This is a genomic window from Pandoraea pulmonicola (assembly GCF_000815105.2).
Classification (GTDB): domain Bacteria; phylum Pseudomonadota; class Gammaproteobacteria; order Burkholderiales; family Burkholderiaceae; genus Pandoraea; species Pandoraea pulmonicola.
Genome location: NZ_CP010310.2, coordinates 742,251 through 1,664,996 on the forward strand (window position 1 = coordinate 742,251; position 922,746 = coordinate 1,664,996).

Below are 922,746 nucleotides of genomic sequence, written 5' to 3' on the forward strand. Positions count from 1 at the left end.
TCGGCAACATGCCGACGTGTGCAGCCGAGATGCACTGACCGAGGACTATTTGTCCTACCTTGCGACGATCGAAGCCAAGCTCTGCTGGTACCGGGGTATTCCAGCCGAGATCGATCATCCGCTGGTGCCAATGGATTTGATGCCGATCCGTCCGCTAGCGCACTACGACGATGTATACGATTTCCTCTATCCCGACTGGGTGCCGCCAACGCAGGGGCTCATGTGGAAGCTATCGAGGCTGCTTGGCAAGCGGACCTAAACGCGCATCGCTTTTGGCTAGGGAAAATAAGTTCCATTGGCGCTGTGATGTCCATTAATGCTGCGGTAGCAGTGGGTCGAAATTATTTGAAAGGCGATAATAGTTTAAACCTGCCTGGCACTATCGTGGGAATATTGGAAATTTATCCGATGGCTTGTTAATTCGGTAAAAAGAGCCCAGTAGTCGGCGCATTTGTTGGCAGTTTCATTCAAGAGGCTGTGAGCTGGGCTGCCGAGGAAATCTCCCTGTCATCTCAATCGTGGAAATGAAGAATTTTATAAACTTCATTCGAGATGAAAAAAGAAATTTATGCATATATGTCATTCGCATAATGATTGTTGCGCCAATTCTTGTGTTGGCTATTATGATTTTCTCGTTATGGTTTATGTTGAAATTAAAGGGGGGTGATTTGCCTGTTGATAAATTGATGGAGTTAATTCCGACAATGGTCGAGTTGGCGTGTGTTGGGGTGGCGGGAATTTTGATCCATATGGTAATAAATCAATGGCAGAAATACATCGGCGATAAAGATGATTGTTAGAAAGGACTGTTTAATCGGTGGTTGTGCTCTGCCGAAAGGTCAATCGCAAGAAAACTGCTGGCAATGAGTGAGGGCAGGTTTGCGGGTGAGGCGATTAACTAGTTCAAAAAACAATTGAACTACATTAACGAGGATGTGAGAGTGGGACCAATCGCAAAAATGGTTTTCTGTGTTGCCATCGCGGGCCCTCTATTCGGGTGTGCTGCAGTGCAATCGGACAGCTTGGGCGAATCGCTGAGCTGCGAGCAACATGCGACTGCTGCGAAGTACCTGAATACATGGGCGACGAGAAATTTCGAAGAAAGTTACGGCAAGAAGGGGGACGTGACCGGTGCTCAGATCCAGCTTCTCATTATCGAACAGAAAGCCCCATCGCCCTATGCTTCGGCATTCAACCGCTATCAGGCTAAGGCGGCCGAAAATCTCTTGCTTGCGAAAAAGAAGAACTGCGATACGTCGGGTTATCCGCTGCCCCCAGTCGATGAATTCAGAGCACAACTGGATGCACTGAAGAAGAATTGATCTGCCGGCACGGAAGAACTGTGCTCCCATTCAATACGAACCAACTCTGACTCATGACCATGCAATCCTTGCGCTTTCTGCGCACTATCACGGCCGCAACCCTGAGTACGCTTGCCATCACCGCATACGCCGTCGAACCTAAATGTGCTTCTCAATCACTTGACGGACACACGAGCGAACTCTGCGTGACCAGAGTGCCTTTTCAGCACGACTACTACACGCTAAAGGTAGATCGCGCGCTGATTTTCACTTTGCCAGATGACTACATTGAGGACGTAACACTAGTACACAGAATTCCGAAGGATGCGGCAATTGAATTTCCTCTTTCAATGCAGGGAACACCAACCGTGAAAATTGCCGGTGGATGTTTGCCAATCAGCGCCGAACAGCCAGACAACGGGGGGACGGTTGGAGTTGAGACGGGCCGCCGCTGTTCATTCAAGTGGGGGCGGAAAGATGTTCTGAAGGACCTGGTTATCAGCTTCTGATAGCTTGCGGAAGCAATAACTTCATCGGCTCTCGTTGTGGCACCACCAACAGAAAATAGGTTGACCTGAAAAATGCGCATCTCGATCTTTCACCTTCTCGCTATATGCACTGGCCTCGCGGTTCAAGCAACGGCCTTCGCGTACGACTGTAATGATTCGGCTGCCTATCAGAGCGGACAACGCGAACTTGCACTTGTTCGGTCGGCCGTCACCGCGCAAATGGGCTGGGCGGTGGAGTTCGTGCAGAAGGAGAAGGGTGTTAGTTTCGATGCCGCATTGCGAGAGGTGATGCAAGCTGGCGGGCTTGACCAAACGCGCCTCTACGACGATCAACTCGATGAGCTTGGAGCCAAGATAAAGAATGCGAAACACGACTCACCGCAGGCGTGCGAAGCACTACTCCTACTGCAGCGCCAATATGCCTACATAGGCCAACAGAAAATGGATTTCGTTGCGAAGCTCGTCACGGGTGAAGACGCTGCGACTCGCTGATCGCTCAATCGACAGTTGCTCCCGGATGAGAAGGCCCGATTAATGCGACGGCGAACGGGCGACGCGACCCCGAAAGGCGCCTAATCGCTGCTGCGTGCCACAGAGTGGAGTCCTGAGCCAGCGCTGCGATTGTCGATGATAGCTCGCGGGGAAGTCGTTTCAGCCGACGGGCAGGCCTGGGCGCCCAATTGTGCGGATAGCACGGGTGAGTGCGATGCACCAGTCCCATTTACTGGGCCATTGAAACTCAAGTTTTTGAGCAACTACTCTTTTGGGGGAGTTTGGAAGTGAAATATGTCAGAACCACATTGCTGTCGGCATGCCTGCTATCGTCTCTTGCTGGCTGTGTTGTCTCCGTTGCTCCAGGCGAAGGTGTGCAAAAGATTGCGGACGCCACCCAGGAATCGCTGCAAAAGCAGTTTGTCACAGGTGTCGCCACTCGGGACGACGTTGCCGCGCAACTGGGTGCGCCGTCGACCAAGACAGTGGCAGGCAATTATGAAATATGGAACTACCAATACGTCAAGCGCGCTGCTGTTGGGATCGTTTTGTCGGAGTCTCGGTCGGGACGACGAAGAACGTGACCTTCTATTTTGACAACGCAAGCGGCATCCTGCGGAAGCTTGAATTCGAAACCCATCAGGGCTGACCTTACCTACGTCCCCTCACCCCTCCCCATGAAACCGAGCCAACAACTCCAGAAACAGATCAAGCGCTCGAGTTCTCGGCCGTGACGCCTCGGTAATCGCACTGATCGCATTCTCATATTCCGGGCCGGACGGCACTCTGACCAGTGCATGACGTTTCGCGAACGACGCCGCGTAGTACTGCGGCAGCAACCCGACGTAGTGTCCCGACAGCACCAGCATCGCAACCGCTTCCAATCCCGATGCCGCTGGCCCTCGCGTCAGACCCAGCGAATTCAGCGCCTCATGCACGAACGGTTGCGTCCGGTACACGAGTGGTAATTCCGCCGCATCCTTCAACCGATGCCGCGCCACATACAGTTGATGACGTTCGATGAACAACGGCTGATAGCGAAACCCGGCCTCTCGTCGGTACATCCCGCGAATGGCGATCTCCACCCGTCGCTCGCGCAGCGCGAGATCCAGTTCGTTGAACGTCATCACCGTGAGCTCGACCTTCACGTCCGGCGCCTGCACCTTCAATTCCGCCAGCGCCTCCGGGATGTGACATCCCACGTCCGACACGATGTGCTCCACCATGCCGATGGAGAGCATTCCCGAGAGCACGCCGCGCACTGCATCGATCTCCGGCCGTATCCGCTCCAGCGACTTCAACGCATCGCGCGCCAACTCCAACGCGACCTTGCCCGCATGCGTCAGCACAAACCCTGACGGTCCGCGCTCGCACAACCTCGCGCCCAACGTTTCCTCGACCTCCCGGATGTGTCGGCTGATCGAGGCCTTCGACATGTTCAACTGCTTCTCGGCCGCCGCAAACCCACTGGCCTGCGCCACCGCACAGAAGATCCGCAACGAGCGCAGATCGCGCTCACTGAAATCACGATTCGCCACCATCCGCCCCTCCCCGCAAGCGCCGGAGTCACCACGGACGGCGCGTCCCAAAAGGTTTCGTTTTTTGAAACCATACCAATAAAAAAATCATTTTTCATGCTCTTTTTGCCCGCATACATTGGGCTACAGAGGCACATCGAGCCGATGCGCCCGACAGACCCAAAACCCACATGACGCGAGGCAAGCGATGAAGACCTGCTCCAGACGAACCTTTGTGAAGGCGACGCTCGCATCCGGCGCCGCCCTGGCACTCCCGGCGTTGCCCACGCTCGCCCACGCCGAAGGCGGCACGCTGGCCGATATCAGGAAGCGCGGCAAGCTGACTGTGGGCACCGAGGCCGCCTACGAGCCGTTCGAATTCGTGGAAAACGGTCAGGTAGTCGGGTATGGACACGATGTGCTCGAACTCATGGCCGCCAAACTCGGCGTCAAGCTCGAACAGATGAATCTCCCCTTCCAGGGTCTGCTGCCCGGCCTGATGTCGCACAAGTTCGACTTCGTCGCCACGAGCGTGGGCATCACCCCGGAGCGCGCCAAGCGCTTCGCCTTCAGTCAGCCGGTCGGCGTGGTGCGCTCGGTGCTGATGGTTCGTGCAGACGACGTCGCCATCAAACGCGACATGGATATCGCCGGCAAGACCATCGGCACGCAAATGGGCTCGTCGTCGCAACCGGTCGCCGATGAATTCGAGAAGGAACTGAAGGAGAAGACGGGCAAGGGCTACGCCGGCACACGCCTTTTCCAGGCCTACCCGGACGTATCGAACGCACTCGCCAACAAGACCATCGACGTTGCGCTCATGCCGTCGAACATCGCCGCCGTGCAAATGCGCAAGCAACCCAATGTCTTTCGCATCGCCGGATCGATCGGCCAGCCGAAACTGCTGGCCTGGGTCGCCAATCCGAATGACCTGGAGATCCGCAAGTTCATCAACGACTCGCTCGATGAATTCCGCGCGAACGGCAAGCTCGCTGCACTGCAGAAGAAATGGTTCGGTGCGCCGATGGAGACGCCGCGCGAGAACTATCTGCCGCAAGGCGCCATTTGACGCCCGCCGCCATGTTCGACTCGCTTGGCCTGGGCGGCGTGATCGCGCCGTTTCTCGAAGGCGTAGTGTCGGGAACGGCGATCACGCTCGCGGCATCCGTGGTGGCCTTCGTGATCGGTCTTGCGCTGGGCGTCGCGCTGCTGCTCGCTCGCATCTCGCCGTTCGCACCGCTGCGCTCGCTCGTCGTGTTGTGGGTAAGCCTGATTCGCGGCACGCCGGCGCTGATTCACATGCTGATCGCCTACTACATGGTGCCCGCGCTCTTCGACATCTCGATCTCGCCGATCACGGCTGGCATCGGTGCGCTCGCCTGCAATACCAGCGCGTACATCGTCGAGATCCTGCGCGGCGCGCTCGGCACGATCTCCTTCGGGCAACGGGCCGCCGCCTACGCGATGGGCATGCGCGCCACGCAAGTCTGGCGGCACGTGCTGCTGCCGCAGGTGATCTACCGCGCGATTCCGCCACTCACGAGCGAATTCACGATTCTGCTCAAGGCGTCGTCGCTGATGTCGATCATCGCGGTGCCGGAACTGGCCACCGTGGCGCGCAACGCCACACTCCAGACCGACTTGCCGCTGCAGGTCTTCGCGATCACGGCCGCCGTGTACTTCGTCCTCTTGTTCTGTATTTCGGCCGCCTCGCGCGTATGCGAGCGCCGGGTCTCCAGGATGCTGCCCCATGGCCATTGATTTCTCCATCGTCAGGGAAGCGATTCCCGTCCTGCTCGAAGGACTGCGCATCACAGCGCTGGTGAGCGTCATCGGCATTCCGCTCGGCGTGGCGATCGGCATCGTCGCCGCCTACGCGGCGCAGTCGCACACGTTTCTGCGTCCCGTCGCACTGGGCTACGTCGAGCTGGTGCGCAACATCCCGTACCTGATCCTCGTCTACCTGTCGTTCTTCGGATTGCCGAAACTGGGCGTGAGCGCGATGGCCATGACGGTCGCCGTGGGCTGCACGGCGTTCTACACCGGCGGCTATTTCTGCGAGATCCTGCGCGCCGCCCTGCGCAGCGTGGCACGCGGTCAGACGCACGCCGCGCTCTCGCTTGGCATGACGTACTGGCAGACGCAGCGCCACATCATCGCGCCGCAACTGTTCGGCTTTCTCATCCCGCCAACGACAAGCCTCGTGATCATGATGTTCAAGGACTCGGCCATCTTTTCGGTGATGAGCCTGCCGGAGATGACCTATCAGAGCAACCTGCTCACGGCGAACACCTTCGCCTACGTCGAAGTGCTCGGCACGACGGCGTTGATCTACTGGGTCAGCAGCGTCTTGCTGGCCGGTGTGGGACGGCGTCTGGAAACCGTTGTCGGGCGACGCACCCGGCACGCCTGACGCCTTCCGAATCTCTCTACCGAAGGACACTCTCATGACGACCTATACCGTTGCCCCCCGTACCGGCCATCCGACCCTGCTGTACTCGGAACTCGATCTCGACATCGACAACCTCAAGGCGGATATCGCCGTGCTCGGCATGCCCTACGGCGCCCCCTACGCCGCATCGGACTTCAGCAACGATCAGACGAACGCGCCCTCGGCCATCCGCCAGGCAACCGATCGCGTGGTGCGCCGCCCGGGGCACTACGACTTCGACATCGACGGCCCGCTGCTGCAAGGGCGTACCGACATCCGCTTCGTCGACTGCGGCGACATCATTCCCGATCTGACGAAGCCGGGCGAGCACTACGCGCGCGCCGAAGCGGTGGTGCGCCGCATCGTGGCCGGCGGCGCCATGCCGATCGTGCTGGGCGGCGATCACGGCATCACCACCCCCGTGCTGCGCGGCCTCGACCAGAAGGGACCGATTACGCTCGTGCACATCGACGCGCATCTCGACTGGCGCGACGAGGTGAACGGCGTTCGTGAAGGGCTGTCGAGCCCGATCCGCCGTGCATCGGAGATGGCGCACGTGGATCGCATCATTCAGATCGGGCTGCGGGCACAAGGCAGCGGACGCCCGGAAGAACTCGTCGCCGCACGCGCCTATGGCGCCGACATCGTCACCGCGTACGAGCTGCACGACATCGGCATGGACGCCGTCCTCGCCCGCATTCCGGACGACGGCAACTATTACCTCACCATCGATGCGGACGGACTCGATCCGTCGACGATGCCCGCCGTCGCTGGCCCGGCCCCGGGCGGTGTGACCTTCGTGCAGGCGCGCAAGCTGATCCACGGTCTGGTGCGCAAGGGGCGCGTGGTCGGTATGGACATCGTGGAGATCCAGCCGAAAAAGGACGACGCCAATCAGATTTCGTGCATCACGGCCGGCCGTCTGATCCTCAACCTCATCGGCGCGTCGATCCGCGCGGGGCACTTCGACAAATGAGCACGGCACAACCCATCATCGAGATCCGCGACGTCGAAAAGTGGTACGGCGCGCACCACGTGCTCAAGCAGTGCTCGACGCATGTCGCCAAGGGAGAGATCGTCGTGGTGTGCGGGCCGTCCGGCTCGGGGAAGTCGACGCTGATCAAGACCGTCAACGCGCTCGAGCCGTTTCAGAAGGGCGACGTCCTGGTCGACGGTACGTCGCTCACGGCGAGGTCCACGAATCTGCCGAAGCTGCGCAGCCGCGTCGGCATGGTCTTTCAGCACTTCGAGCTGTTTCCCCATCTGGATATCACGCGCAACCTCACGCTCGCCCAGCAGATCGTGCTCGGGCGGGACGCCGGCGCCGCACGTGCCAAGGCGAGTGCACTGCTCGATCGCGTTGGCCTGTCGGCGCACGCGCACAAGTATCCAGGGCAGCTATCCGGCGGCCAGCAGCAACGCGTGGCGATCGCTCGCGCGTTGTCCATGGACCCCATGGCGATGCTGTTCGATGAGCCGACGTCCGCGCTGGATCCGGAGATGGTCAACGAGGTGCTCGACGTCATGGTGGAGCTCGCGCGCGAAGGCATGACGATGATGGTCGTCACGCACGAGATGGGTTTCGCCCGGCGCGTGGCCCATCGCGTGGTCTTCATGGAGGACGGCGCGATCGTCGAGGACAGCCCGACCGACGTGTTTTTCAACGATGCGGCGAGCCCGGCCGCCAAACGTTTTCTTTCGAAGATTCTCGCGCACTGAGACACCTCGCCGCGCGCCCCTATTCGACTTTTCACTACGAGACATCATGACGCATACCCGTATCCGCAAATTCAACACGCGCGACACCTACCCGGAGCAAAAGCTCGACAACGATCTATGCCAGGCCGTCGTTGCCGGCAACACGATCTACCTGCGCGGGCAGATCGGTCAGGATCTCGATACGCGCGAGTCGGTCGGCATCGGCGACGTGAGCGCGCAGACAGAGAAGGCCATGGCCAATGTCGCCATGCTCCTCGACGAATGCGGCAGCGAGCTTGCCGACATCTGCAAGGTCACGGTGTACATCGTCGACCCGCGCTATCGCGAAGCCGTCTACAACGTCATGGGCCGATGGCTGAAGGGCGTCTTCCCGGTGTCGACGGGCATCGTGGTGCAGGCGCTGGCGCGACCGGAATGGCTGGTCGAGATCGACGTGACAGCGGTGAAGCCGGCCACATGAGCCACGGTGACGCGCAGACGACGTCAGGCCGGTGGACATCACCGTCCTGATGCCGTACTCGATGCCTCGGGCTATAGGCTATAGGCCGCGCCGCCGATGCTCAGAACCGCCGCTTCACATACACCGACGCTCCGATGTCATGCTGTCCCAGCACCGGAATCTTGGCGCTGGCGGAAACCGTCCAGTCATCGGTCTTCAGCGACAGGCCGCGCTTGGGATCGGAGCCGAGCTTGTCGTCGGCGTTGTCCCATTGCACGAGCGAGAGCTTTGGTGTCGAGGCCGGGACGATGCTCAGGTAGCGCGACGGCGTTCTGGTCACGGGCTCGGCCGACGGCACGGCGGCCCAGCGGGCGTGCCCGTGATCGTCGGGCGGCGCGCCCGCGTTGATGGCTTCGATGTGTGTATAGAGGAGGGCGTTGTCGTCTGTCCGTGCGGCGATGTCCGGACCCGGACGGCCAAACGGGTACAGTGTGACGGGGGCGGCCGGGACCGCGGCGACAGACACCGGTGCGGGCGGCGGCGGCACATTGACTGGGAGCGGTGCCGGGCCAACGTTGGCCAACATCATCTTTTCGGATGATCCCAGTTTGACGTCATCCGCAACCGCCACGCCGGAGAGCGTGGCGATACAGGCGCCAATCATCCATTTGTTCAGGCACGTCATGGACATGCCTCCCGTGAAGGAATGAAACCCCTACATCACGAGCCCAATTTCTACCTTCGCACAACGAATCGTCTTGCGCGATCTTTGTGCAACTTCCGTACTTAGGAAGTGTAGTCAGTGATTGGCGGTGTGCCACCCCAATTTGTACCGATCCGCCCCACCTCGGCAGTCCCCGGAGCCCCAAGGCCCCGCCCGACACGCTGCTCCGGGCGAGGTGCACGGTGACGCTCCGGGTTTATCTCGGGTGGCGCGTGAGCGTGTCGCGCAGCGCCAGAACACGCCGTCGATCTTCTCGGTGCGGATGCTCAGTACCGGCACGGGGGCGGGGGCGGAAGATGGCGCCGGCAGCGGCGAAACGCCGCAGATCACTCGTTGCGATCGTAAGAGAATTGAATGCCCGGCGTGCCGCCCGTTTCGATGAACAGGTTGAGGAACGCAGGCACGGTCTCGCTGCGCTTCCAGTCACGCTGCAGTTCGCAGAACAGTTGCACGGTCGAGATCAACTTGCCGCCCGCCTGTTCGATGCGCCGCAGCGCGGCGTCGTGCGCTGCCACCGACGTGCCGCCTACCGCGTCTACCGGTACGTAGACTTCATAGCCTTCAGCAAGCGCATCGAGCGCGGGGAAGGTCAGGCACGCTTCCGTCCACAGCGCCGTCATGATGAGTTTCTTGCGGCCGGTTTCCTGCACCGCCTTGCGAAACTCCACGTCCTCCCAGCTGTTGATGCTGGTACGGTCGTAGGTCGGATAGCCGTCGAGCACCTTCCGAATGTGCGGCACCGGCGGTTTGTTCAGACCCGTTTTGACGTTGACGGTCGAATGCACGATCGGTAGCCCGTAGGCGACGGCCGCTTTGGCGCAGCCGACGATGTTGTTGAGCATCAGTTGCCGATCCATCGAAGCAATCGAATTCACCTGCACCGGCTGATAGTCGATGAGGACGAAGGTCGAGTTCTGTGGAGTCAGCAGGTGATCCGCCTTGGGATCGCGAATGGGTTCACTAGCCATGGTTGCATTCTTCATTTGCTGGCGCCCGCCATCATTCCGACGCAAGGGGAGTTGCAGCGGGTCAAGGGCGGTGCGGGCGCGATGACCGTCCTCATGTTGAAAAGCCCGACCTCGCAAGGGCAAGGTCGGGCCAATGTCAGGCGGCCAGGAAGCGGCCGCTGTTGAAGTCGTCGAACGCCTGACGGAGTTCGGCCTCGGTGTTCATCACGAACGGGCCGTAGCCCGCGATCGGCTCGTCGATCGGTTCGCCCGTCAGCACGAGAAGCATGGCGTTGCCATCGGCACGGATCGTCACGTCGCTGCCGTCGCGGCTTAGCAGGATCATCTGTGCTTCGCCGGCGTCCTGGGTGCCGTTGATGGTGACGCGCCCGGTCAGCACGACCAGCATGGCCGTGTGTCCCTCAGGGAGATCGAGCGTGACATCGGCGTTCGGTGTCAGTCGGAGGTCCCACATGTTGACCGGTGTGAACGTCTTCGCCGGACCCTTGGCGCCGAGCAGTTCGCCGGCGATCACGCGGGCCTTGCCGGCGCCATTCGGCAGATCGACGACCGGAATGTCCGCTGCGACGATGCCCTGATAGCCGCCGGGAGTCATCTTGTCCTTGGCGGGAAGGTTCACCCACAGCTGCACCATCCGGAACGGGCCGCCTGTCCTGGCGAAATCCGGGGCGTGGTATTCCTCGTGCAGAATGCCGCCGCCAGCCGTCATCCATTGCACGTCGCCCGGGCCGATGACGCCGCCGTTGCCCGCCGAATCCTTGTGCTCGACCTGGCCGTCGTACACGACCGTTACCGTTTCGAAGCCACGGTGCGGGTGCTGGCCGACGCCGCGACGCGCCGTGGTCGGTTCGAAGTCGTATGGGCCGGCGTAGTCGAGCAGCAGGAACGGGCTCACGTGCTGGCCGAGATTGTTGTAGGAAAACAGCGAGCGCACCGGGAAGCCATCGCCCACCCAGTGGCTGCGGTTGTTGCCATAAAGGCCGAGAATCGTCTTGCTCATGTTCCTCTCCAGTGGCGGTACCAAGTGCGCCGCGTGTTGTTATTCAATTTATATCTGGAACGATCGAAGAGAAAGATTGCATTTGCCGACGCACAGTCCTATAAATGGGACGATGCAAGACCTCAATGATCTCTATTACTTCGTCCAGGTCGTCGACCATGGCGGCTTTGCGGCGGCCGCGCGTGCGACCGGCCTGCAGAAGTCCAAACTCAGCCGGCGGATGCTCCAGCTGGAAGATCGGCTGGGCGTGCGTCTACTCCACCGATCGTCACGGCGGTTCTCGGTGACGGAGTTGGGGCGCGAATACTACGAGCGCTGCGTTGCGATGCTGGTAGAGGCCGAAGCCGCCGATCAGGTCATCGCAAAGGTGCGGGCCGAGCCGCGCGGCATCATTCGGGTGAGTTGCCCGGTCGCGCTCATCAACTTTCAGTTCGGGGCATTGTTCGCGCGCTTTCTTGCGACGTATCCGGAGGTCGAACTTCATCTGGAGAGTTCGAATCGACGTGTCGACGTGATTGCCGAAGGCTTCGACGTGGCGATTCGCGTGCGCTTTCCGCCGCTGGAGCCGTCCGATCTGGTCATGCGCAGGCTCGACACCAGCACGCAGTGCCTGGTGGCGAGTCCGTCGCTGATTGCCGGACGAACGATTCGTTTTCCCGCGGATCTGCATGATCTGCCGAGCGTGACGCTCGGGCCGCCGCGGCGCGACTATCAATGGCAGCTTCACCACGAGGACGGCCAGATCGCCAATGTGTCCCATGTGCCGCGGCTGGTCACGGACGACATGCAGGCGTTGTGCGATGCGGCCATCGCCGGCGTGGGCGTGGTGGCGTTGCCGACGATGATGGTGTGGCGACAGATCGACGCGGGGCAACTGGTGCATGTATTGCCCGACTGGCGCCCTCGCGCGGGGATCGTTCACGCGGTATTCGCATCGCGGCGAGGCTTGTTGCCCGCCGTTCGCACGCTGATCGAATTCCTGGCGACGGAGTGCGACGCGGCACGCAAGGAAGCCGAGGTGTAGGCGTACCCGGCGGCCGCACGGTTCCCGCTTGGCCGCAGGGCGTTCCGTGGCGTTTTTTTGCGTGATTTGCATGATTGTGGGCCACCCCGACATAGATGTTCACAGACGGTCACAAATCTCCAACACGGCGGCGCATCGGCCTGTCGCACAATACGATCGACCGCTTTCGGGTGCCCGGATGCTGCCCCGGGGACCACTGCGTCCGAAGTGCCGCGTCTGAACCTCTTTTTCGATAAGGTGTGACCCATGTCTACATTCCGCCGGTTGCCGCTCGTCGTCGCCGTCACGTTGTTGAGCTTTTCCGCGTTCGCGAGTGCCGAGCCCGCAGCGGCCAATGCCTCGGCCGATGCCGAGCACGGGCTGGCTCGCGAAGCAGCGCCTGCCCACGAAAGTTCGACGCAGCCGCTCCGGGTGGGTCTTTCCGACCCGGATACCCGACTGGTGCTGCCCTGGTTCGTTACGGAGCTGGTCGACGCCGTCAACGAGCGTCGGTCTTTGAGGGATGTCGCGGAAGGCCTCGCGCAAGGCGTCTGACCGCCGCCGGCCGGCCCTGCTCGGCCCGTGCCGGCGCGTCGATCGCGCCGACTTCATGACGGCGAGCCGTTTCCCGGCAAACTCGTTCCCCCGCCTCCCCAATCAGCACTTTTGCGTGCCGAAACGGCACGAAGCCTCATTTTCTCCCGCCTACACTCCGCTTCCTGAGACTGGCCGGTGGCCTGCGCGCCTCATGCGCCTCGTGCACTTCCAGCGCGGCCGCCACACACTTATCTTCAATGCCAGCCACCCCAGAGGAGCAGGGTATGACCAGCAGCAACGCCAAACCGGCACAACACAATCCGTGGCGCGAAATCTGCGCCGCGAGCATCGGCAACGCACTCGAGTTCTATGACCTGCTGATCTATGGCTACTTCGCCATCGTGATCGGCCAGTTGTTCTTCCCCGCGCACGACGCGACGACCTCGCTGCTGCTCTCTGTCGGCACCTTCGGCATCTCGTTCGTTACCCGCCCGCTCGGTTCGATCATCCTCGGCAGCTATGCCGACCGCGCCGGCCGCAAGGCGTCGCTCACGGTCTCCATCGGTCTGATGATGCTCGGCACCGCCATGATCGCGTTTGCACCGACCTATGAGCAGCTCGGCATTGTCTCGCCGCTCATCATCATCGTCGCGCGCATGCTGCAAGGCTTCTCCACCGGCGGCGAGTTCGGCGCGGCCACGGCCTTTATGGTCGAGCATGCCGACGCCAAGCGTCGCGGCTTCTTCGCGAGCTGGCAGATGTCCACCCAAGGCCTCGCCACGGTGCTCGCCGCCGGCGTTTCCGCGCTTCTCAGCCTGCTGCTCACGGCCGATCAACTGAGCGCCTGGGGCTGGCGCATCGCGTTTGCCGTCGGCCTGCTCATCGGGCCGGTCGGCCTGTACATTCGCCGCAACATCGACGAGACCGCCGACTTCAAGAAGCTCGGGGAGAAGCAACGTGAGAAGTCGCCGCTGCGCGAAGTCTTCGGCCGCGACCGCGCCAACATGCTGCTCGGCGCCGGTGTCGTTGCTGCCGCGACCGCGTTCAACTACGTCCACAAGCTCTACATGCCGACGTATGCCGTCAAGCAACTGCATATCCCCGCGACGTCCTCGTTCATTGGTGCGGTCGTGACGGGTGTGATGCTGATGATCGCCGCGCCCGTCGTGGGCCATCTCTCCGACAAGTTCGGCCGCATCCGCGTGATGCTCTGGGCGCTGATTCTCGTTGGCGTGACGACTTATCCGCTGTTCGTCCTGCTCAATCGCTATCCGACGTTCCAGACGCTGCTGATGGTGCAGGCGCTCGTCGGTCTGCTCATCGCCGTGAGTCTCGCGCCGCTGCCGGCGCTGCTCGCCGACATCTTCCCGACGAGCACGCGCGGCACGGGCCTGGCGCTGTCGTACAACTTCTCGGTGACGGTCTTCGGCGGTTTCGCCCCGCTGATCGTGACCTGGCTCATCGACGCTTCGCACAACAAGCTCGCCCCGAGCTTCTACGTGATGGCCACGGCCGTACTGAGCATCTGTGCCGTGATTTCGCTGGGCCGTCGTGTGCGCGCGGGCAAGATCTTCGGCGTCGCGCACGGCTCGGCACGCACGTCGAAGGCCTGACGGGCCGGTCCGCCCTCCACTCAATGAACTGATTTCCGCCGCAACGACGACGTCCGCCGCCTCCCCTGCGGCGACGTCGTCTTCTTTTTCGGCATCCCCTTGCGGAGCATTTCCCCATGACCACGCTCGAAGCGATCCGCGCCGCCTTGCCGGCGTACCCCATCGAAGTCTCGTTTCCCGATATCGCCCGCTGGCGCGAAGGCAACACCGGCATCGATTATCTGCACACATTCGACAGCGGCAAACCGGGCAAGCACGTGATGATTCTCGCGCTCACCCACGGCAACGAAGTGAGCGGCGCCATCGCCGTCGACGCGCTGCTCGCCGCGGGGATACGCCCGTCGGCCGGCCGTCTGTCGCTCGGTTTCGGCAACGTCGGGGCGTACGCGGAGTTCAACGCGGAGAACGCCGACGCCACGCGCTTTCTGGACGAGGACATGAACCGCGTCTGGTCGCCCGCCGCCCTCGAGGGCGAACGTCAAAGCCGTGAGCTAGCGCGTGCGCGGGCCATGCGTCCGTTCATCGATACGGTCGATCTGCTGCTCGACATCCACTCGATGCACGAAGCGTCCGCGCCGCTGATGATGACCGGCCCGCTGGAGAAGGCCGTCGCGCTGGCCGCCGAGATCGGCGCGCCGGAACACGTGATCATCGACAAGGGACACGCCAACGGCACGCGCATGCGCGACTACGGCGGCTTCGGCGATCCGGCCAGCCCGAAGAACGCGCTGCTCATCGAGACCGGCCAGCACTTCGCTGCCAGCGCACGCGACGTGGCGCTCGATGCTGCCGCGCGATTCCTGCTGCACGCGGGCGTAGTGTCGGAGGCCGAAGTGGCATCGTGGCTTACGCAGCCGAAGCCCGCGCGCCAGAAGTTCGTCGAAATCACGCAACCCGTGGTGGCGCGCTCGATGGACTTTCGCTTCTCGCAGCCGTTCAAGGGACTGGAAGTGATCGAGAAGGCCGGCACCGAGATCGCGCGCGACGGCGACGAAGTCATCGTCACGCCGTATGACAACTGCGTGATCGTGCAGCCGTCGATGCGCCACCTCGGCGTAAACGTCACGATGATGCGCCTGGGACGCCTGCTCGATCGCTGAGCGTCTGTCGCAACAATGCGGCGGGCCGGTGATTCACCGGCCCGTTTGTTTTTACGAGATGCCGCGGGCGCAGTTGGAACGTGCCGACGACATGATCGAGCCCACGACGCTCACCGCGACGAGCGCGATCAACGCGCTCACGAATCGGCAACTGTGGAGGAGGGCGCCGGTTTGCCGCGACGCAAGCTCAATTGGGCGAGCACGTCCGCATGCTGATTGCCCCATCGGTAGAGCATCTCGATCGGCTCGATGAACAGCTCGCCCAGCGGCGTGAGCGTGTATTCCACCTTGGGCGGCACCACCGCGTACACCTCGCGGTGAATCAGACCGTCGCGCTCCAGTTCGCGCAGGGTCTGCGTCAACATCTTCTTGGAAATGCCGGGCAGGCGGCGCTGCAATTCGCCGGTGCGCGTGGTGCCGCACTGCAAGGCGTAGAGCACCATGCTCGTCCACTTCACGCTGAAGAGCTCCAGCACGCGACGCGGCACGCAGGTTTCTTCGAAAACGAACGGCTCGGGTTTGCTCATGGTAACCAAATGGTGACTATTCAACTAAAGGGTGCCTACTGGGGATTTGGCGCCTTCGTCACTATACTTTGTGCCGATAGTGCGCGTCATCCCGTGAGCGCCGTGATCGCTTTGCCACCCAAGAGTGGAGGCGGGACGGTGACTGGTGCGAGCGCGCGCACATAAACGGAGAGTCCCATGAGCAGTTTGTCGAAGACGGCCATCTCGATGCTGGACCTGGTGCCTGTGCGCACCGGCGGCACCGTGGCCGAAGCCCTGAAACAGTCCACCGAACTAGCCCAGCACGTCGAGCGCCTCGGCTTCACGCGGTTCTGGCTGGCCGAGCATCACAACATGGACGGCATCGCCAGTTCGGCGACGGCACTGTTGATCGGTCATGTCGCGGGCAAGACATCGCGCATTCGCGTGGGCTCGGGCGGCGTGATGCTGCCGAACCATCCGCCGCTGGTCGTCGCGGAGAACTTCGGGACGCTGGCCGCGCTGTATCCGGGGCGAATCGACCTGGGGTTGGGGCGCGCACCGGGCGCCGACCAGGCGACGATGCGCGCGCTGCGTCGCGACCGGTTGTCCGACGGCGACGATTTCCCGGAGCAGGTCGCGGAACTGCGGGCGCTACTGGCGCCGGCACAGCCGGGACAGCGTCTGGTCGCCACGCCTGGCGCGGGCAGCGACATTCCGGTCTGGTTGCTGGGCTCGTCGCTGTTCTCGGCGCAACTGGCAGCGCAGCTGGGGCTGCCGTATGCGTTCGCGTCCCATTTCGCACCGCGATTCCTGTTCGATGCGTTACGTCTCTATCGCGATCTCTTCCGTCCGTCGGCGGTGCTGGACAAGCCGTACGTCATGGTCGGCGTACCCGTTGTCGCGGCGCCGAGCGACGAAGAGGCGGCGTTCCTCGCCACGTCGTCACAGCAGAAGATCCTGGCGCTCATGCGCGGCCAGAGTCTGAAGCTGCAACCGCCGGTGCACGACATGGACGAGCGCTGGGATCCGATGGAGCAGCATTCGGTGGAAGCATTCCTTGGCGTGGCGGTCGTGGGTGGCCCCGAGCGCGTGAAGTCCGGGTTGTCGCATCTGGTCGAGCGCACGCAGGCCGACGAACTGATGCTCGTCGCCGACGTCTACGACCCCGCGCTGCGCTTGCGTTCGTGCGACATCGTGGCGGATGTGTGGAAGTCCTGATGATTCACGGGCGGTGACGCGGTGATGGGGCGGCGGCGGTGTGCGCCCCTTTACATGGCGTCACACCTGCGCGCAGCCCTCGCAGCTCAGCGGAATCGACCGATGGAGAACGGCGCCAGGTCGATGGCCGGACGCTCCCCGCTCACCAGCGCCGCAATCGTGCGGCCCGTCGACGCCGCGGCGGTGAGGCCCACGTGCCCGTGCCCGAACGCGTAGAAGGCGTTCGGCACCTTCGACGCCGCGCCCAGCACCGGCAACGAGTCGGGCGTACTCGGGCGGAAGCCCTGCCAGCGTGCGCCATCCACGGACGTCGTTGATTTCACCCCTGGCGCCGCGCCGGGGAACATCTTGTGCAACTGGCTTAGCAGCAAGTCCGCTCGACGCCAGTTCGGCGGCGCTTGCAGGCCTGCGAGTTCGACCGTGCCGGCGCCGCGAAGGCGTCCGTTCATCGGTGTGGCGAACAGCTTGCCTTCGGCCCACATCACCGGCCGCGACGGCATTTCGGCCGGCGTCGGAATCTCGACGTGATAGCCGCGTTCGGTGTCGAAGACGATCCGGTCGCCCAGTTGACGCGCGAACGGGGCCGACCACGCACCGGCCGCCACGACCACTGTGCTGGCGGCTTCGCGTCCCCGGTCGGTATGTACCGCAACGGCATGCGCGTCGTTGGTCTCGATCGCCACGGCGGCGGCATCGACGACGCGCCCGCCGCGCGCCACCACGTGAGCGGTCAGCCGTGCGAGCAATGCGCCGGGATCCAGCGTGTGCCCCGTCTCGCCGATGTAGCGCGCTCCGACGAAGTCGTGCGACAGCGTCGGCTCCAATTCGCGCAGCGCAGTGGCATCCAGCGTCTCGATCTGCACCCCGTTCTCGCGCCGCAACGCCATACCGCCTTCATCGCCCCGCATACCGCTCTGCGTGGAGTACGCGATGAGGTAACCACGCCGCGTGACGAGATCGTTCGCCTCGGCTTCATCGAGCAGGGGTTGATAGGCGTCGAGCGCCGGGCCGAGCAGGGCGCGCAACGCCCGTGCCTGCGCCGCCACGCGCTCGGGCTGACTTGCGGCAATGAAGCGCAGCAGCCATGGCACCATGCGCGGCAGATATCGCCAGCGCAGCACCAGCGGGCCGTCCGGCTGCATCAGCCAGCCCGGCACTTGCCATAGCACCCCCGGCATGGCAATGGGGACGACCGAAGAGCCGTTGATGCACCCGGCGTTACCGAGCGACGCGGCCTGACGGGCGGACCGCCGATCGACGATGACGACGGCGTGCCCGGCACGCTGTAGATATGCGGCGGTACACACGCCGACCAAACCGCCCCCGATGATGACGACGGGACGCGAATCGTTCATGAAGCCGTCCTGCAAAAAACGAAAACGCCAAGTGTACTGCGTCGGTCGCTTTGACCGGGGCAAGGTCAAAATTGGCAGGCATCTCGGCGATGCGTCGTCATCGTCCCGGCACCGCGATGACAACCGCGGCGCGCGCTCATATCATCTCCAGCGGTCGCTTGCGCGAAGGCGCCTCGAAGTGGTGGTCGAGCATGGCGAGTTCGTCGGCGGTGAGGGCGATGTCGAGCGCCGCACGATTGGCCCGCACATGTTCGTCGGTGCCTGCCTTCGGTATCGCGATGACGCCCGGCCGGTTCAGCACCCATGCGAGCGCGATCTGCAATGGCGTGACGTTTCGCGCCCGGGCGATGTCGCCGAGGACGCCCTTTGTCGGCAGTCGCCCCTGCTCGATGGGCGAGTAGGCCATCATCGGCAGTCCGTGCTCCGCCAGCCACGGGATGAGATCGTATTCCGGGCCGCGCCGCGAAAGGTTGTAGAGCACCTGGTTCGTGAGGCACGCGTCACCTCCCGCGGCGTCGAACAGTTCGTCCATGTCATCCGTATCGAAGTTGCTCACGCCCCAATAGCGAATCTTGCCCGCGTCGCGCAGTGCTTCGAACCCAGCGATCGTTTCCTCGAGCGGTATTGCGCCGCGCCAGTGCAGGAGATAGAGGTCGAGCCGGTCCGTGCGAAGGCGAGACAGACTGCGCTCGCAGGCCTCGATCACGCCGCGTCGCGAGGCGTTATGCGGGTAGACCTTGCTCACGAGAAATACCTCGTCGCGAAGGCCGTCGAGCGCTTCGCCGACCAGCGTCTCCGTCGCGCCTTCACCGTACATTTCGGCCGTGTCGACGAGCGTCATGCCGAGCGAGACGCCAAGCCGCAGCGCCGCGATTTCGCCACGGCGGCGCTCGGGCCTCTCGCCCATCATCCATGTGCCCTGCCCGAGCACCGGTACCGATTCGCCACCCGGTAGAGAGATGCTTCGCATCATGTGTCCTCCTTGATCCTAACGCCCATTATCGGCCTGCACGTGGAGCCATGACCAGTCCAGTGAGGGCTTGGCGCAACACTTCGCGGGTCGTCCTATCGTTTTGGTCGGAGCCGTCCTAATCACGATACGGACGGCTCCGCTATTGCCTTCGGCCGTCGATTCTCTCGGATAGTTCACAACCCTTTTCTCCCTTTCCGGCGATACGCTTGTCTCACCGATGCGCACAGCGAATGTTGCTCCGCAGCGAGACGGCTCGGTGATGGCTCCGGCTGTGTGCGTCGGGTCTTTACGAGTGGGGGGCGGAAAAAAAGAAAGCCCCGCGAGCGGGGCTTAAAGGCCGATCCGAGTGGGCATCGGCCAAGGAGGTTGTTTGTCGGGAAGCGCGAGCGGATATCGTGTTCGCGGGCGTTCGAGACGTATTGTCGGCATTGGCTGGCGCCCTATGTGAAGGAGGAATCCGAATATCGGACAGAAATGTGAAGTAACAACCGTGACGTTTTGTGACCTTTTCGTGTGACGGGAGCGGAGCGATAATGCGCGAATCCCTGATAAAAAGAGGAGTTCCCACGAAATGGACAGTGCGATCAAGTTTCGTTCGCCCGGCTCGCCGTTATCCCCCATCGGGCGCTACGCCCCGGCGGCGATCTTCTTTCACTGGGCGGTCGCGCTGTTGATCGTGATCGCCTATGCGGCCGTCATCACGAAAGGCTATCTGCCGAAAGGGAGTGCTCCGCGTGCGTTGTCCATGACGATCCATGAATGGGCGGGGACATTGGCGCTGTTGCTGGCGGTGCCGCGCTTGCTGTGGCGACTGATCAAGGGGGCGCCGGCGTCATTGCCCGGTCAAGGCTGGCTGGTGCGCGCGAGTTCGACGGTGGTGCATCTGCTGCTGTATCTGTTCATGTTCGCGCAACCGATCCTCGGTTATCTGACGCTCAATGCCGGTGGCCATGTGCTCACGGTTCCGGGACTCGATATCGCCTTGCCGCAGTTCATCGTCCAGGATGACGCCACGCGCCGGTCTATCAAGGACATTCACGAGACGCTGGGTAACGCGTTCTATTGGGTCATCGGCTTGCACGCGCTTGCTGCGCTCTGGCATCACTACTTCCGCCGCGACGACACGTTGCGGCGGATGCTCTGAGCGTCGGCGCCGGAATGGCGCGACGCCCAGGAGTGCGTCGCGCCGCAAATCAGAACGCCAATCGCAAGCCTGCGAACACGCTTCGGCCGTCGCCTGGATAGAACACGGCGGTGTTGGCGGTGCGCGCATCCGTCACGGTGCTGAAGTCGGTGACGTAGCGCTTGTCGGTCAGATTGCGCGCGTCGACATAGAACGTCACGCCGCGCTGGATCAGGTACGACGCCTGCACGCCAAGCAGCGTGTAACCCGGCACCCGCATCGTATTGGCGTAGTCGACATAGGCGCCGGTCGGCACCCAATCGAGCGATGCCGCGATCTGGAAGCGATTCGACAACGCGTAGCCGAGCGTCGTGCGCAGGACGTTCGTCGGCACGCCAGCGATCCGGTTGTTGCCGTACTGCGGATCGTCGCGGAAACGGAAGTCGCTGTAGTTCCATATCTGCGCCAGCGTCACGCGATCCCCGGTGGCCGCCACGTTCTTGAACAGATCGACGGACGCACCGATTTCCAGCCCCTGCAGCACGGTCTTGTTCGCATTGAACGTTGCCGCCGGGACGTCGGGCCTTGTCGTGTACTGGAGCAGTTGGTCGCGCACGAGCGAGCGGTAGGCGGTGACGTCCCACGCGAAGCGGTCGAGCTTGCCGCGCGTGCCGGCCTCGATCGTCCACGCGTGCTGCGACGCGAGCGGTACGAAGCGCGACGTCGCACCGAAGGTTTGCGAGAGGTCGGTGAAATCGGGGACGTCGGCGCTGCGCGTGACGTCGATGAACGCCTGCACGTCCTTGCGCGGCTCCCACAGCAGACCGATCTTCGGATTGACGCCGGAGTAGGCGGCGCTCGTCGAGCGGTAGTTGGCGTCGCCCGGCATGCCACCGTAGTCGATGTACTGGCGCACGTCGCGATAGGCCTTTGCGCCGATCATCAGGCCGACTGTCGGCAGGAAGAACAGGCGGTTCTCGAAATATGCCTCGTAGTTGTAGGCGCTCTGGCGGGACGCCAGCGTCTGGGCGCCGCGATTGCCGTTCACGTTGACGTACTGATCGGCGCGCGTGTTGCCACCGAAGAACCGTGCGCCGACGATCAGGTCGTTGCGCATGCCGGCAAGCGTCAGGTTGGCCGTGTAGCGCGGGGCCACGCCGTACGTCCAGCCGTCCTGGTCGATGACCTGGAAGATCGGGTGGTACAGGCTCTTGTGAATGACCCACGAGGCGATGTCGAGCTGCCCGATATCGAAGCGGACGGTCGTCAGGTTACCGAGCCGTTCGGTGCGCGTGTTGCGCGCCTGGTCGCCGGAGACCGCCGATGCGGCGGCTTTGGTCGGATTGTTGAGCGCGTCGAACAGCGATAGCGTACCTGGCAGTTTCTGATCGACGATGTATGCGCCGAAGAAGAAGCGGGTCTCCACACGCGGCGAGAACCTGTAACCGACGTTGGCGTTGATCTGCGCGTAGTTGCCCTTGGCGTGGTCGCGATAGCCGTTCGAGCGATTGACCGTGACGGTCGCAAGCGCGTCGAGCGGCCCGAAGATGCGGGACATTTGCCCACTCGCGCGCACCGTGCCGAAACTGCCGCCATCGATACGGAACTGGTTGGGAGCGTCCGCGGTGTAAGCCGTCGGCGTGACGAAGTTCAGCGCGCCGCCGAGCGTGGTCGAACCGTAGGCAAGGCCGTTGCCGCCCTTGTAGACCTCGGTCGAGCGCAGGCCGAGCGGATCGATCTGGTAGTAGTCACCGCTGCCGTCGGCCGAGTTGGTGGGAATGCCGTCCTGAAGCAGCTCCAGGCCGCGGACGTGGTAGCCGCGAGCAATGCCGGAGCCGCGAATCGACACGCGCATTTCCTGCCCGTAGCGGTTTTGTACATAGACGCCAGGACTGTCCTTGAGCACGTCGCGCAAGTTGAAGGCGTAGGTGTTTTGATAGCTGTCGGCATCGATGAATCCGACGGAGCCCGCCGTCTGAAACAGGTTGGCCTTCTGGTCTTCGACGCTGGGTGAGGTGAGCGACTCCGGCGCCGCCGTCACGTTCGTGGCGGGGAGCGTCGTGGCGGCGCCGGCGTGGGACGCCTCGTTGGACACGCGCATGCCCGTGGTCTCGGGATCGTTCGTGAGTGCGTGCGCGGTGCAGCCCAGCGAAGCGAGGGCGAGCGCGATGGCCGTTTGCAACGGCTTCTTTGGTAGGGAACGTGACATGAATGTCTCTCTCGCGACCGCGCGGCGGCCGCCTGGTGATCCGGGGTGTTGAACGTGTGTCCTGCTGCAACGCGTCGTCTCGCGCTTTCGAGGTGAGTCGAAAGAAGTGGGCGAGTCGGTCGAGGCGGTGCTCGGGCGGACGTCTGCCGTGTCGGGTTGCTCGCGCGAAGGCCACGCCCGCGTCGACGTTCGTTTGCTTGAGGCGACGCGAATCCATCCAACGCGATGTGTGAAATGCCCACGACGGGCGGCACGGACGACAGAATTTGCCGCCATGGCGCGGCACGTTCGGCAAAGGTCTCCGGTCATCGACCGGAAACCGATGTGTGATCAGACGGCGAGCGAGGGCGGTGCGCGTGCGAGTGCGGCGGAGAAGCGGGCGCGCGGATAGTACGGCACCAGCACGCGAGGGGCGGCAGCGATGCCGGCCGGTGTGGCCGGCGGGAGAGACAGAAGGTCGGTGGTGACGAGCGGTTGATGGGACCAGAGCGTGCAATAGCCGCACTTTTCCCAGTGATCCGCGGAGGCGAGCGTGTGATCGCCTCCGCCGTGACTGCTGTGAAGCCCCTTGGCTTCGACCTTGGCGGGCGGTGCCTGGGCGTCGTCGTGCCCCGTATGGCCATCGTGCGCCGGTTCGCGCTGCGCGTCGGCGCGCGGGGTGGCGGACACGCCGAGAGCGGCTTGGGTGCCTTGCACCGTGCAGTAGACCGCAAACGGATCCTGCTGCATGGCGGCTCGCCACTGCGCAATCGCCGGCATGAGCGCTGCCAGCAGGATCGCCATCAAGGCGATCCCGAGCGCGACGCGATGCTGACGGAGCTTGCGCATGCCGGGGCCGGGTTAGGAGAGTGAAGAATTCCGGGAACCAAGCATTGTAGGGGCTGTCGTCACACGGCGTAAATGACTTGCGTTCTCATGTAGGGATGGCGCGACAATTTGCCGCATCTTCTGGCGCGGCAACGCCAACGAAGCCGATGGAGGCGAGCACGTCCCAAAAAAAGAGGGCGCCACAACCCCCCAGGCTTGTGTGGCGCCCCGCCCGGATCGCCGGAACGTCGGAACCCGGCGATCAGAACTTGCCGATGCGCATGTGTCGATCCGACCGCGTCGATCAGAATTTCACCCCGATACCCACGCCAACGATCAGCGGATCGATATGGAGCGTGCCGAGATCGGCGCCGGCGAGCGACGTATCGGTCTTCATCCAGATTTTCTTGATGTCGAAGTTGAAGAACATCGTCTTGGTCATCTGGATGTCGACGCCCGCCTGCAGGGCGGGACCGACGCTGTGGTTCTTGATGGAGATCGGCGTGCCGCCGGCGTTCAGGCTGCTGTTCCAGAAGCGCGTGTAATTGATGCCGGCGCCGACATACGGACGCACCTTGCCCGCGTGGTTGAAGTGGTACTGCAGCAACAGCGTCGGCGGCAGCACGTTCACGCCGCCGAGGTGGCCCAGGCTGGACGTGAGTTGATGGCGCGACATGCCGAGAATCAGTTCGACGCCGACGTTGTCGAGAATCATGTACGTGAAGTCGAGCTCCGGCACGATCGCGTTGTTCACCTTGACGCCGAGCGTCGGCAATACGCTTCCGCTTGCATGCGAGTCCGGCATGATGCCGATGGCACGCACACGCGCGAGAATGTCGCCGGCGTAGATGCCTTGCGAGCTGTCCTTGATGAAGCCGAAGGTCTTCGGTGATTCGATGTTGTTGCCGGTGGACTGTGCCGATGCGCCAGCGCTGAAAAGCGCGGCGCCGGCAACGAGCGCGGCTGCGATGGCCGTGGCGCCGAGAGAGTGCTTCATGATGATTTCCAAAGTCGTGAGTGAGCACGACCGATGGTAGAAGCAGCCCTCATCGCGCGACTTGATGCGCGTCAAGCGCGGGGAAACCCCGGCGTGGGATGCGACAAACTGTCGCGCCCACCGATGCAGTTCAACCGCGCGGCAACAGCACGACCGTCAGAGAACGCACGCCTTGTGCGCCTTGAATGAGCACCCCTTCGATGTCGGCTGTCGCGGACGGGCCGGTCACGAGCACTGCGTAACGCGCGTGGGCGAAGTCGGGTTGGCGGTAGATGTCCTGCAAGCCGTCGACAATGTCGCGAGGATCGAGCAACACGACGAGATGCTGCACCAGATAGCCGAGCGCATTCACGCCGTACTCCCGTTCCGAGAGCCACACTGAGCCGGTTTCCGCCACGCCGTAGCGGGCGCGCACGACACCCACGTCCACGTCGTGCAACGACGCTGGCGCACGCAGCACGTCGAGCGGCTCCGCGAGAGCCGCTTCGTGCGTCGCGCTGACGGGCGTCACGTCAGGGAACTGCCGTGCGAGCCACGCGGGCAGCGCCTGGACGCTGTCGAGGGCGACGAGCTTGCCGCCCATCGCAACGAGGCTCGCGCCGAAGCGCTCGGTTCGGTCGCCGACCGGTGTGTCGAAGACCGGGAGCACCGGCAGCGGAAATGGATCACGAGCGCCGTCCGCGGGGCGGTCGTCTTCGCGCAGTGCCACGCGCTGTGCGGCGCGTACGCGCACCAGAAATTCCTCACGCGATGTGTTCATTGGTCCTCCTCGTTGCAGGCAGTCGTCGACCTGCTATCGCCTGCGCGGCGGTTTGCGTCATACCAGTCGCGGAACGTTTGCGCTGGCGCTTGCGGCAGATCGCGGCCCTTGCCCCACGTGTTGAGCGGGTTGTAGAGCACGAGATTGGGCAGCCGGTGCAGCGCGGCATTCATCGACTTGACCGACGCCCGATAGAGCGCCGGATTGGCCAGCAGCTTGCCCGCGACCTTGATCAGATTGCGCTTGACGCGCGGCAGCTCGCCTTCTTCGGCCACGATCTGACGCCACCTGTACAACTGTTCGTGGATGTTGATGCGCACCGGGCAGACGTTGCTGCAACTGCCGTTCATCGTCGACGCGAACGGCAGTGCGCTGTAGCGCTTGAGGTCGTACGCCGGATTGAGAATCGCCCCGATGGGCCCCGCATAAGTGCTGCCGTACGACAGGCCGCCGCTGCGACGGTAGACGGGGCAGGTGTTCATGCAGGCGCCACAGCGAATGCACTTGAGCGAATACCAGAAGTCGTCCATCGCCAGACGCGCCGAGCGGCCATTGTCGACGATGACGAAGTGCATCTCGGTGCCAGGACGCGGCGCGCGAAAGTGCGACGTGTACTGTGTAATCGGAGAACCCAGCGCACTGCGCGAGAGCAGCCGCACGAACACACCGAGATCGGCCATGCGAGGAATCAGCTTCTCGATGCCGATGGAGACGATGTGCACCGGCGGCACATTGGCCGACAGGTCGGCGTTGCCTTCGTTCGTGCAGACGACGACCGTTCCCGTCTCGGCTACCGCGAAGTTGCACCCGGTCATGCCGGCGCCCGCTTCGAGAAAGGCGGGGCGGGTGGTCCGGCGCTGGCTCTCGGCGAGGTAGTGCACGTCGTCGTTTGCTGGATCGGTGCCGAGCGTGCGTCCGAAGAGTTGGGCGACGTCGCCGCGCAGCTTGTGCACCGCGGGCACCACCACGTGCGATGGTGGTTGTTTGTCCAATTGCTGGATGCGCTCGCCGAGATCGGTTTCCATGACCTCGATGCCGCGTGGCTCGAGATACTCGCGCAGCGCGCATTCGTCGGTCAGCATGGACTTGCTCTTGACGAGGGTGCGCACGTCGTGGGCGGCCAGAATCCCGTGCACGATGATGTTGTGGGCTGCCGCATCGAGCGCCCAGTGAACCTTCACGCCGTTGGCCTCGGCCTTTGTCGCGAACTGTTCCAGGTAGTCGCCCAGCCGTGAGAGCGTATGTTCCTTGATCTGCGACGCGAGCGTGCGCAGTGTTTCCCATTCATCGATGGACGCCGCCTGCGCATCGCGTTTCATGCGCAATTCCCAGAGGCGCCTGTCGTGAAACGCGACGTGCTCGGTCTTGGCGAGGAAGGCTTCGGCGTGCTTCGCGTGATCGACGCGCTTGCTTCCGCTCATGCGTTCACTCCGACAATCGTTCCCGCCGTGGCGGCGTTCATTACGTCGCCGGACGCGTCGACGCGCACGCCGTTGAGCACTTGCGCGATGTGCAGGAAGCGCATGGGCGTCGCGGTGCGTGCGGCGCAACCCTTCTGGTGCATCAGGCACGATATGTCGGCCGAGACGATGAACCGCGCACCGGCGTCGAAGTGGTCGCGCACCTTGTCTTGCCCCATTCTGACGGACACGGCCTGCTCGGACACGGAGAAGGTGCCGCCGAATCCGCAGCATTCGTCGGGACGACGCGGCGCGGCGAAGCGAATGCCGCGCACGCCTTCGAGCAGCGTGCGAGCTTTCGACCACGGCTCGCCGGGGATCTCGCTCGCCGACGCCGCATGCAGGTGACGGATGGCGCTGCAACTGTCGTGCAGCCCGACGGTGTGGGGGAAGTCCGTCCATGGAAATTCGCGGACTTTCAGCACGTCGTGCAGAAATTCCGTGAGCTCGTACGCATTCGCCCGCACGGCGGCCACCCGCTCGGACTCGCCGGCCGCCGTCAGGTGCCTGCGAACGTGATGCACGCAACTCGACGACGGCGCGACAATGTAGTCGTACCCGGCAAAGTTCTCGGCGAAGAGCGCCTCGGCGCCGGCGGCATCGGCTTCGCAGCCGTTGTTCGCGAGCGGCTGGCCGCAGCACGTCTGGCGGCGAGGGTACTCGACCGTCACACCGAGTTTCTCGAGCAATTCCAGTGTGGCGACGCCGACCTCGGGAAAGAGGGCATCGATGAAACAGGGAACGAACAGGGCCGCCTTCATGGGATTCTCCTGCGAGAGCCGTGCACGCGGTCATGCGTTTCGCGAGGGGCACGGCGGTTGGCGCGGACGTGGCGTCCAGCTGCCGCGATGATCGACACTTCCGAACCGTTCGGGCAAACTGGTCGTACCAGTTGCGATGAAATTCGGCGCAGCGGGCAAAATCGCATGATTCCCGGCACATGTGCGAATGGCGCGCGTTCGCAAGCCGCAACGCTTGTGCGCCGCCATCGTGCGCATATGACGCACCCCCGCGCATGGCGCCATTCGCAGGAGACATCACCGTGAGCGGTCTCAATCTGACCGAGCGCATCACGCGCGAGCTCGAGACCCGTTTGATCGAGGGTGCGTGGTCGCCGGGCGATCGCATTCCGTCCGAGCGCGCGCTTGCCGAATCGCTCGGCGTGGCCCGCTCGACCGTGCGCACGGCGCTGCAGCGGCTCGTCGCGCGTGGTCTGCTCAAGACGCGCGCGGCCTCTGGCGTGTTCGTGTCGGATCGTCTGCAGACGGGATTGATTTCGCCGTGGCGACAATTGGTGAGCGATCATCCGGAACTGCGCCCGGACATGCTCGAGTTTCGTCTGATGCTGGAGGGCACGACCGCCTATCTCGCCGCGGTGCGCGCCACCGACGAGGATCTCGCGCGAATGGGAGAACTGGTCGACGGTCTGGTCGACGCCCATCGGCGCGGCGATACCGTGCTCGAATCGCGTCTCGACGCAGACTTCCACACGGCGCTGGCCAACGCATCGCACAACGCGATGCTGCGACACCTGCAGGGCAGCGTGGTCAAGATGCTCCACGAGCACATCTCGCTCAACAACGCCGGGCTCATGGAGCTGCGCGAGCATGCGTCCGAACACATCCTTGCGCAGCATCTCGCGCTGTGGGAAGCGATTCGCGCGCGTCAGCCGGATGAGGCCCGTCGCATCATGCGCGAGCACATCGTTTTCCTATGGCGCAAGCTGGAACCGGATTCCCCGGTGGCGCTCATTCCCTGAGACGGCCGGCGAGGCCGTCGGTTTTGGTAGGATGCGGACTTTGCCACGCGTTCCCGCATCGTGAAGCGCCCGATTTCGTCGCTGTTTGCGTCACTGCTGCATGCCGTCGCCCAGGCGGGCCGGCATGCGGTTCGACTTACTCAACCCCTGCGACCCCATGCGGCTCGCGCCTGGTATCGCCTGCGCCACCCGACGCGTCGCGGCGTGCTCATCGCCATTGCCGCCGGGCCTTGCCTGCTGGTCGCCTACACACTGATCCTGATTCCGTTCACGCCGGGCATTCGCGACATCCGGCGCGCGAAAGTCGACCGTCCCGCGCAGGTGCTGTCGGCCGATGGCAAGCTGCTCGCCGAGTTCCGCCCGTCGAACCGCGAGTGGGTCCCGCTCGCGGAAGTGTCGCCCAACGTCGTCAAGGCGCTGGTCGCGACCGAAGACCACCGCTTTTATGAGCACCACGGCCTCGATCTGAAGCGCACGGCATCGGCGGCGCTGCACACGTTCTCCGGCGACCGGCAGGGCGGCTCCACGCTCACTCAACAGCTCGCGCGAAACCTGTATCCGGACGAGATCGGCCGGGCCCCCACGCTCACGCGCAAGCTCAAGGAAGCGATCACCGCGTTCAAGATCGAAGCGCTCTACACCAAGCCGGAGATCCTGGAGACGTACCTGAACACGGTACCGTTCCTGTACAACGCGTACGGCATCGAAATGGCCGCTCGCACGTACTTCGACAAATCGGCCGATCAGCTCGACGTGGTCGAGGCGGCAACGCTCGTCGGCATGCTCAAGGGCAACAGCTATTACAACCCGGTGATCAATCCCGAGCGGGCGTTGCAGCGTCGCAATACGGTGCTCGCGCAGATGGTCAAGTTCGGCGATCTCGATGCATCGAAGCTTGCCGCGTTGCAGAAACGTCCGCTGCGCATCGACTTCGAGCGTCAGACGGAGGAGCCGGGGCCGGCGCCGCACTTCGCGCAGCAGCTGCGCAAATGGCTTATCGGCTGGGCGGATCGCAACGACTACAACATTTATTCCGATGGTCTTGTCGTGCACACGACCATCGATTCGCGCTTGCAAACGATGGCAACGCAGGCGCTCACGCATCAGGCCAACCAGCTGCAGGGCATCGCCGACGCCAACTGGTCGGCGCGCGGTGGTTGGCGCGACAGCACGGCGCTGGTGCAGTCGTTCGTGCGCGAGTCGGCGGAGTATCGCAACGCGGTGGCCGGCGGCGAAGCGCCCGAGGCCGCGATGAAACGCCTCGTCGCCGACAGGACGTTCATGCAGACCCTGCGCGCGACGAAGACGCGCGTGCAAGCGGGTTTCCTCGCCGTCGATCCGCGCACCGGCGAGATTCGCGCGTGGGTCGGCAGCCGAGACTTCACCACCGATCCGTTCGATCACGTGCAACAGGCGCGTCGCCAGCCGGGCTCCACATTCAAGCCGTTCGTGTACGGCGCGGCGTTCGCGAAGGGCCGCAAGCCGGAGGACACCATCGTCGATCAGGCGGTGGAGATTCCGCTCGCGGGCGGCGAGGTCTGGCGGCCGAGCGACGACAGCGCGCCGACAAACAAACCGATGACGTTGCGCGATGCGCTCGCACAGTCGCGCAACACGGTCACGGCGCAACTGATGCAGGACGTCGGCCCGTCGCGTGTCGTTGGACTGGCGCGTGCAATGGGCGTGCGCGAGAGCAAGCTCGATCCGGTGCCGTCGCTGGCGCTGGGTACGAGCCCGGTGTCGCTCAAGGAGATGGTGTCCGCCTACGGCACGATTGCCGATGGCGGCGAGTACCGCGAACCGACCATGGTCACGGAGATCACGAACGCCGAAGGGGAGGTGCTGGCCACGTTCTCCCCGGCTCGCCCGGAACGCGCGCTCTCGGCCGACGACGACTACACGCTGCTCGACACCCTGCGCGCTGTCATCAATCGCGGTACCGGCAACGCGATCCGCACGCGCTTCGGCATTCGCGCCGACGTCGCCGGCAAGACCGGCACGACGCAGGAAAATGCCGATGGCTGGTTCATTCTCATGCAGCCGCAGCTCGTGGCTGGCGCATGGGTCGGCTTCAACGACAGCCGCGTCACGCTGCGCAGCGACTACTGGGGGCAGGGCGCGCACAGCGCGTTGCCGATCGTTGGCGATGTCTTCTCGCGTGCGTTGCGCGCCAGGATCATCGACGCCAACGCGAAGTTCGAAGCGCCGGACCACCGTCACTGGTACAGCGACTGGTGGGCGCGCGCGTCGGCGTGGGTCAAGCAGCTTTTCGCGAAGGCGCCTGAGCCGGAACCCAAACCGAAGCCGGTGAAGCGCCAGGCATCGCCACCGCCGGCGGCTCCGGCGGCGGGAGCATCGCTGCCCGACGCCGCAAGCGACGGCGGCCCGTTGCCGGTGCCGGTCGCGTCCGCGGTGCTCGCGCAGCCCGAATATGCGCAACCCGCGAGCGCGCCGCGCGGCACCACGATCCCCGGGGTGCCGGGCGAATGGAATGGCCCGGGAGGATCATCGACGCCGTCGCAGCACCCGCCGAGCGGGATGAGCGGGCCGAATGGAGCGAACGGGACCGGCAGTGGTGCGTGAAGGGCGGCAAAAAAACTTGACCTGAAGTCGACTTGAGTTGGCAGACTGCGTGATGTAGCCATGCCGACGGCAGGACACGACATCATGGGGATCGAGTGGGCGCCGTCGGCACGTGCGCGACAAGCAATGAGGTTTGCAAATGAAACACTCGGAGACTTATCCGGTGACACATCCGACGACACCCTCGGCCAATCAGGACCAATTCGCGCTATGGAACGGTCCTTCGGGCAACGCCTGGGTCGACAACCGCGCCGCGCTCGACCAGATGTTCGTGCCGCTGGCGCGCTTTCTCATCGACCGTGTGCATGAAGCGGCGCGGCGCCTGCCATCGGGCCGTCTGCTCGATGTCGGATGCGGCACCGGCGGCGCGACGCTCGCCATCGCCAGTTCGCTTGGCGAGCGCTGGCAATGTACGGGGGCCGACATTTCGGCACCGATGATCGCCGTCGCGCGTTCGCGCGCCGCACACGCGCGCACCCCGGTCGAGTTCCTGTCTGGCGACGTGCAGACCCACGATTTTCCCGCCCGGCAGTTCGATCTCGTCGTTTCACGACTCGGCGTGATGTTCTTCGACGATCCCGTCGCGGCGTTCGTCAACCTGCGCAAAGCGGCGAAGCCTCGGGCGCGGTTGCATGCGCTCGCGTGGCGCAGTGTCGCCGAAAATCCGTTCATGACGGCCGCCGAGCGTGCCGTTATGCACTTGTTGCCGTCCTTGCCGCCGCGTCAGACCGGCGCACCGGGCCAGTTCGCCTTTGCACAGCGCGAGCGTGTCGAGTCGGTCCTTGCGGCAAGCGGATGGGAGGACGTCGCGCTTACGCCCGTTCATTTCGAATGCACATTCGCGGTGGCGGATCTTCGTGAGTACGTGTCGCGCCTGGGGCCTGTCGGGCTGGCGCTCGCAACGCTGCAGCCGTCCGAGCGGGAGCGTGTTGTCGACGCCGCCGTGCAGGCCTTTGCGCCATTCACCGACGGCCATGAGATGCGCTTCACCGCCGCATGCTGGCACCTTGCGGCGCGAGCCCCGGCATAATCGAGGCTCATTGACGCTGCAGAACCCCGATGAGCCACGTCCGCATTTTTTGTCTGAACGGTCCGATCAATTCGGGCAAGTCGACCGTTGGCCGGCATCTCGCGGCATTGCTGCCGGGGGCGACGTTCGTCGAAGGCGACGACCACGACGCGCAGGACGCGCCTGATCTCCCCACTCGCGTTACGGCGGCACTGCTACGCATAGAAACGCTGATCGCCCGGGCGGGCGGCGATCTCGTCATCGCCTATCCCTTGCGCGACATCGACCATGCGCGCGTGCTCGCCGCCGCAAAAAAGCGTGGGGCGACACTGTTCGTCGTCACCCTCGCGCCGCCGATCGCCGTCACACTCGGCAATCGCGGGGCGCGAGAACTCACCGCCGGGGAGCGCACTCGCATTCACGAGATGTTCGACGAAGGATACGCGGCACGCAACTTCTCGGATCTCGTCATCGACAATTCGGGCACCTCTGCCGAGCAATGCGCGCAAACGATCGCGCGGCACTTTCATCTGATTTGATGGGACTGGCCGAGTTTGTGTGCATCCCCGACGGGGCGCCGGCCTTACGCGGGGCGCTTTGGGATATCGAGCCCGCGAATCACCGCCGGACGCGCGACGAAGGCATCGAGTGCGCGCTGCACGTTCCTGAACTGGCTGAAGCCGACCAGTTCACCCGCTTCGTAGAAGCCGACGAGATTGCGAATCCATGGGAACGTGGCGATGTCGGCGATGGTGTATTCGTCGCCCATGATCCATTGCCGGTTCGCGAGATGCGCGTCGAGCACGGCCAGCAGACGCTTCGCTTCGTTCACGTAGCGGTCGCGCGGACGCTTGTCTTCGAAGTCCTTGCCGGCGAACTTGTTGAAGAAGCCGACTTGACCGAACATCGGCCCGATGCCACCCATCTGAAACATTACCCACTGCAGCGTCTCGTAGCGCACGGCGGGGTCGGCGGGCAGCAGCTTGCCTGTCTTCTCGGCCAGGTACCAGAGAATCGCGCCCGACTCGAATAGCGGCAGCGGCTTGCCGCCGGGGCCGTTCGGATCGAGGATCGCGGGAATCTTGTTGTTCGGATTGAGCGAGAGGAATTCCGGCGAGAGCTGATCGTCGGTCTGGAAACTCACCAGATGCGGCTCGTAGGGCAGCCCGATTTCCTCGAGCATGATCGACACCTTCACGCCGTTGGGCGTGGGCAGCGAATACAGTTGCAGGCGGTCGGGGTGCGCAGCGGGCCACTTACGTGTGATCGGAAACTGGGAAAGTTCGGTCATGGGGATCGACGTATTCGGTTTGAGCGGCTCGGAACGCCGCGGGACAGCCAATATAACGCCAAGCGCGGGGGGGGCGCCGAACCCGGCATCGGGCGACATTGGTGGCGCACACCCTCAACCCACGCGGCCTATGCGCACCGCGGAGATGCATGGCAAACGGGCACTACCGCATCCGTACCGCGCATATGACAACGGCATGGACTCACGTGTGAATCTTCCTCACGGGGACATCAAGCATTCTCACCTTGAACGCGCGACCGGCACCGCGTTAAATAAAAGTCTTCACGCCCGCCGGGCCCCTCGGGGTGCACGTCGACGCGTGAAGCTCAGTCTTTGGCCGGTGGAGCCCACCGCGCCGTCTGCTGTGTCGGGCCGAGGCATCGATTCCGCGCCTTTGCGGTGCCGGGTCCGACGTTCTTCGTTGCCGTTTTGATTCGCGCATCGCGCAAGGATCCCATCATGAGCATCTTCAAGACGAAAGATGGCACCTCGATTTTCTACAAGGACTGGGGCAAGGGCCGCCCGGTCGTGTTCTCCCACGGATGGCCACTCTCGGCCGATGCCTGGGATGCGCAAATGCTGTTCCTCGTGCAGCACGGCTACCGCGTGATCGCGCACGATCGCCGTGGGCATGGCCGCTCGGAGCAACCGGGCACCGGCAACGATATGGACACCTATGCCGATGATCTGTCGGAACTGGTCGAATGGCTCGATCTGAAGGAAGCGACGTTCGTCGGCCACTCGACCGGTGGGGGCGAAGTCGCGCACTATCTCGGCCGCCACGGCACACGTCGCGCGGCGCAGGCGGTGCTCATCGGCGCAGTGCCGCCCATCATGGTCAAGACGGACAAGAATCCCGGCGGGCTGCCCATCGGCGTGTTCGACGAGATTCGCGCGAACGTGACGAACAATCGCTCGCAGTTCTACCGGGATCTCGCCGTGCCGTTCTATGGCTACAATCGACCGAACGCGAAACCCTCGCAAGGCGTGATCGACGCGTTCTGGCTGCAGGGCATGTGGGGCTCGCACCTTGGCCAATACCTGTGCATCAAGGAGTTCTCCGAGGTCGACTACACCGAGGATCTGAAGAAGATCGACGTGCCCGCGCTCGTGCTGCACGGCGACGACGACCAGATCGTGCCGATCGACGACTCGGGCATGCTGAGCGCGAAGATCATCCCGAACGCGACGCTCAAGGTCTACCCTGGCGGCTCGCACGGTATGTGCGTGGTGGAAGCCGACAAGGTCAACGCGGATCTGCTTGCGTTCCTGCGCGGGTAAGGAAACTTGACGCACGGACACGGACACGGACACGAGCCGGCGTCGAGCGTTCAGCGTCCCATGCAAGCGCCGAGCATGCGTAAGCCAAGCGTGCATGAAAAAGGGACGGCGTTGGCCGTCCCTTTTCCCGTCCTGCAAGTAAAGCGGTGTCTCAGGCGTTGCTCAACACCTTGGCGATGCTGTCGGCCACGACGGCAACGTTCTTCTCGTTCAGCCCGGCCACGCACATGCGGCCCGAGCGAATCAGGTACACGCCTTCCTGCTCACGCAGCACGTCGACCTGCGCCGCCGACAGACCCGTGTAGGTGAACATGCCGCGCTGCTCGAGATAGCGCGAGAGCATCGTGTCCGGCACGCGGCCGCGCAGACCGTCGTGGATCGCACCGCGCATGCGCGTGATGCGCTGGCACATCTGCGAGAGCTCGTCCTCCCACGACTTGCGCAGCGCCGGCGTGCTCAGCACCTTGGCGACGATCTTCGCACCGTGCGTCGGCGGGTTGCTGTAGTTCGAGCGCACCGCGCTCGTCAGTTGGCCCAGCACGCGATCGGCCGCCTCCGCCGATTCGCAGATGACCGACAGGCCGCCGCAGCGCTCGCCGTACAGCGAGAAATTTTTCGAGAACGAGTTCGCGACGAATGCAGGCAGGCCCTGACGCGCCAGCTCGCGAATCACGAATGCGTCGGCGTCGATACCGGAGCCGAAGCCCTGATAGGCCATGTCGATGAACGGCAGCAGCTCGCGCTTCTTGAGCACGTCGATCAGTTGCACCCATTGTGCATCGTTCAGATCGACACCCGTCGGGTTGTGGCAGCACGCATGCAGCAGCACCACGCTGCGCACCGGCAGCTTGTCGATGGCATCGACCATCGCTTCGAATTGCAGACCGCCGGTGGTTTCGTCGTAATACGGGTACGTATTCACAGCGAAACCGGCACGCTCGAAGATGAAGCGGTGGTTGTCCCACGTCGGATCGCTCACCCACACCTGCGAACCCGGGAAGTAGCGCTTGATGAAGTCGGCGCCGACCTTGAGGGCGCCCGAGCCGCCGAGCGTCTGCACCGTGGCGATGCGGCCGTCGGCGCGCGCGGCGCAATCCTCGCCGAAGACGAGACCCTGCACGGCGTCGCGATAGTTGGCGAAGCCCGCCATCGGCAGATAGGGCTTCGGACCGACTTCGGCAAGCAGCAGCGCTTCGGCCTCACGCACGGCCTGCATGACCGGAAGACGGCCGTCGTCGTCGTAATAGATGCCGATACTCAGGTTGACCTTGTTGGCACGCGGATCCTTGGCGAAGTTCTCGTTGAGCGAGAGGATCGGATCACCGGGGTAGGCATCGATATGTTCGAACATGGCAGTTCCTGGAATAACGGGAGAAAGTCGGTGAGGCGGGCTCGTGGAGCCCCGGCCGCCCGGCGCAAAGCCGCGACGCCAAACGACTGATGATACCGCTAGTGCGGCATCGCCGGGCACGCCGGACGTCGGACGCCCGGCACATCGACCTTGTTGCATGGGGGCGTCCCAGGCGCGGCCGCCCGGGACGGCGGCATCAGTGCGTGGCGCCAGCCGGCACCGGCGCGGCAGCGTTTTTCATGCGCAGGCGGTAGCCCACGCCCAGCACGACGAGCCACACCGGGATCAGGTACACGGAGATGCGCAGATCCGGGATCAGATACATCACGACCAGGATGCCGCCGAGAAACGCCAGGCACAGGTAGTTCGTGAGCGGATAGCCGAGGCTTCTGAACGAGGTCGTCTCGCCGGCACGCGCCTTGGCGCGGCGGAACGCGAGGTGGATCACGCTGATCATCGCCCAGTTGATGATGAGGGCCGAGACGACGAGACCCATCAGCAGCTCGAACGCCTTGCCCGGCATGAAGTAGTTGATCACCACGCACACGGCCGTGGCCGCGGCCGAGACGCCGAGCGCCACGAGCGGAATACCGCGGGCGTTGACCTTGAGCAGCGCGCGCGGCGCATTGCCCTGACCGGCCAGACCGTACAGCATGCGGCTGTTGCAATACACGCCGCTGTTGTAGACCGACAGCGCGGCGGTGAGCACCACGGCGTTGAGCACGTTCGCGACGAAGTTGCTGTTCAGCTCGTGGAAGATCAGCACGAACGGGCTGCCGCCGGTCACGACCTTCTCCCACGGATACAGCGAGAGCAGCACGCCGAGCGCGCCCACGTAGAAAATCAGGATTCGGTAGATCACCTGGTTGGTCGCGCGCGGAATGGTGCGCGACGGATCGTCCGCTTCCGCAGCGGTGATGCCGACCAGTTCCAGGCCACCGAACGAGAACATGATGACGGCCATCGCCATGACGAGGCCGGACATGCCGTTCGGGAAGAAGCCGCCGTGCTGCCAGAGGTTGGCCACGCTTGCCTCGGGTCCGGCGTTGCCGGAGAACAGCAGGTAGCCGCCGAAGCCGATCATGCCGACGATGGCCGCGACCTTGATGATGGCGAACCAGAACTCCATCTCGCCGTACGACTTCACGCTCGAGAGGTTGATGGCGTTGATGATGCCGAAGCACACGAGTGCCGAGACCCATGTGGGAATCGCGGGCCACCAGTACTGCACGTAGATGCCGACAGCCGAGAGCTCGGCCATGGACACGAGCACGTAGAGCACCCAGTAGTTCCAGCCCGATACGAAGCCGGCGAACTGGCCGCAGTATTTATTGGCGAAGTAGCTGAACGAACCCGCGACCGGTTCGTCGACCACCATCTCGCCGAGCTGGCGCATGATGAAGAACGCGACGACGCCCGCGATGGCATAGCCCAGCAGCACGGAGGGGCCGGCGGTCTTGATGGTTTGGGCGATGCCGAGAAAGAGGCCGGTGCCGATCGCGCCACCGAGCGCGATCAATTGGATGTGACGATTTTTCAGGCCGCGGTGGAGCGACCCTTCTTGTGTTGCGTTGCCGGACATGTCTGTTCCTTACCCGAGGGTCCGCGAACAGACCCTCCTTTCTTGCCAAACGGCGCGTTTCTCTGTTTTCGTCCTGTACGAACGAACCGGAACCGTTGAGCCGCCACGGCGCGGTGCTTGTGACACCGCCACCGTCTCCTTTGGGACCCTCGCCCATCGGGCGAGGATCATGTGACCGGCGGACATGCCGCCGGTTGTCTCCCCTGGACTCAGACCTTGAGCGTGCCGCGCTCGATCTGGTCGCGCTCGAGCGATTCGAACAGCGCCTTGAAGTTGCCTTCGCCGAAGCCGTCGTCGCCTTCGCGCTGAATGTACTCAAAGAACACCGGGCCGAGCACGGTTTTCGAGAAGATCTGCAGCAGCAGGCGCGGCTTGCCGCCTTCGGTCGTGCCGTCGAGCAGGATGCCGCGCGACTTGAGTTCGCCGACGGGCTGGCCGTGACCCGGCAGGCGGGTTTCCAGCGCGTCGTAGTAGAAGTCGTTTGGCGCGGTCATGAGTTCGACACCGGCCATTTGCAGGTTGTCGATGACCTCGATCAGGTTGTCCGTGAGGAATGCGATGTGCTGAATCCCTTCGCCGTTGAAGGCCATCAGGAATTCCTCGATCTGGCCGCTGCCCTTGGCCGATTCCTCGTTCAGGGGAATGCGGATCTTACCATCCGGTGCGGTCATGGCCTTCGACGTGAGGCCCGTGTATTCGCCCGTGATGTCGAAGTAGCGGATCTCGCGGAAGTTGAACAGCTTCTCGTAGAAGTTGGCCCAGTAAGCCATGCGACCACGATAGACGTTGTGCGTCAGGTGATCGATCAGACGCAGGCCGTGACCGACCGGATGACGGTCCACGCCTTCGATGTACTCGAAGTCGATGTCATAGATCGATTTGCCTTCCTCGAAACGGTCGATGAGGTACAGCGGCGCGCCGCCGATGCCCTTGATCGCGGGCAGGCGCAGCTCCATCGGACCGGTCTTGATCTCGACGGGCTGGGCGCCCAGTTCCAGCGCGCGGGCGTAGGCCTTGTGCGAGTCCTTCACGCGAAACGCCATGCCGCAGGCGCTCGGGCCATGCTCGGCCGCGAAGTAAGCGGCTTCGCTGTTCGGCTCGCGATTGACGATGAAATTGACGTCGCCCTGACGGTAGAGCAGCACATCCTTCGAACGGTGACGGGCAACGAGCGAAAAGCCCATTTTCTCGAACAGCGGTTCGAGCACGTTCGGGGTGGGCGAGGCGAATTCCACGAATTCGAAGCCCATCAGTTGCATCGGATTGTCAAAGAGGTCGGCCATGATCGTCTCGGCTTAATGAGTTTGTGAGGTGGCGAATTCGTTGGACGCATGCACCGCTCGACGGTTTTGCGCCGAAGCACCGTCATCGCATCGGAGCGGCTGCCGGATGGTGCAACAAAATTGTGATTTGCTGACCGATGGGTCGGGAAATGGTTTTCCCGCCGTTCCATGCGCCGAAACCCGCGTGATTTCGAATTCCTCGGGGGCGTCCGCGTGCGTTTGCGTCCTTTTACGGCGCCCAGTGTAAGTGGAGCGCTACAAAATAGGATTTCGTTACTGGCACAGGCAAACCCTAGGTTATGCATTAATATTTCTTCATATGCGTACAAGGAGAAATTAAGGTGCACAACATCGAGATCGATCGGATCGACGTCCGGCTGCTGGGCATTTTGCAATCCAACGGGCGGATTTCCAACCTCGAACTGGCCGAAGCCATCAAGCTTTCACCTGCGCAGACGTTGCGCCGCCACCGGCGGCTCGAGGAGATGGGCGTGATCAAGGGCTACGACACGCGGCTCGACGCGCAGCGCCTCGGCTTCAGTGTCGTGGCCTTCGTCCATGTGACGATGGAGCGCGGCCATATCCGCGACCTGTCCAACTTCAAGGGACTGGTCGCGGAACTGGCGCAGATTCAGGAGTGCTTTTCGGTGACGGGCGACATCGATTACGTGCTCAAGGTGGTGGCGCGCGATCTCAAGGCGCTGTCCGAATTCCTGCTCGACACGCTCATGCGCATTCCCGGCGTGAGCGCCGTGAAGTCGAGCGTCTGCCTGGACGAGATCAAATGCACGTCCGCCGTGCCGCTCACGGTTTGATCGCCAACGCGGCTCCGCCGGCACGGCTCACGAGCGTCCGCGTGTTGCCATCCACGCGCATCCACGCGATATCGGAGACGGCGTCCCGCTGCGACCCGGACGGCTGCCTTGCCCATCGCGGGAACCCGGAGGCGACACATCATGGTTGACAGATCCCGAAAATCTGTGATCTCATGTGTCGCATGATCACCGCGCAATTCACCCTCTCGCTACGACTACTAGCCCGCTCCACCGGGCTTGGTCCGTTGCTGCGCGCGTGCATCGTCTGAATTCCTCACTGAAGCACCGCTGATTTTTCCCAGTTACGCCGACCTGAGCCCCGGTTCATCCAACCGGAGGTCGTAGCTGTTTTGCGCTCATGCGTCGTCCGGTTGCCACTTTTTCCGTCAATCGAGACAACGCCATGCTGAAGCACCCTGCCACGAAATACCGCCCGTTCACCCCGGTCAACATTCCGGACCGACAATGGCCGAGCCGCACCATCACGCGTGCGCCCATCTGGATGAGTACCGATCTGCGCGATGGCAACCAGGCGCTCTTCGAGCCGATGGACGCCCAGCGCAAGATGCGCATGTTCAAGACGCTCGTGGCGATCGGTTTCAAGGAAATCGAAGTGGCGTTCCCGTCGGCGTCCGACACTGACTTCAACTTCGTTCGCGAACTGATCGAAGGCGGCCACATTCCCGACGACGTCACCATCGAAGTCCTTACCCAGGCGCGCGACGACCTCATCGAGCGCACCTTCGCCGCCCTGAAAGGCGCCCCGCGCGCCATCGTTCACCTGTACAACGCCACCGCGCCGGAATTCCGTCGCATCGTCTTCAATCTCGACCAGCCGGGCGTGAAGGCCCTCGCCGTGGCCGCGGCCACGACCATCAAGCGTTGCGCCGACGCCGCGCCCGAGACGCAATGGACGCTGCAATACAGCCCGGAGACATTCACCGCCACTGAGCTCGAATTCGCCAAGGAAGTGTGCGACGCCGTGTTCGACGTCTGGCAGCCCACGCCCGAGCGCAAGTGCATCGTCAACCTGCCGGCGACGGTGGAAATTGGCACGCCGAACTATTACGCCGACCAGATCGAGTGGATGCACCGCAATCTGGCGCGTCGCGATTCGCTGATCCTGTCCGTGCACCCGCACAACGATCGCGGTACCGCCGTGGCGGCCGCCGAGCTGGCCGTGATGGCCGGCGCCGACCGCATCGAGGGGTGCCTCTTCGGCAACGGCGAGCGCACCGGCAACGTCGACCTCGTCACGCTCGCCCTGAACCTGTACACGCAAGGCGTGGATCCGGGTCTCGACTTCTCGAACGTCAACGAAATCGCACGCACCTCCGAGGAGTGCACGCAGTTGCCCGTGCATCCGCGTCATCCGTACGTGGGCGACCTGGTCTTCACCGCGTTCTCGGGCTCGCACCAGGACGCCATCAAGAAGGGCTTCGCCGTGCAGAAGCCGGATGCGATCTGGGAGGTGCCGTACCTGCCGATCGACCCGAGCGATCTGGGCCGCACCTACGACTCGATCATTCGCGTGAACAGCCAGTCGGGCAAGGGCGGTATCGCCTATTTGCTGGAGCAGTCGTACGGCGTGCAGATGCCGCGTCGCCTGCAGGTCGATTTCAGCTCGGCCGTGCAGCGCCACACCGACGAGACGGGCGCCGAAGTCACGGCGTCGCAGATCTGGCAACTGTTCCAGAACGAATACGTGGCCTCGCATGAGCCGGTCGCATACGTCGGTCACACGCTCTCGGAGCGAGACGGCCGTCAGCAGATCGCGGTGACCGTCGACATTCACGGACAGCGCACGACGGTCTCCGGCACCGGCAACGGCCCGCTGGACGCCCTGATGAATGCGATACGCACGCCGGTGCGCGTGCAGCACTACGAGGAGCGCGCGCTCACGCAGGGCGCCGACGCCCGCGCCATCGCCATCGCCGAAATGGCGGGCGAGGCGATCGTGGGCAGCGCCTTCGGCGTGGGGATCGATGCGAACCTGACGACGGCATCGATCCGTGCGGTCATCAGCGGCATCAACCGTGCGTATGCGCGCAGCGAAGCCGACGCCCAGGCCAAGTTCTTCGACGCCGTGATGCGCGACGTCGCCAAGGCCGTCTAAACAGGGCGAACGCCCGAGCGAACACTTCAGGCGGGAAAGGAAGGAGACATGGGGCAGACGCGGCCCGCGGCACTGATCGTGCCGGCGGGCACCCGGAGCGGCGTGGCGGCACTTACCCAGTGCCGCGCGTTCCGCCCCGGCCCTGAAACACAAGCGGTGGGATGGGCGGCGCTGCCGCCGGTCACACCGCTTCGATGGCGATAGCGATGCCCTGGCCGACCCCAATGCACATCGTACACAGCGCGAAGCGGCCACCCGAGCGCTTCAGCTGATACATCGCCGTCGTCACCAGACGTGCGCCGCTCATGCCGAGCGGATGGCCCAGCGCAATGGCGCCGCCATTCGGATTGACGCGCAAGTCGTCGTCGGCCACACCGAGCTGACGCAGCACGGCCAGGCCCTGGCTCGCAAACGCTTCGTTGAGTTCGATGACATCGAACTGATCGAGCGACATACCGAGCCGCGCGAGCAGTTTCGTCGTTGCGGGAGCCGGACCGATGCCCATGATGCGCGGTGCCACCCCTGCCGTCGCCATGCCCAGGATCCGGGCACGCGGCGTCAGGCCAAAGCGCGCCGCACTCGCCTCGTCTGCCAACAGCAGCGCGCAGGCGCCGTCGTTGACGCCAGAAGCGTTACCGGCGGTCACGGTCCCATCAGGGCGCACCACGCCCTTGAGTCTGGCAAGCGCTTCCATGCTCGTCGCACGCGGGTGTTCGTCGCGATCCACGACGATCGCCTCGCCCTTCTTCTGGGCGATGGACACCGGCGTGATCTCTTCGGCTAGCGTACCGTTCGCTTGCGCCCGCGCCGCCTTCTCCTGCGAGCGCACCGCGAAGCGATCCTGATCTTCGCGGCTGATGCCGAACTCGGTCGCCACGTTCTCGCCCGTCTCGGGCATCGAATCCACACCGTACTGCGCCTTCATCAGCGGATTGACGAAACGCCAGCCGATGGTCGTATCGAAAATCTCCGCCTGACGCGAGAACGCGCTCGCGGCCTTGCCCATCACGAATGGCGCGCGGCTCATGCTCTCCACGCCGCCGGCGATCATCAGACCCGCTTCGCCGGCCTTGATGGCGCGTGCGGCGGAGCCGATGGCGTCCATGCCCGAGCCGCACAGGCGGTTGATCGTCGCGCCCGGCACGTCCTGCGGCAGGCCGGCCAGCAGCGACGACATGCGCGCCACGTTGCGGTTGTCCTCGCCGGCCTGGTTGGCGCAGCCGAAGATCACGTCGTCGACCTGCGTCCAGTCGACGCCCGGATTGCGCGCGAGCAGCGCCTTGAGAGGGATGGCGCCGAGATCGTCGGCGCGCACGGACGACAGCGCGCCGCCATAGCGGCCGATCGGGGTGCGAATCGCGTCGCAGATGAAGACTTCACTCATGTTCTCTACCTCGATGAAAATCGCCGGGTCACGTGAGGTTCCGGCGATGGTGTCGTTCAGTGGCAACTCAGGCAATGGCCGGTGAGGGCAGCAGCGCGACACCGGTGAGTCGTTGCAGTTCGTCGAACGTGAGGCCGTCGACCATGTCGATGACGCGCAGCCCTTCGGGCGTCACGTCGAGCACGGCGAGATCGGTGTAGATGCGCGTGACGCAACCCACACCGGTGAGCGGATACGTGCAGGTCTGCACGATCTTGCTCTCGCCCTGCTTGGTCTGGTGCTCCATCATCACGAACACCTGCTTCGCACCGCTGGCGAGGTCCATGGCGCCGCCCACGGCGGGGATCGCGTCGGGGGCTCCCGTGTGCCAGTTGGCGAGATCGCCGGTGACGGAGACCTGGAACGCGCCCAGCACGCAGAAGTCGAGATGGCCGCCGCGCATCATCGCGAACGAGTCGGCATGGTGGAAGAACGCGCCGCCCGGCTTGAGCGTGACGGGTTGCTTGCCGGCATTGATGAGGTCTTCGTCCTCTTCGCCCTTGGCGGGCGCGGGGCCCATGCCGATCACACCGTTCTCGCTCTGCAGAATGATCTCGCGGTCGGCGGGCAGATGGTTGGCCACGGCCGTGGGCAGGCCGATGCCGAGGTTCACGTAGGCGCCGTCGGGAATGTCCTGGGCGACGCGGGCGGCCATCTGGTCGCGGGTCAGTCGGTTCACATTGCTCATGGAGTGCTCCGGTTCGGATGGGGCTCAGGCGCGCACGGCGCCAGACACCGCGACGATGCGTTGGACGAAGATGCCGGGCGTGACCACGGCTTCCGGATCGAGGTCGCCCAGCTCGACGACCTCGCTCACCTGCGCGATGGCGCACTTCGCCGCGGTGGCCATGATCGGGCCGAAGTTGCGGGCGGTCTTGCGGTACACGAGGTTGCCCCAGCGATCCCCCTTGAGCGCCTTGATCAACGCGAAGTCGGCGTGAATCGGTGACTCGAGCACGTACGGCTTGCCGTCGATCACGCGCGTTTCCTTGCCTTCGGCGAGCAGCGTGCCGTAGCCGGTCGGCGTGAAGAAACCGCCGATGCCGGCGCCCGCGGCGCGGATGCGCTCGGCGAGATTGCCCTGCGGCACCAGTTCCAGCTCGATCTTGCCCGCGCGGTAGAGCGCGTCGAACACCTGCGAATCGGTCTGGCGCGGGAACGAGCAGATGATCTTGCGCACGCGACCGGCCTTGAGCAGCGCGGCCAGCCCGGTCTCGCCGTTGCCGGCATTGTTGTTGACGATGGTCAGCTCGCGCGCGCCCTGATCGATCAGCGCGTCGATGAGCGCCGAGGGCATGCCGGCGTTGCCGAAGCCGCCAATCATGATCGTCGCGCCGTCGTGAACATCGGCGACCGCGTTGGCGAGCGAATCGTAAATCTTGTTGATCACACGTGCCTCCTGGGCAGTTCCATCGGGCGAAAGGCTCGCGCCCCGGCGCCCCCTGTTGGGTGTCTCCCGGCGATGGCGCCTTGTCCAGCGGCATCGTCTGGTTCACAATGTTCTTAATGCGAACAAATATTCGCTATAAGAACAACTGTGAGGAAGCGTAACCCTCCGTATGTCGGCCGTCAAGCGACGAGGACGGCAGCGTTCGCCTGTCCAGGCATTTGTCGTGGCGGCGTCGCGCGGGCGTCCGCCATGTGTCGCGCGGTGGAACCGGCGGCGCAAATCCATTACGCTTGCGTTCACGCTGACGTTGCCGTCGCGTGCGCGGGTTGCCGCAGCGGAACGGGGACGTTGTCCGGCGTCCCGTTCAACGAAGTTTTCGATGACAGCCACACATGACTCCAGTGCCGAACGACGCCAGCGAACCGACTGACAAGAAACCGGGCGACTCCTATGTCCAGTCGTTTGCGCGCGGACTGGCGGTGGTCAAGGCGTTCAATGCCGAGCGTCCGGCGCAGACGCTCTCCGAAGTCGCGCAGGCTTCAGGGCTGACCCGGGCCGGGGCGCGTCGCATCCTGCTCACGCTCGAATCGCTCGGTTACGTGCGCAGCGAGGGGCGATTGTTTCGTCTCACGCCGCGCATTCTCGATCTCGGTTTTTCCTATCTGACGTCGATGCCGCTGTGGAACCTCGCCGAACCGTTCATGGAGGCGTTGGTGCAGCAGGTGCAGGAGAGCAGTTCCGCCTCGGTGCTCGACGGCGACGACATCGTCTACGTTCTGCGTGTGCCCGTGCGCAAGGTAATGTCGATCAACCTTTCGATCGGCAGCCGGTTGCCCGCCTGGTGCACGTCGATGGGCCGGGTCATGCTCTCCGCGCTGCCCGACGATGAACTCGACGCCGCCCTTCGCCGCGCCGACATTCGTCAGCACACCGGCCGCACGGTGACGGACATCGACTTGCTGCGCGAGCGCATCGTGCGCGTGCGTGCGCAGGGCTGGGCGGTTGTCGATCAGGAACTGGAAGAGGGGCTGATTTCGATCGCCGCGCCGATCCGCAACCGCGCGGGACAGGTCATTGCCGCGATGAATGTGAGCGGGCAGGCGAATCGGACGTCCGCCGCCGAGATGGAGGCGAAGTTCCTGGGGCCGCTGCAGCAGGCCGCCCAGAAGATTTCGCAGATGGTGGTTGTATAGCGGCGGCACAGATGCCGCATCCGAATACAACGCGGGGCGTTCTTCGAATGAAATGCCCTGGTTATTTCGGTGTCTGCAAAACCAAGACGCGCGCTTGATTTTCGATATCGAGCCCACGGTGATAGCCGATGCATCGCCGAATCCCTTTCAGCGGCAAGCTCAAAATCAGATCAAAATCAGAGTGTTCTGATGTTTGGGCGCCATTGAGTCATGTTGAATATGCACTGACGCCAGCCCGGCAGTCTTGGGGGCGGAAATGAGCGAGAGATCGCGATACCCCCCATCTCATATTTTCAAGGACGTCAGATGTGCGATTCAAAAAAATGCACGGCAGAAATCCCGACACCGGCTCGCCGGAAGTTCCTGCGTATGACAGGCTCATCGGCCTTGGTTGCCAGTATCGGCGGGTTGTCAACCAGCGGTCTTGCGATAGCCGCGACTGACAAGGCGCCGCCCAAGCCGCAGAACATCTTGTCACCTGATGACGCATTAACGCGCTTGAGCGAGGGAAACGCGAGGTATGTAGCGGGGCTGACCAAGCGTCACGATTTCGCCCATGAGCGGGAGGCACTTAGCGCGGGACAGAACCCCTATGCAGCGGTGCTGAGTTGCGCCGATTCAAGAATCGCGCCCGAATACGCGTTCGATAGCGCACGGGGGGACCTGTTCGTTGTGCGCGTCGCAGGCAACTTCGTCAACGACGACGTGCTGGGTAGCCTCGAATATGCTGTTGCGGTATTAAAAGTGCCGGTAATCGTCGTACTCGGACACGACAGGTGCGGAGCGGTGGACGCGGCAGTCAAAGTTGCGACGAAGGGCGCGAAATATCCGGGAAGAATTCAATCGCTCGCTGACGCAATCCTGCCGTCGGTCGACAAGATCAAAGGCGAAGCAACGAACCTGCTTGACGCCTCGATTACGCAAAACGTCCGCGATAGCGTGTTTAATCTGCAGGCGCAGTCGGCAATTATCAGGGACGCTGAAAAGGCGGGAAAACTCAAAATCGTTGGCGGGGTTTATCGCCTTCACACCGGAAAGGTCGAGATCTTCGGGTGACAAAGGTCTTGAGGCGACTTGCGCCTCTGACGCAACATGGGTCCGCGAGACGCGCATTCAGCAAGTTGCAGGACGCGATAGCTCAGTGTGCCGGGGTATCCAGTGCGCCGGCACGCGCCAGGCGAATCGCCGAGAGCAGCGTGTCGTGATCGCCGATCTGGTTGGCGAGCAGCAGAATCAGTTGCGCGTTGGCGGCCTGGCTCTGCGCGTCGTTCAGATCGCGGTGCATGTCGATCAGCGCTTCGTAGAAATCGTCGGGACGCGTCAGACGCGGTTGCGTATCGAGTGCCATCAAGTGTCTCCTGCCTGGTCAATTCAATGAACGGTAAGTTGCGCCGCGCGGTCTCATGCGGCGCATTGCAGCGGGGCGACTTCCGGGGCGGTGCGGCCGAGGGCGCGCTCGCGTGCGGCGGCGATGGCCGCGCCGTCGACCGTACGCCAGCGCGCGCACACGTGCTGATCGGGGCGGATCAGGTACACGGTGCCCGGCGTGGCGTCGTAGCGTTGTGCGGCCAATCCTTGAACGTCATGCCAGACGCTGTACGTGCCATGCGTGCCATGCGACGTCTGTGCGGCTTGCGCATCGGATGTCACGAACACCGGCATGACGGGCACGTCGTCGTTGGTCAGTGCATCGAGCGCCGCAAGCGCGTTCGCGTCAAGCGAAGCGGGAGCGCCGAAGACCAGTGCCACGAAGCGGCCGCCCAGGCGCGGCAGCAGCCAGCCGTCCTGGCCGTCGCGCGAGAGCGGTGCATCGACGCACGCGGCGCCGGGCGCCATGCGAGCGGCGAATGCATCGCGCTCCGGGGTGTTGAGCGTGGACGTGTGCAGCACGGCCGGCACGGACAGCCGTCCGCTGTTCACGAGCTGCCGTGCGAAGGCGTGCTCGCGGGCCAATGTCAGCACGGCGTCGCGGAACACGCGCGAGACCGGACTTTTCGGCGTGATGAAATCGGTCGAGCGGGTCGAGTTGCGGATGTTCTCGTCGGCGGCGAATTCCCGCTCGCGTGCGTAGGTGTCGAGCAAGGCATCGGGGGCGCGGCCGGCGAGCACCAGCGCGAGCTTCCACGCCAGGTTTTCGGCATCCTGTACGCCGCTGTTCGCGCCGCGCGCGCCGAACGGCGACACGCCATGCGCGGAATCTCCGGCGAAGAGCACGTGCCCGTGGCGGAAGTCGTCCATGCGCAGGCACGAGAATGTATAGACGCTGACCCATTCCAGCGTGAATTTCGCATCGGGACCGAGCAACGCCTGCACGCGCGGAATCACGCGCTCGGGCGCCTTCTCGGCGACCGGGTCGGCATCCCAACCCAACTGGAAGTCGATACGCCAGACATCGTCCGGCTGACGGTGCAGCAGCACCGACTGATTCGGATGGAATGGCGGATCGAACCAGAACCAGCGCTCGGCCGGGAAGTCCGCCGTCATCTTCACGTCGGCGATCAGAAACCGGTCCTTGAACGTGCGGCCATGGCTGTCCACGCCGATGAGCTTGCGCACGGGGCTGCGCGAGCCATCGGCCGCGACCACGTAGCGCGCACTCGTCCGATATTCGCCGTCGGGCGTCTCCACCGTGAGCGTCACGCTCGCGTCGGCCGAACCCGGCGTGCCCTGCTGCACGAGGCCGACCACCTTGTGCTTCCAGCGGATCTCGATATTGGGCAGTTGCTGCGCACGCTCGAACAGATAGCCTTCGACGTAATACTGCTGGAGGTTGATGAACGCCGGGCGGTGGTGGCCCGCCTCGGGCAGCAGATCGAAGTTGTAGACCTCCTGGTCGCGCAGGAAGACACGACCCACGTTCCAGCACACGCCCTTTTGCACCATGCGATCGCCGCAGCCGAGCCGGTCGAAGATGTCGAGCGTTCGCTTGGCGAAGCAGATCGCGCGCGAGCCGGCCGAGAGCGTGCAGTCGTCGTCGAGCACGATCACGGGCACGCCTTGCTGCGCGAGATCGATGGCCGTGGCGAGACCCACCGGGCCGGCGCCGACCACGACGACCGGATGCGTCGCGCGTGCGCCGCCGTCAGCCTGCTCGGCGCACGGCTGGTAATCGAACGTCAGACGCTGGTAATCGATGCTGCTCATGCAATGTCTCCATTGTCGGCACCTCGCCTTCGCATGCTCGCGCGAGCGGGTTCCGTTTTCTATTCGTTTTCTACTATTTGCCGGCTTGCCAACCTGCCGACGGCGAGCGGTTTTTTCCGCACGCCGTCGTTTCCCACCCGGTGCCGCTGACGGCGAGGACGGTCAGTCCTGCAGCGCGGCCCACATTTCCTTGTCGCGCTGCGCCGTCCAGATGCGCGGATGCGTGATGCCGCTCGCTTCGTCGAACGCGCGCGTCACGTCGAACGGCAGGCAGTGCTCGTAGATGAACACGTGGCCGAACTTCGGATCCATCTTGCTGCGCGTGAGCGCCATCGCGCCCTTCAGATCGAGCTTCTGCTCGACGGCTTGTTTGCCGGCTTCGAACAGCGTCGTCACGAAATCCTTCGTGTAGGCGAGACCCTTGGCGACTTCCGTTGGTGTGGTCAGCGCGGGGCCGCGGCCCGGCACGAGCTTGTCGGCGCCGAGGGCTGCGAGTGCGTCGAGCGTGGCCGGCCATTCGGCGAGTTGGGCGTCGCCGGTGTAGCAGGCGGCGTCGTACTCGACGAGGTCGCCCGAGAACAGCACCTTCTGCGACGGCAGCCACACCACCGTGTCGCCCTTCGTGTGGCCCGAGCCGAGGTGCGCGATCTTCACTTCGAGCTTGCCGAGGAACAGCGTGATCTCTTTCTCGAACACGAGCGTCGGCCAGGTCAGGCCCGGCACCGTCTCGACACCGGCGAACAGACGCGGGAAGCGCTCGATCTCCGACTTCATGTCGGCTTCGCCGCGCTCGACGATCATCTCGTACGTGCCGCGGCTCGCAATGATCTGCTGCGCACCTTCGGCGAAATAGGCCGAGGCGCCCAGCACGCGCACGGCGTGATAGTGCGAGAGCACCACGTACTTGATGGGCTTGTCGGTGATGGTGCGGATCTTGGCGATCAAGTCTTGCGCCATGGCGGGCGTGGCGGTCGTGTCGACGATCATCACGCCGTCGTCGCCGATGATGACGCCCGAGTTCGGATCGCCCTCGGCGGTGTACGCCCAGGCGTTTTCCGACAGTTGGGTGAACGTGACCTTCTTGGCTTCCAGGTCGGCTTGCGAGGCGAATGCTTTGGCCATGCTTGTCTCTCTCTTGTCTCGTCTGCGGGGAGGGTGCTGCTTGATGAGGGCATCTTACGAAAGCCATCAAATATTTGTCAATGACAAATCTTATTGTTATTTGTTAATGTGACGACGTATGCGATGTGGGCGGTGTTTGGATACGGGTTAACCCTTTGGCATGTCGCCCTCGAGGGCGAGGTTGCCGACTTGTTTAGAATCTAGGCCATTTTCTTTTTGGGGCTCGTCTCCCATGACTGCATGAACCGAATTCCGATGGACGGCACCGCCCACGCGAGCACTCAGCCCGGGCGCGCTTCGCGCGGCGTGCAGAGCGTGGACGTCGCCGCGCGCGTGCTGCAGGCGCTCGCACAGGCACGTCGCCCGCTCGGGCCGGGTGATCTCGCCGCGCTCGCCGGATTGCCGGCGGCGCAAGCCCATCCCTATCTGGTGAGTCTCGCGCGGCTTGGCCTGCTCAAGCGCGACCCGATGTCGGGCGACTACGCGCCCGGGCCCATGACATTGCGCCTCGCGCTGCTGCATCTCGAAAACGATCCCGCCTACCGTGCGGCGGTGCCGCGCGTGGTCGCGTTCGCGCGCGAGACGGGCTTCTGTGTGGCGATCAGCACGTTCGCGCCGCAGGGGCCGCTCGTCGTGCATTTCGAGCGCGCGGCATTCCCCTTGCACGTGAACCTGCACGTGGGCTCCGTCATGTCGCTCACGACGACCTCGACCGGGCGTACGTTCTGCGCCTTCACGCCGGCCGTGCAATGGCCGCAGGCATGGCACGAGCAGATGCCTGCCGGCGCACAGGCCCGCGAGTCGTTCGACGCGTCGCTCGACGAAACGCGTGCTCACGGCATGTCGCGCAGCGTGAACACGCCGAGCCCGTCGGTCAGCAGTCTGTGTGCGCCGGTGTTCGACGCGAGCGGGCGTCTGCGCCTCGCGTTGACGGCCATCGGACCGACGGCCGCGCTCGATGTGGCATGGGATGGCGTCGCGGCGAACGCGTTGCGCGCGACGGCCGCCGCCATCGCCGCGCAGGTCGACGCCGGCCTGGAAATTGGTGAGGTGAGCGCATGAACGCCACGCGCACGGGTGCCGACATGGTGGATTCGACGATGGACCGGGCGACGGACGAGACGACGCAGGCGGCGAGCCACGCAGCGAAGCCGCAACGCGGCATTCAGGCGTTGGAGAGCACGGGGGCGTTGCTGGAGGCGCTGGTGGCGGCAGGGCGCCCGCTGCCGTTGAATGCGCTGGCGCGCGACGCCGGCATGCCGCCGGCCAAGGCGCATCCGCATCTGGTGAGCTTGCAGCGCGCAGGACTTCTCACGCGAGATGCGAACGGTAATTTCGAAGCGGGTGCATTGAGCCTGGAACTCGGGTTGATGGCATTGCAACGGCTTTCGCCGACCGGCGAAGCCGAGCCGGAGATTCTCGCGCTCGCGCAGGCCACGGGACTGTCGGCGGCGATGGCCGTGCTCGGGCCGGTCGGCCCGACAGTGGTGCGTTTGGAGGAGGCGATGCGTCCGCAGCACGTGAGCTTGCGCATCGGCACGGTGCTCTCGCTCGTGAACACCGCCATCGGACGTACGTTCGCCGCCTTCCTTCCCGACGCGGTGCTCGAAGGTCTGCTTGCGCAGGAGTCGGTAAGAATGGCGGGACTGGGGGCGGATGGCCGCGCCGCCCGGCTGCCGACGGACTACGCCGGGCGGCTCGCGTCGATTCGTGCACAGCAGTTCGATACGGCGCTCAGCAACCCCGTGCCGGGCATCGACACGCTCGCCGTGCCGGTGTTCGACCACACGGGAGAAGTGACGTTGGTGCTGGCGCTCATGGGTTCGGCGGGCAGCTTCGAGACGGCGCGCGAGGCCGCCCCGGCACAGGCGCTGCTCGCGGCGGCGCACCGGCTGTCGTGGCGGTTCGGCGCTGTCGGTCGAGTGGCGGGCGTCCCAGGGTAAGCGCCGTCGCACTTGCCGCGGGCGATGCGCTTGGCACACGGTGCCAGATCCGTTTGGGGATGTCGGGAACGCGCGGTAAGATGGGCGGCATCGACGTCGCCCCCGTCGCCTCCGTCGCCCCGTCACTCTGTCTCCCCCGACCTGCCGCCATGACGCCTGCCATGACCCGCATGATGACGTGTGAACCCGTTTGCCTCATTCCCGACGCCGTGCCTCCCGCCGCCCACATGCACCCAGCGCAGCCTCGGCGCAGGCGCAGTAACGGTGCGCGGTGGCAGACGAGTCTGGCGATGCTCGCCGCCGTGGGCGCGTTGAGCGTGTTGAGCGCGTGCACGACCGCGCCGGCCCCGGCACCGGGTCCGGCGAAGCCGCCCGAATCCGCTGCGCGCGTCGACGGCATGCCGGTGGACTGGACGCTGGTTTCCACGGTGATCGTCAGCCGTCACGGCGTGAGATCCCCGACACACGCTCATCCTCCGTTGGACAAACTGAGTCCCGACGCGTGGCCCGGTTGGCCTGTGCCTGCCGGCTATCTGACCGCGCGCGGCGGGTCGCTGGCGGAGCGCATGGGACGGTACTATGGCGACTGGCTGCGCGCCCGGCGTGTGCTGCCCGATAACGCATGTCCCGCTCCCGGGACGGTCTACGGATGGGCCGACATCGACCAACGCACGCGCGAGACGGGTAACGCCTTGCTGCAGGGCATGGCGCCGGGCTGCGATATGCGCACGTCGCACCAGTCGGATCTCGCGACTTACGACGCGGTGTTTCAGCCGGTCGAGGCAGGCGATTGCCCGCTCGACCCCGGTGCGGCGCGTGGCGCGATCGAGGCGCGCCTTGCCCCCGGCGGCGTTGCCGGCCTTAACAAGCGCTATGCCGCCACCATCGCCCGCGTGGGTGAAGTGCTCGATTACGGGCGCAGCCCCGCGTGCGGCGCTTCCGGTGGATGCAAGCTCGAAGACGTGCCGACGCGGTTGCGTGTGGAAGGCGACGGCAGCGGCGTCGCGTTGCGCGGTGCGCTGGGCAGCGCGGCGAAAGCGTCGGAAGTCTTCCTGCTGCAATACGCAGAAGGTCTGCCCGAGAACGACGTCGCATGGGGACGCATTCGCGACGAAAAGGACTGGGCGCGCTTGCTGGAAGCGCACAACGCACAACGCGACCTGCTCAACCGTACGCCTTATCTTGCCGCGGCCAACGGCACCCCGTTGCTCGCCATCGTGCTCGACGCCCTCACGCGCGCGGAGATGCCAACGGGGGCGCCGTCGCCCGCGCCGGTGCGAGGGCCGGTGCTTCCCGTCGGCAATCGGGTCTATGTTCTGACCGGTCACGACACCAATGTCGCCAATCTCGCGGGCATGCTCAAACTCGACTGGCAACTGCCCGATCAGCCCGACAACACGCCGCCCGACGGCGCGCTGGTGTTCTCGCTGTGGCACGATGCCGCGGGCGGGGCGTTCGTGCGCGTCGAGTTCGTGTATCAGTCGATGCATCAGTTGCGGCATCTCACAGCGCTGTCGCTCGACGAACCGGCCAAACGCGTGGCGCTGACCGTTCCGGAGTGCAACGCCGGTCCGGACGGCAAGAGCTGCCGTTGGCAGGACTTCTCGCAGCGCGTCAAGGCAGCGCTTTCGCCGACTTGCCTCGACGGGGTGCGTTGACACGGCATCGCCGGTCGCGGTGAATCCGAAAGACGTGCCGTGTCGCACGGCGCCGACGGCATCTCATCCATTTCGCCCAGAAATTTCGCCAGACCGTCTCTGGTGATTTTCTTCTAATTTATTTCGTTAGCGAAATAAATTCGTGAATATACTTCGTATGCGAAATACATTTCAAATGAAATCACCTTGTTGACGGACGCCGCGCGATGCTCTGGGCGCGCTGGTGCCGGGGAGTCGTGCCATGTCATCGCTTGCCGTCGAAATTCCAGCCCGGGACGGGTATCCGCTGGGCGCACATGCCTGGTATCCCGAATCATTGCCTGCGAAGGGCGTCGTGCTCGTGCATCCGGCGACGGCCGTGCCCGAGCGTCTTTACTTTGCGTTTGCGCAATATGTCGCGCAGCGCGGTCTGATCGCGCTCACGTACAGCTATCGCGGGATCGACGGGTCTCGGCCGCCCAGGTTGCGAGGCTTTCGCGCCAGCATGCGCGACTGGGCCGATCTCGACGTCGAGGGCGTGACGCGATGGGCGCGCGATCGATATCCATTGCTGCCGCTCTACGCGGTCGGTCACAGCTTTGGCGGCCACGCGCTCGGTCTGTGCGAGAGCACGAACCTCCTGTGCGCAGCGGTGCAAGTCGCCTCGCATGCCGGGGCGATGCGTGTGATTTCGGACCGTCGGGAGAGGCGTCGCGTCACCGTGCTGATGCATTGGATCGCACCGCCGCTCGCGCATCTTTGCGGCTTCATGCCGGGCAGTCGTCTTGGCATCGGCGAGGACCTGCCGGCAGGCGTGCTGCTGGAATGGAGCCGTTGGATCCGCCTGCCAAACTACTTCTTCGACGACCCGACGCTGGACGCCGAGACGCGTTTCGCTCGCGTGCGGACGCCCATCCTGTCGCTGGGATTCGACGACGATCCGTGGGCCACGCGCATGGGGATCGACATGCTCGTCTCCCGGTTTCGCAACGCGCCGCTGACGCGTCGCGAAATCGCGGGAATTCGTTCGGATACCGGATCGATCGGGCATATGGGATACTTCCGCCAACGTTCCGGCGGGTTCCTGTGGCCGGAGACGGTCGACTGGCTGCTTTCGGCGAATTCGGCCGATGCCACCACGGGATCGGACCGTTCACGGACGGCGGAATTCAGGCGGCCCGACGCCTCGCCGCATGCGCCCGGCTCGCCTTGCACCACAACGATCAGATAACGACGAATCGACCACACCGCATGTCAAAACGCCAATCGACCGCCGCCGGCGCTGCGAAGACCACGAAAACGGGAGGGAAGGGCGAAGCCGTCGACCGCAGGCTGTACTTCCTGCTCAACGTCGGTCAGCGGCGTGTTCAGCGATGGGTGGATGCCCGCACTGGCGACAGCGTGAGCGCGGCGCAGGCGGGCGTGTTGTTCTATCTGCTGCACCACGAGGACGCGCTCGTGGGCGAAGTGGGCGCGGCGTTGCAACTCTCGCCCTCGTCCATGACCGGACTCGCGAACCGGATGGTCGCCGCGGGCCTGCTGAGCCGCCTCGCCGATGCCGACGACGGGCGCGTCACGCGCTTGCGCATCACCGCCGCGGGGCACAAGGCCATCGCGCGCGCCCGCGACATTCTCGGCGACCTCAACGTACTGCTGCACGACGGCTTCACCGAAGCCGAACTGAACGTCGTCGCACGCTGGCTCGGCAAACTCCAGGACCGGTTCCCGGCGGACAACTGAGCGGCGCGCGACTGCGCGGCAGCGTCGGTGAAGTCAGTGAATCGCCAGGGCGTTCGCTTGCGCGTTGGCGACGCCGGCCACCACGTTCACGCCGATATTGCCCGATGCGCCCATCAATGCGCGCTCGCCGAGCGACGCGCTGGTCGTGCCGGCGATGGTCGCCGCATTGCGAACCATCTGACGTGTGTCGATACCGACGTGCGAAGCGGTCGCCTGCACGATCTGGTTCGACTGCACGTTGAGCGCGCCAGCGGCGACGTTCACGCCGAGGTTGCCGTGTGCGTTGCGCAGCGCGTCGGCGCCGAGCGTGGCGACCGGGCTGCCGCGAAACACGGCGTCACCGGTGACGGCCTGGCGGGTGGAGAGCTGAACGACGGAGGCGTCGTCGGAGGGAGCGGCGAAGGCCGTTGCGCTGACCGCGGCCAGCACGAGAGAACTCAGCAGAGCAAGTCGCGACATGTTCCTCTTTCCCAGGGTGTCCGTCACCGAAAAGCAGCGGGGACGATTCCCATGCGCTGCGGCGCGAATTCTCGCATGGCGGCGCGCGCTTGACACCGCTATGCATGACGTTCGATTCCGCGCCGTCCCGCGCCGTTTGCCTCTCTTGACGCGCGAGCTTACGCCGGTTCTCCCGCACGGCCCGCCAATCCCGCCGCGTTCTCGTGCGAGCGTGCCGCCGCCTGCTGCTGCACCGTGGCCGATTTCCTGTGGTCGATCAGCAACACGGCGACGACTGCGATGACCGCGGGAATGGCGATCGCCATGAAGTTCTGCTGGAGCGGGAGCTGCAGGCTTACGAGCACACCGATGACGATAGGCGCGAGAATCGCACCGCTGCGACCCACGCCGGAAGCCCAGCCGATACCGGTGCCGCGTGCGGCCATCGGATAGAACTGACCGGCGTACGCGTAGGTCACGATCTGCGTGCCGATGGTCGAGGCGCCCGCGAGGCCGACCAGAACGAAGAGCACCGGCGTGGGCACCTTCACGCCAAGCAGCGTGATCGAGACGGCGGCGAGCGCGTACATGCCCACGAGCACGTACTTGATGTTGAAGCGATCGGCGAGCCAGCCGCCGCCGATGGCGCCGAGCATCGCGCCGAAGTTCAGCACCAGCACGAAAGTGAGGGCCGAGCCGAGGCTATAACCGGCGCTGGCCATGAGCTTCGCTAGCCACGAGCTGAGCGCATAGACCATGAAGAGGCACATGAAGAAGGCCACCCACAGCATGACCGTGGAGAAGCCCCGGCCGTCCTGGAACAGACGCGAGAGCGGCGCGGCCTGCTTGCGCTCGCCCGCCGCCCGCGCGAACTGATCGTCCGGCTGCGCCACGTAGGCAGACGTGAGACGCGCGAGCACCTGCTTGAGCGTGTCCACGCGGCCGGTGCGGATGAGGAACGGCATCGACTCGGGCAGCGCCTTCATCGCAAACGGCACGAGCAGCGCGGGCAACCCGGCGGCAAAGAAGACGGATTGCCAGCCGTACGTTTCGATCAATCCCTTGCCGAGCAGCGCGGCGAGCATGCCGCCGACCGAGTAGCCCGAGAACATCAGCGTGACCAGCGTGCCGCGCAGACGGCGCGGCGAGTATTCGGTCATCTGCGCGACCACGATCGGCATCACGCCGCCGATGCCCACGCCCGCGAAAAAGCGCGTGACCGAGAAGCTCACGGGCTCATGCGTCAAACCGGCTGCGGCGGTGAACAACGAGAACATCAGCACGCAGATCGCAATGGCTTTGCGGCGGCCGACGCTGTCGGCCACCATGCCCATCACGATGGCGCCGAACATCATGCCGAAAAGCGCCGAACTGACCATGAAGCCGGCGCTCGTGGCGTCCACGTTCATCGCCTTCATGATCGAGGGCAGGGCGATGCCCGCTACCGCCAGGTCGTAGCCGTCGAAGATGATGATGAGCGCGCACCAGAGCAGAATGCGGCCGTGATAGCCGTTCAAGCGCGCTTCGTCGGCCAGATGATGCACATCGATGTGTCGCATGCGTTGTCTCCATAACGAGTCGCCCTCCGTCGAAACGCGGAGAGTCTGTGTCTTGACCGACGCAAGCGGCACCTGGCCGAGCCTCAGTGGCGAGACCCGAGGCCGACGCCAATGAAGCAAACCACCGGTTCGGAGATTGAATGGCGGTTATTTATGAAATATTGTGCATGCAGTAAACGCGAAATGCCTCCCGACTGCAAGGGTAATTTGACCGTCTAAGGGTTTTACATGACACAACAACGCACGTAAGTAATTGTTTAACTGGGGTGCGATGCAGTGGGCGGTAGGGAGGGTGTGCGGCGGCAGAACGCCGCCGCACGGGCATGAAAGGTGCAACTTATTGCTTGGCGACCGAGAACGGCGGGAGTTGATAGCTCCAGGTTTCGCTCACGGCCTTGCCGCCCGAGACGAGCGCGGCGCGCATTTCCACGACCTTGGACGGGTCCTTCACCATGACGCGCAGGTTCAGGCGCATGCCGCGCGTGACCGGGTTCGGTTGCAGCGTCTGCTCGATGATGGTGGCGTTGTCGCTCACGCTCACCTGCGGCGTGACGGCGCCGGCCGGCAGCGAGGCGAGCGGGCCGCCGTCGAAGTCGACCACGAGTCCGGTACTGCCGTCGAAGTGACGAATCAGGTTGGCTTGCGTGATCTCGCCGGCGGTGCGCAGCGTCTGCTTCACCCAGGCGAGATTGCGCTCGATGATGCCGCGCTCGTTCATCGTCCATCGGATCGTGTAGTCGGCCTTGAGCGGCTGCCCCTTGGGCGGCAGTTGATCCGGGGTCCAGAACGCGCCGATGTTGTCGTTGGTCTCGTCGGGCGACGGGATCTCGACCAGTTCGATATGTCCCTTGCCCCAATCCCCCTGCGGCTCCACCCAGGCGCTCGGGCGCAGATCGTAGCGGTCCTTGAGGTCTTCGTACTGCGCGAAATCGCGGCCGCGCTGGAGCAGACCGAAGCCGCGCGGATTCGTCACCTGGAACTGGCTGATGGCGAGGTTGCGCGGGTTGTTCAACGGACGCCAGATCCATTCGCCATTACCGGCGTGAATGGCCAGACCGTTCGAATCGTGCAATGCGGGACGGAAGTTGTACGGATCGCGCTGCTGGTTCGGGCCGAACAGGAACATGCTCGTGAGCGGCGCAATGCCGAGCTTCGCCACCTTGTCGCGCAGGAATACGCGCGCTTCGACCTTGAGCAGCGAGTCTTCGCCGGGCGTGAGGTCGAAACGATAGGCGCCGGTGGCGCGCTTCGAATCGAGCAGGGCATAGAACACGAGATGCTTGTCGCCGGCAGCGGGGCGCTCGATCCAGAACTCGCGGAACGCCGGGAATTCCTCGGCGATCGGCAGTCCCGTGTCGATGGCCAGCCCTCGCGCGGACAGGCCGTAGACCTGCCCCTTGCCGATCACGCGGAAGTAGCTCGCACCGAGCACGCTCATGATCTCGTCGAGCTTGCCCGGCTCGTTGATCGGGTAGAGCACGCGAAAGCCCGCATAGCCGAGGTTATGCGTGGCACTGCGATCGAGCTTGAGATCGCCGAAGTCGAAACGGCGCGTGTCGTACTTGATCTCGTCGATCTTCGCGTTGGGGCCGTTGCCGACGATTTCGTTGATCTTCACCGGCGAGCTGAACTGCATGCCCTGATGATAGAAGCCGAGACGGAACGCCGTGGGCTGGTCGTTCCATTCGAAGGCTTCCCGGCGCGGCTGGATCTTGATGTAGTCGCCGAACTGCATCCTGGCGAACTCGGGAGTGAGGTTGCTCGCCGGGGCGGTGTAGGGCTTGTCGGCCAGCGTTTTCGCGCGGGTCGTGACGTCATCGAGGGAGAAGGCATGCGCTTGCGCGGCACCCAGCACAGCGGTGCATGCCACGATCATGGGGGCGAACGCTCGAACGCGTTCGCGCCAGGACATCGCAGAGGAAAACAGAACCAAGAATCTCTCCAAAAAACGGTGGCTCGACACCGGAGGGTTCGCCGTGGCCGGACAAAAACGTGGCAGCGTGAAACTCGCATTGTGGCAAAGTATCGCATTTCGCGTCGTCCACGGAGCCATGGCTCCCATGGACGGCACCAATCGTCAAGCCGACGCATGTGTGTGCTGCGGCGTGCCCCTGGACCTTGCCGGGTGGTGGGCCAGCGCGTAGCAGTGACCGTCCGTCGCGCCTCATTGGATCGCTTTGTCATGAGAATGTTCTCCGCGCTGGCGTTTGCCGCCAGTCTCGTCGTGGCGCCGGCCTTCGCCGACGCCCCCGTAGCCGGGAATACCCCCGTCGCCATGCCGTCCGCGGCGGCGAAACAGGCGTTCATCGATGAACTCGTCGCCCGCATGACGCTCGACGAGAAGATCGGCCAGTTGCGCCTCATCAGCATCGGCGCGGACATGCCGCAGGCCCGGCTCATCGAGGAAATCGCCGCCGGGCGCGTCGGCGGCACGTTCAACTCGGTCACGCCGGCGGACAATCGTCCGCTGCAGGACGCCGCCGTCAAGCAAAGCCGTCTGAAGATCCCCATCTTTTTCGCATACGACGTTGTGCATGGCCACCGCACGGTGTTCCCGATCAGCCTCGGTCTGGCGTCGAGCTGGGACATGTCGGTCGTGAAGAACGCCGCGCGCGTGGCGGCGGTCGAGGCCAGCGCCGACGGGCTCGACGCCACCTTCGCGCCGATGGTCGACATCTCGCGCGACCCGCGCTGGGGCCGGACTTCCGAAGGTTTCGGCGAAGACCCGTATCTCGTGTCCCAATGCGCGCGTGCGAGCGTGCAGGGCTTCCAGGGCACGTCGCCCGCGAACCCGGACAGCCTGATGGCGTTCGTGAAGCACTTCGCGCTGTACGGCGCGGTCGAGGGCGGACGCGACTACAACGTCGTGGACATGAGCCCGATGCGCATGTATCAGGACTATCTGCCGCCGTATCGCGCCGGACTCGATGCGGGCGCGGGCGGTGTGATGATCGCCCTCAATTCGATCAACGGCACGCCAGCCACGTCGAACAAGTGGCTGTTGCGCGATCTGCTGCGCGACGAGTGGGGCTTCAAGGGCGTGACGGTGAGCGATCATGGCGCCATCGAGGAACTGATGCGCCATGGCGTGGCGAAGGACGGTCGCGAGGCGGCGAAGCTCGCGATCGAGGCGGGGGTGGACATGAGCATGGCCGACGTCCAGTACCTCAAGCAGTTGCCGGATCTCGTGAAGTCGGGCGAGGTCCCCATGCGCGACATCGACAGCGCCGTGCGCGAGGTGCTGGGCGCGAAGTACGACATGGGCCTCTTTGCCGATCCATATCGCCGTATTGGCCGTATTGGGGGTGACGCGGCCCACGATCCGAAGGACGTGAACGCCGAGAGCCGTCTGCATCGCGAGGCGGCACGCGACGCCGCACGCAAGTCCATCGTCCTGCTGGAGAACCGCCACGACACGCTGCCGCTCAGGAAGGCCGGCAAGGTGGCCGTGATCGGCCCGCTCGCCGACGCGAAGATCGACATCATGGGCAGCTGGTCGGCGGCCGGCAAGTCGGCGCAGGCCGTCACGCTGCTGCAGGGCGTGCGCGACGCGCTGGGCGCGCAGGCTCGGGTGACATACGCGCGCGGCGCGAACGTCACCGACGATCCGCGCGTCGTCGAATACCTGAACTTCCTCGACTGGGACAATCCGGAGGTCGTGCAGGACAAGCGCACGCCGCAGCAGATGATCGACGAGGCGGTGCAGGTCGCGCGCGACGCCGACACATTGATCGTGGCCGTGGGCGAGTCGCGCGGCATGTCGCATGAAGCGTCGAGCCGCACGAGCCTGTCGCTGCCGGGCAGCCAGCTCGCGTTGCTGCAGGCGCTCAAGGCCACCGGCAAGCCGCTGGTGGTCGTGCTGATGAACGGCCGTCCGCTCGATCTGAACTGGCCGCAGGCGAATGCCGACGCCATGCTCGAGACGTGGTACACGGGCACCGAAGGCGGTCACGCGATTGCCGACGTGCTGTTCGGCGATTACAACCCGTCGGGCAAGCTGCCGATGTCGTTCCCGCGCTCCATCGGCCAGATTCCGACCTACTACAACCAGTTGCGCATCGGCCGTCCGTTCACGCCGGGCAAGCCCGCGAACTACACCTCGCAGTATTTCGAAGAGGACTCGGGGCCGCTGTACGCCTTCGGCTACGGGCTGAGCTACACGTCGTTCGAGGTCTCGAAGGTGAAGCTCTCGGCGAAGACATTGGCGCGCGGCGGCAAGCTCGATGCGAGCGTGACAGTGCGCAACACCGGCAAGCGCGAGGGCGAGACCGTCGTGCAGCTTTATTTGCAGGATGTGGCCGCTTCCATCGTGCGTCCGAACAAGGAGTTGAAGGGCTTCCAGAAGGTGAGTCTGAAGCCTGGCGAATCGCGCACGGTGCACTTCACCATCGAGGAAGGCCTGCTCAAGTTCTACAACGCAAAGCTGCAATACGTGGCCGAGCCCGGGGACTTCAACGTGCAGATCGGGCTGGATTCACAGCACGTCGAGCAGGCGACCTTCACGCTTCAATAAGTCGTCCGCGTCGATCGCTCATGGCTCGCTTCGGCGAGCGACAGCCTCACACCGCCTGCCTCTGGAATTCCCCTGCCAGGAATTCCACGCAGGCGCGCACTTTCGCCGACGACGCCACACGGGACGGGTACACGGCCCACACATTGGCCGGCTGCGTGACCTCGGGCAGCACCTGCACCAGATCCCCTCGTGCGATGAGCGCTCCCACATCCCACATCGAGCGCAGCACGATGCCCTGTCCGTCGAGCGCCCACTGCACCGCGACTTCGCCGTGATTGGTCGAGAGCGGTCCGGTGACCTTCAGCGACACCGCCTCGCCGCGAAGCTGCAGCCGCCACATACCGAACGGGTGATCGCGCTCCTTGATCACGATGCACGCGTGCCCGGCCAGATCGCTCAACTGGCGCGGCGTGCCGTGGGCGTCGAGATACGTCGGCGAGGCGCACAGCACGCGATGATTGTCGGCGAGTTTGCGCGCGATCAGATGCGGCGCGATGTCGTCGCCGATGCGCACGTCCAGATCGTAGCCTTCGGCCGCCACGTCGACGAGGCGATCGAACAGATCGAGCCGCACGTTCAATTGCGGATGCAGCGCGCGCAGACGCGACATCGCCGGGGCGACGACGTGGCGTCCGAATCCGAAACTGCTCGATACCCGCAGCGTGCCGCGCGGCACCTGCCGCGTGCTCGAGACATCCTCGACGAGACGATTCACGTCGTCGAGAATCTTCTCCGCCCACGCGTAGACCCGCTCGCCGGCATCGGTGATCGCCACGCGCCGGGTCGAGCGGTGCAGCAGGCGCGTACCCAGATCCGCTTCGAGCATGCCGACGCGCTTGCTCACGTAGGCCGGCGAGACGCCCAGCGCCTCGGCCGCGGCGGAAAAACTGGCGCGGCGCGCGACCTGACAGAACACGCGCAGATCGTCGAGATTCGGGTTGACGGGCAGGGGTTTATTCACGATTCGTGGATAGTGGATTAACCGATTGTGGGATTTTATCCGCGATGGAATGGAATAACCTAACGCCATCAAGTAAGTCAACGTAATCCACTCATCCGCCCCCATCAGGAGACAGACATGACCGCCACGTCCACTTCGTCCGCGCAACGCCCGTTCAGGATCGCCGTGATTCCCGGCGACGGCATCGGCAAGGAAGTGATGCCCGAGGGCCTGCGCGTGCTGGACGCGGCGGCCCGCCGCTTCGGCATCGCGCTCGATTACCGGCACATCGAATGGGCGAGCTGCGATTACTACGCCAGGCATGGCCAGATGATGCCGGACGACTGGAAGCAGCAGCTCGACGGCGTCGACGCGATCCTGTTCGGTGCGGTGGGCTGGCCCGAGACCGTGCCCGATCACATCTCGCTGTGGGGTTCGCTGCTCAAGTTCCGTCGCGAATTCGACCAGTACATCAACCTGCGCCCGGCGCGGCTCTTCGACGGCGTGCCGTCGCCGCTCGCGGGTCGCGAAGCGGGCGACATCGACTTCCTGATCGTGCGCGAGAACACCGAGGGCGAGTATTCGTCGGTCGGCGGCGTGATGTTCGAGGGCACGGAGCGCGAATTCGTCGTGCAGGAGTCGGTCTTCACGCGCCACGGGACGGAGCGCGTGCTCAAGTTCGCGTTCGATCTCGCGCAGCAGCGCGCGCGCAAGCATGTGACGGTCGCCACGAAGAGCAACGGCATTTCGATCTCGATGCCGTGGTGGGACAAGCGTGCGGCCGAGACGGCGGCGAAGTATCCGGACGTGACGTGGGACAAGCAGCACATCGATATTCTGTGTGCGCGCTTCGTGCTCAACCCGGATCGCTTCGACGTGGTGGTCGCGTCGAACCTGTTCGGCGACATCCTCTCGGACCTGGGGCCTGCCTGCACCGGCACGATTGGCATTGCGCCGTCGGGCAACCTGAACCCCGAGCGCAGGTTCCCGTCGCTGTTCGAGCCGGTGCACGGTTCGGCGCCGGACATCGCCGGCAAGAACATCGCCAACCCGATCGGCATGATCTGGACCGCGGCGATGATGCTCGACTTCCTCGGTCACGGCGAAGGTCGTGCGCGCGAGGCGCACGACGCCATCGTTGCCGCGATCACCAAGGTCATCAAGGCAGGGCCGCGCACCGGCGACATGGGCGGGCGTGCGAACACGACCGAAGTGGGTCAGGCGATCGCCGCCGTCGTGAGCGCGGGTTGAGCCTGCGGGGACTGTCGATCCTCCGGTTGCGACGGTGCGGCGGGCGGCGATCCCGATGACGCGGGGCGAGCGGCGAAGTGCCGGTTGGGGATCGCCGGCACGCCGAGGTTCTCGCGGAACGTGCGGCCTTCGTAGTGCGTGCGGAACAGGCCGCGCCGCTGCAGTTCCGGCACGACCAGATCCACGAACGACGTAATGCCCACGGGCGCGCTGGGGAACATGATGTTGAAACCGTCGGCCGCGCCTGTCTCGAACCAGTGCTGGAAGTCGTCCGCGATCGATTCGGGCGTGCCGACCAGCACGCGGTGCCCGCCGCCGGTAAAGCGCGTGTAGAGCTCGCGCACGGTCGGCTGCTCGCGGCGAATCCAGTCCACCAGCAATTTCTGACGACTCTTGTGCGAGTTCGTCTCGGGCACGTGCTCCGGCAATGGCACCTTCGCGTCGAGCGGCAGGCTGCCGAGGTCGATGCCCAGGCTCGCGTAGTTCGTCAGCGCGTGCAGCACGACCGCCGGATCGCGATGCGCGAGCAGCGAGTCGTAGATCGCTTGCGCTTCGGCCTGTGTGCGTCCCACGATGGGCGAGACGCCGGGCAGGATGAAAATGTGCTCGGGGCGTCGTCCGTACTTGAGCGCGCGCGTCTTCACGTCGGCATAAAAGGCTCGGGCGTCTTCGATGTCCTGCGCGGCGGTGTAGAGCAGCTCGCCCGCCCGCGCGGCCAGTTCCCGGCCCGCTTCGCTCGAACCCGCCTGCGCGATCACCGGCCAGCCCTGCACCGGACGCGGTGCGCTCAGCGGCCCGCGCACGCGGAAGTGCTTGCCGCGATGATCGAGCGTGCGAATCCGCGCCGGATCGGCCCATTGGCCCGTCGCCTTGTCGCGAATAAAGGCATCCTCGGCGTGGCTGTCCCACAGCCCCGTCACCACGTCGTAGAACTCGTTGGCGCGTTCGTAGCGCAATGCATGATCGACGTGATCATCGCGATTGAAATTCTCGCCGCCGCCCGTCGAAGTGACGAGGTTCCAGCCTGCGCGTCCGCCGGAGAGATGGTCGAGCGACGCGAACGCGCGCGCCACGTTGTAGGGCTCGCTGTAGGTCGTGCTCACAGAGGCGACCAGGCCGATGTGCTTCGTCGCGCCGGCAAGCCCTGCGAGCAGCACGACGGGATCCCAGCGCGGCGCGCCCGGGCTGTGCGCGAGTGCCACCGGATCGGTCGACATGAACAGATTGTCGAAGAAGAACAGCGCGTCGAAGCAGCCGCGTTCCAGTTCCTGTGCGTAATGGCGATAGCGCGCGAATTGCGAATCCGCGTCCGTGTCGGTGTCGGGGTGACGCCAGCTGTCGCCTTGCACGGCGGAGCCCGACATATAGGCGCCTAGCCGAAGCTTGCGGGTGGGTTGACTCATGAGGTCGCTCTCTCGCGCATTTGCGCGTCAACGATTCAATAACGGATTCAATAACGGATTCGATAACGGCATCGCGCGGCAATGCGGCAATGCCTCGGCAGACCTGCACGATAAGGGCGCACGCGGCCCGTGCACAAACAACGAAATTCGATAAGCACGACAGCGAATCCGGCATAAGCAAACCTGCCGCGCGAGCGCTATGGATCGCAATAATCGATGGTTGGGTGCTGTGTGGCGCATCCCTACACTGACACGTCCGCTCACTCCTGTTGCCGCGCTAGCACGTGGCGTTACAACATGACGAATCCCGCTTCCCGTGCCGTACCCGAAATCAGCCCTGTGATCGATGCGTTCATCGCGGCGTCCGCCATCGCCTTCGGGCTGTACGTGTCGGCGCCCTCGCGCGCCGCGCTGATCCGCACGACGCTGGCGCGTTCCGCAAAGCGCGATCTGCGCGCGCGGCTGAACGAACGATGGCGTGAGCGTTGGCCGCAGCTGCGCGCCGGCTTGCGCCGCGGCGTCTCGGTGGCGTTGAGCGTTGCCGCGATACTCCCTTTCGCCAGCAAGGCGGCCGACAAGCCGGTGCTCGTCGTGGGCGATCAGGCCTATAACGCGCAGAGTTTGTTCGAAGCGTCGGGGGCGTTGCGCGACGCGCCGTACACCGTCGCGTGGAAGCAATTCCCGGCCGGCACGCCAGTGATCGAAGCGGTCAATGCCGGCGCGCTCGACATCGGTCTGCAGGGCGACGGGCCGGTGCTCTTTCTCGCGGCGCAGGGCGCGCAGGTGAAGGTCATCGGCATCTATCGCGACAGTCCCGACAGTGTGGTGCTGCTCGCCGGCCCGCACACACAGATCAAGTCCGTGGAGGATCTGCAGGGCAAGACCGTGGCGGTCACGCGCGGCGGCTGGTCGCAGCAACTCGTGCTGGCGGCGCTCGCGTCGAAGGGGCTGCCGCTCGATTCGGTGAAGTACTCGTACCTCGCGTCGGTCGATTCGGCGGCGGCGCTGCAGGCGGGCAAGGTCGACGCGACGGCGACCTGGGAGCCGTACGTCACACGGCTGCGCCAGGCGGGCGCGCGCACCGTCGTCACGGCGCGCGGGCTGATCGCGGCGCAGAGCTATCTGTCGACGACGCAGAAGGTCATCGACACCAAGCGGGATTTGCTGGGGGACTTCGTGCAGCGCTACCAGCGCGCGCGTGAATGGTCGCTTGCCGATCCGCGCCATATCGAACGTTACGCGGACGCATGGGCCACGAAGTCCCGCGTCGATCCGAAGCTGGCGCATCAGTGGTTCAGCACGTCGCGCATTCGCTACGAACCGCTCACGGAGGCGGCCATCGCCGAAGCGCAGAAGAGTGTGGACGACTTCGTGAAAACCGGCACGCTGGCCAAGCGTTTCGACGTGCGCAGCCTGTTCGATACATCGTTCAACAAGTTCACGCAGGCGGCGCGATAGGCCGTCGGAGAGACGGGCCGGTGCGATGCCGCGCGCTCAGGCGCTCGCCCGCTGCGGCACACGCTCCCCCCCGAATGCGCGCGGACGCGGCGCGTCGACTCGCTCGCGCAGCAGCGCCACGGCGCGTTGGGCGCGGGCCGACAGGGGCCATTCGGCGCGGTGGATCAGCCACAGCGTGTCGACGACGGGCGGGCCGCAGTCCACCACGCGAATGGCGTCCTGCGCGGCAAACGCCTGACGTGCGTACTGCGGAATGATCGTGAAGCCGAGGCCGCGCGCGACATATTCGAGGATGAGGCCGATCTGGTTCGTGCAACCCCTGCACGGCAGGCTTCGCACCCCGGGATTGCCAGGGAAGCGGCGGCTCAGCAACCGTGTCGACATCGCCTCGCCGTCGGGATGGTCGATGTAGCCGATGCGTCGCAGGTCCTCCCATTTGTGGACGTCGGCGCCGGCGGGCACCACCAGCTCGAGCGGTTCCTGCGTGAAGGGCGTCGCGGCCAGTCGCGGATCTTCGGGACGCAACGTCACCAGACCCAGCTCGAAGTGATTCTGCAAGACGCCTTCGAGCACTTCACGGTCCGGCGCAAACCGGTGCCGCACCGCCATGGCCGGATTGGCCTTCTGCATGTCGAGCAGGATCGGGCACAGATACAGCCCGATGCTGCCCGGCGTGATCAGCGCGATCTCGCCGCATTCGTCGTCCGCGTCGGCCAGCCGGGAGTGCAGGTGCCGCGCCGCGCATTCCACTTCCACGCTGTAGCTGAGCAGTGCCTGCCCCGCCGGGGTGAGCTCGATCGCACGCGGACGCCGCACGAGCAGCGGCCCGAATTCCGCTTCGAGATGCTTCACGTGCTGGCTCACGGCAGCCTGCGTGAGGCCCAGCCGATGGGCGGTGCGTGTGAAGTTGCCCAGCTCGGCGAGCGTGGAGAACGACTTGAGCCACTGGGGATTGACCATAATGAAATGTTATCGATTCGATAATCCGTAGGTGGTTTCCATTATAGCGACTTGCGACTACCATCGTTTCTGTCGACCGATTGCCGGTCGAGGTGCCGCCGGAGGGTCTGTCATCCGGACTCCAGACGCGGGTTGAGCGTCGCGCGGCCCCGCCTCCCCGACTCCAAGAGAACTCTCATGTCCGCCCTGTTTTCCCCGTTCGAACTGAAGCGCGTCAAGCTGCGCAACCGCGTGGCGATCCCGCCGATGTGCCAGTACAGCGCCGTCGACGGCGTCACCAACGACTGGCATCTCGCCCACTACGCGAGCCTCGCCCGCGGCGGCGCCGGCCTGGTGATCGTCGAAGCGACCGCCGTCTCGCCCGAAGGGCGCATCACGCCGGGATGCACCGGGCTGTGGAACGACGAGCAGGCGCAGGGCATGGCGCGCATCGCGTCGGCCATCAAGGCGCACGGCGCCGTGCCCGGCCTCCAGATTGCTCACGCCGGACGCAAGGCCAGCGCCAACCGTCCGTGGGAAGGCGACGACCACATCGCCGAGGACGATCCGCGCGGCTGGTCGACGATTTCGCCGTCCGCCGTGGCCTATGGCAAGCATCTGGGCAAGGTGCCGAGCGAAATGACGCTCGACGACATCGCGCGCGTGAAGGCCGACTTCGTGGCCGCCGCGCGCCGTGCGCTGGCCGCCGGTTTCGAATGGCTCGAGCTACACTTTGCCCACGGCTACCTCGCGCAGAGCTTCTTCTCGGTGCACGCCAACCACCGCGACGACGCCTATGGCGGCGACCTCGCCGGACGCGGCCGCTTCCTGCTCGAAACGCTTGCCGCCGTGCGCGAGGTGTGGCCCGAGCATCTGCCGCTCACGGCGCGCTTCGGGGTGCTCGAATACGATGGCCGCGACGAAGAGACGCTCGCGGAGTCCATCGAACTCACGCGCCGGATGCGCGAAGGCGGTCTCGATCTGCTCAACGTGAGCGTCGGTTTCTCGACGCCCGACGCGAAGATTCCCTGGGGTTCGGCGTTTCTGGCGCCGATCGCGGAGCGTGTGAAGACGGAAGCGGGGATTGCGGTGGCGTCGTCGTGGGGTATCGACGATCCGCGTGCGGCCGACCGCGTGGTGGCCGATGGTCAGATGGATCTCGTGATGATCGGTCGCGCGCTGCTGGCCAATCCGCACTGGCCGTATTACGCCGCGCGCGAGCTCGGCGTGGAGCGCCCGTCGTGGGTGCTGCCCGCACCGTACGCTCATTGGCTCGAACGCTATTCGGTGCAACGCGCCGCGTGATGGACCCGCATGCGCCGCATGACGTTGCGGCGCTGAAATCGGAACGCCTCCGCCGTTGTGAAACGCGCGGAGGCGTTGTCGTTTGCGTCGCGGCGCATGCCGCAGGTGCGGCGGGCACTACCGATGGCGTTACCAGTTGATGTCGACGCAAAGCACGTGCAGGCCCTGCTTCGCCGGCGTGGCGATGGAGGCCGTCACGCACAGGTGCGCTTCGTTGATCGAGAGATAGGGCGACGTGAAGTGCACTTCGCCCGGTGCGCGCATGGCGTCGATGAAGTAGGGGCGACGGGCCCAGTTCGCGCCCTCCGAGTGCAGCAGCGGACGGAAGCGCTTGGCGCGTTGCGACGAGTGGCTGTCCGGCAGCACGTTGTCGCCGATCTGGCGCCCGGCCGCGTCGAGCAGGAAGCAGCGCGCCGCATCGGGCAATGCCAGCAGTTCGTGCGTGGCTTGCTTTAGGCTTTGTCCTCGCGCGATGCGCGCCGCTGCCGATTCGATGCCGGCGATGTACGGCGCGAGCCTGGCGTGCTCGGCTCGCTCGCGCTCCACGAGCTGCGTGCGCAGGGCGAAGGACAGCGCGTCCATGCGCTCGGCCGCGATCTTCGGCGGGACGGGATCGACGTCGGGGGCGGCGAAGTACTGCCCCTGGACGAAGTCGACGTTGCATTCCAGCGCGATGAGCGCTTCGACGTCGGTCGTCAGCCCGCCCATCATCACCAGTTGCCCCGACTCGTGCAGCAACGACACCAGGCCAGGCAGCACGCGCGCCAGATGCGTCTGCTCGGTGGCCTGCGCAAGGATGCCCCGGTCGAGCACCACGATGTCGGGGCGCAGGTCCCACACGCGGTCGATGTTCGAGTGCTTCGCCCCGAAACCGCCCAGCGCGATCAGGAAGCCCGCCTTGCGCAGGCTGCCCACGATGGCGCCGAAGCGGGGCGTGTCGCCGCCGGCCTGTTCCGGCACTTCGAGCACCACGCGCTGCGGCGAGAGTCCGCTGGCTTTGAGCGTGGCGATGAGCGCGTCGCCGTAGACGGTGTCCATCAGCGCGGCCGGGTGCAGGTTCAGGAAGAGCCAGGCGTCGCGGCTGTCGAATTCGCGGAAGTTGCCCAGGTGCAGCGATTCGGCGAGACGGCCGAGCTCGAGCATGTCTCCATGACGCGCCGCCATCGTGAAGACCTCGTGCGACGGCACGTGACGGCCTTCGGCGTCGTGCGCCCGCAGCGAGGCGTGATAGCCGATGGCACGCCGGTGCGAGACGGAAAACACTGGCTGGAAGACGCTGCAGATCGTGAAGTCGCCGTAAAGGACGATGCGCCGGCCGTCTTCGGCCGCCGTGAGTCGGGGCGGCAGCAAACCGGGGGCGTCGAGATCGATCATGGTCATGACAGGGAAGTGCGTGGGCTCGGGGCGGCGGCGATAGGTAAAGGATAGGCGAGCAAGAAGCGTGCTCAAAGGCGCCCGGCGGCGCCGGCGCTATTGTCGGCGATTTTTCGTGCGCGTTGTGCCGCATTGCACCAGGCTGCCACCCCAAATGCACCGAAATGGGGCCCAAATAGGGCTTAAATAGGGCCGCAAGGAGCGGATGAGGCACCGAAGGGCGGTGGACGGGGCGCCGAGCGATCCTCGCCGAGGGGGCGCCGTCCGCAGCGTCAGGGCGCGAGCCGCTGGGCGCGCAGGGCAACCCGGGCCAGCGTAAGGGCGCAGACAACGTTGAAGACGTGCAAGCCGCCCGGTCCGAGCAGGGTGACGGCGCCCGAGGCGATCATCGGCCCCAGCATGCCGCCGACCGAGAAGAGGATGAGCAGGGTGGCGCTCACCACCACGCGCTGTTCGGGCGCGGTGCGGTCGTTGACGTGCGAGACGATCAGCCCGTACTGCGTGAAATTGACGGCCGAGAACAGCACCAGCAGCACGACCACGAGCCAATGCGCCTGAAAGAAGACGAGTGGCGCGCAGAACGCCGCGGACGCGAACGCCAGACGGCGCGAGACCGTGCGACGGTCCATGCGATCCGACAGCCGGCCGACGGGCCACTGCATGAGCAGGGCACCGAACAGCGCGACGCCCATGAGCGCGGACAGTGCGCCGATGGAAAAACCGATGCGCGTGAGGTAGATCGGCACCATGGCGTAGAACGCGCTGTAGAGAAAACCCGCGAGGATACAGCCGGGGATCGCGATGGGCGTGGCGCGCGACATCTCGGCGATGCCGTCGAAGAGGCTGATCGCGGGCTGTTTTGCCAGCCGTTCGTCGGCCACGCGCGTGGGCCATCCCTGCATGAGCGTGATGGGCAGGATGGCGGCCACGAACAGCGCCGCGACGAGCAGCAGCTGCCCTTCGCTGCCCGGCTCGCCAATGTTGAGCAGGAACTGGCCGGTGCCCACCGCGAGATAGTTGATCGTGAGATACGAGCCGAATACGCGTCCGCGCATGGTGTTCGGCACCGAGCCGTTGAGCCAGCTCTCGACCGTCGTGTACATCCCCATCAACGCGAAGCCCGTCCCCAGTCGCATGAGACACATCAGGAGCATGGCCTCGCTGACCGCGAAGCCCATCACGAACAGCGCGGCCAGCGCGGTGAAGGCGACGAACGCGCGATGCTGGCCGACGCGCTCGATGAGCGAGCGGTTGTAGAACGCGCCGAGCAGGAAGCCGCCGTAGTAGCACGACTGGATGACGCCGACGGTAAACGTCGACGCACCGTACTGAAGCGCATGAAACGGGATGGCCGTGGCGAACAACCCGTTGCCGACCACCAGCACGCCGTAGCCCAGCAGAATGCCCATGAGCGCCGGGTAGACGCTGATGGGCAGCGGCACCGCATCCGCCGGGGTGGGCCCAGGCGCAGGCGACGGCGCACCCAGCAGGGCGCCTTCGGAGAGCGGCCCGGGACGATCGAGGTCGTCATCGGGCGCGGCGGCATCAAGCGACGGATCTCGCTGCATCGTGTCTCGCGGCCAGAGGAGATGGGCAACAGGTTCGTTATCGCGCCCGGCGCCCGGCGAGTCGATGCTTTGCACTGCAAACGGAATGCAGCCGCAGGCGTGTGCCGGGCAACGCGAGCGATACCCCGAATCATCGCACGAGACGGCGACGCCCGGCCCGATCGGGAATGTGCCCGCAACCCGGAAAGACAAGGGCGCGTCCTGCGACGGACGCGCCCTTGCCGATGACTGCCGGCGTTGCGGCCGTCAGTGTTCCGTCACGCTCGCACCGTGCCAGACCTGCTGGCGGCGCTTGCGGCTGCCGATCCACGCGGCGGACAGGGCGCTCACGAGACCGGCGCACAGCACGTAGATGCAGATCATCCACGGCTCGCCGCCGTTCTTCTGCAGCAGATAGGTCGCGATGATCGGGCTCAGGCCGCTCGCGAAGATGCCGGAGAACTGGTAGACGAACGAGATGCCGGTGTAGCGCACCCTGGCGTCGAAGAGCTCGGAGAAGAGCGCGGCTTCCGGCCCGTACACCGACGCATAGATCACGCCGAGCGGGATCACGATCGACAGCCAGACGATCATCATGTTGCCGCCGCTCGCCTTCATCAGCCAGAACCCGGCGAACGACGACAGACCGGTCGCGAGCGAGCCCCAGAAGTAGATGCGCGTGCGCCCGATGCGATCGGAGAGCTTGCCGAAGCACGGAATCGTGAAGATCATCACGAAGGCGGCGGCCATCACGCCGGTGAGCGCCTCGGTCTGCGAGAGCTTGAGCGTCTGCGTCAGATAGGCGATGGAGAACACGCCGAAGATGTTGAAGAACACGCCGTCGATGAAGCGCGCCCCCATGCCGGCGAGCACGTTGCCCGGGCTGCGCGTGAGCACTTCCGCGATGGGAATCTTGATCTCGGCGCCGGCCTTCTTGATCTTCGAGAACTCCGGCGTTTCCATGACGTTCAGGCGAATGTACATGCCGATGGCCACGAGACCGACCGACAGGAAGAATGCCAGACGCCAGCCCCAGGCGAGGAATTGCGCGCTGGTGAGCGTGTACGACAGCAGCGCCACCACGCCGGAGGCAAGGCACAGGCCGAGCGCCAGGCCCACCTGCGGAATGCTGGCGTAGTAGCCGCGCTTCTCCTTCGGGGCGTACTCGAACGCCATGAGCACGGCGCCACCCCATTCGCCGCCCAGCCCGATGCCTTGCAGCACGCGCAGCGCAAGCAGGAGCACGGGTGCCCACAGACCGATCTGCGCATAGGTGGGCACCATGCCGATGAGCATGGTCGCCACGCCCATGATGGTGAGCGTCATCACGAGCATGCTCTTGCGCCCGAGCTTGTCGCCGAAGTGGCCGAAGATCACGCCGCCGAGCGGCCGGCTCAGGAAGCCCACGGCGAAGGTGCCGTAGGCGAGCATCGTCGAGACGAGCGGATCGCCGCCCGGAAAATACAGCTTGTTGAACACGATGCCCGCGACGACACCGTACAGGAAAAAGTCGTACCACTCGATGGTGGCGCCGATGAGGCTGGCGACGACGACGCGGCGCATCTGCCGGCCGTCGGATTGCGTCGATGCATTCATGGTTGTCTCCGAATCTTGTCGTGATGGGGGCTGACGTCTCTGGCTAGATCCCTACGGCGATTTGCGCTGCTGGCGCTGCTTCCTCTGCTTCCTCTGTTTCCTCTGTTTCCTCCCCGCCGCCTCGGACCTCCGCGGTGCCCGGGCGCTGCTTCCTGTCCTCGAGAATCATGTCCGCCGCCTTCTCCGCGATCATGATGGTCGGTGCATTGGTGTTGCCCGAGACGAGCTCCGGCATGATCGAGGCGTCCACCACGCGCAGTGCGGCGAGCCCGTGCACGCGCAGGCGGTCGTCGACGACGGCCATGGCGTCGTGACCCATCTTGCAGGTGCCTGCCGGGTGGTAGATCGATTGGCTGAACTCGCGCGCAGCCTGCAGCAGCTCGTCGTCGCTCCGATAGTCCCCGCCGGGGATGAATTCGCTGACGATGTGTGGCGCGAGCGACGGGGCGGCCGCAATGCGGCGCGCGACCTTGATGCCGTCGACGACCACGCGGTGATCGCGCTCGTCGGACAGGTAGTTCGCATGCAGCGCGGGATATTGCAGCGGATCGTTCGACCGGATCTCGACGCTGCCGCGGCTGAACGGCCGCAACTGGCAGACGGACGAGGTGAAGGCCGAGAAGCGATGCGCGCCCTTGCCCGGCTTGTCGGCGGAGAGCGGCTGCATGTGGAACTGGATGTCGGGGCGAGCGACGTCCGGGCGCGAGCGCGTGAAGATCGCCACCTGACTCGCGGCGAGCGTGAGCGGCCCGGTGCGCAACAGGGCGTACTGCAAGCCGATGAGCGCCTTGCGTAGCGGGTTGTTGACCTCGTCGTTCAGGGTCCGCTCACGCGTCTTGAAGACCAGCCGCACCTGCAGATGGTCCTGCAGATTCCGGCCGACGCCCGGCAACGCATGGCGCAACGCGACACCGGCCTTCGCCAGCACCGTGGTCGGCCCGACGCCGGAGTTCTGCAACAACTGCGGCGAGCCGATGGCGCCCGCCGCCAGGATCACTTCGACGCGCGCCCGCGCCTTCTTGCGCTCGCCGTTCTGGAGATATTCGACGCCCACGGCGCGCTTGCCTTCGAACAGCACGCGACAGGTCTGCGCGCGCGTCTCCACGATCAGGTTGCGGCGCTCGCGGGCGGGCTTGAGGAAGCCCTTGGCTGTGCTCCAGCGAAAGCCCTTGAAGGCCGTCTGCTGAAAATAGCCGACGCCTTCCTGCGTTGCGCCGTTGTAGTCGGGATTGAACGGGATGCCGATGTCCTGGGCGGCGGCGATGAAGTGCTCGGCGATGGGGCGGCGCAGTCGCAGATCGGACACTTTCAGCGGGCCGCCCACGCCGTGATATTCGTTCGCGCCGTGTTCCTGGTCTTCGGACTTGCGGAAGTACGGCAGCACGTCGTCGTAGCGCCAGCCGCGGTTGCCCAGGGCGGCCCAGTGGTCGTAGTCCTCGCGCTGTCCACGCACATAGAGCAGGCCGTTGAGCGAGCTGGAGCCGCCGAGCACCTTGCCGCGCGGCCAGTCGATCCGACGGTTCGCGACGTTCGCGTCCGCCTCGGTGCGATAGCACCAGTCCAGCTCGGGGTCGTGCATCGTCTTGAAGTAGCCGACCGGCACGTGAATCCACGGATTGCTGTCGGGGCCGCCGGCCTCGAGCAGCAGCACCCGGTTCGCCGGGTCCGTGCTCAGCCGGTTGGCGAGCACGCATCCGGCTGAGCCCGCGCCCACGATCAGATAGTCGACCTCATGTTCCATGCCACCCGTCTCCTGCTTTGCATTCGCTTCCATCGGTTGAAACGATTCGTTTCGGAATATTTCGATTCAATGTCGGTCAGCCTTGCGCAAATGCCAAGGAAAAACGCACGTCTCGCGGAAAACTGAAACGGAATTCGCGCTTGCCGTCTCAGAAAGAAACAATTGCTGCAGCGCATCTCCGGGGTTTCACTAGGGGAGTGACGGGAGCGCGTCAACGCCTTTGGCCGGCGTTCGTCGGCGGGAATGAAGACATCCCGGGGGTTATCCCGAGGCTGATGGGGAGTGAATAATTGGTATATTTTGTTTCTTTTATTTCTCGTGGGCGACGGTCGAGGAGGCGCGATGCGCGAGACGGGCACGCTGGACGAACGGGATCTGCGCGCGAGCGAGGACGCGCGAAACTTGCGGGCGCTGGCTGTGATCGAGCGTCTGGCGATGGCCGGCCAGCCCTATACGCTCTCGCAGCTAGCCACACGCCTGTCGATTCCGAAGGCCACGCTCATGCGCCTGGTCGAAGCGCTGGAGCTGTGCGGGTATGTGTCGCACGTGCCCGATTCGCGTGGCTCGGAGCGTGGTCTGTCGTTGGGGCCGCGCGCGGCGCGCCTCGCGCTCGTCACGCTCGCGAACAACAACTTCACGCGTGCGGCGCGCTCGTTGCTGCGTGCGCTGGTGGATCGCGTGGGCGAGACCGTCAACCTGACGGCGCTCGATGGCGACGAGGTGCTCTATATCGAGCGGGTGGAGACGAACGAGCCGCTGCGCATGCAGATGCATCCGGGCATGCGCGTGCCATTGCACTGCACGGCCAGCGGCAAGCTGTTCCTGTCGCAGATGCCGGTGGCGGAGCGTCGCGCGGTGCTCTCGCGTCTGGCGCTCAAACGCATGACGCCGCGTACGATCACCGACGTGAGCCTGCTCGAAGCGGAGCTCGATCGGCTCGCTGCGCGCGGTATCGGCATTGACAACGAAGAGTTCGTGCGAGGCATGGTCGCGGTGGGTGTGCCGGTGCGCTCGCTCGACGACGGCCACGTGCGCGCGGTGCTCGCGGTGCACGGCCCGACGGCGCGCGTGACGCTGGAGCAGTTGCTGGGATGGGTGGCGACGCTGCGCGAGACCGCGACGGCGCTCGCGCCGCTGCTCGACTGGCAGCGGGCAAGCAAGCTTGAAGCGCTGGCGAAGAAGGCGCAAGCGGAGCGGGCGTAGGGGCGCCCGCCCGATGAATCAGAACGTCCCGGCGAGTTCCTTGGCCGCTTCCTGCAGGCGCGGCACGAATTCCATCGCCTTCGACAGTGACGTCCGCGACACCGGCGCGTGCACGGCCACGGCGGCGATGCACTGACCGTCCTCCTTGAGCACGGGCGCCGCCACGCAGGCGATGCCCAGCACGAATTCCTCGTTGTCGACGGCAATCCCCTTGTGCGCGATGCGATCGAGCTCGCTCTCGAGCAGTTCGGGGTCGGTCAGCGTATTCGGCGTGAAGCGCTGGAGCTTCATCGCGCGCAACAGGGCGGCGCGTTGCTCGCGCGGCATCATCGCCAGCAGCAGCTTGCCGCTCGCGCTGCTGTGCGCGGGCACGTGCGAGCCGGGCTTCAGGTCCAGACGCAGCGGCCAGGGCGCTTCCATCCGGTCGAGATAGAGCACCTCGGTTTCATGCAGCATCGTCAGGTTGCACGTCTCGCCGAGATCGGCGACGAGCCGGCCGAGAATCGCATGGCGCATGCGGCGCGCGCCGGCCTGCATCATCACGCCCAGGCTCAGTTGCGCCAGGCGTGGACCGATCACGTAAGCGTTCTTCTGGCCGGGTTCGCGAATCACCAGCCCACCGGCTTCGAGCGAGCCCAGCATGCGATGCAGCGACGCTTTCGGCATCTGGATGTCGTGCGCCATGTCGGCGAGCGAGACCGGCGCGTCGGCGGCGACGAGATATTCGAGCAGCGCGAAGGCGCGCAGGGTCGGGGTATCGGCCTTGCTCTCTGTGGAGGCGTCGTGCTGGTTCGCTGCGTCGGTCATATGCGCCGTTCCGGAAAATGGATCAGCGGTATTGTACCCAAACGGGTTTTCGAACGACATTGGCAAGGTTCCGATGCGTTTCGGTTCGTCCGAATGTAGACGAGCGGGCCGACGGCCGTCAATCAGTGTTTTAATTATTCGGAACGAATTGTTTCTAAAAATGGTTAACGTTATGATGCCCTGACCGACACCACGCCGGGGGAGCACGGGTCCATTCGCGTCCCAAAGGCGGCCTGTCGCGACAGCATGGCAGCACAGCCGCACATCGAGAGGAGAAACACGTGATGGAGACCGCAACTCAACAACCGGATCGCCTGGTCGACGCCCGTACCGTGTTCGGCGTCGATACCGATCTGCAGGTACCGGCGTTCGGCGAGCGCGACGATCACGTGCCAGAGATCGACACGGCGTATCGTTTCAATCCCGACGTGACGCTGGCCATTCTGGCCGGCTTCATGCGCAACCGCCGCGTGATGGTGCAGGGCATGCACGGTACCGGCAAATCCACCCATATCGAGCAGGTCGCGGCGCGACTGAACTGGCCGTGCGTGCGCGTGAATCTGGACGGACACATCAGCCGGCTCGATCTCGTGGGCAAGGACGCCATCGTCGTGCGCGACGGTCACCAGATCACCGAGTTTCAGGAAGGCATCGTGCCGTGGGCGCTGCAGCGGCCGGTGGCGCTCATTTTCGACGAATACGACGCGGGGCGTCCCGACGTCATGTTCGTGATTCAGCGCATTCTGGAGCGCGACGGCAAGTTCACTTTGCTCGACCAGAACCGCGTGATCCATCCGCACCCGGGCTTCCGCATGTTCGCGACGACGAACACCGTCGGCCTGGGCAATCTGAACGGTCTCTATCACGGCACGCAGGTACTCAATCACGCGCAGATCGACCGGTGGAACGTGGTCGCCACGCTCAACTACCTCTCGCGCGAAGACGAGGCCGCTATCGTGCTCGCGCGCGTGCCCGAACTCGATAACGAAGCGGGGCGCGCGCTCGTCGACTCGATGGTCAGCGTGGCGGCGCTCACCCGCAAGGGATTCGCTACAGGCGACCTGTCGACGCTGATGTCGCCGCGCACGGTGATCAACTGGGCCGAGAACGTGGGCATTTTCCACGACGCGGGGCTGGCTTTCCGCCTCACGTTCCTGAACAAGTGCGACGAAGCCGAGCGGCCGGTCGTCGGCGAGTACTTCCAACGCGCCTTCGGCCGCGAGTTGCCGCCCACCGACGGCGGCCGCGCGCTGCTGGCCGATGCGTCATGACGATCACCGAGCGCGAGGCCGCGCAACGCGCCGCCCGGCGCGAGGCACTGTGCGGCGCGAGCGTACGCGCGATGACCGGCGACGCCACGCTGCACTACAGCGGCGCAAGGCTGTGCCGGAACATGCGCCCGTTGCCCCTGCACGCGCCGCATCTGCAGACGTTGCCGGGTCCGGCCGATGTCTCGGCTGCGCTCGCCACGCTGCGCGGTGCGGCCGACGGCGCGGCGTTGCGGCTGTGTCACAGCGATGCGGCGCTGCATCGCAGCCTGCAGCCGGAAGCGCCGCTCGAGCGTCTGCTGTTCGAATTGCTGGAACAACTGCGCTGCGAGACGTTCGTGCCCGCGGGCATGCCGGGCGTCGCACGGAACTTGCGCGACCGCTTCGAAGCGTGGTCGCGCGCCATGCATGCCACGGGCGTCGCCGACAGCCATGTCGGTCTGTTGCTCTATACCGTGGCGCAGATGAGCTGGTCGCGGCTTACCGGTTATCCCGTCATCGAGGACACGGAAGGGCTCATCGAAGCCACACGCATGGCGATCGCGCCACGCATCGGCGGCGCTCTCGCGGGCATGCGACGCTCCCGCGCGGACCAGCGGGCCTTCGCGGCGTACGCACGCGAGCTGGCCGCCGACATCGCCGGGCTGATTCGTGCTGCCGGCGGTGAGCGCGCCGAAGATGCGGACAAGGACGACGAGGATCGCAAGGGCGTGCGCAACGCGTTCTCGCTGTTTCTCGACTTCGACGAGCACGAGGAGGACGGCATTACGCTCGCCCATTCGGGTGACAGCCGCGTGCTCAAGGCTTCCGAGCAGGGGTATCGCGTCTTCACGAATCGCTACGATCGCGAGCTGTATGCGGGCACGCTCGTGCGCCGCGCGTTGCTGAGCGAATTTCGCGAAAGACTGGACGAGCGGATCGTCTCGCGGGCCATCAACGTGCCGCGGCTGGCGCGCGCGCTCAAGGCGGCGCTGGCCGTCCCGCAGCGCGACGGCTGGTCGTTCGGCGAAGAGCAGGGGCGTATCGACGGTCGGCGTCTTGCCCAGTTGGTCAGCTCGCCCGCCGAGCGGCGGCTCTTCCGGCTGGAGAAACACACGCTGATTGCCGAGTCGATGGTGAGCTTCCTCATCGACTGCTCCGGATCGATGAAGGCGCAGATCGAATCGGTCGCCATGATCGTCGACGTCCTCGCCCGCGCGCTCGACGCCGCCGGCGTGACCAACGAGATTCTCGGTTTCACGACCGGCGCATGGAATGGCGGACGCGCGCGCACCGACTGGCTCGCACGCGGCAAGCCGGTTTTCCCCGGCCGTCTGAACGAAGTCTCGCATCTCGTCTTCAAGGACGCCGTGACGAGCTGGCGGCGTGCGCGCACCGACATCGCGTCGTTGTTCAAGGCCGATCTGTTTCGGGAGGGCGTCGACGGCGAGGCGGTCGAGTGGGCGTGCGAGCGTCTGCGCTCGCGTACCGCCAACCGGCGTCTGCTGATCGTGATTTCGGACGGCAGTCCGATGGACGCCGCCACGAACCAGGTCAACGACGAGCACTATCTCGACCACCATCTGCGCGAAGTCGTGGCACGGCAGCAGGCGCGCGGCGACGTGGAGGTGCTGGGGCTGGGCGTCGGGCTCGATCTGAGTCCCTACTATCGGAAGTCGCTCGCACTGGATCTGACGTCCGCCCCCGACATGACGATGTTTGCCCGGCTCGTCGAGTGGATCGGCAGCGGCGGCCGCCGCGGTCGGTAGCTGCGCCGGGCGATGCTTGCCACCGGCGCGAGGTCGAAACTGCTCGCACCGCCGAGCCCGAAGCCGATAACTGTCTGGAAGTTCGGGGCAAAGCCCAGCCGCGCCATCAATGGCAGCGAGGCCAGGACTGCGTGCCACGTCATGGCCGGACCGCGAGCGGCGACGTTCCGGTGAGTTTGGCACGCGCCGCCTGCGCCTGCACGCAGGTCACGCCGATCACGTAGTAGATGTCGTCGGCACTGCAACCGCGCGACAGATCGTTGGCGGGACGATTCAGTCCTTGCAGCAGCGGCCCGATCGCCTTCGCGCCGCCGATGCGCTCCGCCAGCTTGTAGCCGATGTTGCCGGCGTCAAGGCTTGGGAAGATGAGCGTGTTGGCGTGGCCTTCCACCTGAGAATGGACGACCTTGCGCTGCGCGATCTCGGAGACGATGGCGGCGTCGAGCTGCACGTCGCCGTCGATGGCCAGTTGCGGGCGGGCGGCTTTCACCCGTCGTGTGGCTTCGACCACCTTGTCGACCGCCGCATGCCTGGCGCTGCCGCTCGTCGAGAACGACAGCATGGCCACGCGCGGCGGCTCCATGAGCAGGGCGCCGGCGCTGTCGGCGGCGGCCAGGGCGATCTGCGCGAGTTGGGCGGCGTCGGGATCGACGACGAGCGCACAGTCGGAGAAGATCAGCCCGCCCTTCATCGTATGAAACGGCTCGCAGAGCATCATCAGGAAGAAGCTCGAGACGAGTTGAAACGAGGGTTGCACCCCGATGATCTGAATGGCCATGCGCACGACATCCGCCGTCGTGTTGACGGCGCCGGCGACGGAGCCGTCCGCGTGCCCCAGGCGCACCATCATGTTGGCGAAGCCGAGCGGCGCACGCATTTCTTCCACGGCCTGTGCGCGCGTCATGCCCTTCTTCGAGCGCATGCCGAACCACGTCTCCGCGAACGCTTCGGTCATGGTCGACGTGGCCGGATCGATCAGCTCCATGCCGCCCAGATCGATGCGCGCGGCGTCGGCGGCGCGCTGCGTGCGGGCGATATCGCCCACGAGCACGATGCGGGCGATGCCTTCTCGCGAGGCGCGCGCGGCGGCCGAGAGTACCCGTTCGTCTTCCGACTCGCACAACACGATGCGCATCGGTGCGCGGCGCGCGGTATCGATGATGCGATTGATGGCTTTCATGATGTCGAAAAAATAAAAAAGCGCCCCCGGTACCCACGGAGCCGGGAGCGCTGTAACACGGCTTACCTCGATCGCGTCAGACGTAGTCCTTGTACTTGTCGAGCAGGCGGACCGGCTTCGACAGCGCGTCGCGGCGGAACGGATCGCCGAGCTCGCGGGTGCACATGATCTCGATGATCGTCGTCTTGCCGTGATTCATCTGCAGATCGATGGCTTTCCTGAGCGCCGGACCGACATCTTCCAGACGATCGACCACGATGCCTTCGGCGCCCATGGCCTTGGCGATACCGGCGAAGCTCGGGCTGTCGAGCTCGCCCGCCACGAAGCGGCGGTTGTAGAAGTCCACCTGGTTCTTCTTCTCGGCGCCCCACTGACGGTTGTGGAAGACCACGGCCGTGACCGGAATGTTGTGACGCACGCAGGTGAGCGTCTCCATCAGGCTCATGCCCCAGGCGCCGTCGCCCGCATACGAGATGGCCGGGCGGTGCGGTGCGGCCACCTTGGCGCCGATGATCGTCGGGAACGCATAACCGCAGTTGCCCCAGCTCATCGCCGCGAAGAAGCTGCGCGGCTTGTTGAAGCGCAGATAGCTGTTGGCCACCGAGTTGATGTTGCCGATGTCGGTCGAGACCATCACGTCTTCCGGCATGGCCTTCTCCAATTCGCGCAGTACCTGACGCGGATGCAGGTAGTGGCCGCCGTTGAACGTCTTCTCGTGCTTCTGCTCCTCGATCATGTCGAGGCTGTACGGATCACGCTCGTGGGTCCACTCGTCGAGTTCCTTCTCCCACGCGGCCTTCTCCGTCGCGATCTGGTCGGCGCGCGCCGCACGCGTGGCATCGCACGTCAGCGTGCGCTCGGCCAGGCGTTGCGTGAGGGCCACGGCGGCGGCCTTCGCGTCGCCGCAGATGCCGACCGAGATCTTCTTCACGAGGCCGAGCATCTTGTGGTCCGCGTCGATCTGGATGATCTTGGCGTTCTTCGGCCAGTAGTCCATGCCGTGCTGCGGCAGCGTGCCGAACGGCCCGAGACGCGAGCCGAGGGCGACGACCACGTCGGCCTGGGCGAGCAGCTTCATCGCCGCCTTCGAGCCCTGGTAACCGAGCGGCCCGCACCACAGCGGATGGTTGGCCGGGAACGAGTCGTTGTGCAGGTAGCTGTTGACGACCGGTGCGCCGAGGCGTTCGGCAAGTGCCTTGCACTCCTCGACGGCGTCGGCCATGACCACGCCGCCGCCCGAGATGATGACCGGGAACCTGGCTTGCGCAAGCAGCTCCGCCGCTTCATTAAGACGCTCGTCGCCGCCGGCGCCACGGTCCAGACGTTGCGGGCGCGGAATCTCCGCCTTGATCTGGCCGTAGAAATAATCGCGCGGGATGTTGAGCTGCGTCGGACCCATTTCGGACATGGCGCGGTCGAAGCAGCGGCCCGTGAATTCGGCCATGCGCGCCGGGTGCGTGACGTGCCCCTGGTACTTCGTGAATTCCTGGAACATCGGAAGCTGTTTCGCTTCCTGGAAGCCGCCCAGACCGATCCCCATCGTGCCCGCTTCCGGCGTCACGATCACGACCGGGCTGTGCGCCCAGTACGCGGCGGCAATGGCCGTCACGCAGTTCGAGATGCCGGGGCCGTTCTGGCCGATTACGACACCGTGGCGGCCCGACACGCGAGCGTAACCGTCGGCCATGTGGCCGGCGCCTTGTTCGTGCACGACCGGAATCAGACGAATGCCCGCCGGCGCGAAGATGTCCATCGCATCCATGAAGGCCGAGCCCATGATGCCGAACATCTCGCTCACGCCGTTGGCGACCATCGTTTCGACGAACGCTTCGGACGGCGTCATGGCTTGCGGGCCGGCGTCGGAGGCGGTCAGTTGCTGGGTGGCCGTAGCCGGATCTTTGGCGTTCATGGGGTGTCTCCAGTGAAAAATAAACGGAACAAATAATTCCGATTTCGTGTTCGTTGGTGGAAATCTAGGCGATTCGTTTGCCTTGGTCAATCGGTATTTTTATTATTTGGTACGTTTTGTATTGAAAAATACAAATTTCTGATGCTGAGCCGATAGGCAAGGACTTTCGTTCGCCGCTTCCAACAAAAAATGCCCCGGCAGGCGGGGCAGAAGCCCGACGTCCGGTCCTTCCGTCTCCGGCATGCAACCGGTGACTGGCAGCAAGGGCTGCCGCGCGAGAAGGCAGGGACGACGCCGGGAGGGTGACGTGCTCATGGTGTTGCCATGGCGTTCGCTCAGAACGCCGGGCGATCCTTGCGGAAGGCGTTCTTCACTTCGATCCTGCCGTCGCGCAGGGTGAAGACGTCGACCATGCGCGCTTCCACGCGGCTGCCGTCGGGCTTCGTGCCTCGGAAGGTCGACTCCGACACGGCGCGGTTGCCGCTGACGAAGTGCACGCCTTCCGTCCACGACGCATCGGGGAAGTTCTCCCACGCCGACTGAAACGCGGCGCGCACGGCCTCGCGTCCTTCGAACGTGCGGCCCATCGCATCGGGGCCGGCGACCGCGTGGAACACGCACGTGTCCGTCATGCACGCCATGAGCGCGTCGATGTCGTGCCGGTTCCATGCGTCGTTGAAGGTTTCGAGCAAGCGGATGTCGGCGGAGTCGTTCTGAGTCGTCATTGCAGATTCCTGAAAACAGATGAGGCAAATGGGGCAATCGGTGCGGCCGGGGCCGCGGCACTCGCGCATGAGGAGAGTCAGTTGGCTTCGTCCTGCGCGTGGTACTTCTGATAGAGAAAGCGCTGGCCGATGCGGCGGAACGGCGCGAAGCCGCGCCACTGGACGGTGCCGAACACGTTCGGATATTGCAGCGCCGAGTCGTAGATCGGCAGATCCCACGACGGGTCGCGCTGTCCGGCGATGCGCTGTGCGAGACGGCGTCCGGCGTGCGCCGAGAACGACACGCCGTTGCCGCCATATCCCACGGCGTAGAACAGGCTCTGGCGCGGGTCGGGCTGCGTCACGCGCGGCATCATGTCGTGGCTCACGTCGACCCAGCCCCACCACGAGTAATCGACGCGAATGCCCTTGAGCGCCGGGAATTTGCGATGCAGTCCTTCGACGAGCACGGCCATGTGCTTCGGGTTCTGTGCGTCGGCGCCGGTAATCGAGCTGCGGCTGCCGATCTGCACGCGATTGTCGGGCAGGAGCCGGTAGTAGTAGCGCAGCGTGCGCGTGTCGGTAATGACTTCGTGCGTGCGGAAGTTCGTTGCCGCGAGTTCGTCGGGCGTGAGCACGCGCGTGACGAGCGAGTTCGACAGAATCGGCATGATCTTCGCGCGCAACGCCTTCGTGACGTCGTCGCGCGTGTAGCCGCCCGTCGCGAACGCCACGGCCTTGGCGCGCACCACGCCGCGCGGCGTGCGCACGTGATGCACGCCGTTGATCGTCTCCACACCCAGCACCGGCGTGGATGGGTGCACGCGAGCGCCGAGCGCGCGCGCCATGCGCAGATAGCCGAAGGCCAGCTTGAGCGGATGCACGCCGATGCCGTCCGGTTCGTGCAGCGCGCCGCAGTTCTCCTGGTCGTCGACGTATTGCTCGCTCACTTCGGCGCGCGACAGGATGCGAGTGTCGTAGCCGAACACGTCGCGCATGACCTTCGCTTCGTTGCGCAGGAATTCCATCTTGCGATCGCGGTGGGCGATGTAGAGGTGGCCGCCAGATTGCGGTTCGCACGCGGGCACTTCGGCAACGAGCGACTTGAACGTCTCGAAGCCTTCGCGGATTTCGGCGTCCAGGCGCAGGGCGGTTGCCTTGCCCCAGCGGTCGATCCACTGCGAGCGATAGAGGCGTCCGCTGGCGTTCTGGCCCTGACCGCCGTTGCGGCTGGTGCAGCCCCAGCACGTGCGGTTGGCTTCGAGCACCATCGCCTTGATGCCGTGCTCGCGAGCGAGGAAGAGCGCGGTGGACAGTCCCGTGAAACCGGCGCCGACGATGACCACGTCGGCATCGGCGTCGCCGGGCAGCGGGCCGTCGTCCTCGGGTGGTTCGCCCGCGGTGGCGACCCAGTAGGTGGGCGCGTATTGCATGCCCAGTCCGGGGCCGGACGAGACCAGCGGATCGTAAAGCGGATCGTAGGGTGCAGCTTCGGAGCGACGATCCAGCGCGAAGGATTCAATCGTACCCACGTTAGGCTCCTGACAAAGTTGCATTCATACTGCCAAGAACATTTCTCCGGGATTAGTACCACCGCCGCTTTGTGATGGTGCCAGTGGAAACCGGCGTCGCCTCGGCGTTTGCGGGCGGCCCGTCGTGCGTCTCTGGCACCAGAATTTCCTACCGTGTTTCCTGCCGTGTGGCGCCAGGTCTCGCGAGTGCGGACGGCGCATGTTGGGCCACACGGAGCCGCGTGCAGGCGGCTCCGACGCTGACTCAGAGATCGAACTCCGGATCGGGCGATCGCAGCTTGCGCCAGATGGAGCGAACCGTGAACGCGACGAGCAGTACCGTCAGACTGACGATGCCGAGCGCCAGTGGCGTGCGTTGATCCGGAATGAACGCCATCGCGGCGACGATGGACAGCATGCCGACGATCGCGACCCACGTCAGGTACGGAAAGCCCCACATGCGCACCCTGAGCTTGCCCGGGGCTTCACGCTCCAGCCGCTTGCGCAGCTTCAACTGCGAGAACGCGATGAGCACGTATACGAAGATCGCCACGGTGCCATACGAGTTGACGAGGAACGCGAACACGGTGTCTGGCGAGACGTAGGACATCACCACCGCGACATAGCCGAACAGCGTGCCGACCAGGATCGCGCGCACCGGTACGCCGCGCGAGTTGAGCTTCGCCAGGGAGCGTGGTGCGTCGCCCCGGCGCGTGAGCGCGAACAGCATTCGCGACGACGCATACAGGCCAGAGTTCAGCGCCGAGAGCACGGCGGTCAGCACGACGGCGTTCATGATGTGCGCCGCGGCCGGAATACGCATCGCTTCGAGCGCGCTCACGTACGGCGTGGCCATCCCGGCGGAATTCCAGGGCACGAGCATCACCACCAGCAGGATCGAGCCGATGTAGAAGAACAGCACGCGCCCGATCACCGAGTTCGTCGCACGGGCCACCGCCTGCTGCGGCTCGGACGCTTCGGCCGCCGCGATCGTCACGATTTCGGCGCCGAAGTAGAAGCCTGTCGCCGCAACCGCGCCGGCCATCACGGGGCCGATGCCGTTGGGCATGAAGCCGCCGTGCGAGAGCAGGTGCCCGGTGCTCGCGACCGCGCCGGGCCACATGCCGAACACGAACAGCGCACCGAGGAACAGGAACACGACGATGGCGGCCACCTTGATCGAGGCGAACCAGAACTCGAACTCGCCGTACGACTCCACCGACACGAGATTGGTCAGCGTGAGCACGACCAGCAGTGCGAGACTGATGGCCCAGGCGGGAATGTCGGGCAGCCAGAACTGGATCAGGTTGGCGCCCGCGACGGCTTCGACGGCCACCACGATCACCCAGAAATACCAGTACATCCAACCCGTCAGGAAGCCGGCCAGTTCGCCGCCGACCGGCTTGTCGTTCCAGGCGAGGCGGGCATATTCGTAGAACGATCCCACGGCGGGCAGCGCGCAGGCCATCTCGCCGAGCATGCGCATGACCAGCACGACGAGCGCGCCCGTGATCAGGAACGACAGCACGGCCGCCGGGCCCGCGGCGTGCACCACGACGCCGCTGCCGACGAACAGACCCGCGCCGATCACGCCACCGAGTGCGATCATGCTCATGTGGCGCTGCTTCAGGCTCGATTGCAGATGCGTGTTGTCACGATTGGCCATGGCGGCCTCCCGTGACGTGGTGCGCAGCGCGAGCAAGCGGGGCGGGGGATGGGGAGATACGGAAGAAATCGAAGAACTGGAAGAATTGGAAGAATTGGAAGAAAGGGGGGGAACGGAAAAAAAGAGCGACATGAAGCCGCTCGTGCAATGTCTCGACTGCCACACAACCTCCTGAATGCCTTGTTTGACGCGGGTGCGGCCGGGGGAACCGCCCTGCGTCTCTTGTGATGACCAACGGACCGCTTACGTCTTGTCGTACCTCGTCAAACCTTGCCCTTCCACGGCACCAGCACGCGCTCGAGATAGCGCATGATCAGATCGAAGCCGAAGGCGAAGAAGCCGATCACGATGATCCCCATGATCACGATGTCCGACGCGAGGAATTCCGCCGCGTTGAGCACCATGAAACCGAGACCGCTCGATGCCGCCACCATTTCGGCGGCCACCAGCGTGGTCCAGCCCACACCGATCCCGATGCGCATGCCCGTGAAGATCTCCGGCAGCGCCGATTTCACGATCACGTGCATGACGATCTGACGCGGCGACGCTCCCATCGAATACGCCGCGTGAATCTGCTCCATCGACACCGAGCGCACGCCGGCCCGTGCCGCGATGGCCAGCGGCGCGAAGATGGCCAGATAGATCAGGAACACTTTCGAGAATTCGCCGATGCCGAACCAGATGATCACGAGCGGCAGGTAAGCCAGCGGCGGCAGCGGGCGATAGAACTCGATGGGGGGATCGAACACGCCGCGCCCAATGCGCGACACGCCCATCAGAATGCCCACCGGAATCGCCGTGACGCAGGCCAGCGCGAACGCGCCGAACACGCGGTAGAGGCTCGCGAGCGTGTGCTGCCACAACGTGGAACCGGCGAAGCCCTCGGTCGAGACCTGGACGAACTTCTCGACGATGGCGCGCGGGCCCGGCAGGAACAGCGGCTTGATCATCCCGGAGGAGGTAATCGCGACCCATAGCAGCAACAGCACGATGACGGTGACGATGCTGATGGCCAGGCTCGGCCCTTGGCCCGGGGCCCCGAACGACTCGCCCGCCTTGACCGGGCGCGGCGCGAACATGCGCGCGAAGAGGCCGCGCTGACGCGCCGGGCGCGGGCGTGAACCGGTAGGCATGGGAGGCTGTCCGGCGGCGGCGCCGGACGGCGACGCATGCGTGGTGGCGACAGGTTTGGTCAACATGATGGCTACGTCTCCTGCTTGAGAGTCAGGCAGCGACCGCACTGGCTGCCGGCGTCGCCGCCTGACCAGCTCGCTCGTCGCCGTAGATGATGCTGAGCACGGTTTCGCGCATCGCGATGAAGTCGGGGCTCGACTTGATGGTGCGCGCGTCGCGGCACTCGAGATAGCGTTTGTTGAAATCGAGTTCGTAGGTATGCGTGATGCGTCCGGGACGCGGCGACATCACGATCAGACGGCTCGCCAGGAAGAGCGCTTCTTCCACGCTGTGCGTGATGAAGAAGATCATCTTGCCGGTCTCTCGCCACACGTCGAGCAGCAGTTCCTGAATGGTCTCGCGCGTCAGGGCGTCGAGCGCGGCCATCGGCTCGTCCATGAGCAGCATCGACGGATTGCAGGTGAGCGCCCGGGCGATGCCCACGCGCTGCTGCATGCCGCCCGAGAGCTGGTAGATCATGTGGTTGTGGAAGTCCTTCAACCCGACAAGCGCGAGGTTGCGCGCGGCGCGGGTGCGTCGCTCGGTCTTCGGCACGCCCTGCAGCTTGAGACCGAATTCGGTGTTCTCCATCACGTTGAGCCAGGGCAGCAGCGCGTGCTTCTGGAACACCACGCCCCGGTCGGCGCCGGGGCCCTCGACAGGGGCGTCGCCGAGCAGCAGTTGGCCGGACGTGGGGGCGATGAAGCCGGCCATCAGACTGAGCAACGTGGTCTTGCCGCAGCCCGAGGCGCCGAGCGCCACCACGAAGTCGCCGGGCGCGATGGTCAGATCGACGTGAGCGAGCGCCTGCACCTGCTCGCCGGGACGCCGGCCGGGATATACGACGCTGACGTCGTTGACGATGAGTTGTTCCATGAAGCCCTTCTCCTGTCGATCCTGCGATCGGGAGGGCCGCCGCGCCGGTGAGCGATGCCCCGGCGTAGCGGCCCCGGTGCGGCTTACTTCAGCTTGAGCGCAGCGTCGACGTAGCGCGACGTCACGTACGGCGTGTAGTCGGTCTTGACGGCGTTGATCTTCTGCTGGCCCTTGAGGAATTCGGCCGTGTCCTTGAGCGCCTTGACGGCACGGCTGTCCTTGCCGCCGCCGAGCCATTCGGCCGACGCCTGTTGCTGCGCCGACGGATAGGCGTACAGCGAGAGCGCGCCAGGGACGTCTTCCGGCTTGCCGCCGATCATCTTCACGATGGCCTTGACCTGCGGCGACGTTGCCGTCCAGGCGGCCTGGTTCTGGCGGTAGGCGGCATCGGCGTCGGCAATCACCTTGACGAACTTCGCCATGAACTCGGCGTTGGCCTCGCCCCATTTGCGATCGACCGCGATGCCGTCGAACGTCGGCTTGCCTTGCTGGGACAGTTCGCCCGAGGTGATCAGTACGTGACCGCTCTGCTTGATCTGGGCGAGCGCCGGGTCCCACACGTAGGCCGCGTCGATGTCGCCGCGCTCCCATGCCGCCACGATCTGGTTCGGCTGCATGTTGAGCACCGTGACTTCGTTCGGCTTGATGCCCCACTGCTGGAGCGCGAACATCGTGTGGTAGTGGGTGGTGGAGACGAACGGCACGCCGATCTTCTTGCCCTTCAGATCCGCTGGCGTCTTGATGTTCGACGCGTTGCGCACGACCATCGCCTCGGCCTTGTTGATGTCGTCGAGGATCCAGAACAACTGCAGGTCCAGCCCTTGCGAGACGGCCGCGGCCATCGGGCTGGAGCCCAGCACGCCGATCTTGATGTCGCCCGACGCGAGCGCCGTGGCCACCTTCGCCCCCGACTCGAACTGGCGCCAATGGATCTTGTACCCGGTCGCCTTTTCGAACGCTCCGCTCGCAATGGACACCAGCCACGGATCGACGATCTGCTGGTACGCGATCGTCACCTCCTTTTCTTCCGCCTGCGCCGGGGCAGGGAGCATCAAGGCTGACGCGAGGGCCACGGGCAGCGCGGCTGCCGCCAGCGCCGTGGCGGCGAACACCCGTCGCAGCCGGTTCGGAATTCCATTCATGGTTCACCTCTAAGCGGAAAGTTGTCGGTGGAACGCGAGGGTTTGACGCACCAGGGGTTACGAATCGGCGCCAAGTGACTGCATCATTGCCGCGCGTCTTTTTGTTCGTTAGAGCCAGTTGGCCGCATTTGATGATGCCAACTGGTCCAGTTCCCGCGGAATCGCCTCGCAGGCCGCATGGATGCTCGATTTCGCCTCAATTCCGCATGACTGCGGACAAACCCGAATTCGGAATTAACGTCACCGTCTGATGAGTAATAATTGACGTTCTGGAAGTAACAAGACGAGAGGACGCGATGTCGAGCCGGATTTCCGCGGCGATGTGGAACCAGTTGTTTCTGATGTCGGCGCGCGCGGGCATGGGGTTGCAGAGCCAGATTCGCCAGATGCTTGTCTCGGCGATCCTGGACGAGCGTCTCATGCGCGGCGCGGCGGTGCCGTCGTCGCGCGAGCTCGCCGAGGGGCTGGGTGTGGCGCGCAACACGGTGGTGCTGGCCTACCAGCAACTGGTCGACGAGGGTTATCTGATCGCGCGCGAGCGGCGCGGGTATTTCGTGAACGGCGACATTCTGGCGCCTCGCGTGGGAGCGCAGCACTCGCCTGCGCCGGAGGCGGCAACGACGGCGACTGGCACCATGCCGCCGCTCGATCCGCTCACGCCGGACTGGGAGGGGCGCTACGTCGTGCGGCCTTCCGCGCAGCGCAACATCGTCAAGCCGATCGATTGGCAGCAGTATCAGTACCCGTTCATCTACGGGCAGTTCGATCCGACCATGTTCCCGACGGCGGACTGGCGCGAGTGCTGCCACAAGGCGCTCACCGTCATGGAGATCCGCGACTGGGCGCCGGACATGATCGCGCGCGACGACGAGACGCTGATCCAGCAGATCCGCACCCGCGTGCTGCCGCGCCGGGGCGTGTGGGCCGACGCCGACGAAATCGTGCTTACCAACGGTGCACAGCAGGCGCTCTATCTGCTCGCCGATCTGCTCGTCGGCGCGCGCACGACCGTCGGTATCGAGGACCCCGGTTATCCGGACGCCCGCAATATTTTCGCGATGCGCACGCCCAAGCTGATCGGGTTGCCGGTGGACGAGCACGGTCTGCCGGTCGACGAGCGCCTGTCGCAGTGCGACTACGTGTACGTCACGCCGTCGCATCAATGTCCGACCACGACGACGATGCCGCTCACGCATCGCGAGGCGTTGCTGCGTCGTGCCGAGACGGACGACTTCGTGCTGATCGAAGACGATTACGAGAGCGAGAACAGCTATTCGGACATTCCGATTCCCGCGCTCAAGAGCCTGGACCGCAGCGATCGCGTGATCTACATCGGCAGTTTGTCGAAGTCGTTTGCGCCGGGCTTGCGGTTGGGCTACATCGTGGCGCCGGCGGCGCTCGTGGCGGAACTGCGCGCGCTGCGCCGACTGATGATCCGGCATCCGTCGGCGTTCATTCAGCGCTCGTTCTCGATGTTCCTGGCGCTCGGGCATCACGACGCGCTGCTGCGTCGTCTGGCGGACACCTACGCCAAGCGCGCGGAGGTGTTGAGTGCGGCGCTCGCCACCCATCTGCCCGAAGTGTCGTTCGTGCACGTGAAGGGCGGCGCGTCATGCTGGGTGCGCGGACCGCAGGCGCTCAACGCCAACGTGCTGGCCTCGCGCGCGAAGTCGCGCGGCATCCTGATCGAGCCGGGCGACGTGTTCTTCATGGGCGACGCCCCGCCGCGCAACATGTTCCGGCTCGGCTTCTCCTCGATACGGCTCGAGCATATCGAGGCGGGCGTCGTTGCGCTGGCTGAGGTGCTTCGGGAGACGCTGGCCGACGCCGGGCGGTCGGCGACCTGACTGTTACCGGTGCCCGGGAAGGTCGACTGTCAGGGCGTGCCGTTGCGCCCGAACAGACGGAAACCGTCGCGTGTGGAAAGGCGCTCGTAGTAGGTGGACACGCCCTCCATCCACGGGTGGTCGATCGGCGTGCTGAACCAGCGGTGCACGGACAGACCGATGACGATGTCCGCCAACGTGAATGTGTCGCCGCACACGAATGCCTGGGTCGCTTGCAGCTGCGCGTCGAGGACGCGCATGAATTCCGTCCAGCCGTGGACCTCGGCGGCAAGCTTGTCGGCGTCGTCGTAGCCGGGGGTATGCCGCACCAGCGACTTGAACGGATAGCGCCACGCAGCGTTCAGATCGGACGCCTGCCAGTCGATCCACTGGTCGATTCGTGCGCGTTCGCGCGGCGCGACCGGATAGAGATCCGTGCGTTCGCGCGACGTGACGAGGTAGCGCAGAATGCTGTTGGATTCCCACATGACGAAGCCGTCGTCGTCGATGACCGGCACCATTCTGTTGGGGTTCAGCGCGGCGAAAGCGGGGTCGTCGAGCTTGCGCGACGCATCGCCATCCCCCCACGGCTCGTTGCGAAACGGGATGCCGAGTTCGTGACTGAGCCACAACACCTTGCGAACGTTGATGGAGCCGGGTCGACCGAGAATGCGGAGCATGGGAACCTCGAAGGGTAGGGGGTGGGCTCGATTCTAGGGACATGGAGGGCCCGAAAACAGATACAGATCCGGGGTGCCGGACCGGAACAGAGGACGGGCGGCGCAGAGCATGGCGGCACTTCCCGACTTGGCCGCACGTGCTGCGTTCGATCGGCCGCCGGGGGGGCGAGCGCGGCGGCGGCCCGATGCCGTTGCGCCGCGCGTGACCGTCGAGCCCGAGTCAGAACGTGTGGCGCAGCCCGAGCGAGACGCCCACCTTGCTGCCATAGGTTCCTTGCGAGGCAATCAGCGTGTAGCGCCCGCTGATGTTGTTGCGGTCAATCTCGAGATAGACGTCCGTACGTTTGCTCAACTGGTAGTCGGCCATGCCGTAGACCGCCGTGCGTTTGCCGCCGGGTTGCGCCTGCCAGTCCACGAAGCCGCCCACGCCGAGCGTCAGCGCCGGCAGCGGGTTGTAGCTCAGGCCGAGCAGCATGACGTTGTTGCGCGTCTCGACTTCGGTCAGCTGACTGTGCAGATAGCCTGCCGTGGCCTTCCACGCGCCGAAGGCGGCGCCGGTGGAGAAGCCGAACGTGTTGCGCGATTGCGTGCCGTCGGCAGACGTCAGGCGCTGGTACAGTAACGTGCCGTTCACGCCGCCGGCGGTGTAGCCCGCCGTGATCCCGACACCGGAGTTCGCGTGCGCATTGCCTGCCGTGTTGCCGAACGTATAGGCGGTGCCGAGCGAGAAGCCACCCGCGTCGAGCGTGTATTTCACGGTGTTGTCGAGCCGGCTCCCCACGTAGTTGCTTGCGACGATCAACGTGTCCAGGTTCGGGTTGTTGAAGATCTGAGCCGCGCCCATCGCCGTGTAGCCCACGCTGTATTGGCGCCCGAACGACAGCGCGCCGTAGCTGCCGCGCACGCCGACGAAGGCCTGCCGGCCGAAGAGCCGTCCCGCGCCATTCGACGAATCCTGCCCGAAGCCCGGGCCCTTGGTCGATTGCAGCGACGTACCGTCGTCGAGATTGAAGCCGCTCTCCAGCACGAAGAACGTTTCGAGATCGGGCGCGAGCTGCTCGGTGCCCTTGATGCCCCAACGCGACCCGGTAAACGAGCCTTGCGATGCGCTGAACAGGCGCGCATCGCTCGCGTTGGCGTTGGTTTCATAGCGAATCGCCGTGTCGATCAGGCCGTAGAGCGTGACTTCGGCGCGGGCGCTCGCCGGGGCGAGCATCAAGGGCGTGAGGCAGGCCGCCGCGTACGCGAGGCGGCGTCGGGTTGCAAAAGGCATGAAACGTGTCTCCGTTGTGGTGTTGTGATGTTGTGGTGTTGTTGCGTTGTGATGTTGTCGGGGTTTGTCGCGGTTTCGAAGGGAGGGCGCTCCGCCGAAGACGGCGACGCCCGACGTCAGGGCGGACCCGGCAGGCTGCTCGCATCGCCGGTGTGGGCTGCCACGGCAAAGACGGCGCTTGCCGTGGCGAGCGGACGACCCTGCATGTCGCGAACTTCCGCCTCGCAGAAGGCGAGCGAGCGGCCGCTGCGGCGCACGTGGGCGTGCGCGGTGATTCGTCCGCTGGCCGGGCGCAGGTAGTTGATCGTCAGGTTGACGGTGCCGAGGTTCTCCACCGCACCGCTCGCCCGCGTGGCCATGCCCATCGCCGTGTCGAGCAGTGTGGCGACGAGGCCCCCGTGGGCATTGCCGTGGCGGTTGGTGTGGCGCGGGAGCACTTCGCATGCGAGCACGACCGAGTTGTGATCGTGCGCCACGAGCGTGATGCCCTGATCGCGACAGAACTGAGATTCGACCCGCAAGGCCGGCGCGGAATGTGTCACTTCCCGTGTGCCGCGAGCATGGGGTTCAGGCCGGTGCGCGCCACGCGGCTCGCCAACGGCCGCCCGAGCGCGCTCTCGCACGCCTGCGAGGCCGCCATCATCGCTCCGAGGTCGATGCCGGTATCCAGCCCCATGGTTTCGAGGACGTTCACGAAATCTTCCGTGCAGACGTTCCCGGTCACACCGCCGCCGTACTGGACTTTCGCGGGATGGCCGCCTACGCCGCCGAACGCCACGTCGAAGTGATGCACGCCAGCGTCGAGCGCGCTGAGGTAATTGACGATGCCGGTGCCGCGCGTGTCGTGGAAGTGGGCGATCGCGTGCACGTCAGGAAACGCCGAACGCATCTGCGCGAACAGGGCTCGCGTGGAGGCCTGGGTGGCGACGCCGATCGTGTCGCCAAGCGTGACGTGCCGAACGCCGAGCGACGCGAACCGCTCCACATCGCGCAGGACGACCGCCGGATCGATGGCGCCTTCGAACGGACACCCGAAGGCCACCGAGATCGTGCCGATGAGCCGGAAGCGGCCCTGTGCGGCGTCGACCATCGCCTCGATGCGCAACCACTGATTCGCGCGCGACTGCTTGAGGTTGCGCGCCGAATGCGACTCGCTCGCGGAGACGAGCAGACTGATTTCATTCGCGCCGATGCCCGCGTCGAGATCGACCAGGGCGCGCTCGACGGCGCGCGTATTGGCGCAGGTCGCCTTGTAGTACACCCCTTCGACGCGAGGCAATCCGGCGAGCAGTTCGCTGGCGTCGGCGAACTGTGGCACCACGGCCGGGTTGGAGTAGGAGGTCGCCTCCACGCGGCGAAAGCCCGCGCGCGCGAACCGGTCGATCAGGTCGCGCTTGACGTCGGTGGCAAGGAAAGCGGTTTCGTGCTGCAAGCCATCACGGGCAAAGCACTCGCACAGGGTGATGTCGGACATGATGGGACGGCGCAGCGCGCCAAGGAGAGTTCGATTGGCCGCATGAAATCACTTAATGTGATGCAATGTCAAATAAATTATTAATTGTGTAGCCGATGCTATCTGCATGAACTGTATAAATTCGATGTTTTTTATGGATGGGTTATTTGTCAGATAATTATTTTGTTTGACTAAGTCACGTTTATTGAATTAGGCTAGCCGACATACCCGTCTTACCTCATGCCGAAGAATCCGATGTCCCGAACCATGACGCTTCCCGATTCCCTGTTGATCTCCGATCGCGGCGCAGTGCGCGTGATCACCATGAACCGCCCCGATAAGCGTAACGCGCTGAACAACGAACTGACGCGCGGCTTGCTCGACGCGCTGCGCGATGCCGATGAGGATCCGGGCGTTCACGCCATCGTGTTGGCCGGCGCCGGGCAGAGTTTCTGTGCGGGTGCCGATGTCAAGGAATTCGGCGGCTTCGTTGCGGGGAGTGGCGATGCCGATGCCGATGCCGCGCAGGCCGCGCTCAGGCGCGCGCACCTGACGACGTCGCTGCATCGCGCGTTCGCCGCGATCGGCACGCCGGTCGTCGGCGCGGCGCAGGGGCACGCGATGGGCGGTGGCGCCGGGTTGGCGCTGGCGTGCGACCTGCTGGTCGTGGGCGAGAGTCTCAGGCTCGGCTATCCGGAGCTCAAGCACGGCATCGTGGCGGCCATCGTGATGGCCAACCTGGTGCGCCAGGTCGGACGCAAGACGGCATTCGAGCTCGTCTCCACGGGCGACACCATGGATGCATCCCGCGCGCTCGCGCTGGGCATCGCCAATCGAGCGAGTCCCGACGACACGCTCGTCGACGAGGCGGTGGCGCTTGCGCAGCGACTGGCCGACTACGATCCGGTGGCGATGGCGGCCACCAAGCGGCTGTTCCATCGCGTGGCCGATCTGCCGCTCGCGCAGGCCTTCGACGTCTCGCTCGACACCAACCTGATGATGCGCAGCTTCCCCAAGCGTGAGGCGAAGGCATGAACGGGGCGATGAAGCCGCTGGCCGGCGTCACGATCCTGGAGCTGGCGCGCGTGCTTGCCTGCCCGTTCGCCGACATGATCCTCGCTGAACTGGGCGCGACCGTCATCAAGATCGAGCAGCCGGGCAGTGGAGACGAGACGCGCTCGTTCGAGCCGAAGGTGGGCGACGAGTCCGCATACTACTTCGCCTGCAATCGCAGCAAGCAGTCCGTGACGGCCAACATGAAGACGGAAGCCGGTCGCGCGATCATCCACGACCTTGCCATGCGCGCCGATGTCGTGCTGGAGAATTTCCCCGTCGGCACGCTCGCGCGCCATGGGCTCGATCAGGCCACCCTGCGCGCCGCCCATCCGGCGCTCGTCTATGTCTCGTGCACGGGCTTCGGCCAAACGGGGCCGTACGCGAAACGCAAGGGCTACGACACGGTTTTCCAGGCGATGGGCGGGCTCATGAGTCTGACGGGCGAGCGCGGCAGCGGGCCGGTCAAGCCGGGGCTGCCCATTGCCGATCTGTCCTCGGGCCTGTGGATCGCGATCGCGATTCTGAGTGCCTTGCAGGGGCGAACGCGCACCGGCACGGGTTGCCACGTCGACTTCTCGATGCTCGATGGTCAGGTCAGTCTGCTCACGCTCGCGGCCGGGCGCTACTTTGCGCTGGGAGAAGTGCCGCCCCGTCTGGGCACCGAACACCCGGGTCGCGTGCCGTCGGCGACCTTCGTCTGTCGCGACGGCGCCTACGTCCACATCACTTGCAGCGATCAGCACTGGCGCCCGCTGTGCGAACTGCTCGGTCTCGACGCGTTGGCCGCCGATGCGTCCCTCGCGACCAACGCCGGGCGCGTCGAGCATCGCGAACGCGTCATGGCGGCGCTCACCGACGCGATCGCCGGCCGGACCCGCCGCGAGTTGTGCGATGCGTGCGACGCCGTCGGCGTGCCCGCCGGTCCCATCCAGCACGTTGACGAAGTGCTGGCCGATCCGCACGTCCTGGCGCGCGGCATGGTGAGCGAGTTTTCGCACCCGTCGGTGGGCAGGTTCGGCGCGCTGCCGGTGCCGTTCAAGTTCGACGGGTTTGCCGATCCGGAAGTCGGCCGGCCGCCGCTGCTGGGGGAGCACACCGACGCGGTGCTGGCATCGCTCGGCTACGCGCCGGAGCGCATCGCCGACCTGCGGCGCGAGGGCGCCATCTGAATTCGATTTGACCTTTGAGACGCGCGATGCGCGAACAGGGAACCAACCAATATGAAAGACTGGGAGACATTGGCGCTCGTGCGGCATGACGGGTTCGCCGAAATCGTGCTCGACCGGCCGCGGCAGCGCAACGCGCTCAACGCCGCGATGTGCGACGAGTTGCGTGCGTTGGTGCAGGCATTGCGCGACGACGCGTCGGTGCGCTGCGTGATCGTGCGCGCCAACGGGCCGGTGTTTTGCGCCGGCGCCGATCTGAAGGAGCGCCAGGGCATGAGCCTCGACGACGTGCGTGCGCGCCGCATCAAGGCATTCGCCGCTTACGACGCCATCGAACAGATCGGCAAGCCATGCATTGCGCTCGTCGAAGGCCCCGCGATCGGTTCCGGCGGGGAGATTGCCATGGCGTGCGATTTCATCGTGGCCACCGAGGCGGCAGCCTTCCGCACTCCCGAAGCGCTCTGGGGGACGGTCGGCGCCACGCAACGCATGCCGCGCGCCGTGGGCAAGCGGCTTGCCAAGGACATGGCCTTTACCGGGCGCACGTTATCGGCGCAGGAGGCGCTCGTCGCCGGTCTGGTGTCGCGCATCGTGCCGGCGAGTGAAGCCCTCGACACCGTGCGTGCCATGGCCCGGGACATCGCTGCCGCACCGCCACTCGCCATGCATCTCACGAAGCACTGCATCGACAAGGGCGTGGAGACGGATGCCGCCGGGGCGCTTGCCATCGAAATGCTGGCCATCGAGACGTTGCTGCAAAGCCCCGACTGGGGCAGCCGGATCGCCGGGTTCGGGAGCGATACTGCGAACGGTCAGACGAGCGCGGGCTTGCCGCAAGGAGGTCGCCATGGCTGAGGCTGAGTATGAAATCCATGCGCGTCAGTTCGGCTTGACGGGGCCGGTGACGTTGCCCGCGATTCTCGCGGAACGCGCGCGCTGCACGCCGAGTGCGCAAGCGCTGGTGATCGACGGTGAGCGCATCGACTACGGGACGCTGGCACAGCGCGTGGCGCAGGCTGCGGCCCGCATGATCTCGCTAGGCGTCGCGCATGGCGAGCACGTCGGCATTCTGATGGGCAACTCGGTGAACTGGGTCGTCCTGTTTTACGCGGCGGCGTCGATCGGCGCGGTGGCCGTGCCGATCAACACGCGCTTCAAGTCCGACGAGCTGAACTACTGTCTGAGCCAGGGCGATGTGCGAGTGCTGTTCTATGTCGACACGTTCCTGAACATCGATTACACGCAGTTGCTGCGGGGTGTGGAGCCGGCACTCGACCAGAGCCTGCCCGGCGAGGTGCTGCCGCTGCTGCGTCACGTGGTGATGGTCGGCGAGCGCGCGCGCGACCTGCCGCGCGGCGTCGAGCATTTCGATGCGCTGCCCGATACGGCGGAGCTGCATGCCGAAGCGGCCCGCCGCGCGTCGGCGGTCTTGCCGGACGACATTCTTCTCATCCAGTACACCTCGGGTACCACGTCGTTCCCGAAAGGCGTGCTGCTGCGTCATCGCAGCATGCTCATGAATGCCGCGGCGTCGGCGCTGCGCATCGGCGTGCGCGCCGATGATCGCTACTTCAGCGTGCGTCCGTTCTTCCATGTGGCCGGCACCACGATGTCGTTGCTCGTCTCGCTGGTCACGGGAGCGTGCCTGCTCTCGGTGCCGTCGTTCGACGTCGCGCGCGTGCTCACCATTCTCGATGAGGAGCGCTGCACGCTCACGTCGGGCAACGACACGATCTTCCTGATGATGATGGGGCACCCGGAGTTCCGACGCGAGCGTATTCACTTGCGAGGCGGCTGGGCGGCGGCCGGCCCGGAGATCATGCAGAAGATCCACGATGTGATGGGCGTGCCGTACATGGTCGGCGCCTATGGTCAGTCGGAAGCGTCGCCGAACGTCGTGCTCAACGACTGGCGCGACCCGCTCGCGCTGCGCGTGGGCGGATGGGCCAGTCCGCATCCCGGCCTCGAGATCCGCACCGTTTCGACCGCGACGGGCGAGGTGCTGGGGCCCGACGAGCCGGGCGAGATCCAGGTGCGTGGCTGGAGCGTGATGAAGGGGTACTACAACAAGCCGAAGGAGACGGCGCAGGCATTCAGCGACGACGGCTGGCTGCGCACGGGCGACCTTGGCGTGATCGACGCCGAAGGCCGCATGCGGATGCTCGGGCGGCTCAAGGACGTGTTCCGGGTCGGGGGCGAGAACGTGGCGCCGGCCGAAGTGGAAGAGACGTTGTTCACGCATCCGGACGTTCAGCTCGCGCAGGTGGTCGGCGTGCCCGACGCGCGGCTCGGCGAAGTGCCTGCCGCGTTCGTGGTGCTGCGTCCCGGTGCCCAGGTGAGTGCCGAGGCGCTGATCGACTGGTGCCGTGCCCGCTGCGCGAATTTCAAGGTGCCGCGCTATCTGCGGTTCGTCGAGTCGTTCGACGGCATCGGCATGACCGGCAGCTCGAAGGTGCAGAAGAACAAGCTGCGCGACTACGCGATACGGGAGTTCGGCCTGTCCTGACGCGACGCGCCGGACCCCATCCAAAAAAATACCGGAGGAGACATGACTTCACATACGACGACGGCATCGCAGCCGTTCGACGGCCTCGCGACGCCTGCGGCCGCGCCAGCGGTCGAGGAGGCGACCTATCGCAGGATCGCGTGGCGCATTCTGCCACTGCTGTTCGTTTGCTACATCATCAACTACATCGATCGCGCCAACATCGGCATCGCGCAGATCCAGTTCAAGGCGGATCTGCACTTCAGCGACCTGGTGTACGGAATCGGCGCAGGCCTGTTCTTCGTGGGCTTCCTGCTTTTCGAGGTGCCGAGCAACCTGATGCTCGCGCGCATGGGCGCTCGCAAGACGCTCCTGCGGATCATGACGCTCTGGGGCGCCGTGTCCTGCGCCATGATGTTCGTCCGTACGCCGATGGAATTCTACGTCGCGCGCATGCTCCTCGGTGCGGCTGAAGCGGGGTTCTTCCCCGGCCTGATTCTCTACCTGAGCTATTGGTTTCCGGCCGAGCGCCGTGCGCGGGTGACGGCGCTGTCGTTCGTGGCCATTCCGATCGCCACGATGATCGGTGCGCCCACGTCGGGCTGGATCATGCGGCAGTTCCACGAGGTGCATGGACTGGCCGGCTGGCAGTGGATGTTCCTGCTCGAAGGGCTGCCGGCGATCGTGCTTGGGGTGATCGTCTTCTTCAGTCTGGAAGATCGCCCCGAATCGGCGAAGTGGTTGAGTGCCGACGAGAAGGCGAGACTCACGAGCGTATTGGGCGAGGAGCGCAGGCAGAAGGCAGGCAAGGGGCGCCATGGAGGCACGCTGGCGGCGCTCGGCGACTGGCGCGTGTACGTCGCGGGGCTGGTGTCGTTCTGCGCCTATGTCCTGGCGAGCACCATCGCATTCTTCGCGCCGGTGGTGATTCAGTCGACCGGGGTGCGCGATACGTTCCATGTGGGGCTGCTCTCCGCCATTCCCCCCGTGGTCGGCATCGTGGCAATGCTGATCGTAAGCCGCCACTCGGATCGCCACCGCGAGCGTCGCTGGCATGCCGCGGTGCCCCTCATGTGCGCGGCTCTCAGCCTGATGGTCATGCCCTATCTGTCGCACAACCTCGAGCTGGCCGTGCTGCTGCTGGCGATTGCCACTGCCGGGCATCTGTCGAGCCTGTCGGTGTTCTGGACGATTCCTTCGACTTACCTGGCGCCCGCAAGCGCGGCGGCGGGCATTGCGGTAGTGAGCAGCATCGGCGCGATGGGCGGCCTCGTCGGACCGAGCGTGATCGGCTACGTGAAGTCGACCACGGGCAGCCTTGCGCTCGGATTGCAGGTCGCGGGCTGCTTCGTGTTGTTCGGGAGCATTCTGCTGCTGGTCGGCATTCCGGCGCGTTTGCTGCCCAAAGGCGTCTCGCATTCCTGAGTCGGTATTCGCGAGCGTTTGCGGGCGTCGGCGTTTGACCGTGCCATGGCCAGGCGATAGCATGACGCCATTCCATCACGGTCAACTCGACACATGCCCAAGCAGACTTCCTCGCGCTCGCCGGAACCGGCGCCCGGCACGCCTTCCGACTTGCGGCAACTCACCTCGTTTCAACTGCGCCAACTGACGAACATCTACACCAAGGGTTCGTCGAGCGTTTACGAGCGTAACTTTGGTTTGACGCTCAACGAATGGCGCTCGATTGCACTGCTTCACGGCAGCGCCGGCATGTCGCTCAATCGATTGGCCGAGCAGGCGCAGTTCGATCGCGGCCTGATGAGCCGCACCGTGAGCGCGCTGGAGGCGCGTGGCATTCTTCGGCGCGGCACCGATAGTGCCGATGCGCGTGGCGTGGTGATCTCGCTCACGCCGCACGGACGCGATCTCGTCAAACAGGTCTTCCCCGTTGCGGAGGAGCTCAACGAGCGCCTGCTTTCCGTACTGACGCGCGCGGAGCGCGATGCCTTGCCGAAGATACTTGACAAGCTCACGTATCAGGCGAGGATCATGCTTGACCAGGAGCGGGAAGAAGCTGGTAGTGACGTGTGAGTTCAACGGACTGCGTTGTAAATTGTTTGACTTTGGTGCATATATCCCTTAGATTGACGGGCGTGGTCAATGCGCGTTCGCGCGGTAATCTCAGGGATTTTTCATGCTTCAGACCCGTCTCACCCGGCTGTTGAATATCAAATATCCCATCCTCCAGGCCGGGATGAGTTGGGCGTCCTCGAATGCGGCGTTGCCTATCGCGGTATCGAATGCCGGCGGGCTGGGAGTCATTGCCGCCGGCCCGATGTATCTCGATGCCTTTCGCGCCACCGTGCGCGAAGTGAAGGCCGCCACGAACGGTGCGTTCGCCGTCAATCTTCCGTTGTACCGGCCCCAGGCGGAGCAATTTCTCGACGTCATCGAAGAGGAGGGCGTGCCCGTCGTGATCGCCTCGCAAGGCGGGCCGAAGGCGCATCTTGCGCGCTTTCATGCGCGTGGCGTGCGATGGATTCATGTCGTCTCGACCATGGCGCACGCACGCAAGGCCGCCGATGCCGGTGTCGATGCGCTTGTCGTCGTGGGCGCGGAAGCGGGCGGGCACCCGCCTGCGAACGGCGTGAGCACGCTGGTGGCGGTGCGTCGCGCTGTCGTCGAATTCGATCTGCCCATCGTGGCCGGCGGCGGGGTGGCGGACGGCTACGGGGTGGCTGCCCTGCTGGCGCTCGGCGCCGATGCCGTGCAACTCGGCACGCGATTTCTGGCAACGCGCGAGGCTGGCGTCCACGAGAACTACAAGCACGCGGTGCTCGATACCGACATCGACGATACCGTGCTCGTCGGCGTGCGCGGGTTGCCGGTACGCATGACCCGCAATCGTTTCGCCGAACGTGTGCTGCAGGCCGATCGGGACGAGTCCGATGACGCCGCTTACGACACCTTGTTCAAATCCAGCTCCCTCAAGCAGGCGGCGCTCGACGGCGATGTTGACTGGGGGAAGGTCGAGCTCGGCCAATCGGCGGGGCTGATCGCCGATCTGCCCGCGGCGGCCGATGTCATGGCCCGGCTGGTCGAGGAGTGCGAGCGTGCCGTACGCCGCGTTGCCGCCTGACCGAAGCCGTTGTCGTCGATGTCCAACACCATCCCGTTGGCGTTCAGTGCGGCGAAAGCGGGGAGGTGCCTAGCTTGCGCGACCGAGAATGCGGAGCGTGGGGATAAGCCCTGCCGGACCAACTGCCTGCCGATCAAGCGGCCGCCCACGGCGGGGCTTCGCCAAGGCGCGACTTGAGCCATTCCACGAATGCCGCCACGTGCGGCAACGGCTCGCGCCGCTTGGGCACGAGCGCCTTCAACCAGGTGGCGTGCAGTGGAAACTCGTCGAGCACCGTCTGGAGGGTATGCCCCTGCGGGTGCCCGGCGACGAGATATGCGGGAAGTACGCCAAGACCATTGCCCGCACAGACGGACGTGAAGAGCAGCACGTTGTCGTTGGTCACGAGCTTTTGCGTCACGTCCACGCTGATGGGCCCCCTGCTACTCTCGAACTGCCACGTCGCGCCCTGCGGCTTGAACACGAGACAGTCGTGATCGGCCAGTTCGCGTGGGTGCGCTGGGGCCGGCTTGCGGGCGAGATAGCGTGGCGCGCCGTACACGGCGCGAGCGAGCGGACATAGCGGGATGTCGACAACGCCTTCGTAACTCTCCTCCAGCCCCGTGACAGCGATGTCGTAGTTCTCGTCCACCGGATTGATCGAGCGATCCACGAGCACGACCTCCATGGTGATGCGTTCGTGCTCGCTTTGGAATTGGCTCACCAACTCGGCCAGATACATCACGGCGAGCGTGGTGGGCAGCTTGACTCGCAGATGGCCTTCGAGCGCGCCCTCCGCGCGCTTCATACTGCCGACGACCGCGTCGAATTCGGCCACGAGCGCGCTCGCGTGCGAATGGAATTTCCGGCCGGCTTCGGTCAGTTCCAGACTTCGCGTGGTGCGCAGGAATAGCCGCGTCTGTGTCAGATGCTCGAGTTCGGACACGCGCTTGGCGATCACCGACGGTACGACATGGACTTGCCGCGCCGCCGCCGAAAAGCTGCCGTATCGCACCGACGCCAGAAAGGCCCGAAGGTTGAGAAGCGTGTCCATATCTTTCGCAAAACGCAAAAAGTGAAAGGCCAATATAGCGCAACTGATCACGAATGAGACCAGATAGCATGCGTCTCAATCATCTGGAGGAGGGATCAAGGTGGCGAAGTATCGATACGACGTCGTCGTCGTGGGCGGCGGATCTGCGGGTGTGGCCGCCGCCGTCGGCGCGGCGAAAATGGGCGCAAAGGTGGCGCTCGTGGAAGCGGCGGGGTGCCTTGGCGGCGCTTCAACGACACGCAGCGTGCTTACCTATTGCGGCATCTACACGCTTGGTGACACGCCGAAGGTAGCGGTGAGGGGTATCGCCGGTACGGTCATTTCCATGCTCGATGCGATGGGCGCGATTACCGGACCTCAGCGCCATCGCGGCGTATTCCTGATTTTCGATCCCGAAGCGGTGAAGCTGGTGCTCGATCGCGTGTGTCGCGACGCGGGCGTCGATGTATTTCTGCACGCCTTCGTGACCGGAGCCGAACGCGACGGCGACAGCATTTCGACGGTTCGTTTTGCCGACCACTCGGGCGAACATTCGATCGAGGCCAGTGCGTTCGTCGATGCCAGCGGCGACTGCGATCTGGCCGCCTTTGCTGGCGCGTCCACGCGATACGGCAACGGCGGCGCCGTGAATCTCGGTACGCTGGGCACGCGCTTCGGTGGGATCGCCAGCCACGCGGACGTGTCCGCCGAGAGCGTTCACAAAGCCATCGTCGGCGCCCTGCAGGCCGCGGGCGACGAGCATGTGCCGACGCTGACCAAAAGCAAGAGCGTGGTCGCGCGCCTGCCCATTTCGGGCGATGTGGTTGCGTACCTGGCGTCGGCAGATTACGACCCGCGCGACGTCGTGAGCCTGTCGCGCGCCGAGGCGAACGGACGCGAACAGGCCTGGCGATATCTCGAGGTGCTCAAGCGCCTGCCGGGCTGGGAGCACGCGTACCTTGCCTGCACGGGGCCGGAGTTCGGCACGCGCGAGAGCCGCCACATCAACAGCGTGGGCCAGCTCACGTGGGACGATGTGCTGCGCGATCGCCGCGCGCCCGACACCATTGCGCTGGGCACCTGGGGCGTGGAGTGGCACGACCGGCAGACGTACGAGAGCACGTTCGAGCTCCCTCCGTCGGGCACCTACGACATCCCGCTGTCCTGCCTGTTGTCGGTGGATACGCCGAACCTCTTTGCTGCCGGCCGGACCGCCGACGGCGACCGGAAGGCCGGCGCCAGCCTGCGCGTCATGGGCACGGCCTTTGCGACGGGGCAGGCCGCCGGTGTCGCGGCGGCGTACTACACAAAGGGCGGGACGTTGGCCGCTGGCGACGTTCAGCGGAGCCTGATCGAACAGGGCGCCGTCATTTCGGCTGACGACGTCTGATTCAGCGGCGGCAGCGGTATCGCAAGCAGCACAAGAAGATCAAAAAACAAATCACGATTTTCAGGAGACAGGGTTGTGGCGGAACTCAATGCAAAGGGGCACACGGGCGGCGCAGCCGTCGCGCCTCGCGCTCATTACCGATGGGTCGTGCTCACGCTCGCATGGCTGGCGCTGCTGTTCGCGTTCGTCGACCGGCTGGCGTGGGCCAGTCTGTCGGTGAAGGTTGGCGGCTCGCTCGGCATGTCCGTGGCAGGACTGGGCACGTTCGTCACCGCGTTCTATGTGGGCTACGTCATCTCGAACGCGCTGGGTGGTCTGGGGACGGACAAGTACGGGCCGAGCCGCATGCTGGCGGTAGCGCTGCTTCCGTTGGGCGCGACGACCTTTGCGTTCGGCTATACGACCAGCACCTGGATGGGGCTGGGCATTCAGTGCCTGATGGGCGTCGCCGCCGGTGCGGACTATTCTGCCTGCGTGAAGCTCGTCGCGACGTGGTTCGATTTCAAAACGCGCGGACGGGCGATGGGGATTCTCACCACGGCGTCTTCCGTTGGCGTGGTAGCGACGAATGCCGCCGTGCCCTATCTGTCGGGTGTCATCGGATGGGAGGGGGTGTACCGCACGCTGGGCGTATTGACGATCATCGTCGGCGTGCTGTGCATCGCCTTCCTGCGAGATGCGCCCCTGCCAGGCGAATCGAACCGGACGCAAAAGCCCGGACTGGCGGTGCTGCTACGAAACAGGGATCTGATCCTGCTGGCCATTGTCGGCTTCGGGGCGCTGTGGGGAACCTGGGGCTTTGCCTTCTGGGTCAATGCGCTGATCATCAAGGGCCATGGCCTGTCGGCACGCGCGGCTGGCGAGATCGCAGCCATGTTCGGGGTCGGCGCCATCGTATCGAAGCCCCTGGTCGGACTCGTGTCCGATTGGCTGGGCGGCAAGCGCAAGGCCATCCTCATTGTCTGTTTCGCGGGATTCGCCGCCTCTCTGATGGTCTTCGGGCTGCTGACGTCGGAGACCGCCTTCCTGATCTTCGCACCCGTGCTGGGTGTGGCCGCGTTCATCTACACGCCGCTCATCGTGGCGATGGTGGCGGAGATCGCCGGTCCCGTGCTCGTGGGCACGGCATACGGTTTCGCGAACGCCTTCTGGCAACTCGGGAGTGTGCTGGTGCCGCTGGTGGTCGGCGTGGTGTTCCAGTGGACCGGCTCGTTTCCCATGGCCTTTTTCGCCTTGGCGCTCGGGCCGTTGGTTGCCACGCTCTGCATGTTCGCGGTAAGGGAGCGAAAAACCTTCTGACAGCGCCGATTTCCATAGAAAAATCAGGCGTCTTGCGTTGTTGGGTCGACGACGGAACGGTTTCGGAAAACTGGTAATCTCTTCGTTTTCTCAGCCCCCCGCAGTCGATGATTCGTCACCACGGCATGGGCAGGTCGGTGCTCGTCTCCGCCTGTCTGTCGGCAAGCCTGATTGCCGCCGTCCTTACCTCCGGCGCAGCGTATGCCGGCGCCTGCCGCCCCGCCAGCGGCGACGCGAAGCGTCCGTCCATCGGTCTCGTGCTGTCCGGCGGCGGGGCGCGCGGGTATGCTCATCTCGGCGTGCTGGAGGTGCTGGAGCAAAACCGCATCCCGGTCGATTGCATCGCCGCGGCGAGCATGGGCGCCATCGTCGGCGGGCTGTACGCGAGCGGCATGAGCGCCGACGACATGCGCAAGCGGCTCGAGAACATCAACCTGGCCGATATCGCGTTCGATGTCGTCGAGCGCAGCGATCTGCCGCAGTCCGAGCGCGAAGACCAGCGCTACTACGTCAATAGTTTTTCCCTGGGCTTCGGCAGCAATGGTTTCCAACTGCCCGCGGGCCTCGTGCAAGGCAACCGTCTGCAGGCGCTGCTGCAGGATTGGACGGCCAGATTTGCCGGCAAGGTGAAGTTCGACAGCCTGCCGATTCCGTTCCGTGCCATCGCGACCGACCTGCGCACCGGAGAGATGGTCGTGCTCGATCACGGCTCGCTCTCGCAGGCGATTCGCGCGAGCATGGCGTTACCCGGGCTCTTTTCGCCGGCCGAGGTCGACGGCCGCACGCTCGTGGACGGCGGCATCGTCAGCAATCTGCCCGTGGAGACGGCGCGCGAAATGGGCGCGGATGTCGTCATTGCCGTCGATATCGGCTCGCGCTTGCGCCCGCTCAACGCGCTCGCCTCGCCGGCGGACGTGATGCAGCAGATGATCGGCATTCTGATTCGCCAGAACGTGGCGCGGCAGCGCGACAAGTTGAATGCGGGCGATGTGTTGATCCAGCCCGATCTCGGCAACCTGACGTTCGCCGACTTCCAGGATGCGGCGCGCGCCATCGATGCGGGCGCCGCCGCCACGCGCGCCGCGCTGCCGCAGCTGAAACACCTGGCAATGTCGCCCGCCGACTACGCCGCCTGGCGCGAGACGCACGAATCGCTGCCCACGCCCACGATCCGCATCGCGAAGGTCGAGATCCGTTCGCGCGGCGTGGTCTCGCCGGCGAAGATCCGACGGGCGGTGCACGTGAAGGAGGGCGACGTCTACGATCCTGCGCAGATCAACAAGGATTTGATGACGTTGTCCAACCAGGGCGATTTCGAGAGCGTCACGCAACAGCTCGTCGACGAGAACGGACAGAACACGCTCGTCATCGACGCTCAGGAGAAGCGCTGGGGGCCGAACTTCCTGCTCTTCGGACTCGGATTGTCGGCAACGAGCAAGGAGGAGGGGAGCTTCCGGATGCATATCGGCTATCGTCGTCCATGGCTCACGCAGAACGGTCTCGAAGCACGCGTCGACAGCACCATCGGGAGCGATCTGCTCAATCTGCACATGGAGCTGCGTCAGCCGATTGTCAATGCCTGGGGCGTGTACGTCGCTCCCTATGTGGAAGTGCAGCGTCGGCATGCCAACGTCTACGACGATTCGAGCGATGTGAGGATCACGCGGTATCGGCTCACGTCCGAGCGGGCCGGTGTCGACTTTGGTGTCCCGCTCTCGCACTATGGCGAATTCCGCTTCGGTGTTGCCTACTCGCACGCATACGCCACACCGCAGTTCAATCTGCCGATCACCGACGACAACAACGTGCCGCGCGGCTTGCTGTTTCCGGATCTCTACGGCCATCAGCTCAGCGCCCGTGCACGCTTGCTCATCGACCAGCTGGACGACCCGCAATTCCCGCGTCGCGGCTATTTCCTGGAGTTGCGCGGCGAACAGTCGCTGGTCTCCGCCGATCGGAAGACGACGGAGCTGTACGGCAAGGCGCTCGGTGCGGCAAGCTTCGGGCGCCACACCGTCAATGCGAGCATCGAGGCCGGCAACACCTTCGGAGGGCCGAACCTCGCCAACCCGCTCGGCTTCACGCTGGGCGGCTTCCAGCATCTGTCCGCCTATGCGGCGGATCAACTCTCCGGCGCGTCGATGCTGTATGGACAGGTGACTTACATGAACCAGATCGCCACGTTCACCGCCTCGCCGATTCGGCGGCTTTTTGTCGGGATGAGCCTGGAAGCCGGCAACGTGTGGGATCTCGATCGAGGTTTCGGGCGGGGTTCGCTCAAACGCAGCGCGACACTGTTCACCGCGCTCACCACGGCCTTCGGTCCGATCTATCTGGGGGTGGCTGTCGCGCCTGGCGGCCGCAAAAATCTCTACTTCCAGTTGGGCCGGACGTATTGATGCCTGGCGGCGTGAGCCGCGCCCCGGCGCTCAGGCGCTGTCGGCCGGCCAGCTCATCTCGAAGCGTGCACCGCCGAGCGTGAGCGGGTCGGTCGCCACGATGCGCCCGTTGTGCGCCTGCAGGACCTGTTGGGAGATGGCGAGCCCGAGACCGTGTCCGCCCACGCGGCGATCGAGCCGGACGAACGCATCGAAGATCCGCTGACGCTCGCTTTCGGGAACGCCGGGGCCGTCGTCTTCGACGTACACCTCGACGTTGCCGTGCCGCAGGCGCATGCCGACGTGGATGCGCGAGCGCGAATGCCTCGCCGCATTGCGGACCAGGTTGCGCATGGCGAACGACATCAGCCGTTTGTCCATCGCGACGAGCACCGACGGCTCCAGTGTTTCCACGAGCGTGATTTCCCGCTCCGCATACAGCAGCGCGGCGTCGAGCACCTGCTGCGAGAGCCAGTTCGCCACCGACGTCTTCTCGAGGTTCGATTGAAGCGAGCTGTATTCGAGGCGCGCGTACGTCAGGCTCATGTCGATCAGTTCGTCGAGTTCGGTGACGTCCTGGTCGATTCCTGCGAGCGCCTGTTGGCGCGCTTCGGCCGACGACGTGGGGTCGCGCAGGATTTCCAGCGCGAAGCGCAGCCGGGCGAGCGGCGTGCGCAGTTCGTGCGAAATGCCGTTGGTCAGGTCGCGCTGCGTGGCGATGAGCTTTTCCATGCGCATCGCCAGTGCGTTGAGCGTACGCGCCAGCGGGCCGATGATGACGCTGTACGACTCGCGGGCGCGTGTGTGGAAACGTCCCCCACTGAAGTCGATGGCGCGCTCGCGCACCATGACGAGATCGACCCACACGGGCCGCATCCAGCGATAGGCCACGATGGCGGGCAGGATCAGCGTTGCGGCGATGCTCGGCAGCAGGAACTGCACGGATAGCAGGAAGTCGCGCGACGCCGCGCCGGCGGGCGCCGCGATCAGCATCGCGGCGGGCACGATCCAGATGGACAGGCAGAGCAACAGCATGCCGGTGTAGGTGCGCACGTACAAACGCGACCAGCTCGGGCGCCGGTCGGCGCGCGTATCCGTCCAGGAGCGCCGGAAGCGCAGCCAGCGCAATCGATAGTGACGATAGGGCTGAAACTTGGTGGATGGCATGCGTTGTCTCGATCCTGGCGCTCAGTCCCAGCCCGACTTGTTCAACTGATAGCCCTTGCCGCGCACGGTGAGGATACGGTGCGGCGCCGCCGTGTCGTCGTTGAGTTTGCGGCGCAGCTTGTAGATGCCGGCGTCGATCGAGCGGTCCAGCCCGTCGAATTCGAAGCCGCGCAGTTCCTTGAGCAGTTCGTCGCGCGTGACGACTTTGCCTGCCGAGCGGGCCAGCGCCCACAGCAAGTCGAATTCGGCCGATGTCAGCTCGGGCGTGCGGCCGTTGGGCAGCGTCACGGTACGACTTTCCCGGTCGATGGTGAATCTGCCGAGCGTGATGGCGTCGGGCTGCACCACGGGCGATTGCCGCTGCACCGTGCGGCGCAGTTGCGCCTTGATGTGGGCGAGCAGCACGCGCGGCTGCACGGGCTTGTGCACGTAGTCGTCCGCGCCCAGCTCCAGGCCCAGCACTTCGTCGAATTCCTCGTCGCGCGCGGTCACCATGATGACGATGCCGTCGTAATGCTGGCGGGCTTCGCGGCAGATCTGGAAGCCGTCCTTGCCGGGCAGGTTGACGTCGAGGATGACGAGGTCGGGACGTCGGCTGACGATCGTTTGGACGGCGAGAGCGCCGTCGAGCACCGTGTCGACGTCGTACTCGTGCTTACGCAGGTACTCGGCAACCAGCGCAGAGAGCCGGACATCGTCTTCGACAAGCAGGATCCGTGTAGACATGGTGGTGTTTTCTATTGGGCGGAAACGATGGCGATGCGTCCGTGCGCGCCATGGCGGGCGCGGCGCCGGAGCCGGCATACGCGGTGCAGCCGTTTCCCGTGCTTTTCTGGATTCTAATGGCTTCCGTCTTTCCCTGAAGACATGTGGCCGATGTGCGACACCTTCCAGCCCACCCGCCCGATCGATAGCGCTACCGGCCGATGGAGGGTTCAATGTTCCTCGGGTGGCGCGGCGGGTGCGACCAGGGCGACGCAGAGATGCTTCTGCTTTTGCTTGGCATCCCGATGGAAGGAGAATAATACGTCTTCGGTGGTGTCGATCTTCAGCGTCGGCCACTGTGCGAGCACCGCGCTGAAGTCCGCGTCGTCGCAGCGCACGTCCGGTGTTCCCAAGAGCAATGCGCCGTCGCGCCGCACGTTGGCCTCGTCGATGTCATACGTGTAGATATTGGGTCGCGCTGCGTTCGACCAGGCCGAGAGCAGATACGGATTGCCCGGCACATAGAACGTCAGCCAATGCGAGACAGGATGGCCGCCGACATAACGCAGCGGGGCGCCGTACCGGTCTCGCCAGCGCTGATCGAGGACGACGCTCAAGGTCTTCAATCCAGAGAATTTCTGTCCGGCGTTCTTCACGTTCGCGCAGAGGAAGAAGGCGTAGACCACGACGACGATGGCAGCGGCGCCGGCGAATCCCACGATGGCGCGGCGCACGGACACTTCCTGTCCGCTCCCGGAACGGGCACCCGCGACACACGCAACCAGCAACGCCGGCGCAGGCACGGCGAACGGTTGCAGCCATTCCGTCACACGCCCGCCGTCGAACACCGTGAAGTACGCCACGATCGGCACGAGCGGCAGCAGGAGCACGCGCGTGAGCAGAAGCAGCGGCGCCCGCACCTCCGGCGAGGTGGGCCGGCGCAGTCGCGCCCCGCACAGCAGGATGGCGATGGCGAGCACGGCGATGGGATAGAACGCGGACACGGTGGCTTTCAGGCCACGCAGGTTCAGCCGCTCCCGGACCTGGTCGCCGACCCATCGAAATGCGGCGAAGTCGTGATGGGCGAGCCACCAGATGTTGGGCAGCACCATGAGCAGGAAGATCGCCACGGCGAGCGCGAACCACGGGCTTCGGTAGTTGCGCCGCAGCTCGGGCGAGAGCAGCGTGAGCAGGAACACCATGCCGATGAGCGCGAACGTCGAATACTTGGTCATGGCGGCGAGACCGGCCACGACGGCGAACAACGGCCATGCCGTCGGCGTGTCGAAGGCGGCGCGCACGAGCAGGTACAGCATCCACGGCCAGAGCATGACCAGCAGAAAGTTGTCGTTGTACGGCAGGATGTCGACGTTCAGCACGCCGGACACGTTGAGGCTCAGCATGGCGAGCCACGCCAGCTCGCGTCGGCGCGTGAGACGCAGCGCGAGTTGCCAGACGCCGAGCAGGCCGACGGCCACGGCGGCAAAATGCGATGCGTACCAGTAGACGGCCTGCGCTGGGCCGCGCAGCCCAAGCGCCGGCCAGAACGCGAGACCGGTCAGCCAGGGGTTCTTGGGCGTACCCCATTCGGCGTTGCGCGCCCAGTTCAGCGCTTCGACGGCGTCGTACGGGACGGTCGGGTCGAGCGCGCCGCTCACCAGTGTCCAGATCAGGCCGAAGAATGCGACGTAGGTCAGCGGAGCACGGTACTGCGCCCACAGGCGTTCCCACGCACTGGCGCGAAGCCCTGCGACGGGCGTCGGTCCGAAGGGCAGCGGGGTGGAATCGGGACCGGCTTCGGCGGACCTGATCGGGGAAATTGGCAACGCCATGACTGTTCAGCTATCGCAGTGCTCGCGGGTGTTGGGGGGCTGACGCGGGGCACAGGGCCTTCTCTCAGAACCGCTGCATGGTAGCGATGCTATATGACTTGTCGTGTGGCGTTGTATGTCGAATTTGTCGAGTTTTGTGACCACGGGAAGTCGCCGCCACGATGCGCGTGCGTTGTGCGTTCGTGGAAAGCCCCGCCGGTCGGGGCGCTACGGCCGGGCGGAGCGTCGGCACATGCGCCGGTCGCCGGAAAACAAAACGTCACAAACGTGGTAAGTATTTGACAGATCAGGAGAAAGAGGGCGGCTAGCATCGCAGGCTTATACAACGACAGGTGTAGTGATGCTTCCTCGTGTTTCCCCGAAATCCCGTCACGCAGTGCTCATGATTCATGGGCTCGGGGGCACGCGTCATGATTTTGGCGCGCTCGATCGCAAATTCGAACAGATCGGCTGTGACGTGCATTTGCCGCTGCTGCCGGGGCACGGCTCCACGCCCGACGCGTTGTGCCATGTCACGTTGACCGACTACCTGCGCGCGCTGCGCCGCACGTATCGCGAACTCGCCACGCGTTACGAGCGCGTGGACATCGCGGGGATTTCGATGGGCGCGTTGCTCGCGCTGGTGCTTTGCGCCAGCGCGAGCGGCATGAAAGGGCGGCTGATCCTGCTGTCGCCGCCGGTGTTTCTCGACGGGTGGGCCGGACATTTCCTGCGTCCGCTGCGATTCCTGTTCTACCGTCTGCCGGGGCTGCGTCGCCTGATCCGCGTGCCGGAAGGTGAACCGTTCGGCATCAAGAACGAGCGCATTCGCAGCCTGATTCGCCGCCATCTGCAAAAGGGCAGCAGCATTCACTATCCCTACGTACCGCTCGCCGCGGTGGAGCAGGTCGATCGCATGCGTGCGCTGGCCAAGCGTGCGCTCGGTCGCATCCGGTGCGATACGCTTGTCGTCCATTCGGAGCAGGACGAAGTGACGAGCATGCGCTCGGCCGAATTCGTCTGCGAGCATCTCGGCAGCCGCTCCGTCACGCTGGTACGGCTGACGGACAGCTACCACATGATCACGCTGGACAACGAGCGCGACATCGTCGCGCAACGCACGTTGGCGTTCGTGCAGCAGGCCTGAGGATTGTCGTGCAATCCTGCTGCGGACTGCAAACCGGCGGTGCCGCCAGCGTTCATCGTCGACGTTGTGCAATCTCCAGCCGCAACGGCTGAGCCGGTCTGAGGGTGACGTTCAGCCGCGGCTGAGGCGGTTGCGCGCCGGCAGGCACCGACAGCTCGAATCGCTGCAGGATCATGGCGGCAATCAATAGCGCTTTCGTGAGTGCGAGATGCTGGCCGAGACAGACACGCGGACCGGCGCCGAACGGCATGTGCGCCCCGCGCGGGATCTGTGCAGCGCCGGCCGCGAAGCGCTCCGGACGGAACTCGCCGGGGGCTTCGAACCAGCGTGCATCGTGCTGCATCAGTTGCACCGGCAGCATGAAGAGCGTGCGCGCCGGGAATGTCCAGTCACCCAGCGTCACCGGTGCGATGGCCCGCCGGCTGATGAGCGTCGGCGCCGTGGGGTACAACCGCAGCGTCTCGTCCAGCGTCTGCGCCAGATACGGCAGCGATTGACGGGATGCCGAAATGGGCAGACCGCCGCTCAGCACGCGTGTGACTTCTTCGCGTGCGGCAGCCTGCATCGTCGGATTCGATGCCATGCACCAGGCCCACCAGGTCAGCGTGGCAGCTGTGGTCTCGTGACCGGCAAGGAACGTCGTCATGCATTCGTCACGGGCCGCTTCGAGCGGCCACGCCTGTGCGTTCCCGCGATGCAGGCGTAGCAGGCGCGTCAGCAGATCGTCCGGCCAGGCATCGTCGGGCGTCGCCAGGCGCATCTGAACGTGCCTGTCCACCAGCCCCTTCAGTATGCGCAGGGCGCGGCGCTTTTTCCTCTTCCAGGGCGCCCAGTCGGGCCAACTGACCGGCCAGTAGAATTCCGCGTTTGCGGCTTCGCTGGCGATGCGCATCGCGTCTTCGGCTACGCGTATGTCGTCGTCGGTTTCCTCGGAGAAGACCTGTCGAATGATGACATCCATCGTGAGCGATGTGAGCGCTCGCTCGATGGGCCACCGGGCGTCATGCTCCGGCCACGCGGCGAGCGCCTGCGCCGTGGCGCCGACGATGTTGGGCGCGAACGCCTGCACGGCTTTCGGAAGGAAGTCCGGCTGCAGGGCCTGACGCTTCTGGTGCCACGCGCCTCCTTCCGCGATCAGCACGCTGTGGCCATGGAGCTGGGACATCACACGGACGCCTCGTTCCCAGCGAATCAGCGCGTTGTGATGCGTAATCAGCAATTCCCGAACCAGGCTGGGATCGGTGACGACGACCGTGTGCTCGGGCCAGATCCGAAGGTGGACGACGTCGCCATATTCGCGCTGCCAGGCCGCGAGCGCGCCCAGCAAGTCGTCCGACATCAGGCGCAGCAGGCGCCAACCAGTGAGACCGGCGGGCGGGCCGGGTGGCCAGGTTCCGGGCAATTTGGGCGGTGCGGGCAGTTGGGGCGATGGCGGCGATTCGTGCGATTTGTGCGCGAAATCGGCGGCCTGTTCCTGTGGTTCGCCGTCGTGGAACGGGCAGGTGCTCGCAGCGGCCGAAGCCGATGACGGCGCAACGGGAGGCGGGGATGGGTGCGTTTTCATGAACGACATTCCATCGCGTCACGAGACGCGCGTCTTGAACGGAACCGACATGGACAAGCCAGTCGGCCGCTCCCTATACTGCGACGTCATGACCTCCTGCCCGACATCGTCTTCGATGGATTTCACGCCTTGTCCGGACCGGTTTGCCCGCGCACCGAGAGTGCCGGAACACGGTCCGCTGCTGTCGACGCATCTCCATCCGCCAAGCGCGGCATTGCATGGGGCATTGGCCGCCGTAGTCACTCGCGACACCCGCAGCGCCGGGCTGAGCGACACGCAGCGACTCTCGCACTTTCCCGCGTCGCCGCTGGTGTGCCTGACGATCTATCAAGGCTTCGATGTCGGGCTCGTGCGGACATCGGACGGCGTCTCGCGCTGGTCGGCCTTCGGCACACGTGCAACGCTTTCGGGCAGCCAATCGTTGCCCACGACGAGTTGGGCGCCGCGAGACGGCCGGGGCGTGCTGATCTGCTTGCCCGTGAGTGTCGTGAAGCCCCTGTTGGGTGTGGATCCGCTCGCGCTGCAGGATCGTTTCGTCTGCGCTTATGACGCGATGGGCGACGACTGGCGACCGTTCCTCGACGCGCTCGTCGCGGCGCAGGACGACACCACATCGCTCGCCGTACTGGACACTTTCCTGGGCCCTCGCTGGACGAGCGTCCGGCCCGAGCGCACGCCACTGGGCGCGCTGCGCCTTGCCGGACAACGTTGGGTCGAGGGGCTTGCGTTTCAGGCGCTGGAGTGGCGCCGGACGCACAGCCCGCGGCAGGTCGAGCGACGCATCAAGGCGCACACTGGCCGCTCGTTGCGCGAATGGCAGGCGCTCGTGAAAACGGAAAGCGCGTTCTTCAGCGCACGCGACAGTTTCGAGTCGGGGCAACCGTTCGACTGGGCGGCGCTGGCGCATGACGAGGGTTTCGCCGATCAAGCGCACATGAGCCGCATGTCCAAACGCGTTACCGGCTTTTCCCCTGGTGAATTTGCCAGACGCTACCTCGAGGACGAATCGTTTTGGCTATACCGCCTGTGGGTGTAGCCGACGCTCTCATGCCCCGATTGCGCCTAAGCGCCGGCTCAGCGCGGCGAGCAGTGCATTGCCCGCCAGGGCGAAGAGCATCAGGAAGAGGGCAACGGCCATGATCGTGTCGATGTTGCCCAGGTTCATCGCATTGGCGAGCTGATGGCCGAGCCCCTTCTGCGAGGCGAACATCTCGCCGATCAATACGCCGAGCAACGTCAGCGAGAAACCCAGCCGCACGCCGGAGAACACTTCGGGCAGCACCGCCGGCAACACGATGCGCAGTGCGATCTGGCGCTGCGACAGATGCATCGCGTGCGCGGCGCGGAAGTAGACGGGCTTGATCTGCCGGATGCCGTTCATCGTGAAGATCAGGATCGGAATCAATCCGTGCATTACCCCGAAGGCCACTTTCGCGGCCAATCCCAGACCGAAGATCAGCAACACCAGCGGGTAGAGGGTGACCTTCGGCAGTGAATACAGATTGACGAGAATCGGCTCGGCCACGTTGGCCGCGAGCCGATTCGCGCCGAGTACCAGCCCGAGCGCAATGCCGCCCGCGATGGCGATCACCAGCGAGAAGACGAGCGCCTTGCCGGTCTGCGCGGCGTCGCTCCAGAACGATGCCGTGCCCATCATCCCCCAAAGGCCCTGCACGGTCGCGGCGGGGGAACCGAGGGCGGCACCGTTGAGCCAGTGCGCCGTTTGCCACAGGCCGACCAGTACCAGTACCACGGCAAGCGTGCCAAGCGGGTTGGGCTTCCTGACATCCATATGACGAGCCCGTTCAGCGACGACTGCGCGCCTGGAAGCGCGCGTCGATATGGTTGAGCACACCGTTGACCACGGTCACGGTGACGAGCACGGTGAGCATCAGCGCGTACATGTCGGCGTTCTCGAAGTTGTTGTAGGCGTAGCTGATCGCGTAGCCTATGCCCGAGCCCGACAGGATGAATTCCGAGGCGATGACGCCGATGAACGCGTGCGATACCGCGAGCCGTACACCGCTGAAAAGATGCGGCAAGGCCGCCGGCAGTTTGACGTGCCATACCGACTGCCAGCGGGTGAGTCGCATGACGCGGGCCGTCTTCGAATACGAGCGGGGGATGCGATCGAGTCCCGTCATCGTCGCCGTCATCATCGACACGATGGCGAGCAGCGTGGCAATGGCGATGATCGGCAGCGGACCCACGCCGAACAGCACGATGAAGACGGGATAGAACGCGAACGTCGGCACCGCGTAGTAACTCGCGATCAGCGGTTCCAGCGCACGGCGCACGCCAGGCAACGCATGAATGGCGAGGCCGGCGGCAAAGCCGGACACCACCGCGCAGATCGATGCGACGGCAATGCAGGCAAAGCTCGTGGCGATGTCGTGCGTGAAGCGTCCCTCGCGCAGGAGGTCGGCCGCATGCAGGGCCATCGCGCTCGGGGCGATCATTACCGAGGCCGGGATCGTGCCGGTGCGGCACAGCCACTCGACCAGCAGTACGAGCGCTGCGACAACGGCCGTGCGAATGAGGCGTTCGAGGCGAATCATGGCAATGGCTTCAGCGGCTCAGTGGCGTCGAAAACCCGGTGGTGGAGTGTCGTCTCCGGCACTGGCCCCTTCGCCGCCGTGCATCGCCTTGAGCGATTCGGCGCGCAGCGTGTCCCACAGGCGCGCGGTGATTTCGCCAAATCGCGGTGCGGCCACGATGCGGCTGTCGCGGTTGCGCTCCCAGCCCGTTTCGATGACGTCGATGAAGCGGCCCGGCCGCGACGACATGACGCCCACGCGATCCGACAGGACGGCCGCTTCGTCGAGCGCGTGGGTGATCAGCAGCACCGTCGCGGACGTCTCCCGCCACAGGCGCAGCAGTTCGTCGCCCATGAGCATGCGCGTTTGCTGGTCGAGCGCGCCGAAGGGCTCGTCGAGCAGAATCAGACGAGGCGCGATGACCAGCGTGCGCGCAATGCACATGCGCTGGCGCATGCCGCCCGAGAGCTGCGCCGGACGCGCATTGGCGAAGTCGCGCAGTCCCATGAAGCCGAGCGCGTAGCCGACGCGGCGGTCGATCTCGGCGCTGTCGACGCCCGCCATGCGAAGGCCGAAGCCGATGTTCTCGCGCACGGTGAGCCAGGGGAACGAGGCATCTTCCTGGAACACGACGCCGACGCCGTCGGGCACGCCCGTGACCGGTCGCCCTTCGAACTGGATGAGGCCGTCGCTCGGCACGGCAAGCCCCGCGATCAGTTCGAGCAACGTCGATTTGCCGCACCCTGACGGGCCGACCACCGAGAAGAACTCACCCTTGCGCAACGTCAGATCGACCGGCCCGAGCGCCTGCATGAGCGTCTTTCGCGACGTCTTCGGGTCCGGCGTCCTGAAGTTCTTCGTGACACCCGTGAGCACGACGTGCGGTGCGTGACTGGCCTGCGGTGCCCTGCCGTCGTCGACAAGATGCAATTGCGCGCCGTGAAATTGCGACGTCATCTCTGGCCTTTCGCCCGGAGGTCGGTCGGCAGGAAGCGCGAATCGATCAGCTTCGCCCAGTCCACGTCCTCCTTGACTTCGCCGATGAGCTTGAGCCCGCTGGCAACGCGATCGAGCTCGGCGCGATCGAACTGACCCTGACTCCACATGTGCGAACGCACCATGTTGTCGACGGCTTCCTTCGCGACCTCCGGCGGGAGCTTGAATTGCGCGGCGAGCAGCTTCGCGGCGCCGGCCGGATCGGCATACGTGGCGTCGACGCCGGCGCGGCGGCCGGCAATGATGGCACGCAGCGTGTCGGGGTGCGACTGCGCGAACGCGCGCGTGGTGATGCCGACCGAGGTGGTCATCGGCTTGAGCACGTCGCCTGCGCGATAGAGCGTGCGGTACTGCGACTTGCGCACGATCGAGAGCGGTTCGATGGCGACCGCACCGACGACCGCCCCCTGTTCGAGCATCGTCATGCCGCTGACGTAGCCGCCCGAGGCGAGGCGCGTGATCTTGGAGGCGTCGATGCCTTGTTCGCGCAGCACCATCAGGAAGAGCATTTCCGACACGCTCTTGGGAGCGGTGATGGCGACCTTCTTGCCGACGAGATCGGCCAGCGTATGCACGGGGCTGTCCGGCAGGGTGACCATCGACGCCTCGGCGACGCTGCGCGTGCCGACGTTCACGATGACGATGTCCAGCCCTTGCCGGGCGGCGGCCAGCGCGGCCGAGACGGCAACTTCCCCGTACGGCGTCTTGCTGGCGAGGATGTTGCGTACCGTGGTGCCGCCACCGCCCGAGCTGAGGATGCCCGTGATGTCGACGCCCGCCTTCTTGAACAGACCGCGCTCCATGGCCACGGCGTAGGGCAGGCCGTACAGGCTGCTGCCCCACTGGGTGACGGAAATCTCTTCCGCATGGGCCACGCGCGAGGCCGGCAGGACAAGGGCGCCGGCCAGTGCGAACAGGCACAGCAAGGCAAGGCGGGCCGGGCGGGCAAGAGGGAACAGCCGTTTCATCAGGAACTCCGGATCAGGCCAATGGGCGCATTACTGTGCGCCAGGAAAAAAATCGAAGACGAGCACACCGTTGGGCGCGAGCATCGGGCCGATCGCTGCCTTGAAGGCGTGGTGGACCGGGTCGAAACAGGTCGCGTCGCGCACGATCGGCTCGCCGGTGTAGTAGTTGCGATCGCCCTCGGAGTCGAATGTCACGACGAACGCATGTTCGAATCCGTACGCGTTGCCTTCGCCACTTTCCTGCCGGCCGTACTCGATGCTGCGGATGTAGGGACGTCCATCGCGTCGGCAATCATCCTTCAAACGGAGAAAGCGCTCAATCATTTGATCGCGTTTTTCGGTGGGGACGCCGTCGGCGAAGCGCAGCAACACGATGTGCCGGATCGGCGCCGATCCGTATTCTCTCGCGGTAAACGCCCGGTCGCCCATATGGGCGCAGCGCCGCGCGAGGCGCTCCGCGACCGTTGGTTCCGCTGAATCGGCAGGCTCCGCCGCGTGGGCGGCATCGGCGAGGGGTGTGGTATTCATCGCTGAACTCCATTCAGTGCAGTGCTCAAACGGGCCGACGGTGTGGGGGCCAAATGGCTTGCGTCGGCGCGAAACGAAGTGTCACGGGAGCTGGCGATGCTTCGCCGGGAAGGCGTCGCCATCGCGTTGGAGGCTCACATAATGAAGCATTTTGGATTTTCCCGTCTGTCCGGGCAGACGGGGCGCTGCGGTGGGCGGTCGGGAAGTGCCTCGTGCGATAAGGAACGGGGCGCGTTCGTTGCCTCATCGGCAGTGCATTACTTACGTGCGGACGCTTCCCCCAGTCGGTGCTCCGCCCCCGATACGAAAAGACGCACGTGATCGTCAAAGGCCCGATCCGGGTCTTGCGCGTCGACGGCTGTCCAGCCGGCGCTGAGCAAGGGGTAAGCCTTGGCGTCGATGTCCTCGCCGCGTGTGGCATTCGCGGGGCCGGCGGCGCACGCCTGCTCTTCCAGCACCCAGCCCACGACGAAACGACTCACCGCGATCATCAGGCCGATCGCCTGCGCCGGCGTGAAGCCCGCGTCGCACAGCATGCGCGTCTTCGCTTCGATGTCGCCGAGCTGGGCCGGTCGAGGGCGCGTGCCCGCATGCAACCGAGCGCCGTCGCGATATGCCAGCAGCGCGCGACGAAAGCTGTGCGCGTTCTCCACGAACCAATCCTGCCAACGCTCGCCCGGTTGCGGCGGCGTCTGCGCGTGCCGCTCCAGCATGATGGCTTCGGCCATCGCTTCGAGAAGCTCCGCCTTGTTCTTGAAGTGCCAGTACAGCGTGGGCGATTGCACGCCCAGACGCTCGGCCAGTCGACGCGTGCTCAGGGCGTCGATGCCGGCTTCGTTGAGGAGCTCGAGCGCCGCTTGCATGACGACGTCGCGACTCAGTCTCGGTGGAGTAACGTCTTTCAAGGCTTTATCACTGATAGGGATTGTGGAATAATACACGTCCCTATCGGTGATAGGGATTCAAACTCCACCTGCAATACTGAATTATCGAATGACCGAATGAGAAAACCCTTATACGTCCTGCTGGCCATCCTGCTGATCGACGCGGCCGGCATCGGTCTGATCATGCCCATTCTGCCGAGTCTACTGAAGGCGCTCAACGGCGGCGGCGCGGCCAACAGCTTTCACTATGGTGCGCTGGTGGCCGTGTATGCGCTGATGCAGTTTCTCTGCGCGCCGGTGCTGGGCGCGCTGAGCGACCGCTTCGGACGACGCCTGGTGTTGCTGATCTCGCTTGCCGGCGCCGCGGGCGACTACCTGATGCTGGCTTTTGCGCCGGATCTCGGCTGGCTTTACGTGGGGCGGGTGCTCGCCGGCGTCACGGGCGCCAACATGGCGGTGGCTTCGGCCTATCTGACCGACATTACGCCCGATGGCGAACGGGCTGCACGTTTCGGTCAGATGGGCGCCGCGATCGGCATCGGCTTCATTGCCGGTCCCGTGATCGGGGGCGTTCTTGGTGACGTGTGGCTCCGGGCGCCATTTCTGCTGGCGGCGGCGCTCAACGGCCTGAACCTGCTCATGGCGGGGCTCGTGCTGCCGGAGTCGCGCAAGCCGGTCGCCGAGCATTCCGCCAAGGTCAATCTCAATGCCTTCTCGGCGCTGCACAAGCTTCGGGGCAACGCGGCGGTGCTGCCGCTTGCCGGGATATTCGGCGTGGTTGCGCTGGTGTCCCAATGGCCGATGACGCTGTGGATCCTCTACGGACAGGATCGCTTCGGCTGGAGCAACTGGGTGGCGGGGCTGTCGCTGGCGAGCTACGGCGTGTGCCATTCGCTGGCACAGGCGCTCATCATCGGCCCGCTGGTCTCGCGCATGGGCGAGGCTCGTGCGCTGATGCTCGCCGTGATTTGCGATGCGCTCGGACTGGTGCTGCTCTCGATGGCCACCGTGGGTTGGGCGCCGTTTGCTTTGTTGCCCTTGTTTGCGCTCGGCGGCATCGCAATGCCGGCCCTTCAGGCGATGCTAACACGTCAAGTCGACGAGGCGCGTCAGGGCGAGCTGCAGGGCACGCTGGCCAGTATGACGAGCCTCATCGGCGTGGCGGGACCGTTGATCGTCACGGGCGTGTATGCCGTCAGTCGTGGCATTCACCCCGGGTTCGTCTGGGCGGTCGGCGCGGTGGCGTACCTGCTGGTGCCGCCGCTGCTGCTCGGGTATCGGAAGGCCAGCGATGGCGTGGCGCGCGGCGATGCAGCGGCGACGGGTAGCGACGCATAGCGATGCAAAACACCGCCACGGCGCCGCGCGGATGTGCCACGCATCGCTGCGGTATCGTGCGACGCGTGCCGACTCAGGGCGTTAGCGCGTCCACCGTCAAGTCGTAGGTGACCCAGGCGGTTTCTTGCGCGATGCCATCGTAGAGGCGTCGTGCCGTCGCGTTGTCGTTTGCCGTCACCCAGCGAACGAAGGGCCAGCCCCGGCTTCTGGCGATCGTCGTCACGGCCGCGATCAGCGCGCGTCCGGTGCCGGTGCCGCGTTGGCTGGGTGGCACGTAGAGGTCGTCGAGAAAGCCGGAATCCCTGCCGATGAGTGTTTCGGGCACCGGTCGGAAATGAGCAAGGCCGACCAGCTCGCCGTTTTCCGACTCCGCCACGAGTCCCTCCACCGGGTGTTCCGGATCCATCAGCCATGACCATGTGCGTTGCACGATCGTGTCGTCGACGACAACACGATAGAAGTCGGCGTACTGCCGGTACAGCGGTTCCCAGGCGTGCCGGTCTTGCGGTCGGACATGCCGGATCGTGATGTGATTTGCGTCGCGGTTCAACGCGTCGTGGTTCATGCAGCTTCCTTGATCAGATAACGAATCGGGTAACGTTCGTGACGTTGATGGGCGGAATCACCACGGCACTGGGTGCGGCGCCGGCCCATCGTGCGAGGGGAAATGGGGGAGCACTTCCTCGGCAAGCTCCTGGATGATGTCCGCCGCGGGACGCTCCGAAAACTGGATACCCAGCGCCGCGTGGTTGACGCCCGCCGCCCGCCACTCCTCGAGCAGCGACATCAGCCCCTTGCGTCCGGTGCGCAACACGAATCCGCCGCGCATCGGCGTGCGAGGATGATCGGGATCGTCCACGAGGTCAAGCCATTCGTTGGTCATGTGTGGACGGAAGCCGCCATCCGGCAACCGGGTTCGCCATGCACGGATTTTCTCTGCGAGATGTTGCACGCCGGTGGCGTCTGCCCGGCCGGGGTAACTGAGCCAGCCGTCGCCATGTTCGGCGATCCAGTCGAGCGATTGGCCGGAAGCGCTGGTCACGATCAGGGGAACCGACTGTGCGATCGGCTTCGGTAGGAGATGCGCGCCATCGATGCTGCCCAGCGGCGAAGCTACCGAAAGCGGGCCGGGACGCATGAGTTGGCGGAAGTACGTCACGGCATGCGCGAAGCGCTCGGCGCGCTCGCCGTGCTCGAGCCCATAGGCGGGGAACTCGACTGGTCGGTCGCCCGAGGCGATGCCAAGCACGAGGCGTCCGCCGGACAACTGGTCAATCGTCGCGGCGGCCTTTGCCAGATCGATAGGATGCCGTAGCGTAACGATCGCGCTGCCCGTCGCCAGCGCCACCCGAGAAGTCCGTGCGGCGAGGAAGGCGAGATAAGTAAAGGGACCGAACACTTGGCCCGCGTCGCCGAACGATGGATCGAACAGTGGGATATCGCGGACCCACACGGCCGCAAAGCCGCGCCGGTCGATCTCCGTCACCAGATCGCTTTGTCCCGCGAGCACGCGCATGTCGCCCTGATAGAAACGCAGCGGCAGGAAGATGCCCAGGGTGAGCTTGTCCGGCGCGAACATCCGGCGATAGCCGGGGTGGTTATAGAACGCTGCGTAAGGGGCTCCCTTCAGAGGCGGCGGATCTTTGGGGCGGGAATCGAACATCAATACACTCCGGTAGTCATTTTTCTTCACCTGGAAAGATGAAGAGCAGCTAAATTTAATGCGTTGCCGATGTGTCGATTCTCCTATTCAATCAGCCATAATCGAAGCGATTTGATCTTCCGAGTAAATTTAGAAAAGCTAAATCATGAATCGCGTATTTCCGTTGTTGGCTTTGCGGGCATTCGTCGAGGTCGGTCGCTACGGCAGCATCAAGCACGCTGCCGAGGCGATGGGCGTGACGTCGGGCGCCGTCAGTCAGCAGATCCGCCTCTTGGAGGCGCGTGTCGGGGCTCCGCTATTCACGCGCACTCAGCGCAGGATGGCGCTCACCGCGGCGGGCGCTCGCGTGTATCCGACGTTGCTGGTGGCGTTCGATCAGATCGAGCACGCGTTGCGGACGCTGGAGGATTCGTCGACCCGCAAATCGGTCATCCTCAGTACGGTTCCCTCGTTCGCGGCATCCTGGCTGGTGCCGCGTCTGGGGCGATTCACGAGTCGACACCCCGACATCGAGGTGCGTGTCGAGGCGTCGTCCAGATTGGTGGATTTGCAGCGCGACCGCGTTGATATTGCGATTCGCCACGGCTTGGGACGGTACCCGGGGCTGTTGACCGAACGCCTGATTGCGCCGGTGCTGCTGCCCGTCGGGAGCCCGGCGTTGCTGGCGTCGGGCAAGCCGATTCGAAAGCCGTCCGATTGCCTGTCCTATCCGCTGTTGCAGGACGCGGATCGTGCCGACTGGAAGTTGTGGCTCGTCGCGCACGGCGTGGCGAACGATCCGCGCGCCGAACGCGGCACCGCATTCGAGGACGACTATCTGCTCATTCGCGCAGTGGAGGCAGGGCAGGGCCTGGGGCTTGTGCCGCAGGAATACGCTCAGTCGGAAATTGCGGCCGGCCGTCTCGCCTTGGCCCTGAACAAGTCATGGCCGGCACGCTTTGCGTATTACCTCGTCATGCTCCCGGATACCGGCAAGCGTCCGGAGGTGGCGGCGTTTGTCGAGTGGATTACGGCGGAGGCGTTGCTGCCGGTGGGTTCCTCTGACTTGATGTGAACGCTGCGCCGCCACTACCCATCGTGAGGGGCGCTCGTTGGCGGGCTGGGCGAGGGCTAACCGCGGCGCGGCGCTTCCATGGGGGGCGTGCCGTCATGAAAGAGCGTTTTCAACTGTGAGCGCAACTCCTGGGAATCGGCGTGTTTGTGAACGCTGATCGCATGCTGCACGGCAGCTTCCAGTAGCTCGCTTTCGGAATCTGCGCATAGCGCGACGGAGCAGTTCATCTCGCTCGGGAATTCCCGGCAGTCGATGTATTTGCGAACCATGATGTTCTCCTCGCGAGAAAAGAACAGGCGTGAATGGATAACCGCGTGGAGGCCACGCGGGCGGGTGAGCATATTGCGCCTCCTTCTCGCGGATGAAGTCGTTCAGAAAGTATAGGTCGCGGGGGGGCCATTGATTCCTGTTCGTCGCGAATAAATCCGCGTTGCTATGGGAGAGCCGGCGACCGGGATTCAGGCCTGTTTCGCTGGCGCGCGGCGACCTATTCGGCCGTATCGACCGCTGCGGCGTTTCCTGGCCGGACGCGCTTCGTTCGTGTTGCGATCCAGCACAGGATCGAACCGCCGCACACCATTGCCGCGCCTTGCCAGAATTCGAACGAGAGTGGGGCGTGCAGCAGCACGGCGGACAGCGCCGCGGAAAATACGGGAATGAAGTACGAGGCGCCGGCGAGGACGGTCACGTTGCCGCCGAGGATGCCGACGTTCCACGCCGCATAGCCGAAACCCATCGCGCCGGCCGCCAGCAGCAGAAAGACGATGCCGGAGGTGCTCATGTGCATCTCGCTACCGTCACCAGTCAGCCAATACTTGACCCACAGCACGATGGCCACCAGCATGAAGAAAAACGTCACGCCGTTCTTGCCCTGAGCATGGCGCGTCGTCACGGTGCAATACGCCGCCCATATCACCGCACCTGAAAAGGCCAGACTGTAGCTCAGCGGGTTGTCGAGCACGTTGGCCGCCATCCCGGCGAGATCGAGCCCGCGCTCGCCGCCCAGCACCCAGCAGATACCGAGCATTGACAGGAAGAAGCCGGGCACCACCCAAAGATTGGCGCGCTGCTTGTTGAAGACGATGGCCGCGATCAAGGTAAAAGTCGGCCAGAGGTAATTCACCATGCTGACTTCGATCGCCTGTCGGGCGGTGTTCGCGTACCCGATCGAGAGCGACAGGCAAAGCTCGTACGCCACGAACAGCGTACTGCCGAGGTAAAGATATCGTTTCGGAAAAGTACCAAGACGAGGAAAGCCGACGGAGAACAGCAGGAATATCGACGCCACCGTGTACATCAGCGCCGCGCCGCCGGTCGCGCCGAAACTCTCGCTCACTCCGCGAATCAGTCCGACGATCGAACTCCATAGCGCCACGGCCACCAGTCCGATGAGCGTTGCGCGGTTCCTGTGCTTGCTGTCCATACTTCACTGCCTGTTTCGGGTTCGGGAATGGCCTTCGAGATTCAAGGCTACCGTAAGCGTGTAATGCCTGGGATCACTGGTCGTGCGTCACTGGCGGGTAGGTCGCCTGACAGACGGCAAGCACCTCCGCACGGAGCCAGGCATGCGCAGGATATTTATCCAGTCGGGGATGCCAGATGGCCGACACGTGAAGCGCCGGCACGGGCAATGGCAATTCGAAGGTTTGCAATTCATTGGTTTTTGCGTAGTCAGGCGTGAACGAATTGCCCAGGCAAGAATGCGGAATCACCGCAAGCAGATCCGTATGCCGGACGATTTGCATGGCATTGGTGTAGGCCGGCACGACGACCGGCATTCGGCGCTTCAAAGGGTGAGCACCAGCTCGCGACCGGCCTGTAGCAACAACGGGTCGCCGGTTGTGTTGCGCAGACGTGTGAGGGTACGGCTCATCGTGGACACGCTCAGGCCCAGGCGTTGTGCCGCACGCGTCACGCTACGCTCGGCGAGCAGCACGTCCAGCGCGAGGAGCAAATTCAGGTCGATGTTTTGCATCGCTCAATTGTAGGTGCAAGTCGCGCCAAGTACGGCGTTTGATGCAATCGACGATTGATGGTGGCGCGTCTGGTGCAAATGAAGGTCGGTATCTAGTATTCGTGGGGTAACGACGCTTTCGAGGAGAACACCATGACATCGGCCGCGGGCCGCACGTCCACCATTTTGCTGATCGGCGCTTCGCGGGGGCTTGGTCACGCCATGGCAGACGATTTTCTGAGGAGAGGGTGGAATGTCGTCGGCACGGTGCGCAGCCATGCGCCGACGACACCGCTGCATGCGCTGGCCGATGCACACCCGGGGCGCGTCGAGATCGAAATGCTCGACATCACGCGTCCCGAACAACTGGAGGCGTTGGCCGGCCGACTGCCGGGGCGCGTTTTCGACATCCTGTTCGTGAACGCGGGAACGACCAATCCCGACCCGACGCAGACGATCGGCAAAGGCTACGTGGTTTCACGTAGTCATTTCTTCATGGATTTATCGCATTCCGCAATGAATTCGGTCGCATTGAGGTGCGTTCGGATCGACAAATGTCGAAATGCCGATTTTCGCTGCCGTCGCCCCCTGTCAAAAACAATAGCACTGCAAATAATTTGAAAAAAACTGCGTCGCTACCCTAAAGAAAGTCGAATGCCGTTCCGTAATGCTCTGTCTGGGCTGGTTCTCATCAGCTAGGAATTCGGAGGGCGCGGGATTTTGCGCGAAGCTGGCACACCACGATAGCCGGCGCGCAAGTTGTCGTGCGGGGAACGTCACGCCACGGGCATTGCGCCGCGGCTGGGCGGCTTCCGAATAGTGCGACGCAGTACTAAAAGTAAAACGAAAGATCAGATGCCTTGGCGATCAACACACGAAGTTTCGTTGTTGGCAGGCGAGACTCGTGGGCAAACACAGCGTAGTTCGGGGATTCAGCGGTACCAACGAATTCGATGGCGGGTGAAGTTCGGCTTGGCGACAACGCTCGCCACGGCCGCGTATTGCCATGCCGCGGGCATTGTGCCGGACGGTGGGACTGCGACGTCGGTCACCATTGGCGCCGACGGTCGCCAGAACGTGGCTATCGCTGCGCCCGTCCACGGCGTTTCGCACAACACCTATACGAGCTTCAACGTCGACCGGGCGGGCGCCACGTTGAACAACGCGGGTGTGAACGCCCGCACGATCGTCAATGAAGTGACGGGAACGGCGCCGAGCTTGATTCAAGGACAGATTGCGGTGGCTGGCCCGCGCGCAAACGTCGTTCTCGCGAACCCCAACGGCATCACTGTCAACGGCGGATCGTTCGTCAACACCGGCCACGTTGCGCTCAGCACCGGGCAGGTCTCGTTCAGCGATGTGCTCATAGCGCCTGGCCTGTATCAGCGCAATGTGGTGCTAAATACAGGCAGGGGCACCATCGAGGTCGCTGGAGGCGGCCTGGCCGGAACGCTTATCGGCCTCGAACTCATCGCCAAAACCGTCAAGGTCGGTGCACCGATCACGAACGACTTCTCGTCCCCCACCGCATACGTGCGTGTGATCGCCGGCAGCAGCAAGGTATCGCTGAACACGAGCTTTTCGCCGGACGACAACAACAACGACTGGGTGACGCTAGCCAATGCGCAACAGGCGAATCCCAATGCCATCGCCCTGGATATCGAGCCGGCCGGCAGCATCACGTCCGGACGCATACAACTGCTGACGACGGACCTCGGCGCGGGCGTACGGCATGCGGGCACGCTGATGGCCAATGCCGGCGATTTCTCGCTGTCGTCCGCAGGCGACGTGATGCTCGCTCCGTCGAGCAAGATCAATGTCGCCAACAATTTGTCCTGGCAGGCGTCCGGCCAGACCACCGTAAGCGGCGCTTCGATCCTGACGGGCGGTTCCATCAATCTGTCGAGTCATGGCGTGCTGGTTCAGAACGTCGGCGCACTCCAGTCTACGGTGGTGTCGTCACGCAGCAGCGTCTCGATTCGCAGCCAGGGCGACATCACGAACGTCAGCAGCCTGATTCAAGGCGTCGTCCGCGATCGCGCGTTGGCGTCCTCCACAGGGGCAATCACGCTTGACGCAACTGGCACCGTCACCAACACGTCGGATGCGAGCAACCCTGGCGGCGCTTTTGGCGTGATCTTCGGCGTGAACGACGATGTGGTCGTGCGCGCCGGGCGCGATATCGTCAATCTCAACGCGCGTGTCGAGTCCAATCAGTCTGTGACGCTTCAGGCACAGGGTGACGTCAGCAACATCATTTCTCACATCGAGGGAGCGAACGGTGGTGTTTCCACCGCGTATGCCAATAGCGGCCGCCGCTGGCTCCTCTTTTCGACGCGAGACGAAGGCTTCTCCGTCGACTATGGCGCTATTCCTGCACCCACGCAGCTCTCGTACATCATTGCGGACGCAGGGAACGTCACGATTTCCGGACGCAACGTCTACAACGTCGGTGGCACCGTCCTGACCAATGGTGGTGACATTCGCGTGGCCGCGGCACGCGACCTCGTCAATCAGGCCGTGATGACCGGGCAGGCATCGTATCGGCGCACATGCTTCATCTTCTGCAGGGCAACCGCTTCAAGCACTACCGCCTCCCATGGGGGCCAGATGCAGGCGGCCGGCGGCATTTCATTAAGCGCCGGACAGAGTGCCAGCAACGTCGGGGGCAATGTCATCGCATGGGGCGGCGATCTGAGCATCGTTGCGCCGCTCGTCACTGCGCAGGGGCTGATGGGTTACACGGCGTTTAACGGCACGCGAGGCCTCAAGGCATGGTTCGGCAATCACTGGGCGGCGATCTATGCACAGAACGATGGCGGGCTCTTCTCTGCCGCTTCCGGCGAAGTGGCACTCACCGGACGAGGCGTGATAAAGGGAGGCGTGATCTCCGGGGCGAAGGGAGTGAGGGCCACGCAGGGCATCGAAACGGCGTACGTGCCGTATCGCGAGCCGGTACGTATTGGCACGCACCTGGGACTGACCACATGGTTCGGGCTATGAGGCGTTCCCGTTTCCTCGTGACCGGCGTCATGGCCATGGCATGCGTGTGCATGACGTCGTGGACGCCACGCGATGCGCATGCACAGAGCGTTCCAGGTCTGCCGGCCGCAACCGCGTTCCCCGCGAGCGTCGTGCCGCAGCAGGATCCTGCACAGCGCTTGCTCGACGAACAACGCAATCGCGAATTGCAGCGCGAACTGGATCGGCAGCCTGCGCCAATCGAAGTCGCACCCTCCGCAGCCTCACAAGTCCCCGATCTGCCAGCCGACGCCGACATCGAGACTCTCTCCGACCCGGAGCCGACCTTCCGTATCGACCATATCGTCTACAAGGGCGATACCGTTCTGAGTCAATCGCAGCTCGATCGAATCTCCGCGCCGTTCCTGCACAAGTCGCTCGGTCGGCGCCGTATCGATCTGTTGTTGAGGCGACTGACGGAGGCCTTCGTTGCCAACGGTCTCATCACGACGCGCGCCTATCTCGCGACCCCGCAGAATCTCTCGTCGGGCACGCTTGCAATCACGATCGTCGCGGGACGCATCGGTGGCTTCACACTCAATGGTGGCGCGTTGCGTCCATCGGGAGACAGACCCAAGGGCGACGGCGGAGGTTTGCTGACGGATGCCGGCACCGCGTGGGCCTTCCCGGCGTCCGTGGGCGACGTGCTCAACTTACCTGCCCTCGAGCAGGGCGTCGACCAGATCAACCGGTTGCGACGCAATCAAGCTCAGATCCAGATACTGCCCGGACAAGGGGCGGGCGAGTCCATCGTCGCTATCCAGAACCCGTTCGGCAGCCGGTTGAACTACAACCTTGGCTTCGACAACTACGGCAGCACCACAACGGGCAGATGGCGCACGCGTGCTTCGATCGATGCGGGCAACGTGCTCGGGTTTCAGGAGTCGCTGAGCCTGTCATACACAGGAACGCGCGACAGCAATGCGCTCGTGCTCTCAGCTGCCGTTCCATATGGCTATCACACGTTCAGCTATACGGCCGCGCTTTCGGAATACCAGCAAATCATCGGCGGGACGGCACTGCTTTACGGGCGTACGCTCAGCCAGATTTTCGGATGGAACCGTGTGCTCACACGCTCATCGACGGGGCGAGTGAGCCTGGATGCCACGCTCACACGCCTGAGTACCGAGCGTGACGTCAACGACATTCCCCTGACTCCACAGGACCTGACGATCCTGCGCGTTGGCGTTTCCGGCCTTTGGCGTTTCACGCGCGGCGGCCAGCCAGGGGCGTTCACCGCTTCGTTGGGCATTTCGCAAGGGTTGCCGTGGTTCGATGCGTCGCGGGACTTCGACGGCATTCAGAAGCAGGACGCCCACGCCCAGTTCACCAAGCTCGACGCCAGTGCCACGGTGCAGATGCTGCTCGCGCAGATCGGCCCGACGTACTGGACGTGGCGCACGACCGTCACGGGGCAGTACAGCGCCGTGGCGCTCTTCGGCAACGCGCAGATTTTCCTGGGCGGCACCGATTCGGTGCGCGGCTTCATGCAAGGCGGCATTGCCGGCGACAGCGGCTTCTATGTTCGCAACGAAGCGGTGTGGGCGAATGCGCCGGTGTGGCAAGGCTTGCGCTGGGAGCCCTACGTGTTCGTCGACGGCGGCAAGGCGCATCTGGTTGCCGAAGCCGGCTGGCCCACGCTGATCGGTGCGGGCGCCGGCGTGCGGGCGCAATGGCAGTTCCGGGGACAGACATTCTCAGGCGAATTGATGGCGGGCCGCGCGTTGGTGCAGCCGGCGTCCATGGGCCCCAAGGGCAGTGTCGTTCTCATCACGCTCAACTGGGCGGGATGAATTCTGAAAATGCGGGCGCGCGAGCGTACGCCTCGCGTTGTCCGCCAACGTTGCGGGAGAGATATCGATGAAAGTGAAGTTCAGTCATGTATGGATGGCCGCGGGCATTTGCGCGGCATTGGGCACCGCGGTGACATCGGCGACGGCGGCGAAGTCCGCGACATCGGCCAGGACCGACGCCAAGACCGAAATGAAGGCGGATGCCAAGGCGTCGCAGAAACCTCTGCCTGCGGATGCCGTGGCCAGCGTCAACGGCGTGCCGATCCTGAAGGCGTCGGTCGACGCCATGATCAAGGCCAGCGGCCAGCCGGACAACCCGCAACTGCGCGAGATGTTCAAGGGCCAGCTGATCGCCAACGAGGTGCTCAAGCAGGCGGCCCTCAAGCAGCACTACGAGACGCGCCCTGAAGTGCAGGCGGCTCTCGACGCCGCGAAGAACGTGATCGTGACGCGCACCTACATGAGCGAGCACCTCAAGGCTGCGCCGGTCACGGAAGCCGAGATCCGGGCGAAGTACGACGCCGTTGTGGCCTCGCTGGGAGAGAACGAGTACCGCTCGAGCGCCATCGTGGTACGTGATTCCGCCACCGCACAGACTGTGCTCGATCAACTCAAGAAGGGCGGGGAATTCGCTGCGCTGGCGCGTCAGTACAGCGTCGGACCGAACGCGGCGCAGGGCGGCCAGTTGAACTGGGTGTCGTTCAGGACGCCGATCACGGCCGGCAGCACGCAGAACTGGCCTCAGCCGATTGCAGAAGCGCTCGTGAAGTTGCCGAAGGGCGGTATATCCAGCGAGCCGGTGCAACTCGGCGATCAGTACTGGATTCTGCGCATCGACGACAAGCGCGCCACGCAGATTCCGAAGTTCGAAGAGAGCGAGCCGCTGCTGCGCAAGCAACTCGAACAGATCTCCATGGAGAAGGCGACCGCGCAGCTGATCGGCGACCTCGTGAAGAACGCTCGAATCCAGCAGTAATACACAGGGGCGCCGTCGCATGACGGCTTGGTACGGACGACACAAACATACACAGGGCAGGACATGAAGACACCTTCGCGGGGTTTCGTCGCAACCGGAGATAGCGCGCGTCGATCGATGGAGACCGGCGCCGCAGGTGACGCATGCATTGCGCATACCCCTTCGATCCAATGGTGGCAGCGCGCGATCGCCGCGGGTGTGGCATTGACGCTGCTCGTCAGTCCTGTCTCGGTGACGTTTGAACTGAGCCGCTCAGCGGCGCGCGAATTGGCTGCGAATCCGTCGGGCTTCGACGAAACGGCGTTGGCGGTCATGCGCTCGCTGGCCACGCTTCGCGTTCACGTGGGGATGCAGACGGCCTCGGCCGCGCCGATTACGGACCCGACGGCCCCCGTCGTCTTTGCGCCGAAGATCACGACCAGCGGCAACGGCATTCCGGTCGTCAACATCACGGCGCCCAACGCTGCCGGCATCTCGCTCAACCAATACCAGAGCTTCAACGTCGACGCCGCCGGGCTGATTCTCAACAACAGTCTGCTCAACGGGACCTCGCTCAACGGCGGGGCGATTGCCGCCAACCCCAATCTTTCGGGGCGCACGGCAAGCACCATCGTCAACCAGGTGACGTCGTCGGGCAGCGCGTACGCCAGTGCGCTCATTGGCCCGCTCGAAGTGTTCGGCGCGCCCGCCACGGTAATCGTTGCGAACCCGAACGGGATTTCGGTGCGCGGCGCCGGATTCACCAACACGATAGGTGTGACGCTCACCACCGGCACGCCGCAATTCCTGACGGGACCGGGCGGCACGCTGACCGACTTCGCGCACGGTGCCGCGCTCGGGTACAACGTTGTCGGCGGGCACATTCAACTGGAAGGCAATCCCGGCGTGACCGGCCCGGGCAGTGGCATTGAGGGCACGGTCGGTGCCATTGACCTGATCGGTCAGACGGTTGGGGTGAACGCGCCCCTCTACGCCGGCACGCGCATCAACGTGGTCACCGGCAATCAGCAAGTGCTGACCGGCTCGGTGGACGGCACGGGCACGCGCTACGTGACGGCGGCAAACGGCGTCGCAAACACGGCGCAGGCGGTACAGGGCGTCGCGGGCAGTCCGCAGGCGATTGCCATCGACGCCACGCGTTTCGGCGCCATGACCGCCGGCCAGATCCAGGTCATCGGCACGACGGCCGGGCTTGGCGTGCGCATGGCTGGCGATCTTGCATCGACGACGGGCGACCTCACGATCACGTCCGGAGGCGATCTCACCGTTGCCAATCACGCGGCGCAACAGCGGGTCCAGATGACCAGCGCGGGCAATGCCGCACTTTCCGGCACGGGGCTGGGCGAAACGGGCTATCAATTGACCGCGACGGGTGACATTGCGTCGACCGGCGTTGTGCAATCGGGCAAGGCGCTCGACATTCGCTCGGGCGGCAGCCTCAAGCTCGCCAACGCCCAGGCCAACGAGAGCGCGACACTGACGTCGGGCAAGGCGCTGGTGCTCAAGGACGCGCAGATTGGCGGCGACCTGTCGCTATCGACGCAGGATGTCCTGCAAGGCGACATTCGGCTGACCGGCCCGACGACGGTCGGCGGTGCGCTGGTGGCGAATGCCGCGCGCGGCCTCTTCGTGACCAACAGTACTGGCGCGTCCGGCAATGTGTCGATCACGACGGGCGGTGACTTCCAGATTGCGCAGGGCGCACGTATGACCGGGCATGGTGACGTCGCCACGCGAACGGCCGGGGAAGCGCGCGTCGACGGAACGTTGGCGTCGGGCGGGCAACTGACGATGGCGTCGGACCGCGGTCTCGACGTGCAGGGCGACGTGGCTTCCACCGGTACCGCGCGCCTTGCAGCCGGTGGCGTCTTGAACGTCGATGGCACACTGCTGGGGCAAAGCGATGCCGACCTGCGCGCGGGGACCGACGTTACAGGCAAGGGAAAGCTCGCGTTCGGCACGAACGCATCCCTGCGCGCGGGGCGGGACATTTCGCTGAGCGGCGCACTGCTCGCCGGAGGATTGGACGTCGAAGCCGCCAACGGCATTTCGCTCAATGATGTGCAAAGTACCGGCAACGCATCGCTGCGTGCGCTCGGGAACACGGGTGGTGGCGATATCGCTCTGCTCGGCAAGGACTCCTTCTACGGGGCGGCCGCGCTCTCCGCCGCGCGTGACATCCTCGTCCGCGGCACTACCGCCGGGGCCGACGCGCTAACGCTCGATGCTGCGCGCAACGTCGGCGTCACGGGCACCTTGCAAACTGCCGGTACAGCGAAGGCGCTGTCGGTGACCGCAGGCAACACGCTGACGGTGCCCGGCACGATCGAAGCGAGTGCGGACCTCACAGCCAATGCCGGCAGTGCGCTCGTTGTCGCTGGAAGCGCCACGGCGGCGGGCGCCGTCACGATGCAGTCGGGCGGCGATCTGCGCGTGTCGGGCAACGTCTCGGGGCAGCGCGAAGGGACGCTCGATGCCACCGGGGATCTCAATATCGACGGCGGTGCCCACTTCCTCGGCAACGCTCGGCTCACATCCGGCGGCAATGCCGTGCTCGTCGGCAAGCTGCAAACGGCGAATCTCGTGGTGGTCGGCGCCAACGATGTCACGCTCGGCGACATTCAGACCAGCGGCACGCTTGACGTGGTGGCGAAGGGCCTCGCCGGCAGCGGCGATATTCGTGTGTCGGGACCGATAGCGTCTTTCGGCGCCGCGACCTTAGACGCGACGCGCGACGTTGCCATCGCCGGCACGGGAAAAATCGCAGCCAACGACAAGCTTACCGTCTCCGGGCAGCGCAACGTGACGATAGACGGTGGTGTCACCGCGGTGAGCGACGTCGCCGTTACCGCGACCACGGGCAATCTGAGCACCACGGCCGATCTGAGCACCAACAGCCAGTTGGCGCTCATCGCCGGACAAACGGTGACATTGGGCGGGCCGCAGACGAGTGCCATCGGCAACGCTTCGGTCGCCGCGGGGCAGGACATTGCGCTCAACGGCGCACTCGTGGGTTTGGCGGGAAGCCTGCGGGCAGGGCGGGACATCACCGGAGCGGGAGCCTCGGCGTTTGCCGATAGGGCTACGCTCAACGCGGGTCGCGACGTCGCGCTGTCCGGCGTGCTGCAGGGCAATGGCGTGCGGGTGAGTGCGGGGAACAGCGCCACGGTGTCGAACGTGACTTCCAACGGCCGACTCGATATCGCTGCGACGGGCAATGCCGGCGGTGGCGACGTCACACTCAACGGGACATCGAAGGTGGTGGGAGGCGTCGACGTGGCGGCAGCCCGCGATGTAAGCGTTGCGGGCACGCTCGCGAGCGGCGACAACGCGACGCTAAGCGCTGCGCGCAACGTCAACATCACCGGCACCGTGCAAGGCGCCAAGGACGTCACCCTGGCCGCGACCGAGGGGAATGTGACCCAGGTGGGCACGCTCGGTGTCGGCAACCGTTTGGGCGCCTCGGCGGGCAACGATGTGACGATGGCCGGGCAGAGCGCGGTAGCCGGCGATACGGCGCTGACGGCGGGACGCGATGTGATTCTCTCGGGGACGCTGAGTGGGCAAGGCGCAGGTCGCGTCGATGCTGGCCGTGACGTGGCGGGCGCAGGCACCGCGTCGTTCACGGGGCTGTTGGACGCGACGGCCGGACGCGACGTGAACCACAGCGGATTGCTGCAAGGCGGCGGTCTGACGATCACGGCCGGCAACACGTTGAACGTCAAGAACGCCGAGTCGACGGCGGCCATGGCGCTGGCGGCCAGGGGACTCGCCGGCGGGGGGGACGTCAACATCAACGGGAACGTGGGCGCGCCGGGCTCGGTGTCTGTGCAGGCGGCGCGCGATATTGCCGTCGCGGGGACGTTGGGGGGCGGCGCTTCGACGACGCTCGTCGCACAGCGGAACGTCGTTGTCGATGGGGCCATTCAGTCGGTTGGCGACGCGCGCCTCACGGCCCAGACCGGGAGCGTGCGCGCGAGCGGCGGCATCAGCGGAGGCGCGAATCTGTTCGTCGACGCCGAGCAGGACGTCGTGTTTGGCGCGTCGACGAGCGCGCTTGGCGACATCAGGGCGAACGCCGGGCGCGATCTGCAACTTGGAGCGGTGCTCGTCGGCGTGAACGCACATCTGACGGCCGGTCGCACGCTGCTGGACTCCGGCGACAGCACCGGCAAGGCAGTCTTCACGGGGGCGGCAACGCTAAGCTCGGCTGGCGATACCAGGCTCACGGGCAGTGTGCAGGCGAACGGCATCGATGTCGCCGCGGGCGGCAACGCAACACTCGGCGCACTCAATTCGGCAGCGGGCGTCAGTGTCGCGACGACCGGTACCGCCGGGGCCTTGGGCGGTGCGGGCGATATCGTGTTCAACGGTGCGGTGTCGTCACCCAACGCCTTTGCGGCCACGGCCGCACGGGACATGACGGTGGCCGGCAGCCTGGCTTGCGGCGTTGCGTGCGACCTTGTGGCGCAGCGCAACCTGTCGCTCACCGGTTCTGCGATTGCGCTGAAAGACCTGTCCTTGTTCACGCGTACAGGCGATCTCGCCATTGCGGGCGAAGTGACGACCGCGGGTGCGTTGCTCGCGACAAGCGCGGCGAACGCGATCCTTGGCGGCAAGATGAGTATTCAGGGGGACTTGCAGGCGTCCGCGGCCAAGGATATCTCGCTGGCTGGGCTCATCGGCGTGCAAGGCGTCGGCACGGTGCAAGCCGGCAACGACATCAACGGTTCCGGCACAGCGAGCTTCGGTGGCGACGTTACGCTGAGCGCGGGGCGCAACACTGCGCTGACCGGTGCACTGAGCGGTCAGAACGTATCGGTGCACGCGGCGAACGACGCCGGGCTCAACAACGTTCAGGCGACGAAGTCGCTGAGCATCACCGCGGATGGCCAAATGAGTGGTGGCGACGTTGTCGTAGGCGGTGATGCTGTTGCACTCGGCACATTGGCCCTGACGGGCGCGCGCGACGTTGCGGTGACCGGCAAGACCGTCGGGGGCGGTGACGTCACGATTTCAGCGGGAAGCGGGGACATCCGTCTCAAAGGAGACACGGCGTCGGAGCGCAATCTCACGCTTACCGCCGACAACGGCGCGATCTCGACGGGCAACGCAGGCGCGCAAGGCGATCTGAGCGCCAACGCTGGAAAGGCCTTGACGATGCAAGGCGACACCACGGCCAATGGAGCTTTGCGATTGACTGCCGGCGGCGATATGGCCCTGGGCAATGTCCGCAGCGTACTGGCTGATGCGTCCGCTGGTGTGTTGAAGGCCGGCGGCAATCTGGGCGCGACGTCGCTGACGTTCGGCAACGGCGGTCTCTCGACCACATCCGGCGGTGCGACCGCGATCACGGGAATGGTCGCGGCGGGCAAGACGGTGACCATGTCCGCCACAGGCGACTTGCTCGCCGGCTCCGTTCAGGCTGGCGAATCCGCGACGCTGACGGCAAGCGGTGCGGGGGATGTCCGCGTCGTGGGCGACGTGAATACGGGCAAGGGGCTGACGATTACGGCGGGTCGCGATGCGAATGTCGGCGGTGCCGTCACGGCGGGCGACGGTGTCACCGTCGATGCAATGCGCAACCTGAGCGTCGGCGGGGCACTGTCGGCGAATCAGAACATCGTGCTCAATGCGGCGCAAGGCAATCTCTCGCTGTCGGGGCCGATCACGGCCATCCAGAATTTCACGGCGACGGCGGGTTCCGCGCTGGCCATCGCCGGAGGGCAGATCAACGGCGACACGGCGCTGACCTCCGGTGAGGGCATGACGCTTACCGGTCATTTGCTCGGCAAGGGCGCGGCGACGCTGCGCTCAGGGGGCGACGTTACCGGCGGTACCAGCGATACTGGCGCGCTGACGTTTGGCAAGGATATCAGCGTGACGTCGGCCGGAAAGTTGTCGTTGGCCAGCATCGACACGGCGGGTGCGCTGACGGTCCAGTCGCAGAACGATGCCGTGCTGGGGGCGTTGACGTCGATCGGCAAGGCCTCGGTGACGAGCGCGGCGGGCAGCCTGACGCTGGGCAAGGTACTTGTCGGCGGCCCGCTCGATCTCACGGCTGCCAGGAATCTGACGGCATTGCAGAGCGTTTCCAGCATGGGCGCGATGACGCTCACCGCGCAGACCGGCAGTCTGACCGTCGCCGGGATTTCCGGCAACGACGCCGTTGCGCTGCGCGCTGGACAGACGCTGACGATGGGCGGTACCAACACCGTGGTTGGCGACATGACGCTCAACGGCGGCAATGTCGTCATCGCGGGCGTCACCACCGCGTCGAAGTCCTTCACCGCGCGCGCAACCAATGCACTCGACGCAAGCCTCGGCCAACTGTATTTGACGAAAGACGCGCATTTGAGCGCCGCGCGCGTGTACACGGGCGGTATGGTCGTCGGCGGCGGGCTGGATGTTACCGCATCGGAATCGATCTCGACCTATGGTCTGGCGATGATCAACGGCGCGAGCACGTTCAACGCCGGCAACGGCGTGTATGTCAACACGGCGGGTTCGTCGGTGCTGAGCGGCGGTCCGTTGTCGATCGGAGCTGGCAGCATCACCAATCTGGCGGGCGGGCAGATCGCCACGACTGGCGCGCTGACGTTATCGGCGACGGGCAACGTCTCGAACGCCGGTTTGATGAACGGCAGTACGACTTCGGTCACGGCCGGCGGGGTATTGACCAACGCAGGGACGGTGCTCGGCGCGAACGGCGTGACCCTCAACGTCGGCGGTTTGAACAACAACGGCGGCATGGTTCTGGCAGGCGACGTGACGAAGGCCACACCGTCGAGCGCTGACCTTTCGCTGACGGTGAACGGTAGCGGCACGGTCACGAACGCAGGCGGCGAATTGGCGGCGACGCGCGATCTGTCGGCGTTGATGCGCTCGGCTGTGTTCGACGCGACCGGTGGTGCGTTGCAGGCGGGCAGCACGTTGTCGATTACGGCCAATGCCATCACCAACTCGGGTACGTTGCAGATCGGTTCGCTCAACACGGTGCTCACCGGTCTGACATCGTTTACCAACAGCGGAACGTTGCAGAGCAACGGGGCGCTCACGCTCGCGAGCAATGGCTGGTTCACGAACACCGGCAACATCGTGGGGGCAAGCGATGTGACGGTGAACGCGGCGCTTGTCAACGGCGCTGGAGCGTCGATCCACGCCGGACGCGATCTCTCGATGACGGGCGACGTCGTCAACAGCGGTCTGCTCGAAGCCGAGCGCAATCTGTCGGCGACCGGCGGCAACTTCACCAACGTAGGCGCGAAAACGCAGGCGGCAGGCAACATCACGTTCACGCTGCCGGGACAATTGAACAACATCGGCGGCACGATCATCGCGGGGAACAACCTGACGGTGAACGCCGGGTCGGTGATTAACGATCAGGCGGCGGGGGCGGGGTTGGTCAGCACCACGACGACGGTCGTCGATCCAAGTTTGATCTGGAGTGCTGTCATTGGGACCCGGAACTCCAGCGTCATCGACTGGGCAGCCGGGATGGGCGGGGAAGGCGACGCCACCTGGAAATGGATGCGTGTATCGAATACGGCGACGATCGGCGATCTTCTCTCGCCCACTGGCGTCACGATGGAGGGCAAGCCGGCAGACATCGATCCATGGACGGGCGACCGCTGCGGCATTCTGCTCGGGACGCGGGGGTGCAGCGTAGGGGTCGGGGCGCCTGTAACGGGTTCCGGAACGTTCTACATGAACAAGTTCCGGGGCGCCCGAATGGTGGGAGACAACCCCGTCGATTATGACTATTGGCGGATGAGCGCTGCGCCGATGCCGGGGGCGTTGGCGTCCGTCGCCATCGCTTTGCCGACGGTGAATCAGACTTCCACCGTGGCGCAGATGGGAGCCGCAGGCGTGATGATTGCTGGCGGCGACGTATCGATCACTGCTTCGAGTTTGTCGAATAAGGGCGGTCAGATTGCGGCAGGCCGCAACATGACGCTCAACGTGGGTTCGCTGGCTAATGGCGCCCTGTCGCCAACGACAACCAGTACCGTAATCAATGCGGTGGACCAAGGGCAATACTCGGCGTTTCTTGCGCAGCTCGCGTCGCTCGGCGCGATTGAAGTGCCGGCGTATCAGAACGAGTCGTGGGCCGATCAGCAACAAGCACACCAACTGGTTTCATTCAATATCGCGACAGGCGGGGCTGCGCCGACTTCCACCTCGACGATTTCCTGGTCGACGTCTCTCGGCCTGATCACCGCCGCCAACACACTCAACCTGTACGGCGGCAATCTGGTGAACGAGGGCATGATCTATGCCCAGAACAACGTCAACATCTTTGCCGCGAGTGTGACGAACCAGGGCGGCAACACGCAGCAGTTCACGTCGCAGGCAGGGTGTGCCCCCGGCACGAGCAATGCGGCCTGCTACCGAGGCAATGATGTCCGGGGACAGAACCCCGACACGACGAGCTTTACTTACGCGCAGAACAACGCCGCGATCATCGCGGGGAACAATCTCACGATTGCGGCGGGCACGATCACCAACAAGTACGGCGACCTCATTGCCGGGCACGATCTGGTGATCGGTGGCGTGGGGTCGTCGGCCACGGGAGCGACGGCTGCCGAGTCGCTCACCAACACGTCGGGCAACATCCTGGCCGGCAACAACCTGACGCTGAACGTTGCCGGCGGCATCACCAACACGTTGCCGCCACCGGTGAAGGTGCACGAGAACTACGGCAAGTTGGAGAAGTACTCGGGCTGCATGACGGCGGGCGGCTACAAGGAGAGCTACTGCGAGGCGTACGTCGATCAACAATCGGGCAATTCGTCGATCATTGGCGCGGGGAACAATCTCACCATCAATGCCGGGTCGCTGACCAACGTCGGCAGTCTGATCACGGCGGGTTTGAACGCGACGATCAATGTCAGCGGTCCGGTCGTCAACACGGCGCAGACGCTCAACGCCTATTGGCATTCGCACTGGGTCCAAGAGACGGGGATGTTCTCGGACGACAAGCGCCACGACGTGTGGAGCTGCGGCAGCGCGGCGGAGTGTACGTCGTTGTATGGCGACGCATACACCAGCGTGGGCGGAGTCATCAACCCGCCGACGCCCGTGGGCAATATCGCCGCGACGATTCAGGCGCCGAACCTGACGGTCACCTCCGGGGGGCAGATCGTCAACGTGGGCAACGTGATCGGGCAGTCGGTGTCGCTCACCGGTACGAGTTTGATCAACGGCATCACGACGGCGAACACGTACACGCCACAAGTGGGCAATCCACCGCAGGTGATCAGCCTGGCGCCCGCCAACGGCGGTCTGAATCTGACGATTCCCGTTGGGCTGGGTGGTGCGACGTCTTCGATTCTTACGGGTACGACGGGCACTCAAGGTGGCCCGAGTTACGTCGTGGGCGGGTTGAGCGCGACGCTTGATCCGGTTTCGCCGCAAGTCCTGCTCAAAAACCTACCAGCGTCGTTGCAACCGAGCACGACGACGTTCTATTTCTCGCCGCAGCAAGAGGCGATTCAACTCCAGCAAGCGGCCCTGATGCAGACGGGCAAGGCGAGCTTCATCAACGGCTTGTCGACGGACAGCACGTCGCAACTGACGGTGCTCGACCAGCAAAAGCTCGTGCTGTACGGCAATGCGGTGGAGTACGCGAAGGCAAACAACATTCAGTTGGGGCAAGCGCTGACACAGGCGCAGATCAGCGGTCTGTCGCAGCCGATGCTTTGGTACGTGGAGCAAACCGTGTCGGAGCCGGGGTGCAAGGCGACGGGTAACGCGAAATGCCCGACGGTGACGGCGCTCATGCCGCAGGTGTACTTGCCGGAGAACTTCACGGCGCTGTCGGCGGGTGGTCAGATTCTGGCGAGCAACGACCTGTCGCTGAACTTCGGCAGCACGGCGACGGGTGGCAGCGTACTGAACACGGGTTCGATCACGTCGGGCGGCACGCTGACGGTGAATACGGGGACGCTGACGAATCGCGCCAACGTGGTCGACGTGGGCGAGCTGTGGAGCTACATCAAGGACACGGGGTATCTGAAGACGACCGGCACGGTGGTGCAGCCGGGGGGCTTCATGAGCGCGGCGGCGGGCGGGCTGACGCTGAACGTCGACCAGTTCAACCAGATCGGCGGGATGCTGGCCTTGCTGGACCCGAACGGCCAGATCGACCATGCGGCGACGCAGGCGTTCATTGCCGGTGTCTCGGCGCAACTGGGAGAGAACTTCCTGCAGCAGACGCTGCAAAACGATCTGCATACGGAGTTCGTCAAGCAGGGTGGGAGCTTCGGGATTCAGCAGATTGGGATGATCATGGTCTCGGCCATGTTCGCCATGGCGGCGGCCCCGATGTTCTCGGCGATGGTGGGCAATCTCGCGAGCGCATCAGCGGGAACGTTTTTCGCGGCAGCGGCGGGCACGGGGGCGAGTGCGACGGCTGCCGGGCTGGGTAACGTCATGGTGACTGCGGCGCTCGCGAGCATGACGAGTTCCACGTTCACGCAGCTTGTGACGACTGGCACGGTGAACTTCGGCTCGGTAATGACGACAGGCTTGTCGTCGGCGCTCACTGCCGGACTGCTCAACGGGATCACCTACTCGAATGCAGATGGACTCGGGTTCACGACCGCGGGAGGTTCGGCGAACAGCCTGAGCAGCCTCGCCGGTGTGAAGCCGACGTTTGTCGATGGCGCGGTGAGTCAGGCGGCTGCGACGACGGCTGAGAAGCTGGCGACGCAAGGCTTGGCAATTCTGGGCCAGTCGGTGATTCAAGCAGGAGTGCAGTCGACGATTCAGGGCGGGAGTTTCCTGGATGCGTTGAAGGCGAGCGGAATCAGCAATCTGGGCGCGGCGCTGGCGTTCCAGATTGGCGACGCGAAGAACGGTCTGAGCCAGGCGCTAGGTGAAAATGGTGCAGCGTTCGCGGCGATGGCGGCGCATGGACTGTTGGGTTGTGCTGGTGCTGCGGCGGCAGGAAACGGATGCATCGGCGGTGCCCTTGGAGGTGCGATCGGCTTTGCATTGAACGCAGTCCTCGATCCAGGACAAATACTGCCCCCGGAACTTCACGTCGGGTTCATTGGCTTGGCGGGAGCGCTGGTCGCGGGCGCGCTGGGGCAAGATGCCTTAGCCGCACAGACAGCCGCCGAGAACGAGACACAAAACAACTGGCTGAAGCACAAGAACGAGGCATTTAATAGGCCCTCCGAGGCCGAGAGGTTCAAGTTAGCGAACGCGGCATGTTTCGCGAGCGGCGGTACAGACGCACAAAGTTGCGGGATTGCTAGAGCTTTGGCGTACACCTCGAATCAGCGCGATATAGAGCTGAACCGCGCTTGCGCAAATGGAGAGTCAGGCGCATGCCTCGTCGCGAAGGCTGAAGCAGCGGCTAACGGCAACGAAGTTTGGACCGCGCCGAATGGCCGTGTTTATGCATTCTCTAGTGGCGATTCTCGGATACTTTCATTAGATGCTCAGGCGAGAGCTGTATTGTTGGACGCCCAGTTAACGAGCCCCGTGGGCGCTATGCTGTCAGGTGCCGTCCTTTATGGAGGCGGTTCTGTAGAGCAAGCCATCCTTGCTGCTAACTTGGGGATGTCTCTTGAGGGAGTCGGTGCCGGAATTGGCTCGTTCGGTACGGCTACGATCGTAAGACCAGCGAGCGGACCGACAGGTACATCTTCGCCTGCGGAATGGGTGTTCAATACGGGGGCGAATATCACACCCATGCCAACCGCTAATACCTATCGATTTATTGGAGCGAATGGTACGTTCGTAACTCCGCTCTCGAGCATTGAATCGGTAATCGGTCCAATAAACTTAGCTGCTAAGGAGGTGACCATTTCTCGGGCTCAGGCGACAACGCTTGAAAGTGCACTTGGGCTGAATCCTGGATCACTGGGGGCTACAAACTTATTGTCGATTGTAAGCGATGTAAATGCTAGAGCACCTCGCTCGCCTCTGTCAGGCAATGACCTCTTCTTGGGCGGAGGAAAAGGCCTACCGGGCGGAGGCCAGGAACTAGTCATTGATTCGATCCCAAGCGCCGGTAGTGAAGGCATTCGACAGATCATTGTGAAGGTCAAATAGGAATATGATTAAAAATCGTAGTTTTCCAGGGAAAGTCGTGTCGTGTCCAATCTGTAGCGAAAACGTGGCATATTCGTGGTTGTCTGGCATGAGCGGGCCTCATTTGCATTTTTATGCTACCGAAAATAACGATGTATTAGTCAGAACGCAATGGTTTCAGAGAATCATTGAGTTAAGGAAGTGCGGCAAAGACGAAACAGAGATTCTGGCTGCCATTGATAATTTTTTGAGAGAAATTCCGGGCGGTATATCTAAGTATTCTCTCTGGAGTAATGTGAAATGCCCGCACTGCGGCAGCGAGTTTTCCTATAGGTTTCGTGGGGACCTCGGGCTGAGGTTAGATGATATGTCCGTGATATTGATCGATGGTTGTCGGCTTGACATTGACGGCGAGATATTCGCCATCAATGTGGATGCCATCGGCTAGGTATTAAGCCTTTATGATGAATCGACCCGACTACCATCCGCAGATGGTCCAGCCTTAATATATCATTGCAACGCAAACGACCAAGTCCGTGAAATTATAGGGGGAAGTAATGGTTGTCGAAGTATCTCGCGGGCATATTTCCGTAAAACTGATGGGGCGCGTTGTAACTGTTCAGGGGGAGATGTTCTTTCCTGGTGGAGATAAAATTGGATTTGTTGTTTATTCGGATGCCATAAAAACTTGGGATTCCCCTAATCAGGATATAGAAATTACTTCTTCGGAGAAAAAACTCATACTCGAAGAGATAAAATGTGAATTTTCCAGCGGGGGGCATACGATTGAAGTTGAGTAGTCTCGGAATGGAGAAAAGGGTTTGATGATTTAACCCTTGTTTGGAAGAGGTTCGATTGGAAGTGAAGGGGGGATCTGCCCGCACCACAAAAATCTGCTACGGGAAGTTCCGTTGCTAACGAGGTACGGGACTAAAGCCCCAACGCGGCGTCGTTCATGTTTTTTCAGCGCAAAGTTTCGATCACTCAAAGCAGTGATTTGACCTTCAACAAGCCTGATCAACGGCATCACGGCGGCGAACACGTACACGCCACAAGTGGGCAATCCACCGCAGGTGACCAGCCTGGCGCCCGCCACCGGCGGTCTGAATCTGACGATTCCCGTTGGGCTGGGTGGTGCGACGTCTTCGATTCTTACGGGTACGACGGGCACTCAAGGTGGCCCGAGTTACGTTGTGGGCGGGGTGAGCGCGACGCTTGATCCGGTTTCGCCGCAAGTCCTGCTCAAGAACCTCCCGGCGTCGTTGATTTGAGTAAAAATGGTGGGGATTTAATGAATAAGATAGATAGCATATCGAAGGCCAATCCCGTTTATGCCGAATATATAAAAAATTGTCGGATATGTTGAAATCTATTGGATATCTGGATTTTAAGAAGTGATTAAAATTGGTGATGTGCTCGAGATTTCAACAAAAAAGGGAATTCGTATTTTCAGTTTTTTGGGAGAATGTCTCCTATGGGGATGCTCATTCGAGTGCTCCCTGGAACATTTCAGGAGCTTCCGGATAATCTGGACGAGTTGGTGAAAATTCGCACCAATTTCTGGATTTTCTTCCCCGTTTCGATGGCAGAGAAGCGTGGGATCATTCGGAAAGTAAAGAATTGTATGATTCCTGAGCACTCAGTAACGCCGCCGAATTTCCGAACTGGGATTGTTGATCCGGCGACGAAAAAGGTCGCCTCGTGGTGGTTGTGGGACGGCAACAGGGAGTGGGAAGTTGGGGCTTTGACCGACGAAATACGAAAGCTGCCGATACGAGGGGCATGGAACGATACCTTACTTGTAGAGAGAATTGAGGAAGGGTGGCTTCCTGAAAACGATAAGCGATGACTTCAGTGTGGCGTGTTAAGCGCTCTCAGAAATTGGCCTTGAAGGGCTCCCACGAGCCGACGCAAGAGCTGTTGAGCAGGTGCTTATAGAGTCAAATGGATTGGTGAAAAATTTGGCTCTTTATTAGGTAAATGGCATTTCGAAAAAATGCGAAATGTGTGGATTCGCTAAAAACGGGAATTAAAATGCTTAAATCAATAAAATATCCTGAATTCAAGCGATGATTAAGTCTGGAGATGTTTTTTCAATATCCACCTCGAAGGGGTATGCATTTTTTCAATATGTGAAAAAATTACCTCCGATGGGAACTATGATTAGAGTATTGCCTGGAATTTTTGATAGGGTTCCTGGTGATCTATCTGATCTTGTAAGTCGTGAAACAAATTTCTGGGTGTTTTTTCCTGTTGGTGCGGCAGAAAAACTCGGAATCGTAAAAAAAATACAGAATATCCAAGTTCCAATTCATGCAATGGAAACACCAGTTTTTCGCGCAGGTATTGTTGATCCATCAACGAAACGAGTGGAGACGTGGTGGTTTTGGAGCGGGGAAAAGGAATGGATGGTTGGAGAGATAACCGAAGAACAGAGAAAGTTGCCGATACGGCAAGCTTGGAATGATACGCTATTGGTGGAGAGAATTGAGGAGGGGTGGCTTCCGGAACGAGATAAGTTCTGAGATTCTCCATGATTTGCTGATTGCCCTCGGGGATGGTTTTCAGTCGGAGGGCGTTTAGTCGTGCACCAGACGGTTCAGTCGTTACCGCGGAGAACAGCGGGCACTATGGACAGAATTGGATTCCTCAAATTGAGGAGCAATTTCGACATTGGCTTTCGGATCGAGTCGGAGTGCCGGTCAGTCATAAACCATGTAAAAGCAAATGAAAGTCGAACTCTTGTTTCCTCCACTTGAGGAGGATTCCATCTTTTGGTTTGTGAAAATTGGTAAATTAAAAATAGGAATTATTAACAAAAACGTTTGGTGCTTAGGCCTCGGGGATGTAGTGAGATCGCCTTTGGATTTCGAGGATATGATGCCTCTCTTACCATTGTTGGAAGTAAGCAGGCGGGGCTTCATCGAATATTTTGAGCGAGTAGGTAGATTGCGGCCCGAGATTGCGGGCATGATTCAGACCTTCCCAGAAACACTACTTCTAAAATTTGCGTGTGAGAAGTCAGTTTCGGATTACTGGCCTTCGAGAGCAATCGAGTGGATCAACGCCGAGCCAATTCTCGCGGAAAAATTGAGTAAAAGCCTGTTTGATTTGCTGAAGCAAGGCTGGTTGCCGCAACGCCTTCGACAGCAAGTGAGTGAGGTCGTTAGGCGCATCGGGACAGAGCGGCCTCCACGCGTTTGAGTTTTAGAGAATACTCTGTCGATCAACCTGTGAGAATTTCTGTCCACTATTAGTGATTCATAAGGGAGAGACGGTGCCGCCGGCGCGACGGTAAGTGCGGTACTAAGTCTGCTGCTGCGCGATGCCACTATACAGTGACGCGGCAAGCTCCACCTATTCAGAGAACGGCGACGGCTCGATTACCAAAGCGGTGACCTACGGCAATGGGGGCAACGTGAACGTTGAGCATGAATATGCAGGCGGTCATTTGCGCGGCACGTGGGCATGCCAGAAGCGGATCTCGCGAATCGCTTGGCAACGTGGAACGTGTCATCGGCTTCCACGTTCACTGATCGCGCAACCGAGGAGACTACGGTCTCCGCAGTAGTGAATTCGAACACGTCGTCGATTCGGAGCTATCTGTTGGGAAATTCAAGCGGCTATTTGGCGATTGAGTACACGTCGCCAACACCGGTTGGTACCAGCCTCAGTCGCGATGCGACAAGCGCCGCTTCGATCAATAACGTCAGAGTCCTGATTACGAAGAATTCTAGAAAGTCAACGGGCTACAGAATTGTGACGGGGTACCCACGCCAATAACGCAAAAATTCCCGAAAGTTAAGAACATGTTTTCGACGTACCTTAACCAAGATCTTGATTTAGCGTTCGGTACGGCGGATGACGCGATTCGTGCGTTCTTGGAGCACGGCGTGCGCGATTAAGTGTTGACGGCAAGGGATGAAGTGTGGGCGATTCTGGCGATGAAACTGCCAGAGGGAGTTGCAGAAACTCGTTCTTGGAGATTTGAGCTCCTGCTATTACTACCCTACAGAATGGTCGTCGGCCGAGCTTTGGTTGCCACCGAGCTTTGACCCAGTTACCGGGCCGTCGAAAGGGAAATGGTAAAGCTGCGAAATAATGTATCTAAATGTGGAGGCAAATTTGGCAGCAGCCTATTGGGGGCCGAGAGAGGAATCCGCAGCGGAATGTGATCATCGAGGCTGACGGTTATTGTCCGCCGGGGACTTTGATTGGAACCAACGGTGTTACCTGCCGTCTTGGAAAGAACGGTAGTGGTGCGCGTATCGACATTCCCGCTAACGGCTCCAAGCCGCACGAAACGTTGCACTATTAAGGAGGCTGCTTTGAAGTACTTGAATTTCGCCCTGTATCAAATTGGTGCGCTTGGTGATGAATTCGATAAAGGTTTCAAGGATATTTCGTTCGAGTTTGCGAGTCATGGCAAGCCGGTCTCAGTTACTTTATGGCACGCAGACGCAACCGGAATCGAGGTGACATGCAAGATGCATGACACGGATGAAAGGGTTGAATACGGCATATTGGAGTTTGCACAAGTGGGTCGGCGTGCAGAAAATAAAACGTTCGTTTCGCTGGATAGCGATCTAAGCGCGCCGGCTTTCGTTGAGAAGTTGGTGCTAAGGGACGATGGGGTTATCTGTGAGTCCGGATTCATGCTCGGAGGTAGGGATGGCTCCGTACTATTAGTCGTTGCTGGTGTCTATCCGTATACCTTGGCCGTAAGGGTCGCAGGGTACTTGGGACCGTTCGATCCCGAGTTTCCGATCGAACGGTACGAACGCATCCCGATGTCGTGAATCGATTGCTGGCGCCTTCCTACTAATTCGCTTCGTAGACTATCTGGCCGGAGTGGACTCGAGTTACGTTAGTGGAACGGCTGGCAATGCGGTGACCAATGATGCAGACGAGTTGCTGTCGCAAGACGTGGTGCTCTTCTTCGAATGCTTGAAGGCCTATGTGGAAAAGGACCGACCGGAGCGGGGGGCTGTTAACGAATTGTCTATATCGCCGCTATTCGCGGCAGAGAGAACTCGGTGAAGCACTGATGCTGATGGAGCAGGTGCGCCAGATTTTTGCGGAGCCACCTGCATCTGCTGTTAACAGGGATCCATCTGTATGGCGTTGTTGCATAAATCGAGTCTGAGGACGAAGTAACTCCCATGTTTACGGCGTTGGGCAATGCGGACGGATTGCGGACGTGCGATGTCCGCCATGCGGTTCAGCACGCCCACTCGGATGGCAACCTTGGTTGCCTGCGATTCGGTGCGTCGTGCCCACAAGCAGTTACCCGTGAGCGTCTTGAAGCGATACATCACGTTTTCCGCGAGCGAGCGCCGGTGGTACCCGCTGTCCTTCTTCCATTCGCGGCGACCGACGCGGGCGATCGCATCGACCGCGTCGTTGCGCCACGTCGCGCCGGATGTGTTCGCGGGCCAATGAGCAGCGCCTTCGCATGGCGGAATCGAGGACGTTGCGCCGCGCGCGGCGATCGCGGCATGGCATGGCTTGGTGTCGTAGGCGCCATCACCGCCGATGACATCGAGTCGTTCGTCGTCCGGTATCTGGTCCAGCAGTTCGGCCAGGACGTCGCCGTCGGCGACATCCTGATGCGTCATCAACGCGGCACGCACCTGACCCGTATTCGCGTCGAGCCCGAGATGCACCTTGCGCCACGTGCGACGCTTCGAATAGCCATGCTGGCGCACCTTCCATTCGCCCTCGCCGTAGACCTTCACGCCGGTGCTGTCGACCACCAGATGGATCGGCTCGCCATCGCCAACGATCGGCAGTTGGACCTCAAGCGTTTGCGCACGGCGGCAGAGCGTCGTGTAGTTCGGCACGGACAAGGTGGCGAAAGCCAGCTCGCGCAGGCTTTGCGCGAAGCCTTGCAGCGCGCGCAGCGGCAGGCGGTACACTGTCTTGATGCCCAGCAGGGCCTGGATCAGCGCGGCGCTGTACAGACGCGGACGGCCGCGGGTTGGCTCGGCGTCCGGTATGTCGGCAAGGGCGGCGTCATCGATCCACATCGTGACGTTACCTCGGTTGATCAGGCCGGCGTTGTAGGCAGACCAGTTCCTGACACGATAGCGCGTCTTCGGCTCGCACTTCTTGCTTGTGTCCCTGCGCATCTTCTCGAAGCCAAAAATCGAGAATCTACGCAGGAACGCGAATTGTTAACAGGGGCGCTGGACCGGCTGTTCTGCGTAAACGTCAGCCGGCCGCGTGTCCGTCCGATTAATGCAACAACGCCCAATGTGGTAACAGTTATCCGGGATGGGTGAATGATTCGACGATTATCGAAATCAAGGACGTTGTAAATATATCGAATTCTAATCAATTTAGAGGATATTTCGAGACAGGGAAGCCGATTCAGCTTGTCGTGAGTCCAAATACGCAGAGAATATCCCAGCCGTTGAGGGAGTTGATAAGTAATTCGGGTGGATCTATTCGAGTCTATGATCCTAGCTCTGGGACGTTCAAGTCATGGATTTCTAAATAGCAGGTGATACGTGAAATTTAAGATTCCTGTAAGCGTAAATTTGTTGAGTCCAATGACGCTCACGAAGCCATCGGATTTTTTGAGCGCAGTGCAGCTTTTTTGCGACGAGCTTCCAGAAATAACTCCGGAAAAATGGGGGTGGTGGGAGCCACTTGATTGTGACTTCGATCGAAATAATTTGAGGGATCTAATTCCTGGAAGCGGAATTTCGGAGACCGTTTACTGGCAAAGAAAAAAGCTCCCTAAGTCCGAAGGAAGCTTTGCCGTTCGATGGAGAAGTAAGTCGCCTGCGGTAAGTGATACGCATGCCAGGATTGGGTTCACCGTAGAGCTGAAGCAGATCGAGCAAGCATCTCTCGTTTCGTACATAAAGAATGCGAGCACTGTTTTTAGTGCAGACATCGCTTTTTTTGATGTGTTGACCCCAGAATATACAGAATTCTCTGTTGAAAGCGGTTCGGCCCCGTATGGTGACCGGCTTATGGTTGTGACCCATCTTCTGAGGCACTGGCTCCCGGATATATTTTGGGCAACAGTATTGGGTCCTCCTTATGTCCGGATTTTTGGAAAGGACCGCCTTTTGTCGGCCCCTGCTTATGCCGTGGAGGATTTGGGGCCAGAGACAGTTTACGTACAGTTAACGAAGAATCTCGCCGATGCATACGAACGGGGAAGTGAGCTTCAGTTGGCACGTAATAGCTTTAAAGAACACCTTCGTAGTAACGCATTTTTTGTTGAGGGGAAAGGTTATGATCGCCTGCAGAAAGGGGCGGTCGGTGATGTCTTCGAAGTTCCAAAATTTGATCTGGTTGAAGATGAGTGACCGATATGACGTCACGTTTTCGTCTCAGTGGAGCGGAGCCGCTTCTCGACGCACATGAAAGTTTGGTACGCCCAGGACAGTTTCGCCTGTGCCGGCGACGACCTGTATTGCTACAAACAGCGTGACAGCAGGGCCAACCTCCACATGCGATACGTCGATTACAAGACTCGGAAGCCAATATCCCAACGTGCAGACGAACGTTACTGCCGACCAGTTTAAATCGAATCTCATCTCGAACGGGTATAGCGTTATTAACCAAGGGATAAAAAAACGGCTCTTTTTTCCGTTCTGGGTAACGGTACGTCCACGTACCAAAAAGAAAAAAGAAGCACTTGTCGTGGCGGTGCTCGCTTCCTTGCCAGCAAGGCCTGCCGTCGCGGTTGAATCGCCTGTGACACAGGCACAGATCGTCGCCAGGTTACCTGTTCACCTGCTCAACAGCGGCCTAAGGGCATTGTGGTGGGATGTTGTTGGCGACGGTTCCCCAGCACGCATTACGACCTCGGCCCCACCACCTCCCGCAACGTCGCCGCGAAGCGCTGGGCGAGCAGGCTTTGCGTGCCTCGCGAGGGGCGCAGCAGATGCGTCGCGAACGGCACGTCGGGCGCGAACGGACGATAGTCGAGACCGCGTCCCTGATACGCCTGCGCGGCCGCCCGGCTCACCACGCTCACACCAAGCCCGCCGGCAACCAACGCACAGACGGTCGCTTCGTACGGTGTTTCCAGTTCCTTGTGCCGAAGCTCCACGCCGGCTTCTCGAAACCGCTGGTCGATCTTCATGCGTGTGCCATCGACCAGCGATAGCGCGATGAACGACTCGTGCTCCAGATCGGCCGGCCCCACAACCTCGAACGCACCCAGCCGATGCCCGGCCGGGAACGCGCACACGCCCGGGACCTCGCAGATCTTCGTCGCCTCGATGCCGGAGACGTCGCGGCTCACGTAGGACACCACGCCCAGATCGCAGAATTGCGACGCCACCCAGTGCGCCACACGCGGCGAGTCGTTGGTCAGGAGTGAGACGGCAACGCCAGGGTGCGCTTCGCGAAACCGCCCTATCACTTCGGGCATCTGAGTGAGCGCGATCGACGGCACGGCGCCCACACGCAGCCGTCCGGTGCCTGAGCGGCGAATCTGTTCGGCCGAGTCCTCCAGGCTTTTCAGACTCACGAACGCACGCTCGACGTCGCGAAAGAGCTCCGCGCCCTCGTCGGTCAGTTGCAGACGACCGTTGAGGCGCTCGAACAGCCGAAACCCCGCACTGTCCTCCAACTGCCCGATCAACCGGCTGATGTTGGGCTGCGAGGTATGCAGTGCATCGGCCGCCGCCGTCATCGAGCCCGTCTGGATGACCGCGCGAAACGCTTCCACTTGCTTGAACTTCATCGTCCTGGCTCTCCTCCAGCCCCATCGCGCCGCCCTTCCTGTCCCTGAAGGTGCCTGAGTGAACCCGCACGCGCCCGGACGCGCACATATGGCGCGCCATGGGGTATATCAAAAATGTATGGACTCGTATTGTATTGTGATTTTTAAGAATGTTTCAGCCCGGCTACAGTCGTCGCCATCCCGTCCGTGCGGTGAGGGGCGACGCATCCGCCGCCCGCCACCGCGCAGTCGCCTACGTGTCGTACACCGCTTCAGGAGAATGAAATGAACGCGTCCCACCCGAAACGGTGAGAGCAGAGGAAGGAGGTGAATCCTCACGGGCCAACGGCATCGAAGTGCCCAGGTGGAAAATGCACGCATTTCCCGGCAACCGGAGGATCCACGATGAACAGTATGGCCGTAGGCGTCGACATCGCCAAGCAGGTTTTCCAGGTGCATTACGTCGATCAGCACACCGGAGAGATTGTGAACAAGCCGATCAAGCGGGCAAAGTTTCTGGAGCACTTCGCGAACAGAGCGCCGAGCCTGATCGGCATGGAGGCGTGCGGCGGTGCGCACCACTGGGCTCGGCAACTCGCAAAGATGGGGCACGAGGTCAGATTGATGCCGGCGGAGTTCGTGAAGGCGTTCAACATCCGCAACAAGAACGACGCGGCGGATGCCCGGGCGATTTGGCTGGCGGTACAGCAGCCGAGCAAGCCGGTGGCGGTGAAGACGGAAATGCAGCAGGCGATGCTGGCGCTGCACCGGATGCGCGAGCAGTTGGTGAAATTCCGCACGATGCAGATGAACGGACTGCGCGGCCTGCTAACGGAATACGGCGAGGTGATGAGCCGTGGCCGGGCGAAGCTGGACCAGGAAATAGCCATTGCGCTTGGTCGGCTCGCGGAGCGCCTGCCGGGAGCGTTGATCGATACGTTGCGCGAGCAGTGGAGCGGGCTGGCGCGGCTCGACGAGCAGATTGCCGAGATCGAACGCCGGATGCTCGAATGGAAGAAGGAAGACAAGGCGGTAAAGGCGATCAGCGAGATACCCGGCGTGGGATTGCTCACGGCGACGGCGGCAGTGGCGATGATGGGCGACGCGAAGGCGTTTCGCTCCGGACGCGAATTCGCCGCGTGGGCGGGTCTGGTACCGAAGCAGACGGGCTCGGGCGGCAAGGTGAACTTGCACGGGATCAGCAAGAGGGGCGACACCTATCTGCGCACGCTGCTGATTCACGGTGCGCGAAGCGTGTTGAGCCATGCGAAGGAACCGGGTCCGTGGGTCGAGCAGATGAAGAAGCGACGGCCGGCGAATGTGGTGATCGTCGCACTGGCCAACAAGACGGCACGGACGATCTGGGCGGTGCTGGCCCATGATCGGCCGTATCGGAAGGACTACGTGAGCGTGAAGCCAGCCTGAACGGCCCGCGCGAGGTAGACGATCAATGTTTAACACAGGGTGAACGTCGAAAGGTTGCGCAGCAATCAAGTGTGATGACAAGCCAGGTAGGACCGGGACTCGCTAAGCCTGAATCGGTGCAAGAGCCTTGAGCTCGCCAGGAGAATGAGGCGCGAGTCAGCGAATTTCATAGGGGCCCGCAGCGGCAGTACCAGCTGCATCAAGGCCGGATATAGAGCTGCAGCCCATCCTGTCCGTCGGAACACAAGAAAACTGCTGCAAACGGGACGCGTTCATATAGTCATCGATGCCAAGCTTGCGCCGTTCGTTCGTTGCCGCCACCGCCGTCTTCGCCGTGATCGTCACGGTGGGGGCAGGCGCCCGATCCGCTCTCGCCGCGCCGGGCGACATGCCGCCGCTGCCGGCGGACATCAAGGCGCAGGGACAGTTGCACGTGGGCGTGCGCTGCGACCAGCCGCCCTACGGCTATCAGGACGGCAGCGGCGCATTTGCCGGCGTGGAAGTCGAGATGGGGCGCCAGATCGCCGAATGGGCGCTCGGCTCGAAGGACAAGGCCGTGTTCACGTGTGTGACGGCGGAGAACCGTGTGCCGCAACTGCTCGGTCGCAAGGTCGATCTGCTCATCGCCACGCTGGGCGTGTCGCCCGAGCGCTCCCGCGTGATCGACTTCACGCAGCCGTACCGCTGGGGCGCCAGCGACGTCGTGGTGCGTCGCGATAGCGGCATCAACAAGCTGGCCGATCTCAAGGGCAAGACGCTCGTCGCGCTGAAGGGCTCCGTGCAGGCCAAGTGGTTCGAGGACCACATGCCCGAGGTCAAGATGCTGCGCCTGAACACGGCCGCCGACGCGATGCAGACCTTCCGTCAGGGACGCGCCGACGCCTATACGCACGACGCCGCAACGCTCGTGGTCGCGGCCGCGCAGGACCCGGGCGCCAAGCTGCTGGGCCAGTATTTCCAGATTTCCGATGCGGCCATCGGCGTGCGCAAGAACGAGGCCGCATGGCGCGACTATCTGTCGGCGGCGATCACGCGCATGCGCTACGAAGGCCGCTTCGTGCAATGGGTCAAGCTGAACGTGCCCGAATCGATCCGCAGCTACTACCTCGCAGTGTTCCAGCAGGGACGTCCGAAGGAAACGCTGTAAGCGGGCGACGCTCATGGATTTCGACGTCGCTTATCTTCTCGCGCAATGGCCCGCGCTATGGCGAGGCGCACTCATGACACTGCAGGTGTCGGTCATCGCCATCGCCTGCTCCGCGCTGATCGGCGTGGTCGGCTGTGCCATCCGCATCTTCCGCGTACCTGTGCTCTCGCAACTCGTGACCGGCTACGTGGAACTGATGCGCAACACGCCGATTCTCGTGCAACTGTTCTTCATCTTCTACGGCCTGCCGGCGATCGGTGTCGGACTGTCGCTGTTCGCCTCGGGTGTGCTGTGCCTGTCGCTGTGGGCCGGCGCCTATCAGATCGAGAACCTGCGTGGTGGCATGGCCAGCGTGGGGCGTCGCATGTACGAGTCGTGTCATGCGCTGTCGCTGCGACCGTGGCACTACTTCACGCTGATCGCGCTGCCGATCGCCTTGCGCCATGCATTGCCCGGCATGCTCAACACGGCGATTTCGCTGCTCAAGAATTCGTCGTATCTGCAGGCCATCGGCCTTATGGAACTGACGTTCGTCGCGGTGGACCGCATTGCCACGGACTTCCGGCCGCTCGAGATGTTCGGCGCGATTCTCGTGCTGTACCTCGGCATGGTGGCCGTGCTCGCACTGCTCGCGCACCGGCTCTCGGCCTGGTTGCAACGTCCGTTCCGAACTCATTGAGGCGATTGCCGACCATGCATGTCATTCTCGAAAACTGGCTCGTCATCGCCAAGGGGCTGCGCATGACGCTGGCCCTCGCCGGCGCCGTACTCGCCTGCACCACGGTGATCTCGCTCGTGCTCGGTGTGCTCGCCACGCTGCCGAACCGCTGGCTCAAGCTCGCCGTCCACGGCTATGTGGAACTGTTTCGCTCGATTCCCCTGATCGTGAACGTGTTCTGCGTGTTCTTCGTGGCGCCGATGTTCGGGCTCGACCTGAGCCCCTTCGTTGCAGCCACGGTGGGCCTGTCGCTGTGGGGAGGCGCCAACGGTACGGTCGTGGTCTCGGGCGGCATCGCGTCGGTTCCGCCGCACCAATGGAAGAGCGCGGCCGCGTTGGGCCTGCGCCGCTGGCAGATCTATCGTTACGTGATCGGCCCGCAGTCGGTCGGCGCCATTCTGCCCGCGTACACGGGGCTGCTCACCTTGCTCGTGCAGTCGACCTCGCTCGGTGCGCTCATCGGCGTGAGCGAGTTCCTCAAGGTCAATCAGAACATCATCGAGCGCGCGACCATCATGCAGGGCCGCAACCCCGCCTTCGAAGTCTACGGGCTCGTGCTCATCGTCTATTTCGTCATCTGCTCGGCGCTCAGCGCGCTGTCCCGCTACCTTGAACGCCGCTTGCAACGCGAGCGCGTTCGCCCGCTCACTCAACAGGGTTGAACATGTCCATCTCGAAAGTCAGTCGCCGGCTCACCGAGTCCGCCGCGCCGGAAGTCAACGACATCATTTTCAAACCTCGTCTGGCCGGCTTCGAAGAAACGTTCGCGCCGCTTGGCGATATCAACAAGGCGCACGTGGTGATGCTCGCCGAGCAGGGCCTGATCCGCCCGGAACACGCCTCGGCGCTCGCTCGTGGCATTCTCGCCATGGAAGCGGCGGGCCCGGGCGCCGTGCCGCTCGACCCCAGCCGTGAAGACGCCTATTTCAACTACGAGGCGCACCTGATGGATCAGGTCGGCGCCGATGTCGGCGGGCGCATGCACACCGGCCGCAGCCGCAACGACATTCTCGCGACGCTCGACCGTCTCCGCGGACGCGCCACGCTGATCGAACTCATCGAAGCGCTGTTGCGTGTGCGCGCGAGTGCGCTGGAGCAGGCGCAGCGTCATGCGGAAGTCGTCATGCCAGGCTACACGCATCTGCAGCCGGCGCAGCCCATGACCTACGGCTTCTATCTGGCCGGCGTGGCGCAGGCGCTCGAGCGCGACACCCGCCGTCTGATGGACACGCTCTCGCATATGAACGTCTGCCCGCTGGGCGCCGCGGCGTTCGCCGGCACGCCGTTTGCGATCGACCGTCAGCGCACCGCCGAACTGCTCGGTTTCGACACGTTCGTCGACAACGCGCTCGACGCGGTGGGCTCCCGCGATTTTGTGCTCGAGAGCATTGCGGATCTGAGTCTGCTGGCGGTGCTGTGGAGCCGGGTGGCGCAGGACTATTTCGTGTGGACGACACACGAGTTCGGCATGATCGAGTTCCCCGACAGCGTGGCGACGACGTCGAGCATCATGCCGCAGAAGAAGAACCCGGTCGTGCTCGAATACCTGAAGGGGCGCACCGGCCAGATCGTGGCGGCGCTGATGGCGTGCTCCATGGCGATCAAGGGCACTAACTTCACCCACACCGGCGATGCCAACCGCGAGGGCACGCAGGGCTTCTGGGATGCGGCGCGCGAGACGATCCGCTGCTTGAACCTGCTCGACCTCGTCGTGCGCACGGCCCGGCCGGTGGAGGGGCGTGCGGGGCGTCTGGCCGCGGAAGACTTCTCCACGGCCACCGCGTTGGCCGATCACATGGTGCGCGAGCATGACCTGTCGTTCCGCGCGGCGCACCACGTGGTGGGCGCGGTGGTGCGAGACGCGATGGACCGGGGCGTGCCGGCGGACCGGATCGACGCGCAGATGGTCGAGGCAGCCGCCCGCGAACAACTGGGCGCACCGCTGGGCATCGACGCCGATGCGGTGCGCGCGTGTCTCGACCCGGTGAGCAACGTGGCGGCGCGCGCATCGGCCGGCAGTCCGAGTCCGGACACGCTGCGCGCGCACGTGCACGCCGCGCTGGCGCGACTGGAGACGACGCGTGCGAGTCTCGCGCAGTGGCATGAGCGACTGGCCGCTGCACAGCGTGAGTTGCAGGAGGCCACGCAAGCCCTGGCGGGGCGCCAATGAGCGCGCTGCTCTCGATTCGCGGTCTGCGAAAGCACTTCGGTCCGCATCAGGTCGTCAACGGCGTCGACCTCGATGTCTTCCCGGGGGAAGTCGTGGTGGTGATCGGGCCGAGCGGTTCGGGCAAATCGACGCTGATTCGATGCCTGAATAGCCTGGAGACACCCACCGACGGCACCGTCACGTTGGGCAGTGCGGCGACCGACGTGCGCGATCATCGGGCCATGGCGAAGTTGCGCGAGGACGTGGGCATGGTGTTTCAGGATTACACGCTGTTCCCTCACCTGAGCATCTTGCGCAACATTACGCTGGCCCCGGTCAAGCTCGGGCGCATGAAGCTCGCGGAGGCCGAGCGCACCGCACATGCGTTGCTCGAGCGGGTAGGGCTGGCGCACAAGGCGAACGCTTATCCTGCGTCGCTCTCGGGCGGGCAGCAGCAGCGCGTGGCGATCGTGCGTGCGCTGGCGATGAAGCCGAAGCTCATGCTGTTCGACGAACCGACGTCGGCGCTTGACCCGGAGACGGTGGGCGAGGTACTCGCGGTGATGCGGGATCTGGCGCGCGACGGGATGACGATGATCGTCGTCACGCACGAGATGGGCTTCGCGCGCGAGGTGGCCGATCGCGTGGTGTTCTTCGATCACGGCCGCATCGTCGAGAGCGGCTCGCCCGAGGAGATATTCGGCGCGCCGCGCGAGGCGAGAACGCGGCAGTTCTTGAGTAGTGTGTTGCGGTGAGGGGGGACGAGAAGACGTTTGAACGAATGCAGCGCATCGTCTCAGAATGCCGGTCGGTATAAGTGGCTCTGGCGGCGGGGTGTACAAGGGCGGGTCATCGGAATGCGTCGAGCGCCGCTCGCATGCGTGCTCTGCACTCGGGGCCTCCATGCCCCTCTTCTTCAACGATGACCAGCCGGCTGGCGGGCCAGACTTGATGCAACTGCCACGGCGTGATCGGTGGGCAACTGAAATCGCGGCGTCCATGGATCAATACGGCGGGCATGTCTGCGATCAACGGCATCCGTTCGAGGATGGTCGCGTCGCCGCTCAGGAAGCCGTCGTTCGCCCAGTAGTGTGTGACGAGCGTTGCGAAGACCGAGGCTTGCTCGGCGTCGAAACGCTCGGCGATCGGGGTGAAATTCGGATCGAGCGAGATGTGCGTCGATTCCCATTCGTTCCAGGAACGTGCGGCCTCCAGGCGGACTTGTCGATCGGGTGAGGCCAATCGGCGTGCATAGGCTTCGACCAATCTCTCTCCGGGATGCGCGCGGGCGCCAAGTCGGAAGGCCTCCCACGCCTCGGGAAATATGCGCCCAACGCCTTCCGTGAGCCAGTCCACCTCCGATCGGCTCGTGGTCGTCACGGCCATCAAGACGAGTGCGGACACATGATCGGGATGGCTTTGCGCAAGCGCGAGCGCCAGCGAGGCTCCCCAGGAGAGCCCCGACACCAGCCACGACTCGATGCCAAGGTGACGCCGGATGTTCTCGATATCGCTGATGAGCGTCTGTGTGTTGTTGTCGGGCAGGTTGTCGAGATCGGCCGTCGCCAGAGGTCGGCTGCGGCCGCAGCCTCTCTGCTCGATGCCAATCAGGTAGTAGCTCTGGGGATCGAACATCCGGCGATAACTGCCCGAATCCAGCCCGCTTCCAGGGCCGCCGTGCAGGTAAAGCGCGGGCTTGCCTTTCGGGTTTCCCGACGCTTCCCAATAGATTTCATTTTTCCCGTCAACGTTCAGCAGGCCCGATGCTATCGGCTCCGTCGGCGCATAAAGTCGGGTGTCGTTCATATGGATTCCTCCCGTCACTCGTCAGATCGGACGACTAAGCGTATGAAGTTCTCCGCTGAGTAGTTTCAATCACCGATTGTATTCTCGACGAGCGGGATCAACTGAACCTACACTATTCATACCAGTCGGGAAAATACCTTGGTATCCCTGAATCTACCGAACACGTCAAACCGCTCATTCCGGAGCACGCCCTCAAGCTCGAACCCTGCAAGCTCGGCAACTCGACAACTCTTCGTATTGCGGGTGTCCACCGTCAAATAAACGCGGGACGCCGCTAGATCCTTCAGAGCCAAGCTCGCCAGCGCAGCCACAGCTTCGGTGATTAGCCCTTGCCCTGAGTACTTCGTTCGTCCCCAGTACCCAATTTCGAAGTGCCGAAGCTCCCAGTCAATGCGATGCAATCCCCCGCCACCAATGAGCGCTCCTGAATCTCTGAGAAAAAAAAGCACCATCAGGTCTTCATTAAGCAGATAGCGCGCGTAGGCTGCGCGGCAAGCGCGTTCTGACTCTAGTAACGTGGGGGTTGGTCGGGCCCAAGGTAACCACGCGCCCAACTCTGCGGCTGACTCCGCTACCGCCTCATTCATGACCGCACCGTCTCCAGGCCGCGCAACCCGAATCAGTAAGCGAGGACTCTCGAGTGTCTCAGGAAGGCGATTCAATGTTGATGCTAGCGCCAAATCAGTCATATCGATTGGTAGCGTACTGAGTTATGAGTCCAGAGTGAGTTCGGCTTTGGGCGGAGTCGAGCAGAAACAGCGCCGGGAAGAGGACCCAAAGATGCCAGAAAGAAATCCCCAAGGTTACAAAAAACACGGAATGTAACCCTATGGCGACCAACGCAGCAGCTCTTCGCGTTCGCCTGCACATTAAGAGTACCGGCAGAGAAAGTTCGATCGCGATGACCAATACTCCGCCCATCTCTATCAGTTGGGGATAACTGGTGAACCATGAAGAAGCCCAACTACCTTGCAAAACCAAATGAATGAAGGGCGCTCTTGACGGCCAATTAAGTCCGCCAAGGACCAGCTTAGCCAAGCCTGCCTGCAAATAGATTATGGCGACCTGCAGTCGCATGAAGAACACAATTGACGATCTAACCTCGTCGGAGCGTTGACTCGTGGTGCTACGAGCAGGCGAAAAGGAAAGCGCGACAAGAAAGATGTTCAGGTGAGTATTGTAGTTCCAGATGGAACTGAATCCTGAGACATATCCGTTCAACACGGCAAAAGCCATCGCCGTCAGCCACGTTGCTACCAACTCAGTTCGCCGCCAGCACATCCCGAGACAACCAGCAACCACTGCCAGCCTCAATGCCACGAAGGAAACGTGTCCAAGAGGAGGAATCAAAGTGGCAAGACCACTTGGCTGATAGAGCAACGCCTCCTCTTCCGGGTAGAAGGCTGAAAAAGGCCCGAATATTACCCAAACCGCTACCGTTATCGCGACGCTTACTCGAGTAGCGACGAGGCAGCGTTCAGCCCCTAAGATGGAGAACGGGTGATCGAATATTCTCGAAATCACTTCGATGCCTCGCTAATTTGGGGATGCCGGTTGTGGGAGCAACTGATAAATCAGGCGGCGCCTCAAGATGGCAAGCTCGCCGCCACTGTCCAAGTGGTCAGCGTCGAGTTCCCACGCCTCCACACGCAAACCAGTCGGCTTTGCGATATTCAACGGGGGAAACGTCTCATCTACGCCAACCCAGTTAGGTTTGTTGAGACGACCAAGAAGACGTCGGGCAAATCCATCTCTTTCCGCCGGCGACGCTGCTCCCAAAAAGGTACGCGCGTATATCGAACGTGCCTTGAAGAACTCAACAGGAAGTGTTTGCCCAGGGTCAACCGCTTCTTCGTCGCCCTGGTCGTTCGTGATCACCGCTTTGAGTATCCAGATCTCTTTTGGCGCACGGCCGAAAACGTCGAATGAGGTAATTGGCCAGGCGGTCCAAATTAAAAGGGTTGCGGAGACCTGTATTGACGCCATGAGAATGACGCACGACAAAAATAGCGTTTTGGACAACTTGCTCATATGGTGCCCCTCCGCGGGCGATTCTGCCCACGTGCCGCGAGTGTCGCTTGCTAATTCTTGCCGAATATACTACGTTGTTCTTTGCTGGGCGTTAAAAGTAGTGAACAGTCATCCTCCAAGGAGAAGAAATATGCCTAAAAGCACTAGCGCGTCCGCAAAAAATATTGGTACTTCAGGCTTAAAGCAAGCTTTGCTAATACTGTCCGGGGCAAGCGTAATGAGCGTGGGGGGTGTTTTTGATGCCAACGCGCAACCTGTAAAAGCTCCGGAGTTAGCGCCAAACGTCAACATCGGGACCGTCAAAAAACCAAGCAATGTGCAGGTGAAAACGCCAAAAACCTGGAAGCGAGTCGTCATCGAGCTGACCCCGGAGCAGAAGGCACAGTTGGCGAAAGCTGGCGTGCAAACCGATCAGTTGAAAATCACGACGTACAATATTGAGAGACTGGCCGGCGACATGGTCAACTAGTTTCGTTGACTGCGAGCCGTCCACTGTGGAGAGGGATTGGTTCTTATGGCTTCGCCCTGGAATTCAGGTCCTTCGCGATAGCGAGGACCTGGTTTTGCTCGACCAGGAGGGCGATGTTATTCAATTGCCGGATCCTAGCGGACTTGCTTTTGACCTCATCCAGCGACTTGACGGCGAGGTCCAAGTTTCTGCGCTTTCTAAAAATCCATATTTTCCCGTTCTGGAGCCCATACTTCGGACGCGAGGATGGCTTGTAACGTTACGGGACGCGCTTTCCGATCTACTGGCGACGCGATCGGCGCTGTCACGGGAAATTGCCGCCTTTGCGCATCTATATCCAAACGATCTCGACTGGCACTTTAAGCTTCTATCGCGAAAAAGGGTTTTAGTCGTCGGGGTCGGTGGCATTGGAACGAATGTCTCATTTGCGCTTTGTGCAAATGGTGTTGGCTCTTTGACAATCGTTGATCCTGACATAGTTGATGCAACTAATCTGAATCGACAGTTTCTCTTTAGTGCTGATGATATAGGATTGAAGAAAGTCGATGTCGTGGCGCGTGAGCTTGGTCGTCGATTCCCGGCAACGAAAGTCCGGCCGATCCCATATACGTTTGACGACGTGTCCTTGGCATCAAATCTGGCCGTCGACGCAGATCTCATCGTCATTTGTGGCGAATCGACGGTACTTCATGATTCACCTCACCTTTGCGACGGCGTTGCGATCATGCTCAGTGGCTATCAGGGAGCGGTAGGCGTAATTGGACCGCTGGTCCAACCACAAAGGGGATCCGCGTGTTGGAGTTGCTTGATGGATCGGTATAAGAGGCCCGCGATGCGGCACGTTGAGAAATCCGCATTGACACGCGCATCTTCTTGGAATCCGTCAGGTTTCGCCATCAACTCCCTGACAGGATCCATTTGCTCAAACGTCTGTATAGGCTACTTATCAGAGCAGGCCTCGTATGAGGAGCGTATCGGGGTTCAATTCCGGGTATCCTCCGCATCCTTCCAGGTTGACACGGTCAGGATTGAACCGACGTCGTGTTCTCACACCACCGTACGCCCGTATGAATAATGCTCTGGCACCAGATCCGCTTCACGGGATCCACAGCATTGATGCACTGCTGAGCCTGCCCTACTTCGAGATTCTGGCGTGCCTTGGAGGTGGGTCACTTCACCCAGGAGGAGGAGCGGGTACGCAATTGCTTTTGGATGCATGCGCATTGAAGCAGTCCGACCACGTCCTTGAAGTGGGTTGTGGTCCGGGGTGGACCACTCGCGCACTAATCAAAGCGGGGGTGCCATTAGCAACCGTGGAGCGCTCTCGTCGCATGCTGGATGCAATGCAATTTCATTGCGGAGCGGAGGGGCTCTCTCCGCCGCTGTGGGCAAATTCGAGCATAGAGGCGTTTTCTGGGTTCGAAGGAAGAACCGGGAGATTCGATCTCGCCATCCTGGAATGCGTTATTGGCTTCGTTGACGACAAGGTGAAAATGGTTGACGCCGTTGTTGATCAACTCGTGCCTAGGGGCCGTATTGGTGTGCTCGACGTGCACTATGTGGAGCCCCCGCCGGAGTCCACTCTCAACGCTCTACGGGAGGTTACTGGGCACACCATAATTCCGCTAAAACGCCACGATTGGGAGACATTGTTCGGCAGACTGACTCGGCTCCAGTTTCAAGAATTCAAACTACCGGACTCTTCGCATGACAGTGGGCGGCGAATCGTGGCAGCCTCCGGAATTGGCCAGCGACTTCCCGGTGCCAGTGCAGAGGATCTGCGTCGACTTGAGGAGCATCTTGACAGGGTCGGTGCCGTTTTCAACGAGAACAAGCGGTACTTGCTAGGCCACATTGCGGTCTGGCAACTCCCAAGCTAGAGAGTACGCGTGATGAGTGCGTCCTCTGTCACCCCGAAAGCCTACATTGTTTACGATGGGGAATGCCCGTTCTGTAAAGCTTACGTGCTGCGTTTGAGGCTAAATGCCGCGTTAGGCAATGTGCAGTTGGTGAATGCGCGAAGCCAGCATCCGATTGTGCTTAGCCTATTGTCGCGAGGATACGAACTTAACGAAGGGATGGCCCTCGTCATTGGAGAGCGTGTCTACGTGGGCGCGCACTGCGCCTGGCTGCTCGCGATGCTAAGTACGCGAGTCGATCTATTCAACAAAGTGAATGCGCTCCTTTTCTCATCCCATACGGTCGCAACCCTGTCCTACCCTGTACTACGGTGGGGACGAAAGACTGCACTCTTCCTTCTGAGGCGGCCGCAACTTCTGAAACAAAGGCACGATTGAGAACTGATAACGCCTTTCGCTTGAATTCGCGTTCGATCGACCGGCGTTTGATAGATACTCACGAGCCGTTTAACGCCTGACGGCGCTCAAGCTCTACAGGCGATATATCGCAGGCGGAACCGTGCCGGCGAATTGGGTTGTAGAACATCTCAAACGGTTGTCGATACCGATCCCCTTTGTTTATGACATCTAAAAGAAACTCCGCCGACTCATGCTAAAATCGTTGACTGATCAAACATTGATCCATCCAAAAAATGGCCCCCACTCCAACCACCCCGCATTCGGCGGGGCAGGTGTTGCCTTTCCGGCAGTCGCTCGTGGCGATGCTCGGCCTTTGTTTCTGCACGATGATGGTGGCGCTCGACCAGACGGTCGTCGGTACCGCGCTGCCAACCATCGTCGCTGAACTCAAGGGGTTCGAGTACTACGCCTGGGTGGCGACGTCGTATCTCCTCACATCCGTCATCACCGTCCCGATCTTCGGACGGCTCGGCGATTTCTACGGCCGCAAGCTCTTCGTCATGACGGCGATCGTCGTCTTCACCGGCGCCTCCGTGCTGTGCGGCGCCGCGAACAGCATGCCGTTCCTGGTCATCGCCCGGGCGCTGCAGGGCATCGGCGGCGGCATGCTCGTCGGCACCGCGTTCGCCTGCGTCCCGGAACTGTTCCCCGACGCCCACGTCCGCCTGCGATGGCAGGTGATGCTCAGCTCCGCCTTCGGTATCGCCAACGCCATCGGACCCTCGCTCGGCGGCTTCCTCACCGAAGGTCTCGGCTGGCGCTCGGTGTTCTACGTCAACCTGCCCGTCGGCCTCGCCGGCCTCTGGTTCGTCGGTCGACACCTGCCCCACATGCGCGCCGAAGAGCACGCCAAGGCCGGCATCGACTGGCTCGGCGCATTGCTCATCACCGCCGCGCTCGGCAGCCTGCAGATGCTCGTCGAATGGCTGCCCGCCGACGGCCTCTCGCGTGGCGTGCTGACGCTGCTCGTCGTGCTCGTGATTTCGTCCTACGCGCTCTATCGCTGGGAACAACGCACCCCGCATCCGATCCTTCCGTTCGAGATGTTCCGCGACAAAAGCCTCGCGCCACTCTTCGTGCTGTCGGTGTTCGCTGGCTTCTCGATGTTCGGCATCCTGTTCTACGCACCGCTGCTCCTGCAGGGGGGCTTTGGACTCTCACCGCGCGAAACCGGTCTGCTGATCACACCGATGGTGGTGTGCATCACCGTCGGCAGTATCGTGAATGGTCGGCTCATCACCCGTCTGCCGAATCCGAATGTGATGCTTTACGGCGGCTTCGTGCTGCTCGCGCTCGCTTGCGCCGGCGTCATCACCACGCATCGCGGCACGCCGCACGGGCTGATCGCCACCTATATGCTGCTCGCCGGTCTCGGCCTGGGCTTCGTGATGCCGAACCTCACGGTGTTCGCGCAGGAAGTCGCCGGACGCGCCCACCTCGGCATCGCCACAGCTCTCATGCAATCGTTGCGCATGATCGGCGGGATGCTCGGCACGGCGATTGTCGGCACGCTCGTGAATCACAGCTACACGTCGCGCGTGAAGGATTCGCTCGCCGCGAACGACGGCGCGCAGTGGACCGCGCAACTCTCGGACCCGCAGATCCTCGTCAACGCCAATGCCCAGAGCGACTTCCTGATGACACTCGCGCACATGAACCAGAACGGCGCGCTGTTCATCGAGTCGGCCCGCAATGCGCTCGTCGCCTCCATTCACAACGGCCAGATGGTGTCGCTCGCAGCGGCGCTTGCCGGTCTCTGGTTCGTGCGGCGGGTGCCGCTCATCCGGCTCACGCGCGCTGCCAAGCCGCAACCGCCCGCAGGGGAGTGACGCCATGGCCACACCCATGAAACGAAACGTCATCCAACAGCTCAGCCTGACCTACCGCGCGATGATGCTTGCCTTCGACGCGCAGGTCGGTCACCCGCTGCCGCGCTGGCGCATCATTCTCGCGCTGGCCGAGCGCGGCACCTGCTCGCAGAAGTTTCTCGCGGAACACTGCCGCCTCGACCCGGCGTCACTCACACGTCAGTTGCAGTCGATGGAGGCGCTCGGCTGGCTCTCGCGTGCCACTGATCCCAACGACAATCGCCTCACCAACGTGACGCTGACGCCCGCCGGGATGGCCGTGCACGACGAAGCGACACCGCGTCGCCAGGCCTTCTTCGACGACGCCCTCGCGGGCATGACGCCCGACGAGATCGCCACGCTGGAGAGTGCGCTCACGCATCTGGAAGCCCAGTTCAAGACGGTGGTCGCACGCGCCAAAGCGGCGGACTCGACGGGGGCGGCAGCGGGGAAATCGGGGGCGCAATCGAAGCGGCAGGCAATGCCGGAATCGCCGCCGAACACGCCCGCTGCCACGACGCGAAAACGCGTATCGCGAACTCAGACTCAGACGTAGTGCGATTGACGGATAGCGCTGGGGGGAAGTTATGCGCGCCGTCGAAGCGGCAGGCAATGTCGGAATCGCCGCCGTCACACGTGCCCGCTGCTGCGACGCGAAAACGCATTTCGCGAACTCAGACGCAGCACTGGGGTGAGGTTGGGCGCGCTGTCGAAGCGGCGGGCAATTCCTGAGTTGGCAGTGCCGTATGCTTCTGCTGCCGCGCCGAAGGTCGAAAAAAACGCCGCCCAAGTGAGGCGGCGTTGTTTCTTTGATTGTCGCGGCACCGGCATCGGCATATTCCGGCGCGCCGCGCGTGATCAGAAGAACGTCTGCACGATTTCCACGACGTTGTAATCACCGTCGACCACCGGCAGATGGCGCCATTTGTCGAACGTCAGACACGGGTGCGAGATGTCGAACGCGATCATGTCGCCCACGCGGATATCGTCACCCGGCGCGATGCGCAGATACGCGTGCTGATCCATCATGCCGGTGACTTCCCAATGTTCGGGCGTGGCCTTGGGCGCCTTGCTCTCGCCCGGCCGGAAGTGCTGTGCCGGCTCCGGCATGCCCGCATCGAACGCGGCGTCGCGCTTGCCCAGCGCAATGATCGCGCGCTCGGGCTCGGGCACCGACTGCACGTAGGCCCACAGTTGCAGCGCCGGCTGCAACTGCGAGCGCATTTGTTTGGCGATGGGGTTGCGCGTGGCGATCTGTGCCTGCGCCGCCTTGTAAATGCCGACGTCGTGCGTGAGGTAGCAACCGGGGCGCAACACCACGTCGAGCGGTGCGCCCACATCCTTGTGCGAAAACTCTTCGGCAACGATGTCGTACCAGGCCGAGCCCGCACCCGAGAGCACCGCCGGCGCGCGCTCGACACGCCCGGCCGCGATCAGCTCGCACGTGACGCCGACCGCGCGCTGCAGGAACGCGCGAATGTCTGCCTCGGTGCTCAACACCCCCTCATAGACTTCCACGCCGGCGAGCTTCACGGCGTCGTGATATTGCGCGAGTGCGTCGAGCACGGCTTGCTGCTGAGCGACATCGCGCACGCCAGTGCGCCCGCCTGTCACGCCAAGCTCGATCAGCACCTGGACCGACTGGCCGCGTGCCCGGAAGAACTTGCCCAGATGCTCGACCGCAGCCGCGGAATCCACCAGGCAGAAGAACTCGAAATCGGGATCCTTCAGCAGATCGGCGATGAGCGCCATGTTGCGCTTGCCGACCAACTGATTCGCCATGAGCACGCGGCGCACGCCATGGTGATACGCCGCACCGGTCTGCTGCGCGGTCGCGAGTGTGATGCCCCACGCGCCGCCTTCGAGCTGACGGCGAAAGAGCTTCGGCGCCATCGTCGTCTTGCCATGTGGCGCCAGCTTCACACCGTACTCATGCACGAAGCGCTGCATCCACGCGAGGTTATGGCGGATCTTGTCCTCGTAGAGCACCGCCGTCGGCAGACTCAGGTCTTCGTCGAGCAGGTTCCAGCCCAGACCCGTCGTGGCGGAAGGCGCCAGCGGGGCGTCCAGCGCGCCGAGACCCTTGTTGAGAGTATCGATCATGCCGTGTTGATAGTTTGTATCACTCATCGAAAATTCTCCGCGAAGCAGGGACTGGGTGGGCGCATCTGCAGGATGGCGCGTTTTCGGATGGCCCCTATAATAGCGTCGAATGACCAGCATTTGACAGAATTGTTATAAAGTAACAAAAATCGGGAAACCTTTCAGAGAGGCCCCTGTCGGCGACATGTTTCGATGTCGTCGGCACCGGCGCCGCAACGACCAGAGATATGGCCGAGACCTTCGATATCGTGACGCGCGTGGCCGAGCGCAGCGACGCCTTGAGCCAGGCGGAGCGAAAAGTGGCGCAGATCGTCCTGGAGGACGTGGCGGGCGCCGCGGCGGCGTCGATCAATGTCCTGGCCGAGCGCGCCGGCGTGAGCGAGGCGAGCGTCACCCGTTTCGCCAAGGCGATGGGCTGCCGCGATGTGCGCGACCTCAAGCTGCGTCTGGCGCAGGCCGCCGTGGTCGGTCAACGCTTCCTCGGCGCAAGCGCAGCGAACGGGCAGGACGGTGCGGGCGAAACCATCGACCGCATCGCGGACGATATCCAGACCACGTTGCAGGTGCATCGCGGCCTGATCAAGCCGGACATGGTGCGGCGCGCGGCGGCGCGTCTGCTGTCGGCCCGCATGGTGTACGCGTTCGGCATGGGGGGCGGGTCGTCGCTCATGGCGGACGAAGCGCGCTACCGGCTCGTACGTCTGGGACGACCGGTCGCCAGCTATCAGGACGCGGTGCTCATGCGCATGGTCGCCGGCACGCTCGGGCGCGACGACGTCGTGCTTGCCTTCTCGGTGAGCGGCCACACGCCGGAGCTGGTGTCGGCGTGCGAAATCGCTCGCGAATACGGCGCGCAGGTGGTGGCGATCACGGCGACGGGTTCGCCGCTCGCGGCATTGGCCGACGAGGTGCTGCCGATTCGCGCGCTGGAAACGGATTTCATTTTCAAACCGTCGTCGTCGCGCTACGCGATGCTGCTGGCAATGGACGTCCTGGCCACGGAGCTGGCGTTGCTCGCCAAGCCGCAGAGCCAGGCGCTGCTGCGGCGGATCAAGTACGTGCTCGACACGCATCGGGGCGGCGGCGATCGTCAGCCTCTGGGAGACTGACATGACTGACCGCCTCGCAAACCGGACGGGCGACATCCTCGATACCCTCATTACCGACGTCCGTCTGGCCGACGGCTCCGCCGCCCCCTTGTCCGACGAACGCTTCGACGTCGCGCTGCTCGACGGCCGCATCCACACCATTGCGCCGGCGGGCTCGCTCTCGAACCGGCAGGCCGCGCAGCGGATTCAGGGCGAGGGCCATGTGCTGAGCCCCGGCTTCATCGACGTGCATACGCACGACGACACGAACGTCGTGCGTGCACCGGAAATGACGCCGAAGCTCTCGCAGGGCGTGACGACCGTCGTCGTCGGCAACTGCGGCATCAGCGCGTCGCCTGTCTCGCTCAAGGGCGATCCACCCGACCCGATGAACCTGCTCGGCGAAGCCGACGCGTTTCGCTACCCGACCTTCGCCGCGTATGTCGAGGCGCTGGAGAAGGCGCAGCCGGCCATCAACGTCGCCGCGCTCGTCGGCCACACCGCCCTGCGCAATAACCACATGGACCGCCTCGATCGTCCCGCCACCGAGGCGGAGATCGAAGGCATGCGCGCGCAGCTGCGCGAAGCACTGGAGCACGGCGCGCTCGGCCTGTCGACGGGGCTGGCCTATGCCAACGCGAACGCCGCACCGACCGAGGAGGTGCTGGCGCTGGCCGAACCGCTCGCCGAAGCGGGCGGACTTTACGCAACGCATCTGCGCACGGAGTTCGCCGAGATACTCGAAGCGCTCGACGAAGCGTTCCGCATCGGGCGCCACGCGCGCGTGCCGGTGGTCGTCTCGCATCTGAAATGCGCAGGCGTCGACAACTGGGGACGCAGCACGGAAATTCTCGAAGCGCTGGACAAGGCCCAGCGCTTCCAGCCGGTTGGCTGCGATTGTTACCCGTACACGGCAAGTTCCTCGACGCTCGATCTGAAGCAGGTCACGGACGACTTCGACATTCTTGTCACGTGGTCGCAGCCGCACCCCGATCAGGGCGGCAAGCTGCTGGCGGCGATCGCCGCGGAGTGGGGCGTCGACCTGATGGAGGCGGCAAAGCGTCTGCAGCCGGCGGGCGCCGTGTATCACTGCATGGAAGAGGACGACGTGCGCCGCATCCTGCGTCATCCGGCGACCGTCGTCGGTTCCGACGGCCTGCCGAACGATCCGCTGCCGCACCCGCGCCTGTGGGGCGCGTTCCCGCGAGTGCTCGGCCGCTACAGCCGGGAGCAGCAGTTGTTCCCGCTCGCCGAAGCCGTCCACAAGATGACGGGGTTGTCGGCGGAGCGCTTCGGGCTGACGGGACGAGGCTTCGTGCGCGAAGGCTACTGGGCGGATCTGGTGCTGTTCGATCCGGCGACGGTGGCCGACGCCGCCACCTTCACCGATCCGATGCAGCCGGCCTACGGCATCAAGGCCGTATGGGTCAATGGCGTGCTGTCCTGGCAGGATCGCGCGCCCACCGGGAACGCCCGTGCCGGTCGCTTCGTGCGACGCGGCACGCCGCAACCGGTTCTCTGAGTGCAAATGGCAGTCGATTTATCGAGATTTTTTGTAAAGGAGCGACGATGAGCATCAAACGATATGGCGTGGAAGGCGGGCAGGGCACAGGGGGCCAGCGCATGCCGTTCGCACGCGCAACCGAGGCCGACGGCTTCCTGTTCGTCTCGGGGCAGACGCCCATGAAGGACGGCGAGGTGATCGACGGAGGCATCGTCGCCCAGTCGCATCAGGCCATTCGGAACATGCTGGCGATTCTCACCGAAGCGGGCTATGGCCCCGAGCATGTCATGCGCATCGGCGTGTGGCTCGACGATCCGCGCGACTTCGCATCGTTCAACAAGGTGTTCAAGGAGTATTTCGGCGAGCATCCGCCGGCGCGCGCGTGCGTGGTGTCGAGCATGGTCATCGACTGCAAGGTGGAAGTGGACTGCGTGGCGTACAAGAAGCCCGCGGCTTGACCATGGAACCGTGACGCCGTCGATGCCGCAGCGAGCATGACGTTCGCTGCGGTGTTCAAGCGCAGGAGGGCCGGCGATCTCGCCGGCTTTTTTCTGCGCCACGCCTTTTCATTGACCGAGACGTCGGTTCCGTTTCGCAAAGTCTGCGGTTCACCTTCGATGGTCGACGTCTCCACAGACGCGCATTCTGTCATCTCCTTATCCAAGATCAGGAGATGGCAGTGAGACATGCTCCCGCTTCGGCAGCGTCCGCGCCCCCGGCGTCGATGCCTCCATCCGACCCCGACACCCGGGAAAATGCGCGCGTCACCATCGACTTCCCGGTGGCGCCGGACGAGCTTCAACTGCACACCCGGTCCATCCATCGCCTGAACGGGGCGGGTTGTGCCTCCGGTCTCATCGGCTTGCTGTGTACGGTCCTTGGGGTTGCGGGGTTCGCCGGCGGCGCGTACCTGTGCCTCGACGCCGCCTCGGAAGTCGACGAAGGCGTGGGCGAGAAGAGCAACCTGTGGGTCGCCTACGCTGCCGGCGGCACGATGGTCGGCGCGGCGGTGCTTTCGATCTCGGCCGGTCTGCATCAGGTGTGCGCCTGTCTGGACAAGCGTCGTCAGGCGACGAACGCGGTGCGCTCCCTGAGTCTGAGCGCGCACTATGCGACGACGGAGGGCCGGGGCCATGACTTCGTTTGATACCTGCCATGACGTCGAGCCGACGTCGCAGCATATCGCCGGGCAGATCGAGGCCGCGCTGGCGTTGGTGCGCGATGGCGAGCGACAGCGGGAGGCCATGGGCATGCCGCGGCCAGGCGAATGGGACGCCGGGCAGTGCGATACGGCATATCGCTGCGGCTATGGCGCGTTCGAGCGCGGCGACTACGTGCAGGCCATCGAGTGCTTCGCGCCGTTGCTCTCGGCATGCCCGATGCACGGTGACTACGCGGTGGCGCTGGCGCTGGCGCTGCAGCGTCATGGGGAGCCGAGGGCCGCGTTGCCGCTGTTCATGGCGGCGGCGCTGCTCGATCGGGACGCGCCCGGCCCGATGTACCGGGTGGGCGAATGCCTACTGGTGCTCGATCATCCCGAGGCGGCCTATCGGGCAATGAAGGAAACGCTTCATCGCTGTGCCGGGGAGCCGAAATACGCAAACGTACGAAACGCAGCGCGCAAGATGATGGCCCGAGCGGCACTGCTGAACTGACACACCGGGCGCCTCCAAAGAAGAAAGAAGCAGATCGTGCCATTGGTGGCGATGGGTGTGGGCAGCCCTCGCCACCTTTTTTGCCTGGTGCGTCCGTCGCGGTTTACTGACGCGCCGTGCGCGCGTTGTCCGGCATCGGCAACGTGAAGTTGGTGCGAAACGGGTTGATGTCGAGCCCGCCGCGGCGCGTGTAGCGTGCGTACACGGCCAACTGGCTCGGTTTGCACTGACGCATGATGTCCATGAAGATGCCTTCCACGCACTGCTCGTGGAAGCCGGTATGCCGGCGGTACGAAATCACATACTTGAGCAGACCCTCCTGATCGATCGGCGGACCGACGTAGCGGATCTGCAGGCTGCCCCAGTCGGGCTGCCCCGTCACGGGACAGTTCGATTTCAGCAGATTCGACACGAGCGTTTCGTCCACGTGTGGCTCGTCCTGCGCCGCTTTGAGCAGCGTTGCGTCGGGCGTGTAGACGTTCGTTTCGATGTCCAGCCGGTCGACGAGCAAACCGTCGAGTTCGTCGAGTTCGAGCTTGCCGAAGCCGCCCGGCTCCACGAGGCGCACCTGCACGGCCGCTCCCGCGGCTTCCGAGAGATCCTGCTGGATCAGCGCGCGCGCGGCGTCCGCATTGGCGAGCCGGGTCTGTGCGAACGAACCGAGATACAGCTTGAACGACTTCGATTCGATGATGTTCGGCGAGTCGGCCGGCACGATGGCCGTGAGCAGCGCGATCTGCGGTTTGCCCTTCTCGTTGAGCCACGAGAGTTCGTAGCCGTTCCAGATGTCCGCGCCGAAGAACGGCAGCGCGTCGGGCACTCCGATGGCGGCGCGCGCCGGCGCGCGTGCGATCGGGAACAGCAGGGTCGGGGCGTACTGCTCGGTGTAAGAGACTTCCTTGCCGAGCGGGGATTGGTCAGGCGTTGTCATGATTTGCAATGCCACTGACGACGTGGCCGGTGGGTGTGAACCCGGCGGCCGATTCGCAGTGGTGTGTCTGATCGTCGAAAAAGAAATCGGGTTCGAACTCGCGCAGGAACGCGCCCTTGTTCAACCCGCCCAGGAACATCGCCTCGTCGATGTCGATTTTCCAGTCCATCAGCGTACGGATGGCCCGCTCGTGCGCCGGGGCCGAGCGGGCCGTGACGAGTGCGGTGCGAATCTTCACCGGCACTTCGTGACCCGCGAGCTTCTGCAACTGGTGCAACGCGAGCAGCAACGGCTTGAGCGGGCCGGGCGGCAGTGGTGTCGCCGCGCGCTCGGTCTCGTGCTGCTGGAACGCATTCAGGCCGTTGCGCTGGAAAATCCGTTCGGCTTCGTCGGAGAAGAGCACCGCGTCGCCGTCGAAGGCGATGCGGATCTCATCCGGATGCAGCTCGGCCTTTTTGGCGGAGTCCGGATACACGCGTGCGGCGGGAAAACCCGCCGCCAGCGCGCTGCGCACGTCGCTCTCGTTGGCGGACAGGAACAGGTGCGCGCCGAGCGCGTTGAGATAGCGGAACGGGTCGCGTCCGCGCGTGAACACGCCGCGCTCGATCTTCAGATCGACCTGACGCGCCGAGCGGAACACCCGCAGCCCGCTCACGGGATCGTTGCGCGAGAGCACGACGACCTCGACGCGGTGCGCATTGTCGCGATTGAACGCAAGCAGCTTCTGCACGAGCGGGAAGGCCACGCCGATGCGCGCGGGCACGTCGAGCCGGTCGAGCTGGTAGCGCATGTACGACTGGTCGTCGCCGCTCGCCACGCCAGCCTCGTACACGCGGTTCTCTTCTTCGAAGTCGAACAGCGCGCGCGAGGATATCGCGACGACGAGCTTGTTCTCTAGCGTGATCGGCATGGCGGCGGTGTCCTGTCGTAACGTGAGGTGAGCGGCACGGGAGAAAGCGACTTAGCCGAGGAACAGCTTGTAGACAGGGTTGTCGCTTTCGTCCCAGTAAGGATAGCCGAGCGTGGCGAGGAAGTCGCGGAAGGCGGCCTTCTCGTCTTCGGGCACCTGTATGCCGACCAGGATGTTGCTGTAGTCGGCGCCCTGGTTCCGGTAGTGGAACAGGCTGATGTTCCAGTTCGGGCTCATGGCCGAGAGGAATTTCATCAGTGCGCCGGGGCGCTCCGGAAATTCGAACCGGTACAGTACTTCGTTGCTTGCCAGTGCCGAGCGGCCGCCGACCATGTAGCGGATGTGCTGCTTGGACAGTTCGTCGTTGGACAGATCGAGCGTGGGGAAGCCGTGGCGTTCGAAGCCGGCCCTGATGCGTTCGCCCTCGTCGCGATTGTGCATCTGGATGCCCACGAAGATGTGGGCGCTCGACGCCTCGCTGATTCGGTAGTTGAACTCGGTCACGTTGCGGCTGCCCACCACTTCGGTGAAACGCTTGAAGCTGCCGCGCGCCTCCGGAATGGTCACGGCGAACACGGCTTCGCGGGCTTCGCCGACCTCGGCGCGCTCGGCCACGAAGCGCAGTCGGTCGAAGTTCATGTTGGCGCCCGAGGTGATCGCCACGAGTGTCTCGCCCTTGAGCTTTTCGCGCTCGGCGTAGAGCTTGGCGCCGGCCACGGACAGCGCGCCGGACGGCTCGAGCACGCTGCGGGTGTCCTGGAAGACGTCCTTGATGGCCGCGCACAGTTGGTCGGTGTCCACGCGCACGACTTCGTCGAGATGTGCCTGGCACAGCCGGAAGGTTTCGGCGCCGACGTATTTGACCGCGGTGCCGTCGGCGAACAGGCCGACGTCGTTGAGCAATACGCGCTCGCCCGCGTGAATGGATTGCGCCATGGCATCGGAGTCGACGGACTGCACGCCGATGATCTTGATTTCGGGGCGAACGGCCTTGACGTACGACGCCACGCCGGCGGCCAGGCCGCCGCCGCCGATGGGCACGAAGATGGCGTGCAGCGGGCCCTGATGCTGGCGCAGTATTTCCATGCCGATGGTGCCCTGGCCGGCGATGACGTCGGGATCGTCGAACGGCGGCACGAAGGTCAGGCCGCGCTCTTCCTGGAGTGTCATGGCGTGGGCGTAGGCGTCGCTGTACGAGTCGCCCGCGAGGACGACTTCGACGGCGCGACCGCCGTGGGTCTTCACGGCGTCGATCTTCACCTGCGGCGTGGTCACGGGCATGACGATGACGGCCTTGCAGCCCAGCCGGGCGGCCGAGTAGGCGACCCCTTGCGCGTGATTGCCGGCGGACGCGGTGAGCACGCCGCGCTCGCGCTCGGCTTCGCTCAGATTGGCCATCTTGTTGTACGCGCCCCGAATCTTGAAGGAGAACACCGTCTGGTTGTCTTCGCGCTTGAGGTAAATTCGATTGTGCAGCCGCATGGAGAGCGTGCGTGCCGGTTCGAGTTCGCTTTCCTTGGCGACGTCGTAGACTTTGGCGGTCAGGATCTTCTTCAGGTAATCGGGAGCTGCGTCGGACATGATTTAAGGATTCTTCAGGTTAGGCACATCAAGAAACAAAAGGACAATGATAGACCAGCACGTCCGCCGGGGCGGTCGCGCTTGGTTTCTCGGGAAAAACGTGAAAGGGGGTGCGCGCCCTAGCGGAGGTCGTCTGGGGTGTCGATGTCGCGCACGATACCTTCGTCGTCGACATCGACGATCGTAATGTGCTCGCTAATCAACAGGTCGCGCGCGCCCGCGTCGCCATCGAGGGCGGCCAGGCGCGAGGTATAGGCGGCGCCGAACGCGACGGGATGGCCGCGTTGTCCCCGATAGCTCGGGGCGACGATGGCTTCGGACGAGGTGAGCCCGCCGGCGATCGCGCGAATGGTATGGGGGTGGATGTAAGGCATGTCGGCCAGCGCAACGAGCCAGCCGTCGAGATGCTCGAGCCCCGGGGGCGGCGCTTCGTCGGTGCCGGCGCGGATACCGGCCGCGAGGGTGGCGCCCATGCCGCGCTTGGTGGCATGGTTCATGACGACTTCGCAACCCGCCTGCAACAGCACGTTCTCCAATTCGGCCGAGTCCGGTCGCACCACCGCGATCACGCGCGGCAATACGGCCAGCAGCGCATGCGCGCTGGCAAGGGCAACGGGTCGGTTCAGGGGATCTCCGGGCAGCGGCGCGAGCAGCTTGTTCCGGCGCCCAGCCGCATCGAAGCGGGTACCGAGTCCGCCTGCCAGTAGAATGGCCACGGGCGGCGTCGAGGGACGGGTCATAGGTTGTGCATTATGCGCCAGAGTTTTTGTTTCTGCCAAACTCGCGTGCTTGCTGTCGTGGCGGAACCGTCGACCGTCCGGTCGGTCGGACGAAGCTTGGGCAGGCGCGTGTGCCTTGTCGCTGCGCTGACGTCGTTCGAAGCGGATCGGTTTTTCCCCGGAGTGGTATGGAGTCGTTCATCACCTGGCTGCTGGGCGTGCTGGCGTTGCCCGGCATCGGCCTGCCGGCCATCTTTATCGTGTCGTTTCTGTCGGCCACGCTGCTGCCCATGGGCTCGGAGCCCGCACTGTTCGGGTACGTGGCGCTCAATTCGCATATGTTCTGGCCGGCCATCGCGGTGGCGAGCGTCGGCAATACGGCCGGCGGGATGCTGGACTGGTGGATGGGATTCGCCGCGCGTCGCGCTTTCGTTCGCCTGAAGGCGCATCGTCGTGCACACGCACGGGCGGCGTCGCTGGCGGGGGTGGCGGCGGGCAGCGTCAGTGTCGGAACGGGGGACGGACAGCGCTCGCACGCGCCCGCTCATTCGCGCGACGGGCGCGACGCCCCCGGCAAAGCCCCCATGAGCGAACGCTATCATCGCTGGATGCGACGCTTCGGCCCACCCCTCCTCCTGCTCTCATGGCTGCCAGTCATCGGCGACCCGCTCTGCACGCTCGCCGGCTGGCTGCGCCTGTCCTGGCGCGCCTGCCTCGTCTACATCGCCATCGGCAAGACCCTGCGCTATATCCTCATCACCTATCTGATGCTGCGCGTGCCCGAATCTTTCTGGCATGGAATCTTCGCGCCGTTCAAACATCTGCTCGTCGGGTAAGGACGCCTACGAAAAAACCGCACGCCATGTGAGCGCGTGCGGTTCTGGTTCTGTTCTCCCTCCTCTCCCTCCCTCTCCCCAGACGCAGTTCTATCATCGTCCGGGCCGCTGGGCCGGGACCCCTTTCCTCCACTCAAACATAAACCCAACTCGCGGCGAAAAGGGGCCCCGGCCCAGCCTCCGTCATGCTCCCCATCGCCTCACCTGCTAATGCCGGTTGTGGCGGGTGTCATTGGGCGATGGAGTGCTTTGCTTTTTCATGCCTTTGTCATGTCGAACGGCAACGCCCGCTGGCGCTTGCCCGTCAACGTGAACAACGCATTCGCATACGCCGGCGCCAACGCCGGCAATCCCGGCTCACCCATGCCCGTCGGCGCATCGCCCGAACTCACGATATGCACACCGATCGCCGGCATGTCCGTCAAACGCGCCACGGTGTACTGATGGAAGTTGCTCTGTTCGACCTCGCCATCCTTCATCGTGATCGCCGCACCCGGCAACGTGGTGCCCAAACCCATCAACGCCGCTCCCTCGACCTGCGCCGCCACCGTCAACGGATTCACCGCGAAGTTGCAATGCACCCCCGCCGTCGCACTCACCAGACGCGGCGACCCATTGCGCATCTCGGCAACGACCACGTACGCCACCACGGAGTCGAACGACTCGTGCACCGCCACGCCCCACGCCTGACCCTCCGGCAGCCTGGTCTTGCCATAGCCGGAACGCTCCACCGCCAACGCCAACGCCGCCCTGTGACGCGGATGCTTGCCGCCCATCAACGCATATCGGTATGCCACCGGGTCCTGGCCCGCATTTTTCGCCAGTTCGTCGATCAGCGTCTCCATGACGAAAGCGGTATGCGTATTGCCCACGGAACGCCACCACAACACGGGCACGTTGACCTGCGGGCTGTGCAGCGTCAGGCGCAACGGCACCGCATACGGCGTGCCGGAGACGCCCTCGATACTGGTGCTGTCGATGCCGTTCTTCACAAGCATCTTCTCGAACGGCGTGCCCTGCAAAATGGACTGGCCCACGATGGTGTGATTCCACGCCAGCACGTTGCCCTTCGCATCCAGACCGATCTCGGCACGGTGCACGTACATCGGACGGTAGTAGCCGCCATGAATGTCGTCCTCCCGGCTCCAGATCACCTTGATCGGCTCGCGATGGCCCGCACGCTTCCACGCTTTCGCCACCTGCGCCGCTTCGACGCCATAGTCTGACGTGGGCACGGCGCGCCGGCCGAAGCCGCCGCCCGCCATCAGCGTGTGCAGCTTGACCTGCTCGGGCTTGAGGTCGAGCGTGCGCGCGATGGCCGCCTGATCGACGGTCTGGAATTGGGTGCCCGTCCACACTTCGACACCCCGATCGGTGAGCTGCACGGTGCAGTTGAGCGGCTCCATCGGTGCATGCGCGAGATACGGGAAGCTGTATTCGGCCACCAGGGTCTTCGGCGCGTTCTTGAGCGCTGACATGTCGGCGTCGATGGCCACGGTGCCCGGCGTTTTGGCGATCTCCTTGTATTTGGCCAACTGCGTCGTGGTGTCGACGTGTTCGACGCCGGAGGTGTCCCATGTGGCCTTCAACGCGTCGCGGCCGGTCTTGGCCTGCCAGTAGCCGTCGGCGATGACAGCCACCGCCGTGCCGCCCCGGTCGTCGGGAATTTCGAGCACGTCGCGCACGCCTTTGATCGCCCGCGCCGCCTTGGCGTCGAAGTTCTTGACCTTCGCGCCGAAGACGGGCGGACGCGCCACGACCGCCACTTTGAGGTCGGGCAGCTTGAAGTCCATGCCATACATCGGCACGCCCGTGGATTTGGCCCGCGCATCGAGCCGTCCGGTCGGCTTGCCCAGCAGGCGGAATTTCGACGGATCCTTGAGCGTGACGTCGGTCGGCACCGGCATGGCCTGGGCCTTTGCCGCCAGGCTGCCGTACGTGGCGCGCTGACCGTTCGGTCCGAGCACCACGCCGTTCTCCGTGCGCAACTGCGCCGGCGGCACTTTCCATTGCTGCGCTGCCGCCGCAATGAGCATGGCCCTCGCCGACGCACCGATGCGCCGGTATTGCAGCCACGAGTGCGCCACGGAACCGGACCCGCCGGTCATCTGGATGCCGAACAACGGATCCTTGTAGACGTCCGCGGCCGGGGCCAGTTCGCTGCGCACCTTGCCCCAGTCGCAATCGAGCTCTTCGGCGACGAGCATGGGCAGCGCGGTCTGCACGCCCTGACCAAAGTCGAGACGGTTGACCTGGATGGTGACGGTGTCGTCCGGCGCGATGCGCACGAACGCCGACGGCACGACCGGCGTGGACGCCGCGCCTTGCGCACTCGCGGTCCGCGCCGCGCCCGGCACCGACATTTCGAGCATCAGACCGCCGGCGGCCAGCGCCGATGTCTTCAGGAACGCCCGGCGCGACACGCCGGCGTAGTCGCCCACGGCCACACCGTGGAACGGAGCGAAGCGGGAGAAACGAAGTTCGCGCATGGGAATGCTCCTCGCCTCAGGCCAGCGACGCCGCAGCGTCCTTGATCGCCGCACGAATGCGGGCGTAGGTGCCGCAGCGGCAGATGTTGCCGGCCATCGCGGCATCGATCTGCTCGTCGTTCGGCTTCTTGTTCTCGCGCAGCAGCGCGGCGGCCGACATGATCTGACCGCTCTGGCAGTAGCCGCACTGGGGCACGTCGTGCTTGACCCAGGCTTCCTGCACGGCACGCCCGACGGGGTCGGTCCCGGCGCCTTCGATGGTCGTGACTTTCTTGCCCGCCACGGCCGAAACGGGCGTGACGCAGCTCCGCGTGGCGGCACCGTCGATATGCACTGTGCAGGCGCCGCACAACGCCATGCCGCAACCGAACTTGGTGCCGGTCATGGAGAGCGCGTCGCGCAAGGTCCAGAGGAGGGGAGTGGCAGGATCGACATCGACCTGCACGGGACGGCCGTTCAGTTCAAACGAAACCATGGAGGCACCTCTTGACGGGTGGATGGATCGGGGACCGACCCAACATACTCCCATTCGTTGGAATTTTCAGCGCGTGAATTTGCCGTAAACCGTTGTGTTTATTGGGATATAGCGCTGTATCAGCGTCGGAACCCACTCGCTTCCGGGGCGCCGCGGGAGCGGTCGTTAATCTGTCGTCAACGCTGCAATGAGCCGCACGGGACGGGGCGAAGGAGGGGATTCGCGCGCCGGATTGGCAAATTCGGTGCGGCGCCGACGTGTTGCGGTGCAATGAAGTACAATTCGACCTACATTCCCCTACCAACACGTTCCCAAGCCGGAAGAAAGATCTGGGCATGCGCAACAACTGCCTCACCCCTCAGTGCTTCTGCTCGATGACCGGACACGATTCGTCATCGACGTCTTCGCACGGCAGTCGCCGATCTCGCTGACCGCAGATCGTCCGTTTGCCGGCCCGCGCGTACCTGTCGCGTTCCCTGCCGGCATCCCAGCGCATATCCGATTTTGACTTTCGGCGCGTCCCGCGAGACGAACGCCGACGGCGGATGCACCGCCGCACTGACGAGCCCGACAAGATGAACGCACCCTTGCCTGCCTTCGAGCCGCACGACGCAAAGCATGCCGTAGCCGCCCAACCGCCGCGACTGCGTGAAATTCCCTATAACTACACTTCGTTCTCGGACCGCGAAATCGTTATGCGCCTGCTCGGCGCCGACGCCTGGGCCGTCCTCGACGAACTCCGCGCCGAGCGCCGCACCGGCCGCTCGGCCCGCATGCTGTATGAAGTGCTCGGCGACATCTGGGTGGTTCGCCGCAATCCCTATCTGCAAGACGACCTGCTCGACAATCCGAAGCGTCGCAAGCTGCTGATCGATGCACTCGAACACCGTCTGAACGAGATCGACAAGCGTCGTCGCGCCGACGTGGCCGAACACGCCGACGCCCACGGCCGCGAGCGCGCCGCGCGCGTCGAACAACTCGAGAGCGCCGCACGCCGCGCCGTGGCCGAGTTCGCCGGTGAGTTCGAGAAGATGGCGGAACTGCGCCGCCGCGCGAAGAAAGTCCTGGGCCGCACGACCGCCCACGACAACATCAAGTTCGACGGCCTGTCGCGCGTCTCGCATGTGACCGACGCGACGGACTGGCGCGTGGAATACCCGTTCGTGGTGCTTACGCCTGACACGGAAGCCGAAATGGCGGCGCTGGTGAAGGGCTGCTTCGAACTGGGCCTGACGGTGATCCCGCGTGGCGGCGGCACGGGCTACACGGGCGGCGCGATTCCGCTCACGCCGTTCTCGGCCGTCATCAACACGGAAAAGCTCGAACAGCTCGACGAGGTCGAGTACTCGCAGCTGCCCGGCGTGGATCGACCGGTGCCGACGATCTTCTCGGGCGCCGGCGTCGTCACGCGTCGCGTGGCGGAAGCGGCCGAGCGCGCCGGCCTGGTGTTCGCCGTGGACCCGACGTCGATCGACGCTTCGTGCATCGGTGGCAACGTCGCCATGAACGCCGGCGGCAAGAAGGCCGTGCTGTGGGGCACCGCGCTCGACAACCTGGCGTGGTGGCGCATGGTCGACCCGCAAGGCAACTGGCTCGAAGTCACGCGCCTCGATCACAACCTCGGCAAGATTCACGATATTCCGCTCGCCCGCTTCGAACTGAAGTGGTACGACGGCAATCAGGCGCCCGGCGCCGTGCTGCTCAAGACGGAATTGCTGGAAATCGAAGGCAGGCGCTTTCGCAAGGAAGGCCTCGGCAAGGACGTTACGGACAAGTTCCTCGCTGGCCTGCCCGGCGTGCAGAAGGAAGGCTGCGACGGTCTGATCACGAGCGCGCGCTGGATTCTGCACAAGATGCCGGCGCATACGCGCACGGTGTGCCTGGAGTTCTTCGGTCAGGCGAAGGAAGCGATTCCGAGCATCGTCGAAATCAAGGACTACATGTTCGCGCAGACGGCCGCGGGCGGCGCGATTCTCGCCGGCCTGGAGCATCTGGACGAGCGCTATCTGCGCGCCGTGGGTTATGCCACGAAGTCGAAGCGCAACGCGTTCCCGAAGATGGTGCTGATCGGCGACATCGTCGGCGACGACGACAATGCCGTGGCACAAGCCACTTCGGAAGTGATTCGTCTGGCCAACGGCAAGAGCGGCGAAGGCTTTGTCGCCGTCTCGGCCGAAGCGCGCAAGAAGTTCTGGCTCGACCGCTCGCGCACCGCGGCCATCGCGCGCCACACCAACGCCTTCAAGATCAACGAAGACGTGGTGATCCCGCTGCCGCGCATGGGCGAGTACACGGATCACATCGAGCGCATCAACATCGAGCTCTCGCTCAAGAACAAGCTGCAACTGGTCGACGCCCTCGAAGCGTTCTTCGAAGCCGGCAACCTGCCGCTCGGCAAGACGGACGACGCGAACGAGATTCCGTCGGCGGAATTGCTCGAAGACCGCGTGCAGACGGCGCTCGCGCTGCTGCGCGATGTGCGCGCGCGCTGGGAATTCCTGCGCGATCACTTCGAGCTGCCGCTCGCGGACGCCATCCCGCCGCTCAACCGTCACGGCATCCGCGACATCAACGTGGCGCTCAACGAGCGACTGCGCAAGCAGCCCGAAACGCGTCTCGTCGATCTGCTGCAGGACCGTACGGTGCGCGTGTCGTGGAAGCAGGAGATCCGCGCCGAACTGCGCCAGATCTTCGCCGGCGCGGAATTCAAGCCGATCCTCGACGAAGCGCAGGCGATCCACAAGCGCGTGCTGCACGGGCGCGTGTTCGTCGCGCTGCACATGCACGCGGGCGACGGCAACGTACACACGAACATCCCGGTCAACTCGGACAACTACGAGATGCTCCAGGACGCGCACAAGGCCGTGGCGCGCATCATGGACATCGCCCGTTCGCTCGATGGCGTGATCTCGGGCGAGCATGGCATCGGCATCACCAAGCTGGAGTTCCTGACGGATGCCGAGATCGGCGAATTCCGCGCGTACAAGCAACGCGTGGATCCGGAAGGACGTTTCAACAAGGGCAAGCTGCTCGACATGCCCGAACTGCCCGCCGACCTGCGCAACGCCTATACGCCCAGCTTCGGGCTGATGGGCTACGAATCGCTGATCATGCAGCAGTCGGACATCGGCGCCATCGCCGACAGCGTGAAGGACTGCCTGCGCTGCGGCAAGTGCAAGCCGGTGTGCGCCACGCACGTGCCGCGCGCGAACCTGCTCTACAGCCCGCGCAACAAGATTCTCGCGACCTCGCTGCTCATCGAGGCGTTCCTGTATGAAGAGCAGACGCGTCGCGGCGTGTCGATCAAGCATTGGGACGAGTTCAACGACGTGGCCGATCACTGCACGGTCTGCCACAAGTGCGTCACGCCCTGCCCGGTGAAGATCGACTTCGGCGACGTCACGATGAACATGCGCAACCTGCTGCGCAAGATGGGCAAGAAGAAGTTCAACCCGGGTGCGGCTGCGGGCATGTTCTTCCTCAACGCGACGAATCCGGAGACGATCAACGTCACGCGCAAGGTGATGATCGACTGGGGCTACAAGGCGCAGCGCTTCGGCGCCGACGTCTTCAAGAAGCTCGCGAAGAAGCAGACCGCGCGTCCGCCCGCCACGGTCGGCAAGCCGCCGCTGCGCGAGGAAGTGATCCACTTCGTCAACAAGAAGATGCCGGGCAACCTGCCGAAGAAGACGGCGCGCGCGCTGCTCGACATCGAAGACAACAAGATCGTGCCGATCATCCGCAACCCGAAGGCCACCACGGTGGACTCGGAAGCGGTGTTCTATTTCCCGGGCTGCGGCTCGGAGCGCCTGTTCTCGCAGGTCGGACTCGCCACGCAGGCGATGCTGTGGCACGTGGGCGTGCAGACCGTGCTGCCGCCGGGCTATCTGTGCTGCGGCTATCCGCAGCGCGGCTCGGGCCAGGGCGAGAAGGCCGAGAAGATCGTCACGGACAATCGCGTGCTGTTCCACCGTGTGGCGAACACGCTGAACTATCTCGACATCAAGACCGTGGTCGTGTCGTGCGGCACTTGCTACGATCAGCTCGCCGGCTATGAATTCGAGAAGATCTTCCCGGGCTGCCGCATCGTCGACATCCACGAATATCTGCTCGAGAAGGGCGTGAAGCTCGACGGCGTGGGCGGCACGCGCTACATGTATCACGACCCGTGCCACACACCGATCAAGACGATGGACCCGGTCAAGCTCGTGAACCAGTTGATGGGCAGCGAGCACGACGGCTACAGGATCGAGAAGAACGATCGGTGCTGCGGCGAATCGGGTACGCTGGCGGTCACGCGTCCCGACATCTCGACGCAGATCCGCTTCCGCAAGGAAGAGGAAATGCGCAAGGGCGCGGCCAAGCTGCGCGCGGACGGCAAGGTGGAGGACGTGAAGATTCTCACGAGCTGCCCGTCGTGCCTGCAGGGCCTGTCGCGCTACAACGAGGACGCCAACGTCACGGCCGACTACATCGTCGTCGAGATCGCCAAGCACGTGCTCGGCAACGAGTGGCTGGTGGATTACGTCAAGGATGCGAACAACGGCGGTATCGAGCGCGTGCTGGTCTGATGTCTCTGCGGGGAACGCGGCCGATGCCTGACCGACGGACCACGGAGGCGACATGGAGGTAGTCTACACAGCGCTCATCCTGCTGTTCGTGGTGGCGCTGACCGGCGTGCTGGTCAGCTTCGTCAGGTTCCTGCCCGTGCCGCTCGTGCAGATTGCCGTGGGCGCCGCGCTCGCCTACCCGGGCGCGGGCCTGCACATCGACCTCGATCCCGAGATCTTCTTCCTGCTGTTCATCCCGCCGCTGCTCTTCGCCGACGGCTGGCGCATGCCCAAGCGCGAGTTCTGGCACCTGCGCGTGCCGATCCTCGCCATGGCGCTGGGCCTGGTGATCTTCACGGTGATCGGCGTGGGCTACTTCATCCACTGGTTGATCCCGTCGATCCCGCTGGCCGTGGCGTTCGCGCTCGGCGGCGTGCTCTCGCCGACCGACGCCGTGGCCGTCTCCGCGCTCACCGGACGCATGCGCATGCCCACGCGGCTCATGCACGTGCTCGAAGGCGAAGCGATGATGAACGATGCCTCGGGGCTCGTCGTATTCAAGTTCGCGCTGGTGGCGGCGACCACGGGCCTCTTCTCGATCGGCAGCGCCACGTTTTCGTTCTTCGTCATCGCGATCGGCGGTCTGCTCGCCGGCTGGGCGGTGACCTGGCTCTTCACGCAATTCCATCGCCGCGTGATGGACGCCACCAGCGAAGAGCCCGCGACCGTGGTGCTGCTGCTGTTGCTCATGCCGTTCGCCGCCTATCTGCTCGCGGAACATTTCGGCTTCTCGGGCATTCTCGCCGCCGTGGCCGCCGGCATGACGGTCAGCTCGACCGATCTGCTCAACAGCCGCACCGCCACGCGCATTCTCGGCAACGGCGTGTGGTCGATGCTTGAGTTCGTATTCAACGGCGCGGTGTTCGTGCTGCTCGGCCTGCAATTGCCCGACATCGTGCGTGCGGCATTGCGCCCGAGCGAGCATCTGTGGGGCACGCTCGTGAATCTGGGCGAGCTGATGTTCTACGTCGTCGCGATCTCGGCGGTGCTTATCGTGCTGCGCTTTTGCTGGGTATGGGTGGCGTGGCGCGTGATGTATTTCCTCGGCATGCGGCGCGGCGAGATCACCACGCGGCCGGGGCTGCGCTTCACCGGGGTGACGGCGCTCTCGGGCGTGCGCGGCGCGGTCACGCTCGCCGGTGCGCTGTCGGTGCCGCTGGCGTTGCCCGGCGGCGCACCGTTCCCCGGACGCGATCTGCTGATTTTTCTCGCCGCCGGCGTAATCCTTCTCTCGCTCATCGGCGGCAGCCTCGGCTTGCCCGTGTTGCTGCGCGGGGTGCGCTGGCCGGCCGAGGATCCGCGCAACCGGGAAATGAGCGAAGCGCGGCTGGCGGCGTCCGAAGCGGCGATCCGGGCCGTGGAATCGCTGCAGAAGGTCATCGCCAAGTCGGGCGACGAACTCGACACGGCCGTGTGCGCCGAAGCGGCGGCGCGCGTGATGGGGCGCTATCGCCGCTCGCTCAACGCGTCGAGCGCCTCGGACGAAGCGCGCGAACGGGCGGTGCGCGAAGTGGAAGTGGAGCGGCGTCTGCGCGCGGCAGCCCTGCAGGCCGAGCGCGTGGAGCTCTCGCGCCTGCGCATCACCCATCGCATCAACGATGAAACGCTGCGCGAACTGCTCAGCGAAATCGACTTCGCCGAACTCGCGCTGGGCCCGGTCGATCCGGCCACCGGCAAACGGGCGAAGCGGCACAGACACTGACGCGTGCCGGGTTCGGCAGGCGTTCGACATCACCCCGATGAAAGGCAGGGAGAAAGATCATGGAATGTCCGTTTTGCAACGGTGACGGCGGCGAAGTCGTGTGGCGCGACGCCGTGCTGCGCGTGGTGCTGGCCAACGAGAACGGCTACCCGGGGTTTGCGCGCGTGATCTGGCATACGCACGTGGCCGAAATGAGCGATTTGCCCGAGGCGGCGCGCGAGCACGTGATGCGTGCGGTGTTCGCCGTCGAGACGGCACAGCGCACGGTGATGTCGCCGCACAAGGTCAACGTGGCCAGCCTGGGCAACATGGTGCCGCACGTGCACTGGCACGTGATTCCGCGCTATCGCGACGACGCGCACTTTCCCGGCTCCGTATGGAGCGCGCCGCAGCGCGAGGTGCCCGAGGCGGTGCTCGCCGAGCGCGCGGCATGGGCGCCCGCGCTGCGCGAAGCCATCGTGGCAGAATTGGCGCGTATGCCGGCCTGGCCGGCTTGAACGGTCATGAAGGGCGCCGAACGGTAGCAAGCGCAGCGACCGATGGCCGCATCGACGGACGCGTCGGCTGACCTCCGAGGCCCGAGCGGCTATACTGCCGGCCGGTGTGCCGCACGCGTCGCCACAGGTCGCCGCAGGTCGCGATAGTCGGCCGCACATCGAACGATTTTTCTGGAGCAAGACCATGGCTGGGCTGGAGAAAGACACGCCGATTCCCGTTTCCCTGACGCTGCATCGCGCATCGAAGGTACTGGAACTTGGTTACGAAGACGGCAAGCATTACCGCCTGCCGTTCGAATTCCTGCGCGTGCTGTCGCCGTCGGCCGAAGTGCGTGGCCATGGTCCTGGCCAGGAAACGCTGCAGACCGGAAAGCGCGACGTCGAGCTCAAAGGCCTCGAACCGGTCGGCAACTACGCGGTGCGCCCCGTCTTCTCGGACGGGCACGACACCGGCATCTATTCGTGGGACTACCTCTACGAGTTGTGCGTGCGTCAGGACGCGCTGTGGCAGGAATACCTGGACAAGCTCGCGGCGGCGGGCGTCGAGCGGGACACGCCGATGCCGTCGCCGGCCAGCGGCCACGGTTGCCACCACCATTGAGGCCCCGGCGGCGCGCGTACACCCGTGTAAGGCGCACCGCTCACATGATTTGGGAGATTGCAATGGGTGAACAGACCCACTTCGGTTACGAAACCGTCGACGAGAAGGAAAAGGCCGGCAAGGTCGCCGAAGTGTTCCACTCGGTCGCGAGCAAGTACGACATCATGAACGATCTGATGTCGGGAGGCCTGCACCGGATCTGGAAGGCCTTCACGATCGGACGCGCGGCCGTGCGTCCCGGCTTCAAGGTGCTCGACATCGCAGGCGGCACGGGTGATCTGTCCAAGGCGTTCGCGCGCGCGGCCGGCCCGACCGGCGAGGTTTGGCTCACCGACATCAACGAATCGATGCTGCGCGTGGGCCGCGATCGCCTGCTCGACGCCGGCATCGCGACCCCCGCATTGCTGTGCGACGCCGAGAAGCTGCCGTTCCCGTCGAACTACTTCGACGTGGTGACCGTGGCCTTCGGTCTGCGCAACATGACCCACAAGGACGCCGCACTGGCGGAAATGCGCCGCGTGATCAAACCGGGCGGCAAGGTCATGGTGCTGGAGTTCTCGAAGGTCTGGCAGCCGCTGGAAAAGGCGTACGACGCCTATTCGTTCAAGGTGCTGCCGTGGCTGGGCTCGCGCATCGCCGGCGACGCCGACAGCTACCGCTACCTGGCCGAGTCGATCCGTATGCACCCGGACCAGGAAACGCTCAAGACCATGATGGAGGACGTCGGCCTGGAGCGCGTGGAGTATCACAACATGACGGCGGGTGTGGTCGCGCTGCACATCGGACGCAAGTTCTGAGTCCGTAAGGATTCACTTCGCGGCGTCACCGCAAGACGATGCGCCCCGGCTGGCGGAAAATCTCCGCGCCGGGGCCTTATTCTAAGTACAGCCTAATTCTTCTATGGAAGAATCGCGCACGTCGGTCACTTGGTTTCGACACGTGAAATTTTGCTGAACCAATCGGGTCGACGCCTGTCATTAGACAGCAACCTACAACTCCACGGAGAGACCAGAACGATGTTCCAGTTCCTGAAAAACAAGCTGTTGTTGGGCGTAGTCGCCGGCGTGGTGGCGGTCGGCTTGACGATCGCGGACGCTGACGCCAAGCGCGTTGGCGGCGGCCGGAGCGTCGGCAAGCAGTCCAACACCGTGACGCAACGTCAGGCCACGCCGCAACAGCCGGCGCAGGCGCCGGGCGCCGCACCGCACCAAGCCGCCCCGGCCGCAGCCGGCGCGGGTGCCGCGGGTGCTGCTGCAGCCGCCAAGCCTGCCAACCGTTGGCTCGGACCGATCGCCGGTCTGGCCGCCGGTCTCGGGATCGCCGCGCTGCTGTCGCACTTTGGCCTGGGCGGTGCGTTCGCGAGCATGATGGCCAACGTCATCGTGATCGCGCTGATCGCTTTTGCCGTGATATGGCTCATCCGTCGCCTGCGCGGCAATAAGTCGCAGTCGCAGACGCCGGCCTACGCGGGCGCAGGCAACGACGCCTCGAACAATTCACTGCGTCAGTCGTGGGATAGCCAGCAAGCGGCACAGCCGTCGCAGACTGCTGCGCCGGCGCAACTGTCGTCGCTGCCGGAAGCGGCCGCGGCGGGGGCTGCCGGTGCCGCGGCAGCAGGTCCGTTCGGCGTGCCGGCCGGCTTCGACACCGAAGGCTTCCTGCGCAGCGCGAAGGTGTACTTCAACCGTCTGCAAGCCGCCTGGGACAAGGGCGATCAGGCCGACATCAACGAGTTCACCACGCCGCAGATGTTCGCGGAAATCAAGATGGACCTCGAAGAGCGCGGCAAGGCGACCAACCGTACGGACGTCGTGCAACTCGACGCCGAACTGCTCGGCATCGAGCAATCGGCCACCGAGTACATGGCCAGCGTTCGCTTCTCGGGTCTGATCCGCGAAGCCGAGGGTGCCCCGGCAGCGCCGTTCAACGAAGTCTGGAACCTGACCAAGCCGGTGACCGGCAACGGTGGCTGGGTGCTCGCCGGGATTCAGCAGCTCAGCTAAGCTGGCGACGTTTTTGCCGTAACCTGCCTTACAATGAGAGCCCGCGTTCGAAGCGCGGGCTCTTTTGTTTTTGCCGTCCGCATGTGCATGCCGGGCGGCGTCTTTCGGTGCGACCGGCGCTCAGCGCCGGCCGGCCGCCAAGCTCATGACCGTAGCCGCCAAAGCCTTTGCCGCCACCGTGAATCATCTGCTTGCCCGCGAACCGTGGGCACGCGATCGTTTGCGCCATCACATCGGCGCGTCCGCCCGGCTGGCGATGTCCGCGATCGACCTGCGCCTGCGTGTGGGCGAGGACGGTTTTCTCGCGGCCGCCGACGGCACCGCCCCCTGCGACGTCAGCATCTCGGTGCCCCCGGCGGCGCTGGCGGACTTCGCGAGCGGCGGGCAGGCCGCCGTCATGCGTCACGTCAAGATCGAGGGCGACGCCGAGTTCGCCAACACGGTGTCTTACCTCGCGCAGCATCTGCGCTGGGAAGTCGCCGAAGACTTGAGCCGGATCGTCGGCGACGCCGCCGCGCACCGGGTCACCGAGACCGGTAAGGCCGCGGTGGCCGGCGTGCGTCGCACCGGCGACACACTGGCCCGCTCGCTGGCCGACTACCTTGTGGAAGAGAATCCGATGCTGGTGGCGCGCCCGCGCCTGGACGCCATGCGCGCCGAAATCGGTACGCTGCGCGATGACCTCGCCCGACTGGAGAAGCGCATCGAGAAATTCGAGCGTGCGAGAGATCCACAGAAGGGGGGGCAGGGTGGTGTGTCCGCACCGGCAGCCCGTCCGAATCGTACGCATGGAGGCCGCTGACCGATGCGCCTCCTGCGTCTGATCAAGATATTCTTCGTCTGCTATCGATACGGGCTCGACGAGCTGGTGCTCTCGAGCATTCCCCATCCCTTCACGCGAGCCCTGTTGCGCGTGCTGACGTTCGGCCGCAGCGGCCTGCGTGCGCCGCGCGGCGAGCGTCTGCGACTCGCGCTCGAATCGCTGGGCCCGATCTTCGTGAAGTTCGGCCAGGTGCTCTCGACGCGTCGCGATCTGATGCCGCCCGACATTGCGCTCGAACTTGCGCGCCTGCAGGACCAGGTGCCGCCGTTCGACCCCGAGGTGGCGCGCGCGAGCATCGAGAAGTCGCTGGGCCGTCCGCTCGAGGAAGTCTTCGTGGAGTTCGAGCGCACGCCGGTGGCCAGCGCGTCGATTGCACAGGTGCACTTCGCACGGATTCGCGACGGCGAGCATGCGGGCAAGGAGGTCGCGGTCAAGGTGCTGCGGCCGAACATGCTAGGCGTGATCGACAGCGATCTGGCGCTCATGCGCGACCTCGCCGGATGGGTGGAGCGCCTGTGGCCCGACGGCAAGCGCCTGAAGCCGCGCGAAGTGGTCGCCGAGTTCGACAAGTATCTGCACGACGAACTCGACCTGATGCGCGAGGCCGCCAACGCGGCGCAACTGCGTCGCAACTTCATCGACTCGGGCATGCTGATGGTGCCGGAGATCTATTGGGAATTCAGTTCCAGCTCCGTGCTCGTGATGGAGCGCATGCGCGGCGTGCCGATCAGCCAGATCGAGGTGTTGCGCGAGGCGGGCGTCGACCTGAAGAAGCTCGCGCGTGAAGGGGTCGAGATCTTCTTCACCCAGTTCCTGCGCGACGGTTTCTTTCACGCCGACATGCACCCGGGCAACATTCTCGTGAGCCTCGATCCCGACACGTTCGGACGCTACATCGCGCTCGATTGCGGCATCGTGGGGGCGCTCTCCGAGTTCGACAAGAACTATCTCGCACAGAACTTCCTCGCGTTCTTCCGCCGGGACTATCACCGAGTGGCTTCGCTGCACCTGGAGTCGGGCTGGGTGCCGCCCGATACGCGCGTCGAAGAGCTCGAAGGGGCTATTCGCGCGGTGTGCGAGCCGTACTTCGACCGCCCGCTCAAGGAGATCTCGCTGGGGCTGGTGCTCATGCGTCTGTTTCAGACGTCGCGCCGCTTCAACGTGGAGATCCAGCCGCAGCTCGTACTGCTGCAAAAGACGCTGCTCAATATCGAAGGGCTGGGGCGCCAGCTGGATCCGGATCTCGATCTGTGGAAGACGGCCAAGCCGTTCCTCGAGCGATGGATGGCCGAGCAGATCGGCCCGCGTGGCTGGCTGGAACGTCTGAAAGCCGAAGTGCCGCAGTGGAGCAAGACGATGCCGCAGCTGCCGCGACTCATCCACCAGGCGCTGGCCGCGCATGCCCGTCCGCATGACGACACGTTACTGCTCGCATTGCTGCAGGAGCAGCGCCGCACCAACCGGCTGCTCACCGGCGCGTTCTGTCTCGTGGGCGGTATCGCCATCGGGGTGTTGATGGCGTTCATCTGGCTGTACGGTTGAACCTGTCGATGATTCGAGAGCGTCTCGCGGGCAACTGATGAGTCGTCCCGGGCAACTCACATAACCATAATCAATGCACCGGCCGCCTCCGCGGCCGGTTTCTCGCTGGAAGGTGTTGTCGATGGTCGTCTCGCACAAGCTTCATACGCCGCTAGCGGCGCCCCGAGGGGAGGATCTTCCGGAAGGGGGAAGTGCTCCTGCCGCCGCGCCCGCGACGCCGGCTTTCTCGACGAGAGATCCGTCACGCGCCGAGTTCTGGGACGAGCGCTTTGCCAGCGCCTTCATGCCCTGGGACGCCGCCGGTGTGCCGCAGGCGTTGCGCGACTTCGTCGCGGGCGAGGGCGCGCCTCGCGCGACGCTGATCCCGGGTTGCGGTGCGGCGTACGAAGCGGCATGGCTCGACGCCCAGGGCTGGCCCGTACGCGCCATCGATTTCGCGCCGGCCGCGGTTGTGGCCGCCCAGGCCCAGCTGGGGCCGCGCGCGGCACTCGTCGAGCAGGCCGATTTCTTCACCTACACGCCGCCTTTCGCGCTCGACATGGTCTACGAACGGGCGTTTCTCTGCGCGTTGCCTCGCACGATGTGGCAGGACTACGCCATTCGCATGGCGCGGTTGTTGCCAACGGGGGGATGTCTGGCAGGGTTCTTTTTCCTGCGGGAGACGCCGAAGGGGCCGCCGTTCGGCATCGCTCCCCAGGGGCTCGAAGCCCTGCTCGGGCAAGACTTCGTTTGCGAAGCGGACCGGCTCGTTACCGATTCGGTGCCGGTGTTCGCGGGTGCCGAGCACTGGATGGTCTGGCGACGCCGCTGACGTGCCGCGATGCCGGCTCCCCCGAGGGGCGCGGACGTGTTCCAACGGCGCGTAACGTTACCAAGTCCCTAGGTATTTCCCGATATTTGCCACGAGCCGCCGCTGGAATTGTGATTTTTTCCCCGCGCACCGCCCACGCCGCTATAATCGGCCGAAAATTTTTTCGCCAGGTGGCAAAAACGGGCGCCCCCGAGCGCTGAATCGCATCAGCCCCCGTCATGCACGACCTGATTTTCTGTTGCCCGGAAGGCTGCGGCCCATGGCTCGGTAACGTTGACTCGGTTAGCTCGCGCGGCGGCCCTCATGCGGTCCGATCACGCCCTCGCCGTTAGCGTTGCCTTGCCTCCGTCGCTGCCCTGGGGCTTGGCTGGGGCCGCGTTATGCTGATCTGGTTTGTCATTCTGTATTGGGTCATTTCGGTGGCCATCGGGCTGTTGGCCGCCCTCAAGGTCCGCAATACCAAGGATTTCACCGTCGCCGGTCGCCGCCTGCCCTACGGCATGGTCATCGCTGTGGTGTTCGCCACGTGGTTCGGCTCGGAGGCCGTGCTCGGCATTCCGGCCACGTTCATCGGGGAAGGCCTGCGCGGCGTGGTCGCCGACCCGTTCGGCTCGTCGATGTGCCTGGTGCTCGTCGGCATGTTCTTCGCCCGCAAGCTGTATCGCATGAACCTCATGACGATCGGCGACTTCTACAAGCTCAAGTACAACCGCACGGTCGAAGTGGTGACGAGTGTTGCCATCGTGATCTCCTATCTCGGCTGGGTCGGGGCGCAGATCAAGGCGCTGGGCCTCGTGTTCCATACGGTGTCGGGCGGCGCGATGTCGGAGCCGACCGGCATGATCATCGGCGCCATCTCGGTGCTGGCCTACACGCTGCTCGGCGGCATGATCTCGGTGGCGGTGACCGACTTCATCCAGATGATCATCATCGTCGTGGGGCTCGTGTACATCGCCGTGGTAGTTTCGGGCATGGTGCCGGGTGGCGCGAGCGCAGTGATCGCTCACGCCTCGGAGGCCGGCAAGTTCGTGTTCCTGCCGGAATTGAATCCGGCCGACGTGCTCGCGTTCATCGCGGCGGGCATCACCATGATGTTCGGCTCGATCCCGCAGCAGGACGTGTTCCAGCGCGTGATGTCGTCCAAGTCGGAGAACGTGGCGGTCGCCGGTTCCGTGACAGGCGGCGTGCTGTACTTCTTCTTCACGTTCATCCCGATCTTTCTCGCGTACTCGGCGCTGCTCATCGCACCGTCGATGGTGCAGAAGTACATCGGCACCGATCCGCAACAGATCCTGCCGCAGTTGGTGCTCACCAGCGTGCCGGTGCTCGCGCAGGTGATGTTCTTCGGCGCGTTGCTCTCGGCCATCAAGAGCTGCGCCTCGGCCACGCTGCTGGCGCCGTCGGTGACGTTCGCCGAGAACATCATCCGCCCGATGCTGCCGGGCCGCATCGACGACAAGCATCTGCTGCGTCTGATGCGAATCGTGGTGCTGTGCTTCACCGCGCTGGTGCTGACCTACGCGCTCAACTCGAAGGCGTCGATCTTCCAGATGGTGGAGAGCGCGTACAAGGTCACGCTCGTGTGCTGCTTCGTCCCGCTCGCGTTCGGCCTGTACTGGAAGCGCTCGAGCTCGCTGGGCGGCACGCTGGCCGTCTTCGCCGGGCTGCTCGTGTGGATCGGCTGCGAGATGCTGGCGCCCGACGCGCTGGTGCCGCCGCAACTGGCCGGCCTGCTGGCCTCGATCACGGGGATGGTTGTCGGCTCCCTGCTGCAACCCGCCTCGGAGCGCGAGCCGGAGCAACAGATTTCGACGATCTGACGCTTTCAGGCAAAATGTGAGTGCTTGCTTTGGTATCGATGCCCGCCCGCCGGGCATCGACCCACAAGCGGCAGCCTGACGACGGGACGGCCTGGGCCGTCCTTCGTGGCGTGGGGCGTCAGGCCGCCACGTGGCATCCGGGACGATTGCGGCGGATGCCGCGGGGAGGCCGCACCGGCGTCGTCCCTTGATCTCGCCCGCCCGCATCCCCATATTCTCCGGACAAATCCCGAAAGCCTTGTGAAGCGGTTATAATTCAAGGCTTTGCGTGCCTTTTTCCGTCGGAAAGAAGAAAGAATCATGCCTATCTATGCCTATCGTTGCGAAACATGCGGTTTCGCCAAGGATGTGCTGCAAAAAATGAGCGATGACCCGCTCACCCAGTGCCCGGAGTGCGGCAAGGACTCGTTTCGCAAGCAGGTGACTGCTGCGGGGTTCCAGCTCAAGGGTTCCGGGTGGTATGTGACTGACTTCCGTGGCGGTTCGGGCGGCGCGAGCGCCACGGCATCCGGCCCGGCGGCGGCATCGACCGCGTCGGACGGGGCGGCTTCCTCGGGCGGGAGCGCTGCGTCGTCGACTGGCGGCGAGTCGTCGAGCGCCCCGGCAGCCTCGTGCGGCGGCGGTTGCGCCTGTCACTGAGCGTCCAGACAATAGACGGGCCGGCGTGTCCGGCCAGATAACCCGGCGCGGGAATCCGCGCTGAACTCCATAGCCCGCTCCACATTCGCGAGTCCTGCCATGAGCGTCAAAAAACCCGCGTTGAAGACGATTTTCCTCACCGGCCTGCTGGTGCTGGTGCCTCTCGCGATCACGCTGTGGGTGTTGGGCCTGATCATCGGCACGATGGATCAGACGTTGCTCCTGCTGCCCGACGAATGGCAGCCGTCGCGCCTGATCGGCATGCGCGTGCCGGGCTTCGGGGTGGTGGTCACGCTGGCTTTCGTATTCGTCGTCGGCCTTCTGGCGCATAATTTCATTGGCCAGAAGCTGGTCGGCTGGTGGGAAGCCGTGCTCACGCGCATTCCCATCGTCGGGCCGCTGTATGGCAGCGTCAAGCAGGTCTCCGACACGCTGCTGTCGAGCAGCGGCAACGCGTTTCGCAAGGCGTTGCTCGTGCGCTATCCGCACGCGGATTCCTGGACCATCGCTTTCCTGACCGGTGCACCGGGCGGCGACGTGGTCAATCACTTGCAGGGCGAGTACGTGAGCGTCTACGTGCCGACGACGCCGAACCCGACTTCGGGCTTTTTCCTGATGATGCGGGCAAGCGACGTCGTCGAGCTCGACATGAGCGTCGACGCGGCCCTCAAGTACATCGTATCGATGGGCGTGGTGGCGCCCGCCCACAACCCGCGCCAGCAACGTCCCGGCCCGCTCCTGTGAGCCAACGGGATTCACCGGCGTCATTTTTTGAAAATCGGAACAGCAAAATGTCCATGCGTACCTCCTACTGCGGTCTGGTGACCGAGCAACAACTGGGCCAAACGGTCAAGCTTTGTGGCTGGGTCAATCGCCGCCGTGATCACGGCGGGGTCATCTTCATCGACCTGCGCGATCGCGAAGGTCTGGTGCAGGTCGTGTGCGATCCGGACCGCGCGGAGATGTTCAAGGCCGCCGAAGGCCTGCGCAACGAGTTCTGCGTGCAGATCACGGGTCTCGTGCGCAGCCGTCCGGCGGGCACCGAGAACGCCAACCTGACGAGCGGCAAGATCGAAGTGCTGTGCCACGAGCTCCATGTCCTCAACGCCTCGGTCACGCCCCCGTTCCCACTCGACGACGAGAACCTGTCGGAAACCACGCGCCTCACGCATCGCGTGCTGGATCTGCGTCGTCCGCAGATGCAATACAACCTGCGTCTGCGCTACAAGGTGGCGATGGAAGCGCGCAAGTATCTGGACGCGCAAGGCTTCATCGACATCGAAACGCCGATGCTCTCCAAGAGCACGCCGGAAGGCGCGCGCGACTATCTGGTGCCTTCGCGTGTGAACGCTGGCCAGTTCTTCGCGCTGCCGCAGTCGCCGCAGCTCTTCAAGCAGTTGCTGATGGTGGCCGGTTTTGATCGCTACTACCAGATCACCAAGTGCTTCCGCGACGAAGACCTGCGCGCCGACCGTCAGCCGGAGTTCACGCAGATCGACTGCGAAACCTCGTTCCTATCGGAGCAGGAAATCCGCGATCTGTTCGAGAACATGATCCGTCACGTGTTCAAGGAAGCCGTCGGCGTCGAGCTCGATGCCAAGGTGCCGGTCATGAAGTACTCGGAAGCGATGCGCCGCTTCGGCTCGGACAAGCCGGACCTGCGTGTGAAGCTCGAGTTCACCGAGCTGACCGACGTGATGGCCGACGTGGACTTCAAGGTGTTCTCGGTGCCGGCCACGACCGAAGGCGGCCGTGTGGTCGCCCTGCGCGTGCCGGGCGGCGCGGACATCTCGCGCAGCGAGATCGACGCGTACACCGAATTCGTGAAGATCTACGGCGCGAAGGGCCTGGCCTGGATCAAGGTCAATGAGGTGGCGAAGGGGCGCGACGGTCTGCAAAGCCCGATCGTGAAGAACCTGCACGACGCTGCGATCGCTTCGATCCTGGAGCGCACCGGCGCCCAGGACGGCGACATCATCTTCTTCGGTGCGGACAAGGCCAAGATCGTCAACGACGGCATCGGCGCGCTGCGTCTGAAGATCGGTCACTCGGAGTTCGGCAAGAGCCACGGCCTGTTCGAAGCCGGCTGGCGTCCGCTGTGGGTCGTCGACTTCCCGATGTTCGAGTACGACGAGGAAGACGCTCGCTGGGTGGCGTGCCATCACCCGTTCACGAGCCCGAAGGACGAGCACATCGACTATCTCGAGACCGACCCGGGCAAGTGCCTGGCGAAGGCCTACGACATGGTGCTCAACGGCTGGGAAATCGGCGGCGGTTCGGTCCGTATCTTCCAGGAAGACGTGCAGAGCAAGGTGTTCCGTGCGCTCAAGCTCGGCGAGGAAGAAGCTCGTGCGAAGTTCGGCTACCTGCTCGACGCGCTGCAGTATGGCGCGCCGCCGCACGGTGGTATCGCCTTCGGTCTGGACCGCATCATCACGATGATGGCCGGCGCCGATTCGATCCGCGACGTGATCGCCTTCCCGAAGACGCAACGTGCGCAGGATCTGCTCACGCAGGCGCCGTCGCCGGTGGACGAGCGTCAACTGCGCGAACTGCACATCCGTCTGCGTCAACCGGAAGCGCCGAAGGCCTGACGAACGCATTCGCCGCCGGACTTTTCGAAGGCCGGCGCGCCGGATTCCCGAACCCCCTCGGCCGCAAGGCGAGGGGGTTTTGATTTGAGGAGAGACGTCATGAACGTCAGTGCCAAAGCGATCCTGCGGCGCGGCAGCGCGGTATTGTTCGCGCGCAATCCCCGCGACGAATGGGAACTGCCGGGCGGGCAGCCCGAGCCGGGCGAGTCGCTCGAAGGTGCCGTGCGCCGTGAGGTGCTCGAAGAGTGCAACTGGCGTGTGGGAGCGGCCCGCTACGCCGGTAGCACGGCTTTCGAGGTGATTCCGGGCAGGCACGTCATGCTGGTCTTCTTCGAGTGCGATCGCGAATCTGGCGATGCCTCGCCGCTTGCCACGAGCGACGAACATTCGCGCTTCGCGTGGATCGACGTGCTCGGCGAGCGTCCCGCCGATCTACCGCACTGCTACTGGCGCGCCGTGCACCCAGGCGATTCGCTGTGATACCTCGCATCACAGCGTCGACGCTACGCATTTGCCCATTACAATGAGGCACCCAAGTCGATTCCGATCGAGTCATCGCTGCCTGCATGAAGCCGTTCAAGATTCCCGAATCCGTCCTCGTCGTGATCTATACGCCGTCGCTCGACGTTCTGCTCATCGAGCGCGCCGACGCCGCGAACTTCTGGCAGTCCGTCACCGGCAGCAAGGACCGCGTCGACGAGCCGCTCGCCGAGACGGCGATGCGCGAAGTCTTCGAGGAGACCGGCATCCGCGTCGGTGACGGCGAGGCCATCCCCGCCAGTGCGCTGACCGACTGGCAGCATGAGATCCAATACAACATCTATCCGCGATGGGCGCATCGCTATGCACCGGGCGTCACGCGCAATACCGAGCATTGGTTCGGACTGTGCGTGCCGGAGAACACGCCCGTGACGCTCGCGCCGCGCGAGCACGTCGCCTATGCGTGGATGCCGTGGGAAGCGGCCGCCGCTCGGTGTTTCTCCCCGTCGAACGGCGACGCCATCCGGCAGTTGCCGCTGCGCGTGCGCTAGCCGCCGCATCGCGCGCCGATGAGCAAGTATCTTCCGTTTTCCCACGACAACGACCTGACGCTGCTCTATCTCGGTCAGGAGTACTTCACCGCGCTCATCGACGCCATCGACAAGGCCACGCGCGAAGTCGCCCTCGAGACGTACATCTTCGAGGCGGACGCGGTCGGCCAAAACGTTTCGGCCGCCTTGCAGCGCGCCGCGCAACGCGGCGTTGCCGTGCGCGTGATCACCGATGGCATCGGCACCAGCCGCCGTCTGGCCTACGTCAACGAGTGGCGCGAGGCCGGCGTGATGCATCGCATCTACAATCCGCGCCTCTTCGGCAAGTTCGGCTTCTCGCGCACGCATCGCAAGCTCGCCGTCATCGATCATTCGGTGGCGTTCGTGGGCGGCATCAACATCATCGACGACTACAACGGCGGGGGCGGCGTGCGTATGGACGACCCGCGCTGGGACTTCGCCGTGCAGTGCCGCGGCCCGATCGTGGCCGAGATCGCCTTCGCCTTTCACATCCAGTGGCTGCGTCTCGCGCCGGGCTATCTCGGTACACCGTTCCGGCATCGTCGTCACGGCCTGCGCGGGCGCCTGCACGCACCGTACGCCGGTCAGGCGGCGTTCGTCGCGCGAGACAACCTGCACAATCGTCGCGCCGTCGAAAAGGCCTATCTGATGGCGCTGGGACGCGCGCGCCACGAGGTCTGGCTGGCAAACCCCTATTTCGTGCCGGGCCGACGCCTTCGCCGCGCTCTCACGCAGGCCGCCCGCCGCGGCGTGGCGGTGCACCTGCTCATCGGTCGCAAGGAGTTCCGGCTGCTCGACACGGCCGTACCCTGGCTCTACGCCAAGCTGCTCGACGCCGGCGTGCGCATCGGCGAATACGACATGCGTCAATTGCACGGCAAGGTCGCCGTGGTCGACGACGTCTGGGCGACAGTCGGTTCGTCCAATCTCGACGCCCTGTCGCTCTTCCTCAATCACGAAGCCAATGTCGTCGTGCTCGACGACCCGCTGGTCATCCAGCTGCGCGACCACATCCGCCGCGCGTTCGCCGACGCGCGCCTGATCGACCCGGCACGCTATGGGGAGCGCTCGCGTTGGCGGCGCTTCTATCAGTGGATGGCGTACCGCCTGTACCGGCTGGCGATGAAAGTCCTCACGCGCTGGAAGTACGACTGAGTCAACGGTGCCGGCGGCACCGCCGTCGGCGCCTCCAGCCGCCGGGTGCTCCGCAGTCACCGGATTGCCTCGACGCCAACGAGGCGACCGACATGCGCCCGGCCCCGCCGGCCGGGCCGCCGCAGCCTGTTGCCCGCGGCGTCCAGCCGGAAATCGATTAGGTATTCCGATCTAATAAATTCCTTGTTCGCCCATGGGCGTCCCTCAATAATAGGACGGCCGTTCGATTTTTTGGTTAGCATCGAAGAACGGATAACCAAAGCGATGCCATGACACATGCGAAAGGGTGAACAGACACGTGCCGCGATCCTCAATGCCGCGCTGGAATTGGCGGGGCGGGATGGACTCGAAGGCCTGACGATCGGCTTGCTGGCCGATCGCATGCAAATGAGCAAGAGCGGCGTCTTCGCGCATTTCGGTTCGCGCGAGGATCTGCAGATCGAGGTGCTGCGGGAATACCACCGGCGCTTCGAGGAAGAAGTGTTTGCCCCCAGCATGGAGGTGCCGCGCGGCTTGCCGCGACTCAGGGCGCTGGTGGATCGCTGGATGGACAAGCGTATTCGCGAAGTCACGACGGGCTGCATCTATATCAGCGGCGCCGTCGAATACGACGATCGCGCAGCCAGTCCGGTGCGCGAAGCCCTGGTGAAGAGTGTGCGGTTGTGGCGATCGGCTCTGCTGCGCGCGATCACGCAAGCGAAGGAGGAGGGACATCTGCGCGCGGACACCGATCCGCGCCTGATGCTCTTCGAAATGTACAGCCTGACGCTCGGTCTGCATCACGACGCGCGTTTCCTGCGGGAAGTGGGCGCGGTCGAGATGACCCGGGTGGCACTGGAAAAACTGATTTCGTCATATCAGCGCGGGTAAGGCGCGAGCCGTCCGCGATTCGATTCGATTTGTTCGGAGGAGTAGGTCATGGGACAGTACAACGCGCCGCTGCGCGACATGCAATTCGTTCTGCACGAACTGCTGGGCGTGGAAAACGAATTGAAGGCATTGCCGAAACACGCGGACATCGATGCCGACACCATCAATCAGGTGCTCGAAGAAGCCGGCAAATTCTGTAGCGAAGTCGTCTTCCCCCTCAACCAGGTGGGCGATCGCGAAGGCTGCAAGTACGAAGGCGACGGCGTGGTGAGTACGCCCACGGGTTTCAAGGCGGCCTACCAGCAATACGTCGAAGCCGGCTGGCCGGCACTCGCCTGCGATCCGGAATTCGGGGGCCAGGGGCTGCCGCAGGTCGTGAACAACGCCCTGTATGAAATGCTCAACTCGGCCAACCAGGCCTGGACGATGTACCCGGGCCTCTCGCACGGCGCCTACGAGTGTCTGCATGCCCACGGCACGCCCGAGCAACAGGCGACCTATCTGCCGAAGATCGTGTCGGGCGAATGGACCGGCACCATGTGCCTGACCGAGCCGCATTGCGGCACCGACCTGGGCATGCTGCGCACGAAGGCCGAACCCAATGGCGACGGCTCGTACGCCATCTCGGGCACGAAGATCTTCATCTCGGCGGGCGAGCACGACATGGCCGCCAACATCATCCACCTCGTGCTGGCGCGTCTGCCGGATGCGCCTCCGGGAACGAAGGGCATCTCGCTGTTCGTCGTGCCGAAGTTCATCCCGGATGCGAACGGCGCACCGGGCGAGCGCAACGGCATCAAGTGCGGCTCGATCGAGCACAAGATGGGCATTCACGGCAACGCCACCTGCGTGATGAACCTCGACGGTGCGAAGGGCTGGCTCGTGGGCGAGCCGAACAAGGGCCTGAACGCCATGTTCGTGATGATGAACGCCGCACGTCAGGGCGTGGGCATGCAAGGTCTCGGCCTGACCGAAGTGGCCTATCAGAACTCGCTGGCGTACGCGAAGGAGCGCATTCAGATGCGCTCGCTCACCGGTCCGAAGGCCCCGGACAAGCCGGCCGATCCGATCATCGTGCATCCGGACGTGCGCCGCATGCTGCTCACGCAAAAGGCCTATGTGGAAGGCGGCCGCGCCTTCTCGTACTGGACCGCGCTGCACATCGACAAGGAGCTTTCGCACGGCGACGAGGCCGAGCGCAAGGAAGCCGCCGATCTCGTCGCGCTGCTCACGCCGATCATCAAGGCGTTCCTGACGGACAACGCCTTCGAGTGCACGAACCACGCGCTGCAGATCTACGGCGGCCACGGCTTCATCTCCGAGTGGGGCATGGAGCAGTACGTGCGCGATGCGCGCATCAACATGATTTACGAAGGCACCAACTCGGTTCAGGCGCTCGACCTCCTCGGCCGCAAGGTGCTCGGCGACATGGGCGCGAAGCTCAAGAAGTTCGGCAAGCTCGTGCAGGACTTCGTCGAAGCCGAAGGCGTGAAGGAAGAGATGCAGGAGTTCGTCAACCCGCTCGCGGACATTGGCGACAAGGTCCAGAAGCTGACGATGGAAATCGGCATGAAGGCCATGGCCAACCCGGACGAAGTGGGCGCGGCCTCCGTGCCGTATCAGCGCGTGGTCGGCCACCTCGTGTTCGCGTACTTCTGGGCGCGCATGGCGCGCATCGCACTCGACAAGCAAGGCAGCGGCGACAAGTTCTACGAGTCGAAGCTCGCCACGGCGCGCTTCTACTTCGCGAAGCTGCTGCCGGAGACCGCGTCGCAAATCCGCATGGCCCGTGCCGGCGCGAAGACGCTGATGGAAGTCGACGTCGACCTGTTCTGAGAGCGGAGGAGATCATCGTGAGCCAAACCAACAAACCCCTGGTTGTACGCAAGGTCGCCGTGCTCGGCGCCGGCGTGATGGGCGCGCAGATCGCGGCGCACCTCGTCAACGCGAAAGTGCCCGTCGTGCTGTTCGATCTGCCGGCCAAGGAAGGCCCGAAGAACGGTATCGTCACGCGTGCCATCGACGGTCTGAAGAAGCTGAGCCCCGCGCCGTTCGCCGACAAGGCCGACGCGCAGTACATCGAAGCGGCCAACTACGAAGACGACCTGGCCCGGCTGGGCGAGTGCGACGTGGTGATCGAGGCGATTGCCGAACGCATGGACTGGAAGCACGACCTGTACAAGAAGGTGGCGCCGCATCTGGCCAAGCATGCGATCTTCGCGTCGAACACGTCGGGCCTGTCGATCACCGAACTCTCGGAGGGCTTCGACGCCGATCTGAAGGCGCGCTTCTGCGGCGTGCACTTCTTCAACCCGCCGCGCTACATGCATCTGGTCGAGCTGATCCCGACCGCGACGACCGAGCCGGCCATCCTCGATCAACTCGAAACGTTCCTCACATCCACGCTCGGCAAGGGCGTGGTGCGCGCGAAGGACACGCCGAACTTCATCGCGAACCGTGTCGGCGTCTTTTCGATTCTGGCGGTGTTCGCCGAGGCGCAGAAGTACGGCATTCCGTTCGACGTCGTCGACGATCTGACGGGCAGCAAGCTCGGCCGCGCCAAGTCGGCCACGTTCCGCACGGCCGACGTGGTCGGCCTGGATACGATGGCGCACGTCATCAAGACGATGCAGGACGGCCTGAAGGACGATCCGTTCGCGCCGACGTACGCCACGCCGCCCGTGCTCAAGGCGCTGGTGGAGAAGGGCGCCCTGGGTCAGAAGACGGGCGCGGGCTTCTACAGGAAGGAAGGCAAGGTCATCAAGGTGCTCGACCCGCAGTCGGGCGAGTACGTCGAGTCGGGCAAGAAGGCCGACGAGATGGTCGTGCGCATTCTGAAGAAGGCGCCGGCCGAGCGTCTGCGTCTGCTGCGCGAATCGACCCATCCGCAGGCGCAGTTCCTGTGGGCCGTGTTCCGCGACGTGTTCCACTACATCGGCGTGTATCTCGAGCAGATTGCCGAGAATGCACGCGACGTCGACTTCGCGATTCGCTGGGGCTTCGGCTGGAGCACCGGACCGTTCGAGGACTGGCAGGCTGCCGGCTGGAAGGACATCGCGCAGTGGGTGCAGGAAGACATCGATGCGGGCAAGGCCCTGTCTAACGCGCCGCTGCCCAAGTGGGTCACGAGCGGCAAGGTGGCCGAAGCCGGTGGCGTGCACACCGCGCAGGGCGCCTACGCGCCGGCGAAGGACGCCTTCGTGCCGCGCAGCACGCTGCCCGTGTATCAGCGCCAGGTGTTCCCGGCCTCGCTCGTGGGCGAAGCGGGCAACGACCCGCGCAAGTTCGGCAAGACCATCGAAGAGAACGACGCCGTGCGCGTGTGGGTCGACGAGACCCCGGGCCAGGACGACGTGCTCATCGTCTCGTTCAAGTCGAAGATGAACACCATCGGGCCGGACGTCATCGACGGCCTGACGCGCGCCATCGATCTGGCCGAGCAGCACTATCGTGCCGTGGTCATATGGCAGCCGACGTCGCTGCAACTCGGCGCGCCGGGCGGTCCGTTCTCGGCGGGCGCCGATCTGGCCGCCGCCATGCCGGCGTTCATGATGGGTGGCGCCAAGGGCATCGAGCCCTTCATCAAGAAATTCCAGGACGGCATGATGCGCGTGAAGTATGCGCAGGTGCCGGTCGTCTCGGCCGTGTCCGGCATTGCGCTGGGCGGTGGCTGCGAACTGCTGCTCCATAGTGCCAGGCGCGTGGCGGCGCTCGAGAGCTACATCGGTCTCGTGGAAGTGGGCGTGGGCCTCGTGCCGGGCGGCGGCGGTCTGAAGGAAGCGGCCATTCGCGCGGCCGAGGCGGCGAAAGCCGCCGACAGCGTGCAGTACCTCCAGTTCGTGACGAAGTCGTTCACCAACGCCGCCATGGCGAAGGTCTCGGCCTCGGCGCTCGACGCCCGCGAGATGGGCTATCTCAAGCCGTCGGACACGATCGTCTACAACGTGCACGAACTGCTGTCGGTGGCTCGCAACGAAGCGCGTGCCTTGGCGGTGGCCGGATATCGTCCGCCGCTCAAGCCGGCCGGCATTCCGGTGGCGGGTCGCTCGGGCGTCTCGACGATCAAGGCGCAGCTCGTGAACATGCGCGACGGCAACTTCATCTCGGCGCACGACTTCCTGATCGCCTCGCGCATCGCCGAAGCCGTGTGCGGCGGCGACGTCGAAGCAGGCAGCCTCGTGAACGAAGAGTGGCTGCTGGCGCTCGAGCGTCGCGCCTTCATCGACCTGCTGGGCACGTCGAAGACCCAGGAACGCATCATGGGCATGCTGCAAACCGGCAAGCCGGTGCGCAACTAAGCCGATCGGAGACTGACATGAGCAAACAACTGCAAGACGCCTACATCGTTGCCGCCACGCGCGCGCCGATCGGCAAGGCACCGAAGGGCAGCTACAAGAACACGCGTCCGGACGACCTGCTCGCGACTATTCTGAAGAGCGCGCTCGCCCAGGTGCCGGATCTCGATCCGAAGGTCATCGAAGACGCGATCGTCGGCTGCGCCATTCCCGAAGCCCAGCAGGGCCTGAACGTGGCGCGCATCGGCGCGCTGCTCTCCGGCCTGCCGAACACGGTCGGCGGCGTGACCGTCAACCGCTTCTGTGCCTCGGGCCTCACGGCGCTGGCAATGGCTGCCGATCGCATCCGCGTGGGCGAAGCCGATGCGATGATCGCCGGCGGCATCGAGAGCATGAGCATGGTGCCGATGATGGGCAACACGCCGTCGCTCTCGCCGTCGATCTTCGAGCGCGACGAGAACGTGGGCATCGCCTACGGCATGGGGCTGACCGCCGAGAAGGTGGCGCAGCAGTGGGGTGTGTCGCGCGAAGCGCAGGACGCCTTCGCGCTGGCCTCGCACCAGAAGGCCATCAAGGCGCAGCAGGCCGGCGAGTTCGCGAACGAAATCACGCCGATTGAGATCGTCGAGCGTTTCCCGAATCTCGCGACGGGCGAAGTGTCGGTCAAGACGCGCACGCTCTCGCTCGACGAGGGCCCGCGTCCCGACACGTCGCTCGAAGGCCTGGCCAAGCTGCGCCCGGTGTTTGCCAACAAGGGTTCTGTCACGGCCGGCAACAGCTCGCAAACGTCGGACGGCGCCGGTGCGCTGATCGTCGTGAGCGAGAAGATCCTCAAGCAATTCAACCTCACGCCGCTCGCGCGTTTCGTGTCGTTCGCCGTGCGTGGCGTGCCGCCCCAGATCATGGGTATCGGTCCGAAGGAAGCCATCCCGGCAGCGCTGCGCGCGGCGGGGCTGACGCAGGACCAGATGGACTGGATCGAGCTCAACGAAGCGTTTGCCGCGCAGGCGCTGGCCGTCATCAAGGATCTGGATCTGGATACCAGCAAGGTCAACCCGATGGGCGGCGCCATTGCGCTGGGCCACCCGCTCGGCGCCACCGGCGCGATTCGCGCAGCCACCGTGGTCCACGCGCTGCGTCGCCACAACCTGAAGTACGGCATGGTGACGATGTGCGTGGGCACCGGCATGGGCGCCGCGGGGATTCTGGAGCGCATGTAAGTCGGCGAGGCGTCGGCCGGCGCTCGGCGATGCGTTGAACGACGCATGGCGCGATGGGGCTGGCCAAGCCCGGCACTGACGACTCGGGGCGCCGGGGTGCGGTGACGCGAATGCGCTGCCGCCCCCCGGCGTTTTTCATACCGCGGGCGCATCGTCCGATGGTGGGGCCTTCGTCCCAAGGAGACAAACGAGATGGAAGACGTATTGGTGCAGCGCCAGGGCGCCGTGCAGGTGTTGACCTTCAACCGCGCGCACAAGAAGAACGCGATCACCGCCGAGATGTACCAGGCGCTGGCCGACGGCATTACCGAGGCGGAAGCCGATGCCTCGCTGCGTGTGATCCTGATCCAGGGGCAGCCGGAAGCCTTCTCGGCGGGCAACGACCTCGAAGACTTCCTCAAGCATCCGCCCAGGGACGAGGATGCCCCCGTGTTCCGGTTCCTGCGCGCGATCAGCCAGGCGACCAAGCCGATCGTGGCCGCGGTGGCGGGCAACGCCGTGGGTGTAGGCACGACGCTGCTGCTGCACTGCGATGTCGTGTACGCCGCCGAGACGGCCCGGTTCTCGCTGCCGTTCTCGCAACTGGCGCTGTGTCCCGAGGCGGCGTCGAGCTGGCTGCTGCCGCGCGTGGCGGGCTATCAGCGCGCCGCCGAAAAGCTCCTGTTCGGTGAGCCGTTCGACGTGAACGAGGCGGTGGCGATGGGCTTCGTCAATCGTATTGTCCCGGCAGCGGAGCTCGCGGACTATGCGGCCAAACGAGCGACACAACTGGCCGCCATGCCTGCCGGGTCGCTGCGCGTGACCAAGCAACTGATGAAGGCCGACGGCGCGCGCGACGTGCAGGCGCGCATCGGCGAGGAGGCCGTGGAGTTTGGCAAGTGTCTGGTTTCGCCGGAAGCGCGCGAGGCATTCACCGCGTTCTTCGAGAAGCGCAAGCCGGACTTCGAACAGTTTTCGTAAGCTTCGCTGATCAGCCGGCGTCGGCGAGGTTGGGCAGCGGACGCGGGCGGCGGTCTTCGTCGGTGGCCACGTAGGTGACCATCGCCTCGGTCACTTTGACGATGTCGTGCGACAGACGCATGCGCTGCGCGTACGCCTCGACGTAGACGGTGATCGACGTGTTGCCGGTCTTCACGATCGTGGCGTAAAAGCTCAGCAGATCGCCGACGAAGACCGGCTCCTTGAACAGGAAAGAATTGACGGCGATGGTCGCCACGCGGCCGTTGGCGCGTTGGGCGGCCGGGATCGAGCCGGCGATGTCGACCTGCGACATGATCCAGCCGCCGAAGACGTCGCCGTGGGCGTTGGCGTCGGCGGGCATCGGCATCACGCGCAACGCCAGTTGTTTTTCTTCGGGCAGGGCCGCGAGGGCAGGGGTCGGGGTGCTCATGAGATTCCTTGCGTGAGCCGGGGAAAGCCTGGAAACGGGCGCCGCATGCGACGCCCGGGCCGGCGTGGGCCTTTGATCCCGTTGCGCAGCCCCGCGGGCGGGAGTCCACCCGGCGACGGCTCAGCATGAGACGCCGGGTTCTGCGAAAATACGCCATCGACGATTTTAGCGGAAAGCCCTCGCGCGAGCCGGACGCCGCCCCACTTCATCATGAGACGTTTCACTCCGGCCGAACCTGCGCCGGCGGCCTCCGGTTCCCCGAACAACGCCAAGCCGGCACGCGGCGACTGGCAGGTCATCAAATCGCTGCTGCCCTATCTGCTGGAATTCCGCGGACGCGTCACGCTCGCGCTGTCGTGCCTGGTCCTCGCCAAGGTCGCCAACCTCGGCGTGCCGATTCTCATGAAGCACATCGTCGACGCGCTCGGCCCGGTGGCGACGCTCTCGGCGACCGCACGGGCGACGGCCGATCCGAGCCTGATCGTCGTGGGCGGACTGGGCCTGCTGGTGATCGCCTACGGGCTCGTGCGGCTGTCCACGTCGCTCTTCACCGAGCTGCGCGAAATCCTGTTCTCGAAGGTGACGGAAAGCGCCGTGCGGCAGATCGCGCTCAAGGTGTTCCGCCATCTCCATGCGCTGTCGCTGCGCTTTCATCTGGAGCGGCAGACCGGCGGCATGAGCCGCGACATCGAGCGCGGCACGCGAGGCATCCAGTCGATGATCTCGTACTCGCTCTACAGCATCCTGCCCACGTTGATCGAAGTGGCGCTCGTGCTCGGCTTCTTCGTGGTGCGCTACGACGCGTTCTACGCGCTCGTCACGCTCGGCGCGCTCGTGCTCTACATCACGTTCACGGTCAAGGTCACGGAGTGGCGCACGCATTTCCGGCGCACGATGAACGAGCTCGATTCGAAGGCCAACGCACGCGCCATCGATTCGCTCATCAACTACGAGACGGTGAAGTACTTTGGCAACGAGGCGTTCGAGACGCAGCGCTACGACGAGAACCTGAAGCGCTACCGCGCAGCCGCCATCCGTTCGCAGAACTCGCTCTCGGTGCTGAACTTCGGTCAGCAGGCGATCATCGCCACGGGCCTCATCCTGATTCTCTGGCACGCCACGCAAGGCGTGATGAGCGGGCGCATGACGCTCGGCGATCTGGTGCTCGTCAACACGTTCATGCTCCAGCTCTACATTCCGCTGAACTTCCTCGGCGTGATCTATCGCGAGCTCAAGCAGGCGATGACCGACATGGACCGCATGTTCACGCTGCTCGACGTCAATCGCGAGGTGGCCGATCCGCCCGGCGCGCAGCCGCTCGTGTGCACCGGCGGCACCGTGCGCTTCGAGCACGTGAACTTCGGCTACGAGCCGACGCGCCAGATTCTGCACGACGTGGATTTCGCCGTTGCGGCAGGTACGACGACGGCCGTCGTGGGCCACAGCGGTTCGGGCAAATCGACGCTCTCGCGCCTGCTGTTCCGCTTCTACGACGTGGGTTTTCCGGGCGTGCCGGCCGGATGCATCACCATCGATGGACAGGACATTCGCGAGGTGACGCAGGACTCGCTGCGCGCGGCCATCGGCATCGTGCCGCAGGACACGGTGTTGTTCAACGACACGATCTACTACAACATCGCGTACGGCAATCCGTCCGCGTCGCGCGACGAGGTGATCGCCGCCGCGCGCGCCGCGCACATCCACGACTTCATCGAGAGCCTGCCCGCCGGCTACGAGTCGATGGTCGGCGAGCGCGGCCTGAAGCTCTCCGGCGGCGAGAAGCAACGCGTGGCGATCGCGCGGACCATCCTCAAGAATCCGCATATCCTGATTTTCGACGAGGCGACGTCGGCGCTCGATTCGCGCTCCGAGCAGGCGATCCAGTCGGAACTGCGCAACATCGCGTGCGAGCGCACGACGCTGGTCATCGCGCACAGGCTCTCGACAGTCGTGCACGCGGCGCAGATTCTCGTGCTCGACAAGGGACGCATCGTGGAGCGCGGCACGCACGACGAACTGCTGCGTGCCGAGGGCCTGTACGCGCAGATGTGGGCGCTGCAGCAACAGCGTCGCGGGGGCGAGGGAGACGCCGAGGCGTCGCACTTCGCCACGGTCGTGTCCTGAATCGTCGGCCGGGATCGATTTGTCCGGTTTGTCATCCCGGCCGGCGATTGAGTAGACTAGCGCGCTGACATCGCCGACGCGGGAGCACCGCATGGAAATCAAGTGGCTCGAGGACTTCGTGTCGCTCGCCAAGACGAACAGTTTCAGCCGTTCGGCCGAGTTGCGTCACGTGACGCAGCCGGCGTTCTCGCGCCGCATCCAGGCGCTCGAGGCGTGGCTGGGCAGCGAGCTGATCGACCGGTCCAGCTATCCCACCCGCCTCACGCCGGCGGGGGACGTCTTCTACGAACAGGCGCTCGCGCTGCTCTCGCAGGCACAGGAGGCGCGCGCGCTATTGCGCGAGCAACGCTCCGCGGATCACTCGGTGCTGGATTTCGCCGTGCCGCACACGCTGTCGATGACCTTCTTCCCGCGCTGGCTCAAGACGCTGGAAAAGCGTCTGGGCTTGCTGCGCAGCCGCTTGCGGGCGTTGAACGTGCACGATGCGGCCATGTCGCTCACCGACGGCGGCTGCGACCTGCTGATGTGCTATTACCATCCGAGCCAGCCACTGCAGCTCGATGCCGCCCGGTACGAGATGGTGGTGCTCGGCAGCGAGCGCTTCAGCCCGTACAGCGCGCCCACGCCGCAGAAGCGGGCCCGCTTCAGGCTGCCGGGCACGGCCGAGGCCCCGGTGCCGTATCTGGCCTACACGTCGAACGCCTACCTTGGACGCATGGCCGATCTGCTGGTCGGCGACACGGCGAGTCCACCGCATCTGGACAAGGTCTACGAGACGGACATGGCCGAAGCGCTCAAGGCAATGGTGCTCGCCGGCCACGGCGTGGCCTTCCTGCCGCAGAGCGCCGTGGTCGACTCGATCGCGCGCGGCGAACTGGTGGATCTGGCGCCCCCCGGCAAAGTCGGGGGGCCGTGGCATCTGGACATGGAAATCCGGCTGTACCGTGACCGGTTGGCCTACACCGAGGCGAGCAACCGGCGCGAGCGCGCCAAGCGCGATGTGGTCGAGGCGTTCTGGCAGGCCGTGCGAGACCAGATCAAGGGGTGAAGTTGGGAAAAAGCCGGGTGGGCAGTAGGGATTCTTCAGTGAATTCCCACCCGGTGACCGGCCGAGAGCCAGCGTTCACGGGATGTTCGCCGCCATTCGTATGACGAACCGGTGAAATGAAGAAACTATGCAGGAATTGCATAGTTGCATGTTTTTTCGGCATTGGATTGTTTTCGACGGTTATTTGTAAAGTGCGAGCCATTCGTGTCGTGCCTGCGCGCGGACACTGATTGAAGCCGGAGAATCCAGAGATGTCTCAAACGTCACACGCCTTGCCTTCCTACCTCCAGGCCGACGACCTCGGCCCGTGGGGCAACTACCTCCAACAGGTCGATCGCGTCACGCCCTACCTGGGCTCGCTCTCGCGCTGGGTCGAAACCCTCAAGCGCCCGAAGCGCATCCTGATCGTCGACTGCCCGATCGAACTCGACAACGGCACCATCGCCCACTTCGAGGGCTACCGCGTTCAGCACAACACCTCGCGCGGCCCCGGCAAGGGCGGTGTGCGCTTCCACCAGGACGTCACCCTGTCCGAAGTCATGGCCCTGTCGGCCTGGATGTCGGTCAAGAATGCGGCGGTGAACGTGCCCTACGGTGGCGCCAAGGGCGGTATCCGCGTCGACCCGCGCAAGCTCTCGCGCGGCGAGCTCGAGCGCCTCACGCGCCGCTACACCAGCGAAATCAACATCATCATCGGACCGACCAAGGACATCCCGGCGCCGGACGTCAACACCAATGAGCAGATCATGGCGTGGATGATGGACACTTACTCGATGAACGAGGGTTCCACCGCCACCGGCGTCGTGACCGGCAAGCCCATCTCGCTGGGCGGCTCGCTGGGCCGTCGCGAGGCCACGGGCCGCGGCGTGTTCGTGGTGAGCTGCGAAGCGGCCCGCCGCCTGGGCATGGATGTGCGCGGCGCCCGCGTGATCGTGCAAGGCTTCGGCAACGTGGGCGGGATCGCGGCGCGCCTGTTCCATGAGGCGGGCGCCCATGTCATCGGCGTGCAGGATCACACCGGCACGATCTACAAGTCGGACGGCCTGGACGTGCCGAACCTGCTCAAGCACGTGGCCGAAACGGGCGGCGTGGGCGGTTTCGCGGCCGCCGAAGCCATCAAGGACGAAGAGTTCTGGTCGCTCGACTGCGAATTCCTGATCCCGGCGGCGCTGGAAAACCAGATCACCGAGAAGAACGCCGACAAGATCCGTGCGAAGGTCGTGGTCGAGGGGGCGAACGGCCCGACGACGACGGCCGCCGACGACATCCTGCGCAGCAAGAACATCCTCGTGGTGCCGGACGTGGTCGCCAACGCCGGCGGCGTGACCGTGTCGTACTTCGAATGGGTGCAGGATTTCTCGAGCTTCTTCTGGACCGAGGAAGAGATCAATCACCGCCTGGAGCGCATCATGCGCGAAGCGTTCGACGGCGTGTGGCACGTGGCGCAGGAGCACAAGGTCTCGCTGCGTACCGCGGCATTCATCGTGGCGTGCAGCCGAATTCTGCAAGCCCGTGAAATGCGGGGCCTGTATCCCTGATTAGGTGGCGCGCTGTACTAAGTAGTAATACGCATTAATGCGCAAAAAACGAATGTTCGGGGCGATTTACGTCAAAGAAGGCGTACGTTCCGAACATTCGAGAATAAAAAAATAGGCAATTGCAGTGCTAGAATGCATTCGTTTTGTGCCAAGGAGACCAAGGAATGACCCTCTCGAAAATTGCATTGGCGATGTGTTGTGTGGGCCTGATGGCAGGCGCCGCGCAAGCGCAGGAAAGCGGTACCCTCAAAAAAATCAAGGACAATGGCGTGATTTCGCTGGGCAACCGCGAATCGTCGATCCCGTTCTCTTTCTACGATAACCAGCACAATGTTGTCGGCTATGCCAACGACGTCGCGCAGGCCATCGTCGAAGAGGTCAAGAAAGAGCTGAAGCTGTCGAAGCTGGACGTGAAGCAGACCCCGATCACGTCGCAAAACCGTATTCCGCTGGTTCAGAACGGCACGATCGACATCGAGTGCGGTTCGACCACGAACAACGCCGAGCGTCAGAAGCAGGCCGCGTTCTCGAATACGTTCTTCATCATCGGCACGCGTCTGCTGGCGAAGAACAGCTCGGGCGTGAAGGACTTCGCCGACCTCAAGGGCAAGAACGTCGTGACCACGGCGGGTACGACCTCGGAGCGTCTGCTGCGCGAGATGAACCAGAAGGACAACATGGGCATGAACATCATCAGCGCCAAGGATCACGGCGAGGCAGCCATCACGCTGCACTCGGGCCGCGCCGTGGCGTTCATGATGGATGACGCCCTGCTCGCCGGCGAGCGCGCCAAGTTCAAGGATGCCAAGGACTACAGCATCGTTGGCAAGCCGCAATCGTACGAAGCCTACGGCTGCATGATGCGCAAGGACGATCCGGCGTTCAAGAAGCTGGTCGACAAGGCTGTCGCGGACTACCAGAAGTCGGGCAAGGCGCAGGCCGACTACAAGAAGTGGTTCCAGTCGCCGATCCCGGCGCTGGGCGGCACGAACATGGACTTCCCGCCGTCGGCCGAAATGGCTGCCCTGTGGAAGTCGCCGAACGACAATGCCGACGTTCAGGGCGCGAAGTAAGCCGCAAACGGCTTGATGGATCGCTGAATATCATCGGTACGTAATGCTGAAGCGGAAGGAGTCAATCCTTCCGCTTCTTTTTAAGCAAGAAAAGTAGAAAAGGGGAGATCATGGCTCTCGGTCTCGATTTCAGTTTTTTCTTCCAGCCGGTGGCCACCGGCGAGGACACCACCTACTTCGGGTGGCTGCTCTCGGGCTTCAAGCTCACGCTTGAGGTCGGCCTCGGCGGCTGGATCATCGCGCTCGTCGTCGGCTCCGTGCTCGGCGTGATGCGCACCGTCCCCAACAAATGGATCTCCGGCTTCGCGACGGCCTACGTCGAGCTGTTCCGGAACATCCCGCTGCTGGTGCAGTTGTTCTTCTGGTACTACGTGGCCCCCGACTTTCTGCCCGAAAGCGTGCGCCAGTGGCTGTTTTCGCTCAATCCCGCAAACGTCTCGCTGCTCACCGGTGTGGTCGGCCTGGGGCTCTTCACGGCAGCCCGGGTGTGTGAGCAGGTCCGTTCCGGTATCAATTCGCTGCCCAGGGGCCAGAAGAACGCCGGTCTGGCCATGGGGCTCACGTTGCCGCAGACGTATCGTTTCGTGCTGCTGCCGGTGGCATTTCGCGTGGTGATCCCGCCGATCACCTCGGAATTCGTCAACATCTTCAAGAACTCGGCCGTGATCTCGACGGTGAACCTGCTCGAACTGACCGGTCAGGGCAAGCAGCTCATCGACTACACGGCCCATAGCTACGAATCGTTCATCGCAGTGACGATCGCGTATATGGTCATCAACATCGTCGTGCTCATGTCCATGCGTTGGCTCGAGTCGAAGACCCGCCTGCCGGGCTACATCGGGGGCAAATAATGGGTGAGATTTTCGCTTGGGGCGGCGCGATCGATGCGATGCCGCTGCTCGTCAAGGGCATGGTCACCACGCTGCAGATCACGGTGCTCGCCGTGATTGTCGGCATCATCTGGGGCACGCTGCTCGCAATGATGCGTCTGTCGGGGGTGACGGCTCTGAAGTGGTTCGCGGATCTGTACGTGAACGTGTTCCGCTCGATCCCGCTGCTGATGGTGCTGCTGTGGTTCTTCCTGATCGTGCCGCAGGTGCTGCGCTCGTTGCTCGACGTGCCGCCGACGTGGGACATCCGGATGGTCTCGGCGCTCGTGGCCTTCTCGCTGTTCGAAGCAGCGTATTATTCGGAAATCATCCGTGCGGGCATTCAGAGCGTGTCGCGTGGCCAGATGTCCGCCGCCTTCGCGCTGGGCATGTCGTACTGGCAGGCGATGGGCCTCGTGGTGCTGCCGCAGGCGTTCCGCAACATGGTGCCGTTGTTGCTCACGCAGGGCATCATTCTGTTCCAGGATACGTCGCTCGTGTACGCGATCGCCTTGGCCGACTTCTTCGGCATGGCGTATCAGGTCGGCCAGCGCGACGGCTCTCTGCCTGCAATGATTGTGTTTGCCGGAGCGGTCTACTTCGTGATCTGCTTCACGGTTTCGATGTTGGTTAAACGTCTTCAAAAGAGGTTGGCGAAATGATTACCCTTAAAAACGTCTCCAAGTGGTACGGCCAGTTCCAGGTGCTCACGGACTGCTCCACTGAAGTCAAGAAGGGTGAAGTCGTGGTGGTGTGCGGCCCGTCGGGTTCGGGCAAGTCCACGCTCATCAAGACCGTCAACGGTCTGGAGCCGATCCAGCAAGGCGAGATCATCGTCGACGGTACGTCGGTCGCCGATCCGAAGACGAACCTGGCCAAGCTCCGCTCGCGCGTGGGCATGGTGTTCCAGCACTTCGAACTGTTCCCGCATCTGTCGATCACCGAAAACCTGACGCTCGCGCAGGTCAAGGTGCTCGGCCGCCGCAAGGACGAAGCCACCGAGAAGGGCCTCAAGCTGCTCGAGCGCGTGGGTCTCAAGGCGCATGCGCACAAGTTCCCGGGGCAGCTCTCGGGCGGTCAGCAGCAGCGTGTGGCCATCGCCCGTGCCCTGTGCATGGACCCGATCGCCATGCTGTTCGACGAGCCGACCTCGGCGCTCGATCCGGAAATGATCAATGAAGTGCTCGACGTGATGGTCGAACTGGCCCAGGAAGGCATGACCATGATGGTGGTCACGCACGAAATGGGCTTCGCCAAGAAGGTCGCGAACCGCGTGATCTTCATGGACCAGGGCCTGATCGTCGAAGACGACAACAAGGAAGAGTTCTTCGCGAACCCGAAGTCGGATCGCGCCAAGGACTTCCTCGCCAAGATCCTGCACTGATCGCCGCAGTCGGACCGCTGTCGTCCGACATTGCGTTGGAATGAAAAAAGCGTGCCCTCGGGCACGCTTTTTTTATGGGCTTGGGCGACACGCCACGCACCGCCCGCTGTGCGGTCCGGCCGATCGCGTTGGACGGCGGCTTACTGGCAGGCCGTGTTCTGCGCGTTGCGAAGGCGCACGGCTTCCGGAATCGGCACGATGGCGCGCAACGACGGCGCGCCCTTTTCGAACAGGATCAGTTCGCCCGGCTCGAAGGTCGTCCAGGTTTCGTTGTCGGTGAGCGGCACCGTGGCGATGACGGCCACGCGATCGGCCGGCGTCGTGAACTTGGCGAAGTCGATTTCCCAGTCGGCGTCGATCAGGTGGGCCTTCGCGAACGGCCATTGGCGAGCGATGAAGTGCAGCCGCGTGGAGCAGTGGGCGATGAGCGCCTGTCCGTTCGAGAGCACGAAGTTGAACACGCCGTGGCGCGTGATCGTGCGCGTGATGTCTTCAACCGCGTGAAACAGTTCGTCGAGCGGCGGCTGCGAGCCGGGGAAGCGCTTGCGCAGTCCCTGCATGATGTCGCAGAACGCGCGCTCGCTGTCGGTCGTGCCGACTGGCTGGTAGACGCCCGAGAGGAAGGGATCGTAGTCGTGAAGATCGCCGTTGTGGGCGAAGATCCAGTGGCGACCCCACAGTTCGCGCTGGAACGGGTGGCAGTTCTCCAGTTCGACGATGCCTTGCGTCGCCTTGCGGATATGCGCGATCACGTTCTTGGATTTGATCGGGTACTTCTTCACCAGCTCGGCAATGGGCGAGTTCGCCGCCGCCTGATGGTCGATGAACAGCCGGCAGGCCTTGTCCTCGAAGAACGCGATGCCCCATCCGTCGGCATGGTGATCCGTGCCGCCCCCGCGCGCCGCAAAACCGGTAAATGAGAACGTGATGTCGGTCGGTTCCGCGCAATTCATTCCGAGCAGCTGGCACATGGGACGGGTAAATCGATGATTGGCTGCGAACGTCGTGTCGGAGCGCCGCAACCGTTACAATATGGGGTTGCACAAGCATAGCACCGGCCCTTGTGCACGTACATTCCCACCCAAGAAGTCCGTCGCGCCGACGCGTCACCTCGCGCCGCCCCGGTCTCGTGGGTCAGCCGTCCCCCAAGCCCCGGAAAACACCCATGACGACCGAACTGACCATCACCCGTCCCGATGACTGGCACCTGCACGTACGCGATGGCGACGTGCTCAGGAGCGTGCTGCCCGACAGCGCCCGCCAGTTCGGCCGTGCGATCATCATGCCGAACCTCAAGCCGCCGGTCACCACGACCGAGCAGGCCGCCGCCTATCGCGAGCGCATTCTCGCCGCACGCCCGGCCGGCAACACGTTCGAGCCGTTGATGACGCTCTACCTGACCGACAACACGCCGGGCGACGAGATTCGCCGCGCCAAGGCGTCGGGCTTCGTGCACGGCGTGAAGCTCTACCCGGCCGGCGCCACGACGAACTCCGATGCGGGCGTGACGGATCTGGCGAAGTGCAGCGGCGCGCTCGAAGCGATGCAGGACATCGGCATGCCGCTGCTGGTGCACGGCGAGGTGACGAGCTCGGACATCGATATCTTCGATCGCGAAAAGGTCTTCATCGACCGTGTCATGACGCCACTGCGCCGCGATTATCCGGGCCTGAAGGTGGTCTTCGAGCACATCACCACGAAGGACGCCGCCGAGTACGTTGCCCAGGCCGAAGGCCCGATCGCCGCGACCATCACCGCGCATCACCTGCTGTACAACCGCAACGCGATCTTCACGGGCGGCATTCGTCCGCATTACTACTGCCTGCCGGTGCTCAAGCGCGAGACGCATCGCGAGGCGCTGGTCAAGGCGGCCACCTCGGGCAGCAACCGCTTCTTCCTGGGTACCGACAGTGCGCCGCACGCCCGTGGCGTGAAGGAAGCCGCCTGCGGTTGCGCCGGCTGCTACACGGCGTTGCACGCGGTGGAGCTGTACGCGGAAGCCTTCGACAAGGCGGGAGCCCTCGACAAGCTGGAGGGTTTCGCGAGCTTCCACGGCCCGGACTTCTACGCGCTGCCGCGCAACGCCGACAAGATCACGCTGGTGCGCGAGAACTGGGAACTGCCGGCCGAACTGCCGATGGGCGACGCGACCGTCGTGCCGCTGCGCGGCGGCGAAGTCATCGGCTGGAAGCTCAAGGGCTGAGCTTCATCGTCATATGTGGCTGCGTGCCGGTAAAGCGCCGGACGGGCGTGCCGTTGCCGTGACGGGGCTGCCGGAGATCGACTGGGCCGCGCCGTGGTTCGAGGCGGTGGCGGCACTGGGTCAGGGCGCGCTTTCGACGCCCGACTGGCGCGAGGCGTTGTCGGCGTGTGCGGCGAGGGCGGGGCTGGCGAGCGGGCAGGGACGGCCGCTGTGCTTCGTCGCGCAGGAGGCGCTGCCGGCCGGCATAGCCTACGAGGCATTCATTGCGGCGACGGGCGGCGTGCCGACGCGCCGCAACCTGCATGATTTCTTCAACGCACTCATCTGGCTGACGTACCCGGGCGGGAAGGCGGCGCTCAATGCGCGGCAGGCGGCGGCCATCGCCGCGCAGGGCGTGCAAGCCACCCGCGGGGCGACGCGCGACGCCGCCACGCTTTTCGACGAGAACGCCGTCGTCTTCGCCTGCAGCGACCCCGCGCTGGGGTTGGCGCTGCGCGCCTTCGACTGGCGCACGCTGTTCGTCGAACGCCGCGCCGACTGGGGACTTGCCTGCGAGGTCCAGCCGTTCGGGCATGCCTTGCTGGAAAAGCTCGTCGCGCCCTACAAGTCGATCACGGCGCATGCATGGATCGTCGAGGTGCCCGAGGAGTACTTTCGCTGGCCTTCGCCGCGGCGCCGTCTCTGGCTCGACGACCGGATGGTCCCGACGCTTGCCGGCGAGCCGCTCACCCCGCGCGACTTCGCGCCGCTGCCGGTGTTGGGCGTCCCCGGATGGTGGGCCGCCAACGCCGATCCGGACTTCTATCTCGATACGTCGGTGTTTCGCGCCGGCCGGCGCCAGAAGTCGTAGTCTCGGCAGGGCTGACGCGAATGCGAGGCCCGCGTGATACACTTCGGCCCGCAGAGTCGGCCAGACAACCGCCGCCTTCCTTCGGGAAGGGGGAGGAAAGTCCGGACTCCACAGGGCAGGGTGATGGCTAACGGCCATCCGTCGTGAGACGCGGAACAGGGCAACAGAGAGCAGACCGCCGATGGCCCCTGGCGAAAGCCAGGCGGATCAGGTAAGGGTGAAACGGTGCGGTAAGAGCGCACCGCGGCGTGCGGCAACGCACACGGCACGGTAACCTCCACCCGGAGCAATTCCAAATAGGCAGGTGAGCGGCATGCACCTCGTGTGCGTGTCGGCAACGGGGCCCCCGGGAGCCTGCGGGTAGGAAGCTTGAGCGGCGCAGTGATGCGTCGTCTAGAGGAATGGTTGTCAGGCGCGGCGCAAGCCGCGTTCACAGAATCCGGCTTATCGGCCGGCTCTGCATCCCAACAAAAGCAAGAGGCTCCCTCGGGAGCCTTTTGTGCACTTGCGGCGTACCGCCGATCAGCCTTCGACGATTTCCACGCTGTGCGTGAGCTCCGCCGTCTTGGCGAGCATGATCGACGCCGAACAGTACTTTTCGTGCGACAGCGTCACCGCACGCTCCACCGTGGCCGGGTTCAGATTGCGGCCCGTGACGGTGAAATGGAAGTGGATCTTGGTGAAGACTTTCGGATCTTCGCTGGCACGCTCCGCCTTGAGCGTGACGCTGCAGCCCTTCACCTCGGCACGACTCTTCTTGAGAATCAGCACCACGTCGTACGCGGTGCAGCCGCCGGTACCGACCAGCAGCATTTCCATCGGACGCGGCGCCTGATTGTGGCCGCCGCCCTCCGGCGCTCCGTCCATCGCGACGATGTGACCGCTACCCGTCTGCGCGATGAAGGCCATGCCGTCCTGGCCCATCCAGCTAACCTTGCATTCCATATCTCGAAACCCCGATTTCCCATTCAAGCAAAAATTGTAGCGGCTTCCGCAATCGTGCGTACGATGCCGTCCCGCAACCTCGAGCGCCGGTGTTTTCGGCGCGGGTTGCTGCATTGCAATATTGACGCTTTTTTGATCGGGTTTTGACGAGGATAAACCCTAAATTCAGGCCGATCGCTCTAGCGATATGGAGGTTTTCAGCCGTGTTTGTCTCGTAGGTGCATGAATATTAAGGGATTTATAGAAATTTCTTCTGTATTTGAAATTCCATATTGTGGAATTGAATTTCGTACTATAAATTTTCTTGCAACGCAGCATGGGGTTTGCTACACTGCACTCATTGGTTGTTGTGCTTCACAGCAACGCTGCAAGTGTCTCCTCCACCCTCCTCCTTTGGTGGATTTAACCCGGACCCTCGAGGTTCGGGTTTTTTTTGTGCGACCGGAAACGCGTTTACCGGTCGATGGCTTTTTTCTGTATAATCAACGGCTTTTCCGGGAATGCCCACGGAAAGAGCATCAGGGAGAGCCTGCAAGCACAGGACTGCGCCATGCGACCGAAGCGTCGCCAGGACGCGGCCGGCAGACAAGCAGGAAGTTGGTGTCTATGGGGCAAACAGTATTTTTTTGGATCGATCATGAAGACGTTTTCCGCTAAGCCGGCAGAGGTGACGCGCGAATGGTTTGTGATTGACGCGACGGACAAAGTCCTCGGCCGTGTCGCCAGCGAAGTGGCACGCCGTCTGCGCGGCAAGCACAAGCCTGAATTCACGCCGCACGTTGATACTGGTGACTACATCATCATCGTCAACGCTGCCAAGCTGAAAGTCACGGGCGCGAAGCAAACTGACAAGAAGTACTACCGCCACACCGGTTATCCGGGCGGTATCTACGAAACCACGTTTGGCAAGATGCAAGAGCGTTTCCCGGGCCGTGCGCTCGAGAAGGCCGTGAAGGGCATGCTGCCGAAGGGTCCGCTGGGCTACGCGATGATCAAGAAGCTGAAGGTTTACGCCGACGGCAACCATCCGCACGAAGCGCAGCAACCGAAGTCGCTCGAGATCTAAGGGCCACGCCATGTTCAAAAACGATTGGAATTACGGCACCGGCCGTCGCAAGAGCGCTGTCGCTCGTGTGTTCATCAAGGCTGGCAAGGGCGACATCGTCGTCAATGGCAAGCCGATCAAAGAGTACTTTGCTCGCGAAACGTCGCTGATGATCGTTCGTCAGCCGCTCGAGTTGACCAACCACGCTGAAACGTTCGACATCAAGGTCAACGTTTCGGGCGGTGGTGAAACGGGTCAGGCCGGTGCGGTTCGTCACGGCATCACCCGCGCACTGATCGACTACGACGCGACGCTCAAGCCGACGCTGTCGACCGCTGGCTTCGTCACGCGCGACGCCCGTGAAGTCGAACGTAAGAAGGTTGGTCTGCACAAGGCCCGCCGTCGCAAGCAATTCTCGAAGCGTTAATCGCACGAGTGCTTGTCGCATCTGCTTCCGGCAGATGCAGGAAAGGCCGCCTCGGGCGGCCTTTTTTCATTTGGCGCGTCATGTTTGCACGCGTGGCGAGGCAGGGCCGTCGGGCGTGGCACCGTCCCACACGTGTCGTGGAAGCTTGATAGAATCGCGATTCCGATTCAAAGGGGTAGGACATGGTCAAGGTAGGTATCGTAGGCGGCACCGGCTATACGGGTGTGGAACTCCTCCGTTTGCTCGCGCAGCACCCGGAAGTGAAGTTGACGGCGATTACCTCGCGCAAGGAAGCGGGTACGCCGGTCGCCGATATGTATCCGAACCTGCGAGGCCGTGTCGACCTGGCATTCGTGACGCCTGACGACGCTCGTCTGACCGACTGCGACGTGGTGTTCTTCGCCACGCCGCACGGCGTGGCCATGGCGCAGGCGCGTGAATTGCTCGCCGCCGGGGTGCGCGTGATCGACCTGGCGGCAGACTTCCGCCTGAAGGATACCGCCACGTTCGAGAAGTGGTACGGCATGCCCCACGCCTGCCCGGACATTCTGGAAGAAGCCGTCTATGGCCTGCCCGAAATCAACCGTGAGCAAATCAAGAGCGCCCGCGTGATCGGCCTGCCGGGCTGCTATCCGACGTCCGTTCAGCTCGGCTACGCGCCGCTGTTCGCCGGCGGCCGCAAGCTGGTCGATCCGAAACACCTGATCGCGGACGCGAAGTCGGGCGCCAGCGGCGCCGGCCGCAAGGGCGAGACCTCGCTGATCCTCGCGGAGACGGCCGACAACTTCAAGGCTTACGGCGTGAAGGGGCATCGTCACCACCCGGAAATCAAGCAGGGGCTGGAGGCCATCGCCGGCTACGAAGTGGGTCTGACGTTCGTGCCGCACCTGCTGCCGACCATTCGCGGTATCCATTCGACGCTGTATGCGACGATTCTGCCCGAGGCGCGCGACACCGACTTCCAGGCGCTGTTCGAGACGTACTACGCCGGCGAGCCGTTCGTGGACGTGCTGCCGGCCGGCTCGATGCCCGAGACGCGCTGGGTGCGCGCCTCGAACTACGTGCGCGTGGCGGTGCATCGCCCGGGCAATGAAGACACACTGGTGATCCTTGTGGTCGAGGACAACCTGGTCAAGGGCGCGTCCGGTCAGGGCGTGCAATGTATGAACCTGATGTTCGGCTTGCCGGAAAATACGGGCCTGACCCATATTCCCGTACTGCCGTAACGGTATTTATCGTCCCTAAGCGCTTGATTTTTCTGCCATCGGCACGATTTTGGTTTAGGGACTAGAATGGTACCGAAACGATTTTTGGAGATTTGCGATGAACGCACCGCTTGAGGCCGCCGTCACGGAAATGCCCGCGTTCCTGGTCTTTACCGACAGCGCCGCGGACAAGGTCAAGCAACTGATCGACGAGGAAGGCAACCCCGAGCTCAAACTGCGCGTTTTCGTGCAGGGCGGCGGGTGCTCCGGCTTTCAGTACGGTTTCACCTTCGATGAAGACGTCAACGAAGACGACACCGTGCTCGACAAGAACGGCGTATCGCTGCTGATTGACTCGATGAGCTATCAATACCTCGTCGGCGCCGAGATCGACTACAAGGAAGATATCAACGGCGCCCAGTTCGTGATCAAGAACCCGAACGCGACCACGACGTGTGGCTGCGGTTCGTCGTTCTCGGTCTGAGCCAAGCAACGATCATGGACGGACGCAACGGCTAGACGAACGCTGTCAGCGCTCCTGTTCATAGAAAACCCCCTCGGGCTCGAGGGGGTTTTTTTGCGCTTTCGCACATGGCGACGGACGAAGCTCGAACGCGTGGCGCAGCGAAGACCGCTACGCCTTTTCCAGTGCCTGCGCCAGATCGTTCTTGAGATCCTCGACGTGTTCTATGCCCACGGAATAGCGCACCAGATCCGGGGGTATCACGTCATTGGGCGCGGCGTCCGTCATCGTCCCGCCCCACATTGTGGCGACATGGATCGCCAGTGAGTTGATGCCGCCGAGGCTCCCGGCCACCAGAGGAATGTTCAGGCCGGCGACCACACGTTTTGCCGCGTCGCAGCCGGCGCTGACCCGAAACGTCAGCACGCCGCCGAATCCTCGCATCTGCCGGCAAGCCAGATCGAATTGCGGATGGCACCTGAGTCCGGGGTGCAATACGTCGCCCACTTTCGGATGCGCCAGGAGAAATTCAGCCAGCTCCATCGCATTCCGATTGATCCGCTCCATTCGCAACGGGAACGTGCGTATGCCGCGCAGCAATAGCCAGGCGTCCATGGGCGAGAGGACCGAACCGACGGTGAGATGTGTGTGCCAGATCCGCTCGGCTAACGCATGGCTAGTACAAATCACGCCGCCTGTGAGGTCGTGATGTCCTCCCAGATACTTGGTCGCGCTGTGAACGACAACATCGATGCCCAACCGGTGAGGCTGCTGATTGATCGGCGAGGCAAAGGTGTTATCGGCGACGGTGATAATGCCACGCGCCTTCGCTGCTTTCGCGACACTTGCAATATCGGTCAGTTCCAAGAGTGGATTGGCGGGAGATTCGAGAACGATGAGCCTGGTGTTCTCCCGCATCGCCGATGTGAAGGCCGCGGTGTCCGTCTGGTCGACCAGCGAGCGCTCGACGCCCAATTTACCCAGCATGTCGTCGAGCAACTTTGCCGTGCTCATGTAGTGACGCCGTTGGGCGATCACATGATCCCCGGCACTGAGCAGCGCAAGAAGTGTCGTGGTCATTGCGCCCATGCCGGAACCCGTCACCAAGGCGGTTTCCGTGCCTTCCAGCTCCGCCATGACGACCTTGACCCGCTCGTGCACCGGGTTGCCGTACCGAGTATAGTTGCGTGCGTGCTGCGGCACGCTCGACATCCTGGCGAAGTCGGCTTCGTCGGATGCGGCAAAGACGGAACTGTAGTGGATGGCGGGCGCAACGTCGCTTTTGTCGGCGACCTCGCGGTCGCCCATGACGGATGTTGTTTCAATGCGAAGCATGCTGTGGGTGCTCCTCAACGCGGCAAGATACCTTCTCAGGCCAAGGTATGGAATTTCGCCAGATACGCCACGCCTTCGTCGTTGGGTTCCTCCTTGGCGCCGGTAATCCAGTGTCGGCAATTCGCGCTGTGGCAGGCGCATGGGAACTGGCGCGCCAGTATGTCCTCCGTGGAAGCGTAGTCCATGGTCAGAAATTCCCCGATTTCGATATCCCGCAACGCAAAGACTTCAAGACGCTTCATGTCGAGCATGACCGACGGCGAGCACGAATGCAGCAGTAGCCCGGCAAAGTAGGGATCGTAGAGATGTGTACTCTCGCTCACCTGCAAGGTGTGCAGTTTGCGCTCACTGGAGAGCACGCCCACAATGTGACTCACGAGATGTCCGCGAGTGTGGGGAACGAGCGTTCGTACACCATAGCCCCTGCCTTCCGTGTCGCGACAGACTTCGAATTTCTCTGGCGACGGATACCCCGTCTTGATCCATTCGAATGGGTAGGCTTGTTGAGTTTCGACCATGACAAATACCTCGTGGGGAAATGTTCTAGTGATGCTCGAAAGAGCGCCGGGTAGGCGTTCCAAGAGTGGCACGCTGATTGCGTAACTCAAAGGATTTGCTGGGGACTTTGGGAGATAACTTTCTACCGGCGCGGCGCGTGCAGCGACGGTGCGCCGGCCGAGACGCATGCCATGCGATGCCGCTATGCGCGCGCAGGAAGACGTGCCGACAGGGAATGCCGCATCGGCGTTGAACGTAGCGATGTCGCGACGTGTGTTTCAGTGCGGATACAGCGCGCCCAGAATGCGAGGTCCTTTCGCGCCGGTGACCGACGGGAGATTCCCCGGCTCGCGCGAGAGACAACGTTCGGCGAGCCAGGCGAATGCCAGCGCCTCGACCTGATGCGGTGGCACACCAAGTGCCTGTGTCGTCGTCACGGCGACGCCCGGCAAGCGCTCGGCAAGCGCCCGCATCAACGAAGCATTGCGCGTGCCGCCGCCGCAGGCGTAGAAGCCTTTGCATCCGGGGGCGTAACGCAGCACGTCGTTCGCGACGCACTGTGCTGTAAGCGCCACGAGGGTCGCCTGTACGTCGACCGGCGCGACGTTCGGAAACGCGGCCAGCTTGCCGTCGAGCCACGCGGCGTGGAACAGGTCGCGCCCGGTGCTCTTGGGTGGCGTCTGAGCGAAATACGGCTCGCTCAACAGGGCGGCGAGCAGTGCCTCGTCCACACGTCCGCTTGCGCCCCATGCGCCGCCGTCGTCATAGGGCTTGCCGAGATGGCGCGCGGCCCAGCCATCGAGCAGCGCGTTGCCCGGTCCGCAGTCGAAGCCAGACACCGGCTGGCCCATCGAGGACGCCGGCAGGATCGTGATGTTGCTGATGCCGCCGAGATTGCATACGACGCGCGTCTCACCGGCCTCGGCAAAGCGCGCCTGGTGGTAGGCCGGCACGAGCGGCGCCCCCTGACCGCCGGCGGCGACGTCGCGGTTGCGCAGATCGGCCACCACATCGATGCCCGTGAGCTCCGCGATAAGCGCCGGCGCATTGAGCTGGCGCGTATAGCCAACGCCGTCGAACTCGCCGGGGCGATGGCGGATCGTCTGGCCATGCGCGCCGATCGCAGCGATGGCGGACGCCGGCAAACCGGCCTTCGCAAGCAACTCGCTCACGCAATCGGCGTAATGCCGCGCGAGCGCGTTCGCCGCCAGCGCTTCACGGTGAAGTTCGTTCTCGGACGGCGCCTGCAGCACCATCAGCGTCTCGCGCAACGTCTCCGGAAACGCGATATAGGCTTCCGCGAGCACCTGGCCGTCGGGCGACGCGACAAGGACACCGTCGACGCCGTCAAGGCTGGTGCCCGACATCAGGCCGATGTAATGGGAGGAGGCGGACGCGGCGGCGCCCGGGCGGGCGCCTCGAGGGGCAAGGTCGGTCATGAGCGGAGCGCGAGCGGTGGGACGGCGCTAGTACGAAGGGCAGCGTGCCAACATGGCTGAAACGGCTGTCGCACCGGCAGGGCAAGCGGGCTCATCGCTCGCTCATCCCCCGCGCAGTGCGGCTCCTAGCATACCTCAATCGCGTTCGGCGACTTGCACGGTGCGCATCAGGTCGATGCGCTTGAGCAGGTTCTCGGCGTACATGTCGAACAGCTTCAGGCGGGCACCCGAGAGCGGTGCGACGGCGGCGACATCCGTGGCGAACGGATTGCGCGGCACGCCGTTCAGGCGCAGTTCGTAGTGCAGGTGCGGACCCGTCGCCCAGCCTGTCTGACCGACGAAGCCGATGACCTGACCCTGCGTGACGCGCGTGCCCGGCTTCACGCCCGGGCCGAAGCCGGACAGATGGGCGTAACGCGTCTGGTAGTTGCCGGCGTGATCGATCATGATCAGATTGCCGTAGCCGCTCTGCGTGCCGACGAACTTGACCACACCGTCACCGGCGGCAAACACCCGCGTGCCGATGGGGGCCGCCAGATCCACGCCTTCGTGCTTCTTCCACTGGTGCTGGAACGGATGCTCGCGTCCGCCGAACGCCGACGAGATCCGCGAAAATTCGACCGGCGTGCGCAGGAACGCCTGCTTGAGGTTGCGGCCGTCGAAGCCGTAATACGCGCCTTCGGGCGAGCTCTGCGGGTCGGCGTACCAGATGGCCTGATGGGTCTTGCCCTGATTGATGAACTCGATGGCGAGCACGCGTCCGGTGCGAACCGTGCGGTCCTGCTGCTTGATCACTTCGTACACGAGGCGGAAGCGATCGCCGCGGCGCACGTCGCGCTGGAAGTTGATCACGCCGGAGAAGATATTGACCATCTGCGCGACGACGGCGTCGGGCACGCCCGCATCGTCCATCGCGGTGAAGAAGTTGCCGGCGATGGCGCCGGAGCGCATGGCCCATTCGGTATCGTTGGCGAGCTGATCCATGCGCGCGCGAAGACGTCCGTCGTCGTTGCGATCGATGACGAGCTGCTGCGCGGCGGCGCTGCCGGTGGACAGAACGGTCGAGAGCGAGACGAGCTTGCCGTCGTCGTCGGTCTCGGCCTGCACGACCTGCCCGGCGGGCACGCCGATCAGACGGCGGGCGACGGCATTTTCGCGGATGAAGCGCTCGGCGGCCGGATCCTGGATCGACAGGCGCGAGAGCATGTCGCCCAGCGTTTCGCCGCGGCGCATTGCCACTTGATGAATAAAGGTCTGGGTTTGCGCGTCGAGCTGCTGGATTTGCCGGGCCAGATCGGGAAAGGTGAGCGGCAAAGTCACGCTCGCACCGTTGCGCGCCGATTCCGGCACCATGGGCGCCACGCCGAAAGCGGTCACCATTCCCAACGTCAGGGCCGAACCGACCGTTGCCACGATTTGCACCTTTCTTCGGCGGTGCTTCGGCTGCGTGGGATCGATCAGGGTCAGCAGTTCACGCGCAAAAAAATCACGGAGTTTTGGCCACATCACGTAAAATTCTGCGCAACTTACAAAAAAGCCCGGGCGGAGCGACACGCTTCGAGATTGCCTGCCGGAAATTCCGGGGCAACCCGGCGCCGCTTCGGCCCGAGCCGAGAAATGAGCGGTGATTATACCAGACGCACCGCCGTCTCCGCCCTTACTGACCGATTAGGGGGTACCCCAGATCGAGTCTGGACAATGATGTTATGACAAGTGAACACGCACTCACCTCGGATAAGAAGTACCCTGTGACCGACGCCACGCGGGCCGCACTGGCGATCGCCAAGCGCGGATGCGACGAGTTGCTCGTGGAAGAGGAGTTCCTGCAGAAACTGGCGCGCAGCGAAGCCACCGGCAAGCCGCTGCGCATCAAGCTGGGGCTGGATCCGACCGCGCCGGACATCCACATCGGGCACACCGTGGTGCTCAACAAGATGCGCCAGTTGCAGGATCTGGGGCATACGGTCATTTTCCTGATCGGTGACTTCACCTCGCTGATCGGCGACCCGTCGGGCCGCAACAGCACGCGCCCGCCGCTCACCCGCGAACAGATCGAGTCGAACGCCAAGACCTATTTCGAGCAGGCCGCGCTGGTGCTCGACCGCAGCAAGACCGAGATCCGCTACAACAGCGAGTGGTCGATGAAGCTGGGCGCTGACGGCATGATCAAGCTCGCTTCGCGCTACACCATGGCGCGCATGCTCGAGCGCGAAGACTTCACCAAGCGCTTCCAGGGCGGCGTGCCCATCGCCATCCATGAATTCCTGTACCCGCTCATGCAGGGCTACGATTCGGTCGCGCTGGAGTCGGATCTCGAGCTGGGCGGCACGGACCAGAAGTTCAATCTGCTCGTGGGCCGCGAACTGCAGAAGCAGTACGGTCAGGAGCCGCAGTGCATTCTCACGATGCCGCTGCTCGAAGGGCTCGACGGCGTCGAGAAGATGTCGAAGTCCAAGGGCAACTACGTGGGCATCAGCGAGAAGCCGAGCGAGATGTTCGGCAAGCTCATGAGCATCTCGGACGATCTGATGTGGCGCTACTACGAGCTGCTGTCGTTCCGCTCGCTCGAAGAGATCGCGCAACTGCGCAAGGAGGTCGAAGGCGGCCGCAACCCGCGCGACGTGAAGGTGCTGCTCGCGCAGGAAATCGTGGCGCGCTTCCATTCGCAGGCCGATGCCGAGCGCGCGCTCGAGGACTTCAACGCCCGCGCCCGCGGCGGCGTGCCGGACGACATTCCGGAAGTCTCGCTCGACGGTGCGCCGCTGGGCATTGCGCAACTGCTCAAGCAGGCGGGACTGGTGCCCTCGACGTCGGAAGCCAACCGCAACATCGACCAGGGTGGTGTGCGCGTCGACGGCGAAGCCGTGACCGACAAGGGCGCGAAGATCGAAGCCGGCACTTACGTCGTGCAAGTCGGCAAGCGCCGCTTTGCCCGCGTGACGCTCGCCTGAGCGTGTCCGCCGCGTTTTTCCGTCGCACTACGCGATGATCGCGCTCATCCAACGCGTGCTCGAAGCCGCGGTGACGGTCGATGGCCGCACCGTCGGCGCCATCGGCCCCGGCCTGCTTGCGCTGGTATGCGCCGAGCGCGGCGATACCGAAGCGAGCGCCGACAAACTGCTCGCGAAGCTGCTCGGCTGTCGCGTGTTCTCCGACGAGGCGGGCAAGATGAACCGCAGCGTGTCGAGCCTCGACGGCAACGGCGCGGCCGGCGGCTTGCTGCTCGTCTCGCAGTTCACGCTGGCGGCCGACACCAACAGCGGCACGCGTCCGAGCTTCACGCCGGCGGCGAGCCCGGCCGACGGCAAGCGCCTCTTCGACCATTTCGTCGCGCAGGCGCGTGCGCGCCATCCGATCGTGCAGACGGGCGAGTTCGGCGCGCACATGCGTGTCTCGCTGGTCAACGACGGCCCCGTGACGTTCTGGCTGCAAAGCCGGCCCGAAGCTGCCTGATCGCGTTCCAACGGCGGTCCCCGGCGGTCGCCCCGACAGCCAGCCGTGCCGCACGCTATTCGCATCGGTGTGGTACCGTCGACAGGTTTCGCAATGACAAAGCACGGGAAAGAGAGGATAGAGCGATGAAAGTCTGGAGTGAATCGTTTGCCGACAACGCGGCGATCGACCCGCAGTTCGCCTTTGGCAAACCCGATGCGCAGTCGCACGTGGCGCTGTCGCAGAACAAGAATCCGCATCTGGCCTGGTCCGATGCCCCCGCGGGCACGCGTTCGTTCGTCGTGATCTGTACCGACAGCGACGTGCCGAGCCGGGGTGACGACGTCAACCAGGAAGGCCGCGAAGTGCCGGCCGACCTGCCGCGCGTCGACTTCTATCACTGGGTGCTCGTGGACGTGCCGGCGTCGGTGTCGGAGATTCCGGCCGCGAGCCACAGCAATCACGTCACGCCGCGTGGCAAGTTCGGCCCCGACGCGCTCGACGGCATGCGTCACGGCGTGAACGACTACACCGCCTGGTTCGCCGGCGACGACGCCATGAAGGGCGATTACTACGGCTATGACGGCCCGTGCCCGCCGTGGAACGACACGATCGTCCACCACTATCGCTTCACGGTCTACGCGCTCGATATCGCCCGCGTGCCGCTCGACGGCCGTTTCGGCGGCGACGACGTGCTCGCCGCGATCAAGCCGCACGTGCTCGCCAGCGCCAGCGTAACCGGCACCTACTCGCTCAATCCGAAGGTGGCCTGACGGACCGATGGCCTGATGGCCCGTCGCTCGACCGCACCCTGCAATCGCAATCGATGAACCGCATGACGACCATCCTTACCCTGATTCGCCATGGCGAGACCGACTGGAACCGCATCAAGCGCATTCAGGGGCACACGGACATTGCGCTGTCGGTGGAAGGGGAGCGTCAGGCGGTGCGGTTGGGCGAGCGCATCGCGCGCGACGTGGCGGTGCATGGGCGCGTGTTCGATCACGTGCTCGCCAGCGATCTCCAGCGCGCGGTGCGGACGGCCGAGCCAATCGCCCGCGCCTGCGGTTTGCCGCTCGTACGCACCGCGAGTCTGCGCGAGCGGCACTACGGTGTGTTCGAGACCCGCATGCCCGACGAGATTCAGGCGGAATTCCCGCAGGACTATGCGCGCTGGCAGAGCCGCGATCCGGACTTCACGATTCCCGGCGGCGAGTCGATGCGTGGCTTCTACACCCGCATCACCGGCTTCGTCTCGCAGCTGCTGCGCGATCATGCGGGGCAACATCTCGCACTCGTGGCGCACGGCGGCGTGCTCGACTGCTGCCATCGCTTCGCGACAGGCCTGGCGTTGAACGAACCGCGTTCCTACCCATTGCTCAATGCGAGCGTGAACCGTCTGGCCTACGACGGCGAGCGGTGGCACGTGCTGAGTTGGGGCGACGTCTCGCACCTGGACGACGCCGTGCGCGACGAGAGCAACGACAAGCCGGGCGAGGAGACGGCGGATCGCGTCGATCCGCGCGTGGTGTAACGCCGGTCACGCGGCATCCTGCGTGCGCGTCCGGTCAGCGCTCGAGCGACGGCTGCCCGTTGACGACGTCCGGCGCGGCCAGCGCGCGGCGTCGCGCGCGATGCGCCACGCTGTTGCGCATGGCCCATCGGGCGAGCTGTGCGGTATGCCGGACGGCAGGGCGCACTGTCAGGCGCCGTACCGCCGCGCGCTCGGCGAACCCGAGCATCGCCTGCGACCACTCGGGAAGCAGATCGATGCCCGCCCGGAACAACAACCCACTGAACATGCGAGCCCCGGCGAATGGCGCGGGCAGATTGCGCAGCACGCGAACGACTTCGTCCGTGCGCTCGCTGGTCTGCAGCGCCGGGCGCATCGCCGCCAGGTACTCGTCGATCTGCGCGACGCTCGTCGGCACGTCGCGCGCGCCGAGGGCGATCGCGATGCGCGAGACTTCCGCGTAGTAGCGATCCTGTTCGCTGCGGGCAAACGCCGGGTCCTTGTAGACGAGATAGCTGCGCAGGAAACTCGACGTCTCCGCGACGTGCACCCACGTGAGCAGATCTGGATCGTAGGCCGCGTAGGGACGGCCGTCGGGCGCCGTGCCCTTGACCTGGAGATGGATGCGGCGCACGCGTTCGAGCAGCGCCTCGGCGTCGGCCGTGTTGCCGAACGTCGTGCCGCCGATGAAGGTGGCGGTGCGGCGTAGGCGGCCGATCACGTCCTGGCGGAACGTCGAGTGATCCCAGACGCCCGCCATGGCAAGCGGATGCAACGATTGCAGCAGGAGTGCGCTGATGCCGCCGATCATCATCGACGTGAAGTCGCCGTGCACGTGCCAGCATGCCGCATCGGGGCCGAACAGGCCGGGATCGCCGGGCGGGGTGTCGTAGTTCAGGCGCGGTGCGCCAGGGCCGGAGGTCAGGCTCACGAGCCGCATGGCGATCGCGTGCCGCACTCGTCCCGACACGCCCACGACCGGCCCGGCAGGCCGCAGGGGTGTTGCCGGTGGTGGCGTGGGGAGGTCGTCGTGCGGGGACATGCGCTGGCCAGTGCTGTGTGACGAGGAAGAGGGGAAAAGACGATAACGAAGGAAGCGGCGCTCTGACTCGCGTCTTACTTGCCGGTCGCGTCGGGCGCCCAGAGCGTGCCGCTTTCGGGGGCGCTGCCGGGGGCGGCCAGACCGAAGTGGCGATACGCGGCGAGGGTGGCCACACGGCCGCGCGGCGTGCGCTGCAGGAAGCCTTGCTGGATCAGGTACGGCTCGATCACGTCCTCGATGGTGTCGCGCTCCTCGCCGATCGCGGCGGCGAGGTTGTCGACGCCGACCGGGCCGCCGTCGAACTTGTGCAACACGGCTTCGAGAAGCTTGCGGTCCATCACGTCGAAGCCGACCGGGTCGACGTCGAGCATGCGGAGCGCCGCGTCCGCGACAGCGGCCGTAATGCGTCCGTCGGCCTTCACTTCGGCGTAGTCGCGCACGCGACGCAGCAGGCGGTTGGCGATACGCGGCGTGCCGCGCGCGCGACGCGCGATCTCGTACGCACCGTCGTCGGCGATCGAGGCGCTGAGCAGACCGGCCGAGCGGCGCACGATGCCCGCCAGTTCGTCGGCCGAGTAGAACTCCAGGCGCGCCACGATCCCGAAGCGGTCGCGCAGCGGATTGGTCAGCATGCCCGCGCGAGTGGTCGCGCCCACGAGCGTGAACGGCTGCAGGTCGAGCTTGACGCTGCGCGCCGCCGGCCCCTCGCCGATCATGATGTCGATCTGATAGTCCTCGAGCGCCGGGTACAGGATTTCCTCGACAACCGGCGAAAGCCGGTGAATTTCGTCGATGAACAGGACGTCGTTGGCTTCGAGGTTGGTGAGCAGCGCGGCGAGATCGCCCGGGCGCTCGAGCACGGGGCCGGAGGTCTGGCGCAGGTGCACGCCCATCTCGCGCGCGATGATGTGCGCGAGCGTGGTCTTGCCCAGACCCGGTGGCCCGAACAGCAGCACGTGGTCGAGCGGCTCCGAGCGCTTGCGGGCCGCCTCGATGAAGATCTCCAGCTGATCGCGCACCTTGCGCTGGCCGACGTATTCGTCGAGCAGCTTGGGGCGCAGCGCGCGCTCGAAGGCTTCTTCGTTGGGCGAGGCCGGGGTCGGCGCAATGATGCGCTCGGCGGCGAGTTTGTCGGTTTCGATCATGGCTGCATTGTAGCGCTTCGGACGGTGCTTGCCGGGGCTGACCGGCGGGATTTCCCGCTGTGCGGAACCGGCGCCGGAAAGGGCTGCACGTTAGCCGACCAGGCGCCCGCGCCGCATGCGCAGGCCCTTGGCGGCGAGGGCGGGCGAGCGCACGGGGCCTGCCTGCGCCAGCGACGCGAGCATCTCGCCGCTGTGCGCGTGGCAAATCGCCACCCCCAGCGCGTCGGACGCGTCCTTGCCGGGCGTGCCGGTGAGCGTGAGCAGGCGGGCGACCATCTCCTGCACCTGCTCCTTGCGGGCGCGCCCATAGCCGACCACCGCTTGTTTGAGCTGCATCGGCGTGTACTCGAAGACTTCGAGCCCGCCGACCGAGAGCGCGGTGATCGCGGCGCCGCGCGCCTGCCCGAGCAGCAGCGTGGACTGCGGATTGACGTTGACGAACACCTTTTCGATGGCGGCCTGATCGGGGCGGTAGGTTTCGACCAGTTCCGCCACGCTCTCGAAGATGATGCGCAGCCGGGCGGGCAGGGTGCCTTCGCCCGTGCGGATGACGCCGCTCGTCACATATTGCAGGCGGCTGCCGTGCTTTTCGAGCACGCCGAAGCCGGTGACGCGCAAGCCGGGGTCGATACCAAGAATTCTCATGCGGGGGCCAATGGCGCGGCAAATGGCGCCGGCGCGGGGCAAGTCAACGGATATGGCCCGTATTCTGGCACAGCCGGGCGGGGGCGTCGCCGATGTCGTGTTTTGCGAGGTGAGACGAGGCGAGAGGAGGTGACACGGGATGCGCGGGGCGGCGGAGCCACGTCCCGCGACGGCAGCGCGCCCGATGTGCCGGATCGCGTCGATTTGCCGCAGGCGGCGCGTCCCGCCCGGGTAGGCGCCGGGCTTCGCGAGGCGGCGGATTGTTGTACATTGTTTGCTGTTCAAAACATTCGACGGTCTGCCCGCGGACCGCACGTCCCCGATGCTCTGGATCAAAGCGCTGCATATCGTTTTCGTCGCCTCGTGGTTCGCCGGCCTGTTCTATCTGCCGCGTATTTTCGTCAACCTCGCGATGGAGAGCGACCCCGCCGCCACGCAACGGCTGCTGCTCATGGCGCGCAAGCTGTACCGCTTCATGACCATTCTCGCGGTGCCCGCGCTCGCTTTCGGACTCATCCTCTGGCTGTACTACGGCATTGGTCGTCATGGTGGCTGGCTGCATGCCAAGTTGCTCATCGTGGTGCTGCTGCTGGGCTATCACCATGCGTGCGGACGCCTGCTGCGCAAGTTCGAGACCGGCCGCAACACCCGCTCGCATCGCTGGTATCGCTACTTCAACGAGTTCCCGGTGCTGGCCTTGCTCGGCGCCGTGATCCTCGTGGTCGTCAAGCCGTTCTGATCCGATGGGCTCGCCCCAGCGTGTTTGCCCCGGACCGCATCCGGTCGAAGGCCTGCAGGAACGTGCATGGGGCCGCCTGTCATACACGTCGTTCAGCATCAGAACAAGCCGCCACGCGCGAGTGCGCGTTGTGAAACGTTTTTCGTGAGGAGTTTGCCGTGAGTCTGGCCTGCGATTATTTCCTGGCGCCGCCGTCGCCCTACGTGTACATGGGGCATGCTCGCTTCGTCGAGCTGGCGCGTCGCTACGATGTGCAGATCCAGCTCAAGCCCGTCGATCTCGGGCGCATTTTCTCGAGCTCAGGCGGGCTGCCGCTGGCCAAGCGCGCGCCGCAGCGTCAGGCGTATCGTCTGGTCGAGCTGGCTCGCTGGTCGAAGTATCTCGGCATTCCGCTCAATCCCCAGCCGAAGTTCTTCCCGGTCGCGGGCGATCCCGCCGCGCGTCTGATCGTCGCCGTGCAACTGGCGCACGGCACCGACCGCGCGCTCGACCTGACCGCCGCGATTTCGAAGGCGCTGTGGGTGGACGAGCGCAATATCGCCGACGACGCCACCTTGCAGGCCATCGCCGACGGCCTGTCGCTCGACGGCAAGTCGCTGGTCGCCGCGTCGAGCGGCGCGAGCGTGCAAGCGGCCTATGACGCCAATACCGAAGACGCGATGAACGCCGGCGTGTTCGGCGCGCCGTGGTTCATGTTCCAGGGCGAGCCGTACTGGGGACAGGATCGTCTCGACTTTCTCGAACGGGCTTTCGCCGAAGCGCGCGACGCGCGGCGCTGAGTCCGTTCGTTCCCGATCATGAAGCCCGCCACCGGCGCCGTCGGACGGCGGCAAGTCCAGGAGTTTGCAGCATGAGTCGTCCGGAAGTGGTGTTGTACAAGGGCGTGCCGCCGGAGGTGCGTGCGCGTCTGGCGGAAGCATTCGCACTCACGGAGTTCGACGGCGTGAACGATGGCAATCGCGCCGAATTCGCGGCGGCGCTCGGCCGTGCGGACGGGGCCATCGGCGTCGGCGTGAACGTCACGCCCGATCTGCTCGATGCCGCCCCGAAACTCAAGGCATGGGCCACCATTTCAGTCGGCTACGATCAGTTCGATGTGCCTGACCTCACGCGTCGCGGCATCGTGCTGATGAACACGCCCGACGTGCTGACCGAGACCACGGCCGACACGGTGTTCTCGTTGATCCTGTCGAGCGCGCGACGCGTGGTCGAGCTCGCCGAACTGGTGAAGGCGGGCGGCTGGAAGGGCAGTCTGGGCGAGGCGTATTTCGGTACCGATGTGCAGGGCAAGACGCTCGGCATCGTCGGCATGGGCCGCATAGGCGGCGCTGTCGCGCGGCGCGCCGCGCTCGGCTTCGGCATGAAGGTGCTCTACAGCAACCGTTCGCGTAACGAGGCGGCCGAGACGGCATATGGCGCCCAATACCGCGCGTTGCCGGAGCTGCTCGCGCAGGCCGATTTCGTGGTGACGCTGGTGCCGTTGTCGCCGGCCACCGAGCGCCTGATCGGCGCCAGGGAGTTCGCGCAGATGAAGCGCGGCGCGATCTTCGTGAATGCCGCGCGCGGCAAGGTGATCGACGAGTCGGCGCTGATCGACGCGCTGGCCTCGGGCCATCTGCGCGCCGCCGGTCTCGACGTGTTCGAGCGTGAGCCGGTCCCGGTGGATTCGCCGCTGCTGAAGATGAAGAACGTGGTCGCGCTGCCGCACATCGGCTCGGCCACGCACGAGACGCGTCATGCGATGGCGTCGTGCGCAGCCGAGAATCTGATCGCCGCACTCACCGGAAAGACGCTGCAGAACGCGGTGAATCCGCAGGCACGGCAAGGTTGACAGGATAAGCCAAGCCGACCGAGGGCCGGGGCCTGTACCGCACAGGACCCGGCCCTTTTCGTTTCATCGTCCTTCGCTGGCCGTGCGACGGCGGTTGATGACTTCCTTCGCGCGAGCGAGCTGCTTGGGCAAGCGCTCGCCAAGACGCAGCGCCATGCCAACGGCCAGCACGTCGCCGATCGCGAGATGGGCGATGCGCGAAGTGAGCGGTGAATACACGTCGGTGTCCTCGTCGACATCGGCAAAGAGCGCGACGCTCGCCATGCGCGCGAGCGGCGAGTTGCTGTGCGTGATGGCGATCACGCTGGCGCCCGCCGTGCGCGCGAGCTGCACCGCTTCGAGCAGATCCTGCGTACGGCCGGTATTCGAGATGGCGACGACCACATCGCCTTCGTGCAGCAGCGCCGACGACATGCCGTAGACGTGCGGGTCGTTGTACGCCACGGCCGGAATGCCGAGGCGGAAGAACTTGTGCTGCATGTCCTGTGCGGCAATACCCGATGCACCTGCACCGTAGAACTCGATGCGCTTCGCGGTGGCGAGCAGCGCGATGGCCTGCCCGATGCTGTCGGGCGACAGATTGTTGCGCACTTGCATGAGGCTGCCGATGGTGCGGTCGAGCACCTTGCTGGCGATGCCCGGCACCGGCTCGTCGGGGCGAACGTCGCGATGCACGAACGGCACGCCCTGCGCGATACCCTGGGCCAGCCGGATCTTGAATTCGCGATAGCCGCTGCATCCGACGGCCTGGCAGAACCGGGCGATCGTGGGCTGGCTGACGTTGGCGCGCTCGGCGAGTTCGTTCATCGACAGATCGACGACTTCGCGCGGGGCGTCCAGTACATACGTCGCAAGCTTGCGCTCGGATGGACGCAATTGGGTCAGCGTGGCTTCGATTCGGTTCAGCATGGCAGGCACCAACAAAAGCAGGCGCGCGGCCATCGATGCCTCGCGCCATTCCCCGTATTACCGCGATGCCATGTCCCACGTTGCCCGGGCGCACGGCGAATCCGGCTTGTCAGGCGCCCACTATAGCACCCGGAACCCGCGCCACTGCGCGTTCCCGTCGCAGGCTGGCGCACGAGGGTCGCGTACGAAATGTACAAAAACTACAAAAATACAACATTTCATATTGTGGTGGTGTTTTTCTCAATACGACAAAATGCAACGTAACTACTGGAAATTAATCAGTAAAACCCCGCATGTCGATGTCTTTGAATTGATGAGTTGTAGAATTTCTACTAAACTCCGCTCCCAATCGTACCCCTCCCGGGTGCGTTGCCATCCGCCTCCGGCATGACGTCTGATTCCACGAAGCTCCTGCATCCGGCCGTCCAGGCCGTCACCGCACGCATCGTCGCGCGCAGCCGCGACACGCGCGCCGCGTACCTGGCGCGCATCGCCGCGAGTGCCGGCCGCTTCCCGCAGCGCGGCGGGCTGTCCTGTGCCAACCTCGCGCACGGCTTCGCCGCCATGCCGGCCAACGACAAGCTCGTGCTGCGCGAGCAGCGCCGGCCGAACGTGGGCGTGGTGACGGCCTACAACGACATGCTTTCGGCGCACCAGCCCTACGAGCAATACCCGGCGCGTCTGCGCGAAGCGGCGCGCAAACTGGGCGCCACGGCGCAGGTGGCCGGCGGCGTGCCGGCCATGTGCGACGGCGTCACGCAGGGCAATGCCGGCATGGAGCTCTCGCTGTTCTCGCGCGAGGTCATCGCGATGAGCACGGCCGTGGCGCTCTCCCACAACATGTTCGATGCCGCGCTCATGCTCGGCGTGTGCGACAAGATCGTGCCGGGGCTCGTGATCGGTGCGCTGCAGTTCGGCCATCTGCCGACCATCTTCGTGCCCGCGGGTCCCATGTCGAGCGGGCTGTCGAACGACGAAAAGGCCAAGATCCGCCAGCAGTACGCGACCGGCAAGGTCGGACGCGATGCGCTGCTCGAAGCCGAATCGCAGGCCTACCACGGCGCGGGCACCTGCACGTTCTACGGTACGGCCAACAGCAACCAGCTGCTCATGGAGATCATGGGCCTGCATCTGCCGGGGGCGGCGTTCGTGCACCCGCATATGCCGCTGCGCGATGCGCTGACCGACGCCGCGCTGGCGCGCGTGCTGGCGATCGGTGCCGACACCCCCGAATACACGCCCATCGGCCATGTGGTCGACGAGCGCGCCGTGGTCAACGGCATTGTCGGCCTGCTCGCCACGGGCGGCTCGACCAATCACACGCTGCACCTCGTGGCGATGGCTCGCGCGGCGGGCGTGATCATCGACTGGGACGACTTCGACGCGCTCTCGGCGGTGGTACCGCTCATGGCGCGCGTCTATCCGAACGGCAAGGCCGATGTGAACCACTTCCACGCCGCGGGCGGCATGGCGTTCCTGATCGGCGAGCTGCTCGACGCCGGCCTGCTGCACGCCGACGTGCGGACGGTGGCCGGGCAGGGTCTCGCGCGCTACCGCGAGGAGCCGTGGCTCTCGCCGCAGGGGCTGGCGTGGCGCGCCGGCAGCGCCTACAGTGGTGATCGTGACGTCCTGCGCGGCCATGCCGAGCCGTTCGCCCCCGATGGCGGACTGCGGCTCATGCACGGCAATCTGGGGCGCGGCGTCATCAAGGTGTCGGCGGTCAAGCCGGAACATCGGCGCGTGAGCGCAACGGCGCGCGTATTTACTTCGCAGGAAGCGGTTCAGGCCGCGTTCGACGCAGGCGAGTTGCATCGCGACGTGGTCGTGGTGCTGCGTGGCCAGGGGCCGCGCGCGAATGGCATGCCCGAGCTGCATCGCCTCACCCCGTTGCTCGGTGTCTTGCAGGACGAAGGCTTTGCCGTGGCGCTTGTGACCGATGGTCGCATGTCGGGCGCGTCGGGCAAGGTGCCCGCCGTGATCCACGTGTCGCCCGAGGCGGCCGGCGGCGGCCCGCTCGCCCGCGTGCGCGACGGCGATCCGATCGTGCTCGACGCGAACGCCGGCATGCTGCATGCCGAGGTGGCGCCGCAGGACTGGGCTTCGCGCGAGATCGCGCCGGTGCCGGTCCCGGGCGACGACACCGGTCGGCTGCTCTTCGGCCACATGCGCGCGGCGGTCGGCGCGGCGGAGGCGGGCGCTTCCGTGTTCTTCGGTACCGAGTGACGTGCAGGCCGCCTTGGCGCCGCACTCATGCATTCAAGGAAAACGTAATGGACATCAATGACATCGTTCGTGCCGGCCCCGTGATCCCGGTGCTCCAGTTCGACAACGTCGAGCAGGGCGAACAGGTCTCGCGCGCCTTGCTCGCGGGTGGCGTGCGGGTGCTCGAAATCACGCTGCGCACCCCGGCGGCGATGGACGTCATCCGCCACGTGGCAGGGCTTTCGGACGAACTGATCGTCGGCGTGGGCACGCTCACGCGTCCCGAGGAAATGGCGCAGGCCGTGGCTGCCGGCGCGCGTTTCGGCGTCTCGCCGGGCTACACGAGCGCGCTGGGCGCGGCCGCCAGGGCGGCGGGCCTGCCGTTGCTGCCGGGCGTGGTCACGCCTTCGGACATTCTCGCGGCGCTGGCCGACGGCTACGACACCGTGAAATTCTTCCCGGCCGAGCCTTCGGGCGGCGTGCCGATGCTGGGGGCGCTGTACGGCCCGTTCCGCCAGGTGCGCTTCTGCCCGACGGGGGGCATCAGCGCGGAGTCGGCGCCGTCGTACCTCGCCCAGCCGAACGTGGTCTGCGTGGGCGGCTCGTGGCTCACGCCCAAGGCCCTCGTCGACGCGAAGGACTGGGACGGCATCACGCGTCTGGCGCGCGCGGCGAGCGCTTTGCCGCGCGGCTGAGCGCAGCGTTTGAAACGGTGTTGACAGTGTTGACGGTGTCGGAAAGAAACGCGTCGACGAGAGACGGCGCAGGATTCATCGAATAACAGAATTCCAATAATCGGGCCCACACGGCCCTTCGGGCATCCGCCCATCTAGCCAAACGAGGAGACCCCCCATGGTCGCGGTGCAGGGCAATTTGCTGCTGGTATACGCGCTTGTCGCGGTAATCGCGCTGATCTTGCTGATCGCGCGTTTCAAACTGAATCCGTTCATCACGCTGATCGTCGTCTCGCTCGTGCTCGGGCTGGCGGTGGGCATGCCGATGGGCGGCATCGTCAAGGCTTTCGAGACGGGCGTAGGCAACACGCTGGGGCATATCGCGCTCGTGGTCGGTCTCGGCACGATGCTCGGCAAGATGATGGCCGAGTCGGGCGGGGCCGAGCGCATCGCGCGTACGCTCATCGGTTTCTTCGGCGAGAAGAACGTGCATTGGGCGATGGTCGTGATCGCGTTCATCGTCGGTCTGCCGGTGTTCTTCGAAGTCGGCTTCGTGCTGCTCATCCCGATCGCCTTCAACGTGGCCAAGCGCACCGGCACGTCGATGGTGCTCGTGGGCATTCCGATGGTCGCGGGCCTGTCGGTCGTGCACGGCCTGATTCCGCCGCACCCGGCCGCGCTGCTCGCGGTGACGGCGTATAACGCCGACATCGGCCACACCATCATGTACGCGCTGATCGTGGGTATTCCGACGGCGGCCATTGCCGGTCCGCTCTTCGCGAAGCTCATGGCGCGCTACGTCGTGCCGAATCCGGACAACCCCCTGCTGGCGCAGTTCGTCGAAGCCGATCGCAAGACGGAAGCACTGCCGGGCTTCGGCATCACGCTGTTCACGATCCTGCTGCCGGTGATCCTGATGCTCATCGGTAGCTGGGCCGATCTGTTCTTCGCGCCGAAGTCGTTCGCCAACGACTTCCTGCGCCTGATCGGCAACTCGGTGATGGCGCTGCTCATCGCCACGCTCGTGAGCTTCTTCACGTTCGGCAAGCAGCGCGGCTTCAATCGCGATCAGATCCTGAAGTTCACGAACGAGTGTCTCGCCCCGATCGCCACCATCACGCTGGTGGTGGGCGCGGGCGGCGGTTTCGGGCGTATCCTGATGGACAGCGGCGTTTCGAAGGCGATCGTCGACGTGGCCACGCACGCGAACCTCTCGCCGCTGCTGCTCGGCTGGCTGGTGGCGGTGCTCATCCGGATCGCGACGGGCTCGGCCACGGTGGCGATGACGACCGCGTGCGGTATCGTCGCCCCGATCGCCGCCGCCGCGGGCACGGTGGTCAAGCCGGAGTTGATGGTGCTGGCCACGGGAGCAGGCTCGCTGATCCTGTCGCACGTGAACGACGGCGGTTTCTGGCTGGTCAAGGAGTATTTCAACATGACCGTGCCGCAGACCTTCAAGACCTGGACGGTTTGCGAGACGATCATTTCCGTGGTGGCGCTGCTGCTTACGCTGGCCCTCGCAACGGTGGTGTGAGGTGGCGATGCAGGGCGTGCAACACGGGCAACACACCGACGCGAGTCGGCAGGCTACAAGGAGACGAGCCATGATCGTCGTGGTTATGGGCGTATCGGGCAGCGGCAAGAGCACGGTCGGGCAGATGCTTGCCGACCGGCTGGGCTGCGGGTTTTCCGACGCGGATTCCTTTCACAGCGCGGCGAACATCGAGAAGATGCGCCGTGGCGAAGCGCTCAACGACGAGGACCGCGCGCCGTGGCTGGCCGCGATCCGCGAGGCCATCGTCGCGCGCCGCGTGGCGGGACGTCACCATGTGTTTGCATGTTCGGCGCTGCGCGCCCGCTATCGCGATGTGCTCGGCGATCATGACGGCGACGTCGTGTTCGTCTATCTGAAGGGGGCGCCCGAGGTGATCGGCGAGCGCCTCGCTTCGCGCTCGGGCCATTTCTTCGATCCGGCGCTGCTGCAAAGCCAGTTCAACACGCTCGAAGAGCCGCAGGACGCGCTGACCATCGATATCCGCGAGACGCCCGAGGCGATCGTCGAGATTCTGCTGCACAAGCTGGCCGCCTGTCCGGGCGGCGCTCCCCTCACGTCGGCCGCTTCGGCACGCGTACAATAGCGGTTTATTCCCTCCGCCGGCGCGTCGAGCGCCGGCTGTACGCATCGAAATGGCTTCCTTCGAATTCTTCGCGCCCTGTCCCCGTGGACTGGAAGAGGCGCTCGCCGCCGAACTGGCCGCGCTGGCCAACCTCGCCCCGGTGTCGGTCGGCAAGCAGGTGCCCGGCGGCGTGCACTTCGCCGGTCCGTGGGCGGCCGGCATGGCAGCCAACCTGCACTCGCGCATCGCCAGCCGCGTGCTGCTGCGCGTGGCACAGCAGGGCTATCGCACCGAACAGGACATTTACGCCTTCGCGCTGTCGCAACGCTGGGAAGACTGGTTCTCGTATCAGCAGACGCTGCGCGTGGACGTCACCGGCGTGAAGGCGCCCGTGCGCAGTTTGGAGTTCGTCACGCTGCGCATCAAGGACGCCGTGTGCGACCGTCTGCGCGAGAAGACCGGCGCGCGTCCGAACATCGATACGGCGCAGCCCGACGTGCGCGTGTTCGCTTTCCTGACGGCGACCGACGTCACGCTCTATCTCGACACTTCCGGCGAAGCGCTGTTCAAGCGCGGCTGGCGTCTGGACAAGGGGGCCGCGCCGCTGCGCGAGAACCTCGCGGCCGGCATTCTGCGTCTGGCTGGCTGGCGCGCGGAGACGGCCGCCGACATGGTGCTCTACGACCCGATGTGCGGCAGCGGCACGTTCCTCGCGGAAGCCGCGCAGATCGCCCTTGGCGTGCCCGCGGGTGCGGGGCGGCGCTTCGGCTTCGAGAAGCTCAAGGGCTACGACATCACGGCCTGGCAGGGTCTCAAGGTGCAGGCGATGGACGCTCAGCGCGACGCGCGCGTGCGCGGTGTGCCGCCGACGATCTTCGGCAGCGACATTTCGGGCGACATGCTGGTCAAGGCGCGCGCCAACCTGGAGCGCGCGGGCGTGGGCGACATCGGTCTGAAGCAGGTCGATGCGCGCGATATGTCGCCGCCGGTGGAGCGGCCGGGCATCATCGTGGCGAATCCGCCGTACGGCGAGCGTATCGAGGTGCGCGGGCGCCGCGTGCCGCGCGATGGTCGTGATGGCGAGGAGCGTGACTCGCCCGATGTGCAGGGCAACCGCGGCGGCTTCCAGCGCAACCAGCCGGACGGCGTCGACGCCGAATTCTTCCGGGCGTTCGGCGACGTGCTCAAGCAGCGCTTCACCGGCTGGAGTGCATTTCTGCTCACGGCCGACATGAGCCTGCCGGGGCAGATGCGTTTGCGCGAGTCGCGCCGCACGCCTTTGTACAACGGTGCGCTCGAATGCCGTCTGTTCCGTTTCGACCTGATCGCGGGATCGGTGCGCAAGCGCGGTGACGCCGAAGGCAAGCGGGAAGACGGCGCATCACAGGCGTAGAGCGCTCGCACAGGGGCAAGGGCTTTATGCGCGCAGAGAAGACCGGCCAACGGCCGGTCTTTTGTTTTCTGCGCAGCGGTCTCAGATCGAATGGTGAGACCAGGCGGGCGGACTGCGGCGACTCGGAGATTCCTCAACCGTGAGCGTGGGGACCGCCGCGGCTGCGGTGTGCTGTCGTTCGGCGCGGACCGCGCGGGCGGCGAAGCGTTCGCGCAGCAGGCGTGGCGCGACGCGCGGTCGATGAGGATCGAAGGTGACGTTCTCCGAATCGGAGATGTCGCTCTCGTAGCGTTCGCTGGTGCGCGGCGAGCAACCGGACACCTCCAGGGCGCCGACGGGCGTTACCGATCGCAGCCATCGCTCCGTCTCGCAGGTGATGGCCTGATGCACGACGATATCGTGGCTGAGCACGCCGTTGCGCGGGTCCGGATAGATCTCCCAACGGTCGCCGCGGACTTCCCAGTGCGGCCAGACCTGACCTTCGGCGCCGTGGTGCGTGCGGGCGATTGCCTGGTACGCCGCGCGGCAGATGTCGCGCAAGGCGGGGCAGTTGGGCCGCTCCTGCATGGCGATGTCGAGCAGGTGGGCGAGATACCGGCCTTCGTCCGGACCGGCGCTGTAGAAGCGCACCCACTTGTTGGTGACGTCGAACGACCACGGCACGGCGACGTCGTGTCCGAACGCCTGCAGAACGCGCAGCGTGAGCACGTCGTCGGCCACGTGCGGCGCCTCGCTTCGTTCGAGGACCGACGCCGCCCACAGATCGAGCATGGGCAGGCTCGTGATCCGCTCGAAAACGTCCCAGCCAGGCGGGCGCGCCGCCAGACGCCGCACGAGATCGATCGCGATTTCCGATGGCAGTCCCGTATCGCGCAAGGCGTCGACCGTCACTTCATGGTTGGCCATGACGGCCAACCGGCGCAACGCGGCGACCTGTCGGGGATCGCGCGGGAGTTGGCCGGTGACGGTTCTGCCGATGGCATGCTCGACCTCGTGCCCGAACACGCTGTCCGGGTGGACCGCGGCGAGCATGACGGCGAGCCGCGTCTGTACGCACGCCGGACGGCTGCGCCGCAGGTCGATGACGTGCCCCCAGCACAATCGCCGATATGCCGTCGCCGTCTCGGGGGTATGCGAATGTGCCGCGCACGTCGGCAGGGGGTGGCGATTCTCCACGTTCATGGTCGATGTCCTCGGGCGGATGAGAGGCCGCATTGTCGTGAATGCGGCCTGCCGGGGATGTCGAGATCGTCTGCCGGAGTTGTCGAAACGGGGACGCCGGTCGGGCCTGCGCGGCGGAGCGAGCCTTATCGCGCGAGCAGGAAGCGACGGAGGATGCCGTGCGAGTAGTGACTCGCGACGTCGCGCAGAAAGCGGGGGAAGTCGACGTGCGCGGTGTCGTCGGCGGCGTCGGAGAGCGTGCGCATCACCGCGAACGGTACGCCGTACTCGTGGCACACCTGCGCCACGGCCGCGCCTTCCATCTCGACGGCCAGCGCCTGGGGGAGGGCATCGCGCAGACGCGCCACTTCCTGCGCGCTCGACACGAAGCGATCGCCGCTGGCGATCTGCCCGACGTGCACGCGGGCGGCGCTCAGGTTCAGTTCGTCGCGCCACTGTGCGCGAACCTGACCCGCCATCTCCAGGGCGAGCCAGTCGCGCGCGGCTTGCGCGAGGGCGTCGCGCAGCGAGGTGTCGGCATCGAACGTGGCGCGTCCGAGCAGCGGGATTTCGTGACGGGGAAACAGGGGGCTGGCGTCCATGTCGTGCTGCATGAGCGAGTCGGCCACGACGACGTCGCCGACGCTCAAGCCGTGGGCCAGGCCGCCGGCCACGCCGGTGAAGACGATCCGCTCGACGCCGAAGCGATGAATCAGCGCCGTGGTCGTGGCGGCGGCGGCGACCTTGCCGATGCGCGCGAGCACGATGACGCAGTCCTGCCCGTGCAGCTTGCCCACGCAATAGTCGCGCATGCCGACATGCTCGACGCGGGCGCCGGGCGCCATCTCGGCGAGCAGATCGGCGATTTCTTCATGCAGGGCGGCGACGATGCCAAGCGTCATGGCGCGGGTTCCGGGGCAAAGTGAAGCGCGCATTGTAGCGCGGGGCCGCCACTGGCGACCCCGCATCGACGCTTGCCGCGAAGGGGCCGTCAGTCGACCGCCTTGACCATTTCCTCGACGACCTTCTTCGCGTCGCCGAAGACCATCATCGTCTTGTCGAGATAGAAGAGTTCGTTGTCGAGACCGGCGTAGCCGGCCGCCATCGAGCGCTTGTTGACGATGATCGTCTTGGCCTTGTAAGCCTCGAGAATCGGCATCCCGGCAATCGGCGATTGCGGATCGTTCTTCGCCGCCGGGTTCACCACGTCGTTCGCTCCCAGCACCAGCACCACGTCCGTCTGACCGAATTCGCCGTTGATCTCGTCCATCTCCAGCACCTGGTCGTACGGCACCTCGGCTTCGGCGAGCAGCACGTTCATGTGCCCGGGCATGCGACCGGCCACCGGGTGAATGGCGTAACGCACGCTCACGCCCTTCTCCACGAGCTTGTCGGTCAGCTCCTTGAGGGCGTGCTGCGCGCGCGCCACGGCCAGACCGTAGCCCGGCACGATCACCAGCGATTCGGCGTTGCTCATCAGGAACGCCGCATCGTCGGGCGAACCCGACTTGACCGGACGCTGCTGCTGATCGCAGGCGGCGGCGCTCGCCCCCGCCTGCGCGCCGAAGCCGCCGAGAATCACGTTGAAGAACGAGCGGTTCATCGCGCGGCACATGATGTACGACAGGATCGCGCCCGACGAGCCGACCAGCGAACCGGCGATGATCAGCATCGGGTTGTTCAGCGAAAAGCCGATGCCGGCCGCCGCCCATCCCGAGTACGAGTTGAGCATCGACACGACCACGGGCATGTCGGCACCGCCGATCGGGATGATGATCAGCACGCCGAGCACGAAGGCGATGGCCGTCATCAGGATGAACGGCAGCCAGCTTTGCGACAGGAAGAAGATGACGCCGAAGCCGAGCATCGCGATGGCGAGCAACAGGTTGACGGTGTGCTGGCCGGTGAACACGACCGGCGCGCCCTGGAACAGACGGAACTTGTACTTGCCCGAGAGCTTGCCGAAGGCGATGACCGAGCCCGAGAACGTGATCGCACCGACGAACGTGCCGATGAACAGCTCGATGCGGTTGCCCGCTGGCAGCGAGGTCTCGCCGGCCGGCACGATGCCGAACGCGGCCGGCTCGGCCACCGCGGCCACGGCGATGCACACCGCCGCGAGACCGATCAGCGAGTGCATGGCGGCGACCAGCTCCGGCATCTTGGTCATCTCGACCTTGCGCGCGACATACGCGCCGACGCCGCCACCGACGACCAGCCCCGCCAGGATCAGACCGAGGCCCGAGTAATCGCCGCCTGTCAGACGACGAAGCTCGAAGATCAGCGCAATCGTGGTGACGGCGGCGATCGCCATGCCGACCATGCCGAACGCGTTGCCGCGCCGTGCCATCTTCGGATTCGACAGGCCCTTGAGCGCCTGGATGAAACAGATCGACGCGACCAGATACAACAGCGTCACAAGATTCATGCTCATGTCAGTGCGCTCCCTTTGCCGCTTCGTCATTTGCCGCCTTGGCCGGCGTCTTGTCTTTCTTCTTGAACATCTCCAGCATGCGCTGCGTGACGAGAAAGCCCCCGAACACGTTGACGGCGGCGAGCGCTACCGCCACCACGCCCATCGTCTTGCCGAGTCCACCCTCGGTGAGGCCGGCCGCGAGCATCGCGCCGACGATCACGATCGCCGAGATGGCGTTGGTCACCGCCATGAGCGGCGTGTGCAGCGCGGGCGTGACGTTCCACACCACGTGATAGCCGACGTACACCGCCAGCACGAAGATGATCAGGTTGATCACCGTGTGATTGATCAATTCCATTTGCGTCCCCCTCTCCTTATGCGGCGCGCAGCACCTGGCCGTCGCGGCACATCAGGCACGCGGCGACGATGTCGTCGTTGGTATCGATGACGAGCTTGCCTTCCTTGTCGATCACCAGCTTGAGGAAGTCGAGCACGTTGCGCGCATACAGCGCGGAGGCGTCTGCCGCGACCATGCCGGCGAGGTTCGTGTAGCCGGCGATCGTCACACCGTGCACCTTCACGACCTCGTCGGCGACCGACAGCGGGCAGTTGCCGCCGCGCTTGCCGTCGTGCTCGGCGCCGCGTCCGGCGGCCAGGTCGACGATCACCGAGCCGGGCTTCATCGCCTTGACGGTATCCTCGGCGATGAGCGTCGGCGCCGCGCGCCCCGGAATGAGCGCGGTGGCAATGACGATGTCGGCCTGCGTGAGACGCGTGTGCACGAGTTGCGCCTGACGCGCGAGCCAGGCGGCGGGCATCGGGCGGGCGTAGCCGCCGACGCCTTGCGCGATTTCGCGCTCTTCGTCGGTTTCGAAGGGAACGTCGATGAACTTGGCGCCAAGCGACTCGATCTGCTCGCGCACGGCCGGGCGCACGTCGGACGCCTCGATCACCGCGCCCAGACGCTTGGCCGTCGCGATGGCCTGCAGGCCCGCCACGCCGGCGCCGAGCACCACCAGACGAGCGGCCTTGACCGTGCCGGCGGCCGTCATGAGCATCGGCATGAAGCGCTGGTAAAGGTTGGCCGCGAGCATCACCGCCTTGTAGCCGGCGATGTTGGCCTGAGAGGACAGCACGTCCATGCTTTGCGCACGCGTGGTGCGCGGTGCGGCTTCGAGCGCGAAGGCGGTTATCCCGGCGGCGGCCATGCGGGCGTTGTTCTCGGCATCGAACGGATTGAGCATGCCGACCACGACCGTGCCGCGAGGGATCTGGGCAAGTTCTTCCGACGACGGCGCCCGTACCTTGAGCACGAGTTCCGCGCCCAGGGCGTCGGACGGGTTGCCGAGCGATGCGCCCGCGGCCTCGAAGGCCGCGTCCGGGACGCTGGCGGCGTCTCCCGCGCCGCGGCCGACCACCACCTGATGTCCCGATGCGACCAGCTTCTTCACCGTCTCGGGCGTGGCCGCGACACGGGTTTCGCCGGCAAGCGTCTCGGCGGGAATGCCGATTCTCATTGCGTCTCTCCTTGGGTTTGTGAACTGATCTCATCAGCGGCCAAGGAGCCGCAGCCTTGCGCTGCCGGGGCAGGCGCACTACCTGATTCGCCGCTGATGACATTAGTCCTGCACAAAAACACTGCAATCGAACTTCTGCACAAACCGGTGATGCGGTACTGCCACTGCCTGCTGCACATTGCTGGTGCTCGAAGCTTACCCGAAGATGACAAACGCGCCTATTGCGCCAAACCGCATATGGATATGCTCGAAGCGAAGGGATTGCGGATCGACAGTGCCGACCGGCCGGTCGGTCGCCGGATGGGGCTGTCTCCTGCGCCAAAGCCCGCCAGACGGTAAAATGACGGTTTTCCACCGGGTACGACCCGGGCTCGGGCAGGGTAGACGTCGGGCCGCGCCAGAGAGCGTTTTCCGCCCTCTCGTCCCGGCCCCGCAAGGATGTCCCATGAATGCACGCTGGAAGCCCAACGTGACGGTAGCGGCGGTCGTCGAACAGGACGGCCGTTTTCTGTTTGTCGAAGAGCAAAAGCCCGCGGGCCTGTTGATCAATCAGCCGGCGGGTCATCTGGAGCCGGGCGAATCGATCCTCGACGCGGTCCGCCGTGAGGTCCTCGAAGAGACGGGGTACGCGTTCGAGCCGCGGCACCTGCTGGGCATCTACCTCGCGCCGGGTCCGGACGACATCGCGTACCTGCGCTTCACCTTCGCGGGCGTGCTTGGCGCGCACGACGCCACGCGCGAGCTCGACGAGGGCATCGTCGGCACGCTGTGGCTCACGCCCGAGGAAGTGCGCTTGCAGCGCGCGCGGCATCGCTCGCCGATTCTAGAGCAGTGCGTGGACGATTACCTGCGGGGCGTGCGGTACGACCTCGCCATACTTCAGACCCATCCGGCGCTGACCGGCGGGCAAGGCAACACATGAGTCAAAAACGCGTAGTGGTGGGCATGTCGGGCGGCGTGGATTCGTCGGTCACCGCATGGCTGCTCAAACAGCAAGGTTACGACGTCGTCGGCCTGTTCATGAAGAACTGGGAAGACGATGACGACAGCGAATACTGTTCGACCCGGCAGGACTGGATCGACGTGGTGTCGGTCGCCGATCTGATCGGCATCGACGTCGAGGCCGTGAACTTCGCCGCCGAGTACAAGGACCGCGTGTTCGCGGAGTTCCTGCGCGAATATTCGGCCGGACGCACGCCGAACCCCGACGTGCTGTGCAATGCCGAGATCAAGTTCAAGGCGTTCCTCGATCACGCCGTGGCGCTCGGCGGCGAGACCATCGCCACCGGCCATTACGCCCGCGTGCGCGAGCGCGAGGGACGATTCGAACTGCTCAAGGCATTCGACCATACGAAGGATCAGAGCTACTTCCTGCATCGCCTGAACCAGATGCAGCTCTCGCGCACGATGTTCCCGCTCGGCGAGATGCCGAAAACGAAGGTGCGCGAGATCGCCGCGCAGATCGGCTTGCCGAACGCGAAGAAGAAGGACTCGACGGGCATCTGTTTCATCGGCGAGCGGCCGTTCCGCGACTTCCTCAACCGCTATCTGCCGACCAAGCCGGGGCCGATGAAGACGCCCGAGGGGGCTGTCGTCGGTGAGCACGTCGGGCTCGCGTTCTATACGCTGGGCCAGCGCAAGGGCATCGGTCTGGGCGGCAGCCGCGACGGTTCGGGCGAGCCCTGGTTCGTCGCGCGCAAGGATATGGCGAACAACACGCTGTACGTGGTGCAGGGGCACGATCATCCGTGGCTGCTCTCGTGCACGCTCGACGCCGAAGACCTGTCCTGGGTCGCCGGCGAGCCGCCGGCCGAGGGCGTGCGCATCGGTGCCAAGACGCGCTACCGCCAGTCGGATGCGGCCTGCGAGGTCGTGCGCGCCGACGCGCAGGCGCTTACGCTATCGTTCGCCGAGCCGCAGTGGGCCGTCACGCCGGGGCAGTCGGCCGTGCTCTACGACGGCGAGATCTGCCTGGGCGGGGGCATCATCGCCTCGACCACACCGGCACAACCGGCGGGCACCGGCAGGAACGCGCAAGCCGGGGCCGGCGTCGCCAGCAAACACATCATCCTCAATACGCATTGAAGCCGCCGGCGCTCGCCGGGGGGGCACCCGGCAGCGTGCCGACGCGTGTCCCCCCAAAAGCAAGGAGGTCTCATGTTCTCGCGCCGATTCCTGGCTCTCTGGCTCGCCGTGGCGTTGCTCGTCGCAACGCTTGCGCTGGTGCTGTTCGACGGCTGGCATCCGTTCTGGCCGCTGCCGTTTGCCGCGTTGGTGGCGCTCGGGGCATGGGATGTCGTGCAGCAGCGTCACGCCGTGCTGCGCAACTATCCGCTGTGGGGCCATTTCCGGTTTCTGTTCGAATTCATCCGCCCGGAAATCCGTCAGTATTTCGTGGAAGACGACACGTCCGAGACGCCGTTCTCGCGCGCGCAGCGCAGCATCGTCTACCAGCGTGCCAAGGGGGACGTCGACAGCCGTCCGTTCGGCACGGAGCTCGACGTCAAGGCGACCGGCTACGAGTGGATCGCGCACTCGCTCGCGCCCACGGTGCTCAAGGATCACGACTTCCGCATCACCATCGGCCCGGATCGCGCGCAACCGTATTCCGCGTCGATCTTCAATATTTCCGCGATGAGCTTCGGTGCGTTGTCGGCCAACGCGATTCGCGCCCTCAATCGCGGCGCCAAGCTCGGCAACTTCATTCACGACACCGGTGAGGGTTCCATCTCGCCGCACCACCGGGAGCAGGGCGGCGATCTGATCTGGGAGGTGGCGTCGGGCTACTTCGGTTGCCGCAACGACGACGGGACCTTCAACGCCGAGAAGTTCGCCGCGCAGGCTACCACGCCGCAGGTCAAGATGATCGAGGTGAAGCTCTCGCAAGGCGCGAAGCCCGGCCATGGCGGCGTGCTGCCCGCCGCGAAGATCACGCCGGAAATCTCGGCCACGCGCGGCGTGCCGATGGGGCAGGACTGCATTTCGCCGTCGCGTCACAGTGAATTCTCCACGCCGCTCGGCTTGCTCCAGTTCGTCGATCGGCTACGCAATCTGTCGGGCGGCAAGCCTACGGGCTTCAAGCTGTGCATCGGCCATCCCTGGGAGTTCTTCGGCATCGTCAAGGCGATGCTCGAGAGCGGCATCCTGCCCGACTTCATCGTCGTGGACGGCTCGGAAGGCGGCACCGGCGCCGCCCCGCTGGAGTTCACCGATCACGTGGGCGCGCCGCTGCAGGAAGGGCTGCTGCTCGTGCACAACACCCTGGTCGGCGCGGGCCTGCGCGACAGGATCCGCATCGGGGCGTCGGGCAAGATCATCACGGCGTTCGACGTGGCGCGCACGCTCGCCATCGGCGCGGACTGGTGCAACTCGGCACGCGGCTTCATGTTCGCGATCGGCTGCATCCAGTCGCAGAAGTGCCATACCGACCGCTGCCCGACGGGGGTGGCAACGCAAGATCCGTTGCGCCAACGCGCGCTCGTCGTGCCGGACAAGGCGCAGCGCGTGCAGCAATTCCATTCGCATACGCTGCACGCGTTGCAGGAACTGATTCAGGCGGCGGGGTTGTCGCATCCGTCCGAGTTGCGGGCCCATCACATCGTCAAACGCGTGTCGTCCAACGAGATTCGTCTGATGTCCGAGTCGCTCAAATACCTGGAGCCGGGCGATCTGCTGCGCGGACATTTCCGCTATCGGCTCTACGAGAAATACTGGCCGATGGCGCGTGCCGACAGCTTCTCTCCCGCCGCGCTTGCCTGAGCGGCCCGCGGTACGGCACCTTTCCGCAAAGAAGACCCGACGCGAAGTTGCGTCGGGTTTTTTATTTGCGCAATGATATTTCTCCCAAAAGCGGAAACGTGCGGGGCACCACTCACATTGGGGTGTCCACCCGATGATGCTCGTGAGCGTGCTCGCCTATCGTGGGGCCTTCGACTTTGTCATTCCGCCGACAGACTGTCGTGAGAGGAGGAGCCTATGAGTACGGTGCGATTTCTGATCAGCCGCTACGACATCAAGCTGAAAGTAAACGGCCTTGTGCAAACGCTGCCAGCCGGGAGCATGACCGCGACCAGTTCGGACGCCGCGATCGAATGCGCGGGGCCCGTGGTGTCACACGATTTCCATGCCTGCGATCTGCAGGCGTTGTACCCCGACGTCGTCGATCTTCTCGATCGGCGCCCGCTCGGCGTTTTCCATCGACAAGCGGCGCGCACGCTCCTCCTGGAGCCGACCATGGTCGACGTCGCCCTCGCGCTGCAGCACGTCGATCGCATGGCGATGCTCCGCTTCTTCTACGTCTATTGCCTGTGTCGCGATCAGCGGTACTACTCGGCCATGCTGCGCCAGACCATCGCGGGCAGTCACTCGCTGTTCGACTTCGTCGAGGCCAATTTCCATCGGCCGTGGCCGGTCGGACGTCTCGCCGAGGAGTTCGGCATGCCGCTGCGCAAGTTCCGTTATCTGTTCCAGCAGACCTACGGCATGCCGGCAAAGCAGTGGCTGCTGGAGCGGCGTTTGCGGCTTGCGCGCGATTTGCTGCTCTCTACGCGTCACAAGGTGCTCGACATCGCGCTCGAGTGCGGCTTCACCAATCACGCGCATTTCACCGATACGTTCCGCAAACGCTTCGACTGCGCGCCGACGGAGATCCGGCTCGGCACGCCGCCGCTGCGTGGCGGGCGGCGCATTGCGATGCCGCGCGCCGACGCCTACGCGGCGATGCGCGCTGACCTCGTGGGCAGCCACGGGGTGACGGCCGATGGAGGTGTGCAATGAACGTCGAAGAGGTGCACCGCAGCATGTCGGAGGGCGTGCGCCGCATGTCCGATGAAGCCAATCAGGCCCTCCGCACGCGCAAGGCCAACGATCCGCGCGACATGCTCGACCTGCAGTTCAAGCTGCAGCAGTTCTCGACGGCGGTCGGGCTGCACAGCGCGACCATCAAGCTCATCAAGGACTCGGTGATGGGCATCATCGCGAAGATCACATGAAGACCACACCGTACGCGCCTTTGGGGACTGCCGAGCCGCGGCTCGACGCAGACACGCGGCAAATCGTCGTGGAACTGGCCTTCGCGGGCGCGCAGCACGGCATGCATGCCGAAGCGCGCACGATCCTCGGCGCGCTGCCGTCGCTGGTGACGGAGCGGGACACGCGTCAGTGGCTGCACATTGCGTTGCTCATCGCACTCGGCGAGGTGGGAGCGGCACAGGCCTACCTCGCACGAGTCGATGCCGCGGACGCGCGGGGGATGCCGTCGACCGAAATCCTCGTCCAATGGCTCGCCGCGATGGCGCCCGTTCCGACCGGCGGGGCAGCGCCGTCAGCGGGCCCTCCCGCAACGTCGGCGGCCGCCTCCGCGCCTTCCTTGGCTTCCCCTTCCGCCGGTGCTTCCGCCCTACCGCGTTCTCTTCCTTCTTCTTCCGCTTCCGCCACCACGTCATGACGACCCCCTTCACACCTGACATCGCAACGCGCGGTGTTGCCGAGGTCGCGCTGGCAATGCCATCGCTGCCGACCACGTCTGCCGGCACGGCGGATGCCGCACGCTTCGAACACGCACTTGCGAGTGCGCCGTCGCTTCCCGAGCATCATCTGCTGAGCGCGGCGGGAAAACTCGCTGGCCATTCGGAGCGACTCGTGCAGCGCGTGACGGCCGACGAACGCCTGGTGAACGACCCGGTGCGCATGCTCTCCGCACAGCGCGAACTGACCGAGCGGGTGCTCGCGCTCGAGTTCGTCGCGAAGGTGGCGGGCGCGGGCACGCAAGGCATCAACAAGTTAGTGCACATGCAATGACACGCAGCGCCTGTTCAATTGCTTCGATCACGTCGGTATCGCCCGCCAGGGACCACGTGCGACGCGCCCTGACGATGCTCACGCGATGGCTTCCCGCTGCCGCGCTCATGTTGGCGCTCGCAGGTTGCAAGGTCGAACTGCATCGCTCGTTGAGCGAAACCGAAGCGAATCAGATGCTGGCGCTCCTGCTGGTGTCGGGGCTGCAGGCCGACAAGCGTGCCGATGCGAACGGCATGACGGTGCGCATCGAGCGTGGCGATTTCGTGCGGGGCGTGGAAGTGCTCCGTCAGCATGGGATGCCGCGCGAAAAGCGCGCTTCTGTCGAAGACCTCTTCCCGTCCGGGCAACTCGTCAGCTCGCCGGTGCAGGAGCAGGCGAAGCTGGTATTCCTCAAGGAGCAGCGACTGGAGCGCATGCTCGCGTCGCTCGACGGCGTGATGGTGGCGGAGGTTTCCATTGCACAGGTCCCGACCGATTCGGCGGGACGGGCGACATTGCCGCCGGGCGTCGCCGTGTTCATGAAGTACAGCCCCGAGATCAACATGACGCAGCGCCTGACCGATATCCGCAGTCTCGTGCACGACAGCGTGCCGGGGGTGACGCCGGAGCGCATCAGCATCGTGTTGCAGCCCGCGGACTATCGCCTGCCGCGCGCCGCGCTCGAAGCTCGGGAGGCACAACTCGGGCAGCGCGCCGCCATCGGTGCCTGGGGGTGGGTGTCGCTCGCCATCGCCGGCGTCGCGCTGCTTGGTGGCGGTACGGTGATCCTGCGCCGGCGGGGCGCTTGGACCATTCGTCCCGGCGGACGGACGAACCGCACGGCCGACGCACCATGACGTTTCCGAGGGGCGCCGCCGTCACGCAACTCGCCCAATTGATCTGGCAACCCGGTTCCCGGATGGACGACGGCTGGTGGCGCGCCTTCGAGATGAAGCCGTGGCGTGAGGTCTATCGCCGTCACCCGGTGTGCCGGGCCCATATCGATGCGCTGCTGATTGCCCGGCGTGGATGGCCGTCGACCGGCGAGGCGCTTCGCTGCGTGCCGCCGCGCAGCGAAGCCGCGCGCGCGATGCTGCGTCTCGTTCCCGATCTGCGTCGGATCGCGCTGGCATATGGTCTCCGCGCCCTGGGCTGTCCCGACTACCTGCTGCTCGGCGTGTTCCGTCGGGCGTTGTCGCCGTGGCTCGACGCGTGGCAATGCGACCGCCTGTTGTTGACCCGCAGCGAATGGCCGGCGCGTTCGAGCGTCGCGCCGGAGGCGCTCGCCGGCGAGGCGTTGTCCACTGCGGGGGCGTGTCTGGACGCCGCCTCGGCGTCGTCGTGCGATGAGGTCGCCACCATGGGGGCGGCGGTGCGCATTCTGCTCCCGCCAGCCCACGCGCCGGCGCCGGCGACCATCGCGGCGATCGATGCGGACAGGATCTGGCAGCGCTTCTCGGCGCTGGAGAAGATGTTATGTATGTCGTCGACTTTGCATTGACCGCAATTGAGCGGATAGAGGGCCCTGCCCCGGTGGGGCCGGTCGTTTCGCGCGAGGCGTTGGCGCATCTGCGCACGGCGGGCGAGCAGCGCTCGGCGTGGCTGGAACAGGCCCGGCTCGAGCGCGAAAGTGCGCGGCAGGTACGCGCGCAGGCGGAGCGCGATGCGCGCACGCTGCGCGAAACGACGCTGGCCGAAGCGCGCGAGAACGCCCGGCAGGAGGCGACCGAGAGTGCGGCGGCGGCACGCCACGAGGCGGTGACGCGAGCCGTCGACTGGCTGGTCGAGGAGGCGCAGCTCGAGCGCAGGATCGTGCAATCGCTCGAACGTCGCATCGCCCGGACGTTGACGGAAGCACTGACGAACTTCGTCGATTCGCTTGACGTAGGCGAGCGCGTCGCCCATCGCGTGGCGCACGCGTTGCCGGCGCTCGTGCGGGAGGGGGCGCTCGTTCTGCGCGTACCGCCGGCGCACGCGGAGCGCGTTGCCTCGGCCCTGCGAGATGCCGACATCGTGCTGGCGAGCGTCGCCGACGCGACGCTGACAGGACTCCAGGCGCGTATCGAAAGCGAATGGGTCACCGTGTGCCTCGATCTGGACGCCGATCTCGCCGCTGTCGTCGAGCGTCTGCAGTCCAGCGCCCCGAGTCTGGAGGTTGCCAATGGTTGAACGTCTGCCGGCATCCGGCACACCCACCCCTTCCACTCCATCCGGCAACGTCGGCGCGACGTCGCGGGAGAACGCGGCGCTGGAGCGCATCCTGGACGATGAGTGGCAGGCCCTCGAAGGCGATGGCATGCAGGCGGCGCGCGGCAGGGCGCGTGCGGCGTCCGCGCCACCAGGTGGCCATCGCGCATTGATCGAAGCGGCGATTGCGCAGAACGAGGAGGCAGCCGTCGCGGAGTCGCAGGAGAACCTCGGTTTTGCGCTGGGCGTGCGTTTTCGCCGTGGGGGCGAGCACAGCGTGCGCGACGACAAGGATCGCGCGCGGGCGCTCTTTCAACAGCAGATGCATCGATCGGCGCGTGTGAGCGGCGTGCAGTTCGAAACGCTGCGCCGGCAGTTGCGCGATCTGCCGTTCGTTCCCGATCCGCTGCAGTTGATCCGGCAGGCACGGCTTTGCGCGGGGCATGCCGCGTTGATCGTGGCGGCGTGGCTTGCCGACGATGCGCTCGATCCCGCCGCGCGCCTGCGTCTTCATCAAGCCCTCGAGGTGCTGACCGCGGGCGAGGAGTGGGCGATCGAGGCGTTCGCCGCACTGGATTGTGGTAACGGACAGGCGCCCGGCGCGGCGCTGTTGCTGCAGCTAAAGACATTGTTCCGGCAGGCGCGGACGGCGCAGCGATCCCTGACGCAATGGTTCGACGAATGCCGCAGGCTTCCGGATCGTCGCGCCCGCTTGCACGCACTGTTGCAGGCGCTGGGACTCGAACTCGGCGCGCAGCGCGCCGATGCGGACGTGACGCGTCTGGCGGCCGTCGTCGACGATCTTCGGCGAGTCGTGCTGTTCCTCACGCTGGAGTCGGGTTGCGCGCAATCGGCGCAGGCCGTTCACGCCGCGGGGTGGCGGTCGTGCGATGCCGATACGATGATCGTCGAGGTGCTGACCCTGTTCGATCAACCCTGGGTGGGGGTCGAATGGCTGACGCAGCGCGCGGCGCATCTGGGCATCTCCTCGACAAGGGCGCGCTATGCGTATGCCCATGCGCTGACGTGGCTGGTGCAATCGGCGCACGACGGGTGCTTCCGTGACGAAACGCAAAGAGAGACGCTGTGTGAAGCGTTGGATCAGTGGCGTACGGGGATTGCGGAGGAGGGGGAGGCGGCGGGCGCATGAGCCCGGGACGCGACGCACGCGGCGGCGTGGCTGGAGAAACGTGGCGCTCGGTGGTGACCGTCGGGGGGCGAGCATGGGCGCACGTTGCATGCGCCGGCGGTGGTGGCGGTGGTGTGTCGGTGAGCGCTCAGGCGCGCAGATGTTCCTGGCAGAGCTTGATGCGGTCGTAGAAGTCCGTGAGCGCCTCGGCGAGCGGCTCGGGTTCCGCCACGGTTTCCTCCTTCATTTGCGCGTGCAGCACCAATTGGTTATCGCGCTCTCGCAACTGCACATGACCTGTGACGGCCCAGTCGGCAGGCTCGATCAAAAACTGAAGCAGGCGTTCGCTGTTGGCGCGATGCAGGCGAGCCGCCTCGTCGGTTGCCACGACGGCGTGTATGCCGCAGGCCCGATTATCGAGCGTCTCCACGACGATCGTAGGCGAGGCCGTGAACGTCAATTCGATCGGCGAGTGATTGTCGACGGCGTCGATCTTGGTCGGGTCGCAGCCGATCAGCTTCAGGGCTTCGACGAGAGTTTGCGCTAGGTCGTAACTTGGCATGGCTTTGGTGAAGAGTGGAGGAAGTTGGGGATGCGCCCCGCGTTCGCCCCCCGCGGGAAGGTAGGCAACGGATGCATTGCGGGGCGATGGTTTGCGCAGAGGCACGATACGTAAGATTCCCACGATGGCCGACCGGGGGCTTTGGTGGTCCGCGTCCGCGTTGTCGCTTCCGGGCACGCGGACGCTACCCGGATCGCATCGACGAGGCGCCATATGACGTTCCGTAGCGATGCGCCATGCGTCCGAGAATCGCTCGCGCCGCCTGCACCGCCTGCGACTGCGCCACCAGGTGAGCATGTTCGGCCGGCGTGAGCGGCGTGCGCAGCGCGCGTTGCAACGATGCCTGTGCTGCGTCCAGACGGGCGTCGAGTTCGTTGGCTACGTCGCCGGGCGAGGCGGCGAGCCGGTCTTCAATGCGCGTCAGATGAATCGTCATGGCGAAGTGTCGGAGTCAATGGCAGATAGAAGAGCCGGTCGTGCGCACCGATCGAAACGCCGTCGGGATCAATGGCGATCACGCGCGTGCCGCCGGGCAGGCGTACGCCTTGTGCAAGACGTGTACCGTCGGCCAGCGTGAGCTGCGGCGAGTCGGCGGCGCCGCCGATGCTGACCAGCGGTGCCGAAAAACCCGTCTCGGCGAGCGTGGGAATCGGGGAGGGCAATGGCTCGATGCGTATGGGCAGCCCGCGCGATGCGGCATTCCACGTATCGGCGATGCCCTTGAGCGACGCTTGGCGTCCTGCCGTCAGCGCGCCGGTGAGGCGCCAGCCGTGGCGGTCGCGCGAAATGTCGATGCTGCGCAACTGGCCGGCGTCCCGCAGCGTCCGCACCAAGCGCTCGAAGCCGTGCGACGCACCGTCGGCGACGCGCCAGCCGTGCGGGAGCGAGAGTGCATCGAGCGCGTCGGATGCGGCGCGCCAGCGGGCGTCGGCCACGAACACGTCGCCGATGACGACGACGCCATCCGGCGCCACGCTCACATTTGCCGTGCCGTAGCCATGCAGCCGCAGTAACGTGCGGGCCGAGTGTGCGGCGTTCTCGGGACACCACGTCCCGTCGCTCAGGGCCTTGCCGAGCCAACGTGCTTCGGCGCGCAGCCGGGCGATCACGCTGTCGTCGAGGCAGCCGCCGCTCAGGTGCACGGCATTTCCCGTCGTGCGAAGCGTGGCGCCGGGCGCGATGCGCGCGGCGAGGGCTTTCAGCGCATCGGGTTGCGGCGGAGCGGAGATGACGGTGGCCGTGCCCGTGCGCCAGATCGCGACGCCCGCCGATGCGATCAGGAGCGAAAGGCAGGAGATGGCGACCCACGCCGTGCGCGAGCGCTGCCATTCGCGCGCACGACGCGGCGGCGTCTCGCGCGCGGCAGGTGTTGTCGGTTGCGGTATCGGCGTCGTACATCGCGCGGGCCGGTGCGGCAGCGGTACCGGCAGCGGCTCGCTGCCGTCGCCGAACCAGACGCCCAGCCCGGCGAGATCGATCACCGTATGGAGCGGAAGCACCTGAGCGGGCTGTGCCGTGCCGTTTGCGAAGGCACCGACCTCTGCGTTGGTGCCGGCATCCGCATTGGCATCCCCTCCCGCGCCAACATCGGCATCAGCGTCCGCCACATCCAGTGGCATGCCGTCGATCCACACCGGCGCGGGGCCAAGCAAGGCCACGTTTCGCGTATCGACGCGCAGCGCAATGCGCGCGCCGTTCTCCAGCGTTACCGCGACGTCCGATTCGCTGTCGCCGAGGGTGAACGTGCCCGGCGGCAGCGGGATCGGACGGCCCGCAAGCGGGCCTTCGAGCAACGTCAACGTCAGCATGGTCACGTGCTCGGCAGACCCGCCGACGGCTCCGCCTTGATCAGAAACAGCCGCATGACGCTGTCGTTGCGGTTGCTCGTCGAGCTGAACAGCCGTCCGATGAACGGCAGGTCGCCGAGCAACGGGATCTTGCGTTCCTGCTCGTGCTGCGCGTCCTGCACGAAGCCGCCGAGCAGCAGGCTCTGGCCCGCTTGCAGCGTCGCGTGCGTCGCGATCGACGAGTTGCGGATCGACGGTACCTCGCTACGCGCGTTGCGTTCGCTGCGCGCTTCGCCGCCGTCTTCGATGTTGAGCGTGAGCATCACCTGCTCCCGCCCTTCGCCTTCGTCGGGCACGAGTCGCGGCGTAACGCGCAGCAACGATCCGGTCGTCACGCTCTCGAGTTTCGCCACCTTCTCGCCCGAGACCTTCGTATAGAACGTGACGCTGCGATCGAGCACCGCCTGCATGTTATCGAGCGTGACGATGGACGGGCGCGACAGCACCCGCGCCTTCGAATTCCGCTCCAGCGCGCTCAGGTTGAGCATGAACTTGTTGGTGTCCCCGACCACCGTCGTGAAGGTGCTCGAGTCCCCGTCCTGCGCCTGGCCGTTGAGCGCCACGCGACCGAAGCCGCCCAGCCGTGCGCTGCCGGAGAAATCGACGCCGAGCTCGGCGATGTCGCTCGCATTCACATCGATGATCGCTACCGAGATGTCGACCAGACGCGGCCGCACGTCGAGCTGTGCGATCAGGTCGTCGTAGATCGGCAGGTTTCGGCGACGCTCGCGCACGATGACCGCATTGCGCCGCGGATCGGCCGAAAAGCGCGGCGTCCCCGTGCGGGCGACTGGCGCGGCGGAGTCGTTGCCGTCGACGTTGTTGACGCCGTTGATGCTGTTGATGCCGTTCATGGCGTAGGTGTCGGCGGAGGCGGCCGTCGCGGTGGCGACCAGCGAACCGGCGCCGAGAATCAGGTCTTTCAGTACGCTGACCACGCCCGGTACGACGACTTCCTGCCCGCGATAAAAGTACCTCGTGTCGTCCGCGGTCGCGAATTTCAGGGGAAATATCTTGATGGTCTCTTCGCTCTCCTGCTGCTCGCGGGCGTCGCGCTCGACGTGCCGGGCGAGCATCGCGACCGTATCGATGCAGGCGGGAACGCCCGCGATCTCCAGCGCGCGAGTCGCCGGAATCGCCCGCGCTACACAGTGTCTCGCATGGAGCACACCGGCGTTGCGCAGGTGCGCGAGCAGATCGGATGGCGACGCATATCGCAACGACATCACGCGTCTCGACGCTTCGCTGGACTTATAGATGTTCAGCGTCTGGCCGTTGAAGTACCACGAAAGCCGATAACGTTCCGAAAGCGCGTCGAGCGTGGCCTGCGCGGAGCGCGCCGGCAGCGTGCCGATGAAGCGATCGCCGACCTGCGCGCTGACGATCGTCGGGATGCCATGATGCGCGCCGAAGTCGCGCAGGAGTTCGGCGAGCGGCGTGCCCGCGCTCTGGAAGACGAACGGACCGCCGCGCCACACCGGCGCGCTGCTCGCGATCGGCGCTGCCGTCGATGCGACGGACGCGAGCGAGGCCGCCGGACCGGCTGCGATGGCCGCGAACGTCGTCCACAGCAGACCTGTGGCGAACAGGACGGGGGCGCGGCGCGGGCGGAGCGTGCGCATGATCAGCAACGCCGCATATCCGGCAGTCGCGTACTGCCGTGGATGCGAAGCGACGCCGCGCTCCGCGCCGCCGGGCGTGCACCTCGCGAAGCGACCATCGTGCAAGCCAGCAACTGACGGCGAAGCTGCGCTTCCACGCGGGCGACGGGGGCCGTCGCGTCGAATCGATGCAGCCACCAGACGGTGTCGCGCGCGAGGCACAGGCTGTCGTCGCGCAATTCCGGCGAGGCGGCGAGCACGAGCGCGAGGTGCATCAACCAACGGGAGAGCGGCGTGTCGTCGCACAGCGCCGAGTCGAGCGCCTGGGGGCCTGCCGAAAGCGTGCCGATGGTGTCGGGTTCGCGCGGCCATGGCACCGCCGTCGCCACGCAGAAGCCGTCGCCTGCGCGACACGTCCAGCCAGGGTGGCCGTCGAGGTCGAGCGCAATGCGAGCGCCTTGTACGTGTCGCGGGGAAATCCAGTCGAGTGCGGCAAGCGCGAATGGCAAACGCATAAGTATCGGAAGGAGGCGGTGCGCAGCACCGGGGCGGAACGTGCGCTATCGAAAATTGCCGGCGCCGACGGGTCGACGGGCTTGCGCGGTGAAGACAGTCATTATCCGGCGCACTCTGGGTAGCGCCATCGGGCACAGACCTGATGTGGCGACGCGCGAAGTGACTTTGCCGGGTTTTCCCACGTCGGGCATAGGGCGAAGGCACAAGAATCGGCGGCGAGTGGCAAGAGTCGAAAGAGGGCGATCAAAAATCCCTATGGATTTGAACGATTAACTATCGAGGAGATACGAATGACGGGGTGCATCGGTGTCATCGTTGTGGAGGACCACGAACTGCTGGCGGACGGTCTGTGCCGTCTGGTCGAACGCGATCTCGGCTGGCGGGTACTGGCCAGAGTTGCCAACGGTATCGAGGTATATCGAGCCTGCCACGTGCATCGCCCCGCGGTGATGTTGCTCGATCTCGGCTTGCCCGGCATGGACGGCATCGATGTGATCCGTCAGTGCGTGCAGCGCTGGCCGGACCTGCGCATTCTCGTGAATTCCGCCAGCGACGACAGCGAACGTGCGCGCCAGGCGCTCGACGCCGGCGCCCGCGCGTTCGTGCTCAAGAGCAGTCCGAGCCGAACACTGATCCATGCCGTGTATCAGGTCATGCGCGGCCATCGCTTCGTCGACCCGGCGATCTTCGGCAACGCGCTCAAGATGGTCCGGGCGCCGCATGCGCTTCGTACGCCTCACGCGCACGATGTCGAGACCCCCGAGCAGTGGCTGACCCTGCGCGAGCGCCAGGTGCTCAAGCTCGTGGCCGAGGGCCAGCGCAATCGGGACATTGCACAAGTGCTGTCGATCAGCGTGAAGACGGTGGAGACGCACCGCCTGAACATGATGCGCAAGCTCGACGCGCACAACGTGGCGGACGTCGTGAACTGGGCGCACCGCCTCGGCATGATGATGTAGCGCGCCCACCGCGACCGGCGGGGCCTACGTAATCCGCTGGCGAAAACTCAGGTCCGCGCCGGATAGGCGTCGAGCCGGTTCGTGCGAGAACATCTCCGCTACTTTTCGCTTCCTCTCACGCACCGTCGGTCCAGGCCGACGTGTCGACCGTCGATGGACACCCAGACGCAACGCAACCTCGAACAGCTCTTCGAACTGCTGGCGCTGCCCGTACAGAGGGTGACGCCGCGCATGCAATTCGCCCTCGGCGCGTGCGTTCTGATGACCGAAGTCGAGACCCAAGGCGTGGCGCTCGTCATGACGCTGAAACAACCCGGCCCTCGCGCCCATCGCCTGCTGCCTTACTTGCTGCAGGTCAGCGTGCCGGAGTGGAGTCTCGGCATTCCGGTGCGGGCCTGCATTGCGCAGGGGCGTCCCATGTTGATCGCGACACCGCCGACGAGCGGCAATGCCCAGGCGAACGAGTGGCTGGGGTGCGTGACACGCATGCGCCGTCTGCTCGAGAACATCGACGCGCAGCGGCAGCGCGAAACGCCGGAGATGCTGCCGTGACCCGCTTGCTGACGTGGTTGCGCATCGCCGCCGGGCGCCAGGACATCGTGCTGGCGTCGCTGTTGCTCGTGACGGTGCTGATGATCATCATCCCGATGCCGCCGTCGGTGATGGATCTGCTCATCGCGCTCAATCTCGGAGTGTCGCTGTTGTTGCTGATGGTCGCGCTCTATATCAACGAGCCGCTCGACTTCTCGGCGTTTCCTTCCGTTCTGCTGATGACCACGCTGTTCCGGCTCGGGCTCACCATCAGCACCAGCCGGTTGATTCTCCTGCGCGCCGACGCGGGCGATATCGTCTACACGTTCGGCGACTTCGCGGCGGGCGGCAACATCGTCGTGGGCATGATCGTGTTTCTCATCATCACCGTCGTGAACTTCATCGTCATCACCAAAGGCTCCGAGCGCGTGGCGGAGGTCGGTGCGCGCTTCTCGCTCGACGGCATGCCGGGCAAGCAGATGAGCATCGACGGCGACCTGCGCGCGGGCACGATCGACGCGGCGGAGGCCAAGCGGTTGCGGCGCGTGGTGCAAAAGGAGAGCCAGTTCTACGGTGCGATGGACGGGGCGATGAAGTTCGTCAAGGGCGATGCGATCGCCGGGCTGGTCATCATCGTGGTGAACCTGCTCGGCGGCATCGGCGTGGGGGTCTTCATGCGAGGCATGAGCGCGGGCGACGCCGCCGCGATCTACGCGATTCTCTCGATCGGCGACGGTCTCGTGTCGCAGATCCCCGCGCTGCTTATCTCGGTGACCGCCGGCATCATCGTGACACGCGTGCCGGGCGAACAGCGTCGCAATCTGGCACGCGAACTGTCCGATCAACTGGCCGCGCAGCCGCGCTCGCTCATGCTTGCCGCCGTCGTGCTGGTGCTCTTCGGGTTGATTCCCGGCTTTCCGATGCACTATTTCGTCCTGCTCGGCGCGCTGACGGGCGGCGCGGCATGGTGGGTCGTGCGGCTCACGCGCGACGGACGCGGGACCGACGATGCGGCGGAGGCGACGAGCGACAAGGCCAAGGCCGACGCGGGACGTCCGGGGGCGCAGCCGTTGCAGGCGCGCGTGAGCGAAGCACTCGCGCAGGCATCCGGTGGAGCCGCCGCGCTCTCGGCGTGCGTGGACGCGCTGCGCGACCGGAAGTTCGAGCAGTTCGGTGTGCCGATGCCGCAGGCGCAGGTCGTCATCGACAAGACGTTGATCGGCAACCGGTTGGACATTGCGCTGTACCACGAGAGCGTGATGTCGATCGACGTCGCGCCGCTCGACACGCTGGCGCTTCACGATGCGGCACATCCCGTGCCGGCGTTGCGTGCGCTCGCGGCCGGAGCGCCGCGAGAGACGCCGCTCCCCTTTGGCGGACAGACCCTGTTCTGGCTCGACGGCGCGCAAACGGCCGAATGGCGCGAGGGCGGTGGGACGATCGTCGACGGCGCGGAGCGCGTCGCCCATTGCGTCTCGCTGGTCATCGACGCGCATGCCGCCGATTTTCTCGGCGTACAGGAGGCGCGTTTCCTGATGGACGCGATGGAGGATCGCTACGGCGAGCTCGTCAAGGAGCTCCAGCGGCAGCTTCCGATCAGCCGGACGGCGGAAGTGCTTCAGCGGCTGGTGGCGGAAGGCGTATCGATTCGGGACTTGCGACGCGTCTTCGAAGCGCTGATCGAATGGGCGCCCAAGGAGCGCGATCAGATCATGCTGACCGAGCACGTGCGCCTCAGCCTGCGTCGCCACATCACGCGGCGCTTTCGGCGGGGCATGGCGCACATCGCCGGATGGAACGTGGGGCGCGGCATCGAGGACACGGTGCGCGCGGCGGTGCGGCAGACGTCGTCGGGTTCGTATGCCGATCTCGATCCCGCGCAGACCGACGCCATCCTCGATGCCATCGATGCGGCGTGGCTCGCCCACGACGGCACGCCCGCCGTGCTGTTCACCGCCATGGATGTGCGCCGCTTCCTGCGCAAGATGATCGAGCGCGAACGCGCCGATCTGCCGGTGCTGTCGTTTCAGGAGGTGGCCGACGAGCCGCATCTGCGCGTGCTCGGCACCATCGATCTGCAAGGCGCCCGCTGATGCGCAGTCTCGACGGAGCCCGCATCGCCCACGCGCTCGGTCGGGCACTGGACGCCCGACGGAGCGCATGCGAAGCCTGGCGGCGCGCGTCGGCGCAGCCCGCACGCTACGGACGCATCGACAAGATCACGCCGAACGCGATGCGGGCGCGTCTGCCCGGTGCGGCGCTCGGCGAGCAGTGCCGCGTGATCTCGCCCGCGCTCGACGCCGAAGTCATCGCCGTGGAGGGCCGGCATGTATGGCTCGCACCGTACGCGGAGCCGAACGGCGTGGCCAGCGGCGCGCTGGTGTTGGCGCAGGGCACGTCCTCGCGAGTGGCCGTCGGCGCGCATCTGATCGGCGCCGTGCTCGACGGTCTCGGCAGGCCGCTTATGCCGGAAGTCTCGCGCGACGGTGGGAAGCATGGCGACGGCGCCGGTGCGCCGGAGGTCGAATGGCGCTCACTCGACGCGCCGCCGCCGCCGGCCATGGCGCGTGCGCTCGTCACCACGCCGCTGCCCATCGGCGTGCGCGCCATCGACGGCATGTTGACCTGCGGCAAGGGCCAGCGGCTCGGCATCTTCGCCGCGGCGGGCGGCGGCAAGAGCACCTTGCTCGCCATGATGTGCCAGGGCGCGCGGGCCGACGTGATCGTGCTCGCGCTGATCGGCGAGCGCGGTCGCGAGGTGCGGGAATTTCTCGAGCAGTCGCTCACTGCCGAGGCGAGGGCGCGCACCGTGTGTGTCGTTGCGACCTCGGATCGGCCCGCGCTGGAGCGCATGAAGGCCGCCTATACGGCGACGGCAATCGCGGAAGCGTTCCGCGACGAAGGCAAGGACGTGCTGCTGCTGATGGATTCGCTCACCCGCTTCGGTCGCGCCGTTCGCGATATCGGCATGGCGGCGGGGGAGCCGCTCGGGGCCACCAGCGGGCTGCCGCCCAGTTTCTACGCCCGGCTGCCCCGGCTGCTCGAGCGCGCGGGCACCGGTACCCTCGGCAGCATCACCGCGTTCTACACGGTGCTGGTCGAGGGCGACAACCTCGACGAGCCGCTGGCCGACGAGGTGCGTTCGATCGTCGACGGCCACATCGTCCTGTCGCGGCGTCTCGCGCAGGAGAACCACTACCCGGCCATCGATGTGTCGAAGAGTCTGTCGCGCGTGATGGCGCAGATCGCGGACCCCACACACGTCGAGTGCGCCGCGCGGGTCCGGCGCGCGTTGGCGCTCGCGGCCGACGTCGAACTGCTCGTGCGAGTGGGCGAGTATCAAACGGGGAACGACCTGGAGACGGACGATGCGCTCGCGCGCTCCGCGGACATCCGTGCGTTCCTGTGCCAGCCGCAATCCGAAGTGGCGCCCTTCGACGACACGCGTGAGTGGCTTGCGCAATTGACGGCATGAGCGATCGCAACGGCGTTCTTGCCCTGGCCGCCCTGGCGGCGCGTCGTGAGGCCGGGCTGCGCGCCGCGCTGGCGCGACTGACGGTGGCAACGCGCGCCGCCGGCGACGCCCTTGCCTCGTGCAAGCGCGAGCATGAGCGGCAGCGGGCCGCCTGGCAGCGCGCGTTGGCATGCAACGGCGTCTACGCGAGGCGAGAGGTGGTGCAGGCGTCGCGCGCCGTGGAGCGCGAGCGCGCGGCGCTCGCGGATGCCCTGTCGCGTCAGCAGGCGGCGTACTCGCATTTGCAGCAAACCGAAGCCGAACTGCGTCGCCAGCGCGAACGGCTGCATGCCAACGCGCGCAAGCAGGAGAAATTGCGCGAGTTGCTCGCGCAATTGCGTTGATGTCCCGTCGTCGGTCTGCACTGCCGGCGATGCCACAGCACCCTTTCGTCACCCTGAGGAGCACACGATGAGTACCGTCCGACGCAGTGCTGTATCCGCCGATGCCTTCGCCGGCCTGTCCGGCGGCGCGGCGACGTCGCACCACGACGCCGGGGCGCGACGCTCGCGCCGTCACGACGAGTCCGACGAGCGCAGGTTCACATTGACGGGTGACCGTGTGGTACGTGTGAGCGGGCCCATCGACGTCCTGCGATGGCTGCGCGTGTGGCACGCACGTCAGTCCGCCAACTGGGACGGAGCAAGCTCGTTGCGCGTCGCCGTGCACGGCGGTGCTCTCGACGGTCTGGTCGTCGAAGCCCGGCGCGGACGGCAGGGCATCACCGTATCGTTGATCTGTATCCGGCTCGCGATGTACCGGCGGCTGCTCGCGCATCGCGGACAACTCTCGCGCGCCTTGACGTCGCGTCTCGGATTGCCGGTGACGATCGAGGTGGAGGCGCGGTATGTGCCGTGAATCGCGCGCCGAGTCCGCCGAGTCCGCCGAATCCGCCGAACACGCTGAATCCACCGAACTCGCCGCGTCGGGTCCGTTGGACGATGTGCTGACCGGCGCGTCGGGCTGCGTGGCATTTGCGGCGCCGGGCATGGATGTGCGCGTCGGCTGGCTTCGCACGGGCGGCGACGGGCTCGTCGTGACCGCTCGCGTCGACGAGGGCGTCGTGGGGGCGGTGCGCTTCTGGTGCGACGCGCAACAGTGGCGCGATTGGCTTGCGCCACTGTTGCCGGTGCCGCTGCAGGGCACACTGCCGCCCGAGTGGCAGACGCTCGCCACCTCGCTGACCCTTGCCGCCGACTTTGTCGACGACGACGTGCCCTTCGCCGACGCAACGGCCTCACCCGCCGCCTGGCCTTGCGCGACGAGCGTCGCGCCGGGCCACGTCGCGACGGCATGGCGCACGGGGATGGTGCTCGAGCGCGCGGGTCGTCGGTTGGCGTTGGCCTATCTCGACGGGGCGACGTCGTGGCTGCGTACGCGGTGTCTGGCGGCGCAGGAGAGCGATGCGCCGCTCGATCCGGCCGGTCTGCCGCAGCGTCGATGCGCGCTCGCGGCGGGATGGGCGACGCTGCCGAGCTCGCAATGCGATGCGTTGCGCGACGGCGATGCCGTGCTGCTCGACGTCGCCGCGGAGATCGAAGACGGCGAGTCATGGGTGCTGGACGACGATTTCGCCATCGGCCTGCGCGATGCCGCGCCGTCGGGCCGCGGCGTGGTCTTCGACGGCGCCGATGGGAATACGCTCGATGCCGCCGCGTCCCGGCCTTCCATGACGCGGCTGACGGCCGTCATCGCCGAGCGGCCGTTTCCCGTCCCGCTGCTGATGGCATGGCGCGCCGGCCGCGTCGATGGCGTCTCACCTGCCTGCCGGGGCGGCGCGTTACCGGGGGCACAGGCGGCACACGTCGTGCTCTCGCGGGATGGCGCACCGTGGACCACGGCCCGTCTGTTGCGCTTCGGCGATGGACGGCTGGCCGTGCGCATCGACGGCGGACTCGGCAACCACGGCGACCCGCCCTGCGAATTCCGCGGCAACCTCGCTACCGGCGGCAACTCGCACGTCGAGGCGGACGGCGACACCGACACAGGTACCGAAGCCGACGCCTGAGGCCATGCTTGTGCGCAAAGCACCGCCTTTCCGTCGATCTTCCCGTCGATCTCGGGTGGTCACCGGATGGGCGTGCATTCGGCGAATTCCTACCATCACTCGACGCTTGGGGCCTCGCGCAGCCGCACCGCCGGTGCGACATTTCCCCATTCCTTCGCAGGCCCCTCGCTTGTGCCTTCTTGTCGACGTCGTTCGCCGGCCAATTCGCCCACGACGCTCATTGGAGTTCGCATGTCCCTGCTCGACCACCCGGTGCACCTTGTCGTTGTGCTCTCGCTGCTATCGATCATGCCGCTGCTGGTGGTGCTGGGCACTGCATTCCTGAAGCTGGCCGTCGTGTTCGCGTTGCTGCGCAATGCGCTCGGCACGCAGCAGATTCCACCGAACATCGCCATCTACGGTCTTTCGCTCGTGCTCACCTGCTTCATCATGGCGCCCGTCGCCTTCGACATCGAGGCGAATCTCGGACGCCGCCCCGTTTCGATGTCCTCCCCCAGTTTCGTCGCCGATGCCGACGCCGCCGTGCTCGCGCCCTACCGCGCGTTCCTGCTGCGTCACACCGATGTGCGTCAGCGTGAGTTCTTCGCGGGCCTGGCCGGCGAGACGTGGCCCGAGGCCCACCGCGACCGCCTCGGCGCCGACTCCTTGCTCGTCCTGATGCCCGCGTTCGCCCTGAGCCAGTTGGCCGAGGCGTTCAAGATCGGCCTGCTGCTGTATCTGCCGTTCGTCGTGATCGATCTGGTGATCTCGAACATCCTGCTTGCGATGGGCATGATGATGGTCTCGCCGATGACGATCGCACTGCCGTTCAAGCTGTTGATCTTCGTGATGATGAACGGCTGGGAGCAATTGGTGCGGCAACTGATGCTCTCGTACGCATGATGGCTTCGGGAGTGCGTCCATGAGCGAAGCCATCGTCGTCAAGCTCACCAGCGAAATGCTCTGGCTCACGCTGCTGATGTCGCTGCCCACCGTCGTGGTGGCCGCCGCCGTCGGCGTGCTCGTCTCGCTCGTGCAGGCGCTCACGCAGGTGCAGGACCAGACGGTGCAGTTTCTCATCAAGCTCATCGCCGTATCCGTCACGCTGGCCGCGACCTACGCGTGGATGGGACACGTCCTGCTCAACTATGCGGGCGGCGCGTTCGAGCAGATCAGCCGGATGCGGTGAGCGACATGATTGACACCCTGTTCTCCGGCCTCGATCCCGCCGCCGACGCGCTGCGCTCTCCCATCTGGACCGACCTCCACGGCTGGCTGCTTGCCTGGGGCGTTGCGATGCTGCGGCCGCTGGGCGTCGCCATGCTGCTGCCGGTCTTCTCCGTGGGCATGCTGGGCGCGGGGCTGTTGCGCAATGCGCTGGTGCTTGCGCTGGCGCTGCCCGTGGTGCCGCTGGTCCACGCCGCGCCCGAGATGCCTGCGCAATGGACCGCCTGGGCCGCGTTGATCCTGCGCGAACTGAGCCTCGGCGGGCTGCTCGGGTTCGCCGCCGCGCTGCCGTTCTGGGCGATGGACATGACGGGCTACGTGATCGACACGTTGCGTGGCGCGTCGATGGCGAGCGTGCTCAATCCGCTGATGGGCGCGCAGTCGTCGGTTTTCGGCATCGCCCTCACGCAAATGCTCTGCGTGCTCTTCTTCATCACGCCGGCTGCGCATGTCCTGCTCGCGGCGCTGTATGACTCGTATGCCGCGCTGCCCGTCGGCGTGGCGTGGCATTGGAACGACGAGAGCGTGGCGTGGTTGCTTTCGCTGTGGCAGGCGATGCAGGTCATGTGTCTGGCGGTCGCCTTGCCGGCAATCGTCGTGATGGTGCTCGTTGATCTATCGATGGGGTTCATCAACCGCGCCGCACAGCAGCTCAACGTGTTCTTTCTCGCGATGCCGGTCAAGAGCGCCATGGCGCTGCTGGTGACGGTCGCGAGCCTGCCGTTCGCCATCGGCGTGCCATTGGCCGGCTGGTACCGGCTGCCCGAGGTGTTCCGGGCGTGGCAGACGCTGGCGTTGCCGGCATCGTGAGGCGGGCATGAGTGAGAAAAGCCAGCCGCCCACGCCCAAGAAGATCGACGACGAGCGCAAGAAGGGACGCGTTGCGAAGAGTGCCGATCTGACGGTGTGCGTGCAGCTCGGCGTGGTGCTCGTGTGGCTGGTGTTCGAAGGCCCCGCGCTCCATGCGGCGCTCGAGGCGCTCATCGCACGCATGCTGCTCGTGCTGCGCGAGCCGGTCGACGACGCGGTGCGTGGCATGCTCGTCCCGTCGTTGCTGCTTTTCGTGCGCTTCGCCGGCGGGCTCGCGGTGCTGCTGATCGTCACGACGTGGCTCATCGTGGTGCTGCAAATCGGTGCTCTCGTCGCTCCCGAGGTCCTTCGGCCGAAGTACGAGCGCATCGATCCCGTCGCCAAGGCGAAGCAGCTGTTTTCGATGCAGTCGCTGTTCGAATTCGGCAAGTCGCTCATGAAGGTGGCGGTGCTGGGCGTGGTGTTCTTCTATCTGATCCGGCAGTACACCCCGTCGCTCGCGGTGTTGCCGATGTGCGGACCGCCGTGCGGGCTGGCGCTGACGGTGCGTCTGCTGTTCTGGCTGATGTCGGCGCTTGTCGTGGCCTACGTGGTCTTCGGCGGGATCGACTTCGCATACCAGAAATACCAGCTGCGCAAGCAGTTGATGATGTCTCACGAGGAGATTAAGCGGGAGGTCAAGGAAGTCGAAGGCAATCGTGAGATCAAGAACAAGCGTCGGGATATTCACCGGGAGACGATCGAGAGCGGCAGCTTGTCGGACAACGTCAAGCGTTCCACCGCGGTCGTGCGCAACCCGACGCGTATCGCGGTGTGTCTGCGTTATGTCCCCGGCGAGACGGCGGTGCCGCTCGTGATCGAGAAGGGACGCAACGCGCGCGCACGGCGCATCGTCGAACTCGCCCAGCGCGAAGGCGTTCCGGTGGTCGAGCACATCCCTGTTGCCCGCCAGTTGATGGACCATGTCGAGATCGATGCGCCGATCCCGCCCGACCTGTTCGACGCCGTGGCCGCGATTCTGCGCCTCGCGCTCGATCTTCCGTACGAAGTGCACGGTGTCGCCGATGACGGCGCCCAGGAAGCCATGCATGATGTCTCGCGCGGTCGCGGCGACGGCGAAGCACCGCACCCGCCGAGGACGGACAAGCGCGGAGGTGCCGCATGAGCGCATCGTTGCGACAGGCCGGTTTGTCCCTGACGTGGGCGCTTGCCCTCGGTGCTCAGTGGCTGTCGCTGCCCGCGATCGCGTCGACGCCGGGACTTCTGCCGAGCCATCCTCGCGTGGCCGACGCACAACTGGTCGTGCCGGGGCTTCGTCCTCTTGCAAGACCGGGATTGACGAGCCAGGCGCCGGTCGCCGCCGACGCTGTTATCGAGTCTGATTTCGAGTCTGATCCGCGGGCGCCGCCGTTCGATGCGCTCGTCCAGCGCGCTGCGCGCACGGCGTCGCTGGAGGCGGCGCTGCTTCACGCCGTCATCGAAACCGAGTCGGGCTACGACCCGCGGGCCGTATCCCCACGCGGCGCGATCGGCCTGATGCAAGTCCTGCCGCGCACGGGCGCGCGATTCGGTGTGCGCCGTCTCGAAGATCCGGCGGAGAACCTGCGCGCCGGCGCGGCATATCTGCAGTGGCTGCTTACCCGCTTCGATGGCGAACTGCCCCTGGCGCTCGCGGCCTACAATGCCGGCGAGGGGGCGGTGCTGCGCTACGGCCGTCGCATTCCTCCGTTCCCGGAAACGCAGAATTATGTGCGCAAGGTGATGGCCGGATATTCGCGCTTGCTCGAGACGAGCGCGTTGCCCGGCCGGGGACGTCGCGATGGTGCGACACGCTCGGAGCCGTCCCATAAGCGTGAGGTGTCAGGTGCGCCTGCCGTGGCGGGAGGCGTCGCGATGACGTCGGCGTCTTTCGAACGAGGCTTGCCCGAGGCTCGCGGCGGCGTCGCGGTTCAGGAACGGCGTTCCGCCGCGCCTTCGACGCGCACGGTCGCGGACGCGGGCGTGGGTGACACCTGGCGTCTGCTGCGTGGGCTGGGGGAATTGATGACGCGCAGCCCGTCGGCGCAAACGGGCAGCCGCGATCGGCCCGCCGTCGTGATGCCGTCGCGTTAGGGCGTTAAGGAGTCAGGGTGAGTGGGCGGCCGGGGCAGCCGCAAGACGCTCGCCCGGACGTCGGCCGTCAGGCCGTGTGGACGGTGTCCGCGACGGACTGACGTGCGGACATGCGTTCGAAGTGACGGGCCAGATTGGGATGCGCCTCGCGCCACGCGATTTCCGAAAAACGAAAGTCGAGGTAGCCGAGCGAGCATGTCACGGCCACGTCGGCCAGCGTCAGGCGATTGCTTGCGCACCACTGACGCTCGTCCAGGCCGAGCTCCATGGCACGCAGACCTTCCGTGATCTTGCGCAACTGGCGGTCGATGAGCCGCTGCGAGCGCGACGCTTCGTCATGGAACATCGTCTCGACGCGGATCTGCACGGCGGCATCCGTCAGACCGTCGGCCAGCGCTTCCCAGCAGCGCACTTCGGCGCGTTCGCGACCGGACGGCGGGAGTAGCTTGCCCACGGGCGAAAGCGTATCGAGATACTCGCAAATCACCCGCGAGTCGAACACCGCTTCGCCATCTTCCATCACCAGGCAGGGCACCTTGCCCAGCGGATTGGATTCCTGGATGCGGTTGTCGTCGCCCCATACGTTCTCCAGCTCGAGCTTGTAGTCGAGTTTCTTTTCCGCCAGCACGATGCGGACTTTGCGAACGTAGGGACTGGCGAGGGCACCGATCAACTTCATGTGTCTCCTTCATTAATCGCTGTAGCGCGGGGGAGAGTATAACGTGCACGTCGGGCGTGCCGAGGGGCGCCGTGCAAGGCACAGGGAAAGCCCGGAGGAGGGGCGGCGGCGAGCGGAGTCGGGACGGGCGCCACGAAAAATCGCCCCGGGCGCCGCGGCCGGCCTGCGTCCCCATGCACGGGAGCCGGGAATGGTAAAATAACGGCCTTTCCGAGTTGGCGCCTCGCCCGCTCCCCGGTTTTCTTTTTCGGTGCCCAGTGCCATGTCCGACGAATTCTCCCCATTGACCGCGCTTTCCCCGCTCGACGGCCGTTATGCCAGCAAGACCGACGCCCTGCGTCCGTGGCTGTCCGAGGCGGCATTCATGCGTCACCGCGTGACGGTCGAAATCCACTGGCTGATTGCCCTGTCGAAGGCCGGTTTTGCCGAGATCGCACCGTTCCCGGCCGATGCGGAGGCGTTCCTGCTGGGTCTGGCGGCCAACTTCTCGAACGCCGACGCCCAGCGCATCAAGGACATCGAGAAAGTCACCAACCACGACGTGAAGGCCGTCGAGTACTGGCTCAAGGAAAAGGTCCAGGGGCACAAGGAACTCGAGAAGGCGAGCGAATTCATCCACTTCGCCTGCACGTCGGAAGACATCAACAACACCTCGCACGGCCTGATGATCAAGGGCGCGCGCGACAAGGTGATCGTGCCGGCGCTCGAATCGCTGGTGGCCAAGCTCGGTGAGCTGGCGCGCGAGCACGCCGCTCAGCCGATGCTCTCGCGCACGCACGGCCAGCCCGCGTCGCCGACCACGCTCGGCAAGGAACTCGCCAACGTGGCCGTGCGTCTTGCCCGCGCGCTTGAGCGCGTTCGCCGCGTGGAGTTGCTCGCCAAGATGAACGGCGCCGTCGGCAACTACAACGCCCACCTCTCGGCCTATCCGGAATACGACTGGGAATCGTTCTCGAAGGCGGTCATCGAGCAGCGTCTGGGCCTGACGTTCAACCCGTACACCATCCAGATCGAGCCGCACGACTACATGGCCGAGCTGTTCGACGCCGTGGCCCGCGCCAACACGATCCTGCTCGACCTGAACCGCGACATCTGGGGCTACATCTCGGTCGGCTACTTCAAGCAGAAGACGAAGGCCGGCGAGATCGGTTCGTCGACCATGCCGCACAAGGTCAACCCGATCGACTTCGAAAATTCGGAAGGCAATCTGGGGCTGGCCAACGCCGTGCTGCGTCACCTGGCGGACAAGCTGCCGGTCTCGCGCTGGCAGCGCGACCTGACCGATTCGACCGTGCTGCGCAACATCGGTGTGGCGTTCGGCTACAGCCTGCTCGCGTACGATTCGTGCCTGCGCGGTCTGGGCAAGCTCGAAGTCAACCCGCAGCGCCTGGACGAAGACCTCGACAACACGTGGGAAGTGCTGGCCGAGCCGGTGCAGACCGTGATGCGCCGCTTCGGCGTGCCCAATCCGTACGAGCAGCTCAAGGAGCTCACGCGCGGCAAGGGCATTACCCGCGAAGCGCTGCAGGCCTTCATCAAGCAACTGGCCATTCCGGAAGACGCGAAGGCGCGTTTGCTGGAAATGACGCCGGCGAACTACGTCGGTATCGCCGAGTCGCTTGCCAAGCGCGTCTGACGCACGACAGTCGTCCCGGCAGGACAAGGAACGGGCCGCAGCAGCGGCCCGTTTTTCATGGTGGCGAACCTGACGACCGCATAGGCTGCGGCGTGTCACACGCATCGACAGGTTGCTGTGTATCATAGCCGCACAACCTATAAGGAGAATCCCCTCGATGAAGCTGACTTTCGCCGTAGCCGCCTTGGCCGCCGCCGTCGTGCCGGCCCTCGCACAAGCCCAGTTCGCCAAGCCTGACGACGCCGTGGAGTACCGCCAGTCGGCGCTGTTCCTGCTCGGCAACCACTTCGGCCGCATCGGCGCCGTGGTCAAGGGCGACGTCCCGTTCAACAAGGACGACGTAGCGAAGAACGCGGAACTCGTCGCCACCCTCTCGAAGCTGCCGTGGCCGGCCTTCGAAGGCGGTCAGACGACGGCAAGGAGCAAGGCCAAGCCGGAAACCTTCTCCGACAAGGCGAAGTTCCAGCAAGCGGCCGAGAAGATGGAAACGGCGGTCGCGAAGCTCAACACCGCGGCCAAGGGCGGCGACCTCGCCTCGATCAAGACGGCCTTCGGCGAAGCCGCGCAGACCTGCAAGAGCTGCCACGACAGCTTCCGCGCGAAGTAAATCGTCCCGCCTCGGGAAAACAAAAAAAGCCGGTTGCGTTCATCAACGCGACCGGCTTTTTGCATGCTGGACGCCGCATCCGCGCGACGTCGGTACGATGTCAGTAGGACGGAAGCGACGCGACCGCCGGGCTCAGGTGGACGATCTGGTACACGAGCACCGAAGCCAGCACGATCAGCACCAGCGCGCCGGCGCGCACCCGCCAGTCGTCGCGGGCCGGATGCGCGGGCGTCGCGAGTCGCTTGTCGCCCCCGATCATCGGCGTGAGCAGATCCTTCTTCCGGGCCACGCGGTAATAGACGATCGCCAGCACGTGCAGCACCACGAGCGCCACGAGCACCCATTGATTGCGCTGATGCCAACCAGTGAGCATGTCGCTCAGATCCTTGTCGATGAACTTGACGAGCGGCCCGTCGTTGAAGATGTCATCGTTCGAGAACAGACCCAGGCCGGCCTGAATGCCGAAGAAGAGCAGCATGGCGATGACCGACAGCCCGCCCAGCGGCGTGTGTCCGGCAAAACGTGCCTCCGTGGCCGAAGCGTCGCGCAACGAGCGAACGAACGCGAGCGGCCCGGTGAGAAAGGCGCTGAAGCGCGCGTAGCGCGGGCCGGCAATGCCCCATACCACACGAAAGATCAGTAGCGCGAGGATCGCGTAGCCGCACCAGAAGTGATAGACCATCGCGTTGCCGCCGGTCTTGGCCGTCACGTAGGCCGCGACGGCGATCACGACGAACGCCCAGTGGAACAGACGGGTGGGCAGGTCCCAGATGCGGATCGGCTTCATGGCAAGACGTGTTGGAATGGTCGAATTCCGGGAGATTACCGCAAGCCCGGCAGGCGTGCACGCGCCAGGCGCCGATGCGCATCGGATCAGCGAGTACACGGATGAAAAAAAACCGCCGGACGCGCCGGCGGTTTTGGGGACGTGGGCTGCGCGCCGTCAGACGCGTGCGCCGAAGTTCGGATCGTTGCGATCGACCCCTTCCTCGCCGTCCTTGTTGCCGTGCTTGATCAGATCTTCGCGCTTCACGCCGAACCACATGGCGAGCGCGGCAGCGACGAACACGGACGAGTAGATACCGAACAGAATACCCACCGTCAGGGCCAGCGCGAAGTAGTGTAGCGTCTGGCCGCCGAAGAAGAACATCGACAGCACCATCATTTCCGTGCTCGCGTGCGTGATGATCGTACGCGACATGGTCGTGGTGATGGCGTGGTCGATCACTTCCTGCACGGTCGCCTTGCGCATCTTGCGGAAGGTCTCGCGAATCCGGTCGAAGATCACGACCGATTCGTTCACGGAGTAGCCGAGCACCGCCAGCACCCCCGCGAGCACCGCCAGCGAGAACTCCCATTGGAAATAGGCGAAGAAGCCGAGAATGATCACCACGTCGTGCAGGTTGGCGATCACGCCGGCGACGGCGAACTTCCATTCGAAGCGGAACGACAGGTAGATGATGATGCCGACCACGACGAACGTAAGCGCCAGCAAGCCGTCGGTGAACAACTCATGCCCGATCTGCGGACCGACGAATTCCACGCGACGCAGCGACACGTCCGGGGCGTCGGCCTTGAGCACGGTCATCACGGCGTCGCTTTGCTGCGCGCTGGTGATCTGCTTGCCGTCCGGGCCGTTCTGGATGGGCAGGCGGATCATCACGTCGCGCGAAGTGCCGAAGCTCTGCACCTGCACATCGCGATAGCCGAGCTTGCCGACTTCGCCGCGGATCTTCTCGAGATCGGCCGCCTGCGTGTAGGCCACTTCCATGACCGTACCGCCGGTGAACTCGATCGACAGGTGCAGGCCCCGGGTGAGCAGGAAGAACACCGCCGCCACGAACGTGAGCGCCGAGACGATGTTGAAGATGAGGGCGTGCCGCATGAACGGCACGTCTTTCTTGATACGGAAAAATTCCATGACTGTTTCCTCTCGCGCCTGCGGTTATTGCTCGCCCGCGTCGGGTGCGTTCGCGGCACCGTCCGGGCGCCAGACCTGACCGATCGCCAGCGTCTTGAGCTTGCGACGGCTGCCGTACCACAGGTTGACCAGACCGCGCGAGAAGAACACGGCCGAGAACATCGAGGTCAGGATACCCAGGCAGTGCACCACGGCAAACGCGCGCACCGGGCCCGAACCGAACGCCAGCAGCGCCAGACCCGCGATGAGCGTGGTCACGTTCGAGTCCAGAATCGTGGCCCAGGCGTGTTCGAAGCCCAGCGAAATCGCCTTCTGGGCCGACGCGCCCGCGCGCAATTCCTCACGGATACGTTCGTTGATCAGCACGTTCGCGTCGATGGCCATACCGAGCGTGAGCGCGATAGCGGCGATACCCGGCAGCGTGAGCGTGGCCTGCATCATCGAGAGCACGGCCACGAGCAGCAGCAGGTTGAACAGCAGGGCGATCACCGAGAACACGCCGAACAGCATGTAGTACAGCATCATGAAGACGGCGATGGCGATCAGGCCGTACAGCACCGAGTCCACCCCCTTTTGCACGTTGTCCGCGCCGAGGCTCGGGCCGATCGTGCGTTCCTCGATGATTTCCATCGGCGCGGCGAGCGAGCCGGCGCGCAGCAGCAGCGCCAGATCGTTGGCGGCTTGCGCCGAGCCCATGCCGGTGATCTGGAAGCTCTGGCCGAGTTCGCTGCGGATGTTCGCCACCGTCAGCACTTCGCCCTTGCCCTTCTCGAACAGCACGATGGCCATCGGCTTGCCGATGTTGTCGCGCGAGACGTCGCGCAGCACGCGCCCGCCCGCGGCGTCGAGCTTGATGTTGACCGACGGCTGCTGGTGGTCGTCGAAGCCCGCGGCGGCGCTGGTGATGCGATCGCCGCTGAAGATGACCTGACGCTTGAGCAGCACCGGCGCACCGTTGCCGTGCAGGAACAGTTCGTCCTGCGGGGGCACCGGCGTATCGGCCGACACGAGGCGCGGCGCATCCGGGTCCGCCAGACGCGCTTCGAGCGTTGCCGTGCGGCCGATGATGTCCTTCGCCTTGGCGGTGTCCTGCACGCCCGGCAACTGCACCACGATGCGGTCCGGACCTTCCTGCTGGATCACCGGTTCGGCCACGCCCAGTTCGTTCACGCGGTTGTGCAGCGTGACGATGTTCTGCTTGACGGCGTTGTCCTGCACCGCGCGGCGGGCCGCATCGGTGAACGCGCCCACGACCTTGAATGTGCCGTTCGCACCCGCCTGGGTGGTGTACGACAGATCAGGCAGACCGTCGGCGAGCGCGCCACGGGCGCGCTCGGCGTCTTCCTGGCTGGAGAAGGCGACTTCGATGCCGTTGTCCGTGCGCGTCACACCGTTGTGGCGGATGTTCTTGTCGCGCAGCAGCGTACGGGCGTCGGCGGCAGCCGCATCCAGGCGCTTCGTGATGGCGCCGGCCATGTCGACTTGCAGCAGGAAGTGCACACCGCCGCGCAGGTCGAGACCGAGGTACATCGGCAGCGCGTGAATCTTGCCGAGCCAATCCGGCGAGGCCGAGAGCAGGTTCAGCGCGACGACGTAGGTCGGGTCGCTCGGATCGGTGTTCAGCGACGTCTGGAGCAGGTCCTTGGCGCGCAGTTGCGTGTCGGTGTCGGCAAAGCGAATGCGTACGCTCGGGTTATTGCCCGTGCTGTCGAACACGGCGCCCTGGTAAGCGATGTTCTGGGACTTGAGCGCGTCTTCGGCGCGCGAGAGCGTCGAAGGATCGACCTTGACGGTCGCCTTGACGCTGGAAATCTGTACCGCCGGCGTCTCACCAAAGAGGTTCGGCAGTGTATAGAGCACCCCGATGGCGAGCGCCACCAGAATGAGGATGTATTTCCAGAGAGGATAGCGATTCATAGCGGCGGGCTAGGGTGATGCCTCGTGGCAAACCGTGCTGCAGACCGGCTTGCATGGCGGCGCCGGACGCGAGGACCGGCATCGCCATGCACTGCGGCCGCCTTTGAGGGCGGCCGCGTGCGGTTGTGCGTGGATCAGAGCGCCTTGAGGGTGCCCTTCGGCAGCAGGGTCGTGATGGCACCCTTTTGCACGTTGATCTCGACGTTGTCCGCGATCTCCACGGTCACGAAGGTCTCGCCGACCTTCGAGATGCGACCGGCCAGGCCTCCCGAGGTCACGACTTCGTCACCCTTGGCGAGCGCGGCCAGCATGTTGCGGGTCTCTTTCTGGCGCTTCATCTGCGGACGGATCATGATGAAGTACAGCACCACGAACATCAGCACGAGCGGCAGGAAGCTCATCAGGTTGCTGGTCGGGCTGGCGGCGCCAGCCGTCTGAGCGAAGGCTTCGGAAATCAGCACGTTCGGTTCTCCTTATGTGTAAGACGAGTAAAAGCCGCATGCGACCGGTTGCCCGGTCACGCGCGGCATGTTGTTTCGGTGCGAGGACGCACGATCCAAGCCCGGCATTTTACCACCGCCCGACCCCGTTCCCCGGGAGGAATCCATGTCGTCGGCGCCCGCGTCCGGGACTCCGGCCGTCACTGCACCCCGCGCGCTCGCTCGGCGCGGAACTGGGCGACGAACGCGTCGAAACGGTGCGCTTCGATGGCATCCCGGATTTCCTGCATCAGCGTCAGATAGTAATGCAGGTTGTGGATGGTGTTGAGCCGCGCGCCCAGAATCTCCCCGGCTCGCTGCAAGTGGTGCAGATAGGCGCGCGAGAAGTTTCGACAGGTGTAACAGCCGCAAGTTTCGTCCAGCGGGCGGGTATCGCTCTTGTGCGACGCGTTGCGGATCTTCAGATCGCCGAAACGCGTGAACAGCCAGCCGTTGCGCGCATTGCGCGTGGGCATCACGCAGTCGAACATGTCGACGCCGGCGGCCACCCCGGCCACGAGGTCTTCCGGCGTGCCCACGCCCATCAGGTAGTGCGGCTTGTTCGCCGGCAGGCGCGGCGCCACGTGCTCGAGCACACGCATCATGTCTTCCTTCGGTTCGCCGACCGACAGTCCGCCGATCGCATAGCCGTGGAAGTCCAGTTCCGACAGGCCCGCGAGCGACTCGTCGCGCAGGTGCTCGTACATGCCGCCCTGCACGATGCCGAACAGCGCGTTCGGATTCTCCAGGCGATTGAACTCATCGATGGAGCGCTTGGCCCAGCGCAGCGACATGCGCATCGACTGGCCGGCCTCGACCTCCGTGGCCGGACGGCCGTCGATTTCGTATGGCGTGCATTCGTCGAACTGCATGACGATGTCCGAATTGAGCACGCGCTGGATCTGCATCGAGATTTCCGGCGAGAGGAAAAGCCGGTCGCCGTTGACGGGCGAGGCGAACTTCACGCCTTCTTCGCTGATTTTGCGCAGATCGCCCAGGCTGAACACCTGAAAACCGCCGGAATCGGTGAGGATCGGGCGATCCCAGCCCATGAAGCGGTGCAGGCCGCCGTGGGCGGCAATTGTCTCGAGCCCCGGGCGCAGCCACAGGTGAAAGGTATTGCCGAGGATGATCTGGGCGTTGTTCTCGACGAGCTCGGCGGGCGACATTGCCTTGACCGAGCCGTAGGTGCCCACGGGCATGAAGATGGGCGTCTCGACCACGCCATGGTTGAGCGTGACGCGCCCCCGGCGGGCTTGCCCGTCGGTGGTGATGAGTTCGAACTTGAGCATGTGTCGTGCGCCCCGGCACCACCGGCAAAACAAGCCAGCGCCCGCACGGGACGTCAAAAAATGAGCGGCCGCGCCCCATGCGCGGTCAGGGCGCTATTGTACCGGTAAGTCCCGTCAAGTCTTGCGGGCCGTCCCACAGGCGCCCTCGCCGGTGCGCCATGTCCGCCGGCAGTCTCAGGCGGCGGTCTTCGTCGCGTGGCGAACCGCTTCGCGCGAGAGGATCATCGCGTCGCCGTAGCTGAAGAAGCGATACCGCTGCTCGATCGCGTGCCGGTATGCCGCGCGAATCGTCTCCATGCCGGAGAAGGCCGAGACGAGCATGAGCAGCGTCGACTTGGGCAGGTGGAAGTTGGTGATGAGCCGATCGACGAGCTGGAAGCGGTAGCCCGGCGTGATGAAGATGTCCGTCTCGGCGCTGCCCGCACGCAGCGAGCCGGGGGCGGCGCCCGCCGCCAACGCCGCCTGGGCGCCGGATTCCAGCGCGCGCATCGACGTGGTGCCTACCGCGATCACACGCCCGCCACGGGCGCGCGCGGCGGCAATGGCGTTGACCAGCGATGGCGTGATCTCGTACCACTCCGCGTGCATCTTGTGCTCGCCGATGTTCTCCACGCGCACCGGCTGGAACGTGCCTGCGCCCACGTGCAGCGTCAGCGTGGCTCGCTCGACGCCCAGCGCGTCGAGCCGGGCGAAGAGGGCGTCGTCGAAGTGCAGGCCGGCCGTCGGCGCCGCGACCGCGCCCGGATGGCGGGCGTAGACGGTCTGGTAACGCGTCTCGTCGCCGGCGTCGGCGTCGTGCGTGATGTAAGGCGGCAACGGCAGTCGGCCGTAGGTCTCGAGCAGCGTATAGCAGTCGTCGGGAAAGTGGAGCGTGTAGAACGGCTCGACGCGTTCGCCGACCGTGACCTCGAACGCGTCGGCCAGGCGCAGCACCGTGCCCGGCGCGGGACTCTTGCTGGCGCGGATCTGGGCGAGGGCGGTGCGGTTGTCGATCACGCGCTCGATGAGGACTTCGATCTTGCCGCCGCTCGCCTTCTGGCCGAACAGACGCGCCTTGATGACGCGCGTGTCGTTGAACACGAGCAGGTCGCCGGGGGCGAGCAGGCCGGGGAGGTCGGCGAAATGCCGGTCGTAGAGGTGCGGCGGCGTGACGCGGCCATCGACTTCCAGCAGGCGACTGGCGGTGCGCTCGGCGAGCGCCGTCTGCGCGATGAGCTCGGGCGGCAGGTCGAAATCGAAATCGGAAAGGGTATACATCAGCGTTTACAATGCACAGGGTCTGTTCACCGGGATACCGGGCTCGTGAACGTGTCTGGCCGGACGGCCGGCGGGACGCGCTCCCTTCCACGTCCCCGGGATGAGGGTGAGCAGGACCAAAGACCGACATTTTACTTGGTTCGTCCGAAGGCCTGCCGGCACGGCGCGCGCTTCGGTGCGGACGACCCCGACCCGCGACTGCATGACCGAACGCAGAATGCCCGCCAACGCGCGTGACAATGAGCCCGCCGATCTCGTGGATCCAGCCGATGCCGCCGGGGCGCAGGTGGACGCTTCGTCGCGTCCGGCTGCGAAGCGCGCCGCCCGAGGGGCTGCGCCGGCGAAGTCGTCGGCGTCGGCGAAATCCGGCAAATCCGCCGACAAGATGGATAACGCCGACAAGACCGACAAGGCCACCAAAGCCGCCAACGCAGCCAAGGAGCCCGCGCGCAAGACCGGCTCGGGCAGCGCCGACAAGCTTGCCAAGCTCGGCCTGAAGCGCGACATCGACCTGATCCTGCATCTGCCGATGCGCTACGAGGACGAGACCACGCTGCGCAAGATCGGCGAGGTGCTGCCGAGCGAGATGGCTCAGGTCGAGGGTGTCGTCACGTCGAGCGAAGTGGCATACCGGCCGCGCCGCCAGTGGGTGGTGCGCATTGCCGACGAAGGCCACGAGCTGGTGCTCCGGTTTCTGAATTTCTATGGCAGCCAGCAGAAGCAGCTCGCCGTCGGCACGCGCGTGCGGGTGCGCGGCGAAGTGCGCGGCGGCTTCTTCGGGCTGGAGATGGTGCATCCCGCCTATCGCGTCGTGCAGGACGCCGCCGCCCCGTTGCCCGAATCGCTCACGCCCGTCTATCCGAGTGCGGCAGGCCTGTCGCAAGCCTACTTGCGCAAGGCCATTCACAACGCGATGGAACGCACGCCGCTGCCCGAACTCCTGCCGCCGGGACTGCTGCAGCACGCCATCGGCCCGGATCACCCGTTGCCCGCGCTCGCAGACGCCGTGCGCCTGCTGCACGCACCGCCACCCAACGTATCGGAGACGGCGCTCGTCGAGCGCTCGCACCCGGCATGGCTGCGCATCAAGTGCGAGGAACTGCTCGCGCAGCAACTGTCGCTCAAGCGGGCGCAGGCGGCGCGCCGGCGTCTGGCGGCACCGGCGCTCGGCACGCGTGTCGCCGGGGGCTTGCTGGCGCGCTTCGAGGCGGCGCTGCCGTTCCGCCTGACCGGTGCGCAGCAGCGCGTGTGGGCGGAGATCCGCGCCGATCTGGCGCAGCCGCACCCGATGCAGCGTCTGCTGCAGGGCGACGTGGGTAGCGGCAAGACGATCATCGCCGCGCTTGCGGCCGCGCAGGCCATCGACGCAGGTTATCAGGCGGCGATCATGGCGCCGACCGAAATCCTCGCCGAACAGCATCTGCGCAAACTCTCCGCATGGCTCGCGCCGCTCGGCGTGGAAGTGGCCTGGCTTGCGGGCAGCATGAAGGCGAAGGAAAAGCGGGAGGCGCTGGCGCGCGTCGCGAGTGGCGAGGCGCAACTCGTCATCGGCACGCACGCCATCATCCAGGACACGGTCGCGTTCGCCCGGCTGGGCATGGCCGTCGTCGACGAGCAGCATCGTTTCGGCGTGGCGCAGCGTCTCGCGCTGCGCAGCAAGATGCGGACGGCGGGCATGGGCGAGAACGCCATGCCGCATCAATTGATGATGAGCGCCACGCCGATTCCGCGCACGCTTGCCATGACCTACTATGCCGATCTGGACGTGTCCGTGATCGACGAACTGCCGCCGGGCCGCAGCCCGGTCGTCACCAAGCTCGTGAGCGATACGCGCCGCCCCGAAGTGATCGACCGCGTGCGCGCGGCGGCGCTCGCGGGACGCCAAGTGTACTGGGTCTGTCCGCTCATCGAAGAGAGCGAGGCGCTGCAACTGCAGACGGCGGTCGACACGCACGCACAACTGGTCGCGGCGTTGCCGGAGTTGCGCGTGGGCCTCGTGCACGGGCGTCTTTCGCCCGCGGAAAAGGCCGCCGTGATGGACGACTTCACGCGCGGCGACACGCACCTTCTGGTGGCGACGACGGTGATCGAAGTGGGCGTGGACGTGCCCAATGCCTCGCTGATGGTCATCGAGCACGCCGAGCGTTTCGGGCTGGCGCAGTTGCATCAACTGCGCGGACGCGTGGGGCGCGGCTCGGCCGAATCCGTCTGTCTGCTGATGTATGCGTCGCCGCTGTCGATGGGCGCGAAGGCACGCCTGCAGACGATGCGCGAGACCACCGACGGTTTCGTCATCGCACGACGCGATCTGGAGATTCGTGGACCGGGCGAGTTTCTCGGCGCGCGGCAGTCGGGCGCGGCCATGCTGCGCTTCGTCGATCTGAATGAGGACGGCTGGCTGATCCCTGGTGCGCAGGAAGCGGCCGACGTGTTGCTGAAGTCGCATCCCGCCGCCGTGGCCGCGCATCTGGAACGCTGGCTCGGCGCTCGGGAGGATTATCTGAAGGCATGAGCCGAGCCGGCGCGAGGTCCGCAACAATGGGAAGATGCCACGAGCGTCGCCCGAAAATGGGCAATTGCCGCTCGATTGTGCTATAAAAAACAAAATCTATCGGCTGCGGTGATTCGATTAATGACACAGGTTAGGACGACATGACCCTCACGGAACTCAAGTACATCGTGGCGGTGGCGCGGGAGCGCCATTTCGGTCGCGCGGCGGAAGCCTGTTTCGTCAGCCAGCCCACGCTGTCGGTGGCCATCAAGAAGCTCGAGGACGAACTGAACGTTCAGATTTTCGAGCGTGGCGCCGCCGAAGTCAGCGTGACGCCGCTCGGCGAGCAGATCGTGGCGCAGGCGCAGCGCGTGCTCGAACAGACCATCGCCATCAAGGAAATTGCCAAGCAGGGCCGCGATCCGCTCGCCGGCCCGCTGCGCCTCGGCGTGATCTACACGATCGGGCCGTACCTGCTGCCGGCGCTCGTGAAGGAGATGATCGAGAGCACGCCGCAGATGCCGCTCATGCTGCAGGAGAATTACACGCTCAAGCTCATCGAGTTGCTCAAGCAGGGCGAGATCGACGCGGCCATCATGGCGCTGCCGTTCCCCGAGAGCGGGTTGATGGTGCGCCCGCTCTACGACGAGCCGTTCGTCGTGGCGCTGCCGCGCTCGCATCCGTGGGCGGAGCGCGAGCAGATCGACGCCGGAGATCTCAAGCAGGAAACGATGCTGCTGCTCGGCAGCGGTCACTGCTTCCGCGATCATGTGCTCGGCGTGTGCCCGGAACTGATGCGCTTCTCGCAGAATGCCGACGGCATCCAGAAGACGTTCGAAGGCTCCTCGCTCGAAACCATCCGGCACATGGTGGCGAGCGGCGTCGGTATCACCGTGTTGCCGAAGACGTCGGTGCCCGAGACGCACGCGCCGGACAGCCTGTTGCGCTACGTGCCGTTCTCGGCGCCGGTGCCCGATCGCCGAGTGGTGCTGGCCTGGCGCAAGAGTTTCACGCGTCTGCCGGCGATCGAAGCGGTGGCCCAGGCCATCGCCCGATGCCATCTGCCGGGCGTGATCCCGCTCGATCTGCCCGCCACATCGAACTGACCGTTCTCCAGCGGGGGCGTTCTGCCCCCGCCGCGCCTCATCTGCCGAATTCCCCTCCCGGCTTTGCCCGATCACCGCTGATCGGACAGATCCACCCAATGCAGTGTCCGCTGCCGGGCGCTTGCCTCTCCCTGTTTTTCCTCCCGTTTATCCCCCGGCGGCGACGCTGAACCGCCGGTCACATTGCTTTTCTCTATGAAATATATGAAAACGATCAATTCGACTATTTCAATAAAAATATTTAATCTTGCGACATGCGTTTGAGAGCCGCGTCACAGTAGACGTGAGGCTCGACAGACGCTCCGAACGACCCATGGCCGGGCTTATGGATCCGCACAGCAACGACGCATTCGAAGGTGCCGAAATGACCCAGTGGAAGGCCTATTTGCACGACATTGAAAACACGCTGGAACAAGTCCTTGCCGACTTCGCGTTGATGAGCGCGTAAGCCAGGCGATATCGACCCATCAGGAAACAGGAGAGCGTCACATGTCCGATACGAACAAACTCACGACCGCCGCCGGCGCACCGGTGTCCGACAACCAGAACACGATGACGGCCGGCCCGCGCGGCCCCGCGCTGCTGCAGGACGTGTGGTTCCTCGAAAAGCTCGCGCACTTCGACCGCGAAGTGATTCCCGAGCGCCGTGTGCACGCCAAGGGTTCGGGGGCGTACGGCAAGCTGACCGTCACGCACGACATCACGAAGTACACCCGCGCGCGGGTGTTCGAGACGATCGGCAAGGAAACGCCGGTGTTCCTGCGTTTCTCGACGGTGGCGGGCGAGCGCGGCGCCGCCGACGCCGAGCGCGACGTACGCGGCTTCGCGCTCAAGTTCTACACGGACGAGGGCAACTGGGATCTCGTGGGCAATAACACGCCCGTGTTCTTCGTACGCGATCCGCTCAAGTTCCCGGACTTCATTCACACGCAGAAGCGCGATCCGAAGACCAATCTGCGCAACCCGACGGCGGTGTGGGATTTCTGGTCGCGGCATCCGGAGTCGCTGCACCAGGTGACGATCCTCATGAGCGATCGCGGCTTGCCGGCGAACTATCGTCAGCAGCACGGTTTCGGTTCGCACACGTTCAGTTTCGTCAACGCGGCGAACGAACGTTTCTGGGTGAAGTTCCACTTCAAGTCGATGCAGGGCGTGGCAAACCTGACCAATGACGAAGCGGCGCAAGTCGTGGCGAGAGATCGCGAGAGCGCGCAACGCGATCTGTTCGAGGCCATCGAAGCCGGCAACTTCCCGCGCTGGCGCATGCAGGTGCAGATCATGCCCGAGGCCGATGCGGCGACGTACCGCATCAACCCGTTCGACCTGACGAAGGTATGGCCACACGCGGACTACCCGCTGATCGACGTGGGCGTGCTGGAGCTGAACCGCAATCCGGAGAACTACTTCGCCGAGGTCGAGCAGGCGGCGTTCAATCCGGCCAATGTGGTGCCGGGCATCGGTTTCTCGCCGGATCGCATGCTGCAAGGCCGCCTGTTTTCGTATGGCGACACGCAGCGCTATCGCCTCGGTGTGAATCACAGCGCGATTCCCGTGAATGCTCCGAAGTGCCCGTTCCACAACAGCTTCCATCGCGACGGCGCCATGCGCGTGGACGGCAACCTGGGCGGCGCGCCGAACTATGAGCCGAATCGTTATGGTGCGTTCGCGCAGCAGCCGGAATTCCGTGAGCCCCCGCTGGGATTGGGGGCGGTGGCGGATCGTTTCGATCATCGCGAGGACGACGATTACTACTCGCAACCGCGCGCGTTGTTCAATCTGTTCGACGATGGCCAGAAGGCGCGCCTGTTCGACAACATCGCGGCGGCAATGAATGGCGTGCCGGAAGATGTGGCGCAGCGCCAGATCGATCACTTCGCGAAGATCGATCCCGCTTATGCGGCGGGCGTGATTGCGGCACGCAAGGCGTTGGCAAAGTAAGGCGTTGAGCGGCTCACGAGACGGCGCGGTGCTGCCGTCCCGTGCGGCGATTCGACGTGTGCATGCGAGCGCGTGTGGTTCAGGCCGCCGGCCAGAAAGCGCGGATCGCGGCAATGCCATGGGCGCCCGCATTGCGCGCGTTGCCCAGCATGTCGGCGCGCATGCCGCCGAGCGCGAACACCGGCAACGGCGAGCGCGCCGCCAACGCGGTGAACGCGGGCCAGCCGAGCGGCGTGGCGTCCGGATGCGTGGCGGTGGCCAGTACCGGCGACAGCGTCACGAAGTCGAGTCCCAGGTGTGCTGCATGAGCGAGTTGCGCGGCATCGTGGCAGGCGGCGCTCACGAGCTTCCAGCCCGATGGGCGCTCGCGGCTCGCCATGAGGCGCGCGCTGGTGAGATGCCAGCCATCCGCCTTCGGAACCGCGCCTGCGTGCCCGCCATTCGACGCCTCGAGCCAGAGTTCGGCCACGTCGTGCGGGGGATTGAGCAGGAGTTGGGCCCCGGCGGCGTGCGTGAGCGCCAGTGCACTTTCGGCCAGCGCGCGATAGCCGTCCGCATCGAGCGAGCGATTGCGCAGCTGTACGAGCCGGATGCCGCGCGCGAGCGCTTGCGCGAGTTGCGATGCGAACGTCGCGATCTGCGCGCGGGAGGCGACGTCGGGCGTCACGAGCAGTTGGCGGGGAAGCGGCACGGCGGGAGCATCGCTGGTGACGTCGGTCACACGCGACGCGCCGGAAGATCGGCTGGGCATCGGCGGGCGGCGGGCAGAGTCGGCGGGCATGCGCGCAGTGTAACCGGAACACCGGGGCGAACGTCATGAGGAAAGTACCGAGATCGACCGACGCGGAACCTCGCGCGGCTCGATGACATCCGACACGGTGGCGACGCAAGTCGTCGCACGAACTCGCCATCGAAGGCGGTTTTTTCAATTCGATGCGCGTGTGGCATTGCCGCATGGCGCAGCGAGCAACACAGTAAATGGAGTGACCATGGCAAGGAAGAACAACGCGGCCAGCGTGAATATCGGCATCAGCGACAAGGATCGCAAGCGCATCGTCGACGGCTTGAGTCATCTGCTTGCCGATACCTACACGCTGTACCTGAAGACCCACAATTTCCATTGGAACGTGACCGGCCCGATGTTCAACACGCTGCACCTGATGTTCGAGGGGCAGTACAACGAACTGGCGTTGGCCGTCGATCAGATTGCCGAGCGTATTCGTGCGCTTGGCTATCCGGCGCCGGGCACGTACAAGGCGTTCGCGAAGCTGTCGTCGATTCCCGAGGCCGAAGGCGTGCCGACGGCCGAGGAGATGATTCGTCAACTCGTGGAAGGACAGGAGGCGGTGACGCGAACCGCGCGGGGCATCTTCCCGACGGTCGAGGCCGCTTCGGACGAACCGACCGCCGATCTGCTCACGCAGCGCATGCAACTGCACGAAAAGAACGCGTGGATGCTGCGCAGCCTGCTTGCCTGAGCCTGACCGGCATCGCCAGCGCGCCAGGGTGTCGGGCGCGTAATCGTCAACGCGTCAACGCCTGTGCTTTGCGCGGGCGTTTTCGATTGTGCCGCCTGACGGCGCGGTTCGCGCCGTCAGGAAACACGTTCGCCCTATCGGGCGGGAAATGCCATAGAGAAAGGGTGCGCTCCGCGATGCAGTCCAGTACACTCGCCGGATGCCCATCGATTGGCTCCTCCGAAATCTCCTCGTCAGCCTGTTCCTGCCGCCGGTCAATGTGCTGGTGCTCGCAGGGCTCGCGTTCGTGTGCTGGCGACGCTGGGCGCGCGTCGGCAAGGCCCTGGCCGTGTTGGCGGCGCTCTGCCTATGGTTGCAGGGGTCTCCGTGGTTCGCGCGGCAAGTGTCGCGGCCGCTCGAAGTGGGGACGCCCGTCGACATTCGTACGATCGAGCCCGCGCACGGCGCGGCTGGCGCGGCGGCGAAGTCGCCGCAGGCCGTCGTCGTTCTCGGCGGCGGCCTCGGCCTAGGCAGCCCCGAATTCGGGCGTGAGAATGGATATGACCTCGGTCGTGCGACGCTGGAACGTTTGCGCTACGGTGTGTTTCTGGCACGCCACGCGGAATTGCCGGTGCTGGCCTCCGGCGGCAGTCCGTCGGGCAAGGTGGCCGAAGCGCGCATGATGGCGCAGGTCGCGACCGAAGAATTCGGCACGTCGGTCCGCTGGATCGAGGGCCAATCGCTGAACACGGCGCAAAACGCCGTTTTCAGTGCGCGTATGCTGGCCAACGTCGGCGTCACGCGCGTCTACCTGGTCACGAGCGCCTTGCATATGCGCCGCGCTCGCGATCAGTTCGAGCGTGCCGGGCTCACGGTGGTACCCGCACCGTGCTGTAACGCCACAGCGCTCGACCCGGACGCAATTCCTGGCTGGTGGCCCACCATTGACGGTCTGCGCGACACGCGTCAGGCCATGCGCGAGTGGATGGCGCTGGCCGTAGGGCATTGATCCGCGCGCGTCCTGCTCGATGTCGTCAAACCCGACATCCCAGGCGCGTATGTTGAGGCGAGCTTCGCAGCGCCGCGAGCTTGCCGATTTGCCAACCTCAAGAAACGAGAGAGACGTATGAAGACGAAAGCTGTCCTGACTGCAGAAGACGTGCAGAAGATCAACGCCGCCGCCGTGGCCGAAGCCACCGCGAACGGCTGGAACGTATGCATCACGATCGTGGACGACGGCGGCCACGCGCTGTCGCTGTATCGCATGGACGGCGCCGCGCCGAGCACGGCCATGATGTCGCTGGGCAAGGCGCAGACGTCGGCGCTCGGTCGTCGCGAGAGCGGCGCGTTCGAGGAAATGATCAACGGCGGCCGTTTCGCGTTCCTGAGCGCGCCGAACACCGCGATGCTCGAGGGCGGCGTGCCCATCGTCGTCGATGGCGACGTCATCGGCGCCGTCGGCGTGTCGGGGGTGAAGTCCGCGCAGGACGCGCAGATCGCCCGCGCGGGCATTGCCGCCGTCGTCGCCGCTACCAGCGCCTGATTCCCACGAACGGGATGTCCGGGCGAGCAGGCCCGGTGCGGTTGTCGAAGCAGCATCGTCAGCGAAAGCCGGCGATGCTTTTTTTGTGGGCTGCGCGGTGGCGAGGCAAACGCAAAAAAAGAAAACCCGTCCTCGCGGACGGGTCAAGGGCTTGTCAGGCCGGACGGTCGCAACCTGAGGCTTGGCAGGTTGGACCACGAGGAGAACATCAATGAAATCCGTGTGGCTGGACAAAAAAAGCGGCTTGGCTGGCGCGCAACGCAGGTAGAGAGGGGCTTGCCGTAACTACATGGGATCGCGTTGCGTTCGCTGGCTACTGCCAAACACCTCTTAGGCGAGGTGGTCCCCACAAAACTCGGTGAAGCCGGCGGCACGGTCGTGGTCGTGCCACCGTCAAAATTCAGTGTCTTACTTCGTCAGGATCAACTTGCCGTAACGCGTGGCGCGCAACTGGTACGTCTGTCCGTTGTGCAGGATGTTCACGCATTGCGTGCCTTGCAGCAGATGATCGCTGGTCAGAACACGACCGGCTGCGTGAGTGGCCGGCTTGGCTACCACCGGCGCCGGGCTCGCAGCTTGCGTGCGCGACACCGAGAGGGTGCGGCGCGGTGCCGTAGCGGGCGTGGTCTGGCGGGCAGTGGTGTGGCTTGCGGTCATCTCGCTCATCCGTGTGGCTGACTGTGAGATGAATATTAAATGAGAATCATTCCCATTTATATTTGAATTTGACTATTGTTGCTGTTTGGTAAATAGACTCTTGCTAAACAACCGGTCGCCGGCCCATGCGAAGCCTGTGTCCGACGACCGGTGTATCAGCCCAGCGCGCCTTGCTCGGCGAGGGCGCGAATCTGCGCGACCGTGTCGATGTCGGCCTCGCGATAGGCGGATTTCACGAACTCGCTGTAGCGCGTATCGGCGGTGGCGACGTCTTCCGGCAACGTCGTGCTGTAGGTGAATCGCACGAAGTAATGGGTTGGCGTCGGCTCTTCGATACGCATGGTGAGGGTGCCACCGGCATGTTGTTCCGTCGCGGCCGTCTCGTAACGCACGGATTGCTGCGCGTCGAAGACGACCCGGTCGTGCACGATCGTTTGCCCGAAGCGCAGTTCGCGGGTGAGCGTGTCGTCCGAGCGCTCGTGCACGATGCACTTATCGAGCCCCAGCACGAAAGTCTCCGGCTGCTCGGCGCGCAGCACGAGCCCGCGCCATAGTTGTTCGCGCGACAGCGCAAAAGCCAGCGGATTCAGGAGGTCGTTGACCTCGATCAGGTGTTCGTACTGCAAGACGTTTTCCTCGGTTTTCTGTTCCTGTCGATGATTGCCCGCGTCATGTCGCACGTCGGGCCGTCCATCGAATATCACGCCACCAATGTGCTGTCGATGGCGATGGTGCCCGACAGCACCTTGTGAATTGGGCATGCATTGGCGATTTCCAAGAGGCGCTGCCGCTGCTCTTCGGACAGATCGCCCGCGAGTTCGATCTGGCGCGTGATCTGCGTCGTGCCTGCCGGCGGTTTGCCTTCGGGGTTCATCGCGAGCGTGACCTTCACGTCCTTGAGAGGCCATTCCTTGCGGCGCGCATACATCTGCAGCGTGATCGACGTGCATGCACCGAGGCTCGACAGCAGCAACGCGGCCGGCGCGGGACCGATATCCGCGCCCCCCAGCGTGGCCGGTTCGTCGGCAACCCATTCGTGTTTGCCATCCGTGAGATGCGTGGTGTAACCGGCGGCGCCCAGATGGGCGGTGACATTGGCTTCTGCGGTCATGACGACTCCTTTGTGGGGCGATGACGAAATGAGCCCGACATTGAAAAAATTTCGGGCCACAACGCACGTTAGGTGCCATTGTGACCCAATTTCATCTGCTCGGTACGCAGGACGAGGAGGTGAATCCCGTCGCGCGTCAGGCGTTCGAACCTGTGGCGGGAATCCGTCCCATGCGGCCGGCCTGGAAGTCGAGAATCGCCTGACGGATCTCGCTTTCCGTGTTCATGACGAACGGGCCGTAACGCGCGACCGGCTCACCGAGGGGCTTGCCTCCGATCAACAGAAACGACATCGGCTCGTCGCCGTCGTTGCGCACCGTCACGCCTTCGCCGTCGCTGCCGAAGACGACCATCTGATGCGCTTTCGCCGGCGTCGCTTCCGGGCCGAAATGCCCTTCGCCGTCAATCACGTAGGCAAACACATTGAAGTCGGATGGCACCGCGTGATCGAGCAGCGCCTGCGGCTGGAGCGTGAAGTGCTGATAGAGGATCGGCGTGCGCGTCTCGATCGCCGCATGCGTGCCCAGCGCCTCGCCGGCGATCACGCGCACGCTGACCTTGCCGTCCTCGGTGGCTGCCACCGGGATGCCTGCGGCGGGCAGTTCCTGATAGCGCGGCGTCATCATCTTGTCGGCACTGGGCAGGTTCACCCACAACTGGAAGCCGTGCATTTCGCCACCACGCGCCTGGAACGCCTTCGACGGCATCTCGGAGTGGATCACGCCTGCACCGGCCGTCATCCATTGCACGTCGCCCGGCGTGAGTTTGCCGGCGTGGCCCTGCGAGTCGCGATGCTCCATTTCGCCGGCGAGCAGGTACGTCACGGTCTCGAAACCGCGGTGCGGGTGATCGGGGGCGCCCTTGGCGTCGCCCGGCGCGACCTGCATCGGACCCATTTCGTCGAGCAACAGGAATGGATCGAAATCCATCAGCATGCGCGTCGGGAACGGACGATTCACGTGGAAGCCGGCGCCTTCCTGCGTTTGTGCCGCGGTGAAGACGCGGGCGACCGGGCGGGCGTAGGTTGTGCTCATGGGGAAACTCTCCTGTGGGGACCGGCGCCGAGAGGGCGCCGCGTGTCCTGTGTCACGTGCCCACTATATCGGGGCGCATGGCGTGAGGAGTAGCCTGTAAGCGGGGAAGGATTGTTACCCGATTGGAACAATATCGACCAAACGACGGCACGATGGACAGTTTGCGGGGCGTATGGACGAAAAAAAGCGCGGTGGCTTGCACCGCGCTTTCATTTTCGTTGCCGCAGCGAATCCGGCCCTGCCGGAACAACGCTTACCGGGTCTCGGGCTCGGTCAGGAAACCGAGCTTGGTGACACCGGCGGTCTGAGCGTCGGCAAGCACCTTGGCCACGCTCTCGTAACGCACGTTCTTGTCGGCGAACAGGTGCAGTTCCGGTTGCGGCTGTGCCTCGGCGGCTTGCGCGAGACGCGCCTTGAGCGCGGCCTCGTCGACCGGCTGCTTGTCCCAGAAGACGGTGCCGTCAGCCTGGATCGACACGTCGACCTTGGTCGGCTTGGTGTCTTCCGGCTGGCTGCTCGCTTGCGGCAGATCGAGCTTGACCGAGTGATTGAGCACCGGCAGCGTCACGATGAAGATGATCAGCAGAACCAGCATGACGTCGACGAGCGGCGTCATGTTGATCTCGCTCATCATGCCGTCATCGCCGCTTTCGTCGCTGGAGTAGGAACCCATGGCCATAGCGAACTCCTTCTTTCGTTCGGCGGCTTAGCTGGCGCTGGCCGGCGAGGCCTTGCGCACCGGCGTGACGTTGCTCGCGAACTGCTTCGAATGCAGGCTGGCGCCGGTCAGGAAGTAGGCATGCAGGCTGTGTGCGAAGCGGTTGAGCTTCGAGACGACGCCCTTGTTGGCGCGCGTCAGGGCGTTGTAGCCGAGCACGGCGGGGATGGCCACGAACAGGCCGAAGGCGGTCATGATGAGCGCCTCGCCCACGGGGCCGGCCACCTTGTCGATGGTCGTCTGGCCCGAGGCGCCGATGGCCAGCAGGGCGTGGTAGATGCCCCAGACCGTACCGAACAGACCGACGAACGGCGAGGTCGAGCCGATCGACGCGAGCATGGCCAGGCCGCTTTGCAGGCGCGAGACGGTGTCGTCCACGGAGTTCTTCAGGGCGCGCGTGATCCAGTCGCTCACGTCCATCTTGTCATGCAGATGCGGCTGGCTCTGGCGGTGGTGTTCGGCGGCTTCCTGACCGGCGAGCGCCAGTGCGAGGAACGGATTGTTCTGACCCGACTCGCTCAACTTCTGCAGACCGGCGGAGAAATTCTCCGAGTGCCAGAAGTCGGGCTCGGCGGTGCGCGTGAGACGGCTCAGGCGGAAGACTTGCGTGCCCTTGATGAGGATGACCGTCCACGACAGCACCGACATCACCAGCAACACGATCGCGATGGCGCGGGTGACGAAATCGCCCTGCGCCCAGACGTGGCTCAAACCATACTCTTGCATTTTGCGTTCCTCTGGAGATCCAGTTCGTGAATCGTTGCGTTAGTTGTTCAGATTAAACCCGAAGGGCTTGGCCGCGGTGGTTTCCACGGCGCGGCCGTCCTTCATCGGGGGCGCACAGCGCATCTTGTAGGCGGATTCGATGGCCGCTTTGTCGAGTCGGGGGAAACCGCTCGACTTGGTGATCTCGGCGCTCGTCACCCGGCCGTTCGGGCCGATGACGACCCGCACCGTTGCCACGCCTTCCTCGCCGAGCCGGCGCGACTGGGCCGGATAGACGAGCGGCGGATCGGGGCACTCGACCTTGAGCCCTTCCACGCGTCCCGGCGGCGCGGCGGCGGGAGTGGGCGCGGGCGGTGCCGGCGGCGCAGGCGGTGCCGTGTCCTTCACGGGCTCGGCCGTCTGCTGCGGCGGCGCGACCGGTTCGGCCTTCTGCGTAATCGCATTGTCGGGCTGAACGCGTGGTTTCGGCGGCGGCGGCGCGACCTTTGGCTTCGGCGGCTCGGGCGCGGGTTTGGGAGGCGCGGGCTGCGGAGGCGCGGCCTTTGGCTGCGGCGGGATGATCGTGGCGGAGAGGACTGTCGGAACAATCGTCGCCTGTTCGGGGTCGTTGCGCAGATGCGACAAGCCGATCAGGGCGGCGAGGTGAACGACCACGATCGCCGCCGCCACCGCAATCGCGCGCGGCGACATTAACGGATCGCGGCTCGATAGGTTCGCGAGGGCGGTTGGGAGCACAGTCGACATGATAACGGCTAGGGTACGCTAATTGCGGCGATGAACGGTGAGTGAAGCGCGGTGAGCGGAATCTCGAGGTTCGGATGGGCCGGACGTGCGATCAAAGGAAAACCGCGCCAAGGGGCGCGGTCGGCGAACATGGGGGTGAGTCAAAGACCGAACTGCCACTCACCTTCGAAACAGGAAAAACGATAAACATAACGTCGAGACAAAGGCAATCGTGAATTCCATCTGGCACCTCCAGGGGGGCGAGTCGCTGGCTGGCGCACGGCGTCGCAAGACGCCTGGCTGGCTCGGTTGCCGTCGCGACGTGAGACACGACGACAGAAATCGAACGATGCACAACGAGGAGCGGCCCCGGGGCAGTCCCGGCTGACTCCGGGAGGGCTCAAGCGGCCAGCGCGAGCTCCCGCATGACGACTTCGGTCGTCGAGTTTTCGGTCTGGGCCGACTGGCAGCAGCCACCGCACGAGCGGCCGCAGCACGGCGTGGCACCCGAGACCATTTCCTGAACGTAAGGGCCGCACTTGCCGCAGCACAGGGCCACGCCGAGGTCGATCTGGAGATCTTCCATCGTGGTGGCGCCGGCGTCGAGACAGGCCTTGATCTGGCGCTCGGAGACGGATTTGCAGACGCAGACGATCATGGTGAAAACGTCAAAATGTAACACTAATGAGAATAATTATTATTTAAGTTCGGGCGTTTTGCAAGCGCCATCGACCTATTCCATGGTCCGCTCAGGGATATACCTGTGCCGTCCTGCGCGACAACCCGACCGGGATTTCAGCGAGATTCAGCGGGATCAAGCGGGAATGATGGGAAGGTTTGACGGCAGATCGAGCGTTGGCGGGCTTTCCGACGCGATCTCCACCGTTTGCACGCGGGGCGTGTCGGGGAGCAGGCGATCCGCCATCGTCTGCAGTGCCTCGGCGTTGGCCGTCGTGAACAGGCGCAAGTCGCCGCGTGCGGGAGCGTTGCCGGGCGTGGCGGGGGCTTCCAGGTCGTCCGCCTGCAGCCGGCGTTGGAGTTGGCGGGCGATGGCCGCGCCGGTGTCGACGAGCGTGAGGGCCGCGCCGAAACGCTGCTCGATGGCGGGGATCAGGAAGGGATAGTGCGTGCAGCCGAGCACGAGGGTGTCGGCGCCTTGCGCCACCATTGGCGTCACATAGCGATCGAGCAACGCCATCACTTCGGGCGAATCGACGTCGCCTGCTTCGATTCGATCGACCAGTCCGATGCCGGGCTGGCAGAGAAAGCGCTGACCTTGCGCCGTATGGCGCGCCAGCAGATCGGCGAAACGGGTGCTGCGCAGGGTCGCCGCGGTCGCGAGGACGCCGATCACGCCGCTGCGCGATGCCGCCGCCGCGGGCTTGATGCCGGGCTCGACGCCGACGACTGGCCAGGGGGCGTCGGCGCGCAATGCCGCCACGCCGTGGGCGGTGGCCGTGTTGCAAGCGACGACAAGTGCCTTGGCGCCATGCTCGCGCAACCATCGGCCGATGGCGACGCTGCGCTGCTCGAGAAACGTATCGGAGCGCTCGCCGTAGGGGGCGAAGTGTGAATCGGCCACGTAGAGCAGCGACTCGTGGGGGAGCAGGGCGCGTACGGCCTGCAGGACCGACAGGCCGCCGAGGCCGGAATCGAAGACGCCAATCGGCGCGTTGGAGGGCATGGTAAATAAAAAAGGGCCGGCAAATGCCGGCCCCGAAATTCTAGCGCAAACCGTGTTGGCCGATTCGTCGAGACGAGGGCCGGGGGGATGCACCTGTTATGTGTCTTGTGGGGTGTGACGGGCTTATTCTTCGAACGACGCCATGCCCGACTGCTGGTAGTTCTGGAGACCGACCTTGCCGACCAGTTCGATTTGCGTCTCGAGCCAGTCGATGTGTTCTTCGGTGTCGTGCAGGATCTCGTTGAAGATCTCGCGCGAGACAAAGTCCTTCACGCTTTCGCAGTGCGCCACGCCTTCCTTGCAGGTCTTCTGCGACAGGTATTCGAGCTTCAGGTCGCATTGCAGGATCTCCTCGGTGTTCTCGCCGATGAGCAGCTTGTGCAGATCCTGCAGGTTCGGCAGGCCATCGAGCATGAAGATGCGTTCGATCAGCTTGTCGGCATGCTTCATCTCACCGATGGACTCGTCGTACTCGTGCTTGCCGAGCTTGTTGAGGCCCCAGTGGTTGTACATGCGGGCGTGCAGAAAGTACTGGTTGATCGCCGTGAGCTCGTTGGTGAGCTGCGCGTTGAGGAGTTCGAGGACTTTCTTGTCGCCTTTCATTTCGGATCCCTGTGTATGCAGTTTGCAAGCCGTTGCAATGTAGCCGGAAAATCCCCGAAAGCCAAGCCCCGCAAGGCTTTTCGTGAACCGAGGTGCGAATGGTAACGCGACCTATTCGCGATCACTTGTCGTGTTGCGTGGACGAAAAAAAGCCCGGCCGATGCCGGGCTTCGCACTGCGGGCGGGGCGTTGCGGCACGAGCGCACCGCATCGATGTTCCGTTGATGCCCCGCCGATATCGCAGGTATTACTCGGCGGCGACCGGAATCTTGCCGATCTTGGCCTGCCATTCCTTCGGGCCGGTCTGGTGCACCGACACGCCCGTCGAATCGACCGCCACCGTGACCGGCATGTCCTTGACGTCGAACTCGTAGATTGCTTCCATGCCGAGGTCTTCGAACGCCAGTACGCGCGCGGCGCGAATCGCCTTCGAGACGAGATAGGCGGCGCCGCCCACGGCCATCAGATACGCAGCCTTGTGCTTCTTGATCGCTTCGATAGCAGCCGGGCCACGTTCGGACTTGCCGATCATGACAGTGAGGCCCGTCTTCGAGAGCATCATGTCGGTGAACTTGTCCATGCGCGTGGACGTGGTCGGACCTGCCGGGCCGACGACTTCGTCGCGCACCGGATCGACCGGGCCGACGTAATAGATCGCGCGACCCTTGAAGTCGACCGGCAGCGGCTCGCCCTTGGCGATCATGTCGGCGATGCGCTTGTGTGCGGCGTCGCGACCGGTGAGCATCTTGCCCGAGAGCAGCAGCGTCTGACCCGGCTTCCAGCTCGCGACTTCTTCCGGCGTGAGGGCGTCGAGGTCGACGCGCTTGCTCGTCTCCGTGTTCGGCGCCCAGTGCACGTTCGGCCAGGCGTCGAGCGACGGTGCGGCCAGGAACGACGGTCCCGAGCCATCGAGCGTGAAGTGGGCGTGGCGCGTGGCGGCGCAGTTCGGGATCATCGCGACCGGCTTGGACGCGGCATGCGTCGGGTAGTCGAGAATCTTCACGTCGAGCACGGTGGCGAGGCCGCCTAGGCCCTGCGCGCCGATGCCGAGCGCGTTGACCTTCTCGAACAGTTCGATACGCAGCTCTTCGTTCCAGTTCTGCGGGCCGCGCTTGATCACGTCATGGATGTCGATCGGGTCCATGAGCGATTCCTTGGCGAGCACCATGGCCTTTTCCGCGGTGCCGCCGATGCCGATGCCGAGCATGCCCGGCGGGCACCAGCCGGCGCCCATCGTGGGCACGGTCTTCACGACCCAGTCGACGATCGAATCGGACGGGTTGAGCATCACGAACTTCGACTTGTTCTCCGAGCCGCCGCCCTTGGCCGCGACCGTGATGTCGACCTTGTCGCCTTCCACGATTTCGTAGTGGATGACGGCGGGCGTGTTGTCCTTCGTGTTCTTGCGGCCGGCTTCGGGCGGCGCCACGATCGAGGCGCGCAGCACGTTGTCCGGGTGCATGTAGGCCTGGCGCACGCCTTCGTTGATCATGTCGGTGAGGCTGCGCTTGGCGTCCCAGCGCACGTTCATGCCGACCTTCACGAACACGGTCACGATGCCGGTGTCCTGGCACAGCGGGCGGCGGCCTTCGGCGCACATGCGGCTGTTGGTCAGGATCTGCGCGATCGCGTCGCGGGCGGCGGGGCTTTGCTCGGCCTCGTAGGCGCGGCCCAGTGCCTGGATGTAATCGTCCGGATGGTAGTAGCTGATGTACTGCAGGGCACCGGCGACGCTCTGAATGACGTCGTCTTCTTTAATGACGGTAGACATGAAACGGCTCTCGACTTAGTGGGGACTGGTATTTGTAATGACGTGCGGGCTTGCGTACGTCGGCGCATGGCTGTCGTTGGTCATCTTGTTGACCACGGCCATCACGACGGCGGAAAGCAGGAAGGCGCAGTGAATGATCACTTGCCACATGATCGTGTGCGGCGTTTGCTGGGCCGCGTCGATGAACGTCTTGAGCAGATGGATCGACGAAATGCTGATGAGCGCCATCGACAGTTTCACCTTGAGCACGCCGGCGTTCACATGATCGAGCCACTCGGGCTCGTCCGGGTGGCCTTCCACGCCCAGGCGCGAGACGAACGTCTCGTAGCCGCCGATGATCACCATGATCAGCAGGTTCGAGATCATCACCACGTCGATGAGACCGAGCACGACGAGCATGATCTGCGTTTCGTCGAACGTTGTGGCGTGAGTGATCAGGTGAAAGAGTTCGACGAGGAACTTGTAGACGTAGACGCCCTGGGCGGCGATCAGGCCCAGATACAGCGGCAGTTGCAGCCAGCGGCTGAAGAAGATGACGCGGGGCAGGGGGCGCATCGGCGCGGCGGACGGGCGGCCGGGAGTCGACATGGCTATCTTGGTGGGGGCAAAAGCCTGCGCCCGAAGCCGCAGGCTGGAGTTATCAACGCACTAACACTACGCAAACATCACGCAAACCAGACATGGTGCAGGGTGTCGCCCTGCACGTCGCGGATTCGGGGCGCGAAATCCGGCATGGCCGGCATTTTACAACGTCTTGCCGTCGGGGCTGCGTTCCACCATTCAGTCCCGGCTCCGCAACAGGGTCTTGCGCGTTGCGGCGGGCGGCAGTGCGGCCAGGATGATGCCGGCGACCGTCAGGGCGAGGGCGGCGCCTTGGGCGATGGTCAGACGCTCGCCCAGGAAGATCACCCCATAGGCGGTCGCCGCGACCGGCACCATGGCCGTGAAGACGCCCGCGAGCTGCGCGCTCACGTGACGGATGCCGCGCATCCACAGGAAGAACGAGAAGACGCTCGCGGCCAGTCCGTACCAGACGATGAGCGCCCAGTGCCCGGGCGTGAGCGCCGCGTAATCCACGCTCATCAGTCCGATGAGTCCGAACGGCAGCATCATCGCGCCGCCGAGCAGGTGCGTGTAGGCGCAGATGTCGATGGCGGGGAGTTCGGCGGCCAGGCGCTTCGAGACGATCACGTAGATCCCTTCGCAGAGCACGGCGCCCAGCACGAGGGCGTTACCGAGCCAGGCGTTGCCGGCGTCTGCCGCGCCGGCGGCACCGTGGCTGTCGCCGCGCGAGACGTTGAGCAGCGCGACGCCGGCGATGGCCAGCGCGATGCTCACCAGGGTGCGCCGCGACGGATGTTCGCGCAGCACGGCCCAGGAGAGCAGCGCGACGCAGGCGGGCAGCGTGGCGGTGATCACGCCGGCGGCGGTGGCCGTCGTCATGCGCACGCCAGAGAGCATGAGCAGCGTGAAGAGGAACGTGCCGAAGAACGTCTGCACGAACAGGTGCAGCCACTGCGTGCGTGTGACGCGTCGCATCGCCGCGGGCCGGTAGCGTGGCGCGAGTGCGATCACGGCGACGATGAAACGCCACAGGGCGAAGGCGGCCACGGGCATGACGGCGACCATCGTCTTGCCGATGCCGACGTTGGCGCCGACGATCGTCATGGCGAGCGCGAGGGCGAAACTGGGGAAGCGGGCGAACAGGCGATCCGAGCGCGATGGCGCGGGGGCGGCGGTCGCGTCTGCCGGGGTCGATTGCGGCGAAGATGTCGAATTCACGGGCGCTCCGGGCGATTCCGGGGTGGCGGGACAGAGGGGATGCGGGTAGGATTGTAGCGAATAGGCCACACTTGGGGGGGCATTGCGGCGACGGGCTTCGCGTGAGTCCCGCACGTGAGACGCGCAAGGTGCGTGCACTAGTGTAAGGCGTTAGTAAGTCGCTCGTCTTAATGTCACGTCAGCGATTTGTTTTGGCTTGATTGCAATCGTTTTAGTTTTTGCAAATCCATAAGAGGGGACAACTCATGGCAGCAATCGAATCGGTATTGCAGGAGCAGCGCGTCTTCGCGCCGCCGCAGGCGCTGGTCGCCAAGGCGAGAATCTCCGGCATGCCCGCCTATGAGGCGCTGTGCGCCGAGGCCGACAAGGATTACGAGGGATTCTGGGCGCGTCAAGCGCGTGAGAATCTGGCCTGGCACAAGCCGTTCACCAAAGTTCTCGACGAGACCCGCGCCCCGTTCTACACGTGGTTCGAAGACGGTCTGATCAACGCTTCCTACAATTGCCTGGATCGTCAGATCGAAGCGGGCCTAGGCGAGAAGCACGCCATTCTTTTCGAAGCCGACGACGGCACCGTCACGCCCGTCACCTATCGCGATTTGCTCGGGCGCGTGAACCGTTTCGCCAATGCGCTCAAGGCCAAAGGGGTGAAGAAGGGCGATCGCGTGGTGATCTACATGCCGATGTCGATCGAGGGCGTGGTCGCCATGCAGGCTTGCGCGCGCGTCGGCGCGACGCACTCGGTCGTGTTCGGCGGCTTTTCGGCCAAGTCGCTCAACGAGCGCGTGATCGATGCGGGCGCCGTGGCCATCATCACGGCCGACGAGCAGATGCGCGGCGGCAAGGCGCTGCCGCTCAAGGCCATCGTCGACGAAGCGATCGCGATGGGCGGTTGCGAGCACGTGAAGACGGTGATCGTCTACCGTCGCACGGGCGGCAACGTGACCATGCAGGCCGGTCGCGACGAAGTGCTCCAGGAGCTCGTTGCGAGCCAGTCGGATCAGTGCGAGCCGGAGTGGGTGAGCGCCGAGCATCCGCTCTTCATCCTCTACACGTCGGGCTCGACGGGCAAGCCCAAGGGTGTGCAGCACAGCACCGGCGGTTACCTGCTGTGGGCGTCGCTCACCATGCAGTGGACGTTCGACATCAAGCCGGACGACGTTTTCTGGTGCACGGCCGACATCGGCTGGATCACGGGCCACACCTACATCGCGTATGGCCCGCTGGCCGTCGGGGCGACGCAGATCGTGTTCGAAGGCGTGCCGACGTATCCGAACGCGGGGCGTTTCTGGGAAATGATCGGCCGTCACAGGGTGTCGGTGTTCTATACGGCACCGACGGCGATCCGTTCGCTGATCAAGGCTGCCGAGCAATCGCCGGAGGTGCATCCGAAGAAGTACGATCTGTCGTCGCTGCGCATTCTCGGGTCGGTTGGCGAGCCGATCAATCCGGAAGCCTGGATGTGGTACTACGAGAACGTGGGCGGCGGGCGTTGTCCGATCGTCGACACCTGGTGGCAGACGGAGACGGGCGGCCACGTCATCACGCCGTTGCCGGGCGCGACGCCGCTCGTGCCGGGTTCGTGCACGCTGGGTCTGCCGGGCATCGATGTGGCCATCGTCGACGAGACGGGGCAGGACGTGCCGAATGGTCAGGGTGGCATGCTGGTGATCAAGCGCCCGTGGCCGTCGATGATCCGCACCATCTGGGGCGATCCGGAACGCTACAAGTCGAGTTACTTCCCGGCGGAGCTGGGTGGCAGGATCTACCTGGCCGGTGACGGTTCGATCCGCGATGCGAAGACCGGCTACTTCACCATCATGGGCCGTATCGACGACGTGCTGAACGTGTCGGGGCACCGCATGGGGACGATGGAGATCGAGTCGGCGCTGGTGGCGAACCCGATCGTGGCGGAAGCCGCGGTAGTCGGGCGTCCGGACGATACGACAGGCGAGGCCATCGTGGCGTTCGTGGTGCTCAAGCGGGCGCGCCCGACGGGTGACGAGGCCAAGCAACTGGCGCTCGAACTGCGCAACTGGGTGGGCAAGGAGATCGGTCCGATCGCCAAGCCGAAGGACATCCGCTTCGGGGACAATCTGCCGAAGACCCGTTCGGGCAAGATCATGCGGCGCTTGCTGCGTGTGATCGCCAAGGGCGAGGAAATCACGCAGGACACGTCCACGCTCGAGAACCCGGCCATTCTGGATCAGCTCAAGCAGGCGCAATAGACACGATAGGCGCACGGCCCGGCTCCCGGCTGCCATGGAGAAACGTTCGCAGACCGGTGGGCGCGGCGCGGCGGGCACGACGTCGGCCGCGGCGGTGGCCGGCGAGTCCCCGGCCGACGTCGACTGGCACGGCGCGGCGGCGGAAATCGCCGTGCGCCATTGGCGTCGCACCTTGTGGCTCGTCGCGGTGCTGATGGTGATCGGCTTCGTGGTGACGTTCGTGCCGCAGTTCTGGGCGCGCGAATGGGCCGGGGTGCGTTTCGCCGGATGGCCGTTGCCGTTCTACATGGGCGCGCAGGGTTCGATCCTGACGGACATCGGCCTGATCGTCGTCTACGCGCTGGTGCAGCGGATCAACGATGCGCGTTACCGGCGCGAGTTGCATGCGTTGCGCGATGCGCGCCGCAACAGTCTTGGCCTCGACGACGAGGCTGCCGGCGACACGGCGCCCGCGACCTTTCGCAGCGCTTCCTCTCGCGCCGTTTCGGCGCCCAACTTCCGATGAGTTTCACCCGCAGGCTGCTGCGTTACTACCTCTATTACACGGCCGGCTTTCTTGCGTTCGTGTTGATGATCGGTTTGCTCGAGCGGGTCAATGGTCCGGGCGTGTGGATCGGCTATGCGTTCCTGTTCGTGACGATTGCCGTCTATGCGGTGATCGGCCTGATTTCGCGGACCTCGGATGCGACGGAGTACTACGTCGCAGGCCGACGCGTGCCGCCGATGTTCAACGGAATGGCGTGTGCTGCCGACTGGATGAGCGCGGCGTCGTTCATGGGGTTGGCGGGTTCGTTGTACGTCTCGGGCTACGACGGCCTGGCGTACGTCATGGGGTGGACCGGCGGGTACTGCCTGGTGGCGTTTCTGCTGGCGCCGTATTTGCGCAAGATGGGGCGGTACACGGTGCCGGACTTTCTGGGCACGCGGTATGACAGCAATGTGGTGCGGGCGCTGGGCGTCTTCTCGACGATCCTGTGTTCGTTCGTCTATCTCGTCGCGCAGATTCAGGGGGTGGGGCTGATTGCGTCGCGCTTCATCGGCGTGGAGTTCACCATCGGGATCTTCTTCGGGCTGGCGGGCATTCTGGTGTGCTCGTTCCTTGGGGGGATGCGCGCGGTCACTTGGACGCAGGTGGCGCAGTACATCATCATGATCACGGCGTTTCTGCTGCCCACGGCGATGATCGGTCACCAGACGGGCAACGGCTGGTTTCCGCAGTTCACCTACGGGCAGGCGCTCGCCAAGGTGGAGGCGTTGGAGCGCGAGATTCAGCAGTCGGTGCCCGAGCGCGAGGTGCGCGACTACTACCGGGAGCAGGCCGAGCAGATGCAGCGGCGGCTCGACGGGCTGCCGGACAGCTTCTACAGCGAGCGGGCGGAGCTGGAGCGGCAGTTGCTCGACACGAAGCGTCGCAACGGGCCGTTGCGCGACGTGAAGGTGCTGGAGATGAAGCTCGAGGCGTTTCCGCGCGATGTGGGCGAGGCGCAGACGCAGTGGCTCGAGATGCGCAATCAGTATGCGGAGCGCAGCGAGCCGCCGCATGCGATGACCGATCCGTTCCCGGCGCACGACGACACGACGCGCGGCGCGCAGCGCCTGAACTTCCTGTTGTTGATGGTGTGCTTGATGATCGGCACGGCGAGTTTGCCGCACATCCTGACGCGATACGGCACGACGGAGACGGTGCAGGGCGCACGCAGTTCGGTGGGATGGACGTTGTTCTTCGTGGCGTTGTTGTATGTGAGCGCACCGGCGTTGGCGGTGATGCTCAAGTACGACGTGCTGCTGCATCTCGTGGGGGCGCGCTACGACAATTTGCCGGGGTGGGTGACGCAGTGGCGGCATGCGACGCCGGTGCAGCTCGACATTGCGGACGTCTATCGTGACGGGGTTGTGCAGTGGGGCGAGATCTGGATGCAGCCGGACATGCTGGTGCTGGCGGGGCCGGAGATCGCGGGCTTGCCGTATGTGATTTCGGGGTTGGTGGCGGCGGGGGCGTTGGCGGCGGTGTTGTCGACGGCGGACGGGTTGTTGCTGACGATTGCGAACGCGTTGTCGCACGACGTGTACTTCCACATGATCGACCGGAGCGCGTCGAGCCAGAAGCGGGTGACGACGTCGAAGATTCTGTTGTTGTGCGTGGCGATGTTCGCGTCGTATGTGACGTCGCTGAAGTTGGGGAACATCTTGTTCCTGGTGGGGGCGGCGTTTTCGTTGGCGGCGTCGTGTCTGTTTCCGGCGTTGGTGCTGGGGGTGTTCTGGAAGGGGACGACCCGTTTGGGCGCGACGGCGGGGATGGTGAGCGGGTTGCTGGTGTGTGTGTACTACATCATGACGACGTATCCGTTCTTCACACGGCTGACGGGCTTCGCGGGGACTCGGTGGTGGGGCGTGGACCCGATCGCTGCGGGGGCGTTCGGGGTGCCGGTGGGATTTGCGGTGGCGATCCTTTTCAGCTTGCTGGGCGGCCCCGGGAGCGAGCGCGACAGGCATCTGGTGGACCATCTACGCCGCCCGTGAGGGCGGGGCGCGGAAGAAATTTTGAGGGGCGCGGCACGAAGGGGTATGAGATGTCGCCGACGATCTGCTATAATTCGCGACCTTCAGGAGAGATGGATGAGTGGTTTAAGTCGCACGCCTGGAAAGCGTGTATAGGTTAACGCCTATCGGGGGTTCGAATCCCCCTCTCTCCGCCAGAGATAAACAAAGGGCTTCCCGAGTGGAAGCCCTTTTCGCGTTTACCTTTAGGCCGGATGTTTATATTCGGAGGCTGGTCGAACGGCTTAACCGAGCGCTCAGACGGCCCGCACTTCAAGGCGCTTACCGAGGGCTTCGAACGCGCTCTCAACGGCATCCAGCTTCGATGCATAGCCGAGCTTCAAAAGCCGATCGACCTGAACCTGGTTGACGTGCATACGTCTTGCGAGCTCGGCTTTGCGGACGTTTTGCGCCAACATTTCGTTGGCCAAAAGCACTTTCATCGAGGCCAGAATCGGAAGCGTGATACACCGCTGCCCTTTCTTTGGCCGCGACGGGCGCGGGATCTCGCGCTTTTCCGCAAAATAAATTTCCAGAGCCGCTTCCAGCGCATCCAGCGCCTGCACTAGTGCATCTTCTTTGTTCTCACCAACGGTGATTGCCTCGGGGACATCCGGGAACGTGACCAACAGCGTTCCGTTTGTGTCCGGTCGCATCTCAATCGGATAGCTCAACATATCGATACTCCTATGGCGCCTTCCAAACCAGCGAAACGCCGCAATACAGATGGAACGTGGATGGTTGCGACATGTCGTCGCATGCCATTAAATTACTTAAGATCGAGCTGCTTCTTTATCGCCTCAACGAGACCAGTACCGATCTCTTTGGCACCGTGGTCCGGGAAAATTGTCGCTTTACCATTCAAGGTCACGCGGAAGTGGCTTGAACCGGAGCGATGCCTTTCAAACGTTGCGCCTTGCTGCTTCAACCACTTTCGAAATTCGCTGTACTTCATGTTCCTTCCATTTGCCGAATAATACAACATATCTGTTGTATTGTCGAGTTGAATATGCATCACTTTTGTTGCAAAAGGCAATGGGCTAGTCTGGTGATCTTCATCAAAATTTGTTCACACAGCCGTACTCAGCGGAGCGGTTTCGGGCGTCACGCGCTCTTGGCATTCATCGACCTCCAGTCTGGTTCAACGGAAGCGCTACGGGCCGCTGTAGCGCTTTGCGCACCAAACGCATGCCGCTGGCAGAGTCAGGTGAACTGCTGAGGGGAAGATTTTGCGTCGAGAAAGTCTGCCTTCAACTTGTGGCATTCACAGACGAGTTCGACTGTCATTTCGCCAAGCTCTTCGAAGATCGCGAGCAGGAAGCGATGAGGTATTTCGTTGCCGGTGTCCGTGGTCGTACACGTCGTGAGAGCAAGGATGCGTTCGGAGAGCGTGTTGAGTCTGTCGACGGAAGCGTGGACTAAGGAAGCGGCGGGAAGATGAAGCGTCATGTGGGGCACCTCTAACTAGCCAATCTGAGATTCCCGCCACCCGCTGCGTTGCGCAGGGGTGGGCGGGCACTGGACTAGGTTGACGAACCGCTGATGATTCGGATTAGGCGGCACACCCGAAGGTGTCCCAATCCAGGCCCGCCCGTTGAAACACAGGCGCAGCACGACGCACACGAAAGCCGCAAACATCGCGGCTGTGTGCCCGAAAACATCGTTCAGGTCGTCAAACCCGGTCGCGTTTGGGGCGCGACGGGTACAAGACTAACGACCCAGTTTCGAGGGCACCACGCGTTCGGAGTCGCATTCTAGGTTATTCGCTGAGAATCAGAACATTCCGATGCCCCAATAGGGACTCTTCTTGGTCGACGGGGAGGCTGTGAGACTTTGTGAGGTTGAGTGTAGGGTTTTGTTGGGCTTTGTAACTATTTGTTTTAAAAGGATTTTTTTGGATTTTCTGTACGTTTGAATGTAGGGTGCCATGGAGGGATGTTGGGAACCCGCCTCTTCTCGTTTGGAATGGGGCGCGTGACTTGGGATAGCAAGATGTGAGGATGGTATGGCACGAAAAATGACATCATTTGATGCCATGATAGTGCCATTAGACTGTAGATGAGGCGAAACATGCGAACGACATTGGCCCTTGATGATGAGCTTTTGGCGAAGGCTCAAGCCTTCACCGGTTTGCAGGAAAAATCAGCGCTGATCCGCGAGGCACTCAAGGCGTTGATCGAGCGCGAAAGCGCCCGCCGCTTGGCTCGTTTGGGAGGGACCGAGGCTGACCTTGGTGACATTCCTCGACGCCAAACGGAGCCTGCATGATTCTGGTCGACACGTCAGTTTGGATTGACCATTTACGATCAGGTGATGCTGCACTCGTCCAGTTGCTTGAGACTGCACGAGTGTTGGCGCATCCGTACGTCATCGGTGAGCTTGCGCTCGGTAGCCTGAAGAATCGCGACATCGTAATTTCCACGTTGGGCGATCTACCTCGTGTAACGGTTGCCACTGATGACGAGGTGTTGCGGTTCGTCGGTGAGCAAGCTCTCTTCGGCCTGGGGATTGGCTGCGTTGACGTGCATCTACTTGCCGCAACTCGCCTGACTCCGGGGGCCGCTTTGTGGACTCGAGATAAGCGTCTTGCTGCGACGGCCGAGCGGCTTTCGTTAGCCGCGAAAATCTCGCACTAAGCCGTTCTTGGGTTTGCTATTTGTAAAACTCATGGCCTTTAAAATCAAAGACTTACTTTGAGGCCGCAAGACGTCGAATAGTAAACTGCCCGCTCCGATTGGGCGATGGAGCGGGCTTCGCAGGGTTCATTTCAGCGGCTTCACCTTCCCTGGTTTTCCCAGATACACACGGCGCGTTGTGCGGCTATCCGCATGCGACAACAGCGGAATTTACCGATCGCGCCAAAAAAGCAGAATATTCCGATATACCTTGTCTGCCGGGAGGCTGAATAATTCAGCCTCATTGCGTCTTCTTGCGCTGCGAACCGTCAACGAAAAGCACTCACGCATTTTTATTGATGCCACGGTCCCCGACGGTATCGACGTTCCTTCCCGAAGAAGTCTCGGTGCACAAAATACCTTTAAGCGTTGAAAAAAAGCATCCACGAGCCGCGCGCCTTTCCGCATATGTGGCTTATCGGGAATAGTGTAATCTGATGCTCGCGGGATTCAGATAGCAGCACCGAGCCCTGTTGCGGCGGTACCTTAATTTGTCATGACGCACATTGTCGAGCCTTTGATATAGCAGCGTGGCGCTGCCAGTAAAGCATCGAGGAATGGTGGCGTCTATCGCAGATAAACACCACTTGGAAGAATACCGTGAATACCCAAATGCACCGAACGGGTCCATCCAGTAGGCATATCAACGTCATCATCGCCGACGACCATCTCGTGGTCGCCGAAGGCGTAAAAGCCATTTTGAGTGCGGAGGCAGATATCCGTGTGGTCGCGATGGCCCTGACTATTTCAGACTTGGTCTCGTGCTTGAAAGCGCATCCGTGCGATGTTCTGGTTTGCGACTATTCATTTGAGTCGGATACCGAACCGGACGGACTGAGCTTGTTTAAGCGACTCAAACGCCAATTTCCGGACGTTGCCATTATTGTTCTCACGGCACATCAGGACATCACTTCGTTTGTGCGGCGCATCATGGACGTCGGGGTTACCGGGTTCCTGAGAAAATCGAGCGAGGACATTGCGCGACTGCCCACGATTATCAGAAATGTTCTGGCCGGCGGGAAGTTCATGGACGCTGCCACGTCCGCGGAGATGCTGCAGAACACCGACCAGACGGCAACGTCGCTCGAAGCCCTGTCCGAGCGCGAGCTGGAGGTTTTTCGTCTGTTCGGCAGAGGCATGAGTGTCACCGAGATTGCGGTGCACACCAACAGAAGCGTCAAGACGATAAGTACCCAGAAATTGAGGGCGATGCATAAGCTGGGCGTCCGTTCGGACGCCGATCTGTTCCGCATATACGTTGAGAATTTTGGGTGATTTCCCGGGGCCGATGATGGGCGATACTGATGTTGCGCAAGAGCCGGCAGCCAGGATTTTGCGGTTGAACTATGCTCGCAAGCTGTTTCTGGTGTCGACCTTCGCAGTGCTTCTCTTCATTGTGCTGAGTGGCGGGGCAACTGCGTTTGTTCTCGTTTCCCGTCAGCATGAGGAGCTTGCGCAGCTATTTGCCGCCTATCGAGAGTCACTAAAAGAGGAAGTCGATCACCTCCAGGTCAGTCTTGTGCAGTTGGCGGGCACGGCACGCTTCGCGTTGCGGCACTTCAAGGGAGACAGCCTGCGGGTGCAGGAACTTCAGCGGGAGTTTGCCCAAGGGGAAGTTCGGCTGCCTATTCTTGACGACGGCCCCCCGTCCTACTTTTCCGTGCTGACGACGCTAACCGAACCCGGCGATGTCGACCGGTTAGCGCGCCTCCTGGAACTGGTGCGCTTTGCTTCGACGTTTCCAGTCGCGCGCGAGGATCATTCGCTGGCCGTTTCGCAAGGGTTTATCTATACGCCGGATTTCAAATTCCTCGCCTCCTTGCCGCCCGAAGGCGGTATGCACGAGCGCTTGTTCCCCAGTTCGAACGGGTCTATCGAGGCCGTGATCGGCGCTCGAGTCAAAATCGTGGAGGAAGCGGTACGCGCCAGCGAGCAGGCCGGCAAAGGGGGGGATGTCGCATGGGTAACGGTATCGAGCGACCCTGTCTCCGGCTTACTTACGACTTACTACGCATCATCCATCTATCGGGAGGGGAAGCGCGTCGCGACCGTGGTTTCCTCGATCCCCTGCTCCAAGTTCAATCAGTTCTTCTTGCATGATGAGGGTGATCCCCACTTCTTCGTGGTTGCTTGTCGTTTGCAGCGGCTTCTAGGCTTGGACCTGGAGAAACCCCAGGAGCGGGAGTGGGCCTCCATCATTTCCCGGATGCCGTGGATATATGCCGATGCCAGCGAGCGTCCCAAGCGTGTCTTCCGGGAAGGGAGTTTTTTTCTCTATCAGCGAGTCCCAGGGCCGAATTGGGTCGCCGTGTACGCGTACCGCTGGTCTGATCTTCTTGCCGGGGTGGGGCAGGAATTGTCGTTCCTCCTTGCGTCGATGCTCCTCGGCTGCGCTGTCGTCGGGGCGGGGGCATATTGGATACGGAAATCGATTCTTCTGCCGGCCGATGCACATTTGCAGAGCTTGCTCGAAAGCGAGGCATTCAGCCGGTCGGCAATTCAGGTCGCGCCGGTAAGTCTGGTGGTCATGGACCGCGATAGCGGGAAGGTCCTTGTGCAGAATGCCGAGGCGAAACTTCTTAAGCAGCAAGTGGAAGTCAATGCGGAAGCGACTGACGGCGATCTCTTCAAGAGGGTCGGCGAGCTTGCGCGGCAGCACGCCGTGACCACGCGGGACGAGGGCGTCATCCGACGTTTCGAGATGAGCCCCGATATTGAAGTCGCCTACGCCCAGGCGAAATACCACGGCCGAAACGTATTTGTGCTCGGTATGGTGGATCTTGCGAAGCGCAAGGAGATCGAGCGCAGGCTAAGAGCCTCCCGAGCGCGTGCCGAAGCGGAGAGCCGAGAGAAAGGACTGTTTCTCGCGACGATGAGCCACGAGATTCGAACCCCGCTTCACGGCGCGCTGGGCAATCTGGAACTCCTGGGCAGAATGGGGTTGAACCCCGAACAGTTGGCGCGACTGTCTGTCGCCCAGGACTCTTTCTCGTCGCTATTGTCGTTGATCAACGACGTACTCGATTTTTCCAAATCCGAAGCGGGCGAGCTGACACTGCTCGAGGCGCCCGCGCATCCCGACCGAATTGTGGAGCAGGCGGCACGGACGTTCGCGGCCGAGTCGCAGCTCGCCGGTGTCCGACTCCTGTGCCTGATACAGCCCGAGGCGAGAGGGATCTGGCATTGCGATTCGACAAGATTGTCGCAAGTGGTGATGAACTTGCTTGGCAATGCCGTAAAGTTCACTGAGCGGGGCTCGATTGCAGTCACTTTGTCGTTGCATGGCGAAGGGGGCTTGGTATTCAGCGTCGCGGACTCGGGCAAGGGTATTGCCGAGGAGGACATCGAGAAGATTTTTGCTCCCTTCGCGCAAGGAAGTATCGGCAAACGGGGTACCCGCGCCGGAACCGGGCTCGGACTTGCCCTGTGTAACGCCATCGTCAAGCGGATGGGAGGGGAAATACATGTCGAAAGCGAGCTCGGCTCGGGATCGATCTTTACCGTAAGGTTGCCCTTGCAAAAGGAGCCTATCGAAGTCGTCAACGCCGTCCCGGGGCCGTCGCCCGATTTTCTGATTCGTTGCCAGAACATCCTTTGGATGCAGTACTTGTCAAAACAGCTGAAAAACTGGTATCCGAAGGCACGAATCACCGAACTGGAGCGCCCAAGTGCCATATCGAGCATTGAGGCTGGCGAGGGGACAGTGTTCGTCGATGCTTGCGAACGTGTAGAGCAAATGGCCCGGGTTTCCGTGCCCAACATGCACCACGTCGTGGTCTCGCTGGACGGGCCAATGGTCGCTATTACGCAGAATGGAGCGGTAGCCGTCACGGCGTATAGCGGAGAATTGCTCAAATCGACCATTGACGCGCTGGTATCCGAGCAGGCGAGTGTTGCGTCGGTCAGCCAACATGGCGATTCGCCCGCCGTTTCCGACGCGGTCGCGAAGTTGAGCGTTCTGGTCGTGGAAGACGATCGGATTTGTATTCAATTGATTCAGGACCAGTTGTCCGTTCTGGGAATTCGCTCCGTAGCGCTGGTCGATACCGCGGAGGCTGCGCTCGACCGGTTTTCGGCGCAAGCGTTCGACGTTGTCATTACCGATCTGAATCTTCCGGGCAAGAGTGGATTTGAATTGGCGCGCGCATTGAAGGAGCGCAAGAAGCGAACAAAGGTTGTGCTGTGCACTGCGGACGTGACGATCAGCAAGGAAGCCCGTTCACTGTTTGATGACGTCGTCCTGAAGCCCTCCAGCCTGGACGATATTGCCAATGCGCTGAACCTTCCCGTTCCCTCGGGGGGAGCAGGAGCTACGAGTACTTTCGTGAAGCAGTTTGAGGACAAGAAGCGTCTGGCGGCGCTCTTCGCGAACGACTGGGCGAAAGACAAGGTCGATCTTGAATCGATGATGGCCAACGGAGATATAAAGGCGGTGCATGCGAGATTGCATCGCATCAAAGGCGCGCTGCTTGTGCTGGGCGCATCGCCCGCGGCCCACTTGATCGAAAGGTTCGAAAACGCTGACTGGCGCCCGATCAGCGAGTCGGCGCGTGGGCTCCGGAGTTTGATTGCCGACGTTGACGCGCTGGTCGATCAGTTGCAAATGAATCCGGCGAATCAGGAAAAAATGAACCCGACGAATCAGGAGAAAATGCTGTAAGTGTTGCGTGTCCGCAGTGGAGCCTCCGGGAAATCGGGCGGCTTCACTGCTCGCACATGAGCCAAATCAGAATAGTCCGACATACACGGCGCCCCGGCGGCGAAACGTTCCCAAATCCCCGTTGTTCCCCCGCATCACTCCCCCGCTTGGCAACATCGCGACCAACCGGCGATCCGAGTCAAAAATAAGAAGTGTCCGATATTCGGTGTAACCGCTATTGACCATAATTCGTGTCTGTGGTGAGGCGCAATGCAAACTCAGAAAGAACCTGTTTGCTTTGCACATCTCGTTGCGCGTCCTCGGACATTCGTCATTTTTGACTGCCTCAAGGCTTCATTAGCAGTGGCTGCGTATCGGCCAATGACATTTCCGAGTCTGCCATTTTTTGCAAGCCTGGAAATCATGCTAATCCCTATCTCTAAAGGTTGTGTGGCGAATGCGCTCATTGGCGCATCGTTGTTCGCGCTGTCGGCGGTTTGCTCGACAGCGCAAGCGAACATGCTTATCTCGCCGATGAGCAGTTCCATCGACACGAAGGTTTCGAGCGCATCGCAACTTCGCGTGCACTCCCGCTCCGATGCGACGCAATACGTCAAGGTGGTCGTCAAGCGAGTGATCAATCCCGCCACGGCGCAGGAAACGGAAGAGGATGCACCGCGTTCGGGGGAGGCCGCCGTGACCGTCTCGCCGAGTAAATTCGCCCTGCCTGCCGGGGGCTCTCGCCTTGTGCGCGTCATTGCGCTGGGTACGCCCGCGAAAGAGGAGCTGTACCGGGTCAATTTCGAGCCCGTTGCGCCCGATGCCGACGAGGAGCACGGCCCCACCGAAAAGATTGCAAGCAACGTGGATTTCGCTCTCGTATGGGCGCCGTTGATCCGCGTGCTGCCGGGCGTGCGCTCGCCGTCGATGACGGTATCGGGCAACACACTCAAAAACACCGGAAACGTTCGTCTCGCCGTGCTCGAAGCCGCGGCATGCGAGTCGGACGCGTCCGATGCCAAGTGCGACTGGAAGTCGGTAGAACGCAGCGTCTACCCCGGTCAAACGCTGGAGCTTCCACATTCGGTCAAGAAGCCTGTGTGGCAGCTCAAATATCGCCTCGATGGTTCTGCCGATGTTCACCAAAACACCGTGCACGGCAATACCGTGGAGATGTCAGGAGCCTGAAGGAAATTATTCTCAAAAGGCTCGTTTATTTCGTAAAACTTAGGACTTCAAATAATTATGTTTCTGAAAATTGCCCCGGTTGCCGCCGCCGCACTCTTCTCGCTCTCGGCTTTTGCTGTTGAAAAGGAAATCACCGTCACGGCCCAAATCGACCCGACCGTCGAACTGCTTTCGGCCGATGGTTCGGCGCTGCCCAGCAACCTGAAGATGGAGCACATGCCGGGTACGGGGCTCCGCCCGCAAACCTTCGAAGCCAAGGTCTTCTCGAATGCAATGGACAAGAACATCGAGATTCGTTTGCAAGCCGATCCGAAACTGGTCCACACGATCGATAGCAGCGCAGAGGCGATTCCGCTGGAGGTGAAGCTCGATGGGACGGCGCTGACGATTACGGGCACCAAGCTGACCGCCACTGACCTTTTCGCGGACAAGACCGCTAAGGGGTCTAAGAACCTGAAGTTCAGCATCGAGCAGAAGACTGCAGCCCCGATCGCGAAAGCCGGTTTGTACAGCGGTCCGGTGCGTCTGTTGGTGACGCAGGATGCCAGCGCGGCCGAGTAAGGAGTTTCTCCGCACGAATCTTCTTTGGGGGAGGAAGCTCCCCCAACTTTTTTGTTTTTCTCCACTTTTTTAACGATTTCGATTCCGACCGTGCCTACGTTCCCTTTTCGAAAATCCCTGCTTGCGTGCCTGGGCGCGATGTCGGTGTATGACATCGCGATGCCTGCACAGGTGCTCGCACGCGTGCCCAGCGGGTTCGAAGAGGTTGTACTGGGTGCCGAAGAGCGGGTCGAGATCAAGTTCCTGGGCCGCACGCTTGGATTGTTCCGTGTTCACGTCACCCCGGACACGGTGCACATCGAAGAGCCCGAGCGCCTGATGCGGGCGGTGAAGGACTTTGTCGACGTCGAACAATTCAGCGAGCCGCTGGCCGAGTCTCTGGCCACGGTGATGCCCCGCAACAGCCACTTGACGTGTCAGGGCCAGAACGCAAACTGCTCGTACGTCGAGACGCAAACCGCTGCCGTCATTTATGACGAGAGCAATGGCGTACTCAATCTGTTTGTGTCCCCCGAGTGGGTTCGGCAGAAGACGACCAATAGTCAATTCCACGAGGTCACTGCTTCGACGCAGAACGCACTGGTACATAACCAAACGTTCAATGTGTCGGCCGGCAAGAATTATCGCAGTCTGAGCGTGTCGGGTACCGGCGCACTGGGACTTGGCGAAAAGAGCTTTATTGGCGGGAACTGGGATTTCGCACACACGAGCTATGGCAATAGCGCGCGCAGCGACCTGCGCGTACGCGATCTCTACTACCGCCACGATCTGGGCGCGGAGCATTACGCCCAGGCCGGGCGTATGGATAGCCGCAACCTGGCTAGCCGCCTGGGGGGTAATTTCGGCTTTTCGATGTTGCCCACGGGCGTTATCGATGGCGTGCGCGCGGGCACAACGCTCGCGTATGCCAATGCCGCTGTCGCGGCGCAGGGTTCTCCGGTCACGGTGCTGCTCTCGCGCGATGCGCGCGTGGACGCCTATCGTGGCAATGAGCTGCTGGGCTCGTTCTATTTGCGCTCCGGCATCAATACGCTCGATACCAGCCAATTTCCCGAGGGCTCGTATCTGCTCACGCTGCGCATTTTCGAAGACGGCGTACAGGTGCGCACGCAGAGCAGCCCGTTCACCAAGACCGGCGGTGGTCCGGGGTCTGACCGGACGCAATGGTTTGCTCAGGTCGGTCGGGCTGCCGAAACCGGCGATGTCACCCGCTCCGGACTGGTCGCTGCCGCAGGCGTTCGTGTGCCGCTGCCGGGCGACGTGTCGCTCACCAGCGGTGTGGCGACACAACGCGGAAAGCTGTTTTCCGAGACCGCGGTCGCCTGGACGCGAACGTTGCCTGTCGGCGTGCTTTCGCTCAGTGGCGCCTTTTTCTTCGGCACGGACGGCACGCGTGGCAACACGCAAAGCCTCTCCTGGAGCAATGGCGTGTCGCTGAGCGTCTACCGCTATCAAGTCAGAGCGGGGCGACCGAGTGCTACGCCGGCCTATCGGACGGTGGGTTCCTACGACACGATTAGCGCGTCCGTCTCGATGCCCTTGGGAAAGTGGACGGCGATGCTCGGCTATACGTTCAACAAGAGCCTTGGGACTTCGCAATACGGGGCCGATCCCTTCAACGATCGGCCGTGGCTCGCGCGCTCCCGTCCCGTGGTCGGGAATCGGGTGTCGCGCGCGATGCAGGCCGAGTTTTCGCGTTCCGACGTGTGGCGCGGTGTGACCTTCAGCTCGCGCATTGGCGTGTTTGCCCGACAGGACTCCGGGCGCGCCCGTGACCATGGCTTCTATGTGGGGGTCTCGATTTCCCACGCGAAACCGGCGTCGGCGGACGGCGGTGCATCGACGTACACGTCGGGCAGCGTTGACGTGCGCACGAACCGGCGTGAGAGCGCGGTGAACTACACGGCCAGCCGGAACTGGGCATGGCAGGGCAACACCTACCGGGAGGTCGGTGTCGATCTGTCGGGTACCGGCACGACGAGTGCCGCGGTACGGGTGAGTGGTCGAACCACGGGCAGCAAGTACGGCAATGCCAACGGGGCGATCGTCAACAGTTACAGCAAACAATTCGGCAACTCGCCGTCTTTGACGGGCAGCTACACGTCGTCGGTGGCGATCAGTCGACAGGGCGTCATGTTCGGCGCCGCCAGCATGCAAGGCGAACCGATGGCCGGCGTTGCGGTGCGTGTCGGCGGGCATGAGGAAACCAGCGGCGCCGCGGCGGAGGTTTCGGTGCCCGGCGGGCAGGGTTTGCGCGTGAACTTTGGCGAAAGCGTGTTGGTTCCCGTGCCGGCGTTCTCGCCCATGACGATGGAAGTGAGGGATGTGGGTGGACACGAGGCGGGTGGCGCCGCCACGAGCGTGATCGAGGGGCTTGGCCGACGCGATCTGTTTATGGTCCCTGGGCATCTGACGATGCGTACCGTGGAGTCGAAGGTGGTCTACACGTATGTCGGACAGGCGCTGTCCCCGGACGGGATGCCCTTGGCCGATAGCGTGATTCTGAATGGACCGACGGCAATGCTCGACGATGCGGGCGGGTTTGTGGCGGAGTTCGACCGGAAGGCGTCGGACATGTATGTCGCCGATGGCGCATCGATCATGCGCTGCCCGCTGCAGGTGCAGGATCGGCGTGACGTGTTGATGATGGTGGGCGAAGTCCGCTGCGAGGTCGCCAGTGCCCGCGAGTTGCCCGCCGAGATCCAACAACAGGCACGCGTCAAGCGAGTGCTGGAGCGCCGTTACGTGCTCTCCAAGGGCGGGGCGAAGTAATGAGCGTCTGTAGTTGCCTCGAAAGTCGAGGCTCGCGCCCCCTCACTTTTCATGAATCTGAGCGAACGCCCAAGTGATCGCAAGCTCAGGCAGCGGACATGCTGCCCACGCAAGTCCATATGCGTTTCGCCCTACAGGAGAATCAACGTGTTTTTCAAGAAACTGATCTTATTGCTTGCCATGGGCTGTACCGCGCTGGTCTCGAACGCCGCTCCATCGGCCGCGCGAGACCGCAATGTCGTCGCCGGCACCGATTACCAGGTGTTGAAGTCGGGGAAGCCAACCACCACGGCCAACAGCGGCAAAGTCGAAGTGATGGAGTTTTTTTACTTCGGCTGCCAGGCGTGCATGCAAATGGATCCTGCACTGCAAGCCTGGGCGAAGCGAAACAGTGCTTACGTGTCGGTGCGTCGCATCCCTGTGGCCTTTTCGCATCGTCTGGAGGGGCACGCATTCCTCTATGGTGCGCTGGAGCATCTCAAGCTCGAGACGATTGCTGCGCCGGCAGTGTTTGAGGAAGTGCTGGTGAAGCGGAACTACCTGCTGACCAGCAGCAGCCAGTCGGCGTTCGTGAAGCGCTTCGGCGTTTCGGATGACGCCTTCCAGAAGGCGTTGCGAGCCCCCGAGACCACGAAAGCCGTGGCCCAATACGCGCGCTTGGCAAAGCAGTACCGGATTGACGCCGTACCGGCTGTCGTATTCAACGGCAACGAGCTGGTGACGGTGGGCACACCGCCTGAGCGAACCGCGGAAGTCCTGGACTACTTGCTGTCGAAATACAAGCGTGGCGGCCGCCCGGGAAATCGCAACCGTTCAGGACAACCGTAACCGTTCGCGCCGGCCTCGGCACTGGGCTGGCGTACGGTGAAATGTGTCCACATTCCTGAGTCAATCCGATCTTGCGGATGTGGGCATCCTCAAAGCCCTGATGGGCATTCCTATTGGAGAAAAGCTATGCCTGTTGTCACCTTGAAGTTGTTGAAAGGCGCATTTTCGCAAGAGAAGACGCAACAGATGATGGATGGTGTTACCGACGCGATCGCGGCAACGGCAGGAGAATATATTCGTCCGCATACCGTCGTCATAGTGGAGGAAGTGTCGGACGGGCTTTATTCGTCGGGAGGTCATAAGGTGACGTTGAAGACCATCGACGCGCTACGTGCGCGAGAAGAGAAGTCGATGAAGTAACCGCAACCCTCATCCGAGAGGGCATTGCCAGACGTGGCAATGCCCTCTCGTCGCGTTTGGAAACGAGATGGCCGCCCCGCCATCCGAATCAGACGAATCCGATTGCGCCCGTCGGTGGTCATTGCCGAGAATGGGCCCGGATGTCACGTGAAGAACAATAGGAGTTGCGGTGAGTCGTAAGTCTGCCGGCGCAAAGCGCGCGGAAATGCCTGCGTTGATGTCACGCTTGATGGCGCGTCGAGAACCACCCGCCAGCGTCGCATCGCAGCCGTTCGTGAGCGTTGTCACGCCGACATGGCGCCGTCGGGAATTCCTGCCCTACCTGCTCTACATCTTTCAGTATCAGGACTATCCGGTCGATCGCCGCGAGCTGATCATCCTCGACGATTCCGAGGAGAGTAATCAGGATCTCGTGGATCAATTGATTGCGACCTGCTCGAACAAGGATCTGATTCGTTATTACCACGTGGAAGAACGCCTGACATTGGGCCAGAAACGTAATCGGCTCAACGAACTGGCGCGCGGCGAGTACATCGTTTGCATGGATGACGACGACTACTATCCGGCAGACAAGATCAGCCATGTCGTGGCGGAAATGCAGCGTCACAATGCGCCATTTTCCGGGTGTGACCAGATCTACCTCTGGTATAGCCATATAGACAAGATTTACCGGAGCGCCCGATGGGGTCCCGGGCATGCGTTGAATGGCACATTCGCCTATCACCGCGATTTTCTGAAGCGCCACCGGTACGACGATTCGGCGAAGCTTGCCGAAGAGGCAAGCTTTCTTAACGGCTTCAGCGTCCCGGTGCTTCAGATGGACCCGCGTCGCGCCATTCTCTGCATATCGCACAACGCAAACACGTACGACAAGGATTTCATCCTCGGCAATTGCGAGCGCGTGGATCTTTCGTTGGACGATCTCGTGGAAGATCCTCACCTGCGCAAGCACTACCGACGCTTGAGTCATGCGCCCGTGAGCGCGCGCGTACGCTGGGAGTTCTTTGAGCGCATCGTCGTTCTCCATAGCTCGGCCGATCCATCGATCCTTGCCGAATTCCGTGAAACGCTGCATTCGCTGGGCTGCGATCCTGCCCACGTCGAGGTGCATCATCCGGAAGATCCGAGGCACGACGCCGCCAACCACCTCGCCATTGCCGAGCGCGCCCGCCGCGAAGGTTGGCGGAACTTTCTTCTGCTGGACGATCGCGTCGAGTTTGTTCGCAAGGAACGCACCGTCAACAACGTCAACGGCCTGCTTGGAGGGTTGGGATCGATCGAGTGGCAAATCGTGATGTTGGGCGCCGACTTCCATCACGGCAAGGCGCTGCAGTCGCTGCCCGGCGTGCTGAAGGTCAATGCGGCCACGCAAGCCGTCGCCTACGGTGTGAACCGGGGGTACTACGACGTGTGGATCTCGTTTCTCACGGCGTCGCTGGAGCTGCAGAGATCTCAACCGGACAATCCCTCCTTCCGGACCGATCGCCTATGGTTGCACCCGATGCAGGCCGGCCGCTGGCTGTCGATCTACCCCAGCTTCGCCTATCGAAGCAATGATGATGACGGACGTGATCTGGCTGCCGGGTTCTTCCGAAAAATCGATTGCAGCGGCTCGCCACGCAAGATCGAGGACGCCAGCCAACCCATCAAGAGCAAAACATGAACGAAATTGGAAGCTATACCCCTGAGTTCGTCGTCCGAGCCCGTGCTCTCGTTCCGACCTGCAAGTGCGGAAGCTGCGCGCAAACGCCTGCGCTGATCAGCCATGCCTGGTCCAATCAGGTGCGTCATAGTGCGTTGCTGGAGTGCGAAACGGTTTCTCGAGAAATGTTGTTCGTGCCGGATGCGCTCAATCTGTATGAGGAAGTGACGAAAGGAAAGGAAGGCGAGCCGCTGTGCATATGGCAGAACAACGCCAATCAGGGATGCATCAATCTTCTTCTGGTCGATGGCTTGTCGATTCCCGAAAGACTTTACGCCATCGGGGTCCTGCTGAGTATGGTATCCAGCGGGGCGAACGAGTCTCGGGACGAATCCGTGCCGTTGCTGGCCGCACAGAACTTGCTGCAGTTGATTGAGCGCGGCGAAGTGCAGGCGAAGTTTGCCGAGCAGCCGGACATCGTGCGCTACAAGATTTCATATCTGAGAGCCATGGGCAAGTTGCCACTGCGCATCGACCAACTCGGCTTGCGGGCTTCCATGGGGTTGTCGCTCAAGCTCAACGAGATGCGCGTGATGTCCGACGACTATCTCGTCGACTTCCTGCGAGAGATGGAGCAGACCCATGCGGATGCGTCGGCGCTTGCGAATTATGAGCGCGGATGGATCAACTATCTTCTCTATCGTTGTTTTCACGATGTTTTTCCGGGAGCGGAGTGCGAGGGCTACGGCCGCGCCTATCTCGGCCTCTGTCTTGACTATTTCTGCATGAATAGTCTTTTCAGCCTGTTGGCGACCACTGGCGTCGAGCTCGATACGGACGCCAGTTGCGCCGTCGTCTCCACATGGTGCCGGGTTGGCCGTCCGCATCTCGGCCGGGAAGATCACGCCGTGGATCCTCTGTTGGTGGGGTTTTCGCTATTGAACGTGAGCCTGTGAGCGGAGTTGTGTCATGTATCCGGAAATCAGTGTTGTGGTGCCGACCTATAAGCGCCCCGAAAAACTCTTGCGCGCGCTTGCAAGCGTGGAGGAGGCGTGCCATCTGCCGTACGAAGTCACCGTCGTCGACGATTGTCCTGATGGATCGGCATTCGAGGTGGCACGTGAATTCAAGGCGAAATACGTCTGGAAGGCCGGGAGCCGACGGGGAATGTCGCAAAGCCGGAACATCGGCATACAGATGGCATCCGGAAATTACGTGATGTTCCTTGACGACGACGACTTCCTGTCGCCGGGAGGGATCGATGCACTGCACGAGGTGATTGTGCTCGGGAACACATTCGTGTTCGGGAATTACTCGATGATGTTTGTGCAGGGAACGGCGCCCACGACTGACCTGTCGGGGGTGCAACCGGATCATATGCTGATCAACAACCAGATTCCGGTCGGCGCATATCTGATGACGCGCTCGGCAATACGCCGGGGGTTCGACGAGCGCATGCGCAGCCATGAGGATTGGGAATTCCTGCTCTGCAATATGGACTGGAGAACGTGTCGGCACGTCCCTTTCGACGTCGTCACCATCGACAAGACCGAGAACCGCACGACCTCGACGTCGGCTCGCCGGCGCGCGCATTTTGGACTCGATTACCTGTCTGTCTATTCGCGCTATCCGGCGCCGGGACTGAGCGTCCCCAGGCGGGACGCGCTCGCGCGGCTGGGGGCGAACGTCGACGCGACCATGCTCGCGTTGGCGGACGATATCTGAGCGACTCGCCATTTTGCGACAACGGTTTTTTTTACGGTGCTCGTTAAGTTTCTTCGGTGATACGCCGCATTATGAAGTTGAGGGCGTTGGCAGATGCCCCGCTTTGTAGCTTTTGGAGAAACACACACATGCTTAGTTTGCACACCAACGCGGCCAATATCCGCATTCAAAACTCGATCAACAAGACCCAGCAGCAACTGGGTACGTCGGCCACGCGTCTGGGCACGGGGTTCCGTATCAACTCGGCAAAGGACGACGCGGCCGGTCTGCGTATGGCTACGCGTCTGGAGGCGCAAACCAAGGGGATGATGGCGGCGTCGAGCAACACGCAAAATGCCATCTCGATGCTGCAGACCGCGGACGGCGCGTTCGACGAGCTGGCGAAAATCCTGATGCGCATGAAGGATCTGGCCACGCAGTCGGCAGATGCTTCGTACACGGATACGGAACGTCTGGACATGCAGGCCGAATACGACGCACTGGGCCACGAAGTCGCGAACGTGATGAACAATACGGCATACGGCGGCCAGAAGCTGCTGACGCCGAGCGGCGGCGCCGGTGGCGCGTCGGGTCTGACGGCCGGTAAGCTGGCGGGCGACGCAAGCCTGACGTTCCAGATCGGTGCGACGGAAGCCGAAACGATGACGTTCAGCGTGTCGGGCGCCTTGTCGGGTCTCCACGAGGCGCTGAAGGCGGCTTCGAACATGTATCTCAGCGGCGGTGTGAGCGGCGGGGACATCTCGGGCGCCGATGGCGCCCGTGCCGTGCTCGAGAAGCTGAATACGGCGCTCGACAGTATCGGTGAAGTTCGCTCGAAGATCGGTGGTGTGCAGAACCGTCTGCAGCACACTGACAACAACCTGCGCAACATGATCACGAACACGTCCGACGCCAAGGGCCGGGTGATGGACGTCGACTACGCCGCGGAATCGGCCAACAACGCAAAGCTGAACATTCTTCAGCAGGCCGGCGGTTCGATGCTCAAGCAATCGAATCAAATGAGCCAACTGGTTCTGTCGCTGCTTCAGTAATCGCAGGGTGCCGCGCGTTCAGCGCACGGCAACCTCTGACGAAACGGCATCAGCAACGTCAACCTTGACGGTTGGCGTTGCTGCTTTTTTCGTTGGTGATGAGGTGCCGACCCTCATATCGCATGAAATTCAACGTCTGTATCGTTCGTCCTCCGGGTTATCTCCATTCATCGGCATTTACCGAACTGGGCGAGTTGCTCAACCTCGGTTTGCGGGATCTCGGACGCAAATCGACGCTTATCGAGAACGCAATCGATCCCGCTGCAACGAATATCGTCATCGGCTGCCATCTGCTCTCGCCGGAAGTGGCGGATTCGCTCCCTGAATCCACGGTTATTGTCAATACAGAACCTCTTGGCAGCGTCGCCACCGAATGGAAGTCGGCGATTCTCGGTTTTGGCGAGCGATTCGAAATGTGGGACTACAGTGCAAGGAATATCGAGTTCCTGAACGGCATGCCGGGAGGTTCGCGAGTCAGACTTCTGCGCCTGGGTTATCACCGGACGCTCAATCGCATCTCGCGCAAAATGCCGCGCGACATCGACGTGCTGTTTTACGGCTTCGTGAACGAGCGACGCAAGCAGGTCATGGACCGGCTCGAAGCGGCGGGTCTCAAGGTGGTATGCGTTACGGGACTGTACGGTGCGAAGCGCGACGACCTCATCGCCAGGAGCAGGGTCGTACTGAATATGCATTTCTTCGATTCGCACATTTTCGAGATCGTTCGCGTCTTTTACCTGATGACGAATGGGGTGGCGGTGGTATCCGAAGTCGGGCCGACGACATCCGTCGACGAACGCTATCTTCAGGGAATTGACGCTTCGCCTTACGACGAACTTGTCGACCGGTGCATCGCACTCGTCAAGGACGATGCGGCGAGACTCGCGCTGGAAAAGAGAGCGCGACAGACAATCGCGAGATTACCGCAGGCCGAGGTCATGGGCGAGCTTCTGCGCCCGGGAACCGGCGCCTGAACCTCGCCGATCGGCGTTTTTCCCCCTCGTATGCCGACTCGCATCGCCGTGCGCGCGCATCAAGGGCATTGGCGTTAACAGGGCATCAGGGAGGGCATCAAGGTTTCTATGCAACTGACATTGGGTGTATTGCTGGTAATAGGCGGGGTATTCGGTGGTTTCGTCCTGCATGGGGGGTCGTTGCGTCTTATCTGGCAACCGACTGAAATCATGATCATCGGGAGCGCGGCGGTCGGCGCGCTCGTGATAGGGAATTCGCGTTCGGTGCTGACCGAGATATGGCGTCAGCTCAAGCAGGTCGTTCGCCACAAGAACCTGGGTGTCGAATTTCAGCGGCAACTGTTGCTGCTGCTCTACGAACTGCTGGAAATGGTGCGCGATGGTGGGCTCAAGGCCCTGGATCAGCACGTCGAGGATCCTCATGACAGCGATCTCTTTCAGCGCTACCCGGCGATTCTCGACCAGCCGCGTCTCGTTTCGTTCATCGTCGACAACTTCCGTTTGATGGCGATGGGCCGTATCACGGCTCATGAGTTGGAGGGTATGCTCGATCAGGAGCTCGAAGCCATCGAGGAGGAGTTGATGCAACCTTCGCGCTCGTTGGGGAAGCTGGCCGAGGCCATGCCCGGGTTCGGCATTCTCGCGGCGGTGCTGGGCATCGTGACCACGATGGCGAACATCGACGGGGAAGTCGCGGAAATCGGGATGCAGGTGGCGGCCGCGATGGTGGGAACGTTCATCGGCATCCTGCTGTGCTATGGCGCGCTCGATCCGCTGGCCGGCGCGATGGCGCATCGCGTGAAGAGCGAGCTCTCGTCGCTCGAGTGCGTGAAAGTCGTGCTTTGTGCGCAGGTCGCGGGCAAGCCGACGCTGCTCGCCGTCGACGCCGGTCGAAAGTTGATTCAGCTCGAGGTCAAACCCAGCTTTGCCAGGCTCGAATCCTGGATCATGGACATTTAAGCCCCCAAGTAAAGAGAGTTGAAATGAGCAAGGACGGGGGGCACGGTCCGACCATCGTCAAGCGATCGAGCCGACATAAGCACGAGAGGCACGGCGGGGCGTGGAAGATTGCATTCGCCGATTTCACCCTGGCGCTCATGGCGTTGTTCATGGTCTTGTGGATCGTCAATGCCACGCCGGAGAAAACGCGCCAGAGAGTGGCTGCGAAACTCACGGGACACCCCTTCTTCAAGGGAGGCGTTGGCATCTTCGAACAACGCAGCGAGAGGCGGAAGATCTCGCTGCTCGATACGATGCCGCAATCGCGAGTCAAGGCGTCCGACGGTCCGGGGAGGGACGCATCGATCGAATCGCTGGCCGCACGCAAGAGACTTGCGCGGCGTCTCCAGGCCAAGGCGAAGGCGCTGGACATGGTGCGTAACGTGGCCTTGGCGGTTACCGATGACGGTATACGAATTACCATTCACGATACTGACGACAAGGGCATGTTTGCGCGACGCAGCGACGAACTCAACGAGCCGTTCGTCCAACTGTTGCGCGGCCTTGCACCCATGCTGGCGATGGTGCCCAATAAGCTCGTCGTCGTCGGGCACACGGACGCCACCCGATATGCGGGTGAATCGGCATTCGCCAACAACTGGAGCCTGTCCAGTCGAAGGGCGTTGCGGGCGCGGCAGGTGATGCTCGATGGCGGGTTGAACGAATCGCAGCTGTTTCAAGTGTCCGGCATGGGCGACAGTACGCCGGCAGTCCCGGACAATCCCGAGCATGGGAGCAATCGCCGCGTCGAACTCCTGCTGCTGACGAAGGAGGCGGAGACAACGTGGCGTCGCATGTTCCGTAGTCACGGATTCGGCGCGGAACGTAGCCCGGACGGGGCGGGCGTTCGAGTGACGGCGGCTCAAGCCGATCATGAGTCCCCGCAGTCATCAGACACCTCGGCAAATTGACCGTGAAGGTCAACCGCACGTAGAGCGTTTTTAATAGAGTGCTGCCGCCGACAGTGCTGGAATCCGCATTGTCGGTTTTTCTATTTTTGACGAAGATGGGTCGCCAATTCGGCTTACGTCAACTTTGCGCAATGCTCAGCCTCGGATCCGTTGGTTCGCCCGTTGGTCGTGCAGCGGCCATTGGAAGGTTGCGAGCGCTCTATTGCGGGCTCACCTAGGCTTCGTGAGACTCCGCTCATCGCCCGGTATTTGGATTGGTAACCATTCTTTCTCTAGGCCGCCCCGGGCGATCTTGAGTCAGATCGACCTCACCGGGCCTTCTAGGTTTGACGCTGGAGCCCAGCGAGCGCTGGCAGTGGCTTTGTTCGCTTAACCAATTCCCCCATCTGAGCCCTTTCTTCCGTATCGCGTGGTGGGCGGTGCTGGCCCGGCTTTAAAACCGGAATATTCCGACATACACACGGCCCTGAAGACGAAATAATTCAGCCTGCTGGGCTCTCGGCCCTTTTCACTATATGGCCGGAGGTCAACATGAGAATTCTTCGTGCATTCGTCTTAATGCCGCTGCTATCAGCGGTACTGGTTTCCCTCGCCCTCATCCTATCCACAGGGGAGGTGCTGGCTGAGGATATCGCTCCGGTCGACATAAACGAGGATCGCGAAGTACCGGCGTTCGACCTGTCGCAAGGCCATCCTGATTTCATCTTGTGGGATAACAGATTGATCGCCTCAGGAGAGAACAATCCTGCTTTGGACCCGCCGAAGGATTGGACCAACGGGACGTTCCTATGCCATTCCGACACAGATGCCAGTGTTGGAGCTTGTCCAACGGTAGATCAGAGGAACCTAACTAGTAGGAAGCCATATACGGAAGTTCGACTGAGGTTCGTTGAACGTCGCTCCAGAGCGGTTCACGTCGTCACATTCGTGGGATATAAGGGTTTGCCCGGCTATATTGAGCAGCAAGCTCTCGACGAGGAGGCTGGGTGCGAGGAGAAAAAATTGACGCTTCTTGCGAGGATCCCGGCGACCGAATTCAAACGTTTCCCTTCCGGAGGGATATGGGATGCACATTGGAAGCTTAGGTTGCATCGCCGTGACAGAGGCGACGTTTCTGAGGTGAACCTTAAGATCAAGCTCACCATTACCGACACGAAGAACGTCCAAATCTTCCTGCCGGAGCACAACACGACGACACCGACGGTAGACCTCGGCTTAACCGGTCAGGTCAGCCGTGACGGCCGCACAACCGGCCGTCGGAATATCGACATGTGCCTGTACGACGGTTTCGGCTCGCATAGTTCGTGGTTCGATGTCAGGGTCGAAGACCAGGGGGCTATTGGCGCGGACCCGCCGCGCGATACGGATGTGTTTTCCGTCATTCATGATGGTATGTTTGGCCAGAAACCACATTGGCGGATCGATTACCACGTGAGCTACTCCCATAACGGGGAGCGCAGGAGACTCAACAATGGCGAGACGGTTCGCCTCCAAGGTGGGAGCAATACCGAAGCCAGGTCTGTGTATCTGCCGAACATTCCGGTTCCCGTCGTGTGCAAGCCGATGCCATTGACGCTGGAGACGCCGGAATTCAACGCCAAAGAGAAACGTGCGGGCAGCTACATGGGGAAGCTCAGAATAATCTTCTCCCCGTCGGCGCAGAGTCTATAGCGATGCGGCGGTTCTACGCGCCTATACACACGACATGGATTGCCGTTCCGAGGTGACTCACGCATCGCGTCCAGACATATGAAGCACCTCCTTTGCCCTTGGCAAGATGAGAAACCTGCGTCTATAAGCTAGCAGCACCGTCGAGCGCGGGGCGCATGTCGATCCGGCCTTCCCAGATCGAGCGCCTCCCGCATCTCAGATGCATCCGTGTGCCGGGCGGATCTTCCCGCCAGAGATTCGACCATGCCCGAGCGGTGTCGATTCCTGCGCCGACATGCCTTTATCGCGATGAGCACCTCCACTCGCGGTATCGGCTGACCCGTGCCGATACCGCTCAACCCAGCGTCCCCATTACGTCGAGCGTGTGATGCTCGGGAATCTCGTTGTAGGAAAGCACGTGCAGCGCGGGAGAAAACACTCGTGCATAGCGCGCGAGCAGCGGGCGCAGTTGCGGCGGCACCAGCAAAACCGGCGTCGAACCGCGTATCTTCATCTGCTCGGCGATGGCCGGCATGTTCGATTGCAGTTGTGTGAGCAGGTTCGGGGCGATGGCGAAGTTGTCCAGCGAGAACTTCCCCGTTTGCTGAGCCTGGCTCAGCGAAGCGAGCAACATACCCTCCAGTTCGCCCGCCACATTGAACACCGGGATCTCCCTCCTGGTACCGACGATCTTCCCGACAATCTCACGACGCAATGTGCATCGCACCTCGGCGGCGAGCAGAATCGGATCCTGGGTCGCCTCGGCATTCTCGAGCAACGTGGTGGCGACGGGCACAATGTTCTTGATCGAGACACCGTCGCCCAGCAGCGTACGGAAGACCTTGCGAAGTTGATTGTGCGTCATCACCTTTTCAAGCGCTTCGAGCAGCTTGGGAGCGAACTGCCCCAGGCGCTGCAGAACGGCGGCGACATCGTCGTGGGAAAACAGCTCTGCCAGGTGCTCGCGCAGTAGCTTGTCCAGATGCGTTGCCAATACGGATGCCCCGTCCACCACCTGATACCCCATGCCGAGCGCATTCGCCTTGTCCTCGGGACGGATCCAGGTGACTCGCATCCCGTAGGCGGGCTCCACGGCGGGAATACCGTCGAGGTCGCCGTACGTCGTCGGCGACGGGATCGCCATCAACATGTCGCTGTGCAACTCGCCCCGGGAAATCTCCACGCCATGCAGGCAGATCGCGTACTGCGACGGTTCGAGTCCCAGATCGTCGCGCACGGAAACCTCGGGGATCAGGAACCCCATTGTGTCGCTCAGCGTGCGGCGAATGCCGTCCACCCGACGTGTGAGCGGAGCGCCCTTGTCCTTGTCGATCAACGACACAAGGCGATAGCCGAGTTTGACGCCGACGACTTCCGTACGGGAAATGCTGTCCCAGTCCAGCGCGCTTACCGTGGCATCCCGGAGCGCGGATTCCACGGCTTGCATGTCGGCGTCGTCCTGCTCGGCCGGAACGTACCGACTGACACGCCAGCCGACATAAGCGAGCAAGGCGGCGAACGCCGCGAAGCTGACCCATGGCATGCCCGGGATGATCGCCAGTATCAGCATGACCGCCGAGCCGCTGTAGAGCACGTTCGGCGAGGCGAGCATCTGCCGGCCGACCTGCTTCTCGAAGTCGCCCGTGTCGCTCACCCGCGTGACGATGATGGCGGCCGCCGCGGCGAGCAGGAGCGATGGAATCTGCGCAACGAGGCCATCACCGATGGTCAGCAAGCCGTACTGGCGCAGGGCGTCGCCGAAGCTCAGGCCGTGCATCACCATGCCGATGGCCAGACCGCCGAGCAGGTTGATGACCAGCACCAGGATGCCGGCGACGGCATCGCCTCTGACGAACTTCGACGCGCCGTCCATCGCGCCGTAGAAGTCCGCTTCGGTGGTTACGTCGCGCCGGCGGGTCTGCGCCTGCTCCTGGTTGATGAGCCCGGAATTGAGATCGGCGTCGATGGCCATCTGCTTGCCCGGCAATGCATCGAGCGTAAAGCGTGCCGACACTTCCGAGATGCGCTCGGCGCCCTTGGTAACCACGACGAAGTTGATGATCATCAGAATGATGAACACCACGACGCCGACGACGAAGTTCCCTCCGATGACCACTTTGCCGAATGCTTCGATGACGTGACCGGCGGCGTTGGTGCCCTCGTGACCCTTGAGAAGCACGACGCGCGTGGACGCCACGTTAAGCGTGAGTCGCATGAGTGTGGAGGCCAGGATGACGGTCGGGAACACCGAGAAGTCGAGCGGTCGCTTGACCGATACGCTCACCAGGACGACCACGATCGCCATGACGATGTTGAACGTGAACAGCACGTCGAGCACCACCGGCGGCAACGGCAGGATCACCATCGACAGAATGGCGAGCAGCAGCACAGGCGTGGCGAGGCGGGTCTGCCGCAGATCGGCGAGAAGGCGAGACATTGAATTCATGACGGGTTAGCGATTGACGAGTGTTTCCGGAACGTCGATATGGGACGGCCTGTCGGGGCGCAGGCCCCGCTGACCTTGCCGGAAAGCGTGCAGCTGCATGACATAGTTGAGCACTTGCGCCACGGCGCGATACAGTGCCGCGGGAATCTGCTGGTTGACCTGGCTGGTGTTGTAGATCGCACGGGCTAACGGCGGCAGCGTGAGAACCTCGACGTTGTGCTCGCGCGCCAGTCGTCGAATGACCATGGCCATGTCGTCCACGCCTTTCGCAACGACAAACGGCGCTTCGGCCCGCGACGCGTCATATTTGAGCGCCACTGCGTAATGTGTCGGGTTGACGATCACCACGTCGGCGCCGGGAACCGAATTGAGCAGCCCACGGTGTGCGGCCTGACGCTGGAGCTGGCGCAACCGGCTCTTCACTTCGGGGCTGCCTTCGTTGTTCTTGTGCTCGTCCTTGACCTCTTTTTTCGACATGCGCTGATCGCGCAGGAACATGAGTTTCTGAAACGGGGCGTCAAGGAAAGCGAAAACGACCAGCACGGCGGCCATGACCAGCGACGCATCGAAGGTCAGCGACGTGCCGCCACGAATCGCCTCCGCCAGTGTCTTGCTCTGCAGATGCAGGAAGTCCCGAATGGACTGGTTCATGACAAACCAGAGCGTCGCGATCAGCGTTGCCACCTTGAGTACGGAGATACCGAACGTCCCGTAGTGCTTGAGCGACATCAGGCGCTTGAGATTCTGAATCGGGTTGAATCTGCTCGACTTGGGCATGAAGCCTTCCTTCGAGAACACCCAGCCGCCCGGATAGAGCGAGCCCAGCACAATGCACGCGGGAATGGCGAACAGGGGCAGCAGTATCGCGATGAGCATGCGCATGGCCGCGCCGACGGCGATGTGCCAGGCGTCGTCGAGCCTGCCGTGGCCGCTCAGGTCGGCGAACGCGACGGCGAAGAGCGCGCGGAAATCGTCGAGCCAACCCGGGGCGAGCATGATCATCAACTGAAGGGAGGCCAGAAGTCCGACGGCCGCGGCAAGATCGCGCGAGCGGGGCACCTGCCCCTTCCCGCGCGCCTTGCTCAGCTTCTGCCCGGACGGTTTTTCGGTCTTGTCGCCGGATTCACCTGACACCAGTGGCTCCCAGATGCTGCTCCAGCAATCCCAGCACGTGCTCCGACATCTTTACGTAATGACTGGGCATCACACTGATCAGATAGACCAGCATGAGCATGCCGAAGATGATGGTGACCGCGAAACCGAGCGAGAAGATGTTGATGGTGGGCACGGCCCGCGACGTGAAGCCGTTGCCGATCTGAATGACCAACGACGAGAAGATGATCGGGATCGCGAGCAGCATGGCGGCGGATAGCAGCCACCCGACCTGATACGCGAGCGGGCGCAGCGACATGAGATCTATCGGATGTCCGACCGGCCATACGCGAAAGCTCGTGTAGAGAATCTGTGTCACGACGAGATGCCCGTCGATCGCGAAGAAGAGCAGAATGCACAGTAGGTACAGCACGCCGGAAATCACGTCCGACGAGCTGCCATTGAGCGGATCGTTCATGACTGCCATCGCGAGTCCCATCTGCGATGAAAAGAGATAGCCCAGCACCATGAACGCGGCCAGCACCAGGTGCAGCGTCGCTCCGAACAGCAGGCCGATGAGGATCTGCTGCGCGGCCAGCACGGCGCCCGAGAGCGAGACGGGATCGATGTCCGTCGACGGAGAGACCGGCAGTGCGATGCCGGAGAGCAACACGGAGAGCGCGACGCGCACGCGTGCCGGCACCACCGCTTCCCCCAGGATCGGCGCGGCGCTCAGGGCGGCGAGAATCCGGCAAAAGGGCCACCACAGCCGCGCCAGCATGTCGGGCGCGGCGAGCATGAAAGCCTCCATTGCCTATCCCACCAACAGAGCGGCCCGCTCGAAGACGCTGACGCAATAATCCATCAGATACTGCGTACCCCAATGTCCGCCGATCATGAGCACGACGAGCGTGGTCAGCAGGCGCGGCAGAAAGCTGAGCGTTTGTTCGTTGATCGAAGTCGCGGCCTGGAACAGACTGACGAGCAAGCCCACGACGAGGCTCGGCATGACCACGCCGGCAATGAGCACCGTGGCGATCCGCAGGGCCTGCCCGACGATTTCTACGGCGATATCCGCGGTCAGCATCAAAAGGCCCGGATACTGGTGGCAAGGGTGTTCACGGTGAGTGTCCACCCGTCGATCATCACGAAGAGCAGCAGCTTGAGCGGCAGCGAGATGACCAGCGGCGAGAGCATCATCATGCCCATCGCCATCAACACCGAGGCGACGACAAGGTCGATGACGAGAAACGGTACGAACAGCATCGCACCGACCTGAAACGCGGTCTTGAGCTCGCTGAGACTGAACGCCGCGGCCTTGACGATGAAGCTGTGGTCCTCGGGTTTTGCGACGTCGGTCTCGTTCGACAGCCGCGAGACCTGCGAAAGACTGGCCTTGCTCGTCTGGGCGAGCATGAAGCGCGATAGCGGTTTCTCGCCTTGCGCCATGGCTTCCCTGAACGTGATCTTGTCCTGGTCGAACGGCTCGATGGCGTTATTCCATATCTCGACGCCAACGGGGCGCATCACCAGCAGTGTGAGAAGCAGCGCTACTCCTGTGATGACGCGGCTCGGCAGCCCTTGCTGGAGCCCGAGCGCCTGGCGCAGCAGGGCCAGAACGATGACGAAGCGCACGAAGCTCGTCATTACCATGACCAGCGCGGGGAGCAAGCCCAGCAGCGTCATGAAGAGCAGGATCTGCGTCTTCGGGCTGAAGTCGCGCGGCATGCCGAGGGCTTCGGCCGGCAGGGTTAGCGGCTCCGCGGTCGCGGGCATGGACAGCAGGGCAGCCACTACGAGAGCCGCGGCGCCGAGCGTACGCCGCGATGTCCACAACTTCATGGCATGAAACGCCCGAGGTCTTCCAGATGGAGCACCTTCAAGCCGTAGTTTTCGCCGCATACCACCACCTCGGCCTGGCCGACCGCGGTGCCGTTGACCTTGACCTCCAGCGGCTCGCCCGCAAGACGGTCGAGTTCGAGCACCGAACCCTGCTCGATTGCCATCAGCTCGGCGAGCGACACGATGGTGTTGCCGACTTCGAGCGTCAGTCGCACGGGAATGCGCGCGAGCAGGTTCATGGGGTCACGACGCGGTGCGGCGGGAGACGGGGGAGCCGGCGTCTCCTCCGTGTCGCCGGGAAGGTCTTCGAGCAGTGCGTCGAGATCGGAGTTGTCGTGCTGGTCCATCGGTTAGTCCAGAAAATTGAATGAGGTCAGGCAAAGCTTGCCGTTGTGTTCCGCGACGATCGCGGTGAAGACGTCGGAATCTCCGGCGAACACGCGCGCGGCGGCGGGCATGCGCACCGGCAGGATGTCCCCCTTGCGCAGGCGCAGCAGCTCGCCGAAAGGGACTTCCATCTCCAGCAGACGGGCAGTCAGCGTCACGCGCAACTCGTGGGAAAGCACTGCGCCGCCTCTCGCCGTGCGGGGCGGGCGCTGGAGGGTGCCGGAGAGCTTCTCGAACAGCCGGTCCTGCCAGACACCGTCGAGGGAGACGCCCAAGTCCCCCAAATGCTCACCCGCCGCGCTGCAAATCCGGCAGACCGCGAACAGATCCGGGTGGTGTGCGACCGGCGCCACGTCGTCGGGCGGCGTCTGTCCATGCTCCGGGGCGATGCACCGGGCGACAGCCTGGGCAAGCTCCGCGGCGAGCGATCCGGCGAGTCGGCGCTCGGTGGCCGTCTCGGCGGCAATGGCCGGCTGCGGTTCGGCGGTGGGAAGGGGAAGGGGAAGTGGCATGGCGTCGGTCGACTCGGAGGCACCGTTCGCGTCGATCGGGCCGACATTGCCGTCCGTTCCCCCCTCGTTGTCCGAACTTCGCGCGCGCTTGCCAGGCATGCCGTGTGGCGTGCCATAGCGCACCTCGAGGAGCTTGAGCAACAGGGCGCGCTCCATATGGACGCCGATGCGGCCAGCCCCCAAGGACTGATGGCGCCATGGCCATGCGCGCATCTGCGGCGAATGGGTCGAAAACGTCACGGTGGTGACGCGCAGCGAAGCGCCTGCCCGGCGGCTCAGCCGCATGATGAACTGCTGCCCCAGGTGCTGTTTGAGCGCTTCGCCAAACGTGCCAAGCAAATGGGTCGGTCGCCCGAGCATGCGCGGATCGAGCGCAGTACAGCGGGTCGCATCGGTGGATTGTCTGCCTGACCGAATTGCCATGTATTTATTTGCCTAGTTTAAGTACGGCGACGAGTTCGTCGCTTTCATCTTGCAGGAGAACAACTCGCTGATTCTGGAGGGGGGGCGGGCAGGCGTCCACCAAAAAACCAGCAAAGAATCCGATCTTTCGTGAGTTGATCTGAATCTGTCTGAATTTCCCTGAAGGCCGCATCCCGTGGGTGTTTTCGGGTGGTTCGCCTGATGTTTTCCGTGTTCGCCGGGATGGTTGGTGTGGGGGGGTGTGGCGGTGAGGCGGTTGGCGCATCTCGGTGGTGGCGTGTCTGGGGTTTTCATGAGGTTTCAGGAGTCTTCAGGATTAATCGCTGGCACCCGATTTCGGTGGATTGGACAATCGCCCTTCAACCGGTTTTATCCGCACCGACAGACGATTCGCTGCCACGGGTGCCGCACGAAAGCCGTGTTGAGTACATCACCGTCCATTGCTGATCGATAGCAACGGACGGTCTGCGCAGCAACGCAAGGAAATGTGGGAAATGACGACGCAATCGATACAGCAGGTGGGGGCGCAGATGCGCAGTGAGATGGCCAATCTGGCGCGGCAGGCGATGGCGGCGCCGGGCGACGCGATCTCGGGCAACGTCAAATCTCCCTCGGACATGAGTTTTGGCCACGCCATGCTTTCCACCGTCGAGGGGGTGGACAACCTCCAGCATGCCGCGGAAGACAAGATGGAAGCGGTTGATAGCGGAAAAAGCGATGACCTGATTGGTGCCATGGTCGCCAGCCAGGAGGCCAGCCTGTCGTTTTCGATGCTCACGCAAGTGCGCAACAAGCTCGCGAGCGCTGTCGACGATCTGCTGAAGATGCAGATCTGATACGGGAAAAGGTCGATTCGTGTTTGCCAGCCTCAAGAACCTCCTGCCACTGCGGATGCCGAGCAGCTTTTCGTTGAAGATGCCGTCGCCGGCGACGCTGTCGAAGGTCGTGCCGCTCGTGCTGTTGGCGGTCGCGCTGACGGCATTCGCGACGCTGTACATGCGCTACGACCAGTCGAGCTACAAGCCGCTGTTCGGCGCGCGCGAACAGGTGCCGCTCGACAGCATGGTGTCGGTGCTCGACGCTGACGGGATCAAATACCGCATCCACCCTGATACAGGGCAGGTGCTCGTGCCGTCGTCCGAACTCGGACGCGCGCGGCTTCTGCTCGCGGCCAAGGGCGTGACGGCCAAGTTGCCTGAAGGGCTGGAGCAGGTCGGCAGCAACGACCCGCTTGGCACCAGTCAGTTCGTGCAGGACGTGCGTTTTCGCCGGGGGCTGGAGGCGGAGCTCGTCAAGAGCATCGTGTCCATGGACCCGATCGAGTCGGCGCGCGTGCACCTTTCGATCGCGAAATCGTCTTCGTTCGTGATGATGGACGGTGAGAAGAGCTCCGCGTCGGTGGTGCTCACGCTCAAGCCGGGGCAGCGCCTGTCCAGGGAGCAGATCGCCGCGGTCATCAATCTGGTGGCCGGAAGTGTGCCCAACCTGGCCCCCGAGCGCGTGTCCGTGGTCGATCAATCCGGTGCATTCCTGTCCGCCCGCGTGGACCTGACCGATGATCCGATCGGCAGCGGCGACGCCGTGGCGCGCTACCGCGAAACCACAATGCGCAGCGTGCAGGATCTGCTCGCGCCCACGCTCGGCATGGACAACTTCCGCGTCAGCGTGACGCCGGTCGTCAACAACGATCGTGTGGAAGAGACCCGGGAGCAGTTCGGCGAGGCCCCGAAGGTGGTGAACGAGGCGATTCGCGACGAGAAGAATCGTGACCGTACGGCATTGGGGGTGCCGGGCTCGCTGAGCAACCGTCCGGTGGAGGCAACCACGGCAACGCAGAACGCCGACGGCGGCACGATGCGCAACGCCGCTACCCGCCAGTTCGCCTACGACCGCAACGTCATGCAGATCAAGCACAGCCGTGGTCGGCTGGAGCGGCTGAGCGTCGCCGTGGTGCTCAATAACGCGGTATCGCCTACCAAGGGCCAGCCGTGGTCGGACGAGCAGCTCAAGCACATCGACACCCTTCTGCGCAATGGCCTGGGCATGGACGCTTCGCGCGGCGATCAACTTGTGGTGTCCGCGATGAATTTCCCGAGCGCGCCTCAGCCGCAACCGTGGTGGGAAGAGCGCACCACGCTGGAACAGGGCGCGTGGTACGCCGCCTACGCCGTGATGGCGCTGCTGGGTTTTCTGCTCGTCGTCCGTCCGCTGCTGCGTATCACGCAGCAGTGGGTCGAGTATCGATATGCGCCGCGCACCCTCAAGGAGATCGAGCCGGACGTTTCCGACGCGACCGACGCTCTGGTCGTTGGACAGCAAGTCCCATTGCTCGCAAACGACGAGCAGGCACCGGATAAGAAGATTCGCGGAAGCAGCATGCTTCCGCTCATGGACGACATCGAACTTCCACCCGCCGATTCCGGTGTGGAGATCCTGATCTCGCATCTGCAGACCCTCTGCGAGAAGGAGCCGGAGCGTGTCGCGGAAGTCGTCAAACAGTGGATTCAAAATGACGGAAACCTCAATCGCTGAACGTCAGGCGCCGGGCTCGGTCGATCAGGCCGCCATCGTGCTGCTCAGCATGGGCGAGGCGCGTGCTGCCGACGTGCTTCGATGCCTGTCCAGGTCCGAGTTGCTCAAGGTCACGCACGCCATGTCGGACATGGGCGGAGTGAAGGTCGACGCCGTCCGGGACGCTTTGCAGAAGTTCTTCGGCCAGTACCGGGAACAAAGCGGAATTCATGGTGCGTCCCGAGTATTCCTGCAGCGTGCGCTCGATCTCGCGCTGGGACATGACATCGCCAACACGGTGCTCGACAAGATCTACGGCGATCGGATCCGCCCGAAGATGGCGCGTCTGGAATGGGTGTCTGCGCGCTGGCTCGCACAGCACATTGCCGACGAGCACGTGCGCATGCAGGCGCTTTTCCTGGCGTTCCTGCCTCCGGCGCAGGCGAGCAAGGTGGTCGAGGCATTGCCCCCGGAGATGCGCGACGTCGTATTGCTCCATGTGGCCAAACTCGACGAAGTCGATCACCTCTTGCTTCTGGAGCTCGAAGAGTTGATCGAATCGTGTCTGCGGAATCTGGATCTCCAGAGCGCCAGCGTCGAGGGCGTGCGTCAGGCCGCGGACATCATCAATCGCCTGCCGGGCGATCGCATGCAGTTGATCGAATTGTTGCGCGCGCACGACCCCGACGTGGTCTCCGAGATCGAAGTCAGCCTGTATCACTTCGACATGCTGGCACGTCAGTCCGATGCCGTGGTGGGGCGCATCATCGATGTCGTCACGCTGGAACAATGGGCGGTTGCGCTCAAGGGCGCGGACGGTTCGGTGCTCCGCACGCTGCAGCGCGCCATGCCGCGCCGGCAGGTTCAGGCGTTCGAGGACATCATGCGTCGTACCGGACCGGTGCCGAACGCGCGGGTCGAGCAGACGCGCCGCGAGATCATGGCCCGCGTCAAGGCATTGGTCGATGCCGAAGAGATCGAACTGCTCCTGGGCGATGAGGACGAAGTCGCGTGAAAGGCTATTTCTCCTACCGCTTTCCGCCGTTGTCCGCCTGTGTTCGCAATGCCGCAACCGGGCCGTACACCGCCAGCTCCGAAAGTGGCGGCTCCCCTCTTGCCGATCAGGAGCGCGCCTTGCAGCAGGCGATTGCCGACGGTTATCAAGAGGGCATGGAGCGCGGCTATCAGGATGGGTTCGAGCGCGGCGAAGTCGACGGCCTGGCGCAGGGTTTCGAGCAGGGCGAGGCAGAGGGCGCGCATGCGGCCCTCGACAACGCGCGCCGCGCCGTGCGCGCCGAATTCGATGGGCTGGCCGACACACTCGGCACAGCACTTCAGGCCGTGCGGAAATTGCATGCGGATTATCAGGAGGCGCGCCGTAACGAGTTGATCGAACTCGTCGCCAAGGTCGCCAGACAGGTCGTGCGCTGCGAACTGGCGTTGCAACCCGGCCAGATGCTCGCGCTCGTCGATGAGGCGTTAGGCGCGATGCCGGCTACCGCCGAGGCGCCGGAGGTGCATCTGAATCCCGAAGAGTGCGCGCGCCTGGTCGCTTTGCTGCCCGAACGCGCGAGCCATTGGACGCTGGTGCCCGACGCGGCACTGGCGCCGGGCGAATGCCGGGTGAAGGCAGGTGGCCATGAAGCGGACGCCGGGTGCGCGCATCGTCTGGAGGCTTGCATGGAACAGGTCGGTCGCCAACTGAACGCTGCATCCGTAGCCACGCTCGCGTTAGACGGGAGCTCGGCGCCCGACACGTTGCCGGCCGCGGAGCCCGCCATCGAGGAGGCGGAATGATTGCCGGAGCGCTGCGTAATCTCGAACTCGACGACGTGCCCGTGGCGCGCCTGACGGGCCGTCTGACCGGCGTATCGGGGATGTTGCTCAAGGCAACGGGATGTCCGCTCGAGACCGGACAACGCTGCGTGATCGAGACGGCCTCCGGCGATTGGATCGATGCGCAGGTGGTCGGCTTCGGCCGTGAGGAGTCCTACCTGATGCCGTTCAGGACTTCCATGGGCTTGCTGGCTGGCGCGAAGGTGTTGCCCGCGGGTCCGCGGGCGGCGGTGCGCATCGGCCCGCGTTGGCTCGGCCGTGTGGTCAACGGCCTCGGAGAGCCTATCGACGCGTTGGGCGAACTTGATGGCGAGCACCCGCTGATCACCCCGCCGGTCGCCGTCAACCCGTTGCAAAAGCAGCCAGTGCGAGAAGTGCTCGATGTAGGCGTTCGCGCGATCAACGGCGTGCTGACCCTGGGGCGTGGGCAACGCGTCGGGCTGATGGCCGGCAGTGGTGTGGGCAAGAGCGTGCTGCTTGGCATGATCACGCGCTATACCGATGCCGACGTCGTCGTGGTCGGTCTCATCGGCGAGCGGGGCCGCGAGGTTCGGGAGTTCGTGGACCACGCACTGGGCGAGCAAGGGCGCGCCAAAGCCGTGCTGATCGTCGCACCGGCGGACGAGTCTCCGCTCATGCGGTTGAAAGCGACGCAACTCTGTCACGCCATTGCCGCACATTTTCGTGATCAGGGCGGCAACGTGCTGTTGTTGGTCGACTCCCTCACGCGCTACGCCATGGCACAGCGCGAACTGGCGCTGGCGCTGGGCGAACCTCCGGCAACGCGCGGTTATCCGCCTTCGGTTTTCGGCATGTTGCCGCAATTGGTCGAGACCGCCGGTAATGGCGAGGGCCCCGGCAGCATGAGCGCCATATACACCGTGCTTGCGGAAGGGGACGACCAGAACGATCCGGTCGTGGACACGGCGCGTGCCATTCTCGATGGGCACATCGTGCTCACGCGGGAACTGGCGGAGCGAGGCCACTATCCCGCCATCGATGTGACGCGCTCGGTAAGCCGCTGTATGACGCAGGTGGCCGACAGCGATCAGGTTCGCGCCGCGCGTCAGTTCAAGGAGCTGATCGGGCGCTACGAACAGGTTCGCGATCTCATTGCGCTGGGCGGCTACGTAAAGGGAGCCGATCCCGCCACCGACCGTGCGGTGATATTGGCGCCGAACATCGACGCGTATCTCCGACAGGAAACGCACGACGGCACGTCGTTTGCCGACGCGCGGGCGCAGTTGGAGGCGCTGTTGGCATGAGCGATCAACGCGTGGTCGGGCCGTTGGGGCGGCTGGTGGCGGTTCGTGAAGCTGGAATCGACCGGCTCAAGCGGGAATTCGGCCGCAAGGAAGCGCTGCGCGAGCGCTACCGAACCAATCTGCGCACGATGCAGCAACTGTTCGACGAGGCGGGCAAGGGCGTCGGGACGGCATGTGCCGAGCTCTCGCTCAATCGTCTGGGCTACCGGCAAGGGTTGCTCGACATGATCGCGGCGCACCGGGAAGCCCTGCAGCTACATGAAGCGGACATGGCCGTCGACCGTCAACGCCTGCTTGACGAGTCGGTGAGATGCGAGATATGGCGACGTGAGCTGCAAAAGCGCGAGGCGACGCTGGACTTGTCGCGTGAGCGCCGGGCACAACGGGTGCAGGACGAACTCGCCGCGCAAACCCGGTATCGCGGCGGCAGGATGTGAGGCCGACGAAGGATGACGAGTCCCGCGACGTGGGGGGCGATTGCCTGCTCGCTCCTGTTTGGAACTTTTTAAAGAGAAAGACCTATGCTCATCGTTGACGATCCAAGGAAGACCGCCAAAGCCTTTGCCGACGACTTCTTCAAACGGACCGAAAGCCAATTGCAGTCGCACAAGGAGAAGGCCAAGGCGTCGTCCAGTGCGCTGACCACGCTGAAAACTTCGCTTTCGACGTTCCGTACCGCGCTGAGTTCGATGCTCGTGGGCGGCAGCATGGCGCGCCGTGCGGTATCGCTGAGCGACGCGAAGTTTGGCTCGGCGACCCTCGGCGAGGGAGCTCGCGCGGGCTCGTACAACTTCTACGTGAAACAGGTCGCGTCGGCCAATCAAAAAGTCATCGAAACGATTCCCGCGACGAGCCCGGCGACCGGCACGATGAAGATCGATCTGGCAGACGGAACCTCGCTGGATATCGATCTCTCCAAGATAGCCACTGCTACGCCGGGCCAGGTCACGCCGACGGAGCTGGCGCGCGCTGTCAACGAGGCAGCCGGCGCGTCGGGAAAACTCAACGCGTCGGTCATGACGATGTCGGATGGCTCGCAGAAGCTGATGCTCACTGCCGCGCAGACCGGAGAGGGAAGCCGGATCACGGTGAAATCGGCCGGGCTCCACGAAGCGCTGAAGAAGGCGCTCGACGGCATGAAGGAAACCACCGCGGCCAAAGATGCGGTGTTGCGGATCGGCGGCCAATCAGGTACCGAAATCAAGCAGGCGTCGAACACTTTCACCGGCGTCGCGGGCCTGTCGGTAACGTTCAAGCGCGTCTCCTCGGACGCCAACGACGTGCTGACCGTCAATGTGAGCAACGACGCGAATGCGACGGCGGACGGTGTTCAGGCGTTCGTCGATGCATACAACGCCATGCGCAAGGCGATTGGCGAACTGACCAAGCCGGGCGATGCCGCCGCGGGCGTCGCCGGCGGCGCCATGCAGGCGGATGCCGGTTTGCGCGCCTTGAGCGCTCAGCTCAGCGCCGTGCTGCGTCAGCCCGTGGACGGCATCAATCTGTACGACCTCGGCATTGAGGTCGACAAGCACGGCAATCTGAACCTTGACCGTGCCAAGCTCGACAAGACACTGGCGAAAAATCCCGAGGCGCTCGACAAATTCGTCGGCAAATCGTCTACGGGCATGGTCGCAAAGCTGAACAAGTCATTGGACGCCTGGCTCGACAGCGCCAAGGGGCAGATCAAGGCACGTCGGGATTCCTCCGACAAGGTTCTGAAAAAACTCGACGCAAAGCACGAAGAACTTCAACGCCGCTATGACCAGATCTTCAACGGCTACGTGAAGCAGTTCACCGCGCTGCAGGTCGTCCAAAACCAGATGCAGGACACGCTGAAGTTCCTGGAAAACATGTTCTCGCCAAAGAAAGACTAACTGCGGCAATGCATCGCCCGATTGAAGAAAACCACTGACTATGGACAACGTTGGATACCGCAGCTACCACGCCGCGAATCTGGAAGCGCAAATTGCCAGCGCTTCCCCGGTGCAATTGGTCCTCGTTCTGACCGACGGTCTGCTCGACGAGCTGGCGCGTGCGAGGGCGCATATCGTCGCTCGCCGGTACGAGGCCAAGGGGGCGAGCGTGAGCAAGTGCGTGGCGATGATCAATGGCCTGAACAGCTCGCTGGATATGGACAGCGGGAGCGAAGCGGTCAGCCAATTGGCATCGCTGTACGACTACTGCGCCTGGCGTCTTGTGCAGGCGAGCGGCGACCTGAGCGTTGAGCCGATTGACGAAGTCGTTCGATTGATCGGCACGCTGCGCGAAGGCTGGCAAGGCGTGGCATGAGCACTGGCAAGCGCGAGGATCGGTCGAGCGAGTTGATGCGGGGAACGCGCAGTCTGGTCGAACTGGTCAACGCGCGGCAGTGGCGGACGTCGATGGAGGTGGAGAAGGAGGTCCGCTCGTTGCTCGACCGAATCATTGTCCGAGGCGAGGCATTGAGCGACGCGGAAATCGCGGCATTGGCTCAGGTTCGGCGAACCTATGCAACGTTGCTGCGGGAACTCACGCGGCAAAGCGACCGTGTCGCAGCGCACCTCGAAAGCATGCAGGGCAGCAAGGCGGGGTGGATTGCCTACGGCGTGATCGGCGAGCTCGAGGAGCGAAACAAAGGATGAGAACCATGGTGGCGACAATGCTGTTGACAGGATGGACCCCTGGCGATGTGCCGAACGTGAAAGCGCCTTGCGGCCCGCGCGTATTGACGGGCTCCGATGGCGTGGCGTTGGCGCAGGACATTCCGGATCAGGAGGTCGAGGGAGAAACGCGCGAGGCGTCGACGGAGCGGCCGGTCGTCGAGGGGTTCGCGCAGTTCCTGGAAATGGCGCACACGACTTCGCAGGTCGGCGACGACCTCATGACGGACGATCCACGGCAGGTCGTGCTGCATGGGCGCGGTGTCGACATGCCACACATCGCGTCGCAAGTCGACGGCGAGACCACGGCGGGGGGGCAGCGGGAACGGCCGTCGGCGCTAGATGCGCTGCAGTCGAGCGCGAACGGCGGAGCAATGCACTTGGCCACCGACGCTGAAGGTGCGCCGCAAAAGAGCGATGGGTTTGCGCTCAGCCCGTTGATGTATGCCATTGCATCGGCTGGCCAGCGCGACAGTACGCGCAAGCCGGCGTTGCCTCCCGATCCCGAACCGGTGCGTGGTGGCAGCGCGGAGGTAGGCAATGGCACGGCGGACGTCGGCGATGCGGACGCGCAACGTGCGGGGCCCGCAGGGGGAAGTGCCGCCGGAAGCGTCAGCACGACGCTCGCGACAGCATCTCCGGAGGTACAGGGGACGAGCCGCAATGGGCGCGAAGGCAGCGCGACCGGCACTGCCAACGAAAGCAGGGGCGCCGCGTCGGCGCCGGTGGCAACGACCACAGCGGACATGCCCGCCTTGCTCGCAACGCCATTCGCAACCGGTACCCGGGCGGCGGTACCCGTATCGGTGGCGTCATGGGGACCGCAACTCGTGACATCGCTCGGTCACCGGGTAAGTGTCCAGATGGGAAGCGGCGTCGAGCAGACGGTGATTCGTCTCGATCCGGCGTCGATGGGTGCGTTGCAGATTGCCGTTCGGCATCAGGGGGGGACGTTGCAGGTTCATTTGATGGCGTCGAACGAGGATGTTGCGCGGCAATTGCAGGCGGCCAGCGACGCCATGCGTCAGGAATTGGCGCAGAAGCACCAGGGAGAGGTGAGTGTGGCGGTGCGGCACGACTCGGCGTTCGGCCAGGCGGGACAGGCGGGCCATGGCGCGCGGCGTGAGGCCCGCGAAAACGACAAGCGCCCCGGGCGGGCGCTGGCAGAGGTTTCGTCGGAGGACGACGGGATGTGGTTCCGTTTAGGCAACGTGCTGACTGGATAAGGTCCGAATACGATGAGATTTGAGTTGGCGATGAACAAGAAGACCCGGGTAATGGTGGGGCTGGTACTGGCGATCGCGGGAGCGGCGGCGGGTGGCTTCTGGGTGTATGCGCGCAGCGTTGCGCATGACGATGGGGCCGCGGCGCAGGAGAGCCTGGCGGCCGATCCCTACAAGTACGTTGGCGTTGAGAAGATCGTGGTCATGCTCAAGCCGGACAACGAAACGGATGTGCGCGAGATCCACTACGCGGCATTGGACATCATACTGAAATCCGCACCGGAGAAAGAGGCCAGTGTGCGCGAACAACTGCCGTTGCTGAGCAGCATTGCGGTGAAGGCCGTTTCCGGACAAACGCTGGAGTCGATTCGCAATATGTCCATCGACGATCTGAGCTGCAAGATCAATGCCGCGTTCACCGAGTCTTACCGACATCGCAACGTCGAGCAGCCGTTCGTCACGGCGATGATCGGCAAGCTGTTGGTCGAGTGATCCGATGGGCATGCCGATGAGAAACGCCGCGCCGCGCGAGGCTTACGCCCGGGCGAGCGCCATTGCCGAGCAGCGCTGTCTCATGGAGTACGCGTCAATCGTCAAGCGCGTGGTGCGCCAGTTGCTCTCTCAGGCATGCGGCGCGATTGCGCAGGAAGACATGGAGCAGATCGGACTCATGGGCCTGCTCGAAGCGCTGCGTCGATATGGCGAAGTGGACGAGGCGTTTGCCGGCTACGCGGCGATGCGCGTGCGCGGCGCGATTCTCGACGAGCTGCGCCGCCACGACTGGCGACCGCGCACCGTGCGTCAGGATGCGTACCGTGCACGCGACATGGAGCGTTCGCTGCGCCGGTCCCTGGGCCGCGATCCAACCGACGCCGAAGTGGGACAGGCGCTCGGGATCGATGCCGATGCCTATCGCGAGCGCGTATTGGCCGGCAACGCGGAGGAGATGGCGAATCTGGACGAACTTCTTGATGACGACGCCCTTGCTCACGAGGAGAGTCCCGAGCGTCAGGTCGTGCGCCGGCGATGCCTGGAACAGGCGCTCGCATACCTGGACGAGCGTGAGCAACGCGTCATCCAGCTTTATTACGAGTTCGACCTGAGCCTTCGCGAAATCGCCGGCGTGCTTGACGTGACCGAGGCGCGGGTGTGTCAGATCAACAAGGCGGCTCTCAAGAAGATGCGCTTGGCCCTGAGCGATGTTTGACGGGATGGGCGTCCGGTTTTTTAAAGAGACAGACATGAAATTGGTAGGCACCCGGCCCGCAAGCGAAGTCCGGCGGAGCGATGACAAGCAAAAGCGCACGCGAGAGCGGGGCGCGATAGCCGAAGCTCCCGTTCGAGGCGGAGCCGATACCCCTTTGGCAACGCACGTCGTACAACCCGCCATGGCGGCACTGCGCGACATGCCGGATTTCGACGAGGCGCGAGTCGCAGCCCTGCGCGAGGCGCTCAAGGCGGGTGAGCTTCCGTTCGACGCGGGCAAGCTGGCATGTTTGATTCAGCGCTTTCACGGTACGCGTGGGAGAGAGCGATGACGCGCAAGGAAGCATTCAAGGCACTCGTGCTTGGCATCGAGATCGAGCTGACGCGCTACCACGAACTCAAGGCATTGCTCGAGCGTCAATACGTCGCCGCCATGCGGCGCGACGCCACGGGGATCGAGAGGATCGCTCAGTCCATCCTGACACTGGTGGACACCCTCGCCGAGCATCACGAATTACGTCGCATTCATGCATGCATATTGGCTGCTCCGTCGGCGCCCGCGTCGATGATGGACGTGCTCGACTGCATCGCCGGCGCACCGCGCGAGCGACTGATGACTATCTGGAGCCAACTCGAGACACTCGTTCGCGAGTGCAAGACGCTTAATGCGCGCAACGGTCAACTGCTGGTTGCGCAGTTCGAAGTGGTGCAGCGCGCGCTGTACGGGGAGACCCACATCTATGCTGAAACTTGATTTCTCACCGGTGCGGCCCAGCGTCGGTACGCCGCATATCGCGTCGCAGCAATCGATGGACACAGCCCGTGGTGCGTACTGGCACGAACTGACACGTTTGCATGACGACATCGTGCGCACGGTCGCCGAGGGATTCGATGCCGACGATGCGGCTTTCGCGCCTGTGCCGGCCCAGGCCGGCGCCAACATTGCCGCGCTGCTGGCGAGTGGAGCGACTGGCATGAGCGGGCGAACGACGTCGAGCAAACAGGACTTCCTGGCGAACATCCTGCCGTTTGCGCGCAAGGCCGCGAATGAGCTTGGCGTATCCGAGGATCTGATTGCGGCGCACGCCGCGCTGGAGTCCGGATGGGGAAATCGTCCGCTTACGGGGGCGCAAGGCGACGATACGTTCAACCTGTTTGGCATCAAGGCGGCGGATCGTTGGCAGGGCGGCGTCGCCGACGTGCTCACCACCGAGTATATCGGCGGCGATGCGATCAAGACTGTGCAGCGGTTTCGGGCCTATTCGAGCTACGACGCGGCGTTTGACGACTACGTGCGGCTGTTGCGGGACAACCCGCGCTATCGCGGTGTGATCGGGGCCGGTGGAAACGTTGCGGCGTTTGCGCGGGCGCTTGTCAGCGGCGGCTATGCAACGGACCCCGCGTACGTATCGAAGCTCCGCCAGGTGGCCTCCGATGTGGCGGCGAGCCGCGCCGATATGGCACGACGTTCGGGCACGACATCGGGAAGGCCTCAGGGCGACGGTTGAGTGGGCGACGCCGAACCTGGCAAGTCCGTCACCGTGACGGTGCCCGGACCTGTGACCCGCGCCCGGATCTCCTTGCCCGAGCTGGCGTTTCGCACGGGGATGATCGCGTCCGTGCCGCCTGCCTGGAGGGCCACACCTGCGCTGCTGATTTCGCTCTCGCCGAGACGGACCACGATGCGCACGCTCTGGCCTTTGCGAACCAGTTCGGGGACTTGCAGCGACTTGCGCGAGAGCGTATGACCGCTGCGAATTGCGCGGCGACTGGCCTGTCCCACGGCGTCGTCGATGCGCGTTACGGTGTCGGCGAGCGACACCACTTTACGCGCCTGCAGGGAAAGATCGTCGGCGGCAATCGCTCGCCCCGCCGCAATGTCGTTGACCGCTACCGGAAGGTTTGCCGTAACGGTGCCGCGCACGACCAGTTGTGTCGCGGTCCCGGTGGCGGGACAACGTGCAGTGAGCAGCATCCGGCCGAGTTGCCGGGTATCGGCAAACTGGAATGAGAAGGGCTTGGCGCAAGTGGGCGCCGGTGTCCTGGGCGGGGCGACGGTAAGCACGATCTCGGGGTCGGACAAGCCGTTCTGCCGAAGCAACTCGGTGAGTTTGCCGTATGCGGCGGCGCGGGCCTGAGCCAGCAGATCGTCGGAAGGCGGCGGTGCGGAGGCAGTGATCGGCGCGGCATGAACAGCCGTGCAAAGCGTGAACGCCGCGACATGGGCGATACAGGCGATACGTGAGGAGTACGAAGCGGTAAGCAGTGAAGACATGACGTTTTCGGCAAGCATCGTTGCCGTACGGAAACAAATGGGGCGCGGGGCCGAAGGTAGGCGGATGACACGGCCGACCCGGGCGGCGCGATCGAAGCGAATTGGTGAAGTGTATAGCAAGGAGTATCGACATGGCATTTGATCTGAGCAGTGCATTGAGCGTGCATCCCGCGGCGTTGAAGCTGCGTGCGGAGCGCACGACGATGCTGGCTTCGAACCTGGCCAACCAGAACACCCCTGGGTATCAGGCGATGGATCTGGACGTGAAGGCAAGCATGGCGGCGGCGAGCGGCAAGGCGCTCGCGACGATTGCCGCATTGGGCGACGAAATCGAAAAGGGGTACCGCGTGCCCGCGCACGTCGGTCAGGACGGTAACACCGTCGAGCTCGGTGTCGAGCAGGCGGCGTTCGCTCAGAACGCAGCGGACTTTCAAACGAGCCTGACCTTCCTGAACATGAAGATCAAGGGGTTGCACGCCGCAATTTCCGGCAACGCCTGAAACGGGGAATCGTCGAGATGAGTTTCAAGGATATCGCCCGCATCGCGGGCTCCGCGATGGTGGCACAAACGGTCCGCCTGAACACCGTGGCCAGCAATCTGGCGAACGCCGACGCAGCCTCGGGCAGCGAGGAGGCGACTTATCGCGCCCGCAAACCGGTGTTCGCATCGTTGTACAGGCAGGGACAGGACGGCACGGTTGCCGGCGCCGCCGTGCAGGTGCTCGACGTGGTGCAGAGCACCGAGCCGCTGCGCAAGGTGCATGAGCCGAGCAATCCGATGGCAGGCGAGGACGGCATGGTCATGTACCCGAACGTCAATCCCGTCGAAGAGATGACCGACATGATGTCGGCTTCGCGCGCATTTTCCACCAATGTGGACGTGCTCTCGAGAGTCAATTCGATGCAGCACGAAGTCCTCAAGTTGGGACAGTAATTCACACCATCAATATCGATCATGTCGAACACCATTCAATCTCCAAGGGGGCCGCGTGCCGACGCGCCAGCGAACTCGGGCGGCGCGTTGCCGGGCATCGACAGTGGCGCGGGCGGCGATTCGAACCTCTTTGTGAAGCTACTCGTTGCGCAGATGCGCAATCAGGATCCGCTGAACCCGCAGGACCCCTCTCAGTTCGTGTCGCAGCTCACGCAGCTCAGCCAGCTCGACGCCATGCAAGGCGTGATGAAAGCGTCGCTCACCAACGCGGCGAAGCTCGAAAGCATGATGGTCGTGTCGCTCGGCTCGCAGGTGGGCAACGCCGTCAAGGTGAAGGCCGGTGTTGTCGAACTGGAGGACGGTGTCGTGAAAGGCAGCGTCGAACTCGGCAAGTCGGCCACCGATGTGGCGGTCGTGCTGACCGGCCCGGACGGGCGCGAGCATCGGATGTCTCTCGGCGCGCACACGACCGGCGAGGTCGATTTCGAGATCGACCCGCAGGCGCAGGGCCTGAAGCCGGGCAAGTACAAGATCAAGGTGGTGACCGACACCGCTGAAAAACCTGATGCCGAAATCGAAGGAAAACTGGAAGGCGTGCGCGTTGGGGCGGACGGCAAGGTGATCCTCCAAGTGGCGGGCGTCGGTCCCGTCGATACCGCCGCCGTGACGAGTTTCCTCGGCAAGCCGGCTAATTTCTCTTCCCCAAAGGAATTCGTATGAGCTTCAACATTGCGCTGTCCGGCATCAAGGCCGTCAACAATCAACTGGAAAGGATCAGCGACAACATTGCGAATGGCGGCACCGCCGGCTTCAAGTCGAGCCGTGCGAATTTCGCCACGATGGTCGCGGGCAATCAACCCAACGGCGTGTATATCGGTTCGACCAGCCAGAGCATCGGCGTGGGCGGCAATCTGTTCCACACTGGCCGCACGCTCGACGCGGCCATTCAGGGCAAGGGCTTCTTCGTGGTGAAGGACGCCGACGGTTCGGAACTGTACACCCGCTTTGGCGCCTTCCAGAAGGATGCGGACGGATACATGACCGACGTCTACGGTCGTCGCCTGCAGGGCTGGACGGACACTGGTGCGTTCGGCGACATCCAGGTCGGCTCCGGCAGCGTGCCGGCCAAGGCGAGCGACACACTCGAATATGTGGGCAATCTCAAGGGCGATTGGAAAGCGCCGGATGCGAATGTCGATTTCAGCAAGGACAACAAGGCCTCGTACAACGAATCGGTGACCACGACGGTGCACGATTCGCTGGGTCGCGCGCACACGGTGACGCAGTACTTCCGCCAGGATCCCGCACCGGCGAATTCGGTTTCGGTGTTCTACGCGATGGACGGCGAAACCCTTGCCGACGCGTCTGGCGCCCCTATTCTGAACAAGCTGGAATTCGATGCCGACGGCAAGCTTACCTCTCCGTCGGGTGCGATCTCGCTGGATCTGGGCACGCCCGTGCCCGCGGCCGAACTCACTGTCGCGCTGAATTACGCGGGTACGACGCATTCGGGGAGTTCGGCGACGACAACCACGATCAACCGCAGCAACGGTTACGAGCCCGGTACGCTGAGCGACACCACGCTCGATGAGAAGGGGCAGATCATCGCGCAATACAGCAATGGTCAGAAGGCGGTCGTCGGCACCCTCGCACTCGCCACGTTTGCCAATGCCGATGGGCTGTCCGCGGTGAACAACACGTCGTGGCGTTCCACCTCGCTGTCGGGCAATGCGTTGTATGCGCGCCCGGGCAGTGGCATGGCTGGCGGCGTGGTTCCGACTTACCGCGAGGGATCGAACGTCGACGTGACGCAGGAGCTCGTCGAGCTGATGGCGGCCCAACGCAACTATCAAGCCAATTCGAAGGTCGTCTCCACCGAGAACCAACTGATGCAGGCGCTGCTGCAGGCGCTGTAAGCCCATGGATCCGCTGATCTACACCATCATGAGCGGCGCCAGCCGCACCATGCACGCGATTCAGGTGCATGCGAACAACATGGCGAACGCGCAAACGGACGGGTTTCGTGCGGAGCTCGAGACATCGCAAAGTCAACCGGTGCCGGGCTTCGGCTACGACGCGCGCCATATGGTTCGCGTTCAGGCCAACTCGGTCAGTGCAAACAATGGCGTGGTTCAGGAGACCGGCCGCGATCTGGATGCCGCGATTCTCGGGGAAGGCTATTTCGCCGTGCAGACCGGCGATGGCGAAGCGTATACCCGCGCGGGAAACTTCAGTATTGATGCCGAGGGCACACTCACGCTCGGCGGGCGCGCCGTCATGGGGGACGGCGGCCCCATCGTGGTGCCGGAGAACAGCACTGTCTCGATCGGCAACGACGGGACCATCTCCGCGGTTGTGCCGGGGGAGCCGGAGGCGCAGATCGTGGATCGGCTGGCGGTGGTGAGCGGGCCGGCGGCCGATCTGGTGAAGAGCCCGGAAGGGCTGCTGGTCACGCGTGACGGCGCTCCGCTCCCGGCGGTTGAGGAGCGTCAGGTGCTCGGTGGGCATCTGGAGCGCAGCAACGTGTCGCCGGTCGAGGAAATGTTGGCGAGCATGTCGCTGCATCGAGACTACGAAATTCAGATGCGCATGTACAGCGCGGCCAATGAAATGGCCGATGCCGGCAACCGCCTCATTCGCGGCTGACGCACGGCCCTCAAAAAAAGTCATAGAGAGAAAGACGCATGAATCAAGCAATGTGGATCAGCAAGACCGGGATCCAGGCGCAGGACGCCAAGCTACAGGCGATTGCCAACAATCTGGCAAACGTCAACACCGACGGCTACAAACGCGACCGGCTGGTCTTCGAGGACCTGTTCTATCGCGTGGAGCGTCAGCCGGGCGCGCCGCTCGACCAGAACTACTCGTCGCCGCTCGGCGTGCAACTGGGCAGTGGCACGCGCATGGTGGGTTCGCAGAAGGTATTTACCGACGGCAATACGAAGACCACCGGGCAGGAGCTGGACGTGGCGATCATGGGGCGGGGTTTCCTGCAGGTGCAGTTGACCAATGGCGAGGTTGGCTATACGCGTGCGGGACAGCTCCGGATGAACGGCGAGCGCGTTCTGACGAACGCACAGGGACTGCCGTTGGTGCCGGAGATCTCGATCCCGGAGAACGCGACGAACATCGCCATCGGCGAGAACGGTGTCGTGTCGGCCACGGTGGCGGGCTCCGCGACGCCCAGCGAAGTCGGACAGATTCAACTGGCCACGTTTGCGAATCCGGCAGGCTTGCTTGCCATGGGCGACAACCTGTTCAGGGAGACGGCCGCCAGCGGTGCGCCGACCGAAGGCGATCCGGGCACCGACGCGCTGGGAAAGCTCAAGCAATTCGCGCTTGAGGGCTCGAACGTGCAAGTGGTGGAAGAGATGGTCGAGATGATCTCCACGCAACGCACCTACGAAATGAACACCAAGGTGCTCACTGCGGCGGACAACATGATGCAGCAGTTGGCGCAGGCGGCGCGATGATGCGTGCTGTTGCGCGTTTGGTGCCGCTTGTCGCGGCAACCGGTCTGGCGGGTTGCATCGCCCTGCCGCTGGACCCGGCGGTGCCCGACTTTGCCGACGACGATCTGCCGCCACCGGCGGCGGTATCGCTCAGGGGCACGTCGGGCGGCGTATTCAATGCGGCGACCACGGCGTCGCTGGCCTCCGACGGGCGGGCCTTCCGCCCCGGCGACACGCTCACCATTACGCTGGATGAAACAACGCAGGCGAGCAAGCGCGCCGGGACAAGCTTCAAAAAGGGATCCGACATGGAGGTCGCGCCGGGCAAGGTTTTCGGAATGAACGTCGATCTCGATACGGCAATCGGTGGCTCCCGCTCGTTCGACGGGAGTGGCGCGAGTTCCCAGCAGAATACCCTGCGTGGCGAGATCACCGTGGTCGTGCATCAGGTGATGCCTGGCGGATTGCTGCAGGTCAAGGGCGAGAAATCGCTGTCGCTCAATCAGGGCGAGGAAATCCTGCGTGTCACGGGCTACGTCCGTCAGGCCGATATCGATACGAACAATCGCGTGTCGTCTCGGCGCATCGCGAATGCCCGCATCAAGTACATGGGTAAGGGCGCACTGTCGGACTCGAATCAGGCGGGATGGCTGACGAGATTCTTCAACAGTCCATGGATGCCATTCTGATCATGAAATTTCTACGAAATGCGCTGCATCGGTGGCTCGTCACGGGGTTGATGGCCGTCGCGACGAACGCCGTTGGCGTGCCACTCGGCAACCTGGTCAACGTTGACGGCGTGCGCGAGAACCAGTTGATCGGCTACGGGTTGGTCGTCGGCCTGAACGGTACGGGCGACGGGCAGCAGGTCCGCTATACGGGCCAGTCGGTGGCGAACGTGCTCAAGCAATTCGGCGTGACGCTGCCCGAAGGTATCCGGTTGCGCTCGCGCAATGCCGCCGCCGTGATGGTCAGCGCGAGCTTTCCACCCGGTTACAAGCGTGGCCAGGCTATCGACGTGACGGTGTCGTCGCTCGGCGACGCGAAGAGTCTGCGCGGGGGCACCTTGCTGCTCACGCCGTTGCGCGCCGCGAACGGAGAAGTCTACGCATTGGCGCAGGGCAACGTCGTGATTCCCGGGGTGAAGGCGCAGGGGATCAGCGGATCGAGCGTGACGATCAACTCGACGGCCGCGGGCAGAGTGCCCAGGGGAGCGACCATCGAAAACGAGATCGAATCCGATTTCAACGATCGCCCATTCGTCAGGCTGAGCCTCAAGCGGCCCAATTTTCAGACCGCAACGAATATCGTGCGAGCCGTTAATCGGACTGTCGGAGGCGATGCCGCGACAACCCGGGATTCGACGAGCGTGGACGTGGCGGCCCCGGCCGACCCGACGGAGCGCGTGGCGTTCGTGGCGCGTTTGACCGCCATCGACGTGAGCGCCGGCGGCCAGACGCCGCGCGCGGTGTTCAACTCTCGCACGGGCACCGTCGTGATCAGTCAAGGCATGACCGTGTCGCCGGCCGTCGTCTCGCATGGCGCGCTGAAGATCGTGATTTCCGAGGGCTCTCAAGTGAGCCAGCCCAATCCGTTCGGCCGGGGGAACACCGTGGTGACACCGACTTCGGAGGTGAGCGTGGAGCAGGACGCAGTGAACGCGTTCGAATGGCGTTCGGGCACGAGTCTGCAGGCGATCGTCGATACGATCAATGCCACCGGAGCCAATCCCGACGATGTGATGGCCATCTTGCAGGCGCTCGACGAAGCCGGCGCACTCAACGGCGAACTTGTCGTTATCTGAGGAACGTGAATGAGCAATATGCCCATCGATATGCAGGGCGCGATGCTTGCGGCGCGAACCCGCAATATGAAAACGCCCGTTGCGGCGGCGAACGACGACGAGCGTGCCGCGCGCGCCGCGGAGCAGTTCGAGTCGATGTTCATCATGCAGATGGTTCGTGAGATGCGCAAATCCGTGCGGGAAATCAGTCCCGAAGGCAGCATCTTCCGCGACGAGACCACCGCGGGAATGTTCGATTACATGGACATGATGGTGGCCGACCAGTTGGCGTCGCAGCGCGCTTTCGGCATCGCGGACTTCATTCTGGCGCAGATCGCTCCGGAGGCTGCGAGCCGTCGTGCGGGGACAACGTCTGCCTCGACACATGAGGCGACCGATACAGACGCGTGACATCGGCGTAGGCGCCGGGAGGCGGGTCTCAGGACGGATATTTAAGTCGAAGGTGACTACGGTCGCCGTTCATCTGTAGATCAACAACACAACAAGGGGATCGCCACCTTCGCCCTGATGGCGGGGCAAAGGCGCATCCGGCAAAAAACATGAGCATGTTCCACATTGGCATGTCCGGCGTACGGGCGGCAAAGGCTGGTCTTTGGTCTGCCTCCAACAATCTGGCGAATCAGAAGACACCGGGATATTCGCGTCGCGCCGCACTATTGAGTGCCGCGGTAACCGGTGGCGCGAATATGCCCGCGATGGTGCGTCTGAACGACGCTTTCAGGACGCAGGCGCTATGGGCCGCCGGTGCTCAGGAGAGGCGACATAAGGCGGCGCAATCGCACCTGGATCAGCTCGAGGGCGTCATCGGGGCCTCGGGGAGCGACAACAATCTCGGCCTGGGGGATTTCCTGGGCGCGTTGAACAAGGCCAGTGCGGATCCGGCGTCCACGCCGCTGCGTCAGGCAGTGCTCCAGGCCGGCGGTTCGATGGCCAAACAGTTCAATAACCGCATTTCGGTGCTCGAGAATCAGTTGCGCGGCGTGCAGGCGCAGCGTGAGTCGATGATCGAGCAGGTCAACACGTTGGCCGCCTCCGTGGCCGACCTCAATCGGCGCATCGTGGCCGGGAACGCGTCAGGCGATGACGTATCGGCGCTGATGGATCAGCGTGACGTCACCATCGACAAGCTCTCGGGGCTGGTGGGGGGGCAGGTTGTGCAGCAGCCCGACGGTACCGTGGACATCACGTTCAAGGGCGGTCAGCCCCTCGTGCTCGGCTCGCGGGCAGGCGTACTGGAAGTGCGTCGGAATGCGGCAGGCGAGCAGGAGTTGTCAAACAGATTCGGGACCCAGTCGATTCGCGTCGATGACGATGAGCTGGGGGGCGAGCTGCATGGCTTGTCGGACTTTGAGCACGAGACGTTGCGCCCGCATCTACAGGCGCTGAAAACGCTTGCCGGTGAAATTGCCGATCGCTTCAACGCCCAACTGAATGCGGGTTTCGACAAGTCGGGGGCGGCGGGGCGCGACCTCTTCGTTTTCGATCGCGTTTCCGGTCGGATGAAGGTCGATGAGACGCTGACGCCCGACGATCTGGCATTTTCCGATGCCTCGCTCGATCCGGGAGGAAATAGCGGTAATTTGCTGCGGCTCATCGAACTGGGAAAGTCCAAGGTGGATCTCCACGGGGGCGGCTTCGTCTCGCTCGAAGATGCCTTGTCGTCCATGGAAGCCAAGGTGGGGGCGGCAAGCTATCAGAACAAAACGGCGCTCGAGGCGTTGTCGGCCGTGCGAGAACAGGCGGAACTTGCCTGGTCGTCAGCGAGTGGTGTGGATGGGGACGAGGAAGCCATAAATCTGATGGAATACAACAAGATGAGCCAGGCAAACATGACGGTGATCAAGGTGGCGAACGAACTGTTCGACAAGGTGCTTAACGCTTTCTGACGGGGAAAAGACGCCATGAGAATTACACACGCCCAGTTCGGCAAACTGATGCACAACACGTCGCAACGAAACACAGCCAAGCTGGCCGATGTGATGCAGCGCATTGCAAGCGGCGACCGCATTCTTCGCGTGTCGGACGACACCGTCGGCTCGACGCGTCTGGCGCGCCTGGACCGGGACAACAAACGTCTGGATCAGTACCTCAGCAACATCGGTGTGCTCGCACATCGTTTTCAGCGCAACGAAGTGCAGATGTCCGGCATCGTTGCTCAAATTCAGGAAGCACGTACCACTTTGGTACGCGCGGGGGACAGCAGTACCGTGCCGGACGACATGAAGGCTGCCGCCAATACGATCGACCTGCTTCGCGAGAGCATGATGGCGGCAGCAAATGCCAAGGACAACGATGGCAATTACGTCTTCTCGGGAACGGCCGTGGGAGCCCCCCCGGTGAAGTACGATCCCGCCGCGGCCGTTGGGATGCGCTATAGCTTTGAGGGTAATACCGGCAAGCAGATGGTCGTGGTGGGCGATGGTGTCACGCAGTCGGCCAATGTGAGCCTCGACGAGATGGCTGCGCTCCTGAATGCACTCGAGGTCGCATCGAAAGCAATGGATGAAAACGCCCCCGATGCGAGCGAGCGGGCTCGTCGTACGCTGAGTGCAGTGGACAATGCGCTCGAGTCCGTTTCGGGGAAGATCGCGGCGCAGGGCGGCGCTCACGCGTTGCTCGATATGCTTAAGGATACGTACAACGACGTGCTGTCCGCCGGCGAAGAGGCATCCGAGGCCGTCAGGCAGGTCGACCCGGTAAAGGCCAGTTCCGAGCTTGCCAGCTATACGATTGCGATTCAGGCGACGCAGAAGACCTACGCCAGAATCATGGAGCTCTCGCTGTTCAACTTCGTCTAAGTCGCCATGGACGTTCGCCTAACCTCCAATGAAAGCGGCTCGCCTGCCGCAGGCCGCACATCCGTACCCCGAGGTCCGGCGCGCGCCGTCGCCGCGCCACCGACTCGCCCTGTTCGAAGCGACGAGACATCTGTGCTGCCACGTCGTCGCGATGCGAACCGGGACGCCCCGCGCGAGGCTGGCCTCGCCGAGCGGGATCAATGGAACCTGCGTGTGAGCGGGGCTCAACAGGTGATGTCTTACCTTGATCGTTTCGCTGCGCATCTCAAGGACCTGAAGGCGGTCATCAGTCGGCACCTCGTCACCGGCGGCGGAGAACGCCAGATTGCCGAGCGTATTGCCAGGACCGGCGCCGCATGGCAGCAACGTCACGCGGCCACGGGCGGACGCCTGAACGATTGGCTGGAAGTCGGCGAGCAGGACAGCGCTCGCCGTCGGTTTCGGATTCTCGGGCTGAGCCTGGACGACGCGAACCGGGAGCAAGCGGAAACGCTCACGTTTTACGCGGGAGGTGCCGGTGCGAGGCCGGTAGCCGTCCATCTGCCGGCAGGCTGCGATGTGCGAACGATGAGCGCTCAGATTTGCGGGGGCGTCGCTCGATTCGGTCTGGACGCCCAGCTGGAAGCACCGGGAAAGACGGTCTTCTCGGTCGACGAGGCACATTGGCCATCGCTTGCTCATACATTGCGCATCAAGGGAAGCGGCGTGCGTTTTCCTGACGCGGAGCCTCGCCCGGCGTCGCTCGAATCGGAGCCTTCCGCTGTCGCCATCTCCACATGGAAAACGGGCGATCGGGATGCGCTTCGTTCAACGCTCGCCTCGGTTGTCGCCGTGCTCGAAAGAGTCGAGCGAACGCGCGCACAGATTCGCACGGAGCTTGCGGAGGCACAGAGCGCCATTGCCCAACGGTCCGCGTCGCTCGATGCGCGACTTGCGCAGCGCAACAGCGAGGATATTGTCGGCATGATGCGTCCGACGAACGGCTACCATCAGGTCGCCAAGCTCGCCCCGGTGGTCATGGGCATCAGCAGCGGCCGCGTGCGAGCGTTGCTGAGATTGGGCTGAGCTGGTGCGCAATGGTGCGCAATGACGCGCTCGGCATGGACTCGGGCGCGCACCCCTCGTCGGAGGAGTGAAGTGCAGGCTCGCTCTGGCGTGGCCTTGGCATATCCGTGGGCATTCGCCAGAGCGTCCAGATGGAGAGCGCTCCAGCGATTAATGCATGGACGATGCGCCTCGTGCGAAATACGTTTCGCATAGTTCCGGCGCGTCATGGATGGACTCGGGGCAGACTGCGAGCCAGCGATTGTCGCCAAGCGGCAATTCGTAGACCTGGTCGCCCGGTTTTAGCTTGATCTCGAGGGCATCGATCAATGCCTTGGCGCTCACGCCGTTGGTGGAATGATAGGTGATCCCGTCGATGGTTTCGCCGTGCCTGAAAGTCAGTCTCGATGGTGACGCCAGCGTCTGCCAAGTCAGCACCATTGCGCATGGCAGAGCGATTGCGGCGAACCACCGCCCTCTCTTGCGAAACCAGCGGGAGGTTTTTGCCAGCGGGCCGGAATGGGGCGGGAGGTCAGTAGAGGGGCGGGTATTCGTTGTCTGTTCGGATACGTCAGGCGACGCCGGTTGACTGCTCGGGTACGGAGGCTCGGCTGCGGAGTCGGGGCATTCGCTGTCATTTTTCAGCGGCGTGGGAAGGCTCGAGGGAGCACGCGGTTCAGGCACGGGAGGTACCGTGGTGTCGATGGGCTTCATCGATCCCATGAAACGCAGACCTTGGCGAGGAAGTGTCTTGACCAGCGCACCGCTGATTCCGTGTTCCTCGAGGCGTTGACGCACCGCTCGCACAAGCTGGTGATAGCTGCTGTCGGTCACGACGACTCCCTTGCTTTCCCAGACGCGCTTCATTACTGCTGCTTTGGTCGCAATACCCTGCAACAGCATGAGCAACAACTCGGACTCGTTCGCGGTCAGGTGGACTTGAGTATCGGCATGCGTGAGTACCATCAAATGGCTGTCGAACATCACGCGGTCTTCTATTAGGTACTTTTTCACAGGCGATTCAGATGCGTGCACTGGAGTGGGCGGGTGGCGCGTCGTCCAGCGTTTCCAGATCGAAGGGGACTGTGCGTTGTCGCGCGACGAGGGGCGTACGGGGCGCTGCCTTGACTCCAACTTTCAGCGACATCGCTGCACCTATGGCGTAACGCGTACCGAATTATGTTGGCGCCCCATTGGCTTTGAAATCGGATTGCTCCTATTTTTTGTAGCCTTACGAAAGACGGGCAACAGCGCTGTCCAATGGCGGATGAGCCTGAATCTGGTGAGAGTCGCTAAGGGTTGGCTGCCAATATCAGTGGTGCGCGCGGGAATGTAAAAATCCAGTGAATCCGCCGGTCGCACCACATTTCATGGTGGATCTTTCTTCGTGTCATGCCATCTCCAGCGTTGCTTCGGCCGCTTTCGATGGCATGGTTTTGTCAGTCGCTCGACTTCACCACTGCTCTGCCAGAGGAGGGATAGGGTGGTGGGTCAGGATAGGGTGGCGGGTTAGGATAGGGTGGTGGGTCAGGATAGGGCGGCGGCGGGGGATGGGAGCGGGGGTCGTGGCCATCTGTGCCGGCAGCGAAGTCCAAGAGTTCCTCAATCAGGCGCAGCTGATCATATTTCGGGTCCGCCGATGAAGCAACCGCAGCTTCTGTTTCCTGAAAAATCGTCTTTGCAGCTTCACGCTTCTCATAATATGTGCTGCTATTACTCACCCAATTATCCGCCGCCTCGCGCAAAGAGGGGTTGCTATGCGCCTCACCAAGAAGCTTACTATAGCCAGTGGAAGGTTTTTCATCACTCTCGATTTTAACGTAAGGGAGTGAATAATTATTACGATTAATAGAAAGACTTTCAGCCATTATTTTCGTTCTCCTCGGACTTGCCAATACGCAACCATTTGGTTGCCACCCATTTGCTTCCCTTGATCACGGGAGATCCACCGTGAAACGTTCGCTTCGACCGATGCGTTTTCGGATCAGGGTGCGCAAAGAAAATGCCACTTCCTCGCCTGGGGTAAATCTCCAGAGGTGCCATGGGAAATACTGTTCCCCCGCCGCATTCCGGCTCCTTCAGGTATATGACGAGGGTCGCTATGCGCCGCTCAAGGGCGGAAAGGGCTTTGTGGCCCGCCACTAAGCCGCCAGCTAAAATTATCGCGCCTTCGAGTGCGGGCATATCGGAAGATTCTGATTCTTGGGAGCGGAGTTTTTCAAGCTTCGGAAGAGCGTTGTCCACCGGCGCATGAGTATGCTCCCGTCGAATTCCAGGAACTGGTTTCTAAAGGGAGCTAGGAGCCCGTTCGTCCTATCGAGGGCATGGAGCTCGGGACAGGGGGGGATACCCCCTGTGAAACTGAATCCGATCTAGTCGCTTGACGCCGGAATCGTGCCGGCTGTGATTTCTTATTCAAGAACTTATAACCTTCCGCTTTTAGACTTCCGTCCGGGTACAGGCATTTATAAAGCGCACGGAACGATACACTGAAAATTTCGGATAACCAGGGGTGTTTAGGTTCAATAGGCTTCCCACAGGCTTTTTTCTTCTCCACGAAATTGACGATTTCCCGAAGAACTTTTGGGGTGAGTGCATGCAGAGGTGGGTTTGCAATTTGGCGCAATAACCCATTGCCAAAAAAAGTCAGCTCGCCATAATCACTCATTGCTTTGGCAAGAGTCACGTGCATGACTGAGAATTGCATGGCTACATTTCTTAAGCCTCCGCTCTTCAGAAAATCGTCATGTTCCAACTGCTTCACGTACGCGGCTATCTCCGCTAGCACGACGGGTGTGAGTGGACGAATGGTATGCGATGCTTTTGCAACGACTTCTTTTGATAGGTGCTCCCATATATTATTTCGATCACCGTTCGCATATACCAAGCGTTGAAGCATGAAGGCCGATACGTCATACTCATTGGCTAGCGGTTCGAGCTCTTTACCGTATACCTTCCTGTCTTTCCCCAAGGCAAAGTTGTTCTTCCGGACCTCCATCGCCTTCTGAATCAGCTCCTCCGTGTACTTGTTGTGGATCCAAGGCCGTGCATGTTTATGTGGCAGAGTTTTTCCGCGCGGGCGGATAATTCGCGTGCTTGAAGATCCATCATTGGGTTGCGCATGGGCTGCCGTGGACGCGGGAGAGCCGCCGGGGTTCTGCACTTGCGCAGTTGGCCCCGAGTCGGGTTCGATGCCGAGGCAAGCCTCTACGTCGGATGCCGAGAGGAGCGGAAGATATTGTTGCGGCGCTGCGGAACTCTGTTGGGCTTGACCGCCGACATAGACAATATTGGCACCCCAATTCGCTGGAGGAGAATGGACCGCAGCGGTTGATTGGCCTGCCACCTGTGGCAGCACGGGCGCGTCGAACCCTGGGCCGGGATCGAAGCCGAGCGACGCCATCCACCTGGAATTCTGGGTGCTGTCGAACGGATAATCGACCACCGGTCGAAGGTTCTGGCTGCATACGCCGTCCAAGTCTGCCCACCATGCTTGGGTTGAACTGTCCGCACTAGTGTCTTGAACGCGCGAATATGGGTGGAAATAGGCCGAGGAGAGCTGCGCAGGAGTCTTCATGGTTCTGTTATTGCAAAGGACGTGAGCGATCCATATGGCGTGAATCGGGCTGCTGGCCTGAAGCGGTGCTTTGAACGTGGTAACGGGAAGATTCGCCCTCTATCGGGTATATCCAAGCGATGGAGCGGGGAACTGGTAGAACATCGAGGCGTACGCGTCGTTTAGCCAACCAGCCATGGCCAAAGTGTCAAGAGCGCTTCGTCACGGATGTGAGGACGTGCGTTGGACAAACCGAGTTTCTGGAGCGCCTGATTGCGCTGATTGCTCACGGTTTTAGCTGTCCGCTTTCTTCGCAATGCGATGCGCGGGTCGCTCCATCCGCGGAGATGGTACCTGAGCACCTCAAGTTGACATTTCGATAGCGTGTCCATGCGCGCGGCTAGCGAGGTGCATGCTGGACGGGCTTCGGCGTCCAATGACTCGTCAACCAGTTGGGTTTGGCCGGACAGCGTGGATCGCATTGCGGCGACGAGGCCGTGCGAGTTCACTTGGGATTTAAAAAACAGGTTAGCCACGCCCAGACGCCTCACATATCTGGCAAGGGGGCTTCCCGGTAGAAAATTCGCCAGAACAAAAATGTGAAGTTCTGGGTGCTCGCGACGGAGTTTGCCCAACAGATAGAGTCCGTCCGGAAGGGGATCCGATTCGAATTCATAAGAGCACACCAGCACGTTGACGTCCCCGCGCTTGATTGTCGGGCAGATGCGGTGAATTTCGGTGGCTTCACCCACGACGTGAAAGTCCTTGTGAAGTGCAAGTGCACCCGCTATTCCACTTATGGAAACAGGATGTGGGTCTGCGATCATCAGTCGCCATGGCGGAGGATTCGAATTCATGTCGGCACTCTGTAGTTTGTCAGGGCGCATATCGTCGTCGCCGAGTTGATGGAGCGTGTCTCCGATGTCTTTGGCCCGTCGCTCCCGCCGGCAGCTTGTTCAACTGGTCTTTTCGCCACGAGGCATCGGCGTGCTGACAAACCGCTCGTCACGATTCACCGCGCTAGCTACCAGGTGGGAGCACAGTTTCATCATGTCGATGTTGGAGTACCCAAGCACCATCGCGGCGCGCTCAATATTTTCGTAATCCGAATGATGCATTTCCACAATAATCGTCGGCACTGTATTCACCTCCTCTTGGTCCGCACCGAAATCCTCGTGCTTCGTTAGCTGTTGTTAAGGTGTGTCCTATTCTATGGAGAGAGCGAAAATTCTCTATCGGACGAGTCCTATTTGCAGGCGGGCGTGCAATATTCACTTAGTGAAAGAACGTCTGACACGTAGCCAGAGATAACGAGAGGTACCTGCGTCATGAAAAAAGAGAGGCTGGTATCGAACGTTCTCGTGAAAAACTGGCCTGGCGGTGTGAGAGCCGCGTGGCATTTCTCTGCATGGCGGGAAGGTCGCTGCGTTCTCGCCGATAGATCACCCGGCGCCCGAGTCAGCAATCAATATGGATTACCTCATCGGCCAACTGAATCAGACGAATCCGATTGTGGGCTCCAATGACCCATTCGGAGAATGAGCCCAGTCGCAGTTGGAGGAGGAGCTTCGCGCCCACGAGTGATTGCGCGCACGGTCCGGGCATGGCTTCGGTAGACACTCGTTTGCGTGATCGCCAGTTCGTCAAAGGGAAAAATGGCGGGGACGAGGCGGCCGGACTGCAATTCCGATAGAGCCGACGGGCGTTGCGAGTTTGACCATGCTCGATCGCGTGTTGAATGAGACGTCGCTGTTCCAGGCTCCGGCATTGGAAGGGACGTTTCATCTGGATAGACCAAATCTCGATTTTTGAAGAAAGATAGTGACGGGAAAAGTGGTCAATTTTTGAAAGTGTCGGAAATAAAATCGAGGAATCATTGGGGCGAAAGCGTCATGGGAATCTGTGACATGGCTAGTGGGAGGTCGAGATATGGAGGGGCGCGGCGGTGGGAGGGCGTAGTTTTTAGAGGGCGTATTCCAATGTAGTGCTACGCCGTGGCCGAGCGGTCCAAGTGGGGATGGCAGTACATCGTACGGAGGCGATGACGTTGAGGAGGGCTGGCGGGAGGAGATTGAACGCTACTGCGGTATGAGCGGAACCCGGAGGGATTTCGTTGAATTCATTCTTGCAGCGAAGAGCGCATACCCCGAAGCGAGGTCGAAGAGGAATCATCAAATAGCTTGGCGCTTCAGGCGAAATTTCTTACGTCTATCAAACCTAGCCGATCTTGTCTCTGCTAACGATCTTCACGAAAAAGTTCTGACTCGATTGATGGAGTCCGAGACGCCTGAAATCTATGCTGGCAGGATCTGCGGTCTAAGAAAGGCGATTGCATTGATATCGGATTATAAAAAAAGGATAGTTGATGTTGATGAATGAAGTGAATAAGGCGATGGCAGAGGCGGTGGAAGTATTAAATCTACCTGGTCCGAAATTGAATGACTCTCCATCGCATATTGATATTGATGGCCTTAGGATGAAGGTCGTCGCGCGATCGAACTATCCGGAAATAGTAGTTATCGAAAATATCCTGGATGATGATGAGTGCAGTTCATTGATTGCCATGGCTTCTCATCGACTGGAAAGATCCACAGTGTGCGATGAAAATTCCGGCGGACGTATTGATGAGAGGCGAACCAGTCACGGTGTCTTTTTATCTGCGGGCGACTGCGAGCTAGTGCGCAAGGTGGATGAGCGGATAGCGAAGTTGCTTAACTGGCCAATTAACCAGATGGAGGATCTTCAGATCCTGCGTTACGAAGTTGGCGAGCAGTACGAGCCTCACTACGATTTTCTTGGGGTTAACTCCCGTGAAGCGCTTTCCGCTCGTGGGCAGCGCATAGCGACCCTCGTCATATACCTGAAGGAGCCGGAATGCGGCGGGGGAACAGTATTTCCCATGGTGCCTCTGGAGATTTACCCCAGGCAAGGAAGTGGCATTTTCTTTGCGTACCCTGATCCGAAGACGCATCGGTCGAAGCGAACGTTTCATGGTGGATCCCCTGTGATCAAGGGAAGCAAATGGGTGGCAACCAAATGGTTGCGTATTGGAAAGTTCGAGGAATGATTGGGTGAGTTATAGCAGCACGGATTCTCAGAAGAATGATGCCGCAGGGACGATTTTGCGGGAAATAGAATCTGCGGTTGCTTCATCGGTGGAACACCGTCACGTGAGCGGGTGCGCTTGATTGTTGAACTCATGCGCCCCGCAGATGGCGGCTACTACGAAAATACGCCTCCCCCTCCTCTTCTCCCCGCTCGCTGAAGCATTGTAAATGGCTCCCCCTCCGGTCGATGGAGTCGCGCATCGGAGGGGCACCGGGATGCTTCTGGAATATGGATAGTCTCGTCACCTTACGTGACACCCTCCGCGCTCAATCGCCGGGCGAACTGGCGTTCGGGGACGCTTCAGTTGCTTGGCGTGAATACCTGGTGCATCGAGTGTTGAAGGCAGCCGTCCGGCTTGACCCACACGTCGATGTTCGGACATTCAGCGCGTGCGCATTGGTGCCAGGGCCGCACCAGGAACCGATCGATAAAAAGTGATTTCAAGCGCCCGCTAGCCGAACATATTTTCTCGGTTACTCCCCGCGTTAGCCGTTATGTGAAGTTCCGATATCAGGGCTTGGAGCCACGCGCCGTTCGTCTCGCCGGTGTAGGGGTATGCGGCAGGGCATTAACTGAGCGATGCCCATGGGTAGCGGAGCCAACTCTGGTTAATTTCTGTAATAACAACGATCTCCTGCACGCTAGTATGGTGAAAATAGCGTGCAGAGCATTGCGATCAGTGCCAGAACAATTTTTTGAATCTCTCTGGCGAAACGCAATACTCTCAAACGACTCGGGGACCTCAACCTGCTAAAAGGAGATCCAATTGCTTAAAGTTCAAAGTTTCGGCAGTACTACGATAGTGCGACCGCGAGCTACGACTCTTCCATCTCAAGAGATGGATAAAATAAAAATTGAAATCGACAGGCTAATAAAGGGGAAGCATGTGATGGTCTTTAGCGGGTTCTCGGGACTCGGTTACGAGGATCCTTCAAAGCTGAAGGAAGAAATAAAAGAAGAAATAGGACGAGCGGTGGAGTTATATGGGCCCGCGCGTTTGTGCGTGGCAGCTGGAGCAACCCGGGAAGGGATCGGCATAGCGTACGAAGTGGCCAAATCCAATTGGCCTGATATCGTCACGATCGGTGTTGTTTCGGCGCAGGCGCGAAGGTGGGGGGGCGAGTCGGAATACTGCGATCACGTAATTTATGTGGATGATCCCGGGGAAACTTGGGAGGTGCTTGATGAGAAAGGAAAGTCGTATATGGCTTACCTCGCACGCAACAACGAGAGCAATTCCAGTACGGGGGAGTTTCTGGCCTTCGGCGGAGGCAATGTAACGCTCAAAGAACTACTCGAAGTTAGCGTTTCGAATCCTAAATGGAAGGTTTTTGGGGATTTTTTTCCTGATCCCGATAAAGCTGCCGAGCGAGGGGGCAAGTCAACGGACGAAGTTTTGAATCCTGTCCGAGCGAAGTTGCTAGAAGACATTTCAAAATCAAAGGAAGCGCCACGGCACGAAGTTGTGATTCTTCCCCCCCCCAGAGTTAAGACGATTTTCAGTCTAGCGAGCTGTTTCAATGCCTGCAGCCCGCATCATGCGTCTGTCGCTCCATTTGTTGGGGCGACAGACAACCCCCGACACGATCTCTGTTGGACGGGACACCGCATATGAATATGCTGTCCACGTTATGGTCAAATTTCGCAATAGAGGGTGAGCATTGCGAGGGATACTGCGTACTGGTTCAACCGTATCAAGCGATCCACTGTACCAAATGGATCGTCATGCAACTGGAGTTCATATGTTGATTCAGACGAAAAGTCCCCTTCCTGGAAATTCAATTAACGGCATCGAGACACCGACGGCTTCGCCGGCCGGACAACTCAACGGCCGTCCTGTACTCGATGTCACGGGAAGAGAGAGTCACGGTGTCGCCAAATCGATCCTGGCGTGGTGCCGCTCGGTGCACCGTGAAGTTCTGCAGCCGATCTTTAACCGCGTATCGTCTTTTGTCGGGGAAGTGTCCGCAAGCATCCGCAAACTCTTCACCCCGGTCCTTACCCAGCAGGGTACAGCGACTGCAGGCACAGGCGTTTTGATCGCGCAACCGAAATTCAGCCCTGATTTCGCCGACAAATTTGGAAAAATATGCGATCGCCTGATTTTGGCAGCGAAAAATGGGGAGTTGGAGCCCGGTCTATTCCGCCAGCCGCCAGCGCTATTAATTAAAAACAAAATTATTGATGAAATAAACGATAATAATAAAAAACTTGATGATGGATATTCAAAAAGTGAATTGGCTTCGATTGTTAAATCGGTTGTTCTAGCATGTAAGCAGCCACAAATAAGTGATATTCTTTCCGCAGGTAATGGGTGTAAGGACCTTACTGAAATTCATGGGGATGTATTTAAGTTAATCGAAAATGAATCGGAAAGAAAGTGCGCATACCGTGCACTTGAGACATTATCTTCCATCTATGCTGCTGCAGAAGATGGGGTTGCCGACAATGGAGTGCTGAATAAAATTTCAGTGTCGAATGCATGTCTTATCTATTCGTTGGAAGAAGTCAATGATAAGAATTATGAATGTCTTCCCCGTGTTAATGAGATTTGTGGGGATATTCTTAAGGCTTGGGGAGATAAATTCACCGCACTCCGAGATCGGACGCCGGAAGATATGATCGAGACGACTCATCTGTAGGAATAGATACGCCCATGGCAACCCAGTTTGAAAAGGTGACGGTCGATCTTTGGCGCTCTCTCGGGCTTGATGTTCCGGAGCCCGTCGACGGCATATTGAGCCTCCAGGTATCGGAGCAGGTCATCCACGTGGTAGAGCAGCCTCAGGATAGTCTCGTTATGTTCGGCAGAATCGAACGGATGGCCGATCATGAAATCGATCAAGTTCTCCAGGCGAATCTATTTGTGGATGATCCGCTTCAACCTGTCGGCGCGCGATTAAGCTCAGACGGTAGTTGGGTGTTGTGGAACCGTCAATCGTTGGATCGTTGCGAGATAGCCAGCATGCAGCACCAGTTGGAAATGCTGAGTGCAAATCTCGAGCGGTTGAACCAGGGTTGACGTTGGTTACATAACTTCAGGGAGGGCGCCAACGGCCCGTTGGCGTTCCCTCCGTGCATTTTGTCTCATGCGGTTTGCACGTACGTATGCGAGACGTATCGAGGTAGCAATTCATCACCGTATCCACAGGAGAGAAGACATGGGTACAGTCACGCATCGCTGTGCGCCCAACTACGCAATAAACATTGATTTACAGCCTTCCTCCAAGGCGCCTCCTCAAAGTGGCAGCCCCATGGGTAACGCTATCACAGTGGTCCGTAGTGCAGCACGAAAGGAGCTGCAGTACACGGTCACGATCGAAAAAAACATTCCGCAAAATCAGGCACAGGAACCATTGGTCGGAGGGGCCGGCCGCACGTCGCAATCGGATCGGGATGAACCCACAGGGTCTCGCGATGCTATCAAGGTCGTGACGCATAGTCTGTCGGAGCACATCGTCCCTCAGCTTGAGCGCACCAAAAACTCGGTTAAGGAACTCATGGGGCGCTTTGCGAAGTCTGGCGAAGTACGCGGAGACTTATCGGCATACGTTGCGTCTCCACTCAAGACAGCTCTCACTTCCGTGGAGATAGCTCTCGCTTCCGTCAAGGGTCTGAAAGATCAACTTGAAAGATGGAGTGATGGACCCCGAGACGGCGATTCGACAAGTTCGCCCCGTCCAACCTCAACTCAAGGATTTGCCTCGCATACCGGGGCTAGCCACGCCTCGGTACCTTGTCCGCCCACACCGGAACCCCGTGGTGACAATATCCGCTCCACCCGTCGCCCCAACGCACAGTTGGGATCTTCTGTCGTGCGCCACTCCGATAAGGCTGGACATCAAACGTCACCACACTCACCGCCGAAAAAGGGGGACGTCGGAGCAATAGCGACCGAAGCTGCGACGTTCAAGGAAATCCCAAGCATATCGAAGCAGATTCCCGCGCCAGCCGTGTGGGGCACTCGCACGGCCACGTCGCATGAAATTGCCCCACTCAGTCGGCCCAAGGAGGGCCCGTCTGAACCTTCCGATGACGACCGCTCTGCACAGATGCTGGCGTATGCCGACCTAAACTCGATTTTCGAGGCATTCCTAGCAAGTGAAGGGAAGAAGATCATTCCGAATCCGGGGGAGGGCAACAATTGCGCGATCTACGCGCTACTTCAACCTCTGTATCCTGATCTTGAGATTGATGAGTTGGATAAAGAGGTGGCCCTACTGCGTGCGGAGTACGATGAGCTATATCCGAGCGACTCGACGAAAAGGTTGCATCTTGATGGCAGCTCTGGGAGCTCGATCGATGCGCTTATTGACATTGTCAATAAACGCTACGATAAGAATATTAGGGTCCAGGTGGTTTCCGCGGGCTTCTCTCCAGAATATCCATGCACAGAGTACGGGATATTCCCCAAGGACGAGAAAATCCTGAGGCCCGGGCGCCCAAGCCACGACCTTATCATCTACGATCAGCAAGGGCACTACGTAGCCGTGGTCGATCGTGAGTTAGTCGCACACCACGATGAACCGGGGTAAGAACCGCAGTCATAGGGATCGCGCCGCTCTGTTGAAGCGGCCTGATCCGGCTTGAGCGCCTGCCCACGACCCACTCTGATATTCCACCGCGTATCACTGATTCGGGCGCCTCGCTCTCAATTCGCGTTACGCCCTATCCAGTATTTCATTGCGTTTCATCTTCGGTCTCGTCGCCAGTCTCCTCGCCGGTCTCCTCTTCGTCATATTGCGCCCGTTGACTCTTCTCAATATCCAAAAACCACATCAAGATGTCGGCAATATCGTTAAGGCAGTCCTCGGAGACGAAGGAGTAGCGTCGGTGAGTTGCAAAGATCTTGCGTGCCAAGGGAATGTTCTGGACCACAGGGACATTCATTTTTTTCGCATGTCTTATGACGGCGAGGGCTCGCTCGTCGGTTTCCATCACCGAGATAAACGGCAGAGGCGCGATGTCCGGATTGATATACAGTCCAATGCCGATGTGGGTTGGATTGGCGACAATAAAGCTTGACTTTTCAACGTCCGCCAGCACTTCGCCGGACAACAGCTCCATGCCGAGGCGGCGTTGCGCTTGTTTGATCTCGGGCGATCCATTCTGCTCCTTGTTCTCACGCTTGACTTCCTCTCGCGTCATCTTCAACTCGCGAATGTACAGCTGATATTCAAGAAACGCGTCCGCCAGCACAATCGTCAGCGCGGCCAGGAGAAGTGTCAGAACCAGTGAAAAAACCAGATCAGCGAGAGTCGGTAACAGGCTGGAGGACGGGAGTCGTGCCAAGCTTAGAATTTCAGCGCGATGACTGTGCCAGAATAGACCCATCGCCAAGGCAAAAATTGACAAATATAAGCACGCCTTGACCGCATCTTTAACGTTTTTCAGATTGAAAATTTTCTTGAAGCCGGATACCGGGTTGATTGCCGAGAAATTCAACCGTATAGCCTCGCTGGCGAAGCGAAAGCGCGACATCAGGAGATTGGGTATCGCCGCCAGAACGATAACCAATAAGATAAAGCCGGAGATTGTGATGGCGAACAACTCCACGAAACGCTTCGTGTAATCGTCCAGAGGGATAACAAAACCATTCTCGGCGGCGAGGAACATGGTGTGAAACACTCCCGCTACGGAAATGCCGAAACGGATAAAGCACGCGCCGCCGAGCAGCATGATGAGTGTCACGAGATCCTGGCTACGCCAGGATTTTCCGCGCTTGCTTTCATCCTGCTTTTTTTTCTCGGATGGTTTTTCTGTCTTGGCGCTTGAACTCACAGGTCCCCCTGGAACAACGTGGGCAGCGACCAGTTGTCGAACCGGTTGTACAGGAACCTGGGCGCTTCACCACTGAAGTACAGCAACAGGATCAGGCAAGCGACCAGACTTTTGAGCGTCATTGCGACTGAAAAGGGATTCAGTTGCGGGGCGAAGCGAGACAGTACGCCCAGGGAAATCTCGACGAGCAACATCGCCGCCAGAGCGGGCATGGCCGCCGCGATGCCGGCGAGCAGTGCTTGTCCGAGCAACCTTGCCGTGCCGTACAGTGTGTTGGCATCGAATGTCAGCGCACTTTCTATGGGGATCTGCCGGTAGCTTGCCGCCAGCGTCTCGAGGAGATGTAGCAGGCCCCCGCCAAGTGCGAATGTCACCGTCCAGAGAAAGCCCATGAGCGTGGCCAATATTGACGCCTCGACGCCAGCCGCCGGATCGATCGCTTTCGCAATGGTCGCGCCGCGCTGGTTGTCCAGTATTTCTCCGCATGTCAATGCGGCAAAGTAAGGGGCGCCGAACATGAAGCCGAGAACGAGCCCTATGGTCGCCTCTTTGAGCACGGTGGACAGCAGGGGAATATCCGATAACGTTTGCGCTGTTGGCGCGAGAACCGGAAGCAGCGAGAGGGAGATCAGCGCTATCATCGCGCTGCGCAAGAGACCCGGCGCCAGTGCCTTTTCTCCGAATAGCGGGACGAACAACAGGGCGGGACCGATGCGTGCCAGCCCGAGAGCTACACACAGTACGGATTGCTCAAGGTGAGGTGACATCGTTTCCACCATGCTTCACCGGAGCGCCATCCGAAGGATATCGTCGCCAAAATTGAGAATGCGCGCGCCAAGCCAACCTGAAATCAGATACAGGCAAAGACACACCGAAAGCAGCTTGATGCCAAATGGGAGGCTTTGCTCTTGCAAATGAGTGACGGCCTGCACCAGTGCAACGCTGAGACCGACCAGCGTGGCGACGGCAATTGGGATAGCCGACAGGGCGACGATCAGGAATAGCGCCCTGTCCGCGGCATGTAGTAAATCGCTCATGAGTTTCGTTACTTCGCCAGGTCGATATACTGAAGAACCAGACCCTTGACCAGTTTTTCCCATCCGTCCAGAAGAACGAACAAAATCAACTTGATGGGGAGTGCTATCGTGACCGGACTCATCATCATCATGCCCAACGCCAGCAATATGTTCGATATGAGCATGTCGACGACCAGGAACGGCAAATAGATGTAGAAGCCGATCTTGAACGCACTTTTCAATTCGCTAAGGGCGTAGGCGGGGAGCAGAACGAGAAGCGGGGCCTGCTCGACGTAGTCGCTTTCCACGTCACGATGGGGGCGGGGGGATTCGACACCGGGCGGATGCTCCCGCAATTGTGCGTCCTGCAGCTCGCCAAAAAACTCAACCAGTTCCGGTTCGGCATACTTTGCCAGGTACTGACGGTATGCGCCCAGGCCATCATCGAGAAACGCGTGCATTGACGCCTGATTGGATAAATCGACGTTATGTTCGCTGTAGTACTGCTGCACCTGGTTGAATATCGGCATCATGACGAAAGCCGTCATGATGAGCGCGAGTCCATTCAGCGTAAGGTTGGACGGGACTTGCTGCAAGCCGATAGCGTTTCGCAGGAGCGAAAACACAATGGAAAACTTGATAAAGCAACTTCCTACCGCCAGAACAAACGGGAGGAGCGTGGCAAACGCAAGTGTTGCGATGAGGATGATGGGATTCTGCGTCATGATCCCGAGTCGCTGGATTCGTTCGTGGTTTTCATGATTTCGACGCCGAACGACTCCCCGATGCGAACCAATTCCCCCTGAGCGAGCCGGGCACCTCCCGCGATCACGTCGACCTGGGGAGAGAGAAGTTCCAGCGAGATAGTCATGCCAGGCTGCATTGCCGCAATGTCCGCCACGCGCATCGTGCGTTTGCGGAGCATGAAGGAAACCGTAATCGGCAAATCCTCCAGGGCAGGGCTTGCCATCGTTTCGACTTCGCCTTCGTTGTCGTGGTGGTCAGTGTCGCCACCGTTGTTGTCGAGTTCGTTGAGCATCAAGGACTCTCCGTCAAGATGAAATGAAAATAGTGAGATTTCGCCCGAGCGCAGTACCCCACCGCTTGGAGGAAGTCGCAATAGGTCACCACGCGAGAGACCGGAAACCGATGACGCAGGCAGCGTCACCGTTCCCAGAACCCATTGCACGTCGACCGGAAGGGCCGAAGGTAAAGACAGCGGGGCATGAAGCAACTTGGGCAGTGTTTCCAGGTACAGCTCGAATGGCCCGCCTTGAAAGAGTACTTTTGGCGTGGAGAAATCGTCTTCTCGCGCGAAACCGGAAACGCCCCGCCACAGAAATGCTTCTGACAGGGACGGCAGACCTTGTTCGGAAAACGCATCGATAACAAGCTGTTCGACAATGTCACGATCGATATGCTCGGCAGGAATCGACGCGTCTCCCAGCCAGAAATCAATGAGTTGCTGTAGCGGGGCAAACGCGCGATAGACTTGATTGCCGCACTCGCCTTCCAGCGAGACATAGTCGGTACCCGCGGCGAGTCGCGCTGCGGTTGTGCCTGCCAAGCGAGACGCCAGAATCGAATTTCGCATCTCGCTCGTGGCGAGATCGAGCTGACGCAGTTTCAGATCCCGATTCATTGCTCTCCCTCTTCGACCGGTACCTGTGGTTTTCCGTGTCGCTCGCGTTCCTCTTCGTTCGGGGAAACGACGGGAGCGGATGGGGAGGCGAGCATAATTGGCAGTGCAGAGGACTTTCTCGCCGCGTCTGCCGATTTCTTGTCCATGCCGGCGCGGAGGGCTTTGTGCACACGTGAATCCGAAGGCGTAGCCAGGATGGGCCGTCCAAGTTGCGATCCATCGAGATTGAGCTTCACCGAGGCGCTAGCCCCCCAGGAGGTAAAGCGATAGGTGATCTCGTAGGTTTCGCTGCGATTTGCCGATTCGCTGGGCGCGGTTTCCTCCGCGGCTTGCGAAGAATTTCTGACCTGGTGCCGCACCATGCGACTCTGCGGGCGCTGCTCCGGCACGTCGTGCTTTGAAGGCAGCGACGGGGGGGCAAACGACGGCATGGGCGCTCGGGGCGTGACAACAGGCGCGCGCACTTTTTCATCGTCCGAGCGTCCGTTATCCGCAGCTTCTCCCCGATTGCCGCCGTGATGGTGTGGTCCTTGGTCGCCATCGCGCGCTATCTCGGGCAGTTGTCCATCGCGCACGGCAGGGACTTCAGGCTGAGGCTCGGCGTCGGCGATCTGGGATGCGCGCCCGAGCGGTCGCCGAACAGTGGTTTGACCCAGTGAGCGGACGCGCGCAGGCTTGGCGCCCCCGTGGGACGTCTTTTCCTGGAAGCGTTCGTGCCGCGAAGACTCGCTGCTCTTTGACGATGCGACTTCGACCCGCGAACCCGGCTTGAACCCGCCAGGAACCTGTTGAGACGAGTTGGTGTTCGAGCCGTCAAAGGCTGAGGGCGTCATCCGGGGAGCAGCCGTATCATCATTGGGTGGGGCACCTGCTGTGCCGCCGGGCGCAACTTCGACGCGAGGCTCCGACACTGTTCGGTGAAGAACGACGTCGACGGACATCGGTAGTGCGTCAGGCACTTTCCAATCGTCATCGTCGTCGTCCTTATCGAGGGGAATGGGGGATCCCGCATAGAACCGAAAAACGAACTCACCGGTACCGGCGTCGGTGTCAGCCGGCGATAATTGTGCGAGATCACGGAGCGAGCCCTCGGATAACTGTGCCGCTGCCGCCTGCACACGTTCGGTGAGCGACGGCGCCGAAGCTGCGTCCCCAAGGATGGAGTCGCTGCACTCCGGAGAGCCGGCCTTCTCAAACTTCATACTGGGATACCTCCGGTACCATCGATTTCTTCTTGAAGATGCATATGTATTTTTTCCTCTCTTTGCCAAAGGCGGGAGACGTGTTCCAACTTGTCGCGGTCGCGCCGGGCGGCCGCGACCGCGGCTTGAGCGAGCGACGCTTCTTTCGCCGCAATTTCTATGTTCGAGTCCAGCTGGACCCGTGCGAGCGAAAGGTCGACGCGCTGAATCTCCAGCATGCTGGCACGGCGTCTAAGCGAAAATAAGCCTTCTCTGTCCGTTATTCCGCGGTGTTTTTCAAATAGCGATTCCCTTTCACGGTCCAACTGGGCAATATCGCGTTCAGTGTCTTCCAGGCGTTGTTTCAACGCTTGAACATTGGACCGGGCGAGATTCAACTCGTTAAGTGCGCTACGTATGCGTATTTGACCGAGTCCGTGTAGACCCTTCAGTTGGGTATGCTTATCGCGTGAGTACATGCAAGCCCTCTATCGTGCTGTCGAAAGCGGCATAGTCGTCGATGTCCTGCCTTAACCATGCGTCGATACCCGGTCTTGCCTCCAATAGGGCATCGACCTCCGAATCTTTCCCTGGTTGGTACTCGCCAAGATCGAGCGCCAGCTGAAGATCCGATAGTTTGGCCAATTTTCCGCGTAACTCCGAAGCCGCTGAGCGATGCTGAAGTTCGACAATCTGAGCCATTACACGGCTTGTGCTTTTCAGCGCGTCGATCGCGGGGAAATGGCCTCGCTCGGCCAGCTTGCGAGAGAGATAGATGTGTCCGTCAAGAATCGAGCGGACTTCCTCGCCAATGGGATCCCCCAGGTCTTCGTCCTCCAGCAATACGGTATAGAACGCCGTAATCGACCCGTGATCGAGCACGCCAGGCCGCTCAAGCAGGGCAGGAAGCGCATCGAAGACCGATGCGGGAAAACCCCGTCGGGCGGGTGGTTCGCCCGCGGACAACGCGATGTCCCGCAACGCGCGCGCGTAGCGAGTGATCGAGTCGACGATCAGCAGTACGTTGAGGCCGCTGTCGCGATAGCGCTCGGCGATCGCCGTAGCCAAATGCGCGGCGTTTCGCCGCTCCGCGGGAGGACGGTCCGAGGTGCTGCACACGAGAATCGTCTGATCTCTCTTGTCCTGCGGGATCCCGTGCGCGATGAATTCACTGGCTTCACGACCGCGCTCGCCGACCAGGCCGACGACATAAACGTCGGCCTTTGCATGGGCGATCAGCATTGACATCAACGTCGTTTTCCCGCCGCCCGCGCCGGCAAAAATCCCCACGCGTTGTCCGACGCCGCACGTGAGAAGTCCGTCGATGGCGCGCACGCCGGTTTCAAAGACTTGGCTGACACTGCGGCGGCGTGCCAGCGCGGGAGGCGTTGCATCGAGATTCAGCGTACTGGACTGCCCCAACCGATGGCGCGGCGGCGCCAGTCTTGCGATAACGCGTCCCTCGCTGTCGATTGCGGTACCCAGCGCGTCGTCATCCAACTGTGGACTTGCCCCCCGCCCCGACGGGACGATCCAGGCGTCGCGAGGAATACCCTGGGTATTTCCCAGGATGCTCAGGATGGCGTCCTGGTGGCTGAATCCAATGGTCTGCGCCTGACAAAGTCGTGTTTCGGGATGATGCGGATCCAGCACGACATCGCATCGCTCGCCGATAAACGTTCGACGCAGCGGGGCGTGAATGACTGAACCATGGAGTTTGGACAATTGGGCGCTATGACGTATCCATGATGAGCAGAGATGCCGACTCATGCGCGGATCGCCTCGCACAGAAGCCGGGTTCGCTCGTAGAATCCATCGATCGACTGGGAGAATCCCTCGCCATCTTTCAGGTACTGGTCTGCGATGACCGCCGTCAAGTGAAGGTCTCCGCCGTCTTCCAGCAAGGAAATCGTATGATGGCGCGCCCACGGTGCTTTCGGCGCCACGGTGTCGAGAATCAGCGTGGTTGGGCAATCCCGAAGACTTGCCATGTACTCGGAGAGGCAGCAGGAAAGCACAACCGCGTCGTCAACGGCTTCGATGCGAATTGTCGGTACCTCCACGAAGTTGAGCTCTACCGCGGCATGCGGGTCGAGCTCTTCGTCCAGCTTTTCCATACAGCCGGCATGGGCGAGTGCTTCTTTGACGAGCGAGATAAGGTCGATGTTCATTGTGTTGCCTCTATATGGTGTGGATGAGGTTGATACGCGATTGATCGGTGATCTCCGCGTAGGAAAGTACGTCGAGCTGCGGGTATCGCGGTTCGATGACGCGCTTGACAAAACGCCGGGTATCGGCCGACGTCAGGAGCACGATGTCGTCAAACGAAAGGTAGATTCCCTTCAGACGTGCAGCGATTTGATCGAGAAGAGATTGTGCGTCTTCCGGTGGCAGATTGACGAATGCGCCATTGGCGGTTTGCTGTACCGAGCGACGCACCCGCTCCTCATGTTCCGAAGAGAGAACCAGCACATTCAAGCGACGACCTCGACTGAACTTGTCGGTGATGTATCGTCCCAGCGTGCTGCGCACGTGCTCGCATAGCATGATGTTGTCTCTCTCCTTCGGCGCCCACTGCGCAATTGCCTCGAGGATTCCCTTGAGATTCCTGATGGAGATTCGCTCGAGCACGAGCCGCTGCAGCACATTCGCAATACGCTGTACGGGGGCATTGCGAAGGCATTCCTTGACCAGTTCGGGATACTTGCCTTCCAACTGATCCAGCAGGTTCTTGGCTTCCTGAATGCCGAAAATTTCTCCAATATGGCGAGCGACGACAACGGAGAAGCACTCGACCAGCTCTTCGGCATCGGAGCGGGTATAAAAGGACGGCACTTCCTTTTGGCGTTCGCGCTCGGCAGCCTCCTCCGCGATCCAGTACGACGCGTCTTTTCCATCGGAGAGATCGATGAGCTCGGTGCCGCACGCGAGCAGCACGTCCGCGCCGTCCGTGACCTTGTGCTTTCCGAAGCTCAAGCGGATTTCGCCGGCGGCAATTTCATTGACAAGAATCAGGGCGCTATGCGGTGCAAGCGCTGAGCTTTCTCTAATCTCGACCTCGGGGATCTTGACGCCGAACTGCGTGAACACTTCGTGCTCGAGTTTCACGGCAAGATTGATACGCGAAGCCCATGCTTTCTGGCCGACCGGCAGAAGAAGGGCCAGCGCAACTGCCTCGGGCATGACGTCTCCAACCCCCTTTTGCTTGTCTTCGCCGGCGCTTGCTCCTTTCGTTCGTGACTCGGTGGCGCCCGAACCGGCCGAATCGGATTCGTCGGCGGACGCCGAGCCCGCGGTACTCAGCGCCCTGCGCAACCCGCCTTTTCGCGCCACGAAAATGCCGGCGAGGCCTGCCGCGATAAGCACGAATATCGCCAACGGAAATCCGGGAAGAAAGCCTGCGCCCAGGGAGAGTGCCGCCGCGGTCAGCAACACTTCGTTCTTCGCACCGAGTTGCTTCAGCATCGTGGTGCCCAGATTTTCGTCGTCGGCGTTAACGCGCGTGACGATAAAACCGGTGGCGATGGAAATGAGCAGCGCCGGGATCTGGGCAACCAGGCCGTCACCGACGGTCAATAGGGTATAGGTCTCCAGCGCCTGGCTGAAGCTGTCGCCATTGCGCATCACGCCGACTGCAATGCCACCCAGAAAATTCACGAAGATGATCAGAATGCCGGCCAATGCGTCGCCCTTGACGAACTTGACCGCGCCATCGAGCGAACCATAGAGCTGACTCTCCTTCTCCAGGAGACGTCGCTGATTTCTCGCCTGTTCCCCATTGATGACGTTGGCCTTCAGGTCGGCATCGATGCTCATTTGTTTGCCGGGCAAGCCGTCGAGCGAAAAACGTGCACATACTTCGGCAACACGCTCGGACCCTTTCGTAATGACCATGAACTGCACGAGCGTCACAATGGCGAAGATCGTCATACCGATGACGAGATCGCCAGCGATAACGAAATTGCCGAAGCTCGCCACAATGGCACCCGCGTCGCCTTCGAGGAGAATCATGCGACTGGTCGTGATCGACAGCGCGAGCCGGAACACGGTTGTCACGAGCAGCAACGCGGGAAACGATGAAAACGAGACAATCGACTGAATGTGAAAGGAGCCGACGAAGATCAGCGCGGCGGTGACCATGTTGACGGCGATCAGCGCGTCGATGAGCCACGTGGGCAGCGGGATGATCAGCATCGAGATGATGGCTGTCATCAAGACCAACACAAGCAGCTCAGGACGCATCAAGCGTGTAGCAATCAGGTTCATAAGGAACGGGTTAAAGCAGGGCTTCCTTAAAAATCGGCGGCAGCCAGGGCCGCGAGCCAGTCGGCATCGACCGGGCGACGGCGCCAGGCGCACAGATAGCGCGAGTCGCCAAAGGAGAGGATCTGGCAATCGGACAGGTGCGTTGTCAGATGCATCTGCGCTGCGAACGACGTGAGGTCGTCGATCGTCGAAGGAATTTCGCGCATGGCAATCAACACGTCGGCGCGGCGCTCCAGAAGCAACGTCGTCGGGCCGCTGCACGCGCTGATGTACTCCCCTTCCTGCATCGCCAGGGCGTGCTCCAGCACGGCGTACCAGGCTTCGTCAGACATGAGGGCTCCCGAGACGGGCGAGACTTCCCCTTCGATGCAAAAAGATGTTGTCAACGACTTCGCATAGCGCGGTCAGGAGAGACTGGCGGTAAGCCAGATCCGGGAATAGCTCTACCGGGACGTCAGCCATTGCTCGCAATATTCGACCGGCCCAATCCAAGACGTTGCCCGCTCCGGCGAATTCTCGCCATCGCTGCAAACAATGCGTGAGATGTCGACACGCGTTTTGAATGTCGAAAAGACTGGCAATGAGCAAATCGACCAGCACCTGATCGAACAAGTCAGGCTCCTCGTGAAGCGTCGCGGGGCGTTTGCGCCTGTGGCGTTCCCTGGCGCTTGAAAGCAGCAAATCGTCCGCGGATCGGATCAATCTCAGTTGAAAGAGCAAATCCAGCATCGGTTGAAACGCTTCCGGCGGATGCGAAGGCACTTCCGAGGCGAGATCGGCTGCAAGCGCACATTCGAGAAATTCCAACGCCAGGCCTCGGCGCTCGAATCCGAACTTGTCAATGAGGTAGCGATACGTTACGGCCTCGCCCGTGCCTGCGCCGACCAGCGTGTGATATGCCTGTCGAAGATCGCTGCCGTCGATGTTCATCCGCGACGCGAAGGTGTTCACGACGTGCCCGGTGTTGAGTCCGGCGCTCACGCGTGCATGGCCATATTCGCGAATCAGAGCGGCGAGGGCGTCGTCGATTTCCTCTTTCGTTCTCGCATCGAGCTCGTCGTCCTCGAGGAGACCGGCCAGCACCAGGGCGAGCTCCTCCGGCATGGGAAAGAGATTGCGCGTGTGTTCATAGGCGGCGCCAAAGTTCGCACCGCCGCTTTGTATCATGGTGCGCACGCGTGCAAGCTCTGCCTTTTGCGTGTCGGACATTGCACCGCGGCGCTTGGACGCGCTTCCCCTGGCGGGCTTTTCCACCCGTCGTACCGCCTGCCTTTGTGCCATGGTCGCCAGCAACGAAGACAAGCTGTCCTTGCCGGCAAAGAGCGATCCGCGCGGGCTTTGCGTCAGTACCAGCTTGTTGCCGGTCTGTTCGCCAAAGGAGCCGGGCGCCGCAATCTGGCGAGTGCCGGCGACTCGTGAAAGGTCGATGTTAGCCACGGGAGCGTTCCACTAGAACCTTCAGCGCATCCACCGCGTCGGTGATATCCACGGGCGTGCGCACACGCTCGCGTTCAAAGCGAGCATCCTCGGCGAGCATGCGCGGCTGAATGAGGAAGAGCCGTACGGATTGATGATCGTTCGTGTTTCGAAACTGAAACAGGCGACCGATCATGGGAATGTCACCCAGCAGCGGAATCTTCTCCATGCCTTCGGTGTTTTGGCTTTGCGTGTAGCCCCCAACCAGCAGGCTTTGCTCGTGCTGTACTCGCGCGACGGTCGAGATCTTGGTGCTGGAGACGACAGGAAGATCGAGTCCGGACCCTTTGCCTGGCGCGTCGCTGTTGCCGTCCTCGATGTTCAGTTCCATCTCGATCCGCCCATCCGGGGAAACCACATGCGGCGTCACACTGATCATGGTTCCGTAGGTGAACTTCTCCAGCGCGGCAACACGCTCGCCCCGGACCCTCACAAGAAATGTCTTGCTGTTGTCGAAGACGGCGGGACTGTTGTCCTGTGCCAGCAGTATTGGGCGCGAAACGATTCGCGCCTTTTTCTGTTGGCTCAACGCAGTCACCGATGCCATGAATTGCATGGCCTGCGAACGCGAGAGCGTTGCCGCCGTATTGAATCCGACATTCACCGGCCCGAAGTTCCCGCTCGCGGACCAGTTGACCCCCAGTTCGTCGAAGTTATTTTTGTGGATGTCGATGACCCATAGCGACAGTTCGACTTGATCCTTGGCGACGTCGAGCTGTTCGATCAGGCGGCGGGCCGTGGCAAGCTGCTGTCCCGTGCCTTCCAGAAGCAGGCTGTTGCTGGATGGATAGGCGACGATGTTCATCGGCGCCACATCTCCGGCAGCGGCGGTAGCTGTTGTAGTGGCGTTTGCAGGCCCCTGGGCGAGTTGGCCGGTTGACGTCGCGTTCCCCGGAGGAACCAGGGGGGCTGGCGTTTGGGTATCGAAAGGAGGCATTTCACCAACACCTGCCGGCAGCGGCAGGCTGGTCACTTTCGAGTCGTCGTCGCGAGGCCGCGCACCCGGGTCTTTCGGCGGCGCGACCGTCACCGAGGCGCCGCGTCCGAGCACGGAGGCAAGCACCTGCGCAAGCCCGGACACAGACGACTGAACACCTCGCTGCGTGTAGCTTCGTTCTCCGACGGGAACGTGACGAATCCTGATCAATTCGATGTGACGCTCAGTCCGCTGCGTGAATTCTGTTTGCGTGTGCAGGAGCGAGGCGGCAGCTTGCACGACCTCGACATACTTGGGCGGCCCGGAAACATAGACGAGATCGGTTCCCACGGCGTGCTTAATGGGGAAGCGACTGTCGTAGAGTGCGGATTTTTTCAACGACGACACCAGGCTGTCGACAGTGTCCGACGAGACCGCCAGCATCGCGGAGGCGACCTCCGAATTGTCGTACACATAGATGATTTGACCGTCGAAGTACCAAATCAGGCCGAGGCTCGACGTGACGCGTTCGATAAGCTCGAATGGCCGGCGCAGATCGAACTCGCCGCTGATACGATATTGACGCGCCTTGCTACTCAGACGCGTAGCCTTGTGAATCTCCGATCCGATGGCCTTGAACAATTGCTCCACCGGCTCCTTTCGAGCGATGAAGCGTGCGCGTGAGGTGTCGGCGGCAGGGACGTCGACGTCGGTTGACGAGGGCGATTGCGCGGCGCGAGGCCCGCTCGCCGACAATGGGTCGGCGCTCGGTGCGCCGTGTGTGGCGGCGGTCGCGATTAATAGGACGAGTCCGATGCAAGCTTGCTTGATCGGAGTGGAATCTAAGAACATACAACACTTTTTATGGTTAATAGGTCGCGCAGCACCTGCGGCAGGACTCGGCGAGTATCCAGTTGCAAATGGCAGTGGACGTGCCAGGCGTTCCCGTCATAATGAAAATCACAGTCGATCGTGACGACCCATCTCAACCACCAGCACGACAATAGCGAGAGTACGTCGTCGAAAACGTACTCTCCGTTCGGGGTCATGCTGAGGCTCAGGGAAATGGAACCGTCGGCATCGTTCCGACTGAGTTCGACGGCTTCCGGCCGAGGCGCGTCAGGGCAGGAGATGTCGCGCATTTCTTGCTGTCTTGGGCGTGAAGCCGAAAATCTGTTTGATATCGTTGCTCACGTGCGACGCCGACGTATAGCCATTTGCCACGGCGATATCGAAGATGGTCCGATCGCTCTCGATGATCTCGAGCACCGTGCGAGCCGCGCGCCATGAACGAAGGCGGGCTTTGGTGGCGTGTCCGAGGGGACGGCGACACAGTCGGCGAAATTGTGTGTACGACAAGCCGTAGTTGACGCATAGCTCGTTCAGATGAGCGTAATCGCCGGGACTCTGTATCAGATACTTGGTAAGCGCATACGATTCCTGGGCACGCAAATGGTGCAGGAGCGCATTGCCGGGGGTGCCCTGCATCACTTCCAACATTAGCCAGTGCCCGAGCTGATCGGCATTTTCAAGCGCACCCAACGGCGCGGTCTGCAGGCAAATCGATTCGAGCGGCGGGTTTTGGACGATTTCCGGATTCAACGCGGCATCGATAAAAGCCAAAAAACAGCACAATTCACCCTCGGGTACCACGCGATACTCGCGCTTGGCGTCGAATTGCGCCCGCAGCCGTTTGGCGCTTGCAACGATGGTGCTCGCCCGGCCGAGTGGCACCGTGCGCGCTCTGCGACCACCTCCCTTCGCGGCGGTGTAGTGAATGTTGCAGGTATCGCCACGCAGCGCCACCAAAAGATCGCCTGATCCAAAGGCGATCTTTTCCGCTAGGCCACCGAGTGTCGATGTGCGGTCGTTCCCGGTTCGGCCGGTCATTGCTTGTCCGTCGACCATATTTCGATCTCCCTCTCAAAGGTGCCGTCGGGACCGCTCGATGGCATCGCACATTGCCCCAGATGCGCAGCCAAGGCGTGAGTGTCACTGCTGAACGTTACTGAACCGTCCTGGTATCGGTACGAAATTGTTGCTTTGGCCATGGCATGGGCCTCCAGGAACGGCAGTGTGCAATTGACGATCTGTTCGTTTAGTTCGCGCGACATCATTTCACTCTCCATGATGGACAGGGTGGGTGAAGACGATGCGCAACCAGTCATATAAGCGGCAAGCGTAAAGGCGGGAATTGCGATCCAGATTTTCATAACCCTCCTTTCGTTACCTTGCGCATTCAGTGGGCTCAATTATCGAAAATGATGTCGCTTTACAAAATAAGAGGAATCCGATAGTTGCGAGGGACTGAGGGCGGGTACATTGCGAATCTAAGCTTCCCTTGGCTGGGTTTTTGAATGCCGAAAGATCGCTGTACTTTCGAGGATTGGCCGGTCGGGGAAGGGATCAGTCAACTAATCATGGGGCAGTCTCTCGCACCAGGCGAGGCGCCATAATTCTCGGAGGCCATTTGTTCGTACTCAAGGTGTTGAACGGTCCGCTGTTCGGGGCGGAGTTCGCGCTGCCTGCCGATGAGTGTTTTGTTAGGACGGTGGATCCGGATCTTCGGGCCGTCGTTCCTGAGGTTGAGCGTGCAGTGGATGCGATGGCAAGCCACGAGGTCTTGACAATTCCGTTGCCCGGCCCGTGCCCGAGCTTCATGTTGAAGCCGAAGGATGGCGTGCTGTACATCGAGGTTTTCGATCGCGAGTGCGAGGTGGCCGAGCGGGAGGTCGAACTCAATGCGCCCATTGCTGTCGGTGCGCTCCGTATCGCCCTGCGCCATGCGAGGGACGCGTGGTCCGAGGCCGTTTTGCAGGACTGCCGGACCTCTGTGACCGGCGTATCGCAGAGTAGCCGTCGAAAGACAATTCTTGCGTGGATCGGGATGGCCGTCCTGGCCATGGGCGGGCTCGCCGCGGCGTGGCATCTGTCGCCGCTGACACCGCCGGCCGATCACACCGTCCATCATCTGGCCGGCGATCACGGCGTAGTTCTTGAGAGCGCCACGGGCGAGCCATACGTGGTGGCGCACAGCGTGGAAGCCGCGGGCGCGATTCGTCGCACCTTGCAGAAAACGGGAAGCCCGACAAACGTGACGGTAGTCACACGCCAGCAGGTGATCGAGAGAATCGAACGAGTGCTCGAGGAGTCCGGCGTCCGCTATTTCTCCGTGGGTTTGTCGGACCCGAGGCGACCGCTGTTGACACTACCCGCACATTTGCCGAGCGGAGTGAGAAGCCGGCTCGACGGCGCCATGGCCTACGCCTATGAACTCGACGTGCGGCTTCGCAGCGAGCAAGACGCGCAGCGTGCGGCCATGGACCTCGTTCGGGATCTCGGTCTGACGGCGAACTACAGCGCCACATCGGATCGATTCACGGTTTCCATCAGCGACCACCTGAGCGACACGCAACTGGATGCACTCGGGAGTGCTTTGTACACATACAGAAAGCACTGGGGCGGGCGCTACGTGCATTTTGTTATCAATCAGCGCGACCTGGCCCAAATCGATGGAATCAAGGTTGGACGCTTCGGCTACGAGTTGAGAGGGGCGCGCCATTTGTTCTTTGGGGAGGCGGCTAATGAAGTAATGTAAGGCGCTCAAAAAAGCTGAGATTCACCATCTTTTGCCAGTTGAGCTTCCATTCTCCGGTGGGTAAAAATAAATTGACAGATGTGGTGAATATAATCGCCTGTGATTTGTTTTAATTTGTTTTGTTTTAATTAATTTATATTTGACATAAAGGAAGAAATAATGTCTGAAATGCTGCGTGTTATTAAGGCTCCCGTTCCTGGAGATGATCCTGTTCCTGATCCTAATAAAAAAGAAAATTTCATTACCAGGCTGTTCGAGAAATTTGCGGGTGCGACAGTCGAGTCGACTAAAGAAAAGGGCAAAAGACACAGTTTCACGGATCACTTGAATGAGCAGATCGATGAGTTGGGAACGGGCGACAGCAGCGATCCGCAAAAGCTTGCACGCTATCAAAAGGCCATGATGATGTTCAGCGTACATACGAATGCGCAAGCGTCGGTGATCAAGGGTATTGGTGACGTCGACAAGGGCGTTATTCGAGATTTTAACTAAAGTTCCAGGTCGCTACCGTCTTTGGATGCCACTACGCCTCAGGAGTGGGTAACCCCCTTCTTGGGGCGGAGTGGCGAGGAAATCGTCTCTCCTCGCCGCGTGCGATGGTGTCGATGGCCAGGAGTGGTTCAGATTTCGACAAGAATGTTATTGGTTGGAAACCAATTGTGATGAAAAGGAAAAGTAGTGGCTGATAATTTCATTACTAAGCTGTTCGATAAATTTGCGAATGCGAAAGTCAAATCACATGTAACAGGTGAGGAACATTCTTTCACCGATCACTTGAACGAACAGATCGATGCGCTGGGTACGGGCGACAGTAGCGATCCGCAAAAGCTTGCGCGCTATCAGAAGGCCATGATGATGTTCAGCGTGCATACGAATGCGCAAGCATCGGTGATCAAGGGTATTGGTGACGTCGACAAGGGCATCATCCGAGACTTCAACTAACATTATTTTTTGCAAGATGTCAGCAATTATCAAGCCGGTGCAGGCAATGTGGACTCAGTCAGAGGCGCAAGTCGATGCTGCAGGCCTGTCACTCGAGGGGCGCATGCTCAGTGAGCTCGCCAGGTTTTCGGAAAGCGCGGCGAATCGTCAGAATCATCTCGCTGAAGTCGTCAGCACTGCGTCTGACGACCCCATGCGGTTGCTCAAGGCGCAGGCTGATCTGGCGAAATTTCATATTGAAATGTCGTTGAGCAGCGCGTTGGCGCGCAAGGGTGTCTCGGTTGTTGAGACGCTGGTGAAAGCTTGAGCCGCACTTCGAGCCGCAGTCGCCTCCTGGCGGTCGCGGCGTCCTTGCTCGTGCTGGGCTCGCTCGCCGCGTGCCGCACGGAGCTTCTGACGGGGCTAAGTCAGCGGCAGGCGAATGAAGCCATCGCGCTTTTGCAACGTCATGACATCGAGGCCGAGAAAAAGGAGCTTGGGAAAGGGCGCTTCAAGGTCGAAGTGGGTAGTGGCGATTTCCCGGATGCGGTTAGCTTGCTGGATCGGCACGGGCTGCCAAGACGCGATGACCAGTCGATCGCCGATCTGTTTCCGACAGATTCGCTCGTCAACTCGCCAGCGGCCGAGCGCGCTCGTTTGATCTCGGGGATCGAGCATCGATTGGAGCAGACAATTCAATCGATCGAGCGAGTGCTTTCCGCGCGTGTTCATATCAGCTATCCGCTGTCGGAGCGTAGCTATGCGGGCCAACCCATGCATGCGTCCGTAATGGTGACCTATGATGGTCCGCTGGATGACGCAATCCTGATCCAACGCCTGAAGCAACTGCTTAAGAACAGTTTCGATGCATTGAGTTACGACAATATTTCCGTTGTCGTATTTCAAGCCTCCGAAATGCCACAAGCGCCTCCCGCCCATTCGCCGAAGCATTGGTCGGCTGCGTGGCGTTGGGTGCCTGTCGCCCTGTTGGCAATCGTCGCGATGGCTGTGCCTGGCGTCCTGTTCTGGCGGCGTAGGGTGCGGGCGAAACGAGGTGCATCGTGAGTCCTCCGAGTGCGCTGATTCGAACACTTTATGATCCGGTCGGCTGGGCGGATCCGGAATGGTTCGCCCATTTCGGTGTGGACGGCCGCTGGCCTCGGCGTTTCGCCAACCGTGTCATGCTGCGTCGCGCCCAGTTGTCGAATGTCCGGCGTGAAGATTGTGACAGCGCGCTCGCCAGGTGGCTGGTTTTGCATTGGGCGGACCTCCCTGCCGTGGCATACCTCGCTGGAGCGCGTCTGGCTCGCGGGCGGCTGGCGGGCGGCAATGCACTGACGAAACTTCGATTTAACGCGCTCGGCTTTTTGGCATTGCCGATTCCGATTCTCGACAGACGGCCGTTCATCGATAGCGCGTTTGCGTCACCGGTGGGTGCCGACGTCGATGCGGATCGGCTCGCGCTTGCGAGCGGGGTGAGTTGTGTCAAGGTCGCGACGCGTGCGCTTGCGTTTGGCTGGCAGCAGCGAATACGGTTGAAATTCCCGTACTCGTGTGATTGGCGGGATGCCACCTGCGCTGAGCCGCCGGGTGTCGCCTTGGGGCCGAGAGTTGCATTGAGGCTGCTGCAATCGGCAGCCTATTTCTATCATGCTGAGAACCATTGAAGATCCATTTTTCCCTTCCCCGGCCGATGCCGAGGAAGGAGGGCGCGAGCGGGCATCGTCTTTTTCGCCGCTGGTCAAGCAAGCTGAGATCGATCGTGGGCGTACTGCTGCCGACTTGCTGTCTCAGGCTGAGAAGCAGGCGGCGGCGCTGATTGCTCGTGCCGAGCAAGACGCCGTCAAAATTCGTGCGAACGGTTTTCGTGAGGGCGTGGCCGAGGGGATCTCCGCTGCACTGGCACCGATATCCACCTTGGTGTCGCAGTGGGAGGTGATTCATCGGGCTTTACAGGAGAAGATCGCCGTCGCTTTGCGCGACTGCATCCAAGACTTGTTTGAGAACGATCAAGTGCTGAGCGCGCTTCTGGACGCCATATTGGCTGAGCACCTACCTCAAAAGCCCGAGAGCATACGCATTTTCGCGCCATCGGACGCTGCCGTTCGCGAACTGAAGTCGCGGTGCGAGGCGCTTGGCATTTCTGCCGTGGTGGAGCTGGGGAGGGAAGTGGACGTCTTCTCTATCGCCTGGGGCGGACATGTATGGAAGGCGCATCTCGCGGACATCAAGGATCATGTCTGGAACGAATCGCAGCGGAATGTCGAGGCGACGGAGCTTTCCGACGTGCGCGATGCTTGTCGGGCTGCATTGCTCGACATCGCCGAGCGATTTTCCCGCGGTTGACGGTACCGATGGTCGTGCTGCCCTCAGCATGGGGAGAGGGCGCAGGCCGAAAAATCCTCAGACTTGCAAAAATCCAGAGAGTATTTCCGTAAGCTTCATCATATATTTTGAGTGGGTCTGCGATATGGTGTCCAGCCACGTGCTTGCTCGGCTTGCTTCGTGGGATAGCGCTTCAACGTCCGTGTTGTGTGTTTTTTGAACCTCATCAAGAGCCAATTGCAGGCTTTGCGTCACGTGGCTATTCACGCCCTCGCCGAGCACCTGCTTCAGACGATGCTCCCACAGGACAGCCCCATCTAGCGGGTGCTTCCCATTTTTCAGGTTGTCAATAACTTCTGAAGGTGAATTGACAACCTCTGCAATAGGAATGAGTCTGGAAAATGAAACGCGAATTTCATATCGATTTTCCTTATTGCCGGTGTCGACCACTTCGACCGTGCCAGCGCGGAATCGGCCTGCGGCTCTATTTGCAGCGTCCAGGTCGTTGAATTTTCCAAGCGCCTCGGAATTCTTGCCCCATTTCTCACAAAATTTATTAAGCTCAACTAAGATTAATCTGCCATTAAGATGGCTCTTTCCTTCCGCCTGGCCTTTCACCTGCTTCCTGATCGTCGTGACCAGTTCGCTAAGGGCAACGATGTACTTTGTGTACTTTCCAACCAAGTCTACCTGGGGATCACTGACGTTCTTCTGCACATTTTCCACTGTGGCTTCGAAGTGATCCAAGGAGCTTTTTAGTTCAGGAGGAAGATCCTCGCGGTCTTCAGGAGAAAGACTTTCGAGGTTTTGAAGGGCGGCAGTAATTTTCTGTTTTACTTGCACATTGAGGTTGTCCAGGTATAGCGCCTTGGCCTGGAGAGGCAAATGCCTGAATTCCAAGTCAAGTTTGGTCGCAACTTGTGCCTCGATATGTGCCTCGAGGTCTTCAAAAACTCCCGGCTCTTCAGGTGTTGGGGAAATATCTTTGGCTGCCGAATCCGCGGAGATGTTTCCGGGATAGACGCTTGGGCGTGGGTCGAGATTAAATGCGCCGATTATGGCCATTGTCAGTCATCCATATGAGGGAAAAGAATGTGAAAGGATAGCGCACTTGTGGTATGCGCATTTGCAAAAATGTGCCACCAATTGGAATTCTCGACCTACACCCACCGACGATATCCGTTGGTGGTCAATTTTTACAAGTTAAATGGCGCTCGAACATGTATCGTGCGCATCTGAGCAAGGACGGTTTCAGTATGAATCATTCGGAATCAATGGACAATCAGCCAAGTGTCGCTAACGCGCTTCCCTCCATGGACGAGGAGCAGCTTGAGAAATTGTTCGATCGTGTTCTCGAAGGTGTCCAGGAAGGGGCGACCTTCAAGGATATGTATGGCATCTCAAGTGACACGATGGAGGAGATCTATGCACATGCGTACGGTTTCTACCAGCAGGGGCGCTTGGACGAGGCCGAATCGTTGTTTCGCCTTCTGTGCATATATGACTTCCACAACGCGGATTATGCGCTTGGGTTGGGTGCGGTTTTCCAACTTAAAAAGCGCTATGAGAAGGCGCTGGATGTCTACGCAATGGCCTATACGATTGGCGGAGGGAGTGACGAGCGAGCCATGTTCTATGCGGGGGAGTGCAATTTGCTATTGCGCAGGCTAGGAAAAGCCAGACTCTGTTTTGAGACCGTACTCGAAGATGCTCGTGATTCGCGTTTCGCGGCCAAGGCGCAGGCCTATTTGGATGCGATGGCGGGGGGCGCAGGTAGTAAGTGTGATTGACGAAAAAACGGGAGTGGATAAATCGTGGCAGAGCTGCGTGTGGGGCGTCTTGGTAATGCGGTGGTGAATGCCGCCCAAAGTCAAACCGTCGGAAGCAAGAGGGAGATAAATCAGACTCGCAAGCTCCCGTTGGGTGATGTCGTGGCGGAGTTGCAAGCTCGTCGGAATAGTAGTGCGGCTGGGTTGACAGGGCTTGCCGTGCCAGATGAGCGACCTGAACTGACGCCCCCGACGTCGGAAGCGCTGAAGCAAGCCGCGCCTGAGGAAGACGAGGGGCCCGGCGCGCCGCGCGGCGGGGGCAAATCGGGAGAGAGTGTCTCGCTTGGGGATGCCGGCGAGGCATTCGAACAAAAACTTACGGGGACCATCCGCCTGCAATACTTGCTCGATCAGCTTCGAGAGGCGGTGGACAAGAATACCGAAGAGAATCTCGTTTCATCATTGGAGCAATTCAAGGAGAAGAACAAGGCACAGCGTGCATTTCACGCAAAGAAGTCGGAAGAGATTCAGCAGAAAGAGGCCGCCGCACGTAAGGCCCAGGAGGTGATGGGGTGTATCGGCAAAATCGTCGGCGGAATCATTACGGGTATCGCTATCGGATCCGCTTTGATCACTGGGGGAGCGAGTTTAGCGTTGGCGGGCATCGGGCTTGGGTTGATGGCGGCCGATGCCCTGGCGGAGAAGCTCACCGGTGAGTCATTGACAGGGCGCCTTCTCAGCCCATTGATAGAAAAGGTCTTCACTCCATTGGCCCAATTGATCGGTGGCGCGATTGCCGATGTGCTTAAAAAACTCGATGTCGACGCGGAACTCGCCGACACCATAGGTGCGGTCGCAGGTGCCGTTGCGGCAGCCGTCGCGGTGATTGCCGCGGCTGTAGTCGCAAAGTCGCTGCCCATCGGGAAGGCGATACAAGCGGCGATTCGGCCGTTAACGAAATCGATCGGCAAGATGATACCGAAATTGGTTTCCAGCGCGAGCAGCAAGTTGAGTAGTGCGTTCGCGAGCGGCATGGGAAAGGTGAACAGCGCTGTCTCGCGAACGGTGACGAAATTGAGTGGCAAGGTGGGGATTACGAACGCGCAGGTGGCGAGCTTGCAGGCCTCGCGAGTCGCTATCGCTGGCGGAGCCGTGGAATCCAGCGCCAGGGCCGGTGTTACCGCCTATGTTGGCGTGACCCAAAATCAAGTTGCTCAGGCGAACGCTGAAATTACTGAAAGGCTCGCCGATAACGAGGTGTTCCATAAAACCGTTCAAATGGCGGTCGACATGTGGCGGCAGAATCAGACGTGGGTAGAAGGTCTCGGGAATCGCGCCACGGAGGCGCTCCAAGCTCAGGACGAAGCCAATATGGAAATCCTTGGCAATACTCTCCACATGAGAAAGGCTGTCTGATCCCCGTATTTTTAACCTGATTGTTTTATTGAGGTAGAACATGGCCATCATTTTTCAAAACACAAGCGCTTCATTGGCAACCGTTGGCGTCCTTTCGACTGAGACGAGCAAGGTTGACGAGAAACAAGTTGATCAACTTCGTGATGCAGCCGCAGTTGCCCGGCTCGACGGAGGCGGGGCGCAAACCCGCGGCAGCCGTATTCCCGAGTTGCGCGAGCCTCGTGCCGAGAATCCTACGAACAACACGCACCTTAGTTTGGAAACCATCGTCGGGATTCTGATTGCTGTGATTCTTGCCCAAGCCCATGCCAATAGGGAGAGCATTAGTTCGAATTCGAAGCTGGAACTGAACCTCGCGGCGAGCAATGCCGAGTCCCAGCGTAGCGCAGGCCGTGTGGCGAGGGACTTTGCGTTCGGACAGGCCGGCACCATGATGCTCGGTGCGGGCATGTCGGCTCAGAGAGCCATGAAAGGCGCCAATTATCAGCTTAGTGCCGCCAGGACAGACCTGCCGAAAGCCAATGAGGCCAAGTTGTTTGCCTCGACGCCGAATCTGGCCCCTGGCGCGCGAGCGGACTTCGTCAAGCTTCGCGAAGCACACATGCTTACAGCCCAAGCGAAGGGCGCCAAGGCATCGATGGAGCATGCGAAGGCCGGGGCGATTAGGACCGCCGGGGATGCGGCCACCAGGGTGACGCAAGGAAGCGAGAGCGTCGCGGAGAGCGGGCATCGAGCGCATCAGGCCGAAGTGGCAGGCGAAAGTGCAGTCGCGAATCAGACGACGCAAGCATCACACAAGGATCGTGCTGCGATTGACGATTTCCAAAATGCCATTCAAGCGTTGCGAAATACGATACATCAGTCCAAAGACGAGGCGGCGAAGGCTATCGCTAGATCGTCCTAAGCCCCGCTTGCATTGGCAGCCCCGCTCTAGTCACTTGCTGTAAACGATTTTGTAGTTTCCCCTTCTGAACATAGTATGCCCATGACGATTGCTAGAACCGCAGGACGTTTAATTCAAGCGTTCACTTCGCATCCCTCCTCACCCAAGGCCGGTAGTTCTGCTGCGGGGGCGAGCAGCGCCGGTTGGGCTCGGATGATGACGAGTGGCACGAGTGGCTCAAGGGGGGGGGCAAGTGGCTCGAGCATCGCTCGTCGCGCTGCCGCGGCCGCGCGGTCGGCGAACGTTTCCGATCCGGCTTCCGCGACTGCGTTGCGTCCTCAATTAATGGCCATTGCTATGACTCAAGATGCGGGGGAGGACAATCAGTTTGCGTTTTCGTATGGCTCAACTGACTGCAAGGACGAGAACACCCTGCGGGACGATAACATCCAGCAGCTGGCCAACGAAATCCATGTTTCTCGAGCGATGCTCGGGGCGATTAAGCATGCTGCGGCGAAGGCAGGAAGCTCGGAAGCTACCTTCGAGCGTATCGAAGGACTTCGCGACGAGCTAAAAAATGAGCTGGGCGGAGTTTGGGATAAGCTTGAAAAAAAGTTGGGCGGGGGTAAGAACAAACAGCCAGGAGCAGATTATCTTCATACATCGAGCAAATCCAGGCCCCCCTCAGCCTATGAGGCCTACCAGAAGTTCGCCAAGAAATTCACGGGCGAGGTGTTCGACCTGCTAGGTCAGGTAGCGAAAGAATTGGCAGCGAAAGGTGGCCGCGTTATAGATGGCCGCGCTATAAGTGATTGTTCGGAAGCCGAGGTGCTGTTCAATTGGATGGTCGAGGATGTTGTGCGCCCGGCTATTGCCGAAAAACACAAGATTGAACCAAACAATGCATGGGCACATGTTGACTTTTCTCTTGTTAAGCGCTACGGGAGCACATGTGCGAATCTCCCCTCGAATACGCTGAATAGTTCGCTCAGGGTGCTTACCGAATTTATGGGCCAAGCATTTGAAATCCACAAGGCGCTACCCGACGTGGATCAGCCAAATGGCGAGGGAGATGCGGAGTCGCTTGTTGGGGACAGCGGGGATGACATCGATGGGTTCATCCGGGGGGCGCAGCCCGAATATGGGTCGCGCATCCCGGGGGGGCAGCCGCATTTTGGCGTACCCGGTTTCGGCCCCGGTGCTGCTGTACCGCCTGCCGCAGATGGGGGGAACGACGACACCGACAGCCCGGGCCGACTCCCAGGGGGAGAGGCACGAGCAGACTCACCTGCCGGAGGCGCCGGAGCAAACGTTACTATTATTGTCAACGATTACTCGAAACATATCGATAACTCTCAACATATCGACAACTCTCAGAGCAACGTCACTAACATTTTTAATTCTGGTGAGGCAACGACGGCTGCGCACGGTGGCGTGATGTCCGCTCCGGACGGTGCAGATACTCCCCAAGGCGACCCCAGTACCTCGGAGGGAGGTGGCGCGACGGTCGCGCACGCCGATGTGCCGCCCGAGGCACACGACGCAGGTACTCCCGGAGGCGGTGATGAGACCCGGCAGGGGGCGACTACCCCGTCGGCCACGGGCGCTGGCGTGCCGCTTGCTGTGCGCGACAAAGGTACACCCGAAGGCGGTGGTGGGATCCTGAAGGGGACGCCTGCCCCGACGGGCACGGGCGCTGGCGTGCCGCTTGCTGTGCACGACAAAGGTACACCCGAAGGCGGTGGTGAGACCCTGAAGGGGACGCCTGCCCCGTTGGCCACGGGCGCTGGCGTGCCGCTTGCTGTGCACGACAAAGGTACACCCGGAGGCGGTGGTGGGACCCTGAAGGGGACGCCTGCCCCGTCGGGCACGGGCGCTGGCGTGCCGCTTGCTGTGCACGACAAAGGTACACCCGAAGGCGGTGGTGGGACCCCGAAGGGGGCGCCTGCCCCGACGGGCACGGGCGCTGGCGTGCCGCTTGCTGTGCACGACAAAGGTACGCCCAAAGGCGGTGGTGGGACTCCGAAGGGGACGCCTGCCCCGACGGGCACGGGCGCTGGCGTGCCGCTTGCTGTGCACGACAAAGGTACACCCGAAGGCGGTGGTGGGACCCCGAAGGGAACGCCTGCCCCGACGGCTGCGCCCGCTGCTATGCCGCCTGCTCCGGAGGCAGGTATTCCTCGCGTCGGCGATGAGACCCCGAAGGGGGAGACTGCCCGGACGACCGCTCGCGCTGGTGTGCCGCCCGCTGCACACGGCGGAGGCACGTCCGTTTCGCGTGGCGGAAGTACTCTCCAGGGCAATCGTCGACCAAGGAGGCGTACCCTCGAGGACTACAAGAGCCGCAACGAGTTGTCGTTCGGCGACACAGACAAACGGCTGGGGATAAAGTGGGGCTTGAGCGAGGGGGCGAAGTCCACGCCTTCCGGGAAAGTCAGTGCTGGCAACGCTTCTCCCATTCAGGGGCAGACGTTCCAGAGCGCTTCCATTAACAAGGCTGCTCACGCATCAGTTTCGACATCGATCGGTGGTGCGCAGAAATCCGGTCAGATTGGGGGTGGTTCCGGCAGCACGACTTCTACACGTGGCGCGTACGTTGTTGACGACCTGCTTGATAGGGGAAACGATGGTGGTAGTGGAGGCGAGGACGAGGTCGAAGGAATTTGGCCCGCTGCGAAACAGCAGACGTCCACGAGCAGCACTATCAATCGTACTACCGATACGCTAACGTCGAATGTGGATAGTACTGCGGAGCAAGTTGTTAAAAAGGAGCACCCTCTCTTGCGCTGGGCGCTTGCGGAGGAGGGAACCGAAACCAAAGATTACCAAACGAAAGTCCGGATTGCCATGTGGGAAAGCGCTACGAAGGGGGGCTATCAATCCTCCAGCGGCGTGAAGTCCACTGGCACGGAGACATCTTCGCAGCGCGGGGCAACTGAAACAGAGCAACGCTTGAACTTGGGGGAAACATCACATCTGGAAGGGCTGGATGGTGTGGACGAACCCGTGTCGCCGATCGCTCCCGTACGAGGGGGCGATGGAAGTCACTTCAGGTCTACGTCTACGATCAAGCGCGAAGGTGAAGTACGTTGGGAGAATCCGGCAGGTAATTCGACGCAGTCATCGTCCAGCATTCGTGAAAACGGGGGGCACACGCGACTCTCTTCTGTTCGCACGCGGACCAGCGAAGAGACGGTACAGTCGCGCGATTTCAGTGAGCGTGCTTCGGCGCACCTGAAATTCGCGGCGGACGATACTCTCGAACGCGAACCGGAACTCCAAGGAGATCTGCGTATGTCGTCGCAATTTGCGACGCGTTCGCGTGGTTCCGATATTTCCGATATGAGCGTGGTGGACGAGAACGAGGGCAAAAAGGTAGAACTCTCGGGAGGGAACGGGAATGACCTGGCGCTCCAGATTCGTAAGATGTCAAAGTCTCCGAATGCCGTGAAACCCCTTGAACTCAGGGTCAAAGACAGTACGAAATGGCAGTACACAGGCAAGCGCTATAACGTCGATCCGTCACCGACGGTTCTGACGACCGAACCTACCTCGCATTGGGATATGTCCAAGTCGAACATACGCCCGAGCAATATGCCTCCGAGCGCTACGCAAGAGGCTCTCGCGCCTGCGGTAGGAAACGAGTCGGGCGAGTCGCCTTCCGAGACGGGACGGTTTCAGGGTGAAGGGACGAGTCGGACATGATGGCGGCAAACGAAGCACGGCCATGTTCGTCGGAGGACGAGGCCATGGAGTGGCAACTCGTGCGTGAAAGGGTGAGCGAATTGCTGATCGTCCATTTTGGATTGATTGGCAAGCAGGTAACGTTTGCCTCGAGATTGGACGAGGACCTCGCACTTGATTCTCTTGATTTGGTGGAGTTCGCAATGGTCCTGCGGGACCAGTTCCAGGTAGATCTGAGTATCGAGATGCTGCGGTTGCCATACACCGTGGGCGATTTGGCCGACCTGGTCGCCGCAGCGTCGGCGGAGCAGAGGGAAAAGGGCTGACCATGGTCTCTCGTTTTTGGACGAGCCTGTTTGCCATGGCGCTGCTGGGGACTGCCGAGGCAGTTCTGGCGGCGCCGCAAGCGACGGCCGGTAGTGGCAGCGAGCTGCCACTACAATGCTTCGTAGCCGCGGGACAACGCTATCGCATAGACCCGATGCTGCTATATGCGATAGCCGAGGTTGAATCGAACCTTGTTCCGTCTGCAACAAATCGGAATCGAAACGGAAGCGTCGACTACGGTGTGATGCAGATCAATAGTCTGCACCTGCCGAAGTTGAAGGGCATTGGCATTGACGAGCGTCGACTGCTGGAAGAGCCGTGCGTGTCGGTGCATGCCGGCGCTTCCATTTTGGCCGAGATGATAGCCCGTTACGGCTATACGTGGGCAGCCGTCGGGGCGTATAACGCCGGTGGGGGCACTGCGCGGGGGGCGGCGCGCCATCAGTATGCAACGAAGGTTTGGCGTCGCTATTCCGCAATGGTCTCGACCCGAGAGCGCGCGATGCCGGGGACCAGAGGGGAGAATGAGGGCGCCGGTCGGCGTCGCAAGAAGATAAAAACGATCATGTTGCAGAGCCGGCCCGAAGAATCTGTGTAGTTGCCACGTGGCATGTGAGTGCTCACCTCGCGAATTCAGGTGAGCGGCCGCGTGACATAACCTTGCAATTTTGAACTTCAAACCTAGCACGTGCCGGACTCAACCTCAGGAGGAGCGTTTAATGAATTCGGAAAGGGCTTCAATAAATGGTTTCAATGGACAGGTTCAGGCAATTTTCGCTGCGTCGCAACGCAAACCCATAAACTCCGCGCACAAGGCAATCGTCGCCGCCAAGTCGGTCGCCTCGGCGCCGAGGATAAGAAACGATAGCGAGGGAAGTGTTGATATGCATGCGAGATGCGCTGCCAGCGTGATTCTAAAACCAAATCGTGGCGGTGAGTATGAGCCGAACCTCGCGGCGCTGGATATGGGGGCAGTCTACTTTTCGCACATGCGAATGAGCCTGGTGGCTGTGAATATGGCGCATCATGAACGGAAGTCTGGACAGTCGGGGTGTTGCACTTTGCTTTAAGTGGACCAGACTGGAAGAGTCTAACAAGACCTCTACCATCGGCAATGCGCAGTCCGCCATCCGCCATCGATGTCGCCTTCGCCAAAGCTGGAAAATCCAAACCCGGTGCCATCGACTTCGCCTACAAGGCCGCGCCGTTGAGGATTCTGGCCAATGGTCACGCCGTCCAGGTGAATCAGGAACCCGGCAGCGCTATCACCTGCTCAGAGCTATGAACTGAAGCAGTTTCACTTACGTCATCCCTTCGAAGCGAAAATCGACGGCAAGCCCTACGTTTTGGTAGCCTGCCTGATGCACCAGTACGCCGAAGACAAGCTGGCGGTGAATACTTGGCTCATCCTTTTTACGCCCAGCATTTTTTTGCGGGCACGCATCCGGTAGTGCCCCCTTGACCCGAATGCCCGATTGCCCGGTCATTCGGACACCTCGGTAAGCGCGTGGTACTTCTTTGAAACGGTCGTTGTAGTGACCGTATTTCTTCTACAGACCAGCCACACCATTGTGAATGGTAGATCGCCACTTATCTACGTAGTGTGCAGTGGTCAAGGCCGTGGTGTTTGGTTGCCGTTGCCGGAGCCGACGCCACTGGACTCGTAAGCGCCGACGATCGAACGCTTAGACCATTCGTCGTACTTGCCCATGCCCCCCAAAGGTTGGATGGATGACCAACTTTTTGGGGGTAGTTCATTCTGCGTCAGGGTCGTCAAGCGTAGACCTTTTCGCCACACCGTTCAAACCGGAAACGAGTTACTAGCTGGACGACATTAGGTCTTGAGCTTTCTGGCGCTTTCTTCAATTGATGAAAAATTCTTGTATAAATCGTCTTTTATTTTCAATTGGTAAGAAATTTTCTCTTCTTCGATTTTGAATCTACATTCATCGTGGGATAGTTTTTTTGTAAATTCGTCAAGTTTTTTTATTTCATTCGTGATCTTTGACATGGCGTCGGCAGCAGAAACTTTATCTCCGGGAAGCCCGAGATACCTGGCCGCTTCCTTGCGTTCTGACTTGTATCGGTCCTTGGAAATAAAATTCTTTATGATGTTATCCCCATACCCAAACTTTAAAGTTCCGTTTTTTAGTCTTGCGATGGAATTTTTTCCGTTATTTTGAGATATCTCAACAAGGGAAGATAGGAGCGATTTTCCTCGCTCCTTGGCGTCATGTGCTTCGGCGATGTCTTCGTAGACTTTGGATAATGCATTTCTCACGAATTTTAGATCGGATTGCAGCGTGCTGCGATCTTGTTCTAATGAAGGTGTTTTTTTGTGGGGATTTTCTGTGGCTTTGGAATGATTGGAACTGATTGAACCTATCGACATCTACTTTCCTGATTTTAAAACGTCATGGGGATGCGGCGATCTTTATCGACGCTATCGGGATACGGTGCTTGATGCATGGTTGTCCATACGTGTATCGCGTCAGCTTCGCTTCACCTTAACATCCGAGCTCGTGCTGAATGATAAAGGTGTTCTATCTTTCGAATTTTCATATTTCGACCACTTGTAGAGCTCTTCAATCAAACCGGGTCTTGTGCCATGCGTTGATTTCGGAGAGAGCGGAATTAGGGCGCCGTGAACGGGCAGTCAGATAAGGTGAGGAATACAGTGGAAAACCAGATTATTCCGATATACACAGGGCCCGAGAGGCGGAATAATTGAGTCTGCTGCGCTCACGGCCCGTAGCCCAACTGCAGGAATGGAGCGCTGTCAGTGCGTAGTGAAAAATGCAGGATTCTTCTGCGGGTGTAGCTCAATGGTAGAGCAGAAGCCTTCCAAGCTTATGACGAGGGTTCGATTCCCTTCACCCGCTCCAATATGGAAGTGTGGTCGAGCGGTTTAAGGCACCGGTCATGAAAGCCGGCGCTGGGCGACTCTCAGAGAGTTGGAATCTCACCACTTTCTCCAGTACGGGACGTTAGCTCAGTTGGATAGAGCAACAGCCTTCTAAGCTGTCGGTCGCTGGTTCGACTCCAGCACGTCCCGCTCCCAAGGGCCTCTAGCTCATGCCTGGTTAGAGCAGCGAACTCATAATTCGTTGGTGCCGCGTTCGACTCGCGGGAGGCCCACCAGTTTTTTCATTCCAGGCCACTCGTCGCGTGAGCCGGACTTTCAACGGAAACAGGAATGCGAGGAAAGCGAATATTTGCTTGCGTTGCATGCGCTTCGACTATTGCCCACGCAGGCCCACATATCGACCGAGCGATATGCGGCGGCGGAGGCGCGATCGTGGCGACTTGGCAGTGCAGCGATTTGGATGGCGAAGCGTTCTGCACACTGTGGGGCGTTGATGTTGCGCGTGTGGGACGCTGGGGGAAGCAGAGTGTATTCGTGATCGATGGGCCGAAAAGCGTCGAGCGCGTAGGATTCGAGGATGCCTGCCGGGGCGGTCGTTGTTCACGTCCTGAATATTCGGTTTGCTCGATTCCTGTGTCGGAGGTAATAGACGAGGCTCTGCTCAAGGCGCGACCGGTCGGAAATCACCCGCATGGCAGTCAAGATCGTTCCATCGAGGCGTGCGGCAACACTAGCTGACGCCGCGACTGCTTCGCGCCCGGCTTGTTGGCTCGAGGCTTCGCTTGGCCGTAAGCTTCAACACTTCCATGTCGATCATTGTCCTGGCCAGCGGATTCTTCAGTCGCGTGTTGACTGGACGCCGACTGGCCTTGTTTGTCGGAGCAAGGCCAGTCATATTTGTCGCTTTAAACGGTCTCAACGTTTTCCGAAATTATGCGTTTGCGAGTCCGAGTCTTGCCTTCCAGGAGATCAAATTCGCAAACCATGCCTTGATCGCAGGTCAGCGTTTTGTCTTTGCCGGGGCGAACATGATAGGTCGTAGGCTGTTCGCACTCGATGCCAGGCCCCTTGCAGGTTCGGTATGATTCAACGGCAATAATCGTATTGCCATTGTTTTCCACGACATAGCCTTTCCCTTCTTTCTTGACGCTCGTCGCATACCGTTCCTCTGCTGGACGAACGATTACCATTGCCCCGAAACCGGTGAGCACGTTCAGCCCGGCCGATAGCGAGTCCTCATACTTCTTGATTTCATCGTTATTCAAGACAAAGTCGTCCTTCGCCTTGGGGACCACGGGGACAAAGCGGACGCGATAGTAGCGTTCGGAATCCCGATTTCCGCGATACAGCAATCGTACGGCCTGCATGCCATTCGCTGGAACGATCAGTCTCGCCGGGCTCGCAACCAGGCCCTGGCCATCGGGCTTGCTCAGCAAGGCTGGATCGATGGGAACTTCGACCTGAGTTCCGTCGCCTTTGATTTGTATCTCGACCACTTCCACGCGCACAAAGGCCGTCGCATCGCCGGTGTTACGGATTTGCTTGAGGACCGAGGAGTTGCCTCCTCCCAGGTAGTCGAACATCGTCCCGATGTTGATAGCGGGGGCGGCCGCATTCGCGCAGACGGGCATTCCGAGAAGTAGTCCAACCAAAGTGGAAATAAGTAGGCGTGTTTTCATTGACAGTTGCTCCTTCGATCAGTGGCAAATTCATTGCCCAGAGTGAATGTGTTGGCGTCATCAGGACCAGTGAATAACGCGTAGGTACTGGTGGGGGCTATAGAGTCAGTATGGATTCGAGCGACGATGAATCACTCCGTGAGCGCGTCAAATATGACCGATATGCGCTCTCCGTATCTTGTTTCCATATTTCTCCCCATCTCGGCAAGTCCGCCGTTGTCGATGCCTATATCCAGAAGTCCCTGCGCATTATTCAGATACCTGTCGACCATAATCTTGACGGGTGTGTGTGCTGTGAGAGGGATTCGTGAGAAGGGGAGGCTCGACTCCGTGGTTGCTCCAATGATCGTCAACCGCAAATCGAGCGGCACTTCAGACGACTTTTCGTTGCGAAGCACGCATCGCCCATCCTGGGCGGGCTGTGTGCCGCAGCGTATGCTTACCTGCAATGGGGAGCCACTGGACAAACCGAAGTCGACGTGGTGATCGATTCGGCCTCTTGGCTTGCCCCCGTTAAACCATTGATGCCAGCCCTGTGGGGGCGCGAGATCGACAACGATGAGACTGTTTTGATTGGAGAGGTGAAATGGGTGATTAACGACAAGAACGAATTCCAAATCGACCGACTGGCGGCTCACGCGAGCCTGGTCTCCGAAATCGAAGTCCTGCCCGGGCCCGACAAAAAAAGTATGCGAGCCTCGATAGATGCCACTGGGCAAATCAACCGGATTAGGCGGCACCAGCTCGTAACTCAAGGCAAGCGATCCGCCTGGAATTGAAATTTCACCAGCGGCAACGTCGCGCAGCGGAGTTCCGGCGCACCCGCCATCGGAAGGCGTTGCCCAGGCAAAAGTCATTGCATTGGGCGACGTTGGTCTGGGCGCCGGGATGGCTGCGCAACGCCCTGAAGGCGCATGCATGCCGCTGCCGAAAATTCCCGCCATGTCGGTCTTGCCGGGGGCAACGTATTGGCCAGCGATTCCTGTCACCCGGAACGTTGCATATGCCACTCGGTTGCTCTTCTCTTCGCGAAGAAGGATCCGCGTCTGAGCATTGGGCCACCGAACGAAGAATGCCTCGCGAGATGTCGCACCGGCAGCCACCGGACCATATTCGACTGGACCGATGGGTAAATCGATGGTGTTCATGCCCTGGCACGACCATGCACCACTCCGGCATAGTTTGCTCGCCGGGGTAACGTTCACGAATCCGTTACCCTTGACTGCTCGAGTGGACGGTCTGTACTCCGCCGAGATGGTTACGTCAGCGGCGTTGGCAAACTGCGAATAACCACTAACGCCGGTGACCAGGGCAACGGTCGCTAAAAAACCTTGAATTGTTTTGCGAAGGTGAGACGTTCGATGCCATGCGAGATTCGATCGGTTAGCCATTGTCATGACCCTCTGACGTTGTTGCACTGAGCGATTCCGCGCACACCAGATCACCGACAATTAGCGAGTCTCCCTCGCGGAGATAGGCATTCGTGTCCAGTGCCAGTTCACACAGTCGTGCACCACCTCGCTCCACGGTAATGTGCGGCGTACGCTCGCTTGCCTCGATGGCGAAGAATCCGTCGGCTTCCGTGACGGCGCGTCCCACGTCGGAAGCCACTCGCACGGCACGCACGGGCGCCCTGTCGTGCGTGACGAGGCGACCCATGACCGTGACGGTTTTCATGACTCGGACCTTCTGGTACGCCACGCCTCCCTTGTTGACGTGATAGCTGCTTGTTGTCGGTTGCAGTGAAGCGGCAGGGGCCGAGGTTTGGTCAAAGTAATATTGGATACTGCCTTTTTCGAAAGCACTGACTGGGAAGATATTTCGTCCCCGCGTCATGTCGATGACCGTACCATTCATATTTCGCGCATGCAGTTTGATGTCGCGGCTCTCCGTTTCGACGTCGACAATCATTGCGGCCTGACTGGTGGCCAGATTGGATAATCCCGACACGCCGATGGCATCGGGACTGGCGACCACGGTGCTGGATATATTGATCCCCCCACCGGCTTCTCCCCCGTTGGACGAGCGCGAGGCATACGCGTCACCGCGTACGAATTCATGTTGAAATTGTGTTGTGCCGCCTAGCCCAAAACCCAGCCTGTCGATAGAGGCATTGGCGCCAACGGATGTGAAGAACCCGCCGTCCAATTCCCGTCGCACACCCATCGATGCGAATTGATTGCGTCCCTCTCCCCCGTCGCTGACGCCCAGGCTGGCGTTGTAGTTGTTGCGATCCTTGCTTAAATAGATGCTGAGCCCCAGCTCCGCCCCTCGATTGCGGGAGGGAGCGGAAGAACTGTTTGGACGATCGAACAGGGAAACTCGCCATGTGCAATCAACACCGAATACGGCATGTCGATGCGACAACGACAGTTCACCGCCGAATCCCCGGCTTCTTCCCCGACTGAATGTGGCTCGTGATGTCAGGCTGGAAGTTGGGGACAGGCGATGGCTCCACGTAAGTGCCGTGTCGTGTACGGTTCCCGGCTGCGAACGGTTGCGTTTGCTGGCGTGCTGCCAGCTTCGGTTGTGGCTCAGGCTGAGGCTGCCGCTGCGATATGGAAAAAGGAGTTGTATATCGCCCCCCATACCATGTTTGCTCGAACGAAAAACGTTACCGTAGCAGCGGGCGAGTTCGGAAATCTGCCAGTCGATCGAAATGCCGAACACATTGGCGCCGCCCCCGCGCTGCGCGGTCGCTCCCAGCACTACACGTGGAGTCGCCAAATAGTTGACCGCGGCGCCGGCCGAAAGCGCATGCGAAGCCGTGTCGCGTACAATATCGCGCTCCTGTCCCGCGAACAGTGCATAACGCCATGGTTGCGTGGGATCCCGCCAGTTATTCGGCTTGTAAATAAGTTCCTGCTGTGAGGAGACGACCTTTCCGTCCTCCACAATGCGAACCTCGACCTCGTAGATTCCTCCGGGCAGTGAATACGTGTCTACCACCTGCAGTCCGGGTTGAACTGGTTGGGCAAAAATCAATACGCGATCGCGCAGAATTTCGACCACGGAAGGGCGATTTGCAGTGACGTACACCGGATAGAGGCTGGGTCGCTGACCGTCGATGACGAGCGTATCGGATGTGCCGTACAAAACGCCAAGTGTGGTTGCCGCCAATCCGCCGGGGGTGCGGGGAGTGCGCACACCGGAGGCAAGGTCGGGAACAAAGACACCTGCGCGGAAAAATTGGCCTTCGAATTCCCGCTGCACGTACAGGCTTGGGATCGCATACGCTTGCTGATCCGAGTGTTTGCCGCCACTTAATCCCGTCAGCAAGCTTCCCGAAAATCCCCACTGGCCGATACTGCCTAACGCATCGACGGAGTAGCGGCCGGTGACGCCTTGCCCATTGCCGCCGACGGCATTCAGGAAGTTGTTCACGATCAGGCCGTTGCTATTACCTTGCGGGCGAGCATGATACTTCTGCTTAGCTCCATTTTGTTCCGCTTGGCTGGTCACGATGGACAGTACCGAATCCTGTAGGTTGTAGTGGATGGCAAGCAGATCGCTGCAATTTTCCTCGCATGCTCCCAACGTTCGTGGACCTTTTAACAACTGCATGATCTTCTCTCGGTCGGCGTCGCCTGACGTTGCCCCATGCTCCTGGCGCTCCAACTCAATTAGATGAACCTCTCCCTCCCGGCTCAGAGTAATCGTTGCGCTCCCAGCCGGGCGGCCGTTGTAATCGACGCTGACCATCAAAGGAACGTCAAAAAAGTGCTCCGCGAAATCAGTCGGGAGATTCTCCGCTTGGGTCAACAACTCCGTGCCGCGTTGCTTCGCGTCGATGTTTGCGCAAGCTTCGAATTGGAGAGCCAATCCCAGGGCGACACAAGCTGCCCTACAGAAAGCTGCGCGATTCACTTTTGCCACTCAATCAAATATCTCAAGCGAAACGACTCTCACATCACCGCCCGCAGCGGGGATGCGGGACTTGCCGCGGGTCAATTCGGTGCAAGCTGGACTGAGCAGTTCTCCGGCCTGATGACGCCGTTGATCCTCTTTCCGTCGCCGGCACAGGCGGCTACGACGCTGTGTACTTCGGGCGTAATGGCAGGCGAAAACACAGCAAGGGTGCTGCTGAGCGGAGAGCCCCGACTACGACCTTCATCGATGAGTTTTTCGCGCGCTGCCAGCCGCTGTTCGAGCGCGATGCTCTCCACGTCCGACGCACAACGCTTCGGGGCGTCGGTGCAAACAAGTCGACCTGCGGTGGCCGCATTTGAAGCGCGCCCCGCAGATGTACCCTTCGCGCCATGCTTCTGGCGCGAAGGATGCTCCAGCGGAGCCGCCTGAACAAAGGGGAAGATATTCCCAGGTCCGGCTGCCCGATTGCTGGCAGACTCGATCGCAGTGTACGAACCTGCTTTCGCTCCCGAGCTCTGCCGTCTACAGCTTGGGCTCGAACGTGATGGTGAGAGCCCCTCGATACTCGCCTGCGCTCAGGGGCTGGCTGCCAACGGGGCGAGGAGCCAGTAGGACGCCGGAGATGTAGCGGCCGCCCGACACCTCTCGGATGTCACCAGTCGCCACGTCCCCCTCGGCATCTGCCACGATTACCTCAAGCTTGGCGTCCGGCATTTCAGTATGTGTCAGGAGTGGGCCCTTCTCTCCCCAGTTTGGGGAGTCAAACTTCACTCGAACAGCATCACAATCGGTGTTGAAGTCAAAGTCAAGCTTGTAGAGCCACTGGCGTTTTCCATCCCAGCTTTGCGGGATCCGAAGAGGTATCGGTTGGCCCGCGACAACGTATGGATCAACCGATTCAACATCGAGAGTGCCTTGCTTCACGGGAACCTCGCCGGTGAGAGCAACGTTCAGGTTGGCGGAAGGCGGTGTGGTTTCGGCGCCAGCGGAAAACGCCAAAGAGGCGGCCATGGTGGCCAGTACAATATGTTTTAACAGCATTATTCAATCGTCGTTTCGAAAACCAGAGGAAGTTGCGCCGTGTATTTTCCCGGGACTGCGCCACTTTCCGTCTTTCCCTGAGCCTTCGAGGAAATGAAGAGTTGGATTTCCTTTCCTTGCTTTGCGTCGACTGCATTGACAATCGAGGTCGACGTTCCGGTCAGCACCTTGCCATTCACTTGGGGAACGAGCGCATAGTAGGCGTCAGTATCCGTTTCGTGAGTCGTGCGAGGGTCGTGGTTGTCAGCAAGCCTCACACTGACGTTGCCGACGTTGCTTTTCACCTTAATGCCCAAAGCAATATCGTTGAATCTCTTTTGCGTGTTATCCCAGGTCAGGTTTTGAGCCTCCGCCTGATTCCAGTTGACAGGGGTAACTTCAAAGCTTGGGACAAAAGGCACGATTGCCTGGAGTTGAATGTCAAACGATTTTCGGTTGGTTTGATCGGCGTGAGCGGGACTGGCAAACATTGAAGCGCTGGCGAGCGCGAGCATTGCGATTTTGACGGCAGAGTGTTTCATCTTTACTTTAAGAAAAAAAAGCGTTGCATTGATTTAACTCATTTTTCATGAGTCCAATGGGAAGGCAAAATCAGTGTGTTAATTAGGTGCCAGTATGGGATCGAAAACAAGGGTAAAATGAGTTCCATATTTGCCAGGCATCATCGTCTCGTGGCTATTTCTTCCTGTCATTTTTATGCCGAAATAAAGTTTTTCACCTCTGGATGCGCGGAAATTTGTTATAAAGAACGGCTTTTTCTTGTCATACAGGATGTCCGCGCTGGTGGGAGTGGAGCCGAGTTTTGCTAAAAGATGGCTGGACAGATAGTAGTCAGGGTTTTCGTCATGGAATAGGCGCGTTATTGGGCCCTTGATGAGGGTGGCCTGATTGAGCAACGTAATTCCAATCCTTTCATACGAACTGACAATGTCAAACGACAGGAGTTGTTGAATACTGAGGTCTGAAAGGGAGACATTCAGTGGGGAACTCAAGTTCACACTGGGCGTAACCTTGAGAAAATCCCGTTCTACAGGGACGTCGCCGGTGAGAGCAACGTTCAGGTTGGCGGAGGGCGGTGTGGTTTCGGCGCCAGCGGAAAACGCCAAAGAGGCGGCCATGGTGGCCAGTACAATATGTTTTATCAGCATTATTCAATCGTCGTTTCGAAAACCAGAGGAAGTTGCGCCGTGTATTTTCCCGGGACTGCGCCACTTTCCGTCTTTCCCTGAGCCTTCGAGGAAATGAAGAGTTGGATTTCCTTTCCTTGCTTCGCGTCGACTGCATTGACAATCGAGGTCGACGTTCCGGTCAGCACCTTGCCATTCACTTGGGGAACGAGCGCATAGTAGGCGTCAGTATCCGTTTCGTGAGTCGTGCGAGGGTCGTGGTTGTCAGCAAGCCTCACACTGACGTTGCCGACGTTGCTTTTCACCTTAATGCCCAAAGCAATATCGTTGAATCTCTTTTGCGTGTTATCCCATGTCAGGTTTTGAGCCTCTGCCTGATTCCAGTTGACAGGGGTAACTTCAAAGCTTGGGACAAAAGGCACGATTGCCTGGAGTTGAATGTCAAACGATTTTCGGTTGGTGTGGTCGGCGTGAGCGGGACTGGCAAACATTGAAGCGCTGGCGAGCGCGAGCATTGCGATTTTGACGGCAGAGTGTTTCATCTTTACTTTAAGAAAAAATAAAAGCGTTGCATTGATTTAACTCATTTTTCATGAGTCCAGTGGGAGGGCGTTGGCAGTGTTTGCGATGAATTTCTATATTATTTAAGCCAGTCGATCTATATGTTCTTTATTCCCCATTTTGCAACTAAACTCCCGCTCAAACGAGCGAAGCGCAACATCTTACGGCCGAAGTCCTGAGGCGAATTTCAAATTTTGATCATTCAGCTGATCAATTTGGACACCAAGTTCCTGAACACGCTGTTGCTCTGACATGAGGGATTGGCTCTGGGACGCGACGCTCCGACGTTCAAACTGCAGCGGCTCAATCCAGCGACGCAAAGCGGATTCGGCAACACACGCGGAGCGAGCACTGCATCGTCGGCATGGAGTCAGAACGAAGCGTGGCCCGCCAGCCAATTGATCGCTGCGAAAGGGGAAAGGGATGGGGATGGTGGACCGATGCCGCTGGGCGGCACCTTGCCGGGGCCGTGCGATTCATTCCTCGTTGCTTGTGAGCGACTTTGAGTGCCACTGCATTCCAAAAGGCTTTTTCAGCCTTTTTCAGAAAACCCCGTTTTCTATCCGGACGGGGCTTTCCTATGCAGATCGACTCCGACGCAGTGGTTTGACCTTTTCGGGCTGGCGCCGGTACGAGCGCGGTGTGGTCTACATCGTCGTGTGCGAGAGCGAAGCGCAGGCGTGTTCAATCGACTCCACATCACTCGGCACTTTGGCCCAAGGGTCATGTCAAGTGACGTACCGGGAAATGGGAAGTCATGCGAGTGCTTCGTTCCAGCCAACTTGTGGTCCCCGCTATGCTCGGCTTGATGTTCGAATCTTCACTCGGGCAGCACTGAAAATCGAACTTCACCTATTCCGCAGGACCAGGGAACCGGTTGGTCATTCTCATTCCGTCCCTAACAGCTTTTCCAGTTGCTCGGCGGTGGCGGGCTTCATTCGGTAGCCCCAAACGGGGCTTCCGGGGATGCCATTGTCGTTGAGTAGTTTTGTGATCTCCGCGCTGAATACGGGGTTGCTCAGAGGATGCGGATCCGGGTACGCCTTTGATTCCGGATATTTGAATCCGAGAAATGCTTTTTCCCGAACTTCCAACACCTCGACGCCATAACCCTGCTTCACTGCTTCCGGGTAATGCCCTTTTGTGTAGGTGGTGATCTTGTCTTGAAGAGACGACCGTGCCAGGTGCGCCGATACAGCGTTAGCGACTGTGATGCCGGCAAAAACGACCACACCAACAAATGCTGCAATCAATGCAGTGGCTCCAAATCCAATCGCCCATCGCTTCCATCTCTCAAGGGTAATCTTGGCGGCAAGAGTCACGATAATGCTCGCGACAATCGAGGCGGAAACACTGAGCCAAAATTCAGAATAAGTCATGAATAATAGAAGTGGGATTTTTATGAAATTTCGCCTGAAAATCTAACACATTCAAATGCGTCAAAGATCTTGTTTCCCATTTCTGGCGAGTAGTCGCGTTTCTTGCCTTCACTCGGGTGCTGTGGTCCAGTAGGCTCGGCGTTCACTGCACCCGCCGCTTTGATCAATGAGGTGTCGCGACGTGCCAAATGAAGCGGCAACAGTGGATTACGCTAGTATCCGATAATCGGATTAAGCGGATACCCTGCGACGACATTCGTCATCACCTGATGCCAGGTTGAAACCGGCTATGTCCGCGACGATCTGGCGGCGAGCTTTCCCTGTCAGCAGCAGAAGAAAATACCGCCATGGCCGGAGTAGGGTAAGCGCTACAAAAAGGATAAATTGCCCCAGCGTATCGCCGAGCAACGCGAGGAGGTCCGATTGAGGCAGAGAGCATGCTCGAACAATTCGCATCGGGGAGTCAGGAATGGAAAGGCAACAAAAGCCGGCGAGCGAGTCCTTGCGCCAGAATTACAGCGGAGTCACGACGCGCCGCGAAGCCCGTGGCAGCGTCATCGACGATCGTCGTCCGGCGTCGAAGTCGCACGCGAAGATGCGTGAAATGATCGATACCAGCCCGCGGATTGTTGCCCAACAAAAAGTTATCAGCGGACCACGTGCGACAGCTGCGTCGTCAAATGCGGTCGTGCAAGGGGTGTTCGAAGTCGGTGCGCAGACCTACAACACGAAGAAGGGAAAGAGAACTAACGCGCTGATCCAAACCTTGCGTTCAGACGCCCGCGCGAACCGGCTGAAACGAGGCTGGGTATTACATTTGAGAGGGTTGGCGCGAGAGGCGCATGACCACGGAAATTTTGCATCGACCGATGACGTCATCTCGTATCTGGAGACAAAATTCAAGAAAACACCTCGCGGCAAACTGAAGCGCCCAACGTTCTCTGCCGAAGCCTATCGCCTGGCCAAAGCAACCGAGTCGGTCAAGCGCGGCGAGGATATGAGCGATATCAGTCTCAGCGACAACAATCTCGCCGTGCTCCATCGGATGCCGTTCGCCGATATAAGGCGAAATCTGCTTCGCTTTGTCAAGAAGGAAGAAACTGCCGCGGATCTGATTCGTTGGACGGACCGGCTTGTTGTAGCCACTCGACTGCGCGCAACAGCCAACATACTTAATGACAGTGAGGAGCTTCTGTTTTCAGATTACGCAAAGACCGTCGAAGATCAGATAAAAAAATTCCAAGCCGAGCGTGCACGCATTATCAAAGTATGGGCGAAACCGAATGGCGCCAGTCAAACAGAGGGCGAGGTAGAGTTACTCCTGGGAATGTTGAACAACATGCACGGGAATATTCCGGATCTTGGCCGCCACAACGGGCTGAATATCCAGGTCTCAAATCGCGGCCATCCACACTTCTACAAGAACGGCTCGATGTCGCCCGGAACGGCCGCGTTGTTCGCCATGTCGCCGGATCGTTTCGAGCGTGGCATCGCCGTCACCAAGGACGAGAAACACTACGCGACTACCGATGGGATGAGGGTGCCGGTGGCAGCGGCCGCAACGGCGCACAAGCTATCGGCGACGACCATCTCCTCTTCGACCTTGCTTACGCCAAACAGAGGCACCAGTTCCTCGACCTCTTCACGCGCGCCCGACGATGACACCGATGAGGACTCATCATCTTCTGCTGGGCTCCAAACCACGGACGATGAAGACGACGATGACTCCGGTACTGACACAGTTGCGGGTTCGGACAGTAAGCGTATGGCCAATGACCCCGATACTGACTCGGATTCGGGGTCGGGGTCGGACAGTAAGCGCCCGGCCGATGACTCCGATACTGACTCGGATGCGGGTTCCGACAGTAAGCGCCCGGTCAGGTCTGGCCCGAAAGGCACCAAAAAAGACAAATGAAAAGTTCCGTAAAGGCAAACCACTCATGGCGTTTTTTGGACGAGCGCGCCATTCATACGAGCTTGTGCTACAGTTCCGCAGCAAAAATCAAAAAGCAAATACAGCGGGCATAGAAATAACGCTCGGGAATCCTGATCACCGCGTTTCGCCTTACGAAGCGATGTAGGGAAATTTCCGACAGGATAGTTCCAGTAGTCGAAAGTGTTGTACCTAATCAGATTTTGCAACCACATTGCGAAAGGGTATCGGGGAACCATGATTAACGCTGCTGTGAGCCACCTGACGGCTCGGCTCAACGAGTATCTCAAGCAAGCCTACGCGCTCACCGACGACATCGTGACGATGTCCGGTCTGGTAGACATCAACGGGCATTCTGTCGCGAATACAAACAACCGTTTGGTGGTGATCCTCACCCACATCGAACGGGATACCGGACCGGTGCGCAAGGGTATTCCCGGAGACGCAGGCGCTTCGCATGTGTCGCTCGGCGTCGCGCCGCTCTATCTGAACCTCTACGTGATGGTGGCCGCCAATTTCACCGGCGGCAATTACGAAGACGCCCTGAAGCTTATCTCCGGCGCCATTGCCTTCTTCCAACGCCATCCGGTTTTCGACCATCGCTCCTCGCCGTCGCTCGACCCGCGTATCGACCGGCTGGTGCTCGAGATCGAGAACCTGAATATCCGCGAACTCAGCAACCTCTGGACGATGCTGGGTGGCAAGTATCTGCCCTCGGTGCTGTACAAGGTGCGACTGATGGCGCCGGACAGCGACGACATCACCGGCACCGTGCCGACCGTGCGCACGCCGCAGCCGGCGCTCAGCCACTGAGCGGGCCCGCGGGCATGGCTACGTCTGCTGCCGCGATGGGGGGGCCGGGCTACACACGGCTATTCACCGTCGACATCACTCACGCGTACTGGCCGACGCCGCACGTGTGGCTGCGTCATGCCGCCACGCCCGCGACGACGGAATGGATGCGCCGCCGCGACTTGCTGGTCCGCCCGCACCGGCAGGGCGTTGCGGTATTTTGCGCAGCGAACCGGCGCGACGTGCTGCTTCAGGGCATCAAGGCCGGCGATGCGGTGGCGACGTTCAAGTGGTATGCCAGCGACACGGATTTCCCTCTCTACACGCATCCCGCATCGTCCGACAGGTCGTCGGTCTACTTCGTCCGAAGCGGCGCGAGCGTGGCTGTCGAAGGGCCGACACCGCTGCGCCGTCTGCACGCGGATGCGTGCCTGGGCGCCACCGACGCCATGTCTGTCGACGCCCCGGAACTCATATCCCACCTTGAGCGCACCGACCGCGTGAGCCCTCCGGTGCTCGTGGCGCAAATCGATCTCGCCGATCACGTCGTCGGAGCTGACGCCGCAGGCGTCGACTACGTCGCGACCTTCGCCGCACGCGCCAGTTGCTGGCGCTACTACTACGTGTGTACGCAGGACAGCGGCGCGCTGAGCATCGTCGACCTGGACGAGAAGGTGAGCTTCGTCACCGCCGGCAGCGAGGTGCGCCCGGGCGGGCGTCAGGCGGTGATCTTCGAGAGCGAGCAGGAGATTGCAATGCAGCAGCAATACCCGCAGCGATTTCAGTTGCGGGAACGGGGCCGGTCGGGTGAACGCGTGTTGATCCGGAGACTGCCCAATGCCGACATCGGCAGCCTGACGCAGAAGACGCCGAAGGTGCAGAAACCGCAGGAAGCTGAGCAAGCGGCGCAAAGCCGGGCAGTACTGGTATCCGAGATCTACATCAATTGACATCGATGACCGAGGTGAACTCATGGCGCAATACAAAACACCAGGCGTATACGTAGTCGAGCAAAACGCGTTTCCCAATTCCGTGGTCGAAGTCGCCACGGCGGTGCCCGCGTTCATCGGCTACACGCAATTCGCCGACAACAAGGGCACGCCGCTCGCGGGTACGCCGTGGCGTATCAGCTCGATGGCCGAATTCCTCATGTACTTCGGTGGACCGCCGCCGACCACGTATTCGCTCGACGCGGTCGCCACCGATAAGGCCACCGACAAGGCTGCCGAAAAACCTGCGGGCGACGCGCCGGCCGATGGCGGTGGCGACGCCGCCCCTCCTGCGCGTCCCGTTGTTCCCGATCTCTTCATCGGCGCCGTGGGCGCGCGCAAGCCGTTCAAGTTCACGCCGCAAACGAAGGAATACCTGCTGTACTACAGCATGCTGTTCTTCTTCCAGAATGGCGGCGGTCCATGCTACATCGTGTCGGTCGGCACGTACGCGGACGGCGACGTCGATTCGGCCAAGCTGACTGCGGGCATCGACGCGCTCGTCAAGGAGCAGGAGCCGACAATGGTGCTCGTGCCGGACGCCGTGCGTCTGTCGAGTCAGGATTGCGCCAAGGTGCAGACCCACATGCTCCAGCATTGCGGCTACACCATGCGCAACCGCTTCGCCATCCTCGACGTGTTCGACGGCATGTGGGATCGCCAGGCCCCGGGCGGCGACTGCATCACGAACTTCCGCAACGACGTCGGCACGTCGTTCCTCGATTTCGGGGCGGCTTACTATCCGTGGGTCAATACGTCGATCGTCACGGATAAGGATCTCGACTTCACGAAGATCTCCAACGTGGCGCAATTGCAGACGCTGATCACCGCGGAACTTGACGCAGTGATCAATCCGCCGGCGACGGCGTCGCCCGCCGACAAGGCGAAGGCCGCGCAGGTCAAGGAAGTTGTCGCCAAGCTGACCGGCGGTGCACCTGCGGCCAAGGCCGACGCCCCTGCCGCCGATGCAGGCGCCGATGCAGCGAAAGCCGCCGGTGGCGATACCAACGCCGCCGCCCCGATGTCGACGGACGACATCGCCACGCTGCACAAGACACTGAGCGTTATCAGCAATGTCTACGTGCAGGTGCTTCAGGCGCTCCAGAAGAAAATCAACCTGATGCCGCCCGCCGCAGGCATGGCCGGGCTGTACACGCTCGTCGACAACACGCGCGGCGTGTGGAAGGCGCCGGCGAACATCAGCCTGAACGGCGTCGTGTCGCCGAGCGTGAACATTTCCAACGCCGATCAGGAAGACCTTAACGTGCCGACCTCCGGCAAGTCCGTCAATGCGATCCGCAGTTTCATCGGCGAAGGCGTGCTGGTCTGGGGCGCGCGCACGCTCGACGGCAACAGTCTCGATTGGCGCTACCTGAGCGTGCGTCGCACGATGATCATGATCGAAGAGTCGCTGCGTCTGGCCTGCAAGGCGTATGTGTTCGAACCGAACACCGCCAACACGTGGGTGACGATCAAGAGCATGGTGCGCAACTTCCTCACCAGCGTGTGGAAGCGCGGCGGACTCGCCGGTGCAAGTCCGGAAGATGCCTTCCAGGTCTTCGTGGGACTGGGCGAGACGATGACTGGCGAGGACATTCTCGAAGGCATGCTCAAGGTGACGGTGCTGGTGGCGGTGAGCCGTCCGGCCGAGTTCATCGAGTTGACGTTCCAGCAACAGATGCAGAAATCCTGAGTCCGCTCGGGCGCGATCCGCCTGGGCCGTGCGGCACGCGAGCGCAATATCGTGCAACCGTGCGGTCCGGCATTTTCCGCATGCATTCAATAGACGAGGTGTGTGATGGCAGACGATGGTTCGAAACAATCCACCACGGTTTGGCCCCTTCCCAAGTTCTACTTTCAGGTGAAGTGGGATTCGCAGGTCATGTCGTTTCAGGAAGTGAGCGGGCTCGACGTGCAGTCCGAAGAAATCAAGTACCGCCATGGCGATAGCCCCGAGTTCTCCGTGATCAAGATGCCGGGCATGAAGAAGTACGGCAACGTGACCATGAAGAAGGGCGTGTTCAAGTCCGATAACAAGTTCTGGGACTGGTTCAACCAGATCAAGATGAACACGATCAAGCGGGTGCCCGTCACGATCAGCCTGCTCGACGAGGCCGGCAAGCCGACGATGGTCTGGACGCTCGCCAATGCGTGGCCCACCAAGATCACGGGCACCGATCTGAAGTCCGAAGGCAACGAAGTCGCCATCGAGACCATCGAGATCGTGCACGAAGGTCTGACGATCGCCAACAGCTGACCCGGCGTGGCCGCACTGGTGAGCCCGCATCGCGGGCCGCCAGTGTCGGTTGTTTTTCGACGTTCCACGCAAGCCCGATTGCCTGAGTGTTCCCCGTTCGCACGCCATGCCTTCATCGCCTTTCGATCCCTATCCGCCGTCGGCTTTTCACTTCCGCGTGATGTTCGCGTCCACGGCGGGTGCTGTCGACGCCTCGTTTCAGGACGTCTCCGGCATCGGTACGGAAGTCGACACCGAGGCGGTGCCCGAGGGCGGCGAGAACCGGTTCGTGCACACGCTGCCGAAAGGCGTCAAGCATCCGAATCTGGAGCTCAAGCGCGGCATTGCCGCGATGACGTCGCCGCTGGTGATGTGGTGCCGTTCGGTGTTCGAGGGCGAGTTCATCGTGCCGATCCGGCCGCAGTCGCTGATGGTGCAGTTGCTCGACGAATTGCATCTGCCGATCCGCATCTGGACGTTTGCGAATGCGTATCCGGTGAAGTGGGAAATCGAGAGTTTCGGCGCGATGAAGAACGAAGTGGCCATCGAGAAGATCGTGCTGAGCTACACATACTCGACCCGCATGGCGTAACAGGGATCCGTGAGGGATCAGTTAGGGATCAGTGCACACAGGGGATTTTGCAATGCCAATCGAAATTGGCCATCTGAGCATCAAGTCGACCGTGGTGCAGCGCGCGGCGGACAACGCTGGACTGCCCGCATCGATGGACGACGAGCCCGCGGTTTCGTACACGTTCGACGAACAGGCGCGCGCCGAACTGCTCGCCGAATGCCGCACGCTGGTGCGCGAGATGCTCGAACGGGCCAAGGAGCGCTAAGCCGTGGCGACGAGTCTTACACGACGCAAGTTCAGCATCGCACCGTGCACGGTCTCCGGCGGACAGATCTCCGTGGACGGCAGCCGCGCGCCGTTCGAGGCGCTGATCAACCCTGTCGGTTACAAGCGCAAGCTGAGCATCGAATACAACAAGAAGCAGACGCTGGGCCAACCGAGCGCCACGCCGCGTTTCAGCGCCGTGCGCCCCGAGACCATCACCATCGAAAATCTCGTGCTCGACGGCACGGGCGTGGTCGACGGCACCGGCTCGCGCAGCGTGAAGGACATGATCGACGCCATGCTGGCGGTGATCTACAAGTACGACGGCAAGAAGCACGAGCCGAACTACGTGCGTCTGCTCTGGGGCACCTTTATTTTCTTCGGGCGGGTCGAATCGATCGGTCTCGACTATACGATGTTCAAGCCCACCGGCGAGCCGCTGCGCGCGCGCGTGACGCTGGGCGTCGTCGGCTGGGTCAGCGCGACGGAGAGTTCGCTGCGCGCGAATCTCAGTTCGCCGGACCTGAGCCATCTGGTGGAAGTCAAGGCCGGCGACACCCTGCCGCTGCTTTGCAACCGTATCTACAACGATCCGTCGTATTACCGCGAAGTCGCGCGCATCAATGACCTGACCGGCTTTCGCAAGCTGGAGCCGGGCATGATGCTGCGCTTCCCACCGCTCGTCTGAGTCTCATCCGATCACATGGCCGACTCTCCCGCGCTGAAGACCAGTGAAGTACTCAAGCTCACGATCACGAGCGGCGGCAGTGCGCTGGCCGACACGATCCGCATCATTTCGGTGGACATCGAACGCGCCGTCGGGCGTGTGTGCCAAGCTCGAATCGAAATCCTCGACGGCGATATGCCGGACAACGACTTTCCCGTCAGCGATCTGGACACCTTCGTGCCGGGGGCCGACATTGCGATCAGCGCGGGATACGGTTCGAGCGCGACGCAGATCTTCGACGGCGTGGTGATCCGTCACAGCATCCGGATCTCGGAGAGGAACGAAGCGCGTCTGGTCGTGGAGTGCCGGCACAAGGCCGTGAAGATGACGATTGGCTGCAACAACGCCAACTACGTGGACATGAAGGACAGCGACATCCTCAGCCAGTTGATCGACAAGGCCGGGGCAACGGCGGAGGTCGCCGCGACGACCACCCAGCACAAGGAAATCGTGCAGTTCTACAGCACCGACTGGGATTTCATGCTGTTGCGCGCCGAGGCGAACGGCGCGCTGGTCATCGCGGACGACAACGGCAAAGTCTCCGTCAAGGCGCCGCAGACGTCTGCCGCCGCCGTGCTCAAGGTGACCTATGGCGTCGACCTCATGTCGTTTTCGGCGGACATCGACGCGCGTACGCAGTTGCAAAGCGTGGTCGCCGCCGCATGGGACCCGAGCACGCAAGCGATGGTGCAGCAGACCTCGTCGTCGACGTCGCTCTATGCGCAGGGGAATCTGAGCCCATCGACGTTGGCCGGCGTGGTCGGTCCGTCGACGTTCCGTCTGCAATCGACGGTGCCGGTGCCGTCCGACGACCTCAAGTCCTGGAGCGACGCCACGCAAATGCGGGCGGCACTCGCCCGGATTCGCGGGCGCATGTCGTTTCAGGGCAGCGCGTTGGCCAAACCCGGCACGATGATCGAAATCGCCGGCGTCGGCAAGCGATTCAGCGGCAGCGTGTTCGTGAGCGGTGTGCAGCATCGCATCTCGGACGGCAACTGGATAACGGAAGTCGACTTCGGCATGTCGCCCGAGCGTTTCTCGGAGCGCCGCGGCGCGGGAGACGTGATGGCCTCCGGCCTGCTGCCGGGCGTGGGCGGCTTGCAGATCGGCAAGGTGGTGAAGCTCGATGCCGACCCCGAGAACCAGTACCGGATTCAGGTCGCCGTGCAGGTGTTGCAGGCGGAGACGGTTGGCGTGTGGGCGCGGCTGGCAAGTTTCTACGGATCGTCGGGGGTGGGAGCGTTTTTCATCCCCGAAATCGGCGACGAGGTGATTCTGGGGTACCTGAACGGCGATCCGTCGTATCCCGTGGTGCTGGGCAGCGTCTACAGCAGTCAGCTCAAGATGCCGTACGAACTGACGGCCGAGAATTTCACCAAGGCGTTGTGGACAAAGGGGATGCTCAAGGTCATCTTCGACGACGACAAGAAAGTCATCACGCTCATTACGCCGCAGAAGAACACCATCGAGATGAGCGACGACGCCAAGTCGATCTGCCTGACCGACCAGAACGACAACAAGATCCAGATGACGCCCGACGGCATCACGCTCGACAGTCCCAAGGACATCGTCATCAACGCGAAGGGGAAAGTAAGCATCAGCGCCGTCGGGAATATCGAGCAATCCGCCAAGGCCGACATCAAAAGCGAAGCGCTCAACATCACCAGCACCGCCAACGTCGGTTTCACCGCCAAGGGCTCGGCCACGGCCGAGTTGTCGGCGAGCGGCCAGACGACGGTCAAGGGCGCGTTGGTGATGATCAACTGACGCGCCGAAGCGCACGAAGCGCACGAAGTACACGAGGCACACAGAACGCAGTACCGACCGAAGGAGACCGCGCCATGCCGATGGCCGCCCGACTGACCGACATGCACACCTGTCCGATGCAGACACCCGCCGTGCCCGCGCCGATCCCGCACGTCGGCGGGCCGATCATCGGTCCATGCGTACCGACGGTGCTCGTCGGCAAGCTGCCCGCCGCCGTCGTGACGGACAACTGTGTGTGCGTGGGGCCGCCGGACAGCATCGTCATGGGATCGACAACCGTCATGATCGGCGGCAAGCCCGCGGCCCGCGTCGGCGACACGTGCGCGCACGGCGGGGCGATCGTGATGGGCTGTCCCACGGTGATGATCGGTGGATAAACCCGGGAGCAACGCGTGAGCGCAGACAAATCGTTTCTCGGCACCGGTTGGTCGTTTCCCCCGCGCTTCGGCGACAGCGCAGTCAGTGGCCACACCCAAATGGTCGAAGGGGAGACGGACATTCGGGAAAGCCTCGGCATCATCCTGTCGACGGTGCCCGGCGAGCGAATCATGCAGCCCACGTTCGGCTGCGGCATCAAGGCTTACGTCTTCGAGGAAATCAGCGAGAGCGTGATGACCGAGATGCGCGACGCGATCGACCGGGCGATTCTGTTCTTCGAGCCGCGCGTTACCGTGGAGCGCATCGACATCGATGTGTCGAACGCCATCCAGGGCCGTGTCGACGTGCTGATCGACTACACCGTGCGCGGCACGAACACGCGCACCAACATGGTCTATCCGTTCTACTTCCTCGAGGGCACCAACGTGCCGGAGGCGCAGATCGAGTCGCCGGAATAAAGACGCCAGCCGATGCACAATCTCATCATTCGGGATGGAACCAGTCAGGCGATGCGGGCCTTGCCCCCATTGCAGGACGGCTATTTCCATCTCGACGAGATGACGTTTCACGAACTGCTGGACATCGTCGTCGAATTCGCCTCGCTGGTGCGATTCCATAACGCGCAGGACGTGCCCGAAGGCGACTGGTCGCCGTTCTTTCGCGCCGATGAAACGGTGGTCATGAGCCGTATCCTCGCGTTCGATCTGACGCGCGAGACGGAACGGTTCGCCCGATGGTGGCGCGACACGCCCGAATACGACGGTGTGAGCGGCACGGACGCCGGATTGCGCTCGATGCTCGGCGCGTCGCCCGTGCCCGAACTGATCGAGACGCTCAACGCGTGGTACGAGGCACTTTCGCAGGCCAGAAGCGATAACGGACTCGGTCTGCGCACGGTGCTGCGCGCCGTCATCATGCAATTGAGTCGGCGGGAGACCGGGGTGCTCCGCGCGCTGGAATCGTTGCAGCTGCGCTCGGCGCTCGACCCCGTATGGATGGAAGCCTCGACGTCCGTGATTGCAGACGCGGCCGAAGACGGCGCGACGGCCAAGGCACCCACACCAGTCGCCCTGAGCAAAGCCGACGTGCGCGCCGACTTTCATGCATACATGAAAGCCATCGAGATGGTGCGCAAGGAGGCGTTGACCCGGTTGCCGGCGTCGTTGCACAGCGGCAATCACGATCCGGCCGTCGGTTTGCTGATCGCCTTCGTCAAGCAGTTCGAGAAACTCCAGAGCAAGCTCAACGGCTACACGCAGAAGTTCATCGACTTCTATTACGAACGCATGCTCGGCAGCGTGCCGCGCGGTGTGGTGCCGGATCACACATGGCTGGTCCTGCGACGCAATCCGGACGCCAAGGACGTGGTGGTGCCGGCCGGCACCGTGTTCCCGGCGGGAATCGATGCTCAGGGTCGCGACATCCTGTACCGGTCGCAAGACGAGTTGTGCGTAACCGGCGCCCGCGTGAGCCGGGTCCAGACGCTCTACCTCGACCACAACGGCTACAGCATGCCGGAGAACCTGTTGCCGGAAGACCCCGATGCCGGGCAAAACGCACGGAAGTGGCCGACCGCCGCGTGGTTCGACGAGGTGCCTTGTGCGCCGCCCGGCGTCGATCATTCGAAGGCGTGGCCGATCCTGGGGGCGCCCAAACCCGGTGCGGGCATCAGTTTGCATGGCGCGGCGCGAATCGGATTCGCACTGGCCAGCAAGGTGCTGTTGCTCAAGGAAGGCGAGCGGGTCGTCACGCTGACGATCGCCTTCGCCGACGACAGCCTCGTCACGCGGCTGGGGCAGGTCGCCGATGCGGTCTTCGGCGGCAGGCAAGGCGTCGGCGAAACGTTCGACGAGATGCATCTCCGACGTCAGGATCTCTATCTCAAGATTCTGCGCAGCCTGTTTTCGGTCGCGTTGACCGGCGAGACCGGCTGGATCGAGATCGCGGGCTATGTGCCGAGACTCGAAGGTCGGGAGATGCGCCTGAGTTTCGCATTGCCGCCGCAAGCGCCATCCGTCGTGCGCTATTCCCCGGCGCTGCACGGCGAGGCGTTCGATGTCGACACGCCGCTGGTCCGGTGCATTATCAATCCCGGCGCGTATCTGTTTCCCTACGGCCTGCTGCGCAATCTCCCGGTAACCGGCGCGCGCATCGATGTCGAAGCCCGCGGTTGCCGCGATCTGGTGCTGTACAACAACATCGGCCAGTTGAGTGCCGCGACGCCGTTTGCGCCATTCGGACCGATTCCGCGCCTCGGCAGCTATCTGGTGGTCGGCAGTACGGAGATGGCGTCCAAGCGCATCACGCGCTTCAGCCTGCGCATCGAGTGGGCGGACTTGCCTCGTGTGGCGGGCGGCTTCGGCACCTGGTACGACGGCTACGACGTGCGTCTGACGAATGACGACTATCTGGCATCGGTCGAGGTGCTGGCCAAGGGCGGCTGGCTGCCGGCGGGAGACGCACCGCGTCCGGTCGTGCCGCTGTTCCACACGCGTGTGACGCCCGGCAAGGGCGAGCGGATCGACAATTCCATCGTGTGGGAGGCCGGATCGCTCGCGCATCTGTTCGAGCCGGACGCCGGCGTGAGTCCGGCCCATCCACTGACATGGGGGCCCGGCGCGAAGAACGGGTTTTTCAAGTTCACGTTCGCGGCACCGGCATTTGCCTTCGGCCATGACGCGTACGCGCAGACCCTGTCGACGTCCATGCTCGCGAACGCGCGCAAGCGCATGTGGCGCCGGGCGCGTCCCATGCCACGCGCGCCTTACACGCCCATCGTGAACACGATTTCGTTCGACTATGCCGCGACGGGGGCGATCAGCGTCGATCGAATAGCCAATCGAGACGAGGACGGCCGCTTCCTCCATCTGCTTCCCGCCGGCTGGGAAACGCTCGACATGACGAGCTACCCGGCGCCCGAGTTGCTGCCACGGTTCGAAGATGCCGGCAATCTCTACATCGGCATCGATGGCGACGACCCGGGCGACACGTTGACGCTGCTGTTCCAGTTGCGCGAAGACTCCCGTCCGGTCTGCGCGGCCACCGATGGGACGCTCGACGACGCACACGCCACCGGACTGCGCTGGAGCTATCTCTCGGACAACGTCTGGAAGCCGCTCTCGCGTCGCGACATCCTGACCGACAGCACACACCGGTTGATGACTTCGGGGATCGTGACGCTGCGTGTGCCGGCCGATATCGGAAACCGGAATTCCGTTATGCCCGATGGCCTTTACTGGCTTCGGATCAGTGCCGACCGGGACATGGAGAAGTACTGCAGTCTGTATGCCGTGCATGCGCAGGCGGTGCAGGTCCAGCGAGGGGAGGATGTCCCGCAGACGGTGCCGATGGTGCTGCCGGCAGGAACGATCACGCGCAGCCGCCGCCCGCTGCCGGGCATCGTGTCCGTCACGCAGCCGTTGCCGTCGTGCGGCGGCCGCGCACAGGAGACCCGTGAACAGATGCGCACGCGGGTGAGCGAACGTCTGCGTCACAAGCAGCGCGCCGTCACGCCGGCCGATTTCGAATCCCTGATTCTGGAAGCCTTTCCCGAGGTCTACAAAGTGAAGTGCTTCGCGAACCTCTCGACGAAGCATGGCCCGCACGACTGCGTGCGGCCCGGGCAGGCGCTCATCGTGCCGTTGCCGTACTGGCCCGCGACCCGGGATGGCGAGCAGATGCCGATGCTCGACGGCAACGTCGTCCAGCAAATCGCCGAATTCGCCAACGCCCTGTCGTCGCCGTGGGCGAGCGTTTCCGTCGAGAACCCCGTCTATGAGCGCATTCAGGTCCGCTGCAAGGTACGCTTCACCGAGCGGGCAGGCAACGGCCATTACCTGACGCTGCTCAACGACGCGCTTTCCCGCTTTCTCACCCCGTGGCAGGACGGGGCCGGATATCGCACGCACTTCGGCTGGTGCATCCGCCAACACGACATCGAGGCTTACATCGGATCGCTGCCGTATGTGCAATACGTCTCGGGGTTCTCGATGTTGCGTATTGCCGCGGTGTCCTCGACGGCCGACGCCGCCGAGCTGGCCGCGACCGACATGCAGACGTTCACGCTGTTCGATACCGCGCGTCAGGCCGGCGGCACGACGGGGCCGCAGACCGACATTTTCCCGCTGTACCCGTGGAGCATTGCGATTCCGGCGGCGCATCACGCCATCGAAGCGGTAGACGACGATAAGGACTACGAGGGCGTGCCGACCACGCTGAGTCAGTTGGAAATCGGCACCACCTTCATCATTTCGGATGACGACCATGAATGGAAAACCGTTCGCCCGGCGTAACCGGGACACCCTGCGGCGCAAGTTCGGCAACGGCGAAATGCCCTCGGCGACGGCATTCTCGGAACTGATCGACTCCATGCTCAATATCGTGGACGAGGGCTTCGACAAGACGCCCGTCGACGGGCTGAAGGTCTCGCAGCTTAATCAGGGCAAGCTGCTGAGCTTCTATCAGAACATCGATCTGAAAAGCCCGATCTGGACGATTCAGCTCGACGGAGAGGCGGGCGGGCTGGCGTTCGGCAATGGCGACAATCCCACGGCGCTCACCTTGCGTCAGCTGGACAAGGCGAGCGGCGACGCGACGGCGGACAAATCGGCTCGGGCAGCCACCTTCGAGTTGGACGTCTCCGGCCGCGTGGTTGCCGACGGACGGCGCGGTCGCCCCGGCGCACGCGCCGTGCCGGCCGACGGCAAGTGGCACGACATCACGGATCCGCTCACGGGCTGTCAGGCGTTCGAGATCACGGCTGGCGTGGGCAAGCGCGGCAGCGGCAAGTTCGCGCTGATGCATGCCTATGCGGTCATGGCCTACAACGGCAAAGGCGACATCGACTACCGTCAGTCGCACTTCGGCAGCAAGTGCAACCGTCTCCAACTGCAATGGGCGGATGCTCCGGACGGCGCGAAGCACAGCTACGTGCTGCAAATGCGCGTGGGCTGTCCGTACGATCCGACGCGCGATGCGGCCGGCGCCCCCAGAACATGGGTGACGTATTACCTGACAACGCTGTGGTTCGATCCGGAGATGGCGGGCAGCGCGACGGACCCGGAACCGAAGGGGGCCCAATGAGCGACGCCAACGCCATGCCCCTGACGGTGGACATCGTCATCGAAGCCAACGACGCGCAGTTGCTCATGGCCGCGCTCGGCGAACTGCCGTTCAAGCGGGTCTTCGAGTTGATCGGCCTGTTGAACCGGCAAGCCAACGCCGTGTCCCCGGGGGCCGCGGTGGTGTGTTCGCTGGACGCGTCCGCGTTTGCGCTGATGGTGGAAGCGCTCGGCCAGTTGCCGTATCACCGCGTGCATGCACTGATCGACGACCTGAAGTCGCAGTTGCACGCGGCGCGCAATGTCCGCGATGGCGTGTCGGCGGAACGCGTACGCCGTATGCCTGGCACGAGGATGCAATGAACGCGCCCGAGTCCATCGCCCGTCACGAAGACCGGCCCGATCCGCATGGGCTGGACTTCGATGCGCTGCGCCGGGCCGGCATCTCCACATTGCAGGCGCTGTGCGGCGACCGCTGGACCGACTACAACCTGCACGACCCGGGCGTCACGATTCTGGAGCAATTGTGCTACGCCATCACCGAACTGGGGTATCGGTCCGACTTTCCGCCGGAGGACTATCTGGTCGGCGACGATGGGCAGATCGATTACCCGCGTCACGCGCTGCACCCGGCCGACGAGATTTTCCCGAGCGAGGTCCTGACGTTCGATGACTATCGCAAGCTGCTCTACGACACCATCCCCGAACTGGAAGACGTATGGCTCACGCGCGACGATCGCCCCGGCGCGACGGGGCGTCCCGCGCACGGGCTATGCCGCATCGCCATCAAGCTGAACGATGCGCTGCACGACAACGCCGATGCCCAGACGCGTGCCAGGCATGAAGCGGCGGTGTGTCTGCACGTGCGGCAGGTCTTCCACGCGCACAGGAATCTGGGGGAAGACCTCTCCGATGTCGTCGTCGTACCCGTGCACCCGGTGTATCTGAGTGGGGAAGTTCAGATCCACAGCGAGCGCGATCCGGCATCCATCTTCGCGGACATCTTCTTTCAGTGCGCCCGCGCCGTGCACTCGGGCTTCAGGGTCGAGCGATACGTGAAGGCATTCGACGCCGGCGTTCCGCTCGAAACCCTGTTTGCGGGGCCGCGCACCGCGCATGGGTATATCGCCAGTACCGGCGCACAGGCGCAGGGGGCGCCCGTGACCATCGCGCGTCTCGTGGGGCTGGTGCAGGCCGTGGACGGCGTGGCGCATGTCCAGCGTCTGGCGTTGTGCAACGCGGATGGCTCGCCGGTGAACGGCGACAGTGTGACGGGAGCATCCGGCGCGGTGCTGCGGCTCCAGTTTCCGGGAGATGCGCAAAGCAACTTTCTCCGGCTGCATTTCGCCAGTGGAGCAATGGGCAATGGCACGCGGGGGCATTCGTCAAGCACCGGCAACGGCGGCAACGACCACCGCCGCGAGGAAAAGTCGCGGGTCGTGCTCGACGACGCCCGCGTGGCGCTCGCCAAGGCGCGCTTCGAGTTCGATACGCTGCGCAACACCAGGCAGTCCGTCACCGGCATCGTCCCCGCGCCGCAAGGCCGGCAGCGAGTGCTGCGCGACTACTTTTCCATCCAGCATCAGTTTCCTGCGATCTACGGGATCAATCGTTTCGGCGTGCTCCCCACGGCGCCGCTCGCCAATCGCGTCAGCGCACATCAGCTCAAGGCGTATCTGTATCTGGCCGAGCAACTGATGGCGAACTATCTCGAGAACCTGCAATCGGTCGGACGGATGTTCTCCGTCGACAAGTTGTACGAGACGTACTTTTCGCAGACGATCGACAACGACGCGCTACCGGACATTGAAGCGTTCTATACCGACGCCCCCGCCGCGGTACGCAGCCGACTCGAACACATCGTGTCGAGAAAGGACCGTGCGGAGGACCGTCGCAGCCGGTTGCTCGACGTGCTGCTCGCCATGTACGGCGAGACGTACTCGCAGAAGTCGCTGCGCCGCTTCGACGACTATCAGGACGAGCACGGTGCGCGCTGGTTGATCGACAACAAGCTGGACTTCCTGCGGCACATCGCCACGCTTTCCCGGGATCGCGCTTGCGCATTCGACATCACGGCGCCGGACTTTCGGCCCGACGGCCGTGCCAACATCGCCGGCGTGCACGCCAAGATTTCCATCTTGCTGGGACTGCCTGCCGAACCGCCGCGGGCTCCGCTCAGCGACGCGTTATTGCGCTGGCATCTTCGATTGCAACCCGATCGCGCGGCTACGAAGGAAAGCTACGAACACGCAGCGGCGCGGCTCATCGTCCTCAAGTCGCAAGGCGAGCTTCCGGCGGGGGGCGCACACAAGGGCGAAGCCCGCGCGGCGCCGGGCGACATGTTGCCCGGCGGGCTCCTCGTGCATGGCGTTCGGCTGGAAAACTATGTGCTCAGGCAACATGGCGACGCCGTACACGTCCATTTCCGCACGCATGATGCACGCCTGGGGGGTGACCCGGCCGGAGAGGTGCAACTGGCCCGCTTTCAGGGCGACGAGGCCGTGGCGTTCGCCGACCGGTATGTCGAGATACTGCGCGAGTTCCTGTGTGAACTGAGCCAGCAGTCCGAGGGCTTCTATCTGGTGGAGCACGTATTGCTGCGTCCGCGCCATGCCTCGGCTGCGGACGGTAGCGACGAGGGCACTGAGGGCGCTACGGCGCACGACGAAGCGTCGTTTTTCAATGCGCGTGTAAGCGTTGTATTCCCCGCGTGGACCGCGAGATTCAGTGATCCCGACTTTCGGCTGCTGGCGCAGGAGACGGTCTGCCGAAACTTGCCGGCGCACCTGCTGCCGGAGTTTCACTGGCTCGATTACGTCGCCATGCGCGACTTCGAGCACCGGTACAGCCTCTGGCGCGCGCGGCTGCGTGAACGGGAGACGGCGACGACTGCCGAGCGGCTGGATGCCGCGAGCGCCAGTTTGCGTGCGCTGCTCATGCGCAGACGTCGTGCGCACAATCTGACGCTGTGGGTCTAGCGATGCAGGCGCGCCATCGGATCCGAACGCTCGACTTCGACCTGACCTTTGCGTCGGGGGCGCTGGCCATGTCGCAAGGCGAGCCGCTGCGCGCCCTGGTCGTCGACCATCTTCTGCCGATCATGGCCACGGTGCTCGACGACGCGCCTTCCGACACCGACGTCTACCGGATCGACCGGCTCGACGTCGATCTCGGCGAGGTTGCCGTCGAGGATCTGCCGGATGTGCTCGCGCAGCGGTTGGCGCAGGCGCTTGCCGACGTACTGAGTTTTCATCCGGGGGATCGTGAATGGCACGTTGCGGCGGGGAACCGTCCGGTGACCGAGGCATTGGACATGGCACCCGAAAGACCTGCGTACCCGGGCGGTGTTGTCGGCGAGCCGAAGGTCGATCGATTTGCTTCGCAGGCCGATGCGGATGTCGCCGATCTGATGGCGTTTCTGATCGACGGACGAACGGTCCCGGGGAGCGGGGCGCTTGAGGGCGCTGAGCTATCTGAGGCCAATGAGGCATTCGAGATATCGGGGGCACCAAGGACACCGGCGACACCCGGAACACTCGGAACACCCGGAACACCCGGAACACCCGGAACACCCGGAACACCCGGAACACCCGGAGCATCTGGGGCGTCCGCGACACCCGGGACACCTGGGGCGTCCGAGGTGGGGGGGCGGAATCGCGGGATGTCGTCCGCCAAGGCGGTGTCGAATTCCGATGAGCGCGGGCGAGGCAGGGATGGCACGCACGAACGGCGATCCGTCGCCGTGTCGACCGATCCGCTCGACCGTCTGCTCGCTCGTGTGTTGGCCGGAGGGGACGTTGCAAAGCTCCGTCAGCAACTCCGCGCCCACGCGTCGCCGGACAGGCTGATTCAGCGACTGACCCTGCAGTTTTCAGCCGGTAGCGTTGGCGCTCTGATACATGCGCTGCTTCCGCGAGAAGCTGGGGCATGGCTTCGTGATCTCGATTCGCTCGATGGATTGCTGACGCAGGCGGCATGGCCGGTCGCTTCGCGTGTGCAGGCACGACTGGCTTCGCAGGGGAGGCTGATTGCCGCGGGTCTGTCGACGGCTTCGGCAGGCGCGCGTGAAATGCCCTGGCACGAGATCTGGCTGGCGGTGTTGTCATTGCGGAGTGTGAGTGTCCCGTCCCGCGAAGACGATGCGCTGAGTCGCACCCACGCGATCAAGCAGTTGATCGACGTCGGCCGCGACCTGATTGACACGAGCAGGCCGATGGTCGATGCGCTGCACCGGATCGCCCGGTCGATCCACGGCATTGCGGAGAACGAAGACGCGGGGATCGTGCATCGCTCCGAAGACACGGAAGCGCAGAACGAAGACGACAGTGCAAGTGCGGCCATCGCATCCCAACGATTCGAGCCGACACCGGACGAACCGACGCGAGACGTGAACATCGCGCTTCACGAAGCCTCGCGCGAACGTCTGAAGAAGTTGCTGGCGGTGGCCTTCATGCGAGGACATGCCCACTCGCTGTATGACGTTTGGCCCGAACTGGTAGCGCACGAACCGGACTTGTTGCTCGCCGCGGTGCGTCGCTATGCGTCGGTGGCGGATTTACGCGAGCAGATCGCTTCGAGGTTTCCTGCCTCCATGCTCGAGGACATGCTGGCACTCCTGTTGACGCGCATACCCGATGGTCAAACTCACGCGCCCCGCCGCCTGTCGGAGAACTCAACCGCGAGTGAGAATGTGAGCTCGGCATGGGAGTGGCGGCGCGCATGGCGTCGTGAACTGGCGATGTTGATCGAGGAGCTCCCTCCCGCCTTGGACGTTCAACGCAAGACAGGGCGAGAGATGCGCGTCGCGACGACCAGCCCGCGTCGTCTGGCAGAGGCCGTCGAGCCGATCACCTCGACCGATACGGATACGTCGTCAGACGAAGGCCGTCGATCCGGCGCTGCCGAGTCGATTATTCCTGAGATCGCTCCGGCGAGCGACGTCCATGTGCCTCAGACGCCATCCCTGTCCAATGCGCGTCTCGACAGCCTCCTTCGCGCCATGCTGAGCGGATCGCCGGCTTCGCTTGTCGACGACTGGCAACGGTGGCTGGCCGACGACGGTGCGGCATTGGCGCAAGTCTGGCGGCATTATGCGAAGTACGACACGATATTGATGCGCGTCGTCGAGAGCTTCCCGGAAGGCATGCTCGCCGATCTGGCGACAGCGCTCGACGCTTCGAATTCGTCGCTCTGGCACGCGTTCTCGGCACTCTCCGTTGGCCTGGTGCGTCGGGAAGATCGGTCAGTCTCGCCTCAGGTAGCAGAGCGGTGGGAAAGCGCCGAGCGCGCAACGTCATCCGGCGGACGAATCGACGTCAACGAGGTGCAGGCGAGGGTAGAAGCTCGCGAGCAAGACGCACGCTATATGGACCAAACAGATCCACCGCCTTCGAGCGTCCCGACCTCGGTTGACTTTATCCAATGGAAGCGCCTCGTCTGGCGGCGCTTGTTCAAGCGCCTGATCGATGGCCGTTCCGTTACACCCTCCCCGTTCATCACACCCGACGGATTGAGCGAAGTCGCGCGTAGTGCCGTGTCGCTACCGTGGCAACACCGGGCCGTGGGTCTCTGGCTTTCGCGGCAATCCCTGTCCGATAGCGCACCTCACGTGTACGAGGTTCGCCAGTCGGCAAGCGCTGAAACGTCGAATGACGCCAATGATGCCAGCGATGTTATCGACGTTATCGACACGACAGGGCTCTCGACGCCGCACGACGCAGAAGCATCTCGTCCGGTCGCCGTCGCGAGCCTCTCTGAACGAAAGGCGCCGACCGCAGCGCTGCTCACCGTTGTCCGTCGCCGCAACGAGGTTCTGCCGCAGGGCGGCGATCTGATCCGGCAGGCATCGCACCTGTCCGAGGCGCAACGGGCGATGCTTCAAAGCACGCTCGCCGCTGCGAAATCGGCATTGATTGGCGGCGAGGGCAATCTGTCCGCGAACGACTGGCGTGCCGTCGTCGAGACGATGATCGCCATGAGCGATGGGATTCCCGACGTGCATCGGGACATGCTGCACAAATCGATCGCCGCTCAAGCACCCGACGTCGCACCGACGCGCTCGGATGCCGTCGCTCGTTACTACGCGAGTGTCGCGGGGGCGCTCGCCAACGACACCGTGCTGGAGCTCGACGTGCTGAGCGAAGTCGCGCTGGCGGAGGCCGAAACGTCGGTGGACACCACTAGCTTCCCACCGGCGCCGCCGCACGAACGTGAGACCCCGCCGCTCCAAACCGCTGACGAACTCACCGGCACCTCGCCTGTATTGCCTGCGCAATCCGAGCACCGTCCTCCCGCCATGCCAGACGACTTCATCGACTACCTTACTTCCGCGGCGTTCCGGCAGGGGCATCCGCCACCATCGGGCCTCGACATCTGGCTGCGGCAGTCCGTCTATTCGGGGGCGCACACACTGCGTCCGGTCATCGCATTGGCCGCCGACGACGAGGCTCTGGCCGAGCGCTGGCTGGATCTGATTCCGCAGCCGCTCTGGCCCGGTATTGCGCGTCTGTCGTCGCGCGACACGCCGCAGGTGGCGCAGATGCTGCGTGTCGCCTCGGACATCACCGAATTGTTCGCGACGACTGCCGAAACCGTCCCGCTCGCGGATTTGCAGCGCGTGCGCTGGTCGTTTCTCTTCTCGTGGCTCTTCGCGCCGCAGCGTCCGTTCGATGCCGCAGTCTTCGCGGGATCGCTGGTGGCGACGCTGGCGCGTCGCTCAAACGTTTCCGTCCCTCCGGCGCTCGCTGCCCGGATCCAACAGCAAACGGGCATCGACATGAGTCCGGTCGCATCGAACCGGAGCGAAGCACCGGCAGCACCGGTCGACGCCGTGGTCCCCCATGCCGGGATCGTGCTGGCATGGCCGTTCCTGTCTCGCCTGTGGGAGCTTCTCGGCCTCAAGAACGAGCGCGGTTTCGTCGACGAGGCCGCCGGGCATCGCGCCGTCCTGTTGCTGCACTACGCCGGCACGGGGTTGACCGATGTCCCCGAGCACGCGCTGACGATGCACAAGCTGCTCTGCGGCGTGCCTTTTGAAACGCCGGTGGCACGTCATCTGGACATTACCGACGACGAAGCCAGGATGTGCGATCAGATGATCGACGTCATGATCCAGCACTGGTCCGCGTTGGGGAATACGTCACGCGCCGGCCTGCGGGAAACGTTTTTGCAACGCGAAGGCCGTCTGTCGTTCGCGGAGGACGGCTGGCATCTCGACATTCGCCGGGTGACGTTGGACGTACTGCTGGCACGCCTGCCATGGAGTATTTCCACGGTCCGCCTGTCGTGGATGGAGAAAACGCTATGGGTGAATTGGGCATGACGTCCACGACGACTGCGACCACCATGAACGCGCTGGTTTCCAACGCTGAGAGCCTTTCACGCGAAATCGCATGGTTCGGCGCCGTACTCGAGACGCGTTTGCACGCCTACTTCATGCATGAAGGCGTGCCGCACGATATTCACATTCATACGCCACCGGACCTGACGCATGATCCGTCCCCGTTCGCGCGGGCGCTCGTCGACTACGGTCTTGCCGACGACTTCGACGCGCGTGTCGTCATCATGCTCGCCATGTTGCCGCACGTCCGCCCGCAGGCGCTCGATCTGCTGTTCACGCAGAACAGGAATACCGAGCGTCAATTCACGGAGTTCGGCGGATGGCGCGCCCAGCATCATACCGGCTTGCTGCCAACAGGAGAGACGGCAGCCTTCGTGCTCGCGGGTGACGAGCTGTCGCGTCGCTTCGAAATCCTCGAACTGTTCGATGCGGATCACATCTTCGCCCGCACGCCGATTCTGCGGCTGGAGCGCCGTGCCGACGGCGAGCCGGCGCTGGCCGCCGCACTGCACATCGAGCGCGACTTTCTGGAGCGAAGCACCTCCGGGCGCGAGCACAAGCCGGACTACAGCGCAGGCTTTCCCGCGAAACGCATTACCACGCGACACGACTGGCGCGACCTCGTGCTGACGCCGGAAGTCGTCGAAGAAATCGAACAGATCCGTCAGTGGCTCGACCGTGGCGACGCCGTCATGCGCCGCTGGCAACTGGACCGCATGGTCAAGCCGGGCTTCCGCGCACTGTTCTACGGGCCGCCCGGCACGGGCAAGACGCTCACGGCCACGCTGCTCGGGAAGGCCGCCGGCGTCGACGTCTACCGGATCGACCTGTCGAAGATCGTCTCGAAGTACATCGGCGAGACGGAGAAGAACATGGCGAACGTCTTCGATCAAGCCCAGAACAAGCGCTGGATCCTGTTCTTCGACGAAGCGGACGCGCTTTTCGGCAAGCGTACCGAAGGCAGCAGCGCCAACGACCGTCATGCCAATCAGGAGGTCGCGTATTTGCTCCAGCGAATCGAGGACTATCCCGGCGTGGTTCTGCTCGCGAGCAACCTCAAGGGCAACATCGACGAGGCATTCGCGCGGCGCTTCCAGAGCGCGATTCACTTCCCCATGCCGGACGACGCGCAACGCCTGCAACTCTGGCACAACCTCTTTCCCGAGCGCCGGGGGCTGGCGGCGGACGTCGATCTGCCTGCGCTGGCCGCCGCCCATGTGCTCTCCGGCGGCGCGCTGCTCAACGTCGCCCGGCACGCCGTGATGTGGGCCGAGCGCGACGGACGCGATACCGTCTCGCAGGCCGACTTGCTGCGTGCCATCCGCCGCGAACACATCAAAGAAGGACGCACGATCTGATATGAGCTACGTCGACTTCATGAGGCGTTCCCGCAGACGGATGGCGTCGCTGTGCGCCGTGTTGATGGGCATGACGGTGTCGCTGGCGGTCGTTGGGGCTGTGCCGTCCGTCGCGAGCGTCGTTGCATCGCCATCCGCCCCGCCCGCGTCATCTCCGTCATCTGCACCATCCGTTGCCTCGGCGCCGGCAGGGCCGCCGGCCCCGGTAGCCGCGCCGACGACGCCTACGTCCGGCGCGAGTGCTGCGTCGGCGTCCAAGCCCGAGGCGCAACCTGCCGCGCCAACGACCGAACCCGTTGCCGCGCCCGCCGCAGCGAGCAGTCCGGCTGTCGCGTCGCAACCCGTGGCCGTCAAAGGTGCGCCGACGCAGCCGGTCGCCGCACCGGCTCAAGCGCTCGCACCGACGATAAAGGCGTCGCGTATGGCGCCGCCCATAGGCAGCGATGGCAAGCCGATGACGCCCGAGCAGGCGTGGCGAATCGTCAATACCGTTCAGGTCACGCCGGAGCCGACTTCCGGCCCGGGCACCGCGCTGATTTCCGCGGACGTCGTTCGTCGTCTGGCCCCTGCTATGCGCCGTGCCATCCAGCAGGCGCTCCTCGTCATCTATTCGGAAGATCCGGCTTATCTGCAGGCCTATCGGGAGAGCACCCGGCCGCTGTCGGACAACCTCGTCGGCCCAATCACGCTGTCCTGGCTCAACCGCTTCTGGCTGGATTTCAAGATGCAGCCGGTCGGCAATCTGACCAATGCGTCGGTGCAGGCGCTTCTGAAGTTCGCGTCCATCGTGCGCGCGCATCCGCAATGGAAGGCCGATCTGGTCGGCGCCGATCTGGGCCGCTGGATCGACGGGTTCGAGCCGAAGGAGCAGGCGCGCTATTACCAGATTCGTCTCGCCGGCACGGACGACGAGATCGCCGCCATGCTCTGGCTGTACCACCTCGATACCGACGGCAATCGCAACGCCGGTCCCGACCCGGACCGTGCGTTGCTCACGATCTACAACTACACGCTCGATGCTGCCGACTTCACGCTGCTGGCCTCCAAGTCGAAGGTCGTCGACCATCTGTCGGCCTTGCAGGACAAGGTCTACCTGAACCAGCCGCTGTTCGATGCGGCAGTGCTCGATGCGCTCAAGGATCTCGGCAAGCAGGCCGGGGCTTACTTGCCGGAAGCGCGCGCCGTAGCGATCACGACCACCTATCAACTGACGGACGCTTCGCTCCAGCAACTCCGCCAGGATGGCCGAGTGCCCACGGACATCGTCGAAGCCGTCTCCGGTATGACGGAGGAGTACGCGAGTCGGGCGGACTTCAACGAGGCGATTCTCGACGCCACTTCGGCGATCAAGACGCCGGTCGACCCGTACGTGCCCGAGATCGTTCGCGCGGCGCAATCGCAGACCACGTACGTGTTGACCGCGCAGGCGCTCGCTGAGCTGGCATCGAGCCGAAGGAACGAATCGGTGCCGCCCGTCATTCTCGACATGCTCAAAGGGTTGCAAGGCCTGCAGTACCCGCAATTGTGGCTGTTCGACCGTGCCGTGATGGCGCGTTTGCGTGAGGGTGTGGGGGCCTGTCCGACGGGGATTCCCGGTAGCGTGGCCGACGCGCGCAAGGTCTCGGCCAACCAGATGCAGCAATTGTCCGCGGTGCTGCGCGACCCGGCGCTGTTCGCGCAGCTCGAAGCGCTGTGGCGCAAAGGCACGTGCAGCAACGTCGAGAGCTTGTCGCTGCCGCAGTTGATGCAGGTGCTGTATGACCGCTTCCGGCCATCGCTCGTTGCCACCGCGCGCAAGAAGCCGGTGTTCGATCCGGCCAAACAGGTGCGTTGGAGCGGCGACGGCTGTGGTTGCCTGCTCGACCATCTGCAAGGCACCGTCTACGGCTTTTTCCCGTTCTGGATGGCGGGGCCGAAGCAGAACGTGGATTTCAGCACGCTCACGCGCATCGGCTATTACGGCGCGACGTTCGACGACACCGGCAGTCTCGTACAGGCCAACTACGGTGGCAGTTTCGTCGAGCAGGCGCAAACGTCCGCATCGCTTTCCGGCGACTTCGTGTCCGTCGCGCAACGGCATCAGAGTAACGTGCAATGGGTGATTCAGCGCAACGACTGGCGCACCTGGATGCGCCTCGACAAGGACCGCAAGGTGGCCGTGTTGAATCGCCTCGGCGCGGACATCGTGCGCCTACTCTCGACCGGCTTGCGGAACTGGACAGCGGCCGTCTCGAACCATCTGCCGTTCGGTGCACGTTTCGCCCCGACCAATGGCAGCGGCGTCGTGCTGTTTTTCGACGACTATCCGCAGGACCCGGTGTCCGTGGTCGTGTTCAACCAGTTCGTGGATCAACTGCGCACCCGATTGCGCGAGGCGGGGGCAGGGGATCGCATCGACATCATGGTGCGGCATGACCGGGTGGGGCATGGCATCTACGCTTACGGGAACCTGCTGCAACTCGTGACTGACACGGACAGGAACGTCTCGACCGACCTGCTGGCGCGCGTCGACCGGGACAGGCAACGGCGACCGAACTTTCTGGTGCTGCTCGACGAACCGACGACCGACTCGAAGAAGGCGTTGCGCGAATCCGTCGAGGAAGGCTTGCACGGGGAGGACCGCATGACGGTGTTGCGCCAGATCATTCCGGTCATCACGTTCGACAACGACAACTGGCAGCAGCTTCAGGACGACATCGTGTATGCGCAGGACAACTTCGGCGGCATCGGCTTCTGGCCGATGCCATTGCGTGATGCCGCACCGGATGCTGCGAAGGTCGGTCCGGCGTTGCCCGTCGCGGATACGTTGATTCCAACGCCGATGAAAGGGGTGCAGGCCTGTTCGTTGACGCGCAGCATCAGCGAATGTCTGGCGGATCATTATCAGATTCCTGCGGGCGTTCAGTCTTCGGCGGTCTGCAAGACCGTGTGCGAGAACCTGTACGCCTTCCGGCTCGCCACCAAGATCGTGCTGTTGCTGTTGATCGGATGCGGCGTGGCGTATTACGCGTCGTGCCGCTGGCGCGAACTCATGTCGCGCTACTACCATGCGCCGGCGCTCGTGGTGGCTGCTGCGTGGATCCTGCTGGGGCTGGCATTGCTCTTTTGCGACCCGTTCCTGAGATGGCTCGCACGTGGCTACATGATTCCGATCTTCCTCTTTCTGTTCATCATCGCCCTGATCGCGTGGTACCAGTACCAGCTCAAGGAGCGTGACGATCAGCCATGAGGGGGCGGTGCGGTTGGATTGAGGCATCTCCTTGCTCAGGGTATGCTCGGAGACAATGCGCTCAGCAAGAAAGCGAGAGCTGTGTATATGGTCACGAATCAACATGAGAAACGTCATTCGTAATCCCTTGCTGATCGGATTCAGAAGTCTGGACGGCAAATCGCACTATGCCGTCGGCGACTGGTTCGAAGGCGATCCTGAATCGAGAAAACGGGGAATGCCCACGTCGCTCGCGGCCGAATATCGACAGAGCGTTGCCCAACTACCGTCATGTGTCGGTCCATTGCGGACCTATGGTGCATGGTTACCCTACGTGGATTTCCCATCGCTCAACGAAGGCGGCACGCCGACTGTAGATCTGCCCGCGCTTGCTGTTTCTTTCGGTCTTCGGAAGCTGGTAGTCAAACGTGAATCGGCCAACCCCACCGGTAGTCACAAGGATCGAATGACTCCGTTGGCTCTGGCGAGGGCCATCGAAATCGGAATGAACGGTGTAGTTTGCGTCAGCTCGGGCAACGCTGCGATCTCGCTGGCAGCCTATGCGGCCGCAGCTGCGGTTCCTTGCAGGGTTCTCGTGACGGCTTCAATACCCGATGGCTATCGGACGTTACTTGAGCGCATGGGGGCCGAAATCATAGTATGCAGAACGCATCTCGATCGTTGGACTGCGATGAGTGAGATGGTCGTCAGCGGCTGGTTTCCAATCACGAACTATGTGTTGCCCGCAGTGGGAAGCAATCCGTATGGTGTCCAAGGGTACAAGACCATCGCTTACGAGCTGTTTCAACAGGAGGGCCAGATCGATGCCGTGGTGGTCCCATGCGCGCGCGGTGACCTGATCTGGGGTATCGGCGAAGGCTTCAAGGACCTCAAGCGCGCTGGACTGTTGAAAAGCGTGCCGAGTCTTCATGCGGTCGAACCGTTTCCCAGATTATCGAAAGTACTGAGTGGCCATGCGAAGTCCACGGATCTTTTTCCCGGCCAGACTCCGCAATTTTCCATTGCAGGCGACACCACGACTGATCAGGCGGTAAGAGCGGTGGTAGAAAGCTGCGGATCGGCCGTGTGCGTGAATGATACCGCCGCAATCGCCGCGCAGGCCGAGGCGGCGCGGCACGGCCTCGATCTGGAGTTGAGTGCGGCTTCGGCGCTTGGCGCCGTTCCACTCCTCAAGGCAACTGGCGCCTTGGCTGACGATACCAAAGTGGTCGTGATAGGAACCGCGAGTTCGGCTCGTGAACCAGTGCCTATTCTGATACCGCTGGTTCCGGCCTCGGCCTGACTATTTCACGTGGGCGTAAACCCATAGAGAGCGTCACCGGATTGATTGCTAAAATCGGCGCAGCTTTGCCAATTCCACAATCGGGCGTTATGGCTCGACTCTCGCAGGCAGCCAGTTAACATCTTCGGCAGCTTGTTCAGCATCATTTCACAGCACTGGTGCAGCGTTGAAAACCCTCCCGTAACGCAGCGCCCAACTCTGCATCTGATGCGAGTTCAGGGACATGCAAAATCTCGGGACCGTCGTTGGATATGCCGGTGTAAGTATCCAGAGATTTGTGATGCGTCGGCTTAACCTGCACTTCCCCTTCCGATACACTGATCCAGCAGCAATTCATATTTCTGCGCATGGCGCGCTTTGTTTTATAGCCGTATTCATTCATAGCCCAAGCATCTCGAGAGTCCTCAATTTTCTGGATGTCTCCCGATTTCCAGAGTCTCTGAAACTCTTCCGAATCGACCGACCTACTTAGCGACAACGCGAGGCGCAAGGTCCGGCCAAGGGTCGCGTCGTCGACATCCGGCGGAAGAAAGTGTGGATCAGCGCTCGGCTCCGGGTAAGACAACATTCCAATGGACTGTGTCACGACATAAAAGAAATCACCATTAAAAAAGGCAACCGATCTAGCAGTTATTTTCTTCATCTCGTTACTTGATGCTGGATGTCGCTGTCGCGCACCGTCAGTGCGCCGCCACTGATGCTGCTGCGCGTGATGCCCGACGCGTTTCCCGAAGCCTCCATGACCACTGGCATGTTGATCGACGCGCCACCCGACGAGCGCGGTAACTCAGTACCCGCAATTGGGTTGACGTTAGTTGTCACTTGAATTTGAAATCGTCAACTGCACCGGATATTCGGAGTGCGCCACAGCGATATTGCATTAAACTCGGCGACCGACTTCAACGATAGGGGGCTCGGTGCAAATAATGTTCACCACATCATTTTGAGTGAGAACAACGTAATGGCTGAGTTCACTCTCCCGGCGAACCTCATAGCTCTGCGTCACAAACCATGAAATTAGGGCAGAGTTTTTGACTTGGATGAGCGTACTCCCTAGACACCCATCTCTTCATCTGAGCCAAAAGACGCAAGGAATCGCCCTCGTCCGCCTTGCTATAGAAGAGGTAACTGTCAAACGAGAGACTAAACTCCCCTCCGTTTGCGGAGAGCAATAGTGTCAAGCATTTGCCCTCATCCGAGAGCCGAAGCAGATCAGGGCACTCTTCTGCAAACAATCTGTGAGAAACGACGGAAAAATCGCTCGTGTCTAGTACTTACCCCTCGGTCATTGCCGCTTCGACTCGAACCCGATCTTCTTCGTCAAACAGCAACAGCAACGAAAGAGTCTCGCCTGGTTTCCGGTCCAGAACAGCATTGCGTAACGCTATCAAGAATTCCCGGTAATGCTGCTACCCGCCCACGCACAACGGCGGCATGCAAACACTTGCTGAGACTTACGCGTTCTACTGCTCCGAGTCGTAGCGGCTCGTGTCCCGCGAGTTCTCGAGGTTCCAATTCAGAGCTATGGGGCCATCCAACGGCAAACCCAGCCGATGCGGGGTTGGTTGAACGGCGATTTTGCTATTGAGCAGACTATTTCTCGTCGAAGCCATACTTCGAGGGAATTTTGTAGTCCTCAGGAATCTCTGGCCAATGGAACCTTGGATCAGCACTGGCCTTGCCCAAATCATGGCGTAGTGCATCAAAAAAGCTCGTCAGATCATGAGAGTACACGCTTGCTCGCAACAACCCGATCCTTGCTGCAAGGGGATCATTGGCAGCGAGAGCGCTCTTGTATAACTTAATCGCAGCCTCTAAGTTTGCAATATTCGATTGAAACCTCTCATTCAAATCGGATTTCCAACTGATGTGCCAATCAAAACTCAATTTCTCCTCGTTATAACAGTTGAGGTCCTCCTCCGTAAGGTTGTTAGATTTAGCTAAATCAACCAAGAGCTTCTTGACGTTTTCATAGTCCACAATCATCTCAATTTTATTCGCCGACATCGGGCCGCCTCCGTTCGTGTTCACCGATCTTCCAACTGTCGCCGCACCGCTTGTGGCAAAAAATCGCCGCTACCAACGTTGCTGAGAAAGTGCTAACGGTCCCGATAGTCTTCAAACTCCCATGCGCCCATTCGGCTCAACTTGGTCGCGATAGCAGCCCAGTCTTCACCGTGGCAAGTTGCGACGTAGCGCTCAATGGCTGCTTTGATGGTCTTGTAATCATAGGCTTCAACAATCAGCATGTGCCTTCCCCACATTTGCCCCTCGATGGCGCATTGCGATTTAAGCCAGTCTGGTGTGCAGATCTCGATGTCGAACGCTTCCGAACTGGCCTCGCTTTGCGGACCAATGTAGGCTCTAATCCATGTGCTGAAGTTCGATAAATCATCCGGCTGGTAATTGATCAGTCTGTCTTCCAACTGCAAGGAATGCAGCGATTTGATTTCAGCTTTCATGACGTAATATTCAAGTGTCCGCTGCTAATGGGCCTACTTCCAGGCGTTAGCTTCAATTCAAAATTGGCCTGGACGCCGGTCATGGCATACGAACTGCTTGGCTTCGCTGGTGGCGGGCGATAGATCCGGAGTCCATCGCTACTCACCCACTATAAGCAATGACTCGATATACGGGATCCTCTTGGCGACCGACTGCAACTACGGCGGATACAGACCTGAGGTTATCCGCTTCTCCCCTGGGTCTTACCGATCGATTTGGTGAGCATTAATCTGTGCGTCTTGCGCGTTCTCAAGCGCTATCGGGATGACCTATCTGAGCGTCGAGTGCTGGTGCATCCGAGGAGTGGGATGGCCTACGCAACGCTCGCCAACGTCACAAAGGACAAGCCCGACGCGCCGCTGGGCTTGCCTCTCTGTTGGCAGGTTCATTAGTTGTTCCATCTTCCAGGAGACTTGAGTCTCCCAAAAGCGAGACCAACTCGTCGGACTGTGCTCTCTGATAGGGCTAGAGTAGAACGCGGAAAATATAGGATATCTGGGAAGGGTTCGACGGCTACCTGATTGAGTTGTCGGTGACAAAAAATTTCCACAAGTTAAGATCCATGCAGCGTCCCGTCAGGTGCAACCCACAATATTGCTGGCATGTCGTAGAAATAGTCTGTCAGCGCGACATTTTTCTCAGAAGTGACGTCAAGCGGCCATCGAGCTTTAAAGTACTCTAAGATCGTCTCGGTATCGGCATCCCAAACGTCATACCTCTCATGCCAAAATTCGTTGGGTGGGCAAAATTTGACGCTCCCTTGGTCAAGCAGTTGCCCTAGCAAGTCGAAGAACGCTTTCTTTTGCTCCTGAAACGTGATGCCCGGATTCCAACCGCTTATGGCACTAAAAAACCCTGAGATCCAAAGCCCAAACGAGCAGCGAAGGATATCTTCGACGTGATCGATCTTCATTGCGATGTGCCTCTCAAGAATCTGACTTCCTTGTTGGCCGACGTTCCGAGAGTTCTGCTCAGGACTTAGATTGTCCGTGCTAGTCCAGGTTGAGTTTGGGATGACGACATCGAGGGTGTGAGGCCACCAGACGGAGCGCCGACGTAGCGGCTCGTGTCCTGCAAATTTTCAAGGTTACAACCCGGAGCTATGGCGTCGACAAATGATAAACTTGGTCGATTCCGGATTTTTTGAACTAGGATCTCAGCTATTAAGCTTAGTTGATGTCACCGTCGTATTTGTGGCACGAACCTCTACGAAACGACGAGCCGTCCGTCCTCCCCGACCCAGATTAATCCAGGTAACTCATAAAAGTAGTACGTCAACTCGATATCCTTTTCGTCACTAGCCTTCTCGGGCCACCGGCCTCGCACGTAGTCCATGATCTCGGATATTGGGGCATTCCATCGTGCTTCGGGGTCCTCCACTGTGAGCTTCGGCGTAGGATTTGCCGGTGAGACATAGCAATCAGCTCCGGGCGCAATGAACATCACCTTGCCCTCCCGAAGCAGTGTTTCGAGAAGCGATAAGAAATACTCCTTCTTCTCCAGAAAGGAGGCACCCGGGTTCCAACCACACACGGCGCTGAACAGTCCGGATATCCAGAGTCCGAAGGCATCGCGAACAATTTCGCGCTGGTGGTTCAGTATCATATTTACCTCAGGAACTTGATTTCTGGATTGTAGGTCTTTCCGACAGCGCTGCCTGGAACGTCGATTGTCCATACGGATCCGGTCTGGCTTGATGAACCGGCGAAATCACGGAGAGTAAAGTTACCTTGGGGTGTCTTTACCACATAGATTGTTCCCTGGCCTGAAATGGTCCGAGCTGCGGGCATTTGAGACGCACCGGACAGTTTCATGAAGTACTGCTGAACTTGCGCATCGGTTACCCCCGAAAATATGGCTGCATTTCCCGACTTCGGAAGTGTAGTGAAAGTCGATTCGCCGATCTGAATCGTTCCCTGTGCGTTCGACGAGAACAGATCCTTCACCTGCTGCAAGGCAGACGGTGTGTTTGTGGCGTTCGAATTTCCACCACCCTGCGCCCCCCGATACTTCCCTCCCGCCTTACTCCCCGCAATACCCGCAGCAACCGCCGCGACAGTCTGCGCCAACTCCTGGCTGATGCCAAACTTTTCCTTGAACTGCTTCGCGAGCTCAGGTTCGTTGACCGCAGCAACCGCGTCGTTATAGTGCAGCAGGTAGATGCCCAGATCATTCTTGATCGTGCTTGGCAGCTTTTCGCCCACAGCCGCATCCAACGTTTTTCGGAAATCACTGAGCTCCGCAAGGTAGCTTCCAAATTCTCCCTGACAAGCTTTCGGATCAGCCGCACAGGTAGCAACCAGCTTTTCCTGATTCGCTGCACTGAGGGCCCGATATTTGTCCCTTACTTGCTCGCAAGTGTTAGTTCGCTCGCATCCTTTCGCCTCCTGGATCAGTAGCTTGAACTCACTGAGGGTAAGCGCGTTATTGACGGTTTCTATCGTCGCACCCGCGCTCGCAGATACGACATCGGTGCCCGCCACCCCCGCGATACCCGCGACAATCCCGGTAATCAGATTCGTGCGGTTCTCTTTCTCTTCGACGCTCAGATCTTCGCCAGACTTCCCATTGGCTCCGTCGAGCAGGTTATTGAGCACCACACTGGCCGACGCACCCAGCGCACCAGCACCGCAGTTCCCTCCGGAGGCCGCAGATCCCGCACACCCGACAATCGCTTGCAGAGCAACCCGCGCAGGCTCACTGCCGAGATTGTCCGCAATCCTCTTGACCTGTTCGGCCCCGAGGCTCTGCAGATAGCTGACCATCGTGTTCGTCGCGACTTCCCCCATGCCACCCGCGACGTTGCCGCCAACTCCAATTGAGATCGCAGTGACGATCCGGCGATACTCGCCACCCGGTGCCCATTTTTGGGCTTCGGCGATCTGCTGATCCAGTTGTGCCTGCTTTTCCGGATCCGTTTCCTTTTCTCGTCGCGCCTTGAGATCATCCGCCTCGCGCGCCTTATTCGTCACCAGCGTGTTCACCTGATTGATGAACTGCCCGACGATCTCAAACCCGGCTTGAATCTTCTCCTTGTCGAATATCTGCTCGACAGAGCCATTCGTATTCGACGTATCGCGATTCACGTTCGCGACGGCTTCGTCGGCTGTCTCACCGGTCAGCTTCCGCTGCGCGTCGCTGTCGCGCACCGTCAACGCACCGCCGCTGATGCCGCTGCGCGTGGTGCCCGACGCGCTTCCCGACGCCCCCATGACCACCGGCATGTTGATCGACGCGCCACCCGACGAGCGAGGCAACTCCGTACCCGCAATCGGGTTGACGTTATCCGCCTTACCCTCGCGGTCCTTGCCGATCGACGTACCGAAGCCACCGCCCAGCCCGACCTGCGAGCCTGAGTACGATGCGTGATTCTCGATATCGCTGTGCGTGAGCGTACCCGTCGTCAGACGATTGCTGCCATTGGCAACAGCCTCGTCATTGCTCGCGATCACGCCGCCCACCAGACCGGTATTGCCCTTCACATCGATCTGGAAGCCACCGCTACCCGCACGAATCCCCGTCTGCTCGATCACGCTCGCATAGTCGCTATTGAGCTTCTGCTGACCGATATTCCCGGCAATGCTGCTACCACCTGCACACAGCGGCGGCACGCAAACGCTTGCCGACACCCCCGCGCTCTGCTGCTTCGAGTCGTAGCGGCTGGTGTCCTGCAAACTCTCCACCGTAAGATTGCCGCCCACGTTCGCCACGACTTGCCGCCCTTCGACGACAGCCCCGCGCAAGGTCGTATCCGCACCGGATTTGATCGTCAGCTTATCGCCCGCCTGCACATGACTGTTACTCCACGCCACGTCGTCGCCATCGGCGTTGCCGCGATTGCCGGACACGCCGGCGTTGAACGAAATTCCGGACTTCGAGCCCACCGTGAACGAAACCCCAAGGCTCGCGTTCGTCCCCGAGTTGTTGCTGTGCTGCGAACTGGTGTTCTGCGCGGCCTGAATGTTGACGTCGCCATCCGCACTCAGCAGCGCATTCTGGCCGGCCTTGATCTGACTGCCGACGATGGACAAATCGCTATCGGCACCACCACCCGACGCCGTGATGTTCACGTTCCGGTTGCCCGAAATCCGACTGCCCGCGGCCGTCGACGACTGCGACGTCGTTTCGCTGTTGCTGCGACTGGCCCCCAACGACACGTTAATGCCGACACTCGTCGCTTCCTTCGGATCCTTGGCGATGGTGTCCGCCGCGTTCGCCACGGCCAATCCGGCAGTCGCCCCCGCCAGCGCGAGAAGACGCGCATCCCCTTTGGCTCGGCTCGCTGACTTCGCAACGTCGGTCGTCGCCTGCACCGCCGCCAGAATCGGATTCGTGAACCCGATCGTCAGGCCGGACTGCTGGAACGACTGCTTCTCGTTCATGCCGAACGTGTCATGGGCGGCATCGATGGTGACCGATTTGCCTGCCAAGTTGACGTCGTTACCCGCATGCAGCGTGCTGCCGGTCACGTGCAGCGTCTCACCCGCCTTGACGGTCAGGTTGCCGTCGACCGATCCCACCAGGCTGCCGGTGTGGGTGACTTGCGACGACCGTTGATCGTCCGACTGCGAGCGACTGCCGATCGAAAACGAAAGGCCACCGTTGGACATGAAACCCGATTCGCGCTGCGAGAACGAACTTGTCGCGTCGGTGCGATCTTCCGACGTCGTGATCGTGACGTTGCGCCCGGCGCTCAACGTCACGTCGTTCGTGCCCACGATATTGCTGCCCTGAACCGTCAGGTCGTTCGCGGCCTTCACCGTCACGGTATCGCCCGAAAGCGTGCTCGCAACCCCCGCATCGACATGCTGCTGTTGCGCCGACGAAGTCTGCGTGCCGCTGACGAAGCTGCCGCGCTTCGAATCGACAGCCACGTCGCTGTCGTGACGCTCACGCGCCTCCTGCACCACGACGTTGCCCGACGCGACCACGGTAATGCCGCCCTTGGTCGTGGCATCGGTCCCCGATGTCACCGTCGAGCCGGTGACGGTGACGTTCCCCTTGGTGGCGTCCGTCTGATTCGACGCGGCCAGCACGATCGCGCCGCCCGATGAAATCGACGACCCTACGGTGCGCTCGTCGTAGCCGTGACTGACTTCCTGACGCGACGCGGAATCCGCCGCGACGTTGCTGCGCGTCGCCGTATCCTTCGCCGCGGAGATATTCAGGTCGCCACCCGCCAGGATGCTCGCCCCCTTGCCCGCGGTAATCTGCGCGCCGGACAGGGTGGTGTCGTTCACACTGGTCGTCGACAGCGTGCCGCCGGTCGTAATGCTCGACGTCTTGTTCAGCGTCGTCGATTCTTCCCAGTGATGGGCGTCGTTCTGATGCATCGACTGGTCGACGTTCACCTGCACCGTGTCGACTTTCAGGTCGCGCCCGACGATGATCTGCGCATCGCCACCGGCGGAGATCGCACCGCCCCTGACCGTCAGATCCCGACCCGCACCGATCGCCAGATCGCCGGTCGACGCGATCGTGCCCGTCTTGCCGAGCAACGACGTGGTGACCTGGGTGTTGCCGCTTTCGCGATGCATACCCTTCAGGTCGACGTCGGTCGTGTTGACGACATCGCGTCCGGCCAGCACAGCCACGCGATCCCCGGAGATTTCGCCCGACGCGTTGATGATGTCGTTCGCTGCGACGATTCGGGTGGTGCCCGCGTCACCGCCCGCTCCACCGCTGGTGATCGTGCCGGAACGGTTGATGACGTCGCCTGCCTCGACGAGCGTATTGGTGCCCGCCTTGATGACGCCGCTGTTGGCCAACGAACCGCTCGCGTGTACCTGAATGTCGTTGCCGGCGATCAACGCGCCTGACGGCTGGAGATCGCCCGCACGCGGCTTGGCGAGATACACCACCGGCGCCAGCACCTGCGTGGATGTGCCGTCAGGCAGCGTCACGTTCTGCGACACGAGCCAGACGATGTCGCTGGTGAGCGCATCCATCTGGGCTGCCGTTAACCCGACGCCTGGCACCAACCCGAACTGCTTGGCGTAGTTCGCGCCGTTGGTCATCAGATCGCGATATTCGGCCTCGGCGTTGTTGTACCCCTGAAGGTAGGTGCGGCCCGTCATCTGCGTGATCTGATCGCGCACCTGCTGCTGCTCGTACAACCCATCGCCCAGGCGTTTCTCGCTCGTCTGCGGATTGAATCCGATCTGCTGGAGCAGGTAATCGCTGGACACGAAGCTGGCGTACTGCGTGAGCCGCGGATCGGTCACGATCAGATACGGCTGTCCCGGTGCAGTGCGCAGGCTGTACAGGCCGTTGGTCGGCAGCTTGAGGTTCAGTTGCCCGGTCGGTCCGGCCACGGTCTGCCACGTCTTGCCGGTGACCGTCACGCCAGAAGCATTGGCGCCGAGCGTGCTGCCCGCACCCGCTCCCGTGTTGGTGTTCGTGACGTTCTTTGCGTCGATGGTGACGCTGCCGCCCGCAACGATGGTGCCGCCCGTCGAGCCGATGGCCACCGGTGCGACCACGACCGGCGCCTGCACGATAGTGCCCATGTCGCTGCCGATGCCCTCGTTCCACGAGTACGTGGAGACGATGTCCTGCGTGGCGCGCCGGTACAGCGTCTGTCCGATATTGGTGACGGTCGTGCCACCGATCGAACCGCTGTCGACGGCGCCGCTCTGGCTGGTGTTGCCGATGACGATATTGCCGCCCGCGGCGATGGCGCTGTGCTCGTTGGTCAACGATCCCACGTTGCGCATGACCAGATTTCCGCCCGCGATCAACGTGGCTTTCGGCGCCGCGCCGCCGCTGATCACGTCCTCGGACGAGTTCGTCGTCACTTCGCGTGAGATCTCCACACGCTGATAGCCCTTATGGCCGTCGCTACGTGTCGGAAACTCCGTGCCCGGATCGTAGTTGACGTGCGGGTCGTAGGCGTCCCAGTAGTTCACCGTGACGGTGCCGTTACCGTTGTCGGTCACGCTGTTGTAGTACAGCGTCCGAGGGCCGCTGCCGCTGTTGACGACAATCACCCGATCGACGGCGTTCGGCCCGTCGGACTTGGAGACAACGCTGCTGTTGCTGAACGTCACGTTGAGCGGCGTGTTGTACCCTTCGTCCCGAAGCGATTGCGGACACGTTTTCGAGGCGTTCATCGTGGCGCAGCCGATGTACTTGTCCCGTTTGGTCAGTGTCTGCACCTGTGGACCGCTCGACTGTGTCACGGCGGTAGGCGCCGGCCGGCGGTTCACGATCGAATCGGCCGCGATCTCGATGCCCGTTCCCGCCTCGATAGACGACTGGTCGTTCAACACCGAAGCGGTGCGGCGCGTCAGATAACCCGACGCATCGCGCGTGTCGCCGCCGGCGATGTTGATCTTTCCGATACTGAACAGACTCGCCTGCGACTGGTTGGTCAACGTGCCGGCCGCATACAGACTGAGTTCCGACGCCGCGCCGATGACCGCACTCGCGCCGGTATTGGTGATGCTGTTCGCGCGCAAGGTCACGTTGTTGCCGATGATCGTGCTCACGTTATTCACCGCTCCGGCGGTGATATCCAGCGTGTCTCCCTCGAGGCGGCCGGTGTTGGTCAGCGTGTTGATGGCGTTGAGCGTGGTGGTCTTCGCGAACATGCCGCCCGCGGAATCGTTCATGATGCTCGCGCCGCGCACCCGCAATTGATTGGCGGAGGTGAACGTGCCGGCGTTCGTTACGGCTCCTGTTGCCACCTGCACATTCAGGTCGCGACCCGCGGCGGTTTGGCCCCCAATGCCATTGGCAAACGTCCCGGCCGTGATCGTGACGTCGCCCTTTCCGCCGATGATCCCTACCTTGGTCGTCCGGGCGGCGTCCTGATTGGTCAGAGTGCCGGTAGCGCTCACCTGTGTGGCGCCCACGCCCGCGTTGACGATGCGTCCCGAGCTGTTGTCGACGGCGTTGCCCGAGACGTCGAGCGTCGCGTTCTGATCGTTGGCTTCGATGCGGCCGCCGGTGTTGTTCAGCACGCCGCCTGCCGAAGCCGTCAATGCCGAGACGGCCTGAATCAGGCCGCCGTCGTTGGCGATATCGGTGCGCGCGCTCAAGCTCAGACCCTTGCCGCTCACGATCGAGCCGGCATGATTGTCCAGACTGGCGAGCTTGATCGTCGCATCGCCGTTCGACGCGATCGCACCGCTGCGATTCGAGAGGACTCCCGAGGTGAGCGTCAACACGCCGCCGCCTGACAGTTTGAGGTTGCCGAGATCGTTGGTCAGTGAGCCCGCGGACACCGTGAAGTCGCGTCCGTTGGACTGAAGCTGCCCGGAGGTGTTGTCGAGCAGGCCGCCCGACGTCAGACGCATTTGCGCCGCCGACTCGATGCGGCCGCCGCGATTCGAGAGTGTCGTCAGCGCGTTCGCTGTGACGGATTTGCCGCCGGTCAGCGTCCCGGCCGTGTTATCGAGCGAGGTGGTGCCGACGTCGATGTCGCCATTGGACGTGATCGTGCCGGAGCGATTGCTCAGGGCGCCCGCTGTCACCGAGAGATTGCCGATCCCGGCGTGAGCGAGCGCACCGTCCTCGTTCGTCAACGTGGCGGCGGAAACCGTCATATCGCCGCCGTTCGACCGGATTTCTCCCGACGTGTTATCCAGCGTCCCTGCCACCGAAAAGAACGTCTTGCCCGTCCCGATATGGCGCAGATGGCCACCGGCGTTGTTCAGGCTGCCAACGGTGAACCCAAGTCGATCTGCCGTAAGCGTGGCCCGACGGGTATCCGTGCCGCCGCTTACGTCGAGCGTCAGTACGTCGGTCGCGGTGATGGTCGCATCGCGCAAATCCGCGGACGCCGCCCTCAACGCAATGTCGCTCCCCGCGGTGGCCAGCCCCGAAAGACGGGCCTGCGCCAGGGCGTTGACGGCCATCCGTCCGGCATTGGTCACCGCTCCGCGCTCGTCCACGCCAGCACCCAGCGAACCCGACGACTGGACATTCCGAGCGTTCAGCGTGACGTCCCCGGCGCCTGCAATCGTCCCGCTGTTGCTCAGCGTCGAATCACTTCCGACCGACACCGTACCCCGGGCATAGAGGCTCCCGCGATTGTCGACAGCGCCCTTGGCACTCGCCGCAAGGTCGCCGGACGCCATCAACTTGCCGGACTGCACCAGGTCGCCATTCGTGCGCAACGTCAGCTCGCCCGCCTGTGCGGCAATGATCCCGTTGTTGGACACCCCCACGCCGTTCTCGGTACCGACCAGGAAGATGCGATTGGCATACATGCCGCCGAGCTGACCGACATCGAGGGCAACGCCGGGCGCCGCGCCCGTGGACGTATCCGCCGATGCGTTCAACGTGTCGTGATCGACCCGATTGGCCCCGGTCACGACGTTCAGACGATTCCCATAGATCGAGGCATTGACGGAGACGGCCCGCGCGATCAAATCGATCTGATCGACGTTTCCGGCATTCAGCCCTCCGCCCTGGACCGCGATGGTGCCTCGCGAGACCTGAAAGCCGTTGAGCGTGCCGTCTGCCCCGAAGATCGGCGCGCCGGTCGTGAGAATGCCGCGCGAGGTGTTGATGAACCCGCCGCCGTCGACCACGATCCCGTTGCCATTGGCCACGATCACCTCGGCGCGATTGCCGGCCACTTCGAGATAACCGCGAATCTGACTGGGCAAATTGCCCGTGACCTGATTGAGGATGATGCGCGCCGACTGACCTTGCGCCAGATTCGGGTTACCGGCGACCAGCCCCGCTTGCTGCGTTTGAGCGATGGTCGCCGAATTATTGAGGATCGCGCCTTGCCGGGGAACATCGAACTGGGAGTAGAGATTCTGTGAAACGCCGCCAGCGGAGGGAGCCGTGATATTGACCTGCGGCAACCCATTCTGCGTCTGAATCACTCCGGGACGATTGGCGCCCGCGTTCGGGTCCGCCACGATCTGCGCGATCGTCGCCAGCGGCTGCGCAACGATCGCCGCAATGACGACATGCGCCACGAGGCGCTTGAACCTTGTGACGTGGGTTGCCGAGTAATTTCCTGTTTGTGTCGGACCGACACCGCCGTTCGACTGAAAGATCCCCGATGAAACGACTGATGCAGAACCGGAAGCAATCCCCGACGCCTTTCGACGCCCTCCGGACATCGAATGACTGATCTTATGCATATACGTATAGTTCGGACTTCGTATTTTTTAATATACTTAATATACCAAACTTATCATTAACAACGCCAAGCACACTAAGTCTGCGTATTTTTGTTGCTTTGGCTGAGTGTCTGATTTCTTACAAAACACAATGAATCGCATCAATCCGGGGGCCATCGGGCGTCTGTTATTTGCTTTCACTTTTTGCATCGGGGTTTCAGCAAACGCGCAACAAGGCGGACTCAGTCCGACGTTGAACGCGGAGCAGGATCTACGGGCGCGCCAGCAGCAGGAAGCTCAGGAGCGAGCCCGGGAAGTCAATGCGCCGGGCGTGCGCTCCGCGCTGCCACCGGCCGCGGGGGACGTCGAACTCCCGGAGGAGCAGCCTTGTTTCAGGATCGACACCTTCAGCGTCGTCGTGCCGGAGGCGCTACCGGATACGACGCGGCAGCTTGGCGCGTCGGCATTGCCGATGGATCGCTTCGCCTTTCTGCGGGAAAAACTCGACCGATATCGCGGCGCCTGCATTGGGCAAAAGGGCATCGACCTGCTGGTCCGGTCGTTGTCGGAAGCGGTGCTTCAACGCGGGTACGTGACCACGCGACTTCTGCTGCCGGAGCAGCAGCTGTCCAGCGCAAAGCTCACGCTGGTGTTGATTCCCGGCGTCATCCACCAGATTCGCTTCGAGGATCCGTCGCTGTGGGGAACCTGGCGCTCGGCGTTCCCGACGCGCGCGGGCGACCTGTTGGATCTGCGGGATCTGGAGCAGGGGCTCGAACAGATGAAGCGTGTGTCGAGCCAGGACGTCTCCATGCAGATCGTGCCCACCGACCAGCCGGGCGAGAGCGACATCGTGATCGCGATCACACGAGCCAAGCCGGTCAGCGTCGCGTTATCCGTGGACAACTCGGGGGCGCGCTCGACCGGCAAGTTGCAGGGGAATGTCAGCATCGGCGTGGACAATCCGCTTGGCTTGAACGACCTGCTGCGAGTGGGCGGCAGCCATGATTTGACGACTGCGGACAAGTCATACGGATCGAGCGGATGGAACGCGTTCTATTCCGTGCCATGGGGATACTGGACGGGCACGGTTTCCGCCTATTCGACGAAATACTTTCAGCAGATCGCCGGCATTAATCAGACCTTCGTCTCCAGCGGCAACTCGCAGAACATCGACTTCAAATTGCATCGCGTTATCGCGCGAAGTCAAAACGATGTCACCGGCGTTCAGTTTCGTCTCACGCGTCGATTTGGCAAGAGCTTTATCGAAGATACGGAAATCACGCAGCAACACCGGAATAACACGATTATCGAATTCGGCGTCACTAATCGGCACTATTTCGGCAACGCACAGTTCGACGGAAATCTCGCATTTCGGCAGGGCGTGGCGGGATTCGGCGCTTATCCCGATACCCTGGCGGAATTCGGTGGACCCACGTACCGGTTCCGCATGCTCGTCGCCGACGCCAATGTCGGTGCGTCATTCAAGGTAGGCGGCATCCCGCTGCAGTACACGGGGACGATCCACGGCCAGTGGACTCGCGCGAAGCTGTATTACATCGACGACATCGCCATCGGCAGCCGCTACACGGTGCGCGGCTTCGACGGCGAGTCGATGCTTGCGGCTGAGCAGGGTTTCTATTGGCGCAACGAACTTCAGACGCCGCTCGGACAAAGCGGTCAGGCCGTTTTCGCCGGGGTGGACTACGGACAGGTGTGGGGGCCGAACACGCAAACGCTGGTGGGTACGCGACTGGTCGGTGCGGTTATCGGTTTGCGCGGCAGTTACCGGGCTCGTTTCGTCTCGCTCGCCTACGAACTGTTCGCTGGCACCCCGATTCACAAACCCAAGGCGTTCGAGACGGCCAGGGTGACGATCGGGTTTCAGGTGTCCGCGTTGTTCTGATCGCGCCTAACGAACATCATCGAGAGCGCAAACTCGGGGGTGGGGCACTCACATCCACGCAGCAGACGATGGCGTCAACGCCGGAATCGTGCTCGCTCAGCTTGCCGCTTGCAGCGACTCTTGGGGTTGGACGAAGCAAAACCTCAGGGACAGCATTGGGCGTCAGCCATTTCTCGAATGCCGTGGATGTATTCGAACGCCAGTGAGCGCCCCAAGCGGGTTTTTGCCATGACGGGAACAATGGACTTGATCCCCAATACCGTATCGATAAGAATCGGGAGAATAGCGATCGGCATGGCAATGGCAACCTTGGGTGCGGGATCCGTGCCGAGTCAGACGATTACCCTCTTCAATAACCGGCCGGAGCAAAGGTCACAGGCATGTCAACGAAAAGAATCGGGATTGTGTTGTTCGACGGGTTCGAAACCCTGGACGTTTTTGGACCCGTGGAAATGTGGGGGGATTTGCCTGACTACAAGGTGTTCATGGTGTCCGAGCATGGCGGGCCCGTAAAGTCCGCGCACGGTGTTGAGATCAATGCCGTCTATTCGTTCGGCAGTGCACCTCAATTCGACATTCTTATGGTGCCCGGCGGCATGGGCACGCGAAGAGAAGTTGCCAATCCGGCCCTGCTCGCGTTCCTCTGCGAACAGGATAAAGGGACCGAATGGACCACTTCCGTATGCACTGGTTCTGCCCTTCTTGCCAAAGCGGGCCTTCTGACGAATCGCAAAGCCACGTCCAACAAGCTGGCTTACGCGTTCGCGACAGCCCAAAACGATAAAGTCCTTTGGCAACGAAGCGCACGCTGGGTCATCGACGGCAAGTACGTGACGTCCTCGGGCGTCTCGGCGGGAATCGACATGGCGCTGGGACTCGTAGAAAAAATCTACAGTCGCCAGATAGCCGAGAACGTTGCCCACGAGACCGAATACCTTTGGAACGACGATCCGACCATGGATCCGTTCGCCAACTGAGCGATGCCTCGATCGTATTGCCGTTCAACGAACGTTCCTGGCCGCATGGGTTTCCTTCCCGGGAGGCAGACCGAACATTCGGCGGTATTCCCGCGTGAATTGCTGGACGCTTTCATAACCTACCGAGAACGCCGCACTGCTGGCTGAGAGATTTTCCGAAATCATCAGCCTGCGCGCCTCTATCAAGCGCAACTGCTTCTGAAATTGCAGGGGCGATAGCGAGGTCGCCGCACGGAAGTGCTGATAGAACGACGAGGCACTCATCCCGGCCACCGCCGCCAGGCGCTCGATTGGGAGCGATCGCGCGAAATCCGTGCGCAGCAGGGCGACGGCGCGCGCGACCCGATGCGCATGATTTTCCGGCCAGCCAAGCTGCCGGATCGCGGCGCCGTGCTTTCCCGCCAGCAACCAATAGTGCATCTCACGCACCAGTTGGGCTTGCAGAATGGGCAGGGCTTCAGGACGGTCGATCAGACGCATCAAACGCAGCGCGGCATCGGCAACCTCCGCGTCCGACGGTTCGACCTGCACGGCGGGCGTTTTCCGGACAATCGGCCGCGACTTCATCTCCGCCACCAGTTCCACAATGACCGCCAGGTCCAGATCCAGCACAAGAGAAAAGTAAGGTTCCGCAACGCTTGCGCGCGTGATCTCGCTGACGGTCGGCACGTCGGAGGTAATCAATAGCAAATCGCCCGCACCGAATTCGAAGGTGTGCTTGCCCATCGTCACCTTCTTGCTTCCTTGCAGCACGAGGCAGGCAAGCGGCCGCGAGATGGCGTAGTCAAGGCCTCCCGGCGTGGTTGCCCGGATGGCCCTCAACCCGGGAATGGGCGTTTGGGCAATGTCGTTTCGGTCAGCGTATGTCTCGGCGTAGCGACGCACCGCGTGAAGCAATGGGTGATTCATGTGCTCGTTTCAGGGCCTTGTTCACACGGCTATCGTATCCGTTTCGCGCGAGGGTGGATGCTGTCGCCGGAGAAAAAGGCCAAGAAATTGGAGATTCAGGCAAAGGTTGGCGACGATCAACGCATGAGAATGAATGCCTGTTTCCATCACTCAGCAGGAGCGACCATGAGCACGATTTCCCTCGTCACGGGTTCCAGCCGCGGACTCGGACGCAATACCGCGCTGTCTATCGCCAAGGGGGGCGGCGACGTCATCGTGACCTACCACCGAAGCGAGACCGAGGCGGCGGCAGTTGTCGCCGAGATCGGAAAGCTCGGGCGCAAGTCGGTGGCGTTGCCGCTCGATGTCGGCAACGTGTCCACTTTCTCGGACTTCGCAGCGCGACTCCAGGGCGCGCTGCGCGACACCTGGCGGCGTGACAGCTTCGACCATCTCGTGAACAACGCGGGCCACGGGGACGTCGCACCGATCACGGAGATGGCCGAGGAAGCGTTCGACAAACTCGTCAACGTGCACTTCAAGGGCGTGTTTTTCCTCACGCAGAAATTACTGCCGCTGCTCTCGGACGGGGGCCGCATCGTGAATCTCTCAACGGGACTGACCCGTGTGTCCGCGCAGGGGTGGTCGGCTTATGCCGCGGTCAAAGGGGCTGTCGAAGTGCTTACGGTGTACCTGGCGAAGGAGTTGGGGCATCGCGGGATTACCGTCAACGCTGTCGCTCCCGGCGCGATCGAGACGGACTTCTTCGGCGGTGCGGTACGGGATACGCCGGAGTTCAACCGGTTCTTCGCGGGCATGACCGCGCTGGGCCGCGTCGGCGTGGCGGACGATGTCGGGCCGATGATCGCCAGCCTGTTGAGCGAGTCCCATCGCTGGGTCAACGCGCAGCGCATCGAAGTGTCGGGTGGGCAGGGGATCTGAGCGCGCCATGCCCGGGATTGCCCGCCGATTGCCTGCAATGGGCAATGGCGGGCGACATCTCACGCGTCGTCGGTGAGCTCGCCGACCAGCAACCGCGCCGCCGCGCTCAGCGACGTACCGCGACGCGTCACGATCCCATAGGGTTCCGTTCTCGAACGAACGTCGATATCGAGTCTTGCGGCAAGCTTGTGCTCGATCAGGAAATCGGCCATGTCGCGAGGCATGAGCGTGACCAGGTTTGCATCGCGCTGCAAAAGCAACATGGTGGCGGTCAGCGACGCTGTTTCAATCGGATTGGCCGGCAGCGGCAATCCGGCTTCCTTGAACTCCCGCTCGAGAAGACTGCGTAGCGGCATGATGCTCGGATAGACGATCCAGCCGAAGTCCATGAGGTCGGAAAGCGCCAGATCCGGTGTGTTGACGAGGGGATGGGCGGGGCCGGCAATGACCGTCAGCGGCTCGTCCCGCAGCAGCGTGTAGACGAAATTCTCCGGCTGTCGGGCGACGCTCAATCGGCAAATCGCCAACTCCAGCCGGCCGCTCTCGACGAGCGCCAGCAGACGCACGCTCGTGTCTTCCGTGATTTCGATTCTCAGCGACGGTTGCTTGCGCCGAAGTCGGGCAATCGCGTCGACGAGCACCCCCGACACGGCGCCCATGATCGCGCCGACCGCCAGCCTGCCCCCGGTGCCGGTGAGCACCCCTTCCATTTCCTCGACGAGGTGGTCGACGTCCGTCTGGATCAGCTTGGCATACCGAATGACGCACCTGCCGAGCTCGTTCGGCACCATGCCCTGTGGCGTTCTGATAAAGAGTTCGTTGCCGAAAGTGGATTCGATTTCACGCAGTGCCTTCGTTGCCCCCGGCTGGGTCAGCGCGAGCTCATCGGCAGCCCGATGAAGCGATCCGAAATCGTCGATGGCCACCAGCAGCCGCAATTGCCTGAGCTTGAGCCGGGAGGAGAGGGAGTCGGCGCTAGGGAGCATATCGTCAGGTAAGGGAAATCCCCGGATGAACAAAAGTTATCGCCCGGGGCGAATCTATCATTATTCAAAACGTCTGCGCTCTTCTACATTTGTGCCCGAGCCGCACCGATTGCGATGCGGCAGCCACATGAAAACTGTCAGGAGAGAATAGATGAAGTTGCTCAGATTTGGCGAGCGAGGTCAGGAGAAGCCCGGCGTACTCGACGAGCACGGAGAAATACGCGACCTGTCTTCCGTCATCGCCGATATCGGCGGCGACGCCCTGCTGCCGACTGGGTTGGAAAAGCTCAGGGCCGTCGATCTGTCGACGTTGCCGCGCGTGGACGGTGCAACGCGCCTGGGGCCGTGCGTCGGCGGCATCGGCAAGTTCGTCTGCATCGGGCTGAACTATGTCGACCACGCGGAGGAGTCGGGAATGCCGATTCCCGCGGAGCCCGTCGTGTTCAACAAGTGGCTCTCCGCCGTGTGCGGCCCGAACGACGACGTGATCATCCCGCGCGGCTCCCAACGTACCGACTGGGAAGTCGAGCTCGGTGTGGTGATCGGAAAACCCGGTAGTTATATCGACGAGGCCAACGCCCTCGATCATGTCGCGGGCTACTGTCTGGTCAACGATGTCTCCGAGCGCGAGTACCAGCTCGAGCGCGGCGGCACGTGGGACAAGGGCAAAGGCTGCGATACGTTCGGGCCGCTCGGGCCGTGGCTCGTCACCGCCGACGAGATTCCCGATCCGCAGAAGCTCGGGATGTGGCTGGACGTCGACGGCGTGCGCTATCAGTCGGGGAACACCAGCCGAATGATCTTCTCCGTCGCGCAGATCGTGGCCTATCTGAGCCGCTTCATGAGCCTGCATCCCGGCGACGTCATTTCGACGGGCACCCCGCCGGGCGTCGGCATGGGGCAGAAGCCGCCCGTCTATCTGCGTGCCGGTCAGGTGATGAGCCTCGGTATCGAGGGGCTCGGCCAACAGCGTCAACGTCTCGTGCAAGGGTAGGGGACCGCGATGAACCAATACGACTTTTCCGGCCGTTCGGCCGTGGTGACCGGCGGCGCTCACGGCATCGGGTTCGCGGTGGCGCAGCGGCTGCTGCAAAGCGGCGCGCGCGTGGCGCTTTGGGATCGCGACGAGGCGGCGCTGTCGGCCGCGTGCGATTCGCTGACGAGCCATGGCGATGCGCTCGGCATTGCCGTGGACGTCACCGATCCGCATGCCGTGGGCGGCGCCGTGAATGCGACCCTGAATGCCTTCGGCAAAATCGACGCCCTGGTGCACAGTGCCGGTATCGCTGGCCCGAACGCGCCGCTGGCGGAGTATCCGGACGACGAATGGCATCGTGTGATCAACGTGGATCTGGACGCCACGTTTCATGTCAACAAGGCCGTGATTCGCACGATGATCGACAAGGGCTATGGCCGCATCGTCAATGTGGCCTCCGTCGCAGGGAAGGAGGGCAATCCGAACGCTTCGGCATACAGTGCGGCCAAGGCGGGCGTCATTGCGCTCACGAAGAGCCTCGGGAAGGAGACAGCGACGCTCGACGTCGCAGTCAATTGCGTGACGCCCGCGGCCGCACGAACGCGCATCTTCGAGCAGATGGCGCAGACGCATATCGACTACATGCTCTCGAAGATTCCGCGCGGGCGTTTCGTCGAGGTCAGCGAGATTGCCTCGCTGATCGCGTGGTTGGCGTCCGACGAGAATTCATTCACGACAGGTGCCGTATTCGACCTTTCGGGTGGCCGGGCGACGTACTGAAACCAAGAAGATCATAAATAACAAAGGAGACGATCATGGAGACTGCCAGCCCCGTCGGGGCGGTGGAGGTCGGCGGCAACGCCGACGCGCAGACCGCCGTACGAAAAGTATTCTGGCGTTTTGTTCCGCTGTTCGTGATGTGCTTTGTCTGCTCATATCTGGACCGAATCAACATCAGCTTCGCAAAGCTCCAGATGCAGAGCGAGCTCGGTTTGAGCGATGCCATTTACGGCACCGGGGCGAGCATCTTTTTCATCGGCTACTTCTTGCTGGAAGTCCCGAGCAACATCATTCTTCATCGCATTGGCGCTCGTAAATGGATCGCGCGCATCATGGTGACGTGGGGTATTGCGTCCGCAGCCATGATGTTCGTGAGAGACGAGACGTGGTTCTATGTGCTCCGATTCGCCATCGGTGCGCTCGAAGCCGGATTCGTTCCCGGCGTGCTCTACTTCTTTACCACGTGGTTTCCGTCGGAGCGGCGGGGGCGATGCAATTCGATCTTCATGGCGTCGATTCCGCTTTGCGGGATTATCGGCGGGCCGATTTCCGGAGCGATTCTCAAGTACTTCGACGGCATGCACGGCCTGGCGGGCTGGCAATGGCTGTTCCTGCTCGAAGGCATTCCGTCGATCGTGCTGGGCGTGGTCGTTTTCCTGTTCGTCGACGACAGCATCAATGGGGCGCGCTGGCTGACGGGCCAGGAAAAGCGCGCCCTTCAGGCACAGATCGCCGGCGATCCCAAAGTCCGTGAAGTGCATTCGCTGGGCGCCTCGTTGCGAGACCCCGTCACGATCATGCTCGCGTTCATCTACATATTCCTTGCGATGGGTATTTACGGCCTGGTCTTCTGGATGCCCCAGTTGATCAAGACGGCGGGAACCTCGGACGCTTTTCAGATCGGCGTTATTTCCATGCTGCCGTATATCGTTGCGGGAATCGTGATGGTGCTCGCCGGACGGAGTTCTGACAGAACGGGCGAACGGCGCTGGCACCTCGGAATGAGCGCGTTGGCCGGTGCGGTCGGATACTTGCTGTGCGGCTTGTTTCCGACCAATACGCTGATGCTCGTCATCGGTCTTACCGTGGCGGCGACCGGTATCATCACTTCGCTCGGGCTGTTCTGGATTCTGCCCTCCCGCTTCCTGACCGGCATTGCCGCCGCGGGTGGTATTGCGCTGATCAATGGTCTCGGTCAGTTGGGCGGGATCATCAGCCCGTACATGGTCGGCAAGGTGACGATGGTGACCGGCAGCGCCACGATCGGTCTTTACGCGATTGCCGGCGCTTGTCTCGTCGCGACGCTGCTCATCCTGTGGGGCGTGCCTCGTCATCTGTATCTGAAGGAGAAACATCAGGCCCACCTGGCCTGACGGGCGGGCGGCGGGGAGGACGGTCTAGGGCAGATTTTCGCGAAAGATCACCTGGCTGCGATTCGCCTCGATCCCCGCCGACAGATCGCGCTTCTCTCGCAGGTTCGCGAAAATGCGCACGCAGTTCATGATGGCGCTTTGCGGGCTCTGGGTGATGACGGCGTCCATCGAGCCGTCGATGAGCAGCGCACGGGTATCGGGCGTGAGCCCGTGCCCGATGAACACGACCTTGTGCTGCTTGCCCAATTCCTTGAGCGCCTGGCCCACGCCTTCCGAGCCGCCGCCGATGTTGTAGATCGCCGCCAGATCCGGGTGTTGCTCCAGCAAGGCCTTCGTCTGGCGGTAGTTCACGAGTTCATCGTCATAGCCTTCGCGCAGCCCCACGACCTGCATGTGCGGGTACTGCTCCGAGAACAGTTGCAGAAAGCCCGCCTCACGCTCCACGTGCGCCTTGTAGCTGAGCGAGCCCGCGATGAGCGCCACCTTGGCGTGCCGTTTGGTACCGACCGCGCCGACGAAGCGCGCGATCAGATACGCCGCCGTGCGTCCCGCCGAACCGTTGTCGAGTCCCACATACGCGATGCGTCGCGAGTGCGACAGGTCGGACACCAGCGTCACGGCCGCCACGCCCTCGTCGGCCAGCGTGTCCACCGCCTCGCGCACCTTCGGATGCTCCAGCGGCATGAAGGCCACACCGTTGCATCCGCGTCCACGCCGCAGCAGCGCTGACGACAAAGCATCCGGATCGAAGCCCTGAATGAACTGCACCCGACAGTTCACGTTATAGGGCGCCCATTGGCTCTGCGAGCATTGCACCCATTCGCCCAGCATGCGAAGAAACTTGCTGCTGCGATCGGGAAGCACGAACAGCACCTGCGTCGGCGGCGTGGCGCCCACGGCCCTGAGTTCCGGCTCCGGCAGGTATTTCAACTCGCTCGCCGCCTGCAGCACGCGCTGCACAGTCGTTTGCCGCACGCCCTCGCGCCGGTGCAGCACCCGGTCGACCGTCGCCGTGGACACACCCGCCAGTCGCGCGATGTCGGCCAGATTCGGCATGTGTCGTCTCATTGCTCTGTCTCCGATGTCCGTGATGGGCGTGCGGTCGTCGCGCCGTCGCCGCGTGGTTTGCCACAATCTGCGCCATGATTTCCGTCACAGCATACTTCATCAAATCACATCAAAACACATCAGAAAACTGAGTTGGCCCGCCGGTGGTTTGCGACCTATCGTACGGCTTCAAGACGCACCGCCATGCCGGTGCGCGACCGGAAAGGAGACACGGCAATGGCAGCAGTGGGTGAGTCGGCGGCGCGTCGGCTGGAGGGGCGCGTGGCGCTGGTATTCGGCGCGGGGTCGATCGGCGATGGTTGGGGCAACGGCAAGGCCGCCGCGGTGGCGTATGCGCGTCATGGCGCCAAGGTGGTGGCCGTCGATCTGCAACAGGAGGCTGCCGACATCACCCGCGCAGTCATCGCCGGCGAAGGCAACGACGCCGTGGCGTGCGCCGCCGACGTCACCCGCTGGGACCACGTGCAGCGCGCTGTCGCGGCAGCCATCGAAGCCTATGGCCGCGTCGATGTCCTGCACAACAACGTGGGCATCACGTCGCAAGGCGGCCCCGTCGAGACCACCGAAGAGGTGTGGGATCGCGTGATGACGGTCAACGTCAAGAGCATGTTCCTGACGTGCAAGGCCGTGCTGCCGATCATGGAGACGCAGGGCGGCGGGGCGATCGTCAATATCGGTGCGCTGGGCGGTGTGCGCTGGACCGGTTACGCCTACTGTGCCTACGCGGCGTCGAAGGGGGCGGTCAATTCGCTCACGCAAAGCGTGGCGCTGCAATACGCGTCCAGGGGGATTCGCGCGAACTGCATCCTGCCGGGCGTGATGGATACGCCGCACATCTATCGTCAGATTTCCGGTTTCTATAACAGCGCGCAGGAAATGATCGAGGCGCGCAACCGCCTTTCCCCGACCGGCCGCATGGGGGACGGCTGGGACGTGGCGAATGCGGCCGTGTTCCTCGCCTCGGACGAGGCGCGCTACATCAACGGCGTGGAACTGCTCGTCGATGGCGGTATGCATGTGCGCTGCAACTGACGCGCACGCCTGCGCTTGACCGACGGCGGGAGCATCGTGCGTTTCGCGCCGCCAACACTACAAAATCAGGAGACATGCGGATGACCAGCTCAACTTCTCGAGGCCGACGCAACGTACTGCGCGCACTCGGCGCCCTTCCTGCGCTCGGCGTCGCCGGCGTCACGGGTTTCGCGGCCACGTCGTCGCGCATGGCGTGCGCCGCCGCGCCACAGTACGTGTTCAAGTACGGCAACAACCTGCCGGTCAGCCATCCGCTGAATGTGCGCGCCCAGGAAGTGGCCGCGCGCATCGCCTCGGAGAGCAAGGGACGCATGGAACTGCGGATCTTCCCGAACAACCAGCTCGGCGGCGACACGGACATGCTCGCGCAAGTGCGCAACGGCGGCATCGACATCTTCAACGCCGGCACGATGGTGATCGCCACGCTCGCGCCCATCAGCGCCATTACTGCGGTCGGCTTCGCCTTCTCGAGCTACGACCAGGTCTGGCACGCCGTGGACGGCAAGCTCGGCGACAGCATTCGCGAGGCCTTCGCGAAGACGGGGCTCCATACGTTCGAGAAGATGTGGGACAACGGCTTCCGGCAGATCACGAGCGGCAACAAGCCGATCGCCTCGGCATCCGATCTCACCGGCATGAAGATCCGCGTGCCGGTCAGTCCCATGGGCATCTCGCTGTTCAAGTCGTTGCAGGCCTCGCCTACCAGCCTGCAATTCAGCGAAGTCTATTCCGCGCTGCAGACGCGCGTGGTCGACGCGCAGGAAAACCCGCTCGCCATCGTCCAGACCGCGAAGCTCTACGAAGTGCAGAAGTTCTGCTCGATCACGAATCACAGCTGGGACGGGTATCACCTCGTCGTGAACGGCCGCGCGTGGCGCGCACTGCCGGACGATCTGAAAGTCATCGTCGCACGCGCGTTCAACGAAGCGGCGATTCAGCAGCGCGAGGACGTCTACAAGCTCAACACAGGCCTGCAGAGCGAGCTTGCGAGCAAGGGACTGGCGTTCAATACGGCGTCGCCGCAGAGCTTCCGCGCTCAGTTGCAGAAATCGGGCTACTACGCCGAGTGGCAGAAGAAGTTCGGCGCCCAGGCGTGGTCCCTGCTCGAAGCCACGGCCGGCAAGGTGGCCTGACATGACGCCGCGCCCGGCCCCTTCCCCCCATGGCCTGTCCGCCGTGGACACGCCGGCAGCCGGCGGCTCGACCGGCACGCCCGTGCACGGCTGGCGCGCCGTCGTCGGCTCGCTCGACTACGCCGTCGGCTGGCTCACGGAGATCCCGGCGGCATTGCTCGTGCTCGCCGACATCGTCGTCATGCTCTCGGGCGTGATCGCTCGCTACGTGTTCCACGCGCCTCTGGTCTGGGGAGACGAACTGGCCGGCATCCTGTTTCTCTGGATGTCGATGCTCGGCGCCGTGGTGGCGTTGCGGCGCGGCGAGCACATGCGCATGACGGCGCTCGTCGGCAAGGCGTCGCCGTCCACGCGCGCGTTCCTGGATGTGCTCGCGATCGCCGCCGCGCTGGCTTTTCTGCTGCTGATCGCGCATCCGGCGGTGGAGTACGCGTCGGAGGAATCGTTCGTCATCACGCCCGCCATGGAGATCAGCAACGCCTGGCGCGCGGCCGCGTTGCCCGTGGGCGTGGGCCTGATGGTGATCGTGAGCGTGCTGCGACTGCTGCTCACCGCGTCGGCGACGCGTGTGCTGCAGGCGGTGGCGGTGGTGGCGCTGGTGTGCGTCGGCTTCTGGCTGCTGGGGCCGGTGCTCGAGCCGCTCGGACGCTGGAATCTCGTCATCTTCTTCGCCGGCGTGGTCGGGGCGTGTGTCTTCGCAGGTGTGCCCATCGCGTTCTCGTTCGCGCTGGCCACCTTCGGCTTTCTTGCGTTGACGACGACCACACCCACGGTCGTGCTGGTCGGGCGGATGGACGAGGGCATGTCGCACCTCATTCTGCTGGCCGTGCCGCTCTTCGTTTTCCTCGGCCTGCTCATCGAGATGACGGGCATGGCGCGCGCGATGGTGCAATTCCTCGCCAGCATGCTCGGCCATGTGCGTGGCGGACTGAGCTACGTGCTCATCGGCGGCATGTACCTCGTCTCGGGCATTTCCGGCTCCAAGGCCGCCGACATGGCCGCCATCGCGCCGGTGCTCTTTCCGGAGATGAAGCGGCGCGGCGCCGACCAGGGCGATCTCGTGGCGCTTTTGTCCACGACGGGTGCGCAGACGGAGACTATTCCACCGTCCATCGTGCTCATCACCATCGGCTCGGTCACCGGCGTTTCGATCGCGGCGCTCTTCACCGGCGGCCTGCTGCCGGGCGTGGTGCTCGGTATCGCGCTGTGCTGCGTGGTGTGGTGGCGGTACCGCCATGAAGACCTGTCGGGCGTGAGGAAAGCGAGGAAGCGGGAAGTGCTGCGCGCCTTCGTGTATGCGTTGCCGGCGGTGGCGCTGCCTTTCGTGATTCGTGCGGCGGTCGTCGAGGGTATTGCGACCGCCACGGAGGTCTCGACCATCGGCATCGCGTATTCGGCGCTCGCGGGCCTGCTGATCTACCGCAAGTTCGAGGTGCGACGCCTGCTGCCGATGCTCATCGAGACGGCGGCGCTCTCGGGCGCCATCATTTTCATCATCGGCGCGGCCACGGGCATGGCCTGGGGCCTCACGCAATCGGGCTTCGCGCAGGATCTCGCGGCCGCCATGGAGCGGGTGCCGGGCGGCGGGGCGGGCTTCATTGTCGTTTCGATGCTCGCGTTCATCGTGCTGGGCAGCGTGCTCGAAGGCATTCCGGCCATCGTGCTGTTCGGCCCGCTGATGTTCCCGATCGCCCGCGCGCTCGGCGTTCACGAAGTGCATTACGCGATGGTCGTGGTGCTGTCGATGGGCCTGGGCCTGTTCGCACCGCCGTTCGGCGTGGGGTATTACGCGGCGTGCGCCATCGGCAAGGTCGATCCGGCCCAGGGCATGCGCGCGATCTGGGGCTATCTCGTGGCGCTCGTGATCGGCTTGATCTGCGTGGCCGCGATTCCGTGGATCTCCATCGGTTTCCTTCAATGAACGGCTTTACCGGCCGCCTGTGCACGGATGCGCCCGCGGCGTGTGGCGCCGCACGTCCCGCGAGAACGAAACAAACGCCAAACAGACGCCAAACAGGCTAAAACAGACGAAAACAGAGACGACCCATGAGCAGATTCTTCGGCGAAATTCGCCAGGTGGCATACCTCGTGCCCGACATCGAGGCGGCAATGACCTATTGGTCGGACGTGCTCGGCGTGGGGCCGTGGTACTACAACCCCAAGGTGCCCATTCGCAACTACACCTATCGTGGGCAGCGCTTCGAGCCGCATAACGCCGTCGCATTGGCCAATGCCGGCGGCTTGCAGATCGAACTGCTGCAGATCCGCAACGACGTGCCGTCGATGTATCGCGACTTCCTCGGCGCCGGACGCAGCGGCGCGCAGCACGTGGCGTACTGGACCGAGAATTTCGACGAAGATCTGGCGCGTGCGCGCGCAGCCGGATTCGAGGTCTGCATGAGCGGCGAGGTCGGCGAGAACGGACGCTTCGTCTATTTCGAAGACCGCGCGGCCGACCCGGGCTGCCATCCGGGCACCACGATCGAGCTCTCCGAGGTCGCCGGCCCGAAGGGCAGGCTCTTTCGCATGATTCGCGAGGCCGCCGCCGCATGGGACGGCGCCGATCCCGTGCGCGCCTTCCCCGACCTGTCCAAACTATGAGCGCGATCCTTTCGGCGACCTATCTGATCGAGACGCCGCTCGATCCGCGCAAGGTCGCGGAAGTCATGGCCGGCGAACAGTCCTGCGGCACGTTCGCGCGCGTGGCCGGCGAGACCGAGGCATTGCGCGAGCGCGCCCGCGCCGTCGTCGAGGCGGTGGATATCGTGGGCGAGGCCGCGCGGCCCGCGCTGCCGAATGCCCATCTGGCGCGCAAGGGCACGGTGCATGGGCCATGGCGTCGCGCGCGGGTGCGCATTGCCTTCCCTTCGGATAACGTCGGCGCCAACCTGCCGACGCTGGCTGCCACGCTCGCCGGCAATCTCTACGACCTCGGCGAAGTGACCGGCATGCGGCTCGAATGCATCGCGCTGCCTGCCGCGTATCGCAGCCAGTTCGAATTCCCGCGCTACGGCATTGCCGGCACACGCCGGGCGACGGGAGTATCGCAAGGCGCGCTGGTCGGCACGATCCTCAAGCCGAACGTCGGCATGAGTGCGAGCGAGACGGCCGCGCTGGTCGCGCGCCTTTGCGCGGCGGGCGTGGATTTCATCAAGGACGACGAAGTGTGCGCGGATCCGGTACATGCGCCGCTTGCGCAACGCGTGCCTGCCGTGATGGCCGCCGTGCGCGAGCATCGGGAACGCACGGGCAAGCAGGTGATGGTGGCATTCAATATCACCGACGAGACCGACGCCATGCACCGGCACGCCGACCTCGTCGAGCGTGAAGGCGGCAACTGCGTGATGGTGAGCGTTAACTGGTGCGGCTTCTCCGCCGTGCAGACGCTGCGCCGGCACACGGGTCTGGCGATCCACGCGCATCGCAACGGCTTCGGTGCGATGTCGCGCGCCCCGCTGCTCGGCATCGGCTTTCAGGCGTATCAAACGCTCTGGCGGCTCGCAGGCGTCGACCACATGCATGTGCACGGGCTGCAGGGCAAATTCGCGCAGTCGGACGACGAGGTCATCGAGTCGGCGCACGACTGCTACACGCCGCTCGCCCACGATGCCACGTCGGGCCCGGCCGCAGAGGACTGGGTGATGCCGGCCTTTTCGTCGGGACAGTGGGCGGGCACCGTCCCCGCAACGTGGCAAGCCATCGGCCGCGACGATCTGCTGTTCATGGCGGGCGGCGGCATTCTGGCGCACCCGCAAGGTCCCGCCGCCGGCGTGCAAAGCCTGCGCGACGCGTGGCAGGCGGTGCGGGGCGGACGTTCGCTCGACGACGCCTCGCGCGACGCGCCCGCGCTCGCCTCCGCGCTGCGGTTCTTCGGCGATTGACCGGTGCATGGCCATGCCCATCGACATGCAGGTTGACATCATGCATCGACCGCCGCTGCTGTACTACGGCGACGACTTTACCGGCGCGACGGACACCCTCGCCACGGCGGCCCGCGGCGGGTTGCGCAGTGTGCTGCTGTTTGCGCCGCCGGACGCGGCGCGTCTGAGTGCGCTCGGCACGCTCGACTGTCTGGGTATCGCCGGCGTATCGCGTTCGCTCGCGCCGGCGCAGATGCGCGACGAGCTCGCGCCGATCGCCGAGCTGGCGCGCCGGCTACGCCCGCGAGTGCTTCACTATAAGGTCTGTTCGACCTTCGACAGCGCGCCGGAGGTCGGCAGCATCGGGGCGGCGGTGCGCACGCTGGCGCCCTCGATGCCGAGCGCGTGGACGGCCATCGTGGGCGGACAGCCCAGCCTCGGACGCTACTGTCTCTTCGGCCATTTGTTCGCCGCCGCGGGGGCCGGTGGCAAGGTGTTTCGCATCGACCGTCATCCGACGATGAGCCGCCATCCGGTCACACCGATGCACGAAGCGGATCTGCGACGGCACCTGGCAGCACAGGGACTGCAGGATATCGATCTGATGCCATGGACGCGCTATGCCCCGGACGCCAAGGCATCCCTCGGTGCCAACCTCGATGCGTTGTTGAACGCAGGGGCGTCCAATGTGCTCTGGGATGTGGCGACCACGGAGGATCTTGCACAGATCGGCGAGCAGCTATGGCGGCATGCGCAAAGTGCACCACTGCTGGCCGTCGGTGCGAGCAGCGTGACGCAGGCACTGGCGAGCGCGATGCCGCGGCACTGCGAGGCGACCACCGACGATGTGGCCCCTGCGCGCGGGGCGGTGCTGGTGCTCGCCGGCAGCCTTTCACCAATCACCGCGATGCAGGTGCGCGCGGCGAAATCGTTCGACGTTGTCCGTCTCGACGCGGCACGTTTGATCGAGGCGGACGGTCGGTATTGCGCCGAAGCCGCGGCAACCCTCGCCGCGCGACTTCGTGCCGACCGGCACACGCTGGCGTGTACGGTGCCAGTAGACGACACCTCGTCCGAAACGTCGCCCAGGGCGGTACCCCCACTGGCACTGGCGCAGGCGGGCGGACGTCTGCTCCGGCAGGTACTGGCGGCTGCCCCCGTCTCGCGCTTGGCGATCGCAGGCGGCGACACGTCGAGCCACGGGGTCCGCGCGCTCGACGCCTGGGGCCTCACCTATGCCGGCACGCTTGCCGCCGGCGCCCCGCTGTGTCGCTTGCGCAGCGACTCGCCGGCGCTCGATGGCATGGAGATTCTGCTCAAGGGCGGTCAGATGGGCGGGGAGGATCTGTTTGAACGGCTGGTGCAAGGAACGTAGATGATGCACCAACTGCTGCATGTCACCTAGTACAGACTCCCCCTGTAAGTTGGTCACTATTTGAAACATGCGTGTCGGCTTCACTGATAGTCTGCCCAAACGAATTGGCAGACTACTGAGCCGTGCCACTTGAGTTTTGCGTGGAGGTCTGTACGGCGAGAGAATTGCCGAGTTGACGAATCTGAAAGCTCATACATCGCATCCAATGAAGTTCTCAATATCCACGCTCGTCTCTCGGACCATCCGTCCATGCGACAACCTTGAAGCCATGGTTCAGCCCAGGTTGACGGACGGACGCGAAGACAAGGTATCCGAAAAAACGCTGGTAAAAGTAGTTTCTTGTGCCCGAAGGAGCCCCGCGTCCGAGACTCGCGCAGCACTCAGTCCCCTGGGCCAGAGCGATGCTCCCCTTGCAATCCAAATGCCCTCGAGAATCGTTGGAGAGCGCCGTTGGGTAGACTCTTTGGTCGGTTGTACGCAACCCAAAGCGTCGATGCCATGGCGTTCCAACGTCGCCAGCACCGGGGCTGCTCCGCCGAAAGGGGGAGTGGGGATCGCCAAGACAGGAGAAAAAAGCTACCCGTATTTTTCCGCCAAACGTGACACTTCAATCAACTGGAATGGTTCGGCTACCATGCGAGATCCTAAGTCTACGCCTATTGAGTGTCGCCATTTTGCTCTAGTCTGGGCCGAGAATTTCGAGAGTAGGGGCGGACGCACCGAGTACAAGGACTTTGAAAGTCCAGAGGCAATTCGTCGGAACATTCCGCCGCTAGTTGAGGATCGTTTCGAGACGCGACTCTTGGGGGCGCACTGCTATTTGGCTGAAAATGACGGATGGGGAGAAGTGCTTGCCAGGAACATTCGTGAAATGGTCGGCAGTGATCAAAAGCGCCGTAGCCTCCTTGTTCTGACAACCGACCATGCAATGGCGGTAGGTATCAAGTTTAAGCACGAAGGCGAGCAACGATATTGTGTTCTCCAGTTTTACGACCCTAACAAGACCGTTACACATCTGCGCGCAAAAATACCATTCGAGACAATCGACCGGGAGGGCCTCGGCAAGATTATGGCACTGAGCGCTCAGGACTTTCTGTCTCCTTCCAAGATGGAGGAGTACCGCCTCGGTCACAATGGTCCAGCATTGTTCGCGGGCGAGCCTGCGGCTAATCCCGCCGATCGACTGCGCCTTAAGCCAGAGGGAGTCCTATCTGCTTCTGCGCTGAATATCCTCTTTCGCGTAAACCTGGCCAATGAACTACGCGCGGCTGTCACTCAGATTCTTGCGTCAGGTTTGTCTTCGGATCAGTGCTTCGAGCAGCTCCGGGCAGCGAGACATGACGGTACTAGCGGACTTTACTCGGCGCTCCAAAACGGATATGTCGATGCTGTGCGCGAATACGTGAAGGTGGTATTGGATTCAAGTTTATTGTCGGCAGAGCAGAAGTTCAAACTGATGGTTGGCGACGAACCCGATGGGGAGCTCGGTCTACAGTGGGCGTTCGAGAACGGCCATGCGGAGACAATTCGTACGTATGCCAAGCTTGTCTTGGCTTCTGGTTTATCCCCTGAGCAGAAGGTCGAACTGATGGCGGCCCGTAGACCCGATGGCTGGCCGGGAGTGGTGGGGGCGTTCGATCATGGGCGTGCCGATGCCATACGCGCGTACGCGGAGGAGATTTCGGCATCGGACCTATCCGTTGAGTGTCAGTACGCGCTACTCGCGGCAAAAGACCCAGACGGAGAGTCTGCTGCCATTCAAGCATTTTTTCGCGGTCATGCTGACGCGGTGCGGGCATATGTTGAATCGGTTTTGGCTTCCAAACTATCCGAACAGCAACAATTCGAGCTTCTGATGGCGAAGGATTCCACAGGGGTATCAGGCGCGCATCTGGCGCTCAAGGAAGGTCGTGCGGATGTCGTGAGCGCGTTTACGGAGGTGATTTCGGCCTCGCATTTGCCTGAGCAATACCGTTCGAGATTGCTTGAAGGGCTGGCGCCTCAGAAGCGTGGCACCTGGTTGCGTGCCTTGCGAAATCGTCTCGATCAAGTTCAAGTGGGCAACTGGAATTTCTCTACCAAGCCCAAGCGCTGAACAAAAGTGGCCTGCCGTGTCCGTCAAGTCCCTGCTTGGGACTGGAGGCGGCGCCGGGCGGTTGCTCCGCCGGCACCTGCGCCGAAGGACCGGAGGAGTCAAAGCGCAAAGCCCGCGAGGCGCTTTGCAAAGGCGGCCGCCCCGCCGAGGGCAGGATGAGGGTCCCAACCACGATGGAGGCCCATCATGATCTCTGTACAAGGCATGCCGGACAATGCAGCAGGCACGGCGTTCGACGCGGTGCGCGATCCCGTCCGCCCGCCCGGGGCGCTGGTGCCGAACAACGACACGTTCCGGAATCGCATCGTCGACGCCGTGTTCATCGAACAATGGCGCGCCGCCGTGAAAGCCGGCGACGCGTCCGCGCAATGGGCACGCTTCGTCGACGATCTGCACGGCACCGTTTTCAGAGGCGCCCGAAAGCAACAGGTGCTGGACGCGCTTGCCGCAAGCGTCGACCTGTTGCCGGTGGACTGCCAGGTCGATGCCATTGCGCGTCTGCTCGAAGGCGGCGTCGAAGGCGAAGCCGCGGTCCGGGAGTTTGTCGATGTGCGGGTGCTTGGGCCACTGCCGCGATCAGGGCTGTGCCGTCTCTACGAACTCTTCCGCAAGCACGACATCGACGTCTGAGGACGCCACGCCCACCGTTCCGGCACGATCGGCGACGAATGGCCTGCCGTAAAGTGTGGCGACGGTGCGGGATGTGCCGCAAGTTCAGGCTTGCGGCACGTCCGGCTTCTTGTCTTCCCGCGACGTCTGCGCCACCGGGCCCGGCAGGCCGGTAATCTTCGGCACGCACTCGCGATGGAACCACACGAGATTCACCGGCTCGCCCGCGAGCATGCGCTTGACCGGCGGCACCACCTGTTCGCCGATCAGCATGCCGAGCAGGCCGATGAGCGCGACGGCCGGCGGCGCCGGCGAACGCACGCCGAGCCCGCCATAGATGATGCCGACGAGAATGCCGACACCGAGAGAAACGAGATAGAGCTTCATGAAGGTCTCCGCGATGCGCGCGAAACGAGGTCATACCAGGCGACGGCGATGAAGCCGCCCACGAGCCCCAGATGCTCGAAAAATCCGTTGGCCATCATGACTCGCTCACCGGGCGGCGCGGCCCAGAACCGGTTCGCCATGAAGGAGGCGGCCAGCGTGAAAGCCGCCAGTGCCAGTGCGCCGAGCCATCGCCAGCGCCCCGTGAGAATCAGCAGCGACGCACCCAGCTCCAGCACGATGACCGCCGTCGCGAACGGCGCCGCAGGCGCGAGGCCGAAGTGCCGCATCTCGGCGGTTGCCGCCGCAAAGTCCAGCGCCTTGTCGATGCCGCCCTGCAAATACGCGCTGCACAGCAACAGCAGCGCCAACCAATACACCCAGCCCGGCAGCGCAAGGCCCTCGCGGGCCGCGCGGGACGGCGGCAAGACCGTAGCCATGACACACCCCCTGCGACGCAATCGCTCTCAACAACGCTAAAAAGTGCTCAAAACGCCCAGCACGAACAGCCGAGCGCCCCCCAGAAACCGCTTTCGTCCGACGCCGGAACGCCTGCCGACCACGCCTTCGCATGCGCATGGCCATGCACGCCGCACGACGTCGCGCAGGCGCAGCTCACGCTGACGTTAAGGACCTGCGGCTGGCGCGGCTTGTAACCGACGCCATGGCGCGCTGGCGACCAGTCCGGCATCGCTGGCGGTATCTCGGGCGCGTACTTGCCGAAGTCGCCGTCGCCGTAGACGACCTTGCCGCCAAGCAGGGTGAGCACCGACGTGATGTCCTGGATCTCGTCTTCCGGCACGCTGAAATAGTCGTCCGAGAGCACCGCGAGATCGGCGAGCTGTCCGACCTTGATCTGTCCCTTCTTGCCGACCTCCGACGAGAACCACGTATTCGCTTCGGTCCACAGTCGCAGCGCGTCGTCGCGATCGAGCAGGTTGCCCGGCGCATACATGCGCAGCCCGCCCACGGTCTTGCCGGTCACCAGCCAATAGAGCGACACCCACGGGTTGTACGAGGCGACGCGCGTCGCATCCGTGCCCGCGCCGACCTTCACGCCGCGCTCGAGCATGCGGCGAATCGGCGGCGTCGCTTCGGCCGCACGCGTTCCGTAGCGCTCGACGAAGTACTCGCCCTGGTACGCCATGCGGTGCTGAACCGCAATGCCGCCGCCCAGCGCCGCGATGCGGTCGATGTTGCGATCGCTGATCGTCTCGGCGTGATCGAAGAACCAGTGCAGGCCCTCGAATGGCACGTCCTTCGCGACCTTCTCGTACACGTCGAGCGCGCGCGAGATGGTTTCGTCATAGGTGGCATGCAGACGCCACGGCCAGAGGTTCTCCGCGAGCAGTCGCACGACCGGTTCGAGATCGCCCTCCATCGATGGCGGCATTTCGGGACGCTCGACGCGGAAGTCCTCGAAATCCGCCGCCGTGTACACCAGCATTTCGCCCGCGCCGTTGTGACGATAGAGATCGTCGCCCTGGCCGGGGCTGACCTGCTTGACCCACTGGCTGAAGTCGGCGAGTTCGGCCTTGGGTTTCTGGGTGAATAGGTTGTACGCGAGCCGCACCGTGAGCTGGCCCTCGCGGTGCAGCGCCTCGATGATGTCGTAGTCCTCGGGGTAGTTCTGAAAGCCGCCACCCGCGTCGATCACGCCCGTGACGCCCAGCCGGTTGACCTCGCGCATGAAGTGGCGCGTGGAGTTCTTCTGATACTCCGGGGGCAGCTTCGGCCCTTTGGCGAGCGTGGCGTAGAGAATGGTCGCATTCGGCTTGGCGAGCAGCAGCCCGGTCGGATTGCCGGCGCCGTCGCGCACGATCTCGCCGCCCGGCGGGTTCGGCGTGTCCTTGCCGTAACCCACGGCGCGCAACGCCGCACCGTTGAGGATGGCGCGGTCGTACAGATGCAGAATGAATACCGGCGTATCGGGCGCCACCGCGTTCAGTTCGTCGATGGTCGGCAGGCGCTTCTCGGCGAACTGATGTTCGGTGAAACCGCCCACCACGCGAACCCACTGCGGCGCCGGCGTGCGTGCGACCTGGTCCTTCAACATGCGCATGGCGTCGGCGAGCGAGCGAACGCCGTCCCAACGCAGTTCCATGTTGTAGTTCAGGCCGCCCCGGATGATGTGCATGTGACTGTCGATCAGTCCGGGGATCACGCGCCGGCCCTGCAGGTCGATGACCTGCGTCCGGTTGTCGGCCAGACGCATCACGTCGTCGCGCGTGCCTACGGCGGAGAACTTCCCGTCGGTGAGTGCGACTGCGTCCGCCTGCGGATTGGCGCGGTCGAGCGTGGCGAACTTGCCGTTGACCAGAATGAGATCGGGCGTGGGGGCGGTCATGAGGAACCTCCTGTCAGCGGGCCGGGACGGCAGGCAGCGCTTCGTGCGGCGTGGCCGTGCGCTGCGTCGCCTTGTGAACCATGGTGTAAGCGTAATCCACGCCCATGCCATACGCGCCCGAGTGTTCCTTGACGAGCTTCATCACGGCGTCATACGTGTCGCGATGCGCCCAGTCGCGCTGCCATTCGAGCAACACCTGCTGCCAGGTGACGGGGACCACGCCCGCCTGGATCATGCGCTGCATGGCGTAGTCGTGCGCTTCCTTCGAGGTGCCGCCCGAGGCGTCGGCCACCATGTAGATCTCGTAGCCGCCCTCGAGCATGGCGCACAGGGCGAAGGTGGTGTTGCAGACTTCCGTCCACAGGCCCGAGACGATCACCTTCTTGCGGCCATTGGCGGCCAGCGCGTCGCGGACTTTCTGGTCGTCCCACGAGTTCATCGACGTGCGCTCGAGCAGCTTCTGGTCGGGGAAGACGTCGAGCAGCTCGGGATACGTGAAACCCGAAAACGATTCGGTTTCCACCGTCGTGATCGTCGTCGGGATATTGAAAATGCGTGCGGCCTTGGCGAGCCCCACGGTATTGTTCTTGAGCACCTGCCGATCGATCGACTGCACGCCGAATGCCATCTGCGGTTGATGGTCGATAAAGATGAGCTGGCTGTTCTGGGGGGTGAGGACTTCAAGCTTGGGCTGGGACATGAGAGGCTCCGGATGAGGATCTGATACAGGTCGCAGGGGCACCGCAGCGACCATCTAGAAGCGTAGGCGGTTCAATCTCCGGCGGCCATCGTCTCTTCGTATTACCTCCCGCAAACCCTTGCCTGGCGGGGGCTGGCACGAAATTGCCGGGAGAAATGCGGCGCACGTTCGTGCTTTTTTGTCATATCGAACGCCACACGGCTGACGTATACTCGGCTCACCGATCACCTTACCGCCAACCTGCATGAACGGGCTTCCGGACAGCGACACCGCGACGGTCTACGTCGTCGACAGCGACCCCGCCGACAACGACGCCCTTTGCCGGCAAATCCGGGGGGCGGGATGGCGCGCGCTTGGCTTCGCCTGCGGCGCCGACTTTCTCGCCGGCGAACGTGCGCCCGGTCCGGCCTGCCTCGTCCTGGACGCCGATTCGGGTACGCCCGACGCCGGCTTGGCGCTGCAGGAGACCCTGGCGGTGCGCCGGGACCCCATTCCCGTGGTTTTCATCTCCGATCGACCCGACGTGCAAACGAGCGTGCGCGGCATGAAAGCCGGCGCGGTGGATTTCCTGGCCCGGCCGTTCGAGACCGGTGTTCTGCTCGCGGCCGTCGGGGCGGCGCTCGCCTGCGACCGTCAGCGGATCGCGCGCGAAAAGGCGAACACCAGCGTTGCCGATCGCGCCCAGCGGCTCTCGCAGCGCGAGCGCGAAGTCATGGCGCTCGTCGCGGCGGGGCGCATGAACAAGCACATTGCCGACGAACTCGGCATCAGCGAAGTCACCGTCAAGATCCACCGCGGCAACGCCATGCGCAAGATGGAAGCGCGCTCGTTCGCCGATCTGGTCATCATGGCACACAAGCTCGGCATGACGTCACCGGCGCTCTATCACGGCGGCATCGGCCGTAACAAGCGCGAAGTGGCGTGAATCGTCCCGCGCCTGCCTCCCACCTCCTTTTTTCGAATTTTCGAAGCACGACATCGGATTGACACAAACCTGTCAGCACCGGATGGCATAGTGCGCGGATGTCGATAGCAATCGCCGCCGCGAGCGGTGTTGGAGGAAAAGTGAAAACGATGTGTCGAGAACTCCTGAAGATCGGAGTGGGGGTGTGCGTCATGTTGAGCATGGGCGTGGCGTTCGCGCAGGACGAGGTCGTCGCCCGCGCGGGTGATGTGTCGGTGACGTCGACGGAGGCTGCCGGCCTCTTCCAGTCGCTCAGTCCCGAGAGCCGCGCGCGTCTGAGCGCCGACAGCGCCACGCGCGATCAGCTCGTACGTTCGCTGCTCGCACGCAAGGCGGCGCTCGCGCAAGCCGAGTCGAAGGGCTGGGACAAGCAACCGCAGGTACAGGCCGCCATCGAGCAGGCGAAGCAGGACATCGTGCTGCAATCGTTCCTCACGTCGATGAGCGTGCCGCCGGCCGATTTCCCGTCGGAGGCCGACGTGCTTGCCGTCTACGAGCGCAACCGCCCGGCGTTCATGCAGCCGCGCGCGCTGCATCTGGCGCAGATCTACATCGCCGTGCCGCAGGACGCCGGCGAGAAGGTCGTGGAGGCCGCCCGCAAGCGCGCTGCCGATCTGGCGAAGCAGGCGCAGGCCAGGCCGGCAAGCTTTGAAACGCTGGCGAGGAAGTCCTCGGACGACAAGGCGAGCGCCGAGCGCGGCGGCGACGTGGGTTTCGTTCCGGAACCGATGGTGCAGCCGCAAGTGTTGTCGGCCGCCGCGTCGCTCAAGCCGGGCGAGGTCGCCGGGCCGGTGCGCACCGCCACGGGCTTTCACGTGATTCGGTTGATCGAGGTCCGCGACGCGGCCGCGCGCCCGCTCGAGCAGGTCGCCCCGCAGATTCGCGCCTCGCTGCGCGAGCAACGCGCCCGCCAGATCGCACAGGCGTATCTGGATCAGCTCATCGCCTCGGGTACCGTTTCCATCGACGAGAAGGCGCTGTCGTCGATGCTGACGAAGACGCAATAAGCCGCTCGAGTCGCTCAAGTCGCTCAAGTCGATCAGGCAGCCCAAGCCGCTTCGACTCCCGCGCGTTGGCAGGTCGCCGCCCGGTCGGTGCGGCGACCGCCTCGTGCATTGCGCGGTGCGCGGGACGTTGCCGACGGCGCTGCGTGGCCGTCGGGTAATCCGGCAGTCAGGCAGTCCGCGGATCAGCGTCCCGGAATGAGAGGCGCCGGCGGTGGCGTCGCGGGACGCTGCGGCGTGGCCGAATTCCCGAAGTTGTTTCCCATTCGCTGAGACGTCGCGCTCCAGTTGAACTGGCCGCCGATCTGGTTGCTCGGTCGGTTCGCGATGTCCTCGGATTCCAGGCCCGGTGCGCGTCCGCCCGCGAGTGGGGCGGATGCCGGCTGCAGCTGATTCGTCAGACAGTCGTACGACGGCGAGCGCTGGCCGTTCACTTCGACGTCGACACATCCGGCCCGCGACGCGTTCGCACGCGCGCCGCCGACTTGCGGTGCGGCGTCGGCCGCCATGGCCGCGTGGGCGAACGTGCCGAGCACCAGCGCGATGGCGCCGGCGAGCGCGGCGTGTCTTGCGCTTCCGTATCCCCGATCTCCCCGCGTGCTGTGTATTTGCATGGCAAGTCTCCCCGTCGAAAGTATCAGGTCGTCCATCAGGACTCCGATCAGACAAGCATACGTCAGTCCGCGCGTTTTTCGAGAAAGATGAATTTCTCGTGACAAACGTCAGTCCTGCCCGGGCTGCCACGTCTAGGTATCCGTATTCGTGAGAAATGTCGACACGGATTGCGTGCGGCGCGGCGATGCCACCAGTTGACGGGCACTTCGCTGGCCACCGGGGGCACTGCATCGGGCAGGGCCGCGTCGACCTAACAAGTCAGAGTCTTCTATATGCGTTTGATGAAAACGAACCGGCCGTGGCTGCGCTGGGCGGCAGTGTGCGCCGTCACGTTGGGGGGAACCGTTCACGGCGTGGCGATGGCCGAGGAGGCCAGGACGGACGCCCCCGCGAAGCCTGCAGCGGTGGACTCGCCGGCCGGCGGCGCGGCGAGCGAGGCGGCGGGCAAGCGGGTGAACATCAACGAGTACGTCGTGCGCGGCAATACCGTGCTCGACGTTCGGACCATCGAAAAGGCCGTCACGCCGTATCTCGGCCCGGACCGCACGCTCGCCGACATCGAAGCGGCACGCGACGCGCTGCTCGCCGCCTACCAGGCGAAGGGCTACCAGTCGGTGTACGTCGATCTGCCGGAGCAGCAGGTCACCGGCGGGATCGTCTATCTGAAAGTGAGCGAGACCAAGCTGGGTCGTCTGCGTGTGGTCGGCTCGGAATACCACTCGCCGCGTGAAGTGCGCGAACGCGTGCCGTCGCTGGCCGAAGGCAAGGTGCCCGACTTCAATGCCGCGCAGGCCGAACTCACCGCCCTCAACCGCACCGGCGACCAGCAGGTGGTGCCGCTCGTGAAGCAGGGCGCCGTGCCGGGCACGATGGACGTCGATCTCAAGGTCGAGGACACGAACCCGTGGCGGGCGAGCCTGAGCGTGAACAACGATCGCAGCGCGGACACGAAGCCGCTGCGCATGCTCGCCTCGCTGGGCTACGACAACCTGTGGCAACTCGGCCACCGCGTGTCGATGAGCTTCTTCGGCGCGCCGCAGGACTTCAAGCAGAGCAAGGTGTGGTCGGGGTCGTACGTGGCGCCGCTCGGCTCGTCGCCGTGGACGCTCGAACTCAACGGCTATCAGTCGGACAGCAACGTGGCGACGACCGGCGGCACCACGGTGCTCGGCAAGGGCCACGCGATCGGCTTCAAGACCACTTACACCGTGCCCGACACGGGCAACTGGTACCACGCCTTCAGCCTCGGCGTGGACTTCAAGGACAACACGGAAACCACGCGCTTCGGTACCGCCGGCGACGTGGTGCCGCTCAAGTACGCGCCGGTCACGCTCGGCTACTCCGGCTTCTATCAAAGCGAGCAGTGGCAGCTTGGCCTGAACACGTCGATCGTGACGGGCACGTCGAGCCTGTTCGGCTATGGCAGCAGCCCCGCGCAGTTCGACGCCAAGCGCTACAAGGCGTCGCCGAGCTTCACGCTGCTGCGTGCCGACGCCAACGGCGCCTACACCTTCAGTGGCGGCTGGCAGCTCGCCGCGCGCATCGCCACGCAGATGACCGACTCGCCGCTCGTCTCGAACGAACAGCTCGCCGGCGGCGGCATGAATTCGGTGCGCGGCTACCTCTCGGCCGAAGCGACCGGCGACTACGGCGTGGTCGGCTCGGTCGAGTGGCGCACGCCGCCAATCCCGCTGCTCGGCCCCGTGGTCTCCAACTGGCGCGCCTATGCGTTCTTCGACGGCGCACGCCTGGGGCTGCGCGACGCGTTACCCGAACAGACTTCCCGTTTCTCGCTCGCGTCGGTTGGCGTGGGCACGTCGCTGCGTCTGACGTCGCACGTGACGGGACGCTTCGATGCGGCCTATCCGCTCACGAACGGTCCGCGCACCGAGCGCTACAAACCGCGCCTGAATTTCAGCGTGACGGCGACCTACTGAGCGGCAAGACAACACGACACATTCATGACCTGATGCCTGGTGCGCCAATTCAACGCGTCGGGCGGCATACACGGAGAACCAAAGCCATGCGACGCATTCTTCCATTCCTGCTTGCGCTCATCGGCACGCTGATGCCGGTGCTCGCGCACGCCTGGTGGCAACCGGACTGGGCGTACCGCAAACCCATCACCATCGACGCCGGGCCGCAAGGCGGCAACATCACCGGCGACGCCGGTCGTGTGCCGATGCTGCTGCGTCTGCACACCGGCAACTTCAGCTTCGAAGGCGTGAACGAGACCGGCGCCGACTTGCGCTTCGTCGCCGCCGACGACAAGACGGTTCTGAACCACCAGATCGAACAGTTCGATCCGGTGCTCGGCATCGCCCTCGTGTGGGTCGACGTGCCGGCCGTCACCGCCGCCAACAAGCAGCAGATCTGGATGTACTACGGCAACCGCAAGGCGCCTGCCGCCGGCAGCGGCCAACGCGTGTTCGATCCGGACTACACCGCCGTCTATCACTTCGGCGAGCCGAACGCTCCCGCCCGCGACACCACGGCCTACGGCAACAACAGCCAGAACGCCGTGGTCACGCTCGACGGCGCGATCATCGGCCGCGGTGCGCAGGCCGGCGCTTCGCCGATCGTGCTGCCCGCCTCGCCGTCGCTGGCCATCGCAGCCGGCGGCAACTTCACGTTCTCGGCATGGGTGCGTCCGGAGAAGCTCGGCGCGAATGAAGCGGTCTACGTGCGCCGCGACGGCGGCAGCGCTCTGGCGATCGGTATCGACCAGGGCGTGCCGTTCGTACAGGTGGGCACACAGCGCAGCCAGCCGGGCCAGCCGATTCAGGCCGGTCAATGGTCGCACCTGGCGGTGACCTCCGACGGCAAATCGATCACGCTGTTCGTTGGGGGGTACGCCGCCAGCACGCTGGCCGCCGCACTGCCCGCGCTGAACTCGCCGTCGATCATCGGCGGCGACGCCGACGGCGTGGCCGGTGGCTTTGCCCACTTCTCGGGCGCCGTGGACGAAGTGCGTCTGTCGAAGGTGGCGCGCAGCGCCGCGCTGCTCCAGACGGATGCCGTCTCGCAGGGCGCCGAGTCGCGCCTGATTGCCTTCGGTCCGGACGAGCAGCAGGCCGGCAAGAGCCACTTCGCGTTCATCCTTGCCGCCATGCCGGTCGACGCCTGGGTGGTGGTCTGCGTGCTCGGTCTGATGGCGCTGGTGTCGTGGGTCATCATGATCACCAAGAGCCGCAGCTATAGCGCCAAGGCTCAGGCCAACGCGGTGTTCATGGAGCATTTTCGCGAGGCGTCGGGCGCGCCGCTCGATCAGATCGCGCGCACGAATCGCGTGCCTGAAGGGGTGCGCGACCAGTCGCCGCTGTGGCGCCTGTACGAGGTTGCGCTCGACGAACTGCATCGCCGCCACGAGCTCGGCTACGACACCAGTGCCGTCTCCGACGCGACCATCAGCGCCATTCGCGCGTCGATGGACGGTGCGATGGTGCGCGAAGTCGAAAGCATGAGCCGTCGCATGAACTGGCTGTCGACGTCGATCGAAGGCGCACCGTACGTGGGGCTGTTCGGCACCGTGATCGGGATCATGCTGGTGTTCGTCGTGGCCGCGATGGCCGGGGCGGTGGACATCAATTCGGTGGCACCGGGCATGGCCGCCGCACTGCTGTGTACGGCAGCCGGTCTGGGCGTGGCCATTCCGGCCCTGTTCGGCTACAACTGGCTGGTCTCGCGCTCGGACGCCATCGCGGCCGACATGGCGGTGTTCGTCGACGAGTTCACGACCCGCCTTGCGGAAGAGCAGGGCGAAGGCCGCCGTCAGCCCGTGCTGCAGCGCGCGTGACGGGGACGAACCATGGCTAACGCAACCCGATTCGCGGCGAAGAAGCGCGCGGGCGGCATCAACATCACGCCGTTCGTCGACGTGCTGCTGGTGGTGCTGGTGATCTTCATCCTCACGAGCAACGCCAGCATTCCCGGCATCAAGGTCGACCTGCCGAAGGCCAGCGCTTCGGTGGCGTTGGAAAAGCCGAAGACCAAGGCGATCACCGTGGACAACGCGGGCCAGGTATTCCTCGACGCCTATCCGGTGAGCCTCACCGAGCTCGAGGATCGCCTGCGCACGGAAAAGGCGGTCACGCCCGATTTTCCGGTGATCGTGCGCGGCGACGCGCAGGTGCAGTACGCCAAGGTCGTGGAAGTGCTCGACCTGTTGCGCCGGATCGATCTGAACCAGGTCGGCCTCGTGACCGGCAAGCCGCAGTGAGGAGCGCAGCGTGAAACCTCGCGATTTCGCGTCTCGCCCGGCGGCCAGAACGGTCAGCCCCGCGATCGGGCTGCTGCGCCGCCGCGGCGGGCTGATCGTCGGCGGCATCGTGGTGCTCGGGCTGATCGCGCTCTTCTGGCATCTGCTCACGGACAAGGCCAGCACGCGTCGCGAGGTGAACGCCCCGCCGATGCTCATGCTGCCGCCACCCCCGCCACCGCCTCCGCCGCAGGAAACGCCGCCGGAGCCGCAACCCGAGAAGGTCAAGCCTGAAGTGGTCGAGCCGAAACCGGCCGACCCGGTCGAGCCGCCCAAGGACGACTCGCCGCCCAGCCCGACGAAGGATCTCGGCGACGCCGTGACCATCAACGGCGACGCTCAGGCGGGCACCGACGCATTCGGCATCGGCGCCGGCCGCGGCGGCGGCATGACCGGTGGTGGCGGCGGACTGGGCAGCCGCTCTTACAGCGCCTGGCTGGCGAGTTCGTTGCAGCAGGCGTTCGGCCGCGATCAACGTACCCGCACGCTGGCGTTCGACGACGTTCGTGTCGACCTCTGGCTCGATGCCGACGGACGCACCACGCGCGCTCAACTGGTTCGGGGCACGGGCAATCCGAGCATCGACGAAGCGGTGCTCGCCATGTTGCGCGACTTCCGCGCGGAAGAGAAACCGCCCGCATCGCTGCGCTATCCGCTGTCGATGAGCATCCGGGGGCGCAGGCCATGACACACGACAAGACGCACACGGCCGACGCCGGATTCCCTATTTACGCAAAAGTCACACACAAAATGAAAGCACTGGAACGTATGACCGGCGCGCTGGCTCAGCGGCGCGCCCCTCGCATGGCGGGGACGGCGGGCGCCGTCGCCCTGGCGCTCGCGCTTATGGGCACGGCGGGTCTCGCCCACGCGCAGGCACAGCCCGCCCCGAAAGAGACCGCGATGGTCAAGCTCATTCGCGGCCTGATCAAGAGCGGGGCCATCGACAAGGCGACCGGTGAGGCGCTGCTGGCGCAGGCCGAGACCGAAGCCTACGCGGCGTCGCAGGCGGCACAGAAGCAGGCGGCGGCACCGGCAGCCGCGGCAGCGGGCGCCGCCGGTTTTGCCGCCGAGCCGGGCGAGGTGCGCATCCCGTACATCTCACAGACCACGCGCGATCAGATTCGCGACGAGGTCAAGAACGAAGTGATGGCGCAGGCCAAGTCGGAAGGCTGGGCCGCGCCGAACGAAATGCCGGAGTGGACCAAGCGCATTCACATCGAAGGCGACTTCCGCCTGCGCAACGAGTCGCGCTTCTACTCGAGCAGCAACGCGAACACGCAGATCGACTGGGGGCAGATCAACCGCGGCAACGGCTTCGACGTCAACACGAACACGAGTCTGGCGCTGCCGCCGCTGCTCAACACCAACCAGAACCGTACGAACCAGTTCCGTGCGCGCGCCCGTTTCGGCATCTTTGCCGACGTGTCCGAGCAGGTCAAAGCCGGCGTGCGTTTGGCCAGCAGCAACGACGACAGCCCCGTGTCGACCAACACCACGCTCGGCGGCGGTCTGAACAAGAAGAACGTCTGGCTCGACCAGATGTGGATGTCGTACCAGCCGTTCAGCTGGGTGAAGTTCACGGGCGGGCGCTTTGCACCGCCGTACGTCACGAGCGACATGCTGTTTTCCAACGACCTGAACCTCGACGGCATTGCGGCACAGTTCAACAAGACGCTGCCGCAGGCGCCGAACGTGGAACTGTTCGGTTCGCTCGGCTTCATTCCGCTGGAATACTCGGGCGACAACTCGCCGTCGAACAGCCAGAGCAAGATGTCGAGCCAGACCAAGTGGCTGCTTGGCGGGCAGTTCGGGGCGAACTGGAAGCTCGACTCGAAGAACTCGTTCCGCGGCACGCTCGGGTACTTCGACTTCCGCAACATCACCGGTCGGCTTTCGTCGCCGTGCGCGCTCTACGCCGGCCAGACGAGCTGCGACAGCGACTGGTCGCGCCCGGCGTTCATGCAGAAGGGCAACACGCTCATGCTGCTGCGTAACATCGCGCTCAACCCGATCGACCCGGCCAATACGTCGCAGCCGCAGTATGTCGGCTACGCGTCGAAGTTCCAGTTGCTCGATCTGTCCGCGCGCTGGGACACGATGCTCGCCGGCCGCTACCCCCTGCGTCTGGACGTGAACTACATCCGCAACCTGGCCTACAACGAAGGCGAGATGTGGGCGCGTTCGAACGGCGGCATCGTGAACAACTTCGGCTCGGGCGCGGCGACGCGCGAGAACTTCAAGAGCGGCCCGAACGCTTACATGTTCCAGGCGACCTTCGGCAAGCCGATCATGGCGTCGCGCGGCGACTGGAACATCCTGTTCGGCTACAAGCGCATCGAACCGGATGCGGTGCCCGACGCCTACAACGATTCGACGTTCCACGGCGGCGGCACGAATGCGAAGGGCTACTACTTCGGCGGCTCGTACGCCTTCGACAAGAACGCCTGGATCACGGGCCGCTGGTTGTCGACGAAGGAAGTCTATGGCGCGCCGCAGTCGATCGACACGCTGCAGATCGAAGTCAACGCGCGTTTCTAAGGAGGTGTCATGAGCCAACAGCCCCCGCGCGCATCGAACCGATCGCACCCGATGCACCTGCCGAACGTATCGCGACTGGCGCAAAGTCTGGCCGCGGCGGCGATGTTCGCCGTCTGCGCGGCCGCCTCGGCGCAGTCGCCGCAGGGCACGCCGAGCATGGAAGAACGCTTGCGCGCCCAGTTGCGTCAGACGACGGAGCAACTGCAACAGGCTAAGAACGAACTGGCCGCGCTCAAGGCCGGCGGTACCGCGGCCGCCGCGCCGGGCAAGGATTCGCCTGACGCGCTGCGCAAGCAACTCGAAGAAGCCAGGCAACAGCTCGCGGCCGAACGTCAGTCGCGCGAGCGTCTGGCGCAGGACGCTCGCTCGTCGCAGTCGGAAGTCAAGGCGATGGCGGACAAGGCCAACACGCAGATCGCGCAGTACCGCAACGCCTACGACGAACTGCTCAAGCTCGCCCGTCAGGCCGATGCGCAGCGCAAGCATCTGGCCGACGAGACGGCGGCCCAGCGTGTGGCGCTCGCGATGTGCAAGGAGAAGAACGATCGCCTGTACGCCGTCGGCCAGGAAATCCTGACGGCGTACGAGACGATGGACGTGGCGACGATCGTGGCGGCACGTCAGCCGTTCGCCTCGCAAGCCCGCGTGAAGTATGAGCAGATCGCACAGCAGTATGGCGACAAGCTCTATGAGGGCAAGTTCGACGAGCAGCAGGCTGCGGCGGCCATCGCCAACAGGTCGGCCGCTGTGGAGCCCGGTGCCGCATCGGCACCTGCGTCGGCGTCCGCGCCGGCCGCGACCCAATAATCACGCAGCAATTCAGTAACCGTAAGTTCGAGGATGACTGGCATGAACCAAGAGAACACGACGCAACACGACAACGAGGACGCCGCGCTCGCCAGCGCGTCAGCCGCCGGCACCGTGCCGGCCAAGGTCGTGACGTTTGTCACGTCGGAGCAGGTCGCCGACGCCATTCGTGCCGCCGGCTGCGCGGTGTCCGTGCAGCAGGACGATCTCGTCACGCGTTTGCACAGCGCGAGCCACGGCATTGGCTACCAGGTGCACTGGGGCAACCAGACTGGTGTGGACCAGTATCTGGATTTCACGTTGAGCTGCCCGCTGCGCGTGCAGGGCGGTGAGTTGCCCGACGGCCTCATCAACGAATGGCATCGCTCGCGCCGCTTCGCTCGCGTCGCGGCCCACGGCGAATTCCTGGTGCTGGAAATGGATGTCTTCGTAGCCGGTGGCGTGTCGTCGGAGTTCCTGCGCTTCTCGTTGCGCTTGTGGGTCGAGATGATGGGGCAATTCTTCCTCCATCTGCGCAACTTCACGCAGCAGGCCGCCGGGCAGGGCGACGCCACCGCGGTGGGTGCCGACACCTCGGTCGCTGCGGCCGATCCGAACGTCCTCGCCGACGAGCGGCAAGCACCGAAGACGCTCAACTGACGCTCGCGCAGCAACCATTTGCGTCAGGAGAGTCGAGGCTATTGAACGCGTAGGCACGTGGCGCGCTCCCCCGGGCGCGCCATCGAGTTTCTTCGGACCTCCCCCGTAGGTCCACATCGCGCCGGCCGCAGGCCGGTTAGCCCGCCGTGTACCTGCTCAGGCAAGTGCGCCGCGGGCGTTTTTTGTTAGGGCGATGCGGTGATATGTTTGGTAGGCCGTGGCCCACCACGCACCTTTTTCTTCTTTGGTGACCGCTCGCGTTGCCATCCCCGCTGCTCCCCCCCTGTCCCGTTAGGACGATGGAGACGAGCGACGATCTTTTCGTCGTCTTCAAAATTGTTTCACAAAGGGGTTGCGCAGTTGGATGAAGGTGACTAATATCTCGTCTCTCGCAACGACGGCGGCGCAGCGCAAGCGGTGGGGCGGTCGAGGTGAGTGGGCTGAAAAGCCCGGTGGTTACAGGATTTTGAGCGAGTGAGTGGCTAGGGCGACGAACGGAAAGCGCGAAAAAAACTGTTGACGACGACGAGGATGTGCGACATAATCTCACTTCTCTGCTGCTGATGCAGCGACGCAGAAAACGAAGCGATGGCGCGGTAAGTTGGCGACTCGCAAAGTGACTGCGATTGATCTTTAAAAATTGAACAACCGATAAGTGTGGGCACTCGATGAATGGTGCGTCTGCTTCGGCAGATTGGCTTTAAATTTATTGAGGCTCACATAGTAAAAGGTAAGTTAAGCAATTAACTTGTCAGCATACTTTGAGAGCGACCGGTTCTAGCGATTTATCGCGAAAACCGAAAACAGTAACAGGTTTGAACTGAAGAGTTTGATCCTGGCTCAGATTGAACGCTGGCGGCATGCCTTACACATGCAAGTCGAACGGCAGCACGGGTGCTTGCACCTGGTGGCGAGTGGCGAACGGGTGAGTAATACATCGGAACGTACCTTGTAGTGGGGGATAGCTCGGCGAAAGCCGGATTAATACCGCATACGCTCTGAGGAGGAAAGCGGGGGACCTTCGGGCCTCGCGCTACAAGAGCGGCCGATGTCAGATTAGCTAGTTGGTGGGGTAAAAGCCTACCAAGGCGACGATCTGTAGCTGGTCTGAGAGGACGACCAGCCACACTGGGACTGAGACACGGCCCAGACTCCTACGGGAGGCAGCAGTGGGGAATTTTGGACAATGGGCGCAAGCCTGATCCAGCAATGCCGCGTGTGTGAAGAAGGCCTTCGGGTTGTAAAGCACTTTTGTCCGGAAAGAAAACCTCTGGGTTAATACCTCGGGGGGATGACGGTACCGGAAGAATAAGCACCGGCTAACTACGTGCCAGCAGCCGCGGTAATACGTAGGGTGCGAGCGTTAATCGGAATTACTGGGCGTAAAGCGTGCGCAGGCGGTTTTGTAAGACGGATGTGAAATCCCCGGGCTTAACCTGGGAACTGCATTCGTGACTGCAAGGCTAGAGTATGGCAGAGGGGGGTAGAATTCCACGTGTAGCAGTGAAATGCGTAGAGATGTGGAGGAATACCGATGGCGAAGGCAGCCCCCTGGGCCAATACTGACGCTCATGCACGAAAGCGTGGGGAGCAAACAGGATTAGATACCCTGGTAGTCCACGCCCTAAACGATGTCAACTAGTTGTTGGGGATTCATTTCCTTAGTAACGTAGCTAACGCGTGAAGTTGACCGCCTGGGGAGTACGGTCGCAAGATTAAAACTCAAAGGAATTGACGGGGACCCGCACAAGCGGTGGATGATGTGGATTAATTCGATGCAACGCGAAAAACCTTACCTACCCTTGACATGTACGGAATCCTGCTGAGAGGTGGGAGTGCTCGAAAGAGAGCCGTAACACAGGTGCTGCATGGCTGTCGTCAGCTCGTGTCGTGAGATGTTGGGTTAAGTCCCGCAACGAGCGCAACCCTTGTCCTTAGTTGCTACGCAAGAGCACTCTAAGGAGACTGCCGGTGACAAACCGGAGGAAGGTGGGGATGACGTCAAGTCCTCATGGCCCTTATGGGTAGGGCTTCACACGTCATACAATGGTCGGTACAGAGGGCTGCCAAACCGCGAGGTGGAGCTAACCCCAGAAAACCGATCGTAGTCCGGATCGCAGTCTGCAACTCGACTGCGTGAAGCTGGAATCGCTAGTAATCGCGGATCAGCATGTCGCGGTGAATACGTTCCCGGGTCTTGTACACACCGCCCGTCACACCATGGGAGTGGGTTTTGCCAGAAGTAGGTAGCCTAACCGCAAGGAGGGCGCTTACCACGGCAGGATTCATGACTGGGGTGAAGTCGTAACAAGGTAGCCGTAGGGGAACCTGCGGCTGGATCACCTCCTTTCTAGAGCATGCACTGGAAGTTGAGTGTTCACGCTTATCGGTTGTTGACTGCGTAGATCTAAGTCGGGTCTGTAGCTCAGGTGGTTAGAGCACCGTCTTGATAAGGCGGGGGTCGAAGGTTCAAGTCCTTCCAGACCCACCAAGCTTTACACCACCGCCTGACCAAGTCGAGTAGTGGTAATCGGCTTGATTGGGGGATTAGCTCAGCTGGGAGAGCACCTGCTTTGCAAGCAGGGGGTCGTCGGTTCGATCCCGTCATCCTCCACCAAAATCTTGGATCGCATCGATGTCAGTCAAAAGCAAGTTATCTCAGTGGTACTTCTGAAGTAAATCCCTGAATGTGAATGCTTTTGAATGACAGTCATGTCATGCAGTATTTGTTCTTTAACAATTTGGAAGAAGAAGTACAACGGAAGCGCGTTAGAGATGGCGCGTGGAAATTGTACGGGTTGTGATTGTATCAACCAGTATTTAAGTGATCGAAAGATGACTTGGAATACGGCACACACGCGATGTGTGGGCTCCACGTAAGTGCTAAAGCACTAACGTGGACCGACACGCGAAAACTCAACCTGTAACGGGGAGACATTCTCGTTATAGGGTCAAGCGAATAAGTGCATGTGGTGGATGCCTTGGCGATTACAGGCGACGAAGGACGCGATAGCCTGCGAAAAGTTGTGGGGAGCTGGCAAATAAGCATTGATCCACAAATGTCCGAATGGGGAAACCCGGCCCTTTGGGTCATCCTAGACTGAATCCATAGGTCTAGCGAAGCGAACGCGGCGAACTGAAACATCTAAGTAGCTGCAGGAAAAGAAATCAACCGAGATTCCCAAAGTAGTGGCGAGCGAAATGGGACCAGCCTTCAAGATTTAGCACCGGTGTTATCAGAACGGAATGGAAAGTCCGGCCATAGTGGGTGATAGCCCCGTATGAGAAAACCCTGGTGTGGAACTAAGCTTGAGAAAAGTAGGGCGGGACACGTGAAATCCTGTCTGAAGATGGGGGGACCATCCTCCAAGGCTAAATACTCGTAATCGACCGATAGTGAACCAGTACCGTGAGGGAAAGGCGAAAAGAACCCCGGGAGGGGAGTGAAATAGATCCTGAAACCGCATGCATACAAACAGTCGGAGCCTCGTAAGGGGTGACGGCGTACCTTTTGTATAATGGGTCAGCGACTTACATTCAGTGGCGAGCTTAACCGAATAGGGAAGGCGTAGCGAAAGCGAGTCCGAATAGGGCGTTCAGTCGCTGGGTGTAGACCCGAAACCAAGTGATCTATCCATGGCCAGGTTGAAGGTGCGGTAACACGTACTGGAGGACCGAACCCACTAACGTTGAAAAGTTAGGGGATGAGCTGTGGATAGGGGTGAAAGGCTAAACAAACTTGGAAATAGCTGGTTCTCTCCGAAAACTATTTAGGTAGTGCCTCGTGTATCACCTTCGGGGGTAGAGCACTGTCATGGTTGAGGGGTCCATTGCGGATTACCTCGCCATAGCAAACTCCGAATACCGAAGAGTGCAATCACGGGAGACAGACATCGGGTGCTAACGTCCGGTGTCAAGAGGGAAACAACCCAGACCGCCAGCTAAGGTCCCTAAATATTGCTAAGTGGGAAACGAAGTGGGAAGGCTAAAACAGTCAGGAGGTTGGCTTAGAAGCAGCCACCCTTTAAAGAAAGCGTAATAGCTCACTGATCGAGTCGTCCTGCGCGGAAGATGTAACGGGGCTAAGCAATATACCGAAGCTGCGGATGCGAGCTTGCTCGCATGGTAGGAGAGCGTTCTGTAAGCCTGTGAAGGTGACTTGTAAAGGTTGCTGGAGGTATCAGAAGTGCGAATGCTGACATGAGTAGCGATAAAGGGGGTGAAAGGCCCCCTCGCCGTAAGCCCAAGGTTTCCTACGCAACGTTCATCGGCGTAGGGTGAGTCGGCCCCTAAGGCGAGGCAGAGATGCGTAGCTGATGGGAAGCAGGTTAATATTCCTGCACCGTCGTATGATGCGATGGGGGGACGGATCGCGGAAGGTTGTCCGGGTGTTGGAAGTCCCGGTCCCTGCAGTGGAGAAGGCGCTTAGGCAAATCCGGGCGCGTAATTCAAGGCTGTGGGGCGAGCGAACTAGTTCGCGAAGCAATTGGAAGTGGTTCCAAGAAAAGCCTCTAAGCTTCAGTCATACGAGACCGTACCGCAAACCGACACAGGTGGGCGAGATGAGTATTCTAAGGCGCTTGAGAGAACTCGGGAGAAGGAACTCGGCAAATTGGTACCGTAACTTCGGGATAAGGTACGCCCTTGTAGCTTGACTGGCCTGCGCCAGAAGGGTGAAGGGGTTGCAATAAACTGGTGGCTGCGACTGTTTAATAAAAACACAGCACTCTGCAAACACGAAAGTGGACGTATAGGGTGTGACGCCTGCCCGGTGCCGGAAGATTAAATGATGGGGTGCAAGCTCTTGATTGAAGTCCCGGTAAACGGCGGCCGTAACTATAACGGTCCTAAGGTAGCGAAATTCCTTGTCGGGTAAGTTCCGACCTGCACGAATGGCGTAACGATGGCCACACTGTCTCCTCCCGAGACTCAGCGAAGTTGAAGTGTTTGTGATGATGCAATCTACCCGCGGCTAGACGGAAAGACCCCATGAACCTTTACTGTAGCTTTGCATTGGACTTTGAACCGGTCTGTGTAGGATAGGTGGGAGGCTTTGAAGCAGGAACGCTAGTTTCTGTGGAGCCGTCCTTGAAATACCACCCTGGCTTGTTTGAGGTTCTAACCTAGGTCCGTGATCCGGATCGGGGACAGTGCATGGTAGGCAGTTTGACTGGGGCGGTCTCCTCCCAAAGTGTAACGGAGGAGTACGAAGGTACGCTAGGTACGGTCGGAAATCGTGCTGATAGTGCAATGGCAAAAGCGTGCTTAACTGCGAGACTGACAAGTCGAGCAGGTGCGAAAGCAGGTCATAGTGATCCGGTGGTTCTGTATGGAAGGGCCATCGCTCAACGGATAAAAGGTACTCTGGGGATAACAGGCTGATACCGCCCAAGAGTTCATATCGACGGCGGTGTTTGGCACCTCGATGTCGGCTCATCTCATCCTGGGGCTGTAGCCGGTCCCAAGGGTATGGCTGTTCGCCATTTAAAGAGGTACGTGAGCTGGGTTTAAAACGTCGTGAGACAGTTTGGTCCCTATCTGCCGTGGGCGTTGGAAGTTTGAAGGGGGCTGCTCCTAGTACGAGAGGACCGGAGTGGACGAACCTCTGGTGTACCGGTTGTCACGCCAGTGGCATCGCCGGGTAGCTATGTTCGGAAGAGATAACCGCTGAAAGCATCTAAGCGGGAAACTCGCCTTAAGATGAGACTTCCCTGGGAACTCGATTCCCCTTAAGGGTCGTTCAAGACCAGGACGTTGATAGGTCAGGTGTGGAAGCGCAGTAATGCGTTAAGCTAACTGATACTAATTGCCCGTGAGGCTTGATCCTATAACCAGTGTGTTTTCCTGGTGTGAGTATCGCTGTGCCGATACCAGTCACAACCCAATACGTTGTACTACGCTTCTTCCGAATTGGTTTCGCTGAGCGCCTCAGCGGAACATACAAGTTATGCCTGATGACCATAGCGAGTTGGAACCACCCCTTCCCATCCCGAACAGGACCGTGAAACGACTCCACGCCGATGATAGTGCGGATTCCCGTGTGAAAGTAGGTAATCGTCAGGCTCCCCTTAAAAACCCCTTGCTACGCTCGTAGCAAGGGGTTTTTGCTTTGCCGAGCTCACCAGTAGTACGACTTACGTCGCTTTCGTCGTGCGACAAACCCACACGCCGGCCGAAGTTCTCTGATTCACCAGATCGATGCACCCTCGCAGTGGAGTCTGGATCAGTCCTCGTACTCAAGCGGCGTATCGCCGCAGTCCAGCACGATTGAGTGAATGCGAATATCGCACCATTCCCGGAACATCTTGATAGTCAGGTTGCGCGGCCATAGCGCTGGATCGGTATACCAGTCCTCAAGCATTTGCTCGAAAAGCACCTTCCAGCAACGCTGAATCCAACGCTTGCCAGGCTGGTCCACATCGTCGGCTTCGTTCGTCGGGATCAGAAAGGCCGATGGCTCTGCCTGCGCATTCGCCAGTGTGACGGCGGGGGTCGTCGGGACAGGATCCGCTGCGTTGATCCACGCGACGAATGGCGCTTTCGGAACAATGATGGCGACAACCCGGTTAGAGACGAATAGTGGTTCAAGCGACATCTGGTGGACCTCATGCTCGAAGGGGGCGAAGAACAAATGCTAAAGCAAGGTGACGGTCACGGCACGAGTACTTTGCCAGCGAATCTCTTCCGTAGTACTTCCGATTTCATAGACGCTCGAGGCGAGCATCCCCATGCGCCACTACTGACTAGGACCCGTTGAACTCGTCAGTGAAACAGATTTCGCTCATGCTCGTGCGCATTGAATTCTGTTCGGCGCTGAATGAAGGCAAAAAAAGTGCCGTGATCACGGCACCTTCGATATGAGCCCAACCTCCCGGCAGCAGCGACGCTCCCGCCGCCGCTGCCCGGCGCGCCTGGAAACGTTGGCGAGACTTACCGCGCTGTCGCCAACACCCGCCGGACCACCGCCGCGCAAATGCCTGCAAAGACGATCAGCGCGAGCCATTCCGACGTGGTGGCAAAGTCCTTGCCGACAATTGCCAGCGGCGCATCCGATCCGGCAATGCCGACGACCATTGCCATCGCAACGCCGACCAGACTCTCGCCCACGATCAACCCGGATGCTAGCAACACGCCGCGCCGTTCCGCCGCTTCGGCGAACGGCCCGAAGTCCTTGCCCTGCGACTTGGCGCGGGCTTTGAGAACACGCTGCGCAATCCACCCGAGCAACGCACCGATGACCAGCACCGAGCCCACCGTCGGCGGAAGATAGATGCCGATACCTACGGCAATCACCGGTACGCGCGCGACACCACCGCGCCTGGCCAACATCGCGTCGATAGCGATCAACGCGAGACCGAGCACCGCCCCGATACCAAGCATCGACCAGTCGAGCCGATGCGTGAAGATGCCCTTGGCGATGGCCGTCATCAGGATGGCCTGCGGTGCGGACAGCGCTTGCGACGGATCCATCCCAGCACGCGGCAGCGCGTCGGTGAAGCCATAGGCGTTGTACAGCAGATTCAAGACCGGTGGGATCACCGCCGCGCCCACCACGCAGCCGACGAGCAGCGCCACCTGCTGACGCCACGGCGTCGCGCCCACGAGCCAGCCGGTCTTCAGATCCTGCAGGTTGTCGTTCGAGATGGTGGCGATCGCGATCACTGCAGCCGTCGTGAACAATGCCAGCGCAATGGCGAGCTTGCTGCCGCTGCCCGTGTCGACCAGTCCGCTTGCCTGACTGACGCTGAGAATCAGCAACGACACCAGCACCACCGCAACGATACCGATGCCCGAAATCGGACTGGCCGAGGAACCCACCAGCCCGGCCATATACCCGCATGCCGCCGCCACCAGGAACCCGAACACGACGGCGAATACCACGCTGCAGGCGACCAGTGTCGCGATGCCGCCGAACGACAGCGGCGCGTCCGCGAGAAACACGCCGAACGTCACGACCCAAACCGCCACGCACACCAGCGTCAAGCCGATCACCCAATACGGAGAGAGATCCTGTTCCGTACGTCCCAGCGCAACACTTCCGGCGCGTCCACCACGCGACTGCCCCAGCGCGGCGAACGACGTCTTCACGCCCTCGACCATGGGCTTGGCCAGCGTGATGAGCGTCCAGACGGCGGCTACACCGATCGTACCCGCACCGATGAAGCGCACCTTTTGCTGCCACAATCCATTCGCGAACGCCGCAATCGCCTGACCGTCCGTATTAGGCGTGATCGACGTCAACACCGGCACGGCGATGCCCCAGCTCAACACGATGCCGAGCAGAATCGCGAGCCCGGACACGATCCCGATGAGATAGCCTGCCCCGATCAGCGCGAGCGAGAAACCCGTTGTCAGGCGGAAGACGGCCGTGCCGGCGGGAATCCATGCCGTGATGCTCTCGCCAAGCACTTTGAGCCCCGTCGTCGCAAAGGCGAACAGCGCGGACACCACGCCACCGAACGCGATTTCGCGCACGCCGCTCGATTCTGTGCCACGTGCGTTATCCGACTTGGCGCCGCCCGGCGACGTCTCGTCCCCCTCGCTGCCCACGCGCAGAATTTCCGCCGCGGCCAAGCCTTCGGGGTAAGGCAGATCGCTGTCGACGACCATCGCGCGACGCAGCGGAATCGTGAACAGCACGCCGAGAATGCCGCCCGACGCGCAGATCGCCAGCGTCAGGCCGAATGGAAAGCCTTGCCAATGCCCGATCATCAGCAGGCCAGGAAGCACGAAGATGATCGACGAGAGCGTGCCGGCCGCGGACGCCTGCGTCTGCACCATGTTGTTCTCGAGGATGTTGCCGCCGCGAAACGCGCGCAGCACGGCCATCGAGATCACAGCCGCGGGAATGGATGACGAGAAGGTCAGCCCGACTTTCAGGCCGAGATAAACGTTGGAGGCGGTGAACACCACGGTGATCAGTGCGCCGAGAATCATGCCGCGCAACGTCAACTCGGGGAGCGACACTGCGTCGGGAATACGAGTCGGATGAGATGCCATGTGCGAATAGGGGGGATTTCCGCCCAATGAGAACGTGGCGCAAATTGTATGCGCCTCGCTGGTGCACCGCCAGTCTTGACGACCGACATAGAACGACCGTTCGAATCTGCCCCTCTCGCCGCAGTGTCCGCACGAATTTCCGCGCTGCCGCCGCATATTGATGCGAAAGTTCCGCATTGCCAGCAAATCCATCTATTTCCCGGATAGATTCCAACTTTTCCCAATACCAATATTGATGGATCATGCGGGTTTTCCCCTAACGAAGAACCCTCGCGCGCAGGTTCATCGAATTCTGGGATCTGCGCCCATCAAGGAGCTTTCCGATGTCCAGTCTGCATACCCCCTCGCATCCGGCAACCCGGGCACGCGGCGCTCGCCGCTGGCTGGTGCTCGCCGTCGTGTCGGTGGCGCTGCTGCTCATCGTGATCGACATGACGGTGCTGTACACGGCATTGCCTCGTCTGACCCACGATCTCGCAGCGACGGCCTCCGCCAAGCTGTGGATCGTCAACGCCTATGCGCTCGTCGTCTCCGGTCTGCTGCTCGGCATGGGCACATTGGGCGATCGCCTTGGCCACAAGCAACTCTTCCTTGCCGGTCTTGTCGTGTTTGGCGTGGCGTCGCTGGCGGCCGCATTTGCGCCGAGCGCCAACGTGCTGATCGTGGCGCGAGGTTTCCTTGGCGTGGGCGCGGCCATGATGATGCCTGCAACGCTCTCGCTGATCCGTCTGACGTTTACCGATCCGCACGAGCAAGCGCTCGCCATCGGCATCTGGGCGTCGGTGGCATCGGGTGGCGCCGCGTTCGGCCCGATCCTCGGCGGCGCGTTGCTCGAACACTTCTGGTGGGGTTCGGTCTTCCTGATCAACGTGCCGATCGTGCTGATCGCGTTGCCGGTCGCCTGGTGGCTGATCCCGAAGGGAGCGGCGACGTCGAAGCAACCGTGGGACTGGCTCGGTTCGCTGCTCTTCATGATCGGCCTGATCGGCGTGACATACGCGATCAAGAGCGCGGGCAAGACGTCGCCCGACTGGATGACGGTCGGCATTGCCGCTCTCGTCGGCGTCATCTTCCTGTGGGCGTTCGTCAAGCGTCAGCAGCGCAGCGCGCATCCGTTGCTCGACTTCACGCTGTTCCGCAACCCGTTGTTCGCCGGCGCCGTGGCCGCCGCGCTCATGGCGGCCGCCGCCCTTATCGGCATGCAGTTGGTGTTCAGCCAGCGCCTGCAACTGGTGATGGGCTACTCGCCGCTGGAAGCTGGATTGGCCGGTATGCCGTTGTCGCTGGCGGCGTTCGTTGCCGGCCCGATTGCGGGACGAATGCTGCCGCGCATGGGGAGTACGCGTTTGCTGTCGATTGCATTGACGATGTCGGCAGCCGGCATGGCAGGCTATCTCTTCCTTCGCGACTCGGACTTCGTGCTGTGGGCGCTGGCGCTTGCCGTGCTCGGTCTCGGCGTCGGTGCGACGATGACGGCGGCGTCGAGCACGATCATGCAGAGCGCGCCGCCCGAGCGGGCAGGCATGGCGGCGTCGGTCGAGGAAGTCTCGTACGAACTCGGCGGGGCGCTGGGCGTGACGTTCATGGGCAGCCTGCTGACGTTCGTCTACGGCCGCGCGATGGATGTGCCGCAAGTGACGACGCTGCCGGACACCGTACGTGACAGTCTCGACGAAGCGCAACTGGTCGCCGAGCATCTGTCTGCACCGATGGCCGAGTCGCTGACGGCGCTGGCCAACGCGGCCTTCAATCAAGGTTTCGATGCCGTGATTGGCGCGGGTGCGCTGCTGCTTTTCGCCACGGCCGTATGGGGGCGCTGGCACGCCCGTACGCGCTGATTGTTTCGGAGCCGGCCTGCTCAGGGGGCCTGTTGCTCTCCGCTAAGCGCGCCCGCCACCTCGCGGGCGCGCTTTCGTTTCATTTCAACGAACAAGACAGCCAATGCGCAATGCGCACGCCGTCGAGGCGCGAGCCTTCCGGTGTGTCGCTGCCGAGCATCGTCACGATGACGGGGCGTCGCTTGTGCACCATCACACGCATGACCATGTTGTGCCCGGACTCGTTGATGAAGCCGGTCTTCTGCACGCTCGCGTGCACCTTCCCGTAGCGCACCAGCCGGTTCGTATTGACGTACTGCAACTGGCCTTTGCCCGTGTGCACCTTTTGTTGATGATCGATGGAATAGCGCCGGATCAACGGATAATCGTTCGACGCGCGCACCAGACGTGCGAGCTCACGCGCCGTCGAAACGTTGCGAGGCGACAGCCCCGTCGAATTCTCGAAGCGGGTATTCGGCATGTTCAGCGCGCGCGCCTTGGCGTTCATGGCGTTGACGAACGCGGTGCGTCCGCCCGGATAGTCGCGGCTCAGCGCGGCCGCGGCTCGATTCTCCGAGGCCATCAGCGAGATATGCAGCATGTCAGCGCGCGAGAGCGTCGAGCCGACGGCCAGACGAGAATGCGTGAACTTGAGCGTGTCGAGATCGGCGTTGGTCACACGCAGCGGCGTGCGCATGGCCGGAGCGCTGTCGAGCCAGACGACGGCCGTCATCAACTTGGTGAGCGAAGCGATCGGACGCACCTGGTCCGCGTTCCTGGCGAAGAGTGGGGTACCGGTCTTCTCGTCGATGATATAGACCGCGCGCGAGAACAGGCGCTTGCGCGACGTCGCGGTGAAGCCGCAGCGCGCGAGCAGACGCGGCTTGGCGTCGGTGCTGAGCTGTGCGGAGGGCGCCTTGGCTACTGCGGCCTTCGGCGTGGGATGACGCTGCGCGGTCCGGGCCGCGGTGGACTTCGGTGCGTTGCGTCGTTGCACCGCCCTTGCATGGCGCGATGCCTGCTTGCTCTTCGCTGCCTTCGCTGCCTTCGCTGCTTTCGCCGCCTTTGTTGCCGGCTTGCCTTTGGCTGTCGCGTGACGCGAAGCCGCACCGTGGCTCGCGGTGCGCTTTTTCGACGTACTCGCCGCAGTCGCTTTGCGATGCGTCGCTTTCGACGATTTTTTTGCGACGGCTTTCTTCTTGGACGCATCCAGGCGCCGCTTGCCAGTGCTCGTCTGATGCGCGTTGGCTGCCAGCGCATCGCTGATGGGAAGTCCCGCGATGAGCAGGATCACGCCGAAGAGCATCAGACGCGCCAGCGCAATCGCGCGCGGCGACACGCCATGGAGTGTGGGCAACTGTCGCAGCAATGACGGACGGGACAGCAGGCGAGGAGACCCCGATGGGGACGGCAGGTGCGGGCTTGGCGGCGGGTACCACTGGGCAGACATCTTCGCGGTTCCGTAGAGGTGCAATACACGGGCAAACTCGTTGGACGAAGCTCCCGCGAGGAGTTCCTGAATTTTCAGCGCCCGTATCACAAATAATGACAAGTGGCGGTCATGAGGCGCACGAAAGCATCTGCGATGCACGGCGTATTTGCTTTGCAAAATTGGTTATTGGACGGTGCGCGGCACGTCTTTCTAGACTGAGCGTTCGCCTCAAACGGCGCCGTTCACACCAACTGATAAGGGGAATACCTCATGCAACGCCGTCAATTGTTTCGCCTGCTCGGCAGCCTCTCGGTCGCACTGGCCTTCGGCGCGCTTGGGACGATGGGCGCACACGCGGCCGACAAGCCGCTCAAGGTCGGCGTTCGCGGCGGCGTCGACGAGGAAATCTGGGAGGTGGTCACGAAGGTCGCGAAATCGCGCGGCCTGAATGTCGAGCCGATCGTGATCACCGGCACGGCAAGTCCGAACGAGGCGCTCAACAATGGCGACCTCGACGCCAACTCGTTCCAGCACATCCCGTTCCTGCGCGATCAGGTCAAGCAACGCGGCTACAAGATAGTGTCGGTCGGCGACACGCTGATTTCGCCCATCGCCTTCTATTCGAAGAAGTACAAATCGCTCGAAGCGCTGCCTGTGGGCGCGAAGATCGGCCTGCCGAACGACCCCAGCAACCAGACACGTGCGCTCGTGATCCTGCGCGACCACGGCTTGATCAAGTTGCGCGACGGCTTCGATCCGTACACCGGCACGGCGACGCTCGCCGACGTGACGGCCAATCCGCGCAAGCTCGAGTTCATCGAAAGCGCGTCGGTGGTGCTGGCGCGTTCGCTGCCCGACGTCGACGCGTCGGCGATCGTCAACAGCTTCGCCTATCAGGTCGGACTCATTGCCACGCGAGACGGCATCGCCGTGGAGAAGCGCCAGAACAATCCGTACGTCAACATCATTGCCGTGCGCGAGAAGGACAAGAGCGCGCCGTGGGTCGCACCGCTCGTCAAGGCGTACCAGTCGGAAGAAGTGCGCAAGTTCATCGAGACGAAGTACCAGGGCTCGGTTGTCCCCGCCTTTTGACGCCGAATGACGAGCGTCGAACGACGGACACCGGCCGCTCACCTCGGCTAACGGTCGTTCACGATCACCCATGGCCGACGGCGACACCGCGGGGCATGCCCCCGCGAGTCACGGGCCTCCATCACGCAAGGAATTCGCGATGACGCAACGACAACCCTCCTCGGCACCCGTGACGCGTTTGCCGACCGCCGCGGCGCGCGAGATTGCCCACATCACCTTCGACGGTCTCGGCAAGGTCTACCCGGGGGCGTCGAGCGCGGCGTTGCAGGATGTCTCGTTCGCTGTGCAGCGCGGCGAGAGCTTCGGCATCATCGGTCGCAGCGGCGCGGGCAAGTCCACGTTGCTGCGCACGATCAACGCGCTGGAGTTGCCCAGCACCGGCCAGGTCAAGGTCGATGGCGTGGATGTCGCGACCCTCGACGAGGACGCGCTCGTCGATCTGCGCCGCCGTATCGGCATGATCTTCCAGCACTTCAATCTGCTCTCGGCGAAGACCGTCTTCGAGAACGTCGCGTTGCCGCTACGCGTAGCCGGTGTGCCGAAGGCACGGATCGCCCCGCGCGTGAACGAACTGCTTTCCCTCGTGGGGCTGGCGGGCAAGGCCGAGGCCTATCCCGCCATGCTCTCCGGCGGTCAGAAACAGCGTGTGGGCATCGCTCGCGCCCTCGTGCATCGTCCCGAGATCCTGCTGTGCGACGAAGCGACGTCGGCGCTCGATCCGGAGACGACCGATGCGATTCTTACCCTGCTTGGCGACGTGCAGCGCGAATTCGGCCTCACGGTCGTGCTCATCACGCACGACATGGGCGTCATTCATCAGGCGTGCGAGCGAGTGCTCGTGCTCGATCAGGGCCATATTGCCGAACTCGGACCGGTGGAAGAAGTGTTCGCGAATCCGCTCTCCGAAGCCACTCGCGCGTTGCTGCGTCCTCTGCAGCACGCATGGCAGGGGCGTCCGTCCCGGCCCGCCGTACGTGCGGCCGCCCACGCCGTCTGACAACCGGACGCTTGTTACCGCACGTTACCGCACTCATCATGATCGACAAATATCTACGCGCCTTCGGCGAAACCTTGCTGATGGTCACGAGCGCCTGCGCCATCGTGTTCGCGGTCGGCCTGCTGCTCGCCGTGGTGCTCGTCGTCACGGCGCTCGGCGGTCTGGCGCCGCGTCCGCGACTGAATCGCGTGCTTTCGGTGATCGTGAACCTGTTTCGCGCGGTGCCGTTCATCATCCTGCTGGTGGCGCTGCTGCCGGTCACACGCTGGCTCGTCGGCACGACGATGGGGACGTGGGCCGCCGTGGTGCCGCTCGCGGTGCATCTGATTCCGTTCTTCGCGCGAGTGACGCAGGTCGCGCTGCGTGAAATCGAACCTGGGCTGGTCGAAGCGGCGCGCGCGATGGGGTGCCGGCGCTGGCACATCGTGCGCCATGTGCTGCTGCCCGAGGCGCTGCCGGCGATCCTCGGCGGCGCGACGGTCACCGTCATCGCGATGGTCGGTGCGTCGGCCATGGCCGGGGCCGTGGGCGCCGGCGGCCTGGGCGATCTCGCGGTTCGCTACGGCTACGAGCGCTATGAGACGGCCGTGATGTTCAACGTGATCGCGATTCTCGTGGCGCTCGTCACGCTGGTGCAGTTCTCGGGTGAGCGTCTGGCGCGGCGTGTCGATCACCGGCGTTGAGCACGGAAGGGGCGGAAGCGCGCAGACAAAAAAATGGGGCCGCGCGAGCGGCCCCATCGTCATGCCGGATCCGGACGCCGCCGAGCGTCGTCCGGATCAAAGCACGTGCATCAATACCCGAGCGCGAGACCCGTGTTGCGACGCGGATCGTTCGCGCCGTAGTAGCGGTTCTTGCCGACCGGCTTGCCGCCGAGCGACGGCGCACCCACGAGAATCGCGGCGATGTGGTTCGCCGGTTGCGGGCCGGCAAACTTCTGGCCCCAGCTCTCCAGGATCTTCTGCGTGTCCGGGCTCAGCGCGAACCGCTCGATGTTGGTCGCCTCGGGCATCCACTGCTGGTGGAAGCGCGGCGCATCGACGGCTTCCTGCAGGTTCATGTCATAGTCGATCACGTTGAGGATCGTGAGCAGCGTGGCCGTGATGATGCGGCTGCCACCCGGCGTGCCGACCACCATGACCGGCTTGCCATCCTTCGTGACGATCGTCGGGCTCATCGACGAGAGCGGACGACGACCCGGGCCGATGGCGTTCGCTTCACCCTGGATCAGACCGTACAGGTTCGGCACGCCCACCTTGGCGGTGAAGTCATCCATTTCGTCGTTGAGCAGCACGCCCGTACCGTTGGCCATGACCTTCGCGCCGAACCAGTCGTTGAGCGTGTAGGTGACGGATACGGCGTTGCCGTCCTTGTCGATGATGGAGTAGTGCGTGGTGTTGCTGCCTTCATGCGGCGGCACACCCGGTTTGATCTCTTGCGAGATGCCGGCCTTCTGCGGGTTGATCGCGGCGCGGATCTTGGCGGCGTAGTTCTTGTCGAGCAGGTGGGCGATCGGGTTCTTCACGAAGTCCGGGTCGCCCAGATAGCTGTTGCGGTCGACATACGCGTGACGCATTGCCTCGATGGTGTAGTGCACCCCTTGCGCCGAGTGAAAACCCAGGTCCTTCATCGGGTAGCCTTCGAGGATGTTCATGATCTCGCAGATCACCACGCCGCCCGAGCTCGGGGGCGGTGCGGAGACCACGTGATAGCCGCGATAGTCGCACTCGACCGGGGCGAGCTCACGCGTTTTGTACTGATCGAGGTCGGCCTGCGTGATGATGCCGCCGCCGGCCTTCATCGACGCCACCAGCTTGTCGGCGACCTCGCCCTTGTAGAAGCCGTCCGTGCCCTTGGTGCTGATCAGCTTGAGCGTGCGCGCCAGATCCTTCTGCACCAGACGCTCGCCGGGCTGGAACGGTTGCCCCTTGTTCAGGAAGATGGCGCCCGAATTGGCGCGATCTTTCTCGAAGTCCTTGGTCGACGTCCACAGCATGTCGACGTCGCCCTGATCGAGCACGAAGCCCTTGTCCGCCAGCGTGATGGCCGGCGCGAGCAGTTGCTGACGCGTTTTCGTGCCGTATTTCTCACGCGCGTACTCCATGCCCGACACCGTGCCCGGCACGCCTACGGCTAGATAGCCGGTAGTCGAGGCGCCCTTGATGACGTTGCCGTCCTTGTCGAGGTACATGTTCGCGGTCGCGGCGAGCGGAGCCTTCTCGCGGAAATCGAGGAAGGTCTTGCGGCCGTCGGCGAGCTGGATCGTCATGAAGCCGCCGCCGCCGATGTTGCCGGCGGCCGGATACACCACGGCGAGCGCATAACCCACGGCAACGGCGGCATCGATGGCGTTGCCGCCCGACTTGAGCACGTCCACGCCGACTTTCGACGCGAGATGCTGGGCGGTCACGACCATGCCGTTCTCCGCACCGACCGGCGCCTGCGAGGCCGCGTGAACGTTGAACAGCGCACACCCCAGGACCGTGGCCAGGAGCGCTTTGGTGAAGGTTGGATTTTTCATCGTCTTTGTGTCTTTCGTTCTTGAGCGAGATTGGGAAACTTCAACAGCGCGCGCGACGGGCGCACGACGGGCAGCTCGCTCGATGACCGGGTCCCCGAGAGGGGCACCCGGCGGGGCGATGTCTCCGCTGCCGGACAACTGTCGTGCGTGAAGTTCCGTCGACAGACGAACGGTAACGCATAACGGGTAATTGGGGAAAGATGCGCCAAAAGTCCGGGCGACGGGCCACGGCGGGATATCGACGTGGCTCTGGACAATTCCCAAAAGTGCCTGCGCGCCTTCATGGGCAAGCATCGAGCCATAATCGGGGTCAGATGAAGGGGCGCATTTGTCGGGAAGCACCGTGCGGTGCGTGTGGCAAACCGGCAGGAAAATAAGGGAATCTGCCGGGGCGCTGTTGCACGGTCACCACGGGGCAGGAGGCGCGCGTGGTGGCGCGATGTGGTGCGACGTGACCACATCGTGCGTTAGTCAGACGAGCAGATCTTCGTAGAACGCACCGAACGGACGCGTCGGGTGTGCGATCTGGATCTCCAGAATCCACAGGCCGCCGTTGGGCGTATCGGCGAGATCGCCGAGCTTGCCGCCCTTGTAGATGGCGTGGGGGAAGTCGCTCACGCGGTGGCCCTTGATATCGAGGTTGAGCACCCAGCCCATGGCCTCGGCCTGCGCCTTCGCAAATTCGTACAGGGCCTGGCCGCTCACGCCGTGCTCGCGCCAGTGGGCGTGCACGATGTCGAAGAGGCGCTTGGCGTCATCGGCGCAGCGTTGCATCTCGGGGTCGGACCCGGTCGTGCGCGTGAACCCGCAATCGCCCTCGTGCGCCCCGAAGACCACGCCGATGTCGATGAAATAGATGTCGTCGTCGCCGAGAATCGGATCGTCGTCGCTGCGTTCGCTGAACGTGCGCAGCGTGTTCTTGCCGAAGCGGATCAGCACCGGATGCCAGATGCGGTCCATGCCGAGCGTGCCGAGCAGCGCCTTGCCCGCGGCAATCGCTTCCGACTCGCGCATGCCCGGTACGATGAGCTGCGCGATCTTCTCGGTCGCTTCCCATGTCAGGGCCTGGGCGCGTTGCATGGCGGCGGCGCTGAACTTCGCCCCGACCGCCTCTCGTTGTGCCAACTCCATCGAATCTCTCCACTGATTGACGATTACTGAATGTACTTGGGGGCCACATCCGCCGCGTTGCATTCTGCGGAACAGGCGTCACGGTGATAAGGATAATGTCTAACTTGTATAATTCGAAGCGCCATTTTCCGCATCTTCGATTGGGCCACTTTGGAATCCGCCTCCGCCATGCGCCGACGCCACGTCAGTCAATCGCTCGAATTGCCGCTCGCCGACCGCCATGAGAAGGAGACGCGGCAAGCCTGGGTCTACCGTTGCGTACGGGAACGCATTCTGGCCGGGGAGTTGCGACGCGGCGACCGGCTGCCGTCCACGCGCACGCTGGCCGAGCGCTGGGGCGTGTCGCGCGGCATCGTGGAACTGGCCTTCGAACAACTGACGCTCGAAGGGTATGTGACGAGCCGTGTCGGTGCGGGGACGGAAGTGCTCGCCGACCTCTCCGGCACGATGACGCCGCCGAATGCCCGGCATGATGCGCCGTCGGCGGCCGAGCCGCTGCCTGAGAGTGCGGCATCGCTCGCGCTCAAGACCGGGCGCTCCGTCGACACGGCGCTGTTCTCGCTGCCGGCGTGGCGTCGACACATGAATCGCGCGCTGCGCACGGTCACCGCCGAGCAACTCGCCGACACCGATCCGCGCGGCTACGCACCGCTGCGCGAGAGTATTGCCCGCTACGTGCGCGTGACGCGCGGCATCGCGTGCGAGGCTTCCGAGATCGTCGTGACGACCGGCATCCGGCACGCCATCGATCTGATTACCGACGTCCTCGCCGACGCTTCCACTCCCTGCTATCTCGAAGACCCCGGCTACAAGAATCTGCCGTCGCTGCTTGGCGTGCCGCCGTCGCGCTGCGTGAGCGTGCCGGTCGACGACGAGGGCTTTGTCGTCGACGCCGCGGCTCGGGCCGACGAGGCGATGCTCGGCATCGCCTACGTGACGCCTGCCCATCAGGCGCCGCTCGGCACCACCATGTCGATCAACCGCCGCGTGCAGTTGCTCGAGTGGGCGGCGCGTCACGACATATGGATCGTCGAGGACGACTACGACAGCGAGTTCAGCTACGGCAGTGCGCCGCTGCCGGCGCTCAAGGCCATCGACACGCACGGGCGCGTGATTCATTGCAGCAGCTTCAACAAATCGCTGTTCCCGTCGCTGCGCATCGGCTACCTGATCGCACCGCCGGCGCTGCTTGCACGTATCGCGCTGCTGCGCTCGGCGTCGGGCCGGGCGAACAGCCTGATCGAACAGATGGCGCTGGCGAGCTATATCGACGCCGGCGATTTCGCCCGGCATCTGCGCGCCTCGCGCAGCGTCTATCTGCGGCGGCGCAATCTTCTGCTCGACACGTTGCGCGCGAAGCTGACCACGCCGTGCCGCATCACCGGCGAGCATGCGGGCTTTCACTGCGTGCTGTGGCTACCCGCGCACGTCGACGAGGCGGCGCTGGTGGCGGCGCTGCGTGAGCGGGACGTCTACGTGGAGGGGCTGGCGGAATTCACGCGGGCACGGACAGTGCCGCCCGCGCTGGTGCTGGGCTACGCGGCGCTCGACGACGCGCGGCTGCCGGAGATCGCAACGCGGATCGCCGCGGCCGTCGATGCGGCGGCGATCCGGTGAGTCCGCGTCAAGCGCAGCGATGATGCCTGCGCTTGCAGGTGAGACTCAATCGTCCCGACAGCGATTGCGCAATTCGAGGCGAATGACGAACCCGCCGGCGACGGCCGACATGATGGCGAGCGCGTACCACGTCAACAGATAGCTCATGTGGTTGTTCGGAAACTGCACCACGGTGAGGCCGCCGACAGGGTAATCGAGCGCTGGTGCCCGGCCGGTCGAGGCTTCGCCGTCGCCATTGGGCAGCCTGGGCAGACTCGCCCGCGCGCCCGGCGCGGCGTCGGCGTCGACGAAGTAGGGGGCGACATTCGACAGCCCGCGCGCGGTGGCAATGGCCGCGACGTCGCGCGAATACCAGAGGTTCTCCGCGGGCGCATTTTTGCGCAGGAAACCGCCCCCGGTCTCCGACATGCGCAACAACCCGGTGACGGTCACGTCTCCCGAGGGCGCCGGTGGCACCGATTCCTTCCACCCGGGCGGCACGAAACCGCGATTGACGAGCACTTCGCCGCCGTCGGCCGTGCGCAGCGGCGTGAGCACCCAGTATCCGCCGCCCAGGTCGGTGACGGCCTGCACGAGCGTGTCCTTGTCGAACGCGTACGTGCCGGTGAGCGAGACGTGGCGGTATTCGTCGTCGGCGGCGTTGACCGTCGGCCATTGGGCGCGCCCGGGCGCGGCGGACGGCGGCGCGTGCACGCGCGTGTTGACCCGCTCGATCAGTTCCAGCTTCCACGCGCGGCGATGCACCTGCCAGGTGCCGAGCGCGACGAACACGCAGACGAGCAACAGCGTGATGACGCCGAGGACGACCAGCCGCAGGGGGGAGGGACGGGAAGCACGGGGAGGGCGGGCAGGGGGGAACCGAGGCCCGAAGCGCGCGGGGGACGCTGCGCGTCCCCCGTCTCATGAAGTCGATTGCTGCTCAAGGGAATACCGTTCAGGGAAGGTTCTTCGTATCCGGCATCATACCCGGCATCATGTTTTGGTTCAGGTGATACATCACCCACAGCGATCCCGACAGCGTGATCACCACCATCACGATCGTGAAGATCAGCGACAACAGGTTCCAGCCGCCTTCCGCCTTCCCGTTCATGTGCAGGAAGTAGATCATGTGCACCACGATCTGGATGGCGCCCACAAAGAGAATCAGAATGGCGGTCGTGCTCGATTTCTCGAACACGCCGCCCATCACGAACCAGAACGGAATCGCGGTGAGGATGACCGACAGGATGAAGCCCGTCGCGTAACCGCGCAGCGTGCTGTGCGGCCCGTCGTCGTGCTCATCGTGATCATGCTCGTGATCGTGCCCGTCGGCATCGTGCAGCGTCGAATCGTGGGTGCTCACGGCAGCACTCCCATCAGATAGACAAAGGTGAAGACGCCGATCCAGACGACGTCGAGAAAGTGCCAGAACATCGACAGGCACATCAGGCGGCGCCGGTTCGGCGCGGTGAGGCCGTACTTGCCGACCTGCACCATCAGCGTGACGAGCCAGACGATCCCGAACGTGACGTGCAGTCCGTGCGTGCTCACCAGCGTGAAGAACGATGACAGGAACGCACTGCGCCAGGGACCGGCGCCCTCATGGATGAGGTTCGCGAATTCGTAAAGTTCCAGCGAGAGGAACGCCGCGCCGAGCACGCCGGTCACCGCGAGCCAGCCGAGCACCGCACCCTGGCGGCGCCGTTGCATCTCCAGCATCGCAAAGCCGTAGGTGATCGACGAGAGCAGCAGGAACGTGGTGTTCAGCGCCACGAGGGGCAGCTCGAACAACTCCGCGCCGGTCGGCCCGCCGGCGTAGTTGCGACCGAGCACGCCGTACGTCGCGAACAGGCACGCGAAGATGAGGCAGTCGCTCATCAGGTACACCCAGAAGCCGAGCAACGTCCCGCTGGGCGGGTGATAGTCGCTCGTCATCAGGAACTTCAACTCGCCGTCGCGCGGCGGATTGGCGGCGGGCATGCCGCCTGGCGGGAAGGTTGCGGTCGTATCAGACATGCTGGGCGAGCAGTCGCGTGCGAGCTGCCTCCGTGTGTTCGACCCGATCGGCCGGGATGTAGTACTCGCGGTGATAGTTGAACGTGTGAGCGATTGCCACCGCCAGCAGCGCGATGAACGAGACGATCACCACCAGCCACATGTGCCAGATGAGCCCGAAGCCGCACACCGTCGACAGGCCTGCGAGGATGATGCCCGCGCCGGTATTCTTCGGCATGTGAATCGGCAGGAAGCCGCTTTCCGGCCGCTTGAAACCGTGTTGCTTCATCTGCCACCAGGCGTCGTTGTCGTGCACGATCGGCGTGAAGGCGAAGTTGTAGTCCGGCGGCGGCGACGAAGTCGACCATTCCAGCGTGCGGCCGTGCCACGGATCGCCGGTGACGTCGCGCAGTTGTTCGCGGCGCATGAAGCTCACCACCAGTTGGACGATGAAGCACAGGATGCCGATGCCGATCAGCAACGCGCCCACGGCGGCGACCTGGAACCAGATCTGCAGGGACGGATCGTCGAAGTGGCTCACGCGGCGCGTCACGCCCATCAGGCCGAGCAGATAGAGCGGCATGAAGGCGACATAGAAGCCGATGAACCAGAACCAGAACGAGCACTTGCCCCAGAACGGATCGAGCCGGTAGCCGAACGCCTTCGGGAACCAGTAGCTGATCGCCGCCATGATCCCGAACACCACGCCGCCGATGATCACGTTGTGGAAGTGCGCGATCAGGAACAGGCCGTTGTGCAGCGAGAAGTCCGCCGGCGGCACGGCCAGGAGCACGCCGGTCATGCCGCCGATGACGAACGTCACCATGAAGCCCACCGTCCACAGCATCGGCACCTCGAAGCGGATGCGCCCACGGTACATGGTGAACAGCCAGTTGAATATCTTCGCGCCGGTCGGTATCGAGATGATCATCGTCGTGATGCCGAAGAACGAGTTCACGCTCGCGCCCGAGCCCATCGTGAAGAAGTGGTGCAGCCACACGAGATAGGACAGCACCGTGATCACGACCGTGGCATAGACCATCGACGCATACCCGAACAGACGCTTGCCGGTGAAAGTCGCAACGACTTCCGAGTACACGCCGAACACCGGCAGCACGAGGATGTAGACCTCCGGGTGGCCCCAGATCCAGATGAGGTTGACGTACATCATCGGGTTGCCGCCCAGATCGTTCGTGAAGAAGTTGGTGCCGGCGTAGCGATCGAGCGCGAGCAGGGCGAGCACGGCGGTCAGCACCGGGAAGGCGGCCACGATCAGCACGTTCGTGCACAGCGAGGTCCAGGTGAACACCGGCATGCGCATCATCGTCATGCCCGGCGCGCGCATCTTCACGATGGTCACCAGCAGGTTGATCCCCGACAGCAGTGTGCCGATCCCGGCGATCTGCAACGCCCATATGAAGTAGTCGACGCCCACGTCGGGGCTCTGTTCCAGCCCCGACAGCGGCGGATAGGCGAGCCAGCCCGTGCGGGCGAATTCGCCGACGAAGAGCGACATCATCACGAGCACCGCGCCGCTCGTCGTCATCCAGAAGCTGAAGTTGTTGAGGAAGGGAAACGCCACGTCGCGCGCGCCGATCTGCAGCGGCACCACGAAGTTCATGAGGCCGGTGACGAGCGGCATCGCCACGAAGAAGATCATGATCACGCCGTGCGCGGTGAAGATCTGATCGTAGTGATGCGGCGGCAGGTAGCCGGCGTTGTCGCCGAACGAGATCGCCTGTTGCAGTCGCATCATCGCCGCGTCGGCGAAGCCGCGCAGCAGCATGACGATCCCCAGGATCACGTACATGATGCCGATCTTCTTGTGATCGATGCTCGTGAACCACTCGCGCCAGAGATAGCCCCACAGCCTGAAGTAGGTAATGGCCCCGAGCACGACGATGCCGCCGAGCGCCACCGCCGCGAAGGTCGCGAGGAGGATCGGTTCGTGGTACGGGATCGCCTCTATCGTGAGGCGGCCGAAGATCAGCTTGACGATGTCCATAAGCTCGAACCTGGGATCATTCGCGCGCGGGGCGCATCATTGTCGAGGGTCGCTCGCGTGCGGCGTCACTGCGTGAGTGCCTCACCGGGCGCGCGCCGGGTGTCCTGCGCAAACTGCGCCGTGTTCCGGGCCGTGCACATCGCCCCGGCGAGCAACGCGTCGGCCTTGCCCGTCCGCGCGCGGCCGGCATGCGGGTGATTGGGCTGATCCATCATGTCCTTCAGACAGGTCTGTCCCGGTTGGACGCAACGGTTGAGAATCGCGTCGTAGAGATTGGGCGACACGTCCGCGTAGTAGTGCACGGGCACCCATTCGCTCGGTTTCGCGAGCGCCTCGTACTTGTCGCGCGACAGGTTCTCGCCCTTCGCCTTGACCTTGGCGACCCAGGCGTCGAATTCCTCCGGAGAGACGCCGTGGAACTTGAAGCGCATGCCCGAGAAGCCCGCCCCGCTGTAGTTGGCGGAGAAGCCGTCATAGACGCCCGGTTTGTTGACGACTGCGTGCAGCTTCGTCTCCATGCCGGGCATGGCGTACACCTGGCCGGCGAGCGCGGGGACGAAGAACGAGTTCATCATCGTCGTCGCCGTGATCTCGAAGCGGATCGGACGATCCACCGGCGCGGTCAGTTCATTGACCGTTGCGATTCCTTGATCGGGATAGAAGAAGAGCCACTTCCAGTCCATTGCCACGACCTGCACCGTGAGCGGACGCGTGTCGGGGGGGATGTCGCGTTTGGCGTCGATGCGCTCGAGCGGACGATATGGATCGAGCTTGTGCGTGCTCACCCAGGTGAGCGCCCCCAACGCGATGATGATCATGAGCGGCGCGGCCCAGATCAGCAGTTCGAGCAGCGTCGAGTGATCCCACTCGGGGGTGTAGACGGCGTTCTTGTTCGATTCCCGATATCGCCACGCGAAAAGCAGTGTGAGCACGATCACCGGTACGATGATCAGCAGCATCAGGATGGTGGAGACGATGATGATGTCGCGCTGCCTTACCGCGAGATCGCCGGCGGGCGACATCAATACGGTACTGCAGCCGGACAGCCATGCGGCGGCGGGGAGCAAAAGTACCCCGCGGATAAACTTTGGGGAAGCCATGCTGCGATCGATCAACCGTAGCTGTAGACGCGAACCATCATGGACTCCGGCTCTCATGCGTGATACTAGGGTAAACCCTATGGCGTGACATCGCGATACCTGCGATGCTTTTTGTGCACGAGTGTCATGGTCATCCCGATCCGCAAGGGGGTCCGATAATGTCAAGCAGTGCTCATCAATCGCCGACGCCGAATGGTGTTCCCGTCGCGACGACAGCGCACGACCATGGGAGCAAATCCCGTATTGCGCCGGAGGAAATCGCCGTCGGGGTGGTGGTCGGACGTGCGTCCGAGTACTTCGACTTCTTCGTGTTCGGTATCGCGGCCGTGCTCGTCTTCCCGCACGTTTTCTTCCCGTTCGCCGACGGTCTGCACGGGCTGTTGTACGCGTTCACCATCTTCTCGTTCGCCTTCCTCTCTCGCCCCGTCGGCACGGCGTTGTTCATGACCGTGCAGCGCCGCTGGGGGCGCAGCATCAAGCTCACGGTGGCGCTGTTCGTGCTCGGCACCGCCACGGCGGGCATGGCGTTCCTGCCCGGGTACGCCGTGCTGGGCGAGAAGTCGATCTGGCTGCTGGCGTTCTTCCGTCTGGTCCAGGGTATCGGCTTCGGCGGTTCGTGGGACGGGCTGCCGTCGCTGCTCGCGATGAACGCGCCACCACAGCGGCGCGGCTGGTATTCGATGATGGGGCAGCTGGGCGCGCCGATCGGCTTCATCATCGCGGCGGGCCTGTTCCTGTTCCTGCACTGGAGTCTGGAGCCCGACGACTTCCTGACGTGGGGCTGGCGCTATCCGTTCTACGTGGCGTTCGCCGTGAACGTGGTGGCGCTGTTCGCACGGCTGCGTCTGGTGGTGACGCACGAATACACCGAGATGCTCGAAGAGGGCCAGCTCGAGCCGATCAGCACGCGCGAGATGGTGCGTTCACAAGGCTACAACATCTTCCTCGGCGCGTTTGCCGCGTTGGCGAGCTACGCACTGTTCCATCTCGTGACGGTCTTCCCGCTGTCGTGGATTACGCTGCAGAACACGCAGGACATGGACAGTGTGCTGATCGTGCAACTGTGCGGCGCGGCGATCGCCATCGTCTGCACGGTGATTTCGGGGCGCATCGCCGACCGCATCGGCCGACGCACCACGCTCGGGCTCTTCGCGATCTTCATCGCCATCTTCGCGCTGTTCGCGCCGTTCCTGATGGGCGGAGGCTCCACCCGGCAGGACATCTTCATTCTCGTGGGCTTTGCGCTGCTCGGCCTGTCGTACGGACAAGCGGCCGGGACGGTGACGTCCAACTTCGAGCAGCGCTTCCGCTACACGGGGGCGGCGCTCACGACCGACTTCGCATGGCTGTTCGGCGCGGCGTTCGCGCCGCTCGTGGCACTGGGCCTGTCGGCGGAGTTCGGCTTGATCGCCGTGAGCGGATACCTGCTCTCGGGGGCGGTGTGCACGCTGCTCGCCTTGCGCATCAACAAGGCGCTGGAGACGCGCGACTGACGGCGCGCCCTTCGTTGTTCCGCCCACCGGAGACGGCGCGAACGATTCGCGCCGTTTTCATTTCCGAGGCAGGCGAGCGCGCGGATCACGCCTTGCGCAGCATGCCCACGATGGCGGCGGTGATGTCGCGCGTGCGCGCATCGTGTTCGCGATGGATCATCCCGACCGTGCGCAGCAGTGGCGGGTCGGCGATCGGCACGATGCGCAGCAGCGGATCGGCGTGCCAGTCGCCGCGATGCAACAGCGGCAACACCGACACGCCGACGTTCTTGCGAACGAGCGCGACGATCGTCTCGATGGAGTTCAGCTCCAGGTATTCGGTCACGCCGAGTTTCGCCGCGCGCAACGCCTGTTCCACCACCCTCCCCGTGCGCACGCGCCGGTCGAAACGCAGGAAGGCGTGCGCGTCGAGAATGCGCTGCGGATCCGGCTCGGTCACATCGCGATTGACGACCATGATCATCGGCTCCGTGTAGAGCGGCGTCCACACCAGGCCGTCCGCACGCGTGTCGTCGGCGCGCGCCACGACGGCAGCGATATCAACTTCGCCCTGCTCGACGAGTGCGGTCAACTCGTCCGAGCGAGCCGACGTGAGTCGCACGTCGAGCCCCGGGTGCGCCGTCTTCAGTTCCGCGACCACGAGGGATAGCGCGCCGATGACCGAAACCACGGCGCCGATGGTGACCGGGCCTTGCATCGTGTCGATGGCGGTGCGGGTGAGTTCCGCGGTGAGCGCGAGAATCTGCTCGACGCGGGGAAACAGTTCGCGTCCCTGACGCGTGAGCGTGATTTGCCGGCCGCGCCGGTCGAACAGCCGCTGGCCGACGGCGTCTTCCAGCCCGCGCATTTGCAGACTGACGGCCGCCTGCGTCAACGCCGCGCGCTCGGCGGCCGCGGCGAACGAGCCCGTTTGCGCCACCAGGCGGAAGGTCTTCAACATGCGCAGCGTCAGCATTTGGTGATTAAAAAATACTTAAGTCAGAAAAAGAAATATTAATATTTCTTTCCGGTCCGTGGGGGACATAATCGTGTCATGCAAGTCCCTCATGACAGGCTCCGCCGGGCTCGAGGGCACGACGATTGAGTAGGACCGACCCACAGAACGCGCCCATGATCATGCCCGCAGACGCTGGGCCGGTGCTCGAAGTCACCGGACTATCGCTGAAGTTCTCCAAAGCGCCCGATGCGCCCAATCTGATCGATGGCGTGTCGTTCGCCGTGCATCCCGGCAAGACGCTGTGCATCGTCGGCGAATCGGGGTGCGGCAAGAGCGTGACGTCGCTGGCGCTCATGGGGCTGCTGCCCACTCCGCCGGCGAACTTCGTGGCCGGCCGTGCGATGTTCGAAGGCCGCGACCTGCTCGCCCTGGACGAACGCGCGTTCGCCGACCTGCGCGGCAATCGTCTCGCGATGATCTTCCAGGAACCGATGACCTCGCTGAACCCGGCGTTCACCATCGGCCATCAGATCGAGGAGGGCATTCGTCGCCATCGCGGACTGGATCGCCGTGCTGCGCGCGCCGAGGCGCTCGAGATGCTGCGCAGGGTGCGCATTCCCGCGCCCGAGGCCCGGCTCGACAACTATCCGCACGAACTCTCCGGCGGCATGCGCCAGCGCGTGATGATCGCGATGGCGCTGGCCAACCGTCCCGCACTGCTCATCGCCGACGAACCGACCACGGCGCTCGATGTGACGATTCAGGCGCAGGTGCTCACGCTCATCCAGACCTTGCAGCGCGAGACCGGGACCGCCGTGGTGCTGATCACGCACGACCTGGGCGTCGTCGCCGAAGTGGCCGACGAGGTGGCCGTCATGTACGCGGGACGCATCGTCGAGTACGGCTCGGTCGACGAGATCTTCGACGATCCGCAGCATCCCTACACCATCGGCCTGATGGGCGCGATTCCCTCCATTGGCAAGCGCGAGGGCAGGCTCGCGACGATTCGCGGCGCGGTGCCGCCCCCCGAGCGCATGCCGGCCGGCTGCCGCTTTGCACCGCGTTGCCCGTTCGCCGAGGCGCGCTGCACGCGGGAAGTCCCGATGGAGCGCACGCTGTCCGGCACGCACCGCGTCGCGTGCTGGCTCGCGCCGGTCGAGGCGCATGCGGCGCCGCCCGCCATGACGTCCGAAGAGGTCATCGCATGAACGCCACCCCGGCATTGCTCGAAGCGCGCGATCTGACCAAACACTTCGGCGGCCATCGCGTCGGCTTCTCCCGCGCCCCTACGGTGTATGCCGTGAATGGCGTGTCGTTTGCCGTGCAGGCGGGCGAGACGTTCGCCATCGTGGGCGAGTCGGGTTGCGGCAAGTCCACGCTCGGCCGCCTGCTGCTGCGGCTGCTCGACGCCACACGCGGCGAGGTGCGCTACCAGGGCGAAGACATCATGACGCTGGGCGCGAGCGCGATGCGGCGTCTTCGGCGCGAACTGCAGATCATCTTTCAGGATCCGTTCGCCTCGCTCAATCCGAGCATGACCGTGGGCGGTCTCATCGGCGAGCCCATCGCCTTGCATGGCATCGCACGCGGTCGCGCGCGCGACGAGCGCGTGGCCGAGCTGTTGCGCACGGTCGGTCTGCAGCCCGACTACGCGCAACGCTTTCCGCACGAATTCTCCGGCGGTCAGCGCCAGCGCATCGGTATCGCCCGGGCGCTGGCGGGCGAGCCGCGCGTGATCATCGGCGACGAACCTGTCTCGGCGCTCGACGTCTCGGTGCAGGCGCAAGTCATCAATCTGCTCGAACGCCTGAAGCACGACTTCGGGCTCACGCTCGTCATGGTGGCGCACGATCTCGCCGTGATCCGTCATATGAGCGACCGGGTGGCCGTCATGTATCTCGGCGAGATCGTCGAGCTGGCGAGCGCCGATTCGCTCTTCGACAATCCGCTGCACCCCTACACGCAGGCGTTGCTGCAGGCGATTCCGGCGAGCCGCCCGCATCTGCGGCGCGAGCGCGCGCCATTGGGGGGCGAACTGCCGAGTCCGACGGCGCCGCCGCCCGGATGCCGCTTCCATCCGCGCTGCCCGCATGCGCGTGCCGCGTGCCGCGAACAGGCGCCGATTCACGAAGTGCTGCCCGACGGCCGGCAGATCGCCTGCCACTTCTGGCGCGAGATCCAGAACGCCGGCGCGAGCCCCGCGCGCGCCGCGCCGCCGAGCGACAAGCTCAATGCGCGTCTCGCGCTGTACCGCGCAAGGCAGGCGCAGGACGCCGGCGCCGGTGCGGGGTGACCCGGCGTCAGCGCCTCCGGATTCCGCGCTCCGCTTACCAACACTCATCAACGCATACCAACACACATCAACGAGAGGCTTCACGCATGCGCAACGTTCTGCTCGATCTTGTACTGGCGACGCTACTGACCACGGGGGCCGCCTCGGCGATGGCGCAATCGACCATCCGCATCGGCCTGCAGGAAGACATCGGTTCGCTCGATCCCGCGCGCAGCTCGCAGGTCGTCGACCGCATGGTGTTGCGCTCGCTGTGCAGCTCGCTCGTCGACATCGGCACGGATCTGAAGTTCGTGCCCATGCTGGCGACCTCGTGGAGCATGAGCGCCGACGGCAAGACGTGGACCTTCAAGCTGCGCCAGGGGGTGAAGTTCCATGACGACGAGCCGTTCAACGCGCGTGCCGTCAAGGCCAACCTCGACCGCGCGCGTACGCTGCCGGCGAGCAACCGCAAGAGCGAGCTGTCGTCGATCGAGCGTGTCGACGCGGTGGACGACTCGACAGTCAACATCGTGCTCAAGGCTCCGGATTCGGCGCTGCTCGCCACCCTGTCGGATCGCGCGGGGATGATGCTCGCGCCGAAGACGCTCGCGGATGACGCCGCCGTGCAATCGCGCCCGGTGTGCTCGGGCCCGTACAAGTTCGTGCAGCGCGTGCAGAACGATCGCGTCGTGCTGGAGAAATTTGCGGGCTTCTGGGATGCCGACAAGTACGCCGTCCAGAAAGTGATCTTCCTGCCGATTCCCGACACCACCGTGCGGCTCGCCAACGTGCGCTCGGGCTCGCTCGACATGCTCGAACGCCTCTCGCCGTCGGACGTGAAATCGGTCAAGCGCGACGCGAACCTGAACTTTGTTTCCATCGACGGCCTGGGTTACTACGGCCTCACGTTCAACGTGGCGCCGAACGCGCAGAAGGCGCTGCGCGACAAGCGCGTGCGTCAGGCGTTCGATCTGGCCATCGACCGCGACGCGATCAACCAGGTCATCGGCGGCGGCATCTTTACGCCGGCGAATCAGGCGCTGCCGCGCTCGGGGCAGTACTACGACGCTTCCATCAAGACGACCAGGCGTGATGTCGCGAAGGCCAAGGCGCTGCTCAAGGCCGCTGGTTTCGAGAAGGTCGACGTCACGCTCAGCTTCGGCAACAACACCGTGTCCAACCAGATGGCGCAAATGCTGCAGGCGATGCTCGCCGAGGCGGGCATTCAACTGAAACTGCGTCCGATGGATTATGCGGCGGCACTCGACGCGGCCCATCGCGGCGACTTCGACGTGCTCTACAACGGTTGGTCGGGGCGCGTCGATCCGGACGGCAACCTGCACCAGTTCGTGTCGTGCAAGGGCAATCTGAACTACGGCCAGTACTGCAACGCCGAGGTGGACAAGCTGCTCAACGAGGCGCGCGTGAAGTCGACCGTGGCCGAGCGCAAGCCGCTCTACGACGCCGCCAACAAGATCCTGGCCGAAGACGATCCGATCCTCTACCTGTATGTGCAACCGTGGCCGTATGTGCTCACGAAGAAGGTGCAGGGCTTTGTCGCGTACCCCGACGGATTGATTCGTCTGCGCGGCGTGAGCATCAAGGGCTGAGGACGGCGCCATGCTGCGACTCGTCGTCCACCGCGCGCTGGTTGCGATCCCCACGCTGATCATCGTCTCGATGATGATCTTCGGGCTGCAGAAGATGCTGCCCGGCGATCCCGTGCTCGCGATGGCCGGCGAGGACCAGAACCCGCAGGTCATCGCGGCGCTGCGCGAGAAGTACCACCTCGACAAGCCCTTGCCCACGCAATACGCGCTCTGGATCGGCGACGTTCTGCGTGGCGATCTCGGCAACTCGCTGCGCACGGGCGAGCCGGTGACGAAGCTCATCGCGCAGAAGTTGCCGGTGACGCTGCAACTCGCGGCGTTCGGTCTCGCCATCGCGATCGGCATCGGCATTCCCCTCGGGATTCTGTCGGCGGCCAATCGCGGCAAGGCCATCGATTACGGCGCGAACGTCCTGGCCCTGTCCGGCATGTCGATTCCGAACTTCTGGCTGGGTATTCTGCTGATCTTTCTCGTCTCGGTGCGCTGGCAGTTGTTGCCGTCTTCCGGCTACGTGCCGCCGGGCGAGGATCTGTGGATGAGCGTGAAGACGATGATCATGCCCGCGTTCGTGCTCGGGGCGGCGCTCGGTGCGCAGTTGATGCGCCACACGCGCAGCGCCATGCTCGGCGTGCTGCGTACCGACTATATCCGCACGGCGCGCGCCAAAGGCCTGTTACGCGGCACGGTGGTGCTCAAGCACGCGTTGCGCAATGCGTTGATTCCTATCGTGACGGTGCTCGCATTGCTGTTCGGCGAACTGCTCGCGGGCGCGGTGCTCACCGAGCAAGTCTTCACGATCCCGGGCTTCGGCAAGCTGGTCGTGGACGCCGTGTTCAATCGCGACTATGCGGTCGTGCAAGGCGTGGTGCTGGTCACCGCCGTGAGCTTCATCGTGCTGAACCTGTTCGCGGATGTGCTGTACGTGCTGCTCAATCCGCGCCTGCGACGCGCCTGAACGCGCCTGATTTTCATCGACCCGACTCCGACCATGGCCGCATTGCCCACGACCCATTCATCGCCGGAATCCCCCGCCGCGCCGCCGGCGACGACAGGTGCCGCTGTGCAGGGGGTGCCGCGCCGTCGCTATCGTGGCCTGCGCAAGTTCGTCCGCAACCGCGCGGCCGTGGCCGGCGCCGTCATTGTCGCGTTCGCGGTGATCGTCGCGCTCTTCGCGCCGTGGCTCTCGCCCTACGATCCCATTGCGACGAGTTTCCTCGTCGTGCGGCAGGCGCCGGGCGCACTGCACTGGTTCGGTACCGACGAGCTCGGTCGCGACGTGCTCGCGCGCATGATCTTCGGTGCGCGCGCGTCGCTTGCGGCGGGCGTGGTGTCGGTCGGCATCGCGGTGATCGTCGGCGTGCCGCTCGGGCTGCTCGCGGGATACTTCGGACGCTGGGTGGACGCCATCGTCTCGCGCCTGGCCGACGCACTGCTCTCGATTCCGTTCCTGATTCTCGCGATCGCGATGGCGGCGTTCCTCGGCGCGAGCCTGACGAACGCGATGATCGCCATCGGCGTGTCGGCCATGCCGCGTTTCGTGCGACTCGCGCGGGCGCAGGCGCTCACCGTCAAGGCGGAAGAATACGTGGAAGGCGCACGCGCCATCGGGCTGACGGACGCGCGCATCATCGTGCGCTACATTCTGCCCAACGTGCTGCCGCCGATCATCGTGCAGGCGAGTCTTACCGTGGCGACGGCCATCATCGCCGAGGCGAGTCTGTCGTTTCTCGGCCTGGGGCAACTGCCGCCCGCGCCGTCGTGGGGCTCGATGCTCAACACGGCCAAGGATTTCGTGGAGCAGGCGCCCTGGATGTCGATTTTCCCCGGTATCGCCATTTTCCTGACGGTACTCGGCTTCAACCTGCTGGGCGACGGGCTGCGCGACGCCCTCGATCCGCGCGAGCAGTAAGTAGCGCGACCTGCGGAACCCTTTCAACCTTCGAGACAGAGGTCAACAGCAAGTCCATGACGCAATTCAATTGGCAGAACCCGTACCTGACGCCGCGCCTGCCGGTGTTCGCCCGCAACATCGTGTCGACGTCGCACCCGCTCGCGGCGCAAGCCGGTCTGCGTATTCTCTGGCAGGGCGGCAACGCCGTCGACGCCGCGATTGCCGCCGCGGCGTGCATGACCATCGTCGAGCCGGTGTCCAACGGTCTGGGCGGCGATTGCTTCGCCCTCGTCTGGGACGGCAAGCAGGTCCACGGCCTGAACGCCTCGGGCACCGCGCCCGGCGCATGGAACGTCGACTACTTCCGCAAGAAGTATGGTGAGCAGCACGGCATCGCCAGGCAGCCGATCCGCGGTCTCGACACCGTGACCGTGCCCGGCGTGATCGCGGGCTGGGAAGCGCTGCACGCGAAGTTCGGCAAGCTGCCGTTCGCCGACCTGATGGCGCCTGCCATCGAGATTGCCGAGCGTGGCCACGCCATCGCGCACATCGTGGCGCGCAAGTGGGCGGCGGCGGTGCCCGAGCTCAAGGACCAGCCGGGTTATGCGCAGACCTTCACGGTAAACGGCCGCGCGCCGACGACGAGCGAGATGATGCGCTTCCCAGGCCATGCGCGCACGCTGCGCATTCTTGCCAGCGAAGGGCCGCGCGCGTACTACGAAGGCGAGATCGCCGAGCGCATCGCCGCGTGGAGCGCCGAGCACGGCGGCGCGATGACGACCGGAGATCTGCGCGGCTACCGCGCCGACTGGGTCAAACCCATCGAGAAGGACTATCGCGGCTACACCGTGCACGAGATCCCGCCGAACGGGCAGGGCATCGCGGCGTTGATGGCGCTCGGCATTCTCGAGAAGTTCGACGTCTCGGGCCTGGCGGTGGATCGCGTGCACTCGCAGCACTTGCAGATCGAGGCAATGAAGCTCGCCTTTGCCGACCTGTACAAGTACGTGGCGGACCCGCGTTCGATGGAGGTCACGCCCGAACAGATGCTCGACGACGCCTATCTCACCGAGCGCGCGAAGCTCATCGACCCGGAGCGGGCCACGCAATTCGACTTCGGCATGCCGAAGGCGGGCGGGACGATCTACCTGAGCGCAGCCGACGAGCACGGCATGATGGTGAGCTTCATCCAGTCGAACTACATGGGTTTCGGTTCGGGTGTGGTCGTCCCCGATCTGGGCATCGCGCTGCAGAACCGCGGCTGCGGTTTTTCGATGGACCCGAAATCCGCCAACGTGGTCGAAGGCGGCAAGCGGCCGTTCCACACCATCATTCCGGCGTTCCTCACACAGAAGGTGGACGGCAGGCACGAGGCGGTCATGAGCTTCGGCGTGATGGGCGGCGACATGCAGCCGCAGGGCCATCTGCAATCGATCGTGCGCATGCTCGACTACGGCCAGCAGCCGCAGGCGGCCTGCGATGCGCCGCGCTGGAAGGTCAATCGCGACTTCACCATCGACGTCGAATCGACGCTCGACCGTGAAACCGTCGCGGGCCTGCAGGCGCTCGGTCACAAGCTCAAGTCCATCGACGATCCGTACATGGACTTCGGCTCGGGCCAGTACATCTGGCGTCTGGATCGCAACGATCCGGATCGCGGCTACGTGGCCGCGAGCGACAGCCGTCGCGACGGCCTGGCCGCCGGCTACTGATCAGGCCGTCCGGTTCGCGGGGCCGGCCAACCGGTGCCCGTCGCGTCAGCTCCGCGCCGTCGCGGCGTTGAGCGCATCGCGGTTCAGGCCCGCCACGTTCTTGTAGCGATTCGAGATGGCGGCAAGATCGGCGGCGCCGATCACGTCGTCGATGTGGGTGAACGGCTTGTCGCCGCTCAACTCGTGCACCGTCTGCAGAATCGCGTCGGGCGGCGCCTTGCGGTTCATCAGGACCACGTCGGCCGTGGCCTTGCCACGAATCCGGTCGTAGGCGTCGAGCGCCGCGGCCGTGAGGCCGTGTTCGTGCAACTGCGCGGCCAGACACGGCGCGTCGAGAATCGCCTGCCCGGCGCCGTTGGAACCGCGCGGCACCATCGGATGCGCGGCGTCGCCCAGCAGCGTCACGCGTCCGAAGCTCCAGCGCGGCAGCGGGTCCTGATCGACCATCGGATATTCGAGAATGGTCTCGGTCGCCTCGATCATGCCGGCCACGTCGAGCCAGTCGAAATGCCAGTCGGCGAATGCCGGGAAGAAGTCCTCGAGACGACCGACGCCGTTCCAGTCGCGCCGCGCCGGACGCGGCGTCTCGATCTCGGCCACCCAGTTCACCAACTGATTGCCCTTGCCGTCCACGTCGTTGCGAATCGGATAGATCACCATCTTGCCGACCGAGAGCCAGCCGGCGCGCACCATCGTCGCGCCGGTGAGAAACGGCGGCAGCACCACGCTGCCGCGCCACATGTTCACGCCGGAATAGCGCGGCGCGCCTTCGGTCGGGTACAACTGCTTGCGCACGACGGAGTGGATGCCGTCCGCCGCGATGAGCACGCGTGCGCGCACGGGGGATAGCGATTCGCCGGCAGGCGATTCGAAGGCGACCGTCACGGCGGCGTCGTCCTGCGAGAAGCCGGTGCAGCGGTGGCCGAGCACCACGGCGTCATCGCCCAGACGCTCTCGCACGGCGGCCAGCAGCACGCCCTGCAGGTCGCCGCGGTGGATCGAGAACTGCGGCCACGCATATCCGGCGTACTCGCCCGCGGGCTCGCTGTACACGAACTGCCCGAAGCGGTTGAAGAACGCCGACTCCCGTGTCGTCACCGCCACGTCGCGCAGCGCGGCGGTGAGGCCGAGGCCGTCGAGCACGCGCGACGCATGCGGCAGGATGTTCACGCCCACACCGAGCGGGCGAATTTCGGGCACCGCTTCGTACACGCGGCAGGCGATGCCGGTGTCGTGCAGGTTGAGGGCGAGGGTCAGGCCGCCGATACCGGCGCCGACGATAGCCACGTCGATCGATGAGGGCATGTGGAGTGTCTCCTGAGCGGCAAGGCGCCAACGGTTCTGGTATGGACACCATTAAAGCGCGTCGCCAGTCATCAGGGAATTTTGATTATCATATGAATTCATATTCATTAGTTATGAGTTGCCGATGAACATCTCGCTGCGCCAATTGAAGGCTTTCGTGCTGGTGGCCACGCTGGGCAACTTCACTCGCGCCGCCGAGCGGCTGCACATCACGCAGGCGGGGCTGTCGGTCATGATGCGCGAGATCGAAACACAACTGGGCAGTCGGCTCTTCGATCGCACGACGCGCAGCGTCACGCTGACGCAAGCGGGGCATGCGCTGCTGCCGGTGGCCAGCGCGGCCGTCGGTCAGCTCGACGCCGTTGCCGGGCAGATCGCGGCGTTCGGGCAGGCGGCGCGCAAGACGCTGCGCATCGCGGCCACGCCGCTGGTCTCGTCGCATCTGATGCCCGTCTGGTTCGGCGAGTTTTCTCGCGCGAACCCCGAGGTGGATCTGCGGCTGCACGAGGCCGAACTCTCGCAGGTGCATGCGCTGATCGAGCAGGGCGAGGCCGACCTGGGGTTCGGCTTCTTCACGAAGGCCTCGCACGGCATCGAACGAACGCTGCTGCAGTCGTTTCGCCTGATGCGCGTGACGGCGGGGGCGAAGCGCACGCAGCGCACATCGCCCAAAGCCGGCAAGGCCATCACTTGGAACGACCTGCGCGACGAGCGGTTGATCGGCCTGCCGTCGGACAACCCGATTCAGCAACTGGTGGAAGCCCAACTGGCGCGCATCGACCGTGCCGACGAGCCACGCGCCGCCTTCCGTCGTTTCGAGACGCTCATCGGCATGGCCGAGGCAGGCATGGGCACGGCCATCATGCCGACTTTCGCATTGCCGGCGTGCCGGCAGCGCGACGTGCGCTGGGAAGTGCTCACTCAGCCGGAGGTCATGCTGGGCTTTCATCGCATCGTCAAGCGCGGACGCGCGAAACCCGAGCTGTGGCGGCAATTCACCGAACAGGTGACGACATCGCTGCAACGCATCGACGCCCTGGCCGACGGTGACGCGCGTTGACTTGTCGGGGCGTCGCGGGCGGAGGGGCAAGGGGGACGAGGGGAGGACCGAAGCCATTGCCGTCGCGCTGTCAGTACGCGCTCACTCGTCTGGGATTCCTACACGGCGCTGCCGGCACGCGGCTACGTGAAGCTTCCGTTGGTTCATCGAATCGTCACAGTTCGCCCGCGATAATCACGTCGCACTAGGAATCTACAAACTAATTCGGCGGCCGATCTACTGCGTCAGTTTGCGCGTGGCACCGGGCGCCGGTGCGACCCGGGGAAACGACGCAATGACGATCCGTCATCGAATAACGCTATTGGTGATCCTGACGTTTGCCGCGCTCTCGATCATTGGTAGCTATGCGGTCTACCAGACGCGCGCGAGCGCCCAGAAGGTGCGCCAGGTAACGGAAGGCGTGGTGCCGAGCGCGCTCGCTTCCGCCGATCTCGTCTCGCAGGTCAAGGCGGTGCAGATCGCCACCATGACGCTGGTCTATGCGCCGGACGAAACCGTCGTCGAGCAGGCGCTCGACAGTCTCAAGAAGCTGCGCGGCGAGATCGATCAATCGCTTGCTCGCCAGGCCGACGGCGCCGCCAGCGATGCGCAGAAGGGGCTCGTCGCACAGGCCCGCGAAAGCGTCGATAACTACTTCAACGCCATCGCGGATACCGCGAAGCTCAAGCAGGCGGGCAAGACCGAGATGGCGCAGGCGTTCCTCTTCGCCATGGTCGCGCAATATCGCGACGAGCTCGAGGGCGTGGTCAACACGCTGCGCGTCGAGAAGAACCGCCAGAAAGACTCGGCCATCGCCACGCTCAACGACACGCTCTCGACCACCACGACCGCCATCGGCCTCGTGACGGGGCTGGCGATCGTGTTGCTCACGGCCGTCGGCGCGCTGCTCTATCGCCAGATCACGCGTCCGCTCTCGCGCATGCAGGCGATGATGAGCGAGATCGCGAACAGTCAGGACTTCACGCGCCGCGTGCCGGTCGGTCGCATGGACGAGATCGGGCATTCGATCGTGGCCTTCAACGGCATGATCGAGAAGATCCAGGAACGCTCCGCGCAACTCAAGCAGAAGACGGCCGACATTCAGGCCATGTTGCAGAACATGCAGCAGGGCATTCTGACGGTCGTCGACGGCTCGAAGGTGCACGGCGAGTATTCGGCCTATCTCGAAGCGATCTTCGAGACGCAGGACATCGCCGGCCGTCCGGTCATGGAACTGGTTTTCGGCGACAGCGATCTGGGCTCGGACGCTCTCTCGCAGGTCGAGGCGGCCATCGATGCGTGTATCGGGCAGGACGCCATCAACTTCGCATTCAACGAGCACCTGCTGGTTGGCGAAATCGGCAAACGCATGCCGGACGGGCGCATGAAGCAGCTTGACCTGACCTGGTCCGCCATCACCGACGAGACCGACACCATCCTGCGCCTGATGTTGTGCGTGCGCGACGTGACCGAACTGCGCGAACTCGCCGCCGAGGCCAACGAGCAGAAGCAGCGTCTGGAGATGATCGGCGAGATCCTGGCGGTGAGCCAGGAGAAGTTCCATCACTTCATCGAGAGCTCCACAGGGTTCATCCGCGAGAACGAGCGCATCATCCGCAAGCATTCGCAGGCCGACAGCGCGGCGATTGCCGAGCTGTTCCGCAACATGCACACGATCAAGGGCAACGCGCGCACCTACAACCTGCAGTACCTGACGAACGTCGTGCACGAGACCGAGCAGCGCTACCACGAGTTGCGTCAGCCGGACGTCGCCCGCCTGTGGGATCAGGACGGCCTGATGCGCGAGCTCGAACGCGTGCGCGAAGCCGTCGACACCTACGCGCAGATCAACGAAATGAGCCTGGGCCGCAAGGGGCCGGGCCGTTCCGCCGACGAGCAGACCATGACGGTCGACCGGGCGCACATCCGCGCCAGCCTGCGCATGCTCGAAGCGGCCGATCCGAACGATCCGCATCAACTCGTCGCCATGCGCGACGCCGTGCACCAGACGCTGCGCCTGCTCGGCACCGAAGGCGTGGGCGAGGCGCTGGGCGGTGTGCTCGACTCGCTGCCGTCGCTCGCCGCCGAGCTCGGTAAGCCGGCGCCGACCGTGCGCATCGACGACAACGGCTATCGTCTGCGCTCGCCTGCTGTGCGCATCCTGCGAGACGTGTTCATGCATCTGTTGCGCAACTCGATGGATCACGGTCTGGAGAGCGCCGAGGAGCGCCGTGCCAAGGGCAAGCCGGCGGCCGGCACCATCGACATCGAGGTGGGCCTCGATCACAACATGCTGCAAGTGACGCTGACCGACGACGGACGCGGACTCGCGCTGCATCGGATTCGCAGCATCGCGGTGCAGCGCGGCTGGATCACGGAGCAGACGTACGTGACCGACGAGCAGATCGCGCAGTTCATCTTCCGTCCCGGCTTTTCGACGGCGTCGCAGGTGACCGAAGTCTCGGGCCGCGGCGTGGGCATGGACGCCGTGCAGGACTTCGTGCGCCGCGAGCACGGTCGCATCGAGCTGCGCTTCACCGATGAACGCAAGGGAGCCGAGTTCCGCCAGTTCCAGACGGTGGTGTGTCTGCCGGACAACCTCGTGGTGGATGGCTTCGATCTGAACAGCGTGGCCGCCGACGCGGTCGATCTGCCGGCGCTGGAGGCCGATGCGGCGCAGGATCGTCCGGCCGCTTCGCGCGACGACCTGTCGCAAGCCGACAAGGTCTGACGCGGCGCGCAAATCGGAATGGCTTGTAGGGCGAGGAATGGGCGGCGCGGACGCTATGGGGCCGCGGCCGCCGCGCCGCTTTCGGAGACGAGGTAAGTATGTCCGCAGTGCAATGGGTGTTGGCCGGTGTGCTCGCCGGGGGGATCGGCGTGGGGTTGCTGGCGTTCGTCGCGCATCGCGTGCGCATGGCGCAGGCCACCGCACACTGGCGCGCGCTGGCGAAGACGCACGACGAGGCGCTCGAACAGGCACTGGAGCGCGAGCGTGTCGCCGTCGCCGCCAGGGATGCGCTCGAGCAGGAGAGCGACGATGCACTGGCCGATCTGCGCACGCACCTCGCTCAGGTGGAACAGGACCTGCAGGCGGCGCGCAAGTCGGAAGCGGCCGTGCTCGAGGCCAAGGCGATGTGGCAGGGCGAAGCACAACGCATTGCCGGCGAGGCGGCGCGACTGCGAGGTCTGGCGGCGACGTTCGAGCGCTGGCACGAGCAGATGATCTCGCTCATGACGCAAAACCAGGACATGCACGCGAAGAACCACGAACTCGCGTCGATCGTGCGGCACGTGCTGATCGTCTCGCTCAACGCGTCGATCGAGGCAGCTCGTGCGGGTGCGGCCGGACGCGGCTTCGGCATCGTGGCGAGCGAGGTGCGTGCGCTCGCGACCCGCTCGGAGGAGCTGTCGAAAAGCTATCGCGACAGCCTGCACCGCAACGATGTCACGACCACGGCGACGTTTCAGGACATCCAGGCGGGCGGCAAGATGATCGCGGCCTCGCTCTCCAGCGTCGAAGCGCTGGCCCAGCAGTTGCATTCCCGACTTCACTGAGCAGGCAGGTTTCGTTGTGATCAGCGCTCACGCACGCGACAGTTTCGAACGCATCCTTCACAAGGCGGCGCGCACCCGGCTCGCCCGTTCCGGGCACGGCTCGTGCGAGATCGTGCCCATCGGCGCGAGCCACGAGGGGCAGGGCGGCAACGCCGATGGCATCGATCTCGCCGCCCGTCACGCCAACGTCGTGGTGCTCACGATCTCGTCGATCGGCTTTCGCATGCTGCTCGTGCTGCATTTCGACGAGGACGAGGCGACGACGGCGTACTTCTGCGGTGGCACCGAAGACAAGCCGTTTCGCGAAGTGTTTCTGGAGATCAGCAACCTGTGCTGCGGCGCGATCAACCAGGAACTGCTCAACTACTTTCCCGATCTGGGCATGTCCACGCCATACGTGCTGAGCGCGCGCTGCGTGCCGCATCTCATGCAGCTCAAGCCGAACCATCTGGCGTCGTGGGACATCACGTTCGATGGCGCGGTGCGGCTCGCCGCCACGCTGTGCGTATGCGCGCACGCGCCGCTCGACTTCCACGCCGACGTGAGCGAGACGCAGGACAGCAGCGGCGAGCTCGAAATGTTCTGAGCGCGGAGGTCCCGCCGCGTGCGGCGATGCGGAGCGTCGCACGCCTCGGCCCGGCATGGCGCCGCCTTACACCGCCGCTTTACATCGCCGCTTTATATCGCATTACGACTTGGCAAGGAAATACGACAATGAACCGAAGCACCCCCCGCGAGTCGGTCAGCCAGTTTCTGATCCTGGACGACAGCGTCGAGCACGAATATCCCGAAGCGCTCGTGCGCGGCATGATCGACATCACCGAAGGCGTGTTTCGTGGCCTGTTCGGCGACATCGCGCTGTCGTGCGAGCCGCCCAGCGTGGTGCGCGATCGCATCATCTTCGGCGAGGTGTTCAGCCTGATTCCGCTCGAGAGCGCCTGGTGTCGCGGCTACATGATGATGCAGGCCGAGCAGGTGCCGTTCATGCAGCTGCTCGAACACACCGGCCGCTGCGAGGGCCAGGCGGGATTTCGCGAGCTCAACGGCATGCTCGGCGAATTGACCAACCTCATCTGGGGCGCGTTCAAGAACCGCTACATGGGCGATCCATCGGCCGTGGATCGCGCGCAGGTACAGGTGCCGCTGCTCATCAATCACAAGCAGAAGTACATCTCGTTCGGCACCGACAATCCGCAGTTGTGTTTCATCTACCGCCTCACCGATCCGGTCGACGGCCGTATCGTCACGCTGCATCAGCATTTCGTATTCAGCCTCAACTGGTCGCCCGAAGCGTTCCGCGAAGCGGCGCAAGCGAGCGCCGGGCCTGTCGAGACCGGGGCGCTGGAACTGTTCTGAGGTCCCGGCTCGCCCATTCATTACCTCTTACACACAAGGACAACACCATGTCTAAGATTCTCGTGGTCGACGATTCGAGCACCGTGCGCGACGAAGTCGCGGGTTTTCTGCGCAAGAACGGCCTCGACGTCGATACGGCCGTCGACGGCAAGGACGGCCTGGCCAAGATCAAGGCGAGCCCGGGTGTGAAGCTCGTCATCAGCGACGTGAACATGCCCAACATGGACGGCCTGACGATGGTCGAGAAGATTCGAAGCGAACTCGCGAATTCGACCGTCAACGTGGTCATGTTGACCACCGAGAGCAGCCCGGCCATGAAGGAGCGCGGCAAGGCCGCCGGCGTGAAGGGCTGGATCGTCAAGCCGTTCAAGGGCGATGCCGTGCTCGAGACGTTCCGCAAGCTCGCCAGCTGAGCCGGAGCGTCGCCGCGCCTGGCGCGATGCGCATCGCCGTGATGGCGGGAATGGCAAGGATGGTGGGGATGACAGGGTTGGGCGGACCGCCGGACTGAACTGTTGTGGCGGATGTCGCCGCCGCGCGGCGGCGGCGTTACACTGCTGACTTTCCCGCATTCGCGAAGATCTGCGCATTCTCGCCTTCCGCCCATGAGCGTCGCATCCCAGAAAAAGAAGCCGGCCGCCGCCCCTGCCGCTGTGCCGCCTGTCGCGCCCACGTCGGGCGGCGATGTGAATGAAGCGCACGGCGCACGCAACGCCAATGACGACGCCTCGAATCGGGCGACCGACACGGCGACCGATACGGCGGACGCCCGTCCGCGCCGCTCCAAGCTGCGGCTGACGTACGTCATCGCGAGCCTGGACAGATTGCTGCGTCGCCATATGTCGGAGGCGCTCGCGCCGCTGGGCCTCACGCTCGCGCAGTTCACGGCGCTGTCGGTGCTCGATGCGCGCGGCAAGCTCTCCAACGCGCAGCTCGCGCAGCGCTCGTTCATCACGCCGCAGTCGGCCAACGAAGTCGTCAGCATCATGGCGTCGCGCCAATGGATCACGCGCGAGCCCGACCCCAACCACGGCCGCATCGTGCTGCTGCAACTGACCGACGAAGGCCGCCGGGTGCTCGCGCAATGCGAGGCCGTCGCGAAGGACATCGACGCGCGCATGCGCGCTGGCGTCGGCCGCGACGACGCCGCTGCCGTCCAGCGCCATCTCGAACTGTTCGTGCGCAATCTCCGCGACTGACCCGATCCCATCGCCGAACCGCCCGGTCGACTCCGGGTTTGTCCCGACCTGCCGATTGCTTGTATTGTCAGGTAGCTTGATATTAAATGGAGTCCGTCGCCCCGGACCGCATCGGTCGATGCGCATGGGTGTCGTGCCCGGCTGAACCGGCGTCGAGCCACTTTGAACGCGCATGGAATATGCCTTGAATGTGCGCTCGAGGTGCTCGTCGCTCTTTGCCCTTCGCACGACGCGTTGCGCGCAGAGGTGGGCGTGCACGAGCGAAAGCGACCGAATCCCGGTGATATCGCAAGACGAAGTTGGCGAGCCCTTCGTGTGGCCTCGTCTCCGTTGCGATGCATGTGTCGTTAATATCAGGTTTCCTGATTTATTGGCGATCTCGCATCGCTTCGGCGTCCGATGCCGAGGAGCGGCGCATCAGGGGCCGCCAGCGACGGGCGGCAACCGACGTCCATCAAGAAGATCACAGGAGACACCATGGAATCGAATCGGGACGGGAGCGCGCAGGCGCTGCCATTGGGCGCGGAAGGGGCGGGGGGCGCGGGGAGCGCATCGAGCCCGATCGCACTCACGCTGGCGTTGTGCTTTGCCGTGGCGTTGCTCGAAGGCCTCGACCTTCAGTCTGTCGGCGTGGCCGCGCGGGGCATGGCCAAGGAGTTCGGCCTGAGCGTTGCGCAGATGGGCATTGCGTTTTCGGCGGGCACGTTCGGTCTGCTGCCGGGGGCGATGGTCGGCGGACGCCTGGCCGACAGCATCGGCCGCAAGCGCGTGCTGATGCTCTCGGCGGCGCTTTTCGGCGTGCTGTCGATCGCCACGGCCTTCGTGTCCGACTTCTGGATGCTGGTGATCGTGCGGGTGCTCACGGGCATCGGCCTGGGCGGGGCGATGCCGAACCTCATCGCGCTGTCCTCCGAGGCCGTGGCGCCGCGCCTGCGCGGTACGGCGGTGAGCATCATGTACTGCGGCATTCCGTTGGGCGGCGGCATCGCCGCGACCATCGGCATGCTCACGGTGAGCGACGCCGACTGGCGCCACATCTTCTACGTCGGTGGCGTCGGTCCGCTGCTGCTCTTGCCGCTGCTCGCCATCTGGCTGCCGGAGTCGCGCGCCTTCGCGGCCGCCACGGCACAAGGGCAGCGCGCCACGCCCGCGCCGATGATGACGGTGCTGTTCTCGGAAGGGCGCGGCGTCTCCACGGTGCAACTGTGGCTGTCCTACTTCTGCACGCTTATCGTGCTGTACTTCCTGCTCAACTGGCTGCCGTCGCTCATGGGATCGCGAGGGCTGGCGCGCGGCGAAATCGGCTGGGTGCAGATCCTCTTCAACCTGGGCAGCGCCGTGGGTGTGCTCGCGCTGGGCTACCTGATGGATCGTGCGCGCATGTCGGTCGTGATCGGTGGCATGTACCTCGGCATGATCGCCTCGCTCGTCGGCCTGGCCGCCGCGCACGGCTTCGGCGTGCTCGCCGCGGCGGCGTTCTTCGCGGGCATGTTCATCATCGGCGGCCAGTCGGTGCTGTATGCCCTCGCGGCGGCCTACTACCCGACGGCCATGCGCGGCACCGGTGTGGGCGCTGCCGTGGCGATCGGGCGTATCGGTTCCGTGGTAGGACCCCTCGCCGCCGGCATGCTGCTTGCCGTGGGCAGCAGCGCGGCCGTGGTGATCGGCGCGAGCATCCCGGTCACCATCGTGGCGGCGCTCGCCGCGCTCACGTTGATCCGTCGTCCCCGCGCAGCCGACTGACCCGGCCTTACGGCGGTCGGCTACGCTTGCACGCGACGGATGGCGCTCACCCGCCCCGTCGCGTTTTTTCTTGAGCGCGGGCCCACGCGTTCATGGCCTTACCGGCCGGCAAGACGCCCATGCGCTGCCGGCGCACACATAACTAGATCGATAACCTGGAGACTCTCATGGCATATCCCTTCCTTCGCTGCCGCATTCGGGCATTGACGCTCGCCGCCGCCGCGCTGGCGGCGCCCGGCATGGCTTTCGCGCAATCGAATGTCACGATGTACGGCATCGTCGACACCGGCATCGAATATGTGTCCCACGCGAGCGCGAACGGGGCGGTGTGGCGCATGCCGGGCGTGACCGGCGAGTTGCCTTCGCGCTGGGGGCTGCGCGGCAGCGAAGATCTTGGCGGCGGCCTCTCGGCTATCTTCCAACTCGAGAGCGGCTTCAACATACGCGGCGGTGATCTGGGGCAGGGCGGCCGTCTGTTCGGCCGTCAGGCGTTCGTCGGCGTGAAGGGGCCCTACGGCACGCTGGCCTTCGGCCGTCAGTACACCATGACCTACTACGCGTTGCTGGGTTCCGACGTGCTTGGCCCGGACATCTACGGCATGGGCTCGTTCGACGCGTACATTCCGAACGCGCGCGCCGACAACTCGATCACCTATCAGGTCGGCTGGCAGGGACTGACGTTCGGTGTGGGCTACTCGTTCGGCCGCGACTCGGGCGGTACGGGCAACTCGCCGGGACAGGGCACATGCGCGGGGCAGGTGCCGGGGCAGGCCGTGCAGTGCCGCAACTGGTCGGTGATGCTCAAGTACGACGCGAGCAACTTCGGCGTCGCGGCGTCGTACGAAGAACAGCGCGGCGGCACCAACGCGGCAGCCAACTTCTTCGATGGTCAGGCCACTTCGGCCTTCACCAGCAGCAGCGACAAGGACACGCGCACCACCCTGGGCGCGTACTACAAGTACGGATCGCTCAAGGTTGGCGGCGGCTGGCTCGGCCGCCGCGTGTCCACCTCGGCCGTCAACACGCATTCGAACCTGTTCTATCTCGGCGCGGCCTACAACGTCACGCCCGCCTGGCTGGTGGACGGCGAGGTCTATCGCATCATCAACGGCGATCACGACTCGCGCGGCACCATGACCACGCTGCGCGCGACGTACTCGTTCTCGGCGCGCACCGCCGTCTATGCGCAGGCGGCTTACCTGTTCAACAGCGCGCGTGCGGCGTACTCGGTCAGCGGCGGCGGTGGCGGCACCACCCCGCCGGCCGGCACGGGCCAGACCGGCGTGATGCTCGGCATGCGCCACACGTTCTGATTTTTCGGATCAGGGTTTTCACTGAAGACAACAGACTTGTAATGTAAGGTTTCCTGATATTAAATGTGGCTGTTGGCAACGCCGCGCGTCACTTCCGGCGCGCGGTGCACGAAATTCAGGACACTTGGGAATCACGCAAAATGAATGCATACGAAGGCCGCTGGAAAACGATCGACGTGAAGGTGCAGGACGGCATTGGCTGGGTCATCTTCAATCGTCCGGAGAAGCGCAACGCGATGAGCCCGACGCTCAACGCCGAGATGAATCAGGTGCTCGACGCGCTCGAACTCGACGCCGACGCCAAGGTGGTCGTGCTCACGGGAGCGGGCGCGGCGTGGACGGCGGGCATGGATCTGAAGGAATATTTCCGCGAGATCGACGGCGGTCCGGAAATCGTGCAGGAGCGCGTTCGCCGCGACGCTTCCGATTGGCAATGGCGCCGTCTGCGCATGTACGCGAAGCCCACGATCGCCATGGTCAACGGCTGGTGCTTCGGCGGTGGTTTTTCTCCGTTGGTGGCTTGCGATCTGGCCATTGCCGCGGATGAAGCCGTGTTCGGTCTGTCGGAGATCAACTGGGGCATTCCGCCGGGCAATCTGGTGAGCAAGGCAATGGCCGACACCGTGGGGCATCGCCGCGCACTGCACTACATCATGACCGGCGACACGTTCACCGGCGTGGAAGCTGCCGAGATGGGCCTCGTCAATCAGAGCGTGCCGCTCGCACAGCTGCGCGAAGCCACGCTCGCGCTCGCGGCCAAGCTGCTCGAAAAGAACCCCGTGGTGCTGCGCGCGGCCAAGCACGGCTTCAAGCGCTCGCGCGAACTCACGTGGGAGCAGTGCGAGGACTACCTGTATGCGAAGCTCGACCAGGCGCAACTGCGCGACCCCGAGCATGGGCGCGAGCAAGGCCTGAAGCAGTTCCTCGACGACAAGGCTATCAAGCCGGGGCTGCAGGCCTACAAGCGTTGAGACGGCGCCCGGGAAGCGGCTGGGCGAACGATGCCATGAAGGGATGAAGGAGAAAGCGCAATGCATGAAGTGCAGATGCTGATCGGCGGGCAGTGGCGCGGCGCGCAGGGCGGCGCGACGTTCGAGCGGATCGATCCGGTGACGGGCGAGGTCGCGAGCCGCGCGCCGGCGGCCACGCTGGCCGACGCGCACGCGGCGGTCGACGCCGCACAGGCGGCCTTCCCGGCGTGGTCGGTGCTCTCGCCGACGGCGCGCCGCCAGCGCCTGCTCGCGGCGGCCGAGCGCATGGACGCGCGCGCCGCGGAGTTCATCGCCATCGGCGCCGCGGAGACGGGCGCCATGGCGAACTGGTATGGCTTCAACGTGATGCTCGCGGCCAACATGCTGCGCGAGGCGGCGGCAATGACCACGCAGATCGACGGCAGCGTCATTCCGAGCGATGTGCCGGGCAGCCTCGCACTCGCCGTGCGCGCGCCGGTCGGCGTGGTGCTTGGCATCGCGCCCTGGAACGCGCCGGTGATTCTGGCCACGCGTGCGCTCGCCATGCCGCTCGCCTGCGGCAACACGGTGGTGCTCAAGGCGTCGGAGCAGTGTCCCGGCGTGCACGCGCTCATCGGTGCGTGTCTGCACGAGGCCGGGCTCGGCGACGGCGTGGTCAATGTCGTGACGAACGCCCCGCAGGACGCCGGCGACATCGTGGCGCATCTGATCGCGCATCCGGCCGTGCGGCGTGTGAACTTCACCGGCTCCACGCACGTGGGCCGCATCATCGCGCGCGTGGCGGCCGAGCATCTGAAGCCGGCGCTGCTCGAGCTCGGCGGCAAGGCGCCGGTGCTCGTGCTCGACGACGCCGATCTGGACGCCGCCGTCGACGGCATCGCCTTCGGTGCATTCTTCAACCAGGGTCAGATCTGCATGTCGACCGAGCGGGTGATCGTCGATGCGAAGATCGCCGACGCTTTTGTCGAGAAGCTCGCCGCCAAGGCGGCGACGCTGCGCGCGGGTTCGCCCACGTCGCCGGAGAGCGTGCTCGGCGCCATGGTCAGTGCACAGGCGGCCTCCCGTGTGGCGGCGCTCGTGGAAGACGCGCGCGAGCATGGCGCACGCCTGCCGCTGGGCTGTCGCGTGGAAGGCGCGATCATGCAGCCCGCCATCGTCGACGGCGTGACGCCCGCGATGCGGCTCTATCGCGAAGAGTCGTTCGGACCTGTGGTGACGATTCAGCGCGTGAGCGGCGACGAGGAAGCCGTGCAAGTGGCCAACGACAGCGAGTTCGGTCTGTCGGCGGCGATCTTCAGCCGGGACGTGTCGCGCGCGATGCAATTGGCCAGACGAATCGAGTCGGGCATCTGCCACATCAACGGTCCCACGGTGCACGACGAAGCGCAAATGCCGTTCGGCGGCGTGAAGGCCAGCGGCTATGGACGCTTCGGCAGCAAGGCGTCCATCGGCGAGTTCACCGAGCTGCGCTGGATCACGGTGCAGACGACGCCGCGCCATTACCCGATCTGATCGCCAGGGCGCCTGCGGGCGCGACGACGAATGAGGATGTGCCCGCGCGCGAACGCTCCCGAGAGAGCGCCGCGCCCGGGCGAAGCAGGAGACAGTGTTTTGAACCAAGGCAACAACACGGCCCCGGACGGGCATCGCTATCGCCGGGTCACCATCGGCAACCCCGGCGTCGAAGTGCGGCGCGACGGCGAGTTCTGGTACCTGCGCTCGCGCGAGCCGCTGGGCGATTTTCCCGTGCGGCTCACCGACCGGCTTGTGTCCGGCGCGGCGCGTCACCCCGAGCGCTGGCTCGTGGCGCGACGCGGCCCCGACGGCGAATGGATCGGCATCAGCTATGCGCAGATGCTCTCTCGCGCGCGTGCCATCGGACAGGCGTTGCGCGATCGCGGGCTGTCGCAGGAACGTCCCATCGCGATCCTGTCGGGCAACGACCTCGAACATTTTCAGTTGGCGCTCGGCGCGATGATGGCCGGGGTGCCGTTCGCACCGATTTCGCCGGCGTACTCGATCGTGTCGACGGACTTCGGCAAGTTGCGGCACACGATGGACCTGTTGCAGCCAGGACTCGTCTACGCGAGCGACGCCAGCGCCTATGGCCGCGCGATGGACGCCGTGTTGCCCGACAGTGTGATCCGTGTCTCGGCGCAAGGTGGCAACGGTTCGCTGGCGTTCGACACGCTGCTCGACGCGTCGCCGCGCGACATCGATGCGTATCACGCGAAGGTCGATGGCGACACTGTCGCGAAGATTCTGTTCACCTCCGGCTCGACGCGTCAGCCGAAAGCCGTGCCGACCACGCAGCGCATGCTATGCAGCAATCAACAGATGCTGCTGCAGACGTTCCCCACCTTCGGCGAGGAACCGCCCGTGCTGGTCGACTGGTTGCCTTGGAACCACACGTACGGCGGCAGCCACAACGTCGGCATCGCGCTCTACAACGGCGGCACGCTCTATATCGACGATGGCAAGCCGGTGGCGGGCAAGTTCGAGGAGACGCTGCGCAACCTGCGCGAGATTTCGCCCACGGTGTACTTCAACGTGCCCAAGGGCTGGGAGGATCTCGCCATCGCGCTGGAGAGCGATGCGGCGTTGCGCGAGCGCTTCTTCGCTCGCGTGAATCTCTATTTCTTCGGCGGCGCCGGGCTGTCGCAGGCCGCATGGGACCGGCTCGAGCGCGTCACCGAGGCGCACTGCGGCGAGCGCATCCGAATCATGTCGGGGCTGGGCATGACCGAGACGTCGCCGAGCTGCATGTTCACGACCGGCCCGATCATGCGCGCCGGCTATATCGGCCTGCCGGCGCCCGGCTGCGAGGTGAAGCTCGCGCCTGTGGGCGGTAAGCTCGAAGTGCGTTTTCGCGGGCCGAACGTGATGGCGGGCTACTGGCGCCATGTGGCGACGGACCCGGTGTTCGATGAAGAGGGCTACTACCGCACGGGAGACGCCGCGACATTCGTCGACGCGCAGCAGCCGGCGCTCGGCCTGCAGTTCGACGGCCGCCTCACCGAGGACTTCAAGCTCAGTTCGGGCACGTTTGTGAGCGTGGGGCCGTTGCGCGCGCGCGTGATCTCGGAAGGCGCGCCGTACGTGCAGGACGCCGTCGTGACCGGCATCAACCGCGACGACATCGGCCTGCTGGTGTTTCCGCGTGTCGAGGACTGCTGCCGCCTGAGCGGTCTCGGCGCCGATGCGCCGCTGGCCGAGGTACTGACTTCCCCGCCGGTGCGGGAAGTCTTCACCGCGCTGCTGCAGCGCCTGAATGCCAATGCCGGCGGTAGCGCCACCTACGTTGCACGGCTCATGCTGCTCGACACGCCGCCGTCGCTCGATCGCGGCGAAATCACCGACAAGGGCTCGATCAATCAACGTGCGGTGCAGGATCACCGGGCGTCGACGGTGGATGCTCTGCACGCCGCACAGCCCGGACAGACGAACGACGCACGCATCGTTCTCGCCCCCGCGAGGCGCTGAGATGACGCATTCGGCATCGCAAAGTGCGGCGCAAGACATTGCGTTCGTGCTGGAAACGCTCGGCGTGGGTGAAGCGCTCACGCGGCTTGCGCCGTTCCGCGAGTTCGATACGGCAACGCTCGTGCAGGTCGTCGACGAGGCTGCTCGCTTCTCTCGCGAGGTGCTCGCTCCCCTCAATGTCGTGGGTGACCGCGAGGGTTGCACGTGGCAGGAGGCGAATGGCGGCGAAGTGCGAACCCCCGCCGGCTTCGCCGACGCCTATCGCCAGTATCGCGAAGCGGGTTGGCCGTCGCTGCCGTGCGATCCGGCGCTGGGCGGGCAGGGCTTGCCGGTCGTCGCGCAGGTGGCCGTGCAGGAGCTGACCGCCGGCGCGAACCTTGCCTGGACGATGTATCCGGGCATTCTGCACGGTGCGTACGAGTGCGTGGATCGTTTCGGCAGTGCGGCGTTGCGCGACGCCTGGCTCGGCCCGCTGGTGAGCGGCGAATGGCTCGCCACCATGTGTCTGACCGAACCGGGCGCGGGCAGCGATCTGGGACAGATTCGCACGCGCGCCGAATGGACCGACGCCGCGCACGAGAGCGCCAGGATCACGGGCGAGAAGATCTTCATCTCCGGCGGCGAACAGGATCTCACGCCGAACATCGTGCATCTCGTGCTGGCACGCACCCCCGATGCCCCGGCAGGCAGCGCGGGACTCTCGCTCTTTCTCGTGCCCAAGGTGCTGGCCGACGGCACGCGCAATGCCGTCCATTGCACGGGCATCGAGCACAAGATGGGCATTCGCGGCAGCGCGACGTGTTCGATGGCGTTCGAGGGCGCCACGGGATATCTCGTCGGCACGCCGCATCGCGGGCTGGAAGCGATGTTCGCGATGATGAATTCCGCGCGCCTGCACGTGGGCGCGTCGGGTGTGGGACTGGCGCAGAACGCGTACGACATGGCGCTGCGTCACGCGCAAGCGCGGGTGCAGTCGCGTGTGCCCGGCGGCGCGCCAGGCGCACCCATCGCGCAGCATCCGGCGGTGTGGCGTCTGCTCGAAGGGCAACGTGTCGCCGTGGAAGGTGCGCGGCTGCTGCTTTATCGCGCGGCGCTCGCCATCGACGAGTCGCATCACGCGCAAACCGCGGCGGCGCGTGCGCAGGCCGATGCGCTGGCCGCACTGCTCACTCCCGTCGTCAAGGCGATGCTCACCGAGCAGGCCTTTCTCGGGGCCAGCGACGCCTTGCAGGTGTTCGGCGGTTACGGCTACGTTGAAGAAACGGGGATCTCGCAGGTGCTGCGCGACGCGCGCATCCCGATGATCTACGAAGGCACGAACGAGATTCAGGCCATCGACCTCTTCCTGCGCAAGATCGCGAAGGATGGCGGCGCCACGCTGTCGCACTGGCTGTCATGGGTGCGCTCGCAGGTCGGCGAGGCACGCCATCTCGAGGGGCTGGTGGGATTCGATGCGGCGCTTGCCTGCCTGGACGAGTGGGCGCGGTTGCTGCCGCCATTGCTGACGCTTGCGCAAGCGTCGCCACGGGCCGCGCTGTGCGTCGCGGGCGAAGTGATGCGCGCCGTGCACGGTTTGTCGATGGCGGGGCTGTGGGCGCAGGCAGCGCTCGCCGTGGACGGAGCACAGCACGCCAAATGCCACGCCGCACGCTACTGGCTCAAGTTCGAACTGCCGGAAACCCGGCGCGCGATGGCGATCCTCGCGGCACAACTGACCGATCCGGAGACGGGCGAATGAACCTCGAAAAACTCGTCGCCATCGACACGCACGTGCACGCGGAGGTGTCGTGCTGCCAGCCGCCGGATCTGTTCGGCAAGGCGTTCGACGACGCCGCCGACAAATACTTCGGCACCGTGCTCAAGCAGAACCGCCGCCCGACGATTCCCGAGACCATCGAACACTATCGCGAGCGCAACATCGGTTTCGTGATGTTTACCGTGGACTGTGAGGCGAACGTCGGTCGCCGCCGCATTCCCAATGAGGAAATCGCGGGCTTCGCGCAGGAGAACGCGGACATCATGATTGCGTTCGCGAGCATCGATCCCCACAAGGGCCGCATGGGCGTGCGCGAAGCGCGGCGTCTGGTCGAGGAATTCGGCGTGCGTGGCTTCAAGTTCCATCCGACCATGCAGGGCTTCTTCGCGAACGACCGCATGGCGTATCCGATGTACGAGCTGATCGCGGAGCACAAGCTCACGGCGGTCTTCCACAGCGGCCACTCGGGCATCGGCTCCGGCATGCCGGGCGGCGGCGGTTTGCGGCTGAAGTTCTCGGAGCCGATTCATCTCGACGACGTGGCGACGGACTTTCCCGACATGAACATCGTCATCGCGCATCCGTCGTGGCCGTGGCAATCGCAGGCGCTGTCCATCGCGCTGCACAAGCCCAACGTCTATATCGATCTGTCGGGGTGGTCGCCGAAGTACTTTTCGCCGGAGCTCATTCAGTACGCCAACTCGCTGCTGCGCGAGAAGATGTTGTTCGGCTCGGACTTTCCGCTCATCGCGCCGGACCGCTGGCTGCGCGACTTCGAGACGGCCGGCTTTCGCGACGAGGTCAAGCCGCTATTGCTCAAGACGAATGCGACGCGCATGCTCGGGCTGGCCGAGGCGCCGGCCGGTGCAGGCGCTGCTTGAGGCGCCTCCGATGGCGATGGGGAGGGGCGCTCGGGGATTTCGCTCGACGGCGATGTCAGCGCAGGCCCGGCGCGCCGTAGCGCAGGCGGGCGGCGTCGCGCATGGCGCCGATGAGCGTCTGTTCGGGCGGCGTGGGCACCGTGTCGTTGCGCCAGAGAATACCGATGGACTCCTCGGTGCCCTTCGTCGCGAAGGGCAGGGCGCAGAGCATGCCGTCCGTCAGATCGTCCTGCACGGTGATTTCCGAGGCGATCCAGACGACGTCGTCGTGCAGCGCCATCGCGCGCGCGAGCGACATCGAGAGCAGTTCGGAATAGTCGTCGAGTGCGCCGACGCCATGGGCGCGCAGGAAGCTGTCGGCCGTGTGGCGCAGGATCGTGCCGTGCGGCGGCAACACCACGTGATAGCCGGCGACGTCGGCGAGCGACACGCTGCGCTGTCGCACGAGCGGATGAGACGGGCGCACGACCACGCACAGCGGCGTGGCGCACAGATGCTCGAACGTCAGACCGGCCATGCTCTCGGGGTCGGACATCCGGCCCAGTGCCAGCGCCACCTGTCCGGACTTCAGTTGCGTGAGCAGTTGCTGGTTGGCGCCGGTATGCACCTGCACCACGATGCCGGGCCACTCGCGCCGGAACGCCGCCAGCACGCCCGGCATCATGGCTGCCGCCAGCGTGGGCAGCACCGCGATCTCGACCACGCCGCCGGTCTGGCCGACGGCGCGCGAGAGCACGTCGATACCCTGGCGCAGCGCACTCACACTCGCGCCCGCATGACGCAGGAACAGTTCGGCCTGCGCCGTTGGCCGTGCGCCGTTCCGGCCGCGATCGAACAGACGCACGCCCAGCAGCCCTTCGAGCTCGGCAATCGTCTTGCTCACGGCGGGTTGCGTGATGGACAGCGCCTCGGCGGCGCGCTGCAGGCTGCCGTGCTGCGCCACGGCGAGCAGGCATTGAAGATGGCGCAGCTTGATGCGGCCGTCGAGTGGGTGTCTTTCCATGCCGGAAAGTTATGAAAAGCCTAAGAAAATGTCAATAAATATATCCGTTGATTATGGATATAGTGTCGAAAACAAGCTGGCGGGCCTGCAACGCGCTCAGCCGGATCCGTCAACACAAAATGGAGTGAGACCATGTCGAACACGACAACCGTCCTGCGCCCCCGCGACTGGGATTCGCATCCCAAGCTCATCGACAGCGGGTACAAGTCCACGGCGCTGCGCGGCCCCAAGCAACTGCTCGTACCGGTCAGGCAGAATCTGGCCGACCTGCGCGCGCCCGTGTACGGTCACGGCATCGTCGGAGAGCTCGACGGCGACCTCACGCGCAATGCCGTACGCAATGGCGAGCCGCTCGGCGAGCGCATGATCGTCACGGGCCGCGTGCTCGACGAAGGCGGTCGTCCGGTGCCCAACACGCTTGTGGAGCTGTGGCAGGCCAACGCCTGCGGCCGCTACGTGCACAAGGTCGATCAGCATGATGCCCCGCTCGACCCGAACTTTCTCGGCGCCGGCCGCGCCCTGACCGACGCGCAGGGCCGCTACAGATTCCTGACCATCAAGCCGGGCGCGTATCCGTGGCGGAACCATCACAACGCGTGGCGTCCGCAGCATTTGCACTTCTCGGTGTTCGGCCAGTACTTCGCGACCCGCTTGGTCACGCAGATGTACTTCCCGGGCGACCCGCTGCTTGCCTACGACCCGATCTTCCAGGCCACGCCGGCGCATGCGCGCGACCGCCTGATCGCGCGTTTCTCGATGGATGTCACCGAGCCGGAGTACGCGCTCGGGTATGAATTCGACATCGTGCTGCGCGGTGCCGACCAAACGCCGATGGAGTCCTGAGCCATGTCCGAATACAAACAAACGCCCTCGCAAACGGTCGGCCCGTACTTCGCCTACGGCTTGTCGCCGGAGCAGTATCTGTACGACTTCAAGAGCGCCTTCACGCCGGTCGTCGCGACCGATCGCGCCGAGGGCGAGGCGATTCGCCTGATCGGGCAGGTGCTCGACGGCGCCGGCAATCCGATCAACGACGCGCTGATCGAAGTCGTGCAGGCCGATGCCCACGGCCGCTACGTGCAGACGGCGGACGATATCGCCCGCACCGGCTTTGCCGGCACCGGCCGCTGCGGCACGGGCACCGACGCGGAGAACCGTTTCGTCATCGAAACCATCAAGCCGGGCGCGACGGCGCCGGGCGAGGCGCCGCGCATCGACGTGATCCTGACGATGCGGGGCTTGCTCAATCACCTGTTTACGCGTATCTATTTCGACGACGAGGCGGCGGCCAACGCGCTCGACCCCGTGCTGCGGCAGGTGCCGGCCGAGCGTCGCCACACGCTGGTGGCGCGCCGCGAGGTGAGCGGCGGCCGGGTGTCGTACCGGTTCGACATCCGGATGCAGGGTGACGAGGAGACGGTATTCCTCGACATCTGACTTCGGTCATGCAAGGCTGAAATTGGCGCGGCTTCGGGCCGCCGGCGAATGCGTGCCGGTGGCCCGCGGCCGTATCTGCGTTTTCTGCGTTTAGCAACGCATCCCACCACATCGAATTACCGATGACGGAACTGCTTGACTCCTTGCTGCGCGGCGCTGCCGTGGCGAATCGTTTTTCGCGCGACGCCACATTGCAGGCCATGCTCGACTTCGAAGTGGCGCTCGCCACGGCCGAAGCCGACGTCGGTCTGATTCCCGCCGCCGCCGTGGCGCCCATTGCCGCCGCCGCCCGGGCGAGTGAACTCGACTGGCCCGCCCTGCGCGACGACGCGGCGCACGCGGGCAACCTCGCCATTCCCCTCGTCAAGCAACTGACCGCCCGCGTGAGTGCACGCGACGCCGATGCCGCGCGCTTCGTCCACTGGGGCGCCACCAGTCAGGACGCCATCGACACCGGCCTCGTCCTGCAGGTACGCGGCGCGCTCGACGACCTTGGCGCCGACCTCGACATCCTGATCAAACGCCTCGCCGAGCAAGTGCGCGCGCATCGCGCGACGGTGATGATCGGGCGCACGTGGCTGCAGCACGCGTTGCCGATCACGTTCGGCCTCAAGCTCGCCGGCACGCTGGACGCGCTGCTGCGCGCTCGCGCCGATCTCGCGAGCGTGCGCGAACAGGCGCTGTGCGTGCAGTTCGGCGGCGCGGCGGGTACGCTGGCGTCGCTCGGCACGCAGGGGCCGGCCGTCGCGGCGGCGCTCGCGCGCCATCTCCATCTGCACGAGGCGGCGACGCCCTGGCATGGTCAACGCGATCGCATCGTGCGCGTGGGGAGCTGGGCCGCGTCGCTCACCGGCTTGCTCGGCAAGTTCGCGCGCGACACGGCGTTGCTCACGCAGACCGAAGTCGGCGAGATCGCGGAAGCCTCCGGTCCGGGGCGTGGCGGGTCGTCGACCATGCCGCACAAGCGCAATCCGGTCGGCAGCGCGTCGATTCTGGCTGCGGCGGCGCGCACACCGCAACTCGCCGCCACGCTGTTCGGCGCGATGCAGCAGGATCACGAACGCGGACTGGGCACCTGGCATGCCGAATGGGAGACGTTGCCCGAATTGCTCATGCTGTGCGGCGGTGCGTTGGCCGCGGCGTGCACGCTGGTCGAAGATTGGACGGTCGACACCGCCCGCATGCGCGCGAATCTCGACATCACGCACGGACTCATCATGGCGGAAGCGGTCACCATGGCGCTGGCCGAATCGATGGGCCGGCTTGAGGCCCATCGTCGCGTGGAGGCGCGCTGCCGCGACGCGCTCGCGCAGCAGCGCAGCCTGCTCGACGTGCTGCGCGAGGACGAGGCCATCACGCAGCTTCTGTCCGCCGAGGCGCTTGCGCGCCTGACGGATCCCCAACACTACCTGGGCGCCGCCGAGACGTTCGTGAGCCGCGTGCTGGCGCACGCCGACGCCGCGATGGCGCCGCAAACCCAAAACGGCAGGAAATCCCAATGAACGATCAGGAACGCTACGACAACGGCATGCAGGTGCGCCGCGCCGTGCTGGGCGACGCGCACGTCGATCGCACGCTCACGCGTCGCAACGAGTTCAACGACGACTTCCAGAACTTCATCACGCGCTTCGCCTGGGGCGACGTCTGGACGCGTCCGGGCCTCACGCGCCACATGCGCAGCATGATCACGCTGTCGCTGCTCATCGCGCTCAATCGTGGCGACGAATTCCGCATGCACGTGCGCGCCGCGTTCAACAACGGCGTGACGCGCGACGAGATGAAGGAGCTGTTCCTGCACGCCGCGCTGTACTGCGGTCTGCCCGCCGCGAATCAGGCGATCCACGACGCGGAGAAAGTCTTCGCCGAAATGGAAGCGGCCGATCCGGGCTCCACCACCCGCGCGCGCGATGGCGCACAGGAATGAGGAGGCGAGGGCAATAACCGTGGAACGATTGATCGATATCGGCGACGCCACGCTGCGGGTGGCCATCGACGGAGACGCGCGCGCACCGGCGCTCGTACTGTCCAACTCGCTGGGCACGACGCTCGACATGTGGGCGCCGCAGGTGAGCGCGCTCGCGCGCGACTTCCGCGTGATCCGCTACGACACGCGTGGGCACGGTGGCTCGTCGGCAACGCCGGGCCCGTACACCATCGACCAACTGGGACGCGACGTGATTGCGCTGCTCGACGCGCTCGAGATCGGCCGCGCGAGCCTGGCGGGCGTGTCGATGGGCGGCATGACCGGCATGTGGCTGGGCATCCATGCGCCGCAGCGCCTCGAACGTCTGGCCATCGTGTGCTCGTCGGCGTACATCGGTGGCGAGGACGGCTGGAACGCGCGCATTCGTGCGGTGACGGCCGAAGGGATGGGCGCGGTGACGGACGCGGTCGTGGCACGCTGGTTCACGCCGGCGTATGCGGAGCGCGAACCGGCCACCATCGAGCGCATGAAGGCCATGTTCCGCTCGCTCTCGCCGCAGGGCTACGCTGCCGCATGCGCCGCCGTGCGCGACATGAACCAGCTCGACGAGATTGCCTCGATCGAGGCGCCGACGCTCATCGTCACCGGCGCTGGCGATCTGGCGACGCCCCCCGCGATGTCGACGGCCATGGTCGAGCGCATTCCGGGCGCGCGGCAGGTGATCGTGCCGGGCGCGCATCTGTCGAACATCGAATGCGCGGCGGCCGTGACCGAAGCGCTGTTGGCGTTCCTGCAGGGCAAGGCGCCGGCCAGCGCATAAACCGGCGGACCGGCAGGTTCGCGGGTAAGTTCGTGAGCGTGCAGGGGAGGGGCGGCCCGTCAGGCATCGTCGCCCAGATGCGTGTGTTGCGCCGTGCGTCGGAAGGCGGACGGCGTGACGCCCACGTGGCGTTTGAACACGCGGCAGAAGTACGCCGGGTCCTGAAAGCCCAGCTCGTACGCCACGTGCGAGACGGGCGCGGGGATGTAGATGAGCTTGCGGCGCGCTTCGAGCATCAGCCGGTCCTGCACGAGATCGAACGCCGACTTGCCGGCGATGCGTCGGCACAGGCGATTGAGCTTGCTTTCGGTCACGTGCAGCCGCTCGGCGTAGGCGGGAATCGACCACGCCTCGGTGTAGTGCGTCTCCACGAGCGCGCGAAAGCGTGCGAACAGATCCAGTTCCGTGCGGCCTGCGCGGCTCGCCGAGTCATGATGCGCGTGCAGGCGCGCGAGCAGCAGCAACACGCTGCGCGTGAGCCAGCCGACCATTTCCGCGTGCCCGAGCTGCGGGCGCGAAAACTCGTCCATGATCAGACCAAGCAGGGTGTAGAGACGGTCGCGCGTTTGCGGTGCGTCGCCCAGCGCGAAGAGCCACGGCTTGCTCAGCAGCGACTCCATATCGGCATCGACGCCGAGCGCCGCGTCGAACGGCACGCTCTGCGCCATCGTCAGCACGAAGCCGTGTGCGCCGCGCGAGAAGCGGAAGTTGTGTACCGCCGACGGATGCACCGTGATCACGGCCGGGCCTTCGACTTCCCAGGTCGCGTCGTCGACGTTCGCCTCCACGGTGCCTTCGAAGATCGCGAGCACCTGGAACAGTCCCAGGTGCCGGTGCGTGTCGATGTGCCAGTCGTACAGGCGGCTGCGCGTCTCGATCCATTCGATATGGACGAAGTCGGCGCTGTCGGTTCCGGTCAACTCGCCATATAGCGAGAATTCCGGAATCGTCTCGCGCGCCGCGCGCGGCCGGGATGAGGCGACTGACATACTGGTTTTCCCTTGGGTGAGGTTGTCGAAAAAGTACAAGAAAGTCGTCGATTCATCCATTCAACGCAACGCGTGCGCTCCATAAGATATGACGCATTCGCCCCTCGTGACAAGGCGTGAACCGATCTTTCGGCATGCTCGTTTACGCGCAGTCCTAAGTTGGTGCAGCGTGCGCAATGCAGCCAAGAAATGCAATCCGCACGGCAGCCATTCTCCCGTCGCGAGATGCCCGGCAATCGTTCGCCGGACGAGGGGCGCGTCGATTTCAGGAGACAACCATGCGTACCCATTACCCCGTCGTCATCGTCGGCGCCGGTCCCGCCGGCCTGCTGCTTTCCCATCTGCTGCATCTGCAGGGCATCGAATCGATCGTGCTCGAATCGCGCTCGCGCGAATCGGTCGAATCCACCATTCGCGCCGGCGTGCTCGAGCAGGGCACGATGGACATCCTCGACGAGACGGGCGTGGGCGAGCGCATGCGCCGCGAAGGCGCGGTGCATCACGGCATCGAGCTGGCGTTCGGCGGCGAGCGTCATCGCATTGCCCTCACCGAACTCACCGGCCGCGCGATCACCGTCTATGCGCAGCACGAAGTCATCAAGGATCTGATCGCGGCACGCGAAGCGGCGCAAGGCGAGATTCTGTTCGACGTGTCGGACGTCTCGGTGCACGGCATCGACAGCGCACGACCGAGTGTGCAGTTCACCGAGGGCGGCAAGGCGCATCGCCTCACGTGCGATTTCATCGCGGGCTGCGACGGCTTTCACGGCGTGTGCCGTCCGGCCATGCCCGAATCGGTGCGCAAGGAATACCAGCGCGTGTATCCATTCGGCTGGTTCGGCGTGCTCGTCGAAGCACCGCCGTCGTCGGACGAACTCATCTACGCGGCGCACGAGCGCGGTTTCGCGCTCATCAGTACGCGCTCGCCGACGGTGCAGCGCATGTATTTCCAGTGCGATCCGAGCGAGCGCGCGGAGCAATGGAGCGACGAGCGCATCTGGCACGAACTGCATACGCGCACCGAGAGCCACGACGGCTGGCGCCTGACCGAAGGCCGCATCTTTCAGAAGAACGTGGTGGCCATGCGCAGCTTCGTGGCCACGCCGATGCAGCACGGCCGCCTGTTCCTTGCCGGCGACGCGGCACACATCGTGCCGCCCACGGGGGCGAAGGGGATGAACCTGGCGGTGGCGGATGTGTGGCGTCTTGCGCGGGCGCTCGACGATTTCTTCCGTCGCGACGACGAGGCCGGATTGCGTGGCTACTCGGAGGCGGCGCTCAAGCGCGTCTGGCGCGCGGAACACTTCTCGTACTGGATGACGCGCATGCTGCACCGGCTCGACGACGCCTCGCCGTTCGAACAGCAGATGCAGCGTGCCGAACTGGAATACGTCGTGAGCTCGCGCGCCGCGTCGCTCACGCTGGCCGAGAACTACGTCGGACTGCCGCTGGCCTGACGCGCACGAGCCGGTGCGCGCGACTATGCTATAACCGCCGGCAACGACCGGAGCATAACCGCCCGTTATGGATGGCCTGACGAAAGATCATTTTGGCGGACGGGCGAAACACGTACAGTAGCGGCAGAATTCGATGCCCCCAACACCCGTCCTCCGTCCCCCGACGCACGGGCGTCCGCCGGTGGCGCCGGATCTCAATATAAGAACGGAATGACAGGCGGGGCGGCGACGCCCCCAGGAGACAGATTCATGACACATTCGCGCACGGTGGACGTGCCCGCCTACATCAACGCACACCGGTTTTCCGGCTATCAATGGCTGGTGCTGATCCTGTGTTTCTTCGTGGTGGCCATCGACGGCTTCGATACCGCCGCCATCGGCTATATCGCGCCGTCGCTGGTGCAGCAATGGCACATCGACAAGGGTTCGCTCGGCCCGGTGCTCTCGGCCGCGCTTTTCGGCCTGGCTGGCGGCGCGATCTTCGCGGGGCCGCTGGCCGATCGCCTTGGCCGCAAGACGATGCTGGTGCTCTCGGTCGTGTTCTTCGGCATTGCGAGTCTGGCAACGGCCTTCGCGCAGGATCTCCAGACGCTCACGCTGCTGCGTTTCCTGACCGGCCTTGGCCTCGGCGCCGCCATGCCGAACGCCGTCACGTTGATCTCCGAGTTCGCCCCGGAAGCGCGCCGCGCGGTGATCGTCAACACGATGTTCTGCGGCTTCCCGCTCGGTGCGTCGGTCGGCGGCTTCGTGGCGTCGTGGCTGATTCCGCACTTCGGCTGGCATAGCGTGCTGGTGCTTGGCGGCGTGCTGCCGCTGGTGCTGTCGGTGCTGCTGGTGCTGTGCCTGCCCGAGTCGGTGAAGTTTCTCGTGGTGCGCCAGAAGCCGGTGGAGCGCGTGCGCCGCATCCTGTCGCGCATCTCCGGCGAATCGCTCGACGGCGTGAGCGTCTTTACCGTCATCGAAGCGGCGCCCCGGCGTGCCGGCTCGGCGATCGGTGTCGTGCTCTCCCGGCAGTACGGCTTCGGATCGCTGATGCTGTGGCTCACGTACTTCATGGGGCTCGTGATCTTCTATCTGCTCACGAGCTGGATGCCGATTCTGTTCAAGGACGCCGGCTTCACCATCGAGCGCGCCGCGCTGATCACGGCACTGTTCCCGCTCGGCGGCGGCATCGGTACGATTCTGTCGGGCTGGCTGATGGACAGGTTCAACGCGCAGAAGGTGGTGGCGCTGGGCTATGCGTTGACGGCCGTGCTCGTGTATGGGGTCGGGCAGGCGATGGGCAACATCGGCATGCTGGTGACGCTGATTTTCCTTGGCGGGACGGCGATGAACGGTGCGCAGTCGTCGATGCCGTCGCTCGCCGCGATGTTCTATCCGACGCACGGACGCGCCACGGGCGTGGCATGGATGCTTGGCATCGGTCGCTTTGGCGGGATCGCCGGGGCGCTGCTCGGTGCGGAACTGATGCGCCGCCATCTCGGCTTCTCCGCGACGTTCTCGCTGCTCGCGATTCCCGCCGTGATCGCCACCATCGCGCTGCTCGCGAAGAACGCCTGGGAGCGTGCGACGGGCAATCTGGCGGCACAGTCGGGCAACGACGCGCGCAACTCCGCCGCCATGCATTGACGCATCGGTCGGCGGCGAACCGATCGACCGTCGCACTCGCGGTACCCGACGCGGCGCGCATGCGAATGTGCGCCGCGTTTTTTTTGCGGACGTTCGGCGGCTCGGCCCGCTGACTTGGGGCTTGGCCCCTAAGCCTTGGCCAGCGCGTCGATCATCGCCATCGCGGCGGCCGGGTTGCGCTCCTTGAAGCCGCTGATGACATAGAGGAAGACGTCGCGGTGTGCAACTTTCGGCGGTGCGTCGCCCACCGTGTCGAGTCCCTTCGGTACGTCGCCCCTGGCGAACGTCTGCGCCCGTTCGACCCATTCCGCCATGGCCTTCGGGGCGTAGCCGAGCTTGTAGCGTTCCTCCGTCCCCATGAGCCGCGCGTAGACGAACGGCGCGGTGACGTCGGCGATGCATGGGAATTTGGCGTCGCCCGCGAGCACGACGGCCATCTGGTACTTGCGCGCCAGCGCGATGAATGCCGGCACGGCAAAACTCTCGTGGCGCACTTCGAGCGCGTGGCGAATCGGGTGGCCGTTGGCCGTCGTCGGCAACAGGCTCAGGAAGTGTTCGAAGTCTTCGGGGTCGAAGGTCTTGGTCGGCGCGAACTGCCAGTTCACCGGACCGAGCTTCTTTCCCAGCTCGAGTACGCCGCTGTCGAAGAAGCGCGCCACCGATTCGCCGGCCTCGCCAAGCACGCGGCGGTGCGTGGCGTAGCGCGACGCCTTGACGGAGAACACGAAGTCGTCGGGCGTTTCGTCGAACCAGTTGCGGAACGTGGCCGGCTTCTGGGAGCCGTAGAACGTGCTGTTGATTTCGATCGAGGTGAGATGCCGGCTGGCGTATTCGAGCTCGCGGCGCTTGGGCCACTTCTCCGGGTAGAACGTGCCTTGCCAGGGGGCGAAGTTCCAGCCACCGATGCCGATGCGGATACGCCCTGCGGGAGTCGATGCCTTCGGGGTTTTCGTCACTGCCATCGTCGCTGCCGTCGTGAATGGCGCACGCGGGCGTGCGCGTTGGGGAGGGATGAAGCCTCGATGGTGAAGCAACGACCCGGCGCGCGTCAACGGTGTGTGTGACGCACGCCGGGGGACGGTCAACTGCGTCGGCGTCCGAGATGAAGCATGCGCTCGCGGACCTCTTCTTCGGATCGCCAGTGCTCGGCCGGTTTGACGAGATCGCTGCGGCTGATGATGCCGATGAGCTTGCGCGAGGTGGCGTCGCTCACCACCGGCAAGCGTTCCAGTTGATGGGCCGCAAAGCGCGCGGACACGATGCGCCCGGTCTCCGAGGGCAGCGCCACGAGCGGCGGATTCACGCCGTACAGTTGCCCCAACGTCTGCGCACCTTGAGCCTGCGCGCGCAGCAGCGCTTGCCGATCGACCATGCCGAGCACGCCATGTGCGGCGTCGACCACCGGATAGGCGCGATGGATCTGCGTGGCGCCGAACGCTTGCTGTGCGGCGTCCTCGATCGACATGTCGGCGTCGAGCGCGACCGGCTCGCGTGTCATCAGCTCGGCGACGTGCAGGCGCTCGAGCGGATCGACGCCGTATTCGCGATGGACGTGGCGTCCGCGTCGCGCGATCTTCTCCGTCATGATCGAGCGCGGCATGATCCAGATCGTGATGCCGTACGACACGCCGCAGGTCAGCAGTAACGGCAGCAGGGCGTTCACGTCGTGGGTGAGGCCGAGTGCGAAGACGATGGCCGTGAGCGGCGCGCCGAGCACGCCGGCAAGCGTGGCCGCCATGCACACGAGCGCCCACAGCGAGATGTCGCCGCCCGGCAGCATGGGCGCGAGCAGCGTGCCGAGTCCGGCCCCGATCATGAGCAGCGGGGCGAGCACGCCGCCCGAGGTGCACGAACCGAGCGCGATGGCCCAGATGGTCGCCTTCACGAGCAGCAGTGCGAGCGCGGCGTGCAGGGCGAAGTGACCGGCCAGCAGGTCGGCGATGACGTCATAGCCCACGCCCAGGGCGCGCGGTTGCAGATAGCCGCCGATACCCACGGCGAGGCCGCCGATGGCGGGCCACCACATCCAGTGGACCGGCAGCTTGTGAAAGCCGTCTTCAACGGCGTAGAGCGCGCGCGACATGCCCGCCGACAGCGCGCCCGCGCACAGACCGGCAATCAGGCAGGAGACGAGCGCGATGGGCTCGACGGCGGGCGTGGCCATCGGGAACAGCGGACCGGCGTCGAGCAGCAGCGGCCGGGCGAAGCCCGCGACCGCGCACGCGACGATGACCGGCAGCAGGCTGCGCGGACGCCATTCGAAGAGCAGCAGTTCGACGGCCAGCAGGACGGCCGCGACCGGCGTGCCGAACACGGCGGTCATCCCGGCGGTCGCCCCTACGACGAGCAGCGTCTTGCGCTCGGCGGCGCTCAGATGGAAGTACTGGGCGATGAGCGAGCCGATGGCGCCGCCGGTCATGATGATGGGACCTTCGGCGCCGAACGGGCCACCGCTGCCGATCACGATGCCGGAGGACAACGGCTTGAGGACCGCCACGCGCGGCGACATCCTGCTCTTGCCGAACAGGATGGCCTCGATCGCCTCGGGGATGCCGTGACCGCGAATCTTGTCGCTGCCGAAGCGGGCAATGCCGCCCACGATCAGGCCGCCGATGACCGGTAGCGCGATGACGAGTGCACCGAGCGTGTGATTCGCGGGCGAGCGCGGCGCGAACGACAGCGTCTGGTAGAAGAACAGGTTGGTGAAGCCCTGGATCAGGTTCAGCAGCAGCCAGGCGGCGGGCACGCCGCAAAAGCCGATGACGGCGGCCAGCGCGATGAGACGCGGCAGGCCTGGGGAGCGCGAGAAGTCGCGCGCGTGAGGGGGCGCGCTCATGGGTGTGGTGGTGTTGGGAGCGGATGCCATGACGATGCCGTGATTACATATGGACGCCGCGAATATGGAAGATGTCGGCGAAAGTGCTCAACTCGTTGCGGTGCTGGGCGGCGAGGCTCGACAGACAGGCTTCGCCCGCCGCCGACAGATGCACTTCCACGACCCGCCGGTCGCTCTCGTTCTGGCGGCGCGAGACGAGCCCCGCCTTCTCGCAGCGCGCCACGAGGGCCACCACGCTGTGATGGACCGCCTGCAGGCGCTCGGCCAATTCACTGATCGACGCCCACTCGCGTCCCGGTATGCCTTTCACGTGCAGAAGCAGCAGATACTGTTGCGGCGTGATGCCTCCTTCGCGGGCGGCCGTCTCGCTGAAGTTCAGGAAGCGGCGCAGGCGATAGCGAAACTCGGAGAGCGCTTCGAAATCGCTCTTGGTCAGCGCGGAGGCGCTCGCCGGTGCGTTCGACGCATCGGCGGATGGCGGCGGCGCGGCCGGGCGGTGCGGGGAAGGGGGCTGCGACATGACGGAATGGGTTGAGGGTTCGAAAACCGAAAAATACATCATACTGCGATATTTTTGAGTATCTTAGGGATAGCCGGGATGACAAAGCGGGCGTAGTGCGTGCAGAATCGCGAAAAAACGAGACTCAGCAGTGACTGGAACTCGATCCCCGCCGAGATGCTTGCGAAGTGCTGGTCATCTTCTTCCACCGGTGACAAGCGTCGTCCGAGCGGGCCGACCTCTGACAGGGAGGAGACATGGCTTCCACGGTCCGGCGCCGCTGGCGCACGGGAACGTTGTTGTTGCTATCGGTGGCACTCGGCTCTACGGTTGCCGCCTATCACTACGCCACCGGTGTCGAACTGGGTGGCGGCGTATTTCAGCAGATCGGTTTCGGACGTCAGGGCACCTCGTCCGGCGCCGCCGCGCACGCGCGCGGTTCGCCGTCTTCCTGCCGCGCTGACGATTGCCGGTCGGATGCGGCCTCTCAGCCGCGTTGATCACGCCGGCGCAGATCATCGAGCGAATGAACGAATGACGTGCTGCGCAGTGTGATGCCGGCACGAGTGCTCCATTGTGCAGGTGGCGGAACGCGGCCGCAGGCATCACGGGCACCGAGGTCATCGCACCGTGCTGCATTGCACGCGTCGTCGCACCGCCCATGCCCGCGAGGTAACATCGCGCGATGGATGCCCTCATTGCCGCTTCCGCCCGCGCGCTGGCCGCGGGCGACCCGCTCGGCGCGCTGCGCCGCGTCGCGCTCCGCGAAGACCCGCCGGCCCTCGCATTGCGCGGTATCGCCATGGCGCAACTCGGCGAGTATGTGCGTGCGCGCGAACTGCTCAAGCGCGCCGCGCGCGGCTTCGGATCGCACGAGGCGCTCGCCCGCGCACGGTGTGTCGTTGCCGACGCCGAAGTCGCCCTCGCCATGCGCGATCTCGGCGGCTCCCCCCGAACGCTGCAAACGGCTGCCGCGCGACTTGAAGCGCATGCCGATCTATCCAATGCGATGCTTGCGCGCTTGATCGCCGTGCGTCGCCTGCTGCTGTTGGGCAAGCTCGACGCCGCAGCGCAAGCGTTGCGAACCGCGCCCTTGCCTGGCGTGCCGCCGCGCTACGTCGCCGTCCACGCATTGATCGCCGCGGAACTGGCGCTGCGCAGCCTGCGCATCGACGCCGCCCGTGATGCGCTCTCGCATGCCAGGATCGCGGCGACGGCAGCCGACGTGCCCGCGCTGACCGCTGAACTCCTCAATCTGGGCGAAGCGCTGACCCGCCCTGCAGCGCGCCAATGGCAGGCCGGCGGCGAGCGCACGCTCGGCCTCGAGCAGGTGGCGGCGCTGCTGCGCTCGGACACCGTGGTGATCGACGCTTGCCGGCGAGGTGTCGGCAGCGGCAACGTCTGGCGTCCGCTGACGAAGCGGCCGGTGCTGTTCACGCTCGCGCTGGAACTCGCGCGTGCGTGGCCGGGTGACGTCGATCGCGAAACGCTGATTGCCGAGGCGTTCCGCCTGCACCGGCCGGACGAGACACACCGCGCTCGCCTGCGCGTGGAGATCGGACGCCTGCGGACCTTGCTCAAAGGGATCGTCGACGTCGACGCCACCGCACGCGGTTTCGCGCTGCGCGTGGCCGAGGCGAAAGCGGTGTCGCTGCTGCTGCCGCCGATCGACGGCGAGCGGGCATCGATCGTGGCGCTCCTCGCGGATGGGGCGGCATGGTCCACTTCCGCGCTGGCACTCGCACTCGGCGCGAGCCAGCGCACCGTGCAGCGCGCGCTCGGCGAACTGGAAGCGCAGGGGCGCGTGTGCGCCGTCGGACGCGCTCGTGCCCGACGCTGGACGGCCCCACCGCTCACCGAATTCACGACGATTTTGTTACTCCCTGCCGGCTGGTCGTTTGGCTAGAGTGGTCTTGCACGCCGAGTGCGGCGTAACAACCGGAGCCTGACATGACGAACAATCTTCAACGCATTTCTCGCGAGCCCACTGCGAGCGCCGCGGACATCATCCGCGAATATGGTCCATTCCCGGGCAACGAACGCGCCCATGGCGTGACTTTCGATGGTCAGAAAGTCTGGGTCGCGACCGGCGAGACCATCATCGCGTTCGACACCGCCAGCGGCGAAGTTCGCCAGACCGTCCAGGCGCCCAGCGACGCCGGCACGGCTTTCGACGGCACGCATCTGTACCAGGTCGCCGAGGGCAGCATCAACAAGATCGAGCCGTCCACCGGCCGCGTGGTGCATACGATTCCCACACCCGAGGGCGGCAGTCACTCGGGGCTGACCTGGGCCGAGGGCAGTCTGTGGCTCGGCCAGTACCGCGACCGGCGCATTCTGCAACTCGATCCGCAGACGGGCCGCGTGCTGCGCACCATCGAATCCGATCGGTTCGTGACGGGCGTGACCTGGGTGAAGGACGAACTCTGGCACGGCACCTGGGAGAACGACGAGAGCAGCCTGCGGCAGATCGATCCCGTCACTGGCGAAGTCCTGGCTCGCGTGGAAATGCCCGAGGGCATCGGTGTGAGCGGCCTGGAATACGACGGCGGCGATCTCTTCTATTGCGGCGGCGGCCCGAGCGGCAAGGTGCGCGCCGTACGGTATCCGAAGCGCTGACATACCAATTGCGCCAATTTTCCGGCCACGCCTCAGCGGCCGGATTTGGCGGAAGGTGCGCACTGCGGCGTGTACCGCGATTCGTACGAAGCCCCTCTCGAAGACCCCACCGTCAGGCTATCGCCGCCGATAGCCTGACGTTATTGCATAGATTTTAATAATCAATTTTCATTAATTAATAGCGTTCGGCATACTGTCAACACTTTCCACCCAGTCAGAGAGACACAGACATGCCGATCATCAACACCCAGATCAAGCCGTTCAAAGCCACCGCCTATCACAACGGCGACTTCACGACCGTGACCGACGAGACCCTGAAGGGCAAGTGGTCGGTGGTCGTGTTCTACCCGGCGGACTTCACGTTCGTGTGTCCGACCGAACTCGGCGATCTGGCCGATCACTACGAAGAATTCAAGAAACTGGGCGTCGAGATCTACAGCGTTTCGACCGACACCCACTTCACGCACAAGGCCTGGCACGACACGTCGGACACGATCCAGAAGATCCAATACCCGATGATCGGCGACCCGACGCTCGCCCTCTCGCGCAACTTCGACGTGCTGATCGAGGAAGAAGGTCTGGCCCTGCGCGGCACGTTCGTGATCAACCCGGAAGGCGAGATCAAGCTGTGCGAGATCCACGACAACGGTATCGGCCGCGACGCGAAGGAACTGCTGCGCAAGGTTCAGGCCGCTCAGTACGTGGCGTCGCACCCGGGCGAAGTGTGCCCCGCCAAGTGGACGCCGGGCGCTGAAACGCTCAGCCCGTCGCTCGACCTGATCGGCAAGATCTAAGCGTTACCGCTTCACCGCAGCAAACGCCGCTCGCGTCACGGAGCGGCGTCTCCCGCCGGCGCGCAGCCCCCCTGAACCTGTCGCGCCGGCACCCTTTCCGAATTCCCGACGCCTGCCTGCGCCCGCCCCCCGGCCGACGCGGTGGCCCTTGTTCACCCTATCGAGACGGATACACGCCATGTTGGACGCGAACCTCAAAGCCCAGTTGCAAACGTACCTCCAGAAAGTCACGCGCCCGATCGAGATCGCCGTGTGGCTCGACGACAGCCCGAAGGCGCTCGAGATGAAGGCGCTGGTCGACGAGATCGCGCCGCTCTCGCCGCACATCGCCGTGGTGCCGCGCGACGATGCGAACGAGCGCCGTCCGTCGTTCGCCATCGGCACGCCGGGCGAGGCGCCGCGCATCCGTTTCGCCGGGCTGCCGATGGGCCACGAGTTCACGTCGCTGGTGCTGGCGCTGCTGCAGGTCGGCGGGCATCCGGTCAAGCTCGATGACGACACCATCGCGCAGATCCGAGCCCTCGACGGCGATTTCCGCTTCGAGACCTACATCTCGCTGTCGTGCCAGAACTGCCCGGAAGTCGTGCAGGCGCTCAACGTGATGGCGCTCATCAATCCGCGCATCCAGCAGGTCACTATCGACGGCGCCCTGTTCCAGGGCGAAGTCGAAGCGCGTCAGGTGATGGCGGTGCCGACGGTGTTCCTCAATGGCGTGTCGTTCACGCAAGGCCGCACCAGCGTGAAGGAACTGCTCGCCAGGCTCGACACGGGCGCGAGTGCGCGCGCCGCCAAGGCGCTGGAGAACAAGCCGGTCTACGACATGCTGATCGTCGGTGGTGGTCCTGCGGGGGCTGCGGCAGCGATTTACGCCGCACGAAAGGGCATCTCGACAGGGGTGGTCGCCGAGCGTTTCGGCGGTCAGGTGCTCGACACGATGGCCATCGAGAATTTCGTCTCCGTCACGCACACCGAAGGACCGAAGTTCGCGACGGCGCTCGAGCAGCACGTGAAGACCTACGACGTCGACGTGATCGACGCGCAACGCGCAGAAGCGTTGATGCCGGGCAAGGTCCACGAGGTGCGCCTGGCCAGCGGCGCGGTGCTCAAGGCCCGTGCGGTCGTGCTGGCCACGGGCGCGCGGTGGCGCGAAATCGGCGTGCCGGGCGAGCGCGAGTATCGCAACCGCGGCGTGGCCTATTGCCCGCACTGCGACGGGCCGCTCTTCAAGGGCAAGCGCGTCGCCGTCGTCGGAGGTGGCAACTCGGGCGTCGAAGCGGCGATCGATCTGGCGGGCATCGTCAAGGAAGTCACGCTCGTCGAATACGGCACGCAACTGCGCGCCGACGAAGTGCTGCAGCGCAAGCTGCGCAGCCTGCCGAACGTGCGCGTGCTGACGAATGCGCAAACCACTGAAATCACTGGCGACGGCCAGAAGGTGAACGGCCTCGCGTATGTCGAGCGCGCGTCGGGCGAATCGCGCACCCTCGCGCTCGAAGGCGTGTTCGTGCAGATCGGCCTTGTGCCCAACACCGAATGGCTCAAGGGCACGCTGGCGCTGTCGCGTCACGGAGAAATCGAAGTGGACGCCAAGGGCGCGACCTCGGTGCCGGGCGTGTTCGCCGCGGGCGACGTGACGACCGTGCCGTTCAAGCAGATCGTGATCGCGCTCGGGGAGGGCGCGAAGGCGTCGCTCGGCGCGTTCGAACACCTGATGCTCAGTTCCATCGAGGATGAGGCGAGGGCACCGCAGGCCATCGCCGCTTGACACCGGTCAGGCTCGAGCGGGACGCCTATCCGATCGAGCCTGACCGAGATAGGGTTACGCAGTCTTCGTATGATCCGATGAGGCCCTCACGCGTGGTGCGCGTGAGGGCCTTTTCACATTCGCCTGCAAGCCATCGATTTCGGACGCACGTTAATGGGAAATCGCACATATTCGCCATTCCGACGCGGACGATGCCCAAAGAACGCGGAGATTTTCGATAGTCGGCGAATTCGTCGCCAACATGTGCCCCTTTATTCGACACACGACGCCTGAGGCTCTCGCGCTGAGCGTTAGCCAGGTATTCGCCGGGTGATGGCTGCCGGACTTCGGTTCGCTCGAGGCATCGCCGGCCAGATGAATGGACATATGGGAATCGACAACTTCTTGCGCACACTGAGTGACGCCGGCACGCGATCGCGCGAACGGTGGCAGGCGTGGCGCGCGCAGTCGCCCGGCGTTGGCGGACAGTGGCGCAGCGCGCTGCCGATCGTGCTGGCGGCGGGCGCCATCACGGCGGCGACCGTGGCCTGGTACGTCCGCGATACGGGCTACGCGCCGCTTTTTGGCCAGCACCAGCGTATTTCGGTCGAACAGGCCGCTGGCGTGCTCGACGCCGAGCAGATCCCGTTTCGCATGCATCCGGAAACCGGCGCGATTCTCGTGCCGCACGATCGGCTCGGCCGCGCGCGTCTCGCGTTGGCCGCCAAGGGCGTGACGCCGGAGCTGCCACCGGGGCTGGAGCTGGTCGATCGCGACGAGCGTCTGGGCGTGCGCCAGTTCGTGCAGGACGTGCGCTTTCGCCGCGGCCTCGAAGGGGAGCTGTCACGCACCATCATGTCGATCGACGCGGTGGACGCCGCGCGCGTGCATATCGCGCTCGCCCCGCAGACGTCGTTCGTGACGAACACGAAGGCATCGGCGAGCGCGTCGGTGCTGATTTCGGTGCGCGCCGGTCGGAAGCTTGCGCCGCAACAGGTGAGCGCCGTCGTGAAGCTCGTGGCCGGCAGCGTGAACGGCCTGGCGGCGGAGAATGTGTCGGTCGTCGATCAGCACGGCACACCGCTCACGGCGAATCTCGATCTGGACGAGGCGATGCACGGCGATGCGCAAGCGCGCACCCGTTCGCGCGAGGACGCACTGCGAAACGTGCGGGCGCTGCTCGACGGCATTCTCGGCGCCGATCGCTATCGCGCGAGCGTGAGCGTCGATCTGGACGAAGACGTCGTCTCCAACACCACCGAAGCGCTTGGCGCCGAGCCGCGCGTGATGCAGGAAGCCGTGCGCGAAGCGCGTGACGACGACGCCATCGTCGGCGGCGTGCCGGGGGCCATGAGCAACCGTCCGGTCGATGCTGCGCCGCTGCTGACCGGCGAGGGCGGCGCCATGCGCACCACCTCGTCCACGCGTCAGTTCGCATACGACCGCTCGATCACGCAGACCAAGCGCCAGCGTCCGCGCGTGCGTCAGATGCACGTCGCCGTCATGGTCGACTCCCGGGCCGCGCCAGGCGGCAACGGCTGGTCGAACGAGGCGCTGGCCGACCTGGAACGCACGCTGCGCGCCGGCGTCGGTATCCAGGCGCCGCGTGGCGACACGCTGGTCGTGAGCGCGATGCCGTTTGCGCCGTCGCCGGCCGTGGTGCCGTTCGGGGCACCTGACGCCGCACCGGGCGTGCTGTCGCTGACCGACACGCAAAAGCAATACGCCGCGGTGGCGGCCGGGACGCTGCTCCTGATCGCACTGGCCGCGTGGGCCGTGCTTGCCCGCCGAGCGCGTCGGCGCAAGACGGCCGCGCAAGCCGCCGAGGCCGAAGCACGCGAGCGCAGCCGCCGCGAAGCCGAGCTCGCCGCGCAACAGGCGGCGCTGCCTGCCTTCGCTCCCGATCTGCCACCGGCGTCGGACACCTCGTTCGACACCAAGCTCGAACGCCTGAGTGCCCTGGCGGCGGGCGAGCCCGAACGCGTCGCGCAAATCATCAAACACTGGATTGGTTCGCATGCTGCATACCGCTGAAACTTCCGCGCTGACGCAAATCAACGGCGTCGACCGCGCTGCCGTCCTCCTGCTCTGTATGGGTGAGGAGGCCGCTGCCGCCGTGATGGCACAACTCGCCCCCGGTGAGCTCCTGCGGGTGGCGCACGCCATGTCGCGGGCCGGCAGCGTGAAGAAGCACGACGTGCAAGCCATCGTCGATCAGTTTCTCGACGCCAGTACCGAGCACGGCGGCGCCAATGCCGCGCCTCGCGCCTACCTGGAGCGCTCGCTCTCGGCGGCGCTTGGCGAGGGCATCGCGAGCAACGTGCTCGATGGCATCTATGGGGATCGCGTGCGGCCCAAGCTCGCGCGATTGCAATGGGTGAGCGTGGCCAGACTGGCCGACGTGCTCTCGCGGGAGCATCACCGCATGCAGGCGTTGCTGCTCGCCTATCTGCCGGCCGATCTCGCAGGCCAGTTGTTGCGCGCGCTGCCCGAATCGCAGCAGGAGGCGTTGCTGCTCGAGACGGCGCAGCTCACGCGCGTCGATCGCGAATTGTTGGCCGATCTCGAAATGATTGCCGACCGATGCCTCGCCGGACTGTCCGCGGATAGCGCCGATGTGCAAGGGGCGCGGCTCGCGGCGCAGATCATCGGCCACGTGCCCGAGGAGCAGAAGCGGCTGATGGATGTGCTGCGCGCGCACGACGCGGCGTTGGCAGAGTCCGTCGAAGCCAGCATGTACGGCTTCGACATCCTCGCCCACCAGGCAGCCGAGGTCGTCGATCTCGCCGTGGCCGAAGTGCCGACCGAGACGTGGGCGACGGCGCTCAAGGGCACGGACACGCGTTTGCGTCAGGTCGTGCGCGAGCGCATGTCGCGTCTCCAGGAAGACGCGCTCACGCAGGCGATGCAGCGTCTGGGCGCCGTGTCGTCCGCGCGCGTGGAAGCCGCGCGCACCGAGATCATGACCACCCTGCGGGCTCGCGCACGCGAAACCAACATGACGCTGCGGCTGGCCGATGGCGAGGTGCTGGAATGAGGCCGCACCGGTTCGGCACGAAGGCCGACGCGGCGGCGCAGCGCGGCTGGCTGCCGGTTCAACCCGACATGGCGGCCGTGCGCGCGCAGGCCTATGCCGAAGGGATGGCACACGGCGAGGCCCAGGCGCGCGAGGCCGTCTGGCAGGCGGCCTTCGACGCGGGCCGCGCCGAAGGCGAGCAGGCTGTGGAGATGCGTTTGCGCGCGTCGTATGCCGAGCGGTTGCGCGATGAACTCGACGCCATCGCGCAGCCCCTCGCCGCTTTGCAGACCGCTTGCAACGAGGTCCGTGCCCGCCTTGCCGCCGGTGCGCTGGAGGTGATGACGGACGTGACGTCGCGCGCCGTGAAGGCCGTTGTGCAGCGCGAACTGCACACGGCGGCCCCGGATATTGCGAGCATCGTGCATCACTTGATCACGCAGTTGGGCGCGAGTGGTGGTGTCACCGTTTACGTGAGCCCCGAAGATGCGCAGACGCTCGCCGCGCGTGTCGGCGCCGAGGCGTCCGGTGCGGAATGGCAGATCGTCGCCGACGCGTCGTTGCCGCGCGGCGAGAGTCGCGTCGACGTCGATGGCCTCTGGTACGACGCCGGATGCGAAAGCCGCGAAGCCGCCGTATGGGAGGTCATTCGCCGGCAACTGAACGAATGGGTCGACGCGTCGATCGCCAGCAGCGAACCGATCGTCGTGCAGGTGCCGCGATGAATGACCAGATCGCACTCGCGAGTCCCATGGCGTTCGTCACTCGCGCCAATGGCGCGGTGATCGAGGCGCGCGGACAGCGCTTCTCGCTCGGCCAACTGTGCCGCGTCGAAACGGCGGCGGGGCGTTGGACCGATGCCGAAGTGGTCGGTTTTGCCGACGGTGCGCTGCAACTGCTGACCTACGCCTGCGTCGCCGAGATCGCGCCGGGTGCGCGCGTGCTGCCGGGCGCGGCGGGGCAGACGCCGGACATCGGCACGGCATGGCTGGGACGCGTCGTCGACGCCTTCGCCCAGCCGCTCGACGGCAAGGGGCCGCTACGCGGTGACGCGAAACTCGATACGCGTTGCACGCCGCCCTCCCCGTTGGCGCGGCAGGCGATTTCCGAACCGCTGTCGGTCGGCGTGCGCGCGATCGACGGGCTGCTGAGCCTGGGCAAAGGTCAGCGCGTCGGACTGTTCGCGGGCAGCGGCGTCGGCAAAAGCGTTTTGCTGGGCATGATCACGCGACGCACCGAAGCGCAGATCGTCGTCGTCGGACTGATCGGCGAGCGCGGGCGCGAAGTGGGCGAGTTCGTGAACGAAACGCTCGGTCGGGCCGGACTCGCCAGGGCCGTCGTCGTCGCCGTGCCGGCCGACGCCCCGCCGGCGCAGCGCATGAAGGCCACGGAGCTTTGTCACGCGATCGCCGCGCATTTCCGCGATGCGGGGCATGACGTGCTGTTGCTCGTCGACTCGCTCACCCGCTACGCGATGGCGTGTCGCGAGGTGGCGCTCCTGCTCGGAGAGGCGCCGGCTGCGCGCGGCTATCCGGCGTCGGTGTTCGCGCGGCTGCCCAGGCTGGTCGAGTGCGCGGGCAACGGGGCGGGCAATGGCAGCCTGAGCGCGATCTACACCGTGCTGGCCGAGGGTGACGACTTGCAGGACCCGGTGGTCGACACGGCACGCGCCGTGCTCGACGGCCACATCGTGCTCTCGCGCGAGCTGGCGGACGCCGGTCATTACCCGGCGATCGACGTCGGCGCGTCGGTGAGCCGGTGCATGACGCGAGTGGTGGGTGCACGCCACGCCGGCGCGGCCAACGCGTTCAAGGCGCAGTGGCACGCCTATCGGCAGATCCGCGAATTGATTCCGCTGGGGGCCTACGTGCCCGGGGCCCACGCCGAAACCGACCGTGCGGTGTCGCGATATCCGGCCATGTGCGACTTCCTGCGTCAGCGCGACGGCGAAGGCGACGGTGCAGGCGAGGGCGACAACACGCTTGAAGCGTTGTGCGAACGGTTGGAGGCGCTATGCCGATAACGCCGAAGTCCCCGAGTGCACTGCACGCGCTGCTGTCGATGCGAGACCGCGAGCTTGATGCCGCGCGGCGCGAGGGCCGGCTGCTGGCGGAGCGGCAGATGCGGCTCGCGCGCAACGTGACGCAGCTCACGCAGCTGTATCGCGCCGTGGCCATCGGCGGTGCGCGCGCGCGGGCGTACAGCTTTCAGAACCGCGCCGATTACAAGCGCGCGCTCGTCGACATGATCGAGACGCAGCAGGCCCCGTTGGCCCAATTGGCGCGCTGGCAGTCCGCCGCCGCGCAGGCCGTGCGCGAGGCGCAGCGGCGCCGCGAAGGTGTCGCGACGCTCGTCGCCCGGCATGAGGCGGTGGCGCGTGAAGCACGGCGCTGTCGCGAGGTGCAGGAGCAGGCCGAGCTGACGCTGGTCGTGTGGCGACGGGGTGTCGCCACACCTACGCGAAATGAGGACATCACCTTGGTCAACCACGTTTACAAAAGCCGCACAACGGTCGCTTTGCTCGGGGAAACCGCGCGCGTCGCGCCCCACGCTCATCCCGAACCAGGAGTTGACCCATGCTGCAAGTGAAAGAACGTATCGAGAAGCTGGCCCAGGACGTTGCCTCGAGCCGCATGCAGGCCGAGTTCGGCCGTCTCGGCAAGAACAAGACCGACACCGAGGCTCGTCAGAAGGGTGTTGCGACGCTCAAGGAGGCGCTGGGCAACTTCGAGAAGCAACTGCGGCGCCTGGGCGACAGTGCCGACCTGCGCCAGCACAAGGCCACGCAGTCGAGCGAAGACGCGTTTTCCGTCAAGCTGGAAAAGGGCGCGCAGCAGCTCGATTTCGACGTGCGCGTCGCGAAGCTCGCCACGGTGCATCAAGTGCAGATTCGCGATCTGTCGGCGTTGGCCGGCAGCGTCCTCAAGTTCGGCAACCCGCCGCAAACCGTCGCGCTCGACGTCGGGGGGCTCGATCTGAGTCGACCCGAAGACGTGAAGGCACTCGCGATGCGCATCAACGAAAACCCTGCGCTCAAGAACGTGGTTCGCGCCGATCTGCGCCACGTGCCCGGCAGCACGCCGTATCTGCTGCTTACCGCCACGAAGTCGGGTGGGGCCGCGGCATTCACGCTGGAGTCGGCCACGCCGGCACAGGGTGGCACCTCACCGATCGGCGATGTGTTGGCGCAGGGGCAGGACGCCGAGGTGATGCTTGGCAATCGGAGCGAATCGTACGCGAGCAACGAGATCGAGATTTTCACGGGCGTGAAGCTCTCCCTGAAGAAGACACAGAACGAGACCACGCGAGTGTCGATCTCCCCCGACATGGAAGGCACGGCCGCGAACATGCGCACGCTCGTGCAAGCCTACGACGCACTGCGAAAGCAACTGCGCGAGCTGATGGACCCCGGCACGCCAGGCGTATCGGCACCGCTCGAAGGCGAGGATAAGCGCACCGACAGCAAGCCGGCCGGGCCGTTTTATGCCGACGCGGGCGTGCGCGCCCTGCTGCGCGATCTCGAGCGCAACTTCGAGCGCTCGATGACGATCGACGGCAAGACGTTCGATCCCTCGGAATTCGGCGTGAAACGCAATGCCGACGGCTCGGTGAGCTTCGACCAGAAGCGCTTCGAGTCCGCCTACGCCAAGGACAAGGAACTGCTCGCCAAGTGGTTCGGCGAGAGCGCCGATGTCATGAAACGCGACACGGGTGTGGATCTGGACAAGCAAGGCGCGGGCATGCGCCTCGCCGTGCGCATTCGCGAGTGGACGGACGAGGTCACGGGCGTGCTCAAGCACCGCACCGACAACGACGAAATCGTCTCGCGCCGGATCGTGGAACAGCAGGAGCGGCTGAGCGCACGATTTCGTGCGCTCGTCGCGCGCTACACGAGCGAGTTCGCCCGTGCCGAACAGGTTCGCCAGCAAATGAACGAGACACGCAGCTTCGTCGATGCGCTCTTCGGCAGTGGGCGCAAATCAGACAGGTGACGCGTGAGCTCGCCCTCAGGAGACTGAAATCGTCATGACTTACCAACAATACCGGGCGTCGGATCTCGATGCCCGCATCGCCGGCGCCACGCCGTTGCAATTGATGCTGATTCTGCTCGACGGCCTGCTCGACGAGCTCATGCGCGCGCGGGCCCACATCGAGCACGCGCGACATGAGGCGCGTCTGCGCAGCGTCACGAAGTGTCTGAATCTGCTCAACGGCCTGGCGTCGCACGTCGATGCCGCCGACGGGCCGGGCGTGACGCAGCCGCTCGCGAAGGTGTACGACTTCTGCATGCGGGCGGTCGCGCAGGCCAGTGTCGAAGCCGATGTCACCAAACTCGACGAGGTGACGACCGTCATCGCGCAACTGGCCGAAGGCTGGCGTTCGCTGGAGGCACTCCGTGGCTGACGAGGCGACGTTCCGAGCGTTGGCGCAAGACCTGCGGCGGCATTCCGCTGCGCGCGAATGGGAACTGCTCCAGGCCGCGGACGCGTTGCTGCGACGTGCGTGGCAACGCGCGCCCGCGCCTGGCGCGCGCAACGAAGCGCTGGCCCGGGCAATGGCCGATGTGCTCGTGGCTCACGCGCAAGCCCATGTGCTCGCGCAACGCGCCGCCGGCGACGCTCGCCGACGCCTTGGAGCGCTCGGCCCGTGGCGCGAAGGCGCGCTCGGCTATCTGAGGATGAACGATGATCGCTGAACTCATGCGCTCGATGCCATCGATAGCGTCGGCCGATCACTGCCCGACTCTCGGCGCAAGCCACGGCGCAATCCATGGCCCGGTTTCGCCATCGATGGACGATGCGCGACATGACGCATCGCGTGACGGTCCGACGCAACCGGAAGCCGAAGGCGTTTCGAACGAATTCACCGCGGCGCTCCGCCGTTCGCTGCAAGGAAAGTCTGACGCCCAAACACCGACAGACGTGTCCGACGAGAGCGATTTCGTGGATGTCGAACCGGAGGCAGTGACATCGCCGACGGAAGCAGTGCAAGCGACAGACACGGCCGTCATCGATGCGCCAGGATTCGAACCGCCATCGGTCGCGCCGGGCTCGCTGACCGATGGCGGCTCGCCGACGTCAAGCGACGACGAAGCCACTCCGCCAAGCGAACTTGCGACGCTGATTCGAGATGCAGGCGATGCAGGCGACGCGGTGACGGCGCCGCATGTGCCGATTTCGCCGATGGGCGACGTTCTCAACGATGCCCTCCCTTTACCTGACGGCGCCGCGTTGTCGACCTCCATCGAGACATTCCTCGCGGCGCACCACCATCGCATGCGCGGCGCGTTGGGCACGCCGGTATCGGTCTTCATGGGGCATGTGCGGTCGGATGGCGACACCGCACCACGCGTGCATTTTGTGCAGACGACGGAGTTTGCTGCACTACCGACATTGGCGGCGGAGAAGACAGCGACCGAGACGGCGATGCCGTTCCGGCTATCGGGGGTGAACCACCACGGCGCCTCGCTCGCCGCGCTTCCGGCCATGACGGAGGGCGTCGCCGGCGTACCGCCGATTGCCGACGGTGCATTGATCCCGGCCCTTCGCGCGACACACGCCGAAGTCGCTGCCGCCCGCGATGGAGTGAGCGCCGCGACGCCGGGAGAAAAAACCGGCGCACACACGCTCGCCGCCGATAGTGCGGCATTGGCACGTACATTGTCCGAGCGCGTGACGTCGATGGCGCACAACGGCGTGCACGAGGCTCGTCTGCGATTGACGCCCGCCGAACTCGGCGACATCGGCATCGTGGTGCGCAAATCGGCGATGCTGCTCAGCGTGACGTTACAGGTGGCGCGTCCGGAAGTGCTCGGTCTCGTGCAGGGCACGGCCGCGCTGTTGCGCGACATGCTCTCGCAGCGGCACACCGGTGAAGTCCAGGTCAGCACCGGTGCCATGACGGCGTTCGATGGTGATGGCGCGTCCGGCGATACGTCGAAACGGCGCTCACGCGATGCACCGGAGAACGACGCGATGCCGGGGCTGGCGCTCGGCGCATCGGAGCGCGGACGGCATGATGCGCGGGAGGTATTCCGTCTATGACCGTATCGACTTACGGCCCCATCCCCTATGCGCGGCACGCCGACGACACAGGCGACCGGACGGGGCCACGCGCCGCGTCGTCTGCGCCGCCCTCGACCCGGCACACCGCGCCGGTGGCTGACGAACAGGCGCGCGTGCTGCGGCTGATGCCGATGATTGCCCGTATCGTCCGGTCGCTCGCCCCGCAAACCACGGTCGCCACGGCCCAGGACGATATGACGCAGATCGCGCTCATGGCGGCGCTCGACGCCGTACGGCGCTACGGTCCGCCCGACGAGCGCTTTGGCGCATTCGCCGCGACGCGCATCCGGGGTGCGGTGCTCGACGAGTTGCGGCGGCTGGACTGGCGTCCACGCACGCTGCGTCAGGCCTCGCACCGGCGCCGCGATGCGGCGCGGGAGCTGACGCGCACGCTCGGCCGCGCGCCTACCCGCGAGGAGTTGAGCGCGCACGCCGACATGGACGAAGCCACGCTCGAAGCGGCCGAGATGGCCGAGCATGCCGAAAGCCTTGGGAGTTTCGATGAGTTGCTCGCCGCCGGCGGTGTCGCCGCCAGCGAGCAACTCATCGATCGGCGCAGCCCGGAAGACCTGGTCGCCACGCGGCAGAGTCTCGTGCGCTCGCTCGCCGTGTTGAACGAGATGGAGCAACGGGTGGTGCAGCTCTATTACGAATTCGATCTCAATCTGGAAGAGATCGGCGAGGCGCTGGGCCTGACCCGCGCCAGGATCTGCCAGATTCACAGGAGCGCTCTCGGAAAGATGAAATCGGCCATGCAGGAAACCGCACCCGGTGCCGCGCGAGACACGCGCGCACCGCAACGCAATCGTGAGACAAGGCAAGGGAAATGACTTTACTGATGCTTGGAGCGGCGATCATCGTCGCCAGTGTTTTCGGAATGTTCTGGCTCAATGGTGGCCAGTTCGGCACCGTCTTCCATCTGAACGAGTTCGTGCTCGTGGTGGGCACCGCGCTGGGTGCCTTTCTCGTGGGCAACACGTCGCGCGTGCTCGGCGACTTGCGCGCCGTGGTGGCGGCTGCCGTCAGACGTCGTCGGCATGGCGAGGCGTTCGAGCAGCAGTTGCTCACGCTCACCTATACGCTGCTGCAGACGTCGGCACGCGACGGCGTTCGCGCCCTGGACGAACATCTCGACGATCCCGGGCGCAGCAGCATCTTCCAGCGCAGCCGCCACGTCCTGGCCAACGCGAAGCTCGTGGATTTTACGGTCGACGCATTGCGCGTCGCCACCCTCAGCAAGGGCACGCGCGGGGAGCTGGACAGCCTGCTCGCGATGGAGATCGAGAGTCGTGAGCGCCGCATGATGCAGCCCGTGCGGGCACTCAACAAACTGGCCGATTCGATGCCGGGCTTCGGCATCATCGCGGCAGTGCTGGGGCTGGTGCTCGCCATGTACGACATCGGCGCGGGCGAGGCCACGGCCATGGTCACGCGTCAGGTTGCCGTGGCGATGGTCGGCACGTTCTTCGGCGTTTTCGCGTGCTACGCGGTGCTCAGTCCGCTGGCCAATCGTCTGTCGCAGTCGGTGACCGTCGAAATGACCGGGTACGAGTGCGTGCGCGCGGCGCTCATCGCGTTCATGAGCGGCAAGTCCCCGCTGCTCTCGGCCGACGCCGGACGTCGCATGCTGCAATACGGCGCGCTGCCCAGCTTCGGCGCGCTCGAGGACTGGGTGCGGCATGCCGGGGACGGGCGATGAGCTCGCGGCGTGCCTACGCGGCGGGACACGAGGAGTCCGGCGGTGCATGGAAGGTTGCGTTTGCGGACCTCTGCCTGGTGCTCATGTGCCTGTTCGTCGTGATGTGGGTGCTGGAACGAAGGGTGTTCGAAGCGCCGCAGTCGGCCGAGCTCAAGATGCTCGAAGCGCTGCAGGCCGCGGGTGTACCGCAGCCGTCTGCCGGTTCGTCTAGCCATGCCGCGCAGGCCTCGAGCGAGCGGGTTGCCGTCCTTCCCAGCGGTCAGTTCGAGTCGCCTGCCGATCTGGTGCGTCTCGCCAGCGCCGTGCAGCAACTGAGTGAAGCGGCCAGTCTTTCCGATCATGTGAGTACCTCCATCACACCCGACGGCCTGCGCGTGCGCCTCGCCGACTCCGATGCGCGAGGCCTGTTCGAGCGGGGCAGCGCGACACCGTCGCCTGCCGCGACGACGCTGCTCGCGCGCATCGGCCAACTGTTCAGTGGCATCGACAATTCACTGATGATCGTGGGCCATACCGACGCTGTGCGGTATCGCGCGACGCGAGCCGACAGCTACACCAACTGGCACCTGTCGTCGGATCGGGCGCTGGCGGCACGCACGGCGCTGGTCGCCGGGGGATTGCCGCTGGAGCGCGTGCTGATGTCCGTCGGCATGGCCGACCTGGCGCCGCTGCGGGCCGACGACCCCACGGCAGCGGCGAACCGCCGCATCGAGTTCGTCGTGCTCACGCAGGCGAGGGCGAGACAACTGGCCACCATGTTCGGGGCGGCGCACGCCGGCGAAGTCGTGCTCACCGGGCGGAACGCACAGGCCGACGCCGCTGCCATGACGCGGGGAACGGCAGGCTTAACAAGCGAGGCCCGCCCGTCGCCTGATTCGAGTGAACCGTAATTTTCGTGGAGCTGCCCATGACCAAGATCGACTCGATTTCGCATATCCCGCCCATCGACGGCGCGCGCATGCGCCAGGCGGCGGCTGACACCCCCCGGTCTTCGGCGCCGGCACAGGCGACGGCCGGCCCGTCGGGCGTCGCCGCTCGCGCGGCGTCCGCGGGTACGGGGGAATGGCTGATGAACGCACGCGCCGCCCTCGAATCCGTGCCGCGCGTGGATGCCGTCAAGGTCACACGCCTGAAGGCGATGCTCGCGAATGGTGAGCTGGCGTTCGACAGCGAGCGCGTGGCCGATTGTATTCTCGATCGTCACGGGATATCGCGTTGAACGCCTCCGACCAAGGACGCCGACGTGCGTGCGTCGCGCGCATCGTGGCCGACGTCGAAGCCGATCTCGAGGACTATCGCCGCCTGATCGCGACGCTCGACGCACTGCACCGCGCGCTCACCGACGAGAGCCTCGACGCGCTTGCCCGCACGCACGATACCGCGCTGCAACTGGTGGGTCGATTGCGTGCGCGCGCACGCCGACGGGTGCAGTGCCTGGAGCAGGCATTCGGCGAGACGTCCGCGAACACGATGACCCCCGTGATGCGCTGGCTTGCGGCCGATGCGCGCGAAGCGTACCAAACGTTTGCGACGCGCTGGGACGCACTTCAGGCGCTCGCTGCGCGATGCAAGGCGGTCAACGCGCGCAATCTGCGCGACATCGGCGCGAAGCTCCAGATGCTCGACGTCGTGCTCTCACCCGCCTCGGCCACCTACGCGCCGCAACGCTAGACATTCCACGTCGTTCAAGCCTTCCAGTGACGTCCACCGTGACGCTCATCGCGACGCCCATCGAGACAGTTTTGCCGCGACATTGCGACATCCGTCGCATGTGCGCGACGTGCGTCGAGCGAATTGCCCAAAGCACGTTGGAGCGCTTGGGAAATTTGTCAATTTCCCGGGTTTTCGCGTTGATTTTCGATAGCTGCGCCGACAATGGGACAGTCATGTCATCAGCCACCCATGGAGGCGAAATCTTGCAGTCATTCTTTTCTCAGGCGCTGGGCGTTCATGCGGCTGCGCTGCAGGCGCGGGAAGCGCGGACCCGCGTGCTGGCCGCGAACCTCGCGAACGAGGCAACGCCGGGTTACCAGGCGCGCGATCTCGATTTCGCCGAACAGGTGCGGCGACATCTTGACGCCGACGCACGCAGGGATGTGTTCGATGCTGCCGGTGTGTCCTTTTCGTCGAGCGGGTTCGAGGCCTCCGATTCATCCAACGCCTTGCGCTACCGCGTGCCGATGCAGACACGCGCCGACGGCAACACCGTCGAGCTTGGCATCGAGCAAGCGCTCTTCGCGCAGAACCTGTCCGACTGGCAGGCCAGTCTGTCGTTTCTGAACCGGCGTCTTGCCGGCTTGCAGAAGGTCATCGACGGAGGCCGTTGACGATGAGCTTCAGAGAAATCGCGGCCATTGCCGGCTCGGCCATGGCCGCGCAAACCATTCGCCTCAACACCGTGGCGAGCAATCTGGCGAATGCCAGCGCCGTGGCGGGAGATGCCGACGAGGCTTATCGTGCGCGCAAGCCGGTATTTGCCACGGTGCTGGGCGCAGCGCAAGGCGCACAGCACGTGCAGGTCATCGACATCTACGAGAGCGAGGATCTGCCCCGCGTGGCGCATGAGCCGGGCAATCCGCTGGCGGATGCCGATGGCAACGTCTTTTACGCGAACGTGAACGCGATCGAGGAGATGACCGACATGCTCGACGCCTCGCGAGCGTTTCAAACCAACCTTGAAGTGCTGGCCCGCGTACGCGCGGCGCAGCAGGAACTGTTACGACTGGGAGAGCGTGGATGACGCCAATGATTGACAGCGGAGCCGGCGACGTCGCGCGTGCCGCGGCACGGGCAGATACGGGTATCGGTGCGTCGACGGCCAATGACGCCGCCGACGACACGCGCGACATGTTCACGAAGCTGCTGGTGGCGCAGATCCGTCATCAGGATCCCCTCAACCCCAGCGATCCGGCGCAGTTCGTCGCGCAGCTCACGCAAATGAGCCAGACCGAAGCGATGCATCAGGTCAGCCGGCGCGTGCTCGATCAGACGAAGGCGCTCGCGCGCATGCAGGCGTTTGCGCTTGGCAGTCACGTCGGGCGCGACGTCAGCGTGGAGGTCGAGCGTGTCGAGCGCGCGAAGGGCGCCGCCATTCGCGGCGTGGTCACGCTGCCCGAACACGCGCAGCGCGCCGAGATCGTATTGCGCGATAGCCGCGGCGTATCGGTTCGCAAGCCGATCGCGCCCGAGCCTTCGTCGGGCGGGGGGACGCCGTTCCACCTCGACGACGCATGGTTCACGCAGCACAAACTCGGCGCCGGAGCCTACACCATTCACGTGGAAGTCGATGGCCAGCGGCTGCCGGTGCGTGTCTCGGGGCGTCTGGAGCGCGTGCATCTGGACGATGCGCAGGCGCGTATCGATGTGGCGGGCGTGGGCGCCCGTATCGACGCCGCAAAGCTGGTCGAACTGTCGGGCGGCGCACCGTCGCGCGCGAGCTAATCAAGGAGTTCAGTATGAGTTTCGATATCGCCCTGTCGGGCATCAACGCCATCAATCAGTCGCTCGAGACGATTTCGCAGAACATCTCCAACGTCGGCACGAACGGCTACAAATCGGGAAGCACGAGCTTCGCGTCCGCCATGGCGGGAACGCAGCCTGGCGGCGTACGCGCCAACGACACGCGTTACTCGGTCGGCGAGAACGGCAGCCTGCGCTCGTCCGCGAATCAGCTGCATCAAGCCATTCAGGGCGGTGGGTTCTTCGTGCTCAAGGAGACGAACGGCCAGCGCGTGTACTCGCGCGTGGGTGACTTCAACGTCGACAAGGACAATCGCCTCGTGGACGGCGGCGGGCGCGTCGTGCAGGGATTCGCGGGCGGCCAGTCGAATGTCTCGGACGTGACGATCGACAAGCGGCCGGTGCCCGCGCTGCCGAGCGACAGCATTACCATCACGGGGCGGCTGCCCAACCCGCTGCCCACGGCGCCTGCGCAAATCGGCGAGACCTCCGTGACATTCCGCGACGCCAACGGCGAAGTCGCGGTGAGAACCCTGCGGTTCTCCGCGACGGCGACCCCGGGAGAGGTCGAGATATCGGAGGTCAACGCCGGCAACGTGACCGTGGTCGGCACGCTCGATACGGCGACGATGGGGTTCACCTCTGCCAACGCCGGCACGCTGCCGAGGCTCGACTTCAGCGGCATGACGCATCAGCTCGGCGCCTTCTCTGCCACCGCGACGGAAGTCGGCGGCCGCGAGGCGGGCGAGTTCGTACGGGCGCGCATCGACCAGGATGGCTCGGTGGTCGCCGAGTACAGCAACGGCACCACGCAAACGCAGTATCAGTTGGCCCTCGGAGAATTCGCCAATGTGGGCGGTCTGGCTCCCGCGGACGGTACGGTCTGGCGGGAAACCGGCGCGTCGGGCCTCGCGCAGTTGCGACGTCCGGGCGAAGGCGCCACGGGCGTGCTCGTGGGGCAGTCGCTCGAAGGGTCGAACGTCAACGTGACGGACGAACTCGTGAACCTGATGTCCGCGCAGCGCAACTATCAGGCGAACACCAAGGTCATCTCCACGCAGAACGAGATGATGCGCAACCTCATGCAATCGATCTGACGCCATGGACGCCCTCATCTACACGGCGATGTCCGGTGCCCAGCGCGCGCAGGACGCTCAGCAGGTCGTTGCGCACAATCTCGCCAACGCGACCACCACGGGCTTTCGGGCCTCGCTGGCGGTTGCGCAGGCGGGCGAGTTGCCTGGCGCGGGGCTGTCTTCGCGCCACTTCGCCCTGCAGGCGCGAGCGGGCATCGACGCCACTCCCGGCGTGCTCGAACCGACTGGCCGTGCGCTCGACGTCGCCATCGACGGCGCGGGCTATCTGGCGCTCGCGGCGCTGCCCGACGAGGGCGTGGACGTCGTCTATTCGCGCGGCGGATCGCTGACGCTCGACGGCGACGGCACGTTGCGGCTGCATGGCCGCGCCGTTCTCGGCGAGGGCGGACCAGTGGTGGTGCCGCCGCATCGCGAACTCGATATCGATGCGGACGGCATGGTGGCCGTGGCGCTCGACGGTGACGGCGAACTGGTGCCCGTCGCTCGGCTGCAACGTGTGCTTGCCATGCCCGGCGCCATGCGTGGCACGGGCGGCGGCGTGCTGGTCGCGGACGGCGGTACGTTGCCGGGTGACGACGTGACGCTGCGTGGCGCGCATCTCGAGGCCAGCAACGTCTCGGCCGTCGGCGCCATGGTGCAGAGCATGAACGCGAGCCGCGACTTCGAGATGCAGATGCGCGTGCTCAAGATCGCCGACGATCTCGCCGAAGGCGGCAACCGTCTCATGCGCGCATGAGATCCGCAGAACCCTCGATGGCCGCATGAGGCTCAACCGGTGATCGCCCGGTCCTCGCCTGGCGCCTGCCCGGCGCCCGCGCGATGCGCCCGGTTTCACAAATTCTCTTTCGATATCTCATGAATCCCGCACTTCTCATCGCCCGCACGGCGGTCCATGCGCAGGACGCGCAACTGCAGGCGATCGCCAACAATCTGGCGAACGTCAACACCCCGGGCTTCAAACGCGACCGGCTCGCGTTCAAAGACACGTTCTATCGCGCCGTGCGTCCGGCCGGCGCGCGCACCCAGGCCGACACGACGTTGCCCGGCGGCACGTATTTCGGCACGGGCGTGCGGCTGGCCGGCACGCAGAAGCAGTTCATCAACGGCGCGGAAAAAGACACGCAGAACGAGCTCGACGTCGCCATCACGGGGCGCGGCTTCCTGCAGGTCGAAATGCCCGACGGCGAAACCGCCTACACCCGCGCCGGCAACCTGCGCCTGGACGTGGAAGGGCGTCTGGTGACGCAGGCTGGCCATCCGATCGTCGGCGACATCGTGCTGCCGCCCGGCGCGCGCGACGTGACGATCAGCGCCGACGGCGAAGTGAGCGCCCTGGAACCGGGCGACACCGAGCCGACGTCGCTCGGCCGCCTGTCGCTGGCCGACTTCGTGAACCCGTCCGGCCTGCAGCCGTTGGGCGGCAACCTGTTCGCGCGCACGAGCGCGAGCGGTCCGGCCATCGAAGGCAGCCCCGGCGAGGAGAACCTCGGCCTGCTGCGACAAAAGGCGCTCGAAGGCTCGAATGTCGTCGCTGTCGAAGAGATGGTGAACATGATCACCGCGCAGCGCGCCTACGAGATGAGCACCAAGGTGCTCTCGGCGGCCGACAACATGATGCAGAGCCTCGCGCAGGTTGCGCGGTAACGGAGGGAGACGACGATGACGCACGGAACTTGCGATCGTTCGCGCGATGTCCTCCCGCGTCATCGCGTTGCGCGTTCAGGGGCGCACGCATCAAGGCTGGTGCGATGGGCGCCGGCGGCGCTGGCGGTGGTGCTTGCCGGCTGCGCGGGCTTCGTGCCGCCCAAGCTCGAAGAAAGCGACGACTTGCCGAGCATGACCGAGATGTCGTCGCAGGGACAGGCGGGCGGGCTGTTCTCGTCGGGACACGCGTTGTCGCTCACGTCGGACCAGCGCGCCTTTCGCGCGGGCGACGTGCTGACCATCGTGTTGCAGGAGCAAACGCAGGCGAGCAAGCGTGCGGGAACGCGCATGGACAAGCGCAGCGAGATGTCGGTCGACGACGCCATGCTGATGGGCAAGCCGCTCATCGGCGACACGTCGCTCGGCGCAAGCCGGCGGTTCCGCGGCGACAGCTCGAGCTCCGCCCAGAACACGCTGCGCGGGGCGATCACGGTCGTCGTGCATCGGGTATTGCCCAGCGGTCTGCTGCACGTGCGCGGCGAGAAGCGCCTGTTTCTGAATCAGGGCGAGGAGACCGTGCGCGTGGCCGGCTATGTGCGCGCGGGCGACATCGACACGACGAATCGCGTGTCGTCGCTGCGCGTGGCGAACGCGCGCATCCAGTACTTCGGCACGGGGGCGCTGGCCGACAGCAACAACCCCGGCTGGCTCACGCGCTTCTTCAACAGCCAGTTCTCGCCGCTCTGAGGAAATGTCTATGTTCGGAATGCCTGGCGCGCTCGCGCGCCTCATCTGCATGGGGCAGGCGTTGTCGGCGCCGGTCCCGATCGCGATAGTCCTTGCCGCCTTCATCGCCTTCGTCACCCTTGGCGTGCCGGCCGCGCATGCGCAAACCGTGCGCAACTACGTCAACGTGGAGGGCGTGCGCGACAACCAGCTCGTGGGCTACGGCCTCGTCGTGGGGCTCGCCGGCACGGGGGACGGCCCACGCTCGCGTCACTCGAGCCAGTCGCTGGCCAATCTGCTCAAGCAGTTCGGCGTGAGCATGCCGGACAACGTGCGGCTGCGCTCGCGCAACGTCGCCGCCGTGATGGTGAGCGCAACGTACCCGTCCGGCTTCCTGCGCGGGCAGACGATCGACGTGACCGTGTCGTCGATGGGCGACGCGCGCAGCTTGCGCGGCGGCACGCTGCTGCTTACGCAACTGCGCGCGGTGGACGGTCAGACCTATGCGCTCGCGCAGGGCAACCTCGTGGTGAGCGCGATGCAGGCCGAGGGCCGCAGCGGTTCGCGGATCCAGAAGAATACGCCAACGGCGGGGCGCGTTCCCAACGGCGGGACGATCGAGCAGGAGATTCCCGTGCCTGCGGGCGAGGGCGGCGCCATGCGCCTGAGTCTGAAACGTCCCGACTTCCAGCTTGCCGCGAACATCGCCGATGTCATCAATGCACGCTTCGGCGAGCGCACGGCGCAGGCGAAGAACGGCAGCACGATCGAAGTGATCGCGCCCGACGACGCCGACGGCCGCGTGCGTTTTCTCGCGGACGTGCATTCGTTGCCCGTGCCCGGCGTGAGCCGGGTGCCGCGCGCCGTGATCAACGCACGCTCGGGGACCGTCGTGATCTCTCAAGGCGTGACGGTGCGCCCGGTCGCCGTGTCGCACGGCTCGCTGCGCGTGACGGTGAGCGAGTCGCCGGTCATTTCGCAACCTGCGCCGTTCTCGCGCGGCAGGACCGCGGCCGTGCCACGCACGCGCATCGACGTCGAGGAGGAAGGCATGGACATTCACGTGTGGCCGGCCGGCGTGGATCTCCAGACCATCGTCGACAGCCTGCGCCGCTCGGGCGCGACGCCCGATGACGTCATCGCCATCCTGCAGGCGCTCGACGAGGCGGGGGCACTCAACGGCGAACTGCACGTTATTTGATCGAACGGAGGATACCGATGACACCCCATCACTTGCCAATTCCCGCGTCCGGGTCGCCTTGGTATGGCGTAGGCGCATCGCCCTCGCGCCGCGACGCCGATCTCGACGCCGCCGCCGAACAGTTCGAGGCGATCTTCATCGCCCGGCTGCTCGGCGAGATGCGTCGCGCGACCCAGGCGCTGAGAGAGGGTAGCGAGGGCAGCGAGGGCGCCGGCGGCCTGGGCAAGCGCGACCGCACGGCGGACGGCTTGCACGAATGGGCCGACACGCAGGTTGCCCAGGCGCTCGCGGCGCGTCGCGCGTTCGGCATTGCCGACACCATCGTGCGGCAGATGGCGCAGCGCTGAACTCACCGGAAAGGAACAGGCCACCAACGATGAATATGCTGAATATCGCCACGCAGGGCGTGAAAACTGCGCAGTCGCTGCTCGACAACGAAGCGCTCAACATCTCGCAGATGGGCAACTCGGCGTACACGCGTCGCGAAGTCCGCGTGAGCTCGCGGGCGGACGGCACGGCGCAGGCGCAGGACGCGGTGCGCGCGGCGGGTCTCGCGCAGCGCGAGCGGATATGGCGAGCGCTGGCGGGCGCGGGCGAACCGGACGCGCAGAAGTCGCACGTCGAAGCGCTGCTCACGCAACTGGGCGGCAGCGACGTGGCCAGCGATCCGCTGGGCTTGCGCGACTTCATCAAGGCGCTTGATCACGAAGCGCAGACCACGGGCAGCGACGTGCACGCCGACGAGGTCTTCGCGGCGTTGGGGCGCGTGGCCGAGCGGACCAACGCGATGTTCGCGGCGCTGGCGCGCATGCGCGGCAATCTGAATTCGGTTCGGGCGGGCGAGGCGGAGAAGGTGAACCGGCTCACGGCATCCGTCGCGGAACTGAACCGTCTGCATCGCCTCGCCCCGGATGCGGCCGGGCGACTCGCGATCGAGGATCAGCGCGATCAGGCGCTCGGCGAATTGGCCGCGCTGGTCGACATCGACGTGCGCGAGGATGCGAGCGGTGCGTATCACGTGCTCACGCGCGGCGGGCATCCGCTCGTGCTCGGCGGGCGCGCCGCGAAGCTCGAGGCGCAGGCGGGCGGCGGCTACACGCTGAGCGCCGGCACGTCGCGCGTGAACGTGCCGGCCGACGGCCTCGGCGGCCGTCTGGGCGGGCTCGATCGCTTCCTGACGCGTGAGCTCGACCGGCGCATCGACGAGACGGCCGAAGTCGCCCGAACCATGGCCGAACAGCTCAACCGCGCGCACGCCGATGTGGCGAGCGGGCCGTTCACCGCCACGCCGTTACTGTCGTTGACCGTCGGGCCGGACGGTGTGCCGCAGATGCAGCGCACCCTCCAACGCGCACAGGATCTGGCGTTGGGCGTCGACAGTACCAACGGAAACGGCACGACGCTGCGTCGTCTGCGAGGGGCGCTCGATGCGAACGTCGCGCTGTCGGGGCGCTCCGGCGTCACGCTCGTCGAGGCGATGAGCGCCCTGGCCGGCGAGACCGGACGCCGCGCGAGCGAGATTGCCGCAAGCGCTAGTTCCGCGGACGCCGTACTCGTGTCCGCGCGCACGCAATTTCAGAAGCAGGCGGGTGTGGACGAGACCGAGGCCGGGGGCTCGCTCATGGCCTACATGAAGCTGTATCGCGCCAACGCGCGCGTGGCCTCGGTCGCCAACGAACTGTTCGACGCCACGCTTGCGATGGTCTGACGGGCGCGCGTCAAAGGAAAACACCATGCAAGTCACCCATTTCAGCCGCTTCGAGCGCGAACACGTGTTGCGCGAGATGAAGGAGCGACTCGATCGCGCGACGGAACAATCGCGCAAGCAAAAACGCGTGTTGCGCGCCTCGGACGATCCGGTCGATTTCGAGCGCATCGCACGCATCGACAGGGAGCAGCAATCCATTGCGCGCCGCACGAAAGTCATCGCCAGTCTCGATGCCGATCTCAAACAGGCCAGTGCGAGCCTGCGAAGCGCGTTCGACCGGCTGAGCGCCTTCAAGAGCGAAGTGTCGATGAGAGCCGATGCCATGCAAGTCGGCGATGCGCAGGCCAGTGCCAACAAGATCCGCGATCTGATGCGAGGCATCGTGGACGCATTCAACACAAGGCGCGCGGACGGTAGCTATGTGTTCGCCGGGAGTGGCGCGCCCGTGCGCGACGCGGCAGGGCCGGGCGCGGGCGCGGGCGCAGCCAACTTCGTATTGAGTGGGGCTGCGCAGCCGTCATCTGCCGTAGAGATTGGCGAGGGTGTGTATCAAAATAACCCGCCGCGTGTGTGGCAAGGCGTGCCGGATCTGCTCAACCAGCTCGCGGCAGCCGCCTCGGCTCTGACGAGTGCGACGCCGGCGGATCCGACGACCGTGCTGCGCGATCTCGTCGGTCCGCTCGACGCGCAGATCCAGCAGATCTCGAAGGTGCAGTTCGCGAACGACCACGGTGCGCGACGGCTCGACGCGGTGCGAAAGGAACACGCATTGAAGGGCGAGGTGCTGGCAAAGACCCGTCTCGCACTCGAAGGACGGGATGCCGCCGAAGCCACGACCGCCTGGAATGATCTGCTCATCGCCGTCTCCAACGCGCGCAGGGCGCATATCCAGGTGGTCCAGCTTTCGTTTTTTGATGTCGTCTGATGCCGGCACGATGCGTTTTCACTGGCTGATTTCATCGGAGACGATTCATGGTTGAGGCCATCCGCGACATCCCGGGGAGCCCCGCGCTCGACGATGCGCGCTCCGCCGGGCGTCCATCGGCGCCGCGTGAGCTTGGCGCCGATCGAGGGACCGCCGCGCCCGCCGCAGGGCATGTATCGTCCGCAAACGCGACCGGACGCGCGCGTGACGCCCAGCGCGCCGCCGCATCACCCAGGCCGATTTCGCCTGCCTCGGCATCTTTTGACAAGCGGCGTGCCTATCGGACGGTCGACCTGATTTCGCAACATGCAACGGCCAGTCGCGCCAGCGCGGCGCTCGACTGGCTCGCCAGACTTCACACGTCGGCCAACGCGGCGCTCGCGACGCTCATGCGGTGGCGCGATGGCGATGTGGCGTCGCACGAGCGCGCACATCGCGCGCTGGCGAGTCTCGGCGCGCAGTGGCAAGCGCGGGACCGGTCGAGCCTCGGCACCGTCGACGATCGCCTGCACTTCGATCCGCGCGGCGACGCGCCTCGGCGTTTCACCGTCGATGGCGTCGCCCCGCAACAATGGCGTGCATCGATGCCGGAGCGGCTCACGCTCTTTCCGGCTGGCGCTGACGGTGCCGGCGTGGAGGTTGACGTAACGAACGCCATATCGCAGGCGGGACTGCGTCGCCGTACGGCGCGTGCGCTTGCGGCTTATGGCATTACGCTCGAGGCGCCTCCGCCCGAGCACACCTGGGTGATGCGCACCGCCGGCGCGCGTTGGCCGTCGATTGCCTCACGGTTCGCGGTCGCGGAAAAGGGCGGGGCGTCTTCGCAGGCGTTGGGCGGTGCCGGTGGGCTTGGTACCGCTGCAAACCCTTCCGCCTCCACCGGCGCCAACGGCACCCTGCGGCGCGCGGTCCTTCGCGACGCGCCCGACGCCGTCGCGCCGCATACGTGGCGGATCGATGGACGACGTTCCGTCGCGCATGTGCGGCGGGCACTCACGTCGATGGTGAGCGCGATCCGCGCGGCGCACGCCGACGCCACACGGGCGGCGCGGGTTTCGGCGCAATCCGTCGTGCGCGCGATGGGCACGGACGCAACTGGCCGGGAGGGCGTCGATTACGCTTTTGCGATGACCTCGGCCGAGGCATGGACGACGCGGCTCGGCAAGCAGCCGCCGTTCGCCGCACTGGCCCTCGCGATGCCGGGCGGCGTTCCCGTCTCGCGCGCCAACGTCCGCGCTTTGCTGGTCGACTGACGTCGGCCCGGCCGGCGTCTGCCGTCGTCAGTTGCCATCCGTCCGATCGGCGCGTTGAACCCGTCCCGCTTATCACAGCCGTCGTAGTCTTCGAAGCTGTCGCCGCCAGCGCGCACATCGTGGCTGGTGCGACTTGTGCTTCTTGAGCGGAAGTCGCTGCCGTCGCAGCCATCGACCCCGCCGCGGGCTGTCGTCGTAGTTGCCCCTTCATGCGTCGCTCCGCGTGACTTCGCCTTCACCGCGGCGTCATCGCGTCTGCCACCTTCCCCTCACGCCAACGCTTTTCTCAACGCCCTCTTCGTCGCGACGATCGCCAGATGGGAAAAATCACCGCGGCAGTGCATTAACAATTCTTGCGCAGAGACGCCTTATTGCGATGAGGCAGGCTATTCGGCCTGTCGTCGCTCACAACACAAAGGAGCTTGAGCAATGTTGACTCTGCACACCAACGTGGCGCAAATGTCGTCGCTGAATTCGCAACGCGCCACCGGCGGCAAGCTGAGCGCGATCATGCGCGATCTGTCGACCGGCAAGAAGAACGACCTGTACAAGAACGATCCGGCCGCCGCCCGCATCTCGGCCATGCTGAACATGCACGCCAGCGGCACCAAGTCGGCCATCAGCAACATGAAGTACGCACAGTCGAGCACGCGCGTGGCGCAGGGCGCGCTGGACAAGGTCAACGAGCTGCTGGTCACGATGAAGGATCTGGCCACGCAGGCGAAGGACGGCCTGAAGGGCGACGCCGAAAAGGCCGCGCTCCAGCAGCAATACACGAACAACGCCCAGGCACTGAAGGCAATCTTCGACAACACGACGTTCGCCGGCAAGAACCTGCTGAAGATGGAGTTTGGCGCTGGTAGCACCGTGACGTCGACCGGCCTGCTTGCTGCAAGCGACATTGACCTTCAGGTCGGCGCAGGTGCCAACGAAACCAAGAAGCTCGACATCAGTGCGGATCTTCAGACGTTGTTCTCGAGCGTCGGTAATGCAACAGCGAAGTTGGGCACTCAGCAAACATCGGCGCTTAACGGCGCCACTAGCGTTTCCGAAGCCATGGGCTACGGTGCCGGTGTTGGGGCCGCCGACGTAGCGGCAGACCTGGTTGGTCAACTGCACGGCAAGTCAGGGATGACGGCTATCCTGAATAAACTCCAAACGACCGGTACGAATTGGGGCGCGGCCCTTACTACAGCGTTGGAAGCTTATGTTGCAACGGCGCCTGCTGACGTTCCTGCTGCGCGAACTACACTTGCAACGGCGTTCAGAACGTTGGCTCGAGATAATAATAACGTTTTGAATGGTCAGGAAGAACGGGAGCTTCTCACTGCACTGGACGATCTGGTGGCTTCTAAACTCCAATCGTCCTCCAACCAATTGATGACGGCAACCTCCGCTCAGGCCGCCATCACGGGACTCGAAACCGCCATCAACCAACTCGCCACCGTCCAAGCCAGCATCGGCGCGGCCATGATGGATCTCGACGGCCGTGAGGAAGTGCAGTCGACGCTGCTGCAAAACACGAGCGAAGCCAACTCGCGTCTGAACGAAGTCGACTTCGCCGAGTCGGTGTCGGAGCTGACCAAGCTGCAAACGCAGATGAACGTGAACCTGCAGATGCTGCAAAAGGCCGGCGAAATGCCGGGCATGATCCAGATGCTGCTGCGCTAATCCGCATCGCCCTGGCCGGTGGCGTACCGGCCAGGCAACTCTGGCAATGAAAAAGAGAGCCAACGGTTTTTCCGTTGGCTCTCTTTTCGTTTGACGTCGATGCGGCGGTGCTGCAATGCCGCGGCGCCGCCTTAGCCCAACGTCCCCGTCACCTCGATCTCCTTCGTCTGCGGCACTTCGTTATAGGACAGCACGTGCAGGCCGTTCGCGAACATGCGGGCATAGCGGGCGAGCAACGGTCGGATCTGCGGCATGACGAGCAATACCGGCGTGCGTCCCGCCAGCTTCATGTTCTCGCGCGCCTGCGGCATGTGAGATTGCAACTGTTCCAGCAACTGCGGATCGAGCGGGAACGTGTCGGCAGTCGTCTTTCCAGCCTGTTGTGCCGCCGTGAAGGCGCCCAGCAACAGATTTTCCAGATCCGGCGTGAGCTGATAGACATGCAGCGACGGCTCGTCGCCGACGAGGCCGTGCACCAGACGCCGCTTGAGCGCGGTGCGCGCTTCGGCACACAGCACCAGCGGGTCCTTGCTCGTGGTTGCCGCGTGCACGAGCGCCGTCGCCAGCACATCGATATCCTGCAACGACACTTCCTCGGCCAGCAACAGACGGATGACGGCCAGTTGCTGCTGGTGCGTGAGGGCCTTGTCGAGCGCGTCGGCCAGCGCGGGGGAGAGTTCGCGCAAGCGCTCGCCGAGCGACGTCACGTCCTGATAGGTGAACAGCTCGGCCAGATGGGTCTTCATCGCCTGCTGGACATGCGTGGCGATCACGCCGGCCGGATCGACGATCTGATATCCCAACCCCAGCGCATGCGCGCGCTGCTCCGGCTCGATCCAGACCACCGGCATGCCGAACGACGGGTCGATGGCCGGCATGCCGTCGAGCTCGCCGTAGCCGTCCGGCGCGGGAATCGCCATCAACCGGTCGTGTGGCAGCGTCGCCGCGGCCACACGCACGCCGCCGACGTCGATCGCATACTCGCTCGGGCCGAGCCCGAGGCCTGTGTCGAGCCGCACCGCCGGTACGACGAAACCCATCGTCTGCGAAAGCGTCTGGCGCATGCCGTAAAGCCGTTGCACGAGCGGCGCCCCCTCGCGCTTGTCGACCAGGCTCACGATCTGGTAGCCGAGACTCACGGTCACGGGCGAGACGAACGGCAGTTGCTGCCATGTGAGCACCGGTGGCTCGTTGGCCGACAGCGCGGCTTCGAGCGCTTCGGTATCGTCCGCCGCGGCGGGCGTGCGTCGCTGGCTCACACGCCACGCCACGAACCCCATGACGGCGGCGAACGCGAGGAACGGCGCCGTCGGCATGCCCGGAATCAGCGCCAGAACGAACATGAGTACCGCCACGCTTGCGAGCACCGCCGGAGAGGCGAGCAACTGATCGCCGACCTGCTTCTCGAAGTCGCCGGCGTCGGACACGCGCGTGACGATGATCGCGGCGGCCGCCGAGAGCAGCAGCGCCGGAATCTGCGCGACCAGCCCGTCGCCGATCGTGAGCAACGAGTACTGGCGGAACGCGTCGCCCGCGCTCATGCCATGCATCGTCACGCCGATGGCCACGCCGCCGATCAGGTTGATGAGCAGGATGAGGATGCCCGCGATGGCATCGCCGCGCACGAACTTCGACGCGCCGTCCATCGCGCCGTAGAAGTCGGCTTCGGCGCTCACCTCGCGGCGACGCGTCTGCGCCGCTTCCTGATTGATGAGGCCGGCGTTCAGATCGGCGTCGATCGCCATCTGCTTGCCGGGCAGCGCGTCGAGCGTGAAGCGCGCCGACACTTCGGAGATGCGCTCCGCGCCCTTGGTGACCACCACGAAGTTGATGATCATCAGGATCACGAACACCACGAGGCCGACGACGAAATTGCCGCCGATCACCACGTTGCCGAACGATTCGATGACGCGCCCGGCGGCCTGCGTGCCCTCGTTGCCGTTGAGCAGTACCACGCGCGTGGACGCCACGTTCAGCGTGAGGCGCATGAGCGTCGTGGCGAGAATGACCGTGGGGAACACGGAGAAGTCGAGCGGACGCCGCACCGACAGGCTTACCAGGATCACCACCATCGAGAGCACGATGTTGAACGTGAAGAGCGTGTCGAGCAGCAGCGGGGGCAGCGGCAGTATCACCATCGCGAGGATGGCGAAGACGAGAAGCGGCGTCAGGAATTTCTGACGCCGCAGGCGGAGCAGCAATCGGGACATGGGATCAAGGGCGCGGTTGCGGTGAGGGTGGATCGGAGAGCGAGGCCGGCACACGCGGCGGGTCCGGTCGCTCGGGTTGCATCGTGCGCTCGCCGGCGCGCCAGGCGCGCAGTTGAAGCACGTAGGCCAGCACCACGGCCACGGCGTCGTAGAGCGCGGCGGGAATCTGCTGGTTGACCTGGCTCGTGTGATACAGCGCCCGGGCCAGCGGCGGCGCGCTCACGACGTCGATCCCGTGTTCGCGGGCGATTCGGCGCAGCACCGCGGCCGTCTCGTCCAGACCGCGCGCCACGACGAAAGGCGCCTGCGCACGGCCGGTGTCGTACTTGAGGGCGATGGCGTAGTGCGTCGGGTTGACGATCACCACGTCCGCCGTGGGCACCGTGCGGCGCAGACTGCGCTCGGCCAGGCGGCGCTGGATCTGCCGGATGCGTTGTTTGACTTCCGGCCGGCCTTCGGTCTGCTTGTGCTCCTGCTTCACTTCCTGCTTGGTCATGCGTTGATCGCGCAGAAAGAAAAAACGCTGCAACGGCAGGTCGAGCAGGGCAAACGCCACGAATGCGCCGCCGAGTACGAGCACCGCGTCGCGCAACAGATCCAGTCCGACGGCGATGGCCTCGCGTGGGGCGCTCGCCTGCAGCGCGAGCAGGGCATCCCAGCGCGCCCGTATCACGAGCACCAGCACGCTCGCCACGAGCGCCACCTTGAGGATGGCGGTGCCGACTTGCGCGTAGTGCTTTATCGAGACCAATCGGCCGAGGTTCGCCTTCGGCGACAGGCGTTGCCACTTCGGTTTGAGCAGCGTGGTGCTGAAAACGTAACCGCCGGGCAGCATCGCCGCCACGCCGATGCACAGCGGAATCGCCGCGAGCGGCGCGAGGAGCTTCGCCAGCAGCCACATGGCCGCCGGCAGCAGCGCGGTCCAGGCGTCGTCGAAGCCGATGCCCGCCAGGTCGGCAAACGCCGCGGCGTATAGCGAGCGGAAGGCGTCGAGTTGCGACGGCGCGCTGACGGCCAGCACGGCCACGCTGGCCATGATGCCGACGGCGGTCGCCGTGTCGCGCGAGCGCGCCACCTGACCTTGCTCGCGCGCGCGGCGCAGCTTCTGTGCGGAAGGGGCTTCCGACTTGTCGCCGGTGTCTTGCGCCGTCATGCGTCAATGCTCTCGCGAGACGGGGCCGAGCGCATCGAGTACGCGCTCGGTGAGCGTCAGGTAATGCGCGGGCAGGGCCGGCACCACGGCGGCGAGCACGACGAGGCCGACCAGCGTCGTCACGGCAAAGCCCAGCGAAAACAGGTTCAGCGCCGGGGCGGCGCGGTTGAGCAACCCGAGCCCGAACTGAACGACGAACGTGGTCAGGACCACGGGCAGCGCCAGCGTCATCGCCGCGGCGAGCGTCCAGCCCAGTGCGCGCAGCAGTCCGCTCAGGCCGTCGAGCGGCAAGCCGCCGCCGACGGGCCAGACGTCGAAACTGCGGCCCACGATGGCCATCGCGACGAGATGCCCATCCGCAATGAAGAACAGCAACATGCCCAGACACACCAGGAGCAGCGAGACGGGTTCGGTGGCTTCGCCGTTCATGGGATCGTTCATGGCGGCCATGGCGAGGCCCATTTGCGATGCGCACAGATAACCGACGAGTGTGAGCAGGGCGCGCACGATGAAGAACGCGAGGCCCAGCCCCGCACCGACGAGCACCTGTTCCGCGGCCAGCGCCACGCCGGCGAGCGAGAACGGGTCCGTGGCCGGCACGCCGGTGCGCGCGAGAACCGGCCACAGCGCCAGGCTCGACGCGAGCGCCGCGAGAATGCGCCAGCGCATCGGCACGACGCCTTCGCCCACGAGCGGCAGCATGCTCAGCGCGGCGAAGAAGCGACAGAAGGGCCACCACAGCAGCACGAGCTGGGCGGGCCACTGCGCGAGCCAGCCTTCCAGGCCAGGCCAGGTGGCAAACGAGAGTTGGGGCGGGAACGTCGTCGGCATGATCGGACGGCGGCAAGCGCGGCGGCGCTAGCCGGCGAGCGACGCCGCGCGGGCGAAGATCTCGGCGGCGAAGTCGGTCAGCGTGCCCGCCAGCCAAGGTGCGGCGAGGCCGAGCGTGAGCAGGGTGACGATCAGGCGGGGGAGGAACGACAGCGTTTGCTCGTTGATCTGCGTGGCGGCCTGAAACAGCGCGACCACCAGGCCGGTGACGAGGCTCGGCACGATCAGCACGAGCACGATGACGATGACGAGACGCAGGGCGTCGAGCCCGAGGTCGATGGCGATATCGCTGGTGAGCATCGCGCCTCCTCAGACCGCCTGCACGCTGGTCACGAGCGTGCTGACCGTGAGCGTCCAGCCGTCGATGAGCACGAACAGCAGGAGTTTGAGCGGCAACGAGACGACCAGCGGCGAGAGCATCATCATGCCCATCGCCATGAGCACGGACGCCACCACGAGATCGATCACGAGAAACGGGATGAACAGCATCGCGCCGACCTGAAACGCCGTCTTGAGCTCGCTCAGCAGGAACGCCGACGCCTTGACCGGAAAACTGTGCGCCCGCGGTTCGGCGACATCGGTCTCGCCCGTGAGTCGCGCCATCAGCTCGAGCGACGTCTGGCGCGTTTGCGCGAGCATGAAGCGGGAGAGCGGCGCTTCGCCGGCGGCCAGCGCTTCGGTGAGCGTGATGCGGTTCTGATCGTAAGGCACCACGGCGTTCGTCCAGATGGCCTCGCCGACCGGGCGCATCACGACCAGGCTGAGCAGCAGCGCCATGCCGGTGAGCACGCGCGAGGGCAGACCTTGTTGCAGCCCCAGCGCCTGACGCAGCAGCGCGAGGATGATCGCAAAGCGCACGAAGGTCGTCATCACCATCAGCAGCATCGGCAGCAGGCCCAGCAGCGTCATCAGGATGAGCAGCTGCGTCTTGACGGTGAAGTCGGTGGTGCCGCCTTGCGTGCGCACCTGCATCAGGGCGCCAGCGTCGTCCGCGCGCGCGCCGGTGGCGAAGAACGCGAGGCCGATCGCCACCAGTGCAAGCCCCAGGATCTCCGACGCGCACAGCGGGAAGCGGCGTTTGCCACGCTCGCGCTGCCGTTCGCGCCGATGTTCACACAGGCGCGGCTGCCGCTGGCGAAGGAGATGCCGTGCGATTCTCATTGCGCGAGCCGATCGAGCTCGATGGCGTCGAGCGTGAGGATCTTCAAGCCGTACTGCGTTCCCGAGACGACCACCTCGGCGAGTCCGACGGGGACGCCGTTGACCAACACGGACAGCGGTGCGCCGGCCGCGCGGTCGAGACTGAGCACGTCGTCGGCGCGTAGCGCCGCGAATTCACCCAGCGTGAGACGCGAGGCGCCCACTTCGAGCGTGAGCTTCACCGGCACGCGCCGGAGCGTTTCGCGCATGGCGAGCGGCGTGGGGGCTGCGCCCTCGTCAGCGGCCGTGCTCTCGATGCCGGCCGCGTCGGTATTGCCGCCCGTGGTGCCTTGGAGCCAGTCGGCGCCGAGGTCGTCGGAAAGGCTGTCGAGCGGCGCAAGGTCGTCGTTGAGCGGGTCGATGGCGCCGGCGCCCGGCGTCTGGGCGTCGGCATCCAGCGGAAGATGGGTGGACATGAGGGAAGTGGCGGACATGGAATCGTTACCCGAGAGTTTGAAAGTGCGTAAGGCAGAGATGCGCGTCGCGCTCGACGATGTCGGCGCTCATCAGCGGATCGTCGTCGATGCACACGAGCGCGCGCGGCATGAATCGCACCGGCAGCACGTCGCCGGCCTTGGCGTCGAGCAGGGCGCCCAGCGTCAGGTCGACGTCGAGCCAGCGGGCGCTCAGGCGCACGGGAATCGTGGCGAGCTCGCACGGCGGAGTGGTGCGCTGCGCGGCGCGCTCACCGGCGTCCGGCCCGAGCTTCGACAGCCAGCAGCGGGCGTCTTCGGCGGCGAGCCGATACGCGACGGTGCCCAGCGGTGCGCCGCCGGCGTGCCCGGCATGGTCCGCGCGATCTGTGATGAGCGCGGTGATCCACAGCGACGGCGGTGTCTGACGCGGATCGGCGTCCACGTTCTCGACGACGTCCGACGGCAAGACGGACGCATCCGGCGACAACGCCTGACGCAGCGCGTCGAGCATCTGCCGCGCAAACCGCGCGACGAAGCGCTCGTAGGTCGCCGCGCGCGGCGTGAAGTGCAGCGCCGGCGGACCGACGAAGTCGTCGGCCTCGTAACGGAGGCGAAAGGCGTCGCGCATCAACCCGGCGTCGAGGGCAACGTCGATGTAGTGATCGACGACGCGAAAGCGCTGCACGATGACGTCGCTCGCCCGAGGGGCGGCGGCGCTCACCGACATGGCCGCAACGCGCCACGCCATAGCATGACGATGGCGGGCGTGCTGCGGTAATTGGACGTCGAGCCGCGAGCGCAACCGCTCGGTCAGCGGATCGAGGAGTTGCGTCGGCTGTCCGAGCCGGCACGGATCGAGTGCTCGGAAATTCCGGGGCGGCGTAGGCGCGTGCATGGCATTCATATGATTGGAGACGATTCGCAGCGCTCGTGAGCGCGGGGAAGTTCGCATCCTAATGGCCATGCCCGGCCTTGTTGTTGGGGAATGCCCCAACCTGCCGGGCTTTGGGGCAAAGCCTATTTATGGCGGTGACGAGCGTGCGTAAAGTGCGGAGTCTTCAAAGGCCAACTCCCGTGGGGACGGTGCCGATATCGACTACGGAGGGCCGAATGCCTGTCTCGATGACACAAGCGCTGATGACCGAGCTGGATCGCATGCACGCGACGCAGCGCGAACTGGGCCGGGCGGCCGGTGCGAGCGAGTCCGATCTCGCGCACGTCGGCACGCTGAACAAACCCGACTTCGGCGCGATGCTGCGTGGTGTGGACGCCGCGCAGCGCGAAGCGGGCGAGCGCATGACGGCGGTCGATCTGGGACACAGCGACGATCTGACGGGCGCCATGCTGGCGAGCGCGCAGGCCGAACTGTCGTTCTCGATGCTGATGAAGACGCGCGACAAGGTCGTGGGCGCCGTCGAGGAACTGGTGCGCATGCCGTTCTGATCGCGTCGGCACGGTGCGTCGCGCCCGGCGTGAGAACGTCAGGCCGGGACGCGACGACACGAGCCTCGCACCTGCGCCGGCCGAACGTCTAGCCGTTCGCCGGCTTGCCGTTCAGTGTCGACGCGAGCGCGAGCAGCGAGCCGCTCACCGCCATCGACACGACGCCCATCGCCATCCCCTGCCCGATGGAGCCTTGCTCGAACTGCCGCCATACGAAGATCGACACCGTCTGCACGCCGCTGGGCGCGAGCAGCAGCGATGTGACGAGTTCGCGCGACGCGATCGCGAACACGATCATCAGCGAAGCACCGAGCGCGGGCATGACGAGCGGTAGCGTGATGCGTCGCAGGGTGACGCCGGACGACGCGCCGTGCACGCGGGCGGCGGCTTCGAGCGAGGCCGCCGTCTGCCGCAGCGCCGCGCTCGTGTAACGCACCGGGTAGGGCAGCAGCAGGCAGCTGTACGACAGCAGCAAAATGCCCCAGGTGTTGTACGGCGTGACCGGCCAGAACGGCAGGTTCCAGGCGAGGATCAGGCCCACGCCCACCACGATGCCGGGCAAGGCGTGCGGCATGAGCGACAGACCGTCGATCACCGTACGGGCGCGCATCGTCGACTTCACGACACACCATGCGCACAGGAATCCCAGCACCCCGGTGACGAGCGATGTCCCCAGCGCGAGCGACAGGCTGGTGAGCAGCGCGTCGAGACCTTCCGCACCCTGACCGAGCAGTGCCGCGAAGTGCGCCGTCGTCAGGTTCGCCATCGACAGCCCGCCCGAGAGCGTACCGGAGAAGGCCGTTGCCAGAATCGAGAAGAGGGGCGCCGCGGTCGCGAGCAGCGCCATCAGGCCGAAGCCACACAGCACCGGCACGCGCCACGGCCCCAATGCGCGCGGCGGCGAGGCAATCGGCTTGCCCGTCTGCGTCTCGAAGTCCTTGCCCGCCGCCAGCCGATGCTGCAACACAAACGCGAGCAGCGCGATGGCGGCGAGCACGATCGACAGGATCGAAGCGCCGGGCAGGTCGATGGGCCAATCGGCAAAGCGGCCTTCGATGGAGGTCACCAGCACGGGGAAGCCCGCGCGCGCGCCCAGCGCGGCAGGCGCGCCGAATTCTTCGATCGCCATCGTGAACGCCAGCAGCAGACTCGCGGCGAATGCCGGCAGCGCGAGCGGCAGCGTCACGCGTGCGAACGCGCGCCATGCCGACGCCCCATGCACGCGTGCCACGTCCGCGAGCCGCGAGCCGGTGGTGGCCAGCGCGCGCGACACGGCGAAATATACGACAGGGAAGATGTTTAGCGTCATCACGAAGACGAGGCCCGGCAGCGAAAAGAGGAAGCGTCCGGCGTCCATTCCGGCGAGTTGCTGGGCGTAACCGCCCGTTTGCAGCAACAGCATCCAGCCCAGGGCCGCCAGGTACGGCGGCACCAGAAACGGCAGCAGGAAGCACAGATCCCAGAGTCGCGCACCCGGCACGTGGAACAGACCCCGCACCGCGCCCAGCGCTCCGCCGACGAGCGCGGTGCCGAGCGCCACCGACAGCCCGAGCCGCAAGGTGTTGGTCACCAGCGGCCACGTGGTGTCGTGCGAAAGCGTGGGCCAGACGGCGGAGAACGGTTCGCGCAGTGCGGCGAGCGAGCCCTGTGCCAGATGCGGGAAAACCGCCTGCATGAGCACGAACGCGACCGGCAATGCCACCACGACGGCGAGCGCTGCAAGCGTCGCCGTCGGAAGGAGTCGTTGCGATTTCACCGTCAGTGCTGGCCGTTGAGTTTGGCAAAACGCGCCAGCACTTCGGCGCGAGATGCGCTCGACGACTGTGCATCGCCCTGCGGCAGCAGACGGAGATCCTTGAACGACGCACGCTTGATCGCGATGTCCTCGCGCGCCGGAATCAGCCAGGCCTCGGCGACCATCTGCTGGCCTTCTTCCGAGAGCACGTAGTCGATGAACTGACGCGCCTCGTTCTGTTGCTTCGACGTGTTCAGGATCATCATCGGACGCGGCGCGATAACCGTGCCGCTCGTCGGGAAGATCACCTTCACCGCTTCGCCGTTCGCCGCCGCCGCATACGCGACGTAATCGACCGCACCGAACACGGCCGCCTTGGCGCCTTGCAGCACGGGGTTGAGCGCCTGCGCGTTCGGACCGGAGACGACCATGCCGTTGTGCTTCAGATCGTCGAAGAGCTTCCACGCCTCGCCGCCCAGACGCGCCTGCAGGCCCAGCAGCAGGTCGGCCGATGCGCCCGAGAGCGCCGGGTCCGGCATGGTGACGAGATTGCGATAGCTCGGCTTGGTCAGATCGCGCCAGTCGTGCGGCTCGGGCGTGCCCGACTTTGCGTTCCACACGATGCCGAGCGCCGACAGACCCTGTGCGACGTAGTGCGGGGTCTTGAACGGTGCGGGCACGCGCGCGGCGTTGGCGCTCTGAAACGGGGCGAGCCAGCCGCGTTTTTCCAGATCCTGCGCGGTGTCCCACGAGGCCGAAATGAGCACATCGGCTCGCGGGTTGGCCTGTTCGGCCTCGATGCGGGCCATCACCTTGCCGGTCGTGGCCTGAAACACGTCGACCTTGATACCGGTCTTCTTCTCGAAACCCGCGGCGAGCTTCTTGCTCAGATTGCCGGGGCCGGCGGTGTAGACGGTCAGTGCATGCGCGTGTTGCACGCCGACGCTTGCAGCAAAGGCCATGGTGAGTGTCGCGATAATTTTGCGGTGGAGCATTATGGGCTACCTCGTAATACGTTTGTCAACGCGGCCGTGGGCAAGGATCACGATCTGATCGGCCAGCGCCTCGGCTTCGTCGCGGTCGTGCGTCACGTAGACGGCCGTGGTGCCAAGGCGAGAGAGCAGCGCGCCGATGTCGGCGCACAGGCGCGTGCGCAGATCGCGGTCGAGGTTGGAGAGCGGTTCGTCGAAGAGCAGCAGACGGGGCGCCGCAACGATGGCGCGCGCCAGCGCAACGCGCTGTTGCTGCCCGCCGGAGAGCGCTTGCGGACGGCGTGCGCCGAAGCCGGCCAGGCCGACGAGCGCAAGCGCCTCTTCGACGCGCTCGGCACGCTGCGCACGGCCGACCCCGCCACGCATCTCGAGCGGGAATGCCACATTGGCGGCGACCGTCATGTGCGGCCACAGGGCATAGTCCTGGAACACCATGCCGAGCGAGCGCCGCTCGGGCGCGTGGCAGACGGTGTCGCTCGCCACGAGCGTGTCGTCGAAACGGATCTCGCCCGCCGTGGGCGCGAGCAGTCCGGCCAGCAGCTTGAGCAGCGTGCTCTTGCCACAGCCGGAAGGGCCGAGCAGTGCGGTCGTCGTGCCCGCGGGCACATCGAGATCGATGCCGTCGAGCACGCGCACCGCACCAAAGGTCCGGTGCAGTGCGCGCAGCGAGACGGCGACACCCGGCGACATGCCGTTCGACGCGCGCGCCGAAGCGGCATCCATCGCGTCGTTCGATGCCGTCTTCGACATCACGCGCGGGAATGTGCCAGTGCCGCTCGTCATCAGAACGTGTGCTTGATGCCGGCCATCGTACCGAACTGGTTCTTGCCGGCGACCACGTTGCTGCCGAAGCCGTTCAGGCCGAGGTCGGAGCCGTTGCGGTTCACGACGTAACCCAGGTTCACGTAGACGTCGGTACGCTTCGAGAAGCTGTAGTCGGCGCTGACCTGGAACGACAGCGGGTCGCGGTTGGTGCCGTAGAAGTCCTGATACATGGCCGTCGCCGACAGATCGAGCGCGGGCGTGGCGTGCCACGTCGCGCCCAGCCAGTAGTAGCTCGAGGCTTCCACCGGGCTCTTGTTCAGCGCCGAGAGATGGATCGCCTTCGCGTTCAGGTAGCGATAGCCGGCATACAGGTCCACGCGTTGTAGCGAGTATTGCAGCGCGGCCGCGATACGGCGGTCGACGTTGCCTTCGTAGCCGCCGACCTTCGAGGTCATGGCCGCATTCGGCAGCACCGAGCCGCCGTTCTTCTGGTCGTACGCGAGCACGAACGACAGCGGGCCGTTGGCGTAGCGGATGCCGGCGTCGACGACTTGCGCACGGCGGTTGTCGCCCGGCGTCGCGCTGCCGAAGCTCACGTCGTCATAACCCTTCGAATACTGGATCATCGCTTCGAAGCCGCCGAACTTGCCGGTGTAGCGCAGGCTGTTGTCGAGCCGGTCGGAGAACGCGGTGTCCTGCATCTTGATGGCGTACACGGCGTTATTGAGCGGGTTGAACTTGCTCACCCAGTCGAGGAACACGCCGCCCTGACGGCCGATCGTGAAGGTACCGAAAGACGAGTTCGACAGGCCCACGTAGGCCAGACGCCCGAATTCGCGTCCGCCTTGCAGCGATTGCCCGTTGCCGAGGTTGAAGCCGTTTTCGATCAGGAACAGGGCCTTGTTGCCGCCGCCGAGATCTTCGGTGCCCTTGATGCCCCAGCGCGAACCGGCGAGGTTGCCCGAAGTGACGCGCGAGAGGCTGACGGTGTTGCCGGCGCTGTTCTTGTCGGCATTGGTGAGGAATTCGACGCCCGAGTCGATCAGCCCGTAGAGCTGAACGTTGGACTGGGCCAGAGCGGGCATGGGCAGGCTGCTGGCGAACGCCAGGCAGCACCCCGCCGCCGCGATGCGGAAGTTGGGTTTCATTACAGGGTCCTCTTTGGGATTAAATTGAGTCGCCAATGTAAGCGGCCAACATGTCGCGAACGTGACAATCGATCGTCATCCGAAGTACGGATGCGTGGCGTTCGCGACCCATGAGAGAGGACGGCGCAAAGGCAGACGGCCGGCGAGGTGAACGCCGGCCGTCTGCCGTCGGAGAGAGTTCCGGCCTGGCGTCGCGCTACACGACCGACGAGCCGGGCAGGGTGATGGTGAAGCGCGCGCCGCCGAGCGGCGAGGTGCCGACGTCCACGCGCCCGCCGTGCAGCAGCGCGATGCGGCGCACGATGGCCAGCCCCAGGCCGAAGCCGCCGGTGGCGCGATTGCGGCTGCTGTCCAGCCGGTGGAACGGCTCGAAGATGCGCGTTCGCTCGGGCGCGGGCACCCCTTCGCCATCGTCGTCGACGTAGATCATGATGTCGCCGCCTTCGCAGGTCTTCGCGCCGCAGACGATGCGCCGCGTCGTATGACGCATGGCGTTGTTGAGCAGGTTCTGCACGGCGCGCGCGAGCAGCTTGGGCTCGACTTCCACGCAGTCCGCACCCGGCTCGGCGGCGATGTCGAGCGCGATCGAGCGCGCCGCCAGTACTTCGGTGCAGTTCGCGGCGAGGCTGTCGAACATCAGGCGCAGCGATACGGCGTGGCGAGCGGGGGGCGCCGTGATCTGGTCGAGCCGCGCGAGCGAGAGCAATTCGGTGACCAGTTCGTCGAGCTCGCGGATGTCGCCCTTGAGTGCGTTGATGCGCTCCTCGGCGTCAGGCAGGTGCCGGCGTTGCTGCAGGATCTCCAGCCCGAAGTCGAGCCGCGCGATGGGCGTGCGAAGCTCGTGCGAGACCGCATTGATCATGTCCTTCTGCGTCTTGATGGAGCGCTCGATGCGGTCGGCCATCGTGTTGAACACATGCACGAGCGCCGTCAGGCTCGAAAAGCGCGACACGCGCGCCCGAGAGCTGAAGTCGCCTTCGCCGAAGCGGCTCGCGGCGCGATTGAGCGCCTGCACGTCGGTCCAGTACCAGCGCACCCAGGTGAGCACCGCGATCAGCATGAGCAGCGCGAGCAACGCATAGGCCAGATAGTTGATCTGTTTGATGCTCAGATCGGTGCTGCTCGTGGAGGTGAGCACCCATTGCGAGTCGCGAATCCGCATGGCGAATTGATTGCCGTCGGTGTCGATGGCGACGGGCAGCCCCGCTTCGAGGCTCTTGCGCGCATACTCGCGCGGCAGCGGGAAATCCTTGAGCGGTTTGATCTCGAGCTTTTCGTTGCCGCGGGACGTGAACTCGGCCGCGAACGCCGGCCACTCGGCCTCCGGGATCTGGCCCAGCGCCCGGTTGAACATCCAGACGAAGCCGCCGAGCTGCGCTTGCGCCGCGCGGTTCATGGTGTCGTAGAAGACAATGCCGAAGGTGTGAGTGATCAGCAGGATGGCCGCGACCAGCGAAATGCCGACCAGGACGTAGAGCTTCAGAAGGATGCGAAACACGATTCAACTCTCCCACGCGGACGGGCTGAACAGATAACCCCGTCCCCACACGGTCTTGATGCGTTGCGGCTCGCCGTCCGTGTCTTCGAAACGCTTGCGCAAACGGTAGATGCCGACGTCGACCGTGCGGTCGATGCCGTCGAATTCGATGCCCCGCAACTGCTGCAGGATCTCGTCGCGGGTCACCACGCGGCCCGCCCCGCGCGCCAGAATCAGCAGCAGGCTGAATTCGTTGGACTTGAGCTCGACGGGCGCGCCGCGCCAGAACACCGTGCGATCGCGCGGCACGATGCGCAACTGCCCGAACGTGAGCCCGCCTTCGCTTTGCGCGTCGGGCTCGGTCGGCGGCTGCGAGCGGCGCAGCAAGGCACGCAGGCGCGCGAGCAGCAGGCGCGGCTCGACCGGCTTCACGACATAGTCGTCGGCGCCGACTTCCAGACCCGCGACCTGGTCGTAGGTGTCTTCCCGTGCGGTGAGAATGAGAATCGGCGTGGTGCTCACCGCGCGCAACTGGCGACAGATTTCCATCCCGTCCATGCCGGGCAGCATGAGATCGAGGATCACGATATCCGGCACGAACGCGCGAAACTGCTCGATCGCCCGAGCGCCGTTGGCGACGACCATCACTTCGAAGCGGTATGCGTGCAGATATTCGGTGACCAGCGCGGCCAGGCGCGCATCGTCCTCGACCAGTAAGACACGGTACATGGCCGTCTTCCTTTCCTGTTATGTGCCGTGCCGCAACCCAGGCGGCACTCCCGTGAGGCGCATTCTACTGCCCCGCCGCTCCTGCCGGGCGGGCGTTTCAAACCCGCGAACAAATGAAAACATTTGTTAACAATCCTCCTAAATCGCGTAACAGCCACGGCGGCGCTTCGCGCCTACCATGCGTTCAACTTGCCGTACATGCGCAGGTTCTTTCCCCCCTCGAAGACTGAAATTCAACGGATTTTGTAGGAGTGCCATGAAAAGCCGTCACTATTGCCACCATCACCGCCTTCGCCGCTTCGCCTTCGCCGGTGCTGCCGGGCTCGTGCTTGCTGGCGCCGCGTCCCAGGCGCATGCCGTCGATCCGGCGCGCTACAGCGGCATCCAGCCCGACCAGAGCCTGCCCGCGAACAAGCCGGAGAGCGGCTATGAGTTCACCATCGGTGGCGGTGTCGGCGTCTCCCCGCGCTACATGGGCAGCGACGAGTACCGCGCCACGCCCGCCCTCAACCTCGCGCTGCAAACCCCCTTCGGCGTGTTCGTCGGGCTGGGCGGCATCGGCTACCGCCTGGCGCTGCCGGCAGGGTTCTACGTCTCGGCCGCGCTTTCCTACGACGAGGGCCGCAAGGACCGCGCGAAGGGGCTCGATTCCGGCTCGAACAAGCTGCGCGGCATGGGCGACATCAAGGGCTCGGTTCTGACCACCCTGCAGGCCGGCTACGCCATTGGCGATCTGGCCGTCGTGAGCGTGGCCGCCGACATCCCACTGTCCAATCGCGATCGCGGCAACGTCTACCGCTTCGCCGTGGACGGCGAGCTCTACAAGACGGCGACCGACTCGGTGGGGTTGACCGGCACGGCGCACTTCGCGAGCGGCAAATATGCGCAGACGTACTTCGGCGTGACGGCCAACCAGAGCCTGAATTCGGGCTACGGGCAATACGCGGCGGGGGGCGGCCTCTATGGCGTGAGCCTTTCGGCGAACTGGACGCACAAGTTCACCAAGCACTGGAGCACCACCGTTGCCGGCGGCGTCATGCGCTATACGGGCAATGCGTCGAAGAGTCCGATCGTGTTCAACAAGACCAACTACCAGGTCGCCGCGACGCTCGACTACACGTTCTGACGAACGCCGTCGCCGCGCGCATTTCTCCGTATTCGATGTATTGCGAGGCATTGCCATGCGAATTCTCGTCACCGGCAGCACCGGTTTTGTGGGCGGCGCCGTCGTCGCCCAGCTCCTCAAGGACGGGTTCGGGCCATCGCTGCTGCTCCTGGTGCGCGCCCGCACGACCCGCGACGGGCTGGCGCGCGTGTGCGCGGCAATGGATCGCTTTCGCGTGCCGCCCGTGCATCGGCTCACGCTTACGGAGGCAAACATCGTCTGCGGGGATCTGGGACAGCCGGCCAGCTTCGACGACGACGTGCGCATGCGACGCGTGACGCACGTCATCCACGCCGGCGCCATCGCGAGCTTTTCGCCCCATCCGCAGCTCGAGTCGGTCAACGTCACCGGCACGCTCGCGCTCGCGCGTGCCGTGGCCGCGTCGCCCGTATTCGAACGGTTCGTTCACGTGGGCACCGCCATGGCGTGCGGCGACCAGCTGACGGGTGTGGCCGGCGTCGTCGGCGAATCGCATGAACTGGCCTGCGCCGATCACCAGCTCGTGCCGTACACGGCGTCGAAGGCCGAAGCCGAACGACGCCTGCGGCGCGACTGGCCGGGGCTGCCGCTGGTGATCGCGCGGCCATCCATCGTGGTGGGCCACACGCGCCTGGGCTGCGAGCCGTCCGGCAGCATCTTCTGGGTGTTCCGCATGGTGCAGTTGCTCGGTGCGTTTACCTGCGCGCTGGACGACCGGCTGGACGTGGTGCCCGTCGACTTCTGCGCGGATGCACTGATCGATCTGGCGTTCCTGCCGCGCCTGCGGCACGACCTGTATCACGTGTCGGCGGGTGCCGTCAGTGCGCGCACGGTCGGCGAAATCGAGGCCGCCCTGGCCAGGGCGCGCGGTGTGGCGCCGCTGGGCGAGCGCTTCCGCCATATCGGCGACGCGGATATCGAGCGGCTCACGCACCAACTGGGGCACGGCAACGGCCGGCTCATGGCCAAGGCGCTGCGCCGCTACGGCGCCTTCGCCGCGCTCGACTACGTGTTCGACAACCGGCGTCTGCTCGACGAAGGCGTGCGCGCGCCGACGCCGGTCACCGATTACCTGGACGTCTGTGCGCGCTCGTTCGAGGCGACGACGGTCGCCGAGCAGATGGCGTGGGATTTCAAATGAGGCCGTAGGAGGCCGGCCTGACGCGCCGGTCCGGTGGGCCGTGCGACGAGTGCCGCGAGGCGTACGATGGGGTCGCTCTCGCGTGTCACCGCACGGCAGCCGGATCGGCGGCGTCCCCCGCGAAACACTGTTCGAGGAAGCGCTCGGTCGGGCGCGACAGCGCGTCGGCATGCGGCACGAGCGCGGTCAGCAGCCGCTTGAGGCCGTGTGGCGGGTCGATGCGCACGGCTGCCAGCGCGGCGTCCTCATGACGCATCGACATGGCCGAGACGAAGCCCACGCCCATGCCGGCCCGCACCGCCTCCTTGATGCTCTCCACCCCCGCCAGTTCGAGCGCCACGCGCGGCGTGAGACCCGCCACCGAAAACGCGCGCGCGACCAGCGCGCGCACTCCAGAACCCGGTTCGCGCAGAATCAGCGGATAGTCCGCAATGTTCTGCAACGACGCGCCATCGGGCTGTTGCGCGAGCGGATGGTCGGCCCGTGCGATGGCGACGATCTCGTCGTCGCGCCACGGGCGCACGGCAATCTCCGGCGACAGACCCGGCGGCACCGCGCCCTCGATGAAGGCCACATCCAGTCGATCGAGCTGCGCCACGATCTCGCTGGTGTTGCCGTCGACGATGTGCAGTGCCACGGCCGGGTAGCGCTGATGGAAGGCCGCGATCACATAGGGCAGCAGGTAGCTCGCGGGCGTCGTGCTCGCGCCGATGCGCAGCGCTCCGGTTTCCATGCCGCGCAGGCTGTCGCGCAACGCCAGCGCCTGGCGGTAGTCCTGGCGCAGCTTGTTGGCGTACACGGCGACCTGCTCGCCCACGGGCGTCAGCCGGATGCCGCGTCCGTCGCGCCGGTAAAGCGGCTCGCCGAACGACTCCTGAAGCAACCGCAACTGGCCGGAGACCGCCGGCTGCGAGAGGTGCAGCGCCTGTGCCGCGTGGCTGATGTTGCCCAGCTCGGCCACCGTGGCGAACGTCAGCAATTGATCCGGAGTCATGTCGAATTCATCGGCTATGGTGATGATTGGCTCTCATCATAGCCATTATTCGGATGGTTGGCGCGCCGGGTGGTCGTCGAGGGGCGCTCGCCTCGATCCGGCTCAGTCCTCCGATCGCGAGGCGATCAATGCCTGTACCTCGTCCCAGCGGGGTGCGTGGGCGCCCGTGCGTGTGCAGGCGAGGGCGGCGGCCGCCGCCGCGCGGCGCAGATGTTCGACGACGGCCGCGTGCGGTTCGCGCGACAGACTGGCGAGCCATCCGCCGATGGCCGCGTCGCCCGCGCCGACGGTGTCGGCCACTTCCACTTTGTAAGCGGGTTGATCGAGCGTGGTGCCGTCGGCCAGGCGCAACTGCATGCCGCGCTCGCCGTCGGTCAGGAGCACGCCGGCGTGCGGTGCGATGCGGTGGACTTCGGCGAGTGCGTCGGCGTCCGCGTGATCGGGGAAGAGCGCGCGCAGGTCCTCCACCGAGAGCTTGAGCCAGGTGGCCAGTTTCGCCATGCGCGTGAAGGTCGCGAAGTACCCGGGACCCATCAGGTTGCGCAGATTCGGATCGAAGCTGATGGCGACGCCGCGCGCATGAAGGTCTTCGGCCAGCGCGACGAGTCGCGCGGCCAGCGGTTCGCGCACGAGGCTGATGCAGCCGAAGTGCGCGACGCGCGTGGCCTCCCGCCACCCCGGCGGCAGCGCCTGCGGATCGAACGCGAGGTCGGCCGCGCCTTCGCCGAGAAAGAAGTACGCCGGCGGATCGTGACGATGCACGACAGCCACGAGCGGTGGTGCGTCCACCGCCTGCCAGTAGCGCGCATCGAGTCCGGCGTCGCGCGAGAGCGCCAGCAATGCCGTGCCGAACGGCGCATGCGTGCTGATCGCACCGCCATAGCCCGTTGGCACGCCCATCGCGACACAAACGCGCGCGACGTTCCAGCAGGCGCCGCCCGCGCGGCTCACCCATTGGCGGCCATCGCCCCCGGGTTGGCGGATCAGATCGGTGAGGGCTTCGCCGAAGACGACGAGCTTGGGCAAGGGCATGATGGAGGCACCGGAGAATGACGGTCGTCAGCATAACCCGTTGGGTGGGCGCGGAGCGAACGTCGTCAGGCCGACGTGCGCCTCGCGATTCAGTGGCTGCGCAGCAGCAGGGCGATGCCGGCGGCCAGCACCACCAGGTTCACCGCCTTCACGAACTGCTGACGCGAGAGCCGCAGCGTGATGTGCTTGCCCAGCCACATGCCGGCCATCATCGCGGGGATCAGCGAGACGGCGTTCATCAGCATCGGCAGATTGGCGTAGACCCCGGCGAGCAGGAACATGGCGGCGCGCGCGAGGGTGCTGAAGCCGATGAGCGTGGCTTGCGTGACGCGCATCGCTTCCACACGTTCGAGCCGGCTCGTGAGATAGATCGCGTAGACAAAGCCGCCGCTGCCGAACATCGCCCCGAGCATGCCGCCCGCCGCGCCGAACGGAATCGCCCACGTCTGCGAGAGGCGCGATTTCGCGCGCGGCCCGATGAGCGAGAACACGGCATACCCGCAGATGAACCACGCGAGCGCACGCAACAGGACGTCTGGTTGCAGATGCAGCAGCAAGGCGGCACCCGCCAGACTGCCGACGACGATGGCGGGCAGCAGGCGGCGCAGTTCGCCGGTGTCCGCCGCGCGCGCGTTGCGCACGACGCTGCCCGAGGCCGCGCCGAAGTCGAGCAGCGCGAGCATCGGCACGATCTGGGCGACGGGCATCGCGTAAGCGAGCACGGGACTCGCGACCAGCGCCGTGCCGAAGCCGGCGATGCCGAAGATGACATAGGCGACGACGACGGCGGCGCTCATCAGCAACCAGTCGCCGGGCGCGGGCAGGGCGGTGGCGAGTGTGTGAACGAGAGGCGAGGACAGCGAGGCGAGCATGGGACCGACCGGAACGGGGCAATGACGAGGGAGCGCGTGAGCCGCATGGTGCGCGGGATTGCCGTCAGCATAGGGCTGCGGGCGGGCGCGACGCCAATATAGAATGTGGCGATGTTCGATCTCGAAATGGCATGGTCATGGTGTCGCTGCGGCAGTTGCGGTATTTCCTCGAAGTCGTCGACGCGGGTGGATTCAGCGCGGCAGCCGAGCGTCTGTTCGTTGCCCAGTCGGCACTGAGCCGGCAAATCTCCGAGCTTGAACGCGAATTGCAGGCGGTGTTGCTGGAACGCTCGTCGAAGGGCGTGACGCTCACACCCGCCGGCCGCACGTTCGTCGACGAAGCGCGGCGCGTGCTCACCGAGCTCGAAGGCTCGGTCGCGCTTACCCGCAGCGTGGCACGCGGCGAGCAGGGCACCGTGCGCCTAGCGCATTCCAGTTCGGTGCCGTTCGCCGGGCCGCTGCCCGCGGTATTGCGCGCGCATCTTCAAGCCAATCCCGGCGTGAGCGTCGACATCTCGACGCTGTCTTCCGAACAACAGCAGGACGAAGTGGAGGCCGGCCGCATCGACCTGGGGCTGGTGCGGCTGCCCGTGCTGCGTCCCGCGCCGTCGCTCGTTTGCGAACGGATCGCGCTGGAGCGATTGCTGTTGCTCGTGCCTCCCGGGCATACGCTGGCGAGCCGGACGTCGGTGAGCGTGGCGGCGCTGGCTTCGGAGCCGTTCGTCTCGCTGCCGCACCGCGAGCGCGGCGGGCTGAGCTATCGGGTCGCGCAACTGTGTCAGCAGCACGGCTTCTTCCCGAAGGCGGCGGTGGCGACCTCGCGCAAGGTTACGCTCGTCAACCTCGTGGCGGCGGGTTTCGGCGTGGCCATCGTGCCCGAGAGCCTTGCCGCGCTCGTGCAGGCCGACGTGCGACGCGTGGCGCTCGAGGACGAGAACGCGGACAGCGAAGTCGCGCTGCTGCGCCGCCGCGACGCAGGCGACCTCGCGATCGCGCTGGGCGATGCGCTCAGGCAGGGGCTGCGCGGCCCCCTCTAGGCTGCATGTCAGGGCGCCCGGCCTCGCCTCCTGGCCGAGCTCGCGGATCCGGCGGCAACGTAGTAAGTCCCGCGTAAGGCCTGCGTGAGAGGGTGCCGCCATAACGTCGAAAGGGGCGAGGAAACCCTCAAGTCGGTCGTTTTTTCTCCCGTTATACTTTTCGACACACCAGCGTGTGGCGCGAGCGCCCGACCGGCGTTCCTGCGGGGAAGTCCTGGGCTGTTGCAGCGATCACCCTGCGAGGCTCGCGCACTCGTCATAACAAGCAGATCAGAGATGCGAGGAGACTGACGATGGGGCTATTCACGCGCACACGGGGTGCTGCGCAGACCGTCAACATCATGAACGAGGTGGCCAGAAGCGCCGGCACCCTCGGCATCGAACTTTGCGACATTGCCGGTAACGTCGACGAAATCGCCGTCCGGACCAAACGGCAGGCGGAAGTGTTTCAGGAATTGCGCCGCGCCGCCACCGATACCAGCGAAGGCAACCAGCGCATTGCGGTGGCCGCCCGCGAGGCCCGCGACGTGGCCGATCGCGCCAGCGCGGAAATCGCCGCATCGCGCGGCACGGCCGACGCTTCGCTCGCCTCGATTCACGGTCTCGTCGAAGGGGTGTCCGGCATGGCCGAGGAAATCGCCGGCCTGCGCGAGGCGCTGGCGCACGTCGGCAAAGTGGCCGAAGGCATCTCGGTGATCGCCCGTCAGACCAATCTGCTTGCGCTGAACGCCGCAATCGAGGCGGCCCGCGCGGGGCTGGCCGGGCGCAGCTTCGCCGTGGTCGCCACCGAGGTCAAGCAACTCGCCAGCAAGACGGCCGAAGCGACGCAGCAGATCGAGCAGACGCTCGCCGCGCTGGCCGAGCGCACCGAGCGTCTCATGCGCGAGAGCAACGCGAACGTGTCGCGCGCGAACGATGCGCGCGAAGGCACCCGTGCGATTGCGAGCGTGATCGAGACGGCCGGCACGGCGCTCGACACGTTCGATCGTCAGGCGGGGCAGATCGCGCAGGCGAGCGAGGCCATCGAGCACGAATGCAGCACGCTCGCCGCGCACGTCGACGAGATGGCCGACGGCGTGGCCCATTCGGCCGAGCATGTCGAGAGTGCGCGCGAGCGCATCAACGGTCTGCTGTCGGTGTCGGAGCAATTGATCGGCCTGATTGCCGAGGCGGACGTCGAGACCGAGGACACGCCTTTCATCCGCGCGGTGCGTCGCGCCGCGAAGCAGGTCGGGGAAAGCTTCGAGGCGGCGCTCGCCAAGGGCAGGATCACCGAGCAGGAATTGTTCGATCGTCGCTATCAACCGATTCCCGGCTCGAACCCGCAGCAATTGATGGCGAGCTTCACGCGCTTCACCGACGAGACGCTGCCCGCCATCCAGGAGCCGCTGCTCTCGCTCAACGAGCGCATCGCATTTTGCGCGGCCGTCGACGAGAACGGCTATCTGCCGACGCACAACCGCAAGTTCTCGCAGACGCCCACCAACGATCCGGTGTGGAACGCCGCCAACTGCCGTAACCGGCGGCTATTCAACGACCGCACCGGGGCGGCCGCCGGGCGCAACACCAAGCCGCTGCTGCTGCAGACCTATCGTCGCGACATGGGGGGCGGGGAATTCGTGGTGATGAAGGATGCGTCGGCGCCCATCTACGTGAATGGCCGGCACTGGGGCGGTTTCCGGATCGCCTACCGTGTGGCGCGCTAGGGCTGCGTCGATCAATAGCCGTACCAACGGCCATGACGCCAGTAGCCGTGGCCGTAGCCGCGCCCGTAGTACGGACGACCGTAGTACACCGGCGGCGGCGGGCCATAGTAGACAGGGCCCGGCGCGACATAGACGGGCGGCGGGGCGACGTAGACTGGCGGAGGCGGTGCCACGTAGACCGGCGCGGGAGCATAGATCGGCGCCGGGGCGATCAGCGGCACGCCGATGCCGATGCCGACCGAGACGTGCGCCTGCGCCGTCCCGATCGCACCCGCGGCGAGCGCGATCCCGGCGATGGCAAGGGCGGCAAACTTGGTTTTCATGACATTTCTCCTGCGGAGTTGGCGGCGTACCGATGACACCGCCCGGACCGGCACCATGCCGGCCGACGCGCCCGGCGCCCACCGGCACCCTGGTTCGTCAGATTCCTTGGCTTTAACTGTACTGAAGTTCCGAATCGCGGGCGTGGCGCAATTGTTGCAAAGTATGCGCGTTGCCGCGGCGTGAGGAACGTTCGGGCGTAGAAAAGCGGCCGCCAAACGTGTGGATCGGGCCCCTATTCTATTCATAATCAACGGTTTGCGCCCGTTTTGGTTGACATGATCGCGCGTCGCCCGCAGGCCCGGCCGGTGCCGCATGCCCAAGACTTGTTACATTCATTTACAAGGCGGGTGGCATTAAAACAGCGGCGGATGCCGCTTCTCGCGACATCCGCCTGCTGCCGGCGCCCAACTCCGTCGGTTCGGAGGCATGGGCGCCTTCTCCTCCCCGCTAAACTCGATGCCGTTGGGGCGTTACTGGCCGAAGCGCGCCTTGGCGTCGGCCACACAAGCGTCCTTGGTGCTGCCCGTGAGCGAGTCGCAGCGCTCCAGCGCGGCCTGATACTGCGCCTTGTTGGCGTCGGCGTTCGCGTCCTGACGTGCAGCCTTCGTGTCCTTGGACGACTCGCGGCTCGTGCGCATCACCTTCGCGTCGCCATACGCCTTGGTCTTGGCGGCTTCGGCATCCTTCAGGCAAACGTCCTTTTCGTTGCCCTTCTTGTCGTCGCAGCGCAGCTTGGCCACGCGGTAATCGGCGTCGGCCTTCGCGACGGCGGCGTCATAGCGGGCCTTGGGCGTTTGTTTGTAGTCGGCCTCGGCGTTGGCCTTGGCGATTTTCTCGTTGCCCTTGGCGTCCTCGACGCACACCTTCTTCGCGTTGTCCTTCAGGTCGTCGCATCGCGCCACGGCGGCCTTGTAGTCGGCCTCGGCCGACTTCTGCGCGGCATCGTACCGGTCCTTCATGCCGGCGTCGGCCGCGCCCACCGTGGTCGCGCCGAGCATTCCTGCTGCCCCCGTCGCAAGACAGGCGCAGGTCAGCAGGTTCAATGTCAGTCGATGTGCCATCTCAATGTCCTCCTATCGGTCGGGGGGCAGTGAAAAAGTACCGTTACTTGTTGCGGTCGGCGGCGCCCTGGATGGCTTCACCGCCGCGTTCGACGTCCTTGCCGGCGCCATGAATGGTGTTGCAACCTGCCAGGCCCAGCGCGAAGCCGCTCAGAAGTGCAATGGCGATCAGTCGTTTCATTTTGTTTTCTCCTTTGAAAGATGAGGTCGTCAGCGTCCCGGAGCGACGATGCGCGGCGCAGCGCCGGGCCCGGGCTTACCAGAGCTTGTGCTGGTTGTTCCAGGTGTCCACTTCGCGCTCGGCGTCGGCCTTCGCCTTGCCGTAGCGTTCCTGGATCACGCCGACGAACTTGTCGCGATTGCCTTCGATCTTCAGCAGATCGTCGTCGGTCAGGTTGCCCCATTGCTTCTTGGCTTCGCCCTTGAGTTGATTCCACTTGCCCTTGATCAGATCCGAGTTCATGACAACTCCTCAATATCGGGTGGATGGGATTCGCGTGTTGCGGTGATATCGCGCACGGTGCGGTGCACGTCGTTGCCGCGCCCGGAGGACGGCAGGTGGTTCCATGGTATGGAGTGCGAAATGCTCCCGCTGTCGGCCACCTCACCGTCTCGATGTAGGTGGAATCGGGTTGCGCTGTCGGCGCATTCCCACGAGGTCTCGCGGAAATCGCGTGCGGATGTCCGGACACGGTCGCGCGCGTGCGGACGCGAAGGGCCCGGCTGGACATGTGAGGGCTTGGGAGAGGCAAGGAGAAGCGGGGGCGCGGGAGGCGACGCGACAGCGTTCTTGGCCGGTGGGCGGGTATCCCGTGCTCAGGAGGTTCTTTCGTGCCGCGACGCGGCGTCGGCATTGCCGTCGATGTCGCCGCCGTCGCGACGGCCGGGCTCCGCCGGCCTGTCGTCCCCGGCATGGGTTCGCGAGTCATCCGTCGACGTCGCGACCGGCGCCTGGCGTTCGTCGGGAAGTTCGGGACCGTGCACGGCAGGCGCGGTACTTTCGGTGACTTCCGTGGCGATCTCGGGTGCGTCGGCCGGACTGCACAGCGGCAGCACGACCTGAATTTCCGTACCGAGACGCTGCGGCAACGAATGAATATCGATACGCCCGCCCTTGGCCGAGACGCGCTGGCGCATGCCGAACAACCCGTGCGTCTTGGGCTTGTTGAACTGGTCGGGCGTGAGGCCGATGCCGTTATCGATCACTTCGAGCCGCACGCGCTGATCGTCGTACGCAAGCGCGACACGCACCGCCGTCGCGCGCGCGTACTTGCCGGCGTTCGTGAGCGCTTCCTGTGCCACGCGGAACAGCACGATGGCCGTGGACTCCGGCAACGCGAAGTCTTCTTCCGGCAGGTCCAGATCGAGCGCCCAGCGCTGCTGGTCGGCCGCCTCTTCGGCGAGCGAGCGCAGCGCCGTGACGAGGCCGAAGTTGATCAGCACTGTCGGCCGCAGATTCTCGATGATGCGGCGCTTGATCTGAATGCCCGAATCGAGATTGCGCTGCGCGCGCGCGAGCTTCTCGGCGATCACCGGATCGCTGCCGCGGATCTTGTGATGCGCCCACGTGACGTCCATCTTGCACGCGGTGAGGATCGCCCCGAGCTCGTCGTGCAGCTCGCGCGAGAGGCGCGTCTTCTCGTCTTCGCTCACGTTCTGCAAGTGTGTGGCCAATTCGTCGAGTTGCTCGGTGCGCTCGCGCACGAGCCGGTCGAGATGCGCCTGCTGTTCATGCAGTTGATCGCGCGCGAGCTGTTCCTGACGCATTTGCCGGCCGAGCGTGCGAAACAGCAGGACGAACAGCAGTATCGTCAGCACGGAGAGCGCGCCGGCGCTCACCGCCGAGATCATCTGGTCGAAGCGGCCGTCGTCCTGCGCTCCTCGCGCTCGCGCGAGCTCCCGGTTGTAGAGATCGGTGACGCCGTTCTGCACGCGCTCCATCGCGCGGATGCCGAGGTAGTCCGGCGAGAGCGCCTGCTCCAGCGTCATCGTCCCGTCGACCACGCCCGCGCGCGCCGCTTCCATCGTCGAAATGCGATCGGAGAAGAGCGCCATCACCGCGGCGAAATCACTCGTGGCCTGCGCGTCGTGCACGTTTTCGTAATGCTGGATGACGAGTGCCGCGAGATCGCGGATGCGCCGCACCGACGACAGGTAGGGGTCGAGATAGACGGGATCCTTCGTGAGCAGATAGCCGCGCTGGCTCGCCACCACGGTGGACGTGCGCGTCATGATCTCGTTGAGTTCGTTGGCCGCCGTCATGGCCTGCAGCGCCGATTCGTAGGTGGACGCGAGACGCCGGTGTGCCGATTCGAGCCCGATCAGGCTGCCGACCGTGATCACGATCGCGGCGATCATGGCAATGATCCAGCTTCGGCGACGTAGCCAGGACGTGAACAATCGGGGCATGAGGACGTGTCGGGAAGAGTTGGGCTGTGACAGCACACCAAAGCGCAGACCGACGCAGGTTCGCGCGATCCGCAGCTTGCGTCATTTCGCTTCGATCATAAGTCGAAAATCGCCCACCTGCGGGAATTGTCAGCCAATTCCTACGCAAAAACCAGAACCGCCCGGGCAGTCCGGGGAGCGCCGTTTTTCTACCATACATGCAGCACCCGGTGGATTGCGGGCCGTTTGCGCAAGCTTTTTTCGCGCGGCGCGCGGACGTGGGCGCGAAGAAAGTCTCCGGGAAGCGTATCGACCAAGGAGAACGCTATGTTGAAGTGGGCTTTGTTGTTTGCACTGATCTCGATCGTGGCGGGCCTGCTGGGCTTCACCGGGATCGCCGCCGGTGCGGCCGGGATCGCGAAGATCCTGTTCGTGCTGTTCCTGGTGCTGTTCGTGATCTTCCTGCTGCTTGGGCTGACCATCGCCAGGAAGATTGTCGACTAGACGGCGCCGCAGTGGCCGGGCGATGCGCCATGCGTGTCGCCGGCGGCCCGTCCACAATCAAGGAGGTTGCGATGCTTCACTATGCCGTCGTATTTTTCGTGATCGCGTTGATCGCCGCGGTTTTCGGTTTTACGGGAATCGCCGCGGGCGCGGCCGAGATCGCGAAGATCCTGTTCTTCATCTTCCTCGTGATCTTTCTGGTCACGCTGCTCTTCGGGGTGTTCCGACGATAGCCGCCTCGCACATCGCCAGCGGGGCGCCTGCTTCGGGCGCCCTCCGCCCTCGTTACCATCTACTGACAGGAGGATTCGCTCATGCATACCGCCAAGCACGCCAAGCACCATGCCTCGCCGTCTGCCGACACCGGCAAGCACGCCATGATGGGCAATGGTCGCAGCAAGCCAGCGGGCGAGGACTTCCAGATCGACGTTCGTGCGTTGCGCGAACGCGCACGTGAGCACCTCGACGACGGTGCCGTCACGGAGGACTACCGGGCCGATCGCGACGCGGTCGTGCATATGCTCAACGAAGCGCTCGCCACCGAGCTCGTGTGCGTGCTGCGCTACAAGCGCCACCATTTCATGGCCACCGGCATTCATGCCGAGCCGGTCGCCGCGGAATTCGCCGAGCACGCGGCGCAGGAGCAGGCACACGCGGACCGCATCGCGGCGCGGATCGTGCAACTGGGCGGCGAGCCCGATTTCTCGCCCGACGGCCTGTCGGCCCGCAGTCATGCGGAATATGTGCCCGGCCAGAGCCTGCGCGACATGATTCGCGAAGACCTCGTCGCGGAGCGCATCGCGATTGAGAGTTATCGCGAGATGATTCATTATCTGGGCGACCGGGATACCACGACGCGACGCATGCTCGAGGAGATCCTGGCCGTCGAGGAAGAACATGCCGACGATATGCGCGATCTGCTCGACCGGGAGTGACGCCCATGCCGCGCACGCCGGATCCGGACGGATTCGGCCCACCGGCCGAGGGGGAAAGTTTCTGGAGCTTAGATGTCACTGACAATAAAAATCCTGATTGCCGACGACCACGCTATCGTTCGCACCGGCTTCAAGCAGTTCATTGCGGACGAATCGGACATGGAAGTGTTGGGCGAAGCGGCGAGCGGCGACGAAGTGATCCGCGCCGTACGCGACACGGCCTTCGATGTCGTGCTGCTCGATATCGCCATGCCTGACAAGAACGGAATCGATACGCTTCGCATCATCAAGCAATTGCGCCCCGAGCAAGGGGTGCTGTTTTTATCGACGTATCCGGAGGCCCAGTACGCGGTGAATCTGCTGCGCGCCGGTGCCGACGGCTACCTGATGAAGGACGCCGCGCCCGAGGAGATCATCCGGGCGATCCGCACGGTGGCGCGCGGCCATCGCTACGTGAGCGAGGTGACCGCCGATCTGCTCGCGCAGAAGCTCGACCAGCCGATCGACGAGCCGATGCACGAGCAGCTCTCGGAGCGTGAATTCCAGGTGTTCTGCAAGCTCGCGCAGGGGCGCACTCCCACGGAGATCGCCGAAGAGCTTCACCTGTCGGTGAAGACCGTCAGCACGTACCGCGCGCGCGTGCTGGAAAAGATGCATTTGAAAACCAATGCCGATCTGACGCTTTATGCGCTCAAGAACGGTCTGATCAGTTGACGGAGAGGTTGTCATGCCAACCGGGAAAGCGGCCGCGCTCACGGGGTCCCGATTGCCCCTGAAAGTGCTGCTGATCGAAGATTCGGCGGTCATTCGCGAGAGTCTGTCCGAAGCCCTCGGGTCTACGGGGATGCTCCAGGTGACAGGCGTGGCGGAGACGGCCGACGACGCGGTCCGCACCCTCAAGGAGGACTCGTTCGACGCCGTGATCGTCGACATTCAGCTGCGGCGTGGCTCGGGCATGGATGTGCTGTCCTATCTGCACGACGCCGGCATGCTGCCCAACCTGATGGCCGTCGTCCTCACGAACTACGCGCTCGCCACCTACCGCAAGCGCTGTCAGCAACTGGGCGTGCGGTACTTCTTCGACAAGTCCCTCGAGTTCGACCGTGTCATCGAAGTTCTCGACGATTTCGCCTCCAGTCGGCAGGCTTGAATCGGCGCCAATGGCCCAATTTCCTTGAAATTCTCACCTATCGAGAATTTTCCGCCGGTAGTGAAATCAACTCACGTTTTCCCGTTCGGGAGGGCGTGAGCGATGCCATACGTCCGTTCTTTGCCGCATTGCGATACGCAACGCCGGTTTCCCGCGTTTCCCCGATCCGGTTGGTCCCTTTCAGGTGAATTCCAATATAAAGAGATCAAATTTTATTATTTTCAACTATTTAGGTGCATGGGCTAGAATGTCGCCTTTGTGCTAAATACCGAGTCCAGGCGGCGGCACTGCGGGTAGTTTCGGCAGTGGGGCTGCTATTTTTTTGCATGATCGAACTCCAGAACATTACCCAGCGATTTGCTGGGCCCAAGGGGCCGATCGACGCGCTTTCCAACATCAGCCTGTCGATCGAGCGTGGCGAAGTCTTCGGCATCATCGGCCGAAGCGGCGCCGGCAAGAGCACGCTTGTGCGCGTGATCAACCTCCTCAATCGTCCGAGCGATGGCACGGTGCGTGTCGACGGTGAGGACCTGACCGCGATGTCGACCGACGCGCTGCGCCAGGCGCGCCGCCGCATCGGCATGATCTTCCAGCACTTCAACCTGCTGAACTCGCGCACCGTTTACGACAACGTGGCGCTGCCGCTGGAACTGGCCGGCACGCCTGCCGCGGAGATTCGCGCGAAGGTGTTGCCGCTGCTCGAACTCGTCGGTCTCACGGCCCAGAAGGATCGCTATCCGTCGCAGATCTCCGGCGGCCAGAAGCAGCGTGTGGGCATTGCGCGTGCGCTGGCGAGCGAGCCGCAGGTGCTGCTCTCCGACGAAGCGACGTCCGCGCTCGATCCCGAGACGACCCGCTCGATTCTCGATCTGCTCAAGCGCATCAACCGCGAGCTCGGCTTGACCGTCGTGCTGATCACTCACCAGATGGAAGTGATCAAGCAGGTGTGCGATCGCGTGGCGGTGCTCGACGCCGGCCGCGTGGTCGAGCAGGGGCGTGTGATCGATGTGTTCCTGCGCCCACGTCATGAAGTCACGCGTGCACTCATCGGCGATGTGATCTCGCAGGAGCTGCCCGCCGGCGTGCGCGAGCGCGTGGCGTCGCGCATCGGCAACGGCCACGATCATCTGTATCGCCTGGCGTTCTCGGGCGCGGGCGTGGATCAGCCGCTGCTCTCCGAAGCGATTCGCCGCTACGAGCTCGACTTCAACATCCTGCATGGTCAGATCGACGAGATTCAGGGGCAGGCGTTCGGATCGCTCGCCGTGATGGCGGGCGGCACCCCGGCCCGCGTGGCCGAAGCCATGGCGTTCCTCGCCAGTCAAGGCGTCGTTGTCGAGGAGCTGAGCCATGTGGAGTGAAATGTTCGATCTGTTCGTCTCGTCGTTCTGGGAGACGCTGATCATGGTCGGGATCTCGGGCATCATCGGCGCTGTCGTGGGCGTGCCGCTCGGCGTGCTGCTGTATCTGACCGATCGCAACGGCGTGCTGCAGAACCTGCCGACCAATCGCATCATCGGCATCGTCGTCAACGCGGTGCGTTCGACGCCGTTCATCATTTTGCTGGTCGCCGTGATTCCGTTCACACGTCTGATCGTGGGCTCTTCCATCGGCACGATGGCTGCCGTGGTACCGCTCACCATCGCGGCGGCGCCGTTCGTGGCGCGTCTGGTGGAGACGGCGTTGCGTGAAGTCGACCGCGGCCTGATCGAGGCGGCGCAATCGATGGGCGCCACGACCGGCCAGATCGTGATGAAGGTGCTGCTGCCCGAGGCACTGCCTGGCATCGTGGCCGGCCTGACCATTACCTTCGTGAGCCTGGTCGGCTATTCGGCCATGGCCGGCGCGATCGGCGGCGGCGGGCTGGGCGACCTGGGCATTCGCTACGGCTATCAGCGCTTCCTGCCTGAAGTCATGGTCACCGTCGTGCTGATCCTGATCGTCTTCGTGCAACTGGTGCAGACGTTCGGCGACTGGCTGGTGCGCCGTCTGAGCCACAAATAACGTTTCGGACAACAACGTCGCCGGCGAACCGGCACTTACTCACACGCGAGGTTTTATATGCAACGTCGTTCGCTTTTCAAGCTGCTCGCCGGTGTCGGCGCCGCAACGGTTTTCGCCACGCAATTCACCGCACCCGCGTTGGCCGCGGACCCCGTGAACCTGAAGGTCGGCGTGACGGGCGGCCCGCACGCCCAGATCTTCGACGAAGTGAAGAAGGTCGCCGCCAAGGACGGCCTGAACATCAAGGTCATCGAGTTCAGCGACTATGTGCAGCCGAACGCCGCGCTCTCGTCGGGCGATCTCGACGTGAACAGCTACCAGCACCAGCCGTACCTCGACGCGCAGGTGAAGGATCGCGGCTACAAGCTCGAGTCGATCGCCAAGACCGTGATCTTCCCGATGGGCATCTACTCGAAGAAGATCAAGTCGCTGGCCGACCTGAAGTCGGGCGACAAGGTGTCGCTGCCGAACGATCCGACCAACGGCGGTCGCGCGCTGCTCCTGCTGCAGAAGAACGGTCTGATCAAGCTGCGCGCCGACGCTGGTCTGAAGGCCACGCCGCTCGACGTCGTCGAGAACCCGAAGAAGCTGAAATTCGTGGAGCTCGACGCCGCCCAACTGCCGCGCTCGCTCGACGACGTGACGGTGGCCGTCATCAACACCAACTTCGCGATGGAAGCCGGCCTGAATCCGAAGAAGGATTCGATCTCGATCGAAGACGCCAACGGCCCGTATGCCAACGTGCTGGTGATCCGCACTGCCGACAGGAACAAGCCCTGGGTGGCCAAGCTGATCAAGGCCTATCACTCGCCGGAAGTGAAGGCGTTCATCGAGCAGAAGTTCGGCGGCTCGGTCGTCACGGCATGGTGATGAACTGATGATCTGACACCGTCCCGTTACCGGGGCAGTCCGTGAGAACGGCAACGCGTTGCGGCGTTGCCGTTTTTTTTCGTCTGAACTTCGGCGACCCTCGACATCCTCGGGAAAGCGCCTGCTCGCCGCGATGCCGGCATTCGCGCTGCTCGCGCGTGTGTGGCAATTCCGACACTGTCATGGATTTGTCAAATCACGGCGATAGCCTGAACGGCAACAAAAAGAGGGCGCCTGCGGGCGTCGTCAACAATAGGCGGATATGGGCGCGAGTCCCGCGACCGCACGCGAAGCACGGGGAAAGGGGGGAGCATGCCTCTCGCCTTCGGTGCGTCTTGACGCACGCGACATCGGCCCGCACGTCGCAATGCAGTTGGTTGGCTGGATGGCGGCGCACCGCATCGACTTTCGGAGTACCTCTTGAATTCTCCCCCGCCTGTCGCCATACGTCTGGAGCGTTTTGCCGCGCCGGCCGCGTCGCGCGATGCATCCGTTGCCGCCATAGGCGCTTCGGGTGCCGTTCCTATCGATCCCGTCGAGCGCGCGATGCTCGCGGAACTCTGCGAAGGCATCGGCCTGACCTGCGTGTTCCAGCCGATTCTCGACTTTCGCACGTCGGAAGTGGCGGGGTACGAGGGACTGGTGCGCGGTCCGGCGGGAACCTCGATCCATTCACCGATGGCGCTCTTCGCGGCCGCGCGCCGTCATGGCCTGTCCGGGCCGCTGGAGCTGGCCTGCCGCCGCGCCGTGCTGTGCGGTTTCGTCGAGCAGGATCTGCCCGAGCGGCTGTTTCTGAACATCGGTCCAGTGACGCGCGCGCAGCCTGGCGGCGGCGTGATCGAGTCGCTCGGTCTGGACGAAACGTTCGCCATGCTCCAGTCGTTTCGCCTGGCGCCGGAGCGCGTGGTGCTCGAACTGACGGAGCATGCGCCGACGCTGGATCTCGCGAGTACACGTGCGTCGCTCACAGCCTATCGCGCGTTGGGCTTCGAGGTGGCGCTCGACGACATGGGGGAGGGGTACGCCAGCCTGCGGCTGTGGTCGGAGCTGCGACCCGATTACGTGAAGATCGATCGGCATTTCGTCGACGGCATCGACACCGACACGCTCAAGCTGCAGTTCGTGCGTTCGATGCGGCAGATCGCGGAGACGAGCGGCACGCGCGTGATCGCGGAAGGCATCGAGCACGCCGAGGAGCTGCAGGTCGTGCGCGATCTCGGCATTTTTCTCGGACAGGGCTATTTCATTGCGCGTCCCGAGGCGCAGCCGCAGCGGGCGATTACCGCGAACGTGCGGGAGGTCGTGAACGAGCGGCGCGCCTACGTGCATCAGCAGCCGAGCCAGCTCGGCGCAGGCAATGTGACGCTCGAGCGCATTGCCTCGTTCGTCGCGCCGGTCTCGCCGGAGACGCGCAGCGAAGACGTGGTGGCGCGCTTCGAGAGCGATCCCGCGCTCGAAGTGCTGCCGGTGGTGGAGCGCGACCGGCCCGTCGGACTGATCGGCCGGGCGTCGTTGATCGGGCGTTTCGCGCGTCCCTTCACGCGCGAACTCTACGGGCGCAAGCCGTGCTCGGCGGTGATGGAGCCGCGTCCGCTCACCTTCGACAAGGATGCCAGGCTGGAGGACCTGAGCCGCATGATCGCGGAAGGCGCGAGCCGCCAGATCGCGGCCGGCTTCATCGTGACCGACCAGGGGCGTTACTTCGGTGTGGCGCAGGGCCACGCGCTCATGCGTCACATCACCGACATGCAGCTCGACGCGGCGCGCTATGCGAATCCGCTCACGCTGCTGCCGGGCAATGTACCGATCGACGACTATATGGACCGCATGATCGGCGAGCGCCAGTCGTTTCACGCGTGCTACGTCGATCTGGACAATTTCAAGCCGTTCAACGACGTGTTCGGCTATCGGCGCGGCGACGACCTGATTCAGTTGGTCGCGCGTGTGCTCATGGCCGTGCGCAATCCCGAGCGCGACTTCCTCGGGCACATCGGCGGCGACGACTTCCTCATCCTGTTCCGCAGTCCCGATTGGGAAGCGCGCTGTCGTGAAGCGCTCACCCGCTTCGGCGAGGCGGTGACGGAGTATTTCCATCCGGATCAGATCGCGGCGGGCGGATTCGAGGCGGAGGATCGCCGCGGCATGGTCATCTTCCATCCGATCACGAGCCTGTCGATCGGTGTGGTGGCGGTCACGCCCGAGAGCTTTCCGTCGCACGTGGAAGTTTCCGCTGCCGCCGCCGACGCCAAGAAGATGGCCAAGCGCGCGCTCGGCAACAGCCTGTTCATCGAGCGCCGTCGCGCGCATCGGTGACACACGCGGCGAGCGCAATAAAAAACCCGCCGGACGGCGGGTTTGTCTCTCGCGGAGCGGACGGTCAGTGCGTCAGCGCCGGCATGCCTTCCATGCTGGCGGCGTCCTGTTCGCGCTCTCCCGACAGGTACGGCGTGCGCCAGCCGGCCTGCACGCCCCAGTGATAGAACGCGAGCGAGAGCACGGCGACCACGACCATGTCCCAGCCATACGGCAGCAGACCGATGCCGCCGAATTCCTTGCTGCCGATGTACGAGCACAGCGCCATCGCCGGCAGGTAGCCGACCAGCCACCACGACGCCTTCAGGTCGCGCCCGAAGCCGAGCCACTTGTCCTTCGCCTGATAGTAGAAGTACACGGGCAGGGCCACGATCACCAGCACGATGATCTGGCCGGTGAGCGGCCAGCGCGCCCAGTACAGGATCAGCGAGGCGCACACGAAGGCGAACGGCGCGATCACCGACAGGCCCGGCAGGCGCAGCGGACGATGCATCTCGGGCGCCGAACGGCGCAGCGCCATCACGCTGATCGGACCCGTCAGATACGAAATGACGGTGGCGACCGAGATCACGGCGGCCAGCGAATCCCAGCCGCGGAAGAAGAACATGAAGACGAACGACACGGCCAGGTTGAACCACATGGCCTGACGCGGTACGCCATAGAGCGGATGCACACGACCGAAGATTGCCGGCAGCGTGCGGTTGCGCTCCATCGCATAGATCATGCGGCTCGTGGTGGCCATGTAGGTGGTGCCGGTGCCGCTCGGGCTCAGGAACGCGTCGAAGTACAGCACGATGGCCAGCCAGTTCAGGCCGAGCGCGATCGCGAGTTCGGCGAACGGCGAGCTGAAGCTCACCATGTGCCAGCCGCCGACGAGTTGTTCGGGCGAGAGCGCGCCGATATAGGCCACTTGCAGCAGCAGGTAGATGACGGTGGCGAGCAGGATCGAGCCGACCACCGCAAACGGAATGCTGCGGCCCGGATCGCGCGCTTCGCCGGCCAGATTCACCGGGCTCTGGAAGCCGTTGAACGCGAACACGATGCCCGACGTGGCCACCGCGGTGAGTACGGCCGACATGCCGTTCGGTGCGAAACCGCCGTGCTCGGCGAGATTGAAGTTGCCCGGATGGAAGCCGGCGACGATCAGGCCGGCGATGGTCAGTGCCGGAATCGCGAACTTGAAGAGCGTGATGGCCGTGTTCGCGCGGGCGAAGAGCTTCACACCCCAGTAGTTCAGCATGAAATACACGATCACCAGCAGGGCGGAGAGTGTGAGTCCGCTCGTGGTCAGCGTGCCGTCGACGAACAGATCGCGCGCCCATGGGTACGGCCAGGTGCTCATGTACTGGATCGACGCCTCGGCTTCGATCGGGATCACCGACACGATGGCGATCCAGTTGGCCCAGGCGGCGATGAAACCGACGAGGCTGCCGTGCGAGTAGCGCGAGTAACGCACCATGCCGCCCGACTCCGGAAACATGGCGCCGAGTTCGGCGTAGGTGAGCGCGATGGCGAGAATCACGACCGCGCCTATGATCCAGGCAAGCAGGGCGGCGGGGCCGGCGATCTTGGCCGCTTTCCAGGCGCCGAACAGCCAGCCGGAGCCGATGATCGAGCCAAGGCCGGTCAACATCAGGGCGAACGGCCCGATGTTGCGCATGAGAGGTTGATGGTTATCCATTGACTGTCTTCTCCACGCCCGGGGGGAGCAGATGCCGGCCCCGATACGGGCGGCGGCGAACTGCGCGAGGGCAGACAAACTACCGGCTGGCCGGTCACCGTCCGAGAGGGATGACGGCGCGGGGGCGGCGCTGACCGGCGCGACTTTGTTGATCGGGTTCTCGCGAATTTCGACTGGGATCCGGCAAAGCAGCACTCGGATGACGGACATCTTCCGAAATGGGGTCGGAGTCGCTGTTCGCGAAAAAAGCGCGATTCTACCCGAGCAACCCCTCGTCTGTGGGACTTTGTAACACTTTTGCTTTGGTGTTCGGACGGGCGATGTTGGGAAAAATCCCGTACGAGCCAGCGCAGGCGCGGTTCTCGGAGCGAGACCACGCCTATTACAGATTATTAAAGGGTCAGATGTTCGGGGCGGCGGCGAGCTACAACCCGGCGAGGCACAGATACTTCATTTCGAGGTACTCGTCGATGCCGTATTTCGAACCTTCGCGACCCAGCCCGGACTGTTTGACGCCTCCGAACGGCGCGACCTCGTTGGAGATCAGGCCGGTATTGATGCCGACCATGCCTGCCTCGATGCCTTCGGCCACGCGCCACACGCGGCCGACGTCGCGCGCGAAGAAGTACGAGGCGAGGCCGAAGTCGGTGGCGTTGGCGAGGCGTATGCCCTCCGCTTCGTCCTTGAAGCGAAAGACCGGTGCGAGGGGGCCGAACGTCTCTTCCTGGGCGACGAGCATGTCGGCGCTGGCGTCCGCCAGCACCGTCGGCTCGAAGAAGCGTCCGTGCAGCACCTTGCCGCCGACGGTGACGCGGCCGCCCTTGGCGATGGCGTCTTCGACGTGGCGCTCCACCTTCTGTACGGCGGCATCTTCGATCAGGGGACCCACCACCACACCCGGCTCGAAACCGTTGCCCACGCGAAGTTTGCCCACGGCGGCCGTGAGTTTCTCGACGAAGGCGTCGTAGATGCCATCCTGCGCGTAGATGCGGTTCGCGCAGACGCAGGTCTGGCCCGCGTTACGGAATTTCGACGCGATGCAGCCTTGCACGGCGGCGTCCACGTCGGCGTCGTCGAAGACCAGGAACGGCGCGAGTCCGCCCAGCTCGAGCGCGACCTTCTTGATGGTGGACGCGCACTGCTCCATGAGCTTCGCGCCAACGGGCGTCGATCCGGTAAAGGAGAGGTGGCGCAAGCGCGGGCTGGACGTCAGGACGTTGCCCACGTCGGACGAGTTTTTCGACGTCACCACGTTGAAGACGCCTCTGGGCAGCCCGGCGCGTGACGCCAGTTCCGCGAGGGCGAGCGCCGAGAGCGGCGTGAGGCGGGCCGGCTTGACCACGATGGTGCAACCGGCCGCGATGGCCGGGGCGATCTTGCGCGTGATCATGGCGATGGGGAAGTTCCATGGCGTGATCGACGCGCACACGCCGATCGGCTGCTTGAGCACGAGCAGGCGTTTGCCGCCTTCCGGGGAGGCGAGCACGTCGCCGTCCACGCGCTTGGCCTCTTCGGCGAACCATTCGATGAACGAGGCGCCGTAAGCGACTTCGCCCTTGGCTTCGGCCAGCGGCTTGCCCTGCTCCGCGGTCATGATGGCGCCGAGGTCGTCCTGCGCCTGCATGATCAGGTCGTACCAGCGGCGCATGATGCGCGCGCGCTCCTTGCCGGTCTTGCTGCGCCAATCGGGCAGGGCGGTTTCGGCCGCCACCAGCGCGCGCTCGGTTTCCTTCGCGCCGAGGTCGGCCACGTGGGCGATTTCGGCGTCCGTGGCGGGGTCGTTCACGGCGAAGGTGGCGTGCGAGTCAGCCTTGGTCCAGTCGCCGTCGATGTAGGCGTCGGACTTGAGCAGTGCGGGATCTTTCAGTTTGGCCAGTGCGGGATGAACCTTGGGCGCTTTGGCGGAATGGCTTGGGGAACGCTGCGACGAACGGGATGATGACACGATCGGCTCTCCTCTCGATGACCGGGTGGCGCAGACCGGTGGGCTCGCGCCGTACGGGGGGGCGGCCGGCAGCCGCGACGGCCGCCGGCGTCCGTCGCCCGGCACTCGGTGGCGGAGTCCGTTCTACAGGCCGAGATCCTGATAGAGCTTGGCCATGCGCGCGTCGACGTCGGCGGTCATGTCGATGGGACGTCCCCATTCGCGCGAAGTTTCGCCCGGCCACTTGTTCGTCGCATCGATCCCCATTTTCGAGCCGAGCCCGGCTTCGGGCGACGCGAAATCGAGATAGTCGATGGGCGTGCGGTCGACGAGCGTGGTGTCGCGGGTCGGGTCCACGCGCGTGGTGATCGCCCAGATGACTTCCTTCCAGTCGCGAATGTCGACGTCCTCGTCGACCACGACGATGAACTTCGTATACATGAATTGGCGCAGGAAGCTCCACACGCCGAACATCACGCGTTTGGCATGGCCCGGATAGGCTTTCTTCATCTGCACGATCGCCATGCGATAGCTGCAGCCTTCCGGGGGCAGATAGAAGTCGGTGATCTCCGGGAACTGCTTTTGCAGCAGCGGCACGAACACTTCATTGAGCGCCACGCCGAGCACCGCCGGCTCGTCGGGCGGTTTGCCCGTATACGTCGAGTGGTAGACCGCGTTGCGGCGCAGCGTGATGCGCTCGATCGTGAAGACGGGGAACCACTCCTGCTCGTTGTAATAGCCGGTGTGATCGCCGTAGGGGCCTTCCAGGGCATGGGCGTAGCCAGCCGTCGCGCCGCGGCTCGGCGGCGGGGGAGCGCCTTCGGGCGCGGCAGGCGGTTGGCCGGACGGATGAATGAAGCCTTCGAGCACGATTTCCGCCCGCGCGGGAACGCGCAGCGATTCCAGCCCCGGCGTGAGGCACTTGGCCAGCTCGGTGCGGCTGCCGCGCAGCAAGCCCGCAAACTGGTATTCGGAGAGCGTATCGGGCACCGGCGTGACGGCGCCCAGCATCGTCGCGGGATCGGCGCCCAGCGCCACGGCGATCGGGAAGGGCTTGCCAGGGTTGGCCTGCGCGAACTCGCGGAAGTCGAGCGCGCCGCCGCGGTGCGCGAGCCAGCGCATGATGACTTGATTGCGGCCGATGACCTGCTGGCGGTAGATACCCAGGTTCTGGCGCTTGCGGTGCGGCCCCTTCGTGATGACAAGGCCCCAGGTGATGAGCGGGGCGGCGTCGCCGGGCCAGCAGGTCTGAATAGGCAAGCGTGCGAGATCGACATCGTCACCCTCCCAGGCGATCTCCTGGCACACGGGCGAGCCGACCTCCTTGGGCGCCATGTCCCAAATGGCCTTCGCCATGCCGAGCAGCTTGCCGGCGTCCTTCAGCCCGCGCGGAGGTTCGGGTTCCTTGAGCGTCGAGAGAAGGCGGCCGATGTCGCGCAGCGAGCCAAGCGCGTCCTCGCCTTTGTCGACGCCCATGCCCAGCGCCACTCGTTCAGGGGTGCCAAACAAATTGGCAAGTACCGGCATGTCGTAGCCCGTGGGGCGCTCGAACCAGAGGGCGGGGCCCGCCGCCTTGAGCACGCGGTCGGCAAGCGCCGTCATCTCAAGCACTGGCGAGACCGGTACGTCTACGCGACGAAGCTGGCCGGATCGCTCCAGTTGCACGGTGAAGTCACGAAGATCGAGATATTTCATGAAACAAACCGTTACCAAAAATTTTTACGAATTTCATACGCCCCGTGAAAACGACCGTTTGAAACCGTGTTTTGTCCGAGTGACACCCTGTAAACGCAGGGTAGGGCAGGGCATTTTACCGGTCGGGACGCACAAACGTCACGGCAAAACCGTCGCTTTAAATTACTTTTGGTAATGATTTTGCTTAATAATAGTATTGACGGTTTATATATGACTGCTACAATCCGCCCGTTGAATCCAGAAAGGCGGCTTTGACGACGGGTGGGCCGACCCGCGCGAGCTTAGCGACAACTACAACATCGACGTGGATTTTCAGTGGCTGGTTTTCTCACCGAGGTCGGGAAGCCAGTGTTTTAGGAAGCAGCGCGAGCGATAGCTCGTCAGCGCCGGAGACCTGAACAGGTCGGCGCGCTGCGGCGGTAGCGGCATCGTCCATGACAACACGATGCACCGCCTTGTCCATATGCCGTAAATGAGCGCTTCACGGGATGCCTGGCGGGCATACCGGCTCGTTTCCTTACGCCTCGGGGCCACCTCGGGGTGACGGCGTAACCGGAGTACGTAGTATGAAGAAGTCTGGTTTATCACCCTGGCTACTGGCCGCTGTCGGTGCGCTTCGTGCGCGCGGCGCGGCAACGGTAGCCGCGGCTCGCCGCGATTGGCGTCGCCTTGCATGGCACGGCGGTCGTGCTGGACTGTATGCGTCCAGCGCGGTCGGTCTGGTGGCCGTGGTCGGTACGCTGGCGCTGTGGGCCCGACCGACGTGGCGCGCCGATCTGGCGTCGCGCGTGGGTCCGCTGCTCGAGGCAGCCACCGGTTCGGCCAACGCGGCTGGCCAGGGCGCCAACGGCAATATTGCAGCACAAGGTTCGGCGTCCGACTCGGCGTTGATTGCGCAAGCCGCACAGCACGTGCCGTCCGCCGCCGTTCTCGCCGCGTACATTCCGAACCAGCGTGTGGCCGCCGATGCGCGCCCCACCAAGGCGTTGGATACGCGCGAGCAGATCGCCGTGGCCGATTATCTGGCCCGTCGCTACCGCGTCGCGGGCGATGTCACGGGCAACCTCGTGCGCGCCGCCTATTCGACAGGCAAGGAAGTCGGGCTCGATCCGCTGCTCCTGCTGGCCGTGATGGCCATCGAATCGGGCTTCAACCCGTACGCGGAAAGCACCGTGGGCGCCCAGGGCCTCATGCAGGTGATGTCGAAGGTGCATCAGGACAAGCTCGAGTATTTCGGTGGTCCCGAGGCAGCGCTGCATCCGCTCGCGAATATCAAGGTCGGTGCTCTGATCCTGAAGGAATGCATCGCACGCGGCGGCTCGCTGGCCGGTGGTCTGCGCCTGTATGTCGGATCGACCAGTGCCGGTGACGGCGGCTACGGCGCCAAGGTGCTCGCCGAGCGCGACCGTCTGCGTAGTGTGGCCATGGGTCGCAAGATCTCGCCGAACGCGCCGCAAGCACCGGTGATCGTCAGCTCGGCCAAGCCGGTGGCGAAGCCGGTCTCGGCAGGCAAGGCCGACGACGGCGCGCAGGCCGCGCCGGCACCTGCGGCATCGACCTCGAGCGGCAAGGCCGCTGCGGCTGCCAAGCCGCTCGAAGCCGACGACAGCACGGCGGCCTGAGCGGGCTGAACGGGTCGTGACCTCGAAGATGCGCTGCGGCCAGCGCATCGGCATTCATCGGCCAACGTATTGCGGTGTCTATATATAGAGGCGCGATGCGTCGGCCAACAAAAAACCCATCGAAGCGATTCGATGGGTTTTTTGCTTTCCGGCGACCGACCGGAATCCGACAGCCTTGGGCACCAGGGTGCTGACGGGGCTCGCGCTCAGGTGGCGGCGAAGACCTTGCCGATCCGGTCCATGGCTTCGTGCAATTGTTCGAGCGACGTCGCATACGACAGGCGGATGTACTGGCGCGGTTGCGCGAACCCGAAGTCCAGTCCCGGCACGAGCACCACGCTGGCCTGTTGCAGCAGCGATTGGGTCAGGCGTTCGCTGTCGGCGGCGTCCGGGTGGTGCACGCCCGTGCAATCGGCGTAGACGTAGAACGCGCCATCCGGCATGACCGGTACCTTGAAGCCCAGTTGCTCCAGTGCAGGCACGATGAAGTCGCGCCGCTGGCGAAAGGCGTCCTTGCGCGTTTCGTAAATCGCCAGCGTTTCGGGCAGGAAGCACGCCGTCGCGGCATGCTGGGCCACGGCCGACGGGCAGATGAACAGGTTCTGCGCGAGCTTCTCGAAGGTCGGCACCAGCGCCGGCGGCACGACCAGCCAGCCTAGGCGCCAGCCCGTCATGTTGAAATATTTCGAGAAGCTGCTCACGACGAGCACGTCGTCACCGAAGGACAGGGCCGTCGTCGGCTTGCCGTCGTACGACAGGCCCTGATAGATCTCGTCGACGAGCGTGAAGCCGCCACGTGCGCGCACGGCGGCAACGATGCGGGACAACTCGTCCGCTTCGATGGACGTGCCGGTCGGATTCGACGGCGATGCGAGCAGCACACCCTGCGTCGCCGGCCCCCAGTGGGACTCGATGTGCTTGGCCGTCAACTGGAAGCGCTCCGCCGGCCCCGAGGGAATCAGCACCGGTTTGCCGTCGAAGGTCGAAACGAAATGCCGGTTGCAGGGATAGCTGGGGTCCGGCATCAGCACTTCGTCGCCGACGCCCACGAGAGCGGCACAAGCGAGGACAAGCGCGGCCGATGCCCCGGCCGTCACGACGATGCGTGACGGATCGACTTCCACGCCATAGAAATTGCGGTAGTAGCCGGCAATGGCTTCGCGCAGCGCCGGAATGCCCATGGCGCCCGTGTACTGCGTGCGCCCGTCGCGCATGGCCTTCGCGGCCGCTTCGATCACCGCCTCCGGCGCCGTGAAATCCGGCTCGCCAATGCCCATGTGGATCACGCGATGGCCCGCCTTTTCGCGAAGCGCGGCCTGTTTGGCGAGCTCCATTACGTGGAAGGGGGCGATGTCGTCGACACGTTGCGCCAGGGGCAGCGCGGGGGCGAGGTCAGGCGTGCGATCCATGATGTCGGGGGGCGAAAGGTATTGCGGGAGGGCGATGGCGGCATCACCTCATCGGCAGGTCGGGCGCCGGGTCGGGCGCTGAGCGGCCCAACTGGCGCCAGAACGCACGTCAGGCGCTCTTGCCGCGACCGCCGTTGCGATTGGCTGCGTTGGCGGCGACTTCCTCGGGACGCACCTCGGCGGCGAACTTGTCGAGTACACCATTCACGTAGCGGAAGCCTTCGACGCCACCGAAGGTCTTGGCCAACTCCACCGCCTCGTTGATCACCACACGATACGGAATGTCCAGATGGTGGATCAGCTCGTACGCGCCGATCACGAGCACGGCGTGCTCGACCGGCGAGAGTTCGGCGGCGGGACGGTCCAGGTACGGCTGCAGTTGCTGCGACAAGGCGTCCGCTTCGCGGATGCTGCCGTGGAGCAGGGCATCCAGGTGGGCGCGGTCGGCCTTGTCGTAGCCGGGGGTCGTGCGCAGATGCGCGTCGATCTCACCCGCGTGGCCGCGCGAAAGCAACCATTGATACAACCCTTGCAGCGCAAATTCGCGTGCGCGGCGGCGAGCACTCTTCATTACCGATCTTCCTCTTCTTCGTCTTCATCCAATTCGCCATCGGTGTCGAACAAATCGTCGACGCCTTCGAGCAAATTGGCCATTTCCACAGCCACGCGGGCGGCATCGCGGCCCTTCTCGGCGGCGCGCACTTCGGCTTGTTCGTCGTTTTCGGTCGTGAGCACCGCGTTGGCGATGGGGATGCCGAAATCGAGGCCGATGCGCGTAATGCCGGCACCGCTTTCGTTCGATACCAGCTCAAAGTGATACGTTTCGCCGCGGATTACCGCGCCGAGCGCGATCAGTGCGTCGAACTGGCCGCTTTCGGCGAGCTTCTGCAGCGCCAGCGGAATTTCCAGCGCGCCGGGCACGGTGACGAGCAGCACGTCGTTCTCGTCAACGCCCAGACGCTCGAGCTCCGCCACGGCGGCATCGCGCAGCACCGTGCAGATCGCGTCGTTGAAACGCGCTTGGACGATACCGACACGCAGGCTTTCACCGTCAAGTTCCGGGGCGATTTTTGCGATGTCCATCATGGGCTTCCTTTAAAAAGTACCGTCCCTGGCGGTGCGGCCAACAGAAAGCCGGCACGCCCGAGACAGGCAATGCTCGGCAAGATGACGCCCTGCCAGCCGTTGGCGGCAGGGCGCAGATACGGAGAATACTCAGGCGGATTCGGCGCCGGGCATCGGCTGGAAGCCGGTGACCTCGAGACCATAACCCGCCATGTTCGGAATCTTGCGCGGGCTCGAGAGCACCCGCATTTTACCGACGCCCAACTCGCGCAGGATCTGCGCCCCCACGCCATGCGTACGGAAGTCCACCGGGCGGCGCTTCGCGCGCGCGGCCTTCTCCGTCTCGTCGAGCGCTTCGAACTGGGTAAACAGATGCTCGGGCGTTTCCACGCAGTTCAGCAGCACCACCACACCCTTGCCGGCTTCGGCAATGGCCTGCATTGCGCCGGCGAGCGTCCACGAGTGGGTCGATACACCGGTCTCGAGCAGGTCGAGCACCGACAGTGGTTCGTGCACGCGCACCAGCGTCTCGTCGGCCGGTGTCGGCACGCCACGCACCAGCGCCAGGTGCGGATTGCCGCTCGGCTTGTCGCGGTACAGCGTGGCCTGGAACGGACCCCAGGCGGTTTGCATTTCGCGCGTGGCCACCGTCTCGATCATCGATTCGGTGCGGCTGCGGTAGTGGATCAGATCGACGATGGTGCCGATCTTGATGTTGTGTTGTTCCGCGAACTCGAGCAGTTGCGGCAGACGCGCCATCGTGCCGTCGTCGTTCATGATCTCGCAGATCACGGCCGCCGGCGTGAGTCCTGCCATGGCTGTCAGGTCGCAGCCGGCTTCCGTGTGGCCGGCGCGCACGAGCACGCCGCCAGGCTGCGCCATGATCGGGAACACGTGTCCCGGCTGAACGATGTCTTCCGGGCGTGCCTCGCGCGCGATCGCCGTTTGCACCGTGTGCGCACGATCGGCCGCCGAGATGCCCGTGGTCACGCCTTCGGCCGCCTCGATCGACAGCGTGAACGCCGTGCCGTATTGCGTGCCGTTGCGATAGGTCATCAACGGCAGGTTGAGCTGTTTGCAGCGTGCCTGCGTGAGCGTAAGGCAGATCAGTCCTCGGCCGTATTTCGCCATGAAGTTGATGGCTTCGGGCGTGGCGAACTCAGCCGCCATGACCAGATCGCCTTCGTTTTCACGATCTTCCTCATCGACGAGGACAACCATGCGGCCGGCCTTCAGCTCGGCAATGATTTCTTCTGTAGTGGCCAACGGCATAGCGGGGCAACGCGGGGCTGAATTTGGAAAGGCTCTATTCTACGTCAAGCCGGTGTCCGGCAGCGGCCGAATCTCGCGCCGTGATCAACGGCGAATCGATAGATGGCGACATTTCAGACGCCGTCTGAATCGGTGGTCGGAAGAATCGCGTCCCGGGTGGCCGCGGTGCCACCTTTGTCGGAAAGTTCTCAATACAAAGGTGTTGACCTAAGTAAAATTGGCACCTATAGTCAGGCACATGGCTAACCAATCGATCCCTCTCGACCGGATTTTTCAGGCGCTGTCCGATCCGACTCGCCGGGCGGTCGTCGAGCGTCTCACGCTCGGTCCCGCATCGGTGAGCGAACTGGCGCGTCCGTTCACGATGGCGCTTCCCTCGTTCTCGCAGCATCTGAACGTGCTGGAGGAGAGCGGTCTGGTCGTCTCGCGAAAGCAGGGACGTGTGCGTACTTACTCGCTGGAGACCGAAACCCTGGCGGGCGCACAGGACTGGCTGCAACTGCAGCGCGACAAGTGGACGCGCCGCCTCGACCAACTCGACAACTATCTGCTACAGATGAAGGAGACGTGACTATGAGCCGTGCCAACCTTTTCTCGGTCGACCCGAAGCTGGACCTCGTCCTCGAGCGCTACATCGACGTGCCGTGCGAGCGCGTATGGGCGGCTTGGACGCAGCCCGAGCACCTCAAGAAGTGGTTCACGCCCGCGCCCTGGCAAACGGTCGACTGCGAGATCGATCTGCGTCCCGGCGGTCTGTTCCGTACGGTGATGCAGTCGCCCGAAGGTCAGCAGTTTCCAAACGAGGGTTGTTATCTGGAGGTCGTGGAGAATTCGCGCGTCGTCTGGACGAACGCCATGCTGCCGGGTTTCCGCCCCGCGCCGCCGCCCGCGAGCGAACACTGCGGCAGCTTCCTCTTCACGGCGGCGGTGCTGATGGAGACGCACGGCAAGGGCACGCGCTACACGGCGATGGCGATTCATCGCGACGAGGCCGCGCGGGCGCAGCACGAGGCGTTGGGGTTCCACGACGGCTGGGGCAAGGCGCTCGATCAACTGGTCGAATTGATGAAGTGAGTCATCTCCGGGAGGCGGGCCAAGGTCGCGCCTTCCCGTTCCTCTCCCCCTTCTCACGAGGTCACAGCGGGAACAGATGCTCGACGATGAAGTCGACGAAGACCCGGATCTTCGGCGACAGATGGCGGCTCGACGGCCACAGCACGTGGAACACCATTTCCTGCGTCGTATAGTCGTCGAGCACGGTCACCAGACTGCCTTGTAGCAATTGCGAGCGAATGGCGATCTCGGGCACGCAGGCGATACCCAGTCCCTGCTCGGCAAAACACACCTGAGGATCGAGCGTATTCGTCACCATGCTTGCAGCCAGTTCGATTGCGGGCGTCTCTCCCGATGCACCCAGCGGCCAGACGTCGAGCTTGCCGGTGCTGGGGTAGCGATAGATCAGGCACGCGTGATGCGCAAGGTCTTCCGGCTTGCGTGGCGTTCCGGCTGCCGCGAAATACGACGGTGCGCCGACGACGACCTTGCGACATGCTCCCAAGCGCCGCGCGATGAGCCGTGAATCGCTCGGCGGCCCCGTGCGAATGACGGCGTCGAAACCCTCCTCGATGACGTCGACCAGCCGATCCGAATAATCGATGTCGAGTTCGATGTCCGGGTAGCGCCGCTTGAAGTCGCCCAGCTTCGGCATGAATATCGTGCCGACGGACGGCAAACTGATGTGAAGCCTGCCGCGCGGCGCTTCGCGCGTCTGCATCAACTCGGCTTCCGCGGATTCCACTTCACCGAGAATGCGCCGGCAGCGCTCCAGAAACATGGTGCCTTCCGGCGTGAGCGTGACGGTGCGCGTCGAGCGATGAAAGAGCCGCACACCGAGCCGGGCTTCGAGCCTGGCGATGGCTTTGCTGACCGCCGACGCCGAAATGCCCAGCTGACGCCCTGCCTCGGTAAAGCTGCGCGATGTGCTCACCCGTACGAATGCGTCGAGCGATCCAAGGTTTTCCATCCAACATTCCTCATTGATGACATCGATGTCACAAATATTTTGCAATGTAGCCTGTTTTTCTTCGATCGGGAGATGGGCACCATGGCGTTGTTGCGCCCGATGGGCGTCGGAATCCCCTGGAATCGAGGAGAAAAATCCATGAATCAACTGGCGGCAGGCGCATTGCCGAAGGATGTCGAGCGGTTACCCATCGGTGGGTTGCTCGCGCTGGCAATGGCGGCCTTCATCACACTTCTCACCGAGATCATGCCTGCGGGCTTGTTGTCGTCCATCGCGCAGGGGCTCGACGTGCCGGACAGTCTCGCGGGCCAGTTCATCACGGCATACGCCGCCGGTGCGCTGGTGGCGGCCATTCCCGTCACCGCGCTCACGCAGGGCGTGCGGCGGCGGGCATTGCTGTTGAGCGCGATTGCCGGATTCGCGGTCGTGAACCTCGTGACCGCCCTGTCCGGTTACTACGTCGTGTCGCTCGTCGCGCGGTTTTTTGCCGGCGTTTTCGGCGGCATCGTGTGGTCGTTGCTGGCGGGCTATTCGGTGCGGATGTCGCCGGCCCGCTACGCCGGGCGCGCCATTGCGATCTCGGGGGCAGGTGCCACGGTGGCGCTCGTGCTGGGTGTGCCCGCGGGCACATTGCTGGGACGGATCATCGGCTGGCAGGGCGCATTCGGACTGATGTCGGCGTTCTCCGTCCTGCTGATCGTGTGGGTGCTCGCCATCGTCCCCGATTTTCCCGGACAGTCGCGACAGCAGCGGCATCCGCTCAGCGACGTACTCGCGATGCCGGGCATTCGCCCGGTGCTGTTCGTGGTGCTCACCTTCGTGGCCGCCCACAACGTCCTCTACATCTATATCGAGCCTTTCCTCCTGCCATCGGGACTGTCGACGACCGTCGGTGCCGTGCTGTTCGTCTTCGGCGCCGGTTCGATCGTTGGTTTGTGGGTCGCTGGCGCCATGGTCGACCGCGAGTTGCGCGTGTTGGCCGTGATCAGTCTCGCAATGTTCGGCTTCGCGGCCTTGTTGTTCGGCCTGTGGGGACGTGTGCCCCAGGTGGTGTATCTGGCGGCGATCGTGTGGGGACTGGCCTTCGGTGGCTTCTCGACGATCACGCAGACGGCGCTTGCCCGGCTCGCGGGCGATGCGATGGACGTTGCACAGTCCACCTATGTGACCGGATGGAACATCGCCGTCGCGGCGGGTGGCGTGCTCGGCGGCATGCTGCTGGACCGGGTGGGAACCACGGCGTTTCCGTGGGCTATGATGGCGATGCTCGCGGCGTCGTGGCTCGCCACGGTATTCGGCATGAACCGAGCGCTGGCGACACAGCGCGTGTGAACGAAGGCCGGCGAGGGCGGGCAATGGTGCACGTCGGAGCGCAGAAGGCGCGAAGGCAGGATGAAAAAAGACGTGCCCGCGGACACGTCTTTTCGTTCGCAACGTCAGCACATGGTGCGTGCGGCATCGGTTGGCCCGCACGCGCCTCGCGTTCCTCAAGCGCCGAGATAAGCGCGCTTGATGTCGTCGTTGGCGAGCAGGTTCTCGGCGGAGTCGGCAAGCACGACGCGACCGGTCTCGAGCACATAGCCTCGATCGGCCACATGCAGCGCCTTGTTCGCGTTCTGCTCCACCAGAAACACGGTGACGCCTTCTTCGCGGATCGCGCGGATGATGTCGAAGATCTGCGCGATCACGAGCGGGGCCAGGCCGAGCGTCGGTTCGTCGAGCAACAGCAAACGCGGACGGCTCATCAGCGCGCGGCCGATCGCCAGCATCTGCTGTTCGCCGCCGGACATGGTGCCGGCGCGCTGCTTGCCGCGCTGCGCGAGTCGCGGGAACAGCTTGAACACGTGTTCCATGCCGGCGTCGATATCGTCCCTGGACGCGAAGAAGCCGCCCATCTTCAGATTCTCGATCACGGTCAGGCTCGGAAACACGCGCCGGCCTTCCGGCGAAATCGCGAGTCCCATGCGCATGATTTCGTGCGTGGGACAGCCGGTGATGTCGTGGCCCTCGAACGTCACCCGTCCGCTCGATGCGCGGGGCGTGCCGCACACCGTCATCATCAGCGTGGTCTTGCCCGCGCCGTTACTGCCGATGAGCGTGACGATCTCGCCCTTGTTCACTTCGATCGACACGCCCGAGAGCGCCTCGACGGCCCCATAGTGGGTGTGAATCTGTTCCAGCTTGAGCATTATTCCTCCCCGAGGTAGGCCTTGATGACGCGCGGGTCGTTGCGCACCTCGTCGGGCTTGCCGATCATGATCGGCTTGCCGTGTTCCATCACGAGAATCCGGTCGGAGACACCCATCACGAGGCTCATGTCGTGCTCGATGAGCAGCACCGAGATACCGAACTCGTGGCGCAGATCGTCGACGAGCTGCTGCAGCTCGATCTTCTCCTGGGGGTTCAGGCCCGCCGCCGGTTCGTCGAGCATGAGCAGACGCGGCTCGGTGATCATGCAGCGCGCAATTTCGAGGCGACGCTGATGACCATACGAAAGCGTGCCCGCCTCGCGGTTGGCGACCGCCGTGAGGCCCAGCCGGTCGAGCCACGTCTTGGCGCGCTCCAGCGCCGTGCGCTCGGCGCGACGGAAGGCGCCCGTCGAGAACAGCCCCTGCAGGAAGCCGCTGTGCACGCGCATGTGCTGTGCCACGAGCAGATTTTCCACGACCGTGAGTTGGCGGAACAGGCGAATGTTCTGGAACGTGCGAACGAGACCACGCCGCGCGACCATGTGGCTCGGCAGGCCGGTGATGTTGTCGCCGTCGAGCGAGATCGAGCCGCCCGTGGGACGGTAGAAGCCGCCCACGCAGTTGAACACCGTGGTCTTGCCGGCGCCGTTCGGGCCGATGATCGCGAAGACTTCGTTCTTGCGGACGCCGAACTCGACGCCATCGACGGCAAGCAGACCGCCGAAGCGCATCTGCAGGCCGGAGAGTTTCAACAGTTCTGCACTCATTGCGGCAACTCCACATGCGGGCGGGTGGCGGGCAACAGGCCCTGCGGACGCCACATCATCATCAGCACCATCACCAGACCGAAAATCAGCATGCGGTATTCCGCGAAGTCGCGCGCGACCTCTGGCAGGATCGTGAGCAGGATGGCCGCGAGAATCACGCCGACCTGCGACCCCATGCCACCGAGCACCACCACGGCGAGAATGAGCGCCGATTCGATGAACGTGAACGATTCGGGCGTGACCAGCCCCTGACGCGCGGCGAAGAATGCGCCGGCCAACCCGGCGAACGACGCACCGAGCGTGAATGCCGAGAGCTTGATGCGCGTGGGGTTCAGCCCCAGCGAGCGGCAGGCGATCTCGTCTTCGCGCAGCGCTTCCCACGCGCGGCCGATCGGCATGCGGATCAGGCGGCTCGTGACGAACAGCGTGAAGCCCACGAGCGCGAAGGCCAGCAGATACAGGAAGATCACCATGTGCGAGCCGCTGTAGTCGAGCCCGATCAGTTCATGGAAGGTCTTCGCGCCTTCGACGCTCGACGAGCGCGCCATCTCGAAGCCGAACACGCTTGGCTTCGGAATGCCCGACACGCCGTCCGGCCCGCCGGTGAGGCTCGTGAGGTTGTTGAGCAGCAAGCGGATGATTTCACCGAAGCCCAGCGTCACGATCGCCAGATAGTCGCCGCGCAGGCGCAACACCGGGAAGCCGAGCAGAAAGCCGAACGTGGCCGACATGAGCGCGGCGATCGGCAGGCATTCCCAGAACGTCAGGCCGAAGTACTGGTTGAGCAGCGCGTACGTATAGCCGCCGACCGCGTAGAAGCCGACGTAGCCCAGATCGAGCAGACCGGCGAAGCCCACGACGATGTTCAGGCCGAGGCCGAGCACGCAGTAGATGAGGGCGAGCGTGGCCACGTCCACCGCACCGCGCGAGCCGACGAACGGCCACACGAGGCCCACGGCGAGCAGCACCCACATCGCGGTCAGTTGCTGGCGGCGGCCCATGGCAGGCACGCTTGGCAGCTTGACCGCGCGCTTCGAGCGCAGCAGCAGCGGCTTGACCAACTGGAAGACGAAGACGACGGCCGCGGCGATCCAGACCGGGCGCCAGTGTTGCTCCAGCACGACCTTGTAGCCTTCGAGCTTCAATTGCAGGCCCAGGATGGGGGCCGTGAGAACGATCGTCATCAGCGCGGAGATGACCGCGCCCTTGAGCGTATCGCCTGCCGGCGCGCGTTGTGCGGTGCCGGACTTGAGCGTGAGTTGTTGTGTCATGGTCGACCTCAGACTTTCTCGACGTCGGGCTTGCCCAGCAGGCCGGTCGGGCGGAACAGCAGCACCAGCACCAGCAGGCAGAAGGCCACGATGTCCTTGTACTCGGAGGGCATGTAGCCCGAGGCGAGCGTCTCCGCCAGCCCCAGCAGCACGCCGCCCAGCATGGCGCCGGGGATGCTGCCGATACCGCCGAGCACCGCGGCCGTGAAGGCCTTGATGCCTGCGATGAAGCCGATGTAGGGATTGAGCTTGCCGATGGTCAGACCGATCAGCACGCCGCCCACGGCCGCGAGCATGGCGCCGAGCACGAACGTGAACGAGATCACGCGGTTCGTATCGATGCCGAGCAGGTTGGCCATGCGCATGTCTTCGGCACAGGCCCGGCAGGCACGGCCCATGCGCGAGTTGGCGATGAACAGCGTAAGCAGGATCATCAGCGCGACGGTCACACCCACGATCAGCATGCGGGCGTAGGGAATGGTCACGGTGAAGTCGCCCATCGGAATATCGATGGCGCCGGAGATCAGCATGGGCACGGAAACATCACGCGCGCCCTGACCGATCTGCACGTAGTTCTGCAGGAAGATGGACATACCGATCGCGGAGATCAGCGGTCCGAGACGAGGTCCGCCGCGTAGCGGGCGATACGCCACCCGCTCGATCGCGAAGCCGTAAAGGCCCGTGATCAGCACCGACACCAGCAGCGCCGCCCCCAGCACGAGCGGCAGGGGGTAACCCGCTGCAGTGCCGATGGCAGTCAGTGTGACGAGCCCGATATAGGCGCCGATCATATAGATCTCGCCGTGGGCGAAGTTGATCATACCGATGATGCCGTAGACCATTGTGTAGCCAATGGCGATCAACGCGTAGATCGCACCCAGCGTCAGGCCATTGACCAGTTGCTGGGCGAGCTGTGGGAAAAAATCGTTCATGCGGGAAGCCTCGCGACGAGCGGGGGCCGAACGCGAATGCGCGCCGCCCGCCGAAGACGGCGGGCGGCTGGGGGTGATTCGCTGGCCGGTAAAGCGTCAGGGAATCAGTTGGCGGCGGTCTTGGTGGCGTCCTTGTGCCACGTGTAGACCACGAACTTGAACGACTTCAGATCGCCAGCCGGGTCGTAGGCAACCTTGCCGATCGGGGTCTCGAACGTGTTCGCGTGCAGGTACTTGGCCACCTTCTCCGAGTCCGTGCTCTTCGCGCCGGCGATGCTCTTGGCGATCAGCTGCACGCCCGTGTAGGCCGGCATCTGGAACGGACCGTTCGGATCGCGCTTGGCGTCGGCGAAGGCCTTCACCACCTTGGCGTTGGCCGGATCGGCGGCGAAGTCGGCCGGCAGCGTCACGAGCATGCCTTCGGAGGCCGGGCCGGCGATGGCCGTCACATCCTTGTTGCCCACGCCTTCCGGTCCCATGAACGTGGCCTTCACGCCTTGCTCACGTGCCTGGCGCAGCAGCAGGCCCATTTCCGGGTGATAGCCGCCGAAGTACACGAAGTCCACGCCCTGCGACTTGAGCTTGGTGATGACGGCCGAGTAGTCCGAGTCACCGGCGTTGATGCCTTCGAACAGCACGACCGGGATCTTGGCGGCGTCGAGGTCCTTCTTCACCGAGGTGGCGATGCCTTGACCGTACGACTGCTTGTCGTGCAGCACGGCGACCTTCTTCGGCTTGACCTTGTTGATGATGTACTGCGCGGCTGCCGGGCCTTGCTGGTCGTCGCGGCCGATGGTGCGGAAGATGAAGTGGCGCTTCTTGCCTTCGGTCAGTTGCGGTGCCGTGGCCGACGGGGTGATCATCACCACGCCTTCGTTTTCATAGATGTCCGATGCCGGGATGGTCGAACCGGAGCACACATGACCGATCACGTACTTGATCTTCTGGCTGACGATCTTGTTGGCGACGGCGACCGCCTGCTTCGGCTCGCATGCATCGTCCATCATCACGGCTTCGAGCTTGTTGCCGTTCGCACCGCCTGCGGCGTTGATTTCGTCGATGGCGGTCAGCGCGCCGGCCTTGACCATGTCGCCGTATTGCGCGACCGAGCCGCTGAACGGGCCGGCGATGGCGATCTTGACGGTCTCGGCATTGGCGGCGGTGCCGATCACGGCGAGGGCAGCGGCGACGAACAGGGATTTGTGACGGAACTGCATTGTGAACATCTCCTTGAATTGTATTTTTCGACTACCCGAGCGTGCGGGGTCTCGATCGACTGCTGAACCTGTCGGTATTTGATCATTCGTGCCAATCCAGGCGCGAACGATGCGCCATAGTAGCGTAATACGACGTTAATTTGGAACAGCTATGCGCGAGGCCTCGGAGACCCGCATGGATAAAGGGTTTCAAAAGGGTCGGAAGCGGGAAATAAGAGTCCTCACAGGGATTTTCGGTAGTACTACGCAGATTGCGAAATGCGTATAAATCGACCACCGCCATAAATCGGGGACATGTTGATTCGACGTTATCGAGCGTAAATCAGGACATTTTGGATACAATCCGCTCGCCATTGATATCCAATTGCAGGTTTTTGCATCCGATCGCATATACGGGCCGGTATGCGCGCTCCTTCTTGTGGCATCTCGCCCTCTACATCGCAAGGGCGTGCCGCTGCGTTCGCGATTGGCGGATGAGTGCAAGAAAGGCCGCGAGAATCGGCGAGTCGTCGTCGCGTCGGTACATGCAGTTCAGCTCGATGGAGCGCAGGTTCGGCGACTTCAGTGGCCGGTAGACCACGCCCGGCAAACGGAGATTCGCCGCCGATTCCGTCGTCACGCACACGCCGAAGCGGCTGGCCACGAGCGCCATCGAGGTCACCACGTCCTCCACTTCCTGCTCCACGCGCAGCGTCACGCCCTCGGCGCGAAAGGCCGCCGCGACTTCTTCGGCGAGGCCGGGCACCGGCGCGTTGGGGTAGAGGATCATCCGCTCGCTGTCGAGATCGGCGAGTGTGAGCGTGGCGCGCGCACAGAGCGGGTGTCCTTCGAAGAGCGCCACGAGAAACGGCTCCCGGTGTATCCAGTCGACGATCAGATCCGGCTCGTCCGGAATCAGGCGGTTGAAGCCGATGGCGATGCGTCGCTCGCGCAACGCGGCGATCTGCTCCGTCTTCGAAAGGTTGTGCAGGCCGATCTTCACCTCGGGGCGTTCGGTATGGAAGCTCGCCAGCAGCCGCGGGATCACATTGAGAATGCCTGAGCTGAAGATGCCGACGTCGAGCCGTCCGATATAGCCCTGGCCGGCCAACTGCGTTTGCTCCTGTGCGCGGCGCGTGAGTGCGAGGATGTTCGGCACTTCGGCGAGCAGGGTCTGCCCGGCGGCGGTCAGCGTGGCGCCCTTGGGCGTGCGCACGAACAACGGCGTGCCCAGTTGCGCTTCGAGCGCATGAATGTGGCGCGTGAGCGGCGGCTGCGCCATGTTCAGCCGTTCGGCCGCCCGCCCGAAATGCCCTTCCTGCGCCACGGCAAGGAAGTAGCGCATCTGCTTGATGTCCATGAAAAACCCCGTTCCCGGCAGCGGCGTTTGCGAACCCGAATGCCCACCCGTCGCCGAACTCAATACTGAAATGGTATCGCAATCGGGAAATTTGGTATTGGACGGTATCTTGTCACTCGCGCATCATTGGGCGACGAAGTGGTTCCATTCGGCATTTTCAGGGGACAGCATCATGCCAATCGTACATATCAATCTGGTGGAAGGTCGCGACGACGCCGCCGTGAAAGCCTGTGTGAAAGCCGTGGCGCGCACCGTACACGAAACGCTGGGCGCACCGCTCGAATCGATTCGCGTATATGCGACGCAAGTGCCGGCCGCGCACTGGGCCGTGGGCGAGCGTACCAAGGACGAGTCGGCCGCGCCGGCCAAGGCAGGCGCGTGATGGCGGCCAATTCGCAAGCAACGCCGGCCGGGCCGCGCGACGCCGCCACGCAGGCGCGCCTGCACCAGGCCGCCGACGCTCTCCTCGAAGCGGAACGCTCGCATCGCTTCATCGCACCGCTGCGCGACACGTTCGCGCCGCTCACCATCGACGATGCCTACGCCATTCAGCGCATCAACACCGAGCGCCGTCTGGCGGCCGGGCGTCGCATCGTCGGCTGCAAGATCGGTCTGACCTCGGTCGCGGTGCAGAAGCAGCTGGGCGTCGATCAGCCGGACTTCGGCATGCTGTTCGACGACATGGGGTACGGCGACGGGGAGCCGATTCCCGCGTCGATCCTCACGCAGCCGAAGATCGAGGCCGAGATTGCCTTCGTGATCGGACGCGATCTGAACGTCGAGAACCCGGGCCAGCTCGATGTGCTGGGCGCCATCGACTATGCGCTGCCGGCGCTGGAGATCGTGGGCAGCCGCGTGGCCGATTGGAACATCCGCATTACTGACACGATCGCCGACAATGCATCGTCGTCCGCGTACGTGATCGGCAACACGCCCAGGAAACTCTCGGAATTCGACGTCCGCATGTGCGGCATGGTGCTGGAGCGTCGCGGCGAGCCGGTCTCGGTCGGTGCGGGCGCGGCCTGTCTGGGCAGCCCGATCAATGCCGTGGTATGGCTCGCTCGCACGATGGCCGCGGTCGGCACGCCGCTCAAGGCCGGCGACCTGGTGCTCTCGGGCGCGCTCGGCCCGATGGCGGCGGTGACGCCCGGCGACATCTTCGAGACCCGTATCAACGGCCTGGGTTCGGTCCGCGCCGTCTTTGAACCTGCCAGCGAGGCTGCACGATGAGCCACATCCACGACTACGCCAAGCGGCTCGACGACGCGGCGCGTTTCGCCCACGAGGTCGAGCAGTTCGACACCGACAACCGCCTCTCGCTCGACGACGCCTATGCCATCCAGGCGGCCTCGCTCGCCCGCCGTGCCGAGCGCGGCGAGGCGCGCGTCGGCGTGAAGATGGGCTTCACCAGCCGCGCCAAGATGATTCAGATGGGGCTCTCCGACGTCATCTGGGGGCGTTTGACTTCGGGCATGCTGGTCGAAGAAGGCACCACCATCGATTTCAAGCGCTACGTGCATCCGCGCGTCGAGCCGGAGATTGCGTTCATCCTCAAGAAGCCGCTCGAAGGCAATGTCACCGGTCCGCAAGCGCTGGCGGCCGTCGAGGCGATCGCACCGGCCATCGAGATCATCGATTCGCGCTACAAGGACTTCAAGTTCACGTTGCCGGAGGTGATTGCGGATAACGCATCGTCGAGTGGTTTCGTGATCGGCGCCTTGCACGACCCGCGCGTCGATTTCTCGAATCTGGGGCTCGCGATGACGATCAACGGCCGTACGGTACAGGTCGGCTCGACGGCGGCGCTGCTCGGTCATCCGCTGCGCTCGCTGGTCGCGGCGGCGCGCCTGTCGGCTGCGGCGGGCGAGCCGCTGCAAGCCGGCTGGATCGTGATGGCGGGCGGCGCGACGCCGGCCGAGTACATTCAACCGGGCCAGTACGTGTCGGTCGAGATGGAGACGCTCGGTCGCGTGGGGTTCCACGTCTGAGCGTAGTGGTATGAACGGGCGGCCGTGGTGGCGGTGATCGCTGCGGCCGACACGCAGGACGACGGGGGATGCCGGGAGGCGCTCCCCGTTTTCGTTTGCCGTGGCGTTTCAGCGGTTCAGGGCAAACGCCGCAGAGCGGCACTCATCGATGGCGAAGGCGGGCCAGGATGCGCAGATCGTCCTCGATCATGCGCACATCGGTGAAGGTGAGGGCGAGCTTGTCGTCGAGCGACGTCAGTGCGGGCAGATTGAACATGCCCTGTGCATCGCCGACGATGCACGGCGCGAGGTAGGTCAGTAATTCGTCCACGCAGTGCTCGCGCAGCAGCGAGCCATTGAGCTTGAAGCCGGCTTCCACGTGAATTTCGTTGAGTTGACGTTGACCCAGGGCGCGCAGCAGCGCCGGCAGTTCGACCTTGCCGCTCGGATTGGGCAGGTCGAGCACTTCCACGCCAAGTTCGCGCAGACGTGCCGCACGCTCGGCGTCCCCATTCGCGCAGACGACGAGCGCATTGCCGTCCTTGAGCACCTTGGCGGACGGGGAGATGTCGAGCCGCGAGTCCACGACGATGCGCAGCGGCTGGCGCGTGGTCTGCACCTCGCGCACCGTGAGTGCCGGGTCGTCCTCGCGCACCGTGCCGATGCCGGTGAGGATCGCGCACGCGCGCGCGCGCCACGCGTGGCCGTCGGCGCGTGCCGCCGGTCCGGTAAGCCACTGGCTCGCGCCGTTGTGCAGCGCCGTCTTGCCGTCGAGGCTTGCGGCCACTTTCATGCGGACCCACGGCGTGCCGCGCGTCATGCGCGCGACGAAGCCGATGTTCTTCTCGCGCGCTTCCTGTTCCAGCAGACCGCAACGCACCTCGATGCCCGCTTCGCGCAGCATCGTGAGGCCGCGCCCGGCCACCAGCGGATTCGGATCTTCCATGGCGGCGATCACACGCTTCACGCCGGCTTCGATCAGGCCCTTCGCGCACGGCGGCGTGCGGCCGTAGTGGCTGCATGGCTCGAGCGTGACGTACGCGGTCGCGCCGCGCATCGTTTCGCCGCGTGCCCGGGCGTCCTTCATCGCCTGAACTTCGGCGTGATCCTGACCGGCGGGTTGCGTGAAGCCTTCGCCGATCACGCGTCCGTCCTGCACGATGACGCAGCCCACGCGCGGGTTCGGCGAGGTCGTGAACATCGCGCGCTCGGCCAGCGCCAGTGCGCGGCGCATGTAGGCAAAATCCTGGTCAGAGAACATGAGGCGTCAGATCATCAGCGGCCGGTCGGTCAAGGCATTGTCCGGCGCGGCGCCGGCGTGAGCCGGCAGGGATTCGCGCGCAATGCCGCGCAGGGTGTCGAGGGCCTCGAGCACGCTCTCGACATATCGTTCGTCACGGAAACCGGCGCTCATCTGCGCGACGACGGTGTCCCACTTGCGGGGGGCACCAGCGCATTGACGCCCTTGTCGGCGATCAGCTCGATATCGTGGTCGGCGATGTTGATATACAGCAGTATGCCCGTGCGCTCGCCGGTGTGCGCGACGCCGAGCTGGCGGAACAGGTGGACGGCGCGCTGGCGGCAGGTGTGCCCGTGCCAGACGGCCGCAAGCGGCATGGCGGCTTCAATCACCAGACGGATCTCGCAGCGGTGCTCGCTTTCCGACGCGCGGATGGCCGCTTCGAGCGCATCGAGCGCCTTGTCGGGGAAGAGCCAGCGGGCGTGGGCGCGCCACGTGCCGAAATGGCGTAGCCAGCGCGAGACGTCGTGCGGCCTGTGCTGCATCGTGATTTCCTCGTGTGCCATCGCCATCACCAGTTCCCCGACGAGCCGCCGCCGTCGAAGCCGCCACCACCACCGCCGCCGAAGCCTCCACTGCCGCCACCACCACCGAAGCCGCCGTCGCCACCGCCGCGTCCCCAGCCGCCGAAGCCACCGAGGCCGCCGCCCAGTCCCGCTCCGAAGCCGCCTGCACCGATGCGTCCGCGCTGACCGGTGAGTACGCGCGAGCGCGGGTCGTTCGGTTCCCCGCCGGGCAGTCCGGGGCCGCGGAAGTGCCGACGGCTTTCCATGAGCACCACCATGGCGATGATGAAGACGATGAAGAGCAACGGCAGGAAGTCGGACAGATCGGAGTGCGGTGCGCGCGTCGACGGCAGGTTCGGCGCCGGCAGCGCTTCGTTGTTCATTGCCGCTTCCACGGCCGCCACCCCGGCGGCGAGGCCGCCGAAGAAGTCGCCGCTGCGGAAGTACGGCGCCATCACGTCGCGCAGGATGCGGCCGGCGATCGCGTCGGTGAGCGAGCCTTGCACGCCACGCCCGACCTCGATGCGCATCTTGCGCAGGTCGTTCGGATTGTGCTTCGCGATGAGCATGATGACGCCATCGTCCACGCCCTTGCGTCCAGCCTTCCACACGTCGGCCACGCGGATGCTGTATTGGTCGATGGTCTCGGGCGCCGTCGTCGGCACCATCAGGATGAAGATCTGACTGCCGCGCTGCTGCTCGTACTGCGCCAGTTGAGTCTCGAGCGCGTTGCGCTGCTCGGGCGTGAGCGTGCCGGTCAGATCGGTGACGCGAGCGGTGAGGGCGGGCACGGCCACCAGTTCCTCGGCGCCGGCAGGCAGCGCCAGCCAGCACAGGCCCGCCAGCAGCAGGGCGTAGAACGCCCAAAGCGGTGCTCGCAGCGGTGCCCACGGTGGCACTTTGGGCGCGAGCCGCGAGCGTGACGTCGGCAACGATGGCGAGGACAGTGGAACGGCGGCCATGGCGCGATCCTCAGAACTTGACCGCCGGCGCCGTCGAGATGGCCTTCTCGTTCTCGACCGTGAAATTCGGCTTCGGCCCGTAGCCGAACATCTTGGCGGTCAGGTTGTTCGGAAACTGACGCACGTACACGTTGTAATCCTGCACCGACTGGATGAAGCGATTGCGCGCCACCGTGATGCGGTTTTCCGTGCCTTCGAGTTGCGATTGCAGGTCCCGGAACAGACCGTCGGCCTTCAGGTTCGGGTAGTTCTCCGACACGGCCATCAGGCGCGAGAGCGCGCCCGAGAGTTCGCCCTGGGCTTGCTGGAATTTCTTGAACGCCTTGGGATCGTTGAGCGTTTCCGGCGTCACCGTGATGCTCGTCGCCTTGGCGCGGGCGTTGATCACGTCGGTGAGCGTCGTCTGCTCATGCGAGGCGTAGCCCTTGACGGTGTTCACCAGGTTCGGCACCAGATCCGCGCGGCGCTGATACTGGTTGACGACTTCGCTCCATGCGGCCTTGACGGCTTCGTCCTTGACCTGGATTTCGTTGTACCCGCACGCGGAGAGCAGCGACGCGAGAAGTCCCGTGGCCAGCCAGCGCAGGATGGACTGACGCAGGCGGGTCGGCAGCAGCATTTGCATGATGAGTTTCCTTGTTATGGTCGAACGAAATTACCGGTAGCGTGAACGAGAGTCCGCCGTGCGTGCGTGTCGCTCATGCGAGCGTCCGGAAGGCGTCGCGCGCGGCTTCGAGGGTCGCGTCGAGGACCGTGTCGTCGTGCGTCGCCGAAACGAAGCCCGCTTCGAACGCGCTCGGCGCGAGGTAGACGCCGCGATCGAGCATCGCATGGAAAAACTTGTTGAAACGCGCCACGTCGGCGGTAGTGACTTCGGCGAAGCTCTGCGGCACGTTGGCACGGAAGTACAGGCCGAACATGCCGCCGACGCTGTCGCCCGAGAACGGCACGCCCGCGGCTTGTGCCGCTTCGACGAGCCCCGTCACGAGCTTCGAGGTGCGTCTGGCCAGTTCCTCGTAGAAGCCGGGCGCCTGGATCAGCTTGAGCGTCGCGAGGCCCGCGGCGACCGCGAGCGGGTTGCCCGAGAGCGTACCGGCCTGGTAGACGCCGCCCAGCGGCGCGAGATGCGACATGATGTCGCGGCGTCCGCCGAAGGCCGCCGCGGGCATGCCGCCGCCGATGACCTTGCCCAGACACGTGAGGTCGGCCGTAATGCCGTAGAGCGCTTGCGCGCCGCCCAGCCCCACGCGGAAACCGCACATGACTTCGTCGAAGATCAGCACGGCGCCGTGGGCCGTGCACAGTTCGCGCAGCGTCTGCAGGAAGTTGCGCGAGCCGCGCACGAGATTCATGTTGCCGGCCACCGGCTCGACGATCACGGCTGCGATTTCGCCGCCCTGGCCGGCAAAGAGCTCACGGAGCTGGTCGACGTTGTTGTACTCGAGCACGAGCGTGTCGCGCGTGACTTCGGGGGGCACGCCGGCCGAAGACGGTGCGTTGCGCGTGGAGTCGGCGAAGGTCAGCAGGCCCGAGCCCGCCTTGACGAGCAGGCTGTCGGCGTGGCCGTGATAGCAGCCCTCGAACTTCACGATCTTGTTGCGACCGGTGAAGCCGCGTGCGAGACGCAGCGCGCTCATCGTCGCCTCGGTGCCGGACGACACCAGGCGCACCTGCTCGATGGACGGCACCAGGCGGCAGATCTCCTCGGCCATCACGACCTCGGCTTCGGTGGGCGCGCCGAAGCTGAAGCCTTGCGACATGGCGCGCTGCACGGCGGCCACGACCTCCGGATGGAGATGGCCGACGATCATCGGGCCCCACGAGCCGATGTAGTCGATGTAGCGCGTGCCTTCGGCGTCCCACATGTAGGGGCCCTGCGCGCGGGCGATGAAGCGCGGCGTGCCGCCGACCGAGCGGAAAGCGCGCACGGGCGAGTTGACGCCGCCGGGAATGGTCTGTTGAGCACGCTCGAAGAGCGCGGCGTTCGTGGTGTGTTCGGACATGACGTCTGCTTACCTGGTAAAGCCGGCACGGGCCGCGTCCACAACGCGGGCGAGGCTCGCCGCGGCGTCGTGCAGCGCGTTGCCGGCACGGGAGAATGTGAAGGTTGCGTCTGGTCGCCTGACGGGGTGCGGTGCAGCAAAAATCGATGCCAATGCTGGCCCGGCGGGCGATCTCGAATGCGTCGATTCTAGCGGATGCGCGCGGGGTCCGGGACTTCTCGCGGTGCGGGGCTTCTGTTAGATTGAAGGCAATTCACTCAACGTCAAGGAAAAACAGGCCCATCGACATGTCCACCGTCAACTCGCAACGTCCCTCGATCACTGTCTCGACTCTCGACCTCGATCGCCTGGAAGCGCTCATGGCGCAGGCGCCGCGCGCGGCATTGCCGTATGTGGAGGCACTCGAAACAGAGCTCGCCCGGGCGAGTGTCGTCGACCCCGAGCAGATGCCGGCCGACGTCGCCACGATGAATTCGGTGGTGCGCTATCGCGATCTTGCCACGCAGCAGGAGCATCGCGTCACGCTCGTGTATCCGCAGCATCTCGCGGGCGCGGAGAATGGTATTTCGGTGCTCGCCCCGGTGGGCAGCGCGCTGCTCGGCCTGCGCGTGGGCCAGTCGATTCACTGGCAGGTGCCGGGCGGCCGTCTGATCGAGCTCGAACTGCTCGGCATCGACTACCAGCCCGAAGCCGCTGGCGAATACCACCGCTGATTTCCCTCCTGGCAACACCATTGGGAGATTCGGATCTCCCGAGTCTCCCAACCCCCGCCCCCTCCCGCAGTTCCGCGATACCTTCCCGCAGTTCTTCAGCAGATTCCTGGTAGTTCTTCAGCAGGCCCCGGAAGACCGAGAGCCGTTCAGCCTTCAGTCACCGTTTGTGCTGGATGCGCCGGAGTGCTTCGAATCAGCGACGCAGCCAGCCGCGCGCGATCGGCCACGCGAGCAGACGGCGGTAAATGCCTTCGAGCACGGCCGCGGCAATGCGGCTCGTCTCGCGGGCGGCGGCCGTGCGCATGACGAGCGCGGCGACGATCGACACGCACAGCCCACCGAGCATGTCGACGGGCCAGTGCACGCCGAGATAGACGCGCGCCCAGCATACGGGCAGCGCGCAGATCAGCAGGAGCTTGCCCAGCAGACGCGGCGTGCGTGCCACCGTGCCCATCAGCACGAATGCCGACGTGAACATGATCGACGCGTGGTTGCTCGGAAAGGCGCTCGTCGGGGCGTGCGCGAGCAGGTTCGTGCCGAGGCCGACGACGAACGGGCGAGGCTCGAACCACGCCAGGCCGACGACGAAGTTGACGAGCAGCACCAGCGCCACGCCGAGCAGGCCGTGCACCGCGCCTTCACGGTCGCGCCCGCCCGCGAGCCACAGCGTGACGAGTCCGACCGGCAGCAGCAGGATCAGGTACTTGGCGAGGAAGACGGCGAGGGCCAGTTCGCCTTCGCTGACGTTGGGCGAGGCGTTGATGGCCAGAAAGACGGCGCGGTTGAGCGATTCCATGGGGTCCGGTGCGGTGCCGGCCGCAGGCACGCAATACCGTCCGGCCGCATGCGGCTTCCCATGCAATGCCGGCGTATCGACGGCCGCCGGCAGGCGGTTGATGACGAAAACGTGACAGATTCTGACTGAGTCGCCGCGCGCTGCAAAGTTGCAGTTGTCATCATTTTGTAACACGTTGAATTGTCACTTTTCTTTCGACGCACTCGGAGGTAGAATCGCGCCGTCATAGCTCTCAGGAGATCCTTCCGTGGACAGTTGTTCTAGTGGTAGTTGCCGGTCGACGCAGGTCGACACCACCACCGCGAGTTAGTCCCCGGGATTTCCCCGCCGCTGACTCGCATAGCCGGGTTGGCGCGCACCTCTGATGTCCGTCTCGATTCGCAGTTCCTTTTGGCCCTCGTGCGCACCGTGCACGACGACGGGCTGGGCCGAATCGTAGGCGACCATCGTTCGTAGCACGCTCCCTAACCAATTTTAAGTCTGCCGTACGGGCGATTCCGTCGTGCGCGTGCGTTCGCTGTCGGGCCCTTTGGCCTAGGTTGGCTCCGGTTGGCTCCGGCTGGCGCCGGTTCGTCGATCCGGGGACGGCCGATGACCGCGTACGCATGGCCTGCGCCGGGCGCGATGCCGTGCGGCTGGGAGATTCATCGTGTTCCGCTATTCCATGACCCTGCGCGGAGGCAATCCGCAAGCCCTTATGCTGCCGGCCGAGTGCCTGCACCACTATCACGTCGACGTGCAAGCCGATGCTGGCGCCGACCGTGATCCTGGCCCCGGCAACGTCGGCCGCCTCGGTCGTATCGGCCAGTGGCTGCGCTCGCTGAGGTCGCAGGTCCGCCGCACGAAGACGGTCGGCTGACGCCGTTTCATAACGTTCGCGGGGGCGGCCGACGCGTCGCCCCCCGGCATACTCAGGATGTATCCAATGCAACAAGCTTTCACTCTCAGCGAGCGTTTCATTGCCTTGCTGGGCGCACGCCTTGGCTTGCGCTTTTTCCGCCGCCGCGACATGCTCGAAACCCTCGATGCACCGAGCGCCGGCCACGAGGCACCACCCGGTCTGCTCGACGCCGCGCGCGAGACCGGTCAGGATCTGCTCGCGCGTCTGGGCACGACCCGCCAGGGGCTGCTCGACGACGAAGCTGCGAGTGTGCGCGCGCGCGTCGGAGCCAACGAAGTCGAGCACGAGAAGCCGCTGCCGTGGTGGCGCCACCTGTTCCACTGCTATCGCAATCCGTTCAACCTGCTGCTCTCGGCGCTGGCCGCCGTGTCGTATGCGACCGACGACACCGAGGGAACGATCATCATCTCGGCGATGGTGATCATTTCCACGGTGTTGCGGTTCGTGCAGGAGGCGCGCTCGAACAAGGCGGCGGAAAAGCTCAAGGCGATGGTGAGCACCACCGCCACGGTGCTGCGCCGCGAAGCGCGGGGCGATGGCACGACGGCGCCCGACAACGGGCGGCATCCGGGCCGCATGGGCCGCGAGATTCCGCTCGCGGAACTCGTGCCGGGCGACATCGTGCTGCTCGCGGCAGGCGACATGATCCCGGCGGACGTGCGCATCGTCGCGGCGAAGGACCTGTTCGTCTCGCAATCGGCGCTCACCGGCGAAGCGCTGCCGGTGGAAAAGTTCGCGCATGCGTGCGAGGTCGACGCCGGCGGCAGCAACCCGCTCACATACGACAACCTCGCGTTCATGGGCACCAACGTGGTGAGCGGCTCGGCCACGGCGGTCGTCGTGGCGACGGGCGCGCGCACGTTCTTCGGTTCGCTCGCGCAACGCGTGACGGCGCAGCGTCCGACCGTCACGTCGTTCCAGCAGGGCGTCAATCGCGTGTCGTGGGTGCTCATCCGCTTCATGCTCGTCATGACGCCGATCGTGCTGCTCATCAATGGCTTCACCAAGCACGACTGGCTCGAGGCGTCGCTCTTCGCGCTGTCGGTGGCCGTGGGGCTCACGCCCGAAATGCTGCCGATGATCGTGACCGCCACGCTGGCCAAGGGCGCCGTGGTGCTCTCGCGCAAGAAGGTCATCGTCAAGCGGCTCGACGCGATCCAGAACTTCGGCGCCATGGACGTGCTGTGCACGGACAAGACCGGCACGCTCACGCAGGACCGGATCTGCCTGGAGCGCCATACCGACGTCTGGGGCCACGCCAGCGAAGACGTGCTCGAGTACGCCTACCTCAACAGCTTCTACCAGACCGGCCTGAAGAACCTGCTCGACGTGGCGGTGCTCGATCACGGCGAACTGCATCGGCGCCTGGACGTGGTGAACCGCTATCGCAAGATCGACGAGATTCCGTTCGACTTCGAGCGCCGTCGCATGTCGGTCGTCGTGAGCGAGAACGGCGAGCATCACGAGCTCATCTGCAAGGGCGCCGTCGAGGAAATGATGGCGGTGTGCGACCGCGTGCAGCACGGCGCGAACGTCGAGCCGCTCACGCCCGACGTGCTCTCGCGCCTGCGCCGCGTTACCGCCGATCTGAATGCGGAAGGCCTGCGCGTGGTGGCCGTGGCAACGCGTCATCTGCCGCCGGTGCGCGAGAGCTACAGCGTTGCGGACGAGAGCGGGCTGGTGCTCGTCGGCTACATCGCGTTCCTCGATCCGCCGAAGGAATCGACGGCGCCCGCGCTCAAGGCGCTCGCCGCATCCGGTGTCGACGTCAAGGTACTCACTGGCGACAACGACCTCGTGACCGTGAAAGTGTGTCGCGAGGTCGGGCTCGCGGTGACCGGCTGCGTGCTCGGCGACGCCATCGAGTCGATGAGCGACGCCGAACTCGCCCGCACCGTCGAGCACGCCAACGTGTTCGCGAAGCTCACGCCGACGCACAAGGAGCGCATCGTGCACATGCTGCGCGCGAACGGCCACGTCGTCGGCTTCATGGGCGACGGCATCAACGACGCGCCAGCGCTGCGGGCCGCCGACATCGGCATTTCCGTGGATACGGCGGTGGACATCGCGAAGGAAGCGGCCGATCTGATCCTGCTGGAAAAGAGCCTGATGGTGCTGGAGCAGGGCGTGATCGAAGGACGCCGCACCTTCGCGAACATGCTCAAGTACATCAAGATGACGGCCAGCTCGAACTTCGGCAATGTCTTCTCGGTGCTGATCGCGAGCGCCTTCCTGCCGTTCCTGCCGATGCTGCCGCTGCAGTTGCTCACGCAAAACCTGCTGTACGACCTGTCGCAGACGACGATTCCGTTCGACAACGTCGATCCCGAGCAACTCATGCGCCCGCAGCAGTGGAACCCGGCCGACCTGTCGCGCTTCATGATCTTCTTCGGGCCGATCAGCTCGATTTTCGACGTGCTGACGTTCGTGGCGATGTGGCATCTGTTCGGTGCGAACAGTGCCGAGCACCAGACGCTGTTCCAGTCCGGCTGGTTTGTCGAGGGCTTGCTTTCCCAAACGCTCATCGTGCATCTGATCCGCACGCGCCGCATTCCGTTCGTGCAGAGCCGCGCCGCGTGGCCGCTGCTGCTCATGACTGGCGCGGTGATGCTCATCGGCGTGATGCTGCCGCTCTCGCCGTTCGCGGAAACGTTCCGGATGCAGGCGCTGCCGCTCGCGTATTTCCCGATGCTCGCCGCGATCCTGCTGGCCTACGCGGTGCTCACGCAGATGATGAAGGGCATGTTCGCGCGTCGCTTCGGCTGGCAGTGACGCGCAAGCGCCGGCTGGGCGACATGACGATGCCGAGCTCCGCGTACAGTTCGTCAAGCGCTTCGCGCGGGCCGATGAGCAGCGCGTGGGTGTCGCCGGTGATATCGGTGAGGAGGCTCACGAGCGTCTCGCCCTGACAGGTTTCGCGCGCCGCCACGAACCGCGCCGAAGTGAGCGCGGCGAGCGTGGCGAAGCGCTCGGCCTGCACCAGCCCGTTGATATGAAAGACGGGCTGCGCCGCACCCGACGCGCGTGGTGCGAGACGCACGTTCGTGCCGTCGCTGTGCGCACCCAGTGCGGCGAGCAGCCTGTCCCGGCTTTGGTGTCCAAGCACGCACCGCTCGCCGTGTACCCATCGCGAGATCGTGCAGCCCGCGATACCGCTCGCATAGGCGAGCCGGGCCAACGTGGTACCCGAGAGCTTGATGAGCAACCGGGCGACGGTGCGGTGGCGTTGATCGATGTCATCCATGAGCGATGTCCTCCGGGGGCTGACGTGGCAAGTCTCGCGATGCGGCGCCAGGCGCGGCTCAGAACGCCATCGTCACTTCGAGTTGCGCGTCGATATCCTTGCGAAGCGCTTCCGTGCAGGGCATGAGCGGCCGGCGAACGGTCGGCGCGCACAGGCCGAGCGAGGCGAGCGCCGCTTTGATCGCGACGGGATTGGGCTCGCTGAACAACCGGCGGATGAGCGGCTTCATGCCGTTGAAGAGCGTATTGGCGTGAGCCATGTCGCCGTCGCGCACATAGCGCACGAGCTTCAGATAGAGATCGGGACGCACATGCGCCGCGGCCGAAATGCAGCCGGTGGCGCCGGCCTGCAGCGCGGCGAGCAACTGCATGTCGTCGCCGCACAGCACCCGCATGGTCGTTTGCGACGGCAGATGCACGAGCGGATGCGCGTCGCACTCCTTGATCGCGACGAACGCATCATGCGACGCGAGTTCGCGAATCGTCTCCACGCCGAGCGTCACGCCTGTGCGCAGCGGAACGTTGTAGAGCACGAGCGGCTTGCGCGTGCCGGCCGCGAGCGTGCGGTAATGCCAGAGAATGCCTTCCTGTGACGGGCGCAGATAGTACGGCGGCGGCACGAGGTAGCCGGCGAGCGGCAGATCGTCGAGGTGGCGCATCTGCCGTGCGGCGTTGGCGGTGTCGGCCGCGCCGACGCCCGCGAGCACCGGCGCATGACCGTGCGCCAGATGGCATGTGGTTTCCACGAGCCAGCGGCGCTCGTCCTCCGTGAGCAGCGTGCCTTCGCCCGTCGTGCCGGCCACGACAAAGCCGTTCACGCCCGCGGCGAGGTAGTAATCGACCAGACGCGCAAAGGCGTTGTGATCGATCTGGGCGCCGTTGGCGCCGGTCATGGGCGTGACGAGTGGAATCCACACGCCCTGAAAAATGGCTGTGTTCATAGCGAGAAGAGGCGGAAGTGAGTCGGGGGTGCCCCCCGGAACGTGCGGACCGTTCAGGCCGCGGGTCGCAAGCGCAGAGCGCCGAACTCGGCCTCGGGCAGCGACTGCATGACCACGTGCATGGCATGCGAGGCCTCCACGCGCGGCAAGGCGATCGACACGACGGCGGCGGTATCGCGCCGGATCGGACGGATTGTCTCGACACGCCAGGGCAGCGGCAGGCTCATCGCGAGCGTGACGGCCAGCGACGAGACGGCGGCGCGACTCAGCGTGATGTCGAGCGTGGCGTCCAGGCGCACGCGCGGGCGTTGCCGCACGGGGGAGGGGGGCGCATCGGGAGGTTCTAGGCTGGCGCGTTCGGCAATGGCAGGCATGGCAACGTGTCGATGACGACATGAGTGACGACGAAGCCAGTCTAGGGACGCGCGGATAAAAAAGGCGTCAAGATTTTTTGACGCCTCTGAACTACTGTGCCTACCGTGCGCGACGGTGCCGTCTCAGGAGGATTTCGGGTATTGCGCGTCGTCGAACAGCACGGACGCGCCATGAGGCGCCGCGCCGACGTTGTCGCGGAACAGCTTGAACAGATTGCGCCACGGATCGAACGGTCGCGGCGGCACCGGTTCCGGCGCGCGCGCGGCGAGCGTGGCATCGTCGACTTCGCAGTGCAGGAGGTTCTTCTCGCAGTCGATCGAGATGATGTCGCCGTCCTGCACCCTGGCGAGCATGCCGCCGTCCTGCGCTTCGGGCGACAGATGAATGGCCGCCGGCACCTTGCCCGAGGCGCCCGACATGCGACCGTCGGTGACGAGCGCCACGTGATGCCCCTCGTCCTGGAGCAGGCCGAGCATCGGCATGAGCTTGTGCAACTCGGGCATGCCGTTCGCGCGCGGTCCCTGGAAGCGCACGACCACGATCACGTCGCGCGTGAGTTCGCCCGCCTTGAACGCTGCCTGCGCCGATTCCTGATCGGGGAACACACGTGCCGGTGCGCGCACCTTCCGATGCTCGGGCTTCACTGCCGAGGACTTGATCACGGCGCGCCCGAGATTGCCGTGAAGCATGCGCAAGCCGCCTTCCGGCGCGAACGGGCGAGAAGCCGGGCGCACGATGTTCTCGTCGAGACTGTCCTTCGGAGCGTCCTGCCAGCAGAGCACGTCGTCGCGCAGGCAGGCCTCCTGCGTGTACGCGCGCAGGCCATGTCCCATGACGGTGGTCACGTTCTCGTGAAGCAAGCCGGCGTCGAGCAGTTCGCGGATGAGGAAGTTCAGCCCGCCCGCCGCGTGGAACTGATTCACGTCCGCCTTGCCGCTTGGATAGATGTGAGCGAGCAACGGCGTGATCTCCGAGAGATCGGCGAAATCCTCCCAGTCGAGCAGAATGCCGCCCGCGTGCGCCATCGCCACGAGGTGCAGCGTGTGGTTGGTCGAGCCGCCGGTGGCGAGCAGGCCGACCACGCCGTTGACGAAGGCGCGCTCGTCGAGAATTTGCGACGTGTTGATGCCCGACTTAGCGAGTGCCGCCGCGCGTGCTGTGGCGGCCTGCGTGAGCGCGTGCCGCAGCGGCGTGTGCGGATTGACGAACGATGCGCCGGGCAGATGCAGTCCCATGAATTCCATGAGCATCTGATTGCTGTTGGCCGTGCCGTAGAACGTACAGGTGCCTTCGGCGTGATAGGCGGCCAGTTCGGCGTCGAGCAGGGTGGCGCGCGTGACGCGCCCGGCGGCGTACTCCTGGCGGATGCGCGATTTTTCGTCGTTCGGCAGCCCGGAGGGCATGGGGCCGGCCGGCGCGAACACGGCCGGCAGGTGGCCGAACGCCTGCGCGGCGATCACGAGCCCCGGCACGATCTTGTCGCACACGCCAAGGAACATGGCGGCGTCGAACATCTGATGCGAGAGCGCGACGGCCGACGCCAGCGCGATCACGTCGCGCGAGAACAGCGACAATTCCATCCCGGCGTAGCCCTGGGTCACGCCATCGCACATCGCCGGCACGCCGCCGGCGACCTGCGCGCTCGCTCCGTGAGCGCGTGCGGCGGACTTGATGATGTCGGGGAATTCGGCGAACGGGGCGTGCGCCGAGAGCATGTCGTTGTAGGCGGTGACGATGCCGATGTTCGGCGAGCGCTCGGCGCGGATCTTGAGACGGTCGTCGGCGGGCGCGGCGGCCAGCGCGTGCGCGAGGTTCGCGCAGCCGAGCTTTTCGCGCCCGGGCTGCCCCTGCATGGCGCGTGCGACACCTTCGAGATACGCCTGCCGCGATGTCTGGCTGCGGCGGACAAGGCGCTCGGTCACGCGCTCCACCACGGGATGTAGCGACACGTTGTGCGAAGACTGAGTCATGGCGATTCCGGGACGTTGTGGGGCGCCCATACGAGGGTGGGAGAGTCGCGCGGCCGAAGCCTGCGGCCTGTCTCGCCTGCCGGGCGGGGATGCGCCTTGTGCTGCATCACCTCTGGATGTAGTCAAAGCACGAGATTTTGTTGACTTGCAGTGTAGTTAAACTACAATGCGGTGTCAAAGTTGCGCTTTTCCGGTGACACCCGCCGAGTCCGCCCGCACTCTGTGCGGGCCTCGGGCGGCGTCTGACTGCACGGAGTCCACGCTCTTCATGAACACGCCTTCACCCTATACCTTTGTCCTCTTTGGCGCCACCGGCGATTTGTCGCTGCGCAAGGTGCTGCCCGCGTTGTTCCGGGCGTTCTGCACCGGGCAACTGGAAGCCGAGGGGGACGCCGACCCGGCAGGGCGCATCCTGGCCGTCGCCCGCACGTCGATGGACGCCGCCGGCTATCACGCGTGGTGCGAAGCGCACGTGCGCGCTCACATCAAGCCCGACGTGTGGGACGAACCCACATGGAAGCGCTTTCTCGCCACCATCGACTACATGCCCCTCGATCTCGGCCGCCAGGACGAGTTCCGGGTACTGGCGGAGCGGCTTGCCAGACGCAAGGGGGTACGCATCTTCTATCTGGCGACGGGGCCGTCGCTGTTCATCCCGATCTGCGAGGGGCTGCGCAGCGCGAAGCTCAACGAGAACAGCCGCATCGTGCTGGAAAAGCCGCTCGGGCACGATCTGGCGTCCTCCGAGGGCATCAACGACGCCGTGGGCACCATCTTCCGCGAAGACCAGATCTACCGGATCGATCACTACCTCGGGAAAGAGGCGGTGCAGAACCTGCTCGCGCTGCGCTTCGGCAATGCCATCTTCGAACCGCTGTGGCGGCGTGAACTGATCGACAGCATTCAGATCACGATTGCCGAAGCCATCGGCGTGGAGGGGCGCGGCGAGTTCTACGAGCAGACCGGCGCGTTGCGCGACATGGTGCAGAACCACCTGTTGCAACTGCTGGCCATCGTGGCGATGGAGCCGCCGCTGTCGATGAGTGCCGACGCGGTGCGCGACGAAAAGCTGCGCGTGCTGCGCTCGCTGCGGCAGATGGACGACGAGAGCGTGGCGCACAACGTCGTGCGCGGCCAGTACGGCGGCGGTGCCATCGACAAGTCGGCGGTGCCTGCCTACGTCGACGAACCGGGAGTGCCGGCGGACAGCCAGACCGAGACGTTCGTCGCGCTCAAGGCCGAGATCGACAACTGGCGCTGGGCCGGCGTGCCGTTCTTCCTGCGCACGGGCAAGCGGCTTGGCGAGCGCGTCGCGGAAATCGTCGTCAACTATCGCGCGACGCCGTACCCGCTGCTCGGCGCCGCCACGGCGCAGCCGGGCGCCAACCGCCTGGTGATCCGCCTTCAACCCAACGAATCGATCCGCCTTTACTGCCTGGCCAAGCAGCCGGGCGAAGGCATGAACCTGCAGACGGTGCACCTCGATCTGGCGTTCGACCAGTTCTTCAAGGGACACCGGATGGACGCGTACGAGCGGCTGCTGCTCGACGTCATCAACGGACGCCTCGCACTCTTCGTGCGTCGCGACGAACAGGAGCAGGCCTGGCGCTGGGTCGCCCCGATCCAGACGTACTGGGCCCGGCAGACCAAGGGGCCGAAGCGTTATGCCGCCGGCACGTGGGGGCCCCCGGCGGCGAGTGCGTTGCTCGCCCAGTCCGGCAGAAGCTGGGTCGAGGAAGAGAACTGACGGACTGAAGAAAGGAGCGAGGGGAGCGGAGGGGAGCCGTGCGCACCGGGACGAAGCCGGCGCGAGAGGCGCGCAATGACGCGTCGGCGAGCTCTCCCGGCGACGCGTCCCACGCCATCGGAGACAGAACGCATGATCCACTGGAGAACCTATCCCACGCGCGAAGCGCAGGCGTTCGCGCTTGCCAATGCCGTCGTGGCCGGCATCGACGAAGCGCTGACGTTTCGGCCGCGCGCGTTGCTTGCCGTCTCGGGCGGCACGAGTCCGAGAGCGTTCCTCACGCAACTGGCGCGGTTGCCGGTGGCGTGGCGCGACGTCGACATCACACTGGTCGACGACCGCTGGCTTCCGCCGTCACATGCCGAGAGCAACGCTCGTCTGCTCGCCGAGACGCTGCTGCCCGGCGCGACCGGGGCTCGCTGGCTGCCGCTGGTCGACACGGCGACGGCCGCCCCGCTGCAGGTGCGTACGCTCAACACCACATGGACGCATGGTGTGCCGCAGGTCTGCGTGCTCGGCATGGGCGAAGACGGGCACACCGCATCGCTGTTCGCCGATGCGCCGCAATGGCGCGAGGCGATCACCACGCGCGACAAGTTCGTGCTCGTGCAGCCGCAACGCGCGCCGCATCTGCGTGTGTCGTGGTCGCTGGCGGCGCTCGCATCGTGCGAGCGTCTCATCCTGCAGATCCAGGGCCCTGCCAAGCGCGCCGTGCTCGAAGCAGCGCAGGCCGAGCTGCAGGACAACGCCATCTCCCGCCTGATCCACAATGAAGGAGTCACGATCGATGTCTTCTGGAGTGAGACATAGCACACCGCACGTGAGCGGCCCGCGTCTGCTGGCCGACATCGGTGGCACCAACGCCCGTTTCGCGCTCGAGATCGCCCCCGGCGACCTCGTGGAGATTCGCGACTACGCCTGCGACGATTTCCCCGGCGTGCTCGAAGTCATCCGCGCCTATCTCGAAGACGCCGATCACGCCGAGCCGGTGCGGCATGCCGCCGTCGCCATCGCCAATCCGATCGAGGGCGACGAGGTGCGCATGACCAACCGCGACTGGCACTTCTCGATCGAGGCCACGCGCCGTGCGCTGCGCTTCGAGACGCTGCTGGTCGTCAACGACTTCACCGCGCTCGCCATGGCGCTGCCCTATCTGTCCGACGACGAGAAACGGCAGATCGGCGGTGGCGAGCCGAGACCGAACGGCGTGATCGGCTTGCTCGGCCCCGGCACGGGCGTCGGCGTCTCCGGCCTGATCCCGGCCGGCGATCGCTGGATTGCACTGGGCAGCGAAGGCGGGCACACGACCTTCGCTCCGGCGGACGACCGCGAGATCGACGTGCTGCGCTACGCGTGGAAGCACTTTCCGCACGTGTCGTTCGAGCGGCTGGTGGCGGGGCCCGGGATGGCGCTCATCTACCAGGCACTCGCCGCGCGCGAAGGACGCGAGGTGGACGCCCTGGAGACGCCGGCGATCGTGAGACTCGCCCAGATGGGCGACGTGCTCGCGCGCGAGACCGTCGACTGCTTCTGCGCGATGCTCGGCACGCTGGCGGGCAACGTCGCCGTGTCGCTGGGGGCGGTTGGCGGCGTGTATCTTGGCGGCGGCGTGATTCCGAAGCTGGGCAAGCTGTTCGAGGCGTCGCCATTTCGCCAACGCTTCGAGGCCAAGGGCCGCTTCGAGGCCTACCTGAAGCACATTCCAACCTTCGTCATCACGGCCGCGCATCCGGCGTTCCTGGGCACGTCCGCGATCCTTGCCGAACAGCTCGGCTCACATGCGGCCGGGGCCGGCGCCCTGATCGACCGTCTGCACCGCTTGCGCGACCGGCTCAGTCCCGCCGAGCAGCGCGTGGCCGATCTCACGCTCAAGCAGCCGCGCGCATTGCTCGCCGAGCCGGTCGCGGACATCGCGCGCCTCGCGCGCGTGAGTCAGCCGACGGTGATCCGCTTTTGCCGCAAGCTCGGCTGCCAGGGGCTGTCGGACTTCAAGCTCAAGCTGGCGAGCGCGCTCACGGGCACGCTGCCGGTGCGTCACGGGCAGGTCCACGTGGGCGATACGGCGGCGGAGTTCGGTGCGAAGGTGCTCGATAACACGGTGTCGTCGATCCTGCAGATGCGCGAGCATCTCGACGCGCGCACCGTCGAGGCCGCGGTGACGCTGCTCGACGGCGCACGCCGTATCGAGTTCTACGGGTTGGGCAATTCCGGCGTCATCGCGCAGGATGCGCACTACAAGTTCTTCCGCTTCGGCATGCCGACCATCGCGTACGGCGATCCGTATCTGTTGCAGGCCTCGGCCGGTTTGCTCGGAGAGGGCGACGTCGTCGTCGCGATTTCGGCATCGGGCCGCTCGACGGACTTGAACCGCGCCGTGGAAATCGCGCTCGCGCGCGGCGCCAGGGTGATCGCGCTCACGGCTCGCAATTCGCCGCTGGCGCGCAAGGCGACACTGGTGCTGCCGAACGATCACGTCGAGACGATGGGCGCGCACGTGACGATGATCGCGCGCATTCTGCATCTGGCGACGATCGACGTGCTTGCCGTGGGCGTGGCCATCCGGCGCGCCGGCCCCGGTGGCGAGGGCAATCGGGGCGAGGGCGCGCTCGACTGGCTCGGCCATGGCAGTGGGCGCGATTCGGGCGTGCACGCGGCCTGAGATCGTTTCGGATTCCGGAGGATATGCCGGCATCGCCGTCGCCTATTCCGGTGCGTAAAACGGGAGGCGCCGCGCGTGTGCCGGCGTGTTTGCCTGGTACTGCCGCCTGCCTGACGGGATCACCCCCCTGGCTTGATGCCACTAAACATGTTTAGCATAATGCGGCCTATGAAAGTGTCCGATTCCACCCAACGTTTCGGCTTTCTCGTGGCAGACATCCAACGTCTGTTCGGGCGCCGCTTCGAACAGTTCGCACAACGCACGCTGCCGATGACGCGTGCGCAGTGCCGTCTGCTCGTCTACCTCGCCGACAATCGCGGCGCGAGCCAGACCGTGCTGGCCGACATTCTGGAAACCCCACCGCCAACGCTCGCCCGCATGCTCGAGTGCATGGAGGAAGCGGGCTGGGTGCGACGCCGTCCCGACGCGCGCGACCCGCGCATCGAACGTCTGTTCGTTACGCGCGCGGCGGCGGCGCAGCTGGAGATCGCTCGCGCACTTTCCGACGAGGTTCGCAACGAGGCGCTGCACGGGCTGACGGCATTCGAAACGGTGCAACTCACGCAGTTGCTGCAGAAGGTGCGTCGCAACCTCACCAACGTCGTCCCCACACCGCTCGACACCGTAGTGCCTGCGGCGCTGCGTCGCGCCCGCGAGGACGCGCGACACGGGCGTCCGTTGGGCCATGCGCTGAAACACGGCGACGGCGATAGCGGCAATGACGACGGTAGCGACGAAGACAGCGACGGCAGCAACAACGGTGGAGATGCTGCAGGCGGCAGCCTGTCGGAATACACCGACTTGCGGCCGCGGTAGCATGCGCCTAGGATGAGAAGTCTCCAAACCCATCCGGAGATTGTCATGAGCGATCACGTGTACAAGCAGATCGAGCTGACGGGCTCGTCGACGAAGTCCATCGACGACGCCGTCAAATGCGCCATCGAGCGCGCGAGCAAGACGTTGCGCAACCTGAACTGGTTCGAAATCACCGAAACGCGCGGCCATATCGAAGACGGCAAGGTCGCTCACTGGCAAGTCACGCTCAAGGTCGGCATGCGTCTCGAAGACTGAGCGTCGTCGCTTCGCTTCCGCCTTCACCTTCGTCTCGCCCATCGCGGCCGTCGCAACCGTCTTCGCGACGGCCTGCCCTTCGAAATTTCCTCCAGTTCGGGTCTGGCGTCAGGCCCGTCTCCGTTTTCCCCGATACTTGTCCGGCCGGGCTTTTCCGCGTCGCCACCCGCCGTGGGCCGGCATTTTGGGCTACCTCCCAGAGTCTCGCTGCGACGCCGCGCACGTCATTGCGCCGTGTCAAAATAGGCGCATACTCAACAGATGAAAAAGACAGAAGAGGTTTCGCATGTCTGAACAAGAACCGGTCCATGCCACCCGATCGATCGCCGACCCGGTGGAAGCCGTGGCCTACCTGAAGACGATCTACGACGCCAACACGGCCTATCTGCGCGCCGCTTTCGAACGGTTCTCGACCGACAGGGACCTCGCGCGCCGCGTGAGCGCGCATTACCCGTTCATCCGCATCACCACCGAAGAGATTACCCAGCTCGACAAGCGTCTGTCGTATGGCTTCGTGTCGGGCCCGGGCAGCTATCAGACGACGGTCACGCGCCCCGACCTGTTCGAGAACTATTACATCGAGCAGCTTCACCGGCTGGCGCACAACCACGGCGTGGCGTTCGAAGTCGGCGTGTCCGACGAACCGATCCCCGTGCACTTCGCCTACCAGGACGGCGTGTACCTCGAAGGCGATCTCGATCAGACTCACCTGCGCGCCATGCGCACGGTCTTCGACGTGCCGGATCTCGCCACGATGGATGACAGCATCGTGAACGGCACGCGCGACCCGCTGCCCGACGAGATCCTGCCGCTGGCGTTGTTCACGGCGCCGCGCGTGGATTACTCGCTGCATCGCCTGCGTCACTACACCGCGACGACGCCCGAGAATTTCCAGAACTACGTGCTCTTCACGAACTATCAATTCTACATCGACGAATTCGTCGAGCTCGGGCGCGAGCTGATGAGCGCGAGCGACGATCCGGCCGTGCGCGAGTATCGCAGCCAGTACACGGCGTTCGTCGAGCCGGGCAACGTCACGCACTGGAATCAGAACATCGAGGCGCGCGCGGCCGAGGGCACGGCGCCGGGACGTTTGCCGCAGATGCCGGCGTATCACCTCGTGCGCCCGGACAACACCGGCATCACGATGGTCAACATCGGCGTCGGTCCGTCGAATGCGAAGACGATCACCGATCACATCGCCGTGCTGCGTCCGCACGCGTGGATCATGCTCGGCCACTGTGCGGGACTGCGCAACTCACAGCGTCTGGGCGACTACTGCCTCGCGCATGGCTATGTGCGCGAGGACCACGTCCTCGACGACGACTTGCCGCTGTGGGTGCCGGTGCCGCCCCTGGCCGAAGTGCAGGTGGCGCTCGAGCGCGCGGTCGCCGACGTCACGCAACTGGACGACTTCGAGCTCAAGCGCGTGATGCGCACGGGGACGGTGGTCACGGTCGACAACCGCAACTGGGAACTGCGCGATCACCGCGAGCCGGTGCAGCGCATGAGCCAGAGCCGCGCGATTGCGCTGGACATGGAGAGCGCGACCATTGCGGCAAACGGCTTCCGCTTCCGCGTGCCGTACGGCACCTTGCTGTGCGTGAGCGACAAGCCGCTGCATGGGGAACTGAAGCTGCCGGGCATGGCCGATCGCTTCTACCGGGAGCGTGTCGATCAGCACCTGAAGATCGGCGTGAAGGCGATGGAGCTTCTGCGCGACAACGGCCTGGACCGTCTGCACAGCCGGAAGCTGCGCAGTTTCAACGAAGTCGCGTTCCAGTAACGCCCGCCTGCCGGACGGCGGGCTCGCTCAGGCGAACACGCGTTTGGCGTGAATGCCCAGACCCAGCGCCACGCTGGCGAGGCGATCGCCGAAGACCGGCGTCGCCTTGGGGAATGCGGCGCACATGGCGCCGGACAGGCAGCGAAGGCCGGTCGAGCCGCCGGTGAAGTAAAGCGCATCGACGTCTTCGGCCCGCAACCCGGCCAGCGACGCGGTGTGCACGGCGCCCGCCGTGATGCTCGCGATCTCGTCGCTGACGGCGTCGACCAGAGCCGCTTCCGAAAACGCAATGTTCAGATCGCGCTCGATCACCGAGAGGTCGATGTTCGTCTCGCCGCCGGCGGACACGTCGATCTTGGCCGCTTCCGCATGACCGACCAGCGCATGGCCCAGACGTAGCTCGACCGTGCGCATGAGGCGGCGATGATGCGTCGGATCGGCGTACAGATGCGCGGTGAGCGCGAGTTCGCCCACGCGCTTGGGCGTGTAGACGGTATTGATCAGGTGCCACGTGGCCAGATCGAAATAGATCCGGTTGGGCACTTCCTTGCCGTCGGGACCGAGCGACTTGTAGCCGAGTTCGCGCAGGATCGTGGCGAGTTCGATGCGGCGATCGAAGTCCGTCCCGGCGATGTGCACGCCGTGATGCGCCAGCACGTCTTCCTTGCGGTCCAGATGGCGCGCGCGTTCCGGCCCCACGCGAACGAGCGAGAAGTCGGACGTCCCGCCGCCGATGTCGACGACCAGCACCTGCTGTTCCTCCGCGAGGCGCGACTCGTAGTCGAAAGCCGCGGCGATCGGTTCGAACTGAAACTGCACATCCTTGAAGCCGACATCGAGCGCGCTCTGTTCGAGCGAGCGTTGCGCGGCGGCGTCGGCGCGCGGATCGTCGTCGACGAAGAACACCGGCCGTCCGAGGACCACTTGCCGCAGGTCCCCGCCGCTCGCCTTGAGTGCGTGGGTGCGCAGGTGGCGCAGGAACGTGGCGATGATATCGATGTAGCGCATCGCCGAGCCGTTGCCCAGGTCGGTGGTGCTTTCGATGAGGGACGAGCCGAGCAGGCTCTTGAGCGAGCGCATGAGGCGCCCGTCGTACCCGTCGATGTAATCGGAGACGGCTTGGCGGCCGAACGAGGCGCGGCCGCCTTCGTCGGCGTTGAAGAAGACGGCGGTCGGCAGCGTGCCGTAGCCGGCTTCGAGCTCGACGAGACGCATGGCCGCACCGTCTTGCACGGCAACGGCGGAATTCGAAGTGCCGAAATCGATGGCGCAGAAGCTCATGGCGTTTGCGGCCCGTGTGGGCGAGCCGTAAAAGGTCGGCAGTGTAGCACGGCCGGGCGGCCGGCCGCATTTCGGTCGGTGGCGTGTCCGAGCGAGCCTGTCATCCGCGTGCCGAGCGTGCGCCGGGCTGCGTGGACGGCAACGTGCGCAGGCTGCTGACGACGGCCGCCACCGCGGCGAAGGCCGCTGCGATGAAAAGCGACGCGCGTGTGCCGGCGCCCTGCGGCGCCACGCTGAACACGAGCGCGACGAGCGCCGCGCCGGTCGTCTGTCCGGTCAGGCGCGCGGTGCCGAGCATGCCGCTCGCGCCGCCGCTGCGGTGCGCCGGCGCTGACATGAGCATCGCGTAGTTGTTGGGCGACTGGAACAGACCGAAGCCGAAGCCGCACAGGGCCATGCGCCAGACGATGTCGCCGGTCGTCGGGTGCTGCGGCAGCAAGCCGAGCGCGAGCAGACCGAGCGCGAAGGCCGCGAGCCCGACCGCGCCGAGCAAGCCTGGCTTGTAGTGTTCGAGCAGACGTCCGGCAATCGGCGCCACGACCATGATGGTGAGGGGCCACGCGGTCATCAGCAGGCCGGTCTGCACGTGATCGAAGCCGAGCGTGTCCTGCAGGAAGAAGGGCAGCGACACGAACGCGAGCATCTGCGCGCAGAACGATGCCATCGACGTGCAGATCGACAGGCCGAAGATCGGGATGCGCAGCAGATCCACGGGCAGCAGCGGCACGGGCTGCGTGCGCTGGCGTCGCACGAACACCGTGCCGATAACGACGGCCGCGACGAGTTCGACCGCCACGAGCCAGAGGTCCTGGCCATGACCGAAGGAATCGATGCCGGAGATGAGCAGGCCGAACGTCAGCGCGCTCAGCACGGCGCCCGTCCAGTCGAACGGGTGCGAGGCGCGCTTGCTGTCGGGCAGCGAGCGCACGGCAATGGCGAAGGCGACGATGCCCAGCGGCACGTTGATCGCGAAGAGCCACGGCCAGTGGGCGATGGACAGGATGCCGGCGGCGACAGTCGGGCCGGCAGCCGACGAGAAGGCGACGATCAGCGAGTTGAGCGCGACGCCGCGCCCGAGCCAGCGCGATGGGTAGATTGCCTTCACCAGGGCGGTGTTGACGCTCATGATGCCGGCCGCGCCGAAGCCTTGCGCCACGCGGGCGACGGTCAGCGTGACGAGCGAGTCCGAGAGCGCGCAGGCGAGCGATGCGAGCGTGAAGACCGCCAGCCCGACGGTATAGACCTTCCGATAACTGACAATTTCACCGAGCGCGGCGAGCGGCAGCAGCGAGATGGTGATGGCGAGCTGATAGGCGTTGACGATCCAGATGGACGTGGCGGGGCTGGCGTTCAGGTCGCGCGCGATCGTGGGCAGCGCCACGTTGGCGATCGCGCTGTCGAGCACCGAGAGCGAGATGGCGAGCATGACGGTGGCAATCGCCCAGACCCGGGCGGGCATGGGCATACCGTCGGTGAGTGTGTTGGACATGAGAGCAACGCAAGGCAAACGGAACGCGCGCCAGGAAAGAGCGGCTCGAGCGCGCGAAAACCGTCATCCTGCCTCAATTCCTGAAACGAAGCGCCGAGGGCTTGCAATGCCTCGTCGTTAAAGGCTTTCGGGTTTTGGTTTGTTGTTTTGTCTGGTGAAATATTTGTTTTGTCAGAAGAAACATGCGCTTCGAAGAGAAGTGACGGATGCCTCAATCACCCCTGTGGCGTAAAGCGAGCGATGCGAATATTACCCAGCAGATGGTAGGCGGTGCCGTCTGCCACGGCGGGCAGATCGACGCCGTAATCGAGTGCCGTCTGGACGCCGACGGCCGCGATCATGCTGGCGGGCGTGCGCCCTGGGCAGGCGTGTACGCCATGACCAAAGGTCCACGCGGTGTCGTCCGGCGCCGCGCCAGGAGCCGCCGAAGCGAGCACCACGAGCACCGACTCGCCACGCGCGATCGTGTGCTCGCCGATGACGGCCGGCGCGAGCAGGAAGCGGCGCGTGTTTTGCACGGGCGGATCGAAACGCGTGACGTCCGCGACGGCCGTGATGGCGTCCCTGAAGTTGTCCGGTGACCCTGATGGCGCGGGCGCATGCGCTGTCCGGTGCGCGAGCCGACGCAGCCCGTTCGCCACGAGTCCCGCGGTGGCGTCGTGCGCTTGCGTGAAGAGGCCGACGACGTTCGCCGTGAGTGCGCCGAAGTCGATGGCCTCGTCGCGCTCGGCGGCGCGTGCCGTGGCGCGCAGCCAACTGCCGGACGTGGCGTTGCCGTCGAGCCAGCGGCTGGCGCGGGCTTGCATTGCCGACGCGGCGAGGTGACCGCGCGCAATCACCTCGCCATCGACCGTCGGACGTGCCGACTGCGCCATTGCGGCCACGAGACGGCGGACGTCGTCATGGACGGCATGCCACTGCTCGCGCGGCACGCCAAGCCACGCCGCGAGTGCATAGACGGGATGGCGAAAGACGAAATCGTCGAGACACGCCGGCAGGGCGTCGCCGCTGGCCGTAGGAGCGTCAGCGGCGTGATCCCAGGCGCACCGGCTTGCGTCCCGAAGCCGTGCGAGCGCATCGGCGTCGGGCTGCAGCGTTGCGAGTCGCGCCTGCAGCCAGGGTTTGAGCGCCGCATGCGTGGGGCCGTCGTTCATGCGAACGAGGGCGCCGAACCAGTCGCCCGCGGCACCGCCCGCGAGCGCGGCGGGAACGACAGCCCCCGCAGGACGGACGCCGCACGCCGGATGCCGGAGCACGGCGGCCACCGCCTGCGGCCCGGCTGCGACCCACACGTCAAGCGACGCATCGAAGTCGAACGGGCGGTGTTCGGCCAGCGCTTCGTAGTACGGATAGGGATTGGGATGCGTGACGGCTGCCAGTGCATTCGCGGGGGCTGAGGTTGCATCGGGGTACGTGTTGAGATCGGACATGACGAAGCCTCTCGTATTGGCGTATCGATGATCGTTATCTTGCGATATCCGATGTGCTGCACGTTTCATCACGAACTGAAGTATCGAACGTGAGTGCGAGCCTATACTGCGAGGCATGTTCTGCAATGGAGTCGTGCAATGGATATCGCAAGAGACCATGCCCCGAGCGTCAGTTCACTGGCGGCGCTGCTCGCCGACGCGGGGCGCATGACGATGCTCTGGGCGTTGATGGACGGCTCGGCGCGCCCGGCGGGGGAACTGGCGCTCGTCGCCGGTCTGTCGCCGTCCAGCGCGAGCGGTCATCTGGCGCGGCTGGTCGATGGCGGCGTGCTGGCGCAGGAGGCGCGCGGCCGTCATCGATACTTCCGCATCGCCACGCCGGAAGCCGCCGCGGCCATCGAGGCGCTCGCGAGCGCGGTGCTCGCAACGCAACAGGCGCGTCCGCGCCCGGTGCCGGTGAGCCGCGCCACACCGGTGCCGCTGCGTCACGCGCGTACGTGCTACGACCACATGGCCGGCGAGATTGCCGTCGATCTGTTCGATCGCATGCACACGCGCCGCTGGATCCGCATTGACGGTAGCGATGTCGTATTGACCGATGCGGGCGCGAACGGTCTTGCAGCGCTCGGCGTCGATCTCGACATGACGCGCGCGCGTCGTCGCCGCTTTGCCTGCACGTGCCCCGACTGGAGCGAGCGCAAGCCGCACCTCGGCGGCGCGCTGGGCGCGGCGCTGCTCCATACCTGTCTGCATGCGAAATGGTTGGAACCGGCCAGTGAGCCGCGCGCGCTGCGCGTCACGCCGCTCGGTGTACGCAAGCTCGCCACCATCGCTGTGTGAGCGTCACGCCACCGCACCGCCACCTCGCGGTGAGTGGACTGGCCCTCGCGCCGCAAGCGTTCGCAACGCGAGCGGGCGTGGGGCGTCAGCGGCTTAACTGCCGGCGGAAGTCGAGGCGATCAATGTCCTGGGCGAGCGCGTACGACCTAAAGTCCGCTGCACTCGATTCCCCCGTAACGCCCGAAGAACCCGTGGTTCCCCGAAAACCACTTCGGAAAGCGGATCTGCCGCTCGGCACGCGCGCGGTAGCACGACAAATTTCAACCATCAATTCATGCGTCACCGCTGCAAAACTCGCCCCTCTCCTGGCCTAAGCTCCGGATTGTTGGTTTCATAAGTGATTCAATGTTCCACCCAATGGTCTTTCCTCATGCCCGTCGGCGTTTTTTGCAACCGGCGGTCGATGTCGCGCCTTTGTATACGGGTTTTCCCTAGTCAAAAAATCACTTTTGACCACGCACATCCCTCTTTATAATTGATCCATATATAAATCAATGTTTCAAATATGAAACGTACCGCGGGGCGGAAAAGACAGGCTGGTAGGCCGAGGATGTGAGCGACCGCCTGCCCACGGCAAGTTGAACGTCCAGAAACACGGTGGTTTCTCCCCATGCTCAGGTCGATTCAGTTGCAGGACGCGAACGTCGCCGAGGCGTACGCCGAAGTTCGTCATGCCCTGACGGGCCCCCGCCATCTGCTCAATTCGCAACGCCTTCAAGGAGTTACAACATGGCGCAAGCCGAAGCTAAAAACACCGCGACGCCGCAGGCTGTCGAGAGCTGGACACAGGCCGAGGGCCAGTCGTTCGCCGAGTGGCTGGACACGCGTGTGGCGCGTTTCGCCACGCGCAAGTACGACTGGGACGCACTCAAATTCCAGGCCGACTACGACCCGAAGTACCGCCGCGCGCAAATGCGCTATGTGGGTACCGGCGGCACCGGCGTGGCTCGGGACACCAACACCGTGCCCGCCGGTCACTTCACGTTCTCGACCATGGTGATCCCGGCCGGCAACATCGGCCCGAGCCACATCCACATGGACGTCGAGGAAATCTTCTTCGTGATGCGCGGCAAGATGAAAGTGATCTGCGAGCGCGATGGCGAGACGTGGGAAGCCGTTCTCGGCGAGCGTGACCTGATCTCGGTGCCGCCGGGCGTGTACCGCACGGAAATCAATATCGGCGACGAAGACGCGCTCATGTGCGTGATGCTCGGCTCGCAGAAGCCCGTCACGCCGACGTATCCGCCCGATTCGCCGCTCGCCAGGATCAAGCGCGAGCCGAAGTAAGCGCGGGGTTTCACCCCGAAGTCCGGGGCAGTGGTGCGTTCGCCCGTTGGCGATACGCGCACGCCCCGGCAGAAATTCCGATTCATCGCCACACGCACCGTCCAGAAACCATGCAAGCCGAAGCCGTCCCGAACGAATTGCCGGAAGATGCCATCGCCGCTTCAATGTGCGCGCGGCTGGCCGCTTTTCCGTACCGCACCGTCGCCACGCGCGCGGGCACCGTGGGCTACCGGTTGTCGGGCAACGGTGACTTGCCCGTGGTGATGCTGCACGGCATCGGTTCGGGCGCTGCGTCGTGGCTGGCGCAATTCGAAGCGACGGGTCTCGATGCCGCGCTGTACGCGTGGGACACCCCGGGCTATGGCCAGACGTCGAACGTCGCGCCGGCCGAGCCGCATGCCGACGCCTACGCCGACGCACTCGAAGCGTGGCTCGACGCGCTGGGACTGGCGCGCGTGGCCCTCGTCGGTCATTCGCTGGGCGCGATCATGGCCACGAAATTTGCGAGCCGCGCGCCGCAACGGGTGTGCGGGCTGTTCCTGTGCTCGCCCGCGGGCGGCTACGGCAAGGCCGATCCGGAGGTGCGCGCATCCAAGCGCGACAGCCGTCTCGCCATGCTCGACAAGCTGGGCCCCGCCGGCATGGCGCGCGAGCGCAGCGACAATCTCGTCGCCCCCGCAGCACACGCCTTGTCGCGCGCATGGGTGAAGTGGAACATGGCGCGCGTGCTGCCCGCCGGCTACCGCCAGGCGACGCATCTGCTCTCGAACGGCGACGTTGCCGGCGAACTCGCACGGTACGTGTCGGCCAACGCCGGCCCGGTCGCCGTTGCCGTCGGTGCGCAGGACGCGATCACGACGCCTGCGAGCTGCGCGCGCATCGCCGAAGTCGCCGGCGTGCCGCTGCAGATCATCGACGGCGCGGGGCACGCGTCGTACATCGAGACGCCCGACGCGCTCAATGCTTCGCTCGCCGCGTGGCTCGAGCAAGTCGTGGCAGGAGGGCGTTGATATGGCACCGGCAGCACGCAAGCGCGCGACGGCCGCCGTCGACATGGTGGCGACATCGTCGGCGCGCGCGGGCAAGCAACGCCTGGGCAAGCCTGAAGAGGCCGCCGCAGCGATCTTTTTCCTGGCGAGCCCGCAGTCGTCCTATACGACGGGCAGCCACATCGATGTTTCCGGAGGCCTGGCAAGACATGTCTAACAAAACCACCGTCGGCGAAGTCATCGCGGCGTTTCTCGAACAGTGCGGCGTGAAGACCGCATTCGGCGTGATCTCGATTCACAACATGCCGATTCTCGACGCCATCGCGCGGCGCGAAAGGATCCGCTACGTCGGCGCGCGCGGCGAAGCCGGCGCACTGAACATGGCAGACGGTCTGGCGCGCGTGTCGGGCAGCCTCGGCGTGGCGTTCACGAGCACCGGCACCGCGGCGGGCAACGCCGCGGGCGCGATGGTCGAAGCGCTCACCGCCGGCACGCCCGTGCTGCACATCACCGGTCAGATCGAGACCGAATTCCTCGACCGCGATCTCGCGTATATCCACGAAGCGCCGGATCAGCTCGGCATGCTCGACGCGATCTCGAAGGCAGCCTACCGTGTGCGCTGCGTCGACACTGCGCTCTCGACCGTACGCGAAGCCGTGCGTGTCGCGCTGACGCCGCCGGCCGGCCCTGTGAGCGTCGAGATTCCCATCGACATCCAGGCTGCGGAAATCGAATGGCCGGCCGATCTGGGGGCGCCGCACATTCCGGTGCCGTCGCACGACGACGCCCGTGTGGCCGAGCTAGCCGACAGGCTGGCGGGCGCGCATCGTCCGCTGCTGTGGCTGGGCGGCGGCGCCCGCGGCGCGCAAGCGGCGGTCAAGCGTCTGGTCGACATGGGTTTCGGCGTGGTGACCAGCGTGCAGGGGCGCGGTATCGTGCCGGAAGACCACGCGGCAACGCTGGGCGCCTTCAACATCCATCCGACCGTCGAGACGTTCTACAAGACGTGCGACGCGGTGCTCGTGGTCGGGTCCCGCCTGCGCGGCAACGAGACGCTCAAGTACAGGCTGGCGCTACCGCGTCCGCTTTATCGCGTCGATGCCGACGGGCTGGCCGATAACCGTGGCTATCGCAACGACCTGTTCGTGCAGGGCGACGCCGCTCGCGTGCTCGACGCGCTGGCCGATCGCCTGCGGGGTCGCCTGTCGGTGGACCCGGCGTTCCACGCCGATCTCGCCGCGGCCCGCGAGGCGGCCGTCAAGCAGGTCGCCGAAGGTCTCGGCCCGTATCGTCAACTCGTGGCTGCGTTGCAAGGCGCGTTGGGGCGAGACTTCAACTGGGTGCGCGACGTCACTATCTCCAACAGCACGTGGGGCAACCGCCTGCTGAAGCTTTTCTTGCCGCGCGCCGGTGTGCACGCGCTGGGCGGCGGCATCGGCCAGGGCATGCAGATGGGCATCGGCGCGGCGCTCGCGGGCGCCGCGAAGAAGACCGTGGCGCTGTGCGGCGACGGAGGCCTGATGGTCAACGTCGGCGAGCTGGCCACGGCCGTGCAGGAAAAGGCGCCGGTCATCATCCTGCTGATGAACGACCAGTGCTATGGCGTGATCCGCAACATCCAGGACGCGCAGTACGGCGGGCGTCGCCACTACGTGCAATTGCACCAGCCGGATTTCGCGGCTTTCTGCGCGAGCCTGCAACTCAGGCACGAACGCATTACCGCCATCGGCCAGGCCGAAGCCGCCGTGGCACGCGCCGTCGCACACGACGGCCCGGTGCTGCTCGAAGTCGACATGCTATCGGTCGGCAGCTTCGCGTCACCCTTTGCCGGCCCGCCGGTCCGGGAGAACGCGAATGCGTGAACTGAATCGTCGTCCTGTCGACGTGGCGCTGATCGGCTTCGGCGCGATCGGCTCGAAGGTCTACGAGGCCTGCGCGGACGATCCGAACCTTCGCGTGGGGCACGTCATCGTGCCGGAAGACGCCGCAGCGCGCGTGCGCGAGAGCGTGCGTCCGGGCACCGAAGTGGTGTCGTCGGCGCAGGCGCTCACGAGCCGTCCCGACTTCGTGCTGGAGTGCGCCGGACATAGCGCGCTCTCCGGTCATGTCGTGCCGCTGCTCAAGTCCGGCGTGGACTGCGCCGTCGCCTCGATCGGCGCGCTCTCCGACACCGATCTGCTCGCGGCATTGGAGCAGGCCGCCAGGGACGGCGCATCGACGGTCACGCTATTGTCCGGCGCGATCGGTGGCATCGACGCGATCGCCGCCGCCCGCGAAGGCGGCCTGGACGAAGTGCTGTACACCGGCCGCAAGCCGCCGTTGGGCTGGCGGGGCACGCCTGCCGAGCAGGTCTGCGATCTTGCCGCGCTCACGAGCGCGACCGTCATCTTCGAGGGCAGCGCACGCGATGCGGCGCGTCTGTACCCAAAGAACGCGAACGTGGCGGCCACCGTGGCGATCGCCGGTCTGGGGCTCGACGCGACGCGCGTGCGCCTGATCGCCGATCCGGCCACCACGCGCAACGTGCACCACATTGCGGCGCGCGGCGCGTTCGGCGAGATGTCGCTGGAGATGTGCGGCAAGCCGTTGCCGGGCAACCCCAAGACCTCGGCCCTCACCGCGTATTCGGCGATCCGCGCGTTACGCAACCGCGTGGCGAACTGTGTGATCTAGCGGGAACCGCATCATGAGCCATCAAGATTTGCTGCAAGGGTTTTCGAGCGACATCCTGGTCGGCGGCGAGTGGCGTGCCGGCACCGGCCGCCGCTACCAGAGCCTGTATCCCGCTGATGAAAGCGTGAATGGAGGCGGGCCCGACGCTGCGTGAGGTGACGTGGGGCGTGACGACGGCCGACGAGGTAGCTGTCATTGCGATCGCCTGGCCGATCAACCGGGCTACTACTTCCGCGATGGCGCGACGGGCTGTATGGACCCGAAATGACGGCGTTACTTGGCCAATTCGGCGTCGATGGCGGCGAGCAGGCGCGGATCGTCGGCCTTCACGTCGGGCGAGAAGCGGGCGACCACCTGGCCGTTGCGGCCGATCAGGAATTTCTCGAAGTTCCACAGGATGTCGGCGGGGTTGTCGCGCTCGACGCCGAAGCCCTTCAGACGCTCGCGGAACGGGCCTTCGCCGGTGGCTTCCGGCTTCGCCTGGACGAGCGCCGTGTACAGCGGGTGACGATCGTCGCCTAGCGCGGAAATCTTGGCGAACAGCGGGAACGTGACGTTGTACTGCGTGGAGCAGAAGTCGCGGATCTCCGCATCGGTGCCCGGTTCCTGACCCTTGAAGTTGTTTGCCGGGAATGCCAGCACTTCCAGACCCGCCGCGCGTTTCTCTTCGTACAGACGCTGCAGCCCTTCGTATTGTGGTGTGAGACCGCACTTCGAGGCGACGTTGACGACCAGGCGCACCTTGCCGGCGTAATCGGCCAGTGACGCGTCGCTGCCGTCGTTGCGCTTGACGGCGATGGTTTCGATGTTCGTGCTCATGAGATTCCCTTTGTTGAGTCGTTCGCTGAGTTTAGCGTACGTGGCGGGAATTCGCTGGAGGGGGCGGGGAGGGCGGTTTGGCTCCAGATAGCCTTAATCGCATAGAACCGTCAGCATCCCGTAAGAATTGGCGGTGGCCCGTAAATCATGATGGGGGGAGTACTTTGACGTGTTGCGATATGAGCTTTTTTATAGGCAAAAAGATGGGCAATAACGACGATGGCGTATTGCTGAGAGCGGAAAAAATTCGCTCTGGGGGACGTTGGTAGGACGATTCGTTGTGCGATTCAAATGGAAAAAAATCAATCGAATCAACGTCAATTTTTAAATTATCGAACAGCAATTGACAGTCGGGATAGGGTGTGAAAGGATTCGCGAGTTTCGAAAAATTACCAAATATCACAAGCACGTTTGCCCGGTGAATGACGCGACGTCGATAAAGTCCGCCACCGGTCAATAACACGGGGTTCGTTCGAATGTTCCGCACCACTTCTCGCAGGTCGGGCGCGTTCGCGCTATCGGGAGACAGTCCGCCAACCGGCAGGCCGGCGGATTTCCACAGGATTCCAGCCTTGACGCCAGTCAGTGTGACCGAACACTGATCGCTGTGCGCTTCGGCGCGACGTTTTTTCGCGCCGCCACCGGTCGTCACCGTTTCACTCAAATCAAGAACCGCGCCGTGCCGGCGAGGTTCGGCATTCGTGCGCCTGTTCGTATGGCGAGCTTGCGCGCGATGCACCGCATCGAATTGAACATCCATCGCAATAAGAACCCGACAAACAGAGGAACCAGATGAACCACGTCTACCGCGTCGTATGGAGCGCCAGCCTGGGCATGTATCAGGTGGCGTCGGAAATCGCGTCGAGCAACGGCAAGAAGTCTCGCTCGGTGGATCGGCGGGCACGCAAGGTGGCAACTGTGGCGGCGCTCGCGGTGCTCGCGGCGACGCCGGGCCCCGCAGCAGCTCAGTTCGTCGGCTCGATCATGGAAAGCGATGGCTCCATCTCGCCGCTGGACGTGGGGAGCTTGAACGGAGACGGTTGGGGGTGGACTGGGCAGCAACTGCACGTATTTTCCACGGGGCCGCGCAATGCCACGCTCGACGGGGCTTTCTCCTCTATCTCGGTTGATGCGTCGGCCAGCCTGAGCGGGAGCACAAACGGGATTGTCATCAACACGCCGGCTGGCACATCGCCGGCGTCTTCTGTGTTGGTCAACGGTAACGTGGGGGGTGCGGCCACAGGGGTGAGCGTGGCAGGCGAGTTGGGTACCCTTACCAACAACGGCAACATCACCGGACAGACGGCTGTGTCGTCGACCGGTGCGATCGGGACGATTACAAATACGCGCCTGATCCAGGGCGGCGTGACGGGTATTAATGTCTCGACCGCGGGCGTTGCCGTGCCTGCGAGGGTCGACCTGATCCAGAACGGCGGCACGATTATCGGCGGCGGTAGGGGCGTCTACAACGACTCGAGCATTGGCACCATTCGTAATGATGCCGGTGGGCTCGTCATGAGCAGCGGCGGTCATGCCATCGACAACCAGGGCGCTATTGCCGCTATCGAGAATGCGGGGAGCATCCAGGGTTCGAGCATCGGCGTGCGGAATCTCGGCGCGCTGATCGGTACGCTCGACAATAGCGGCCGGATCACCGGTGGCGCGATCGGTGTACTCAACGGCGCACACATTGGAACGTTGTCCAACTCGGGCTTGATCTCAGTCTCAGGTTCTCCGAGCGGCACCGACGCTGTGGAGAATTTCGGCACCATCGGAAGTGTGGTCAATTCGGGCAGCATTGCAGGCGGATCGGCCGTGTGGGCCGCTGGCGTGAGCAATGGCAACCGGATCGACACGTTGACGAACCAGAGTGGCGGTCGCATCACCGGGGATCTCGGCGTCCACAACGAAAGCCAAACGATGCCGAGCGGTGCGCGTTCCATCGGCGTACTGTCGAACAGCGGCGTGATCGAGGGCGTAAGTGCCGGGGTACGCAATAGTGGCAGCACCATCACGTCGCTCGTCAACACGGCGGCAACCGGAAATGCACCGGCAGGTACGATTTCGGCGACCGGCGCTGGGCAGTTCGTTTATGGCATCGACAATACCACCGTCACCGTCAGCGGCTCGGTGTATGGCGCGAGCATCACGGCGATCAAGAACGGCGGTCTGATCAGCGGCGCACGTGCCGGTATCAACAATTCCGGCTCGATCGCTGTGATCGACAACCTTGCGGGCGGTACGATCACTGGTGCGCAAACCGGCATCATTGCCGGCGGTACGATCGGGACGATCAACAACGCAGGCGGCGCAGTCATCCAGGGCGCGACGGCCATCGCCGTGGTCGCGGACTCGCTCGGTGCGATCCACAATGCGGGCGCGATTCTTGGCAGCGTGGTCAATACGACGACACAGGACCTGACGATCACCGGTGCCACCGACGGCACGTACGGCACCCTCACGGGAGCCGACGGTGCGTCTGTCGGTACGATCCAGAATATGGCATCGAACCTGCGTTTTACCAGCGGCAGCCTCGTGCTCAATGACAATGTCATGTTGTCGCCGGGTCGAACGCTGTTCAACAGCGGTGCAAAACTGCGCGTCAATCAGCCCCTCAGCGTTCTCGGCAACTACCAGCAGGATGCCGCCGGCACGCTCGAAATCGGTGTAAGCGGTAGCGCGGTGACTACGGGCGTTTACGCGAGCGACACCGGCTATGGTCGTCTCGTCGTGAACGGCGCGACAACACTGGCACCGGGCTCGACCATCGCGCTCAGCTCGATGGGATACACGTTTGCGGCGGGCCAGCGTTTCATCGTCATCGATTCGTCGCTTCCCTCGACGTACAACGAAAACTCGCTGCGCTACGTCGTCAATGGTTCGACGCTCGTAGGCGGTGGCGTGCGCCAGAGCAATGGCAATAACGTCGATCTGGTCGTCACCCTCTATTCGCCGAACGCCGTGGGCACGATCGGCGGGACCACGACGCTCGACAGCGGTGTACCGGCCAGCAGCACCGGCTGGAGCTTCGACGGCAGAAATCTCACGGTGGGCGGCACCACATTCGGGACGATCACTGGTGCGGTCGGCACGGTCACGAACAACGGTACGCTCACCGGCACGTCGGCGTTTGGCATCGGCGCGGGCGTGGGCTCGGTCGATCGCTTCGTGAACGAGGGCAGCATTGCCTCGACCGGTCCGTCGAACTCGGGCTTCTACAACGGTGGGGTCGTCGGTACTTTGGTGAACAATGGTCAGATCACGACGGCTACGCTGGCCGCAGTGAACAACTCCGGTTCAATGACTGCGTTCGAGAACAATGGGACGGTCACCGGCGTATCGAACGGGCTCACGAACCTGGGCACGCTCTCGTCCGTGGTGAACAAGGGAACCGTGCAGGCGACCAATGGTTATGGCGTGAACGACTCGGGCAGGATCGGCCAGTTGACGAACCAGGGTCTCATCAGCGGCTTCAAGGGGCTCGTGGTCAACGCTACGAATGGCGTGCCGGCCACAGTGGGCGTCGTCACGAACACGGGCACGATCACCGGCGCGCTGGCCGGCATCTCGAACTTCGGCTCAACCATCACGAAGATCGATAACCTAGCGGGCGGGTCAATTGCCGCACTGGGGCTCGCGAACAACACCGCCGCTATCGAAAACGTGCCGCTTTTCGGGACTGGCGTTCAGGCCAGTTCGATCGGCACGATCAGCAACGCGGGTTCGATCACGAGCAACGTCTACGGTATTCGGAACGTCGGCGTCATCGATCGGATCGACAACCTGGCGAGCGGCGTGATCACTGGACTTACTGGTGCGATCGTGCAGGAGGCCGGTGCGTCGCTCGGCACGATCAATAACGCGGGTACGATCGCAGGCGATATCATCAACAACTCGACCCAAGCGCTCAGTATCGGCGGTGCTGCGGGAACGACGTTCGGCACGCTCGCCGGGCTCGGCGGCGGCAATGCCGTCGGCACGATCTTCAGTTCGCGGGCTGACGTGTACTTCACGCGGGGTAACCTGTTGCTCAACGATAGCGTTGATCTGGGGCGTGCGCGAACGCTGCACAACAGCGCTGCGCTGCTGCAGGTCAATCGGCCGTTGCAGATCCTGGGCAACTATGACCAGGGTGCGGATGCGACGTTGCAAATCGGCGTGAGCGGCTTGACCGAAGGCAGCTATGGGCGTCTGAACGTGAGCGGCGCAACGTCGATTGCGCAGGGCTCGACCATCGCCCTTCAGTCGATGGGCTACGCGTTCGCGGCCGGTCAGCGCTATGTCGTGATCGACACGGTCGGCACCGTGAACTACAACGAGGGCACGCTTCGCTACGTCCTCAACGGCGCGCCCACGTCGCTCGCCGCGAGCGGCGCCCACGTGGGCAGCACGCTGACCGTCACGCTCTTCACGCCGCAATACCTCGGTACCGTCGACGGTACGACGCGTCTGGTCGCTGGCATGCCGAGCGGTGTGGTGCCGAACTGGAGCTTCGACGGCGCGAATCTCTCGGTTACCGGCACGGCGCAAGCGACGATCACAGGCCATATCGGCACGCTCACCAATAACGGCACGATCGTTAGCACGATGGCAAGCAATAGCGCGCTGGGAATCGGCAGCAGCGGTGGCCAGATCGACAGCATCGTGAACAACGGCCTGATTACGTCGTCGGGCGGCCTGAATTCGGGTCTGTACGCGGGCGGTGTCGTGGGCAGCATCATCAACGGCGGCACCATCCAGTCAGACAACCTGGGCGGCGTCAACAACACTGGCGCGTTGACGAGCCTGCGCAACGACGGTCTGATCCGCGGCGCAACGCTTGGCGTGGCCAATACCGGTTCGCTGAATTCGCTCACCAACACAGGCACGGTCGAGGCGACCGTCACCACGTCCGACGGCGTTGGTGTCTGGAGCACGAGCTGGCTCGGTACCCTCACGAACAGCGGTCAGATCAAAGGCTATACCGGCGTGATGGTAGCTGCGTCCGGTGACGTGAACCTGCCTTCGTCGCTCACCGCGCTCGACAATCGCGGCAGCATCACGGGGCGTACCGCCGGCGTCGCCAATTATGGTGGAGCGATCGCGGCGATCAATAATCTGACGAACGGTGTCATCACGGCAGGCACGGGAACGGCGGGAGAGTTTGCTCAAGGCGTATACAACAGCCCGAAACAGGTGGGCGGCACGCTTTACGGCGGCACCATTGGCGCGATCAACAATGCAGGGCTGATTTCGGCGGCGTACTACGGCATCGACAACGCTGCGGCGATCGGTACGATCAACAACCAGGCCGGCGGCTTGATCACGGGGTTGGGCGGCGCAATTTCCAATCAGGCGCCGACAGCGTCGATCGGCCAGATCAACAATGCCGGTGTGATCGCAGGGTGGGTCATCAACCGCTCGCAGAACGATCTGCGCATTGCCGGTGCGACCAACGGCACTTTCGGCACGATCACGAGCTTCGGTCCGACCTATGGCGGCACCATCGTCAGCACCAATGCCGATGTTCGTTTCAACGGCGGCAATCTCGTCATCGGCAATAATTTCGATCTGGCCGGCACACGTACGGCGTATAACGATGCGTCGGTGCTGCAGTTCAACAAGCCGGTGCAGATTTCGGGCAACTTCGCGCAGGCGGCCGGCGCAACGCTCCAGATCGGCGTGGCGAGCAACGCCGTGACGACCGGTGACATGACGACGGACGCCGGCTACGGACGCCTGGTGGTGAGCGGCAACACGACGCTGGCCGCTGGTTCGCGCGTCGCGCTGCAGTCGCTCGGCTACTCGTTTGCGCCGGGACAGCGTTACGTCGTGATCGACACGGCCGGGACCGCGAATTACAACGAAAGCTCGCTGGTGTATCGCGTGAACGGTTCGACGACGCTCGGCGCGACCGGCGCCAACGTCGCCAACGGCAACAAGCGGGATCTGGTCGTCACCGTGGTCTCGGATCCGAACGCCGGTTCGGGCGACAACGGTGGTAGCACCCCCGGCAACGGCGGCAGCACGGGCGGCGGCGCGAACCCGGGCAGCGGCATAACGCCTGGCGGCAGCGCCGGCGGCAACACGGTGACGAGGCCGTCGTTCGACCCGCGCACCAACGCAACCATTGCGTCGGCGCCGAATGCACAGTCGGCACTGTATGGCCTGCTCGGCTATACGGGGATCAGCGACGCGCGTCTGCTGAATCTGTACAACGCCACGCTTGGCTCGCTCTCGGACGGCTCGAGTGCGTCAGCCGACCGCGTGGGCAAGCAACTGGCGCCGTCGCAGAATGCGCGTGCAGCCGGTGCGGCAACGTTCGATTCGCTCGGCGTGGTCAACGCTCACGTCAACGATCTGCGTCTGGCGCAGGCAGGCGGTACGGGCGTCGCCACCGGCGACAGCGGGGCGCAGTGGAGCGTGTGGGGGCAAGCCTTCGGCGGCCACGCGAGCCAGTCCCAGCGTGATGGCGTGGACGGCTACAGCGCCAACTACGGTGGCCTCCTCGTGGGGGCGGATCGCGCCTTCGGCGATCATTGGCGCGCAGGCGGCGCATTCCAGTTCTCGCGCACCAATATCAACAACGACGGCAGCACGTCCGGCAACTCGACCGGCGTCAACGGCTACGGTCTGATCGGTTACGCCGCGTACACCGGCGAGCCGTGGTACGTGAACCTGTCGGGCTCGGTGGTGCTGCAGCGCTACGACACGAAGCGATTCGTGACGATGCAGGGTTTCAGCGGTACGGCCAACGGCAACTTCAACGGTCAGCAATACGTGGCAAGCGCCGAGTTCGGCTGGCCGCTGGCACTGGGCCGTGCTGTTGTCACGCCGCTCGCGAGCGTCACGTATAGCTATCTCAACCAGAACAGCTACACGGAAACCGGCGGCAACGGCACCGCGCTGACGGTCGGCAGCGCCGGGGCGAGCTCGGTGCGCAGTGCGCTCGGTGCGAAGTTCGCGGTGCCTTTCGAGACGTCGGCAGGAACCTGGGTGCCGGAGCTGAGCGTGCGCTGGGTGCATGAGTACAACCGTACGCGTCAGGCGACGTCGGCCAGCTTCGCCGCGGACCCGCTCGGCCAGACTGGCTTTACCAGCGTGGGCGCCACGCCGGTGTCGAACCTGGCGGACGTCGCGCTGGGTCTGACGCTGGTGCGCTCGAACAACCTGAGCGCGTCGATTCGCTACGACCTGCAGGCCGGATCGGGTTTCGTCTCGCACACGGGCATCGTGCGTGTGCAGCAGCGCTTCTGATCGCTGCCGGAAGTCGGGCGGAATGCCGGTCGCGGCCATTGACATGGCCGCGACCGGCATGAAAGTATCGCGCATTGTCCGGCGCTCCCCGAACCCTTTCCAATGTCTTCCTCTTCCCCCGGTACGTTGACGTTCGCGCAGGCGATGGCGCTGGCGCATTCCCATTGGCAGGCGGGGCAGTCCGCGCAGGCGGAAACACTCTGCCGCCGTATTCTCGAAGTCTCTCCCGACGACCCGGACGCCCACTACCTGCTGGGGCTGATGGCGCACGCGTACGGCAAGCGCGATATGGCGATCGAACATTTGCGCACGACCTGCCGCGCTCCGCGGGCGCCGGCATCCTGTTGGTCGGATCTGGCGGAAATGTGTCGTCAGGCGGGGCGTCTCGACGAGGCGCTGGCCGCCGCCCGGCGCGCCGTGGCCATCGATCCCGCATTCGCCGCCGGATGGAACAACCTCGGCATCGTGCTGCAGGAAGCGGGGCAGCTTGAAGAGAGCCTGATGTCTCTCACGCGCGTGACCGAACTGCTGCCCACGTCCGCCGACGCCCACAACAACCTTGGCAACACGGCGAATCTGCTGCGTCAATTCGATAAGGCCGAAGCCCATTACCGCCGCGCGCTCGAACTCGATCCGCAACGCCCCGACACGCACAGTAATCTCGCGGCGCTGTTGAGCGCGCAAGGGCGCGTTACCGAGGCGGCGGCAATGGCGCGGCGCGCCATCGAACTCGCGCCCGAATTCGTCGACGCCTATCGCAATCTCGCCGATGTCGAACTCTCGCAGGGCAACGCGACCGCTGCCATGCAGATCGTCGAAGCGATGTCGGCGTTTGCGCCTCGGCATCCGTCCACGCTCGTCGCGCGAGCGCGCATTCTGCATTTGACCGGTCGCCTGGACGAAGCACTCGTCCATGCGCGCGACGCCGTCGCGCTTCAACCGGAGAGCGCCGATGCGCGCTCCGCACTCGCCGCCGTGCAGGCCGGCATCGCAGCGCGAGAGGCGGCGGGGGCACAGAGCGTGCGCGGCGATGACACGCTGGCCGAGCAAGGGGCGTTGGCTTCCGTTGCGGCGTCAGGACCGACGCCGGCGCTCGTGGCCGCACACGAAGCCATCGTGGCACGGGTGAACGCGAAGGACTATGCCGGCGCCGAAGTGCTGTTGCGCGAGGTGCTGGCGGGCGGCGTGGCGCCAATGTCGATGTGGCGTCTGCACGCCATGGTGCTGCGCGCCCAGGGCAAGGCGCATGAAGGCCGGGACATTCTCGAGATGCTCGCGCGCCAGGTGCCGGGCGATCTGTCGAATCGCTTCGATCTTGCCGAGACGTTGCTTCTGCTGGGCGACTTCGAGCGCGGCTGGCGGGAATATCGCTATCGCTACAGTCTCGACCACACCCAGTCCATCGAGCGCAAGGTGCAGCGTCCGCGCTGGGAGGGGCAGCCGATTCCGGGGCAGACGTTGCTCATTCACGACGAGCAGGGCTATGGCGACACGTTCCAGTTCATGCGCATGGCGCGCTGGGCTCGTGAGCGCAGCCAGGCGCGCGTGATCTTCGAGGTCAATCCGGAAACATTGTCGATTGCGAAGCGCATGTGGGGCGAGGCGGACATCGTCGCACGCGGCACGCTGCCGGTCGCCTTCGATCAGCATTGCGAGCTGATGAGTCTGCCGATGGCCATGGGCCTCAAGCTCGAGGAGCTGCCGGGCGACACCGCGTACCTGAGTGCCGATCCAGCGCGTGTCGCGCACTGGCGCGAGCGTCTGACCGACGTACCTCGACCGTGGGTGGCAGTGGTGTGGGCAGGGCGGCCGGAGCACGTCAACGACAGCAACCGCTCCATGGCGCTCGAACAGCTCGCACCGCTGGGCGGGAGCGGTGCGACGTTCCTGTCGATTCAGAAAGGCCCTGCCTCGGCGCAGGCCGCTACGCCGCCGGCCGGCATGTCGATGGTGTCGCTGAGCGACGAGATTCGCGATTTCGAAGACACGGCGGCCATCCTGCATCTCGCCGATCTGCTGATCTCGGTGGACTCTTCGCCCGTGCATCTGGCCGGGGCGATGGGACGTCCGGTCTGGGTGCTGCTGCCGTTCGTTCCCGACTGGCGCTGGTTGCTCGACCGCGACGACTCGCCGTGGTATCCCGGTATGCGTCTTTTCCGGCAGACGGCTATCGCGCAGTGGCAACCGGTGGTCGACCGGGTGGCGCAGGCATTGGAATCCTTCGTGAGCGCTTATCGTCATGCCGCGAGCTGACGTGCGCTCGCGCCGATACGATGCGACGCCGCCTGCGCCAGGGCGCGCTTTGCTCGGTGCGACGGCGCTCGTTGTACTGACATGGGTCTCCGGCTGCACAAGCCTGGATCGCAATGCGCATGCCGACGCGCTCGCGCAGCCGGCGGGGCTTCACCGGGAAGTGTTGGCAGCCGGCGATTTCAAGCTCACGGCCTTCTCCCGCATCACGCGAACGGACAAGCCGGTGCGCATCTATATCGAGGGCGATGGTCTGGCGTGGGTGTCGCGCACGGAGCCGTCGCTCGATCCGACGCCGGTGGCTGCGACAGGGCTCGCACTCGCGGCAGTCGATCCCGCGGCGAACGTGGTGTATCTCGCACGCCCGTGCCAGTACACACCGATGCAGGACAACCCGCGCTGCGAAATGGCGTACTGGACCGGCAAGCGGTTCGCGCCGGAAGTCGTCGCCGCGATGGACGCGGCCGTCGGACAAGTGGCCTCGCGTGTGCCGGGACAGCCGGTCGAGTTGATCGGCTACTCGGGCGGCGGTGCGATTGCGGTGCTCGTCGCCGCGCATCGCCGGGACGTGACGTCGCTGCGTACGGTGGCAGGCAATCTCGATGTCGAGTACGTCAATCGGTTGCACCAGGTCTCGCCCATGCCCGCGTCGCGCAACCCGATCGACGTCGCCCGTCAGGTCGCGACGATCCCGCAGATTCACTTCGCCAGCTCACAGGACACGGTCGTGCCGCCGGAAGTGGCTCGCCGATTCGCGCAGGCGGCAGGCGGCAAGTGCGTGAGCACGCCAGTGGTGGCCGGTGTTGCTCATGACGGCGACTGGGCGCGGCAATGGCCCGCGCTGTTGGCGCAAACGCCGTCGTGTGGCGGCGCATGAGCCGATGCGATTCGACGGATTCGCCGTGCTGACGGCGCCTCGCGTCAGCTCTCGCGCACGAGTGCCGCAATCGCTTCGTTGAGCGTGACGTCACCGCGCAGGGCGTGTTTACCGCCGTCGCGGAAATGGAAGGTGTCGTCATTGAAGCGGTCGAGCATCTGGATGCGCGGCAGCGGATTGCGCATACCCTGCGCACGGAACAGCGGATCCCAGGCGGCGCGTGGTACGGCTTCGGCATGCACGTCGCGCACCAGCGCACGCGCCAGCGCGGCTGCAATGTCGTCGGGAGAATAACGCTCAGGGCCTTCGATTTCCCAGATGCGCTCGTCGTGGAAGTCGTCCTGCATGGCACGCGCCGCGAAATGCCCGACGTCGCTCGTCGAGACCATCGCAATGGCACGCTCTACGGGTTGCAGATAGCTCGGGAGCACGCCGCGCTCGCGTGCCGGGGCGATGTCCCAAGCGAAGTTCTCCATCAGCCATGCGGGGCGCAGGAAGGTCACCGGCAGCGAGACGGAAACCATCGCCGTCTCGAACATGCTCAGTGCCGTGAGCAGGCTTGGCGCGTCGTGGTCCGCGCCAATGCTCGACAGGCACACCACCCGCTTCGGACGCGTGGCCGCCAGCGCCTGTCGGATGGCGTCGATCAGATGCCGCGCGTGCGAGAAGTCGGGTTCTGGGTCGGCGTTGGGCGGCAGCATCACGAAGACGGCCTCGCTGCCCCGGAAGGCGTTGGTGAGCGCATCGACGTCGCCGTGTTCCGCCACCGCGATCTCGCCGCCCAGCGTCGCCCATCGACTCGATCGAACGGCGTCCTGAACGATGGCACGCAGCGGGAGTCCCGCCGTGAGCAGATCGTGCCCGATCACCCCGCCAACTCGCCCCGTGATGCCCATTACCGTGTACATGGTCACTCCTCGCGCGCTTTAACGTTGCCGTAAAAGTAACACGGGAGCGGCGACGTCTCACAGATGGATGGCGTCCGCGGCGGAATTCGTCCGCGCGTGCGGCGGCTGACGTCGCGCGTTGAGCAGCGCTGCGCCGGCGTCGGCCAGGCGGACCGCTTCGCGTGCACGCTCGCACATGTCGCGCTCGTACGACGAGATGGCTTGCGCAAGCGTGGCGTGTCCATCCGCGACATCCCGCAGATGCGCCGCCAGCCGTTGGGCGTCACGCAGCGCCGTATTGGCGCCAAGGCCGCCCGCGGGGCTCATCGTGTGGACGGCATCGCCGAGCCCCGTCACACCGTCGATCTGCCACGGCAGCGGGCTGGTCGTGCTGCGCACCGGCATTGTGCGGACCGTGTCGGGTGCGGCGTGCGTGAACAGCGAACGCAGGTGCGGGTGCCACGTTTCGGCCAACGATTCGATGCGTGCGAGCGGCGCGCAGCCACTGAACTCGGCGTTGATAGGCGGCGGACCGAGCAGTGTCTCCGACGGTCCGATGAACGCCCAGTACAGGTAATCGGACACGGGAGTGAGCGGCATGTGGCCCGGTTCGACGTGCGTGGTCGGCGACGTCGGCGAGGCGGACGACGACGGGCGGCGAAAGAGCATGGCCTCGATGACGACGGCGAACCCGTCCGCAAAGACGACCGTGCTGCCTTCCATCACCGTCGCCTCGCCATGGCGGTCCATGAGCACGAGCAGCGCGGTGGTGAGCGGCGTGAGGCCGTAGATGCAGACATTGCCCGTGGCATGCGGCGCCATGCCCGGCAACACGTATTCGCGCACGCGGGAGTGCGTGCCGTCGGCGGCGACCACGAGGCCTGGGGCGCTGCAGGAGCCGTCTTCGAAGTGCGCAATGCGGCGACCGTATGCGTCGCTCGTCGTGCGCACGAAGGCCTTGCCGAAATGCACGTGCTCGAGAATGCCGTCGAGCAGAACTTCGCGCAGCGTCTGGCGGTGCAGGCTGAGGTCGCCGGGAATGCCGTCGGACGCCGAATGGCGACGTGCCGCGGCCGACGGTTCGCGACGGCGGTGGTCGTTCTCACTCGTGTCGGCGTGCGAGTCGTGCCAGCTCGGCGGCAGCACGACGTTGGCGGTGTCGAGCTGTGGCGTGACGAAGCGCCCCCCCATGCGCGCGATGGCGGCCCGCTCGCGCAAACGCTCGGCGTACCCTTCGGGAACGCATTGGGACAGGGCGTCGAAGCCGTCCGCGTCGATGCGCAGGCGGTATCCCTGGAAGCGGGCAGCGGGTGCCTCGTCGCGCTCGTAGACGTCGAACGAGATCCCGGCGCGGCGTAGCCCCTGGGCAAGGCACAGGCCGCCCAGACCCGCGCCGATGATGGTGACATGCAAGGCTGACATGATGTAGATGAGCCGCCGCGAGGCGGCCGGCAGTGGTACTTCCGCCATTGTCTGCGCGCTTTCCGTTGACCTGATAACATCGTTTGGTCATAAAACAATGCGAAACGGACAAAGCCATGCTGACCGATCTGCCACATCTGCCGGTGTTGACGCCCCGGATTGCGCTGGACAATACGCCGTTCGCCCGCGCCAAGCCGAATGACCGCCTGGATGGCCCGCCCGTGTGGGCATTCGGGGGCCGCGACCAGGAGCGCAGCCTTTTCCGCGTCGGGACTCGAGAGTTGGATTGGCATTCGCACGTGCGCGGACAGTTGTTCTGCATCCATTCGGGACTGGTGCACGTGCACACGCCGATGGGCGCCTGGTTGCTGCCGCCGTATCGCGCCGGCTGGATTCCGCCGGGAATGACGCATCGCGTGTCGCTAACCGGCGTCGTGAGCGGATGGATCGTGCTGGTGGCCCCGCATGCGGCAACAGGTTTGCCCGATGTGCCGCGTGTGGTCGGTGTCTCGGAGTTGCTGGCGGCGCTGGTCAATCGGGCGTCGTCGTGGGCGGCGCGCGAGGAATTGACCGAGGACGAGATGCGTCTGTCGCAAGTGCTCGTCGATGAAATCGAGCGCTCGCCCGCCGAGCCGCTCGGTTTGCCGATGCCCAGCGACACGCGGGCAATGCGCATCGCCCGCGCCGTGCTCGACGATCTGGGCGCGCACACATCGCTGGAGACGCTGGCGCACCGTGCCGGGGTGTCGTCGCGCACGGCGAGGCGGCTGTTCGTTGCCGAGACGGGCATGGGCTTCACGCAGTGGCGCCAGCAGGCGCGACTGGTCAGTGCGCTCGAGCGACTGGCCAAGGGCGAACCCGTCAGCACGATCGCCGATTCGCTCGGTTATTCGACGCCGAGCAACTTCATCGCAATGTTCCGGCGCGCGTTCGGCGAGTCGCCGGGGCGCTATTTCCGTCAGGTCGGGCCGCGTGCGCAGTCGCATGAGGAGGCGGCGGCATGAGAGAGCGCGATGCTGCAGCGATGCGGCACGTCGACACGCTGGTGATTGGCGGCGGACAGTCGGCGCTGGCGACAGCGTATTTCCTGCGCCGCTGGAAGGTGAACTACGTCGTGCTCGACGATCGACCTGCGGCCGGTGGGGCATGGCAAAACGCGTGGCCCTCGTTGCAGCTTTTTTCGCCGGCGCAGTGGAGTTCGTTGCCAGGTTGGCCGATGCGGGGCGGCGAGCGGCACTATCCGTCGCGCGACGACATCGTGACGTATTTGCGCGAGTACGAAGCACGCTACGCCGTGCCGGTGCGCCGGCCCGTGCACGTGTCGGCGGTCGTCTCCCGGGACGACGGGCTTTGGGTGCAGACCGATCGTGGCGATTGGCTGGCACAGACGGTCGTCAGCGCAACGGGTTCGTGGCATGCGCCGTACCGGCCGTCGTACCCGGGGCAGACGACGTTCCGGGGGCGCCAGATGCACTCGGCCGACTATCGCGGGCCGCAGACGTTGCGCGGCTTGAAGGTGCTGGTTGTCGGCGGCGGCAACTCAGGCGCACAGATCTATGCCGAGGTGTCGCGATCGAGCGAGGCCACATGGGTCACGCTTGCGCCGCCGTCCTATCTGCCGGATGACGTCGACGGGCGTGTGCTGTTCGAACGTGCGACGGCGCGATGGCAGGCGGCGCAACGCGGCGAGCCCGATCCGTATCCGAAGGACGGGCTCGGCGACATCGTCATGGTGCCGTCGGTGCGCGAGGCAAGAGAGCGGGATGTGCTGCATGCGGTGCGGCCGTTCGCGAGTTTCGTCGAGGACGGCGTGATGTGGCAGGACGGCGCGCATTCACGCGTCGACGTCGTGATCTGGTGCACCGGGTTTCAGCCGGCGCTGGTGCACCTGGAGCGGCTGCGGCTTGCCGACGCGCAAGGGCGGATAAGAGTGTCGGGCACGCGCGCCGCCGATGAGCCGAGACTCTGGCTGGTGGGCTATGGCGAATGGACGGGCTACGCGTCGGCGACGCTGATCGGGGTCATGCGAAGCGCGAGAGCGACCGCGCAGGAGATTGTCGCCCATCTCGAGGGGAGGCGTGTCGCGGGTACGCAGAACCGAAACGGGTAGGGCGAGGATAGAGTGGTTCTCATCCAGCGAAAGGTGCATGTGGGGAGATCGAAAGACTCCCTGAAAAAACTATGGTTTTCGCGCAATATCTTTCGCTTTGCGCGTCGTAATTCAATGTGTCGGCATTTGCGGATCGTATGGGCAAGCGCGACAGAAGGTGCAGATGAAGATGGGAACACTCCGGAAAATTGATTCGCGTATGTCTCGCGCGAAGGGCCACCAATCAGAGGCGCGAGCCAGGCCCGAAGAAGGCTCGTTGCACGAACGGCTTTCGGGTATAGAGGCCGTGATGCCGATGCTTGCAACGAGGGAAGACCTCGCTCGGGTAGAGGGGACCTTGCGGACGGAGATTCATCAGGAGTGCGCGAAGGTCCGCACTGAGATGCATCACGAGTTCACCAAGGTGCGCACTGAAATGCATGAGGGTTTTAGTGAACTGCGTACCGAGATACACGAGAGCTTTAGTGAACTGCGTACCGAGATACACGAGAGCTCTAGTGAACTGCGTACCGAGATACACGAGAGCTCTAGTGAATTGCGTACCGAGATGCATCAAGAATTCACCAAGGTGCGCACCGAGATGCATAGCGGCTTCGGCGAGTTACGTGCGGAAATGCACCGTGGGTTCAGCGAGTTGCGGTCTGGTATGGACGCGCTGACATGGCGTTTCATCGGCGTGGTCGTTACGGTCAGTACAGCGCTGGTTGCGGCGACGCACTTTCTGACCAAGGCAGCCTGACTGTGTGAGTGCAGGCCGCCTCGGCGCACCACTTTCCTTGTGGCTGCGAAACAGCAGTCGAGGGCCTGCCATTCATCGGCAGGTCATCGAACGCGTTCAACTACCCCATCAGCTTGGGTCGTTTACCGGGCCCGCGCGAGTGCAATACGCGGCAAGGGCTGATGAATTTGTCCGACGCGACCATCGCTTGCGCGAACGTCTCGAAGTAAATCGCGTGATCGGCATCGGTAACGTGGGCGCGCTCGATTTCCTCGGACGTGTCGTTCCAGGCGAGTCCAAGGTACTTGCCATGGTCGTGAAACCAGATGACATACCCCTTGCGCGACAACACGTGCGGCACCTTCAGTCCGTGGCCGGCTTTGCGACGTTTCTTCGACGGGACTGCCTGTGATTTCTTACCTTCCTCCTTCGACTTGCTCATGATGATCTCCAAAGCGGAAACAAGGCTGATTGGGGGGAGCAAGCCGATCATGACAGCCGTGAAGTGACTTGAGATTCAGTAACGTCCGAATCTCATCGAGTTCGGCGTCGACACTCGAAAGGTTTCGATCGTTTTCCCAAGTCGCGGCGAAAAATTGCGGAGGTAGTGGCGCGCCATGCGTACTGGTGGAAGGGGAAGCGTTGCGGCGGGCAGATGACGAGTGTTTTCAGGGGGCGGTGGTGCCCAGGGCCGGCTCGGATCGATGCCGAAGCTGAAGCTGCCACCGGTTGTCAGTGCCCATGATCCGGTCCATGAGCGCTTCCTCGCCGCGCTTGCGAAGGAACTCCCGAGTGAGCGCCTTATAGACCTCAAACTGCTGTGCCTTCATGATGCTGACCCCGACCTGGGATTGCGTGTCTTGATCTCTTGGCAAGTTAAGTTTGGTCAGCCGCGTCACCACTGCCTGATCGTAACCGGGGAGCATGTCGTGCAATTTTTGATGCGCTCGCTCTGTCCCATCAGGGTCCAACCGCGCCAGCACCTGCTGCCAGGGCGCCCATTCGGCCAGGAAATATCGAGGGAACTCCGTGGACTCTCGAGCGCGAACTTCTTGCTCGGCGTCCCACAGATCCCGCGGTGTCACCCCGGAGACATGGAAGAAGCGCATGTCCGCGATGTCATTGGGCAATTTCAGGCGATCGCGCAATTGGACCTGATAGGCCAGATAGACTTCGATTTCGTCGACCAGTGGTAACGCCTGGGCTTTCTTGCGGGCGATCTTCTCCAGGGCGTCCAAGCGAAATGCGCCGCGCCCACGGTCGACGATCTCGTCGAGCCTGGCATCGTATTCGCCACGGGTGATGGCGTGCGCATGACTGAGTTTCGTCAGGTCGTTATAAGTGAGCGCGACCCGGTCCTCGCAGGACTCGGTGGCCCCTTGGACGACCCGGAAGGCTAGCTGACGAAGCTCCCCATCCCGCGCGAGCGTGGATAGCCAATGGGCGACCGCCGTCTTGAAGCCGGCGTTGTAATTGACGGATTCTCTCAAACGGTCCAGAAACAGAGAGAATTCCGCGGCATGCGCTTCCTCGCTGTGCTTTTGCCATTGGTGCGCCTGCGCCTGTTCGTTGTTGCTGAACCAGTCCCGAACCGCTACGGGAAGAGGACGCAACGTTGCAGTGCTGACCCCGGCAGTCGCCATCGAGAAGTGAAACTGAGGCCCGTTATACCCTGGTGCGGATGTGGCCGCATCCAGTCGTCGCAGGAAGCCAGCCGAGAACGGGTTGTCGAAGGTTATTACCATTGCATTGCGCGGCATGCGCAAAACGCTCGCGGGCAGATCGGTCAATCGATTGCCGCTGACGTTGAGTAGCGCGAGGTTCGCAGGTAGTTCCGGTAGCTCGGTCAGTTGATTGTCATACACCCAGAGGTGCGCGAGGCTCGCGGGCAATTCCGGCAGTTGGGTCAACTGGTTGTCATGCACGTTGAGCGACGTGAGGCTCGCAGGGAGTTTCGGCAACTCGCTCAGCCGGTTGTCATACGCCCAGAGTTGCGTGAGGCCCGCGGGCAATGCTGGCAGTTCGGTCAGTTGGTTGTCGCGTGCATCAAGCGCCGCGAGGCCCGCGGGCAATTCGGGCAGACGCCCCAACCCTAACCTACTCAAATTCAGTTTGCCATCGACCATATTGAGAATCCTGTCCCTGGCGATCCCGCGTACCCGCTTCCCACCCGACTCCGGCGGTTCGATAGCCACCCACGCGCATAGCGCAGACCGGTAGAGCTCATCGACGCCGTTATCATTTCCCCCGTGCGACTCAGGCAAGTTCTCGATCAGTTTGCTCAGGAGCTTGTGCGCGTCCACGCGAATATCGAACGCGGCGAGCACGTCATGGGCGAGCTGTACATGAACTGGGGAGAGATATCGAGACTCATCCCCGCACACTTTTTCAAGGTGAAGGTCTGCAAGAGCGTCAGCCAATGTCTCGGCGTCGTTGCCTTCACGGCATGAGCGCGCCAAGTGCTGCGTCAGGTTCCGGTGTACCCCCTCCATGTCGGCGCCGCCCGTCTGACTGAACTGGCGATAGGTCCAGGCGAGCGCGGCCAACAACGCGGCGCAGCGCCGCTCATGGCCCTGATCGTCCCGTGAGCCCACGTACGCGAGTGCCAGGTCCTTTGCTTCATTGACCTGCCGGGATGAGGAGAGTGGCGCGTTCGCCGGCTGCGCCAGTGCGGCCGGCGAAGGTAAACCGGTGGGCATGTTCGGCATCATGAGTGGAATGGCAGTGGAGGACTGCATCGTCCCCGAGGTTTCCCAGCAGTTCTGCTTGAAGCCGATCGCTCTGGCATCGCTTCCAAGTTGCCAGCAGTCGGCTTGGCTTGCGCTGACGGGATATCCGCGTACTGCCATCGCCCAGCTGGATGGGCGCATGTTGGCCGATAAGCCGCACGGACGGCTATCAAAAAACGAGCATCGGCAATTCTTGAAGTTGGAGCCGGCTACGCTCTGCGGCACGCTTGTGCTCAGGAAGACCGGGAAGGGGGCGCCGGTGTTCTGCCGGCGAGTGACCGTCGACGGCAAGTCGGTGGCTTGGGCTCTGCACAACGGTGCCTATTGCAGCACTCATGCCGGTGCGTCAACTCCAGGAAGGCACGCCTATACTACGCGCTTGCCTGAAGTTGCTTAAGTAGCGTCCGCAATTCTTCACGCGTCTCAAACCGCAGACAATTCGCAAGGAAAGGGCAGTATGTACTCATCCACGTTCATCTTTCGCGCAGGGCAATACAACGACGAGTTCCATCGACTTGACCAGCAGATTGCGGAAATTGCCGCAAGTATTGATGGCTATCTCGGCGAAGAAGCCTGGGAAAGCGCCGACGGCAACTTAATTCAGAACGTCTACTATTGGGCGACTGAGGAAGCGCTGATGCAACTGGTGAGGCATCCAAAGCACCTCGAAGCCAAACGAAAGCAAGCTCAGTGGCTTGACGGCTACCGGGTGGTTATCGCGAAAGTGCTTCAGGAGTATGGAGACGGAAAAATGGCACTGCTATCCGGCGCTCAAAAGCTCGTCACGGAGCCGAACGACAACGCCGAAGTTTAGCCTTTATCGCAAAGGGCAGGCGAAAACCGCGGAACATTTCCAGCGTGTCGGTTTGACCAGTTTGCCGGCGCTGTGACGGATACACTTTCGGTGCATCGTTTCCGACGAATGGCCTAGCTGATCGCGAGCTGCGCTTATGCCATCGGTAAGCAGGAAAACAAATGCTCACGGTGCGGTTGCCCGCCGCAAAGCGCAGAAGCAGAAACCTCAGGCATGGCGTGTCGACTAGACCTGCAAAATGCGTTGCGGAGTGTATTGGCGTGTGGTGGCGCAGGTGTTCGCGTCAGGTGGCGAACACCGTTTGCCTTTAGTGAAGAATATTTGCGGCCAATTCAAGTCGCTGGCTTCGTCTGGCGGTGCGCGATGTCGGTGAGATCAGTTTCACTTCCCCTCAGTCGAGCTAAACGGCGAGCGCTTTCGCGTTCGATGAGAACCTTGAGGGCCTCCCGGTTCAATGCTGACTTCTCGTGCAAGCCAGTGAATGCCTGCGCTTTCGCAAGAAGTTCGTCGTCCAATGCCAAAGTAGTGCACATATCCCGCCTCCATGGGTTTGATGGCGCGATTACATCGTCAAATGACACTGGTTTCATGCCTTGAGCGATGTCCTCCATTGATCCCGATGTCCCCCGATTGAACTCGGCTCCGTGATCGTTCAATCCACCACTGTTATCGACAGTCATCAAGTTGCGCCCCCCAGGTATCTGGAAAGAGTCGCCGTCTTTGGAGACTCGGCGTAGCTGTCGCGAAATCGCGGAAAAACTCGGAAGTTACTGAAACGCGAGTGACGAAGGAACTGCCATGATGAATTCTGTCCCCAGGGTATAACTTCGAAATGGAGGCGAAATGGAAGAGTCGAACGATAGCGGCACCATCCCACAAGGTGTTGGAACCGCGGGCGGAGCCGGCAAACGAGGTGGCAAGGGGCAACCCCCGACATTGCCGCCGTCATTCCCTCGCGAAGGTTATGTCGTGTGGTTCTACGCACACGATCGGTACCTCGGTTAAGCCTGGGATGCGGAGGAAGGGGAAATCAAACGAGCGCACGTGCCTGATCCGGGCCATGCGATTTACTTTCCAACGTTTGCGGCGGCGATGGTGGCAACGGAGTTCTTGTTTAGTCCGTACTACATTCTGTATTCGCCGAAGCGAGGGGGGAAGCCGCGATTGGTCAGGTAATTCTGGTTGTGGCCCACCCCACGTGGTGGGCCGCCGACGTTGCTCAAGACTTCAGTACTGAGCGGAGCGCGGCTCGATATCGTTCGATATCCACATGACAAAGGGAAGATGGGTAAACACTCTCCCAGTGTTGAGCAACTGAACAAGTGTGGCGTCGCCGGCTCTTAGATGGTCGATCCAAACTGATGTGTCGACCAGAATCATGCGGGCCCCGTTTGACGGCGGGGGATATCGGTGAGGTCTGCCTCCGTTCCACCCAGACGAGCCAAACGGCGAGCGCTTTCGCGCTCGACCAGAGCCTTGAGAGCTTACCTGTTATACGTCGCGAACGTTTTCGCACCGCGTCGGAACGTTTCGAGTGTCGATGCATAGGCGGGGATATTCGGAAGTTACTGAAACGCAAGGCCTGACACTCCTGCGATGATTGGATTGGCTCGTATGCGGGCCAAATCAATCTACTCCACAGGGGGCTTTGATGAGCACTACGAACGATGATGACGGAAACGCAAAACAAGAGAATGGGAAAGTCGAGGATCGGGGCGTTGAACTCGAAATCCCGAAGTCGCTTGCGCGTGAGGGCCATGTTGTCTGGTTCTACGAGCACAACAAGTACCTTGGTTTCAAATGGAGCGAGCCGGCAGGAGAAATCAAGAAAGCGCATGTCACCGACCCGGAAAACGCGATCTATTTCGATACTTACGCGCATGCGGTGGTTGCGTCGGACAGATTGGTCAGCCCCAGCATCATTCTTTATTCGCCGGGCAGAGGGAAACCACCGAAAGTAAAGGGATAAAAATGACGCAGGGCCGTCGAACACGGCGGCCCCCGTTATCTGCAACAGTGGGGGCATAAGGTGGCAAAATTCTTGAACACCAGCGCGACAAGCTACTTTATTGAAGAGTTGATCAAAGGGGCTGTTGATCGACTGATTTTGATCAGTCCGTTTCTCAAGCTGAACGACCGAATAAGGGAGCTTCTATCGGACAAGAACCGTCTAAAGATTGACGTGAGGCTCATCTACGGCAAGAGCGCATTGCAGCCGCAGGAAATCGAATGGCTTCGAGGGCTCACCTACGTTCGCACGAGTTACTGCAAGAACTTGCATGCCAAGTGCTACATGAATGAGGAGCTGTGCGTCGTTACGAGCCTGAACCTCTACGAGTTCAGCCAGATCAATAATAACGAGATGGGGGTGCTTATCCGTAGGTCAGAGGATACGGATCTGTATCGAGATGCTTACGAAGAAGCTCAGCGCATTATTCGTATTAGCGAAGAAGATCGCATTTCGCTGGAGCGTCCCCGCAGAAGTGCCGTCGAAGAGGAAACACCGGAGGAGGGTGCGCTCTGTGAAACAATCGGCAAGCTCACGTCATCACGACTTGGTAGACGTCTTGGTATACGGACGAATGAGCTATTGGAGTGCGCTGTGGCTGCCGGGTATTTGGAGTTGAGAAACGGCGAGCATGCCCTCTCCGCTCTGGGAGCAAATTCCGGCATCGAGTTCGTGTCGAAATCTCGACATGGCGCTTACTATCTATGGCCCGAAAATATCTCCCTCTAGCACCTGCAAGCGAGTGACGGTGAGTTGCCAAATTGTATAAGTCTGGACTGGACCAAACAGGCAGCGTCAGATCGTCTGACTCGGTTCGGTCAATTACTGCCGCTCAAGCAATCCCGGATGCGGGCGCCCGGGCGACGCTCAACGGGCGAATTTCGGCCAGGCGCCTATCGACACCGTTATATTGACTCTCGCTTGAGCACTTGATAGGATGAGACCACTTTCAAACGCCCTCCCGGTTCGCCGGGAGGGCGTTTCGTTTTGGTTCCTGCAACCAAAATGGAACCCTGGAATGAAAGCCCCTCTTGAAATCCGTTCCGGCTCAGACGCCGGTCTCGGGTATGTGCAGTATGGCAATGGTCCCATTCGCGTGCTGGTCATGCACGACTGGCTCGGTGACCACTCCAGCTACGATGCAGTCATGCCTTGGCTCGATGGCCATGCGCTCACCTACGTTTTCGTCGATTTACGCGGCTACGGGCAATCCATCAACCTGGACGGTGAATTCACGGTCGAGGAGATTGCAGCCGATTGCCTCGTGCTCGTTGACCGACTTGGTTGGAGGCACTTCCATATCGTCGGCCACTCGATGACCGGGATGATCACACAACGCATCGCGGCGGACGCTCCGTCTCGCGTCACAAGCGCGATCGCTGTATGTCCCGTTTCCGCAGCTGGAAATCAATTGAGTCCGGATGCGCTGGCTTTTTTTGCCAGCACGATAGAAGACGACGATGCCCTTCGGCGGTTGTTCAGTTTCGTCACCGGGGGGCTTTCCGATGGATGGGCTGAGCGCAAGGTGCGACAAAGTCGTGACACAGTCTCATCGGCCTGCCGGCGGAGATACCTCGAAATGCTGGTGACGGCCAACTTCGTCGACGACGTGCGGGGCCTTGAAACGCCTTATCTGGTCATTGTCGGAGATAAAGATCCCGGTCTTGATTCGGAGGCAATGCTGCACACATTTCTCGCGTGGCATCCGAACGCAGAACTGCACGTTATCTCGAACTGCGGACATTACCCGATGCAGGAGTGCCCGCCTTATTTCGCCACCGTTATCGAACATTTCCTGAAGCGCAAGGCTACTTGAGCCCGATGGCTGAAGGCAAGCTGCAAGCGGACGTATTCGGGCGCGGGCTCGAATTGTCCGCTCCGGGTTGGTTAGCATCCCGCAGACGCGCTTGGGTTTGACGAGAAGAACATTCGCGACGGTAGGTTGTGCGTGCAACAAGGCAAGACGGGCAAGCGAATTCGAAACTCGATACAGGGGAGGCTGGCGGAGGTTCTCGAAACGAAATTGCGGAGCAAAAATAGAATTGCGGAGCGGGGATGAACCACCGAACGCCTCGGAAAGGCTTTGGTGCCCAGGGCCGGAATCGAACCGGCACGCCTTGCGGCGGGGGATTTTGAGTCCCCTGCGTCTACCAATTTCACCACCTGGGCAGGTGTGCGTTCACCGGACGGTGTCGCAGCGTGTCGTTCGGCGCACCCGCAGGCCCACCGGACGAAGGCGAGATTATGACTGAAATTTGCCTCGGCCACAAGCCCACCCACGACCGTCAGTGAACCTGCTGCTGGCTCTCGAGAACGCGCAGCAGGGACGACGTGTCGTCGTGCCCCCAGCCGTGCTCCATCAACGCCGTCAACTGACCCTTCACCAGCGACAGCGCAGGCAACGACAGGCCGGCATCGGCGACCGCGTCGAGGATCATCGAAAAGTCCTTGTCGTGCAGCCGCGCTTCGATGCCCGCCGAGAAGTCCCGGTGCGCCATCTTCGGGCCCATCATGTCGAGCATCCGGCTGCCCGCAAGCCCCTGCGAAATCGCCTCGATGATCTTGTCCTGATCCACGCCGTTGCGCGCCGCAAACAGCATCGCCTCGGCAATGCCCTGGATGTTGATCACCTGCACGATCTGGTTGCACGCCTTCGCCACCTGCCCGGCACCAACGTCGCCCACATGCGTGATCGTCGTGCCCAGCACCGACAGCAACGGTTTGACCCTTTCGAAATCCTCGCGCGAGGCGCCGACCATGATCGACAGCGATGCGTCCGCCGCACGCGCGGGGCCGCCGGACACCGGCGCGTCCACGAGCCGGACGCCACGGCGCGCCAGACGCTCGGCCATGCGCCGTGTCGCCTCCGCCGAGATCGTGCTGTGATCCATGCAAATCGTGCCGGGACGCGCACCATCCACCACCCCGTTCTCGCCAAGCAACACGGCCTCGACATCCTGGGTCGTGGTGACGTTGGTGATCACGAAATCGGCCTGCGCCGCGGCGAGCGCCGGCGTCGCAAAAAACGTTGCGCCTTTCTCGACGAACGGCGCGGCCACCTCGGACCGGCGGGCGTACAGATGCAGCCGATGACCCGCCGCCATCAGATGGCGAACCATCTGGCCACCCATGGCGCCCAGCCCGATGAATGCAATGGTGTAAGTCGTCATGCCGCTATCAGTCCGAGACGTACACGAACTTCCCGTTCTTGATCTGGCCCATCACGCCCGCGCGCTGATCCAGCCCCACGTGATCCTGCGGGCTCAGGTTCATGATGCCGTTCGGAATCGCGAGATTGTGCGTGGACTCGAGCGCTTCGCGCAGCGCCACACGGAACGCCGGCGTGCCAGGGGCGGCCGTCTTCGCGGCGCGCGGCACCGCATCGTTGAGCAAGTCCCATACGCCATAGGCGTCAGCCGCGAACTGAGTCACCGTGTCCGCGCCGTACTTGGCCTCGTACTTCCTGGTGAAAGCCAGCGCGGCCGTGCGCGCCGGATGCCCCGCCGGCAACGTCTTGGCGACGACGCCCGGTTGCGTCGGGAACAACGTGCCTTCGACATCCTTGCCGCCTACGCGAACGAAGTCATACGTGGCGATGCCATGCGTCTGGTAGATCTTTCCACTGTAGCCGCGTTCCTGCAGCGTGCGCTGCGGCAACGCGGCCGGGGTGCCGGAGCCGGCCACCAGAATCGCATCCGGCTTGGCGGCCATCAGCTTGAGCACCTGGCCGGTGACGCTCGTATCCGTGCGGTTGAAGCGCTCCTGCGCCACGATCTTGAGCTTGCGCAGTTCGGCAAACTTCGAGAATTCCTTCCACCAGCTCTCGCCGTAGGCGTCGGCAAAGCCGATGAAGCCCACCGTCTTGACGCCGTGATTGGCCATGTAGCGCGTCATCACGTCGGCCATGGCGGAGTCGTTCGCGGCCATCTTGAATGCCCAGCGGCGCTTGGCGTCCTGAGGCTCCACGGCGACCGCCGAGCCGATCAGCGTGATCATCGGCGTCTCGGCCTCGGAGATCGGGTCGAGCATGGCCAGCGCGCTCGGCGTGATGTTCGGACCGACGATCACGTCGACCTTGTTCTCGCTGATGAGCTTGCGTGCGTTCTTCACGGCCGTACCCGGGTCGGAGCCGTCGTCGAGGAACACGTAATGCGCTTTCTGGCCGCCGATCTGATCGGGCCAGAGCTGCATGGCGTTCTTGCTGGCGATGCCGATGGCGGCAGCCGGGCCGGTCGACGACAGATCGATGCCGACGGTGATGTCGGCGTGGGCTGCCGTCGCCATGCCGGCGAGGGTCATGGCAAGCACCACGCCCGACAGGCGGATGCCGCGAAGAGCTGAGCGCATGGGGTCTCCTTGTGGTCGAATCGCATAAGGATACCGCACCGCTTACGTTCGACCACCGAAGAAAAATAGTGCTTGGCCCGTTCGGCCGGTCAGGCTCCGTTTGCGCGGGTTTCGGGACGCGAATGTGGCAGGGCCACGATCGTCACGGCGCGCTGCGCGTCAGCCGCCCGCGTGCCTCGGCGGACGCGTCCGAAGGGGCGCCCCACTATATATAGAGAGGCATCGTCAGGCATGCCCCGCGGCGATCAAAGCTCGTAATTCTCGTGTTCGCCACGCAGCGCCTGCTCCACGAGCTTGCGGGTGAGGATCGGCGAGAGCAGTTCGACCATGGTGAAGACGTAGCCGCGTAGATACGCACCCTGCTTGAGCGCGACGCGCGTGACGTTCGTGCCGAACAGATGCCCGACCTGGACGGCGCGCAGGTTGCGATCGCGCTCGGGGTCGAAAGCCACCCCCGCCAGAATGCCTACCCCCAGCCCCAGTTCCACATACGTCTTGATGACGTCGGCGTCGATCGCCTCGAGCACGATGTCCGGCTGCACGTGGCGCAGCGCGAACGCCTGATCGATCTTGGCGCGCCCGGCGAACTGCGGGTCGTAAGTGATCAACGGGTACTTGGCGAGATCCTCGATGCCGACCGACGACAGTTGCAACAGCGGATGGTCCGGCGGTACCACGGCCACGTGCTGCCATTGGTAGCAGGGCAGCGACACCAGGTCCTTGTAGCCGGCGATGGCCTCGGTGGCGATGGCCAGATCGGCCTGGTCATGCAGCACCATCTCGGCGATCTGCGTCGGGCTGCCCTGGAGGATCGACAGTCGCACCTTCGGGAAGCGCCTCTTGAACTCGGCCACCGCGTGGGGCAGCGAATACCGGGCCTGCGTGTGCGTCGTGGCAATGGTGAGGCTGCCCTGATCCTGGGCGGCGTAGTCCTTGCCGATCCGTTTAAGGCTTTCCACCTCGAGAAGGATGCGCTCGACGGACTCGAAGATGATGCGCCCCGGCTCCGTCAGGTTACGGATGCGCTTGCCGTGCCGGGCGAAGATGTCCACCCCGAGCTCTTCCTCGAGTTCGATGATCGCCTTGGAAACCCCCGGCTGGGAAGTAAACAGTGCCTTGGCGGCCTCCGTCAGATTGAAGTTCTGGCGGACGGCCTCGCGAACGAAACGGAATTGATGCAGATTCATTTGTATAACTTTAGAAAATATACAAACAATTTTTAATTCGTTTGAAGTATATAGCCTTTTCATTACAGTGGGTGCCACTGTTTCGATAACGTTATTCCCATCAGGCATTTAGACCCCACCAGGAACGTCATTCATGTCGCTGTGGCTCGAACCCATTTCCGGATTTGGCGTCGGCCTGCTGGTTGGCCTGACCGGTGTGGGTGGCGGCTCGCTGATGACGCCCCTGCTGACGTTGCTGCTGGGCTATGCCGCGCCGGTCGCGGTCGGCACCGATCTGGCGTTTGCGGCCATCACGAAGAGTTTCGGCACCGTGGCGCACCGTGCGCACGGCCACGTGAAATGGCGCATCGTGCGTCTTCTGATCCTCGGTGCGCTGCCCGCGGCGCTGGTGATGATCCTGACGCTCAAGCGCCTGGGCGGGATTGACGACGGCGCGTTGCACGTCATCAAGCTGACGATCGCCGCTTCGGTCCTGCTCACGGTGCTCTCGCTGCTGTTCCGCGCGAAGCTGCTCGCCACGCTGCGCGCCCATCCGAGCTGGCAACTGACCGGATTTGCACAGGTCGCGGCGACCGTGCTGGTAGGCGCGGTGATCGGCGCGCTCGTCACGATTTCCTCGATTGGCGCCGGCGCCGTTGGCGCGACGCTGATCCTGATGCTGTACCCGCAATTGGAGCCGGCCGAAGTCGCCGGTACCGATATCGCCTATGCGGTGCCGCTCACGGCCATTGCCGCGTTGGGTCATATCTGGCTCGAGACGGTGCACTGGGCGCTGCTCGGCAGTCTGTTGATTGGCTCGCTGCCCGGCATCTGGCTGGGCGCGAAGCTCGCCCGCCACTTGCCCGAGCGCATCGTGCGCGGGGCGCTGGCGGCGACGCTCACGCTCGCGGCGGTGAAGCTGGTCGGCTGACACCCCACAAAACACAAGGAGTTCGCGACATGCGAAACGAAACACGTCCCGACGCCGCTGTCCAGGCGGCACAGGCCGCCGTGCCGTTGACCGCCGCCGATGCCGAGCATCAGGACATGGCGCTGCTCGACGAAATGGAAGCCGTGCTGGCCGAGCGTCTTGCGCGCATCGCGGGCTCGCATCGCAACGTGAAGTTCGCCAGCAGCCTGGCCGCCGAAGACATGCTCATCACGCACGTGATCCTGCGTCAGCAACTGCCGATCACCGTTTTCACGCTCAATACCGGGCGTCTGCACGCTGAGACGCTGGGCATGATCGATCGCATCAAGTCGCGCTACGGCTATGACGTCGTGCAGTACGCACCGCAAGCCGAAGCTGTCGACGCGTACGTTGCCGAGCATGGCGCGAATGCCTTTTACGAAAGCGTGGACCTGCGCAAGGCGTGCTGCCAGATCCGCAAGGTCGAGCCGCTGGGGCGCGCCCTGGCCGACGCCGACGCGTGGCTGACCGGCCAGCGTCGCGAGCAGTCCGTCACGCGCGGCGAGCTGGCATTCGCCGAGCATGACGACGCGCGTGGCATCGCGAAGTACAACCCGCTGTTCGACTGGACCGAGGCGCAGGTGTGGGCGTATCTGACGGCACGCGATGTGCCGGTCAATCCGCTGCACGCGCGCGGCTACCCGAGCATCGGCTGCGAGCCGTGTACGCGTGCCATCCGCCCCGGTGAAGACAGCCGCGCCGGACGCTGGTGGTGGGAGTCGCGCGACAGCAAGGAGTGCGGCTTGCACGCGAGCAACTTGAGCAGGATCCCGGTCTCGGTGCAGTCGAGCTGACCGCCACCGAGCGCCCCCGGGCAAGTGGATCCTGCAACGGCAGGACAAATGAGGATGTGACGCCCCCACTGCGCACATCGCAGCAAACGGAACCACAGAGTCAACGCAATCGTAAAGGAAGGGAACACTATGGGTGCGATGCACGAAGTCGCGCAGGCCAACGGCGCGCGCATGGATCATCTGGACTGGCTCGAGGCCGAATCGATGTACATCCTGCGCGAGGTGGTGGCCGAGTGCCGCAAGCCGGCGCTGCTGTTCTCGGGCGGCAAGGATTCGGTCGTGGTGCTGCACCTGGCGCTCAAGGCGTTCGGCCTCGGCCCGAATCGCAAGACCGTGCTGCCGTTCCCGCTCGTTCACATCGACACCGGCCACAACTATCCGGAAGTGATCGAGTTCCGCGACCGCCACGCCAAGGCGCTCGGCGCGGAACTGGTCGTCGGCCATGTGGAAGATTCGATCCAGCGCGGCACGGTGCGTCTGCGCCGCGAGAACGACTCGCGCAACGCGGCGCAGGCCGTGACGCTCCTCGAGACGATCGCCGAACACGGTTTCGACGCGATGATCGGTGGCGCGCGCCGCGACGAGGAGAAGGCGCGTGCCAAGGAGCGCATCTTCTCGTTTCGCGACGAATTCGGTCAATGGGATCCGAAGGCCCAGCGCCCGGAACTGTGGCACCTGTTCAACGCGCGTCTGCACAACGGCGAGCACCTGCGCGTATTCCCGATTTCGAACTGGACCGAACTCGACGTGTGGCAGTACATCGCCCGCGAGAAGCTCGATCTGCCGTCGATCTACTATGCGCACCAGCGCGAGATCGTGCGCCGCAACGGCCTGCTCGTGCCGGTCACACCGCTCACTCCGAAGCAGGACGGCGAGTCGAGCGAGTACGCGTCGGTGCGCTTTCGCACGGTCGGCGACATCAGCTGCACGTGCCCGGTGGCCAGCGTCGCCGCCAGCCCGGTGGAGATCATTGCCGAGACGGCCGTGACCGACATTACGGAGCGTGGCGCCACCCGCATGGACGATCAGGCGTCCGAGGCGGCGATGGAGCAGCGCAAGAAGCAGGGGTACTTCTGAAGCCGCGACGCATCGCCTTCATCCCTACGTTCAGAAACACCGGTCCGACGGGCGCGCCGCATCACCGCGCCGGGGGCCTCGCAATCGAGTGGAATAGATCATGAGCCTCACCCCGCATCAGGAAGACCTCGGCGTGCTGCGTTTCATCACGGCGGGCAGCGTCGACGACGGCAAGAGCACGCTGATCGGCCGCCTGCTGTACGACAGCAAGTCGGTGCTGACCGACCAGCTCTCCGCGCTCGCGCGCGCCAAGCACAAGCGCACGGCCGGCGAAGACATCGACTTCTCCTTGCTGACGGACGGTCTCGAAGCCGAGCGCGAGCAGGGCATCACCATCGACGTCGCCTATCGTTATTTCACGACCGCGCGCCGCAAGTTCATCATCGCCGACACGCCGGGGCACGAGCAGTACACGCGCAACATGGTCACGGGCGCCTCGACGGCGCACGCGGCGATCATTCTTGTCGATGCCACGCGCGTGACCGAAGTCGACGGCCGCACCGAATTGCTCGCGCAGACGAAGCGCCATAGCGCGATCGTGAAGCTGCTCGGCCTGCAACACGTGATCGTCGCCATCAACAAGATGGACCTGGTCGACTACAGTGAGGCGACGTTCGACGCCATTCGTGCCGCCTACCTGGAGCTGGCACACCGCCTGGGTCTGGAAGACGTGCGTTTCGTGCCGGTCTCGGCGCTCAAGGGCGACAACATCGTGTACGCCAGCGAGCGCATGCCCTGGTACCAGGACGAGCCGCTGCTCGACATGCTCGAATCGCTGCCCGTGGCGCAGTCGGGAGGCGAGCTGCGTTTCCCGGTGCAACTGGTGGCGCGTCAGGACGGCTCGCATGCCGACGACTTCCGTGGCTACATGGGCCGGGTCGAGTCGGGCACGGTGCGTGTGGGCCAGGCGCTGCGCGTGCTGCCGGCCGGGCGCACCGCGACCGTGGCCGAGATCGTCGGCCCGCGCGGGCTGCTCGAGGAAGCGTTCGCCGGACAGTGCGTGACGATCCGGCTGGCGGAAGATGTCGATGTGTCGCGCGGCGACACGTTCGTGACGGCGGAGTCGGCACTGGCGCCGTCGCGCAAGCTGTCCGCCGACGTCTGCTGGTTCGACGAGGACGCCCTCGCACCGCAGCGCAAGTACTTGCTCAAGCAGGCGACGAGCACGGTGTACGTCAAGGTGGGCAGCGTCGATACGGTGCTCGACGTGAGCACGCTGTCGCACGGCACGGACAAGACGACGCTCGCCATGAACGACATCGGACGCGTGCAGCTGAGTCTGCAAAAGCCGGTCGCCGCCGACACGTATGACGCCAACCCGGCCACGGGCGCGTTCGTGCTCATCGACGAAGCGACGCACCACACCGTGGCCGCCGGCATGATCCGCTCGCTCGCGGCGTAATCGCGCTCTTCGCACACACCGCTATTTCCCGCAATTCCGGACGCACGGCTCCCGCGGAGGGGCTGGTGTCCATCCCCTCGAGAACGGCCGCATCATGACGACGACGCATTCGAAATCCGCTTCGGCACCCGGCAAGGTGTACCTGGTTGGCGCCGGCCCCGGGGCGGCCGATCTGATCACGGTGCGCGGCGCGCGTCTGCTCGCCGCGGCGGATGTCGTGCTGCACGACGCCCTGGTCGAGCCCGAGATGCTCGCGCTTTGCCCGCAGGCAAAGCGCGTCGCGGTCGGCAAGCGTTGCGGCAGGCATTCGAGCGCGCAACACTTCATCAACAAGCAACTGATCGATCACGCCCGCACGTACGCGTTGGTGGTGCGTCTGAAGGGCGGCGATCCGATGCTGTTCGGGCGTGCCGACGAAGAACTGCGCGCGCTCGAAGACGCCGGCATCGACGTCGAAGTGGTCCCCGGTATCACGGCGGCGCTGGCCAGCGCGGCGGCGCTCGGGCGCTCGCTGACGCTGCGCGGCGTGGCGCGCAGTGTGGCCTTCGCCACGCAAAGCCGTGCACCCGAATCGGCCGAGATCACGGCGCAGGCGTCGGCGGACTCACTCGTTTATTACATGGGACGCGACGCGGCGCAACGCATCGCGGGCGAGTTGATCGATGCCGGCAAGCCGGCGAGCACGCCCGTGGCGATCGTGGAAGCCGCGACGACGACGCGCGAGCGCCGTGCGCTGCTGTCGCTGGGAGAATTGCGCGATGGCGTCGCCTCGTCATGGTTCGATGCCGCGCAGCCGAGCGTACTGCTCATCGGTGAAGTGTTTGCAGGCGCCGACGCGCAACTCATCTCACAGCTCTCGGAGCAGGCCACGCGCGAGGCAGCTTGAGCGGGGGCTGAACGGGCGAGCTGAACGGTGCGCCGATTTGACGGCCTGTGTCGCGTCGGCTCGGCCGAATGCCGGAGATCTGCCGCGGCGCAGCGCTCAGGTGCGATCGAGCTCGCTGGCGCAGAAGGCGGCGAGGGCTTGCAGCACCGAATCGTCCTCCCCTGCGGGGACGCTCACACGCAGGGTCAAGCCGGGGTGGGCCTGACGGCACGCATCGACGAGGACCGGCAGGTCGCGCCGCACGTGCCCGCCCTGGCCGAGGAACACCGGCACCACGGTGACGGCGCGGCAGCCCTCGGCGGCGAGCTCGGCGACGGCGTCGCCCAGACTCGGTGTCATCAATTCCAGATAGGCGAGACGCACGGCGGCGTCCGGGCGCTGCGCACGCAACGTCTCGCGCAGTCGCTCGAACGGCTCGGCCCAACGCGGATCGCGTGAGCCGTGGGCGAAGAGGACGATGCCGGACGGGCCGTTCATGTGCGCGTGCTCAATGCTTGTCCACCCAGCGCAACGCCGCGATGGCGAGCACCAGATAGAGCAGGGATGGCAATGCGGCGGTGAACCATGCCGGCCAGGTATTGAGCAACCCCAGGTGCGAGAACAGGTTGTTGAGCAACTGGAAGCTCATGCCGAGCATGATGCCGCCGAACACCTTCAGACCGATCGCGCCGGCGCGCGCATGCAGGTAGGCGAACGGCAGTGCCAGCGCCATCATCACGAAGACGGCAAACGGGTACAGCAGCTTTTGCCAGAGCGCGAGGCTGTAGCGATCCGTGTTCTGCTGGTTTTCCTTCAAATGCCCGATGTACTGGTACAGGCTACCGATGGCCATGTTGTCCGGCGAGACCATCAGCACGGACAGGATCTGCGGCGTGAGCTCGGAGCGCATCTGCACCGTGTCGATGTGCACCTGCTTGCTCTGCACCAGCGCGCGCAGCGGATCGGTGCTGGAGGTGGCGTCGTCGGCGGCGGTGAAGACCGTCTCCGATACGTCGGTGAGCTTCCAGTAGTTGGGCGGCTGGAATTGCCCCTTCTTCGCCAGGCGAACGCTGTCCAGGCGCAACGCCGCATCGAACTCGTAGATGCGCACGTCGGCAATGGTGTTGTCGGGATTGAGCGTGCCGACGTTGATGAAACGCGTGATGCGCGAACCGTTCTGGTCGACGGTGTCCTTGACCCATACGCCCGAGCGGAACCCCGCCGAGACCGAACTGCCCAGCGCTTCGAGACGGATCTTCTGGGCGAGCTGTTCGGCATTGGGCGCCACGTACTCGCCGATGACGAACGTGATCATCACGATGGGGAAGCCGATCTTGAGCAGCGAGCGCAGCGCCTGCCCGGTCGACAGACCCGAGACGCGAAAGATCGTGAACTCCGAGTTGCCGGCCAGTTGCGCGCAAACGTAGATGGCGGCAATGAGCGACGCGACCGGGATGATTTCGTACATGCGCTGCGGCGCGAACAGTAGCACATAGGCGAGCGCATGCTGGAAGCGGTAGCCGCCGCGTCCCACGTCGCCCAGTTCGCTCACCAGGTCGAAGAAGACGAACAGGCCCACGAACGCGAGCAGCACGAACAGGAACGCCAGATAGATCTGGCGCGCAAAGTACTTCTCGTAGACGCGCATCAGCGAACGCCTCCCGATGCACGCACCGCCGTATTCGTCGAATTGCGGCGTCGGCCGAACAGACCGCGGAAGCGCACCCGGCGCAAGTAGAGCAGCACGATGACGCACAGCGCCAGCGCGTGCAGCAGCCATATGCCGATGGCCAGCGGCAGGCGCTCCTGCGCCACATAAGCCTGCGACAGACTCAGCAAGTTGGTGTAACCGAGGTAGATGAGCACGGCCATGACGAGGTTGATCGTGCGACCGTGACGGGGGTTCTGGTAGGCGAGCGGCACGGCCAGCAGCACCAGCGAGAGCGCGAGCAGCGGCAGGCCGACGCGCCAGACGATTTCACCGCGGAAGATCGGGTTCTGGATCTCGCGCAGCAGGCGCATGGTGGGCACGCCCTTGGTCGGTGTGTTGTCGACCGGGGCGGTGGCCGGGTTGTCGATCTTCACACCGTAGCGCTCGAATTCCATCACGCGGTAGTCGGGCTGGCCCGGCAGGCCGTCATAGCGGCGACCCTTCTCCAGCACGATATAGCGGTTGCCGTCCTTGGCCACTTCGATATGGCCGTCCTTGGAGACGATCACGTTGACCTTGCCGTTCTCGGTGCCGGAGACGAAGACGTTGTGCACCTTGGTCGCGTCGGCCGATACCGTCTCGACGAAGAACACGCGATGGCTCGACGCGCTCTCACGGAACTGGCCCGGCGAAATCATGGAGACGTCGTCGCGCTGGGCGAAGCGGGTCTCGAGCGCGGAGATCTGCTGGTTGGCCCAGGGCCAGGCGACGAGCGCACAGAACGTGACGACGGCGAGATACGGCGCGGCGAAACGCAGCACCGGCTTGATGAAGTCGGTAATCGACAGCCCCGAGGCAAACCACACGACCATTTCGGAGTCGCGGTACCAGCGGGTCAGGACGAACAGGATCGAGACGAACAGCGTCACGATCAGAATCACGGCGAGGTAGCCGATCACGGCCAGGCCGATGAGCACGAGCACGTCGCGCGGATCGGCTCTCCCCGACGCGGCGAACCCCAGGATGCGGATCATCATGGTGGTGAGCATGACGGTGATCAGCACCATGAAGACGGCCCCGGCGGTGTAGTTCAGCTCGCGCTGCAGGGAACGCTGAAAAATCATGTGATGACGATTGGGGTGCTCTCGCGGTTGGGCGAGCGCAGAAAAAAAGCGGATAATTGCGGCTCGTACGAATTTTACCCGAGGAAAGCGCGATGGACTTTAGCACAAAAGCCTTCGATTCGACCAAGGCAGGCCAGGCCGGTCTTGCCAACGCAAAGACCGAGTGTCTGGTGGTCGGTGTGTTCGAGCAGCAGCCGCTCGCCGGTCTTGCCAAGGCACTCGACGCGGCGAGCAAGGGCCTGCTCGCACGCATGGTCAAGCGCGGCGAACTCGATGGCAAGCTCGGCAGCACGCTCATGCTGCACGAGGTCGCCGGCTGGAGCCCGGCGCGTGTGCTGTTCGTCGGTCTGGGCCGTGAGGATCAGCTCACGCAGAAGGGCTTCAACGAAGCCACGCGCGCCGCCGTGCGCGCCGTGCTCGCCTCGCGCGCCGCGGACGTCCTCTGGACGCTGCCGCAGGCGCAGGTCGCCAAGCAGGACACCGCCTGGGCCGTGCGCGCCTCGGTGCTCGCCCTGCGCGACGCCACCTACCGTTTCACGCAGATGAAGAGCAAGGTCGAGCCGGCCAACACGGCGCTGCGCAAGGTCGTCTTCGCCGTCGCGCCCGAGGATCTCAAGGGCGCCCGTCTCGCCGCCAGGCATGGCGACGCCATCGCCAACGGCATGGCGCTCACCAAGGACCTGGGCAACCTGCCGGGCAACGTCTGCACTCCCACCTATCTGGCCGACACGGCCCGCAAGCTCGCGCGCGAATTCAAGTTCAAGGCCGAGATCCTCGGGCCCAAGCAGATCGAGGCGCTCAAGATGGGGTCGTTCCTGTCAGTCGCCCGTGGCTCGGTCCAGCCGCCGCAGTTCATCGTCCTCAAGTATGAAGGCGGCACGGCCAAGCAGGCCCCGATCGTGCTGGTCGGCAAGGGCGTGACGTTCGACTCGGGCGGCATCTCGCTCAAGCCGGGCGAGGGCATGGACGAGATGAAGTACGACATGTGTGGCGCCGGGTCGGTACTCGGCACGATCCGCGCCGTCGCGGAGATGGGCCTCAAGCTCAACGTCATCGCCGTCGTGCCCGCCACGGAGAACATGCCGAGCGGTCAGGCGACCAAGCCGGGCGACGTGGTCACCAGCATGTCGGGCCAGACCATCGAAGTGCTCAATACCGACGCCGAAGGCCGTCTGATTCTGTGCGACGCGCTCACCTACGCCGAGCGCTTCAAGCCGGCGGCCGTGATCGACGTGGCCACGCTCACCGGCGCGTGCATCATCGCGCTGGGCCATGTGAACTCGGGGCTGTTCTCGAAGAGCGATACGCTGGCCGACGAACTGCTGGCCGCCGGACGGGCGACGGGCGACACGGCCTGGCGTCTGCCGGTGGAAGACGAGTATCAGGAACAGCTCAAGTCGAACTTCGCCGACGTGGCGAACATCGGCGGGCGTCCGGCCGGCAGCGTGACGGCGGCCTGCTTCCTGGCGCGCTTCACCGAGAAGTACGAATGGGCGCACCTGGACATCGCTGGCACCGCCTGGAAGAGTGGCGCGGCCAAGGGCGCGACGGGCCGTCCGGTGCCGTTGCTCACGCAGTTCCTGATCGATCGCGAAGCCCGGTGACACGCGTCGACTTTCACACCCACGTCGCGAACCGGCTCGATTATGCGTGCCGGTTCGCGCGCAAGGTCTACGGCGCCGGGCAGACGCTCGTCGTCGTGGGCGAGCCGGATATCCTGCGCGCGTTCGATCAGTCGTTGTGGACGTTCTCGGCGCTGGAGTTCGTGCCGCACTGCTTCGCGCGTGATCCGCTCGCGCCGCAGACGCCCGTGGTGCTGGCCGCGCCCGACGAGGAAGCGCAGCACCATCAGGTGCTGCTCAATCTGGCCGCGAGCGTGCCCACGCACTTCGCGCGCTTCGAGCGCGTGGTGGAGATCATTGGCGACGCGCCCGAGGAATTGTCCGGTGCGCGCGAACGCTACCGTTTCTACCGCGATCGCGGTTACACCCTGAACAACTACGACCAACGAGGCTGATCGTGACCCACGAGCCCGAGCGCACCGATCCCGGCATTCCCACGCTGACCGAAGTGCTCGCGCCCGGCGACGTCCCGTCTGCGCCAACGACCGCGCCGGCCACCGAGCGTGGCGTGCCGGCCGACGTCGCGGTCTTTGCGGAACGCGTGAGCGCACGGCTCACGCTGCAACTGGCCGACGAGATCACGACGATGGTCGAGCGCCGTTGTCACGATGCGCTGATCGATCAGACGTCCTGGCTCGTACAACTGATCGGCAAGCAGGTGGCCGACGCCCTGCAGGCACAACTGCCGGACAGGATCCGGCAGGCGGTCATCGACGAAGTGGCGAAGCAGTCCCGCTCGCAAGGGTAGGGCGTTCTGGCGTTCGGGCGATGACGGCGATGACGGCGATCAGGTGCGGGGTCCGGCCGGAGGCGGCCGGCTTGAGGCGGGCGAGAGCGCCGTATGCATCGGTTCAATGCCGTTCAAGGCAGTTCAACGCGTCAACCCGAGGATCCAGTGCGCCAGACGACTTGCCTCGTCCGGCGCCACCTGCGGACTGGCGGGCATCGGAATGTTGCCCCACTTGCCACGACTGCCCTCCGCAATGGAGCGCGTGATGCTGTCGGTCGCCTTGGGCTGTCCGGCATAGCGCCTGGCGATATCCCGATACGACGGCGCAAGCAGCGTGCGGTCCGTCGCATGGCACGTCATGCAGTTCCGCTCCCTGGCCAGTTTCTCGATCGCGCGTGTGTCGGTCGCATCGTTGGCGGAAGGGGGATTCGTCTGCGCGAACGCAGCGCTTGCCGCGACCATGAGTCCCGCACCGATCATCGCAGTCGCAGACTTGCCGGCAAATTCCTTCATTCGAGACCCGTATCCAGAGAGTGGTGCGTTGGTGTCGGCAGCAATATAGCATTTGTCCGTCGTCTCGCCGACGTTCCCCGGGACGGGCGATTTTCGCCGCCAGTGCAAGGTCGCAAACGGGGCGCATGCCCACGAAAAAACGACACGTCTGCCGTACGGACCAGACGTGTCGTCAGGTGCGGTGCGCGATGCCGCGCGGCCGGGTCAGCCGGTCACGGCACCCTTGTTGGCGGGCTGGGCCAACGCCGCGTATTTCGCCAGCACGCCACGGATATAGCGAGGGGCCGGCGCCTTCCACGCGGCGCGACGCCGTGCGAGTTCATCGTCGGGCACGTTGAGTTGCAACAGCAGCTTGTGCGCGTCGATGGTGATCGAGTCGCCTTCCTGCACGAGCGCGATGGTGCCGCCCACGAACGCCTCGGGCGCCACGTGGCCCACCACCATGCCCCACGTGCCGCCGGAGAAGCGGCCGTCGGTGATGAAGCCGACCGATTCGCCGAGGCCCTTGCCGATGATGGCCGACGTCGGCGCGAGCATTTCCGGCATGCCCGGGCCGCCCTTCGGGCCGAGGTAGCGCAGCACGAGGATGTCGCCTGCCTTGATCCTGTCGTCGAGAATCGCCTCCATCGCGCTCTGCTCGTCGTCGAACACGCGCGCCGGACCAGTGATGACCGGATGCTTCAGGCCCGTGATCTTGGCCACCGCGCCGTCTTCCGCCAGGTTGCCCTTGAGAATGGCGAGATGGCCTTCCTTGTACAGCGCGCGATCGATCGGGAAGATTACCTGTTGGTCCGGGCTCGGCATGGAGGGTACGTCCCTGAGTTCCTCGGCGAGCGTGCGGCCGGTGATCGTCATGCAGTCGCCGTGCAGCAGGCCTGCGTCGAGCAGAATCTTGAGGACTTGCGGAATGCCGCCGGCCTTGTGCAGATCCGTTGCGACGTACTTGCCCGACGGCTTCAGATCGCAGATGACCGGCACGCGGGCGCGAATGCGCTCGAAGTCCTCGATGCTCCACGCCACCTCGGCCGCATGCGCGATCGCGAGATAGTGCAGCACGGCGTTGGTCGAGCCGCCCGTGGCCATGATCAGCGCCACGGCGTTCTCGATGGACTTGCGCGTGATGATGTCGCGCGGCTTGAGGTCCTGCTTCACCGCCTCGATCAACACGCGCGCCGATTCGGCCGCCGAATCGACTTTCTCCTGATCGGGGTTGGCCATCGTCGACGAGTAGAGCAACGACATGCCCAGTGCCTCGAACGACGAACTCATCGTGTTGGCCGTGTACATGCCGCCGCACGATCCGGTCGACGGACACGCATTCTTTTCGATGCCCTTGAAGTCGGCTTCGGTCATGCGCCCGGCGGTGAATTCGCCCACGGCCTCGAACGACGAGACGATCGTCAGATCCTTGCCTTTCCAATTGCCCGGCTTGATGGTGCCGCCATAGACGTAGATGCCCGGCACGTTCATGCGCGCGAGCGCGATCATGCCGCCGGGCATGTTCTTGTCGCAACCGCCGATGACGACCACGCCGTCCATCCATTGCCCTTGCACGGCCGTCTCGATGCAGTCGGCGATGACTTCGCGCGAGACGAGCGAATACTTCATGCCTTCCGTGCCCATCGACATGCCGTCGGAGATGGTGGGGGTGCCGAAGATCTGGGGATTGGCCTGGTGGGTCTTGATGGCGTCGACCGCGGCGTCGGCAAGACGCTGCAGCCCCGCGTTGCACGGGGTGATCGTCGAATGGCCGTTGGCCACGCCGATCATCGGATTATCGAAGTCTTCTTCCTGGTAGCCCAGCGCGTAGTACATCGAGCGGTTGGGCGAACGCGCCACGCCTTGCGTGACATTGCGCGAACGACGGTTGAATGCCATGACGTCTCTCTCCTGTGGGGATGCGCCACGCCACGGGCTGTCGCAACGTCGCGCATAGGCGTTGTTGTATCACGCTGGGATGCCAGCAGCACGTCGGGGTCCCAGCGTGCCGCTCATGCTTGTCGCCTCACCGCTTGACCACTGCCCCGCGGCTTCAGGACTGCGCGGGCGCGGCGGCTCGCATGTCGCGTGCCGCCGCGCCCGTTCAAGCCAATGCGGTCGTGACGACCGTCATGGCGTCAGCCGCGCTTGGCGAGCTTCAATTGCGAGAGGTCGCGCACGGCACCGCGGTCGGCCGAGGTCGCGAGCGCCGCGTAGGCCTGCAGGGCCTGCGACACCACGCGCTCGCGCCCCACCGGCTGCCACGCCTCGTCGCCACGCGCCTGCATGGCGGCGCGACGACGCGCAAGTTCCTCATCCGACACGGCCAGGTGCATCTTGCGCTGGGTGATGTCGATCTCGATCACGTCGCCGTCTTCCACCAGACCGATCGTGCCGCCTTCGGCCGCTTCCGGCGACGCGTGACCGATCACCAGGCCCGACGAACCGCCCGAGAAACGGCCATCGGTGAACAGGGCGCACGTCTTGCCCAGGCCCTTCGACTTCAGGTACGACGTCGGGTAGAGCATTTCCTGCATGCCCGGGCCGCCCTTCGGGCCTTCGTAGCGGATCACGACCACGTCGCCCGACTGCACCTTGTCGCCGAGGATGCCCTCGACCGCGTCGTCCTGGCTCTCGAACACGCGTGCGCGGCCCGTGAAGACCCACTGCGATTCGTCCACGCCGGCCGTCTTCACGATGCAGCCCTTCTCGGCGAGGTTGCCGTACAGCACGGCCAGACCGCCGTCCTTCGTGTAGGCGTTTTCCTTGCTGCGGATGCAGCCCTTCTCGCGATTGAGATCGAGCGACGAATAGGTCGACGACTGGCTGAACGCGATGGTCGTGGGCACGCCGCCAGGGGCCGCGCTGTAGAAGGTCTGCGCCTTGTCGCCGGCACCGCCGGCGACGTCCCACTGCGCGATGGCGTTGCCGAGCGTGCCGCTGTGCACGTTGCCGCACGAGGTGTCGAGCAGACCGGCGCGCGAGAGCTCGCCCAGAATGCCGATGATGCCGCCGGCGCGGTGCACGTCTTCGATGTGGTACTTGTCGGTGGCGGGCGCCGCCTTGCACAGGCAGGGCACCTTGCGCGAGATGCGGTCGATGTCGGCCATCGTGAAGTCGACGCCGGCTTCCTGCGCCGCGGCAAGCAAGTGCAGCACGGTGTTGGTCGAGCCGCCCATCGCGACGTCGAGCGCCATGGCGTTTTCGAACGCGGCTTTGGTGGCGATGTTGCGCGGCAGCACCGAGGCGTCGTCTTCTTGATAGTAGCGGCGGCACAGATCGACCACGAGGCGGCCGGCCTGCTCGAACAGGCCGCGACGCCAGGCGTGCGTAGCCACGATCGTGCCGTTGCCCGGCAGCGCGAGACCGATGGCCTCGGTCAGGCAGTTCATCGAGTTGGCGGTAAACATGCCCGAGCACGAGCCGCACGTCGGACACGCGCTGCGCTCGACTTCGGCCACTTCGGCGTCGCTCACCTTCGGGTCGGCCGCTTTGATCATGGCGTCGATCAGGTCGATCTTGGCGATCACCTGGCCGTCGCCCGACTTCACCTTGCCCGCTTCCATCGGGCCACCCGAGACGAACACGACCGGAATGTTCAGGCGCATCGCGGCCATCAGCATGCCCGGGGTGATCTTGTCGCAGTTGGAGATGCAGACCATCGCGTCGGCGCAGTGCGCGTTGACCATGTACTCGACCGAGTCGGCGATCAGCTCGCGCGACGGCAGCGAGTAGAGCATGCCGCCGTGACCCATGGCGATGCCGTCGTCCACGGCGATGGTGTTGAATTCCTTGGCCACGCCGCCGGCCGCCTCGATCTCCTTGGCCACGATGGCGCCGAGATCGCGCAGGTGCACGTGACCCGGCACGAACTGCGTGAAGGAGTTCACCACGGCGATGATCGGCTTGCCGAAGTCGTCGTCTTTCATGCCGGTGGCGCGCCACAGCGCGCGGGCGCCGGCCATGTTGCGGCCGTGGGTGGAAGTGCGGGAACGGTATTGAGGCATGGTCGTCTCTGAAACGCTGTTTTTGTGGGGCGTGGGGTTAGGGGCCGTGCTGGCCGGACGTCAAGATTCGTCTTTCCTTGAATGCTTGTCAAATATATTATTTGACTCGAATTGAGTCGAAAAACATATCATGGATCTACGCCAACTCCGATATTTCGTCGCGGTCGCCGAGGAGCGCCATTTCGGGCGTGCGGCGCAGCGTCTGTCGATGACGCAGCCGCCGCTCTCGCAGCAGATCCGGGCGCTTGAAACATCGCTCGGCGCTCCGCTTTTCGTGCGCACGAATCGCTCGGTCGAGCTCACGGCCGTGGGGCGGCAACTGCTGCCCGAGGTGCGACGCGTGCTGGCCGACGCGGACGCACTGCCCGCGCTCGCGCAAGGATTGGCGCACGGCGAAGTCGGCACGCTTTCGCTGGGATTCGTCTCGACGGCGGACTACGGCGTTCTGCCACCGCTGCTGCGCGAGTTCGGCGAGCGCTATCCGCGTGTGCGTTTACAACTGCTCGAGGCAACGAGCGACGTGCAGGTCGAGGCGCTCATGGACGGACGCATCGACGCGGGACTCTTCATTCCCCCCGTGCCGGCGCGCTACGCCAACGAGCTGTCGTATCTGCCGATCGTGCGCGAGCCACTGATGCTGGCGCTGCCGTCCGACAAAGGAGACGGAGACGCAGACGCGGGCGCGGCGGCCACCGGCGCCGACGGTTTGCCGCGCGGCACGGTGAGTCTCGCGGATTACGCCGACGAACCGCTCGTCATCTTCCCGCGCCGTGTGGCACCGGCGTTTCACGACATCATCATGGGATGTTATGCGGCGCTCGGCCTCACGCCGCGCATCGGGCAGGAGGCGATCCAGATGCAGACCATCGTGAGTCTGGTGTCGGCGGGCATGGGCGTGGCGCTCGTGCCGCAATCGCTTTGCCATCTGCGTCGCACCGGCGTGACGTATCGGTCGCTGCGTGAGACGAGCGCGCTCATCGAGACGGGCCTGCTCTGGCGCACCGCAGAAGTGACGCCCGTTCTGGAGGGCTTTCTCGAGACGGCGCGTGGCGTGGCCCACACGCCGCCGGGCGCGATGTTGGCAGGCTGACGGCCGGGGCAAGCCCGTGATTGGCGTGAAATCAGCGTGAAATTACCCTGAACGAGCCACAGGATGTCGATGTCGCCGGCGCTCAGGGTCGTGGTATCGTGCTGCCCATCCCGACGCGCCCCCGGGCTCGCTGCGAGCGCGGCGCTGGGGAAGTGTCATACGGCCACGGCAAGCTTTCGGCTCGATGCCTCGCGCGACGGGCGCCGTCACGGAACTTTTGTTCACGAATCGATTCTTCTGATCCATGCTGATTCATCCTCAATTCGACCCGGTCGCGATTCATCTCGGCCCGCTCGCCATCCGCTGGTACGGCCTGATGTACCTGATCGGATTCATTCTGTTTCTGCTCGTGGGCCGGCTGCGCGTGCGCCAGCCGGCCATCGCGGCGCAAGGCTGGAAGGCGCAGGATCTCGACGACATGCTGTTCTACGGCGTGCTCGGCGTCGTGCTCGGCGGACGTCTGGGCTACGTGATCTTCTACAAGCTGTCGTTCTATCTGGCGAACCCGCTGGACATCTTCAAGGTGTGGGAAGGCGGCATGTCGTTCCACGGCGGCTTCCTCGGCGTGCTCGTCGCCATGTGGCTGTTCACGCGGCGTCGCGGCCACTCGCTGCTCGAAGGCACCGATCTCATCGCGCCGATGATCCCATTGGGGCTCGCCGCCGGTCGGCTGGGCAACTTCATCAACGGCGAGTTGTGGGGCCGCGTGACGACGCCCGACTCGCGCTGGGCGATGCTGTTTCCGCAGGCCGCCGCCGAAGACGCGCAGTGGGCCGCGACGCACCCGCAGGCAATGGCCGACAGCGCCATGCAGATGGTCTTTGCACAGTTCCACGGCCTGCCGCGTTATCCGTCGCAGTTGTTCGAAGTGGCGCTCGAGGGTGTGGCGCTGTTCCTGCTGCTGTGGTTCTTCTCGCGGCGCGCGCGCCCGGTCGGCGCCGTGTCGGGCATGTTCCTGGTCGGCTACGGCCTGTTCCGCTTCCTCGCGGAATTCACGCGCGAGCCCGATGCGTTCCTCGGTCTGCTCTCGTTCGGTCTGTCGATGGGCCAGTGGCTCTCGTTGCCGATGATCGTGGCGGGCGTGATCATGCTCGTGTGGTCTTACCGCAAGCCGGCGACATCGGCGGCTTGATTCGCTCGAGCCGCTTGAGGCATTGGCCGGCGCGCATTGCCGCGCCGGTCGCGCCAAGCGCCATCGACGAAAACAAGGCGGGCCGCCGGAGGTTTCTCCGGCGGCCCGCAGTCATTTCGAGCGCATCGGTCGGGAGGCGGAGGATGCCAAGGCCGCCCGGTCGCGGCTCAACTCGCCTTGCGCTCCAGCGCGTGCAACGAGGCCATCAAGTCGGCGAAGCGCTCGCCCTGCACGGTGACGTGCGCGCGCAGGCGCTCGGCGGCTGCGTCGGCGTCGCCCGCTTCGATGGCGCGGAACACGCCGTCATGCTCGGAAAAGGAGTGCTGCGGCCGGTCGCGCACGCGTAACTGCAGGCGCCGGTAGACGCGCAGCCGCCGGTGCAACTGCTGCGCCGTCTCTTGCAGATAGGTGTTGTGGCTCGCCTGATAGATCAGCGCATGGAAGCGCGCGTTGACTTCGTAATAGGTATCGATGTCGCGTGCTTCGGCCGCCGCCCGGCTCGCTTCATGTGTGCTGCGCAGCGCTTCCAGCTCGGCTTCCGTGATGCGGCGCGCGGCCAGCCGGCCGCACATCGATTCGAGCTCGGCCATCACTTCGAACATCTCACACAGACGTTGCGGATCGATCTGCGCGACCACGGCACCCCGACGCGGACGGATTTCGATCACACCTGAAGACGCCAACTGGATCAATGCCTCGCGCAAGGGTGTGCGCGATACGCCGAACGCGTTCGCCAGTTCGACCTCGTCGAGTCGCATGCCTGGCGGATATTCGCCAACGGCAATCTTCTCCTCGATGGCCTGTCGCAACGCCTCCGATCGCTTCGGTTTTACGGTCATGACGCTCTCGCTCGGTCGTGGTTCGATCCCGCAACGCGGCGGGACCGGAGGGCTGAAGGACTCATCGTCGTCAAAGTAACGTGCGAAGGCCGCGCTGAAGATCGGGGTAAACGCCAGAAGTGTATTTTTTCGACGGCGATTTGTATACACGATGTTGGAATAACTATACGATTTGATTCCGAGAGCGGCAGCTCGCGCACTCGAAATGCCAAAAACAAGCAGTCATCCGTACATGCAGTGCCGGCAGGCCGGTGGTGCACCCGGGCGGCGTCTGTCCGATCGATCCAATCGGCCGGATGGATCCTGCCGCGGGCGATGTCAGACACCGGTTTCGCTGGTTCATCACTGACAGAAGCGACAGGAGACGCCATGGAGACAACACCTTCCCCGCTGCGGCGGCAACTCATGCTCGGGGCCGCCTCGGCCCTCGTGACCGGCGGTCTGGCCAGCCCGTGGGGCGGCGCGTTCGCGCAGTCCGGCCCGCTCAAGATTTCTCATCAGTTCCCCGGCGGCACGCTCACGGAAGGCGATTTCCGCGACCGGCTGTGCCGCAAGTTCGCGCAGGAAGTCGAGAAGCGCACCAACGGCGCGCTCAAGTTCCAGGTCTATCCGGGCAGCTCGCTCATGAAGACCAATGCGCAGTTCTCGGCGCTGCGTCGCGGTGCGCTCGATCTGTCGCTTTATCCGTTGCCGTACGCCGGCGGCGAAGTGCGCGAACTGAACATCGGCCTGATGCCGGGCCTGGTCACTTCGTATGCGCAGGGCAATGCCTGGCGCAACGGCGAAATCGGCAAGGTGCTCACTGGCGTGCTCGCCGAGAAGAACATCGTGATCGTGAGCTGGGTCTGGCAGGCGGGCGGGGTGGCCAGCCGCACGGCGCCGCTCGTGGCGCCGGAAGACGCCAAGGGACTCAAGGTCCGCGGCGGCAGCCGCGAGATGGACATGATGCTCAAGGAGGCGGGAGCCGCCGTGATTTCGCTGCCGTCCAACGAGCTGTATGCGGCCATGCAGACCGGCGCGATGGATGCGGCGATGACTTCGTCGACCAGCCTGATGTCGTTCCGCCTCGAAGAGGTTTCGAAGCACCTGACCACAGGCCGCAACAAGTCGTACTGGTTCATGCTCGAGCCGCTGCTGATGTCGAAGCAGGTCTTCGACAAGCTGCCGAAGGACCAGCAGCAGGCGATCCTGCAGGTCGGGGCGGAGCTCGAAGCGTTCGGCACCGAGGCCGCCAAGGCCGACGACGCCCAGATCGCGAGCGTGTACACGAAAGCCGGCGCGAAGGTCTACGACCTCGACGAGGCCACGGTGATGAAGTGGCGCGAGATCGCACGGCGCACCGCCTGGAAGGACTACGTGAGCAAGTCGGACACCTGCGCGAAGCTGCTCGCGCTGGCCGAGAAGGTGCCTGCATGAGCGGGGCCGCCGCGAGTACCGGGCCGGTCGTGGCGCGCTCGCGCGTCCTGCGGCGGCTCGACGCCCTGCTGCAAGGCGTGAGCCGTCTGCTCATGGTGGTGTGCATGCTCGCGCTCGCCGGGGCGGCGTTGGTGCTGAGCTACAGCGTGTTCGCACGCCACGTGCTCAAGCTCGCCACCGACTGGCAGGACGAAGCGGCGGTGTTCATGCTGGTCGGTGCGACGTTCGTGTCGGCCGCCCATGTGCAGCATCTGCGCGGACACATCGGCATCGAAGCCATCACCACGCTTCTTTCGGCGCGCGTGAATCGAGTGCGGCGCTGGCTCGTGGACATCGCCACGCTGGCCTTCTGCGCCTTCTTCGCGTGGAAGTCCTGGACGCTCTTCTGGGAAGCCTACGTCGACGGACAGACCAGCAGCTCGACGTGGGGGCCGCCGCTGGCGATTCCCTACGGGCTGATGGCGTTCGGCATGACGTTGCTCACGGTGCAGTTGCTGCTGCAGGTGGCGATCGGCGCGTGCGAGATGGGACGGAGGGAAAGCTCGGGTGGCCAGGCGGATGCCGGCGCATCCGTGGCATCGGGTCGTACTGGGGGGCATGCATGAGCGAGCTTGGCATCGGTTTGCTGTACGGCGGCGCAACGCTCGTCGCCATGTTCTCGGGCATGCCCATTGCGTTCGCGCTCGGCGCGGTCGCGGTCGTGTTCATGTTCGGTTTCATGCCGGCGTCGTCGCTCGATACGGTGACGCAAAACGTCTACGAGGAGATGGCGAGCATCACGCTGCTCTCGATCCCGCTGTTCATTCTCAAGGGTGCGGCGATCGGCAAGTCGCGCGCGGGGCAGGATCTCTATCTCGCGCTGCACGCGTGGATGCGGCGCATTCCCGGCGGCCTGGGCATCGCCAACGTGTTCGCCTGCGGGCTGTTCGCCGCGATGGCGGGGTCCAGCCCGGCGACGTGCTCGGCCATCGGCAGCGCCGGCATTCCGGAGATGCGCCAGCGCGGGTATTCGCCCGGCTTCGCCGCCGGCATCATCGCCGCCGGCGGCACGCTGGGCATTCTGCTGCCACCGTCGATCACGATGATTCTGTACGCGGTGGCCGCCGAGCAGTCGCTCGGTCGCCTCTTCCTCGCGGGCATCGTGCCGGCGTTGCTGCTCGTTGGGCTGTTCTCGTGCTACGCGGCGTGGCGTTATCGCAAGGAGTATGGGCTAGCCCAACTCGCCCTCGCGCGCGACGGCACGCCGTCGCCGTTCCCGAGCGAGCCACCGGCCACGATGCGCGAGAAGCTGGCGCTGCTGCCGCGCGTGCTGCCGTTCGTCACGCTGCTCATCGGCGTGATGGCGGCGCTCTACGGAGGATATGCCACGCCGTCGGAGACGGCCGGGCTCGGCGGGCTGCTGGCGCTCGCACTCATCGCCGTGATCTACCGCATGTGGCGTCCGCGTCAGCTCGCACCGATTCTCACCGGCACGCTGCGCGAATCGACCATGCTCATGTTCATCATCGGCATGTCGCTGCTGTACTCCTACGTCATGAGCTATCTGCACATCAGCCAGTCGGCCGCGCAATGGATCGTGGGGCTGCATCTGTCGCGCTGGGTGCTGCTCGCGGCGATTCTGCTGATGGTCGTGGTGCTCGGCTTCTTCCTGCCACCGGTGAGCATCATCCTCATGACTGCGCCGATCATCCTGCCGCCGTTGCGGGCCGCGGGTTTCGACCTGGTGTGGTTCGGCGTGGTGATGACGATCGTCATGGAACTGGGATTGATTCATCCGCCCGTGGGGCTGAACATATTCGTGATCAAGAACACCGCGCCCGATATCGCGCTGCGCGACATCGTGTGGGGGGTGATGCCGTTCGTGGCGCTGATGATCGTGGCCGTCGTCCTGATTTGCCTGATGCCCGGTCTGTCGCTGTGGCTGCCGGACCGTCTGATGGGGTGATGGCGCAGCGGCGGGCATGCAGGCCATGACGGGCACCACTGGTGCGATGAGCTGTCGTACTGTTTTACCGTGCATATTCATGCATATCCGTGCTGCAGGGCGCGAGCGTATTGAGAGGAAGTCATGAAGGATGAGCCGAGCATGTTTGCAACGTCTGTTCCCGGGGCCTCGGGAAGTACACCATCGATGTCTGCCGCGTCCGCGGGCCGCACTTCGCCCGAATCCGCGACGGAGGTGAGTGCACCGGTCCCGTCGCCCAAGCCGTCGCTCGGCGAGCGACTCGGACAGTGGTTCGGACGCGGGAACGGCAAATCCGGCGGGCAGGGCGGCGCGCCGAAGGACGGCAAGGGCGATGGCAGAAGCGATGGCAAGATCGAGCCGGCGAAACTGTCCGCACGCGCGGAGAATGCGTTGCGCCGCCAGTTGTCGCAATGCCTGTCGGCCCGGCTGACCGACACCGCCGCGAACGAGGCGGCGCGCGAGTTCATGGCGCGCTATGCGGGCGCGTCGCCGGGCGAGCAACTGGCGTTGCTCGGCGTGGTCGCCGACATCTGCGCGAGCGACGGCAACCCGGGGAGCGACGGCGTCAAGGACGGCGAGGCCGCCAAGCGGACCGCCGGCGGATTGGCCGGCGCGCTGAGCAGTGCGCGCGTGCGCTTTCTCAAGCGCTTCAACGCGTTGCCGGACGGCCTGCCGTTCCTCGTGCGCTGGCGCGCCGACATGCTGCGCCATCGCGCCGCGCTGCCCGGCCTTGCGGCCCTCGAAGAGGATCTCGGCAGCCTGTTCTCCACGTGGTTCGACGTCGGTCTGCTGGAGTTGCACCCGATCACGTGGGATTCCCCCGCGTCGCTGCTCGAAAAGCTCATGCGCTACGAGGCGGTGCACGAGATCTCGTCGTGGACGGATCTGCGCAACCGGCTCGACTCCGACCGGCGTTGCTACGCGTTCTTCCATCCGCGCATGTCGCGCGAGCCGTTGATCTTCGTGGAGGTGGCGTTCGTGCCCGAGATGGCGGCGCAAGTCCATCTGCTGCTCGATGAAAAGGCGCCGCTGGAAGATCTACACCGCGTGCGCTGGGCTATTTTCTACTCGATTTCCAACACGCAGCCGGGACTGCGCGGCGTGAGCTTCGGCAACTTCCTGCTCAAGCGCGTGATCGACGAGCTGCAGGTCGACTTCCCGAAACTGCGCAACTTCGCCACGCTTTCGCCGATTCCGGGCTTCAACGACTGGTTGCGTCAGCTCTCCGCACAGGCGCTCGTCGACGTGCTCGGGCCGAAGCGTCGAAAGCTGCTCGCGCAGGAGGCGTCGCTGGCCGATGAGGCGTCGGGAGCGCAGATGGTGGCGTGGTTGCAGGCGTCGCCCGAACGCAAGAGCACGCAGGCGTTGCAGCGCACGCTGGGCGAGGCGCTGGCGGCGCACTATCTGGCGCGCGAATTCGTGCGCGGGCAGCCGCGCGATCCGGTCGCCCGTTTCCATCTCGGCAACGGCGCGCGCGTGGAGCGCATCAACTGGCATGCCGATCTGTCGAAGAAGGGCGCCAGGCAGTCGTGCGGCATGATGGTGAATTATCTGTACGAGCCGGAGGAACTCGACGCCAATCTGCAGCACCTCATCGACGGCCAGCCGGCACTCGGGCGCGCCGTGGCACGCCTGCTCTGACGCCGGCGACGATCGACAATCGACAATGGAAACAGGGGAGGCACCCGTGAGTGAAGTGCTGCGCGACGACAGCGCGCTTGACGAAGGATGGGTCACGCTGACGCTCTCGAATCCGGCGCGACTCAACGCCATCTCGGTGGCGATGTGGCGCTCGCTGCGCGAGCACGTGCAGGCGCTCGACGCCGACACGCGCGTGCGCACCGTCGTGATCCGCGGTGCACAGGGCAACTTCGCGGCCGGGGCGGACATCGAGGAGTTTCCGGTCGAGCGCGGCAGCTACGACGCGCTGCGCCGCTACCACGGCGAAATCATCGGTCCGACGCTCGATGCGCTCGCCCGGTGCCGTCTCCCGAGCGTGGCGCTGATCGAGGGCGTTTGTGTGGGTGGCGGGCTCGAGATCGCGGCACATTGCGACCTGCGCGTTGCCGGCGAGAGCGCGCGCTTCGGCGTGCCCATCAACAAGCTCGGGTTTCCGATGGCGCCGGGCGAGCTGCGCGGCGTGCTGGCGCTCGTCGGCCGGGCCGTTGCGCTCGAGATTCTGCTCGAAGGTCGCGTGTTCGGGGCGACCGAGGCGCGCGAGAAAGGACTGCTCACGCGTGTGGTCGCCGACGAGGCCGTGGAGGAGGCGGGGTATGCTTGTGCCCGGCGTCTGGCGGCCGGGGCGCCGCTTGCCGCGCAATTGAACAAATGGCTGATCGCGCGTCTCTCGCCACCTGTGCCGCCGCTCTCGGAAGCCGAGTGGCAGCAGGCGTTCTCGTACTGGGACTCGCAAGATCATCGTGAAGGCGTGGCCGCCTTCCTCGAGAAGCGGTCACCGAATTTTGTGGGACGCTAGCGTGCACGTACGACGTGTGCGCGGCGATCGCGATGACTGCGAGAGCCGCGCCGGCGCGTTCCCGATTGAAATCACTTTCCTGTTGACGCATTTACCGCTTCGAATCCGGTTCTGTTTATGACGCAAGACGCCAACCTCTATCGATTGTTTGCCGAACGTTTCCCCGCCGACAAGTCGGCGTGCGCCATCGAAACGCCCGAGGGCCTTTACTACAGCTGGGACGACATCGAACGCGCGAGCGCGCGCATGGCAAACCTGCTGGCGAGCCTCGATCTCGCGCCCGGCGCCCGCGTGGCCGTGCAGGTCGAGAAGTCGCCCGAAGCGTTGCTGCTGTATCTCGCGACGCTGCGCGCCGGCTATGTCTATCTGCCGCTCAACACGGCGTATCGCGACGCGGAGATCGCATACTTCGTCGAGAACGCGGCGCCCGATGTCGTGGTGTGCAGTCCGGCCAATTTCGGCTGGGTTTCGAAGATCGCGTTCACGAGCGGCGCGAAGCACGTCTTCACGCTGGGCGAGGACCGCACCGGCTCGCTGCTCGAACGGGCCGCGTGGTTCGGCGACGCGTTCGAGACCGTGCCGCGCGCGCCGGACGACCTTGCGGCCATTCTCTACACGTCGGGTACGACGGGGCGCAGCAAGGGGGCCATGCTTTCGCACGGCAACCTGGCGAGCAACGCGCGCGTGCTGCATGCGTTCTGGGGCTGGGGCGAGCGGGGCGAGGGCGACGTGCTGCTGCACGCGCTGCCGATCTTCCACGTGCACGGGTTGTTCGTCGCGAGCCATGCGGCGCTCTACTCGGGCAGCAAGATGATCTGGCTCGCGAAGTTCGACGCACGCGAGGTGTTGCATCAACTGCCGCGCGCCACGGTGTTCATGGGAGTGCCGACGTATTACGTGCGGCTGCTCGCCGAAGCGGGACTGAACCGCGAGATTTGCCACAACGTTCGTCTGTTCATCTCGGGTTCGGCGCCGCTGCTGCGCGAGACGTTCGACGCGTTCCGCGAACGCACCGGACATACGATTCTCGAACGCTACGGCATGTCGGAGACAGTGATGCTCGTCTCCAACCCGTATCACGGCGATGCGGCGAGCGTGCGCCGCGCGGGCACCGTCGGCGTGCCGCTGCCGGAAGTGTCGGTGCGGGTTGTGGATGACGAAGGACGCCCCTGCGCGCAAGGCGAGATCGGTCACATCCAGGTGAAGGGGCCGAACGTGTTTGCCGGGTACTGGCGCATGCCGGAGAAGACGGCGGAGGAGTTCACGGCCGACGGTTTCTTCAGGACGGGCGACGTCGGCAAGTTCGACGACGACGGTTACGTGCACATCGTCGGTCGCTCGAAGGATCTCATCATCTCGGGCGGCTACAACGTTTATCCGAAGGAGATCGAGAGCTTCATCGACGAGATGGACGGGGTGGCCGAGTCGGCAGTCATCGGTGTGCCTCATCCGGACTTCGGCGAAGCCGTGGTTGCCGTGGTCGTGCCGCGCACCGGCGCGTCGATGCCCGACGAGCGGAGCGTCATCGACGCGCTCAAGCAGCGCATCGCGAACTTCAAGGTGCCCAAGCGTGTGCACTTCGTGCCCGAACTGCCGCGCAACACGATGGGCAAGGTGCAGAAGAACGTGCTGCGCGAACGCTTCAAGTGACGCGGCTCGCCAGCTCGCGACACGTTGCCGCAACGCGTGGTGCGACGATGTGACGCGTCTTGCCGTGTTTGCCGGACAAAGCAACGCCGCCCTCGATGGGGCGGCGTTTTTTCATGGTGAGGACGGCAGATGGCCGTCGGCACCGGTTTACTTCATCTGCACGGTGCCGGAGACGGTCACGGTGACTTGCGTCTTGCCGCCTTCGAGCTGCATCGGGGGCGCGGCGTCGGCGCTTGCGCTCATCGCCATCGCCTTCATGGCATACGGACGCGGCATGATCGGCGCGTTCGTGCCGACCTGCACCTGACGGATGGTGTAGCTGTTGTAGCCGAACGCCTTCGTGTTGCTCTGCGCCTGATCGCGGAACGCCTGGATCGCCTGGTTGGTCAGCTCGGCCTGCGTCTTCTCCTGTGCTTCGCGCGAGAGCGAGAACGACACGCCGTCCATTTGCATCTGATTGGATATCTGGCTGGCCAGGCGCGACGCCGCACCGAAGTCCTTCGACGTCAGTTGCAACTCGGTGCGCCCGCGCCACGCCGTGATCTTGCCGTCGCGGTTGGTCGTTGGATACAGCGAGACGTTGCCCGTCTGCACCTGCACCGCGTTCTGGCTCTTGGCGATGGACATCGCGCTGTTGGCCTTCTGCGTGAGGTTGCGCGAGACGGTCGCGGCGTCCGGACCTTGCTCCTGCGCAGACATCGTGATGTGCACGGTGTCCTGCTCGACTTCCTTCGTCGCGTGGGCCTCGAGACCGAGCACACCGGCGGGATTGCGATTCGAATCATCACCCGACTGGGCGTAAGCCGCATTGGCAGCCGTGGCAATCAAAAGAGCAGCAGCGAGAGATTTGCGCATAGTTGTGTCCTTTTTCGAGTGTGAGTTCGCGTCTTGGCGGCGAACGTTTGACCGGTTACCGACTCACACATGCAGGCGTCCCGGCAGCATGAAAGGTGCTAGTGGGTACGTACTATGTGAGTGCCGATAACGTTATACAGACGCTATCGCGGCAATTTTGGTTCCCTGAGTACCTCGAGTCCTAGAGTAAGTGCTTGCCAATGAATTTCCAGTGTTCGGGTGAGACCGGTGTGATCGAAAGCCGGTTGCCGCGAGCGAGCACCAGCATGCCTTCGAGTTCTGGCGTCTGACGCATTTCGGTGAGCGGCACGAGGCGTGTCTTGCGATCGAGCTTGACGTCGACGAGCAGCCAACGCGGCGCCTCGGGCTTCGACTTGGGGTCGAAGTACGGACTTTTCGGGTCGAACTGCGTGGGATCGGGATAGGGCGGGGAGGTGACCGTCGCGAGGCCGGCAATGCCGGGCACGGCGCAACTGGAATGATAGAAGAGCACCCCATCGCCGATGCGCATGTCGTCGCGCATGAAGTTGCGCGCCTGGTAATTGCGCACGCCCGTCCACGGCAGGGTCTTGTTTTTGGCGGCGGCGAGATCGTCGATGCTCGCTTCCTCGGGTTCCGACTTCATCAACCAATAGCGTTGCGTCATGACGTTTGAGGTTTCAAGTGGGCGCAACAGGGGCAAACGTCGGTCATCGGCACCCGAAGGCCGCCTATTTCTCACCGATAATTTGCCGCGCTGCGATATTGAGCCAATTCCTATACTATGCCTTTGTGACCTTCGTGTGACGTTTCATGTGGCGAATCGGTGCCACCGAACGGCGGATGCAGTGCACAACGTGTTTGCCGGCAGCGCAGTCCGCCAGCGTCGCATGTACGTGCTTGGGCGATTCATGTTCAACCCCCTATGTCGATAGGAGAGTGTGTCATGGCAGCAGAGCCGTCTGTCCGAAGCAATGCGTTTATCTTCTATACCCTTGCCACGGTGTCGTTTATCGAGACCAGCGTCCCTGAGTTCGTCGCCACGCTCAACCAGATGTATGGCGACGACGACGAGATGCGAACGTGGCTGCGCGATACCTGGCTGCCCGAGGAAGTCGAGCACGGCCGTCTCGCCAAGGACTATATCGCACGCGTGTGGCCCGAGTTCGAGTGGAAGGACGCCTATGACGCGTTTCTCGAGCGTTACAAACCGCGATGCGACGTGGAGTACATGCGGCCGTCGCTGGCGCTCGAAGCCTTGTCGCGGTGCGTCACGGAGACGCAGACGGCCATGATCTACCGCTGCCTTGAATCGTACATGCCGGTCGAGGAACTCAAGCAGATGATGCGCAAGTTGAGCAGCGAGGAGGTCGGTCACTATCGTTATTTCCGCAAGACCTTCGATCGCTACAACGCGGTGGAGCGGCACGGGGTGATCAGCCGCCTGCGCACGATGATCGTTCGCAGCGAGTTGGTGCGCGACGAGGATCTTGCTTTCGCGTTCGAGCCGCTGAACCGGTTCTGGCGCTCGCCCCCGCCGTTCGAGACGATGACCTGGGAGGCCTTCCTCGCGATGTCGGGCGACGTCATGAAGCAGTACATGCCGGTCGAGGCGGCCGCACGCATGATGTTCAAGCCGCTCGAGACCGGCTCGTGGTGGCGCGATCGTCCGGTCAAGGCGCTGCTGTCGTTCATGGTGAAGCGGCAATACCCACAGTTGGGGCGCGAGGCTTGACTTGCCGACGGGGCTGGTAGGGGCGATGGGAAAAGGCCATCGCGCCACCGATGCCGGAAGGCGGTCGGGGGTGATCGGGGCGTCGCTGCAACGGACGAAAAAAACCCCGCCGAGGCGGGGTTTTTTTGTAGTCGGCGAACCGTATTACTTGTTCGTGCCGACGACTTCGACTTCCACGCGACGATCCGGTGCCAGGCACGTGATCAGCTGTTTACGATTCTTCTGGTTGCAATCCTTCGTAACCGGGTTACGCTTGCCCTTGCCTTCGGTGTACACGCGGTTGGCTTCGATGCCCTTGCTGACCAAGTAGGCCTTCACGGCTTGAGCGCGACGCAGCGACAGACGGTCGTTGTACTTGTCCGAACCGATGCGGTCGGTGTAACCCGTGGCGACCACGACTTCGAGGTTCAGCCCCTGTATCTTGCCAGCCAGGTCGTTCAGCTTCGCCTTGCCTTCCGGCTTCAGGATGGCCTTGTCGAAATCGAACAGGGCGTCAGCCTGGTACGTCACCTTCTGCGAAACCGGAGCCACCGGGGCGACCGGGGTCGGTGCCGGAGCCGGAGCCTGGGCGATGATCGAACCGTCGCACTTGGCATTGGCCGTGGCCGGGGTCCAGTAGGCATCGCGCCAGCAGAGTTCGTCCGTGCCGTTCTTCCACACCCACTCGCCGCTGCCGTTAACCCAGTTGTCGTTGACAGCTTGTTTCGAGGCCGCGATCGGGCCCGGAGCGGTCTGGACATAATTTTGAGCCATAGCCGAAGCAGCCATCACTGCGGTAGCTGCAACGATCGCGAGCTTAGCGAATTTATTCATATTTCTCCTCTCGAAATGAGATTACCGCAGGTTTACTGCGAGCCTAGACGACGGAACCAAAGTCTTACATCGCTCGAAGTATAACATCGCCGAGTGCGCGAAAGCATGGCCCATGCACTTCGAATAATGTCTAACTTATGCCACGGCATTTTGCCATAGCGCTCCAGCCGCCCGCGAGAAAAAACCCAGGTTTGCCGCCCCTCGTGGCGCAGTTGTGGTTTGAGCGCAACACCTTTTGAGGCCCCTCGCCAACCGTTTCATTCCCTATCGTTGCGTGACGTTTTGGCCTCCTCTGCATGTCTTGTGCAACGCATCACGCTCGTTTCGGATGCCTATGACGGGCATGTTAGAATCACACGATCATATCGCCGGCAGCCGCCTATCGCGATTAGGGTTTGATAGACACGGATAATGGATCAGTTCGCCAAAGAAACTCTCCCGATTTCGCTCGAAGAAGAAATGCGGCGGTCGTATCTCGATTACGCCATGAGCGTGATCGTCGGCCGCGCCTTGCCGGACGTGCGCGATGGCCTGAAGCCAGTTCACCGCCGTGCGCTGTTCGCCATGCACGAGCTGAACAACGACTGGAACCGGGCGTACAAGAAATCGGCGCGTATCGTCGGTGACGTCATCGGTAAATACCACCCGCACGGCGACGCCTCTGTATACGACACCATCGTGCGCATGGCCCAGCCGTTCTCGCTGCGCTACATGCTCGTCGACGGGCAGGGCAACTTCGGTTCGGTCGACGGCGACAACGCCGCCGCCATGCGATATACGGAAGTGCGCATGGCCAAGATCGGCCACGAGCTGCTCGCGGACATCGACAAGGAAACCGTCGACTTCGGTCCGAACTACGACGGCAGCGAGAAGGAGCCGCTGATCCTGCCCGCTCGTATCCCGAACCTGCTGCTCAACGGTTCGTCGGGGATCGCGGTCGGCATGGCGACCAACATTCCGCCGCATAACCTCAATGAAGTCGTCGAGGGCTGCCTGCATCTGCTCAAGCATCCCGAAGCCACCGTCGACGAGCTCATCGAAATCATCCCGGCACCGGACTTCCCGACGGCCGGCATCATCTACGGCATCTCGGGCGTGCGCGAAGGCTATCGCACCGGCCGTGGCCGTGTGGTGATGCGAGCGAAGACTCACTTCGAGGATATCGATCGCGGCCAGCGCGTGGCGATCATCGTCGACGAGCTGCCGTATCAAGTTAACAAGCGCTCACTGCTCGAACGGATTGCGGAGCTGGTCAACGAGAAGCGCTTGGAGGGCATTTCCGACATTCGCGACGAGTCCGACAAGAGCGGCATGCGCGTGGTGATCGAGCTCAAGCGCGGCGAAGTGCCGGAGGTGGTGCTCAACAATCTGTACAAGCACACCCAATTGCAGGACACGTTCGGCATGAACATGGTGGCGCTGGTCGATGGCCAGCCCAAGCTGCTGAACCTGCGCGAGATGCTGGTGCACTTCCTCGCGCATCGCCGCGAAGTGATTACTCGCCGCACGATATATGAATTGCGTCGCGCCCGCGAGCGTGGCCATGTGCTCGAAGGTCTGGCGGTAGCACTCGCTAACATCGACGATTTCATCGCAATCATCAAGGCCGCCCCGACGCCACCGATCGCGAAGGCCGCGTTGATGGAGAAGTCGTGGGACTCGTCGGTGGTGCGCGACATGCTCGCGCGTGCCGAGAGCGAGACGCAGGGCGGTCGCGATGCCTATCGTCCGGAAGGGCTCGACGCCGCGGTCGGCATGCAGGCTGACGGTCTATACCGTCTGTCCGAGACGCAGGCGCAGGAAATCCTGCAGATGCGTCTGCAACGCCTGACCGGCCTGGAGCAGGACAAGATCGTCTCCGAGTACAAGGAAGTCATGGCGCAGATCGCCGATCTGCTCGACATCCTGGCGCGTCCGGAGCGCGTCACCGCGATCATCGGCGAGGAACTGACCGCCGTGCGCACCGAGTTTGGCGATGTCCGCCGCTCGACCATCGAACACAACGCCACCGAACTCGATACCGAAGACCTGATCACGCCGCAGGACATGGTCGTGACGCTGTCGCACTCGGGCTACATCAAGTCGATGCCGCTGTCGGAATACCGCGCGCAGAAGCGTGGCGGTCGCGGCAAGCAGGCCGCGGCAACGAAGGACGACGACTGGATCGACACGTTGTTCATCGCCAACACGCACGACACGATCCTGTGCTTCTCGAACCGTGGCCGCGTGTACTGGATCAAGGTCTACGAAGTACCGCAGGGTTCGCGGAACTCCCGCGGGCGTCCGATCGTCAATATGTTCCCGTTGCAGGAAGGCGAGAAGATCAACGTGGTGCTGCCGGTCAAGGAGTACACGGAAGATCGCTTCGTGTTCATGGCAACGAGCCTGGGCACGGTCAAGAAGACGCCGCTGGCAGCCTTCAGCCGTCCGCTCAAGAAGGGCATCATCGCCGTGAATCTCGACGAAGGCGACGTGCTGATCGGCGCGGCCATCACCGACGGAGCTCACGACGTCATGCTGTTCTCGGATGCCGGCAAGGCCGTGCGCTTCGACGAGAACGACGTACGTCCGATGGGGCGCGAGGCGCGCGGCGTTCGCGGCATGCAGCTCGAGGACGGCCAGACGGTCATCGCGCTGCTCGTGGCGGAAAACGAGCAACAGTCGGTGCTCACGGCCACGGAGAACGGCTACGGCAAGCGTACGTCGATCACCGAATATACGCGCCACGGCCGTGGCACTAAGGGTATGATTGCGATCCAGACGAGCGAGCGCAACGGCCGGGTGGTCGCGGCGACGCTGGTCGAGCCGGATGACGAGATCATGCTGATCACGACCGGCGGGGTGCTGATCCGTACGCGAGTCTCCGAGATTCGCGAAATGGGCCGGGCCACGCAAGGGGTGACGTTGATCAGCCTGGACGAGGGTACGACGCTTTCAGGTCTGCAACGCATCGTCGAGTCTGATGCCGAAGTGGCGGAAGCCACGGAGAACGGCGGCGACGTGCTGGGTGACGACGAGACACCGGAAGCGGATGTCACGGAGTAATTCAGGCGTAACTCGATGTAAGCTTCGGGTGCATTGTCCCGAAAAGTCAGTAGAATCTGGCTCGATGCAGTGAAGTGACCAGGCGAGGATGCATCTATTTATCGCCGGCGAGAGCTGGCGAACTTTGGAGTGACTATTACTATGCAACACAACGTCAAGAAGTGGATGTGGCTGCTGCTGGCAGCACCGGCAATGGCAATGGCCCAGCAGAGCGCTCCGCTGGATGCCGAAAAGAAGGCGGCCATCAAGGATCTGCTCGAGGCTATCGACTCCAGCAAGCTCGTGACCGCCATCGGCGAAGGCGCACAGGCGCAAGCCAAGCAACTGGCTCCGCAAGTGCTCGAGCGCCAGCTGGTCGAGAACAAGACGTTGAGCGACGCGCAGAAGCAGGCCATCGTGCCGACGCTGCAACAGAACGCCGTGCAGAAGCTGGTTGACGGTGCGGGCAAGGTCTTCACGACCGACTCGTTCAAGAACGACGCGGTGCAGGCGCAATACACCGCCTACGGCAAGTACTACACGACCGAAGAAATCAGGGGTCTGACGGCGTTCTACAAGAGCCCGGTCGGCCAGAAGTACATCAAGGTGCAGGATCAGGTTGGCCAGGAAGTGGTCGGCGGCCTGATGCAGAAGTACATGCCGCAATCGATCGATGCGACCAGCAAGCAGGCTGACGCTGAAATCGCCGCGGCTGCCAAGTCGGCACCGAAGGCTCCGGCCAAGAAGTAAATTCGGTCCGATTTCGGCGGGCGCCGCCGGGATTGACCGATAATGGCCGTTTGCGAGCGATCGCAAACGGCCTTTTGCATTGGCGAAACCAATCGGCTGATTCCGCTCGGAATTTTCCGGGAAGCGGATCATCCTGCGCCGGAAATGCCGCCAGGCTTCGCACCTGAAGCGCAACTGGCGGTATAGTTGGTCTTTATCGCCGCCGCGCCGCCGAATTATCGTCGAGACGTGAAACGCAAGCCGCCCGGGTTTCTGTCCGCCGGCTTGCGTTTCACTTTTACTGCAGCAAACGATTATGACGCGCGCTTTCAATTTTGCCGCCGGTCCGGCGGCGTTGCCTACCGAGGTGCTCGCGCAGGCGGCCGAGGAAATGCTCGACTGGCAAGGGGCCGGTATGGGCGTGATGGAGATGAGCCATCGCGGCCGCGAGTTCATGAGCATTCTGGCGCAGGCGCAAGCCGACCTGCGCGAACTGCTGGCAGTGCCCGAGAACTACCGCATTCTGTTCATGCAGGGCGGCGCGCTCGCCGAGAACGCCCTGATCCCGATGAACTTGCTTGGAGGGGCGCGTGCGGCGGAGCGTCGCACGGCCGATTACGTCGTCACGGGCTCGTGGTCGGTCAAGTCGCAGAAGGAAGCGCGCAAGTATTGCGAGGTCAACATCGCGGCGAGCACGGAGGACGAGAAGTTCACGCGTCTGCCGCGGATGGACGAGTGGCGGTTGTCGAAGGATCCCGCCTACGTGCACATCTGCACGAACGAAACCATTCACGGCGTCGAGTACTTCTGGACGCCTGATCTGGCCGCCGCCGGTCTACCGGACACGCCGCTCGTCGCCGACGTCTCGTCGCACATCCTGTCGCGTCCGATGGACGTGTCGAAGTTCGGTGTGATGTACGGTGGGGCGCAGAAGAACATCGGCCCGTCGGGGCTGACGGTCGTCATCGTGCGTGACGATCTGCTGGGCCGCGCATTGCCGATCACGCCGAGCGCGTTCGACTGGAAGATCGTTGCGGAAAACGATTCGATGTACAACACGCCGCCGACTTATGCGATCTACATTGCCGGTCTGGTGTTCCAGTGGCTCAAGCGTCAGGGTGGGCTGGCGGCGATGGACGCGCAGAACAAGGCGAAGGCGGAATTGTTGTATGGCTATCTCGACGGCAGCGATTTCTACCGTACGTCGGTGGCGGCCGACTGCCGCTCACGCATGAACGTGCCGTTCTTCCTGCATGACGACGCACTGAACGAAGCTTTCCTGGCCGGCGCTCGCGAGCGCGGCCTGCTGCAGCTCAAGGGCCACAAGTCCGTGGGAGGCATGCGCGCCTCGATTTACAACGCGATGCCGCTCGCCGGCGTCCAGGCGCTGGTCGAATATCTGCGTGAATTCGAACGCAGTCACGGCTGACGAGGGCGAGCCGCTGGCGTAAAGCGAGTGCCCGGCGTCCCGATATGGGACGTCGAGACCATCGAGGCAGTGCGCCGGGGGCCACCTGACCATGTCCCATCGTAAGAAGACAATACGCTCCATGGATGACGATCTGAATGCATCGCTGCGCCCGCTGCGCGAAAAAATCGATGCTATCGACGCGCAGTTGCTCAAGCTGCTCAATCAACGTGCGGCCATCGCGCTGGAAGTCGGCGAGGTCAAGAAGCGTTTCGGCGCGCCGGTGTTCCGGCCGGAGCGCGAGCTGCAGGTGATTTCACGTCTGCAGCAGGCGAACGATGGACCGTTGTACGGCGACAATCTGGCGTCCATCTGGCGCGAGATCATGTCGGCAAGCCGAGCGCTGGAGAAGGTCATGACCGTGGCCTATCTGGGGCCGGCGGGAACGTACAGCGAACAGGCTGCTTTCTCCTATTTCGGTCAGAGCGTGAAGGGCCTGCCGTGCCCGTCGCTCGATGAGGTGTTCCGCGCCGTCGAGGCCGGCAGCGCCGACTTTGGCGTCGTGCCGGTCGAGAATTCGACCGAAGGCGTGGTCTCGCGCACGCTCGACCTGCTGCTGCAAAGCCCGCTGACCATTGGCGGCGAAGTGGCGCTGCCGATTCATCACAATCTGATGTCGCAGTCCGGCACGCTCGATGGCGTAACGCGCATCTGCTCGCACGCTCAGTCTCTCGCGCAGTGCCAGCACTGGCTGTCGGCGCACTTCCCGAAGCTCGAGCGGCAAGCGGTGTCGAGCAACGCCGAAGCGGCGCGCATGGCGTCCGCCGATCCGGGCGTTGCGGCGATTGCCGGCGAGTCGGCGGCCACGCAATATGGCTTGCAGATCGCGTTTTCGCATGTGCAGGACGACCCGCACAACCGCACGCGCTTCGTCGTGATCGGCACGCAGGATCCGGCCCCGAGCGGTCACGATCAGACGTCGCTGATCCTGTCGGTGCCCAACCGTGCCGGTGCCGTGGTCGCGCTGCTCGAGCCGCTCGCGAACAACGGCGTTTCGATGACCCGTTTCGAATCCCGTCCGGCCAAGAGTGGTGCGTGGGAGTATTACTTCTACGTCGACTTCGAGGGCCACCGTGACGATCCGAACGTCGCCAAGGCGCTCGACGCATTGCGCCAGAATGCGGCCTACTGCAAGGTGCTCGGGTCGTACCCGCGCTCCGCATGAACGCCATGCGTGTGAACAAACTCGTCATATGCGGCGTCGGCCTGATTGGCGGCTCGCTCGCGCGCGCGCTCAAGGCGGCGGATGCGGTTGGCGAAGTCGTCGGTGTCGGACGCAGTGAAGCGTCGCTGGTGCGCGCGTGCGAGCTCGGTGTGATCGATCGTGCCGCCACGTCGATGGAAGAGGCTGTGCGCGACGCCGACATCGTCGTACTGGCTGCGCCGGTGGCGCAAACGCCCGCGTTGCTCGCAGCGATCTGCCCGCACCTCGGCGGCAACACGCTGGTGACCGACGCGGGCAGCACGAAGAGCGACGCCGTGGCCGCAGCCCGGGCCGCGCTTGGCGGTGACGCATGGCGCTTCGTGCCCGGGCATCCGATTGCTGGCGCGGAACTGTCCGGGGTAGACGCCGCAAAGGCCGATCTCTATCGCGATCGGCGTGTGGTGCTGTGTCCGCAGCCGGACAACCGGATCGAAGACGTCGCGCGCGTGCGTGCCATGTGGGAGGCCGCCGGCGCACGCGTGTCCGAAATGTCCGAGAGGCAGCATGATCGCGTTTTCGCGTCGGTCAGTCATTTGCCGCACGTCTTGTCGTATGCACTCATCGCGCAGATTCTCGACGCCCCCGATGCCACGCTGAAGTTCGGTTTTGCGGGCGGTGGCTTTCGCGACTTCACGCGCATCGCCGCGTCGAATCCGGAGATGTGGCGCGATATCTGCGTGGCCAATCGCGACGCACTGCTTGCCGAACTCGATGGCTATCTCGCCACGCTCGGTACGCTGCGCCAACTGATCGATGCCGGCGACGGCGCTGGTCTCGAGGCTGTCTTCGCTCGCACGAGTCAGGCGCGAACGGACTGGGCCAAGCAACAGGAAAGGTAATGGAAACGCTCGATCTCGGCCCATACGGCCACGCCGAAGGCACGCTGCGCCTGCCCGGCTCGAAAAGTATCTCGAACCGTGTGCTGCTGCTTGCTGCGCTTTCGCGCGGCACCACCCGCGTGCGGGATCTGCTGGCCTCGGACGATACGCAAGTCATGCTCGACGCGCTGTCCGCGCTTGGCGTGACGTGCACGCAGGTCGGCGACACGCGTGACTTTGTCGTCGAAGGGTGTGGCGGCGAATTTCCGGTGAAGGCGGCCAAGCTGTTCATGGGCAATGCCGGTACGGCCATTCGCCCACTGACGGCCGCGCTTTCACTCAGTCACGGCGACTATGAGATCTCGGGCGTGGCGCGTATGCACGAGCGCCCGATCGGCGATCTGGTGGACGGCCTGCGACAACTCGGCGCCCACATCGACTATCTCGGCAATCCGGGCTATCCGCCTTTGCACATCAAGCCGGCCGAGGTTGCCGCGCCTACCGCTCCGATTCGGGTGCGCGGCGACGTGTCGAGCCAGTTCCTCACGGCGTTGCTGCTCACGCTGCCCCTGCTGCCGTCGGCTTCGGGCGAGATCGTCGTGGAAGTGGATGGTGAACTGATTTCCAAGCCGTATATCGACATCACGCTGCGTCTGTTGCGTCGTTTCGGCATCGACGTTCGACAGGACGGATGGTCGCGCTTCACATTGCCGGCGGCCGGCACCGACGGTCCGAAATACCGCAGTCCCGATGAGATCCGGGTGGAGGGCGATGCGTCGTCGGCGTCGTATTTTCTGGCGGCGGGTGCTATCGGTGGTGGCCCGATGCGTGTGGAAGGCGTCGGGCGCGACAGCATTCAGGGCGATGTGCGCTTCGTCGATGCCCTCGCAGCGATGGGGGCGCGCATCACGTTGCACGACGATGCGATCGAGGTGAGCGGCGTCGACACACCGAGCGGCAAGCTGCGAGCGCTCGATATGGACTTCAATCACATTCCCGATGCCGCCATGACGATCGCCGTCGCAGCGCTTTTCGCCGACGGCACGACCACGTTGCGCAATATCGCGAGCTGGCGTGTGAAGGAAACCGACCGGCTCACGGCAATGGCGACCGAACTGCGCAAGGTCGGGGCGATCGTGGAGGAGGGGGCGGACTATCTGCGTGTGACGCCTCCCGCGGCGCTCACGCCGAATGCGGCCATCGACACGTACGACGATCATCGCATGGCGATGTGCTTCTCGTTGGTGAGCCTCGGCGGTGTACCGGTGACGATCAACGACCCGAAGTGCGTGGGCAAGACGTTTCCGACGTATTTCACCGAGTTCGCGCGCGTCGCGTCCTAGTGCGGCATGGCAGGCGTCTGCGCGATGGCGCGGACGTCAGCCTCCGATGTGCCGGTGGCGCGTCGATCCGGCCGACACGAGCCTTGGCGTCGCCAACGGCGCCGGCATCGCTGACGTCACCGACGACACAGCCGACACTTCTTGCGTCGCTTAGCCCTGTCCTGTTATCCCGTGAGCGTTTGCCAGAGCAGAAGTGCGTTGAGTGCTACGATCGCGCCGGTAATGACCCACGCGAACGCCAATAGTGCGCCCCGTACGCGCCACTCACCCATGAGCCCCGCGTCGCCGGCAAAGCGCACCAGCGGGACGACGGCAAACGGCAGTTGCAGACTCAGCACGACCTGACTGAAGACCAGCAGATTGGTCGTCTGCGCTTCGCCGCCGTGGCTGACGATCAGCAGCGCCGGTAGCAGCGCCAGCCCGCGCGTGACCAATGCGCGTTGCCAGGGCTTCATGCGCAGATTCAGAAAACCCTCCATCGTGACTTGCCCTGCGAGCGTGGCCGTGACCGTCGAGTTCAGGCCGCATGCGAGCAGCGCCACGGCGAACATCGCGCCTGCCCATTGGCTGCCGAGCAGCGGTGCCAACAGCTTGTGCGCGTCGCCAAGCGACTCGACGCCCGTATTGCCGCTTGCATGAAATACGGCCGCGGCGAGAATCAGCAGCGCCGCGTTGATCAGGAACGCGAAGCCAAGCGAAAGCGTCGTGTCCCAATGGGTGGCGCGCAGGGCGCGTCGCAACGTCACCGGCGAGCGGTCGGGCATGGCGTCGCCGCGCATGCGCAGCAGCGCCGAGTGCAGGTAGAGATTGTGCGGCATGACCGTCGCGCCGAGGATGCCCGTCGCGAGCCACAGCATGCCGGCTTGCGCCACGATCTCGCTGCGCGGTCGCAGGCCTGCCGCTGCGGCGTCCCAGTCGGGATGAGCGAGCGCCAACTGCGCGACGAAGCAGCCCGCTGTGAGCAGAATCAACGCGGCGACCGCACCTTCGAGGCGGCGTTGTCCGAAATCTTGCAGGACGAGCATGCCGAAGGCCAGGGTGCCGGCGAGCACGACGCCCGCGGGCAGCGATACGCCGAACAGGAGCTGGAGCGCCACCGCGCTCCCGATGATCTCCGCGAGGTCGCACGCGACGATGGCGATCTCACAGAGCGCCCACAACGCCAGCGAAGTGCGGCGGCTATACTGGCTACGGGAGAGTTGAGCGAGATCGCGTCCGGTAACGAGGCCGACGCGCGCCGCCAGCCATTGCAGCAACAGCGCCATCACGCTCGAGAGCAGGACGACGCTCAATAATGTGTAGCCGTAGCGTGCACCTCCGGCGATGGCGGTGGCCCAGTTGCCGGGGTCCATATAGCCGACGGCAATGAGGGTGCCCGCACCGGCGAACCCCATCCAGCCCCGGCCTGGGCGCGTGGTGTTCCGGGCGTCGAACGGCGGTCCCCATTCGGGGCCGGCTAAGGGATAATCGCGGCTTTGCATGTCGGTCACGTCTTCCTGGGCGCCGGTGGCGTCTTTTAATAAATGATAATCATTATCATTTAAAAGGGAAGTTTTATTTTTTGTTGTATTGGATAGACAGAGACGAAGGAATGCCTGATTTGACGGTGATGGACGACCCGATTCCGGTCATTACGGTGGATGGCCCGACGGCGTCCGGCAAGGGCACGGTGGCGCACCGCGTGGCCGACGCGCTGGGCTTTCACTATCTTGACAGCGGCGCGCTGTATCGACTGACGGCGCTGGCGAGCACCCGTCACGGGATCGACTCGGATGACGTCGGGGCGCTCACGGTGCTGGCCGAAACGCTTGACGTGCGTTTTCGCGATCAGCGCGTGTGGCTGGCTGGCGAGGATGTGACGGACGCGATCCGGGCCGAGGCCATCGGCAACCGGGCGTCGGGCATCGCGGTGCACAAGGCGGTGCGCCAGGCGCTGGTGGGCCTGCAGCGCGGCTTCAAGACCGCGCCGGGCCTGGTCGCTGACGGCCGCGACATGGGCACGGTGATCTTCCCGGAAGCCGATCTCAAGGTGTTTTTGACCGCCACCGCGGAGGCGCGTGCCGAGAGGCGGTATAAGCAATTGATAGAAAAAGGATTTTCTGCTAACATAGACAGTCTCATGCTGGATCTTGAGGCGCGCGATGCGCGGGATCGTACCCGTGCCGAGGCGCCGTTGCGGCCGGCAGAGGGTGCGCGAGTGCTCGATACGTCGGGGCTCAACGTCGATCAGGCGGTGGCTCAGGTGCTCGAATGGTTCGCACAGGTGCAGTACCCGCAAGGCGCCTGACCGGGTGTTTCATGCAGTCATCCGGCCCGGCTTTGTTTAACCTTTAACCCAACCGTTGTACGTGAACGTCAGCCCCCCTTCGGGAGACGAACGTCAACGGCGTAATCCACTTTTATGTCCGACCTGCAAACCTCGACCAACGAATCTTTCGCGGCGCTTTTCGAAGAGTCGCTCTCCCGTCAAGACATGCGTGCTGGTGAAGTCATCAGCGCAGAAGTCGTGCGGGTTGACCACAACTTCGTGGTCGTCAACGCCGGCCTCAAGTCCGAAGCGTACATCCCCATCGAAGAATTCCTGAATGATCAGGGCGAGGTCGAAGTTCAGGCCGGCGACTTTGTTTCCGTGGCGATCGACGCCCTGGAAAACGGCTATGGCGACACCGTGCTGTCGCGCGACAAGGCCAAGCGTCTGGCCTCGTGGCTGCAACTGGAAAAGGCCCTGGAATCGGGCGACCTCGTGACCGGTACGATCACCGGCAAGGTCAAGGGCGGTCTGACCGTGATGGTCAACGGCATCCGTGCATTCCTGCCGGGTTCGCTGGTTGACACGCGTCCGGTCAAGGACACGACCCCGTACGAAGGCAAGACCCTCGAATTCAAGGTCATCAAGCTCGACCGCAAGCGCAACAACGTTGTGCTCTCGCGCCGTGCCGTGATCGAAGCCACGCAGGGTGAAGAGCGCGCCAAGCTGCTCGAAACGCTCAAGGAAGGCGCGATCGTCAAGGGCGTGGTCAAGAACATCACCGACTACGGTGCGTTCGTCGACCTCGGCGGTATCGACGGCCTGCTGCACATCACCGACATCGCATGGCGTCGCGTGCGTCACCCGAGCGAAGTTCTGTCGGTTGGCCAGGAAGTCACCGCCAAGATCCTCAAGTTCGATCAGGAAAAGGGCCGCGTCTCGCTGGGCGTCAAGCAACTCGGCGAAGATCCGTGGGAAGGCATCGCTCGCCGCTACCCGCAAGGCACCCGCCTGTTCGGCAAGGTCACCAACATCACCGACTACGGCGCGTTCGTCGAAGTGGAATCGGGCATCGAAGGCCTGGTTCACGTGTCGGAAATGGACTGGACCAACAAGAACGTTGCCCCGACCAAGGTTGTCCAGCTGGGCGACGAAGTCGAAGTCATGGTGCTCGAGATCGACGAAGACCGTCGTCGTATCAGCCTCGGCATGAAGCAGTGCAAGCCGAACCCGTGGGATGACTTCTCGCGCAACTTCAAGAAGGGCGACAAGATCAAGGGCGCGATCAAGTCGATCACCGACTTCGGCGTGTTCATCGGTCTGCCTGGCGGCATCGACGGCCTGGTCCACCTCTCGGACCTGTCGTGGAGCGAAGCTGGCGAAGAAGCCGTGCGCAAGTACAAGAAGGGCGACGAAGTCGAAGCCGTGGTTCTGGGCATCGACGTCGAGAAGGAGCGCATCTCGCTGGGTATCAAGCAGCTCGAAGGCGATCCGTTCAACACCTTCGTGGCCATCAACGACAAGGGCTCGATCGTCAACGGTACGGTCAAGTCGGTTGATGCCAAGGGCGCCGTCGTGTCGCTGGGTGAGGATGTCGAAGGCTACCTGCGCGCTTCGGAAATCTCGCAAGACCGAGTGGAAGATGCTCGCAACGTGCTCAAGGATGGTGACGCCGTCAACGTGATGATCGTCAACATCGACCGCAAGTCGCGCAACATCAACCTGTCGATCAAGGCTAAGGATTCGGCTGAACAGCAAGAAGCGATGAGCAAGCTGTCGTCGGATAGCTCGGCAGCGAGCGGCACCACGAACCTGGGTGCGCTGCTCAAGGCCAAGCTGGATAGCCAGAATCAGTAAGGTCCAAGGCCTATGACCAAGTCTGAATTGGTCAACCAGTTGGCGGCGCGGTTTCCCCAGTTGGTGCTCAAGGACGCCGATTTCGCGGTGAAGACGATTCTCGACGCGATGGCTGACGCGCTTGCGCGCGGTCATCGAATCGAGATCCGCGGTTTCGGTAGCTTTGGGCTCAACCGTCGGCCACCGCGCGTCGGCCGCAACCCCAAGTCGGGCGAGAAGGTGATGGTGCCGGAGAAATTCGTGCCGCACTTCAAGCCTGGCAAGGAGTTGCGAGAGCGGGTTGATCACAAGGCGTCGGACCAATAAGGCCCTTTGGGATCCACTACGCAAGAAAAGCGCCCTCGGGCGCTTTTTTTGCATCTGGCGCCTGCTTGTGCACGCAATTGCCGGAAATGCGAAGCGCGTTGCAGGAACGACGCCTCTCAGGGCACATCCGGTACAATACGCGCACGTGCCGGCCCGGCGCGGCGACGGCATTCAGGCGGCGTGTGCGGGCGGTTCAAATCGCAAAACATACGGCAGGCCTGCCGCAGGAGCCTTTCGGCATGAAGCTGATTGTTTGGATTGTTCGTCTCATCGTGTTCGTGGTGTTGCTGTGTCTCGCGCTCGCCAACACGGGCGAGGTCACGTTGAACCTGTTCCTGGGCCATACGTGGACGGCGCCGCTCATCATGATTGGCCTGGCGTTTTTCGTGGTGGGAGGCATCATTGGGGTGCTGGCCACGTTACCAAGCCTGATGCGGCAACGTCTCGAACTGCGCCGTACGCGGCGCGATCTGGCCCGCGCCCAGCGCGACCCCGAGGCGAACGACCAGCCGCCCATGCTGCCGCCGGTCTAAGGCGACGACGGCACGGCGCGCGATTCTCGCCAACTTCATCGACTGTTTCAACGACAACACGCATTCATGGAATTCGAGGTCTGGTGGCTTCTGGCCATCCCTGTGATCTTCGGCTGCGGCTGGGTGGCCGCACGCCTGGATCTGCGCAGTCTGCTCTCGGAGAGTCGTAATCTGCCGGCCTCCTACTTCCGGGGTCTCAACTTCCTGTTGAACGAACAGCCGGACAAGGCGATCGATGCCTTCATCGAAGTCGCCAAGCTCGACCCGGAAACCACCGAGTTGCACTTCGCACTGGGCAGCTTGTTCCGCCGTCGCGGCGAGACCGAGCGCGCCATTCGCGTGCATCAGAATCTGCTCTCGCGCGACGACCTGCCGCAAGCCGACCAGGAGCATGCGCTCTACGAACTCGGCCACGACTTCCTCAAAGCCGGTTTGCTCGATCGTGCGGAGGAGGCGTTCGGCCGTCTGCATTCGGGCGCCTATGCGAAGTCGGCGCAGCACGCCAAGCTCACGATCTATCAGATCGAGAAAGAGTGGCGCAAGGCACTCTCCGAAGCCGAGACGCTGAGCGACCTCGATCCTGCCGTGTCCTACCGCAAGGAGATCGCGCAGTTCCACTGCGAGCTGGCGCAGGAAGCGCTGCAGCGCAAGGATGCCGAGGCCGTCTCGCGCGAGCTCGATGCCGCGCTTGCCATCAATCCCGCCAACGTACGGGCCCCGCTGCTGCGTGGCGACATGCTGCTGGCGGCGGGCGACGCGGCCGGCGCGCTGGCCGTGCTGCGCACCATCGAAGAACAGAACCCGGTGTATCTGGGCCTCGCGGCCAAGCGTCTGATGCGCGCCTACGAGGCGCTGGGGCGAGCGCCGGAGGGCCTCGCCGCGTTGTGCGACGCGCTGCGCAGGAATCCGTCGGACGATCTACTGGAGATCGTCTATGAGAAGACGGTGGCCCTCGAAGGCCCCGAAGCCGCGTTGAAGCTCATGCGCGAGCTCATGCATCGCGCGCCGAGCGCGCCGGGCATGGCGCGCCTGCTCGAAGCCCACGCCGCCACGGCGCACGGCGACACGCAAGCCGACCTCGCGCTCATGGGCAAGCTGATCACGCAGCGCACCAAGTCGCTGCCGCGCTACGTCTGCGACCAGTGCGGCTTCCGCGCGCGACTGTTCTACTGGCAATGTCCCGGCTGTAACGGCTGGGAGACCTATACGCCGCGACGTGCCGACGTGCCGGCGGCCTCCTAATTTCTTTAAGTTCGCGCAATCATGAAAGTCACCATCATCGGCTCCGGTTACGTCGGCCTCGTCACGGGCGCTTGCCTGGCGGACGTCGGCAACGACGTGTTCTGTCTCGACGTCGATCCGCGCAAGATCGACATCCTGAACAACGGCGGCGTGCCGATTCACGAACCGGGCCTGCAGGAAATCATCGCGCGCAACCGCGAAGCCGGCCGTCTGCAATTCTCGACGGATGTGGAAGCCTCGGTCGCGCATGGCGACGTCCAGTTCATTGCCGTGGGCACGCCGCCGGACGAAGACGGCTCGGCGGATCTGCAATACGTCGTAGCCGCTGCACGCAACATCGGCCGCTATGCAAAGAGCTTCAAGGTCATCGTCGACAAGTCGACTGTGCCCGTCGGCACGGCGGACAAGGTCCGGGCTGCCGTGTCGGAAGAGCTCGTCAAGCGCGGCGAAACCGTGGCGTTCTCGGTCGTCTCGAACCCCGAATTCCTGAAGGAAGGCGCGGCCGTGGACGACTTCATGCGTCCGGACCGCATCGTGATCGGCGTGGATGACGACGCCGACGGCCAGCAGGCCCGTGCGATGATGAAGCGCCTGTACTCGCCGTTCAATCGCAACCACGAGCGCACGCTTTACATGGACGTGCGCTCGGCCGAGTTCACGAAGTACGCCGCCAACGCCATGCTGGCCACGCGCATCTCCTTCATGAACGAACTGGCGAACCTTGCCGATCGTGTTGGCGTGGATATCGAAGACGTGCGTCAGGGCATCGGCTCGGACCCGCGTATCGGCTATCACTTTCTGTATGCCGGCTGCGGTTACGGCGGCTCGTGCTTCCCGAAGGACGTGCAGGCGCTCGTGCGCACGGCGGAAGACTACGGTTTGCCGCTGCGCATCCTGAACGCGGTCGAGGCCGTCAATGAAACGCAGAAGGCCGTGCTGATCGACAAGATCGTGGCGCGCCTGGGCGAAGACCTCTCGGATAAGACGTTCGCCCTGTGGGGCCTGGCGTTCAAGCCGAACACCGACGACATGCGCGAAGCGCCGAGCCGCCGAGTGATCGCGGAGCTGGTGCGGCGCGGTGCGCGGGTGCGCGCGTACGATCCGGTGGCACTCGAAGAAGCCCGTCGCGTGATCACGCTCGACTTCGCCAACGACCCGGCGGCCCATGAGCGGGTCGCATTCTGTGCGACGCAGAACGACACGCTCACCGGCGCCGACGCCCTCGTGATCGTGACCGAATGGAAGGCGTTCCGCAGCCCCGACTTCGCTCGCGTGAAGGCCGCACTGTCGGTGCCGCTGATCTTTGACGGCCGCAACCTTTACGATCCGGAAGCCATGACGGAACTGGGTATCGAATACCACGGCATTGGCCGCGGCTCGAACGAGACGGCCTGAATTTCGAGGAGCGACGGATGACTTCGACGGCAACTTCGCTCACGCGCACGGTGCAGGCGCCGGGCGTGCCCAATGTGTCTCGCGAGGCATTTGCCCGCGCGCGCGTGCTGATCGTCGGCGACGTGATGCTCGACCGCTACTGGTTCGGCGACGTCAACCGAATTTCGCCGGAGGCGCCGGTGCCGGTGGTGCATATCAAGCGCAACGAGGAACGTCTCGGCGGTGCGGCGAACGTGGCGCTTAACGCCACGTCGCTCGGCGCACAGGCGGGTCTGCTGTGCGTACTCGGCGAGGACGAACCTGGTGTCCGCGTGGCCAATCTGCTCGATGCGAGCGGTGTGAACGCGTTTGTCACGCGCGACGCCGATCTGGCCACGACCATCAAGCTGCGCATCGTCTCGCGTCAGCAGCAACTGCTGCGCATCGATTTTGAAAACCAGCCGGCGCGCGAAGTGTTGCTCGCGGTGCTCGATCAGTATCGTCAGCTGCTTGCCGACTACGACATCGTGCTGCTCTCGGACTATGCCAAGGGCGGCCTCACGCACGTGCAGCCGATGATCGACGCCGCGCGCGCGGCAGGCAAGCCGGTGCTGGTCGATCCCAAGGGCAGCGACTACGAGCGCTATCGCGGCGCCACCATCCTCACCCCGAACCGCTCGGAACTGCAGCAGGTCGTGGGCGAATGGCGCTCGGAGGACGATCTCACGGCGCGTGCGCAGAATCTGCGCGAGTCGCTGCACCTCGAAGCGCTGCTGCTCACGCGCTCGGAGGAGGGTATGACGCTCTTCACCGAGAGCGGCGCTCTGCACGTGCCGGCGCAAGCTCGCGAAGTTTATGACGTCTCGGGGGCGGGCGACACCGTGATCGCCACGCTCGCCGCGTCGCTGGCGGCCGGGTTGCCGCTCGCGCAGGCCGTCGTGCTCGCCAACCGTGCCGGCAGTATCGTCGTGGGCAAGCTGGGCACGGCGACCGTGGACTACACCGAACTCTTTTCCGAATCGATATGACCATCATCGTGACCGGCGCCGCGGGCTTTATCGGCGCAAACCTCGTCAAGGCACTCAACGAGCGCGGCGAGACCGACATCGTGGCGGTCGACAACCTCACGCGCGCCGACAAGTTCCTCAATCTGGTCGACTGCGAGATCAGCGACTACCTGGACAAGTCCGACTTCGTCGCGCGTTTCCAGAGACGCGAATTCGGTCGTGTGCGCGCGATCTTTCACGAAGGCGCGTGCTCCGACACGATGGAGACGGACGGCCGCTACATGATGGAGAACAACTTCCGCTACACGCGCGCGTTGTTCGAAGCCTGTCAGACGCAGACCGTGCCGTTCCTGTACGCCTCGTCGGCGGCCACGTACGGCGCGTCGGAGACGTTCGTGGAAGCGCGCGAATGCGAGAAGCCGCTGAACGTCTACGGCTACTCGAAATTCCTGTTCGACCAGATCGTGCGGCGCGCCATGCGCGAGGCGGGCGGCAAGCTGCCAAGCCAGGTGGCCGGCTTCCGCTACTTCAACGTGTATGGCCCGCGCGAAGCGCACAAGGGGCGCATGGCCTCGGTGGCGTTCCACAACTTCAACGAGTTCCGCGCCAACGGCCGCGTGAAGCTGTTCGGCGAGTACAACGGGTATGCCGCGGGCATGCAAAGCCGCGACTTCGTGTCCGTGGAAGACGTCGTCAAGGTGAACCTGCATTTCTTCGATCATCCCGAGCGAAGCGGCATCTTCAACCTCGGCACGGGGCGCGCGCAGCCGTTCAACGACATCGCGGTCGCCGTCATCAACACGCTGCGGGCCGAGGCGGGCGAAGCGCCGCTCGCGCTCGATGAAATGGTGCGCCAGGGGTTGGTCGAATACATCCCGTTCCCGGACGCGCTGCGCGGCAAGTACCAGTGCTTCACGCAGGCGAGTATCGACCATCTGCGCCAGGCGGGTGGCTATCATCAGCCGTTCTACACCGTGGGCGAGGGCGTGTCGCGCTATGTGCGCTGGTTGCTCGCGCAGTGAGCGCCGGTCGCTGAAGCCATACGGACGGGGAGCCCAAACGGCTCCCCGTTTTGTTTCGGAGCGATGCGCCGGGCGTGCATTGTGCCGCCGGTTCGAGCCGCGAAGGCAGCCTCTGTTCCGGTCCTCCTCGTCTGAGGCGTTCGCGCCGTCGAGTCGGGATCCGTTCCGGGCACGACGCGGGCTGTCGGGAGGCATGCCAATGGCCTGATGTCATCCATAAGCGGCCTGCGGCGTTAACGAAGAAATGGGCGAACTCGGCAATGCGCCGACTGACGCCTCAGGAGAAGAGCATGGGGCGCTTTCGCACAGGTCTGACGGTGTGCGGACGCGGCGCCCGGCAGGTGTTGTGAGGTTGTGGCAAGCGGTGCCGCGCGGGGAATCCCCGGTGGCGAAAGGGAGGGTGTGGCGCTCGGGCTATCGAATGCCGTTCGTCATAGCCATTGGCGTGAGCCGGGCCGTTGCCGTCCGAATACACCGGACGCGAGACGGAACAGGGTGGGAGCGGTGGCCGGCTCGTCTTCACAAGGATCGCATCATGCTTCGCAAACTCTTGCTGGCGGTGGTTACCTTCTTCGCCCTCTGCGGCCTGGCCATGGCCGCTGTCGACATCAACACCGCCGATCAGGCGCAGCTCGAATCGCTCAAGGGCATCGGGCCGGTCAAGTCCAAAGCCATCATCGACGAGCGGAACGCGCACGGCCCATACAAGGATGCCGCCGATGTCGCCAAGCGCGTCAAAGGTCTTGGCAACAAGTCTGTTGCCACGCTGCAATCGGAAGGGATGACGATCGGCGGACAGGGTGCTGCCACGTCGGCGGCACCATCGGCCAAGGCCCCGGCTGCCACGGCCCCAGCCGCACAGGCACCGGCGGCGGCGAAACCTGCGCCCATCGCACCGGCAACGGCGACGCAGCCGCCTTCGGCGCCATCCAAGCCGGCCCCCTCCGCAGCGACCCAGGCCGCCCCTGCGGCTGCCACCTCGGCCAAGACGGTACCGCCGGCGGCAGCGACCTCCGCCACTGGCGCAGCCGCGGGTGCGGCTGCCGCGACCGAGGCAACGGTAGGCAAGACGAAGAAATCGAAGGCGTCGAAGGAGGCTGCCGCGACCGCTGGCGGTTCGGCACCTGCTGCCGACACGGCACCGGCCAAGTCCGGCAAATCGAAAGCTTCGAAGGCGACGGGCTCGGCCAGTGCCAATGTCGCGGCACCGACCGCCGCGCCGGACGCGAAGACTTCCAGGTCGAAGAAGTCGAAGGACGCCAAGGCCGCGGCCACACCTGAGCCGGGCTCCGCAGCGGATGAGGCGGGCAAGAAAAAATCGTCCAGGTCGAAGAAGTCCAAGGCGCCTGCCTCGACGAGCGAGCCCAAGGTCTGAACCGAAGTCCAGACCTGAGCGCCGCACCGGTCGGGAGCGCACACGCGCCTCCCGGCCGGGAGACCTTACCCGGAGCACGGGCTTGGCCGGTGGATTAGAATGTTCCGATTCCCGACCGAAAAAGCTTAGCGCAATGGCCTATAAGACTATCGAAGACACCATCGGCAACACGCCGCTGGTGCAACTGGTGCGTTTGCCCGACGATGAAATCCGTCGCCGCAACAACGTGATTCTCGGCAAGCTCGAGGGCAACAACCCCGCCGGCTCGGTGAAGGATCGTCCGGCACTGTCGATGATCAAGCACGCCGAAGCGCGTGGGCGCATCAAGCCGGGTGACACGCTCATCGAAGCGACCTCGGGCAACACCGGCATCGCACTGGCGATGGCCGCCGCGATCCGCGGCTACAAGATGGTGCTGATCATGCCGGAGGATCTTTCGATCGAGCGCCGTCAAAGCATGGGCGCCTATGGTGCCGAGATCACCCTCACGCCGGTCAAGGGCGGCATGGAATACGCGCGCGACCTCGCCGAGCAGATGCAGCGCGATGGGCGCGGCATCATCCTCGATCAGTTCGCCAACCCCGACAATCCGCGTGCGCACTATGAAACCACCGGTCCGGAAATCTGGCGCGACACCGAGGGGCGCGTCACGCACTTCGTCTCCGCGATGGGGACGACGGGCACGATCATGGGCGTCTCGCAATACCTGAAGGAACAGAACGAGGCGATCCAGATCATCGGCGCCGAGCCGGCGGAAGGCTCGCGCATCCCGGGCATCCGCAAGTGGCCGGAAGCCTATCTGCCGAAGATCTTCGATCGCGCGCGGGTGGATCGCACAGTCTCGGTGACGCAGTCGGATGCCGAAGTCATGGCGCGTCGTCTCGCGGCCGAAGAGGGCATCTTCTGTGGCATCTCGGCGGCGGGGGCCTGCCAGATCGCACTCAACCTCGCGCGCGAAGTCGAGAACGCGACGATCGTGTTCGTCGTGTGCGACCGTGGCGACCGCTACCTCTCGACGGGCGTATTTCCTGCCTGAGCGACGTTCGGCCGCCAACGAAAACGGGACCCTCGGGTCCCGTTTGTCATTGCTGCACCGGCGACGGCCGCCTCGTCTGGGCCGGAGGGCCGGAGCTACGCTCACGGCGCGCGCGCGGCCTTGATCGCGTCCGCGAGGTCGTACACCGACATCGCGTAGAAGAAGCTGCGGTTGTAGCGCGTGAGCACGTAGAAGTTGTTCAGGCCCATGCGGTACTGCGTCGCCTGACCCGGCGTCGGCAGGTCGACGATGAGCACCGGCGTGTCGAGCGATGCGCCAACGTCGAGCCGCGGCTCGTTCATCAGCATGCCCGCCTTGATGAAGTCGCCAAGCTTCCAGTGCGGCTCCGGCTGCCCGTCGGCGCCCGCTTCGGCGAGACCCTGGCTGCCGCGATCGGCGGCAATGTTCCACACGATCGGCTGTCCCGTCTGCCAGCCGTGCTGCTTGAGGAAGTTGGCGACGCTGCCGATGGCATCGGCCACGTCGTTGCTCAGATCGATCTTGCTGTCGCCGCTGAAATCGACGGCGTAGTTGCGGATCGACGATGGCATGAACTGCGGAATGCCAATGGCGCCCGCGTACGAGCCGTAGATGCCGAACGGATCGACACCGCGCTCGCGCGCATAGAGCAGCAGGTTTTCCAGCTCGTTGCGAAACAGCGCCATGCGCTCGGAGCGGTTGCGTGCCGGCGGGTAGTCGAACGCGAGGGTGGTGAGCGCGTCGATGGTGCGGAAGTTGCCCATGTTGCGCCCGTAGATTGTCTCCACGCCGATGATGGCGACGATGATTTCCTCGGGCACCCCGTATTGCCTGGCAGCGCGGGACAGGGCCGCGGCGTTCTGATTCCAGAACCGCACGCCGCCATTGATGCGGGTGGTATCGAGAAAACGCTTCTCGTAGTTGGTCCAGTTCTTCTTTCCAGGCACGGCCGGCGGCGCGGCTAGACGCGCCGCCGTCTGCGAGAACACCACACGCGAGAATATCCTCTGCAACTCGGCGCGATCGAAGCCATCGCGCGCCACGATGTCGTTGATGAACGCATCGACCTCGGGATTGGCGGCGTAGCGTTGCGGCACGACTTCTTCCTCGAACTCCGTTTGCGCGACCTGCTTGGGCCGCGCCTGCGCGTGCCCGGCGGTCGTACTCAGTGCGAAGGTGCCGATGCAAAGCGCGGCGCCGAGCACACGTGCGGGGCGCGACAGGCGCTGCAGGAGGGAACGATCGGAAGCGTTGCCGAGGGTGGCAGCCGCACGAAGGCGATGAGGACGATGCAGGCGGCCAGTGTCCGGTCGATGAGTGAGGCGCGAGGGCGCCGGCGAGAGTATGTCGTACATCCGTACCGGTGATGTCATGCTGTCTGTCAGGCCTGTATGAAGTCCACATACGATGCCGGCGCGCGGGCCGACGTCGTGTTAGTCGCGTTGAGGCCGTCGTCAGTTCGCACACCGATGACTCGATGGGCGCGACTGCGTCGAGCGTCAACCATTCATGCCAGTTTGCGCCGTCCCGAAATTCGGGAGATCGACCCTTACCGGCTGACACGGGTCTGCTGGGAGACTGTCTGGGAGTATAACCGAGTGCACCTGTGATACCTTTAGGCTTGTGCACTGTCCGTGACAATGCCCATGGGGGATGCCGGCCATCGGCGCGCGTTTGCCAGTGCAGGTTGTCGATGCATTCCGGCATTCGCTTGCCAGGCGCCACGCCCGGCCGCTACCGGACGTGGAGACCACGGCGCGGCGGGCATCTCCCGCCCGACCCAATATAACGAGACGAAGCGATAGGCGACACATCGAATGGCTACCGGGTTTTATACGCACCCCGACTGCATCCGTCACGAGATGGGAGAGTGGCATCCGGAATGTCCCGAGCGGCTGCGCGCCATCGAGGATCAATTGATTGCCGGACGTATCGACGGCCTGCTCGAACGGCGCGAGGCGCCGGTTGTCGATGAGGCCAGCCTGCTGCGGGTGCACACGCAGGATCACATCGATTTCATTCGCGAGAACATTCCCGAGTCGGGCTATTACCCGATCGATCCGGATACGCTGCTCAACCCGTATTCCTGGCGCGCCGCCACACGTGCGGCCGGAGCGGCCATCGCGGCGACCGATGCCGTCATTCGCGGCGAACTCGACAACGCCTTCTGCAGCGTGCGTCCGCCCGGCCATCACGCCACGCCTACGCGCGCCATGGGCTTTTGCCTGTTCAACAACGTGGCGGTTGCCGCGGCGCATGCGCTAGAAGTTCACGGCCTCTCGCGCGTTGCGATCGTCGACTTCGACGTTCATCACGGCAACGGTACCGAAGCCGCCTTCGGCAACGACGAGCGCGTGCTGATGTGCGGCATCTTCCAGCATCCGTTCTACCCGTTCTCCGGCGCCGATCATCCGGCGCCGAACATGCTCAACATTCCGCTTGCCGCGCGTACGTCCGGCATGGCCGCACGTGAAGCCATCGACTACGGCTGGCTTGGGCAGCTCGACGCGTTCCGTCCCGAGATGATTTTCTTCTCGGCGGGGTTCGACGCGCATCGCGAAGACGATCTCGGCAACCTCGGACTGACCGAGGCCGACTTCACGTGGATCACCGAACGCGTGAAGGCCGTGGCCGATCGTCATGCGAAGGGGCGCATTGTGAGCTGCCTGGAAGGCGGATACAACCTGTCGGCGCTCGGGCGCAGCGTCGTTGCCCATCTGAGGGTGCTCGCCGACGTCTGACGAACGTTCGATGCCGTGCGTTCGCTCGCGGGCACACGGCGCAGGAGACGACCATGACGGCAACCGATACGGCGAGCGCATCGCTCGACCCCCTTGTGCTCGTGACGCGCGGCGCGGGCGATCTCGCCGGCGTGCTCACGCTCACGCTGAACCGCCCGCGCCATTTCAACGCGCTCTCCGAAGCCATGCTCGATGCGCTGCAACGCGCGCTCGACGAAGCCGCGCGAGACACCGGCACGCGCGTCGTCGTGCTCGCGGCGTCGGGTGCGGCGTTCTGCGCGGGACACGATCTCAAGGAGATGCGCGCCGAGCCGTCGCTCGACTACTACCGTACGCTCTTCAACCAGTGCACGCGCGTCATGCTGACGATGCAACGCATGCCGCAGCCGGTCATCGCCCGCGTACATGGCTTGGCGACGGCCGCCGGCTGTCAACTGGTCGCCATGTGCGATCTGGCGGTGGCGACCTCGGCCGCGCGTTTTGCCGTCTCGGGCATCAACGTGGGACTGTTCTGCGCAACGCCGGGAGTGGCCCTCTCGCGCAATCTCACGCGCAAGCAGGCGATGGAGATGCTGCTCACAGGCGACTTCATCGATGCGCAGACGGCCCGCGAGCGCGGACTCGTCAACCGGGTGGTGCCGATGGAGCGGCTCGACGCGGAAGTGGCCACGCTGTGCCGCTCGATTCTCGCGAAGCCGGCGGTGGCCGTGGCGGCAGGCAAAGGGTTGTTCTACCGGCAGATGGAGACGGGCATCGAAGCCGCGTACCAGATGGCCGGGCAGACGATGGCGTGCAACATGATGGACGAGTGCGCGCTGGAGGGTGTGCAGGCGTTCATCGAGAAACGTCGCCCCGACTGGGCGCCGCCGACCGATTGAATGCCGCGCGTGCCGGGCGCCGTCATGGGTGCCGCGGATGCCACACTTACCACTGCTTCTCCAGCACGAGCGGTCCCGGCGTCGCGGTGCGGCTCACGGCGTAGCCGTTGCCGGTGAACCAGGCGCGCAACTCCTTCACCATGTCGGGATTGCCGCACACCATGATGCGCGAGGTGGCCGGATCGAGCGTCGCGCCCATCGCCTTTTCCAATTCTCCCGACGCCAGCAGCGAGGTGATGCGTCCATAGAGCGCGCCGGGCGTCTGTTCGCGCGTCACGCACACGGCGAAGTGCAGCTTCTTCACGAGGGATGGATCGACGTCCGGATGCGAGAAGTGCCGCAACGCCTCGTAGTAGGCGAGGTCGCGCTCCCATCGCACGCTGTGGACGAGGAAGATGCGCTCGAAGCGCTGCCACACCGCCGGATCGCGCAGGATCGAGACGAACGGCGCGAGGCCGGTGCCGGTGGCAAGAAGCCACAGGTCTTCCCCGCCCGTGAAGCGATCGAGCGTGAGAAAGCCATAGGACGTGTGGTCGACGAAGATCTCGTCGCCGACCTTGAGCTGCGACATGCGCGGCGTGAGTTGTCCTTCGGGAATCGTAATTACATAGAACTCCAACGTATCTTCGGCGGGCGAGTTGACGAGAGAGTATGCGCGCCATACCAGTTCGCCGTCGTCGCCGGGCAAGCCCAGCCGCACGAACTGTCCCGCCGTGAATTGCAGCCCGGGCGGGCGCGTGGTCTTGACGCTGAAGATCGTCGGCGTCCAGAAATGCATGTCGGTGACCGTTTGCGGCGAGTACTTCGTCTGCGCTTGCATGCCGTTGGCTCCTCGCGAATTCATACCGCTTCAGTGTAACGCGCGGTGCGGGCGAGCGCGCCGAGACCCTGCTCGCGTGGCGGGTTCCGTCAGGCGTCTGAGTGCAGATCGTGGGTCGCGGGTTCGGCGGTGCACGTCTTTGCCGTGTCGAGGCGTCGCAGCAACCACTGCGTCAGATCGTCGACGACCTTCTCGCGATCGAGGTCATTGAGCGTTTCGTGGAAGTGTCCCGGATACAGGCGCAGGGTCTTGTCCTGCGAGCCCGCGTTGCCGTGGAACTGCTCGCTCGCCCACGGGGCGGTGAGTCGATCGGCCGTGCCGTGAAAGATGTAGAGCGGCAGATGCAGGGCGCTGGCATTGGCGTGGATGCGCGCCATTGCATCGAGCAGTTCGGCTGCCGTGCGTGCAGGCGTGCCGCGGTAGGCGTTGAGCGGATCGGCCCTGGCGGCGCGCACGACCGATTCGTCGCGCGAGATCTTCGCCGGGTCGACCTTGAAGACGGGCACCTTCGGCAACCAGCGCGACACCCAGTGGCCGGCCTTGACCATCCACGGCGCGACCGGTTCGCCGGGCCCCAGCGCCGGGCTGCTCAGCACCAGGCCGCGTACGTGGGCCGGGGCGCGGGTGATCGTGTAGAGCGCGGCAATGGCGCCTCCCATGCTGTGGCCCAGCACGAAGAGCGGCACGGGACCGAATGTCGCGCGCACGTGAGTGAGGAAGATCTCGGTGTCGGCGAGGTACTCGTCGAAACGCTTGACGAAGACGCGTGCGCCGCCCGAGCGGCCGTGCCCGCGCAGATCGTAGGCGACGGTGGCGATGCCGAGCGAAGCGAAGTGATCGGCCAGCCGCGCGTAACGTCCGCCATGTTCGCCCATGCCATGCACGATGGCCACGACGGCGCGCGGCGGCTCGCCGGCGGCGCCTGCGCGTTCGCCGCTGTCCGGGCGCCAGGTGTGCATGTGCAGCGACAGACCGTCGCTGGCCTGAAGGCGCGATTCCGAATACATAGCCATGGTCTCCTCCTGGCGCGTTGACCGGGTGGCCGTCGTGCGTGCGACGGCACTGCAATGATGAAGTGGGCCATTCGATCATAGGCCTGTGTGACGCGGGGCAAAATCTCTAGAGGAAATGCACCACGAGGACACTGGCTGTGCGTCGCGATTTGCATAAAAATAGCACGATCGTTCGGGGTCGCAAGATGCAGACCAGGTCTGCGTTCGAGGGGTTTCGGCACCGTTATCGCGAGGATCGCGCATTCCGTGGCTGAACGGAAAGAACGTTTTAACGTCGCCGCAAAATGCCGCAAATTTGCAATAAATGCGTCATTCTCCGTGTGGTTATAATGGCAGCGGATTGACGTAAACGTAACTTTGGAGCGAGTTCATGAAGATCCTGGTACCGGTCAAACGGGTAGTGGATTACAACGTAAAAGTTCGCGTGAAGAGCGACGGGAGTGGGGTCGACATCGCGAACGTGAAGATGTCGATGAATCCGTTCGACGAAATCGCGGTGGAAGAGGCGGTGCGGCTGAAGGAAGCGGGCGTGGCGACCGAGGTGATCGCGGTGTCGGCGGGCGTGTCGCAGTCGCAGGAGACGCTGCGCACGGCGCTGGCGATCGGCGCCGATCGTGCGATCCTGATCGAGTCGGACGAGGAACTGCAGCCGCTGGCGGTGGCCAAGCTGCTCAAGGCGATCGTCGACAAGGAGCAGCCGCAACTGGTGATCCTGGGCAAGCAGGCCATCGACGACGACTCCAATCAAACCGGACAGATGCTCGCGGCGCTGGCCAGGCTGCCGCAGGCGACGTTCGCCTCGAAGGTGACGGTGGCGGACAATCGCGCGCAGGTCACGCGTGAGGTGGACGGCGGCCTGGAGACCGTTTCGCTGTCGCTGCCGGCGGTGATCACGACCGACCTGCGCTTGAACGAGCCGCGTTACGTGACGCTGCCCAACATCATGAAGGCGAAGAAGAAGCCGCTGGAGACGGTCAAGCCGGGGGATCTGGGCGTGGATGTGTCGCCGCGTCTGAAGACGCTGAAGGTGGCCGAGCCGCCCAAGCGCAGCGCGGGGGTGAAGGTGGCGGACGTGGCAGCGCTCGTCGACAAGCTGAAGACCGAAGCGAAGGTCATCTGAAGGGAGACGACGAGATGAGCATTCTGGTAATTGCAGAACACGACAATCAAACGATCAAGGCCGCGACGCTGAACACGGTGACGGCCGCGCTGCAGTGCGGCGACGACGTGCACGTGCTGGTCGCGGGCAGCAACGCCCGCGCGGCGGCCGACGCGGCCGCGCAGATCGCCGGCGTGAAGAAGGTACTGCTGGCCGACGCGCCGTATTTCGGCGACGGGCTGGCCGAGAACCTCGCCGACGAGGTGGTGTCGATCGCGGGTGCGTACTCGCACATCCTGGCGCCGGCGACGGCGTACGGCAAGAACATCGCCCCGCGCGTGGCGGCGCTGCTCGACGTGGCGCAGATTTCGGACATCACGAAGGTCGACAGCGCGGACACGTTCGAGCGCCCGATCTATGCCGGCAACGCGATTGCGACGGTGCAAAGCGCGGACAAGGTGAAGGTGATCACGGTGCGCTCGACGGGCTTCGACGCGGCAGCGGCCACGGGGGGCGGCGCGGCGGTGGAGACGGTGGCGGCCACGCCGGACGCCGGCGTGTCGCAGTTCGTGGGCCGGGAGGTGACGAAGCTGGACCGTCCGGAGCTCACGAGCGCGAAGATCATCGTCTCGGGTGGCCGTGGTCTGGGCAGCGGCGAGAACTATACGAAGGTGCTCGAGCCGCTGGCGGACAAGCTGGGTGCGGCGCTGGGCGCGTCGCGCGCGGCGGTGGACGCCGGCTACGTGCCGAACGACTATCAGGTCGGTCAGACGGGCAAGATCGTGGCGCCGCAGCTGTATATCGCGGTGGGGATTTCGGGGGCGATTCAGCACCTGGCGGGGATGAAGGATTCGAAGGTGATCGTGGCGATCAACAAGGATCCGGAAGCGCCGATCTTCTCGGTGGCGGACTACGGTCTGGTGGGCGATCTGTTCACGGTGGTGCCGGAGCTGACGGGCGCACTGTAAGCGTTCGGCGGACGCCGCATTGAAGTGACGCTGCGGGGCGTGTCCCCGCAGCCGATCCGCATGAGGATGGCGTGCTCCGCGAGGTGGGCGGGCGCGGCTGACGTCTTCATGCGAATCGGTCAAACAGAACAACAAGAATCCCGGCATTCGCCACCATCCGCAGGCAATCGGAATCCCTTGGAGGAATGACATGAGTTATCAGGCACCGATCAAGGACATGCAGTTCGTCATGAACGAACTGGCGGACCTGTCGAACATCTCGAAGCTGCCGGGTTACGAGGACGCCTCGCCCGGGCTGGTGCAAGCCGTGCTGGAAGAAGCGGCCCGTTTCAATCAGGAAGTGCTCGCTCCGCTGAACGTCGTCGGCGACCAGCAGCCGAGCACGTGGAAGGATGGCGTCGTGACGACCACGCCAGGTTTCAAGGAAGCGTTTCATCAGTTCTCCAAAGCGGGTTGGCAGGGCGTGCTGCATCCGCAGGAGTTCGGTGGCCAGGGCTTGCCGAAACTGGTGGCCACGCCGTGCACGGAGATGCTCAATGCCGCGAACCTGTCGTTTGCGCTGTGTCCGTTGCTGACCGATGGCGCCGTCGAGGCACTGCTCACCGCAGGCAGCGACGCGCAACGCGCACTGTACGTCCCCAAGCTGCTCTCGGGCGAGTGGACGGGCACGATGAACCTCACGGAGCCGCAGGCCGGCTCCGATCTCGCGCTGGTGCGCACGCGCGCCGAGCGTGCCGGCGACGGTACGTATCGTCTCTTCGGTACGAAGATCTTCATCACGTTCGGCGAGCACGACATGGCCGAGAACATCGTCCACCTCGTGCTGGCGCGCACGCCCGATGCGCCGCCGGGGGTGAAGGGCATTTCGCTGTTCATCGTGCCGAAGTTCAATGTGGATGCCGAGGGCAAGCTCGGCGCCCGCAACGACGTGCATTGCGTGTCGATCGAACACAAGCTCGGCATCAAGGCGAGCCCGACGGCGGTTCTGCAATTCGGCGACAACGGCGGTGCGACGGGCTACCTCGTCGGTGAAGAGAATCGCGGCCTCGAGTACATGTTCATCATGATGAACGCGGCGCGCTTCGCGGTCGGTATGCAAGGCGTTGCGGTGGCCGAGCGCGCCTATCAACATGCGGTCGCGTACGCACGCGATCGCGTGCAGAGCCGTCCGGTCGACGGTGCCTCGCGCGACGCGGTGACGATCATCCATCACCCCGACGTCAAGCGCATGCTCATGACGATGCGTGCGCTGACCGAAGGCGCGCGCGCACTCGCCTACGTGGCCGCGGCACAGGCCGATATCGCGCATCACGCGACGGACGCCGCTGCTGCGAAGCGCGCACAGGCCGTCTACGAATTTCTCGTGCCGATCGTCAAGGGCTGGAGTACGGAGATGTCGCTGGAGGTCACCAGCCTCGGCGTGCAGGTGCATGGCGGCATGGGTTTCATCGAGGAGACGGGCGCCGCGCAGTACTATCGCGACGCGCGCATCCTGCCGATCTACGAGGGCACCACGGCCATCCAGGCCAACGACCTGATCGGTCGCAAGACCTTGCGTGACGGCGGCGCGGTGGCGCGCGCGCTGTGCGAGCAGATCATGGCGACGGAGAACGAGCTGCGCGCGTCGGGCGGTGTCGGACAGTCGGTAGCCGATCGTCTCGCGAAGGGGCGCGAAGCGCTGTCCATCGTGGTCGACTACGTCGTGGCGAACACGCAGGACAATGCGAACGCCGTGTTCGCGGGCAGTGTGCCGTATCTGAAGCTCGCGGGCATCGTGCTCGGTGGGTGGCAGATGGGCCGTGCGTTGCTGGCCGCGCAGAAGCTGCGCGATCAGGATACGTCGTTCCATGATGCCAAGATCGGCACGGCGCGCTTCTTCGCGGATCACATCCTCACGCAGGCGCCGGGGCTGGCGCAGTCGATCACCGAAGGCGCCGATTCGGCGCTGGCATTGAGCGAGGCGCAATTCTGAACGCCAGCGATGGCACTACACCGGCAGCGCAACAAGAAAGCAGCCTTCCGGGCTGCTTTCTCGTTTCATGCGATGTGCGACCGCACCTGACGATGACGCCGACGGATCGCGGACGAAAAAAAACGGCACTGCGTGTGCCGTGCCGTGTATTGGGTCCCCGCCTCAGCCGCTAAGCCGGCATCCTGAACCGTGAGGTTCAAGGTGGTCGCGGTTAGTAGCGCATCGGGTTCATCAGACAAAGTGACGCTCACGCCAGCACTACAAACTTCCGCAACCTGCAACAGATCATTGGTTCAAGGAATCTATGACTTTCGCGAACCAGGCAGGGAAAACTAACCTTTCGAACCGGACGGCAGCGAGTGTTTTTCAGCTTTGATACTGATCGATCACTGCGCTCAGTCGTTCGTTCATGCGTTGCATTCTACTCTGAATTTCTTCGGCGGGGAATGCTTGTCCGGCAGCAATACTTTTTTCCAGCGCAAGCAATTCGGATGCCAGGCTCAACGCTGCCATGACGGCAATCCGGTCGGTGCCGCGCACGCTGCTTTGCGCGCGCACCTTGCTCATTTCGGCATCGACGCGAGACACGGCGGAGAGCAGATCGGCCTCGTGTTCCGGCGGGCAGGCGAGACGATAGGACTGTTCCAGGATGTTGACTTCGAGCTGCTTGATCGTCATGCGTTTTCTCCACCGGGGGTGCCGAGCAGGTCCATCTGTCCCTCAGCGGGATTCTGGGTCGGGAGCTTTTCCAGAATGGCGTTCAGGCGAACCTGCGCCTCGTCGATCTTGGCGGCGAGCTGATCGCGCTGCACACGCAGGGCGTCGCGCTCGGCGCGCAGTTGTTCGAGCGACATCCGGGTTTCGTCGCATTCCGTACGCGCGCGCTCGAGCTCGGCGAGCAGTGCCTGATTGTGTTGATGGAAACGTTGGCTTATCACAACCAACTGTTCGATTTTGTCGGTGATATTGTCGAGATCGGTGAGCATCGGGCTGCGTCCTCTTGATTGCCCTACATTCTAACGGAATCGGCGGCCAATGCCCGACGAACGAGCATTGACGCTCGTTCGAATGGCCCCTACACTTGCGGCACTTCGGTGCTCGCGCACGCCCCCCCGGCGTGCGCAGTTAAACGGGAAACAGGGAGCCGCGTCCCCACACGGGCTGGCCAACCTGTGCTGCCCCCGCAACGGTAAGTCATCCTTTCGGCCCGAAAGGTTTCCGAAAACGCGCCTCGCCTCCATTGCCACTGCAGGTCACCGCCTGCGGGAAGGCCGGTCAGGCGCGATGATGACCAGCCCGGATACCGGCCGCAAGTGAGTGGGGAAAGCCATGCCGCCCGGCGTAAGCCGCCGGGTGCCTGTCGCCGTTTTCATGTGTCGATGCTCCGCATCCGTGACGTGTCACCGGCGCTCCCCTTGCGCCAGCGGTCCGCGGGGGAACGGGTCTAGGCAAAAAGAGAACTACGGAAGTCACACCAGACCATGCGCACCCACATTCGTGCGACGGCGTTGCACGCGCCTGCCTTTGCTCGCCCCGCCGCGGCCCACGCCGCGCCCTTGCCCCGCCGTCTCGCGCTCGCCGCCGCCCTGTTGCTCGTCGGCGCCGGCGCTCAGGCACAGTCGAACCCGTCCGCCATGGCCGCCGCTCCTGTTGCGCCTGCCGCACCCGCGCCCCTCGTGCTGGCCGAGAACACCACGGCGGCGCAACTGAACGCCACTGTCGTGACCGCCTCGCGCACCGAGCAAAAGCTCGCCGACACGCTGGCCGCCACCTCGGTCATCACGCGCGAAGACATCGAACAGAGCCAGGCGCCGGATCTGCCCACGCTGCTGCGCGGCCAGGCCGGCGTCGAGCTGGTGCAGAACGGCGGTTTCGGCACGGCGGCCACGATCTCCATGCGGGGCGCCGCTTCGAACTCGTCTCTGGTGCTGATCGACGGCGTGCCGGTCAACTCCGCCAGCTTGGGGACGACCAATATTTCACAGATCCCGACCTCGCAGATCGACCATATCGAGATCGTGCGCGGCAACGTCTCGGCGCTCTACGGCTCGCAAGCCGTGGGGGGCGTGATCCAGATCTTCACGCGCAAGGGCGATGGCGGCCCGCCGCGCGCCTACGCCGAAGTGGGGTACGGCACGAACAACACCACGCAGGCCAACGCCGGCGTGGCCGGATCGTTCGACGACGGCAAGACGCGCTTCTCGCTGGATGTCTCGCGCTTTCACACCAACGGCATCTCGGCCATGGACCCGCGCTTCAACAAGAATGCGAATCCCAACCGCAACGGCGACGACAATACGAGCGTCACGGCTTCGCTCTCGCGCAAGCTGGGCGACACGTGGGAAGTGGGCGCGCGCCTGTTCCAGAGCGACGGCAGCTACAGCTACGACAACAACTTCGGCAAGCGGACCGATCTGAACGACACCGACACGCGCGTGCGTCAGGTCTCGGCATATGCGAAGGGCAACATCACAGACAAGTGGAACACGCGCTTTACCGTGACGCAGGGCGACGACTACAGCTATAACTATCTGAACGGCAAGGGCAACGGCAACTTCCACACGTCGAGCAACCAGATCGACTGGGCCAACGAGTACGCCTTCATGCCCGACCAGAAGCTGATCGCCGGTTACACGCGACTTGAACAGACGGTCGACAGCAACACGCGCTACAACCACAACAACCGGCATCTCGATTCGGGCTATGTCGGCTACGAAGGCACCTTCGGCAAGCACCAGGTCCAGGCCAACGTGCGGCGCGACCAGTACTCGGACTTCGGCGGCGCGAACAGCTACTGGGTCGGCTACGGCTACAACCTGACCGAACAGTGGAAATTCCTCGCCAACGCGTCGGACGGCTTCCGCGCGCCGACCTTCAACGAGCTGTTCTACCCCGGCTACGGCAACCCGAACCTGCAGCCGGAGCGTTCGATCTCCAAGGAGCTCGGCATCCAGTTCAACAGTGGCGGCGACCTCGGGCTGGTCAAACTCGTCGGCTTCCAGACGAACTACACCAATCTGATCCAGTCGCTGCCGGTCTCGCCGTACACGGCTTCCAACGTGGCGAAGGCGCGCGTGGAAGGGCTCGAGCTGACCTACACCGGTCGCCCGATCTTCGGCGTCGACGTGCGGGCGTCGTTCACGCGTCAGAATCCGACCGATCTCGACGCCAACAAGCAACTCGCCCGCCGTGCCCGGCAGTTCGGCTCGATCGCGCTGTCGAAGACGTTCTTCGACAAGCTGACCGTCGGCGGCGATGTGTTCTACAGCGACGAGCGTTACGATACGGGGGGCCAGCATCTCGGCGCCTACACGCTTGTGAACCTGCAGGCGCGTTACAAGATCGACAAGTCCTGGTACGTCTCGACGCACCTGGACAACGTCTTCAACAAGAACTACCAGACGGCCTATGGCTACAACACCCTCGGGCGCGCGATTTACGTCTCGCTCGGCTGGACGCAGTTCTGACGACGCCATGAGCGCAGGTGGCGCCGCATGACGCTGCGCCGCGCCCTCATCATCTGGACGGGTTTGGCCGGCGTGGTGCTGGCCGTGCTCGTGGCCTCGCTCATGCTGGGCAGCGTGCCCGTTTCGTTGCGCGAGATCGGTACGCTGATGCTGGGTCACGACGCCGGCCTCGCGGGCGACGTGGTCTGGCGCCTGCGCCTGCCGCGCGCACTCGCCGCATTCGCCTGCGGCGGTCTGCTCGCCGTGGCCGGCACGCTCATGCAAACGCTCCTGCGCAACCCGCTGGCCGACCCCTACGTGCTCGGCATCTCCGGAGGCGCGGCCGTTGCGGCGCTTGCCTCGCTGGCGCTGATGCTGCCGTTTTTCTGGGTGCAGACGAGCGCATTCGTCGGCGCGCTTGCCGCCATCGTCCTCGTCATGGCGCTTTCCCATCGCAGTTTCCTGCGTCCCGGGGACCAGGACAGCAGCGCCCGGCTGTTGCTCACGGGCGTGATGATGGCCGCCGGCTTCGGTGCGTTGGCCACGCTCATTCTGACGCTCGCCCCCGATGCCAGCCTGCGCGGCATGCTGTTCTGGCTCACGGGCGATCTGAACGGCGTGGATCGCGCGTGGGCGCCGCTCGTCACCCTGGCCGTCACGCTGCTGATCGTATGCCCGGTGGCGCATCGCCTGAACGTCCTGCTGCGCGGCGAAGCCGTGGCGCAGGCCGTCGGCGTGGCCGTCGGGCCACTGCGGGCGCGCGTCTATCTGGCGGCGTCGCTGGCCACGGCCGTCGCGGTCACGACGGCGGGCAGCATCGGCTTCGTCGGCCTCGTCGTGCCGCACATTCTGCGTCTGCGGTTCGGCAACGATCAGCGCATGCTGCTGCCGGCTGCAGCGCTTGCCGGCGGTGCGCTGCTGATGGCGGCCGATCTGGTGGCGCGCACCGTCATCGCGCCGACACAACTGCCCGTGGGCGTGATCACGGCGATGATCGGCGTGCCGGTGTTCCTCTGGCTCCTGTCGCGGCGGGTGATCCGATGAGCGCGCCGCTGCTGCAGACCCACGCTCTGACCCTGCGCGCCGGCGAGCGTGTGCTCGTCGACTGGCTCGATCTGATCGTTGCACCGGGGGAGTGCTGGTGTCTGGCCGGACCGAACGGCGCGGGCAAGACCACGCTGCTCGGCACGCTCGCGGGGCTGCGCACGCTGGACGACAAGGCTTCGTCTCATTCGGGAGCTCATTCAGGAGCTCATTCGGGAGCGGAGGGGATCGCTGGCAGCGGCCGTGTGGAGATCGGCGGCAGGCCGCTGGCGCAATGGCGCCCGGCACCGCTCGCTCGCGTGCGCGCCCTGATGCCGCAACAGACGCGCGACGCGTTCGGCGCCACGGCGCTCGAAGTCGTGCTCGCGGGGCGGCACCCTTATCTGGCGCAGGGACGTTGGGGCGCCTGGGAGTCGGACGACGACATCGCGGCCGCGCTCGTGGCGCTGGCGCAGGTCGGCCTCGAAGACTTCGCACAGCGCGACGTCACCACGCTCTCGGGCGGCGAGCGTCAGCGTGTGTCGCTGGCCGCCGTGCTCGCACAGGCCACACCGTTGCTGTTGCTCGACGAGCCGGTGTCGCACCTCGATCTGCATCACCAGATCGATGCGCTGACGCTTCTCGCGCGTCATGCCGGACGCATGGAGACCGGCGCTGGCGCCGGTGCGGCCGTCGTCTTCTCGTGCCACGATCTGAATCTCGCGCGCCGCTTCGCCACTCACGCGCTCCTGCTCGACGGTCGCGGCGGCTGGCGTGCCGGTGTCGCGCACGAAGTCCTCTCGGCCGGAAATTGCAGCGACGCCTTCGGCTACCCGCTGCGCCTCATTCGCGATGGCGACGACGAGGCCCTCGTGCCCGTGCATCGCACGTGATCGTATGCAGACGGCACGCTTGCGCTTCTTCCCATTTTCACCGGCCCATGCGCCGTGTATTCCGCTTTCTACAGGTGCTGTCCATGACACAAGAGCTCCCGCCCTCCTCGAACGACACGACCGCTGACGAAGACGGCCGCAACGAACGGCATCGCGCGCGCATGGTGCGCAAGAAGACGGTCATCGACGACAAGATCGCACAGGCGCAACGCGACTGTGGTGTGATCGTCATCACGACCGGCAACGGCAAGGGCAAGTCGAGCTCGGGCTTCGGCATGGTCGTCCGCGCGATGGGGCATGGCATGAAGACCGGCGTCGTGCAGTTCATCAAGGGCGCGATTCCCACGGGCGAGGAGAAATTTCTGCGCCGCTTTCCCGAGGCATGCGAATTCCACGTGATGGGCGAGGGCTACACGTGGGAGACGCAGGACCGCTCGCGCGACATCGCCAAGGCGGAAGCCGCGTGGGAGCAGGCGCGGCGCATGCTGCGCGATCCGTCGTTCGGACTGGTGTTGTTCGACGAGTTGAACATCGCGCTCAAGCTCGGCTATCTCGACGTGAACGCAGTCGTGGCCGACCTGCAGGCGCGCCCCGAAATGCAGCACGTGGTGATCACCGGACGCGGCGCGCCGCAGGCGCTCATCGACGCGGCTCACACCGTGACCGACATGACACCCGTCAAGCACGCGTTCGCGCAAGGCATTCGCGCGCAGAACGGCGTGGAAATGTAGTTTCCGGCAGTCTTTGACCGAACGATTCAGGAAGTCCCAGCATGACCGCACCCCGTGCCACCTCCCGCCCCGTATTCCGCGACTCGCTCAGCCCGTCGCTCGTCGAGCTGCTCGATGTCGCCGCGCCGCCCTCGTCGATGGACGACGCGCTGCAGCACGCCATCGACATCAAGACCAAGCCGCCCGGCAGCCTCGGCGTGCTCGAGCGCGTAGCGCGCCAGGTCGGCCGCATTCAGCGGAGTGTCATGCCCGAACTCGCGCGCCCGGCCATGCTTGTTTTCGCGGGCGACCATGGCGTCGTGGCCGCAGGCGTGAGTCCGTATCCGCAGGCGGTCACCGCGCAAATGGTGCTTAATTTCCTGCGTGGCGGCGCGGCCATCAACGTCTTCTGCCGCACGCACGGCATCGAGCTCGAAGTCGTCAACGCGGGCGTGGCCGCCGATTTCCCGGCGCATGCGTCGCTGGTCGACATTCCCGTGGCGCGCGGCACGCAGAACTTCCTCGAAGCCCCGGCGATGACGCACGAGCAAGTGGAAACGGCGCTGTCGGCCGGGGCCGCGCGTGTCGTGCTGCACGCGTCGCGCGGCACGCGCATGATCGGGTTCGGCGAGATGGGCATCGGCAATACGTCTTCGGCAGCCTGCCTGATGCAGCGGCTCACGGGGCTGCCGCTGGCGGCCTGCGTCGGTCGCGGCACGGGTTTGGACGCCGCCGGACTCACGCGCAAGACACAGGTGCTGGAGCGCGCGCTGGCCGCGCATCCCGCCACGGGCGAGCGTGTGGATGCATTGCAGACGCTCGCGACCTTCGGCGGCTTCGAGATCGCGATGATGACGGGTGCGTATCTCGCGGCGGCAAAGCTCGGTCTCGTCATCGTGGTGGATGGTTTCATCAGCACATCGGCGCTGCTGGTCGCGTCGCGTCTGGCGCCGGCGGTGCTCGACTACTGCGTGTTCGCGCATGCGTCGGACGAGACCGGTCATCGCGCGATGCTCGACGCGCTGAACGCGAAGCCGCTGCTGCAGCTCGGGCTGCGTCTGGGCGAGGGCACCGGCGCGGCGCTGGCCATGCCGTTGATCCAGGCCGCCGCCGCGTTCCTGCGCGAGATGGCGACGTTCGAAGGCGCAGGCGTCAGCGACCGCGAGGTCCCGGCGCCATGAACGAAACGCCCCCGGATCCCTCACGCGACGCAGACGCGTCCTCGCGCGAACCGGGGCCGCGCGACGAGGCCGCGCATACGGAGGCGTCGTGCGCGCCGTTCGACGGCTTTGCGGGGCAGTGGCGCCTCATCCTGACCGCGCTTGGCTTTTTCACCCGCGTGCCGATCCCGGAGTGGGTCGGCTACTCGCCGGCGCAGTTGAATGCCGCGACGCGTTATTTTTCGCTCGTCGGCGTCTTTGTGGGAATGGTCGTCGCGTTGCTCACCGTCGCCATGGGCCGGCTCTGGTCGCCGCCGCTCGCGATCGCACTCGGCCTGGGTGTCAGCGTGTGGCTCACCGATGCGTTCCACGAGGATGGGCTGGCCGATTCGGTCGATGCATTCGGTGGCGCGTTCGCCCGCGAGCGCGTGCTGGAAATCATGCACGACTCGCGCATCGGGACGTATGGCGCCGTGGCGCTATGGCTCGCCCTCGCGATCAAATGGCAGGCACTCGTCGACATTCAACGTGCCGTCGGTTGGGCCGGCTTCGCCGTCGTGCTGATCGGCGCACATGCGGCGAGCCGCTGCATGGCGATCAGCCTGCTGCGAACGCTCGACTATGTTCGTACGGAGGGCAAGGCCAAGCCGATCGCGCAACGACTCGGCGCGAGCGATCTGCTGTTCGGTGTGGCGTGCAGCGTGCCGTGGGGCGTATGGCCGGACTGGCGTGCGGGCGTGACCGGCGCGGTTGTGCTGGTCGCGGTGCGGGCCGGCTTCGTTCGCTATCTGCGCCGCAGGCTCGGTGGCTACACAGGCGATGCATTGGGCTTCGCCCAACAGCTCGGCGAGCTCGCGCTGTATCTCACGGTGTGCGCATGGATCTGATACTGATGCGGCATCCGCCGCCCGGCGTGGCGCCGAACCTGTGCTACGGCCGCACGGACCTCGACGTCGACGTTTCGCGCTTCGACGCGACTGTCGCCTCGATGCAGGCCCGGCTGACAATGCTGCTCGACGGCCGTCGCCCGACAGCGATTCACAGCAGTCCGTTGCAACGTGCCCGCCGTGCCGCCGATGTCATTGCCGCGTCGTTCGATCTGCCGGTGACGGAGGATGCGCGTCTGGCCGAAATGGACTTCGGTGTGTGGGAAATGCGCCCGTGGGACGCCATCGACGGAAACGAACTGGAGGACTGGGCGCGCAATGTGGCCACGTTCTCGCCACCGGGGGGCGAGTCGGCGCGCGATATCGTTTTGCGCGTGGATGGGTGGGCGAGGGCGCTGCTCGGCGTCGCGGGCGACGACGACCTGCACGTTGCCGTGGCGCATGCCGGTCCGATTCGTCTGCATGTCGCCACGGCGCTGCGGTTGCCGACGACGTCGTGCCTGTCCTGGACGCTCGATTTCGGCGGCATCTGCCATCTTCACATCGGCCGCGAAGGCCATGCCCGCCTGATCCGCTGGAACGCTTGAGGCGTCCGACGCCAACGCAAGGCGCCGGCGCAGGACCTCAGCGGGCTGCAGACGGCGTACGCCGCGAGCGCGCGATGTCGAGGTCTTCGCACATGACGCGGGCGCCGTCGAGAATGCGCGGCCCGGGGCGATTGATCAGATCGCCGTCGATGCCGAACAGGTTGTTGTGCGTTACCGCCGGCAGTTGCGGCCACTTGCGCCAGCTCTCGAGCGTCGCGAGCGGCTTGTCGGACTGCGTCGCGCCCGGCGTCGCGGTAAACATCGCCTCCGGACGCTTGGCCAGCACGGCCTCGACGGACACGCGCGGCACGAGCGGCGCTTCGTCCGCGAACACATTCACGCCGCCGCACAGCCGGATCACATCGCTCACCATGTGCGTGCCGTTGAGCGTCATGAGCGGTTGCGTCCACACCTGATAGAACACCGTAACCGGTGCGCGCGAGGCGTATTGCTTGCGCAGCGCTTCGTAGCGTGCGCGAAATGCGTCGGCCGACGCATGCGCTTTCGCGGGCGTGCCGGCGAGCGTGCCGATACGCTCGATGGCGTCGGGCAGATCGGTCAGGTGTTTCGGCTCCGAATAGAACACCGGCAGCTTGAGTTGACGCAGGGCTTCGACCTGGCGCTGCGAGTTGCCGTGCATCCACACGACAAGCAGATCCGGCTTGAGTGCGAGAATGCGCTCCAGGTCGAGCGCGCTGTTGTCGCCCACGCGGGGAATGCGGCGCGCGGCTTCAGGGTAGTCGGAGTATGCCACCGTCCCCACGACGTGATCGCCGGCCCCCGCGGCGAACAGCAGTTCGGTGGCGTGCGGGGCGAGGCTCACGATACGCTGCGCCGGTGCGGCGAGCGTGACGGTGGCGCCCGTGTCGTCCTTGACAGTGATGGCGGCGTGGGCGCTCGGCGAGGTCATGCCCGCCACGGCAAACGTGAGCAGGCTTGCGCCAAGGGCAGTCAGGAGACGGAAGGTGGGGGATTTGAGCGACATCGGGACGGGCGGAGAACGGTGGGCGAGAATGGAGGTGCGGCGCTGGCACGTGCAGCCGGATCGCCGCCGGACTCGCCATTCTCGACGCCTTGCGCCGCGCGGGCAAGGGTTCGTCGCACCGAGACGGTGAACCGCGCTCACGCTGCGGTTGTCGAACGACGCGTGGCGGGGTGTCGCCTGCCGTGCCTTTCGGGAGGCGGCAGTGGTACTGGGAATGGCGCGTTGAGCGCCTCGTTGACATGTGCGGGGCGCCTCAGGTCCCGGAGAACAACCAAGGAGTCGTAGCCGTGAAGCGAAAATTCGGAATGATGAGCGCGCTGGTGCTCGGCCTGGCAACGATGCTCGGTGCATGCGCCGCGCCTGACGGTCGCGGCGGCGCGAGTGCGGCAAGCGGCACCAGCAAGGTTCAGGCGTACGGCGTGATCGATGGCGGCGTCACGGTGGTGAAGTGACGGGCTGCTTCACGATGGCAGCGTGCCGGCCTTGCGGAGTCGCTCTTCGCCGCGCACGGTCAGCGTGCCGTCTATATGAAGGTAAGTTCTCAGCGCCCCGGTTGAGACGTTGTACTGTCTGGCCAGGCCGTCGAGCCCGCCAGCGGCCTCGATCCCCGACGGGCCGAGGGTCGCCCACTGTCGCAACATGGCGAGGGGGATCGCCCGCCTCCAGTTCGGGTTGAGCCGGTCTTCGGCGCGCTGGGACAGGCGGCCGTCCGCACGAAGGTAAGTTCTCAATGCGACAACCGAGACGTTGCTCTGTCTGGCCAGTGCGTCGAGCCCGCCAGCGGCCTTGATCCCCGCTTCGCCGAGGGTCGCCCACCGCCACAACATGTCGTTGTTGATCTCCACTTTCCCTTCCGGGTTGAGCCGGTCCTCGCCATACTGAGTCAGCGTGCCGTTTGCGCGGAGGTAATTTCGCAGTGCCCCGACTGAGATGTTGTTCTGCCCAGCCAGACCGTTGATCCCGCCCGCAGCCTTGATCCCCGCACGGCCGAGGGTCGCCCACTGCCGCACCATGTCGGCGGTGATCTCCGCTTTCTCTTCCGGGTTGGGGCCTGGGGTGAGTCGGTCCTTGCCTTGCTGGATCAGTGTGCGGTCTGAACGAAGGTAATTCCCCTGTGCCGGAGTCGAGACGTCGTTCCGCCTGGCCAGACCGCCGATCCCGTTTGCGGCCCTGATTTCCGCCGGGTCCAGGGCTGCCCGCTGTCGCAGCATGTCGTCTGTGATCCTCGTTTTTCTGCCCGGGTTTAGCCGGTTCGCGCCGCGCTGGCGCAGCGTGCCGTCTGAACGAAGGTAATTTCTCAGTGCAGCAAATGAAACGTTGTTTTTTCTGGAAAGACCGATGAGCCCGCCCGCGGCCTGGATCCCCGCACGGCCGAGGGCTACCCACTCTCGCAACATGTCGTCAGTGATCTTGGCTTCCCCGTCCGGCGCGCCAGTCTCTTGTCGAAGGATCCTGGCCGGGGGCGGCATGAAAGCTGTGCTCCTTCCACGGCTTGCGTCGTGTGGCGCCGAGCGCTCTTGCGCTGCGCTGTTCGAGGCGATTTCCAGTGTTGTGAGAGGGCGGCGTCGCTGGACCGAACTCGATGGTCCGTCGGCCCACGTCCCGACATGGGTCGGCAGCACCGGTGCTGCCGCCATGTCCAAGTTTCCTTGCACCCACGCCATGATGAGCGGCGTTGCCGAGGGGGACGGTCGTTGGACTGGACCCGACGACATGCAGGCTAAAGCTCCGGTATTGGCATCCGGCGCGGGCATGCCGAATTGGTAGTCCAGCAGCCCATCCAGTACTTGCGGCGTTGCGGAGGGCGGTGGCCGTGGGATGAAGTCCGGCGAGGCGTCCGCCGCCCAGGCATGGCAGGGCGGTTGCGTTTGCGCCCCAGCCTGATCTGCCTGATGCACCCAGCGGACATCGGCGCCGACGGTGGACAACTGCATCGACGTCGACAGGCTCATGGTCCCTGGAGCCGGTCCGGCGCCCGTCATTGTTCTGAGCGGCGGCAGAAGTTGAGCCAAACTCGGCGGCATACGGGGCCATCCATCGGCACGGTGCACCTCATGCACGTCGGCGGCAAGGGGGGACGGCTGGGTTGAAGTCCAGGTTGACGGAGCAGACTGCGCCGACGTGCAAGTCGTCACGGGAAGCTGGGAGCACAGGGCCCCAGCACCAGGAACGGGACACATTGAATTGATCTCAGGGAAGCGCTTTCGATCGCGGCGCGCAGTCCGCCGCAGGCTTCCGATTGTCGCAGAGGCTCACCTGTCCCACATGCACAAATCGCTCTTTGGCGGCGTTGCAGGAACCCGCAAGGTTCGGGCGCACGGCGCGATCCGTGCGGCAAGAACGCGCGGCATGGCGTGAGGCCGGGATGTCGAGACAGGAGCCGGGGCCGCGTTCACATTGGCTACATGTCCTTGCAGAGCCGCTCCTTGCCGCGCACGGTCAGCGAGCCGTTTGCACGAAGGTAAGCTCTCAGTGCCACGGCTGAGACGTGGTTCTGTCTGGCCAGGCCGTCGATCCCGCCAGCGGCCTTGATTCCCGCCGGGCCGAGGGTCGCCCACTCTCGCAGCATGGCGACGCTGATCCCCATTTTCCCGCCCGGGTTGAGCCGGTCCTCACCGCGCTGGGTCAGCGAGCCGTCTGCACGAAGGTAAGTTCTCAGTGACACCATTGAAACGTTGTACCCCCTGGACAGGCCCTTGAGCCCGCCCGCGCGCTGAATCCCCGCACGGCCGAGGGTTGCCCACTGCCGCAACATGTCGTCGGTGATCTCCACTTTCCCGCCTGGGCTGAGCTTGTCCTCGCCGTACGGGGTCAGCGTGCCGTTTGTGCGGAGGTAATTTCTCAGCGCCCCGGCCGAGACGTTCTTCTGTGCGGCCAGACCCTCGATCCCGCCCGCAGCCTTGATTCCCGCACGGCCGAGGGCCGCCCACTGTCGCAACATGCCGTCGGTGATCTCCGCTTTCCCGCCTGGAGTGAGCCGGTCCTGGCCGTGCTGACTCGGCACGCCGTCTGCATGAAGAAAACGTCTCGGTGCCCTGACCGAGACGTTGTTCCGTCTGGCCAGACCGTCGACCCCGCCCGCCGCCTCAATCCCCGCCGAGCCGGGGGCCGCCCTCCGTTGCACCATGTCGTCGGTGATCGCCACTTCCTCGCCTGGGTTGAGCCGCCGCTCACCGTAACGGGTCAGCGAGCCGTCTGCCCGAAGGTAAGCTCTCAGTGCTACAGCCGAGACCTTGTTCCTTCTGGCCAGTTCGTTGACGCCGCCAGCGGCGTTGATTCCGTCAAGGCCGAGGGCCGCCCACTGTCGCAACATGTCGTCGGTGACCCGCGCTTTTCTGCCCGGGTCGAGCCGGTCCTCGCCGCGCGGGGTCAGCGTGCCGTCTGCTCGAAGGTAATTTTTCAGTGCCGCAACCGTGACATTGTCGCGTTTAGCCAGGCCTTCGCGCCCACCCACGGTCTTAAGCCCTGCCGGGCCGAGGGCTGCCCACTGCCGCAACATGTTGTCGGTGACCTTCGTATTCCCATTCGACGCGTCAGTCTCTTGACGAGGGAATTTGGTCGGCGGTGGCATGCAAACTGCGTCCCTTCCACTGCCTGCGTCGCGTGGCGCCGAACGCTTTTCCGCTTCGCTGTTCGAGGTGGCTTCCAGCGTTGCGAAGGAACGCGGTTGGGGGACCCAATTCGATGCGCTGTCGGCCAGCGTTTCGACATTGACCTGCGGCGCCGGTGCGGCCGCCATGTCCATGTTCTCTTGCAGCCACTCGACTATTAGCGGCGTTATGGAGGGGGACGGTCGTTGGATTGACCCCGACGGCATGCAGGCTAAAGCCTCGGTATTGGCATCCGGCGCGGGTATGCCGTATTGGTAGTCCAGCAACCCCTCCAGTACTTGCGGTGTTGCGGAGGGGGGCGGCCGCTGGACGAAGTCCGGCGAGGCGTCTACCGCCTCCGCATGGATGGGGGGGGGCGTTTGCATCCCAGTCTGATCAGATTGATGCACCCAGCGGACATTGGCGCCGACGGTAGTCAACTGTGTCAATGTCGACTGGCTCATGGTTTCCGGGGCCTGTCCGGCGCCCGTCATTGTTCTGATCGGCGGCAGAAGTTGCCCCAAACTCGGTGGCATACAGGACCATCCATCGACTTGGCGCACCTCATGCACGTTGGCGGCAAGGATGGACGGCTGCGTTGGCGTTGACGTTGACGGAGCAGACGGGACCGACGTGAAAGTCGTCAAGGAAAACCGGGAACAGGGAGCCTCAGCGCCAGGAACGGGACACATTGAATTGATCTCAGGGAAGCGCTTTCGATCACGGCGCACCTGTCATCGTCGCAGTCCACCGCAGGCTTCCGATTGTCGCAGAGGCTCATCTATCCCACATGCACAAATCGCTCTTTGGCAGCGTTGCAGGCGCCCGCAAGGTTCCGGCGTACGGCGTGCTCGATGGCGGCGTCACGGTAGTGAAGTGCGGGCCGTTGAAGTTCGGCGACGACCAGGAGGCGAACGTCAAGTACCCGGTACAGGAAAGATCGGCACGGCGTGAAGCTAAGGTGTTCAGGCAGGACGCCGGGCTGCGATTCACATGGGCAGCATGCCAGCCTTGCGGAGCCGTTTTTCGCCGCGCGAGCTCAGCGTGCCGTTTATACGAAAGTGAGCTTTCAGTGCCCCAGCGGAGACGTTGTGTCGCCTGGCCAGACCCTCGATCCCGCCCGCGGCTTTAAACCCCTCCGGGCCGAGGGTCGCCCACTGCCGCAACATGGCGATGCTGATCTCGACTTTCCCGTCCGGGTTGAGCCGGTCCTCGCCGCATTGGCGCAGCGTGCCGTCTGCATGAAGGTAGGTTCTCAGCGCCACAATTGAGACATTGTGCTGTCTGGCCAGGCCATTGATCCCGCCTGCGGCGTGAATCTCCTCCGGCCCAAGGGTCCTCCATCGCCGCAACATGTCGTCGGTGACCTCCGCTTTCCTGCCTCGGTCGACCCGCTCCTGGCCGTACTGGGTCAGCGTGCTGTCTACACGAAGGCAATTTCTCAGTGCCACAACCGAGACGTTGTTCCGCCTGGCCAGGCCCTCGAGCCCGCCTGCGGCCTTAATCCCCTCACGGCCGAGGGTCGTCCACTGTTGCAGCATATCGCCCGTGATCTCCACTCTTCCGCCTGGGTTGAGCCGGTTCTGGCCTTGCTGGGTCAGCGTGCCGTCTGCCCGAAGGTAATTTCTCAGCGCCCCGGCCGAGACGTTGTACTGCTTGGCCAGACCATTGATTCCACCCGCGGCCAGGATCCCCGCACGGCCGAGGGCCACCCACTCTCGCAGCATGTCGTCGGTGATCTTCGCGCTTCCGCCCGACACGCCAGTCTCCTGCCGGGGGATTTTGACCGAGGGCGGCATGAAAACTGCGTTCCTCCCATGGCTTGCGTCGTGTGGAGCTGAACGCTTTTCCGCTGCGCTGTTCGAGGTGACTGCCGGTGTTGCGAAGGAAAGCGGACGCAGGGCCGAACTCGACGGCGTACCGGGTTCCCAGGTGCCCTGCAGTGCCTGTCGAATGACTAGCGGTGTTTCGGGAGGCGGTGGTCGTAGCGCTGGACTCGACGGTATGTCGGGTGCGAGGCCGTTGTATTGGTAATCCAGAACCCTATCCAGTATTTGGGGCGTTGCGGGAGGCGGCGGTCTTGGGACGAAGTGCCATGAGGTGCTCACCGCCCAGGCATGGATGGGCGGTTCCGTTAGCGCTCCGGTCTGATCTGCCTGATACACCCGGTGGACATTGGCGCCAACGGTAGTCGACTGCGTCGATGTTGACGTCGACTGGCGCACGAATCCAGGGGCCGATCCGGTGCCCGCCATCGTTTTGAGGGGCGAAAGGAATTGACCCAAGCCCGACGGCATACGGGACCATCCGTCAACCCGATGCACTTCGCACACGTCGGCGCCAAGGGGGGATGGCTGCGTTGACGTTGAGGTTGACAGTGTCGACTGCGCCGACGTGAAGGTCGCCACGGGAGGCCGGAAGCGCGGGGGCACAGCGCCAGGAACGGGATGCATTGGATGTATCTCAGGGAAGCGCTTTCGAACGCGGCGCGCCTGTCGTCGTCGCAGCCTGCCGCGGGCTTCCGATTGTCGCAGAGGCTCAGCAACCCAACATGCACAAATCGCTCTTGCGGGGCACCGCGGAAGCCGCCGGGATTCCTGGCGGCCTTCCTCTATGCCGGGCAAATCACCGAAGACGTGAGCAAGAAAGCGCGGAACAGCGTGGGGCGGGGATGTCCAGACAGGAGGCAGGGCTGAGTTCACACTGGCCACATACCAGCCTTGCGGAGTCGCTGCTTGCCTTTCAGGGTCAGCGTGCCGTCTGCATAAATGTATTTTCCCAGTGCCACAATAGAGACATTGTCCCGCCTGGCCAGCCCCTCGAGCCCACCCGCAACCCTGATCTCTGCCTTGCCGAGGCCCGCCCACTGTCGCAGCATGTCGTCGGTGATCTTCACTTTCCCGCATAGCCGGTTTTCGCCGCGCTGGGTCAGCGAGCCGTCTGCACGAATCACACCTCTCAGTAGCGCAACCGAGACGTTGTTTCGTCTGGCCAGGCCGTCGAGTCCGCCCGCGGCCTCGATCCCCGCCGGGCCGAGGGCCGCACACTGTCGCAACATATCGGCGGTGATCTCCACTTTCCCTTCCGGATAGAGCCGGTCCTCGCCGCGTTGGGTCAGCGTGCCGTCTGCACGGAGGTAAGTTCTCAATGCCGCAACGGAGACGTTGTTCCGACTGGCCAGCTCGTTGATTCCGCCCGCGGCCTCAAGCCCCGCCGGGCCGAGGGCCGCCCACTGTCGCAACATGTCGTTGGTGATCTCCACTTTCTCGTCAGGGTCGAGCCGGTCCTTGCCGTGCTGGCGCAGCGTGCCATCCGCACGAAGATAAAGTCTCAGTGCTGCAACCGAGACGTGGTTTCGCCTGGCCAGCCCGTCGATTCCGCCCGCGGCCTCAAGCCCCGCCGGGCCGAGGGCCGCCCACTGTCGCAACATGTCGTTGGTGATCTCCACTTTCTCGTTAGGGTCGAGCCGGTCCTCGCCTCGCTGGGTCAGCGAGCCGTCTGCACGAAGGTAAGCCGTCAGTGCCACAACTGAGACATTGTGCTGCCTGGCCAGCCCCTCGAGCCCGCCCGCAGCCCTGATCTCCGCCTTGCCGAGGGCCGCCCACTGTCGCAACATATCGTTGGTGATCCTCGCTTTTCTGCCCGGGTTGAGCCGATCCTCGCCGCGCGGGGTCAGCGTGCCGTCCGGGCGAAGGTAGACTCTCAGTGCTCCAAATGAAACGTTGTTTCGCCTGGCCAAGCCATCGAGCCCGCCTGTGGCCTTCATTCTCTTCGGGCCAAGGGTTGCGCACTCTCGCACCATGTCGCCAGTGATCTTGGCTTTCCTGTCCGACGCGCCAGTCTCTTGTCGACGGATCTTGGCCGGGGGCGGCATGAAAGCTGCGCCTCTTCCACGGCTTGCGTCGAGTGGTGCCGAGCGCTTTTCCGCTGCGCTGTTCGAGGCGACTTCCCGTGTTGTGAGCGACGGGCGTTGCTGGACCGAACTCGATGATCTGTCGGCCCATGCTCCGACATTGGCCGGCAGTACCGGTGCGGCCGCCGTGTCCATGTTTCCTTGCAGCCACTCGACTATTAGCGGCGTTATAGAGGGGGGCGGTCCTTGGACTGACCCCGACGGCATGCAGGCTAAAGCCCCGGTATTGGCATCCGGCGCGGGCACGCCGTATTGGTAGTCCAGCAACCCATCCAGTACTTGCGGTGTTGCGGAGGGTGGCGGTCGCTGGACTGACCCCGGTGGCATGTACGCCCAGGCATTGGCATCTGGTGTGGGCACGCCATATTGGTAGTCCAGCAACCTATCCAGTACTTGCGGCGTTGCGGAGGGCGGTGGCCGTGGGACGAAGTCCGGCGAGGCGTCCACCGCCCAGGCACGGAAGTGCGGTTGCGTTTGCGCCCCAGCCTGATCTGCCTGATGCACCCAGCGGACATCGGCGCCGACGGTAGTCAACTGCATCGACGTCGACAGGCTCATGGTCCCTGGAGCCGGTCCGGCGCCCGTCATTGTTCTGAGCGGCGGCAGAAGTTGAGCCAAACTCGGCGGCATACGGGGCCATCCATCGGCACGGTGCACCTCATGCACGTCGGCGGCAAGGGGGGACGGCTGGGTTGAAGTCCAGGTTGACGGAGCAGACTGCGCCGACGTGCAAGTCGTCACGGGAAGCTGGGAGCACAGGGCCCCAGCACCAGGAACGGGACACATTGAATTGATCTCAGGGAAGCACTTTCGATCGCGGCGCGCAGTCCACCGCAGGCTTCCGATTGTCGCAGAGGCTCACTTACCCAACATGCATAAATCGTTCTTTCGGGGCGTTGCAAAGGTCTTTGCGCGACTATTGCATAGGATGGCTCAGCGCAAGACGAATGGCTCGCCTTGATGGCGGACATCCACCCCTTGCGACATCCGTAGCGACAGAGAAATCACTCGCGTAAACGGCAGCGCCCCCTGACTCCGTCGAGTTCAGGGGGCGCTGCCGCATTCAGGTCCGGCGGCCGTCGAGTGCCTCAAAGCTCATGCGGCAGGGCGATACCGGGATCCGAGGCACACCGCATCACGGACCGGAGTCCGCGGCAATGTCCGACTTGCCGGTCGGTTGTGCTAGTTGGACGCCGGTGCCGGGGCGGCTGGCGTCGTCGCGCCCGCGTCGGAGGCCGGAGCGCTCATGGCGCCGCCGGCTGCCGGGGCCGACGCCGACGTATCGGCGGCCGGCGCGGCCGATTGATCTTCCTTCTTCGAGCAACCCACCGTCACGACGGCAGCGGTCAGAAGCGTAGCAAGCATCAGAGGCAGATTTTTCATTGGGATCGTCCTTTTATGTGGGAAAAGCCTTGCGAAGAACCTTCAGTCTAACGGTGCGCTTCAGTGATGACTGTGTGCAGTTGTTGCAAAAATGCTTCAATTTGTAACGAAAATGGCCTAAAACGCCCGTCTTCTAATACCGCGTAAGCATCCAGCAACGACATGCCGTCGTCCGGAAACGACAGCATGCCGAACTGATTGGATGGATCTCGCCGGTGCCGGTTCCCAGGCGCGCTACGCTGCTCGGCAGGCCGCCAGCGCGGCCGTCAATCGTTGCCAGCCGGCGTCGTCCGCCGGCAAGCCGAGCCGCAGACTGGCCAGTGCGTGTGTTTCGCCGTTCGATTGCGTGATCGGACGGACTTCGAAAAGACGCGTCCAGACGCCTTGACCGGCCAGCGCTTCGTGCCATGCTGGCGCCGCGGCATGCGGTGTCCATGCGAAAAGCGGCGTGCCCTCGGCGGGCCAACCGGCCGTTCGCAGCAGCGTCAGCAACCGTTCTCCGTCGCGAAACAATCGTTCTCTTGCACGCGCCTGCCACGCCGTGTCGAGCAATGCGGTTCGGACTGCGAATCGTGCGGGGCCGCTGACCGTCCAGGCGCCGAGGCACGCACTCAGCCGCTCGGCCATTTCGGTCCGGCACAACGCGAAACCCGCGCGAATCCCCGCCAGACCAAAGAACTTCCCGACGGAGCGCAGCACGAACAGCCCTGGCTCGCCGACGTGCGGCGTCATCGACGCGTGTGGCGAGACATCCGCAAACGCCTCGTCGACGATCAGTAGTCCATCACGATCGGCCAGCGTGGCTCGCCATTGGGACAAGGTGTCGCGCGGGACGCACCGTGTCGTCGGATTGTCCGGATTGACCCAGACGAGATAATCGACGTCCGGCAGCCCCGCTTCAGGGCCTTGCCATGGGACCACCGTGTGGCCTGCGCGAGCGAAGGCCGGTGCGTATTCGCTGTAGGTGAGCGAGGCGATGGCGACGCGCCCCGGCCGCAGCAGCGTGGGCAGGGCACGGATGACGGCCTGCGAGCCTGCGCAGGGTACGACCGTGCTCGCCGGCACGCCGTAATAGCAGGCGGCGACGTCGATGAGATCGTCCAAGGCGTCGGGCAGATCGCGCCAGACGTTGGCGGGCGGCATCGGCACGGGGTAGCCGTTCGGATTGATGCCGGTGGACAGGTCGAGCCAGTCCTCGCGCGGGCGGCCGTAGCGAAGGACGGCCTCGCCGAGATTGCCGCCGTGACGGGGGGCTGGCGCCGGGGGAGAGCTCACAGCCATTCCGGTCACATCACGCCAGTGGGCAGGGTGTCGACCTGCGAGGCCGCGAACAACGCGAGCGCGCCGGAGACGATGAGCCACATCCACATCGAACGCGAAATGAGGCGCCACGCCGCCTTGATGTGCTGCGCGGACGGCGCCATGCCGCAGCCGAGTTCCGGGCGCGTTTCCCATTCGCCCTGATAGCGCGCCGGGCCGCCCAACTGCACGCCGAGACTACCGGCGCCCGCGGCCATCACCGGTCCCGCGTTCGGGCTGGACCAGGCCTTGGCCTGCGTGCGCCAGCAAACGATGGCACGCGACATGTCGCCGAAGATCGCGTAGCTCGCGGCCGTCAGACGTGCCGGAATCCAGTTGAGCAAATCGTCGATCCGGGCAGCCGGCCGGCCGAAGTACAGAAACTTGTCGGTGCGATAGCCCCACATGGCGTCGAGCGTATTGGCGAGACGGAACAGGACGACACCCGGTGCGCCCGCGATGGCGAACCAGAAGAGGGCGCCGAAGATCGCATCGTTGCCGTTCTCGAGCGTCGATTCGACGGCCGCGCGGGCGATGTCCGAGGCGCTTGCGTCCTCGGTGTCGCGCGAGACGATGCGCGCGGTGAGCGCGCGCGCTTGCGGCAGATCGCCTTCACTCAAGGCTCGGGCGATGGGCATCACATGCTCGCGCAAGCTGCGCGCGCCGAGCGCCGCGTACAGGGCGAGCGCCTGCCAGAGAATCCCGCTCCAGCCGGGTAGCCACGTCAGCGCCCAGGCGAGGAGCACGGGCACTACCAGCATGATCGACCACGCCCACGTGCCGCGCACCATCGCGCTGAACGGCTTGTCTCGCGTTTCCTCGGTGTTCAGCCACGCTTGCACGCCGCTGGCGATACGGCCGAAGCCGACGAGCGGATGCCATCGGCGCGGTTCGCCGAGCCAGGCGTCCAGCAGCACGCCGATCAGCGCAGCGAGCCAGAGCGATTCGGGGGCGAGTCCGGTGAGCATCGGCGATTATCCTTTGACGGCCATCGGCAGGCCGGCGACGACGAAGCGCACTTGCGGCGCGAGCGCGGCAACGCGCTGGTTCAGGCGTCCGAGCTCGTCGACGTAGCGGCGCGTGAGCGATCCCAGCGGGACCACGCCCAGGCCGATCTCATTGCTCACGACGACGATCCTGCCTGGCAGCGTGGCGAGCGTTTGCGCGAGCGATGCAACGACCTCCTGCCATTGCGCATCGTCGGCGGGCCCTTCAGGGTGATCGTCCGGCGGACAGAGCCAGCCGGCGAGCCACAGCGGCAGACAGTCGACGAGCACGCAATGGCCGTCGCGGGCGACAGCGCGCAATGCGCCGGCGAGATCGCGGCCGACTTCCACGCTCGCCCAATGCGCCGGACGCTGTGCGCGATGATGGGCGATGCGCGCGCGCATCTCGGGCTCGTCGCTCACGGCGGCCGTGGCGAGGTAGGTGACGGGCAGGCCGCTTTGCTCAGCGAGACGTTCGGCGAACGCGCTCTTGCCCGAGCGTGCGCCACCCAGCACGAAAGTCAGGTCGGGGACACTCATGGGCGATATTGTACGAGCGCCCGATGCGATAATCCGCGCCATGAGTGAAATCCCTGTCAATTTCGCAGCGCCTCCGCAGGTGCGTCGCGGCACCCTGATGATCCAGGGAACGTCGTCGGACGCGGGCAAGAGCACGCTCGTCGCCGGTCTGTGCCGGCTACTCCATCGCGACGGCGTTCGCGTGGCGCCGTTCAAGCCACAGAACATGGCGCTCAACAGCGCCGTGACGGCCGACGGTGGCGAGATCGGCCGTGCGCAGGCGTTGCAGGCGCAGGCGGCCGGGGTCGCTCCGCACACCGACTTCAATCCCGTGCTGCTCAAGCCGAGCAGCGATCGCGGCGCGCAGGTCATCATCGGCGGCAAGGTCGTGGCCGATCTCGACGCGCGCGCCTATCACGAGTACAAACCCCGGGCGATGGCCGCCGTGCTCGCCGCGTACGAGCGTCTGCGCGCCGGCTACGATGCGGTGCTCGTCGAAGGGGCGGGCAGTCCGGCCGAGGTGAACCTGCGTGCGCGCGATATCGCGAACATGGGCTTCGCCGAAGCGGTCGACGCGCCCGTGCTGCTCGTCGCCGACATCGATCGCGGCGGCGTGTTTGCACAGTTGATCGGCACGCTCGCGTGTCTGTCGGAGAGCGAGCGCGAGCGCATCGAGGGCTTCGTCATCAACCGCTTTCGCGGCGATCCGTCGCTGCTCACGAGCGGACTCGAATGGCTCGAAGCGCGCACGGGCATTCCCGTGCTCGGCGTGTTGCCGTATCTGCACGGCTTGCATCTCGATGGCGAAGACATGCTGCCCGGCGAGCGTCATGCGGCGGCCAGTGACGAGGCGCGCCTGCGTGTGGCCGTACCCGCCTTGCCGCGCATCAGCAATCACACCGACTTCGATGCCTTGCGCGCCCACCCGCAGGTCGACTTCCGCTACGTCGCGGCGGGCGAAGCGTGGCCGGCGGCCGATCTCGTCATCCTGCCCGGCAGCAAGCACGTGCGCGCCGATCTCGCGTGGTTGCGCGCGCAGGGCTGGGCGCCGGCCATCGCACGACACCTGCGCTACGGCGGCAAGGTGCTGGGAATTTGCGGCGGTTTGCAGATGCTCGGCGAAGCGATTCACGACCCGCTCGGACTGGAGGGCGAGGCCGGCACGACAGCCGGGCTGGGATGGCTCGACGTCGAAACGACCATGCAGGCGCAGAAGCAACTGCGCGTGGTGAGCGGGCAACTCGCCGTGGGCGATGACGCGCGGCCGTTGGCCCCGGTCAAGGGCTACGAGATCCATATGGGCGTGACGCAGGGGGCGGCGCTGGCCCGGCCGGCCGTGTGGCTGGACGACGGGGGCACCGACGGCGCGCGCTCGGCCGACGATCAGGTGATGGGCACGTATCTGCACGGCCTGTTCGACACGCCACAGGCGCTGCAGGCGCTTCTTGCGTGGGCCGGCGCCAGTGACATCGCGATGCAGGACTACGACGCGCTGCGTGAGGCATCGCTCGACCGGCTGGCGGATTCGATGGCCGGACATCTCGATCTGGCGCGTGTGTGGGCCTGTCTGCGCTGATTGACCGCCGCGCCGCCCGTCCTGGCGCCGCCAAGGCAGGGGGCATCCGGCCGTTGTAAGATTGACGGCAAATCGACCTCGGGGAGTCCGTAATGCCGGTGATCGTGGTGGCGAATCCAAAGGGCGGCGTGGGCAAGAGCACGCTGGCGACGAATCTGGCCGGGTATCTGGCGGCACAAGGCCATGCCGTGATGCTCGGCGACACGGACCGTCAGCAGTCTTCCCGGGCGTGGCTCGGCCTGCGGCCCGCCGGTTTGCGGCCGATTGCCGCGTGGGAAGTCGATCACAACGAAGTCGCCCGTCCACCCAAGGGCACCACGCACGCCGTGCTCGATACGCCGGCGGGGCTCCACGGCAAGCGGCTCGACACGATTCTCCGGCTTGCCGATCACGTGCTGGTGCCGCTGCAGCCTTCGATCTTCGATATCCTCGCCACGCGCGACTTCCTGCAGAAGCTGGGCGAGGAGAAGGCCGTGCGGCAGGGCGACGTGCGCATCGGCGTGGTCGGCATGCGCGTGGACGCGCGCACCCGGGCGGCCGATCAACTCGCGCGCTATTGCGACGAAGCGGGGCTGCCGGTGCTGGGTATGCTGCGCAACACGCAGAACTACGTGCAACTCGCTGCGCATGGCCTCACGCTGTGGGATGTCGCTCCCGGACGCGTGGAGCGCGATCTGCCGCAGTGGGACGGCATTACGGCGTTCGTGGCGAAGTGAGCACGCCGCGCGCGTAGCGCCGGCTTTCGGCAGACAAGCAGCAGAGAAGCGACAGGCACGCGACAAGCCCTCGACAAACGCCAAAAAGGGGCCCGTGGGCCCCCTTCGTTACGGCAAGCGCAAAGTGACGCGACGTCGTGCCACGTCCCGCATCGAGGATTACTTCGCGGCGGCCGCCTCGAACGCGCGGGTCTCTTCCCACGCCTGGAGCGGCACGTGATCGCGCTCGCCCTTCTGCACGTTCTTCTCGTCGACGAACACCAGCTTCGGCTTGAAGCCTGCCAGCACTTCCTTCTCCTCGACCTGCGCGTACGACACGATGATCACGATGTCGCCCAGTTGCGCGCGGCGTGCGGCGGCGCCATTGAGCGAGATCATGCCGCTGCCGCGTTCGCCGCGAATGGCATAGGTGGTGAAACGTTCGCCGTTGTTGACGTTGAAGATGTCGATTTGCTCATTTTCGACAAGGCCCGAGGCTTCGAGCAGGTTCTCGTCGATCGCGCACGAGCCTTCGTAATGCAATTCGCAATGCGTTACGGTGGCGCGATGGATCTTCGACTTGAGCATGGTGCGGTACATGGCGTGCCTCTTGTGTTGCGATGTCGCGCATGCGGCGCGACGAGAGATGCGCACGTGATCGACAGGGTCGATACGCACGCGGCTTGCGCCGGGAGCGCGGCGCCGGTCGTCCGACCGGCGGTGCGCCCCCCGCGCTCAGATTTCGAGATTGTCGATCAGGCGCGTGGTGCCGAGCCTGGCGGCCGCGAGCACCACCAGACTTTCGGCCGGCGCCGCGCCCGGTGCGGGCACGCGCAGGTTCGCACGTTGACGGATCGACACGTAGTCGGGCTTCCAGCCACGCTCGACGAGCGTCTTCATGGCGGCCGCTTCCAAGGCTGTGTAATCGGTCTTGCCGCCATTCACGTCGTCGCAGACCTGGTTCAGCAGACGATAGAGCTGCGGCGCTTCGGCGCGCTCCGCGTCCGACAGATAGCGGTTGCGTGAGGACAGTGCCAGACCGTCGTCGGCACGCACCGTCTCGGCGGCGATGATCTCGATGGGCAGCGCGAACTGACGGCACATGCTGCGCACGATCATCAACTGCTGGTAGTCCTTCTTGCCGAACACCGCCACACGCGGCTGCACGCAGGAAAAGAGCTTGGTGACGACCGTGCACACCCCTTTGAAGAACCCCGGTCGGAATTCGCCTTCCAGAATGTCGCCCAGATCGTGCGGCGGCTCGACGCGATACTCCTGCGGCTCGGGATACATCTCCTTCTCGTCCGGCGCGAACAGTACGTAGACGTTCTCGCGCGTGAGCTTCTCGATGTCGTCCTGCATGGTGCGCGGGTACTTGTCGAAGTCCTCGTTCGGCCCGAATTGCAGGCGGTTCACGAAGATGCTGGCAACGACCGGATCGCCGTGCTGGCGCGCCAGCCGCATGAGCGACAGATGCCCTTCATGCAGATTGCCCATCGTGGGCACGAAGGCGACGCGATTCTGTCCGCGCAGTTGGTCGCGCAGTTCGGGAATCGAGGGGATGATTTTCATTGAGGTTCCGTGCGTGGCGTACGTGTATTGCGTACGGGAGTGGTATGCGCCTTGCTGGGCAAGGGGCGGGGCCGCCAAAACGTCCGGGGGATTGTAGAGGAAATCGCAACGGGCGTGCGCAAAACCGCGCTGGCGGGGCGGGCTCCGGAATTCGGGTTGGTCGCCGCCGAATTGAGCTCCGCGCTCGGGGGCGCCGTTCGGCGCTCAGTTTGGCGCCTAGTTTGGCGAGTAGGTCAGGCGGACATAGATCGGCGCAAACGGCTCGGCTTGCGTGATTTCCAGCAGCGATTCGCGCGAGAGTTCGAGCATGGCGATGAAGTTCACCACCACGACCGGCACGCCGCGCGTGACGTCGAAGAGTTCGGTGAACTCCATGAAGCGCGCGCCCTGCAGCCGTCGCAGAATCTGGCTCATGTGCTCGCGCACCGACAGTTCTTCGCGTGAGATCTTGTGATGCTGCACCAGTTTGGCCCGGCGCAGCACTTCGGCCCACGCCGCGCGCAGGTCCTCGGCGTCGACGTCGGGAAAGCGCGGCTGGAGGCTCTGTTCGATGTACACCTGCGAGCGCAGGAAGTCGCGCCCGAGTACCGGCAGCGTGTCGAGCTTCTGCGCGGCGAGCTTCATCTGCTCGTATTCCAGCAGACGGCGTACGAGTTCGGCGCGCGGATCCTCGGCTTCTTCGCCCGTGTCGGCCTTCTTGACCGGCAGCAGCATGCGCGACTTGATCTCGATGAGCATGGCTGCCATCAGCAGATATTCGGAGGCAAGCTCGAGGTTGGTTCTGCGGATCTGGTCGACATAGAGCAGGTACTGTTTCGTGACCTGCGCCATCGGGATGTCGAGCACGTTGAAGTTCTGCTTGCGGATCAGATACAACAACAAGTCGAGCGGGCCTTCGAACGCTTCGAGGAAAATCTCGAGCGCGTCCGGCGGGATATAGAGATCGTTGGGCAGCGCGAAGAGCGGCTCGCCATACAGGCGCGCCCGTGCCACGCCGTCGACCGTGTCGGGCGTGGAGTCCTGACCGTCCTGCGGTGTGGGCAATTCCGTCGTGCCGCCGTCGCTTGCCGGCGGGGCGTGACGCACGCGCGCCGCACCGGGGGCGGCGGCGGCCGACGGGCCATGCGCGGCATCGCCCGTGCTGCCTTCGTCGGGGGTGCCGCCGTCGCTTGCCTTGCCGCTTGTCTCGCCGCTTGCGTCACCGCTTACGTCGCCACCGCTTGCGTCGCCACTTACCCCGCCGTCTTGACTGGCGTAGGCCGCGTCTTCGGAGGGGGGCGCGCCGCGCCCGAAGTCTGCCGCATCGGCAGTCCCGTCATCCGGCAACGCATCGACGTGCGGCGGCACCGGCTCGATCTCGGGGATCGGCTCGGGCAGGTGCGACGGATCGTCGGGCGTCGTGGGATTCAATGCGTGCCTGCGGCGGAGGCGTTATTCGCTCTGGTAGACGTACGGCTGCTGGGCCACACGCGACTGCTGGGCGCGGCGGCGCTCTTCCATATCGATCGGCTGCTTGTCCCACAGCAGGGCACGGCCCTGGCGCTGTTCCGCTTCCAGCGTCGGCTTTTCCGCCTTCAGTTGCTTGATGAATTGGGTGATGTCGGACTCGTACATGATCGGTTTGCGTAAAAAATAGGCAAATGCGGCAAAAACGAAAGCGGCGCCACGGTAATGGCGCCAAGCGATGCCGATTTTACCGCAAACACGTGCCGAATCCCCGTTTTGACAGTTTTGGGACGCAATGGTCAACCAGCCCGTACGGTTATGGTCAAATACGCTTCATATACGCGTCGCACGTTCCATCGTTGTGCCATGCTTGCACCGACCGTGCGATTGGGCATCATTGAGCGCACGCCGGACCACCGGCGGCGATACTTAAGACTCCAAGGAAGGTTTTGACCGCCTCGCAGATCAACCCCGGATACGACACCGGCCGTCGCTTTCGTGGGCGTGCTCGTGCGCGCTCCGCGCGCGTCCGGCCGGCCGCATGGATAGCGCGGGTCGTCCTGGCTGCCCTGGTAAGCAGCCTTTCGATCCCCGGCCTGGCGCATGCCGACTATCGCGTTCGCGTCGACGCCCCGAACGGCCTCGCCAAGCTCCTCAAGTCCAATCTCGACCTCGTGCGCTACGCCGATCGCGACGACATTGGCGACGCCCAGTTCGAGCACCTCATCGCCACTGTTGGCGAGCAGGTGCAGGAACTGACTTCGACCGAGGGCTATTTTTCACCGGTCACGCATGTGGACGTGGCGACCGCCAACGGCAAGCGCGACGTGCACGTCACCGTCGAGTCCGGCCCCCGCACCCATATCAAGGACGTCGATCTGAAGTTCATCGGTCCGGTCGCCGAGAGCGATCCGCAGCGCGTCGAGCAGTTGCGCAACGCCTGGGGACTGCCCGTCGAAGCACCGTTTCGTCAGGCCGACTGGGACAAGGCAAAGAACGATACGCTGTTCCAACTCGGACAAAAGCGCTATCACGCGGCGAAGATGACCTTCTCGCGCGCGGTGGTCGATGCCGATCACGAAGCCGCGTCGCTGGCCGCCACCTACGACAGCGGGCCGCCGTTCACGCTGGGACCGCTTGTCATCACCGGCACGCGCCGCTATCCGGCGCAGATCATCCGCAACGTCAATCCGCTGTCCGAGGGCGAGGCTTTCGACGCGGATCGGTTGCAGGAACTGCAGCGCCAGATCCAGGCCACGCCGTATTTTTCGAACGTGATCATCTCGGTGACGGAAGACCCCTCGAAAGCCGAGAATGCACCGGTGGAAGTGAAGGTGCGCGAATTTCCCGAGCATCGCGTGCAAAGCGGTGTGGGGTACACGACCGACACCGGCGCGAGCGTGAACGGGCGCTATTCCTACTACAACCTGTTCGGCCGCGCGTGGACCTTCGATACGCAGGCGCGTCTGGAGCAATACCGGCAGGGCGGCTATGCGGAGATCGCCATGCCGCCCGATACGAACGCCTATACCAACAGCCTGCGCGGCTCGTTCGATCGCACTTACCTGAACGGTCTCGACCAGCGCTCGCTGCAGATCGGCATCAAGCGTGCACGCTCACGCGAGCGCTACGACTGGGCCTACACGCTCGACTTCTACCGCACCGACGAGCGGCCTGACGGCGGCGCGCGCTTCCTCAACAAGGCGCTCGTGCCGGCGTTCTCGTGGAACCGCCGCGACGTGGACGACCTGATCTTTCCGCGCAAGGGCAACATCATCAACACGCAGATCGGCTTCGCGGCCAAGCCTGTACTCACCGATCAGAGCTTCGTGCGCCTCTACGGCCGTATCCGCCAGTATTTTCCGGTTGCCGAACGCGATCTCGTGCTCGCGCGGCTGGAACTCGGCGCGGTGCTCACCAACGGCAACAGCAACCGGATTCCGTCGTCGCTGCTGTTCTTCGCGGGCGGCACGTCGTCGATTCGCGGCTACACGTACCAGAGCATCGGGCGGCAGCAGAACGGCACCACGTTCCCGACGAAGTACCTTGCCACGGCGAGTCTCGAATATCAGCGCTGGGTCACGCGCGACTGGGGCGGCGCGGTGTTCTGGGACGTGGGGACGGCCACGGACGACTATCGTCACCCCACGCCGCTGTATCACGGCGTCGGCGTCGGCCTGCGCTGGCGAAGCCCCGTCGGGCCGGTGAACGTGGACCTCGGCTACGGCTTGCACGACCGGCGCTTCCGCCCGGCCATCTCGCTGGGGGTGGCGTTCTGATGACGACGATGCCGCTCCATTCCACCACGCCTGACCGCCTCACGGAGGGCGCATCCGCCGCGCACACCGGGGGCGCCGGCGATGCGCGCGAGCCTGTCCTGACGCCACCGGGTTCGGCGGGTCCCTCGCCGGGACATTCGAAGCCGCCGCCAGGGCATGGGGACGCGACACCCCCGCCACCGCCTCCACCGAAGCGCCGCCGATGGGGCCGTGCGCTGGTGGCGGCGTTGCTGACCGTGCTGCTCGTCGTCGTACTGGCGCTCGGCGCGCTGCTCTGGGCGATGTCCAGCGAGCGCGGCAGCCGCTGGCTCTGGCAGACGGCCGTGGCGACGCTCGGCGGCAAGCTCGCCGGTGACTGGCGCGGCGGCAGCTTGGCCCATGGCTTCACCGTGAACGACGTGCGCTATGTGGATGGCGCCACGCGCATCACGGCGAGCCGCCTGGAGAGTCGCTGGCAATTGCGGCTGCGCCCGTTGCATTTCACCGTCGACAAGCTGCACGCGGGTGATGTCGAGCTCGCGTTCGCGCCTTCTCCGCCGCCCGCCGCGCCGATGACGTTGCCGACGAGCCTGCGTCTGCCCCTTGGCCTCACCCTGGGCGACGTTCGCGTCGCGAAGCTTACACTGCATTCCCCCGCGCTGGTGCTCGACGATATTCGCCTTGCGGCCCGTAGCGACGGCATGCAACACACGATTGAGGTCGAGCATCTCGGCACGCCATACGGTGATGCGCAGGCCAATCTGCAACTGAACGGCCGGCGTCCGTTCGTGCTCGGCGGCAACGTCGGTTTGCAGGCGAAGGCGGGCGAGATTCCCGTTGCGCTGCAGGCCAAACTGTCGGGCTCGCTCGACGCGTTGGTGGTCGACCTGAGCGCGAGTGGCGAAAAGCTGGCAGGAACGGCGCACATTGCTGCGTCCCCCTTTGGCGCGGTGCCGCTCTCTCGCGCGCAGATTGCGCTCGACCATCTCAATCCGCGCGACTTCGCCGCCGGCGCGCCCCAGGCCGATCTCGCCGTGCAGGCGGACTTGCGGCCGTCCCCCGGTGCGAAGGAATTCCGCGTGATGGGGCCCGTGTCGGTGACCAACGCGAAGCCGGGCGCGATCGACGAGGGGTGGCTGCCGGTGGAGAGCTTGCGTACCGAGGTGTTGCTCGATGCGACGCGTCAGGCGTTGACCGGCATCGAACTGAAGCTGGCCGGTCGTGCGCTCCTGACCGGCAGCGGTGAGTTGCGCCGCGAGAAGGCGACGGTGACAGGCGTTGCACCGCAAGCGCCCGCAGGCGGTACGGCGAAGGCAAGTGCAGCTACCGCTGCAAGCGCGGTGGCTGCCGCGCCGACGCAAGGCGAGGCCGCCCCGGTTCCGGAAGCGATGGTCGGCGGCTTCGCCTTCACGATGCGCGACCTCGATCTGCGCGCGCTGTACGGCAAGTTGCCGGCAACGAAGCTCGGCGGTCCGCTGGATGTGAAACTCGACGCGGCCGGCCAGCGCATCGCGCTCGACTGGCGCGACGCCGCCCGTCGCATCGCCGCCGACGTGGCGCTCGACGCCAAGGGCACCACCGTCCATGCGCTGTCGCTCGATGCGGGCAACGGCAAGGTCTCGGCCACGGGCGTGCTGGAGAACGGGGACATCGGCGCCTACCGGGCGCAGGTCAAGCTGTCGCGGTTCGATCCGGCGGCCTGGTACGACCTGTACGGCACGGCCAAGCGCGGGCGGAAAAATCCGGTGGCCAGCGTCACCGGACAATTCGACGCGCAGGGCACGCTGCGGCCCGAGCTGGCCTTGACGCTGAAGTTCGCGCTACAGGACAGCGTCTACGCCGATCTGCCGATGAGCGGTGCGGGCACGGTGAAGGTAGCGGGCACACGTCTGTTGCCCAGCGACGCGAATCTGCTCGTCGCGGGCAACAAGGTCGCGCTGCGCGGCAGCTTCGGTGCGCCGGGCGACAGGATGGCGGTCAACGTCGACGCCCCCGCGCTCGACAGGCTCGGCTTCGGCCTTGCGGGGCGCATGCACGTCGACGGACAGGTTTCGGGGACGATGGCGCGCCCCGTCGTGGTCGCGACGCTTGCCGCCGACAAGCTGGCGCTCGGCGAGCACAGGCTCGAACATCTCGCAGGCAAGATCGACGTAAGCGGTGTGCTGCCGGGCGCGCCGAGCGACCGCCTGAACGTCACGCTCGACGCCCAGGGGCTGCGCAGCGGCGTCACGCGCCTGGACCGCCTCTCGCTGGCGCTGGCAGGCACGCGCGGCGCGCATACGCTGCATCTCAAGACGGCGGGCAAGTTGCGCGAAGCGCCGATCGATCTGAGCCTCGACGCCGCCGGCGCCGTGACGAACACGGCGGGCAAACCGGGCTGGCGCGGCACGATCCAGACGCTCGAGAACCAGGGCGTGCCGAAAATCCACCTCGCCGCACCGTGGCGCATCGAGGCGAGCGCCGCCAGCGTGCATCTCGGCGCGGCGAAGCTCGTCACCGGCGCCGGCGCACTGTCGCTGACGAATCTCGATTACGGCAGCGGTCAACTGAAGACCGCCGGCACGCTCGACACGCTGGACATCGCGCAAGTGTTGCGGGTCATGCAGTCGTTCACCGGCGAGACGCCTGCCGTGGCGAGCGATCTCGTGCTCGACGGCAAGTGGGATGTCCGCACCGGCCAGCGCGCCGACGGCTTCGTGGAAATCGTGCGGCGCACTGGCGACGTGACGCTGCGCCGGGGGGGCGTGAACGATCATGTGAATGTGACCGTGACGGGCATTCCTGAATTGAGCGCGGAGAAGGGCGGGGTGAGCGCACGGGTGCCGTTGGGCATTTCCGACTTGCGGGCGCGCGTCGATCTGTCGGGCCAATCAGCTCGCGCGACCGTCAAGGCGGTGTCGTCGTTGGTCGGCACGCTCGACGCCGACGTCCAGACCGGCTTGCGCGTGGCCAACGGCATTCCGGAACTGCACGACGACGCGCCGCTCGCCGGACGCGTGGCCGTCGCCATCCCGAATATCTCGAAGTTCGAGAGTCTGGCAGGCGCGCAATTTGCCTTCAAGGGTCGGGCCAACCTGCAACTGACGCTCGCGGGCACGGTGGGCAAGCCGCGCCCGACGGGCGAGTTGAGCGCCGACGATCTGGCCGTGCAGATGTTCGACACGGGCGTGAGCGTGAAGGACGGCCGTGTGCGCATCGCTCTCACGCCGACCGAGATCGTGCTGCGCGACGTGGTCGTGACCGGCGGCGGTGGCGGCACGGCGCGCGCGACCGGCAACGTGCGGCTCGACACGCCCGAACCGACGCTCGGCGTCACGGTCGCCGCCGACAGGCTGCAACTGTTCGCGGCGCCGGATCGGCAGCTCTCGCTCACCGGCGAGGCGAAGGCCTCGGGCAGCGGCGATGCGATGGCGGTCACTGGCAAGTTCACCGTGGATCGGGCCCGCTTCGCGTTGCCGCCGACCACGGCGCCCAAGCTCGGCGACGACGTCGTGGTCGTGCGTGGCGGCGCGCAGGCGCGCACCAAGCCGCTCGATCCGAAAGAGGAAGCCGCGCGCATCAGCGAGAAGCCGACGAGTCGGTTCTCGCCGCACATCAACGTCGAGGTCAACCTCGGCCGCGACTTCCGCTTCATCGGCGCAGGGGCCGATCTGCTGCTGCGCGGTAGCATGCGCGTGCAGAGCGATCCGCTCACGCCGATGCGGGCGACCGGTACCATCACCGTCGCGGAGGGCACGTACGAGGCGTTTGACCGCAAGCTCGCCATCGAGCGTGGGCAGATCAACTTCGTCGGCCCGCTCGATAATCCGGACATCTACATCCAGGCCATGCGGCGCAATCAGGAAGTCGCCGCTGGGGTGCTGGTCACGGGGACGGTGCGGCAGCCGCGCGTGTCGCTCGTCTCCGAGCCGAACGTGTCGGACGAAGAGAAGCTGTCGTGGCTGCTGTTCGGTCATGGCCCGGACGGTGCGGGCCTTGGTCAGCGTCAGGCGATGGCGGGCGCGGCCACGGCGCTGTTGGGGGCGGCGGGCGGCAAGCGCATCATCAAGGACCTGGGCATCGACGAATTCAGCATCGGCACCAGCGACTCGGGCCTCTCGGACGACGAGCAGGTGGTGAAGGTCGGCAAGGCGATTTCGGACAACTTCGCGCTCGGCTACGAGCAGAGCCTGACGAGCGCGGCGAGTATCGTGAAGATTACCTGGCAGGTCTCGCGTCGCTGGCAGCTCGTGCTGCGCACCGGTTCGCTGTCGGGCTTCGACGTGCTGTTCAATCGTCGCTTCGATTGAGGCGGCGCGGGCCTGAGAGCAAGGAGGGAGTATCGATGAGAACGCCGCTTCGTTCCGTTCATCCGGCGCCATACGCGCGCCGTGGCCTTCGTTGGGGAGTCGCCATGGGATTGTTTGCGAGTCTGTTGGGACTGTTCGGCTGCGATCAGGAGCAGATCGACAAGGTGCGCGAGAAGGCGCGCGACACGTTCAATGCCGTCAAGCCGGACGACATGCTGTTGCGCGACCTGAAGCCCGGGGTGAGCACCGAGGCGCAGGTGCGCGACCAGATGGGCAAGCCCGAAATCGTATGGGAGAACAACGACGGCTCGCGTCGTCTCGAGTATCCGCGCGCGCCGGGCGGCTTGCGAACGTACATGGTGGACATCGCACCGGACGGCAAGCTGCGTGCCGTGACGCAGGCGCTCACCGCGGAGAACTTCGAGCAGGTGCGGCCGGGCATGACGCAGGACGACGTGCGGCGCTTGCTCGGCAAGCCGACGAGCGTTGCGGAGTACCGTCTGAAGAAGGAGACGGTGTGGAGTTGGCGTTGGCTCGAGGACGGCGTGAATACGCCCGGCCTGTTCAACGCGCATTTCGGGCCGGACGGCCGCGTGAGCGTGACCTCGCGCTCGCCAGACCCGTCGTCGGAACGTCCCTGAGTCGCCTGAATTGCGTTATCGCGAGCGGGCGGCGTCTGCCGTGCCTGCGCCACTTGCCGCACCCGCCGTGCCGGTCGACGCGTGACGGTGGCGATTCGCCACCATGCGTTCGTGCAGACGCGTGATGATGCGGCTGCCCGTCTTCTCGAACGCAAACGGCAGCAGCGCGTGCACGAGGCAGGCCAGGCAGGCGCCCAGCAGCGGCAGGGCGAACGAGAGTGCCGAACCCATGTGCTGGAGATAGTTTTCGCCGACAGAGGCTGGATGCTGGGTGAAAATTTTCATATCGACCTCTATTTTTGGAATGTTTCTGAAGTTTACCTTCGTAAGGAAGGTAAAGGCTTTCAAAAATATCGCCGAATCGGGTAGGATTTGGAAAAATTTTCCTCGGAGAGGCTGTTGTGGACAAAACCGATCTCGCGATTCTGGAAAACCTGCAAGAAGATGCCTCGCGGTCGTTGGGTGAGCTGGCCGAGGCCGTGCACCTGTCGCCCACGCCGTGTTGGCGGCGCGTGCAGCGCCTGCGCGAGAGCGGTGTGATCACCGGGCAGGTGACGCTGTGCGATCCGCAGCAACTCGACCTGCGCGTTACCGCGTTCGTCTTCATCAAGGCGGCGACGCACAGCGAGGACTGGATGCTGCGCTTCGTGGAGGGCGCGCGCGAGTTGCCCGAGATCGTCGAAATTCACCGCATGGCCGGCGAGATCGACTACCTGCTCAAGGTCTACCTGCCCGACATCGCGGCCTACGATCGCTTCTACAAGAAGCTCATCCGCGTGGCCGACCTGCAGGACATCAGCGCGAGCTTTTCGATGGAGACGGTCAAGTTCACCACGGCGCTGCCCGTGGAGCATCTGCGTTAAGCGTTGTCGCCGGGGGCGTCGCCACCTTCGTCGATAGGCGTCGGGAGCGTGGCGCGGCGCCACATTATTTGGGACGCGTTTCATGGCTCAGAACATCTACGACAACCCGGACTTCTTCGCCGGCTACAGCCAACTGCCCCGCCAGGTCCATGGTCTGGACGGTGCACCGGAATGGCCCGCCATCCGCGCGATGCTGCCGGACGTGCGCGACAAGCGCGTCGTCGATCTCGGCTGCGGATTCGGCTGGGCGTCGCGCTGGTTGCGCGAGCAGGGCGCGAGCGCCGTACTCGGCATCGATCTCTCGCAAAACATGATCGATCGTGCGAAGGCCGCCACGCACGACGACGCCATCGAGTACCGCATCGCGGATATCGAGACGCTTGAACTCCCGCCGGCGTCGTTCGATCTGGCATACAGCGCGTTGACGTTCCACTACGTGCGCGATTTTTCGCGCCTGGTGCGCACGATTCACAACGCCCTGGCGCCGGGCGCCGACTTTGTCTTCACGATCGAGCATCCCGTGTACATGGCGGCGGCGCATCCGCACTGGATCGCCGACGAGGACGGCCGCAAGACGTGGCCGGTCAACGGGTACGCCGTGGAAGGGGAGCGTCGCACCGACTGGTTCGCGAAGGGCGTGCTGAAGTACCACCGTACGCTTGCCACGACGCTCAATGCCCTGACCGACGCGGGTTTTGGTCTGCGCAGAATCGAGGAATTCGCTCCGACGCCTGAGCAGGTCCGGCAGACGCCCGCGCTTGCGGAGGAACTGGAGCGTCCGATGATACTGATGGTGTCGGCCTCGCGCTAAGCCCATTCACGCGCCCGCTGACACATGTGGACGCCCGTCGGCGCTTATCGCACGAATCCATTGCACAAAGCAAACACCCCGGCGGCGGAAGGGATCCGTCGTCCGGGGTGTCCGGTGGGCGACGCGCAGGTGCCGGCGGCCGACACCGCGTGGCCCGCGCGTATGCGCGAGTGCCTTACTTCACACGCATACCAGGCTTCGCGCCGTTGTGCGGCTCGAGGATGTAGATGCCGGGCTCGGCCTTCTCGTCGGCGGCCGAGGCGGCGAGCACCATGCCTTCGGACAGGCCGAACTTCATCTTGCGCGGCGCGAGGTTGGCTACCATCACCGTGAGCTTGCCCACGAGCGCCTCCGGCTGCGGATACGCCGACTTGATGCCGGAGAAGACGTTGCGCGTTTGCGCTTCGCCCACGTCGAGCGTCAGTTGCAGAAGCTTGTCGGAGCCTTCCACCGCCTTGCAATCGACGATGCGCGCAATGCGCAGATCGATCTTCGCGAAGTCGTCGATGGTGATGAAGCCGTCGCCCTCGGCCGTCTTTTCCGCCTTTGCGGTTTCCTTCGTCCCCTTCGCTGCCTTGCCCTTGTCCGCCGCGTCGGCTGCCGCCGTCGGGGCGGCCGCTTGCAGCGAGTCGCGGTTGGCGGCGAGCAACGCCTCGACCTGCTTGCCCTCGACGCGCGTCATCAGGTGCTTGTACGCGGTGATCGCGGTGTCGGCGGTGAGCGGGCGCTCCACGTCCTGCCACGTTTGCGGGGCGATGCTCAGGAAGCGCTCCACCGCCTCGGCGGTCACCGGCAGGACCGGCTTGAGATACAGCGTGAGCAGGCGGAAGGCCTCCAGACACACCGAGCATGCCTCGTGCAGCGCGGCCGCCTGCGCCGGATCCTTGGCCAGATCCCACGGCTTGACCGTGTCGACGTAGCCGTTGACCGCATCGGCCTGTTCCATCACGAGACGCAGCGCCTTGCCGAATTCGCGTGCCTCGTAGTGCGCGGCGATCTGCGCGGCCACACCGCGCAGCTGCGTCAGCAGCTCATGCTGCATGGCGTGCGCCGACACGCGACCGTCGAAACGCTTGATCAGGAAGCCCGCCGCGCGGCTCGCGATGTTGACGTACTTGCCGACCAGATCGCTGTTCACGCGTGCAATGAAGTCATCGAGGTTCAGGTCGATGTCTTCCATCGTGTTGCCGAGCTTCGCGCCGATGTAGTAGCGCAGCCATTCCGGGTTCAGGCCGGTGTCGATGAAGCTCTGCGCCGTGATGAACGTGCCGCGCGACTTCGACATCTTCTGGCCGTCCACGGTGAGGAAGCCGTGGGCGTACACGTTGGTCGGCGTGCGATGGCCCGAGAATTCGAGCATCGCGGGCCAGAACAGCGTGTGGAAGTACAGGATGTCCTTGCCGATGAAGTGGTACTGCTCGGTGCTCGAACCCGGTTTCACCCACTCCTCGAAGTTCAGCCCGCGCTTCGCGCACAGGTTCCTGAAGCTCGCGTAGTACCCGACCGGGGCGTCCAGCCAGACGTAGAAGTACTTGCCGGGGGCGCCGGGAATCTCGAAGCCGAAGTAGGGCGCATCGCGCGAGATGTCCCAGTCGGCCAGCGTCGACTCGCCGTCTTCGCCGAGCCATTCCTTCATCTTGTTGGCCGCTTCGGGCTGCGCGAGGCCAGCCACCCACTTGCGCAGGAACTGCTCGCAACGTTTGTCCGAGAGCTTGAAGAAGTAGTGCGTGGACGTCTTGCGCACCGGCGTGGCGCCCGAGACGACCGAGTACGGGTTGATCAGGTCGGTCGGCGCGTAGGTCGAACCGCACACCTCGCATGAGTCGCCGTACTGGTCCTTCGCGCCGCACTTCGGGCACTCGCCCTTGATGAAGCGGTCCGGCAGGAACATTTCCTTGACCGGGTCATACGCCTGTTCGATATCGCGCGCCTCGATGAGGCCCTGTTCCTTGAGCGCGAGATAGACGCTTTCGGACAATTCGCGGTTTTCTTCGGAATCGGTCGAATAGTAGTTGTCGAACGAGATGCCGAAGCTGTCGAAGTCGCGCTTGTGTTCCTTCCAGACACGCTCGATCAACTGCTTGGGCGTGAGCCCTTCCTTTTCGGCGCGCAGCATGACGGGCGTGCCATGCGTGTCGTCCGCGCCGACGTAGTACACCTCATGCCCCTGCATTCGCATGTGCCGCACCCAGATGTCGGTCTGGATGTACTCGACCAGGTGACCGATGTGAATCTGGCCATTGGCGTACGGCAGGGCGGAGGTGACGAGAATGCGGCGGGACATGGGGATCGAGTCTGCTGTTGAAGAAACCGGGAAAGGTCGATTCTAGCAGGCAGGCGGCGTGGTCGCCCAAATGGTGCGTCGGAAGCGCCGAGGTGATCGCGGGGGCGCCGGCACACATCGTGCGGCCAAAAAAAAGCCGGAACGAGAGGTTCCGGCAGAACTAGGCACACGTAACGTCAATAACAAAGAGGAGATGGAAGCGCCCACGGTAGGCACTTCCGAAGGGTCTGAGCGATGTCATGCCGGATTAGTTCAACGGATCGGCCGACTTTCGATGCTGCATTGCAACATGCGGGCCGGCTGTCAGTGGCCGAAAAGCAACATGCCCGGCGAACCGGGCATGTGCGTGAGGCAGGAGAAGATGTCTTCGACGATGTGATGCGCCGAAAGACGATCAGCCGCGCGGCATCGGCTGATTCGGCGCGTGCAGCAGGATTTCCACGCGGCGGTTCTGCGCGCGGCCCTCGGGGGTGGCGTCCGAGGCGACCGGCTGGCTCGACGCCACGCCGGTGGCGCTCAGACGGTTGGCGGCGACGCCGCGGCTGACCAGATACTCGGCGACGTTGGACGCACGTCTTTGCGACAGCGGTATGTTGATGCGATCGCCGCCCGTGCTGTCGGTATGGCCCACGATGTTGGCCGTGATGCCGGGGTTCTGGTTGAGCGACGTGGCAACGTCGTCGAGCACGGCGCGGAAGTTCGGCTTGATGACCGCGCGCCCCGTGTCGAAGGTGACGTCGCTCGGCACGGCGACCTTGAGCGAGCCGTCGGGCTGTTCGGAGATCGTGGTGCCGGTGCCGGCGGTGTGGCCGCCGAGCATGTTCTTGATGGATTGCCAGTTGTAACCGGTCGCACCGCCCGCGGCAGCGCCCACGGCGGCGCCGATCAGCGTGCCGGCGGTGTCGCCCCCGATGAGGTTGCCAAGACCCGCCCCGACCGCGGCGCCGACACCGGTGCCCACAGCCGTGTTGGTGCCCTGCGGCGTCTGGCAGCCGGCCAGCAGCGCGGCGGCGGCCAGGACAAGTGCGGAAGCGTGCAGAGTGTTCTTGTTCATTTGAGGCTCCTTATCGATTAGCCAAGCAGTGATGAAACACGCGCGAGCACGTCGTCGAAGCACGCGCAGACCGCAGGGGTTTTAAACCGGCAGCTGCGCCGTCTCTTACAATAGCGCCGAGTGTCAACCGCAGGCAAGGACAGTTTGCCGCGACGGCTGGTCCCCATAATGCGCGCGCCTCGCATGCTAATCGAGAGCGCGCGCCATGATTGTTACAAGTTGTTAGCGCCGTGCCGGGCATGTTCCGGCGCGCCTGGACGGAGCGAGATAGCCACATGGAAGTTGCCCAGATCAATGAAGTACTGCGTAGCATCGTCGACCCCGATACGGGGCTCGATCTGATCGCCGGAAAATATGTGAAGCAGGTCGCGGCGGAGCACGGCCACGTCGGTATCCAGATCGAATTCGGCTATCCGGCCAGGAGCCAGTTCGACGCCATGCGCGCGCGCATCACCGACGCCGTCGGCAAGCTGCCCGGCGTCGAGCGCGTGGCCGTCGAAATCGGTCAGAAGATCGTCTCGCACGCCGTGCAGCGCGGTGTGAAGCTGCTGCCCAACGTGAAGAACATCGTCGCGGTGGCCTCGGGCAAGGGCGGCGTGGGCAAGAGCACCACGGCCGTGAACCTCGCGCTCGCGCTCGCGGCCGAAGGCGCCAACGTCGGCATTCTTGATGCCGACATCTACGGCCCCTCGCTGCCCACGCTGCTGGGCATTCACGGCAAGCCGGAATCGAAGGACGGCAAGACGCTCGAGCCGATGATCGGCCATGGCCTGCAGGCGAGCTCCATCGGATTCCTGATCGAACCGGACAACCCGATGGTCTGGCGCGGCCCGATGGTCACCCAGGCGCTCGAACAATTGCTCAATCAGACGAACTGGAAGGATCTCGACTACCTCATCGTCGACATGCCGCCGGGCACGGGCGACATCCAGCTCACGCTTGCGCAGAAGGTGCCGGTCACGGGTGCGGTCATCGTGACTACGCCGCAGGACCTGGCGCTGCTCGACGCGCGCAAGGGGCTCAAGATGTTCGAGAAGGTCGGCGTGCCGATTCTGGGTCTCATCGAGAACATGAGCGTGCATATCTGCTCGAACTGCGGCCACGAGGAGCCGATCTTCGGCGTGGGCGGCGGCGAGCGCATGAGCCACGACTTCGACGTCGATCTGCTCGGCAAGCTGCCGCTGGAGATGAGCATCCGCGTGCATGCCGACGCGGGCATGCCGAGCGTGGTCGGCGACCCGGACGGCCCCGTGGCGGCCCGCTACAAGGCCATTGCGCGCAAGGTAGCGGTGAAGATCGCGGCCAGGCAGAAGGACATGACGAGCAAGTTCCCGTCGATCGTCGTCCAGAACACGTAACCGGCACGGCCGCCGGGCTTCGGGCGCGTGCGGGGCGCCCGCAAAGCCCCGCACGGGGCGGTCGGACCGAAAACCTCACCGCACCGCAACAATCGCGTAAAATACGCCCACTTTTCACGTACCACGCCCATTCAGGCCCACACATGAGCATCAAGTCCGACAAATGGATCCGGCGTATGGCCGAGGAGCACGGCATGATCGAGCCCTTCGAGCCGTCGCAGATCCGGTATTCCCAGGACGGGCAAAAGATCGTCAGCTACGGCACGTCGAGTTACGGCTACGATATCCGCTGTGCGGCCGAATTCAAGATCTTCACGAACATCAATTCGACGATCGTCGATCCGAAGAACTTCGACGAGAAGTCGTTCGTCGATTTCTCGGGCGACGTGTGCATCATTCCGCCGAACTCCTTCGCGCTGGCGCGCACCGTCGAGTACTTCCGCATTCCGCGCAACGTGCTGACCGTGTGCCTGGGCAAATCGACGTATGCCCGTTGCGGCATCATCGTGAACGTGACGCCGTTCGAGCCGGAATGGGAGGGCTACGTGACGCTGGAATTCTCGAACACGACGCCGCTGCCGGCGAAGATCTACGCCAACGAAGGCGTGGCGCAGGTGCTGTTCTTCGAATCCGACGAAGTCTGCGAGACCTCGTACAAGGATCGCGGCGGCAAGTACCAGGGACAGCGTGGCGTCACGCTGCCGAAAACCTAGCCCCTTACACTCGACTCGCCGCCGGTGAGCATCCTCTTTACTGCAATGCCCAAGAGCCACGGCCATGTCGGACCGTGGCTCGTTCTTTTGTCGAAGGAACGCCAATGAAATTCCGTTTTCCGATCGTCATCATCGACGAGGACTTCCGCTCCGAGAATATTTCCGGATCCGGGATTCGTTCCTTGGCGGAGGCTATCGAAGCCGAAGGCATGGAAGTCAACGGCCTCACGAGCTATGGCGATCTGACCTCGTTCGCGCAGCAGGCAAGCCGCGCGTCGAGCTTCATCCTGTCCATCGACGACGACGAATTCGGCACCTTCTCGAGCGAAGCGGGCGGCGAAGGCGAGGGCGAACTGGCGCTGGCGATCATCAACCTGCGCGCGTTCGTGCAGGAAGTGCGCCGCCGCAATCCGGACATTCCGATTTTCCTGTATGGCGAGACGCGCACGTCGCGCCACATCCCGAACGACATCCTGCGCGAGCTGCACGGCTTCATTCACATGTTCGAGGACACGCCCGAGTTCGTGGCGCGCCACATCATCCGTGAGGCCAAGTCCTATCTCGACTCGCTGCCGCCGCCGTTCTTCCGCTCGCTCACGCACTACGCGGCCGACGGTTCGTACTCGTGGCACTGCCCGGGGCATTCGGGCGGCGTGGCGTTCCTCAAGAGCCCGGTGGGCCAGATGTTCCACCAGTTCTTCGGCGAGAACATGCTGCGTGCGGACGTTTGCAACGCCGTGGAAGAGCTCGGCCAGCTGCTCGACCATAACGGCCCCGTGGGCGCGTCGGAGCGCAATGCGGCGCGCATCTTCAACGCCGATCACCTGTTCTTCGTGACCAACGGCACGTCGACCTCGAACAAGATCGTGTGGCATGCGACCGTCGCGCCGGGCGATATCGTCGTGGTCGACCGCAATTGCCACAAGTCGATTCTGCACGCCATCACGATGACGGGCGCCGTGCCCGTGTTCCTGACGCCCACGCGCAACCATCTCGGCATCATCGGCCCGATTCCGAAGTCGGAATTCGAGCCGGAAGTCATTCGCGCCAAGATCGAGGCGAACCCGTTCGCGCGCGAAGTGCTCAAGCGCGATCCGAACGCCAAGCCGCGCATCCTGACGATCACGCAAAGCACCTACGACGGCGTGATCTACAACGTCGAAATGATCAAGGAACTGCTCGGCAACAACATCGACACGCTGCACTTCGACGAAGCGTGGCTGCCGCACGCGGCGTTCCACGAGTTCTACCGCGACATGCACGCGATCGGCGAGGGGCGTCCGCGCTCGTCGGAAGCGACCATCTACGCCACGCACTCGACGCACAAGCTGCTCGCCGGCATTTCGCAGGCCTCGCAGATCGTGGTGCAGGACTCGGAAGCGCGCACGTTCGACACGTACCGTTTCAACGAGGCGTACCTGATGCACACGTCGACCTCGCCGCAGTACGCGATCATCGCGTCGTGCGACGTGGCCGCCGCCATGATGGAGCCGCCGGGCGGCACGGCGCTCGTGGAGGAGTCGATCGTCGAGGCGCTCGACTTCCGCCGCGCGATGCGCAAGGTGGCCTCCGAATACGGCGATTCGTGGTGGTTCTCGGTCTGGGGACCGGAGAACCTGGGCGACGAGGGCACGATCCAGCGCGAGGACTGGGTGCTGCGCGCCAACGATCGCTGGCACGGTTTCGGCGATCTGGCCGACGGCTTCAACATGCTCGACCCGATCAAGGCGACCATCATCACGCCGGGCCTGGACGTGGACGGCGAGTTCGGCGAGAGCGGCATTCCGGCGGCGATTGTCACCAAGTACCTGGCCGAGCACGGCATCATCGTGGAGAAGACCGGCCTGTATTCGTTCTTCATCATGTTCACCATCGGCATCACCAAGGGCCGCTGGAACTCGATGGTGACCGAACTGCAGCAGTTCAAGGACGACTACGACCACAACCGTCCGCTGTGGCGCGTGCTGCCCGAGTTCGTGGCGCAGTTCCCGCGCTACGAGCGCATCGGGCTACGTGATCTGTGCGACCAGATCCACAGCGTGTACAAGGCAAACGATGTGGCGCGCGTGACGACCGAGATGTACCTCTCGGACATGCAGCCGGCGATGAAGCCGACCGACGCGTTCTCGAAGCTGGCGCACCGCCAGATCGACCGGGTACCCATCGACGCGCTCGAAGGCCGCGTCACGAGCGTGCTGCTCACGCCATACCCGCCGGGCATTCCGCTGTTGATCCCGGGCGAGCGCTTCAACGCCGCGATCATCGAGTACCTGCGCTTCGCGCGCGACTTCAACGAGCGCTTCCCCGGCTTCCACACCGATATCCACGGTCTGGTGGTCGAAGAGGTGGACGGCCGCCCCGAGTACTTCGTGGACTGCGTTCGTCAGTAAATCCGGCGCACCCGCTTGCCGGCTCGGCGACATGCCGACGCCGGACGAACCACGGCCCCGTGTGAAAGCACGGGGCCGTTTTGCTTGGTGCGCGCGACCATACGCCGTTTTTTGCGTCGCCGCTTTCCCAATCGTTCCGCCGCCAAAGGCGGGCGTTCGTCACAAAATCGGCAAAAGCATGAATCGGCTGTGAAATGTCGCGAAAACCGCGAAAATCGCACCCAAGCGCCCCGGCGTGCGTTCCCGGGCGCCGGGTTTGTGGTTCGACTCCAGTTTGGCGAGTTTGGTCATTTTCCTAAAATGCTGAGCGGATCGCGTTGCTACACTCGACGCATTTTTCGCGCAGGAGGCTTCATGGACGTCACCCGGGAACTGGTCTTCACCACTTACGGCACGCTGGTGGGCGCCACGCTGGTGCTATTGCTCGGGCGCAAGCTGGTCGAGTGGATCGGGCCGTTGCGCACGTACAGCATCCCCGAGCCGGTGGCCGCGGGTTTGCTCGTGGCGCTCGGTACGCTCGCGCTGCGCCAGTTCGCGCACGTGGAGTTGCGCTTCGACACCTCGTTGCAAGGGCCGCTGATGCTGGCCTTCTTCGCGACGATCGGTCTGTCGGCCAACCTCGCCAGCCTGCGCGCCGGCGGCAAGCGGCTGGTGCTCTTCCTGGCGATCGTGGCGGGCATGCTGATCGTGCAGAACATCATTGGCGTCGGGGCGGCGATGGTGATGGGGCTCGCGCCGGGCGTCGGTCTGCTGGGTGGTTCCATCACGCTGGCGGGTGGTCATGGCACGGGCGCGGCGTGGGGCGAAACGTTGACCTCGCGCTACGGTGTGCAGTCGGCGCTCGAGATCGCCATGGCCTGCGCCACGTTCGGGCTGGTGCTCGGCGGGCTGCTGGGCGGGCCGGTCGCGCGCTATCTGGTGGGACGTCTCGGCGGCAAGGTGCCGGGCGTGGATGCGGCCAGGGACGCCGTGCCGGAAGGCTTCGAGCAGCCGCACACGGTGCGTCTGATCACGGCGCAGGCGCTGATCGAGACGGTCGCGATGATCGCCATCTGCCTGTTTGGCGGCGAGTGGATCGCGGCGTGGCTCTCGGGCACCGCGTTCGAATTGCCGAGGTTCGTCTGCGTGCTCTTCATGGGCGTGGTCGTGCGCAATCTGCTGGCGCTCGTCGGGTACGAGGTATTCGAGCGTTCGTTGTCGGTGCTTGGCAACGTGAGCCTGTCGCTCTTTCTCGCCATGGCGCTCATGTCGCTGCGGCTTTGGGATCTGTCGACGCTCGCCCTGCCGATGATTGTGATCCTGGTGGTTCAGGCGGCGTCCATGGCGGCCTATGCGATCTTCGTCACGTTCCGCGTCATGGGGCGCAACTACGATGCCGCGGTGCTCGCGGCCGGCCACTGCGGCTTCGGCCTGGGCGCGACGCCGACGGCCATTGCGAACATGCAGGCCGTCACCGAGCGCTTCGGACCCTCGCACCTCGCGTTCCTGATCGTGCCCATGGTCGGGGCCTTCTTCATCGACATTCTCAACGCGCTGATCATCAAGGGCTTCCTGTCGTTGCCGATCTTCTGACGCGTGCCGCTGCCGGCCCGGCGGGCCGGCATGGCAAAAAGCCACCCGTTCGGGTGGCTTTTCCTTTGATGTCGGAAGCCGGGGCGAGGCTTACTTGGCCAGCTTCGCGCGCGCGGCGGCGATGGCGCGTTGCACCTGTGCCGGCGCCGTGCCGCCGATGTGGTTGCGGCTGGCGACCGAGCCTTCGAGCGTGAGGTAGTCGAAGACGTCTTCACCCACGAGCGGCGAGAACTTCTGTAGTTCGGCCAGCGACAGCTCGGCCAGATCGATCTCGCGATCCGAGCAGATTTTCACGGCGTGGGCCACGATCTCGTGTGCGTCGCGGAACGGCAGCCCCTTCTTCACGAGATAGTCGGCCAGATCGGTGGCCGTCGAGAAGCCTTGCAGCGCCGCGTTGCGCATATTGGCTTCGCGCACCTTGATGCCCGGCACCATGTCCGCGAAGATGCGCAGCGTGTCGATCACGGTATCGACCGTATCGAACAGCGGCTCCTTGTCTTCCTGATTGTCCTTGTTGTACGCGAGCGGCTGGCCCTTCATCAGCGTGAGCAGGGCGATGAGATGCCCGTTCACGCGACCGGTCTTGCCGCGCGCCAGCTCGGGGACGTCCGGGTTCTTCTTCTGCGGCATGATCGAGCTGCCCGTGCAGAAGCGGTCGGCCAGATCGATGAAGCCCACGCGCGGGCTCATCCACAGGACCAGTTCTTCCGAGAAACGCGACACGTGCGTCATCACGAGTGCGGCGGCGGCGGTGAATTCGATGGCGAAGTCGCGATCCGAGACGGCGTCGAGCGAGTTCGTGCAGACCTCTTCGAAGCCCAGCGTGGCGGCCACGCGTTCGCGGTCGATCGGGTAGCTCGTGCCGGCCAGCGCGGCGGCGCCCAGCGGCAGACGGTTCACGCGGCGGCGCACGTCGAGCATGCGCTCGGCGTCGCGGCTGAACATCTCGAAGTAGGCCATCAGGTGATGACCGAAGGTAACCGGTTGCGCGACCTGCAGATGGGTGAAGCCCGGCAGAATCGTGGCGCTGTGCTGCTCGGCCAGATCCAGCAGCGCACGGCGCAGATCGCCCAGGTGCGCGCCGATGCGGTCGATCTCGCTGCGCAGCCACAGGCGGATGTCCGTGGCAACCTGATCGTTGCGCGAACGGCCGGTGTGCAGACGCTTGCCGGCGTTGCCGATGAGTGCGGTCAGGCGCGCTTCGATGTTCAGGTGAACGTCCTCGAGGTCCAGTTGCCACTCGAACTCGCCGCGCTCGATCTCTTCGCGAATCTGGGTCATGCCGCGCTGGATGTCGGCAAGATCCTCGGCGCTGATGATGCCTTGCGCGGCCAGCATGTCGGCATGGGCGAGCGAGCCCTCGATATCGAACAGCGCAAGACGCTTGTCGAAGAACACCGACGCGGTATAGCGCTTGACGAGTTCGGAAACGGGTTCGGAAAAGCGGGCCGACCAGGCTTCGCCTTTCTTGTGGAGTTGGGAGGTCATTGTCGTAGCGTGGCTAATCGAGGCCCGTCAAGGCCCATCAAGGCTGAGGAGGCTGGGTGAAGCGGACCGTGGCGAAGCACGGCAAACATTGATTATACAGCCCCGGCGCCTTTCCCCGGGGCGGTGTGCGCCGCGCACGGGAACTCGGTTCAGCGTGCCATCGACAGGGTCCAGATGCGCGGCGGGGTTGACAGGCAAAGGCCCGAGGTCGCTTCGTCGAACGCGGCGCGTTGCAGCGCTTCGAGCTTCGCGGCCTTCGCAACGCGTTCGCGGGCCTGATGGATGCGGGCCATGCGCGCGGGATCGTCGGGCAGCGCGCACAGACGGCCCAGATCGTGCATGAGCGACGTGCCCAGCCGGTCGAGCGCCGGACGCAGGCGGGTGGCCAGGTCGACCGGTTCGCCCGGGGCGTGGCCTTCGCGCGTCCAGCGCGCCAGCAAGGCGGTCTGCACGAGCTTGCCGGCTTCGATCTGCAGGCGGAAGAAGGTGCGCGCCTGCGCGGGCGTCAGGCCGAACTGCGTGGCGCGCTCGGCGACACTGTCGAGCAGCGCCAGCTCGCGCGGCGTGTCCTGTACCGGTTTGCCCGACGAGAACTTGTTGCGCGCCACCGCCTCGCTGATGGCCAGCCGCTCCAGAATGCCGTTCATGAGCGGATCGAGCACGGGATCGACGACCGGGCGAGGTTTCGCCGAGGCGCCTGGCATCGTGGCGAGCGTTTGCGAGACGAGGCGCACCGCCAGACCGCGCACGCCGTGCGGTGCGGCGCCGATCGGCGCCTGCGCCAGCTCGAGCGTGGGCTCGCGTGCGTCCGAAGCGTCGGCCCGTGCCCCCGCACTGACCGCTACGAACGCCGCTGCCGCCGCCAGCACGGCGACGTGCCGCGCAATCCGGCCCGGCCGGACGCACGTACGAGAGTCGGAACCGGAACCGGAATCAGAAACGGAAATGGAATCGGAATGCATGATGGATGGTCCCCCCGGCAGCCATCGTGTGGAATCCGATGAAATATACCGCCCTATCGGTCGACTGTCGCTGGGGAGATTCCCAAGGCACCTAGGGCAATCCCTCGGGGCCGGGTACTGGCGCCGCATCCTGCGGCACCAGTATTCATGGGCCCGTCAGCCTGTATTGCGCAGGCCGGCGGCAATGCCGTTGATGGACAGATGGATGCCGCGCCGCGCGCGTTCGTCCGACTCGCCCGCCCGGTGACGGCGCAGCAGTTCGACCTGCAAGTGGTTGAGCGGATCGAGGTACGGGAAGCGGTTCTTGATCGAGCGCGCGAGCATCGGGTTGTCGGCCAGCCGTTCCTCGTGACCGGTGATCAGCGCGAGCGCCTGCGACGTGCTCTGCCATTCGGCCACGATGCGGTCGAACACGCGCTTGCGCAGCTTCTCGTCCGGCACGAGTTCGGCATAGCGCGACGCCACGGCCAGATCGGTCTTGGCGAGCACCATGTCCATGTTCGAGAGCAGGTTCGCGAAGAACGGCCAGCGCTTGACCATCTGACGCAGCGTGTCGAGGCGCTTCTCGCGGCCGGCGTCGCCCTCACCCTCGAGATACGCGTTCACCGCGCTGCCGAAGCCGTACCAGCCCGTGAGCAGCAGGCGGCACTGGCCCCACGAGAAGCCCCACGGAATCGCGCGCAGGTCTTCGATGCGGCGGTTCTTCGGATCGGAGAACTTGCGCGACGCGGGACGCGAGCCGATGTTGAGCTCGGCGATTTCCGCAATCGGCGTGGCCGAGAAGAAGTAGTCGGTGAAGCCCGGTGTCTCGTAGACCAGATCGCGATAGGCGGTGAAGGCCGTGTCGGAAAGCGTCTGCATGACGGTCTCGAACGCGGCCAGACGTGTCGGCTGGTTGCGGCTGGGCAGCAGCGTGGCTTCGAGCGTGGCGGCGACGATGGTCTCCAGGTTGCGTCGCCCGATCTCCGGGTTGGCGAACTTGCTGGCGATGATTTCGCCCTGCTCGGTCAGTCGGATCTGCCCGTTCACCGTGCCCGGCGGCTGGGACAGGATGGCCTGATAGGTCGGGCCGCCGCCGCGACCCACGGTGCCGCCCCGGCCATGGAACAGGCGCAGACGGATGCCTTTCTCCTCGAACAGGCGCACGAGTGCGAGTTCGGCCTTGTAGAGCTCCCAGTTCGACGTGAGGAAGCCGCCGTCCTTGTTGCTGTCGGAGTAGCCGAGCATGACTTCCTGCTCGCCGCCTTGCTGCACCGCCACCTCGGACATGCCGGGGATGTCGAAGAACTCGCGCATGATGACCGGCGCGTTGCGCAAGTCGGCGATCGTCTCGAACAGCGGGATGACCATGGCACCGACTTTCGGCTCGACGGTCTTCGAGCCCTTGCCGCCCAGCGCTCCCTGAAACAGGCCGGTCTCCTTTTGCAGCAGCATGACTTCCACCAGGTCGCTCACGGTTTCCGTGTGCGAAATGATGTAGTTGCGCACGGCGCGCGTACCGAACCGGGCCCGGATGTCGCGGGCGGCGGCGAAGACCGCCAACTCGTCGCGCGTGCGCTGCGAATACTCGAGATACGGCGAGAAGAGCGGACGCGGCTCGCGCAATTCCCGCAACAGCAGCGCGAGCTTGGCGTCCTCGTCGAGCTTCGCGTAGTTCGCTTCCACGCCGGCCTTGGCGAACAGCTCGGCGATGACCGCCTCATGAACGTCCGAGCTCTGGCGCAGGTCGATGCTCGCGAGATGGAAGCCGAATACTTCGGCGGCGCGCACGAGCGGCCCGAGGCGCTGCGGGATCAGCGCGCTGCCATGGTGGGCGATGAGCGACGTGACGACGGTGTTCAGATCCGAGATGAATTCGCTGGCGTCGAGATACGGGCTGGCCTCGCCGACCGCGCCGCGATGCGGCACGTGACCGACCCACGCGCGTGCGGTGGCGGCCAGCCGTGCGTACACGCCGATCAGCGCGCGCCGGTACGGCTCGTCGGTGCGGTGCGGGGAGTCGTCGGGAGAGCGTCTGGCGAGCGTGAGCAGCGCGTCGCTGGCGCCGGCGAGCAGTTGCGAGACGGACAGTTCCGCGCCGAGCAGGTGCACCTGCTCCAGGTAATGCGCGAAGATTTCCGTGGCCTGACGCGTGATCGCCAGTTGCAGCGTCTGCGCCGTGACGTTCGGGTTGCCGTCGCGGTCGCCGCCGATCCAGCTGCCCATTTGCAGGAAGCGGCCGAGGCCTTCGGAGCGCACGCTGGGCACGGCGTCGTGCAGCTCGGCGGCTACGTCGTCGTACAGCGCGGGAATTTCGGACAGGAAGGTGCTGCGGTAGTACGAGAGCGCGTTCTCGATCTCGTCGGCCACGGTTAGGCGCGAACTGCGCAGCATGCGCGTTTGCCAGAGCGTGGTGACGTAGGCGCGCATCGATTCCGTGTTGCGCGCGGATTCGCGCTCGGTGAGGGCGTCGTCGCGATGCTCCAGCAGACGGGCGATCTCGCGCTCGGCGTCGAGAATGCTCTTGCGCTGGACTTCGGTCGGGTGCGCGGTGAGCACCGGCACGATCAGCGCGCTGGCGAAGAAGGCCTGCAGCGTGGCGGGGTCGGCGCGCCCGGCGTCCTTGAGGCTTTGCAGCGCGGCGCTCAGGCTGCCGGGCTGCGGGCGGCTGCCGGCGAGCGCATGCACGCGGCGGCGGCGGTTGTGATGCCGGTCCTCGGCGATGTTGGCCAGATGCGAGAAGTAGCTGAATGCGCGCACCACCTGAATCGCCTGCTCGTTCGTCAGGCCATTGAGCAGCGTGTCGAGCGCCTTTGCGGCGCTGCGATCGCCTTCGCGGTGAAAGCGCACGGCGTTCTGGCGGATGGTTTCGACCAGATCGAAGGCGTCGCTGCCTTGCTGCTCACGCAGTACGTCGCCGAGCAGGCGGCCGAGGAAGCGGATGTCCTCGCGCAGCGGGGCGTCCTTGTCTTCGCGCGAACGGCGGGACTTCGACGGGATCTTCGACGGAGTCTGGGCGTCGGTGGTGGCCGATCCGGTGGACGTGGGGGATGTACGTGAAGCCCCGGATGCTCGAGATGTCGGCGACGCGGTCGAGGCGGCCTGCGCCGCACCGGGAGTGGATGGGGCCGCGGCTGCTGCCTTCGCGGGGGGAGTGTTGCCGACCGACGTGGCGAGGCCCTCTTGCGGGGCTTTTGCCTTTGCGCTGCTCTTCATGTCGCTCCTCTCGAGACCGGCCGTGGTGGCCCGTCAAGCGTGTTACCATTTTTTCTTTTGGTCTTCACGCGGTTGCTGAATGAACTTCGCTGCTCCTGAAACCCTGGTGATCGCGTCGCGCGAGAGCCGTCTTGCCATGTGGCAAGCCGAACACGTGCGTGACGCGCTGCACAAATTATATCCGCAGTGCCGTGTCAGTATTCTCGGCATGACCACGCGTGGCGATCAGATTCTCGATCGCTCGCTCGCCAAGGTCGGCGGCAAGGGGCTTTTCGTCAAGGAACTCGAGCTCGCACTGGCCGATGGCCGCGCCGACCTGGCCGTGCATTCGCTCAAGGACGTGCCGATGCAGTTGCCTGACGGCTTTACGCTCGCCGCCGTGCTCGAGCGCGAGGATCCGCGCGACGCTTTCGTGAGCAACGACTACGACAGTCTCGACGCCCTGCCCGCCGGCGCGGTGGTCGGTACGTCGAGCCTGCGCCGCGAGGTCAACCTGCGCACGAAGTACCCCCATCTGAAAGTCATGCCGCTGCGCGGCAATCTCGATACGCGTCTGGGCAAGCTGGACCGGGGCGACTACGCGGCCATCATTCTGGCGGCCGCCGGACTCAAGCGCCTGGGGCTCGCCTCGCGCATCCGCGCCACGCTGGCGCCCGAAGCGAGTCTGCCGGCCGTTGGCCAGGGCGCCCTCGGCATCGAAGTGCGCGCCGGACGTCCCGAAATCCTGCAATGGCTCGCCCCGCTGCACGACGCCCGCACCACGCTTGCCGTGAGCGCCGAGCGCGCCGTCTCCCGCGCGCTGGGCGGCTCGTGCCAGGTGCCGTTGGGCGCATTTGCCGAATTCACGCCGCAAGGAGAGCTCGCGCTGCGCGCGTTCATCGCGTCGGTCGACGGCGCGACCGTCCTGCGCTCGGAAGGCGCCGCCAAGGTGGCCGATGGCGACGTCGCGGGCGCCGAAGCGCTGGGGCAACGGGTCGCGCAGGCGCTCATCAATGCGGGTGGGCTGGCGCTGGTGCCGCCGCCCGACGTCAAGGGTTGACCGGGTTGCCCCCGCGCGCCTCGGCCCCGCGGACCCCGCCGTCCGCTTCTGCCGTCGAGCCGGTGTCCGCCCACCCGAGGCCCGCGCCGTGCGCCATCTTGACACGCCCCGACGGACAAGCCGACGCGCTCGCCGGGGCGCTCCATGCGCAGGGCATCGACACGCTCGCGTTCCCGCTGCTGCACATCGCGGCCCAGGCCGACGACGATGCGCTGGCGGCGCTCGATGACGCGCTCGGCCGATTGGAGACCTACGCACTGGCGGTTTTCGTCTCGCCGAACGCCGTGGCGTATGCGCTGGCGCGCCTTGTTCATCTGCAAGAGAAGCATGACCAGCCGAAGGCGGGCCGCGCAGGCATTGCGCAGGCTGGCGACCTCTGGCCCGAAGCGGTGCCCGCGGCCGTGGTCGGGCCGGGCAGTGCGCAGGCGCTCGCCGACGCCGGTGTCGCGGCGCCCCGGCATCGGGTGATCGTTCCTCCGGCAGGCCCTGCGGCACGCTTCGATTCGGAAGCGTTGATCGCGGAGCTCGACCTCGCGGCGCTGGCCGGACGCCGCGTCTTGCTCGTGCGCGGCGACGGCGGTCGCGAATTGCTGGCCGACACCTTGCGCGCGCACGGCGCGCAGGTCGATATCGTGAGTGCCTATACGCGCCGCGCTCCCGCGCCCGACGCCGCCGCTTGGGCGGCGCTCGAAGCGCGGCTGTCCGTGCCCGGACGTTGCGCGTGGGTGCTGACGAGCTCCGAAGCGGTGCGACATCTCGCCACGCTGCTCGCCGGGCGGTACGGCACCCGTGACGGCGTGCACACGCCGGGAACCCCGCAAGTGCTGGCGCAAATCCTTGCCGCGCCATGCTTCACGTCGCATGCGCGCATCGCCGATGCCGCGCGGGTGGCGGGGTTTGATAGGATTACGCAGTGCGCGGCTGGCGACGAGAACTTGCTGGCGGCACTCAAAACATGGGCGGATCCCATTCAAGTCAAGCATGACGACAGATAATCGCGTTCCTGAGTCTTCCCAGAATCCGTCGGCACCGACCGGTCCGGCGGCATCGAATTCACCCGCCGCGTCGAGTTCGTCGACCGCCTACGGCAACCCGGGCGGGTCGCCTGCGTGGCAAGCGCCGGAGCCCCCGCAGAAGCGGCGCGGTTCGGGCGCCGCGTTGCCGTGGCTGCTCTTCGTGCTGGTTGCGGCCGGCGCGGGCATTGGCGGCTGGTCGCTCAATCAGAAGCTCGACCGCGTGCAGCAGGAGATGGCGCGCCGCCAGCAGTCGGGCGACACGCAGCTCATGCAGGCGCAGGTGCGCACGGCGCAGGCGCTCGACAATCAGCGCGATCTGCAAAATCGCCTCACGGCGCTCGAAGGCCGCGTGGCCGATTCGCGCAGTCAGCAGGCCGCGCTCGAACAGCTCTATCAGGAACTTGCTCACAACCGCGACGAGTGGGTGCTCGCGGAAACGGAGCAGATCGTCACGAGTGCGAACCAGCAGTTGCAGCTCACGGGCAACGTGCGCGGCGCGCTCATCGCACTCGAAGGCGCGGATGCCCGTCTGGCGCGTACGGGGGCGCCGCAGCTCGCCGGTGTGCGCGATGCGCTGAAGAAGGACATCGACCGCCTCAAGGCCGTGCCGGCCGCCGATCTGCCGCAACTGACGGGCAAACTCGATCAGGCCATCGCCATGATCGATACGCTGCCGCTGCAGGCCGAAGAGCAGCGTGTCGCACCGAAGGCGGACGCAAGCGGCCCGAGCGGCGCCGGCGAAACCGGTTGGACGGCCACGTGGCATCGCCTCTCGTCCGAGATGCTCGGTAGCCTCAAGCAACTGGTGCAAGTGCGTCGCCTGGACGATCCCGATGTGATGCTCGTCGCGCCCGAACAAGGTGCGTTCCTGCGCGCGAACCTAAAGCTGCGCTTGCTCAACGCACGACTGGCGCTGCTCGCGCGCAATGCGTCGGCCGTGCACAGCGACGTGCTCGTCGCCCAGGCGGCGCTCGACAAGTATTTCGATGGCAAGTCGCGCCGCATCGCGGCGGTGAAGACACTGCTCGATCAGGTCGATGCCGGCTCGCACACCATCGAACTGCCGACACTTGACGCCAGCCTGACCGCCATCGGTCAGGTCAAGGACGTCAAGGACAAGCCGTAAGGAGCCGCGCATGCGAGGACTGATCTGGTTGACGCTCCTGTTCGCGGTAGCGGCCGGCTTTGCGGTGCTGGCCACGTTCAATCACGGCCAGGTGGTGATGTTGGTGCCGCCCTACCGGGTGGACGTGTCGCTGAACCTGTTCGTGCTGGCGTTGCTGGCACTGTTCATTGCGCTGTACGTGATCATCCGTATCCTGCGCAACATCTACAAGATGCCGGAGCGCGTGGCGGCGTACCGCAATCGCCAGCGGAGCCGTCGGGCGAACATCGCGCTGCGCGATGCCGTGGCGAATCTCTTTGCCGGCCGCTACACGCGTGCCGAGAAGGCCGCGCGCGAAGCGGCCGAGCAGGAGGACAACCGTGGTGTGGCAGCGATCATCGGCGCGCGCGCCGCGCATCGGATGCGCGAGTTTGCGCGACGCGATACGTGGCTTGCCGAAGCGCAGGGGGCGAACCTCGAAGAAGCGCGGCTGCTGCAGACGGCCGAGCTGCGGGTCGACGCCCGCGACGCGGAGGGTGCGCTCGACGCTCTCACCGAAATGCGCGCGCAGGGTGCGCGACGCATGCAGGCGCAGCTCGTCGCGTTGCGCGCGCACCAGCACCTCAAGCAGTGGCCCGAGGTTCTGAACCTGCTCAAGGTGCTCGACAAACGCGAGGCGTTGCATCCGGCACTCGCAGCCAAGCTCAAGCAGACGGCGAGCGAAGGCATTCTGCGCGATCATCGTCACGATGCCGACGCGCTGCTCAAGTGCTGGCACGAGTTGCCGGCCGATGCCCGCACGTCGGCGCGCATTGCGGACGTCGCCGCCGAGTTGCTGGTCGGACTCGATCGCCTGCGTGAAGCGCGCGACATCGTCGAAGCGGCGCTCGCGGAGCATTGGGACGCCCGCCTGCTGCGTCGCTATGCCGAATGCGCCGGCGGCGACGCGTTGCCGCTCATCCAGAAGGCCGAGGCGTGGCGGCAACGTCACCCCAACGATCCGGATCTGCTGTACGCGATGGGCAGGCTTTGCCAGCACCAGCGTCTGTGGGGCAAGGCGCAGACGTTCCTCGAAGGCGCGCTGCGCCATACCGACGACCGTCATCTGCAACAGCGTGTACACCTGTCGCTTGCGCAATTGTTCGAGGGGCTGGGGCAGATGGAGCAGGCCAACCGGCATTACCGGGCCAGCGCGCTGGCTTGATGGCCGGCGGGGACAAACCAGGACGGGGGCGCGAGCCCCCGTTTTTCATGACAGCGGCATGCCGCAGATTTTGCCACGCGACTTGCTTTCGGTCGCCGTCGCACTATCTCCGAAATGACCATCCGGCAACCCTATCGGTCAGTGTTTCGCAAAGGACCTGCTATACATGCCACGTATCCCGGCCCCCTCGTCGTCTCCATGGCTACGAACCTCAGAGGAGCGAGGTCTAGAACGTCCTGCATCCGTTGACGAACGATCCCCCATCAGCAAGCGAGTACGCGAGGTCTCGTCCTCAGCCTCCGGCCCGAGCGCGCACGGTCTCGGATACCGGGCGATCGCATCCGCATGCTTGTCGCATCGCGCGGCGCAAACATCGCACGCGCCCCCGACGGACGAAACGATAAGCTCGCAAGGCGCCTCCTCCAGTCGCTCCTCAGGGCACTGGGAAATTTCATTTCTGCCGCAATGGCGTCGTAGCTTCGCACGAAATGTCAAACAAGTTGGTGCTACAGGCGCCGGAAGAGAGGTGAGGTCAAGACAATTTGGGTCTGACGACTCGGGCCGGCGCCGCTATGATCCGCCTCGGTTCGAAGGGGCCATACATGCAGGCCATCAGGGCTCGTTCGAGACACTACGTGGACGCTTGCGCGACGACGCGTTCGAGGAGAACGTAAGGTTAATGGACGACCATCTGAGGAGTCTTGTAGACAGGTCTCAAGACCTGGGGGAGGAAGTGCTCAGCGCGTGCGTCGGTGATGTGGCGCAATGTCTGCAAAACGATGCCTGGTTTTGTCAGTCCCAGGGCGGGACGATGGTGCACGTGGCCAACAAACTGAGCAAGTTCGCCAGAGTGACGGATTGCGCCATCGGCCTTGGCGCGATTGCTAGCCGGTTGGACACGCAACGCTTGCAGGCACGTGAGATACCCATGTATCTCAACGCGTTTTGCAAATTTCCCGGCAATCAACCGTGTCGCCGCGCGGCGCTTGACCTGGCACGGCATGTTGGCATGGTGCGCAATACGTTGGTCGACAAGTTCAACGTGCAAGACGTTGCCAATACCCTGAACGCGCTGAGCAAATGGCCCGAGGAAGCGGATGCGCGGCACGCCGCGCTGCGCCTGGCGCAGCATCTTGGCAAGGTGAGCAATGCGTTGCTTGGCAAGTTCAACACGCAAGACGTTGCCAATACCCTGAACGCGCTGAGCAAATGGTCCGAGGAAGCGGACGCGCGGCACGCCGCGCTGCGCTTGGCGCAGCATCTTGTCAAGATGAGCAATGCGTTGCTTGGCAAGTTCAAGGCGCAAGAAGTTGCCAATACCCTGAACGCACTGAGCAAATGGCCCGAGGAAGCGGACGCGCGGGATGCTGTACTGCGCCTGGCACGGCATCTTGACAAGGTGGGCAATGCGTTGCTTGGCAAATTCAAAGCGCAAGAAGTCGCCAATACCCTGAACGCACTGAGCAAATGGCCCGAGGAAGCGGACGCACGGGATGCTACGCTGCGCTTGGCGCAGCATCTTGGCAAGGTGAGCAATGCGTTGCTTGGCAAATTCAACGCGCAAGAAGTCGCCAATACCCTGAACGCACTGAGCAAATGGTCCGAGGAAGCGGACGCGCGGCACGCCGCGCTGCGCTTGGCGCAGCATCTTGTCAAGATGGGCAATGCGTTGCTTGGCAAGTTCAACGCGCAAGAAGTTGCCAATACCCTGAACGCGCTGAGCAAATGGCCCGAGGAAGTGGACGCCCGGGATGCTGCGCTGCACCTGGCACGGCATCTCGACAAGGTGGGCAATGCGTTGCTTGGCAAGTTCAACGCGCAAGAAGTCGCCAATACCCTGAACGCACTGAGCAAATGGCCCGAGGAAGCGGACGCACGGGATACTGCGCTGCGCTTGGCGCAGCATCTTGGCAAGGTGAGCAATGCGTTGCTTGGCAAATTCAACGCGCAAGAAGTCGCCAATACCCTGAACGCACTGAGCAAATGGTCCGAGGAAGCGGACGCGCGGCACGCCGCGCTGCGCTTGGCGCAGCATCTTGTCAAGATGGGCAATGCGTTGCTTGGCAAGTTCAATGCGCAAGACGTTGCGAATACCCTGAACGGGCTGAGCAAATGGCCTGAGGAAGCGGACGCACGGGATGCTGCGCTGCGCTTGGCGCAGCATCTTGTCAAGGTGAGCAATGCGTTGCTTGGCAAGTTCAACGTGCAAGACGTTGCCAATACCCTGAACGCGCTGAGCAAATGGTCCGAGGAAGCGGACGCGCGGCACGCCGCGCTGCGCTTGGCGCAGCATCTTGGCAAGATGGGCAATGCGTTGCTTGGCGAGTTCAACGCGCAAGACGTTGCCAATACCCTGAACGCACTGAGCAAATGGCCCGAGGAAGCGGACGCCCGGGATGCTGCGCTGCGCCTGGCGCAGCATCTTGTCAAGGTGAGCAATGCGTTGCTTGGCAAGTTCAACACGCAAGCCGTTGCCAATACCCTGAACGCGCTGAGCAAATGGTCCGAGGAAGTGGACGCGCGGCACGCCGCGCTGCGCTTGGCGCAGCATCTTGTCAAGATGGGCGATGCGTTGCTTGGCAAGTTCAAGGCGCAAGAAGTTGCCAATACCCTGAACGCACTGAGCGGATGGCCCGATGACGCTGATGCGCAGGGTGCCGCGCTGCGCCTGGCGCGATATATTGACAAGGTGGGCAATGCGTTGCTTGGCGAGTTCAACACGCAAGACGTTGCCAATACCCTGAACGCACTGAGCAAATGGCCCGATGACACTGATGCGCGGCACGCCGCGCTGCGCTTGGCGCAGCATCTTGTCAAGATGGGCGATGCGTTGCTTGGCAAGTTCAACGCGCAAGACGTTGCCAATACCCTGAACGCGCTGAGCAAATGGCCCGAGGAAGCGGACGCACGGGATGCCGCGCTGCGCTTGGCGCAGCATCTTGGCAAGGTGAGCAATGCGTTGCTTGGCAAGTTCAACACGCAAGACGTTGCCAATACCCTGAACGCGCTGAGCAAGTTTCGGGGCGTCGATGCCAGCGAAGACGCGATGTGGACGTGTGTCGAGTACTTGCACAGTCAAAGCGAGCCATGGAGCCTGTACAGCCTGGGCGAAATAGCGCAAGTGGCCAACGCCGTGGCGCGATTGGCATTGCAGTGTGCTGATCAGGATCCGCCCGCGATACTCACCGAACTGCTGCGAAGCCTGGGCGAGCATGTGCATGCGCACGACATGATGTGCAATGCCGGAACGCTTGAAATCGCCACGATGTTCAAGGCCATGGCCGCCCTGCAGTTGCACAAGACCCTGGCGACACTGGCGCCCTCCACGCTCGCCAGACTGGACAGCCTGCTGCCGACCGGTTTGCCCCATGACAACCTGGAGACCTTGGGCAACCTGTGTGTCGGCCTGCTCCCGTTGCTGCGCAACAATAGCTTGTCGAGGTACCGTGCCGAAATCCTGTGCGCCCTGATGGCCCTGCATCCCCACGTGGCGCGCAAGGCAGCGTGCTTCATAAGCGCACCTCAACACGGGACACCTGCCGATCCGCCAACGACGCCGCCCGAATCATTCGATACGCGATGTCCGGCACTGACCTTTTATCAGATTCTCAAAACCTACAATGTCGTCGCCAGCCTGGCACAGGAGAGCCAAGCCGATAAGCAACGCGGCCTACTGGTACGGGATTGGGTGAATGCCATGCTCGCGCAAACCCGCGAAACGCTTCAGCGCGATCTGAGCGATATGAGCTGGAATCTGATCGCCCAGATCGAGGCCAGCGACGACGTGGACGACGCCATGGACCGATTCATGCACTTGGAACATGAGCGCATCACACAAGCCTGCCCGCCGACCCGTTTTGATCCGGCACTCGTCCGTCAGGACATGAGAGGCGAGTTCCGGGAGGTCGCACCGACCATCGGCAACACCCGTCATGTGCTCGTGGACATGATGGGACGCGAACTCCCGCGCGAGCCTCGAGGGGCGGAAGACTACTCCCTGTTTGCACGAATCACCCATCTGCCGTTAGTCGAAGTCAAACTGCCGGGGACGCTGAGCCGATTCATGCTGGCCCGCACGTTTCGCTACAACGATAAACTCTGGCGATTCGACATGTTTGGTGGCAGCCGCCTGACAAAAAGCCGACATCAACCGGTAGAAGCCATTCTGGCGGGGGCTTCTCGCGGTTACGACGTCCTGCCTGCGGTGCCGTATGCCGACAGCGCGCCGGAGAGCGCATTGATGAACCTCGTGCGCAAGCTCGCACCGCTCAAGGAAGACTGGGCGCGCATGCAGCGCGCGTTGCTCGAGACAGTGCCGCATACTCACGTTGGCGAGGGCACGTTGACCATCGGCTGGTTCGACGACGTATCGGGGGGGGCGCATCCGTTCAAGCCCCAGATTGATGGCGTACCCTTGGCGCTGTGCCCGAACGATGGCTGCGGCTTTATCAAGGCCAGTGTGGCCCAACGCATTCCCGCCGTGCGAGAGCGGATGCAGGCGTGGGAGGCCGCACCAGCCCAGCAACGCCGCGACATGTCGAAGGTGACCCCGGGCACCATGGCGCCGCAGGCATTGCAGCACTTCGCCCGAGATCAGGCCGCACTGGACGAGGCTCGCGAGTTGATGCGCGCGAGGTTGCGCACAATCGACGCGGCGCAGATCCCTAAGTTGCAATTGCATGATCTGTTGGTGCGCGGCCCCTACGAAAGCATGCGAATCCGGGCGGTGCCCTCAGCCGACGATCAGTTTCACCTGCCGACGCAACTGTGCGCGGGCCTGGCCGCGAACCGCACAGCCCCCGTGTTGATCGGCAAGCCGCCGTATGACAAGGAGAACCTGTTGCCCGTGACTGCCAGCGCGATAGCTACCGAGGCGTCGGGAGATTTGACCGCAAGGTTCCTTGCCGGGCACTTCGCGATTCAGTACAGCTATACGGGCTTTGACGAGACCTCCGACACCGGCAGCATGCTGCACGGCAAGGGCATGTTGATTGTCGTCCCCGATGAATACTGGCCGCGGCGCTACCACGCACTCGACATGGTGTGCTCCCGCCAGGACATGAAAATGCACTCCTCCTGGACCGTCGAACGCAAGCGCCACGAGATTCCCGCACAGATGCTGAGCACCGGCAGTCTTCGCGTCAAGGACATCCTGTTACCGGGCCAGTGTGGCGCGCTGCCGATCGACGAACTGCGAAAGCGCGACATGGATACCGACGGGGATGACGCCTTTCTCTATCTTGACTGCCCAGCGCTTGCACACGCGATTGATGGCGCGATGCAAGCACGCGCGAGACAACGGGGACCGACGCGCTCGTTCAAGCCCCCAAAGACCGCACAGGCGGCCATCGATTCGAACGGCATATATCGGGCTGGGCGCGTCGGGGAAATTATCGAGGCCCTGCGCGGGCACCGTCTGATGGGCCGCGCGAGTTCGGCGGCCGCACGTTATCTGGCTCAACCCGACGAGATACGCGAGCAGATTGCCAAGGCGTTTAAAGCGCGACTGCAAACTAGCAGACTTCCCGCAGAAGTCAGCGCACTGCTGGACCGGGAGGATTGGGACCTTGGCACGCGCGATTTCCTGACAATGACGATCAAATCGGGGGCGGACGCGCTCAAGTCCGATACCGGCATGGCTCCGTTCAATCAATGGATGCGGTCGTTCGAGCGGGCCGAAGCCAGTTGCAAGGCTGACCCTCGCCGAGTGCGGACCATCCCCTATACCAAAGCCACCGCACGAGCGTTGCGCAACGGCAGCTTCGATCCTGAAAAAACGTTAGACGAGTTGCACGACAATCCGACGATGGCCGCAGGCGTCATGGAGATCAACATTAAAGCACTGCGACCGGTGCTTCCTCTGCAGCGAAACGCTGAGCACGGCTCTGGAACCGCTGTAATGTGTTGAAGGCAGCCCGGTGGCGATGCAGGTCGCAATCCAGCAAGCATAAGGCCGCGAACGCAAGTTCGCGGCCTTTCTCATCGAATCACCCGGTGCGGACCTGTATGCCGAGTGGTGTGCGAGGGGATCGGCTGGGCTTTGGGCATCCCCTTATCCCGATTTCCCGATTTCGGCGCCCGCACAGGAGAGACGGGTGTCGTCAATCGGAGATGACGTCGGCGTAAGCGAACGCTCGGTGCCGCACGAGCGTTCTCAATTCCGGCCGCGCGTAGCCGCGTTCGTCGCAGTCGCTGATGTGGCGCAGCGTGGCAAGCAGTTCGATGGACTGTGCGTCGTCGAACAGCAGCTCTTGATATTCGCCTTCCATGCTCGCCAGACGCGTCAGGTGATCGAGCAATTCGCTGGCGTCGCGCTCGGGCAACCGGTGCAGTTCCAGCGCGACGGTCTCGATCGTCTCGCGCAGATCGCCGACCGGGGCAGGGACGGCAGCCCGAATAAGCCGCTGGATGACGTTCAAGCGCATCTCGGCGTCGACTGTGCCGCAAAGCTGGCCGATGAGCGCCGCGCGCCCGTCCGGTTCCCGCAGTTGAGCGGTCGCATCGGCGACGTCGAGCGCGGCTTGTAGGCGTTGTGCTTCCGGCAGCAGCGGGATGAACTTCGCGAGTTTCGTGAGGCGCGCGGCATTGAGCAGCGTTGAGCAACGCGGCAATGTGTCAAGCAGATCGTGCCACGCGCGGCTCCGTTCTTCGTCGGGGAACCCGGCGGCGGCATTGAGCCGATGCGCCAAGACACGATCGAACCGGGCGCGAGTCACCGTGGCGGCAAGCGCGCTCACGTCTTCGTCGCAGGTGCAGTCCGGCAGCATCAAGGTCTGCCCGATCGCCCGCGCGGCGCGCGCTTCGAAGCGATGGCTCAACGACAGCAATTGTTCGAACGCCATGCCCCAGTGTTCCAGCGTGTGGTCACTCTCCAGCCGCTGCGTCAACGCTTCGAGCAGCGATTTGGCTTCGGCGAAGTCGCCCTCGGTGAGGGTGGTGTCGAACGCTTCCCATTCCAACGTGTTGCCGCCGGCGAGGATGGCTTCCGGTCCGCCGGAGAGCATCAGCAGCACCTTATGGAGAACGGCGTAGGGTGGACTTGGGTGCGGACTGTCGGCCGCTGGGCCGAAGCGCGATGCGCGCGGTTGCGGCCCGATTTCGGCCATCGTTCGACGGCGCTTCCATTCGGCCGCCATGATTTCGGCTTCGGCGCCGAACGCCATGACGGCGCTACGCACAGGTGGATTCGCACACGCTATCAAGCCCGTCGCCATGTCCATGCCGCCGAGCAGCCGGGACGAAATCCCTTCACTGGCAAAATCGATCGTGGCGCTGGCAGGGCCGGCCATCGATATGACTGTAGGCGTCTCGCGTGCGCTGACGACCGGCGCGTGCAATGTGTACGAGAGTGTCGACGGCAGAGGAGTTATCACCGAGTCCGGGCGCGGCGTAATGCGCGAAGGGCCCGCTCGTTGCGTCAGACTCCCGAAATCCGTTGCGAACGGGCCGCCAGCGAACGGCGGTCGAGGGGCGGGAGACGGCGGTGTGGGCGGGGTGACGGACGTGCTGTCCGTCGTGACGGGTGGAGGCAGGGACGGAAACAATGCGAGCACCTCGAGACAGTGAAGGGAGCCCGCACTCTGGCACGGCGCGGTCCGGCGTCTTTCGTATTGCGTGCCTGGACTTCGCAGATTGCACCGTCGTACTGCCAGCGCTCAACGGGACTCGACGATGCCCATCGCCATTCACGCCCATTCGTTATAGGTGGCCAGTTCGCCGTCCCGTTTAGTCATCACACGCATGACTGCGTAGCTCAAAGAGAAAGCCGCTCCATGCGTTCCACTAATTGAGACTGGATTCCGGTTGATCGGCGGAATACCGATCCTCCCTGGACGAAATTACAAACTCGACACCGCACATGGCAGCGCAGATTGCAATGGATGCAAGCTTGGCGTTACCCTGAAGCAGCAAGAATACAGTGCCGAAAGCGCCGATGCCGATAATCAAAAAACCGAATCGCTCCGCTTTAATGCCAAATACCGAATTCGATCGGAGTCGACTCCCAAATAACCACGGACCGGCGAAAAGCCAAAATATAGACGATGGTAGGTAGTACAAAAGGGCCGGGAACGACGCCGAAGTCAGCAGTTCACTGGTAGTTAATAGAATCCCAAGATTTATCATCAAAACTGCCAGGTACCATGCCATTCTTTGGCGGTATTTCTTCATCGAAATTCCTTTGCTTAAACATTGGAATCTAACCGGTGTGCTCGGCCTTCTGCCGAGATGCCGGAGTGACTCGCCCCGTCGGCGACTCGGTAGAGGGGAAGAATGTTGCTGCGCTGCGCTTGCTCACGATTGGAAGGCGACAAGAGCATCAGTTAAACGCCTGTGGAATCGAAATCGCCCCGTGCAAACTCCGCTTGGCAGGCCTCCATGGAGGCGCTGCACCCTATAGGCACTACGCCGCACGAGATTCTCGTGCGATTGGACGAGAAGGCACCTTCGTATGTGCACAACATGTCGAACTCCAAATCGTTCTGATGGGTGACACGCCGACAGCTGGTGCGATTCTAGTCATGAGGATCATCTCCGGTAAATGAGAATGCTCTGAAAATTGCCACATGATCAGAAACAGGCTGCGGAGATAGCCCTCTGCGTGTTGGCACACAACGGTCTTTGCAGTGGGCGTCGATGCCACGACCTGTTTTATGCCTGACTGGAATGGAACAAGCGGGACTCCCATCCACAAGGCTTGTGATGAAAATATGAGCGGATCTCTATCAGTCCCGTAACCGGTTCTGAAAACGCTGGAATCGTGACTGATGGGAATCGCGGCACAGTCTCGGCGATGCGGGATCGACATAAGGCCCACTCCGAAGGGAGCGGGCCTTATGTTGCTTTTCTTTCCTGCCGCACGTGCGGCAGGCAGACAGCGACCAGCATCTATGAGTCCCGACCATACCCGAACCGTCTTTGCTGGCAAAGGAGCATGGCCCGCAGATCGGGACGCGCATATGTCCGCGGGTCGCGTTCACTGGCATTGAGCAGGCACGCGAGCATCGCCGTGGATTCCAGCGTGGTGAACGCAGCGTCGATGAACTCGTCGTCGCGCACGCTGATGCGGGCGAGCCGCATGAGCAATTCGCTGGCGTTTCCCGGGGGCAGGCGATGGATCTGCGCCGACATCGATTCGACGATATCCTTGAGCGCCGTCGGTACGGCCTCACCTGCGACGTCGAGGATGGCGTCGAGGATCGGCGCGAGACGATCGGGGCTCGCCAGCAGGCATAGCCGCTCGAACAGGGTGTTCCAGCCCCATAGGTCGGGCACGTCTTCCAGTGCGCCCACGAGGGTAAGGGCGGCGGTGTTGCGCATGTCGGGGGGCAGCAGCGGGATGGCGTCGGCGAGCCGCGTGAGTTGCGTTACGTCGAGAAGATCGTCGCAGTGCTGCAGGCTGGTGAGCAGGTCGAACCATACCCGCGCGCCGCGCTGCCGCGGCATCGACGCGATCGCGTGCAGCCGGCTTGCCACCAGCCGGTCGAAGCCGCTGCGCGTCGAAACCAGCGCCAGATACTCCGACTGTTCCGCGGCGTCGGCACTGTTCGCGAGCACGAGTTGGTTGGCCGCGAGCATCGTGCGGCGCTCGAAGCGTTTGCACAGCGCGAAGAGTTCCTCGAACGCGGCGTCCCAGTTTTCCCATGCCGATCGCGCCACGAGGTTGCGAAGGAGGCCGCCGAGCAGCGGTTTTGCTTCGTGATAGGGCGCGGCGTCGAGCGCCGCTTTCAGCGCCAGCCACTCCAACTGATGAACGTCGCTCGGCTGCAGCGTGTGTGCGGCGGGCAGCAGCCGCACGGTCTTGCTCATCAGGCGATCCAGCGTGCCGCCATCGGCGGGTGGGGGCGTCGTGGGCGGCGCAAGCGAGGTGTCGCACGCCGTCAACGCCGTGCCGAGGATTTCGAAGTAGGCTTCGCGCACGCCATCGGAGAAGAGGTAGTCCAGCGGATGCCGCGGCGCATGTCCCGGCGCCGTGGCATCGGTGCTCGCCGTCGTCGGATGCCGGGCGCCCGCGGCGGTCTGTGGCAGGGCGCCGTCGAAGTGAGCCCGGAAGGCCTCGCGGCGATCGTCCGTCGGCGCGGGGGAAATCGGCGAGCCGGACGTGCCACCGCACGAGGAAGGGTAAGACAGCGATGCACGGGGATGGGGAAACAAGGCGAGACTCCTGGACGTCGGAAAGGAGCCCGCACTGTTTCACAGCGTGCGCAGCGGCACTTTGGGGATGCTCGCGCGGTCTTTGCCGAACCGGCCCGGCCTGCCGCGCGCTGAGACTTATTCGATGGCCGTCGCTTCGTTGCCCGAACTCTGACGCAGCGGAATTTCCTGCAAGCGGCTGAGCGCGAGCATGGCGAGCGCCGCGATGAGAGCGCTGCCGCCGAAGAACGCGCCGAACGCCAGGCGCAGATGCGACGCCATGCCGGCCGGCGCACCGTCCGGGCGCAGGAAGTCGGTCAGCTCGCGCGTTGCGCCGCCGTCTTCGCCCCCGACCAGCAGCCCCACGATGAGCGCGCCGAACACGGCCACGCCGATCATGCCGCCGAGCGCGCGGAAGAACGCGTGCGCTGCCGTGGCGATGCCGATGTCGCGCGGCGCGACGGCATTCTGCGTGGCCACGGTCATGACCGGCATCGCCGAGCCGAACCCCACGCCAATGAGGCCGAGAAAGGCGCCGATCACCACGAGCGGCAGCGACTGCACGCCTAAGGCGATGGCCGCCAGCCCCACGAACGCCACAGGCAGACCGATCTGCGGCGGACGCTTGTAGTGGCCCGTCTTGCGCATGTAGTGCCCGGAGCTGAGCGCTCCCACGACGATGCCCAGCAGCGGCAGGATGAGCATCAAACCCGAACTGCTCGCGGACTGGCCGCGCTGCAGTTGCAGATACAACGGCACGTAGATGCCGATGCTGATGTTGACCATCATCACGAGCACGGCCATCGTCGAGGTCATGCGAAACACGGGATTGCCGAGCAGCGTGAGCGGCAGCAACGGCTCGCGCGCAACGCGCTGATGTCGTAGGAACACGACGCCGACGATCGCCGTCGCGGCGATCAGGCCGAGGATTTCCAGCGACAGCCACGGGTAGCGGTGTCCGCCCCAGGTGAGCGCGAGCAACAGGCAGACGGTGGCCACGATCAGCAGCAGCGAGCCGACGTAGTCGATGCTCGGCCTGCCCGTGCGGCGCGGCAGGCGGCGCAGCGCGCGGTCGCTCAGGTAGATCGCGAGCAGACCGAGCGGCAGGTTGATCCAGAAGATGAGCGTCCAGTTCAGGTACTGCGCGAACACGCCGCCGGTCACCGGCCCGGCTACGCCCGAGACCGCGAACATGCCGGAGATGTAGCCCTGGTAGCGCCCGCGTTCGCGCGGCGAGACGATGTCGGCGATCACGGTGTTCGACAGCGCGATGAGACCGCCGCCGCCCAGCCCCTGCACACCGCGCGCGAGGATCAGCGCGAGCATGGTCGGTGCGAGCGCGCACAGCACCGAGCCCACGAGAAACACGGCCACGCTCACGGCGATGACGCCTCGGCGTCCGAACAGATCGGACAGCTTGCCGACGATCGGCGTGATGGCCGTCGACGAGAGCAGGTAGGCGGTGACCACCCACGACACGGCGTCGAAGCTGCCCAGATCGCGGGCGATGGTCGGCAAGGCGGGAGCGACGATGGTCTGGTCGAGCGAGCCGAGAAACATGATCAGCAGCAGACCGGTGAGGATCGACTTGATCTCGGCGGGCGTGAGCGAGACGCCTGCAGGCGTCTTCCGTGAGTCGGTGGCAGGCATGCGAGTCGGAAGCGTCATCGATTCGTTGCCGAACCGACGATCGGAAGCAAATGGGGGGCAAAAAAACAGGCCGCCCCGACAGGGACGGCCTGAGGGATGTTACTCCCACGCGGCGGTAGAGGCCAGCGGCCCCGTGGCGTCTCGGTCTTGGCCGCCGAGACGCGGTTTCGTCAGGCGATCTGCCGCGCGCTCACTTGTTGACGAGCCGTGCCGGCACGGCCAGCGTGAGCAATCCCCCGAGGATCATGAAGACGGTGAGCAGGAACATGCCGCTGTTCGTACTCTGCGTGGCGTCCTTGAGAAAACCGATCAGGTACGGCCCGACGAAGCCCGCCAGGTTGCCCAGCGAGTTGATCATCGCAATGCCGGCCGCCGCGGCGGTGCCGCCGAGAAACGCCGTCGGCAGGCTCCAGAACAGCGGCAGCACGATCATGATGCCCATCGTCGCGAGCGTGAGCGCGAACATGGCGAGCTGCGTGTTGTGGCTCCACGTCGTGGACAGGAACAGGCCGGCGGCGCCGATGAAGGCGGGAATCGCAATGTGCCAGCGGCGCTCGCCGCGCAGGTCCGAGCGGCGTCCGACGACGACCATCGCGATCACGGCGAAGAAGTACGGAATCGCGGTGAGCAGGCCGATCTGCAGCGGATCCGTCACGCCCGTGGCCTTGATGATCGTCGGCAGCCAGAAGCCCACGCCGTACAGCCCGATCACGAACGAGAAGTAGATCAGGCTCATCATCCACACGCGAGGGCTGGAGAAGACCTTGGCCAGCGGCAGGTCTTCCTTGGTGAGCACGTCGCTCGCGATGTTGCGCTCGAGCAGCGCCTTTTCGTCGTCGTCGAGCCACTTCGCGTCGCGAATGCGGTCGTCGAGCACGAACAGCACGGCCAGCCCGATGAGCACCGACGGGACCGCTTCGAGCAGGAACATCCACTGCCAGCCGGCGAGGCCGTTCACGCCGCTCATGTCCTTGAGAATCCAGCCCGAGATCGGACCGCCGATGAGCCCGGACAAGGCCACGGCCGTCATGAACCATGCGGTCATGCGCCCGCGCCGCGAAGCCGGATACCAGTAGGTGATGTACAGGATGATGCCGGGGAAGAAGCCCGCTTCGGCCACCCCGAGCAGGAAGCGCATCACGTAGAACATCGACGGCGTGGTGACGAACATCGTCGCGCCGGAGATGATGCCCCACGAAATCATTATGCGTGCGATCCATACGCGCGCGCCCACGCGGTGAAGGATCACGTTGCTGGGCACTTCGAAGAGGAAGTAGCCGATGAAGAAGATCCCGGCGCCGAGGCCGAACACCGTCTCGGAGAACTTCAGGTCGCCGACCATCTGCAATTTGGCGAAGCCGACGTTGACGCGGTCGAGATACGCGACCACATAGCACAGCAGCAGAAACGGAATCAGTCGCCAGCCGACCTTGCGGTAAGTGGCCGCCTCGAAGTCGGCCGGGGCCGCGCCGGGCATGGACGAGGGGGGCGTCGGAACGCTGTTCATACGGATCTCCTCCGGATTGACGTTGTTGTGTTGTCTTTCGTTATCGTGTTCGTGCCACAACTGCGCTACGGTTGTTACCAACGGCTATCGACTGCTATCGATTGCAAAAACGAGGGGGCAGGGCGTCGCGTTTCAGATGCTTCTATATGCAACGTCCGCCATCGACTTCCAGACAGACGCCGGTGATGAAGGCGGCCTCGTCGCTTGCGAGATAGAGGCACGCGTTGGCGATGTCCTGCGGCGTGGAGAAGCGCCCGAGCGGAATCCCGGCGAGGAACTTGGCGCGGTTCTCCGGCGTGTTGGGCACCCCCATGAACTCGGCCGTGAGGCCCGTGTCGCCGATGACCGGATTCACGCAGTTCACGCGAATGTTGTGCGGGCCGAACTCGGCGGCCATGGCCTTGCTGGCCGTGATCACGGCGCCCTTGCTGCCGTTGTACCAGACGAGGCCCGGGCGCGGACGCACGCCGGCCGTCGAGGCGATGTTGATCATCACGCCGCCGCCGCGTTGCAGGAAGTACGGCATGACGGCGCGCGCGCTCCAGAAGATGCCTTTGACGTTGACCGCATAGACACGGTCGAACTCGGCTTCGGTCACCTCGAGCAGAGGCTTGTTGCGGTGTGTGGTGCCCGCGTTGTTGACCACGATGTCGAGATGGCCGAAACGCGTGACGGCTTCGTCGAGCAGGGTGACGTGGTCTTCTTCGCGCGAGACGTCGCCGTGGACGAACGAGGCGCGTCCGCCCGCGTCGGCGATTTCCGCGGCCACGCGCTCGCCCGCCGAACGGTTCAGATCGTTCACGATGACGGCCGCGCCTTCGCGCGCGAACGTTCTGGCGATGCCTTCCCCGAAGCCCGAACCGGCGCCCGTGACGATGGCGACCTTCTCTTGCAAACGCATGCGTTGTCTCCCGAGTCGTTATGTCGTGGCAAAGCAGGGGCTTCGCCATCGTGGGCTCAGCCGTGCCGGATGGCGACCGTCTTGAGCGTGGTGAATCCGTAAAGCGCTTCGAAGCCTTTCTCGCGCCCGTGGCCCGAGTGCTTCATGCCACCGAAGGGAAGTTCCACGCCGCCGCCGGCGCCGTAGTTGTTGATGAAGACCTGGCCGGCGCGAATCGAGCGGGCCAGACGCATCTGGCGGGCGCCGTCGCGCGTCCAGACGCCCGCCGCCAGTCCGTAGAGGGTGCTGTTTGCCAGGCGCACCGCGTCGGCTTCGTCGGTGAACGGCATGGCGGCGAGCACCGGCCCGAACACTTCTTCGCGTGCAAGGCGGTGCGTGTCGGGCACGTCGCGCAGCAGCGTGGGCGCCTGATAGAACCCCGCCTGCGGGGCGCTGCTGACGACTTCGCCTTGCGACATCACGGCGATGCCGTCATGCTGGGCTTCCGAAAGGAAGTCCCACACGCGTTGTTGCTGACGCGCATTGATGAGCGGGCCAAGATCGAGATCGTCCTGCGACGGCCCCACGCGCAGCGCGGCGAACGCCTCGGCCAGATGCGCTAGCATGGATTCGTAGGCGTCGTGCTGCACGAGCAGGCGGCTGCCGGCGGAGCACGTCTGCCCGGCGTTCTGCACGATGGCGTTCACGACCGCGGGCAGCACGGCGTCCATATCCGCATCGGCGAACACGATCTGGGGCGACTTGCCGCCGAGTTCCAGCGTGACCGGCGTGTGGTTTTCCGCGGCCATCTGCGAGATGAGCGTGCCGGTCGCGGGCGAGCCGGTAAACGAGATGTGATCGATGCCCGGGTGCCGCGCGAGCGCCGCACCGGCCTCCGCGCCGTAGCCCGTCACGATATTGAGCGCCCCCGGCGGCAGGCCGGCTTCGAGCGACAGCTCGGCCACCCGCAGCAGCGACAGGCAGGCGTCCTCCGCCGGTTTGACCACACAGGCGTTGCCGGTGGCGAGCGCCGCGGCCACGCTGCGTCCGAAGATCTGCAGCGGGTAGTTCCACGGAATGATGTGACCCGTCACACCGTGCGGCTCGCGCACCGTGAAGACCGTAAAGCCCTGCTGATAAGGAATCGTTTCGCCGTGCAGCTTGTCCGCCGCGCCGGCGTAGAACTCGAAGTAGCGCACGATCGCGGCCGCGTCGGCGCGCGCCTGCTTGAGCGGTTTGCCGGTGTCGCGCGCTTCGAGTTGCGCCAGTTCCTCGTGATGTTTCGCCAGCGAGTTGGACAGCGCATGGAGAATGCGGCCGCGCTCGGCAGCGGCAAGGCGTCCCCAATCGCCGTCGAAGGCCGCACGCGCAGCTTTCACGGCACGGTCGATGTCTTCGGCGTCGCCGCGGGCAATGTGAGTGAACGGTTGACCGTCGGAGGGATCGAGAACGGGGATGGCTGGGCTTTTCGCGGGCGCGACCCATTGATTGCCGATGAAGTGTGTTGCTTCGGGCATGTCGACTGCACCTCGTGTCGGATTGGACTCGGGTTGGACGATGAGGAGCGCCGCAGGTGTTGTCACCGCGGCGTCGCCGACCATTATCACTTAACTGGGAAGCGCGTTGACCGTCATACAGGTCACATCCGCATAAACACCTAAAACGATTGCATAGCAATTAAAGATATTTTATTGCAATTTTTTCTAGCCTATCCTTGATCACATCGAATCGTCAGACGGACGTCTGGCCGGGCACCGCAGCCTGCACACATCGCCAGCGAAGTCGTGCGGCATGGCGTCCGAACGAGCATTCAGGCCGTCCAGGCCTACGCTATTCAGGAGCAGGCAGGCAATGAACGATGCAGTGACGCGCGAGACGCTGGTAGGGCGCTTGCAGGACGCACTTGGCGCGACGGCAGTGCTGAGCGGCGAGACCGACACCGCCGGGTACACGGAAGACTGGCGCGGCCGCTATCGCGGCGATGCGCTGTGCGTCGTGCTGCCGTCGTCCACCGAGCAGGTCAGCGCGGTGGTGAAGCTGTGCGCCGCCGCCGGCGTGCCGATCCTGCCGCAAGGCGGCAACACGAGTCTGTGCGGCGGCGCCGTGCCGCCCACGGACGGCCCGGCCCCTGTCATTCTCAATCTCGCGCGCATGCGCCACATCCGTCAGGTGGATGCGGCCAACGGCTCCATGATCGTCGAAGCCGGATGCATCCTGAAAACCGTGCAGGAGACGGCGGCCGACGCCGGCCGTCTGTATCCGGTCAGCCTGGGGGCGGAAGGCTCGTGCCAGATCGGCGGCACGCTCTCGACGAACGCCGGCGGCACGAGCGTGCTGCGCTACGGCAACACGCGCGAGAACGTGCTGGGCCTCGAAGTCGTGCTGGCCGACGGCACCATCTGGGATGGTCTGCGCGCACTGCGCAAGGACAACACCGGCATCGATCTCAAGCATCTGTTCATCGGCGCGGAAGGCACGCTGGGCATTATCACCGCGGCGGCGCTCAAGCTGCATCCGCTTCCCACGCACCATGCGCTCGCCTGGTTCGCGCCGCGTGATCCGGCCGCCGCGTTGCGCATCCTCGGCATGTTCCAGAGCGCGTGCGCATCGCGCCTGTCCGCCTTCGAGATCATGAATCGCCACCAGCTCGATCTGGTGCTGGAGAACGTGCCCAATCGCCGCAACCCGCTCGCCGGTGCGCATCCGTGGCACGTGCTCGTCGAACTGAGCGACACCCGCGACGCCGACGCGCTGGAAGCCGTGCTTACCGAAACGCTCGGCGAGGCCATCGAGCAAGGTCTCGTCGACGATGCCGTCATCGCCGCGAACGAGACGCAGCGCGCCGATCTCTGGGAGGTTCGCCACAGCGTGAGCGAGGCGAACAAGAAGGCGGCCGTCGGTCTTACGACGGACTGCGCCGTGCCGGTCTCGAGCGTGCCCGAATTCATCGATGCCGCCACGCGCGCGGTCCACGCCGTCGTGCCCGGGCTCGACATCGCCATCGTCGGCCACATGGGCGACGGCAACGTTCACTTCATCCCGATGTTCTCGTTCGCAGCCTGGGCGGCGCTGGCCGACAGCGCGGCGATGGGCGACGCCATGCGCGCCTGTGTGAACGATGTGGCCGCGCGTCTGGCGGGCACGTTCAGTGCGGAGCATGGTGTCGGGCAGACGGGGCTGCCGCTCATGCAACGCTACAAATCGACGGCCGAGCTGGCGCTCATGCGCACGCTCAAGGCCGCGCTAGATCCCAACCAGTTGTTCAACCCGGGGCGCCTCGTTCCCTGACCGGAGACCATGATGAAACGCAAGACCTCCGCAAGCCCGCTCGACATCACCGACAACACCGCGGCGTCGCTCGCACAACCGGGCCGTCGCACGGCCATGAAGACGGCCCTCGTCGGCGCCGCCGCCGTGGCGTTTCCGTTCGTGTGGACGCCCTCGCGCGCCGCCGGCAAGCGCATCGTCGTGCGCGACGACGGTGGCATCTACACCAAGGCATACGACGCGGTGTACTACAAGCCGTTCGCCAAGGCGACCGGCATCGAGGTCGTGGGCGTGCAGGCCAACGCGGAGCCGACCGCGCAGATCAAGAGCATGGTCGAGGCGGGCAGCTATACGTGGGACATGGCCAAGATCAGCCAGCCCGCGATCCTGCTGCTCACCTCGGGCGGCAAGGAATACCTCGAGCGCCACGGTCTCGAGTCCGATCCGATCGTCTCGAAGATTCCGCCGCAATACATGTCGCCGTTCGGCGTGGGCACCAACGTCTACTCGACCGTGCTCGCCTATCGCACCGATGCCTTCAAGGGCCGCAAGGCGCCGGCGTCGTGGGCCGACCTGTGGAACGTGAAGGACTTCCCGGGCCGCCGTTCGATTCGCAAGTATCCGTTCGACACCATCGAAGAGGCGCTGCTCGCCGACGGCGTGGCCGCGGGTTCGGTCTATCCGTGCGACTTCGACCGTGCGTTCAAGAGCCTGGACAAGATCGCCAAGCACGTCGACGTGTGGTGGACCACCGGCGCGCAGGTCGAGCAGATGCTCGGCTCGGGCGAAGTCGACATGGTCGCCACGTGGGCCTCGCGGGCGCAGTCGGCGCAGGCGAACGGCGTACCGGTGCAGATCGTGTGGAACCAGAACATCTGGGGCTGCGACAACTGGTCGATTCTCAAGGGCACGCCGAACGCGGCCGCCTGTCGCGAATTCATCAAATTCGCGAGCGACCCGAAGCGCCAGGCCGAACTGGTCAAGTACTTCCCGGCCGGCATGACGCAACCGGAAGCGTTCAACTACGTGAAGCCCGAGGTGGCGAAAAATTGTCCGACGTTCCCCGAGAACATCAAGAGCGGCGTGCAGATCAACGCGAAGTTCTGGCAGCAGAACCAGAGCGTGGCGCTCGAACGTTTCAATCGCTGGATCCTGACCTGATCCTCACCTGCCGTTTCGTTTCATGTTTTATGGGGTGCTGATCTCATGACCGTTGCCAATCTCCAAGTCTCGGGCCTGTCCAAGCGCTACGGCGATTTCGTCGCGCTGGCGCCGACCGACCTCGATGTCGCTCAGGGCGAATTCCTGACCCTGCTCGGGCCCAGCGGCTCGGGCAAGACCACATTGCTCTCGCTCATCGCCGGTCTGTCGCAGCCCGATGCGGGCGCGATCCGTATCAACGGGACCGATGTCACGTACGGCGCGCCGTACGAACGCGACATCGGCATGGTGTTCCAGAACTACGCGCTGTTCCCGCACATGACCGTGGCGGAGAACATCGCCTTCCCGTTGCAGATGCGCCGCACCGACGCGGCCGCCGCTCGGAAGATGGTCATGAACGCGCTGGAAATGGTGCATCTGCCGCATGTGGCCGAGCGCTACCCGCGCGAGCTCTCGGGCGGCCAGCAGCAGCGCATTGCGCTCGCGCGCTGCATGGTCTACCGGCCGTCGATCATTCTGATGGACGAACCGCTCGGTGCGCTCGACAAGAAGCTGCGCGATCACATGCAGCTCGAGATCAAGCGCATCCACCGCGAGCTCGGCACCACCATCGTGTACGTGACGCACGATCAGGAAGAGGCGATGACCATGTCCGATCGCATCTGTCTGATGAACGCCGGCGAGATCGCGCAACTGGGCACGCCCGACGATCTTTACTTCCGTCCGAAGAGCGTGTTCGTCGCGGACTTCCTCGGCGAGTCGAACCTGCTCGATGCGACGGTGCTCGAGCGTGCCGGCGATCAGGTGCGCGTGGCGATGCCCGGCGTGGATGGCGCTGCCGCGATGGTCTACGATCCGCAGGTCGAGCGCGGCCGCGCGGTCAAGCTGATGCTGCGTCCGCAGAACCTGCACGTGCACGACGGCGTAAGTGCTGCCAATGCCGATGCGCAGGGTGTGGCGACGATCTCGGCGAAACTCACCGACATCATGGTCACGGGCGGCATGACGAAGCTGTATCTGCAATCGCAGGTCACGGGCGCCGAGGCGGGCAAGTCGCTCGTGGCGGCGTTCCCGACGCATCGTCAGGGCAACCGCTTCGAGATCGGGCAGACGCTCGGTCTCGCATGGCGTGCCGACGACGCCGTGGCGATCGCGGGGTAAGCGATGAGTGCATCCGCCGTGGTTCGTCCCTCGTCCCCTTCCTCGAATGCCGCGCAGCCCGCACCGCGCCGCGCGCGCTGGCGTGCGCGCGTGCGTCCGTTGCTCATGGCCGCGCCCATCGTCATCCTGCTGGCGGTGATGCTGATCTACCCGGTCGGGCAACTGCTGTTGTTGAGCATTCGCGGCGAGGGCGGCTTCACGCTGGCCGAATATCAGCGTCTGTTCGCCTCGTCGGTGTATGTCGAGGTGTTGCTCATCACGCTCAAGGTCTCGCTCTACACGACGTTTTTTGCCGTGCTGACGGGCTATCCGATTGCCTACCGGCTTTCGACGCTCACTGGCGCGCGCAAGCAGCGCCTTCTGTTCTGGGTGCTGCTCTCGTTCTGGACGAGCTTCCTCGTGCGCACGTTCGCATGGGTGGTGCTGCTCGGGCGCAACGGCGTGGTCAACCGCACATTGATGGATCTGGGGCTGATCGATGCGCCGCTCTCGCTGCTCTACAGCTTCCCGGCGGTGGTGCTCGGCATGGTGCACGCACTGATGCCGCTGGCCGTGCTCACCATGCTCTCCGTGATGGAGAACATCGACCGTCGTCTGCCGAGCGCGGCATCGACGCTGGGCGCGCGTCCCGGCACGGTGTTCTGGCGCGTTTACTTCCCGTTGTCGCTGCCCGGCGTGGCTGCCGGCGCGCTGATGGTGTTCGTCACATCGATCGGCTTCTTCATCACGCCGACACTGCTCGGCGGCCGCCACGAAACGATGATCACGCAGCTCATCATCGACCAGGTCATGCAGGCGCTCAACTGGGGCTTCGCCGGTGCGATCTCCGTGCTGCTGCTCGCCGTGGTGCTGGTGGTGTTCTTCATCTACGACCGCATGGTCGGCCTCTCGACGATGGCCGGCGGCGGCGACGCGAAGGCGGGCAAGCGCCGCGGCGGCTGGACCCGGGCGCTTGGCGAGAAGGTGCTGGGCGCGCTCGGCAGCGCCACGGACCTGCTGTTGCGTGCGCTGCCGCGCGGCAAGCGCGAACAGGGCGACGGTGCGGTGCTGCGCGTCTTCGTGTTCCTGCTCGTGCTGTTTCTCGCGGCGCCGGCGCTGCTGATGATCCCCATCTCGTTCGATTCGGCGTCGGGCCTGGCCTGGCCGCCCAAGGGCTTCTCGCTGCAGTGGTATCAGCAGATCTGGGATTCGCCGCTATGGATGCAGGCGATCACGCGCTCGATGCTCGTGGGCATCGGCGCCGGGTTGCTGTCGATGCTGATCGGCACGCCCGCGGCGTTCCTGCTGGTGCGCGGCGGCATGCGCGGCAAGTCGGCCATGCTCGCCTTCGTGCTCGCCCCGATCGTGGTGCCGCGCATGATCCTGGCCGTCGGCGTGTTCTATTTCTTCGCCAGGATCGGGCTCGTGGGCTCGAGCGTGGGGCTGACCATCGCGCACACCGTGGTGGCCGTGCCGTATGTCGTCATCACGATGATGGCCGTGCTGCGCAACTACGACACACGTCTCGATTTGGCGGCATACAGCCTCGGCGCGCGGCCGTGGGCCACGCTGCGCCGTGTGACCTTCCCGATCCTCGGCGCGGGCCTGCTGTCGTCGTTCCTGTTCGCGTTCGCCACGTCGTTCGACGAACTGACGATTGCGCTCTTCACGTCGGGCGGCCTCTCGACCACCTTGCCCAAGCAGTTCTGGGACGAGATCACGATGCAGATCTCGCCGGTGATCGCCGCGGTCTCCACATGCCTGTTCCTCTTCATCGCCGCACTGATCTGGGTGGCCGAGCGCATGCGCCGGCGCAGCCTCGCCACCTGAGGCGGCACTTTCGACTCCTCCGAACTCAAGACACACGGACGTTTAACACATGCTTCGCTCCGCACAACTCAAGGGCATTCTGCCGGCGATCCCGACGCCGGTGAACGCCGACGACACGATTCACACCGAAGCCACGCGCGCGCTGCTGCGCTATTTGCTGGGGCAGGGCATCGACGGCGTGGTGCCGCTGGGCGGCACCGGCGAGTACGGCGCGCTCTCGCGTGCCGAACGCATTCGCATGGCCGAACTCACGGCGCAGGCGGTGCGCGATCACGGCCGCGACGTGCCGGTGATCGCGGGCGTGCTCGACCCGGGCTATCACGACGCCATCGATGCCGGGCGCGACTTTGCCGCCGCCGGCGCCGACGGGCTGCTCGTGCTCACGCCGTACTACACCAATCCGACGCAAGCCGGCATCCGCGACTACTTCCTGCGCTACGCCGACGAGTCGCCGGTGCCGATCCTGATCTATGAGATTCCGTACCGCACGCGCATCGCCATTGCGCCGGAAGTGCTGCACGAGCTCTCGCGCCACGAGAACATCGTCGGCATGAAGGCGTGCAACACCGATATGTGGCACTTCCTGCGCACCGTCGCCGGCGTGGACGAGTCGTTTGCCGTGTTGAGCGGCGAAGACACGCTGTTCCCGCTGCACGTCGCGGCGGGAGCGCGCGGCGGCATCGTGGTGACGGCGTCGCTGCTGCCCACCGCGTGGCAACGCATCTTCACGCTGGCGTCCGAAGGCAAGACGGCCGAGGCGTTGGCGTTGCATCGCTCGCTGATTCCGCTGATGAACCTGGCGTTCGCCGAGACGAACCCGGGGCCGATGAAGTCGGTGATGGATCTGATCGGTGTGAATGCGCCGGCGATGCTCGCGCCGCTCGTGCCGCCCGCACCGGCGCTGTCGACCGAATTGCGCGAAGAACTGCGCCGCCAACTGGAGATATTCGAAGGGCGTTGAGGTCGGGACGGCAAGGCGTTCCCCGCTTGCGACCGGGCGGGGGACGGCCGCCGATGGCGATCGATGACCTCGATCGGATCGCTTCCGCCGACTGTGTCGCCTCGGTCGCCTAGCGCCGGAACGTCGACAGGCGCGACTTCGAGATCGAGGTCGCGGCCACCTGGACGTGCGACGCGAGTTCGGCTTCGACGCGTTCGCGCGTCCAGCGAGACGTTGGCACGGAGATATTGATGGCGGCCACGGCTTGTCCGTCGTGATCGGTGATCGGCGCCGCCACCGAAATGTCGCCCATGACGGTTTCGCTCTCGACGATGGCGTAGCCGCGCCGGGCCGCCGTGTGGATGCGTTCGAGGAGTTTTTTCTCGTCGAGCACCGTGTAGGGCGTCATCGGTTCGAGCGGCGTGCTCGCGAGGATCTCCCTCACGCGAGTCTCGGACAGGCGCGAGAGCATGGCGATGCCCGACGCCGTGAACATGGCCGGCAGACGGGCGCCGACCACGATGCCGATGTTCACCAGATGCTGGCCGGGGAACCGCGCGATATACACGATCTCGTGGCCGTCCAGCTCCTGCAGGTTGGTCGTCTCGCCCACACGCCGGAAGATGTCCAGCAGGTACGGTGCGGCTTTCTCGACGAGATCGTTTGCGCGAATGTAGTTGTACGAGAACTGAAGCACCTTGGTGGTGAGGCCGTAGGTGCGCGTTTCCGGCACGCGGAACAAATAGCCGAGGGCTTCGAGCGTGTGCACCAGTCGCTGCGTGGCGCTGCGGTCGAGTCCGGCGGCCTTCGCGATATCGCCGAGCGTCATGTAGCGCGCGGGACCGTCGAAGGCGTGCAGCACTTGAAACGTCTTCTGTGTCGAGCCGACGAACAGGGACGAGCGCGCAGCCGATTGCGCAGCATTCGTCACGCCGGTGGTTTTGGCTGAAGCGGGGACAGGAGCGTTTTCACCAGCACGAGGTGACCGGGCAGACGAGCGCGGCATGGTAGGGACCGGTATGTTCGTATTGTAACGATTGTGATTGTAATGCAATTGTTTGTGTGCGGCTAACGATTTGTCTCCCGATGAGGGGATGAGTGAAGCTTTGGCATCGGGCGGCAAACGCCGCGATGCGGCATGAGGACAGGGGGAGCAATGCACGCGTTTTCCTGCGTGGAGGATTACCGCCAGGCCGCCCGGCGGCGTCTGGCGAAGCTGGCGTTCGACTATCTGGAAGGCGGAGCGGAGGATGGCGACGCGCTGCGCCGCAACCGCGACGCGTTCGCGCAGTGGGGCTTTTCTCCGCGCGTGCTGACCGACACGTCGCGGACGACGAGCGAGACGGCGTTCTGGGGGCGTCGCGCCGCGGCGCCCATGGCCGTCGGGCCGACCGGGCTCAATGGCCTGTTCTGGCCGCGCGCCGACGAATTGCTCGCGCGCGCCGCGGCCGACGCGGGGCTGCCATTCGTGCTGTCGACGGCGTCGACGTCGTTGCTCGAAGACGTGCGCGCCGCCGTCCCCGACGGCGAGCTCTGGCTTCAACTCTACGTCCAGCAGGACCGGCGCATTGCCGAGAGCATGATGCAACGCGCCCGCGAGGCGGGCTTTCGCACGCTGCTGCTCACCGTCGACACGCCCGTGCATGGCAAGCGCGATCACGACACGCGCAACGGTTTCAAGCTGCCGCTGAAGTTCACGCCGTGCCTGATCGCGGACTGCATGCGTCATCCGCACTGGAGCTTGCAGATGCTGATGCACGGTGCGCCACAACTGCGCAACATCGCGCGCAGCGTCGGCGAGCGGGCCGATCTGGCGCGCCATGCCGCCATGTTGAGCCGCCAGATGGATCTGTCGCTCGGCTGGCACGATCTTGCCTGGGTGCGTCGGCATTGGCCTGGCGAGGTGCTCGTCAAGGGCGTTCAGACGGTGGACGATGCGCGCCTCGCGCAAGCGCACGGCGCCGACGGCATCGTCGTCTCGAATCACGGCGGGCGGCAACTGGGCAGCACGCTCGCGCCGCTCGAGGCGTTGCCGCCGATCATCGACGCCGTCAATGCGGGCCCGGCGATGGCCGTGTTCGTCGACGGCGGCGTGCGGCGCGGCGCCGACGTGGCGAAGGCCGTGGCGCTCGGCGCCAGGGGCGTGCTGCTCGGTCGCGCGCCGCTCTACGGCGTGGCGGCCCGGGGCGGCGAGGGCGCGGCCGGCGTGCTCGCGTTGTTGCTGGCCGAGTTGCGCACGACGATGCAACTGGCAGGCTGCGCGCGCGTGGATGACCTCGCGCCGCAACGACTGGCCCGCCTGCCGGCAATACAGGGAAATCAGGCAAACCCGCTATAATGTTCCGCGCCCGATTGCCGTCGGGCGGCGGGGCGTCCGGCAGGATGGCGGGCGTGCACGCCGTGCGACGGTACGCCATTTTTCATCTACAGGAATGCCATCATGAGCTTCAACCACGTGCCTGCCGGCAAGGACATCCCCAACGATTTCAACGTCATCATCGAGATCCCGGCGCAAAGCGACCCGGTGAAGTATGAAGCCGACAAGGATCTGGGCCTGCTGGTCGTTGACCGCTTCATCGGCACGGGCATGCGCTACCCGGCCAACTACGGCTTCATTCCGCAAACGCTGGCGGGCGACGGCGACCCCGTCGACGCGCTGGTCGTCACCCCGTTCCCGCTGCTGGCCGGCTCCGTCGTGCGCTGCCGCGCGCTGGGCATGCTCAACATGACCGATGAGTCGGGCGTGGACGCCAAGCTGGTGGTCGTGCCGGTCGACAAGATCTGCCCGATGACGGCGCACATGAAGTCGATCGAGGACGTGCCGGGCTACCTGAAGGACCAGATCAAGCACTTCTTCGAGCAGTACAAGGCGCTCGAGAAGGGCAAGTGGGTCAAGGTCGAAGGTTGGGAAGGCATCGAAGCCGCCCACAAGGAAATCGTCGACGGCGTGGCCAACGCCAAGAAGTAAGCGATTTCCGTCTGCCGCGCCGCCTCGGCGGCCTCCGAAGAACCCGGCCTCGCGCCGGGTTTTTTGTTCTCAGGCGCGACGGCGCTGCGCTTTACCGGACGGCGCGTTCGCAGCAGGCGTTTCGGCGTCGCCGGTAATCATCGCCAGGATGATCCGTTCGAGGGTCCGCGTCGCTTGCGCTTGCGGGATGTCGCCGGTCGCAGCCGCGTCCGAGACGGAGTCGGCCGCGCCGAGAATCGCCCACATGTCCGAGCGCGCAACGCCATGAGCGCCAGCGAACGGCGCGAGCACCGCCGCGCATTTCTCGATGAAGCGCTCCTGGTACTGCCGTTTCACGGCCGCGAGTTCCGCGGAGCCGGAAAGGGCGGCCAGCACGCCGGAGATCTCGCGTCCCTGGGTCAGTACGCACGCCACATAGCCCGACGCGATGGCGCAGGCCTTGTCCCGCAAGGTGGGTTCCGCCGCGGCGACGGTGCGATCGAAGATAGCCGTCTGCCGTTCGTCGTAGTCCTGGTAGAGCGCGGCCAGCAGGCCGTTGCGCGTGCCGAAGTGGTCGTACACGAGCGGCTTGGTCACGCCGGCCTGATCGGCCAGTCGTCCGAGTGTGAGGGCGTCGGTGCCTTCGTCGCCGACGAGCGTCCACGCCACGTCGAGAAGCTGCCGCGTGCGGGCTTCGCGCGGCATGCGGCGGCGTGGGGGCGTGGCGGTGGTCGGGCTCATGGTCAACGTGGAACGTTCAGGGGTGGGGTTGCGCGGCGAAAATCCTGCGGCCCAGGGCTCGCGCCGTTTCGAGATGGGCTTCAGGGTAACCGGTGTCGGAGGCCAGCAGCAACTCGGAAGTGACGACGCGCGCGCCGCAATAGTCGAAGATGCCGTGGTCGATCTGCGTCTTCATCGCGCCGAAGTAGCCGTGTCGCGCGATCGTTCGCTGATCCGCGCCGCCGATCGCCACCAGATGCACGCGAAGGCGCTGGAGCTTCTTCGCGATCTTGCCGCCCTCCACGTCTTCATAAGCCCAGCCCTGTGTAAACACGCGGTCGATCCAGCCCTTGAGCAGCGCGGGGAAGGACCACCAGTAAATCGGATAGACGAGCACCAGCGCGTCGGCGCGGTCGATGCGGGCGTGTTCGGCCGCCACGTCGGCCGGCGCTCTCGCCGCCTTCCGGAACAGCGCGATGTCGGCCTGTGTAAAGCGCGGATCGAAGCCTTCGGCGGCCAGATCGGCGAGTTCGACACAATGCTGCGCCGAGGATTCGACGATGCCTTCGGCAATCCGTGCGGCCACGCCATGCGTGAGCGAATGCGGGTCGGGGTGTGCGACGACGAGAAGGGCTTGCATGACAGATTACCTTTGACGATAAATAACTTACCAATAGTAACTTACTTTTGGTAAGTTGTTGTGGCAGCATGTCCTGGCTGAAGGCGACGTCAAGTTCGGCGACAATGGCTGTCGGCGTTCATGCCGGGAGACCGGTTCGGAGTGAGGTGAGCGGTGAGTAGCGAAGTCGTCATCCGTGTAGTGCAATCGATCGAAGACGTGCCGGCCGACGCGTGGAACGCGCTGGCGGGCGGCAATCCCTTTGTGCAGCACGCGTTCTTGCACGCCATGCATGAGAGCGGTTGTGCGTCGAAGCGTACCGGCTGGCAGCCGGCCTATCTGCTCATGCATGCGGGCGATGTGCTCGTGGGCGCCATGCCGCTCTATGTGAAGTCGCATTCGCGCGGCGAGTATGTCTTCGACCACGCGTGGGCCGATGCCTTTGCGCGCCACGGGCTGCGTTACTACCCGAAGCTGCTGTGCGCGGTACCATTCTCACCCGTCACGGGGCCGCGCCTGCTGGCGCGTACGCACGCCGATCGCGTAGCGCTCGCGCGCGGCGCCATCGCCTTCGCCAAACAGATGGAGCTCTCGTCGATTCATGTGCTGTTCACGCACGACGACGACCTGGCGGCGCTGACCGAAGCGGGATACCTGCTGCGCGAAGGCGTGCAGTTTCACTGGGAGAACGCGGGTTTCGAGACATTCGACGACTTCCTCGCGCAGATGAACCAGGAGAAGCGCAAGAAGCTGAAGCAGGACCGTCGTCGGGTGCGCGACGCCGGAGTGACGTACCGATGGCTGCGTGGCGCCGACATCGACGACGCGGCGCTCGACTTCTTCTATCGCTGTTACGACAACACGTATCGCGAGCACTGGAATGCGCCGTATCTGACGCGCGAGTTCTTCGCGCAGGTGCATGCGGCGATGCCCGATGCGCTGCTGATCGTGCAGGCCGAGCGCGATGGCGAGCCGCTGGCCTGTGCGCTCAATGTGGTGAGCGGCGACACGATGTATGGACGCTACTGGGGCACCACGGACTTCGTCTCGGGCATGCACTTCGAGACGTGTTACGCGCAGGGCATCGAGTATTGCATCGCGCATGGATTGCGCAGCTTCGAGGGCGGTGCGCAGGGCGTGCACAAGATGTCGCGCGGCCTGTTGCCCACGCCGACGTGGTCGGCGCACTGGATCGCCGATGCGCGTTTTGCCGATGCCATCGCGGAATTCCTCGATGCGGAGACGTCGGCGATGGACGAGCACATCGGCGAGCTCGAAGCGCATACCCCGTTCAAACGGGTAACGTGCTGACGTTCGAACGGGCATGGCGAGCCCCGGCAAAACAAGGGCTCGCGTAATATACTGGCGATTCTCACCGTCCGCCGACAGCGCTGGGCGGGCGTGCAAGCCGCAGGGGCTGCGCCGCCTGCCGAGGCGCCGTCAAATGGGCGATGCCTGGTAGCCGCCGACATGACCAACCGATTCCTCAATCTCTATAACCACGACTTCGCGCGTGTGGCCGTCGGAGTGCCGCAATGCCGCGTGGCCGATCCCGCTTACAACGCGGCGCAGACCATTGCGCTGGCGCGCGAGGCCGATGCCGCCGGCGCCGTGCTGGTCGCCTTCCCCGAGTTGGGCATTCCGGCCTATTCCTGCGAAGACCTGTTCCAGCAACGCGCGCTGATCGATGCGTGCGACGCGGCGCTCGCCTCGATCATCGACGCGAGTCGCGAACTCGGCGCCGCGCTGATCGTGGGCATGCCGGTGCGTGTGCAGCAGCGGCTCTTCAACTGCGCCGTGGTGATCGCGCGCGGCCGCATTCACGGCGTCGTCCCCAAGACGTATCTGCCGAATTACAGCGAATTCTACGAAGCGCGTCAGTTCAATGCCGCGGACGATGCCGGCGTCGACACGGTGACGCTGCTCGGCGACGCCGTGCCGTTCGGCTCGCTCGTCTTCGAAGCGGTGGATCAGCCGCTGTTGCGCTTTCATTGCGAAATCTGCGAGGACGTCTGGGTGCCGGTGCCGCCATCGTCCTTCGCGGCGCTGGCCGGCGCGACGGTGCTCGTCAACCTGTCGGCCTCGAACATCGTCGTCGGCAAGTCGGCTTATCGCCATCAACTGGTCGCGCAACAATCGGCGCGCTGCCTCGCGGCGTATCTCTACACGTCGGCCGGGCAGGGCGAGTCGACGACCGATCTCGCATGGGACGGTCAGGCGCTCATCTACGAGAATGGCGACATGCTGGCCGAGTCGGCCCGTTTTGCGAGCGAGTCGCATCTGATCTACGCGGACGTCGACCTGGAGCGGCTCGCGCGCGAGCGCATGCATCAAACGACGTTCGGCGTGTCGGTGCGCCGCCACGCCGACGAGGTCGCCCGCTTTCGCACGATCAAGGTCGACGTCGCCGTGCCGCGCGACGCGGAGCTGCCGCTCGCGCGCGCCATCGAACGCTTCCCGTACGTGCCGGCCGATCCGCGCCGTCGCGACGAGCGTTGCCACGAGGTCTACAACATCCAGGTGCAGGCGTTGATGCAGCGCCTGTCGTCGTCGAAGATCCAGAAGGTGGTGATCGGTGTGTCGGGCGGTCTCGATTCGACGCACGCACTGCTCGTGTGCGCGAAGGTCATGGACCGGCTGGGGCTGCCGCGCACCAATATCCTCGCGTACACCATGCCCGGCTTTGCCACGAGCGAGCGCACGCTGCGCCAGGCGCGCGAGTTGATGGAGGCGGTCGGCTGCACGGCGCGCGAAGTCGACATTCGCCCGAGCTGCATGCAGATGCTCAAGGATCTGGAGCATCCATTCGCCGAGGGCAAGGAGGTCTACGACGTCACCTTCGAAAACGTGCAGGCGGGCGAGCGGACCAATCACCTGTTCCGTCTGGCGAATCATCTCGGTGCGATCGTGATCGGCACCGGCGATCTGAGCGAGCTGGCGCTGGGCTGGTGCACCTATGGCGTGGGCGACCACATGTCGCACTACAACGTGAACGCCAGCGTGCCGAAGACGCTCATCATGCACCTTGTGCGCTGGGTTGCCGAGACGGGGCAACTGAGCGGCGCGGCGTCGGTGAAAGCGGCCAGCAGCAAGGATGCCAAGGAGGCGAAAGACACGAAGGGTGTCGCACATCGCCGCAACGTGCTCATCGACATCCTCGAGACGGAAATCAGTCCGGAGCTCGTGCCCGGCAAGGCAAACGGTGCGCCGGAGCAGCGCACCGAGCATTTCATCGGGCCGTACGAACTGCAGGACTTCAACCTGTATTACACGCTGCGCTTCGGCTACGCGCCACGCAAGGTCGCGTTTCTGGCGTGGAGCGCCTGGCACGACGCATCGAAGGAACGTTGGCCCGACGAAGGGCATCTTGCCCGCCATGCGTACGATCTGGTCGCCATCAAGCGCAACCTGCGCATCTTCCTGGACCGGTTCTTCCGCACCAGCCAGTTCAAGCGCTCGTGCATTCCGAACGCGCCCAAGGTCGGCACGGGCGGCTCGCTTTCGCCGCGCGGCGACTGGCGTGCGCCGAGCGATTCGGAGTCGGTGGTGTGGCTCGCTGACCTCGATACGGTGCCCGATGACCCACACGCCTGAGCCGGTCCCGTCGCGCGGGGCCCGCTGTCATCGGGGTGCCGCCGCCGGACCGGTACAATAGCCCGGCGAATTTTCAGAACACTCCAACCAAGATATCGAGGCGACAATGAAACGCGTAACTGCCATCATCAAACCGTTCAAGCTCGACGAAGTCCGCGAGGCCCTGGCCGAAGTCGGGGTCACGGGCCTGACCGTCACGGAAGTGAAAGGCTTCGGCCGTCAGAAGGGGCACACCGAGCTGTATCGCGGCGCCGAGTACGTGGTCGACTTTCTGCCGAAGATCAAGATCGAAGTCGTGGTGAGCGCGGCGCAGGCCGAGCAGGTCATCGACGCCGTGCTGAGTGCGGCGCGCACCGGCAAGATCGGCGACGGCAAGATCTTCGTGACCGACGTGGAGCGTGTGATTCGCATCCGCACCGGCGAAGAGGGCGAGCAGGCGGTCTGAAGTGGTTGAGGCGGGATAGGTGGGATAGGCGAGCAACCTGCAGTGGCGGCCGGGCAGTAGTGAGACGACGGCAGGGACGAGGGCGACGGCTGCGCGAGCGGCGTCGCCCTTTGACGTTTGCCTCGCATTGTTTCGTATTGGCGCACGGGATCGCGTCCCAGGCCGCGCCGGCTACGACTTGAGCCGGACGTCGAACGCCACGGTAAGCAGCCGCACCGCGATGACGGAAAGCGCGCTGATCGAGAGCGAGTAGACGGGGTCGATGTCGGCGTAGGTGAGGGCGATATAGATCCATCCGCCGATGAAGGCGCAGACCGCATAGGGACGCGTATCGCGCAGCACGAGCGGCACCTCGTTGCAAAGGATGTCGCGCATCACGCCGCCGCCCACGCCGGTGATCACGCCCATCATCACGGACATGAACGCGGACATGTCCGTCTGCAGCGCCAGCGACGTGCCCGACGCGCTGAAGAACCCCAATCCGATGGCGTCGGTAATGAGCAGCACGCGCTCGGTCGCCACGCGCGAGACGAGTCGCAGCACACCGGACGTCGACAGCGAGAGCACGAGGATGAGCACGGTGTACCACTGATGCTGCACCCAGTAGAAGGGACGGTGATCGAGCAGCACGTCGCGCAGGGTGCCGCCGCCGAAGGCGGTCGCGAAGGCCAGCACGAACGCGCCGACCGGGTCGAGATGCTGCTTGCGGGCTTCCGCGAAGCCGGAGATGGCGCACGACAATACGGCAATGGCCTCCATGATGGCCAGAATCGTATGCAGTTGGGCGCTCATCTCGTGAATCATCGGCGAATCCTCTCGGTGACGCGTCGTGATCTGCGGCGGCATTTGCGGCGCGAAGGCGCGCTGCCGTGCGCGCCGATGGCGGCGTGGAGCGTCAGGCGCCCGGGCGAGCCGTTCTGGTCTGCGCCGCCTGGAGCAATACTACCAGCGCACCGCCCCCACCGTCGCGCCCCTGGGCCTGCACCCAGGCCAGCACTTCGTTCTTCTGCGCGAGCCAACTGCGGACCTTGTCCTTGAGCACCGGTTCGCGGTTCACCGAGCCCAGCCCCTTGCCGTGAATGACGCGCACGCATCGCAGTCCGCGCTTGACGACGTCATGCAGAAAGGCGGACAACGCTTCACGCGCTTCGTCGCGGCGCATGCCGTGCAGATCGATCTGGGCCTGCACGACCCAGTCGCCGCGCTGGAGCTTGACCAGCGTGCCCCGGCTGATGCTCGGACGCCGATAGGACAGCCGGTCGTCCGTATCGAACAGCGCTTCGGGATCGAACTCGTCGGAGAGCGATTCGGACAGCACCGCCGCTTCGTCTTCCTGCGTCTGGCGCGCCACCGGATCCGGCGGCTGACGCGGGTGCTCGACGCGGTTGGCCGCGCCCTTGCCGGAGAGTGGGGCGATGTCGCCGATGCTGTCGCGAAAGACATTGGCATCGCGTGCGGCCTGGGCGGCGCGCTTGGCGGCGGCCAGGCGCTCGGCTTCGCGTTGCGCCGTTTCCCTGGCGAGCGAATCGCGCAGACCGGCGAGGTCGCCGAGGCCGAGTTTGGGGGGCTTCTTGCTCATGATGGCGTGAACAAGGATTGAAACGTATTGGAGTCGGCCCGTCGGGCCGTCGGCGATCGCTGCGTGCTGCCGCGGGCCGCCCGAATGAAGAATGAAAAGGGGCCGACTGAAAGGGGCAGACGAGAACGGCGCCCGCGCCGCGCGACCATTCACGCGATGCAGGCGCCGCCTTGAAGCCCTCAGGCTCCTCCGGCTTACTGGTCCAGATTCTCGAGGTAGCGCTGGGCGTCGAGCGCTGCCATGCAGCCGGTGCCCGCGCTGGTAATGGCCTGGCGGTAGACGTGATCCTGCACGTCGCCGGCGGCGAACACGCCCGGCACGCTGGTGGCCGTGGCATTGCCGTTCAGGCCGCTGTGCGTGACGATGTAGCCGTTCTTCATCTCGAGCTGACCTTCGAATATGTCCGTGTTCGGCTTGTGGCCGATGGCGATGAACACGCCATGCAGCGCGATGTCCTCGTGCGCGCCCGTCTTCACGTTCTTGACGCGAACGCCGGTCACGCCGGACTCGTCGCCGGTCACTTCGTCGAGCACGTGGTCGTACTTGAGCTCGACCACGCCTTGCTTGGCCTTCTCCAGCAGACGATCGATGAGGATCGGCTCGGCGCGGAACTTGTCGCGGCGGTGGATCACGGTGACCTTGCTGGCGATGTTCGCCAGATAGAGCGCTTCTTCGACAGCCGTGTTGCCGCCGCCGACCACGCAGACTTCCTTGCCTTTGTAGAAGAAGCCGTCGCAGGTGGCGCAGGCGGATACGCCGCGGCCCGCGAAGGCGTCTTCCGAGGGCAGGCCCAGGTATTGGGCCGAGGCGCCGGTGGCGATGATGAGGGCGTCGGTCGTGTACTCGCCGGAGTCGCCGACCAGGCGCAGCGGGCGCTCGTTGAGGTGCGCCGTATGGATGTGGTCGAAGATCATCTCGGTGTTGAACTGCTCGGCGTGCTTTTGCATGCGCTCCATCAGTTCGGGGCCTTGTACACCATGCGGGTCGCCGGGCCAGTTCTCGACGTCGGTGGTGGTCATCAGTTGGCCGCCCTGGGCGAGGCCGGTGATCAGCACGGGGTTGAGGTTGGCGCGCGCGGCATAGACGGCGGCGCTGTAACCGGCGGGGCCGGAACCGAGAATCAGGACTTTGGCGTGCTTGGGAGCGGACATGGACGGACTCACCGGAAAGGGGGATGAAAGCCGACGCCGGAGGACCGGCGCAAACCGACATTATAAGGGGCCGATGTCGTTTCGTTGATCGAGCCTCGCAATCGGAACGATAGCCTGCGCGCCGGCCGAGGGGCGAGAAACGACGCCGGGATACGCCTGAAATCTGGGGGCGGAGCGGTAAAACGCAAGGACGGCGGTTCCGTCGGGCGAGGCAGGGCCGCCGGTGGCCGGGGCAGAGCGGCCGGGGCGTCGGGAAGCACCGCGACGGCGGGCCGCTGAGGCGGCTGGCCGACGTATCGGAGTCGGACGCCCTGGAAGTCGCCTTGCGCACCGACACCGACACCGACACCGACACCGGCACCGGCACCGGCGGGGCCGGCGCGGAGGACGGCGTTACTGGTTGTCACCTTTTCCTGCGTTAAGCGTTGTAATAGTTGTTTACAATGGAGCCTTGCCGCGCGGCAGGCCGCCCGTCTGCCCGCCCAACCTCATGGCTTGATGACGACGAAATCTTCCTACTCTGCTGGTGCCGGATCGTCGTTGCCCAACCGGGTGACGCATCTTTTCCATGAAATCCGCTGGATGGCGCAAGTCGCGCTGATGGTGTTCCTGTTGATGGCGCTGTTCTCGTACAGCCGTCTGGACCCCAGCTGGACGCATGCGGCGCACGTGGAGCGTATCGCCAACTGGGCGGGGCGCGTCGGCGCCTGGGTGGCAGACATGCTGCTGCTCATGCTCGGCCTGTCCGCGTACTGGCTGGTCGTATTCATTGCCCGGCGCGTGGTGTCGGGCTACCGGCGCATCTCCGCCAGGCGCGAGGCGCCCCCGCTGCGCGAACGGCTCGCCAGCGGCGGTTGGGTGGAGATCGTCTCCTCCCTGATGGTGCTGCTCTCGAGCGCCGGTATCGAATCGCTGCGTCTGTACCGTTTCAAGGCTCAACTGCCGCGCGCGTCCGGCGGCGTGATCGGCGAGACCGTCGGCGGCTTCTTCCAGCACGCGCTCGGCTTCACGGGCGGCACGCTCGCGCTGTTGCTCATCTTCGCGTTCGGTTTGTCCCTGCTGTTCCATTTCTCGTGGCTGTCGGCTGCCGAGAAGCTCGGTGCGCTGATTCTCGACACGGGCACCGTGATCCGCCGGCGTCGCGAAGCCCGTCAGGACCGGCGTCTGGGCGAGGAAGCGGCGATCGCGCGCGAGGGCGCCGTGGTGCAGAACCGCGTGCGCGCCGAGGTTCATGAGCCGGTGCAGATCGTGCCGCCGGTCAAGGTCGTGCCCAAGAGCGAGCGTGTCGAGAAGGAAAAGCAGGCGCCGCTGTTTGCCGAACTGCCCGACTCGATCCTGCCGCCGCTGGCGTTGCTCGACGCCGCACCGGCCGCGCAGGAAACCGTGTCCGCCGAGACGCTCGAATTCACTTCGCGCCTGATCGAGAAGAAGCTCAAGGATTTTGGCGTCGAAGTGAGTGTCGTCGCGGCCTATCCCGGCCCGGTCATCACGCGCTACGAGATCGAGCCGGCCACGGGCGTCAAGGGCAGTCAGATCGTGAACCTGGCCAAGGATCTGGCGCGTTCGCTCTCTTTGGTGTCGATCCGCGTGGTCGAGACCATCCCGGGCAAGAATTTCATGGGGCTGGAGTTGCCGAATCCGCGTCGTCAGACGGTGCGGCTGACGGAAATTCTCGGCTCGGAGATCTACAACGACTCATCGTCGCTGCTCACGCTGGCGCTCGGCAAGGACATCGGCGGCAAGCCGGTGGTGGCCGATCTGGCGAAGATGCCTCACCTGCTGGTGGCCGGCACGACCGGCTCGGGCAAGTCGGTTGGCATCAACGCGATGATCCTGTCGTTGCTCTACAAGGCCACGGCCGAGCAGGTCCGTTTGATCCTGATCGATCCGAAGATGCTCGAAATGAGCATGTACGAGGGCATCCAGCATTTGCTGTGCCCGGTGGTGACGGACATGCGTCAGGCCGGGCATGCGCTGAACTGGGTGGTGGCCGAGATGGAGCGCCGCTACAAGCTCATGAGCAAGCTCGGCGTGCGCAATCTCGCCGGCTACAACAACAAGATCGACGACGCGGCCAAGCGCGACGAACACATTCCCAATCCGTTCTCGCTCACACCCGAGGAGCCCGAACCGCTTGCGCGCCTGCCGTACATCGTGGTCGTGATCGACGAGCTGGCCGACCTGATGATGGTGGTCGGCAAGAAGGTCGAAGAGCTGATTGCGCGTATCGCGCAGAAGGCGCGGGCGGCGGGGATCCACCTGATTCTGGCGACGCAGCGTCCGTCGGTCGACGTCATTACCGGTCTCATCAAGGCGAACGTGCCGACGCGCGTGGCGTTCCAGGTGTCGTCGAAGATCGATTCGCGGACCATTCTCGATCAGCAGGGCGCCGAGACGCTGCTCGGCATGGGCGACATGCTGTACATGCCGCCGGGCACCGGTTTGCCGCTGCGGGTGCATGGGGCTTTCGTGGCCGATGACGAAGTGCATCGCGTGGTCGAGCGTCTCAAGGAGCAGGGCGAGGCGAACTACGTCGAGGGCATTCTGGACGGTGCGGCCGAGGGCGAGGACGGTGGCGCCGACGGCGGGGCCGGGGGAACCGGCGAGGGCGGCGGCGAGTCCGATCCGCTGTACGATCAGGCCGTCGCGGTGGTGCTCAAGCAGCGTCGTGCGTCGATTTCGCTGGTGCAGCGGCACTTGCGCATCGGCTACAATCGCGCGGCCCGGCTTCTCGAACAGATGGAACAGGCCGGCGTGGTGTCGGCGATGGCGAGCAATGGCAATCGGGAGATCCTGGTGCCGAATCGCGAAGGAGAATAAGGATCATGCTGGGATTCAAGCGCGGTTTGCCGCTCATGGCGGGTGTTGTTGGTGTGACGATGGCGGCGCTGGTCGCGCCCGCGTATGCGAGCGGCACCGCGCAGCTCAAGGCATTTGCCGCGCAGGTGAAGTCGGCGCGTGGCGAGTTCGAGCAAAAGCAGGTGAAGGCGCAGAAGGACGGCAACGTGTCGGTGGCGAACACGTCTTCCGGAACCTTCGAGTTCTCGCGTCCGGGCCGCTTCATCTGGCGGTACGTGAAGCCGTACGACCAGCTTCTGCAGGCTGATGGCGAAACGCTCTACATCTACGACAAGGATCTGAACCAGGTGACCGAGCGCAAGCTGGGCGCCTCGCTGGGCGCGAGTCCGGCGGCAATCCTGTTCGGCAGCAACGACATCGAGAAGAATTTCACGCTCAAGGATGCCGGCGTGAAGAACGGCATCGACTGGGTCGAGTTGCGGCCGAAGTCGCAGGACACGCAGTTCCAGCGCGTGGGCATCGGTTTTCGCGACGGCACGCTGGCGGCCATGGAACTCTATGATGCGTTCGGCAACGTGACGTTGCTCTCCTTCGACAAGATCCAGAAGAACCCGCCGATGTCGCCGGATAACTTCAAGTTCACGATGCCCAAGGGGGCGGACCTGATCAAGGGCTGACCGGTGCCGACTGTTGGCCGGGCTTCGCTGCCGGTCTGCGCCGAAGGGCTTGCCGGCTGCGCCGCCGCCGGGCTGGCATAATGAGGCATCTGATGATCCGTATGCGGCCGGGGCTTCCCGGCCGCGCTGCTTGAAGACATGCCAGACGACACCCCCCTGTCGGCTTCGGTGCCATTGGCCGAGCGCCTGCGCCCACATACCATTGACGACGTGATTGGCCAGCGCCACTTGCTGGGCAAGGGGAAACCTTTGCGCGTGGCGTTCGAGGCCGGGCGGCCGCACTCGATGATTCTGTGGGGCCCTCCCGGTGTGGGCAAGACCACGCTCGCGCGGCTCATGGCCGACGCTTTCAAGGCCTATTTCATTGCGCTGTCCGCCGTGCTTTCGGGGGTGAAGGACATTCGCGACGCGGTCGAAGCGGCGCAGATCCAGCGTGGACAGGGCAGGCAGACGGTGGTGTTCGTCGACGAGGTGCACCGTTTCAACAAGGCGCAGCAGGACGCGTTCCTGCCGCATGTCGAATCGGGCCTGTTCATCTTCGTTGGCGCGACGACGGAGAACCCGTCGTTCGAAGTGAATGGGGCATTGCTCTCGCGTGCAGCGGTGTACGTGCTCAAGAGTCTGAACGACGAAGAGCTCGGCGAGATGGTCGCGCGCGCGGCGCACGAATTGGGCGATATCGCGTTCACGGACGAGGCGCGTCGGGGGCTGATCGATTCGGCTGACGGAGACGGTCGCAAGCTGCTCAACAACGTGGAGATCGTGGCGCAAGCGGCGACGTCGCAAGGGCTCGATACCATCGACGAAGCGTTGCTGGCGAGCGTGCTCGCCGAGAATCTGCGTCGCTTCGACAAGGGCGGCGATGCGTTTTACGACCAGATCAGCGCGTTGCACAAGTCGGTGCGCGGCAGTTCGCCGGACGGTGCGTTGTACTGGTTCTGCCGCATGCTCGACGGCGGCGCGGATCCGCGCTATCTCGCGCGCCGCATCGTTCGCATGGCGTGGGAGGACATCGGGCTGGCCGATCCGCGTGCGGCGCGCATTGCACTGGATGCGGCCGAGACGTACGAGCGGCTCGGCACACCGGAAGGCGAGCTGGCGTTGGCTCAGGCCATTCTCTATCTTGCCGCGGCGCCCAAGTCGAACGCGGGCTATAACGCCTACAATCAGGCGCGGGCGTTCGTCGGCAAGGACAAGTCGCGCGCGGTGCCGATCCATCTCCGCAACGCGCCGACGAAGCTGATGAAGGAGCTTGGCTACGGGCACGAGTACCGCTACGCCCACGACGAGCCGGATGCTTACGCTGCGGGCGAGACGTACTTCCCCGACGACTTGCGCGCACAGAACTGGTACCGTCCGGTGCCGCGCGGGCTGGAGGGCAAGATCGGCGAGAAGCTCAACTGGCTGAAGTCGCTCGATGCCGAGTGGCGTCGTGCGAATGCCAAGGGGCGCCAGCCCGAAGCCGCTGGAAAGTCCGGTGGTGCGGGCGCGGCATCTTCCGGAAAGGCGCCACCGGCAGAACCTTCCGACGGCGAGTCAGCCTGATTCGCCGGAGATGCGAGCGCCGGTTTCGCCGGCCTTCGGGCGTCGTCTGGCGATGGCATTGCGCGTCGCCGGGCGAAATCCGACGAAATCGCGGTGAGCGTTTGGTAAAATCTCCGCTTTGATGCTGTTCTGCGCGCCATGCGGGCGCGGCGGACGGCCACAACGAATTCCATGGCCCACGCGTGTGGGCCGCTAACGACAGACATCCCACCATGCTCGACATTCAACTTCTTCGCAAGGATCTCGATGGCGTTGCGGCGCGACTGAAGACGCGCGGCTACACGCTGGACGTGGCGACGTTCGCCGCGCTCGAGGCGGAGCGCAAGCAGATCCAGACGCAAACCGAGGAGCTGCAGGCGCGTCGCAATGCGCTCTCGAAGCAGGTCGGCATGAAGAAGGGCAAGGGCGAGGATGCCTCGGCCGAGATCGCCGAAGTCGGCGGCATTGCCGATACGCTCAAGGCATCGTCGGTACGTCTCGAGGAAATCCAGGCGCGTCTGTCGGAGTTGCTGCTCGGCGTGCCGAACCTGCCGCACGAGAGCGTGCCGGTCGGCGCGGACGAGACGCAGAATGTGGAGGTGCGTCGCTGGGGCACGCCGCGCGAGTTCGACTTCGCGCCGCGCGATCACGTGGAGCTTGGCGCGAAGCTGGGTTTGGATTTCGACGCCGCGGCGAAGCTCGCTGGCGCACGTTTCTCGGTGATGAGGGGTGGGATTGCGCGGCTGCATCGTGCGCTGGCGCAGTTCATGATCGACACGCACACGTGGGAGCACGGCTACACGGAAATGTACGTGCCGTACATCGTGAATGCGGCGTCGATGCGCGGCACGGGCCAGTTGCCGAAGTTCGAGGACGATCTGTTCAAGGTGCCGCGCAAGGTCGGCGGTGAGGATGGCGAGCGCATCGAGAACTTCTATCTGATTCCGACGGCGGAAGTGTCGTTGACGAATCTCGTACGTGACGAGTTGCTGGCCGCCGATCAGGTGCCGATGCACATGGTGGCGCATACGCCGTGCTTCCGCTCGGAGGCGGGCAGCTATGGCAAGGACACGCGCGGCATGATTCGTCAGCATCAGTTCGACAAGGTCGAGCTGGTGCACGTGGTGCGTCCGGAAGAGTCGTACGACACGCTGGAGAAGCTGGTCGGGCATGCCGAAGCGATCCTGCAGAAGCTGAAGCTGCCGTACCGCACGATTGTGCTGTGCACGGGCGACATGGGTTTCGGCAGTGCGAAGACGTACGACATGGAAGTGTGGATTCCGGCGCAGAATACTTACCGCGAGATTTCGTCGTGTTCGAACATGGAGAACTTCCAGGCACGCCGGATGCAGGCGCGTTATCGCAATGCACAGGGCAAGCCGGAGCTGGTGCATACGCTCAACGGCTCGGGGCTGGCGGTGGGGCGTGCGTTGGTCGCGGTGCTGGAGAACTATCAGAACGCCGATGGTTCGGTGACGGTGCCCGACGTGCTGCGTCCGTACATGGGCGGTATCGAGCGTCTTGCGCCGGCTGCGTAAAAAAATCTTGAAAAGGGGGTTGGCAGCGGGAGAAATTCCGCTATAATCTCTTTCTCGCTGCTTGAGGCCACTCAGGCGGCGAACCAAAGCAGAAAGAACGCTTGGAGAGGTGGCAGAGTGGTCGAATGCGCCGGACTCGAAATCCGGTATACGGTTATACCGTATCGTGGGTTCGAATCCCACCCTCTCCGCCAAGATCCTTATGCTGCTTGACTCTAAGGCCGGTTATCCGGCCTTTTTGTTTTCTTGTGCCCCAAAACTCCGGTGAGTTTGTGCCCAAATTGTGGCCGAGCTTGCGTGCTCAGCCAGATGGTCAGGGGCAAGGTGGGCATAGCGTAAAACCCTCTTATAGCTAGACCATCCTCCCATCTCCATCACGGCTTGCAACGGCATTGCGTTTTGGACGTGCCAACTAGCCAAGTATGGCGCAAGTCGTGGAATCTAAAATCAGTGATCTCCGCGAGTAAGTCGCATGCATTTTTCAACTCGGCTTTGAGCTGTTACAACGACTTCATGCGTCGCCACCTCGACGGGCAAATCTCTTTGCCTGCGCACGGCACCGCAACCCCAACGGGTGATCTTGGCTCAACCGGCCAAGTCAGTTATGACGGCCGCACTACACAGGGCGGTGCAACGTCCAGACCACCTGAATCGACTACCACGTCGCCTATCTGGAAAACGAGCAACGCAAGAGGTTCATTAGCGCTGAAACGATGCGGCTGCGCGGGGGAAACAACGCCGAAGTCAGATCTGTGTTGAATAACCGGCAGACTCGTATCAGGATTTCGCACCTCGGCTTCATATTCCGGATCGGAAATGATGGCATTCCGGTACGCCAGTTTCGGCAGCGCAAACGATCACTAGCCGTGTCCCCGATGCGCTCAAGCGCAACAACCGCCGAGGTGCCCGCGTGCACCAATTTCGGGCGACGCTACGCATAATAGGCGGACGGCCGCAAGGAAGAATGTCCGCAACGGACAGAACGGCATGGCACATCGCAACGCAGGAGCGCGCTGCCGCGGTTGCGTTTATCGCGACAACTGAAGCCTCCTGAAGCCCAATCTGCCTCCAGCGCCGGCTCGCCGAAGTGCTCCTCGTACTAGGTCCTGCTTTCGCACTTCCCTGTTATTGCTGTTAAATAGTTGCTTCTCAGAATCAGAATATTCTTATATGCGCGGGGGATTGCGATCTCAATAATAAAATCGATGGCTCTATTTTTGGAGTCATCTTGGTTTACTTGCATGAAGAAAAATCGTTAACTTTAATTAAATGGGGTCTTTATGAGAAAAACGATTTGTCTTGCTATTTGTCTTTTTCCAATCGCAGCCTTTTCCACCTACGGTAGGAGTAACGAGGAGGCTAACAAGATGATCTGCGAGGAGAGTAAAGCGAAAGCGGATCGGATATGCGAAAAGAATCCAAATTCGGTAGAGTGCTTTTTGAATAGATTTATTGAGCGATTTAATTGCAAATTCACGAGCATTAAGTGAAATAACTTTCACGACTCAATTTTTATGTGGAGTTTTTTGGGGGGATTATATTCCCCGTTTTTTTGCATCCGCGGAATCATACTTAACGTACGCATACTGCGACATGCCCCCTGACGGGCCGCCTGCTCAAAATTACGCATCCTGCCTGGCACAGCCGGAAAACCATTCGACCGGATGCTCGACGTGGCGCAAAAACTCATCGAGACCGTGCCGGGAGAGCGAGACACTCGCATTGTTTTCGAGCGGATGAAACAGAAAGTTGTCTTCATCTCGGAGTTCCGCATCGATGACCAGACGCACCCGGCCGGCCTTGTCATTGACGAGCGCAAGCGGGCTCAGCGATCCCGAACGAATACCGAGCAGTTCGAGCAGTTTGTCCGCAGAGGCAAACGAGAGACGTTTGCTGCCCAGTGCGTCAGCGAGTTCAACGAGGTTGAGCGATTTCGTGGCGGTCGTGACGACGAGAAAGTAATTGTCCTTCTTGTTCTGCAGAAGCAGATTCTTGCATCGAGCCCCCGTTAAGGACAGCGTCAACAGGCCAGACTCGGACATATTGAACACCGAGCTGTGCTCCTCGCAGGTAAACGGAATATCCCATTTTTCGAGCAGTCCTAGAACCTCATCTTTTCCCAGCATGTGTCCGTTCTTGTTCATCTCTGGTCGGGCCGCCCCCGATCCCACTTCAGGGCCGGCCCTCATTCGTCTAAAAGTCAGGCATCGAATACCGGGTGCGACGCATTCCGAATAGCCGCGATAGCGTCATCCCGCGAAAGCAGTCCGGACTCGTCCAGAATCGCCATCAGCGACCGGCCTTCGGCCACGGATTGCCGTGCAAGCTTGCTCACGCGGGCGTAGCCGATCTGCGGCACCAGCGCCGTGGCGACGGCCATTGAATCCAGAAGATGTTGCTCGTTGCGCCCCGCATCCGCTTCGATCCCGCTCACGCATTTCTCGCCGAAACGCTGAATCCCATTCTTGAGCAGCGTAATACTGTCAAAGACGCGAGAGGCCACGACCGGCTCGAAATGATTGATCTCCAGTTCGCCGTACTGTACCGCTTGCGCGACTGCGACATCGTTGCCGACGACCGCGAAGCTCAACTGGATCATTGCCATCGGCAAGACCGGATTCACCTTGCCTGGCATGATCGACGAGCCTGCCTGTGCTTCCGGCAGCTTCAATTCGCCGAGTCCGCCAACGGGCCCGGAGGACAACACGGTCAGATCGGAGGCGATCTTCGCAAGCGACACCGCACAGGTGCGCAATTCTGCCGAGACGCGCGAGAACACATCCATGTTCTGCATCGCGTCGAACGGATCGACCGGCGCTTCATAGGCGATCCCGGTCACGTCGCGAAGATGCGCGTACACCGCTGCCCGATAACCCGCCGGCGCGCCGAAGCCGGTGCCGATTGCCGTGCCACCGAGCGGCAGCGTACGAAGCTTCCCGCGCACCGTGCTCAGTTCCCCGGCCAAGCGTGTGGTCAGGGAGGCGTAACCCCCGAAGCGCTGCCCCAGACGCATCGGTTGAGCGTCTTGCAGACAGGTCCGACCGAGGTGAAGGATGTCGGCAAACTCCACTGCCTTGTTGCCGAAGAGACCCGCGAGTTTTTCGAGCTCATCGACGAGCGAGCCGAGCATCGTGTAAGTGGCGATCTTCAGGGCGGCGGGATACGCGTCGTTGGTCGACTGAGAGCGGTTGACATGGTCATTCGGGTGAATGATTTCGTAGCTCCCGGCGGCATGACCGAGGATTTGCTGCGCACGATTCGCGATGACTTCGTTGAAGTTCATATTGGTCGACGTGCCGCCGGAACCCTCCATGAGGTCGACCACCAGCGAATCGTCGAACTTTCCTTCGATCACTTCCTTGCATGCCGCGACGATCGCATCACACTGCTCGCCGGTGACGACCTCGTTGTCACGATTCGCCAACGCTGCCGCCCACTTCACCTGCGCGAACGCGTCGCGAAACGCCGGATAGTGGGCAATGCTCAGCGGTGACACCGTGAGGTTGTCGACACCGCGAACCGTGTTCACGCCATAAAGCTTGTCACCGGAAATGGCGACTTCGCCCACGTAGTCGCGTTCGATTCGGGGATTGCTTCGATCAGGCCTATTCATAGAGATTTCTTCCGCCAACGGTAATGAGTTTTTCGATGTCTCCGCCGAGCGCAGCGAGCCTCGGCAGAAAAGAGGTTTCGATGACTTCGCGTGCCGTGTCGCAGGCGTCATCGAAGAAAACGTTGTATTCGTCCCGTCGCGCCACGAGGTATAGCGCGCGCTCCAGTCCCAGGTTCTCCACGACGTGCGCACGCACGTTGCTCGCATGCGCCACCCCCTGAAGGAGGCACATCGGGGAGGTGATGGCCCAGCCTATGCCTTCCGCCACCATCGAGGTCAACGCGTCGGCGTTGTCCAGTTCGAGACGGGCGGGCGCGCGGATCTCGATGCGCCGGAGATATCGCTCGATCTGCATGCCCACCTGCGACATCCGGTTGAACCTCACGATCGGCATGCTGCTGTTCAGCGTGCGCAGGTCGTCGATCGTCTTCACGGACGCCTTGAGGGATTTCGGCGTTATCACAAAGTAGCGTTCGGAGAACAGCTTGTATCGCACGATGTCGTTGGCATCGATCAGCGGATCGCTCGTGACGATCAGATCCAGATCGCGGCGCAGCAGCGCTTCGCCCTGTTGAGGGCTCAGGCCTGTGCGGATCGACAACTGGGTCACCTTGTCGAGGAGCTTCTTGGTGAAGACCGACCCGCAGGTGGAGGCGAACGAATCGACCAGCCCGATGCGCAAGTCGGGTTTGATGCCGCGTCCGGCTTCGACGACCTGCGCCTTGAGGTTCGCGATCTCCTCGCGCAACACGGCACCGCGATTTCTCAGCGCGATGCCGAAGGGCGTCAACGCTATCGGCCGCGTCGTCCGATTCACCAGCACGACACCCAGTTCTTCTTCCAACTGCCGAATGATCTGCGACACGCCGGACTGCGATATCCCCATTCGCGCCGCCGCGGCGGACATGCTTCCTTCCTCCGCGACGGCGACGAAGACCTGCACCGCGTGCATATCAATGGGCTTGTTCGATGGCATGTGCAGTCCTCACGTGGGCGTCCTATATTCGGCCATTATGGACGTCGCCCGGCGAGCACGCGTTCGCGGCAGAGCCGGCGGACGATGCCGACGTCGCAAGCATTGCATCATTGCGTCCAGCAGCGGCGCCCCGGTCATCCGTAGCGCTGTCGGACTGGACGTCGGCAAGATTCTCGCCGCCCGTTTCCGGCGCCATGAAGTGGCAGAACACCCCGCCGAACAGCAGTACCGCGACGCATGCGGCCAATGCCGAGTGGATACCGACCTGTTGGACGGCGATGGGCAGCAGGAACGTGCTGATGGCTGAGCCGAAGCGGCTCGAAGCCACCGCGAGGCCGACGCCCGAGGCGCGAAGATGCGTCGGGAAGAGCTCGGGCGGATACACGAACTCGAGGTTCGCGGCGGCCGACAGAACGCAGGCGAAGAAGCCGAAGATCAACATCGTGCCGATCGGACCGAAGCTTCCGTAGGTCAGTACCGCGAGACCGAGTGCGGCAAGATAGAAGGTCCCGAGCAGGAACGTGCGACGCGAAATCCGATCGATCAACAGCAGTCCGATCACGGCGCCGGCCAGAAGCAGGATGTTGTAGACCAGCCCACCAACGAACTTGTCGGTGACATGCAGCGCTTCGAGCACTTTCGGCGCGAACGTGCCCAAGGCGAAGTAGGGGATCACCTGGCAGGTGTAGAAAACGCAGCCGACCAACGTATTTCGGCGCCAGCGGGGCGAGAACAATTGCGACCAAACTCGCACCTGCCGCTGGTGCGCTGCCGTTGTCGTCATCGCAAGCGTGACGTCAGGGCCGAACCTGCGGCGAACGATGGCCAGGGCTTCGTCGCCGCGTCCGCGTTTCATGAGCCACATCGGCGATTCGGGCACGATCAGACGGAACGGGAGAATGAGCAAAGCAGGGACGCCGCTCACTGCGAGCATGATCCGCCACGCGTCGGGGCCCATATCGCGCATCGTGAAGCCTGCGAGATAGGCGCCCACGTAACCGGCCGCCCAGGCCGCCGCGAGCACGCTGAGCAGCCGACCACGGTATCGGCGCGGCGAATATTCGGTCACCAGCGACTTGCTCACGACGTAGTCGGCGCCGAGGATGAGGCCGAGCAGGAGGCGCAGCACCAACAATTGCGAGGGCGACGTCACGAAATACTGCGCGGCCGAGACGACGGCAAAGAGCAACATGTCCCACGCGAAAATCGTCCTGCGACCATACTTGTCCGCGATGGGGCCGGCGAACATGCTGCCGAAAAACAGTCCCGCGAGCGATGCGGCGCCGAGCAGGCCCATCCAAAGCGCATCGAGATGTAGCGGTCCGGCCGCCATGCTCACCGCGATACCGATAATGCCGAGTACGAAGCCATCGCTGAACTGACCGCCTGTCCCGCTGAATGCCACGCCCACATGGAATGGGCGAAGAGGCAAGTCTTCGAGTAATACCTGTTTGCTCACGTCTGTCTCCTGTCTCCGGTATGGCGCTCAATCGGTGCGCCTTGAAAACCAGTGTAGAGGGACGAGTTCAATAAAACAGCGGGTCGATCGACAGTATCAGGAATATTAATACTGCACTCTAGTGAGGCTGAAATTGGGGGGCTTGGCAGCGTCTGAATGGCAGCCGGATGTACGAATGGAATGTTCACCGTGCTCGGTTAGAGAGCACTACCGCCGGCTTCGCCTGATGGGAAACCATCGAATCAATGAACGATCGCGCTCTTGGAGATGCTGTCCTTCAAAGAACGCGCGTTTGCTATGCGTCAGCTGCGCGAAGCCGGTTCTCGCAGAGTCGGGTCGGGCTGCCTTCTGCACGGGGTAATTTCGCACTGCCGCAGCCCGGACATTGTTCTGCCTGGTCAGACCATCGAGCCTCACCTGCCCTGGATCTACCACTTCCGCAACATGGCGCTGGTAGTCCTGCTCGGGTTGAGCCGGTCTTCGCCGCGCTGGGTCAGGTGGCCGTCTGCGCGAAGGTAATGTCTCAGTGCTGCCGCCGGGATATTTTCCTGTCTGGCCACACCGTCGAGCCCACCCGCGGCTTCAATCCCCTCCCGACCGCGGACCCTCCACATCTGCAGCATGGCGTTGGTGACCATGTCCCTGCCCGTGCCGAGCCGGTCTTCGCCGCGCTGGGGGAGGCCGCTGTCTGCACGAACGTAATTTGCCGGCGCCGCTACCGGGACATTGTCCCGCCCGGTGACTGTACCGTTGGGCCTACCCACGGCCTCGGCTTGGTCGAGGACAAGCCACGTGGCGTCGGCGATCTCCGCATTCCCGCCCGATGCGCCGGTTCCTCGTCGAGGGATTTTGGCCGAGGGCGGCGTTGAAACGGCATCCTCTCTATCGCTTGCGTGTGGTGCTGAACGCTTTTCCGCTCCGCTGTTCGAGGTGATTCGCAGCGATGCGAGGGAAAATGGTCGTTGAGTCGAGCTCGACGGTATGTCGGGCCAATCATCGGCCTGACGCACCGCCTGCACATTGGCAGCCAGTGCTGCAGGCGGGGGTGCGTTCCGTCGAGGCTGCCCCGACGTTGACGCCATCACTGGCGGCTGGGGGCGCGTGGCTCCAATGCTGGGAACTTGTTGGTCCATGACTTCACGTCTTCAATGGTCTTGGGGGCATTCTCGTTCACACAGGTCGCGCGTCAGCCGCGCGGAGCCGCTTCTCACCGTGCCGGGTCAGGCTGCCGTCTTCACGAAGATAATGTCTTATTGCCCAAGGCGGGACATCGGCCCGCCTAGCCAGTCCGCTGAGCCCGCCCGCGGCCTCGATCCCCGCCGGGCCGAGGGTCACCCACTTCTGCAACATGGCGTTGGTGATCTCCGCGCGGCTGCGCAGGTAGAGGCGCTCTTCGCCGTGCCGGGTCAGGCGCCCGTCTTCACGAAGGCAACTTCGCAACTCCGTCTCCGAGACATTGGTTAGCGTGGCCAGACCGTCGAGCCCGCCCACATCCTCGAGTCCATCGGGGCCGAGGTACGTCCACTGTCGCAACATGGTGTTGGTGATCTCCGCTTGGCTGCGCAGGTTGAGGTGATCTTTGCCGCGCCGGGTCAGGCTGCCGTCTTCACGAAGGTAACTTCGCACCATCGCAGCCGGGACATTGTCCTGCTTGGCCAGGCCATCGAGCCCACCCGCAGCCTCGATCCTCTCAGGGCCGAGGCGTGCCCACCGTCGTATCAAGGTGTTGGTGATCCCCCCGTGGCAGTCAGGGTAGAGCATGTTTTCGCCGATCGGGGTCAGGCGGCCATCTTTACGAAGGTAATGTCGCAGTGCCGCCGCTGGGACGTTGACCAGCCTCGCCAGACCGTCGAGCCCACCTGCGACCTCAAACTCCTCCCGATCGAGCTCCGCCAACAGCCGCAACATGGTGGGGGTGATCTTCGCTTTCCCGCCCGAGACACCAGTCTCTTGTCGAGGGATTTGGGCCGGGAACGGCATTGAAACAGCATCCTCTCTGTCGCTCGCGTTCTGGGGTGATGAACGTCGTTCCGATTCGCTGTTCGAGGCGATCCTCAGTGATGCGAGGGACAGTGGTCGTTGGGTCGAGCTCGACGGCATGTCGGGCCACTCATCGGCCTGACGCACCGCGCACACATTGGCAGCCAACGCGGTGGGCGGGTGTGCACTCTGTCGAGGCTGCGCCGATGTTGACGCCACCGCTGGGGACTGAGAGCGCGGGGCTCCAAGACTGGGGAGTGGATCCATGGCTTCACATGATAGAAATTTCTGAGATCGTGATTCACTGTCGCATGGTCTCGCCGTTCGCGCTTTCATGAATCGCTCAGTGCGCGGTGTGTTCGGCCGGTTGGCTTCCGTTACGGTAAGCAGTGCTGAACGAGTCGATGTGAACCAGAAGCTGCGGCTATGTAATCAGGGGAGAGGACCGACGGCGACAAACCGCTATTCGCCGCCTTTCTCGTGGGTAGTCGCCCGATGCTCACGCGTTGACTGCGTTTTGTCACAACACATTTTCTGGCGGCCTCGGTTTTCGACTGAGTGAATTTAATTCCAGCATCGCTTACCGCGACAGAACTTATCCAGCCGGGCACGTCGCGCACTGAGCGATTCATGAAAGCGCGGATGGCGAGACCATGAGACAGTCAATCGCGATCGCAAAAATCTCTGTCATGTGAAGCCATGGATTCACTTCTCAGCCTTGGAGCCACGCGCTCTCAGCCGCCAGCGGCTGCGTCAGCGTCGGGGCAGCCTCGCCAGAATGCACGGCCGCCAACGCCGTTGGCTGCCGATGTGCGTGCAGTGCATCAAGCCGATGGGGAGGCCGCCATACCGTCGAGCTCGGCCCAACGACCGCTTTCCCCCGCAACACCGGAAATCATCTCGAACCAGGGAACGGAAAAGCGTTCAGCACCACAGGACGTCAGCAGTGGAATGGATGCCGATTCAATGCCACCCCCAGCCAAAATCCCTCGACAGGAGACTGGTGCGTCGGGCACGAAAGCGAGGATCACCGACGCCATGTTGCAGTTATGGGGGGGCCTCGGTGCCATGGGGATTAAGGCCGCGGGCGGGCTCGACGGTCTGGCCAGACAGGCCAACGTTTCGGAGCCGGCACTGCGAAGTTACCTTCGTGCGGACGGCCGCCTGACCCAGCGCGGCGAAGACCGACTCAACCCGGACAAGAGAGCGAAGATCACTGGTGCCATGTTGCAGGAGTGGAAGGGTCTCGGCCCGGCGGGGATCAAGGCCGCGGGTGGGCTCGGCGGTGTGGCCAGGCGGGCCAATGTCCCGGCGGCAGCGCTGAAAAATTACCTTCGTGCCGACGGCAGCCTGACCCAGATCGGCGAAGAACGGCTCAACCCGGACGGGAAAGTGAAAATCACCAACGTCATGTTGCAGAAGTTGAGGGATCTCGGCCCGGCGGGGATCAAGACCGTGGGCGGGCTCGGCGGCGTGGCCAGGCGGGATAATGTCCCGGTTAGAGCCCTGCGAAGCTACCTTCGCGCAGACGGCAGCCTGACTCAGCGTGGCGAGGACCGGCTTACCCCGGGCAGGAAAGCGAAGATCACCAACGCCCTGTTACAGAAGTGGAAGGCCCTCGGTGAGACGGGGATCGAGGCCGCGGGTGGGCTCGACGGCGTGGCCAGGCGTGACAATGTCACGGCTACGGCACTGAAACACTACCTTCGTGCCGACGGCAGCCTGACCCAGCGCGGCGAAGACCGGCTCAACCCCGCCCCGGGCAGGAAAGCGAAGATCACTAACGCCCTGTTGCAGAAGTGGAAGGCCCTCGGCGAGACGGGGATCGAGGCCGCGGGTGGGCTCGACGGCGTGGCCAGGGAGGACAATGTCCCGGCTGGAGCGCTGAAAAACTACCTTCGCGCAGACGGCCGCCTGTCCAAGCGCGGCGAAGACCGGATCAACCCCGCCCTGAACGGGCAAGCGAAGATCACCGACGCCATGTTGCAGAAATGGAAGGACCTCGGCCGGGCGGGGATCGAGGCCGCGGGTGGGCTCGACGGCCTGGCCAGGCAGGACAATGTCCCGGCTGGGGCGCTGAAAAATTACCTTCACGCAGACGGCAGCCTGACCCAGACCGGCGAAGACAGGCTCAACCCGCGCAGGCAAGCGAAGGTCACCGACGCCATGCTGCAGTTATGGAGGACGCTCGGCCGGGCGGGGATTGAGGCCGCGGGTGGGCTCGACGGCCTGGCCAGGCGGAGCAATGTCCCGGCTGTGGCACTGAAACACTACCTTCGTGCCGACGGCAGCCTGAGCCGGCGCGGCGAAGACCGGCTCAACCCGATCAGGAAGGCGAAGATTACCGATGCCATGTTGCAGAAGTGGAAGGACCTCGGCCGGGCGGGGATTGATGCCGCGGGTGGGCTCGACGGCCTGGCCAGACAGGCCAATGTCCCGGTCGCGGCACTGAAACACTACCTTCGTGCAAATGGCCGCCTGAGCCAGCGCGGCGAAGACCGGCTGAGCCCGGTCGGGAAAGCGAAGATCACCGACGCCATGTTGCAGAAGTGGAAGACCCTCGGCAAGGCGGGGATTGAGGCTGCGGGTGGACTCGACGGCCTGGCCAGGCAGGACCATGTCCCGGCTGTGGCACTGAAAAATTACCTTCATGCGGACGGCCGCCTGAGCCAGCGCGGCGAAGACCGGCTGAGCCCGGCCGGGAAAGCGAAGATCACGGACGCCCTGTTACAGAAGTGGAAGGACCTCGGCAAAGCGGGGATTGATGCCGCGGGTGGGCTCAATGGTGTGGCCAGACGAGACAATGTCCGGGCTGGGGCGCTAAAAAATTACCTTTATGCCGACGGCAGCCTGACTCCACTCGGCGAGAGCCGGCTCCGCAAGGCTGGCGAGGTTCATGTGACTGGCAATGCTTAAAATATTTTTGGTATCCTATATATTTCATTCTGCTGAACCGCAGCTTTTCCGACAACGCTCGACGCATTGAATAGCGGGACGGCGGCTCAGGGCGTCTCCATCTGCTCAGCCAGTTGTACGCGGAGGCAGAAAGCCGCTTGTCGGAAATCGCTCGATTCGCCGACGCAGCCTACGTCGCAGGATTCGCCTGCGAGCGCCGCTACGATGCGCTGAGGCCAAAAGAGGGTATGAACCGACCTCCTTGGCAAAACGCTAACCTGCATCTTGTGGGGCGATTTTCACCAGCAGGCTCAATCCCATTGCGGTTAGCTTGCCTTCTGCCGTTACATATTTACGTACTGCAAAGGGACTCAGGCCGAGCCTTTGCGTCCACGCCTGCCGGTCAAACGGGCCGCCGCTGGCCAGTTCCTCGCGCAGCGCCAGCAGGTCTCGCGGTTCCACGATCCTCATGACAGGCGTCGGGTGCGGAGGAGCGGCTGGCTCCCGGAGTTTTTTTGCATCTTTCCAAACCGTGCCCTGGGGCACTGCGTATCTGTCGGCAAACGCTGACACACTAAACGGGCGGTTACTGTCCACCTCGGACTTTAGCACTTGCCAATAGTCAGTCTCCAGGCGCACGTTGGACCTTACGGCTTTCCCTTTGATCCTGCTCAACCTTAACTTTGCCAGGGGCCTCAGTTCTGCCTTCCGCGTGTCCCAGTCGACCACACGCACATAAGCGCCTACCGAACGCTTGTTCAGGCCGTGCCGTCGCGCAAACTCTGCCGTGTTGAACGAGCGGTGGCTGTCCACCTCGGCCTCCAGCGCCAGAAGGACGTCATCCCCGATCTTGGTGGAACTGGCACTCTCTCCGGCAATCCGAGCCAGTCTTTTGCGGGCGGGCACCGTCAGGTCATTGTGAAGCACGTAATAATCCAACTGAGGCTTGTTCACTCCTAGCGCTTTCGCAAGTTCCCCCTTGTTGAGCAGCTGGCCGGTGGTCTGCGCCGCCTGGACGGCAGACTGGATAGCGAGCAGCGTTTCGTCGTTGACCGTCTTGCTGGTTTTTGGGGGAGGAGGCGTTACGTTGGTTACGTTGGCGGTTAGCTCGCTGTCGGCGCGCGAGGGGGCGGCGCGTTTTCGCTCTGCGCGAGCACCGGGGGAAGGTTGCCGCTGGACTGAGTCCGACGTCCTGTCGGTCGACGCCTCGGTATTGGCGTACGTCGTTGGTTTGGACGGCGTCATGGCCGGCGGGTCCGGTGCGGCATCCCTATCGGTCAGCATCCATTCGCGGATCGGCGCGGGTGCTTCAGGGGACGGTGATGGCACGTCGTTCAGTGCTTGGGCATCGACGCCCCGCTCCAAGCTCTCTTGAATAGCCTCAAACCTATCCAATAGTTGCGATGTCCCGGGAGACGGCGGCTGTCTGAGGAAGTCCAGCAAGGCATCCGTCATCTCGGTGTGGACACGCGCTTGCGTTCGCCCGCCTGCCTGATTCGCCTGGTGAACTGAGCGCACATTGGCGCCGACGGGAGCCGGCTGCGTTGATGTTGACGTCAACGGGTTCACGTTTCCCGGAGGCAGTTCGGTGACCGTCGTCGTTCTGAGGGGCGACAGGAGTTGACTCAAACTCGACGGCGTTCGGGACCACCCGTTATCCCGACGCACTTCTTGCACCTCAGTGCCGAGGGTGGGCGACTGCGCTGAAGTCGAGGCTGGCGGGGTTGGCTGTGCCGACGTTGAGGCCGTCACGGGGAACCGGGCATCCGAGGCCACGGCGCCGGAAATGGGATACATTGAACTTATCTCACGGAAGCGCTTTCGTGCGCGGCATGCTCATCATTGTCGGTGGCACGGCACGTGTATTTTCATTGTCACAGACGCTGCACTGTCTACACTTGCATAAATCGCTCTTTTGCCATTGTGCAAATGCGGCGATGTGCCAGACGTAGCGCAGTCGAGCTGGCGCAAATTCGACCCCTTTCCCCAGGCGGAGCGGCATTGGCTCAGTCGGCTGGACTCAGGGTTTGGAAGTCGCTCGTCAGAAATCGCTCGGTTCGCTGATGCAGCCTCCATCGCAGGGCGTGCCTGTCGAGATCAAAAGAGGGCATGAGACAGCGCTTTCAAGAAACGCTATCGTGCATCTTTCGCGCCAGTGAGTCTTGATCCAGCAGACTCAATCCCAACTCGGTCAACTCACCTTCCAGCGTTACGTATTTACATACCGAATAGATGCTCAGACTGCGCTCTTGCGCCCAATCTGACCGGTCAAACGGACCGCCGCGAGCCCGCTCGTCACGCAGCGCCAGCAAGTCTTGCGGCTCCACGCGCCTCATCACAGACCCGAAGCGCCGTGGGGCGGTGGGTGCCACGCTCCCAAGCCCCATAGCCTGCGAGGCGCTTTGCTCCCGAAGTGTTTTGACATGCCTTCGTACTGTGCTATGAGGCACTGAGTATCTGTCGCCAAACGCTCTTGCATTAAACGGGCGCACACTGTGCACCTCGAACTTCAGCGTCGGCCAGTAGTCAGGTGCCAATCGTACATTGGGCCCGCGAGCTTTCCTCTTGACCTTGTCCACGCCTCTCGTCTTCGGCTTGACGCCAGTATTTCCCCCGACGAGCTGAGTCAACCGGTTCCGTGCTTCCGCTGTCAGTGCATTGTCGACCACATACAAGCCTAACGTCTCGCGGGGCACGCCGAGCGCTTGCGCAAGCGCTGCAGTGTCAAGTGCCTGGCCGATAGTCTGGGCTGCCTCGACGGCCGCCTGAATAGCCAGCAGCGTTTCGTCGGCAATCACCTTGACCGGGATTTTTGTCGGAGGAGGCGGTAATCCAGTGCGATACCAACTGTCTGCGCGTTGGGGGGCCGCACGCTTTTGTCCAGTGCGGGCGTCGAGGAGGGGCGGTTGTCGGAATGAACCTGACGGCCTGCTGGTCAACGCTGCGGTATCGGTAGGCGTCGTTGACATGCCCGGATACCTCGTTAGCAGGTTCGGCGTTTCGGAGAAGGGGGGCCATTGGTTCGAACTCGAGGGCGGGCCGACCAACGCGCCGACATTGGCCTGCTGCGCCGGCGCGGCGTCGAGGAGTGTCAACATCCCATCGAGCACCAGCGCTGATGTCGGTTGTGGACGGGCCGAACTCGATGGCCGGTCGGCCAATGCGTCGACGCGGGTATGGGATTCCTGAGAGACGGGCCACCGACCCTCGAATCCCGAGGCCTGCCCAGCGACTGTCGGTGTCCTGCTGGAGACCAGGAGTTGGTTCATTCTCAACGAAAAACGGGGCCATCTGCCGGCCTGACGTACTTCGCGCACGTTGGCGCCAAGTGCGTTTGGCAGCGTTGAAGTTGACGTAGTCGATTGGGCGGACGTCGACGTTGTCACAAGGGGGTGGGAGCGCGGGGCCCCAGCGCCGGAAACGGGACACATGGATTTTCCTCGCGGAAGCTTTTTCGAGCGCGGCGCGCCCGTCATTGTCGATGGCGCACCGTGGGTAATTCATTGTTGCAGAGGCTGCGTCATCAGCCTTTGCATAAATCGCTCATGCGGCACGGTGCAATGGCGGGCGCGGTGAGCATTACTCGTTCTTTCGATATGGCTCGGGGATTACGAACACCTCGTCGGCCCGGGCATAGCCACCGTCCTTGACCTCTTCGATCAGAACCATGGTGTGCGGGCGAGCGTGCTCCGAGAAATACTCCACCAGCATTGCGGTCGTCCGATAGACGATCTCTTCTTTCTGAGTACGGCTAAGTGCAGCCTCGGGAACCTTGAAATTGACAAATGGCATGATCTTCACGCTTTCCGGCTGATTAGCGCGATGAATTCGTCACCATCGTCGCCAGCGACAATCCGGCAGCTCGACGCGGAATGAACATGAAAACCTATCTCGCGCTGCAGCACGTGCTGGTGTCTTCGGAAGGAGAACGACACGGCATCGTGGATCAGGCGCTGGCGCAGCAGGGCAAGAAGCGCACGCTGGCGTTGACGCTGCCGCAGATGTTTGCCGCACCGGCCGTCGTGGCATGCACGAGCATGACGGCCACGGTCCTGAAGCGGGTGGCACTCCGTTCCCCGGCTGGCCGGCGATTGGCGCTGTTCCCGCCGCCTGTCGCGCTGCCGGAAATCGTATTTGACCTGATCTGGCATCGCCGAAGCGATAACCACCCGGCACAGCAGTGGTTGAGGGCACTGATCGAGTCGACGGCGACATCGCTGTGACCTTCCGCACAGCGTGTTGCGACGGACCTTTCTCGAACCCGGGACGGTTGGATTCGCCTTTCCGCGAAGCCGTGCGAGCGCAGGTTTATGCCCGTGGACCGGGTGATTTCATGCCAATCGTCACTTTCTCTTGGCGGGTTCGAAGAACGTTACGGAATATCTCGGGGGCGAGTTCTCCGGGCCGCACAGTTGCCCGGGGAAGAGGACTCTCGACATATCTCCGGCCAACCGCAATGCGAGAAAGGTGGGCGTGATGCAGCGTCCCTTGTCGCGGACGTCGCCGGAAGTCCATTGGAGATTGCTTACATAACTTTGGCCCGGGGCCGCGGCGAGCGGCGGCACTACAGGGCCGGGGTGCATGCCCGGGTTCGAATGCATCGCTGTCTGCAACCGATTCAGTTGCCTATCCTCAAACTCGATCTCCGGTCGACGCGGCAGGGCGCAGGGTTGAGACGCCGTGTTTCTTACCGTCAACCGTACGCCGGCATGCGACATCCTATTCGGATCGCCATTGCCGTCAATGCGCATGGCGATTTGATTTGACGTGCACGGGGAAAGCGAAAACGCGTTGAGAGGCTCTTGTGCCTGGCTGATCTGAGCGAAACCGAGGGAGCCAAAAAACAGCGAAAGGAGGAACCGGCAGTGGGTATGTTTCATTGTTGAAATCTCTCCGGAAGGGACGTGACCAAATTATTGAATCAAGTTGGCTGGTACGACTTTTCACAGACGGGACTCATGCAATCCAACCGCGCTCCAAAGCTGGACTGGCACATCGACACTCTTATTCCAAATTCGCTGGCACTACTTTACTTATTCGCGGGAATTTTTGCTGGTATTTAGAAATACTCCGCGCACTATTTTGATGCGATCGGCCAGATGCTGCCTGTTCGTGCTCCACGACCCTGGGGTTTCGGGGGGCTCGTTTCGGTACCGCAAGGGCGAAGCCCCAGTCCCCCTGCATTTCCGGGGCTGAACTATTAGCTTAGATAGGTTTCCGCGGTTCCATACTCGGCTAGACTCGATTTTGCGCAGAGAAAGCACGCCGCTCATGCCGATATGAAAGCGAAGCGATTGTTTCGGCTGACTATCTCGCGGCGATAGGTTCTTCGTTCATGGGGAAGCGCTGATTAACGTACTGTTGATTCGGTTGGAGGATTGGTTTTTGCGAGACTATTAGGATAACTAACCGAATAGGAAAATAAATTCTGGCGAGAGGGCGTATTACCTTGGTAATGCGACGATCACCGCAGCAATCATGACCAAAATCGATGTGCCCACGGCGCTCGCACATCTGGCTGTTGCCTTCTAGCACTACATGAGCGCCATCCGCACAAAGCCCTGAAATACCGTTCTTCGCGGGAGTTTCGGCGCGGTGCGGCAACACGAAATTATCATTGTTCGGGTGTCCTCGGATACGGGGGCAACTCCAACGAAGGAGTTCATCGTGGCTTTTAGTACAAAAGACGCTGACGTCTTTATCCGAATTTTGATCGACGACCTCATTATTGCCTCCGGGACAACCAATGGCGTCTACATAATCCCTAATGCCACGATGAACGTGTCGCGTGGCGACAAAATTTGTTGGCTTGTTGAAATGTTGAACCCGAAATCGTCGGGTTACGCAACGATCAACGAAATTGGAAATGCCGGTGCCTGGGGTACCACCGGGCAACCCGAAATGGCGACTGATATCACTGACGGTACCGCCTACGTCGGAATAGCGGAAGCGGCCGGAACGTTTTATTACAACACGTCGCTTGACATTGTCTCAAGCACCGGTGAAACCGTCACGGCGAAGTTCGCCCCTGCGGTCGTAGTGGCGTAAGTACCATTTTCCCAAGGTATTAAAGGAATTGAGAGAGATATCATGGCCACAATAACGAAAGTGGTGAATTTGTCCGAGCGGCAAGTGCTGCAGACAGTATCGACGTCTCAAACAGAGGCGAAAAATCGGATTAAAGCTGTTCCGAACCAAAAAGATGCACTGGTGAGGCAGGAAGCAGCCTACGGCATCAATAATCCTCAAACGGTAATACGTATCATGGTCGACACGGCTTACGTAGCGACCGTTGGCGGCGGCCTAATCAATGCTGGCGTATACATGTATGACAATCGTGCCGATAACGGCAGTTCTGCCGAAGGCGGGGATGAGCTGAGCACGGCGGTCAAGCCACTGGATTTCATCGGTTTCTATATTGACCCTGTTAACCCTAATCGTGGGGATCAGGTAGCCATCATGGGAATTTCGGTATCGAGCGGCGATGTGTTTGGCAGCGGCGGCTACCCTCGGCAGGTGGCCTATGACTATTGGGTTGGCCAGGCGATGAACGCTTCTAACTCCACCTATCAGATCCATGCCTCCTTGACGACCAATGGCCTTACGCAGCAGCAAATCTTCTTCAGTTGGGACCCCTTTATTGTCGTGCGATAAAGCAGTGCCGCGGTGTATAGATCGAACACACCAGCATGATGGCCGTGTCACCTTGCGGCCGAGACCCTTAGACCACTCTGAGTAATGCCCCCGCTCTGCCGGGGAATACCTACTGGGAGCGACCATGACTTCTTCAAACGAAAAGCAGTTGCCCGCATGCTTGTCGTTGCAGCGTCTTTCCCTGTCTAGCAAAAATAGGCCAAACCAATCAGGGGCGACAGGAAGCGAGCTTTTCGGCGTTCCAGGCGGGGCTTCTACCAGCTACCCCGATTACTTTAAACCGCAGGAACATGATATGTGGTGTTGGGTAGCCGTGACTTCCTCTTTGCGGAACTACTATTATCCAGAGGAGAACGGGAAATGGACCCAGGAAGCTATTGTTTGTCACATGTTTAACCTCCCTCAAGGCACTTGTTCGGTCCCAAATTATGCTCGTAATAAAAATATATGCAATAAATCGGGTAGCGCACGTGATGCGTTAATTGCATTAAGTATGTATGTAAGGGGTGCGATAGGAAGCGGGATGCCCAGTATACGATCACTTGAGAATGAGTTAATTCTAAATTGTCCATTTGTTGTTTATCTGGTTCCTAAAAAACCTCGGCCAAATGGTCATTTTGTGGTTATCAGTGCGATAGCTAATGCTGCTGCCAATGCGATGTGGTTTGTGTGTGATCCGTGGACCGTGGCGACTCAATGGGTATCTGTTAATAATTTTCCGACCCAATATAAGGATGATCGTGGTGTAAAGTGGCAATCTACCTATTACACATCTAAATTAGGTTTTAATCGATGAAGCGCATGCCTGAAACTCCATCTCGAAAGAGGTAACTTCTATGGCAATCGTATTTGGTAGTGCGTCCCCTAATGCTGAAGAAACGATCAGCGAGTTCCTGAATGGTTTTGTCGAAGGTGGCTTGCTGGATAAGATGCCGGCAGCAGCTCGGTTCGATCCTGATGATGTGTCCATAACGGATGGTTTACCGATGTACTACCTGGATGGCGATGAGCTTGACTCCGGCCAGCCCTTGGCGAACGCTACCGCAGGTGGATGGCGCTACTTGCTGATTTCCGGTGGAACAGCCATCAACGATGTTTGTCTGGACACGGGTGACGATGGACAGATTCAAGTTGTTTCAAGCAGCGTCGACACTCCTATGACCCAATCGACCGTGACCGCGCTGCAGATCGCGGAAGCGGACGAGCGCATCCATGCAAAGGACTATCAAGCACGGCAGCTTTATTACGTCGACGAGTTTTATTTCGTCGCCTTGTGGTTGCATGGCACGGATGATGACTTGATCATTCCTCTGGCTCCTTCGAGCGTGTCGGAGTCGACGTCGGAGCCGATCGAACTCCACAAGATCTATGCTGCATCGGATATCTTGGCTTGGCTGAAGACGAGGGCAGACTCGACAGACTGATATGACAATCGTACCGATAATGGCATTTCTTCCGAAGGCGGGGAAGAACTGGTCACGGCAGCGCGATGTATAGATCGAACGCACCAGCATGATGGCCGATTCACCTTACGGCCGATACCCTTAAACCACTCTGAGTAATGCCCCAGGCTCTGCCGGGGAATACCTACTGGGAGCGACCATGACTTCTTCAAACGAAAAGCAGTTGCCCGCATGCTTGTCGTTGCAACGCCTTTCCCTGTCTAGTAAAAATAGGCCAAACCATTCAGGGGCGACCGGAAGTGAGCTTATCGGTGTTCCAGGCGGGGCTACTACCAGCTACCCCGATTACTTTAAACCGCAGGAACATGATACGTGGTGTTGGGTGGCCGTGACTTCGTCCTTGCGGAACTACTATTATCCAGAGGATAATGGAAAATGGACTCAGGCGGCTATGGTCAGCCATATGTATAACCTAGCTCCTGGTACCTGTTCAGACGCCAATTATGCTCGCAATAGAAAAATATGCGATAAAGGGGGTAGTACGCTTTCCGCATTACATGCCTTTGGTCTGTTCGTGAGAAGTGTGAAGGGGATGCCCGCCATACGATCGCTTGAGAATGAATTAATTCTGAATAGTCCCTTTGTCGTTCGCCTCCTTCCCAAAAAGCCTCGTCCAGGTGGCCATGCTGTAGTTATTGCTGCGATAGCTAATGTTGCTGCTAATGCGATGTGGCTTGTATGTGATCCGTGGACCGTCGCGATTCAATGGGTGCCTGTTAGTAATTTCCCGACCCAATATAAGGATGCTCGTGGGTCAGTGTGGGCGAACACTTACTACACGGGAAAAGTAGGTGCGTGATGTGCATGCCTGAACACCCCTCTCGAAAGAGGTAACTGCTATGGCAATCGTGTTCAGTAGTGCGTCTCCCAATACTGTAGACACGATCAGCGAGTTCCTGAATGGTCTTATCGAAGGTTTTTTTCGTCGCCTTGTGGTTGCATGGCACGGATGATGACTTGATCATTCCTCTGGCCCCTTCGAGCGCGTCGGAGTCGAAGTCGGAGTCGGAGCCGATTGAACTCCACAAACTCTATGCTGCCGCGGATATCTTCGCTTGGCTGAGGACAGAGTCAAGTTCAATGAACTGATATTTCGATTCCCTCCCGCTTCACGACTCCACGACACCGCCGGCAATCGCAGCCCTTGTCGGCTCAGTGGGAGCAGAGCTGTGATTTGCGACAGTACGACGAAGCACCGGGATTGCGCCGGAGCAAGTGCCGGCAGCGACGTGCTCCATCGTCTCGGCGGATCGATACAGCCCGGGATGGCCTGAAAATATGCAGCGATAATACGCACGGCTATTGCCGTGTGCATCGCGGCTTCATTGGTCACGGCCAATCACCGTTAATTCCAAACGGCAGTCGACCCTCGAAACTGTTGGGTATGCCGGTATTGGATACCACATCTATCGAAACGAATTGGTAGTTCCCACCCAATCTCCCAGCCTGCATGTTCACATGCATCTCTAGTCTCCCGACAACACGTCGATTACCGCTGTTCGGCGGCGAAGACCGTTTTTTGAAATCCGCCGCCTTGTGTCTTTGAGAGAATTTAACCGTCAACGTGAAGGCGCGTTGGACGCGGGTTCGAATTCCGCCACCTCCACCCGATTACCCGAGCTCGGGGGCGCCTGTCCCGCCTTCGCGGCGTAGCTTGCCGGAGCCCCCTGGGCCGATGGTGAGAACGTGGAGCGAGTGTCGTCCTGAAGCGGCGTTGGCAACTCGCTACACAGAGCCCGCACTCAAGTTGGGGGGATATATGTTGAACGCCCTGCGAGCCATCCTGACCTGGGATTTTTGGTTTGACCTGCCCGTGTCCACGAGTTGCTCTCATTGTGGAGAGCGTAACAGCGCGCTTCTCAGTGAATTGTCCGAGAGCGCGCCTGAGCGATGGTCATGCGGGCATTGCGGCAATGAGTACGCCGTTTCGCAGCAGGAGCTCAACGTTGCAGTCGCTACGGCGTGCTCTGGGCACTTTGGATACTAGCAACCCAGAGGGGCGCGCGTCCGATCCTAAGCGTGCTGAACATGTAGCTGCAGCCCATCTGTAACCCCGGTCGTTTGACGCCGAACCGCTCCTTCTGCATTTCCCTCTGCGTATTCGACCATCCGCACGAGGCCCATTTCAAATATGAAAACGGACTTGTCCCTACAGTCTGAGAGCGCTTCCTCGATCCGCCCCCTATTAACCGCCGCGCAGCAAGAAGCCTCCAGGCAGCAACCCGGGGGCAGCGGCACTGACATACCTCCAGATTTCCCTGGCTCCGAGGAACTGCCCATCCCGGTTGATCCCTCTATCCAAAACGAGGTGGCTCAGCAGGTGATCTTTACGGTGGGGAGTTCTTCTGATGCTACACAGCATAATGCCGAGCAGGCGGCGGCGCGCATCAATGTTGCGCTTAACAACGCTGAAATACCGCACATTCCGACCAACCAGCCTGGCGCGGAATCGCATCGCTTCGTCAACCAAATCGATTACGTCGAGCACCAGGCCAGGAAGAACGGCCTGGATCTTGCAGGAACCACGGAACTGGTTCTGAGTGCAATCACGAAGAAGCGCGATGCGCCGATCAATGCGCGCGCCTTCGCCGAGCGCCAAGCCAGAATCCTGCAGTCCAAGGGTGTGGACACGCCGGAGAAGCTGTGTGCAATGCTTCGCGAGGCCAAGAAACTCGACTTGATCGCCGCGGGGTGTCATGGGCTTGCCGGTAGCGCCGGATTCAACGGGATGAGCGCCTTTCTCAATTTAACGGGGCGCGATGTCATCGCCGATTGGATTGGTATGGGCGACAAGCCGACGCTCGGAGAAATGGCTGCGATGGGGGGCATTGCCGGGGTGCCGCTCGGTGTTTCCGATGTGGTGGTCGACCCGGCTTTGGAAAGGACGTTCCACGATGCCTATTACACGCGTCCGCCTGCCGAGAGTCTTCCGGAGTGGGTCAATGAAGCCAGAGCGTCCAAGACGCTCACCACGGCGCAGTTGGGGCACTTGATGGGCACACTGTTCGTGGGCACGTATGGCGCCCGAAACCTGCTGCGTTTTGCCACCTCGGGCCTGGCCGCCGCGTCGGGAGCCCCATTGGCACTCGTTGGAACGATCGACGATTACTTCGATCCGGTTGGAGGCTGTTTCGCGGGCATGGGTTTCAGAGTGCTTCGTCACATCCTCGACGAGAAGCGAGGCGAAAGCGGCGTTCCCTATCTTCTTGCGCGAACCGACCTGGCAGATTGCATTGACGCACTCAACTCGTCGAACGCAGCAAAGGCGGCGAGTATGGGGATTCGCGCCGCGAAGCACTTGGGCAACAGCGTCACCAGATTGCCTGAGGGATTGTTCAAGAGCGTAACAACGCTGGAAGGCATTGCTTCTCAGATGATTCTCGCGGCAGGATTTGCCAGCGTATTCGTCGCCAGGACCGCGGCCGGTGAGGCCTCCCACGGAAATCTGGTGGCCGAGGAGGGGGCCAAGTACGCGGCGCTGATGGCGCTTTACTACGGCTATGGCCAGGGTATGGCGGCAGCCCATATGCACGATCCGAACAGCAAGAACGTGCTTGGCGCGAAGGCCAGCGAAGGAATCGATTCCGGCATGCAGTACATGGCGGATCGGCTGGGCATGGTCTTGCGGCGCAGAAGCAACGCTGCGCACGCCAGCCATGATGAAGATCCGGGCCAGGAGGACGAGGTATAGCCTCCAAGGCCGGTCGTCCCGATAGCGCCGAGTGTCTCGAGGCGACAAGGGGGCGAGTCAGATCGAGTCAGATCGAGTCAGATCGATTCGGGCAGGCATTCGGGACAGGTCCCGATGGCTGCGGTTGCCGCGGCCGGAGAGCCCACGCTTGCTAGCCTCAGTCACGATGGCCCGCGCCGAATATCGCGAGTACGGAGTGCGAAAGCGCACCCTGCTGGTCGTCCGGGTCGTAGGTGAAAACGCTCCCGGCCGGCTGGGTGAGGTCCACGTACAGGATCGGCATGAAGTGGCCCGTCGTGTTCATGTAGTCGTTCTGAATATACTGCGCACCCGGCTTGGCGCCGGCGCTCGGATAGTAGAGGGCTTGCAGCGGTATCTGCATCGGGATGTCCTGCGGCCAGGGCGCGATGATGATCTCGTCGTGGCTTGCGGTGAAGGTCTGGCGCAGTGCCGCGAAGGTCTCGAACTGGGCTACGGTCGGCGCGAGTCCACATGCGTCCCCGGGGGCATAGCGGTAGCTGGTGAGCCATTGCTCGGCCGTGTCGATGCCGCGCGCGTCGCACAGGCGATAGTCCGAACCCGTGTTGCAGCTATCGGACCGGTAGCCTCCGCAGGCCGTACAGGCGTTCGTGGGGAAGGCGCAGCGCCATTGCAGGGGGTGTGCCGTGGGCGCCTGCAATTCGCGCATGATGACGCCGGGTCCAAGGCCGGCTGTCGTGCGCATGTTCATATCGCTGCGGGCGTATGAAAACGACACGCCGTTGCGTGCCTGCGAGTTCGGACTGGGGTTCCACGAATGGAAGGCTGTGCCGTAGCCGCTGTCGCGGATGAGTATGCCGCTGCAAGCGTAGCCAGGGGTGTTGCCGGGGCACGTCATGCGCAGATCGACAAAGCGCGCGTCGAGATCCTTGACGACCTTGTAGCCCCAGTCGAGCTGGTCCCGTTCGTCGAAGCCGAAGGCGGAGGCGCCCTTGTCGGCCAGGAGGGTTCTGAGGATGGGCACCCATTGCCGGGTCGCATCGTAATACTGTTTTTGATACTGCAGCGCCTGGGTCAGTTGGCCGCCGTGGCCGACGTCGTAGAAGATGGCCTGTATCGGGATCGTTACCGGAGCATTCACGTTCCACGTGTTCACACCGACTTCGTTCGGGTCCGACGGACAATCGGCGCATGCGGGCAATGTCGAAGCCAGCGGCGGGCAGCCGCAGCGCAGTTCATAGGGCCGGCCGTCGCCGGCGGCGCTCGGGACGTCGGCAAGCACGAAGCCCACCGGCGAGGGCAGGTCGGGCTGCGGCATGTCGCGTCGCGCGTAGCTCAGGCGAGCAATGCCAGTGGTCGTCTCGTCGCTGCCGAGCCGCCAGAAATCGCCGGCGCCGGCAGCGACGGCGCGCAGGAGAACCCCCGAGCATGCGTAGGCCGGCTTGTCGACGAAGCAGCGAGACGGCGTGGACTGGTAACGTTGATTGACGAGATGGCTGACGTCCGTTCCGGAAAGCGCGTGAGCGGGGACGCCAAGAGCGACGAGCGACAGGGCCGCGGCGGCGCGGAACCAATTCTTTAACCGCATTTATATTGGCCTCCTGTTGTTTTCCTGCTGTTACCGTGCGCGCCTTGCCCGTGGAAATCGTGGCAGGCACCTCGCAAGTCGCGCCGCTTTCGCGGTCATCGAGGGGGAGCGCGGCGGGCGGCATTCGCCGCTCCGGCCTGCCGCGCCCCGCTGCGCGCTAGCTGATGAGGCCGCGCGACGCAGCCGTCGCCACGTAGGTCAGGGCCCCATTCTCGTTGATGATCGTCGGCACCTTCGAGTTGTCGCCGCCGCCCGCCAGCACGCCCCAGGTGACGATGCCGCCGCCGTCCAGAAGTGCCACGAAGGACTCGCTGCTGGCATACAGCGCTCGCACGTTCTGCAGCTTCGCCGCGACCGCAGCGGTGTTGCCGCCCACCGTTTGGTCGCCCCAGGCCACCACCTGGCCGTTCTTGCGCAAGGCGGCAAAGGCGCGGCCGGTGCCGCACACCTGCACGATGTCGTTGCACAGGGCGACCGCGTCCGGCACGGTTCCGCCTTGCGCGCCGTTGCCCCAGGCCACCACCGTTCCGTTGGCGCGCCGTGCCGCGAAAGCGCCCCAGGTGGCGGTCACCTCTGCAATATCGCTCAGGCTGGCGATGTCTGCGGGCAGTGTGCCGCCATTCGCGGGAAGGCCCCATGCGAGCACTTGCCTGCCTTCGGTGAGCACGGCGAAGGCGCGCGCCGAGGCGCTGGCCAGTTCCGCGATGTCGGAGCGGGCCGCGATCCCGGTGGGCACCGCGCCGCCATCGGAGGCTTGTCCCCAGCCCACCACCGTCTTGTTGGCGCGCAAGGCGCAGAACGCCGTGTAATTGCCACGCACGTCGACGATGTCGGTCATCTGGCCGATGTCAGTCGGCACGAGGCCCCCAAAGTTGGCGTTGCCCCATGCCACGACGCTCCCTGTTTTCCGTATCGAGGCGAAGGCGAAGCCGGCCATGTGGAGCGTGGTGAGGTCGCTGAGTCCTGCCACGGCGTCCGTCACCTTGCCTCCATTGGTGGCGTCGCCCCATGCCACCGCTTGGCCCGTGGTGCGCAGCACGGCGAATGCCGAGGCGTTGCCGGAGATGCGCATCGCATCGGTCATGACGAAGCCGTCGGGCAGTGCCGGGGTGCCCCATGCGGCAATCCTTCCATCCTTGCGCCGCACGGCAAAGCCCTTTTGCGAGGAGCTTGCCTCGACCACGTCGTTGTACGTGATGGTCGTCGGCGGTTCGTTGCCGCCGAAGTCGGCCACGCCCCAGGCGATCACGTTGCCGTGATTGAGGTGGGCGGCCAGGGCCGACGCGCCGGGCGTGGCGGCGTCCGAGCCGGAGCCGACGATATTGGCCCAGTTGAGCGTGACCGAATCGTCCTGTGTCTGCACCGTGAGCGGCACCCAGGGGCGCGTGTCCTTGAACGACGTCCCCACGACCGAGGTCCGCTGGTCCACGTAGCTCCATTGCGCGCTTACCGGCGCCAGCGTCGTCTTGTCGAACGCGCTCAGGTATTGCGAGGTGCTGGTGCCGCGATAGACGCTCCGGTTGTTGCGCGCCCCCATTACCAGCAACTTGCCCTTGTCCGGCACGGCAACGACGTCGTAGATGGACGGTGGGGAGGTTTCATCCGGCGTGCTGCTGGCGCGCTGGACCGTGTAGCCGAGCGTGACGGACTGGCCGACGTCCGCCTGCACGGTCTTGAGGGGTATCAGCAGGGTGATGTCGCCGCCGGACTCCTGGTCGGTGACGGTGTGGGGCACGGCGATCGTGCCGTCGGCCGTGTTTGCGCCTTGCCAGTTCAGCGTGATCAGGTCGCCCGTGAGGAAACTGCCCGAGGCGGGCAGTCGTACCGTGGCGCTGTTGGCGCAGTCCGCCGGATCGAGCTTGTCCTGTTTGGCCTCGTCGATCGTCGGCGCCGGCAGCGTCCCCTGATGGATGAGCAGCGTCAAAGGGGTGCCCTGCGCGAAGGTCTTGCCGCCGCGCACGATGTCGTAGGAGACCGTCACCTTGGACTCGCGGCCCGCGATGATCGACTGGAACGGCACCTGGAAGCCGATCGATTTGCCGATATCCGACGGCAAGACGATGAAACTGTTGTCCCAGTTGCCCAGTGAATTCTCGCAGGCCCATGTCAACCGGACGGTGTCGCCCACCTTCATCTGCTCGTTGGGCGGCACGTACACGAAGGCGCCGTCGGAAGGCGAGATGTTGCGCGGATCGAGCACGTCGTTGACCAGTTCGGGAATGGACGCGGGCGCCACCTGCGCCGTCTTGCGCTCGACTTTCAGGGTGAGGACGTTCGACAGGAACGGCAGGGGGGGCAGGATATCGGCCTCATAGGAGAGCGTGGCCGTCTTGCCGATGAACGGGACGATATTGTCGTAAGGGATCGTGACCGGGTAGGGATTGGTCAGGTAGCGTTCGCTGATGTCGAACGGCCACTCCGCGCCCCCGTTGGACGGCCCCCCACACCAAACGACCCTGCCGGTGACGCCGTTGGCCAGGGTGGCGTTGGGGCCGATCAGCGCCTTCGCCCCGCCGGGGTTGACCAGATCGGGATTGAGGATGCCGTCGAAGGCTTCCTGCACCGTCGGCGGCGGCATCAGGTTCGGATCCTCGGCGTTGCCGATCAGCAGTGTAAGCGGTTCGGAGGAATAGACCGCATCGCCGCGCTTGACGTTGTAAGTGATCTTCACGCTTTTGTCGAGCCAGTTCTCGACATACTCGGCCGGCACCAGGATCGCGACTTCGCGCACCGCGCGGATGGTGATCTCGTCGTCGTAGTAGCCGGGGTCGCCGGCGGTGCCCCAGTACATGTAGATCTGGTCCTTCGCCGCCATGCCGTCGTAGATGGGGATTCTGACGTGCACGTCGCCGTGTGCGAGCGCGTCGCTAAGGTGTCCGTCCGGTGCTTCGTCCACGCGGGGCGCCTTGAGCATGGTCGGTTCGCCGATGTGCAGGGCGAGCTGGGGCGAGTCCGCGTTCGTGCCATCGGCGAATTCGACTGTGTAGTAGACCTTCACGTCTTTATCGAGCGCTTTGACGACGTTGGCTTTCGGTACGGTGAACGTCTGGGGCTTGCCGACCGAATTCTTGGTGATGTCGATCTCCGGCGATGTGTACTCGCCGGGGCCGCCTTTGTCGAAGTAGCACAGGAGGTAGTCGCCCTGAGCCATGCCCGGATAGGCCGCAATGGTGAATTCCACGCCCTTCGCCGGCAGTGCATCCGGGATGAGATAGCCGCTGGCGGCCTCGGCGCATGCTGGGGCGGGCAGCAGAACGGGCGCCGCGGCAGGTACGGTGCCGGGCGCCGAGCCACCTGGCACCGCGCCTGCCGGGGCGCGCCGCACCCCGCGCTCCGCATCGGGATCGGCGGCGGAGCCGCTCGACGGTACCAGGGTTACATATTTGGTGTCCATGGTGATGTCCTCGAAATACCCCGGGGGCGGGCGTGCCCCGCGTGCTCGCACAGCCATCATCACGCCATACGCCGTGAGCATGCACAACTGGCAACGTTAATAGTTATCGGGACGCGCGACGCAGGTACATAATGCGGACTCCTCGCGATAGGGGGGCGAGGGAAGTGCGTCATGAAACCGAGTCAGTGCCAGGGGGGCGACGTGCGGCGCGGCCGCGCTTGCGGAGGGCGTTGGGGAGATTGCCAAATGGCGATGAAATCGGGGGCGCGCGTCAATGCTGGGGACGGTCGCCCGTCTGTCGCGGGCTTTGAGCGATGCTGGCGCCGTCACCGGTTGGCCGCGCCATGATCCGGTCCAGGAGTGCTTCCTCCCCCCGCTTGCGCAGGAACTCTCGAGTGAGCGCTTCGTAGACCGCCAACTGCCGTGTCTTCATGAGACCGACCCCGACCTGTGCCTGCGTCTCGGGATCGTCCGGCAACCCAAGGCTGGCAAGCCGCGCCGTCACTTCGCGGTCGTAATCGGGGAGCATGTCCCGTAATTTCTGACGCGCGCGCTCTGTTCCCTCACGATCCAGCCGGGCCAGCACTTGCTGCCAGGGCTCCCATTCGACCAGGAAATAATGGGGGAACTCCGCCTGCTCGCGAGCAAGCACTTCCTGCTCGGCGTTCTCCAGATCCTGTGCGGTTACCCCCGAAACATTGAAGTAGCGCATGTTCGCGATGTCAGTGGGTAATTTCAATCGTTCGCGCAATTGCACCTGATAGGCCAGATAGACTTCGATTTCGTCGAGCGCCGATAACGCCCGAGCCTTCTTGCGAGCAATTTTCTCCAGGGCATCCAGACGGAATGCGCCGCGTCCGCGCTCGACGATCTCGTCCAGCCTGGTGTCATACTCGCCACGACCGATGGCGTGGGCATCGCTGAGTTTCGTCAGGTTGTTATACGTCAGTGCGATCCGATCCTCGCAGGACACGGTGGCCCCTCGGGCGGTCTGGAAGACCAACTGACGAAGCTCCTCGTCCCGGACGAGCCTGGATAACCACTTGGCGACAGCCATCTTGAAGTCGACGTTGTTGTTGACAGCGTAGCTTTTCAAACGATCCAGAAAACGGGAAAACTCGGCGGCGTGCGCTTCCTCGTCATGCATCTGCCATTGATGCACCTGTGCTTGTTCGTCGTTGCTGAACCAGTCTCTAACCGACTCGTGTAGAGGGCGTGCTGCTTCGGTGACCATGCCGGAAGCCCCCATGGAGAAGTGGATCCGAGGCCCGCTATACCGTGGTGCGGAGGTGGCGGCAAGCAATTGTTGCAGGAAGGCGGGCGACAACCGGTTGCCTTCAACGGATATCTCACTGTCGCGCGCCAAGTTCAAAATGCTTGGCGGCAGTCGGGACAGCCGGTTGCCGTCGACTTCGAGCACTGTGAGGCTCGCGGGCAAGGGGGGCAGCTCGGTCAACTGGTTGCGATATGCCCAGAGCGACGTGAGGCTCGCCGGCAGCACAGGCAACCGGCTGAGCCGGTTGTCATACGCACTGAGCCACACGAGGCCTGGCGGCAAGGGCGGCAATTCGGTCAGTTGATTAACGCTCACGCTAAGTACGTTGAGGTTTGCTGGCAATGGGGGCAGCCCGGCCAGCCGGTTATTGGCTGCGTCGAGCGACACGAGGTCCGCAGGCAATTCCGGCAGGTGAGTCAGCCGATTGTGGACTGCGTCAAGCTCGATGAGACTCCTGGGCAAGGGCGGCAGTTGGGTCAGCTGGTTGCGGGTTGCACCAAGCGAGCGGATACCCTCGGGCAGGGGAGGCAGGTCGGTCAACTGGTTATATCTAGCGTCAAGCGTGATCAGGCCGGCAGGTAATTCCGGCAAGCTGCTCAACTCCAGGTCACTCAAGTCGAGTTTGCCATCCGTCATGTGGAGAATCCTGTCCTTCACGATCGCGCGGCCTTTGTCGTTCGGTGGCGCGATGGCCACCCATGCGCACAGGGCAGACCGGTAGAGTTCCTCGACGCCGCGGCCTTGTCCCTCCAGCTGTTCGGTCGTGCTCTCGTTCAGTGCACTCAGTAACGGCCCCGCTTCCAGGCGAGTGTTCAGCGTGGCGAGCACGTCGCTGGCGAGCTGAACATGCACTGACGAGGGAGTGGAGGACTGGCTGCCGGGTGCATTTTCCAGGCAAAGGCTTGCGAGAGCGTCAGCCAACGCCTCGGCGTCGACACTTTCACGACGCGAGCGCGCCAGATGCTGCGTCAGATCCCGGCGCACCGACGCCATGTCGGCACCGTCTGTCCAGCCGGACTGGCGAGCCGTCCAGGCGAGCGCGGCCAATAACGCGGCGCAACGCCGCTCATGACCCGGCTCCTCACACTGGCCTGCATACTCAAGCACCCGCCCCTTTGCTTCATTGAATTGCCGGGACGAGCAGTGCGGCGAGTTCAACGGCTGAACTGGCGAGGCCAGCGAAGCTGGTTCGGTGGGCGTGATCGGCATCGTGGCTGGAATGGCAAGGAGGGCGGGCGTTGCTCGATAGGCGCATGTTGGACGTGGAATCGCATGCACGGCTATTAAAAAACGAGCATCGGAGCGAGGGCACGGGGGCACGGATATCGCCATGTCGTAAGCCTGCACGCCGAGGCGCGGCATCTACCATGCACCGGATTTTCTGATCAACGCCGGCGGCATCGTGAGCGTTGCGCGTGAGTGGCTGGGCGAAGGCGACGAGGCCGGTGTCACGAGCGAAGCGCTGCGTATCCGCCGTTGCCGCGGCGATTTTCACCTTGACTTTCATTTAACCAATTGGTTAAATGAAAACATGCCACCGACCACTGACACTCTCTCGACGATATTCGCGGCCCTGGCCGATCCTACGCGGCGCGCGATCCTGGCGCGACTGGCCGAGGGGGAGGCGCCGGTAGGGGAATTGGCACGTCCGTTCGCCATGTCCGGCGCCGCGATTTCGAAGCATCTTCGGGTCTTGGCGGAGGCGGGGTTGATCGAACGGCAAGTCAGCGCGCGCTGGCGCATATGTCATTTGCGTGCGGACGGCTTGCATGATGCCCACGAGTGGCTCGAGGCGTACCGGCGGCATTGGGAAGGCAATCTCGACCGGCTCGTGGAATTCGTCGAACGCACGCATGCCGCAGGCGCGGGTGCGGATGCGCGCGGCAAGGCAAAGGATCGAGGGACAGAATCATGAACCGAGCAGCAACGTTCCAACTGGAGTTGAGTCGTTTCATCCGCGCGCCGCGCGAGAAAGTCTTCGACGCGTTCACGGACGAGACGGCCCTGGCGGCTTGGCATTGCCCGCGCGGTCTGGGCGTGGTGGAGGCCAGCGCGGACGCCCGCGTGGGTGGCAAGTACCGCGTGGTCATGGGGACTCGCGACGGTGTGCGGCATGCCGCCACCGGCGAGTACCAGAAGCTCGACCGCGCGGATTTCCTGGCCTACACCTGGTCGTGGGAAACGGGCGAGATGCCGGCGCGGATCACGACGTTGATCGAAGTGACGCTGACGGACGAGAACGAGGGCACGCGGCTGCACATGCGGCATACGGGGTTCCCGGACGTGCAGACGCGCGATTCGCACATGGGCGGATGGCAATCCGTGTTCAATCGCCTGAACGACTATCTGGATCCGGCGGGAAGTGCGGGCACGGTGAGCGTCTACGGCGACGCACGAAGTCCATATGTGCGCACGGTGCGCATGGCGCTGGAGGAGAAAGGGGTTGCGTACACGCTGGCGGAGATGGCGCCGCACACGCCGGAGTTGCTGAAACACCAGCCGTTCGGCCGCGTGCCGGCATTCACCGACGGTCCGCTTGAATTCTACGAAACGCACGGGATCGTGACCTACATTGACGGCGCCTTCGACGGCCCGAGCCTGATGCCGAAGGGGGGACCGAGCGCGCCGGCGCGTGTGGCGCAGTGGATCAGTTTGATCAACTGCCACGCCTACGACGCGATGGTGCGTCGCTATGTGTTGCAATATCTTTTCCCGAAGGGGGACGGTGGTGGGCCCGATCGCGCAGTGATCGAGGCGGCGCTGCCGGAGATCGCTGCGCAGTTGGCGGCCTTCGACAAGGCGTACGGCGAGCGGGACTATCTGGTCGAGAATGACGTCACGATGGCCGATCTCTTTCTGGCGCCGATCCTGGCTTATGTCGGCATGTTCCCCGAAGGCGAGGCGTTGCTGAAGCAATATCCGAATGTGCAACGCGGGCAGAGGGTGATGGCCGAGCGCAAGAGTTTTATCGCGACGCGGTAGAAAGTGGGGGCCTCGGGAACTACGGGCGCCGTTGTGAAAGCGCGGCGCCGGCCCTGATCGTCAGGAGCGAGGAAGGCCCTTTTGCGCGCCGACGATGAACGTCGGCGCGTCCATCGTCGCAACGCCTATCGCCCTGATCCCGTGCTCGCCACGGCAAATAGCCTGAGCAAGCAGCGCCTCTCCGAATGAGTGAAAATTCCCTTTATTTTGTTGCAACAAACATGTTGCAACAAAATTTCGATGGGAATAGTATCGCTTCTACGGTGGCCATGGGGCCCGAGTGAGGAGAGGTACAGCGTGATTGGCAGCAATTCCCTGAGCTCGTTCGAACGAGCCAAACAGGTATTTGTCGACGGCACCACACGAGTGACGGTCGAGCGAGATCCCACCCCGCGATACGTGAGCAAGGGGGAGGGCGCCTACGTCCATGACGTCGACGGCCGGGCGTTCCTGGATCTGAACGGCAATTACACGACGCTGATCCACGGCCATGGCTTCCAGCCGGTCGTCGAGGCCGTCGTACGCCAGATGCAATCCGGCACGTGCTTTGCCAACCCCACGCTGGCGGAAATCGAGCTCGCGGAATTGCTGTGCGAGCGCGTTCCTCGGATGGACAGCATCCGCTTCGTGAACACCGGCTCGGAGGCGGTGATGTTCGCGGTGAAGGCCGCCCGCGCCTTCACCGGTCGGCCCTGCATCGCGAAGATCGAGGGCGCCTACCACGGGGCTTACGACTGGGTCGAAGTCAGCCAGGCCAGTACGCCTGCCAACTGGGGCAGTGCCGAGCGCCCCAACGCGGTGCCGTTCTACAAAGGGCAGCCGGAATCGGTGCTCGCCGAAGTCGTCACTATCCGCTTGAACGACGCCGAAGGCGCACGGCGCCTGATCGCCGAAAACGCGGATCGACTCGCAGCGGTACTGCTCGATCCCATGCCGAGCCGCGCCGGTCTTATCTCGCCGAGCCCGGAATTTCTCGAGGCGGTGCAATCGACCGCGGCCAAACACGGCGTCCTGATCATCTCCGACGAGGTGCTCAACTTCCGCCAGGGTTATCAAGGGATCGCGGCACGCTTCGGCGTGAAGCCGGACCTCTATGCGCTTGGCAAGATCATCGGTGGCGGCCTGCCTATCGGCGCCATCGGCGGTCGACGCGAAGTCATGTCCGTCTTCGACGCCGCCGGCAAGCGGCCGGCCTTGCCTCAGGGCGGCACCTTCTCCGCAAACCCGTTGTCGATGGTTGCCGGGGAAGCGGCCATGCGGGCACTGACGCCGGCGGTATTCGAGAGGCTCGAAGCGCTTGGCGACCGTCTGCGTGACGGCATCCGGACCCACATTTCGACGAGCGACGCGCCTTTCGTCGTCACCGGTGCGGCCTCGCTCTTTCGCATCCACCCGAAAAAGGTGGCGCCTCGCGACTTTCGGGATGTGACGTCCACACCGGCCGAAAACGATGTGATGCGCGAGATGACCCGCTACTTCGCCGAGAACGGCATCCTGCTTCCGTTCGGCGCCGCCGCCTGTCTGTCCACGCCGATGACGCAAGCCGATATCGATCACGTTGCCGGTGTTTTCGGCGCCTTCATCAAAGACCGTTCAGCACTGATTGGGAAGATCTCCGTATGACCACGAACATCACCGTAGCGCAAGCCATTGCGCAGGGACTCAAGCGCCATGGCGTCGAATTCGTTTTCGCGCAGAGTCTGCCCTCGGCCGTCATCCTCGCCTGTGAGGAAATCGGTATTCGCCAGATCGCCTATCGGCAGGAAAACATGGGCGGCGTGATGGCGGACGGATATGCCCGCGTCTCCGGCAAGGTGTCCGTCGTTGCCGCGCAGAACGGGCCGGCGGCCACGCTTCTCGTGGCGCCGCTGGCCGAAGCGTTCAAGGCAAGTGTGCCGGTGATCGCGCTGGTGCAGGAGGTCGAGCGCAATCAGGCGGATCGCAATGCCTTCCAGGAAATCGATCACGTCGCGGTTTTTGCCTCGTGCGCCAAGTGGACGCGCAAATTGATCACGGCCGATCGCGTCGACGACTATGTCGACGCAGCGTTCATTGCGGCGGCGAGCGGTCGTCCGGGGCCTGCGGTTCTGCTGCTGCCGGCAGACGTCCTGCGTGAAGAAGTACCCGCGTCGGTGGCACCGCGAAAAGCCTCGCTCGGCCACTGGCCGCTGGATCGCGTGCGCCCACCGCAGGATCTTATCGACACGGTGGCGAAGAAGATCGCCGCGGCCGAACATCCGGTCCTGATGGTTGGCGGCGGCGCTGTGGCGTCGCGCGCGAGCGCAGCCATCGCGAAACTCCAGGAACTGGCACATCTGCCTGTCTTCACGACCAATATGGGCAAGGGCGCGGTCGCGGAAACGCATCCCCTGTCCTGCGGCGTGCTGGGCGCGCTGGTCGGCCCGACCGCGCTCGGTAAGCAGACGCTGCCGATCTACCGCGCGGCGGATCTCATCGTTCAGATCGGAACGCGCAACAATCAGAACGGCACGGACAACTGGCGCAACGTGTCGCCGACGGCCGAACTCGTGCAGATCGATCTAGACCCGCAGGAAATCGGACGCAACTATGAGGCCACCCGCCTTATCGGCGACGCCGCCAGCACGGTGGAGGCGCTCAACGATGCGCTCGCCGGTTGCGACCTGAGCAAGCGCAAGGCGCGCAGAACGGCTGTCGAGCAACGTATCGCAGCCGCATGGGCGGCGTTCGAGGACGCGCGAACGCCCATGACGACCGACCGTGCGCCGCTGCGTCCCGAGCGGGTCATGGCAACGCTGCAACACCTGATCGGTCCCGACGATATCGTGGTTGCCGACGCAAGCTACTCTTCCATGTGGGTCGTGGGCCAGTTGCGCTCGAAGCAGGCGGGCTCCCGCTTCATTACGCCGCGCGGTCTGGCGGGGCTCGGCTGGGGATTGCCGCTTGCCATCGGCGCCAAGCTCGCTAGGCCCGAAGGCCGTGTCATCGCCCTCGTGGGAGACGGCGGCTTCGCGCATTCATGGGCCGAACTCGAGACCCTCACGCGGATGAACGTACCCGTGCTCGTCATCGTCCTGAACAACGGCATTCTCGGCTTCCAGCGCGATGCGGAAACCGTGAAATTCGGCAGTTTCACGACGGCCTGTCATTTCCACGACGTGGAGCATGCGGCCATTGCGCGGGCATGCGGGTGTCAGGGATGGCGAGTCAGCGACGCGGCCGAACTCGATCGCGCGCTCGCGCAATGGGTGCAGGCGCCGAGCGCGGCGCTTCTCGAAGTCATCACCGATCCTGAGGCGCATCCGCCTCTCTCCCTGTTCGCCGGAACGCTCGATCGCGAGCCGGAAGGCATCTAGGTTGCGCCGCAGTATGGCGTCAAGCGCTCGCCGCAGTGCCGAATCTCGATCGCATCGTCCGCCGATGCGACCGGGTCGTCGGACGGCTGGCGGCGTGATCAGTTCTGCTGGCTGCCCGGCACCATGCGCGCCATGATCTGCTCGCGCACGCGGATCAGATGCTCGCGCATGGCCGTCTCGGCGCGATCGGGTGCGCGATCGCGAATGGCCTGTGCGATCGCCTGATGCTCGAGGTCGCGTTGACGGATGCGGTCCGGGCAGTGCGGAACGGGCTGCTGTATATGCAAACGGATGTCCGAGCCGACGCGGCGGATGATCTGATAGATGTCGGCGGCGAGCGCGTTCCCCGAGGCTGCCGCAACGGCGCGGTGAAATGCGAGGTCCGTCGAGCCGCGATCGGCGCCGGGAGACGTGGTCGCCGCGCGCTCGATGCGCGAAATCTCCAGCGGGGTCGCCCGGACCGCCGCCAAACGCGCAAGGAACGGCTCGAGCGCCAGCCGGAGTTCGATCACCTCGAGCACATTGGTGCGCCCGGCCAGCATCTCGCCGTTGCGCTTCGACTGCCCCTCGCCGCGCCCACGCGGCGTCTCCAGCTCGCCTTCCTCGCGTAGCACCTTGAGCGCATTGCGCAACTGATGGCGCTTCACGCCCAGTTCGTCGGCCAGTTGCCGCTCCGCCGGCAACGCGTCACCGTTGGCGAGACGGCTGCGCAGACTCTCAACCAGATCGACCATAGTTTTTTCTCCACCACAACCAACGTGTTTGGTTGCACGCCAAAAAAATCATCGAGGCCGCATGATAGCGGAATTCGCGACCATCGACTCGCGAAATGGTGCATTTGCTAATGCCTTCCTGTACCAACTGCTCAATGATGAGAGGGCATTCCCGTCCCCGATTCCATTGAAATCTGGTTCAACCAAAATATCAACCAATATACATCAACCAAACAAACCAAATACATTTTTGGTTGACGTTGGAAATTTGTATTGATCTAATCGTTTGCATCGGCAGTTGGTAAAACCCCACTCGGAGGTACCGCAGCATGATGCAAGCCACGCAGGGAGCCGCCGTTCGCGCCAGCGAACAAGACGAGACGCGGCGGATGTACGAGGAAATCGGCAACGCGCACCTGTTCCCGTTCTGGGCCAGAAGCTCGGATGTCGAGCACGACGAAATCAAGCAATTGATGCAGGGCCAGCGCGCCGTGCCGTACCTCTGGCGCTACAAGGAAGTGCTCGAGCCGCTGCTGCAGCAATCGGCCCGTCTCATCTCCACCGCGGACTCCGATCGCCGCTCGCTGATCCTGACCAACCCGGGACTCAAGCCCAGACGCGCGACGGTGACCACCCTGTACACCGCCTACCGCCTGAACGATCCCAACGAGGTCATGCCGCCGCATCGTCACACGGCGAGCGCGATCCGGCTCGGGCTGACCGGTGCGCAGAACTTCACCGGCGTGGAAGGCGAAGATGTCGTGTTCGGTCCGGGCGACATGGTGCTCACGCCTCGCGACACCTGGCACAACCACGGCAACGTGGGCGACGAGCCCGCCATCAATCTGTCGGTGCTCGACTACCCGCTCGTCGAAACGCTCAATGCGCTGTCGTTCGACCACGACTACACCGAAGGCGGCGCCGTCATGCGCAAGCAGTCCGCGCGCTTTCCGGCCGACTACTCCGCGATCACCTACGGCGCGGGTGGTCTCATGCCGCGCTTCGTCGATCATCGGCGCGGCGCCAACGGCTCGTCGCCGATGTTCATCTACCGCTACGAAGCCGTGCGCGAACTGCTGGAGAAGCATCGCGAATGGGCGGAGAACCCTTACGAGGGACTGCGCATCGAGTATGTCGATCCGCTGCGCGGTGGCCCCGTCTACAAGACGATGACGTTCTTCATGCAGATGCTGCGCCCCGGCGAGCGCACGCTGCCGATGAAGCAGACCGCGAGCCTGCTGGTCTCGCCGCTGGAGGGCGCGGTGCGCGCCGTCCTCGACGACGAGACCTTCGAGACCCGGCAGTTCGATACGCTCGCCGTACCCGGCGGCACGTGGGCCGAATACGAGAACACCAGCGCCACGCAGCCGGCCATCGTATTCATCGCGAGCGATGAGCCGGCGCTTCGCGCGTTCGGATTGCTGCAGCGCTGGGGCAAGACGGCCGGCGGTGACATCATGCTTCTCGACTAAGGGACGCACCCATGGCCAAGGCATGGAATACGCGGCTCGTGAGCCATATCGACTGCCCGGGCGGCGGACAGGTATGGATCGACCGCAACATCCTGTACGTGTCGCACATGCGTCCGCCGGCGGGCACGTCGATCTACGACGTTTCCGATCCCAAACACCCGCGTCTGCTCGCAACGCTCGAAGTGCCCATGGGCTGGCATTCGCACAAGGTGCGCGTGCAGGACGGCGTGATGCTCGTGAATTACGAGAAATTCCGGGAGGGGGCGCCGGAGTTCGGCGGCGGCCTCGGCATCTTCGATATCGCGCGCCCGTCCGAGCCGAGACTGATTTCGCGTTGGTATTCGGGAGGCGAGGCCGGCGGCGTGCACCGGTACGACTTCGACGGCCGCTACGCCTATATCTCGCCAACGGCCGAGGGTTTCGTCGGCAACATCGTCAAGATCCTCGATCTGGCCACGCCCGAGCGGCCCGAGGAAGTCGGTCGCTGGTGGATTCCCGGGCAGAACGTCGGCGCGGGCGAGGAATACCCGTGGGACGACTACGTCCGTCCGCGATGCCACCATCCGCTGCGCATGGGAGACCGCCTCTACGTTTCGTATTGGCACCACGGCTTCTTCATTCTCGATATCTCGGACATGTCGTCGCCGAAGCTGGTCTCCGGCGTCAACAGCAGCCCCGCGCATCCGCATCCGACGCATACGGCGCTGCCGATTCCCGGCCTCGTCAAAGGGCGTCGCGTCATGGTGGTCGCCGATGAGGATGTCGCCAAACTGCGCCCGTCGCCGCCGTCGTTCGCCTGGATATACGACATCACCGACGAACGCCAGCCGATGCCGATCTCGACGTTTCAGGTCGATGGCGTCGATCCCGACGGCGCGCCGCGCGAACCGATGTCCGGCTGTCATCAACCTTCGGAGCGCTTCGTCGGAACGACGTTGCCGTTCGCGTGGTTCGCGAAGGGGATGCGGCTGGTCGACATCGCCGATCCGTTCGCTCCGAAGGAGATCGCGTTCTACGAACCCGACGCCCCTGCCGGCTGCGAACGCGCTTCGTCCAACGACGTCACCATCGACGATCGCGGGCTTGTGTACCTGCTGGACCGGCAGCAGGGCATCGACATCATCGAGTGTTTTCCCGGCTGACACATCGCCCTGACGGCAACGAGGACGCAATGACGATTTCGGTACATGGCAAGAAGAACCCCAACCTGCCGTTTCATCCGGCGGTTCGGGCTGGCGACTACGTATTCGTTTCGGGGCAGGTGGCCAAGGACGAAGACGGACGGATGGTGAGCGGCACGATCGAGGACGAGACCCGCGCGACGATCCTCGCCGTGCAGCGCGCGCTGCGCGAGGCGGGATGCGATCTGTCGGACGTGGTGAAGGCGACCGTCTATCTGGAGGATGCCCGCGACTTCGGGCGCTACAACGGCGTGTTCAAGGAGTTCTTTCCGGAGGGCCGGCTTGCACGGACCACCGTCGAAGCCCGCGCCGTGATCACCACGCGAATCGAGATCGAGTGCATCGCCTATCGGCCGCTGTGAATCCACAGAGGATCATTTTCACCGGCCACCCCATCGAACATCACCTGAGGACATCGACATGCTGAAGCTCTACGGACGCGCAACATCCGGCAACGTGCAGAAAGTCATTTTCCTTCTCGAAGAACTGGGCCAGCCCTACGAGCGACTGGACTACGGCCGTCAGTTCGGCAACACCGGTACACCCGAATACCTCGCCATGAATCCGACCAACAAGGTGCCGACGCTTGCCGATGGCGACCTGATCGTGTGGGAGTCGAACACGATCCTGCGCTACCTCGGCAGCCGCTACGGCGCGTCGCTGTATCCGGCCGATCCTGCGCAGCGCACCTTCGTGGAACGCTGGATGGACTGGACGCTGGCGTCGCTCAACCCGGTCTATCTCGCGGGCTTCAAGGACGCGAAGAAGCCGAAGGACGAGCAGGCCGCCGACACGGGGCCGAACCTTGCCGCCGAACTGAAGATTCTCGACACGCACTTGCGTGAGGTGCCCTGGTGCGCGGGGCAGTCGTTCAGTCTTGCGGACATCGCGCTGGCGCCGCTCGTCAGGCGGTGCGTGAGCTTCCCGTTCGCGCTGCCCGAAATGCCCGGCATTGCGGCGTGGCTGGCCCGCATCGGCGAGCGTCCCGCCTTTGCAAAAGCGACGAGCGCAGGCTGAGCCGGCATTCGAAGGCAGCACCCGCGTCGGCCGTCCCGCCCGGCGCTGCGATATTCCAAGAACAGCAAGACTGGAGCGTTCCCATGGCAAGTCTCGTTCCGCCCAACCCTTCGCCCGCGCCACTCACGCCGCCCACGTCGTCCACGTCTCGTATGCCGCGGCCGGCCGGCTCGCCGGCCACGGCATCGTCCGAGCCGTACATCAGCGTCAGCGGTCTTTGCGTCGACTTCGAAACGCATGGTCGCGTCAACCGTGTGCTCAACGATATTCACCTGTCGGTCGAACGAGGCGGTTTCACCTCGCTGGTCGGGCCGTCGGGTTGCGGCAAGAGCACTTTGCTCAAGGTGCTTGCGGGATTGCAGGCGCCGACGCAAGGCCGCGTGAGCGTTGGCGGAACGACGCCTTCGGAGGCGGTGCGGCAGCGCCGCATCGGTCTCGTGTTCCAGGAGGCGGCGCTCATGCCGTGGAAGAGCGCGTTCGACAACGTCTGTCTGTTGATGGAACTGGTCGGGACGCTGCGCGAGAAGGAGGCCATTCGGGCGCGTGCGCTGGAACTGCTGAACATCGTGGGACTTGGGCATGCCGTCGACCGCAAGCCATCGCAACTCTCGGGCGGGATGCGACAGCGCGTTGCGATTGCGCGGGCGTTGGCGCTCGATCCGGAAGTGCTGATGATGGACGAACCGTTCGGCGCGCTCGACGCTATTACCCGCGAAGAGATGAGCGACTTCCTGCTCGATCTCTGGAAGCGCACCGGCAAGACGATCGTATTCGTGACGCATTCGATCGACGAGGCCGTCTTCCTGTCGCGCGACGTCACCGTCATGGCGACCGGGCCGGCGCGCATTCTCGAATGCCTGACGGTGCCGCTGCCGTATCCGCGCAACGAGGACAGCTACGCCACGCCGGAGTTCGCCCAGACGGCGTCGCATCTGCGCAAGCGTCTCAAGGAAGGCCACCGGGCCGGGAGGACATCATGAGCGTATCGCCTACCGAAGTCGTGCCGGCCGGCGCGCGCGGGCGTGCGGCCCCGAAACCGTTTCGCGGCCTGTGGCGCGCCGGGCCGGGCGTGGCGCTGCTGCTCGTGCTGCTGGTGCTATGGGAGGCGGGGCTGCGCCTGTTCGAGGTTCCCATCTTCGTGCTGCCGACGCCCACGCAGATCGTCGGAGCGCTGGTGGCAAAGCAGCCGGAGCTCGCCGCCGCCGCATGGGTGACGGCGCGCGAAGTGCTGTATGGATTCGTGCTGTCGACGGTGGTCGGGGCGTTGCTTGCCATCGGCATCGCGCGTTTCGAGCGACTGGGCAGCGCGCTCTATCCGCTGATGGTGGTCTTTCAGAACGTGCCGAAGATCGCGCTCGCACCGATCTTCGTGCTCTGGTTCGGCTATGACCTCGTCCCGAAGATTCTCCTCATCGTCGTGATGGCGTTCTTCCCCGTGGCGTTGAACATGCTCGTGGGTCTGCGCTCGGCCGATCCGAACCTGGTGGCGCTGCTCAAATCGGTGGGCGCCACGCGCACGCAGATTCTCATGCGGGTGCAGATACCGCATTCGCTGCCGGCGTTGATGGCGGGCATCAAGGTCGCGATCACGCTCAGTGTGATCGGCGCCATCGTCGGCGAATTCGCGGGCGCCTCGGCCGGCCTGGGCTACGTGATCCAGTTCGCCTCGACGCAAATGCAGATGCCGCTCGTTTTTGCCGCACTCGTCGAAGTCTCGCTGCTCGGCGTGTTCTTCTACTACGCCGTCGAGTGGTTCGAATACCGCTTCATTACCTGGGGCGGGGAAGGGCGCCATTGACCGCGTGGGTCGGATCCGCCCGAATTTTTGAACGGGGTGTTGCCGCGTTTTTCTTCTTGGCGTTTCTTCTTGCAGGAGTACCAGCGTGAGCAGATTAAGCAGACTGTTTTCGGTTCTTCTCGTTTCGATCTCGTTGATGGGGGCTGCCGCACCGGCCTCGGCCGCCGACGACGTCATCGTTCAACTGGACTGGATCGTACGCGGCAACCATGCCATGTTCTTCGTCGCACGGGACAAGGGCATGTTCGCGAAGCAGGGCATCAACGTGACGGCAATCCGCAAGGGCACCGGTTCAGTGGACGCATTGCGCATGGTGGCCAACGGCAGCGCGCAATTCGGCTTCGGCGATCTGTCGACCTTGCTGGTCGCGCGCACGCAGGGCGCCTCGAATACCACGCTCGTGGCAGTGAACCAGAAGAGCCCGCTGGCCATGGTGTCGGTCAAGTCGCGCAAACCATTGAATTCGGCGAAGGATCTCAAGGGCCTGAATGTCGGCGTGCATCCCGCCGGCTCGACATACGTGTTCCTGAAGGCCTTCCTCAGCAAGAACGGTATGTCGCTCGCCGACATCAAGCAAAGCACGGTGGCGCCGCCCTACGAGAACTACCTCGTGATGGGGCGCGTCGACGCGGTGCCGGGATATATCGATGCCGAAGTGCCGCTGCTCGAGGAGAAGACGGGCGGGCCGGGATCGTTGTCGATTCTCCAGGCCGCCGACCATGGCCTGAGCGTCTACGGCTCCGGCGTGTTCGCCTCGGACAAGATGATCGCCTCCAATCCGCAACTCGTGCAGCGCTTTGTGAATGCCTACATGGAAGCGTTTGCCTACGTCATTGCGCATCCCGACGAGGCGGTGGCGATGATCGTGAAGGCCAACCCCGAGTACAAGGGACAGGAGAAGATTCTCACCGAGCAGCTCGACGCGGATTTCAAACATACGATGTACTCGTCGGAGACGGCCGCCAATGGCATCGGTTGGGTCGACGCCAAACGCTGGGGCGAAATGTTCGACATCCTCCAGAAGGAGGGATCGATCGAGTCGAATGCCAAGCCGAGTGGCGGCTTCGACATGAAGTTCCTGACGGCAGCCAAGCCGCTGCGCAAGTGAGGGGAGCGAGATGACCATCACCATTCACGAAAGCCTGCGCGGATCCGAGTCTTCCGCGACGCAGGGCGGCATTGCCGGGCTGGTGCTGCCCGCCCATGACGGCCTGTACTATGGCGGCGCGTGGCACGCGCCTCGTTCCGGCCGATATACGGATGTCTTCAGCCCGGGCAACGGCGCCCGCATCGGTCGGGCCGCGGTGGGCGACGCAAGCGATGTCGACGCCGCGGTCGCCGCCGCTCGGCAAGGGTTTGCCGTGTGGCGCGATACGCCGCCGCTCGAGCGCGCACGAATTCTCAAGGCGGCCGCCGTCGAAATGCGCAAGCACGCCGCCGACCTCGCGTTGCTCGATGCCGCCGACTGCGGCAACCCGGTGGCCGAGATGGCGGGCGACGTGATGGTCGCCGCCGCGCTGTTCGAGTTCTTCGCCGGGCTGGTCACCGAGATGAAGGGCGCGTCGATCCCGATGGGGCCCGAGGCGATCGACTTCACCGTGCGCGAGCCCGTGGGGGTGGTCGCGCGAATCGTGGCGTTCAATCACCCGTTCATGTTTGCCGCCGGCAAGATGGCGGCGCCGCTGGCCGCGGGCAACGCGGTCATCATCAAGCCTCCCGAGCAGGCGCCGCTGTCGTCGCTGCGGCTCGCCGAGATCGTCGGCGGTCTGTTTCCGCCGGGCGTCGTGTCCATTCTCAATGGGGGGCGCGACGTGGGGGAGTCACTGGTTTCGCATCCGGACGTGGCGATGCTCGGACTCGTGGGAAGCATACCGACCGGACGGGCGGTGGCGCGTGGCGCCGCCGATCGCCTCAAGCCGATGTTGCTTGAATTGGGCGGCAAGAACGCCTTGATCGCCTACCCCGACGTCGATCCCGATGCGCTGGCCGCCGGCGCGGTGGCCGGCATGAATTTCACGTGGTGCGGGCAGTCATGCGGTTCGACGAGCCGCCTGTTCCTCCACGAAAGTCTCCACGACGCCGTGATCGAGCGCATCGCGCGCCGATGCGAGGCGTTCGTGCCCGGCCTGCCGACCGATCCGAAGACGACCATGGGCGCGATCATCAGCCAGGCGCAGCATGCGCGCGTCATGGCCTACATCGCGTCGGCGCACGAGCAGGGCGCGCGTCTCGTATGCGGTGGCAAGGTGCCAGACGATCCGGCGCTGGCGAACGGCTATTACATCGAGCCGACGGTGTTCGCCGATGTCGGGCCGCAAATGCGCATCGCCCGGGAGGAGATCTTCGGTCCGGTGCTCTCGATCATCAAGTGGCGCGATGAAGCGCAGATGCTGGCCGACGTCAACGCACTCGATTACGGCCTGACCTGCGCCATCTGGACGAACGATCTCGAGAAGGGCATGCGCACCGCTTCACGCGTGAATGCGGGTTACGTATGGATAAACGAAGTCGGCAAGCACTTCCTCGGTGCGCCGTTCGGTGGGATGAAACAGTCGGGCATGGGGCGTGAGGAGTGCCTTGGCGAAATGCTGTCGTTCACGCAGGAAAAGAACATTCACGTGAGCCTGCGCCGCGTTGCCGCGCAGCGCTGACCCGTCAACCGATTGCAGGATCCAGGCATGCAAACCACTTTTGACTACATCATCGTTGGCGCGGGTTCGGCCGGTTGTACGCTCGCCAATCGCCTGACGGAAGACAGCGACGTTCGCGTCCTTGTGCTGGAAGCGGGCGGATGGGATCGCGACCCGTGGATTCACATCCCACTCGGCTGGGGCAAGATCCTGACCGGTCGTTTGCATGACTGGATGTACGACTGCGAGCCTGAAGAGAATGTGGGTGGGCGAAGCGTGGAGTGCGCGCGCGGCAAGGTGATCGGAGGATCGTCGTCGGTCAATGCCATGGCGCACGTGCGCGGCAATCGCGCCGACTTCGATCGGTGGGCGCGCGATTACGGGCTGCCCGAGTGGTCCTACGAGTCCGTGCTGCCGTACTTTCGCAAACAGGAGCGCTGGGAGGAAGGGGCGGACGGCGCGGAAGACGGCGCGTTTCGCGGCGCCGACGGGCCGTTGAACGTGCAGCGATGCCGCTATCAGGATCCATTGCTCGGCGCGTTTGCCGCGGCGTCGAAAACGGCCGGGCACCCTTGGGTCGACGACTACAACGGCGCGACCCAGACGGGATTCAGCCGCCTTCAGATGACGATTCGCGACGGACGTCGCTGCAGCGCCGCAAGGGCGTATCTGCATCCGGCGCGCCGCCGCGCAGGCCTGTGGGTCGAAGTCAACGCGCTCGCCTCGCGAGTCGTGCTGGAGGGCGACAGGGCCGTAGGCGTCGAGTATTGGCAAAACGGAGTGAAGCACTTAGCCAGGGCGAGCCGCGAGGTGTTGCTTTCGGGCGGTGTGATCAACACGCCGCAATTGCTCATGCTCTCCGGCATTGGCGACCCCGAACGGCTGTCGCAGATCGGGGTCAGGACATCGGTCTCCAGCCTCGGGGTCGGGCGCAATCTTCAGGATCACCCGTCGACGATCGTGATGTATCGCCGCGCGACGCCGGGGCCGTTTCACCGGATGATGCGGTTCGACAGAATCGGGTGGCAGTTGATTCGCGCCTATCTGACGGGTAAAGGATTTGCGTCGGATGTGCCGGGCGGCGTGGTGGGCTTCATGCACAGCGGAGAGGCGACGAGGGCCACGGAAGCGCCCGATCTGCAACTGCTGCTGACTGCCGCGCCGCTGGGGGCGTGGCCATACTTCAAGCCGTTCAGACAACCGTTCAGCGACGGATTCGCGTGTCGCACCGTTTTGCTGCACCCGGAAAGTCGCGGCGAAGTCCGTCTCACTTCCAGCGATCCGTCGGCGAAGGCGCGCATCCACCAGAACTTCCTGTCGACGCCGTACGACTGGGCGGCGCTTCGCGCGTCGGTGCGGATCGTGCGCGAACTGGCGGCTCAACCGAGTCTGGCGCCGTACATCGGGGCCGAGCTTGCGCCGGGACCCGCGAGTTCGTCCGATGCGGAAATCGACGCCTTCATCCGCAAGACGGCCATCACTGTGCATCATCCGGCGGGGACGTGCCGGATGGGGGCGGACGACGATCCGATGGCGGTGGTCGACAGCGAGCTGCGCGTGAAGGGCGTGCGCGGGCTGCGCGTGGTCGACGCCTCCGTGATGCCGGATTTGACCTCGGGCAACATCAACGCGCCGGTGATCATGATTGCCGAGCGGGCCGCCGACATGATCCGCGGACGCGTTCCGGCGCGTGTCCAGACACCGACGCGTGTCGCAGCCGAAGCGGTGCCGGCATGAAGCTGGCGCTCGCGGGGGGGCATCGGCATCGCGTGGTCGTCACGCAGCCGCTGGACGATGCCGCGATCGAGCGACTCGACCGGTTTTTCGACGTCGCGCTGTGCACTCACACGGGCGTGATGACGCGCGACGCACTGAGCGAGCAACTGCGTTCGGCGGCGGCTGCGTTGGTGGGGGCGTGCGATGTCATCGACGCGCGGATGCTCGACGATCTCGACGCACTTCAGGCCGTGTGCTGCCTGAGCGCGAGCGAGCCGCACATGGATATCGCGGCGATGACCCGCGCAGGCGTGCGGGCGATGTCGTCGCCGGACGCGGGACGTGCCGTCGAGAACCTTGTCGCCGCCTTCGGCTTCGGCCGCCTGGGCGGCCGCCCCCCGGATCTGCTCAATCCGGAACTGCTCTGCGATTGTTGCAGCTTCTAGGGGGAGAGCGGCGCATGGCCGTGGGCCTGACTGTGCCGGGTTACTGCGCCGTCCAGCCGCCGTCGGCGGCCCAGGTGGCGCCTCGAACCTCGGACGCCAGCGGCGAGCAGAGCATCAATGCCACGTTCCCGAGCGCCTCGGGCGTGACGAACTGGCCGGAGGGCTGCTTTTCTCCCAGCAGGCGGGCGCGTGCGTCGTCCACAGACAGTTTTTCGCGCTGGGCCAGATCGTCGATTTGCTTCTGCACCAGCGGCGTCAGCACAAAGCCCGGGCAAATGGCGTTGCACGTCACGCCGGTTTTCGCGGTTTCCAGCGCCGTGACTTTCGTGAGGCCCACCAGTCCATGTTTGGCCGCCACATAGGCCGACTTGCCCGTGGAGCCGACCAGCCCGTGCACCGACGCGATGTTGATGATCCGTCCCCAGTTGCGCTCGCGCATGCCGGGAAGCGCGTGGCGCGTCGTATGGAAGGCCGAGCTCAGGTTGATGGCGATGATGTCGTCCCATTTCTCCAGAGGGAAGGTTTCGATGGGGGACACGTGCTGAATGCCGGCATTGTTGACGAGAATGTCCACGCCGCCGAAACGGGCCTGCGCCGCCGCAAACATGGTTTCGATTTCCTGATCGCTGCGCATATCCGCCGGATGGTGGATGACCTCTGCCCCAATCGATTCGACCGCGGCGATCGCGGCGTCCACGTCGCCGAAGCCATTGAGCACGAGGTTTGCGCCGGCGTGTGCCAGCACCTGCGCGATGCCCAGCCCGATGCCGCTGGTCGAGCCGGTGACCAGCGCGGTCTTTCCGTTCAGGGTCGTCATGAAATCCGCCGTCGAAGAAGTGGAGGTTGAACGCGTGCCGGTCATGCTCACACCAGCCCCGTTGCGTAGTAGAGCGCGATCACGAAGAACACGGCCATGGTCTTGATGATCGTGACGGCGAAGATGTCCCGATACGATTCGCGGTGCGTGAGGCCGGTGACGGCGAGCAGCGTGATGACGGCCCCGTTGTGCGGTAACGTGTCCATGCCGCCGCTGGCCATCGCGACAACGCGATGCAGCACGTCGAGCGGAATGTGCATCTCCTGCGCGGCCCTGATGAACGTGTCGGACATGGCGGCAAGCGCGATGCTCATGCCACCGGACGCAGACCCCGTAATGCCGGCGAGCGTCGAAACCGAGACGGCTGCGTTGACGAGCGGATTGGGAATGCCCTTCAGGGCGTCGGCGACGACCAGGAAGCCCGGCAGCGCTGCGATCACACCGCCAAACCCATACTCGGACGCCGTATTGAGTGTCGCGAGCAGCGCGCCCGAGACGGCGACCTTCGTGCCGTTCGCGAAACGATCGCGCACTTTGCCGAACGCCGTCACCAGCACGAGCAGGATGCCGGTCAGCAAGGCGCCCTCCACGGCCCAGATTGCGACGACGCTATTGATGGAGACCGACATCGGCGCGTGGAGGCCCGGGAGAAGGTCGGGCGTCACGTCGAAGCGGGCGCCATACCAGTGCGGGATGGCTTTCGTGAGCGCGTAGTTGACCACGCCGACCAGGATCAGGGGTGTAATGGCCAGGACGGGATTGGGAAGATTGTCGGAATTCACGCGCTCGGGTTCGTTGAGCAGCGAATTGCCGTAGCCCTCACCGTTGGCGGCGGCTACGCGGCGACGCCATTCGAGGTAGGCGAGGCCGACCACGACAATGAAGAGCGCACCGGCAATGCCGAGCACGGGCGCCGCCCATGCCGTGGTCTTGAAGAACGTCGTCGGAATGATGTTCTGAATCTGGGGCGTTCCGGGGAGCGAATCCATCGTGAAGCTGAAGGCGCCGAGCGCAATGGCGCCGGGCATCAGCCGCTTCGGGATATTGCTCTGCCGGTAGAGCTCCGCCGCGAACGGGTAGACGGCGAACACGACGACGAACAGCGAGACGCCGCCGTAGGTGAGCAGCGCGCACACCGCCACGATGACGGCATTGGCGCGCGTGCGGCCGATGTACTTGATGGCCGCCGCAACGATGGACTCGGAAAAGCCGGACAGTTCGATGACCTTGCCGAATACGGCGCCGAGCAGGAACACGGGCAGATAGAGTTTCACGAAGCCGACCAGCTTCTCCATGAAAATGCCGGAAAAGACGGGGGCGACGGCTTCGGGACTGGTCAGCAGGACAGCCCCGAGTGCGGCAATGGGGGCAAACAGAATCACGCTGTAGCCGCGATACGCGACAAACATCAGAAACGCCAACGCGGCGAGCACGATGAGAAACGACATCTTGTCTCCAGTATGTTTGCCTGCACTGGCTCGTGCAGGCTGAAGTTCTTACGACCGGCAGCCCATTACGCAAAAAGCGTGCCGTGATTGGCTAAGCCTTTGATCGGAAAGGAGTCCGATATTCATCGCATGCCTTCATGCGGTAAATCGGCTGAAAGAATCTGGCAGTATGACGTCGGAATGTCTCAATTTCGAGACGTTGCAGGGCTTGGAGCGCAGTCATGTGCAAGTTTCCCCTCGGAAATGGCGGATCAGTGGCATTTCCACCAATGGGGTCGATGTCTCAATTCATGGAATAATCGTCTCCAAATGGAGATTTACGACGATTTCAACATGCCCCATGACGAAGGACTGACCCCGACCGACGTGGACGAGCCACGCGGTCTGCTTTCCGATTACGGATTCGTTCGCAAGCAGGCGATGCAATCGCTCTTCGAAACGCTCGACAATTCCAGCGAAGGCACCGTTGTCGTCGATAGCGACGCACGGATCGTCTGGATCAATCGCAGCTATGCGGCGCGGTTCGGATTCAGCAATCCGGATGCCGTGATCGGGCTCGATTGCGAAGTCGTCATCCCGAACAGCCTGATGCGCGAGGTCGTCGCCACCGGGCGGCCGATCCTGCTCGATATTCTCGAGACGGGGCAGGAGCCTCTGGTGGTCACCCGGCTTCCGATCAAGGATGCGCAAGGCAAAACGGTCGGGGCGGTGGGCTTCGCGCTGTTCGACGAGTTGAAGGCGCTGACGCCCATGTTCAGCAAGTACTCGCGACTGCAGACGGAACTGCTCGTGACGCGCCAGTCGCTCGCGCAGGCGCGGCGCGCCAAATACAGTTTTGCGAGCTTCGTCGGCACCAGCGCGGCAAGCCTGGAGACGAAGCGTCTCGGCCGTCGTGCCGCGCAACTCGATTCCCCTGTACTGCTGCTCGGCGAAACGGGCACCGGCAAGGAGTTGCTGGCGCACGCCATCCACGGCGCTTCCGCGCGGGCGGATAAACCGCTGGTCACCGTCAACGTCGCTGCGATTCCCGACGCCTTGCTCGAAGTCGAATTTTTCGGCGCGGTGGCCGGCGCGTATACCGGTGCCGAACGCAAGGGCCGCATCGGCAAGTTCGAACTGGCGCAGGGGGGAACGCTTTTTCTCGATGAAATCGGCGACATGCCGCTGCCGCTTCAGGGAAAACTGCTGCGTGTACTGCAGGAGCGGGAGTTCGAACCGATAGGGTCGAACCGCGTGGTGCAGACCGACGTCCGCATCATCGCCGCCACCTCGGCCGATTTGCCGAATCTCGTGGCGCAAGGGCGATTCCGCGCGGATCTGTACTATCGGCTCAACGTCCTGATGATTCGGGTGCCGCCGTTGCGCGAGCGGCCGTCGGACATCGAAGCGATGGCGTACGCCATTCTCGACAAGCTCAGCTCATACCGCGACGCGGGCCACCTGGAACTGGAGGAGGGCGCCATCCAGCGGCTTCGGGCATACCACTGGCCGGGCAATGTCCGCGAGTTGCACAACACACTGGAGCGTGTCGCGCTGCTCTCGGAAAGCGAGCGCATCGATGCGCGCTCGCTCGCCCGGTTCATCGGTGACGGCTCCGACACGGCAACCGAAAGCGGCTCGATTGCGCAGGCGGCGACGTTGCCGGGCTCCCAACCGGGCGAAGTCGGTACCGCCGACTCGCCGCGATATGACGACGCGATGAAGGCGTTCGAGCGCAAGTTTCTCGCCGATGCGCTGCGCGCGGCGGGAGGGCGCGTGTCGGAGGCAGCGACACGACTGGGCATGGGCCGCGCGACGCTATACAAGAAGATGGCGTCGCTGGACATCAAGGTCTAAGTCCTGGCCATCGCGATCTTCGGCGGGACGCGAGCCGCCGAAGATCGCGAGGCCCACGGAACTTTGAGTGATTTCGTATTTATTTTTGTTGTATCAAGTTTGTTGCAACAAAAAAATTAAGTGCCTACAATGCGGAGCAATGACGGGGTGACGGCCCTCCCGTGGCTCGCTGGCACGTTGTACGTACCGGATGAACCGAGGCGCGCAGGCGTGAGCGTCGGGAGGAAGCGGGAATCTGGCGGCGAATGGAGGATGCCCCGGCATAACGCAAATCAATTCATCGACAGGAGATACGCATGCCACTTCGAAAAAGGATGAGGCTCGGAGGTCTGGCGCTGCTTGCCGGCGCCATGGTGGCGACGTCGGTATTCGCCAAGGACCTGAGTGGACTGGTGCCGGAGAAATACAAAGGCGCGACGGTGACGGTCGGCACCGCCGCCACATTGCCGGGCGTTGAAAGCGTCGAGCCGGGAACGGGACGGATCGTCGGCGTCGAGCCCGATCTGGCCTACGCGGTCGCCAGGAAGCTGGGCATAAAAGTCGAAATCAGCAACGTCGCCTTCGATGGGCTTCTGGCGAGTCTCCAGGCAGGGCGATACGACGTCGCCATGGCGGGGCTCGCGGATACCGTGCAACGTCAGCAAGCCATGGACTTCGTGGACTGGTACGTATCGGGCCTGCGTCTCATCGTTCCGAAAGGCAATCCGAAGAAGGTCAGCGGCCCCGGCAATCTGTGCGGGTTGACGTTGGGAGGCGCCCGGGCGTCGACGCAGCTTCGACAAATGGAGCGCGTCGCCAAGGACTGCGGCGCCAAGGCGACGCCGCTGGTGGCGACCGATACCACGCCCGCCGGGTTGCTGTTGCTCAATACGGGACGCGTGGACGTCTATGCCGTCGACGCCATGGCCGCACCCGGCTACGTGAAGGCAAAACCCGAGCTGGAACTGATCGCCGGCGAGTTTTTCCCGCTGGTGCGGGGCGTGGGGTTTGCCAAGGACAATACTGGGCTGCGCGACGCCTGGCAGGCCGGGCTGAAGGCCGTCATCGACAGCGGCGAATACGATGAAATCCTGAAGCGCTGGGGCATGTCGGGCATCGCGTACAAACAGGCCACCATCAACGGCGGCAAGCTGTAACGAGAGTTCGCCATGTCCATACTGCCTTACTCCAGTGCTGGTTCGTACCCGCACGTCGACGATGCTCCCGATGCATTGAATGCCAAGGTGGCGGTGAGAAAATCGGAGATCGTCCTCGGCGTTCTGCTGGCGGCGTTCGTCGTTTTCGTCATTGCATCGCTGGTCACGAACAAGCAATTCCACTGGAACGTCTTCGCCGAATATCTGACGGCGAAGACCATCATGTCCGGCATCGGGGTCACGTTGACGCTGACCGTCGTGGCTTCCGGGCTCGGCTTGATTGTCGGTGTGCTGCTCGCCGCGATGAGCGCCTCCAGCCTGCGGCCGCTGCGGTGGGCGGCCGGCGGCTATATCTGGTGCTCGCGCGGAACGCCGATCCTGGTCCACCTGCTGCTTTGGTTCAATCTGGCATTGTTCTTTCCGGTGATCGCGCTCGGGATTCCTTTCGTCCACACCTTCTGGCAAATCCCGACCAATCAACTGATTTCCAGTTTTACGGCGTCGGTGCTCGGCCTCGGGCTTTCCGAAGCGGCGTACATGGCGGAAATCGTTCGCGGCGGCCTGAATTCCGTGGATCCCGGGCAGAAAGAAGCGGCCAAGGCGCTCGGATTGACGCCCGCGCAAACCATGCGCTCCGTTCTGCTGCCGCAAACCATGCGGGCGATCATTCCGTCGCTGTCCAACCAGATCATCCTGATGCTCAAGACGACGTCGCTGGTTTCGGTCATCGCCGGCAACGATCTTCTGACGCGTGTGAAAGACATCTACAACGACAATTTCGAAATCGTGCCGTTGCTGCTTGTCGCCACGTTCTGGTATCTCGTCTTCGCGACGGTAACGACCATCATGCAGCGCTATCTGGAAGGCTGGTTCTCGAAGGATCTGCGCAACAGGCCGGTCCGGAAGGCCGCCAAATCGGCAGGAGGGGCGGCATGAAACCGGATAACGGCAGTCCCGTCATCAGCGCTCGCAATCTGCGCAAGCTGTTTCATGGGCAGGAAGTTCTCAAGGGAATCGATTTTCAGGTGGCCAAGGGCGAAACCGCGGTCTTGATTGGGCCGTCCGGCTCGGGAAAGAGCACGCTTCTGCGATGCATCAACCAACTCGAGGAGATCGACGGAGGCTCGCTCAAGGTCAATGGGCAACGGCTCGGCGTGCGTCCCTCGGGCACCGGGTGGGTCCGATTGACCGAGAAAGAGATCCGGCAGCAGCGCGCAGGCATCGGAATGGTTTTCCAGCGATTCAATCTCTTTGGCCATTTGACGGCCGCGGAGAACATCGTGCTGGCGCAGCGCAAGGTACTGGGGCGCTCGAAGCACGAGGCAAGGGAGGTTGCGGCTCGTCAACTCGAGCGCGTAGGGTTATCGCATCGGGCAGACGCCTATCCGAGACAACTGTCGGGGGGCCAGCAACAACGCGTGGCCATTGCGCGAGCACTCGCGATGGATCCGGAAATCATGTTGTTCGATGAGCCGACATCCGCACTCGACCCCGAACTGGTAGGCGAGGTGCTGGACGTGATTGGCGAACTTGCCCGCGATCGCATGACGATGGTGATCGTCACCCATGAAATCAACTTCGCGCGCAAGGCGGCCGACACGATTCATATGCTGGCCGACGGACTGATCGTCGAGAGCGGTCCGCCGGAACAGGTCCTGGGCCGTCCAACGCGCGACAGAACCCGCACTTTCCTGGCTCAGGTGAAGTAACCGGGGGCGTCGCGGCGCGGGAGCGGGGATCGTGCGCGCACGTTACAATTGCGTGGCTTGCGCGGCCGCGACCCCCACCCTGCGCCGGAACATCACATTTTCCTATGCCCGAAACATTCCTTCAGTCCGTCGAGCCCTTGGAGCCCCGCGCCAGCTTGGGGGAGGCTGCCTACCTGCGTCTGAAAGATAGCATCATGCAGGGCGAGTTCCCGGCCAACCGCAAGATGACGTTACGCGCGGTCGCCACTGCGCTCGGCGTGAGCACCACGCCGGCACGCGATGCAATAAATCGACTGCTCGCCGAGGGAGCCCTCGTCAACGAAGGTCCGAGAACGGTCGTCCTGCCGGCCCTGACGCTCGATGCGCTCGAGGAGGTGACACAAACACGTCTCGCGCTCGAAGGACTGGCGACGGAGCAGGCCGCGCCGAAAATCACACCGGCCGACCTCGCCGAGATGGAACGGCTGCAGACGCTCATCGACAAGGGGCTGGATCGCAGACGGTACGATCAGGTGCTCAAGGCGAACCGGGAGTTCCATTTCACCGTCTACAAGCGCTCCGGCTGGCCGAGACTGGTGTCCATGATCGAATCGCTTTGGCTACGGGCCGGCCCGTCGCTGCTGGATCTCTACCCGGAGTTCCGCGAGCATCGCAAGGGCGTAAGCAACCATCTGGCGTTGATGAAGGCGCTAAAGCAAAAAGACGCCGCAAGAGCGAGAGCGGCAATGGAGCAGGATCTGAAGGACGGATACGAACGCCTGAAATGCGCCATTGAAGAGCGCGAGCGACGCATCCACGGTGAGGAACCGTTGGCGCAGTATTAAAAGTCAAAACGCTTCATCAAACGTTCCCTCAAGGAAGCGCTCCATCACGGATCACGGTTTCATCATCGGATTTGTCGATGGCGCGGGCGCGATGTCCGCGCTTCGCGAGACGACCCATGCCATCATCGACAGTCGATGTGCATGGGGATGTCGCGAGGGCATCGGCCTTACCGACGTCGGCCTCGGGCGATGCACACGTATTTTCGTCAGAACGTCTTCGAAGGTAGCCAAATGGAAGCAAGGACGCGCGTACTGGTCGTCAGTTTTGACGGCCTTCGCCCCGATAGAGTCTCCCGTGAACTGACGCCCAACCTGTGGCGGTTGAAGCAGCTTGGCATCACGCTTTCGCAACACCGCACGGTATATCCAAGCGAGACACGCACCGGCTTCCCGAGTCTCGTGACGGGCGCGACAACCGGCGAACACGGCCTCGTCGGCAACAAATATGTCGACCGTTCGGTGGTGCCTGAGCGGTATGTGGATACGTCCGACGCCGTTTTGCTGCGCCAGCTCGACGTGGAAAGCGGCGGCCGGCTGATGTCCGTCGCGTCGCTGGGCGAAACGCTGGCGCGCGCCGGCCGCAGCCTTGCCGTGCTGTCGACCAATACGCCGGGGACGACGCGTCTGTTCCATCACAAGGCCGAAGATTTCGGTCACATCCGTCTGTCCGGATACTTCCGCGAGGCATGCACGCCCGCCGATGCGCTTGCGCTGGCCGAAGCCACGGTCGGCCCGCTTCCCCCGATTCCCTCGACGAACGCGCCCGACAAGCTCGGACAGCAGTGGCTGACTTCCGCGTTTCTCGAGATCGTGTGGCCGAAGTATCGCCCGGACGTCACGATCCTCTCGTACGGGGAGCCGGACATCGCTTCCCATTTCCATGGCACGGGGGCGCCGTCCACGAACGAAATTCTTGCCTGGTGCGATGCGCAGTTTGGCCGCTTGCTCGACTGGTGGGAGGCGGAGGGGCGCGCGAACGGTGTCCAACTGATGGCTGTTTCGGATCACGGTCATGTCACCGGACACACGCGGGTTTCCGTCATCGAAAGCCTTCAGGCGGCTGGATTCCGGGCGGGACCGGCGCCGGGGGCCGGCATCGATGTCGTCGTGGTGCCGGGGCAGGTGGGGGCCCTGTATCTCGCGGAACCGGAGGACTCGCGGATTTGCCGTCTGGTGGCGGCGCTTTCCAGCGAGCCGTGGTGCGGGCCGATCTTCACGCGGCGTCGGGGTGCGGCGCGGGGTGTTGCGCCTGGCAGCCTCGGCAGCGACCTGGTATTCGGAGACCACGCCCGCGCGCCCGACGTCTCATTCGCCTTCCGCTCGGACGACACCGTCGATGCTTTCGGGCTCGTCGGCGGTACCCATTACGCAGGCACTCTGCGCTCCGGGCTGGGCGTGCACGGCGGCTTGCATCCGAACGAAATGGCTGCGCTGGGCGTGGTTGCCGGCGGGGCGTTCGCGGCGGAAGGACTCGTCTCGCAAGTCCCGACCGGCATCTGCGACATTGCACCGACGATTCTGCACATCCTCGGGATTGCGCGGGCCACATCGACTGCCGGACGCGTATTGCATGAAGTGCTGCGCAACAACGCGGCGAATGAACCTGCCGTTTCCGAAGAGACGTTCGAAGCGCGACTTGGTGGCTTCCACCAGACGCTCGTCCGCGTGAACGTGGGTGGCACGTGCTACGTGGCGCACGGCACGGCGGACGGTGTCAGCGTGAGCCGCTGACCGACGTCATCGCATCGGGACGCCGGACAGAGGGGATACGGCGTCTCGATGCCGCGAGGCTCAGCGCAATGCGGCGCAAGCCGTGGCGATGCGTTCGGCCGCGGCCTGAAGCTGTGCGTCCGACGCGGCGTAGGACACGCGGAAGTGCCCGGGAAGTCCGAACGCCGAGCCGGGGACGATGGCGACGCCCGCCCCGCGCAGCAGGTACATCGCCAGATCCGCATCGGTTTCGATTCGCTCGCCTGTCGGTGCGGTACGCCCCAAAAGTCCGTGGCATCCCGGGAACGCGTAAAACGCGCCCTCAGGCAGATCGCACGTCAGTCCGTCGATGGCCCGCAGCGCGCCGACGACCGCATCGCGGCGGCGCCGGAACGTTTCGATAAAGTCGCCGAGAAAATCCATGGGACCGTCGAGCGCCGCGACCGATGCCGCCTGGCTGATCGAACTGGCGTGCGACGTCGATTGCGACTGGATCAGGTTCATCGCCTTGACCAGCGCCCCCGGGCCCGCGCCGAAACCGATGCGCCAGCCCGTCATGGCATAGGCTTTGGACACGCCGTTGACGGTGAGAATGCGGTCCGCGAGGTCGGGGGCGACCGCGGCCGGCGTTGCAAACGGGATCTGCGAATAGCGGATCTTCTCGTAGACGTCATCCGCCATCAGCCAGACGTGGGGGTGTTTGCGAAGCACCTCGCACAGTGCTGCCAGTTCATCTGCGTCGTAGACGGCGCCGCTCGGATTGGATGGCGAATTGAGCATCAGCCACTTCGTGCGCGGTGTGATCGCGCGCTGGAGCTGTTCGGGCGTGATCTTGAACCCGGCGTCCGCCGTGCAGCGCACGATAACCGGAGATCCGCCGGCCAGCACGACCATTTCCGGGTATGACACCCATGCCGGCACGGGAATGACGACTTCGTCACCGGGATTGATCGTGGCCTGCAGCGCGTTGTAGAGCAGTTGTTTCGCACCGGTGCCGATCTGGATCTGGTCCGGATGGAAGCGCAGTGCATTATCGCGTTCGAATTTCCGCACGACGGCCTCGCGCAATGCGAGGGTTCCGGCAGTGTCGGTATAGCGCGTCTGTTTGCCGTCGATCGCGCGCTTCGCCGCTTCGCATATGTGTGCGGGCGTCGGGAAATCCGGCTCTCCCTGGCTGAGGGCAACGACGCTGTGTCCCTCGCGCTGGAGCTGGGTTGCGAGGCGAGTCATTGCCCCGGTGGCGGAGGGTTTCGCACCGGTGACGCGATGCGCGAGGATCGAGGGGGCGGTCGTGCCGGGAAGGTTCATCTGAGTCAATTGGCGTTGCCGACGAACATGTCGGGAAATCATGGAAAAAAGGTGCGGCGCATCCTTGCGAAGGGCGGGGCGGTATCTCACTCCGTCGTATCGAGCTTGTCGCGCAGCCAGTCGCCGATGACGGAAATGGCCAGCGCGGTGAACGAGATCACGAGCGACGGCGCAATCAGAATCCACGGTGCACGGGCGATGTAGTCCCGTCCGTAGCCGATCATCGACCCCAGTGAAGTCATGGGCGGCTGCACGCCGAGGCCGAGAAAGCTCAGACCGCTCTCGACGAGCATGATCTCGGGGAAGGTGATCGTGATGGAGACGATAAGCGTCGACGCGATATTCGGCAGGATGTGGCGCAGATAGATGCGGGCCGGATGCGCACCGAGCTGCCAGACCGCGCAAGCGTAGCCTTCGCCCTTGGCTCGCAGCGCAAGACCGCGAGAAATTCGGGCATACCTTTCCCAGCCGTACAACGACATCAGGAGCACGAATATCCCGAGCGAATTCCCGACGAACGCCAGCACGGCGAGCGCGAGAATCAGGAAGGGCATCGACGCCTGAAAATCGATGAGTATCAGGATGACGCTCTCCACCGGTCCGCGAAAATGCGCGGCGAGGAAACCCATCGAAGTGCCGAGAATCGATCCGGCGATGGATGCGCAGAAGGCAATCAGGATGCTCATCCGGATCGAAAGGATGAGTCGGGACAGCATGTCGCGACCGAGTTCGTCCGTACCGATCCAGTGATTCGGGCTTCCGCCGAGCAATGCCGGCGGCGACAGCCGGCTGGTCAGGTCGATCGCGGAGAAGTCGTACGGCATCAATTGGTTGGCCAGTAGCGCGAGCGCGATCATGCCGAGCACCCAGAGCATCGAAATCACGACGCCGATGGGGGGACGGTCTGCCGTGCGCTGCGCGAGGGGCGCAGTGTTCCGGCGGTCAATGGGGGTCGATTGCGTCATAGATTGCCTTCGTTAGCCATGCGCGGGTCGAGCAGTCCATAGGCGACGTCGACGAGAATGTTGGAGATCACCATCACGATGGTGACCAGGAAAAGCAGGCACTGCACCACGGCGAGGTCTCGCGACGCGACCGAAACCACCAGCAACTGACCGATGCCCGGCCATGAGAAGACGCTCTCCACGATGACCGCGCCGGCGATCAGATGACCGACCATGAAGCCCACGATCGTGACGGTCGGAATGGCGGCGTTAGGAAATGCGTGATGCCTCACCACCTTCCACCACGGCACGCCTTTTGCCGTGGCCGTGCGTATGTAAGGTTGCGCCAGCACTTCGAGCATGGCGCTGCGCACGAAGCGGGCGAGCGTCGCCGAGCCGTGAACGCCCAGGGTGATCACGGGCAGGATGGCGCTGGTCCAGCTCTGCGCGCCGCCGGACGGCAACCATTGCAGCCCGACCGAAAACGCGAGAACCAGCAGGAGGCCGAGTACGTACGCCGGGACGGTGAAGCCGGCAATGGCGCCAAGCATGACGACCCGGTCGATCACACTGCCGCGATGGAGGGCGGCGAATATGCCGGCGGGAATGCCGATGAGGATGTTGATGAGAAGTGCGGGCACGGTGATTGCGAGCGAAACGGGGATACGTTCGAGCACGACTTCGAGCGCGGCCCGCCCGTCGCGCATCGACTGCCCGAGGTCACCCGAGAGCACGGCCTTGATGTAGTACCCGAACTGGACCAGCAGCGAATGATCCAGGCCCCACGCGGCGCGAAATGCGGCGAGCGCTTCGGGCGACGCCTCATTGCCGAGGATTTCGACGGCCGGGTCGCCGGTGAGCCGGAGAATGAAAAAGGTGAACGTGACAGCCAGCAGCGCGGTGAGGAGGGCACGCGCGATGCGACTTAACAGGTAGCGATGCATGGAGATTTCCTGGTGTCGATCGTTCAGATGCCGGCAAGGTGGCAGGCGACTTGTCTCGCCGGATCGCCCGGCAGTGGGTCGAGATGTGGTGCCGTGCTGCGGCAATGGGCTTTCACCATCGGACAACGCGGATGAAACGGGCAGCCGTCGGGACGATCGGCCGGGTTGGGCGGCTCACCCTGGAGAATGATCCGGTCCTTCTGCAGGCCCCGATGTCCCGGCGCGGCCGACACCAGTGCCTTCGTGTAGGGGTGTTGCGGATCTTCGAGTACGGCGCCAGCCGGCCCTGACTCCACCACGGTGCCGAGATACACCACGGCGATGCGATCGCTCAACTGGCGCACCGCCCGCAGGTCGTGACTGATGAAGAGAATCGACGTGCCCTTCGACGCCCGCAGATCGGCGAGCAGATTGAGAATCTGCGCCTGAATGGAGACGTCGAGCGCGGAGATCGGCTCGTCGCAGACGATCAGTTCCGGATCGGTGGCCAGTGCACGAGCCAATACCGCGCGTTGACGTTGGCCGCCGGAGAGTTCGGACGGCAGGCGTTCACCGTGGTGATGTTGCAGCCCGACCGCCTCCAGCAATGCAGCCGCTTTGTGCTGCGCGTCGGGGATGCCGTGGATATGCAACGGTTCCTCGACCTGCAGGCGAATGGCGACGCGTCGATCCAGGGCCGCGAGCGGATTCTGATAGACCATCTGCATGTGGGCGCGCTGGCGCCGCCACTGTGCGCTGTTGGCGGTGGCGAGCGGACTGCCGTCGAACGTCACGCTGCCGGAATCCGGCTTTTCGAGGCCGAGCAGCAGGCGGCCGATCGTCGACTTTCCCGAGCCCGATTCACCGACGAGACCCAACACCTCGTTCTTGCGTATGGCAAGCGAGACACCGTTGACCGCCTGAACGACGCGAGTCTGGCGAGTCCAGCGAGGCCAGCGAGGCCAGCGGAAAGGCCCGCGCGAGGTGCCGTAGTGTTTGACGAGATGGTCGGCCTGTACTACGTAAGGTGTGTCGGTCATGCGGCTTCCCTGTTGATGAGCGACGAGAACCGGTGGCATGACAACTGGTGTCCCGCGTCGATATGAATGACCTCGGGGGACGACTGCAGGCATACGTCCTGACGTTGCGGGCAGCGAGGGGCGAAGGCGCACCCTTTCACGATCTCGCCGGGACGCGGCACGGTGCCCGGAATCGCCCGCAGGCGCTGGCCTTGGGAGGTCAGCGTGGGAATCGCCGACACCAGACCCTGGGTGTAGGGATGACGGGGCGCCTCCAGCAGGTCGACGACGTTGTTCATCTCGACGACCTTGCCGGCATACAGCACGTAGGCCCGTTGGCAGAGCTCGGCGATCACGCCGAGGTCGTGAGAGATAAGCACGAGGCCCATGCCAGTGTCCCTTTGAATCTCCCGGAGCAGATCCAGAATTTGCGCCTGCACGGTGACGTCGAGCGCGGTAGTGGGCTCGTCCGCCACCAGCAAGTCGGGCTGGCCGGCCAAGGCCATGGCGATCATGACGCGTTGATTCTGCCCACCGGAGAGCTCGTGCGGATAGGCGTCGAGGCGGCGCGCCGCATCCGGGATACCCACCTGATCGAAAAGACGCAGCGCTTGCGCGCGTGCCGCGGATTCGCTCATGTCCCGATGAAGGCGCAGGACTTCGACGACTTGCGCGCCTACGCGATGCACCGGGTTGAGCGAACTGGCGGGATCTTGAAACACCATGGAGACGCGTCTGCCGCGGATGGCTTCGAGCGTCTTTTCGGGAGCGCCGAGAATGTCCATGCCCGACAGGCGCACGCGTCCGGAGACTCGGGCTTTCGCGGGCAGAAGCCCTAGCGCGGCGAGCCAGGTGACCGATTTTCCGCTGCCGCTCTCGCCGATGAGGCCGACGGCCTCGCCCGCGAGAAGGGAAAAATCGATGCCGTGGAGCACTGTCTGGCCGTCGAACGACACAGACAGTTCATTGATTTCGACAAGCGCAGTCATGTTGGCTCAGGCGACCCAGCCAGGGCCGAAGTTCATGTCGAGCGTCTGGCCGGCATGCCAGGCGATGTCCTTGCGCTTGCCGTAGAACTGACCGGACGAATGCAGGATGATCGCGGGCACCTCGTTGTCGAGGATCTGCAGCATCTTGGCGATCGAGGCGCGCCGTTGCGCTTTGTCGGCCGTGCCCTGCGCCGCTTGCCCGAGGTCGAAGTACTGCTTGTTCGACCAAAGGCGCAGCGACGTGAGTTCGCCCTGTGGCCCGAAGACTCGCCACGGCATGCCGAAGTGGTCCTGAAGCACGGCGGTGGTCGAGTTGTCGTAAATCGCGTTCACCGGGCCTTTCTGGATCTGCGAGAAGTTCTCCATCATCTGGATCTCGACGTTCAGGCCGACGCGCTTCCACATCGAGATCATGGCTTGCGCGCCCAGCACCTGGTTCGGGTAGTAGTCGTTGAGCAATCGGTACGCGATGGGCGTGCCGTTGTACTTCGCTTGCGCGAGGAGGGCCTTGGCCGCGGCGGGGTCGTACTTGAGTGCGGGATGGTCGGATATGAAGTAATCGCCGAACGTGCCGAACTGCCAGCCGCGCGGCACGGCGAGCCGGTTTTCCCAAAGCGACTTGATCAACAGCTCGCGATCGATGGCGAGGCTCATCGCGCGGCGCACGCGTGAATCCGAGAGGATGGGGCCCGCGGTGTCGACTGCCAGGGAACGGACGTTTTGCACGGCGCCGCCCGCGATTTCCAGGGCAGGGTTGGCGCGAATGGTGGCGAACTGATCCGGCGCGAGGTCCGCCACGATGTCGACGTCTCCCGCCAGCAGCGCGTTCATCCGGCTCGACGACTGCGGAATGATCATGAAGTCGATCGCCTTGAACGGCGGCTTTCCCGCCCAGTGCTCGTCGAAGGCCCTGAGCTTGACCACGACATCCGTCTGCTTCGAGACGAAGGCGTACGCGCCGGTGCCGACCGGTGCGCCGAGCCATCTGGTCCACGACCCGGCGGCCGCAAACGCCCGCTTGCTGACGATCTCCGAGGACCAGCCTGCCAGACGTTGTTCGAGCAGCAGATCCGGCCCGTGGGTGCGTACGATCACCGTGTGGTCATCGACCACGTCGACGCCGGCGATCGGCTTGAGCGTTTGCATCGCCACTGTCTGGCCCGACTGATTCGGGCCGAGCAGGTGTTCCGGGCTCAGGCTGAAGGCGACGTCGGCGGCGGTCATCGGGCCGCCGTCGTGGAACTTCACTCCCTTGCGGAGATTCAGGCGGAGGGCGTCGGGGCCGAGGCGCTGCCAGCTTTGCGCCAACGCGGGCTTCAGCCGCATGTTGTTGGCATGATCGAAAGCGATGAGCGTGTCGAACATCGACGTGGCGATCCGCCGTGTCGCCGTCTGGTTCAGCATGACGGGCTCGATCTGCACGGGATAGCCCGAGAGTCCCACGCGCAGGACGCGTCTTGCATCGGTGGCCGCCAGTCCGAGCGCCGGAGCGAGCGCGGTGGCGCCGGCTACTGCGCCGGTTTTCAGGAAGTCTCGTCGGTTCAGCATGGTCCTGTCGTTTCCCTCTATCGTCATGAGTTTCGTGAAACCGAGTGCTCCGGCGTGCGGAGATTCGTGCCGAAGTATAGAAATCGGATCACGACAGTCATATGAAATTCATCGAAATATTCGATGATGTTGGCGCGATATCGGATGGCGCGGATTGCCTGTGTTTGGTCGCCGTGCGTACATCCGCTCAGGGCTTTCATCGGCGAATCATTGGCGACTGGAGTTCGCTGAGCCGGCGATGACATGCATCTGGAAATACGATAAATTTGCGCCGCCTTCGCGGCGGCGCGCCCCTCGGCGAAGAAATTTGGAGATCGCGCGTGTCGGATGAAGAAGGCTTGTCACTCAATGCTGTGCGCGCGTTCGTGCAGATTGCGAGGGAACGCAACGTCACTCGCGCGGCGAAGACGCTGGGCGTCACCCAGAGTTCCGTGAGTCGCCACCTGGCGGTACTGGAGAGTTATCTGGGAGCGAAGCTGGTCGAACGGCGAGGGCGCTATAGCGAGCTGACGGAATTCGGCCGCTTGTTCGCGGAAGAGGTCGGCGAGCCACTGGAGACGATTCTGTTTACGGCGCAGCGCATGCGTCGCCGCGACGGCCAGGCGATGAACCGATTGGTGGTGCGCACGTCGCTGTCGACATTTGCGCACACGCTGCTTATTCCCCATCTTCAGGCGTTCTCCGACGAGATGGGCGGGGCCGTCGTGGACATCACCACATCGCTTTCCATGCCCTCGTCGACCGACGGATTCGATGTCCTGCTCACGCGCGATCTCGTGCTGGCCGAGTCGTCGGACCATTGGGACGTGCACGAGGAGCATGTGGTGTGCGTTGGCGCGCCGAGGTACACGCAGGGGCGGAATCTCGATGCGCTTCTGGCCCTGCCGATTCTTGCCGTGACGTCCCGGCCCGACATCATGCCGACCTGGCTGCGGGCGATGGAACTGAGAACGTCGGACGTGTTGTCCGGTGCGCACTACGATCACCACTATCTGGCGCTGCAGGCGGCGATTTCCGGTCGTTGCCTGCTGGTGGCGCCCGACATTTTCATCTCGGATCTGGTGCGTCAGGGGCTGCTGGACGTGGTCGCGGGAACGCGCGCGCCAAGTGGCATGAGGTACCGGGCATATGCCGCGCACCGCAGCCGCAATCCCGCGCTCGCGCATGCATTCTGCCGGTGGGTGACGCGGCTTTGCCGAGGCGTTGGTACGGCGTCCGTCATGGCGTCTGCTGGTGAGACGAATGAAAGCGCGGCGGCCGGGACGGCCGGCCTGCCGCTCGATCGAGTGACCGACTCGAGGGGTGTCTGACGTCAGCGCAGGTAACGTGCCTCCAGCGATTGGATCTGCTCCATGCCCTGGAGGCGGAAGATCTCTTCCACGGGCACGATGTCGCGATGAACGTTCTGCACGCCGCCATCGGCGACGATCCGACGGAAGACGTCTTGCATGGCGGTCGTTGCGGCCCGGACGCCATAGTTGCCGTAGATCACCATGCGGACTTTTTCGAGCGCGCGGATACGTGCGCCGTCGAGTTCCGGATAGGCGTTGGGGACGATGACCAGCGGCACGGCGCTGTCCCACGCGTGAACGAAGCGCTCGATTTCGGCGGGCGTGGTCTTCTTGGAGTGGATCAGGATCATGTCGGCACCGGCTTCGACATACGCGCGAGCGCGCGCCAACGCTTCTTCCTGGCCGAGCCCGGCAATGAGCGCCTCCGTGCGGGCGATGACGAGGAAGTCCGGATCGGTCTTTGCGTGAACGGCGGCCGCCACTTTCCCTTCGAACTCCTCCACCCGCAAGAGCTCCTGTCGCCCCGACGCCGCGAGGCTGGTTACTTTCGGGAAGACCTTGTCCTCGATCACGACGGCGGATGCCCCTGCCCGCTCGTATTCCTGAATCGCGTGAACGACGTTGATCGCATTGCCATAACCGGTGTCGATGTCGGCGACAATGGGGAGCGACGACTTGCCCGCGATCAACCGCACCATGTCGAGATGCTGCGTCATCGACACCAGGCTCATGTCGGGCAACCCCAGAAGTGCCGACAGTTCGAACCCGGATGCCCAGAGACCGTCGAATCCCGCCTCTTCCGCCAGGATGGCGGAGAGCGGGCTGTGCGCGGCCATGACGTGCACCAGCCCGCTTTCGGCCATGCGCCGCCGCAATTGTCCTGCTTTGCTCATGGTGATCCTCACGTTGCAAATGTTCCACGAAGCACTCGTGCAACTGCCGGACATCGGGATGTCTCGGCCCGCGTCGAGTTGCCGTTGCGCGCCATGGAAGTTATCGGGTACCGGTGTGGTGCACCAGCGCGCGCATCGCATAACATCTGCGCGCCGATCGCATTTCGAGATGTTTGATCTTGGGGGAGGCCCCCGGACCCTCAAAACCGTGTCAACACTCCCACGCGGGCGCGACCAAAGACGCACGGCGAAAGCGCCCGAGACGTTGTCCTGGCGGGAAAGGCGACGGCGAGGGCGAAATCCGCCTTTGCCGTTTCAACACGCGCAACACCAGAAAAACCCGCCAGACTCCGTCCGGCGGGGCGCTTCCGGGGGTGACCGGCAAACTCCCGTGCCGATGGACTAGAGTGCAAGTCGGCGGCGACTTCTACACCGCGTACACCGTGATCGCCGTGCCGGCGCTGGTCTATGCGGTCGGCGTCTACGGCTTCTTCGCGCTGCGCTGCCGAAACTCCCTGGGCGACACGCCGTACCGCGCACGGAAATCGCGTGAAAAATGTGCACCGTCGGAAAATCCGCATTCCAGCGCGATGTCCGTAATGCTGCGCGTGTCATGGCGCAATTGCCATCGACCATAATCCAGCCGCATGCTGCGAAGGAACGACATCGGCGAGACGCCCAACGCGTCGTGGAACGCGCGCTCGAGTTGCCGGCGCCCGACGTTCACGTAGCGGGCGATGGCGTCGAGCGTCGGCGGGTTGTCGATTCGCTGCTCGATGAAGTGCGCGGCTTGCCGCACCCGAACATCCGTGATGTGCGACAGATCCGCGTAGAAATGCGCCTGCGGCAGTTTCGCCGGCCGGATGCCCTGCAGCATCATATGACGCACCACCTGCTGGGCCTTCGCCTGGCCGCAATGGCGGGTCACGAGATACAACCCCAGATCGATCGCCGCCGTCGATCCGGCGCACGTAATCAGGTCCCCTTCATCGACGAAGAGATGGTCGACGACCGCCTTCGTCTGCGAGAAGCGCGTCCGGAATGCATCGAGCACATTCCAGTGCACACAGACCGTGCGCGATCCCACCAGTCCCGCCTGCGCCAGCGTGAACGTTCCCGTGCAGATGCCGAGCATGCGCACGCGTTTTGCGCTCGCGAGCTGTAGCCAGTCGCGCAACGGCGGCGGCAGATAGGTATTCGGATAGTCGTTGCCGCCGCACATGGCGATGTAGTCGAAGCACGACGGATCGGCCGGCAACGCGCTGTCGACGTTGAGCGTCATGCCGGCGCTCGACTGGCGCGGCAGCCCGTCCATGCTCATCACGCGCCAGTGCACGTCGATCTGACGGCTGCGTCCTCCGTGATCGGCCGCCAGTCGCAGCACATCCACCAGCCCGGCGAATGCGGCCAATGTGAACTGGTGCAGCAGCACCAGCCCGATGGAGAGCTTCGCCTTCGTTCGATGCGTCTCGTTAACGCGCGCCACATCGCTGACGTCATCGCCCGCCGGCGAGACATCGGGCACCAGCCAACTGGGTCCTGTCGATGCGGTCTCCATTTTTTTTCGCGTTTCCTGGCCTGTCGTCTTGCCGTATTGATGAGGGTTCGGCATGTCGCGTTTATACAAGTTTTTGTCCGCGACTTGCAAGTTGGCGACAACCCTTGCTCGCTACGATGCCACTCAGCGATACCCGCTGCGACACGCCTGCCACCAGGTGGCGAAGCCCGCGCGGAACGCTCAGGATGTACGTAGTGATTGCAAGACTCGGAATGGCTGAACACACCTGACTTCGGGGGACGACATGAACTTCTGCAGCCGCAACACCTTACGGAAGTCGCTAATCGCCACGGCGATCGCGACGACCGCGTCATTGTTTTCTTTCGGGGCGCAGGCGCAGTCTTCGCGCATCACGGTCGCCATGTACGGCGGCAACTGGGGCGACGCCTTCAAGGCCTGCGTTGCCGAACCGTTCACGAAAGCCACCGGTGTGGCCGTCACGCCCGAGATCGGCACCTCCACCACCACGCTTGCCAAGCTGCAACAACAAAAGAACTCGCCGACGATCGACGTCGCGTGGCTCGACGGCGGTATCAGCGAGATGGCATTCGACGCGGGAGTGCTCGACAACCTCGACGTCGCCGGCATCCCCAATCTCAAGAACGTCAATGCCAAAGGCATCTATCGCAATGGCAACACGACGTATGCCGTGAGCTCCGGTTACTACTCGCTCGGCCTCACGTACAGCACCAAGGCGGTGAAGACGCCGCCCACCAGTTGGAAGGATCTCTGGAAGCCCGAGTACGCTGGTGCCGTGACGGTGCCCTCGCCATCCAACTCGGCGGGGGTCCCTTTCGTGGTGTTTCTCGCGCATGTCTGGGGCGTCGATCCGTCGAACCTCGGCCCTGTATACAGCAAGCTGGCTTCGCTCGACGCCTCGCTGTTCTACGACAGCTCGGGGGCGGCGACGAACGCCTTCCAGAGCGGCGAAGCGATCATCGGCGCGCACTTCAACGTCGGCGCATGGGATCTCATCGACAAGGGCGTGCCGATCGGCTTCGTGGTGCCGAAGGAAGGCGTGTGGGCCACCGACGCCCGTCTGCATCTCGTCAAGGGCTCGCGCAACAAGGCGGCCGCGGAGAAGTTCATCAATACGGCGCTCACGCCGGAGGCGGCATCGTGTCTGGCCGCCAAGCTCTATCTCGGCCCGGCGATTGCGGGCGTGAAGGTATCGCCCGACGTGGCGCGCAAATTGCCCTGGGGCGCCAACGGCTCGGTGGACAACCTGAAGCTGTTCGACTGGAGCATGATCAACGCGCGGCGCGCCGAGATCACCTCGACCTGGAACCGTCAGGTGTCCGTGAAGAAGTAAGGAAGGGGTGTGCCATGACAGCATTGCTATCTCTACAGGCCTTGAGCAAGCGCTTCGGCGGTTATCAGGCGCTCGACGGCATCAGCCTCGATGTCCGGCAAGGCGAATTCATCGCGTTGCTGGGACCGAGCGGTTGCGGCAAGACAACGCTGCTGCGCGCCATCGCCGGATTCCAGACGCCTGACAGCGGCCGCATCGCGATCGAGGGGCAGGACGTGACGCAACTCCCGCCGTATCGCAGGCCCCTCAATACGGTGTTCCAGCAGTACGCGCTGTTCCCGCACATGCGCGTCCTCGATAACGTTGCCTATGGACCGCGTCGGCAGGGCGTGTCGCGCGACGAGGCGGCCAGACGCTCGCGAGAAGCATTGGCGATGGTGGGCCTCGAGAACTTCTGCGAACGCTACCCGCGCGAACTCTCCGGCGGGCAGCAGCAACGCGTGGCGCTTGCCCGCGCGATCGTCAATCGTCCGAAGCTGCTGTTGCTCGACGAGCCGCTTTCCGCGCTCGACATGAAGCTGCGCAAGCGGATGCAACTGGAACTCAAGCATCTGCAGGAGCGACTCGGCATCGCCTTCGTGTTCGTGACGCACGATCAGGAAGAGGCGATGACGATGGCCGACCGTATCGTCGTCATGAATGCGGGGCGCATCGAACAGGTCGGCACGGGAATCGAGATCTATCACCGCCCGGCAACGCGCTTCGTGACCGAGTTCATCGGCGACGCCAACATGATCGCGTTCCACGTGCGCGACGGGGCACTGCATCTCGACTGCGCGTCGCCGGCGCAATGGCCGGTGGTTCCGAACGCCCCCGCGCGCGGCGTCGCCGTGCTGCGCCCCGAACAGTTGTATGTCGTGACGGACAGCGCCGACGCCACCGCCGACGCCGCAGCCTGCCGAGTGCACGGCGTGCTCGCCGACATCGTGGATATCGGCAGTCACGCGCTGCTTTATGCGGACGTCGGCGTGCACCGTATCGTCGCGCGCACGTCGAGCGGCGTTGCCGCGGCGCTGCGCAAGGGCGGGGACGTGCATCTGGGCTTCGACCCGGCGAACGTGCACCTGATCGGAGACGCGGCATGAACCCGGCGCTGGCGCTATCGCCGCACGGTGGTCGGTCCAACGCACTGCGGCTCGCCCCGGTGTGGATGATCGGCGCGCCCTTGCTGTTCTTCGCCGCGTTCTTCCTCGCGCCGCTCGCCGTGGTGCTGGTGGCGAGCCTCACGTCCGCGAATGGCGCGGGACTGTCGGCGCTCACGCTGGCGAACTATGCGCGCGTGCTGGCGGATCACTACCACTGGGACGTCACGCTCGTGACTTTTCGGATCGCGTGTCTGACGACGGTGTTCTGCGTGCTGCTCGGCTACCCGCTTGCGTGGTATCTCGTGCGCATCGTCCGCTGGCAGGCATGGCGCCGCGCCTGCGTGATTCTGCTGGTGGTGCCGATGCTCACGAGCAATATCGTGCGCTCGTTCGGCTGGATGGTGTTGCTCGGCAGAAATGGGCTGGTGAACGAAGCACTGCTGGCGACAGGGCAGATCGAGCGTCCCATGCGCTTTCTCGGCACCGAGACCGGCATTCTCATCGGCATGGTGTACGTGCTGCTGCCTTTCGTCGTGCTGGCCGTGGGGAACTCGCTGGCGCGAGTCGACACGTCGCTGGAGCAGGCCTCGGCCGATCTCGGGGCAAAACCCTTCGAGACGTTCTTTCACGTGACGCTGCCGTTGACGATGCCCGGCGTCGTGGCCGGCGCGATCATGGTCTTCACGTTGGCGGTCTCGGCCTACGTGACGCCGGCCCTGCTGTCCGGCGGCCGCATCACGGTGCTCTCGATGCTGATCTTCCAGCAATACAGCGCCACGTTCGACGTCCACTACGGCGGCGCGCTCAGCATCGTGCTGCTGGTCTTCACGCTGGCGATGGTGGCGCTGGCCGGGCGCGTCGGCATGGTGCGAGGAGGTGTTCGATGATCGCGCGAGTTTCCGTTCGTCTCGTGGCGTGGGCCGTGCTCGCCTACCTGATGCTGCCGCTGGTGGTCATTCTCGGCAGTTCGCTTACGCGCACCGAGTTTCTCGCTTTTCCGCCGCAAGGCATCACGTTGCACTGGTACCGGCAGATGCTGCATGACGAGAGCTATCTGGCGGCGTTTTCCACGAGCACGATGCTGGCGCTCGCGGCAACGGCGGTGTCGCTCCTGCTGACGGTGCCGGCTTCGCTGGTGCTGGCGCGATACGAGTTTCGCGGCAAGGGTGCGCTGGCTGCGATCCTGATGGCGCCGCTCACGCTGCCGCACATCGTGCTGGGCGCGGCCCTGCTGCAGTTCGGCGGCGACTTCGGTCTTACGCGCAGCTTCTTGTCGCTGCTGATCGGTCACACGATCATCGTCGCGCCATTCGTGCTGCGCTCGGTGCTCTCGATGATGACGCCCGAGCAACGGGCGCTGGAGGAGGCGTCGAGCGATCTGGGCGCGAATCCCTGGACGACGTTCTTCCTCGTCATCCTGCCGCGCATACGGCCGGGTATCGTGACGGGATCGATCTTCGCGTTCATCTCGTCGTGGATCAACGTGGAGTTGTCGATCTTCAACACCACGGCGGATCTGAACACCATTCCGGTCAAGTTGTTCAACTACGTGCAGTACACGATCGACCCGACGATCGCCGCGGTGTCCGGCGCGACGATCCTGGTAGCCGTCGCGGCGATCGTGGTCCTGGATCTCACCATCGGTCTCGACATGTTGTCGGACCGCAGTTAATCCCCAACCGACTCATCTGGAGTAATTGCCATGCGCAAGCAAGACGCGTTCGACGTCATCTACACCCATACCGAAGGCGAGCCGCTTTGCATCATTCATAGCGGCATTCCGTATCCGGCGGGTTCCACCATTCTTGAAAAGCGCGCCTTCCTCGAGGCCAACTACGACTGGCTGCGCATGGCCCTCATGCGCGAGCCGCGCGGGCATCGCGACATGTTCGGCGTATTCCTCACGCCGCCGTCCAGCCGCGAGTTCGATGCCGGCCTGATCTACATCGATGGCACCGAGTACTCGCACATGTGCGGCCACGGCACGATCGCAGTCGCGATGGCGATGGTCGCCCACGGCTTCGTGCCGCGTGGGCCCAACGGCATCACGCGCATTCGCTTCGAGACGACCGCGGGCCTGGTGGTCGCCGAAGTCGCCACGGAAGGCGACGAGGTGCTGTGGACGCGCTTCGAGAACGTGCCTGCCTATGTCGCCGCGCAGGACGTGCCGGTGCATCTGCCGGGCTATGGCGACCTCAAGGCGGATATCGTGTGGGGCGGCAACTACTTCGGCATCGTGGACCTGAGCGACTGCAATCTGCGCATCTCGCCGGAGAATGGCAGCGAACTGTCGCGCCTCGGCCTGCTCGTGCGCGACCAGATCAACGCGAAGATGCGCATCCAGCATCCGACGCAGGCACACGTCAACAATCTGAATTACGTGACGTTCTGGCACTCGCCGACGATCGAAGGTGCGTTCTACAAGAACGTGCACGTGTTCAGCGCCGGGCAGCTCGACCGTTCGCCGGGCGGTACGGGCACGAGCGCCATGATGGCGATGTTCGAGGCGCGAGGTCGGCTGAAGATGCACCAGCCGATTCTCACGGAAGGCCTGCTCGGCAGCGGCACCTTCGAAGGCTGCCTGCTCGGCGAGGTGGATCTGAACGGCACGCGCGCGGTGCGTCCGACCGTCAAGGGCACGGCAAGCGTATTGGGCACCGCGCGCTGGGTCATCGATCGCAAGGACCCGGTCGGCGCGGGCTTCCTGGTGCGGTAAAACCCATCTTTCGTCATTTCTACGGATCGACGCGCTCGATCACGACGGCCTCCGAGCTGGCGACGGTGCCCGTCACGCGCAGTCCGGGGTCGAGCCAGTCCGTCATCGCCCAGCCCCCGTGAGCGACGCGTCGCTGCCAGGCGCGCAGCGGCGCTTCGCTCATCGGGAGGCCCGACATGTCGACGCGGCTCATGCCGTCGAGCGTCGTCTCGCCGACTTTGACGAGACTTTCCTTGCGCGTCCACAGCCGCAGCCAGGCGAGCGCGCGCGGCGACGGCGCGTGATGCGTGTGAGCGACGCTCGCGAAATCCGCCAATCGTATTCGCTCGCGTTCATTGAGCCCCGGCAGATCCGGGTCGGCCGACAGGGCTTCGTCCCAGTGCTCGACGTCGATCCCGACAGGAGAAATCGCACACGCCGCGGCAACCGTGCCGCGCGTGTGGCTCAGGCTGACGTGCAGCCCCGGATGCGCGGGCAAACAGGGGCGTCCGTGTGCGCCACCGCATCGCTCGCAGCGCTGCATGAGCGCGTAGGTCCGCGCTTCCGGTCCGGGAATGTCGGAGCTGCCCATGATTCGGGCGGCGGCAACGCGCGCCAGGATGTGCGCCGCAACATAATCCTCCCGATCGGTCGGTCGGGAAAACGCGTCGGCGCGTTTCCATTCGTCCGCGCTCAGGTGGGCGGCCCATCGGCCGAAGCGCATCATCACCCCTCGCGATTGCCCATACAGGGCGAGCCCCGTCCCCGCCATTCCGGTCGTATTCAGATACGTCATTGTGAGTCGTGCGCATGATGCCAGGCACGGCGTAATAGAAGTGACGGACTCCAAGCAATTTGGATGCCATGATGTTTTCGACGTGCAACCGGAAGCGACCCGACGCCGGT

Annotated in this window: 815 protein-coding genes, 8 tRNA genes, 3 rRNA genes, 2 other RNA genes, 8 pseudogenes and 1 riboswitch (1 of these 837 cut by a window edge); of the genes and pseudogenes, 508 read left to right on the forward strand and 328 right to left on the reverse strand. The window is 63.9% G+C overall.

From position 1 onward, the window contains the following. The 6 genes from RO07_RS03300 to RO07_RS25690 form a co-directional block, all read left to right on the forward strand. Positions 1–259, forward strand: partial view of an immunity 49 family protein gene (locus tag RO07_RS03300; RefSeq protein ID WP_237171367.1) — the final stretch only. It extends 566 nt beyond the left edge of the window; 259 of the gene's 825 nt are visible here — the last part of the coding sequence; the start codon falls outside the window, past its left edge; it ends in the stop codon at positions 257–259. Positions 260–518: 259 nt separating this feature from the next. Then, positions 519–800: a hypothetical protein gene (locus RO07_RS03305; protein WP_147284566.1), complete on the forward strand. Its 282-nt coding sequence runs from the start codon at positions 519–521 to the stop codon at positions 798–800. 114 nt (positions 801–914) lie between these two features. Beyond that, entirely contained in the window at positions 915–1,322 is a 408-nt protein-coding gene (locus RO07_RS03310; protein ID WP_147284565.1) for a hypothetical protein, read from the forward strand. A gap of 53 nt (positions 1,323–1,375) precedes the next feature. Beyond that, a complete protein-coding gene (locus RO07_RS03315) occupies positions 1,376–1,810 on the forward strand; it encodes a hypothetical protein (RefSeq protein ID WP_039408050.1) in 435 nt (144 codons plus the stop codon). Between the two features lie 72 nt (positions 1,811–1,882). Beyond that, entirely contained in the window at positions 1,883–2,302 is a 420-nt protein-coding gene (locus tag RO07_RS03320) for a hypothetical protein (protein WP_039408053.1), read from the forward strand. 287 nt (positions 2,303–2,589) lie between these two features. Continuing rightward, positions 2,590–2,886: a hypothetical protein gene (locus RO07_RS25690; RefSeq protein WP_147284564.1), complete on the forward strand. Its 297-nt coding sequence runs from the start codon at positions 2,590–2,592 to the stop codon at positions 2,884–2,886. A gap of 81 nt (positions 2,887–2,967) precedes the next feature. On the opposite strand, the gene RO07_RS03325 is transcribed toward RO07_RS25690, so the two are convergent. Continuing rightward, positions 2,968–3,843, reverse strand: coding sequence for a LysR family transcriptional regulator (locus tag RO07_RS03325; RefSeq protein WP_039408056.1), 876 nt, complete (start codon positions 3,841–3,843; stop codon positions 2,968–2,970). A gap of 184 nt (positions 3,844–4,027) precedes the next feature. Between RO07_RS03325 and RO07_RS03330 the strand changes: the two genes are divergently transcribed. Genes RO07_RS03330 through RO07_RS03355 form a run of 6 tightly spaced genes read left to right on the forward strand, consistent with a single transcriptional unit; the run spans position 4,028 to position 8,429 of the window. Further along, positions 4,028–4,888: a transporter substrate-binding domain-containing protein gene (locus tag RO07_RS03330; protein ID WP_039408058.1), complete on the forward strand. Its 861-nt coding sequence runs from the start codon at positions 4,028–4,030 to the stop codon at positions 4,886–4,888. 11 nt (positions 4,889–4,899) lie between these two features. Then, entirely contained in the window at positions 4,900–5,580 is a 681-nt protein-coding gene (locus tag RO07_RS03335; RefSeq protein WP_039414131.1) for an amino acid ABC transporter permease, read from the forward strand. After that, positions 5,570–6,232, forward strand: coding sequence for an amino acid ABC transporter permease (locus RO07_RS03340; protein ID WP_039408060.1), 663 nt, complete (start codon positions 5,570–5,572; stop codon positions 6,230–6,232). Before RO07_RS03335 ends, RO07_RS03340 begins: the two co-directional genes overlap by 11 nt. A gap of 34 nt (positions 6,233–6,266) precedes the next feature. Further along, entirely contained in the window at positions 6,267–7,226 is a 960-nt protein-coding gene (locus RO07_RS03345) for an agmatinase (RefSeq protein WP_039408062.1), read from the forward strand. Positions 7,227–7,240: 14 nt separating this feature from the next. After that, positions 7,241–7,969: an amino acid ABC transporter ATP-binding protein gene (locus RO07_RS03350; protein ID WP_174234888.1), complete on the forward strand. Its 729-nt coding sequence runs from the start codon at positions 7,241–7,243 to the stop codon at positions 7,967–7,969. 46 nt (positions 7,970–8,015) lie between these two features. Then, on the forward strand, positions 8,016–8,429 hold the full coding sequence (locus tag RO07_RS03355) for a RidA family protein (RefSeq protein ID WP_115088937.1): 414 nt from the start codon (positions 8,016–8,018) through the stop codon (positions 8,427–8,429). 100 nt (positions 8,430–8,529) lie between these two features. On the opposite strand, the gene RO07_RS03360 is transcribed toward RO07_RS03355, so the two are convergent. The 3 genes from RO07_RS03360 to RO07_RS03370 all read right to left on the reverse strand — a co-directional run bounded on the left by RO07_RS03360 (position 8,530) and on the right by RO07_RS03370 (position 11,100). Further along, complete coding sequence (locus RO07_RS03360; RefSeq protein WP_039408066.1) at positions 8,530–9,093, reverse strand: hypothetical protein; 564 nt, start codon at positions 9,091–9,093, stop codon at positions 8,530–8,532. 365 nt (positions 9,094–9,458) lie between these two features. Continuing rightward, complete coding sequence (locus tag RO07_RS03365; protein ID WP_039414136.1) at positions 9,459–10,100, reverse strand: hydrolase; 642 nt, start codon at positions 10,098–10,100, stop codon at positions 9,459–9,461. Between the two features lie 136 nt (positions 10,101–10,236). Further along, complete coding sequence (locus RO07_RS03370) at positions 10,237–11,100, reverse strand: pirin family protein (protein WP_039408069.1); 864 nt, start codon at positions 11,098–11,100, stop codon at positions 10,237–10,239. A gap of 112 nt (positions 11,101–11,212) precedes the next feature. On the opposite strand from RO07_RS03370, the gene RO07_RS03375 reads away from it, so the two are divergent. The 4 genes from RO07_RS03375 to RO07_RS03390 all read left to right on the forward strand — a co-directional run bounded on the left by RO07_RS03375 (position 11,213) and on the right by RO07_RS03390 (position 15,353). Next, positions 11,213–12,124 carry a LysR substrate-binding domain-containing protein gene (locus tag RO07_RS03375; protein ID WP_039408070.1) on the forward strand — a complete coding sequence of 304 codons (912 nt, stop codon included), beginning with the start codon at positions 11,213–11,215 and terminating at the stop codon, positions 12,122–12,124. Positions 12,125–12,370: 246 nt separating this feature from the next. After that, positions 12,371–12,658, forward strand: a complete 288-nt coding sequence (locus tag RO07_RS03380) for a hypothetical protein (protein WP_039408072.1) — start codon at positions 12,371–12,373, stop codon at positions 12,656–12,658. Between the two features lie 266 nt (positions 12,659–12,924). Further along, positions 12,925–14,253 carry an MFS transporter gene (locus tag RO07_RS03385; RefSeq protein WP_039408074.1) on the forward strand — a complete coding sequence of 443 codons (1,329 nt, stop codon included), beginning with the start codon at positions 12,925–12,927 and terminating at the stop codon, positions 14,251–14,253. 116 nt (positions 14,254–14,369) lie between these two features. Further along, positions 14,370–15,353 (forward strand): M14 family metallopeptidase, encoded by a 984-nt coding sequence (locus tag RO07_RS03390; RefSeq protein WP_039408076.1) that lies wholly within the window; start codon positions 14,370–14,372, stop codon positions 15,351–15,353. Between the two features lie 137 nt (positions 15,354–15,490). On the opposite strand, the gene RO07_RS03395 is transcribed toward RO07_RS03390, so the two are convergent. Beyond that, a complete protein-coding gene (locus tag RO07_RS03395; protein ID WP_039408078.1) occupies positions 15,491–15,880 on the reverse strand; it encodes a winged helix-turn-helix transcriptional regulator in 390 nt (129 codons plus the stop codon). Positions 15,881–16,057: 177 nt separating this feature from the next. Here RO07_RS03395 and RO07_RS03400 point away from each other — a divergent pair, with 177 nt between their 5' ends. Beyond that, positions 16,058–17,059 (forward strand): LLM class flavin-dependent oxidoreductase, encoded by a 1,002-nt coding sequence (locus tag RO07_RS03400; protein WP_039408081.1) that lies wholly within the window; start codon positions 16,058–16,060, stop codon positions 17,057–17,059. 86 nt (positions 17,060–17,145) lie between these two features. On the opposite strand, the gene RO07_RS03405 is transcribed toward RO07_RS03400, so the two are convergent. Beyond that, positions 17,146–18,414, reverse strand: coding sequence for an NAD(P)/FAD-dependent oxidoreductase (locus RO07_RS03405; RefSeq protein WP_039414138.1), 1,269 nt, complete (start codon positions 18,412–18,414; stop codon positions 17,146–17,148). A 136-nt stretch (positions 18,415–18,550) separates the two neighbouring features. Further along, positions 18,551–19,384, reverse strand: coding sequence for an aldo/keto reductase (locus RO07_RS03410; RefSeq protein WP_418303715.1), 834 nt, complete (start codon positions 19,382–19,384; stop codon positions 18,551–18,553). Between the two features lie 574 nt (positions 19,385–19,958). Between RO07_RS03410 and RO07_RS03415 the strand changes: the two genes are divergently transcribed. Continuing rightward, complete coding sequence (locus RO07_RS03415; protein ID WP_039408084.1) at positions 19,959–20,531, forward strand: cytochrome b; 573 nt, start codon at positions 19,959–19,961, stop codon at positions 20,529–20,531. A 49-nt stretch (positions 20,532–20,580) separates the two neighbouring features. Here the strand turns inward: RO07_RS03415 and RO07_RS03420 are convergent, their stop codons facing one another. The 6 genes from RO07_RS03420 to RO07_RS03445 form a co-directional block, all read right to left on the reverse strand. Then, a complete protein-coding gene (locus RO07_RS03420; RefSeq protein WP_084072419.1) occupies positions 20,581–22,719 on the reverse strand; it encodes a TonB-dependent receptor family protein in 2,139 nt (712 codons plus the stop codon). 330 nt (positions 22,720–23,049) lie between these two features. Next, entirely contained in the window at positions 23,050–23,547 is a 498-nt protein-coding gene (locus tag RO07_RS03425; protein ID WP_039408086.1) for a DUF2946 family protein, read from the reverse strand. A gap of 283 nt (positions 23,548–23,830) precedes the next feature. Then, positions 23,831–24,523, reverse strand: a complete 693-nt coding sequence (locus RO07_RS03430) for an OmpW/AlkL family protein (protein WP_052266987.1) — start codon at positions 24,521–24,523, stop codon at positions 23,831–23,833. 130 nt (positions 24,524–24,653) lie between these two features. Beyond that, positions 24,654–25,283, reverse strand: a complete 630-nt coding sequence (locus tag RO07_RS03435) for a LutC/YkgG family protein (RefSeq protein ID WP_039408088.1) — start codon at positions 25,281–25,283, stop codon at positions 24,654–24,656. Continuing rightward, complete coding sequence (locus RO07_RS03440) at positions 25,280–26,704, reverse strand: lactate utilization protein B (protein WP_039408090.1); 1,425 nt, start codon at positions 26,702–26,704, stop codon at positions 25,280–25,282. The genes RO07_RS03435 and RO07_RS03440 overlap by 4 nt, the downstream gene beginning before the upstream one ends. Continuing rightward, positions 26,701–27,504, reverse strand: a complete 804-nt coding sequence (locus RO07_RS03445; RefSeq protein WP_052266988.1) for a (Fe-S)-binding protein — start codon at positions 27,502–27,504, stop codon at positions 26,701–26,703. The genes RO07_RS03440 and RO07_RS03445 overlap by 4 nt, the downstream gene beginning before the upstream one ends. Positions 27,505–27,785: 281 nt before the next feature. Here RO07_RS03445 and RO07_RS03450 point away from each other — a divergent pair, with 281 nt between their 5' ends. The 4 genes from RO07_RS03450 (at position 27,786) to RO07_RS03465 (ending at position 32,633) form a co-directional block, all read left to right on the forward strand. Next, complete coding sequence (locus tag RO07_RS03450; RefSeq protein ID WP_039414149.1) at positions 27,786–28,502, forward strand: FadR/GntR family transcriptional regulator; 717 nt, start codon at positions 27,786–27,788, stop codon at positions 28,500–28,502. Between the two features lie 93 nt (positions 28,503–28,595). Then, positions 28,596–31,085, forward strand: coding sequence for a penicillin-binding protein 1A (locus tag RO07_RS03455; protein ID WP_237171435.1), 2,490 nt, complete (start codon positions 28,596–28,598; stop codon positions 31,083–31,085). A 139-nt stretch (positions 31,086–31,224) separates the two neighbouring features. Then, positions 31,225–32,115, forward strand: coding sequence for a class I SAM-dependent methyltransferase (locus tag RO07_RS03460; RefSeq protein WP_052266989.1), 891 nt, complete (start codon positions 31,225–31,227; stop codon positions 32,113–32,115). Positions 32,116–32,144: 29 nt separating this feature from the next. Continuing rightward, complete coding sequence (locus tag RO07_RS03465) at positions 32,145–32,633, forward strand: ATP-binding protein (protein ID WP_039408092.1); 489 nt, start codon at positions 32,145–32,147, stop codon at positions 32,631–32,633. Positions 32,634–32,677: 44 nt separating this feature from the next. On the opposite strand, the gene RO07_RS03470 is transcribed toward RO07_RS03465, so the two are convergent. Beyond that, complete coding sequence (locus RO07_RS03470) at positions 32,678–33,385, reverse strand: glutathione S-transferase N-terminal domain-containing protein (RefSeq protein WP_039408094.1); 708 nt, start codon at positions 33,383–33,385, stop codon at positions 32,678–32,680. Positions 33,386–33,844: 459 nt separating this feature from the next. On the opposite strand from RO07_RS03470, the gene RO07_RS03475 reads away from it, so the two are divergent. Beyond that, entirely contained in the window at positions 33,845–34,666 is an 822-nt protein-coding gene (locus tag RO07_RS03475; protein WP_039414158.1) for an alpha/beta fold hydrolase, read from the forward strand. Positions 34,667–34,817: 151 nt separating this feature from the next. Here RO07_RS03475 and RO07_RS03480 read toward each other — a convergent pair whose 3' ends face one another. The 3 genes from RO07_RS03480 to hppD all read right to left on the reverse strand — a co-directional run bounded on the left by RO07_RS03480 (position 34,818) and on the right by hppD (position 38,882). Further along, the gene (locus tag RO07_RS03480) at positions 34,818–36,017 is read right to left on the reverse strand and encodes an amino acid aminotransferase (protein WP_039408096.1); all 1,200 of its coding nucleotides are present in this window, start codon (positions 36,015–36,017) and stop codon (positions 34,818–34,820) included. Between the two features lie 196 nt (positions 36,018–36,213). After that, positions 36,214–37,599 carry an amino acid permease gene (locus RO07_RS03485; protein WP_039408098.1) on the reverse strand — a complete coding sequence of 462 codons (1,386 nt, stop codon included), beginning with the start codon at positions 37,597–37,599 and terminating at the stop codon, positions 36,214–36,216. Positions 37,600–37,808: 209 nt separating this feature from the next. After that, positions 37,809–38,882: a 4-hydroxyphenylpyruvate dioxygenase gene (hppD, locus tag RO07_RS03490; RefSeq protein WP_039408099.1), complete on the reverse strand. Its 1,074-nt coding sequence runs from the start codon at positions 38,880–38,882 to the stop codon at positions 37,809–37,811. A 341-nt stretch (positions 38,883–39,223) separates the two neighbouring features. On the opposite strand from hppD, the gene RO07_RS03495 reads away from it, so the two are divergent. Both RO07_RS03495 and leuA read left to right on the forward strand, forming a co-directional pair. Further along, positions 39,224–39,697: an Lrp/AsnC family transcriptional regulator gene (locus tag RO07_RS03495; RefSeq protein ID WP_039408100.1), complete on the forward strand. Its 474-nt coding sequence runs from the start codon at positions 39,224–39,226 to the stop codon at positions 39,695–39,697. 403 nt (positions 39,698–40,100) lie between these two features. Then, the gene (leuA, locus tag RO07_RS03500) at positions 40,101–41,813 is read left to right on the forward strand and encodes a 2-isopropylmalate synthase (protein WP_039408101.1); all 1,713 of its coding nucleotides are present in this window, start codon (positions 40,101–40,103) and stop codon (positions 41,811–41,813) included. A 181-nt stretch (positions 41,814–41,994) separates the two neighbouring features. On the opposite strand, the gene pcaF is transcribed toward leuA, so the two are convergent. The 3 genes from pcaF to RO07_RS03515 form a co-directional block, all read right to left on the reverse strand. Further along, entirely contained in the window at positions 41,995–43,197 is a 1,203-nt protein-coding gene (gene pcaF, locus RO07_RS03505; protein WP_039414161.1) for a 3-oxoadipyl-CoA thiolase, read from the reverse strand. Positions 43,198–43,264: 67 nt separating this feature from the next. After that, entirely contained in the window at positions 43,265–43,915 is a 651-nt protein-coding gene (locus RO07_RS03510) for a CoA transferase subunit B (RefSeq protein WP_039414163.1), read from the reverse strand. Between the two features lie 33 nt (positions 43,916–43,948). Beyond that, a complete protein-coding gene (locus RO07_RS03515) occupies positions 43,949–44,626 on the reverse strand; it encodes a 3-oxoacid CoA-transferase subunit A (RefSeq protein WP_039408102.1) in 678 nt (225 codons plus the stop codon). Positions 44,627–45,018: 392 nt separating this feature from the next. Here RO07_RS03515 and RO07_RS03520 point away from each other — a divergent pair, with 392 nt between their 5' ends. Both RO07_RS03520 and RO07_RS03525 read left to right on the forward strand, forming a co-directional pair. Further along, positions 45,019–45,819: an IclR family transcriptional regulator gene (locus RO07_RS03520; protein WP_039408104.1), complete on the forward strand. Its 801-nt coding sequence runs from the start codon at positions 45,019–45,021 to the stop codon at positions 45,817–45,819. 306 nt (positions 45,820–46,125) lie between these two features. Then, the gene (locus RO07_RS03525) at positions 46,126–46,875 is read left to right on the forward strand and encodes a carbonic anhydrase (protein WP_039408106.1); all 750 of its coding nucleotides are present in this window, start codon (positions 46,126–46,128) and stop codon (positions 46,873–46,875) included. 82 nt (positions 46,876–46,957) lie between these two features. On the opposite strand, the gene RO07_RS03530 is transcribed toward RO07_RS03525, so the two are convergent. The 3 genes from RO07_RS03530 to RO07_RS03540 all read right to left on the reverse strand — a co-directional run bounded on the left by RO07_RS03530 (position 46,958) and on the right by RO07_RS03540 (position 50,085). After that, positions 46,958–47,167, reverse strand: a complete 210-nt coding sequence (locus tag RO07_RS03530) for a DUF2783 domain-containing protein (RefSeq protein WP_039408108.1) — start codon at positions 47,165–47,167, stop codon at positions 46,958–46,960. Positions 47,168–47,220: 53 nt separating this feature from the next. Further along, the gene (locus RO07_RS03535) at positions 47,221–48,963 is read right to left on the reverse strand and encodes an FAD-dependent oxidoreductase (RefSeq protein ID WP_039408110.1); all 1,743 of its coding nucleotides are present in this window, start codon (positions 48,961–48,963) and stop codon (positions 47,221–47,223) included. 162 nt (positions 48,964–49,125) lie between these two features. Then, positions 49,126–50,085, reverse strand: coding sequence for an MBL fold metallo-hydrolase (locus RO07_RS03540; RefSeq protein WP_039408111.1), 960 nt, complete (start codon positions 50,083–50,085; stop codon positions 49,126–49,128). 240 nt (positions 50,086–50,325) lie between these two features. On the opposite strand from RO07_RS03540, the gene RO07_RS03545 reads away from it, so the two are divergent. The 5 genes from RO07_RS03545 to RO07_RS03565 all read left to right on the forward strand — a co-directional run bounded on the left by RO07_RS03545 (position 50,326) and on the right by RO07_RS03565 (position 55,405). Further along, positions 50,326–51,147 carry an IclR family transcriptional regulator gene (locus tag RO07_RS03545; protein ID WP_052266990.1) on the forward strand — a complete coding sequence of 274 codons (822 nt, stop codon included), beginning with the start codon at positions 50,326–50,328 and terminating at the stop codon, positions 51,145–51,147. Positions 51,148–51,185: 38 nt separating this feature from the next. Beyond that, positions 51,186–52,028, forward strand: coding sequence for an IclR family transcriptional regulator (locus RO07_RS03550; RefSeq protein ID WP_039414166.1), 843 nt, complete (start codon positions 51,186–51,188; stop codon positions 52,026–52,028). Positions 52,029–52,318: 290 nt separating this feature from the next. Next, positions 52,319–53,686, forward strand: a complete 1,368-nt coding sequence (locus tag RO07_RS03555) for a histidine-type phosphatase (RefSeq protein WP_052266991.1) — start codon at positions 52,319–52,321, stop codon at positions 53,684–53,686. A 241-nt stretch (positions 53,687–53,927) separates the two neighbouring features. After that, on the forward strand, positions 53,928–54,896 hold the full coding sequence (locus tag RO07_RS03560) for an alpha/beta hydrolase family protein (RefSeq protein WP_072636940.1): 969 nt from the start codon (positions 53,928–53,930) through the stop codon (positions 54,894–54,896). 20 nt (positions 54,897–54,916) lie between these two features. Continuing rightward, complete coding sequence (locus RO07_RS03565; RefSeq protein ID WP_084072420.1) at positions 54,917–55,405, forward strand: MarR family winged helix-turn-helix transcriptional regulator; 489 nt, start codon at positions 54,917–54,919, stop codon at positions 55,403–55,405. Positions 55,406–55,438: 33 nt separating this feature from the next. Here the strand turns inward: RO07_RS03565 and RO07_RS03570 are convergent, their stop codons facing one another. The 3 genes from RO07_RS03570 to RO07_RS03580 all read right to left on the reverse strand — a co-directional run bounded on the left by RO07_RS03570 (position 55,439) and on the right by RO07_RS03580 (position 59,278). After that, positions 55,439–55,864 (reverse strand): hypothetical protein, encoded by a 426-nt coding sequence (locus RO07_RS03570; RefSeq protein ID WP_052266992.1) that lies wholly within the window; start codon positions 55,862–55,864, stop codon positions 55,439–55,441. Positions 55,865–56,022: 158 nt separating this feature from the next. Further along, the gene (locus tag RO07_RS03575) at positions 56,023–57,402 is read right to left on the reverse strand and encodes an MFS transporter (RefSeq protein ID WP_039408114.1); all 1,380 of its coding nucleotides are present in this window, start codon (positions 57,400–57,402) and stop codon (positions 56,023–56,025) included. A gap of 337 nt (positions 57,403–57,739) precedes the next feature. Next, a complete protein-coding gene (locus tag RO07_RS03580; RefSeq protein WP_039414180.1) occupies positions 57,740–59,278 on the reverse strand; it encodes a glucan biosynthesis protein G in 1,539 nt (512 codons plus the stop codon). Positions 59,279–59,590: 312 nt separating this feature from the next. Between RO07_RS03580 and bglX the strand changes: the two genes are divergently transcribed. Continuing rightward, complete coding sequence (gene bglX / locus RO07_RS03585) at positions 59,591–61,915, forward strand: beta-glucosidase BglX (protein ID WP_072636941.1); 2,325 nt, start codon at positions 59,591–59,593, stop codon at positions 61,913–61,915. A 46-nt stretch (positions 61,916–61,961) separates the two neighbouring features. Here the strand turns inward: bglX and RO07_RS03590 are convergent, their stop codons facing one another. Continuing rightward, the gene (locus RO07_RS03590; protein ID WP_115089199.1) at positions 61,962–62,864 is read right to left on the reverse strand and encodes a LysR family transcriptional regulator; all 903 of its coding nucleotides are present in this window, start codon (positions 62,862–62,864) and stop codon (positions 61,962–61,964) included. A gap of 129 nt (positions 62,865–62,993) precedes the next feature. Here RO07_RS03590 and RO07_RS03595 point away from each other — a divergent pair, with 129 nt between their 5' ends. Then, a complete protein-coding gene (locus tag RO07_RS03595; RefSeq protein WP_039408120.1) occupies positions 62,994–64,106 on the forward strand; it encodes a tartrate dehydrogenase in 1,113 nt (370 codons plus the stop codon). On the opposite strand, the gene RO07_RS03600 is transcribed toward RO07_RS03595, so the two are convergent. Next, positions 64,073–65,509 (reverse strand): LLM class flavin-dependent oxidoreductase, encoded by a 1,437-nt coding sequence (locus RO07_RS03600; protein ID WP_072636942.1) that lies wholly within the window; start codon positions 65,507–65,509, stop codon positions 64,073–64,075. The two genes, RO07_RS03595 and RO07_RS03600, sit on opposite strands and share 34 nt — an antisense overlap. 297 nt (positions 65,510–65,806) lie before the next feature. Between RO07_RS03600 and RO07_RS03605 the strand changes: the two genes are divergently transcribed. Then, positions 65,807–66,967, forward strand: a complete 1,161-nt coding sequence (locus tag RO07_RS03605) for an ABC transporter substrate-binding protein (protein WP_084072423.1) — start codon at positions 65,807–65,809, stop codon at positions 66,965–66,967. A 36-nt stretch (positions 66,968–67,003) separates the two neighbouring features. On the opposite strand, the gene RO07_RS03610 is transcribed toward RO07_RS03605, so the two are convergent. Continuing rightward, a complete protein-coding gene (locus tag RO07_RS03610; protein WP_039408122.1) occupies positions 67,004–67,927 on the reverse strand; it encodes a LysR family transcriptional regulator in 924 nt (307 codons plus the stop codon). A gap of 177 nt (positions 67,928–68,104) precedes the next feature. Here RO07_RS03610 and RO07_RS03615 point away from each other — a divergent pair, with 177 nt between their 5' ends. Next, entirely contained in the window at positions 68,105–69,211 is a 1,107-nt protein-coding gene (locus tag RO07_RS03615) for an NADH:flavin oxidoreductase/NADH oxidase (protein WP_039408124.1), read from the forward strand. Positions 69,212–69,340: 129 nt separating this feature from the next. Here the strand turns inward: RO07_RS03615 and RO07_RS03620 are convergent, their stop codons facing one another. From RO07_RS03620 to RO07_RS03635, 4 genes are all read right to left on the reverse strand, one after another. Next, positions 69,341–70,591, reverse strand: a complete 1,251-nt coding sequence (locus RO07_RS03620; protein WP_039408126.1) for a sensor domain-containing phosphodiesterase — start codon at positions 70,589–70,591, stop codon at positions 69,341–69,343. Positions 70,592–70,857: 266 nt separating this feature from the next. Beyond that, a complete protein-coding gene (locus RO07_RS03625; RefSeq protein WP_052266993.1) occupies positions 70,858–72,153 on the reverse strand; it encodes an MFS transporter in 1,296 nt (431 codons plus the stop codon). Positions 72,154–72,399: 246 nt separating this feature from the next. Then, positions 72,400–73,728 (reverse strand): MFS transporter, encoded by a 1,329-nt coding sequence (locus RO07_RS03630; protein ID WP_039408128.1) that lies wholly within the window; start codon positions 73,726–73,728, stop codon positions 72,400–72,402. A gap of 43 nt (positions 73,729–73,771) precedes the next feature. After that, on the reverse strand, positions 73,772–75,469 hold the full coding sequence (locus tag RO07_RS03635) for a GMC family oxidoreductase (protein WP_039414191.1): 1,698 nt from the start codon (positions 75,467–75,469) through the stop codon (positions 73,772–73,774). Between the two features lie 342 nt (positions 75,470–75,811). On the opposite strand from RO07_RS03635, the gene RO07_RS03640 reads away from it, so the two are divergent. Beyond that, positions 75,812–76,672: an IclR family transcriptional regulator gene (locus RO07_RS03640; RefSeq protein WP_039408130.1), complete on the forward strand. Its 861-nt coding sequence runs from the start codon at positions 75,812–75,814 to the stop codon at positions 76,670–76,672. Positions 76,673–76,690: 18 nt separating this feature from the next. Here RO07_RS03640 and RO07_RS03645 read toward each other — a convergent pair whose 3' ends face one another. Then, entirely contained in the window at positions 76,691–77,479 is a 789-nt protein-coding gene (locus RO07_RS03645) for an IclR family transcriptional regulator (RefSeq protein ID WP_052267517.1), read from the reverse strand. A 284-nt stretch (positions 77,480–77,763) separates the two neighbouring features. Here RO07_RS03645 and RO07_RS03650 point away from each other — a divergent pair, with 284 nt between their 5' ends. Both RO07_RS03650 and RO07_RS03655 read left to right on the forward strand, forming a co-directional pair. Continuing rightward, on the forward strand, positions 77,764–78,750 hold the full coding sequence (locus RO07_RS03650) for an AAA family ATPase (RefSeq protein ID WP_115088935.1): 987 nt from the start codon (positions 77,764–77,766) through the stop codon (positions 78,748–78,750). After that, on the forward strand, positions 78,747–80,495 hold the full coding sequence (locus RO07_RS03655; protein WP_039408132.1) for a cobaltochelatase CobT-related protein: 1,749 nt from the start codon (positions 78,747–78,749) through the stop codon (positions 80,493–80,495). Before RO07_RS03650 ends, RO07_RS03655 begins: the two co-directional genes overlap by 4 nt. A gap of 139 nt (positions 80,496–80,634) precedes the next feature. Here the strand turns inward: RO07_RS03655 and pta are convergent, their stop codons facing one another. From pta to RO07_RS03680, 5 genes are all read right to left on the reverse strand, one after another. After that, positions 80,635–81,675, reverse strand: coding sequence for a phosphate acetyltransferase (pta, locus tag RO07_RS03660; protein ID WP_039408134.1), 1,041 nt, complete (start codon positions 81,673–81,675; stop codon positions 80,635–80,637). A 76-nt stretch (positions 81,676–81,751) separates the two neighbouring features. Continuing rightward, positions 81,752–83,584, reverse strand: a complete 1,833-nt coding sequence (gene xsc / locus RO07_RS03665; protein ID WP_174234867.1) for a sulfoacetaldehyde acetyltransferase — start codon at positions 83,582–83,584, stop codon at positions 81,752–81,754. Between the two features lie 335 nt (positions 83,585–83,919). Further along, positions 83,920–84,309, reverse strand: a complete 390-nt coding sequence (locus RO07_RS03670; RefSeq protein ID WP_039408136.1) for a nuclear transport factor 2 family protein — start codon at positions 84,307–84,309, stop codon at positions 83,920–83,922. A 77-nt stretch (positions 84,310–84,386) separates the two neighbouring features. Further along, the gene (locus tag RO07_RS03675; RefSeq protein WP_039408138.1) at positions 84,387–85,820 is read right to left on the reverse strand and encodes an NAD(P)/FAD-dependent oxidoreductase; all 1,434 of its coding nucleotides are present in this window, start codon (positions 85,818–85,820) and stop codon (positions 84,387–84,389) included. A gap of 244 nt (positions 85,821–86,064) precedes the next feature. Further along, positions 86,065–87,465 carry an amino acid permease gene (locus tag RO07_RS03680; protein WP_039408139.1) on the reverse strand — a complete coding sequence of 467 codons (1,401 nt, stop codon included), beginning with the start codon at positions 87,463–87,465 and terminating at the stop codon, positions 86,065–86,067. On the opposite strand from RO07_RS03680, the gene RO07_RS25695 reads away from it, so the two are divergent. Further along, positions 87,464–87,640: a hypothetical protein gene (locus RO07_RS25695; protein ID WP_157118189.1), complete on the forward strand. Its 177-nt coding sequence runs from the start codon at positions 87,464–87,466 to the stop codon at positions 87,638–87,640. The two genes, RO07_RS03680 and RO07_RS25695, sit on opposite strands and share 2 nt — an antisense overlap. An 88-nt stretch (positions 87,641–87,728) precedes the next feature. Here the strand turns inward: RO07_RS25695 and RO07_RS03685 are convergent, their stop codons facing one another. The 3 genes from RO07_RS03685 to tauA all read right to left on the reverse strand — a co-directional run bounded on the left by RO07_RS03685 (position 87,729) and on the right by tauA (position 90,656). Further along, the gene (locus RO07_RS03685; RefSeq protein WP_115089196.1) at positions 87,729–88,544 is read right to left on the reverse strand and encodes an ABC transporter permease subunit; all 816 of its coding nucleotides are present in this window, start codon (positions 88,542–88,544) and stop codon (positions 87,729–87,731) included. Positions 88,545–88,689: 145 nt separating this feature from the next. Then, on the reverse strand, positions 88,690–89,514 hold the full coding sequence (locus RO07_RS03690) for a taurine ABC transporter ATP-binding protein (protein WP_039408141.1): 825 nt from the start codon (positions 89,512–89,514) through the stop codon (positions 88,690–88,692). Between the two features lie 83 nt (positions 89,515–89,597). Further along, a complete protein-coding gene (gene tauA, locus RO07_RS03695) occupies positions 89,598–90,656 on the reverse strand; it encodes a taurine ABC transporter substrate-binding protein (RefSeq protein WP_115088933.1) in 1,059 nt (352 codons plus the stop codon). A 296-nt stretch (positions 90,657–90,952) separates the two neighbouring features. Here tauA and pdxR (RO07_RS03700) point away from each other — a divergent pair, with 296 nt between their 5' ends. Then, positions 90,953–92,503, forward strand: a complete 1,551-nt coding sequence (gene pdxR / locus RO07_RS03700) for a MocR-like pyridoxine biosynthesis transcription factor PdxR (protein WP_039408143.1) — start codon at positions 90,953–90,955, stop codon at positions 92,501–92,503. A gap of 29 nt (positions 92,504–92,532) precedes the next feature. Here pdxR (RO07_RS03700) and RO07_RS03705 read toward each other — a convergent pair whose 3' ends face one another. The 4 genes from RO07_RS03705 to RO07_RS03720 form a co-directional block, all read right to left on the reverse strand. Beyond that, positions 92,533–93,162, reverse strand: coding sequence for a glutathione S-transferase family protein (locus tag RO07_RS03705; protein WP_039408144.1), 630 nt, complete (start codon positions 93,160–93,162; stop codon positions 92,533–92,535). A gap of 220 nt (positions 93,163–93,382) precedes the next feature. Further along, complete coding sequence (locus RO07_RS03710) at positions 93,383–94,435, reverse strand: porin (RefSeq protein WP_052266996.1); 1,053 nt, start codon at positions 94,433–94,435, stop codon at positions 93,383–93,385. 116 nt (positions 94,436–94,551) lie between these two features. Next, entirely contained in the window at positions 94,552–94,956 is a 405-nt protein-coding gene (locus RO07_RS03715; RefSeq protein WP_160118078.1) for a PaaI family thioesterase, read from the reverse strand. Between the two features lie 17 nt (positions 94,957–94,973). Continuing rightward, positions 94,974–95,909, reverse strand: a complete 936-nt coding sequence (locus RO07_RS03720; RefSeq protein ID WP_039408145.1) for a hydroxymethylglutaryl-CoA lyase — start codon at positions 95,907–95,909, stop codon at positions 94,974–94,976. 234 nt (positions 95,910–96,143) lie between these two features. Here RO07_RS03720 and RO07_RS03725 point away from each other — a divergent pair, with 234 nt between their 5' ends. The 7 genes from RO07_RS03725 to RO07_RS03755 all read left to right on the forward strand — a co-directional run bounded on the left by RO07_RS03725 (position 96,144) and on the right by RO07_RS03755 (position 103,677). Further along, positions 96,144–96,923: an enoyl-CoA hydratase/isomerase family protein gene (locus tag RO07_RS03725; RefSeq protein ID WP_237171368.1), complete on the forward strand. Its 780-nt coding sequence runs from the start codon at positions 96,144–96,146 to the stop codon at positions 96,921–96,923. After that, a complete protein-coding gene (locus RO07_RS03730) occupies positions 96,920–98,113 on the forward strand; it encodes a CaiB/BaiF CoA transferase family protein (protein WP_237171369.1) in 1,194 nt (397 codons plus the stop codon). The genes RO07_RS03725 and RO07_RS03730 overlap by 4 nt, the downstream gene beginning before the upstream one ends. A 51-nt stretch (positions 98,114–98,164) precedes the next feature. After that, positions 98,165–98,965 carry an enoyl-CoA hydratase/isomerase family protein gene (locus RO07_RS03735; RefSeq protein WP_052266998.1) on the forward strand — a complete coding sequence of 267 codons (801 nt, stop codon included), beginning with the start codon at positions 98,165–98,167 and terminating at the stop codon, positions 98,963–98,965. After that, a complete protein-coding gene (locus RO07_RS03740; RefSeq protein WP_115088931.1) occupies positions 98,958–100,616 on the forward strand; it encodes an AMP-binding protein in 1,659 nt (552 codons plus the stop codon). The genes RO07_RS03735 and RO07_RS03740 overlap by 8 nt, the downstream gene beginning before the upstream one ends. A gap of 42 nt (positions 100,617–100,658) precedes the next feature. Next, positions 100,659–102,020: an MFS transporter gene (locus tag RO07_RS03745; RefSeq protein WP_039408148.1), complete on the forward strand. Its 1,362-nt coding sequence runs from the start codon at positions 100,659–100,661 to the stop codon at positions 102,018–102,020. A 93-nt stretch (positions 102,021–102,113) separates the two neighbouring features. Beyond that, a complete protein-coding gene (locus RO07_RS03750) occupies positions 102,114–102,629 on the forward strand; it encodes a MarR family winged helix-turn-helix transcriptional regulator (protein WP_039408150.1) in 516 nt (171 codons plus the stop codon). 103 nt (positions 102,630–102,732) lie between these two features. Then, the gene (locus RO07_RS03755) at positions 102,733–103,677 is read left to right on the forward strand and encodes an NAD(P)H-dependent flavin oxidoreductase (protein WP_039408152.1); all 945 of its coding nucleotides are present in this window, start codon (positions 102,733–102,735) and stop codon (positions 103,675–103,677) included. Between the two features lie 133 nt (positions 103,678–103,810). On the opposite strand, the gene RO07_RS03760 is transcribed toward RO07_RS03755, so the two are convergent. Beyond that, positions 103,811–104,710: a LysR family transcriptional regulator gene (locus RO07_RS03760; RefSeq protein ID WP_039408153.1), complete on the reverse strand. Its 900-nt coding sequence runs from the start codon at positions 104,708–104,710 to the stop codon at positions 103,811–103,813. A gap of 100 nt (positions 104,711–104,810) precedes the next feature. Here RO07_RS03760 and RO07_RS03765 point away from each other — a divergent pair, with 100 nt between their 5' ends. The 3 genes from RO07_RS03765 to RO07_RS03775 all read left to right on the forward strand — a co-directional run bounded on the left by RO07_RS03765 (position 104,811) and on the right by RO07_RS03775 (position 109,777). Then, on the forward strand, positions 104,811–106,079 hold the full coding sequence (locus tag RO07_RS03765; RefSeq protein WP_039408154.1) for an FAD-dependent oxidoreductase: 1,269 nt from the start codon (positions 104,811–104,813) through the stop codon (positions 106,077–106,079). Between the two features lie 75 nt (positions 106,080–106,154). Then, positions 106,155–107,378, forward strand: a complete 1,224-nt coding sequence (locus RO07_RS03770) for an MFS transporter (RefSeq protein ID WP_052266999.1) — start codon at positions 106,155–106,157, stop codon at positions 107,376–107,378. Between the two features lie 107 nt (positions 107,379–107,485). Beyond that, positions 107,486–109,777, forward strand: a complete 2,292-nt coding sequence (locus RO07_RS03775; RefSeq protein WP_052267000.1) for a patatin-like phospholipase family protein — start codon at positions 107,486–107,488, stop codon at positions 109,775–109,777. Between the two features lie 30 nt (positions 109,778–109,807). On the opposite strand, the gene RO07_RS03780 is transcribed toward RO07_RS03775, so the two are convergent. The 3 genes from RO07_RS03780 to RO07_RS03790 all read right to left on the reverse strand — a co-directional run bounded on the left by RO07_RS03780 (position 109,808) and on the right by RO07_RS03790 (position 113,460). Continuing rightward, positions 109,808–110,923, reverse strand: a complete 1,116-nt coding sequence (locus RO07_RS03780) for an ATP-binding protein (protein ID WP_039408155.1) — start codon at positions 110,921–110,923, stop codon at positions 109,808–109,810. A 21-nt stretch (positions 110,924–110,944) separates the two neighbouring features. Next, entirely contained in the window at positions 110,945–111,649 is a 705-nt protein-coding gene (locus RO07_RS03785) for a response regulator (protein ID WP_039408158.1), read from the reverse strand. A gap of 209 nt (positions 111,650–111,858) precedes the next feature. Beyond that, complete coding sequence (locus RO07_RS03790) at positions 111,859–113,460, reverse strand: glycosyltransferase family 39 protein (RefSeq protein WP_052267001.1); 1,602 nt, start codon at positions 113,458–113,460, stop codon at positions 111,859–111,861. 382 nt (positions 113,461–113,842) lie between these two features. On the opposite strand from RO07_RS03790, the gene RO07_RS03795 reads away from it, so the two are divergent. Further along, positions 113,843–114,586: an alpha/beta hydrolase gene (locus RO07_RS03795; RefSeq protein ID WP_039408160.1), complete on the forward strand. Its 744-nt coding sequence runs from the start codon at positions 113,843–113,845 to the stop codon at positions 114,584–114,586. Positions 114,587–114,638: 52 nt separating this feature from the next. Here the strand turns inward: RO07_RS03795 and RO07_RS03800 are convergent, their stop codons facing one another. After that, positions 114,639–115,925 carry a cytochrome P450 gene (locus RO07_RS03800; protein WP_039414223.1) on the reverse strand — a complete coding sequence of 429 codons (1,287 nt, stop codon included), beginning with the start codon at positions 115,923–115,925 and terminating at the stop codon, positions 114,639–114,641. A 340-nt stretch (positions 115,926–116,265) separates the two neighbouring features. Here RO07_RS03800 and RO07_RS03805 point away from each other — a divergent pair, with 340 nt between their 5' ends. Continuing rightward, positions 116,266–117,186: a helix-turn-helix domain-containing protein gene (locus tag RO07_RS03805; RefSeq protein WP_237171370.1), complete on the forward strand. Its 921-nt coding sequence runs from the start codon at positions 116,266–116,268 to the stop codon at positions 117,184–117,186. A 9-nt stretch (positions 117,187–117,195) separates the two neighbouring features. Here RO07_RS03805 and RO07_RS03810 read toward each other — a convergent pair whose 3' ends face one another. From RO07_RS03810 to tetR, 6 genes are all read right to left on the reverse strand, one after another. Continuing rightward, positions 117,196–117,942, reverse strand: coding sequence for an ABC transporter permease (locus RO07_RS03810; RefSeq protein ID WP_039408162.1), 747 nt, complete (start codon positions 117,940–117,942; stop codon positions 117,196–117,198). Positions 117,943–117,955: 13 nt separating this feature from the next. Beyond that, a complete protein-coding gene (locus RO07_RS03815; RefSeq protein WP_039408164.1) occupies positions 117,956–118,708 on the reverse strand; it encodes an ABC transporter permease in 753 nt (250 codons plus the stop codon). 18 nt (positions 118,709–118,726) lie between these two features. Continuing rightward, positions 118,727–119,644, reverse strand: a complete 918-nt coding sequence (locus RO07_RS03820) for an ABC transporter ATP-binding protein (protein WP_084072427.1) — start codon at positions 119,642–119,644, stop codon at positions 118,727–118,729. Further along, positions 119,641–120,651, reverse strand: a complete 1,011-nt coding sequence (locus RO07_RS03825) for an ABC transporter substrate-binding protein (RefSeq protein ID WP_039408165.1) — start codon at positions 120,649–120,651, stop codon at positions 119,641–119,643. Before RO07_RS03825 ends, RO07_RS03820 begins: the two co-directional genes overlap by 4 nt. Before the next feature lie 30 nt (positions 120,652–120,681). Then, entirely contained in the window at positions 120,682–121,179 is a 498-nt protein-coding gene (locus RO07_RS03830; RefSeq protein WP_218026547.1) for a Dabb family protein, read from the reverse strand. A 257-nt stretch (positions 121,180–121,436) separates the two neighbouring features. Further along, a complete protein-coding gene (gene tetR / locus RO07_RS03835) occupies positions 121,437–122,084 on the reverse strand; it encodes a tetracycline resistance transcriptional repressor TetR (protein WP_039408166.1) in 648 nt (215 codons plus the stop codon). A gap of 96 nt (positions 122,085–122,180) precedes the next feature. Between tetR and tet the strand changes: the two genes are divergently transcribed. After that, positions 122,181–123,401, forward strand: coding sequence for a Tet(A)/Tet(B)/Tet(C) family tetracycline efflux MFS transporter (gene tet, locus RO07_RS03840; RefSeq protein WP_039408169.1), 1,221 nt, complete (start codon positions 122,181–122,183; stop codon positions 123,399–123,401). A gap of 73 nt (positions 123,402–123,474) precedes the next feature. On the opposite strand, the gene RO07_RS03845 is transcribed toward tet, so the two are convergent. Next, a complete protein-coding gene (locus tag RO07_RS03845; protein ID WP_039408171.1) occupies positions 123,475–123,966 on the reverse strand; it encodes a GNAT family N-acetyltransferase in 492 nt (163 codons plus the stop codon). A 57-nt stretch (positions 123,967–124,023) separates the two neighbouring features. Further along, positions 124,024–124,980, reverse strand: a complete 957-nt coding sequence (locus RO07_RS03850) for an LLM class oxidoreductase (RefSeq protein ID WP_039408172.1) — start codon at positions 124,978–124,980, stop codon at positions 124,024–124,026. Positions 124,981–125,209: 229 nt separating this feature from the next. Between RO07_RS03850 and RO07_RS03855 the strand changes: the two genes are divergently transcribed. Next, the gene (locus RO07_RS03855; protein ID WP_039408174.1) at positions 125,210–126,118 is read left to right on the forward strand and encodes a LysR substrate-binding domain-containing protein; all 909 of its coding nucleotides are present in this window, start codon (positions 125,210–125,212) and stop codon (positions 126,116–126,118) included. A 56-nt stretch (positions 126,119–126,174) separates the two neighbouring features. Here the strand turns inward: RO07_RS03855 and RO07_RS03860 are convergent, their stop codons facing one another. The 4 genes and pseudogenes from RO07_RS03860 to RO07_RS26855 form a co-directional block, all read right to left on the reverse strand. After that, positions 126,175–126,387 (reverse strand): DUF1059 domain-containing protein, encoded by a 213-nt coding sequence (locus RO07_RS03860; protein WP_039414233.1) that lies wholly within the window; start codon positions 126,385–126,387, stop codon positions 126,175–126,177. A gap of 218 nt (positions 126,388–126,605) precedes the next feature. After that, a complete protein-coding gene (gene yddG / locus RO07_RS03865) occupies positions 126,606–127,541 on the reverse strand; it encodes an aromatic amino acid DMT transporter YddG (RefSeq protein ID WP_039408176.1) in 936 nt (311 codons plus the stop codon). A 73-nt stretch (positions 127,542–127,614) separates the two neighbouring features. Further along, positions 127,615–127,896, reverse strand: a complete 282-nt coding sequence (locus tag RO07_RS26850; protein WP_039408178.1) for a type 2 periplasmic-binding domain-containing protein — start codon at positions 127,894–127,896, stop codon at positions 127,615–127,617. 14 nt (positions 127,897–127,910) lie between these two features. After that, positions 127,911–128,093, reverse strand: a pseudogene (locus RO07_RS26855) (helix-turn-helix domain-containing protein); the annotation flags it as partial. A 132-nt stretch (positions 128,094–128,225) separates the two neighbouring features. Here RO07_RS26855 and RO07_RS03880 point away from each other — a divergent pair. From RO07_RS03880 to RO07_RS03935, 11 genes and pseudogenes are all read left to right on the forward strand, one after another. Further along, a pseudogene (locus tag RO07_RS03880) lies at positions 128,226–128,537 on the forward strand (SDR family NAD(P)-dependent oxidoreductase); the annotation flags it as partial. 507 nt (positions 128,538–129,044) lie between these two features. Continuing rightward, positions 129,045–131,075, forward strand: a complete 2,031-nt coding sequence (locus RO07_RS03885) for a filamentous hemagglutinin N-terminal domain-containing protein (protein WP_237171372.1) — start codon at positions 129,045–129,047, stop codon at positions 131,073–131,075. Next, a complete protein-coding gene (locus tag RO07_RS03890; protein ID WP_039408181.1) occupies positions 131,072–132,886 on the forward strand; it encodes a ShlB/FhaC/HecB family hemolysin secretion/activation protein in 1,815 nt (604 codons plus the stop codon). The genes RO07_RS03885 and RO07_RS03890 overlap by 4 nt, the downstream gene beginning before the upstream one ends. Positions 132,887–132,953: 67 nt before the next feature. Beyond that, positions 132,954–133,862 carry a peptidylprolyl isomerase gene (locus RO07_RS03895; protein WP_039408182.1) on the forward strand — a complete coding sequence of 303 codons (909 nt, stop codon included), beginning with the start codon at positions 132,954–132,956 and terminating at the stop codon, positions 133,860–133,862. A 63-nt stretch (positions 133,863–133,925) separates the two neighbouring features. Then, positions 133,926–145,928 carry a beta strand repeat-containing protein gene (locus RO07_RS03900; RefSeq protein WP_084072429.1) on the forward strand — a complete coding sequence of 4,001 codons (12,003 nt, stop codon included), beginning with the start codon at positions 133,926–133,928 and terminating at the stop codon, positions 145,926–145,928. Positions 145,929–146,464: 536 nt separating this feature from the next. Continuing rightward, positions 146,465–146,707 (forward strand): Imm74 family immunity protein, encoded by a 243-nt coding sequence (locus tag RO07_RS03910; RefSeq protein ID WP_072636944.1) that lies wholly within the window; start codon positions 146,465–146,467, stop codon positions 146,705–146,707. A gap of 674 nt (positions 146,708–147,381) precedes the next feature. Continuing rightward, the gene (locus tag RO07_RS03920) at positions 147,382–147,756 is read left to right on the forward strand and encodes a hypothetical protein (RefSeq protein ID WP_039408186.1); all 375 of its coding nucleotides are present in this window, start codon (positions 147,382–147,384) and stop codon (positions 147,754–147,756) included. 220 nt (positions 147,757–147,976) lie between these two features. After that, positions 147,977–148,432 (forward strand): hypothetical protein, encoded by a 456-nt coding sequence (locus RO07_RS03925; protein ID WP_072636945.1) that lies wholly within the window; start codon positions 147,977–147,979, stop codon positions 148,430–148,432. A 202-nt stretch (positions 148,433–148,634) separates the two neighbouring features. Next, positions 148,635–149,111 carry a hypothetical protein gene (locus RO07_RS03930; protein ID WP_039408187.1) on the forward strand — a complete coding sequence of 159 codons (477 nt, stop codon included), beginning with the start codon at positions 148,635–148,637 and terminating at the stop codon, positions 149,109–149,111. Between the two features lie 264 nt (positions 149,112–149,375). Next, on the forward strand, positions 149,376–149,690 hold the full coding sequence (locus RO07_RS26860; RefSeq protein ID WP_160118077.1) for an RNase A-like domain-containing protein: 315 nt from the start codon (positions 149,376–149,378) through the stop codon (positions 149,688–149,690). 545 nt (positions 149,691–150,235) lie between these two features. Further along, positions 150,236–150,706, forward strand: coding sequence for a hypothetical protein (locus RO07_RS03935; protein ID WP_039408188.1), 471 nt, complete (start codon positions 150,236–150,238; stop codon positions 150,704–150,706). A gap of 300 nt (positions 150,707–151,006) precedes the next feature. On the opposite strand, the gene RO07_RS03940 is transcribed toward RO07_RS03935, so the two are convergent. Further along, the gene (locus RO07_RS03940) at positions 151,007–152,038 is read right to left on the reverse strand and encodes an IS5 family transposase (protein ID WP_052267007.1); all 1,032 of its coding nucleotides are present in this window, start codon (positions 152,036–152,038) and stop codon (positions 151,007–151,009) included. A 381-nt stretch (positions 152,039–152,419) separates the two neighbouring features. Between RO07_RS03940 and RO07_RS25700 the strand changes: the two genes are divergently transcribed. Then, the gene (locus RO07_RS25700; RefSeq protein ID WP_218919078.1) at positions 152,420–153,232 is read left to right on the forward strand and encodes a GIY-YIG nuclease family protein; all 813 of its coding nucleotides are present in this window, start codon (positions 152,420–152,422) and stop codon (positions 153,230–153,232) included. A gap of 494 nt (positions 153,233–153,726) precedes the next feature. Here RO07_RS25700 and RO07_RS03950 read toward each other — a convergent pair whose 3' ends face one another. After that, a complete protein-coding gene (locus RO07_RS03950; protein ID WP_039408193.1) occupies positions 153,727–154,620 on the reverse strand; it encodes a LysR substrate-binding domain-containing protein in 894 nt (297 codons plus the stop codon). A gap of 384 nt (positions 154,621–155,004) precedes the next feature. On the opposite strand from RO07_RS03950, the gene RO07_RS03955 reads away from it, so the two are divergent. The 6 genes from RO07_RS03955 to RO07_RS03980 all read left to right on the forward strand — a co-directional run bounded on the left by RO07_RS03955 (position 155,005) and on the right by RO07_RS03980 (position 160,793). Further along, positions 155,005–156,024, forward strand: a complete 1,020-nt coding sequence (locus tag RO07_RS03955; protein WP_039408197.1) for an IS110 family RNA-guided transposase — start codon at positions 155,005–155,007, stop codon at positions 156,022–156,024. 286 nt (positions 156,025–156,310) lie between these two features. Then, positions 156,311–157,171 (forward strand): transporter substrate-binding domain-containing protein, encoded by an 861-nt coding sequence (locus RO07_RS03960; RefSeq protein WP_039408199.1) that lies wholly within the window; start codon positions 156,311–156,313, stop codon positions 157,169–157,171. A gap of 13 nt (positions 157,172–157,184) precedes the next feature. Then, entirely contained in the window at positions 157,185–157,850 is a 666-nt protein-coding gene (locus RO07_RS03965) for an amino acid ABC transporter permease (protein WP_039408202.1), read from the forward strand. 14 nt (positions 157,851–157,864) lie between these two features. Beyond that, positions 157,865–158,551: an amino acid ABC transporter permease gene (locus RO07_RS03970; RefSeq protein WP_039408204.1), complete on the forward strand. Its 687-nt coding sequence runs from the start codon at positions 157,865–157,867 to the stop codon at positions 158,549–158,551. 2 nt (positions 158,552–158,553) lie between these two features. Next, entirely contained in the window at positions 158,554–160,059 is a 1,506-nt protein-coding gene (gene argH / locus RO07_RS03975) for an argininosuccinate lyase (RefSeq protein WP_039408206.1), read from the forward strand. Next, entirely contained in the window at positions 160,056–160,793 is a 738-nt protein-coding gene (locus tag RO07_RS03980; RefSeq protein ID WP_072636946.1) for an amino acid ABC transporter ATP-binding protein, read from the forward strand. Before argH (RO07_RS03975) ends, RO07_RS03980 begins: the two co-directional genes overlap by 4 nt. Before the next feature lie 94 nt (positions 160,794–160,887). Here RO07_RS03980 and pip read toward each other — a convergent pair whose 3' ends face one another. The 4 genes from pip to RO07_RS04000 all read right to left on the reverse strand — a co-directional run bounded on the left by pip (position 160,888) and on the right by RO07_RS04000 (position 163,875). Further along, positions 160,888–161,844: a prolyl aminopeptidase gene (pip, locus tag RO07_RS03985; RefSeq protein ID WP_039408211.1), complete on the reverse strand. Its 957-nt coding sequence runs from the start codon at positions 161,842–161,844 to the stop codon at positions 160,888–160,890. 116 nt (positions 161,845–161,960) lie between these two features. After that, positions 161,961–162,533 carry a GNAT family N-acetyltransferase gene (locus RO07_RS03990; protein WP_039408213.1) on the reverse strand — a complete coding sequence of 191 codons (573 nt, stop codon included), beginning with the start codon at positions 162,531–162,533 and terminating at the stop codon, positions 161,961–161,963. Then, complete coding sequence (locus RO07_RS03995; RefSeq protein ID WP_147284561.1) at positions 162,526–163,368, reverse strand: hypothetical protein; 843 nt, start codon at positions 163,366–163,368, stop codon at positions 162,526–162,528. Before RO07_RS03995 ends, RO07_RS03990 begins: the two co-directional genes overlap by 8 nt. Positions 163,369–163,380: 12 nt before the next feature. After that, the gene (locus RO07_RS04000) at positions 163,381–163,875 is read right to left on the reverse strand and encodes a hypothetical protein (protein WP_039408217.1); all 495 of its coding nucleotides are present in this window, start codon (positions 163,873–163,875) and stop codon (positions 163,381–163,383) included. Positions 163,876–164,005: 130 nt separating this feature from the next. Here RO07_RS04000 and RO07_RS04005 point away from each other — a divergent pair, with 130 nt between their 5' ends. The 5 genes from RO07_RS04005 to RO07_RS04035 all read left to right on the forward strand — a co-directional run bounded on the left by RO07_RS04005 (position 164,006) and on the right by RO07_RS04035 (position 169,065). Continuing rightward, positions 164,006–164,344, forward strand: a complete 339-nt coding sequence (locus RO07_RS04005; protein ID WP_147284560.1) for a hypothetical protein — start codon at positions 164,006–164,008, stop codon at positions 164,342–164,344. Between the two features lie 94 nt (positions 164,345–164,438). Beyond that, a complete protein-coding gene (locus RO07_RS04010; protein ID WP_160118075.1) occupies positions 164,439–165,419 on the forward strand; it encodes a HesA/MoeB/ThiF family protein in 981 nt (326 codons plus the stop codon). Continuing rightward, positions 165,412–166,224, forward strand: coding sequence for a class I SAM-dependent methyltransferase (locus tag RO07_RS04015; protein WP_160118074.1), 813 nt, complete (start codon positions 165,412–165,414; stop codon positions 166,222–166,224). The genes RO07_RS04010 and RO07_RS04015 overlap by 8 nt, the downstream gene beginning before the upstream one ends. A gap of 671 nt (positions 166,225–166,895) precedes the next feature. Continuing rightward, entirely contained in the window at positions 166,896–168,491 is a 1,596-nt protein-coding gene (locus RO07_RS04030) for an MDR family MFS transporter (RefSeq protein WP_039408220.1), read from the forward strand. 4 nt (positions 168,492–168,495) lie between these two features. After that, complete coding sequence (locus RO07_RS04035) at positions 168,496–169,065, forward strand: MarR family winged helix-turn-helix transcriptional regulator (protein ID WP_084072432.1); 570 nt, start codon at positions 168,496–168,498, stop codon at positions 169,063–169,065. A 302-nt stretch (positions 169,066–169,367) separates the two neighbouring features. Here RO07_RS04035 and RO07_RS04040 read toward each other — a convergent pair whose 3' ends face one another. Next, on the reverse strand, positions 169,368–170,639 hold the full coding sequence (locus tag RO07_RS04040) for an amino acid deaminase (protein ID WP_039408221.1): 1,272 nt from the start codon (positions 170,637–170,639) through the stop codon (positions 169,368–169,370). 200 nt (positions 170,640–170,839) lie between these two features. Here RO07_RS04040 and RO07_RS04045 point away from each other — a divergent pair, with 200 nt between their 5' ends. Genes RO07_RS04045 through RO07_RS04065 form a run of 6 tightly spaced genes read left to right on the forward strand, consistent with a single transcriptional unit; the run spans position 170,840 to position 174,859 of the window. After that, positions 170,840–171,721, forward strand: a complete 882-nt coding sequence (locus RO07_RS04045; RefSeq protein ID WP_039408222.1) for a MurR/RpiR family transcriptional regulator — start codon at positions 170,840–170,842, stop codon at positions 171,719–171,721. 1 nt (position 171,722) lies between these two features. Then, complete coding sequence (locus RO07_RS04050; RefSeq protein WP_039408223.1) at positions 171,723–173,222, forward strand: N-acyl-D-amino-acid deacylase family protein; 1,500 nt, start codon at positions 171,723–171,725, stop codon at positions 173,220–173,222. A gap of 47 nt (positions 173,223–173,269) precedes the next feature. Beyond that, the gene (locus RO07_RS04055) at positions 173,270–173,662 is read left to right on the forward strand and encodes a RidA family protein (protein WP_218026546.1); all 393 of its coding nucleotides are present in this window, start codon (positions 173,270–173,272) and stop codon (positions 173,660–173,662) included. 36 nt (positions 173,663–173,698) lie between these two features. Continuing rightward, positions 173,699–173,887 (forward strand): hypothetical protein, encoded by a 189-nt coding sequence (locus tag RO07_RS25710; protein WP_039408224.1) that lies wholly within the window; start codon positions 173,699–173,701, stop codon positions 173,885–173,887. Next, the gene (locus RO07_RS04060) at positions 173,884–174,351 is read left to right on the forward strand and encodes a hypothetical protein (protein ID WP_157118190.1); all 468 of its coding nucleotides are present in this window, start codon (positions 173,884–173,886) and stop codon (positions 174,349–174,351) included. The genes RO07_RS25710 and RO07_RS04060 overlap by 4 nt, the downstream gene beginning before the upstream one ends. Next, positions 174,338–174,859 carry a hypothetical protein gene (locus RO07_RS04065; RefSeq protein ID WP_039408228.1) on the forward strand — a complete coding sequence of 174 codons (522 nt, stop codon included), beginning with the start codon at positions 174,338–174,340 and terminating at the stop codon, positions 174,857–174,859. The genes RO07_RS04060 and RO07_RS04065 overlap by 14 nt, the downstream gene beginning before the upstream one ends. A 103-nt stretch (positions 174,860–174,962) precedes the next feature. On the opposite strand, the gene queF is transcribed toward RO07_RS04065, so the two are convergent. The 4 genes from queF to RO07_RS04085 form a co-directional block, all read right to left on the reverse strand. Further along, positions 174,963–175,790 carry an NADPH-dependent 7-cyano-7-deazaguanine reductase QueF gene (gene queF / locus RO07_RS04070; protein WP_039408230.1) on the reverse strand — a complete coding sequence of 276 codons (828 nt, stop codon included), beginning with the start codon at positions 175,788–175,790 and terminating at the stop codon, positions 174,963–174,965. Next, positions 175,777–176,700: a 5'-nucleotidase gene (locus RO07_RS04075; RefSeq protein ID WP_039408232.1), complete on the reverse strand. Its 924-nt coding sequence runs from the start codon at positions 176,698–176,700 to the stop codon at positions 175,777–175,779. The genes queF and RO07_RS04075 overlap by 14 nt, the downstream gene beginning before the upstream one ends. A gap of 51 nt (positions 176,701–176,751) precedes the next feature. Beyond that, positions 176,752–178,281: a threonine ammonia-lyase, biosynthetic gene (gene ilvA / locus RO07_RS04080; RefSeq protein ID WP_039408234.1), complete on the reverse strand. Its 1,530-nt coding sequence runs from the start codon at positions 178,279–178,281 to the stop codon at positions 176,752–176,754. Between the two features lie 119 nt (positions 178,282–178,400). Next, complete coding sequence (locus RO07_RS04085; protein ID WP_039408236.1) at positions 178,401–179,021, reverse strand: nucleotidyltransferase family protein; 621 nt, start codon at positions 179,019–179,021, stop codon at positions 178,401–178,403. Positions 179,022–179,188: 167 nt separating this feature from the next. Here RO07_RS04085 and RO07_RS04090 point away from each other — a divergent pair, with 167 nt between their 5' ends. After that, complete coding sequence (locus tag RO07_RS04090) at positions 179,189–179,836, forward strand: YqaA family protein (protein ID WP_039408237.1); 648 nt, start codon at positions 179,189–179,191, stop codon at positions 179,834–179,836. Positions 179,837–180,093: 257 nt separating this feature from the next. Here RO07_RS04090 and RO07_RS04095 read toward each other — a convergent pair whose 3' ends face one another. Both RO07_RS04095 and RO07_RS04100 read right to left on the reverse strand, forming a co-directional pair. Beyond that, the gene (locus tag RO07_RS04095; RefSeq protein WP_039408239.1) at positions 180,094–182,325 is read right to left on the reverse strand and encodes a xanthine dehydrogenase family protein molybdopterin-binding subunit; all 2,232 of its coding nucleotides are present in this window, start codon (positions 182,323–182,325) and stop codon (positions 180,094–180,096) included. Between the two features lie 16 nt (positions 182,326–182,341). Next, on the reverse strand, positions 182,342–182,800 hold the full coding sequence (locus RO07_RS04100) for a (2Fe-2S)-binding protein (protein WP_039408242.1): 459 nt from the start codon (positions 182,798–182,800) through the stop codon (positions 182,342–182,344). A gap of 575 nt (positions 182,801–183,375) precedes the next feature. On the opposite strand from RO07_RS04100, the gene RO07_RS04105 reads away from it, so the two are divergent. The 21 genes from RO07_RS04105 (at position 183,376) to RO07_RS04205 (ending at position 209,994) form a co-directional block, all read left to right on the forward strand. Beyond that, a complete protein-coding gene (locus RO07_RS04105; protein WP_039414259.1) occupies positions 183,376–187,371 on the forward strand; it encodes a DUF3683 domain-containing protein in 3,996 nt (1,331 codons plus the stop codon). A gap of 52 nt (positions 187,372–187,423) precedes the next feature. After that, positions 187,424–189,112: a Na+/H+ antiporter gene (locus RO07_RS04110; protein WP_052267008.1), complete on the forward strand. Its 1,689-nt coding sequence runs from the start codon at positions 187,424–187,426 to the stop codon at positions 189,110–189,112. Positions 189,113–189,171: 59 nt separating this feature from the next. Then, positions 189,172–189,609, forward strand: a complete 438-nt coding sequence (locus tag RO07_RS04115; RefSeq protein ID WP_039408246.1) for an HIT family protein — start codon at positions 189,172–189,174, stop codon at positions 189,607–189,609. A gap of 184 nt (positions 189,610–189,793) precedes the next feature. Continuing rightward, positions 189,794–190,210: a gamma-butyrobetaine hydroxylase family protein gene (locus tag RO07_RS04120; protein WP_039408248.1), complete on the forward strand. Its 417-nt coding sequence runs from the start codon at positions 189,794–189,796 to the stop codon at positions 190,208–190,210. A gap of 62 nt (positions 190,211–190,272) precedes the next feature. Next, positions 190,273–191,007 carry a bifunctional demethylmenaquinone methyltransferase/2-methoxy-6-polyprenyl-1,4-benzoquinol methylase UbiE gene (ubiE, locus tag RO07_RS04125; protein WP_039408249.1) on the forward strand — a complete coding sequence of 245 codons (735 nt, stop codon included), beginning with the start codon at positions 190,273–190,275 and terminating at the stop codon, positions 191,005–191,007. A 219-nt stretch (positions 191,008–191,226) separates the two neighbouring features. After that, complete coding sequence (locus RO07_RS04130; RefSeq protein WP_039408250.1) at positions 191,227–192,213, forward strand: Tim44 domain-containing protein; 987 nt, start codon at positions 191,227–191,229, stop codon at positions 192,211–192,213. Positions 192,214–192,358: 145 nt separating this feature from the next. After that, positions 192,359–193,015 (forward strand): ubiquinone biosynthesis accessory factor UbiJ, encoded by a 657-nt coding sequence (locus RO07_RS04135; RefSeq protein WP_052267009.1) that lies wholly within the window; start codon positions 192,359–192,361, stop codon positions 193,013–193,015. 3 nt (positions 193,016–193,018) lie between these two features. Continuing rightward, entirely contained in the window at positions 193,019–194,578 is a 1,560-nt protein-coding gene (gene ubiB, locus RO07_RS04140; protein WP_039408251.1) for a ubiquinone biosynthesis regulatory protein kinase UbiB, read from the forward strand. Positions 194,579–194,699: 121 nt separating this feature from the next. Next, positions 194,700–195,389: a methyltransferase domain-containing protein gene (locus RO07_RS04145; RefSeq protein WP_039408253.1), complete on the forward strand. Its 690-nt coding sequence runs from the start codon at positions 194,700–194,702 to the stop codon at positions 195,387–195,389. A 380-nt stretch (positions 195,390–195,769) separates the two neighbouring features. Next, the gene (locus tag RO07_RS04150) at positions 195,770–197,209 is read left to right on the forward strand and encodes a high affinity choline transporter 1 (RefSeq protein ID WP_039408256.1); all 1,440 of its coding nucleotides are present in this window, start codon (positions 195,770–195,772) and stop codon (positions 197,207–197,209) included. A gap of 300 nt (positions 197,210–197,509) precedes the next feature. Then, complete coding sequence (locus RO07_RS04155) at positions 197,510–197,848, forward strand: FmdB family zinc ribbon protein (protein WP_039408259.1); 339 nt, start codon at positions 197,510–197,512, stop codon at positions 197,846–197,848. Between the two features lie 99 nt (positions 197,849–197,947). Next, a complete protein-coding gene (locus RO07_RS04160) occupies positions 197,948–198,592 on the forward strand; it encodes a DUF502 domain-containing protein (RefSeq protein WP_039408262.1) in 645 nt (214 codons plus the stop codon). A gap of 47 nt (positions 198,593–198,639) precedes the next feature. Next, a complete protein-coding gene (gene aspS / locus RO07_RS04165; protein ID WP_039408265.1) occupies positions 198,640–200,442 on the forward strand; it encodes an aspartate--tRNA ligase in 1,803 nt (600 codons plus the stop codon). 99 nt (positions 200,443–200,541) lie between these two features. Beyond that, complete coding sequence (locus RO07_RS04170; protein ID WP_039408267.1) at positions 200,542–200,922, forward strand: NUDIX domain-containing protein; 381 nt, start codon at positions 200,542–200,544, stop codon at positions 200,920–200,922. A gap of 86 nt (positions 200,923–201,008) precedes the next feature. Continuing rightward, complete coding sequence (gene nudB, locus RO07_RS04175; RefSeq protein ID WP_039408269.1) at positions 201,009–201,473, forward strand: dihydroneopterin triphosphate diphosphatase; 465 nt, start codon at positions 201,009–201,011, stop codon at positions 201,471–201,473. An 18-nt stretch (positions 201,474–201,491) separates the two neighbouring features. Further along, positions 201,492–202,649, forward strand: coding sequence for a cardiolipin synthase ClsB (clsB, locus tag RO07_RS04180; RefSeq protein ID WP_039408271.1), 1,158 nt, complete (start codon positions 201,492–201,494; stop codon positions 202,647–202,649). A gap of 276 nt (positions 202,650–202,925) precedes the next feature. Then, a complete protein-coding gene (locus RO07_RS04185; protein WP_039408274.1) occupies positions 202,926–203,519 on the forward strand; it encodes a TetR/AcrR family transcriptional regulator in 594 nt (197 codons plus the stop codon). 48 nt (positions 203,520–203,567) lie between these two features. Next, positions 203,568–205,355 carry an acyl-CoA dehydrogenase C-terminal domain-containing protein gene (locus RO07_RS04190; protein WP_039408276.1) on the forward strand — a complete coding sequence of 596 codons (1,788 nt, stop codon included), beginning with the start codon at positions 203,568–203,570 and terminating at the stop codon, positions 205,353–205,355. A 77-nt stretch (positions 205,356–205,432) separates the two neighbouring features. Continuing rightward, complete coding sequence (locus RO07_RS04195; RefSeq protein ID WP_052267521.1) at positions 205,433–207,817, forward strand: 3-hydroxyacyl-CoA dehydrogenase/enoyl-CoA hydratase family protein; 2,385 nt, start codon at positions 205,433–205,435, stop codon at positions 207,815–207,817. Positions 207,818–207,834: 17 nt separating this feature from the next. Then, positions 207,835–209,034 carry an acetyl-CoA C-acyltransferase gene (locus tag RO07_RS04200; RefSeq protein ID WP_039408279.1) on the forward strand — a complete coding sequence of 400 codons (1,200 nt, stop codon included), beginning with the start codon at positions 207,835–207,837 and terminating at the stop codon, positions 209,032–209,034. A gap of 192 nt (positions 209,035–209,226) precedes the next feature. Next, positions 209,227–209,994 (forward strand): enoyl-CoA hydratase, encoded by a 768-nt coding sequence (locus RO07_RS04205; protein WP_039408281.1) that lies wholly within the window; start codon positions 209,227–209,229, stop codon positions 209,992–209,994. A gap of 10 nt (positions 209,995–210,004) precedes the next feature. On the opposite strand, the gene RO07_RS04210 is transcribed toward RO07_RS04205, so the two are convergent. Further along, positions 210,005–210,424, reverse strand: coding sequence for an acyl-CoA thioesterase (locus RO07_RS04210; protein WP_039408285.1), 420 nt, complete (start codon positions 210,422–210,424; stop codon positions 210,005–210,007). A gap of 210 nt (positions 210,425–210,634) precedes the next feature. Between RO07_RS04210 and RO07_RS04215 the strand changes: the two genes are divergently transcribed. From RO07_RS04215 to RO07_RS04245, 7 genes are all read left to right on the forward strand, one after another. Beyond that, a complete protein-coding gene (locus RO07_RS04215) occupies positions 210,635–212,548 on the forward strand; it encodes an ABCB family ABC transporter ATP-binding protein/permease (protein ID WP_039408287.1) in 1,914 nt (637 codons plus the stop codon). Between the two features lie 91 nt (positions 212,549–212,639). Then, complete coding sequence (locus tag RO07_RS04220; protein WP_039408290.1) at positions 212,640–213,596, forward strand: LysR family transcriptional regulator; 957 nt, start codon at positions 212,640–212,642, stop codon at positions 213,594–213,596. A gap of 251 nt (positions 213,597–213,847) precedes the next feature. After that, complete coding sequence (locus RO07_RS04225; RefSeq protein ID WP_039408293.1) at positions 213,848–215,134, forward strand: Glu/Leu/Phe/Val family dehydrogenase; 1,287 nt, start codon at positions 213,848–213,850, stop codon at positions 215,132–215,134. Between the two features lie 164 nt (positions 215,135–215,298). Beyond that, positions 215,299–216,207: a glutamate/aspartate ABC transporter substrate-binding protein gene (locus RO07_RS04230; RefSeq protein WP_039408295.1), complete on the forward strand. Its 909-nt coding sequence runs from the start codon at positions 215,299–215,301 to the stop codon at positions 216,205–216,207. Positions 216,208–216,317: 110 nt separating this feature from the next. Then, the gene (locus RO07_RS04235) at positions 216,318–217,058 is read left to right on the forward strand and encodes an amino acid ABC transporter permease (protein WP_039408297.1); all 741 of its coding nucleotides are present in this window, start codon (positions 216,318–216,320) and stop codon (positions 217,056–217,058) included. Continuing rightward, a complete protein-coding gene (gltK, locus tag RO07_RS04240; RefSeq protein ID WP_039408300.1) occupies positions 217,058–217,738 on the forward strand; it encodes a glutamate/aspartate ABC transporter permease GltK in 681 nt (226 codons plus the stop codon). Before RO07_RS04235 ends, gltK begins: the two co-directional genes overlap by 1 nt. After that, positions 217,735–218,460 (forward strand): amino acid ABC transporter ATP-binding protein, encoded by a 726-nt coding sequence (locus RO07_RS04245; protein WP_039408303.1) that lies wholly within the window; start codon positions 217,735–217,737, stop codon positions 218,458–218,460. Before gltK ends, RO07_RS04245 begins: the two co-directional genes overlap by 4 nt. 140 nt (positions 218,461–218,600) lie before the next feature. Here the strand turns inward: RO07_RS04245 and RO07_RS04250 are convergent, their stop codons facing one another. Then, positions 218,601–219,431, reverse strand: a complete 831-nt coding sequence (locus RO07_RS04250; protein ID WP_039408306.1) for a class II glutamine amidotransferase — start codon at positions 219,429–219,431, stop codon at positions 218,601–218,603. A 194-nt stretch (positions 219,432–219,625) separates the two neighbouring features. Here RO07_RS04250 and pyrC point away from each other — a divergent pair, with 194 nt between their 5' ends. The 3 genes from pyrC (at position 219,626) to rnpB (ending at position 221,976) form a co-directional block, all read left to right on the forward strand. Beyond that, positions 219,626–220,663, forward strand: a complete 1,038-nt coding sequence (gene pyrC / locus RO07_RS04255) for a dihydroorotase (protein ID WP_039408309.1) — start codon at positions 219,626–219,628, stop codon at positions 220,661–220,663. Between the two features lie 13 nt (positions 220,664–220,676). Further along, the gene (locus tag RO07_RS04260; RefSeq protein ID WP_084072433.1) at positions 220,677–221,513 is read left to right on the forward strand and encodes a DUF3025 domain-containing protein; all 837 of its coding nucleotides are present in this window, start codon (positions 220,677–220,679) and stop codon (positions 221,511–221,513) included. A 52-nt stretch (positions 221,514–221,565) separates the two neighbouring features. Continuing rightward, positions 221,566–221,976, forward strand: an RNA gene (rnpB, locus tag RO07_RS04265) — RNase P RNA component class A. Positions 221,977–222,035: 59 nt separating this feature from the next. Here rnpB and RO07_RS04270 read toward each other — a convergent pair. Beyond that, entirely contained in the window at positions 222,036–222,458 is a 423-nt protein-coding gene (locus RO07_RS04270; protein ID WP_039408312.1) for an OsmC family protein, read from the reverse strand. 637 nt (positions 222,459–223,095) lie between these two features. Here RO07_RS04270 and rplM point away from each other — a divergent pair. From rplM to erpA, 4 genes are all read left to right on the forward strand, one after another. Continuing rightward, positions 223,096–223,524: a 50S ribosomal protein L13 gene (gene rplM / locus RO07_RS04275; RefSeq protein ID WP_010805091.1), complete on the forward strand. Its 429-nt coding sequence runs from the start codon at positions 223,096–223,098 to the stop codon at positions 223,522–223,524. A gap of 10 nt (positions 223,525–223,534) precedes the next feature. Next, on the forward strand, positions 223,535–223,930 hold the full coding sequence (rpsI, locus tag RO07_RS04280; protein WP_010805092.1) for a 30S ribosomal protein S9: 396 nt from the start codon (positions 223,535–223,537) through the stop codon (positions 223,928–223,930). 182 nt (positions 223,931–224,112) lie between these two features. Beyond that, entirely contained in the window at positions 224,113–225,156 is a 1,044-nt protein-coding gene (gene argC, locus RO07_RS04285; protein ID WP_039408315.1) for an N-acetyl-gamma-glutamyl-phosphate reductase, read from the forward strand. A gap of 97 nt (positions 225,157–225,253) precedes the next feature. Beyond that, positions 225,254–225,619: an iron-sulfur cluster insertion protein ErpA gene (gene erpA / locus RO07_RS04290; protein ID WP_023597499.1), complete on the forward strand. Its 366-nt coding sequence runs from the start codon at positions 225,254–225,256 to the stop codon at positions 225,617–225,619. A gap of 150 nt (positions 225,620–225,769) precedes the next feature. Here the strand turns inward: erpA and RO07_RS04295 are convergent, their stop codons facing one another. From RO07_RS04295 to RO07_RS04310, 4 genes are all read right to left on the reverse strand, one after another. After that, positions 225,770–226,933, reverse strand: coding sequence for a trans-sulfuration enzyme family protein (locus RO07_RS04295; RefSeq protein ID WP_052267010.1), 1,164 nt, complete (start codon positions 226,931–226,933; stop codon positions 225,770–225,772). A gap of 35 nt (positions 226,934–226,968) precedes the next feature. Beyond that, on the reverse strand, positions 226,969–227,310 hold the full coding sequence (locus RO07_RS04300) for an SET domain-containing protein-lysine N-methyltransferase (protein ID WP_218919079.1): 342 nt from the start codon (positions 227,308–227,310) through the stop codon (positions 226,969–226,971). A 399-nt stretch (positions 227,311–227,709) separates the two neighbouring features. Further along, on the reverse strand, positions 227,710–228,870 hold the full coding sequence (locus RO07_RS04305) for an anhydro-N-acetylmuramic acid kinase (protein WP_052267011.1): 1,161 nt from the start codon (positions 228,868–228,870) through the stop codon (positions 227,710–227,712). A gap of 135 nt (positions 228,871–229,005) precedes the next feature. Then, positions 229,006–230,376, reverse strand: coding sequence for a M23 family metallopeptidase (locus RO07_RS04310; RefSeq protein WP_039408325.1), 1,371 nt, complete (start codon positions 230,374–230,376; stop codon positions 229,006–229,008). A gap of 200 nt (positions 230,377–230,576) precedes the next feature. Here RO07_RS04310 and tyrS point away from each other — a divergent pair, with 200 nt between their 5' ends. The 4 genes from tyrS (at position 230,577) to RO07_RS04330 (ending at position 233,836) form a co-directional block, all read left to right on the forward strand. After that, positions 230,577–231,821: a tyrosine--tRNA ligase gene (gene tyrS, locus RO07_RS04315; RefSeq protein ID WP_039408328.1), complete on the forward strand. Its 1,245-nt coding sequence runs from the start codon at positions 230,577–230,579 to the stop codon at positions 231,819–231,821. A gap of 34 nt (positions 231,822–231,855) precedes the next feature. Continuing rightward, the gene (dtd, locus tag RO07_RS04320; RefSeq protein WP_039408330.1) at positions 231,856–232,323 is read left to right on the forward strand and encodes a D-aminoacyl-tRNA deacylase; all 468 of its coding nucleotides are present in this window, start codon (positions 231,856–231,858) and stop codon (positions 232,321–232,323) included. Between the two features lie 125 nt (positions 232,324–232,448). Beyond that, positions 232,449–233,075 carry a YbhB/YbcL family Raf kinase inhibitor-like protein gene (locus RO07_RS04325; RefSeq protein ID WP_039408332.1) on the forward strand — a complete coding sequence of 209 codons (627 nt, stop codon included), beginning with the start codon at positions 232,449–232,451 and terminating at the stop codon, positions 233,073–233,075. Positions 233,076–233,137: 62 nt separating this feature from the next. Further along, the gene (locus RO07_RS04330; RefSeq protein WP_039414275.1) at positions 233,138–233,836 is read left to right on the forward strand and encodes a histidine phosphatase family protein; all 699 of its coding nucleotides are present in this window, start codon (positions 233,138–233,140) and stop codon (positions 233,834–233,836) included. 34 nt (positions 233,837–233,870) lie between these two features. Here the strand turns inward: RO07_RS04330 and RO07_RS04335 are convergent, their stop codons facing one another. The 3 genes from RO07_RS04335 to ruvC form a co-directional block, all read right to left on the reverse strand. After that, positions 233,871–234,857: an oxygenase MpaB family protein gene (locus RO07_RS04335; protein WP_072636952.1), complete on the reverse strand. Its 987-nt coding sequence runs from the start codon at positions 234,855–234,857 to the stop codon at positions 233,871–233,873. A gap of 74 nt (positions 234,858–234,931) precedes the next feature. Then, positions 234,932–236,002 (reverse strand): Holliday junction branch migration DNA helicase RuvB, encoded by a 1,071-nt coding sequence (ruvB, locus tag RO07_RS04340; protein WP_039408335.1) that lies wholly within the window; start codon positions 236,000–236,002, stop codon positions 234,932–234,934. Between the two features lie 90 nt (positions 236,003–236,092). After that, complete coding sequence (ruvC, locus tag RO07_RS04345) at positions 236,093–236,647, reverse strand: crossover junction endodeoxyribonuclease RuvC (RefSeq protein WP_039408339.1); 555 nt, start codon at positions 236,645–236,647, stop codon at positions 236,093–236,095. Positions 236,648–236,969: 322 nt separating this feature from the next. Between ruvC and RO07_RS04350 the strand changes: the two genes are divergently transcribed. The 3 genes from RO07_RS04350 (at position 236,970) to RO07_RS04360 (ending at position 239,217) form a co-directional block, all read left to right on the forward strand. Further along, positions 236,970–237,386 (forward strand): CopD family protein, encoded by a 417-nt coding sequence (locus RO07_RS04350; RefSeq protein WP_039414281.1) that lies wholly within the window; start codon positions 236,970–236,972, stop codon positions 237,384–237,386. 158 nt (positions 237,387–237,544) lie between these two features. Then, the gene (locus RO07_RS04355) at positions 237,545–238,165 is read left to right on the forward strand and encodes a 2-hydroxychromene-2-carboxylate isomerase (RefSeq protein ID WP_039408342.1); all 621 of its coding nucleotides are present in this window, start codon (positions 237,545–237,547) and stop codon (positions 238,163–238,165) included. A gap of 71 nt (positions 238,166–238,236) precedes the next feature. Beyond that, a complete protein-coding gene (locus RO07_RS04360; RefSeq protein WP_039408343.1) occupies positions 238,237–239,217 on the forward strand; it encodes an NAD(P)-dependent oxidoreductase in 981 nt (326 codons plus the stop codon). A 63-nt stretch (positions 239,218–239,280) separates the two neighbouring features. On the opposite strand, the gene RO07_RS04365 is transcribed toward RO07_RS04360, so the two are convergent. Then, the gene (locus RO07_RS04365; RefSeq protein ID WP_039414284.1) at positions 239,281–240,126 is read right to left on the reverse strand and encodes an SIS domain-containing protein; all 846 of its coding nucleotides are present in this window, start codon (positions 240,124–240,126) and stop codon (positions 239,281–239,283) included. A gap of 387 nt (positions 240,127–240,513) precedes the next feature. On the opposite strand from RO07_RS04365, the gene edd (RO07_RS04370) reads away from it, so the two are divergent. From edd (RO07_RS04370) to RO07_RS04390, 5 genes are all read left to right on the forward strand, one after another. After that, positions 240,514–242,349, forward strand: coding sequence for a phosphogluconate dehydratase (gene edd, locus RO07_RS04370; RefSeq protein ID WP_039408346.1), 1,836 nt, complete (start codon positions 240,514–240,516; stop codon positions 242,347–242,349). 47 nt (positions 242,350–242,396) lie between these two features. Beyond that, complete coding sequence (eda, locus tag RO07_RS04375) at positions 242,397–243,023, forward strand: bifunctional 4-hydroxy-2-oxoglutarate aldolase/2-dehydro-3-deoxy-phosphogluconate aldolase (protein WP_039408350.1); 627 nt, start codon at positions 242,397–242,399, stop codon at positions 243,021–243,023. Between the two features lie 157 nt (positions 243,024–243,180). Next, complete coding sequence (locus RO07_RS04380) at positions 243,181–244,536, forward strand: GntP family permease (protein WP_039408353.1); 1,356 nt, start codon at positions 243,181–243,183, stop codon at positions 244,534–244,536. A 70-nt stretch (positions 244,537–244,606) separates the two neighbouring features. After that, entirely contained in the window at positions 244,607–245,140 is a 534-nt protein-coding gene (locus tag RO07_RS04385; protein WP_039408356.1) for a gluconokinase, read from the forward strand. Between the two features lie 49 nt (positions 245,141–245,189). Further along, on the forward strand, positions 245,190–246,512 hold the full coding sequence (locus RO07_RS04390; protein WP_039408358.1) for a THUMP domain-containing class I SAM-dependent RNA methyltransferase: 1,323 nt from the start codon (positions 245,190–245,192) through the stop codon (positions 246,510–246,512). Positions 246,513–246,593: 81 nt separating this feature from the next. On the opposite strand, the gene RO07_RS04395 is transcribed toward RO07_RS04390, so the two are convergent. The 5 genes from RO07_RS04395 to RO07_RS04415 all read right to left on the reverse strand — a co-directional run bounded on the left by RO07_RS04395 (position 246,594) and on the right by RO07_RS04415 (position 251,606). Then, the gene (locus RO07_RS04395; RefSeq protein ID WP_039408360.1) at positions 246,594–247,694 is read right to left on the reverse strand and encodes a hypothetical protein; all 1,101 of its coding nucleotides are present in this window, start codon (positions 247,692–247,694) and stop codon (positions 246,594–246,596) included. A gap of 125 nt (positions 247,695–247,819) precedes the next feature. Next, positions 247,820–248,575 carry a 5'-methylthioadenosine/adenosylhomocysteine nucleosidase gene (locus RO07_RS04400; protein ID WP_039408362.1) on the reverse strand — a complete coding sequence of 252 codons (756 nt, stop codon included), beginning with the start codon at positions 248,573–248,575 and terminating at the stop codon, positions 247,820–247,822. A gap of 89 nt (positions 248,576–248,664) precedes the next feature. After that, positions 248,665–250,107: an NAD(P)(+) transhydrogenase (Re/Si-specific) subunit beta gene (locus RO07_RS04405; RefSeq protein ID WP_039408366.1), complete on the reverse strand. Its 1,443-nt coding sequence runs from the start codon at positions 250,105–250,107 to the stop codon at positions 248,665–248,667. Position 250,108: 1 nt separating this feature from the next. After that, positions 250,109–250,447, reverse strand: coding sequence for an NAD(P) transhydrogenase subunit alpha part 2 (locus RO07_RS04410; protein ID WP_039408368.1), 339 nt, complete (start codon positions 250,445–250,447; stop codon positions 250,109–250,111). Between the two features lie 16 nt (positions 250,448–250,463). Continuing rightward, a complete protein-coding gene (locus RO07_RS04415; protein WP_039408374.1) occupies positions 250,464–251,606 on the reverse strand; it encodes a Re/Si-specific NAD(P)(+) transhydrogenase subunit alpha in 1,143 nt (380 codons plus the stop codon). A gap of 96 nt (positions 251,607–251,702) precedes the next feature. Here RO07_RS04415 and RO07_RS25715 point away from each other — a divergent pair, with 96 nt between their 5' ends. From RO07_RS25715 to RO07_RS04470, 12 genes are all read left to right on the forward strand, one after another. Continuing rightward, on the forward strand, positions 251,703–251,945 hold the full coding sequence (locus RO07_RS25715) for a hypothetical protein (protein ID WP_147284558.1): 243 nt from the start codon (positions 251,703–251,705) through the stop codon (positions 251,943–251,945). 106 nt (positions 251,946–252,051) lie between these two features. Next, positions 252,052–252,528, forward strand: coding sequence for an NUDIX hydrolase (locus tag RO07_RS04420; protein WP_039408375.1), 477 nt, complete (start codon positions 252,052–252,054; stop codon positions 252,526–252,528). After that, positions 252,525–253,691: a tRNA 2-thiouridine(34) synthase MnmA gene (gene mnmA, locus RO07_RS04425; protein WP_039408377.1), complete on the forward strand. Its 1,167-nt coding sequence runs from the start codon at positions 252,525–252,527 to the stop codon at positions 253,689–253,691. The genes RO07_RS04420 and mnmA overlap by 4 nt, the downstream gene beginning before the upstream one ends. A 72-nt stretch (positions 253,692–253,763) precedes the next feature. Further along, a complete protein-coding gene (locus RO07_RS04430; protein WP_039408379.1) occupies positions 253,764–255,365 on the forward strand; it encodes an FMN-binding glutamate synthase family protein in 1,602 nt (533 codons plus the stop codon). 216 nt (positions 255,366–255,581) lie between these two features. Further along, a complete protein-coding gene (locus RO07_RS04435; protein WP_052267012.1) occupies positions 255,582–256,382 on the forward strand; it encodes a helix-turn-helix transcriptional regulator in 801 nt (266 codons plus the stop codon). Next, on the forward strand, positions 256,379–256,597 hold the full coding sequence (sctF, locus tag RO07_RS04440; RefSeq protein ID WP_039408381.1) for a type III secretion system needle filament subunit SctF: 219 nt from the start codon (positions 256,379–256,381) through the stop codon (positions 256,595–256,597). Before RO07_RS04435 ends, sctF begins: the two co-directional genes overlap by 4 nt. After that, complete coding sequence (locus RO07_RS25720) at positions 256,594–257,052, forward strand: DUF1039 domain-containing protein (protein ID WP_039408384.1); 459 nt, start codon at positions 256,594–256,596, stop codon at positions 257,050–257,052. Before sctF ends, RO07_RS25720 begins: the two co-directional genes overlap by 4 nt. Further along, the gene (sctI, locus tag RO07_RS04450) at positions 257,049–257,405 is read left to right on the forward strand and encodes a type III secretion system inner rod subunit SctI (protein ID WP_039408386.1); all 357 of its coding nucleotides are present in this window, start codon (positions 257,049–257,051) and stop codon (positions 257,403–257,405) included. Before RO07_RS25720 ends, sctI (RO07_RS04450) begins: the two co-directional genes overlap by 4 nt. Positions 257,406–257,479: 74 nt before the next feature. Next, the gene (sctJ, locus tag RO07_RS04455) at positions 257,480–258,241 is read left to right on the forward strand and encodes a type III secretion system inner membrane ring lipoprotein SctJ (protein ID WP_084072820.1); all 762 of its coding nucleotides are present in this window, start codon (positions 257,480–257,482) and stop codon (positions 258,239–258,241) included. Then, positions 258,238–258,885 carry a type III secretion system domain-containing protein gene (locus RO07_RS04460; protein WP_072636953.1) on the forward strand — a complete coding sequence of 216 codons (648 nt, stop codon included), beginning with the start codon at positions 258,238–258,240 and terminating at the stop codon, positions 258,883–258,885. Before sctJ (RO07_RS04455) ends, RO07_RS04460 begins: the two co-directional genes overlap by 4 nt. Continuing rightward, entirely contained in the window at positions 258,861–259,553 is a 693-nt protein-coding gene (locus tag RO07_RS04465; RefSeq protein WP_115088924.1) for a hypothetical protein, read from the forward strand. The genes RO07_RS04460 and RO07_RS04465 overlap by 25 nt, the downstream gene beginning before the upstream one ends. Continuing rightward, positions 259,546–260,721, forward strand: a complete 1,176-nt coding sequence (locus RO07_RS04470) for a TyeA family type III secretion system gatekeeper subunit (RefSeq protein ID WP_039408392.1) — start codon at positions 259,546–259,548, stop codon at positions 260,719–260,721. The genes RO07_RS04465 and RO07_RS04470 overlap by 8 nt, the downstream gene beginning before the upstream one ends. Before the next feature lie 127 nt (positions 260,722–260,848). Here the strand turns inward: RO07_RS04470 and RO07_RS26265 are convergent, their stop codons facing one another. The 5 genes from RO07_RS26265 to RO07_RS04495 form a co-directional block, all read right to left on the reverse strand. Further along, positions 260,849–261,262 (reverse strand): InvB/SpaK family type III secretion system chaperone, encoded by a 414-nt coding sequence (locus RO07_RS26265; protein ID WP_039408394.1) that lies wholly within the window; start codon positions 261,260–261,262, stop codon positions 260,849–260,851. 184 nt (positions 261,263–261,446) lie between these two features. Beyond that, positions 261,447–261,698: an EscE/YscE/SsaE family type III secretion system needle protein co-chaperone gene (locus tag RO07_RS04480; RefSeq protein WP_039408397.1), complete on the reverse strand. Its 252-nt coding sequence runs from the start codon at positions 261,696–261,698 to the stop codon at positions 261,447–261,449. Next, positions 261,673–263,070 carry a type III secretion system inner membrane ring subunit SctD gene (gene sctD / locus RO07_RS04485; protein WP_039408400.1) on the reverse strand — a complete coding sequence of 466 codons (1,398 nt, stop codon included), beginning with the start codon at positions 263,068–263,070 and terminating at the stop codon, positions 261,673–261,675. Before sctD ends, RO07_RS04480 begins: the two co-directional genes overlap by 26 nt. Before the next feature lie 2 nt (positions 263,071–263,072). Next, positions 263,073–264,731, reverse strand: coding sequence for an EscC/YscC/HrcC family type III secretion system outer membrane ring protein (locus RO07_RS04490; protein WP_084072436.1), 1,659 nt, complete (start codon positions 264,729–264,731; stop codon positions 263,073–263,075). Positions 264,732–264,733: 2 nt separating this feature from the next. Beyond that, complete coding sequence (locus RO07_RS04495; RefSeq protein ID WP_039408402.1) at positions 264,734–265,225, reverse strand: hypothetical protein; 492 nt, start codon at positions 265,223–265,225, stop codon at positions 264,734–264,736. A gap of 291 nt (positions 265,226–265,516) precedes the next feature. Between RO07_RS04495 and RO07_RS04500 the strand changes: the two genes are divergently transcribed. The 12 genes from RO07_RS04500 (at position 265,517) to RO07_RS04555 (ending at position 276,366) form a co-directional block, all read left to right on the forward strand. Then, complete coding sequence (locus RO07_RS04500; protein WP_039408405.1) at positions 265,517–266,185, forward strand: two component system response regulator; 669 nt, start codon at positions 265,517–265,519, stop codon at positions 266,183–266,185. Positions 266,186–266,338: 153 nt separating this feature from the next. Beyond that, a complete protein-coding gene (locus RO07_RS04505; protein WP_039408407.1) occupies positions 266,339–266,737 on the forward strand; it encodes a hypothetical protein in 399 nt (132 codons plus the stop codon). After that, positions 266,734–268,809, forward strand: coding sequence for a type III secretion system export apparatus subunit SctV (gene sctV / locus RO07_RS04510; RefSeq protein ID WP_039408410.1), 2,076 nt, complete (start codon positions 266,734–266,736; stop codon positions 268,807–268,809). The genes RO07_RS04505 and sctV overlap by 4 nt, the downstream gene beginning before the upstream one ends. Continuing rightward, positions 268,809–270,191 carry a FliI/YscN family ATPase gene (locus tag RO07_RS04515; protein WP_039408412.1) on the forward strand — a complete coding sequence of 461 codons (1,383 nt, stop codon included), beginning with the start codon at positions 268,809–268,811 and terminating at the stop codon, positions 270,189–270,191. Before sctV ends, RO07_RS04515 begins: the two co-directional genes overlap by 1 nt. Then, positions 270,188–270,574, forward strand: coding sequence for a hypothetical protein (locus tag RO07_RS04520; RefSeq protein WP_052267014.1), 387 nt, complete (start codon positions 270,188–270,190; stop codon positions 270,572–270,574). The genes RO07_RS04515 and RO07_RS04520 overlap by 4 nt, the downstream gene beginning before the upstream one ends. Positions 270,575–270,641: 67 nt before the next feature. Next, entirely contained in the window at positions 270,642–271,088 is a 447-nt protein-coding gene (locus RO07_RS04525) for a hypothetical protein (RefSeq protein WP_052267015.1), read from the forward strand. After that, the gene (locus RO07_RS04530) at positions 271,078–272,238 is read left to right on the forward strand and encodes a hypothetical protein (RefSeq protein ID WP_039408416.1); all 1,161 of its coding nucleotides are present in this window, start codon (positions 271,078–271,080) and stop codon (positions 272,236–272,238) included. Before RO07_RS04525 ends, RO07_RS04530 begins: the two co-directional genes overlap by 11 nt. A 231-nt stretch (positions 272,239–272,469) precedes the next feature. Beyond that, entirely contained in the window at positions 272,470–273,120 is a 651-nt protein-coding gene (sctR, locus tag RO07_RS04535; RefSeq protein WP_039408419.1) for a type III secretion system export apparatus subunit SctR, read from the forward strand. 19 nt (positions 273,121–273,139) lie between these two features. Further along, complete coding sequence (sctS, locus tag RO07_RS04540; RefSeq protein ID WP_039408421.1) at positions 273,140–273,406, forward strand: type III secretion system export apparatus subunit SctS; 267 nt, start codon at positions 273,140–273,142, stop codon at positions 273,404–273,406. 5 nt (positions 273,407–273,411) lie between these two features. Beyond that, on the forward strand, positions 273,412–274,254 hold the full coding sequence (gene sctT, locus RO07_RS04545; protein WP_072636954.1) for a type III secretion system export apparatus subunit SctT: 843 nt from the start codon (positions 273,412–273,414) through the stop codon (positions 274,252–274,254). 7 nt (positions 274,255–274,261) lie between these two features. Continuing rightward, positions 274,262–275,419: an EscU/YscU/HrcU family type III secretion system export apparatus switch protein gene (locus tag RO07_RS04550; RefSeq protein ID WP_039408424.1), complete on the forward strand. Its 1,158-nt coding sequence runs from the start codon at positions 274,262–274,264 to the stop codon at positions 275,417–275,419. Continuing rightward, positions 275,416–276,366: a lytic transglycosylase domain-containing protein gene (locus RO07_RS04555; RefSeq protein WP_052267016.1), complete on the forward strand. Its 951-nt coding sequence runs from the start codon at positions 275,416–275,418 to the stop codon at positions 276,364–276,366. Before RO07_RS04550 ends, RO07_RS04555 begins: the two co-directional genes overlap by 4 nt. Positions 276,367–276,433: 67 nt before the next feature. Here the strand turns inward: RO07_RS04555 and RO07_RS04560 are convergent, their stop codons facing one another. After that, positions 276,434–277,045: a glutathione S-transferase family protein gene (locus RO07_RS04560; protein ID WP_039408426.1), complete on the reverse strand. Its 612-nt coding sequence runs from the start codon at positions 277,043–277,045 to the stop codon at positions 276,434–276,436. Positions 277,046–277,307: 262 nt separating this feature from the next. Between RO07_RS04560 and purB the strand changes: the two genes are divergently transcribed. Together purB and RO07_RS04570 are read left to right on the forward strand one after the other, a co-directional pair. Then, a complete protein-coding gene (purB, locus tag RO07_RS04565; RefSeq protein ID WP_039408429.1) occupies positions 277,308–278,681 on the forward strand; it encodes an adenylosuccinate lyase in 1,374 nt (457 codons plus the stop codon). 157 nt (positions 278,682–278,838) lie between these two features. Further along, positions 278,839–279,288, forward strand: a complete 450-nt coding sequence (locus RO07_RS04570; protein ID WP_039408431.1) for a c-type cytochrome — start codon at positions 278,839–278,841, stop codon at positions 279,286–279,288. 100 nt (positions 279,289–279,388) lie between these two features. On the opposite strand, the gene RO07_RS04575 is transcribed toward RO07_RS04570, so the two are convergent. The 6 genes from RO07_RS04575 to queA form a co-directional block, all read right to left on the reverse strand. Next, the gene (locus RO07_RS04575) at positions 279,389–280,075 is read right to left on the reverse strand and encodes a cytochrome b/b6 domain-containing protein (RefSeq protein WP_039408435.1); all 687 of its coding nucleotides are present in this window, start codon (positions 280,073–280,075) and stop codon (positions 279,389–279,391) included. 156 nt (positions 280,076–280,231) lie between these two features. Continuing rightward, a complete protein-coding gene (secF, locus tag RO07_RS04580) occupies positions 280,232–281,209 on the reverse strand; it encodes a protein translocase subunit SecF (RefSeq protein WP_039408438.1) in 978 nt (325 codons plus the stop codon). 24 nt (positions 281,210–281,233) lie between these two features. Further along, complete coding sequence (gene secD / locus RO07_RS04585) at positions 281,234–283,126, reverse strand: protein translocase subunit SecD (RefSeq protein ID WP_039408440.1); 1,893 nt, start codon at positions 283,124–283,126, stop codon at positions 281,234–281,236. A gap of 134 nt (positions 283,127–283,260) precedes the next feature. Then, positions 283,261–283,527, reverse strand: a complete 267-nt coding sequence (yajC, locus tag RO07_RS04590; protein ID WP_237171437.1) for a preprotein translocase subunit YajC — start codon at positions 283,525–283,527, stop codon at positions 283,261–283,263. Between the two features lie 239 nt (positions 283,528–283,766). Then, positions 283,767–284,897: a tRNA guanosine(34) transglycosylase Tgt gene (gene tgt / locus RO07_RS04595; RefSeq protein WP_039408446.1), complete on the reverse strand. Its 1,131-nt coding sequence runs from the start codon at positions 284,895–284,897 to the stop codon at positions 283,767–283,769. A gap of 174 nt (positions 284,898–285,071) precedes the next feature. Further along, complete coding sequence (queA, locus tag RO07_RS04600; protein WP_039408448.1) at positions 285,072–286,154, reverse strand: tRNA preQ1(34) S-adenosylmethionine ribosyltransferase-isomerase QueA; 1,083 nt, start codon at positions 286,152–286,154, stop codon at positions 285,072–285,074. A gap of 202 nt (positions 286,155–286,356) precedes the next feature. Between queA and recG the strand changes: the two genes are divergently transcribed. The 4 genes from recG to RO07_RS04615 all read left to right on the forward strand — a co-directional run bounded on the left by recG (position 286,357) and on the right by RO07_RS04615 (position 291,689). Further along, positions 286,357–288,666, forward strand: a complete 2,310-nt coding sequence (recG, locus tag RO07_RS04605) for an ATP-dependent DNA helicase RecG (protein WP_039408451.1) — start codon at positions 286,357–286,359, stop codon at positions 288,664–288,666. Between the two features lie 140 nt (positions 288,667–288,806). Next, positions 288,807–289,751: a LysR substrate-binding domain-containing protein gene (locus tag RO07_RS04610; protein ID WP_039408454.1), complete on the forward strand. Its 945-nt coding sequence runs from the start codon at positions 288,807–288,809 to the stop codon at positions 289,749–289,751. Positions 289,752–290,064: 313 nt separating this feature from the next. Then, positions 290,065–290,199 (forward strand): hypothetical protein, encoded by a 135-nt coding sequence (locus tag RO07_RS26730; protein ID WP_257786855.1) that lies wholly within the window; start codon positions 290,065–290,067, stop codon positions 290,197–290,199. Positions 290,200–290,240: 41 nt separating this feature from the next. Then, positions 290,241–291,689 carry a catalase gene (locus RO07_RS04615; protein ID WP_039408455.1) on the forward strand — a complete coding sequence of 483 codons (1,449 nt, stop codon included), beginning with the start codon at positions 290,241–290,243 and terminating at the stop codon, positions 291,687–291,689. A 79-nt stretch (positions 291,690–291,768) separates the two neighbouring features. Here RO07_RS04615 and RO07_RS04620 read toward each other — a convergent pair whose 3' ends face one another. Next, positions 291,769–292,410, reverse strand: coding sequence for a thiamine phosphate synthase (locus tag RO07_RS04620; RefSeq protein ID WP_237171375.1), 642 nt, complete (start codon positions 292,408–292,410; stop codon positions 291,769–291,771). A gap of 268 nt (positions 292,411–292,678) precedes the next feature. Here RO07_RS04620 and RO07_RS04625 point away from each other — a divergent pair, with 268 nt between their 5' ends. The 3 genes from RO07_RS04625 to RO07_RS04635 all read left to right on the forward strand — a co-directional run bounded on the left by RO07_RS04625 (position 292,679) and on the right by RO07_RS04635 (position 294,689). After that, positions 292,679–293,167: a Dps family protein gene (locus RO07_RS04625; protein WP_039408456.1), complete on the forward strand. Its 489-nt coding sequence runs from the start codon at positions 292,679–292,681 to the stop codon at positions 293,165–293,167. Between the two features lie 199 nt (positions 293,168–293,366). Continuing rightward, positions 293,367–294,155, forward strand: a complete 789-nt coding sequence (locus tag RO07_RS04630; protein ID WP_039408457.1) for a YdcF family protein — start codon at positions 293,367–293,369, stop codon at positions 294,153–294,155. A gap of 117 nt (positions 294,156–294,272) precedes the next feature. Further along, positions 294,273–294,689 (forward strand): GlcG/HbpS family heme-binding protein, encoded by a 417-nt coding sequence (locus RO07_RS04635; protein WP_039408459.1) that lies wholly within the window; start codon positions 294,273–294,275, stop codon positions 294,687–294,689. 408 nt (positions 294,690–295,097) lie between these two features. Here the strand turns inward: RO07_RS04635 and hemP are convergent, their stop codons facing one another. From hemP to RO07_RS04700, 13 genes are all read right to left on the reverse strand, one after another. Continuing rightward, positions 295,098–295,355 carry a hemin uptake protein HemP gene (hemP, locus tag RO07_RS04640; RefSeq protein ID WP_039408466.1) on the reverse strand — a complete coding sequence of 86 codons (258 nt, stop codon included), beginning with the start codon at positions 295,353–295,355 and terminating at the stop codon, positions 295,098–295,100. Positions 295,356–295,501: 146 nt separating this feature from the next. Beyond that, a complete protein-coding gene (locus RO07_RS04645) occupies positions 295,502–295,972 on the reverse strand; it encodes an SRPBCC family protein (protein WP_039414304.1) in 471 nt (156 codons plus the stop codon). A 74-nt stretch (positions 295,973–296,046) separates the two neighbouring features. Continuing rightward, on the reverse strand, positions 296,047–296,457 hold the full coding sequence (locus tag RO07_RS04650; RefSeq protein WP_039408471.1) for an OsmC family protein: 411 nt from the start codon (positions 296,455–296,457) through the stop codon (positions 296,047–296,049). Positions 296,458–296,593: 136 nt separating this feature from the next. Then, positions 296,594–297,490 carry a pirin family protein gene (locus RO07_RS04655; RefSeq protein ID WP_039408472.1) on the reverse strand — a complete coding sequence of 299 codons (897 nt, stop codon included), beginning with the start codon at positions 297,488–297,490 and terminating at the stop codon, positions 296,594–296,596. Positions 297,491–297,743: 253 nt separating this feature from the next. After that, the gene (locus tag RO07_RS04660) at positions 297,744–298,169 is read right to left on the reverse strand and encodes an ExbD/TolR family protein (protein WP_039408473.1); all 426 of its coding nucleotides are present in this window, start codon (positions 298,167–298,169) and stop codon (positions 297,744–297,746) included. A 27-nt stretch (positions 298,170–298,196) separates the two neighbouring features. After that, positions 298,197–298,934, reverse strand: coding sequence for a MotA/TolQ/ExbB proton channel family protein (locus tag RO07_RS04665; RefSeq protein ID WP_039408475.1), 738 nt, complete (start codon positions 298,932–298,934; stop codon positions 298,197–298,199). Between the two features lie 39 nt (positions 298,935–298,973). Further along, positions 298,974–299,678: an energy transducer TonB gene (locus tag RO07_RS04670; protein ID WP_072636955.1), complete on the reverse strand. Its 705-nt coding sequence runs from the start codon at positions 299,676–299,678 to the stop codon at positions 298,974–298,976. Between the two features lie 379 nt (positions 299,679–300,057). Further along, positions 300,058–300,315, reverse strand: coding sequence for a (2Fe-2S)-binding protein (locus RO07_RS04675; protein WP_039408480.1), 258 nt, complete (start codon positions 300,313–300,315; stop codon positions 300,058–300,060). 156 nt (positions 300,316–300,471) lie between these two features. After that, positions 300,472–301,341 (reverse strand): glutamate racemase, encoded by an 870-nt coding sequence (gene murI / locus RO07_RS04680; protein WP_039408483.1) that lies wholly within the window; start codon positions 301,339–301,341, stop codon positions 300,472–300,474. 123 nt (positions 301,342–301,464) lie between these two features. After that, positions 301,465–301,944, reverse strand: coding sequence for a bacterioferritin (bfr, locus tag RO07_RS04685; protein WP_039408486.1), 480 nt, complete (start codon positions 301,942–301,944; stop codon positions 301,465–301,467). 247 nt (positions 301,945–302,191) lie between these two features. After that, positions 302,192–303,715: a fumarate hydratase gene (locus tag RO07_RS04690; protein WP_039408489.1), complete on the reverse strand. Its 1,524-nt coding sequence runs from the start codon at positions 303,713–303,715 to the stop codon at positions 302,192–302,194. Between the two features lie 15 nt (positions 303,716–303,730). After that, on the reverse strand, positions 303,731–304,303 hold the full coding sequence (locus tag RO07_RS04695) for a TIGR00645 family protein (RefSeq protein ID WP_039408491.1): 573 nt from the start codon (positions 304,301–304,303) through the stop codon (positions 303,731–303,733). A 192-nt stretch (positions 304,304–304,495) separates the two neighbouring features. Next, positions 304,496–305,383, reverse strand: a complete 888-nt coding sequence (locus RO07_RS04700) for a DMT family transporter (protein ID WP_052267524.1) — start codon at positions 305,381–305,383, stop codon at positions 304,496–304,498. 359 nt (positions 305,384–305,742) lie between these two features. On the opposite strand from RO07_RS04700, the gene acs reads away from it, so the two are divergent. The 4 genes from acs (at position 305,743) to RO07_RS04720 (ending at position 310,421) form a co-directional block, all read left to right on the forward strand. Further along, entirely contained in the window at positions 305,743–307,725 is a 1,983-nt protein-coding gene (gene acs / locus RO07_RS04705) for an acetate--CoA ligase (protein ID WP_039408494.1), read from the forward strand. A gap of 34 nt (positions 307,726–307,759) precedes the next feature. Next, on the forward strand, positions 307,760–308,230 hold the full coding sequence (locus tag RO07_RS04710; protein WP_052267018.1) for a DUF4212 domain-containing protein: 471 nt from the start codon (positions 307,760–307,762) through the stop codon (positions 308,228–308,230). After that, complete coding sequence (locus RO07_RS04715) at positions 308,227–310,245, forward strand: sodium:solute symporter family protein (RefSeq protein WP_039408496.1); 2,019 nt, start codon at positions 308,227–308,229, stop codon at positions 310,243–310,245. Before RO07_RS04710 ends, RO07_RS04715 begins: the two co-directional genes overlap by 4 nt. Before the next feature lie 86 nt (positions 310,246–310,331). Further along, positions 310,332–310,421: transfer RNA gene (locus tag RO07_RS04720), tRNA-Ser, on the forward strand. A 99-nt stretch (positions 310,422–310,520) separates the two neighbouring features. Here the strand turns inward: RO07_RS04720 and RO07_RS04725 are convergent. The 3 genes from RO07_RS04725 to RO07_RS04735 all read right to left on the reverse strand — a co-directional run bounded on the left by RO07_RS04725 (position 310,521) and on the right by RO07_RS04735 (position 311,712). Then, positions 310,521–310,940, reverse strand: a complete 420-nt coding sequence (locus RO07_RS04725) for a type II toxin-antitoxin system HicB family antitoxin (RefSeq protein WP_039408497.1) — start codon at positions 310,938–310,940, stop codon at positions 310,521–310,523. 92 nt (positions 310,941–311,032) lie between these two features. Continuing rightward, complete coding sequence (locus RO07_RS04730; RefSeq protein ID WP_039408498.1) at positions 311,033–311,218, reverse strand: type II toxin-antitoxin system HicA family toxin; 186 nt, start codon at positions 311,216–311,218, stop codon at positions 311,033–311,035. A gap of 248 nt (positions 311,219–311,466) precedes the next feature. Then, positions 311,467–311,712, reverse strand: coding sequence for a hypothetical protein (locus RO07_RS04735; RefSeq protein ID WP_039408499.1), 246 nt, complete (start codon positions 311,710–311,712; stop codon positions 311,467–311,469). A gap of 621 nt (positions 311,713–312,333) precedes the next feature. On the opposite strand from RO07_RS04735, the gene RO07_RS04740 reads away from it, so the two are divergent. The 17 genes from RO07_RS04740 to RO07_RS04820 all read left to right on the forward strand — a co-directional run bounded on the left by RO07_RS04740 (position 312,334) and on the right by RO07_RS04820 (position 332,239). After that, complete coding sequence (locus RO07_RS04740; protein WP_039408500.1) at positions 312,334–312,531, forward strand: type II toxin-antitoxin system VapB family antitoxin; 198 nt, start codon at positions 312,334–312,336, stop codon at positions 312,529–312,531. Beyond that, positions 312,528–312,899 carry a type II toxin-antitoxin system VapC family toxin gene (locus tag RO07_RS04745; RefSeq protein ID WP_039408501.1) on the forward strand — a complete coding sequence of 124 codons (372 nt, stop codon included), beginning with the start codon at positions 312,528–312,530 and terminating at the stop codon, positions 312,897–312,899. The genes RO07_RS04740 and RO07_RS04745 overlap by 4 nt, the downstream gene beginning before the upstream one ends. Before the next feature lie 639 nt (positions 312,900–313,538). After that, positions 313,539–314,213 (forward strand): response regulator, encoded by a 675-nt coding sequence (locus tag RO07_RS04750; RefSeq protein ID WP_147284557.1) that lies wholly within the window; start codon positions 313,539–313,541, stop codon positions 314,211–314,213. Then, complete coding sequence (locus RO07_RS04755; protein ID WP_147284556.1) at positions 314,197–317,598, forward strand: hybrid sensor histidine kinase/response regulator; 3,402 nt, start codon at positions 314,197–314,199, stop codon at positions 317,596–317,598. Before RO07_RS04750 ends, RO07_RS04755 begins: the two co-directional genes overlap by 17 nt. Positions 317,599–317,847: 249 nt before the next feature. Beyond that, the gene (locus RO07_RS04760; RefSeq protein WP_084072437.1) at positions 317,848–318,765 is read left to right on the forward strand and encodes a fimbria/pilus periplasmic chaperone; all 918 of its coding nucleotides are present in this window, start codon (positions 317,848–317,850) and stop codon (positions 318,763–318,765) included. A gap of 57 nt (positions 318,766–318,822) precedes the next feature. Further along, positions 318,823–319,326 carry a CS1 type fimbrial major subunit gene (locus tag RO07_RS04765; RefSeq protein WP_052267020.1) on the forward strand — a complete coding sequence of 168 codons (504 nt, stop codon included), beginning with the start codon at positions 318,823–318,825 and terminating at the stop codon, positions 319,324–319,326. Positions 319,327–319,416: 90 nt separating this feature from the next. Next, entirely contained in the window at positions 319,417–322,098 is a 2,682-nt protein-coding gene (locus tag RO07_RS04770; protein WP_039414313.1) for a TcfC E-set like domain-containing protein, read from the forward strand. Between the two features lie 147 nt (positions 322,099–322,245). Further along, entirely contained in the window at positions 322,246–322,926 is a 681-nt protein-coding gene (locus RO07_RS04775; protein ID WP_039408516.1) for a thiol:disulfide interchange protein DsbA/DsbL, read from the forward strand. A gap of 126 nt (positions 322,927–323,052) precedes the next feature. Next, entirely contained in the window at positions 323,053–323,286 is a 234-nt protein-coding gene (locus tag RO07_RS04780; RefSeq protein WP_039408518.1) for a tautomerase family protein, read from the forward strand. 169 nt (positions 323,287–323,455) lie between these two features. Further along, the gene (locus RO07_RS04785) at positions 323,456–324,949 is read left to right on the forward strand and encodes a glycosyltransferase family 2 protein (RefSeq protein ID WP_237171376.1); all 1,494 of its coding nucleotides are present in this window, start codon (positions 323,456–323,458) and stop codon (positions 324,947–324,949) included. Then, positions 324,946–325,884: a hypothetical protein gene (locus RO07_RS04790; RefSeq protein WP_039408520.1), complete on the forward strand. Its 939-nt coding sequence runs from the start codon at positions 324,946–324,948 to the stop codon at positions 325,882–325,884. The genes RO07_RS04785 and RO07_RS04790 overlap by 4 nt, the downstream gene beginning before the upstream one ends. A 13-nt stretch (positions 325,885–325,897) precedes the next feature. Then, entirely contained in the window at positions 325,898–326,653 is a 756-nt protein-coding gene (locus RO07_RS04795) for a glycosyltransferase family 2 protein (RefSeq protein ID WP_039408523.1), read from the forward strand. 128 nt (positions 326,654–326,781) lie between these two features. Next, the gene (locus RO07_RS04800) at positions 326,782–327,684 is read left to right on the forward strand and encodes a flagellin N-terminal helical domain-containing protein (RefSeq protein ID WP_039408525.1); all 903 of its coding nucleotides are present in this window, start codon (positions 326,782–326,784) and stop codon (positions 327,682–327,684) included. A 122-nt stretch (positions 327,685–327,806) separates the two neighbouring features. After that, on the forward strand, positions 327,807–328,658 hold the full coding sequence (locus tag RO07_RS04805; RefSeq protein WP_039408528.1) for a CgeB family protein: 852 nt from the start codon (positions 327,807–327,809) through the stop codon (positions 328,656–328,658). A gap of 108 nt (positions 328,659–328,766) precedes the next feature. Further along, positions 328,767–329,618 carry a flagellar motor stator protein MotA gene (gene motA, locus RO07_RS04810; protein ID WP_039408532.1) on the forward strand — a complete coding sequence of 284 codons (852 nt, stop codon included), beginning with the start codon at positions 328,767–328,769 and terminating at the stop codon, positions 329,616–329,618. A gap of 23 nt (positions 329,619–329,641) precedes the next feature. After that, positions 329,642–330,568, forward strand: a complete 927-nt coding sequence (locus RO07_RS04815) for a flagellar motor protein MotB (protein WP_052267023.1) — start codon at positions 329,642–329,644, stop codon at positions 330,566–330,568. Positions 330,569–331,099: 531 nt separating this feature from the next. Continuing rightward, the gene (locus RO07_RS04820) at positions 331,100–332,239 is read left to right on the forward strand and encodes a CfaE/CblD family pilus tip adhesin (RefSeq protein WP_039408535.1); all 1,140 of its coding nucleotides are present in this window, start codon (positions 331,100–331,102) and stop codon (positions 332,237–332,239) included. A 334-nt stretch (positions 332,240–332,573) separates the two neighbouring features. Here the strand turns inward: RO07_RS04820 and flhA are convergent, their stop codons facing one another. From flhA to RO07_RS04855, 7 genes are read right to left on the reverse strand one after another with little or no spacing between them, the layout of a single operon-like run. After that, the gene (gene flhA, locus RO07_RS04825) at positions 332,574–334,664 is read right to left on the reverse strand and encodes a flagellar biosynthesis protein FlhA (protein WP_039408537.1); all 2,091 of its coding nucleotides are present in this window, start codon (positions 334,662–334,664) and stop codon (positions 332,574–332,576) included. A gap of 6 nt (positions 334,665–334,670) precedes the next feature. Next, positions 334,671–335,801 carry a flagellar type III secretion system protein FlhB gene (flhB, locus tag RO07_RS04830; protein ID WP_039408539.1) on the reverse strand — a complete coding sequence of 377 codons (1,131 nt, stop codon included), beginning with the start codon at positions 335,799–335,801 and terminating at the stop codon, positions 334,671–334,673. After that, positions 335,788–336,567, reverse strand: a complete 780-nt coding sequence (gene fliR, locus RO07_RS04835; RefSeq protein ID WP_039408541.1) for a flagellar biosynthetic protein FliR — start codon at positions 336,565–336,567, stop codon at positions 335,788–335,790. Before fliR ends, flhB (RO07_RS04830) begins: the two co-directional genes overlap by 14 nt. 3 nt (positions 336,568–336,570) lie before the next feature. Next, a complete protein-coding gene (locus RO07_RS04840) occupies positions 336,571–336,843 on the reverse strand; it encodes a flagellar biosynthetic protein FliQ (RefSeq protein ID WP_039408544.1) in 273 nt (90 codons plus the stop codon). Then, positions 336,843–337,598: a flagellar type III secretion system pore protein FliP gene (gene fliP, locus RO07_RS04845; RefSeq protein ID WP_039408546.1), complete on the reverse strand. Its 756-nt coding sequence runs from the start codon at positions 337,596–337,598 to the stop codon at positions 336,843–336,845. Before fliP ends, RO07_RS04840 begins: the two co-directional genes overlap by 1 nt. Continuing rightward, positions 337,595–337,945: a flagellar motor switch protein FliN gene (gene fliN / locus RO07_RS04850; protein ID WP_039408549.1), complete on the reverse strand. Its 351-nt coding sequence runs from the start codon at positions 337,943–337,945 to the stop codon at positions 337,595–337,597. The genes fliP and fliN overlap by 4 nt, the downstream gene beginning before the upstream one ends. A gap of 3 nt (positions 337,946–337,948) precedes the next feature. Then, positions 337,949–338,920, reverse strand: coding sequence for a FliM/FliN family flagellar motor switch protein (locus tag RO07_RS04855; protein ID WP_084072438.1), 972 nt, complete (start codon positions 338,918–338,920; stop codon positions 337,949–337,951). Positions 338,921–339,414: 494 nt separating this feature from the next. On the opposite strand from RO07_RS04855, the gene fliE (RO07_RS04860) reads away from it, so the two are divergent. The 15 genes from fliE (RO07_RS04860) to flgJ all read left to right on the forward strand — a co-directional run bounded on the left by fliE (RO07_RS04860) (position 339,415) and on the right by flgJ (position 351,111). Then, positions 339,415–339,756: a flagellar hook-basal body complex protein FliE gene (gene fliE, locus RO07_RS04860; RefSeq protein WP_039408555.1), complete on the forward strand. Its 342-nt coding sequence runs from the start codon at positions 339,415–339,417 to the stop codon at positions 339,754–339,756. A 79-nt stretch (positions 339,757–339,835) separates the two neighbouring features. Then, positions 339,836–341,452: a flagellar basal-body MS-ring/collar protein FliF gene (gene fliF / locus RO07_RS04865; protein ID WP_039414320.1), complete on the forward strand. Its 1,617-nt coding sequence runs from the start codon at positions 339,836–339,838 to the stop codon at positions 341,450–341,452. After that, positions 341,430–342,446: a FliG C-terminal domain-containing protein gene (locus RO07_RS04870; protein WP_039408557.1), complete on the forward strand. Its 1,017-nt coding sequence runs from the start codon at positions 341,430–341,432 to the stop codon at positions 342,444–342,446. The genes fliF (RO07_RS04865) and RO07_RS04870 overlap by 23 nt, the downstream gene beginning before the upstream one ends. Beyond that, on the forward strand, positions 342,443–343,228 hold the full coding sequence (gene fliH, locus RO07_RS04875) for a flagellar assembly protein FliH (protein WP_052267025.1): 786 nt from the start codon (positions 342,443–342,445) through the stop codon (positions 343,226–343,228). Before RO07_RS04870 ends, fliH begins: the two co-directional genes overlap by 4 nt. Then, positions 343,225–344,532 carry a flagellar protein export ATPase FliI gene (gene fliI, locus RO07_RS04880; protein ID WP_039408561.1) on the forward strand — a complete coding sequence of 436 codons (1,308 nt, stop codon included), beginning with the start codon at positions 343,225–343,227 and terminating at the stop codon, positions 344,530–344,532. The genes fliH and fliI overlap by 4 nt, the downstream gene beginning before the upstream one ends. Continuing rightward, the gene (locus RO07_RS04885) at positions 344,529–344,969 is read left to right on the forward strand and encodes a flagellar export protein FliJ (RefSeq protein ID WP_039408563.1); all 441 of its coding nucleotides are present in this window, start codon (positions 344,529–344,531) and stop codon (positions 344,967–344,969) included. The genes fliI and RO07_RS04885 overlap by 4 nt, the downstream gene beginning before the upstream one ends. An 84-nt stretch (positions 344,970–345,053) precedes the next feature. Further along, positions 345,054–346,409, forward strand: a complete 1,356-nt coding sequence (fliD, locus tag RO07_RS04890) for a flagellar filament capping protein FliD (RefSeq protein ID WP_039408564.1) — start codon at positions 345,054–345,056, stop codon at positions 346,407–346,409. Positions 346,410–346,449: 40 nt separating this feature from the next. Further along, complete coding sequence (gene fliS, locus RO07_RS04895; RefSeq protein ID WP_039408565.1) at positions 346,450–346,824, forward strand: flagellar export chaperone FliS; 375 nt, start codon at positions 346,450–346,452, stop codon at positions 346,822–346,824. After that, positions 346,821–347,156 carry a hypothetical protein gene (locus RO07_RS04900; protein ID WP_039408568.1) on the forward strand — a complete coding sequence of 112 codons (336 nt, stop codon included), beginning with the start codon at positions 346,821–346,823 and terminating at the stop codon, positions 347,154–347,156. The genes fliS (RO07_RS04895) and RO07_RS04900 overlap by 4 nt, the downstream gene beginning before the upstream one ends. Before the next feature lie 5 nt (positions 347,157–347,161). Continuing rightward, positions 347,162–348,400, forward strand: a complete 1,239-nt coding sequence (locus RO07_RS04905; protein WP_160118073.1) for a flagellar hook-length control protein FliK — start codon at positions 347,162–347,164, stop codon at positions 348,398–348,400. Between the two features lie 30 nt (positions 348,401–348,430). Beyond that, a complete protein-coding gene (locus tag RO07_RS04910) occupies positions 348,431–348,889 on the forward strand; it encodes a hypothetical protein (RefSeq protein WP_039408569.1) in 459 nt (152 codons plus the stop codon). Positions 348,890–348,899: 10 nt separating this feature from the next. Beyond that, the gene (fliA, locus tag RO07_RS04915) at positions 348,900–349,604 is read left to right on the forward strand and encodes an RNA polymerase sigma factor FliA (protein WP_418303702.1); all 705 of its coding nucleotides are present in this window, start codon (positions 348,900–348,902) and stop codon (positions 349,602–349,604) included. A 154-nt stretch (positions 349,605–349,758) separates the two neighbouring features. Continuing rightward, positions 349,759–349,935, forward strand: coding sequence for a flagellar biosynthesis anti-sigma factor FlgM (locus RO07_RS04920; RefSeq protein ID WP_418303703.1), 177 nt, complete (start codon positions 349,759–349,761; stop codon positions 349,933–349,935). Further along, positions 349,932–350,357, forward strand: coding sequence for a flagellar protein FlgN (gene flgN / locus RO07_RS04925; protein WP_039408572.1), 426 nt, complete (start codon positions 349,932–349,934; stop codon positions 350,355–350,357). The genes RO07_RS04920 and flgN (RO07_RS04925) overlap by 4 nt, the downstream gene beginning before the upstream one ends. Beyond that, entirely contained in the window at positions 350,344–351,111 is a 768-nt protein-coding gene (gene flgJ, locus RO07_RS04930; RefSeq protein ID WP_052267028.1) for a flagellar assembly peptidoglycan hydrolase FlgJ, read from the forward strand. Before flgN (RO07_RS04925) ends, flgJ begins: the two co-directional genes overlap by 14 nt. Here flgJ and flgA read toward each other — a convergent pair. Further along, positions 351,096–351,878: a flagellar basal body P-ring formation chaperone FlgA gene (gene flgA, locus RO07_RS04935; RefSeq protein WP_072637173.1), complete on the reverse strand. Its 783-nt coding sequence runs from the start codon at positions 351,876–351,878 to the stop codon at positions 351,096–351,098. The genes flgJ and flgA overlap by 16 nt on opposite strands. Positions 351,879–352,009: 131 nt before the next feature. Here flgA and flgB (RO07_RS04940) point away from each other — a divergent pair, with 131 nt between their 5' ends. The 12 genes from flgB (RO07_RS04940) to RO07_RS04995 all read left to right on the forward strand — a co-directional run bounded on the left by flgB (RO07_RS04940) (position 352,010) and on the right by RO07_RS04995 (position 361,931). After that, positions 352,010–352,378, forward strand: coding sequence for a flagellar basal body rod protein FlgB (flgB, locus tag RO07_RS04940; RefSeq protein ID WP_039408574.1), 369 nt, complete (start codon positions 352,010–352,012; stop codon positions 352,376–352,378). 17 nt (positions 352,379–352,395) lie between these two features. Next, positions 352,396–352,812: a flagellar basal body rod protein FlgC gene (flgC, locus tag RO07_RS04945; protein ID WP_039408577.1), complete on the forward strand. Its 417-nt coding sequence runs from the start codon at positions 352,396–352,398 to the stop codon at positions 352,810–352,812. 87 nt (positions 352,813–352,899) lie between these two features. Beyond that, positions 352,900–353,532 (forward strand): flagellar hook capping FlgD N-terminal domain-containing protein, encoded by a 633-nt coding sequence (locus tag RO07_RS04950; protein WP_160118072.1) that lies wholly within the window; start codon positions 352,900–352,902, stop codon positions 353,530–353,532. Continuing rightward, positions 353,529–354,728: a flagellar hook protein FlgE gene (locus RO07_RS04955; protein ID WP_039408584.1), complete on the forward strand. Its 1,200-nt coding sequence runs from the start codon at positions 353,529–353,531 to the stop codon at positions 354,726–354,728. The genes RO07_RS04950 and RO07_RS04955 overlap by 4 nt, the downstream gene beginning before the upstream one ends. A 4-nt stretch (positions 354,729–354,732) precedes the next feature. Continuing rightward, entirely contained in the window at positions 354,733–355,458 is a 726-nt protein-coding gene (locus tag RO07_RS04960) for a flagellar basal body rod protein FlgF (protein WP_039408586.1), read from the forward strand. A 38-nt stretch (positions 355,459–355,496) separates the two neighbouring features. Further along, positions 355,497–356,285, forward strand: coding sequence for a flagellar basal-body rod protein FlgG (gene flgG / locus RO07_RS04965; RefSeq protein WP_167369427.1), 789 nt, complete (start codon positions 355,497–355,499; stop codon positions 356,283–356,285). Continuing rightward, positions 356,285–356,953, forward strand: coding sequence for a flagellar basal body L-ring protein FlgH (gene flgH / locus RO07_RS04970; RefSeq protein ID WP_115089189.1), 669 nt, complete (start codon positions 356,285–356,287; stop codon positions 356,951–356,953). Before flgG (RO07_RS04965) ends, flgH (RO07_RS04970) begins: the two co-directional genes overlap by 1 nt. Positions 356,954–357,003: 50 nt before the next feature. Further along, positions 357,004–358,068: a flagellar basal body P-ring protein FlgI gene (locus RO07_RS04975; protein ID WP_237171439.1), complete on the forward strand. Its 1,065-nt coding sequence runs from the start codon at positions 357,004–357,006 to the stop codon at positions 358,066–358,068. 9 nt (positions 358,069–358,077) lie between these two features. Next, positions 358,078–358,458 carry a hypothetical protein gene (locus tag RO07_RS04980; RefSeq protein ID WP_039408592.1) on the forward strand — a complete coding sequence of 127 codons (381 nt, stop codon included), beginning with the start codon at positions 358,078–358,080 and terminating at the stop codon, positions 358,456–358,458. Positions 358,459–358,607: 149 nt separating this feature from the next. Continuing rightward, a complete protein-coding gene (flgK, locus tag RO07_RS04985) occupies positions 358,608–359,954 on the forward strand; it encodes a flagellar hook-associated protein FlgK (RefSeq protein ID WP_039408593.1) in 1,347 nt (448 codons plus the stop codon). A 48-nt stretch (positions 359,955–360,002) separates the two neighbouring features. Continuing rightward, positions 360,003–360,866 carry a flagellin N-terminal helical domain-containing protein gene (locus tag RO07_RS04990; RefSeq protein ID WP_160118071.1) on the forward strand — a complete coding sequence of 288 codons (864 nt, stop codon included), beginning with the start codon at positions 360,003–360,005 and terminating at the stop codon, positions 360,864–360,866. Positions 360,867–360,998: 132 nt separating this feature from the next. After that, entirely contained in the window at positions 360,999–361,931 is a 933-nt protein-coding gene (locus tag RO07_RS04995) for a hypothetical protein (RefSeq protein ID WP_039408595.1), read from the forward strand. Positions 361,932–362,081: 150 nt separating this feature from the next. Here RO07_RS04995 and RO07_RS05000 read toward each other — a convergent pair whose 3' ends face one another. From RO07_RS05000 to RO07_RS25740, 6 genes and pseudogenes are all read right to left on the reverse strand, one after another. Next, positions 362,082–362,894: a winged helix-turn-helix domain-containing protein gene (locus tag RO07_RS05000; RefSeq protein ID WP_084072441.1), complete on the reverse strand. Its 813-nt coding sequence runs from the start codon at positions 362,892–362,894 to the stop codon at positions 362,082–362,084. Between the two features lie 455 nt (positions 362,895–363,349). Beyond that, complete coding sequence (locus tag RO07_RS26410; RefSeq protein WP_176582424.1) at positions 363,350–363,778, reverse strand: hypothetical protein; 429 nt, start codon at positions 363,776–363,778, stop codon at positions 363,350–363,352. Next, positions 363,771–364,019, reverse strand: a pseudogene (locus tag RO07_RS26870) (2OG-Fe(II) oxygenase); the annotation flags it as partial. The gene RO07_RS26410 and the pseudogene RO07_RS26870, both read right to left, overlap by 8 nt. A 187-nt stretch (positions 364,020–364,206) precedes the next feature. Continuing rightward, on the reverse strand, positions 364,207–365,487 hold the full coding sequence (locus tag RO07_RS25730; RefSeq protein ID WP_147284555.1) for a hypothetical protein: 1,281 nt from the start codon (positions 365,485–365,487) through the stop codon (positions 364,207–364,209). Between the two features lie 161 nt (positions 365,488–365,648). Next, entirely contained in the window at positions 365,649–366,218 is a 570-nt protein-coding gene (locus RO07_RS25735; protein ID WP_160118070.1) for a helix-turn-helix transcriptional regulator, read from the reverse strand. A gap of 204 nt (positions 366,219–366,422) precedes the next feature. Beyond that, positions 366,423–366,605: a hypothetical protein gene (locus RO07_RS25740; protein WP_039408599.1), complete on the reverse strand. Its 183-nt coding sequence runs from the start codon at positions 366,603–366,605 to the stop codon at positions 366,423–366,425. 1,226 nt (positions 366,606–367,831) lie between these two features. On the opposite strand from RO07_RS25740, the gene RO07_RS25450 reads away from it, so the two are divergent. The 5 genes from RO07_RS25450 to RO07_RS25755 all read left to right on the forward strand — a co-directional run bounded on the left by RO07_RS25450 (position 367,832) and on the right by RO07_RS25755 (position 373,109). Continuing rightward, positions 367,832–368,533, forward strand: coding sequence for a 2OG-Fe(II) oxygenase (locus RO07_RS25450; RefSeq protein ID WP_115088915.1), 702 nt, complete (start codon positions 367,832–367,834; stop codon positions 368,531–368,533). A gap of 807 nt (positions 368,534–369,340) precedes the next feature. After that, entirely contained in the window at positions 369,341–370,189 is an 849-nt protein-coding gene (locus tag RO07_RS25745; RefSeq protein ID WP_147284554.1) for a hypothetical protein, read from the forward strand. A 127-nt stretch (positions 370,190–370,316) separates the two neighbouring features. Then, on the forward strand, positions 370,317–371,216 hold the full coding sequence (locus tag RO07_RS25750; protein ID WP_147284553.1) for a hypothetical protein: 900 nt from the start codon (positions 370,317–370,319) through the stop codon (positions 371,214–371,216). Between the two features lie 14 nt (positions 371,217–371,230). After that, positions 371,231–371,596: a CesT family type III secretion system chaperone gene (locus tag RO07_RS05025; protein WP_039408601.1), complete on the forward strand. Its 366-nt coding sequence runs from the start codon at positions 371,231–371,233 to the stop codon at positions 371,594–371,596. 139 nt (positions 371,597–371,735) lie between these two features. Then, positions 371,736–373,109, forward strand: a complete 1,374-nt coding sequence (locus RO07_RS25755; RefSeq protein ID WP_147284552.1) for a hypothetical protein — start codon at positions 371,736–371,738, stop codon at positions 373,107–373,109. Between the two features lie 145 nt (positions 373,110–373,254). On the opposite strand, the gene RO07_RS05035 is transcribed toward RO07_RS25755, so the two are convergent. From RO07_RS05035 to RO07_RS05105, 15 genes are all read right to left on the reverse strand, one after another. Beyond that, complete coding sequence (locus RO07_RS05035; RefSeq protein WP_039408604.1) at positions 373,255–374,355, reverse strand: EscU/YscU/HrcU family type III secretion system export apparatus switch protein; 1,101 nt, start codon at positions 374,353–374,355, stop codon at positions 373,255–373,257. Beyond that, positions 374,352–375,134 (reverse strand): type III secretion system export apparatus subunit SctT, encoded by a 783-nt coding sequence (sctT, locus tag RO07_RS05040; RefSeq protein WP_039408606.1) that lies wholly within the window; start codon positions 375,132–375,134, stop codon positions 374,352–374,354. Before sctT (RO07_RS05040) ends, RO07_RS05035 begins: the two co-directional genes overlap by 4 nt. Before the next feature lie 3 nt (positions 375,135–375,137). After that, positions 375,138–375,392: a type III secretion system export apparatus subunit SctS gene (sctS, locus tag RO07_RS05045; protein WP_039408608.1), complete on the reverse strand. Its 255-nt coding sequence runs from the start codon at positions 375,390–375,392 to the stop codon at positions 375,138–375,140. Positions 375,393–375,400: 8 nt separating this feature from the next. Continuing rightward, positions 375,401–376,096 (reverse strand): EscR/YscR/HrcR family type III secretion system export apparatus protein, encoded by a 696-nt coding sequence (locus RO07_RS05050; protein ID WP_039408610.1) that lies wholly within the window; start codon positions 376,094–376,096, stop codon positions 375,401–375,403. Continuing rightward, complete coding sequence (locus RO07_RS05055) at positions 376,093–377,013, reverse strand: FliM/FliN family flagellar motor switch protein (RefSeq protein ID WP_039408611.1); 921 nt, start codon at positions 377,011–377,013, stop codon at positions 376,093–376,095. The genes RO07_RS05050 and RO07_RS05055 overlap by 4 nt, the downstream gene beginning before the upstream one ends. Beyond that, the gene (locus RO07_RS05060) at positions 377,010–378,215 is read right to left on the reverse strand and encodes a SpaN/EivJ family type III secretion system needle length determinant (RefSeq protein ID WP_039408612.1); all 1,206 of its coding nucleotides are present in this window, start codon (positions 378,213–378,215) and stop codon (positions 377,010–377,012) included. The genes RO07_RS05055 and RO07_RS05060 overlap by 4 nt, the downstream gene beginning before the upstream one ends. Continuing rightward, on the reverse strand, positions 378,212–378,673 hold the full coding sequence (locus RO07_RS05065) for a hypothetical protein (protein WP_039408613.1): 462 nt from the start codon (positions 378,671–378,673) through the stop codon (positions 378,212–378,214). Before RO07_RS05065 ends, RO07_RS05060 begins: the two co-directional genes overlap by 4 nt. Beyond that, entirely contained in the window at positions 378,657–379,964 is a 1,308-nt protein-coding gene (locus tag RO07_RS05070) for a FliI/YscN family ATPase (protein WP_052267034.1), read from the reverse strand. The genes RO07_RS05065 and RO07_RS05070 overlap by 17 nt, the downstream gene beginning before the upstream one ends. Continuing rightward, positions 379,961–380,365 carry an InvB/SpaK family type III secretion system chaperone gene (locus tag RO07_RS05075; RefSeq protein WP_039408614.1) on the reverse strand — a complete coding sequence of 135 codons (405 nt, stop codon included), beginning with the start codon at positions 380,363–380,365 and terminating at the stop codon, positions 379,961–379,963. The genes RO07_RS05070 and RO07_RS05075 overlap by 4 nt, the downstream gene beginning before the upstream one ends. 10 nt (positions 380,366–380,375) lie before the next feature. Beyond that, positions 380,376–382,460 carry an EscV/YscV/HrcV family type III secretion system export apparatus protein gene (locus RO07_RS05080; protein ID WP_039408615.1) on the reverse strand — a complete coding sequence of 695 codons (2,085 nt, stop codon included), beginning with the start codon at positions 382,458–382,460 and terminating at the stop codon, positions 380,376–380,378. A 26-nt stretch (positions 382,461–382,486) separates the two neighbouring features. Then, positions 382,487–382,792: a hypothetical protein gene (locus RO07_RS05085; RefSeq protein WP_039408616.1), complete on the reverse strand. Its 306-nt coding sequence runs from the start codon at positions 382,790–382,792 to the stop codon at positions 382,487–382,489. Then, positions 382,785–383,897 (reverse strand): HrpJ domain-containing protein, encoded by a 1,113-nt coding sequence (locus RO07_RS05090; protein WP_039408617.1) that lies wholly within the window; start codon positions 383,895–383,897, stop codon positions 382,785–382,787. Before RO07_RS05090 ends, RO07_RS05085 begins: the two co-directional genes overlap by 8 nt. Further along, positions 383,890–385,704, reverse strand: a complete 1,815-nt coding sequence (gene sctC, locus RO07_RS05095) for a type III secretion system outer membrane ring subunit SctC (protein WP_084072445.1) — start codon at positions 385,702–385,704, stop codon at positions 383,890–383,892. Before sctC ends, RO07_RS05090 begins: the two co-directional genes overlap by 8 nt. A 267-nt stretch (positions 385,705–385,971) precedes the next feature. Further along, positions 385,972–386,760: a helix-turn-helix domain-containing protein gene (locus tag RO07_RS05100; RefSeq protein WP_084072446.1), complete on the reverse strand. Its 789-nt coding sequence runs from the start codon at positions 386,758–386,760 to the stop codon at positions 385,972–385,974. Further along, on the reverse strand, positions 386,739–387,065 hold the full coding sequence (locus tag RO07_RS05105; RefSeq protein WP_039408619.1) for a hypothetical protein: 327 nt from the start codon (positions 387,063–387,065) through the stop codon (positions 386,739–386,741). The genes RO07_RS05100 and RO07_RS05105 overlap by 22 nt, the downstream gene beginning before the upstream one ends. Before the next feature lie 257 nt (positions 387,066–387,322). On the opposite strand from RO07_RS05105, the gene RO07_RS05110 reads away from it, so the two are divergent. The 7 genes from RO07_RS05110 to RO07_RS05140 all read left to right on the forward strand — a co-directional run bounded on the left by RO07_RS05110 (position 387,323) and on the right by RO07_RS05140 (position 391,717). Beyond that, on the forward strand, positions 387,323–388,450 hold the full coding sequence (locus tag RO07_RS05110; RefSeq protein ID WP_039408620.1) for a PrgH/EprH family type III secretion apparatus protein: 1,128 nt from the start codon (positions 387,323–387,325) through the stop codon (positions 388,448–388,450). Positions 388,451–388,609: 159 nt separating this feature from the next. Further along, positions 388,610–388,942, forward strand: coding sequence for an EscF/YscF/HrpA family type III secretion system needle major subunit (locus tag RO07_RS05115; protein ID WP_039408621.1), 333 nt, complete (start codon positions 388,610–388,612; stop codon positions 388,940–388,942). Between the two features lie 186 nt (positions 388,943–389,128). Then, entirely contained in the window at positions 389,129–389,392 is a 264-nt protein-coding gene (locus RO07_RS25455; protein WP_084072448.1) for an EscF/YscF/HrpA family type III secretion system needle major subunit, read from the forward strand. A 16-nt stretch (positions 389,393–389,408) separates the two neighbouring features. Then, positions 389,409–389,699 carry a type III secretion system inner rod subunit SctI gene (sctI, locus tag RO07_RS05125; RefSeq protein WP_039408622.1) on the forward strand — a complete coding sequence of 97 codons (291 nt, stop codon included), beginning with the start codon at positions 389,409–389,411 and terminating at the stop codon, positions 389,697–389,699. Continuing rightward, complete coding sequence (gene sctJ / locus RO07_RS05130; RefSeq protein ID WP_052267036.1) at positions 389,696–390,436, forward strand: type III secretion system inner membrane ring lipoprotein SctJ; 741 nt, start codon at positions 389,696–389,698, stop codon at positions 390,434–390,436. The genes sctI (RO07_RS05125) and sctJ (RO07_RS05130) overlap by 4 nt, the downstream gene beginning before the upstream one ends. Continuing rightward, positions 390,433–391,038 carry a hypothetical protein gene (locus RO07_RS05135; RefSeq protein ID WP_072636960.1) on the forward strand — a complete coding sequence of 202 codons (606 nt, stop codon included), beginning with the start codon at positions 390,433–390,435 and terminating at the stop codon, positions 391,036–391,038. Before sctJ (RO07_RS05130) ends, RO07_RS05135 begins: the two co-directional genes overlap by 4 nt. Further along, complete coding sequence (locus RO07_RS05140) at positions 391,022–391,717, forward strand: hypothetical protein (RefSeq protein ID WP_039408624.1); 696 nt, start codon at positions 391,022–391,024, stop codon at positions 391,715–391,717. The genes RO07_RS05135 and RO07_RS05140 overlap by 17 nt, the downstream gene beginning before the upstream one ends. Positions 391,718–391,774: 57 nt before the next feature. Here RO07_RS05140 and RO07_RS05145 read toward each other — a convergent pair whose 3' ends face one another. Further along, positions 391,775–392,761: a hypothetical protein gene (locus tag RO07_RS05145; protein ID WP_039408626.1), complete on the reverse strand. Its 987-nt coding sequence runs from the start codon at positions 392,759–392,761 to the stop codon at positions 391,775–391,777. Between the two features lie 191 nt (positions 392,762–392,952). Here RO07_RS05145 and RO07_RS05150 point away from each other — a divergent pair, with 191 nt between their 5' ends. The 6 genes from RO07_RS05150 to RO07_RS05175 all read left to right on the forward strand — a co-directional run bounded on the left by RO07_RS05150 (position 392,953) and on the right by RO07_RS05175 (position 400,373). Beyond that, the gene (locus RO07_RS05150; RefSeq protein ID WP_269466452.1) at positions 392,953–393,486 is read left to right on the forward strand and encodes a SycD/LcrH family type III secretion system chaperone; all 534 of its coding nucleotides are present in this window, start codon (positions 392,953–392,955) and stop codon (positions 393,484–393,486) included. A gap of 24 nt (positions 393,487–393,510) precedes the next feature. Next, on the forward strand, positions 393,511–394,881 hold the full coding sequence (gene sctE / locus RO07_RS05155) for a type III secretion system translocon subunit SseC family protein (RefSeq protein WP_160118069.1): 1,371 nt from the start codon (positions 393,511–393,513) through the stop codon (positions 394,879–394,881). Between the two features lie 40 nt (positions 394,882–394,921). Continuing rightward, on the forward strand, positions 394,922–395,785 hold the full coding sequence (locus tag RO07_RS05160) for a hypothetical protein (RefSeq protein WP_039408632.1): 864 nt from the start codon (positions 394,922–394,924) through the stop codon (positions 395,783–395,785). Positions 395,786–396,121: 336 nt separating this feature from the next. Then, complete coding sequence (locus tag RO07_RS05165) at positions 396,122–399,469, forward strand: hypothetical protein (protein WP_147284551.1); 3,348 nt, start codon at positions 396,122–396,124, stop codon at positions 399,467–399,469. Beyond that, positions 399,466–399,774 carry an acyl carrier protein gene (locus tag RO07_RS05170; RefSeq protein WP_039408636.1) on the forward strand — a complete coding sequence of 103 codons (309 nt, stop codon included), beginning with the start codon at positions 399,466–399,468 and terminating at the stop codon, positions 399,772–399,774. The genes RO07_RS05165 and RO07_RS05170 overlap by 4 nt, the downstream gene beginning before the upstream one ends. Positions 399,775–399,776: 2 nt before the next feature. Continuing rightward, a complete protein-coding gene (locus RO07_RS05175) occupies positions 399,777–400,373 on the forward strand; it encodes a lytic transglycosylase domain-containing protein (protein ID WP_072636962.1) in 597 nt (198 codons plus the stop codon). A gap of 703 nt (positions 400,374–401,076) precedes the next feature. Here the strand turns inward: RO07_RS05175 and RO07_RS25760 are convergent. Continuing rightward, a complete protein-coding gene (locus tag RO07_RS25760; protein ID WP_147284550.1) occupies positions 401,077–401,262 on the reverse strand; it encodes a hypothetical protein in 186 nt (61 codons plus the stop codon). Positions 401,263–401,609: 347 nt separating this feature from the next. Beyond that, positions 401,610–402,167 (reverse strand): hypothetical protein, encoded by a 558-nt coding sequence (locus tag RO07_RS25765; protein WP_147284549.1) that lies wholly within the window; start codon positions 402,165–402,167, stop codon positions 401,610–401,612. A 419-nt stretch (positions 402,168–402,586) separates the two neighbouring features. Between RO07_RS25765 and RO07_RS05180 the strand changes: the two genes are divergently transcribed. The 3 genes from RO07_RS05180 to RO07_RS05195 all read left to right on the forward strand — a co-directional run bounded on the left by RO07_RS05180 (position 402,587) and on the right by RO07_RS05195 (position 402,916). Further along, positions 402,587–402,660 (forward strand) — tRNA-Gly (locus RO07_RS05180). Between the two features lie 96 nt (positions 402,661–402,756). Continuing rightward, positions 402,757–402,830 (forward strand) — tRNA-Arg (locus tag RO07_RS05190). 7 nt (positions 402,831–402,837) lie between these two features. Then, a tRNA-Ile gene (locus RO07_RS05195) sits at positions 402,838–402,916 on the forward strand. Positions 402,917–403,546: 630 nt separating this feature from the next. On the opposite strand, the gene RO07_RS05200 is transcribed toward RO07_RS05195, so the two are convergent. The 8 genes from RO07_RS05200 to RO07_RS05240 all read right to left on the reverse strand — a co-directional run bounded on the left by RO07_RS05200 (position 403,547) and on the right by RO07_RS05240 (position 412,298). Continuing rightward, entirely contained in the window at positions 403,547–404,320 is a 774-nt protein-coding gene (locus tag RO07_RS05200) for a fimbrial biogenesis chaperone (protein WP_039408637.1), read from the reverse strand. 131 nt (positions 404,321–404,451) lie between these two features. After that, a complete protein-coding gene (locus RO07_RS25770; protein WP_147284548.1) occupies positions 404,452–405,468 on the reverse strand; it encodes a hypothetical protein in 1,017 nt (338 codons plus the stop codon). 235 nt (positions 405,469–405,703) lie between these two features. Next, positions 405,704–408,196, reverse strand: a complete 2,493-nt coding sequence (locus tag RO07_RS05215; protein WP_147284547.1) for a CS1-pili formation C-terminal domain-containing protein — start codon at positions 408,194–408,196, stop codon at positions 405,704–405,706. A 516-nt stretch (positions 408,197–408,712) separates the two neighbouring features. Then, entirely contained in the window at positions 408,713–409,231 is a 519-nt protein-coding gene (locus tag RO07_RS05220; protein WP_039408644.1) for a hypothetical protein, read from the reverse strand. Then, positions 409,231–409,752 (reverse strand): hypothetical protein, encoded by a 522-nt coding sequence (locus RO07_RS05225; protein ID WP_147284546.1) that lies wholly within the window; start codon positions 409,750–409,752, stop codon positions 409,231–409,233. Before RO07_RS05225 ends, RO07_RS05220 begins: the two co-directional genes overlap by 1 nt. A 78-nt stretch (positions 409,753–409,830) precedes the next feature. Then, positions 409,831–410,379, reverse strand: a complete 549-nt coding sequence (locus RO07_RS05230) for a hypothetical protein (RefSeq protein WP_039408647.1) — start codon at positions 410,377–410,379, stop codon at positions 409,831–409,833. Then, positions 410,379–410,900, reverse strand: coding sequence for a hypothetical protein (locus RO07_RS05235; protein ID WP_147284545.1), 522 nt, complete (start codon positions 410,898–410,900; stop codon positions 410,379–410,381). The genes RO07_RS05230 and RO07_RS05235 overlap by 1 nt, the downstream gene beginning before the upstream one ends. 906 nt (positions 410,901–411,806) lie before the next feature. Continuing rightward, positions 411,807–412,298 (reverse strand): hypothetical protein, encoded by a 492-nt coding sequence (locus RO07_RS05240; protein WP_039408653.1) that lies wholly within the window; start codon positions 412,296–412,298, stop codon positions 411,807–411,809. A gap of 469 nt (positions 412,299–412,767) precedes the next feature. Between RO07_RS05240 and RO07_RS05245 the strand changes: the two genes are divergently transcribed. The 17 genes from RO07_RS05245 (at position 412,768) to RO07_RS05335 (ending at position 435,715) form a co-directional block, all read left to right on the forward strand. Next, complete coding sequence (locus RO07_RS05245; RefSeq protein WP_039408656.1) at positions 412,768–414,213, forward strand: hypothetical protein; 1,446 nt, start codon at positions 412,768–412,770, stop codon at positions 414,211–414,213. A gap of 255 nt (positions 414,214–414,468) precedes the next feature. Then, on the forward strand, positions 414,469–415,044 hold the full coding sequence (locus tag RO07_RS05250; RefSeq protein ID WP_039408659.1) for a Pvc16 family protein: 576 nt from the start codon (positions 414,469–414,471) through the stop codon (positions 415,042–415,044). Between the two features lie 14 nt (positions 415,045–415,058). After that, positions 415,059–415,973, forward strand: a complete 915-nt coding sequence (locus RO07_RS05255; RefSeq protein ID WP_147284544.1) for a hypothetical protein — start codon at positions 415,059–415,061, stop codon at positions 415,971–415,973. Positions 415,974–415,995: 22 nt separating this feature from the next. Continuing rightward, positions 415,996–417,705 carry a phage tail sheath family protein gene (locus RO07_RS05260; RefSeq protein ID WP_039408664.1) on the forward strand — a complete coding sequence of 570 codons (1,710 nt, stop codon included), beginning with the start codon at positions 415,996–415,998 and terminating at the stop codon, positions 417,703–417,705. Positions 417,706–417,810: 105 nt separating this feature from the next. Continuing rightward, positions 417,811–418,269, forward strand: a complete 459-nt coding sequence (locus RO07_RS05265; protein WP_039398341.1) for a phage tail protein — start codon at positions 417,811–417,813, stop codon at positions 418,267–418,269. Between the two features lie 106 nt (positions 418,270–418,375). Next, on the forward strand, positions 418,376–418,840 hold the full coding sequence (locus tag RO07_RS05270; RefSeq protein WP_039408667.1) for a phage tail protein: 465 nt from the start codon (positions 418,376–418,378) through the stop codon (positions 418,838–418,840). Between the two features lie 52 nt (positions 418,841–418,892). Further along, complete coding sequence (locus RO07_RS05275; RefSeq protein ID WP_039408671.1) at positions 418,893–419,087, forward strand: DUF5908 family protein; 195 nt, start codon at positions 418,893–418,895, stop codon at positions 419,085–419,087. A 3-nt stretch (positions 419,088–419,090) separates the two neighbouring features. Then, entirely contained in the window at positions 419,091–419,774 is a 684-nt protein-coding gene (locus RO07_RS05280; protein ID WP_039408673.1) for a CIS tube protein, read from the forward strand. 15 nt (positions 419,775–419,789) lie between these two features. Next, positions 419,790–421,580: a type VI secretion system tip protein VgrG gene (gene vgrG / locus RO07_RS05285; protein WP_039408676.1), complete on the forward strand. Its 1,791-nt coding sequence runs from the start codon at positions 419,790–419,792 to the stop codon at positions 421,578–421,580. A gap of 74 nt (positions 421,581–421,654) precedes the next feature. Next, positions 421,655–421,957 carry a PAAR domain-containing protein gene (locus RO07_RS05290; RefSeq protein ID WP_039408679.1) on the forward strand — a complete coding sequence of 101 codons (303 nt, stop codon included), beginning with the start codon at positions 421,655–421,657 and terminating at the stop codon, positions 421,955–421,957. 15 nt (positions 421,958–421,972) lie between these two features. Further along, the gene (locus tag RO07_RS05295) at positions 421,973–422,416 is read left to right on the forward strand and encodes a GPW/gp25 family protein (RefSeq protein WP_039408681.1); all 444 of its coding nucleotides are present in this window, start codon (positions 421,973–421,975) and stop codon (positions 422,414–422,416) included. A gap of 60 nt (positions 422,417–422,476) precedes the next feature. Further along, complete coding sequence (locus tag RO07_RS05300; RefSeq protein ID WP_218919080.1) at positions 422,477–426,250, forward strand: baseplate J/gp47 family protein; 3,774 nt, start codon at positions 422,477–422,479, stop codon at positions 426,248–426,250. Next, entirely contained in the window at positions 426,222–427,040 is an 819-nt protein-coding gene (locus tag RO07_RS05305; protein ID WP_115088907.1) for a hypothetical protein, read from the forward strand. Before RO07_RS05300 ends, RO07_RS05305 begins: the two co-directional genes overlap by 29 nt. Then, positions 427,037–427,381, forward strand: a complete 345-nt coding sequence (locus RO07_RS05310; RefSeq protein WP_039408690.1) for a hypothetical protein — start codon at positions 427,037–427,039, stop codon at positions 427,379–427,381. Before RO07_RS05305 ends, RO07_RS05310 begins: the two co-directional genes overlap by 4 nt. Further along, positions 427,378–429,996, forward strand: coding sequence for a hypothetical protein (locus RO07_RS05315; RefSeq protein WP_039408693.1), 2,619 nt, complete (start codon positions 427,378–427,380; stop codon positions 429,994–429,996). Before RO07_RS05310 ends, RO07_RS05315 begins: the two co-directional genes overlap by 4 nt. A 68-nt stretch (positions 429,997–430,064) precedes the next feature. Further along, on the forward strand, positions 430,065–434,339 hold the full coding sequence (locus RO07_RS26415) for a contractile injection system tape measure protein (RefSeq protein WP_237171440.1): 4,275 nt from the start codon (positions 430,065–430,067) through the stop codon (positions 434,337–434,339). Beyond that, positions 434,321–435,715, forward strand: a complete 1,395-nt coding sequence (locus RO07_RS05335) for an ATP-binding protein (protein WP_237171378.1) — start codon at positions 434,321–434,323, stop codon at positions 435,713–435,715. Before RO07_RS26415 ends, RO07_RS05335 begins: the two co-directional genes overlap by 19 nt. A gap of 6 nt (positions 435,716–435,721) precedes the next feature. Here RO07_RS05335 and RO07_RS05340 read toward each other — a convergent pair whose 3' ends face one another. Beyond that, positions 435,722–436,069 carry a hypothetical protein gene (locus RO07_RS05340; protein WP_039408699.1) on the reverse strand — a complete coding sequence of 116 codons (348 nt, stop codon included), beginning with the start codon at positions 436,067–436,069 and terminating at the stop codon, positions 435,722–435,724. Between the two features lie 67 nt (positions 436,070–436,136). Between RO07_RS05340 and RO07_RS05345 the strand changes: the two genes are divergently transcribed. After that, positions 436,137–438,944, forward strand: coding sequence for a hypothetical protein (locus RO07_RS05345; protein WP_039408700.1), 2,808 nt, complete (start codon positions 436,137–436,139; stop codon positions 438,942–438,944). Between the two features lie 103 nt (positions 438,945–439,047). Beyond that, positions 439,048–440,226: a pyridoxal-phosphate dependent enzyme gene (locus RO07_RS05350; protein ID WP_072636965.1), complete on the forward strand. Its 1,179-nt coding sequence runs from the start codon at positions 439,048–439,050 to the stop codon at positions 440,224–440,226. A 142-nt stretch (positions 440,227–440,368) separates the two neighbouring features. Here RO07_RS05350 and RO07_RS05355 read toward each other — a convergent pair whose 3' ends face one another. Continuing rightward, the gene (locus RO07_RS05355; RefSeq protein WP_039408702.1) at positions 440,369–440,869 is read right to left on the reverse strand and encodes a contact-dependent growth inhibition system immunity protein; all 501 of its coding nucleotides are present in this window, start codon (positions 440,867–440,869) and stop codon (positions 440,369–440,371) included. Positions 440,870–440,887: 18 nt separating this feature from the next. Here RO07_RS05355 and RO07_RS25780 point away from each other — a divergent pair, with 18 nt between their 5' ends. Continuing rightward, entirely contained in the window at positions 440,888–441,052 is a 165-nt protein-coding gene (locus RO07_RS25780) for a hypothetical protein (protein ID WP_157118193.1), read from the forward strand. Positions 441,053–441,819: 767 nt separating this feature from the next. Here RO07_RS25780 and RO07_RS05360 read toward each other — a convergent pair. The 5 genes from RO07_RS05360 to RO07_RS05380 form a co-directional block, all read right to left on the reverse strand. Beyond that, a complete protein-coding gene (locus tag RO07_RS05360) occupies positions 441,820–442,257 on the reverse strand; it encodes a hypothetical protein (RefSeq protein ID WP_147284543.1) in 438 nt (145 codons plus the stop codon). Between the two features lie 68 nt (positions 442,258–442,325). Further along, the gene (locus RO07_RS05365; protein WP_039408706.1) at positions 442,326–442,688 is read right to left on the reverse strand and encodes an immunity 8 family protein; all 363 of its coding nucleotides are present in this window, start codon (positions 442,686–442,688) and stop codon (positions 442,326–442,328) included. A gap of 593 nt (positions 442,689–443,281) precedes the next feature. Beyond that, on the reverse strand, positions 443,282–443,641 hold the full coding sequence (locus RO07_RS05370; protein WP_039408709.1) for a hypothetical protein: 360 nt from the start codon (positions 443,639–443,641) through the stop codon (positions 443,282–443,284). 293 nt (positions 443,642–443,934) lie between these two features. Further along, a complete protein-coding gene (locus RO07_RS05375; protein WP_039408712.1) occupies positions 443,935–444,333 on the reverse strand; it encodes a hypothetical protein in 399 nt (132 codons plus the stop codon). A 2-nt stretch (positions 444,334–444,335) separates the two neighbouring features. After that, the gene (locus RO07_RS05380; protein WP_052267040.1) at positions 444,336–452,666 is read right to left on the reverse strand and encodes a hemagglutinin repeat-containing protein; all 8,331 of its coding nucleotides are present in this window, start codon (positions 452,664–452,666) and stop codon (positions 444,336–444,338) included. Positions 452,667–452,964: 298 nt separating this feature from the next. On the opposite strand from RO07_RS05380, the gene RO07_RS05385 reads away from it, so the two are divergent. Beyond that, positions 452,965–454,719 (forward strand): ShlB/FhaC/HecB family hemolysin secretion/activation protein, encoded by a 1,755-nt coding sequence (locus RO07_RS05385; protein WP_039408714.1) that lies wholly within the window; start codon positions 452,965–452,967, stop codon positions 454,717–454,719. A 380-nt stretch (positions 454,720–455,099) separates the two neighbouring features. Beyond that, positions 455,100–455,696: a DJ-1/PfpI family protein gene (locus tag RO07_RS05395; RefSeq protein ID WP_039408717.1), complete on the forward strand. Its 597-nt coding sequence runs from the start codon at positions 455,100–455,102 to the stop codon at positions 455,694–455,696. Between the two features lie 24 nt (positions 455,697–455,720). Here RO07_RS05395 and RO07_RS05400 read toward each other — a convergent pair whose 3' ends face one another. Next, positions 455,721–456,605 (reverse strand): AraC family transcriptional regulator, encoded by an 885-nt coding sequence (locus RO07_RS05400; protein WP_039408720.1) that lies wholly within the window; start codon positions 456,603–456,605, stop codon positions 455,721–455,723. A 165-nt stretch (positions 456,606–456,770) separates the two neighbouring features. Here RO07_RS05400 and RO07_RS05405 point away from each other — a divergent pair, with 165 nt between their 5' ends. Further along, positions 456,771–457,526 carry an SDR family NAD(P)-dependent oxidoreductase gene (locus RO07_RS05405; protein WP_039414356.1) on the forward strand — a complete coding sequence of 252 codons (756 nt, stop codon included), beginning with the start codon at positions 456,771–456,773 and terminating at the stop codon, positions 457,524–457,526. Between the two features lie 59 nt (positions 457,527–457,585). On the opposite strand, the gene RO07_RS05410 is transcribed toward RO07_RS05405, so the two are convergent. Next, a complete protein-coding gene (locus tag RO07_RS05410) occupies positions 457,586–458,512 on the reverse strand; it encodes a LysR family transcriptional regulator (protein WP_039408724.1) in 927 nt (308 codons plus the stop codon). 151 nt (positions 458,513–458,663) lie between these two features. Between RO07_RS05410 and RO07_RS05415 the strand changes: the two genes are divergently transcribed. From RO07_RS05415 to RO07_RS05425, 3 genes are read left to right on the forward strand one after another with little or no spacing between them, the layout of a single operon-like run. Next, positions 458,664–459,506, forward strand: coding sequence for a fumarylacetoacetate hydrolase family protein (locus RO07_RS05415; protein ID WP_039408727.1), 843 nt, complete (start codon positions 458,664–458,666; stop codon positions 459,504–459,506). A 9-nt stretch (positions 459,507–459,515) separates the two neighbouring features. Beyond that, positions 459,516–460,268 carry an SDR family oxidoreductase gene (locus tag RO07_RS05420; RefSeq protein WP_039408729.1) on the forward strand — a complete coding sequence of 251 codons (753 nt, stop codon included), beginning with the start codon at positions 459,516–459,518 and terminating at the stop codon, positions 460,266–460,268. Positions 460,269–460,303: 35 nt separating this feature from the next. Then, positions 460,304–461,641, forward strand: coding sequence for an MFS transporter (locus RO07_RS05425; RefSeq protein ID WP_039408731.1), 1,338 nt, complete (start codon positions 460,304–460,306; stop codon positions 461,639–461,641). Positions 461,642–461,665: 24 nt separating this feature from the next. On the opposite strand, the gene RO07_RS05430 is transcribed toward RO07_RS05425, so the two are convergent. Continuing rightward, entirely contained in the window at positions 461,666–462,709 is a 1,044-nt protein-coding gene (locus RO07_RS05430; protein WP_039408734.1) for a LacI family DNA-binding transcriptional regulator, read from the reverse strand. A 216-nt stretch (positions 462,710–462,925) separates the two neighbouring features. Between RO07_RS05430 and RO07_RS05435 the strand changes: the two genes are divergently transcribed. The 8 genes from RO07_RS05435 (at position 462,926) to RO07_RS05470 (ending at position 472,834) form a co-directional block, all read left to right on the forward strand. Further along, positions 462,926–463,741: an SDR family NAD(P)-dependent oxidoreductase gene (locus tag RO07_RS05435; RefSeq protein WP_039408737.1), complete on the forward strand. Its 816-nt coding sequence runs from the start codon at positions 462,926–462,928 to the stop codon at positions 463,739–463,741. A gap of 80 nt (positions 463,742–463,821) precedes the next feature. After that, on the forward strand, positions 463,822–464,874 hold the full coding sequence (locus RO07_RS05440) for a TRAP transporter substrate-binding protein (protein WP_039408739.1): 1,053 nt from the start codon (positions 463,822–463,824) through the stop codon (positions 464,872–464,874). Position 464,875: 1 nt separating this feature from the next. Next, the gene (locus RO07_RS05445) at positions 464,876–466,795 is read left to right on the forward strand and encodes a TRAP transporter large permease (protein ID WP_084072454.1); all 1,920 of its coding nucleotides are present in this window, start codon (positions 464,876–464,878) and stop codon (positions 466,793–466,795) included. A 125-nt stretch (positions 466,796–466,920) separates the two neighbouring features. Continuing rightward, positions 466,921–467,475, forward strand: a complete 555-nt coding sequence (locus tag RO07_RS05450) for a VOC family protein (protein ID WP_039408742.1) — start codon at positions 466,921–466,923, stop codon at positions 467,473–467,475. Further along, positions 467,472–468,755, forward strand: coding sequence for a ribulose-bisphosphate carboxylase large subunit family protein (locus tag RO07_RS05455; RefSeq protein WP_039408745.1), 1,284 nt, complete (start codon positions 467,472–467,474; stop codon positions 468,753–468,755). The genes RO07_RS05450 and RO07_RS05455 overlap by 4 nt, the downstream gene beginning before the upstream one ends. A 7-nt stretch (positions 468,756–468,762) precedes the next feature. Beyond that, complete coding sequence (locus RO07_RS05460) at positions 468,763–470,109, forward strand: four-carbon acid sugar kinase family protein (RefSeq protein ID WP_237171379.1); 1,347 nt, start codon at positions 468,763–468,765, stop codon at positions 470,107–470,109. A 493-nt stretch (positions 470,110–470,602) separates the two neighbouring features. Further along, positions 470,603–472,204: a ShET2/EspL2 family type III secretion system effector toxin gene (locus RO07_RS05465; protein WP_167369428.1), complete on the forward strand. Its 1,602-nt coding sequence runs from the start codon at positions 470,603–470,605 to the stop codon at positions 472,202–472,204. Between the two features lie 186 nt (positions 472,205–472,390). Beyond that, positions 472,391–472,834: a hypothetical protein gene (locus tag RO07_RS05470; RefSeq protein WP_115088903.1), complete on the forward strand. Its 444-nt coding sequence runs from the start codon at positions 472,391–472,393 to the stop codon at positions 472,832–472,834. 84 nt (positions 472,835–472,918) lie between these two features. Here the strand turns inward: RO07_RS05470 and RO07_RS05475 are convergent, their stop codons facing one another. Genes RO07_RS05475 through RO07_RS05490 form a run of 4 tightly spaced genes read right to left on the reverse strand, consistent with a single transcriptional unit; the run spans position 472,919 to position 476,244 of the window. Further along, positions 472,919–473,200 (reverse strand): XapX domain-containing protein, encoded by a 282-nt coding sequence (locus RO07_RS05475; protein ID WP_039408755.1) that lies wholly within the window; start codon positions 473,198–473,200, stop codon positions 472,919–472,921. Continuing rightward, entirely contained in the window at positions 473,197–473,637 is a 441-nt protein-coding gene (locus RO07_RS05480; protein ID WP_039408758.1) for a DoxX family protein, read from the reverse strand. Before RO07_RS05480 ends, RO07_RS05475 begins: the two co-directional genes overlap by 4 nt. Before the next feature lie 47 nt (positions 473,638–473,684). Next, positions 473,685–475,544, reverse strand: coding sequence for an amidohydrolase (locus RO07_RS05485; RefSeq protein WP_039408761.1), 1,860 nt, complete (start codon positions 475,542–475,544; stop codon positions 473,685–473,687). Between the two features lie 13 nt (positions 475,545–475,557). Beyond that, the gene (locus RO07_RS05490) at positions 475,558–476,244 is read right to left on the reverse strand and encodes a hydrolase (RefSeq protein WP_039408764.1); all 687 of its coding nucleotides are present in this window, start codon (positions 476,242–476,244) and stop codon (positions 475,558–475,560) included. A gap of 244 nt (positions 476,245–476,488) precedes the next feature. Between RO07_RS05490 and RO07_RS05495 the strand changes: the two genes are divergently transcribed. Beyond that, entirely contained in the window at positions 476,489–477,169 is a 681-nt protein-coding gene (locus RO07_RS05495; RefSeq protein WP_052267041.1) for a response regulator transcription factor, read from the forward strand. A 149-nt stretch (positions 477,170–477,318) separates the two neighbouring features. Further along, complete coding sequence (locus RO07_RS05500) at positions 477,319–478,215, forward strand: peptidylprolyl isomerase (protein ID WP_039408767.1); 897 nt, start codon at positions 477,319–477,321, stop codon at positions 478,213–478,215. Between the two features lie 182 nt (positions 478,216–478,397). On the opposite strand, the gene RO07_RS05505 is transcribed toward RO07_RS05500, so the two are convergent. Then, complete coding sequence (locus RO07_RS05505; protein ID WP_072636967.1) at positions 478,398–478,826, reverse strand: hypothetical protein; 429 nt, start codon at positions 478,824–478,826, stop codon at positions 478,398–478,400. 273 nt (positions 478,827–479,099) lie between these two features. Between RO07_RS05505 and RO07_RS05510 the strand changes: the two genes are divergently transcribed. The 12 genes from RO07_RS05510 to rrf all read left to right on the forward strand — a co-directional run bounded on the left by RO07_RS05510 (position 479,100) and on the right by rrf (position 493,135). Then, a complete protein-coding gene (locus tag RO07_RS05510; RefSeq protein WP_237171380.1) occupies positions 479,100–480,764 on the forward strand; it encodes a ShlB/FhaC/HecB family hemolysin secretion/activation protein in 1,665 nt (554 codons plus the stop codon). Positions 480,765–480,850: 86 nt separating this feature from the next. Beyond that, positions 480,851–482,623, forward strand: a complete 1,773-nt coding sequence (locus RO07_RS05515; protein WP_039408769.1) for a DUF2341 domain-containing protein — start codon at positions 480,851–480,853, stop codon at positions 482,621–482,623. Positions 482,624–482,635: 12 nt separating this feature from the next. Beyond that, positions 482,636–483,046, forward strand: a complete 411-nt coding sequence (locus tag RO07_RS05520) for an ExbD/TolR family protein (protein WP_039408772.1) — start codon at positions 482,636–482,638, stop codon at positions 483,044–483,046. 10 nt (positions 483,047–483,056) lie between these two features. Next, positions 483,057–483,773 (forward strand): energy transducer TonB family protein, encoded by a 717-nt coding sequence (locus RO07_RS05525; RefSeq protein WP_072636968.1) that lies wholly within the window; start codon positions 483,057–483,059, stop codon positions 483,771–483,773. A gap of 62 nt (positions 483,774–483,835) precedes the next feature. Then, complete coding sequence (locus RO07_RS05530; RefSeq protein WP_237171381.1) at positions 483,836–485,626, forward strand: putative porin; 1,791 nt, start codon at positions 483,836–483,838, stop codon at positions 485,624–485,626. A gap of 9 nt (positions 485,627–485,635) precedes the next feature. Then, a complete protein-coding gene (locus RO07_RS05535; protein ID WP_237171382.1) occupies positions 485,636–486,433 on the forward strand; it encodes a hypothetical protein in 798 nt (265 codons plus the stop codon). A 42-nt stretch (positions 486,434–486,475) separates the two neighbouring features. After that, positions 486,476–487,072, forward strand: a complete 597-nt coding sequence (locus RO07_RS05540; protein WP_052267042.1) for a type III secretion system chaperone family protein — start codon at positions 486,476–486,478, stop codon at positions 487,070–487,072. A gap of 817 nt (positions 487,073–487,889) precedes the next feature. Continuing rightward, positions 487,890–489,422: ribosomal RNA gene (locus RO07_RS05545) — 16S ribosomal RNA — on the forward strand. 64 nt (positions 489,423–489,486) lie between these two features. Further along, a tRNA-Ile gene (locus RO07_RS05550) sits at positions 489,487–489,563 on the forward strand. A 50-nt stretch (positions 489,564–489,613) separates the two neighbouring features. Next, positions 489,614–489,689 (forward strand) — tRNA-Ala (locus tag RO07_RS05555). 332 nt (positions 489,690–490,021) lie between these two features. Then, positions 490,022–492,899: ribosomal RNA gene (locus RO07_RS05560) — 23S ribosomal RNA — on the forward strand. Between the two features lie 123 nt (positions 492,900–493,022). After that, positions 493,023–493,135: ribosomal RNA gene (gene rrf, locus RO07_RS05565) — 5S ribosomal RNA — on the forward strand. The 16S, 23S and 5S rRNA genes sit together here with 2 tRNA genes alongside, the layout of an rRNA operon. A 160-nt stretch (positions 493,136–493,295) precedes the next feature. Here the strand turns inward: rrf and RO07_RS05570 are convergent. Both RO07_RS05570 and RO07_RS05575 read right to left on the reverse strand, forming a co-directional pair. Further along, entirely contained in the window at positions 493,296–493,667 is a 372-nt protein-coding gene (locus RO07_RS05570) for a hypothetical protein (RefSeq protein WP_039414377.1), read from the reverse strand. A 335-nt stretch (positions 493,668–494,002) separates the two neighbouring features. Then, the gene (locus RO07_RS05575) at positions 494,003–496,072 is read right to left on the reverse strand and encodes an OPT family oligopeptide transporter (protein WP_039408775.1); all 2,070 of its coding nucleotides are present in this window, start codon (positions 496,070–496,072) and stop codon (positions 494,003–494,005) included. Positions 496,073–496,395: 323 nt separating this feature from the next. Here RO07_RS05575 and RO07_RS05580 point away from each other — a divergent pair, with 323 nt between their 5' ends. Continuing rightward, positions 496,396–497,910 carry a DHA2 family efflux MFS transporter permease subunit gene (locus RO07_RS05580; RefSeq protein ID WP_039408777.1) on the forward strand — a complete coding sequence of 505 codons (1,515 nt, stop codon included), beginning with the start codon at positions 496,396–496,398 and terminating at the stop codon, positions 497,908–497,910. 79 nt (positions 497,911–497,989) lie between these two features. On the opposite strand, the gene RO07_RS05585 is transcribed toward RO07_RS05580, so the two are convergent. Continuing rightward, on the reverse strand, positions 497,990–499,339 hold the full coding sequence (locus RO07_RS05585; protein ID WP_237171383.1) for a serine hydrolase: 1,350 nt from the start codon (positions 499,337–499,339) through the stop codon (positions 497,990–497,992). A 252-nt stretch (positions 499,340–499,591) separates the two neighbouring features. Here RO07_RS05585 and RO07_RS05590 point away from each other — a divergent pair, with 252 nt between their 5' ends. From RO07_RS05590 to RO07_RS05600, 3 genes and pseudogenes are all read left to right on the forward strand, one after another. After that, a complete protein-coding gene (locus RO07_RS05590; protein WP_039408782.1) occupies positions 499,592–500,413 on the forward strand; it encodes a MetQ/NlpA family ABC transporter substrate-binding protein in 822 nt (273 codons plus the stop codon). A gap of 139 nt (positions 500,414–500,552) precedes the next feature. Next, a pseudogene (locus tag RO07_RS05595) lies at positions 500,553–501,353 on the forward strand (methionine ABC transporter ATP-binding protein); the annotation flags it as partial. 95 nt (positions 501,354–501,448) lie between these two features. Further along, complete coding sequence (locus RO07_RS05600; RefSeq protein ID WP_039408785.1) at positions 501,449–502,093, forward strand: methionine ABC transporter permease; 645 nt, start codon at positions 501,449–501,451, stop codon at positions 502,091–502,093. Positions 502,094–502,203: 110 nt separating this feature from the next. Here the strand turns inward: RO07_RS05600 and ggt are convergent, their stop codons facing one another. Together ggt and RO07_RS05610 are read right to left on the reverse strand one after the other, a co-directional pair. Continuing rightward, positions 502,204–503,826 (reverse strand): gamma-glutamyltransferase, encoded by a 1,623-nt coding sequence (ggt, locus tag RO07_RS05605; RefSeq protein ID WP_418303716.1) that lies wholly within the window; start codon positions 503,824–503,826, stop codon positions 502,204–502,206. A gap of 576 nt (positions 503,827–504,402) precedes the next feature. Beyond that, positions 504,403–505,062 carry a M24 family metallopeptidase gene (locus RO07_RS05610; protein ID WP_039408789.1) on the reverse strand — a complete coding sequence of 220 codons (660 nt, stop codon included), beginning with the start codon at positions 505,060–505,062 and terminating at the stop codon, positions 504,403–504,405. Positions 505,063–505,230: 168 nt separating this feature from the next. Here RO07_RS05610 and pdxR (RO07_RS05615) point away from each other — a divergent pair, with 168 nt between their 5' ends. Next, positions 505,231–506,679 (forward strand): MocR-like pyridoxine biosynthesis transcription factor PdxR, encoded by a 1,449-nt coding sequence (gene pdxR, locus RO07_RS05615; RefSeq protein WP_039408792.1) that lies wholly within the window; start codon positions 505,231–505,233, stop codon positions 506,677–506,679. Positions 506,680–506,724: 45 nt separating this feature from the next. On the opposite strand, the gene RO07_RS05620 is transcribed toward pdxR (RO07_RS05615), so the two are convergent. From RO07_RS05620 to cyoA, 5 genes are all read right to left on the reverse strand, one after another. Next, complete coding sequence (locus tag RO07_RS05620) at positions 506,725–507,495, reverse strand: SURF1 family protein (protein WP_237171441.1); 771 nt, start codon at positions 507,493–507,495, stop codon at positions 506,725–506,727. 118 nt (positions 507,496–507,613) lie between these two features. Continuing rightward, positions 507,614–508,021, reverse strand: a complete 408-nt coding sequence (gene cyoD, locus RO07_RS05625) for a cytochrome o ubiquinol oxidase subunit IV (RefSeq protein ID WP_039408800.1) — start codon at positions 508,019–508,021, stop codon at positions 507,614–507,616. Beyond that, positions 508,018–508,674, reverse strand: coding sequence for a cytochrome o ubiquinol oxidase subunit III (gene cyoC / locus RO07_RS05630; RefSeq protein WP_039408803.1), 657 nt, complete (start codon positions 508,672–508,674; stop codon positions 508,018–508,020). The genes cyoD and cyoC overlap by 4 nt, the downstream gene beginning before the upstream one ends. Further along, the gene (cyoB, locus tag RO07_RS05635) at positions 508,667–510,658 is read right to left on the reverse strand and encodes a cytochrome o ubiquinol oxidase subunit I (protein ID WP_039408805.1); all 1,992 of its coding nucleotides are present in this window, start codon (positions 510,656–510,658) and stop codon (positions 508,667–508,669) included. The genes cyoC and cyoB overlap by 8 nt, the downstream gene beginning before the upstream one ends. 65 nt (positions 510,659–510,723) lie before the next feature. Then, positions 510,724–511,758, reverse strand: coding sequence for a ubiquinol oxidase subunit II (cyoA, locus tag RO07_RS05640; protein ID WP_052267530.1), 1,035 nt, complete (start codon positions 511,756–511,758; stop codon positions 510,724–510,726). 158 nt (positions 511,759–511,916) lie between these two features. On the opposite strand from cyoA, the gene RO07_RS05645 reads away from it, so the two are divergent. Next, entirely contained in the window at positions 511,917–513,251 is a 1,335-nt protein-coding gene (locus RO07_RS05645) for an MFS transporter (RefSeq protein ID WP_039408808.1), read from the forward strand. An 85-nt stretch (positions 513,252–513,336) separates the two neighbouring features. On the opposite strand, the gene RO07_RS05650 is transcribed toward RO07_RS05645, so the two are convergent. After that, positions 513,337–514,206, reverse strand: a complete 870-nt coding sequence (locus tag RO07_RS05650) for a LysR substrate-binding domain-containing protein (protein ID WP_039408810.1) — start codon at positions 514,204–514,206, stop codon at positions 513,337–513,339. A 161-nt stretch (positions 514,207–514,367) separates the two neighbouring features. Here RO07_RS05650 and RO07_RS05655 point away from each other — a divergent pair, with 161 nt between their 5' ends. The 6 genes from RO07_RS05655 to RO07_RS05680 all read left to right on the forward strand — a co-directional run bounded on the left by RO07_RS05655 (position 514,368) and on the right by RO07_RS05680 (position 521,673). Further along, on the forward strand, positions 514,368–515,396 hold the full coding sequence (locus RO07_RS05655; protein ID WP_039414386.1) for an ABC transporter ATP-binding protein: 1,029 nt from the start codon (positions 514,368–514,370) through the stop codon (positions 515,394–515,396). Beyond that, the gene (locus RO07_RS05660) at positions 515,393–516,481 is read left to right on the forward strand and encodes an ABC transporter ATP-binding protein (protein ID WP_039408812.1); all 1,089 of its coding nucleotides are present in this window, start codon (positions 515,393–515,395) and stop codon (positions 516,479–516,481) included. The genes RO07_RS05655 and RO07_RS05660 overlap by 4 nt, the downstream gene beginning before the upstream one ends. An 86-nt stretch (positions 516,482–516,567) precedes the next feature. Continuing rightward, the gene (locus RO07_RS05665; protein ID WP_039408815.1) at positions 516,568–518,070 is read left to right on the forward strand and encodes an ABC transporter substrate-binding protein; all 1,503 of its coding nucleotides are present in this window, start codon (positions 516,568–516,570) and stop codon (positions 518,068–518,070) included. A gap of 10 nt (positions 518,071–518,080) precedes the next feature. After that, positions 518,081–519,025, forward strand: coding sequence for an ABC transporter permease (locus RO07_RS05670; protein WP_039408818.1), 945 nt, complete (start codon positions 518,081–518,083; stop codon positions 519,023–519,025). 33 nt (positions 519,026–519,058) lie between these two features. Then, complete coding sequence (locus RO07_RS05675) at positions 519,059–519,979, forward strand: ABC transporter permease (protein WP_237171384.1); 921 nt, start codon at positions 519,059–519,061, stop codon at positions 519,977–519,979. A gap of 56 nt (positions 519,980–520,035) precedes the next feature. Beyond that, on the forward strand, positions 520,036–521,673 hold the full coding sequence (locus RO07_RS05680; protein WP_039408824.1) for a gamma-glutamyltransferase family protein: 1,638 nt from the start codon (positions 520,036–520,038) through the stop codon (positions 521,671–521,673). Between the two features lie 45 nt (positions 521,674–521,718). On the opposite strand, the gene RO07_RS05685 is transcribed toward RO07_RS05680, so the two are convergent. Next, complete coding sequence (locus RO07_RS05685; protein WP_039408827.1) at positions 521,719–522,978, reverse strand: flavin-dependent oxidoreductase; 1,260 nt, start codon at positions 522,976–522,978, stop codon at positions 521,719–521,721. A 124-nt stretch (positions 522,979–523,102) separates the two neighbouring features. On the opposite strand from RO07_RS05685, the gene RO07_RS05690 reads away from it, so the two are divergent. The 14 genes from RO07_RS05690 to RO07_RS05755 all read left to right on the forward strand — a co-directional run bounded on the left by RO07_RS05690 (position 523,103) and on the right by RO07_RS05755 (position 540,277). Then, positions 523,103–524,038 carry a LysR family transcriptional regulator gene (locus RO07_RS05690; RefSeq protein ID WP_072636969.1) on the forward strand — a complete coding sequence of 312 codons (936 nt, stop codon included), beginning with the start codon at positions 523,103–523,105 and terminating at the stop codon, positions 524,036–524,038. Between the two features lie 274 nt (positions 524,039–524,312). After that, positions 524,313–526,748, forward strand: a complete 2,436-nt coding sequence (locus RO07_RS05695; protein WP_052267044.1) for an MCP four helix bundle domain-containing protein — start codon at positions 524,313–524,315, stop codon at positions 526,746–526,748. 98 nt (positions 526,749–526,846) lie between these two features. Then, entirely contained in the window at positions 526,847–527,575 is a 729-nt protein-coding gene (locus tag RO07_RS05700) for a methyl-accepting chemotaxis protein (RefSeq protein ID WP_039408829.1), read from the forward strand. Positions 527,576–527,591: 16 nt separating this feature from the next. Next, positions 527,592–528,161 carry a hypothetical protein gene (locus RO07_RS05705; RefSeq protein WP_039408832.1) on the forward strand — a complete coding sequence of 190 codons (570 nt, stop codon included), beginning with the start codon at positions 527,592–527,594 and terminating at the stop codon, positions 528,159–528,161. A 128-nt stretch (positions 528,162–528,289) separates the two neighbouring features. After that, positions 528,290–528,931 (forward strand): chemotaxis protein CheX, encoded by a 642-nt coding sequence (locus tag RO07_RS05710; protein ID WP_052267045.1) that lies wholly within the window; start codon positions 528,290–528,292, stop codon positions 528,929–528,931. A gap of 47 nt (positions 528,932–528,978) precedes the next feature. Then, complete coding sequence (locus tag RO07_RS05715; protein WP_039408835.1) at positions 528,979–529,344, forward strand: response regulator; 366 nt, start codon at positions 528,979–528,981, stop codon at positions 529,342–529,344. Between the two features lie 192 nt (positions 529,345–529,536). After that, positions 529,537–530,130, forward strand: coding sequence for a MarR family winged helix-turn-helix transcriptional regulator (locus RO07_RS05720; protein WP_237171385.1), 594 nt, complete (start codon positions 529,537–529,539; stop codon positions 530,128–530,130). Between the two features lie 477 nt (positions 530,131–530,607). After that, positions 530,608–531,873, forward strand: a complete 1,266-nt coding sequence (gene mhpT, locus RO07_RS05725) for a 3-(3-hydroxy-phenyl)propionate transporter MhpT (RefSeq protein ID WP_115088901.1) — start codon at positions 530,608–530,610, stop codon at positions 531,871–531,873. 167 nt (positions 531,874–532,040) lie between these two features. Further along, positions 532,041–533,186, forward strand: a complete 1,146-nt coding sequence (locus tag RO07_RS05730; RefSeq protein ID WP_052267046.1) for a porin — start codon at positions 532,041–532,043, stop codon at positions 533,184–533,186. A 140-nt stretch (positions 533,187–533,326) separates the two neighbouring features. Then, positions 533,327–534,157 carry a p-hydroxycinnamoyl CoA hydratase/lyase gene (locus RO07_RS05735; protein ID WP_039408838.1) on the forward strand — a complete coding sequence of 277 codons (831 nt, stop codon included), beginning with the start codon at positions 533,327–533,329 and terminating at the stop codon, positions 534,155–534,157. A gap of 60 nt (positions 534,158–534,217) precedes the next feature. Continuing rightward, the gene (locus RO07_RS05740; protein WP_039408841.1) at positions 534,218–535,669 is read left to right on the forward strand and encodes an aldehyde dehydrogenase; all 1,452 of its coding nucleotides are present in this window, start codon (positions 534,218–534,220) and stop codon (positions 535,667–535,669) included. 99 nt (positions 535,670–535,768) lie between these two features. Then, positions 535,769–537,640, forward strand: coding sequence for a feruloyl-CoA synthase (locus RO07_RS05745; RefSeq protein ID WP_039408844.1), 1,872 nt, complete (start codon positions 535,769–535,771; stop codon positions 537,638–537,640). 1 nt (position 537,641) lies between these two features. After that, complete coding sequence (locus RO07_RS05750) at positions 537,642–539,378, forward strand: acyl-CoA dehydrogenase family protein (protein ID WP_039408847.1); 1,737 nt, start codon at positions 537,642–537,644, stop codon at positions 539,376–539,378. After that, positions 539,375–540,277 (forward strand): amidohydrolase family protein, encoded by a 903-nt coding sequence (locus RO07_RS05755; RefSeq protein WP_039408851.1) that lies wholly within the window; start codon positions 539,375–539,377, stop codon positions 540,275–540,277. The genes RO07_RS05750 and RO07_RS05755 overlap by 4 nt, the downstream gene beginning before the upstream one ends. 55 nt (positions 540,278–540,332) lie before the next feature. On the opposite strand, the gene pcaQ is transcribed toward RO07_RS05755, so the two are convergent. Continuing rightward, on the reverse strand, positions 540,333–541,280 hold the full coding sequence (pcaQ, locus tag RO07_RS05760) for a pca operon transcription factor PcaQ (RefSeq protein ID WP_039408853.1): 948 nt from the start codon (positions 541,278–541,280) through the stop codon (positions 540,333–540,335). A gap of 132 nt (positions 541,281–541,412) precedes the next feature. Here pcaQ and pcaH point away from each other — a divergent pair, with 132 nt between their 5' ends. The 5 genes from pcaH to pcaD all read left to right on the forward strand — a co-directional run bounded on the left by pcaH (position 541,413) and on the right by pcaD (position 545,461). Continuing rightward, positions 541,413–542,123, forward strand: coding sequence for a protocatechuate 3,4-dioxygenase subunit beta (pcaH, locus tag RO07_RS05765; RefSeq protein WP_039408856.1), 711 nt, complete (start codon positions 541,413–541,415; stop codon positions 542,121–542,123). A 3-nt stretch (positions 542,124–542,126) separates the two neighbouring features. Then, the gene (pcaG, locus tag RO07_RS05770) at positions 542,127–542,717 is read left to right on the forward strand and encodes a protocatechuate 3,4-dioxygenase subunit alpha (protein WP_039408859.1); all 591 of its coding nucleotides are present in this window, start codon (positions 542,127–542,129) and stop codon (positions 542,715–542,717) included. 122 nt (positions 542,718–542,839) lie between these two features. Then, positions 542,840–544,219, forward strand: coding sequence for a 3-carboxy-cis,cis-muconate cycloisomerase (locus RO07_RS05775; protein ID WP_039408862.1), 1,380 nt, complete (start codon positions 542,840–542,842; stop codon positions 544,217–544,219). Then, positions 544,216–544,641 carry a 4-carboxymuconolactone decarboxylase gene (gene pcaC, locus RO07_RS05780; protein ID WP_039408865.1) on the forward strand — a complete coding sequence of 142 codons (426 nt, stop codon included), beginning with the start codon at positions 544,216–544,218 and terminating at the stop codon, positions 544,639–544,641. Before RO07_RS05775 ends, pcaC begins: the two co-directional genes overlap by 4 nt. Before the next feature lie 19 nt (positions 544,642–544,660). Continuing rightward, positions 544,661–545,461: a 3-oxoadipate enol-lactonase gene (gene pcaD, locus RO07_RS05785; protein ID WP_335645805.1), complete on the forward strand. Its 801-nt coding sequence runs from the start codon at positions 544,661–544,663 to the stop codon at positions 545,459–545,461. 59 nt (positions 545,462–545,520) lie between these two features. Here the strand turns inward: pcaD and RO07_RS05790 are convergent, their stop codons facing one another. After that, on the reverse strand, positions 545,521–546,450 hold the full coding sequence (locus RO07_RS05790; RefSeq protein ID WP_039408867.1) for a helix-turn-helix domain-containing protein: 930 nt from the start codon (positions 546,448–546,450) through the stop codon (positions 545,521–545,523). 278 nt (positions 546,451–546,728) lie between these two features. On the opposite strand from RO07_RS05790, the gene pobA reads away from it, so the two are divergent. Together pobA and RO07_RS05800 are read left to right on the forward strand one after the other, a co-directional pair. Continuing rightward, on the forward strand, positions 546,729–547,907 hold the full coding sequence (pobA, locus tag RO07_RS05795) for a 4-hydroxybenzoate 3-monooxygenase (RefSeq protein ID WP_039408870.1): 1,179 nt from the start codon (positions 546,729–546,731) through the stop codon (positions 547,905–547,907). Positions 547,908–548,156: 249 nt separating this feature from the next. Beyond that, a complete protein-coding gene (locus RO07_RS05800; protein WP_039408873.1) occupies positions 548,157–549,536 on the forward strand; it encodes an MFS transporter in 1,380 nt (459 codons plus the stop codon). Positions 549,537–549,664: 128 nt separating this feature from the next. Here RO07_RS05800 and RO07_RS05805 read toward each other — a convergent pair whose 3' ends face one another. The 3 genes from RO07_RS05805 to RO07_RS05815 all read right to left on the reverse strand — a co-directional run bounded on the left by RO07_RS05805 (position 549,665) and on the right by RO07_RS05815 (position 552,892). Beyond that, positions 549,665–550,498 (reverse strand): DUF72 domain-containing protein, encoded by an 834-nt coding sequence (locus RO07_RS05805; protein WP_039408876.1) that lies wholly within the window; start codon positions 550,496–550,498, stop codon positions 549,665–549,667. A 119-nt stretch (positions 550,499–550,617) separates the two neighbouring features. Further along, positions 550,618–552,372, reverse strand: a complete 1,755-nt coding sequence (locus RO07_RS05810; protein ID WP_039408879.1) for a chloride channel protein — start codon at positions 552,370–552,372, stop codon at positions 550,618–550,620. Between the two features lie 43 nt (positions 552,373–552,415). Next, positions 552,416–552,892: a MarR family winged helix-turn-helix transcriptional regulator gene (locus RO07_RS05815; protein ID WP_237171386.1), complete on the reverse strand. Its 477-nt coding sequence runs from the start codon at positions 552,890–552,892 to the stop codon at positions 552,416–552,418. A gap of 236 nt (positions 552,893–553,128) precedes the next feature. Between RO07_RS05815 and RO07_RS05820 the strand changes: the two genes are divergently transcribed. The 32 genes from RO07_RS05820 (at position 553,129) to RO07_RS05975 (ending at position 582,492) form a co-directional block, all read left to right on the forward strand. Next, entirely contained in the window at positions 553,129–553,371 is a 243-nt protein-coding gene (locus tag RO07_RS05820; RefSeq protein ID WP_039408882.1) for a hypothetical protein, read from the forward strand. A gap of 185 nt (positions 553,372–553,556) precedes the next feature. After that, on the forward strand, positions 553,557–554,777 hold the full coding sequence (locus RO07_RS05825) for a hypothetical protein (RefSeq protein ID WP_039408884.1): 1,221 nt from the start codon (positions 553,557–553,559) through the stop codon (positions 554,775–554,777). A gap of 44 nt (positions 554,778–554,821) precedes the next feature. Then, positions 554,822–555,490 carry an NHL repeat-containing protein gene (locus RO07_RS05830; RefSeq protein WP_052267047.1) on the forward strand — a complete coding sequence of 223 codons (669 nt, stop codon included), beginning with the start codon at positions 554,822–554,824 and terminating at the stop codon, positions 555,488–555,490. A gap of 230 nt (positions 555,491–555,720) precedes the next feature. Then, a complete protein-coding gene (gene ahpC / locus RO07_RS05835) occupies positions 555,721–556,284 on the forward strand; it encodes an alkyl hydroperoxide reductase subunit C (RefSeq protein WP_039408886.1) in 564 nt (187 codons plus the stop codon). Positions 556,285–556,462: 178 nt separating this feature from the next. Then, positions 556,463–558,049, forward strand: a complete 1,587-nt coding sequence (gene ahpF / locus RO07_RS05840) for an alkyl hydroperoxide reductase subunit F (protein ID WP_039408889.1) — start codon at positions 556,463–556,465, stop codon at positions 558,047–558,049. A 366-nt stretch (positions 558,050–558,415) separates the two neighbouring features. Then, entirely contained in the window at positions 558,416–560,062 is a 1,647-nt protein-coding gene (gene fliF / locus RO07_RS05845; protein WP_052267048.1) for a flagellar basal-body MS-ring/collar protein FliF, read from the forward strand. Beyond that, positions 560,046–561,065, forward strand: a complete 1,020-nt coding sequence (locus RO07_RS05850; protein WP_039408892.1) for a FliG C-terminal domain-containing protein — start codon at positions 560,046–560,048, stop codon at positions 561,063–561,065. The genes fliF (RO07_RS05845) and RO07_RS05850 overlap by 17 nt, the downstream gene beginning before the upstream one ends. After that, positions 561,062–561,769 carry a FliH/SctL family protein gene (locus tag RO07_RS05855; RefSeq protein WP_039408895.1) on the forward strand — a complete coding sequence of 236 codons (708 nt, stop codon included), beginning with the start codon at positions 561,062–561,064 and terminating at the stop codon, positions 561,767–561,769. Before RO07_RS05850 ends, RO07_RS05855 begins: the two co-directional genes overlap by 4 nt. After that, positions 561,766–563,067: a FliI/YscN family ATPase gene (locus RO07_RS05860; RefSeq protein ID WP_039414417.1), complete on the forward strand. Its 1,302-nt coding sequence runs from the start codon at positions 561,766–561,768 to the stop codon at positions 563,065–563,067. Before RO07_RS05855 ends, RO07_RS05860 begins: the two co-directional genes overlap by 4 nt. Then, entirely contained in the window at positions 563,058–563,633 is a 576-nt protein-coding gene (locus RO07_RS05865) for a flagellar export protein FliJ (RefSeq protein ID WP_039408898.1), read from the forward strand. The genes RO07_RS05860 and RO07_RS05865 overlap by 10 nt, the downstream gene beginning before the upstream one ends. Next, positions 563,621–565,036, forward strand: coding sequence for a flagellar filament capping protein FliD (fliD, locus tag RO07_RS05870; protein WP_039408900.1), 1,416 nt, complete (start codon positions 563,621–563,623; stop codon positions 565,034–565,036). The genes RO07_RS05865 and fliD (RO07_RS05870) overlap by 13 nt, the downstream gene beginning before the upstream one ends. Positions 565,037–565,070: 34 nt before the next feature. Beyond that, positions 565,071–565,448 carry a flagellar export chaperone FliS gene (gene fliS, locus RO07_RS05875; RefSeq protein WP_039408904.1) on the forward strand — a complete coding sequence of 126 codons (378 nt, stop codon included), beginning with the start codon at positions 565,071–565,073 and terminating at the stop codon, positions 565,446–565,448. After that, positions 565,441–565,740, forward strand: a complete 300-nt coding sequence (locus RO07_RS05880) for a hypothetical protein (protein WP_039408906.1) — start codon at positions 565,441–565,443, stop codon at positions 565,738–565,740. The genes fliS (RO07_RS05875) and RO07_RS05880 overlap by 8 nt, the downstream gene beginning before the upstream one ends. Positions 565,741–565,987: 247 nt before the next feature. Continuing rightward, entirely contained in the window at positions 565,988–567,088 is a 1,101-nt protein-coding gene (locus RO07_RS05885) for a flagellar hook-length control protein FliK (RefSeq protein ID WP_160118066.1), read from the forward strand. Further along, on the forward strand, positions 567,085–567,939 hold the full coding sequence (locus RO07_RS05890; RefSeq protein ID WP_072636970.1) for a FliA/WhiG family RNA polymerase sigma factor: 855 nt from the start codon (positions 567,085–567,087) through the stop codon (positions 567,937–567,939). Before RO07_RS05885 ends, RO07_RS05890 begins: the two co-directional genes overlap by 4 nt. Next, a complete protein-coding gene (locus tag RO07_RS05895) occupies positions 567,936–568,808 on the forward strand; it encodes a motility-associated protein (protein ID WP_084072462.1) in 873 nt (290 codons plus the stop codon). The genes RO07_RS05890 and RO07_RS05895 overlap by 4 nt, the downstream gene beginning before the upstream one ends. Further along, complete coding sequence (locus tag RO07_RS05900; RefSeq protein WP_052267049.1) at positions 568,805–569,698, forward strand: OmpA family protein; 894 nt, start codon at positions 568,805–568,807, stop codon at positions 569,696–569,698. The genes RO07_RS05895 and RO07_RS05900 overlap by 4 nt, the downstream gene beginning before the upstream one ends. A 17-nt stretch (positions 569,699–569,715) precedes the next feature. After that, positions 569,716–570,027, forward strand: coding sequence for a flagellar biosynthesis anti-sigma factor FlgM (flgM, locus tag RO07_RS05905; protein ID WP_039408914.1), 312 nt, complete (start codon positions 569,716–569,718; stop codon positions 570,025–570,027). Then, entirely contained in the window at positions 570,024–570,479 is a 456-nt protein-coding gene (gene flgN / locus RO07_RS05910) for a flagellar export chaperone FlgN (protein ID WP_039408917.1), read from the forward strand. Before flgM ends, flgN (RO07_RS05910) begins: the two co-directional genes overlap by 4 nt. Positions 570,480–570,694: 215 nt before the next feature. Further along, on the forward strand, positions 570,695–571,135 hold the full coding sequence (gene flgB / locus RO07_RS05915) for a flagellar basal body rod protein FlgB (protein WP_052267050.1): 441 nt from the start codon (positions 570,695–570,697) through the stop codon (positions 571,133–571,135). Between the two features lie 2 nt (positions 571,136–571,137). Continuing rightward, complete coding sequence (flgC, locus tag RO07_RS05920; protein ID WP_039408923.1) at positions 571,138–571,548, forward strand: flagellar basal body rod protein FlgC; 411 nt, start codon at positions 571,138–571,140, stop codon at positions 571,546–571,548. After that, positions 571,545–572,249: a flagellar hook assembly protein FlgD gene (locus RO07_RS05925; RefSeq protein WP_052267051.1), complete on the forward strand. Its 705-nt coding sequence runs from the start codon at positions 571,545–571,547 to the stop codon at positions 572,247–572,249. The genes flgC (RO07_RS05920) and RO07_RS05925 overlap by 4 nt, the downstream gene beginning before the upstream one ends. A gap of 14 nt (positions 572,250–572,263) precedes the next feature. Then, positions 572,264–573,364 carry a flagellar hook protein FlgE gene (locus RO07_RS05930; RefSeq protein WP_039408924.1) on the forward strand — a complete coding sequence of 367 codons (1,101 nt, stop codon included), beginning with the start codon at positions 572,264–572,266 and terminating at the stop codon, positions 573,362–573,364. Between the two features lie 4 nt (positions 573,365–573,368). Then, a complete protein-coding gene (locus tag RO07_RS05935; protein ID WP_039408926.1) occupies positions 573,369–574,100 on the forward strand; it encodes a flagellar basal body rod protein FlgF in 732 nt (243 codons plus the stop codon). Between the two features lie 119 nt (positions 574,101–574,219). After that, positions 574,220–575,008: a flagellar basal-body rod protein FlgG gene (gene flgG, locus RO07_RS05940; RefSeq protein WP_039408928.1), complete on the forward strand. Its 789-nt coding sequence runs from the start codon at positions 574,220–574,222 to the stop codon at positions 575,006–575,008. 15 nt (positions 575,009–575,023) lie between these two features. Beyond that, positions 575,024–575,755 (forward strand): flagellar basal body L-ring protein FlgH, encoded by a 732-nt coding sequence (gene flgH, locus RO07_RS05945; RefSeq protein WP_084072465.1) that lies wholly within the window; start codon positions 575,024–575,026, stop codon positions 575,753–575,755. A gap of 10 nt (positions 575,756–575,765) precedes the next feature. Beyond that, entirely contained in the window at positions 575,766–576,935 is a 1,170-nt protein-coding gene (locus tag RO07_RS05950; RefSeq protein ID WP_237171387.1) for a flagellar basal body P-ring protein FlgI, read from the forward strand. A gap of 17 nt (positions 576,936–576,952) precedes the next feature. After that, positions 576,953–577,282: a hypothetical protein gene (locus RO07_RS05955; protein ID WP_039408930.1), complete on the forward strand. Its 330-nt coding sequence runs from the start codon at positions 576,953–576,955 to the stop codon at positions 577,280–577,282. A 29-nt stretch (positions 577,283–577,311) separates the two neighbouring features. Next, positions 577,312–578,643 carry a FlgK family flagellar hook-associated protein gene (locus RO07_RS05960; protein ID WP_039408932.1) on the forward strand — a complete coding sequence of 444 codons (1,332 nt, stop codon included), beginning with the start codon at positions 577,312–577,314 and terminating at the stop codon, positions 578,641–578,643. 25 nt (positions 578,644–578,668) lie between these two features. Continuing rightward, on the forward strand, positions 578,669–579,568 hold the full coding sequence (locus RO07_RS05965) for a hypothetical protein (RefSeq protein ID WP_039408936.1): 900 nt from the start codon (positions 578,669–578,671) through the stop codon (positions 579,566–579,568). A 47-nt stretch (positions 579,569–579,615) separates the two neighbouring features. Beyond that, positions 579,616–580,821 carry a hypothetical protein gene (locus RO07_RS05970; RefSeq protein WP_039408938.1) on the forward strand — a complete coding sequence of 402 codons (1,206 nt, stop codon included), beginning with the start codon at positions 579,616–579,618 and terminating at the stop codon, positions 580,819–580,821. A gap of 429 nt (positions 580,822–581,250) precedes the next feature. Next, positions 581,251–582,492, forward strand: coding sequence for a flagellin N-terminal helical domain-containing protein (locus RO07_RS05975; RefSeq protein WP_039408941.1), 1,242 nt, complete (start codon positions 581,251–581,253; stop codon positions 582,490–582,492). Between the two features lie 131 nt (positions 582,493–582,623). On the opposite strand, the gene RO07_RS05980 is transcribed toward RO07_RS05975, so the two are convergent. Genes RO07_RS05980 through RO07_RS06010 form a run of 7 tightly spaced genes read right to left on the reverse strand, consistent with a single transcriptional unit; the run spans position 582,624 to position 589,206 of the window. Then, complete coding sequence (locus RO07_RS05980) at positions 582,624–584,702, reverse strand: flagellar biosynthesis protein FlhA (RefSeq protein ID WP_039408944.1); 2,079 nt, start codon at positions 584,700–584,702, stop codon at positions 582,624–582,626. Positions 584,703–584,706: 4 nt separating this feature from the next. After that, positions 584,707–585,855, reverse strand: a complete 1,149-nt coding sequence (gene flhB / locus RO07_RS05985) for a flagellar type III secretion system protein FlhB (protein WP_039408947.1) — start codon at positions 585,853–585,855, stop codon at positions 584,707–584,709. A 3-nt stretch (positions 585,856–585,858) separates the two neighbouring features. Beyond that, a complete protein-coding gene (locus RO07_RS05990) occupies positions 585,859–586,686 on the reverse strand; it encodes a flagellar biosynthetic protein FliR (protein ID WP_084072466.1) in 828 nt (275 codons plus the stop codon). Between the two features lie 27 nt (positions 586,687–586,713). Next, positions 586,714–586,986, reverse strand: coding sequence for a flagellar biosynthesis protein FliQ (gene fliQ, locus RO07_RS05995; RefSeq protein ID WP_039408950.1), 273 nt, complete (start codon positions 586,984–586,986; stop codon positions 586,714–586,716). Positions 586,987–586,995: 9 nt separating this feature from the next. Next, positions 586,996–587,847: a flagellar type III secretion system pore protein FliP gene (locus tag RO07_RS06000; protein WP_084072467.1), complete on the reverse strand. Its 852-nt coding sequence runs from the start codon at positions 587,845–587,847 to the stop codon at positions 586,996–586,998. After that, entirely contained in the window at positions 587,844–588,320 is a 477-nt protein-coding gene (locus RO07_RS06005) for a FliM/FliN family flagellar motor switch protein (protein ID WP_084072468.1), read from the reverse strand. The genes RO07_RS06000 and RO07_RS06005 overlap by 4 nt, the downstream gene beginning before the upstream one ends. 7 nt (positions 588,321–588,327) lie before the next feature. Next, on the reverse strand, positions 588,328–589,206 hold the full coding sequence (locus RO07_RS06010; RefSeq protein WP_039408953.1) for a FliM/FliN family flagellar motor switch protein: 879 nt from the start codon (positions 589,204–589,206) through the stop codon (positions 588,328–588,330). A gap of 206 nt (positions 589,207–589,412) precedes the next feature. On the opposite strand from RO07_RS06010, the gene fliE (RO07_RS06015) reads away from it, so the two are divergent. Further along, entirely contained in the window at positions 589,413–589,745 is a 333-nt protein-coding gene (gene fliE, locus RO07_RS06015) for a flagellar hook-basal body complex protein FliE (RefSeq protein ID WP_052267053.1), read from the forward strand. A gap of 88 nt (positions 589,746–589,833) precedes the next feature. Here the strand turns inward: fliE (RO07_RS06015) and RO07_RS06020 are convergent, their stop codons facing one another. The 6 genes from RO07_RS06020 to RO07_RS06045 all read right to left on the reverse strand — a co-directional run bounded on the left by RO07_RS06020 (position 589,834) and on the right by RO07_RS06045 (position 596,591). Then, complete coding sequence (locus RO07_RS06020) at positions 589,834–591,501, reverse strand: ABC transporter permease (RefSeq protein WP_039408956.1); 1,668 nt, start codon at positions 591,499–591,501, stop codon at positions 589,834–589,836. Between the two features lie 2 nt (positions 591,502–591,503). Next, positions 591,504–592,442 carry an ABC transporter substrate-binding protein gene (locus RO07_RS06025; protein ID WP_039408959.1) on the reverse strand — a complete coding sequence of 313 codons (939 nt, stop codon included), beginning with the start codon at positions 592,440–592,442 and terminating at the stop codon, positions 591,504–591,506. Between the two features lie 39 nt (positions 592,443–592,481). Next, positions 592,482–593,255, reverse strand: a complete 774-nt coding sequence (locus RO07_RS06030; protein ID WP_418303704.1) for an ABC transporter ATP-binding protein — start codon at positions 593,253–593,255, stop codon at positions 592,482–592,484. After that, positions 593,255–594,385, reverse strand: a complete 1,131-nt coding sequence (locus RO07_RS06035; RefSeq protein WP_039408962.1) for a porin — start codon at positions 594,383–594,385, stop codon at positions 593,255–593,257. Before RO07_RS06035 ends, RO07_RS06030 begins: the two co-directional genes overlap by 1 nt. A 196-nt stretch (positions 594,386–594,581) precedes the next feature. Further along, positions 594,582–595,883 (reverse strand): ATP-binding protein, encoded by a 1,302-nt coding sequence (locus tag RO07_RS06040; RefSeq protein WP_039408965.1) that lies wholly within the window; start codon positions 595,881–595,883, stop codon positions 594,582–594,584. Positions 595,884–595,886: 3 nt separating this feature from the next. Next, positions 595,887–596,591, reverse strand: coding sequence for a response regulator (locus RO07_RS06045; protein WP_039408968.1), 705 nt, complete (start codon positions 596,589–596,591; stop codon positions 595,887–595,889). A 256-nt stretch (positions 596,592–596,847) separates the two neighbouring features. On the opposite strand from RO07_RS06045, the gene RO07_RS06050 reads away from it, so the two are divergent. After that, positions 596,848–597,717: a MipA/OmpV family protein gene (locus RO07_RS06050; protein WP_052267054.1), complete on the forward strand. Its 870-nt coding sequence runs from the start codon at positions 596,848–596,850 to the stop codon at positions 597,715–597,717. Between the two features lie 55 nt (positions 597,718–597,772). Further along, positions 597,773–598,876 carry an SDR family oxidoreductase gene (locus tag RO07_RS06055; protein WP_052267055.1) on the forward strand — a complete coding sequence of 368 codons (1,104 nt, stop codon included), beginning with the start codon at positions 597,773–597,775 and terminating at the stop codon, positions 598,874–598,876. A gap of 85 nt (positions 598,877–598,961) precedes the next feature. Here the strand turns inward: RO07_RS06055 and RO07_RS06060 are convergent, their stop codons facing one another. The 3 genes from RO07_RS06060 to RO07_RS06070 form a co-directional block, all read right to left on the reverse strand. Continuing rightward, positions 598,962–599,870, reverse strand: coding sequence for a LysR family transcriptional regulator (locus RO07_RS06060; protein ID WP_039408975.1), 909 nt, complete (start codon positions 599,868–599,870; stop codon positions 598,962–598,964). A gap of 102 nt (positions 599,871–599,972) precedes the next feature. Continuing rightward, a complete protein-coding gene (locus RO07_RS06065; RefSeq protein ID WP_039408978.1) occupies positions 599,973–600,902 on the reverse strand; it encodes a carbohydrate kinase family protein in 930 nt (309 codons plus the stop codon). Positions 600,903–600,991: 89 nt separating this feature from the next. Beyond that, entirely contained in the window at positions 600,992–601,774 is a 783-nt protein-coding gene (locus RO07_RS06070; protein ID WP_052267056.1) for a sulfite exporter TauE/SafE family protein, read from the reverse strand. A 131-nt stretch (positions 601,775–601,905) separates the two neighbouring features. On the opposite strand from RO07_RS06070, the gene RO07_RS06075 reads away from it, so the two are divergent. After that, a complete protein-coding gene (locus tag RO07_RS06075) occupies positions 601,906–602,811 on the forward strand; it encodes a LysR family transcriptional regulator (protein ID WP_218026544.1) in 906 nt (301 codons plus the stop codon). Between the two features lie 293 nt (positions 602,812–603,104). Then, a complete protein-coding gene (locus RO07_RS06080) occupies positions 603,105–604,517 on the forward strand; it encodes a methyl-accepting chemotaxis protein (RefSeq protein WP_039408981.1) in 1,413 nt (470 codons plus the stop codon). 11 nt (positions 604,518–604,528) lie between these two features. On the opposite strand, the gene RO07_RS06085 is transcribed toward RO07_RS06080, so the two are convergent. From RO07_RS06085 to RO07_RS06105, 5 genes are all read right to left on the reverse strand, one after another. After that, positions 604,529–604,840: a hypothetical protein gene (locus RO07_RS06085; protein ID WP_039408984.1), complete on the reverse strand. Its 312-nt coding sequence runs from the start codon at positions 604,838–604,840 to the stop codon at positions 604,529–604,531. 471 nt (positions 604,841–605,311) lie between these two features. After that, positions 605,312–605,902: a hypothetical protein gene (locus RO07_RS06090; protein ID WP_052267057.1), complete on the reverse strand. Its 591-nt coding sequence runs from the start codon at positions 605,900–605,902 to the stop codon at positions 605,312–605,314. Positions 605,903–605,945: 43 nt separating this feature from the next. Then, positions 605,946–606,083, reverse strand: coding sequence for an entericidin A/B family lipoprotein (locus RO07_RS06095; protein WP_039408987.1), 138 nt, complete (start codon positions 606,081–606,083; stop codon positions 605,946–605,948). A 75-nt stretch (positions 606,084–606,158) separates the two neighbouring features. After that, positions 606,159–606,365: a CsbD family protein gene (locus RO07_RS06100; protein WP_039374866.1), complete on the reverse strand. Its 207-nt coding sequence runs from the start codon at positions 606,363–606,365 to the stop codon at positions 606,159–606,161. A gap of 353 nt (positions 606,366–606,718) precedes the next feature. Then, positions 606,719–608,260: a histidine kinase gene (locus RO07_RS06105; RefSeq protein WP_052267058.1), complete on the reverse strand. Its 1,542-nt coding sequence runs from the start codon at positions 608,258–608,260 to the stop codon at positions 606,719–606,721. 357 nt (positions 608,261–608,617) lie between these two features. On the opposite strand from RO07_RS06105, the gene RO07_RS06110 reads away from it, so the two are divergent. From RO07_RS06110 to RO07_RS06150, 9 genes are all read left to right on the forward strand, one after another. Further along, positions 608,618–608,794, forward strand: coding sequence for a DUF1328 family protein (locus tag RO07_RS06110; protein WP_039408989.1), 177 nt, complete (start codon positions 608,618–608,620; stop codon positions 608,792–608,794). A 71-nt stretch (positions 608,795–608,865) separates the two neighbouring features. Continuing rightward, positions 608,866–609,027 (forward strand): DUF1328 domain-containing protein, encoded by a 162-nt coding sequence (locus tag RO07_RS06115; protein ID WP_039414459.1) that lies wholly within the window; start codon positions 608,866–608,868, stop codon positions 609,025–609,027. 147 nt (positions 609,028–609,174) lie between these two features. Beyond that, complete coding sequence (locus RO07_RS06120) at positions 609,175–609,729, forward strand: ferritin-like domain-containing protein (protein WP_418303717.1); 555 nt, start codon at positions 609,175–609,177, stop codon at positions 609,727–609,729. 72 nt (positions 609,730–609,801) lie between these two features. Next, a complete protein-coding gene (locus tag RO07_RS06125; RefSeq protein WP_039408992.1) occupies positions 609,802–610,443 on the forward strand; it encodes a response regulator in 642 nt (213 codons plus the stop codon). Between the two features lie 13 nt (positions 610,444–610,456). Further along, on the forward strand, positions 610,457–610,879 hold the full coding sequence (locus RO07_RS06130) for a response regulator (RefSeq protein WP_039408995.1): 423 nt from the start codon (positions 610,457–610,459) through the stop codon (positions 610,877–610,879). Positions 610,880–611,205: 326 nt separating this feature from the next. Further along, the gene (locus tag RO07_RS06135; protein WP_039408997.1) at positions 611,206–612,240 is read left to right on the forward strand and encodes a methionine ABC transporter ATP-binding protein; all 1,035 of its coding nucleotides are present in this window, start codon (positions 611,206–611,208) and stop codon (positions 612,238–612,240) included. Then, positions 612,230–612,883 (forward strand): methionine ABC transporter permease, encoded by a 654-nt coding sequence (locus RO07_RS06140; protein WP_039409001.1) that lies wholly within the window; start codon positions 612,230–612,232, stop codon positions 612,881–612,883. Before RO07_RS06135 ends, RO07_RS06140 begins: the two co-directional genes overlap by 11 nt. A 57-nt stretch (positions 612,884–612,940) precedes the next feature. Next, entirely contained in the window at positions 612,941–613,753 is an 813-nt protein-coding gene (locus RO07_RS06145; RefSeq protein ID WP_039409005.1) for a MetQ/NlpA family ABC transporter substrate-binding protein, read from the forward strand. Between the two features lie 420 nt (positions 613,754–614,173). Then, positions 614,174–616,066, forward strand: a complete 1,893-nt coding sequence (locus RO07_RS06150) for a GGDEF domain-containing protein (protein WP_039409009.1) — start codon at positions 614,174–614,176, stop codon at positions 616,064–616,066. 64 nt (positions 616,067–616,130) lie between these two features. On the opposite strand, the gene RO07_RS06155 is transcribed toward RO07_RS06150, so the two are convergent. The 3 genes from RO07_RS06155 to RO07_RS06165 form a co-directional block, all read right to left on the reverse strand. Then, positions 616,131–617,747, reverse strand: coding sequence for an APC family permease (locus tag RO07_RS06155; RefSeq protein WP_039409011.1), 1,617 nt, complete (start codon positions 617,745–617,747; stop codon positions 616,131–616,133). A 424-nt stretch (positions 617,748–618,171) separates the two neighbouring features. Continuing rightward, positions 618,172–619,623, reverse strand: coding sequence for an NAD-dependent succinate-semialdehyde dehydrogenase (locus RO07_RS06160; protein ID WP_039414465.1), 1,452 nt, complete (start codon positions 619,621–619,623; stop codon positions 618,172–618,174). 192 nt (positions 619,624–619,815) lie between these two features. Beyond that, on the reverse strand, positions 619,816–621,366 hold the full coding sequence (locus tag RO07_RS06165) for a UbiD family decarboxylase (RefSeq protein ID WP_039409013.1): 1,551 nt from the start codon (positions 621,364–621,366) through the stop codon (positions 619,816–619,818). 566 nt (positions 621,367–621,932) lie between these two features. Here RO07_RS06165 and RO07_RS06170 point away from each other — a divergent pair. Next, on the forward strand, positions 621,933–622,988 hold the full coding sequence (locus RO07_RS06170; protein ID WP_052267060.1) for a lytic transglycosylase domain-containing protein: 1,056 nt from the start codon (positions 621,933–621,935) through the stop codon (positions 622,986–622,988). 206 nt (positions 622,989–623,194) lie between these two features. Here the strand turns inward: RO07_RS06170 and RO07_RS06175 are convergent, their stop codons facing one another. From RO07_RS06175 to ribBA, 4 genes are all read right to left on the reverse strand, one after another. Further along, entirely contained in the window at positions 623,195–624,397 is a 1,203-nt protein-coding gene (locus RO07_RS06175; protein ID WP_039409016.1) for a pyridoxal phosphate-dependent aminotransferase, read from the reverse strand. Between the two features lie 109 nt (positions 624,398–624,506). Continuing rightward, positions 624,507–624,968 (reverse strand): transcription antitermination factor NusB, encoded by a 462-nt coding sequence (gene nusB, locus RO07_RS06180; RefSeq protein ID WP_039409019.1) that lies wholly within the window; start codon positions 624,966–624,968, stop codon positions 624,507–624,509. After that, complete coding sequence (ribH, locus tag RO07_RS06185) at positions 624,968–625,480, reverse strand: 6,7-dimethyl-8-ribityllumazine synthase (protein ID WP_039409022.1); 513 nt, start codon at positions 625,478–625,480, stop codon at positions 624,968–624,970. Before ribH ends, nusB begins: the two co-directional genes overlap by 1 nt. A 132-nt stretch (positions 625,481–625,612) precedes the next feature. Continuing rightward, the gene (ribBA, locus tag RO07_RS06190; RefSeq protein WP_039409025.1) at positions 625,613–626,734 is read right to left on the reverse strand and encodes a bifunctional 3,4-dihydroxy-2-butanone-4-phosphate synthase/GTP cyclohydrolase II; all 1,122 of its coding nucleotides are present in this window, start codon (positions 626,732–626,734) and stop codon (positions 625,613–625,615) included. Positions 626,735–626,972: 238 nt separating this feature from the next. Between ribBA and RO07_RS06195 the strand changes: the two genes are divergently transcribed. Next, positions 626,973–627,305: an ArsR/SmtB family transcription factor gene (locus RO07_RS06195; protein WP_039409028.1), complete on the forward strand. Its 333-nt coding sequence runs from the start codon at positions 626,973–626,975 to the stop codon at positions 627,303–627,305. A 2-nt stretch (positions 627,306–627,307) separates the two neighbouring features. Continuing rightward, entirely contained in the window at positions 627,308–627,808 is a 501-nt protein-coding gene (locus tag RO07_RS06200; protein ID WP_039409031.1) for an SRPBCC family protein, read from the forward strand. Between the two features lie 61 nt (positions 627,809–627,869). Here RO07_RS06200 and RO07_RS06205 read toward each other — a convergent pair whose 3' ends face one another. Continuing rightward, complete coding sequence (locus RO07_RS06205; protein ID WP_039409034.1) at positions 627,870–628,757, reverse strand: LysR family transcriptional regulator; 888 nt, start codon at positions 628,755–628,757, stop codon at positions 627,870–627,872. Between the two features lie 138 nt (positions 628,758–628,895). Between RO07_RS06205 and RO07_RS06210 the strand changes: the two genes are divergently transcribed. Further along, a complete protein-coding gene (locus tag RO07_RS06210) occupies positions 628,896–630,089 on the forward strand; it encodes an MFS transporter (RefSeq protein ID WP_052267061.1) in 1,194 nt (397 codons plus the stop codon). A 155-nt stretch (positions 630,090–630,244) separates the two neighbouring features. On the opposite strand, the gene RO07_RS06215 is transcribed toward RO07_RS06210, so the two are convergent. The 6 genes from RO07_RS06215 to RO07_RS06240 form a co-directional block, all read right to left on the reverse strand. Beyond that, entirely contained in the window at positions 630,245–630,946 is a 702-nt protein-coding gene (locus RO07_RS06215) for an ABC transporter ATP-binding protein (RefSeq protein ID WP_039409037.1), read from the reverse strand. Further along, entirely contained in the window at positions 630,946–631,713 is a 768-nt protein-coding gene (gene livG / locus RO07_RS06220; protein ID WP_039409039.1) for a high-affinity branched-chain amino acid ABC transporter ATP-binding protein LivG, read from the reverse strand. Before livG ends, RO07_RS06215 begins: the two co-directional genes overlap by 1 nt. Next, the gene (locus RO07_RS06225) at positions 631,710–632,984 is read right to left on the reverse strand and encodes a high-affinity branched-chain amino acid ABC transporter permease LivM (protein WP_039409040.1); all 1,275 of its coding nucleotides are present in this window, start codon (positions 632,982–632,984) and stop codon (positions 631,710–631,712) included. Before RO07_RS06225 ends, livG begins: the two co-directional genes overlap by 4 nt. Before the next feature lie 8 nt (positions 632,985–632,992). Next, positions 632,993–633,916, reverse strand: a complete 924-nt coding sequence (livH, locus tag RO07_RS06230) for a high-affinity branched-chain amino acid ABC transporter permease LivH (RefSeq protein WP_039409042.1) — start codon at positions 633,914–633,916, stop codon at positions 632,993–632,995. Positions 633,917–634,020: 104 nt separating this feature from the next. Further along, complete coding sequence (locus RO07_RS06235; protein ID WP_115088893.1) at positions 634,021–635,133, reverse strand: branched-chain amino acid ABC transporter substrate-binding protein; 1,113 nt, start codon at positions 635,131–635,133, stop codon at positions 634,021–634,023. A gap of 433 nt (positions 635,134–635,566) precedes the next feature. Continuing rightward, on the reverse strand, positions 635,567–636,472 hold the full coding sequence (locus RO07_RS06240; RefSeq protein ID WP_039409048.1) for a LysR family transcriptional regulator: 906 nt from the start codon (positions 636,470–636,472) through the stop codon (positions 635,567–635,569). Between the two features lie 172 nt (positions 636,473–636,644). Here RO07_RS06240 and RO07_RS06245 point away from each other — a divergent pair, with 172 nt between their 5' ends. The 3 genes from RO07_RS06245 to RO07_RS06255 are packed head-to-tail and all read left to right on the forward strand — an operon-like array spanning position 636,645 to position 638,460. Then, on the forward strand, positions 636,645–636,854 hold the full coding sequence (locus RO07_RS06245) for a tautomerase family protein (protein ID WP_039414473.1): 210 nt from the start codon (positions 636,645–636,647) through the stop codon (positions 636,852–636,854). Then, positions 636,854–637,702 (forward strand): 2-keto-4-pentenoate hydratase, encoded by an 849-nt coding sequence (locus RO07_RS06250; protein WP_052267062.1) that lies wholly within the window; start codon positions 636,854–636,856, stop codon positions 637,700–637,702. The genes RO07_RS06245 and RO07_RS06250 overlap by 1 nt, the downstream gene beginning before the upstream one ends. Next, positions 637,699–638,460, forward strand: a complete 762-nt coding sequence (locus RO07_RS06255; protein ID WP_039409051.1) for a 2-keto-4-pentenoate hydratase — start codon at positions 637,699–637,701, stop codon at positions 638,458–638,460. The genes RO07_RS06250 and RO07_RS06255 overlap by 4 nt, the downstream gene beginning before the upstream one ends. Before the next feature lie 142 nt (positions 638,461–638,602). On the opposite strand, the gene ribD is transcribed toward RO07_RS06255, so the two are convergent. The 6 genes from ribD to hemL form a co-directional block, all read right to left on the reverse strand. Next, a complete protein-coding gene (ribD, locus tag RO07_RS06260; RefSeq protein WP_039409053.1) occupies positions 638,603–639,700 on the reverse strand; it encodes a bifunctional diaminohydroxyphosphoribosylaminopyrimidine deaminase/5-amino-6-(5-phosphoribosylamino)uracil reductase RibD in 1,098 nt (365 codons plus the stop codon). Positions 639,701–639,706: 6 nt separating this feature from the next. After that, on the reverse strand, positions 639,707–639,853 hold the full coding sequence (locus RO07_RS25785; RefSeq protein WP_157118194.1) for a hypothetical protein: 147 nt from the start codon (positions 639,851–639,853) through the stop codon (positions 639,707–639,709). After that, positions 639,850–640,245, reverse strand: coding sequence for a TPM domain-containing protein (locus RO07_RS06265; RefSeq protein WP_167369430.1), 396 nt, complete (start codon positions 640,243–640,245; stop codon positions 639,850–639,852). Before RO07_RS06265 ends, RO07_RS25785 begins: the two co-directional genes overlap by 4 nt. A 5-nt stretch (positions 640,246–640,250) precedes the next feature. Next, positions 640,251–641,207 (reverse strand): TPM domain-containing protein, encoded by a 957-nt coding sequence (locus RO07_RS06270; protein WP_084072472.1) that lies wholly within the window; start codon positions 641,205–641,207, stop codon positions 640,251–640,253. A 10-nt stretch (positions 641,208–641,217) separates the two neighbouring features. Next, the gene (locus tag RO07_RS06275) at positions 641,218–641,832 is read right to left on the reverse strand and encodes a LemA family protein (protein WP_039409056.1); all 615 of its coding nucleotides are present in this window, start codon (positions 641,830–641,832) and stop codon (positions 641,218–641,220) included. 73 nt (positions 641,833–641,905) lie between these two features. Beyond that, entirely contained in the window at positions 641,906–643,210 is a 1,305-nt protein-coding gene (hemL, locus tag RO07_RS06280; protein ID WP_039409059.1) for a glutamate-1-semialdehyde 2,1-aminomutase, read from the reverse strand. A gap of 287 nt (positions 643,211–643,497) precedes the next feature. On the opposite strand from hemL, the gene rnk reads away from it, so the two are divergent. Then, on the forward strand, positions 643,498–643,923 hold the full coding sequence (rnk, locus tag RO07_RS06285) for a nucleoside diphosphate kinase regulator (RefSeq protein WP_039409064.1): 426 nt from the start codon (positions 643,498–643,500) through the stop codon (positions 643,921–643,923). Positions 643,924–644,116: 193 nt separating this feature from the next. On the opposite strand, the gene RO07_RS06290 is transcribed toward rnk, so the two are convergent. Next, the gene (locus RO07_RS06290; RefSeq protein WP_039409067.1) at positions 644,117–644,719 is read right to left on the reverse strand and encodes a phosphatase PAP2 family protein; all 603 of its coding nucleotides are present in this window, start codon (positions 644,717–644,719) and stop codon (positions 644,117–644,119) included. A gap of 649 nt (positions 644,720–645,368) precedes the next feature. Between RO07_RS06290 and RO07_RS06295 the strand changes: the two genes are divergently transcribed. Both RO07_RS06295 and mgtA read left to right on the forward strand, forming a co-directional pair. Next, the gene (locus RO07_RS06295) at positions 645,369–645,578 is read left to right on the forward strand and encodes a hypothetical protein (protein ID WP_147284541.1); all 210 of its coding nucleotides are present in this window, start codon (positions 645,369–645,371) and stop codon (positions 645,576–645,578) included. Between the two features lie 66 nt (positions 645,579–645,644). Beyond that, on the forward strand, positions 645,645–648,392 hold the full coding sequence (gene mgtA, locus RO07_RS06300) for a magnesium-translocating P-type ATPase (protein WP_039414482.1): 2,748 nt from the start codon (positions 645,645–645,647) through the stop codon (positions 648,390–648,392). On the opposite strand, the gene RO07_RS06305 is transcribed toward mgtA, so the two are convergent. From RO07_RS06305 to edd (RO07_RS06320), 4 genes are all read right to left on the reverse strand, one after another. Then, a complete protein-coding gene (locus tag RO07_RS06305) occupies positions 648,343–648,864 on the reverse strand; it encodes a hypothetical protein (RefSeq protein ID WP_039409072.1) in 522 nt (173 codons plus the stop codon). The two genes, mgtA and RO07_RS06305, sit on opposite strands and share 50 nt — an antisense overlap. 58 nt (positions 648,865–648,922) lie before the next feature. Further along, entirely contained in the window at positions 648,923–649,804 is an 882-nt protein-coding gene (dapA, locus tag RO07_RS06310) for a 4-hydroxy-tetrahydrodipicolinate synthase (protein ID WP_039409074.1), read from the reverse strand. A 53-nt stretch (positions 649,805–649,857) separates the two neighbouring features. Then, positions 649,858–650,178: a hypothetical protein gene (locus RO07_RS26270; RefSeq protein WP_160118064.1), complete on the reverse strand. Its 321-nt coding sequence runs from the start codon at positions 650,176–650,178 to the stop codon at positions 649,858–649,860. A gap of 123 nt (positions 650,179–650,301) precedes the next feature. Beyond that, on the reverse strand, positions 650,302–652,149 hold the full coding sequence (gene edd, locus RO07_RS06320) for a phosphogluconate dehydratase (RefSeq protein ID WP_174234865.1): 1,848 nt from the start codon (positions 652,147–652,149) through the stop codon (positions 650,302–650,304). Between the two features lie 268 nt (positions 652,150–652,417). On the opposite strand from edd (RO07_RS06320), the gene zwf reads away from it, so the two are divergent. The 6 genes from zwf (at position 652,418) to RO07_RS06350 (ending at position 659,412) form a co-directional block, all read left to right on the forward strand. After that, positions 652,418–653,896 carry a glucose-6-phosphate dehydrogenase gene (zwf, locus tag RO07_RS06325; RefSeq protein WP_039409077.1) on the forward strand — a complete coding sequence of 493 codons (1,479 nt, stop codon included), beginning with the start codon at positions 652,418–652,420 and terminating at the stop codon, positions 653,894–653,896. 132 nt (positions 653,897–654,028) lie between these two features. Next, a complete protein-coding gene (gene pgl, locus RO07_RS06330; protein WP_039409080.1) occupies positions 654,029–654,706 on the forward strand; it encodes a 6-phosphogluconolactonase in 678 nt (225 codons plus the stop codon). Next, positions 654,684–656,555, forward strand: a complete 1,872-nt coding sequence (locus RO07_RS06335; protein ID WP_072636971.1) for a bifunctional transcriptional regulator/glucokinase — start codon at positions 654,684–654,686, stop codon at positions 656,553–656,555. The genes pgl and RO07_RS06335 overlap by 23 nt, the downstream gene beginning before the upstream one ends. A gap of 168 nt (positions 656,556–656,723) precedes the next feature. After that, positions 656,724–657,371, forward strand: coding sequence for a MarR family winged helix-turn-helix transcriptional regulator (locus RO07_RS06340; protein WP_052267065.1), 648 nt, complete (start codon positions 656,724–656,726; stop codon positions 657,369–657,371). A 45-nt stretch (positions 657,372–657,416) separates the two neighbouring features. Next, entirely contained in the window at positions 657,417–657,626 is a 210-nt protein-coding gene (locus RO07_RS06345) for a dodecin (RefSeq protein ID WP_039409082.1), read from the forward strand. 286 nt (positions 657,627–657,912) lie between these two features. Further along, positions 657,913–659,412: an AMP nucleosidase gene (locus RO07_RS06350; protein WP_039409083.1), complete on the forward strand. Its 1,500-nt coding sequence runs from the start codon at positions 657,913–657,915 to the stop codon at positions 659,410–659,412. A gap of 27 nt (positions 659,413–659,439) precedes the next feature. Here RO07_RS06350 and RO07_RS06355 read toward each other — a convergent pair whose 3' ends face one another. The 3 genes from RO07_RS06355 to RO07_RS06365 form a co-directional block, all read right to left on the reverse strand. Beyond that, the gene (locus tag RO07_RS06355) at positions 659,440–660,693 is read right to left on the reverse strand and encodes an Hsp70 family protein (protein ID WP_039409085.1); all 1,254 of its coding nucleotides are present in this window, start codon (positions 660,691–660,693) and stop codon (positions 659,440–659,442) included. A 100-nt stretch (positions 660,694–660,793) separates the two neighbouring features. Further along, positions 660,794–662,182 carry an MFS transporter gene (locus RO07_RS06360; RefSeq protein ID WP_039409087.1) on the reverse strand — a complete coding sequence of 463 codons (1,389 nt, stop codon included), beginning with the start codon at positions 662,180–662,182 and terminating at the stop codon, positions 660,794–660,796. A gap of 215 nt (positions 662,183–662,397) precedes the next feature. Then, positions 662,398–663,612 carry a cytochrome P450 gene (locus RO07_RS06365; RefSeq protein WP_052267066.1) on the reverse strand — a complete coding sequence of 405 codons (1,215 nt, stop codon included), beginning with the start codon at positions 663,610–663,612 and terminating at the stop codon, positions 662,398–662,400. 138 nt (positions 663,613–663,750) lie between these two features. Between RO07_RS06365 and RO07_RS06370 the strand changes: the two genes are divergently transcribed. From RO07_RS06370 to RO07_RS25795, 7 genes and pseudogenes are all read left to right on the forward strand, one after another. Further along, on the forward strand, positions 663,751–664,452 hold the full coding sequence (locus RO07_RS06370) for an ArsR/SmtB family transcription factor (RefSeq protein ID WP_039409089.1): 702 nt from the start codon (positions 663,751–663,753) through the stop codon (positions 664,450–664,452). 729 nt (positions 664,453–665,181) lie between these two features. Beyond that, positions 665,182–665,739: a cupin domain-containing protein gene (locus RO07_RS06375; protein ID WP_039409091.1), complete on the forward strand. Its 558-nt coding sequence runs from the start codon at positions 665,182–665,184 to the stop codon at positions 665,737–665,739. Positions 665,740–665,849: 110 nt separating this feature from the next. Next, on the forward strand, positions 665,850–666,749 hold the full coding sequence (locus tag RO07_RS06380) for an alpha/beta fold hydrolase (RefSeq protein ID WP_052267067.1): 900 nt from the start codon (positions 665,850–665,852) through the stop codon (positions 666,747–666,749). Between the two features lie 79 nt (positions 666,750–666,828). Continuing rightward, positions 666,829–666,945 (forward strand): annotated as a pseudogene (locus tag RO07_RS25790) (SDR family oxidoreductase); the annotation flags it as partial. Then, positions 666,938–668,590: a thiamine pyrophosphate-binding protein gene (locus RO07_RS06390; RefSeq protein WP_039409095.1), complete on the forward strand. Its 1,653-nt coding sequence runs from the start codon at positions 666,938–666,940 to the stop codon at positions 668,588–668,590. The pseudogene RO07_RS25790 and the gene RO07_RS06390, both read left to right, overlap by 8 nt. Beyond that, positions 668,583–669,401 carry an aspartate dehydrogenase gene (locus RO07_RS06395; protein ID WP_039409097.1) on the forward strand — a complete coding sequence of 273 codons (819 nt, stop codon included), beginning with the start codon at positions 668,583–668,585 and terminating at the stop codon, positions 669,399–669,401. The genes RO07_RS06390 and RO07_RS06395 overlap by 8 nt, the downstream gene beginning before the upstream one ends. A 13-nt stretch (positions 669,402–669,414) precedes the next feature. Next, positions 669,415–669,555, forward strand: a complete 141-nt coding sequence (locus tag RO07_RS25795) for a hypothetical protein (RefSeq protein ID WP_157118195.1) — start codon at positions 669,415–669,417, stop codon at positions 669,553–669,555. A 119-nt stretch (positions 669,556–669,674) separates the two neighbouring features. On the opposite strand, the gene RO07_RS06400 is transcribed toward RO07_RS25795, so the two are convergent. Together RO07_RS06400 and RO07_RS25800 are read right to left on the reverse strand one after the other, a co-directional pair. Beyond that, positions 669,675–670,220, reverse strand: coding sequence for a glutathione peroxidase (locus tag RO07_RS06400; RefSeq protein WP_039409099.1), 546 nt, complete (start codon positions 670,218–670,220; stop codon positions 669,675–669,677). Positions 670,221–670,365: 145 nt separating this feature from the next. After that, positions 670,366–670,980, reverse strand: coding sequence for a hypothetical protein (locus tag RO07_RS25800; RefSeq protein ID WP_147284540.1), 615 nt, complete (start codon positions 670,978–670,980; stop codon positions 670,366–670,368). Between the two features lie 32 nt (positions 670,981–671,012). On the opposite strand from RO07_RS25800, the gene RO07_RS06405 reads away from it, so the two are divergent. The 4 genes and pseudogenes from RO07_RS06405 to RO07_RS06415 all read left to right on the forward strand — a co-directional run bounded on the left by RO07_RS06405 (position 671,013) and on the right by RO07_RS06415 (position 680,583). Then, entirely contained in the window at positions 671,013–677,456 is a 6,444-nt protein-coding gene (locus RO07_RS06405; protein WP_052267068.1) for an autotransporter domain-containing protein, read from the forward strand. 144 nt (positions 677,457–677,600) lie between these two features. Continuing rightward, positions 677,601–678,344, forward strand: a pseudogene (locus RO07_RS26875) (tetratricopeptide repeat protein); the annotation flags it as partial. Between the two features lie 168 nt (positions 678,345–678,512). Further along, positions 678,513–679,709: a glycosyl transferase family 8 gene (locus tag RO07_RS26880; protein ID WP_418303718.1), complete on the forward strand. Its 1,197-nt coding sequence runs from the start codon at positions 678,513–678,515 to the stop codon at positions 679,707–679,709. Then, positions 679,696–680,583 carry a lysophospholipase gene (locus tag RO07_RS06415; protein ID WP_237171388.1) on the forward strand — a complete coding sequence of 296 codons (888 nt, stop codon included), beginning with the start codon at positions 679,696–679,698 and terminating at the stop codon, positions 680,581–680,583. Before RO07_RS26880 ends, RO07_RS06415 begins: the two co-directional genes overlap by 14 nt. Before the next feature lie 44 nt (positions 680,584–680,627). On the opposite strand, the gene RO07_RS06420 is transcribed toward RO07_RS06415, so the two are convergent. Together RO07_RS06420 and RO07_RS06425 are read right to left on the reverse strand one after the other, a co-directional pair. Beyond that, positions 680,628–681,491, reverse strand: coding sequence for an NmrA family NAD(P)-binding protein (locus RO07_RS06420; RefSeq protein WP_039409103.1), 864 nt, complete (start codon positions 681,489–681,491; stop codon positions 680,628–680,630). 57 nt (positions 681,492–681,548) lie between these two features. Beyond that, positions 681,549–682,940: an FAD-dependent oxidoreductase gene (locus RO07_RS06425; RefSeq protein WP_039409105.1), complete on the reverse strand. Its 1,392-nt coding sequence runs from the start codon at positions 682,938–682,940 to the stop codon at positions 681,549–681,551. A 68-nt stretch (positions 682,941–683,008) separates the two neighbouring features. On the opposite strand from RO07_RS06425, the gene RO07_RS06430 reads away from it, so the two are divergent. From RO07_RS06430 to RO07_RS06440, 3 genes are all read left to right on the forward strand, one after another. Continuing rightward, positions 683,009–683,896 carry an AraC family transcriptional regulator gene (locus tag RO07_RS06430; RefSeq protein ID WP_084072476.1) on the forward strand — a complete coding sequence of 296 codons (888 nt, stop codon included), beginning with the start codon at positions 683,009–683,011 and terminating at the stop codon, positions 683,894–683,896. Continuing rightward, the gene (locus RO07_RS06435; RefSeq protein WP_052267069.1) at positions 683,893–685,002 is read left to right on the forward strand and encodes an ArsO family NAD(P)H-dependent flavin-containing monooxygenase; all 1,110 of its coding nucleotides are present in this window, start codon (positions 683,893–683,895) and stop codon (positions 685,000–685,002) included. The genes RO07_RS06430 and RO07_RS06435 overlap by 4 nt, the downstream gene beginning before the upstream one ends. Positions 685,003–685,165: 163 nt before the next feature. Beyond that, positions 685,166–685,741, forward strand: coding sequence for a hypothetical protein (locus tag RO07_RS06440; protein ID WP_147284539.1), 576 nt, complete (start codon positions 685,166–685,168; stop codon positions 685,739–685,741). 100 nt (positions 685,742–685,841) lie between these two features. Here the strand turns inward: RO07_RS06440 and RO07_RS06445 are convergent, their stop codons facing one another. Further along, a complete protein-coding gene (locus RO07_RS06445) occupies positions 685,842–686,162 on the reverse strand; it encodes a hypothetical protein (protein ID WP_039409111.1) in 321 nt (106 codons plus the stop codon). 226 nt (positions 686,163–686,388) lie between these two features. Then, complete coding sequence (locus tag RO07_RS06450; protein ID WP_147284538.1) at positions 686,389–688,740, reverse strand: NEL-type E3 ubiquitin ligase domain-containing protein; 2,352 nt, start codon at positions 688,738–688,740, stop codon at positions 686,389–686,391. A 166-nt stretch (positions 688,741–688,906) separates the two neighbouring features. Here RO07_RS06450 and RO07_RS06460 point away from each other — a divergent pair, with 166 nt between their 5' ends. Then, positions 688,907–689,263, forward strand: a complete 357-nt coding sequence (locus RO07_RS06460) for an antibiotic biosynthesis monooxygenase family protein (RefSeq protein WP_052267071.1) — start codon at positions 688,907–688,909, stop codon at positions 689,261–689,263. A 332-nt stretch (positions 689,264–689,595) separates the two neighbouring features. Here the strand turns inward: RO07_RS06460 and RO07_RS26885 are convergent, their stop codons facing one another. Together RO07_RS26885 and RO07_RS26495 are read right to left on the reverse strand one after the other, a co-directional pair. Continuing rightward, on the reverse strand, positions 689,596–689,943 hold the full coding sequence (locus RO07_RS26885; protein WP_418303705.1) for a type II toxin-antitoxin system VapB family antitoxin: 348 nt from the start codon (positions 689,941–689,943) through the stop codon (positions 689,596–689,598). Positions 689,944–690,532: 589 nt separating this feature from the next. After that, a pseudogene (locus RO07_RS26495) lies at positions 690,533–690,643 on the reverse strand (VapC toxin family PIN domain ribonuclease); the annotation flags it as partial. A 271-nt stretch (positions 690,644–690,914) separates the two neighbouring features. Here RO07_RS26495 and RO07_RS06475 point away from each other — a divergent pair. The 3 genes from RO07_RS06475 (at position 690,915) to RO07_RS06485 (ending at position 693,087) form a co-directional block, all read left to right on the forward strand. Then, positions 690,915–691,232, forward strand: a complete 318-nt coding sequence (locus RO07_RS06475; protein ID WP_039409116.1) for a hypothetical protein — start codon at positions 690,915–690,917, stop codon at positions 691,230–691,232. Positions 691,233–691,304: 72 nt separating this feature from the next. Further along, the gene (locus tag RO07_RS06480) at positions 691,305–692,000 is read left to right on the forward strand and encodes a phospholipase D family protein (protein ID WP_237171389.1); all 696 of its coding nucleotides are present in this window, start codon (positions 691,305–691,307) and stop codon (positions 691,998–692,000) included. Positions 692,001–692,289: 289 nt separating this feature from the next. Further along, positions 692,290–693,087, forward strand: coding sequence for an alpha/beta fold hydrolase (locus tag RO07_RS06485; RefSeq protein WP_039409119.1), 798 nt, complete (start codon positions 692,290–692,292; stop codon positions 693,085–693,087). 268 nt (positions 693,088–693,355) lie between these two features. Here the strand turns inward: RO07_RS06485 and RO07_RS06490 are convergent. From RO07_RS06490 to RO07_RS06505, 4 genes are all read right to left on the reverse strand, one after another. Beyond that, positions 693,356–693,440 (reverse strand) — tRNA-Leu (locus tag RO07_RS06490). Positions 693,441–693,556: 116 nt separating this feature from the next. After that, positions 693,557–694,441, reverse strand: coding sequence for an NAD(P)-dependent oxidoreductase (locus tag RO07_RS06495; protein WP_039409122.1), 885 nt, complete (start codon positions 694,439–694,441; stop codon positions 693,557–693,559). Between the two features lie 7 nt (positions 694,442–694,448). Beyond that, a complete protein-coding gene (locus RO07_RS06500; protein WP_237171444.1) occupies positions 694,449–695,570 on the reverse strand; it encodes an ABC transporter substrate-binding protein in 1,122 nt (373 codons plus the stop codon). Positions 695,571–695,863: 293 nt separating this feature from the next. Further along, positions 695,864–696,805 carry a CysB family HTH-type transcriptional regulator gene (locus RO07_RS06505; protein ID WP_039409127.1) on the reverse strand — a complete coding sequence of 314 codons (942 nt, stop codon included), beginning with the start codon at positions 696,803–696,805 and terminating at the stop codon, positions 695,864–695,866. A 133-nt stretch (positions 696,806–696,938) separates the two neighbouring features. Here RO07_RS06505 and RO07_RS06510 point away from each other — a divergent pair, with 133 nt between their 5' ends. From RO07_RS06510 to cobA, 5 genes are all read left to right on the forward strand, one after another. Beyond that, positions 696,939–697,715 carry a sulfite exporter TauE/SafE family protein gene (locus RO07_RS06510; protein WP_039409129.1) on the forward strand — a complete coding sequence of 259 codons (777 nt, stop codon included), beginning with the start codon at positions 696,939–696,941 and terminating at the stop codon, positions 697,713–697,715. Between the two features lie 116 nt (positions 697,716–697,831). Further along, the gene (locus tag RO07_RS06515; protein WP_052267536.1) at positions 697,832–698,548 is read left to right on the forward strand and encodes a phosphoadenylyl-sulfate reductase; all 717 of its coding nucleotides are present in this window, start codon (positions 697,832–697,834) and stop codon (positions 698,546–698,548) included. A 129-nt stretch (positions 698,549–698,677) separates the two neighbouring features. Further along, positions 698,678–699,625 carry a sulfate adenylyltransferase subunit CysD gene (gene cysD, locus RO07_RS06520; RefSeq protein ID WP_052267072.1) on the forward strand — a complete coding sequence of 316 codons (948 nt, stop codon included), beginning with the start codon at positions 698,678–698,680 and terminating at the stop codon, positions 699,623–699,625. Between the two features lie 100 nt (positions 699,626–699,725). Beyond that, positions 699,726–701,027 carry a sulfate adenylyltransferase subunit 1 gene (locus RO07_RS06525; protein ID WP_039409131.1) on the forward strand — a complete coding sequence of 434 codons (1,302 nt, stop codon included), beginning with the start codon at positions 699,726–699,728 and terminating at the stop codon, positions 701,025–701,027. Positions 701,028–701,121: 94 nt separating this feature from the next. Continuing rightward, the gene (gene cobA, locus RO07_RS06530; protein ID WP_052267073.1) at positions 701,122–701,913 is read left to right on the forward strand and encodes a uroporphyrinogen-III C-methyltransferase; all 792 of its coding nucleotides are present in this window, start codon (positions 701,122–701,124) and stop codon (positions 701,911–701,913) included. 96 nt (positions 701,914–702,009) lie between these two features. Here cobA and RO07_RS06535 read toward each other — a convergent pair whose 3' ends face one another. From RO07_RS06535 to lptF, 3 genes are read right to left on the reverse strand one after another with little or no spacing between them, the layout of a single operon-like run. Beyond that, positions 702,010–702,390, reverse strand: a complete 381-nt coding sequence (locus tag RO07_RS06535) for a sirohydrochlorin chelatase (RefSeq protein WP_039409133.1) — start codon at positions 702,388–702,390, stop codon at positions 702,010–702,012. A gap of 10 nt (positions 702,391–702,400) precedes the next feature. Further along, entirely contained in the window at positions 702,401–703,540 is a 1,140-nt protein-coding gene (gene lptG / locus RO07_RS06540) for an LPS export ABC transporter permease LptG (RefSeq protein ID WP_039409136.1), read from the reverse strand. Further along, complete coding sequence (gene lptF / locus RO07_RS06545) at positions 703,540–704,667, reverse strand: LPS export ABC transporter permease LptF (protein ID WP_039409138.1); 1,128 nt, start codon at positions 704,665–704,667, stop codon at positions 703,540–703,542. Before lptF ends, lptG begins: the two co-directional genes overlap by 1 nt. Positions 704,668–704,759: 92 nt before the next feature. Here lptF and RO07_RS06550 point away from each other — a divergent pair, with 92 nt between their 5' ends. Genes RO07_RS06550 through RO07_RS06560 form a run of 3 tightly spaced genes read left to right on the forward strand, consistent with a single transcriptional unit; the run spans position 704,760 to position 707,037 of the window. Then, a complete protein-coding gene (locus RO07_RS06550; RefSeq protein WP_039409140.1) occupies positions 704,760–706,271 on the forward strand; it encodes a leucyl aminopeptidase in 1,512 nt (503 codons plus the stop codon). After that, positions 706,268–706,684 (forward strand): DNA polymerase III subunit chi, encoded by a 417-nt coding sequence (locus tag RO07_RS06555; RefSeq protein ID WP_039409143.1) that lies wholly within the window; start codon positions 706,268–706,270, stop codon positions 706,682–706,684. The genes RO07_RS06550 and RO07_RS06555 overlap by 4 nt, the downstream gene beginning before the upstream one ends. 2 nt (positions 706,685–706,686) lie before the next feature. Then, complete coding sequence (locus RO07_RS06560; RefSeq protein ID WP_052267074.1) at positions 706,687–707,037, forward strand: DUF2486 family protein; 351 nt, start codon at positions 706,687–706,689, stop codon at positions 707,035–707,037. A gap of 123 nt (positions 707,038–707,160) precedes the next feature. Here the strand turns inward: RO07_RS06560 and RO07_RS06565 are convergent, their stop codons facing one another. From RO07_RS06565 to ilvD (RO07_RS06575), 3 genes are all read right to left on the reverse strand, one after another. After that, complete coding sequence (locus RO07_RS06565; RefSeq protein WP_052267075.1) at positions 707,161–707,532, reverse strand: c-type cytochrome; 372 nt, start codon at positions 707,530–707,532, stop codon at positions 707,161–707,163. A gap of 204 nt (positions 707,533–707,736) precedes the next feature. After that, positions 707,737–709,410 (reverse strand): dihydroxy-acid dehydratase, encoded by a 1,674-nt coding sequence (gene ilvD / locus RO07_RS06570; protein WP_039409146.1) that lies wholly within the window; start codon positions 709,408–709,410, stop codon positions 707,737–707,739. A 239-nt stretch (positions 709,411–709,649) separates the two neighbouring features. Further along, entirely contained in the window at positions 709,650–711,518 is a 1,869-nt protein-coding gene (gene ilvD / locus RO07_RS06575) for a dihydroxy-acid dehydratase (protein ID WP_039409149.1), read from the reverse strand. A gap of 130 nt (positions 711,519–711,648) precedes the next feature. Between ilvD (RO07_RS06575) and RO07_RS06580 the strand changes: the two genes are divergently transcribed. Both RO07_RS06580 and lgt read left to right on the forward strand, forming a co-directional pair. Continuing rightward, positions 711,649–712,608 carry a LysR family transcriptional regulator gene (locus tag RO07_RS06580; RefSeq protein WP_039409153.1) on the forward strand — a complete coding sequence of 320 codons (960 nt, stop codon included), beginning with the start codon at positions 711,649–711,651 and terminating at the stop codon, positions 712,606–712,608. 244 nt (positions 712,609–712,852) lie between these two features. Then, the gene (lgt, locus tag RO07_RS06585) at positions 712,853–713,740 is read left to right on the forward strand and encodes a prolipoprotein diacylglyceryl transferase (protein ID WP_039409156.1); all 888 of its coding nucleotides are present in this window, start codon (positions 712,853–712,855) and stop codon (positions 713,738–713,740) included. 167 nt (positions 713,741–713,907) lie between these two features. Here the strand turns inward: lgt and RO07_RS06590 are convergent, their stop codons facing one another. Beyond that, positions 713,908–714,579, reverse strand: a complete 672-nt coding sequence (locus tag RO07_RS06590) for a GntR family transcriptional regulator (protein ID WP_039409159.1) — start codon at positions 714,577–714,579, stop codon at positions 713,908–713,910. A 369-nt stretch (positions 714,580–714,948) separates the two neighbouring features. Between RO07_RS06590 and dctP the strand changes: the two genes are divergently transcribed. The 6 genes from dctP (at position 714,949) to RO07_RS06620 (ending at position 722,087) form a co-directional block, all read left to right on the forward strand. Beyond that, complete coding sequence (gene dctP, locus RO07_RS06595) at positions 714,949–715,995, forward strand: TRAP transporter substrate-binding protein DctP (protein ID WP_039409163.1); 1,047 nt, start codon at positions 714,949–714,951, stop codon at positions 715,993–715,995. Continuing rightward, a complete protein-coding gene (locus RO07_RS06600) occupies positions 715,992–716,600 on the forward strand; it encodes a TRAP transporter small permease (RefSeq protein WP_039409166.1) in 609 nt (202 codons plus the stop codon). Before dctP ends, RO07_RS06600 begins: the two co-directional genes overlap by 4 nt. Then, positions 716,597–717,940 carry a TRAP transporter large permease gene (locus tag RO07_RS06605; RefSeq protein ID WP_039409169.1) on the forward strand — a complete coding sequence of 448 codons (1,344 nt, stop codon included), beginning with the start codon at positions 716,597–716,599 and terminating at the stop codon, positions 717,938–717,940. Before RO07_RS06600 ends, RO07_RS06605 begins: the two co-directional genes overlap by 4 nt. Positions 717,941–718,126: 186 nt before the next feature. After that, entirely contained in the window at positions 718,127–719,602 is a 1,476-nt protein-coding gene (locus RO07_RS06610) for a malonyl-CoA decarboxylase domain-containing protein (RefSeq protein ID WP_039409172.1), read from the forward strand. A gap of 25 nt (positions 719,603–719,627) precedes the next feature. Continuing rightward, the gene (locus RO07_RS06615) at positions 719,628–720,437 is read left to right on the forward strand and encodes an enoyl-CoA hydratase/isomerase family protein (RefSeq protein WP_084072479.1); all 810 of its coding nucleotides are present in this window, start codon (positions 719,628–719,630) and stop codon (positions 720,435–720,437) included. 117 nt (positions 720,438–720,554) lie between these two features. Continuing rightward, on the forward strand, positions 720,555–722,087 hold the full coding sequence (locus RO07_RS06620) for a malonate--CoA ligase (protein ID WP_039409175.1): 1,533 nt from the start codon (positions 720,555–720,557) through the stop codon (positions 722,085–722,087). Between the two features lie 147 nt (positions 722,088–722,234). On the opposite strand, the gene RO07_RS06625 is transcribed toward RO07_RS06620, so the two are convergent. Both RO07_RS06625 and RO07_RS06630 read right to left on the reverse strand, forming a co-directional pair. After that, positions 722,235–722,942 carry an SIMPL domain-containing protein gene (locus RO07_RS06625; RefSeq protein ID WP_039409176.1) on the reverse strand — a complete coding sequence of 236 codons (708 nt, stop codon included), beginning with the start codon at positions 722,940–722,942 and terminating at the stop codon, positions 722,235–722,237. Positions 722,943–723,123: 181 nt separating this feature from the next. Next, positions 723,124–723,588: an EVE domain-containing protein gene (locus RO07_RS06630; protein ID WP_039409177.1), complete on the reverse strand. Its 465-nt coding sequence runs from the start codon at positions 723,586–723,588 to the stop codon at positions 723,124–723,126. Positions 723,589–723,867: 279 nt separating this feature from the next. On the opposite strand from RO07_RS06630, the gene RO07_RS06635 reads away from it, so the two are divergent. Beyond that, a complete protein-coding gene (locus RO07_RS06635) occupies positions 723,868–724,656 on the forward strand; it encodes a hypothetical protein (protein WP_039409178.1) in 789 nt (262 codons plus the stop codon). A gap of 144 nt (positions 724,657–724,800) precedes the next feature. On the opposite strand, the gene ompA is transcribed toward RO07_RS06635, so the two are convergent. Continuing rightward, positions 724,801–725,469, reverse strand: coding sequence for an outer membrane protein OmpA (gene ompA, locus RO07_RS06640; protein WP_039409179.1), 669 nt, complete (start codon positions 725,467–725,469; stop codon positions 724,801–724,803). Positions 725,470–725,880: 411 nt separating this feature from the next. Between ompA and gyrA the strand changes: the two genes are divergently transcribed. From gyrA to aroA, 6 genes are all read left to right on the forward strand, one after another. Then, a complete protein-coding gene (gene gyrA / locus RO07_RS06645; protein WP_039409180.1) occupies positions 725,881–728,514 on the forward strand; it encodes a DNA gyrase subunit A in 2,634 nt (877 codons plus the stop codon). A gap of 141 nt (positions 728,515–728,655) precedes the next feature. Continuing rightward, on the forward strand, positions 728,656–729,243 hold the full coding sequence (locus tag RO07_RS06650) for a DUF2059 domain-containing protein (protein WP_039409182.1): 588 nt from the start codon (positions 728,656–728,658) through the stop codon (positions 729,241–729,243). A 295-nt stretch (positions 729,244–729,538) separates the two neighbouring features. Then, entirely contained in the window at positions 729,539–730,651 is a 1,113-nt protein-coding gene (gene serC / locus RO07_RS06655) for a 3-phosphoserine/phosphohydroxythreonine transaminase (protein ID WP_039409184.1), read from the forward strand. 121 nt (positions 730,652–730,772) lie between these two features. Next, entirely contained in the window at positions 730,773–731,855 is a 1,083-nt protein-coding gene (gene pheA / locus RO07_RS06660) for a prephenate dehydratase (protein WP_039409186.1), read from the forward strand. After that, a complete protein-coding gene (locus RO07_RS06665; protein WP_039409188.1) occupies positions 731,852–732,733 on the forward strand; it encodes a prephenate dehydrogenase in 882 nt (293 codons plus the stop codon). Before pheA ends, RO07_RS06665 begins: the two co-directional genes overlap by 4 nt. Then, a complete protein-coding gene (gene aroA / locus RO07_RS06670) occupies positions 732,733–734,055 on the forward strand; it encodes a 3-phosphoshikimate 1-carboxyvinyltransferase (RefSeq protein ID WP_039409189.1) in 1,323 nt (440 codons plus the stop codon). Before RO07_RS06665 ends, aroA begins: the two co-directional genes overlap by 1 nt. A 164-nt stretch (positions 734,056–734,219) precedes the next feature. Here the strand turns inward: aroA and RO07_RS06675 are convergent, their stop codons facing one another. After that, positions 734,220–735,536 carry an Nramp family divalent metal transporter gene (locus RO07_RS06675; protein WP_084072480.1) on the reverse strand — a complete coding sequence of 439 codons (1,317 nt, stop codon included), beginning with the start codon at positions 735,534–735,536 and terminating at the stop codon, positions 734,220–734,222. 110 nt (positions 735,537–735,646) lie between these two features. On the opposite strand from RO07_RS06675, the gene cmk reads away from it, so the two are divergent. The 10 genes from cmk (at position 735,647) to cysM (ending at position 746,055) form a co-directional block, all read left to right on the forward strand. Then, on the forward strand, positions 735,647–736,342 hold the full coding sequence (gene cmk, locus RO07_RS06680; protein ID WP_039409191.1) for a (d)CMP kinase: 696 nt from the start codon (positions 735,647–735,649) through the stop codon (positions 736,340–736,342). A 114-nt stretch (positions 736,343–736,456) separates the two neighbouring features. After that, the gene (gene rpsA / locus RO07_RS06685) at positions 736,457–738,160 is read left to right on the forward strand and encodes a 30S ribosomal protein S1 (protein ID WP_039409192.1); all 1,704 of its coding nucleotides are present in this window, start codon (positions 736,457–736,459) and stop codon (positions 738,158–738,160) included. Positions 738,161–738,172: 12 nt separating this feature from the next. After that, complete coding sequence (locus tag RO07_RS06690; protein ID WP_017232087.1) at positions 738,173–738,466, forward strand: integration host factor subunit beta; 294 nt, start codon at positions 738,173–738,175, stop codon at positions 738,464–738,466. 239 nt (positions 738,467–738,705) lie between these two features. Next, positions 738,706–738,999, forward strand: a complete 294-nt coding sequence (locus RO07_RS06695; protein ID WP_039409193.1) for a LapA family protein — start codon at positions 738,706–738,708, stop codon at positions 738,997–738,999. Between the two features lie 66 nt (positions 739,000–739,065). Next, positions 739,066–740,241: a lipopolysaccharide assembly protein LapB gene (gene lapB, locus RO07_RS06700; protein ID WP_039409194.1), complete on the forward strand. Its 1,176-nt coding sequence runs from the start codon at positions 739,066–739,068 to the stop codon at positions 740,239–740,241. A gap of 21 nt (positions 740,242–740,262) precedes the next feature. Then, the gene (locus RO07_RS06705) at positions 740,263–741,636 is read left to right on the forward strand and encodes a UDP-glucose dehydrogenase family protein (RefSeq protein WP_039409195.1); all 1,374 of its coding nucleotides are present in this window, start codon (positions 740,263–740,265) and stop codon (positions 741,634–741,636) included. 17 nt (positions 741,637–741,653) lie between these two features. Next, the gene (gene rfaE1 / locus RO07_RS06710; RefSeq protein WP_052267077.1) at positions 741,654–742,643 is read left to right on the forward strand and encodes a D-glycero-beta-D-manno-heptose-7-phosphate kinase; all 990 of its coding nucleotides are present in this window, start codon (positions 741,654–741,656) and stop codon (positions 742,641–742,643) included. Then, positions 742,640–743,644 carry an ADP-glyceromanno-heptose 6-epimerase gene (gene rfaD, locus RO07_RS06715; RefSeq protein ID WP_039409196.1) on the forward strand — a complete coding sequence of 335 codons (1,005 nt, stop codon included), beginning with the start codon at positions 742,640–742,642 and terminating at the stop codon, positions 743,642–743,644. Before rfaE1 ends, rfaD begins: the two co-directional genes overlap by 4 nt. Positions 743,645–744,179: 535 nt before the next feature. Next, entirely contained in the window at positions 744,180–745,019 is an 840-nt protein-coding gene (locus tag RO07_RS06720; protein ID WP_072636972.1) for a ComEA family DNA-binding protein, read from the forward strand. Positions 745,020–745,152: 133 nt separating this feature from the next. Then, positions 745,153–746,055 (forward strand): cysteine synthase CysM, encoded by a 903-nt coding sequence (gene cysM, locus RO07_RS06725; RefSeq protein ID WP_039409197.1) that lies wholly within the window; start codon positions 745,153–745,155, stop codon positions 746,053–746,055. A gap of 101 nt (positions 746,056–746,156) precedes the next feature. On the opposite strand, the gene mltB is transcribed toward cysM, so the two are convergent. Next, complete coding sequence (gene mltB, locus RO07_RS06730) at positions 746,157–747,407, reverse strand: lytic murein transglycosylase B (RefSeq protein ID WP_237171390.1); 1,251 nt, start codon at positions 747,405–747,407, stop codon at positions 746,157–746,159. A gap of 444 nt (positions 747,408–747,851) precedes the next feature. Here mltB and RO07_RS06735 point away from each other — a divergent pair, with 444 nt between their 5' ends. Both RO07_RS06735 and RO07_RS06740 read left to right on the forward strand, forming a co-directional pair. Further along, a complete protein-coding gene (locus RO07_RS06735; protein ID WP_039409199.1) occupies positions 747,852–748,775 on the forward strand; it encodes a histone deacetylase family protein in 924 nt (307 codons plus the stop codon). Between the two features lie 53 nt (positions 748,776–748,828). Beyond that, the gene (locus tag RO07_RS06740; protein ID WP_039409200.1) at positions 748,829–749,653 is read left to right on the forward strand and encodes an enoyl-CoA hydratase; all 825 of its coding nucleotides are present in this window, start codon (positions 748,829–748,831) and stop codon (positions 749,651–749,653) included. Between the two features lie 46 nt (positions 749,654–749,699). Here the strand turns inward: RO07_RS06740 and RO07_RS06745 are convergent, their stop codons facing one another. Both RO07_RS06745 and RO07_RS06750 read right to left on the reverse strand, forming a co-directional pair. Next, the gene (locus RO07_RS06745) at positions 749,700–750,473 is read right to left on the reverse strand and encodes a ferredoxin--NADP reductase (RefSeq protein WP_039409201.1); all 774 of its coding nucleotides are present in this window, start codon (positions 750,471–750,473) and stop codon (positions 749,700–749,702) included. An 89-nt stretch (positions 750,474–750,562) separates the two neighbouring features. Then, positions 750,563–751,486 carry an alpha/beta hydrolase gene (locus RO07_RS06750; protein ID WP_084072482.1) on the reverse strand — a complete coding sequence of 308 codons (924 nt, stop codon included), beginning with the start codon at positions 751,484–751,486 and terminating at the stop codon, positions 750,563–750,565. Between the two features lie 370 nt (positions 751,487–751,856). Between RO07_RS06750 and RO07_RS06755 the strand changes: the two genes are divergently transcribed. The 3 genes from RO07_RS06755 (at position 751,857) to RO07_RS06765 (ending at position 755,525) form a co-directional block, all read left to right on the forward strand. Continuing rightward, the gene (locus RO07_RS06755; protein WP_039409203.1) at positions 751,857–752,606 is read left to right on the forward strand and encodes an electron transfer flavoprotein subunit beta/FixA family protein; all 750 of its coding nucleotides are present in this window, start codon (positions 751,857–751,859) and stop codon (positions 752,604–752,606) included. 14 nt (positions 752,607–752,620) lie between these two features. After that, positions 752,621–753,553, forward strand: a complete 933-nt coding sequence (locus RO07_RS06760) for an electron transfer flavoprotein subunit alpha/FixB family protein (RefSeq protein WP_039409205.1) — start codon at positions 752,621–752,623, stop codon at positions 753,551–753,553. Between the two features lie 190 nt (positions 753,554–753,743). Beyond that, positions 753,744–755,525 carry an acyl-CoA dehydrogenase gene (locus tag RO07_RS06765; RefSeq protein WP_039409207.1) on the forward strand — a complete coding sequence of 594 codons (1,782 nt, stop codon included), beginning with the start codon at positions 753,744–753,746 and terminating at the stop codon, positions 755,523–755,525. A 150-nt stretch (positions 755,526–755,675) separates the two neighbouring features. On the opposite strand, the gene ssrS is transcribed toward RO07_RS06765, so the two are convergent. The 3 genes from ssrS to RO07_RS06780 all read right to left on the reverse strand — a co-directional run bounded on the left by ssrS (position 755,676) and on the right by RO07_RS06780 (position 756,511). Next, a non-coding RNA gene (gene ssrS, locus RO07_RS06770) (6S RNA) lies at positions 755,676–755,857 on the reverse strand. Between the two features lie 34 nt (positions 755,858–755,891). Next, positions 755,892–756,203, reverse strand: a complete 312-nt coding sequence (locus RO07_RS06775) for a cell division protein ZapA (RefSeq protein WP_010805491.1) — start codon at positions 756,201–756,203, stop codon at positions 755,892–755,894. Further along, complete coding sequence (locus RO07_RS06780; RefSeq protein WP_039409209.1) at positions 756,200–756,511, reverse strand: hypothetical protein; 312 nt, start codon at positions 756,509–756,511, stop codon at positions 756,200–756,202. Before RO07_RS06780 ends, RO07_RS06775 begins: the two co-directional genes overlap by 4 nt. An 89-nt stretch (positions 756,512–756,600) precedes the next feature. Next, positions 756,601–756,851, forward strand: a riboswitch (cobalamin riboswitch). 155 nt (positions 756,852–757,006) lie between these two features. Between RO07_RS06780 and RO07_RS06785 the strand changes: the two genes are divergently transcribed. The 7 genes from RO07_RS06785 (at position 757,007) to RO07_RS06815 (ending at position 764,231) form a co-directional block, all read left to right on the forward strand. Further along, entirely contained in the window at positions 757,007–758,992 is a 1,986-nt protein-coding gene (locus RO07_RS06785) for a TonB-dependent receptor plug domain-containing protein (RefSeq protein WP_039409210.1), read from the forward strand. Positions 758,993–759,019: 27 nt separating this feature from the next. After that, the gene (locus tag RO07_RS06790; protein WP_039409211.1) at positions 759,020–760,015 is read left to right on the forward strand and encodes a FecCD family ABC transporter permease; all 996 of its coding nucleotides are present in this window, start codon (positions 759,020–759,022) and stop codon (positions 760,013–760,015) included. Beyond that, positions 760,012–760,887 (forward strand): ABC transporter ATP-binding protein, encoded by an 876-nt coding sequence (locus tag RO07_RS06795; RefSeq protein ID WP_039409212.1) that lies wholly within the window; start codon positions 760,012–760,014, stop codon positions 760,885–760,887. The genes RO07_RS06790 and RO07_RS06795 overlap by 4 nt, the downstream gene beginning before the upstream one ends. An 83-nt stretch (positions 760,888–760,970) precedes the next feature. Further along, a complete protein-coding gene (gene cobO, locus RO07_RS06800) occupies positions 760,971–761,618 on the forward strand; it encodes a cob(I)yrinic acid a,c-diamide adenosyltransferase (RefSeq protein ID WP_039414533.1) in 648 nt (215 codons plus the stop codon). 137 nt (positions 761,619–761,755) lie between these two features. Beyond that, a complete protein-coding gene (gene cobT / locus RO07_RS06805) occupies positions 761,756–762,778 on the forward strand; it encodes a nicotinate-nucleotide--dimethylbenzimidazole phosphoribosyltransferase (RefSeq protein WP_052267537.1) in 1,023 nt (340 codons plus the stop codon). After that, positions 762,775–763,644: an adenosylcobinamide-GDP ribazoletransferase gene (locus RO07_RS06810; protein WP_084072483.1), complete on the forward strand. Its 870-nt coding sequence runs from the start codon at positions 762,775–762,777 to the stop codon at positions 763,642–763,644. Before cobT ends, RO07_RS06810 begins: the two co-directional genes overlap by 4 nt. Next, on the forward strand, positions 763,635–764,231 hold the full coding sequence (locus tag RO07_RS06815; protein ID WP_039409213.1) for a histidine phosphatase family protein: 597 nt from the start codon (positions 763,635–763,637) through the stop codon (positions 764,229–764,231). Before RO07_RS06810 ends, RO07_RS06815 begins: the two co-directional genes overlap by 10 nt. Positions 764,232–764,268: 37 nt before the next feature. Here the strand turns inward: RO07_RS06815 and RO07_RS06820 are convergent, their stop codons facing one another. Then, the gene (locus tag RO07_RS06820; protein WP_052267538.1) at positions 764,269–765,141 is read right to left on the reverse strand and encodes a cobalamin-binding protein; all 873 of its coding nucleotides are present in this window, start codon (positions 765,139–765,141) and stop codon (positions 764,269–764,271) included. Positions 765,142–765,503: 362 nt separating this feature from the next. Between RO07_RS06820 and RO07_RS25810 the strand changes: the two genes are divergently transcribed. Continuing rightward, positions 765,504–765,668 carry a hypothetical protein gene (locus tag RO07_RS25810; protein WP_157118196.1) on the forward strand — a complete coding sequence of 55 codons (165 nt, stop codon included), beginning with the start codon at positions 765,504–765,506 and terminating at the stop codon, positions 765,666–765,668. Between the two features lie 9 nt (positions 765,669–765,677). Here RO07_RS25810 and RO07_RS06825 read toward each other — a convergent pair whose 3' ends face one another. From RO07_RS06825 to cobU, 8 genes are all read right to left on the reverse strand, one after another. Next, on the reverse strand, positions 765,678–767,168 hold the full coding sequence (locus tag RO07_RS06825; protein ID WP_147284537.1) for a hypothetical protein: 1,491 nt from the start codon (positions 767,166–767,168) through the stop codon (positions 765,678–765,680). A gap of 449 nt (positions 767,169–767,617) precedes the next feature. Continuing rightward, positions 767,618–769,270, reverse strand: coding sequence for a hypothetical protein (locus tag RO07_RS06830; protein WP_147284536.1), 1,653 nt, complete (start codon positions 769,268–769,270; stop codon positions 767,618–767,620). A gap of 525 nt (positions 769,271–769,795) precedes the next feature. Beyond that, entirely contained in the window at positions 769,796–770,605 is an 810-nt protein-coding gene (locus tag RO07_RS06835; protein WP_039409217.1) for a hypothetical protein, read from the reverse strand. Positions 770,606–771,504: 899 nt separating this feature from the next. Beyond that, positions 771,505–773,277, reverse strand: a complete 1,773-nt coding sequence (locus RO07_RS06840; protein WP_147284535.1) for a hypothetical protein — start codon at positions 773,275–773,277, stop codon at positions 771,505–771,507. Positions 773,278–773,901: 624 nt separating this feature from the next. After that, complete coding sequence (locus RO07_RS06845) at positions 773,902–774,102, reverse strand: hypothetical protein (RefSeq protein ID WP_039409221.1); 201 nt, start codon at positions 774,100–774,102, stop codon at positions 773,902–773,904. 234 nt (positions 774,103–774,336) lie between these two features. After that, positions 774,337–775,383 (reverse strand): threonine-phosphate decarboxylase CobD, encoded by a 1,047-nt coding sequence (cobD, locus tag RO07_RS06850; protein WP_052267078.1) that lies wholly within the window; start codon positions 775,381–775,383, stop codon positions 774,337–774,339. Positions 775,384–775,388: 5 nt separating this feature from the next. Beyond that, a complete protein-coding gene (gene cbiB / locus RO07_RS06855) occupies positions 775,389–776,369 on the reverse strand; it encodes an adenosylcobinamide-phosphate synthase CbiB (protein ID WP_039409223.1) in 981 nt (326 codons plus the stop codon). Between the two features lie 6 nt (positions 776,370–776,375). Then, positions 776,376–776,927, reverse strand: a complete 552-nt coding sequence (gene cobU, locus RO07_RS06860; protein WP_039409225.1) for a bifunctional adenosylcobinamide kinase/adenosylcobinamide-phosphate guanylyltransferase — start codon at positions 776,925–776,927, stop codon at positions 776,376–776,378. A gap of 40 nt (positions 776,928–776,967) precedes the next feature. On the opposite strand from cobU, the gene RO07_RS06865 reads away from it, so the two are divergent. Together RO07_RS06865 and RO07_RS06870 are read left to right on the forward strand one after the other, a co-directional pair. Further along, a complete protein-coding gene (locus RO07_RS06865) occupies positions 776,968–778,482 on the forward strand; it encodes a cobyric acid synthase (RefSeq protein ID WP_039409227.1) in 1,515 nt (504 codons plus the stop codon). Positions 778,483–778,574: 92 nt separating this feature from the next. Next, the gene (locus tag RO07_RS06870) at positions 778,575–779,198 is read left to right on the forward strand and encodes a ParA family protein (RefSeq protein WP_039409229.1); all 624 of its coding nucleotides are present in this window, start codon (positions 778,575–778,577) and stop codon (positions 779,196–779,198) included. 159 nt (positions 779,199–779,357) lie between these two features. Here the strand turns inward: RO07_RS06870 and panD are convergent, their stop codons facing one another. The 4 genes from panD to RO07_RS06890 all read right to left on the reverse strand — a co-directional run bounded on the left by panD (position 779,358) and on the right by RO07_RS06890 (position 782,363). Then, complete coding sequence (gene panD / locus RO07_RS06875; protein ID WP_039409231.1) at positions 779,358–779,777, reverse strand: aspartate 1-decarboxylase; 420 nt, start codon at positions 779,775–779,777, stop codon at positions 779,358–779,360. A 135-nt stretch (positions 779,778–779,912) separates the two neighbouring features. Then, complete coding sequence (gene panC / locus RO07_RS06880) at positions 779,913–780,749, reverse strand: pantoate--beta-alanine ligase (protein ID WP_039409235.1); 837 nt, start codon at positions 780,747–780,749, stop codon at positions 779,913–779,915. 216 nt (positions 780,750–780,965) lie between these two features. After that, positions 780,966–781,793 (reverse strand): segregation and condensation protein A, encoded by an 828-nt coding sequence (locus RO07_RS06885; protein WP_052267539.1) that lies wholly within the window; start codon positions 781,791–781,793, stop codon positions 780,966–780,968. A gap of 387 nt (positions 781,794–782,180) precedes the next feature. After that, positions 782,181–782,363: a DUF3460 family protein gene (locus tag RO07_RS06890; protein WP_039409238.1), complete on the reverse strand. Its 183-nt coding sequence runs from the start codon at positions 782,361–782,363 to the stop codon at positions 782,181–782,183. A gap of 377 nt (positions 782,364–782,740) precedes the next feature. Here RO07_RS06890 and RO07_RS06895 point away from each other — a divergent pair, with 377 nt between their 5' ends. From RO07_RS06895 to bamE, 3 genes are all read left to right on the forward strand, one after another. After that, positions 782,741–784,474, forward strand: coding sequence for an autotransporter assembly complex protein TamA (locus RO07_RS06895; RefSeq protein ID WP_052267540.1), 1,734 nt, complete (start codon positions 782,741–782,743; stop codon positions 784,472–784,474). Further along, positions 784,474–788,742: a translocation/assembly module TamB domain-containing protein gene (locus tag RO07_RS06900; RefSeq protein ID WP_052267079.1), complete on the forward strand. Its 4,269-nt coding sequence runs from the start codon at positions 784,474–784,476 to the stop codon at positions 788,740–788,742. Before RO07_RS06895 ends, RO07_RS06900 begins: the two co-directional genes overlap by 1 nt. Positions 788,743–788,846: 104 nt before the next feature. Beyond that, positions 788,847–789,383 (forward strand): outer membrane protein assembly factor BamE domain-containing protein, encoded by a 537-nt coding sequence (gene bamE, locus RO07_RS06905; RefSeq protein WP_039409241.1) that lies wholly within the window; start codon positions 788,847–788,849, stop codon positions 789,381–789,383. A gap of 15 nt (positions 789,384–789,398) precedes the next feature. Here the strand turns inward: bamE and RO07_RS06910 are convergent, their stop codons facing one another. Beyond that, positions 789,399–789,668 (reverse strand): DUF6356 family protein, encoded by a 270-nt coding sequence (locus RO07_RS06910; RefSeq protein ID WP_052267080.1) that lies wholly within the window; start codon positions 789,666–789,668, stop codon positions 789,399–789,401. A gap of 116 nt (positions 789,669–789,784) precedes the next feature. Between RO07_RS06910 and RO07_RS06915 the strand changes: the two genes are divergently transcribed. Continuing rightward, positions 789,785–790,246 (forward strand): Lrp/AsnC family transcriptional regulator, encoded by a 462-nt coding sequence (locus RO07_RS06915; protein ID WP_039409243.1) that lies wholly within the window; start codon positions 789,785–789,787, stop codon positions 790,244–790,246. 82 nt (positions 790,247–790,328) lie between these two features. Continuing rightward, positions 790,329–791,057 carry a class I SAM-dependent methyltransferase gene (locus RO07_RS06920; RefSeq protein ID WP_039409245.1) on the forward strand — a complete coding sequence of 243 codons (729 nt, stop codon included), beginning with the start codon at positions 790,329–790,331 and terminating at the stop codon, positions 791,055–791,057. A gap of 175 nt (positions 791,058–791,232) precedes the next feature. Here RO07_RS06920 and metG read toward each other — a convergent pair whose 3' ends face one another. Together metG and RO07_RS06930 are read right to left on the reverse strand one after the other, a co-directional pair. Next, positions 791,233–793,341: a methionine--tRNA ligase gene (gene metG, locus RO07_RS06925; RefSeq protein ID WP_052267081.1), complete on the reverse strand. Its 2,109-nt coding sequence runs from the start codon at positions 793,339–793,341 to the stop codon at positions 791,233–791,235. Positions 793,342–793,735: 394 nt separating this feature from the next. Continuing rightward, positions 793,736–794,395, reverse strand: a complete 660-nt coding sequence (locus tag RO07_RS06930) for a YiaD family glycine zipper/OmpA-like lipoprotein (RefSeq protein WP_039409249.1) — start codon at positions 794,393–794,395, stop codon at positions 793,736–793,738. A 275-nt stretch (positions 794,396–794,670) separates the two neighbouring features. Between RO07_RS06930 and apbC the strand changes: the two genes are divergently transcribed. The 3 genes from apbC (at position 794,671) to RO07_RS06945 (ending at position 798,856) form a co-directional block, all read left to right on the forward strand. Next, positions 794,671–795,753, forward strand: coding sequence for an iron-sulfur cluster carrier protein ApbC (apbC, locus tag RO07_RS06935; protein ID WP_039409251.1), 1,083 nt, complete (start codon positions 794,671–794,673; stop codon positions 795,751–795,753). A 143-nt stretch (positions 795,754–795,896) separates the two neighbouring features. Then, on the forward strand, positions 795,897–796,466 hold the full coding sequence (gene dcd, locus RO07_RS06940; protein ID WP_039409253.1) for a dCTP deaminase: 570 nt from the start codon (positions 795,897–795,899) through the stop codon (positions 796,464–796,466). 104 nt (positions 796,467–796,570) lie between these two features. Next, positions 796,571–798,856 carry an arginine/lysine/ornithine decarboxylase gene (locus tag RO07_RS06945; RefSeq protein ID WP_039409254.1) on the forward strand — a complete coding sequence of 762 codons (2,286 nt, stop codon included), beginning with the start codon at positions 796,571–796,573 and terminating at the stop codon, positions 798,854–798,856. Positions 798,857–799,015: 159 nt separating this feature from the next. Here the strand turns inward: RO07_RS06945 and RO07_RS26735 are convergent, their stop codons facing one another. Continuing rightward, positions 799,016–799,147 carry a hypothetical protein gene (locus RO07_RS26735; RefSeq protein ID WP_257786857.1) on the reverse strand — a complete coding sequence of 44 codons (132 nt, stop codon included), beginning with the start codon at positions 799,145–799,147 and terminating at the stop codon, positions 799,016–799,018. 63 nt (positions 799,148–799,210) lie between these two features. Between RO07_RS26735 and gltS the strand changes: the two genes are divergently transcribed. After that, positions 799,211–800,428 carry a sodium/glutamate symporter gene (gene gltS / locus RO07_RS06950; protein WP_039409255.1) on the forward strand — a complete coding sequence of 406 codons (1,218 nt, stop codon included), beginning with the start codon at positions 799,211–799,213 and terminating at the stop codon, positions 800,426–800,428. Positions 800,429–800,518: 90 nt separating this feature from the next. Here the strand turns inward: gltS and argH (RO07_RS06955) are convergent, their stop codons facing one another. The 3 genes from argH (RO07_RS06955) to ppc all read right to left on the reverse strand — a co-directional run bounded on the left by argH (RO07_RS06955) (position 800,519) and on the right by ppc (position 806,073). Further along, on the reverse strand, positions 800,519–801,916 hold the full coding sequence (argH, locus tag RO07_RS06955; RefSeq protein ID WP_039409256.1) for an argininosuccinate lyase: 1,398 nt from the start codon (positions 801,914–801,916) through the stop codon (positions 800,519–800,521). Between the two features lie 149 nt (positions 801,917–802,065). Beyond that, positions 802,066–802,878, reverse strand: a complete 813-nt coding sequence (gene aroQ, locus RO07_RS25465) for a gamma subclass chorismate mutase AroQ (RefSeq protein ID WP_160118063.1) — start codon at positions 802,876–802,878, stop codon at positions 802,066–802,068. Between the two features lie 156 nt (positions 802,879–803,034). Beyond that, positions 803,035–806,073 carry a phosphoenolpyruvate carboxylase gene (gene ppc / locus RO07_RS06965; RefSeq protein ID WP_039409258.1) on the reverse strand — a complete coding sequence of 1,013 codons (3,039 nt, stop codon included), beginning with the start codon at positions 806,071–806,073 and terminating at the stop codon, positions 803,035–803,037. A gap of 79 nt (positions 806,074–806,152) precedes the next feature. Here ppc and hemC point away from each other — a divergent pair, with 79 nt between their 5' ends. The 5 genes from hemC to RO07_RS06985 all read left to right on the forward strand — a co-directional run bounded on the left by hemC (position 806,153) and on the right by RO07_RS06985 (position 816,345). Then, complete coding sequence (gene hemC / locus RO07_RS06970; protein WP_039409261.1) at positions 806,153–807,112, forward strand: hydroxymethylbilane synthase; 960 nt, start codon at positions 806,153–806,155, stop codon at positions 807,110–807,112. A 98-nt stretch (positions 807,113–807,210) separates the two neighbouring features. Continuing rightward, positions 807,211–808,107: a uroporphyrinogen-III synthase gene (locus tag RO07_RS26500; RefSeq protein WP_052267083.1), complete on the forward strand. Its 897-nt coding sequence runs from the start codon at positions 807,211–807,213 to the stop codon at positions 808,105–808,107. Next, positions 808,094–809,254 carry a uroporphyrinogen-III C-methyltransferase gene (locus RO07_RS26505; protein WP_052267084.1) on the forward strand — a complete coding sequence of 387 codons (1,161 nt, stop codon included), beginning with the start codon at positions 808,094–808,096 and terminating at the stop codon, positions 809,252–809,254. The genes RO07_RS26500 and RO07_RS26505 overlap by 14 nt, the downstream gene beginning before the upstream one ends. A 10-nt stretch (positions 809,255–809,264) precedes the next feature. Then, a complete protein-coding gene (locus RO07_RS06980) occupies positions 809,265–810,437 on the forward strand; it encodes a heme biosynthesis HemY N-terminal domain-containing protein (protein WP_039409263.1) in 1,173 nt (390 codons plus the stop codon). 679 nt (positions 810,438–811,116) lie between these two features. Beyond that, the gene (locus RO07_RS06985) at positions 811,117–816,345 is read left to right on the forward strand and encodes a DUF1601 domain-containing protein (RefSeq protein ID WP_160118062.1); all 5,229 of its coding nucleotides are present in this window, start codon (positions 811,117–811,119) and stop codon (positions 816,343–816,345) included. Between the two features lie 193 nt (positions 816,346–816,538). Here the strand turns inward: RO07_RS06985 and RO07_RS06990 are convergent, their stop codons facing one another. The 7 genes from RO07_RS06990 to RO07_RS07020 form a co-directional block, all read right to left on the reverse strand. Further along, on the reverse strand, positions 816,539–817,726 hold the full coding sequence (locus RO07_RS06990) for a hypothetical protein (RefSeq protein ID WP_039409265.1): 1,188 nt from the start codon (positions 817,724–817,726) through the stop codon (positions 816,539–816,541). Positions 817,727–818,219: 493 nt separating this feature from the next. After that, positions 818,220–818,606, reverse strand: a complete 387-nt coding sequence (locus RO07_RS06995; RefSeq protein WP_039409267.1) for a hypothetical protein — start codon at positions 818,604–818,606, stop codon at positions 818,220–818,222. A 717-nt stretch (positions 818,607–819,323) separates the two neighbouring features. Further along, a complete protein-coding gene (locus RO07_RS07000; protein ID WP_039409268.1) occupies positions 819,324–820,589 on the reverse strand; it encodes a hypothetical protein in 1,266 nt (421 codons plus the stop codon). Between the two features lie 117 nt (positions 820,590–820,706). Continuing rightward, complete coding sequence (locus RO07_RS07005; RefSeq protein WP_052267086.1) at positions 820,707–822,236, reverse strand: MDR family MFS transporter; 1,530 nt, start codon at positions 822,234–822,236, stop codon at positions 820,707–820,709. Between the two features lie 172 nt (positions 822,237–822,408). Next, positions 822,409–823,725 carry an MFS transporter gene (locus tag RO07_RS07010; RefSeq protein ID WP_039409270.1) on the reverse strand — a complete coding sequence of 439 codons (1,317 nt, stop codon included), beginning with the start codon at positions 823,723–823,725 and terminating at the stop codon, positions 822,409–822,411. A 142-nt stretch (positions 823,726–823,867) separates the two neighbouring features. Continuing rightward, complete coding sequence (locus tag RO07_RS07015; protein ID WP_039409272.1) at positions 823,868–824,626, reverse strand: SDR family oxidoreductase; 759 nt, start codon at positions 824,624–824,626, stop codon at positions 823,868–823,870. Between the two features lie 56 nt (positions 824,627–824,682). After that, positions 824,683–826,122: an aldehyde dehydrogenase family protein gene (locus tag RO07_RS07020; protein WP_039414569.1), complete on the reverse strand. Its 1,440-nt coding sequence runs from the start codon at positions 826,120–826,122 to the stop codon at positions 824,683–824,685. A 334-nt stretch (positions 826,123–826,456) separates the two neighbouring features. Between RO07_RS07020 and RO07_RS07025 the strand changes: the two genes are divergently transcribed. The 5 genes from RO07_RS07025 to RO07_RS07045 all read left to right on the forward strand — a co-directional run bounded on the left by RO07_RS07025 (position 826,457) and on the right by RO07_RS07045 (position 832,964). Further along, positions 826,457–827,893, forward strand: coding sequence for an FAD-binding oxidoreductase (locus RO07_RS07025; RefSeq protein ID WP_039409274.1), 1,437 nt, complete (start codon positions 826,457–826,459; stop codon positions 827,891–827,893). A 96-nt stretch (positions 827,894–827,989) separates the two neighbouring features. Beyond that, positions 827,990–829,033 (forward strand): ABC transporter substrate-binding protein, encoded by a 1,044-nt coding sequence (locus tag RO07_RS07030; protein WP_052267541.1) that lies wholly within the window; start codon positions 827,990–827,992, stop codon positions 829,031–829,033. Positions 829,034–829,078: 45 nt separating this feature from the next. Continuing rightward, positions 829,079–830,194, forward strand: a complete 1,116-nt coding sequence (locus RO07_RS07035) for an ABC transporter ATP-binding protein (protein WP_039409278.1) — start codon at positions 829,079–829,081, stop codon at positions 830,192–830,194. Between the two features lie 105 nt (positions 830,195–830,299). After that, a complete protein-coding gene (locus RO07_RS07040; RefSeq protein WP_115089169.1) occupies positions 830,300–832,003 on the forward strand; it encodes an ABC transporter permease subunit in 1,704 nt (567 codons plus the stop codon). 49 nt (positions 832,004–832,052) lie between these two features. Beyond that, positions 832,053–832,964: a dihydrodipicolinate synthase family protein gene (locus RO07_RS07045; protein WP_039409282.1), complete on the forward strand. Its 912-nt coding sequence runs from the start codon at positions 832,053–832,055 to the stop codon at positions 832,962–832,964. A gap of 109 nt (positions 832,965–833,073) precedes the next feature. On the opposite strand, the gene RO07_RS07050 is transcribed toward RO07_RS07045, so the two are convergent. After that, the gene (locus tag RO07_RS07050) at positions 833,074–833,949 is read right to left on the reverse strand and encodes an IclR family transcriptional regulator (RefSeq protein WP_084072488.1); all 876 of its coding nucleotides are present in this window, start codon (positions 833,947–833,949) and stop codon (positions 833,074–833,076) included. Positions 833,950–834,099: 150 nt separating this feature from the next. Here RO07_RS07050 and RO07_RS07055 point away from each other — a divergent pair, with 150 nt between their 5' ends. After that, positions 834,100–835,281, forward strand: coding sequence for an alpha-hydroxy acid oxidase (locus RO07_RS07055; RefSeq protein ID WP_039409286.1), 1,182 nt, complete (start codon positions 834,100–834,102; stop codon positions 835,279–835,281). A 102-nt stretch (positions 835,282–835,383) separates the two neighbouring features. Next, positions 835,384–835,911: an inorganic diphosphatase gene (gene ppa, locus RO07_RS07060; protein WP_039409287.1), complete on the forward strand. Its 528-nt coding sequence runs from the start codon at positions 835,384–835,386 to the stop codon at positions 835,909–835,911. A gap of 69 nt (positions 835,912–835,980) precedes the next feature. Here the strand turns inward: ppa and RO07_RS07065 are convergent, their stop codons facing one another. Both RO07_RS07065 and RO07_RS07070 read right to left on the reverse strand, forming a co-directional pair. Beyond that, positions 835,981–836,631 (reverse strand): TetR/AcrR family transcriptional regulator, encoded by a 651-nt coding sequence (locus RO07_RS07065; protein ID WP_072636976.1) that lies wholly within the window; start codon positions 836,629–836,631, stop codon positions 835,981–835,983. Between the two features lie 16 nt (positions 836,632–836,647). After that, positions 836,648–837,250 (reverse strand): NAD(P)H-dependent oxidoreductase, encoded by a 603-nt coding sequence (locus RO07_RS07070; RefSeq protein ID WP_039409289.1) that lies wholly within the window; start codon positions 837,248–837,250, stop codon positions 836,648–836,650. 153 nt (positions 837,251–837,403) lie between these two features. Between RO07_RS07070 and RO07_RS07075 the strand changes: the two genes are divergently transcribed. The 3 genes from RO07_RS07075 (at position 837,404) to RO07_RS07085 (ending at position 841,268) form a co-directional block, all read left to right on the forward strand. Further along, positions 837,404–838,540 carry a GNAT family N-acetyltransferase gene (locus tag RO07_RS07075; protein ID WP_039409293.1) on the forward strand — a complete coding sequence of 379 codons (1,137 nt, stop codon included), beginning with the start codon at positions 837,404–837,406 and terminating at the stop codon, positions 838,538–838,540. 159 nt (positions 838,541–838,699) lie between these two features. Continuing rightward, positions 838,700–840,823, forward strand: a complete 2,124-nt coding sequence (locus RO07_RS07080; protein WP_039409296.1) for an NAD(+) synthase — start codon at positions 838,700–838,702, stop codon at positions 840,821–840,823. 106 nt (positions 840,824–840,929) lie between these two features. Next, entirely contained in the window at positions 840,930–841,268 is a 339-nt protein-coding gene (locus RO07_RS07085) for a P-II family nitrogen regulator (protein WP_039409299.1), read from the forward strand. A 171-nt stretch (positions 841,269–841,439) separates the two neighbouring features. Here RO07_RS07085 and RO07_RS07090 read toward each other — a convergent pair whose 3' ends face one another. The 3 genes from RO07_RS07090 to trxB form a co-directional block, all read right to left on the reverse strand. Continuing rightward, on the reverse strand, positions 841,440–842,060 hold the full coding sequence (locus RO07_RS07090) for a trimeric intracellular cation channel family protein (RefSeq protein ID WP_039414574.1): 621 nt from the start codon (positions 842,058–842,060) through the stop codon (positions 841,440–841,442). A 103-nt stretch (positions 842,061–842,163) separates the two neighbouring features. Then, complete coding sequence (locus tag RO07_RS07095) at positions 842,164–842,847, reverse strand: Smr/MutS family protein (RefSeq protein ID WP_039409302.1); 684 nt, start codon at positions 842,845–842,847, stop codon at positions 842,164–842,166. Between the two features lie 194 nt (positions 842,848–843,041). Further along, positions 843,042–843,998: a thioredoxin-disulfide reductase gene (gene trxB / locus RO07_RS07100; protein ID WP_039409305.1), complete on the reverse strand. Its 957-nt coding sequence runs from the start codon at positions 843,996–843,998 to the stop codon at positions 843,042–843,044. A 498-nt stretch (positions 843,999–844,496) separates the two neighbouring features. On the opposite strand from trxB, the gene RO07_RS07105 reads away from it, so the two are divergent. The 5 genes from RO07_RS07105 to RO07_RS07125 all read left to right on the forward strand — a co-directional run bounded on the left by RO07_RS07105 (position 844,497) and on the right by RO07_RS07125 (position 850,730). After that, the gene (locus RO07_RS07105; protein ID WP_039409308.1) at positions 844,497–846,818 is read left to right on the forward strand and encodes a DNA translocase FtsK; all 2,322 of its coding nucleotides are present in this window, start codon (positions 844,497–844,499) and stop codon (positions 846,816–846,818) included. 5 nt (positions 846,819–846,823) lie between these two features. After that, complete coding sequence (lolA, locus tag RO07_RS07110; protein WP_039409311.1) at positions 846,824–847,474, forward strand: outer membrane lipoprotein chaperone LolA; 651 nt, start codon at positions 846,824–846,826, stop codon at positions 847,472–847,474. A 138-nt stretch (positions 847,475–847,612) separates the two neighbouring features. Next, positions 847,613–849,019 (forward strand): replication-associated recombination protein A, encoded by a 1,407-nt coding sequence (locus tag RO07_RS07115; protein WP_084072489.1) that lies wholly within the window; start codon positions 847,613–847,615, stop codon positions 849,017–849,019. 212 nt (positions 849,020–849,231) lie between these two features. Continuing rightward, the gene (gene serS, locus RO07_RS07120; protein ID WP_039409314.1) at positions 849,232–850,536 is read left to right on the forward strand and encodes a serine--tRNA ligase; all 1,305 of its coding nucleotides are present in this window, start codon (positions 849,232–849,234) and stop codon (positions 850,534–850,536) included. A 103-nt stretch (positions 850,537–850,639) separates the two neighbouring features. Beyond that, a tRNA-Ser gene (locus tag RO07_RS07125) sits at positions 850,640–850,730 on the forward strand. 1,428 nt (positions 850,731–852,158) lie between these two features. Here RO07_RS07125 and RO07_RS07130 read toward each other — a convergent pair. The 5 genes from RO07_RS07130 to RO07_RS07155 form a co-directional block, all read right to left on the reverse strand. Beyond that, the gene (locus RO07_RS07130; RefSeq protein ID WP_052267087.1) at positions 852,159–852,680 is read right to left on the reverse strand and encodes a prolyl-tRNA synthetase associated domain-containing protein; all 522 of its coding nucleotides are present in this window, start codon (positions 852,678–852,680) and stop codon (positions 852,159–852,161) included. A 56-nt stretch (positions 852,681–852,736) separates the two neighbouring features. After that, the gene (locus RO07_RS07135) at positions 852,737–854,149 is read right to left on the reverse strand and encodes an aspartate ammonia-lyase (RefSeq protein WP_084072491.1); all 1,413 of its coding nucleotides are present in this window, start codon (positions 854,147–854,149) and stop codon (positions 852,737–852,739) included. Next, a complete protein-coding gene (locus tag RO07_RS07140; protein WP_039409317.1) occupies positions 854,142–855,125 on the reverse strand; it encodes a LysR family transcriptional regulator in 984 nt (327 codons plus the stop codon). Before RO07_RS07140 ends, RO07_RS07135 begins: the two co-directional genes overlap by 8 nt. Before the next feature lie 22 nt (positions 855,126–855,147). Continuing rightward, the gene (locus tag RO07_RS07145; RefSeq protein WP_084072492.1) at positions 855,148–856,584 is read right to left on the reverse strand and encodes an MFS transporter; all 1,437 of its coding nucleotides are present in this window, start codon (positions 856,582–856,584) and stop codon (positions 855,148–855,150) included. 1,170 nt (positions 856,585–857,754) lie between these two features. Continuing rightward, positions 857,755–858,564: a hypothetical protein gene (locus RO07_RS07155; protein ID WP_039409323.1), complete on the reverse strand. Its 810-nt coding sequence runs from the start codon at positions 858,562–858,564 to the stop codon at positions 857,755–857,757. Positions 858,565–859,602: 1,038 nt separating this feature from the next. Here RO07_RS07155 and RO07_RS07160 point away from each other — a divergent pair. Further along, positions 859,603–861,480: a hypothetical protein gene (locus RO07_RS07160; RefSeq protein WP_147284534.1), complete on the forward strand. Its 1,878-nt coding sequence runs from the start codon at positions 859,603–859,605 to the stop codon at positions 861,478–861,480. 252 nt (positions 861,481–861,732) lie between these two features. Here the strand turns inward: RO07_RS07160 and RO07_RS26515 are convergent, their stop codons facing one another. The 3 genes from RO07_RS26515 to RO07_RS07175 form a co-directional block, all read right to left on the reverse strand. Continuing rightward, positions 861,733–863,088 carry a hypothetical protein gene (locus RO07_RS26515; protein WP_237171392.1) on the reverse strand — a complete coding sequence of 452 codons (1,356 nt, stop codon included), beginning with the start codon at positions 863,086–863,088 and terminating at the stop codon, positions 861,733–861,735. Between the two features lie 494 nt (positions 863,089–863,582). Further along, on the reverse strand, positions 863,583–864,257 hold the full coding sequence (locus RO07_RS07170) for a hypothetical protein (RefSeq protein ID WP_039409330.1): 675 nt from the start codon (positions 864,255–864,257) through the stop codon (positions 863,583–863,585). Between the two features lie 781 nt (positions 864,258–865,038). Then, positions 865,039–865,251, reverse strand: coding sequence for a tautomerase family protein (locus RO07_RS07175; RefSeq protein ID WP_039409333.1), 213 nt, complete (start codon positions 865,249–865,251; stop codon positions 865,039–865,041). Positions 865,252–865,337: 86 nt separating this feature from the next. Here RO07_RS07175 and RO07_RS07180 point away from each other — a divergent pair, with 86 nt between their 5' ends. Then, positions 865,338–865,682 (forward strand): LysR substrate-binding domain-containing protein, encoded by a 345-nt coding sequence (locus tag RO07_RS07180; protein WP_335645807.1) that lies wholly within the window; start codon positions 865,338–865,340, stop codon positions 865,680–865,682. 120 nt (positions 865,683–865,802) lie between these two features. Here RO07_RS07180 and RO07_RS07185 read toward each other — a convergent pair whose 3' ends face one another. Further along, positions 865,803–866,339, reverse strand: a complete 537-nt coding sequence (locus tag RO07_RS07185) for a DUF4232 domain-containing protein (protein ID WP_039409336.1) — start codon at positions 866,337–866,339, stop codon at positions 865,803–865,805. A 592-nt stretch (positions 866,340–866,931) separates the two neighbouring features. On the opposite strand from RO07_RS07185, the pseudogene RO07_RS26520 reads away from it, so the two are divergent. The 7 genes and pseudogenes from RO07_RS26520 to RO07_RS07220 form a co-directional block, all read left to right on the forward strand. Continuing rightward, positions 866,932–867,065 (forward strand): annotated as a pseudogene (locus tag RO07_RS26520) (IS3 family transposase); the annotation flags it as partial. A 61-nt stretch (positions 867,066–867,126) separates the two neighbouring features. Continuing rightward, positions 867,127–867,507, forward strand: a complete 381-nt coding sequence (locus tag RO07_RS07190; RefSeq protein WP_072636977.1) for a hypothetical protein — start codon at positions 867,127–867,129, stop codon at positions 867,505–867,507. Between the two features lie 42 nt (positions 867,508–867,549). Beyond that, positions 867,550–868,113, forward strand: a complete 564-nt coding sequence (locus RO07_RS07195) for a hypothetical protein (RefSeq protein WP_218026543.1) — start codon at positions 867,550–867,552, stop codon at positions 868,111–868,113. 124 nt (positions 868,114–868,237) lie between these two features. Next, positions 868,238–868,909 (forward strand): papain-like cysteine protease family protein, encoded by a 672-nt coding sequence (locus tag RO07_RS07200; protein WP_084072494.1) that lies wholly within the window; start codon positions 868,238–868,240, stop codon positions 868,907–868,909. A 40-nt stretch (positions 868,910–868,949) separates the two neighbouring features. Next, positions 868,950–869,537, forward strand: a complete 588-nt coding sequence (locus tag RO07_RS07205) for a hypothetical protein (RefSeq protein ID WP_039409342.1) — start codon at positions 868,950–868,952, stop codon at positions 869,535–869,537. Positions 869,538–869,715: 178 nt separating this feature from the next. Further along, a complete protein-coding gene (locus RO07_RS07210; RefSeq protein WP_084072495.1) occupies positions 869,716–870,375 on the forward strand; it encodes a papain-like cysteine protease family protein in 660 nt (219 codons plus the stop codon). Between the two features lie 1,332 nt (positions 870,376–871,707). After that, positions 871,708–873,267: a hypothetical protein gene (locus tag RO07_RS07220; protein ID WP_039409348.1), complete on the forward strand. Its 1,560-nt coding sequence runs from the start codon at positions 871,708–871,710 to the stop codon at positions 873,265–873,267. Positions 873,268–873,424: 157 nt separating this feature from the next. Here RO07_RS07220 and RO07_RS07225 read toward each other — a convergent pair whose 3' ends face one another. The 3 genes from RO07_RS07225 to RO07_RS07235 all read right to left on the reverse strand — a co-directional run bounded on the left by RO07_RS07225 (position 873,425) and on the right by RO07_RS07235 (position 880,713). After that, a complete protein-coding gene (locus RO07_RS07225; RefSeq protein ID WP_039409350.1) occupies positions 873,425–874,834 on the reverse strand; it encodes a hypothetical protein in 1,410 nt (469 codons plus the stop codon). 157 nt (positions 874,835–874,991) lie between these two features. Next, the gene (locus RO07_RS07230) at positions 874,992–878,228 is read right to left on the reverse strand and encodes an RCC1 domain-containing protein (RefSeq protein WP_147284533.1); all 3,237 of its coding nucleotides are present in this window, start codon (positions 878,226–878,228) and stop codon (positions 874,992–874,994) included. Positions 878,229–878,499: 271 nt separating this feature from the next. Then, the gene (locus RO07_RS07235) at positions 878,500–880,713 is read right to left on the reverse strand and encodes an NEL-type E3 ubiquitin ligase domain-containing protein (protein WP_160118060.1); all 2,214 of its coding nucleotides are present in this window, start codon (positions 880,711–880,713) and stop codon (positions 878,500–878,502) included. A 322-nt stretch (positions 880,714–881,035) separates the two neighbouring features. Between RO07_RS07235 and RO07_RS07240 the strand changes: the two genes are divergently transcribed. The 4 genes from RO07_RS07240 to RO07_RS07255 all read left to right on the forward strand — a co-directional run bounded on the left by RO07_RS07240 (position 881,036) and on the right by RO07_RS07255 (position 885,821). After that, positions 881,036–881,419 (forward strand): ArsR/SmtB family transcription factor, encoded by a 384-nt coding sequence (locus RO07_RS07240; protein WP_039409352.1) that lies wholly within the window; start codon positions 881,036–881,038, stop codon positions 881,417–881,419. Continuing rightward, positions 881,416–882,486, forward strand: a complete 1,071-nt coding sequence (locus RO07_RS07245) for an SRPBCC domain-containing protein (protein ID WP_039409354.1) — start codon at positions 881,416–881,418, stop codon at positions 882,484–882,486. The genes RO07_RS07240 and RO07_RS07245 overlap by 4 nt, the downstream gene beginning before the upstream one ends. A gap of 189 nt (positions 882,487–882,675) precedes the next feature. Beyond that, the gene (locus RO07_RS07250; RefSeq protein WP_218026542.1) at positions 882,676–884,109 is read left to right on the forward strand and encodes an aspartate aminotransferase family protein; all 1,434 of its coding nucleotides are present in this window, start codon (positions 882,676–882,678) and stop codon (positions 884,107–884,109) included. Then, positions 884,106–885,821: an acetolactate synthase catalytic subunit gene (locus RO07_RS07255; RefSeq protein ID WP_039409356.1), complete on the forward strand. Its 1,716-nt coding sequence runs from the start codon at positions 884,106–884,108 to the stop codon at positions 885,819–885,821. The genes RO07_RS07250 and RO07_RS07255 overlap by 4 nt, the downstream gene beginning before the upstream one ends. Positions 885,822–885,919: 98 nt before the next feature. Here the strand turns inward: RO07_RS07255 and RO07_RS07260 are convergent, their stop codons facing one another. Beyond that, positions 885,920–886,555 carry a FadR/GntR family transcriptional regulator gene (locus RO07_RS07260; RefSeq protein WP_039409358.1) on the reverse strand — a complete coding sequence of 212 codons (636 nt, stop codon included), beginning with the start codon at positions 886,553–886,555 and terminating at the stop codon, positions 885,920–885,922. A 308-nt stretch (positions 886,556–886,863) separates the two neighbouring features. Here RO07_RS07260 and RO07_RS07265 point away from each other — a divergent pair, with 308 nt between their 5' ends. The 10 genes from RO07_RS07265 to RO07_RS07310 all read left to right on the forward strand — a co-directional run bounded on the left by RO07_RS07265 (position 886,864) and on the right by RO07_RS07310 (position 896,794). Beyond that, positions 886,864–888,006, forward strand: coding sequence for a cupin domain-containing protein (locus tag RO07_RS07265; RefSeq protein WP_237171393.1), 1,143 nt, complete (start codon positions 886,864–886,866; stop codon positions 888,004–888,006). Between the two features lie 11 nt (positions 888,007–888,017). Then, positions 888,018–889,148 carry an LVIVD repeat-containing protein gene (locus RO07_RS07270; protein ID WP_039409360.1) on the forward strand — a complete coding sequence of 377 codons (1,131 nt, stop codon included), beginning with the start codon at positions 888,018–888,020 and terminating at the stop codon, positions 889,146–889,148. Between the two features lie 29 nt (positions 889,149–889,177). Continuing rightward, positions 889,178–889,549 carry a RidA family protein gene (locus RO07_RS07275; RefSeq protein ID WP_039409363.1) on the forward strand — a complete coding sequence of 124 codons (372 nt, stop codon included), beginning with the start codon at positions 889,178–889,180 and terminating at the stop codon, positions 889,547–889,549. Between the two features lie 58 nt (positions 889,550–889,607). Then, a complete protein-coding gene (locus tag RO07_RS07280) occupies positions 889,608–890,204 on the forward strand; it encodes a glutathione S-transferase family protein (RefSeq protein WP_039409365.1) in 597 nt (198 codons plus the stop codon). 83 nt (positions 890,205–890,287) lie between these two features. Beyond that, entirely contained in the window at positions 890,288–891,184 is an 897-nt protein-coding gene (locus RO07_RS07285) for an ABC transporter ATP-binding protein (RefSeq protein WP_237171394.1), read from the forward strand. After that, complete coding sequence (locus RO07_RS07290; protein WP_039409371.1) at positions 891,181–892,002, forward strand: ABC transporter permease; 822 nt, start codon at positions 891,181–891,183, stop codon at positions 892,000–892,002. The genes RO07_RS07285 and RO07_RS07290 overlap by 4 nt, the downstream gene beginning before the upstream one ends. Before the next feature lie 85 nt (positions 892,003–892,087). Next, positions 892,088–893,110 carry an ABC transporter substrate-binding protein gene (locus RO07_RS07295; protein WP_039409373.1) on the forward strand — a complete coding sequence of 341 codons (1,023 nt, stop codon included), beginning with the start codon at positions 892,088–892,090 and terminating at the stop codon, positions 893,108–893,110. Between the two features lie 10 nt (positions 893,111–893,120). Further along, on the forward strand, positions 893,121–894,653 hold the full coding sequence (locus RO07_RS07300; protein ID WP_052267092.1) for an aldehyde dehydrogenase family protein: 1,533 nt from the start codon (positions 893,121–893,123) through the stop codon (positions 894,651–894,653). A 27-nt stretch (positions 894,654–894,680) separates the two neighbouring features. Next, positions 894,681–896,369 (forward strand): GMC family oxidoreductase, encoded by a 1,689-nt coding sequence (locus RO07_RS07305; protein ID WP_039409377.1) that lies wholly within the window; start codon positions 894,681–894,683, stop codon positions 896,367–896,369. After that, complete coding sequence (locus tag RO07_RS07310; RefSeq protein WP_039409381.1) at positions 896,366–896,794, forward strand: Rossmann-fold NAD(P)-binding domain-containing protein; 429 nt, start codon at positions 896,366–896,368, stop codon at positions 896,792–896,794. The genes RO07_RS07305 and RO07_RS07310 overlap by 4 nt, the downstream gene beginning before the upstream one ends. 40 nt (positions 896,795–896,834) lie before the next feature. Here the strand turns inward: RO07_RS07310 and RO07_RS07315 are convergent, their stop codons facing one another. Further along, positions 896,835–897,611 (reverse strand): 3-hydroxybutyrate dehydrogenase, encoded by a 777-nt coding sequence (locus RO07_RS07315; RefSeq protein ID WP_039414605.1) that lies wholly within the window; start codon positions 897,609–897,611, stop codon positions 896,835–896,837. A gap of 47 nt (positions 897,612–897,658) precedes the next feature. Further along, positions 897,659–899,059, reverse strand: a complete 1,401-nt coding sequence (locus RO07_RS07320; protein WP_039409384.1) for a GntP family permease — start codon at positions 899,057–899,059, stop codon at positions 897,659–897,661. 420 nt (positions 899,060–899,479) lie between these two features. On the opposite strand from RO07_RS07320, the gene RO07_RS07325 reads away from it, so the two are divergent. From RO07_RS07325 to RO07_RS07350, 6 genes are all read left to right on the forward strand, one after another. Further along, entirely contained in the window at positions 899,480–900,895 is a 1,416-nt protein-coding gene (locus tag RO07_RS07325) for a sigma-54 interaction domain-containing protein (protein WP_418303719.1), read from the forward strand. 296 nt (positions 900,896–901,191) lie between these two features. Beyond that, positions 901,192–902,031 (forward strand): ABC transporter substrate-binding protein, encoded by an 840-nt coding sequence (locus RO07_RS07330; RefSeq protein ID WP_084072497.1) that lies wholly within the window; start codon positions 901,192–901,194, stop codon positions 902,029–902,031. Between the two features lie 12 nt (positions 902,032–902,043). Further along, on the forward strand, positions 902,044–902,967 hold the full coding sequence (locus tag RO07_RS07335) for an amino acid ABC transporter permease (RefSeq protein WP_039409388.1): 924 nt from the start codon (positions 902,044–902,046) through the stop codon (positions 902,965–902,967). Then, positions 902,964–903,740 (forward strand): amino acid ABC transporter ATP-binding protein, encoded by a 777-nt coding sequence (locus RO07_RS07340; protein WP_039409391.1) that lies wholly within the window; start codon positions 902,964–902,966, stop codon positions 903,738–903,740. The genes RO07_RS07335 and RO07_RS07340 overlap by 4 nt, the downstream gene beginning before the upstream one ends. Before the next feature lie 104 nt (positions 903,741–903,844). Next, positions 903,845–904,564 carry a GntR family transcriptional regulator gene (locus RO07_RS07345; RefSeq protein WP_052267093.1) on the forward strand — a complete coding sequence of 240 codons (720 nt, stop codon included), beginning with the start codon at positions 903,845–903,847 and terminating at the stop codon, positions 904,562–904,564. 231 nt (positions 904,565–904,795) lie between these two features. Continuing rightward, a complete protein-coding gene (locus tag RO07_RS07350; RefSeq protein ID WP_039414612.1) occupies positions 904,796–906,295 on the forward strand; it encodes an alkaline phosphatase family protein in 1,500 nt (499 codons plus the stop codon). 60 nt (positions 906,296–906,355) lie between these two features. Here RO07_RS07350 and RO07_RS07355 read toward each other — a convergent pair whose 3' ends face one another. The 6 genes from RO07_RS07355 to RO07_RS07380 form a co-directional block, all read right to left on the reverse strand. Next, on the reverse strand, positions 906,356–907,582 hold the full coding sequence (locus RO07_RS07355) for a pyridoxal phosphate-dependent aminotransferase (RefSeq protein ID WP_039409394.1): 1,227 nt from the start codon (positions 907,580–907,582) through the stop codon (positions 906,356–906,358). An 86-nt stretch (positions 907,583–907,668) separates the two neighbouring features. After that, the gene (locus tag RO07_RS07360; protein ID WP_039409397.1) at positions 907,669–908,547 is read right to left on the reverse strand and encodes an ABC transporter permease; all 879 of its coding nucleotides are present in this window, start codon (positions 908,545–908,547) and stop codon (positions 907,669–907,671) included. Continuing rightward, positions 908,544–909,470 carry an ABC transporter permease gene (locus tag RO07_RS07365; protein WP_039409400.1) on the reverse strand — a complete coding sequence of 309 codons (927 nt, stop codon included), beginning with the start codon at positions 909,468–909,470 and terminating at the stop codon, positions 908,544–908,546. Before RO07_RS07365 ends, RO07_RS07360 begins: the two co-directional genes overlap by 4 nt. A 23-nt stretch (positions 909,471–909,493) precedes the next feature. After that, entirely contained in the window at positions 909,494–910,489 is a 996-nt protein-coding gene (locus RO07_RS07370) for an ABC transporter ATP-binding protein (RefSeq protein ID WP_039409403.1), read from the reverse strand. Further along, the gene (locus RO07_RS07375; RefSeq protein ID WP_039409407.1) at positions 910,486–911,457 is read right to left on the reverse strand and encodes an ABC transporter ATP-binding protein; all 972 of its coding nucleotides are present in this window, start codon (positions 911,455–911,457) and stop codon (positions 910,486–910,488) included. Before RO07_RS07375 ends, RO07_RS07370 begins: the two co-directional genes overlap by 4 nt. A gap of 6 nt (positions 911,458–911,463) precedes the next feature. Next, complete coding sequence (locus RO07_RS07380) at positions 911,464–913,005, reverse strand: ABC transporter substrate-binding protein (protein ID WP_115088885.1); 1,542 nt, start codon at positions 913,003–913,005, stop codon at positions 911,464–911,466. 101 nt (positions 913,006–913,106) lie between these two features. Between RO07_RS07380 and RO07_RS25825 the strand changes: the two genes are divergently transcribed. Together RO07_RS25825 and RO07_RS07385 are read left to right on the forward strand one after the other, a co-directional pair. Next, entirely contained in the window at positions 913,107–913,247 is a 141-nt protein-coding gene (locus RO07_RS25825) for a hypothetical protein (RefSeq protein ID WP_157118197.1), read from the forward strand. A 96-nt stretch (positions 913,248–913,343) separates the two neighbouring features. Beyond that, positions 913,344–914,315 (forward strand): LysR family transcriptional regulator, encoded by a 972-nt coding sequence (locus RO07_RS07385; protein ID WP_218026541.1) that lies wholly within the window; start codon positions 913,344–913,346, stop codon positions 914,313–914,315. A 2-nt stretch (positions 914,316–914,317) separates the two neighbouring features. Here RO07_RS07385 and RO07_RS07390 read toward each other — a convergent pair whose 3' ends face one another. Further along, a complete protein-coding gene (locus RO07_RS07390) occupies positions 914,318–915,190 on the reverse strand; it encodes an isocitrate lyase/phosphoenolpyruvate mutase family protein (protein ID WP_039414617.1) in 873 nt (290 codons plus the stop codon). 481 nt (positions 915,191–915,671) lie between these two features. Next, a complete protein-coding gene (locus RO07_RS07395) occupies positions 915,672–916,748 on the reverse strand; it encodes a GlxA family transcriptional regulator (RefSeq protein ID WP_084072499.1) in 1,077 nt (358 codons plus the stop codon). A gap of 313 nt (positions 916,749–917,061) precedes the next feature. Between RO07_RS07395 and RO07_RS07400 the strand changes: the two genes are divergently transcribed. From RO07_RS07400 to RO07_RS07420, 5 genes are read left to right on the forward strand one after another with little or no spacing between them, the layout of a single operon-like run. Then, positions 917,062–918,060, forward strand: coding sequence for an ABC transporter substrate-binding protein (locus RO07_RS07400; protein WP_237171395.1), 999 nt, complete (start codon positions 917,062–917,064; stop codon positions 918,058–918,060). Positions 918,061–918,074: 14 nt separating this feature from the next. Continuing rightward, a complete protein-coding gene (locus RO07_RS07405) occupies positions 918,075–919,145 on the forward strand; it encodes an ABC transporter ATP-binding protein (RefSeq protein WP_039409413.1) in 1,071 nt (356 codons plus the stop codon). Beyond that, positions 919,142–920,032 (forward strand): ABC transporter permease, encoded by an 891-nt coding sequence (locus tag RO07_RS07410; RefSeq protein ID WP_052267096.1) that lies wholly within the window; start codon positions 919,142–919,144, stop codon positions 920,030–920,032. Before RO07_RS07405 ends, RO07_RS07410 begins: the two co-directional genes overlap by 4 nt. Then, a complete protein-coding gene (locus RO07_RS07415) occupies positions 920,029–920,817 on the forward strand; it encodes an ABC transporter permease (protein WP_039409416.1) in 789 nt (262 codons plus the stop codon). The genes RO07_RS07410 and RO07_RS07415 overlap by 4 nt, the downstream gene beginning before the upstream one ends. Positions 920,818–920,847: 30 nt before the next feature. Then, positions 920,848–921,861, forward strand: a complete 1,014-nt coding sequence (locus RO07_RS07420; protein WP_039409419.1) for a proline racemase family protein — start codon at positions 920,848–920,850, stop codon at positions 921,859–921,861. Positions 921,862–921,880: 19 nt separating this feature from the next. Here RO07_RS07420 and RO07_RS07425 read toward each other — a convergent pair whose 3' ends face one another. Continuing rightward, the gene (locus RO07_RS07425) at positions 921,881–922,636 is read right to left on the reverse strand and encodes a 4'-phosphopantetheinyl transferase family protein (protein WP_052267097.1); all 756 of its coding nucleotides are present in this window, start codon (positions 922,634–922,636) and stop codon (positions 921,881–921,883) included. Between the last annotated feature and the right edge of the window lie 110 nt (positions 922,637–922,746).

Bases quoted from the DNA above. Each gene is read 5' to 3' on its own strand.
- rnk (WP_039409064.1), top strand. From the start codon at position 643,498: ATGTCCACCGTCAACTCGCAACGTCCCTCGATCACTGTCTCGACTCTC.
- RO07_RS07410 (WP_052267096.1), top strand. From the start codon at position 919,142: ATGAACCCGGCGCTGGCGCTATCGCCGCACGGTGGTCGGTCCAACGCA.
- RO07_RS06025 (WP_039408959.1), bottom strand. From the start codon at position 592,442: ATGGCCTTTGCTGCAAGCGTCGGCGTGCAACACGCGCATGCACTGACC.
- RO07_RS03545 (WP_052266990.1), top strand. From the start codon at position 50,326: ATGAACCGAATTCCGATGGACGGCACCGCCCACGCGAGCACTCAGCCC.
- RO07_RS03580 (WP_039414180.1), bottom strand. From the start codon at position 59,278: ATGATCGTGGCATGCACCGCTGTGCTGGGTGCCGCGCAAGCGCATGCC.
- RO07_RS25780 (WP_157118193.1), top strand. From the start codon at position 440,888: ATGTCGCTGTCGCGCACCGTCAGTGCGCCGCCACTGATGCTGCTGCGC.
- RO07_RS03685 (WP_115089196.1), bottom strand. From the start codon at position 88,544: ATGTTCGCGCCGCGCCCGGTCAAGGCGGGCGAGTCGTTCGGGGCCCCG.
- ilvD (WP_039409149.1), bottom strand. From the start codon at position 711,518: ATGCCTCAATACCGTTCCCGCACTTCCACCCACGGCCGCAACATGGCC.
- RO07_RS06255 (WP_039409051.1), top strand. From the start codon at position 637,699: ATGAGCCACATCCACGACTACGCCAAGCGGCTCGACGACGCGGCGCGT.
- RO07_RS05400 (WP_039408720.1), bottom strand. From the start codon at position 456,605: ATGAATCACCCATTGCTTCACGCGGTGCGTCGCTACGCCGAGACATAC.
- flgK (WP_039408593.1), top strand. From the start codon at position 358,608: ATGAGCATGTTCCACATTGGCATGTCCGGCGTACGGGCGGCAAAGGCT.
- ilvA (WP_039408234.1), bottom strand. From the start codon at position 178,281: ATGTCCGACGCAGCTCCCGATTACCTGAAGAAGATCCTGACCGCCAAA.
- RO07_RS04145 (WP_039408253.1), top strand. From the start codon at position 194,700: ATGGTCGTCTCGCACAAGCTTCATACGCCGCTAGCGGCGCCCCGAGGG.
- RO07_RS07005 (WP_052267086.1), bottom strand. From the start codon at position 822,236: ATGACGCTTCCGACTCGCATGCCTGCCACCGACTCACGGAAGACGCCT.
- RO07_RS05310 (WP_039408690.1), top strand. From the start codon at position 427,037: ATGAGCGACGCCAACGCCATGCCCCTGACGGTGGACATCGTCATCGAA.
- RO07_RS04420 (WP_039408375.1), top strand. From the start codon at position 252,052: ATGAATGCACGCTGGAAGCCCAACGTGACGGTAGCGGCGGTCGTCGAA.
- RO07_RS04490 (WP_084072436.1), bottom strand. From the start codon at position 264,731: ATGCGCACGCTCCGCCCGCGCCGCGCCCCCGTCCTGTTCGCCACAGGT.
- RO07_RS05505 (WP_072636967.1), bottom strand. From the start codon at position 478,826: ATGCAAATACACAGCACGCGGGGAGATCGGGGATACGGAAGCGCAAGA.
- RO07_RS04800 (WP_039408525.1), top strand. From the start codon at position 326,782: ATGCTTAGTTTGCACACCAACGCGGCCAATATCCGCATTCAAAACTCG.
- RO07_RS06550 (WP_039409140.1), top strand. From the start codon at position 704,760: ATGGACTTTAGCACAAAAGCCTTCGATTCGACCAAGGCAGGCCAGGCC.
- pip (WP_039408211.1), bottom strand. From the start codon at position 161,844: ATGAACGACACCCGACTTTATGCGCCGACGGAGCCGATAGCATCGGGC.
- RO07_RS04660 (WP_039408473.1), bottom strand. From the start codon at position 298,169: ATGGCCATGGGTTCCTACTCCAGCGACGAAAGCGGCGATGACGGCATG.
- RO07_RS06515 (WP_052267536.1), top strand. From the start codon at position 697,832: ATGGCGCTGCTCGACGAAATGGAAGCCGTGCTGGCCGAGCGTCTTGCG.
- RO07_RS04525 (WP_052267015.1), top strand. From the start codon at position 270,642: ATGAGTACCGTCCGACGCAGTGCTGTATCCGCCGATGCCTTCGCCGGC.
- RO07_RS07175 (WP_039409333.1), bottom strand. From the start codon at position 865,251: ATGCCATTTGTCAATTTCAAGGTTCCCGAGGCTGCACTTAGCCGTACT.
- RO07_RS07285 (WP_237171394.1), top strand. From the start codon at position 890,288: ATGGCAAGTCTCGTTCCGCCCAACCCTTCGCCCGCGCCACTCACGCCG.
- RO07_RS03315 (WP_039408050.1), top strand. From the start codon at position 1,376: ATGACCATGCAATCCTTGCGCTTTCTGCGCACTATCACGGCCGCAACC.
- RO07_RS04910 (WP_039408569.1), top strand. From the start codon at position 348,431: ATGAACAAGAAGACCCGGGTAATGGTGGGGCTGGTACTGGCGATCGCG.
- RO07_RS06995 (WP_039409267.1), bottom strand. From the start codon at position 818,606: ATGAAGAAATACCGCCAAAGAATGGCATGGTACCTGGCAGTTTTGATG.
- RO07_RS06350 (WP_039409083.1), top strand. From the start codon at position 657,913: ATGTCTGAACAAGAACCGGTCCATGCCACCCGATCGATCGCCGACCCG.
- RO07_RS06440 (WP_147284539.1), top strand. From the start codon at position 685,166: ATGAAGATGGGAACACTCCGGAAAATTGATTCGCGTATGTCTCGCGCG.
- flgG (WP_167369427.1), top strand. From the start codon at position 355,497: ATGAATCAAGCAATGTGGATCAGCAAGACCGGGATCCAGGCGCAGGAC.
- RO07_RS03570 (WP_052266992.1), bottom strand. From the start codon at position 55,864: ATGTCGCGACTTGCTCTGCTGAGTTCTCTCGTGCTGGCCGCGGTCAGC.
- RO07_RS06435 (WP_052267069.1), top strand. From the start codon at position 683,893: ATGAGAGAGCGCGATGCTGCAGCGATGCGGCACGTCGACACGCTGGTG.
- RO07_RS06375 (WP_039409091.1), top strand. From the start codon at position 665,182: ATGGCGCAAGCCGAAGCTAAAAACACCGCGACGCCGCAGGCTGTCGAG.
- RO07_RS06360 (WP_039409087.1), bottom strand. From the start codon at position 662,182: ATGTCCAACACACTCACCGACGGTATGCCCATGCCCGCCCGGGTCTGG.
- RO07_RS07355 (WP_039409394.1), bottom strand. From the start codon at position 907,582: ATGAACCTTCCCGGCACGACCGCCCCCTCGATCCTCGCGCATCGCGTC.
- RO07_RS04690 (WP_039408489.1), bottom strand. From the start codon at position 303,715: ATGTCTACCGTCATTAAAGAAGACGACGTCATTCAGAGCGTCGCCGGT.
- mltB (WP_237171390.1), bottom strand. From the start codon at position 747,407: ATGACATCACCGGTACGGATGTACGACATACTCTCGCCGGCGCCCTCG.
- RO07_RS03355 (WP_115088937.1), top strand. From the start codon at position 8,016: ATGACGCATACCCGTATCCGCAAATTCAACACGCGCGACACCTACCCG.
- RO07_RS07265 (WP_237171393.1), top strand. From the start codon at position 886,864: ATGATGCAAGCCACGCAGGGAGCCGCCGTTCGCGCCAGCGAACAAGAC.
- RO07_RS07035 (WP_039409278.1), top strand. From the start codon at position 829,079: ATGACCGTTGCCAATCTCCAAGTCTCGGGCCTGTCCAAGCGCTACGGC.
- RO07_RS04460 (WP_072636953.1), top strand. From the start codon at position 258,238: ATGACGTTTCCGAGGGGCGCCGCCGTCACGCAACTCGCCCAATTGATC.
- RO07_RS05265 (WP_039398341.1), top strand. From the start codon at position 417,811: ATGGCAGACGATGGTTCGAAACAATCCACCACGGTTTGGCCCCTTCCC.
- RO07_RS05450 (WP_039408742.1), top strand. From the start codon at position 466,921: ATGAGCAGATTCTTCGGCGAAATTCGCCAGGTGGCATACCTCGTGCCC.
- RO07_RS05245 (WP_039408656.1), top strand. From the start codon at position 412,768: ATGGAAAGGCAACAAAAGCCGGCGAGCGAGTCCTTGCGCCAGAATTAC.
- RO07_RS05655 (WP_039414386.1), top strand. From the start codon at position 514,368: ATGCCCGCAGACGCTGGGCCGGTGCTCGAAGTCACCGGACTATCGCTG.
- RO07_RS06870 (WP_039409229.1), top strand. From the start codon at position 778,575: ATGCCGGTGATCGTGGTGGCGAATCCAAAGGGCGGCGTGGGCAAGAGC.
- RO07_RS03325 (WP_039408056.1), bottom strand. From the start codon at position 3,843: ATGGTGGCGAATCGTGATTTCAGTGAGCGCGATCTGCGCTCGTTGCGG.
- RO07_RS06930 (WP_039409249.1), bottom strand. From the start codon at position 794,395: ATGAACAAGAACACTCTGCACGCTTCCGCACTTGTCCTGGCCGCCGCC.
- flgM (WP_039408914.1), top strand. From the start codon at position 569,716: ATGACCAAGATCGACTCGATTTCGCATATCCCGCCCATCGACGGCGCG.
- pcaF (WP_039414161.1), bottom strand. From the start codon at position 43,197: ATGAGTGAAGTCTTCATCTGCGACGCGATTCGCACCCCGATCGGCCGC.
- edd (WP_039408346.1), top strand. From the start codon at position 240,514: ATGACGTCTGATTCCACGAAGCTCCTGCATCCGGCCGTCCAGGCCGTC.
- dcd (WP_039409253.1), top strand. From the start codon at position 795,897: ATGAGCATCAAGTCCGACAAATGGATCCGGCGTATGGCCGAGGAGCAC.
- RO07_RS03775 (WP_052267000.1), top strand. From the start codon at position 107,486: ATGATTCGTCACCACGGCATGGGCAGGTCGGTGCTCGTCTCCGCCTGT.
- RO07_RS07310 (WP_039409381.1), top strand. From the start codon at position 896,366: ATGAAGCTGGCGCTCGCGGGGGGGCATCGGCATCGCGTGGTCGTCACG.
- RO07_RS06130 (WP_039408995.1), top strand. From the start codon at position 610,457: ATGCCAACCGGGAAAGCGGCCGCGCTCACGGGGTCCCGATTGCCCCTG.
- RO07_RS07220 (WP_039409348.1), top strand. From the start codon at position 871,708: ATGAAAACGGACTTGTCCCTACAGTCTGAGAGCGCTTCCTCGATCCGC.
- RO07_RS03705 (WP_039408144.1), bottom strand. From the start codon at position 93,162: ATGCTCCGCATTCTCGGTCGACCCGGCTCCATCAACGTTCGCAAGGTG.
- pdxR (WP_039408792.1), top strand. From the start codon at position 505,231: ATGCGCCGACGCCACGTCAGTCAATCGCTCGAATTGCCGCTCGCCGAC.
- sctT (WP_072636954.1), top strand. From the start codon at position 273,412: ATGATTGACACCCTGTTCTCCGGCCTCGATCCCGCCGCCGACGCGCTG.
- RO07_RS05660 (WP_039408812.1), top strand. From the start codon at position 515,393: ATGAACGCCACCCCGGCATTGCTCGAAGCGCGCGATCTGACCAAACAC.
- RO07_RS04215 (WP_039408287.1), top strand. From the start codon at position 210,635: ATGAGACGTTTCACTCCGGCCGAACCTGCGCCGGCGGCCTCCGGTTCC.
- RO07_RS07070 (WP_039409289.1), bottom strand. From the start codon at position 837,250: ATGCAAGCCCTTCTCGTCGTCGCACACCCCGACCCGCATTCGCTCACG.
- RO07_RS07020 (WP_039414569.1), bottom strand. From the start codon at position 826,122: ATGCCCGAAGCAACACACTTCATCGGCAATCAATGGGTCGCGCCCGCG.
- sctC (WP_084072445.1), bottom strand. From the start codon at position 385,704: ATGTTCTTAGATTCCACTCCGATCAAGCAAGCTTGCATCGGACTCGTC.
- RO07_RS03850 (WP_039408172.1), bottom strand. From the start codon at position 124,980: ATGTTCGCGCCGGACAAGCTCACCCTGGGCATCTTCCTGCCGCTGCGT.
- RO07_RS04725 (WP_039408497.1), bottom strand. From the start codon at position 310,940: ATGTTGAGCTATCCGATTGAGATGCGACCGGACACAAACGGAACGCTG.
- RO07_RS06085 (WP_039408984.1), bottom strand. From the start codon at position 604,840: ATGAAAACCAAGTTTGCCGCCCTTGCCATCGCCGGGATCGCGCTCGCC.
- RO07_RS04155 (WP_039408259.1), top strand. From the start codon at position 197,510: ATGCCTATCTATGCCTATCGTTGCGAAACATGCGGTTTCGCCAAGGAT.
- RO07_RS05820 (WP_039408882.1), top strand. From the start codon at position 553,129: ATGGCTTCCACGGTCCGGCGCCGCTGGCGCACGGGAACGTTGTTGTTG.
- RO07_RS06980 (WP_039409263.1), top strand. From the start codon at position 809,265: ATGCGAGGACTGATCTGGTTGACGCTCCTGTTCGCGGTAGCGGCCGGC.
- RO07_RS04905 (WP_160118073.1), top strand. From the start codon at position 347,162: ATGGTGGCGACAATGCTGTTGACAGGATGGACCCCTGGCGATGTGCCG.
- RO07_RS05865 (WP_039408898.1), top strand. From the start codon at position 563,058: ATGCCGATAACGCCGAAGTCCCCGAGTGCACTGCACGCGCTGCTGTCG.
- RO07_RS07325 (WP_418303719.1), top strand. From the start codon at position 899,480: ATGCAATCGCTCTTCGAAACGCTCGACAATTCCAGCGAAGGCACCGTT.
- RO07_RS06390 (WP_039409095.1), top strand. From the start codon at position 666,938: ATGTCTAACAAAACCACCGTCGGCGAAGTCATCGCGGCGTTTCTCGAA.
- dtd (WP_039408330.1), top strand. From the start codon at position 231,856: ATGATCGCGCTCATCCAACGCGTGCTCGAAGCCGCGGTGACGGTCGAT.
- RO07_RS07345 (WP_052267093.1), top strand. From the start codon at position 903,845: ATGCCCGAAACATTCCTTCAGTCCGTCGAGCCCTTGGAGCCCCGCGCC.
- RO07_RS07200 (WP_084072494.1), top strand. From the start codon at position 868,238: ATGACTTCTTCAAACGAAAAGCAGTTGCCCGCATGCTTGTCGTTGCAG.
- RO07_RS06195 (WP_039409028.1), top strand. From the start codon at position 626,973: ATGGCTAACCAATCGATCCCTCTCGACCGGATTTTTCAGGCGCTGTCC.
- livG (WP_039409039.1), bottom strand. From the start codon at position 631,713: ATGAGTGCAGAACTGTTGAAACTCTCCGGCCTGCAGATGCGCTTCGGC.
- cobD (WP_052267078.1), bottom strand. From the start codon at position 775,383: ATGGCTGTGAGCTCTCCCCCGGCGCCAGCCCCCCGTCACGGCGGCAAT.
- yddG (WP_039408176.1), bottom strand. From the start codon at position 127,541: ATGGACAGCAAGCACAGGAACCGCGCAACGCTCATCGGACTGGTGGCC.
- RO07_RS05930 (WP_039408924.1), top strand. From the start codon at position 572,264: ATGAGTTTCGATATCGCCCTGTCGGGCATCAACGCCATCAATCAGTCG.
- lptG (WP_039409136.1), bottom strand. From the start codon at position 703,540: ATGCGCGTCTACGAGAAGTACTTTGCGCGCCAGATCTATCTGGCGTTC.
- RO07_RS05270 (WP_039408667.1), top strand. From the start codon at position 418,376: ATGCCTTCATCGCCTTTCGATCCCTATCCGCCGTCGGCTTTTCACTTC.
- RO07_RS05800 (WP_039408873.1), top strand. From the start codon at position 548,157: ATGACACATTCGCGCACGGTGGACGTGCCCGCCTACATCAACGCACAC.
- ribH (WP_039409022.1), bottom strand. From the start codon at position 625,480: ATGGACATCGCAAAAATCGCCCCGGAACTTGACGGTGAAAGCCTGCGT.
- argH (WP_039409256.1), bottom strand. From the start codon at position 801,916: ATGACCTCCCAACTCCACAAGAAAGGCGAAGCCTGGTCGGCCCGCTTT.
- mgtA (WP_039414482.1), top strand. From the start codon at position 645,645: ATGCAACAAGCTTTCACTCTCAGCGAGCGTTTCATTGCCTTGCTGGGC.
- RO07_RS06070 (WP_052267056.1), bottom strand. From the start codon at position 601,774: ATGCTCGCCTCGCTGTCCTCGCCTCTCGTTCACACACTCGCCACCGCC.
- RO07_RS07275 (WP_039409363.1), top strand. From the start codon at position 889,178: ATGACGATTTCGGTACATGGCAAGAAGAACCCCAACCTGCCGTTTCAT.
- RO07_RS05165 (WP_147284551.1), top strand. From the start codon at position 396,122: ATGACTCAAGATGCGGGGGAGGACAATCAGTTTGCGTTTTCGTATGGC.
- RO07_RS04200 (WP_039408279.1), top strand. From the start codon at position 207,835: ATGAGCAAACAACTGCAAGACGCCTACATCGTTGCCGCCACGCGCGCG.
- RO07_RS07130 (WP_052267087.1), bottom strand. From the start codon at position 852,680: ATGAACAAGAACGGACACATGCTGGGAAAAGATGAGGTTCTAGGACTG.
- RO07_RS26505 (WP_052267084.1), top strand. From the start codon at position 808,094: ATGACGACAGATAATCGCGTTCCTGAGTCTTCCCAGAATCCGTCGGCA.
- RO07_RS04110 (WP_052267008.1), top strand. From the start codon at position 187,424: ATGGAGGTAGTCTACACAGCGCTCATCCTGCTGTTCGTGGTGGCGCTG.
- rplM (WP_010805091.1), top strand. From the start codon at position 223,096: ATGAAGACGTTTTCCGCTAAGCCGGCAGAGGTGACGCGCGAATGGTTT.
- RO07_RS05890 (WP_072636970.1), top strand. From the start codon at position 567,085: ATGACCGTATCGACTTACGGCCCCATCCCCTATGCGCGGCACGCCGAC.
- RO07_RS03750 (WP_039408150.1), top strand. From the start codon at position 102,114: ATGCCCAAGCAGACTTCCTCGCGCTCGCCGGAACCGGCGCCCGGCACG.
- RO07_RS25785 (WP_157118194.1), bottom strand. From the start codon at position 639,853: ATGAGCGCCGGTTTCCGTGACGAACGATATGTCGAGAGCGTGCTCGAG.
- RO07_RS07360 (WP_039409397.1), bottom strand. From the start codon at position 908,547: ATGACGCAATCGACCCCCATTGACCGCCGGAACACTGCGCCCCTCGCG.
- fliR (WP_039408541.1), bottom strand. From the start codon at position 336,567: ATGGAGGCTTTCATGCTCGCCGCGCCCGACATGCTGGCGCGGCTGTGG.
- RO07_RS06135 (WP_039408997.1), top strand. From the start codon at position 611,206: ATGATCGAACTCCAGAACATTACCCAGCGATTTGCTGGGCCCAAGGGG.
- RO07_RS05160 (WP_039408632.1), top strand. From the start codon at position 394,922: ATGGCCATCATTTTTCAAAACACAAGCGCTTCATTGGCAACCGTTGGC.
- RO07_RS25825 (WP_157118197.1), top strand. From the start codon at position 913,107: ATGAAATTCATCGAAATATTCGATGATGTTGGCGCGATATCGGATGGC.
- RO07_RS06305 (WP_039409072.1), bottom strand. From the start codon at position 648,864: ATGGATGACATCGATCAACGCCACCGCACCGTCGCCCGGTTGCTCATC.
- RO07_RS05830 (WP_052267047.1), top strand. From the start codon at position 554,822: ATGACGAACAATCTTCAACGCATTTCTCGCGAGCCCACTGCGAGCGCC.
- RO07_RS04170 (WP_039408267.1), top strand. From the start codon at position 200,542: ATGAACGTCAGTGCCAAAGCGATCCTGCGGCGCGGCAGCGCGGTATTG.
- hemL (WP_039409059.1), bottom strand. From the start codon at position 643,210: ATGTCCGAACACACCACGAACGCCGCGCTCTTCGAGCGTGCTCAACAG.
- RO07_RS06495 (WP_039409122.1), bottom strand. From the start codon at position 694,441: ATGACGACTTACACCATTGCATTCATCGGGCTGGGCGCCATGGGTGGC.
- RO07_RS06740 (WP_039409200.1), top strand. From the start codon at position 748,829: ATGACGGCAACCGATACGGCGAGCGCATCGCTCGACCCCCTTGTGCTC.
- pcaC (WP_039408865.1), top strand. From the start codon at position 544,216: ATGAACGATCAGGAACGCTACGACAACGGCATGCAGGTGCGCCGCGCC.
- RO07_RS06460 (WP_052267071.1), top strand. From the start codon at position 688,907: ATGTACTCATCCACGTTCATCTTTCGCGCAGGGCAATACAACGACGAG.
- RO07_RS06610 (WP_039409172.1), top strand. From the start codon at position 718,127: ATGTCTGCCGCGTCCGCGGGCCGCACTTCGCCCGAATCCGCGACGGAG.
- RO07_RS06605 (WP_039409169.1), top strand. From the start codon at position 716,597: ATGAGCGAGCTTGGCATCGGTTTGCTGTACGGCGGCGCAACGCTCGTC.
- RO07_RS06115 (WP_039414459.1), top strand. From the start codon at position 608,866: ATGCTTCACTATGCCGTCGTATTTTTCGTGATCGCGTTGATCGCCGCG.
- RO07_RS04470 (WP_039408392.1), top strand. From the start codon at position 259,546: ATGGTTGAACGTCTGCCGGCATCCGGCACACCCACCCCTTCCACTCCA.
- RO07_RS06380 (WP_052267067.1), top strand. From the start codon at position 665,850: ATGCAAGCCGAAGCCGTCCCGAACGAATTGCCGGAAGATGCCATCGCC.
- RO07_RS04740 (WP_039408500.1), top strand. From the start codon at position 312,334: ATGCGAACGACATTGGCCCTTGATGATGAGCTTTTGGCGAAGGCTCAA.
- recG (WP_039408451.1), top strand. From the start codon at position 286,357: ATGACCGAACGCAGAATGCCCGCCAACGCGCGTGACAATGAGCCCGCC.
- cobT (WP_052267537.1), top strand. From the start codon at position 761,756: ATGGACGACGCGCTGCAGCACGCCATCGACATCAAGACCAAGCCGCCC.
- RO07_RS06795 (WP_039409212.1), top strand. From the start codon at position 760,012: ATGAGCGCGCCGCTGCTGCAGACCCACGCTCTGACCCTGCGCGCCGGC.
- RO07_RS04695 (WP_039408491.1), bottom strand. From the start codon at position 304,303: ATGTCGACTCCCGGCCGCCCGTCCGCCGCGCCGATGCGCCCCCTGCCC.
- RO07_RS06335 (WP_072636971.1), top strand. From the start codon at position 654,684: ATGTCTTCTGGAGTGAGACATAGCACACCGCACGTGAGCGGCCCGCGT.
- RO07_RS07195 (WP_218026543.1), top strand. From the start codon at position 867,550: ATGGCCACAATAACGAAAGTGGTGAATTTGTCCGAGCGGCAAGTGCTG.
- RO07_RS04665 (WP_039408475.1), bottom strand. From the start codon at position 298,934: ATGCAAGAGTATGGTTTGAGCCACGTCTGGGCGCAGGGCGATTTCGTC.
- RO07_RS06045 (WP_039408968.1), bottom strand. From the start codon at position 596,591: ATGTACCGTGTCTTACTGGTCGAGGACGATGCGCGCCTGGCCGCGCTG.
- RO07_RS03895 (WP_039408182.1), top strand. From the start codon at position 132,954: ATGAAAGTGAAGTTCAGTCATGTATGGATGGCCGCGGGCATTTGCGCG.
- vgrG (WP_039408676.1), top strand. From the start codon at position 419,790: ATGGCCGACTCTCCCGCGCTGAAGACCAGTGAAGTACTCAAGCTCACG.
- RO07_RS07380 (WP_115088885.1), bottom strand. From the start codon at position 913,005: ATGCTGAACCGACGAGACTTCCTGAAAACCGGCGCAGTAGCCGGCGCC.
- RO07_RS04410 (WP_039408368.1), bottom strand. From the start codon at position 250,447: ATGGAATTGATCAATCACACGGTGATCAACCTGATCATCTTCGTGCTG.
- aroA (WP_039409189.1), top strand. From the start codon at position 732,733: ATGGAAACGCTCGATCTCGGCCCATACGGCCACGCCGAAGGCACGCTG.
- RO07_RS03560 (WP_072636940.1), top strand. From the start codon at position 53,928: ATGTCATCGCTTGCCGTCGAAATTCCAGCCCGGGACGGGTATCCGCTG.
- RO07_RS06775 (WP_010805491.1), bottom strand. From the start codon at position 756,203: ATGACGATCAAGCAGCTCGAAGTCAACATCCTGGAACAGTCCTATCGT.
- RO07_RS04955 (WP_039408584.1), top strand. From the start codon at position 353,529: ATGAGCTTCAACATTGCGCTGTCCGGCATCAAGGCCGTCAACAATCAA.
- RO07_RS05960 (WP_039408932.1), top strand. From the start codon at position 577,312: ATGAATATGCTGAATATCGCCACGCAGGGCGTGAAAACTGCGCAGTCG.
- RO07_RS07375 (WP_039409407.1), bottom strand. From the start codon at position 911,457: ATGACTGCGCTTGTCGAAATCAATGAACTGTCTGTGTCGTTCGACGGC.
- RO07_RS06900 (WP_052267079.1), top strand. From the start codon at position 784,474: ATGACGACGATGCCGCTCCATTCCACCACGCCTGACCGCCTCACGGAG.
- panD (WP_039409231.1), bottom strand. From the start codon at position 779,777: ATGTACCGCACCATGCTCAAGTCGAAGATCCATCGCGCCACCGTAACG.
- RO07_RS07065 (WP_072636976.1), bottom strand. From the start codon at position 836,631: ATGAGCCCGACCACCGCCACGCCCCCACGCCGCCGCATGCCGCGCGAA.
- RO07_RS04040 (WP_039408221.1), bottom strand. From the start codon at position 170,639: ATGAGTGATACAAACTATCAACACGGCATGATCGATACTCTCAACAAG.
- RO07_RS04805 (WP_039408528.1), top strand. From the start codon at position 327,807: ATGAAATTCAACGTCTGTATCGTTCGTCCTCCGGGTTATCTCCATTCA.
- RO07_RS06140 (WP_039409001.1), top strand. From the start codon at position 612,230: ATGTGGAGTGAAATGTTCGATCTGTTCGTCTCGTCGTTCTGGGAGACG.
- RO07_RS03785 (WP_039408158.1), bottom strand. From the start codon at position 111,649: ATGTCTACACGGATCCTGCTTGTCGAAGACGATGTCCGGCTCTCTGCG.
- RO07_RS05980 (WP_039408944.1), bottom strand. From the start codon at position 584,702: ATGTCCCGATTGCTGCTCCGCCTGCGGCGTCAGAAATTCCTGACGCCG.
- RO07_RS04715 (WP_039408496.1), top strand. From the start codon at position 308,227: ATGAGTTTCACCCGCAGGCTGCTGCGTTACTACCTCTATTACACGGCC.
- RO07_RS06785 (WP_039409210.1), top strand. From the start codon at position 757,007: ATGCGCACCCACATTCGTGCGACGGCGTTGCACGCGCCTGCCTTTGCT.
- RO07_RS06240 (WP_039409048.1), bottom strand. From the start codon at position 636,472: ATGGACATCAAGCAGATGCGCTACTTCCTTGCCGTGGCGCAGGAAGGG.
- RO07_RS06650 (WP_039409182.1), top strand. From the start codon at position 728,656: ATGCAACACAACGTCAAGAAGTGGATGTGGCTGCTGCTGGCAGCACCG.
- RO07_RS04625 (WP_039408456.1), top strand. From the start codon at position 292,679: ATGGCAAGGAAGAACAACGCGGCCAGCGTGAATATCGGCATCAGCGAC.
- RO07_RS05585 (WP_237171383.1), bottom strand. From the start codon at position 499,339: ATGTCTGCCCAGTGGTACCCGCCGCCAAGCCCGCACCTGCCGTCCCCA.
- pcaH (WP_039408856.1), top strand. From the start codon at position 541,413: ATGTCGAACACGACAACCGTCCTGCGCCCCCGCGACTGGGATTCGCAT.
- RO07_RS06890 (WP_039409238.1), bottom strand. From the start codon at position 782,363: ATGTACGAGTCCGACATCACCCAATTCATCAAGCAACTGAAGGCGGAA.
- cyoC (WP_039408803.1), bottom strand. From the start codon at position 508,674: ATGTCTGATACGACCGCAACCTTCCCGCCAGGCGGCATGCCCGCCGCC.
- RO07_RS04840 (WP_039408544.1), bottom strand. From the start codon at position 336,843: ATGCTGACCGCGGATATCGCCGTAGAAATCGTCGGGCAGGCCCTGCGG.
- apbC (WP_039409251.1), top strand. From the start codon at position 794,671: ATGGAAGTTGCCCAGATCAATGAAGTACTGCGTAGCATCGTCGACCCC.
- RO07_RS03735 (WP_052266998.1), top strand. From the start codon at position 98,165: ATGAAAGACTGGGAGACATTGGCGCTCGTGCGGCATGACGGGTTCGCC.
- RO07_RS05410 (WP_039408724.1), bottom strand. From the start codon at position 458,512: ATGCTCCCTAGCGCCGACTCCCTCTCCTCCCGGCTCAAGCTCAGGCAA.
- RO07_RS03745 (WP_039408148.1), top strand. From the start codon at position 100,659: ATGACTTCACATACGACGACGGCATCGCAGCCGTTCGACGGCCTCGCG.
- sctD (WP_039408400.1), bottom strand. From the start codon at position 263,070: ATGCTGACGTTGACGTTGCTCGAAGGCCCGCTTGCGGGCCGTCCGATC.
- RO07_RS06945 (WP_039409254.1), top strand. From the start codon at position 796,571: ATGAAATTCCGTTTTCCGATCGTCATCATCGACGAGGACTTCCGCTCC.
- RO07_RS06005 (WP_084072468.1), bottom strand. From the start codon at position 588,320: ATGTCCGCCACTTCCCTCATGTCCACCCATCTTCCGCTGGATGCCGAC.
- RO07_RS05290 (WP_039408679.1), top strand. From the start codon at position 421,655: ATGCCGATGGCCGCCCGACTGACCGACATGCACACCTGTCCGATGCAG.
- RO07_RS25800 (WP_147284540.1), bottom strand. From the start codon at position 670,980: ATGGATGTTCAATTCGATGCGGTGCATCGCGCGCAAGCTCGCCATACG.
- RO07_RS04790 (WP_039408520.1), top strand. From the start codon at position 324,946: ATGAACGAAATTGGAAGCTATACCCCTGAGTTCGTCGTCCGAGCCCGT.
- RO07_RS05645 (WP_039408808.1), top strand. From the start codon at position 511,917: ATGTCAAGCAGTGCTCATCAATCGCCGACGCCGAATGGTGTTCCCGTC.
- RO07_RS04555 (WP_052267016.1), top strand. From the start codon at position 275,416: ATGAGCGCATCGTTGCGACAGGCCGGTTTGTCCCTGACGTGGGCGCTT.
- RO07_RS03385 (WP_039408074.1), top strand. From the start codon at position 12,925: ATGACCAGCAGCAACGCCAAACCGGCACAACACAATCCGTGGCGCGAA.
- RO07_RS04055 (WP_218026546.1), top strand. From the start codon at position 173,270: ATGAGCATCAAACGATATGGCGTGGAAGGCGGGCAGGGCACAGGGGGC.
- RO07_RS05895 (WP_084072462.1), top strand. From the start codon at position 567,936: ATGACTTTACTGATGCTTGGAGCGGCGATCATCGTCGCCAGTGTTTTC.
- RO07_RS05970 (WP_039408938.1), top strand. From the start codon at position 579,616: ATGGTTGAGGCCATCCGCGACATCCCGGGGAGCCCCGCGCTCGACGAT.
- RO07_RS05235 (WP_147284545.1), bottom strand. From the start codon at position 410,900: ATGAAACACTCTGCCGTCAAAATCGCAATGCTCGCGCTCGCCAGCGCT.
- RO07_RS04670 (WP_072636955.1), bottom strand. From the start codon at position 299,678: ATGTCGACTGTGCTCCCAACCGCCCTCGCGAACCTATCGAGCCGCGAT.
- ubiE (WP_039408249.1), top strand. From the start codon at position 190,273: ATGGGTGAACAGACCCACTTCGGTTACGAAACCGTCGACGAGAAGGAA.
- RO07_RS04745 (WP_039408501.1), top strand. From the start codon at position 312,528: ATGATTCTGGTCGACACGTCAGTTTGGATTGACCATTTACGATCAGGT.
- RO07_RS25720 (WP_039408384.1), top strand. From the start codon at position 256,594: ATGAAGACCACACCGTACGCGCCTTTGGGGACTGCCGAGCCGCGGCTC.
- tauA (WP_115088933.1), bottom strand. From the start codon at position 90,656: ATGAATGGAATTCCGAACCGGCTGCGACGGGTGTTCGCCGCCACGGCG.
- RO07_RS06750 (WP_084072482.1), bottom strand. From the start codon at position 751,486: ATGGCTATGTATTCGGAATCGCGCCTTCAGGCCAGCGACGGTCTGTCG.
- RO07_RS03415 (WP_039408084.1), top strand. From the start codon at position 19,959: ATGGACAGTGCGATCAAGTTTCGTTCGCCCGGCTCGCCGTTATCCCCC.
- RO07_RS04260 (WP_084072433.1), top strand. From the start codon at position 220,677: ATGTGGCTGCGTGCCGGTAAAGCGCCGGACGGGCGTGCCGTTGCCGTG.
- RO07_RS05495 (WP_052267041.1), top strand. From the start codon at position 476,489: ATGAACGGGCTTCCGGACAGCGACACCGCGACGGTCTACGTCGTCGAC.
- RO07_RS03970 (WP_039408204.1), top strand. From the start codon at position 157,865: ATGCATGTCATTCTCGAAAACTGGCTCGTCATCGCCAAGGGGCTGCGC.
- RO07_RS03830 (WP_218026547.1), bottom strand. From the start codon at position 121,179: ATGAATACCACACCCCTCGCCGATGCCGCCCACGCGGCGGAGCCTGCC.
- RO07_RS04780 (WP_039408518.1), top strand. From the start codon at position 323,053: ATGCCTGTTGTCACCTTGAAGTTGTTGAAAGGCGCATTTTCGCAAGAG.
- RO07_RS06745 (WP_039409201.1), bottom strand. From the start codon at position 750,473: ATGCAAGCGCAGACGAAGTACTCGCCGCAAACGGTCACCGACATGCAT.
- flhB (WP_039408947.1), bottom strand. From the start codon at position 585,855: ATGACGGCGCAAGACACCGGCGACAAGTCGGAAGCCCCTTCCGCACAG.
- RO07_RS26860 (WP_160118077.1), top strand. From the start codon at position 149,376: ATGCCAGAAGCGGATCTCGCGAATCGCTTGGCAACGTGGAACGTGTCA.
- RO07_RS05730 (WP_052267046.1), top strand. From the start codon at position 532,041: ATGGCATATCCCTTCCTTCGCTGCCGCATTCGGGCATTGACGCTCGCC.
- RO07_RS05465 (WP_167369428.1), top strand. From the start codon at position 470,603: ATGCCATGGCGTTCCAACGTCGCCAGCACCGGGGCTGCTCCGCCGAAA.
- RO07_RS25730 (WP_147284555.1), bottom strand. From the start codon at position 365,487: ATGAAGACTCCTGCGCAGCTCTCCTCGGCCTATTTCCACCCATATTCG.
- RO07_RS06760 (WP_039409205.1), top strand. From the start codon at position 752,621: ATGAGCATTCTGGTAATTGCAGAACACGACAATCAAACGATCAAGGCC.
- RO07_RS06055 (WP_052267055.1), top strand. From the start codon at position 597,773: ATGCGAATTCTCGTCACCGGCAGCACCGGTTTTGTGGGCGGCGCCGTC.
- RO07_RS04385 (WP_039408356.1), top strand. From the start codon at position 244,607: ATGATCGTCGTGGTTATGGGCGTATCGGGCAGCGGCAAGAGCACGGTC.
- RO07_RS04210 (WP_039408285.1), bottom strand. From the start codon at position 210,424: ATGAGCACCCCGACCCCTGCCCTCGCGGCCCTGCCCGAAGAAAAACAA.
- RO07_RS05755 (WP_039408851.1), top strand. From the start codon at position 539,375: ATGAACCTCGAAAAACTCGTCGCCATCGACACGCACGTGCACGCGGAG.
- RO07_RS03420 (WP_084072419.1), bottom strand. From the start codon at position 22,719: ATGTCACGTTCCCTACCAAAGAAGCCGTTGCAAACGGCCATCGCGCTC.
- RO07_RS07390 (WP_039414617.1), bottom strand. From the start codon at position 915,190: ATGAGCAAAGCAGGACAATTGCGGCGGCGCATGGCCGAAAGCGGGCTG.
- RO07_RS05275 (WP_039408671.1), top strand. From the start codon at position 418,893: ATGCCAATCGAAATTGGCCATCTGAGCATCAAGTCGACCGTGGTGCAG.
- rfaE1 (WP_052267077.1), top strand. From the start codon at position 741,654: ATGACTTCGACGGCAACTTCGCTCACGCGCACGGTGCAGGCGCCGGGC.
- RO07_RS03730 (WP_237171369.1), top strand. From the start codon at position 96,920: ATGAACGGGGCGATGAAGCCGCTGGCCGGCGTCACGATCCTGGAGCTG.
- aroQ (WP_160118063.1), bottom strand. From the start codon at position 802,878: ATGCATTCCGATTCCATTTCCGTTTCTGATTCCGGTTCCGGTTCCGAC.
- RO07_RS03445 (WP_052266988.1), bottom strand. From the start codon at position 27,504: ATGAAGGCGGCCCTGTTCGTTCCCTGTTTCATCGATGCCCTCTTTCCC.
- fliD (WP_039408900.1), top strand. From the start codon at position 563,621: ATGCTGCAAGTGAAAGAACGTATCGAGAAGCTGGCCCAGGACGTTGCC.
- RO07_RS05580 (WP_039408777.1), top strand. From the start codon at position 496,396: ATGTCCAGTCTGCATACCCCCTCGCATCCGGCAACCCGGGCACGCGGC.
- flhA (WP_039408537.1), bottom strand. From the start codon at position 334,664: ATGAATTCAATGTCTCGCCTTCTCGCCGATCTGCGGCAGACCCGCCTC.
- RO07_RS03600 (WP_072636942.1), bottom strand. From the start codon at position 65,509: ATGAGTCAACCCACCCGCAAGCTTCGGCTAGGCGCCTATATGTCGGGC.
- RO07_RS05690 (WP_072636969.1), top strand. From the start codon at position 523,103: ATGAACATCTCGCTGCGCCAATTGAAGGCTTTCGTGCTGGTGGCCACG.
- RO07_RS06990 (WP_039409265.1), bottom strand. From the start codon at position 817,726: ATGGCCGGCCCTGCCAGCGCCACGATCGATTTTGCCAGTGAAGGGATT.
- RO07_RS03615 (WP_039408124.1), top strand. From the start codon at position 68,105: ATGTCCGCCCTGTTTTCCCCGTTCGAACTGAAGCGCGTCAAGCTGCGC.
- RO07_RS06720 (WP_072636972.1), top strand. From the start codon at position 744,180: ATGCTTCGCAAACTCTTGCTGGCGGTGGTTACCTTCTTCGCCCTCTGC.
- pta (WP_039408134.1), bottom strand. From the start codon at position 81,675: ATGAAAGCCATCAATCGCATCATCGATACCGCGCGCCGCGCACCGATG.
- RO07_RS05610 (WP_039408789.1), bottom strand. From the start codon at position 505,062: ATGGAGTTGGCACAACGAGAGGCGGTCGGGGCGAAGTTCAGCGCCGCC.
- tet (WP_039408169.1), top strand. From the start codon at position 122,181: ATGAGAAAACCCTTATACGTCCTGCTGGCCATCCTGCTGATCGACGCG.
- rpsI (WP_010805092.1), top strand. From the start codon at position 223,535: ATGTTCAAAAACGATTGGAATTACGGCACCGGCCGTCGCAAGAGCGCT.
- RO07_RS04190 (WP_039408276.1), top strand. From the start codon at position 203,568: ATGGGACAGTACAACGCGCCGCTGCGCGACATGCAATTCGTTCTGCAC.
- sctJ (WP_084072820.1), top strand. From the start codon at position 257,480: ATGCTCACGCGATGGCTTCCCGCTGCCGCGCTCATGTTGGCGCTCGCA.
- RO07_RS06170 (WP_052267060.1), top strand. From the start codon at position 621,933: ATGAAGAAGTCTGGTTTATCACCCTGGCTACTGGCCGCTGTCGGTGCG.
- RO07_RS26885 (WP_418303705.1), bottom strand. From the start codon at position 689,943: ATGACTGTCGATAACAGTGGTGGATTGAACGATCACGGAGCCGAGTTC.
- RO07_RS07370 (WP_039409403.1), bottom strand. From the start codon at position 910,489: ATGACCGACACACCTTACGTAGTACAGGCCGACCATCTCGTCAAACAC.
- RO07_RS06535 (WP_039409133.1), bottom strand. From the start codon at position 702,390: ATGAACGGCCCGTCCGGCATCGTCCTCTTCGCCCACGGCTCACGCGAT.
- RO07_RS04710 (WP_052267018.1), top strand. From the start codon at position 307,760: ATGGAGAAACGTTCGCAGACCGGTGGGCGCGGCGCGGCGGGCACGACG.
- RO07_RS06010 (WP_039408953.1), bottom strand. From the start codon at position 589,206: ATGAATGCCATGCACGCGCCTACGCCGCCCCGGAATTTCCGAGCACTC.
- RO07_RS03650 (WP_115088935.1), top strand. From the start codon at position 77,764: ATGGAGACCGCAACTCAACAACCGGATCGCCTGGTCGACGCCCGTACC.
- RO07_RS07305 (WP_039409377.1), top strand. From the start codon at position 894,681: ATGCAAACCACTTTTGACTACATCATCGTTGGCGCGGGTTCGGCCGGT.
- RO07_RS05060 (WP_039408612.1), bottom strand. From the start codon at position 378,215: ATGAAGTTTGAGAAGGCCGGCTCTCCGGAGTGCAGCGACTCCATCCTT.
- RO07_RS03480 (WP_039408096.1), bottom strand. From the start codon at position 36,017: ATGTTCGAACATATCGATGCCTACCCCGGTGATCCGATCCTCTCGCTC.
- ggt (WP_418303716.1), bottom strand. From the start codon at position 503,826: ATGGTCGTGACCGCCCAGCATCTCGCGTCGAAAGTCGGCGTGGACGTG.
- RO07_RS04270 (WP_039408312.1), bottom strand. From the start codon at position 222,458: ATGGAATGCAAGGTTAGCTGGATGGGCCAGGACGGCATGGCCTTCATC.
- RO07_RS06105 (WP_052267058.1), bottom strand. From the start codon at position 608,260: ATGATCGCCGCGATCGTGATCACGGTCGGCAGCCTGATCGGGCTCGAA.
- cobA (WP_052267073.1), top strand. From the start codon at position 701,122: ATGACGACGACGCATTCGAAATCCGCTTCGGCACCCGGCAAGGTGTAC.
- RO07_RS04765 (WP_052267020.1), top strand. From the start codon at position 318,823: ATGTTTCTGAAAATTGCCCCGGTTGCCGCCGCCGCACTCTTCTCGCTC.
- RO07_RS26265 (WP_039408394.1), bottom strand. From the start codon at position 261,262: ATGCCAAGTTACGACCTAGCGCAAACTCTCGTCGAAGCCCTGAAGCTG.
- RO07_RS04815 (WP_052267023.1), top strand. From the start codon at position 329,642: ATGAGCAAGGACGGGGGGCACGGTCCGACCATCGTCAAGCGATCGAGC.
- RO07_RS06445 (WP_039409111.1), bottom strand. From the start codon at position 686,162: ATGAGCAAGTCGAAGGAGGAAGGTAAGAAATCACAGGCAGTCCCGTCG.
- RO07_RS04855 (WP_084072438.1), bottom strand. From the start codon at position 338,920: ATGGCAATTCGGTCAGGCAGACAATCCACCGATGCGACCCGCTGTACT.
- cbiB (WP_039409223.1), bottom strand. From the start codon at position 776,369: ATGCTCACCGGACTCGCCCCCGAATCGCTCTGGCTCGCTGCGCTGATC.
- RO07_RS04295 (WP_052267010.1), bottom strand. From the start codon at position 226,933: ATGCTTCGCATTGAAACAACATCCGTCATGGGCGACCGCGAGGTCGCC.
- RO07_RS04195 (WP_052267521.1), top strand. From the start codon at position 205,433: ATGGGCGCGCAGATCGCGGCGCACCTCGTCAACGCGAAAGTGCCCGTC.
- hemC (WP_039409261.1), top strand. From the start codon at position 806,153: ATGAACTTCGCTGCTCCTGAAACCCTGGTGATCGCGTCGCGCGAGAGC.
- RO07_RS06345 (WP_039409082.1), top strand. From the start codon at position 657,417: ATGAGCGATCACGTGTACAAGCAGATCGAGCTGACGGGCTCGTCGACG.
- RO07_RS06510 (WP_039409129.1), top strand. From the start codon at position 696,939: ATGTCGCTGTGGCTCGAACCCATTTCCGGATTTGGCGTCGGCCTGCTG.
- cysD (WP_052267072.1), top strand. From the start codon at position 698,678: ATGGGTGCGATGCACGAAGTCGCGCAGGCCAACGGCGCGCGCATGGAT.
- gyrA (WP_039409180.1), top strand. From the start codon at position 725,881: ATGGATCAGTTCGCCAAAGAAACTCTCCCGATTTCGCTCGAAGAAGAA.
- RO07_RS06050 (WP_052267054.1), top strand. From the start codon at position 596,848: ATGAAAAGCCGTCACTATTGCCACCATCACCGCCTTCGCCGCTTCGCC.
- RO07_RS05455 (WP_039408745.1), top strand. From the start codon at position 467,472: ATGAGCGCGATCCTTTCGGCGACCTATCTGATCGAGACGCCGCTCGAT.
- RO07_RS06840 (WP_147284535.1), bottom strand. From the start codon at position 773,277: ATGAGCCTGTCGACGTCGATGCAGTTGACTACCGTCGGCGCCGATGTC.
- RO07_RS05935 (WP_039408926.1), top strand. From the start codon at position 573,369: ATGGACGCCCTCATCTACACGGCGATGTCCGGTGCCCAGCGCGCGCAG.
- RO07_RS07335 (WP_039409388.1), top strand. From the start codon at position 902,044: ATGTCCATACTGCCTTACTCCAGTGCTGGTTCGTACCCGCACGTCGAC.
- RO07_RS03960 (WP_039408199.1), top strand. From the start codon at position 156,311: ATGCCAAGCTTGCGCCGTTCGTTCGTTGCCGCCACCGCCGTCTTCGCC.
- ahpF (WP_039408889.1), top strand. From the start codon at position 556,463: ATGTTGGACGCGAACCTCAAAGCCCAGTTGCAAACGTACCTCCAGAAA.
- sctI (WP_039408622.1), top strand. From the start codon at position 389,409: ATGTCAGCAATTATCAAGCCGGTGCAGGCAATGTGGACTCAGTCAGAG.
- RO07_RS05810 (WP_039408879.1), bottom strand. From the start codon at position 552,372: ATGAGCGCGCCCCCTCACGCGCGCGACTTCTCGCGCTCCCCAGGCCTG.
- RO07_RS05070 (WP_052267034.1), bottom strand. From the start codon at position 379,964: ATGAGTCGGCATCTCTGCTCATCATGGATACGTCATAGCGCCCAATTG.
- RO07_RS04050 (WP_039408223.1), top strand. From the start codon at position 171,723: ATGACTGACCGCCTCGCAAACCGGACGGGCGACATCCTCGATACCCTC.
- RO07_RS04360 (WP_039408343.1), top strand. From the start codon at position 238,237: ATGAGTCGTCCGGAAGTGGTGTTGTACAAGGGCGTGCCGCCGGAGGTG.
- RO07_RS06865 (WP_039409227.1), top strand. From the start codon at position 776,968: ATGAGTGAAATCCCTGTCAATTTCGCAGCGCCTCCGCAGGTGCGTCGC.
- RO07_RS04365 (WP_039414284.1), bottom strand. From the start codon at position 240,126: ATGCTGAACCGAATCGAAGCCACGCTGACCCAATTGCGTCCATCCGAG.
- RO07_RS06420 (WP_039409103.1), bottom strand. From the start codon at position 681,491: ATGTACACGGTAATGGGCATCACGGGGCGAGTTGGCGGGGTGATCGGG.
- bamE (WP_039409241.1), top strand. From the start codon at position 788,847: ATGGGATTGTTTGCGAGTCTGTTGGGACTGTTCGGCTGCGATCAGGAG.
- RO07_RS03710 (WP_052266996.1), bottom strand. From the start codon at position 94,435: ATGCCTTTTGCAACCCGACGCCGCCTCGCGTACGCGGCGGCCTGCCTC.
- pcaQ (WP_039408853.1), bottom strand. From the start codon at position 541,280: ATGGAAAGACACCCACTCGACGGCCGCATCAAGCTGCGCCATCTTCAA.
- RO07_RS06125 (WP_039408992.1), top strand. From the start codon at position 609,802: ATGTCACTGACAATAAAAATCCTGATTGCCGACGACCACGCTATCGTT.
- RO07_RS04395 (WP_039408360.1), bottom strand. From the start codon at position 247,694: ATGAACGTGGAGAATCGCCACCCCCTGCCGACGTGCGCGGCACATTCG.
- RO07_RS07080 (WP_039409296.1), top strand. From the start codon at position 838,700: ATGACCAACCGATTCCTCAATCTCTATAACCACGACTTCGCGCGTGTG.
- RO07_RS05850 (WP_039408892.1), top strand. From the start codon at position 560,046: ATGCTGCATACCGCTGAAACTTCCGCGCTGACGCAAATCAACGGCGTC.
- fliF (WP_052267048.1), top strand. From the start codon at position 558,416: ATGGGAATCGACAACTTCTTGCGCACACTGAGTGACGCCGGCACGCGA.
- hppD (WP_039408099.1), bottom strand. From the start codon at position 38,882: ATGGCCGACCTCTTTGACAATCCGATGCAACTGATGGGCTTCGAATTC.
- RO07_RS03405 (WP_039414138.1), bottom strand. From the start codon at position 18,414: ATGAACGATTCGCGTCCCGTCGTCATCATCGGGGGCGGTTTGGTCGGC.
- RO07_RS03595 (WP_039408120.1), top strand. From the start codon at position 62,994: ATGACCGCCACGTCCACTTCGTCCGCGCAACGCCCGTTCAGGATCGCC.
- RO07_RS06415 (WP_237171388.1), top strand. From the start codon at position 679,696: ATGCCGCGAGCTGACGTGCGCTCGCGCCGATACGATGCGACGCCGCCT.
- RO07_RS07105 (WP_039409308.1), top strand. From the start codon at position 844,497: ATGACGACGAAATCTTCCTACTCTGCTGGTGCCGGATCGTCGTTGCCC.
- RO07_RS03950 (WP_039408193.1), bottom strand. From the start codon at position 154,620: ATGAAGTTCAAGCAAGTGGAAGCGTTTCGCGCGGTCATCCAGACGGGC.
- RO07_RS06215 (WP_039409037.1), bottom strand. From the start codon at position 630,946: ATGCTCAAGCTGGAACAGATTCACACCCACTATGGGGCCGTCGAGGCG.
- RO07_RS05530 (WP_237171381.1), top strand. From the start codon at position 483,836: ATGAAAGCACTGGAACGTATGACCGGCGCGCTGGCTCAGCGGCGCGCC.
- RO07_RS05100 (WP_084072446.1), bottom strand. From the start codon at position 386,760: ATGGTCGACGGACAAGCAATGACCGGCCGAACCGGGAACGACCGCACA.
- RO07_RS05150 (WP_269466452.1), top strand. From the start codon at position 392,953: ATGAATCATTCGGAATCAATGGACAATCAGCCAAGTGTCGCTAACGCG.
- RO07_RS05415 (WP_039408727.1), top strand. From the start codon at position 458,664: ATGAAGTTGCTCAGATTTGGCGAGCGAGGTCAGGAGAAGCCCGGCGTA.
- ahpC (WP_039408886.1), top strand. From the start codon at position 555,721: ATGCCGATCATCAACACCCAGATCAAGCCGTTCAAAGCCACCGCCTAT.
- RO07_RS04185 (WP_039408274.1), top strand. From the start codon at position 202,926: ATGCGAAAGGGTGAACAGACACGTGCCGCGATCCTCAATGCCGCGCTG.
- RO07_RS05685 (WP_039408827.1), bottom strand. From the start codon at position 522,978: ATGCCCTCATCGATCGACGTGGCTATCGTCGGCGCCGGTATCGGCGGC.
- bglX (WP_072636941.1), top strand. From the start codon at position 59,591: ATGTTCTCCGCGCTGGCGTTTGCCGCCAGTCTCGTCGTGGCGCCGGCC.
- trxB (WP_039409305.1), bottom strand. From the start codon at position 843,998: ATGTCCGCTCCCAAGCACGCCAAAGTCCTGATTCTCGGTTCCGGCCCC.
- RO07_RS04380 (WP_039408353.1), top strand. From the start codon at position 243,181: ATGGTCGCGGTGCAGGGCAATTTGCTGCTGGTATACGCGCTTGTCGCG.
- RO07_RS07405 (WP_039409413.1), top strand. From the start codon at position 918,075: ATGACAGCATTGCTATCTCTACAGGCCTTGAGCAAGCGCTTCGGCGGT.
- rpsA (WP_039409192.1), top strand. From the start codon at position 736,457: ATGTCCGACCTGCAAACCTCGACCAACGAATCTTTCGCGGCGCTTTTC.
- RO07_RS03345 (WP_039408062.1), top strand. From the start codon at position 6,267: ATGACGACCTATACCGTTGCCCCCCGTACCGGCCATCCGACCCTGCTG.
- RO07_RS03720 (WP_039408145.1), bottom strand. From the start codon at position 95,909: ATGTCCGACATCACCCTGTGCGAGTGCTTTGCCCGTGATGGCTTGCAG.
- RO07_RS06155 (WP_039409011.1), bottom strand. From the start codon at position 617,747: ATGGATAACCATCAACCTCTCATGCGCAACATCGGGCCGTTCGCCCTG.
- RO07_RS07260 (WP_039409358.1), bottom strand. From the start codon at position 886,555: ATGGTCGATCTGGTTGAGAGTCTGCGCAGCCGTCTCGCCAACGGTGAC.
- RO07_RS05050 (WP_039408610.1), bottom strand. From the start codon at position 376,096: ATGACGCAGAATCCCATCATCCTCATCGCAACACTTGCGTTTGCCACG.
- RO07_RS03740 (WP_115088931.1), top strand. From the start codon at position 98,958: ATGGCTGAGGCTGAGTATGAAATCCATGCGCGTCAGTTCGGCTTGACG.
- RO07_RS04390 (WP_039408358.1), top strand. From the start codon at position 245,190: ATGGCTTCCTTCGAATTCTTCGCGCCCTGTCCCCGTGGACTGGAAGAG.
- ppa (WP_039409287.1), top strand. From the start codon at position 835,384: ATGAGCTTCAACCACGTGCCTGCCGGCAAGGACATCCCCAACGATTTC.
- RO07_RS03400 (WP_039408081.1), top strand. From the start codon at position 16,058: ATGAGCAGTTTGTCGAAGACGGCCATCTCGATGCTGGACCTGGTGCCT.
- eda (WP_039408350.1), top strand. From the start codon at position 242,397: ATGGACATCAATGACATCGTTCGTGCCGGCCCCGTGATCCCGGTGCTC.
- RO07_RS06405 (WP_052267068.1), top strand. From the start codon at position 671,013: ATGAACCACGTCTACCGCGTCGTATGGAGCGCCAGCCTGGGCATGTAT.
- RO07_RS05715 (WP_039408835.1), top strand. From the start codon at position 528,979: ATGTCTAAGATTCTCGTGGTCGACGATTCGAGCACCGTGCGCGACGAA.
- RO07_RS04610 (WP_039408454.1), top strand. From the start codon at position 288,807: ATGACCCTCACGGAACTCAAGTACATCGTGGCGGTGGCGCGGGAGCGC.
- RO07_RS07180 (WP_335645807.1), top strand. From the start codon at position 865,338: ATGAAAACCTATCTCGCGCTGCAGCACGTGCTGGTGTCTTCGGAAGGA.
- fliS (WP_039408565.1), top strand. From the start codon at position 346,450: ATGGACAACGTTGGATACCGCAGCTACCACGCCGCGAATCTGGAAGCG.
- gltK (WP_039408300.1), top strand. From the start codon at position 217,058: ATGGGTGAGATTTTCGCTTGGGGCGGCGCGATCGATGCGATGCCGCTG.
- cobU (WP_039409225.1), bottom strand. From the start codon at position 776,927: ATGAGTGTCCCCGACCTGACTTTCGTGCTGGGTGGCGCACGCTCGGGC.
- RO07_RS06200 (WP_039409031.1), top strand. From the start codon at position 627,308: ATGAGCCGTGCCAACCTTTTCTCGGTCGACCCGAAGCTGGACCTCGTC.
- mhpT (WP_115088901.1), top strand. From the start codon at position 530,608: ATGGAATCGAATCGGGACGGGAGCGCGCAGGCGCTGCCATTGGGCGCG.
- RO07_RS05440 (WP_039408739.1), top strand. From the start codon at position 463,822: ATGACCAGCTCAACTTCTCGAGGCCGACGCAACGTACTGCGCGCACTC.
- RO07_RS03425 (WP_039408086.1), bottom strand. From the start codon at position 23,547: ATGCGCAAGCTCCGTCAGCATCGCGTCGCGCTCGGGATCGCCTTGATG.
- RO07_RS03805 (WP_237171370.1), top strand. From the start codon at position 116,266: ATGGATTTCACGCCTTGTCCGGACCGGTTTGCCCGCGCACCGAGAGTG.
- RO07_RS04045 (WP_039408222.1), top strand. From the start codon at position 170,840: ATGGCCGAGACCTTCGATATCGTGACGCGCGTGGCCGAGCGCAGCGAC.
- RO07_RS04430 (WP_039408379.1), top strand. From the start codon at position 253,764: ATGTTCTCGCGCCGATTCCTGGCTCTCTGGCTCGCCGTGGCGTTGCTC.
- RO07_RS05225 (WP_147284546.1), bottom strand. From the start codon at position 409,752: ATGAAACACTCTGCCGTCAAAATCGCAATGCTCGCGCTCGCCAGCGCT.
- RO07_RS07315 (WP_039414605.1), bottom strand. From the start codon at position 897,611: ATGACGACCCTGAACGGAAAGACCGCGCTGGTCACCGGCTCGACCAGC.
- RO07_RS06035 (WP_039408962.1), bottom strand. From the start codon at position 594,385: ATGAAACCCAACTTCCGCATCGCGGCGGCGGGGTGCTGCCTGGCGTTC.
- RO07_RS04330 (WP_039414275.1), top strand. From the start codon at position 233,138: ATGACGACCATCCTTACCCTGATTCGCCATGGCGAGACCGACTGGAAC.
- RO07_RS04150 (WP_039408256.1), top strand. From the start codon at position 195,770: ATGCTGATCTGGTTTGTCATTCTGTATTGGGTCATTTCGGTGGCCATC.
- pgl (WP_039409080.1), top strand. From the start codon at position 654,029: ATGATCCACTGGAGAACCTATCCCACGCGCGAAGCGCAGGCGTTCGCG.
- RO07_RS07235 (WP_160118060.1), bottom strand. From the start codon at position 880,713: ATGCCGATCACGCCCACCGAACCAGCTTCGCTGGCCTCGCCAGTTCAG.
- dapA (WP_039409074.1), bottom strand. From the start codon at position 649,804: ATGAACACAGCCATTTTTCAGGGCGTGTGGATTCCACTCGTCACGCCC.
- RO07_RS05540 (WP_052267042.1), top strand. From the start codon at position 486,476: ATGAACCAAGAGAACACGACGCAACACGACAACGAGGACGCCGCGCTC.
- tyrS (WP_039408328.1), top strand. From the start codon at position 230,577: ATGACAAGTGAACACGCACTCACCTCGGATAAGAAGTACCCTGTGACC.
- RO07_RS06075 (WP_218026544.1), top strand. From the start codon at position 601,906: ATGGTCATGGTGTCGCTGCGGCAGTTGCGGTATTTCCTCGAAGTCGTC.
- RO07_RS03550 (WP_039414166.1), top strand. From the start codon at position 51,186: ATGGACCGGGCGACGGACGAGACGACGCAGGCGGCGAGCCACGCAGCG.
- RO07_RS05000 (WP_084072441.1), bottom strand. From the start codon at position 362,894: ATGTTCGACAGCCATTTGATGGTACTCACGCATGCCGATACTCAAGTC.
- fliS (WP_039408904.1), top strand. From the start codon at position 565,071: ATGACTTACCAACAATACCGGGCGTCGGATCTCGATGCCCGCATCGCC.
- RO07_RS06625 (WP_039409176.1), bottom strand. From the start codon at position 722,942: ATGCGCAAATCTCTCGCTGCTGCTCTTTTGATTGCCACGGCTGCCAAT.
- ilvD (WP_039409146.1), bottom strand. From the start codon at position 709,410: ATGGCATTCAACCGTCGTTCGCGCAATGTCACGCAAGGCGTGGCGCGT.
- bfr (WP_039408486.1), bottom strand. From the start codon at position 301,944: ATGAAAGGCGACAAGAAAGTCCTCGAACTCCTCAACGCGCAGCTCACC.
- lgt (WP_039409156.1), top strand. From the start codon at position 712,853: ATGCTGATTCATCCTCAATTCGACCCGGTCGCGATTCATCTCGGCCCG.
- RO07_RS04305 (WP_052267011.1), bottom strand. From the start codon at position 228,870: ATGACCGACCTTGCCCCTCGAGGCGCCCGCCCGGGCGCCGCCGCGTCC.
- RO07_RS04035 (WP_084072432.1), top strand. From the start codon at position 168,496: ATGGCCACACCCATGAAACGAAACGTCATCCAACAGCTCAGCCTGACC.
- RO07_RS03320 (WP_039408053.1), top strand. From the start codon at position 1,883: ATGCGCATCTCGATCTTTCACCTTCTCGCTATATGCACTGGCCTCGCG.
- fliD (WP_039408564.1), top strand. From the start codon at position 345,054: ATGCTCATCGTTGACGATCCAAGGAAGACCGCCAAAGCCTTTGCCGAC.
- RO07_RS05435 (WP_039408737.1), top strand. From the start codon at position 462,926: ATGGCAGCAGTGGGTGAGTCGGCGGCGCGTCGGCTGGAGGGGCGCGTG.
- RO07_RS04435 (WP_052267012.1), top strand. From the start codon at position 255,582: ATGAGTACGGTGCGATTTCTGATCAGCCGCTACGACATCAAGCTGAAA.
- RO07_RS04085 (WP_039408236.1), bottom strand. From the start codon at position 179,021: ATGACCCGTCCCTCGACGCCGCCCGTGGCCATTCTACTGGCAGGCGGA.
- ppc (WP_039409258.1), bottom strand. From the start codon at position 806,073: ATGAAGAGCAGCGCAAAGGCAAAAGCCCCGCAAGAGGGCCTCGCCACG.
- RO07_RS04230 (WP_039408295.1), top strand. From the start codon at position 215,299: ATGACCCTCTCGAAAATTGCATTGGCGATGTGTTGTGTGGGCCTGATG.
- RO07_RS05470 (WP_115088903.1), top strand. From the start codon at position 472,391: ATGATCTCTGTACAAGGCATGCCGGACAATGCAGCAGGCACGGCGTTC.
- RO07_RS05740 (WP_039408841.1), top strand. From the start codon at position 534,218: ATGCATGAAGTGCAGATGCTGATCGGCGGGCAGTGGCGCGGCGCGCAG.
- queA (WP_039408448.1), bottom strand. From the start codon at position 286,154: ATGTATACCCTTTCCGATTTCGATTTCGACCTGCCGCCCGAGCTCATC.
- RO07_RS03395 (WP_039408078.1), bottom strand. From the start codon at position 15,880: ATGAGCAAACCCGAGCCGTTCGTTTTCGAAGAAACCTGCGTGCCGCGT.
- RO07_RS04735 (WP_039408499.1), bottom strand. From the start codon at position 311,712: ATGACGCTTCATCTTCCCGCCGCTTCCTTAGTCCACGCTTCCGTCGAC.
- pobA (WP_039408870.1), top strand. From the start codon at position 546,729: ATGCGTACCCATTACCCCGTCGTCATCGTCGGCGCCGGTCCCGCCGGC.
- RO07_RS07135 (WP_084072491.1), bottom strand. From the start codon at position 854,149: ATGAATAGGCCTGATCGAAGCAATCCCCGAATCGAACGCGACTACGTG.
- pcaG (WP_039408859.1), top strand. From the start codon at position 542,127: ATGTCCGAATACAAACAAACGCCCTCGCAAACGGTCGGCCCGTACTTC.
- RO07_RS06690 (WP_017232087.1), top strand. From the start codon at position 738,173: ATGACCAAGTCTGAATTGGTCAACCAGTTGGCGGCGCGGTTTCCCCAG.
- nudB (WP_039408269.1), top strand. From the start codon at position 201,009: ATGAAGCCGTTCAAGATTCCCGAATCCGTCCTCGTCGTGATCTATACG.
- RO07_RS05535 (WP_237171382.1), top strand. From the start codon at position 485,636: ATGAGCCAACAGCCCCCGCGCGCATCGAACCGATCGCACCCGATGCAC.
- RO07_RS04030 (WP_039408220.1), top strand. From the start codon at position 166,896: ATGGCCCCCACTCCAACCACCCCGCATTCGGCGGGGCAGGTGTTGCCT.
- RO07_RS25765 (WP_147284549.1), bottom strand. From the start codon at position 402,167: ATGTCGATAGGTTCAATCAGTTCCAATCATTCCAAAGCCACAGAAAAT.
- RO07_RS05175 (WP_072636962.1), top strand. From the start codon at position 399,777: ATGGTCTCTCGTTTTTGGACGAGCCTGTTTGCCATGGCGCTGCTGGGG.
- RO07_RS04130 (WP_039408250.1), top strand. From the start codon at position 191,227: ATGTTCCAGTTCCTGAAAAACAAGCTGTTGTTGGGCGTAGTCGCCGGC.
- RO07_RS07225 (WP_039409350.1), bottom strand. From the start codon at position 874,834: ATGCGGTTAAAGAATTGGTTCCGCGCCGCCGCGGCCCTGTCGCTCGTC.
- xsc (WP_174234867.1), bottom strand. From the start codon at position 83,584: ATGAACGCCAAAGATCCGGCTACGGCCACCCAGCAACTGACCGCCTCC.
- RO07_RS26850 (WP_039408178.1), bottom strand. From the start codon at position 127,896: ATGCCGGTCGTCGTGCCGGCCTACACCAATGCCATGCAAATCGTCCGG.
- RO07_RS04495 (WP_039408402.1), bottom strand. From the start codon at position 265,225: ATGCGTTTGCCATTCGCGCTTGCCGCACTCGACTGGATTTCCCCGCGA.
- RO07_RS03410 (WP_418303715.1), bottom strand. From the start codon at position 19,384: ATGCGAAGCATCTCTCTACCGGGTGGCGAATCGGTACCGGTGCTCGGG.
- RO07_RS07010 (WP_039409270.1), bottom strand. From the start codon at position 823,725: ATGAACAGCGTTCCGACGCCCCCCTCGTCCATGCCCGGCGCGGCCCCG.
- RO07_RS05825 (WP_039408884.1), top strand. From the start codon at position 553,557: ATGGATGCCCTCATTGCCGCTTCCGCCCGCGCGCTGGCCGCGGGCGAC.
- RO07_RS04405 (WP_039408366.1), bottom strand. From the start codon at position 250,107: ATGAGCATGAATCTTGTGACGCTGTTGTATCTGGTCGCGTCGATCTGT.
- RO07_RS06615 (WP_084072479.1), top strand. From the start codon at position 719,628: ATGGAAACAGGGGAGGCACCCGTGAGTGAAGTGCTGCGCGACGACAGC.
- RO07_RS07210 (WP_084072495.1), top strand. From the start codon at position 869,716: ATGACTTCTTCAAACGAAAAGCAGTTGCCCGCATGCTTGTCGTTGCAA.
- RO07_RS04650 (WP_039408471.1), bottom strand. From the start codon at position 296,457: ATGACCGCAGAAGCCAATGTCACCGCCCATCTGGGCGCCGCCGGTTAC.
- RO07_RS03605 (WP_084072423.1), top strand. From the start codon at position 65,807: ATGACGAATCCCGCTTCCCGTGCCGTACCCGAAATCAGCCCTGTGATC.
- RO07_RS03920 (WP_039408186.1), top strand. From the start codon at position 147,382: ATGGGGATGCTCATTCGAGTGCTCCCTGGAACATTTCAGGAGCTTCCG.
- RO07_RS05140 (WP_039408624.1), top strand. From the start codon at position 391,022: ATGCTGAGAACCATTGAAGATCCATTTTTCCCTTCCCCGGCCGATGCC.
- lapB (WP_039409194.1), top strand. From the start codon at position 739,066: ATGGAATTCGAGGTCTGGTGGCTTCTGGCCATCCCTGTGATCTTCGGC.
- RO07_RS06735 (WP_039409199.1), top strand. From the start codon at position 747,852: ATGGCTACCGGGTTTTATACGCACCCCGACTGCATCCGTCACGAGATG.
- flgB (WP_052267050.1), top strand. From the start codon at position 570,695: ATGTCATCAGCCACCCATGGAGGCGAAATCTTGCAGTCATTCTTTTCT.
- RO07_RS05695 (WP_052267044.1), top strand. From the start codon at position 524,313: ATGACGATCCGTCATCGAATAACGCTATTGGTGATCCTGACGTTTGCC.
- RO07_RS03375 (WP_039408070.1), top strand. From the start codon at position 11,213: ATGCAAGACCTCAATGATCTCTATTACTTCGTCCAGGTCGTCGACCAT.
- RO07_RS04235 (WP_039408297.1), top strand. From the start codon at position 216,318: ATGGCTCTCGGTCTCGATTTCAGTTTTTTCTTCCAGCCGGTGGCCACC.
- RO07_RS05955 (WP_039408930.1), top strand. From the start codon at position 576,953: ATGACACCCCATCACTTGCCAATTCCCGCGTCCGGGTCGCCTTGGTAT.
- RO07_RS06505 (WP_039409127.1), bottom strand. From the start codon at position 696,805: ATGAATCTGCATCAATTCCGTTTCGTTCGCGAGGCCGTCCGCCAGAAC.
- RO07_RS06910 (WP_052267080.1), bottom strand. From the start codon at position 789,668: ATGAAAATTTTCACCCAGCATCCAGCCTCTGTCGGCGAAAACTATCTC.
- RO07_RS06065 (WP_039408978.1), bottom strand. From the start codon at position 600,902: ATGCCCTTGCCCAAGCTCGTCGTCTTCGGCGAAGCCCTCACCGATCTG.
- RO07_RS05965 (WP_039408936.1), top strand. From the start codon at position 578,669: ATGCAAGTCACCCATTTCAGCCGCTTCGAGCGCGAACACGTGTTGCGC.
- RO07_RS04120 (WP_039408248.1), top strand. From the start codon at position 189,794: ATGGCTGGGCTGGAGAAAGACACGCCGATTCCCGTTTCCCTGACGCTG.
- RO07_RS07055 (WP_039409286.1), top strand. From the start codon at position 834,100: ATGCACGCGTTTTCCTGCGTGGAGGATTACCGCCAGGCCGCCCGGCGG.
- cmk (WP_039409191.1), top strand. From the start codon at position 735,647: ATGCCTGATTTGACGGTGATGGACGACCCGATTCCGGTCATTACGGTG.
- RO07_RS03475 (WP_039414158.1), top strand. From the start codon at position 33,845: ATGAGCATCTTCAAGACGAAAGATGGCACCTCGATTTTCTACAAGGAC.
- RO07_RS04335 (WP_072636952.1), bottom strand. From the start codon at position 234,857: ATGTCCCCGCACGACGACCTCCCCACGCCACCACCGGCAACACCCCTG.
- RO07_RS04005 (WP_147284560.1), top strand. From the start codon at position 164,006: ATGCCTAAAAGCACTAGCGCGTCCGCAAAAAATATTGGTACTTCAGGC.
- RO07_RS05475 (WP_039408755.1), bottom strand. From the start codon at position 473,200: ATGAAGCTCTATCTCGTTTCTCTCGGTGTCGGCATTCTCGTCGGCATC.
- RO07_RS04100 (WP_039408242.1), bottom strand. From the start codon at position 182,800: ATGGTTTCGTTTGAACTGAACGGCCGTCCCGTGCAGGTCGATGTCGAT.
- RO07_RS06425 (WP_039409105.1), bottom strand. From the start codon at position 682,940: ATGGCGGAAGTACCACTGCCGGCCGCCTCGCGGCGGCTCATCTACATC.
- RO07_RS03520 (WP_039408104.1), top strand. From the start codon at position 45,019: ATGACTCCAGTGCCGAACGACGCCAGCGAACCGACTGACAAGAAACCG.
- RO07_RS03435 (WP_039408088.1), bottom strand. From the start codon at position 25,283: ATGAACACATCGCGTGAGGAATTTCTGGTGCGCGTACGCGCCGCACAG.
- RO07_RS03900 (WP_084072429.1), top strand. From the start codon at position 133,926: ATGAAGACACCTTCGCGGGGTTTCGTCGCAACCGGAGATAGCGCGCGT.
- RO07_RS03565 (WP_084072420.1), top strand. From the start codon at position 54,917: ATGTCAAAACGCCAATCGACCGCCGCCGGCGCTGCGAAGACCACGAAA.
- RO07_RS05375 (WP_039408712.1), bottom strand. From the start codon at position 444,333: ATGATACTGAACCACCAGCGCGAAATTGTTCGCGATGCCTTCGGACTC.
- erpA (WP_023597499.1), top strand. From the start codon at position 225,254: ATGAACGCACCGCTTGAGGCCGCCGTCACGGAAATGCCCGCGTTCCTG.
- RO07_RS25755 (WP_147284552.1), top strand. From the start codon at position 371,736: ATGGGTACAGTCACGCATCGCTGTGCGCCCAACTACGCAATAAACATT.
- RO07_RS06110 (WP_039408989.1), top strand. From the start codon at position 608,618: ATGTTGAAGTGGGCTTTGTTGTTTGCACTGATCTCGATCGTGGCGGGC.
- RO07_RS04480 (WP_039408397.1), bottom strand. From the start codon at position 261,698: ATGACGATTCATCTGACGCGCATTGAAGACCGGCTCGCCGCCTCGCCC.
- RO07_RS07340 (WP_039409391.1), top strand. From the start codon at position 902,964: ATGAAACCGGATAACGGCAGTCCCGTCATCAGCGCTCGCAATCTGCGC.
- RO07_RS07300 (WP_052267092.1), top strand. From the start codon at position 893,121: ATGACCATCACCATTCACGAAAGCCTGCGCGGATCCGAGTCTTCCGCG.
- RO07_RS03680 (WP_039408139.1), bottom strand. From the start codon at position 87,465: ATGGCCAATCGTGACAACACGCATCTGCAATCGAGCCTGAAGCAGCGC.
- RO07_RS06080 (WP_039408981.1), top strand. From the start codon at position 603,105: ATGGGGCTATTCACGCGCACACGGGGTGCTGCGCAGACCGTCAACATC.
- RO07_RS25710 (WP_039408224.1), top strand. From the start codon at position 173,699: ATGACGTTCGCTGCGGTGTTCAAGCGCAGGAGGGCCGGCGATCTCGCC.
- RO07_RS03625 (WP_052266993.1), bottom strand. From the start codon at position 72,153: ATGCAGCGAGATCCGTCGCTTGATGCCGCCGCGCCCGATGACGACCTC.
- pyrC (WP_039408309.1), top strand. From the start codon at position 219,626: ATGACGACCGAACTGACCATCACCCGTCCCGATGACTGGCACCTGCAC.
- RO07_RS05085 (WP_039408616.1), bottom strand. From the start codon at position 382,792: ATGTCTGACGAAGCCTGGTACGCCGTGCTGGAGCACGCCCTGGCGATG.
- RO07_RS05345 (WP_039408700.1), top strand. From the start codon at position 436,137: ATGGCGCCGCCCATAGGCAGCGATGGCAAGCCGATGACGCCCGAGCAG.
- RO07_RS07155 (WP_039409323.1), bottom strand. From the start codon at position 858,564: ATGCCGTTCCCGGCCCAAATCCCTCGACAAGAGACTGGTGTCTCGGGC.
- RO07_RS07245 (WP_039409354.1), top strand. From the start codon at position 881,416: ATGAACCGAGCAGCAACGTTCCAACTGGAGTTGAGTCGTTTCATCCGC.
- RO07_RS05775 (WP_039408862.1), top strand. From the start codon at position 542,840: ATGACGGAACTGCTTGACTCCTTGCTGCGCGGCGCTGCCGTGGCGAAT.
- RO07_RS05680 (WP_039408824.1), top strand. From the start codon at position 520,036: ATGACGCAATTCAATTGGCAGAACCCGTACCTGACGCCGCGCCTGCCG.
- RO07_RS03930 (WP_039408187.1), top strand. From the start codon at position 148,635: ATGAAAGTCGAACTCTTGTTTCCTCCACTTGAGGAGGATTCCATCTTT.
- secD (WP_039408440.1), bottom strand. From the start codon at position 283,126: ATGAATCGCTATCCTCTCTGGAAATACATCCTCATTCTGGTGGCGCTC.
- livH (WP_039409042.1), bottom strand. From the start codon at position 633,916: ATGAACGATTTTTTCCCACAGCTCGCCCAGCAACTGGTCAATGGCCTG.
- RO07_RS06825 (WP_147284537.1), bottom strand. From the start codon at position 767,168: ATGAGCCTGTCGACGTCGATGCAGTTGTCCACCGTCGGCGCCGATGTC.
- RO07_RS04310 (WP_039408325.1), bottom strand. From the start codon at position 230,376: ATGTGGCCAAAACTCCGTGATTTTTTTGCGCGTGAACTGCTGACCCTG.
- RO07_RS04615 (WP_039408455.1), top strand. From the start codon at position 290,241: ATGTCCGATACGAACAAACTCACGACCGCCGCCGGCGCACCGGTGTCC.
- sctR (WP_039408419.1), top strand. From the start codon at position 272,470: ATGTCCCTGCTCGACCACCCGGTGCACCTTGTCGTTGTGCTCTCGCTG.
- metG (WP_052267081.1), bottom strand. From the start codon at position 793,341: ATGTCCCGCCGCATTCTCGTCACCTCCGCCCTGCCGTACGCCAATGGC.
- RO07_RS05815 (WP_237171386.1), bottom strand. From the start codon at position 552,892: ATGTCGCAGCCCCCTTCCCCGCACCGCCCGGCCGCGCCGCCGCCATCC.
- RO07_RS03910 (WP_072636944.1), top strand. From the start codon at position 146,465: ATGGTTGTCGAAGTATCTCGCGGGCATATTTCCGTAAAACTGATGGGG.
- RO07_RS04870 (WP_039408557.1), top strand. From the start codon at position 341,430: ATGACGGAAACCTCAATCGCTGAACGTCAGGCGCCGGGCTCGGTCGAT.
- RO07_RS03465 (WP_039408092.1), top strand. From the start codon at position 32,145: ATGAGCCACGTCCGCATTTTTTGTCTGAACGGTCCGATCAATTCGGGC.
- RO07_RS06275 (WP_039409056.1), bottom strand. From the start codon at position 641,832: ATGCAAATGCTGCTGCCGACCCGCCTGCGTCAGTCCATCCTGCGCTGG.
- RO07_RS04635 (WP_039408459.1), top strand. From the start codon at position 294,273: ATGAAGACGAAAGCTGTCCTGACTGCAGAAGACGTGCAGAAGATCAAC.
- dctP (WP_039409163.1), top strand. From the start codon at position 714,949: ATGGAGACAACACCTTCCCCGCTGCGGCGGCAACTCATGCTCGGGGCC.
- ruvB (WP_039408335.1), bottom strand. From the start codon at position 236,002: ATGATCGAAACCGACAAACTCGCCGCCGAGCGCATCATTGCGCCGACC.
- RO07_RS06290 (WP_039409067.1), bottom strand. From the start codon at position 644,719: ATGGAATCGCTCAACCGCGCCGTCTTTCTGGCCATCAACGCCTCGCCC.
- flgN (WP_039408572.1), top strand. From the start codon at position 349,932: ATGACGCGCAAGGAAGCATTCAAGGCACTCGTGCTTGGCATCGAGATC.
- RO07_RS06165 (WP_039409013.1), bottom strand. From the start codon at position 621,366: ATGAAATATCTCGATCTTCGTGACTTCACCGTGCAACTGGAGCGATCC.
- RO07_RS05305 (WP_115088907.1), top strand. From the start codon at position 426,222: ATGAATGGAAAACCGTTCGCCCGGCGTAACCGGGACACCCTGCGGCGC.
- RO07_RS05710 (WP_052267045.1), top strand. From the start codon at position 528,290: ATGAACCGAAGCACCCCCCGCGAGTCGGTCAGCCAGTTTCTGATCCTG.
- RO07_RS06090 (WP_052267057.1), bottom strand. From the start codon at position 605,902: ATGGCACATCGACTGACATTGAACCTGCTGACCTGCGCCTGTCTTGCG.
- RO07_RS03470 (WP_039408094.1), bottom strand. From the start codon at position 33,385: ATGACCGAACTTTCCCAGTTTCCGATCACACGTAAGTGGCCCGCTGCG.
- RO07_RS04760 (WP_084072437.1), top strand. From the start codon at position 317,848: ATGCAAACTCAGAAAGAACCTGTTTGCTTTGCACATCTCGTTGCGCGT.
- RO07_RS05240 (WP_039408653.1), bottom strand. From the start codon at position 412,298: ATGACTTATTCTGAATTTTGGCTCAGTGTTTCCGCCTCGATTGTCGCG.
- RO07_RS04350 (WP_039414281.1), top strand. From the start codon at position 236,970: ATGCTCTGGATCAAAGCGCTGCATATCGTTTTCGTCGCCTCGTGGTTC.
- RO07_RS03335 (WP_039414131.1), top strand. From the start codon at position 4,900: ATGTTCGACTCGCTTGGCCTGGGCGGCGTGATCGCGCCGTTTCTCGAA.
- RO07_RS07350 (WP_039414612.1), top strand. From the start codon at position 904,796: ATGGAAGCAAGGACGCGCGTACTGGTCGTCAGTTTTGACGGCCTTCGC.
- RO07_RS07140 (WP_039409317.1), bottom strand. From the start codon at position 855,125: ATGCCATCGAACAAGCCCATTGATATGCACGCGGTGCAGGTCTTCGTC.
- RO07_RS05445 (WP_084072454.1), top strand. From the start codon at position 464,876: ATGACGCCGCGCCCGGCCCCTTCCCCCCATGGCCTGTCCGCCGTGGAC.
- RO07_RS06430 (WP_084072476.1), top strand. From the start codon at position 683,009: ATGCTGACCGATCTGCCACATCTGCCGGTGTTGACGCCCCGGATTGCG.
- RO07_RS07230 (WP_147284533.1), bottom strand. From the start codon at position 878,228: ATGGACACCAAATATGTAACCCTGGTACCGTCGAGCGGCTCCGCCGCC.
- flgA (WP_072637173.1), bottom strand. From the start codon at position 351,878: ATGTCTTCACTGCTTACCGCTTCGTACTCCTCACGTATCGCCTGTATC.
- RO07_RS04160 (WP_039408262.1), top strand. From the start codon at position 197,948: ATGAGCGTCAAAAAACCCGCGTTGAAGACGATTTTCCTCACCGGCCTG.
- flgG (WP_039408928.1), top strand. From the start codon at position 574,220: ATGAATCCCGCACTTCTCATCGCCCGCACGGCGGTCCATGCGCAGGAC.
- RO07_RS05990 (WP_084072466.1), bottom strand. From the start codon at position 586,686: ATGCCGACGACGTTCCCGCCCCAACTCTCGTTTGCCACCTGGCCTGGC.
- RO07_RS06810 (WP_084072483.1), top strand. From the start codon at position 762,775: ATGAACGAAACGCCCCCGGATCCCTCACGCGACGCAGACGCGTCCTCG.
- RO07_RS05950 (WP_237171387.1), top strand. From the start codon at position 575,766: ATGTTCGGAATGCCTGGCGCGCTCGCGCGCCTCATCTGCATGGGGCAG.
- RO07_RS06265 (WP_167369430.1), bottom strand. From the start codon at position 640,245: ATGGCACACGAGGAAATCACGATGCAGCACAGGCCGCACGACGTCTCG.
- RO07_RS06920 (WP_039409245.1), top strand. From the start codon at position 790,329: ATGGCTCAGAACATCTACGACAACCCGGACTTCTTCGCCGGCTACAGC.
- tgt (WP_039408446.1), bottom strand. From the start codon at position 284,897: ATGCTCAAGTTCGAACTCATCACCACCGACGGGCAAGCCCGCCGGGGG.
- RO07_RS04135 (WP_052267009.1), top strand. From the start codon at position 192,359: ATGACCGTAGCCGCCAAAGCCTTTGCCGCCACCGTGAATCATCTGCTT.
- RO07_RS06695 (WP_039409193.1), top strand. From the start codon at position 738,706: ATGAAGCTGATTGTTTGGATTGTTCGTCTCATCGTGTTCGTGGTGTTG.
- RO07_RS06765 (WP_039409207.1), top strand. From the start codon at position 753,744: ATGAGTTATCAGGCACCGATCAAGGACATGCAGTTCGTCATGAACGAA.
- RO07_RS07085 (WP_039409299.1), top strand. From the start codon at position 840,930: ATGAAACGCGTAACTGCCATCATCAAACCGTTCAAGCTCGACGAAGTC.
- RO07_RS05735 (WP_039408838.1), top strand. From the start codon at position 533,327: ATGAATGCATACGAAGGCCGCTGGAAAACGATCGACGTGAAGGTGCAG.
- RO07_RS06790 (WP_039409211.1), top strand. From the start codon at position 759,020: ATGACGCTGCGCCGCGCCCTCATCATCTGGACGGGTTTGGCCGGCGTG.
- RO07_RS06030 (WP_418303704.1), bottom strand. From the start codon at position 593,255: ATGACGAGCGGCACTGGCACATTCCCGCGCGTGATGTCGAAGACGGCA.
- RO07_RS03925 (WP_072636945.1), top strand. From the start codon at position 147,977: ATGATTAAGTCTGGAGATGTTTTTTCAATATCCACCTCGAAGGGGTAT.
- RO07_RS03890 (WP_039408181.1), top strand. From the start codon at position 131,072: ATGAGGCGTTCCCGTTTCCTCGTGACCGGCGTCATGGCCATGGCATGC.
- zwf (WP_039409077.1), top strand. From the start codon at position 652,418: ATGAACACGCCTTCACCCTATACCTTTGTCCTCTTTGGCGCCACCGGC.
- RO07_RS05115 (WP_039408621.1), top strand. From the start codon at position 388,610: ATGTCTGAAATGCTGCGTGTTATTAAGGCTCCCGTTCCTGGAGATGAT.
- RO07_RS04515 (WP_039408412.1), top strand. From the start codon at position 268,809: ATGCGCAGTCTCGACGGAGCCCGCATCGCCCACGCGCTCGGTCGGGCA.
- RO07_RS04570 (WP_039408431.1), top strand. From the start codon at position 278,839: ATGAAGCTGACTTTCGCCGTAGCCGCCTTGGCCGCCGCCGTCGTGCCG.
- RO07_RS05600 (WP_039408785.1), top strand. From the start codon at position 501,449: ATGATCGACAAATATCTACGCGCCTTCGGCGAAACCTTGCTGATGGTC.
- RO07_RS03645 (WP_052267517.1), bottom strand. From the start codon at position 77,479: ATGACCGACGCAGCGAACCAGCACGACGCCTCCACAGAGAGCAAGGCC.
- fliI (WP_039408561.1), top strand. From the start codon at position 343,225: ATGATTGCCGGAGCGCTGCGTAATCTCGAACTCGACGACGTGCCCGTG.
- RO07_RS03670 (WP_039408136.1), bottom strand. From the start codon at position 84,309: ATGACGACTCAGAACGACTCCGCCGACATCCGCTTGCTCGAAACCTTC.
- RO07_RS25450 (WP_115088915.1), top strand. From the start codon at position 367,832: ATGTTGATGAATGAAGTGAATAAGGCGATGGCAGAGGCGGTGGAAGTA.
- RO07_RS06210 (WP_052267061.1), top strand. From the start codon at position 628,896: ATGAATCAACTGGCGGCAGGCGCATTGCCGAAGGATGTCGAGCGGTTA.
- RO07_RS07050 (WP_084072488.1), bottom strand. From the start codon at position 833,949: ATGCCGCGCTCGTCTGCCCGGTCACCTCGTGCTGGTGAAAACGCTCCT.
- ribD (WP_039409053.1), bottom strand. From the start codon at position 639,700: ATGTTCTCTGACCAGGATTTTGCCTACATGCGCCGCGCACTGGCGCTG.
- secF (WP_039408438.1), bottom strand. From the start codon at position 281,209: ATGGAATTTTTCCGTATCAAGAAAGACGTGCCGTTCATGCGGCACGCC.
- RO07_RS06820 (WP_052267538.1), bottom strand. From the start codon at position 765,141: ATGACCTCGCCGAGCGCCCACGCCGCCATCACTGTCAAGGACGACACG.
- RO07_RS06145 (WP_039409005.1), top strand. From the start codon at position 612,941: ATGCAACGTCGTTCGCTTTTCAAGCTGCTCGCCGGTGTCGGCGCCGCA.
- RO07_RS07185 (WP_039409336.1), bottom strand. From the start codon at position 866,339: ATGAAACATACCCACTGCCGGTTCCTCCTTTCGCTGTTTTTTGGCTCC.
- RO07_RS05080 (WP_039408615.1), bottom strand. From the start codon at position 382,460: ATGAACCTGATTGCTACACGCTTGATGCGTCCTGAGCTGCTTGTGTTG.
- RO07_RS05480 (WP_039408758.1), bottom strand. From the start codon at position 473,637: ATGGCTACGGTCTTGCCGCCGTCCCGCGCGGCCCGCGAGGGCCTTGCG.
- RO07_RS06755 (WP_039409203.1), top strand. From the start codon at position 751,857: ATGAAGATCCTGGTACCGGTCAAACGGGTAGTGGATTACAACGTAAAA.
- RO07_RS05490 (WP_039408764.1), bottom strand. From the start codon at position 476,244: ATGTCCCAGCCCAAGCTTGAAGTCCTCACCCCCCAGAACAGCCAGCTC.
- RO07_RS07095 (WP_039409302.1), bottom strand. From the start codon at position 842,847: ATGAGCAAGAAGCCCCCCAAACTCGGCCTCGGCGACCTCGCCGGTCTG.
- RO07_RS03690 (WP_039408141.1), bottom strand. From the start codon at position 89,514: ATGGAACAACTCATCGTCAACGACGTCAGCGTCGTATATCCCGGCCGG.
- RO07_RS05570 (WP_039414377.1), bottom strand. From the start codon at position 493,667: ATGTCGCTTGAACCACTATTCGTCTCTAACCGGGTTGTCGCCATCATT.
- ubiB (WP_039408251.1), top strand. From the start codon at position 193,019: ATGCGCCTCCTGCGTCTGATCAAGATATTCTTCGTCTGCTATCGATAC.
- RO07_RS05900 (WP_052267049.1), top strand. From the start codon at position 568,805: ATGAGCTCGCGGCGTGCCTACGCGGCGGGACACGAGGAGTCCGGCGGT.
- RO07_RS04220 (WP_039408290.1), top strand. From the start codon at position 212,640: ATGGAAATCAAGTGGCTCGAGGACTTCGTGTCGCTCGCCAAGACGAAC.
- RO07_RS05750 (WP_039408847.1), top strand. From the start codon at position 537,642: ATGACGCATTCGGCATCGCAAAGTGCGGCGCAAGACATTGCGTTCGTG.
- RO07_RS03855 (WP_039408174.1), top strand. From the start codon at position 125,210: ATGAATCGCGTATTTCCGTTGTTGGCTTTGCGGGCATTCGTCGAGGTC.
- RO07_RS06060 (WP_039408975.1), bottom strand. From the start codon at position 599,870: ATGACTCCGGATCAATTGCTGACGTTCGCCACGGTGGCCGAGCTGGGC.
- RO07_RS07090 (WP_039414574.1), bottom strand. From the start codon at position 842,060: ATGAGCGCCCAACTGCATACGATTCTGGCCATCATGGAGGCCATTGCC.
- RO07_RS05720 (WP_237171385.1), top strand. From the start codon at position 529,537: ATGAGCGTCGCATCCCAGAAAAAGAAGCCGGCCGCCGCCCCTGCCGCT.
- RO07_RS04415 (WP_039408374.1), bottom strand. From the start codon at position 251,606: ATGAGAATCGGCATTCCCGCCGAGACGCTTGCCGGCGAAACCCGTGTC.
- RO07_RS03990 (WP_039408213.1), bottom strand. From the start codon at position 162,533: ATGACTGATTTGGCGCTAGCATCAACATTGAATCGCCTTCCTGAGACA.
- RO07_RS04530 (WP_039408416.1), top strand. From the start codon at position 271,078: ATGTGCCGTGAATCGCGCGCCGAGTCCGCCGAGTCCGCCGAATCCGCC.
- RO07_RS03825 (WP_039408165.1), bottom strand. From the start codon at position 120,651: ATGAAACGGCTGTTCCCTCTTGCCCGCCCGGCCCGCCTTGCCTTGCTG.
- RO07_RS04520 (WP_052267014.1), top strand. From the start codon at position 270,188: ATGAGCGATCGCAACGGCGTTCTTGCCCTGGCCGCCCTGGCGGCGCGT.
- RO07_RS04795 (WP_039408523.1), top strand. From the start codon at position 325,898: ATGTATCCGGAAATCAGTGTTGTGGTGCCGACCTATAAGCGCCCCGAA.
- RO07_RS05460 (WP_237171379.1), top strand. From the start codon at position 468,763: ATGGCCATGCCCATCGACATGCAGGTTGACATCATGCATCGACCGCCG.
- RO07_RS25715 (WP_147284558.1), top strand. From the start codon at position 251,703: ATGACATTAGTCCTGCACAAAAACACTGCAATCGAACTTCTGCACAAA.
- RO07_RS06120 (WP_418303717.1), top strand. From the start codon at position 609,175: ATGGGCAATGGTCGCAGCAAGCCAGCGGGCGAGGACTTCCAGATCGAC.
- RO07_RS07205 (WP_039409342.1), top strand. From the start codon at position 868,950: ATGGCAATCGTATTTGGTAGTGCGTCCCCTAATGCTGAAGAAACGATC.
- RO07_RS26730 (WP_257786855.1), top strand. From the start codon at position 290,065: ATGGCCGGGCTTATGGATCCGCACAGCAACGACGCATTCGAAGGTGCC.
- RO07_RS04990 (WP_160118071.1), top strand. From the start codon at position 360,003: ATGCACAACACGTCGCAACGAAACACAGCCAAGCTGGCCGATGTGATG.
- RO07_RS06665 (WP_039409188.1), top strand. From the start codon at position 731,852: ATGAACGCCATGCGTGTGAACAAACTCGTCATATGCGGCGTCGGCCTG.
- sctS (WP_039408608.1), bottom strand. From the start codon at position 375,392: ATGAGCGATTTACTACATGCCGCGGACAGGGCGCTATTCCTGATCGTC.
- RO07_RS06365 (WP_052267066.1), bottom strand. From the start codon at position 663,612: ATGTCCGATCTCAACACGTACCCCGATGCAACCTCAGCCCCCGCGAAT.
- RO07_RS06815 (WP_039409213.1), top strand. From the start codon at position 763,635: ATGGATCTGATACTGATGCGGCATCCGCCGCCCGGCGTGGCGCCGAAC.
- RO07_RS03390 (WP_039408076.1), top strand. From the start codon at position 14,370: ATGACCACGCTCGAAGCGATCCGCGCCGCCTTGCCGGCGTACCCCATC.
- RO07_RS05420 (WP_039408729.1), top strand. From the start codon at position 459,516: ATGAACCAATACGACTTTTCCGGCCGTTCGGCCGTGGTGACCGGCGGC.
- murI (WP_039408483.1), bottom strand. From the start codon at position 301,341: ATGCCCTCCAACGCGCCGATTGGCGTCTTCGATTCCGGCCTCGGCGGC.
- RO07_RS07025 (WP_039409274.1), top strand. From the start codon at position 826,457: ATGAACGATGCAGTGACGCGCGAGACGCTGGTAGGGCGCTTGCAGGAC.
- RO07_RS05355 (WP_039408702.1), bottom strand. From the start codon at position 440,869: ATGAAGAAAATAACTGCTAGATCGGTTGCCTTTTTTAATGGTGATTTC.
- RO07_RS05520 (WP_039408772.1), top strand. From the start codon at position 482,636: ATGGCTAACGCAACCCGATTCGCGGCGAAGAAGCGCGCGGGCGGCATC.
- RO07_RS04325 (WP_039408332.1), top strand. From the start codon at position 232,449: ATGAAAGTCTGGAGTGAATCGTTTGCCGACAACGCGGCGATCGACCCG.
- RO07_RS05385 (WP_039408714.1), top strand. From the start codon at position 452,965: ATGAATCGCATCAATCCGGGGGCCATCGGGCGTCTGTTATTTGCTTTC.
- RO07_RS06205 (WP_039409034.1), bottom strand. From the start codon at position 628,757: ATGGAAAACCTTGGATCGCTCGACGCATTCGTACGGGTGAGCACATCG.
- RO07_RS04700 (WP_052267524.1), bottom strand. From the start codon at position 305,383: ATGACGATCGTCGGCGCCAACGTCGGCATCGGCAAGACGATGGTCGCC.
- RO07_RS06370 (WP_039409089.1), top strand. From the start codon at position 663,751: ATGGATATCGCAAGAGACCATGCCCCGAGCGTCAGTTCACTGGCGGCG.
- RO07_RS03640 (WP_039408130.1), top strand. From the start codon at position 75,812: ATGCGCGAGACGGGCACGCTGGACGAACGGGATCTGCGCGCGAGCGAG.
- RO07_RS05220 (WP_039408644.1), bottom strand. From the start codon at position 409,231: ATGCTGTTAAAACATATTGTACTGGCCACCATGGCCGCCTCTTTGGCG.
- RO07_RS03940 (WP_052267007.1), bottom strand. From the start codon at position 152,038: ATGCGCAGGGACACAAGCAAGAAGTGCGAGCCGAAGACGCGCTATCGT.
- fliF (WP_039414320.1), top strand. From the start codon at position 339,836: ATGCCGTCGCCGGCGACGCTGTCGAAGGTCGTGCCGCTCGTGCTGTTG.
- RO07_RS04465 (WP_115088924.1), top strand. From the start codon at position 258,861: ATGTATGTCGTCGACTTTGCATTGACCGCAATTGAGCGGATAGAGGGC.
- RO07_RS03815 (WP_039408164.1), bottom strand. From the start codon at position 118,708: ATGATTCGCCTCGAACGCCTCATTCGCACGGCCGTTGTCGCAGCGCTC.
- argC (WP_039408315.1), top strand. From the start codon at position 224,113: ATGGTCAAGGTAGGTATCGTAGGCGGCACCGGCTATACGGGTGTGGAA.
- RO07_RS04730 (WP_039408498.1), bottom strand. From the start codon at position 311,218: ATGAAGTACAGCGAATTTCGAAAGTGGTTGAAGCAGCAAGGCGCAACG.
- RO07_RS05200 (WP_039408637.1), bottom strand. From the start codon at position 404,320: ATGAAAACACGCCTACTTATTTCCACTTTGGTTGGACTACTTCTCGGA.
- RO07_RS05170 (WP_039408636.1), top strand. From the start codon at position 399,466: ATGATGGCGGCAAACGAAGCACGGCCATGTTCGTCGGAGGACGAGGCC.
- RO07_RS03755 (WP_039408152.1), top strand. From the start codon at position 102,733: ATGCTTCAGACCCGTCTCACCCGGCTGTTGAATATCAAATATCCCATC.
- RO07_RS05055 (WP_039408611.1), bottom strand. From the start codon at position 377,013: ATGAATCGGGATCTGAAACTGCGTCAGCTCGATCTCGCCACGAGCGAG.
- RO07_RS04505 (WP_039408407.1), top strand. From the start codon at position 266,339: ATGGACACCCAGACGCAACGCAACCTCGAACAGCTCTTCGAACTGCTG.
- RO07_RS05350 (WP_072636965.1), top strand. From the start codon at position 439,048: ATGAGAAACGTCATTCGTAATCCCTTGCTGATCGGATTCAGAAGTCTG.
- RO07_RS07320 (WP_039409384.1), bottom strand. From the start codon at position 899,059: ATGTCGTTTCTCATCGTGCTCGCCGCGTTGGCGTTTCTGATGTTTGTC.
- RO07_RS05365 (WP_039408706.1), bottom strand. From the start codon at position 442,688: ATGAAAGCTGAAATCAAATCGCTGCATTCCTTGCAGTTGGAAGACAGA.
- RO07_RS04575 (WP_039408435.1), bottom strand. From the start codon at position 280,075: ATGAAGCCGATCCGCATCTGGGACCTGCCCACCCGTCTGTTCCACTGG.
- RO07_RS04250 (WP_039408306.1), bottom strand. From the start codon at position 219,431: ATGTGCCAGCTGCTCGGAATGAATTGCGCGGAACCGACCGACATCACG.
- flgC (WP_039408923.1), top strand. From the start codon at position 571,138: ATGAGCTTCAGAGAAATCGCGGCCATTGCCGGCTCGGCCATGGCCGCG.
- RO07_RS05075 (WP_039408614.1), bottom strand. From the start codon at position 380,365: ATGAACATCGACCTTATCTCGCTCGTCAAAGAAGCACTCGCCCATGCC.
- RO07_RS07015 (WP_039409272.1), bottom strand. From the start codon at position 824,626: ATGCGTTTGCAAGAGAAGGTCGCCATCGTCACGGGCGCCGGTTCGGGC.
- rfaD (WP_039409196.1), top strand. From the start codon at position 742,640: ATGACCATCATCGTGACCGGCGCCGCGGGCTTTATCGGCGCAAACCTC.
- RO07_RS07425 (WP_052267097.1), bottom strand. From the start codon at position 922,636: ATGACGTATCTGAATACGACCGGAATGGCGGGGACGGGGCTCGCCCTG.
- RO07_RS03790 (WP_052267001.1), bottom strand. From the start codon at position 113,460: ATGGCGTTGCCAATTTCCCCGATCAGGTCCGCCGAAGCCGGTCCCGAT.
- RO07_RS05650 (WP_039408810.1), bottom strand. From the start codon at position 514,206: ATGCTGACGCTGCGCATGTTGAAGACCTTCCGCCTGGTGGCGCAAACG.
- RO07_RS03760 (WP_039408153.1), bottom strand. From the start codon at position 104,710: ATGGACACGCTTCTCAACCTTCGGGCCTTTCTGGCGTCGGTGCGATAC.
- RO07_RS25770 (WP_147284548.1), bottom strand. From the start codon at position 405,468: ATGAACACCATCGATTTACCCATCGGTCCAGTCGAATATGGTCCGGTG.
- RO07_RS26270 (WP_160118064.1), bottom strand. From the start codon at position 650,178: ATGCCTGCCATTGCCGAACGCGCCAGCCTAGAACCTCCCGATGCGCCC.
- RO07_RS07030 (WP_052267541.1), top strand. From the start codon at position 827,990: ATGAAGACGGCCCTCGTCGGCGCCGCCGCCGTGGCGTTTCCGTTCGTG.
- RO07_RS06580 (WP_039409153.1), top strand. From the start codon at position 711,649: ATGGATCTACGCCAACTCCGATATTTCGTCGCGGTCGCCGAGGAGCGC.
- RO07_RS06630 (WP_039409177.1), bottom strand. From the start codon at position 723,588: ATGACGCAACGCTATTGGTTGATGAAGTCGGAACCCGAGGAAGCGAGC.
- RO07_RS05425 (WP_039408731.1), top strand. From the start codon at position 460,304: ATGGAGACTGCCAGCCCCGTCGGGGCGGTGGAGGTCGGCGGCAACGCC.
- RO07_RS04205 (WP_039408281.1), top strand. From the start codon at position 209,227: ATGGAAGACGTATTGGTGCAGCGCCAGGGCGCCGTGCAGGTGTTGACC.
- RO07_RS03845 (WP_039408171.1), bottom strand. From the start codon at position 123,966: ATGAACCACGACGCGTTGAACCGCGACGCAAATCACATCACGATCCGG.
- RO07_RS06100 (WP_039374866.1), bottom strand. From the start codon at position 606,365: ATGAACTCGGATCTGATCAAGGGCAAGTGGAATCAACTCAAGGGCGAA.
- RO07_RS05510 (WP_237171380.1), top strand. From the start codon at position 479,100: ATGCGTTTGATGAAAACGAACCGGCCGTGGCTGCGCTGGGCGGCAGTG.
- flgH (WP_084072465.1), top strand. From the start codon at position 575,024: ATGACGCACGGAACTTGCGATCGTTCGCGCGATGTCCTCCCGCGTCAT.
- RO07_RS03610 (WP_039408122.1), bottom strand. From the start codon at position 67,927: ATGGTCAATCCCCAGTGGCTCAAGTCGTTCTCCACGCTCGCCGAGCTG.
- RO07_RS06235 (WP_115088893.1), bottom strand. From the start codon at position 635,133: ATGCAGTTCCGTCACAAATCCCTGTTCGTCGCCGCTGCCCTCGCCGTG.
- RO07_RS04655 (WP_039408472.1), bottom strand. From the start codon at position 297,490: ATGAGCACAACCTACGCCCGCCCGGTCGCCCGCGTCTTCACCGCGGCA.
- RO07_RS06500 (WP_237171444.1), bottom strand. From the start codon at position 695,570: ATGACCCTCGCCGGCATGGCGACGGCAGCCCACGCCGACATCACCGTC.
- RO07_RS03365 (WP_039414136.1), bottom strand. From the start codon at position 10,100: ATGGCTAGTGAACCCATTCGCGATCCCAAGGCGGATCACCTGCTGACT.
- RO07_RS03630 (WP_039408128.1), bottom strand. From the start codon at position 73,728: ATGAATGCATCGACGCAATCCGACGGCCGGCAGATGCGCCGCGTCGTC.
- RO07_RS05405 (WP_039414356.1), top strand. From the start codon at position 456,771: ATGAGCACGATTTCCCTCGTCACGGGTTCCAGCCGCGGACTCGGACGC.
- RO07_RS04900 (WP_039408568.1), top strand. From the start codon at position 346,821: ATGAGCACTGGCAAGCGCGAGGATCGGTCGAGCGAGTTGATGCGGGGA.
- RO07_RS03535 (WP_039408110.1), bottom strand. From the start codon at position 48,963: ATGAGCAGCATCGATTACCAGCGTCTGACGTTCGATTACCAGCCGTGC.
- RO07_RS06175 (WP_039409016.1), bottom strand. From the start codon at position 624,397: ATGGATCGCACGCCTGACCTCGCCCCCGCGCTGCCCCTGGCGCAACGT.
- yajC (WP_237171437.1), bottom strand. From the start codon at position 283,527: ATGAGCTTCCTGCCGCTCGTGCTGATGTTCGTGGTGCTGTACTTCATC.
- RO07_RS04095 (WP_039408239.1), bottom strand. From the start codon at position 182,325: ATGCGCGAACTTCGTTTCTCCCGCTTCGCTCCGTTCCACGGTGTGGCC.
- RO07_RS07415 (WP_039409416.1), top strand. From the start codon at position 920,029: ATGATCGCGCGAGTTTCCGTTCGTCTCGTGGCGTGGGCCGTGCTCGCC.
- RO07_RS07420 (WP_039409419.1), top strand. From the start codon at position 920,848: ATGCGCAAGCAAGACGCGTTCGACGTCATCTACACCCATACCGAAGGC.
- RO07_RS06475 (WP_039409116.1), top strand. From the start codon at position 690,915: ATGAGCACTACGAACGATGATGACGGAAACGCAAAACAAGAGAATGGG.
- flgC (WP_039408577.1), top strand. From the start codon at position 352,396: ATGAGTTTCAAGGATATCGCCCGCATCGCGGGCTCCGCGATGGTGGCA.
- mnmA (WP_039408377.1), top strand. From the start codon at position 252,525: ATGAGTCAAAAACGCGTAGTGGTGGGCATGTCGGGCGGCGTGGATTCG.
- flgJ (WP_052267028.1), top strand. From the start codon at position 350,344: ATGCTGAAACTTGATTTCTCACCGGTGCGGCCCAGCGTCGGTACGCCG.
- RO07_RS04675 (WP_039408480.1), bottom strand. From the start codon at position 300,315: ATGATCGTCTGCGTCTGCAAATCCGTCTCCGAGCGCCAGATCAAGGCC.
- RO07_RS05515 (WP_039408769.1), top strand. From the start codon at position 480,851: ATGCGACGCATTCTTCCATTCCTGCTTGCGCTCATCGGCACGCTGATG.
- queF (WP_039408230.1), bottom strand. From the start codon at position 175,790: ATGACAACGCCTGACCAATCCCCGCTCGGCAAGGAAGTCTCTTACACC.
- RO07_RS07255 (WP_039409356.1), top strand. From the start codon at position 884,106: ATGACCACGAACATCACCGTAGCGCAAGCCATTGCGCAGGGACTCAAG.
- RO07_RS05430 (WP_039408734.1), bottom strand. From the start codon at position 462,709: ATGAGACGACACATGCCGAATCTGGCCGACATCGCGCGACTGGCGGGT.
- hemP (WP_039408466.1), bottom strand. From the start codon at position 295,355: ATGAGCGAGATGACCGCAAGCCACACCACTGCCCGCCAGACCACGCCC.
- RO07_RS03635 (WP_039414191.1), bottom strand. From the start codon at position 75,469: ATGGAACATGAGGTCGACTATCTGATCGTGGGCGCGGGCTCAGCCGGA.
- RO07_RS06340 (WP_052267065.1), top strand. From the start codon at position 656,724: ATGAAAGTGTCCGATTCCACCCAACGTTTCGGCTTTCTCGTGGCAGAC.
- RO07_RS05575 (WP_039408775.1), bottom strand. From the start codon at position 496,072: ATGGCATCTCATCCGACTCGTATTCCCGACGCAGTGTCGCTCCCCGAG.
- RO07_RS04000 (WP_039408217.1), bottom strand. From the start codon at position 163,875: ATGAGCAAGTTGTCCAAAACGCTATTTTTGTCGTGCGTCATTCTCATG.
- RO07_RS04975 (WP_237171439.1), top strand. From the start codon at position 357,004: ATGGCCGTCGCGACGAACGCCGTTGGCGTGCCACTCGGCAACCTGGTC.
- RO07_RS03820 (WP_084072427.1), bottom strand. From the start codon at position 119,644: ATGACGTCGCAATTTCACGGCGCGCAATTGCATCTTGTCGACGACGGC.
- fliE (WP_052267053.1), top strand. From the start codon at position 589,413: ATGCCTGTCTCGATGACACAAGCGCTGATGACCGAGCTGGATCGCATG.
- RO07_RS06485 (WP_039409119.1), top strand. From the start codon at position 692,290: ATGAAAGCCCCTCTTGAAATCCGTTCCGGCTCAGACGCCGGTCTCGGG.
- fliP (WP_039408546.1), bottom strand. From the start codon at position 337,598: ATGAAGTTGTGGACATCGCGGCGTACGCTCGGCGCCGCGGCTCTCGTA.
- RO07_RS05590 (WP_039408782.1), top strand. From the start codon at position 499,592: ATGCAACGCCGTCAATTGTTTCGCCTGCTCGGCAGCCTCTCGGTCGCA.
- serS (WP_039409314.1), top strand. From the start codon at position 849,232: ATGCTCGACATTCAACTTCTTCGCAAGGATCTCGATGGCGTTGCGGCG.
- fliN (WP_039408549.1), bottom strand. From the start codon at position 337,945: ATGGACCAGCACGACAACTCCGATCTCGACGCACTGCTCGAAGACCTT.
- RO07_RS04980 (WP_039408592.1), top strand. From the start codon at position 358,078: ATGAGCAATATGCCCATCGATATGCAGGGCGCGATGCTTGCGGCGCGA.
- RO07_RS05485 (WP_039408761.1), bottom strand. From the start codon at position 475,544: ATGACCGCCCCCACGCCCGATCTCATTCTGGTCAACGGCAAGTTCGCC.
- RO07_RS06590 (WP_039409159.1), bottom strand. From the start codon at position 714,579: ATGACCGTAAAACCGAAGCGATCGGAGGCGTTGCGACAGGCCATCGAG.
- RO07_RS03810 (WP_039408162.1), bottom strand. From the start codon at position 117,942: ATGGATGTCAGGAAGCCCAACCCGCTTGGCACGCTTGCCGTGGTACTG.
- RO07_RS05260 (WP_039408664.1), top strand. From the start codon at position 415,996: ATGGCGCAATACAAAACACCAGGCGTATACGTAGTCGAGCAAAACGCG.
- RO07_RS03795 (WP_039408160.1), top strand. From the start codon at position 113,843: ATGATTCATGGGCTCGGGGGCACGCGTCATGATTTTGGCGCGCTCGAT.
- RO07_RS26415 (WP_237171440.1), top strand. From the start codon at position 430,065: ATGTCGCAAGGCGAGCCGCTGCGCGCCCTGGTCGTCGACCATCTTCTG.
- RO07_RS04560 (WP_039408426.1), bottom strand. From the start codon at position 277,045: ATGAAGTTGATCGGTGCCCTCGCCAGTCCCTACGTTCGCAAAGTCCGC.
- RO07_RS03540 (WP_039408111.1), bottom strand. From the start codon at position 50,085: ATGGCCAAAGCATTCGCCTCGCAAGCCGACCTGGAAGCCAAGAAGGTC.
- RO07_RS26735 (WP_257786857.1), bottom strand. From the start codon at position 799,147: ATGACCAAACTCGCCAAACTGGAGTCGAACCACAAACCCGGCGCCCGG.
- aspS (WP_039408265.1), top strand. From the start codon at position 198,640: ATGTCCATGCGTACCTCCTACTGCGGTCTGGTGACCGAGCAACAACTG.
- RO07_RS25695 (WP_157118189.1), top strand. From the start codon at position 87,464: ATGGCGGCCTCCCGTGACGTGGTGCGCAGCGCGAGCAAGCGGGGCGGG.
- argH (WP_039408206.1), top strand. From the start codon at position 158,554: ATGTCCATCTCGAAAGTCAGTCGCCGGCTCACCGAGTCCGCCGCGCCG.
- RO07_RS25795 (WP_157118195.1), top strand. From the start codon at position 669,415: ATGAGCCATCAAGATTTGCTGCAAGGGTTTTCGAGCGACATCCTGGTC.
- RO07_RS05395 (WP_039408717.1), top strand. From the start codon at position 455,100: ATGTCAACGAAAAGAATCGGGATTGTGTTGTTCGACGGGTTCGAAACC.
- RO07_RS05145 (WP_039408626.1), bottom strand. From the start codon at position 392,761: ATGGCCATAATCGGCGCATTTAATCTCGACCCACGCCCAAGCGTCTAT.
- RO07_RS04500 (WP_039408405.1), top strand. From the start codon at position 265,517: ATGACGGGGTGCATCGGTGTCATCGTTGTGGAGGACCACGAACTGCTG.
- RO07_RS03620 (WP_039408126.1), bottom strand. From the start codon at position 70,591: ATGACCATGATCGATCTCGACGCCCCCGGTTTGCTGCCGCCCCGACTC.
- sctS (WP_039408421.1), top strand. From the start codon at position 273,140: ATGAGCGAAGCCATCGTCGTCAAGCTCACCAGCGAAATGCTCTGGCTC.
- RO07_RS05860 (WP_039414417.1), top strand. From the start codon at position 561,766: ATGAATGACCAGATCGCACTCGCGAGTCCCATGGCGTTCGTCACTCGC.
- clsB (WP_039408271.1), top strand. From the start codon at position 201,492: ATGAGCAAGTATCTTCCGTTTTCCCACGACAACGACCTGACGCTGCTC.
- purB (WP_039408429.1), top strand. From the start codon at position 277,308: ATGTCCGACGAATTCTCCCCATTGACCGCGCTTTCCCCGCTCGACGGC.
- cobO (WP_039414533.1), top strand. From the start codon at position 760,971: ATGACACAAGAGCTCCCGCCCTCCTCGAACGACACGACCGCTGACGAA.
- RO07_RS03485 (WP_039408098.1), bottom strand. From the start codon at position 37,599: ATGTCCGGCAACGCAACACAAGAAGGGTCGCTCCACCGCGGCCTGAAA.
- RO07_RS07045 (WP_039409282.1), top strand. From the start codon at position 832,053: ATGCTTCGCTCCGCACAACTCAAGGGCATTCTGCCGGCGATCCCGACG.
- RO07_RS03525 (WP_039408106.1), top strand. From the start codon at position 46,126: ATGTGCGATTCAAAAAAATGCACGGCAGAAATCCCGACACCGGCTCGC.
- RO07_RS04550 (WP_039408424.1), top strand. From the start codon at position 274,262: ATGAGTGAGAAAAGCCAGCCGCCCACGCCCAAGAAGATCGACGACGAG.
- sctI (WP_039408386.1), top strand. From the start codon at position 257,049: ATGACGACCCCCTTCACACCTGACATCGCAACGCGCGGTGTTGCCGAG.
- RO07_RS04400 (WP_039408362.1), bottom strand. From the start codon at position 248,575: ATGACGCTTGGCATCGTCGCCGCCCTGCATGAAGAAATCGCCGATCTG.
- RO07_RS04245 (WP_039408303.1), top strand. From the start codon at position 217,735: ATGATTACCCTTAAAAACGTCTCCAAGTGGTACGGCCAGTTCCAGGTG.
- lptF (WP_039409138.1), bottom strand. From the start codon at position 704,667: ATGATTTTTCAGCGTTCCCTGCAGCGCGAGCTGAACTACACCGCCGGG.
- pheA (WP_039409186.1), top strand. From the start codon at position 730,773: ATGGATGACGATCTGAATGCATCGCTGCGCCCGCTGCGCGAAAAAATC.
- RO07_RS03330 (WP_039408058.1), top strand. From the start codon at position 4,028: ATGAAGACCTGCTCCAGACGAACCTTTGTGAAGGCGACGCTCGCATCC.
- RO07_RS04065 (WP_039408228.1), top strand. From the start codon at position 174,338: ATGACTTCGTTTGATACCTGCCATGACGTCGAGCCGACGTCGCAGCAT.
- RO07_RS03980 (WP_072636946.1), top strand. From the start codon at position 160,056: ATGAGCGCGCTGCTCTCGATTCGCGGTCTGCGAAAGCACTTCGGTCCG.
- RO07_RS04015 (WP_160118074.1), top strand. From the start codon at position 165,412: ATGAATAATGCTCTGGCACCAGATCCGCTTCACGGGATCCACAGCATT.
- RO07_RS04075 (WP_039408232.1), bottom strand. From the start codon at position 176,700: ATGCCGATCACGCTAGAGAACAAGCTCGTCGTCGCGATATCCTCGCGC.
- RO07_RS03555 (WP_052266991.1), top strand. From the start codon at position 52,319: ATGCTCGCCGCCGTGGGCGCGTTGAGCGTGTTGAGCGCGTGCACGACC.
- cysM (WP_039409197.1), top strand. From the start codon at position 745,153: ATGGCCTATAAGACTATCGAAGACACCATCGGCAACACGCCGCTGGTG.
- gltS (WP_039409255.1), top strand. From the start codon at position 799,211: ATGGACGTCACCCGGGAACTGGTCTTCACCACTTACGGCACGCTGGTG.
- nusB (WP_039409019.1), bottom strand. From the start codon at position 624,968: ATGAAGAGTGCTCGCCGCCGCGCACGCGAATTTGCGCTGCAAGGGTTG.
- RO07_RS06565 (WP_052267075.1), bottom strand. From the start codon at position 707,532: ATGAAGGAATTTGCCGGCAAGTCTGCGACTGCGATGATCGGTGCGGGA.
- RO07_RS07290 (WP_039409371.1), top strand. From the start codon at position 891,181: ATGAGCGTATCGCCTACCGAAGTCGTGCCGGCCGGCGCGCGCGGGCGT.
- sctF (WP_039408381.1), top strand. From the start codon at position 256,379: ATGAACGTCGAAGAGGTGCACCGCAGCATGTCGGAGGGCGTGCGCCGC.
- RO07_RS03955 (WP_039408197.1), top strand. From the start codon at position 155,005: ATGAACAGTATGGCCGTAGGCGTCGACATCGCCAAGCAGGTTTTCCAG.
- RO07_RS05250 (WP_039408659.1), top strand. From the start codon at position 414,469: ATGATTAACGCTGCTGTGAGCCACCTGACGGCTCGGCTCAACGAGTAT.
- ribBA (WP_039409025.1), bottom strand. From the start codon at position 626,734: ATGCCGTTGGCCACTACAGAAGAAATCATTGCCGAGCTGAAGGCCGGC.
- RO07_RS05025 (WP_039408601.1), top strand. From the start codon at position 371,231: ATGGCAACCCAGTTTGAAAAGGTGACGGTCGATCTTTGGCGCTCTCTC.
- RO07_RS04820 (WP_039408535.1), top strand. From the start codon at position 331,100: ATGAGAATTCTTCGTGCATTCGTCTTAATGCCGCTGCTATCAGCGGTA.
- RO07_RS07395 (WP_084072499.1), bottom strand. From the start codon at position 916,748: ATGGAGACCGCATCGACAGGACCCAGTTGGCTGGTGCCCGATGTCTCG.
- RO07_RS05805 (WP_039408876.1), bottom strand. From the start codon at position 550,498: ATGGCAGTGACGAAAACCCCGAAGGCATCGACTCCCGCAGGGCGTATC.
- RO07_RS03440 (WP_039408090.1), bottom strand. From the start codon at position 26,704: ATGAGCGGAAGCAAGCGCGTCGATCACGCGAAGCACGCCGAAGCCTTC.
- RO07_RS05925 (WP_052267051.1), top strand. From the start codon at position 571,545: ATGACGCCAATGATTGACAGCGGAGCCGGCGACGTCGCGCGTGCCGCG.
- RO07_RS06250 (WP_052267062.1), top strand. From the start codon at position 636,854: ATGGCGGCCAATTCGCAAGCAACGCCGGCCGGGCCGCGCGACGCCGCC.
- RO07_RS25760 (WP_147284550.1), bottom strand. From the start codon at position 401,262: ATGACCGGGCAATCGGGCATTCGGGTCAAGGGGGCACTACCGGATGCG.
- RO07_RS03430 (WP_052266987.1), bottom strand. From the start codon at position 24,523: ATGAAGCACTCTCTCGGCGCCACGGCCATCGCAGCCGCGCTCGTTGCC.
- RO07_RS06225 (WP_039409040.1), bottom strand. From the start codon at position 632,984: ATGACACAACAACTCACGCTCAAGTCCGGCACCGCACAACGCGCGCCG.
- flgB (WP_039408574.1), top strand. From the start codon at position 352,010: ATGGCATTTGATCTGAGCAGTGCATTGAGCGTGCATCCCGCGGCGTTG.
- RO07_RS05105 (WP_039408619.1), bottom strand. From the start codon at position 387,065: ATGAAAATCTGGATCGCAATTCCCGCCTTTACGCTTGCCGCTTATATG.
- RO07_RS06635 (WP_039409178.1), top strand. From the start codon at position 723,868: ATGGCAGCAGAGCCGTCTGTCCGAAGCAATGCGTTTATCTTCTATACC.
- RO07_RS04630 (WP_039408457.1), top strand. From the start codon at position 293,367: ATGCCCATCGATTGGCTCCTCCGAAATCTCCTCGTCAGCCTGTTCCTG.
- RO07_RS07280 (WP_039409365.1), top strand. From the start codon at position 889,608: ATGCTGAAGCTCTACGGACGCGCAACATCCGGCAACGTGCAGAAAGTC.
- RO07_RS04960 (WP_039408586.1), top strand. From the start codon at position 354,733: ATGGATCCGCTGATCTACACCATCATGAGCGGCGCCAGCCGCACCATG.
- RO07_RS06525 (WP_039409131.1), top strand. From the start codon at position 699,726: ATGAGCCTCACCCCGCATCAGGAAGACCTCGGCGTGCTGCGTTTCATC.
- ruvC (WP_039408339.1), bottom strand. From the start codon at position 236,647: ATGAGAATTCTTGGTATCGACCCCGGCTTGCGCGTCACCGGCTTCGGC.
- RO07_RS04115 (WP_039408246.1), top strand. From the start codon at position 189,172: ATGGAATGTCCGTTTTGCAACGGTGACGGCGGCGAAGTCGTGTGGCGC.
- RO07_RS06830 (WP_147284536.1), bottom strand. From the start codon at position 769,270: ATGAGCCAGTCGACATTGACACAGTTGACTACCGTCGGCGCCAATGTC.
- RO07_RS06835 (WP_039409217.1), bottom strand. From the start codon at position 770,605: ATGCCGCCCTCGGTCAAAATCCCCCGGCAGGAGACTGGCGTGTCGGGC.
- RO07_RS26410 (WP_176582424.1), bottom strand. From the start codon at position 363,778: ATGGCTGAAAGTCTTTCTATTAATCGTAATAATTATTCACTCCCTTAC.
- fliE (WP_039408555.1), top strand. From the start codon at position 339,415: ATGACGACGCAATCGATACAGCAGGTGGGGGCGCAGATGCGCAGTGAG.
- RO07_RS05855 (WP_039408895.1), top strand. From the start codon at position 561,062: ATGAGGCCGCACCGGTTCGGCACGAAGGCCGACGCGGCGGCGCAGCGC.
- RO07_RS25750 (WP_147284553.1), top strand. From the start codon at position 370,317: ATGTTGATTCAGACGAAAAGTCCCCTTCCTGGAAATTCAATTAACGGC.
- RO07_RS03655 (WP_039408132.1), top strand. From the start codon at position 78,747: ATGACGATCACCGAGCGCGAGGCCGCGCAACGCGCCGCCCGGCGCGAG.
- fliQ (WP_039408950.1), bottom strand. From the start codon at position 586,986: ATGCTCACCAGCGATATCGCCATCGACCTCGGGCTCGACGCCCTGCGT.
- RO07_RS04885 (WP_039408563.1), top strand. From the start codon at position 344,529: ATGAGCGATCAACGCGTGGTCGGGCCGTTGGGGCGGCTGGTGGCGGTT.
- RO07_RS05230 (WP_039408647.1), bottom strand. From the start codon at position 410,379: ATGCTGATAAAACATATTGTACTGGCCACCATGGCCGCCTCTTTGGCG.
- RO07_RS07270 (WP_039409360.1), top strand. From the start codon at position 888,018: ATGGCCAAGGCATGGAATACGCGGCTCGTGAGCCATATCGACTGCCCG.
- edd (WP_174234865.1), bottom strand. From the start codon at position 652,149: ATGACTCAGTCTTCGCACAACGTGTCGCTACATCCCGTGGTGGAGCGC.
- acs (WP_039408494.1), top strand. From the start codon at position 305,743: ATGGCAGCAATCGAATCGGTATTGCAGGAGCAGCGCGTCTTCGCGCCG.
- RO07_RS03460 (WP_052266989.1), top strand. From the start codon at position 31,225: ATGAAACACTCGGAGACTTATCCGGTGACACATCCGACGACACCCTCG.
- RO07_RS04090 (WP_039408237.1), top strand. From the start codon at position 179,189: ATGGAGTCGTTCATCACCTGGCTGCTGGGCGTGCTGGCGTTGCCCGGC.
- RO07_RS07365 (WP_039409400.1), bottom strand. From the start codon at position 909,470: ATGCATCGCTACCTGTTAAGTCGCATCGCGCGTGCCCTCCTCACCGCG.
- RO07_RS07160 (WP_147284534.1), top strand. From the start codon at position 859,603: ATGTTGCAGTTATGGGGGGGCCTCGGTGCCATGGGGATTAAGGCCGCG.
- sctT (WP_039408606.1), bottom strand. From the start codon at position 375,134: ATGGTGGAAACGATGTCACCTCACCTTGAGCAATCCGTACTGTGTGTA.
- RO07_RS06000 (WP_084072467.1), bottom strand. From the start codon at position 587,847: ATGAGAATCGCACGGCATCTCCTTCGCCAGCGGCAGCCGCGCCTGTGT.
- panC (WP_039409235.1), bottom strand. From the start codon at position 780,749: ATGAAAATCATCCCCTCGATTCCCGAACTGCGCGACCAACTGCGCGGA.
- RO07_RS07115 (WP_084072489.1), top strand. From the start codon at position 847,613: ATGCCAGACGACACCCCCCTGTCGGCTTCGGTGCCATTGGCCGAGCGC.
- leuA (WP_039408101.1), top strand. From the start codon at position 40,101: ATGCTGAAGCACCCTGCCACGAAATACCGCCCGTTCACCCCGGTCAAC.
- RO07_RS03340 (WP_039408060.1), top strand. From the start codon at position 5,570: ATGGCCATTGATTTCTCCATCGTCAGGGAAGCGATTCCCGTCCTGCTC.
- RO07_RS03780 (WP_039408155.1), bottom strand. From the start codon at position 110,923: ATGCCATCCACCAAGTTTCAGCCCTATCGTCACTATCGATTGCGCTGG.
- RO07_RS07240 (WP_039409352.1), top strand. From the start codon at position 881,036: ATGCCACCGACCACTGACACTCTCTCGACGATATTCGCGGCCCTGGCC.
- RO07_RS05700 (WP_039408829.1), top strand. From the start codon at position 526,847: ATGTCCGCAGTGCAATGGGTGTTGGCCGGTGTGCTCGCCGGGGGGATC.
- RO07_RS05370 (WP_039408709.1), bottom strand. From the start codon at position 443,641: ATGAAGATCGATCACGTCGAAGATATCCTTCGCTGCTCGTTTGGGCTT.
- lolA (WP_039409311.1), top strand. From the start codon at position 846,824: ATGCTGGGATTCAAGCGCGGTTTGCCGCTCATGGCGGGTGTTGTTGGT.
- motA (WP_039408532.1), top strand. From the start codon at position 328,767: ATGCAACTGACATTGGGTGTATTGCTGGTAATAGGCGGGGTATTCGGT.
- flgH (WP_115089189.1), top strand. From the start codon at position 356,285: ATGCGTGCTGTTGCGCGTTTGGTGCCGCTTGTCGCGGCAACCGGTCTG.
- RO07_RS05315 (WP_039408693.1), top strand. From the start codon at position 427,378: ATGAACGCGCCCGAGTCCATCGCCCGTCACGAAGACCGGCCCGATCCG.
- RO07_RS06270 (WP_084072472.1), bottom strand. From the start codon at position 641,207: ATGGCCGCCGTTCCACTGTCCTCGCCATCGTTGCCGACGTCACGCTCG.
- fliA (WP_418303702.1), top strand. From the start codon at position 348,900: ATGCCGATGAGAAACGCCGCGCCGCGCGAGGCTTACGCCCGGGCGAGC.
- RO07_RS06355 (WP_039409085.1), bottom strand. From the start codon at position 660,693: ATGAGCTTCTGCGCCATCGATTTCGGCACTTCGAATTCCGCCGTTGCC.
- RO07_RS05675 (WP_237171384.1), top strand. From the start codon at position 519,059: ATGGCCGCATTGCCCACGACCCATTCATCGCCGGAATCCCCCGCCGCG.
- RO07_RS05670 (WP_039408818.1), top strand. From the start codon at position 518,081: ATGCTGCGACTCGTCGTCCACCGCGCGCTGGTTGCGATCCCCACGCTG.
- RO07_RS06985 (WP_160118062.1), top strand. From the start codon at position 811,117: ATGGACGACCATCTGAGGAGTCTTGTAGACAGGTCTCAAGACCTGGGG.
- RO07_RS06780 (WP_039409209.1), bottom strand. From the start codon at position 756,511: ATGCTCACCGATCTCGACAATATCACCGACAAAATCGAACAGTTGGTT.
- RO07_RS06095 (WP_039408987.1), bottom strand. From the start codon at position 606,083: ATGAAACGACTGATCGCCATTGCACTTCTGAGCGGCTTCGCGCTGGGC.
- RO07_RS05975 (WP_039408941.1), top strand. From the start codon at position 581,251: ATGTTGACTCTGCACACCAACGTGGCGCAAATGTCGTCGCTGAATTCG.
- RO07_RS05500 (WP_039408767.1), top strand. From the start codon at position 477,319: ATGTGTCGAGAACTCCTGAAGATCGGAGTGGGGGTGTGCGTCATGTTG.
- RO07_RS06620 (WP_039409175.1), top strand. From the start codon at position 720,555: ATGACGCAAGACGCCAACCTCTATCGATTGTTTGCCGAACGTTTCCCC.
- RO07_RS06395 (WP_039409097.1), top strand. From the start codon at position 668,583: ATGCGTGAACTGAATCGTCGTCCTGTCGACGTGGCGCTGATCGGCTTC.
- cyoB (WP_039408805.1), bottom strand. From the start codon at position 510,658: ATGGACATCGTCAAGCTGATCTTCGGCCGCCTCACGATAGAGGCGATC.
- RO07_RS03380 (WP_039408072.1), top strand. From the start codon at position 12,371: ATGTCTACATTCCGCCGGTTGCCGCTCGTCGTCGCCGTCACGTTGTTG.
- RO07_RS03360 (WP_039408066.1), bottom strand. From the start codon at position 9,093: ATGACGTGCCTGAACAAATGGATGATTGGCGCCTGTATCGCCACGCTC.
- RO07_RS06600 (WP_039409166.1), top strand. From the start codon at position 715,992: ATGAGCGGGGCCGCCGCGAGTACCGGGCCGGTCGTGGCGCGCTCGCGC.
- cyoA (WP_052267530.1), bottom strand. From the start codon at position 511,758: ATGGCTTCCCCAAAGTTTATCCGCGGGGTACTTTTGCTCCCCGCCGCC.
- RO07_RS06245 (WP_039414473.1), top strand. From the start codon at position 636,645: ATGCCAATCGTACATATCAATCTGGTGGAAGGTCGCGACGACGCCGCC.
- RO07_RS04105 (WP_039414259.1), top strand. From the start codon at position 183,376: ATGAACGCACCCTTGCCTGCCTTCGAGCCGCACGACGCAAAGCATGCC.
- RO07_RS07330 (WP_084072497.1), top strand. From the start codon at position 901,192: ATGCCACTTCGAAAAAGGATGAGGCTCGGAGGTCTGGCGCTGCTTGCC.
- RO07_RS03800 (WP_039414223.1), bottom strand. From the start codon at position 115,925: ATGTCGGACGACTTGCTGGGCGCGCTCGCGGCCTGGCAGCGCGAATAT.
- RO07_RS05065 (WP_039408613.1), bottom strand. From the start codon at position 378,673: ATGTACTCACGCGATAAGCATACCCAACTGAAGGGTCTACACGGACTC.
- RO07_RS05790 (WP_039408867.1), bottom strand. From the start codon at position 546,450: ATGTCAGTCGCCTCATCCCGGCCGCGCGCGGCGCGCGAGACGATTCCG.
- RO07_RS06705 (WP_039409195.1), top strand. From the start codon at position 740,263: ATGAAAGTCACCATCATCGGCTCCGGTTACGTCGGCCTCGTCACGGGC.
- RO07_RS03965 (WP_039408202.1), top strand. From the start codon at position 157,185: ATGGATTTCGACGTCGCTTATCTTCTCGCGCAATGGCCCGCGCTATGG.
- RO07_RS06400 (WP_039409099.1), bottom strand. From the start codon at position 670,220: ATGAGCACGAACATCGAAACCATCGCCGTCAAGCGCAACGACGGCAGC.
- RO07_RS03575 (WP_039408114.1), bottom strand. From the start codon at position 57,402: ATGCGACACATCGATGTGCATCATCTGGCCGACGAAGCGCGCTTGAAC.
- RO07_RS04225 (WP_039408293.1), top strand. From the start codon at position 213,848: ATGTCTCAAACGTCACACGCCTTGCCTTCCTACCTCCAGGCCGACGAC.
- RO07_RS05335 (WP_237171378.1), top strand. From the start codon at position 434,321: ATGGGTGAATTGGGCATGACGTCCACGACGACTGCGACCACCATGAAC.
- serC (WP_039409184.1), top strand. From the start codon at position 729,539: ATGACGCGCGCTTTCAATTTTGCCGCCGGTCCGGCGGCGTTGCCTACC.
- RO07_RS03860 (WP_039414233.1), bottom strand. From the start codon at position 126,387: ATGGTTCGCAAATACATCGACTGCCGGGAATTCCCGAGCGAGATGAAC.
- RO07_RS05255 (WP_147284544.1), top strand. From the start codon at position 415,059: ATGGCTACGTCTGCTGCCGCGATGGGGGGGCCGGGCTACACACGGCTA.
- RO07_RS03370 (WP_039408069.1), bottom strand. From the start codon at position 11,100: ATGAGCAAGACGATTCTCGGCCTTTATGGCAACAACCGCAGCCACTGG.
- RO07_RS03725 (WP_237171368.1), top strand. From the start codon at position 96,144: ATGTCCCGAACCATGACGCTTCCCGATTCCCTGTTGATCTCCGATCGC.
- RO07_RS05665 (WP_039408815.1), top strand. From the start codon at position 516,568: ATGCGCAACGTTCTGCTCGATCTTGTACTGGCGACGCTACTGACCACG.
- RO07_RS06675 (WP_084072480.1), bottom strand. From the start codon at position 735,536: ATGCAAAGCCGCGATTATCCCTTAGCCGGCCCCGAATGGGGACCGCCG.
- RO07_RS03530 (WP_039408108.1), bottom strand. From the start codon at position 47,167: ATGGCACTCGATACGCAACCGCGTCTGACGCGTCCCGACGATTTCTAC.
- RO07_RS06845 (WP_039409221.1), bottom strand. From the start codon at position 774,102: ATGAAAAATCTGCCTCTGATGCTTGCTACGCTTCTGACCGCTGCCGTC.
- ompA (WP_039409179.1), bottom strand. From the start codon at position 725,469: ATGAATAAATTCGCTAAGCTCGCGATCGTTGCAGCTACCGCAGTGATG.
- RO07_RS07040 (WP_115089169.1), top strand. From the start codon at position 830,300: ATGGCCGCGCCCATCGTCATCCTGCTGGCGGTGATGCTGATCTACCCG.
- pdxR (WP_039408143.1), top strand. From the start codon at position 90,953: ATGTCGAGCCGGATTTCCGCGGCGATGTGGAACCAGTTGTTTCTGATG.